This is a genomic window from Streptomyces sp. WMMC500, from assembly GCF_027497195.1.
Lineage (GTDB): Bacteria > Actinomycetota > Actinomycetes > Streptomycetales > Streptomycetaceae > Streptomyces.
In genome coordinates, this window is sequence record NZ_CP114905.1 from 2,909,599 (window position 1) to 3,817,500 (window position 907,902).

The 907,902-nt window shown below is 72.8% G+C and carries 829 protein-coding genes, 6 tRNA genes, 2 rRNA genes, 20 pseudogenes and 4 riboswitches (1 of these 861 only partly in view); of the genes and pseudogenes, 356 read left to right on the forward strand and 501 right to left on the reverse strand.

What is annotated here, in order from left to right:
* The gene (locus O7599_RS11935; protein WP_281622126.1) at window positions 1-582 is read left to right on the forward strand and encodes a TetR/AcrR family transcriptional regulator; all 582 of its coding nucleotides are present in this window, start codon (window positions 1-3) and stop codon (window positions 580-582) included.
* Window positions 583-623: 41 nt separating this feature from the next.
* On the opposite strand, the gene O7599_RS11940 is transcribed toward O7599_RS11935, so the two are convergent.
* On the reverse strand, window positions 624-1,421 hold the full coding sequence (locus tag O7599_RS11940) for a class I SAM-dependent methyltransferase (protein ID WP_281622127.1): 798 nt from the start codon (window positions 1,419-1,421) through the stop codon (window positions 624-626).
* 98 nt (window positions 1,422-1,519) lie between these two features.
* On the opposite strand from O7599_RS11940, the gene O7599_RS11945 reads away from it, so the two are divergent.
* On the forward strand, window positions 1,520-2,119 hold the full coding sequence (locus O7599_RS11945; protein WP_281622128.1) for a CGNR zinc finger domain-containing protein: 600 nt from the start codon (window positions 1,520-1,522) through the stop codon (window positions 2,117-2,119).
* 12 nt (window positions 2,120-2,131) lie between these two features.
* Here the strand turns inward: O7599_RS11945 and sodX are convergent, their stop codons facing one another.
* Window positions 2,132-2,566 carry a nickel-type superoxide dismutase maturation protease gene (sodX, locus tag O7599_RS11950; RefSeq protein ID WP_281622129.1) on the reverse strand — a complete coding sequence of 145 codons (435 nt, stop codon included), beginning with the start codon at window positions 2,564-2,566 and terminating at the stop codon, window positions 2,132-2,134.
* 148 nt (window positions 2,567-2,714) lie between these two features.
* On the opposite strand from sodX, the gene sodN reads away from it, so the two are divergent.
* Window positions 2,715-3,119 (forward strand): superoxide dismutase, Ni, encoded by a 405-nt coding sequence (sodN, locus tag O7599_RS11955; RefSeq protein ID WP_281622130.1) that lies wholly within the window; start codon window positions 2,715-2,717, stop codon window positions 3,117-3,119.
* 162 nt (window positions 3,120-3,281) lie between these two features.
* Here the strand turns inward: sodN and O7599_RS11960 are convergent, their stop codons facing one another.
* The 3 genes from O7599_RS11960 to O7599_RS11970 all read right to left on the reverse strand — a co-directional run bounded on the left by O7599_RS11960 (window position 3,282) and on the right by O7599_RS11970 (window position 5,888).
* The gene (locus O7599_RS11960; protein ID WP_281622131.1) at window positions 3,282-4,166 is read right to left on the reverse strand and encodes a hypothetical protein; all 885 of its coding nucleotides are present in this window, start codon (window positions 4,164-4,166) and stop codon (window positions 3,282-3,284) included.
* A gap of 76 nt (window positions 4,167-4,242) precedes the next feature.
* Complete coding sequence (locus O7599_RS11965; RefSeq protein WP_281622132.1) at window positions 4,243-5,478, reverse strand: sigma-70 family RNA polymerase sigma factor; 1,236 nt, start codon at window positions 5,476-5,478, stop codon at window positions 4,243-4,245.
* Window positions 5,475-5,888, reverse strand: a complete 414-nt coding sequence (locus tag O7599_RS11970) for a YciI family protein (protein ID WP_281622133.1) — start codon at window positions 5,886-5,888, stop codon at window positions 5,475-5,477. The genes O7599_RS11965 and O7599_RS11970 overlap by 4 nt, the downstream gene beginning before the upstream one ends.
* A 160-nt stretch (window positions 5,889-6,048) precedes the next feature.
* On the opposite strand from O7599_RS11970, the gene O7599_RS11975 reads away from it, so the two are divergent.
* The 3 genes from O7599_RS11975 to O7599_RS11985 all read left to right on the forward strand — a co-directional run bounded on the left by O7599_RS11975 (window position 6,049) and on the right by O7599_RS11985 (window position 8,454).
* Window positions 6,049-6,684, forward strand: a complete 636-nt coding sequence (locus O7599_RS11975) for a hypothetical protein (protein WP_281622134.1) — start codon at window positions 6,049-6,051, stop codon at window positions 6,682-6,684.
* The gene (locus O7599_RS11980) at window positions 6,681-7,148 is read left to right on the forward strand and encodes a group II truncated hemoglobin (protein WP_281622135.1); all 468 of its coding nucleotides are present in this window, start codon (window positions 6,681-6,683) and stop codon (window positions 7,146-7,148) included. The genes O7599_RS11975 and O7599_RS11980 overlap by 4 nt, the downstream gene beginning before the upstream one ends.
* A gap of 154 nt (window positions 7,149-7,302) precedes the next feature.
* Entirely contained in the window at window positions 7,303-8,454 is a 1,152-nt protein-coding gene (locus O7599_RS11985) for an N-acetylmuramoyl-L-alanine amidase (protein ID WP_281622136.1), read from the forward strand.
* A 24-nt stretch (window positions 8,455-8,478) separates the two neighbouring features.
* Here the strand turns inward: O7599_RS11985 and O7599_RS11990 are convergent, their stop codons facing one another.
* Window positions 8,479-9,594 carry a winged helix DNA-binding domain-containing protein gene (locus O7599_RS11990; protein ID WP_281622137.1) on the reverse strand — a complete coding sequence of 372 codons (1,116 nt, stop codon included), beginning with the start codon at window positions 9,592-9,594 and terminating at the stop codon, window positions 8,479-8,481.
* Window positions 9,595-9,681: 87 nt separating this feature from the next.
* Window positions 9,682-10,665 carry an EamA family transporter gene (locus tag O7599_RS11995; RefSeq protein WP_281622138.1) on the reverse strand — a complete coding sequence of 328 codons (984 nt, stop codon included), beginning with the start codon at window positions 10,663-10,665 and terminating at the stop codon, window positions 9,682-9,684.
* A 321-nt stretch (window positions 10,666-10,986) separates the two neighbouring features.
* On the opposite strand from O7599_RS11995, the gene O7599_RS12000 reads away from it, so the two are divergent.
* The 4 genes from O7599_RS12000 (at window position 10,987) to O7599_RS12015 (ending at window position 13,860) form a co-directional block, all read left to right on the forward strand.
* Entirely contained in the window at window positions 10,987-11,223 is a 237-nt protein-coding gene (locus tag O7599_RS12000) for a hypothetical protein (RefSeq protein ID WP_281622139.1), read from the forward strand.
* A 151-nt stretch (window positions 11,224-11,374) separates the two neighbouring features.
* Window positions 11,375-12,283, forward strand: coding sequence for a pyridoxal-phosphate dependent enzyme (locus tag O7599_RS12005; protein WP_281623354.1), 909 nt, complete (start codon window positions 11,375-11,377; stop codon window positions 12,281-12,283).
* Window positions 12,284-12,586: 303 nt separating this feature from the next.
* On the forward strand, window positions 12,587-13,000 hold the full coding sequence (locus O7599_RS12010; protein WP_027753975.1) for an anti-sigma regulatory factor: 414 nt from the start codon (window positions 12,587-12,589) through the stop codon (window positions 12,998-13,000).
* Window positions 12,889-13,860 (forward strand): RNA polymerase sigma factor SigF, encoded by a 972-nt coding sequence (locus O7599_RS12015; protein ID WP_281622140.1) that lies wholly within the window; start codon window positions 12,889-12,891, stop codon window positions 13,858-13,860. Before O7599_RS12010 ends, O7599_RS12015 begins: the two co-directional genes overlap by 112 nt.
* 162 nt (window positions 13,861-14,022) lie before the next feature.
* Here O7599_RS12015 and O7599_RS12020 read toward each other — a convergent pair whose 3' ends face one another.
* Window positions 14,023-14,691 (reverse strand): hypothetical protein, encoded by a 669-nt coding sequence (locus O7599_RS12020; RefSeq protein ID WP_281622141.1) that lies wholly within the window; start codon window positions 14,689-14,691, stop codon window positions 14,023-14,025.
* Window positions 14,692-14,771: 80 nt separating this feature from the next.
* Here O7599_RS12020 and O7599_RS12025 point away from each other — a divergent pair, with 80 nt between their 5' ends.
* Window positions 14,772-15,740, forward strand: a complete 969-nt coding sequence (locus tag O7599_RS12025) for a diacylglycerol kinase family protein (RefSeq protein ID WP_281622142.1) — start codon at window positions 14,772-14,774, stop codon at window positions 15,738-15,740.
* A gap of 317 nt (window positions 15,741-16,057) precedes the next feature.
* Window positions 16,058-16,315, forward strand: coding sequence for a WhiB family transcriptional regulator (locus O7599_RS12030; protein ID WP_018835069.1), 258 nt, complete (start codon window positions 16,058-16,060; stop codon window positions 16,313-16,315).
* Between the two features lie 163 nt (window positions 16,316-16,478).
* Here the strand turns inward: O7599_RS12030 and O7599_RS12035 are convergent, their stop codons facing one another.
* On the reverse strand, window positions 16,479-17,960 hold the full coding sequence (locus tag O7599_RS12035; RefSeq protein WP_281622143.1) for a PAS domain-containing sensor histidine kinase: 1,482 nt from the start codon (window positions 17,958-17,960) through the stop codon (window positions 16,479-16,481).
* A 276-nt stretch (window positions 17,961-18,236) separates the two neighbouring features.
* Entirely contained in the window at window positions 18,237-18,869 is a 633-nt protein-coding gene (locus O7599_RS12040) for a TetR/AcrR family transcriptional regulator (RefSeq protein WP_281622144.1), read from the reverse strand.
* An 80-nt stretch (window positions 18,870-18,949) separates the two neighbouring features.
* Between O7599_RS12040 and O7599_RS12045 the strand changes: the two genes are divergently transcribed.
* Complete coding sequence (locus tag O7599_RS12045; RefSeq protein WP_281622145.1) at window positions 18,950-19,702, forward strand: SDR family oxidoreductase; 753 nt, start codon at window positions 18,950-18,952, stop codon at window positions 19,700-19,702.
* Between the two features lie 106 nt (window positions 19,703-19,808).
* Here O7599_RS12045 and O7599_RS12050 read toward each other — a convergent pair whose 3' ends face one another.
* The 5 genes from O7599_RS12050 to O7599_RS12070 all read right to left on the reverse strand — a co-directional run bounded on the left by O7599_RS12050 (window position 19,809) and on the right by O7599_RS12070 (window position 25,728).
* Window positions 19,809-20,858, reverse strand: a complete 1,050-nt coding sequence (locus O7599_RS12050) for an SIS domain-containing protein (protein WP_281622146.1) — start codon at window positions 20,856-20,858, stop codon at window positions 19,809-19,811.
* Window positions 20,859-20,905: 47 nt separating this feature from the next.
* Window positions 20,906-22,477 carry a glycoside hydrolase family 3 N-terminal domain-containing protein gene (locus O7599_RS12055; protein WP_281622147.1) on the reverse strand — a complete coding sequence of 524 codons (1,572 nt, stop codon included), beginning with the start codon at window positions 22,475-22,477 and terminating at the stop codon, window positions 20,906-20,908.
* Between the two features lie 60 nt (window positions 22,478-22,537).
* Window positions 22,538-23,368: a carbohydrate ABC transporter permease gene (locus O7599_RS12060; protein ID WP_281622148.1), complete on the reverse strand. Its 831-nt coding sequence runs from the start codon at window positions 23,366-23,368 to the stop codon at window positions 22,538-22,540.
* The gene (locus tag O7599_RS12065) at window positions 23,365-24,351 is read right to left on the reverse strand and encodes a sugar ABC transporter permease (RefSeq protein ID WP_281622149.1); all 987 of its coding nucleotides are present in this window, start codon (window positions 24,349-24,351) and stop codon (window positions 23,365-23,367) included. The genes O7599_RS12060 and O7599_RS12065 overlap by 4 nt, the downstream gene beginning before the upstream one ends.
* Before the next feature lie 90 nt (window positions 24,352-24,441).
* Window positions 24,442-25,728: an extracellular solute-binding protein gene (locus O7599_RS12070; protein WP_281622150.1), complete on the reverse strand. Its 1,287-nt coding sequence runs from the start codon at window positions 25,726-25,728 to the stop codon at window positions 24,442-24,444.
* A gap of 317 nt (window positions 25,729-26,045) precedes the next feature.
* Here O7599_RS12070 and O7599_RS12075 point away from each other — a divergent pair, with 317 nt between their 5' ends.
* From O7599_RS12075 to O7599_RS12100, 6 genes are all read left to right on the forward strand, one after another.
* On the forward strand, window positions 26,046-26,852 hold the full coding sequence (locus O7599_RS12075; protein WP_281622151.1) for a GntR family transcriptional regulator: 807 nt from the start codon (window positions 26,046-26,048) through the stop codon (window positions 26,850-26,852).
* A gap of 226 nt (window positions 26,853-27,078) precedes the next feature.
* Complete coding sequence (locus O7599_RS12080) at window positions 27,079-29,322, forward strand: carbon starvation CstA family protein (RefSeq protein WP_281622152.1); 2,244 nt, start codon at window positions 27,079-27,081, stop codon at window positions 29,320-29,322.
* Complete coding sequence (locus O7599_RS12085; RefSeq protein ID WP_281622153.1) at window positions 29,319-29,522, forward strand: YbdD/YjiX family protein; 204 nt, start codon at window positions 29,319-29,321, stop codon at window positions 29,520-29,522. Before O7599_RS12080 ends, O7599_RS12085 begins: the two co-directional genes overlap by 4 nt.
* Window positions 29,523-29,616: 94 nt before the next feature.
* Window positions 29,617-30,135: a GNAT family N-acetyltransferase gene (locus tag O7599_RS12090; RefSeq protein ID WP_281622154.1), complete on the forward strand. Its 519-nt coding sequence runs from the start codon at window positions 29,617-29,619 to the stop codon at window positions 30,133-30,135.
* Window positions 30,136-30,193: 58 nt separating this feature from the next.
* Window positions 30,194-30,342: riboswitch (cobalamin riboswitch) on the forward strand.
* A 161-nt stretch (window positions 30,343-30,503) separates the two neighbouring features.
* Window positions 30,504-32,936 carry a ribonucleoside-diphosphate reductase subunit alpha gene (locus O7599_RS12095; RefSeq protein ID WP_281622155.1) on the forward strand — a complete coding sequence of 811 codons (2,433 nt, stop codon included), beginning with the start codon at window positions 30,504-30,506 and terminating at the stop codon, window positions 32,934-32,936.
* A complete protein-coding gene (locus tag O7599_RS12100) occupies window positions 32,927-33,952 on the forward strand; it encodes a ribonucleotide-diphosphate reductase subunit beta (RefSeq protein WP_281622156.1) in 1,026 nt (341 codons plus the stop codon). The genes O7599_RS12095 and O7599_RS12100 overlap by 10 nt, the downstream gene beginning before the upstream one ends.
* A gap of 133 nt (window positions 33,953-34,085) precedes the next feature.
* Here O7599_RS12100 and O7599_RS12105 read toward each other — a convergent pair whose 3' ends face one another.
* From O7599_RS12105 to O7599_RS12145, 9 genes are all read right to left on the reverse strand, one after another.
* Complete coding sequence (locus tag O7599_RS12105) at window positions 34,086-34,820, reverse strand: D-Ala-D-Ala carboxypeptidase family metallohydrolase (protein ID WP_281622157.1); 735 nt, start codon at window positions 34,818-34,820, stop codon at window positions 34,086-34,088.
* A gap of 157 nt (window positions 34,821-34,977) precedes the next feature.
* On the reverse strand, window positions 34,978-35,625 hold the full coding sequence (gene def, locus O7599_RS12110; protein ID WP_281622158.1) for a peptide deformylase: 648 nt from the start codon (window positions 35,623-35,625) through the stop codon (window positions 34,978-34,980).
* A gap of 84 nt (window positions 35,626-35,709) precedes the next feature.
* The gene (locus tag O7599_RS12115; RefSeq protein ID WP_281622159.1) at window positions 35,710-36,702 is read right to left on the reverse strand and encodes a hypothetical protein; all 993 of its coding nucleotides are present in this window, start codon (window positions 36,700-36,702) and stop codon (window positions 35,710-35,712) included.
* A 164-nt stretch (window positions 36,703-36,866) separates the two neighbouring features.
* Window positions 36,867-38,180 (reverse strand): metal-dependent phosphohydrolase, encoded by a 1,314-nt coding sequence (locus O7599_RS12120; protein ID WP_281622160.1) that lies wholly within the window; start codon window positions 38,178-38,180, stop codon window positions 36,867-36,869.
* Entirely contained in the window at window positions 38,177-39,607 is a 1,431-nt protein-coding gene (locus O7599_RS12125) for an HD-GYP domain-containing protein (RefSeq protein ID WP_281622161.1), read from the reverse strand. Before O7599_RS12125 ends, O7599_RS12120 begins: the two co-directional genes overlap by 4 nt.
* Before the next feature lie 96 nt (window positions 39,608-39,703).
* Window positions 39,704-40,045, reverse strand: a complete 342-nt coding sequence (rsrA, locus tag O7599_RS12130) for a mycothiol system anti-sigma-R factor (protein WP_281622162.1) — start codon at window positions 40,043-40,045, stop codon at window positions 39,704-39,706.
* Window positions 40,042-40,860 carry a sigma-70 family RNA polymerase sigma factor gene (locus tag O7599_RS12135; RefSeq protein ID WP_281622163.1) on the reverse strand — a complete coding sequence of 273 codons (819 nt, stop codon included), beginning with the start codon at window positions 40,858-40,860 and terminating at the stop codon, window positions 40,042-40,044. The genes rsrA and O7599_RS12135 overlap by 4 nt, the downstream gene beginning before the upstream one ends.
* Window positions 40,861-40,975: 115 nt before the next feature.
* Complete coding sequence (locus O7599_RS12140; RefSeq protein ID WP_281622164.1) at window positions 40,976-41,608, reverse strand: alpha/beta family hydrolase; 633 nt, start codon at window positions 41,606-41,608, stop codon at window positions 40,976-40,978.
* A gap of 192 nt (window positions 41,609-41,800) precedes the next feature.
* Window positions 41,801-42,622, reverse strand: coding sequence for an SOS response-associated peptidase (locus O7599_RS12145; RefSeq protein ID WP_281622165.1), 822 nt, complete (start codon window positions 42,620-42,622; stop codon window positions 41,801-41,803).
* An 82-nt stretch (window positions 42,623-42,704) separates the two neighbouring features.
* Here O7599_RS12145 and O7599_RS12150 point away from each other — a divergent pair, with 82 nt between their 5' ends.
* The 4 genes from O7599_RS12150 (at window position 42,705) to O7599_RS12165 (ending at window position 46,423) form a co-directional block, all read left to right on the forward strand.
* Window positions 42,705-43,418: a M50 family metallopeptidase gene (locus O7599_RS12150; protein ID WP_281622166.1), complete on the forward strand. Its 714-nt coding sequence runs from the start codon at window positions 42,705-42,707 to the stop codon at window positions 43,416-43,418.
* A 154-nt stretch (window positions 43,419-43,572) separates the two neighbouring features.
* Window positions 43,573-44,973, forward strand: coding sequence for a 3-phosphoshikimate 1-carboxyvinyltransferase (gene aroA / locus O7599_RS12155; RefSeq protein ID WP_281622167.1), 1,401 nt, complete (start codon window positions 43,573-43,575; stop codon window positions 44,971-44,973).
* A gap of 8 nt (window positions 44,974-44,981) precedes the next feature.
* The gene (rsgA, locus tag O7599_RS12160; protein WP_281622168.1) at window positions 44,982-45,989 is read left to right on the forward strand and encodes a ribosome small subunit-dependent GTPase A; all 1,008 of its coding nucleotides are present in this window, start codon (window positions 44,982-44,984) and stop codon (window positions 45,987-45,989) included.
* Window positions 45,990-46,099: 110 nt separating this feature from the next.
* Window positions 46,100-46,423, forward strand: coding sequence for a multidrug efflux SMR transporter (locus O7599_RS12165; protein ID WP_281622169.1), 324 nt, complete (start codon window positions 46,100-46,102; stop codon window positions 46,421-46,423).
* On the opposite strand, the gene O7599_RS12170 is transcribed toward O7599_RS12165, so the two are convergent.
* Window positions 46,389-47,021, reverse strand: coding sequence for a TetR family transcriptional regulator (locus O7599_RS12170; RefSeq protein WP_281622170.1), 633 nt, complete (start codon window positions 47,019-47,021; stop codon window positions 46,389-46,391). The two genes, O7599_RS12165 and O7599_RS12170, sit on opposite strands and share 35 nt — an antisense overlap.
* Before the next feature lie 139 nt (window positions 47,022-47,160).
* On the opposite strand from O7599_RS12170, the gene hisN reads away from it, so the two are divergent.
* The 4 genes from hisN to O7599_RS12190 all read left to right on the forward strand — a co-directional run bounded on the left by hisN (window position 47,161) and on the right by O7599_RS12190 (window position 49,313).
* A complete protein-coding gene (hisN, locus tag O7599_RS12175) occupies window positions 47,161-47,955 on the forward strand; it encodes a histidinol-phosphatase (protein ID WP_281622171.1) in 795 nt (264 codons plus the stop codon).
* Between the two features lie 181 nt (window positions 47,956-48,136).
* The gene (locus O7599_RS12180; RefSeq protein WP_281622172.1) at window positions 48,137-48,547 is read left to right on the forward strand and encodes a CBS domain-containing protein; all 411 of its coding nucleotides are present in this window, start codon (window positions 48,137-48,139) and stop codon (window positions 48,545-48,547) included.
* 220 nt (window positions 48,548-48,767) lie between these two features.
* On the forward strand, window positions 48,768-49,193 hold the full coding sequence (locus tag O7599_RS12185; protein ID WP_281622173.1) for a Fur family transcriptional regulator: 426 nt from the start codon (window positions 48,768-48,770) through the stop codon (window positions 49,191-49,193).
* Between the two features lie 43 nt (window positions 49,194-49,236).
* Window positions 49,237-49,313 (forward strand) — tRNA-Met (locus tag O7599_RS12190).
* A 170-nt stretch (window positions 49,314-49,483) separates the two neighbouring features.
* Here O7599_RS12190 and O7599_RS12195 read toward each other — a convergent pair.
* From O7599_RS12195 to O7599_RS12210, 4 genes are all read right to left on the reverse strand, one after another.
* On the reverse strand, window positions 49,484-51,304 hold the full coding sequence (locus tag O7599_RS12195; protein WP_281623355.1) for a tetratricopeptide repeat protein: 1,821 nt from the start codon (window positions 51,302-51,304) through the stop codon (window positions 49,484-49,486).
* Window positions 51,305-51,601: 297 nt separating this feature from the next.
* Window positions 51,602-52,744, reverse strand: coding sequence for an ADP-ribosylglycohydrolase family protein (locus O7599_RS12200; RefSeq protein WP_281622174.1), 1,143 nt, complete (start codon window positions 52,742-52,744; stop codon window positions 51,602-51,604).
* A 105-nt stretch (window positions 52,745-52,849) separates the two neighbouring features.
* Window positions 52,850-52,923: transfer RNA gene (locus tag O7599_RS12205), tRNA-Met, on the reverse strand.
* 100 nt (window positions 52,924-53,023) lie between these two features.
* A complete protein-coding gene (locus O7599_RS12210; RefSeq protein ID WP_281623356.1) occupies window positions 53,024-56,005 on the reverse strand; it encodes a UPF0182 family protein in 2,982 nt (993 codons plus the stop codon).
* A 143-nt stretch (window positions 56,006-56,148) separates the two neighbouring features.
* Here O7599_RS12210 and O7599_RS12215 point away from each other — a divergent pair, with 143 nt between their 5' ends.
* Window positions 56,149-56,733: a PPA1309 family protein gene (locus O7599_RS12215; protein ID WP_281622175.1), complete on the forward strand. Its 585-nt coding sequence runs from the start codon at window positions 56,149-56,151 to the stop codon at window positions 56,731-56,733.
* 30 nt (window positions 56,734-56,763) lie between these two features.
* On the opposite strand, the gene O7599_RS12220 is transcribed toward O7599_RS12215, so the two are convergent.
* The 3 genes from O7599_RS12220 to O7599_RS12230 form a co-directional block, all read right to left on the reverse strand.
* Window positions 56,764-57,858 (reverse strand): PDZ domain-containing protein, encoded by a 1,095-nt coding sequence (locus O7599_RS12220; RefSeq protein WP_281622176.1) that lies wholly within the window; start codon window positions 57,856-57,858, stop codon window positions 56,764-56,766.
* A gap of 270 nt (window positions 57,859-58,128) precedes the next feature.
* Window positions 58,129-58,608, reverse strand: coding sequence for a molybdenum cofactor biosynthesis protein MoaE (locus tag O7599_RS12225; RefSeq protein ID WP_281622177.1), 480 nt, complete (start codon window positions 58,606-58,608; stop codon window positions 58,129-58,131).
* A 133-nt stretch (window positions 58,609-58,741) separates the two neighbouring features.
* The gene (locus O7599_RS12230; protein ID WP_281622178.1) at window positions 58,742-59,887 is read right to left on the reverse strand and encodes an SDR family oxidoreductase; all 1,146 of its coding nucleotides are present in this window, start codon (window positions 59,885-59,887) and stop codon (window positions 58,742-58,744) included.
* Window positions 59,888-60,062: 175 nt separating this feature from the next.
* On the opposite strand from O7599_RS12230, the gene O7599_RS12235 reads away from it, so the two are divergent.
* Together O7599_RS12235 and O7599_RS12240 are read left to right on the forward strand one after the other, a co-directional pair.
* Window positions 60,063-61,577: a zinc-dependent metalloprotease gene (locus O7599_RS12235; protein WP_281622179.1), complete on the forward strand. Its 1,515-nt coding sequence runs from the start codon at window positions 60,063-60,065 to the stop codon at window positions 61,575-61,577.
* Window positions 61,574-62,104, forward strand: a complete 531-nt coding sequence (locus O7599_RS12240) for an NUDIX hydrolase (RefSeq protein WP_281622180.1) — start codon at window positions 61,574-61,576, stop codon at window positions 62,102-62,104. The genes O7599_RS12235 and O7599_RS12240 overlap by 4 nt, the downstream gene beginning before the upstream one ends.
* A gap of 12 nt (window positions 62,105-62,116) precedes the next feature.
* Here O7599_RS12240 and O7599_RS12245 read toward each other — a convergent pair whose 3' ends face one another.
* A complete protein-coding gene (locus O7599_RS12245; RefSeq protein ID WP_281622181.1) occupies window positions 62,117-62,713 on the reverse strand; it encodes a M48 family metallopeptidase in 597 nt (198 codons plus the stop codon).
* A gap of 169 nt (window positions 62,714-62,882) precedes the next feature.
* Between O7599_RS12245 and O7599_RS12250 the strand changes: the two genes are divergently transcribed.
* A complete protein-coding gene (locus O7599_RS12250) occupies window positions 62,883-64,103 on the forward strand; it encodes a ThiF family adenylyltransferase (RefSeq protein ID WP_281622182.1) in 1,221 nt (406 codons plus the stop codon).
* Window positions 64,096-65,496, forward strand: coding sequence for an AarF/UbiB family protein (locus O7599_RS12255; RefSeq protein WP_281622183.1), 1,401 nt, complete (start codon window positions 64,096-64,098; stop codon window positions 65,494-65,496). The genes O7599_RS12250 and O7599_RS12255 overlap by 8 nt, the downstream gene beginning before the upstream one ends.
* Window positions 65,497-65,573: 77 nt before the next feature.
* On the opposite strand, the gene O7599_RS12260 is transcribed toward O7599_RS12255, so the two are convergent.
* The 4 genes from O7599_RS12260 to O7599_RS12275 all read right to left on the reverse strand — a co-directional run bounded on the left by O7599_RS12260 (window position 65,574) and on the right by O7599_RS12275 (window position 69,091).
* Window positions 65,574-65,885: a hypothetical protein gene (locus tag O7599_RS12260; protein ID WP_281622184.1), complete on the reverse strand. Its 312-nt coding sequence runs from the start codon at window positions 65,883-65,885 to the stop codon at window positions 65,574-65,576.
* Window positions 65,882-66,247 (reverse strand): WhiB family transcriptional regulator, encoded by a 366-nt coding sequence (locus O7599_RS12265; protein WP_106966315.1) that lies wholly within the window; start codon window positions 66,245-66,247, stop codon window positions 65,882-65,884. The genes O7599_RS12260 and O7599_RS12265 overlap by 4 nt, the downstream gene beginning before the upstream one ends.
* Window positions 66,248-66,360: 113 nt before the next feature.
* Window positions 66,361-66,684, reverse strand: a complete 324-nt coding sequence (locus O7599_RS12270) for a hypothetical protein (RefSeq protein ID WP_281622185.1) — start codon at window positions 66,682-66,684, stop codon at window positions 66,361-66,363.
* Window positions 66,685-66,853: 169 nt separating this feature from the next.
* Window positions 66,854-69,091 (reverse strand): ATP-dependent DNA helicase UvrD2, encoded by a 2,238-nt coding sequence (locus O7599_RS12275; RefSeq protein WP_281622186.1) that lies wholly within the window; start codon window positions 69,089-69,091, stop codon window positions 66,854-66,856.
* 180 nt (window positions 69,092-69,271) lie between these two features.
* Here O7599_RS12275 and O7599_RS12280 point away from each other — a divergent pair, with 180 nt between their 5' ends.
* Complete coding sequence (locus tag O7599_RS12280) at window positions 69,272-69,529, forward strand: mycoredoxin (RefSeq protein WP_101421709.1); 258 nt, start codon at window positions 69,272-69,274, stop codon at window positions 69,527-69,529.
* Between the two features lie 24 nt (window positions 69,530-69,553).
* On the opposite strand, the gene nudC is transcribed toward O7599_RS12280, so the two are convergent.
* From nudC to O7599_RS12305, 5 genes are all read right to left on the reverse strand, one after another.
* On the reverse strand, window positions 69,554-70,504 hold the full coding sequence (nudC, locus tag O7599_RS12285; protein WP_281622187.1) for an NAD(+) diphosphatase: 951 nt from the start codon (window positions 70,502-70,504) through the stop codon (window positions 69,554-69,556).
* Window positions 70,505-70,609: 105 nt separating this feature from the next.
* Window positions 70,610-74,191, reverse strand: coding sequence for an ATP-dependent DNA helicase (locus O7599_RS12290; protein WP_281622188.1), 3,582 nt, complete (start codon window positions 74,189-74,191; stop codon window positions 70,610-70,612).
* 107 nt (window positions 74,192-74,298) lie between these two features.
* Window positions 74,299-75,006 (reverse strand): hypothetical protein, encoded by a 708-nt coding sequence (locus tag O7599_RS12295; RefSeq protein WP_281622189.1) that lies wholly within the window; start codon window positions 75,004-75,006, stop codon window positions 74,299-74,301.
* Between the two features lie 105 nt (window positions 75,007-75,111).
* Window positions 75,112-78,558, reverse strand: coding sequence for a UvrD-helicase domain-containing protein (locus O7599_RS12300; RefSeq protein WP_281622190.1), 3,447 nt, complete (start codon window positions 78,556-78,558; stop codon window positions 75,112-75,114).
* Window positions 78,559-78,732: 174 nt separating this feature from the next.
* Window positions 78,733-79,110, reverse strand: a complete 378-nt coding sequence (locus O7599_RS12305; RefSeq protein WP_281622191.1) for an MGMT family protein — start codon at window positions 79,108-79,110, stop codon at window positions 78,733-78,735.
* Window positions 79,111-79,271: 161 nt separating this feature from the next.
* Here O7599_RS12305 and O7599_RS12310 point away from each other — a divergent pair, with 161 nt between their 5' ends.
* A complete protein-coding gene (locus O7599_RS12310; protein ID WP_281622192.1) occupies window positions 79,272-82,034 on the forward strand; it encodes a lysylphosphatidylglycerol synthase transmembrane domain-containing protein in 2,763 nt (920 codons plus the stop codon).
* Between the two features lie 33 nt (window positions 82,035-82,067).
* On the opposite strand, the gene O7599_RS12315 is transcribed toward O7599_RS12310, so the two are convergent.
* Window positions 82,068-82,343, reverse strand: a complete 276-nt coding sequence (locus O7599_RS12315; RefSeq protein WP_281622193.1) for a YciI family protein — start codon at window positions 82,341-82,343, stop codon at window positions 82,068-82,070.
* Between the two features lie 130 nt (window positions 82,344-82,473).
* Between O7599_RS12315 and O7599_RS12320 the strand changes: the two genes are divergently transcribed.
* Entirely contained in the window at window positions 82,474-84,051 is a 1,578-nt protein-coding gene (locus O7599_RS12320) for an alpha/beta hydrolase (protein WP_281622194.1), read from the forward strand.
* 119 nt (window positions 84,052-84,170) lie between these two features.
* Here O7599_RS12320 and moeZ read toward each other — a convergent pair whose 3' ends face one another.
* The 7 genes from moeZ to O7599_RS12355 form a co-directional block, all read right to left on the reverse strand.
* Complete coding sequence (gene moeZ, locus O7599_RS12325; protein ID WP_281622195.1) at window positions 84,171-85,349, reverse strand: adenylyltransferase/sulfurtransferase MoeZ; 1,179 nt, start codon at window positions 85,347-85,349, stop codon at window positions 84,171-84,173.
* A 61-nt stretch (window positions 85,350-85,410) separates the two neighbouring features.
* Complete coding sequence (locus O7599_RS12330; protein ID WP_281622196.1) at window positions 85,411-86,214, reverse strand: spherulation-specific family 4 protein; 804 nt, start codon at window positions 86,212-86,214, stop codon at window positions 85,411-85,413.
* A complete protein-coding gene (locus O7599_RS12335; RefSeq protein ID WP_281622197.1) occupies window positions 86,202-87,269 on the reverse strand; it encodes an NAD-dependent epimerase/dehydratase family protein in 1,068 nt (355 codons plus the stop codon). The genes O7599_RS12330 and O7599_RS12335 overlap by 13 nt, the downstream gene beginning before the upstream one ends.
* The gene (locus O7599_RS12340) at window positions 87,266-88,417 is read right to left on the reverse strand and encodes a hypothetical protein (protein WP_281622198.1); all 1,152 of its coding nucleotides are present in this window, start codon (window positions 88,415-88,417) and stop codon (window positions 87,266-87,268) included. Before O7599_RS12340 ends, O7599_RS12335 begins: the two co-directional genes overlap by 4 nt.
* A gap of 464 nt (window positions 88,418-88,881) precedes the next feature.
* The gene (locus O7599_RS12345; RefSeq protein ID WP_281622199.1) at window positions 88,882-90,528 is read right to left on the reverse strand and encodes a DUF3492 domain-containing protein; all 1,647 of its coding nucleotides are present in this window, start codon (window positions 90,526-90,528) and stop codon (window positions 88,882-88,884) included.
* A gap of 141 nt (window positions 90,529-90,669) precedes the next feature.
* Window positions 90,670-92,238: a DUF3152 domain-containing protein gene (locus O7599_RS12350; RefSeq protein WP_281622200.1), complete on the reverse strand. Its 1,569-nt coding sequence runs from the start codon at window positions 92,236-92,238 to the stop codon at window positions 90,670-90,672.
* Window positions 92,239-92,471: 233 nt separating this feature from the next.
* On the reverse strand, window positions 92,472-93,479 hold the full coding sequence (locus O7599_RS12355; RefSeq protein WP_281622201.1) for an alpha/beta hydrolase: 1,008 nt from the start codon (window positions 93,477-93,479) through the stop codon (window positions 92,472-92,474).
* Window positions 93,480-93,638: 159 nt separating this feature from the next.
* On the opposite strand from O7599_RS12355, the gene O7599_RS12360 reads away from it, so the two are divergent.
* The 4 genes from O7599_RS12360 (at window position 93,639) to O7599_RS12375 (ending at window position 95,471) form a co-directional block, all read left to right on the forward strand.
* Window positions 93,639-93,890: a hypothetical protein gene (locus O7599_RS12360; protein ID WP_281622202.1), complete on the forward strand. Its 252-nt coding sequence runs from the start codon at window positions 93,639-93,641 to the stop codon at window positions 93,888-93,890.
* Window positions 93,891-94,052: 162 nt separating this feature from the next.
* Window positions 94,053-94,694 carry a TetR/AcrR family transcriptional regulator gene (locus tag O7599_RS12365; RefSeq protein ID WP_281622203.1) on the forward strand — a complete coding sequence of 214 codons (642 nt, stop codon included), beginning with the start codon at window positions 94,053-94,055 and terminating at the stop codon, window positions 94,692-94,694.
* Window positions 94,695-94,810: 116 nt separating this feature from the next.
* On the forward strand, window positions 94,811-95,038 hold the full coding sequence (locus tag O7599_RS12370; RefSeq protein WP_281622204.1) for a DUF3107 domain-containing protein: 228 nt from the start codon (window positions 94,811-94,813) through the stop codon (window positions 95,036-95,038).
* Between the two features lie 145 nt (window positions 95,039-95,183).
* A complete protein-coding gene (locus O7599_RS12375; RefSeq protein WP_281622205.1) occupies window positions 95,184-95,471 on the forward strand; it encodes a hypothetical protein in 288 nt (95 codons plus the stop codon).
* Window positions 95,472-95,617: 146 nt separating this feature from the next.
* On the opposite strand, the gene O7599_RS12380 is transcribed toward O7599_RS12375, so the two are convergent.
* Complete coding sequence (locus tag O7599_RS12380; protein ID WP_281622206.1) at window positions 95,618-96,397, reverse strand: ferritin-like fold-containing protein; 780 nt, start codon at window positions 96,395-96,397, stop codon at window positions 95,618-95,620.
* Window positions 96,398-96,777: 380 nt separating this feature from the next.
* Between O7599_RS12380 and O7599_RS12385 the strand changes: the two genes are divergently transcribed.
* The 5 genes from O7599_RS12385 (at window position 96,778) to O7599_RS12405 (ending at window position 100,833) form a co-directional block, all read left to right on the forward strand.
* A complete protein-coding gene (locus tag O7599_RS12385) occupies window positions 96,778-98,337 on the forward strand; it encodes a DEAD/DEAH box helicase (protein WP_281623357.1) in 1,560 nt (519 codons plus the stop codon).
* 102 nt (window positions 98,338-98,439) lie between these two features.
* A complete protein-coding gene (locus tag O7599_RS12390; RefSeq protein ID WP_281622207.1) occupies window positions 98,440-99,315 on the forward strand; it encodes an alpha/beta hydrolase in 876 nt (291 codons plus the stop codon).
* A gap of 53 nt (window positions 99,316-99,368) precedes the next feature.
* Window positions 99,369-99,824 (forward strand): redox-sensitive transcriptional activator SoxR, encoded by a 456-nt coding sequence (gene soxR, locus O7599_RS12395; protein ID WP_281622208.1) that lies wholly within the window; start codon window positions 99,369-99,371, stop codon window positions 99,822-99,824.
* Window positions 99,825-100,010: 186 nt separating this feature from the next.
* On the forward strand, window positions 100,011-100,190 hold the full coding sequence (locus O7599_RS12400) for a hypothetical protein (RefSeq protein WP_281622209.1): 180 nt from the start codon (window positions 100,011-100,013) through the stop codon (window positions 100,188-100,190).
* Complete coding sequence (locus O7599_RS12405; RefSeq protein WP_281622210.1) at window positions 100,183-100,833, forward strand: sigma-70 family RNA polymerase sigma factor; 651 nt, start codon at window positions 100,183-100,185, stop codon at window positions 100,831-100,833. The genes O7599_RS12400 and O7599_RS12405 overlap by 8 nt, the downstream gene beginning before the upstream one ends.
* Window positions 100,834-101,001: 168 nt before the next feature.
* Here the strand turns inward: O7599_RS12405 and O7599_RS12410 are convergent, their stop codons facing one another.
* The 3 genes from O7599_RS12410 to O7599_RS12420 form a co-directional block, all read right to left on the reverse strand.
* Window positions 101,002-101,847 carry a PHP domain-containing protein gene (locus O7599_RS12410; RefSeq protein ID WP_281622211.1) on the reverse strand — a complete coding sequence of 282 codons (846 nt, stop codon included), beginning with the start codon at window positions 101,845-101,847 and terminating at the stop codon, window positions 101,002-101,004.
* A 114-nt stretch (window positions 101,848-101,961) separates the two neighbouring features.
* On the reverse strand, window positions 101,962-102,597 hold the full coding sequence (locus O7599_RS12415; protein WP_101421731.1) for a DUF6758 family protein: 636 nt from the start codon (window positions 102,595-102,597) through the stop codon (window positions 101,962-101,964).
* A gap of 154 nt (window positions 102,598-102,751) precedes the next feature.
* The gene (locus O7599_RS12420) at window positions 102,752-103,360 is read right to left on the reverse strand and encodes a suppressor of fused domain protein (protein ID WP_281622212.1); all 609 of its coding nucleotides are present in this window, start codon (window positions 103,358-103,360) and stop codon (window positions 102,752-102,754) included.
* A gap of 516 nt (window positions 103,361-103,876) precedes the next feature.
* On the opposite strand from O7599_RS12420, the gene O7599_RS12425 reads away from it, so the two are divergent.
* Both O7599_RS12425 and O7599_RS12430 read left to right on the forward strand, forming a co-directional pair.
* Window positions 103,877-104,986: a magnesium and cobalt transport protein CorA gene (locus O7599_RS12425; protein WP_281622213.1), complete on the forward strand. Its 1,110-nt coding sequence runs from the start codon at window positions 103,877-103,879 to the stop codon at window positions 104,984-104,986.
* A 39-nt stretch (window positions 104,987-105,025) separates the two neighbouring features.
* Window positions 105,026-105,547, forward strand: coding sequence for a hypothetical protein (locus O7599_RS12430; RefSeq protein WP_281622214.1), 522 nt, complete (start codon window positions 105,026-105,028; stop codon window positions 105,545-105,547).
* 6 nt (window positions 105,548-105,553) lie between these two features.
* Here O7599_RS12430 and O7599_RS12435 read toward each other — a convergent pair whose 3' ends face one another.
* Complete coding sequence (locus O7599_RS12435; RefSeq protein ID WP_281623358.1) at window positions 105,554-106,318, reverse strand: hypothetical protein; 765 nt, start codon at window positions 106,316-106,318, stop codon at window positions 105,554-105,556.
* A 95-nt stretch (window positions 106,319-106,413) separates the two neighbouring features.
* Here O7599_RS12435 and O7599_RS12440 point away from each other — a divergent pair, with 95 nt between their 5' ends.
* Window positions 106,414-107,550: an Mrp/NBP35 family ATP-binding protein gene (locus O7599_RS12440; protein WP_281622215.1), complete on the forward strand. Its 1,137-nt coding sequence runs from the start codon at window positions 106,414-106,416 to the stop codon at window positions 107,548-107,550.
* Window positions 107,551-107,659: 109 nt separating this feature from the next.
* Here O7599_RS12440 and O7599_RS12445 read toward each other — a convergent pair whose 3' ends face one another.
* From O7599_RS12445 to sigE, 5 genes are all read right to left on the reverse strand, one after another.
* Window positions 107,660-108,304, reverse strand: coding sequence for a hypothetical protein (locus O7599_RS12445; protein WP_281622216.1), 645 nt, complete (start codon window positions 108,302-108,304; stop codon window positions 107,660-107,662).
* Window positions 108,305-108,468: 164 nt separating this feature from the next.
* Window positions 108,469-108,942: a sec-independent translocase gene (locus O7599_RS12450; RefSeq protein ID WP_281622217.1), complete on the reverse strand. Its 474-nt coding sequence runs from the start codon at window positions 108,940-108,942 to the stop codon at window positions 108,469-108,471.
* A gap of 155 nt (window positions 108,943-109,097) precedes the next feature.
* Entirely contained in the window at window positions 109,098-110,786 is a 1,689-nt protein-coding gene (locus O7599_RS12455) for a trypsin-like peptidase domain-containing protein (RefSeq protein WP_281623359.1), read from the reverse strand.
* 1,469 nt (window positions 110,787-112,255) lie between these two features.
* On the reverse strand, window positions 112,256-113,053 hold the full coding sequence (locus tag O7599_RS12460) for an anti-sigma factor (protein WP_281622218.1): 798 nt from the start codon (window positions 113,051-113,053) through the stop codon (window positions 112,256-112,258).
* Window positions 113,050-113,850: an RNA polymerase sigma factor SigE gene (sigE, locus tag O7599_RS12465; RefSeq protein WP_281622219.1), complete on the reverse strand. Its 801-nt coding sequence runs from the start codon at window positions 113,848-113,850 to the stop codon at window positions 113,050-113,052. Before sigE ends, O7599_RS12460 begins: the two co-directional genes overlap by 4 nt.
* Before the next feature lie 354 nt (window positions 113,851-114,204).
* On the opposite strand from sigE, the gene O7599_RS12470 reads away from it, so the two are divergent.
* Complete coding sequence (locus O7599_RS12470) at window positions 114,205-114,780, forward strand: O-methyltransferase (RefSeq protein WP_281623360.1); 576 nt, start codon at window positions 114,205-114,207, stop codon at window positions 114,778-114,780.
* Between the two features lie 177 nt (window positions 114,781-114,957).
* Here the strand turns inward: O7599_RS12470 and O7599_RS12475 are convergent, their stop codons facing one another.
* On the reverse strand, window positions 114,958-115,125 hold the full coding sequence (locus O7599_RS12475; protein ID WP_018834979.1) for a DUF3117 domain-containing protein: 168 nt from the start codon (window positions 115,123-115,125) through the stop codon (window positions 114,958-114,960).
* A 341-nt stretch (window positions 115,126-115,466) separates the two neighbouring features.
* Here O7599_RS12475 and O7599_RS12480 point away from each other — a divergent pair, with 341 nt between their 5' ends.
* Window positions 115,467-116,270, forward strand: a complete 804-nt coding sequence (locus tag O7599_RS12480; RefSeq protein WP_281622220.1) for an enoyl-CoA hydratase-related protein — start codon at window positions 115,467-115,469, stop codon at window positions 116,268-116,270.
* 157 nt (window positions 116,271-116,427) lie between these two features.
* On the opposite strand, the pseudogene O7599_RS12485 reads toward O7599_RS12480, so the two are convergent.
* The 3 genes and pseudogenes from O7599_RS12485 to O7599_RS36885 form a co-directional block, all read right to left on the reverse strand.
* A pseudogene (locus tag O7599_RS12485) lies at window positions 116,428-116,577 on the reverse strand (DNA-3-methyladenine glycosylase I); the annotation flags it as partial.
* 171 nt (window positions 116,578-116,748) lie between these two features.
* Window positions 116,749-117,330, reverse strand: coding sequence for a DNA-3-methyladenine glycosylase I (locus tag O7599_RS12490; protein WP_281622221.1), 582 nt, complete (start codon window positions 117,328-117,330; stop codon window positions 116,749-116,751).
* Complete coding sequence (locus O7599_RS36885) at window positions 117,327-117,941, reverse strand: DivIVA domain-containing protein (protein ID WP_348652603.1); 615 nt, start codon at window positions 117,939-117,941, stop codon at window positions 117,327-117,329. The genes O7599_RS12490 and O7599_RS36885 overlap by 4 nt, the downstream gene beginning before the upstream one ends.
* A gap of 266 nt (window positions 117,942-118,207) precedes the next feature.
* Between O7599_RS36885 and folP the strand changes: the two genes are divergently transcribed.
* The gene (gene folP / locus O7599_RS12500) at window positions 118,208-119,068 is read left to right on the forward strand and encodes a dihydropteroate synthase (protein WP_281622222.1); all 861 of its coding nucleotides are present in this window, start codon (window positions 118,208-118,210) and stop codon (window positions 119,066-119,068) included.
* A 48-nt stretch (window positions 119,069-119,116) separates the two neighbouring features.
* Here the strand turns inward: folP and O7599_RS12505 are convergent, their stop codons facing one another.
* Together O7599_RS12505 and dapE are read right to left on the reverse strand one after the other, a co-directional pair.
* Window positions 119,117-119,857, reverse strand: a complete 741-nt coding sequence (locus O7599_RS12505) for a TIGR00730 family Rossman fold protein (RefSeq protein ID WP_281622223.1) — start codon at window positions 119,855-119,857, stop codon at window positions 119,117-119,119.
* 156 nt (window positions 119,858-120,013) lie between these two features.
* A complete protein-coding gene (dapE, locus tag O7599_RS12510; protein WP_281622224.1) occupies window positions 120,014-121,087 on the reverse strand; it encodes a succinyl-diaminopimelate desuccinylase in 1,074 nt (357 codons plus the stop codon).
* A 138-nt stretch (window positions 121,088-121,225) separates the two neighbouring features.
* Between dapE and O7599_RS12515 the strand changes: the two genes are divergently transcribed.
* Window positions 121,226-122,167 (forward strand): heavy metal transporter, encoded by a 942-nt coding sequence (locus O7599_RS12515; RefSeq protein ID WP_281622225.1) that lies wholly within the window; start codon window positions 121,226-121,228, stop codon window positions 122,165-122,167.
* Window positions 122,168-122,463: 296 nt separating this feature from the next.
* Window positions 122,464-122,832 (forward strand): hypothetical protein, encoded by a 369-nt coding sequence (locus tag O7599_RS12520; protein ID WP_281622226.1) that lies wholly within the window; start codon window positions 122,464-122,466, stop codon window positions 122,830-122,832.
* Window positions 122,833-122,973: 141 nt separating this feature from the next.
* Here O7599_RS12520 and dapC read toward each other — a convergent pair whose 3' ends face one another.
* Both dapC and fdxA read right to left on the reverse strand, forming a co-directional pair.
* Window positions 122,974-124,080 (reverse strand): succinyldiaminopimelate transaminase, encoded by a 1,107-nt coding sequence (gene dapC / locus O7599_RS12525; protein ID WP_281622227.1) that lies wholly within the window; start codon window positions 124,078-124,080, stop codon window positions 122,974-122,976.
* Between the two features lie 103 nt (window positions 124,081-124,183).
* Complete coding sequence (gene fdxA, locus O7599_RS12530; protein WP_281622228.1) at window positions 124,184-124,510, reverse strand: ferredoxin; 327 nt, start codon at window positions 124,508-124,510, stop codon at window positions 124,184-124,186.
* Window positions 124,511-124,621: 111 nt separating this feature from the next.
* Here fdxA and O7599_RS12535 point away from each other — a divergent pair, with 111 nt between their 5' ends.
* Complete coding sequence (locus tag O7599_RS12535; protein WP_281622229.1) at window positions 124,622-125,620, forward strand: GNAT family N-acetyltransferase; 999 nt, start codon at window positions 124,622-124,624, stop codon at window positions 125,618-125,620.
* Window positions 125,621-125,982: 362 nt separating this feature from the next.
* Window positions 125,983-126,894, forward strand: coding sequence for a transglutaminase-like domain-containing protein (locus O7599_RS12540; RefSeq protein WP_281622230.1), 912 nt, complete (start codon window positions 125,983-125,985; stop codon window positions 126,892-126,894).
* Between the two features lie 82 nt (window positions 126,895-126,976).
* On the opposite strand, the gene O7599_RS12545 is transcribed toward O7599_RS12540, so the two are convergent.
* The 5 genes from O7599_RS12545 to O7599_RS12565 form a co-directional block, all read right to left on the reverse strand.
* Window positions 126,977-128,113 carry a dipeptide ABC transporter ATP-binding protein gene (locus O7599_RS12545; RefSeq protein ID WP_281622231.1) on the reverse strand — a complete coding sequence of 379 codons (1,137 nt, stop codon included), beginning with the start codon at window positions 128,111-128,113 and terminating at the stop codon, window positions 126,977-126,979.
* Between the two features lie 16 nt (window positions 128,114-128,129).
* Entirely contained in the window at window positions 128,130-129,191 is a 1,062-nt protein-coding gene (locus O7599_RS12550) for an ABC transporter ATP-binding protein (RefSeq protein ID WP_281622232.1), read from the reverse strand.
* A gap of 10 nt (window positions 129,192-129,201) precedes the next feature.
* Window positions 129,202-130,179 (reverse strand): ABC transporter permease, encoded by a 978-nt coding sequence (locus tag O7599_RS12555; protein WP_281622233.1) that lies wholly within the window; start codon window positions 130,177-130,179, stop codon window positions 129,202-129,204.
* Window positions 130,180-130,280: 101 nt separating this feature from the next.
* Window positions 130,281-132,041, reverse strand: coding sequence for an ABC transporter substrate-binding protein (locus tag O7599_RS12560; RefSeq protein ID WP_281622234.1), 1,761 nt, complete (start codon window positions 132,039-132,041; stop codon window positions 130,281-130,283).
* A gap of 125 nt (window positions 132,042-132,166) precedes the next feature.
* Window positions 132,167-133,198, reverse strand: a complete 1,032-nt coding sequence (locus O7599_RS12565; protein ID WP_281622235.1) for an ABC transporter permease — start codon at window positions 133,196-133,198, stop codon at window positions 132,167-132,169.
* Window positions 133,199-133,705: 507 nt separating this feature from the next.
* On the opposite strand from O7599_RS12565, the gene O7599_RS12570 reads away from it, so the two are divergent.
* The 5 genes from O7599_RS12570 (at window position 133,706) to O7599_RS12590 (ending at window position 138,978) form a co-directional block, all read left to right on the forward strand.
* Complete coding sequence (locus tag O7599_RS12570; protein WP_281622236.1) at window positions 133,706-134,674, forward strand: hypothetical protein; 969 nt, start codon at window positions 133,706-133,708, stop codon at window positions 134,672-134,674.
* A 220-nt stretch (window positions 134,675-134,894) separates the two neighbouring features.
* Window positions 134,895-135,089, forward strand: coding sequence for a hypothetical protein (locus O7599_RS12575; protein WP_101421759.1), 195 nt, complete (start codon window positions 134,895-134,897; stop codon window positions 135,087-135,089).
* A gap of 39 nt (window positions 135,090-135,128) precedes the next feature.
* On the forward strand, window positions 135,129-136,025 hold the full coding sequence (gene mshB, locus O7599_RS12580; protein ID WP_281622237.1) for an N-acetyl-1-D-myo-inositol-2-amino-2-deoxy-alpha-D-glucopyranoside deacetylase: 897 nt from the start codon (window positions 135,129-135,131) through the stop codon (window positions 136,023-136,025).
* Window positions 136,022-136,603, forward strand: coding sequence for a DUF6113 family protein (locus O7599_RS12585; protein ID WP_281622238.1), 582 nt, complete (start codon window positions 136,022-136,024; stop codon window positions 136,601-136,603). Before mshB ends, O7599_RS12585 begins: the two co-directional genes overlap by 4 nt.
* Before the next feature lie 161 nt (window positions 136,604-136,764).
* On the forward strand, window positions 136,765-138,978 hold the full coding sequence (locus O7599_RS12590) for a hypothetical protein (RefSeq protein ID WP_281622239.1): 2,214 nt from the start codon (window positions 136,765-136,767) through the stop codon (window positions 138,976-138,978).
* A gap of 76 nt (window positions 138,979-139,054) precedes the next feature.
* On the opposite strand, the gene O7599_RS12595 is transcribed toward O7599_RS12590, so the two are convergent.
* From O7599_RS12595 to O7599_RS12635, 9 genes are all read right to left on the reverse strand, one after another.
* Window positions 139,055-140,044, reverse strand: a complete 990-nt coding sequence (locus O7599_RS12595) for a hypothetical protein (RefSeq protein ID WP_281622240.1) — start codon at window positions 140,042-140,044, stop codon at window positions 139,055-139,057.
* Between the two features lie 121 nt (window positions 140,045-140,165).
* Window positions 140,166-141,248, reverse strand: a complete 1,083-nt coding sequence (locus O7599_RS12600) for a dipeptide ABC transporter ATP-binding protein (protein WP_281622241.1) — start codon at window positions 141,246-141,248, stop codon at window positions 140,166-140,168.
* 21 nt (window positions 141,249-141,269) lie between these two features.
* Complete coding sequence (locus O7599_RS12605) at window positions 141,270-142,277, reverse strand: ABC transporter ATP-binding protein (protein WP_281622242.1); 1,008 nt, start codon at window positions 142,275-142,277, stop codon at window positions 141,270-141,272.
* 7 nt (window positions 142,278-142,284) lie between these two features.
* On the reverse strand, window positions 142,285-143,247 hold the full coding sequence (locus O7599_RS12610) for an ABC transporter permease (protein WP_281622243.1): 963 nt from the start codon (window positions 143,245-143,247) through the stop codon (window positions 142,285-142,287).
* Window positions 143,240-144,163 (reverse strand): ABC transporter permease, encoded by a 924-nt coding sequence (locus tag O7599_RS12615; RefSeq protein ID WP_281622244.1) that lies wholly within the window; start codon window positions 144,161-144,163, stop codon window positions 143,240-143,242. Before O7599_RS12615 ends, O7599_RS12610 begins: the two co-directional genes overlap by 8 nt.
* 99 nt (window positions 144,164-144,262) lie before the next feature.
* Window positions 144,263-145,906: an ABC transporter substrate-binding protein gene (locus tag O7599_RS12620; protein WP_281622245.1), complete on the reverse strand. Its 1,644-nt coding sequence runs from the start codon at window positions 145,904-145,906 to the stop codon at window positions 144,263-144,265.
* A gap of 256 nt (window positions 145,907-146,162) precedes the next feature.
* Window positions 146,163-148,052, reverse strand: a complete 1,890-nt coding sequence (typA, locus tag O7599_RS12625; protein ID WP_281622246.1) for a translational GTPase TypA — start codon at window positions 148,050-148,052, stop codon at window positions 146,163-146,165.
* 140 nt (window positions 148,053-148,192) lie between these two features.
* The gene (locus O7599_RS12630) at window positions 148,193-148,342 is read right to left on the reverse strand and encodes a hypothetical protein (protein ID WP_281622247.1); all 150 of its coding nucleotides are present in this window, start codon (window positions 148,340-148,342) and stop codon (window positions 148,193-148,195) included.
* A gap of 75 nt (window positions 148,343-148,417) precedes the next feature.
* Entirely contained in the window at window positions 148,418-150,613 is a 2,196-nt protein-coding gene (locus O7599_RS12635) for an ABC transporter family substrate-binding protein (RefSeq protein ID WP_281622248.1), read from the reverse strand.
* A gap of 354 nt (window positions 150,614-150,967) precedes the next feature.
* On the opposite strand from O7599_RS12635, the gene O7599_RS12640 reads away from it, so the two are divergent.
* The 5 genes from O7599_RS12640 (at window position 150,968) to dacB (ending at window position 156,746) form a co-directional block, all read left to right on the forward strand.
* Window positions 150,968-151,258, forward strand: a complete 291-nt coding sequence (locus tag O7599_RS12640) for a hypothetical protein (protein ID WP_281622249.1) — start codon at window positions 150,968-150,970, stop codon at window positions 151,256-151,258.
* A 118-nt stretch (window positions 151,259-151,376) separates the two neighbouring features.
* The gene (locus O7599_RS12645; RefSeq protein ID WP_281622250.1) at window positions 151,377-152,210 is read left to right on the forward strand and encodes a hypothetical protein; all 834 of its coding nucleotides are present in this window, start codon (window positions 151,377-151,379) and stop codon (window positions 152,208-152,210) included.
* Between the two features lie 41 nt (window positions 152,211-152,251).
* Complete coding sequence (locus tag O7599_RS12650; protein ID WP_281622251.1) at window positions 152,252-154,255, forward strand: fumarate reductase/succinate dehydrogenase flavoprotein subunit; 2,004 nt, start codon at window positions 152,252-152,254, stop codon at window positions 154,253-154,255.
* The gene (locus O7599_RS12655; RefSeq protein ID WP_281622252.1) at window positions 154,252-155,088 is read left to right on the forward strand and encodes a succinate dehydrogenase/fumarate reductase iron-sulfur subunit; all 837 of its coding nucleotides are present in this window, start codon (window positions 154,252-154,254) and stop codon (window positions 155,086-155,088) included. The genes O7599_RS12650 and O7599_RS12655 overlap by 4 nt, the downstream gene beginning before the upstream one ends.
* Before the next feature lie 149 nt (window positions 155,089-155,237).
* A complete protein-coding gene (gene dacB / locus O7599_RS12660; RefSeq protein WP_281623361.1) occupies window positions 155,238-156,746 on the forward strand; it encodes a D-alanyl-D-alanine carboxypeptidase/D-alanyl-D-alanine-endopeptidase in 1,509 nt (502 codons plus the stop codon).
* Window positions 156,747-157,072: 326 nt separating this feature from the next.
* Here dacB and O7599_RS12665 read toward each other — a convergent pair whose 3' ends face one another.
* A complete protein-coding gene (locus O7599_RS12665; protein ID WP_281622253.1) occupies window positions 157,073-158,401 on the reverse strand; it encodes an alkaline phosphatase family protein in 1,329 nt (442 codons plus the stop codon).
* A gap of 195 nt (window positions 158,402-158,596) precedes the next feature.
* Between O7599_RS12665 and O7599_RS12670 the strand changes: the two genes are divergently transcribed.
* On the forward strand, window positions 158,597-160,741 hold the full coding sequence (locus tag O7599_RS12670; protein WP_281622254.1) for a TPM domain-containing protein: 2,145 nt from the start codon (window positions 158,597-158,599) through the stop codon (window positions 160,739-160,741).
* 73 nt (window positions 160,742-160,814) lie between these two features.
* Window positions 160,815-161,564, forward strand: a complete 750-nt coding sequence (locus O7599_RS12675) for a PspA/IM30 family protein (protein WP_281622255.1) — start codon at window positions 160,815-160,817, stop codon at window positions 161,562-161,564.
* 26 nt (window positions 161,565-161,590) lie between these two features.
* Here the strand turns inward: O7599_RS12675 and O7599_RS12680 are convergent, their stop codons facing one another.
* The 5 genes from O7599_RS12680 to mgtE all read right to left on the reverse strand — a co-directional run bounded on the left by O7599_RS12680 (window position 161,591) and on the right by mgtE (window position 167,635).
* Complete coding sequence (locus tag O7599_RS12680) at window positions 161,591-164,125, reverse strand: SpoIIE family protein phosphatase (RefSeq protein WP_281622256.1); 2,535 nt, start codon at window positions 164,123-164,125, stop codon at window positions 161,591-161,593.
* 215 nt (window positions 164,126-164,340) lie between these two features.
* A complete protein-coding gene (locus O7599_RS12685) occupies window positions 164,341-164,856 on the reverse strand; it encodes an ATP-binding protein (protein WP_281622257.1) in 516 nt (171 codons plus the stop codon).
* Between the two features lie 105 nt (window positions 164,857-164,961).
* On the reverse strand, window positions 164,962-165,156 hold the full coding sequence (locus O7599_RS12690; protein WP_281622258.1) for a hypothetical protein: 195 nt from the start codon (window positions 165,154-165,156) through the stop codon (window positions 164,962-164,964).
* A gap of 190 nt (window positions 165,157-165,346) precedes the next feature.
* Complete coding sequence (locus tag O7599_RS12695) at window positions 165,347-166,099, reverse strand: GntR family transcriptional regulator (RefSeq protein ID WP_281622259.1); 753 nt, start codon at window positions 166,097-166,099, stop codon at window positions 165,347-165,349.
* 201 nt (window positions 166,100-166,300) lie between these two features.
* Window positions 166,301-167,635, reverse strand: a complete 1,335-nt coding sequence (gene mgtE, locus O7599_RS12700) for a magnesium transporter (RefSeq protein ID WP_281622260.1) — start codon at window positions 167,633-167,635, stop codon at window positions 166,301-166,303.
* A gap of 176 nt (window positions 167,636-167,811) precedes the next feature.
* Here mgtE and O7599_RS12705 point away from each other — a divergent pair, with 176 nt between their 5' ends.
* The 3 genes from O7599_RS12705 (at window position 167,812) to O7599_RS12715 (ending at window position 170,953) form a co-directional block, all read left to right on the forward strand.
* The gene (locus O7599_RS12705) at window positions 167,812-169,206 is read left to right on the forward strand and encodes a glycoside hydrolase family 18 protein (RefSeq protein WP_281622261.1); all 1,395 of its coding nucleotides are present in this window, start codon (window positions 167,812-167,814) and stop codon (window positions 169,204-169,206) included.
* 139 nt (window positions 169,207-169,345) lie between these two features.
* Window positions 169,346-170,113: a PIG-L deacetylase family protein gene (locus tag O7599_RS12710; protein ID WP_281622262.1), complete on the forward strand. Its 768-nt coding sequence runs from the start codon at window positions 169,346-169,348 to the stop codon at window positions 170,111-170,113.
* 81 nt (window positions 170,114-170,194) lie between these two features.
* Window positions 170,195-170,953, forward strand: coding sequence for a MerR family transcriptional regulator (locus O7599_RS12715; RefSeq protein WP_281622263.1), 759 nt, complete (start codon window positions 170,195-170,197; stop codon window positions 170,951-170,953).
* Window positions 170,954-171,010: 57 nt separating this feature from the next.
* Here the strand turns inward: O7599_RS12715 and O7599_RS12720 are convergent, their stop codons facing one another.
* Together O7599_RS12720 and O7599_RS12725 are read right to left on the reverse strand one after the other, a co-directional pair.
* On the reverse strand, window positions 171,011-172,345 hold the full coding sequence (locus O7599_RS12720; RefSeq protein ID WP_281622264.1) for an FtsX-like permease family protein: 1,335 nt from the start codon (window positions 172,343-172,345) through the stop codon (window positions 171,011-171,013).
* 3 nt (window positions 172,346-172,348) lie between these two features.
* Window positions 172,349-173,191 carry an ABC transporter ATP-binding protein gene (locus tag O7599_RS12725; RefSeq protein WP_281622265.1) on the reverse strand — a complete coding sequence of 281 codons (843 nt, stop codon included), beginning with the start codon at window positions 173,189-173,191 and terminating at the stop codon, window positions 172,349-172,351.
* 200 nt (window positions 173,192-173,391) lie between these two features.
* On the opposite strand from O7599_RS12725, the gene O7599_RS12730 reads away from it, so the two are divergent.
* Complete coding sequence (locus tag O7599_RS12730) at window positions 173,392-174,243, forward strand: NAD(P)H-binding protein (RefSeq protein ID WP_281622266.1); 852 nt, start codon at window positions 173,392-173,394, stop codon at window positions 174,241-174,243.
* A 71-nt stretch (window positions 174,244-174,314) separates the two neighbouring features.
* Here the strand turns inward: O7599_RS12730 and O7599_RS12735 are convergent, their stop codons facing one another.
* The 3 genes from O7599_RS12735 to O7599_RS12745 form a co-directional block, all read right to left on the reverse strand.
* Window positions 174,315-175,574 (reverse strand): hypothetical protein, encoded by a 1,260-nt coding sequence (locus tag O7599_RS12735; protein WP_281622267.1) that lies wholly within the window; start codon window positions 175,572-175,574, stop codon window positions 174,315-174,317.
* Between the two features lie 80 nt (window positions 175,575-175,654).
* Complete coding sequence (locus tag O7599_RS12740; protein WP_101426320.1) at window positions 175,655-176,113, reverse strand: Rrf2 family transcriptional regulator; 459 nt, start codon at window positions 176,111-176,113, stop codon at window positions 175,655-175,657.
* 67 nt (window positions 176,114-176,180) lie between these two features.
* Entirely contained in the window at window positions 176,181-177,767 is a 1,587-nt protein-coding gene (locus tag O7599_RS12745; RefSeq protein WP_281622268.1) for a histidine kinase, read from the reverse strand.
* A 209-nt stretch (window positions 177,768-177,976) separates the two neighbouring features.
* Here O7599_RS12745 and O7599_RS12750 point away from each other — a divergent pair, with 209 nt between their 5' ends.
* From O7599_RS12750 to O7599_RS12760, 3 genes are all read left to right on the forward strand, one after another.
* Entirely contained in the window at window positions 177,977-178,738 is a 762-nt protein-coding gene (locus O7599_RS12750) for an ABC transporter ATP-binding protein (protein WP_281622269.1), read from the forward strand.
* 14 nt (window positions 178,739-178,752) lie between these two features.
* The gene (locus O7599_RS12755) at window positions 178,753-181,230 is read left to right on the forward strand and encodes an ABC transporter permease (protein ID WP_281623362.1); all 2,478 of its coding nucleotides are present in this window, start codon (window positions 178,753-178,755) and stop codon (window positions 181,228-181,230) included.
* Between the two features lie 263 nt (window positions 181,231-181,493).
* The gene (locus tag O7599_RS12760; protein WP_281622270.1) at window positions 181,494-183,182 is read left to right on the forward strand and encodes an ABC-F family ATP-binding cassette domain-containing protein; all 1,689 of its coding nucleotides are present in this window, start codon (window positions 181,494-181,496) and stop codon (window positions 183,180-183,182) included.
* Here the strand turns inward: O7599_RS12760 and O7599_RS12765 are convergent.
* From O7599_RS12765 to O7599_RS12775, 3 genes and pseudogenes are all read right to left on the reverse strand, one after another.
* Window positions 183,170-183,607 (reverse strand): annotated as a pseudogene (locus tag O7599_RS12765) (Uma2 family endonuclease); the annotation flags it as partial. The gene O7599_RS12760 and the pseudogene O7599_RS12765 overlap by 13 nt on opposite strands.
* Window positions 183,608-183,667: 60 nt before the next feature.
* Window positions 183,668-184,093, reverse strand: a complete 426-nt coding sequence (locus O7599_RS12770) for a hypothetical protein (protein WP_281622271.1) — start codon at window positions 184,091-184,093, stop codon at window positions 183,668-183,670.
* 23 nt (window positions 184,094-184,116) lie between these two features.
* The gene (locus tag O7599_RS12775) at window positions 184,117-185,961 is read right to left on the reverse strand and encodes a glycoside hydrolase family 15 protein (protein ID WP_281622272.1); all 1,845 of its coding nucleotides are present in this window, start codon (window positions 185,959-185,961) and stop codon (window positions 184,117-184,119) included.
* A 307-nt stretch (window positions 185,962-186,268) separates the two neighbouring features.
* Here O7599_RS12775 and O7599_RS12780 point away from each other — a divergent pair, with 307 nt between their 5' ends.
* Both O7599_RS12780 and O7599_RS12785 read left to right on the forward strand, forming a co-directional pair.
* Window positions 186,269-187,123 (forward strand): helix-turn-helix transcriptional regulator, encoded by an 855-nt coding sequence (locus O7599_RS12780; RefSeq protein ID WP_281622273.1) that lies wholly within the window; start codon window positions 186,269-186,271, stop codon window positions 187,121-187,123.
* Window positions 187,120-187,365, forward strand: a complete 246-nt coding sequence (locus O7599_RS12785; RefSeq protein WP_281622274.1) for a DUF397 domain-containing protein — start codon at window positions 187,120-187,122, stop codon at window positions 187,363-187,365. Before O7599_RS12780 ends, O7599_RS12785 begins: the two co-directional genes overlap by 4 nt.
* Before the next feature lie 67 nt (window positions 187,366-187,432).
* On the opposite strand, the gene O7599_RS12790 is transcribed toward O7599_RS12785, so the two are convergent.
* Together O7599_RS12790 and O7599_RS12795 are read right to left on the reverse strand one after the other, a co-directional pair.
* The gene (locus tag O7599_RS12790; protein ID WP_281623363.1) at window positions 187,433-189,058 is read right to left on the reverse strand and encodes an alkaline phosphatase D family protein; all 1,626 of its coding nucleotides are present in this window, start codon (window positions 189,056-189,058) and stop codon (window positions 187,433-187,435) included.
* A 194-nt stretch (window positions 189,059-189,252) separates the two neighbouring features.
* Entirely contained in the window at window positions 189,253-189,933 is a 681-nt protein-coding gene (locus tag O7599_RS12795) for a TetR/AcrR family transcriptional regulator (protein ID WP_281622275.1), read from the reverse strand.
* A gap of 168 nt (window positions 189,934-190,101) precedes the next feature.
* Between O7599_RS12795 and O7599_RS12800 the strand changes: the two genes are divergently transcribed.
* The 4 genes from O7599_RS12800 to O7599_RS12815 all read left to right on the forward strand — a co-directional run bounded on the left by O7599_RS12800 (window position 190,102) and on the right by O7599_RS12815 (window position 197,399).
* Window positions 190,102-192,372, forward strand: a complete 2,271-nt coding sequence (locus O7599_RS12800; protein ID WP_281622276.1) for an MMPL family transporter — start codon at window positions 190,102-190,104, stop codon at window positions 192,370-192,372.
* Between the two features lie 130 nt (window positions 192,373-192,502).
* Window positions 192,503-194,710, forward strand: coding sequence for a molybdopterin oxidoreductase family protein (locus O7599_RS12805; RefSeq protein ID WP_281622277.1), 2,208 nt, complete (start codon window positions 192,503-192,505; stop codon window positions 194,708-194,710).
* Between the two features lie 107 nt (window positions 194,711-194,817).
* Window positions 194,818-196,194, forward strand: coding sequence for an FAD-dependent oxidoreductase (locus tag O7599_RS12810; RefSeq protein ID WP_281622278.1), 1,377 nt, complete (start codon window positions 194,818-194,820; stop codon window positions 196,192-196,194).
* Window positions 196,191-197,399, forward strand: a complete 1,209-nt coding sequence (locus tag O7599_RS12815) for an FAD-dependent oxidoreductase (RefSeq protein WP_281622279.1) — start codon at window positions 196,191-196,193, stop codon at window positions 197,397-197,399. Before O7599_RS12810 ends, O7599_RS12815 begins: the two co-directional genes overlap by 4 nt.
* A 19-nt stretch (window positions 197,400-197,418) precedes the next feature.
* Here O7599_RS12815 and O7599_RS12820 read toward each other — a convergent pair whose 3' ends face one another.
* From O7599_RS12820 to O7599_RS12860, 9 genes and pseudogenes are all read right to left on the reverse strand, one after another.
* Window positions 197,419-198,132 carry a hypothetical protein gene (locus O7599_RS12820; RefSeq protein WP_281622280.1) on the reverse strand — a complete coding sequence of 238 codons (714 nt, stop codon included), beginning with the start codon at window positions 198,130-198,132 and terminating at the stop codon, window positions 197,419-197,421.
* 198 nt (window positions 198,133-198,330) lie between these two features.
* Complete coding sequence (locus tag O7599_RS12825) at window positions 198,331-198,648, reverse strand: hypothetical protein (RefSeq protein ID WP_281622281.1); 318 nt, start codon at window positions 198,646-198,648, stop codon at window positions 198,331-198,333.
* Entirely contained in the window at window positions 198,635-199,633 is a 999-nt protein-coding gene (locus O7599_RS12830) for a DUF3710 domain-containing protein (protein WP_281622282.1), read from the reverse strand. Before O7599_RS12830 ends, O7599_RS12825 begins: the two co-directional genes overlap by 14 nt.
* 133 nt (window positions 199,634-199,766) lie before the next feature.
* Complete coding sequence (locus O7599_RS12835) at window positions 199,767-200,249, reverse strand: hypothetical protein (RefSeq protein WP_281622283.1); 483 nt, start codon at window positions 200,247-200,249, stop codon at window positions 199,767-199,769.
* Complete coding sequence (locus O7599_RS36890) at window positions 200,246-201,040, reverse strand: hypothetical protein (protein ID WP_348652604.1); 795 nt, start codon at window positions 201,038-201,040, stop codon at window positions 200,246-200,248. Before O7599_RS36890 ends, O7599_RS12835 begins: the two co-directional genes overlap by 4 nt.
* A 382-nt stretch (window positions 201,041-201,422) precedes the next feature.
* Entirely contained in the window at window positions 201,423-203,702 is a 2,280-nt protein-coding gene (locus O7599_RS12845) for a glycosyl hydrolase (protein ID WP_348652605.1), read from the reverse strand.
* 238 nt (window positions 203,703-203,940) lie between these two features.
* On the reverse strand, window positions 203,941-204,792 hold the full coding sequence (locus O7599_RS12850; protein WP_281622284.1) for an SAM-dependent methyltransferase: 852 nt from the start codon (window positions 204,790-204,792) through the stop codon (window positions 203,941-203,943).
* Window positions 204,793-205,029: 237 nt separating this feature from the next.
* Window positions 205,030-205,964 (reverse strand): annotated as a pseudogene (locus tag O7599_RS12855) (IS5 family transposase).
* A 47-nt stretch (window positions 205,965-206,011) separates the two neighbouring features.
* Window positions 206,012-206,734, reverse strand: coding sequence for a TetR/AcrR family transcriptional regulator (locus O7599_RS12860; protein WP_348652606.1), 723 nt, complete (start codon window positions 206,732-206,734; stop codon window positions 206,012-206,014).
* Between the two features lie 77 nt (window positions 206,735-206,811).
* Here O7599_RS12860 and O7599_RS12865 point away from each other — a divergent pair, with 77 nt between their 5' ends.
* On the forward strand, window positions 206,812-207,126 hold the full coding sequence (locus O7599_RS12865; protein WP_281622285.1) for a DUF1330 domain-containing protein: 315 nt from the start codon (window positions 206,812-206,814) through the stop codon (window positions 207,124-207,126).
* 111 nt (window positions 207,127-207,237) lie between these two features.
* On the opposite strand, the pseudogene O7599_RS12870 reads toward O7599_RS12865, so the two are convergent.
* Both O7599_RS12870 and O7599_RS12875 read right to left on the reverse strand, forming a co-directional pair.
* Window positions 207,238-207,363 (reverse strand): annotated as a pseudogene (locus O7599_RS12870) (Txe/YoeB family addiction module toxin); the annotation flags it as partial.
* A 10-nt stretch (window positions 207,364-207,373) separates the two neighbouring features.
* Entirely contained in the window at window positions 207,374-207,655 is a 282-nt protein-coding gene (locus tag O7599_RS12875) for a type II toxin-antitoxin system prevent-host-death family antitoxin (RefSeq protein ID WP_281622286.1), read from the reverse strand.
* Between the two features lie 311 nt (window positions 207,656-207,966).
* Here O7599_RS12875 and O7599_RS12880 point away from each other — a divergent pair, with 311 nt between their 5' ends.
* Window positions 207,967-208,974 (forward strand): hypothetical protein, encoded by a 1,008-nt coding sequence (locus tag O7599_RS12880; protein WP_281622287.1) that lies wholly within the window; start codon window positions 207,967-207,969, stop codon window positions 208,972-208,974.
* Window positions 208,975-209,036: 62 nt separating this feature from the next.
* Here O7599_RS12880 and O7599_RS12885 read toward each other — a convergent pair whose 3' ends face one another.
* A complete protein-coding gene (locus O7599_RS12885; RefSeq protein WP_281622288.1) occupies window positions 209,037-210,248 on the reverse strand; it encodes a hypothetical protein in 1,212 nt (403 codons plus the stop codon).
* 228 nt (window positions 210,249-210,476) lie between these two features.
* Between O7599_RS12885 and O7599_RS12890 the strand changes: the two genes are divergently transcribed.
* The 3 genes from O7599_RS12890 to O7599_RS12900 all read left to right on the forward strand — a co-directional run bounded on the left by O7599_RS12890 (window position 210,477) and on the right by O7599_RS12900 (window position 213,415).
* The gene (locus tag O7599_RS12890; protein ID WP_281622289.1) at window positions 210,477-211,436 is read left to right on the forward strand and encodes an alpha/beta hydrolase; all 960 of its coding nucleotides are present in this window, start codon (window positions 210,477-210,479) and stop codon (window positions 211,434-211,436) included.
* Window positions 211,437-211,604: 168 nt separating this feature from the next.
* A complete protein-coding gene (locus O7599_RS12895) occupies window positions 211,605-212,759 on the forward strand; it encodes a histidine kinase (protein ID WP_281622290.1) in 1,155 nt (384 codons plus the stop codon).
* The gene (locus O7599_RS12900) at window positions 212,756-213,415 is read left to right on the forward strand and encodes a response regulator transcription factor (RefSeq protein WP_281622291.1); all 660 of its coding nucleotides are present in this window, start codon (window positions 212,756-212,758) and stop codon (window positions 213,413-213,415) included. The genes O7599_RS12895 and O7599_RS12900 overlap by 4 nt, the downstream gene beginning before the upstream one ends.
* A gap of 12 nt (window positions 213,416-213,427) precedes the next feature.
* On the opposite strand, the gene O7599_RS12905 is transcribed toward O7599_RS12900, so the two are convergent.
* On the reverse strand, window positions 213,428-215,005 hold the full coding sequence (locus O7599_RS12905) for an SDR family oxidoreductase (RefSeq protein WP_281622292.1): 1,578 nt from the start codon (window positions 215,003-215,005) through the stop codon (window positions 213,428-213,430).
* Window positions 215,006-215,329: 324 nt separating this feature from the next.
* Window positions 215,330-215,493: riboswitch (cyclic di-AMP (ydaO/yuaA leader) on the forward strand.
* 8 nt (window positions 215,494-215,501) lie between these two features.
* On the opposite strand from O7599_RS12905, the gene O7599_RS12910 reads away from it, so the two are divergent.
* Complete coding sequence (locus O7599_RS12910; RefSeq protein WP_281622293.1) at window positions 215,502-216,290, forward strand: M23 family metallopeptidase; 789 nt, start codon at window positions 215,502-215,504, stop codon at window positions 216,288-216,290.
* A 290-nt stretch (window positions 216,291-216,580) separates the two neighbouring features.
* Here the strand turns inward: O7599_RS12910 and O7599_RS12915 are convergent, their stop codons facing one another.
* The 3 genes and pseudogenes from O7599_RS12915 to O7599_RS12925 all read right to left on the reverse strand — a co-directional run.
* Window positions 216,581-217,021, reverse strand: a complete 441-nt coding sequence (locus tag O7599_RS12915; protein ID WP_281622294.1) for a DUF6228 family protein — start codon at window positions 217,019-217,021, stop codon at window positions 216,581-216,583.
* 9 nt (window positions 217,022-217,030) lie between these two features.
* Entirely contained in the window at window positions 217,031-217,240 is a 210-nt protein-coding gene (locus tag O7599_RS12920) for a hypothetical protein (RefSeq protein ID WP_281622295.1), read from the reverse strand.
* Window positions 217,241-217,382: 142 nt separating this feature from the next.
* Window positions 217,383-217,773 (reverse strand): annotated as a pseudogene (locus O7599_RS12925) (IS5/IS1182 family transposase); the annotation flags it as partial.
* A gap of 170 nt (window positions 217,774-217,943) precedes the next feature.
* Here O7599_RS12925 and O7599_RS12930 point away from each other — a divergent pair.
* On the forward strand, window positions 217,944-218,537 hold the full coding sequence (locus tag O7599_RS12930; protein ID WP_281622296.1) for a hypothetical protein: 594 nt from the start codon (window positions 217,944-217,946) through the stop codon (window positions 218,535-218,537).
* A gap of 129 nt (window positions 218,538-218,666) precedes the next feature.
* On the opposite strand, the gene O7599_RS12935 is transcribed toward O7599_RS12930, so the two are convergent.
* Both O7599_RS12935 and O7599_RS12940 read right to left on the reverse strand, forming a co-directional pair.
* On the reverse strand, window positions 218,667-218,888 hold the full coding sequence (locus O7599_RS12935; protein ID WP_281622297.1) for a DUF397 domain-containing protein: 222 nt from the start codon (window positions 218,886-218,888) through the stop codon (window positions 218,667-218,669).
* Window positions 218,881-219,690 (reverse strand): helix-turn-helix transcriptional regulator, encoded by an 810-nt coding sequence (locus O7599_RS12940; protein WP_281622298.1) that lies wholly within the window; start codon window positions 219,688-219,690, stop codon window positions 218,881-218,883. Before O7599_RS12940 ends, O7599_RS12935 begins: the two co-directional genes overlap by 8 nt.
* Window positions 219,691-219,803: 113 nt before the next feature.
* Here O7599_RS12940 and O7599_RS12945 point away from each other — a divergent pair, with 113 nt between their 5' ends.
* On the forward strand, window positions 219,804-220,193 hold the full coding sequence (locus O7599_RS12945) for a hypothetical protein (RefSeq protein WP_281622299.1): 390 nt from the start codon (window positions 219,804-219,806) through the stop codon (window positions 220,191-220,193).
* A 223-nt stretch (window positions 220,194-220,416) separates the two neighbouring features.
* Here O7599_RS12945 and O7599_RS12950 read toward each other — a convergent pair whose 3' ends face one another.
* From O7599_RS12950 to O7599_RS12960, 3 genes are all read right to left on the reverse strand, one after another.
* Window positions 220,417-220,701: a hypothetical protein gene (locus tag O7599_RS12950; RefSeq protein ID WP_281622300.1), complete on the reverse strand. Its 285-nt coding sequence runs from the start codon at window positions 220,699-220,701 to the stop codon at window positions 220,417-220,419.
* Window positions 220,702-220,784: 83 nt separating this feature from the next.
* Window positions 220,785-221,006 (reverse strand): helix-turn-helix transcriptional regulator, encoded by a 222-nt coding sequence (locus O7599_RS12955; RefSeq protein WP_054237256.1) that lies wholly within the window; start codon window positions 221,004-221,006, stop codon window positions 220,785-220,787.
* The gene (locus O7599_RS12960) at window positions 221,006-221,497 is read right to left on the reverse strand and encodes a DUF2975 domain-containing protein (RefSeq protein ID WP_281622301.1); all 492 of its coding nucleotides are present in this window, start codon (window positions 221,495-221,497) and stop codon (window positions 221,006-221,008) included. The genes O7599_RS12955 and O7599_RS12960 overlap by 1 nt, the downstream gene beginning before the upstream one ends.
* A 331-nt stretch (window positions 221,498-221,828) precedes the next feature.
* Here O7599_RS12960 and O7599_RS12965 point away from each other — a divergent pair.
* The 4 genes and pseudogenes from O7599_RS12965 to O7599_RS12980 all read left to right on the forward strand — a co-directional run.
* Window positions 221,829-222,058: pseudogene (locus O7599_RS12965) on the forward strand (IS256 family transposase); the annotation flags it as partial.
* A gap of 359 nt (window positions 222,059-222,417) precedes the next feature.
* A complete protein-coding gene (locus O7599_RS12970) occupies window positions 222,418-223,437 on the forward strand; it encodes a hypothetical protein (protein WP_281622302.1) in 1,020 nt (339 codons plus the stop codon).
* A 186-nt stretch (window positions 223,438-223,623) separates the two neighbouring features.
* Window positions 223,624-224,040: a nuclear transport factor 2 family protein gene (locus O7599_RS12975; protein WP_281622303.1), complete on the forward strand. Its 417-nt coding sequence runs from the start codon at window positions 223,624-223,626 to the stop codon at window positions 224,038-224,040.
* Between the two features lie 82 nt (window positions 224,041-224,122).
* Window positions 224,123-224,560, forward strand: a complete 438-nt coding sequence (locus O7599_RS12980) for a hypothetical protein (protein WP_281622304.1) — start codon at window positions 224,123-224,125, stop codon at window positions 224,558-224,560.
* Between the two features lie 77 nt (window positions 224,561-224,637).
* On the opposite strand, the gene rpsN is transcribed toward O7599_RS12980, so the two are convergent.
* Both rpsN and rpmB read right to left on the reverse strand, forming a co-directional pair.
* Window positions 224,638-224,943 carry a 30S ribosomal protein S14 gene (gene rpsN, locus O7599_RS12985; RefSeq protein WP_281622305.1) on the reverse strand — a complete coding sequence of 102 codons (306 nt, stop codon included), beginning with the start codon at window positions 224,941-224,943 and terminating at the stop codon, window positions 224,638-224,640.
* Window positions 224,943-225,179, reverse strand: a complete 237-nt coding sequence (gene rpmB / locus O7599_RS12990; protein ID WP_281622306.1) for a 50S ribosomal protein L28 — start codon at window positions 225,177-225,179, stop codon at window positions 224,943-224,945. Before rpmB ends, rpsN begins: the two co-directional genes overlap by 1 nt.
* A gap of 115 nt (window positions 225,180-225,294) precedes the next feature.
* Between rpmB and O7599_RS12995 the strand changes: the two are divergent.
* A pseudogene (locus O7599_RS12995) lies at window positions 225,295-225,375 on the forward strand (50S ribosomal protein L31); the annotation flags it as partial.
* A 15-nt stretch (window positions 225,376-225,390) separates the two neighbouring features.
* Window positions 225,391-225,516, forward strand: a pseudogene (locus O7599_RS13000) (cobalamin biosynthesis protein CobW); the annotation flags it as partial.
* 101 nt (window positions 225,517-225,617) lie between these two features.
* Here O7599_RS13000 and O7599_RS13005 read toward each other — a convergent pair.
* The 6 genes from O7599_RS13005 to O7599_RS13030 form a co-directional block, all read right to left on the reverse strand.
* The gene (locus O7599_RS13005) at window positions 225,618-226,547 is read right to left on the reverse strand and encodes an anchored repeat-type ABC transporter permease subunit (protein ID WP_281622307.1); all 930 of its coding nucleotides are present in this window, start codon (window positions 226,545-226,547) and stop codon (window positions 225,618-225,620) included.
* Window positions 226,544-227,242: an anchored repeat-type ABC transporter ATP-binding subunit gene (locus O7599_RS13010; RefSeq protein ID WP_348652625.1), complete on the reverse strand. Its 699-nt coding sequence runs from the start codon at window positions 227,240-227,242 to the stop codon at window positions 226,544-226,546. Before O7599_RS13010 ends, O7599_RS13005 begins: the two co-directional genes overlap by 4 nt.
* Window positions 227,243-227,310: 68 nt before the next feature.
* Entirely contained in the window at window positions 227,311-228,252 is a 942-nt protein-coding gene (locus tag O7599_RS13015) for a TIGR03773 family transporter-associated surface protein (protein ID WP_281622309.1), read from the reverse strand.
* The gene (locus O7599_RS13020; RefSeq protein ID WP_281622310.1) at window positions 228,252-229,844 is read right to left on the reverse strand and encodes an anchored repeat ABC transporter, substrate-binding protein; all 1,593 of its coding nucleotides are present in this window, start codon (window positions 229,842-229,844) and stop codon (window positions 228,252-228,254) included. The genes O7599_RS13015 and O7599_RS13020 overlap by 1 nt, the downstream gene beginning before the upstream one ends.
* On the reverse strand, window positions 229,841-231,568 hold the full coding sequence (locus O7599_RS13025) for a choice-of-anchor M domain-containing protein (protein WP_281622311.1): 1,728 nt from the start codon (window positions 231,566-231,568) through the stop codon (window positions 229,841-229,843). The genes O7599_RS13020 and O7599_RS13025 overlap by 4 nt, the downstream gene beginning before the upstream one ends.
* A 37-nt stretch (window positions 231,569-231,605) precedes the next feature.
* The gene (locus O7599_RS13030; RefSeq protein WP_281622312.1) at window positions 231,606-232,856 is read right to left on the reverse strand and encodes a choice-of-anchor M domain-containing protein; all 1,251 of its coding nucleotides are present in this window, start codon (window positions 232,854-232,856) and stop codon (window positions 231,606-231,608) included.
* 384 nt (window positions 232,857-233,240) lie between these two features.
* Between O7599_RS13030 and O7599_RS13035 the strand changes: the two genes are divergently transcribed.
* A complete protein-coding gene (locus O7599_RS13035; RefSeq protein WP_281622313.1) occupies window positions 233,241-233,891 on the forward strand; it encodes a choice-of-anchor M domain-containing protein in 651 nt (216 codons plus the stop codon).
* 127 nt (window positions 233,892-234,018) lie between these two features.
* On the opposite strand, the gene O7599_RS13040 is transcribed toward O7599_RS13035, so the two are convergent.
* Window positions 234,019-234,855 carry a class I SAM-dependent methyltransferase gene (locus O7599_RS13040; RefSeq protein WP_281622314.1) on the reverse strand — a complete coding sequence of 279 codons (837 nt, stop codon included), beginning with the start codon at window positions 234,853-234,855 and terminating at the stop codon, window positions 234,019-234,021.
* 94 nt (window positions 234,856-234,949) lie between these two features.
* Here O7599_RS13040 and O7599_RS13045 point away from each other — a divergent pair, with 94 nt between their 5' ends.
* Window positions 234,950-235,783, forward strand: coding sequence for a class I SAM-dependent methyltransferase (locus tag O7599_RS13045; RefSeq protein WP_281622315.1), 834 nt, complete (start codon window positions 234,950-234,952; stop codon window positions 235,781-235,783).
* A 134-nt stretch (window positions 235,784-235,917) separates the two neighbouring features.
* Window positions 235,918-237,174 carry a cation:proton antiporter gene (locus O7599_RS13050; RefSeq protein ID WP_281622316.1) on the forward strand — a complete coding sequence of 419 codons (1,257 nt, stop codon included), beginning with the start codon at window positions 235,918-235,920 and terminating at the stop codon, window positions 237,172-237,174.
* 69 nt (window positions 237,175-237,243) lie between these two features.
* Here the strand turns inward: O7599_RS13050 and O7599_RS13055 are convergent, their stop codons facing one another.
* Both O7599_RS13055 and O7599_RS13060 read right to left on the reverse strand, forming a co-directional pair.
* Window positions 237,244-237,789: a pyridoxamine 5'-phosphate oxidase family protein gene (locus tag O7599_RS13055; RefSeq protein WP_281622317.1), complete on the reverse strand. Its 546-nt coding sequence runs from the start codon at window positions 237,787-237,789 to the stop codon at window positions 237,244-237,246.
* A gap of 93 nt (window positions 237,790-237,882) precedes the next feature.
* Window positions 237,883-238,767: an SDR family NAD(P)-dependent oxidoreductase gene (locus O7599_RS13060; protein WP_281622318.1), complete on the reverse strand. Its 885-nt coding sequence runs from the start codon at window positions 238,765-238,767 to the stop codon at window positions 237,883-237,885.
* Between the two features lie 245 nt (window positions 238,768-239,012).
* On the opposite strand from O7599_RS13060, the gene O7599_RS13065 reads away from it, so the two are divergent.
* Genes O7599_RS13065 through O7599_RS13080 form a run of 4 tightly spaced genes read left to right on the forward strand, consistent with a single transcriptional unit; the run spans window position 239,013 to window position 243,482 of the window.
* Window positions 239,013-240,095 (forward strand): substrate-binding domain-containing protein, encoded by a 1,083-nt coding sequence (locus O7599_RS13065; RefSeq protein WP_281622319.1) that lies wholly within the window; start codon window positions 239,013-239,015, stop codon window positions 240,093-240,095.
* Between the two features lie 12 nt (window positions 240,096-240,107).
* Window positions 240,108-241,283, forward strand: a complete 1,176-nt coding sequence (locus O7599_RS13070) for a toxic anion resistance protein (protein WP_281622320.1) — start codon at window positions 240,108-240,110, stop codon at window positions 241,281-241,283.
* Window positions 241,280-242,887, forward strand: a complete 1,608-nt coding sequence (locus O7599_RS13075) for a VWA domain-containing protein (protein WP_281622321.1) — start codon at window positions 241,280-241,282, stop codon at window positions 242,885-242,887. The genes O7599_RS13070 and O7599_RS13075 overlap by 4 nt, the downstream gene beginning before the upstream one ends.
* Window positions 242,874-243,482, forward strand: a complete 609-nt coding sequence (locus O7599_RS13080; RefSeq protein ID WP_281622322.1) for a hypothetical protein — start codon at window positions 242,874-242,876, stop codon at window positions 243,480-243,482. Before O7599_RS13075 ends, O7599_RS13080 begins: the two co-directional genes overlap by 14 nt.
* A 25-nt stretch (window positions 243,483-243,507) precedes the next feature.
* On the opposite strand, the gene O7599_RS13085 is transcribed toward O7599_RS13080, so the two are convergent.
* Both O7599_RS13085 and O7599_RS13090 read right to left on the reverse strand, forming a co-directional pair.
* Window positions 243,508-247,476 carry a glycoside hydrolase domain-containing protein gene (locus O7599_RS13085; protein ID WP_281622323.1) on the reverse strand — a complete coding sequence of 1,323 codons (3,969 nt, stop codon included), beginning with the start codon at window positions 247,474-247,476 and terminating at the stop codon, window positions 243,508-243,510.
* Window positions 247,477-247,548: 72 nt separating this feature from the next.
* Window positions 247,549-251,556: a glycoside hydrolase domain-containing protein gene (locus O7599_RS13090; RefSeq protein ID WP_281622324.1), complete on the reverse strand. Its 4,008-nt coding sequence runs from the start codon at window positions 251,554-251,556 to the stop codon at window positions 247,549-247,551.
* 391 nt (window positions 251,557-251,947) lie between these two features.
* Between O7599_RS13090 and O7599_RS13095 the strand changes: the two genes are divergently transcribed.
* On the forward strand, window positions 251,948-252,943 hold the full coding sequence (locus O7599_RS13095; protein WP_281622325.1) for a LacI family DNA-binding transcriptional regulator: 996 nt from the start codon (window positions 251,948-251,950) through the stop codon (window positions 252,941-252,943).
* 70 nt (window positions 252,944-253,013) lie between these two features.
* Here the strand turns inward: O7599_RS13095 and O7599_RS13100 are convergent, their stop codons facing one another.
* The 8 genes from O7599_RS13100 to O7599_RS13135 all read right to left on the reverse strand — a co-directional run bounded on the left by O7599_RS13100 (window position 253,014) and on the right by O7599_RS13135 (window position 263,536).
* Window positions 253,014-254,045: an alpha/beta fold hydrolase gene (locus tag O7599_RS13100; protein WP_281623365.1), complete on the reverse strand. Its 1,032-nt coding sequence runs from the start codon at window positions 254,043-254,045 to the stop codon at window positions 253,014-253,016.
* Between the two features lie 74 nt (window positions 254,046-254,119).
* Window positions 254,120-256,246 carry an MMPL family transporter gene (locus O7599_RS13105; protein WP_281623366.1) on the reverse strand — a complete coding sequence of 709 codons (2,127 nt, stop codon included), beginning with the start codon at window positions 256,244-256,246 and terminating at the stop codon, window positions 254,120-254,122.
* Window positions 256,247-256,519: 273 nt separating this feature from the next.
* Window positions 256,520-257,188, reverse strand: a complete 669-nt coding sequence (locus O7599_RS13110; RefSeq protein WP_281622326.1) for a response regulator transcription factor — start codon at window positions 257,186-257,188, stop codon at window positions 256,520-256,522.
* Complete coding sequence (locus tag O7599_RS13115) at window positions 257,185-258,348, reverse strand: histidine kinase (RefSeq protein WP_281622327.1); 1,164 nt, start codon at window positions 258,346-258,348, stop codon at window positions 257,185-257,187. The genes O7599_RS13110 and O7599_RS13115 overlap by 4 nt, the downstream gene beginning before the upstream one ends.
* Window positions 258,349-258,659: 311 nt before the next feature.
* Complete coding sequence (locus O7599_RS13120; protein ID WP_281622328.1) at window positions 258,660-260,033, reverse strand: RICIN domain-containing protein; 1,374 nt, start codon at window positions 260,031-260,033, stop codon at window positions 258,660-258,662.
* 29 nt (window positions 260,034-260,062) lie between these two features.
* Window positions 260,063-261,493: an endo-1,4-beta-xylanase gene (locus tag O7599_RS13125; protein WP_281622329.1), complete on the reverse strand. Its 1,431-nt coding sequence runs from the start codon at window positions 261,491-261,493 to the stop codon at window positions 260,063-260,065.
* Window positions 261,494-261,948: 455 nt separating this feature from the next.
* On the reverse strand, window positions 261,949-262,887 hold the full coding sequence (locus O7599_RS13130; protein WP_281622330.1) for a polysaccharide lyase: 939 nt from the start codon (window positions 262,885-262,887) through the stop codon (window positions 261,949-261,951).
* A gap of 97 nt (window positions 262,888-262,984) precedes the next feature.
* The gene (locus O7599_RS13135) at window positions 262,985-263,536 is read right to left on the reverse strand and encodes a CGNR zinc finger domain-containing protein (protein ID WP_281622331.1); all 552 of its coding nucleotides are present in this window, start codon (window positions 263,534-263,536) and stop codon (window positions 262,985-262,987) included.
* Between the two features lie 26 nt (window positions 263,537-263,562).
* Between O7599_RS13135 and O7599_RS13140 the strand changes: the two genes are divergently transcribed.
* From O7599_RS13140 to O7599_RS13155, 4 genes are all read left to right on the forward strand, one after another.
* Window positions 263,563-264,852, forward strand: coding sequence for an MFS transporter (locus O7599_RS13140; protein ID WP_281622332.1), 1,290 nt, complete (start codon window positions 263,563-263,565; stop codon window positions 264,850-264,852).
* 231 nt (window positions 264,853-265,083) lie between these two features.
* Window positions 265,084-265,863, forward strand: coding sequence for a PspA/IM30 family protein (locus O7599_RS13145; protein ID WP_281622333.1), 780 nt, complete (start codon window positions 265,084-265,086; stop codon window positions 265,861-265,863).
* A 64-nt stretch (window positions 265,864-265,927) separates the two neighbouring features.
* On the forward strand, window positions 265,928-266,845 hold the full coding sequence (gene htpX, locus O7599_RS13150) for a zinc metalloprotease HtpX (RefSeq protein WP_281622334.1): 918 nt from the start codon (window positions 265,928-265,930) through the stop codon (window positions 266,843-266,845).
* A gap of 17 nt (window positions 266,846-266,862) precedes the next feature.
* Window positions 266,863-267,441 carry a hypothetical protein gene (locus tag O7599_RS13155; RefSeq protein ID WP_281622335.1) on the forward strand — a complete coding sequence of 193 codons (579 nt, stop codon included), beginning with the start codon at window positions 266,863-266,865 and terminating at the stop codon, window positions 267,439-267,441.
* Window positions 267,442-268,149: 708 nt separating this feature from the next.
* On the opposite strand, the gene O7599_RS13160 is transcribed toward O7599_RS13155, so the two are convergent.
* Window positions 268,150-268,350 (reverse strand): hypothetical protein, encoded by a 201-nt coding sequence (locus O7599_RS13160; protein ID WP_281622336.1) that lies wholly within the window; start codon window positions 268,348-268,350, stop codon window positions 268,150-268,152.
* Between the two features lie 211 nt (window positions 268,351-268,561).
* Between O7599_RS13160 and O7599_RS13165 the strand changes: the two genes are divergently transcribed.
* The 7 genes from O7599_RS13165 (at window position 268,562) to O7599_RS13195 (ending at window position 278,043) form a co-directional block, all read left to right on the forward strand.
* The gene (locus O7599_RS13165) at window positions 268,562-269,653 is read left to right on the forward strand and encodes a PP2C family protein-serine/threonine phosphatase (RefSeq protein ID WP_281623367.1); all 1,092 of its coding nucleotides are present in this window, start codon (window positions 268,562-268,564) and stop codon (window positions 269,651-269,653) included.
* 362 nt (window positions 269,654-270,015) lie between these two features.
* Window positions 270,016-271,146 carry an FAD-dependent oxidoreductase gene (locus O7599_RS13170; RefSeq protein ID WP_281622337.1) on the forward strand — a complete coding sequence of 377 codons (1,131 nt, stop codon included), beginning with the start codon at window positions 270,016-270,018 and terminating at the stop codon, window positions 271,144-271,146.
* Window positions 271,147-271,179: 33 nt separating this feature from the next.
* Window positions 271,180-274,221: an amino acid adenylation domain-containing protein gene (locus O7599_RS13175; RefSeq protein WP_281622338.1), complete on the forward strand. Its 3,042-nt coding sequence runs from the start codon at window positions 271,180-271,182 to the stop codon at window positions 274,219-274,221.
* A gap of 93 nt (window positions 274,222-274,314) precedes the next feature.
* Entirely contained in the window at window positions 274,315-275,298 is a 984-nt protein-coding gene (locus O7599_RS13180; RefSeq protein WP_281622339.1) for an aldo/keto reductase, read from the forward strand.
* Window positions 275,295-276,044, forward strand: coding sequence for a sulfotransferase family protein (locus tag O7599_RS13185; RefSeq protein ID WP_281622340.1), 750 nt, complete (start codon window positions 275,295-275,297; stop codon window positions 276,042-276,044). Before O7599_RS13180 ends, O7599_RS13185 begins: the two co-directional genes overlap by 4 nt.
* A gap of 21 nt (window positions 276,045-276,065) precedes the next feature.
* Window positions 276,066-276,899, forward strand: a complete 834-nt coding sequence (locus tag O7599_RS13190; protein WP_281622341.1) for a family 3 encapsulin nanocompartment shell protein — start codon at window positions 276,066-276,068, stop codon at window positions 276,897-276,899.
* Complete coding sequence (locus tag O7599_RS13195; protein WP_281622342.1) at window positions 276,892-278,043, forward strand: MFS transporter; 1,152 nt, start codon at window positions 276,892-276,894, stop codon at window positions 278,041-278,043. Before O7599_RS13190 ends, O7599_RS13195 begins: the two co-directional genes overlap by 8 nt.
* 109 nt (window positions 278,044-278,152) lie before the next feature.
* On the opposite strand, the gene O7599_RS13200 is transcribed toward O7599_RS13195, so the two are convergent.
* On the reverse strand, window positions 278,153-278,563 hold the full coding sequence (locus O7599_RS13200; RefSeq protein ID WP_281622343.1) for a hypothetical protein: 411 nt from the start codon (window positions 278,561-278,563) through the stop codon (window positions 278,153-278,155).
* Between the two features lie 292 nt (window positions 278,564-278,855).
* Here O7599_RS13200 and O7599_RS13205 point away from each other — a divergent pair, with 292 nt between their 5' ends.
* The 4 genes from O7599_RS13205 (at window position 278,856) to O7599_RS13220 (ending at window position 283,114) form a co-directional block, all read left to right on the forward strand.
* Entirely contained in the window at window positions 278,856-279,611 is a 756-nt protein-coding gene (locus tag O7599_RS13205; RefSeq protein ID WP_281622344.1) for a (5-formylfuran-3-yl)methyl phosphate synthase, read from the forward strand.
* An 8-nt stretch (window positions 279,612-279,619) separates the two neighbouring features.
* Window positions 279,620-281,023 carry an aldehyde dehydrogenase family protein gene (locus O7599_RS13210; RefSeq protein WP_281622345.1) on the forward strand — a complete coding sequence of 468 codons (1,404 nt, stop codon included), beginning with the start codon at window positions 279,620-279,622 and terminating at the stop codon, window positions 281,021-281,023.
* 2 nt (window positions 281,024-281,025) lie between these two features.
* A complete protein-coding gene (locus O7599_RS13215) occupies window positions 281,026-282,132 on the forward strand; it encodes an NAD(P)-dependent alcohol dehydrogenase (RefSeq protein WP_281622346.1) in 1,107 nt (368 codons plus the stop codon).
* Between the two features lie 76 nt (window positions 282,133-282,208).
* On the forward strand, window positions 282,209-283,114 hold the full coding sequence (locus O7599_RS13220) for a class I SAM-dependent methyltransferase (RefSeq protein WP_281622347.1): 906 nt from the start codon (window positions 282,209-282,211) through the stop codon (window positions 283,112-283,114).
* Between the two features lie 152 nt (window positions 283,115-283,266).
* On the opposite strand, the gene O7599_RS13225 is transcribed toward O7599_RS13220, so the two are convergent.
* The gene (locus tag O7599_RS13225; protein WP_281622348.1) at window positions 283,267-283,800 is read right to left on the reverse strand and encodes an EF-hand domain-containing protein; all 534 of its coding nucleotides are present in this window, start codon (window positions 283,798-283,800) and stop codon (window positions 283,267-283,269) included.
* 496 nt (window positions 283,801-284,296) lie between these two features.
* Here O7599_RS13225 and O7599_RS13230 point away from each other — a divergent pair, with 496 nt between their 5' ends.
* Both O7599_RS13230 and O7599_RS13235 read left to right on the forward strand, forming a co-directional pair.
* Complete coding sequence (locus tag O7599_RS13230) at window positions 284,297-286,006, forward strand: extracellular solute-binding protein (RefSeq protein WP_281622349.1); 1,710 nt, start codon at window positions 284,297-284,299, stop codon at window positions 286,004-286,006.
* A 424-nt stretch (window positions 286,007-286,430) separates the two neighbouring features.
* Window positions 286,431-286,916: a hypothetical protein gene (locus O7599_RS13235; RefSeq protein ID WP_281622350.1), complete on the forward strand. Its 486-nt coding sequence runs from the start codon at window positions 286,431-286,433 to the stop codon at window positions 286,914-286,916.
* A 237-nt stretch (window positions 286,917-287,153) separates the two neighbouring features.
* Here O7599_RS13235 and O7599_RS13240 read toward each other — a convergent pair whose 3' ends face one another.
* Window positions 287,154-289,097 carry a serine/threonine-protein kinase gene (locus O7599_RS13240; RefSeq protein ID WP_281622351.1) on the reverse strand — a complete coding sequence of 648 codons (1,944 nt, stop codon included), beginning with the start codon at window positions 289,095-289,097 and terminating at the stop codon, window positions 287,154-287,156.
* 584 nt (window positions 289,098-289,681) lie between these two features.
* Window positions 289,682-290,770 (reverse strand): redox-regulated ATPase YchF, encoded by a 1,089-nt coding sequence (gene ychF, locus O7599_RS13245; protein WP_281622352.1) that lies wholly within the window; start codon window positions 290,768-290,770, stop codon window positions 289,682-289,684.
* A gap of 299 nt (window positions 290,771-291,069) precedes the next feature.
* On the opposite strand from ychF, the gene O7599_RS13250 reads away from it, so the two are divergent.
* Window positions 291,070-291,684 (forward strand): DUF6542 domain-containing protein, encoded by a 615-nt coding sequence (locus O7599_RS13250; RefSeq protein WP_281622353.1) that lies wholly within the window; start codon window positions 291,070-291,072, stop codon window positions 291,682-291,684.
* On the opposite strand, the gene O7599_RS13255 is transcribed toward O7599_RS13250, so the two are convergent.
* Window positions 291,605-292,606, reverse strand: coding sequence for a 4-hydroxy-3-methylbut-2-enyl diphosphate reductase (locus tag O7599_RS13255; protein ID WP_281622354.1), 1,002 nt, complete (start codon window positions 292,604-292,606; stop codon window positions 291,605-291,607). The genes O7599_RS13250 and O7599_RS13255 overlap by 80 nt on opposite strands.
* A 105-nt stretch (window positions 292,607-292,711) precedes the next feature.
* Between O7599_RS13255 and xseA the strand changes: the two genes are divergently transcribed.
* Both xseA and O7599_RS13265 read left to right on the forward strand, forming a co-directional pair.
* Window positions 292,712-293,923, forward strand: a complete 1,212-nt coding sequence (xseA, locus tag O7599_RS13260) for an exodeoxyribonuclease VII large subunit (RefSeq protein WP_281622355.1) — start codon at window positions 292,712-292,714, stop codon at window positions 293,921-293,923.
* A 21-nt stretch (window positions 293,924-293,944) separates the two neighbouring features.
* Window positions 293,945-294,250, forward strand: coding sequence for an exodeoxyribonuclease VII small subunit (locus tag O7599_RS13265; protein ID WP_281622356.1), 306 nt, complete (start codon window positions 293,945-293,947; stop codon window positions 294,248-294,250).
* Window positions 294,251-294,369: 119 nt separating this feature from the next.
* On the opposite strand, the gene O7599_RS13270 is transcribed toward O7599_RS13265, so the two are convergent.
* Window positions 294,370-294,879 (reverse strand): DUF4245 domain-containing protein, encoded by a 510-nt coding sequence (locus tag O7599_RS13270; protein ID WP_281622357.1) that lies wholly within the window; start codon window positions 294,877-294,879, stop codon window positions 294,370-294,372.
* Between the two features lie 198 nt (window positions 294,880-295,077).
* Between O7599_RS13270 and glpX the strand changes: the two genes are divergently transcribed.
* The gene (gene glpX, locus O7599_RS13275; RefSeq protein WP_281622358.1) at window positions 295,078-296,124 is read left to right on the forward strand and encodes a class II fructose-bisphosphatase; all 1,047 of its coding nucleotides are present in this window, start codon (window positions 295,078-295,080) and stop codon (window positions 296,122-296,124) included.
* 130 nt (window positions 296,125-296,254) lie between these two features.
* Here glpX and O7599_RS13280 read toward each other — a convergent pair whose 3' ends face one another.
* Both O7599_RS13280 and O7599_RS13285 read right to left on the reverse strand, forming a co-directional pair.
* Entirely contained in the window at window positions 296,255-296,620 is a 366-nt protein-coding gene (locus tag O7599_RS13280) for a WhiB family transcriptional regulator (RefSeq protein ID WP_018834542.1), read from the reverse strand.
* Window positions 296,621-296,820: 200 nt separating this feature from the next.
* On the reverse strand, window positions 296,821-297,510 hold the full coding sequence (locus O7599_RS13285) for a DUF1707 domain-containing protein (RefSeq protein ID WP_281622359.1): 690 nt from the start codon (window positions 297,508-297,510) through the stop codon (window positions 296,821-296,823).
* A 116-nt stretch (window positions 297,511-297,626) separates the two neighbouring features.
* Between O7599_RS13285 and O7599_RS13290 the strand changes: the two genes are divergently transcribed.
* Window positions 297,627-299,345 carry a fumarate hydratase gene (locus tag O7599_RS13290; RefSeq protein WP_281622360.1) on the forward strand — a complete coding sequence of 573 codons (1,719 nt, stop codon included), beginning with the start codon at window positions 297,627-297,629 and terminating at the stop codon, window positions 299,343-299,345.
* Window positions 299,346-299,469: 124 nt separating this feature from the next.
* On the opposite strand, the gene O7599_RS13295 is transcribed toward O7599_RS13290, so the two are convergent.
* A complete protein-coding gene (locus tag O7599_RS13295) occupies window positions 299,470-300,165 on the reverse strand; it encodes a hypothetical protein (RefSeq protein WP_281622361.1) in 696 nt (231 codons plus the stop codon).
* A 261-nt stretch (window positions 300,166-300,426) separates the two neighbouring features.
* Between O7599_RS13295 and O7599_RS13300 the strand changes: the two genes are divergently transcribed.
* The 3 genes from O7599_RS13300 (at window position 300,427) to O7599_RS13310 (ending at window position 304,764) form a co-directional block, all read left to right on the forward strand.
* Entirely contained in the window at window positions 300,427-301,863 is a 1,437-nt protein-coding gene (locus tag O7599_RS13300; RefSeq protein WP_281622362.1) for a class II fumarate hydratase, read from the forward strand.
* Window positions 301,864-301,887: 24 nt separating this feature from the next.
* Entirely contained in the window at window positions 301,888-302,619 is a 732-nt protein-coding gene (locus O7599_RS13305) for a DUF402 domain-containing protein (protein WP_281622363.1), read from the forward strand.
* A 120-nt stretch (window positions 302,620-302,739) separates the two neighbouring features.
* Window positions 302,740-304,764 carry an ATP-binding SpoIIE family protein phosphatase gene (locus O7599_RS13310; protein ID WP_281622364.1) on the forward strand — a complete coding sequence of 675 codons (2,025 nt, stop codon included), beginning with the start codon at window positions 302,740-302,742 and terminating at the stop codon, window positions 304,762-304,764.
* Between the two features lie 459 nt (window positions 304,765-305,223).
* Here the strand turns inward: O7599_RS13310 and O7599_RS13315 are convergent, their stop codons facing one another.
* Both O7599_RS13315 and O7599_RS13320 read right to left on the reverse strand, forming a co-directional pair.
* A complete protein-coding gene (locus O7599_RS13315; protein ID WP_281622365.1) occupies window positions 305,224-306,501 on the reverse strand; it encodes a hypothetical protein in 1,278 nt (425 codons plus the stop codon).
* Window positions 306,485-307,351 carry a hypothetical protein gene (locus tag O7599_RS13320; protein ID WP_281622366.1) on the reverse strand — a complete coding sequence of 289 codons (867 nt, stop codon included), beginning with the start codon at window positions 307,349-307,351 and terminating at the stop codon, window positions 306,485-306,487. Before O7599_RS13320 ends, O7599_RS13315 begins: the two co-directional genes overlap by 17 nt.
* A gap of 267 nt (window positions 307,352-307,618) precedes the next feature.
* Here O7599_RS13320 and O7599_RS13325 point away from each other — a divergent pair, with 267 nt between their 5' ends.
* From O7599_RS13325 to O7599_RS13350, 6 genes are all read left to right on the forward strand, one after another.
* Window positions 307,619-308,521 carry an SPFH domain-containing protein gene (locus tag O7599_RS13325; protein ID WP_281623368.1) on the forward strand — a complete coding sequence of 301 codons (903 nt, stop codon included), beginning with the start codon at window positions 307,619-307,621 and terminating at the stop codon, window positions 308,519-308,521.
* Window positions 308,518-308,748: a hypothetical protein gene (locus O7599_RS13330; RefSeq protein ID WP_281622367.1), complete on the forward strand. Its 231-nt coding sequence runs from the start codon at window positions 308,518-308,520 to the stop codon at window positions 308,746-308,748. The genes O7599_RS13325 and O7599_RS13330 overlap by 4 nt, the downstream gene beginning before the upstream one ends.
* Before the next feature lie 91 nt (window positions 308,749-308,839).
* Window positions 308,840-309,364 (forward strand): PadR family transcriptional regulator, encoded by a 525-nt coding sequence (locus tag O7599_RS13335; protein ID WP_281622368.1) that lies wholly within the window; start codon window positions 308,840-308,842, stop codon window positions 309,362-309,364.
* Complete coding sequence (locus tag O7599_RS13340; protein WP_281622369.1) at window positions 309,361-310,077, forward strand: ABC transporter ATP-binding protein; 717 nt, start codon at window positions 309,361-309,363, stop codon at window positions 310,075-310,077. Before O7599_RS13335 ends, O7599_RS13340 begins: the two co-directional genes overlap by 4 nt.
* Window positions 310,074-312,467, forward strand: coding sequence for an FtsX-like permease family protein (locus O7599_RS13345; protein ID WP_281622370.1), 2,394 nt, complete (start codon window positions 310,074-310,076; stop codon window positions 312,465-312,467). The genes O7599_RS13340 and O7599_RS13345 overlap by 4 nt, the downstream gene beginning before the upstream one ends.
* Before the next feature lie 102 nt (window positions 312,468-312,569).
* The gene (locus tag O7599_RS13350; RefSeq protein WP_281622371.1) at window positions 312,570-313,106 is read left to right on the forward strand and encodes a carboxymuconolactone decarboxylase family protein; all 537 of its coding nucleotides are present in this window, start codon (window positions 312,570-312,572) and stop codon (window positions 313,104-313,106) included.
* Between the two features lie 73 nt (window positions 313,107-313,179).
* On the opposite strand, the gene O7599_RS13355 is transcribed toward O7599_RS13350, so the two are convergent.
* From O7599_RS13355 to O7599_RS13370, 4 genes are all read right to left on the reverse strand, one after another.
* Window positions 313,180-314,592 (reverse strand): AI-2E family transporter, encoded by a 1,413-nt coding sequence (locus O7599_RS13355; RefSeq protein ID WP_281622372.1) that lies wholly within the window; start codon window positions 314,590-314,592, stop codon window positions 313,180-313,182.
* Window positions 314,593-314,818: 226 nt separating this feature from the next.
* Window positions 314,819-315,544: a transglycosylase SLT domain-containing protein gene (locus O7599_RS13360; protein WP_281622373.1), complete on the reverse strand. Its 726-nt coding sequence runs from the start codon at window positions 315,542-315,544 to the stop codon at window positions 314,819-314,821.
* Between the two features lie 415 nt (window positions 315,545-315,959).
* Entirely contained in the window at window positions 315,960-317,273 is a 1,314-nt protein-coding gene (locus tag O7599_RS13365; RefSeq protein ID WP_281622374.1) for a PhoH family protein, read from the reverse strand.
* A gap of 310 nt (window positions 317,274-317,583) precedes the next feature.
* On the reverse strand, window positions 317,584-318,363 hold the full coding sequence (locus O7599_RS13370; RefSeq protein WP_281622375.1) for an isoprenyl transferase: 780 nt from the start codon (window positions 318,361-318,363) through the stop codon (window positions 317,584-317,586).
* 117 nt (window positions 318,364-318,480) lie between these two features.
* Between O7599_RS13370 and mgrA the strand changes: the two genes are divergently transcribed.
* Window positions 318,481-319,518 carry an L-glyceraldehyde 3-phosphate reductase gene (mgrA, locus tag O7599_RS13375; protein ID WP_281622376.1) on the forward strand — a complete coding sequence of 346 codons (1,038 nt, stop codon included), beginning with the start codon at window positions 318,481-318,483 and terminating at the stop codon, window positions 319,516-319,518.
* Between the two features lie 281 nt (window positions 319,519-319,799).
* Here mgrA and O7599_RS13380 read toward each other — a convergent pair whose 3' ends face one another.
* Complete coding sequence (locus tag O7599_RS13380) at window positions 319,800-320,528, reverse strand: A24 family peptidase (RefSeq protein ID WP_281622377.1); 729 nt, start codon at window positions 320,526-320,528, stop codon at window positions 319,800-319,802.
* 205 nt (window positions 320,529-320,733) lie between these two features.
* Between O7599_RS13380 and O7599_RS13385 the strand changes: the two genes are divergently transcribed.
* From O7599_RS13385 to O7599_RS13400, 4 genes are all read left to right on the forward strand, one after another.
* Window positions 320,734-321,117 (forward strand): DUF192 domain-containing protein, encoded by a 384-nt coding sequence (locus O7599_RS13385; protein ID WP_281622378.1) that lies wholly within the window; start codon window positions 320,734-320,736, stop codon window positions 321,115-321,117.
* 126 nt (window positions 321,118-321,243) lie between these two features.
* A complete protein-coding gene (locus O7599_RS13390) occupies window positions 321,244-322,182 on the forward strand; it encodes a hypothetical protein (protein WP_281622379.1) in 939 nt (312 codons plus the stop codon).
* A 174-nt stretch (window positions 322,183-322,356) separates the two neighbouring features.
* The gene (locus tag O7599_RS13395; protein ID WP_281622380.1) at window positions 322,357-322,725 is read left to right on the forward strand and encodes a hypothetical protein; all 369 of its coding nucleotides are present in this window, start codon (window positions 322,357-322,359) and stop codon (window positions 322,723-322,725) included.
* A 199-nt stretch (window positions 322,726-322,924) separates the two neighbouring features.
* A complete protein-coding gene (locus O7599_RS13400; protein WP_281622381.1) occupies window positions 322,925-323,143 on the forward strand; it encodes a DUF397 domain-containing protein in 219 nt (72 codons plus the stop codon).
* 82 nt (window positions 323,144-323,225) lie between these two features.
* Here O7599_RS13400 and O7599_RS13405 read toward each other — a convergent pair whose 3' ends face one another.
* The 4 genes from O7599_RS13405 to O7599_RS13420 are packed head-to-tail and all read right to left on the reverse strand — an operon-like array spanning window position 323,226 to window position 325,325.
* Complete coding sequence (locus O7599_RS13405; RefSeq protein ID WP_281622382.1) at window positions 323,226-323,852, reverse strand: OmpA family protein; 627 nt, start codon at window positions 323,850-323,852, stop codon at window positions 323,226-323,228.
* A 13-nt stretch (window positions 323,853-323,865) separates the two neighbouring features.
* The gene (locus O7599_RS13410) at window positions 323,866-324,462 is read right to left on the reverse strand and encodes a hypothetical protein (RefSeq protein ID WP_281622383.1); all 597 of its coding nucleotides are present in this window, start codon (window positions 324,460-324,462) and stop codon (window positions 323,866-323,868) included.
* A gap of 18 nt (window positions 324,463-324,480) precedes the next feature.
* Window positions 324,481-325,077, reverse strand: a complete 597-nt coding sequence (locus O7599_RS13415) for a pilus assembly protein TadG-related protein (protein WP_348652626.1) — start codon at window positions 325,075-325,077, stop codon at window positions 324,481-324,483.
* Between the two features lie 41 nt (window positions 325,078-325,118).
* Window positions 325,119-325,325 carry a hypothetical protein gene (locus O7599_RS13420; RefSeq protein ID WP_281622384.1) on the reverse strand — a complete coding sequence of 69 codons (207 nt, stop codon included), beginning with the start codon at window positions 325,323-325,325 and terminating at the stop codon, window positions 325,119-325,121.
* A gap of 288 nt (window positions 325,326-325,613) precedes the next feature.
* On the opposite strand from O7599_RS13420, the gene O7599_RS13425 reads away from it, so the two are divergent.
* A complete protein-coding gene (locus O7599_RS13425; RefSeq protein ID WP_281622385.1) occupies window positions 325,614-326,486 on the forward strand; it encodes an LLM class flavin-dependent oxidoreductase in 873 nt (290 codons plus the stop codon).
* Window positions 326,487-326,510: 24 nt separating this feature from the next.
* On the opposite strand, the gene O7599_RS13430 is transcribed toward O7599_RS13425, so the two are convergent.
* From O7599_RS13430 to O7599_RS13460, 7 genes are all read right to left on the reverse strand, one after another.
* Window positions 326,511-327,410, reverse strand: coding sequence for a DUF5936 domain-containing protein (locus tag O7599_RS13430; RefSeq protein WP_281622386.1), 900 nt, complete (start codon window positions 327,408-327,410; stop codon window positions 326,511-326,513).
* A gap of 15 nt (window positions 327,411-327,425) precedes the next feature.
* Window positions 327,426-328,361, reverse strand: a complete 936-nt coding sequence (locus O7599_RS13435) for a type II secretion system F family protein (RefSeq protein WP_281622387.1) — start codon at window positions 328,359-328,361, stop codon at window positions 327,426-327,428.
* Between the two features lie 221 nt (window positions 328,362-328,582).
* Window positions 328,583-329,917 (reverse strand): CpaF family protein, encoded by a 1,335-nt coding sequence (locus O7599_RS13440; RefSeq protein ID WP_281622388.1) that lies wholly within the window; start codon window positions 329,915-329,917, stop codon window positions 328,583-328,585.
* A gap of 2 nt (window positions 329,918-329,919) precedes the next feature.
* Window positions 329,920-330,249, reverse strand: coding sequence for a TadE/TadG family type IV pilus assembly protein (locus tag O7599_RS13445; RefSeq protein WP_281622389.1), 330 nt, complete (start codon window positions 330,247-330,249; stop codon window positions 329,920-329,922).
* Between the two features lie 224 nt (window positions 330,250-330,473).
* Window positions 330,474-332,225, reverse strand: a complete 1,752-nt coding sequence (locus O7599_RS13450) for an AAA family ATPase (protein WP_281622390.1) — start codon at window positions 332,223-332,225, stop codon at window positions 330,474-330,476.
* Window positions 332,226-332,303: 78 nt separating this feature from the next.
* Entirely contained in the window at window positions 332,304-333,017 is a 714-nt protein-coding gene (gene cpaB / locus O7599_RS13455; RefSeq protein ID WP_281622391.1) for a Flp pilus assembly protein CpaB, read from the reverse strand.
* A 10-nt stretch (window positions 333,018-333,027) separates the two neighbouring features.
* Window positions 333,028-333,996 carry a hypothetical protein gene (locus O7599_RS13460; RefSeq protein WP_281623370.1) on the reverse strand — a complete coding sequence of 323 codons (969 nt, stop codon included), beginning with the start codon at window positions 333,994-333,996 and terminating at the stop codon, window positions 333,028-333,030.
* Window positions 333,997-334,349: 353 nt separating this feature from the next.
* Here O7599_RS13460 and O7599_RS13465 point away from each other — a divergent pair, with 353 nt between their 5' ends.
* The gene (locus O7599_RS13465; protein ID WP_281623371.1) at window positions 334,350-335,993 is read left to right on the forward strand and encodes a glycoside hydrolase family 18 protein; all 1,644 of its coding nucleotides are present in this window, start codon (window positions 334,350-334,352) and stop codon (window positions 335,991-335,993) included.
* A gap of 123 nt (window positions 335,994-336,116) precedes the next feature.
* Here O7599_RS13465 and O7599_RS13470 read toward each other — a convergent pair whose 3' ends face one another.
* Entirely contained in the window at window positions 336,117-337,409 is a 1,293-nt protein-coding gene (locus tag O7599_RS13470) for an Nramp family divalent metal transporter (RefSeq protein WP_281622392.1), read from the reverse strand.
* A gap of 238 nt (window positions 337,410-337,647) precedes the next feature.
* On the opposite strand from O7599_RS13470, the gene O7599_RS13475 reads away from it, so the two are divergent.
* The gene (locus O7599_RS13475; protein WP_281622393.1) at window positions 337,648-339,006 is read left to right on the forward strand and encodes a M14 family metallopeptidase; all 1,359 of its coding nucleotides are present in this window, start codon (window positions 337,648-337,650) and stop codon (window positions 339,004-339,006) included.
* A 55-nt stretch (window positions 339,007-339,061) separates the two neighbouring features.
* On the opposite strand, the gene O7599_RS13480 is transcribed toward O7599_RS13475, so the two are convergent.
* Window positions 339,062-339,265, reverse strand: a complete 204-nt coding sequence (locus O7599_RS13480; RefSeq protein WP_281622394.1) for a hypothetical protein — start codon at window positions 339,263-339,265, stop codon at window positions 339,062-339,064.
* Between the two features lie 93 nt (window positions 339,266-339,358).
* On the opposite strand from O7599_RS13480, the gene O7599_RS13485 reads away from it, so the two are divergent.
* On the forward strand, window positions 339,359-340,333 hold the full coding sequence (locus tag O7599_RS13485) for a helix-turn-helix domain-containing protein (RefSeq protein ID WP_281622395.1): 975 nt from the start codon (window positions 339,359-339,361) through the stop codon (window positions 340,331-340,333).
* A gap of 46 nt (window positions 340,334-340,379) precedes the next feature.
* Here O7599_RS13485 and O7599_RS13490 read toward each other — a convergent pair whose 3' ends face one another.
* A complete protein-coding gene (locus tag O7599_RS13490) occupies window positions 340,380-340,793 on the reverse strand; it encodes a RidA family protein (protein WP_281622396.1) in 414 nt (137 codons plus the stop codon).
* Window positions 340,790-341,539: an IclR family transcriptional regulator gene (locus tag O7599_RS13495; protein WP_281622397.1), complete on the reverse strand. Its 750-nt coding sequence runs from the start codon at window positions 341,537-341,539 to the stop codon at window positions 340,790-340,792. Before O7599_RS13495 ends, O7599_RS13490 begins: the two co-directional genes overlap by 4 nt.
* Before the next feature lie 152 nt (window positions 341,540-341,691).
* On the opposite strand from O7599_RS13495, the gene O7599_RS13500 reads away from it, so the two are divergent.
* Window positions 341,692-343,026: an alanine racemase gene (locus tag O7599_RS13500; RefSeq protein WP_281622398.1), complete on the forward strand. Its 1,335-nt coding sequence runs from the start codon at window positions 341,692-341,694 to the stop codon at window positions 343,024-343,026.
* 22 nt (window positions 343,027-343,048) lie between these two features.
* Window positions 343,049-344,653 (forward strand): D-aminoacylase, encoded by a 1,605-nt coding sequence (locus O7599_RS13505; RefSeq protein WP_281622399.1) that lies wholly within the window; start codon window positions 343,049-343,051, stop codon window positions 344,651-344,653.
* Here O7599_RS13505 and O7599_RS13510 read toward each other — a convergent pair.
* A complete protein-coding gene (locus tag O7599_RS13510) occupies window positions 344,586-346,667 on the reverse strand; it encodes a P-loop NTPase fold protein (RefSeq protein ID WP_281622400.1) in 2,082 nt (693 codons plus the stop codon). The two genes, O7599_RS13505 and O7599_RS13510, sit on opposite strands and share 68 nt — an antisense overlap.
* A 119-nt stretch (window positions 346,668-346,786) precedes the next feature.
* On the opposite strand from O7599_RS13510, the gene O7599_RS13515 reads away from it, so the two are divergent.
* Window positions 346,787-347,998, forward strand: coding sequence for a pyridoxal phosphate-dependent aminotransferase (locus O7599_RS13515; RefSeq protein ID WP_281622401.1), 1,212 nt, complete (start codon window positions 346,787-346,789; stop codon window positions 347,996-347,998).
* Window positions 347,999-348,010: 12 nt separating this feature from the next.
* Here the strand turns inward: O7599_RS13515 and O7599_RS13520 are convergent, their stop codons facing one another.
* From O7599_RS13520 to O7599_RS13530, 3 genes are all read right to left on the reverse strand, one after another.
* Window positions 348,011-348,595, reverse strand: coding sequence for a hypothetical protein (locus tag O7599_RS13520; RefSeq protein ID WP_281622402.1), 585 nt, complete (start codon window positions 348,593-348,595; stop codon window positions 348,011-348,013).
* Between the two features lie 109 nt (window positions 348,596-348,704).
* Window positions 348,705-349,304, reverse strand: a complete 600-nt coding sequence (locus tag O7599_RS13525; protein WP_281622403.1) for a hypothetical protein — start codon at window positions 349,302-349,304, stop codon at window positions 348,705-348,707.
* The gene (locus O7599_RS13530; protein WP_281622404.1) at window positions 349,297-349,845 is read right to left on the reverse strand and encodes a SigE family RNA polymerase sigma factor; all 549 of its coding nucleotides are present in this window, start codon (window positions 349,843-349,845) and stop codon (window positions 349,297-349,299) included. Before O7599_RS13530 ends, O7599_RS13525 begins: the two co-directional genes overlap by 8 nt.
* Window positions 349,846-350,012: 167 nt before the next feature.
* Between O7599_RS13530 and O7599_RS13535 the strand changes: the two genes are divergently transcribed.
* Complete coding sequence (locus O7599_RS13535) at window positions 350,013-352,202, forward strand: thioredoxin domain-containing protein (RefSeq protein ID WP_281622405.1); 2,190 nt, start codon at window positions 350,013-350,015, stop codon at window positions 352,200-352,202.
* A gap of 7 nt (window positions 352,203-352,209) precedes the next feature.
* On the opposite strand, the gene O7599_RS13540 is transcribed toward O7599_RS13535, so the two are convergent.
* The 3 genes from O7599_RS13540 to O7599_RS13550 form a co-directional block, all read right to left on the reverse strand.
* Entirely contained in the window at window positions 352,210-353,775 is a 1,566-nt protein-coding gene (locus O7599_RS13540) for an MFS transporter (RefSeq protein WP_281622406.1), read from the reverse strand.
* 130 nt (window positions 353,776-353,905) lie between these two features.
* Window positions 353,906-354,328 carry a hypothetical protein gene (locus O7599_RS13545; protein ID WP_281622407.1) on the reverse strand — a complete coding sequence of 141 codons (423 nt, stop codon included), beginning with the start codon at window positions 354,326-354,328 and terminating at the stop codon, window positions 353,906-353,908.
* Window positions 354,329-354,467: 139 nt separating this feature from the next.
* Window positions 354,468-355,157, reverse strand: a complete 690-nt coding sequence (locus O7599_RS13550; RefSeq protein ID WP_281622408.1) for a hemolysin III family protein — start codon at window positions 355,155-355,157, stop codon at window positions 354,468-354,470.
* Window positions 355,158-355,401: 244 nt separating this feature from the next.
* On the opposite strand from O7599_RS13550, the gene O7599_RS13555 reads away from it, so the two are divergent.
* Both O7599_RS13555 and O7599_RS13560 read left to right on the forward strand, forming a co-directional pair.
* Window positions 355,402-357,219: a phosphoenolpyruvate carboxykinase (GTP) gene (locus tag O7599_RS13555; RefSeq protein WP_281622409.1), complete on the forward strand. Its 1,818-nt coding sequence runs from the start codon at window positions 355,402-355,404 to the stop codon at window positions 357,217-357,219.
* 233 nt (window positions 357,220-357,452) lie between these two features.
* Complete coding sequence (locus O7599_RS13560; protein ID WP_281622410.1) at window positions 357,453-360,797, forward strand: tetratricopeptide repeat protein; 3,345 nt, start codon at window positions 357,453-357,455, stop codon at window positions 360,795-360,797.
* A gap of 10 nt (window positions 360,798-360,807) precedes the next feature.
* Here the strand turns inward: O7599_RS13560 and O7599_RS13565 are convergent, their stop codons facing one another.
* Window positions 360,808-361,248 (reverse strand): hypothetical protein, encoded by a 441-nt coding sequence (locus O7599_RS13565; protein ID WP_281623679.1) that lies wholly within the window; start codon window positions 361,246-361,248, stop codon window positions 360,808-360,810.
* A 4-nt stretch (window positions 361,249-361,252) separates the two neighbouring features.
* A complete protein-coding gene (gene mca, locus O7599_RS13570) occupies window positions 361,253-362,125 on the reverse strand; it encodes a mycothiol conjugate amidase Mca (RefSeq protein WP_281622411.1) in 873 nt (290 codons plus the stop codon).
* Between the two features lie 112 nt (window positions 362,126-362,237).
* On the opposite strand from mca, the gene O7599_RS13575 reads away from it, so the two are divergent.
* Complete coding sequence (locus O7599_RS13575) at window positions 362,238-362,648, forward strand: DUF4307 domain-containing protein (protein WP_281622412.1); 411 nt, start codon at window positions 362,238-362,240, stop codon at window positions 362,646-362,648.
* Between the two features lie 146 nt (window positions 362,649-362,794).
* Complete coding sequence (gene greA, locus O7599_RS13580; protein ID WP_281622413.1) at window positions 362,795-363,292, forward strand: transcription elongation factor GreA; 498 nt, start codon at window positions 362,795-362,797, stop codon at window positions 363,290-363,292.
* Window positions 363,293-363,380: 88 nt separating this feature from the next.
* On the opposite strand, the gene O7599_RS13585 is transcribed toward greA, so the two are convergent.
* From O7599_RS13585 to ilvA, 3 genes are all read right to left on the reverse strand, one after another.
* Window positions 363,381-364,187 carry an ABC transporter permease gene (locus O7599_RS13585; RefSeq protein WP_281623372.1) on the reverse strand — a complete coding sequence of 269 codons (807 nt, stop codon included), beginning with the start codon at window positions 364,185-364,187 and terminating at the stop codon, window positions 363,381-363,383.
* A gap of 47 nt (window positions 364,188-364,234) precedes the next feature.
* Window positions 364,235-365,260 carry an ATP-binding cassette domain-containing protein gene (locus tag O7599_RS13590; protein ID WP_281622414.1) on the reverse strand — a complete coding sequence of 342 codons (1,026 nt, stop codon included), beginning with the start codon at window positions 365,258-365,260 and terminating at the stop codon, window positions 364,235-364,237.
* Window positions 365,261-365,463: 203 nt separating this feature from the next.
* Entirely contained in the window at window positions 365,464-366,687 is a 1,224-nt protein-coding gene (ilvA, locus tag O7599_RS13595; protein ID WP_281622415.1) for a threonine ammonia-lyase, read from the reverse strand.
* A gap of 252 nt (window positions 366,688-366,939) precedes the next feature.
* Here ilvA and O7599_RS13600 point away from each other — a divergent pair, with 252 nt between their 5' ends.
* From O7599_RS13600 to O7599_RS13610, 3 genes are read left to right on the forward strand one after another with little or no spacing between them, the layout of a single operon-like run.
* The gene (locus O7599_RS13600; protein WP_281622416.1) at window positions 366,940-367,545 is read left to right on the forward strand and encodes a MarR family transcriptional regulator; all 606 of its coding nucleotides are present in this window, start codon (window positions 366,940-366,942) and stop codon (window positions 367,543-367,545) included.
* Window positions 367,546-367,600: 55 nt separating this feature from the next.
* The gene (locus O7599_RS13605) at window positions 367,601-368,080 is read left to right on the forward strand and encodes a sigma factor-like helix-turn-helix DNA-binding protein (protein WP_281622417.1); all 480 of its coding nucleotides are present in this window, start codon (window positions 367,601-367,603) and stop codon (window positions 368,078-368,080) included.
* Complete coding sequence (locus O7599_RS13610) at window positions 368,077-368,331, forward strand: hypothetical protein (protein ID WP_281622418.1); 255 nt, start codon at window positions 368,077-368,079, stop codon at window positions 368,329-368,331. Before O7599_RS13605 ends, O7599_RS13610 begins: the two co-directional genes overlap by 4 nt.
* Before the next feature lie 63 nt (window positions 368,332-368,394).
* On the opposite strand, the gene O7599_RS13615 is transcribed toward O7599_RS13610, so the two are convergent.
* Entirely contained in the window at window positions 368,395-369,540 is a 1,146-nt protein-coding gene (locus O7599_RS13615) for a cystathionine gamma-synthase (RefSeq protein WP_281622419.1), read from the reverse strand.
* Between the two features lie 121 nt (window positions 369,541-369,661).
* On the opposite strand from O7599_RS13615, the gene O7599_RS13620 reads away from it, so the two are divergent.
* The 3 genes from O7599_RS13620 to O7599_RS13630 all read left to right on the forward strand — a co-directional run bounded on the left by O7599_RS13620 (window position 369,662) and on the right by O7599_RS13630 (window position 372,044).
* Window positions 369,662-370,753, forward strand: coding sequence for a hypothetical protein (locus O7599_RS13620; protein WP_281622420.1), 1,092 nt, complete (start codon window positions 369,662-369,664; stop codon window positions 370,751-370,753).
* Window positions 370,754-370,828: 75 nt separating this feature from the next.
* Window positions 370,829-371,497 carry a peptide-methionine (S)-S-oxide reductase MsrA gene (msrA, locus tag O7599_RS13625; RefSeq protein WP_281622421.1) on the forward strand — a complete coding sequence of 223 codons (669 nt, stop codon included), beginning with the start codon at window positions 370,829-370,831 and terminating at the stop codon, window positions 371,495-371,497.
* Window positions 371,498-371,636: 139 nt separating this feature from the next.
* Window positions 371,637-372,044 (forward strand): hypothetical protein, encoded by a 408-nt coding sequence (locus tag O7599_RS13630; protein WP_281622422.1) that lies wholly within the window; start codon window positions 371,637-371,639, stop codon window positions 372,042-372,044.
* A 90-nt stretch (window positions 372,045-372,134) separates the two neighbouring features.
* On the opposite strand, the gene O7599_RS13635 is transcribed toward O7599_RS13630, so the two are convergent.
* The 3 genes from O7599_RS13635 to O7599_RS13655 all read right to left on the reverse strand — a co-directional run bounded on the left by O7599_RS13635 (window position 372,135) and on the right by O7599_RS13655 (window position 376,375).
* Window positions 372,135-372,695 carry a hypothetical protein gene (locus O7599_RS13635; RefSeq protein WP_281622423.1) on the reverse strand — a complete coding sequence of 187 codons (561 nt, stop codon included), beginning with the start codon at window positions 372,693-372,695 and terminating at the stop codon, window positions 372,135-372,137.
* A 211-nt stretch (window positions 372,696-372,906) separates the two neighbouring features.
* Window positions 372,907-374,256, reverse strand: coding sequence for a tetratricopeptide repeat protein (locus O7599_RS13640; RefSeq protein ID WP_281622424.1), 1,350 nt, complete (start codon window positions 374,254-374,256; stop codon window positions 372,907-372,909).
* 1,339 nt (window positions 374,257-375,595) lie between these two features.
* Entirely contained in the window at window positions 375,596-376,375 is a 780-nt protein-coding gene (locus tag O7599_RS13655) for a GntR family transcriptional regulator (protein WP_281622425.1), read from the reverse strand.
* Between the two features lie 89 nt (window positions 376,376-376,464).
* On the opposite strand from O7599_RS13655, the gene O7599_RS13660 reads away from it, so the two are divergent.
* The gene (locus O7599_RS13660; protein ID WP_348652607.1) at window positions 376,465-377,883 is read left to right on the forward strand and encodes a replication initiator; all 1,419 of its coding nucleotides are present in this window, start codon (window positions 376,465-376,467) and stop codon (window positions 377,881-377,883) included.
* A gap of 120 nt (window positions 377,884-378,003) precedes the next feature.
* On the opposite strand, the gene O7599_RS13665 is transcribed toward O7599_RS13660, so the two are convergent.
* Entirely contained in the window at window positions 378,004-378,792 is a 789-nt protein-coding gene (locus tag O7599_RS13665) for a transposase family protein (RefSeq protein ID WP_281617744.1), read from the reverse strand.
* A 391-nt stretch (window positions 378,793-379,183) separates the two neighbouring features.
* Between O7599_RS13665 and O7599_RS13670 the strand changes: the two genes are divergently transcribed.
* Entirely contained in the window at window positions 379,184-380,101 is a 918-nt protein-coding gene (locus O7599_RS13670) for a hypothetical protein (RefSeq protein WP_281622427.1), read from the forward strand.
* Window positions 380,102-380,345: 244 nt separating this feature from the next.
* Here the strand turns inward: O7599_RS13670 and O7599_RS13675 are convergent, their stop codons facing one another.
* Together O7599_RS13675 and O7599_RS13680 are read right to left on the reverse strand one after the other, a co-directional pair.
* Window positions 380,346-381,545, reverse strand: a complete 1,200-nt coding sequence (locus O7599_RS13675; RefSeq protein ID WP_281622428.1) for a recombinase family protein — start codon at window positions 381,543-381,545, stop codon at window positions 380,346-380,348.
* Window positions 381,546-381,933: 388 nt separating this feature from the next.
* The gene (locus tag O7599_RS13680) at window positions 381,934-382,539 is read right to left on the reverse strand and encodes a lytic polysaccharide monooxygenase (protein WP_281623373.1); all 606 of its coding nucleotides are present in this window, start codon (window positions 382,537-382,539) and stop codon (window positions 381,934-381,936) included.
* Window positions 382,540-382,831: 292 nt separating this feature from the next.
* On the opposite strand from O7599_RS13680, the gene O7599_RS13685 reads away from it, so the two are divergent.
* Window positions 382,832-384,499 (forward strand): PP2C family protein-serine/threonine phosphatase, encoded by a 1,668-nt coding sequence (locus O7599_RS13685; protein WP_281622429.1) that lies wholly within the window; start codon window positions 382,832-382,834, stop codon window positions 384,497-384,499.
* On the forward strand, window positions 384,492-385,562 hold the full coding sequence (locus O7599_RS13690; protein ID WP_281622430.1) for a cobalamin-dependent protein: 1,071 nt from the start codon (window positions 384,492-384,494) through the stop codon (window positions 385,560-385,562). The genes O7599_RS13685 and O7599_RS13690 overlap by 8 nt, the downstream gene beginning before the upstream one ends.
* Window positions 385,563-385,837: 275 nt before the next feature.
* On the opposite strand, the gene O7599_RS13695 is transcribed toward O7599_RS13690, so the two are convergent.
* Entirely contained in the window at window positions 385,838-388,036 is a 2,199-nt protein-coding gene (locus tag O7599_RS13695; RefSeq protein ID WP_281622431.1) for a SpoIIE family protein phosphatase, read from the reverse strand.
* Between the two features lie 209 nt (window positions 388,037-388,245).
* Between O7599_RS13695 and O7599_RS13700 the strand changes: the two genes are divergently transcribed.
* Window positions 388,246-388,665: a carboxymuconolactone decarboxylase family protein gene (locus tag O7599_RS13700; protein WP_281622432.1), complete on the forward strand. Its 420-nt coding sequence runs from the start codon at window positions 388,246-388,248 to the stop codon at window positions 388,663-388,665.
* 100 nt (window positions 388,666-388,765) lie between these two features.
* Here the strand turns inward: O7599_RS13700 and O7599_RS13705 are convergent, their stop codons facing one another.
* The 6 genes from O7599_RS13705 to O7599_RS13730 all read right to left on the reverse strand — a co-directional run bounded on the left by O7599_RS13705 (window position 388,766) and on the right by O7599_RS13730 (window position 394,351).
* On the reverse strand, window positions 388,766-389,449 hold the full coding sequence (locus O7599_RS13705; RefSeq protein WP_281622433.1) for an HAD-IA family hydrolase: 684 nt from the start codon (window positions 389,447-389,449) through the stop codon (window positions 388,766-388,768).
* Between the two features lie 74 nt (window positions 389,450-389,523).
* A complete protein-coding gene (locus tag O7599_RS13710; RefSeq protein ID WP_281622434.1) occupies window positions 389,524-390,048 on the reverse strand; it encodes a PH domain-containing protein in 525 nt (174 codons plus the stop codon).
* Between the two features lie 41 nt (window positions 390,049-390,089).
* On the reverse strand, window positions 390,090-391,304 hold the full coding sequence (locus tag O7599_RS13715; protein WP_281622435.1) for a serine hydrolase domain-containing protein: 1,215 nt from the start codon (window positions 391,302-391,304) through the stop codon (window positions 390,090-390,092).
* A gap of 102 nt (window positions 391,305-391,406) precedes the next feature.
* Window positions 391,407-392,405 (reverse strand): type I glyceraldehyde-3-phosphate dehydrogenase, encoded by a 999-nt coding sequence (gap, locus tag O7599_RS13720; protein ID WP_281622436.1) that lies wholly within the window; start codon window positions 392,403-392,405, stop codon window positions 391,407-391,409.
* A 143-nt stretch (window positions 392,406-392,548) separates the two neighbouring features.
* Window positions 392,549-393,505 (reverse strand): helix-turn-helix domain-containing protein, encoded by a 957-nt coding sequence (locus O7599_RS13725; protein ID WP_281622437.1) that lies wholly within the window; start codon window positions 393,503-393,505, stop codon window positions 392,549-392,551.
* Window positions 393,506-393,610: 105 nt separating this feature from the next.
* Window positions 393,611-394,351 (reverse strand): helix-turn-helix transcriptional regulator, encoded by a 741-nt coding sequence (locus O7599_RS13730; protein ID WP_281622438.1) that lies wholly within the window; start codon window positions 394,349-394,351, stop codon window positions 393,611-393,613.
* Between the two features lie 191 nt (window positions 394,352-394,542).
* Here O7599_RS13730 and O7599_RS13735 point away from each other — a divergent pair, with 191 nt between their 5' ends.
* On the forward strand, window positions 394,543-395,304 hold the full coding sequence (locus O7599_RS13735; RefSeq protein WP_281622439.1) for a class I SAM-dependent methyltransferase: 762 nt from the start codon (window positions 394,543-394,545) through the stop codon (window positions 395,302-395,304).
* A 21-nt stretch (window positions 395,305-395,325) separates the two neighbouring features.
* On the opposite strand, the gene O7599_RS13740 is transcribed toward O7599_RS13735, so the two are convergent.
* The gene (locus tag O7599_RS13740) at window positions 395,326-396,225 is read right to left on the reverse strand and encodes a TIGR03560 family F420-dependent LLM class oxidoreductase (protein ID WP_281622440.1); all 900 of its coding nucleotides are present in this window, start codon (window positions 396,223-396,225) and stop codon (window positions 395,326-395,328) included.
* Window positions 396,226-396,424: 199 nt separating this feature from the next.
* On the opposite strand from O7599_RS13740, the gene O7599_RS13745 reads away from it, so the two are divergent.
* Window positions 396,425-397,108, forward strand: a complete 684-nt coding sequence (locus tag O7599_RS13745; RefSeq protein ID WP_281622441.1) for a hypothetical protein — start codon at window positions 396,425-396,427, stop codon at window positions 397,106-397,108.
* Between the two features lie 138 nt (window positions 397,109-397,246).
* Here the strand turns inward: O7599_RS13745 and O7599_RS13750 are convergent, their stop codons facing one another.
* The 4 genes from O7599_RS13750 to hutH all read right to left on the reverse strand — a co-directional run bounded on the left by O7599_RS13750 (window position 397,247) and on the right by hutH (window position 402,638).
* Window positions 397,247-397,930 carry an ABC transporter ATP-binding protein gene (locus O7599_RS13750; protein WP_281622442.1) on the reverse strand — a complete coding sequence of 228 codons (684 nt, stop codon included), beginning with the start codon at window positions 397,928-397,930 and terminating at the stop codon, window positions 397,247-397,249.
* Window positions 397,931-397,981: 51 nt separating this feature from the next.
* Window positions 397,982-399,439, reverse strand: a complete 1,458-nt coding sequence (locus tag O7599_RS13755) for an ABC transporter permease (protein WP_281622443.1) — start codon at window positions 399,437-399,439, stop codon at window positions 397,982-397,984.
* 157 nt (window positions 399,440-399,596) lie between these two features.
* On the reverse strand, window positions 399,597-400,838 hold the full coding sequence (locus tag O7599_RS13760; RefSeq protein ID WP_281622444.1) for an Ig-like domain-containing protein: 1,242 nt from the start codon (window positions 400,836-400,838) through the stop codon (window positions 399,597-399,599).
* 207 nt (window positions 400,839-401,045) lie between these two features.
* On the reverse strand, window positions 401,046-402,638 hold the full coding sequence (gene hutH, locus O7599_RS13765; RefSeq protein WP_281623374.1) for a histidine ammonia-lyase: 1,593 nt from the start codon (window positions 402,636-402,638) through the stop codon (window positions 401,046-401,048).
* A gap of 169 nt (window positions 402,639-402,807) precedes the next feature.
* On the opposite strand from hutH, the gene O7599_RS13770 reads away from it, so the two are divergent.
* Window positions 402,808-403,587, forward strand: a complete 780-nt coding sequence (locus tag O7599_RS13770) for an enoyl-CoA hydratase-related protein (protein WP_281622445.1) — start codon at window positions 402,808-402,810, stop codon at window positions 403,585-403,587.
* A 125-nt stretch (window positions 403,588-403,712) separates the two neighbouring features.
* A complete protein-coding gene (locus tag O7599_RS13775; RefSeq protein WP_281622446.1) occupies window positions 403,713-404,819 on the forward strand; it encodes a GGDEF domain-containing protein in 1,107 nt (368 codons plus the stop codon).
* A gap of 119 nt (window positions 404,820-404,938) precedes the next feature.
* Here the strand turns inward: O7599_RS13775 and O7599_RS13780 are convergent, their stop codons facing one another.
* Together O7599_RS13780 and O7599_RS13785 are read right to left on the reverse strand one after the other, a co-directional pair.
* Window positions 404,939-406,129, reverse strand: a complete 1,191-nt coding sequence (locus tag O7599_RS13780) for an adenylate/guanylate cyclase domain-containing protein (protein ID WP_281622447.1) — start codon at window positions 406,127-406,129, stop codon at window positions 404,939-404,941.
* Between the two features lie 75 nt (window positions 406,130-406,204).
* Window positions 406,205-407,071, reverse strand: a complete 867-nt coding sequence (locus O7599_RS13785; RefSeq protein WP_281622448.1) for a biotin--[acetyl-CoA-carboxylase] ligase — start codon at window positions 407,069-407,071, stop codon at window positions 406,205-406,207.
* A gap of 234 nt (window positions 407,072-407,305) precedes the next feature.
* Between O7599_RS13785 and O7599_RS13790 the strand changes: the two genes are divergently transcribed.
* From O7599_RS13790 to O7599_RS13805, 4 genes are all read left to right on the forward strand, one after another.
* On the forward strand, window positions 407,306-408,913 hold the full coding sequence (locus tag O7599_RS13790) for an acyl-CoA carboxylase subunit beta (protein WP_281622449.1): 1,608 nt from the start codon (window positions 407,306-407,308) through the stop codon (window positions 408,911-408,913).
* Window positions 408,914-408,947: 34 nt separating this feature from the next.
* On the forward strand, window positions 408,948-409,160 hold the full coding sequence (locus O7599_RS13795; RefSeq protein ID WP_281622450.1) for an acyl-CoA carboxylase epsilon subunit: 213 nt from the start codon (window positions 408,948-408,950) through the stop codon (window positions 409,158-409,160).
* Window positions 409,161-409,242: 82 nt separating this feature from the next.
* On the forward strand, window positions 409,243-409,389 hold the full coding sequence (locus O7599_RS13800; protein WP_281622451.1) for a hypothetical protein: 147 nt from the start codon (window positions 409,243-409,245) through the stop codon (window positions 409,387-409,389).
* 220 nt (window positions 409,390-409,609) lie between these two features.
* Entirely contained in the window at window positions 409,610-410,218 is a 609-nt protein-coding gene (locus tag O7599_RS13805; protein ID WP_281622452.1) for a Maf family protein, read from the forward strand.
* A gap of 42 nt (window positions 410,219-410,260) precedes the next feature.
* Here O7599_RS13805 and O7599_RS13810 read toward each other — a convergent pair whose 3' ends face one another.
* A complete protein-coding gene (locus tag O7599_RS13810; RefSeq protein ID WP_281622453.1) occupies window positions 410,261-410,695 on the reverse strand; it encodes a hypothetical protein in 435 nt (144 codons plus the stop codon).
* Between the two features lie 408 nt (window positions 410,696-411,103).
* Between O7599_RS13810 and O7599_RS13815 the strand changes: the two genes are divergently transcribed.
* Complete coding sequence (locus O7599_RS13815) at window positions 411,104-412,861, forward strand: biotin carboxylase N-terminal domain-containing protein (RefSeq protein WP_281622454.1); 1,758 nt, start codon at window positions 411,104-411,106, stop codon at window positions 412,859-412,861.
* A gap of 76 nt (window positions 412,862-412,937) precedes the next feature.
* On the opposite strand, the gene O7599_RS13820 is transcribed toward O7599_RS13815, so the two are convergent.
* Window positions 412,938-414,371, reverse strand: a complete 1,434-nt coding sequence (locus O7599_RS13820; RefSeq protein ID WP_281622455.1) for an MFS transporter — start codon at window positions 414,369-414,371, stop codon at window positions 412,938-412,940.
* A gap of 118 nt (window positions 414,372-414,489) precedes the next feature.
* Between O7599_RS13820 and O7599_RS13825 the strand changes: the two genes are divergently transcribed.
* Window positions 414,490-415,071, forward strand: coding sequence for a TetR/AcrR family transcriptional regulator (locus O7599_RS13825; protein WP_281622456.1), 582 nt, complete (start codon window positions 414,490-414,492; stop codon window positions 415,069-415,071).
* A gap of 186 nt (window positions 415,072-415,257) precedes the next feature.
* On the opposite strand, the gene O7599_RS13830 is transcribed toward O7599_RS13825, so the two are convergent.
* Together O7599_RS13830 and O7599_RS13835 are read right to left on the reverse strand one after the other, a co-directional pair.
* Entirely contained in the window at window positions 415,258-416,244 is a 987-nt protein-coding gene (locus O7599_RS13830; protein ID WP_281622457.1) for a DeoR/GlpR family DNA-binding transcription regulator, read from the reverse strand.
* Window positions 416,245-416,384: 140 nt separating this feature from the next.
* Entirely contained in the window at window positions 416,385-417,851 is a 1,467-nt protein-coding gene (locus tag O7599_RS13835; protein ID WP_281622458.1) for an NAD(P)H-quinone dehydrogenase, read from the reverse strand.
* 143 nt (window positions 417,852-417,994) lie between these two features.
* On the opposite strand from O7599_RS13835, the gene O7599_RS13840 reads away from it, so the two are divergent.
* Together O7599_RS13840 and O7599_RS13845 are read left to right on the forward strand one after the other, a co-directional pair.
* Window positions 417,995-418,801: a purine-nucleoside phosphorylase gene (locus tag O7599_RS13840; protein ID WP_281622459.1), complete on the forward strand. Its 807-nt coding sequence runs from the start codon at window positions 417,995-417,997 to the stop codon at window positions 418,799-418,801.
* A gap of 124 nt (window positions 418,802-418,925) precedes the next feature.
* Window positions 418,926-420,665 (forward strand): phospho-sugar mutase, encoded by a 1,740-nt coding sequence (locus tag O7599_RS13845; protein ID WP_281622460.1) that lies wholly within the window; start codon window positions 418,926-418,928, stop codon window positions 420,663-420,665.
* Between the two features lie 12 nt (window positions 420,666-420,677).
* Here the strand turns inward: O7599_RS13845 and O7599_RS13850 are convergent, their stop codons facing one another.
* The 5 genes from O7599_RS13850 to amcB form a co-directional block, all read right to left on the reverse strand.
* Window positions 420,678-420,851, reverse strand: coding sequence for a hypothetical protein (locus tag O7599_RS13850; protein ID WP_281622461.1), 174 nt, complete (start codon window positions 420,849-420,851; stop codon window positions 420,678-420,680).
* Entirely contained in the window at window positions 420,848-421,450 is a 603-nt protein-coding gene (locus O7599_RS13855; protein ID WP_281622462.1) for a 3'-5' exonuclease, read from the reverse strand. The genes O7599_RS13850 and O7599_RS13855 overlap by 4 nt, the downstream gene beginning before the upstream one ends.
* Window positions 421,451-421,573: 123 nt before the next feature.
* The gene (locus tag O7599_RS13860) at window positions 421,574-422,260 is read right to left on the reverse strand and encodes a pentapeptide repeat-containing protein (protein ID WP_281622463.1); all 687 of its coding nucleotides are present in this window, start codon (window positions 422,258-422,260) and stop codon (window positions 421,574-421,576) included.
* 74 nt (window positions 422,261-422,334) lie between these two features.
* Window positions 422,335-422,526 carry a multiple cyclophane-containing RiPP AmcA gene (amcA, locus tag O7599_RS13865; protein ID WP_281622464.1) on the reverse strand — a complete coding sequence of 64 codons (192 nt, stop codon included), beginning with the start codon at window positions 422,524-422,526 and terminating at the stop codon, window positions 422,335-422,337.
* Window positions 422,523-423,674 (reverse strand): cyclophane-forming radical SAM peptide maturase AmcB, encoded by a 1,152-nt coding sequence (gene amcB, locus O7599_RS13870; RefSeq protein WP_281622465.1) that lies wholly within the window; start codon window positions 423,672-423,674, stop codon window positions 422,523-422,525. The genes amcA and amcB overlap by 4 nt, the downstream gene beginning before the upstream one ends.
* A 215-nt stretch (window positions 423,675-423,889) precedes the next feature.
* Here amcB and O7599_RS13875 point away from each other — a divergent pair, with 215 nt between their 5' ends.
* Window positions 423,890-424,411 carry an NUDIX domain-containing protein gene (locus O7599_RS13875; RefSeq protein ID WP_281622466.1) on the forward strand — a complete coding sequence of 174 codons (522 nt, stop codon included), beginning with the start codon at window positions 423,890-423,892 and terminating at the stop codon, window positions 424,409-424,411.
* On the opposite strand, the gene O7599_RS13880 is transcribed toward O7599_RS13875, so the two are convergent.
* The 3 genes from O7599_RS13880 to O7599_RS13890 form a co-directional block, all read right to left on the reverse strand.
* A complete protein-coding gene (locus O7599_RS13880; RefSeq protein ID WP_281622467.1) occupies window positions 424,401-425,873 on the reverse strand; it encodes a hypothetical protein in 1,473 nt (490 codons plus the stop codon). The genes O7599_RS13875 and O7599_RS13880 overlap by 11 nt on opposite strands.
* Window positions 425,874-425,977: 104 nt before the next feature.
* Window positions 425,978-426,217, reverse strand: a complete 240-nt coding sequence (locus O7599_RS13885) for a hypothetical protein (protein ID WP_281622468.1) — start codon at window positions 426,215-426,217, stop codon at window positions 425,978-425,980.
* Between the two features lie 26 nt (window positions 426,218-426,243).
* Window positions 426,244-427,080 carry an ATP-binding protein gene (locus O7599_RS13890; protein ID WP_281622469.1) on the reverse strand — a complete coding sequence of 279 codons (837 nt, stop codon included), beginning with the start codon at window positions 427,078-427,080 and terminating at the stop codon, window positions 426,244-426,246.
* Between the two features lie 189 nt (window positions 427,081-427,269).
* Between O7599_RS13890 and O7599_RS13895 the strand changes: the two genes are divergently transcribed.
* The 7 genes from O7599_RS13895 (at window position 427,270) to O7599_RS13925 (ending at window position 435,512) form a co-directional block, all read left to right on the forward strand.
* Entirely contained in the window at window positions 427,270-428,133 is an 864-nt protein-coding gene (locus O7599_RS13895; RefSeq protein ID WP_281622470.1) for a helix-turn-helix transcriptional regulator, read from the forward strand.
* Window positions 428,130-428,354 (forward strand): DUF397 domain-containing protein, encoded by a 225-nt coding sequence (locus tag O7599_RS13900; RefSeq protein ID WP_281622471.1) that lies wholly within the window; start codon window positions 428,130-428,132, stop codon window positions 428,352-428,354. The genes O7599_RS13895 and O7599_RS13900 overlap by 4 nt, the downstream gene beginning before the upstream one ends.
* 16 nt (window positions 428,355-428,370) lie before the next feature.
* Window positions 428,371-428,595 carry a DUF397 domain-containing protein gene (locus O7599_RS13905; protein ID WP_281622472.1) on the forward strand — a complete coding sequence of 75 codons (225 nt, stop codon included), beginning with the start codon at window positions 428,371-428,373 and terminating at the stop codon, window positions 428,593-428,595.
* A 235-nt stretch (window positions 428,596-428,830) separates the two neighbouring features.
* The gene (locus O7599_RS13910; protein ID WP_281622473.1) at window positions 428,831-429,490 is read left to right on the forward strand and encodes a sigma-70 family RNA polymerase sigma factor; all 660 of its coding nucleotides are present in this window, start codon (window positions 428,831-428,833) and stop codon (window positions 429,488-429,490) included.
* A complete protein-coding gene (locus O7599_RS13915) occupies window positions 429,487-430,761 on the forward strand; it encodes a CU044_5270 family protein (protein ID WP_281622474.1) in 1,275 nt (424 codons plus the stop codon). Before O7599_RS13910 ends, O7599_RS13915 begins: the two co-directional genes overlap by 4 nt.
* A 37-nt stretch (window positions 430,762-430,798) precedes the next feature.
* Window positions 430,799-434,146 carry a S8 family serine peptidase gene (locus tag O7599_RS13920; protein WP_281622475.1) on the forward strand — a complete coding sequence of 1,116 codons (3,348 nt, stop codon included), beginning with the start codon at window positions 430,799-430,801 and terminating at the stop codon, window positions 434,144-434,146.
* Between the two features lie 166 nt (window positions 434,147-434,312).
* The gene (locus O7599_RS13925) at window positions 434,313-435,512 is read left to right on the forward strand and encodes a C40 family peptidase (RefSeq protein ID WP_281622476.1); all 1,200 of its coding nucleotides are present in this window, start codon (window positions 434,313-434,315) and stop codon (window positions 435,510-435,512) included.
* A 22-nt stretch (window positions 435,513-435,534) separates the two neighbouring features.
* Here the strand turns inward: O7599_RS13925 and O7599_RS13930 are convergent, their stop codons facing one another.
* From O7599_RS13930 to O7599_RS13985, 12 genes are all read right to left on the reverse strand, one after another.
* Entirely contained in the window at window positions 435,535-436,344 is an 810-nt protein-coding gene (locus tag O7599_RS13930) for a hypothetical protein (RefSeq protein ID WP_281622477.1), read from the reverse strand.
* 47 nt (window positions 436,345-436,391) lie between these two features.
* On the reverse strand, window positions 436,392-437,216 hold the full coding sequence (locus tag O7599_RS13935) for a phosphate ABC transporter ATP-binding protein (RefSeq protein ID WP_281622478.1): 825 nt from the start codon (window positions 437,214-437,216) through the stop codon (window positions 436,392-436,394).
* Window positions 437,217-437,347: 131 nt separating this feature from the next.
* Window positions 437,348-438,313: a sortase gene (locus tag O7599_RS13940; RefSeq protein ID WP_281622479.1), complete on the reverse strand. Its 966-nt coding sequence runs from the start codon at window positions 438,311-438,313 to the stop codon at window positions 437,348-437,350.
* Between the two features lie 126 nt (window positions 438,314-438,439).
* Complete coding sequence (locus tag O7599_RS13945) at window positions 438,440-439,849, reverse strand: hypothetical protein (RefSeq protein WP_281622480.1); 1,410 nt, start codon at window positions 439,847-439,849, stop codon at window positions 438,440-438,442.
* A 116-nt stretch (window positions 439,850-439,965) separates the two neighbouring features.
* Window positions 439,966-441,039: a hypothetical protein gene (locus O7599_RS13950; protein ID WP_281622481.1), complete on the reverse strand. Its 1,074-nt coding sequence runs from the start codon at window positions 441,037-441,039 to the stop codon at window positions 439,966-439,968.
* A gap of 125 nt (window positions 441,040-441,164) precedes the next feature.
* Window positions 441,165-442,178 (reverse strand): substrate-binding domain-containing protein, encoded by a 1,014-nt coding sequence (locus O7599_RS13955; RefSeq protein WP_281622482.1) that lies wholly within the window; start codon window positions 442,176-442,178, stop codon window positions 441,165-441,167.
* Window positions 442,179-442,487: 309 nt separating this feature from the next.
* A complete protein-coding gene (locus O7599_RS13960; RefSeq protein ID WP_281622483.1) occupies window positions 442,488-445,007 on the reverse strand; it encodes a hypothetical protein in 2,520 nt (839 codons plus the stop codon).
* A complete protein-coding gene (locus tag O7599_RS13965; protein ID WP_281622484.1) occupies window positions 444,991-446,760 on the reverse strand; it encodes a substrate-binding domain-containing protein in 1,770 nt (589 codons plus the stop codon). Before O7599_RS13965 ends, O7599_RS13960 begins: the two co-directional genes overlap by 17 nt.
* Before the next feature lie 2 nt (window positions 446,761-446,762).
* Window positions 446,763-448,148: a phosphate ABC transporter permease PstA gene (pstA, locus tag O7599_RS13970; protein ID WP_281622485.1), complete on the reverse strand. Its 1,386-nt coding sequence runs from the start codon at window positions 448,146-448,148 to the stop codon at window positions 446,763-446,765.
* Window positions 448,149-448,226: 78 nt separating this feature from the next.
* Window positions 448,227-449,219, reverse strand: coding sequence for a phosphate ABC transporter permease subunit PstC (gene pstC / locus O7599_RS13975; protein WP_281622486.1), 993 nt, complete (start codon window positions 449,217-449,219; stop codon window positions 448,227-448,229).
* A 169-nt stretch (window positions 449,220-449,388) separates the two neighbouring features.
* Entirely contained in the window at window positions 449,389-449,655 is a 267-nt protein-coding gene (locus tag O7599_RS13980) for a hypothetical protein (RefSeq protein ID WP_281622487.1), read from the reverse strand.
* 338 nt (window positions 449,656-449,993) lie between these two features.
* A complete protein-coding gene (locus O7599_RS13985; RefSeq protein ID WP_281622488.1) occupies window positions 449,994-450,683 on the reverse strand; it encodes a PH domain-containing protein in 690 nt (229 codons plus the stop codon).
* Between the two features lie 128 nt (window positions 450,684-450,811).
* Between O7599_RS13985 and deoC the strand changes: the two genes are divergently transcribed.
* The 3 genes from deoC to O7599_RS14000 are packed head-to-tail and all read left to right on the forward strand — an operon-like array spanning window position 450,812 to window position 454,113.
* The gene (gene deoC / locus O7599_RS13990) at window positions 450,812-451,780 is read left to right on the forward strand and encodes a deoxyribose-phosphate aldolase (RefSeq protein WP_281623375.1); all 969 of its coding nucleotides are present in this window, start codon (window positions 450,812-450,814) and stop codon (window positions 451,778-451,780) included.
* A 6-nt stretch (window positions 451,781-451,786) separates the two neighbouring features.
* Window positions 451,787-453,220, forward strand: a complete 1,434-nt coding sequence (locus O7599_RS13995; RefSeq protein WP_281622489.1) for an aldehyde dehydrogenase family protein — start codon at window positions 451,787-451,789, stop codon at window positions 453,218-453,220.
* Entirely contained in the window at window positions 453,217-454,113 is an 897-nt protein-coding gene (locus O7599_RS14000) for an aldehyde dehydrogenase family protein (RefSeq protein ID WP_281622490.1), read from the forward strand. Before O7599_RS13995 ends, O7599_RS14000 begins: the two co-directional genes overlap by 4 nt.
* A gap of 359 nt (window positions 454,114-454,472) precedes the next feature.
* Here the strand turns inward: O7599_RS14000 and O7599_RS14005 are convergent, their stop codons facing one another.
* On the reverse strand, window positions 454,473-455,318 hold the full coding sequence (locus tag O7599_RS14005; RefSeq protein WP_281622491.1) for a SigE family RNA polymerase sigma factor: 846 nt from the start codon (window positions 455,316-455,318) through the stop codon (window positions 454,473-454,475).
* A 211-nt stretch (window positions 455,319-455,529) separates the two neighbouring features.
* Between O7599_RS14005 and O7599_RS14010 the strand changes: the two genes are divergently transcribed.
* The 5 genes from O7599_RS14010 to O7599_RS14030 all read left to right on the forward strand — a co-directional run bounded on the left by O7599_RS14010 (window position 455,530) and on the right by O7599_RS14030 (window position 459,316).
* Window positions 455,530-456,207 carry a response regulator transcription factor gene (locus O7599_RS14010; protein ID WP_027771656.1) on the forward strand — a complete coding sequence of 226 codons (678 nt, stop codon included), beginning with the start codon at window positions 455,530-455,532 and terminating at the stop codon, window positions 456,205-456,207.
* On the forward strand, window positions 456,204-457,748 hold the full coding sequence (locus O7599_RS14015) for a HAMP domain-containing sensor histidine kinase (RefSeq protein WP_281622492.1): 1,545 nt from the start codon (window positions 456,204-456,206) through the stop codon (window positions 457,746-457,748). Before O7599_RS14010 ends, O7599_RS14015 begins: the two co-directional genes overlap by 4 nt.
* Window positions 457,745-458,338, forward strand: a complete 594-nt coding sequence (locus O7599_RS14020) for a hypothetical protein (protein WP_281622493.1) — start codon at window positions 457,745-457,747, stop codon at window positions 458,336-458,338. Before O7599_RS14015 ends, O7599_RS14020 begins: the two co-directional genes overlap by 4 nt.
* A gap of 92 nt (window positions 458,339-458,430) precedes the next feature.
* Window positions 458,431-459,021, forward strand: a complete 591-nt coding sequence (locus tag O7599_RS14025) for a VanZ family protein (protein WP_281622494.1) — start codon at window positions 458,431-458,433, stop codon at window positions 459,019-459,021.
* A 91-nt stretch (window positions 459,022-459,112) separates the two neighbouring features.
* Window positions 459,113-459,316: a PspC domain-containing protein gene (locus tag O7599_RS14030; protein ID WP_281622495.1), complete on the forward strand. Its 204-nt coding sequence runs from the start codon at window positions 459,113-459,115 to the stop codon at window positions 459,314-459,316.
* A 121-nt stretch (window positions 459,317-459,437) separates the two neighbouring features.
* On the opposite strand, the gene O7599_RS14035 is transcribed toward O7599_RS14030, so the two are convergent.
* The 4 genes from O7599_RS14035 to O7599_RS14050 form a co-directional block, all read right to left on the reverse strand.
* On the reverse strand, window positions 459,438-459,722 hold the full coding sequence (locus O7599_RS14035; RefSeq protein ID WP_281622496.1) for a hypothetical protein: 285 nt from the start codon (window positions 459,720-459,722) through the stop codon (window positions 459,438-459,440).
* A gap of 141 nt (window positions 459,723-459,863) precedes the next feature.
* The gene (locus O7599_RS14040; RefSeq protein ID WP_281622497.1) at window positions 459,864-461,009 is read right to left on the reverse strand and encodes an adenosine deaminase; all 1,146 of its coding nucleotides are present in this window, start codon (window positions 461,007-461,009) and stop codon (window positions 459,864-459,866) included.
* A gap of 714 nt (window positions 461,010-461,723) precedes the next feature.
* The gene (locus tag O7599_RS14045; RefSeq protein WP_281622498.1) at window positions 461,724-462,464 is read right to left on the reverse strand and encodes an alpha/beta hydrolase; all 741 of its coding nucleotides are present in this window, start codon (window positions 462,462-462,464) and stop codon (window positions 461,724-461,726) included.
* Window positions 462,465-462,598: 134 nt separating this feature from the next.
* Window positions 462,599-463,624 carry a LysR family transcriptional regulator gene (locus O7599_RS14050; protein ID WP_281623376.1) on the reverse strand — a complete coding sequence of 342 codons (1,026 nt, stop codon included), beginning with the start codon at window positions 463,622-463,624 and terminating at the stop codon, window positions 462,599-462,601.
* Between the two features lie 36 nt (window positions 463,625-463,660).
* On the opposite strand from O7599_RS14050, the gene O7599_RS14055 reads away from it, so the two are divergent.
* From O7599_RS14055 to O7599_RS14095, 9 genes are all read left to right on the forward strand, one after another.
* The gene (locus O7599_RS14055) at window positions 463,661-465,064 is read left to right on the forward strand and encodes an MFS transporter (RefSeq protein ID WP_281622499.1); all 1,404 of its coding nucleotides are present in this window, start codon (window positions 463,661-463,663) and stop codon (window positions 465,062-465,064) included.
* Window positions 465,065-465,163: 99 nt separating this feature from the next.
* Entirely contained in the window at window positions 465,164-466,183 is a 1,020-nt protein-coding gene (locus tag O7599_RS14060; RefSeq protein ID WP_281622500.1) for a BMP family ABC transporter substrate-binding protein, read from the forward strand.
* Window positions 466,184-466,372: 189 nt separating this feature from the next.
* On the forward strand, window positions 466,373-468,034 hold the full coding sequence (locus O7599_RS14065; protein WP_281623377.1) for an ABC transporter ATP-binding protein: 1,662 nt from the start codon (window positions 466,373-466,375) through the stop codon (window positions 468,032-468,034).
* Entirely contained in the window at window positions 468,031-469,134 is a 1,104-nt protein-coding gene (locus O7599_RS14070; protein WP_281622501.1) for an ABC transporter permease, read from the forward strand. The genes O7599_RS14065 and O7599_RS14070 overlap by 4 nt, the downstream gene beginning before the upstream one ends.
* Window positions 469,131-470,414, forward strand: coding sequence for an ABC transporter permease (locus O7599_RS14075; protein WP_281622502.1), 1,284 nt, complete (start codon window positions 469,131-469,133; stop codon window positions 470,412-470,414). The genes O7599_RS14070 and O7599_RS14075 overlap by 4 nt, the downstream gene beginning before the upstream one ends.
* Window positions 470,411-470,854 carry a cytidine deaminase gene (locus O7599_RS14080; protein ID WP_281622503.1) on the forward strand — a complete coding sequence of 148 codons (444 nt, stop codon included), beginning with the start codon at window positions 470,411-470,413 and terminating at the stop codon, window positions 470,852-470,854. Before O7599_RS14075 ends, O7599_RS14080 begins: the two co-directional genes overlap by 4 nt.
* The gene (locus tag O7599_RS14085; protein WP_281622504.1) at window positions 470,854-472,131 is read left to right on the forward strand and encodes a thymidine phosphorylase; all 1,278 of its coding nucleotides are present in this window, start codon (window positions 470,854-470,856) and stop codon (window positions 472,129-472,131) included. Before O7599_RS14080 ends, O7599_RS14085 begins: the two co-directional genes overlap by 1 nt.
* Window positions 472,132-472,579: 448 nt before the next feature.
* On the forward strand, window positions 472,580-472,729 hold the full coding sequence (locus O7599_RS14090; RefSeq protein WP_281622505.1) for a hypothetical protein: 150 nt from the start codon (window positions 472,580-472,582) through the stop codon (window positions 472,727-472,729).
* A 203-nt stretch (window positions 472,730-472,932) separates the two neighbouring features.
* Window positions 472,933-473,490, forward strand: coding sequence for a dihydrofolate reductase family protein (locus tag O7599_RS14095; protein WP_281622506.1), 558 nt, complete (start codon window positions 472,933-472,935; stop codon window positions 473,488-473,490).
* On the opposite strand, the gene O7599_RS14100 is transcribed toward O7599_RS14095, so the two are convergent.
* The 6 genes from O7599_RS14100 to O7599_RS14125 form a co-directional block, all read right to left on the reverse strand.
* Entirely contained in the window at window positions 473,475-474,662 is a 1,188-nt protein-coding gene (locus tag O7599_RS14100) for an acyltransferase family protein (RefSeq protein ID WP_348652608.1), read from the reverse strand. The two genes, O7599_RS14095 and O7599_RS14100, sit on opposite strands and share 16 nt — an antisense overlap.
* Window positions 474,663-474,817: 155 nt before the next feature.
* Window positions 474,818-475,585: a succinate dehydrogenase iron-sulfur subunit gene (locus O7599_RS14105; RefSeq protein ID WP_281622508.1), complete on the reverse strand. Its 768-nt coding sequence runs from the start codon at window positions 475,583-475,585 to the stop codon at window positions 474,818-474,820.
* Window positions 475,585-477,345, reverse strand: coding sequence for a succinate dehydrogenase flavoprotein subunit (gene sdhA, locus O7599_RS14110; RefSeq protein ID WP_281622509.1), 1,761 nt, complete (start codon window positions 477,343-477,345; stop codon window positions 475,585-475,587). Before sdhA ends, O7599_RS14105 begins: the two co-directional genes overlap by 1 nt.
* A gap of 21 nt (window positions 477,346-477,366) precedes the next feature.
* Window positions 477,367-477,849, reverse strand: a complete 483-nt coding sequence (locus tag O7599_RS14115) for a succinate dehydrogenase hydrophobic membrane anchor subunit (protein ID WP_281622510.1) — start codon at window positions 477,847-477,849, stop codon at window positions 477,367-477,369.
* On the reverse strand, window positions 477,849-478,229 hold the full coding sequence (gene sdhC, locus O7599_RS14120) for a succinate dehydrogenase, cytochrome b556 subunit (protein WP_281622511.1): 381 nt from the start codon (window positions 478,227-478,229) through the stop codon (window positions 477,849-477,851). The genes O7599_RS14115 and sdhC overlap by 1 nt, the downstream gene beginning before the upstream one ends.
* Before the next feature lie 244 nt (window positions 478,230-478,473).
* Window positions 478,474-479,070: a 2-oxo-4-hydroxy-4-carboxy-5-ureidoimidazoline decarboxylase gene (locus tag O7599_RS14125; RefSeq protein WP_281622512.1), complete on the reverse strand. Its 597-nt coding sequence runs from the start codon at window positions 479,068-479,070 to the stop codon at window positions 478,474-478,476.
* A 169-nt stretch (window positions 479,071-479,239) separates the two neighbouring features.
* Here O7599_RS14125 and O7599_RS14130 point away from each other — a divergent pair, with 169 nt between their 5' ends.
* Entirely contained in the window at window positions 479,240-481,015 is a 1,776-nt protein-coding gene (locus tag O7599_RS14130; protein WP_281622513.1) for a glycoside hydrolase family 20 protein, read from the forward strand.
* Window positions 481,016-481,113: 98 nt separating this feature from the next.
* Here O7599_RS14130 and O7599_RS14135 read toward each other — a convergent pair whose 3' ends face one another.
* Window positions 481,114-483,801, reverse strand: a complete 2,688-nt coding sequence (locus O7599_RS14135; RefSeq protein ID WP_281622514.1) for an N-acetylmuramoyl-L-alanine amidase — start codon at window positions 483,799-483,801, stop codon at window positions 481,114-481,116.
* 566 nt (window positions 483,802-484,367) lie between these two features.
* Here O7599_RS14135 and O7599_RS14140 point away from each other — a divergent pair.
* From O7599_RS14140 to O7599_RS14150, 3 genes are all read left to right on the forward strand, one after another.
* Window positions 484,368-485,012 carry an RNA polymerase sigma factor gene (locus O7599_RS14140; RefSeq protein WP_281622515.1) on the forward strand — a complete coding sequence of 215 codons (645 nt, stop codon included), beginning with the start codon at window positions 484,368-484,370 and terminating at the stop codon, window positions 485,010-485,012.
* Entirely contained in the window at window positions 485,012-486,178 is a 1,167-nt protein-coding gene (locus O7599_RS14145) for a hypothetical protein (protein ID WP_281622516.1), read from the forward strand. Before O7599_RS14140 ends, O7599_RS14145 begins: the two co-directional genes overlap by 1 nt.
* Window positions 486,179-486,408: 230 nt before the next feature.
* Window positions 486,409-487,134, forward strand: coding sequence for a sigma-70 family RNA polymerase sigma factor (locus O7599_RS14150; RefSeq protein ID WP_281622517.1), 726 nt, complete (start codon window positions 486,409-486,411; stop codon window positions 487,132-487,134).
* 344 nt (window positions 487,135-487,478) lie between these two features.
* Here O7599_RS14150 and O7599_RS14155 read toward each other — a convergent pair whose 3' ends face one another.
* The gene (locus O7599_RS14155; protein WP_281622518.1) at window positions 487,479-488,369 is read right to left on the reverse strand and encodes a peptidoglycan-binding protein; all 891 of its coding nucleotides are present in this window, start codon (window positions 488,367-488,369) and stop codon (window positions 487,479-487,481) included.
* A 227-nt stretch (window positions 488,370-488,596) separates the two neighbouring features.
* On the opposite strand from O7599_RS14155, the gene O7599_RS14160 reads away from it, so the two are divergent.
* Together O7599_RS14160 and O7599_RS14165 are read left to right on the forward strand one after the other, a co-directional pair.
* On the forward strand, window positions 488,597-489,478 hold the full coding sequence (locus O7599_RS14160) for a sulfotransferase (RefSeq protein ID WP_281622519.1): 882 nt from the start codon (window positions 488,597-488,599) through the stop codon (window positions 489,476-489,478).
* Between the two features lie 125 nt (window positions 489,479-489,603).
* Window positions 489,604-491,184, forward strand: a complete 1,581-nt coding sequence (locus tag O7599_RS14165) for a methylmalonyl-CoA mutase family protein (RefSeq protein WP_281622520.1) — start codon at window positions 489,604-489,606, stop codon at window positions 491,182-491,184.
* Between the two features lie 271 nt (window positions 491,185-491,455).
* Here the strand turns inward: O7599_RS14165 and O7599_RS14170 are convergent, their stop codons facing one another.
* The 6 genes from O7599_RS14170 to O7599_RS14195 all read right to left on the reverse strand — a co-directional run bounded on the left by O7599_RS14170 (window position 491,456) and on the right by O7599_RS14195 (window position 498,673).
* Window positions 491,456-492,292 carry an NmrA/HSCARG family protein gene (locus tag O7599_RS14170; protein ID WP_281622521.1) on the reverse strand — a complete coding sequence of 279 codons (837 nt, stop codon included), beginning with the start codon at window positions 492,290-492,292 and terminating at the stop codon, window positions 491,456-491,458.
* A 110-nt stretch (window positions 492,293-492,402) separates the two neighbouring features.
* The gene (locus tag O7599_RS14175; protein ID WP_281622522.1) at window positions 492,403-493,638 is read right to left on the reverse strand and encodes an amidohydrolase; all 1,236 of its coding nucleotides are present in this window, start codon (window positions 493,636-493,638) and stop codon (window positions 492,403-492,405) included.
* Between the two features lie 156 nt (window positions 493,639-493,794).
* A complete protein-coding gene (locus O7599_RS14180) occupies window positions 493,795-494,904 on the reverse strand; it encodes a hypothetical protein (RefSeq protein ID WP_281622523.1) in 1,110 nt (369 codons plus the stop codon).
* Complete coding sequence (locus tag O7599_RS14185; RefSeq protein ID WP_281622524.1) at window positions 494,901-495,851, reverse strand: N-acetylneuraminate synthase family protein; 951 nt, start codon at window positions 495,849-495,851, stop codon at window positions 494,901-494,903. Before O7599_RS14185 ends, O7599_RS14180 begins: the two co-directional genes overlap by 4 nt.
* A gap of 52 nt (window positions 495,852-495,903) precedes the next feature.
* Window positions 495,904-497,250: an acylneuraminate cytidylyltransferase gene (locus O7599_RS14190; RefSeq protein WP_281622525.1), complete on the reverse strand. Its 1,347-nt coding sequence runs from the start codon at window positions 497,248-497,250 to the stop codon at window positions 495,904-495,906.
* Window positions 497,251-497,335: 85 nt separating this feature from the next.
* The gene (locus tag O7599_RS14195; RefSeq protein ID WP_348652609.1) at window positions 497,336-498,673 is read right to left on the reverse strand and encodes a DUF6716 putative glycosyltransferase; all 1,338 of its coding nucleotides are present in this window, start codon (window positions 498,671-498,673) and stop codon (window positions 497,336-497,338) included.
* Window positions 498,674-498,860: 187 nt separating this feature from the next.
* Between O7599_RS14195 and O7599_RS14200 the strand changes: the two genes are divergently transcribed.
* Together O7599_RS14200 and O7599_RS14205 are read left to right on the forward strand one after the other, a co-directional pair.
* Window positions 498,861-499,838: a glycosyltransferase family 2 protein gene (locus tag O7599_RS14200; RefSeq protein WP_281622526.1), complete on the forward strand. Its 978-nt coding sequence runs from the start codon at window positions 498,861-498,863 to the stop codon at window positions 499,836-499,838.
* Window positions 499,839-499,921: 83 nt separating this feature from the next.
* On the forward strand, window positions 499,922-501,250 hold the full coding sequence (locus tag O7599_RS14205) for a polysialyltransferase family glycosyltransferase (protein WP_281623379.1): 1,329 nt from the start codon (window positions 499,922-499,924) through the stop codon (window positions 501,248-501,250).
* A 50-nt stretch (window positions 501,251-501,300) separates the two neighbouring features.
* On the opposite strand, the gene O7599_RS14210 is transcribed toward O7599_RS14205, so the two are convergent.
* The gene (locus O7599_RS14210; RefSeq protein ID WP_281622527.1) at window positions 501,301-502,386 is read right to left on the reverse strand and encodes a YafY family protein; all 1,086 of its coding nucleotides are present in this window, start codon (window positions 502,384-502,386) and stop codon (window positions 501,301-501,303) included.
* Between the two features lie 62 nt (window positions 502,387-502,448).
* On the opposite strand from O7599_RS14210, the gene O7599_RS14215 reads away from it, so the two are divergent.
* Together O7599_RS14215 and O7599_RS14220 are read left to right on the forward strand one after the other, a co-directional pair.
* On the forward strand, window positions 502,449-503,963 hold the full coding sequence (locus O7599_RS14215; RefSeq protein ID WP_281622528.1) for an MFS transporter: 1,515 nt from the start codon (window positions 502,449-502,451) through the stop codon (window positions 503,961-503,963).
* Between the two features lie 83 nt (window positions 503,964-504,046).
* Complete coding sequence (locus tag O7599_RS14220) at window positions 504,047-504,895, forward strand: formyltransferase family protein (RefSeq protein WP_281622529.1); 849 nt, start codon at window positions 504,047-504,049, stop codon at window positions 504,893-504,895.
* 24 nt (window positions 504,896-504,919) lie between these two features.
* Here the strand turns inward: O7599_RS14220 and O7599_RS14225 are convergent, their stop codons facing one another.
* The 6 genes from O7599_RS14225 to O7599_RS14250 all read right to left on the reverse strand — a co-directional run bounded on the left by O7599_RS14225 (window position 504,920) and on the right by O7599_RS14250 (window position 512,893).
* The gene (locus O7599_RS14225) at window positions 504,920-507,319 is read right to left on the reverse strand and encodes a tetratricopeptide repeat protein (protein WP_281622530.1); all 2,400 of its coding nucleotides are present in this window, start codon (window positions 507,317-507,319) and stop codon (window positions 504,920-504,922) included.
* Window positions 507,320-507,321: 2 nt separating this feature from the next.
* Window positions 507,322-507,936: a DUF6879 family protein gene (locus O7599_RS14230; RefSeq protein WP_281622531.1), complete on the reverse strand. Its 615-nt coding sequence runs from the start codon at window positions 507,934-507,936 to the stop codon at window positions 507,322-507,324.
* Window positions 507,929-508,198 carry a hypothetical protein gene (locus tag O7599_RS14235; protein WP_125936736.1) on the reverse strand — a complete coding sequence of 90 codons (270 nt, stop codon included), beginning with the start codon at window positions 508,196-508,198 and terminating at the stop codon, window positions 507,929-507,931. The genes O7599_RS14230 and O7599_RS14235 overlap by 8 nt, the downstream gene beginning before the upstream one ends.
* A 73-nt stretch (window positions 508,199-508,271) precedes the next feature.
* On the reverse strand, window positions 508,272-510,515 hold the full coding sequence (locus O7599_RS14240; protein WP_281622532.1) for an MMPL family transporter: 2,244 nt from the start codon (window positions 510,513-510,515) through the stop codon (window positions 508,272-508,274).
* Window positions 510,516-510,677: 162 nt separating this feature from the next.
* The gene (locus O7599_RS14245) at window positions 510,678-512,138 is read right to left on the reverse strand and encodes a HAMP domain-containing sensor histidine kinase (protein ID WP_281622533.1); all 1,461 of its coding nucleotides are present in this window, start codon (window positions 512,136-512,138) and stop codon (window positions 510,678-510,680) included.
* A complete protein-coding gene (locus O7599_RS14250; protein WP_281622534.1) occupies window positions 512,135-512,893 on the reverse strand; it encodes a response regulator transcription factor in 759 nt (252 codons plus the stop codon). The genes O7599_RS14245 and O7599_RS14250 overlap by 4 nt, the downstream gene beginning before the upstream one ends.
* A gap of 164 nt (window positions 512,894-513,057) precedes the next feature.
* On the opposite strand from O7599_RS14250, the gene O7599_RS14255 reads away from it, so the two are divergent.
* The 3 genes from O7599_RS14255 (at window position 513,058) to O7599_RS14265 (ending at window position 514,805) form a co-directional block, all read left to right on the forward strand.
* Window positions 513,058-513,891 (forward strand): helix-turn-helix transcriptional regulator, encoded by an 834-nt coding sequence (locus O7599_RS14255; protein ID WP_281623380.1) that lies wholly within the window; start codon window positions 513,058-513,060, stop codon window positions 513,889-513,891.
* Window positions 513,888-514,145, forward strand: coding sequence for a DUF397 domain-containing protein (locus tag O7599_RS14260; RefSeq protein WP_281622535.1), 258 nt, complete (start codon window positions 513,888-513,890; stop codon window positions 514,143-514,145). Before O7599_RS14255 ends, O7599_RS14260 begins: the two co-directional genes overlap by 4 nt.
* Window positions 514,146-514,352: 207 nt before the next feature.
* Complete coding sequence (locus tag O7599_RS14265; RefSeq protein ID WP_281622536.1) at window positions 514,353-514,805, forward strand: hypothetical protein; 453 nt, start codon at window positions 514,353-514,355, stop codon at window positions 514,803-514,805.
* Between the two features lie 31 nt (window positions 514,806-514,836).
* Here the strand turns inward: O7599_RS14265 and O7599_RS14270 are convergent, their stop codons facing one another.
* The 3 genes from O7599_RS14270 to O7599_RS14280 form a co-directional block, all read right to left on the reverse strand.
* Window positions 514,837-515,043, reverse strand: coding sequence for a type II toxin-antitoxin system RelE/ParE family toxin (locus O7599_RS14270; protein WP_281622537.1), 207 nt, complete (start codon window positions 515,041-515,043; stop codon window positions 514,837-514,839).
* A 40-nt stretch (window positions 515,044-515,083) separates the two neighbouring features.
* The gene (locus tag O7599_RS14275; protein ID WP_281622538.1) at window positions 515,084-515,242 is read right to left on the reverse strand and encodes a winged helix-turn-helix transcriptional regulator; all 159 of its coding nucleotides are present in this window, start codon (window positions 515,240-515,242) and stop codon (window positions 515,084-515,086) included.
* A gap of 115 nt (window positions 515,243-515,357) precedes the next feature.
* On the reverse strand, window positions 515,358-515,762 hold the full coding sequence (locus O7599_RS14280; protein WP_281622539.1) for a hypothetical protein: 405 nt from the start codon (window positions 515,760-515,762) through the stop codon (window positions 515,358-515,360).
* Between the two features lie 640 nt (window positions 515,763-516,402).
* Here O7599_RS14280 and O7599_RS14285 point away from each other — a divergent pair.
* From O7599_RS14285 to O7599_RS14305, 5 genes are all read left to right on the forward strand, one after another.
* Window positions 516,403-516,663 (forward strand): hypothetical protein, encoded by a 261-nt coding sequence (locus O7599_RS14285; RefSeq protein WP_281622540.1) that lies wholly within the window; start codon window positions 516,403-516,405, stop codon window positions 516,661-516,663.
* Window positions 516,635-517,162 (forward strand): DUF6879 family protein, encoded by a 528-nt coding sequence (locus O7599_RS14290; RefSeq protein ID WP_281622541.1) that lies wholly within the window; start codon window positions 516,635-516,637, stop codon window positions 517,160-517,162. The genes O7599_RS14285 and O7599_RS14290 overlap by 29 nt, the downstream gene beginning before the upstream one ends.
* A gap of 27 nt (window positions 517,163-517,189) precedes the next feature.
* Entirely contained in the window at window positions 517,190-518,041 is an 852-nt protein-coding gene (locus tag O7599_RS14295; protein ID WP_281622542.1) for a helix-turn-helix transcriptional regulator, read from the forward strand.
* Between the two features lie 61 nt (window positions 518,042-518,102).
* Window positions 518,103-518,618, forward strand: a complete 516-nt coding sequence (locus O7599_RS14300; protein WP_281622543.1) for a DUF6879 family protein — start codon at window positions 518,103-518,105, stop codon at window positions 518,616-518,618.
* A 52-nt stretch (window positions 518,619-518,670) separates the two neighbouring features.
* Window positions 518,671-519,294 (forward strand): DUF5753 domain-containing protein, encoded by a 624-nt coding sequence (locus tag O7599_RS14305; protein WP_281622544.1) that lies wholly within the window; start codon window positions 518,671-518,673, stop codon window positions 519,292-519,294.
* A gap of 28 nt (window positions 519,295-519,322) precedes the next feature.
* Here the strand turns inward: O7599_RS14305 and rocD are convergent, their stop codons facing one another.
* Window positions 519,323-520,528 (reverse strand): ornithine--oxo-acid transaminase, encoded by a 1,206-nt coding sequence (rocD, locus tag O7599_RS14310; RefSeq protein WP_281622545.1) that lies wholly within the window; start codon window positions 520,526-520,528, stop codon window positions 519,323-519,325.
* Window positions 520,529-520,665: 137 nt separating this feature from the next.
* Window positions 520,666-520,756, forward strand: a riboswitch (ZMP/ZTP riboswitch).
* A gap of 33 nt (window positions 520,757-520,789) precedes the next feature.
* Here rocD and glyA point away from each other — a divergent pair.
* Complete coding sequence (gene glyA, locus O7599_RS14315) at window positions 520,790-522,064, forward strand: serine hydroxymethyltransferase (RefSeq protein ID WP_281622546.1); 1,275 nt, start codon at window positions 520,790-520,792, stop codon at window positions 522,062-522,064.
* A gap of 118 nt (window positions 522,065-522,182) precedes the next feature.
* On the opposite strand, the gene O7599_RS14320 is transcribed toward glyA, so the two are convergent.
* The 3 genes from O7599_RS14320 to O7599_RS14330 all read right to left on the reverse strand — a co-directional run bounded on the left by O7599_RS14320 (window position 522,183) and on the right by O7599_RS14330 (window position 524,742).
* The gene (locus O7599_RS14320) at window positions 522,183-522,980 is read right to left on the reverse strand and encodes a hypothetical protein (RefSeq protein ID WP_281622547.1); all 798 of its coding nucleotides are present in this window, start codon (window positions 522,978-522,980) and stop codon (window positions 522,183-522,185) included.
* 183 nt (window positions 522,981-523,163) lie between these two features.
* Window positions 523,164-524,030 (reverse strand): hypothetical protein, encoded by an 867-nt coding sequence (locus O7599_RS14325; protein WP_281623381.1) that lies wholly within the window; start codon window positions 524,028-524,030, stop codon window positions 523,164-523,166.
* The gene (locus O7599_RS14330) at window positions 524,020-524,742 is read right to left on the reverse strand and encodes a sigma-70 family RNA polymerase sigma factor (RefSeq protein WP_281622548.1); all 723 of its coding nucleotides are present in this window, start codon (window positions 524,740-524,742) and stop codon (window positions 524,020-524,022) included. The genes O7599_RS14325 and O7599_RS14330 overlap by 11 nt, the downstream gene beginning before the upstream one ends.
* Window positions 524,743-524,806: 64 nt before the next feature.
* Here O7599_RS14330 and trpS point away from each other — a divergent pair, with 64 nt between their 5' ends.
* The 3 genes and pseudogenes from trpS to O7599_RS14345 form a co-directional block, all read left to right on the forward strand.
* The gene (gene trpS / locus O7599_RS14335) at window positions 524,807-525,826 is read left to right on the forward strand and encodes a tryptophan--tRNA ligase (RefSeq protein WP_281622549.1); all 1,020 of its coding nucleotides are present in this window, start codon (window positions 524,807-524,809) and stop codon (window positions 525,824-525,826) included.
* A gap of 21 nt (window positions 525,827-525,847) precedes the next feature.
* Window positions 525,848-526,429, forward strand: coding sequence for a 2'-5' RNA ligase family protein (locus tag O7599_RS14340; RefSeq protein ID WP_281622550.1), 582 nt, complete (start codon window positions 525,848-525,850; stop codon window positions 526,427-526,429).
* Between the two features lie 258 nt (window positions 526,430-526,687).
* Window positions 526,688-527,344, forward strand: a pseudogene (locus O7599_RS14345) (YihY/virulence factor BrkB family protein); the annotation flags it as partial.
* On the opposite strand, the gene O7599_RS14350 reads toward O7599_RS14345, so the two are convergent.
* On the reverse strand, window positions 527,261-528,643 hold the full coding sequence (locus O7599_RS14350) for a D-alanyl-D-alanine carboxypeptidase (RefSeq protein WP_281623382.1): 1,383 nt from the start codon (window positions 528,641-528,643) through the stop codon (window positions 527,261-527,263). The pseudogene O7599_RS14345 and the gene O7599_RS14350 overlap by 84 nt on opposite strands.
* Before the next feature lie 322 nt (window positions 528,644-528,965).
* On the opposite strand from O7599_RS14350, the gene O7599_RS14355 reads away from it, so the two are divergent.
* Complete coding sequence (locus O7599_RS14355; RefSeq protein WP_281622551.1) at window positions 528,966-529,721, forward strand: class I SAM-dependent methyltransferase; 756 nt, start codon at window positions 528,966-528,968, stop codon at window positions 529,719-529,721.
* Here O7599_RS14355 and O7599_RS14360 read toward each other — a convergent pair.
* Window positions 529,690-530,247 carry a GNAT family N-acetyltransferase gene (locus O7599_RS14360; protein WP_281622552.1) on the reverse strand — a complete coding sequence of 186 codons (558 nt, stop codon included), beginning with the start codon at window positions 530,245-530,247 and terminating at the stop codon, window positions 529,690-529,692. The two genes, O7599_RS14355 and O7599_RS14360, sit on opposite strands and share 32 nt — an antisense overlap.
* 105 nt (window positions 530,248-530,352) lie before the next feature.
* Between O7599_RS14360 and O7599_RS14365 the strand changes: the two genes are divergently transcribed.
* From O7599_RS14365 to O7599_RS14390, 6 genes and pseudogenes are all read left to right on the forward strand, one after another.
* On the forward strand, window positions 530,353-531,171 hold the full coding sequence (locus O7599_RS14365; RefSeq protein ID WP_281622553.1) for a hypothetical protein: 819 nt from the start codon (window positions 530,353-530,355) through the stop codon (window positions 531,169-531,171).
* An 809-nt stretch (window positions 531,172-531,980) separates the two neighbouring features.
* Window positions 531,981-532,370, forward strand: a complete 390-nt coding sequence (locus O7599_RS14370; RefSeq protein WP_281622554.1) for a hypothetical protein — start codon at window positions 531,981-531,983, stop codon at window positions 532,368-532,370.
* A gap of 316 nt (window positions 532,371-532,686) precedes the next feature.
* The gene (locus O7599_RS14375) at window positions 532,687-533,412 is read left to right on the forward strand and encodes a hypothetical protein (RefSeq protein ID WP_281622555.1); all 726 of its coding nucleotides are present in this window, start codon (window positions 532,687-532,689) and stop codon (window positions 533,410-533,412) included.
* A 433-nt stretch (window positions 533,413-533,845) separates the two neighbouring features.
* Window positions 533,846-534,793: a hypothetical protein gene (locus O7599_RS14380; protein ID WP_281622556.1), complete on the forward strand. Its 948-nt coding sequence runs from the start codon at window positions 533,846-533,848 to the stop codon at window positions 534,791-534,793.
* 193 nt (window positions 534,794-534,986) lie between these two features.
* Window positions 534,987-535,217, forward strand: a pseudogene (locus O7599_RS36895) (hypothetical protein); the annotation flags it as partial.
* A gap of 171 nt (window positions 535,218-535,388) precedes the next feature.
* A complete protein-coding gene (locus tag O7599_RS14390; protein WP_281623383.1) occupies window positions 535,389-536,930 on the forward strand; it encodes a metallophosphoesterase in 1,542 nt (513 codons plus the stop codon).
* A gap of 24 nt (window positions 536,931-536,954) precedes the next feature.
* Here the strand turns inward: O7599_RS14390 and O7599_RS14395 are convergent, their stop codons facing one another.
* Window positions 536,955-538,469, reverse strand: coding sequence for a PLP-dependent aminotransferase family protein (locus tag O7599_RS14395; protein WP_281622558.1), 1,515 nt, complete (start codon window positions 538,467-538,469; stop codon window positions 536,955-536,957).
* Window positions 538,470-538,515: 46 nt separating this feature from the next.
* On the opposite strand from O7599_RS14395, the gene O7599_RS14400 reads away from it, so the two are divergent.
* Entirely contained in the window at window positions 538,516-538,986 is a 471-nt protein-coding gene (locus tag O7599_RS14400) for a carboxymuconolactone decarboxylase family protein (RefSeq protein WP_281622559.1), read from the forward strand.
* A gap of 64 nt (window positions 538,987-539,050) precedes the next feature.
* Here the strand turns inward: O7599_RS14400 and O7599_RS14405 are convergent, their stop codons facing one another.
* The 7 genes and pseudogenes from O7599_RS14405 to O7599_RS14435 all read right to left on the reverse strand — a co-directional run bounded on the left by O7599_RS14405 (window position 539,051) and on the right by O7599_RS14435 (window position 547,794).
* Window positions 539,051-541,162, reverse strand: a complete 2,112-nt coding sequence (locus O7599_RS14405) for a PsbP-related protein (protein WP_281622560.1) — start codon at window positions 541,160-541,162, stop codon at window positions 539,051-539,053.
* Window positions 541,163-541,193: 31 nt separating this feature from the next.
* A complete protein-coding gene (locus O7599_RS14410; protein WP_281622561.1) occupies window positions 541,194-541,883 on the reverse strand; it encodes a hypothetical protein in 690 nt (229 codons plus the stop codon).
* Window positions 541,880-543,520, reverse strand: coding sequence for a hypothetical protein (locus O7599_RS14415; RefSeq protein WP_281622562.1), 1,641 nt, complete (start codon window positions 543,518-543,520; stop codon window positions 541,880-541,882). The genes O7599_RS14410 and O7599_RS14415 overlap by 4 nt, the downstream gene beginning before the upstream one ends.
* A 268-nt stretch (window positions 543,521-543,788) precedes the next feature.
* Window positions 543,789-544,787: a malate dehydrogenase gene (locus O7599_RS14420; protein WP_281622563.1), complete on the reverse strand. Its 999-nt coding sequence runs from the start codon at window positions 544,785-544,787 to the stop codon at window positions 543,789-543,791.
* Between the two features lie 197 nt (window positions 544,788-544,984).
* A complete protein-coding gene (locus O7599_RS14425) occupies window positions 544,985-546,391 on the reverse strand; it encodes an XRE family transcriptional regulator (RefSeq protein ID WP_281622564.1) in 1,407 nt (468 codons plus the stop codon).
* 111 nt (window positions 546,392-546,502) lie between these two features.
* Window positions 546,503-546,862 (reverse strand): annotated as a pseudogene (locus O7599_RS14430) (DUF3017 domain-containing protein); the annotation flags it as partial.
* A 23-nt stretch (window positions 546,863-546,885) separates the two neighbouring features.
* Entirely contained in the window at window positions 546,886-547,794 is a 909-nt protein-coding gene (locus tag O7599_RS14435) for a bifunctional methylenetetrahydrofolate dehydrogenase/methenyltetrahydrofolate cyclohydrolase (protein WP_281622565.1), read from the reverse strand.
* A gap of 111 nt (window positions 547,795-547,905) precedes the next feature.
* On the opposite strand from O7599_RS14435, the gene O7599_RS14440 reads away from it, so the two are divergent.
* A complete protein-coding gene (locus O7599_RS14440) occupies window positions 547,906-548,514 on the forward strand; it encodes a hypothetical protein (RefSeq protein ID WP_281622566.1) in 609 nt (202 codons plus the stop codon).
* 100 nt (window positions 548,515-548,614) lie between these two features.
* On the opposite strand, the gene purH is transcribed toward O7599_RS14440, so the two are convergent.
* Window positions 548,615-550,225, reverse strand: coding sequence for a bifunctional phosphoribosylaminoimidazolecarboxamide formyltransferase/IMP cyclohydrolase (gene purH, locus O7599_RS14445; RefSeq protein ID WP_281623384.1), 1,611 nt, complete (start codon window positions 550,223-550,225; stop codon window positions 548,615-548,617).
* Window positions 550,200-550,847, reverse strand: coding sequence for a phosphoribosylglycinamide formyltransferase (purN, locus tag O7599_RS14450; protein ID WP_281622567.1), 648 nt, complete (start codon window positions 550,845-550,847; stop codon window positions 550,200-550,202). The genes purH and purN overlap by 26 nt, the downstream gene beginning before the upstream one ends.
* Window positions 550,848-551,179: 332 nt before the next feature.
* Here purN and O7599_RS14455 point away from each other — a divergent pair, with 332 nt between their 5' ends.
* A complete protein-coding gene (locus O7599_RS14455) occupies window positions 551,180-552,166 on the forward strand; it encodes a hypothetical protein (protein ID WP_281622568.1) in 987 nt (328 codons plus the stop codon).
* A gap of 96 nt (window positions 552,167-552,262) precedes the next feature.
* On the opposite strand, the gene O7599_RS14460 is transcribed toward O7599_RS14455, so the two are convergent.
* A complete protein-coding gene (locus O7599_RS14460; protein ID WP_281622569.1) occupies window positions 552,263-553,705 on the reverse strand; it encodes a DUF6350 family protein in 1,443 nt (480 codons plus the stop codon).
* Between the two features lie 76 nt (window positions 553,706-553,781).
* Between O7599_RS14460 and O7599_RS14465 the strand changes: the two genes are divergently transcribed.
* Window positions 553,782-554,972: a hypothetical protein gene (locus O7599_RS14465; RefSeq protein WP_281622570.1), complete on the forward strand. Its 1,191-nt coding sequence runs from the start codon at window positions 553,782-553,784 to the stop codon at window positions 554,970-554,972.
* A gap of 84 nt (window positions 554,973-555,056) precedes the next feature.
* Here the strand turns inward: O7599_RS14465 and sucD are convergent, their stop codons facing one another.
* The 5 genes from sucD to O7599_RS14490 all read right to left on the reverse strand — a co-directional run bounded on the left by sucD (window position 555,057) and on the right by O7599_RS14490 (window position 562,909).
* The gene (gene sucD, locus O7599_RS14470; RefSeq protein ID WP_281622571.1) at window positions 555,057-555,941 is read right to left on the reverse strand and encodes a succinate--CoA ligase subunit alpha; all 885 of its coding nucleotides are present in this window, start codon (window positions 555,939-555,941) and stop codon (window positions 555,057-555,059) included.
* Between the two features lie 55 nt (window positions 555,942-555,996).
* A complete protein-coding gene (gene sucC / locus O7599_RS14475; RefSeq protein ID WP_281622572.1) occupies window positions 555,997-557,169 on the reverse strand; it encodes an ADP-forming succinate--CoA ligase subunit beta in 1,173 nt (390 codons plus the stop codon).
* 193 nt (window positions 557,170-557,362) lie between these two features.
* A complete protein-coding gene (locus O7599_RS14480; RefSeq protein ID WP_281623385.1) occupies window positions 557,363-558,484 on the reverse strand; it encodes a VWA domain-containing protein in 1,122 nt (373 codons plus the stop codon).
* A 314-nt stretch (window positions 558,485-558,798) separates the two neighbouring features.
* Window positions 558,799-561,576, reverse strand: coding sequence for a DUF5682 family protein (locus O7599_RS14485; RefSeq protein ID WP_281623386.1), 2,778 nt, complete (start codon window positions 561,574-561,576; stop codon window positions 558,799-558,801).
* A 160-nt stretch (window positions 561,577-561,736) separates the two neighbouring features.
* Complete coding sequence (locus O7599_RS14490) at window positions 561,737-562,909, reverse strand: AAA family ATPase (protein ID WP_281622573.1); 1,173 nt, start codon at window positions 562,907-562,909, stop codon at window positions 561,737-561,739.
* Between the two features lie 147 nt (window positions 562,910-563,056).
* Between O7599_RS14490 and O7599_RS14495 the strand changes: the two genes are divergently transcribed.
* Both O7599_RS14495 and O7599_RS14500 read left to right on the forward strand, forming a co-directional pair.
* Window positions 563,057-564,520 (forward strand): SWIM zinc finger family protein, encoded by a 1,464-nt coding sequence (locus O7599_RS14495; RefSeq protein WP_281623387.1) that lies wholly within the window; start codon window positions 563,057-563,059, stop codon window positions 564,518-564,520.
* Between the two features lie 55 nt (window positions 564,521-564,575).
* Window positions 564,576-566,258 (forward strand): DUF5691 domain-containing protein, encoded by a 1,683-nt coding sequence (locus O7599_RS14500; RefSeq protein WP_281622574.1) that lies wholly within the window; start codon window positions 564,576-564,578, stop codon window positions 566,256-566,258.
* 95 nt (window positions 566,259-566,353) lie between these two features.
* Here O7599_RS14500 and O7599_RS14505 read toward each other — a convergent pair whose 3' ends face one another.
* Window positions 566,354-566,767, reverse strand: a complete 414-nt coding sequence (locus tag O7599_RS14505) for a cobalamin B12-binding domain-containing protein (RefSeq protein ID WP_281622575.1) — start codon at window positions 566,765-566,767, stop codon at window positions 566,354-566,356.
* A 290-nt stretch (window positions 566,768-567,057) separates the two neighbouring features.
* Here O7599_RS14505 and O7599_RS14510 point away from each other — a divergent pair, with 290 nt between their 5' ends.
* Window positions 567,058-568,866 carry a peptidoglycan DD-metalloendopeptidase family protein gene (locus O7599_RS14510; protein ID WP_281622576.1) on the forward strand — a complete coding sequence of 603 codons (1,809 nt, stop codon included), beginning with the start codon at window positions 567,058-567,060 and terminating at the stop codon, window positions 568,864-568,866.
* 41 nt (window positions 568,867-568,907) lie between these two features.
* On the opposite strand, the gene pcrA is transcribed toward O7599_RS14510, so the two are convergent.
* Window positions 568,908-571,343 carry a DNA helicase PcrA gene (gene pcrA, locus O7599_RS14515; protein ID WP_281622577.1) on the reverse strand — a complete coding sequence of 812 codons (2,436 nt, stop codon included), beginning with the start codon at window positions 571,341-571,343 and terminating at the stop codon, window positions 568,908-568,910.
* Window positions 571,344-571,606: 263 nt separating this feature from the next.
* Between pcrA and O7599_RS14520 the strand changes: the two genes are divergently transcribed.
* On the forward strand, window positions 571,607-572,767 hold the full coding sequence (locus tag O7599_RS14520) for an NlpC/P60 family protein (protein ID WP_281622578.1): 1,161 nt from the start codon (window positions 571,607-571,609) through the stop codon (window positions 572,765-572,767).
* 49 nt (window positions 572,768-572,816) lie between these two features.
* On the opposite strand, the gene O7599_RS14525 is transcribed toward O7599_RS14520, so the two are convergent.
* Window positions 572,817-573,170 carry a hypothetical protein gene (locus tag O7599_RS14525; RefSeq protein ID WP_281622579.1) on the reverse strand — a complete coding sequence of 118 codons (354 nt, stop codon included), beginning with the start codon at window positions 573,168-573,170 and terminating at the stop codon, window positions 572,817-572,819.
* 383 nt (window positions 573,171-573,553) lie between these two features.
* Here O7599_RS14525 and O7599_RS14530 point away from each other — a divergent pair, with 383 nt between their 5' ends.
* On the forward strand, window positions 573,554-574,600 hold the full coding sequence (locus O7599_RS14530) for a C40 family peptidase (protein WP_281623388.1): 1,047 nt from the start codon (window positions 573,554-573,556) through the stop codon (window positions 574,598-574,600).
* 61 nt (window positions 574,601-574,661) lie between these two features.
* Here the strand turns inward: O7599_RS14530 and O7599_RS14535 are convergent, their stop codons facing one another.
* Window positions 574,662-575,462, reverse strand: coding sequence for a response regulator transcription factor (locus O7599_RS14535; RefSeq protein ID WP_281622580.1), 801 nt, complete (start codon window positions 575,460-575,462; stop codon window positions 574,662-574,664).
* A 43-nt stretch (window positions 575,463-575,505) separates the two neighbouring features.
* Complete coding sequence (locus tag O7599_RS14540) at window positions 575,506-576,798, reverse strand: ATP-binding protein (protein WP_281622581.1); 1,293 nt, start codon at window positions 576,796-576,798, stop codon at window positions 575,506-575,508.
* A 132-nt stretch (window positions 576,799-576,930) separates the two neighbouring features.
* Between O7599_RS14540 and O7599_RS14545 the strand changes: the two genes are divergently transcribed.
* Both O7599_RS14545 and O7599_RS14550 read left to right on the forward strand, forming a co-directional pair.
* Window positions 576,931-578,385, forward strand: coding sequence for a PspC domain-containing protein (locus tag O7599_RS14545; protein ID WP_281622582.1), 1,455 nt, complete (start codon window positions 576,931-576,933; stop codon window positions 578,383-578,385).
* A complete protein-coding gene (locus O7599_RS14550) occupies window positions 578,372-578,806 on the forward strand; it encodes a hypothetical protein (RefSeq protein WP_281622583.1) in 435 nt (144 codons plus the stop codon). Before O7599_RS14545 ends, O7599_RS14550 begins: the two co-directional genes overlap by 14 nt.
* Before the next feature lie 22 nt (window positions 578,807-578,828).
* On the opposite strand, the gene O7599_RS14555 is transcribed toward O7599_RS14550, so the two are convergent.
* The 3 genes from O7599_RS14555 to guaA form a co-directional block, all read right to left on the reverse strand.
* Entirely contained in the window at window positions 578,829-579,371 is a 543-nt protein-coding gene (locus O7599_RS14555) for a DoxX family protein (RefSeq protein ID WP_281622584.1), read from the reverse strand.
* A gap of 126 nt (window positions 579,372-579,497) precedes the next feature.
* Entirely contained in the window at window positions 579,498-580,820 is a 1,323-nt protein-coding gene (locus O7599_RS14560) for a hypothetical protein (protein WP_348652627.1), read from the reverse strand.
* A 341-nt stretch (window positions 580,821-581,161) separates the two neighbouring features.
* On the reverse strand, window positions 581,162-582,736 hold the full coding sequence (gene guaA, locus O7599_RS14565; protein WP_281622586.1) for a glutamine-hydrolyzing GMP synthase: 1,575 nt from the start codon (window positions 582,734-582,736) through the stop codon (window positions 581,162-581,164).
* A gap of 290 nt (window positions 582,737-583,026) precedes the next feature.
* Between guaA and O7599_RS14570 the strand changes: the two genes are divergently transcribed.
* Complete coding sequence (locus tag O7599_RS14570) at window positions 583,027-583,332, forward strand: chorismate mutase (protein WP_281622587.1); 306 nt, start codon at window positions 583,027-583,029, stop codon at window positions 583,330-583,332.
* Between the two features lie 1,158 nt (window positions 583,333-584,490).
* Here O7599_RS14570 and O7599_RS14575 read toward each other — a convergent pair.
* Window positions 584,491-584,946 (reverse strand): ATP-binding protein, encoded by a 456-nt coding sequence (locus tag O7599_RS14575; protein ID WP_281622588.1) that lies wholly within the window; start codon window positions 584,944-584,946, stop codon window positions 584,491-584,493.
* Between the two features lie 182 nt (window positions 584,947-585,128).
* Between O7599_RS14575 and O7599_RS14580 the strand changes: the two genes are divergently transcribed.
* The 3 genes from O7599_RS14580 to O7599_RS14590 are packed head-to-tail and all read left to right on the forward strand — an operon-like array spanning window position 585,129 to window position 587,125.
* Window positions 585,129-585,947 (forward strand): DUF5919 domain-containing protein, encoded by an 819-nt coding sequence (locus O7599_RS14580; RefSeq protein WP_281622589.1) that lies wholly within the window; start codon window positions 585,129-585,131, stop codon window positions 585,945-585,947.
* Window positions 585,944-586,729 (forward strand): inositol monophosphatase family protein, encoded by a 786-nt coding sequence (locus O7599_RS14585; RefSeq protein ID WP_281622590.1) that lies wholly within the window; start codon window positions 585,944-585,946, stop codon window positions 586,727-586,729. The genes O7599_RS14580 and O7599_RS14585 overlap by 4 nt, the downstream gene beginning before the upstream one ends.
* A gap of 30 nt (window positions 586,730-586,759) precedes the next feature.
* Window positions 586,760-587,125 (forward strand): hypothetical protein, encoded by a 366-nt coding sequence (locus O7599_RS14590; RefSeq protein WP_281622591.1) that lies wholly within the window; start codon window positions 586,760-586,762, stop codon window positions 587,123-587,125.
* A gap of 45 nt (window positions 587,126-587,170) precedes the next feature.
* Here O7599_RS14590 and O7599_RS14595 read toward each other — a convergent pair whose 3' ends face one another.
* Complete coding sequence (locus tag O7599_RS14595; protein WP_281622592.1) at window positions 587,171-587,881, reverse strand: N-acetylmuramoyl-L-alanine amidase; 711 nt, start codon at window positions 587,879-587,881, stop codon at window positions 587,171-587,173.
* 385 nt (window positions 587,882-588,266) lie between these two features.
* Window positions 588,267-589,259: a zinc-binding dehydrogenase gene (locus O7599_RS14600; protein WP_281622593.1), complete on the reverse strand. Its 993-nt coding sequence runs from the start codon at window positions 589,257-589,259 to the stop codon at window positions 588,267-588,269.
* A gap of 107 nt (window positions 589,260-589,366) precedes the next feature.
* Between O7599_RS14600 and O7599_RS14605 the strand changes: the two genes are divergently transcribed.
* On the forward strand, window positions 589,367-590,023 hold the full coding sequence (locus tag O7599_RS14605) for a TetR family transcriptional regulator (protein WP_281622594.1): 657 nt from the start codon (window positions 589,367-589,369) through the stop codon (window positions 590,021-590,023).
* A gap of 69 nt (window positions 590,024-590,092) precedes the next feature.
* Here O7599_RS14605 and O7599_RS14610 read toward each other — a convergent pair whose 3' ends face one another.
* The 8 genes from O7599_RS14610 to O7599_RS14645 form a co-directional block, all read right to left on the reverse strand.
* Entirely contained in the window at window positions 590,093-590,470 is a 378-nt protein-coding gene (locus O7599_RS14610; protein WP_281622595.1) for a VOC family protein, read from the reverse strand.
* A 262-nt stretch (window positions 590,471-590,732) separates the two neighbouring features.
* A complete protein-coding gene (locus tag O7599_RS14615; RefSeq protein ID WP_281622596.1) occupies window positions 590,733-592,919 on the reverse strand; it encodes a hypothetical protein in 2,187 nt (728 codons plus the stop codon).
* Between the two features lie 324 nt (window positions 592,920-593,243).
* Window positions 593,244-594,866, reverse strand: a complete 1,623-nt coding sequence (locus O7599_RS14620; RefSeq protein ID WP_281622597.1) for a succinic semialdehyde dehydrogenase — start codon at window positions 594,864-594,866, stop codon at window positions 593,244-593,246.
* Window positions 594,867-594,998: 132 nt separating this feature from the next.
* A complete protein-coding gene (locus O7599_RS14625) occupies window positions 594,999-596,594 on the reverse strand; it encodes a serine/threonine-protein kinase (protein ID WP_281622598.1) in 1,596 nt (531 codons plus the stop codon).
* A gap of 45 nt (window positions 596,595-596,639) precedes the next feature.
* On the reverse strand, window positions 596,640-597,674 hold the full coding sequence (locus O7599_RS14630; RefSeq protein ID WP_281622599.1) for a winged helix DNA-binding domain-containing protein: 1,035 nt from the start codon (window positions 597,672-597,674) through the stop codon (window positions 596,640-596,642).
* Between the two features lie 220 nt (window positions 597,675-597,894).
* The gene (locus O7599_RS14635; protein WP_281622600.1) at window positions 597,895-601,992 is read right to left on the reverse strand and encodes a protein kinase; all 4,098 of its coding nucleotides are present in this window, start codon (window positions 601,990-601,992) and stop codon (window positions 597,895-597,897) included.
* A gap of 136 nt (window positions 601,993-602,128) precedes the next feature.
* Window positions 602,129-604,393 (reverse strand): serine/threonine-protein kinase, encoded by a 2,265-nt coding sequence (locus O7599_RS14640; protein ID WP_281622601.1) that lies wholly within the window; start codon window positions 604,391-604,393, stop codon window positions 602,129-602,131.
* Between the two features lie 163 nt (window positions 604,394-604,556).
* A complete protein-coding gene (locus O7599_RS14645; RefSeq protein ID WP_281622602.1) occupies window positions 604,557-606,263 on the reverse strand; it encodes a glycerol-3-phosphate dehydrogenase/oxidase in 1,707 nt (568 codons plus the stop codon).
* A 284-nt stretch (window positions 606,264-606,547) separates the two neighbouring features.
* Here O7599_RS14645 and O7599_RS14650 point away from each other — a divergent pair, with 284 nt between their 5' ends.
* From O7599_RS14650 to O7599_RS14660, 3 genes are all read left to right on the forward strand, one after another.
* Window positions 606,548-607,825 (forward strand): nucleotide sugar dehydrogenase, encoded by a 1,278-nt coding sequence (locus O7599_RS14650; protein ID WP_281622603.1) that lies wholly within the window; start codon window positions 606,548-606,550, stop codon window positions 607,823-607,825.
* A 119-nt stretch (window positions 607,826-607,944) separates the two neighbouring features.
* On the forward strand, window positions 607,945-608,397 hold the full coding sequence (locus O7599_RS14655; RefSeq protein WP_281622604.1) for a hypothetical protein: 453 nt from the start codon (window positions 607,945-607,947) through the stop codon (window positions 608,395-608,397).
* Between the two features lie 114 nt (window positions 608,398-608,511).
* The gene (locus tag O7599_RS14660; RefSeq protein WP_281622605.1) at window positions 608,512-609,042 is read left to right on the forward strand and encodes a hypothetical protein; all 531 of its coding nucleotides are present in this window, start codon (window positions 608,512-608,514) and stop codon (window positions 609,040-609,042) included.
* Window positions 609,043-609,168: 126 nt separating this feature from the next.
* On the opposite strand, the gene O7599_RS14665 is transcribed toward O7599_RS14660, so the two are convergent.
* From O7599_RS14665 to O7599_RS14685, 5 genes and pseudogenes are all read right to left on the reverse strand, one after another.
* The gene (locus tag O7599_RS14665; RefSeq protein ID WP_281623389.1) at window positions 609,169-609,591 is read right to left on the reverse strand and encodes a hypothetical protein; all 423 of its coding nucleotides are present in this window, start codon (window positions 609,589-609,591) and stop codon (window positions 609,169-609,171) included.
* A gap of 447 nt (window positions 609,592-610,038) precedes the next feature.
* Entirely contained in the window at window positions 610,039-611,154 is a 1,116-nt protein-coding gene (locus O7599_RS14670) for a GuaB3 family IMP dehydrogenase-related protein (protein ID WP_281622606.1), read from the reverse strand.
* A 54-nt stretch (window positions 611,155-611,208) separates the two neighbouring features.
* Window positions 611,209-612,714, reverse strand: a complete 1,506-nt coding sequence (guaB, locus tag O7599_RS14675; protein WP_281622607.1) for an IMP dehydrogenase — start codon at window positions 612,712-612,714, stop codon at window positions 611,209-611,211.
* Window positions 612,715-612,946: 232 nt separating this feature from the next.
* Window positions 612,947-613,528 (reverse strand): annotated as a pseudogene (locus tag O7599_RS14680) (sigma-70 family RNA polymerase sigma factor); the annotation flags it as partial.
* Between the two features lie 301 nt (window positions 613,529-613,829).
* Window positions 613,830-614,441 (reverse strand): response regulator transcription factor, encoded by a 612-nt coding sequence (locus tag O7599_RS14685; RefSeq protein ID WP_026276081.1) that lies wholly within the window; start codon window positions 614,439-614,441, stop codon window positions 613,830-613,832.
* 422 nt (window positions 614,442-614,863) lie between these two features.
* Between O7599_RS14685 and O7599_RS14690 the strand changes: the two genes are divergently transcribed.
* Entirely contained in the window at window positions 614,864-615,223 is a 360-nt protein-coding gene (locus O7599_RS14690) for a WhiB family transcriptional regulator (RefSeq protein ID WP_281622609.1), read from the forward strand.
* A 73-nt stretch (window positions 615,224-615,296) separates the two neighbouring features.
* Here the strand turns inward: O7599_RS14690 and O7599_RS14695 are convergent, their stop codons facing one another.
* Window positions 615,297-616,262: a LysR family transcriptional regulator gene (locus tag O7599_RS14695; protein ID WP_281622610.1), complete on the reverse strand. Its 966-nt coding sequence runs from the start codon at window positions 616,260-616,262 to the stop codon at window positions 615,297-615,299.
* A gap of 88 nt (window positions 616,263-616,350) precedes the next feature.
* Here O7599_RS14695 and O7599_RS14700 point away from each other — a divergent pair, with 88 nt between their 5' ends.
* The 3 genes from O7599_RS14700 to O7599_RS14710 all read left to right on the forward strand — a co-directional run bounded on the left by O7599_RS14700 (window position 616,351) and on the right by O7599_RS14710 (window position 619,508).
* Window positions 616,351-617,019, forward strand: a complete 669-nt coding sequence (locus O7599_RS14700; RefSeq protein WP_281622611.1) for an MOSC domain-containing protein — start codon at window positions 616,351-616,353, stop codon at window positions 617,017-617,019.
* A gap of 109 nt (window positions 617,020-617,128) precedes the next feature.
* The gene (locus O7599_RS14705) at window positions 617,129-618,697 is read left to right on the forward strand and encodes a multicopper oxidase domain-containing protein (RefSeq protein WP_281622612.1); all 1,569 of its coding nucleotides are present in this window, start codon (window positions 617,129-617,131) and stop codon (window positions 618,695-618,697) included.
* 37 nt (window positions 618,698-618,734) lie between these two features.
* Window positions 618,735-619,508, forward strand: coding sequence for an SDR family oxidoreductase (locus O7599_RS14710; protein WP_281622613.1), 774 nt, complete (start codon window positions 618,735-618,737; stop codon window positions 619,506-619,508).
* A 427-nt stretch (window positions 619,509-619,935) separates the two neighbouring features.
* Here O7599_RS14710 and groL read toward each other — a convergent pair whose 3' ends face one another.
* From groL to O7599_RS14730, 4 genes are all read right to left on the reverse strand, one after another.
* Window positions 619,936-621,561, reverse strand: coding sequence for a chaperonin GroEL (groL, locus tag O7599_RS14715; RefSeq protein ID WP_281622614.1), 1,626 nt, complete (start codon window positions 621,559-621,561; stop codon window positions 619,936-619,938).
* A gap of 125 nt (window positions 621,562-621,686) precedes the next feature.
* Window positions 621,687-621,995: a co-chaperone GroES gene (groES, locus tag O7599_RS14720; protein ID WP_018834789.1), complete on the reverse strand. Its 309-nt coding sequence runs from the start codon at window positions 621,993-621,995 to the stop codon at window positions 621,687-621,689.
* Between the two features lie 260 nt (window positions 621,996-622,255).
* Window positions 622,256-623,158: a polysaccharide deacetylase family protein gene (locus O7599_RS14725; protein WP_281622615.1), complete on the reverse strand. Its 903-nt coding sequence runs from the start codon at window positions 623,156-623,158 to the stop codon at window positions 622,256-622,258.
* On the reverse strand, window positions 623,155-624,081 hold the full coding sequence (locus tag O7599_RS14730) for a polysaccharide deacetylase family protein (RefSeq protein ID WP_281622616.1): 927 nt from the start codon (window positions 624,079-624,081) through the stop codon (window positions 623,155-623,157). The genes O7599_RS14725 and O7599_RS14730 overlap by 4 nt, the downstream gene beginning before the upstream one ends.
* Before the next feature lie 207 nt (window positions 624,082-624,288).
* On the opposite strand from O7599_RS14730, the gene O7599_RS14735 reads away from it, so the two are divergent.
* A complete protein-coding gene (locus O7599_RS14735; RefSeq protein ID WP_281622617.1) occupies window positions 624,289-625,518 on the forward strand; it encodes a class I SAM-dependent methyltransferase in 1,230 nt (409 codons plus the stop codon).
* Here the strand turns inward: O7599_RS14735 and O7599_RS14740 are convergent.
* Genes O7599_RS14740 through tsaB form a run of 4 tightly spaced genes read right to left on the reverse strand, consistent with a single transcriptional unit; the run spans window position 625,472 to window position 628,056 of the window.
* Window positions 625,472-625,756, reverse strand: coding sequence for a hypothetical protein (locus O7599_RS14740; RefSeq protein WP_281622618.1), 285 nt, complete (start codon window positions 625,754-625,756; stop codon window positions 625,472-625,474). The genes O7599_RS14735 and O7599_RS14740 overlap by 47 nt on opposite strands.
* Window positions 625,753-626,862, reverse strand: coding sequence for a tRNA (adenosine(37)-N6)-threonylcarbamoyltransferase complex transferase subunit TsaD (gene tsaD / locus O7599_RS14745; RefSeq protein WP_281622619.1), 1,110 nt, complete (start codon window positions 626,860-626,862; stop codon window positions 625,753-625,755). The genes O7599_RS14740 and tsaD overlap by 4 nt, the downstream gene beginning before the upstream one ends.
* An 8-nt stretch (window positions 626,863-626,870) precedes the next feature.
* Window positions 626,871-627,341, reverse strand: coding sequence for a ribosomal protein S18-alanine N-acetyltransferase (gene rimI / locus O7599_RS14750; protein ID WP_281622620.1), 471 nt, complete (start codon window positions 627,339-627,341; stop codon window positions 626,871-626,873).
* 58 nt (window positions 627,342-627,399) lie between these two features.
* Window positions 627,400-628,056, reverse strand: coding sequence for a tRNA (adenosine(37)-N6)-threonylcarbamoyltransferase complex dimerization subunit type 1 TsaB (gene tsaB, locus O7599_RS14755; RefSeq protein WP_281623390.1), 657 nt, complete (start codon window positions 628,054-628,056; stop codon window positions 627,400-627,402).
* A 242-nt stretch (window positions 628,057-628,298) separates the two neighbouring features.
* Between tsaB and O7599_RS14760 the strand changes: the two genes are divergently transcribed.
* Window positions 628,299-628,817, forward strand: coding sequence for a hypothetical protein (locus O7599_RS14760; protein WP_281623391.1), 519 nt, complete (start codon window positions 628,299-628,301; stop codon window positions 628,815-628,817).
* Between the two features lie 73 nt (window positions 628,818-628,890).
* On the opposite strand, the gene O7599_RS14765 is transcribed toward O7599_RS14760, so the two are convergent.
* The 7 genes from O7599_RS14765 to O7599_RS14795 form a co-directional block, all read right to left on the reverse strand.
* Window positions 628,891-629,757 (reverse strand): LLM class flavin-dependent oxidoreductase, encoded by an 867-nt coding sequence (locus O7599_RS14765; protein ID WP_281622621.1) that lies wholly within the window; start codon window positions 629,755-629,757, stop codon window positions 628,891-628,893.
* 45 nt (window positions 629,758-629,802) lie between these two features.
* Entirely contained in the window at window positions 629,803-629,964 is a 162-nt protein-coding gene (locus O7599_RS14770; RefSeq protein ID WP_281622622.1) for a hypothetical protein, read from the reverse strand.
* Between the two features lie 87 nt (window positions 629,965-630,051).
* On the reverse strand, window positions 630,052-630,609 hold the full coding sequence (gene tsaE, locus O7599_RS14775) for a tRNA (adenosine(37)-N6)-threonylcarbamoyltransferase complex ATPase subunit type 1 TsaE (protein ID WP_281622623.1): 558 nt from the start codon (window positions 630,607-630,609) through the stop codon (window positions 630,052-630,054).
* Window positions 630,610-630,620: 11 nt separating this feature from the next.
* Window positions 630,621-631,934, reverse strand: a complete 1,314-nt coding sequence (locus O7599_RS14780) for an alpha/beta fold hydrolase (protein WP_281622624.1) — start codon at window positions 631,932-631,934, stop codon at window positions 630,621-630,623.
* Window positions 631,927-633,204, reverse strand: coding sequence for an alanine racemase (gene alr, locus O7599_RS14785; RefSeq protein WP_281622625.1), 1,278 nt, complete (start codon window positions 633,202-633,204; stop codon window positions 631,927-631,929). The genes O7599_RS14780 and alr overlap by 8 nt, the downstream gene beginning before the upstream one ends.
* 47 nt (window positions 633,205-633,251) lie before the next feature.
* Window positions 633,252-634,820, reverse strand: a complete 1,569-nt coding sequence (locus O7599_RS14790; RefSeq protein ID WP_281622626.1) for an NAD(P)H-hydrate epimerase — start codon at window positions 634,818-634,820, stop codon at window positions 633,252-633,254.
* Window positions 634,821-634,863: 43 nt separating this feature from the next.
* Window positions 634,864-635,649 carry a class I SAM-dependent methyltransferase gene (locus O7599_RS14795; RefSeq protein ID WP_281623392.1) on the reverse strand — a complete coding sequence of 262 codons (786 nt, stop codon included), beginning with the start codon at window positions 635,647-635,649 and terminating at the stop codon, window positions 634,864-634,866.
* Between the two features lie 262 nt (window positions 635,650-635,911).
* On the opposite strand from O7599_RS14795, the gene O7599_RS14800 reads away from it, so the two are divergent.
* Window positions 635,912-636,286 carry a holo-ACP synthase gene (locus O7599_RS14800; RefSeq protein ID WP_281622627.1) on the forward strand — a complete coding sequence of 125 codons (375 nt, stop codon included), beginning with the start codon at window positions 635,912-635,914 and terminating at the stop codon, window positions 636,284-636,286.
* Window positions 636,287-636,307: 21 nt separating this feature from the next.
* Here the strand turns inward: O7599_RS14800 and O7599_RS14805 are convergent, their stop codons facing one another.
* The gene (locus O7599_RS14805; RefSeq protein WP_281622628.1) at window positions 636,308-636,574 is read right to left on the reverse strand and encodes a hypothetical protein; all 267 of its coding nucleotides are present in this window, start codon (window positions 636,572-636,574) and stop codon (window positions 636,308-636,310) included.
* Between the two features lie 149 nt (window positions 636,575-636,723).
* Here O7599_RS14805 and coaA point away from each other — a divergent pair, with 149 nt between their 5' ends.
* Window positions 636,724-637,698: a type I pantothenate kinase gene (coaA, locus tag O7599_RS14810; protein WP_281622629.1), complete on the forward strand. Its 975-nt coding sequence runs from the start codon at window positions 636,724-636,726 to the stop codon at window positions 637,696-637,698.
* A 6-nt stretch (window positions 637,699-637,704) separates the two neighbouring features.
* Here the strand turns inward: coaA and O7599_RS14815 are convergent, their stop codons facing one another.
* Window positions 637,705-638,622: a hypothetical protein gene (locus O7599_RS14815; protein ID WP_281622630.1), complete on the reverse strand. Its 918-nt coding sequence runs from the start codon at window positions 638,620-638,622 to the stop codon at window positions 637,705-637,707.
* A 167-nt stretch (window positions 638,623-638,789) separates the two neighbouring features.
* Between O7599_RS14815 and O7599_RS14820 the strand changes: the two genes are divergently transcribed.
* Window positions 638,790-639,773, forward strand: coding sequence for a DUF389 domain-containing protein (locus tag O7599_RS14820; protein WP_281622631.1), 984 nt, complete (start codon window positions 638,790-638,792; stop codon window positions 639,771-639,773).
* A gap of 94 nt (window positions 639,774-639,867) precedes the next feature.
* On the opposite strand, the gene glmM is transcribed toward O7599_RS14820, so the two are convergent.
* The 5 genes from glmM to O7599_RS14845 form a co-directional block, all read right to left on the reverse strand.
* Window positions 639,868-641,232, reverse strand: coding sequence for a phosphoglucosamine mutase (glmM, locus tag O7599_RS14825; protein ID WP_281622632.1), 1,365 nt, complete (start codon window positions 641,230-641,232; stop codon window positions 639,868-639,870).
* A gap of 179 nt (window positions 641,233-641,411) precedes the next feature.
* Window positions 641,412-641,909, reverse strand: coding sequence for a 30S ribosomal protein S9 (gene rpsI, locus O7599_RS14830; protein ID WP_281622633.1), 498 nt, complete (start codon window positions 641,907-641,909; stop codon window positions 641,412-641,414).
* Between the two features lie 41 nt (window positions 641,910-641,950).
* Entirely contained in the window at window positions 641,951-642,394 is a 444-nt protein-coding gene (rplM, locus tag O7599_RS14835; protein ID WP_281622634.1) for a 50S ribosomal protein L13, read from the reverse strand.
* Between the two features lie 314 nt (window positions 642,395-642,708).
* Window positions 642,709-643,443 (reverse strand): GntR family transcriptional regulator, encoded by a 735-nt coding sequence (locus O7599_RS14840; RefSeq protein WP_281622635.1) that lies wholly within the window; start codon window positions 643,441-643,443, stop codon window positions 642,709-642,711.
* A 31-nt stretch (window positions 643,444-643,474) separates the two neighbouring features.
* Window positions 643,475-644,014 (reverse strand): UTRA domain-containing protein, encoded by a 540-nt coding sequence (locus tag O7599_RS14845; RefSeq protein ID WP_281622636.1) that lies wholly within the window; start codon window positions 644,012-644,014, stop codon window positions 643,475-643,477.
* A 144-nt stretch (window positions 644,015-644,158) separates the two neighbouring features.
* Between O7599_RS14845 and tgmA the strand changes: the two genes are divergently transcribed.
* From tgmA to tgmC, 4 genes are all read left to right on the forward strand, one after another.
* Window positions 644,159-644,425 carry a putative ATP-grasp-modified RiPP gene (gene tgmA / locus O7599_RS14850; RefSeq protein ID WP_281622637.1) on the forward strand — a complete coding sequence of 89 codons (267 nt, stop codon included), beginning with the start codon at window positions 644,159-644,161 and terminating at the stop codon, window positions 644,423-644,425.
* A 1-nt stretch (window position 644,426) separates the two neighbouring features.
* A complete protein-coding gene (gene tgmB / locus O7599_RS14855) occupies window positions 644,427-645,392 on the forward strand; it encodes an ATP-grasp ribosomal peptide maturase (RefSeq protein ID WP_281622638.1) in 966 nt (321 codons plus the stop codon).
* Window positions 645,393-645,499: 107 nt separating this feature from the next.
* On the forward strand, window positions 645,500-645,943 hold the full coding sequence (locus tag O7599_RS14860; protein WP_281622639.1) for an ATP-binding protein: 444 nt from the start codon (window positions 645,500-645,502) through the stop codon (window positions 645,941-645,943).
* Window positions 645,944-646,040: 97 nt separating this feature from the next.
* Complete coding sequence (gene tgmC / locus O7599_RS14865) at window positions 646,041-647,204, forward strand: ATP-grasp peptide maturase system methyltransferase (protein WP_281622640.1); 1,164 nt, start codon at window positions 646,041-646,043, stop codon at window positions 647,202-647,204.
* A 19-nt stretch (window positions 647,205-647,223) separates the two neighbouring features.
* Here tgmC and O7599_RS14870 read toward each other — a convergent pair whose 3' ends face one another.
* Window positions 647,224-648,891 (reverse strand): ATP-binding cassette domain-containing protein, encoded by a 1,668-nt coding sequence (locus O7599_RS14870; RefSeq protein ID WP_281622641.1) that lies wholly within the window; start codon window positions 648,889-648,891, stop codon window positions 647,224-647,226.
* A 158-nt stretch (window positions 648,892-649,049) separates the two neighbouring features.
* Here O7599_RS14870 and O7599_RS14875 point away from each other — a divergent pair, with 158 nt between their 5' ends.
* Entirely contained in the window at window positions 649,050-649,916 is an 867-nt protein-coding gene (locus tag O7599_RS14875; RefSeq protein ID WP_281622642.1) for a hypothetical protein, read from the forward strand.
* A 111-nt stretch (window positions 649,917-650,027) separates the two neighbouring features.
* Window positions 650,028-650,990 carry an NAD(P)-dependent oxidoreductase gene (locus tag O7599_RS14880; protein ID WP_281622643.1) on the forward strand — a complete coding sequence of 321 codons (963 nt, stop codon included), beginning with the start codon at window positions 650,028-650,030 and terminating at the stop codon, window positions 650,988-650,990.
* A 4-nt stretch (window positions 650,991-650,994) separates the two neighbouring features.
* On the opposite strand, the gene O7599_RS14885 is transcribed toward O7599_RS14880, so the two are convergent.
* The 35 genes from O7599_RS14885 to O7599_RS15055 all read right to left on the reverse strand — a co-directional run bounded on the left by O7599_RS14885 (window position 650,995) and on the right by O7599_RS15055 (window position 672,644).
* Complete coding sequence (locus tag O7599_RS14885) at window positions 650,995-652,815, reverse strand: glycoside hydrolase family 3 protein (protein WP_281622644.1); 1,821 nt, start codon at window positions 652,813-652,815, stop codon at window positions 650,995-650,997.
* Between the two features lie 245 nt (window positions 652,816-653,060).
* On the reverse strand, window positions 653,061-653,963 hold the full coding sequence (truA, locus tag O7599_RS14890) for a tRNA pseudouridine(38-40) synthase TruA (protein ID WP_281622645.1): 903 nt from the start codon (window positions 653,961-653,963) through the stop codon (window positions 653,061-653,063).
* Window positions 653,964-654,047: 84 nt separating this feature from the next.
* On the reverse strand, window positions 654,048-654,611 hold the full coding sequence (rplQ, locus tag O7599_RS14895; protein WP_281622646.1) for a 50S ribosomal protein L17: 564 nt from the start codon (window positions 654,609-654,611) through the stop codon (window positions 654,048-654,050).
* Window positions 654,612-654,688: 77 nt separating this feature from the next.
* Window positions 654,689-655,711, reverse strand: a complete 1,023-nt coding sequence (locus O7599_RS14900; RefSeq protein ID WP_018834822.1) for a DNA-directed RNA polymerase subunit alpha — start codon at window positions 655,709-655,711, stop codon at window positions 654,689-654,691.
* Between the two features lie 118 nt (window positions 655,712-655,829).
* The gene (gene rpsD, locus O7599_RS14905; RefSeq protein WP_281622647.1) at window positions 655,830-656,456 is read right to left on the reverse strand and encodes a 30S ribosomal protein S4; all 627 of its coding nucleotides are present in this window, start codon (window positions 656,454-656,456) and stop codon (window positions 655,830-655,832) included.
* Between the two features lie 27 nt (window positions 656,457-656,483).
* On the reverse strand, window positions 656,484-656,888 hold the full coding sequence (gene rpsK / locus O7599_RS14910; RefSeq protein WP_018834824.1) for a 30S ribosomal protein S11: 405 nt from the start codon (window positions 656,886-656,888) through the stop codon (window positions 656,484-656,486).
* A gap of 69 nt (window positions 656,889-656,957) precedes the next feature.
* Window positions 656,958-657,338, reverse strand: a complete 381-nt coding sequence (rpsM, locus tag O7599_RS14915) for a 30S ribosomal protein S13 (RefSeq protein ID WP_018834825.1) — start codon at window positions 657,336-657,338, stop codon at window positions 656,958-656,960.
* Between the two features lie 196 nt (window positions 657,339-657,534).
* Window positions 657,535-657,648: a 50S ribosomal protein L36 gene (gene rpmJ / locus O7599_RS14920; protein WP_009740505.1), complete on the reverse strand. Its 114-nt coding sequence runs from the start codon at window positions 657,646-657,648 to the stop codon at window positions 657,535-657,537.
* Window positions 657,649-657,706: 58 nt separating this feature from the next.
* Entirely contained in the window at window positions 657,707-657,928 is a 222-nt protein-coding gene (infA, locus tag O7599_RS14925; protein ID WP_003948620.1) for a translation initiation factor IF-1, read from the reverse strand.
* A 178-nt stretch (window positions 657,929-658,106) separates the two neighbouring features.
* Entirely contained in the window at window positions 658,107-658,943 is an 837-nt protein-coding gene (gene map, locus O7599_RS14930) for a type I methionyl aminopeptidase (protein ID WP_281622648.1), read from the reverse strand.
* 268 nt (window positions 658,944-659,211) lie between these two features.
* On the reverse strand, window positions 659,212-659,880 hold the full coding sequence (locus O7599_RS14935; RefSeq protein WP_281622649.1) for an adenylate kinase: 669 nt from the start codon (window positions 659,878-659,880) through the stop codon (window positions 659,212-659,214).
* The gene (gene secY / locus O7599_RS14940; protein WP_281622650.1) at window positions 659,880-661,193 is read right to left on the reverse strand and encodes a preprotein translocase subunit SecY; all 1,314 of its coding nucleotides are present in this window, start codon (window positions 661,191-661,193) and stop codon (window positions 659,880-659,882) included. The genes O7599_RS14935 and secY overlap by 1 nt, the downstream gene beginning before the upstream one ends.
* Before the next feature lie 196 nt (window positions 661,194-661,389).
* Window positions 661,390-661,869, reverse strand: a complete 480-nt coding sequence (rplO, locus tag O7599_RS14945; protein WP_281622651.1) for a 50S ribosomal protein L15 — start codon at window positions 661,867-661,869, stop codon at window positions 661,390-661,392.
* A 1-nt stretch (window position 661,870) separates the two neighbouring features.
* Entirely contained in the window at window positions 661,871-662,053 is a 183-nt protein-coding gene (gene rpmD, locus O7599_RS14950; RefSeq protein ID WP_281622652.1) for a 50S ribosomal protein L30, read from the reverse strand.
* Complete coding sequence (gene rpsE / locus O7599_RS14955; RefSeq protein ID WP_281622653.1) at window positions 662,053-662,655, reverse strand: 30S ribosomal protein S5; 603 nt, start codon at window positions 662,653-662,655, stop codon at window positions 662,053-662,055. The genes rpmD and rpsE overlap by 1 nt, the downstream gene beginning before the upstream one ends.
* 13 nt (window positions 662,656-662,668) lie before the next feature.
* On the reverse strand, window positions 662,669-663,052 hold the full coding sequence (gene rplR / locus O7599_RS14960; RefSeq protein WP_281622654.1) for a 50S ribosomal protein L18: 384 nt from the start codon (window positions 663,050-663,052) through the stop codon (window positions 662,669-662,671).
* Window positions 663,053-663,055: 3 nt separating this feature from the next.
* The gene (gene rplF, locus O7599_RS14965; RefSeq protein WP_281622655.1) at window positions 663,056-663,595 is read right to left on the reverse strand and encodes a 50S ribosomal protein L6; all 540 of its coding nucleotides are present in this window, start codon (window positions 663,593-663,595) and stop codon (window positions 663,056-663,058) included.
* Window positions 663,596-663,618: 23 nt separating this feature from the next.
* Entirely contained in the window at window positions 663,619-664,017 is a 399-nt protein-coding gene (rpsH, locus tag O7599_RS14970; RefSeq protein ID WP_018834834.1) for a 30S ribosomal protein S8, read from the reverse strand.
* 129 nt (window positions 664,018-664,146) lie between these two features.
* On the reverse strand, window positions 664,147-664,332 hold the full coding sequence (locus O7599_RS14975; protein ID WP_018834835.1) for a type Z 30S ribosomal protein S14: 186 nt from the start codon (window positions 664,330-664,332) through the stop codon (window positions 664,147-664,149).
* Window positions 664,333-664,335: 3 nt separating this feature from the next.
* Complete coding sequence (rplE, locus tag O7599_RS14980) at window positions 664,336-664,911, reverse strand: 50S ribosomal protein L5 (protein WP_047017572.1); 576 nt, start codon at window positions 664,909-664,911, stop codon at window positions 664,336-664,338.
* Window positions 664,911-665,234 (reverse strand): 50S ribosomal protein L24, encoded by a 324-nt coding sequence (rplX, locus tag O7599_RS14985; protein ID WP_281622656.1) that lies wholly within the window; start codon window positions 665,232-665,234, stop codon window positions 664,911-664,913. Before rplX ends, rplE begins: the two co-directional genes overlap by 1 nt.
* A 3-nt stretch (window positions 665,235-665,237) precedes the next feature.
* Window positions 665,238-665,606, reverse strand: a complete 369-nt coding sequence (gene rplN / locus O7599_RS14990; protein WP_018834838.1) for a 50S ribosomal protein L14 — start codon at window positions 665,604-665,606, stop codon at window positions 665,238-665,240.
* 99 nt (window positions 665,607-665,705) lie between these two features.
* Window positions 665,706-665,993: a 30S ribosomal protein S17 gene (gene rpsQ, locus O7599_RS14995; RefSeq protein WP_047017570.1), complete on the reverse strand. Its 288-nt coding sequence runs from the start codon at window positions 665,991-665,993 to the stop codon at window positions 665,706-665,708.
* Entirely contained in the window at window positions 665,993-666,217 is a 225-nt protein-coding gene (gene rpmC, locus O7599_RS15000; RefSeq protein ID WP_281622657.1) for a 50S ribosomal protein L29, read from the reverse strand. The genes rpsQ and rpmC overlap by 1 nt, the downstream gene beginning before the upstream one ends.
* The gene (rplP, locus tag O7599_RS15005; protein ID WP_027754754.1) at window positions 666,217-666,636 is read right to left on the reverse strand and encodes a 50S ribosomal protein L16; all 420 of its coding nucleotides are present in this window, start codon (window positions 666,634-666,636) and stop codon (window positions 666,217-666,219) included. Before rplP ends, rpmC begins: the two co-directional genes overlap by 1 nt.
* A gap of 3 nt (window positions 666,637-666,639) precedes the next feature.
* A complete protein-coding gene (gene rpsC / locus O7599_RS15010; RefSeq protein WP_281622658.1) occupies window positions 666,640-667,500 on the reverse strand; it encodes a 30S ribosomal protein S3 in 861 nt (286 codons plus the stop codon).
* A complete protein-coding gene (gene rplV / locus O7599_RS15015) occupies window positions 667,500-667,847 on the reverse strand; it encodes a 50S ribosomal protein L22 (RefSeq protein ID WP_027772221.1) in 348 nt (115 codons plus the stop codon). Before rplV ends, rpsC begins: the two co-directional genes overlap by 1 nt.
* Before the next feature lie 43 nt (window positions 667,848-667,890).
* Window positions 667,891-668,172 carry a 30S ribosomal protein S19 gene (gene rpsS, locus O7599_RS15020; protein WP_027772222.1) on the reverse strand — a complete coding sequence of 94 codons (282 nt, stop codon included), beginning with the start codon at window positions 668,170-668,172 and terminating at the stop codon, window positions 667,891-667,893.
* Window positions 668,173-668,189: 17 nt separating this feature from the next.
* Window positions 668,190-669,026, reverse strand: a complete 837-nt coding sequence (gene rplB, locus O7599_RS15025) for a 50S ribosomal protein L2 (protein ID WP_101422280.1) — start codon at window positions 669,024-669,026, stop codon at window positions 668,190-668,192.
* A 43-nt stretch (window positions 669,027-669,069) separates the two neighbouring features.
* Complete coding sequence (rplW, locus tag O7599_RS15030) at window positions 669,070-669,435, reverse strand: 50S ribosomal protein L23 (protein WP_281623393.1); 366 nt, start codon at window positions 669,433-669,435, stop codon at window positions 669,070-669,072.
* An 8-nt stretch (window positions 669,436-669,443) separates the two neighbouring features.
* On the reverse strand, window positions 669,444-670,136 hold the full coding sequence (rplD, locus tag O7599_RS15035) for a 50S ribosomal protein L4 (protein ID WP_281622659.1): 693 nt from the start codon (window positions 670,134-670,136) through the stop codon (window positions 669,444-669,446).
* A gap of 4 nt (window positions 670,137-670,140) precedes the next feature.
* Window positions 670,141-670,785: a 50S ribosomal protein L3 gene (rplC, locus tag O7599_RS15040; protein WP_027772226.1), complete on the reverse strand. Its 645-nt coding sequence runs from the start codon at window positions 670,783-670,785 to the stop codon at window positions 670,141-670,143.
* Window positions 670,786-670,799: 14 nt separating this feature from the next.
* Complete coding sequence (gene rpsJ / locus O7599_RS15045; protein WP_003948644.1) at window positions 670,800-671,108, reverse strand: 30S ribosomal protein S10; 309 nt, start codon at window positions 671,106-671,108, stop codon at window positions 670,800-670,802.
* Window positions 671,109-671,681: 573 nt separating this feature from the next.
* The gene (locus O7599_RS15050) at window positions 671,682-672,017 is read right to left on the reverse strand and encodes a hypothetical protein (protein WP_281622660.1); all 336 of its coding nucleotides are present in this window, start codon (window positions 672,015-672,017) and stop codon (window positions 671,682-671,684) included.
* A gap of 135 nt (window positions 672,018-672,152) precedes the next feature.
* Window positions 672,153-672,644: an ATP-binding protein gene (locus O7599_RS15055; protein ID WP_281622661.1), complete on the reverse strand. Its 492-nt coding sequence runs from the start codon at window positions 672,642-672,644 to the stop codon at window positions 672,153-672,155.
* A gap of 219 nt (window positions 672,645-672,863) precedes the next feature.
* Here O7599_RS15055 and O7599_RS15060 point away from each other — a divergent pair, with 219 nt between their 5' ends.
* Both O7599_RS15060 and O7599_RS15065 read left to right on the forward strand, forming a co-directional pair.
* Window positions 672,864-673,715, forward strand: coding sequence for a helix-turn-helix transcriptional regulator (locus O7599_RS15060; protein ID WP_281622662.1), 852 nt, complete (start codon window positions 672,864-672,866; stop codon window positions 673,713-673,715).
* Between the two features lie 12 nt (window positions 673,716-673,727).
* On the forward strand, window positions 673,728-673,922 hold the full coding sequence (locus tag O7599_RS15065; RefSeq protein ID WP_281622663.1) for a hypothetical protein: 195 nt from the start codon (window positions 673,728-673,730) through the stop codon (window positions 673,920-673,922).
* Window positions 673,923-675,520: 1,598 nt separating this feature from the next.
* On the opposite strand, the gene O7599_RS15070 is transcribed toward O7599_RS15065, so the two are convergent.
* Window positions 675,521-676,426: an LLM class flavin-dependent oxidoreductase gene (locus O7599_RS15070; protein WP_281622664.1), complete on the reverse strand. Its 906-nt coding sequence runs from the start codon at window positions 676,424-676,426 to the stop codon at window positions 675,521-675,523.
* 213 nt (window positions 676,427-676,639) lie between these two features.
* Entirely contained in the window at window positions 676,640-677,530 is an 891-nt protein-coding gene (locus O7599_RS15075; protein ID WP_281622665.1) for an NAD-dependent epimerase, read from the reverse strand.
* Between the two features lie 71 nt (window positions 677,531-677,601).
* On the opposite strand from O7599_RS15075, the gene O7599_RS15080 reads away from it, so the two are divergent.
* Window positions 677,602-678,540, forward strand: coding sequence for a helix-turn-helix domain-containing protein (locus O7599_RS15080; protein WP_281622666.1), 939 nt, complete (start codon window positions 677,602-677,604; stop codon window positions 678,538-678,540).
* Window positions 678,541-678,551: 11 nt separating this feature from the next.
* Here O7599_RS15080 and O7599_RS15085 read toward each other — a convergent pair whose 3' ends face one another.
* Window positions 678,552-679,703 carry a hypothetical protein gene (locus O7599_RS15085; protein WP_281622667.1) on the reverse strand — a complete coding sequence of 384 codons (1,152 nt, stop codon included), beginning with the start codon at window positions 679,701-679,703 and terminating at the stop codon, window positions 678,552-678,554.
* A gap of 63 nt (window positions 679,704-679,766) precedes the next feature.
* Between O7599_RS15085 and O7599_RS15090 the strand changes: the two genes are divergently transcribed.
* On the forward strand, window positions 679,767-680,240 hold the full coding sequence (locus O7599_RS15090; RefSeq protein WP_281622668.1) for an NUDIX domain-containing protein: 474 nt from the start codon (window positions 679,767-679,769) through the stop codon (window positions 680,238-680,240).
* 99 nt (window positions 680,241-680,339) lie between these two features.
* On the opposite strand, the gene O7599_RS15095 is transcribed toward O7599_RS15090, so the two are convergent.
* From O7599_RS15095 to O7599_RS15215, 25 genes are all read right to left on the reverse strand, one after another.
* Complete coding sequence (locus O7599_RS15095; protein WP_281622669.1) at window positions 680,340-680,642, reverse strand: hypothetical protein; 303 nt, start codon at window positions 680,640-680,642, stop codon at window positions 680,340-680,342.
* On the reverse strand, window positions 680,615-681,295 hold the full coding sequence (locus tag O7599_RS15100) for an endonuclease V (protein ID WP_281622670.1): 681 nt from the start codon (window positions 681,293-681,295) through the stop codon (window positions 680,615-680,617). The genes O7599_RS15095 and O7599_RS15100 overlap by 28 nt, the downstream gene beginning before the upstream one ends.
* Window positions 681,296-681,377: 82 nt before the next feature.
* Window positions 681,378-681,602, reverse strand: a complete 225-nt coding sequence (infA, locus tag O7599_RS15105; protein ID WP_281622671.1) for a translation initiation factor IF-1 — start codon at window positions 681,600-681,602, stop codon at window positions 681,378-681,380.
* Window positions 681,599-682,393 (reverse strand): GNAT family N-acetyltransferase, encoded by a 795-nt coding sequence (locus O7599_RS15110; RefSeq protein WP_281622672.1) that lies wholly within the window; start codon window positions 682,391-682,393, stop codon window positions 681,599-681,601. Before O7599_RS15110 ends, infA (O7599_RS15105) begins: the two co-directional genes overlap by 4 nt.
* Window positions 682,394-682,615: 222 nt before the next feature.
* Window positions 682,616-683,233: a hypothetical protein gene (locus O7599_RS15115; RefSeq protein WP_281622673.1), complete on the reverse strand. Its 618-nt coding sequence runs from the start codon at window positions 683,231-683,233 to the stop codon at window positions 682,616-682,618.
* A 626-nt stretch (window positions 683,234-683,859) separates the two neighbouring features.
* Window positions 683,860-685,095: a putative T7SS-secreted protein gene (locus tag O7599_RS15120; RefSeq protein ID WP_281622674.1), complete on the reverse strand. Its 1,236-nt coding sequence runs from the start codon at window positions 685,093-685,095 to the stop codon at window positions 683,860-683,862.
* Entirely contained in the window at window positions 685,092-685,406 is a 315-nt protein-coding gene (locus tag O7599_RS15125; RefSeq protein WP_281622675.1) for a hypothetical protein, read from the reverse strand. The genes O7599_RS15120 and O7599_RS15125 overlap by 4 nt, the downstream gene beginning before the upstream one ends.
* A gap of 18 nt (window positions 685,407-685,424) precedes the next feature.
* Window positions 685,425-686,513 (reverse strand): hypothetical protein, encoded by a 1,089-nt coding sequence (locus tag O7599_RS15130; protein WP_281622676.1) that lies wholly within the window; start codon window positions 686,511-686,513, stop codon window positions 685,425-685,427.
* Window positions 686,501-687,220 carry a hypothetical protein gene (locus O7599_RS15135; protein ID WP_281622677.1) on the reverse strand — a complete coding sequence of 240 codons (720 nt, stop codon included), beginning with the start codon at window positions 687,218-687,220 and terminating at the stop codon, window positions 686,501-686,503. Before O7599_RS15135 ends, O7599_RS15130 begins: the two co-directional genes overlap by 13 nt.
* Before the next feature lie 202 nt (window positions 687,221-687,422).
* Window positions 687,423-688,616: an elongation factor Tu gene (gene tuf, locus O7599_RS15140; protein ID WP_018834867.1), complete on the reverse strand. Its 1,194-nt coding sequence runs from the start codon at window positions 688,614-688,616 to the stop codon at window positions 687,423-687,425.
* A gap of 198 nt (window positions 688,617-688,814) precedes the next feature.
* Complete coding sequence (gene fusA / locus O7599_RS15145) at window positions 688,815-690,935, reverse strand: elongation factor G (RefSeq protein WP_281622678.1); 2,121 nt, start codon at window positions 690,933-690,935, stop codon at window positions 688,815-688,817.
* A gap of 39 nt (window positions 690,936-690,974) precedes the next feature.
* Window positions 690,975-691,445 carry a 30S ribosomal protein S7 gene (rpsG, locus tag O7599_RS15150; protein WP_027771073.1) on the reverse strand — a complete coding sequence of 157 codons (471 nt, stop codon included), beginning with the start codon at window positions 691,443-691,445 and terminating at the stop codon, window positions 690,975-690,977.
* A 2-nt stretch (window positions 691,446-691,447) separates the two neighbouring features.
* Window positions 691,448-691,819, reverse strand: a complete 372-nt coding sequence (rpsL, locus tag O7599_RS15155; RefSeq protein WP_003948652.1) for a 30S ribosomal protein S12 — start codon at window positions 691,817-691,819, stop codon at window positions 691,448-691,450.
* 290 nt (window positions 691,820-692,109) lie between these two features.
* The gene (locus O7599_RS15160) at window positions 692,110-692,583 is read right to left on the reverse strand and encodes a DUF1707 and DUF4190 domain-containing protein (protein ID WP_281622679.1); all 474 of its coding nucleotides are present in this window, start codon (window positions 692,581-692,583) and stop codon (window positions 692,110-692,112) included.
* A gap of 345 nt (window positions 692,584-692,928) precedes the next feature.
* The gene (locus O7599_RS15165) at window positions 692,929-696,855 is read right to left on the reverse strand and encodes a DNA-directed RNA polymerase subunit beta' (protein WP_281622680.1); all 3,927 of its coding nucleotides are present in this window, start codon (window positions 696,853-696,855) and stop codon (window positions 692,929-692,931) included.
* A gap of 89 nt (window positions 696,856-696,944) precedes the next feature.
* Window positions 696,945-700,430, reverse strand: coding sequence for a DNA-directed RNA polymerase subunit beta (rpoB, locus tag O7599_RS15170; RefSeq protein ID WP_281622681.1), 3,486 nt, complete (start codon window positions 700,428-700,430; stop codon window positions 696,945-696,947).
* Between the two features lie 599 nt (window positions 700,431-701,029).
* Window positions 701,030-701,416, reverse strand: coding sequence for a 50S ribosomal protein L7/L12 (rplL, locus tag O7599_RS15175; protein ID WP_281622682.1), 387 nt, complete (start codon window positions 701,414-701,416; stop codon window positions 701,030-701,032).
* 98 nt (window positions 701,417-701,514) lie between these two features.
* Window positions 701,515-702,069, reverse strand: a complete 555-nt coding sequence (rplJ, locus tag O7599_RS15180; protein ID WP_281622683.1) for a 50S ribosomal protein L10 — start codon at window positions 702,067-702,069, stop codon at window positions 701,515-701,517.
* Between the two features lie 315 nt (window positions 702,070-702,384).
* Window positions 702,385-703,287: a DUF1396 domain-containing protein gene (locus tag O7599_RS15185; protein ID WP_281622684.1), complete on the reverse strand. Its 903-nt coding sequence runs from the start codon at window positions 703,285-703,287 to the stop codon at window positions 702,385-702,387.
* 74 nt (window positions 703,288-703,361) lie between these two features.
* On the reverse strand, window positions 703,362-704,252 hold the full coding sequence (locus O7599_RS15190) for a hypothetical protein (protein ID WP_281622685.1): 891 nt from the start codon (window positions 704,250-704,252) through the stop codon (window positions 703,362-703,364).
* Between the two features lie 172 nt (window positions 704,253-704,424).
* Complete coding sequence (rplA, locus tag O7599_RS15195) at window positions 704,425-705,141, reverse strand: 50S ribosomal protein L1 (protein ID WP_281622686.1); 717 nt, start codon at window positions 705,139-705,141, stop codon at window positions 704,425-704,427.
* Window positions 705,142-705,235: 94 nt separating this feature from the next.
* Window positions 705,236-705,670 carry a 50S ribosomal protein L11 gene (gene rplK / locus O7599_RS15200; RefSeq protein ID WP_018834878.1) on the reverse strand — a complete coding sequence of 145 codons (435 nt, stop codon included), beginning with the start codon at window positions 705,668-705,670 and terminating at the stop codon, window positions 705,236-705,238.
* Window positions 705,671-705,837: 167 nt separating this feature from the next.
* A complete protein-coding gene (nusG, locus tag O7599_RS15205; RefSeq protein ID WP_281622687.1) occupies window positions 705,838-706,770 on the reverse strand; it encodes a transcription termination/antitermination protein NusG in 933 nt (310 codons plus the stop codon).
* Between the two features lie 87 nt (window positions 706,771-706,857).
* Window positions 706,858-707,130, reverse strand: a complete 273-nt coding sequence (gene secE, locus O7599_RS15210; RefSeq protein WP_281622688.1) for a preprotein translocase subunit SecE — start codon at window positions 707,128-707,130, stop codon at window positions 706,858-706,860.
* Between the two features lie 104 nt (window positions 707,131-707,234).
* A tRNA-Trp gene (locus O7599_RS15215) sits at window positions 707,235-707,307 on the reverse strand.
* Window positions 707,308-707,497: 190 nt separating this feature from the next.
* On the opposite strand from O7599_RS15215, the gene O7599_RS15220 reads away from it, so the two are divergent.
* On the forward strand, window positions 707,498-708,733 hold the full coding sequence (locus O7599_RS15220) for a pyridoxal phosphate-dependent aminotransferase (protein WP_281622689.1): 1,236 nt from the start codon (window positions 707,498-707,500) through the stop codon (window positions 708,731-708,733).
* A gap of 160 nt (window positions 708,734-708,893) precedes the next feature.
* Complete coding sequence (locus O7599_RS15225; protein WP_281622690.1) at window positions 708,894-710,018, forward strand: adenosine deaminase; 1,125 nt, start codon at window positions 708,894-708,896, stop codon at window positions 710,016-710,018.
* Here O7599_RS15225 and O7599_RS15230 read toward each other — a convergent pair.
* Complete coding sequence (locus tag O7599_RS15230; RefSeq protein WP_281622691.1) at window positions 709,943-710,563, reverse strand: TetR/AcrR family transcriptional regulator; 621 nt, start codon at window positions 710,561-710,563, stop codon at window positions 709,943-709,945. The two genes, O7599_RS15225 and O7599_RS15230, sit on opposite strands and share 76 nt — an antisense overlap.
* 50 nt (window positions 710,564-710,613) lie before the next feature.
* Between O7599_RS15230 and O7599_RS15235 the strand changes: the two genes are divergently transcribed.
* The gene (locus tag O7599_RS15235) at window positions 710,614-711,264 is read left to right on the forward strand and encodes an NAD(P)H-binding protein (RefSeq protein WP_281622692.1); all 651 of its coding nucleotides are present in this window, start codon (window positions 710,614-710,616) and stop codon (window positions 711,262-711,264) included.
* A gap of 138 nt (window positions 711,265-711,402) precedes the next feature.
* On the opposite strand, the gene O7599_RS15240 is transcribed toward O7599_RS15235, so the two are convergent.
* Together O7599_RS15240 and O7599_RS15245 are read right to left on the reverse strand one after the other, a co-directional pair.
* Window positions 711,403-712,458, reverse strand: a complete 1,056-nt coding sequence (locus O7599_RS15240) for a UDP-N-acetylmuramate dehydrogenase (protein WP_281622693.1) — start codon at window positions 712,456-712,458, stop codon at window positions 711,403-711,405.
* A gap of 10 nt (window positions 712,459-712,468) precedes the next feature.
* On the reverse strand, window positions 712,469-713,422 hold the full coding sequence (locus tag O7599_RS15245) for a nitroreductase/quinone reductase family protein (RefSeq protein WP_281622694.1): 954 nt from the start codon (window positions 713,420-713,422) through the stop codon (window positions 712,469-712,471).
* 107 nt (window positions 713,423-713,529) lie between these two features.
* On the opposite strand from O7599_RS15245, the gene O7599_RS15250 reads away from it, so the two are divergent.
* Entirely contained in the window at window positions 713,530-713,994 is a 465-nt protein-coding gene (locus tag O7599_RS15250) for a MarR family winged helix-turn-helix transcriptional regulator (protein WP_281622695.1), read from the forward strand.
* A gap of 6 nt (window positions 713,995-714,000) precedes the next feature.
* Here the strand turns inward: O7599_RS15250 and O7599_RS15255 are convergent, their stop codons facing one another.
* Window positions 714,001-714,603 (reverse strand): DedA family protein, encoded by a 603-nt coding sequence (locus O7599_RS15255; protein ID WP_281623394.1) that lies wholly within the window; start codon window positions 714,601-714,603, stop codon window positions 714,001-714,003.
* Between the two features lie 232 nt (window positions 714,604-714,835).
* Between O7599_RS15255 and O7599_RS15260 the strand changes: the two genes are divergently transcribed.
* Window positions 714,836-715,990, forward strand: a complete 1,155-nt coding sequence (locus O7599_RS15260; RefSeq protein ID WP_281622696.1) for a sensor histidine kinase — start codon at window positions 714,836-714,838, stop codon at window positions 715,988-715,990.
* Complete coding sequence (locus O7599_RS15265) at window positions 715,981-716,625, forward strand: response regulator transcription factor (RefSeq protein WP_281622697.1); 645 nt, start codon at window positions 715,981-715,983, stop codon at window positions 716,623-716,625. The genes O7599_RS15260 and O7599_RS15265 overlap by 10 nt, the downstream gene beginning before the upstream one ends.
* A 64-nt stretch (window positions 716,626-716,689) precedes the next feature.
* Here O7599_RS15265 and O7599_RS15270 read toward each other — a convergent pair whose 3' ends face one another.
* From O7599_RS15270 to O7599_RS15300, 7 genes are all read right to left on the reverse strand, one after another.
* Window positions 716,690-717,013, reverse strand: a complete 324-nt coding sequence (locus O7599_RS15270; protein WP_281622698.1) for a plasmid stabilization protein — start codon at window positions 717,011-717,013, stop codon at window positions 716,690-716,692.
* Window positions 717,014-717,105: 92 nt separating this feature from the next.
* A complete protein-coding gene (locus O7599_RS15275) occupies window positions 717,106-718,023 on the reverse strand; it encodes an ECF transporter S component (protein ID WP_348652610.1) in 918 nt (305 codons plus the stop codon).
* Window positions 718,024-718,031: 8 nt separating this feature from the next.
* Complete coding sequence (locus tag O7599_RS15280) at window positions 718,032-719,645, reverse strand: ATP-binding cassette domain-containing protein (protein ID WP_348652611.1); 1,614 nt, start codon at window positions 719,643-719,645, stop codon at window positions 718,032-718,034.
* Window positions 719,642-720,859: an energy-coupling factor transporter transmembrane component T gene (locus tag O7599_RS15285; protein WP_281622699.1), complete on the reverse strand. Its 1,218-nt coding sequence runs from the start codon at window positions 720,857-720,859 to the stop codon at window positions 719,642-719,644. Before O7599_RS15285 ends, O7599_RS15280 begins: the two co-directional genes overlap by 4 nt.
* Window positions 720,856-721,983: a hypothetical protein gene (locus O7599_RS15290; RefSeq protein ID WP_281622700.1), complete on the reverse strand. Its 1,128-nt coding sequence runs from the start codon at window positions 721,981-721,983 to the stop codon at window positions 720,856-720,858. Before O7599_RS15290 ends, O7599_RS15285 begins: the two co-directional genes overlap by 4 nt.
* The gene (locus tag O7599_RS15295; RefSeq protein WP_281622701.1) at window positions 721,980-724,868 is read right to left on the reverse strand and encodes a hypothetical protein; all 2,889 of its coding nucleotides are present in this window, start codon (window positions 724,866-724,868) and stop codon (window positions 721,980-721,982) included. Before O7599_RS15295 ends, O7599_RS15290 begins: the two co-directional genes overlap by 4 nt.
* A gap of 309 nt (window positions 724,869-725,177) precedes the next feature.
* Window positions 725,178-726,116 (reverse strand): cobalamin-binding protein, encoded by a 939-nt coding sequence (locus O7599_RS15300; RefSeq protein ID WP_281622702.1) that lies wholly within the window; start codon window positions 726,114-726,116, stop codon window positions 725,178-725,180.
* A 119-nt stretch (window positions 726,117-726,235) separates the two neighbouring features.
* Window positions 726,236-726,317: riboswitch (cobalamin riboswitch) on the forward strand.
* A 167-nt stretch (window positions 726,318-726,484) separates the two neighbouring features.
* On the opposite strand from O7599_RS15300, the gene O7599_RS15305 reads away from it, so the two are divergent.
* Together O7599_RS15305 and O7599_RS15310 are read left to right on the forward strand one after the other, a co-directional pair.
* Window positions 726,485-728,023 carry a prenyltransferase/squalene oxidase repeat-containing protein gene (locus O7599_RS15305; RefSeq protein ID WP_281622703.1) on the forward strand — a complete coding sequence of 513 codons (1,539 nt, stop codon included), beginning with the start codon at window positions 726,485-726,487 and terminating at the stop codon, window positions 728,021-728,023.
* Between the two features lie 137 nt (window positions 728,024-728,160).
* Complete coding sequence (locus O7599_RS15310) at window positions 728,161-728,652, forward strand: DUF4430 domain-containing protein (protein ID WP_281622704.1); 492 nt, start codon at window positions 728,161-728,163, stop codon at window positions 728,650-728,652.
* 101 nt (window positions 728,653-728,753) lie between these two features.
* On the opposite strand, the gene O7599_RS15315 is transcribed toward O7599_RS15310, so the two are convergent.
* Window positions 728,754-729,242 carry a YajQ family cyclic di-GMP-binding protein gene (locus tag O7599_RS15315; RefSeq protein ID WP_281622705.1) on the reverse strand — a complete coding sequence of 163 codons (489 nt, stop codon included), beginning with the start codon at window positions 729,240-729,242 and terminating at the stop codon, window positions 728,754-728,756.
* A 185-nt stretch (window positions 729,243-729,427) separates the two neighbouring features.
* On the opposite strand from O7599_RS15315, the gene O7599_RS15320 reads away from it, so the two are divergent.
* Window positions 729,428-729,512 (forward strand) — tRNA-Tyr (locus O7599_RS15320).
* A gap of 251 nt (window positions 729,513-729,763) precedes the next feature.
* Here O7599_RS15320 and O7599_RS15325 read toward each other — a convergent pair.
* The gene (locus O7599_RS15325) at window positions 729,764-729,910 is read right to left on the reverse strand and encodes a hypothetical protein (protein WP_281622706.1); all 147 of its coding nucleotides are present in this window, start codon (window positions 729,908-729,910) and stop codon (window positions 729,764-729,766) included.
* Between the two features lie 71 nt (window positions 729,911-729,981).
* On the opposite strand from O7599_RS15325, the gene O7599_RS15330 reads away from it, so the two are divergent.
* Complete coding sequence (locus O7599_RS15330) at window positions 729,982-730,695, forward strand: response regulator transcription factor (protein WP_281622707.1); 714 nt, start codon at window positions 729,982-729,984, stop codon at window positions 730,693-730,695.
* On the forward strand, window positions 730,685-732,553 hold the full coding sequence (locus O7599_RS15335) for a HAMP domain-containing sensor histidine kinase (RefSeq protein WP_281622708.1): 1,869 nt from the start codon (window positions 730,685-730,687) through the stop codon (window positions 732,551-732,553). Before O7599_RS15330 ends, O7599_RS15335 begins: the two co-directional genes overlap by 11 nt.
* A 142-nt stretch (window positions 732,554-732,695) precedes the next feature.
* On the opposite strand, the gene O7599_RS15340 is transcribed toward O7599_RS15335, so the two are convergent.
* Window positions 732,696-733,799 (reverse strand): serine hydrolase domain-containing protein, encoded by a 1,104-nt coding sequence (locus O7599_RS15340; RefSeq protein WP_281622709.1) that lies wholly within the window; start codon window positions 733,797-733,799, stop codon window positions 732,696-732,698.
* A 412-nt stretch (window positions 733,800-734,211) separates the two neighbouring features.
* On the opposite strand from O7599_RS15340, the gene O7599_RS15345 reads away from it, so the two are divergent.
* Window positions 734,212-734,592 (forward strand): DUF2255 family protein, encoded by a 381-nt coding sequence (locus tag O7599_RS15345; RefSeq protein WP_281622710.1) that lies wholly within the window; start codon window positions 734,212-734,214, stop codon window positions 734,590-734,592.
* A gap of 39 nt (window positions 734,593-734,631) precedes the next feature.
* Here O7599_RS15345 and O7599_RS15350 read toward each other — a convergent pair whose 3' ends face one another.
* Window positions 734,632-735,372, reverse strand: a complete 741-nt coding sequence (locus tag O7599_RS15350) for a tetratricopeptide repeat protein (protein ID WP_281622711.1) — start codon at window positions 735,370-735,372, stop codon at window positions 734,632-734,634.
* 301 nt (window positions 735,373-735,673) lie between these two features.
* On the opposite strand from O7599_RS15350, the gene O7599_RS15355 reads away from it, so the two are divergent.
* Window positions 735,674-738,961 (forward strand): BTAD domain-containing putative transcriptional regulator, encoded by a 3,288-nt coding sequence (locus O7599_RS15355; RefSeq protein WP_281622712.1) that lies wholly within the window; start codon window positions 735,674-735,676, stop codon window positions 738,959-738,961.
* On the opposite strand, the gene O7599_RS15360 is transcribed toward O7599_RS15355, so the two are convergent.
* Together O7599_RS15360 and O7599_RS15365 are read right to left on the reverse strand one after the other, a co-directional pair.
* Window positions 738,942-739,733 carry an ABC transporter permease gene (locus O7599_RS15360; protein ID WP_281622713.1) on the reverse strand — a complete coding sequence of 264 codons (792 nt, stop codon included), beginning with the start codon at window positions 739,731-739,733 and terminating at the stop codon, window positions 738,942-738,944. The genes O7599_RS15355 and O7599_RS15360 overlap by 20 nt on opposite strands.
* Window positions 739,730-740,716, reverse strand: coding sequence for an ATP-binding cassette domain-containing protein (locus O7599_RS15365; RefSeq protein ID WP_281622714.1), 987 nt, complete (start codon window positions 740,714-740,716; stop codon window positions 739,730-739,732). The genes O7599_RS15360 and O7599_RS15365 overlap by 4 nt, the downstream gene beginning before the upstream one ends.
* A 151-nt stretch (window positions 740,717-740,867) precedes the next feature.
* Between O7599_RS15365 and O7599_RS15370 the strand changes: the two genes are divergently transcribed.
* The 7 genes from O7599_RS15370 (at window position 740,868) to O7599_RS15400 (ending at window position 745,092) form a co-directional block, all read left to right on the forward strand.
* Window positions 740,868-741,320, forward strand: coding sequence for a nucleoside deaminase (locus tag O7599_RS15370; RefSeq protein ID WP_281622715.1), 453 nt, complete (start codon window positions 740,868-740,870; stop codon window positions 741,318-741,320).
* Window positions 741,321-741,353: 33 nt separating this feature from the next.
* Window positions 741,354-741,833: an Rrf2 family transcriptional regulator gene (locus O7599_RS15375; protein WP_281622716.1), complete on the forward strand. Its 480-nt coding sequence runs from the start codon at window positions 741,354-741,356 to the stop codon at window positions 741,831-741,833.
* Window positions 741,834-741,891: 58 nt separating this feature from the next.
* Window positions 741,892-743,100 carry an MFS transporter gene (locus tag O7599_RS15380; RefSeq protein WP_281622717.1) on the forward strand — a complete coding sequence of 403 codons (1,209 nt, stop codon included), beginning with the start codon at window positions 741,892-741,894 and terminating at the stop codon, window positions 743,098-743,100.
* 135 nt (window positions 743,101-743,235) lie between these two features.
* Window positions 743,236-743,727 (forward strand): hypothetical protein, encoded by a 492-nt coding sequence (locus O7599_RS15385; protein ID WP_281622718.1) that lies wholly within the window; start codon window positions 743,236-743,238, stop codon window positions 743,725-743,727.
* A 33-nt stretch (window positions 743,728-743,760) separates the two neighbouring features.
* A complete protein-coding gene (locus O7599_RS15390; RefSeq protein WP_281622719.1) occupies window positions 743,761-744,123 on the forward strand; it encodes a VOC family protein in 363 nt (120 codons plus the stop codon).
* 55 nt (window positions 744,124-744,178) lie between these two features.
* A complete protein-coding gene (locus O7599_RS15395; RefSeq protein WP_281622720.1) occupies window positions 744,179-744,568 on the forward strand; it encodes a metalloregulator ArsR/SmtB family transcription factor in 390 nt (129 codons plus the stop codon).
* Window positions 744,565-745,092 (forward strand): SRPBCC domain-containing protein, encoded by a 528-nt coding sequence (locus O7599_RS15400; protein WP_281622721.1) that lies wholly within the window; start codon window positions 744,565-744,567, stop codon window positions 745,090-745,092. The genes O7599_RS15395 and O7599_RS15400 overlap by 4 nt, the downstream gene beginning before the upstream one ends.
* A gap of 186 nt (window positions 745,093-745,278) precedes the next feature.
* Here the strand turns inward: O7599_RS15400 and O7599_RS15405 are convergent, their stop codons facing one another.
* Window positions 745,279-745,950 (reverse strand): SDR family oxidoreductase, encoded by a 672-nt coding sequence (locus tag O7599_RS15405; protein WP_281622722.1) that lies wholly within the window; start codon window positions 745,948-745,950, stop codon window positions 745,279-745,281.
* Window positions 745,951-746,105: 155 nt separating this feature from the next.
* Complete coding sequence (locus O7599_RS15410; protein ID WP_281622723.1) at window positions 746,106-747,458, reverse strand: amidohydrolase family protein; 1,353 nt, start codon at window positions 747,456-747,458, stop codon at window positions 746,106-746,108.
* A 350-nt stretch (window positions 747,459-747,808) separates the two neighbouring features.
* Between O7599_RS15410 and O7599_RS15415 the strand changes: the two genes are divergently transcribed.
* The 10 genes from O7599_RS15415 to O7599_RS15460 all read left to right on the forward strand — a co-directional run bounded on the left by O7599_RS15415 (window position 747,809) and on the right by O7599_RS15460 (window position 754,245).
* Window positions 747,809-747,881 (forward strand) — tRNA-Thr (locus O7599_RS15415).
* A 46-nt stretch (window positions 747,882-747,927) separates the two neighbouring features.
* Window positions 747,928-748,000, forward strand: a tRNA-Met gene (locus O7599_RS15420).
* Window positions 748,001-748,088: 88 nt separating this feature from the next.
* Entirely contained in the window at window positions 748,089-748,253 is a 165-nt protein-coding gene (gene rpmG, locus O7599_RS15425) for a 50S ribosomal protein L33 (protein ID WP_003948671.1), read from the forward strand.
* 237 nt (window positions 748,254-748,490) lie between these two features.
* Window positions 748,491-748,943, forward strand: a complete 453-nt coding sequence (locus O7599_RS15430) for a MaoC family dehydratase N-terminal domain-containing protein (protein ID WP_281622724.1) — start codon at window positions 748,491-748,493, stop codon at window positions 748,941-748,943.
* Between the two features lie 6 nt (window positions 748,944-748,949).
* Window positions 748,950-749,384 (forward strand): MaoC family dehydratase, encoded by a 435-nt coding sequence (locus O7599_RS15435; RefSeq protein ID WP_281622725.1) that lies wholly within the window; start codon window positions 748,950-748,952, stop codon window positions 749,382-749,384.
* Window positions 749,385-749,502: 118 nt separating this feature from the next.
* On the forward strand, window positions 749,503-750,060 hold the full coding sequence (locus O7599_RS15440; RefSeq protein WP_281622726.1) for a TetR/AcrR family transcriptional regulator: 558 nt from the start codon (window positions 749,503-749,505) through the stop codon (window positions 750,058-750,060).
* A 77-nt stretch (window positions 750,061-750,137) separates the two neighbouring features.
* Window positions 750,138-751,592, forward strand: a complete 1,455-nt coding sequence (locus tag O7599_RS15445; RefSeq protein WP_281622727.1) for a DHA2 family efflux MFS transporter permease subunit — start codon at window positions 750,138-750,140, stop codon at window positions 751,590-751,592.
* Between the two features lie 138 nt (window positions 751,593-751,730).
* Window positions 751,731-752,150 carry a YccF domain-containing protein gene (locus O7599_RS15450; RefSeq protein ID WP_281622728.1) on the forward strand — a complete coding sequence of 140 codons (420 nt, stop codon included), beginning with the start codon at window positions 751,731-751,733 and terminating at the stop codon, window positions 752,148-752,150.
* Window positions 752,151-752,234: 84 nt separating this feature from the next.
* Window positions 752,235-753,347 carry a family 43 glycosylhydrolase gene (locus O7599_RS15455; protein WP_281622729.1) on the forward strand — a complete coding sequence of 371 codons (1,113 nt, stop codon included), beginning with the start codon at window positions 752,235-752,237 and terminating at the stop codon, window positions 753,345-753,347.
* 58 nt (window positions 753,348-753,405) lie between these two features.
* Window positions 753,406-754,245 carry a hypothetical protein gene (locus tag O7599_RS15460; RefSeq protein ID WP_281622730.1) on the forward strand — a complete coding sequence of 280 codons (840 nt, stop codon included), beginning with the start codon at window positions 753,406-753,408 and terminating at the stop codon, window positions 754,243-754,245.
* A 65-nt stretch (window positions 754,246-754,310) separates the two neighbouring features.
* Here O7599_RS15460 and O7599_RS15465 read toward each other — a convergent pair whose 3' ends face one another.
* Window positions 754,311-755,888 (reverse strand): MFS transporter, encoded by a 1,578-nt coding sequence (locus tag O7599_RS15465; RefSeq protein WP_281622731.1) that lies wholly within the window; start codon window positions 755,886-755,888, stop codon window positions 754,311-754,313.
* Window positions 755,885-756,547: an NAD(P)H oxidoreductase gene (locus tag O7599_RS15470; protein ID WP_281622732.1), complete on the reverse strand. Its 663-nt coding sequence runs from the start codon at window positions 756,545-756,547 to the stop codon at window positions 755,885-755,887. Before O7599_RS15470 ends, O7599_RS15465 begins: the two co-directional genes overlap by 4 nt.
* 193 nt (window positions 756,548-756,740) lie before the next feature.
* Here O7599_RS15470 and O7599_RS15475 point away from each other — a divergent pair, with 193 nt between their 5' ends.
* On the forward strand, window positions 756,741-760,145 hold the full coding sequence (locus O7599_RS15475; protein WP_281622733.1) for a BTAD domain-containing putative transcriptional regulator: 3,405 nt from the start codon (window positions 756,741-756,743) through the stop codon (window positions 760,143-760,145).
* Window positions 760,146-760,238: 93 nt separating this feature from the next.
* Here the strand turns inward: O7599_RS15475 and htpX (O7599_RS15480) are convergent, their stop codons facing one another.
* The 11 genes from htpX (O7599_RS15480) to O7599_RS15530 all read right to left on the reverse strand — a co-directional run bounded on the left by htpX (O7599_RS15480) (window position 760,239) and on the right by O7599_RS15530 (window position 771,563).
* Window positions 760,239-761,108, reverse strand: a complete 870-nt coding sequence (gene htpX / locus O7599_RS15480; protein ID WP_281622734.1) for a zinc metalloprotease HtpX — start codon at window positions 761,106-761,108, stop codon at window positions 760,239-760,241.
* 140 nt (window positions 761,109-761,248) lie between these two features.
* A complete protein-coding gene (locus O7599_RS15485; RefSeq protein WP_281622735.1) occupies window positions 761,249-762,874 on the reverse strand; it encodes an NADH-quinone oxidoreductase subunit N in 1,626 nt (541 codons plus the stop codon).
* Window positions 762,874-764,451 carry an NADH-quinone oxidoreductase subunit M gene (locus O7599_RS15490; RefSeq protein ID WP_281622736.1) on the reverse strand — a complete coding sequence of 526 codons (1,578 nt, stop codon included), beginning with the start codon at window positions 764,449-764,451 and terminating at the stop codon, window positions 762,874-762,876. The genes O7599_RS15485 and O7599_RS15490 overlap by 1 nt, the downstream gene beginning before the upstream one ends.
* Before the next feature lie 8 nt (window positions 764,452-764,459).
* Window positions 764,460-766,496 carry an NADH-quinone oxidoreductase subunit L gene (locus O7599_RS15495; protein ID WP_281622737.1) on the reverse strand — a complete coding sequence of 679 codons (2,037 nt, stop codon included), beginning with the start codon at window positions 766,494-766,496 and terminating at the stop codon, window positions 764,460-764,462.
* Complete coding sequence (nuoK, locus tag O7599_RS15500; RefSeq protein ID WP_281622738.1) at window positions 766,493-766,885, reverse strand: NADH-quinone oxidoreductase subunit NuoK; 393 nt, start codon at window positions 766,883-766,885, stop codon at window positions 766,493-766,495. Before nuoK (O7599_RS15500) ends, O7599_RS15495 begins: the two co-directional genes overlap by 4 nt.
* Window positions 766,885-767,487 (reverse strand): NADH-quinone oxidoreductase subunit J, encoded by a 603-nt coding sequence (locus O7599_RS15505; protein WP_281622739.1) that lies wholly within the window; start codon window positions 767,485-767,487, stop codon window positions 766,885-766,887. The genes nuoK (O7599_RS15500) and O7599_RS15505 overlap by 1 nt, the downstream gene beginning before the upstream one ends.
* Window positions 767,484-767,999, reverse strand: coding sequence for a 4Fe-4S binding protein (locus O7599_RS15510; protein WP_281623397.1), 516 nt, complete (start codon window positions 767,997-767,999; stop codon window positions 767,484-767,486). Before O7599_RS15510 ends, O7599_RS15505 begins: the two co-directional genes overlap by 4 nt.
* A 45-nt stretch (window positions 768,000-768,044) precedes the next feature.
* Window positions 768,045-769,004, reverse strand: coding sequence for a complex I subunit 1 family protein (locus O7599_RS15515; RefSeq protein ID WP_281622740.1), 960 nt, complete (start codon window positions 769,002-769,004; stop codon window positions 768,045-768,047).
* A complete protein-coding gene (locus tag O7599_RS15520; RefSeq protein ID WP_281622741.1) occupies window positions 769,001-770,560 on the reverse strand; it encodes an NADH-quinone oxidoreductase subunit C in 1,560 nt (519 codons plus the stop codon). The genes O7599_RS15515 and O7599_RS15520 overlap by 4 nt, the downstream gene beginning before the upstream one ends.
* Window positions 770,557-771,153: an NADH-quinone oxidoreductase subunit B gene (locus tag O7599_RS15525; protein ID WP_281622742.1), complete on the reverse strand. Its 597-nt coding sequence runs from the start codon at window positions 771,151-771,153 to the stop codon at window positions 770,557-770,559. Before O7599_RS15525 ends, O7599_RS15520 begins: the two co-directional genes overlap by 4 nt.
* Window positions 771,144-771,563, reverse strand: coding sequence for an NADH-quinone oxidoreductase subunit A (locus O7599_RS15530; RefSeq protein WP_281623398.1), 420 nt, complete (start codon window positions 771,561-771,563; stop codon window positions 771,144-771,146). Before O7599_RS15530 ends, O7599_RS15525 begins: the two co-directional genes overlap by 10 nt.
* 292 nt (window positions 771,564-771,855) lie before the next feature.
* On the opposite strand from O7599_RS15530, the gene O7599_RS15535 reads away from it, so the two are divergent.
* The 5 genes from O7599_RS15535 (at window position 771,856) to O7599_RS15555 (ending at window position 778,523) form a co-directional block, all read left to right on the forward strand.
* Complete coding sequence (locus tag O7599_RS15535) at window positions 771,856-773,052, forward strand: sensor domain-containing protein (protein ID WP_281622743.1); 1,197 nt, start codon at window positions 771,856-771,858, stop codon at window positions 773,050-773,052.
* 138 nt (window positions 773,053-773,190) lie between these two features.
* A complete protein-coding gene (locus tag O7599_RS15540; protein ID WP_281622744.1) occupies window positions 773,191-774,507 on the forward strand; it encodes a sensor histidine kinase in 1,317 nt (438 codons plus the stop codon).
* Window positions 774,508-774,643: 136 nt separating this feature from the next.
* Window positions 774,644-775,303: a response regulator transcription factor gene (locus O7599_RS15545; RefSeq protein ID WP_281623399.1), complete on the forward strand. Its 660-nt coding sequence runs from the start codon at window positions 774,644-774,646 to the stop codon at window positions 775,301-775,303.
* Between the two features lie 273 nt (window positions 775,304-775,576).
* A complete protein-coding gene (locus O7599_RS15550) occupies window positions 775,577-777,454 on the forward strand; it encodes a 2-oxoacid:acceptor oxidoreductase subunit alpha (protein WP_281622745.1) in 1,878 nt (625 codons plus the stop codon).
* Entirely contained in the window at window positions 777,447-778,523 is a 1,077-nt protein-coding gene (locus O7599_RS15555) for a 2-oxoacid:ferredoxin oxidoreductase subunit beta (protein ID WP_281622746.1), read from the forward strand. Before O7599_RS15550 ends, O7599_RS15555 begins: the two co-directional genes overlap by 8 nt.
* Window positions 778,524-778,557: 34 nt before the next feature.
* On the opposite strand, the gene O7599_RS15560 is transcribed toward O7599_RS15555, so the two are convergent.
* On the reverse strand, window positions 778,558-778,947 hold the full coding sequence (locus O7599_RS15560; protein WP_281622747.1) for a helix-turn-helix domain-containing protein: 390 nt from the start codon (window positions 778,945-778,947) through the stop codon (window positions 778,558-778,560).
* A gap of 63 nt (window positions 778,948-779,010) precedes the next feature.
* Between O7599_RS15560 and O7599_RS15565 the strand changes: the two genes are divergently transcribed.
* Both O7599_RS15565 and rarD read left to right on the forward strand, forming a co-directional pair.
* A complete protein-coding gene (locus tag O7599_RS15565; RefSeq protein ID WP_281622748.1) occupies window positions 779,011-779,886 on the forward strand; it encodes an NAD(P)H-binding protein in 876 nt (291 codons plus the stop codon).
* Window positions 779,887-779,981: 95 nt separating this feature from the next.
* Window positions 779,982-781,169: an EamA family transporter RarD gene (rarD, locus tag O7599_RS15570; RefSeq protein WP_281622749.1), complete on the forward strand. Its 1,188-nt coding sequence runs from the start codon at window positions 779,982-779,984 to the stop codon at window positions 781,167-781,169.
* 34 nt (window positions 781,170-781,203) lie between these two features.
* Here the strand turns inward: rarD and O7599_RS15575 are convergent, their stop codons facing one another.
* A complete protein-coding gene (locus O7599_RS15575; protein WP_281622750.1) occupies window positions 781,204-781,839 on the reverse strand; it encodes a class I SAM-dependent methyltransferase in 636 nt (211 codons plus the stop codon).
* Between the two features lie 56 nt (window positions 781,840-781,895).
* Between O7599_RS15575 and O7599_RS15580 the strand changes: the two genes are divergently transcribed.
* Window positions 781,896-783,482, forward strand: a complete 1,587-nt coding sequence (locus tag O7599_RS15580) for a hypothetical protein (protein WP_281622751.1) — start codon at window positions 781,896-781,898, stop codon at window positions 783,480-783,482.
* Entirely contained in the window at window positions 783,479-784,297 is an 819-nt protein-coding gene (locus O7599_RS15585) for an APH(3'') family aminoglycoside O-phosphotransferase (protein ID WP_281622752.1), read from the forward strand. The genes O7599_RS15580 and O7599_RS15585 overlap by 4 nt, the downstream gene beginning before the upstream one ends.
* Before the next feature lie 4 nt (window positions 784,298-784,301).
* Here O7599_RS15585 and O7599_RS15590 read toward each other — a convergent pair whose 3' ends face one another.
* Entirely contained in the window at window positions 784,302-784,757 is a 456-nt protein-coding gene (locus tag O7599_RS15590; RefSeq protein ID WP_281622753.1) for an NUDIX domain-containing protein, read from the reverse strand.
* 10 nt (window positions 784,758-784,767) lie between these two features.
* A complete protein-coding gene (locus O7599_RS15595; RefSeq protein ID WP_281622754.1) occupies window positions 784,768-785,385 on the reverse strand; it encodes an ABATE domain-containing protein in 618 nt (205 codons plus the stop codon).
* Window positions 785,386-785,405: 20 nt separating this feature from the next.
* On the opposite strand from O7599_RS15595, the gene O7599_RS15600 reads away from it, so the two are divergent.
* On the forward strand, window positions 785,406-785,861 hold the full coding sequence (locus tag O7599_RS15600; RefSeq protein ID WP_281622755.1) for a VOC family protein: 456 nt from the start codon (window positions 785,406-785,408) through the stop codon (window positions 785,859-785,861).
* A 67-nt stretch (window positions 785,862-785,928) separates the two neighbouring features.
* On the opposite strand, the gene O7599_RS15605 is transcribed toward O7599_RS15600, so the two are convergent.
* Window positions 785,929-787,131 (reverse strand): sigma-E factor regulatory protein RseB domain-containing protein, encoded by a 1,203-nt coding sequence (locus O7599_RS15605; RefSeq protein WP_281622756.1) that lies wholly within the window; start codon window positions 787,129-787,131, stop codon window positions 785,929-785,931.
* A 253-nt stretch (window positions 787,132-787,384) separates the two neighbouring features.
* On the reverse strand, window positions 787,385-788,395 hold the full coding sequence (locus tag O7599_RS15610; RefSeq protein ID WP_281622757.1) for a polyprenyl synthetase family protein: 1,011 nt from the start codon (window positions 788,393-788,395) through the stop codon (window positions 787,385-787,387).
* A gap of 189 nt (window positions 788,396-788,584) precedes the next feature.
* On the opposite strand from O7599_RS15610, the gene O7599_RS15615 reads away from it, so the two are divergent.
* Window positions 788,585-789,817 (forward strand): fumarylacetoacetate hydrolase family protein, encoded by a 1,233-nt coding sequence (locus O7599_RS15615; protein ID WP_281622758.1) that lies wholly within the window; start codon window positions 788,585-788,587, stop codon window positions 789,815-789,817.
* A gap of 42 nt (window positions 789,818-789,859) precedes the next feature.
* On the opposite strand, the gene nuoN is transcribed toward O7599_RS15615, so the two are convergent.
* The 14 genes from nuoN to O7599_RS15685 are packed head-to-tail and all read right to left on the reverse strand — an operon-like array spanning window position 789,860 to window position 805,945.
* Window positions 789,860-791,503 (reverse strand): NADH-quinone oxidoreductase subunit NuoN, encoded by a 1,644-nt coding sequence (gene nuoN / locus O7599_RS15620; protein ID WP_281622759.1) that lies wholly within the window; start codon window positions 791,501-791,503, stop codon window positions 789,860-789,862.
* Window positions 791,496-793,106, reverse strand: a complete 1,611-nt coding sequence (locus O7599_RS15625; RefSeq protein WP_281622760.1) for an NADH-quinone oxidoreductase subunit M — start codon at window positions 793,104-793,106, stop codon at window positions 791,496-791,498. The genes nuoN and O7599_RS15625 overlap by 8 nt, the downstream gene beginning before the upstream one ends.
* Before the next feature lie 4 nt (window positions 793,107-793,110).
* On the reverse strand, window positions 793,111-795,012 hold the full coding sequence (gene nuoL / locus O7599_RS15630; protein ID WP_281622761.1) for an NADH-quinone oxidoreductase subunit L: 1,902 nt from the start codon (window positions 795,010-795,012) through the stop codon (window positions 793,111-793,113).
* Between the two features lie 12 nt (window positions 795,013-795,024).
* Window positions 795,025-795,324: an NADH-quinone oxidoreductase subunit NuoK gene (gene nuoK, locus O7599_RS15635; protein ID WP_281622762.1), complete on the reverse strand. Its 300-nt coding sequence runs from the start codon at window positions 795,322-795,324 to the stop codon at window positions 795,025-795,027.
* Window positions 795,321-796,205, reverse strand: a complete 885-nt coding sequence (locus O7599_RS15640) for an NADH-quinone oxidoreductase subunit J (RefSeq protein WP_281622763.1) — start codon at window positions 796,203-796,205, stop codon at window positions 795,321-795,323. The genes nuoK (O7599_RS15635) and O7599_RS15640 overlap by 4 nt, the downstream gene beginning before the upstream one ends.
* Window positions 796,202-796,816, reverse strand: a complete 615-nt coding sequence (gene nuoI, locus O7599_RS15645) for an NADH-quinone oxidoreductase subunit NuoI (RefSeq protein ID WP_281622764.1) — start codon at window positions 796,814-796,816, stop codon at window positions 796,202-796,204. Before nuoI ends, O7599_RS15640 begins: the two co-directional genes overlap by 4 nt.
* On the reverse strand, window positions 796,809-798,191 hold the full coding sequence (gene nuoH, locus O7599_RS15650) for an NADH-quinone oxidoreductase subunit NuoH (protein WP_281622765.1): 1,383 nt from the start codon (window positions 798,189-798,191) through the stop codon (window positions 796,809-796,811). Before nuoH ends, nuoI begins: the two co-directional genes overlap by 8 nt.
* A 52-nt stretch (window positions 798,192-798,243) precedes the next feature.
* Complete coding sequence (locus O7599_RS15655) at window positions 798,244-800,715, reverse strand: NADH-quinone oxidoreductase subunit G (RefSeq protein ID WP_281622766.1); 2,472 nt, start codon at window positions 800,713-800,715, stop codon at window positions 798,244-798,246.
* Window positions 800,712-802,058 carry an NADH-quinone oxidoreductase subunit NuoF gene (gene nuoF, locus O7599_RS15660; protein ID WP_281622767.1) on the reverse strand — a complete coding sequence of 449 codons (1,347 nt, stop codon included), beginning with the start codon at window positions 802,056-802,058 and terminating at the stop codon, window positions 800,712-800,714. The genes O7599_RS15655 and nuoF overlap by 4 nt, the downstream gene beginning before the upstream one ends.
* Window positions 802,058-802,957, reverse strand: a complete 900-nt coding sequence (gene nuoE / locus O7599_RS15665) for an NADH-quinone oxidoreductase subunit NuoE (protein WP_281622768.1) — start codon at window positions 802,955-802,957, stop codon at window positions 802,058-802,060. Before nuoE ends, nuoF begins: the two co-directional genes overlap by 1 nt.
* Window positions 802,954-804,282 (reverse strand): NADH-quinone oxidoreductase subunit D, encoded by a 1,329-nt coding sequence (locus tag O7599_RS15670; protein ID WP_281622769.1) that lies wholly within the window; start codon window positions 804,280-804,282, stop codon window positions 802,954-802,956. The genes nuoE and O7599_RS15670 overlap by 4 nt, the downstream gene beginning before the upstream one ends.
* The gene (locus tag O7599_RS15675) at window positions 804,279-805,022 is read right to left on the reverse strand and encodes an NADH-quinone oxidoreductase subunit C (protein WP_281622770.1); all 744 of its coding nucleotides are present in this window, start codon (window positions 805,020-805,022) and stop codon (window positions 804,279-804,281) included. The genes O7599_RS15670 and O7599_RS15675 overlap by 4 nt, the downstream gene beginning before the upstream one ends.
* Window positions 805,019-805,573 (reverse strand): NADH-quinone oxidoreductase subunit B, encoded by a 555-nt coding sequence (locus tag O7599_RS15680; RefSeq protein WP_281622771.1) that lies wholly within the window; start codon window positions 805,571-805,573, stop codon window positions 805,019-805,021. Before O7599_RS15680 ends, O7599_RS15675 begins: the two co-directional genes overlap by 4 nt.
* Before the next feature lie 12 nt (window positions 805,574-805,585).
* A complete protein-coding gene (locus tag O7599_RS15685; RefSeq protein WP_281622772.1) occupies window positions 805,586-805,945 on the reverse strand; it encodes an NADH-quinone oxidoreductase subunit A in 360 nt (119 codons plus the stop codon).
* 810 nt (window positions 805,946-806,755) lie between these two features.
* On the opposite strand from O7599_RS15685, the gene O7599_RS15690 reads away from it, so the two are divergent.
* Window positions 806,756-807,496 carry a C40 family peptidase gene (locus O7599_RS15690; RefSeq protein ID WP_281623400.1) on the forward strand — a complete coding sequence of 247 codons (741 nt, stop codon included), beginning with the start codon at window positions 806,756-806,758 and terminating at the stop codon, window positions 807,494-807,496.
* A gap of 79 nt (window positions 807,497-807,575) precedes the next feature.
* On the opposite strand, the gene O7599_RS15695 is transcribed toward O7599_RS15690, so the two are convergent.
* Together O7599_RS15695 and O7599_RS15700 are read right to left on the reverse strand one after the other, a co-directional pair.
* Entirely contained in the window at window positions 807,576-808,151 is a 576-nt protein-coding gene (locus O7599_RS15695; RefSeq protein ID WP_281622773.1) for an HD domain-containing protein, read from the reverse strand.
* Between the two features lie 22 nt (window positions 808,152-808,173).
* On the reverse strand, window positions 808,174-809,025 hold the full coding sequence (locus tag O7599_RS15700) for an XRE family transcriptional regulator (protein ID WP_281622774.1): 852 nt from the start codon (window positions 809,023-809,025) through the stop codon (window positions 808,174-808,176).
* Window positions 809,026-809,518: 493 nt separating this feature from the next.
* On the opposite strand from O7599_RS15700, the gene O7599_RS15705 reads away from it, so the two are divergent.
* Entirely contained in the window at window positions 809,519-810,022 is a 504-nt protein-coding gene (locus O7599_RS15705) for an ATP-binding protein (RefSeq protein ID WP_281622775.1), read from the forward strand.
* A gap of 19 nt (window positions 810,023-810,041) precedes the next feature.
* Here O7599_RS15705 and O7599_RS15710 read toward each other — a convergent pair.
* From O7599_RS15710 to O7599_RS15725, 4 genes and pseudogenes are all read right to left on the reverse strand, one after another.
* A pseudogene (locus O7599_RS15710) lies at window positions 810,042-810,278 on the reverse strand (FAD-dependent oxidoreductase); the annotation flags it as partial.
* An 88-nt stretch (window positions 810,279-810,366) separates the two neighbouring features.
* Complete coding sequence (locus O7599_RS15715) at window positions 810,367-811,509, reverse strand: hypothetical protein (RefSeq protein WP_281622776.1); 1,143 nt, start codon at window positions 811,507-811,509, stop codon at window positions 810,367-810,369.
* Window positions 811,510-812,613: a site-specific DNA-methyltransferase gene (locus tag O7599_RS15720; RefSeq protein WP_281622777.1), complete on the reverse strand. Its 1,104-nt coding sequence runs from the start codon at window positions 812,611-812,613 to the stop codon at window positions 811,510-811,512.
* Window positions 812,614-812,750: 137 nt separating this feature from the next.
* Window positions 812,751-814,037, reverse strand: a complete 1,287-nt coding sequence (locus O7599_RS15725) for a geranylgeranyl reductase family protein (protein WP_281622778.1) — start codon at window positions 814,035-814,037, stop codon at window positions 812,751-812,753.
* Window positions 814,038-814,369: 332 nt separating this feature from the next.
* On the opposite strand from O7599_RS15725, the gene O7599_RS15730 reads away from it, so the two are divergent.
* Window positions 814,370-815,029 carry a hypothetical protein gene (locus tag O7599_RS15730; protein ID WP_281622779.1) on the forward strand — a complete coding sequence of 220 codons (660 nt, stop codon included), beginning with the start codon at window positions 814,370-814,372 and terminating at the stop codon, window positions 815,027-815,029.
* Window positions 815,030-815,310: 281 nt separating this feature from the next.
* On the opposite strand, the gene O7599_RS15735 is transcribed toward O7599_RS15730, so the two are convergent.
* From O7599_RS15735 to O7599_RS15750, 4 genes are all read right to left on the reverse strand, one after another.
* Window positions 815,311-816,006: a demethylmenaquinone methyltransferase gene (locus tag O7599_RS15735; protein WP_281622780.1), complete on the reverse strand. Its 696-nt coding sequence runs from the start codon at window positions 816,004-816,006 to the stop codon at window positions 815,311-815,313.
* Complete coding sequence (gene mqnC / locus O7599_RS15740; protein WP_281622781.1) at window positions 816,003-817,199, reverse strand: cyclic dehypoxanthinyl futalosine synthase; 1,197 nt, start codon at window positions 817,197-817,199, stop codon at window positions 816,003-816,005. Before mqnC ends, O7599_RS15735 begins: the two co-directional genes overlap by 4 nt.
* A 129-nt stretch (window positions 817,200-817,328) precedes the next feature.
* Window positions 817,329-819,170: a serine/threonine-protein kinase gene (locus O7599_RS15745; RefSeq protein ID WP_281622782.1), complete on the reverse strand. Its 1,842-nt coding sequence runs from the start codon at window positions 819,168-819,170 to the stop codon at window positions 817,329-817,331.
* A gap of 90 nt (window positions 819,171-819,260) precedes the next feature.
* Complete coding sequence (locus O7599_RS15750) at window positions 819,261-820,127, reverse strand: menaquinone biosynthesis protein (protein ID WP_281622783.1); 867 nt, start codon at window positions 820,125-820,127, stop codon at window positions 819,261-819,263.
* A 227-nt stretch (window positions 820,128-820,354) separates the two neighbouring features.
* On the opposite strand from O7599_RS15750, the gene O7599_RS15755 reads away from it, so the two are divergent.
* A complete protein-coding gene (locus O7599_RS15755) occupies window positions 820,355-820,558 on the forward strand; it encodes a cold-shock protein (RefSeq protein ID WP_018840208.1) in 204 nt (67 codons plus the stop codon).
* 94 nt (window positions 820,559-820,652) lie between these two features.
* A complete protein-coding gene (locus O7599_RS15760) occupies window positions 820,653-821,651 on the forward strand; it encodes a phosphotransferase (protein ID WP_281622784.1) in 999 nt (332 codons plus the stop codon).
* 35 nt (window positions 821,652-821,686) lie between these two features.
* On the opposite strand, the gene O7599_RS15765 is transcribed toward O7599_RS15760, so the two are convergent.
* The 3 genes and pseudogenes from O7599_RS15765 to O7599_RS15775 form a co-directional block, all read right to left on the reverse strand.
* On the reverse strand, window positions 821,687-823,663 hold the full coding sequence (locus O7599_RS15765) for an AMP-dependent synthetase/ligase (RefSeq protein ID WP_281622785.1): 1,977 nt from the start codon (window positions 823,661-823,663) through the stop codon (window positions 821,687-821,689).
* A 130-nt stretch (window positions 823,664-823,793) separates the two neighbouring features.
* Window positions 823,794-824,216: a hypothetical protein gene (locus O7599_RS15770; RefSeq protein WP_281622786.1), complete on the reverse strand. Its 423-nt coding sequence runs from the start codon at window positions 824,214-824,216 to the stop codon at window positions 823,794-823,796.
* 206 nt (window positions 824,217-824,422) lie between these two features.
* Window positions 824,423-824,884, reverse strand: a pseudogene (locus O7599_RS15775) (GNAT family N-acetyltransferase); the annotation flags it as partial.
* 187 nt (window positions 824,885-825,071) lie between these two features.
* Between O7599_RS15775 and O7599_RS15780 the strand changes: the two are divergent.
* The 3 genes and pseudogenes from O7599_RS15780 to O7599_RS15790 form a co-directional block, all read left to right on the forward strand.
* Window positions 825,072-825,329 carry a hypothetical protein gene (locus tag O7599_RS15780; RefSeq protein ID WP_281622787.1) on the forward strand — a complete coding sequence of 86 codons (258 nt, stop codon included), beginning with the start codon at window positions 825,072-825,074 and terminating at the stop codon, window positions 825,327-825,329.
* On the forward strand, window positions 825,326-825,703 hold the full coding sequence (locus O7599_RS15785) for a hypothetical protein (RefSeq protein WP_281622788.1): 378 nt from the start codon (window positions 825,326-825,328) through the stop codon (window positions 825,701-825,703). The genes O7599_RS15780 and O7599_RS15785 overlap by 4 nt, the downstream gene beginning before the upstream one ends.
* 246 nt (window positions 825,704-825,949) lie before the next feature.
* A pseudogene (locus tag O7599_RS15790) lies at window positions 825,950-826,132 on the forward strand (hypothetical protein); the annotation flags it as partial.
* A gap of 312 nt (window positions 826,133-826,444) precedes the next feature.
* On the opposite strand, the gene O7599_RS15795 reads toward O7599_RS15790, so the two are convergent.
* The 4 genes and pseudogenes from O7599_RS15795 to O7599_RS15810 all read right to left on the reverse strand — a co-directional run.
* The gene (locus tag O7599_RS15795; protein WP_281622789.1) at window positions 826,445-826,870 is read right to left on the reverse strand and encodes a hypothetical protein; all 426 of its coding nucleotides are present in this window, start codon (window positions 826,868-826,870) and stop codon (window positions 826,445-826,447) included.
* A 450-nt stretch (window positions 826,871-827,320) separates the two neighbouring features.
* On the reverse strand, window positions 827,321-827,932 hold the full coding sequence (locus tag O7599_RS15800; protein ID WP_281622790.1) for an SMI1/KNR4 family protein: 612 nt from the start codon (window positions 827,930-827,932) through the stop codon (window positions 827,321-827,323).
* A 31-nt stretch (window positions 827,933-827,963) separates the two neighbouring features.
* A pseudogene (locus tag O7599_RS15805) lies at window positions 827,964-828,134 on the reverse strand (aminoglycoside phosphotransferase family protein); the annotation flags it as partial.
* A gap of 182 nt (window positions 828,135-828,316) precedes the next feature.
* Window positions 828,317-828,478 (reverse strand): annotated as a pseudogene (locus tag O7599_RS15810) (dicarboxylate/amino acid:cation symporter); the annotation flags it as partial.
* A 341-nt stretch (window positions 828,479-828,819) separates the two neighbouring features.
* On the opposite strand from O7599_RS15810, the gene O7599_RS15815 reads away from it, so the two are divergent.
* Together O7599_RS15815 and O7599_RS15820 are read left to right on the forward strand one after the other, a co-directional pair.
* Window positions 828,820-829,119 (forward strand): type II toxin-antitoxin system prevent-host-death family antitoxin, encoded by a 300-nt coding sequence (locus tag O7599_RS15815; protein WP_281622792.1) that lies wholly within the window; start codon window positions 828,820-828,822, stop codon window positions 829,117-829,119.
* Complete coding sequence (locus O7599_RS15820; RefSeq protein WP_281622793.1) at window positions 829,116-829,382, forward strand: type II toxin-antitoxin system RelE/ParE family toxin; 267 nt, start codon at window positions 829,116-829,118, stop codon at window positions 829,380-829,382. Before O7599_RS15815 ends, O7599_RS15820 begins: the two co-directional genes overlap by 4 nt.
* Before the next feature lie 140 nt (window positions 829,383-829,522).
* On the opposite strand, the gene O7599_RS15825 is transcribed toward O7599_RS15820, so the two are convergent.
* From O7599_RS15825 to O7599_RS15850, 6 genes are all read right to left on the reverse strand, one after another.
* Entirely contained in the window at window positions 829,523-830,878 is a 1,356-nt protein-coding gene (locus tag O7599_RS15825; RefSeq protein ID WP_281622794.1) for a dicarboxylate/amino acid:cation symporter, read from the reverse strand.
* Between the two features lie 297 nt (window positions 830,879-831,175).
* Window positions 831,176-831,505: a DUF4229 domain-containing protein gene (locus O7599_RS15830; RefSeq protein WP_281622795.1), complete on the reverse strand. Its 330-nt coding sequence runs from the start codon at window positions 831,503-831,505 to the stop codon at window positions 831,176-831,178.
* A gap of 90 nt (window positions 831,506-831,595) precedes the next feature.
* A complete protein-coding gene (locus O7599_RS15835; protein ID WP_281622796.1) occupies window positions 831,596-832,123 on the reverse strand; it encodes a GNAT family N-acetyltransferase in 528 nt (175 codons plus the stop codon).
* Between the two features lie 7 nt (window positions 832,124-832,130).
* Window positions 832,131-832,559, reverse strand: a complete 429-nt coding sequence (locus tag O7599_RS15840) for a hypothetical protein (RefSeq protein ID WP_281623401.1) — start codon at window positions 832,557-832,559, stop codon at window positions 832,131-832,133.
* Between the two features lie 252 nt (window positions 832,560-832,811).
* Window positions 832,812-833,264 carry an Lrp/AsnC family transcriptional regulator gene (locus tag O7599_RS15845; RefSeq protein ID WP_281622797.1) on the reverse strand — a complete coding sequence of 151 codons (453 nt, stop codon included), beginning with the start codon at window positions 833,262-833,264 and terminating at the stop codon, window positions 832,812-832,814.
* Between the two features lie 97 nt (window positions 833,265-833,361).
* Window positions 833,362-834,102 (reverse strand): UbiX family flavin prenyltransferase, encoded by a 741-nt coding sequence (locus O7599_RS15850; RefSeq protein ID WP_281622798.1) that lies wholly within the window; start codon window positions 834,100-834,102, stop codon window positions 833,362-833,364.
* Window positions 834,103-834,271: 169 nt separating this feature from the next.
* Here O7599_RS15850 and O7599_RS15855 point away from each other — a divergent pair, with 169 nt between their 5' ends.
* The 3 genes from O7599_RS15855 to O7599_RS15865 are packed head-to-tail and all read left to right on the forward strand — an operon-like array spanning window position 834,272 to window position 835,375.
* Window positions 834,272-834,844 (forward strand): rhomboid family intramembrane serine protease, encoded by a 573-nt coding sequence (locus O7599_RS15855; protein WP_281622799.1) that lies wholly within the window; start codon window positions 834,272-834,274, stop codon window positions 834,842-834,844.
* A 31-nt stretch (window positions 834,845-834,875) separates the two neighbouring features.
* Window positions 834,876-835,127 (forward strand): type II toxin-antitoxin system Phd/YefM family antitoxin, encoded by a 252-nt coding sequence (locus tag O7599_RS15860; RefSeq protein WP_281622800.1) that lies wholly within the window; start codon window positions 834,876-834,878, stop codon window positions 835,125-835,127.
* Window positions 835,124-835,375 carry a type II toxin-antitoxin system RelE/ParE family toxin gene (locus O7599_RS15865; RefSeq protein ID WP_281622801.1) on the forward strand — a complete coding sequence of 84 codons (252 nt, stop codon included), beginning with the start codon at window positions 835,124-835,126 and terminating at the stop codon, window positions 835,373-835,375. Before O7599_RS15860 ends, O7599_RS15865 begins: the two co-directional genes overlap by 4 nt.
* 13 nt (window positions 835,376-835,388) lie before the next feature.
* Here the strand turns inward: O7599_RS15865 and mqnP are convergent, their stop codons facing one another.
* Window positions 835,389-836,309, reverse strand: coding sequence for a menaquinone biosynthesis prenyltransferase MqnP (gene mqnP / locus O7599_RS15870; protein WP_281622802.1), 921 nt, complete (start codon window positions 836,307-836,309; stop codon window positions 835,389-835,391).
* Window positions 836,306-837,751 carry a menaquinone biosynthesis decarboxylase gene (locus O7599_RS15875; RefSeq protein WP_281622803.1) on the reverse strand — a complete coding sequence of 482 codons (1,446 nt, stop codon included), beginning with the start codon at window positions 837,749-837,751 and terminating at the stop codon, window positions 836,306-836,308. The genes mqnP and O7599_RS15875 overlap by 4 nt, the downstream gene beginning before the upstream one ends.
* A 232-nt stretch (window positions 837,752-837,983) precedes the next feature.
* Between O7599_RS15875 and O7599_RS15880 the strand changes: the two genes are divergently transcribed.
* The 5 genes from O7599_RS15880 (at window position 837,984) to O7599_RS15900 (ending at window position 841,703) form a co-directional block, all read left to right on the forward strand.
* Complete coding sequence (locus O7599_RS15880) at window positions 837,984-838,403, forward strand: PLD nuclease N-terminal domain-containing protein (RefSeq protein ID WP_281622804.1); 420 nt, start codon at window positions 837,984-837,986, stop codon at window positions 838,401-838,403.
* A gap of 70 nt (window positions 838,404-838,473) precedes the next feature.
* Window positions 838,474-838,872 carry a PLD nuclease N-terminal domain-containing protein gene (locus O7599_RS15885; protein WP_281622805.1) on the forward strand — a complete coding sequence of 133 codons (399 nt, stop codon included), beginning with the start codon at window positions 838,474-838,476 and terminating at the stop codon, window positions 838,870-838,872.
* A 153-nt stretch (window positions 838,873-839,025) separates the two neighbouring features.
* Window positions 839,026-840,300, forward strand: coding sequence for an FAD-dependent oxidoreductase (locus O7599_RS15890; protein ID WP_281622806.1), 1,275 nt, complete (start codon window positions 839,026-839,028; stop codon window positions 840,298-840,300).
* 40 nt (window positions 840,301-840,340) lie between these two features.
* Window positions 840,341-841,366 carry an RNA polymerase sigma-70 factor gene (locus O7599_RS15895; protein WP_281622807.1) on the forward strand — a complete coding sequence of 342 codons (1,026 nt, stop codon included), beginning with the start codon at window positions 840,341-840,343 and terminating at the stop codon, window positions 841,364-841,366.
* Window positions 841,359-841,703 (forward strand): hypothetical protein, encoded by a 345-nt coding sequence (locus tag O7599_RS15900; protein ID WP_281622808.1) that lies wholly within the window; start codon window positions 841,359-841,361, stop codon window positions 841,701-841,703. The genes O7599_RS15895 and O7599_RS15900 overlap by 8 nt, the downstream gene beginning before the upstream one ends.
* A 54-nt stretch (window positions 841,704-841,757) precedes the next feature.
* Here the strand turns inward: O7599_RS15900 and O7599_RS15905 are convergent, their stop codons facing one another.
* From O7599_RS15905 to O7599_RS15920, 4 genes are all read right to left on the reverse strand, one after another.
* Window positions 841,758-842,540 carry a DUF5995 family protein gene (locus tag O7599_RS15905; protein WP_281622809.1) on the reverse strand — a complete coding sequence of 261 codons (783 nt, stop codon included), beginning with the start codon at window positions 842,538-842,540 and terminating at the stop codon, window positions 841,758-841,760.
* Between the two features lie 121 nt (window positions 842,541-842,661).
* Window positions 842,662-843,573, reverse strand: coding sequence for a phosphorothioated DNA-binding restriction endonuclease (locus O7599_RS15910; RefSeq protein ID WP_281622810.1), 912 nt, complete (start codon window positions 843,571-843,573; stop codon window positions 842,662-842,664).
* A 52-nt stretch (window positions 843,574-843,625) separates the two neighbouring features.
* The gene (locus O7599_RS15915) at window positions 843,626-844,084 is read right to left on the reverse strand and encodes a hypothetical protein (RefSeq protein WP_281622811.1); all 459 of its coding nucleotides are present in this window, start codon (window positions 844,082-844,084) and stop codon (window positions 843,626-843,628) included.
* A gap of 108 nt (window positions 844,085-844,192) precedes the next feature.
* Window positions 844,193-844,999: an SAM-dependent methyltransferase gene (locus tag O7599_RS15920; protein WP_281622812.1), complete on the reverse strand. Its 807-nt coding sequence runs from the start codon at window positions 844,997-844,999 to the stop codon at window positions 844,193-844,195.
* Between the two features lie 185 nt (window positions 845,000-845,184).
* On the opposite strand from O7599_RS15920, the gene O7599_RS15925 reads away from it, so the two are divergent.
* From O7599_RS15925 to O7599_RS15950, 6 genes and pseudogenes are all read left to right on the forward strand, one after another.
* Window positions 845,185-845,529 (forward strand): hypothetical protein, encoded by a 345-nt coding sequence (locus tag O7599_RS15925; protein ID WP_281622813.1) that lies wholly within the window; start codon window positions 845,185-845,187, stop codon window positions 845,527-845,529.
* Window positions 845,530-845,592: 63 nt separating this feature from the next.
* Window positions 845,593-846,240, forward strand: coding sequence for a sigma-70 family RNA polymerase sigma factor (locus O7599_RS15930; protein WP_281622814.1), 648 nt, complete (start codon window positions 845,593-845,595; stop codon window positions 846,238-846,240).
* Window positions 846,237-846,620, forward strand: a complete 384-nt coding sequence (locus tag O7599_RS15935) for a hypothetical protein (RefSeq protein ID WP_281622815.1) — start codon at window positions 846,237-846,239, stop codon at window positions 846,618-846,620. The genes O7599_RS15930 and O7599_RS15935 overlap by 4 nt, the downstream gene beginning before the upstream one ends.
* 1,257 nt (window positions 846,621-847,877) lie before the next feature.
* Complete coding sequence (locus O7599_RS15940; RefSeq protein WP_281622816.1) at window positions 847,878-848,081, forward strand: cold-shock protein; 204 nt, start codon at window positions 847,878-847,880, stop codon at window positions 848,079-848,081.
* Between the two features lie 191 nt (window positions 848,082-848,272).
* Window positions 848,273-849,736, forward strand: coding sequence for a DEAD/DEAH box helicase (locus tag O7599_RS15945; RefSeq protein ID WP_281622817.1), 1,464 nt, complete (start codon window positions 848,273-848,275; stop codon window positions 849,734-849,736).
* A 707-nt stretch (window positions 849,737-850,443) separates the two neighbouring features.
* Window positions 850,444-850,664 (forward strand): annotated as a pseudogene (locus O7599_RS15950) (hypothetical protein); the annotation flags it as partial.
* A 17-nt stretch (window positions 850,665-850,681) separates the two neighbouring features.
* On the opposite strand, the gene O7599_RS15955 reads toward O7599_RS15950, so the two are convergent.
* Together O7599_RS15955 and O7599_RS15960 are read right to left on the reverse strand one after the other, a co-directional pair.
* A complete protein-coding gene (locus tag O7599_RS15955) occupies window positions 850,682-852,892 on the reverse strand; it encodes a tetratricopeptide repeat protein (protein WP_281622818.1) in 2,211 nt (736 codons plus the stop codon).
* 137 nt (window positions 852,893-853,029) lie between these two features.
* Window positions 853,030-853,590: a hypothetical protein gene (locus O7599_RS15960; RefSeq protein WP_281622819.1), complete on the reverse strand. Its 561-nt coding sequence runs from the start codon at window positions 853,588-853,590 to the stop codon at window positions 853,030-853,032.
* A gap of 111 nt (window positions 853,591-853,701) precedes the next feature.
* On the opposite strand from O7599_RS15960, the gene O7599_RS15965 reads away from it, so the two are divergent.
* On the forward strand, window positions 853,702-854,337 hold the full coding sequence (locus O7599_RS15965; protein ID WP_281622820.1) for a hypothetical protein: 636 nt from the start codon (window positions 853,702-853,704) through the stop codon (window positions 854,335-854,337).
* Window positions 854,338-854,349: 12 nt separating this feature from the next.
* On the opposite strand, the pseudogene O7599_RS15970 reads toward O7599_RS15965, so the two are convergent.
* Window positions 854,350-854,706 (reverse strand): annotated as a pseudogene (locus O7599_RS15970) (transposase family protein); the annotation flags it as partial.
* Between the two features lie 64 nt (window positions 854,707-854,770).
* Here O7599_RS15970 and O7599_RS15975 point away from each other — a divergent pair.
* The gene (locus O7599_RS15975) at window positions 854,771-855,595 is read left to right on the forward strand and encodes a phosphotransferase (protein WP_281622821.1); all 825 of its coding nucleotides are present in this window, start codon (window positions 854,771-854,773) and stop codon (window positions 855,593-855,595) included.
* A gap of 149 nt (window positions 855,596-855,744) precedes the next feature.
* Here O7599_RS15975 and O7599_RS15980 read toward each other — a convergent pair whose 3' ends face one another.
* Complete coding sequence (locus O7599_RS15980; RefSeq protein ID WP_173534870.1) at window positions 855,745-856,305, reverse strand: hypothetical protein; 561 nt, start codon at window positions 856,303-856,305, stop codon at window positions 855,745-855,747.
* A gap of 126 nt (window positions 856,306-856,431) precedes the next feature.
* Between O7599_RS15980 and hemL the strand changes: the two genes are divergently transcribed.
* From hemL to O7599_RS16020, 8 genes are all read left to right on the forward strand, one after another.
* Complete coding sequence (gene hemL, locus O7599_RS15985) at window positions 856,432-857,772, forward strand: glutamate-1-semialdehyde 2,1-aminomutase (RefSeq protein WP_281622822.1); 1,341 nt, start codon at window positions 856,432-856,434, stop codon at window positions 857,770-857,772.
* A gap of 20 nt (window positions 857,773-857,792) precedes the next feature.
* Window positions 857,793-858,503 carry a histidine phosphatase family protein gene (locus tag O7599_RS15990; RefSeq protein WP_281622823.1) on the forward strand — a complete coding sequence of 237 codons (711 nt, stop codon included), beginning with the start codon at window positions 857,793-857,795 and terminating at the stop codon, window positions 858,501-858,503.
* Window positions 858,504-858,703: 200 nt separating this feature from the next.
* The gene (locus O7599_RS15995) at window positions 858,704-859,303 is read left to right on the forward strand and encodes a TlpA disulfide reductase family protein (protein ID WP_281622824.1); all 600 of its coding nucleotides are present in this window, start codon (window positions 858,704-858,706) and stop codon (window positions 859,301-859,303) included.
* A 10-nt stretch (window positions 859,304-859,313) separates the two neighbouring features.
* The gene (locus O7599_RS16000; protein WP_281622825.1) at window positions 859,314-860,069 is read left to right on the forward strand and encodes a cytochrome c biogenesis protein CcdA; all 756 of its coding nucleotides are present in this window, start codon (window positions 859,314-859,316) and stop codon (window positions 860,067-860,069) included.
* A gap of 2 nt (window positions 860,070-860,071) precedes the next feature.
* A complete protein-coding gene (locus O7599_RS16005) occupies window positions 860,072-862,012 on the forward strand; it encodes a cytochrome c biogenesis protein ResB (RefSeq protein ID WP_281622826.1) in 1,941 nt (646 codons plus the stop codon).
* Window positions 862,009-863,103, forward strand: coding sequence for a c-type cytochrome biogenesis protein CcsB (ccsB, locus tag O7599_RS16010; protein WP_281622827.1), 1,095 nt, complete (start codon window positions 862,009-862,011; stop codon window positions 863,101-863,103). Before O7599_RS16005 ends, ccsB begins: the two co-directional genes overlap by 4 nt.
* An 83-nt stretch (window positions 863,104-863,186) precedes the next feature.
* Window positions 863,187-863,546, forward strand: a complete 360-nt coding sequence (locus O7599_RS16015) for a cupin domain-containing protein (protein WP_281622828.1) — start codon at window positions 863,187-863,189, stop codon at window positions 863,544-863,546.
* A gap of 98 nt (window positions 863,547-863,644) precedes the next feature.
* Window positions 863,645-864,436 (forward strand): phytanoyl-CoA dioxygenase family protein, encoded by a 792-nt coding sequence (locus O7599_RS16020; protein ID WP_281622829.1) that lies wholly within the window; start codon window positions 863,645-863,647, stop codon window positions 864,434-864,436.
* Here O7599_RS16020 and thrS read toward each other — a convergent pair whose 3' ends face one another.
* Together thrS and O7599_RS16030 are read right to left on the reverse strand one after the other, a co-directional pair.
* The gene (gene thrS / locus O7599_RS16025; protein WP_281622830.1) at window positions 864,437-865,723 is read right to left on the reverse strand and encodes a threonine--tRNA ligase; all 1,287 of its coding nucleotides are present in this window, start codon (window positions 865,721-865,723) and stop codon (window positions 864,437-864,439) included.
* A 158-nt stretch (window positions 865,724-865,881) separates the two neighbouring features.
* Window positions 865,882-866,964 carry a helix-turn-helix domain-containing protein gene (locus O7599_RS16030; protein WP_281622831.1) on the reverse strand — a complete coding sequence of 361 codons (1,083 nt, stop codon included), beginning with the start codon at window positions 866,962-866,964 and terminating at the stop codon, window positions 865,882-865,884.
* A gap of 97 nt (window positions 866,965-867,061) precedes the next feature.
* Here O7599_RS16030 and O7599_RS16035 point away from each other — a divergent pair, with 97 nt between their 5' ends.
* On the forward strand, window positions 867,062-867,466 hold the full coding sequence (locus O7599_RS16035; protein ID WP_281622832.1) for a cupin domain-containing protein: 405 nt from the start codon (window positions 867,062-867,064) through the stop codon (window positions 867,464-867,466).
* Between the two features lie 8 nt (window positions 867,467-867,474).
* On the opposite strand, the gene O7599_RS16040 is transcribed toward O7599_RS16035, so the two are convergent.
* Window positions 867,475-868,035, reverse strand: coding sequence for a TIGR03086 family metal-binding protein (locus O7599_RS16040; protein ID WP_281623402.1), 561 nt, complete (start codon window positions 868,033-868,035; stop codon window positions 867,475-867,477).
* Window positions 868,036-868,177: 142 nt separating this feature from the next.
* On the opposite strand from O7599_RS16040, the gene O7599_RS16045 reads away from it, so the two are divergent.
* Window positions 868,178-868,987, forward strand: coding sequence for a helix-turn-helix domain-containing protein (locus O7599_RS16045; protein WP_281622833.1), 810 nt, complete (start codon window positions 868,178-868,180; stop codon window positions 868,985-868,987).
* A 157-nt stretch (window positions 868,988-869,144) separates the two neighbouring features.
* On the opposite strand, the gene O7599_RS16050 is transcribed toward O7599_RS16045, so the two are convergent.
* From O7599_RS16050 to O7599_RS16070, 5 genes and pseudogenes are all read right to left on the reverse strand, one after another.
* A complete protein-coding gene (locus O7599_RS16050; protein ID WP_281622834.1) occupies window positions 869,145-869,741 on the reverse strand; it encodes a TIGR03086 family metal-binding protein in 597 nt (198 codons plus the stop codon).
* Window positions 869,738-870,769 (reverse strand): sigma-70 family RNA polymerase sigma factor, encoded by a 1,032-nt coding sequence (locus O7599_RS16055; protein WP_281622835.1) that lies wholly within the window; start codon window positions 870,767-870,769, stop codon window positions 869,738-869,740. Before O7599_RS16055 ends, O7599_RS16050 begins: the two co-directional genes overlap by 4 nt.
* A 131-nt stretch (window positions 870,770-870,900) precedes the next feature.
* Window positions 870,901-871,734, reverse strand: a complete 834-nt coding sequence (locus O7599_RS16060; protein WP_281622836.1) for an NAD(P)H-binding protein — start codon at window positions 871,732-871,734, stop codon at window positions 870,901-870,903.
* Between the two features lie 179 nt (window positions 871,735-871,913).
* Entirely contained in the window at window positions 871,914-873,197 is a 1,284-nt protein-coding gene (locus O7599_RS16065; protein WP_281622837.1) for an MFS transporter, read from the reverse strand.
* A pseudogene (locus O7599_RS16070) lies at window positions 873,194-873,394 on the reverse strand (GNAT family N-acetyltransferase); the annotation flags it as partial. The pseudogene O7599_RS16070 and the gene O7599_RS16065, both read right to left, overlap by 4 nt.
* 269 nt (window positions 873,395-873,663) lie before the next feature.
* Here O7599_RS16070 and O7599_RS16075 point away from each other — a divergent pair.
* From O7599_RS16075 to O7599_RS16105, 7 genes are all read left to right on the forward strand, one after another.
* Window positions 873,664-874,413: an SDR family NAD(P)-dependent oxidoreductase gene (locus tag O7599_RS16075; RefSeq protein WP_281622838.1), complete on the forward strand. Its 750-nt coding sequence runs from the start codon at window positions 873,664-873,666 to the stop codon at window positions 874,411-874,413.
* A 104-nt stretch (window positions 874,414-874,517) separates the two neighbouring features.
* Window positions 874,518-876,431 (forward strand): glycoside hydrolase family 15 protein, encoded by a 1,914-nt coding sequence (locus O7599_RS16080; protein WP_281622839.1) that lies wholly within the window; start codon window positions 874,518-874,520, stop codon window positions 876,429-876,431.
* On the forward strand, window positions 876,424-877,035 hold the full coding sequence (locus O7599_RS16085) for a histidine phosphatase family protein (RefSeq protein ID WP_281622840.1): 612 nt from the start codon (window positions 876,424-876,426) through the stop codon (window positions 877,033-877,035). The genes O7599_RS16080 and O7599_RS16085 overlap by 8 nt, the downstream gene beginning before the upstream one ends.
* A 164-nt stretch (window positions 877,036-877,199) precedes the next feature.
* Entirely contained in the window at window positions 877,200-878,153 is a 954-nt protein-coding gene (locus tag O7599_RS16090; RefSeq protein WP_281622841.1) for a hypothetical protein, read from the forward strand.
* Between the two features lie 137 nt (window positions 878,154-878,290).
* On the forward strand, window positions 878,291-878,974 hold the full coding sequence (locus O7599_RS16095; protein WP_281622842.1) for a DUF3558 domain-containing protein: 684 nt from the start codon (window positions 878,291-878,293) through the stop codon (window positions 878,972-878,974).
* Window positions 878,975-879,098: 124 nt separating this feature from the next.
* On the forward strand, window positions 879,099-880,571 hold the full coding sequence (locus tag O7599_RS16100; protein ID WP_281623403.1) for a DUF2637 domain-containing protein: 1,473 nt from the start codon (window positions 879,099-879,101) through the stop codon (window positions 880,569-880,571).
* A 72-nt stretch (window positions 880,572-880,643) separates the two neighbouring features.
* Window positions 880,644-881,654: a right-handed parallel beta-helix repeat-containing protein gene (locus O7599_RS16105; RefSeq protein WP_281622843.1), complete on the forward strand. Its 1,011-nt coding sequence runs from the start codon at window positions 880,644-880,646 to the stop codon at window positions 881,652-881,654.
* Between the two features lie 70 nt (window positions 881,655-881,724).
* Here O7599_RS16105 and lysS read toward each other — a convergent pair whose 3' ends face one another.
* Entirely contained in the window at window positions 881,725-883,461 is a 1,737-nt protein-coding gene (lysS, locus tag O7599_RS16110) for a lysine--tRNA ligase (RefSeq protein WP_281622844.1), read from the reverse strand.
* A 123-nt stretch (window positions 883,462-883,584) separates the two neighbouring features.
* Between lysS and argS the strand changes: the two genes are divergently transcribed.
* Window positions 883,585-885,366, forward strand: a complete 1,782-nt coding sequence (argS, locus tag O7599_RS16115; RefSeq protein ID WP_281622845.1) for an arginine--tRNA ligase — start codon at window positions 883,585-883,587, stop codon at window positions 885,364-885,366.
* A 37-nt stretch (window positions 885,367-885,403) separates the two neighbouring features.
* Window positions 885,404-886,249: an alpha/beta fold hydrolase gene (locus O7599_RS16120; RefSeq protein WP_281622846.1), complete on the forward strand. Its 846-nt coding sequence runs from the start codon at window positions 885,404-885,406 to the stop codon at window positions 886,247-886,249.
* Between the two features lie 22 nt (window positions 886,250-886,271).
* On the opposite strand, the gene O7599_RS16125 is transcribed toward O7599_RS16120, so the two are convergent.
* Together O7599_RS16125 and O7599_RS16130 are read right to left on the reverse strand one after the other, a co-directional pair.
* A complete protein-coding gene (locus O7599_RS16125; RefSeq protein ID WP_281622847.1) occupies window positions 886,272-887,207 on the reverse strand; it encodes a hypothetical protein in 936 nt (311 codons plus the stop codon).
* 84 nt (window positions 887,208-887,291) lie between these two features.
* Complete coding sequence (locus tag O7599_RS16130) at window positions 887,292-887,888, reverse strand: XRE family transcriptional regulator (RefSeq protein ID WP_281622848.1); 597 nt, start codon at window positions 887,886-887,888, stop codon at window positions 887,292-887,294.
* 55 nt (window positions 887,889-887,943) lie between these two features.
* Between O7599_RS16130 and O7599_RS16135 the strand changes: the two genes are divergently transcribed.
* On the forward strand, window positions 887,944-888,972 hold the full coding sequence (locus O7599_RS16135; RefSeq protein ID WP_281622849.1) for an NAD(P)/FAD-dependent oxidoreductase: 1,029 nt from the start codon (window positions 887,944-887,946) through the stop codon (window positions 888,970-888,972).
* Between the two features lie 40 nt (window positions 888,973-889,012).
* The gene (locus tag O7599_RS16140; RefSeq protein WP_281622850.1) at window positions 889,013-889,663 is read left to right on the forward strand and encodes a class I SAM-dependent methyltransferase; all 651 of its coding nucleotides are present in this window, start codon (window positions 889,013-889,015) and stop codon (window positions 889,661-889,663) included.
* A 185-nt stretch (window positions 889,664-889,848) separates the two neighbouring features.
* Here the strand turns inward: O7599_RS16140 and hemB are convergent, their stop codons facing one another.
* The 6 genes from hemB to O7599_RS16170 all read right to left on the reverse strand — a co-directional run bounded on the left by hemB (window position 889,849) and on the right by O7599_RS16170 (window position 896,643).
* The gene (gene hemB, locus O7599_RS16145) at window positions 889,849-890,865 is read right to left on the reverse strand and encodes a porphobilinogen synthase (RefSeq protein WP_281622851.1); all 1,017 of its coding nucleotides are present in this window, start codon (window positions 890,863-890,865) and stop codon (window positions 889,849-889,851) included.
* Between the two features lie 145 nt (window positions 890,866-891,010).
* Window positions 891,011-892,633: a uroporphyrinogen-III synthase gene (locus tag O7599_RS16150; RefSeq protein WP_281623404.1), complete on the reverse strand. Its 1,623-nt coding sequence runs from the start codon at window positions 892,631-892,633 to the stop codon at window positions 891,011-891,013.
* A gap of 101 nt (window positions 892,634-892,734) precedes the next feature.
* Complete coding sequence (hemC, locus tag O7599_RS16155; protein WP_281622852.1) at window positions 892,735-893,781, reverse strand: hydroxymethylbilane synthase; 1,047 nt, start codon at window positions 893,779-893,781, stop codon at window positions 892,735-892,737.
* Entirely contained in the window at window positions 893,778-895,403 is a 1,626-nt protein-coding gene (locus O7599_RS16160; protein WP_281622853.1) for a glutamyl-tRNA reductase, read from the reverse strand. The genes hemC and O7599_RS16160 overlap by 4 nt, the downstream gene beginning before the upstream one ends.
* Window positions 895,400-896,209 carry a redox-sensing transcriptional repressor Rex gene (locus tag O7599_RS16165; protein WP_281622854.1) on the reverse strand — a complete coding sequence of 270 codons (810 nt, stop codon included), beginning with the start codon at window positions 896,207-896,209 and terminating at the stop codon, window positions 895,400-895,402. The genes O7599_RS16160 and O7599_RS16165 overlap by 4 nt, the downstream gene beginning before the upstream one ends.
* A gap of 143 nt (window positions 896,210-896,352) precedes the next feature.
* Window positions 896,353-896,643, reverse strand: a complete 291-nt coding sequence (locus tag O7599_RS16170) for a glutaredoxin family protein (protein WP_281622855.1) — start codon at window positions 896,641-896,643, stop codon at window positions 896,353-896,355.
* A gap of 204 nt (window positions 896,644-896,847) precedes the next feature.
* Between O7599_RS16170 and O7599_RS16175 the strand changes: the two genes are divergently transcribed.
* The 3 genes from O7599_RS16175 to O7599_RS16185 all read left to right on the forward strand — a co-directional run bounded on the left by O7599_RS16175 (window position 896,848) and on the right by O7599_RS16185 (window position 900,272).
* Entirely contained in the window at window positions 896,848-897,816 is a 969-nt protein-coding gene (locus O7599_RS16175) for an HAD-IB family hydrolase (protein WP_281622856.1), read from the forward strand.
* A gap of 242 nt (window positions 897,817-898,058) precedes the next feature.
* Window positions 898,059-898,829: an ECF subfamily RNA polymerase sigma factor, BldN family gene (locus O7599_RS16180; protein WP_281622857.1), complete on the forward strand. Its 771-nt coding sequence runs from the start codon at window positions 898,059-898,061 to the stop codon at window positions 898,827-898,829.
* A 240-nt stretch (window positions 898,830-899,069) separates the two neighbouring features.
* Window positions 899,070-900,272 carry a DUF5667 domain-containing protein gene (locus O7599_RS16185; RefSeq protein WP_281622858.1) on the forward strand — a complete coding sequence of 401 codons (1,203 nt, stop codon included), beginning with the start codon at window positions 899,070-899,072 and terminating at the stop codon, window positions 900,270-900,272.
* 10 nt (window positions 900,273-900,282) lie between these two features.
* On the opposite strand, the gene O7599_RS16190 is transcribed toward O7599_RS16185, so the two are convergent.
* The 8 genes from O7599_RS16190 to O7599_RS16225 form a co-directional block, all read right to left on the reverse strand.
* A complete protein-coding gene (locus O7599_RS16190; RefSeq protein ID WP_281622859.1) occupies window positions 900,283-901,452 on the reverse strand; it encodes a lysophospholipid acyltransferase family protein in 1,170 nt (389 codons plus the stop codon).
* On the reverse strand, window positions 901,445-902,533 hold the full coding sequence (locus O7599_RS16195; protein ID WP_281622860.1) for an NAD-dependent epimerase/dehydratase family protein: 1,089 nt from the start codon (window positions 902,531-902,533) through the stop codon (window positions 901,445-901,447). Before O7599_RS16195 ends, O7599_RS16190 begins: the two co-directional genes overlap by 8 nt.
* 143 nt (window positions 902,534-902,676) lie before the next feature.
* Complete coding sequence (locus O7599_RS16200) at window positions 902,677-902,775, reverse strand: AURKAIP1/COX24 domain-containing protein (RefSeq protein ID WP_003948845.1); 99 nt, start codon at window positions 902,773-902,775, stop codon at window positions 902,677-902,679.
* A gap of 125 nt (window positions 902,776-902,900) precedes the next feature.
* A complete protein-coding gene (locus tag O7599_RS16205; protein ID WP_158691643.1) occupies window positions 902,901-903,110 on the reverse strand; it encodes a helix-turn-helix domain-containing protein in 210 nt (69 codons plus the stop codon).
* Between the two features lie 128 nt (window positions 903,111-903,238).
* Window positions 903,239-904,057 carry a phosphatase gene (locus tag O7599_RS16210; protein ID WP_281622861.1) on the reverse strand — a complete coding sequence of 273 codons (819 nt, stop codon included), beginning with the start codon at window positions 904,055-904,057 and terminating at the stop codon, window positions 903,239-903,241.
* Window positions 904,058-904,146: 89 nt separating this feature from the next.
* The gene (locus tag O7599_RS16215; protein ID WP_281622862.1) at window positions 904,147-905,316 is read right to left on the reverse strand and encodes an acetoin utilization protein AcuC; all 1,170 of its coding nucleotides are present in this window, start codon (window positions 905,314-905,316) and stop codon (window positions 904,147-904,149) included.
* A 62-nt stretch (window positions 905,317-905,378) separates the two neighbouring features.
* A 5S ribosomal RNA gene (gene rrf / locus O7599_RS16220) occupies window positions 905,379-905,495 on the reverse strand.
* 76 nt (window positions 905,496-905,571) lie between these two features.
* Window positions 905,572-907,902: ribosomal RNA gene (locus O7599_RS16225) — 23S ribosomal RNA — on the reverse strand (it continues 798 nt past the right edge of the window).

Below are 907,902 nucleotides of genomic sequence, written 5' to 3' on the forward strand. Positions count from 1 at the left end.
ATGTCCGATCGCCGCACCACGGAGGAGCCGGCCGCCGGCCGCCGCATGCGGCCGGACGTCCGGCGCAGCCTCGACGCGCTGCTGACCGCGGCGGCCGAGGTGTTCGAGACGGAGGGCGTGGACGCGCCCGTACGCCGCATCACGGCGAAGGCCGGGGTGGGGGCGGGGACGCTCTACCGGCACTTCCCGCAGCGCTCGGACCTCATCACGGCCGTCTTCCGCAACGAGGTCGACGCCTGCGCCGCGGCCGCCCCCGCGCTGGCCGCGCAGTACGAGCCGGTGGAGGCGCTGACGCGGTGGCTGCACCGCTTCACGCGGTTCATCGCCGCGAAGCAGGGGCTGAAGACCGCCCTGCACTCCGGCGACTGCGCGTACGAGAGCCTGCCCGGGTACTTCCAGGCGCGCTTCGTCCCCGCCCTCGCGGGCCTGCTGGACGCCGCCGCCGCGACCGGCGACGTCCGCTCCGACGTGCGTCCGGAGGACCTGCTGCAGGCGCTCAGCAGCATCATCGACCCGGACGACCCCGCGTACACGCGGCGCATGATCGAGCTGCTCGCCGACGGCCTCCGCTACCGCGCCTGACGGAGGCTGCCCGGCGCGGCGCCGGGCAGCCTCCGCGCCCGTCAGCGCAGCCCCAGCACCGCCGCGTCCCGCGCGGAGGCCCAGACCGTACGGGCCTCGGCGAAGCCCGCGGCGCGCAGCGTCTCCGCGTGCCAGGCCGGGGGCTGGGTGTCACCGTCCGCGTGGCCCTCGTTCGGGTCGTTCGGGTTGCCGAAGATCGCGAACCGCTCGGCCGCCGGGCCGCCGAGCACCGGGTCCTCGGCCACCATGCGCCACCAGTCCGCCCAGTCCAGCACCCCTTCGGCCCGCTCGCGGTCCTGGCGCACCTTGCTCCAGTTGCGCACCGCCTCGTCGATGCCCGGCGTGGCCGGGTCCGGCATGTGGTCGGCGTTGACGAAGATCCCGCCCTCGCGGACGACGCCGGCGATCTGCCCGTAGAGCGTGGCGAGCTGGTCGGAGAAGAGCCAGTGCAGCGCGGTGGAGGTGAGCACCGCGTCGTACGAACCGTGCGGCAGCCGCGCCGTCCAGTCGGGCTGGGACAGGTCTGCGGTGACGAAGTCCGCGCGCGGGTCGTCCGCGAAGGTGCCGCGCGCGATGGTGAGCAGCGCGGGGTCGAGGTCGACGCCGGTGGTGCGCGCGCCGGGAAACCGGCGCAGCAGCCGCGCGCTGATGCTGCCCGTGCCGCAGGCCAGGTCGAGCACCCGCGGCTCCGACCCGACGAGGGCCTCGACCGCGTCGAGCATCACCCGGAAGCGCTCCTCGCGATCCGGCATGTACCACTCCTGCTGGCGGTCCCAGCTCTCCTGCCACCCCTGCCAGTCGGCGCCCACGGGCGTCGCGGCGTCGGTCGTTCCGGCCATTGCTGCCTCCCCTGCCTTGGCTGCGTAATACCCTCTATGCAGGGTCGTCCATTACGACCCCGCCGCGTCAGCATAAGCCGAGCCCGTAAGGACTACAAGTGGAACTGGCCTATTACTCCGATATGGCCGTGCGCCTCGTCAACACCGAGGAGCCGCAGCGCGGCACCGACGCGCTGACCTCGCTGGACGCGGCCAAGGAGCTGTTCCGGGACAGCGGCAACTTCACCCGGCGGGCCACCGACGCCGACGTCACCCGGCTGCGCCAGGTGCGCGGGCGGCTGCGGGGGATCTTCGAGGCGGCCGCGGAGGGCGACGAGGTACGCGCCGTGGACATGCTCAACGCGCTGCTCATCGACTTCCCCGTCAGCCCGCAGATCAGCGGGCACGACCTCCGCGACGACGACGGGCGCCCCAAGTGGCACCTGCACATCGCCGAGCAGTCGGCCAACTCCGGCGCGGGCTTCGCCGCCGCGGCGTGCATGGGCCTGGCCGTCCACCTCACCGACCACGGCGTCGACCGCCTGGGCCTGTGCACGGCCCCACCGTGCCGCAACGTCTTCCTCGACACGTCGACGAACCGCTCCCGCCGCTACTGCTCCGACCGCTGCGCGACCCGCGCCAACGTCGCGGCCTACCGTGCCCGGAAACGCCAGGCCGGCGGGGACGCCGCGGGGGGCGCGGCGCACACCGAACGCTGAACCCTCTGCGGTCTACCGCGCGCGGAAGCGCCAGGCCAGCGGGCGTACCGCGGACGCCGCCCACAGCACCGCCGCGGGCACGGAGCGCACCGAGCGCCGCAGCCCCCGCGGGGGCCGCAGGCGCAGGAGGGCGCGGGCGACCACCAGTTCGTCCGGTACGGCGCCGAACTCCCGGCTGTCGTTCTCGACGAACCGGTTGTCGCCGAGCACCCACCAGCCGCCGTCGCGGCGCTCCACCACCCGTTTCACGATCAGCAGATCCTGCTGGAACGGGTGGCGCAGCACCGCCACGTCACCCGGACGCACCTCCACCCCGTACTGCACGAGCAACTGGTCCCCCGCACGCAGCGTGGGCACCATCGACGGACCGTCGACCGCCGCGAGGCCGAGGCGCTGCAGTCCTCGGCGCCCGGCGTCGTGCCTGCGCTCGTTCACCTGGCCCTGCATCGGGCATGCACCTCCGGCCTGTCGTCCACAAGGCCCAGCCTTCCACTGGACTTTTGACCTAAGCCCCCCGGGGCACTCGCGAATTTTCGTTCCCCACGGAGTAATGTCCCACCTGGAAGACGATCACGAGGAAGGACGGCTGCTTTCGATGTTTTCTCGGTTTACTCGCCTGTTCGCCCCCAAGGTGACGGTCAGTGCCCACTGTGACCTCCCCTGCGGCGTCTACGACCCGGCCCAGGCCCGTATCGAGGCCGAATCGGTCAAGGCCATCCAGGAGAAGATGCAGGGCAACGACGACCCGCACTTCCAGGCGCGGGCCACCACCATCAAGGAGCAGCGCGCGGAGCTTGCCAAGCACCACGTTTCGGTGCTGTGGAGCGACTACTTCAAGCCCCCGCACTTCGAGAAGTACCCTGAGCTGCACCAGCTCGTCAACGACACGCTCAAGGCGCTCAGCGCCGCCAAGGGGTCCAAGGACCCCGCGACCGGCCAGAAGGCGCTGGACCACATCGCCCAGGTCGACAAGATCTTCTGGGAGACCAAGAAGGGCTGAGCCCCTCACCGTCCACGGACACCCGCGCGCCCGCACCGTCAGGACGGTACGGGCGCGCCGGTTGTTCCGCCCGCCGTGCGCGGATCGGCCGCGCCGGCGTGACAGCTCCCTGCTACGTCCGCGCGCCGGCAACTTCTTGCCGCCACGCGCGCGTTGCCGCCCCTACTTCCTGAGGTCGGCGAGCGCCGCCTTCGTCTCGTCCTTCAGCATCTGCTCCACCTCGGCGGAGGACGGCGGATCGGCGGAGTCGCCGCCTCCGTAGTAGCTCCAGTCCATCTCGTAGGTGAACCAGCCGTCGCGCACGGCGAGGCTCATCGAGCGGCTGCCGCTGTCGCCCTCGCCGTCCTCCCTGACGAGGTACGCCTCCTCGCCGAAGCCGTCGACCGGCTCGGTCACGTACTCGTAGTCCTCGTTCGACCGGTCCTCAAAGCCCTTGTACGTCGGGGCGAACTCGCCCGTGGGGTCCGACGCCTCGTGCCAGATGGCGCTGACGGAGACGTACGAGCTGGAGTAGGAGTCCGGGTCCGCCTCACGGTCCGTCAGGCTCCAACTGCAGAAGCTCTGGTCGAGCCCCTCCTGCTGCGAGCCCCAGCCCGTCGCGTCGTCGGCGGTGTCCGCGACGTCGTAGCGCTCGTCGAACGCCTTCAGCTCCGTGCTCTTGCACAGGTCCTTCTCGAAGCGGTAGCCGAGGACCGGCTCGGCCTCGTCGGAGCCGAACCCGCCGGTGGCGAAGAGCACGCCCGCCCACACCGCGGAGGCGACCACGACGCCGCCGAGGCCCCACAGCCAGGCCGGCACGCCCTTCTTCTCCGCGGGGCCGAAAGCCGGCGCGCCCGGGGGCTGCTGCCCGGGCTGACCGCCGGGCGGGCCCGGGGGCTGGCCGGGCGGGCCGCCGGAGGGCTGGCTCGTGATCGGCACGCCGGCGGGCATCGTCGGCTGGGCGTACGGGTACTGCTGCGGCACCGAGCCCTGGGGCTGCTGCTGTGCGTACGGGTTGGGATTGTTCTGCTGGTACGGATTCGGCGGCGGGCCCGGCGGTATCGACATGTGCGCAATGTACCGCCTGACGGCGACGGTGCCCGCCCCGCAGGCGTGCGCGGGCCCGCCCCGGCCGGGGCGCGCGTCAGTGCAGCCGCGCGGCGCGCAATTGGAGGTAACGCTGCTCGGGGACGCTCAGCGTGCGCTCCGCCGCGCGCCCGTACGCCTCCCGCGCCGCCCCCGACTCCCCCGCCAGCTCCAGCAGGTGGGCCCGTACGGCGTCGAGACGGTGGTGCTCCGCGAGCCGCCGGTCGTCCGCCAGTTCGGCCAGCAGGTCGAGCCCGGCGCGCGGGCCGTCGGCCATCGCCACGGCGACCGCCCGGTTCAGGCTGACGACGGGGCTCGGTGCGAGGCGCTCCAGCAGGTCGTACAGCCCGAGGATCTGCCGCCAGTCGGTGTCCTCGGAGCGCTCCGCCTCGTCGTGCACGGCGGCGATGGCGGCCTGCACCTGGTACGGACCGAGGGCGGCGGTCGTCAGCGCGCGGCTGACCAGCGCGACGCCCTCCTCGATCTGCGCGCGGTCCCAGCGCCCGCGGTCCTGCTCGTCGAGCGGCACCAGGGCGCCGCCCGGCCCGCTGCGGGCCTCGCGGCGGGCGTCGGTGAGCAGCATCAGCGACAGCAGCCCCGCGGCCTCGCCGCTGTCCGGCGTCAGGGCGTGGACGGCGCGCGCGAGACGGATCGCCTCGGCGGCCAGGTCGGCGCGGCGCAGGGTGGCGCCGGAGGTGGCGGTGTAGCCCTCGTTGAAGATCAGGTACAGCACGTGCAGCACGTCGGTGAAGCGCCCCGGCAGCTCCGCCGGCTCCGGCCGGCGGAAGCGGGCGCCCGCGTCCTTGAGGGTCTTCTTCGCCCGGCTGATCCGCTGCGCCATCGTCGCCTCCGGCACCAGAAAGGCGCGGGCGATCTCGGCGGTGGTCAGACCGCCGACCGCGCGCAGCGTCAGCGCGATGCGGGACGGCTGGGTGAGCACGGGGTGGCAGCACAGGAAGAGCAGGGTGAGCGTGTCGTCCTCGGACGGGTGGCGCGCCTCCCCCGGCGGCGGCGCGCGGAAGTCGTCGCGGGGCGTCAGCGCGGCGGCGGACTCCTCGCGGCGGCGCCGGGCCTCCTCGCTGCGCAGTTCGTCCGTCAGCCGGCGGGAGGCGACGCGGATCAGCCAGCCGCGCGGGTTGTCCGGCACCCCCTGCGCCGGCCACTGGTCGGACGCGGCGAGCAGCGCCTCCTGCACGGCGTCCTCGGCGGCGTCGAAGTGGCCGTAGCGGCGGACGAGGGCGCCGAGGACCTGCGGCGCGTGGCGGCGCAGCAGGTCCTCGACAGGGGCGCTCACTTGCCCGGCGCCGCATCCAGGATGGGGCGGATCACCACGTTGGAGGGCGGGGAGCCCACCGGGACGGGGCACTGGTGGACGCGCTTGGCGATCTCGGTGACCCGCTCGTCGCTGGCGCAGTCCAGCACCCAGTAGCCCGCGAGGAGCTCCTTGGTCTCGCCGAACGGGCCGTCGGAGACGACGGACGAGCCGTCGGGGCCGTCGGTGACGACGATGGCCTGCTTCGGCGCCGACAGACCGTTGCCGTCGACGACCTCCCCGGTCTCGGCGAGGTCGTTGTTGATCGACTCCATGTGCTGGAACATCGCCTGCAGGTCCTTCTCGGTCCAGGCGGGGTGGCCCTCGGAGCCGTTGCCGTTCATGGCGTCGTAGTCGGCCTGCGAACCGTAGATCATCACCAGGTACTTCATGGTTCTCACTTCCCGTGTTCCCGGCACCCGGTGCGGGCGCCTCTCACAGGAGACGTCGGTGCCGTCCGGCGGTTCTCGACATGCTCCGCCAAAGATTCTTACGGGAATTTCGCCGGCCCGCCCGTTCTCTCTGCGGAGAGGACGGCGTAATCTCGATTACATGATTACATCGCAGGACACGGACGAGGTACGAGGATGGCTCACCGGGCGGCTGCCCGACGGCCTCTACGCCTCACCGGTCGAGGTCACGGTCGACCGGGAGGAGATCTGCATCGTCGGCGCGGTCCCCGAGCCCGCGGGACTCGCGAAGGACGCGACCGGCGCCGAGCGCGACGCGGCGCTGGACGGCCGCATCGCCGAGTTCCGCGAGCGCACGCGCAAGGACCGCATGGCGGTGGCGCGGGCGGCGGAGCGGCGCTACCGGAAGAAGGTCTCCTGGGGCGCCGAGTGCGGCGGCCGGCGGGAGGTCTTCACGAACGTCTCCGCGCCCGTGATGACCCGGCTGCGACAGCCGCAGCGGCAGGTGCTGGACACCCTCGTCGCCGGCGGGGTGGCACGCAGCCGGAGCGAGGCGCTGGGGTGGTGCGTACGGCTGGTCGAGTCCCACGCGGACGACTGGCTGCGGGAGCTGCGGGACTCGCTGGAGCACGTACGGCACGTACGGGCCCAGGGGCCGGACCAGTCGCCGGAACCGGCGCCGGCCGACGCGGCGGACACGCAGGACGCGCAGGATGCACGGAACGCACAGGACACGCAGGACGCACGCGACTCAGGGGACGCGGAGGACCGGACGTGAGCGAGAACACCCCGAGCATCTACGAGTGGGCCGGCGGGGACGAGGCGTTCCAGCGGCTGACCGGGACCTTCTACGGGCACGTACGCAAGGACCCCGTCCTGGCGCCGGTGTTCGCGGACATGGACGCCGAACACCCCCGGCACGTCGCGATGTTCCTGGCCGAGGTCTTCGGCGGCCCGGAGCGCTACAGCGCCGAGCACGGCGGCCACGACCACATGGCGCGCATGCACCTCGGCCGGCACATCACCGAGGAGCAGCGCAGGCGCTGGGTGTCGCTGCTGATGGACAGCGCGGACGAGGTCGGGCTGCCCACGGACCCGGAGTTCCGGGCGGTGTTCTCGTACTACATCGAGTGGGGCACGCGGATGGCGCTCGTCTACTCCGCGGACGACCCGCCGCCGACGGCGGGTCCGATGCCGAAGTGGGGGTGGGGGCAGACGCCGCCCTGGCAGCCGGGCGGCTGAGCGGGCCGGTGCGGGCCTGCGGGGGTTCCCGGGCCAACCGACCTTGGCGGTCTGGACATTGGCACACGCGGTCGGATAAACAGGGTGTCCGTTGCACATTCGTACACGGAGCAGCGTGCCGACCCCCCATCACCCGCACCGTGAGAGGACCGCCATGCGACCTGGGCCCGTGTATGTCTCCCGGCGAACCGCTCTCAAGGTCTCCGCCGGCGCCGCGCTCGCCGCCGGCGGAGGCGGCGCGCTGCTGCTCGGCGGCAGGGCCGCGGCCGACGGCGGCGAGTCCCTGCGGCGGACGGCGGACGACCCGTCGTACGTGATCGGTACCGCCGACTGGGGCGCCCGGCCGCCCGCAGGCGACGTCTCCGTCTCGTCCGGCACGACCACGAAGATCGTCGTCCACCACACCGCGTTCCCGAACACCACGGACTACTCGTACGAGGCCGCGGTCTTCATGGCGCGCAAGATCCAGGACCTGCACATGGACGACAACGGGTGGATCGACAGCGGCCAGCACTTCTCGATCAGCCGCGGCGGCTACGTCCTGGAGGGCCGGCACCGCAGCCTGGAGGCGCTGGCCGACGGCGGCTTCCAGGTCGTCAGCGCGCACGCGGTCGGCGAGAACAGGCGCGGCATCGGCATCGAGAACGACGGCCACTACGTCAACGACACCCCGCCGCCCGCCCTGGTGTTCTCGCTGCAGCGGCTGTGCGTGACCATCGGCACGCAGTACGGCTTCGGCGCCGACCGCATCTTCGGCCACTGGGACTTCAACGACACGCAGTGCCCGGGCGCGCTCTTCTACCGCGAGTTCCCGGCGCTGCGCCGGCGGGTGGCGCATGTGCTCGGCCAGAGCCCGGACGCGATCCCGGCGCGCACCTGGCCCGACACGTTCACGTCCAGCAAGGGCGGCACGGTCGAGATGGCGCAGCGCCTGCTGCGCGCGTACGGGTACGAGCTGGCGGCGGACGGCGTGTACGGGCCGGAGACGCTGGAGGCGGTGCACACCTTCCAGCGCACGATGGGGCTGCCCGTCGCGGACGACGGCACGCTCGACAACGCGACGTGGGAGGCCATGACGGTGCCGGTGAGCACGGGCCACAGCGGGGAGGCGGTGCTCGCCGTGCAGCAGATGCTGGTGCGCAAGCTGCACCTGGCCGAGGCCACGGGCCGGTACGACGCGGCGACGACGACGGCGGTCGCCGAGATGCAGGAGCTGCACGGGCTGCAGGCGACGGGCGCGATGGACGTGGCCACGTGGTGCGCGACGGCGGGCGGGGTCGTCCGCGAGGAGTTCACGACCGCGTGAGCCGCCTCCCGGAGGCGGTGGACGCTAGCCGGGCGCCGCGAACCTGACCTCTCGCTTCTCCGCCTCCGGGGCCGCAAACGCCAGCAGCTCGCCGGCCGCCGCGGCAAGCCGGTCCTTGTCGCTTCCGGACAGCGGCGCGAACGGCCGGAGTTCGACGGCGGCCGAGGCCCGCTTCAGCTCCGGCTGCCACACGCCCGCGACGCGGCCGTCGAGCAGCATCGTGCCGCGGACGATGCCGTTCGCCGTGAACACCCGCCGCTCGTCGGCCTTGTCGATGATCCGGGTCCGGTCCGCGTGCGCGAGCAGCACGTTGTCGAAGGGGCCGAGGAGCAGCGGGGGCACCGGGGCGCCCGGGTCGGGCAACTCGGTGCCGGCGAGGTCGAACAGTTCCCGCCCCGTCGCGTCCCGGTACGTCACCAGCAGGGGGCGCAGCCGGTCGAAGACCCCCGTGAGCCGGGTCAGCGACAGCCACTTCTGCGCGTCGGCGACCGACGCCGGCCCGTACGCGGCGAGGTAGCGCAGCACCGTCCCGTCGGCGGCGGAGTCGGCGGCGGAGGGGGCGCCGAGCCACTGGTCGGCGTGCGCGTACACGAGCCCCCCGCTCGCGCCCCACACGCCGCGCGGCGGCACCTGCACCAGCGGCAGCAGCGAACGGGCAAGGTACGCGAGGTCGTTCGGCTCCCCTTCCGGCCACCGGGCGGCGAGCCGGGCGCCCAGCTCGTCGTTGTGCAGCGGCCCGGCGGCCAGCACGGCGCGGGCCGCGTCCGCCAGTTCGGCGGGGTCGAGGCCGGGGAGCTTGCGGCCCGCGGTGGTGGCGAACAGCGTCCTGTCGAGGTACGGCTGCACCACGGCCCGCAGCCGCAGCGCGTCGCGGGCGCTGACGAGGTGGATCGTGCCGCGCATCAGGACGACCCGCACGGCCCGGCGGCCGGTCAGCAGCGCCGACAGATCGCCGGTGGTGAACCCCGCGAGCCGGCTCCAGAGCTGGTAGTACGGGGCGTCGCCGGACTGCGCCTGGAGCGCGACGAGGTGCTCGACGGCGTCGAGGGGCGCCGCCTCGCGCCGCTCGACGAGCCACTGCCGGTGCAGCAGGGCGCGGCCCAGCGCGCGGGCGTCGAGGACGGTGCCGGGCGAGCTCATGCACGTTCCCTTCGTCATGCGGGTGTACGAGCATGCCACCCGTGATCCGCCGCGGCCCCGGCCGCCCGCGGCGGGAGCCGCCCCGGGCTAGGGGCTCCCCCGCCGGGCCGCGGGTCGCGGCGGGGTCCGTACCGCGCCGATGCTCGCCGCGATCACCATGCCGATCGCCGCGCACTGCACCACCGTGAGCCCCTGGTCCAGCACCAGGAACCCGGCGAGCGCGGCGAGCGCCGGCGCCAGGCTCATCATCAGCGCGAACGTCGCCGCCGGCAGCCGGCGCAGGGCGAACTGGTCCAGCGCGTACGGCAGCCCCGACGACAGCACCGCCACCGCCAGGCCCAGCCCCAGCGTCACCGGCTCCACCAGCTTGCTCCCCGCGCTGGCCACCCCGATCGGCACGCTGATCACCGCGGCCACCGACATCGCGATGGCCAGCCCGTCCGCCCGCGGGAACCGCGCTCCGGCGCGCGCGCTCAGCACGATGTACGCGGCCCACATGCTGCCCGCGCCGAGCGCGCACGCGACGCCCACGGGGTCGAGGCCGCCGAACCCGCCGCCGCTCAGCAGCACCACCCCGCCGAGCGCCAGCGCCGCCCACAGCAGGCTCGCCGCCCGCCGGTTGGTCAGCACGGACAGCGCCAGCGGCCCGAGCACCTCCAGCGTCACCGCAGGGCCCAGCGGGATCCGCTCGATGGCCTGGTAGAAGACCGTGTTCATGGCGCCGAGCGCGAAGCCGAAGCCGCACAGCACCGCCCAGTCGCCGCGCGTGTGCCCGCGCAGCCGCGGCCGGAAGACGAGCATCAGCACGACCGCGGACAGCGCCAGCCGCAGTGTCACCACGCCCAGCGCGCCCGCCCGCGGAAACAGCAGCGCGGCGACCGCGGCGCCGAACTGCGTGGACAGCGAGCCGGACACCACCAGCGCGACGCCGCCCAGCCGCCCGGCGCGTACCCCCGCGGCGGGCACCTCGGCGGGCACGGCACCGGCGGCGGGGGCCCCGGCGGAGGCGGCGGACACGGCGGAGGGGGCGGGGGAGGCAGACGCGGCGGGGCCGGGGCTCTGGGACGTCACGCCCCCACGCTACGAGCGCAGGCTCCGCACGTGAAATGCATGACCTGCTACGACCATGCTTCCCGGGCACCGCCGGCGGCACCGCGGCGGCCACGGCGCAGGCGCACCGGCGTCACTCGGTTGCGTACGTCCCGCCGACCGGCGCGCCCGCCGCCCCGCCGGTGCCGACGCTTGCGCGCCAGGTCGCCGGGGAAGCCGCCCAGGAACCGACGGGCCCCGAGAACCGTTGATCCATTAAGTGACGCGCGGGATACTTGGGCCCATAGAGGTAACAGCGGCAGAATCCACCCCATACGCCAGGCAATACGTCAGGAGACACCCATGGCAGGCTTTATCGACCGCGCGAAGGAGAAGGCGGAGACCGCGCTGAACCAGGGCAAGGAGAAGGTCGGGGAGGTGCAGGCGCAGCGCGAGGGCCAGGCCCTCCTGCGCCGGCTCGGCACCGCCTACTTCAACGAGCAGCGCGGCACCGGCTCCCCGCAGGAGGTGCAGGACGCCCTCCAGGCGGTCCACGCCCACATCGCCCAGCACGGCGACGGATTCCTCACCCGCGGCTGAGCCGGGCCGGTCCCCCGCGGCCCCGACCGCGGCGGTACGGGCCGAAGGCCCGCCACCGGCGAGTACCGGTCACCGAGCAGTCGCCGAGCAGCGCCCCGTGAACGCGGCAGAGCCCCCCGGACCCGCAGCCCCGCCCGAGCCCGCGGGCGGGCTGACGGGGCGGCTCGCCGCGCTCCGCCCCAGGTTGCCCTCCCCGCTGGAGGAGGTCGCCGACGACCGCCTCGCCGCCCGCGGCATACGGCTGCTGCTCAAGCGGGACGACCTGATCCACCCGGCGCTGCCGGGCAACAAGTGGCGCAAACTGATGCCCAACCTCCAGGCGCGGGCGGCCGGCTCCCCCGGCGGGGACGACCGCCCGCTGCTGACGTTCGGCGGCGCGTACTCCAACCACCTGCGGGCGACCGCCGCCGCGGGCCGGCTGCTCGGCATCCGCACCATCGGCGTGGTCCGCGGTGCGGAGCTGGCGGACCGCCCGCTCAACGGCTCCCTCGCGCAGGCCGCGGCGGACGGCATGCGGCTGCACTTCGTGCCGCGCGCGACGTACCGGCGGCGCACGGACCCCGCCTTCCACGCGGAGTTGCGCGCGGACTTCGGCGACTTCCAGCTCGTCCCGGAGGGCGGCAGCAACGCCGCGGCGGTACGCGGCTGCGCCGCACTCGGCCGCGAACTCGGCGACGAGTCCGGCGCGGCACAGACGGCGGTCGTCGCCTGCGGTACGGGCGGCACGCTCGCCGGCCTGGCCGCGGGGCTGCCCGCGGGCGCGCGGGCGATCGGCATACCGGTCCTCAGGGGCGGCTTCCTCGGCGCCGACGTCGAGCGGCTGCAGACCGCCGCGTTCGGCGGCCGGCGCGGCGACTGGCGTCTCGCGGACGGCTTCCACTTCGGCGGGTTCGCCCGGCGCACCCCCGAACTCGACGCCTTCGCCGCCGACTTCGCCGCCCGCCACGGCCTCGTCCCCGAACCCGTGTACGTCGCGAAGATGCTCTACGCCGTCGTCGCCCTCGCCGCGGACGGCGCGTTCCCCCGCGGCTCGACGGTCGCGGCGGTCGTCACCGGCTGACGCGGCGTCGCCCGGATGAGGGAAGCCGGTCGGCGGTTGTCGGCGGGCCCTGCCATAATGGCAACCCGGAGTGACCGCGCGGGAATTGGGACGAGATGAGCCCTAGCCACGGAGCGTAACGAGGGTTTACTATTAGTGACAGCCGCGGGATGGGGTGGCCTTCTCCGGTCCAGGAGACAGCAGCTCATCGCACGCGGTAGCGTCGCAGGCGAACGATTTGCCGCGCCGGTCCGTTACTCCCAGTGACGGGGGGCAGGCCGGCGTTCCCATGGCAGAGAGTCGCCACGCACCTTGGAGGTGAGGGTGTCCCAGTTCGAAGGCGAGCCCAGTCCGAAGGACTTCGTCGAAGTCCGGCTGCCGGCTGCGGGGGCGTACCTATCGGTGCTCCGCACCGCCACAGCAGGGCTCGCTGCCCGCCTGGACTTCACGCTCGACGAGATCGAGGATCTGCGCATCGCGGTCGACGAGGCCTGCGCCATCCTCCTCCAGCAGGCCGTCCCCGGCTCCGTTCTCACCTGCGTCTTCCAGCTCGGGGACGACGCACTGCTGGTGACGGTGTCCGCGCCGACCACCGACGGCCGGGCGCCCGAGCGCGACACCTTCGCGTGGACCGTGCTGTCCGCACTCGCGGGCAGGGTGGACGCGACCGTGGGAGACGACCGCACGGTCACGATCAGCCTGCTCAAGGAGCGCGGCGCGGCGCCGGGGCTGACGTGACGTACGTCAGGGGCGTTCCGATGCGAGACGAGGGCCGGCTGGCCGCGGCGGAGCGAGAGCGGGCGGACCACATGGACGGACTGCAGCAGCACGACAGGCGTGAACCGCAGGACCGCAGCGGCGCGCGGGCGATGTTCCACGAGCTGCGCAAGCTGCCCGCGGACTCCTCCGAGCACGCCGAGCTGCGGAACGCCCTCGTGCAGATGCACCTGCCGCTGGTGGAGCATCTGGCCCGGCGCTTCCGCAACCGCGGCGAGCCGCTGGACGACCTCACCCAGGTCGCCACCATCGGCCTGATCAAGTCCGTGGACCGCTTCGACCCCGACCGCGGCGTGGAGTTCTCGACGTACGCGACTCCCACGGTCGTCGGCGAGATCAAGCGGCACTTCCGCGACAAGGGCTGGGCGGTGCGGGTGCCGCGGCGGCTCCAGGAGCTGCGGCTGTCGCTGACCTCCGCCACCGCCGAGCTCTCCCAGTTGCACGGCCGGGCCCCGACGGTGCACGAGCTGGCGCAGAAGCTCAACATCTCCGAGGAAGAGGTCCTGGAGGGCCTGGAGTCGGCGAACGCGTACTCCACGCTCTCCCTCGACGTCCCCGACACCGACGACGAGTCGCCGGCGGTCGCCGACACCCTCGGCGCGGAGGACGACGCGCTGGAGGGCGTCGAGTACCGCGAGTCGCTCAAGCCGCTGCTGGAGGAGCTGCCGCCGCGGGAGAAGAAGATCCTGCTGCTCCGCTTCTTCGGGAACATGACCCAGTCCCAGATCGCCCAGGAGGTCGGCATCTCGCAGATGCACGTCTCCCGGCTACTGGCGCGCACGCTGGCGCAGTTGCGCGAGCGGCTGCTCGTCGAGGAGTGAGCGGCGGGGCGCGTGCGCCCCGCCGTGACCCCCGAGGCGCTGTGCGCCGTTCTCCCGCACCCGGAACGTCCGCGGCGCCCGCCGGGGTGTCCTCGCGGCGTACGGGCCGTGTGACGGCGCGTACGGGCCCGTGTGCCCGCTCCCCCGGCCCGCGCCGCGGGGCTACGCCGTCCGGCTCGGCCCCACGCCCAGCGCGTCCGCGGTGCTCGGGCTGAGCACGCAGACGAGCGTCACCACCGCGACCACCCCCAGCACGAGGCCCAGCGGCAGCGTCACGCCGCCCGCGGACGCCATCGCCACGGACACCGGCAGCGCCAGGATCTGCGTGATCATCGAAGGGCCGCGGCTCCAGCGGCGCTGCCGCCACAGCCCGTGCGCGGCGGCCAGCGGCAGCGCGGCGAGCGCCAGCACGGTGAGCCCGCCGAAGACGGCCTGGCGGGTGCTGTCCGGTTCGCCGAAGATCCCGAGCACCAGCTCGTAGCCTCCGAGGGCCGCGATGACGAGCCCCTCGACGGCGGTCAGTACCGCGGCGACGGCCACCCGAGGGGGCCGCGGCCCGCGCGTGCCGCTCTCCGCGGCCTTACCGGACGTGGCGTCCTTCGCGGTCTCCGGCCGCTTCTCCCCGCCAGCCGTCCGCTTGCCCGGCTGCGCCTTGCCCGACCCCGGGGTGCCCGCCTTCGGCCCGGCCGGCTTCCTCTTCCCCGTCGCGGACGCGCCGCCACCGGCGGCGCCGCGCTTGACCGGCGTACCCGCCGAAGCCCCCGCCGCCTTCTCCTGCCCGGACCGAGCGGGAGACCGCTTCCGCCCGCCCCGGCCCTGCGTTCCGCTCATGCTCCCCAGCGTACTGGGGCCGCGGCGCCCGCCGCGGCGGGGCTGGGCCCGTCTACTTTTCGGTAGGTAATCTGCATGCCATGCGTGCGCTCCTCGTGGTGAACCCCGCCGCCACCGACACCAGTGCCCGGACCCGCGACGTGCTGATCCACGCGCTCGCCAGCGACCTGAAGCTGGAGACGGTCACCACCGAGTACCGGGGCCACGCCCGCGACGTGGCACGGCAGGCGGCCGACGGCGGCGAGGTCGACGTGGTCGTCGCCCTCGGCGGCGACGGCACCGTCAACGAGGTCGTCAACGGCCTGCTGCACCGCGGCCCCGCCCCCGAGGACCTGCCCCGGCTCGCCGTCGTCCCCGGCGGCTCCACGAACGTCTTCGCCCGCGCCCTCGGCCTGCCCAACGACGCGGTCGAGGCGACCGGCGCGCTGCTCGACGCGATGCACTCCGGCAGCGAGCGCACCGTCGGCCTCGGGCTCGCCTCCGGCACCCCGGACACCGACGACGAGGGCGCGCCGGCGCGGTGGTTCACGTTCTGCGCGGGCCTCGGGTTCGACGCGGGCGTCGTCGGCCGCGTCGAGCAGAAGCGCGAGCGCGGCAAGAAGTCCACCCACCCGCTCTACGTCCGCCAGTTGCTGCGCCAGTGGCTCGGCGAGGGCGACCGCAGGCACGGCGCGATCACCCTGCGGCGGCCGGCCGAGGACCCCGTCGAGGGCCTGGTGCTCTCGCTCGTCTGCAACACCTCGCCGTGGAGCTACCTGGGCAACCGCCCCCTCTACGCGACCCCCGGCGCGTCCTTCGACACCGCCCTCGACGTGCTCGGACTCGCCCGCCTCTCCACGCCGTCGCTGCTGCGCTACGGGACCCAGTTGCTCACCTCGTCGCCGGATCGCGGGCCGCAGGGCAAGCACGCGGTGTCGCTGCACGACCTCACCGACTTCACCTTGGAATCACAGGCGCCACTGCCCTTCCAGATGGACGGTGACCACCTCGGACTGCGTACGAGCGTGACCTTCACAGGCGTACGGCGCGCACTGCGTGTGATTGTGTGAGTGGAAGGCCCGAAAGTCCTTCCAGTCGAACGTTTAGGCTCCACCTCACCCCCTGGAAGTGGGGCCCTGAGTCAACTGGGACCAAGGAATCCAAAGAAACTTCCCGGAAGGGGTTGTATCCGAAGCTGAGGTTTGCGAACCTCTTCATGGCGGCCGGAGCGCCTCCCCTCAGGGGACCCCACCTCCGGCGTACTCGCCCCCTCCACATGTTGAAGGTCACACCGGAAATCTGGTCGGGCCCCTTCACTTGTCGGAGGATTCGTGAAAGCGTTCACATTCACAAGCAACTGACAGCAACGCGAAGAGATGGAGCAGTCATGGACTGGCGTCACAGCGCCGTTTGCCGCGAGGAAGACCCCGAGCTCTTCTTCCCGATCGGCAACACCGGTCCTGCGCTGCTGCAGATCGAGGAAGCCAAGGCCGTCTGCCGTCGCTGCCCCGTGATGGAGCAGTGCCTGCAGTGGGCGCTGGAGTCCGGTCAGGACTCCGGTGTCTGGGGTGGCCTCAGCGAGGACGAGCGCCGCGCGATGAAGCGCCGCGCCGCCCGCAACCGGGCGCGCAGGGCCAGCGCCTGACCCGACACCCCCCGGATGCGCGAAGGCGCCGTGGGACCCACGGCGCCGCTCTCCCCGAGCCGCAGCGCAGCAGCCACAAGCCGCACCACGAGTCACCGCAGAGCCCCGGAGCCGTCGGCCCGGGGCTTTTTGCCGCCCGCTTCCGTACGCGCCCCCCGGCGCGTCAGCGCTTCTCAGGTTGCACGGGAAGGTCGAACACCACCCGCGTGCCCCCCTCCGGCGCCCGCGCCATCGAGAACGTGCCCGCCAACTCCCCCTCGACCAGCGTGCGGACGATCTGCAGCCCCAGGCTCCCGGACGTCGCCGCGTCGAACCCCTCGGGCAGCCCCCGCCCGTCGTCCTGCACGGTGACCAGCAGCCGGCTGTCCTGCCGCCCGCTGGAGCGCAGCGCGGTGACCTCCACGCGCCCCGACTCCCCCGGCCCGAAGCCGTGTTCCAACGCGTTCTGCAGCACCTCGGTCAGCACCATGGACAGCGGCGTGGCGACCTCCGCCTGCAGCACGCCGAAGCGGCCGGAGCGGTGTCCCGTCACCCGGCCGGGGTTGATCTCCGCCACCATCGCGACCACCCGGTCGGCGATCTCGTCGAACTCCACGGTCTCGTCCAGGTTCTGCGACAGCGTCTCGTGCACGATGGCGATCGAGCCGACCCGCCGCACCGCCTCGTCCAGCGCCGCCCGCGCCCGCCCGTCGGGGTCCTCGGCGGCGAGCCGGCGCGACTGGAGCCGCAGCAGCGCGGCGACGGTCTGGAGATTGTTCTTCACCCGGTGGTGGATCTCGCGGATCGTGGCGTCCTTGGTCATCAACTCGCGTTCGCGCCGCCGGATCTCGGTGACGTCGCGCAGCAGCACCAGCGATCCGATGCGGGTGCCGCGCGGCTTCAGCGGGATCGCGCGCAACTGGATCACGCCGCCGTTGCCCTCCACCTCCGCCTCCCGCGGCGCCCACCCGCTGGCGAGCTTGACCAGCGCCTCGTCCACCGGCTCCTTGCTCACGGCCAGCTCCGAGGTGGCCTCGCCGAGGTGGCGGCCGACGAGGTCGGCGGCCTGGCCGAGGCGGTGGTACGCGGAGAGCGCGTTCGGCGAGGCGTACTGCACGATGCCGTCCGCGTCGAGCCGGATGAGCCCGTCGCCGACCCGCGGCGAGGTCTCCGTGTCGCCCTGCTGGCCGGGGTAGGGGAAGGCACCCGCGGCGATCATCTGCGCGAGGTCGGAGGCGCTCTGCAGGTACGTCAGCTCCAGCCGGCTGGGCGTGCGCACGGTCAGCAGGTTGGTGTTGCGGGCGATGACGCCGAGGACGCGGCTCTCCCGGCGCACCGGGATGGACTCGATCCGTACGGGCACCTCCTCGCGCCACTCCGGGTCGCCCTCGCGCACGATCCGGCCCTCGTCGAGGGCCACGTCGAGCATGGGGCGCCGGCCGCGCGGGACAGTGTGGCCGACCATGTCGTCCTGGTACGAGGTGGGGCCGGTGTTCGGACGCATCTGCGCCACGGAGACGTAGCGGGCGCCGTCGACGGTCGGGACCCAGAGCACGAGGTCGGCGAAGGACAGGTCGGCGAGCAACTGCCACTCCGATACGAGGAGGTGCAGCCACTCCAGGTCGGTCTCGCTCAGCGCCGTGTGCCGGCGGACGAGTTCGTTCATGGACGGCACACCTGGAGCCTACCTGCGAGGGGAGGTGCTCCGGCCGCCGCGAACTTCGGGCCGCGATGCCTGGACCGGGACCCTCAACCCGTCCGGCACCGCGGCCCGGAGCCAAGCACCGGTGCGCGTCGCGAGGTGTGCGGCCCCGCGGCGTCGCAGCCGGTGAGGAGGCCGGGACGCAGTCAGGGCAGAGAACGTCTCGGGCCTCGTTCCGCCCCGTCGTGCGGAAGGGGCGGAAACCTGACAAGCATTGTGGACTAGACCACTCCCGGCTGTCTACGCCCCGGACGCACCGACTTCGCGGCCGTCCACCGCCGCCGCGAACCCCGCCGCCGCGACCTCCGCAACCCGCTGCAGCAGCTCCCGGTCCGCACCGTCCCTGGCCTGCGCGGACATGCCCTGGAGCACGGCCCCCGCGTAGCTCGCCAGCTCCTCGGCGTCGGTCCCGGGCGGCAGCACGCCGGCGGTCACGTCGGCCCGGACGCGCGCGGTCATGGCCGCGAGGTTCAGGGCGCGCAGCTCGCGCATCTTCTCGACCACCTCCGGGGTGGTGGCGCTCACGCCGACGCTGAGGACCATGCAGCCGCGCGGCCGGTCGGGAGCGGTGTAGCCGACGGCGGCCTCGCGCAGGATGCGCGTGAAGGCCGCGACGGCGGTGGGCTCCTCGGCCAGCGCGCGGTCGATGAACGTGCCGTTGTCGGTGCGCGCGTACGCCTCGACCGCCGCGTCGAAGAGCGCCTTCTTGTCGCCGAAGGCGGCGTACAGGCTCGGCGCGCCGATGCCGAGGACGCGGGTGAGGTCGGCGACCGAGGTGGCCTCGTAGCCGTGCCGCCAGAACGCGTACAGGGCCTTCTCCAGCGCCTCGTCGCGGTCGAAGGAACGGGGGCGTCCGCGCTGTTTGGTGGCCATGGCAACAATTCTATAGCGCCCGTTAGCCAATGTGATACGGTCCTTTCTGTAGCGACCTTTACAGAAAGGGGGGCGCAGCCATGGGCGCGCTCACAGGCAAGACGGCACTGGTCACGGGCGCGAGCCGCGGGATCGGCAGGGCCATCGCGGAGCGGCTGGGGCGGGACGGCGCGCGCGTCGCCGTGCACTACGGCAGCAACGAGGCGGCGGCGAAGGAGACCGTGGCCGCGATCGAGGCGGCCGGCGGCGAGGCGTTCGCGATCAGGGCCGAGCTGGGCGTGCCGGGCGACGCGGCGGCGCTGTGGGCGGAGTTCGACCGGCACGCGGACGGGCTCGACATCCTCGTCAACAACGCGGGCGTCGCGCTGCAGGCGCTCATCGAGGACACCGAGGAGGCCGACTTCGACCGGCTGTTCGCGGTGAACACCAGGGCGCCGTTCTTCGTCACCAAGCTGGGCCTGCCCCGGCTGCGGGACGGCGGACGCATCGTCAACGTCTCCACGGTGGCCACGCACGCGGCGCTGATGCCGCCGCTGCTGGCGTACACGATGTCCAAGGGCGCGGTCGACGCCTTCACCAAGTTCCTGTCGAAGTCCGTCGGGGAGCGGGGCATCACCGTCAACGCGATCGGGCCCGGCGCCCTCGACACCGACATGAACGCCGACTGGCTGCGCGACAACGACGACGCCAAGGCCGGCATGGCCGCGGTCTCCCCGCTCCGCCGGATCCCGGAGGTGAGCGAGGTGGCGGACCAGGTGGCGTATCTGGCCTCCCCCGCGGCCGGCGTGCTGACCGGCCTGTACGTGGACGTCTCCGGCGGCGTGGTGCTGTAACGCACGCGCGTACGGGCACGGCCCCGGCTCCCTCAGGGGGCCGGGGCCGTCGTCGTACGAGACGGGTTCGGCGGGTCTGCGCGACCTCGGCGAACGGGCGGAGCGCTCAGCGGGTCTCCGTGACCTTCGCCAGCGAACGCGGGGCGTCCGGGTCCTGGCCGCGGGCGATGGTGACCTCGTAGGCGAGCAGTTGCAGCGGCAGGATCTCCAGGATCGGCTGCACCTCCTCCGCCACCCCCGCCGTGGGCAGCGCGAAGCCCCCCGCGGCGGCGTCGACCTGCGCCTGAGGGCCGACGACGACGAGGTCCGCGCCGCGGTCGCGCAGCCGGTCGAGCACCGGCTGCAGCGCCTGGCCGCCGCGGCCGTCGGTGACGATGGCGATGACCGGCGAGACGTTGTCGACCATGGCCAGCGGGCCGTGCAGCAGGTCGGCGCCGGAGTAGGAGAGCGCCGGGATGTACGACGTCTCCATCAGCTTCAGCGCGGCCTCCTTGGCCGTCGGATAGCCGAAGCCGCGCGAGGTGAGGACCATCCGCTCGGCGAAGCGGTAGCGCTGCGCCAGGGCCTTCACCTCGTCCTGCCGGGCGAGGATCTGCTCGGCCAGTTCCGGCAGCACCGCCGCCGCCTCGCCGCGCCCGCCGCGCATGCCCTCGACGAAGAGGTACAGCGCGAGCAGCGAGGCGGTGTACGTCTTGGTCGCCGGCAGGGCCTTCTCCGGGCCCGCCTGGACGTCGATGTGGTACTCGCTGACGCCGGCCAGCGGGGAGTCCGGGTTGTTGGTCACCGCCAGCGTGAGGGCGCCGGCCTCGCGGGCGGCCTTGGTGGAGGCGACGAGGTCGGGCGAGCCGCCGGACTGGCTGACGGTGATCACCAGCACGTCGGTGAGGTCCTGCTTGGCCTCGTACGCCGTGGTGGTGGACATCGAGGTCAGCCCGCACGGCAGCCCGAGCCGGATCTCCAGCAGGTACTTGGCGTACAGCGCGGCGTTGTCCGACGTGCCGCGCGCCGTCAGCAGGACGAAGCGCGGCGACCGGGCCGCGATGGCCTCGGCGACCCCGCGGATCTCCGGGGCGCCGTGCGCCAGGACGCGGCGCAGGGCCTCGGGCTGTTCGGCCATCTCGCCGGCCATGATCAGGCCCGGCTGGGCGGCAGTCATGCGGGGTTGCCTCCGTAGTGCGGTGTCAGGTGATCCGGGGGTGGCGGTCAGGCCCCGGCGCCCTTGCCGGTGATGACCTCCGCGGCGGCGCGTCCGCAGACGCGGGCGGCACCGTGGGTCGCGATGTGCGGCGCCCCGCGCGGCGGCGCCTGCGGCACGCCCATCTCCACCACGACGGTGTCGGGACGGGCGGCGAGCAGGGCGTCGAGCGCGTCCGCCATCCAGGGGTGGCGGTGGACGTCGCGTACCACTGCGACGATCCTACGATCACCGGCCGCCGCGAGCACATTTGCGGTCAGCGCCGACAAACCCTCCCGGCTCGCCGCGTCCCCGCTCGCGCCGCCCTCGGCGCCCAGGGCCGAGCCGTCGAAGACCGCGGACTCGGTGCCGGGCAGCTCGCGCTCCAGCTCCGCGCCGACGCCCCACGGGGTCTCCTGCCCCACCGCGATGCTGGCCACCGGCGTGAACCCCGCGACGTACACCGGGCCGGCCGGCGGCTCGTAGCCCGCGGCGCCCGTGACGCGCAGCGCCCGGCGCGCCGCGGCCTGGCCGACACCGGGGTCCGGCGCGATCCCCTCCACCGCGCCGGACGCCGTCTCCGCCGACCAGGCCGCCAGCGCCCGTACCCGGGCGGCGGCGTCCGCGAGCCGCTCCTCGGGCAGGTCCCCGGCGCGCACCGCCGCCACCAGGGCGTCGCGGGTGCGCAGCACGATCTCCTCGTCCCCGCGGGCGCCGATGCACATCGCGTCGGCGCCGGCCGCGACGGCCCGTACCGCACCGCCCTCGATGCCGTACGTCGCGGCGATGGCCCGCATCTCCAGGGCGTCCGTGATGATCAGTCCGGTGAAGCCGAGCCCGCCGTCGGCGACGGGGGCGCGCAGCAGGCCGGTGAGCACCGCGGGGCTGACGGTGGCGGGCAGGTCGGTACGCAGGGCGGGCAGCAGGATGTGCGCGCTCATCACGGCCTTGGTGCCGGCCGCGACCGCGGCCCGGAACGGCACCAGTTCGCGCTCGCGCAGCACGTCGACGGGGACGTCGATGCGCGGCATCGCGTGGTGCGAGTCGACGTTGGTGTCGCCGTGGCCGGGGAAGTGCTTCGCGCAGGCGCTGACGCCCGCGTCCTGGAGGCCCTCGATGTACGCGGCGGTGTGCCGGGCGACGAGCGCGGGGTCGGCGCCGAAGGAGCGCGCGCCGATGACGGGGTTGTCGGGGTTGGAGTTGACGTCGGCGGACGGCGCCCAGTCGAGGTTGACGCCGACCTCGGCGAGGCGGCGGCCCAGCTCCCGGGCGACGGCCCGGGTCAGCCCGGGGTCGTCGACGGCGCCGAGGGCGAGGTTGCCGGGGAACGAGGAGCCGGTGCGCACTTCGAGGCGGGTGACGTCGCCGCCCTCCTCGTCCATCGCCACCAGCACGTCGGGCCGGGCGGCGCGCAGCCGCGCGGTGAGCCGGGCGACCTGCTCGGGGTTCTCGACGTTGCGGCCGAAGAGCCCGACGCCGGTCAGGCCCTCGTCGAGGCGGCGCAGCACCCAGTCCGGGGGCTCGGTGCCCAGGAAGCTCGGCTGCAGTACGGCGAGGGCGTCCCGGGTCAGGGTGTCGGTGCTCCCTGCGAGTGTCGTCATGGCCGTCGTGCTGTCCCTTCCCGCGGCGGGTCGTTCCGCCGCAGCTTACGAGGTGGTGCGTCAGCCCTTCACGGCCCCGGTGGTGAGGCCGGAGGTGACCTTGCGCTGCAGGTACAGGAAGAGCAGCAGGATGGGCAGGGAGAACAGCGACGCGGCGGCCATGGTGGCGCCCCAGTCGTCGCCGAAGTTGGTCTGGAACTGCGACAGCCACAGCGGCAGGGTCTGCGCCTCGGCCTCCTTGTTGAGGACCAGCACCATCGGGAACTCGTTCCAGGCGGTGATGAAGCCGAAGAGCGAGGTGGCCATCAGGCCCGGCGCCAGCAGCGGGAAGATCACCTTGCGGAACGCCTGGGTGCGGCTGGCGCCGTCGACCATGGCCGCCTCCTCCAGGTCCTTGGGCACCGCGGCCACGTAGGTGCGCAGGGTCAGGAGGGTCAGCGGCAGCACCATCACGGTGTAGAAGAGCGTGAGTGGCACGAGGCTGTTCAGCATGTCGGCGTCGCGCACCAGCATGTACACGGAGATGACCATGACCTCCCAGGGGGCCATCTGCGCGAACATGAACACCAGGATGATGCCGGTACGGCCGCGGAAGCGCATCCGCGCGATGGCGAACGACGCCAGCAGCGCGATGAGCAGCGAGAAGCCGACCGCCAGCAGGGTCACCGTGAGCGAGTTCTTCCAGAAGTTCCAGAAGTTGTCGGCGTCGAAGGCCGTGCGGTAGTGCTCGAAGGTGGGGTCCAGGGGGAACCAGACCGGGTCCTCGCTGATGATGTCGCCGGTCGGCTTGAAGGACGTGGCGAACATCCAGTACACGGGGAAGAGGAAGATGACGAACAGCACCATGGCCGTCGCGTTGGGCCAGAAGCGGCCGATGAACGAGCGCCTCACGAGTCTTCCCTCTCCTGCTTCAGGGCCATGCGGATGTAGTACGACGTCAGCCCCATCAGCACCAGGATCGTGAGCACGGAGATCGCCGCGCCCATGCCGTAGTGCTGGTTGCCGACGCCCTCGACGAAGGCGTAGACGGGGAGCGTCTCGGTGAGCCGGTCGGGACCGCCGCCGTTGATCGCGTAGACGTGCGGGAACGCCTTGAAGATCCAGATGATCTCCAGGAACGTGGTCGCGATGAGGAACGGCTTGATGAAGGGCAGGGTCACCGAGGTGAACGTGCGCCAGGCGCCGGCGCCGTCGAGCCCCGCGGCCTCGTACAGCTCCTTGGCGATCGTCGTCGTGGCGGCGTAGAGGTTGATCGCCACGAACGGGATCGACGTCCAGACGAGCATCACCGTGATCACGAAGAAGGTGGAGAACTGGCTGCTGGTCCAGGAGTAGTCGGCCATGGAGTGCCAGCCGAGCTTGTCCAGGATCCAGTTGACGACGCCGTAGCGCTCGGCGAACAGCCACTGGTAGACGGTGGTGGCCGCGATGATGGGCATCGCCCAGGCGAGCACGAGCGCCATCAGCAGGGTGAGCCGCATCTTGCGGCCGAGCCGGGCGAGCAGCAGCCCGACCAGGGTGCCCAGCACCATGATGAGCGTCACGTTGATGGAGGTGAAGACCACCGTCCGGAGCGTGACGCGCCAGAAGTCCTCGCCGCCGAGGACGTCGGTGTAGTTGTCGAAGCCGTTCCAGACCGTGAGGTGCTGGATCAGCTCCTTCATGCCGAGCTGCTGGAACGACAGGATGCCGTTCTTCACCAGCGGATAGCCCAGCAGCACCGCGGTGATCGCCAGCGCGGGCAGCAGCAGCAGGTACGGGAGGGTGCCGGACGTTCCCTGGGACTTGCGGTGGCGTCCCGGCGGTGGGGGTTGTGGCGTACGGGTGCGGCCTTTGACCTTCTCGGCGGCCGGCCTCGGTATCTGCACAGTCATGATGCGGCGATCTCTTCGGGACGAGGTGGTTTCGGACCCGCGGGTGCGGGCGGGGCCGGGGCTCACCCGGTCCCGCCCGCCCGGTGACACTTACTCCTGCGCCAGGCGCTCGTTCAGATCGCTCTCGACCGACGCGGCCGCTTCCTCGTGGGAGTCACCGTTGAGGAAGGCGGTCATGTAGGACTTGATGGGGTTGGGGGTGTTCTCCACCGCGCCCCACTCCGGGATGAGCGGCGTGGTGCCGCCGACGGCGGCGGCGGGCGCCGCGGCCTCGGCCGCCTCGTTGCCCTCCAGCTTCGACAGCAGCGATTCCTTGTTGGGGATCACGCCGTTGGCGGCCGCGAGGGCGCCCTCGTGCTTGTCGGAGAGCACGATCTTCAGGAACTCCTGGGCGAGTTCCTGCTTGTCGCTGCCCGCGGCGACGGCCAGGTTGGAGCCGCCGAGGAAGACGCTCTCGGGGGTGTCGGCGGTCTCACCGGGGATGGTGAAGTAGCCGATCTCCTTCTCGAAGTTCTTGTCCTTGCTGGCCTCGATCGCGATGCCGGACTCCCAGCCCATGCCGATGATCGCGCCGGTCTCGCCCTTGCCGAAGACCTCGCCCTGCTGCGGGGTGGCCTCGTCCTTGTCCTTGGGCGCGGTGGAGTAGTCGGCGTACTGCTTGTAGATCTCCATGGCCTGGCCGACCTTGGGGTCGGCGAGGTTGGAGACCCACTTGTCGCCGTCCTGCTTCACCAGCTCGGCGTCCTGGCCGATGAGCAGGCCGTCGAAGAAGTACCAGTTCTGGCCGGGCATGTAGATCGGCTCGGCGTCGGTGTTCTTCTCGATCTTGTCGAACGCGGCGAAGAGGTCGTCACGGGTCTTGGGGATCTCCGTGACGCCGGCTTCCTTGAAGATCGACTTGTTGTACATCACGACGCGGTTGGCGAAGAACCACGGCACGGCGTACTGCGCGCCCTCGTAGACCGACGACTCGTTGAGGGACTCGGTCCACTCGGTGCCGATCTCGTCCTTCAGCTCGGTCAGGTCGGCCAGACCGCCGGTCGCCGCGTAGGCGGGCGTCTGGGTGTTGCCGACCTCGATCACGTCGGGCGGGCTCTCCTCGGACAGCGCGGTGGTCAGCTTCTGCTGAATGCCGTTCCACTGCTGCACCTTGTATTCGAGCTTCGCGCCCGTCTTCTTCTCGAATTCGGCCTGGACGTCCTTCAGCCAGTCGTCCGGTGTGGAGCCGTCCATGGCCCAGAAGGTGAGCGTCTCGCCCTTGAACGACCCGGGGCCACCGCCCTTGTCGCCGTCTCCGCCATCATCGTCAGAACCGCAGGCGGCGAGGCTTGCCACCAGGCCAGCCGCCGCCAGCACCGCTACCGCCGTGCGCTTCACGTCACCCTCCTCAACATGCCGGCCCACGCCCCCCTGCCGTCTTTCGCCAGCGATTCGCCACCGAAAAGTCCTTGCTCCCGGACCCTGCCCGTGGAGTGGACTTGTGGTCTTTAATGGTTTAGACCAGGTTGACGGTCTTGGTCTGGACCAATCGTGGAACGAAGCCTGGCCTAGACCAATGAGGGTGTCAAGGGTGTGCGGCCTGCTGGTTCGGCTTCCGTTACCGGACCGACATGTGAGCTATCCCGTCGCCCCGCGCGTGCACCGACGGGTGACGAGCCGTGCCAGGATGTGAGCCGCTACCAGACGGAGGAGTCATGAGGACGAACGCCGGACCGGCCGAGGGAACGTCGGCTGCGACGGTACCGGCAGCCGACGAGCCGGGACGCGCCGGGGGGAGCACCGGGCGGACCACCCGCGTGCCCAAGTACTACCGGCTCAAGCGGCACTTGCTGGAGATGACCGAGACCCTGCCCCCCGGCACCCCGGTGCCGCCGGAGCGCACGCTCGCCTCCGAGTTCGACACGTCCCGTACGACCGTGCGCCAAGCACTGCAGGAGCTGGTCGTGGAGGGGCGGCTGGAGCGGATCCAGGGCAAGGGCACGTTCGTGGCCAAGCCCAAGGTCTCGCAGGCCCTCCAACTGACCTCATACACCGAGGACATGCGCGCCCAGGGCCTCGAACCCACCTCGCAGCTCCTGGACATCGGCTACGTCACCGCCGGCGACCAGCTCGCCGAGCGGCTCGACATCACCCCCGGCGGGCGCGTGCTGCGGATCGAGCGGCTGCGCCTGGCCAACGGCGAGCCGATGGCCATCGAGACCACCCACCTGTCGGCGAAGCGCTTCCCCGCGCTGCGCCGCAGCCTCGTCAAGCACTCCTCCCTCTACACCGCGCTCGCCGAGGTCTACGACGTCCACCTCGCCGAGGCCGAGGAGACCATCGAGACGTCGCTCGCCACCCCCCGCGAGGCGGGCCTGCTGGGCACGGACACCGGCCTGCCGATGCTGATGCTCTCGCGCCACTCCCTCGACACGCACGGCGAGCCGGTGGAGTGGGTCCGCTCGGTCTACCGCGGCGACCGCTACAAGTTCGTCGCCCGCCTGCGCCGCCCCGTGGGCTGAGCCGGCACCCCGGCGGCGGGCCCGGCGCAGTCGCCCGGCCCGCCGCCGCGCGGCCCCGGTGCGGGCCGCGCCCCCGGGCCCGTACGGGCCCGGCAGCCGCCGCAGCGCCCCTGCCGGGGACTTTCGTGATCGGATAGCGACGGCACACCCTAGTGACGGCGGCCTGCCCCTGCTCTACATTTCGAGCGCATTGCAAGAGATTGAGAGCTCAGGGGACGGAGCCGCCATGACTGTGCAAGCACCCCCGGACGCGCCGCGAAAGCCGCGTCCGGAACCGAAGAGCGTGATCCTCTGGACCGCCGTCGCCCTGGTGGGCGCGCTCGGCTGGACCGTGCTGGCGCTCTCCCGGGGCGAGGAGGTCTCCGCGGCCTGGATGGTCGCCGCGGCCCTCGGCTCGTACGCCATCGGCTACCGCTTCTACTCGAAGTTCATCGCCTACCGCGTGCTCAAGGCCGACAAGACCCGGGCCACCCCCGCCGAACGGCTCGACAACGGCATCGACTTCCAGCCGACCGACCGGCGGGTGCTCTTCGGCCACCACTTCGCCGCGATCTCCGGCGCCGGCCCGCTGGTCGGCCCGGTGCTGGCGGCGCAGATGGGCTACCTGCCGGGCACGATCTGGATCGTCGCGGGCGTGATCTTCGCGGGCGCGGTCCAGGACATGGTGGTGCTGTTCTTCTCCACCCGCCGCAACGGCCGTTCGCTCGGCCAGATGGCGCGCGAGGAGATCGGCCCGGTGGGCGGTGCCGCCGCGCTGATCGCCGTCTTCGCGATCATGATCATCCTGCTGGCGGTGCTGGCACTGGTCGTCGTCAACGCACTGGCGGAGTCGCCCTGGGGCACCTTCTCCATCGGCATGACGATCCCGATCGCCCTGTTCATGGGCTTCTACCTGCGGGTGTTCCGGCCGGGCCGGGTCGCCGAGGTGTCGCTGATCGGGGTTGCGCTGCTGATGCTCGCGCTGGTCGCGGGGCGCTGGGTGGCCGAGTCCTCGCTTGCGGACACGTTCACGCTGAGCAAGGAGTCGCTGGTCATCTGGATGGTGATCTACGCCTTCATCGCCTCGGTGCTGCCGGTGTGGATGCTGCTCGCGCCGCGCGACTACCTGTCGACGTTCATGAAACTCGGCACCATCGCGATGCTGTTCATCGGCGTGATCGTGGCCGCGCCGACACTGAAGATGGAGGGCGTCACCGACTTCGCCGGCGAGGGCACGGGGCCGGTCTTCGCCGGCTCGCTGTTCCCGTTCGTCTTCATCACCATCGCCTGCGGCGCCCTGTCCGGCTTCCACTCCCTCATCTCGTCCGGCACCACGCCGAAGATGGTGCAGAAGGAGACGCAGGTACGGATGATCGGCTACGGCTCCATGCTGATGGAGTCGTCGGTCGCCATCGTGGCGATGATCGCCGCCTGCGTGCTGGACCCCGGGCTGTACTTCGCGATGAACTCGGCGCCCACGGTGATCGGCGACACCGCGCAGTCGGCGTCGCAGGCGATCCAGGGCTTCGGGTACGAGATCACGCCCGCGGCCCTGCAGGCGGCGGCCGACTCCGTCGAGGAGTCGACGCTGCTGTCCCGTACCGGCGGCGCGCCGACGTTCGCCCTGGGCGTCTCGGAGATCTTCTCCAACGTGACCGGGGACAGCCTCAAGGCGTTCTGGTACCACTTCGCGATCATGTTTGAGGCGCTGTTCATCCTGACCGCGCTGGACGCGGGCACCCGGGTGGGCCGCTTCATGCTGCAGGACACCCTCGGCAACATCTACAAGCCGCTCAAGCGCGTGAGCTGGTGGCCGGGGCTCATCGCCACCAGCGCGGTGGTCGTGGGCCTGTGGGGCTACTTCCTGTGGGTCGGCGTGAACGACCCCCTCGGCGGCATCAACCAGCTCTTCCCGCTCTTCGGCATCACCAACCAGTTGCTCGGCGCGGTGGCGCTGACGATCTGTACCACCCTGCTGATCAAGTCGGGGCGGCTGAAGTGGGCCTGGGTGACGGGCATCCCGCTGCTCTGGGTCGCGGTGGTCACGCTCACGGCGAGCTGGCAGAAGGTGTTCTCCGAAGACCCTCGCGTGGGCTTCTTCGAGCAGGGCTCCGTCTACCGGGAGGCCAGGGACCAAGGCGAGGTGCTGCCACCCGCGACCAACATGGACGAAATGGACACCGTGGTGACGAACACGACGGTCGACGGGGTGCTGTCCGCGGTCTTCGCGCTGCTGGTGGTCGTCGTGATCCTGGACGCGGCCCGGGTGTGCGTGAAGTCGCTGCGCAACCCGGAGTCGGTGGTCAGCAACGAGGAGCCGTACCACGAGTCGTCGTACATCGCTCCGGCGCAACTGATCGCGACCAAGGAGGAGAAGGAGGAGCTGGCCGCGGCCGGGCTGGGCAGCGGCGGCGGCTTCAGGCCGGGCACCGGACCGGGCGGCGACGGTGCCGGTGGTGGCGGCGGTTCGCGGGACGGAGGTGGCTCGTGACGGCGACGGCGGCGCTGGCGGCGGCGGGGCGCAAGGTCTGGTGGTACGTCCGCGAGGTGATCGGCGACACGGCGTACGAGCGCTACGTGGAGCATCTGCGCGGCCACGATCCGGAGGCTCGGGTGCCCAGCCGGCGCGAGTTCGAGCGGATGCGCACCGACGCGGGCGACGACCCGCGCAAGGGCTTCCGCTGCTGCTGAGCACGGCGCGGCGGATGCCGCAGGCGTACGGGCCGCCGTCCCCGGATTCCGGGGGCGGCGGCCCGTTGTCGGTGGGGCAGGGCAGACTCGGAGCATGGACTTCACGGTGCGGCCGGTGCGGCCGGAGGAGTACGAGCGGGCGGGCGAGCTGGTCGCAGGGGCGTATCTGGCGGACGGGCTGCTGACGTTCGGCGAGGACGACGGGTATGTGCACGAGCTGCGCGACGTGCGCCGCCGGGCCACGGCCGAGCGCGCGGAGGTGCTGGTCGCGGTCGACGGCGACGGCCGGGCGGAGGGCGGGCGGCTGCTGGGCAGTGTGACATTCGTGACCGCGGGGTCGCCGTTCGCGGAGCTGAGCGGAGCCGGAGAGGGCGAGTTCCGGATGCTGGCGGTGGCCCGGGAGGCGCGCGGCCGGGGCGTGGGCGAGGCGCTCGTCCGGGCCTGTCTGGACCGCGCCCGGGAGCTGGGCGCGCGCCGGATGGTGCTGTCCAGCACCCCGGACATGGCCCCGGCCCACCGGCTGTACGGGCGGCTGGGGTTCGTCCGCACCCCCGAGCGTGACTGGTACCCGCTGCCCGATCTGCCGCTCTGGGCCTTCGTCGCGGACCTCTGACGCCCGGCCGACACGCGGCACAACATATAGGGGTGCTTCCCAGACGAGCCACTAGATGTATGCTCGTCCTAGCTGCCGACGCAGGGGAATCCGGTGGAAGTCCGGAGCTGTCCCGCAACGGTAAGCGATGTACGGCCATGCCTGCCACGCGCCGGCGGGGCCCGTGCGTCGTGAGCCCGAGAACCTCCGGCAGCCATCGATGACGTCCGGGTCTCGTGGATTGGGCTCACGGACGCAAGCGGGTCCGCCTCCGGCGGTGTTCGGACGGGGGGACCGCCCACGCGCGCCCCGCGCGCCGTGGGTTGCCCGCGTGCGCCCGTACCGCAGCCTCTCCCGCGCGGCCCCGCCGAGCGAGGGAGAGCAGCATCTTGACGATCGCACCACCGGCCGCGCTTACGGAGCCCGCCTCAGTCACCCCCCGTGCCGACGACGGCCCGGCCGCCGCGCTCACCCGCACGCTCGCCGAGCTGACCGCCGACCTGCCCGCCACCGACCCCGCCCGGGTCGCCGCCGGCGCCCTGCGCGGCCGGCACCCGGGCTCCGGCGCGGCCGAGTTGCGGGAGCTGGCCACCGAGGCCGCGGCGGCGCTGATCGCCGAGGAGCCGGAGTACTCGCGGCTGGCCGCGCGGCTGCTGACCCGCGCCGTCGCCGAGGAGGCCGCCGCCCAGGGCGCCACCGGCTTCTCCGCCGCGATCGCCGTGGGCCACCGCGAGGGCATCGTCGCCGACGCCACCGCCGCCTTCGTCCGGCGGCACGCCGCCCGTCTCGACGCCCTGGTGGACGAGGCCGTCGCCGAGGGCCGCGACGACCTCTTCGGCTACTTCGGCCTGCGCACGGTCTACACCCGCTACCTGCTGCGCCACCCCACCGAGCGCGCCGTCATCGAGACCGCCCAGCACTTCTTCCTGCGCGTCGCCTGCGGTCTCGCCGCGGACGAGTCCGACGCCGCGCTGGCCGAAGTCGCCGAGCTGTACGGGCTGATGAGCCGCCTCGGCTACCTGCCCTCCTCCCCCACGCTCTTCAACTCCGGCACCCGCCACCCGCAGATGTCGTCCTGCTACCTGCTGGACTCCCCCCTCGACGAGCTGGACTCGATCTACGAGCGCTACCACCAGGTCGCCCGGCTGTCCAAGCACTCCGGCGGCATCGGTATCCCCTTCACCCGGGTCCGCTCCCGCGGCTCGCTGATCCGCGGCACCAACGGCCACTCGAACGGCATCGTCCCGTTCCTGCGCACCCTGGACGCCTCCGTCGCCGCCGTGAACCAGGGCGGCAAGCGCAAGGGCGCCGCGTGCGTCTACCTGGAGCCCTGGCACGCCGACGTCGAGGAGTTCCTGGAGCTGCGCGACAACACCGGCGAGGAGGCCCGCCGCACCCACAACCTCAACCTCGCGCACTGGATCCCGGACGAGTTCATGCGCCGCGTCGAGGCCGACGGCACCTGGTCGCTGTTCTCCCCCGCCGAGGTGCCCGAGCTGGCCGACCTGTACGGCGCGGAGTTCGACGCCGCGTACGCCCGCGCGGAGGCCGAGGGGCGGTACGTCAAGCAGGTCCCCGCCCGGCAGTTGTACGGCCGGATGATGCGTACCCTCGCGCAGACCGGCAACGGCTGGATGACGTTCAAGGACGCCGCCAACCGCACCGCCAACCAGACCGCGGAGCCCGGCGCCGTCGTGCACTCCTCGAACCTGTGCACCGAGATCCTGGAGGTCTCGGACGACGGCGAGACCGCGGTGTGCAACCTCGGCTCGGTCAACCTCGCCGCGCACCTGGGCGCCCCCCTCGACGAAACCACCGGCTGGGAGGAGGCGATGGACTGGGAGAAGCTGGACGCCACGGTCCGTACCGCCGTGACGTTCCTCGACCGCGTCGTGGACATCAACTTCTACCCGACCGACCAGGCCGCCGCGTCCAACTCCCGCTGGCGGCCCGTGGGCCTGGGCGTGATGGGCCTGCAGGACGTCTTCTTCCGGCTGCGGCTGCCGTTCGACTCACCGCAGGCGCGGGCGCTGTCCACCCGGATCGCCGAGCGCATCATGCTCGCCGCGTACGCCGCCTCCGCCGACCTCGCCGAGCGGCACGGCGCGCACCCGGCCTGGTCCCGCACCCGCGCCGCCCGCGGCGTCCTGCACCCCGACCACTATCCCGACGCCGACGTGACCTGGCCGGAGCGCTGGACCGCGCTGCGCGCCCGGATCGCCGCGACCGGCCTGCGCAACTCGCTGCTGCTGGCCATCGCGCCGACCGCGACGATCGCCTCCATCGCCGGCGTCTACGAGTGCATCGAGCCGCAGGTCTCCAACCTCTTCAAGCGCGAGACGCTGAGCGGCGAGTTCCTCCAGGTCAACTCCTACCTCGTGGCCGAGCTGAAGGCGCTGGGGGTGTGGGACGCGCAGACCCGCGAGGCGCTGCGCGAGCACGACGGGTCCGTACAGGAGCTGACGTGGATCCCCGCGGAGGTCCGGGCACGCTACCGCACGGCGTGGGAGCTGCCGCAGCGCGCGCTGATCGACATGGCCGCGGCCCGTACGCCCTACCTGGACCAGGCCCAGTCGCTCAACCTCTTCATGGCCGCGCCGACCATCGGCAAGCTCAGCTCGATGTACGCCTACGCCTGGAAGTCCGGGCTGAAGACGACGTACTACCTGCGCTCGCGCCCGGCGACCCGGATCGCCCGCTCGGCCCGCGCCGCCGCCCCCGCGCACCCCGCCCCCGCCCCCCTGCCCGTCCAGCAGCCGCACGCCGACGACGCCGTCGCCTGCTCCCTGGAGAACCCCGAGACCTGCGAGGCATGCCAGTGACCACCGCCACCGACGCCAGGAACCTGCTCGACCCCGGCTTCGAGCTGACCCTGCGCCCCATGCGCTACCCGGAGTTCTACGAGCGCTACCGGGACGCCATCAAGAACACCTGGACCGTCGAGGAGGTCGACCTCCACTCCGACGTCGCCGACCTCGCCAAGCTCTCGCCGGGCGAACAGCACCTCATCGGCCGGCTCGTGGCGTTCTTCGCCACCGGCGACTCGATCGTGGCGAACAACCTGGTGCTCACGCTCTACAAGCACATCAACTCGCCCGAGGCCCGCCTCTACCTCTCCCGCCAGCTCTTCGAGGAGGCCGTGCACGTCCAGTTCTATCTGACGCTGCTCGACACCTACCTCCCCGATCCGGACGAGCGGGCCGCGGCGTTCGCCGCGGTGGAGAACATCCCGTCGATCCGCGAGAAGGCGCAGTTCTGCTTCCGCTGGATGGACTCGGTGGAGAACATCGAGCGGCTGGAGACCAGGGAGGACCGCCGCCGCTTCCTGCTCAACCTCATCTGCTTCGCCGCCTGCATCGAGGGCCTGTTCTTCTACGGCGCGTTCGCGTACGTCTACTGGCTGCGCTCCCGCGGCCTGCTGCACGGCCTCGCGACGGGCACGAACTGGGTGTTCCGCGACGAGAGCATGCACATGAACTTCGCGTTCTCCGTGGTCGACACGGTCCGCGCGGAGGAGCCCGACCTCTTCGACGAGGAGCTGGGGCAACAGGTGCGCGACATGCTCGACGAGGCGGTGCGGGCGGAGCTGCAGTTCGCGCGCGACCTGTGCGGCGACGGCCTGCCGGGGATGAACACCGACTCGATGCGCGCGTATCTGGAGTGCGTGGCCGACCAGCGGCTCGTCCGGCTGGGCTTCGCGCCGGTGTACGGGTCGCAGAACCCGTTCGCGTTCATGGAGCTGCAGGACGTGCAGGAGCTGACGAACTTCTTCGAGCGCCGCCCGTCCGCGTACCAGGTGGCGGTGGAGGGCTCGGTCGGGTTCGACGACGAGTTCTGAGGCGCGCAGCGCCGGCCGGGCCCGCCGTGGGGGGCGGGTCCGGCCGGCGACTGCCGGCCGCCGCGGCGCCGTTGCCGCGGTGCCTGCGTGCTGCGGTACTGCCGTGCTGCGGTGCTGCTGCGGTCTCCCGCGGTCAGATGCCGCAGGAGGGGGCGGACCAGGAGCGGGACGACCGGCCGTCCACGTGCGTGTGGTCGTTGTGGCCCGGGTAGCCGGGACCGAAGATCCCGCCGAAGCCGTGGGTACGCGCCTGCTGGGCCAGCCGGCAGAACGACGGGGAGCCGACGAGGTCGGCCGCCGTGCCGTACAGATGCTGGCTGTTGGAGGCGCCGCCGACCGCGTTGTTGCACGAGACGGAGCGGAAGCCGCTGGTGATGTTGATGGGGACGTCGCCCAGGGCGTGCCGCATCGCCTCCAGCTTCCACATGGTGCGCTTGGCGTTCTCCTTGGCCGTCGCCGCGGAGACCGCACCACCGCTCCAGGTGGAGTTGCACTTGTTCAGCTCGGCGTAGGTGAAGTGCACCGGGGTGCAGTCGGCGTCCTGCAGGCTGTAGATCTTGTTGAACGTGTTGGTGCCCGCGACGCCGTCCGAGCTGAGCCCGTACGCGCTCTGGAACTTCGCGACGGCGGCCTTGGTGCGCGGCCCGAAGTTGCCGTCGATGGCGAGGATCTCGCCGGACGTCACGTGCCCCGCCACCCGGATCTGCAACTGGGTGACGTCGGCGCCGGTCATGCCCTGCGAGAGCGTGCGGTTCCAGGTGTAGCACGAGTCCGCCTGCGCCGAGCCGGCGGTCGCGACCGTGCCGACGACGCCCGCCGCCGCGATCATGGCGATGCTGAGGATGAGTCTGACCGTACGTCTGAGCATGGGGCCTCCGTACCGTACGAATGGGGGCTCCGAGCCTCGCGCGCGCCGGGCGCGCGGTCAACGCGCCGCCGTTTCGCCAGTGGACTCGACCACTGCCGTAACCGCCGCGCAAGAGGCGGCGGTTACGGCGCCGGCGGGCCGAGGGCGGGCGGGGGCCTCAGCCGTTGGGGACGGTCTCGTAGCGCGGGGTGTTCTCCGCCATCTGCTGCATGACGTCCTTGCGCTCGCGCTTGGAGAGCCGGTCGATGTAGAGCCGCCCGTAGAGGTGGTCCGTCTCGTGCTGGAGGCAGCGGGCGAAGTAGCCCGTGCCGTGCACGCGGACGGGCCTGCCGTCGAGGTCCCGGCCGCGCACCACCGCGTAGTCCGGGCGGGCCAGCGACATGTACGCGCCGGGGACCGACAGACATCCCTCGTTGCCGTCGTCGAGCTGCCGGCGGTCGGCGGGCAGCTCCTCCAGCACGGGGTTGCACACGGCGCCCACGTGCCGTACGCCGTCGTCGTCCGGGCAGTCGTAGACGAAGACCTTGAGGTCGACGCCGATCTGGTTGGCCGCGAGGCCCACGCCCTCCGCCGCCCGCTGGCTGGCGAACATGTCGTCCACGAGCGACCGCAGCGCGTCGTCGAACTCCGTCACGTCCGCGCACTCGCGGTGCAGCACCGGATTGCCCACCACCGTGATCGGCCTGACCGTCCCCCGCTCGCGGGCCGCGCGCTCACGCGCCTCCGCGTCCGTCACGTCGTCGAGGAACACGTCCGGCGACTCCGCTTCCCGCCCCGCCTGCTCCTGCTCCGCCTGCTGCGTCATGCTCGCCGCACGCCTTCCTGGTTCCCGCCCTCACGAGCTTCACGAAAAGACCGGAGTCCAGGGTACGGCCACGTTCCGACAGCCTCAGACGACTTCCTCCAGATCCCGCCAGTCCCGGGTGTCCGGGCTGTCCGCGGCCCAGCTCTCCAGCAGCCCGCGCACCAGCGACGCGGGCGCGGCTATCCCGCACTCCCGCTCCGGCACCCAGAGCCCGTCCTCGGTGCGGTGCACCAGCGGCCCCGGCTGGCCGGGCTCGCTGTGGTCGTGCGGGTCGAGGGTCGCCTGCAGCGAGCCCTCGGCGCTGGGCATGCAGCTCTCCGAGCAGGTGCGGCAGAGCAGCCGCACCGACGACGACCAGTCCTCGGCCGCGTACCCCGCCTCGGCCGCCAGCAGCTCGACGGCGTCCCGGTCCGCCTCGGTGGCCGCCTCCAGCAGCACCACCCACGTCGGCACCGGCGACGGCGCCCACAGCTCTATCTCGTCGAAGACCGGATACGACGGGCCAGCCAGCGTGCCCCGCTCGCCGTGCGGCACCCCGTCGTGCAGTACGACCTCGCCCCAGCGGCGGCCCGACGAGGGCAGCGGGATGCTCTGCACCTCGATCCGCGCCGGGTCGAGGCGGCGGCCCCAGACGACCTCCGCCTCGCCCTCGGGCGACAGCCGCACCGCGGCGCTGCCCAGGTCCATGTCCTCCGGCGGCTCGGCCGCCCCCTGGTGCGCGGCGCCGCCGGGCACGCGCAGCCCGTACGCCTGCCACGCCCGCCGCGCCAGCGGCCAGTCCTGCAGCGCGGTGGCGGCGATGCCGACGTTCCACCAGTCGGGCGCGCCCGTCTCGCGGTCGAGCAGCGCGACGGCCCGCAGGCCCGCGGCGCGCGCCTGCTCCCAGTCGTGCCGGAACTTGTGCAGCAGCGCAAGGTTGAACCACGACTCCGACAGCCAGGGCTCCAGGCCCGCGGCACGGGTGAGCAGCGCGCCCGCGTCGTCGTACCGGCCGTCGCCGATCAACGTGAACGCGCGGTCGGTCGCCTGCCGCCACGAGGCGGAGGGCCGATGCCGTGTTCTGCCGAAGATCCTCACGATTCCTGCCTGCCGTCTTTGACTCCAGGATGACCACTGTGCGGCCTGTCCGCACGGCGTGCTCTCCCGGGGGGCGCCGTTGCTCCCCGCAACTTCCTGTCCGCTCGGGTGCCGGGCTATGCCCGCATCCAACCACGCGGTGCCGTACGCCCGCTTCTTACCGGTCAGTTCGCGTGCACGCCGTTCGCCAGCACCTCCCGGAGCGCGTCCACCACGGCCGGGTCGTACTCGGCGCGAGGGGCCAGACGCAGCCTCTCCAGGGCCGCGAGCGGCCCGGTGGCGACAGCGCCCTCACCCTTCGCGTTCCCCGTCACCAGTACGTCGTATGCAGCGGCCACGCGTACGATACGGGCCGCGACCGGCTGGTCACGGTACGGCTCCGCCTGCCGCTCCACGACGACCGCGACCTCGGCGGCCACGCCGGTCTGCCGTACCACCGCGCCGCCCAGCAGGGCGATGCGCCGCCGGTCGGCGAGGCCGGCGGCGCCCGGGGGGCCCTCGGCCCCCGGCGGGGCGGGGTCGGCCAGCGACAGCTTGCCCAGGTCGTGCATGAGCGCAGCCTGCTCCAGCACGTCCAGCTCCCGCTCGGTCAGCCCCCGCACCCGGCCGATCGCCCGGCTGAGGGAGGCGACGCGGTGGGCGTGGCCCGGGGTGTGGTAGCCGGCCATCTCGGTCGCGCGGGCCAGGGAGGCGATGGTCTGGCGGTAGGTGCGGCGCACGGCGGCGTAGCGGCGGAACGAGACCTGGGTGAGCAGCAGCGGCAGGCTCAGCACGGGCAGCGCCCACACCCCGGCCACCTGCGCGGCGAGTGCGATGACGACGCCGGTGGCGCACATCGCGGAGCCGGCGCCGGGCAGGGCGCGCAGCTCGTCGCGGAGCAGGGGGCCGTACGGCCAGCCGGTGCGGGCCCGGGCGAGGCAGGCGGCGAGCACGGCGTCGCAGAGCGCGGTCAGGGCGAGGACGCCGAGCAGCGCCGGTACGTAGAGGGGGACGGGTCCGGCCGTGAGGCCAGCGACCGGGGCGCCGTCGCCCTCCGCCGGGGCACCGGCGCACAGGGGGCGGCAGCAGGCGGCGGCGAAGGCGGTGCCGAGGACCCGGCGGACCAGGTGCTCGGCGGTGGGGCCGCGACCGCGGGCGACGTGCGGGACGGCGCCGACGACGGTGGCCGTGAAGGAGACGGCGGCGATCTCCAGGACGGCGCCGCCCGCCGTGTCCGCGGGGATGCAGAGCAGCGCGTACCCGAGCGCGCCGGCGGTGGCCAGCGGCGCGGGGATGCGCGCGGGGGTGCTCGCGCGGTGGTCGCCCGCCACCTCGCCGACCACGATGAGGAGGCCGAAGGCGAGCGCGGCCCCGGGCTGGGCGAGCCCGTGCGCGAGGGTCCAGCAGAACCCGGCCGCGGTCACCGCCCCGGCGGCCCCGACCGCCACGCGCACCTCGGGCGGGGTGCGGTGGCGGGAGCGGAGAACCGATTCGCTCACGGGGCGCCACCGCTGCGTGCCACGGCACCGTCCGCCGCGCCTTCCGCCGTACTGCCCGCCACACCGCCCGCCGCGCCGTCCCCCGCCGCGCCGCCGCCGGCTCCGCCGGTCCCGCCGCGCAGCGGTGCCGGGATCGTCGCGGGCTCGTCCGCCGTGACCTCGGCGTGCCAGCCGCGGCGCTCAATCGCACCGGCCAGCGCGCGCACCATCCGCGGGTCGAACTGCGCCCCGGCGCACCGCCGCAGCTCCGCCAGCGCCGCGGGCACCTCGCGCGCGCGGCGGTAGGAGCGGGTCGAGGTCATGGCGTCGAAGGCGTCGGCCACCGCCACCACCCGGGCGTATTCCGGAATCCGCGCGCCGGTGAGCCCGTACGGGTAACCGCGGCCGTCCATCCGCTCGTGGTGGTGCAGGATCGCCGCGCGCACCTCCTCCAGGAAGCCGATGCCGCGGACGATCTCGTGCCCGTACTCCGGATGCAGCTCGATGACCCGCCGCTCCTCGGGGGTCAGCGGCCCGTCCTTACGCAGGATGCGCGTCGGCACACCGAGCTTGCCCACGTCGTGCAGGATCCCGGCGAACCGGAGCACCTCCTGCCGCCGCTCGTCCATGCCCAGCTCGCGGGCGATGAGCACCGACGCGCGGCCGACCCGCTCGCTGTGCCCGCGGGTGTAGCGGTCCTTGATGTCGACGGCCTGCACCAGCGCCCGGATCGTCGCCTGATGCGCCGCGCGCTCACGGTCGGCCTGGGCGAACGCCCAGCAGGAGATCGCCATCGGCAGCAGCACGAGCAGCCCGCTGGCCGGTCCGTGCGGGCTGTGCCAGAGCATCGCCATGATCAGCCCGGCGAGCCCGTGCACGAGGTACGCGCCCGCCGCCGCGGGCGCTCCGGCGAGCGCAGCGCGCGGGGAGCGGCGCTCGGCGGCGGCGCGCATCGCGGCGTCCAGGCAGGTGAGTACGGCCCAGAAGGCGGCGACCGCGAGGAGCGCGGCCGGGAGCAGTTCGGGGAAGCCGGCCTCGCCGAGCCCGGCGTCCCCGGGCACGCGCCCGGCGGCGTACGCGGCCGCCCAGCTTGCGAGCGCCGGTTCCGCGGCCCGCCACAGCCGCCGCGGGGCGGCCGGCTGTTCGGTGATCCGGGCGGTCAGCGCGCCAGGGAGAGGGACGAGGGCCGCCGCGGCGGGCGGCAGCAGAAACGCTCCTGCAAGGAGTACGGGGAAGAACGCGCCGATGCCGTCGGGCACCCGGCCCGCCAGCGGCGGGCAGCGCCGGAGGTGTTCACCGGCCGCGTAGACGCCGGCGAGCAGGGCCACCGTGCCCCAGGGGGTCGCGGCGCCGGGCCGCAGCGCGGGGGCGGCGCACGCCGCCGCGGCGAGCAGTGCGCACAGCAGACAGGCGCGCCCGGCCGCGGAGACCTGCGCCACCTGCCCCATGCGCCCCACGCTCCTCGTCCCCGCTGTACTCCGTACGAGTTGGGGAGCATAGAGCGGCACCTACGGCCGAATGGGGCGCAGTTGCGTAAAAGAACACTACGAGCCGGGTGGATTCGCACCTTCGAGTGACGTGGGGCGGCCCTCGTCACCGGCGTCGAGCACCGGCTGCTCCGGTACCTCGTCGCCGGACCTGATGGTGTCGATCCGGCCCATCACCTTCGCGCGCAGGTCCGCGGGCACGTCGTCCTGCCCGCAGCAGCGCTTGACGAGCTTCTTCACGGCCTGCTCCAGGCCGTACTTCTCCAGACAGGGACTGCACTCGTCGAAGTGCACCTGGAACTTCGCGCAGTCGCCTTCCGGCATCTCCTTGTCGAGATACTCGTAGAGATGGTCGAGGATCTCGGAGCAATCCGTCTCGTGCGGGTCTCCGCAGCTCATGATCCCGAACCCTTTCCCGTGTGCGACCCGGCCGACTCCGGCCCGGCTCCCGCCGGCGTCAGGCCGCGCTCCTGCGCGTAGTCCTCCAGGAGACCGCGCAACTGGCGGCGACCGCGGTGCAGCCGGGACATGACCGTACCGATCGGTGTCCCCATGATGTCCGCGATCTCCTTGTAGGCAAAGCCCTCGACGTCCGCCAGATAGACCGCGATGCGGAACTCCTCCGGGATCGCCTGGAGGGCCTCCTTCACGTCCGAGTCCGGCAGATGGTCGAGCGCCTGGGCCTCCGCGGAGCGCAGGCCGGTCGACATGTGCGACTCGGCGCGCGCGAGCTGCCAGTCCTCGATCTCCTCGGCGGCGCTGCGCTGCGGCTCACGCTGCTTCTTGCGGTACGAGTTGATGAACGTGTTGGTCAGGATGCGGTAGAGCCAGGCCTTGAGGTTCGTGCCCTCGCGGAACTGGTGGAAGGACGCGTACGCCTTGGCGTACGTCTCCTGCACCAGGTCCTCCGCGTCGGCCGGGTTGCGGGTCATCCGCAGCGCCGCCGAGTACATCTGGTCGAGGAACTGGAGCGCGTCGCGCTCGAAGCGCGCGTTCCGCTCGGCGGACGTCTCCTCGGGGGCCGTCGGCTCCTCGCCCGGCTCGCCCTTGCCCGTGTCGGTCCCAGTGACGAGACCCACCTCCTCCAGCACCGTGGTGGAGCCACCCGTGGCCCCGTACGGTTCGGAGGATAGACGACGTCCGTGCACATCCGCCGCCCAGTACTTCTCCGCTGCCTCCGGCTGCGGACGCGACGGGCATGCGACCCCGCTCATGCGTTTCCCTTCGTCGAGCGCGTGAACGTACACCGATGAGAACGCACGGCCCCGATGCCGCATTCCCGGGCGGCTCCGCGGCGCCGCCGGGCGCGGGCGCCGGCCGCGCCGGACGTCAGCGCAGGCCGGCGAGCCATTCCACCGCGGCGGCGGTGATCGTGGCGGCTGTCTCGGCGTCGTCGGGTGGCGCGCTCCCGGCCACGGCGAAGCCGTGGTCCGCGTACGGCACGGGCACGAGGTCGACCTCCGCGGGGAACTCCGCGGGGCCGCCGAACGGGTCGCGCTCGCCCTGCACCACGCGGGTCGGCACCCCGGCGTCGAGCAGCTCTGCCAGCCGGGACTTCTCCGGCCTGCCCGGCGGGTGCAGCGGGAAGGCCAGCGCGAGCACCGCGCGGGCGCCGAGTTCCCGGGCCGTACGGCACGCGACCCGGGCGCCGGCGCTCCGGCCGCCCGCGACGACCGGCACGCCGGGCTTCTCCAGGGCGGGCCACAGCGCCGTCCAGCCGGCGTCGAGGGTCCTGGGCGCGGGCGCCAGCTTGCGGCCGGCGACCCGCCAGGGCTGCTCGACGAGCGCGACGGTGACCCCCTCGGCGGGCAGCGCGGCGGCCAGCGCCCGCAGGTCGCGGGCCTCGATGCCGGCGCCCGCGCCGTGGCTCAGGGCGAGCACGAGCCGTGGGCGGGCGGCCCGGTGCCAGGTGATGCGGGCGTCGCCGGGCGGTGTGGCGACGGTCTCGGTGGTGGGCTTCACGCGCCTCAATCTAGGCGAGCGGTACGCACCGGCCCGCGCCCCCGCGCGGAGTGCCGGCAGATCCGGCGCGGGCGCGCGTGGCGCCTCTCCGGGGTCGCCCGCGGTGCGCACCGCGGGCCGTTGCGCGCGGGGCGCCCCGGCGTCGTACGCCACCGTCGGCGACGGCGTACGACGGCCCCGCCCCCCGCTCTCCTAGAAGAGCGTCTCCTCCTCCGGCGCCGCCATCTCCTCCACCAGCTCCGCGCCGTTGTTCCGCACGTCGCTCACCTTCGTCGACACCGGAAACGCGCGCAGCAGCCCCGGCGGCGGCGGGCTCAGCAGCTCGCGCAGCGCCTCCGGGTCCTTGTTGTCCGGGTCGAGCCAGGCGTCCCAGCGGTCCGGGGGGAGCATCAGCGGCATCCGCGGGTGGATGTCGGCGAGGGTGTGCGGCCCCGACTCCCCCGCCTCCCCGCCGGCCAGCTCCGTGGTCTCCGCCTCCGTGGTCACCACCGTGCACGTCACCCACCATGCGCGCGGGTCGTCGTCCGCCAGCGTCTTGTCCCGCCAGAACTCGAACAGCCCGGCCATCGCGAAGACCGAGCCGTCGACCGGGGTGACGAAGTACGGCTGCTTGCGGGGGCGCTTCTTCCTGCCCTGCTCCTCAAGCTGCCGCTCGCCCTTGAAGGTCAGCCACTCGAAGTAGCCGTCGGCCGGCAGCAGGCAGCGCCGCGAGACGAACGCCCGGCGGTAGGCGGGCTTCTCGTGCACGGTCTCGGCCCTGGCGTTGATCATCTTCACGCCCAGGTCCGGGTTCTTCGCCCAGGACGGCACGAGGCCCCAGCGCAGCGCGCGCAACTGCCGCACCGGCCGGGGGTCGTCGGAATCCCGCTCGGGGCGCTCCAGCACCGCGTAGACGTTCTTGGTCGGCGCCACGTTGTAGTCGGGCGCGAGGGTCTCCTCCGCGTCCCACTTCTCCACCTCGAAGAGGCTGGCGAGGTCCTCGGGTTTCCGGCTCGCCGCGTACCGTCCGCACATGGGTGACAAGACTGCCACGCCCCTCTGACAGCCCGCACACGCCGCCTTGGCTACCCTGCTCGTCCGAGCACCGGGAGGGCACATGGAAGGAACCAGCCTCGGCGAGCTGTGGGACCGTGTCGTCGGCACGCAGCCGGACCCCTCGGAGTGGCTGGTCGCGGTGACGGGGCTCGTGGCGCTCTCCGCCGTGCTGCCCTGGGGCATATGGCGGGTGGCGCGCAACGCCGTGACCATCGCGCACGAGGGCGGCCACGGCCTCGTCGCCGTGCTGACCGGCCGCCGCCTGGAGGGCATACGCCTGCACTCCGACACCTCCGGCCTGACCGTCAGCCGCGGCAAGCCCTCCGGCCTCGGCATGGTCCTCACCGCCGCCTCCGGCTACACCGCCCCGCCGCTGCTCGGCCTCGCGGGCGCCTGGCTGCTCGCCGACGGCCGCATCACGGCGGCGCTGTGGGGCTCGATCGGCCTGCTCGCGGCGATGCTGCTGATGATCCGGAACGCGTACGGGGTGGTGACCGTCGTCCTGACCGGGGCCGCGTTCTTCCTCGTCTCCTGGCTGACCGAGCCGGAGGTGCAGGCGGCCTTCGCGTACGTGGCCGTGTGGTTCCTGCTGCTCGGCGGCGTGCGGCCGGTCTTCGAGCTCCAGCGCAAACGGCGCCGCGGCGAGGCGCCGCAGTCCGACGCCGACCAGTTGGGACGGCTGACCCACACCCCCGCGGGGCTGTGGGTGTTCCTGTTCTTCATCGTCGCGCTCTGCGCCCTGGCCGGCGGCGCCCGCTGGCTGCTCGACCTCTGAGGCGCCCGGCCCGGCGCGTCCGCTCCGGCCCGCGCCCCGCCACACCCCTCGCGCGGTTGTGCGCACCCGCCGGATTTCCCCGACCCCGCCGGTTGTCCACAGGCGGGCGGGCGGACCCTGCGGGAGGCGGGCCGGCCCGCATAGGGTGAGTGCCATGACCGCTTCGCAGAGCAGCCTCTGGCCCGCGCCGACCGCTTCCGGTCCGGTGGCCGCGGCCGTCACCGTGCCCGGATCGAAGTCGGTCACGAACCGGGCGCTGGTGCTCGCCGCACTCGCCGATGGGCCCGGCCTGCTGCGCAGGCCGCTGCGCTCCCGCGACAGCGCCCTGATGGCGGGGGGCCTCGGGGCCCTCGGCGTCGGCATCGAGGAGGGCGCGGGCCCGGACGGCGCCGAGGAGTGGCGCGTCACCCCGGGCGGCGGACTGCGCGGGGACGCCGCGGTGGACGTCGGCAACGCGGGCACGGTCATGCGCTTCCTGCCCCCCGTCGCGGCCCTCGCCGACGGCCCGGTCCGCTTCGACGGCGACCCGCGCAGCCACGAGCGCCCGCTGCACGGCGTCATCGACGCGCTGCGCGCCCTCGGCGCCCGGATCGACGACACCGCGCTTGGCAGCCGCGGCGCCCTGCCGCTGACGGTGTACGGCGAGGGGGCGCTGCGGGGCGGCCCGGTCGAGGTCGACGCCTCCTCGTCCTCGCAGTTCGTCAGCGCGCTGCTGCTGTCCGCGCCGCGCTTCGACAAGGGCGTGGAGCTGCGGCACACCGGCCACCGGCTGCCCTCGCTGCCGCACATCCGGATGACCGTCGAGATGCTGCGGGCGGCCGGCGCCGTGGTGGAGGCGCCGGAGGACGGCGGCGAGCCCCACGTGTGGCGGGTGGCGCCGGGATCCCTGCGGGGCCGGGAGCTCACGGTGGAGCCGGACCTGTCGAACGCGCAGCCGTTCCTGGCCGCCGCGCTCGTCACCGGCGGCCGGGTCACGATGCGCGACTGGCCCCGGCAGACCACCCAGCCCGGGGACGCGTTGCGCGCGATCTTCACGGAGATGGGCGGCTCCTGCGAGCTGGTGACCACCGCGGACCGCACGGACCTGGTCTTCACCGGCGCGTCCGCAGGCGGCGTGCGCGGCATCGACATCGACCTCTCCGAGGTCGGCGAGCTGACGCCCGGCATCGCCGCGGTGGCGGCGCTGGCGGATTCGCCGTCCCGGCTGCGCGGCGTCGGCCACCTGAGGCTGCACGAGACGGACCGGCTCGCCGCCCTCACCGCGGAGATCAACGGGCTGGGGGGCGACGTCTCCGAGACCGAGGACGGGCTGGAGATCCGGCCGCGCCCGCTGCGCGGCGGCGTCTTCCACACGTACGACGACCACAGGATGGCCACTGCGGGCGCGGTTCTGGGCCTGGTGGTGAAGGGTGTCCAGGTGGAGAACGTGGCGACGACCGCCAAGACCCTGCCCGACTTCCCCCGGATGTGGGCCGGCCTCCTCGCCGGGACGGACACCGGGGCCGGCGCCGGGCCCGGCGGCGGCGCGCCCGCCGCCCCCGCGCGGAGAGCCTGACCCGCGCGATGCGGCGCTACGGCAAGAACCCCGACGAGGACGACGTCCGCGTACGCCCGGACCGCCGGGGCAGCCGCCCCCGCAGCCGCAACCGGCCCAAGCACGAGGACGCCGCCGAGGGGTTCGTCCTGACCGTCGACCGCGGCCGCATCACCTGCCTGGTGCGGGAGCGCACGATCACCGCCATGAAGGCGCGCGAGCTGGGCCGCAAGGGCATCGTCGTCGGCGACCGGGTCGCCGTCGTCGGGGACGTCTCGGGCGATCCCGGGACGCTCGCGCGCATCGTCCGGGTCGAGGAGCGCACGTCGGTGCTGCGCCGGACCGCGGACGACGACGATCCGTACGAGCGCGTGGTCGTCGCCAACGCCGACCAGTTGGCCATCGTCACCGCCCTCGCCGACCCGCCGCCCCGCCCGCGGCTGGTGGACCGCTGCCTGGTCGCCGCGTACGACGGCGGGCTCGACCCGCTGCTGGTGCTGACGAAGTCGGACCTCGCGCCCGCGGACGAGCTGCTGGAGTCGTACGCGCCGCTGGGCGTGCGGGCCGTCGCCTGCAACCGCGACGAGCTGGCCACCGGCGCGGGTGCCGCCCGCGTGCTCGACCTGCTCACCGACCGCGTCACCGCCTTCGTCGGCCACAGCGGCGTCGGCAAGACCACCCTGGTCAACGCGCTGGTGCCGGAGCGTCAGCGGGCCACAGGCGAGGTGAACCTCGTCACCGGCCGCGGCCGGCACACCACGACGTCCGCGCTCGCCCTGCCGCTGCCCGACGACAAGGGCTGGGTCATCGACACCCCCGGCGTACGTTCGTTCGGCCTGGCGCACGTCGATCCGTCGCGCGTCATCCACGCCTTCCCCGACCTGGAACCAGGGACGGCCGACTGCCCGCGCAACTGCAGCCACGACGAGCCGGACTGCGCGCTCGACGCCTGGGTCGCGGAGGGCCACGCCGACCCCGCGCGACTCGCCTCGCTGCGCCGCCTGCTCGCCACCCGCGAGCGCCGCGAAGGAGACTGACGGACCGTCGGCCCGCGGGCCGCCCGTGCCCGTCGGCGAGGTCCGTCGCCCGTACGGACGCGCGTTGGGCATAATCGCAGGAGCGTCAACCGAACGGGAGGCACTACACGATGGCGTGGCTGCTGGTCGTCGTGGCCGGAATCCTCGAAACCGGCTTCGCCGTCTGTCTGAAGCTCTCCCACGGCTTCTCCCGGCTGTGGCCGACGGTTGCCTTCTGCGTCTTCGCGCTCGGCAGCTTCGGCCTGCTGACGCTGTCGCTGAAGAAACTGGACGTCGGCCCGGCGTACGCGGTGTGGACGGGCATCGGTGCCGCGGGCACCGCCATCTACGGCATGGTCTTCCTCGGCGACCTGGTCTCCACGCTGAAGGTCGTCTCCATCTCGCTGGTGATCGTCGGCGTCATCGGCCTGCAACTGTCCGGCTCGGCGCACTGACCGACAGCAGCCCGCGGACGGCCCGCTCCACGTCCTCGCCGCGGGCCGAGGGCGCGACCACGTACGACAGCGTCAGCCTGGTCACCGCCTCGCAGACCCGGCGGCGTTCGCCCGGCGCCCCCGGCAACTGTTCCTCCAGCGCTCGCAGGATCCGGTCGCGTACCTCCTCGACCAGTTCCGCGGGCGTCTCCACGGACGGGTCGGTGCGCCGCGCCGCCTGCGCCCCGCCGCGGGCGGGCGACCGCCGTGCGGGGGTCGGGAGTTGCTCGCCCCAGCAGCCGGTCAGCGCGGCGCGCACCAGCGGGTTGCCGCGGGCGGCGCGCAGCGTCCAGGCGACCAGGGCGAGCAGCCGGCCGCCGGCGTCGGCACCGGATCTGCGGGCGCCGGCCAGCGTCCGGTCCACGCCGGCGAGATAACCGTCGATCTCGCGTCTGACGAGGGCCTGGGAGAGACCCTCCTTGCTGCCGAACTCGTTGTAGAGAGTCTGGCGGGACACCCCGGCCGTGGCGGCGACGTCGACCATCCGCACCGCCGCCCAGGGCCGGCTCCTGAGCGCCGCGAAGGCGGCGTCGAGGAGTCCTTCTCGCGCTGTAGGCATCGTGGCCTCCAGAGGGCGACCGTGCGCCTCAGAATTGACGCACCGCCAGGTGCTGTCAAGGGTCCGTACGGGGCCCTGAAAGCCCGCCACGCGCGCGGGCGGAGGTTGGCGGTGCACCTTTGGGGTTACTGTTCGTTGCATGGCCGGTTTTCATGATGATCTGCGTCTCGCCCACGTCCTGGCGGACGCCGCCGACGCCACCACGATGGAGCGGTTCAAGGCCCTCGACCTGAAGGTCGAGACGAAGCCGGACCTGACTCCGGTGTCGGAGGCGGACAGATCGGCGGAGGAGCTGATCCGCTCCTCCCTGCGCCGCGCCCGGCCACGCGACGCCGTGATGGGCGAGGAGTACGGCACGGACGGCACCGGCCCCCGGCGCTGGATCATCGACCCCATCGACGGCACGAAGAACTATGTGCGCGGCGTCCCCGTCTGGGCGACGCTCATCGCGCTGATGGCGCCGGGCCCGGAGGGCAACCAGCCGGTCGTCGGCGTGGTGTCGGCGCCGGCCCTCGCCCGCCGCTGGTGGGCGGTGCAGGGCGGCGGCGCGTACACCGGCCGCAGCCTGGCGAAGGCGACCCCGCTGCGGGTGTCGGGCGTGCAGCGCATCGAGGACGCCTCGTTCGCGTACTCCTCCCTGCACGGCTGGGACGAGCGCGGCAGGCTCGACGGGTTCCTGCACCTGACGCGCGACTGCTGGCGCAGCCGGGGGTACGGGGACTTCTGGCCGTACATGATGGTCGCCGAGGGGACGGTCGACATCTGCGCGGAGCCGGAGCTGTCCCTGTGGGACATGGCGGCGTGCGCGGCGATCGTGGCGGAGGCGGGCGGCTCGTTCACGGGCCTGGACGGCGAGCCCGGTCCGCACAGCGGCAACGCCGCGGCGTCGAACGGGCTGCTCCACCAGGAACTGCTGAAGTACCTCGGCCCGTAGCGGCACCTCCGGACCGCCGCCGCACCCGCGCCCGGAAGCGCGGGTGCGAACGGCCGGACTTCGCGCGCCCCTTGTTGCGCTCTCCTGAGCGTGCCAGTCTGGCAATGACCGACCTTGTGAACTTGTGAAACTCTTCACACGCACACAAGGGCCCGTTACGCCTAGGAGGTGGCCCCACCCCATGCTCGTCCGTGACGCCATGAGCACGGTGGTCCTCACCATCGGCCCCGCGCACACCCTCCGCCAGGCCGCCCGGCTGATGTCGGCGCGGCGCGTCGGCGCGGCGATCGTCCTCGACCCCGACACCAGCGGGCTCGGCATCCTGACCGAGCGCGACATCCTCAACTCCGTCGGCGCGGGCCAGGACCCGGACGTGGAGAAGGCCGACGACCACACGACCACCGACGTCGTCTTCGCCGCACCCGGCTGGACCCTCGACGACGCCGCCGGCGCCATGACCCACGGCAGCTTCCGCCATCTGATCGTCCTCGACGACGCGGAGCCCGTCGGCGTCGTGTCCGTACGCGACATCATCCGCTGCTGGACCCCGGAGCGGCAGGAGCCGGAGCGCCGCGAGACAGCCCTCGCGTAACGCACCCGGACGCGTCAGAGGGGCCGGGAGCCCGACCGGCGTCCCGACCCCTCTGTCCGTGCACGGCAACCGGCTCCGGCCGGGCAGGGCCTGGAGCGCGGCCGTGGAACCGATCGCCGCAGCCTGCGAAGGAGCCTACATTAGACTTAGTCCAAGTCAAGATCCTCATGAACTTCGTATGGGTTCTGGTCATAGAGCGGCGCGCTGCTACCCTGAATGCATGAGTGACCTCCTGGAGCGACTGCGCGGCCGTGGCTTCCGGCTCACCGCGCAGCGGCGAGTCGTGGCCGAGGTCCTGGACGGCGACCACGTGCACTACACCGCCGACGAAGTGCTCGCGCGCGCCACCGCCCGGCTCCCCGAGATCTCCCGGGCGACCGTCTACAACACGCTGGGCGAGCTCGTCGCGCTCGGTGAAGTGCTCGAAGTCAGCACGGACGGCCGCGCCAAGCGGTACGACCCGAACGCGCACAGCGCGCACCAGCACCTGGTGTGCAGCCGCTGCGGCTCCATCCGCGACGTGCGCCCGGAGGGCGACCTGTTGTCGACGCTGCCCGAGGGCGAGCGCTTCGGCTTCCGGGTCTCCGGCGCGGAAGTCACGTATCGCGGCATCTGCCCGGACTGCGCGGAGCAGCGCGAGAAGTAATTTGCGCTGGTCGATCGGCCAGGGGTAGGGTTGGTTTCACCGACGCGGGGTGGAGCAGCTCGGTAGCTCGCTGGGCTCATAACCCAGAGGTCGCAGGTTCAAATCCTGTCCCCGCTACCAATGACGAAGGCCCGGACCATGTGGTCCGGGCCTTCGTCATTGTCCGGCCACCTCGCGGGCCGTGCGAAAGGCCGGCGGCTGTCCGCCACCGGCCCTCCCCTCGGACCGCTCAGTGCCACTCAGCACCGCTCACGGCCGCCCACGGGCGGCTCGGGCCGCCGGGGCGCCGCTCAGGCGGTGAGCTCCTGTGCGAGCGCGTCCCGCAGCCGGGCGGCGCGCTCGGCGACCTCGGCGGGGCCCAGCTCCACCGCCCGCGACGACCAGTGCTGGCTCTCCGGCAGGTCGCCCCGCCGGGCGGCCAGCAGCGCGAGCCGCAGCGCCGCGCGGCCGTGGCCGTGCTCCGCCGCCCGGCGCCACCAGATCGCCGCCTCCGGCACGCTGCCCTCCCGGGCCAGCAGCAGACCCAGGTTGAACGCGCCGTTGCGGCTGCCCGCCTCGGCGGCGGCCCGGTACCACCGGCCCGCGGCCTCCGTGTCGCCCCGGCCGGCCGCGCGCATGCCGAGCCGCACCTGGGCGCGCCTGTGCCCCTGCCGGGCCGCCTGCTCGTACCACTGCTCGCACTCGGCGGCCGCTTCGGAGCCTGCCGAGCCCGCCGGGCCGCCCGAGGCGCCGCCGGAGCCGTCGGCGCCCGTGCCGCCCCAGGCCCGCGCACCGCGCGACCCCGCGGCGTCCGGCACCGGCCCCGCCCCGGGCCGCCTGTCGTCCAGCAGCGCCGCCAGCCGGAACGCCCCCTCGGGGCTGCCGCCCTCGGCGGCCGTCCGCAGCCGGTGCTCCGCGGCCTTCTCCTCGCCGTCGCGCAGCAGCGCGACGGCGACCTGCAGCGCGGCCTCCACGTGCCCGGCCGACGCGGCGCGCTCGTACCACTGCCGCGCGCCCGTCTCGTCCTCCCGGCCCGCGTGGATGATCCCGAGGTTGAACGCCGCGTCGACGCTGCCCGCCTCCGCGGCCTTCGAGAACCACGGCTCGGCGCCCGCGGCGTCGCCGCGCTGGAGCAGCAGCACCGCCAGCGCGTTGGCCGCCTCGCAGTGCCCGGTGTACGCGGCCTGCCGGTACCACTGCTCGGCCTGCTCGCCCCGGTTCTGCCCGGCGCACAGCAGCGCCAGGTTGTACGCACCGTTGACGTCGCCCGCGTCCAGCGCCGCGCGGTACCACCGCTCCGCCTCCTGCGGCTCGCCGCGGTCCGCGTGCAGGGCGCCGAGGGCGTTGGCCGCGTTGCCGTCGCCCTCCCTGGCCGCCCGGCGCCACCACACGGCCGCGCTGGCGTCGTCGCCCGCGTCGCGGAGCAGGAAGCCCAGCGCGCAGGCCGCGCGCGGCTCACCGCCCCGCGCGGAGATCACGTACCACCGGCCGGCCTCCTGCGACTCGCCGCGCTCCTCCAGGAGCGTGCCGAGGTGCAGCGCGGCGCGGACGTGCCCGCGCGCGGCGGCCTGCCGGTACCACTGCTCGGCCTCGGCGACCGGGTCCTCCCCGGCCCCGGCCACGCCGCGCACCAGGCTGACCGCGCGCGGCGACGCCGGCGGCGTCAGCCGCGTACCGGTCTCGACGCCGCTGCCGGACCGCGCCCGGCTGCCGGTGTCGAGGACGCGCGCAAGGCGGTACGCCGCCTCGCGGTGGCCCTTGTCGGCGGCGATCCGGAACCAGCGCTCCGCGCCCACGTCGCTGCGGTGCTCCAGCAGGTCGGCGAGCGCGTACGCGCCCAGTGCGTGCCCGGCCTCGGCGGACTGGCGCAGCCAGTACTCGGCGCCGGGCTCGTCCCCGTTCTCCCGGTAGTAGCGCCCCAGGGCGTGCGCGGCGGCGGGCGAGCCCCCGACCGCGGCGATGCGCCACCAGCCGGCCGCCTCGTGCACCTGGCCGCGCTGGTAGAGCAGCACGCCCAGGTTGTTCGCCGCCGCCCGGTCGCCCTCGGCGGTCGCGGCGCGCAGCACCGGCTCCGCGCCGTCCAGATCCCCCTTGCGCAGCAGGGCGGCGCCCCGCGCGCTCAGCTCCGCCACGGCCGGATCCCGGCCGCGCGCAGCGCTCAACTCACCGGCGGCGGGAGCCTCGCGCTCCTGCCCACCGGTGCCCCCTGTCTTACGGGCGTCCAACACCCTTGCCTCGTCCCCCATGAGGTCCATCGTCGCACCACCTGCAACCCGCGTACACCTGGTATACCGCAGCCAGGAAGGTCACTTCAGCGGTTTGTCGACTTCCCGACACGACGACTCATCAAACCTTGTCACGCCCACAACCCCCAAAGCAATGACCTCAAGAACACCTGCGCGACACGTACGCCCCGGCCCCGTGCCGGCTCACCATCCCGGGTAGCGGTCCTTCCACCTCGTGTAGGGCCCGTAGTCGCCGTGGAGCCGGTCGCCGGCGGTGAACTCGTAGATGAAGTCGTCGGCCAGCGTCAGGATCGTGTCGCGTCCCTCGACCTCGAAGGCGAGCTCCGGGGGCAGCGCCGTTTCGCCGTGCAGCGCGCCGAGGATGCTGCCGCAGATCGCGCCGGTGGAATCGCTGTCACCGGAGTGGGTGACGGCGAGCGCCAGCGCGTCGAGCACCTCCTCCGGTCCCGGATGGGCGAGGACGGCATAGACCGCCATGGCAAGCGCCTCCTCCGCCACCCAGCCGCCGCCCAGCGACTCGATCACCGCCGCGCCGGAACTCCCCCGGGCGGCTTCGACGGCCTGCTCGACGGCCCGAAGGGTCTCGTGGTGCTCGTCCTGCTCGCGGAGCAGCCGCAACGTCGTCTCGACGGCGTCCGGCAGGGCCTGGCCGCGCACGATCGACGCCACGAGAACGGCCAGCGCACCGGACGCCACCCTCCCCGTGGGATGGCCGTGGGTGTACCCGGCGGCCTCGGCGGCGGCGTCGAACTGCCACGACGGCGAGTCCCGGATCCAGGGCGGCAGGAGCCCGAAGGGGGCGCTGCGCATGACACCGCCGCACCCCTTCGAGTGGTTGCGCGCAGCCTCACCGAATCGCTTGATCTTCCGCTCGCCGCCCCGCGGAGCGGCGAGCGCGGAGAGGCAGGTGTTTCCGGGCGCTCTGCGCGAGTAGAGCCAGGGCTGGGTGATGAGCCACCCGTCCCGCTCCCCGTCCGGGCCGGGCTGCAACTGGGTGTCGAGCCAACGGTCGTAGGCGTGGTGGAGGACTCCGACGGTGAACCCGAGACCCCTGTCGGTGCGGACCGACGCGCGGATCATGCCCTCGACGGTGAACAGGGTCATCTGCGTGTCGTCGGTGATGCGACCGTAGGTGCGGGCGCACGCGACGTCCTCGGGCCGGTACTCCCTGACGCCGTCCGGCCCGCATTCACTCCGGATCCGCTCCAGGCTCCAGAACTCGACCGGCCCGCCGAGCGCGTCGCCGATCGCCCCGCCCAGCAGACACCCCCGCACGCGGGAGCGATAGCGCTCGACTGCCTGCCGCTCGGGGGCCTTTCTCGTCACGACGATCCCTTCGCTGCGCCACGTGCTCGATGCGCACGTTCGTCACGTTCAGGTCTTTACATGCTTTCAGGCCCGGCTTCCCTGAGGAAACCGGGCCTGAATCGGTAGCGGGGACAGGATTTGAACCTGCGACCTCTGGGTTATGAGCCCAGCGAGCTACCGAGCTGCTCCACCCCGCGTCGTGTGCCGTAAGGCTATCACGGTGCAGAGCGCCCTCACGCCGCCGGACCTCACGGTCCGTGGCCCGCCGGACTTCCCGTCCGGCGGGCCACGGCCGCCCTAGGCCCCGCTGCCTCCGCCGTCAGCGGCATCACCGGCATCACTGCCGCCTCCGCCGTCACCGCCGCCGTCGGCTCCGCCGTCAGCGGGGTCACCGCCGGCCCCGTCGCCGTTCGAGCCCGCCGACTGCTCGGCGTCCTCGATCCGCTGGAGGGCCTCCTCCAGCTCCTCCTGGGCCTGGCCGTACGCCTCCCAGTCCTGGTCCTGGAGCGCCTGCTGACCGTCCTCGTAGGCCTGCTGGGCGTCCTCGACGGCGTCCTGGAGGCTGCCGCCGTCCGTCGGCGGCGGCGGATCCTCCTCCGGTGGTGGCTCCTCGCCCGTGTCGGGCGGTGTCGCTTCCTCCACCCCGAAGACGACGTTCAACGCCTTGGGCAAGGTGTCCTCGAAGGCCGTCTGGTCGCCGTACGTGACCAGTACCTTGCGCAGCAATGGGTAGCCGGTGCCGGTGCCCTGCACGTACACCGGCTCGATGTAGATCAGTCCGCCCTCCAACGGCACCGTCAGCAGGTTGCCGTAGATGACTTCCGAGTCGCCTCTCTGCAGGATGTTGATCTGGTCGGCGATCGCGGCGTTGGAGTTGAATCTGGACTGCACGAGCTTCGGTCCCGGCACGGGACTGTTGGGTGGCAGCTTCAGGATTCTGATCTTCCCGAAGTCGTCGTTGCGCGCGTCCGCGCCCACGGCCATGTACGCGCCCAGGTTGTTGCGGTTGCGTGGCGTGAACGTGGTCGTCAGCGAGAACGTCCGCGAGTCCTGGTCCGGCATCTTCATGCTGAGGTAGTACGGCGGGACCGAACTCTCGACCTTGGTGGTCGGGTCGTCCGGGATCTCCCACTGCTCACTGCCGGAGTAGAACTGCTTGGGGCTGGTGACGTGGTACTGCGTCAGCAGCTCGCGCTGGACCTTGAACAGGTCCTGCGGGTAGCGCAGATGGTCCATCAGCGCGTCGCTGATCTCCCCACGCGGCTTGACCGTGTCGGGGAACGCCTTCATCCAGGTCTTGAGGACGGGATCCTCGGTGTCCCACTCGTAGAGGTCCACGCTGCCGTCGTAGGCGTCGACGGTGGCCTTCACCGAGTTGCGGATGTAGTTGACCTGGTTCTGCTGCGCGATCACCGAACGCTGGTCGTCCGTCAGCGAGTCGGCCGTCGTGTCGCCCAGGGTGGTCCTGGTCGAGTACGGATAGCCGTTGCTGGTGGTGTAGGCGTCGACGATCCAGGTGATCCGGCCGTCGACCACCGCCGGATACGGGTCGCCGTCGATCGTCAGCCAGGGCGCGACGGCCTCCACCCGCTCCTTCGGGGTGCGGTTGTAGATGATCTGCGAGCCGTCGCCGATCGCGCCGGAGTACATGATCTGCGGCTCGCTGAGCGTCAGCGCGTACGCGGCCCTGTTGATCGGGTTGGACAGGTCGACGCCGCTGTCGCCCTTGTAGCGGTACGTCTTCTCGCCGGAGTCGTCGGCGTAGTCGACCTCGTCCTGCGGACCGCCCACGATCGAGTAGTCGCGGGTCTGCTCGCCGTAGTAGATACGCGGCTCGTAGTCGCCCAGCTCACCCTCGGGCGGCAGGTCCTTCTCCGTGTACGACGGGTCGCCGTCGTTGGTCACCTCGGTGCCCTTGGCGGAGACGACGCCGTAGCCGTGGGTGTACCGGAAGTGGCTGTTGATCCAGCCCTTCTCGGGGATGCCGCCCACGTTGATCTCACGCAGACCGACGACGGTGTCCTGCGAGTCGCCGTCCTTGTTCTCGTACCGGTCGACGTCCAGCGTGCCCGGGAACTGGTAGTAGCCGCGGACCTGCTGTTGCTGCTGGTACGTCGGCGAGACCACGCTCGGGTCGAGCAGGCGGACGCTCGCCGTGCTGTCGACGGCGCTGCGCAACTGCTCGTTGGTGGTGTCCTGCGGCGCCTCGCCCGAGTAGTCCGTCACCTGGGAGTCATCGATGTCGTACGCCTTGCGCGTCGCCTCGATGTTCTTCTCGATGAACGGCGTCTCCTTGGCCTGCTCGTTCGGCTGCACCTGGAACTTCTGCACGATCGCCGGGTACAGCCCGCCGATCAGGATCGCCGAGAGGACCATGAGGCCGAGGCCGATGAGCGGCAACTGCCAGGTGCGCCGCCACAGGGTGGCGAAGAAGAGCAACGCGCAGATGATCGCGATGACGAAGAGGATCGTCTTCGCCGGCAGATAGGCGTTCGCGTCGACGTAGCGCAGACCCGTCCAGCCGTCGGTGGTCTTCAGCCCGCTGGTCTTCGTCGCCAGGCTGTAGCGGTCGAACCAGTACGCCACCGCCTTGAGCGCCACGAAGGTGCCGAGCAGCACCGCGAGATGACCGGTCGCCGCCGACGTGGCGCGCGCACCGGGGCTGGAGATGCGCAGGCCCCCGTACAGGTAGTGCGTGAGCGCGGCGGCGATCGTGCACAGCACGACCGCGGCGAAGCCGAAGCCGAGCAGGAAGCGGTACCACGGCAGGTCGAACGCGAAGAAGGAGATGTCCTTGTGGAACTGCGGGTCCTTCTCGCCGAACGACTGGCCGTTCACCCACAGCAGCCACGTGCGCCACTGCCCGGTCGCGGAGGCGCCGGCGATCAGACCCACCAGCGTGGCGATGCCGAGCAGCACCCACTTCTTGTACGGCGCCAGGTTCATCCGGTAGCGGTCGAGGCTCTCCTGCTCCAGCGACATCGCGCTGAGCGGCGGTCGCAGCCGGTGGGCCAGCCACATGTTGAAGCCCACGGCGAACGCCATCAGCAGCCCGAAGACGAAGAACAGGCCGACCTTGGTCCACAACCGGGTGGTGAAGACCGAGGAGTAGCCGACGGAGCGATACCAGAGCCAGTCCGTCCAGAAGCCGGCGAACATGACGAAGATGATGCCCAGGATGGCGAGCACACCCAGCGTCATCAGCAGCGTTCGTACCCGCCGGGACGGCCTGCCCACACTGATCCGTGGCCCGGTGGGGCCTCCGCCGCGGTCCGGCATCTGGAAAGCCAAGGTGGCACCTCGAGACTTGAACGTCCTGTCATACGGCCCCCGCGGCACAGGGGCTCAATGTGGCAACTTACTAAAGCTTTACTCAGTTCCCGCCGGGGGGTGGCAGAGAGCGATGAGGCAGGATGACGAGCATGTCCAACTCTCCCACCGGCGGTCCACCCCTGGCAGCCGACCCGCTGACTCGCGCGGTCCTGGAGCTTGACGAGTACGCGTCCGGTTTCGGCTGGGACCGGCCGCCGCGGCTCTTCGCCCTCGTCGACACCGCGCAGTTGCGCGCGCAGGAGCCGGGGCTCGCCCGGCGGCTGGACCTCGACACTGCCGACGGCTCCGGCGACCCGGGCGCCGGGCCCCCGGCGCAGGTTTCGTACACGCCCATCGAGCAGCAGGAACTCCCCGAGGGGCAGCCGCTCGACGAGTTCCTCGGCACCATCGCCTGGCCCGATGCGGTCGGCGGCTGCGCGCTCACGGTCGAGCGGCTGATGCTCCCGCCGGCGGCGGAGGCCGACGTGCCCGACGGTCTCGACGAGGCGGGGCTCACCGCCTGGGTCGCGGAGCACCCGCGGCGCGAGGAGGTCCGCATGACGGTCGCCGTGCTGCGCGACGGCAGCCGGGAGGCCGCGCTGCGGCTGCGCTCGAAGGACGCCCCCACCGAGGTGCTCACGGGGCCGGATCTGGTGCCGGGGCTCGCCCGGGCGCTGGCGGCGACGTTCGACTGACCCCGTTCCGCGCACCGGTCCTCGTGCGCGCTACTCCCCGCACTCGTCGAGCCGGTCGAGGTCGCCCTCGCGGATGTCCGCCAGCGCGTCCATGGCGTCGTCCATCGTCCGGATCTCGACGAGCGTGAGCCCGTCGGGTACGTCCCGGGCGGCCGTGGCGCAGTTCGCCGCCGGCGTGAGGAAGAACTTCGCGCCCTGGTCGCGGGCGCCGACGGTCTTCATGTGGATGCCGCCGATCGGCCCGACCTGGCTCTCGGTGTTGATCGTTCCGGTGCCGGCGACGAACTCCCCGCCCGTGAGGTCGCCCTTGGTGAGCTTGTCGACGATGCCGAGCGCGAACATCAGGCCCGCGCTGGGGCCGCCGACGTCGGCGAGCTTGATGTCGATCTCGAACGGGAAGGTGTGCGCGGTGCCCGCCGTGATGCCGACCATGGCCTTGCCGGGCTCCTGGTCGGACGGCCGGGTGGTGACGGTGACCTCCTCGCCCGGCAGCTTGCGGGGGTCCTCGCCGTTCTTCTCGGCCTTCTCGGCCTTGTCCGCGGGGACGACCCGGAACGTGACCTTCTCGCCCGGCTTGCGGCTGGTGACCAGTTCGACCACGTCGCCGGGGCCGTCGACGGGCTCGCCGTCGACGGCCTTGATCACGTCACCGGCGTGCAGCGTGCCCTGCGCGGCGCCGCCCGCGACCACGGACGCCACGATCACGCGGGTGGTGAAGTCGATGCCCAGTTCCTCCAGCGCGGCGACCTTGGCGCTCTCCTGGGAGGCGGTGAACTGCTCGGCGTTCTGCTGGTCGACTTCCTCGGCGGTGCTGTCGTCCGGGTACAGCGACTCGTGCGGCACCACCGCGTCGTCGGGCGAGAGCCAGCCGTAGACGGCCTCGACGAGGTTCATCTTGTAGTCGGCGCCGGTCACACGGACCGTCGTCATGTTGAGATTGCCACTCGTCGGGTACGTCTTGCGGTCGTCGATCTGCAGCACGGGCTCGCCGTCGTGGTCCCCCAGCGTGTTCACCGTGGGCCCGGGCGACATCTCCGCGTAGGGCACGGGGATGAAGACCCCGGCGACGAGGATGGCGAGCAGCGTCACGGTGGAGGCGAGCAACGTCGCCGTGCGGCGTGGCATAGAACGACAGTACGGGACGCTCAAGCAGCCCCGGAACGCGAGTGGCTACGCTCCATGGCTTCCCGGAAACGGGCGTACCCCGCCAGCTCCGTGCTGTCGCCCACCTTGCGGGTGCGCGTCGCCCAACCCGCCCATATCGCGGCTGCGCCGGCCGACGCGAGGGGTATGACCAACCAGGCTATCGCTGCCATCCCGTACTCCTAGCTGACGTGAGGTCTTTCCGATAAGCCAACGCTCACGCGGGCACGGAAGTTACGCAACTCGACAACCTCAACCAGCGCCTACCCATTCCTCTGTCCCGTCGGTGAACTTCTGGTGTTTCCAGATGGGAACTTCGCGCTTGAGGGTGTCGACCAGGCTACGGCAGGCCTCGAACGCCTCCGCGCGGTGGGGGCAGGAGACGGCGACGACGACGGCGAGATCCCCCACGGCCAGTTCGCCCACGCGGTGGACGGCGGCCAGGGCCCGCACCGGATAGCCGGCCGCGACCTTCTCCGCGACCCGGCGCATCTCGGCCTCCGCGGTGGGATGGCACGAGTACCCCAGCGCGGTCACGTCCTGGACGCGCTCGGAGGCCGCCTGCCGGTCGTGGTCACGGACCGTGCCGACGAAGAGCGCCGTGCCGCCCGCGGCGGGATCGCCGACGGCGGCGAAGACCTCGTCGAGCGACAGCGGCGCCTCGCGGACGGCGACGAGGCGCACGGGGTCCGCGGCGGCCTGCTCGCCCGGGTGCTGCGGGGTGTCTGCCATGCGCCCATCCTGCCGCACGGGGCCGACAACGGGCCCCGCGGGTGCCGGGGCCGGGCGGGGCGGGCGGGCGCCTGTACGGCGCCGTACGGGCCGGGGCGCGGTCCGTACGCGACGCTCCGCCGCGGCGGCCGGGTCAGATCTTGCCGCGTCGCGCCTTGCGCACCCGGCGTACGACCGCGGCCGTGCCCAGGAGCGCGACCGTCGCACCGGCGGCACCGGCGGCGCCCGCGGCGGCGGCGTCCTTGCGGCCCAGCCGCCGGCCCGCGACCGTGTGCCGGCCGGAGACCTCGTCCAGCAGTTCGGCGAGCACTTCCTCGTTCGTGTGCTGCGGACGCCACCCCGCGTCGTGCAAGCGGCTGCCGCTGACGACCCACGGGTACATCGTGTACGCCAGGTCGCCGGCCGGCGACGGCGTGAGCCCGAGGCGGTGCAGCCGGGAGGCGGCGCCGAGCGCGACGGCCGACGGCAGCTCCATGCGCCGGATGCCGGTCAGCTCCTCGACCTCCTCCTGCTCCAGCCACCCGTCGCAGCCGACCGCCAGTTCCCCCTCGGCCTTCTCCAGCGCCGCGAACACCAGCGCGGCGGCCAGGTCGTCGACGTGGCAGAACTGCCAGCACGGCCGGGTGCCCTTGACGACGAGCAGCCGCGGCGACTCGAAGTACCGGGTCAGCGGGGTGTCGACGCCGCCGACGACGGCCGCGGGGCGTACGACGGTGACGTTCAGCCCGGGGTGTGCGCGGGGCGCGCGGCGGCCCAGGCGCTCCATCTCCAGCAGGTCGCCGACGCCGGTGGCCTCCTCGGTGGCGCGCAGCTCGGCGTCCTCGGCGAGCGGGACGGGGTTGTCGGGCAGGGCCCCGTAGACCATCGCGGAGGTGCAGAGGACGACGCGGCGCACACCGGCCGCCGCGGCGGCGGTGAGCACCGTCTGCGTACCACGTACGTTGTACGCCGTACGGGCCGTGGCGTCGGTCTCCAGGTCCAGGTCGAGGGCGAGGTGCACCACGACGTCCGTGCCGCGCAGCTTGTCGGCGATCGCGGGGTCCCGCACGTCCAGCACGTGCCAGTGGGCCTCGGGCAGCTCGCCCCGCCGCTCGTCGATGGCGACGACCTGCTTGACCTCGTCGGAGGCCGCCAGTCGCTCCGTGACCAGGGCGCCGATGCCGGCCGCCGCCCCGGTGACGGCGACGACGGGGCGCCACGCGCCCGGGGCGGGCTCGTCGGCCACGGCCCCGTCGGTGGCCTTTCGCGCTGCGCGAACGTTCGGTTCCGGGGAACTCACCGGGCGGCTCCAACTGTTGTGTGCAGTAGTTCCATCCATCCTGCCCCAGCCGCACCCGCGGCGGTGGCGGCGGGCGCCAGGACATCGTGCAGGCATACGAAGCGGCATAGGGTGGAGGTAGTGGAGGGCGTACGCCGCCGGCCCGGTGCAGGCGGCCCGACGAGCCGAGGAAACCGTGAGTGACACCCCATTCGGATTCGGCCCCCCGAAGGAGCCGGACGACGACGGCGAGGGCGACGACAAGGGTGCCCGCAAGGGGGACGGCGACCGCAGCGGCCGGGACCCGTTCGGCTTCGGGGGCGCCGGGAGCGACCCGCAGAACCCGTTCGCGGCCCTCTTCGGCTCCCTCGGCGGCCAGGGCGGCGCCATGGGCCCGCAGGACCTGGGCGCGGCCTTCCAGCAGCTCGGCCAGATGCTGAGCTACGAGGGCGGGCCGGTCAACTGGGACATGGCAAAGGACATCGCCCGCCAGACCGTCGCCCAGGGCACGGGCGGCACCGAGGCCGGCGGCTCCGGGGGCGAGTCCAAGGACGCGAGCGTCACGGACTCCGAGCGCAAGGCGGTAGAGGAGTCCGTACGGCTGGCCGACCTGTGGCTCGACGGGGTGACGTCGCTGCCCTCCGGCTCGGGTGCCGCGCTGGCCTGGAGCCGCGCGGAGTGGGTCGAGGCGACGCTGCCGGTGTGGAAGGAGCTCGTCGACCCGGTCGCCGAGCGCGTGGGTGCCGCCATGGGCGGTGTGCTGCCGGAGGAGATGCAGGCCATGGCCGGCCCGCTCATCGGCATGATGCGCTCGATGGGGGGCGCGATGTTCGGCACCCAGATCGGGCACGCCGTGGGCGTGCTGGCGGGCGAGGTGGTCGGCTCCACCGACATCGGGCTGCCGCTGGGGCCGGCGGGCAAGGCGGCACTGCTGCCGGTGAACATCAAGAGGTTCAGCGAGGGCCTGGGCGTACCGCAGGACGAGGTACGGCTGTACCTGGCGCTGCGCGAGGCGGCGCACCAGCGGCTCTTCGCCCACGTGCCGTGGCTGCGCTCGCACCTGTTCGGCGCCGTCGAGGGCTACGCGCGCGGCATCAAGGTGGACACGTCCAAGCTGGAGGACCTGGTCGGCCAGGTCGACATCGAGCGTCCCGAGCAGTTGCAGGAGGCGCTGCAGCAGGGCATGTTCCAGCCCGAGGACACCCCCGAGCAGAAGGCGGCCCTGGCCCGGCTGGAGACGGCGCTCGCGCTGGTCGAGGGCTGGGTGGACGCGGTCGTGCACGCCGCCGCCGAGCCGCACCTGGACGCCCCGTCGCTGAACTCGCTGCGCGAGGCGCTGCGTCGCAGGCGCGCCACGGGCGGCCCCGCGGAGCAGACGTTCGCGACCCTCATCGGGCTGGAGCTGCGGCCGCGGCGGCTGCGGGACGCCTCGCGGCTGTGGGCGTCCCTCGCGGACGCGCGCGGAGTGGACGGCCGGGACGCGCTGTGGGCGCACCCCGACATGCTGCCGACGGCGAGCGACCTGGACGACCCGGACGGGTTCGTGCACAGCGAGCAGGCGGACTTCTCGGAGCTGGAGAAGATGCTGGGCTCGGCCGGCTCCGCCGGCGACGAGAAGGGCGGGCCGGACGAGATGGGCCGCGAGGACGTGCCGGACGAGAAGGACGGGCAGGACGGGCAGGACGGCGGCAAGGGCGACACGGACAGGTGACGCTGCGGGACGACGCCGAGCGCGTACTGAAGGAGTGGAGCGCGCCCGACGGCGGTCAGGACGCGCTGCGCCACACGTACCTGGAGCATCTGGCGACGCATCCCGACGGGATGTACAAGCCGTGCGCGGACGGGCACGTGACGGCCAGCGCGCTGATCGTCGACGTGGCGCGCGAGCGGGTGCTGCTGACCCTCCACCGCAAGATGAAGATGTGGCTGCAGACGGGCGGCCACTGCGAGCCCGAGGACGCGACGCTGGCCGGGACGGCGCTGCGGGAGGCGGGCGAGGAGTCCGGCATCGCCGGACTCACGCTGCTGTCCGGCGGTCCTGTGGGCCTGGACCGGCACCACACGCCGTGCGCCTGGCACCTGGACGTGCAGTACGCGGCGCTGGCCCCCGCGGGGGCGGTGCCGGCGATCAGCGAGGAGTCGCTGGATCTGCGCTGGTACGGGTACGACGAGGTGGCGGGCGTCGCGGACCCGTCCGTGGCGATGCTGATGGAGCGCACGCGGGCGCGGCTGGCCTGAGGGCCGGGCCGGCTAGTCGGTGCCGGACTGCGGACTGGTCGGGGGGCTGGTCGGCGAGGGGCGCGGGATGAACGGCAGGCTCTCGCCGGCGACCACACCCTCCAGGTAGCCGCGGGCCCGCTCGGTGCGGGGGTAGGCGCCGACGAGGTCCCAGAAGCCGGGGCCGTGGCCCGGCACGAGCAGGTGGGCGAGCTCGTGGATCAGCACGTAGTCGATGACGTACTCGGGCATGCCCTTCAGCCGGTGCGAGAGGCGGATCGTGCCCTCGGCAGGGGTGCAGGAGCCCCAGCGGGTGTTCTGGTTGGTGACCCAGCGCACGCTGCTGGGCCTGGCCCGGCCGTCGAGGTACTGCGAGGACAGCCGCTGCGCGCGGTCGGCCAGCTCGGCGTCGCCCGGCATCCGCCGGTTCTCCTGGGCCTGCAGCTTGTCGAGCATGACCGTCACCCAGCGCTGCTCCTCCGCCTCGCTCATGCGGGCGGGGATGAGGACGACGGTGCGGTCGCCCTCGCGGTATGCGGAAACGGTCCTGCGCCTGCGCGCGCTGCGTCTGACCTCGACCGCTCGCGACGGTTTCGGCCGTCCTGGGCTGTGCTCTGGGTCAGCGGGCACGGCATGACGTTACCTGGTCAGGGGGGAGAAAGTCCCGGCCAGGAGCAGGTGTGCGACGTCGTCGCAGACGTCGCGGCCAATTCGTCATACTTTTTCCGTCGCCTGTGGATAACTCATGATGTGGCGGGCCGGAGGGCTGGCAGAGTGGCGGAGGAACGAGGGGGGCGTAATGCATCCGATGATCAAGCCGGCGCTGCGGCGGAGCTGGCGCGGCAGGCACACCGTGCAGATGGGCGTGACCAGGGCACATGCGGTGTCGATCCAACCCGTGGACGCGGCGACGGGGCTGTTCCTGCGCCGGCTGGACGGCACGCGCGGGCTGGATTCGCTGCGCCGCGAGGCGCACAGGTTCGGCCTCTCCGCCCGGTCGGTGGACACGCTCGTCGCCCGATTGACCCGGGCAGGGCTGATCGACGAGGGACCCCCCGCCCCGAAGGGCACCGTAACTCCCCGGGACGACCACCCGACCTCCACGGACCGTCCACGCCGCGTCCATCGTTCCCCGGGCGCCGGTCTCGTCGCACCGGCGGCGGCGGGGCCGGGCGGGCCGTCGACGTCCGGGGGGCGAAGGCCGGGCGGGGCGATACCGGCGCGGCTGCGGGGCGACCAGGCCTCGCTGTCCGTGGTGCACCCCGAGCCCGGGGCCGCCGTGGAGCGGCTGCGGGCGCGGCGGGGGCTGCGGGTGGTGGTGCGCGGCGCCGGGCGGGTGGGCGCCTCGGTGGCGGCACTGCTCTCCGCGGCGGGTGTCGGCGGTGTGGAGGTCGTCGACGGCGGCTGCGTCGAGCCGTGGGACGTGACGCCCGGCGGGGTGGGCGCGGGGGACGTCGGCCGGCGGCGGAGGGACGCGGCCCTGGGCGCGGTGCGGCGGGCCGGGCCGTGGCCGGCGGCGCGCGGCGGGGCCGCGGGCGGGGCGGTGTCGCTCGTGGTGCTGGCGCCGCGGGACGGGCTCGCCGCGTACGCGCCGGATCCGGAGATCGCGCTGCGGTACCGCGCGGCGGGCGTTCCGCACGTGTACGCGGGGGTGCTGGAGGGCACGGGGGTGGTGGGACCGCTCGTGCTGCCGGGTGGTTCCGCGTGCGCGGGCTGCCTCGCGGCGGCCCGGGCGGAGCGGGAGCCGGAGTGGCCGCGGATGCTCGCCCAGTGGCGGGCCGGAGGTGATCGGGAGGGGGTCGCCGCGTGCGATGTGGCGTTGGCGACAATGGTGGCGGGACTGACTGCCGCCCACGCGCTGACCTTTCTCGACGGGCGGCTGCCGGTCTGCACGGGGGCCCGGCTGGAGTTCGCACTGCCGGGTCTGGCCTGGGAGTTGACGGAGCTCGATCCACACCCGAGGTGCGGGTGCGGTGCGGCGGCAGCCGCTGACCGGGATACGGGAGTGGCCCATGTCTGACCTTCCGCGCAAGGCGATCACGCGTACGGCCAGGCTGGCCTCGCTGCCTGTGGGCTTCGCCGGCCGCGCCACCTGGGGACTCGGCAAGCGGCTCGGCGGCCGGCCGGCGGAGCTGGTCGCCCGGGAGGTCCAGCAGCGCACCGCCGAGCAGTTGTTCAAGACGCTGGGCGAGCTGAAGGGCGGGGCGATGAAGTTCGGGCAGGCGCTGTCCGTCTTCGAGTCCGCGCTGCCGGAGGAGATAGCGGGGCCCTACCGCGCGGCCCTGACCAAGCTGCAGGAGGCGGCGCCGCCGATGCCGGTGCGCACGGTGCACGGTGCGCTGGCGGAGCGGCTGGGCGCGGACTGGCGCGATCTCTTCCTGGAGTTCGAGGACGCGCCCGCGGCGGCGGCGTCGATCGGGCAGGTGCACCGGGCGGTGTGGCACGACGGCCGCGAGGTCGCGGTCAAGGTGCAGTACCCGGGCGCCGGCAAGGCGCTGCTGTCCGACCTGGCGCAGTTGGGCCGCTTCGCGCGGCTGCTGGGTCCGCTGGTGCCGGGGCTGGACATCAAGCCGCTGATCCAGGAGCTGCGGGACCGGGTCTCGGAGGAGCTGGACTACGAGCTGGAGGCCCGGGCCCAGAGCACGTACGCGGAGGAGTTCGCGGGCGATCCGGACGTCCTCGTGCCGGACGTGGTGCACCAGGCGGACCAGGTGCTGGTCACCGAGTGGCTGGACGGCGTGCCGGTGTCGGAGCTGATAGCGAAAGGCTCGCGGGAGGAGCGGGACCGGGTGGGCCAGTTGCTGGCGCGGTTCCTCTTCGCCGGCACGGCGCGCACGGGGCTGCTGCACGCCGATCCGCACCCGGGCAACTTCCGGCTGGTGAAGGAGGGCGAGCCGGAGGAGTGGCGGCTCGGGGTGATGGACTTCGGCACGGTGGACCGGCTGCCGGGCGGGCTGCCGGAGGAGATCGGGGTCGCGCTCGGGATGACGCTGGAGGGGCGGGCGGACGACGTCTACGAGCTGCTGCGCGAGCAGGGGTTCGTGAAACCGGACGTCGAGCTGGACCCGGAGGCGGTGCTCGACTATCTGCTGCCGATCATCCAGCCGGCGGCGGTCGCGGAGTTCGCCTTCAGCCGGGAGTGGATGCGTACCCAGGCGGCCCGGATCGCCGATCCCCGCAATCCCGCGCACCAGTTGGGCCGGCAGCTCAACCTGCCGCCGTCGTATCTGCTCATCCACCGGGTGACGCTCAGCACCATCGGGGTGCTCTGCCAGCTCGGCGCCGAGGTGCGGATGCGCGAGGAACTGACCGAGTGGCTGCCGGGCTTCGCCGAGTACGCCGAAGGGGGCCGTCCGGAGGACGACCCCCACGAGGGTGCGGCGACGGAGGACCCGGCGACGGCGACCGCCTGACCGGACCGTCAGGCCCGGCCGCCGGCGGCCGGAGCCGTGGTCGCCGCCGGCCGGGCACTCGCGGTGCGGCCCGGCCGTTACTGCATGACCGCCATGGCCAGCGCGCGCCGGGCGCGCATGTGCGCGCGCTCGGCCCGGCGCTGCATCCGCCGGGCGGCGATCAGTCGCAGGGCCCTGCGTTCCTGTTCGGCAGCCGCCACCCGGTCCCGATACTGGGCCCGGGCGAGGGCTTCTGGCATGAGTTGCATCTCAAGGTTCCTGTTCTGGCGCTCGTCGTAGGCGCCTGCTTCGTGACGTGCTGCGGGGTAGTCGGTGGACGGGCTCATCGTCGATTCCTGCTCTGCCGGTGCGTGTGCGCGGGGACGGTCGATCGTGCCGTGGGCGTTCATGCCACGACCGGGTTCTTCCGCGGACGCCCACGCGGCCGCTTGCGCGGCACGACCACACCCTGGACGAACAGCTCGCCGCCCCAGACGCCCCAGGGCTCGCGGCGCTCCTTCGCCCCCGCGAGGCAGGCCTCACGGACGGGGCAGGTCTGGCAGAGGGACTTGGCGTACTCGACGTCCGCCGGAGTCTCCGCGAAGAACACCTCGGGGTCGTAGCTCCGGCAGGGCACGAGGTCGCCGAGCGCGTCGATGCGCTCGTCGAGCTCGGTGAGAGCGGTCAACTGGGTCAAGGGGACCTCCAGGTCTGTGGTGCCGGGCACGGGGTCGGGCGTGGGCCTGTGCGGGGTGTGCACGGGGAGGGACACGGTTCCGTCCTTGCTCGTCGTGTTGATCAAGTTCTGCGTTGGGCAAATCAAAAGGGCCGCGGATCCCGGTTCGGGTTCCGCGGCCCTGGAAGGTGCCGTCTCGATCGGTTTGATCAAGATGGTTCTTTCCAGGGATCAGGCCCGCGGAAGGCCCGCATGTGCTGCGTCGTGGCCGCAATGCCGCCTGCAAAGGCGCCATTGGCCCACTCCTGCTGGAGGTCGGCACCCGCTGCCGCCGCCGCATAGGCCGGAGCCTGCGCCGCTGCTACCAGGAGTGCCTTGGTCGGTCGCTCGTCACGGATGTCGGCGCCCAGACCGCCGCGGACACCGGACACACCGGTGGCGCGAAGCTGAGCGGCGGAGACCGCGAGCAGGCAGGAGGAGACGACCTCACGACCGGCGGCAGCACGACCGTCAAGTTTCGTGATGGTGATCATGGGGTTCTCCTCCTCTCTGGTCTCGTCGGACCGGCGAGCCGGTCCAAGGTCTCCTAGTACAACACGGAATCACCGGCTCCGTGAAGAGCTGTTCTTCCGTGCCGGAAGGCTATGAGGCTACTCCCGGGGATCGCAAACCATTTTTCGGGGAATTTTTTTCCGGACCCCGTCAGGCGTCCTCGGCGGGCCCGCCGGACGGCTCGCGACCCGCGCACAGATCCAGGACATCGGCGCCATATCGGTCGAGCTTGCGCTTGCCCACACCCGAAATGACCGACAGTTCCTGCTCGTTGACCGGCATGGCCTCGGCGATGGCGATCAGGGTCTTGTCGGTGAAGACGCAGTACGCGGGCTGGCCCAGATGCCGCGCCTGGACCGCGCGCCAGTCGCGCAGCCGCTCGTACAGCCCCTCGTCCATGTCCGAGGGGCAGTCCTCGCAGCGCATCAGCTTGATCTCGCCGGCGTCCGTCAGCGTCCGCCCGCAGACCCGGCAGCGCACCGGACCGCGGTGCCGGCGCCGCGCGGCCGCACCCCGTTCCGCACCACCGCGCTCGACGCCGCCCCGCGCCACCGCCCCGGCGGCGCCGCCGCGCCCGGAGCCCGGCCGCAGCCCGGTCAGGAAGCGGCTCGGGCGCCGCGAGGCGCGCCCGCCCGGCGACCGGGCCTGCGCCCAGGACAGCGACAGGTGCACCCGGGCCCGGGTGATCCCGACGTAGAGCAGCCGGCGCTCCTCCTCGATCTGCTCGGGAGTCTTCGCGTACGTGATCGGCAGCATGCCCTCCGTGAGCCCCACCAGGAACACCGCGTCCCACTCCAGGCCCTTCGCGGTGTGCAGTGAGGCGAGCGTCACCCCCTCGACCGTCGGCGCGTGCTGCGCCGCGGCCCGCTCCGCCAGCTCCTCGACCAGGTCGCCCAGCGCCGCCCCCGGCCGGGCACGCGCGAAGTCCTCGGCCAGCCGCACCAGCGCGGCCAGCGACTCCCAGCGGTCCCGCGCCGCGCCCGAGCCCGCCGGCGCCTCGGCGGACCAGCCCATCGTCCCCAGCACGGCCCGCACCTGCGCGGCCAGGTCGCCGTCCCGGCCGGCCTCGTCGAGCAGCGCGTCGTTCTTGCCGGCCACCGCCGCACCGCGCAGCTTGACCCCGGCCTCGCGCACCTCGGGCCGCTCGAAGAACCGCTCGGCACCACGCATCTGGTACGGCACGGAGAGGTCGGCGAGCGCCTGCTCGTAGACCTCGGACTGGGCGTTGATCCGGTACAGCACGGCGATCGAGCTGGGCGCCACGCCCGCGTCGATGAGCCGGCGGATGTGCCGGGCGGTGCCCTCGGCCTCGGCGGGCTCGTCCGCGTACTCCGCGAAGGCCGGCTCCGGGCCCGCCTCGCGCTGCGCGACCAGCTCCAGCCGGGCGGCGGCGGCCCGGCCGGTGGCCTGGGCCAGCACGCCGTTGGCCAGGTGGACGACCTGGGGGGTGGAGCGGTAGTCGCGGACGAGCTTGACGACCGTGGCGCCCGGGTGCCGGATGCGGAAGTCCAGCAGGTGGTCGGGGGTGGCGCCGGTGAAGGAGTAGATCGTCTGGCTGGCGTCGCCGACGACGCACAGGCTGTCCCGGCCGCCGAGCCACAGCTCCAGCAGCCGCTGCTGCAGCGGGCTGACGTCCTGGTACTCGTCGACGACGAAGTGCTGATACTGCTGCTGCACCTGCTCGGCGATGTCCGGCCGGTCCTGGAGCACGCCCACGGTGAGCAGCAGCACGTCCTCGAAGTCGATGACGCCGCGGTCGCGCTTCAACTGCTCGTACCCCCGGTAGATCCCGGCGATCTCCGCCGGGTCGCGCGGGGCGTCGCGGCCGGCCTTGGCCGTCGCCGCCGCGTAGTCCTCGGGGACGGTCTGCGTGACCTTCGCCCACTCCAGCTCGCCGGTGACGTCCCGCAGCTCGTTGCGGTCGAGCCGGACGCGGGCGCGCGCCGCGGCCTCCGCGACCAACTGGATCTTGCGCTCCAGCAGCCGGGGCAGCTCACCGCCGACGGCCCGGGGCCAGAAGTACTGCAACTGCCGCAGCGCGGCGGAGTGGAACGTCCGCGCCTGCACGCCCGGGGCGCCGAGCTGGCGCAGCCGGCCGCGCATCTCGCCGGCCGCCCGGTTCGTGAACGTGACGGCCAGCACGCTCGCCGGCTGCAGCACGCCGGCCCGCACCCCGTACGCGATGCGGTGCGTGATGGCGCGCGTCTTGCCCGTGCCCGCGCCGGCCAGCACGCACACCGGACCGCGCAGCGCCGTGGCCACCTCGCGCTGCTCCGGGTCGAGCCCGGCCAGCACCGCGTCCGCCGAGCCCGGGACGGCGGGGAACTCCGTGGGCTCCGTGGACAGGGAGGGCTGCGAGGACGGCGGGGGCTGCGGTGCTGCTGTCACCCCGCCATGCTGCCAGGTCTGCCGGGACCGGTGTGCCGGTTGTCCACAGGCCCGTCGTGAGCGGGCCGGTTGTCCACAGACCGCCGGGCGGTACTACGGGAATGGCGGCGTCCCCGGGTACGTTCACTCTCCGGAACAGACCGCGCCGCGACCCGGCCGACCCCGAAGGAGCGCAGCGACATGGCGGGCACCGTCACGATGTACAGCACCACCTGGTGCGGCTACTGCCGCCGGCTCAAGAGCCAGATGGACCGCGAGGGCATCCCGTTCGAGGAGATCAACATCGAGCAGGACCCGGACTCCGCCGCCTACGTCGAGAGCGTGAACAACGGCAACCAGCTCGTGCCCACCGTCGTCGTGGTGCCGCGGCAGGGCGGCGAGTCCGTCGCCATGCCGAACCCGTCGCTGGCCCAGGTCAAGGCCGCCCTCGGCGCCTGACGCCGCGGCGCTCCGCGGCGGCCGTCAGCCCGGCCGCCGCGGCAGGTCCGAGCCGTACCACAGCTCGATCAGCCGCCCCGCGATCGAGATCCCGTACGGCGGCAGCACCTCGCCCGTCTCGTACGCGGCGCCCAGCTCCTCGCGGGAGAACCAGCGCGCCTCGTGCAACTCCTCGCCGTCCACCCGGATCCGCGCGGCCTCGGCGTCCGCCGCCCGCGCGAGGAAGCCCACCATGAGGCTCGACGGGAACGGCCACGGCTGGCTGCCCACGTACTCCACGTCGCCGACCACCACCCCCGCCTCCTCGTAGACCTCGCGCCGCACCGCGTGCTCCAGCGACTCGCCGGGCTCGACGAATCCCGCCAGCGTGGAGAAGCGCCCCTCCGGCCAGTGCACCTGGCGGCCCAGCAGGATCCGGTCCTCCGGGTCCGTCACGGCCATGATCACGGCGGGGTCGGTGCGCGGATAGTGCTCCGCGCCGCACGCCGGGCAGCGGCGGATGTGGCCCGCGGCGGCGATGACCGTACGCTCGCCGCAGCGCGAGCAGAAGCGGTGCAGCCGCTGCCAGTTCTCCAGCGCCACGGCGTGCACCATCAGCCCGGCGTCCCGCTCCGACAGCAGCAGCCCCGCCTCGCGCAGCCCCGCGGGGCGCGCGGTGTCGTCCATGCGGCCGGGCAGCGAGTCCTTCTGCAGCGCGAAATAGCGCACGCCGCCGGAGTCGGTGCCCAGGAAGTAGCGGTGCTGCTCGGTCGGCGGGGCCTCGAAGGCGGGCGTCGTGACCAGCTCCGTGCCCCCGTCGGCGGTGTCGTCGATGAGCACCTGCCCCTCGCAGACCACGAAGACGCGGGTCGTCGGATGGCTCCAGGCCGCCGCCAGCCACGCCTCGTCGATGCGGTGGTGGGCGGCGCGGTCGACGCCGCTGTCCGCCGTGAAGGAGACCGGCCGAGAGGCCGCCCGGTCGATGCCCGTGGTCACTGCTGCTCCCCTTCCGCCGCGCCGCACACGGCCCCCGCGCGCTCGTCCCGCGGGTACGCCGAAGGGTCGGCGACGCTGCCGGGGGTGACGCTCATGCCCCCGAGCCTAATCCGTCCGGCCGGACAGCAGGGCCTCAAGCTCCGCTCTGCCGGGCAGTGTGGCGGGACGCACGATCTCGCCGGTGCGTACGTACAGGAAGGCGGCGGTGACGTCGGCCAGCGGCAGCCGCTCCTGCTCGGCCCAGGCGAGGCGGTAGACGGCGAGCTGGAGGGGGTCGGCGCTGCCGCTGCGGCCGGTCTTCCAGTCGACGATCTCGTACCCGCCGCCGGGCCCGCGGTACACGGCGTCGATGCGGCCGCGGACGAGGCGTCCGGCGAGGCTGAGCTGGAAGGGGGCTTCCAGGCGGTACGGCGTGCGCTGGGCGTACGGGGACCGCTCGAAGGCCTCCTTGAGCGCGGTCAGCTCGCGTTCGTCGGCGATCTCCGGGGCGTCCTCCTCGCCGCCGGGCAGCTCGTCGGGGCCGAGCATGGGCAGCGGCAGCGCCTCGAACCGCGACTCGACCCAGGCGTGGAACCGCGTCCCGCGCCGCGCGGCGGGCATGGGCGGACGCGGCATGGGGCGGGCGAGCTCCCGCGTGAACCGCTCGGCGTCGGCGGCGAGCCGGAGGAGCTGCGAGGCGGTGAGGGAGGCGGGCAGGACGACGTCCCGGACGGGCTGCCGGGCGGCGAGCAGCTCGGCTTCGAGGGCGTCGATGTCCCGGTCCCAGGACTCGACGACCCGCGCGTCGGCCCGCGGGAGTCCCTCCGGGGGAGGCGGGTGTACGGCGTCGGGGGCGTGCCCGTTTGCGGGGGACGGTTTGTCGAGGGACGACGCGTCCGGGGCGCCGGCGGCCGGGGCCGCATCGGGCCCGGGAACGCCCGGCGCCTTCGGCGCGGGCGGGGGCTCCGCCCCCGGGGCCCCCTCGGCTCCGCCGGTCGTGGCGGATCCGGCGGTTACCGGGGCCGGGTTCTCGCCGGCCCCGGCTTCGTTGCCCGGCGTCTGCGGCCCGCCCTCGGGCCCGGCCGCCGCGCGGCGGTCCAGGGCCGCTCGTACGGCCGCCGCCGCCTCGCGGCGGCGGGTCGTGGCCGTCGGGTCCAGCGGGAGCGGCCACGCGCGTTCTGCCGCGTGCTCGGCCAGGGCCGGGTTCTCCGCCCCCTTCGGCGGTTCCGGGGCCCAGACCTCGACCTCCCCGCCGCCGCGTTCGCAGTGCTCCCGCAGCGCGTGCAGGAACGCCGACGGGCCCCGCGCCTCCTTCTGCGTCGGGCCCCACCAGTGCCCCGAGCCCAGGAGCAGCGACCGGGGGCGCGTCACCGTGACGTACCCGAGGCGCAGTTCCTCCACCTCCTGGTGCTCCCGCATCGCCGCCTTGAAGTCCTTCAGCCCCCGCGCCGTCCACTCCCCCACGTCCGGCAGCGTCTCCGCGTCGCCCCGCAGCGCGTGCGGCAGCACCTTGCCCTGCGTGACCCACGACTCGCGCGGCTGCCGGCTCGGGAAGTGCTTCTCCACCAGCCCCGGCACCACCACGACGTCCCACTCCAGGCCCTTCGCCTTGTGCGCCGTGAGGACCTTGACCGTGTCCCGTCCGTCGCCCGGCAGCGAGCTGTCGAGCCCCTTCTCGTACTGCGCCGCCGTCCGCAGGAAGCCCAGGAACGCCAGCAGTGTCGCCTCGCCGTCGAGCGCGGCCGACGCGGCGTAGTCGGCGGCGACGTCGAGGAAGCGCGCCAGCGTCTCGCGCCGCCGCGCCGCCAGCGCGTGCGGCGACGCGGACAGCTCGACGTCGAGGCCCGTCACGCCGAGCACCCGGTGCAGCACGTCCATCAGCGGGTCCGCCAGCGACCGCCGCAGGTCCCGCAGCTCCGTGGCCAGCCGGGCGAACCGCGCCCGCGCCGCCGCGCCGAACGGCAGCCCGTCGTCGGGCTGCCGGGCCTGGAGGAACGTGTCCAGCGCGTCGGCCAGCGACGCCACCTCCGCCGGGTCGACGCCCTCGACGGCCTGCGCCAGCCGCTCGTCGGCGTCCGGCTCGCCGTCCGTACGCGCCGTGGCGACCAGCAGCCGCGCGCGGCGCCCCAGCAGCGCCAGGTCGCGGGCGCCGATGCGCCACCGGGGGCCGGTCAGGAGGCGGACGAGCGCGGCGTTGGCGGTCGGGTCCTGGAGCACCTCGCACATCGCGACCAGGTCCGCGACCTCCGGCAGGTCCAGCAGCCCGGCCAGTCCCACGACCTCCACCGGTACGTCCCGGGCGACCAGCGCCGCCTGGATGTCGCCGAAGCCGCCCGCGGTGCGGCACAGTACGGCGATGTCGCCGGGGGCCGTCCCCGTACGCACCAGATGCGCCACCGAGTCCGCCAGCCACTCCAGCTCCGCGCCGTACGTCGGCAGCAGCGCGCAGCGCACCGTGCCGTGCCGCTCCGCGCCGGCGGCCGGGCGCAGCGCCTCGACGCCGACGTGGCGCGCGCGCAGCGGGGCGGCGAGGCCGTTGGCGAGTGCGAGCAGGCGCCCGCCGCTGCGCCGGTTCTCGCCGAGCGCCTGGCGGCGCGCGGGAGTGCCGTCGGCGTGCGGGAAATGGGCGGGGAAGTCGTCGAGGTTGGCGACGGACGCGCCGCGCCAGCCGTAGATCGCCTGGCAGGGGTCGCCGACGGCGGTCACCGCGTGCCCCGCGCCACCGCCGGCACCGCCGAAACCACCGAAACCACCGAACAACGCAGCCAGCAGCCGCCGCTGGGCGACGGACGTGTCCTGGTACTCGTCGAGCAGCACCACCCGGCACTCCTCGCGCAGCAGCCGCCCCACCGCCGGGTGGTTCTCGGCGAGCAGCGCGGAGTGGGCGATCTGGTCGCCGAAGTCGAGCAGGTCGCGGCGGCGCTTCTCGCGCCGGTAGGCCCGGACGAGGTCGAGCAGCTCCAGCCGGGCCGCGGCGGCCGCGGGGGCCTTGCGCAGCTCGTCGTTGGTGAGCCGGACCCGGTCGAGCGCCGCGAGCTGCGCGGCGCCGAAGTCCGCCAGCGCGTCGGGCTCCACGAGGTGTTCTGCCAGCTCGGCGTCGAGCGCGAGGAGTTCGCCGACGAGCGTCGGCAGGGACTTCGTCAGCGCGGGGTACGGGCCGGGGGCGGTGCGCAGGACGCGGGCGGCGAGCTGGTAGCGGGTGGCGTCGGCGAGGAGGCGGGCGCCGGGTTCGAGGCCGATGCGCAGGCCGTGGTCCTTGAGCAGTTGGCCGGCGAAGGCGTGGTACGTGGAGATCCGCGGCTCACCGGGCTCCGCCGAGCCGTCGCCTGACGCGCCCTCGCCCCAAGCGCCGTTCCCCGAAGCGTTGTTCCCCGGCGCGCCGTCGCCGTACGCCCCGTCCGCACCCGCTCCCGCGGCCCCGTCCGCCGGCGTCACCCCCGCCTGCGCCAGCGCCCGGCGCACCCGCTCCGCCAGCTCCGCCGCCGCCTTGTTCGTGAACGTCAGCCCCAGCACCTGCTCCGGCGCCACCTGACCCGTACCGACCAGCCACACCACGCGGGCCGCCATCACCGTCGTCTTGCCGGACCCCGCCCCCGCCACGATGACCTGCGGGGCGAGCGGTGCGGTGATGCACGCCGTCTGCTCCGCGGTGAAGGGGATCCCGAGGAGCTCTCTGAGCTGATCGGGGTGGGTGATACGGGCCGGCATTCCAGCGAGCGTAGCGCCGCCCGCCGACAGCCGTGGTCGTACGGCTGCCGGCGGGCGCGGGAGACGGAGGTTGCGCTACGGGGCGCACGGGCCGTCTCGGCCCGGTCTCAGCCGCCGAGTTCGCTGAGGTTCACCGAGTCGGCCGGGGCGGTGACGTCCACCTTCTCGTTGAACGCCGAGAACTCGGCCATGCCCGGCTCGTCCCCGCCCTCGATCTCCATCTTCAGGATGTACGGCTCGCCCTCGGTGGCGATGTGCACCGTCGTGGTCTCGCCGTCCTCCTTCGACACCAGGGTGATGGTCGGGGTGCCCCCCACCTCGCCCTCGTCACCCTTCTCGGTGTTGTCCTTCTTGTCTCCCTTGTCCTCTTCGAGCCCCTTGAGGATCGTGTCGAGGTCGCAGAAGGACGCGAAGTCGTCCTGCCCGGTGCCCGCCTCCACCCAGCGGTCGCCCACCGTCGCCTCGATGAGCTGCGCCTGCTCGGGGCTGCCGGCGTTCTGCTCCCAGAACTTCGTGTCCGGCTTCATGTAGGACGTGCCGTCGACGCGCAGCACCTCCGCGTTGGCACCGTCCAGGCTGAGGGTGCCCGTGCACTCGCCGCTCTTGGTCACCGCCAGCTTCATCGCCGTCTGCTGGGCTCCGGTCTGCTGGAAGTCCAGGGTCATCGACTTGGCGGAGCGCATGGCGTCCACCGTCTCGTCCTGGATCTCCTCCGCCGACTTGCCGGCGAGACCGTCGTCCTCGCTGCCGCACGCCGACAGGACCGTCACGCCCAGGGCCGAGACCAGAGCCGCCGCCACCACGCTCTTCCGCACAGTCAATCCTTACTTGTTGCTTACGCCTGACCGACTGGTCATACGACCACATACGAGCCCGCGGTGTCACACCGGGGTCTCACACCGTGGTCTCGCACCCTGCTCTCACTCGACGACCTGCCGCCCCTCCGGGCGGGCGCTGCAGGAGCTGCGGAACGCGCACTGTGCGCAGTGGTCGCCGGGCGTCGGCCCGAAGCGCTCGTCGAGCACCCGGGCGGCGGCGGTGGCCAGTAGCCGGGGCACCCAGTCGCCGTCCGGCGGCGGCTGCGACTGAACCTTCGGCAGCGCGTCGCCGCCCTCCCGGACGGGCGCCCCGATCCGCAGGTGGACCAGCTCGGCGCCGCCGGACACGGTGCGCTCCGCGCCGGCCGCGCCCTCGGCGACGGCGGCCTGGTACACGGCGAGTTGGGCGTGCTCGGCCACCTCGGGCCCGGTCGGCCTCGACTTGCCGGTCTTGAAGTCGACGACGTACGCGCGGCCTTCCGCGTCCTCCTCGACCCGGTCCATGGTGCCCTTGATCTGCACCTCGTACGTACCGGCCTTCAGCGTGACGTCGAACTCCCGCTCGCTGGCCACCGGGCGGCGGCCCCGCTCCAGCACGTGCCAGCGCAGGAAGCGCTCCAGGGCGGCGCGGGCGTGCTCCTTCTCCTGGGCGGACTTCCACGGCGCGTCGAAGGCGAGGCCGTCCCACACGCCGTCGAGGCGCTCCATGAGCGCGTCGAGGTCGGCGGGGGTGCGGCCGGAGGCGACCTCGTCGGCGAGGGCGTGGACGACGAGGCCGAAGCCCTGGGCGGCGGAGGCCGGTTCGTCGGCGCGCACCTCCCGGCCGAGGAACCACTGCAGCGCGCAGGTGTCGACCAACTGCCCCACGGCGCTGCCGGAGAGCGCGACGGGCAGGTCGCGGTCGCGCAGCGGTACCGCGTTCTCCGTCGGATCGTCCAGGCCCCACCAGCGGTCCGGGTGCGCGGCGGGCACCAGCGGGCGGCCGTCGTCCGCCGGCGCCGCCAGCCGGGCCAGCCGCTCGGCGGCGGCGGCGCGCAGGGCGTCGGACGCCTCCGGGTCGACGGTCGTGGCGCGCAGTTCTGCGACCATCGCCGCGACGGACAGCGGGCGGCGGGGGCGGCCGGTGACGTCCTTGGGGTCGACGCCCAGCTCCGCGAGGAACCGCGACGGCTGGTCGCCGTCCTCCGCCGGCGCCTTCACGGCGGTGACGACGAGCCGTTCGCGGGCGCGGGTGGCGGCGACGTAGAACAGCCGGCGCTCCTCGGCGAGGAGCGCGCCGGGCGGCAGCGGCTCGGCGAGGCCGTCGCGGCCGATGCGGTCCGCCTCCAGCAGGGAGCCGCGGCGGCGCAGGTCGGGCCAGAGTCCCTCCTGGACCTGGGCGACGACGACGAGCCGCCACTGAAGGCCCTTGGCGCGGTGCGCGGTCATGAGGCGTACGGCGTCGGGGCCCGCGGCGTCCTCGGCGCGGCGGGTGAGGACGTCGGCGGCGATGTCCTGGGCCTGGAGCTCCTCCAGGAAGTTGAGGGCGCCGCGGCCTCCGGTGCGGTCCTCGGCGCGGGCGGCGGTCTCGAAGAGGGCGCAGACGGCGTCGAGGTCGCGGTCGGCGTTGCGCCCCCCTGGGCCGCCGCGGGCGGCGGCGCGCTCCAGCCTGCCGGGCCAGGGGGTGCCGTCCCACAGCTCCCACAGCGCGGCTTCCGCGGTGCCGCCGCGGGCGAGGAGGTCGCGGGTCCTGCCCAGGAGGAGGCCGAGACGGAGCGCGTGGGCGGCGTACGCGCGGTCGTGCACGACGAGGCGCCGGGGCTCGGCGAGCGCCTCGGCGAGGAGCACGTCGGAGGGACGCGGTACGGACCGTCCGCCGGCCCGCTCCTCCTCGCGGAGCGCGCGTCCGAGGCGGCGCAGGTCGGCGGCGTCCATGCCGCCGAGGGGGGAGGAGAGGAGGGCGACGGCGACGTCGGGGGGGATCCAGGGGTCGGGTGCGGGGGTGCCGGGGTCGGTGGGTGCGGGGTCGGTTGCCGGGGCGTTCTGCGGCGGTTCGCCGGCGGGTGCGGGGTCGGCGGGGCCCTCTTCGGGGTTCGTCCCCGAGTCGGGTGCCGCGTCTTCCGTCGCGCCGGTCGATGGCGCCTCCGGCGCCGGGTCTCCCCCCCGCCCACCCGTCACCGGCGTACGCCGCGCCAGCGGAACGCCACCGGGGTTCTCGTCATCCGCGGCGTCCGCCCTCTCCTCGGTGCGCTCCCCGGCTTCCGTCGCGTCCGCCCTGCCGTGCTCCGCCGCGGGCGGTCGGGCCGCCACCCGCAGGGCCGTCAGCAGGGGCTGGACCGCCGGCTCGTGGCGCAGCGGGAGGTCGTCGCCCGCTATGTGCAGCGGCACTCCCGCCGACGTCAGGGCGCGGCGGACCGACGGGATCGTGCGGGCGCCCGCGCGGACCAGGACCGCCATCTCGCGCCAGGGGACGCCGTCTTCGAGGTGCGCACGGCGCAGGATGTCCGCGACGTTGTCCAGTTCGCCGCTCGCGGTCGGGTACGTGTACGCCTCCACCCGCCCGCCGCCGCGCACCGCCGCCAGCCCCCGGTGCGCCCGTACCGCCGCCGACGGCAGCCGCGGCAGCGGCATCCGGCGGGTGAGCAGCCGCGTCGCCGCCAGCAGCCGCGCGCCCGAGCGCCGCGACGTGCCCAGCACCGCGACGGGCGCCGCGCCGCCGTCCCGGCGCGGGAAGACCTCCGGGAACGTCAGGATCCCCCCGACGTCCGCCCCCCGGAACGCGTAGATCGACTGGTCCGGGTCGCCGAAGGCGACCAGCGTCCGGCCGCCGCCCGCCAGCGCCCGCAGCAGCCGCACCTGCGCCGCGTCCGTGTCCTGGTACTCGTCGACGAACACCGCGTCGTACCGCCCCGCCAGGTCCGCCGCCACCCGCTCGGTCTCGGCCAGCAGCACCGCCCGGTGCACCAGCTCCGCGTAGTCCAGCACCCCCTGCATGTCGAGCACGTCCAGGTACTCGGCCAGAAACTCCCCCGCCGCACCCCAGTCCGGCCGCCCCGCCGCCGCCGCGAACCGGTCGAGGGCCGCCGCGCCCAGCCCCAGCTCCCGGCTGCGCGCCAGCACGGCCCGTACCTCGTCGGCGAACCCGCGCGTCGTCAGGCAGGCGCGCAGCTCGGCCGGCCAGGACACCCGCGCCCGCCCGCCGTCGGCGTCGTGGCCGGCGAGCAGCTCGCGCACGACGACGTCCTGTTCGGGACCGGACAGCAGCCGCAGCGGCTCGACGAACATCTCCGCGTCCTGGTGCGCCCGCACCAGCGCGTAGCAGTACGAGTGGAACGTGCTCGCCTGCGGCGCCGGCGCGCCGTCCAGCCGGGCCGCCATCCGGTCCCGCAGTTCCACCGCCGCCTTGCGGCTGAACGTCAGCACGAGGATCCGCTCGGGGTCCGCCCCGCGCCTGATCCGCTCGGTGACGGCCTCCACCAGAGTCGTCGTCTTGCCCGTCCCGGGCCCGGCGAGCACGAGAAGCGGTCCGTCCCCGTGATGAACCACAGCGCGCTGCGCTGCGTCCGGCACAGGGGGGACCGGCCGCACGGGTGCGGTGCGGACGAGCCGGTAGGCCGGGGAGGAGACGGACGAAGTGCTCACATGTATCGCCGGTGGCAGAGGACGGGATTCGAAGGCCGGTTGCCGAACCGTACTCCGTACGGGCGGTGGCCCGGGCCGTTTGGTGACCGGTGTCGGAAGCTGTCAGATATGACCCTCGACACCGTCGCCGTCGCCTTGCCAGCGGGCGCGGCGGAGGTCGATGCGCTGCTCACCCCCGGTGGTGGCGCGCAGCGGCGTGCCCTCCACGCGGTACTGCTCCAGGGCCTCGCGCTCGTGGCCGGGCAGCGGCCGGCCGTCCGCGCGCACCACGCGCCACCAGGGCACGGCGCTCCCGTAGAGCGCCATCACCCGGCCCACCTGACGCGGCCCGCCGCGGTCTATGAACTCGGCCACATCCCCGTACGTCATCACGCGGCCCGGCGGGATGCCCTCTGCCACGGAGAGCACACGGTCCGCATACTCGTCGAGAAGAACCGCGTCGGGGCCCGGGGTGCCGGCGGAGGGCGTCGCGTCGTCCATCCGCCCCATCCTGCCGCAGACCGCCGACAGTCCGGCGCGGCGACCGGCAGCGGGCACACCGCTGTCAAGCAGACCCGGATGCGACCATCGGAGACATGCTCGTGCCACCATCGTGCGGGCGGTGACTGGTGATACGAGACGAAGACGGGACAACCCAGGGCATGCGGCGCGATTCCGCGGCCGAGCCTCCGCCGGCAGAGCCGGCCACGGAGGCGCAGAGTCCTGCCCGCCGGGACGGTGACGAGAGGGACGAGGGGCACGAGGGGAGCGCGCGTCCGCGCGGTCTCTACGACGGCCCGCGCCCCCACTCCCCCGCCGCCACCCGCCACGACTCCCGCCACGAGTCCCGTCACGACTTCCGCCACGACTCCCGCCGCCGCTCCGCCCCCGGGCCCATCGAGGGCGACGACCCCCTCCTGCCCGCCCGCGTGCACCGCCCCTCCGACCTCATGCGGCTGCTCCTCGGCATCCTCGGCATCGCCGCCGTCCTGGGCCTCGCCACCGTCGCGCACGCCACCACCGAGGGCCTGGAGGAGGACATCACCAAGGGCGCCGAGTACACGCCCTCGTTCGTCATCACCCTCGGCGGCCTGACCTCCAGCATCGCCGTCCTCATCGTCCCGGTCGCCTTCGCCGTCGAACGCCTCGTCAAACGCGACGGCCTGCGCATCGCCGACGGCGTGCTCGCCGCCGTCCTCGCGCACGGCGCCGGGCTCGCCGTCTCCCTCTGGGTCTCCGAGGCCGCCCCCGGCTCCGTGCAGGGGGCGCTGACGCAGATCGCCCGCGACGGCGAGCGCACCGACCCCGTACACGGCTATCTCGCCCCCGTCATCGCCTATATGACCGCCGTCGGCATGTCCCGGCACGCGCGCTGGCGCGTGCTGATGTGGACGGTCCTGGTGCTGGACGGCCTCGCGGTGCTCGTCGGTGGCTACACCACGCCGTTCGCCATCCTGCTCACCGTCCTCATCGGCTGGACCGTCGCCTTCGGCACGATGTACGCGGTCGGCTCCCCCAACGTCCGCCCCACCGCCCGCAACCTCCTCGCCGGCCTGCGCCGCGTGGGCTTCCGCCCCGTCAGCGCGCTGGTGCCCGAGGAGCAGCCGGACCTGGAGGGCGACGGCCGCGGGCGGCGGTACGTCGTCACGCTGGAGGACGGCCCGCCGCTGGACGTCACCGTCGTCGACCGCGAGCAGCAGGCCCAGGGCTTCTTCTACCGCGCCTGGCGCCGCCTGTCGCTGCGCGGCGTCTACCAGCGGCGCAGCATGCAGTCGCTGCGGCAGGCGCTGGAGCAGGAGGCGCTGCTGTCGTACGCCGCGATCGCCGCCGGCGCCAACGCCCCCAAGCTCATCGCCACCTCCGACCTCGGCCCCGACGCGGTCATGCTCGTGTACGAGCACACCGGCGGCCGGCCGCTGGCCACCGTCCCCGACGAGGCCATCACCGACCTGCTGATGCGCGAGAGCTGGCGGCAGGTCGCGGCGCTCCAGTCGCGCCGCATCGCGCACCGCCGGCTCGACGCGGACGCCGTGCTGGTGACCCGCGGGGGCAAGGTGATCCTCACCGACCTCAGCAACGGCGACATCGCCGCGGGCGACGTCGTGCTGCGCATGGACATCGCCCAGTTGCTCACCACCCTCGCGCTGCGGGTCGGCGCCGAGCGGGCGGTCGCGGCGGCGGTGGAGGTCCTCGGCCCGGACGCGGTCGCGGACGCCCTGCCGCTACTCCAGCCGATCGCGCTGACCCGGGACACCCGCGCGGAGCTGCGCCGGCTCTCCCGCGAGCGGGCCGCCCGCGAGCGCGAGGCGGTCATCGAGGCGTCGCGGTCGCGCAAGCGCCTGGCGGCCGGGGACCGCAAGAGCATGCGGGCCGCCAAGCAGGCCGAGAAGCGGGCGATCGAGGGCGCCCTGGACGAGGCGCGCGAGGAGGACGTGCTCACGCAGATCCGCCAGCACGTGCTGCTGATCCGGCCGCAGGCGCCGGTGGAGCCGGTCCGGATCGAGCGGATCCGGCCGCGGACGCTCGTCAGCATCATCGCGGGCGTCTTCGCCGCGTACTTCCTGCTGACGCAGCTCACGCACGTCAAGGTCGACGACGTGCTGTCCCAGGCGAACTGGCGCTGGGCGGCGCTGGCCGCGGTCTTCTCCGCCGCCACGTACCTCGCCGCCGCGCTGTCGCTGCTGGGCTTCGTCCCCGAACGGGTGCCGTACGGGCGGACGGTGCTGGCGCAGGTCGCCGCCTCGTTCGTCAAGCTCGTCGCCCCCGCGGCGGTCGGCGGGGTCGCGCTCAACACGCGCTTCCTGCAGAAGTCGGGCGTACGGCCGGGCCTCGCGGTCGCCAGCGTCGGCGCCTCGCAGCTCTTCGGGCTCGGCAGCCACATCCTGCTGCTGCTCACCTTCGGCTATCTGACGGGGACCGAGCGGACGCCGTCGCTGTCCCCGTCCCGCACGGTCATCGCCGGGCTGCTCGCGGCGGCGGTGCTGATCCTGATCATCACGGCCGTGCCGTTGCTGCGGAAGGCCGTGTCGTCGCGGATCCGGTCGCTGTTCGCGGGCGTGGTGCCGCGCATGCTGGACGTGCTGCAGCGCCCGCAGAAGCTCGCGGCGGGCATCGGCGGCATGGTGCTGATGACGCTGTCGTTCGTGCTCTGCCTGGACGCCTCGGTACGGGCCTTCGGCGGCGACCTCAGCTTCGCGAGCGTCGCGGTCGTCTTCCTCGCCGGCAACGCGCTGGGCTCGGCGGCGCCGACGCCGGGCGGCGTGGGCGCGGTGGAGCTGGCGCTCACGGCGGGTCTGACGGCGGCGGGGATGCCCAGTGACACGGCGCTGTCGGCCGTGCTGCTGTTCCGGCTGCTGACGTTCTGGATGCCGGTGCTGCCGGGGTGGCTGTCGTTCACGCACCTGACCCGCAAGGGCGCGTTGTAGCCCGAGCGGGGCGCCCGGACGGGCGGCGGCGCCTTACAGGTCGACGACGTGCCAGGGGCGGATGCTCCACTTGTCCACCAGCCCGTTCGCCACGTACGGGTCCTTCCTGACGAACTCCTCGGCGGGCCCCGGGCCGTCGCTCCGCCAGACGATCAGGCCGCGCGGCGGGGCCTCCGTCATGGCGCCGGCCATGACGAGGTCGCCGCGCCGGTGGGACTCGCGGATGAGGTCGAGGTGCGCCTGCCGGTAGGCGTCCCGCCGCTCCAGGTAGTCGTCGACGTACGAGTAGTCGAGGACGTAGTAGGACACGCGGCCTCCCTGGTGGCGGGGGTGAACGGTACCGGACCACCGTACTCACCCGTACGCCCCGCGCAGCGCGCGGCCGTCCGTGCCGCGCCGGACGATGGCAGTCCGCCACCGCCGAGACCGGGGAGCCCCCGTGCGGGTCACCAAGCCGACCACCGCCGCCGCCGTCACCGCCGCCACCGCCGTCACCGCCGTCCTGCTGACCGCCCTGGCCGCGGGCGGCTGCGGCATCGCGTCGTCGTCCGAGCACACCAGCGGCAGGGAGGACGGAGCGGCGGCCGGCATCCACTGGGGGGCGTGCAAGAACCTCCCCTCGCCCGCGCCGGGGGCGCCGGTCGCGGAGATCGACTGGCAGTGCGGCACGCTCGACGTACCGCTCGACCACGAGAAGCCGGACGGCGAGAAGATCGGCATCGCCATGATCCGCGCCAAGGCCACCGGGCCGAAGACGGAGCGCATCGGCTCGCTCCTGTTCAACTTCGGCGGCCCCGGCGGCTCCGGCATCGACACCATCCCGGGCCTGGCCGGCCAGTACAAGACGCTGCACAAGCAGTACGACCTCGTCAGCTTCGACCCGCGCGGCGTCGGCCGCAGCGACGGGGTGCGCTGCCTCGGCGACCGCGCGCTCGACAAATACTTCGCCGCCGACAACACCCCCGACGACAAGGCGGAGGAGAAGGCGTACCTCGACCGGATCCACGACTTCGCCGCCGCCTGCGAGAAGAGGTCCGGCAAGGTCCTGCCGTACGTAGGCACCGAGAACGCCGCCCGCGACATGGACCTCATGCGCGCCGCACTCGGCGACGACAAGATGCACTACTTCGGCATCTCCTACGGCACGGAACTGGGCGCCGTCTACGCCCACCTCTTCCCCGGGCGGGTCGGCCGCGCCGTGCTCGACAGCCCCGTGGACCCGACGCAGGACAGCGCGCAGCGCTCGCTGGCGCAGGCGAAGGGCTTCCAGCAGGCGCTGGAGAACTACGCCGAGGACTGCGCGCGGCAGGGCGGGAAGTGCCCGCTCGGCGACAGCGCCGCCGGCGAGGGGGCGGTCGCCACCGACGACGTCGCGGACCTCCTGAAGCGGCTCGACGGCAAGCCGATCCCGGGCAGTTCGGGCCGGGACCTGACGGAGTCGCTGGCGACCGGGGGTATCGCGCAGTCGCTGTACTCCAAGCAGCTCTGGCCGCTGCTGACGCAGGGCCTGCAGCAGGCGCAGGACGACGACGGCGCGACCCTGCTGGTCCTGTCCGACGCCCTCAACGGCCGCGAGCCGGACGGCCACTACAACACGCTCCAGTCGTCCTTCCTCGCGATCAACTGCGCGGACACCAGGGACCGCTACTCGACGGCCGACGTCCGCGACCGGCTGCCGGAGTTCCGCAAGGCGTCACCGGTCTTCGGCGACTTCATGGCCTGGGGCATGGCGTCGTGCGACGGCTGGCCGGTGACGGGCAAGCGCTCGACGCCGCAGGTGAGCGCGAAGGGCGCGGACAAGATCCTGGTCGTCGGGTCCACCGGCGACCCGGCGACGCCGTACGAGGGCACCCAGCGCATGGTCGACGCGCTCGGCGGCGACGTGGCGGTGAAGCTGACGCGCGTCGGCGAGGGGCACGGGGCGTACGGCAGCGGCAACCGCTGCACGCAGGAGGCGGTCGACGCCTACCTGCTCGACGGCCGGGCCCCGCGGAACGACACGACCTGCCGGAAGTAGTCCCGCGCGCACGCACGACGCCGCCGCCGGAAGCCCTCCGGCGGCGGCATCATGCGTCTTCTGCCGTACGTCGTGCGTGGTACGTCGTGCGTGGTACGTCGTGCGTGGTACGTCGTGCGTCAGTAGATCGGCTTCTCCGGCTCGATCTGGTTCACCCAGCCGACCACGCCGCCGCCCACGTGCACCGCGTCCGCGAAGCCCGCCGACTTCAGCACCGCCAGGACTTCCGCGGACCGGACACCCGTCTTGCAGTGCAAGACGATCTTCTTGTCCTGCGGCAGCCCCTCCAGGGCGTTGCCCATCAGGAACTCGTCCTTCGGGACCAGCCGGGCGCCGGGGATCGCGACGATCTCGTACTCGTTGGGCTCGCGGACGTCGATGATGTCGATGTTCTCGCCCTCGTCGATCCACTCCTTGAGCTGCTTCGGAGTGATCGTGGAGCCGGCCGCGGCCTCCTGCGCCTCGTCGGAGACGACGCCGCAGAACGCCTCGTAGTCGATCAGCTCGGTGACGGTCGGGTTCTCGCCGCAGACCGCGCAGTCCGGGTCCTTGCGGACCTTGACCTGGCGGTACTGCATCTCCAGGGCGTCGTAGATCATCAGCCGGCCGACCAGCGGGTCGCCGATGCCGGCGAGCAGCTTGATGGCCTCGTTGACCTGGATCGAGCCGATCGACGCGCACAGCACGCCCAGCACGCCGCCCTCGGCGCAGCTCGGCACCATGCCGGGCGGCGGGGGCTCGGGGTACAGGCAGCGGTAGCACGGGCCGTGCTCGGCCCAGAAGACCGACGCCTGGCCGTCGAAGCGGTAGATGGAGCCCCACACGTAGGGCTTGCCGAGCAGTACGCACGCGTCGTTGACCAGGTAGCGGGTGGCGAAGTTGTCCGTGCCGTCGACGATCAGGTCGTACTCCGCGAACATCTCCATCACGTTCGAGGAGTCCAGCCGCTCCTGGTGGAGCCGCACCGTCACGTACGGGTTGATGCCCAGCACCGTGTCGCGGGCGGACTCGGCCTTGGAGCGGCCGATGTCGGCCTGGCTGTGAATGATCTGGCGCTGCAGGTTCGACTCGTCCACCTCGTCGAACTCGACGATGCCGAGCGTGCCCACACCCGCCGCCGCCAGGTACATCAGCGCCGGCGAGCCGAGACCGCCGGCGCCCACACAGAGCACCTTGGCGTTCTTCAGCCGCTTCTGGCCCGCCATCCCGACATCCGGGATGATCAGGTGGCGCGAGTACCTGCGGACCTCGTCGACGGAGAGCTCGGGGGCGGGCTCGACCAGCGGTGGCAGCGACACGGGGACTCCGTAAGCGTGTGAGAGCACTGTGGGTCTTTCCGTAACACTGCCACGCACCCCCTCATTCCGAGACACCCTGTCCGAGACGCGAGACGAGGTCGTCCCAGTAGCCGGGCAGGGCCTCCCAGCCGGGCCGGTCGGTGAAGAACACCGAGGCCGCACCCTGCCAGCGGGCGACCCGCATGGCCTCGTCGAGATGCGTCGGCGGGACGCCGTGGACCAGATGGCAGAACCGCTCCGCGGGGTGCTCCGCGGTCCACTCGGCGACCTGCGACCAGCGGTAGTCCGCCCACGGGCCCGCGAAGGTGACGAGCTGGTCGGCGGCCTCGGCGTAGCCGGCGTACGGGTGTGTGCCTACGCCGAGGACGACGTGGGCCCGCGGGCAGAGCGCGCCGAGGGTCGACGCCAGGCGCCGGACCTCCGGCAGCCGGTCCCGGTCGGCGGGGCAGCGGCCGAGGTAGAACCCGTCGACGCGGTACCACTCCAGGAACCGGTGGGCGTCGCTGATCAGCTCGCCGAAGGGGCGTCGGCCGTGGCCCAGGTCGAGCCTGCCGAGGGTGCGCACCCGCGCCGACTTCAGCCGGCCCGCAGCCTCCAGGCAGTGCGGGTCGGGGCGGGCGCCGGGCCCGCCGGCGACGTCGAGCACCGTCCAGTGGACGGCACCGGCCGCGGCGGGCCGGGTCAGCTCGCCCCACTCGACGGGGGCGACGAGCGGGTGCGCGTAGCCGGGGACGGCGAGGCGGAGGGGGGTCTCGGCCGGCTGCGCCGGTAGCTGCCGCCGGTCGGTCCCCGGCTCGGGCAGGTCGCGCAGCACCGCGGCGGCACCGGCCGGTGCGCCGGTCCCGTCAGCTCTCAGATCCGGCATGCCGCCTCCATCCAGATATCCGCAAGGCTCTCCTCGATTCCGATCCGGGGCCGCCAGCCGAGGCGGTCCCGCGCCGTCCTGATGTCCGCCTGCTGCCAGGCGCCGCACCCGTCCGGATACGGATACGCCGCGGTGACCGCCGGCGGTTCCGTGCCGGGGCCGCCGTTCGTGCCGTGGCCGGGCCCGTGGCCCGGTCCGTGGCCGTGGCCGTGGCCCATGCCGTGGCTCATCCCGTGCCCCGGGCCGCCGTGTCCGAGGCCGTGTCCGGCGCCCGCGGGCTGCGGGATCCGGCCGGTCAGCGCCGTGTCGTACTCGTGCAACTGCCCGCCGTACCCCGCGACCCGCGCCAGCGCCGCCGCCGCGTCCCGCAGCCGCACCGCGCGCCCGCCGCCGATGTTCACCACACCCTGCGCCGCCGACAGCGACGCGGCGTGCACCGCCCGCGCCACGTCCCGTACGTCCACGAAGTCCCGCTGCGCGCCGAGCCCGCCGAGCTTCAGCTCGCCGTCGCCCTGCTGCATCGCCCGCCGCAGCGCCTCCGCCAGCCGGCCGAGCGGGGAGCCCGCCGGGGTGCCGGGGCCCGCGGGCGAGAACACCCGCAGCACGATCGCGTCCAGGCCGGAGCCGAGCACCAGCTCGGTCGCGGCCAGCTTGCTCACCCCGTACGGACCGCCGGGGCGCGGCAGCGCGTCCTCGGCCGTCGACGAGCCGGCCGGCGAGGGCCCGTACTCCGAGGCGCAGCCCACGTGCACCAGCCGCGCCGAGCAACTGCTGCGCCGCATGGCCTCGCAGAGGGTGGCGACGGCGACGGTGTTGTGCCGGGTCAGGTCCCGGGCGCCGCCGCGGGTGGTGCCGGCGCAGTTGACGACGACGCCCGGGTGCACGGCGTCGAGGAACCGGGTCAGCGCGCCGGGGCTGCCGGACGACAGGTCGAACCGCACGTCCGCGTCGTCGCCGCGGCCGAGCGCGGTGAGCTGCACGGCGGGGTCGGCGAGCAGGCGGTCTGCGACGTAGCGGCCGACGAAGCCGGTGCCGCCGATGAGCAACACCCTCATCGGGCACCCCCGTCGTGCGGGGAGGGCGGGGCCAGTGGTGGTGCGGTCATCTCGGTGTGCTCCTTGCGATGAGCTGAGGCTCGGGTGAGGGCGCGGCCGGCGAACGCCAGCAGCGCGAGCGCGGCTCCGCCGCAGGCGACCGCGGGCACGGCGGCCATGCGGAAACCTGCGGGGCCGGCGACCAGCAGCTCGACCGGACGGCCGAGCACGGCCAGCCCGGGAACCCGGGCGGCCAGGACCAGCAGCAGCGCCGTCACCTGCGCGGCGCAGGCGGCGGCGACGCCGTACGCGGCGGCCCGGGGGAAGCCGTGCACGGTGAGCAGCCGGGCGAGGAAGAGCAGGGCGCCGAGCGCGCAGGCGGCGGCAGGGGCGCAGGGTGCGCTGCCGGCGTCGGGCTGGTGCGCCGGGTCCGCGAGCCGCCCGACGACGGGTTCGGCACCCGCGGCGGCGAGCTGCAACGCGACGAGGACGGCCACCACGGCGACGACGGCGGCGGCGAGCGGCGGGCGGACCCGGGCGCGGAACTCGGCCAGGTCCCGGCTGTCCCGCAGGCTGCCGCGGGCCCGCGCGGCGAACCAGCGGGCGACGGCCGCGGCGGGCAGCACGGCGGCGGTGAGCCCGGCGAGGGCGGCGGCGGTGGCGTACGACACGACCGGCGCGCGCGAGACGCCGGTGGCGCCGCCGAGCAGCTCGCCGAGGAACCAGTCCCCGTACACCGCGTACGCCAGCAGCCACCCCACGGCGAGCCCGGCCCCGGCGGGCAGCCCCGCCCCGACCCTGAGGGGCCCCCGCTGCAACCCGAGCACCAGCGCGACCACGGCCCAGGCGACGCCGGCGGCGGTCAGGGCGGCCTGCGCCCGGCCGGACAGCCCGGTGGCGGCGAGCACGAGCAGCCCGCCGCCGAGCGGCGTCAGGTGGGCGAGCGGGGCGAGCGGCGTACGGGGCCGGGGGCCGCCCGGCGGCGGGGGCCCGGCGCCCGGCCCGCGGGTCCGTGCGTACATCTCCTCGGCGAGCGAGAACACGTCCCGGTGCCGATACCGCACGGCCGTCCGGTCGGTGACGCCGTGCGCCTCCAGCCCGGCGGCGATCTCCAGCGGATCGACGGCCCGCCGGCACAGCTCCCGGTGCCGGTACATGATCCCGCGCACGGGATCGGCGAACCCGCGCCGGGGGCGGCCGGCCGCCGCCGGAGGGCGCGCCGGCGCGGACCCGCCGACGGCGGGGGGCGTCGGCTCCGCCGCGGGGGGCGGGGAAGTGGAGTCGGGCTCAGCGGCGGCTGAGGAGCGGGCGCGCGGCGAAGCCGCCGCGCCATCGCCCGCGGACCCCGTGTCGACGGACGGGTCGACAGCTCGCTCCGGCGCAGCCGGAGTAGCCGCCGACCGGGCGGCCGGGTCCGGCGGCGTTCCGGCAGCGCCTCCCGCGCCCCGCCGCAGAGCCGCGCCGGCGGCAGGCCGCGGGTGGAGGGACGTTACGGCAACGGGGGCCGGGCGGGGGCCGAAGGCTTCGTCCAGGGCCTCCGCCAGGTCCTCCGCCGGTGTCGCCGGGGACGGCTCGTGCGTGTCCGGCCCGGGTGGCCGCGTCCGCGGCTCCGGGTTCGCTCTCGGGACCTCCGTCATCTGTCCGCCCCCTCAAGAACGGGGCGGACGCCCGCCGCCGGCGCAGCCGCCAGGTGTGCCTCCGGGGGGAGCGCGAAGGGGTGCGGGGCGGCGGTCGCCGCCGCTGGGGAAGGGCTGCGGGAGGCCAGCTCCAGGTAGATGCGCCCGAAGGCCGCCACGTTCTGCTCCGCCGTGAACAGCTCCACCGCCCGTGCCCGCGCCGCCGCGCCCAGCCGCGCCCGGCGCGCCGGGTCGCGGAGCAGCGCCAGGCAGGCATCCGCCAGCGCCCGCGGGTTCCGGGGCGGGACGACCAGGCCCGTGCCGCCGATAACCTCCCGTACCGCGCCGACGTCCGTCGACACCGTCGCCCGGCCGCAGAACATCGCCTCCACCAGGCCCACCGGGAAGCCCACCACGACGCTGGAGAGCACGGCGACCCCGCCCGTCGCGTACGCCGCCGCCCTGTCCGGCAGGGCAGGGTCGCCGATCTCCTCGAACGACACCGGGCTCGCGCCCACCGCGTGCGCGTCCACGGCCCCGTCAGGGAAGAGCCGGGCGGCCAGCGCGCGGCAGTGGTCGCGGTAGCCCGCGTGGGCGGCGGCCGGGGGCTCCGTCTCCACCACGACGAGGCGGGCGGCCGGCTCCTCCCTGCGGATCTCCGCGAACGCGTGCAGCAGGGCGACGAGGTCGCGGGCGGGTTCGATCCGGCCGGCCCAGACCAGCGTCCTGCGGTCCTCGCCGGCCACCGGCGCGTCGCCGACCTCCGCGAACCGCGCCGCGTCCATGCCCGGGTACACCGTCCGCAGCCTGCGCCCCTCCGCGCCCAGGCGCAGCGCCCAGCGCCGCGCGTGCGCGTTGCCCGGGGTGACGAGAGCCGCCTTGCCGTACGCCTCCGCCGCCAGCCGGCGGTGGAAGGCCGCCAGCAGCGCCCGTACGGCCACGGACCCGCCGGCGTGCGCCCCCCGGCCGCCCTCCAGGTAGTGCCGTCGCAGCCGCACCCCGTACTCCGTCACCAGCAGCGGCGTGCCGAAGAACCGCCGCGCGAGCAGTCCCGGCAGCACCGCGGGACCGCCGGACAGCGCGTGGCACAGGCCGACCCCGGCCAGCCCGGCGTCCGGCCCGTACCACCCCGCCGCCAACGGCCGCAGCTCCCGGTCCAGACGCGCCGCCACCGCGAGCAGCTCCGCGACGCGCGCGCCCCGCACCACCGGGGACGCGCCCGGCGCCCGGCACGCCCGCTCCAGGATCCGCACCGCCTGCTCCGCGCGCAGCGCGCGCCCCGGCCCGCCCGCGTCCCTGGCCAGCTCCGCGAGCCCGTACAGCCCGGAAGCGAAACGGTCCTGCCCGGACTCCGCCCCGGCCCCGCCGGCCGCCAGCGCGCCCGCCAACTCCGCGAAGTGCTCGGCGAATCGGCGCCGGCCGGCGCGCCCGTAGCGGCGTTCGCCCGGCGCCGGGCGGCCCAGCGGCGCGACGTGCACCGCGCGTACCTGCGGCGGCAGCGGCACGAGGTCCGCCGCCTCCTGTGCCGCATCCACGGCAAACGCGAAGACGTCGAACTCATGGTGCGCAAGACCGCGTACGAGCCGGTCGCACCACCCCGGCGACTCGCCCGCGGCAAACGGGAACCCGCCCTCCGCGAGAAGGCCGATGCGCAACGAGAACACCCCCGAGAATGCTGTGGCTCCATCCGGTGGGAGGACGGTACGCACGCGCGGGGCCGTGCGATGGACGGTTGTCCGTCGCGCCACCGGAAGGGGTGAATACCCGTGACTATTCGGGGTCTGGGGCGTTTTGCCCTGCCACCGTCAGCCGCGCGGGAACGGCCAGGGGTTGGGCCTGCAGGTGGCGCCGTCCGTCGACAGGTACTTCGTCTGCTGCATCATCACCGGCGCGAGCGCGCCGTCCCGCTCGCACCCGACGTGCCCGTGCCCGAGCCGGTGGCCGACCTCGTGGTTGATGAGCATCTGCCGGTAGGCGTGGATGTCGTCGCCGTAGGTCTTCGAACCCTGCGCCCACCGGAAGGCGTTGATCATCACGCGCTCGGTGGCGGCGGAGTCGCAGGACACGTCCTCGTCGCCGGTGTCGAGACCCGACTTGGCGCACCACTCGTCCGTGGTACCCGGGCTGGCCAGAGTGATGACGAACACCGACTCCTCGCCGGGCCCCACCCGCTCGAAGGTGCGGTCGCCCTGCCCGCCCCAACTGCGCTTGTCGTTGAGCGTCTTGTGCACGGCGGACGCGAACAGCTCGCCGTCGAGCGGCAGTCCGTCCTCGACGTCCACGCGGTACGCGACGACCTCGCCGCGGCCGGGCGCCTTGTCGCTCCCGGGGACCGCGGTGAGCTTGCCGGAGCCGGTGAGGTTGCGGCTGAGGGGGTACGTGGCCGCCATCTTCTCGGTGTACGTGGCGGGGACGGCCCGCGCGTCCTCGTCGGGCGCCGAGCCGCCTTTGCCGGCCGGGCCCGCGCGGTCGCCGGAGCGGGAGGCGGCGTCGTCGGCGGCGTCACGCTGCTTGCGCGCGTCGGCGGCCGCGGCGTCGGCGCGCTTGGCGCGGCCGTCGGAGACCTGGCCGGCGATGGCGGCGGCGAGCGCGCACGTCACCACGGCGGCGGCGACGCCGGTGGCGACCCGGGCGCGGTTGGCCGCGCGCCGCCGCGGGCGGCGGTGGCCGCCGCCGGTGGACTGCAGGGCGGCGGCGAACTCGTCGGGCGGCCCGTCGCCGTCGTCGCCCGGCGGCCGGCCGCGGTCGTCGCCCGCGGGAGCCGGCCCCGGCACGTCGCCGGGGCGCGCGGCGGGCTCGGCGGTGCGGCCGGGCCCGGGCCCGTCGAAGGCGTCGAGGTAGTCCTGTCGTACGGGCGTGGGCGTGGCGGCGACGGTGGCGGCGCCGAGGCCGCGGCCGGGCTGCTCGTACGGCGGCGCGCCCCAGCCGCCGCCCGGCTCCCGGTGCTCGGGGTGGCCGAGGGGGTGCTCGCCGGTGTCGTCCATGGGCGCGTGCGTGCCGGGAGGGCGGGGGCCGCGGGGCGCGCGGGGCATGCCGTGCGCGGGCGGCGCCCCGGGCGCGGTGACGCGCCGCATCCCGCCGGTGTCGCCGACCCGCGGCACGGCGCCCGTGTCCCCGACCGGCCGCATCGACCCGGTGTCGGTGACCCGCGGCAGCGGTCCGGTCCCGCCGGCCCGGGGCACCGGACCCGTTCCGGAGACCCGGGGGATGGACCCCGTCCCGGAGACCCGCGGGATCGGCCCCGTCCCGGAGACCCGCGGCACCGGACCCGTGTCGCCGAACCGCGGCATCGGGCCCGTGCCCATGACCGTCCGGCCGGTGCCCGGCCCCGGCCCGCCCCCGGGCACCCGGGGCACCGGGCCCGTGTCCGTCACTCGCGGGATCGGACCCGTGTCCGTCACCCGCGGCACCGGGCCCGTGTCCGTCACCCGCGGGATCGGGCCCGTGTCGCTGATCCGCGGGATCGGCCCGGTGTCGCCCCGCCGCGGCAGCGGCGGACGCGCGCCTGACCCGGGTCCGGACCCGGACCCGGGTGCGGATCCGCCACCGCCGTCCCGCGCCTGCTTCTTGCCCCTGCCGGCCGCGCTGTGCCTGCCCACCGTGTGTGTCAGCTCCCGCCGGGGCTCGCGTCGGCAGCCCCTGTCTCGTACTCGTCCAACAGCTCGGTGAACGCTCTGGCCACCACTTCCGGGTACTCCATCATGGCCACGTGCCCCGCCGCCGGCAGGGCCAGCAGCCGCGAGTTGCGGAACGCGGTCTTCGCCCGCCGCGCCATCCTGAACGATACGAGTTGGTCGCGACCGCCGTAGACGAGCAGCGTAGGCGCCAGCACCCGCTCGGCAAGCCGCCACAGGGAATGCTGCCCGCCCAGCGCGTACGCGCCGACGACCCCGCGCGCTGACCGCTCCAGGGCGTCCCAGTGGTACGGCAGCCGCATCCGCCTGGCGTACTCGCGCGCGTGCTCGGCGAAGCCCTCCGGGCTGACCCGGGCCGGGTCGCCGTAGCAGAGGCCCAGTACGGCGCGGGTGCGCTGCTCCGCGGTCCAGTCCCGGGTAAGCCGCTTGAAGAGCGCGGTGACGCCGGGCACGGCAAGCAGCGCGGTGGGCACCGCGGAGCGCTGCGGGGGCAGTTCGGGCAGCGCCGGGGAGACGAGGGTGAGGGTGCGCACCAGGTCGGGACGGAGTGCCGCGACGCGGGTGACGATGGTGCCGCCCAGCGAGTTGCCGAAGAGGTGTACGGGGCCGCGGTCGCCGGCGTCGAGGTAGCGGATGACGGCGCGGGCGTGGCCGGAGAGCGAGTAGTCGCCGTCGTCGGGGGGCGGGGAGTCGCCGAAGCCGGGGAGGTCGACGGCGTCGGCCGCGACGCGGTCGGCGAGCAGGGGGCCGAGGCCGGTCCAGTTCAGCGAGGAGCCGCCGAGCCCGTGGACGTACACCGCGGGCGGCAGTCCCGCGCGGGCCGGCGGGTGGCCGCGGACGGCGAGCGTGAGTCCGGGGAGCGTCACCTGCCGTCGCGCGACACCGTCCCCGCCTGCGGCGGGAGGGGGCGGCGCGGTCCCGGGCGGGGCTTCCGCCGGGGGTGCTGCGTCGCCCGCCAGCGAGGGCTCTGTCGACGGCATGGGGCAATGTTACGAGACAGTCACGCTGTGGTTCATGTGTTCGCGCTCACAAGCCGCCTCGCGGCTGAAAGAGCCCTCTTTTACGCTCGTATGGAGGACGTCGCCCGGAACTGTGCCCGAAGTCCGGGTGACGAACGACGCGCACAGGGAGGCGACGGCATGGCGGCCGACCCGCAGGATTCGGACACCCACGACGAGCCCGCGCGCGGCAGGGGCCCGTCCCGTACGGCAGACCCCCCCGGCGGGCCTGACGCCGATACTCCGGAGGCCGACGCCGCGGAGCAGCGCGCGGAGGTGGAGCGGGGCGACGACAACGGCACACCCGGCGAGCGCCACGGCGACGAGGTGGACCCCGCGGACGCCGCCGACCAAGCCCGCGTCGTCGAAGAAGGCGAGGACGAATACCGGTGACGTGCTCTGTATTGCCCCGTTTCGCCCCGCGCCGGGGCCGATGAAATTTCGCGCAGCGACGGAGCGCCGGACGATTACCCGCACGTACGATGGCACCTGCGGTCGGCCCGCCGGACAGGCCCGGCGTCCCGGGGGCGATCACCTGAGGAACCAGGAGGCGCAGTGACAGCCATGGAGCAGGCCGAGACGCGTCCACGCAGTACGAGGCTTCCCCGCCGTGCGCGCCGCAACCAGCTCCTCGGCGCGGCCCAGGAAGTCTTCGTCGCCCAGGGGTACCACTCCGCCGCCATGGACGACATCGCGGACCGCGCGGGCGTCAGCAAGCCCGTGCTCTACCAGCACTTCCCCGGCAAGCTGGAGCTGTACCTCGCCCTGCTCGACCAGCACTGCGACGCGCTGCTCAAGGCGGTGCGCGCGGCGCTCGCGTCGACGTCGGACAACAAGCAGCGCGTCGCCGCCACGATGGACGCGTACTACGCCTTCGTCGAGGACGAGGGCGGCGCCTTCCGGCTGGTCTTCGAGTCCGACCTGACCAACGAGCCCGCGGTGCGCGAGCGCGTCGACAGGGTCAGCCTGGACTGCGCGCAGGCGGTCAGCGAGGTCATCGCGGAGGACACCGACCTGCCGGTCGAGCAGGCGATGCTGCTCGCGGTGGGGCTGTGCGGCATGGCGCAGATCACCGCGCGGTACTGGCTGGGCTCCGGCCGGTCCATCCCGCGCGACGCCGCCGCCCGCCTGATCGCCTCGCTCTCGTGGCGCGGCATCGCCGGCTTCCCGATGCACGGGGGCCCGGACCAGCCGTAGGCGGGGACGCGCGCCGCCGCGCTGTTCGCTGCGGGCGTGCAGGCATCGGTCCCGCGGGGTGTGCACGCCGGGTTAGTGTGCACACGTACATCCAACTGACCGAAAGGGATCAGGCCGTGGAGGTCAAGATCGGCGTGCAGCACGCCCCCCGCGAGATCAGCCTGGAGAGCGGGCAGTCCGTCGAAGAGATCGAGAGCGCGGTGGCGGACGCGCTCGGCGGCAAGTCGGAGGTGCTGACCCTGGTCGACGACCGCGGCCGGAAGATCCTCGTGCCGTCGGGCCGCATCGCCTACGTGGAGATCGGCGCGCCCACCGCGCGCAAGGTGGGTTTCGGCGCCCTCTGAGGGCGGATTCCACCGCATTCGCAGCTCGTCCGGCCCCCCGGTGTCCGACTCCGGGGGGCCGTCGTTTGCCCGCGGATCCATGCGGGTAGACCCGGAGCGTCCGATTCGCCCCAGCAGTGGGGGCCCAACGAAGGGCGGGCGCGAGATGATCCTGACAGCCGTGTGTTCCGCAGTCATCGGCCTGGCGATTGCGCTGGCCGCGCTCTCCCGCTATCCGGATCGGTTCCGGCTCCGCAACCTCACGCTGGCCACCGGCCCCGGCGCCGCCGTGCTCGGCGCCGCCCTGGCCCACACGGTCCTGGGCGGGGGGAACCTGCCGATCGTCCTGCCGGTCGCCGGGGCCTTCGCGGCGGCGATGCTGTCGCTGCTGGTCAAGAACCCGGGGCGGAGCCGCCCGGCGAGGGCGTACCTGGCGGGCCGGCCGGTCCGCTGAGCGGCCCGCGGCCGAGCCGGGGACGGTACGGACCGCGGGTGTACGGGCCGCAGACGTACGGCCACAGACGTACGGACCGCGGCCGGACGAATCCGCAGACCCGGCGAAGACGCACACGCGCCCGGGCCCGCCGCCCGGGCGCCGCGCTACGCCGAAAGCCCCAGCGCCGCCATCCGCTTGGTGTGCGCCTCGGTGATACGCGAGAACATCCGCCCCACCTCCGCCAGGTCGAAGCCGTCGGCGACACCGCCCACGAGCATCATCGACAGCGCGTCCCGCTCCGCGACCACCCGCTGCGCCTGGCTCAGCGCCTCCCCCATCAGCCGCCGCGCCCACAGCGCCAGCCGCCCGCCCACCCGCGGGTCGGCCTCGATCGCGCTGCGGACCTTGCCCACGGCGAACGTCGCGTGCCCGGTGTCGTCCAGCACGCTCAGCACCAGGCCGCGGGTGTCGGAGTCCAGCCGGACCGCGACCTCGCGGTAGAAGTCGCTGGCGATCGAGTCGCCCACATACGCCTTGACCAGCCCTTCCAGCCAGTCGGACGGCGCCGTCTGGCGGTGGAACTCGTTCAGCGCGGACGCGAACGGCTCCATCGCCCGCGCCGGGTCCTCGTCGATCTCGGCCAGCCGGTCCCGCAGCCGCTCGAAGTGGTGGAACTCGGCGGCGGCCATCGCCGCCAGCTCCGCCTTGTCCTCCACGCCGGGCGCCAGCTTCGCGTCCTCCGCCAGCCGTTCGAAGGCGGCCAGCTCGCCGTAGGCGAGGGCGCCGAGCAGGTCCACGACCGCGGCCCGGTACTGCGGGTCGGCGGCGGCCCGTGCCCAGTCCTCGGCGGCTACGCCGGATGCGGGGGCCGTCCCGGTGTCCCCGGAGTCCCCGGTGTCTCCGGTGTCCTGGGTGGCGGCCTCGTCGGCAGGGGGAGTGTCCATAGGAGCGGAGAATAGCGGCCTGCGCGGACCTGGGAAGAGCCTGGTCAGCCCGTGGACTATGAGACATCGCACAACACGGCTGCACGATTTTAGGTAGAGTGGTATAGCACCCGCCGGTCACGGCGGGTCCCCCATGCGCGGGCGTGAGTCCGGAGACGCGTGGGAAGCATGTACTGAAGGATGCCCGGTCGGTGGCCCGATCGGCTCCGACCCCGACCGCTCTCAGCGGAGCCCGTGCGGCCTGTCCCGCCGTACGCACACCGCCGGAGGGAATTCTCGCGGCTGGAGCGCCCGAGAGACGGAAGAAGTGGTCCCGCGCCACCCCGTGCGGTACGACCCCCGTCCCCCGCCGCTCGCCGCGACCGACAGAAGAGGCAAGCATCCTGTCCACGTTTCGAGACCTGGGGATCCTCCCCGAGACTGCTGAGGCCCTGGAGGCCGTGGGAATCACCACTCCTTTCCCCATTCAGGAGATGACCCTTCCCGTGGCCCTCGCCGGCACCGACGTGATCGGCCAGGCCAAGACCGGTACCGGTAAGACGCTCGGCTTCGGCCTTCCCCTGCTGGAGAAGGTCGTCGTCCCCGCCGACGTCGAGACCGGTCGCGCCGACACCGGCGCACTGACGGACGCCCCGCAGGCGCTCGTCGTCGTCCCCACCCGCGAGCTGTGCGTGCAGGTCACCAACGACCTGCTGACCGCCGGCAAGGTCCGTAACGTCCGCGCGCTGTCGATCTACGGCGGCCGGGCGTACGAGCCCCAGTTGGAGGCGCTGAAGAAGGGCGTCGACGTCGTCGTCGGCACCCCCGGCCGCCTCCTCGATCTCGCCGGCCAGCGCAAGCTGGACCTGTCGAAGATCAAGGTGCTGGTGCTCGACGAGGCCGACGAGATGCTCGACCTCGGCTTCCTGCCGGACGTCGAGAAGATCATCCAGCAGTTGCCCGCCAAGCGGCAGACGATGCTGTTCTCGGCCACCATGCCGGGGCAGGTCATCGGCCTCGCCCGGCGCTACATGTCGCAGCCCACCCACATCCGCGCCACCACCCCGGACGACACCGGGGCGACCGTCGCGGCCGTCGAGCAGCACGCCTTCCGCGCGCACTCGATGGACAAGCCCGAGATGCTGGCGCGCATCCTCCAGGCCGAGGGCCGCGGGCTGACCATGATCTTCTGCCGTACGAAGCGCACGTGCGCGGACGTCGCGGAGCAGTTGACCCGGCGCGGGTTCGCCGCCGGCTCGGTCCACGGGGACCTGGGCCAGGGCGCGCGCGAGCAGGCGCTGCGGGCGTTCCGCAACGGCAAGGTCGACGTGCTGGTCTGCACGGACGTGGCGGCGCGCGGCATCGACGTCGCCGGCATCACGCACGTGATCAACTACCAGACGCCGGAAGACGAGAAAACGTACCTGCACCGCATCGGCCGCACCGCCCGCGCGGGCGCGTCCGGCACGGCGGTCACGCTGGTCGACTGGGACGAGATCACGCGCTGGCACCTGATCAACAAGGCGCTGGAGCTCGACCTGGAGAACCCCGAGGAGACGTACTCCACCTCCCCGCACCTGTACGAGGCGCTGCGCATCCCGGAGGGTACGAAGGGCGTGCTGCCGCGCGCCGAGCGCACCCGCGCGGGGCTCGGCGCCGAGGAGCTGGAGGACCTGGGCGAGACGGGCGGCGGACGCCGCGGTGCGGGCTCGCGCCGCGCGGCCACCGAGGAGCGCCCGAAGCGCACCCGCACGCCGCGGCAGCGCCGCCGTACGCGCAGCGGCCGCCCGCTGGCGGCGGAGGCCGCCGAGGGCGCCGAGGGCGCCGCCGAGTCGCGGGAGACCGCGCCGGCGGAGCCGGCCGCGGCCGCGGCGGACGCCGCTCCCCGCAAGCCCCGCCGCCGCCGTCGCCGCACCCGAAGCGGGAGCGGCAGCGGCGCGGGTCAGCAGGCCGCGGAGTAGCACGACCCTCTGCCGGGCCCGGGGCGCCACCTGCGCCCCGGGCCCGTCGTCGCCCCCGGGGTGGGTGACCGGCGCCGTACGGGCAGGCCCTAGGGTCGGAGGATGAGCAAGCCGCCGTTCGTCGCGTTGCCGGCCGGGGCCGAGGCCCTGCTGATCGAGACCCCGCGCGGGGAGTTCGCCGCGCTGCGGGCCGGGCGGCCCGTACGCGGGACCGCGCTCCTGCTGCCCGGGTTCACCGGCAGCAAGGAGGACTTCATCGCCCTGCTCGAACCGCTCGCCGCCGCCGGCTACCGCGCCGTCGCCGTGGACGGCCGCGGGCAGTACGAGTCGGCGGGCCCCGCCGACGAGGCCGGGTACGCGCAGGACGAGCTCGCGGGGGACGTCCTCGCCCTCGCCACCGCGCTCGCCGCCCCCGACGGCACCCCGCCCCACGTCGTCGGGCACTCCCTCGGCGGCCACATCGCCCGCGCCGCCGCCCTCCGCGCCCCCGGCGCGTTCTCCTCGCTGACGCTCATGAGCAGCGGCCCCGGCATCGTCTGCGCGGAGCAGCGGTCCCGCGCGAAGCTCCTGGGCGACGCCCTCGTCACGCACGACATGGAGACCGTCTGGCAGGCCATGCGCGCCTTCGACCCGCCCGAGGCCGCCGAGGCCCGCACCCCCGCCGAGGTGACGGAGTTCCTGCACCGCCGCTGGCTCGGCACCAGCCCCGCCCAGCTCATCGCCACCGCCCGGCAACTGTGCGAGGAGCCCGACAGGACCGCGGAGCTGGCCGGTCTGCCCCTGCCCGTACACGTCCTGACCGGGACGTCCGACTACGTCTGGCCGGTGGCGGAGATGGACGACATGGCGCTCAGGCTGCGGGCCCACCGCACCGTCGTCGACGGCGCCGACCACTCCCCCAACGTCGACCGCCCCGTCGAGACCGCCACCGCCCTCGCCGCTTTCTGGTCGGCCGCCCCGGCGGCGACGGCCGGGTGACCGGGCAATCGCCGAACCTCAACCACACTTCAGGTGAAGTTACGCTGGCGGGCATGACGCACCACCTGTCGCCCCGGGCCAAGGAAGCCACCATCGGCGAGCTGTCCGCCCGTAGCGGAGTCCCCCAGTCCGCGCTGCGCTTCTACGAGCGCCAGGGCCTGATCAGCAGCCGCCGCACCACCGGCAACCAGCGCCGCTTCTCCCGGGACACCCTGCGCAGGGTCGCGTTCATCCGCGCCTCGCAGCGCGTCGGCATCCCGCTGGCCGCGATCCGCGACGCCCTCGCGGTGCTGCCCGAGGGCCGCACGCCCACCCGCGCCGACTGGGCGGAGCTGTCGGAGGGCTGGCGCAAGGATCTCAACACGCACATCCGCCGGCTGGAGCGGCTGCGCGACAACCTCACCGAGTGCATCGGCTGCGGCTGCCTGTCCCTCGACAGGTGCGCGCTGGCCAACACCGACGACCGCCTCGGCGAACGCGGCCCGGGCGCCCGCGGCCTCGGGGTGTGACCCATCAGTACGGCCCCCGCCCCGCCGCGGGCTGGCTACCCTCAGCACTCAAGCGTTCTGCCGAGCATCCGAAAAATCTTGGCATGCGTGTCATCAGAACAGTCGCCTCACGCCACTACAGAGGTGAACGGCCGCCACCCCGGTCCCGGGGTGCCCGAACGGCCGCACACTGAACGGAGGTTGGCCGTGGAACTCCTCGGCATTCTGATGGCGGTGACGGTGCCGCTGGCGCTGGGCATCACGAAGCTCTTGGACAGCCTGGCATACCGCAATCGGGCCCGGGGCCGGGCCGAGATCATCCGCGCCGAGCGCGGACATGTGTCGTCGGCGCAGGAGACTCGGGCACAGGGGAGGGCGGATGGCTAAGCCGCAAGCGGCAGCCGACGAACTGGGCGAGTTGTTTGCCCGGTCCCACGCGGAGATGATCGGCAAGGCCCGCAAGCTGCTCGACATCGCGGGAATTCCGCAGTGCGCGGCCGATGCCGACGACATCGTCAGCTCGGCGTTCGTCGAGGCGGTGAAGCGGCGTGACGAGCTGAACCACCCGCGCGCCTTCGTGTACCTGAAGATCGCCAAGAAGGTGGACGAGCTGGCCAAGAAGGAGGCCAGGCGCTCCCGCCTGGAGACGAGGCGCGCGGCCGACCCGCTGCGTTGTGACGGCCCGCCGGTCGCCCCGGACCTCAGTGTCCTGGTGACCGATCGCATGCGAGTGCACGTCGCGCTTCGGGACCTTCCGGAGCAGCAGCGCCACGCACTATGGGCAGTCGAGGGTATGGGCTACACCCGGCGGGAGACCGCGGACCTCCTGGGCGTGCGCCCCGGCACGGTGGCGCAGCATGTCTGGCGTGGCAGGGTGACGTTGCAGACGGTGCTTGCCGTCATCGTGGCGATCCTCTTGATCCTCATCGGAATCCTGACCGGGGGTGTGGCAGACGGAGGCGTGATCGCTTCCATGTTCCCCTGGCTCGATCGCGGGGACGAGCGCAAGCGTCGGGACAAGCGCGAATGACAGCGCGGGCCGTGGGGCCGGCGCGGTAGGCCGAGCCGCCGGCCCATCGAGCAACGAGGGTGAGGTCGATCTCATCATCGACCTCACCCGCCTCTTCTCAAGCGGCAAAGGACCCCCGCGGCCCGGCGTGCCCCAGCGCTCCGGCCGCCCCGGCGGTCCGGCGCGGGGTCAGCGCTTGATCGGGGAGGCGCCCGTGGCGCGGTCCACGATCTGTTCGTAGACCTCCGGGGCCGTCGTGAACTCGCCCAGGCGGCAGGTCTTGCGGGAGCCGTGGTAGTCGCTGGAGCCGGTGGCCAGGAGGCCCAGGTCGGTGGCCATGCCGCGCAGCCGGGCGCGGGTCTCCTCGTCGTGGTCCATGTGGTCCACCTCGATGCCGTCGAGGCCCGCCGCGGCCAGTTCCGCGACGGCGCTCTCCGGCAGGCACACGCCGCGCTTGACCGCGAGCGGGTGGGCGAAGACCGTGACGCCGCCGGCGCCCTTGATGAGCCGGATGGCGTCGAAGGGGTCCAGTTCGTGCTTCTCCACGTACGCGCGGCCCCCGGAGCCGATCCACTCGTCGGTGAACGCGTCCTGCACCGAGTCGACGACGCCGGCCTCGATCATCGCGCTGGCCACGTGCGGCCGGGCGATGGCGCCCTCACCGGCGATCTCCTGCACCCGCTCCCAGGTGATCGGGACGCCCAGCTCGATCAGCCGCTCGGTCATCAGCCGCGCCCGGCGCACCCGGTCGTTGCGCACGGCGTCGCGCTCGCGGGTCAGCTCCGGCTCCTCGGTGTCGAAGAGGTACGCGAGCATGTGCAGGCTGACGCCGTCGAGGTCGCAGGACAGCTCCATGCCCGGCACGAGGGTCAGCCCGTCGGGCAGCGCCTCGACGGCCTCGGCGTGGCCGCCGACGCCGTCGTGGTCGGTGAGCGCGACGACGTCCAGACCCTCGGCCGCCGCTTTGCGCACCAGGTCGGCGGGGGTGTCCGTACCGTCCGAATCGGCGGAGTGGGTATGCAGGTCGATGCGCACGGACGGTACCTCGCACGGGCTCGGGGTCGCGGAAGGCACCCAGCTTACGGGCCGGGGCGGGCGCCCCCTCGGGGAGGCGCGGCTTCCCGCGGCACCGGCCACGGAGCGCGCGTACTACAGCAGTCGCGGCGACAGCGCCCCGCAGGGCAGCAGCTCGATCTCGGCGCCCGCGTCCCGCAGGTCGGTGAGCACCAGCTCGTCGTAGAGCAGCAGGCCGGACTGCTCCGGCCAGACCACCGCCCACAGCCACAGCCCGCGCGCCTCCCCCGCGAAGACGGCCCGGTCCGCGGGCACGCCGCCGACGTGCCACAGCGGGGTGGGCCGGCCGGCGGCGATGACCTTGGCGTCCGGCGGCTTGTCGGTGCACATTCCGGGGCCGGGGTCGGGCCCCTGGACGCCGGCGAAGCGCGCGCCGAGGCCGACGCCCAGCTCCTCGGCGACGAGGATCAGCTCGCCGGGCCCGCCCAGCGGGCCGGGGCCCGAGCAGGCGACGGCGGTCGCCCGGCCGCCGCTGCGGTCGTCGCCCGCGTTGGCGACGCCGGTGAACAGCCAGCCCAGGGGGAGCGGCCACGGCATCCACACCGGCACCTGGGCCCGGTGCACCACCACCCCCAGCGCCTCGACGCTGGGCGGTATGACGGGCTGCAGCGGCTGCACGGGTCCGTGCCGCTCGCACTGCCAGGAGTCGGTGAAGAGACCGGGCGCCCGGACCCGCCCGCCGCACTTCGGGCAACTGGGTTCGCCCCTCATAGGAACTTACGGTCCTCCCCGGTCGCCGCGCCGTCAAGGACGATCACCCGTCCGGGGCCGCCCGGCCGGGCGCCGCGGCACCGGCGCACCCGTGGGCGCGGGCCCAGGTCCGGGCCGCGGGGCGGGCCGCGTACGCCCCGCCCGGCCGGCGTCGCTACGCGCCCAGATCCACCCCGCGGCGCAGCGGGTCGCGCAGGTCCGTGCCCGCGGTGAGCCAGCGCTCGCGCAGCGCCGCCGCGCCGTGCGCCCGCTTCCACGCGGCCTCGTTGGGGGTCATCGGCAGCAGCGGCAGGAACCGCACCGGCTCCCGCGGCTCCGGGAGCACCACGTCGTCGACGAGCCCGCCCGGCTCCGCGACCAGCACCGCGCGGAACGGCGCCCCCGGCCACAGCGGCTCGCCCACCTCCAGCGACGCCCCCGGCGCCACGACGACGCCCTCGACCTGCGGCGACGCGGCGAGGACGGCGAGCGGGCGCAGCACCTTGGCGGTGTCGGCGCGCCCGGCCCGTACGGTCAGCAGCAGCTCGGCGCGCGGGCCGCGCAGCGGGTCGGCCAGCACCTGCGCGGGGTCGGTCATGGGCTGCGCGGACATGCCCAGGGTGGCGTAGCGCAGCAGCGGTTCGCCTTCCGCGGTGGCCGACGGGAAACGCACCACCTCGATGCGGTCCGTGCCGACGAAGGTCACGGAGGCCCGCGCGTCGGGCTCGCCGAACGCCCCGGTCAGCCGCCGTTCCACCTGCGCGAGCACGTCGTCGTACGCCATGTTCCTCAGCCTAGGCCGCTCGGGAACCGTCAACGCCGGCCGGTCGGTTCACCGGCGGCTGGTAACCTGACGTGTCGGCTTGATGCGCGCCGTCCGTACGGCGCGGGCACGGCCTCGACACGTAGCGCCACGTAGCGACAGACACGTGGCGACACGAGCAGCACGCGAACGGCTTCGACACACACGCCCTTCGACAGGGCCCGGCCGGAGGAGGTGGGGACTGCGGTGGATCCCAGCCGACCTTGCAGTACCGACAGCTCTCCCGCCCGGCCCGGCGCTCGCTGACCCTCGCCGGCCTCGCCCCGCAGCGTCGCGGGGACCCCGGTTCGACTCCCGGCGTCGACTTCCGGCCGCGCCGTTCGGCGCCCGGCGGCTGAGCACGCACTTTTCCGTCGTCATCCACTGACGTGCCGTCGGCGCGCTCAGCGGTGCCCGCTTTGTGGGTGTACCTCAGCGTAGATCCCCATTCCCGGCAGCGTTGGCCCGCGCCCGGCAGGAGCGTGAAGGAGTTCGCCCATGTCGATGATCCGTGACCTGCGAGCCGTCGTCCGTCCCGCCCGCAGGCGCCGGGGCCAGTCCGCCCACGGCTACGACCCCACCCGCGACCCGGCCGCCGGCAGCGCCGTCGTCGACTGCGCCGTCTACCGCGGCGGCCGGCGCGTCAGCGAGCGGCTCTCGCCCGCGCAGGCGATGCGCCGGGTGCGCGCCGGCGGCGGCTTCGCGTGGATCGGGCTGCACGAGCCGACGGAGCGCGAGTTCGCCGGCATCGCCGAGGAGTTCGGGCTGCACCCGCTGGCCGTCGAGGACGCGATCGACGCACACCAGCGGCCGAAGCTGGAGCCGTACGAGGACTCGCTGTTCACCGTCTTCAAGACCCTGCACTACGCCGAGCAGGCCGAACTCACCGCCTCCAGCGAGGTGGTGGAGACCGGCGAGGTGATGTGCTTCACCGGCGAGGACTTCATCATCACCGTCCGGCACGGCGGCCAGGGCTCGCTGCGGGCGCTGCGCGCCCGGCTGGAGCAGGACCAGGAGCTGCTGGCGACCGGCCCGTCCGCGGTGCTGCACGCCATCGCCGACCAGATCGTCGACAGTTACCTCGTCGTCGCCGACGCCGTCCAAGAGGACATCGACGAGGTCGAGATCGACGTCTTCTCGCCGGGCCGCGGCCGCAGCGGGCGCGGCAGCGACGCCGGGCGGGTGTACCAGCTCAAGCGCGAGGTGCTGGAGTTCAAGCGGGCCGTGGCCCCGCTGCTGCGGCCGATGCAGTTGCTGTCGGAGCGGCCGATGCGGTTCGTCGACCCGGAGATCCAGAAGTACTTCCGGGACGTCGCGGACCACGTGGCGCGCGTGCACGAGCAGGTCGTCAACTTCGACGAGCTGCTCAACTCCATCCTCCAGGCCAACCTGGCGCAGGCCACGGTGGCGCAGAACGAGGACATGCGCAAGATCACGTCGTGGGCGGCGATCTTCGCGGTGCCGACGATGATCGCCGGGGTCTACGGCATGAACTTCGACCACATGCCGGAGACGCAGTGGGAGTACGGCTATCCCCTGGTGCTCACCGTGATCCTCGGCATCTGCCTGGCCATGCACCGCGGCTTCCGCCGCAACGGCTGGCTGTAGGGGTACGGGCCCGGGGCCCGGCGGCTACGCTCGTGCCCCATGGAGCCGATCGACGCCGCCCTCGCAGAAGAAGCCGCCAGGAAGTCCGGGCTCGTGTGGATCGAGGGCCCCGACGGCACCCAGCGCGCGCTGTGGCACGTCTGGCTCGACGGCGCCGTCGTCCTCGTCGGCGACGGGCCGGCCGAGCAGCCGCTCGACGGGCTGGGGCTGGCGGACGGGGCGGCGGTGACCGTGCACGTGCGCAGCAAGGACAAGGGCGGGCGGCTGGTCGGGTGGCCGGCGCGGGTGGCCGAACTCGCGCCGGAGAGCGAGGCGTGGCGTGCGGCGGTGGCGGAGCTGAAGGGCAAGCGGCTCAACGCCGTGGACGCGGACCACGTCGCCGAGCGCTGGGCCCGGGAGAGCCGGGTGCTGCGGCTGACGCGGGACGGCGCGGCGGTCGCCGGGGACGCACTGCCGTCCGGTTCGCTGGCCGCCCCGCCGCCGGGGAGCCCGGCGACGACGCGGCGGCCGGCGCCGGCGGCGCTGCCGCGGCTGCTGTTCGGGCGGAAGCGGCGCGGCTGAGGGCCGTCAGCTCGCCGAGATCTGCTTCCCGTAGTCCACGACGTCCTCCTTGCGCGGGGCGTTGACCTCGAACTCCTCGTCCCAGTCCAGGAGTCGCAGCTCGCCCGCGTCCCCCGCGCGCTCCAGCAGCAGCGGGTACGGGCGCCCCTCCAGGGCCACCTCCAGCGCCCCGCCCGCGCCGTCGTCGGCCGTCACCCGGATCGTGGGGAAGCCGTCGACCTCGCCGTTGTCCTCCGCCGCCAGCTCGCCGTCGAGCTTCAGCAGCCCGTCGAGCAGCACCTTCATCTCCGTGAAGCCGCTGAGCTGCTTGTACGCGGTGTCCTCCGGCGGCACCTTCACGTACTTGCCGTCGAGCTTCCGCGCCGCCGCCACGTCGGACTCCGAGGGCTCGCCGGCGCCGCCCTTGCCGTCTTTGCCGCCGTTGCCGCCCTTGCCGTCCGCGCCGTCTTCGCCCTCGTCCTGGTGCAGCCAGAACTCGTCCCCGGCCTTCAGGAAGAGGTCGTCCTCGGCGCGCAGCAGCGAGAACGTCATGCCGCCCGTGGAGACTTCGCCGACGCCGCCGGCCGACGACAGCCGCATGTCGAGCTTGACCGGCTGGCCGTTGCTCACCAGCGTCCCCGCCAGCCGCACGGAACCCGCGCCCGCCGCCGCCTTCTCCGCCTTGGCTCTGATGCTCTCGGGAGAGAGCTTCCCGACCCCGTTCTCACCCGCCTGCGGACCGTCCTCGCCGCAGCCCGCGAGAACGGTGGCGCAGACAGCGAACAGCACCATCCGGAAGGCCGATCTCCTCATCACGTGCGGCAGCGTACCGGGCGCCCGGAGACCTGGCTTTCCCCGCCCGTGGCACTCGGCCGTACGCTGGTGCCATGGCTGTCACAGAAGAGGCGGTGCGCGCCGCGCTCGCGACGGTGAACGACCCGGAGATCCACCGGCCGATCACCGACCTCGGCATGGTCAAGTCGGTCGACATCGGGACAGACGGCTCGGTGGCCGTCGCGGTCTTCCTGACCATCGCCGGCTGTCCGATGCGGGACACGATCACCTCGCGGGTCACGGACGCGGTCCAGAAGGTCGCGGGTGTGACGTCCGTCACCGTCGAGTTGGACGTGATGAGCGACGAGCAGCGCAAGGCGCTCGCCGCGTCCCTGCGCAACGGCAAGGCGGAGCGCGAGATCCCCTTCGCCCAGCCCGGCTCGCTGACCCGGGTGTACGCGGTGGCGTCCGGCAAGGGCGGCGTCGGCAAGTCGTCCGTGACGGTCAACCTGGCGGCGGCGATGGCGGCGGACGGGCTGAAGGTCGGGGTCGTCGACGCCGACATCTACGGCCACTCCGTCCCGCGCATGCTCGGCACGGACGCCGAGCCCACGCAGGTCGAGGACATGATCATGCCCCCGACGGCGCACGACGTGAAGGTCATCTCCATCGGGATGTTCACGCCGGGCAACACGCCGGTCGTCTGGCGCGGCCCGATGCTGCACCGCGCGCTGCAGCAGTTCCTCGCGGACGTCTTCTGGGGCGACCTCGACGTGCTCCTCCTCGACCTGCCCCCGGGCACGGGCGACATCGCGATCTCCGTCGCGCAGTTGGTCCCGAACGCCGAGATCCTCGTCGTCACCACGCCGCAGCAGGCCGCGGCCGAGGTCGCCGAGCGGGCGGGCGCGATCGCCGTGCAGACGCACCAGAAGATCGTCGGCGTGGTGGAGAACATGTCGGGCCTGCCCTGCCCGCACTGCGGCGAGATGGTCGACGTCTTCGGCACCGGCGGCGGCAAGCAGGTCGCCGAGGGGCTGACGCGCACGACCGGCGCGCAGGTGCCGGTGCTCGGCGCGATCCCGATCGACGTGACGCTGCGGGCCGGCGGCGACGAGGGCAAGCCCGTCGTCCTCGCCGACCCGGACTCCCCCGCGGGCGCGACGCTGCGCGCCATAGCGGCACAGCTCGGCGGCCGGCCGCGCGGGCTCGCGGGGATGTCGCTGGGCGTCACGCCGCGCAACAAGTTCTGAGCCGTACGCCCCGGGCGGCCGACCGCGGCCGGGGGCGTACGCCCCCGGCCCTCGGGAGCACGGGGGGCGCGGCTCGTACGCGATCCGCGCCCCGGACCGCCGCGCGAGGCTACCCGCGGCGGTCTTCGTACGCCGTGATGTCCTTGATCACCGAGAACGCGAGCCCGTACGCGCTCATGCCGCGGCCGTACGCGCCCAGGTGCACCTGGTTCTGCGTCGTCCCCGCCAGCACCCAGCCGAACTCCGACTCGCGGTAGTGGAACTGCGTCGCCTCGCCGTCGACCGGCAGCGAGAGCGCCGACCAGCCGGACCCCTCCAGGTCGTCGGCCAGCTCCCAGGCCACCGACGTCTGCTGGTCCAGCCACTCCTCGCGCATCTGGCGCTCCATCTGCGTCGGCCAGGTGCACGACAGCAGCCCGGAGCCCGCCAGCCAGGCCGCGGACGACACGGACGTCGCCTCCAGCACCCCGCTGCCGTCCGCGCTGCGCCGCACGGGGCGGCTCGCGACGGTCACGACCACCGCGAAGCGGTGCTCGCGCATGCCGGCCTCGGCGAGGTACGAGGGCATGTCCCCGTGGCCCACCGTGCCGTGCTCCACGCCGCCGTCGCCCCCGGTGGACTGCAGCCAGCGCGGTCCCGCGAACGCGTCGTCCAGCCCGTACCAGGGGAAGGACGCCCGCAGAAAGCTGTCCACCAGGCGTGGCTCGGACTCCTGAACCGTCCCCCCGGGCTCCGCCTCGCTCGTCATCTCCATCAGCGTGGTGCCTCCTCGTGGCCTGGACCTGTCATTCGGCGGTCGCCCCCCGCCGGGGCGCACGCCCCGCCTGGCACACCGCATGCCGGGCGCTCACCCAGACACACGGGAGGATATCCACCTGCATACGCTAGGACAGGCAGGTGGTCTGATATGTGAGCCGATCAGGTGGCGTCCGCGTCGTACGGCGGGCGCTCGGCCGTGGTCGTACCCTTCGCCTCACCTGCGGCGTCGCTCCGGCCGTCCGGGCCGCTGCCGCCGTCCTTCGTCAGGCTCAGCGGTTTCTTCCCCGCGCCGTCGTCGTCCATGTCCCCCACGGTGCGCGCCGCCTCGCCGACCTCGGCGACCTCCTTCTTGAGGTCGAAGCCGTTGCGGATCTCCTTCAGACCCAGGTCGTCGTTGTCGAGGAGGTGCTTCTTGGCGAAGTTCTTCGGGTTCAGGTCCTCGAACTCGAAGTCCTTGAACTCCGGGCCCAGCTCCTTGCGGATGTCCTCCTTGGCGCTGTCGGAGAACTCCCGGACCTTGCGGATGAACCGCGTCGCGTCCTGGATGACCTTGGGCAGTTTGTCGGGGCCGAAGACGATCGTGGCCAGGATGATGAGAGCGATCAGCTCGAGGGGTCCTATGTCGAAGAACACCTGGCACTCCTTGCTGTCCTGTCGTCGGCCCGCTGCCGGCAGGTCCGGGCGACTCTCACGGTACCTGGCGACCCCGCTTCCCCGGGAGTACCGCATCGGCCGCGGTGGACTGGTCCAGCGCGGCCGATGCGGGTGTTTGGCGTGGTTTGCCGGGGTCAGTCGGTGGACTCGCCCTCGCCGAGAGTGACGTCCACGGTCAGCTCCTCGCCGTCGCGCTCGATCGTCAGCGTCAGCTCGTCCTGGGGGCTGCGGCTGCGGATCTTGACGATCAACTCCTCGCCGTTGTGCACCGCTTCGCCGTCGACCCCGGTGATGACGTCCCCCGGCTCGATGCCCGCGGTGTCGGCGGGGCCGCCCGGGGTGACCGGCTCGGTGCCGCCCTCCTCCGCGGAGGTGCCGACCTGGGCGCCGTCGCCCGTGTACTGCATGTTGAGCGTCACGCCGATGACGGGGTGCGTGGCCTTCCCGGTGTTGATCAGCTCCTCGGCGACTTCCGCGCCCTTGTTGACCGGGATGGCGAAGCCCAGGCCGATGCTGCCGCCCTGCTCGGTCTGGGGCTCGCCGCTGCCGTTGTCGGCGCCCCGGATGGCGCTGTTGATGCCGATCACGCGCCCCTCGGAGTCGAGGAGCGGGCCGCCGGAGTTGCCGGGGTTGATCGGGGCGTCGGTCTGCAGGGCGTTGACGTAACTGACGTCGCTGCCGTCGCCCTGCTCGCCGCCGGCGGTGATCGGGCGCTCCTTGGCGCTGATGATCCCGGAGGTGACGGTGTTGGGCAGGTCGTACGGCGCGCCGATGGCGACGACGGGGTCGCCGACGGCGACGGAGCCCGAGTTGCCGAGCGGCAGCGGCTTCAGCCCGGAAACACCCTCGACGCGGACGACGGCGAGGTCGTAGCCGGCGTCGCCGCCGACGACCTCCGCGGACTTGGACTCGCCGCCGCTGAACGTCACCGTTATGTCGCCGCCGTCCTCGGCGGGCTGCACGACGTGGTTGTTGGTCAGGATGTGCCCGCGCTTGTCGAGGACGAAGCCGGTGCCGGTGGACTGCTCGGCGACGCCGCTGACGCGCAGCGTCACGACCCCGGGCAGCGCGGACCGGGCGATCCCGGCGACGCTGCCGGGCGGCCGCTTGCCGCCGTCGTCGGTCGCGGAGGACTGGTCCAACTCGACCTGGCCCGGGGTGCCGTTGCGCTCGATGTAGCTGCCGATGGCACCGCCGATGCCACCGGCGACGAGCGCGATGACCAGCGCCCCGACGAGGGTGGCCACGCGCCCCTTGCGCCGCTCCGGAGCGTGCGCCGCGTGCGCGGGCGCCCAGGGGTCGTACCGCTGCCACTGGCCCCCCGCGGGGGCGCCCTGCGGGTGGGTGTAGGGCGCGGTCGCACCGGTCGCACCCGGGGTGCCGGGCCCGCCGGGCCCGGGGTGGGGGGCGCCGGGGCCGGGCATGCCGTGTGCCGTGGGCGGCGGCGCGCCCGGAGGCCGCCCGGAGCCCGCGTGCCCGGGTCCGCCCGGCGCGGGTACGCCGCCCGGCGGCGGCGCGCCGTGCGGCGGGGTCTGGGCGCCGTGCCCGTACGGCGCGGGGGGACCTGCCTGCGGCCCGGGGGCGCCGGGGTGGCCGGGCTGGGGACCGGGGTAGCGGGGGTCGCCGGGCGCCGGCTGGCGCGGTACGTCGCTCTCGGCACCCCCGGTCGCCGCGGCGGCGGGCGCCCCGGGCGCGTCGGCCACGGGCCCCCGCGGGCCCGGGAGATCCCCGGCGGGCCGGGGGTCGGAGTCGGAGATGACGGCGAGCTGCGTGGTGTCGTCGTCCTCGACGGGGGGACCGGCCACGCCCCGGTCGCCGCCCACGCCGCCGGGGCCCGCCGGGGCGTCGGCCGGGTGGCCGGCCGGCTCGCCGTGGGCCCGGTGCGGATGCGCCGGCTCCGCGGCATCCCGCGCGTCCTGCCCGGGCACCTCGCCGAAGCCGCCGGAAGCGCCCGGAAGCCCCGGAGCGCCGGCGTCCGGCCCCGAGCCGCTCGCCCGCGTGTCGGCGGGCGCCGCCGCGGGCTTCTCCGGGCCGTAGGCGGCCCCGCTCTCGGCCGTCCCGGGCTCGGGCGTCCGCGCGGGCTCCGCGGCGTTCTGCGGGCCGTCTGAGGCCGCCGCGGGCGTCCCGGCGCCGGCCCGCTCGTCGTGCGGCGGCAGGGCTGCCCGGCCGGCGCGTGCGCCGGCGACGGCGGACAACGCGGGGGGTATGCCCCTGCCGCCCGTCGCCTCGCCGGACCCGGCCTCCTCCGCGGCCCCCGGGTACGGCCGCACGCCGACCTCCCAGGGCCGCTCGTCCGCACCCCCGGCGCCCGCCGGCACGGCGCCCGTGCCCGGGCCCGCGTCCGCCGCGGGAGCGTCCTGGTCCTGCGCCGCGGCGGCCCCGGTGCCGGGGAAACCCGCCGCCGGGCTCTGCGCGTCTCCGGTCCCGGGGCGCGTCGGAAGCGCCACCGTTTCCGTGCTCGATCCACCGTCTGCCGCGGCAGACGCACCCTCGTCCGCCGCCGGGACGGGCGTCTCACCGGTGCTGGGGCGCGTCGGGAGCGTCCCGCCGTCCGCCTCCGTGCCCTGCCCGCCGGCCTCCGGGGCCGGCGCCACGGGAAGGTCCGCGGCCACGGGCGAGGCGGCGAACGGGTCAGCGTCCTGCCCTTGCCCGGCCCGGTCGCCGGCGTCCGGCGATCCGGCCTGTGCACCCTCCGCGGACGCGGCGGCGGCCGGCGTCGCGCCCGGCGCGTCCGCGGCACCTGCCCGCTCCGTTCCGGGTACGGCGTCCGCCGGGCCGGCCGGCATGCCGGTCTCCAGGGTCGGCGCGGCGGGCTGCCCGTCCGGCTCGGCCGCGTCCCGCTGCCCCGCCGGGGGTACCGCGCCGCCCGCGGATGCCTCGGCCGACGCCCGGCTCCGGTCCCTGTGGTAATCGTCCTCCCCGTCGCGCCACTCGCGCAGCGCCTCCCGGACCCGGCGCAACTGGTCCACCTCCGGGTCGTACCCCGGGGGCGGGCCCGCGTCAGCCGGCGTGTCCGCCGGTGGCGCGGAGGTGTCGGAGTCGGTGGGCGGTCCGGCGGTGTCCGACTCGGCCTCGCGCGGAGGCTCGCCGGGCTCCTGCCTCCACCAACTCGGCTTCCCCTGGTCCATTTTCTCCCCACACGTTCCGCATGCGACTGGGCGCGGACCGTCGCGGCCCGCAGTTGTTGCTCACCCGCCGGGCAGGCCCTAGCGATTCAATCAGGTGCATGCGGTCCGGCGCATCGCCCGGGAGCCGACGCCTCGCCGGCACCGGCGAGGCGTCACCGTGAGCGTCACTGCGGCGACGGGGTGTTCATCCCGCTCAGCGCGGTCTTCGGCGCGGGCGTCGCCGACTTGGTGACCGCGAAGACCGACAGCAGCGGAGGCTGCGGCGTCGCGGTCGTGGCCGCCGTCGCGGAGGCGGCCATCTGCAACGGCCCGCTCTGCGTCGTGTACGGCTGGACCGGCCCGGCGTCCTGCGCGCCGCCGGAGGTGGAGAGCTGGGGGTCGTACGAGTAGCGCGCGGGCACGCCGCGGTCGCCGGGGGTGACGGCCGGGGATCCTGCGGGGTCGATGGCCGACTCGATGGGCAGCGCGCCGCCGAGGGCGAGGGCCGCGAAGGAGACCGCGCCGGCTGCGGCGAACGCGAAGCGCCGCCCGCGGGCGGCGGCGGGCCGCTCGACCTCGTGGATCGGGAACCCGGGGCCGCCGTCGAGCACGGCGCCGTCGAGGACACCGCCGCCGAAGCCGCCGGCCCGGGGGGCGCGCACGCCGCCGGCCCTGCCGCCCGTACGCGCGGCACCGCCGGCCCCGCCCGCGAAGGGCGACCGGCGGGCGGGGTCGTCGAGGTCGACGCCCGGCAGGTTCTCCAGCCGGGCCAGCAGGCCGTCCGAGGGCGGCGGCGGGGCGGCGGCGGAGAACACGCTCTTCAGCCGGCGCTGCTCGTCGGCCTCGGCCTTGCACCGCGGACACGTCGCCAGATGGGCCAGCACGCGGTCCCGCGCGTCGTGGGGCAGTTCCCCGTCGACCAGCGCCGCCAGCGCTTCGCCCAGGTGCTGCTCGGCGGGCGACAGCCCGCCCACGCTGCTCACAGCGTTCCGCCCTCCTCGTCCGAGCCGTAGGCGCCCTGCCCCGCCCCGGCGAGCGAGCGCTGCTCGGCCCTCGCCTCCGGGGAGCGGTGCTTGAGCGCCTTGCGCAGGTGGGAACGGCCGCGGTGGATCCGGCTGCGGACCGTGCCCAGCTTGACGCCCAGGGTGGCGGCGATCTCCTCGTACGACAGGCCCTCGATGTCGCACAGCACCACCGCTGCCCGGAACTCGGGCGCGAGGGTGTCCAGCGCCTGCTGGACGTCGGCGTCGAAGTGCGTGTCGTTGAAGTGCTGCTGCGGCGACGGCTCGCGGCTCGGCAGCCGCTCGGCGGCGTCGTCACCGAGCGCGTCGAACCGGATGCGCTGCTTGCGCCGCACCTGGTCGAGGAAGAGATTCGTGGTGATGCGGTGCAGCCAGCCCTCGAACGTCCCGGGGGTGTACGTCGACAGCGACCGGAAGACGCGGATGAAGACCTCCTGCGTGAGGTCCTCCGCGTCGTGCCGGTTCCCGGTGAGGCGATAGGCGAGACGGTAGACGCGACCGCTGTGAGTGCTGACGATCTCCTCCCACGAAGGCGGAGTCCACCCCTTGGACGACGCGTCGTCGGCCGGGAACGTGGAGAATCCGGCAACGGTCACGGTGTCGGCGGCATGGCTGCGGTCGTCAGCATTGTCGGTCACGGATTTCGGCTCATCCGGTGCCCGGGACCCGCGGCGAAAACGTCGCCGGGCGTCCCGTTCGCCGGACGCGGCCGCACCTCCCCTGGTGGCTCTGGTGGTGTCCAGTAGGCCCCCTACCATATCCACCTCGCCCGTTAGCTCCGGATAAGCTCTTCCGACCGGTATTTTCCCGCATTCAGCGGAACCATCCCCGCCGGCATCCTTACCTCGTCCGTATCACTTCCGTCTCCCCCAACGCACGGTCCGGCCAGCAGGTTCCCAGGCGCAGCGGATACAGTCACGCTTGCGACGGATGCAGGCGCAGGTGCCAACGGGGAACAGGAGAAGGCGATTACCGGCAACCGGCTGGCGAGCTGGTCGTTCGCCGAGGCGTACGGCACGGACGGTGCCGCGGACGCCGAAAGCGGCCGGGCCGGGGCGACCCCGGGCGGCCCGGCGGGGCCGACGCGTGCGCAGGGCTCGGCGACGGCGGCGCTGCACTGGGCCCGGCAGCGGGCCCTGGAGGCGGGGCTGCGCCAGGTGTCGGCGGGCGCCGGGGCCGCGCTGCGGCTGCTGGCGGCGACGGCGGGCGCCAAGGCGGTGGTCGAGATCGGCACCGGCACCGGGGTCTCCGGCATCCACCTGCTGCAGGGCATGCGCACCGGCGGGGTGCTGACGACCGTAGACCCGGAGCCGGAGCGGCAGCAGTTCGCGCGCCAGGCGTTCCGGGCGGCGGGGTTCGCCGCGAACCGGGCGCGGATCATCGTGGGCCGGGCGCTGGACGTGCTGCCGCGGCTGGCGGACGGTTCGTACGACATGGTCTTCTGCGACGGCGACCCGCTGGAGTGCCTGGAGTACCTGGGCGAATCGTTGCGCCTGCTGCGCCCGGGCGGCGTGGTGTGCTTCGAGGGCGTCTTCGCGGACGGGCGCACGGTGGACTCGGCGGCCCAGCCGGACGAGGTGCAGAAGCTGCGCGAGCTGCTGCGCGCGGTGAAGGAGAGCCGGGAGCTGATGCCCGCGCTGCTGCCGGTGGGGGACGGGCTGCTGTGCGCCGTCAAGCGCGAGGCGTGACGGACATCACGGGCTTCTCAGATGTCACGGGCGTCACGCACCTGACGGACGCGCCGGGCGGGTGCCGGACGACACCGTTCCTGCCGGTGGCCGGGCGCGATCCGGGCCCCGAGACGATCCGCCCCGGCCACCGCGGCGGCCGGGGCGCATACAGGGTTCTTCCGGACCTCGGTCCGACTAGCTGACGACCTTCTTCAGGGCGTCGCCGAGCGCGTCGGCTTCATCGGGGGTCAGCTCGACGACGAGCCGCCCGCCGCCTTCGAGCGGAACGCGCATGACGATGCCCCGCCCCTCCTTGGTCACCTCGAGCGGGCCGTCGCCCGTCCGCGGCTTCATGGCCGCCATGCTCGTTCCCCTTCCTGAAACCAGCTCTTCGTTGAGAAGCATCGACGGCCCGTGGACAGGCTCGTCGCCACCGGCATCGAACACAGTGCTTCTCGCCCATTATCCCGCATTGCCGGTCCTCATGACCAACATCGGTCCGCATCCTCTCGACGACGTGCGACCGCAAAACCTCCCAATTCCCGCCAGAGGGATGCGATACTGCGCCCTTCCCGGCCGAGGCGCGCCGCGTTTCCATTTGACGCACGTCACATGTCGCGGAACGGTGATCTCCGCCATGCTGACGGCACCGGACGAGACGCGGCTCAGCCCCGGTGACCCCGGGGCGTAGCGAAGGGAAGAACATGGCGGACACCGTGCTGTACGAGGTCGCCGACGGGCTTGCGACCGTCACCCTCAACCGCCCGGACGCGATGAACGCCCTCGACACCGAGACCAAGAACGCCCTGCGCGACACCTTGCGCGGGGCGGCGGAGGACGACGCCGTACGGGCCGTGCTGCTCACCGGCGCGGGGCGGGCGTTCTGCGTGGGGCAGGACCTCAAGGAGCACATCGGCACCCTCGCGGCGGCCCGGGCCGCGCAGCGTACGGACCACGCGATGGACACCGTCGCCGAGCACTACAACCCCATCGCCGCCACCCTCGCCGGGATGCCGAAGCCGGTGGTCGCGGGCGTGAACGGGGTCGCCGCGGGGGCCGGCGCGGGCTTCGCGTTCGCCGCGGACTACCGGGTGGTGGCCGACAGCGCCTCGTTCAACACCTCCTTCGCGGCCGTCGCGCTGACCGCGGACTCCGGCGTCTCCTGGACCCTCCCACGCCTCGTCGGCCACGGCCGCGCCGCCGACCTGATGCTCTTCCCGCGCCGGATCGGGGCGGACGAGGCGCTGGCGCTGGGCATCGCGAACGTCGTCGTGCCGGCGGCGGACCTGGCCGCCGAGGCGGCGGCGGTGGCCCGCAGGCTCGCGGCGGGGCCGACGGGGGCGTACGCGGCGATCAAGGAGTCGCTGGCGTACGGGGCGGGGCACGGGCTCGCGGAGACGCTGGCCAAGGAGGCGGAGCTGCAGTCCCGGGCGGGCGCGTCCGAGGACCACAGGATCGCGGTGGAGGCGTTCGTGGCGAAGGAGGAGCCGCGCTTCACGGGCCGCTGAGCCCTCGCCGGGCGGGCCATGGCGGACCGGGCGGTGCCCTCGCCGGGCGGGCGACGGCGCGACCGGAGCGGCGCCCGCGGCTCCGGCGTCCCCGGAAGCGACCTGCGAGCAGGTCGTGCCCGCCTCGCGCCCGGCCGCCGACGCGCGCGGGGCGCTTCCGCGCGTGGCAGTCCGCGAGGTGGTCGTCGACCAGGCCGCACGCCTGCATCAGCGCGTACGCCGTCGTCGGCCCGACGAACCGCACGCCGCGCCGCTTCAGCTCCTTGGCCATCGCCGTCGACTCCGGCGTGACCGCCGGCACGCCCGCGCGCCTGCGCGACGGCGGGACCGGGGCGGCCCCCGCGGAAGCGACCTCCGTACGGGACGTGCGCGCGCCGCCGAGCCGACCGCGCCCCGGACAGAGGGCACGCCGTACGGATCCCACCCGGTGCCGTGCCGCGCATGGACGGCCGCGTGACCACCCCGCGCCCCGGGAGGGCTAGCGCGCGTGGCAGTCCGCGAGGTGGTCGTCGACCAGGCCGCACGCCTGCATCAGCGCGTACGCCGTCGTCGGCCCGACGAACCGCACGCCGCGCCGCTTCAGCTCCTTGGCCATCGCCGTCGACTCCGGCGTGACGGCGGGTACGTCCGCGAGCGTGCGCGGCGCGGGGCGGGCGGCGGGGTCCGGCGCGTACGACCAGAGCAGGGTGTCCAGCTCGCCGGGGGCCCAGCCGGCGAGGGTCTTCGCGTTGGCGAGGGTGGCCTGCACCTTCAGCCGGTTGCGGATGATGCCGGGGTCGGCGAGCAGCCGCCGCTCGTCCCCGGGGCCGAACTCGGCGACCGCGGCGATCTCGAAGCCGGCGAAGGCGGCCCGGAAGCCCTCGCGGCGGCGCAGGATCGTCAGCCAGGACAGCCCGGACTGGAACGCCTCCAGCGACAGCCGCTCGAAGAGCGCGTCGTCGCCGTGCACGGGCCGGCCCCACTCCTCGTCGTGGTACGTGACGTAGTCCTCGGCGGACAGCCCCCACGGGCAGCGCAGCAGCCCGTCGGGCCCGGCCACGGCGCCGCCTTCGGCGCTCACGCCCGCCCGTCCCGGCCGTCGCGCGGGCCCCCGCCGCCGAGCTCGAACCCGCCCGGATCCCGGAGGCCCGGGTCCGGCCCTTCCGGCTCCGCGGCGCCGTGGCCCCGGCCGCCCGCGTCCGGGTCGAACCAGTCCGCACCACCGCTGCCCAGGCCGCCGAGGTCCCGGGTGCCCAGGTCCCGGCCGCCCAGATCCCGGCCGCCGTTGCTCCGGCCCACCGGGTCCGTGCCGCCGCCGAAACCCTGCCCCGGGTAGTCCGCCGGGGGTGGTGCGTCCCCGTACTCCTGTCCGCCCGGCCGCGCCCCGCGGTACGCCGCCGCATGCGCACCCGCCAGGGCCGCCTCCAGCTCCGCGATGCGCGCGTCCCGCTCCGCCAGCTCCGCGGCGACGCGGTCCAGCGCGTCGTCCACGTCGTCCATGCGGTACCCGCGCAGCGCGACCGGCAGCCGCAGCCCGTCGATGTCGGCGCGGCCCAGCGGGCGGCCGGGCGGCAGCGGGTCGTGGAGCCGGTCGGGCAGCGGCTCGGTGAGCTCCTCCTCGCCGTTCCCCGCCAGCACGACGGTGACCGCGGCGACGACCGCGACCATGGCGATGAGCATGAACCAGAACACGATGTCTCCCCGTGGACAGCCGGGCGCCGGATGGCCGCGCCCGGTACGCCGGGTGGCTGCGCCCCACCCTAGCCGGGGCCTGTGACAGTCCCCGTGGCCCGGCGCCCGGACCGCACCGGCACCGCCCCCGGCTCCGTACCGCCGCAGCACCGGCACGGCACCGGCACCGCCGCCGCGCCGAAGCCCGCCGCCCCGCCCGCGCCGCGCGGGCTAAGGTCGCTGGAGGAGGCCGGGCCGCCGTCCCGGAGAGCGCCAGAGGAGGCAGCATGCTGCGACTGGGGTCGCGCACTTTCGCCGCGTACGAGCCGGTGATCATGGCGATCGTCAACAGGACCCCGGACTCCTTCTACGACCAGGGCGCCACCTTCCGCGACGAGCCCGCGCTCGCCCGCGTCGAGCTGGCGGTCGCGGAGGGCGCGGCGATCATCGACGTCGGCGGGGTGAAGGCGGGACCCGGCGCGGAGGTGTCGGCCGCGGAGGAGGTGCGCCGCACGGCGGGCTTCATCGCCGAGGTACGCCGCCGCCACCCCGACGTCGTGATCAGCGTGGACACCTGGCGGCACGAGGTCGCCGAGGCCGCCTGCGCGGCCGGCGCGGACCTGCTGAACGACGCCTGGGGCGGCGTCGACCCGCTGGTCGCCGAGGTCGCCGCCCGGCACGGCGCCGGGCTCGTGTGCACGCACGCGGGCGGCGTGCAGCCGCGTACCCGGCCGCACCGCATCGCGTACGACGACGTGATGGCCGACATCCTGCGGGTCACCCTGGGGCTCGCGGAGCGGGCCGTGGAGCTGGGCGTACGCCGTGACGGGATCCTGATCGACCCCGGTCACGACTTCGGCAAGAGCACCCGGCACTCGCTGGAGGCCACCCGCCGGCTCGGCGAGATGACGGCGGCGGGCTGGCCGGTGCTCGTCTCGCTGTCGAACAAGGACTTCGTCGGCGAGACGCTGGACAAGCCGGTCAAGGAGCGGCTCGTCGGCACGCTCGCCACCACCGCGGTCTCGGCGTGGCTGGGCGCCCAGGTGTACCGGGTGCACGAGGTCGCCGAGACCCGGCAGGTGCTCGACATGGTGGCCGCCATCGCGGGCCACCGCCCGCCCGCGGTCGCGCGCCGCGGGCTCGCCTAGCGGCCCGTACGGGACGGGGCCTTCGGGGCGGGGCGGGGTCCCGCCGCCCTACGGGGTCTCCTTCGTGACCAGCCCCACGGCCTCGGTCACGTCGTCCGTGATGTGGAAGAGGTCGAGGTCCCGCTCCGCGGCCTTGCCGCCGTCCACGACGGTCTTGCGCAGCCAGTCGACGAGCCCGCCCCAGTACTCGCTGCCGAAGAGGACGATCGGGAACCGCGTCACCTTCTTCGTCTGCACCAGGGTCAGCGCCTCGAACAGCTCGTCCATCGTTCCGAAGCCGCCGGGCAGGACCACGAAGCCCTGGGAGTACTTCACGAAACACGTCTTGCGCACGAAGAAGTAGCGGAAGTTCACGCCGAGGTCGACGTACCTGTTGAGCCCCTGCTCGAAGGGCAGCTCGATGCCCAGCCCGACGGACAGCCCGCCGGCCTCCAGGGCGCCCTTGTTCGCCGCCTCCATCACCCCGGGCCCGCCGCCGGTGATCACCCCGAAGCCGGCGTCCACCAGCCCCCTGCCGATCGCGACGCCCCGCGCGTACTCCTGGCTCTCCGGTGCGGTACGGGCCGAGCCGAAGACGCTGATCGCGGGCCCCACCTCGGCGAGCGCGCCGAACCCCTCGACGAACTCCGCCTGCATCCGCAGCACCCGCCACGGGTCCTCGTGCACGTACTCCGCGGCGCGCTCCCGGGTGTCCAGCAGGTGCTGGTCCATCGTCCCGCGCTGGATGCGGCTGCGGCGGCGGAGGACGGGGCCGAGCCGCTGCTCCTCGAACTCCTCCCGGTTGGCCACGGGCGCGCTCCCTTCCTCGTGTTCCTCTGGTTCCTCGTGTTCCCGTACGGCTCTTCCCGTACGACGATCTCCGGGCCCAGGCTAGGCGAAGCCGCTCGAAGCCACGTAAACCCCGGCAGGAACCACGGCGGAACAGCCGGTGACACGGCCCTGCGCTCACGCGGTGAGCCAGGCCCGCAGCCGCTCCTCGCAGTGGTGGATACGGGCCGTGTGCACGTGCTCGTCGCGCTTGTGCGCGTAGTTCGGGTCGCCGGGTCCGTAGTTCACCGCGGGGACGCCGAGCGCCGTGAACCGGGCGACGTCCGTCCAGCCGTACTTCGGCCGCGGGGTGCCGCCGACGGCGGCGGTGAACGCGGCGGCGGCGGGGTGGGCCAGGCCCGGCAGCGCGCCCGGGGAGCTGTCCTCGACGGTGATCTCCGCGACGCCGCAGCCGTCGAAGTACTCCTGTACGAAGGCGATCGCCTGCTCCTCCGAGCGGTCGGGTGCGTAACGGAAGTTGACGGTGACCTCGCAGACGTCGGGCACGACGTTGCCGGCGACGCCGCCGGAGACGCGGACGGCGTTGAGGCCCTCGCGGTACTCCAGGCCGTCGATGACGGCGTGCCGCGGTTCGTACGCCGCGAGCCGGGCCAGCGCGGGGGCGGCGGCGTGGATGGCGTTGGCGCCGAGCCAGCTCCGGGCGGAGTGGGCGCGTTCGCCCTCCGTCCGCAGGACGACGCGCAGCGTGCCCTGGCAGCCGCCCTCGATCTCGCCGTCGGAGGGCTCCAGCAGCACGGCGAAGTCCGCCGCGAGCCAGTCGGGCCGGTTCTCGGCGAGGCGGCGCAGGCCGTTGCGGGAGGCGTCGACCTCCTCGTTGTCGTAGAAGACGAAGGTGAGGTCGCGGTTGGGCGCGGGCACGGTCGCGGCGATGCGCAGTTGGACGGCGACGCCGGCCTTCATGTCGGAGGTGCCGCAGCCCCACAGAACGCCGTCCTCGTACGTGCCGTCGAGGCGCGAGGGCACGTTGCCGGCGATGGGCACGGTGTCGAGGTGCCCGGCGAGCACGACGCGCTCGGCGCGGCCCAGCCTGGTCCGGGCGACGACGGCGTCGCCGTCGCGGTCGACCTCCAGGTGGCCGAGCCGCCGCAGCGCGGCCTCGACGGCGTCGGCGAGGTGCTTCTCCTCGCCGCTGACGGAGGCGGTGTCGACGAGCTGGGCGGTCAGCCGTGCGGCATCGAGCGTCAAGTCCATGCCGACGACCCTACGGCCCGGCGCCCCGGGCACCCCGGGCCTTCCGCGCAGGCCGTACGCCGGAGCCACCCCGCAGGGGCGCCGCCCGCCGCGCTCCCGGCGTCCGCGGCCGTCCGCCGCGGACGCTACCGTGGGCGCGTGCCCGCCGCAGACGTCCTCCGCCGCCGCCTCCTCCGCGTGTTCGTCGCGCTCGCGGTGCTCGGCGGCGTGGGCGCGTACCTGCTGGTCCACCTCAACACCGGCGGCGGGCCCGCACCGCGCTGCGAGGTACGCGGCAAGGGCGGGGACGAGCCGTACGAGCTGGATCCCGAACAGGCCGCGAACGCCGCGACGATAAGCGCCGTGGCGTCCTCCCGGCGGCTGCCGGAGCGCGCGGTGACCATCGCGCTGGCCACGGCCATGCAGGAGTCGGAGCTGCGCAACATCGCGCACGGCGACCGCGATTCGCTCGGGCTGTTCCAACAGCGCCCGTCCCAGGGCTGGGGCACGGAGGAGCAGGTCCTCGACCCGGTGTACTCCAGCGGCAAGTTCTACGCGCACCTGGCCGAGATCCCCGGCTACTCCCGGCTGCCGCTCACCGAGGCCGCGCAGCGCGTCCAGCGCAGCGGCTTCCCGCAGGCGTACGCGAAGCACGAGCCGGCCGCCGCCCTGCTGTCCGCCGCCCTGACCGGCCGCGACGGCGGCGCCTTCACGTGTACGACGGCACAGGGCGACACCCGCTCGGGCGACCCCGCGCTGCTGCGCGCGGCGCTGAAGCGGGAGTTCGGCGCCGGCGTGCTGCCGGAGCCGGGCCCGGACGGCTCCGGCGAGGGGGCCGGGGGCGCGAGCCGGGGCGACGGCGGGCAGGTGCTGGTGCTGCCGGTCGCCGGGGACGGCTCGGGCGGCGGGGCGGACGCGGCGGGCCACGGCTGGGAGCTGGCGCACTGGGCGGTGGCGCAGGCGCCGCGGCTGCGCGTCGCGCAGGTGTCCTTCGCGGGCCGCGAGTGGCGGGCCGAGGACTCGGCCGAGGGCTGGCGGGAGGTCGAGGGCGCGAACGCCGAGGCGGGCGCGGCGTCGGTCCGTATCGTCACCGAGCCGTAGCGCCCGCCGCCCCGTACGGGCGAACCCGGTCAACGCAAAGTGACGGCCGGACCCCTCTCCCCCGGATTTCCCGCTCCTTCCCACGATCCGGCACATCCCCGGTGAGCGCGGGTCCCCGGCCCTCCGGACACCGCTCCGACCGACCTGCTTTGCCCGGTTTTCTGGCGAAGCAGATTATGCGACGCATTACCAACTCTTTACGCGGGACGGCCGCAACCTTCCGGCGCCTCACGCGGTAGTCACAGCGTCCGCACAGCGGGCATGCCCATTCAGTAACCCTCCGTCAAAGGAGCACCATGTCCCACCCCCTGAAGCGCCACTTCGCCCGGGTCGCACTCGTCGTCGCCGCGGGTGCCGCCCCGGTCGTCGGCGCCGCGGGTGCCGCCAGCGCCGTCGAGCTGCCCAGCACGAACGGCCTCAACCCGGTCAGCGCCCTGGAAAGCGGCTCGCTGCCCGCGACCGCCTCCCAGACCGGCACCGAGGTGCTCACCAGCGGCGCCGAGACCGCCGCGCAGATCAGCGAGGGCGCCGGCCCGACCACCGAGAAGGCGCTGTCCTCCCTGCAGGAGACCACCGGCAAGACCGTCGAGCAGGGCAGCACCGCGGTCGGCGACGCCGTCTCGAACGCCCAGCCCGACCTGCCCGTCCCGGGGGGCCTCGTCTGAGCCTGCCCGGCCGGCCCACGAGGCCGCCGGTGGCCCGCGGAGCCGTCCTCCGCGGGCCCGGCGGCTCGCAGCGGCTCACCCGGCGGCGCGAGGCCCCGGGACGGCGCTGCGGCGCCCTCAGCCCCTCAGCCCCTCAGTCCTTCAGCCCCGCAGCGCCGCCAGCCGCTCCACGGCGGCGGCCACGCGCTCGTCCGTGGCCGTGAACGCCACCCGTACGAACCGCTCACCCGCGGCCCCGTAGAACTCGCCGGGCGCCACCGCGATCCCCAGCTTCGCCAGCTCCGCGACCGTGTCCCAGCACGGCTCGTCCCGCGTCGCCCACAGATACAGCGACGCCTCGCTGTGCTCGATCCGGAAGCCCGCCCCCGTCAGCGCCTCGCGCAGCGCGGCCCGGCGGCGGGCGTAGCGCTCACGCTGCTCGGCCACGTGCCGCCCGTCGCCCAGCGCGGCGATCATCGCCTGCTGCACCGGCTTCGGCACCATCATCCCCATGTGCTTGCGCACCGCGACCAGCTCGCGCACCACCGCCGCGTCGCCGCCGGCGAACCCCGCGCGGTAGCCGGCGAGGTTGGAGCGCTTCGACAGCGAGTGCACGGCGAACAGCCCCTCGTACGAGCCCTCGCTCACCGACGGGTGCAGCACGGACACCGGCTCGGTCTCCCAGCCCAGCTCCAGATAGCACTCGTCGGAGGCGACCAGCACCCCGTGCGTACGCGCCCACGCCACCACGCGGCGCAGCTCCGCCGCGTCGAGGGTGCGTCCCGTGGGGTTCGACGGGGTGTTGAGCCAGAGCAGCTTCACCCGGGCCGGGTCGAGGTCGGCGACCGGATCCGCGTACGCCACGGGCTCCGCGCGCGCCGTCAGCGCCCCGATCTCGTACGTCGGATACGCCAGCTCCGGGTACGCCACCTGATCCCCCGGCTCCAGCCCCAGCAGCGTCGGCAGCCAGCCGACCAGCTCCTTGGTGCCGATCGCCGGCAGCACCGCCTCGGACGCGACGGCGGCGCCGAGCCGCTCGCCGAACCACCCGGCGACGGTCTCGCGCAGCGCCGGGGTGCCCCAGGCGAGCGGGTAGCCGGGGCTGTCGGCGGCGTCCGCGAGCGCTGCCCTGACCACCGCGGGCACGGGGTCGACGGGGGTGCCGACGGACAGGTCGACGATGCCGCCCGGGTGGGCGGCGGCAGCGGTCTTGTAGGGCTCCAGCCGGTCCCAGGGGAAGACGGGCAGCCGGGAGGTGACGGGTCGCACGCTCACTGTCCTCGATCGACGCGAGGCCCCCGCCGATCAGCCGGGAGCCGATGGAGCGGGGGCACTGCGCACTGCGGTGGTCGCGGGTGGGGAGTCGCGGGTGTTACTCGTCGTGCTCCTGCGGCGGGAGGGCCGCGACGATCGGGTGGTCCCGCTCGATCAGGCCGAGCTTCGCGGCGCCACCGGGCGAGCCGAGGTCGTCGAAGAACTCGACGTTCACCTTGTAGTAGTCCTTCCACTCCTCCGGAGTGTCGTCCTCGTAGAAGATCGCCTCCACGGGGCAGACCGGCTCGCACGCACCGCAGTCGACGCATTCGTCCGGGTGGATGTACAAGAACCTCTGGCCCTCGTAGATGCAGTCGACGGGGCACTCCTCAATGCAGGCCTTGTCCTTGAGGTCCACACAAGGCTCTGCGATGACGTAGGTCACGCTGTCGTTCCTCCTCGATCAGGCTGGCGGCGCGGGAGCGCGGCGTGTCGATGCCCGCACCTAGTATCTCCGTTCCCGGGCACGGAGCGAACAAGAGGGGCGTGGAGAGCTGTGGAATTCACCACTGGGGCGCGGCTCGAAATCCGTATCACCGCCGCTGACGTGGGAAAACGTGTGTCGGTACGGCGGCTGACGGATGCCCGCGAGACCGACGCGCGGTTCACGGACGCGGTCGGCGTGCTCACATCGTGGGACGCCGGGGAGCTGCGTCTCACGAGGCGGAACGGCCAGGTCGTCCGGATTCCGGAGGCGGCCGTGGTGGCGGCGAAGGTCGTGCCGGCCGCGCCGGCGCGGCGGCGCGGTCCCGCGGCGACGGCGGCGGAGCTGACCCGGGTGGCGGCGCGGGGGTGGCCGCCCGTGGTGAGCGCACGGCTGGGCGACTGGACGCTGCGGGCCTCGGACGGCTTCACGAGCCGGGCGAACTCGGTGCTGCCGCTGGGCGACCCCGGGCTGCCGCTGGACGCGGCGCTGGCGCGGGTGACGCGGTGGTACGGCGAGCGGGGGCTGCCGGCGCTGGTGCAGGTCGCGACCGGCGCGGAGGGCACGGCGGAGCCGCTGGCGGCGGAGCTGGACGCGCGCGGGTGGACGGCGCGGCGGGCGGCGCTGATGCAGGTGGGTGAGCTGGCACCGGTGGCGGACAGGGAGGCGGCGGAGCGGGTGGAGCTGTCCCGTACGACGTCCGCGGCGTGGTTCTCGCTCTACCACCGGGCCGCGGAGCTGACGCCGGCCGCGCGGACGGTGCTGGAGGGCGGCCCGTCGGTGTGGTTCGCGACGGTCCCGGGACCGGACGGCCCCCCGGCGGCGATCGGCCGCTGCGTGGTCGACGGCCGCTGGGCGGGCTTCGCGGCGGTCGAGGTCTCCCCGGCCCACCGCCGCCGCGGCCTGGCCACGGCGGTGATGGCGGCCCTGGCGGCCCGCGCCCGGGAGGAGGGCGCCTCCGCGGCGTACCTCCAGGTGGAACCGGACAACGCCCCGGCCCTGTCCCTCTACGCCACCCTGGGCTTCACCACCCACCACGCCTACCACTACCGCCGCCACCCCACGCCGTAGCGGGCGGTGTGACCGGGGTCCCGGCCGGCACACCGCGGGGTGAGCGGGGTGACTCGCCGGCGCGGAGGCCGGACGCGGGCAGCCCGCCTGTCGCCGGACGGCGACGGACGAGGCCTCGAGGCGCCGCAGGCGCTCTCGCTGGGGCGCCGAAGGCCGAGCCCCCGGCGGGTACCCCCGCCCGCGAGGCGCCGCGGGCGCTCCCCGGCGGTGCGGGGGCCCGGACCTCCGGCCGCCTCCCCGCACGCCCAGGGCCCGCACTGCCCCTCCGGCCCCCGGCCTGCGCGGTACCTCACCGGCCGCTTCGATCCCACCGGTCTCCCCTTGCACGGGACGTCTGCCGCGGGTCGTCGCACAATGGGGGGATGGGTAGGTCCGGAGTCGGTCACCGGGCCCGGTTCGCGGAGGAGGCCCGCGTGCCGCGGCCCGATCTCGCCCTGCTCTGCCTGCTCGTCGCCGCCGAGACCGATCCCGCGCTCGACGAGGGCGGCATCGACGACGTGCAGATCGAGCTGGACGAGCTGGCCGGGCAGTTGCCGTACGCGCCCGGCGGCCCCCGCGCGTGGGCGCGGGCCGCCGCCGAGCTGCTCGGGGAGCGCTACGGGTTCCGCGGGACGCCCGGCGACTACAGCCGGCTGGAGTCGTCCCAACTGCACGAGGTGCTGCGGCGCCGCCGCGGACTGCCGATCATGCTCTCCGTGATCTGGATGGAGGTCGCCCGCCGCGCCGGCGCCCCCGTGTACGGCGTGGCCCTCCCCGGACACTTCGTCGTCGGCTTCGGCCCGCCCCCCGTCGGCCCCGTATCCACCCGCCCCACCGGCCCCGACAACCTCACCGCCCCCCGCGACCCCGCCGCGCCCGCCGCAGGCGACTCCGTGCTGGCCGACCCCTTCGACGGCGGCCGGCTCCTCTCCCCCGCCGACGCCGAGCTGCTCGTCGCCGAGGCCACCGGCGGCGAGCCGCTGTCGGCCGCGATGCTCGTCCCCGCCGACCCCCTCGACATCGTGCGGCGCATCCTCAACAACATCCGCGCCTGGGCCGCCCCCCGCCCCGAGCAGTCCGACGTCCAGCTCGCCGCCGTCGAACTCGCCCTGCTGCTCCCCAGCCACCCCGCCCGGCTGCGCCACGAGCGCGCGCAACTCCTCATCGCCCGCGGCGACTTCGTCACCGGTGCGGCGGAGCTGGAGGAGTACGCCTCGGTGATAGCGGCGATGGAGCCGCAGGCCGCCGACACCCTGCGCCGCCAGGCCCGCGCCGCCCGCGCCCGCCTCAACTGAACGCGGCCCACGGCGAGGGGGCCGGCGCCGGGATCCCCCGGCACCGGCCCCCACGCCGGCCCTCACACCGACGACGTATCCGCTACTCCTTCACCGGAGCCGCGGGCTCGGTGTCCTCCAGGGTCGCCAGGGCCTTGTCCATGATGACCTCCGCGTCGCGCTCCACCGTCGGCTCCTCCGGGAAGTGGCACGCGGTCAGGTGCCCGGCGCGGTTGCCGCCGATCTGCACCAGCGGCGGCTCCTCGCTGGCGCACAGGTCCTGCGCCTTCCAGCACCGCGTACGGAACCGGCACCCCGTCGGCGGGTTGATCGGCGACGGCACGTCGCCCGCCAGCCGGATGCGCTCGCGCGGCGTCTCGTCCTCGTCGTCCGAGAGGGTCGCCTCGGGGACGGCCGAGAGCAGGGCGTGGGTGTACGGGTGCCGCGGCCGGGTGTAGATGTCCTCCCGGTTGCCCGTCTCGACGATCTTCCCGAGGTACATCACCGCGACGCGCTGCGAGAAGTGCCGCACGATCGCCAGGTCGTGCGCGATGAACAGGAACGCGATGCCCATCTCCCGCTGCAGTTCCTGCAGCAGGTTGACGACCTGCGCCTGGATCGACACGTCCAGCGCCGAGACCGGCTCGTCCGCCACGATCAGCTTCGGCTTCAGGGCCAGCGCCCGCGCGACCCCGATGCGCTGCCGCTGGCCGCCGGAGAACTCGTGCGGGAAGCGGTTGTAGTGCTCGGGGTTGAGGCCGACGGTCTCCAGCAGCTCGCGGACCCGCTTCTCCCGGCCGCCGGGCGGGTCGATCCCGTTGACCTCCATCGGGCTGCTGATGATGGTGCCGACGGTCTGCCGCGGGTTCAGCGACGAGTACGGGTCCTGGAAGATCATCTGGATCTCGGACCTGATCGGCGCGAGCTGCTTGCGCTTGGCGTACGTGATGTCCTGGCCGCGGTACGTGATCTTGCCGCCGGTCGGCTCCAGCAGCCGCGTCAGCAGCCGCCCGGTCGTCGACTTGCCGCAGCCGGACTCGCCGACGAGGCCCAGGCTCTCGCCCGCGCGCACCTCCAGGTCGACGCCGTCGACCGCCTGCACCGCGCCGACCTTCCGCTTGATCGGGAAGCCGCCCGTGATCGGGAAGTGCTTGGTGAGCCCTTCCGCGGTGAGCAGCTCCTCGCCCGTCGTGGTCGGGGTGTCGTCCCGGGGGCCGGGGAGGGTGAGTTCTTCGCTCATGGTGGTCAGTCGCTCCCTAGCCCAGCCGGGGCTTGATCTGCTCGATGAAGATGTCCTGCTTCTGCCCGGCGCTCAGGTGGCAGGCGGCCCCGCGGCCCTCGGGCAGCGCCGGCCGGTCCGTACGGCAGGCCGATCCGCCCACGTCGCCCACGAAGCCGCACCGCGGGTGGAACGGGCAGCCCGTCGGCGGGCTCAGCAGGCTGGGCGGGGTGCCCTTGATCGGGGTGAGCGGCACGTCCACGTCCGACGACAGCCGCGGCATGCTGCTCAGCAGGCCCCAGGTGTACGGGTGCTGCGGCCTGCGCAGCACCTCGCGGGTGGTGCCCCGCTCCACGGCGCGGCCCGCGTACATCACCAGGATGTCGTCCGCGACGTTCGCGATGACGCCGAGGTCGTGGGTGATGAAGACGATCGCGGAGCCGAACTCGTTCTGCAGGTCCCGGATCAGGTCGAGGATCTGCGCCTGCACGGTCACGTCGAGCGCGGTGGTCGGCTCGTCGGCGATCAGCAGGTCGGGGTTGCAGACCAGCGCCATCGCGATCATGGCGCGCTGCCGCATCCCGCCGGAGAACTGGTGCGGGTAGTCGTCCGCGCGCAGCTTGGCGTTGGGGATGCCGACCTTGTCGAGCATCTCCACGGCCCGCAGGTGTGCCTCGCGCTTGGAGACGCCCGTGTGCTTGCGGTACGGCTCGGCGATCTGCCGGCCGACCGTGTAGAAGGGCGAGAGCGCGGTCAGCGGATCCTGGAAGATCATCGCCATCTTGTTGCCGCGCAGCCGCTCCAGCTTCCGCTCGGGCGCGCCGATCAGTTCCTCGCCGTCGAGGCTGATCGAGCCCTCGATGTTGGTGAACATCTGGTTGTGCAGGCCCAGCACGGTCAGGTTGGTGACCGACTTGCCGGAGCCGGACTCGCCGACGATGCCCAGGGTCTTGCCGCGCTCGACGTCGAAGGAGAGACCGTCGACGGCCTTGACGACGCCGTCCCCGGTGGTGAACTGCACGCGCAGGTCCTGCACCGAGAGAAAGGCGCCGTCCGCGGACGGGGCGGAACCTTCCGATTCCTTGGTCAGGGTGGTCACTGCTCTTCTCCTAGGACAGACGGATGCGCGGATCGATGAAGGCGTAGGCCGCGTCGACGATGACGTTCATCAGGATGATCATGGTGGACGAGAACAGCAGAATGCCCATGAGCACCGGCAGATCCGCCTTCACCACCGAGTCGATGGAGAGTTGGCCGATACCCGGCAGCGAGAAGGTGACCTCGGTGATGATCGCGCCGCCCAGCAGGGAGCCGAGGTCGATGCCGAAGATCGTGACGACCGGGACCATGGCGCCCCGCCAGGCGTAGCGGAAGAAGACCGTGCGTCCCGACATTCCCTTGGCCTTGGCCGTTCTGACGTGCTCCTCCTGCAACTGCTCGATCATCGTGGACCGCACCATACGGGTGTAGTTCGACGCGAAGATCGTGGAGAGCACGGCCCAGGGGATGATCAGCCCGACCGCCCACTGCCACGGGTTCTCGGTGAACGGGTTGTACACCGGGTCGCCGAAGAGCCCGCTGCTGTACACCAGCGCCCACAGCGCGATCGGGCCGATGAAGTAGATCTGCAGCGAGCCGATGATCAGCGAGCTGCCGCTGACGACCTTGTCGAGCGGCGTGCCGCGCCGCCAGGCGGCGATCATGCCGGCGCCGACGCCGAAGACGAGGAAGACGACGGCCGCGCCGATGGTGAGCGACAGCGTGGTCGGGAAGCGGTCCTGGATGAGGCTGAGGACGTTCTCGTCGTGCACGAAGGAGCGGCCGATGCAGGGCGCCGAGCACTCGCCGGTCGGGAAGGAGCGGCCGGTGAAGATGCCGGCGAGGAAGTTCCCGTACTGGACCCAGACGGGATCGTCGAGACCGAGGGACCTGCGGATCAGCTCCAGGTTCTCCGGCGTGCACTTCTCGCCGCAGGAGATGCGGGCGGGGTCACGCGGAACAGCGAAGAAGAGGAAGAAGCACACCGCGCTGAGGATCAGCAGGATGATCAATGCGCCGATTGTCCGGCGAATCAGGAAACGAAGCATGACTGTGGGCTGCTTTCGAAGGACAAAGCGGCGACGTGGACGGACGGGTGGTGCGCGGGACCCCGCCGATCGGGCGGGGGCCCCGCGCACCGGGGGTGGTGCTACTTCACGAACAGCTTGCGCGGGTCGATGGCACCGATGACGTCGTCGTACTGGACGCCGCCGATGTTCGAGCCGTGGAGCTGGATCTGCTTGTAGTACGTGATCGGGATGTTGGAGATGAGGTCCTTCACCACGTACTCGGAGAGGGTGTTCCACTCCTTGGCCGCCTCGGCCGGGTCCGTGATCTTCTGGATCCGGTCGATCTCCTTGTTGATGTGCGGGTCGTCCGTGTGCGAGTAGTTCGACGAACCGTCCTGGATCTGCCGGCCGTCGTACAGCGGCGGAACCACGGTGCTGGCGGACGGCCAGTCGGCCCCCCACGCGCTCACGTACATGTCGAACTTGTTGTCGACGACGCCGATCTGGTCGTAGTACGTCTCGGCCGCGATCTCCTTGCGCTGGACGTCGAAGCCCGCTTCCTCGAGGGTCTTCTCCATCGTCGGCGAGTAGTTCTGGCCCTCGGGGGTGTTGATGTAGCCCCAGGTCAGCTTGTAACCGGTCTCGCCGGCGTCTTCCAGGATCTTCTTGGCCTTGGCCGGGTCACCCAGCGGCTTCTTCAGCTTGCCGAAGGGGTCGAAGCCCTCCTCGTAGCCGGAGACGGTCGGGCTGATCAGACCGCCGGCCAGCTCCTGGCCCTGCGGGCCGCCGAACGCCTGCTGGTACGGCTGGATGGGCAGCGCGTACGCGATGGCCTCGCGGACCTTCTTGTTCTTCACCCGGTCCATGTTGATGGCCATCTGGGAGACGTACGGCTGGTAGCCGGCCACCGAGCGCTTCTGGGCCGCGGCGTCCTTGTTCAGCTTCGGCAGTGTGGCGGCGTCCACCTGGTTGCTGAAGCTGATCGAGGTCTTGTTCGCACCCTGGTCGGCCATCAGCCGCTCGGACGAGGTCTCGTACTGGATGTTGAACGTGATCTCGTACTTGTCCGGGTAGGCGTTGCGCGTCGAGTCGGTCGCCGGGTCCCAGTGCTCGTTCCTGACCAGCGTCATCGACCGGCCGGTCTTGAAGGACTCGATCATGTACGGGCCCGCGGTCATCGGGTCCTTGTCGTACTTCTCCTGGGTGTCCTTCGCCTCGGAGACCATCGAGTAGCCCGGCATCGCCAGGGCGTACGGGAGGTCCGGCTTCGGCTCCTCGAACTTGAAGACGATGGTCTTGTCGTCCGGCGTCGCCAGGACGGAGTCCGGCAGGTGGTCACCCTTGTACGGGCCGCCGGGCAGCAGGTCGCGGTACTCGGTGCCGGGCACGTTGGCCAGCCACTGCTGGATGAAGACCGGGCCGTCGTTGATGAACTCGGCGAACAGCCGCTCGAAGGTGTGCCGGACGTCCTTGGACGTGATGTCCGTGCCGTCGGCCCACTTGATGTTGTCCTTGAGCGTGTACGTCCAGGTGCGGCCGCCGTCGGAGGGCTTGCCGCTGTCCGTGGCGAGGTCGCCGACGAGGGTCTGCTTGCCCTGGGCGTCGGCCTTGTAGCCGGTCAGCCCGCGGTGGATCAGCCGGGACAGGGAGCCCTCGTCCGAGACGTATATCTGTCCCGGGTCGAGGTGCGCGTAGCTGTCGCGCTGCATGACGTTGATCGTGCCGCCCTCCTGGGCGCCCTGCACCTCGGCGGCGGGGCCGGTGGACGCCTTGGCGTCACCGAACGGGATCTGCGCCTGCTGCTTCTGCGCCTTGTCCTTCTCGTCCTGACCCGAGTCGGTGTTGTCCGAGCCACTGCTGCAACCGCTCAGGGCCAAGGCCCCCGCTGCGAGCGCCGCCACTATGGCGTGCGTTCTGCGTGCACCCCTGATTCTCACTGTCAAACCACCCTGTCTGTCGGTCTTGAGTTGCTGTGTGCGTGTTCACCCGTTGCCACGGCGATCGCACCCTGGCGGCGGTACGAACGTCAGCGCGCGGCCTTCGGATCGAACGCGTCGCGGACGGAGTCCCCCAGCAGGTTGAACGCGACCACGAAGATCACCAAGGCCATGCCGGGGAAGAACATGAACGTGGGAACGGTCTCGACGACCTCCGCGCCCCGGGCGAACATCAGACCCCAGTCGGGGGTCGGGTTCACCAGGCCGACGCCGAGGAACGACAGTCCCGCGGCGCTCGTGACGACGAGCGGCAGCTCGTAGGTTCCCTGCACGAGGATGGGTGTGACCAGGTTCGGCAGCATCTCCTTGCGGATGATGCGCCAGTTCGACGCCCCGCTCACCTTGGCGGCCTCGACGAACTCGCGCTCACGCATCGTCAGCGCGACACCGCGCACGATACGGGCCATGCGCATCCAGTTCAGCGCCGCGAGCACGCCGATCAGCACCGCGACCCGCAACCAGGTCGGCGTCGCGTCCTCGGGAGCGACGAACATCGCGGTGATGACGGGCATGAACGCCACGAAGAACAACTGGCTCGGGAACGCCAGCATCAGGTCGATGAAGCGGCCGATCAGCGTGTCGGTACGGCCGCCGGTGAAGCCGGCGGCCACGCCCAGCAGGACGCCGAAGGTGACCGTCAGGAGCGTCACCGCGACGGCGATGGCCAGCGAGGTCCGGATGCTGTAGATCAGCAGCGTGAAGACGTCGCGGCCGAGGATGGGCTCCACGCCGAACCAGAACTCGCTGCTGATGCCGCCGTTGGGCTTGATCGGGTAGCCCAGGGGATCGAACAGCTCGGGCTTGCCGGTGGCCGAGTTGTACAGAGTGTACGGAGACTTGCCGTACAGCTTCGCGATCAGCGGGGCCGCGATCGCGATCAGCACGAAGAAGCCGACGATGAACGCGGACACGACGCCGGCGCGGTCGCGCTTGAAGCGCTGCCACATCAGTTGACCGGGCGATTTGCCGATGTGTTCGGCAGTCTGTTGCCCACCAGGGCCGGCCGAACCCCGCTCGAGTCCTGCGGGGTCGTACGAAGGCCCTTTTGGTGCCTCCGCCATGGCCGGGACCGGACTGTCCATAGGTGATTGCTCCCGAACCGGGTGTGCCGCAGCGCCCGTGCACGCTGCGGTGGTTGACGGGACTTTCGCAATCGATTCATCCCCCAGTCAAGGGGGTGACGGGGTAAGGCGAGGTGCGCAATGGCTTCTTGAGCGTATGTTTTGCAGATTGAGGTCCGTACGTGCTTGACAGGCCGCCTTAGTGGCCGGCATATCCGACATAATGCAACGAAGGTCGTTAACACGTCGGCAACCCGTCCGTCGCATCACCGATATACGAACGCGCCACTCTGGGGAGCGTACGGCCGTGCGGGTGCCGTCCCCCCGGCCGGGTCCGGCCCTCGCCGGATCCGGCCGGGATCCGGGCCGCCGCCCGCCGCCGTCCGGCCGGTCTTGCCGCGGGTGTTGTCCGGGGCTGCGGAGAGGTGTAGACCTGAATGCCGTGTGGGCCCAAAAGGCGCACGGTTGCGTATCGGGGGTCTTCCGGCGATGGAACAAGGACACATATTGGGGCGCGGCGCACGCGTCTTCGGTGCCGTGTGCTGCGCGCTCCTCGCCCTGCTCTCCCTGCTGTGGATCGGCCGCGACGTCAACGTCGCCGAGAGCCTGCCCGACCTGTGGTGGTCCTGGGCGGGCTCCCCCGACTCCGCCCCCGAGAGCCCCTGGGGCACCTCCCTCTACGACCCCGTCCTCGTCTGCGTGTACGCCGTCGCGGGCGTCACCGCCCTGCACTCCACCGCGGCCGCCGGCGCACTCGGCGCGGCCGGTGCCGTGACGGTCCTGCTGCGCGCCCCCGCCCTGTGGACGCTGACGGCCGACTGGATGCAGAACGTCGACCAGGACCTGCGCAACCGCGCGCTGCTCTCCGCCGGTGTCGCCGTCACCCTCGGCGCGGTGCTGCTCATCTCCGTCGCCGCCGGCCGCCGCCCGCAGGAGGCCACCGGCGCGGACTTCCTGCTGCCCGACGAGCAGCCGCCGCGCCGGCCCGCCCGCGGCGCCGCGGCCACCGGCATGGTCTTCCTCGCCGTCGCCGGGGTGGCGTTCGCGGGGTGGGAGCTGCGTCAGGCCGCCGTCGCCGGCTGGGACGTCTACGGCAAGCGGCTCACCGGCGAGCACACCACGTACGCGCTGCTCCAGCCCCCGGCCGCGTACGGCAAGTGGGCGGTCGCCGCCCTCTGTCTCGTCGCCGCCGTGGCCGCCGCCAGGCGCGCCCCGCTCTCCCGGCCGCTGGGCATGACCGCCGGCGCGTTCGTCCTCGGCTGGGGCGTCGCCGACACCTCCCGGTACCTGGACGAGAAGGTCTTCGAGAACTTCGGCGCCCTGGACACGGAGTTCCAGTTGCTGGCGAGCACGGCGATCGGACTGCTGCTCGCCGGCTTCGTCATCCTCTTCGCGCTCGCCGGCCGCGGGGAGCGCGACCCCCTGGGAGAGCCCCTCTCCCGCTGGCAGGAACCCTCCTCCCCGCCCCCCTGGTAACCCCCGCGCGACTGCCGCGCCACCCCTCCCGGCACCCCTCCCGGCACCTCTCCCGGCACCCTTGCCGCCGCCTCGCGGCGGCCTCCCGCGTGCGACCCCTCCATGCGCCGGTGCGCCGAACGATGCACAGGCACCGATAGTTATGATGCGTGCGCGCGACGGGCATGCATCACGTGGCCCGTCAGACGACCCGACCGCAGGTCCCGGGAGGTGAGCCGCTGTGGCTCTGTCGATCTCGCTAGTGCTACTGCTCGCGATCATCGTCTACTTACTCATCAAGAAAAGTGGTCTGAAGGGCGGGCACGCCGTCGTGTGCATCCTGCTGGGCTTCTACCTCGCCAGCTCCTCCATGGCGCCGACGATCGACGATGTGACACAGAACGTCGCGGGGATGATCGAGAGCATCGACTTCTGACCCGCGGGGCCCCTCCGTCCGCTCGTCTAGGCTTCCTCCATGAGCAGGGAGCTTCCGTCGCGCAGGCTGCTGCTGGTGCACGCGCATCCGGACGACGAGACGATCACCACCGGCGCCACCATGGCCCGGTACGCCGCGGAGGGCGCCCTCGTCACCCTGGTGACGTGCACCCGGGGTGAGGAGGGCGAGATCATTCCGCCCGCCCTCGCCCACCTGGGACCCGAGCGTGACGACACCCTCGGCGCCTACCGGGCCGGCGAACTCGCCGCCGCCATGCGGGCGCTGGGCGTCACCGACCACCGTTTCCTCGGCGGACCCGGGCGGTTCCGCGACTCGGGCATGAGCGGCCTCGACCGGAACGCACGCCCCGGAACCTTCTGGTCCGCCGGCGTCGACGAGGCGGCGGCGCTGCTGGTTCCGGTGCTCCGCGAGGTGCGCCCCCAGGTGCTGGTCACCTACGACCCGGACGGGGGCTACGGGCACCCCGACCACATCCAGGCCCACCGCGTCGCGACGCGCGCGGCGGAGCTGGCCGCGGACGTGACGTACGACGCGGATCCCACGGAACCGTGGGCGGTGGCCCGCATCTACTGGACCTGCGTCGCGCGCACCGCGGCGGAGAAGGGCCTCGCGGAACTGGCCGCGGCGGGCCACCCCTTCCCGGACACCGCGACCGTCGCGGACCTGCCGGGCGTGGTCGACGACGGGGCGGTCACGGCGGCCGTGGACGGGGGCGCGTACGCGGCGGCGAAGGCCCGGGCGATGGCGGCGCACGCGACGCAGATCACCGTGGCCGACGGCTCTTTCGCCCTCTCCAACGGGCTGGGCCAGCCGATCCTGACCACCGAGCGGTTCCGGCTCGCCGGCGGCGCGGGCGCCGCGCGGCGCGAACCGGGCGCGGTGGAAACCGACTTGTTCGCGGAGGTGGCGGCGTGAGCGCCAGGAAGCGGGCCGTGCGCCCCAAGGCCGCCGCGGGCGGCGGCACGGGCGGCAGCGGGACGGGCGGCCAGGCCGGCGGGGGAACTGCCCACAAGGGCACGGCAGACGGGGGCGCGGTGAAGCGCAGCCGGGCGGGGGGCGCCGCCACCGGCTCCCCCGCGCGCCGTCCCGCCGCCCCGCCCCCCGGCAGCGCCCTGGCCCAGCCGATCACGCTGGGGCGCCTGCTCGCATACCTGGCCGCCCTGGTGCTCGGCGCCCTCGTCGGGCTCGCCGGTTCACTCGTGCAGGAGGCGTGGTCACCGGGCGGAATGCTGCTCGCCCTCGCCGCCCTCGGCTCCCTCTGCTACGGCGCCGGGGTGGCCACCGGAGGCCGCGGCGCCGGCTTCACGGCGGGCGGCGGCTGGTTCCTCGCGGTGATCGTCATGTCGCTCAACCGCCCCGAGGGGGACTTCGTGTTCGCCTCCGGACTCGGGCCGCAGATCTTCATCTTCGGTGGGATGCTGATCGCTGTGATCTGCACCACCCTGCCGCGGCTGCTCGCCATGGACGACGCGCAGTCCCGACTCCCCGAGTGACGTGCTCTGTTGGGCCCCGGCGGCGGTCAAGTACGCCTTCGTGCGGGTGCCCGAATGCGGTTGTCGGGCCGCACTGACGGAGCGGACAAGTATGGTGGTGCGCGCCGCCGAGCTGCCCGCGGGTGCCATGACGGGCGGCGGAGCACTACGGGAGACCTGCCGTGAGCCGAGAGAATGACAGTCCGCCATCCGGTCCCGAGGGACGCGGCGACGCCGCGTACCCGCCGGGGACCCCGCCGTACGCGGGACCGGACACGCCGACCGCCAGACCGCCCGCGCCCGCTCCGGGCACGGGGGCGGGCGGGGACGGCGACCCCGGCGTCCCCGCGACCGAGACGACGCTGACGACCCGGATCCGGATCAACATCCCCGGTTCCCGGCCGATCCCGCCCGTCGTGGTGCGCCAGCCCTTCGAGGGCGGGGAGGAGCCCGACACGGCCGGCGGCGCCGGGATCCCCGCGCCGGCCCCCGGCCCGGCGGAGGCCGCGGCGGCGTCCGCGAACGGGCAGGGCGGCGGCGACGACGCCAAGCCGACGACGAGCGACTGGTTCGCGCCCCGCAAGCCGAAGGACCCGGCGCCGTCCCCCGGCGCACCCGGGGGCACGCCGCCGGCGGGGCCGCCCCCGGCGCAGCCCCCGGTGGCGCCGCCCGCGGGCCCCACGGGCACGACGGACGGCTCCGGGATGCAGTTCCCCGCCTTCGCACCGCCCGCCGAGCCGGGCGCTCCGGCGGGCACCCCGCCGGCCGGCGTCCCGCAGGCGCACCCGGCGCCCGGGGACACCGGCTCCGTGGAGGTGCCGGTGAGCGAGAGCGGTCACGGCTTCGCCGGTGACGACCCGGCCAACGCCCTGCCCGTACGCCCCACTCCGGCCGGCGGCACCCCGCGCGCCGGCCTCGGCGGCCCCGGCCCGGCCGGCGCCCGCGGTCCCGGCGGCGTACCCACAGGACCGACGTCCGGCCCCGCCACCGGCAGCATGCCGCTCAAGCCCGCCACCCCCGCCGCCGGCCGCACGCTGCGCGGCTCCGCCGCGCCGCAGTCCCCCACCGGCGGCATGGGCGACACCGCCGTCGGCGGCATCCCCGCGGTGCCGTCGGGCCCGGACCCCACGCCGGCGCACGGCGTGCCGCAGGGCCCCGGGCACACCCCGGCCCACGGCGTACCGCAGGCCGGCCCGCAGATCCCGGGTCCCGGGCACACCCCGGCGCACGGCATGCCGCAGACCGGCCCAGGACCCGAGGGGGCGCGGTATCCGCAGGAGGCCGCGCCCGCACCGGGGTTCGCTCCGGCGGGGCAGCCGCCGCCCCGCGCAGTGCCGCCCCCCGGCCCAGGCCCCGTGCCCCAGCCCGGTGGCGACGGGCCGCCCGTACCGCCGCCCGCCCCGGCCTCGGCCGCCCGCTCCCGCTCCGGGAGCCCGGCCGGCCGGCCCCGCGGCGACCGCAAGAAGCTCGCCGTCATGGCGGGCGCCGGCGTCTTCGGGGTGCTCTGCATCGCGTACGGCGCGGGGCTCGTCCTCAACAACGACGACGTGCCGAAGGGCACGACGGTCCTCGGCGTGGACATCGGCGGCAGCTCGCGCGACCAGGCGGTGGCCAAGCTCGACGCGGCCCTGGAGGAGCGGACGAAGGCGCCGATCGTGCTCCGCGTCGGCGACCAGGAGCAGGAGCTGACGCCGCAGTCGGCCGGCCTCGGCATCGACACGGCGGAGAGCGTCCGCTCGGCGATGGGCAGCGACTACAACCCGGTGTCCGTCATCGGCTCGCTCTTCGGCGGCTCCCGCGAGGTGGACCCGGCGATGGTGGACGACACCGACAAGCTGCGGGCCCAGCTCCAGGAGATCGCCGACGAGGCGGGCGGCGGCAAGGACGGCATGATCCGCTTCGTCAACGGCGAGGCGGTGCCCGTGAAGGGCGAGCCGCACGAGGCCGTGGACGTGGAGAAGTCCATGGGCGCGGTGCAGGAGGCGTTCGACGAGCGTGCGGCCGGAGGTGCGAACGAGCCGGTGACGCTGCCGGTCTCGCAGCAGGAGCCGTCCGTCAGCCAGGCGGAGTTCGACTCGGCGATGAACGGCTTCGCCGAGACCGCCATGTCGGGTTACGTGGCGGTGCAGGCGGGCGACCGCTACATCGAGTTCAGCCCGGAGCGCTCGATCTCCGAGTTCCTGACGATGGAGGCGACGCCGGACGGCAAGCTCGCGCCGAAGTTCGACCTGGAGAAGCTGGAAGCGCTGTACGGCAGCACCTTCGACGGGCTCCTCGTCCAGCGCGGCGACGGCAGCAAGACGGAGATCACGCCGAACGACGTGGCGAGCGCCATGATGGGCCCGCTGCGCGAGACCGACCCGGAGAAGCGGGTGGGGGTCATCGACACGGCGTGACCGCCACCGGCGGACGACGCAGGTGAACGGGCCCCGCGGCGCTGCCGCGGGGCCCGTCGTCGTGGGGGCGCGGGCGTCAGGCGTGGGCGCGTCGCTTGCGGGCCACCACGGCGGCGCCGGCGCCGAGGGCGGCGAGGCTGCCGACGCCGGAGCCGAGCGGGAGCCAGATGTCGGCGCCGGTACGGGAGAGTTGCTCGCCGCCGGCCCGCGCGTCGTCGTGGTCGAAGTCGTACGCGGACGCGGGGATACGCCGCTCGGGCGGCTCGAACCCGTCGTCGCCCTCGCCGGCCGGGCCGTCGGGCGCGGGGCCGGCGGGCGCGGTGGGCGCGGTGGGCGCGGGGTCGGCGGGCGCGGTGGGCGCGGTGGGCGCCGGGGCCTCGGGGGCGGGGCGTTCTGCGGCGGGTGCCGCGCCACCGGGGGCGTCGTCCCCGGAGGGTCCGGCCGCGGGGGCTGCGGCACCGGCCGGTTCGGCACGCGGGCCTTCGCCGGCGGAGACGTCGGCGCCGGAGGCATCGGCCCGGGGGCGTTCGCCCACGGGGATCTCTGCTCCGTTGGCCGCGCCACCCGGGACCTCACCCACGGGGAGGGCCGGCTCGGCGACCTCGGCAACCGGGCCGGTGCTCCCGGCACCGGCGTCCGGCGCACCCTCACCCCGGCCGCCCGGAGTCCCGGTGACGGTCCCCTTGCCCTCGCCGTCGTCATCCGGGACCGCGGCCTCGACCGCCGTCTCGACCGCGGCCAGCTCCGCCTCCAACTCCGCTTCCGAAGCCGCCTCTTCGGCCTCAACCGCCTCAGCGGCGACCTCCGCAACGCCCGCGACCTCCGCGACCTCCGTGACCTCCGCGACCTCCGTGACCTCCGCGACCGTCGACTCCGCCCCCGACTCGCCCTCCCCGCCCTCCGGGCCCCCGGTCGCCGCGAAGCCGCCCCCCGCCGCCCGCACCGCGTGCGTGCCCCCGTCGGCCGGCGCCGCGTGGGCCTGCGGGAGGGCGCCCGCGAGGGCCAGCGCGGCGACGGACAGCGCCCCGCTCAGCGCGCGGAGCCGGCGGCGTGACGAACGCTTCATGGTGGGTGTCCCTCTACTCGGTGACGGGGCATCGGCAACCGACGCCCACCATGGCTATCACCGATACGTGATAAACCGACTAAAAGGACTTCCCTCCCCGCGAGAGATTCGCCCCGTCGGCCTACCCGGCCGCCCCCGGCGCCGCCTCGTCCGCCCACTCCGCCGCGAAGTGGCAGGCGGACGGATGGACCACCGCCCCCTCCGCCTCCCGGAACCACGGCGGCACGTCCAGCGCCGGGTCCTTCTCCGCACACACCGGCTGCGCCTTCCAGCACCGCGTCCGGAACCGGCACCCCGACGGCGGGTTCGCCGGCGACGGCACGTCGCCGCTCAGCAGGACCCGCTCCCGCGTCTCCCGCCCCTCCGGGTCCGGCACCGGCACCGCCGAGAGCAGCGCCTGCGTGTACGGGTGGGTGGCGTGCTCGTAGATCGCCTCGTCGGAGCCGGACTCCACGATCCGGCCCAAATACATCACGCCGACCCGGTCGGAGATGTGCCGGACCACGGACAGGTCGTGCGCGATGAAGATGTACGACAGCCGGAACTCGTTCTGCAGCCGCTCCAGCAGGTTCACCACCTGGGCCTGCACGGAGACGTCGAGCGCCGAGACCGGTTCGTCCGCGACGATGATCTCCGGCCGCAGCGCGAGCCCGCGGGCGATCCCGATCCGCTGCCGCTGCCCGCCGGAGAACTGGTGCGGGTAGCGGTTGATGTGCTCGGGGTTGAGCCCGACGACGTCCAGCAGCTCCTGAACGCGCCCCCGCCGGCTGCCCTTCGGCGCCACCTCGGGGTGGATGTCGTACGGCTCGCCGACGATGTCGCCCACGGTCATCCGCGGGTTGAGCGAGGTGTACGGGTCCTGGAAGACCATCTGGATGTTGCGCCGCACGGCCCTGAGCGCGCGCCCGGACAGCCGGGTGATGTCCTCGCCCTTGTACCGGATCCGGCCGGCCGTGGGCCGCTCCAGGTTGACCAGCATCTTGGCGATGGTCGACTTGCCGCAGCCGGACTCGCCGACGATGCCGAGGGTTTCGCCCCGCAGCAGGTCGAAGGAGACGCCGTCGACGGCCTGTACGGCCCCGATCTGCTTGCGGAAGACGATGCCCTGCGTGAGCGGGAAGTGCTTGACGAGGTCGCGCACTTCGAGGATGGTCTCGCCGACCGGCGCGTCCGGCCGGGCCTCGGTCACCTCGGGGCTGGTCATACAGCGGCCCCTCGTGGCAGCTCACGGCAGGTCATGCAACTGGTCCTTCCAGAAGTGGCACGCGCTGCCCCGCCCGGCGAGCGGGCGGCCCTCGTCGTCCGTCACCTCGTACAGCGGCGGGCGGTCCGTCCGGCAGACGTCCTGGGCGCGGGGGCAGCGGGGGTTGAAGGGGCAGCCCGGGGGGATGGCGAGGAGGCTGGGCGGGGTGCCGCGGATGGCGCTCAGCTCCTGGCCCTTCTGGTCCAGTCGCGGGATGGAGTCCAGCAGCCCGCGCGTGTACGGGTGCGCCGGCGCCTTGTACAGGTCGTGCACCGGCGCCGTCTCCATGATCCGGCCCGCGTACATCACCGCGATCTTGTCGGCGACGTCCGCGACCACCCCCAGGTCGTGGGTGATGAGGATGAGCCCCATCCCCGTCTCCTCGCGCAACTCCGCCAGCAGGTCCATCACCTGCGCCTGCACCGTCACGTCGAGCGCCGTCGTCGGCTCGTCCGCGATGATCAGCTCGGGCCCGAGCGCCAGCGCCATCGCGATCATGATCCGCTGCCGCATGCCGCCCGAGAACTGGTGCGGATAGTCGTTGACGCGCTGCCGGGCGGCCGGAATCCGTACGCGCTCCATCAGCTCGATCGACCTGGCCTTCGCCTCCGACCCGCTGGCGCCGCGGTGCACGCGGAACATCTCGCCGAGCTGGAAGCCCACGCTCAGCACGGGGTTGAGCGACGACAGCGCGTCCTGGAAGATCATCGCCATCCGCTCGCCGCGCACCCTGCGCCGCGCCTCGCGGCCCAGCGTCAGCAGGTCCTCGCCCTGGAAGAGCACCTGCCCGCCGGTGACGAATCCGGGCGGCGAGTCGAGGATGCCCATCACGGCCTGCGCGGTCACGGACTTGCCCGAGCCGGACTCGCCGAGCACCGCCAGCGTCTCGCCCGCGGCCACGCTGTACGAGACGCCGTTGACGGCGTTCGCCACCCCCTCCCGGGTGCGGAACTCCACCTGCAGGTCGCGGACGTCGAGCAGCTCGGTCACGGGCACCTCACCTGAGCTTCGGGTCGAGCGCGTCGCGGACCGCGTCGCCGAGCATGATGAACGCCAGCACGGTCAGGCTCAGCGCCCCGGCCGGCCAGAGCAGGGCGTGCGGCGCGTTGCGGATCTGCTGCGAGGCGGTGGAGATGTCGCCGCCCCAGGAGATGGTCGGCGGCTTCAGGCCGACGCCGAGGAACGACAGGGTCGCCTCCAGCGCCACGTACGTACCGAGGGCGATGGTGGCGACGACGATGATCGGCGCGACGGCGTTGGGCAGCACGTGCCGCAGCATGATGCGGCGGGTGGAGGCGCCGAGGGTGCGGGCGGCCTGGACGTAGTCGTTCTGCTTGGCCGTGATCACCGAGCCGCGCGCGATCCGCGCCACCTGCGGCCAGCCCAGGAGCACGATCAGCCCGATCACCGGCCAGACGGAGCCGCTCTCGATGACGGAGAGGAAGACCAGGCCGCCGAGCAGGATCGGAATGCCGAAGAACACCTCGGTGAGCCGGGAGAGGATCGCGTCGCCCCAGCCGCCGAAGTAGCCGGCGAGGCCGCCGAGTACGGTGCCGAGGGCGGCGGCACCGAGGGTGGCCAGGGTGCAGACGGTCAGGGAGGCGCGGGCGCCGTAGACGGTGCGGTTGTAGACGTCGCAGCCCTGGCTGTCGAAGCCGAAGGGGTGGCCGGACTCGGCGCCGAGGTTGCGCTTGGCGATGTCGCAGTCGTACGGGCTGCCGGTGGCCACCACGCCGGGCCACAGGGAGATGAAGATCAGGAAGAGGATCAGCAGGCCGGCGACGACGAAGACGGGGTTGCGGACCAGGTCCTGCCAGGCGTCGGACCACAGGCTGCGGGCCGGCTGGTCCGTTCCGGCGGCGCCGCCGGCCTCGGCCTGGAGGACGTCGCTGCCGGGCAGCGACTCCGCTTCCTGGGTCCCGAAGTCGGCCCGCTGCTTCTCCTCGTAGCGCTCAGGCATAGCGGATCCGGGGGTCGAGGACCGCGTAGAGCACGTCCACCACCAGGTTCGCCAGCAGATAGACGATGACCAGTACGGTCACGAAGCCGACGACCGTCGGCGCGTTCTGCCGCAGCACGCCCTGCCAGAGCTGGTAGCCGACGCCCTGGATGTTGAAGATCCGCTCGGTGACGATCGCACCGCCCATGAGGTTGCCGATGTCGATGCCGAGGAAGGTCACCACGGGGATGAGGGAGTTGCGCAGCAGGTGGCGGACCGTGATGCGGCGGCGCGGCAGGCCCTTGGCGACGGCGGTGCGGATGTAGTCGGCGCGGGCGTTCTCGGCCACGGAGGTACGGGTCAGCCGCGTGGTGTACGCCAGCGACACCAGCGCCAGCACCACCGCCGGCAGGATCAGCTCGTCCCAGGGCGCCTCGGAGGAGACCGCGGGCGTGACCCAGCCCCACTTGACGCCGAGCAGGTACTGCAGCACGTAGCCGGTGACGAACGTCGGGATGGAGATGACGACGAGCGTGGCGAAGAGCACCCCGGTGTCCACGGCCCGGCCGCGCCTGAGCCCGGAGACCACCCCGAGGGTGATGCCGATGATCATCTCGAAGAGCACGGCGAGGAGGGCGAGCCGCACGGTGATCGGCCAGGCGCTGCGCATCAGGTCCAGCACCGGCTGGCCGTTGAACGCCTGGCCGAAGTCGCCGGTGAAGATGTTGCCCATGTAGAGCAGGTATTGCTGCCACAGCGGCTTGTCGAGGTTGAGGTCCCTGCGGATCTGCGCCGCGGTCGCGGGGTCGGGCGCCCGGTCGCCGAACAGGGCGGTGACCGGGTCGCCGAGCGCGTAGACCATGAAGAAGATGAGGAACGTGGTGCCGACGAACACGGGGATCATCTGCAGCAGGCGGCGGATCACGTAGCGGCCCATGGGCGCCCCTCCTCTCTCGTGTGTCGGCTCCTCGCGTGTCCGCCCTTCGCGTGTCCGCGCCGGCCGCGCCGGCCGTGCCCGACCGCCGTGCGTGCGCCCCTAGTTGACCCGGATGTCCGGGTAGTACGGGACGCTGAAGGGGTCGAGGAAGACGTCGGAGACGCGGTCGGAGTGGCCGGCGATGCCGTTCTGGTACCACAGCGGGATCGACGGCACGTCCTTGGCGAGCAGCCGCTCCGCCTCCTTGTACTTCTCGACGGCCGCGGCGGTGTCCTCGGCGGCGTTGGCCTGGTCGATGAGGTCGTCGAACTTCTTGTTGCTGTACTCGCCGTCGTTGGAGGAGGCGTCGGTGTAGTACGTGGGCGCCAGGAAGTTCTCGATCAGCGGGTAGTCCATCTGCCAGCCGGAGCGGAACGGGCCCGTGAAGCTGCGGTCCACGACCTGGGTGCGGAAGTCCGCGAAGGTGCCGATGGGGTTGACGATGCAGGCGTTCTCCTTGTCGAGCACCTTGTTGATGCTGTTGCAGACCGCGTCCATCCACTCCTTGTGGGAGCCGGTGTCGACGTTGGAGGAGATCGTCAGCTTGCCGCCGGGGAGGCCGCCGGCTCCCTCGATGAGCTTCTTGGCCTGCTCCGGGTCGTACGTGCACAGGTCGCCGCAGATGGTGTCGTCGAAGCCGCCCTTCTCGCCGATGACCGGGGAGGTCCAGTCCTTGGCGGGGATGCGGGTGTCGTTGTAGATCTGCTTGGTGATCTGCTCGCGGTCGATCGCCATGGAGATCCCGCGGCGCAGGTCGGCCTTGTCGGTGCCGCCCCAGTCGTCGTCGTAGAGCGGGTAGGCGAGGGTCTGGATGATGCCGGCTTCCTGGTTGATGAAGCGGTCGCCGAGGTCGGTCTCGGCGTTGGCGAGCTGGCCGGCGGGGAGTTCGTCGGAGACGTCGAGGTTGCCGGCCTGGAGGTCGGTGTAGGCCGTGTTCTGGTCGGTGTAGACCTTCAGCTCGATGCCGTCGTTCTTCGCCTTGTCGTCACCCTTGTACTTCTCGTCCTTCACGAGCGTCATCGAGCTGCCCTTGGAGTACGAGTCGATCTTGTACGGGCCGTTGCCGATGGGCTTGTCGAGGTACGCGGCGTGGTTGTCGAAGAACGCCCTCGGCAGGGGCGCGAAGGCCGGGTAGCCGAGGGTGTCGGGCCAGATGGCGAACTTCTGCGACAACTTGACGGTGAACGTCTGGTCGTCGACGACTTTCAGCCCGGTCATCTTCTGCGCGGACGGCTCGCTGCCCTCGGCGGTCGGGTGGACCGCGTCGTAGCCCTCGATGTACTTGAAGAAGCTGCTGTTGACCTGCGCGTTCTTGATGTTGGCCGCGTAGTTCCAGGCGTCCACGAAGGACTTGGCGTCGACCGGCTCGCCGTTGCTGAACCGGAAGCCCTTCTTGACCTTGACGGTCCAGTTCTTCTGGTCGTCGCTCTCGATGGACTCGGCGAGCATGTTCTTCGGCTCGGCGGTCTTCGGGTCGTAGATCACGAGCCCGCGGGTGATCAGCCTGAGGACCTTGCCGCCCTGCACCTCGTTGGTGTTCGCCGGCTCCAGCGGGTTCTGCGGGTCGCCCCACTGCGCCGTGACGACGCCGCCTCCGCCCGACGAACCGCCGCCGCCGTCCCCGCTGTCACTGCCGCAGCCGGTCGCGGCGAGCGCGGCGCAGACGGCACAGGCCGTCCACGGGGCGCGGGTGGCTCGGCGCATGGGTGCCTCCCAAGGGTCCCAAATATCACTTACGTGACATAAGACCCCATGAGGGACGGCCGCGCTTCCGGGGGCACGCCATCGGGGGAACACAACCCCCCGGATGGAGCGCGCGCCGCGCGCCGGTCCCGGTGCGGCGGCGTTCCGGGGGTACGCCCGGCGCGTACGGACCGGAGGCACGCCTCGCGCGTACGTCCCCGCGGTCCGTGTGGTCCGCCCGGTCCGCCCAGTCCGCGTGGTCCGCCCGGTCCGTGGGCTACGCGTGCTTCGCCCGCGAGGCCGCCCGCGCGCGCTCGCGCCCGTCCAGCACCACCTTGCGGATCCGGACCGTGTCCGGCGTGACCTCCACGCACTCGCCGTCCCGGCAGAACTCCAGCGACTGCTCCAGCGACAGCTTCCGCGGCGGGACGATCGACTCGGCGATGTCGGCCGTGGACGACCGGACGTTGCTGAGCTTCTTCTCCTTGGTGATGTTGACGTCCATGTCGTCGGAGCGGGAGTTCTCCCCGACGATCATGCCTTCGTAGACCTCCGTGCCCGGCTCCACGAAAAGTGTGCCGCGCTCCTGGAGGTTCGTCATCGCGAACGCCGTCACCGCGCCCGTCCGGTCCGCGACCAGCGAGCCGCTGCTGCGCGTCCGCAGCTCGCCGACCCACGGCTCGTGCCCCTCGAAGATCGAGTGCGCGATGCCCGTGCCGCGGGTCTGCGTCAGGAACTCCGTACGGAAGCCGATGAGCCCGCGCGAGGGCACGACGAACTCCATGCGGACCCAGCCGGACCCGTGGTTCGTCATCGTCTCCATCCGGCCCTTGCGGGCGGCGAGGAGCTGCGTGATCGCGCCGAGGTGCTCCTCCGGGGCGTCGATCGTCATCCGCTCGACGGGCTCGTGGACCTTGCCGTCGACCTCCTTGGTGACCACCTCGGGCTTGCCGACGGTCAGCTCGAAGCCCTCCCGGCGCATGGTCTCGACCAGGATCGCCAGCGCCAGCTCACCGCGGCCCTGCACCTCCCAGGCGTCCGGGCGCTCGGTGGTCAGCACGCGCAGCGAGACGTTGCCGACGAGCTCGCGGTCGAGGCGGTCCTTGACCAGCCGGGCGGTCACCTTGTGGCCCTTGCTCTTCCCGCCGCCGATTCCCTTGCCCACCAGCGGCGAGGTGTTCGTCCCGATCGTCATCGAGATCGCCGGCTCGTCGACGGTGATCAGCGGCAGCGCGACCGGGTTGTCCGGGTCCGCGAGGGTCTCGCCGATCATGATCTCGGGGATGCCGGCGACCGCGCAGATGTCCCCGGGCCCGGCGAGCTGCGCCGGGCGGCGGGTGAGCGCGTCGGTCATCATCAGCTCGGTGATCCGCACGTTCTGCGCGGTGCCGTCGCGCTTGATCCACGCGACCGTCTGCCCCTTCTTCAGCTCGCCCTGCTCCACGCGCAGCAGCGCGATGCGGCCGAGGAAGTTGTCGGCGTCGAGGTTCGTCACGTGCGCCTGCAGCGGCGCGCCCTCGTCGTACGACGGGGCGGGGACGTAGTCCAGCACGGTGGAGAAGAACGGCTCCAGGCTGTCGCTGTCCGCCGGCACCGTGCCGTCCTCCGGCTGGGTCAGCGAGGCGACGCCGTCGCGGGCGCAGGCGTAGACGATCGGGAACTCGATCTGCTCCTCGTCGGCGTCGAGGTCCAGGAAGAGGTCGTACGTGTCGTCCACGACCTCGGAGATCCGCGAGTCGGGCCGGTCCGTCTTGTTGATGCACAGGATCACCGGCAGCCGCGCCTGCAGCGCCTTGCGCAGCACGAACCGGGTCTGCGGCAGCGGCCCCTCGGAGGCGTCCACCAGCAGCACGACGGCGTCCACCATGGACAGCCCGCGCTCGACCTCGCCGCCGAAGTCGGCGTGGCCGGGGGTGTCGATGATGTTGATCACCACCGGGTCGCCGCCACCCTTCGGGTGGTACTTCACCGCGGTGTTCTTCGCGAGAATGGTGATGCCCTTCTCGCGCTCCAGGTCCCCGGTGTCCATGACCCGGTCGTCGACGGACTGGAGCTGGTGCTCGGCGAAGGCGCCGGCCTGCTTGAGCATGGCGTCGACCAGGGTGGTCTTGCCGTGGTCGACGTGGGCGACGATGGCGACGTTGCGAATGTCCTGGCGCGTCGGCATGGCTGGGCGGTGCTCCCGGGCTAGAGGGGGTCTGCCGGGCGAATCAACCACGGCCGTCCCTATCGTACGGGCCCCCACCCACACCCACCCGCAGCCCACCACCGCCGGCGCCCCGGCACCGGCCGGCGCCCGCCCCGGGCTCAGCCCTCGTCCGGATCCCAGCCGCGCCGCTCAAGCCGCGCGCGGAGCACCGCGGCGCGCTCCCGCTGGGGCCGGGGCAGCCGGCGGGCGGCGTCGTTCATCACCCGGTGATGCTCCACCCCCAGAAAGGCGGAGCCGACCACGCCCACGTTCCACTCGTTGAGCCCCTCGGGGAAGCGCAGCGGGGTGGCGGCCGTGGCGCGGGCGCTCCAGTCGGTGCGTCGTCAGTTGCGGTAGCCGATGTCCTGGTAGCGGGGGGTGGCGAAGCCGAAGGCGCCGGCGTTGGCGAGGTCGCGGGTGGTGGCGACCAGTTGGGGGCGCTGGTAGAGGGGGATCGAGCCGGCCGCCGCCCAGATGCGGGCGTCGGCGCGGGTCAGGAGCTCGTGTGCCGCCTCGTCGTCCAGCTCGGAGATCGCCTGGCCGAAGAGCTGGTCGATCTCGTCGGTGCCGACGCGGGTGTAGTTCTGCTCGACGACCAGGGAGCCGTCGGGGGACGGCACGGGCTTGGCGTAGATCGGGCGCGCGTCGGTGGCCGGGTAGGGGGTGCCGGGCCAGGAGTAGAGCGCGAGGTCGAACTCGCCGGCCGCGATGTAGTCCTTGAAGAAGCCCGGCTCCGCGGCCTCCACCACCTCGGTCCGTACGCCGATGTTGTCCATCATCCTGACCACCCGCGACGCCACCGTCCGCAACTGCTCCGTCCCCGGACCCTCCGGCACCACGAAGCGAAGCGTCAGCGGCTTGCCGCGTTTGACGAACGGCCGCTGCCGCGGCGGCTGCGCCACGCTCGTCTCCCGCTCGGCCAGCGCCGCGCGCGCCAGCCGGGCCGCCCGCACGGCCATCTTGTACTCCTTCGAGGACTTGCCGTGCTTCGCCGCCGCCGCCCACAGCGCCGCCTGCCGGCCCAGCGCGACGTGCTGCGCCTGCGCCGGCCGCGTGACCGACAGCGGCACCTCGTACGTCGGCAGCACCCCGGCGGCCGGCTTGTCGTCACCGCCGTCCCGGTCGCCGGAGCCCTTCGCCTCCTCCTCCCCCGCCCGCGGGCCGCCCTTCCAGCCCGCCTCCGCCAGCAGCTTCTGCGCCGCAACCACGTCCTGTTTGCCCAGCGCTGCGCTCTGGTCGCTGTAGCCGGGCTGGCCCGGCATCAGCAGGTGGCTGCCCAGCGGCTTCGCCGGCAGGCCGTGCGGGCCGAGGACGCTGCGCGCCAGGGTGCCGCGGTCCACGGCGCGGGCGACGGCGCGGCGCACCCGCTCGTCGGCGAGCGGCCCCGAACTGCCGTTGAGCGCGAGCTGAGTGTGCGCGGGCTCCAGCGCCCGGTGCACGGTGTACGGGCGCGGGCCGGCCTTCGGCAGCGAGACCAGCTCCGCCGGCTTGCCGTCCTGCGCCCGGTCGGGCTCGGGGACCTGCACCGCCGCCTCCTCGGCGCGGGCGGCCTCCAGGGCCTCGTCCCGCTCGACCTCGGCGATGTCCAGCCGGCCGGCGTCCAGCGCCTTCTCCCGCCCGGTCCCGCGCGGCACCTCGGCGAAGACGAGCCGGTCGAGCAGCGCCCGGTCGCCCCACCAGCGGGGGTTGCGCACAAGGGTCACGGACGTGGGCTCGCTCGCCTCGCTCTCGTCCCGCTTCCCCTTCTTCTCGCCGTCCTTCTTCCTGCCGTCGCGCTTCTTGCCGTCCCGCTTCTTGCCGTCCTTGTACTTCTTGCTCTTCTTGTTCTTCTTGCTCTTCTCGTCCTTCTTCTCTTCCTTCTCTTCCTTCACGTTCTTGATCATGAACGGGCCCGCGACCTCCGCAAGCCCCGTCCTCGCCCCCTCGTTGAACGCCTTCGGCGTCTTCGTCACGCTCATCGGGTACAGCGGCGAGAACAGCGCCTGCCAGTCCGCGTACGGCTCGTCGAAGACGACCTCGACCTCGCCCGGCTCCTCGCCCGCCTCGACCGACTCGATCCGGTCGTAACCGGCGTTGCGCGCCGTCCAGTACGCCGTGTCCTCGCCGTTCAGCGCGAGCCACTGCGCCTCGAAGTCCTCCGCCCCGATCGGCCGCCCGTCGCTCCACACCGCCCTCGGGTTCAGCCGGTAGACCACCCGCTGCTTCGGGCGGCGCTCCTCGACCTCCGCGCTCTGCAGGTAGTCCGGGTCCGCCGTCGGCCGGCCGTGCTCGTCGAGCGTGAACAGCCGCGGCAGCACGGCACCCGCCACGCGGTCGGTCGCTTCGCCCGCGTCGGCCTGGAAGACGTTGAACGTCTCCGGCGCGCGGTCCACGGCCCAGCGGACCGTGCCGCCGGGGCGGAGCTGCTCGCGCGAGACCGCGGTCACGTCGTGCGCGGCGCCGGCGGCGTCGTCCGGGGAGGTGTCGCAGCCCGCCAGGGGCAGGGTGACGCCCGCCGCGATCAGCACGGCGGCGTACCGCCTGCGGCTGTGAAGGGACATGCGCGATACCTCCGTGATGCACACTTCTGGCGCCATTTGCCGCTCATCACACTTCTCCTGTCCCGCCACCTAAATCGAGCGCGCGCCGGACCTCGCGGCGACACGGCGGGCGCGCCGCGCAACGCCACCCGTCCGGCCCAGCCGTCGGGAGATCGGCAGGTGTGTTTTGCCTACGGATCGGCAGGATCCGGCCCCGTACGTCACCCCAGCAGGGGGAAATCTGCAGATCCCTTCCCAAGCGCGTGCGAGACGCGCGACACTTCCCCCCACAGCGCCCCGAGCGCGTCTTCGCCGTGCGCGTCGACCGCGCGGGGCACCGTCAGCACCGCCCGACCGAAGACGTGAGGGCATGTCATGACCCTGAACGAAGAACTGAGCGCAGCACAGCGCTGCGTCGACGACCTCGTACGCACCGTGAGCCGCCTGGAGCAGCGCATGGGCACCGGCGCGCTGGAGCTGCGCCGCGTGCGGACGGACGCCGACCACCTGCGGGAGTCCCTCGCCCTGCTGCGCGAGGTCTCCGCCCAGGGGCCGGAGAAGGAGGGGCCGACCCTGGTCCCCATCCCCGACCAGCCGTACGACCACACCCTGTGGCGGGACGCCGACGACGAGGGACTCGGCGCCCGCGGCCGGCACGCCCCCTAGCCGGGCAGCCGGCCCGCCCGCCGCCCGCGACGGCGCGCCGCGGCCCCGTCAGGCCCCGGCCCGCCGCGCACCCCCCGTCCGCACCCGACCCACTCCTCCCGTCCTGCCGGAGACAACCTTGGCCACCGGAACAACCGAACGCCCACCCAGCCCCGACCAGCCGGGCGGTGTCCACGCCCCGGGCCGTGCCGCAGTAGCGGCGCGCCATCTGCGCACCGACCGCTGGTGGTTGCAGCCAGCCGTCACGTTCGCCGGACTGACGGTGTTCATCATCTACTCGACGTGGCGCGCCTTCGTCAACGACGACTACTACGCGGCGCCCTACGTCTCGCCGTTCTACTCGCCCTGCCTGGGCTCGGACTGCGTGGACATGAAGAGCGGCCCGAACGTGGCGCTCTTCGGCGACTGGTGGTTCATGTCCCCGGCGATCATCATCCTGATCTTCCCGCTGGGCTTCCGGTTCACCTGCTACTACTACCGCAAGGCGTACTACCGCAGCTTCTGGGCGTCGCCGCCCGCGTGCGCGGTCGCCGAGCCGCACAAGACGTACACCGGCGAGACCCGGTTCCCGCTGATCGTGCAGAACCTGCACCGCTACTTCTTCTACGCCGCGGTCGCGGTCGCCCTGATCCTCACGTACGACGCGGTCCTCGGCTTCCGCAACAGCGAGTACGAGTGGGGCCACGTGGGTCTCGGCACCATCGTGCTCTGGATCAACGTCGTGCTCATCTGGCTCTACACCCTCTCCTGCCACTCCTGCCGGCACATCGTCGGCGGCCGGCTCCGGCACTTCTCCAAGCACCCGCTGCGCTACCGCGCCTGGGGATGGGTGGGCAAGCTCAACAAGCGCCACGCGCAGCTCGCGTGGGCGTCCCTGATCAGCGTGGGGCTGGCCGACCTGTACGTATACCTGCTGGCCTCGGGCGCGTTCGACGACCCGGTGCTGTTCTGAGGCGTAGCGAGCCGACCGATGGGAAAGGCGAAGCACAGAAAATGACGCAAGTCGAACGGCAGCAGTGGGACGTCGTCGTGGTCGGTGCCGGGGGCGCCGGGCTGCGGGCGGCGATCGAGGCCCGCGAGCAGGGCCTGCGCACGGCCGTGATCTGCAAGTCGCTCTTCGGCAAGGCCCACACCGTGATGGCCGAGGGCGGCATCGCCGCCAGCATGGGCAACGTCAACGCGGGCGACAACTGGCAGGTGCACTTCCGCGACACGATGCGCGGCGGGAAGTTCCTCAACAGTTGGCGGATGGCGGAGCTGCACGCGAAGGAGGCGCCGGAGCGCGTCTGGGAGCTGGAGACCTGGGGTGCGCTCTTCGACCGCACCAAGGACGGCAAGATCTCCCAGCGCAACTTCGGCGGCCACGAGTACCCGCGCCTCGCCCACGTCGGCGACCGCACGGGGCTCGAACTGATCCGCACGCTCCAGCAGAAGGTCGTCTCCCTCCAGCAGGAGGACTTCAGGGACAGCGCCTCCGGCGGGGACTACGAGTCCCGGATCAAGGTCTTCCAGGAGTGCACGGTCACGCGCATCCTCAAGGCGCCCGACGGCCGGGTCTCCGGCGTGTTCTGCTACGAGCGCGAGTCGGGCCGGTTCTTCGTCATCGAGGCGCCGTCGGTGGTGCTGGCGACCGGCGGCATCGGCAAGTCGTTCAAGGTGACGTCCAACTCCTGGGAGTACACCGGCGACGGGCACGCGCTCGCGCTGCTCGCCGGGGCGTCGCTGATCAACATGGAGTTCGTCCAGTTCCACCCCACCGGGATGGTCTGGCCGCCGTCGGTCAAGGGCATCCTCGTCACCGAGTCGGTCCGCGGCGACGGCGGTGTTCTGCGCAACAGCGACGGCAAACGCTTCATGTTCGACTACATCCCCGACGTCTTCAAAGAGAAGTACGCCCAGACCGAGGACGAGGGCGACCGCTGGTACGAGGACCCGGACAACAACCGCCGCCCGCCCGAGCTGCTGCCCCGTGACGAGGTGGCGCGCGCCATCAACTCCGAGGTCAAGGCCGGCCGCGGCTCCCCGCACGGCGGGGTGTTCCTGGACGTCTCGACCCGGCTGCCCGCCGAGGAGATCAAGCGCCGGCTGCCGTCGATGCACCACCAGTTCAAGGAGCTGGCGGACGTCGACATCACCGCCGAACCGATGGAGGTCGGCCCCACCTGCCACTACGTGATGGGCGGCGTGGACGTCGACCCGGACACGGCGGCGGCGCTGGGCGTGCCGGGCCTCTTCGCGGCCGGCGAGGTCGCCGGCGGCATGCACGGCTCCAACCGCCTCGGCGGCAACTCCCTGTCGGACCTGCTGGTCTTCGGGCGCCGCGCGGGGCTGTACGCGGCCGAGTACGCGCGCGACGCGGCCGGCTCCGCCGGGCGGGCGGAGGTCGACGAGGAGCAGGTCGCGGCGGCGGCGGCGGAGGCGCTGCGCCCGTTCAGCGCGGAGGCCGGCGCGGGCGCCGGCGGCGCGACCGCCGGGGGCGGGACCGGGGACGGCGGCGTCAAGCCGCCGGAGAACCCGTACACCCTCCACCAGGAGCTGCAGCAGTCCATGAACGACCTCGTCGGCATCATCCGCCGGGAGTCGGAGATGAGCGAGGCCCTGAACCGCCTCGGCGACCTGCGGGTACGCGCCCGCGGCGCGGGCGTCGAGGGCCACCGGCAGTTCAACCCCGGCTGGCACCTCGCGCTGGACATGCGGAACATGCTGCTGGTCAGCGAGTGCGTCGCGCGCGCGGCCCGGGAGCGTACCGAGTCCCGCGGCGGCCACACCCGCGACGACCACCCCGCCATGGACCGCGAATGGCGCAAGCAGAACCTGGTGTGCCGCCTCGCCGACCCGGCCGGCGGCGCCCTGCCCGCGGCGGACGTCCCCGACCCCGAGCGGGGCCAGATCCGGCTGGAGAAGCGCGAGATGGCGCCGATCCGGCCCGACCTGCTCGACCTCTTCGAGAAGGACGAGCTGGTGAAGTACCTGACGGACGAGGAGCTGAGCGAGTGACCACGGCACCCACCACCGGCACGGGCACCGCGCCTTCCGGGGGGCAGGCCCCCGAGACCGCCCAGAGCCCCCAGCTCCGCCACTTCCGGGTCTGGCGCGGCGACGACGAGGGCGGCGGCCTGGAGGACTTCCAGGTCGAGGTGAACGAGGGCGAGGTCGTCCTCGACATCATCCACCGGCTCCAGGCCACGCAGGCCCCGGACCTGGCCGTGCGCTGGAACTGCAAGGCGGGCAAGTGCGGCTCGTGCAGCGCGGAGATCAACGGCCGCCCGCGGCTGCTGTGCATGACCCGGATGTCGGTGTTCGAGGGCGGGGAGACCATCACGGTCACCCCGCTGCGCGCGTTCCCCGTGGTCCGCGACCTGGTCACGGACGTCAGCTTCAACTACGAGAAGGCCCGCGAGATCCCCTCGTTCGTGCCTCCGGAGAAGCTCGCGCCGGGTGAGTACCGGATGCAGCAGGAGGACGTGGACCGCTCGCAGGAGTTCCGCAAGTGCATCGAGTGCTTCCTGTGCCAGGACACGTGCCACGTGGTCCGCGACCACGAGGAGAACAAGGCGGCCTTCGCCGGCCCGCGCTTCCTCATGCGCGTCGCGGAGCTCGACATGCACCCCCTGGACGCGGCGGCGGACGAGGGGCTCGACCGCAGGACCACGGCCCAGGACGAGCACGGCCTGGGGTACTGCAACATCACCAAGTGCTGCACGGAAGTCTGCCCCGAGAACATCAAGATCACGGACAACGCGCTGATCCCGCTCAAGGAGCGGGCGGTGGACCGTAAGTACGACCCGCTGGTGTGGCTGGGGAGCAAGATCTTCCGCCGCAAGGAATGACGGTCGGATACCACCGGTCGGACCAATGACACGGGCAGCAGGGTACTTGTTGCCCGTGTCCCGGTTCGCCATGCTCCACTGTCATGAGCAGATCCCCCAGTCGCCGGAAGTCAGCGGCGCGTACGTGGACTTGGCCGGCCGCCACCGCGATGGCGGCCCTACTCGCCCTCGGCCTCGGCGGCGGCGCCCCCGCGGGTGCGGACCCCGACGACGACGGGCTCAAACAGGCGCTGGACAACGTCCTCGCCGACGAGCGCCTCGAAGGCGCGCTCGCGTCCGTCGTCGTCGCCGACGCGGCGAGCGGCGAGACGCTGTACGAGCACTCCGCCGCCACCCGGCTCACCCCCGCCTCCAACACCAAGCTGCCCACGTCAGCGGCGGCGATGGAGCTGCTGGGCCCCGACTACACCTGGTCCACGGACGCCCTCACGGCGGGCGGCGACCTCTACCTGCGCGGCAGCGGCGACCCGACGATGCTGGCCGCCGACTACGACGCGCTGGCCGCGCGGGTCGCGGCGGCGGGGGTGGACGAGGTCGACCGGCTCGTCGCGGACGACACCCGCTTCGACTCCGTACGCCTCGGCAACGGCTGGTCCGCGGACTACGAGTCGGACTACTACGCGATGCAGATCTCCGCGCTGACGGTGGCCCCCGACACGGACTACGACTCCGGCACGGTGGTCGTGGAGGCGTACCCCGGCAAGCGGGCGGGTGACCGGCCGCGGGTGGTGGTGACGCCGCCCAACGACTACGTGAAGATCGACAACCGCGGCCGTACGGTCGCGGAGGGCGAGCCGGACACGCTGGGCATCGCGCGGGAGCACGGCACGAACACCATCGTCGTCAGCGGGAACATCCCGGTGAAGGCGAACGCCACCAAGGAGTGGATCACGGTGTGGGAGCCGACCGGCTACGCGGCGGCGGTCTTCCGGGACGCGCTGGAGCGGCACGGGGTGGAGGTGGAGGGCCGCACGCTGCTGGGGCGGGCGACGCCGGAGCGTGCGCGCACGGTGGCGAGCCACGGCTCGATGCCGCTGAAGGACCTGATGATCCCGTTCATGAAGCTCTCCAACAACGGCCACGCGGAGATCCTGACGAAGACGATCGGCGTGGAGACGGCGGACGCGGGCACGTGGAGCGCGGGCCTGCGGGGCGTCTCGTCGTACCTGCAGTCGGTGGGCGTGGACACGTCCACCCTGCGCCAGGTCGACGGCTCGGGGCTGTCGCGGGGCAACACGATCCCGAGCCGCGAGTTCGTCAGGCTGCTGACGGCGGTTCAGGACGAGCCGTGGTTCGGCGCCTGGTACGAGTCGCTGCCGCTGGCCTGCGACCCGGACCGCTTCGTGGGCGGCACGCTGCGCACGCGCATGTGCGACACCCCGGCGGAGGGCAACGCGCGCGCGAAGACGGGGTCGCTGACGGGGGCGTCGGCGCTGTCGGGGTACGTGACGGACGCGGACGGGCGGGAGCTGGTGTTCAGCGTGGTGCTGAACAACTACCTGGCGGGTTCGGTGAAGGACATCGAGGACGCGGTGGTGACGACGCTGGCCGGGTACGGCGGTGACGCGGAGGCGGCGGAGCCGCGGTCGCGGACCACGCGGGGCGTGGAGAAGCAGGCGGATGTGGAGTGCGCGTGGCTGAAGCCGCGGATGTGCTGATCCCCGGATGACCGCGGGGCCCTACGGGGTCCCGCGGTCACTCGCCCGCTTGCCTTCCCGCCGTACCCTCCCCCGCTGCCCTCTGGTGACCGACGCTCCGCCTCTTTCTGGGGCCCTTGATCAGCAGAACGATGAAGACCACCGCCCCCAGCAGTCCGGCGTCCCCCCAGAGGGGGGACAGTTCACTGTTCGGGTCGGCACTCTGCTGTACGGCAGAGAGGCAGAGCAGGAGCCCTAATGCAGCTTGCCATCGCTTCATGCAACGGATGATTCCATCCACACCCGGGGACCCCTCCCGGACCGGGGCAGGCGGACTTGACGGGTGCTCAGCGCGGGCGTACCGACTCGCGCAGTACCCGGCCCTCCGCGCCGGCCGGCGGCTCCATGCCGAGCAGGGCGGACATCGTGGGGGCGATGTCGATGTGCCGGGGGTGCCACGGCTTGATCCACTTACTGACACCGGCACCGGCGAGGACCAGCGGGACGTCCAGCTCCTGCGTCGTACCGTGCCGGCCCACGGGCGCGGGCGTCGTCTCGCCGAGGCTCCAGCCCTCCTCGGGCTCGATGACCAGGTCGCCGTGGTTCAGGCTCATGTGCATCCGCTTCTGCGTCCGCTTGTCGTAGGTGGCCGCCACGTGGGGCAGGCTCTCCACGGCGCGGCGGATGCGGGGCAGCGCCCACGGGTCGTCGGCGGCGTCACCCAGCAGCGTCAGGTCACCGGACCCGCCGATCACGAGGGCCGCGTCGGTCCCGGGCCCGGGCTGCTTGCCGGAGGTCAGGATCTCGGCCTGGTAGCCGGCGTCGCCGATGGCCTTCAGCAGTTCCGGCGCCATGCCCTGCTGGAAGGTGGTCATGCCGTGGTCACCGGTGATGACGAACGCGGTCCGGTCGTAGATGCCGGCGTTCCTGGCCGCCTGGACGAGACGCCCGATCTGCTCGTCGATCATCCGCAGCCTGTCGGGGATCTCCGGGTGGATGCTGCCGCCCGCGTGCCCGAGTGCGTCCAGGTCGTCGCAGTAGGCGGCCATCAGCTCGGGAATGCGGGGCAGGGTGACGTCCTTCCCGCCGGAACTGACCGGGCGGCCCTCCATGACGGCGACGGCCCGGCCGACCCGGGTGGGGCAGTCGCCACCGTCGGTGTAAAGACCCTCGGTGTCCCCGTACGAGGTGCCGTAGTTCTGCACGATGAACCACTGCGAGGAGAAGACGGTGCCCCCTTGCTCGCGAATCGACTGGGCGACCGTCGGCACCGCCAGGTCCCGCTGCTGGCCGCGGGCGGTGTGGGTGGACTTGTCGAACCAGTAGGCGGTGTTCCGGTGGGTCGCGGGCCAGGCGCCCGTCGCGATCGAGGACCACGACGGGTTGGTGATCGACGTCATCACGCCCCTGGACTTGGCCACGGTGCCGCGCCGCAGCAGGTCCTGGAGGTTCGGCATCGGCACGTCGTCCAGGTACTCGTAGTCGAAGCCGTCGAGACCGAGGAAGACGACGTGGTCGGCCGGGGGCCTGTCGTCAGCATTCCCGGCGGGCCCGGCGGGCCGGCCGGCCGCGGCGGAGTCGTCGGAGACCGACACCGTCGCCACGGCCGTGAGCAGGACGAGAGCAGCGGCACCGAACCTCGTGAGCAGGGTTCTGGGGCGGATCTTTGTACGCATGAGCGGCAGTGAATGCGCCGAGCCCGGACCGGAGTGTGCCCTCCGCCGGGCGGACCGGTGAACAGAACGCGACAACGCCCAGGTGAGCCCCCCGGGGCACACCCCGGGCTCCGGATGCGGAGCGGATAAAAGCCGCATAACCTCCCGCACAGGGCGTGCCGACATCCGGCGCGTACCGGTGCGGGAGGCGCGCGCATGCGGAGACGGCTGCTGGCCGCCCGGCTCACCACGGCCGCGGCCCTCGCGCTGCTGCCCGCCGCCGTGGCGACCACCGCGACCACCGCGACCCGTCCCGCCCCGGTCGCCTACGCCACCGACCCCCTCCCCCTCGACCGCGACGGGCAGATCACCGACCGCGTCGACGCCCTCCGGGGCCGCCGCGGCGAGGTGGCCGACGCACTCGAACGGCTCGATCGCGAGCAGCGGACCCAGCTCTTCGTCGCCTACGTACGCGACTTCTCCGGCTTCTCCGCCCAGGACTGGGCCGACGCCACCGCCGAGAGGAACGGCCTCGGGCAGCGCGACGTCCTGCTCGCCGTCGCCACCGGCGACCGCCAGTACGCCGTCTCCGCCGCCACCGGCTCCGGGTTGTCCCAGCGCGACGTCGACGCCGTCAACGCCCGGGCCATCGAGCCCGCCCTGCGGCAGAACGACTGGGCCGGCGCGGCCGTCGGCGGGGCCGACGGGTACGCCGCCGTGCTCGACGGACGGCAGGTGCCCCCGCCCGACGTCACCCCCGGGCCCACCGACCCCGGCGGTGATCCCGGCGGCGAGTCCGCCGAGGGCGACGCCAGCGCCACCGACTTCGTGGTGCCGGTCGTCGCCGTCGTCGTCGTGGTCCTCGGCGTGTTCTTCTACCGGCGGCGGAGGCCGGCCCCCCGGAAAAAGGTGCACCTGCGGCCCGGTGGCCCGATCACGCCCCCGTCCACCCCCCTGCCCGACCTCGACGCCCGCGCCCGGGACCTCCTGGTCGAGACCGACGACGCCCTCCGTACCAGCCAGGAGGAACTCGGCTTCGCCACCGCCCAGTTCGGCGAGGAGACCGCCCGGCCCTTCGCCGAGGCCGTCGACCACGCCCGGGCCGAGCTGACCGCCGCCTTCCGCCTCCGCCAGGCCCTCGACGACGCGTCCCCCGAGGACGACGCCGTGCGCCGCACCATGCTGGAGGAGATCGTCACGCGCTGCACCGACGCCAACGCCCGGCTCGACGCCGAGTCCGACGCCTTCGACCGGTTGCGCGCGATGGTGTCGCGGGCCCCGGAGGTGCTCGCCACGGCGGAGGCGGCGGCGCAGCGGCTCCCGGACCGGATCGGCGCCGCCGAGGGCACGCTCACCGATCTGGCCGGCGCCTACGCGCCCGCCGCCGTCGCCGCCGTCGCCGGCAACCCCGCCGCGGCCCGCGACCGGCTGCAGTTCGCCACCGAGAACCTCACCCACGCCCGCACCGCCCTCGGCGCCGACGACCCGGCCACGACCGCCGTCCACGTACGGGCCGCGGAGAGCGCCGTCGACCAGGCCGGCACCCTCGTCGACGCCGTCGAACGCCGCGAGCGCGAGCTGCGCGAGGCCGCGGCGCGGCTCGCCGACGCGGTGCGCGACATCCGCGCGGACCTCGCCGACGCGCAGGGCGTGGTGCGGGGCACGGCCGCGGGCGAGTCGAGCGCCGGTCTGCAGGGCCGGGTCGCGCGGGCGCAGACGGTGCTGGCGGAGGTGGAGCAGGAGAGGGCGGACGGGCCGTACGACCCGCTGGCCGCGCTGCGCCGCGTGGAGGAGGCGGACGCGGCGCTGGAGGAGGAGCTCGCCGGGGCCCGGGAGCGGGAGGAGGCGGAGCGGCGGGCGCGGCGGCTGCTGGACCAGGCGCTGGTCGGCGCGCGCAGCTCGGTGGCCGCCGCCCGGGACTTCGTCACCACCCACCGCGGCGGCATCGGCCCCGCGGCCCGTACCCGGCTGGGCGAGGGCGAGCGGCACCTCGGACAGGCCGAGGAGCACGCCGGCACCGACCCGGCCGGCGCCCTGCGGCACGCGCAGCGCGCGGACGAACTCGGCCGCGAGGCGCAGCGGCTGGCGGAGCAGGACGTCCGGGGTTTCGACGGCTCGTACGGCGGCGGACCCTTCGGCGGCCCGTACGGCAGCGGCTACGGGCGCGGCTACGACGGGCCCTTCGGCGGCGGACGCGGCGGCATGGGCACGGGGATGCTCGGCGGGATCATCCTCGGCGGCATGCTCGGCGGCTTCGGGGGGCGCCGGGGCGGCGGCTTCGGAGGCGGCTCCGGCCGCGGTCCGGGAAGCTTCGGCGGCGGGGGTACCCGGGGGCGGATGGGCGGCGGAGGCCGCTTCTAGGAGCTTCCAGGAGTACGCGGTACGCGACCGGCCCGCGCCCCGCGCGTGCACCCACCAGACCGAAGGAGAACCCATGACCGGCAAGCAGACCGTCCTCGGCCGCACCCTCCAGCTCGCGCGCGCCAACGTCAACGCGCTCATCGACCAGGCCGAGGACCCGCGGAAGATGCTCGACCAGCTCATCCGGGACTACGCCAACAACATCCGCGAGGCCGAGCAGGCCGTCGCCACCACCATCGGCAACCTCCGCCTGATGGAGGCGGACCACAAGGAGGACACCGGCGCCGCCGACGAGTGGGGGGCCAAGGCACTCGCCGCCAGCCGCAAGGCCGACGAGCTGCGCGCCGGCGGTGACGCGGCGGGGGCCGGGACGTTCGACGACCTGGCCCGCAAGGCGCTGGAGCGGCAGATCACCGCCGAGGGGGAGGCGACGGCCGCCGAGCCGCTGATCGCCGCGCAGACGGAGGTGGTGGAGAAGCTGAAGCAGAACCTCGACGCCATGCGGGAGAAGCTGACGGACCTCGACTCCCGGCGCGACCGGCTCGTGGCCCGCGCGAAGACGGCGGAGGCGCAGCACCGGATGCTCGACGCCGTCGCGAGCATGGACGTCACCGACCCCACCGCCGACCTGGGCCGCTTCGAGGCGAAGGTCCGCCGCGAGGAGGCCCGCGCGCGGGGCCGGGCGGAGCTGGCGGACTCGTCCCTGGACGCGCAGTTCGAGCAGTTGGAGGACCTGGGCAAGCAGGTGGAGGTCGACGCCCGGCTGGCGCAACTGAAAGCCGGCGACGCCCCCCGCACCGACGCGGGCCGCGCCGCCGCCTGACCCCCGCCGCGACCCCGGCGGGCGGTTCAGAACGCCGAGAACAGTGCTTCCGCGTCCGGTTCCGGGAGCGGGCCGCTGCCCGGGAGGGCCAGTTCGTACCAGACCGTCTTGCCGCGGTGCGTGCGCCTGCTGCCCCAGTTCCGGCTGAGCATGCTGACCAACTGCAGCCCGCGCCCGCCCTCGTCGGTGTCCCGGGCGCGGCGGCGGCGCGGCTGGACCAGGTTGCTGTCCCACACCTCGCACACCAGCGTGCGGTCCAGCAGCAGGCGGAGCCGGATCTCCGGTTCGCCGCCGCCGCTGCGGCCGCCCTCGCCGTGCCGGAGCGCGTTCGTCACCAGCTCGCTGACGAGCAGCTCGGTGGTGTCGATCAGCGGCTCCAGGTGCCAGGCGGCGAGCTGCGTGCGGGCGTGTTCGCGGGCGAGCGCGACCGAGCGGGGTTCCGCGGGCAGCCGCCAGTCGCCGACGGCGTCGGCGGGCAGGCCGCGGATGCGGGCCATCAACAGGGCGATGTCGTCCTCTCCGTGCCGGGTGTAGAGCGTGTCGAGTACGTGGTCGCAGACGTCCTCCAGCGGCTGCGCGTTGTCGGAGAGCGACTTGCGGAACTCCTCCAGGCCCTCGTCCAGGCCGTGGTCGCGGGACTCCACGAGGCCGTCGGTGTAGAGGGCGAGGAGCGCGCCGTCCGGCAGTTCGACCTCGACCTCCTCGAAGGGCTCGCCGCCGACGCCCAGCGGCATGCCCGTCGGCACCTCCAGCAGCAGCGGCGGCTCCCCGGGTTCGACGACGGCCGGCGGCAGGTGGCCGGCGTTGGCGAAGGTGCAGCGCCGGGTGACGGCGTCGTAGACGACGTACGAGCAGGTGGCGAGGTAGACCTCGTCGGAGACGCCGCCGAGGCCGCCGGCGATCTCGTCGAGGGCGGCGAGCACCTCGGCCGGCTCCAGGTCGAGCATGGCCAGGGTGCGTACGGCGGTGCGCAGTTCGCCCATGGCGACGGCGGCGCGCAGGCCGCGGCCCATGACGTCGCCGACGACGAGCGCGGTGCGGTGGCCGGGCAGATCGATGACGTCGAACCAGTCGCCGCCGACCTCGGTGGCGGTGTTGCCGGGCAGGTAGCGGCAGGCGATGTCGAGGCCCGCGGCCTCGGGGTCGCCGGGCGGGAGCAGGCTGCGCTGGAGGATGAGGGCGCGGGAGTGCTCGCGGCGGTAGAGGCGGGCGTTGTCGATGCAGACGGCGGCGCGGGCGGCGAGCTGCGCGCCGAGGGCGGCGTCGCGTTCGCCGAAGTCCTCGCTGCCGCGGGCGCGCGAGAACTGCACGAGCCCGACGACGGTGTCCCCGGCGACCAGCGGCACGGCGAGCGTCGTCTGCACGAGCCCGCCGTCACCCTCGTCGACGCCGCCCGGCACCCGGCGTACCTGCGCGGTGCGCAGTGCGGCGGCGTGCGGGGAGTGGAAGTCGAAGCGGTGGGTGGAGCCGACGGCGGTGACGGGGGCGTCGGAGACGGCGCTGGCGAAGGCGACGCGGCGCAGCTCGGCGCTGCCGTCGGCGAGGCCGGGGCGGCCCTCGTCGCCGTCGATGAGGCTCTGGTAGACGTCGACGCAGGCCATGTCGCAGAACTGCGGGACGGTGACGCCGAGCAGTTCGCGGGCGGTGGTCTCCAGGTCGAGCGAGTTGCCGATGCGGGCGCCGGCCTCGTTGAGCAGCGCGAGGTTGCGGCGGGCGCTGGCGGCCTCGCTCTCGGCGCGGCGGCGGCGGGTGACGTCGGAGACGACGGCGGCGACGCCCATGGGCCGGCCGGTACGGCTGTGCACGCGGTACAGCGATATGGACCACCTGAGGCCGCCCGGCTGCCCCTCGCGCGCGGCCTGGGCGGCCTGGGCGGCGGAACTGGTCTGCGGCTCCTCGGCGGTGGGCCCGAGGATCTGCATGTCGGTGACGGGCTCGCCGGTGTCGAGGACCTGCCGGAGCGCGGCGGTGACGCGCTCGGCTTCGGCGCGCGGGAGGTAGTCGCGGGGCGTGCGGCCGGTGTGGGAGGCGACGGTGCCGCCGAAGGCGGCGGCGACCCGCTCGTTGACGCGTACGAGCCGCAGGTCGCTGCCGAACAGCAGGAACCCCATGGGAGCCTGGCCGAAAACGGCCTGCGAGGCGGCGAGGTCGGTCTCGATACGGCGCAGCGCGTACGCGTCGACGGCGAGGCACACGGCGCCGCGGGTGCCGCCGGCGCCGGTGGTGGGCATGACGTACAGCTCGGCGATGCCGTCGGCGGCGGAGTGCCCGGCCCCGCCGGCGCCGGGCGCGGCCGGTCTGCGGTAGGGCAGCAGGCCGGTCCACTCCCGCCCGTCGAGGATCTCGGCGACCTTCTCCCCCACGTCCGCGCGCAGTTCCTCGGGAACCAGTGCCTCGACGGCGTCGCAGCCCAGCACCTCGGCGGCGGAGATGCCGAGGAGTTCCTCGGCGCGGGCACTCCACTGCTCGATGTGCCCCTCCGCGTCCAGTGCGAAGGAGGCCACCTTGATGTGGTCATAGATGGAGCCCGGCGCACTGCTCTGCCAGAACGGTGCTCCCACGCGACCGCCCCCTTTGCTGATCCTGCTCCGGGTACGCACCGCAGAGTATGCGGGAAGATCCGTATCCGGAACATGGTGGTCGGGTCACGGGTTCGGAACGCCCCACCGCTTCCGGTCCCTGACCGCTGCGTCTGCGAAGTGGTGCCCGCCCGGCACCCGCCGCTGCGCCCCCGCGCGCCCCCTTCCGTACGCCGAAGAAGCCTCCCTCGTACGTTCTAACCAGCGGACCCCAGCTCGAACCACACCGTCTTGCCCGTTCCGCCGCACCGGGTTCCCCAGCGCAGCGAGACGCTGGCGACGAGCTGCAGGCCGCGGCCGCCTTCCTCGTCCGGTGCGGCGGCGCGCAGCAGCGGCGGCACCGGCAGCGTGTCGGAGACCTCGACGCGGATGCCGCCGCCCGCGCCGGGCCCGCCGACGGGGCGCAGACGCAGGCCGACGGGTCCCGAGGCGTAGCGCATGGAGTTGGTGACGAGTTCGCTGACGAGCAGGACGGCGACGTCGGTCAGGGGATCGAGGCGCCACGTGCGCAGGGTGTCGCGGACGACGGCGCGGGCGGTGCGCACGCAGCCGGGGTCGGCGGGGAAGCTCCACTCGGCGGGGCCGGCGGGAGGGGTGAGCCCGGCGGGTCCCGCGGTGCTCGGGGGGTCACCGAAGCCGGTGAGGGACGGCGGGTGGGGGAACGGGGAGAGTGGCGACACGGCGGCGTGACGAAAGAACGGGGGGTTGCTCACGCCTACCACATCCCAGCGATGTTCTGTCGGGTCTGCCCGACTTAAGGGGAGTGGTAGTTACATACCCGTTTTGGGCGAAAATATCACCTGCATGCGCACGCGAAGCTACACGGAGTCGGCGTCTCCGCCGCCGACGAGCTCCACCCGGTATATCTGCCGTTGCTCCGCGGGCCCGAAACGGGAGACCGCGCGCTCGGCCTCGTCGCGCGTGGCGTAGCGGCCGACGCGGTAGTGGTTGCCGTTGCCGTCCTCGCGGACGATGACCCACGGGCGTGCGGCGCCGCTGTCACCCGCACCCATACATGCCCACCCCAGGAATCGCTACTCAGGACGCACGGGGCGACTGCGGCCCCGGGCGCCCTCCGTGCCTGCCGAATATGCCAGAGCTTACGCCCGGCATTCACTCCCCGCATACGGCTTTACACGAGAAGTGCCACTCTCGGGCGAAAGTTCGAATCAAAGGGGGCCGGAGAGGGGCCCGGGACCGGGGTTACCTGACGGGCAGGTGGTAGCTGATCCGGTAGCGGTCGGCCGGCACGATGACGTCCGCCGTCTCGACCGCCAGCCCCGAGGCGTAGAACGTCCGCTGGATGCACAGCACCGGCTGCCCCGGCACGGCGCCCAGCGCCTGCGCCTCGTCGGCCAGCCCGGGGCGGGTGCCGACTTCCTCCACGACGTTGTCCACGACGACGTCGATCGCCGCCATCCGCTCCACCACCCCGCGGCCGGCGAGCGGCCCCTCCTCGGGGAGCATCACGGGCGTGCGGCCGGTCAGCGCCAGCGGTTCCCAGGACGTGGAGAGGAGCACGGGCTCGCCGGCCGAGCGGAAGACGTAGCGGGTACGCATCACCGGGTCGCCGGCCGGCACGCGCAGCCGGGCGGCGACGGCCCCGGCGGCGCGCTCCTGTGCGCTGCGGGACTCCCAGGAGCCGGGCACCGACTCGTCGGCCTGCTCCTGGCGGAAGGGAGTGAGGTCGCCGAGGCCGCGGTAGCCGGTACGGACCAGCCGGTGCGGCTCGGGCCGCGAGCGCACGTACGTGCCGGACCCGGACCGGCCCTCGACCAGGCCCTCGGCCATCAGCACCTTGCGCGCCTCCAGCGCGACGGTGTCGGAGACCCCGTACAGCCGGCGGATGCGGGCCTGGGAGGGCAACCGTGCGTGCGGGGGCAGTTCGCCGCTGACGATCTTCCGTCGCAGGTCCGCGGCGACCCGCAGATAGGCGGGCTGCTCACCTAGAGGCACCGTTTCTTCACACCCCCGTCGCCGCGGTCGCCGTCCCGGTCCGTGCCGTCCGCGGCCTGCACCGTTCCGGCCTGAACACGCGCGAAAGCCTGGCAACGTGCGGCCGGAGCCCGCAACCCCGGGGGAGAGCTTCACGGAGCGCGTTCGCCAACGGGTGTGCGCGGGGGTGTCGGGGCGTGCGCCCCGCGCAGCCACCGGGACTCACAGACCGAGGACCGCGCGGGCGATGAGGAAGTAGATCACCAGCCCCGTGGCGTCGACCAGGGTGGTCACCAGCGGAGCGGAGATCACCGCCGGGTCGATCCCCAACTGCTTGGCCAGCAGCGGCATCACGGAGCCGACCGACGCCGCCCACGAGCAGATCAGCACCAGCGACAGGGACACGGTCACCGCGATCCGCCCGTCGGTCATGATCGTCGCCAGCACGATGCCCACGATGCCGAGCCCCACCCCCAGCAGGAACCCCACCCGGCACTCCCGCCACGCCACCCGGGCCACGTCGCCGGGGCGCAGCTCGCCGACCGCGAGGGCGCGCACGGCTCCCGTCGCGGCCTGGGCGCCGACGTTTCCGCCGGTGCCGACGAGCAGCGGGATGAACACCGCCAGCGCGGTCACCTCCTGCAACTCCCCCTCGAACACCTGGAGGACGCCGGCGGTGAGGGTGGCGGCGAGGATCAGCAGGAAGAGCCAGATGATGCGCGCGCGGGCGAGCCGGAAGACCCCGACGGACAGGTAGTGCCCCTCGACGGGCTCGGCGCCGGCCTGCCGGGCCACGTCCTCGGTGTCCGCCTCCTCGATCAGCTCGATGGCGTCGTCGACGGTGAGGATGCCGACGACGCGCTCCTCGCTGTCCACGACGGGCAGGCCCAGGAGGTTGGCCTCCTGCATCAGGCGGGCGGCGGTCTCGGCGTTGTCCGTGGCGTAGACCCGCGGGAACTCGGTGTCCACCAGCTCGATGAGCGGGCGCCCCGGCGCGGCCAGCACCACCTCCCGCAGGGAGGCCACGCCGACCAGGTGCCGGCGGTCGTCCACGACGGGCAGCGTGTAGACGGTCTCGGCGTCCGGGCCCTGGCTGCGGACCCGCTCCAGGGCCTCGGCGACGGTGGACTGCTCCTTCAGCCGCACCAGCTCCGGCGACATGTACCGGCCGACGGCGTCCTGTTCGTAGCCGAGCAGCGGGGCTGTCAGGGCGCGTTCGTGGGGGCTGAGGCCGGCCAGCACGCGCTGGGTGAAGTTGGCGGGCGCCTCGCCGAGGAGACGGGCGCGGTCGTCGGGGTCCATCTCCTCGACGACGTGCCGGAAGGTCTGGTCGCGCAGCCCTTCGAGGATCTTCTGCTGGTCGCCGGCGCCCAGTTCCTCGAAGACCTCGACCGCGCGGTCCTTCTCCAGCAGCCGGAAGCAGAAGACCGCGGTGACCTCGTCGGCGCGGGCGAGTTCGTCGGCGACGACGTGCGGGGGGTGGTCGGCGAGCCACTCCTGCAGCCCGGCGACGTCGTTGCCGTCGAGGAGGTCGCCGAGGTCGGTGTCCGCGGTCATCCGTGCCTCCCTCCGCTCCGGCCGCTGTCCGGCTTCACCCTAGACGTGCGGATTACCGCGCTGAGCAGGGACGTGCCGCGGGCGCCGTACCGTACGAACCCTTGACCCCTATTGGTCTAGGCCAATAGCGTTCGGCGCACCCGAGAGAAGCGCGATCTCCCGAGAAGAGGGTTTCCATGCACCGAAGACTCGTGCGCCGCCTGGCCGTGGCCGGCTGTGCGCTGTCCCTCCTGGTCACCCCCGGCCTCACCACGGCCGGCGCCACCGCCGCGACGCCCGGCGAGGCCCCGGCCCCCTCCTCCGCCGCCGCGGGCCGGCAGGCCGGGGAAGCCGAGAAGGGCGGCGGACACGGCGGCCGGGACGAGGCCCGGCGCGTCGGCTACTTCACCCAGTGGGGCGCCAGGGACCGCGACTTCCTCGTCAAGGACCTCGTCACCAGCGGCACCGCCAAGCGGCTGACGCACCTCAACTACGCCTTCGGCAACGTCAGCCCGGACGGCAGGTGCTTCGAGGACGACATCCCCGGCGAAGGTGACGCCTTCACCGACTACCGGCGCACCATGACCGCCGCCGAGTCCGTCGACGGCCGGGCCGACTCGCCCCGGCAGCGGCTGGCGGGCAACTTCAACCAGCTCCGCGAGCTGAAGGCGAAGTACCCGGATCTGAAGGTCCTGATGTCGCTCGGCGGCTGGGCCTGGTCCACGCACTTCTCGGACGCGGTCCGTACGCCCGAGTCGCGCAGGGAGTTCGTGTCCTCCTGCATCGACCTGTTCGTCAAGGGCAACCTGCCGCGGGTCGACGGCCGCGGCGGCGAGGGCAGCGCGGCGGGCGTCTTCGACGGCATCGACCTGGACTGGGAGTGGCCGAACTACCCCGGTGACGTCGACACGATCTACCGCCCCGAGGACAAGGAGAACTTCACCGCGCTCGTCGCCGAGTTCCGCCGGCAGCTCGACCGGGCGGAGCGCTCGCGCGACTGCCGCGGCCGGGACCTGCTGCTCACCGCGTTCCTGCCGGCCAACGCCAACGCGATGGACGCGGGCTACGAGACCCGCAAGATCTTCCCCAAGCTGGACTACGCCACGCTCCAGGGCTACGACCTGCACGGCGCCTGGGAGAAGAACACCAACCAGCAGTCCGCCATCCACTCCCCCGACGACAGCCTGCACCAGGTCGTCGACGACTGGCTGAGCCGCGGCGCGCCGCGGGACAAGCTGGTCCTCGGCATCCCGTTCTACGGCCGCGGCTGGCAAGGCGTGGAAGGCGGCGGCGACGGCTTCAACCAGCCGGCCGCGGGCGCGGCGCCGGGCACCTGGGAGGCGGGCTTCGAGGACTACAAGGTGCTGAAGGAGTTCGCGGCCTCGGGCGAGTACGAGGTCCACCGCGACGAGGAGAGCGGCCACGCCTGGCTCTTCGACGGCAGCACGTTCTGGACGTACGACGACCCGAAGGTCATCGCCCAGAAGGCCGAGTACATCGACGACCGCGACCTGGGCGGCGCGATGGTCTGGTCCCTGGACGGCGACGACGACGGCGAGTTGTACCGCGTCCTGGACCGCGGTCTGGACTGACCCGTCCCGACGAGGCGGTGCCGGGCCCCGGGCCCGGCACCGCCTCCGGCCGTCCGCCCCGCGGGACCGGCGCCCGGCGCGGGGGGTGCCCGCACCGCCCGGCGCGGGGGGTGCCCGCACGCCGTGTGACCATGGCGGCATGACAGACAGCACGCAGCCGGCCCTCGCGCCCCTTCCGGACGACTGGCACCGGGCTCTCGCCGTCGTCGCGCACCCCGACGACCTGGAGTACGGCACCGCCGCCGCGGTGGCGAAGTGGACGGACGCCGGCAAGCAGGTGGCGTACGTGCTCGCCACCCGCGGCGAGGCCGGGATCGACGGGCTGGAGCCCGGCGAGAGCGCCCGGGTGCGGGAGGCGGAGCAGCGGGCCAGCTCCGCGGTCGCGGGCGTGACCGCGCTGGAGTTCCTCGACCACCGCGACGGCGTGATCGAGGAGGGCCTGCCGCTGCGCCGCGACCTCGCCGCCGCCATCCGCCGGCACCGCCCCGAGCTGATCGTCACCCTCAACCACCACGACACCTGGGCGCCGGGTCCCGGCGCCCCCCGCAACACCCCCGACCACCGCGCGGTCGGCCGGTCCGTGCTGGACGCGGTCGGCGACGCCGGCAACCGCTGGGTCTTCCCCGAGCTGGTCGCGGAGGGCCTGCCGCCGTGGGGCGGCGTCCGCTGGACGGCCGTCGCCGCCTCCCCGTACCCCACTCACGCCGAGGACGTCACCGCGGCCGAAAGGGACCGAGCCGTGGCGTCGCTCGCCGAGCACCGCGCGTACATCCTCGGTCTCGGCGAGAAGGACCCGGACGCCTACGCCCGCACCCTCATCGGGGAGATGCTCGCCGGGGCCGGCCGGCTCCGCGGCACCGACCTCGCCGTGAGCTTCGAGCTGGTGTCGCACGCCTCCGCCGGTTGACCTTGACGCAACGTCAACTTCTACGGTGAAAGCCCACCGGCCGTCCGGCCGGCCGGCCACGGACCGAGGAGCACACCCGTCATGGAGTGGTCCATCCAGGAGATCGCGCGCACCGCGGGCACCACGAGCCGCACCCTGCGCCACTACGGCGAGCTGGGGCTGCTCCGCCCCAGCCGCGTCGCGGCCAACGGCTACCGCTACTACGACGAGCACGCCCTCGTCCGGCTGCAGCGCATCCTGCTGCTCCGCGAACTCGGCCTCGGCCTTCCGGCCATCGCCGACGTGCTCGACGGCGGCGGTCCCGAGGACGCCGTGGCCGCGCTCGGCACACACCTGGAGCTGCTGGAGCAGGAGCGGCGGCGGATCGGCCGGCAGATCGCGTCGGTGGAGACCACACTGCGGAAGCTGAGGGAAGGTGAGCCGCTCATGGCGGAAGAGGTGCTCGACGGGTTCGACCACACCCGGTACGAGGAGGAGGTCACGCGGCGCTGGGGGAAGGCCGCGTACGAGCGGGGCGACCGGTGGTGGCGCTCGCTGAGCGAGGAGCAGCGGCGGGACTTCCAGCGCCGCCAGCGCGACATCGCCCGCGACTTCGCCGCCGCGCACGCCGCCGGCGAGGCGCCGGACGGCGCGGTGGCGCAGGAGATCACGCGGCGCCAGTACGAGTGGATCAGCGCGGGCTGGCAGGGGCAGGAGCCGTCGGCGGAGGCGTTCGCGGGGCTGGGCCGGATGTACGTGGACGACCCGCGGTTCGGCGCGCACTACGACACGCACGGAGAGGGGACGGCCGTCTTCGTACGGGACGCGATGCGGGTGTACGCGGAGCGCCACCTCGATTAGGCGCAGGCACGCCGAAGGGCCCGCCGACCCCGTCGGCGGGCCCTTCGCTGCGCCCCCTCACGCCGCCAGCGCGACCGTCTCGACCGCCGGCGTCCGCAGCACCCGGCGCGCGGTGCCCAGCGCGGTGACCAGGGTCGCCGCCGCGGCCACCGCCACGACCGCCAGCCAGATCCCGTACCCCGCCCCGGGCAGCACGTCGTCCGTACGGGCCACCGTGAAGGGCACGATCCCGGCCACCGCCGCGAGCGTCCCGAAGAACACCCCGGTCACCGTCAGCAGCAGCCCCTCCAGGCCGACGCCCGCCAGCACCTGGCCGGGCGTCGCGCCCGCCAGCCGCTGCTGGCCGAACTCGCGGCTGCGGTACGAGGTCGCCGCGTACAGCGTGTTGATGAGCATCACGCAGGCGAAGACCGCGATGATCCCGACCACCACGAAGTTCAGCGTCTCCAGGTTCTTGTCGTCCACCGACTGCGTCAGCCCGGCGGCCTCGATGTGGTCGTTCTCGACGGACTGCATGTACAGCGTCGCGACCGAGATGCCCACGAAGAGGACCATCGGCATCAGCACCCCGGACAACTGCGCGGCCCGCTGCCGCAGCCCGTGCACCGTCAGGTAGCCGCTGCCCCCGCCGAACGCGGTCAGCAGCCCGCCGGTGAGCCGCAGCAGCCCGCCGAGGAGCGCCGGCGAGAAGGCCGCGAAGCCGACCGACAGCAGGATCGCGCCGTACGCCGGCGGCGCCATGGCCTCCGGACCCCCGTCGCCGAGGGCGAAGGTGGTCAGGCACAGGGCCGCGCCCAGGCCCAGCGCCGTGTAGCCGCCCCAGGTGCGCAGCCGGCGCCGCGGGGCGCGCTGCTCGCGCGCCCTGGTCGCCCGGCGCACCGCGAGGAACGCGGCGCCGACCGACGCCAGCAGCGTGATGTCGATGCCGGACATCAGCGCGATGGTGCCGAAGGCGTGGTCGACGTCGTCCGCGACCTGCCCGCTGTCCTGGAACATGTCCAGCAGGATCCGGCCGCCGATCATGCCGGGCACGATCGCCAGCAGCGACCCGGCGAGGCCGACGACCGCCGCCTCGCCGACGATCATCCTGGTGATCTGCGCGGGCGTCGCACCGGTGGAGCGCAGCAGGTCGATCTCGGTGGCGCGCTGCCGTACGGCGACCGTGAGGGTCGAGGCGACCGCGAAGAACACCAGCAGCGAGCCGTAGCCGCCGACGACCATGGCGGCCGTGGACAGGGACTCCGAGCTGACGTCGTCGACGCCCTCGGCGCCGGCGGTGTCGAGGAGGGAGTTGAACATCATGATGATCGTCGCGCCGAGGAAGGCGGACAGGAGCGTGGCGGCGAAGCGGCCGGGCCGCTGCCGGATGGAGCGCATGGCGAGCGAGAACATCGGTCAGACCCCCATCGGCGCGGAGTTGCGCGGGTCGTGGTGCGCGGGACCGGCTTCGTACATGTCGCCGAGGTGGGTCATCCGCTCCGCGACGGCGTCGGCGGTCGGGGCGTTCATCTGGCCCACCAGCCGGCCGTCGGCGAGGAAGAGGACGGAGTCGGCGTACGAGGCGGCCACCGGGTCGTGCGTCACCATCACCACGGTGCGGCGGTCGACGCGCACGGTCTCCTGCAGCAGGCCCAGCACGTCGCGGGCGCTGCGGGTGTCGAGGGCACCGGTCGGCTCGTCGGCGAAGACCACGCTCGGCGCGGCGACCAGCGCGCGGGCGATGGCGACGCGCTGCCGCTGACCGCCGGAGAGCTGGTCGGGCCGGTGCCGCATCCGGTCGGCGAGCCCGACGCGGGCGAGCACCTCGCGGACCCGGGCGCGGTCGACGCGGCGGCCGGCGAGCTTGAGCGGCAGCACGATGTTCTGCGCGACGTTCAGCGTGGGCAGCAGGTTGTACTGCTGGAAGACGAACCCGATCCGCTCGCGGCGGAACTTCGTCAGCTCCGTCTCGCTGCCGCCGGTCATCTCCGCGCCGTCGACCATCACCACGCCGCTGTCGGGCCGGTCAAGACCCGCGGCGCACTGCAGCAGCGTCGACTTGCCGGAGCCGGAGGGCCCCATCACGGCGGTGAAGGACCCGGCGGGCAGGCTCAGCGTCACCCCGTCGAGCGCGGTGACGGCCGCCTCCTCGCCGCCGGTGCCGTAGACCTTGGTCACCTTGACAAGGCGCAGCGCCTCGTGCGGCGCGCCGCCGTCGGCGGGGCCGGCGGTCCCGCGGCGCTCGTTGCGTCCGAACATCGTGTTCACCCCTCGTTATCGCGGCACTCCCTGTGCCTGACTACGAAGCTACGGACGGTGACGGGCGCGGGCACTGGGCGCACGACCCCAATGGGGGGTGGTGTTACGTGCACCCTCCCCCGGGGGTGCGGGCGGCGTTTGACCTCAACCGCGGTTCAGGTCGGAGGGTGGGAGGTGCCACCGACGAGAGGGGAAGAACCGTGATCCTGGTGACCGGAGCGACGGGCAACGTAGGAGGTCAGGCGGTCGCGCAGGTGGAGTGGGCGGGCGTGCCCGTACGCGCCCTCGTGCGCGACCCCGCCCGCGCGGACCTCCCGCCGGGGGTGGAGGCCGTACGCGGCGACCTCGCCGACCCGGCGACGCTGGGCCCGGCCTTCGCCGGCGTCTCGGGGCTCCTCCTCGTCTGGCCGCTGCCCACCGCCGAGACCGCCCCCGCCGTCCTGGACGCGGCGGTCGCCGCGGGCGTACGCCGCATCGCGTACGTCTCCGCCTGGGGCGCCTCCGACGACCCGGACGAGGAGCCGGAGGGCATCCTCGGCTTCCACACCGCCATCGAGCGCCTGATCCGGGCCTCGCCGCTGGAGTGGACCCTGCTCCGCGCCGGCGGCTTCGCCGCCAACACCCTGCACTGGGCGGACCAGATCCGCACGGGCGACGTGGTCCGCGCCCCGTACGCGCGGGCGGGCCGCTCCCTCATCCACGAGGCCGACGTGGCGGCGGTCGGCATCCGCGCCCTGACCCACCCGGGCCACGCCTCGGCGACGTACCACCTGACGGGCCCGGAGACCCTGACCCAGGCCGAGCAGGTCCGCACGATCGGCGACGCGCTGGGCCGCGACCTCCGCTTCGAGGAGGCCCCGCCCGCGGTCGCCCGCGAGGCGTACGTGGCGGCGGGCCTGCCGCCGTCGTTCGCGGACGGCATCCTGGCGGGCCAGGCCCGGCTGGTGACGGACCCGGAGCCGGTGACGCACACGGTGGCTGAGGTGACGGGCCACAAGGCCCGCACGTTCGCGCAGTGGGCACGGGACCACGCGGCGGACTTCGGCGGCTGACCTCTCAACCCGCCACGCGAGCAGGGCGTCAGCCAACAGGGCCGGCCGCGTGTCCCGCGCCCCCGCGTCGGTCAGTGGACCGTCCAGCGGTAGCAGCGGGTCACCGTGCCGCCCGAGGGGTCGGGGAACGAGGCCGTTCCCCAGGCTTCGCCGGTGTGGGTGAGCCAGCTCGCCTCGCTCTCCACCGCCCCGGCCGGCAGGCCCAGGTCGACGACCCGGCCGCCGCGCCAGTAGACCGCGCGCTGGCCCTCCTCCGTGTAGCAGTGGCCGGCCGCGTCGCCGCGGTCGTTGAGGGCCGTGACCTCAGTGCCGTAGAGGGCTTCCGGGAGGGTGGGGAGGGCGGTGAGGCCGTCGGCGGGGGACCAGTGGAAGGGGCCGTCGGTGGCGTTGCTGCGGCCGACGACCTCGCCGCGGGCGTTGATGAACCGGCCGTCGAGGGGGACGCTGCTGGCGCCGCCGTCGAAGCGGCTGAAGTCCGTCAGGCGGTCGCCGTCCCAGACGAACGCCCGCCACTCCCCCGTGTCGCCCTCCGCGGAACCGGCCACCACGCCGCGGTCGTTGACGCCCGCGCCGAAGACCGGACGGTACGCGCCGGTGAGGCGGCTGAGTTCGGTGACGGTGCCGTCGTGCCAGTGGAACGGGTCCCGCGACCAGGCCATGAAGCGCACCTGGCCGGCGACGACGTGGCCGGCGTTGCCGAGCGCGTCGGGGGCCGCGTTGACCGCCTCCGGGTCGGGCGGCGTGATGCGGACGGGCGCGGCGGAGCCGGCGGGGCGCAGGACGTACAGGCCGCCGCGCGACGGGAGTTCGGGGTCGGCCTGGAACTCCGTCTGGGTCTGGACGAGGACCCGGCCCCGGTCGTCGATGTGCGTGCCCCACGCGCGGTAGTCGTCGCCCGGCAGGACCCGCCGGGGCGCGCCGCCGCGGGACCAGACGACGGCCTGCGTGCGGTTCTCGTCCGGCAGGTAGTGGTAACCGACCAGCGCGCCGCGCGCGTTGACGCCCTGGAGGGTGTACGAACCGGACGCGTGCAGCGCGCGGGGCCGCCGCACCCGCGAGCCCTGCCACGCCGCCTGCACCTCCTCGCCGCCCGGCCCCAGCGCGCGGCCCACGGCGCGGCCGGAGGCGTGGACGTACCACAGGAGCGTCATCGGCAGCGAGCCGTCCGGGTTGGCCAGCGGGCGGGCGACGACGCGCGGTCCCGCGCGGCCGGGGCGCGCGGGCCGGCGGGCCCGTGCGCTCGCCGGAGTCTGCGGGGCCACGGCGGCGAGGCCGCCGGCCGCCGCGCCCGCGAGCAGCGCTCGCCTGCCTATGTGCCGGTTCTCGGGCACGTCTCTCCTCGGAGTCGGGTGTCCGTGGGGGGAGACGCGACCGCCACTGTGGCACGGCGGGCCGCGGGTGCGCTACGGCTTCAGGGGTTCGTCCACGCGTCGGGGTCCTCGGCCAGCTCGTGCACGTACCCCGGCAGCCGCGCCGACGCCACGTCCGCGAGCGTGACCTCCCCCAGGATCTTGCGCACGTTCACGCGCAGCGCGATCCACAGCGGCAGCAGCGACTCCGCGGGCCCGACGTACGACAACTCCGGCGGCCGGGCGCCGCGCACGGAGACCAGCGGGCCCTCCACCACTCGTATGACGTCGGCGATAGTGATCTCGTCGGCGGGCGCGGCGAGGCGGTAGCCGCCCCGGCCACCGCGCTGGCTGACCACGAGCCGGCCGCGGCGCATGTCGCCGAGGATGCTCTCCAGGAACTTGTGCGGAATGCCCTGCGCGTCCGCGATGGCCTCCGCCTTGACCGGGGCGTCCTCCGTCGCCGCCGCCAGCTCCAGTGCCGCGCGCACCGCGTAGTCTGCTCGTGCCGAGATCCGCATGCCGGTCATTATGTCTGCATGGCGCCTCCCCGCTCCGCCAGGGGCGTGCGCGTCATCCGCCCGTGCGCTAGTTGTGCGTGCCGGGCGGGCCGTCGGAGAGCGGGATCACCGCGCGGACGCGGTAGCCGCCGCGGGGGCGCGGGGCGGCGTGGAGCGTACCGCCGTAGACCGCGAGGCGCTCGCGCAGCCCGATGAGCCCCCGGCCGCTGCCGGCCGCGGCGCGGGCGGTGGGCGGGCCGCCGGTGTCGGTCACCTCGACGCGCAGTTCGCCGGGCGCGTGCGCGACGGAGACGGCGACGGAGGCGCCGGCGGCGTGCTTGACGGCGTTGGTCAGCGCCTCCTGCACGACGCGGTACGCGGCGAGGTCGACGCCGGCGGGCAGCGGGGCCTCGGGGGCGCCGGTCACGGACACCTCGACGGGGACGCCGGTGTCGCGTACGCGCCCGGCGAGGGCGGCGAGTTGGCCGAGGCCGGGCTGGGGGGCGAGGTCGACGGCGACGGCCGGGTTCGCGCCGCCGGGCGGCCCGGTGGGGGAGGCCGGGCGGCGGCCGGCTTTGTGGCTCTTGTGGGCCCTGCCGCCGTTCGCCGCGCGGGCCGGCCCCGGGAGCGTCGTCGCCTCCGCCGCCGGACGCGCCGCCGGGTCCGCCGTGGGGCCCTCCCCGTCGTGCCCCTCGCGCTCCGCCGCCGCCATCGTCAGCAGCCCCATGACGTGCCGCAGTTCCGCCATCGCCGCCCGCCCGCCGGCCTCCACGGCGCGCATCGCCTCCCGCGCCTGCTCCGGCGAGGTGTCCAGCACCTTGCGCGCCGCCCCGGCCTGGATCGTCATCACGCTGACGTTGTGCGTGACGACGTCGTGCAGCTCGCGCGCGATCCGCGACCGCTCCTGGTCCACAGCGAGCCTCGTCGCCGCCTCCTGCTGCTCCTGGAGGGCGCGTACGCGCTGCTGCCAGGTGTGGATGGCGTTGGCGGCCAGCCCGATCGGCAGCAGCACCAGCAGCGGTACGAAGCCGCGCCCCACCTCCGGCACCACACCCGCCACCGCGAACAGCGGCACCCCCGCGAGCAGGCTCGCCAGCGCGCTCCTGCGGTACGGGCTGTACATCACCGCGCTGTACGCCGCGACCACCCCGGCGGCGAACGCGAACGCCGTCGCGCCGCGGGCGACCTCGCCCAGGTGGAACGCCGTGGCCGCACCGAGCACCGCCCAGAACGCGGCGAGCGGGTAGCGGCGCCGTAGGGCCAGCGGCACGGCGGTCAGCGCGGCGAGCACCAACTCCCAGCCCTGCGCGGGCGGCAGCACGTGCTCGACGACGTGCGGCAGCGCGTATGTCCCCTCGGGGGGCGGCTCCGCGGGCGGTTCGGCTCCGGGCGGCGGGAGGGCCGGCAGGCCGGGGGGCGGCGCGGGCAGGCGGACGATCTCCTGCGGAGCGTCCTGGCGCGGCTCGTAGAACGAGCGGTCGAGGTCGGCGACGACGGTGCCGACGGACAGCACGAGGGCGAGGGCGACGTCGGCGGTCCAGGCCCACCGGGAGAGCCGCGGCACGCGCACGCCGCCCGCGCCGCGGGGCCCCCGCGCGAACCACCCGCGCGCCCGGCCCACCGCGCGCCCCACGCCGCGCCCGTACCGTCCGATGACCGCACCCGCCCACGTCACCGCCTCAGTGTGCCAAGCCGCCCCGTGCCGCCGGATCCACCGCGCGACCCACCCGCCGTCCACCCGGCGCCTACACCGCGCGGATGACGCCGCCCGCCGTCGGCCGGACGCGGTACGGACCTTCCGTACCGCGGCCGACGTGCCCGCGTCCCCGCCGCGCCTAGCGTCTGGCCGCACGCCGACCGCCGAACTGGGGAGGGACCCGGGCCATGGCCGCACCACCGCACACCGCCGCACGCACCGAACCCGAGAGAGACCACGGTGCCGGGGTACTCATCGACCTGCGCGGGGTCAGCAGGACGTACGACGAGGGCCCGCCCGCGCTGGACCACCTGACGCTCGCGGTGCGCACCGGGGAGACGCTCGCCGTCCTCGGCCCGTCCGGCAGCGGCAAGTCGACGCTGCTCAACCTCATCGCGGGCCTGGACCGCCCGAACGCCGGCACCGTCACCGTCGACGGCCTGCGCGTGGACGAGCTGAGCGAGAGCGCGTCGGCGAAGTACCGCAGGGCGTCGGTCGGCATGGTCTTCCAGTTCTTCAACCTGCTCGACGACCTGACCGTCGCGGACAACGTCCTGCTGCCGGCCCAGTTGGCCGGCATGCCCCGGGCCCGCGCCGCCGCGCGGGCCGCGGAACTCCTCGCGTACCTCGGCATCGAGCGGCACGCCCGCGCGTACCCCGGGCGGCTGTCGGGCGGCGAGCGGCAGCGCGTGGCGGTGGCGCGGGCGCTGATGAACCGCCCGTCGCTGCTGCTCGCCGACGAGCCCACGGGGGCGCTGGACACCGCGTCGGGGGCGGAAGTCCGGGAGCTGCTGCGGGACTTGCACGCGGACGGGCAGACGATCGTGCTGGTGACGCACGACCTGACGCTGGCGGAGTCGTGCGCGACGCGGACGGTGGAGCTGGTGGACGGGCGGATCGCCCGGGACAGCGCGGACGCCGGGGCCGGGACCGCCGGAGCGGCGCGGTGAGCGCCCTGGGCCGGGTGGTGCGCGCCGGGGTGGGGCGACGGCGCGTGCAGACCGCCGTGATGGTGCTGACCACACTGCTCACCGTGGCCGCCTCCGTGCTGGCGACCGGGCTGCTCGTCGCCTCCCGGGCGCCGTTCGACGACGCCTTCGCGCGGCAGCACGGCGCCCACCTCACCGGGCAGTTCGACGCCGACAAGGCCACGGCGGCGCAGGTACGCGCCACCGCCGGCGCCGACGGCGTCACCGCGGCCGCGGGCCCGTACGCGATCACCTTGCTGCGCCTGCACGTCACCACCGCGCCCGCGGGCGCCGTGTCGCCGCCGCTGACGGTGGCCGGGCGGGCGTCGGCCGGCGGTCCCGTGGACGACCTCGACGTCACGCAGGGCCGCTGGGCGCGGGCGCCCGGCGAGATCGTGATCGAGTCGGGCGTGCGGTCTATGGACATGACGGTCGGCGCGCGGGTGCGGATCGCCGGGGAGGGGAGCGGGGACGGGAACGGGGACGGGCCGGCACTCACGGTCGTCGGGATCGCCGAGTCGGTGGGCCAGAGCGCGGACGGCTGGGTCGTACCGGCGCAGCTCGGCGACCTCACCGCGGGCGGCGCCCGGCCGGACCGGCAGATGCTCTACCGCCTGGCCGACGCGGGCACGCGCGGCGAGGTCGCGGCGGGACGCAGGGCGGTGGCGGCGGCCGTACCCGCGGGGGCGCTGACGGGCACGCAGTCGTACCTCGACATCAAGCAGGCCGCGCACCAGAACACCGCCGCCTTCATCCCGTTCGTGACCGCCTTCGCGCTGCTGGGGCTGGCGATGTCGGTGCTGATCGTGAGCATCGTCGTCAGCGGCGCGGTGGGCGCGGCGACGCGGCGGATCGGCGTGCTGAAGTCGCTGGGCTTCACGCCGCCGCAGATCGGGCGGGCGTACGTCGCGCAGGCGGCGATCCCGGCGGTGGTGGGGGCGGTGCTGGGCGCGGGGGTGGGCAACCTGCTGTCCGTACCGCTGATGAAGGAGGTGGCGAGCGCGTACGGAACGGGGCGGATCCCCATCCCGCCGTGGGTCTCGCTCGCGGTGCCGGCGGCGGTCGTCGCCCTCGTCGCGGCGACGGCCCTGGGCCCGGCGCTGCGCGCGGCCCGGCTCCGTACGACGGCGGCGCTCAGCGTCGGCCGCACGCCGCGCGCCGCGCGGGGGCGCCGGGTGCGGCACGCGCTGGGCCGGCTGCCGTTGCCGCGGGCGGTGGGTCTTGGCCTGGCGGGCCCGTTCGCCCGCCCGGCGCGGTCGGCGACGATGGCGGCGGCGGTGACGTTCGGGGCGCTGGCGGTGACGTTCGCGGTGGGGCTGGGGACGTCGCTGATCGCGGTGCAGAAGGAGGGGACGCCGGACGCGGCGGGGGACGTGACGGTGCACAGGATGCACGGCCCGGAGCCGGCGGGGGCGCCGGGCGAGGCGGGCGGCGAACCGCGTGGAGCGAGAGCCGAGGCGGGCGGCGGGGCGGGAGCCGAAGCGGGCGGCGACCCGGGCGCGGCACCGGAGCCCCCCGCCCCGGCCCCCGGCGACCCCTCCGCCTCCGGCGCCTCCCCCGCGGAGCTCGCCGCCGCGATCGCCGCCCGGCCGGAGACCGCGCACTACTTCGCCACCGCGGAAACCGACGTCGGCGTCACCGGCCGCAAGGGCGCCGTACCCCTGGTCACGTACCGCGGCAAGGCCCCCGCCGACGGCCACCGCCTGGCGGCGGGCCGCTGGTTCGCCGCCCGCGGCGAGGCGGTGGCAGCGGCCCGCTTCCTCCAGGCCACGAACACCGCCGTCGGCGACACCGTCACGCTCAGGGACGGCAGCCGCACCGCCGAACTCCGCATCGTCGGCGAGGTCTTCGACCTGGGCGACGAGGGCATGGCCGTACGCACCGCGCACGCCTCCGTCGCGAAGCTGGTCCCGGATCTGGAACCCGCCCAGTACACGGTGGACCTGGCCCCCGGCACGGACCGCCACCGCTACCTCAAGGCCCTCAACGACGACCTGCGCCCGCTGGGCGCCGAAGGCACGATCTCCGAGAACGACGAGGAGTCGCCCGTGATCCTCGCCATGCAGGCGCTGATCGCGATGCTGACGGCGATGCTGGTGGCGGTGGCCTGCCTCGGCGTCCTCAACACCGTGGTCCTCGACACCCGCGAACGGGTCCACGACCTGGGCGTGTTCAAGGCCCTGGGCATGAGCCCGCGGCAGACGGTCGCGATGGTCCTCACGTCGGTCGCGGGCATCGGCCTGGCCGCGGGCGCGGCGGGCGTCCCGCTCGGCGTGGCCCTGCACCACTACGTGGTCCCGGAGATGGGCCGCTCCGTCGGCACGAACATCCCGGACGCCCTGGTCGACATCTACACCCCCGCCCACCTGACCCTCCTGGCCCTGGCGGGAGTGGCCATCGCCACGGCGGGCGCACTCCTCCCCGCCACGTGGGCGGCGGCCACCCGCACGGCCACGGCGCTGCGCTCGGAGTGACGGGGTGCCGGCCGCCGGGGGGGGGCGGCCGGCACCTGGCCACAGGGCGATCGCGAGCGGCAGGGAGGTGGCTCACGCCACGCACAAATCCCTCGCTCCTGCCCGCGGCCCGTCCGTAGACTGGGGGCATGTCTTTCATCGCGAAGCCCTGGTCCCGCCGCTGACGGCGGCGGAACCCGACTGATCTCTCGCCCGCCGTCCTGGCCTTGTGCCGGGCGGCTTCCGCATGCTGCCCGGCTCCACGACGAGCTGAGAGAACACGCATGCTTCGTAGTACTTCCTCCTCCCCTGTCTCCGCCCTGCCCCGGGACCTCCCCGCCGGCGCCGCCGCGCACGTGCGCGCCGAGGGGGTCGTGGTCCGGCTGGGCGAGCGCACCGTCCTGTCCGGCGCCGACGTGACGGTCTCGGCCGGTTCCCGTCTGGCCGTCGTCGGCGAGAACGGACGGGGCAAGACGACCCTGCTGCACGTGCTGGCCGGCACGCTGACACCCGACGCGGGCACGGTCGCGCGTACGGGGACGCTCGTGCTGGTCGAGCAGACCCTGCACGTCGACGCCGAGCGCACCGTCGGTGACCTGGTAAAAGAAGCCGTCGGGGACTCCCTGTCGGCCCTGGACCTGCTGGAGAGCGCGACCGAGGCCCTCGCCCAGGGCGAGCCGGGCGCGGAGGACGCGTACGCCCAGGCCCTGGAAGCCGCCACCGCGCTGGAGGCCTGGGACGCCGAGCGGCGCGTCGACGTCGCCCTGGAGGGTCTGGGCGCCTGCACCGACCGTGACCGGCGTCTGTCGACCCTGTCGGTCGGGCAGCGCTACCGGGTGCGCCTGGCGGTCGTGCTGGGCTCGACCACCGATCTGCTTCTGCTGGACGAGCCCACCAACCATCTGGACGCCGCTGCCCTGGGCTTCCTGGCGCGCAGGCTGCGTGAGCACGCCGGGGGCGTGGCCGTGGTCAGCCACGACCGGGCGCTGCTGCGCGACGTCGCCACGACCTTCCTGGACCTGGACCCGAGCCGGGACGGCCTGCCCCGCCTGTACGCGGGCGGGTACGACGGCTGGGTCGAGGGCCGCCGTCGCGAGCGGGAGCGGTGGGAGCAGGAGTACGCCGCCCAGCAGGCCGAGCACGCCCAACTGACCCGGGCCGCCGAGGAGGCCCGCGGGCGCCTGCAGACCGGCTGGCGCCCGGACAAGGGCACGGGCAAGCACCAGCGCGCGACGCGCGCCGCGGGGGTCGTCCAGTCCTTCAACCGGCGCGTGGAAGACCTGGAGCGCCACCGCATCACCGTGCCCGAGCCGCCCCGCAGCCTGTCCTGGCCCGACCTGCGCACCCGCGCCGGACGCCCCCTCCTGCACGGTCAGGACCTCACGGTCTCCGGACGCCTGCACCAGCCGGTGGAGGTGACGCTCACCGGCGGTGACCGGCTGCTGCTGACCGGCCCGAACGGCGCGGGCAAGTCCACCCTCCTGGGCGTGCTGGCCGGGCAGGTGCGCCCCACCGGCGGCACCCTGCACGTCCACCACGACGCACGGGTGGTCCTGCTGTCCCAGGAGGTCCCCGCCTGGAACCCGGAGCACACCGCCTACCGGGCCTACGAGGCCCACGTGGACAGCCTCCGGTCCCGGGGCCTGAAGGGCCATGCGCCCTCGCTCAGCGGGCTGGGCCTGCTGGACGCGATCACGCTGCGTACCCCGGTGGGACGCATGTCCCAGGGCCAGCAGCGGCGCCTGCACCTGGCGATGTGCCTGGCCGAGCAGCCCGACCTGCTGATGCTCGACGAACTCACCAACCACCTGTCCGCGTCCCTGGTCGACGAACTCACCGAGGCACTGACCACCACACCCAGCGCGGTCGTGGTCGCCACCCACGACCGGCAGTTGCTCACCGACCTGGCGGACTGGCCCCGCCTGGAACTGACCGGACCGCCGCGGACGAGCCCAGGGGGTCAGCCGACGTAGTTCTTCAGGGTCTCCGTGTCGAGCGTGATGCCCACCGGGTCGGGGAGAGTGACCTGCTCGCCGAAGGGTGCCCGGTGGATGTCCAGGTAGCACCGGAGCTTCGTGTCCGGAGTGGTGTGCACGACGACCACGCCGGCGCCGCGGTCCACCAGGAGGTAGACGGGGATGCCTGCCGCCGCGTAGGCGGCCGGCTTCTCGTGCCGGTCACGGCGATCGGTGTCCCCGTCGTACGACGTGACCTCGACGGCCATCAGCACGCCCTCGGGGTCCGACCACTCACCGTCGCCGGCGAAGTGCCCGTCCGGCGCCAGGACTCCGTCGGGGCGGGCCCGCCCCTTGCGGTACTCCTCGACCTTCAGCCCGCGCCCGGTCGGGTAAAGAAAGAGATCGGGGCGGTGCTGCATGCAGCGCTCCAGCAGCCGAATCACTCCCACGGGTGACCGATCACTCCTGGCGCATCTTCCGGCGAGCCCCTGCGCATCCGCTCAACTGTCGGCTTCGGGCGGACGCTGACCGCGCGCGCGAACCTGAAGGCTGTGCTCGACCTCCAGCCCCAGGACCAAACGGTCCAACTCGTCCACCTTACGGCGCATTTCGTCCACAGTTGTCCGGAGTTCCCGCCGTTGGCTTCGCCGAGCGCGCCGGTCCTCCGGCGGCGGCTGCTCCGCCGCCCTCACCACCCGCTGGTAGTGCTCCTCCACGTCCTCGAAGAAGCGCCGAAGGAGGTGTGCTTTCCCCCACAGCTCCATGTCCCCGGCACCGATCCACCCGGCCAGGGGCCGCATCCGGTCGCCCAGGAACTGGCAATGGCGGTACGCGTCCGCGGCCTGACGCTGGAGGGATTGGAGATACCGACCACCGCGATCCGAAGGCACGCCTCCATCTTCCCTCAGCGAGATACCCGACGTCATCCCATACCGCAGGAGCGTGGGTTCTAGCCCAGTCTGCGGTCGAGGTTGAAGGCGGCGCTGATCAGGGCGAGGTGGGTGAACGCCTGGGGGAAGTTGCCGAGTTGCTCCCCTGTGTGGCCGATTTCCTCGGCATAGAGGCCGAGGTGGTTGGCGTAGGTGAGCATCTTCTCGAACGCGAGCCGGGCCTCGTCGAGGCGGCCTGCCCGGGTCAGTGCCTCGACGTACCAGAACGAGCAGATCGAGAACGTGCCTTCCTCGCCCGGCAGCCCGTCCGCGCCGAGCTGCGGGTCGTAGCGGTAGACCAGCGAGTCGGACACCAGGTCCTCGCCCAGCATGTCCAGTGTGGCAAGCCACTTGGGGTCCGTGGGGGAGATGAACTTCGTGAGCGGCATCATCAGAAGGGACGCGTCGAGGTGGTGGCTGTCCTCGTACTGGACGAAGGTGTTCCGTTCGGTGGACCAGCCCTGGCGCATGATCCGGCGGTAGATATCGTCCCGGGCCCGTCCCCACCGCACCAGGTCGGCGGGCAGTCCGCGGTGGCGGGCCATGCGCATGGCCCGTTCGATCGCCACCCAGCACATCAGTCGTGAGTAGAGGAAGTTCCTGGGTCCGCTGCGGGTCTCCCAGACCCCCTGGTCGGGCTGGTTCCAGTGGGCGCACACCCAGTCGACCAGCGCGCTGATGCCGTCCCAGTAGGCGCTGGAGACGGGCTGCCCCCATTTGTCGTAGAGGTAGAGGGAGTCGACGAGTGCCCCGTAGATGTCCAGTTGGAGTTGGTCGACGGCGCCGTTGCCGACGCGTACGGGGGCCGAGCCCCGGTAGCCCTCCAGGTGCGGAAGCTCCTGTTCGGGCAGGTCATGGCGTCCGTCGATGCCGTACATGATCTGCAGCGGGCCGGGCCCCTCGGTTGCTTCGAGGCGCACGTGCTCGGAGAGGAAACCCATGAACGCCTCGGCCTCGTCGGTGAAGCCGAGCCTGAGCAGTGCATACACACAGAACGCGGCGTCACGGATCCACACGTACCGGTAGTCCCAGTTGCGCTCTCCGCCGATGTGCTCGGGCAGGCTGGTGGTCGGCGCGGCGATGATGGCGCCGGTGGGGGCATAGGTCAGCAGCTTCAGGGTGAGGGCGGAGCGGTGCACCACCTCCCGCCAGCGACCGCGGTAGCGCGACCGGGACAGCCACCGCCGCCAGTAGGCGACGGTGGCGTTGAACTGCTCCTCCGCCTCGGCCTCGGGGCAGTGGCGGGGCATCACGTCGCCGCCGACCCGGTCGAGGGCGAAGACGGCCGACTGGCCCTCGTGCAGCTTGAACAGCGACCACGCGTCCCCGCCGGCGACCTCGATCGGCACACTCGACGTCAACGCGAGGGTCAGCGAGGACGATTCGAAGACCACCTGACGGTCCTGCGCATGCGCCGTGTGCGGCTCCGTCCCGTACCCGAAGCGGGGTGCCACGCGGGCGCGGAACGGCAGCGTTCCGCGGACGCACACCACGCGGCGGATGAGCCGGTGCCGGTCGGCCTCGCGTGAGTCGTTGACGACCGGCATGAAGTCCTGGATCTCCCCTATCCCGTCGTCCGCGGAGAAGCGGGTGATCAGCACATTCGTATCGGGAAAGTAGAACTGCTTCCTCCGCGCGGGGACGTCCGCCGCGAGTTCGAAGGACCCGCCCCGCTCGGCGTCGAGGAGCGAGGCGAACACGCTGGGAGCATCAAAGCGCGGACAGCAGTACCAGTCGATGGTCCCGTTCGTGCCCACCAGCGCCGCGCTGCGCAGATCACCGATCAGCCCGTGGTCGGCGACCGGCAGATAGCGGGGTGCACCAACGCCGATCTCTCCCCTGGGGGCTTCGGCTTCGTTCGTCATCACGGGCCTCCCAGATACTGCCGCCCGGGTGTCGACGTGGAAAGGCAGCCCCCGTCGGGATGGCGTGTCCCGATCAGACAGCGGCCATGAACCGCCGCAGCGTGCGCGTCAGGCCGATCACTCGCCTCCGAAACCACGCTAATACGGCATACCGCCTGCAGCAACCGGCCGCCCGGTCTCAGCCAGACCGAAGGCGCGTACGCTGCGCGAGCGTACGCGCACACAGGGTGGACAGTACTCGTGACTGTCCGTGAGCATAGGTGTGTTGGGTGTGAGGTACGGGGCAGGTGCGCGAGAGGTGGCCAGGATGGCCGATGGCACGACGGAGACGGGTGGTGGCGATGGCTGCGGGGGCGAGCCGGAGTCGTCGGACAGCATGCGGACGTTCGGCGCGATGGTCCAAGCGCTGCGAGAACACACCGGGTTGAGCCGGGAGCAACTCGGGGAGCATGTGCGGTACTCGAAGCACATGGTGGCGTCGATCGAGATCGGACGGCGGATGCCGCCGCCGGACTTTGTGGAGCGGGCCGATCCGGTGCTCGGGGACACGGGCGTGCTGCGGAAGTCGGCGCGGCACCTGGTGCGAAAGCCGGGGCTGGCGCGGTGGTTCCGGGAGTGGGCACGGCTGGAGAGGGAGGCGATCAGTCTCTATACGTACGAGTGTCGGCTGATCCCGGGCCTGTTGCAGACGGAGGCGTACGCGCGGACGCTGTTCACGCATCAGCTACCTCCGCTTGGTAGCGAGCAGATCGACGCCCAGTGGGAGGCGCGGGCACAGCGGCAGATGCTGCTTCGGGAGCGAGAGAACACCGCGTTCAGCTTCATCCTGGAGGAGCACCTGTTTCTGCGACAGATGGGCGGTGTGGAGATCACGCACGAACTGATCGACCACGTGCAGGGGACCGCAGAGCTACCGAACGTCGAGATCCAGGTCATGCCTCAGGTACGCAGGACACATGCGGGGTTGGACGGCCCGATGCAGTTGCTGGAGAGCCCGGAGAACCAGTGGTTCGCCTACAACGAAGGCCAGCGAGGTGGCTTGTTCATCTCTGACCCGAAAGAGATCAGCGTGCTCCAACGGAGGTATGCCAGGATGTGCGCGCAGGCTCTCACCCCCGAAGATTCCCTGAGCCTGCTCCAGCAGATGCGAGGAGCGCTATGAGCCCCACTGACCTGGCCTGGTTCAAGTCCAGCTACAGCAGCGGCGGCGACGGCGACTGCGTCGAGGTCGCCGTCTCCTGGCACAAGTCCACCCACAGCAGCGGCAGCGACGGCGACTGCGTCGAGGTCGCCGCCTGCCCCTCCGCCGTCCACGTCCGCGACTCCAAGGACAAGACCGGCCCCCAGCTCACCTTCACCCCCGACGCCTGGGCCGACTTCGTCACCTTCGCCCGCCAACTCTGACTACCCCCGCGCCGACCCAGCACCGACCGCGAGGGTCGCCGCTGGGTCGGCCGCATCCGAAACCGGGTCAGAACTGGTCGTCGTCCACGTCGTAACCCTGCTCCGCCAGCCGCATCGGGCGGGCCGGGTCCGGGGTCGAGGCCGCCGTGACGCCCGGGCGGCCCGCTTCGATCACGAACTCCGCGGACGTGGTGACCGTGGTGCCCTCCGGGCGCCAGACGGTGTCGACGGTGCGGAGTTCCGCGGTCATCCGCTCGCGGGTGACGTCGCAGAGCACGTACGCGCGGCGGTTGTCGATGTACTTCCAGTGCGGGCTCTCCGCCATGATCGGGTCGTACGTCGCGTGGAAGGACACCGGGTCGCTGTCGCCGCCCGAGGAGATCGAGGAGCCGGTCAGCTCCGCGCCGACGACCGGGCTCGCCGGGTCGTCGAAGTCGGGCTTGAGGTCGGCGACCCACGTGGCGTGGCGGTCGCCGGTGAGGATCACCGGGTTTGCCGTGCGGCCGGAGCCGAAGAACTCCAGGAGGCGGCGGCGCTGGGCGCGGTAGCCGTCCCAGTTGTCGAAGTCGAAGACCTGCTCGGGGCCGGCCTTGCGGTCGTTCTGGGCCCACATGAGCTGGTTGGCGAGCAGGTTCCAGCGGGCACCGGAGCGCTCCATGCCGCGTACGAGCCAGCGCTCCTGCTCCGCGCCCGTCATGCTGCGGGTCGGGTCCTCGGACTGTTCGAGGGTGGTGATCTGGTCGCTGCGGTACTGGCGGGTGTCCAGGACGTGGACGGTGGCGAGGTTGCCGTAGCGCACCGAGCGGTAGAGCTGCATGTCCAGGCCGTTGGGCATCGAGGAACGGCGCAGCGGCATGTGCTCCCAGTACGCCTGGAGCGCGGCGATGCGGCGGGCCCGGAAGGACTCGGGGGTCTGCTTGTCGGGGTCCTGGGGGATCTCGTCGGCCCAGTTGTTGTCGATCTCGTGGTCGTCGAGGGTCACGATCCAGGGCGCGTGGGCGTGCGCGGCCTGGAGGTTGACGTCGCTGCGGTACTGGGCGTGGCGGTTGCGGTACTGGGTGAGGCTGTACGGCTCGTCCGTGCCCTCGTGCTTGCGGACGGTGGTGTCGCGGGGCACCGACTCGTAGATGTAGTCGCCGAGGAAGGCGATGAAGTCGACGTCCTCCTGCGCCGCGTGGTGCCAGGCGGTGAAGTAGCCGTCCTGCCAGTTCTGGCAGCTCGCGAAGAGGAAGCGCAGGTTGCGCTGGCGGGCGTCGGCGGCGGGGGCGGTACGGGTGCGGCCGGCCGGGGAGGTCTCGCGGCCGACGCGGAAGCGGTACCAGTACTCGCGGTCGGGCCGCAGGCCGTGCACCTCGACGTGGACGGAGTGGCCGTGCTCGGGGCGGGCGAGTGTGGCGCCCCACTTGCGTACCCGCGTGAAGGAAGGATTCTCCGAGACCTGCCACTGCACGGGCACCGGCCGCGCCGGCATCCCGCCGCCGGCGAGCGGGTCGGGCGCCAGCCGGGTCCAGAGGACGACCCCGTCGGGCAGCGGGTCGCCGGAGGTGACGCCGAGGGTGAACAGCCCGGAGGGCAGCCCGTCGGCGGTGCCGCTGCGTTCGGCGGCGGTGGCGGTGGAGGGGGCGAGCAGGGCGGGGGCGCCGGCGGCGGCACCGAGGGTGCCGAGGGCGAGGGCACCGCCGGTGCCGAGCACGCTGCGTCTGTCCGGATTCGAGCGAGAGCTCACGGATTCTTCCTTCTTGTATGGGAAGTTGCGAGAACTCGCATGACCATGACAGTGCAAGGAAAAGTCGCGAGGAAGCGGTGGCTACGGCCCGGTGGGCACCGCTTGAAGGGTGGGCGACCAGCGGTTCCGCGTGCGCGACGGGTCCGCGGGGTGACTGCCCGTCAGACCGCCGGCGGAGGGGCCAGGAGGGCGGCGACCTCCGCCGCGTACAGCTCGGCGGGGTCGAACCGCATCCCCGTGAAGTGCCCCGCCAGCTCCAGCGACAGCACCCCGTGCAGCCGGGTCCAGATGGTGAGGGCCCGGTGCAGGACGGCGGACGGGGCGGCGTGGCCGCGGGCCCAGTCGCGGTGGGCTTCCAGGTGCGCGGCGAACGGCGTCTGGGGCGGGGCGTGGGGTATCGCGGTGCAGGCGTCGAGGAGCGTGCCCATGATCTCGGCGGAGATGGCGGTGATGTCGTCGGGCGCGTGATAGCCGGGGATGGGGGTGCCGTAGATGAGCAGGTAGCGCTGCGGGTCGGCGAGCGCCCACACGCGCAGGGCGCGCGCCAGGTCCTGGACGTCAGGGGCGCCGGAGGGGACGCCGGCGTCGGCCGCGGCGGTCCGCAACGTGTCGGCGAGGCTCCGGTACGCGTCCCTGATCAGCGCGGTGATCAGCTCGTCGCGGTTGGCGAAGTAGCGGTAGAGCGCCGGCCCGCTCATGCCCATCTGCTTGGCGATGGCGTTGAGGGAGAGCGCGGAGGCGCCCGCCGTGCCGATCTGGTCCCACGCGTGGTCCTTGATCTCCGCGCGCACCTGGGCGCGGTAGCGCTCGCGGGGGGTCGTGGAATCCGTCTTCCCGGCCATGACCTGCACTCTCCCCTCTCGGTCCCAGGGTCTTGCACGAAGGTATCACCTCTCCCGTTGACTCCAAGCGTTCGCGAGCGTTATAACTTCTAACTGTCAGAACGGCCTATATGAAACGGGAGACCGTCATGTCAGCGACCACCCACACCACCGAGGGGCGGTAGCCCGATGCTGTCGCGCATTGCCGAACTGGCCATCCGCCGCGCCCGCCCCCTGCTCCTCCTCGCCGCCCTCGCGGTCGCCGTCATGGCCGTCGTCGGCTTCGGCGCCTTCGGCAAGCTCAGCGGCGGCGGGTTCAGCGACCCGGACGCGCCGTCGAGCCGCGCCGAGCAGGTCATCGAGGAGGAGTTCGGCGGCGACACGAACCTCGTCCTGCTGGTCGACGCCGAGCGCGGCGGCCCCGACGCCCCCGCCGCCGCCGAGCGCGGCCGGGCGATCGCCGACGGGCTGCGCGCCGAGGAGACCGTCTCCCACGTCGTGTCGTACTGGGACCGCGACGACGCGAGCCTGAAGTCCCGCGACGGCGACCAGGCCCTCGTCCTCGCCCATGTCGAAGGCGGCGACCGGCACGAGGGCGAGAACGCCGAGGCGCTGATGGCGAAGTACACCGGCGAGCGGGACGGCGTCACCGTCCGCGCCGGCGGTACCGCCGCCGTCAACAGCGACATGTCGACCCAGGTCGCGGAGGACCTCGCCCTCGCCGAGGCCATCGCCGTGCCCGTCACCCTCCTCCTGCTGGTGATCGCCTTCGGCAGCCTGGTCGCGGCGCTGCTGCCGCTCGTCATCGGGCTGATCGCCATCCTCGGCACCCTCGCCGAGCTGTACGTGCTCGGCAGCCTCACCGACGTCTCCGTCCTCTCCGTCAACCTCACCACCGCGCTCGGCCTCGGCCTCGGCATCGACTACGGCCTGCTCCTCGTCTCCCGCTTCCGCGAGCAGTTGGCGGCCGGCGACTCCGTACCGGACGCCATCCGCCGCACCGTCACCACCGCCGGACGCACCATCGCCTTCTCCTCCGCGGCCGTCGTGGCCGCCCTGGCCGCGCTGCTGGTGTTCCCGCTGTTCTCGCTGCGCTCCTTCGCGTACGCCGGGATAGGCGTGGTGGCGATCGCCGCGATCAGCTCGCTGCTCGTCATCCCCGCGCTGCTCGCCCTCCTGGGCCACCGCGTCAACAAGGGCCGCGTCCCCGGCACCCGCGCCGCCCACCGCACCGACTCCCCGCTGTGGGGCCGCATCGCCGGCGCCGTCATGCGCCGCCCGGTACTGACCTCCCTGCCTGTGCTCGCCGTGCTGCTGCTCGCCGCCAGCCCGCTGCTGGGCGTCGGCTTCGGCACGCCCGACGAGCGGGTGCTGCCCGAGAGCGCGCAGAGCCGCCAGGCCACCGCCGAGCTGCGCGCCGGGTTCGCGGCCAACGACGACGCCGCGGTGCAGATCGTCACCACCGGACCGGTGGCGGCCGACGCGCTCGGCTCGTACGCGACCGAGCTCTCCCGGCTCGAAGGCGTGCGCCAGGTCGACGCCGCCACCGGCAGCTACGCCGACGGCCGGCGCGCCGCGCCCGGCCCGGCCGCCGCCTCCCTCGCGTCCCCGGACGCCCAGCGGCTCACCCTCGTCCACGACCTCACCCCGGCCTCCGGCGCGGCGCAGGACCTCGTCCGCGACATCCGCGCCGTCGACCCGCCCGCGGGCGCCGACACGCTCGTCGGCGGCGCGGACGCCCGGCTGGTGGACTCCAAGGACGCCATCGCCGACGCGCTGCCGGTGGCCGTCGCCTGGATCCTCGGCACCACGTTCGTGCTGCTCTTCCTCTTCACCGGCAGCGTGGTCCAGCCGCTGCGCGCCCTCGTGCTCAACGCGGTCAGCCTCATGGCGACCATGGGCGCGATGGTCTGGATCTTCCAGGACGGCAACCTCAGCGGCCTGCTGGGCTTCACGGCGCAGCCGATGGAGACGGGCACGGTGGTGCTGATGTTCTGCATCGTCTTCGGCCTGTCCATGGACTACGAGGTCTTCCTCACCAGCCGCATCAAGGAGCTGCACGACGCGGGCGCGCCGCCCGCCGAGGCGGTCACGAAGGGGCTCGCGGGCACCGGGCGGATCGTCACGATGGCCGCGGGGCTGCTGGCCGTCAGCTTCTTCGCCTTCGTCACCAGCGGCGTCAGCTTCATCCAGATGTTCGGGCTGGGCAGCGGGCTCGCGATCCTCATCGACGCCGTCGTCGTACGGGGCGTGCTCGTACCGGCGGCGATGCGGCTGCTGGGGCGGTCCGCCTGGTACGCGCCGGCGGGCCTGCGCCGGCTGCACGCGAAGGTCGGGCTGAGCGAGGGGCCGCGGGCGGCGGCGGGGACCCCGGAGTCCACCGATGCTCCGGCGTCCGTCGAGGTCCCGGAGTCCGCGCAGGTCAGGGACGCGGAGAAGCGGGAGCGGGCGGGCGCGTAGCGCCCGGAATGCCCGACCTCACGTCGCGGGTGCGGGAGTTGACAGCAATCTGCCAATTCCCGCACCCGGCCCGGCAGGCGATGATGCCCGTACGGCTCCGAAGCGGTGACGCCTGAAGTGGGGTATCCGGATGAGCAGTGGCTCCTCGCGCGCACCGTCCTCGCCGACCCCGCATCCGCTCCCCGGGGCAGCGGTGGCCACGCACTGCCCGTACTGCGCGCTCCAGTGCGGCACCCGCCTGGAGCCCGGCGCCACCCCCGCGGAACCGCTGCGCGTCGAGCCCGACGCCGACTTCCCCGTCAACCAGGGCGGTCTGTGCCAGAAGGGCTGGACCGCCCCCGCCGTGCTGCGCGCCCCCGACCGGCTGCGCACCCCCCTCGTGCGCGACGACGCCGGCCGGCTCGCCCCCGCCGGCTGGGACACGGCCCTGGACACCGTCGCCGGCCGGCTGGCGGAGATACGCGCCGCGCACGGCCCCGACTCCGTCGCCGTCTTCGGCGGCGGCGGGCTGACGAACGAGAAGGCGTACCTGCTCGGCAAGTTCGCCCGCGTGGCCCTCGGCACCCGGATGATCGACTACAACGGCCGGTTCTGCATGTCCTCCGCCGCGGCGGCCGGCCTCGCGGCCTTCGGCCTGGACCGCGGGCTGCCGTTCCCCGTCACCGACCTCGCCGAGGCCGACACCATCCTCATCGCCGGCGCCAACCCCGCCGAGACGATGCCGCCGCTGATGCGCCACCTCAACAAGGCCGGCGCCCTCGTCGTCATCGACCCCCGCCGCACGGCCACCGCGGAACGCGCCACGCTCCACCTGGCCCCCGCCCCCGGCACCGACCTCGCACTCGCCCTCGGCCTGCTGCACATCGCCGTCACCGAGGGGCTGCACGACGAGGAGTACGTCCGGACCCGTACGAGCGGCTTCCGCGCCGCGTGGCGGCGTGCCGCGGGCTGGTGGCCGGAGCGGGTGGAGCTGGTGACCGGCGTGCCGGCGGCGGCGCAGCGGGAGGCGGTGCGGCTGCTGAGCGAGGCGCGGCGCGGGTACGTCCTCACCGGGCGCGGCGCCGAGCAGCACAGCAAGGGGACGGACACGGTGGCGGCGTTCGTCAACGTCGCGCTGGCGCTGGGGCTGCCGGGGCGGCCCGGCTCCGGGTACGGCTGCCTGACCGGGCAGGGCAACGGGCAGGGGGGCCGCGAACACGGCCAGAAGGCCGACCAGTTGCCCGGCTACCGGCCGCTCACGGACCCCGCGGCCCGCGCGCACGTCGCGGGCGTGTGGGGCGTGGACCCGGAGAGCCTGCCGGGGCCGGGGCTGAGCGCGGCGGAGCTGCTGAACGCCCTGGGCACGCCGGACGGGCCGCGGGCGCTGCTGGTGTTCGGCTCGAACCCGGTGGTCTCGGCGCCGGACGCCGAGCGGGTCCAGCGCCGGCTGGCGGAGCTGGACCTGCTGGTCGTCGCGGACTTCGTACCGTCGGAGACCGCGACGCTGGCGGACGTGGTCCTGCCGGTCACCCAGTGGGCCGAGGAGGAGGGCACGCTCACCAACCTGGAGGGACGCGTCCTGCGCCGCCACCGCGCTCTGACCCCACCCGCGGGCGTACGCGACGACCTGGCCGTACTCCGCGCGCTCGCCGTCCGGCTCGGCGAGCCGCCCGACCGTTTCCCGGCCGAGCCGCGCGACGTCTTCGACGAACTGCGCCGCGCGTCCGCCGGCGGCACGGCCGACTACAGCGGCATCAGCTACGGCCGCCTGGACGCCGGCGAAGCGCTCCACTGGCCCTGCCCCGCCGTCCCGGACGGCGACGCCCCCCACCCAGGCACCCCGCGGCTGTTCCTCGACCGCTTCGCCCACCCGGACGGCAGGGCGCGCTTCCAGGAGGTCGACCACCGCGAACCGGCCGACGCGCGCGACGACCGCTTCCCGCTGTGGGCCACGACGGGCCGGCAGCTCGCGCACTACCAGTCGGGCGCGCAGACCCGCCGGGTGCCGGAGCTGGTACGGGCCGCGCCGGAGGCGACGGTGGAGATCCACCCGGACACGGCGGCGCGCGCGGGGCTCGCGGAGGGCGAGCTGGCGCGGGTGCGCTCGGCGCGGGGGGCGGTGCTGGCGCGGGTGCGGCTGGTGGCGACGCTGCGGACGGACACGGTGTTCCTGCCGTTCCACTTCCCGGGGCACGGGCGGGCGAACCTGCTGACGGGGACGGCGCTGGATCCGCGCAGCCGGATGCCGGAGTTCAAGGTGAGCGCGGTGAGCGTGGCGCCGGTGGGCGCGGAGGAGCCGGCGGGGCCGGACTCCGCGGAGCCGATGCGGGAGCCGGCGGTACGGGGCGTGGGCGGATGAGGCGTACCGGAGTGCGCCGGACGAGGCGCGGCGGGACGAGGCGTACGGAGACCGGGGGGCCGACGCAGGGCGGGACGGGCAGTACGGCCGATACGGCATCCCGTGTCGTGATCGTCGGCGGCGGCCCCGTGGGCCACCGCGTCGCCGAACGCCTCCGCCACCACGGCCACGAAGGCCCCGTCACCCTCCTCGACGCCGAACCCGGCCCCGCCTACCACCGCGTCCTCCTCCCCGCCGTCCTCGACGGCAGCCTCACCCCCGCCGACCTGCGCCTGCCCGACCTGCCCGGCGTGACCGTGCGCCACGGCGTCTCCGCGGCCGGCGTGGACCGCCACCTGCGGCAGGTGCGGACGACGGAACACGACCGGCTCCCGTACGACACCCTCGTCCTGGCCACCGGCGCCCGCCCGCACTTCCCGCCCGTCCCCGGGCTGCGCCACGCCTCCGGCTGGCTGATCGACGGCGTCACCGGGCTGCGTTCGCTCACCGACTGCGCCCGCGTGCGCGGCGACGAGATCGTCGTCCTCGGCGGCGGCCCGCTGGGCGTGGAGAGCGCGGCGGCGCTGCGCCGTGGCGGCCGGCGCGTCACGCTGGTGCACCCGGGCCCGTACCCGCTGGACGACCGCCTCGACGCCGAGGCCGGCGCGTTGCTGACGCGGCATCTGGCGGACCTGGGCGTCGGGTTGGAGCTGGGCCGGGTGGCCGCCGAGGTGCAGCCGGGCAAGCTGGCGCTCGACGACGAATGGGCGCTGCCCTGGGACACCCTCCTGTGCTGCACCGGCGTCCGCCCGCGCACCGGGCTCGCGGAGGCGGCGGGTCTGGAGGTACGGACCGGGGTGCTGGTCGACGCGGAGGGGCGCACGAGCGACCCGGCGGTCCGCGCGGTGGGCGACTGCACGGAGCCGGCGGGTTCGCTGTTCACGGGCTGGGAGCAGGCGGAGGCGGTGGCCAGGTCGCTGACCGGCAGGGGTGCGCCGTACGGGCTCGACGGCCGGCGGGGGCCGGTGTTCCGGCTGCGGGTGCCGGGGCTGACGCTGGGGGTGCTGGGCGGCGGCGGTGCGGACGCGGGGGGCGAGGGCGCGGGGGGCGAGATCGTCACGTACCGGGACCCGGCCCGCGGCCGGTACGCCCGGCTGGCGCTCGACGCGACGGGCCGCCTGACCGCGGCAACCCTGGTGGGCCTCCCCCAGGCCCTGGCCACGCTGACCCAGCTCTACGAGACGTCCACGCCCCTCCCGGAAAGCCGCCTCGCCCTGCTCCAGGGCCGCCCCGCCCCGCGCACGGGCCCGCTGCCCGCGCTGCCGCCGGAGGCGGTGGTGTGCCGCTGCAACACCGTGACGAAGGGGGCGCTGGCATCGGCCTGGGACGGGGGCGCGCGCGACCCGGGCGCGCTGGCGCAGGCGACGCGGGCGACGACGGGGTGCGGCTCGTGTGTGGACGACATCCGCCGGATATGCGAGGAGTTCGCGGGGCGCACGCCATGAAACGACTGCTGGTGATCGGCTACGGAATGACGGCACACCGCCTGGTGGAGGAGGTGCGCTCGCGCGACCGGGAGGACCGCTGGCGGATCCTGGTACTGGGCGAGGAGCCGCACGAGGCGTACAACCGCATCGCACTGGCGGACAGGTTGCGGGGGGTGCCGGCGGAGGAGCTGAAGCTCAGGGCCCTCGAAGACCCGCTGCTGCAGGTGCGTACGGGCACGGCGGCGGCAGCGATCGACAGACCGGCGCACGAGGTGGTGACGACCGCCGGCGAACGGATCTCGTACGACGCGCTGGTGCTGGCCACGGGCGCGACCCCGGCGCGCCCGCCGGTGCCGGGGGCGGAGCTGCCGGGGTGCCACCTGTACCGCACGCTGGACGACGTCAACACGATCCGCGAGGCGGCCGAGGCGCGGCGCGGCGAACGGGCGGTGATCGTCGGCGGCGGCCTGCTGGGCCTGGAGACCGCGGAGGCACTCCACCGCCACCTGGGCGTACGCCCGTACGTGGTGGAGGCGGCCCCGCACCTGATGCCGGCCCAACTGGACCCGGCGGCGGCGGACATCCTGGCAACCTGGCTGAGCGGGACGGGCATCCGCCTCCACCAGGGAAGGGGCCTCCTCTCCGTGGACGGCGGCCCGTCCGGCGAGGTGACCGGGGCGACGCTGACGGACGAAACCCGCATCAGGACGAACCTGGTGGTCTTCACCGCGGGCACCCGCCCCCGCGACGACCTGGCGGCGGACGCAAACCTGCCGCGGGGCCCCCGGGGCGGCTACCTGGTGGACGACGACTGCCGGACACCGGACCCGGACATCTGGGCGATCGGCGACTGCGCGGCGATCCACGGCAGCCGCACGGGCACGGTGGCCCCCGGCTACCACATGGCGACGAAGGTCGCCGACCACCTCGTCGGCAACCCGGCACCGCTGCCGCCGCTTTCGGCGGCGGAGCCCTCAACGGTGCTGAAGCTCCCGGGCGTCGAGGTGGCCAGCATGGGCAACCCCCACGCCTCCCCCGAAGGCGCCATCGAACTCACCTACACCCACCCCGCCCCGACCCCCCGCTACGCCAAACTCATCCTGGACCCGGAGGCCCACACCCTCCGGGCGGCCATCCTCCTGGGCCACCCGCACGCCTACGGCCGCCTCCACAGCCTGGTAGGCCAGGAACTCCCAGCCCCCGCCGAACAACTCCTCACCTGAACCGCACCCTCAGCCCACCTCACACCCGCTGAGGGTCCTGCGCCTCAGCCAGCCGCTCGACCTGCGTCTCGATCAGCTCCGCCGGGAAGGGAGTGACACGCCCCAGGTCGTACCTGTGGAAGGTCGCGATAACGCTATCGACCCGCACCACAGTGAACTGTTTCATCCGCTCCCGGGGATCATCAGGGTGATCCGACGGAATGATTTGCACGAAGGTCACCGACTCGTCGCCGAATCCGGCGGTCGACTTTGCTTCGATACTTGCCTCGAAATCCCCGGCGTAGCCTTCACCCTCGTAAGATCGGCAGGAATCAAGCGCCTGCTGGAAGCGATCAAATTCGCCCTGCGCCAGCCCTTCGGGATAAGCAGCGATTATCGAGCCACTGGCGAATATGCTGTCCTTCCAGTTGAACATTTGCGAAACCCCTGAGGATGCGCGCTCACCAGAAAGGGCCTCGTGCATCACCTGGCAGTCAGGATCCGACACGGGCGGAAATTCGCTTTCCTCATCCTCTGCTGAGAACGCCGTCACCTGCATACCCCCCTCATACGCCTGCGGCACCTCGCCGTCCTTGAAGGTGAGCGCCTTGAGCTCCGCCGTCGTCAGTGACGCCCGTGTGAATTCCGTCACTCCACCCGCCCGCGACTCGCTCACTTCGGGTTCAATATCCTGCCGACTCGAACAGCCGGACAAAAAGGCCAGGAGAACGATCGATGAAACAATGTTGCGCATAATTAACCCCACTGTACAAACGCACCTGAATAAATCCGGATCAATCAACGCGCACCCGCGACTCTAAATGTCCCCAGGAGCTTTCTCGATTCCCTCATAAATCCACCCGAGGAACTCGCGCCGGATTCACGGGACGGCGACCCGCTCGCGCAGCCACAGCAGCCTGTTGCACGGTTGGTGCGCCTTATCAACTGCCTCTCATTGGTGGGGCGATTCCAAGAAGGATTCCAACTCATCGAAGAGCACGGCGACCGCCTTCGCACTCTCTTCACGCGTAGCCGTCAGCCAGAAATCAGTTCCCTTGTCGGGATAAGCAATTCTGACCAGCAATACCGGCAATGCGAGATTCGCCCCAAGGTTCGACTTGGCTGCCAGCCATTCTCGGAATCCCTCTAGAAACCGCCAATCAGTCGCCGCGTCTACACCTGTAAGAAACGCGACTACTTCACCGAGTGTGCTCAGGCCATACGCGCGTGGACGTCTACGCACGTCGGCAAGCCTTTCACGCAGTTCCATACTCAGTCGGCCAGCGCAGGACGAGTGCTCCGCCCGTAACGCAATCTGCATCGCTCAGGTTGACCACAGTATTGGTAAAGAGGAAATGAATCCTCCCATCGATCACATCCGACGAGGCTCCAATCCCAGACTCAATACCTCTAAGAATCCACCCAGGACCATCGCAGCCGACGAACCTCAACACCTGCGGCTCCTGACCCTCGAGGCGAGGAAGAATTGCCATAACCTCAGGACCTAGAGCGCGATTCGCCTCTTCTGCCCCTCCTCCCTTAGCTATGGCACTCTCGGTGATGCCCTTCCGGGAGGAACTCCACGTCTTGCCAGATGAGCCGACCTGGAACGCCTGCATAACAAATCTCATTCCAACCAGCTTTGCAATTGCGCCTACAATCCTGTCGTCCACCCGGTACGGCAAGATGTCAACTCCAGATATGCGCGGCACCAGCAATGATCCGAGGTCAAGACGCTCGACCTCCGGGCTCCAAGATTCCGAGATATCCCATGGCCCGTATTCGCCGCTGCGGACTCTGGGCTCCGACAGGAACCTGCTTGTCAGAACTTCATGACACGTGGCTTCCGCTCTCTCCAGCAGGTCATCAAGTTCTGTGGAAGAGATCCTTCGGGCACTGATTATTCCCCCGAGGAGGCGGAATGCTTCATCCCAGGTCATCCCTCCTGGGCCGTCCAAGCGGCTCGACCGCACCACATCCGCAAGCAGCAACCCTTCGAGGTCGGCGCCCTCAAGGTCCTCCAACCCCCGCGTGTGGGCGACTACCTCGTTCAAGAATCTTCCCACGCTGCCGTCTTCGCGAAGACTTCCTAATTCATCCACGACGGCCAAATGAATGGCGATGAGTGCGAGCAGCCCAGGTGTGGTGCGATCCCATGCCACCGGACTCACACCCTGCATGGACATCTGCGACAGATGGCCTTCAGCTTCAAGACGCCGCAGCATCTCCTTGACCTGCTCCACCGGTTCTGACATGGGAGAACTCCTCACGGCCCAAGCCGCTTCGCGATTCTTCTGACCACATCGTAAGTCACTATGGCTGTTGCGACGAAAGTCCCGTTTGCTGCTGCTAACGGATCTTCTGCTTACCCGTCCGCCTCATCGCCTGTCACTCTGCAAAAACGGGATTAAGCCAGACCGAAACCAGATCACCGTTGTCGACGCCCAAGACAGTCCCGCTAGCGATTTGGACGAACTTAGCGCCGGTGGCATCGTTCAGACGAATGGCGACCCACCCGGAGGAAGGATCATACGAAACCCGCCACCCGCCTCCAGGAACCTCGAAAGAAACCCCAGGCTCCCAGCAGTGGTCCGACGAGATGAATAGCCGCCCGGGATTGAACTGTGGAGCTGTCAACTCGGCCACCACACCCCGAACATTCGGGAAGTATCCCCAGGCGAACAGGACTTCCCGAGACTCAATATCAACCTCAAGTTGGAGCGTGCCGATCAGCACACTCGCAACCCCCTCCGAGCCGAGCCTCTCGCTCAACGACTTCCCACTCTGCGCACTGAAGGAGAATCCGTACTCAGACTCGGCATAGGTGAGAACGCCCTCAAGAGGAGATCGGTTTTGGATGGAGAATTTCATTTCAGGCTAGCCTTTTGCGCTCTTGAAGATGAAGTGGACGATTCTGTTGGAATTTGCGTCGATGTTGAGCTGGAGTCCCACATCACGGGCTGTGGCGCCTCGAACACCGCGCCCCCGGCTCCGGCGTCGACCGCTTCGAGACCGCCGGCCGCCGTTTCGCGTACGTCCATCCCGGTGGTGTCCAGGTGCAGCCGGAGTTCCGCCAGCTCCGGATTACGCGCGGCCTCGGCGGACTTGACGACGAGCAGTTGGGTGAAGCCGTCGGCCTGCACCCCCATACGCAGATCGACCCCCGGCAGCACCTCCGGATAGACGGCTGCGTCGTCCTCCAGCCGCGGCTGCGGCAGTTCCCCCGGCCACGAGAGCGACAGCTCCCGCCCGGCCCTGGACATCCGCACCAGCGGCGCCGTACCACCGCCGGAGAACTCCATCCCCACAGTGGTCGCACCCGGCGCCACCATGCCGCCGTCGGCCGCGGCGAGCCGGGTGTCGATCGCTTTCCACTCACCACCCACACGGGTCCGTACCGGCCGCAGGTACTCGCGCGCCTCCAGGTTGCCGTCGGGAGTGGCGAACACCTCGCTGGACTCCCCGCGCAGCGAGGCGATCTCCACCGGCTCACCGGTACGTTCCGCCCGCGCCACCGCTTCCGCCTCGGTCTCCGCAGCCGCCGTGTCCGAGGCCGCCACATCCGCCTTGGCGTCCGACGCCGCCGAGGGCGCGCGCGTGCCGCCCGCAACCGCGCTCGCCTCCACGACCGGGGCTGCGCCCAGGAGCAGCGCCGTGCCCAACCCCGCCGTCAACCACGCACGACATCGCTGCCCTCGCCCACGCATCACCACAGAGCCCCACCCCTGAGACAACGGAACGTAACGTCGCGTTAACCTAACGGGATGAGTGAGACTGGACTAGACCTTCTTAACGGGCAAAACCGGTAATTCACCTATGCCACCCGTGACTTGCATCACACCAATTGCCCCTTCAGGCATAGGTACTTCGACAAAGCACAGTGGATATGAACCAAAGAGCACTCAAGTCAGGACACTTCAGAGGAGATACAGGCACACGCGTACGATCCCTCGGCCACCCCTGCCACATAGGTGCGCCCCGCGCCGCCCCGCGGGGTCGGGGTTCGTGGGCGGCGCGGGGCACGGGTGGGAGGCTGCCGTGGGGTCAGCCCGTTTCGGTGGCGGAGGAGCGGGGCGGGACCGTGAGGGTCTTGCCGTCGGAGAAGGTCACCGTCTGCTCGGCGGCGCCGTAGTTGTGCGCCGCGTACGTCTTCGTGGAGCCGTTGGCGAAGACCGCGGCCGTCGGGCTGTCCGCCGTCACCGCGGTGTCCGGGGGGCCCGTCGCCGCGAGGGTGTGGATCCAGTGGTAGACGTGCGCCCACGACTCGCCGGCCTCCGGCGCGTACGTGCCGCCGCCGCCCGCCGCGTACGCCTGGCGGGCCGCGGCCGGGTTGCTGAGGGCCTGGAACTCCCAGAGAATTTCGCGCCACTCGACCGCCGGGCCGCCGTTCTCGCGTTCCATCTCGGCGAGGTTGCGGTCGATCGCGGCCTTGTCGCGGGCCAGGTGCAGCGAGCCGCCGGTGACCGGGAGGACGTTGATGCCGTGGATCTCCTCCGGGTTGCCGGTCCACCACGTGGCGTGGGCGCCGCCGGCGCTCCACACCATGCCCAGGGTGTTGTGCTGGAAGTCGGCCGGGAAGGCGTCCTCGTCGGCGTCGAACCAGTAGTTGCGTACGGCCTCGGACTCCGTCGTCAGCAGGTACACGCCGAGGTCACGCAGTTCGGTGTCGCCCGTGGCGGCCCCGAACATGATCAGGCCGGCGCTGAGGTTGACCGACTCGGACGACGCCTCCTGGTTGTTGCCCGCCGCGAAACCCGCGTGGCCGGCGGCCCAACTGTGTCCGGCGTAGACGTCGAAGCCGCGCAGGAACGGGTAGCGGTCGCCGTCGCGGGCCGGGTTGGCCGCGTCGGCGATCAGTTCGCGGACCATGCCGCCCCAGGCGGAGTCCTCGGCCCAGGCCGCGTCGTACCGGGCGACGACGGCGGCGGCCATGACGTAGTAGCCGTAGTGGAAGTGATGGTCGTTCAGCTCCGTGTCGCTGCCGTACGAGGCCGGGTAGCCGGTGAGGGTCTTCCAGTCCGCGTCGTACGAGAACTCCGTCTCGCCGCCCGCCGTGAACCACTCCTCCAGCCGCGACTTCATCACGCCGAGGATCTTGTCCCGGGCCGCCGTGGCGCCCACCTGGTCGGCGAGCGGCACGACCTGGCCGAGGCGGCCGAGTGCCTTGCCCGTCCAGTACGTGTCGGCGCGGCCGATGGCGGCGGTGTCCGCGACCTCGTTGACGAAGGCGGTGAGCTGACCCTGGTCCACGCCGCCCGACTCCGGCAGCGCGGGCAGGACGCCGGTGACGTCCTGCGAGGTGGTGAAGGAGGCGCCCTCGCGGACCTTCATCGTGCCGCGCGGCGAGACGTACTCGTACGCCGTGAGCTGGTCGGAGGTGTGCTTCCACTGGTGCGGGTAGAGCGCCTGGAGGGTGCCGGTCTCGGTGCCCTCGCGGGCCTCGGTCTCCAGGGTGTACGTGGCGTTCATGCGGCCCTGGCCGGTGGCGTAGTCCCAGTCGACGCGCGAGCCGGTGACGAAGCTGAAGGCGTACCGGCTGAAGGTCTCGAAGGCGTCGGGGCCCGGGAGGACGGCGACGGAGTAGTAGTCCTTGCCGCCGAGGTCGGCGCTGAGGGTGCCGCCGGAGACGGTCCAGTCGCTGCCGGTGGGGGCGAAGAGCGCGTAGTGCTTGCCGCCGACGGTGATGCCGAGGGCGTTGCCGTCGTCGGCGAAGACCTCGGGCGCGGCGGAGGCGGTGATCTGCGCGGCGCCGCCGGTGGCCTCGGCGTAGACGAAGGGGCTGCCGTGCCCGATGGTGGCGCGCAGGGTCTGCCCGCCGCCGTCCCAGTAGGGGCTGACGGTCCAGTCGGACCAGCCGTCCGCCTTCGCGTCGGGCGCGTTGAGGCCGGCGACGCCCAGGGTCAGGTCGGCCTTGTGCTGGAACTCGTACTGCACGCCGCCCCCGACGACGACGTGCTCGGTGGCGTACCCGACCTCCAGCCCGCCGGCCACCGCACGGTAGCTGAGGGGGTGGCCGAACATGGGCAGGGAGTACAGGTTGTCGGCGGCCCGCTGGAACGCGAGCGACGACCACCAGTCGTTGGTCGGTACGGGCCGGTCCGCGACCCGCTCGGTCACCTTCGGCGACACCGGCTGCCCGGCGTTGTCGACGGGCCCGGAGGTGCCGGCCGGCCGGGTGTCGGAGTAACTGCCGTTCCCGACCGGTATCACGGCGGCGGCGCTCGCCTGCCCGGCGGGCAGGCCCGCCCCGGCGACGACGGTGGCGGCGGCGGTGAGGGCTAGGAGGATGCGGCTGCTGCGTCTGCGCTTCGGATGTGGTCCCACGAGCTGCGTACCTCGCAATGAGTGGGGGACAGAGGAGGGTGAGAGCGCTCTCAGAGGGGGCGTCACGGAACCTAGAGCGACCCGAAACCGCTGTCAACACCTCTCGTCAGGACGCGACCCGATGTCCGCACTTCCGCGTTCAGTTTCTGAACACACCGGAGGGCGGGCCCGGTTCACGGCACCCGCGCGGGCGAGCGGGCCCCGGGGCGGCCGCAGCCGGCGGCGGGGCGCGGACGCGTCAGGGCTTGCGGAGGATGCCGCCGTACTCGTACAGCCTGTCGCTCCTCTTCGTGGCGCCGACGTACTGCTGCAGGTCCGGCACGACCGGCGGCAGCGGCGGCTGGGACGGGTCCGGGCGCCACTTCGCGACGTTCACCAAGCCCGGGGAGACCGGCTCCAGGCCGTCGGTGTAGGCGTCGACCTGCGCGGGGGTGCGGGTCTGCCAGGGGACGCGGTTGGTGTTCATGTACTCGGTCGTGCCGATGGCGGCCTCCTCGTCGTCGGAGACGACCTGGGAGAGCGTGAGGTAACTGCCCGGCACGGCGGAGTCGATGACGGTGCGCAGGATCCTGCGGGGGTCGTCGGCGTCGAGGAGGTGGTGGACCACGGAGAGGAAGAGCACGGCCACCGGCTCGTCGAAGTCGATGAGCCGCTGGAGGTCCGGATGGCCGAGGACGACCTCCTGGTCGCGCATGTCGGCGGTGATCACCGCCGTGGAGTCGTCGTCGGCGAGCAGCGCGCGGCCGTGGGCCAGGACGATGGGGTCGATGTCGACGTAGACGACCCGGCAGGACGTGCCGTACTTCTGCGCGACCTGGTGGACGTTGTTGTTCGTCGGCAGGCCGCAGCCCATGTCGAGGAACTGCCGGATACCGGCCTCCCGGGCGAGGTAGCGCACCGCGCGGTAGAGGAAGAGCCGGTTCTGCCGGGTCATGTCCAGGCCCTCGGGGAACCGCGCCAGCCCGACGCGGAGCATGTCGCGGTCGACCTCGTAGCTGTCCTTGCCGCCCAGCATCCAGTCGTAGGCGCGGGCGGAGGTGGGGCGGTCGGTCGGGATGCCCGGTAACGCGGGTCCTTCTTCAGGCGCCACTGCCTACTCTCCTCGTCTCGCGGCGGGCCGAACACGCGGCCGTTTTCAGGGAGTTGAGACTAGCCGGAGTGGCTCATCCGATCCACAGCCACCCGGCCGCCACTTGGCGCCCTGGCGGCGACGGTCCGGGCGACGAACGACCCCGCACGCGCGGCCCGCCACACGGCCGAGGCCGACCGCATCGAGCAGCAAACGGGCTACCACCCGGGCCCGGCCGTCTAGGCCCTGTCCGGGCGATCATGAGCGGAGCCAGATGATGGTTGCTGCGACGGTGACGGTGCCGAGGAAGATGTGGCCGCGTTTGTCGTAGCGAGTTGCGACGGCTCGGGACTGCTTCAGCTTGTTGATCGCCCGTTCCACGACATTGCGCTTCTTGTACCGCTCCTTATCGAAGCCAGGAGGCCGCCCGCCGCGGGAGCCTTTGCGTAGGCGGGCGGCCCGCGAGTCGGCCTTCTCCGGAATCACGTGCCGGATCCCGCGTCGGCGCAGGTACTTACGGCAGGGCCGGTTGCTGTACGCCTTGTCGGCGGCCACGCTGTCGGGACGCTTGCGCGGCGTGCCCGACCCGGTGCGGGGGACCCGGATCTTCTCCAGCACCGGCACGAACTGCGTGGTGTCCGCCCGCTGGCCAGGTGTGACCATCAAAGACAGCGGTCGACAACGGCCGTCCGCGCTCAGGTGGACCTTGGTGGTGAACCCGCCGCGTGAGCGGCCGAGTCCCTCACTTCCTGGACCACCCCCGCCAGCCGGACGCACAGGCTGGGCCGCGCAGTCTCGCTCTGGTGTTCCGCCGCCGACGCCCCCTTTGCACCGCCGACGGCCGGCGGTGGCGCCGCGCGGGAACCGGCTGCGTGCTGGTGGGCCCGCATGATGGTGGAGTCCACCGAGATATCCCAGTCGATCTCGCCGGAGGCATCGGCGGCAGCCTGTGCTTGCTGGAGCAGGCGTTCCCAGGTGCCGTCAGCCGACCACAGCCGGTGCCGCTCATAGACCGTTTTCCACGGCCCGAAGCGTTCGGGCAGGTCACGCCACTGCACCCCGGTCCGCACGCGGTACAGGATCCCGTTGATCACCTGCCGGTGGTCCCGCCACCGTCCACAACGCCCGTTGCTCACCGGCAAGAACGGCCGCAGCCGCTCCCACTCCTCGTCAGACAAGTCCCCCCGACCCACACCAGCACAACGACCCGACCACCGGACAGTCACATGATCGGCGGAACCTAGGCCAGGCCCAGTGATCTGACCAAGTCGAGCATTTCGGCGTGGTGCAGGGCGGCCGGGTTGCCCGCGACAGGGTGGATGTGGCCGTCAATCTCCAGGGCCACCAGGCCGTGCATCCGGCCCCAGACGCGCAGGGCGAGCGCCGCCGCGGCGGGTGGCACGTCCGGGAGATCCGCCTGGATCTTCGCGACGTAGTCCGGGTGAAGGACGGACCAGGAGGTCTCCTCGGGCTGGCGGTGCCGGGCCTGGGGCCAGGCGGCGGCCACCAGGCGGGTGAGCTCGCGGCACACACGGCGTGCCGTCTGGTCCACCGGCCCGTCCTCAGGGGGTTGGTAGCCGGGGATGGGGTGGCCGTAGAAGAGTCGGAAGCTCTCCGGGTGAGCCAGCGCCCATTCCCTCAGGGCCTGGCCCCAGGCCAGCAGCCTGCCGCCGGGATCGGTGTCGGGCACGGCGTTGCTGGCAGTCTCCACTGCCTCCGCGAGCGAAGCGGCGATTCCGCTGATCAGTGCCGTGATCAGGGCATCTCGGGTGGGGAAGTAGCTGTAGATTGCGCGAGCGGTCATCCCCATCTCGCGGGCGATGCCGCGCAGTGAGATCGCTCCAGGCCCCCCTTCTGCCATCTGCCGCAGCGCGATGGCCTGGATCTCCCGGCTCGCCTCCAGCCGCAACCGCTCCCGGCGGCTCATCACACCCGCGACGCGTTCGTCCTCGTCAATGCTCACCTTGAACAGGTTACAGGGATGCAATAGTATCTGCCGTGACATTAGTACACGCCGTGTCCACGCGAGCGAGGAATCCCATGTCCGCTTACGTCATCGTCAACGTCGATGTGCTCGACGAGGAGGCCGGCCTGGCCTACGCCCCCGTGGCCCAGAAGTCCATCCTCAGCCACGGCGGCCGTTATCTGGTCGCAGGCCCCACGCCCAGGCCCGTCGAAGGCGCCTGGGGCTCTTCCCGGTTCGTGGTCATCGAGTTCCCCGACATGGACCGGATCCGGGAGTGGTATGACTCCCCCGAGTACCGGCGGGCCCGGGAGATTCGAGAGGGCAAGGTTCGGGTGGGAATGCTGTTCGTCGAGGGCGCGCCGCCCGAGGGCTTCTCCCTCCCGGCTTAGCCGCACTGCTGGCGCGGTGACCGGAGCGGGTTGCCGGGAAGGGCTCGCGGCGGTGTCCGACGCGGTGCACCGGACACCGAGCGCTGATTCGCCAAGATCGCCCGACAGACCCTAGTAGTGGTATCTGGCGGCCAGGATCACGATCTCCTCGTCCAGGACCAGGTAGACGAGGCGGTGCTCTTCGTCAATCCTGCGCGACCACGCCCCGGCCAGGTGGTATTTGAGCGGTTCGGGCTTACGACGAGTCTCACTCGGCACCCTCGCCGGGATCGGCCCTGTCCGGATCGATGAGCTCGCGCTCCGACACGTTGACATGGCCCAAGGCGTTCTCGTACGCCTTGAGCAGCCGCCGCGCGTTCGCCGGCGAGCGCAGCAAATACGAGCCCTCGCGCAGGGCGGCGTAGTCCTCGGCCGAGACGAGGACGGCGTTGCCGTGCTTGGAGACGATCTCAATGGCCTCGTGATCGTCGTTGACCTTCTTGATCAGCGGGAAGAGACCCTTGCGGGCTTCGCTCGCCGTCACAGACATGGACTGACCCCCTCGGCAAGTGGTACCGAACAACGTACCCGGGGCCGGGCAGGTCGGCCCTGATCGCCGAGCCGCCGGCGGGGCTGCCGTCCACGAGAAGACGGCGACGGCCGTCGGCCGGCCGCGTCGGGGCTGCCGTTATTACCCGTGATTAGCCCGCGGGTTCCCTTGACGGCCTTCGGCGGGCGGCGGCACAGTCCTGCTCATCCGCATCAGCTCCCGCCCCGGGCGGTTTCCGTTCCCGAGGTAATGCGTATTACCTGTGCGCGTCGCGCAGCCGCCCCACCCCCGCAGCCGACAAAGGAGCCCCCATGACACTCGACCGCCGCCGCTTCCTGCGCACCGCCTCCGCGGCCTCCGCCGCCACCGCCGGCGGCACCCTCCTCGCCCTCGGCGGGCCCGGTGCCGCGTCCGCCGGGGCCGCGCCCGGAGGGTTCCCCGACTACCGGTACGTGCGCACGCTGCTCGTCCCCGGGCAGCTCTCCTACAACCCCACCGGCGAGATCATCTTCCCCTGCATCCGCGGCGTCTACGACCGCCTGCCGAACCCGCTCGGCCGCTACTACCTCTACTACGCCCCCCACAACGAGCCCGGCGGCATCTGCCTCGCCTACGGCGACTCCCTGGAGGGGCCGTTCACCGAGTACCCGCGCAACCCCCTCGTCGGCAACGTCTGGGCCCCGCACTACGACGTCAGCCACGTCTCCTCGCCGCACGTCATGTGGCACGCCGGGCGCCGCGAGATGTGGCTCTACTTCCACGGCGAGAACAACACGACCCGCCTCGCCCGCTCCACGGACGGCATCCGCTTCACGTACGACAAGACCGTGCTGACCACCGCGATGCTCCCCGCCGGCACCACCGAGACGTCCTACGCCCGCGTCTTCCCGTACGAGCTCCCGGGCCGCGGCGCCCGCTACGTCATGCTGTTCATGCGCAACGACCGCACCAACCACCGCGACATCGGCTGGGGCTGGTCGCCCGACGGCCGCACCTGGACGTTCGACCCCGCGCCGCTCATCGACCACGCCGCCGTCGGCGCCTCCGACGTCTCCGGCGCGCACCTGCTGGAGCGGGGCGGCAGCGCGTACGTCGTTTACCACACCGACAAGGGCAGCGGCGGGAACATCCTCATCACCGAGGTCGGCGCCGACTTCTCCCGCCGCAACCACCTCGGCGTCTTCTACGACTCCCGCTCCGCCGCGCCCGACAACGGCCGCGCCGCGGCACCGTCGTTCGGCACCGACCGCGGCGTGCCGTACATGATCTACGAGGCGGGCGAACGCCTCTCCGGCTCCATCGCCATGGCCCGCGGCTGACGCACCCGGACGGCGGCGCGGACAGCGGCGCCAAAGCCCGCGCGGACGCCCGCGCGGCCCGGCTACCGCAGCACCCGCACCGGGTCCCCGTCGCCGTCCACCGCCGCCACCTCGTACGACGTCGTGCTGCCGTCGATCCCGTACTTCTCCAGGTCCACCGCCAGAAACCTGCCCCGCCCGGCGACCCGCCTGCCGTCCCCGAGGACGACCTCGATCCGCTCGACCTCCTGCGTGCCCGCGACCACGATCCAGTGCCGGTACGGCCCCTCCTCCGCCGGGTCCGTCCGGTCGTACCACGACGCGACCGCCGCGCTGCTCCACAGCGTGCCCGGCACGTCCCGGCCCAGGACGAAGCCGCCGTCGTCGTCGTTGTCGGAGGCGAGGAGCAGCAGATTCTCCTCCCCCGTGCCCAGGGTGAGGAGCGAACCGCCGCCGCCCGCGGGCAGGTCGCCGCGCCACAGCTCCGAGACGTACCAGAGGCCGGTCAGCGGCTCCCGCGTCTCGCTCTTGTCCACGCAGGCGAGCCGGGACAGCAACCGCAGTTGCGCGGCGTCGAGTTCCCGCTCCCCCACCCGCGGCCGGTCCTCCGGCGGTCGCCGCCCCGCCGCGTCCAGCGGCCGGACGTCGCCCTGCAGCACCGCCCCGACGGGGCTGCTCCCGGAGCGTACGACGTGCACGAGCCCGCGGCCCCGGTCGGCGACCACCCGCAGGCCGCAGCCGTCCGGGGCAGCCTCCGGCACGCCGCGCGCGACCCCGTCCTCGACGTCGACCGGCCGCCACCGCAGGCCGTCCCCGGCGAGCACCGCGGCCTCCAGGCCCGCGCGCGGCAGGTCACCACCCACCCATATCTCGGAGGGCCCGACGAGCAGCGACCGGGCGGCGACCCGCGCCGGTTCCTCCCCGTCCGCCGCCGAGCCGATCGGCGTGACCCACTCCACCTGCCCGCCGCCCTCCGCGGAGCGCGCGTACGCGCTGCCGAGGCCGGTCTCGTCGAGCAGGACGACGACGTCCCGGTCGCCGGCGCGGGCGGAGTGGACGACGGAGATCCCGCCGCGCGGGCGGTCGTTCGCGGGTTCGGCGCGCCATGCGTCGGCGGCGGTACGCACCAGGTCCTCGTCCGCGTCCGCGTAGTCCACGACGGGGTCGGGCCCGTCGGCGCCGGAGTCCACGACCAGCCACGTCGCCGCCGCCCCGACGAGCAGCCCGGCGATCCCCGCCACCGCGGGCAGCCTGCCGCCGGGAAACCCGCCGACGGCGCGTATCCGACCCCTCATGCGCGCGAGCGTAGCGGCAGGAGGGCCCCTCCGCGGGCGATCGGCCGCACCCCGTCCCCGTACGGCACCCGCCCGCCGCTGTCCCCCGCGCGAGCTACACGCAGGTGTCCTCCCTGCGGTGACGATTCCGGGGCCGCCGGGTCCCTAGCGTTCTGGGCAACCGGAGTGCGGCCCCTCGGCCGACCCCGCGGCCGATCGGCCGGCCGACCGGGCCCGGATTCCCGCCACTTGGAGGACATCGTGTTCCGCAGCATCCGCAGCAACGGCACCGCGACGGCACTGGTCTGGCTGTGCTGCACGGCGGCGGGGGCAGGGCTCGTCGGCTGCTCGGACTCCTCCGACTCCGCGGACGACTCCGGGGGCTCCGAAAACAAGGCCGCCGCCCAGGAGCGTACGGCCGAGAAGGACCTGCTCACCGGCACCGAGAAGATCGACGTCGACGGGCAGTCCGTGAACGTCTCCTGCTCCGGCAGCGGCGCCGCCGACCGGCCGGTGGTCGTCCTGCTCTCCGGGGGCGGCGACGACCTGACCAAGCTGGCCGGCATCCAGAAGACGCTGAGCGCGAAGGACCGCGTCTGCTCGTACGACCGGCTGGGCCAGGGCGCCAGCGACAAGCCCGACGGGCCGCAGACGATCGAGAGCACGGGCGAGGTGCTGACCGGGGTGATCGAGCAGGTCGCCGGCGACCGGCCCGTGGTGTTGGCGGGGCACTCGCTGGGCGGGCTGATCTCCGCGCGGTACGCGCCCGACCACGGCGACCGGGTCAAGGGGCTGGTCCTCATGGACGCCACCTCGCCCACCCAGAACGCCGACCTCGCGCGGGAGATCCCCGAGACCGCCACCGGTCCCGCGGTCGAACTGCGCGACCAGACGCTCGCCATCCTCGGCGGGCAGGGGCCGGAGAAGCTGACGGTGACGGACGGCGAGGTGCGGTCCGCGGGCGACATCCCGGTCGAGGTGATCCGGCACGGCAAGGAGTACCTCGCGCCGGTGCCGGAGTACGGGCCGGGGCTGGAGCGGGCGTGGCTCGACGGGCAGCGCAAGTGGCTCGCGCTGTCGGAGCGGAGCGAGCTGAGCACGGCGGAGAACAGCGAGCACTACATCTACGCGGACGAGCCGGACGTGGCCGTGGCCGCCATCCGGCGGGTCACGTCGCAGGCGGCCGAGGACGCGGGGGCGAAGGGGTAGGCGCGGGTACGACGGCACGGGACCCGGCGACGGTCCGACACCCCCACCACAGGCAGAGACCCCCACGTGCTCCCGCCCGACCGGCCGCCGCCGTACGCGAACCCCCGACCGTACGGCGGCCCCACGCCGCCCCGCCGGGCCCGCACCGGCCGCGGCTACACTCCACCGGTGACGAGTCCTCGGCAACTTCCGGAGCTGTGGCGCCGCTTCGACGTCACGGTCCGGGACCTCCCCCTCGGGCTCCTCATCATGTTCGCCGCGCTCCTCCCGGCGTCCCACACCCACGGCACCCAGCTCGGCGGCCTGCCCGGCCGCGAGTTCGACGCCCTCGCCGTCGTCGCGGTCGCGTTCCAGTGCCTGCCGCTTGCCATCCGGCGCCGGTGGCCGCTGCTCTGCCTCACCCTGGTGACGGCCGGCTTCTTCGTCGACCAGCTCCGCGGCTACCACTCCCTCGCCGGCACCGCCCAGGCCATCGCCCTGATGAGCGCGGGCGCCCACCTGGAGCGCCACCGCCGCCCGCTCGCGCTGCTGTTCTCCGTCGTGTACGTGGCGCTGGCCGTCGCGCTCGTCGGGGTCGGCGGGACCGAGGGCCCGAGCGAGTTCGTCATGTACTACGTGGCGATGGCCCTGGTGTGGGGCATGGGGTCGTGGCTGCGCTCGACGCGGGCGGCGGAGGCCGCGCACCGGCGCCGGGTCGCCGAGGACACCCGTACCGCGGAACGCACCCGCATCGCACGGGAGTTGCACGACGTCGTGACCCACCACGTGACGGCGATGGTGGTGCAGGCCGAGGCGGCGCGCTACCTGACCGCCGCGCCCGACCGCCTGGAGTCGACCCTGACCGCGGTCACCGACACGGGCCGCCGCGCGATCACGGACCTGCGGCACCTGCTCGACGTGCTCGACCCCGGCTACGACGGCGAGGCCGGCATCCCGTCGGCCGGCAGGCTGCTGACGCTGGTGGAGCAGACACGGCTGGCGGGCCAGCCGGTGGAGTTCACGGAGGAGGGGACGCCGCCGGAGTCGACGGGCAGCGCCGACCTCGTCGCGTACCGGGTCGTCCAGGAGGCGCTGACGAACGCCCTGAAGCACGCGCGCGGCAGCCGCACCTCGGTCGAGGTGCACCACGGGGCGGGCGAGATCACCGTGGCGGTGAGCACGGCGGGCGCCGCCTCGCCGGCCGCCTCCCCCGGCGGCAGCGGCCGGGGCCTCGCGGGGCTGCGCGAGCGGGTGGACGTGCTGGGCGGCGAGTTCAGCGCGGGCGGGGAGCCGGGCGGCGGTTTCGTCGTACGGGCCCGCATACCGGCCGGCAGTGCTCCGTGACCGCGCCCATCCGCGTCCTGATCTGCGACGACCAGGTCCTGGTCCGTACCGGCCTGGTGACGATCATCGACGCCCAGCCGGACCTGGAGGTGGCCGGCGAGTGCGGCGACGGCGCGACCGCCGTCGAACTCGCCGGCCGGCTGCGCCCGGACGTCGTGCTGATGGACGTACGCATGCCGGTGCTCGACGGCATCGAGGCCACCCGCCGCCTGGCCGGCGCCCGGGTGCCGCGCCCGGCGAAGGTGCTCGTCCTGACGACGTTCAACCTGGACAAGTACGTGTACGAGGCGCTGCGCGCCGGCGCCGCCGGCTTCCTGCTGAAGGACGCGCCGCCGGCCCAACTCCTGCACGGCATCCGCACGGTGGCCACCGGCGCGGCCCTGCTGGACCCCGAGGTGACCCGTCAGCTCGTCGGCCGCTACGCGGCCCGCATCCGCCCGGCGGACGGCGCCCCGCGGGACGTGCCGCTGACGCCGCGCGAGCTGGAAGTCCTCCGCCTCATCGCGAACGGCCTGTCCAACGGCGAGATCGCCGCGGAACTGCAGCTCAGCCACGAGACGGTGAAGACGTTCGTGTCCCGCATCCTCACGAAACTCGATCTGCGGGACCGCGTCCAGGCCGTGGTCTACGCGTACCGCCAGGGGCTGGTGACCTGAGTGGCACGGGCCTCACCGGGCCCGGGCCCCGGCGGCCGGCCGGGCGCCCGCGGCACCGCTCGGGTCACCGCCCTGGGCACCGCCCGCGGCCCGGGTGATGTTGCGGGCCATGCCGCCGAAGACGATGTTGTGGAACGGGAACACCGACCACCAGTAGGCGTGGCCGAGTAGCCCGCGGGGGTGGAACAGCGCGCGCTGCCGGTAGCGGGTGCGTCCGTCGACGTCCTGCTCGGCGTACATCTCCAGCCACGCCAGCCCCGGCATCCGCATCTCCGCCCGGAGCCGCAGCAGGTGCCCGGGCTCGATCTCCTCGACGCGCCAGAAGTCCAGCGAGTCGCCGACCCGCAGCCGCTCGGCGTCGCGCCGGCCGCGGCGCAGGCCGACGCCGCCGGCGAACCGGTCGAGCCGGCCCCTGACCGCCCAGGCGAGGGGGAAGGAGTACCAGCCGTTCTCGCCGCCGATGCCCTCGATCACCTTCCACAGCCGTTCCGGGGACACGCCGACGGAAAGCTGCCGGTCGTCCTCGTACAGGCTGCCGCCCGCCCAGTCGGGGTCGGTGGGCAGCGGGTCGCTGGGGGCGCCGGGCACGGCGGCGGACGACCAGCGGGTGGGCACGCGGGCTTCGCCCACCCGGCGCAGCGCCAGGGCCAGCGCCTCGTCGAAGGACAGCGGCCGGCCGGGGAGGTCGGGCACGTACCGGGCGATGTCGTGCTCCTGGCAGACGACCTCGTGGCGCAGCGACTCCGTGAGGGGCCGGGCGATGGCGGCGGGCACGGGGGTGACGAGCCCGATCCAGTGGCTGGACAACCCCGGCGTGAGCACCGGCACCGGCACGACGAGCCGCTTCCGCAGCCCGGCCGTCTCGGCGTACCTGCTCATCATCTGCCGGTAGCTCACGATGTCGGGACCGCCGATGTCGAAGGCCCGGTCCACGTCCCGCGGCATGGTGGCGGAGCCGACCAGATAGCGCAGCACGTCGCGGACGCCGATGGGCTGGATGCGGGTGTGCACCCATCTGGGGGTGACCATGACCGGCAACCGCTCGGTCAGATAGCGCAGCATCTCGAACGAGGCCGACCCGGAACCGATCACGATGGCCGCCCGCAGCACGGTGGCGGGCACGGGCCCGTCCAGGAAGATCCGCCCGACCTCGGCGCGGGAACGCAGGTGCGGGGAGAGCTCCCGCTCCGGTACGCCCCGGGGCGTGAGCCCGCCGAGGTACACGATCCGGCGCACGCCCGCGGCGTGCGCCTGCCGGGCGAAGACATGCGCGGCGCGCCGGTCGGTCTCCTCGAACCCGGCACCGGAGCCGAGGGCGTGCACCAGGTAGTACGCGACGTCGATCCCGCGCATCGCCGCCGCCGTCGACTCCTCGTCCGTGACGTCCCCGCGCACGACCTCGGCTTCGCCGGCCCAGGGGTGGTCGCGGAGCTTGTCGGGTGAACGGGCCAGACACCGCACGCGGTGGCCGGCCTCCAGCAGCTCCGGCACCAGACGCCCGCCGAGGTACCCGGACGCCCCGGTGACCAGGCAGGTCAGCGGGGCCCGGGCAGGCTGACGCTCACGGCCGTCAGGACGAGGGCTCGACACCACTCCATGGTCACGGCGGCCGGGGTGCCGCGCGACCGCACGGGTCTTCCGGGGGACCCGGGGCCTTCCTATGGGAGCCAGTCATGTCGGCCGATCATGACGCGCAGTGCTCTTTGTCAGAGCGGAGGGGGCAAATCAGCGCTTGCCCGGGTCCGGCGGCTGCGCCAGGTCAACTCCCCGCGACGCGGAGTCAATTATTCCGCGAGAACGCGCGACAACCTTGTCATCGAACACACGATCCCCCTAGCGTGCTGCCCGTTCGAGAGGCGAACATCCGCTGCGCGCCGGACCGCCGAATCCTGCCCCCGGCGCCGCGGGCCCTGCCATCAGCTCTCACCGCCGGGCAGGAGCGGGGGACCCACGGGTCCGGCCACCGCCGGACCACGCCGTCCCTCAGGACGGCTCGGGGTGAGGCCCGCCGAAGCCGGCGGCCGGGCATCTCCAGCCCGAACCCGACAGCTCACCTCGCAGGCGTCCGGAGAAAGAGGCCCGTCAGATGTCATCACCTCACGGCCGCCACCGAGCGCGCCGCGCCCCCAGCGGCGCCCGCAAGCTCGCCACCCGCGCCTCGGCGGCGGGCGCCACCCTCGCGCTGCCCGTCATCGGCGCGTCCACCGCCTTCGCCGGGGAAGACACCACGTACATCGTCGCCTCGGGCGACACCCTCTCCGTCATAGCAGCGGAGCAGGACGTCGACGGCGGCTGGAAGACGCTGTACGAGAACAACAGATCCGTCATCGGCGACGACCCGGACCTGATCGCCCCCGGCATGGAACTCTCCCTCGACGGCCCCGCCGCCGGCTCAGCCGGCGGATCCGCCACCGACGCCGACAACGCCTCGTACGGCACCGACACCGCCGCGGACGAGCCGACCGCCGTCATGCCCGTCGACGGCAGCACCCCGACGGCGGGCTACGAGGCGTCCGGCGCGCACTGGGAGAACGGCCACACCGGCCAGGACTGGTCGGTGCCCGTGGGCACGACGGTCAAGGCCGCGGCCAAGGGAACCGTCGTCGAGGCCGGCTGGGACGAGTCCTTCGGCTACCAGATCGTCATCAAGCACGGCGACCAGGACTACACCCACTACGCCCACCTCTCCCAGATCGACGTCTCCGTGGGCGCCACCACGGGCATGGGCGAGGCCATCGCCAAGTCCGGCGCCACCGGCAACGTCACGGGCCCGCACCTGCACTTCGAGGTCCGCACGACACCGGAGTACGGCTCGGCGAAAGACCCGGTCGCCTGGCTGAAAAACCACGGCGTGACCGTCTCGAACCCCGCCTGACCCCCACCACCCGCCCCGTGTGCCCCGTCCACCCCCGGCCGGGGCACACGGCCGATCAGCCGCAGTGTCCCAGCCGCCCCAGAACCCCCCGGCGCTGCAGGTCCCGGATGCGCACGGCCACGGGCCGAGTTGGCCGTGGCCAGCAGTTCGGTTGGGCCGCGCACGGGCAGGCACGGCGACGAAGTCGTGACTGCTCACGTGGCCGTGCAGTCCTGCGGTGCGCAGGAGGAGAGCGCCGAACAAGTCGTCATCTCAGGTGGTTGGGTGCGTGGCGATCCGGAATCGTTCAGCTACTCGGCGACGCTCGTGATGAACGTGTTGATCTCGGCGGTGAGGTTGCGCATGCCCTCCCCCGCTGCGTGCACCGTGGTGGTCTCGAACTGCCATTCCTCCGAGGGTGCCCGGTCGTGGATCCCCCAGGTCAGTCTGACGTGGCCACCAGCGTGGTGTTCCGCCGAGAGAGTCAGGTCGTAGCAGAGGGAGTGCCACGTGCGCGCTCCCTTCCAGCCCCGGAAGTCCTCGGCAAGTGAGGCGAGGAAGGTGTCGAGACCGTCGCCGTCCCAGGTCTCCACCGTGGTCTCGACACTTCCCCAGGGTCCGCGGGCCCTGATGAGGAAGTCGAGTGTCAGTTCGTCCTCGTACCGCCGGGTTGGCTCCGAGAGGAGCAGGCGTGCCGGCCCGGAGTCCCCCACCTGGACCACGGGGCGGCCTGAATCGTCGTAGTCGATCACGCGATCAGGTTAGAAGACCGGGTTCGGCAGCCGTCGTGCTGCCGGCTGGGCCGCATCGGACGTAGCCGCTGAGGTCACGCTCACCTGGGACCACGACGGCATCGCCCCGATCGCCAGACCGAGCGCATCGCCGACGCCACCACCCAGGACGAGATCGACGCGCGCGTCTTCGCCATCGTCACCGACTTCTTTCCGTGCTGAGTGGCGATCTTCCTGCACTGCCCGGCAGTCGCCTTGAACTTCGCCAGCCTCTTCGGGTCCGCATGGAGCTTCTGCCAAACCTCCCGTCCGCTCCCCGGAAGCGGCGGTGTAGCAGCGCACCGCCGCGTACTCCGCCGCGAGCACCGCGACCCCGCTGCCGTGGCAGCAGCTCGGTGACGTCGTTGTGGTGGCCGCCGATGAGGGCAACCGCAAGTGGGGTGCCGTGCCCGTCGGTGATCAGGGTGGCGCTTGGCCCCGGTCCGGCCCCGGTCGACCGGCGACGGCCCGGTGTGGCTCCACCTTTGAGGGGCCGAATTTGGCTGCTATCCACCACCGCCCGCGACCAGTCCATCGTGCGGCAGCATTCAGCTCCGCGAGGAGCCCGCGGCAGACGTTCCCGGGGAATGTCGCTGAACAGCACAGAGGGGATCCCGCACAGCACCTTCCGGTCCCGTATCGGTCTACGGCCTGGATGGCGAAATCGGCGCTCCCGCCGTGGCAGCAGCGGTTCGATCCGCACCCCACAGCACATCCGACACGATTCCCCGCAGCGGCCCGGCCTCCGGGCTCGACGCGCCCTGCCGTCACTCCACGGTCGCATCCCCCATCAGCCCGGCGGTGGAGCGTGGTTCAGTCCTCGGAGTGACTCGTCGCGCGGCTACCGCTGCGATCGTCCTTGCTGGAGAGATCAGCCACCAGCCTGTCGAAACCAAGGAGTCACATGCAGCCCCTCTTGCACGTCGAGGACGCGGCTGCGGCTGGGGCCGGCCGGCTCCGGTCGGCATGGCGGGCAGCCCACGAGCCCGTCGCCGGTGTCTCCCGTCGGCTGCAGCTCACCGCCTACGCAGTGCCGCTGGTCGTCTCACCCTCGAGCCTTTGGCGACTCCCGGCGGTTCTCAACGACGGAATCAGCCTCGGTGAGCGGATATATGTCCCCTCCCTGTCGATCCTCTCCGAGGTTCTGGCGTTCACCGCAATCGGCCTGATCGCCCGTTGGGGCGAGGTCTTCCCCCGCTGGATCCCACTCCTGCGCGGGCGGCAGGTCCCGACCTGGGCCGCGGTCCTCCCGGCCGGCATCGGGGCCGTGATGCTGACGCTCCTGTTCACCGTGCTGGTGCCCATCAATGACATGAGGGGCACCACGATCCGAGGCGACGACGTTTCCGCCGACGCCCCGACCGAGGCCGGCGGCTGGGAACTCGCTTGGTTCTACGCGTGCTACACGCCGCTGATCTTGTGGGGGCCGCTCCTGGCCCTGCTGACCGTTGCGTACTACAAGCGCCGCCGCAGAGCCGGCACGCCTGCCGCGGCGTGAGCGTCGGACGTCACCCCGCTCATTCTGTGAGAGGTTCTCACGCGGTTGCGGAGGACGGCATGGGTCGGCCCCGGCCGGTGGCGTGATGCCGCGGGTTCCGGGGCCGTGTTGGTGCGTGGGTGAGGCGCGTCAGGCGGCGGGGAACTCGTTCGCCTTGACCGCCGCCACGAAGGACCGCCAGGCGTCGCCAGTGAAGACGAGGGCGGGGCCGTGGGGGTCCTTGGAGTCGCGTACGGGGACGGTGGGGTGGCCGTCGGCGATCTCGATGCAGCTCCCGTTGTTCCCCCCGCTGTAGCTGGACTTACGCCACGACGTCAGTGTCGACGCCACGGCGATGACGTTGTCACGCATTGCGGAACTCCTCTGCTGCCGCCCGTAGGAGAGCGATGGATTCAAACGGAGGCAGTGCGTCCCCCAGCGCGAGCGTGTAGGACGTGACGCACGCCGCAACCCGCGCCGGATCATCCAGCAACTGCCCCACGTGCACTCCCTCAACGTATGCCACCGGTGCCATGGCGTCGAACGACATAAGGCTGAGCATGCCCTCCATCAGCGCGTGGGCCCCCGAGGAGTAGGGGATCACGTGCAGCCGGATGCGCCCGGTATCAACCAGGCCGAGGATGTGCTCCACCTGTTCGGCCATGACCGCGCGGCCACCGACCACACGCCGGATGACGGCCTCGTCGAGGACTGTCCACACGGCCGGAGACTGCGGATCGTCGAGGAGTTGGGCCCGTTCAAGCCGGTTGACCACTCGTCGGTCAAGTTCCTCCACCGTGTGGTTGGGCTGTGCGGCCCGGAAGAGGGCGCGCGCATAGTCGGGTGTCTGGAGCAACCCGGGGACGGCCAGGGCGGCGAACTCCTTGATGACGACCGCTAATTGCTCCAGCTCCGCCGCCTCCGCGAAGTGGTCCGCGTAACGTCCCTCAAGGTTCACCAGCCAGCGCGCGAAGAACCCGTCGGTGCCCAGGGCCTGGTCGATCCGGTGGGCGTCCTCCGTCCGGGGCAGCCTCCGCCCCGCCTCGAAGTGGCTGATCAGCGTGGGAGAACACACCACCACCTCGGCCAGCGCCTCCTGCGTCATGCCCTTCGCCAGCCGCCGGAGCCTCAACTCCTCGCCGTACTTCTGGCGCGGGGTCTTACACGTCTCCATCTCACCTCCCACTTGAACGACGCACTGTCAGCCGAACAACTCTGGTGCACCGTAGTCGCACCCAGTCACGCTTGATGCACAGAAAGCAATGATTCCACAGAAAGAGCGAATTCATGGGTGAGGAAGCTCAGTGCAGGGAATGCCTGCGACTCGCCGTGCATCTGCGCAACGCCATCACCACGCGGGACGGCTCCAAGGAGACAGACGCCCGTGTGCTCATCAAGCGCCACAAGCGAGAGGCGCACTCGGCGGAAGGCTACGGCCCCGAGGATGAGGTTCGCGCAGACGTCATCCTGGGCAGGGTCCTCCGGCGCGACGCCAAGGTCCTGCCCTTCACCGCCGACGACGGCGCGCGGGTGGTCGTCCCCCTCCGCGGAGAACCGGGGACGACCAGCAACCTGGAGCTGACCCGCAGCGACGCCGAGCATTTGTGTGCGCGGTTGGAGTTCCTTCTCGACGGAGGCCGAAGCCTTGATAGGTACGCGCAGCGTTACGGCGTCTGAGTCAGCGGCAGCAGCGGCGGCGTGAGCAGAGTGCGCCTTCGGGCGGGAACAGCCCACCGCCACACTCGAAAGTGCCGCCGCCTCGCCGTTCCGCATCGCGGCGACGCGTGTCAGCGCGATGCCGGGGATGTCGGCGTGTGTGAACGGCTGCGGACTGTCCGGCGATCCAGAGGCCGGGTGCAAAACAGGGCTTCGGCGTCGTCGCGTGACGTCCGTTTCGTGATCACGTGAGTCCGAGGAGGGCAAGAGGTCGGCTGGCGTTGCGCCGGAGGCCGGCGGCGTTGCTGCTCTTCCCGGCGAGGCGAAGGGCGCCGTTGGCGAGGTTGCGCCAAGTCGCCATGGCGCGGGGTACGGAGCCGGTTCGTAGCTGCGAGGCGTCCTCGGCGAACGTCACGTCTCGGACGTGGTGCAGGGCTTCGATCTTCCGGCGGCTGCGGATCAGCGTAGCGAGCTCGGCGGGCGTGGCCTGCTCCGCAGTGAGGCTGGTGACCGCGTAGACGGTCCTCATGCTGACCCCTGGTACGGCGCCGGGATGCTCGCGGAGTCGGTCAAGACAAGCGGGATCGGCGATGGCGCGTCGGCAGAGACGGTTTATTCGCCCGCGGTGTCCTCGGCCTCCCAGCGAAGCAGGTCGCCCGGCTGGCACTTGAGCACCTCGCAGAGCGCGGCGAGCGTCGCAAAGCGCACCGCCTTGGCGCGGCCGTTCTTGAGTACCGCCAGATTGGCGGGCGTGATCCCCACGCGGTCCGCGAGCTCGCCCACGGACATCTTCCGCCTGGCCAGCATGACGTCGATGTCGACGGCGATCGGCATCAGATCACCTCGTCCAACTCGGCCTGCATCTGTGCCGCTTCGACGTAGCGCGCGACGGCCTGGGCGAGCAGCATCCGCAGCACGAGCACGATGAGCGCGACGCCCAGGATGGCCACGCCAACCCCGCCCATGATGAGGGTGACGCCCGGGTCGTCCCGCTGGCCCGGCGCGTTCAGGGCCGTGACCGTGAACCACACGAGAGCGGCCGCAACGATCGCGCCGATGATGACGTCCACGTACCGGAAGGCGGCGTGGGAGAACACGGTTTCGCGCCGCACCATCGTTGCCAGTCGCCATACACAGACCAGTGCGACCTGGGCCGTCCCGATGCCCAGGATCGTGATCACCCGCAGCGGGGTCAGCGGGAGCGACCCGTCCTCCGGGTCGCTCCCGCTGACCAACGCCCACACCATCAGTGCCTGTACGAACACGGTGCCGGTGAGCACCACCACCAGCACGACGCGCAGCGCACGCACCGTCAGCTTTCCCATGACCCATCCTCCCATCGAGCTACGATGGGAATCTATCGAATATCGATAGGCGAAGCAAGGACTGGGCGCAGGCGGGCGGCGGTCCCGCACCACGGCGGGATGCCGCCGCCCCCTCCCACGGCATGCCCGATGCCAAGGTTTCCGATCTTGCCGAAGTCGACCACGCTTAGTACTCCAGTCTGGTTTCGCGATCTATTTGGGCGTGCACAACGGACGGTGGAACTGGATCATGGAGTGACACCGAATGACTGACGTTGTACCCGAGGTTGAGAACGAGGCGGCGGCGGAGGCTGGTGGCCGGGAGCCGGTGGTGGATGACCAGTTGATCGGGATGCTGGTCGACCGGGCTCGGGTGGAGGGCCTGCATCTGATCGGTGAGGGCGGGCTGCCGCAGCAGCGGACCAAGTGGGTGATCGAGTCCGCCCTTGATGGGGAGATGACCGATCACCTCGGCTACGAGAAGCACCATGCGGCCGGCCGGGAGAGGGAACCTTCGAGCCGCAGCTCGTGAAGAAGCGGCAGCGGCGGCTGACCGGCGTGGACGAGATGGTGCTCTCACTGTCCGAACTCGGGGGGACCCACCCTCGAAACCAGCACAAATCACCTACCCGGCCAGACTTTCGCCCGAAGGCGCGCACTCGCCCCCCCCCGGAGGCGCCGGCCGCCACCCAGGCCACCCCGGGTGAACGCAGCCGGGTCCCAGAAGGCGCGTCCCCGGTGGCATCGGTGCAGGACGTGGTCCCAAGACGAAAGAGCCCGTCCCAGCCTGCCTGTTCGTCGGCAGCCGCCAGGGTGGCGACGGTACGGGGGTCGGCGAGTCACCGAAGTCGGGGATGTTGACGGAGGAGCACATCCTCGCGGGATGCGCGGCTGGGCCGCGAAAGGAAAATCAGACTCGCAACGAGACCACCTTGCCGTCCGTGAGAAGATCAGCGGCTGTGATAGACGCTCCGCATCGGCTGCTGTGTCGGCTTGACGAATACTTCCACCTCAGCGTTGTCGCCTGCCCGAACGACTTGAGCGTGGTACTGGCCGGGGCGGGCGCGACCGGCAACAACGATCTCGGTGAGGTGCTGCTGCTGCGGCCGGATCCCGAGGCCGAAGAGCCGGACCAGATTGCCGTACTGGCGAAACAGTCGACGGCGGTGGACGCGGTGTTCAGTCCTGACGGTGCGCAGGTGACCGTCGGGTACGCGGACGTTGGCGGTGGCGGCGATTCTCCGGGAACATACGGCCTCGACGGAGTCCTCCGACACAGGTTCGCCGTCGGCGGCGTACCTGAGGAGGAGGATGACGACCGGGACGGCGACCTGGACTTCGACGACCTGGATTTCGACCGGCTCGCCCGGTCCGGCGACGGGCGATGGCTCGCCAGCGGCAGCCCGGTGGCGAAGGCGGTGAACGTGGCCGACTCGGTTACCGGTCGTGTGCTGCTGACCGTGCCGGATGCGAGCGGGCCTGTCGCGCTGGACCACACCGGTCGGCGTCTGGCGTACGCCCGGCCGGACGGCCGGGTCTCGGTGCGGGAGGTGACACCCGGTGCTGCCCTGTCCACCTGGGAGACCGGCCTTCCCGCGGTGCACGCGCTGGCGTTCTCCCCGGACGGTGGCGGGCTTGTTGCAGCCGGTGGAGACCGTCCGACCGCTTGTCTGTTCACAGCGGACGGGGAGCGAACGGACGTGAAGGTGGCCGATCCCGCACTCACGATCGATGCCACGCTGCCCTGGGCGGCGCTGTACACACGAGCGTGCTGGACCAGCCGCGGCCCGGTCGTCTTCACCGCTGACGACTACCTGGCCGTGCTGTTCGACGCCACCAACGGCCACGTGCTCGGGACCGGCTCCGACCAGATCGTCGCCTCGTTCACCCCGGATGGTCGAGTATTCATCGCCTCGGGCCCGGATGGCATCCGCGCCTGGTCCTTCGATTCTCTCGCCTGACGCCGCTGCCCGCGCTCTGCCGCTGCCAGGCGGTGGCGACCGGCGGGGTCACGGCGTCGCCGGGGACGTCGACGATGGCGGCGAACAGGTGGGTGCCTTGTTCGGGGTCCCGGGGGTGAGGGTCCGGCGATCTGCCCGGAGCAGAGTGAGAGGGCGCGCCGGCGGCCGGGCCGCCATGCTGGGCAGATGCACGACCACGATCACACCGAGAGCCTCCGCGCGGCAGAACGGCGCCTCCAGGCCGCCCAGCTCGCCTCCGACGTCGACGCACTGTCCGAGCTGCTCGACGACGAGGGCCGGTTCACCGGGCCGGACGGACACCTCTACACGAAGGCCGACGACCTACGCGCCCACGAGACCGGCCACCAGGTGCTGACCAGCCTCAGGGAAGAGGACCTGCGGGTGCTTGCCACCGCCGGCACCGGCGTCACCTGGTTCCTCGGCACGCTGGAGGGCTCGGTCGGCGGGCAGCCGTTGCGTGCGCGGTTGCGCTACACCCGGACGTGGCTCCGCGACCGGGCGGGCTGGAAGATCATCGCGGCGCACGCCACCTTCGCCACCGACACACCCCCGGGCACCGGCGACGGCCCGCACCGCGGCTGAGCCGCCGAGCCGGTCGAGTCGGCTTGCCGCCATGAGTACACGTACTCATGCCATGTCCCCCCGCGCCGCGGACCATGGCTCCATGAGACAACTCTCCGCCGTCGCGGCCGTGGGTCTCGTGCTGTCCTGCCCGGTCTGGGTGTGGTGGGCCGTCGGTCAGCAGGACGCCGACTTCGACGACCTGGACTACGCCGTCCGACCGCCGGAACTGCCCTCGGGGCTGGAGCCCGTGCTCGGCATCGGCGGACTGATCACCACCGTCGTATGCGCGGCCGTGCTCCTGGTCGCCACCAGCCTGGAGTGGTTCGACTGGCGGTGGTGGCAGGTGATCGGCCCGCTGGTCCTCGCCGGGATCGGCGCGGCGGTCGGCTGGCGGATCCTCACGGCCGGGTGCGTCGGCGCCAACATCGGCGCCGGGTTCGTGGTGGTTGTCGGGTCGCCGGCCCTGATCGCGGTGCTCGCCTGGGCGGCCGTACGAAGCCTCCAGTTGACCCGGGACCCGCGCCGGCGCCGGGGCTGAACCGCGTACGCGCACGAGAACCGCGACCGCGGAACGGCACCGCCACCGGCGTACCGGCGGAGGTTCAGGCCGGCGCGTCACCAGCTCGACTTGCGGACGCCGGGCAGGTGTCCGGCGTGGGCGTGGGTGCGGAGGTTGATGCGCGACAGGCCGAAGGCGCGGAAGTAGCCGCGGGGGCGGCCGTCGACGCCGTCGCGGTTGCGTACCCGGGTGGGGCTGGCGTCGCGAGGTTGCGCCCGCAGCTCACGCTGGGCCGCCTCGCGCACGTCAGGCGGCGTGGAGGGCTTGCGGATGAGTTCCTTCAGTTCTGCGCGGCGCGCGGCGTAGCGGGCGACGACGGCCCGCCGCCGCTCGTTCTTCGCGATCTTGCTGGTCTTCGCCATCAGATCTTCTCCCCCCGGGCGCGCATCCGCGCGACCGCGCTCTCGATGCCCATGACGTCGATGGCCTTGATGCCCTTGGCACTCAGCGTCAGCCGGACGTACCGGCGCTCGCTGGGCAGCCAGTAGCGCTTGCGCTGGATGTTGGGGTCGAAGCGCCGGCGGGTGCGGCGGTGGGAGTGGGAGACGTTGTTGCCGAAGCCGGGCGTGCGCCCCGTCATCTGGCATCGGGCAGACATCGGGCGGTTCCTCCGATCGGTGGGTTCCTGCGGCCTGAGAGGACCATACATGAAAATGAAAACCGTTACGATATCTACTGCGGGGCATCGAAGAGCGCTGAAGGGAGCCCCCCAGATGCAGCCTGGCATCCACCCCTCCTACGGCCCCGTCGTCTTCCGCGACCGGGCCGCGAACTTCGCCTTCCTCACCCGCACAGCGGCCGTCGAGTCCCTGCTGCGCGCCGTGCCCGGCGCCGTCGCCGTCCACCACGACCTGGAGGCGGTCGAGGGCAACCGCATGCCCCGCACCGTGCGCGACGCCGACGGCGTACGGGACCGGGGCCGGCCCCGCATGTCGCCGTCGGCTGACGCACACGCGCACGATCTCGGCCCCGGGGACGGAATCTCCGGGGCCGAGGCATGCGGGCGTTGGGCACAGCCGTTCAGTCGAGGCGCTCGTCAGCCCCCGGCCGGTCCGGCCGCGGCCGGAGCGTTCGGCTCCTCCCTCGCTACGGGCGCGTCGCCGCCCGTCCGGCGCATGTCGCGCTTGCGGCGCCCGGCGAGCAGCCCGTGGCGGGGTGCGAAGAGCCAGCACAGGACGAAGGCGCCGGTGGCGACGAGGACGATGAGTCCGCCGGCGGCGAGGTTGCGGTGGTACGAGAGGTACAGGCCGACGATCGCGGAGCCGGCGCCGATGGCCGGGGCCAGGGCCATCATCGCGCCGATGCGGTCGGTCAGCAGCCGTGCGCAGGCGGCGGGGGTGATGAGTAGGGCGAGGACGAGGATGTTGCCGACGGCCTGGAGGGCGATGACGACGGTGACCGTGACGAGCGCGTAGAGCAGGATGTCCAGGCCGAAGACCGGCAGGCCCGCGGACCTTGCGGTTTCGCGGTCGAGGCTGACGGTGACCAGTTCCTTGTGCACGGCCGCGGCGGCGAGCAGGACGACCGCGCCCATCACGGCGACGGTGCGGACGTCGCCGTTGCTGATGCCGAGGATCTGGCCGAAGAGGAACGACTCCAGGGAGCCGCTGTAGCCGGGGGCGGTGCTGAGGATGACGATGCCCAGGCCGAAGGCGGCGGCGAAGAACACGCCGATGACGCTGTCCTCCTTCAGCCGGCGGTTCTGCGAGAACACCGCGACCGCGAGCGCGGTGAGCAGTCCGGCCACCGCCCCGCCGACGACGAGGTTGAACTCCAGGACGAAGGCCACGGCGACCCCGGGGAAGACCGCGTGGGAGACGGCGTCGCCGATGAAGGCCATGCCGCGCAGCACGACGTGGCAGCCGACGACGCCGGAGACGATGCTGCACATGACCGCGACGGCGAACGCCCGCTGCATGAACACGTGCTGCCACGGGTCGGTGAGGAAGTCGGCGACGGCGCTCACCGGTTGACTCCCAGTGAGGTCAGCAGCGCCTCGGACCTGGTCACGCCGAAGGCGCGCAGCCAGATCGCGGGGTCGCGCAGGGCGGCGGGTTCGCCGTCGGCGACGACGGTGCGGTTGAGCAGGCACAGCCGGGTGGCGATGTCGGCGGCCTGGGGGAGGTCGTGGGTGGTCATCAGCAGGGCTTTGCCCTCCGTGCGCAGGCCGGTGAAGAGGTCGGTGAGCAACTCCTGGGTGGGCACGTCGAGTCCGGTGAACGGTTCGTCGAGCAGGAGCAGCCCGGGGCGTACGGCAAGGGCACGGGCGACCAGCACGCGCTGGCGCTGCCCGCCGGACAGCTCGCCGATGGGGCGGTCGCGCAGCCCGGTCATCGCCACCCGCTCCAGCGCGTCGTCGACGGCCTCGCGGTCGGCGCGGCCGGGGCGGCGCAGCCAGCCGACGAGGTGGGTGCGGCCGGTCATCACGGCTTTGTGCACGGGCAGCGGGAAGTCCCAGGCGAACTCGTGGCGCTGGGGGACGTAGCCGACGCTGCCGCGACCCCGCACCGCGGGCTGCCCCGCCAGGTCGATCGTGCCCGAGGAGGGGATGAGCAGGCCGAGGACGGCGCGCAGCAGGGTGGTCTTGCCGGCCCCGTTCGGGCCGATCAGGCCGACCAGCTCCCCGGCCCGTACGGCCAGGTCGACGTCCTCGATCGCCATCCGCCCGCCGAGTTCCACGCCGAGGCCGCGGACGTCGAGCACCGGCGGCGTCTCGCGCACCGTGGCGGTCACCGCTCGCCCCCGCCCGCGCTCGGGCCGCGGCCGCGGCGCCAGACGAGGGTGCCGGCGACGGCCGCCACCAGCGCGGCGGCTCCCACGCCCCACCACAGCGGCGCGGTGGAGTCGTCGGTGGCCTCCCCCGAGGACGCAACGTCGTCCCGCGCGGGGCCCGTTCGCTCCTCCTCGCCCGCGGACGCCCCGGGGGTGTGCTCGCCCCGCGCCGCCCCGGCCGCGGCGAAGGCCCTCTCCGGGTTCTGCGGTCCCACGGAGAACCGCAGGGTGCGGGTGTCCTCGTGCTCGGTGCCGTCCTTGGTGGTCGCGCTCATCCGCACCTCTATCAGGTACGTGCCGGGTTCGGTGAAGGCCCAGTTGCCGTGGACGTGGGAGCCCGTCTCGATGCCCGTCTCCTGCGGCAGCGGCTTGCGTCCGTCGAAGAGGATCTGCGGGGCGCCGAAGCTGCCGTTGAGGAAGAGCACGAAGTCGCCCGGGCCCTCGACGCCGGTCAGTTGCCAGGTCACCTCGCGCTCGACGCGGGCGGCGACCTCGGGCTCCTGGCTGTTCCAGCCCGGCCACAGCACCCCCGCCTGCTGCGCCTGCGGCAGCAGCCACACCCGGCCGCCGGGCTCGCCGAGGAAGGAGAACTCCTCACCCCCCGGCACCTCGACCCCGGCCGCGTCGGTGACGTGCAGGACGACGTCGTCGGTGTTCCGCCACGTCGGCGGCTCCACGGTGTCGTCGCGGATCTGCACCGTCCAGGTGCCGTCGTCGAAGCGCGGGCCGATGTCGATGTGGCCGTCGCCGACGACCGTGCGGCCGGTGCCCGTCTTCGCCGCGGCCTCGGACTCGTCGCCCTGGGCGGGCGAGAGGGCCGCGACGGGGGCGGCGGTGAGCAGGGCGGTCAGCAGCGCGCCGGCCAGGGGCAGGGCGCGTCGGGTGCGGTGACGGGTCATCAGGCGGAGCCTCCGAGACAGCGGCGCAACTCGTCGGCGTTGTGCCGCATCATGTCGGTGTAGTGCCGGGTGTTCTCGTCGAAGGCGTCGCCGTACAGCTTGCACACCTCCACGCCCTGGTCCTCGGCCACCTGGGTGAGCACCGAGGCGCGCCGGACGAGGTTGGGCTCCATGAACACGGCCGGGACGCCGAGGTTGTTGATCGTGCGGGTCAGCTTCTCGACGTCGTCCGCGCTGGGCTCCTGGGCCGGGTTGGGCACGACGAAGCCGGCGACGGTCATGCCGTAGGCGTCGGCCAGGTAGCCGAACGCGTCGTGCGTGGTGATCAACTGCCGCCGTTCCGCGGGAATCCGGCCGATCTGGTCGCCCACGTAGCGATCGAGGTCGTCCAGTTCACGCGCGTACGCGCGACTGCCCGCGTCGTACGCGTCCGCGCCCTGCGGGTCGGCCTTCTTCAGCGTGTCGCGGATCAACTGCGCGTACGCCTTCGCGTTCTGCACGTCCTGCCACAGATGGGGGTCGATCTCTCCGTGCACGTGCTTGCCCAGGACGGCCTGCGGAAGCTGGTGGACCGGCTCTCCCGGCCGGCCGAGGAAGGAGAACTCCTCCTCCTTCGGCACCTCTTCGATCGCGCGGTTGGGCACGTCGACGACGACGTCGCCCGGCGGTATCTCCTCCTGCTCCTCGCCGCCGGTGCGCAGGTCGGTGTACGCGGACATCCGTCCGGTGTCGATGTTGACCGTCAGGTCGGTGTGTCCCTCGTCGAGGATGGTGTCGCCCTTGTCCGCCACGGTGTGCGGGTCGACGCCGACCGCGAACGTGAACGTGCCCTCGCCCACCGGCTGCGGCTCGCCGCCGGGGTTCTTCAGGCGGGCCTGAAGGGTGAGTTCGTACACCCCGGGTTCGGTGAAGGCCCAGTTGAGATGGGTGTGTGCGGCCGGCGGCAGGGAGGTGGTGTCCGCCGCGGAGAAGCCGTCGGTGGAGTCGAAGTACCTGTTCGGCTTCCCCAGGGACTCGGTCAGGTACGCCACCAGCTCGCCCGGCCCGCTCACGTCGGTCGCCGACAGCAGGATGTCGGAGGAGCGGCCGGCGCCGCGCGCCTCGCCGTCGCCGCGCACCCGCAGGCCCAGCCAGAGCACGTCCAGGCCGACGTCCTCGACCAGCGGGATGACGTTCGCGCCGTAGGTCTCCGACGCCTCGGCGAGCGAGACGTTCGGCGTGCCCTCGCGGGCGTTGGCGTCGACGGTCTTGATCAGGGCGTGCTCCTCCAGCAGCAGGTGGTTGGTGAAGGTGACGTCGGCCTCGGTGACCTTCTCCGCATCCTGCGGGGTGGGCTCGTAGGAGTGCGGATCGCCTCCGGGCGGCACGACCGAGTCGACCTGCACGCGCTCCCCGCCGACCCGGCGGACCAGGTCGGCGAGGATCTCCGTGGTGGTCACGACCCTCAGCTCCGCGTCCGGGTTCTCCTCCGCCGCGTCCGGACGGGCGTGGCCCTCGCACCCGGCGAGCACCAGCGCGAGGGCGGCCATGGCGGTCGCGCCGGCGGACGCGGTGCGCAGCGCACCTCGACGGCGCGCGGTACGGGGCGTCATGACGCGGCGTCACCGCCGGCCGCGGACACCGTACGCGGGCGTATCCGGCCGAGGGCGACGGCCGCCGCGCCGCCGAGCACGAGCGCGCCCGCACCCGCTGCCAGCGCTCCGACCGGGGCACCGCCGGTGTGCGCCATGCTGCCGCCACCGCCGTCGGATCCACCCGGATCCGAGGAACCGCCGCCGTCCGCGCCACTGCCGGAGCCGCCGCCCGGCCCGCCGGTTCCGCTCCCGTCGCCGCTGCCGCCGCCCGGGTTCACCGTGCCCGGGTCGACGTCGCCCACCGCGAAGGTGTACGTGCGGGTGTCCGAGGTCGCCTGCCCGTTCGGCTTCTCACCGCTCAGCCGGAACGTGACCTTGTAGACACCCTCCTTGCTGAAGCCCCAGTTGGCGTGCGCGTGCACCCCGAGGCCGACCTCGCGGTCGTCCGGCAGCCCGTCCCGGGAGTTGTACAGCACCTCCGCGCCGCCCAGCCCGGCGGTCGACCAGATCGCCAGCTCACCCGGGCCGCTGACCTTGGTCAACGCCATGTCGACCGGACCGTTCAGGTCACCGCCGTCCAGGGACTCCGTGTTCCACCCCGCCCACACGACGCCCGGCTTCTGCACCTGGGGTACGAGCCAGAAGTCGCCGCCCGCCTCGCCCAGGAAGTCGTAGCCGCCGCCTGCGGGAACCTTCTCCTTCGCCTCGGGGACGACGTGCATGACCACCGAGGACGGCTCACGCCAGACGATGTCCCCCGGATTGCGGCTGTCCTTGAACAGCGTGCGCAGCCTGCCGTTCACCATGCGGCCGGCGATCGCGTCGACGTGCCCGTCGTCGATCACCACCTTCTCGGTCGCGATGTCCGACTGAAGCGTGCCCGCCGAGTCGGCGGTACGGGAGCCGCCGGAGCCCGCGGCAGCCCCCGCACCGCCTGGGGCCGCGCCCGGACGTGCGCCGTCACCGGCGGGCGGGGCCGGATCGGGGGAGGCCGGAGGAGGGGCCGGGGAACCGGTGTCCCGCGGCGTCACCCGTACCGTCCACTCCGCACTGGCCGTCGCCGACTCCCCCGAGGCGAGGTCGGCCGTCGCCTCGGAGGTGATGCGGTACTCCCCGGGCTCGTCGAACGCCCAGGCCAGTTCCCCGGTGTCGGCGGCGGGCAGCGCCCGGCCGTCCGGCAGCCCGTCACTGCTGTCGAACAGCACCCGCGGCCGCTGTGCGTCCTCGGCCGGGTCACCGGCGTCGGAGCCCGCGCCGGCCGAGCCGTCCGCGCCGGCCGCGAGCGGCTCGAAGACGGCCACGTCCCCCGGCCCCTCCACCCCGGTCAACGCCCACTCCACGGCGCCCTCGGCACCGTCCGCGAGCGCGTCCGCCGGTACGCCGGACGTGTCCCACCGCGGCGCACCGGCGTCGCCGGCCACCGCGCCGTCCAGGACCCACACCGGGGCGCCGGGCCGGCCCAGGAAGCCGTAGGCGGAGTCCTCGGGCACGGTGGTCCCGGACTCGGGGCCGAGTTCGAGGTCCGCCGTCCCGCCGTCGCCGGCGTCCCGTGCCCCCGGGCCGAGACCGAGGGTCAACGTGCCCTCGTCGAGGGACAACACGACGTCTGCCGCGCCGCCGGAGCCGCTGCCCCCGCCGGGCGCCGCGGGGCCCGCGACCGCCGCGGGAGTACCCGCCGCGGCCAGAGCCACGGAACCCACGATGCCGGCGGCGGTCCAGCGGACGTTCCTTCTTGCTCCCATGGGGATGACTGCTCCTTCGCGTTCGGGGGTCTTCAGGTCAGGCGCGTGCCGTGTCCGCGGCCACGTCACCGCCGGCGGGACGCGCCCTTCTGCGGTTGACGTAGACGAAACCTCCGGCCCCCACGGCGATGAGCGCCGCGCTGGCCACCGCCAGCGGAAGCACCCCGGCGGATCCGGTGCTGGCAAGCCCGCCGCCCTTGGCCGCCCCGCCGTCGCTGCCGCCGGCCACCCCTGCGGCTCCCGTGTCGCCCCCGGAGGAGCCACCGCCGTCCGTACCCTCACCGACGGAGGCGCCGGCCGCGGTGACGCCGCCGGAACTCCCGCTCGTGCCGCCGCCGGAAGAGCCACCGTCACTGCTTCCGGCGTCCGTCGTGCCGCCGGAGCCCCCGTCGGCGGTGCCGCCGTCGGAAGAGCCACCGTCGCCGCCGGACCCGCCGTCGGAGGTGCCGCCGTCGTCTGCGCCGCCGTCCGTGGTGCCACCGTCCGTGGTGCCGCCGTCCGAAGTGCCGCCATCTGAGGAGCCGCCGCCGTCACCGGGCAACGTCACGTCGTCCGGATCGATGTCGCCGACCGCCATGGTGAAGACCTGGCTGTCGGAGACCTCCTCACCGGAGGCGAGCGTCGCGGAGAAGGTGAACGTCATCCGGTACACGCCCTCCTCCGTGAAGGCCCAGTTGGCGTGCTCATGCGTACCGCCCGGCACGTCGTAGCCGTCCGGCAGGCCGTCGCGGGTGTCGAACCTGGGCAGCGGCTCACCGAACGTCGACCACGCCCAGACGACGAGCGAGCCCGGGCCCTCCACCTCGTCCAGGGACAGCTTCAGGCGGCCGTCCAGGTCGGCGGCGGCGAACTCCTCGGTGTTCCACCCCGCCCACAGCACCTCCGGATCCTGCGCCTGCGGGATCAGGTGGAAGACATCACCGGGCTCACCGATGTACGCCAGCCCTCCGGCCGGGTCGGGGATCGTCTGCCTGCCCGCAGGGGTGAGGTGCATGACCACCGAAGTCGGCTCGCGCCAGATCACGTTGGCGGGCTCGCGGCTGTCCTTCAGCAGGGTGCGGAACTCACCGTCCACCAGACGCGGCGCGACCGCGTCCACATGTCCCCTGTCGATGACGGTGCGCTCGTCCACCACGTCTCCGGCAGCCGACGCGGCCACAGACGCCGCGGGCGGCGTGACGGGTGCAGCATCCCCGTCACCGCCGCCCGCGGCGCCGACCGACACCAGCCCGGCCGCGGCCAGGACCAGGGCCGCAAGCACCCGGACCGGCCGATTGGTTGCTCTCATCGCCCCTCATCTGCAGTTGTGTCCGTCTCCGGGATGACGGCGACGAAGCCCCCGGGCACGCACTGGTGTGCGTACGACGCGACAGCACGATACCTGCGATGGTAATCATTTTCAATAACACCGAACCCCCTTCCCTCGCTAATTGATAACGATTATCATTCCAATGTGACGCCACGCCAGGCGTGACGCCTGGGCCGGCAGCCGCGCGCCCGGCCGTGTCGGCAGACGCGTCCGCCCGTTGCACCGCAGGCACCGCCACCGATGAACCGCGCCACCGCAATCCGCCGCACGACGTGCACGCCGGGCCCACGGGCGGGCCGTGTCACGTCAGTCCGCGCGGCGGCACGTCGAGCACGTCCAGCAGACCTCGGAGGAGATCCCCTGATGAACATGCGCTCAAAGCTCGTCGTCTCGCTCGGCGCCCTGGGACTGGCGTTCGTCGCCGGCCCGGGCACCGCGCAGGCGGCCGAACCCGTCACCCTCTCCACCGGCCACGTCGACGTCCTCGACGTCGAACTGCACGTCGACCACTTCCACATCCACCTCAAGCACGACGCGGACGGCGGGCCGGTCTCGTACGACCCCGGCGAGGTCGTCCTGCACGCCGTGCCCGAGTCCGAGACCACCGTGCCCGACGACGAGCGGTTCGCCTTCCTCGGCAATCCGGGCGATCCCGTCTGGATCCTTCCCCAGACCCACAACCCCGACGTCCTGTTCGCCGGACTCTCGGCCGAGGGAGTCGAGCCCGGAGCCACCCGGGGCGACGCCGTCAGCTTCACCCTGACCGACCTCCAGGGCCCGGGCGACTTCTCGGTCTTCGACGTCGGCACAGCCGGCTCGCCGGAGATCCGCTTCGACAGCGGCGACGGCCTGCCGGACGTCACCGAGGTCGCCGCCGGCGGGCACGAACACATGAACTGGGCCTTCGAAGAGCCGGGCGACTACACCGCCACCATCGAGGTCGCCACGACACTGCTCGACGGCACCGTCGTCACCTCCCCGCCGTACGAGCTGACCTTCAAGGTCGGCGCGTGACCTGAGCCCCGCGTGACCCCGAGCCCGTCCGGGCCGCCCGGCCCGGACGGGCCCGTCGTCGACCTCGGCGCCGGCCTGGGCGCACGGACGATCGCCGCGGCGCCACCGCCGGCCTCGTCGGCGTGGGTCAGGCCCGGCTCGCCCGCCCGGGGCCGGCGGGCGCGTTGCCGGCGCCGATCAGGGTGGTGGCGTCGAGTTCGGTGACCCCGTCGGCACGGAGGGAGCCGAGGTAGCGCTCGCGCACGTCTGCCACGGTGCCGGGGTCGAGCGCGGCGATGGCGCCCCGGTAGCCGGACCCGGTCACCACCAGCCAGGCCAGCTCGGGGGTCATGGTCACCCGCAGCTCGTGTGTCACCACCTCCACCCCGGTCAGGCCGCGCTCGGTCAGCCAGGCGGCGTAGCTGTCGGCCTGGTTGATCCGGTCGATCAGGTGTGGCTCTCGTTCCCCGGGCGGCGGGTTGCCGGTGGCCGCGGCCACGGCCCGGCCGAGGTGCCGGCCGGCGGCTGCCATCGCGTCCCCGCGCCAGATGGTGAACACGATCCGGCCGCCGGGGCGGGCCAGCCCGATCAGGCGCTCGGTGCCGGCCGGCATGTCGGGGAGGAAGAAGATGCCGAGCGCGGACTGCACCACGTCGTAGCCGCCGGCGTCCCACGAGGTCACGTCGGCGGCATGGGCGCGCACCTGCGGCAGGCCGTCCGACAGCCGGCGCAGCTCACCGATCATCCGGTCCGACAGGTCGACCGCGTCCACCACCCCTTCCGCGCCCACCAGCTCCGCCGCGGGCAGGGCGGATGCGCCGGCACCGCAACAGGCGTCGAGGACGCGATCACCCGGACCGATCCCGGCGGCCGCCACGGTCGCGACCCCGATGGGTCCCCACAGATGGCGCCCGAGAGCGGTGAAGTCGGCGGCGGCGGCGTCGAAGGCGCGCCGCGTGTCATCTTGTCGGCCGGACACAGTCATAGTAGAGATGATAATCATTCTCATCACGGAGTGTCACCCCGAACGCCCATCAACCCCAGGGACACCGAACATGACGGACAGACACCAGATCACGTTGGGCCCGGCACAGGAGACGCTGCTGATTCCGCTCTACGGACGGGCCGTCGAGACCCGCAAGCGCCATCCGATGGCGAGGGATCCGCGTGCCGTGGAGATCGTCGAAGCGATCGACTACGACTTCGCCAAGTTCGACGGAGACCGGAGTCTCGAGGGTTCGGTCCTGCGCGGGTTGATCTTCGATCACTGGGTCGCCGGTTTCCTGCGTGAGCATCCGGGGGGCACGGTGGTCGAGATCGGCGCGGGGCTGAACACGCGGTTCGAACGGCTCGACAACGGGGCCTGCCACTGGGTCGAACTCGACCTGCCCGACTCCATGGAACTGCGGCGGAAACTGTTCCAGGAGAGCGATCGGCGTTCGATGATCGCCGCCTCCGTCGTGGACGACACGTGGGCCGCCCGCGTACGTGAGCATCCCGCTCCGTACTTCTTCGTCGCCGAGGCGGTGCTGATCTACCTCACCGAGGCCGACGCACGCGGCGTGGTCGGCCGGATCAGGGACGACTTTCCCGACGCCACGCTGGCCTTCGACACCTGGGGCGAGTGGATCCTGCGCAACCAGCGGCGACGGGACCAACGGCGGCGCGACCCGCTGAGGAAGATGTCCGCCACGCTCGAATGGGCCTGCGACGATCCCCGGGAGATCGAGTCGTGGCACCCGGGCGTCACGCTGTCCGCCGGCCACACGCTCGCGACTCCACCCCGGGCCGTGAGAACCGCGCTTCCCCTCCGCATGCGGGCGCTGCTGCCGGTGATGCGTTCTCTCCCACAGACCAGGGCATACCGGCTGAACCTGTTCACCCTGCAGACGTCGTCGAGTTCGGCACGATGACCGGGTGACGGCCGCCGGCCGGCGTACAGAGGTGGAGGGGCGCGCGGGAGTGGGATAGGGTTCCCGGCGGTGTGCCGGGAAGTCTGGTCGGCGAGCAGGGGATTGATCTCTTTGCTGATCGGGGGGCTTCTGTCGTGGTACTCATCGCGGTCTTCGGGGTGGCGCTGCTGGTGGCGGTGCTGCTGTCGGGCCTGGCGGCCCGCTCCGTACTCTCCACGTCGCTGCTGTTCCTGGTCGGTGGCGCCCTCGTCAGCGACGGCTTCCTGGGTCTGATCCACATCACGCCGGACAGCGACCTGGTGGCGGTGACCGCCGATCTCGCGCTGTTCGCCGTGCTGTTCACCGACGGCATGCACGTGTCGTTCCCCGCGCTGCGCAGCGCCTGGCGGAACCCCGCCCGCGCACTGGCACTCGGCATGCCGCTGGCCTTCGTCGGTATGGCGCTGGTGACGCACTTCGTGGTGGGACTGGACTGGACGACGTCCCTTCTGGTGGGTGCGGTACTGGCACCGACCGACCCGGTGTTCGCCTCGGCCATCGTGAGCCGCAAGGAAGTACCGGCGCGGCTGCGTCAGTTGCTCAATGTCGAAAGCGGCATCAACGACGGCCTCGCGCTGCCCGTGGTGCTCATCCTGATCGCCACCGCCGGGCCGACCGGGCACGGCGCCGAGGCGGACCTCGGCAAGATCGGCCTGGAACTGGTCGGCGGCCTGGCGCTCGGGGTCGCGGCGCCGGCGGTGGTGCACTGGCTGGTGCGGTTCCGGCTGCTGGGCCCGGAGCCCAGGTTGCAGCCGCTGCTGCCCCTGGCCGTGGCGGTCATCCTGTACGCGGTCTGCCACCTCACCCACTCCAACCCCTACCTGGCGGCGTTCTCCGCCGGCGCGGTCCTCGCGTCCCTCTCCCCGGAGGGCAAGAGTGCGTTCGAGCCGCTGGGGGAGTCACTGACGGAGCTGGCGAAGTTCGCCGCACTGCTGGTCTTCGGGGCGCTGCTGACGCCGGAGCTGTTCGGTGACCTCTCGTTCGGCGGGTACGTGGCGGCGGTGCTGGCCATCGTGCTGATCCGGCCGGCTTCGCTGCTGCTGTCCCTGATCGGGACCCGTCTCGACCGGCGTGAGCGGCTGACCGCCGCCTGGTTCGGGCCGAAGGGCTTCGCGTCGGTGGTCTACGGGCTGCTGGTGCTGCAGGCCGAGGTCCCGCAGGGCGAGGAGGCGTTCACGCTGATCGCGGTCTGCATCGCGTTCTCGATCGTCGCCCACTCCAGTACCGACGTGCCCATCGCCCGCATGTTCGACGTCGAGGACCTCGTCGGCCTGCCGAACGAGACGGACAGGGCTGGGGGCCACGACGTACCGAAGCAGCGGCAGCCGGGAGCGGACCGCGCCCGGTCGTGACGGCCGGCGGCGCCGTACGTTCCCGTCAGACGCCGGCGCCCGGCTCACCGCCTTCTTCGCCCCGGTCCGCTAGAACGTGTAGCGGGTGTGGCTGAAGACCTGGCCGTCGTGCCCGAAGCCGTACGCCGTGCCCGGTGCCACCGCGAACAGCAGGTCCTTCCCCTCGCGGATGCTGTTCCCGAAGCCGTGGAAGACCCCCTCCGGCGAGGTGATGTGATCCCCGTACTGCGCCTCGAACGCGGCGATGACCTCGTCCTGCCGCGCCCGGTCCGTCACCCGCTCCGCCGTGCCCTCGACCACGATGTCGAGCCCTCCGGCGAGCGAGTTCTGCCCGGTGGTGAGCGCGCAGTGGTCGTTGCCGGCCAGGTTCTTCGCCTTCTGCTCCTCCGGCCCGGTGCTGAAGTGCAGCGCCCCGTCGTGCCAGGCGGCGATCAGCGGCGTGACGTGCAGCCGGCCGTCCGGCCTGACCGTGGTGATCCAGAAGACCTCGGCGGCCTTCAGCCGGCTCTCGGCCTCGGCCCAGTCGGTGGCGGTGACGTTCTCCGCGCCCGGGCGCGGGTTGAGGGCGGCGCTGTAGCGGGCGTCGAGTTCGGCCGTGGGCTGTTTCGGGGACATGCGGAACTCCTTTCCTCTGCCGGCCACGAAGGCTACGCAGCCCGGCCCGGCGGTCGGGCGCGCCACGGGCGACAGCCGCTAACGGACACGCGATCAGGCGTTCACGTCGGGCACGCTCGTCCCCCTCTGGTCCTGCCACGACGTGTCCGACCCGTCGACGTCGGTGGTCCGGCTGAGCTCCTCCCACCGGTCGTCGATCTCCAGGCGCTGCCGCCATGCCGTACGGCCGAACTCGAAGGCGTCACTGCCGGCGAGCAGGCGCAGCGGCGGCTCCGCCATCCCGGCGACCCGGAGGACGAGACCCGCCACCTTGGCGGGGTCCGAGTTGGCGACCTTCTCGAAGTCCTTCATCGCGCGCGCCGAGGCCCCGACCGTCTGGTCGTACGGTGCGCTGATCCGCGGCGTCTCCATCGACGCGCCGGCCCAGTCCGTCCGCATCCCGCCGGGCTCGACGACGGTGATCCTGATGCCGAGCGGGCCGACCTCGGCGGCCAGGGCTTCGCTGAAGCCGCCGACGGCCCACTTCGCGGACTGGTACGCCGTCATGCCCGGGGTGCCGAGCCGCCCGCCCACCGAGGAGATCTGGATGATCCGGCCACCGCCCTGCCGGCGCAGCAGCGGAAGAGCGGCCTTGGTCACGTAGACCGTGCCGAGGAAGTTGGTCTCGATCTGCCGCCGGAACACGTCCAGGTCGGTGTCCTCCAGCGCGACCCGGTCACCCTGGCCGGCGTTGTTGACGACGACGTCGAGGCGGCCGAAGGCGGCGTGCCCCTTCGCCACGGCGGCCTGCGCCGCGGCGGGGTCGGTGACGTCGAGGGGCTCGACGTGGACGCGGTCGGCGTACCGGGCGGCCAGGTCGTCGAGTGCCTGCGCGCGACGGGCGGTGGCCACGACGCGGTGTCCGGCCGCCAGGGCGGCCTCGACGATCGCGCGGCCGAGCCCGCGGGAGGCTCCCGTGACGAAGAATACCGAGGTCATGCCCGTCCCTCCGGAGATAACGCAATGTCCATGCGTTACCACTGCATCACGCGCACGGGGTTGTGTCAAAGCCATTGCGTTAAGCCGACCGGGTGGCAGGACCTGACGGCGGCCCAGGCCGCCCTCGCCCCACCCAGCGGAAGCTCTCCGCGGCTGAGTCCCGCAGCGCTGCTGCGACAGCCCGGATACCCTCCGTTCACCCAGGACCGCCGGAATAGCCGACTCCGGGGGGCAGGCTGCCCCCCGTGAGACGAATTCTGGGAATCGTCCTGGCGGTTCTGCTGATCGGCGGTGTCGCCGCCGCCGTGGTGTCAGGCCGCGACAAGGAGGACGCCCGCACGGCAACGACGACCGTGCGTGGAGTGATCGGATCCGAGAAGGCGGAGTTCTTCGAGGATCCGGAGGTGGTGAAGGCCCTGGCGGACCGGGGCTTCACCGTGCGCGCGGAGACCGCCGGCTCGTGGAGCATGCGGGATCTGCCGCTGAAGGAGTACGACTTCGCGTTCCCGTCCAGTTCGGCGGCGGCCGACGAGCTGAGCCGCTGGTCGAAGGTGCGGGGCGGCCTGGTGCGGCCGTTCTACTCCCCGCTGGTCGTGGTCACCCACCGGAGCACCGCGGAGGTCCTGGCCGACAACGGCCTGGCCACGCTCACCGGCCCTGACCGGACGACAGGCACGCTCCGGATGGCGGAGTACGTGCGCGCCGCGCAACGGGACACGACCTGGCAGCAGTTGAAGGGAACGAGCGGACGGCAGGAGCTGAGCGGCACGCTCTTCGTCTCCAGCACCGACCCGCTCAGCTCCAACTCCGGCGCCCTGTATCTGGCCGCGGCCTCGTTCGTCGCCAACGGGGGCACCGTGGTGGCCGATCCGGCGGGTCTGGACCGCACCGGCGGGCTGCTGCGCAAGCTGGTCCAGGTGCAGGGGGCGCAGCAGGCCAGCTCCGACGGCCCGTTCCGGGACTTCGTCAGCGGCGTGGGCAACCCGCTCGTCCTGGTCTACGAGCAGCAGGTCGCCGGTCTGCTGCTGGCGAAGAACGATCCGGGCGACCTGACGGTCCTCTACCCGGACACCACCGTCTCCAGCGACCACACCGTCGTCCCCGTGACCGAGGAGGGGCGCCGGATCGGCGAACTCCTCCGCACCGACAAGCGGCTGCGCGCGCTCGCCGTACGGCACGGCTTCCGCCCGCAGGGCGCCGCCGCCGAGTTCACCGCGGCCACCGCCCCGTACACCGCCTACCTCAACCAGACCCTGACCGGCGTCCGGCAGGCCCCCGTCCCCACGGCCGAGGTGCTGCGCGAGATGGCGGCCCGGGCCCGCGGCTAGGAGACGTGCACGTTGACCGACAACGAGACCTTCACCCTCACCCCGCCCGAGCCGGTCGCCCCGATCGCGCCGGAGCGGGCCACCGGGCTCATCCCGCTGGAGGAGTCCGTACGGCAGGAGCTGGCGCGCCGCGCCCAGGACTACCTCGACAGGATCGCCGGACTGGACGCCCGCTCACCGGAGTTCGCCGAGCGCATCGGCGAGGTCGCCGCCCTCGGCTCGGGGGAGATCCGCGCCGCCGCCCAGTCCTCCAACCGCATGCTCGACCGCACCGTGCGCAGTCTGCCCGGCCGGGGCGGTGACGCGCAGTCCCGGGTGGCGTCGTCGCTGGTGGAGCTGCGCCGTACGGTCGAGGACCTCGACCCGCGCGACACCCCCGGCAAGGGCGCCCGCCGGCTGCTGTCCCGGCTGCCCGGCGGCAACAAGCTGCGCGACCACGTCGCCCGCTACGCCTCCGCCCAGGGCACCCTGCAGCACATCGTCTCCACCCTGCGCGGCGGCCAGGACGAGCTGCGCCGCGACAACGCGGCCCTGCACACCGAGCGCACCCGGCTGTGGGAGACGATCGGCAAGCTGCAGGAGGCCGCGGTCCTGACGCAGGCCCTGGACACCGCGGTCGAGCAGCGCATCGCCGACGCGGAGGCCACCGATCCGGCGCAGGCCGACGCGCTGCGCGTGGACCTCCTCTTCCCCGTCCGGCAGAAGCACCAGGACCTGCTCACCCAGATGGCGGTGTGCGCCCAGGGCTACCTCGCGATGGACGTGGTCCGGCGCAACAACGACGAGCTGATCAAGGGCGTCGACCGGGCCGCGACCACCACCGTCTCGGCGCTGCGCATCGCGGTGACGCTGGCCGCCGCGCTGGACAGCCAGCGCAAGGTCACCGAGCAGGTCAACGCCCTACGCGGGACGACGGAGGAGCTGATCCGCGGCAACGCGGAGATGCTGGCCACGCAGAGCGGCGACATCCAGCGCATCGCCGCCGACCCGGCGGTGGGGGCGGAGACGCTGCGGGAGGCGTTCCAGCAGATCTACCGGACGCTGGACGCGATCGACACGTACAAGGCGCAGGCCACCGAGTCGATGTCGGCGACCGTGCAGTCCCTGACGGACGAACTCCAGGCGGCGAGCGCCCATCTGGAGCGCACCCGCACCCGCGGCCAGTTGGAAGGCGGCGGTCCCGCGTGAACCGAAGAGAGCTGAGTGCCTTCCTCGCGGCCCTCGTGGTGCTGCCCGCCGCCGCCTGCACGAACGACGGGGACGACGGCGAGGCGGACGGCGAGGGCGGCGGAACGAGCCCCGGCGGCACGCTGCGCGTGCTGGCCTCCAGCGAACTCGCCGACATGGCGCACGTGCTCAAGGCCGCCCGGGAGGCCACCGGCATCCGCGTGGAGATGACGTACGGCGGCACCCTGGACGCCATCGAGGCGGTCGCGTCGGGCCGCGCCGACGGGAAGCACGACGCCGTCTGGGTCGCGTCGGCCGACCAGTTGCGGCTGCGCCCCGGCGCGGCCCGCAAGGTGCTGTCGCAGACGCCGGTGATGACCTCGCCGGTGGCCCTCGGGGTCGGCGCGCGGGCCATGGACCGGCTCGGCTGGCCGGACCCGGAGCGGGTCACCTGGGCGCAGGTGCAGCAGGCGGTGGCCGCGGGGCGGCTGACGTACGGGATGACGGACCCGCTGCGCTCCAACTCCGGCTACTCCGCGCTGATCGCCGTCGCCTCCGCCCTGTCGCACGCCCAGTCGGCGCTGACCGACGCGGACGTGCGGCGGGCCACGCCGGGGCTGGCGGAGTTCTTCTCCGGACAGTCGCTGACCTCAGGCTCCTCCGGCTGGCTGGCGGACGCCTATCTGCACCGCGGCACGGTCGACGCGCTGGTCAACTACGAGTCGGTGCTGCTGTCGCTCAACCGCGACCAGCACACGGACCTCACCGTGATCCGCCCCGGCGACGGCGTGGTCACCGCCGACTACCCGCTGGCCGCGCTGACCTCCGCGGCACCCGGCCGGCGGGACGCCGTCCGGGCCCTGACCCGCTATCTGCTGAGCGAGCCCGCCCAGCGCCTGATCACCGAACGCACCCTGCGCCGGCCGGTGTCCCCGTCCGTCGACCCCGCGCCCGCGCTGCCCGCGGGCAAGCGGCGCGAACTGCCGTACCCGGGCAGCCAGTCGGTGTCCGACGCGCTGCTGGCCACGTACGAGCACAAGCTGCGCCGCCCGGCCCGCACCGTGTACGTACTCGACACCTCCGGCTCGATGCGCGGCGAGCGGCTCGCGGCGCTGAAGGAGGCGCTGAAGGAGCTGACCGGCACCGCGTCGTCGCCCACCGGGCGGCGCTTCCGGGACCGGGAGGAGGTGACGCTGATGCCGTTCGGCTCGGCGGTGAAGAGCACGCGCACGCACGTCGTACGCCCCGGCGGTCAGGACGCCGCGCTGGCGGCGATCCGCGCCGACGTCGACGCGCTGGCCGCGCAGGGCGACACGGCGATCTTCAGCAGCCTGCGGGCCGCGTACGGGCATCTGGCGCGGGCGGCCGGCGACACCCCGTACCTCACCACGATCGTGCTGATGACGGACGGCGAGAACACCGCGGGCGACGGGGCGCCGGAGTTCCGGAGCTTCTACACCGCACTGCCGCCCGACCAGCGCGCCACGCCCGTGTTCCCCATCGTCTTCGGCGACTCGGACCGCGGCGAGCTCGCGGGCATCGCGGAGCTCACCGGCGGCCGGCTCTTCGACGCGTCCAAGGGCCCGCTCGACGCGGCCTTCGAGGAGATCCGTGGCTATCAGTGACCGGATTCTGGGCTACCTGGGCTCGAAGAAGAACCTGGCCGGGGCCTCGGCGGGACTCGGCGGCCTGGTGCTGACCTTCACCGGCGCGGCCGGCGCGTACTGGCCGGCGGTGGTGGCGGGCCTGTACGGGGCGGGCGCGCTGCTGGCCCCGCCGGAACGGGTCGCCCCGCCGGCGTTCCCGGACCCGGCGACGCAACTGGGCGAGCTGCGCGAGGACTTCACCGCGCTGCGGTCGTACGCCGCGGCCACCGCCCTCCCGCCGGAGGCGGCCGGCCGGATGCGGGAGCTGACGGCCGTCCTGGACGGGCTCCTCGACCCGCGCTGGTCGGCCGAGGCACTCCCCCGCCACCCCGAGGCGCTGCACGCGCTGGCCCGGATCGTCCGCCGCGACCTGCCCGAGTCCATCGACGCCTACGCCCGCGCCCGCTGGTGGTCGCGGCTCGCCCCGGGCGCGGAGGCGCCGGAGTCCCATCTGGACCGCCAGTTGACGCTGCTGCTGCGGGACGCGACCCGGCTGGCGGCCGACCTGCGCGAGGAGGAGAGCGGCCGCCAGCGCTCCCACTCGCGGTACCTGGAGGACCGGCCGGGCGACTGAACTCCGGCGCCCGGCCGGTTGGGCCTTACGACAGCTCTCGGACGGCGAGGGCGTCGTAGACCATCCAGGAGCCGGCCGTGTTGGTGAGGGTGACGGTGTTCCGGCCGGCCCGGAGCCGGTCGGCGGGAAGGGCGACGTCGAGGACGGTGGGGCGGACGGGTCCGTCCTCCCCGTCGCCCCAGTGGAAGCCCTGACCGCCGCCCTTGGGGAGCGCGACGGTGGCCGGCGGGCCGTCGTTGAGGGAGACCTGCACGGTGGGCGGTCCCGATTCCTGGGTGTCGATGAGCCAGGCGGTGAGGGCCAGGCCGGCGGCGGGCGGCTGGTCGAGGTCGAAGCGGAGGGTGAAGGTGTGCTGCTTGGAGCCGGCCCAGGCGTCGTTGGGGCCGGGGTGGATGTAGCTCCAGGCGGTGGCGGGGTCGCTCTCACCGATCGTGAAGTCGACGTCGTCCGGGAACGTCTCCGGGTAGTCGTCGTAGCCGGCGGGCGACAGCGCGAACTCGCCCGTGGTCATGTCGGCGCTGCCGAGCAGGGCCACCTTCCGGCTCACGGTCGCGGACAGCTCGTGGTCGGCGCCGTCCTCGCCCCAGGCGGCGGTGAGCGTCAGGGGCTGCTCGCCCGACGCGTCCGCCGGCGGCGTGACGGTGAACGTGGTCGTGGCCTTGCCGCCGGCGGGCACGTCGAGCGATCGGCTCGCGGGCTCGACCGTCCAGCCGTCCGGCGCCTTGAGGCCGACGTCGGCGGAGTGTTCCCGGTCGACATCGTTGCTGGTGACCTGGACCTGGACGGTCGACGGCGTGCCCTGCAGCAGGATCAGCCGCTCCGGGACGGCCTCGACGGACAGCACGGGGGCGACGTTGACGTAGACGATGGCGTCGGGGAGTTCGGTGCCGTCGGCGGCCCGGCCGGTGAGGACGACGCGGTGCAGTCCGCGGGCGGTGTCGTCGGTCACGCGGAGGGTGAGGTCCTGTTCGGCGGCGTCGCCGGCGGGTGCGGTGAGCGTGCCGCGGGCGGGCTGGATCTCGATGCCCGCGGGGGTACGGGCCTGCCAGGTCGCCTTCACGGTGCGGTCGGTGAGGTTCTGGGCGGCCAGGGTGAGGGTGCCGGTCTCGCCGGTGTCGACGCGTACCGTGTCGCGGGTGGCGTAGAGCACCGCGGGTGCTTCCGGGGACTTGGAGGGCGGCAGCTCGGCCACGCCCCAGTCCTTGTTGGGCTCCGGTCCCATCCACAGCTCCAGCTCGCCGCCCGCCGCGAGCTGATCGTGGTGGAACCAGGCGTTGTCCTGCCGCCGCCCGTTGAGCCTGGCGCGCTGGATGTACATGTGCGCGGCGGAGTTGTCGTGGGTGACGATCCGGAACGTACGGCCGCGGTAGTAGTCCGGATGCAGCTCGATCGTCACCGCGTCGAACACCGGCGACGTGATGTCGTACACCGGACGGGACAGGCTCGCCCCCGTCACCTCGAACAACCCCATCGCCATCAGGGCACTCATCGAACCCATCTGACCCTGGTCCTCGTCGAAGTGGCCGTAGCCGTCGGTGGTCGAGATCGCGCCGTACGTCTTCTCCTTCACCTGCCGCACCCAGTACTGGGTCAGCCACGGATGTCCCACGTAGTTGAACAGGTGCGCCACCTGCAGCCCCGGCTGGTTGCCGTAGCTGACGTGGCCCTTCCCGTACTCAGCGATGAAGTTCGCGTCGGCGGACTGCTCGAAGGCGTAGTTGAGCTTGTCGGCGTACGCCTTCCGGCCGCCGAGCCTGTTGGCCAGGGCGATCACGTCGTGCGAGGTGAACCAGGTCGCCTGCCACGCGTTCGCCTCGACGAAGTCGTCGTGCGACAGCGGGTCGAAGGGGTCCCGCCAGCGGCCGTTCATGGCGCGGGGCCGGATGAACCCGGTGGTGCGGTCGAAGACGTTGCGCCAGTTGCCCGACCGTTCGACGAGGTACGCGGCCACGTCGGTGTCGTCCCACACCTCGATCTCGTGGAGCCCCACGTTGTCGCCGGTGCCGCCGGTGGCTTCGAACCGTACCCAGCTCACCCGCCTGGGCCGGAAGGTCACCACCTTGGTGCCGCCGTCGGTCGGCACCCGGTCCACCTTCACCGACGAGCCGTCGCTGAACCACAGCACACCGGAGTTCACGTGCGAGTCGCCGCCGGCCCGGTCGCTCAGCACCACCTTGTGGACGCGCCTCTTCTCCACCCAACTGAGCTTGATCCAGGGCTTCCGCTCCCCCGACTCCCAGCCCACGTTCACCGGTTCGGTGACGCTGGAACGCCTCGGCCGGCCGTCGACGGCCCGTACGCCCGCCAGGTTCGCGTCGTTGACCTGCGCGGACACCGACACCTCGGCGAACTGCGCGACGTTGATGCCGGACTTCCCCAGCCGCCGCGCCAACTGCCCCAGCGTCCAGTCCTGGAAGGCGTACTCCAGCGTCTGTCCGGCACCGCCCTCCAGCGGCCCGCCGCACACCTCGTCCGGCACGTAGCCGAGGTCGAGGTAGTGGCGGGCACCGCCGCAGCTCCCCCAGCGCCCGTACTCGAACGAACCGGCCTCGAAGAGGCCGCCCATCGAGTGGGCGTCGAGCATCGCGTCGTAGGCGAGGTCGACGTCGAAGTCCCGGATGCCCTTGTTCCAGGCGCCGGCGATGAACGACGTCACCGGGGAGCCGGTCATCACCCAGGAGTAGTCCCCGGCCACGGGGCCGCGCGGCAGCAGGCCGCCGTCCTCGTACATGCGGAGCTGCGACTGCACGATGCTGGAGTAGATCTCGGGATAGGCCAGGCCCAGCAGGGTGTTGAGGTTCCACTGCGTCAGCCACAGCGCGTCGTAGTTGTACATCGCGAACCGCGGCACGCCGTCGCGGTCCGCCGGGATCTTCCTGATCTTGCGGTGCTGCCAGGTGTTGTCGAGGTACGTGCCGTCGACGTCGCTGATCACGCTGCGTCCGCACAGCACGTGGAACAGGTCGGTGTAGAACTTCACCTGCTGCTGTTCGGTGCCCCCCTCGACGTCGATCCGGCCCAGCACCTGGTTCCAGTGCCGCTGCGAGGCCGCCCTGACCTCGTCGAAGTCCCAGCCCGGCAGCTCGGCTTCCCGGTTCCTGCGCGCCCCGGCCACGCCCGTGAAGGACAGGGCGACCTTCATCTGGACGACGTCGCCGGCGGCCAGACGGTCGTAACGGACGTAGAAGCCCGCGTCGTCGCCCTCGACCTCGCCGACCGCGGCCCCGTCCTCGACGAGTGCGCCGTCCGCCCAGCCGTGCATCGAGTCGAAGGGCCTGTCGAACGTGATGCTGAAGAAGAGCTGGTTGTGGTGGGCGGGGTAACTGGTGCCGTGCTGGAAGACGTAGCCCTCCACCTCGCGGTCGCCGCGCCTGGTGATGCGGGCGTTCTTCATGACCGCTTCGCCCAGCACGCCGCCGAGGTTGACGACGATCTCGCCCGGGCCGGCCTCGTCGTACGTGTAGCGGTGCAGGCCGACGCGGTCGGTGCAGGTCAGCTCGGCGGTGATGGCGTACCGGTCGAGGTGCAGCCGGTGATAGCCCGGTTCCGTCACCTCGCCGGCGTCGTGGTTCACGTGCGACTCCCAGCCGGTGTCGCCCTCCAGCTTCGGCACGCCCTCGCCCGACGTGGGCATCACCTGCACGCCCGAGATCTGCCAGCAGTGCAGATGGCTGAAGCCCTTGACCTGGTTCTCCTTGTGCAGATAACCCGTCCCCCACGTCGCGTGGGTGCTGGTGTCCGGGCGCAGCTTCACCAGGCCGAAGGGATTGCTCGCCGACTGGAAGAAGAAGAACCGGCCCCGGTCGGCCTCCACCCAGGGGTTGACGAGCTTGACGTAGTCCCGGCCCGCCTCCCCCGCGGCGCCGGCCCCGGGCGTCGCCGCCCAGGCGCTGCCGGGGCCGAGGGCGCCCACCACACCGGCGCCCAGCATGCCGCCGGTGGACAGGAGGAGACGGCGCCGGGACATGGCGCCGACGGCTTTCCTTGCAGGCATGATGAATCCCCTGTCGATCGTTTGATGACGGTTGACGAGCTGAGCGCGCACGGTGCGCGCGGTGGCACGCGGCTACGGCGCTTCGCGGACGGCGACGGCGTCGTAGACGATCCAGGAGCCGGCCGCGTTGGTGAGGGTGACGGTGTTCCGGCCGGCCCGGAGCCGGTCGGCGGGGAGGGTGACGTCGAGCGTGGCGGGGCGGATGGCGCCGTCCGCTCCGTCGCCCCAGCGGAAGCCGTCACCGCCGCCGCCGGGCAGGTTGACGGTGGTCGGCGGCCCGTCGTTGAGGGAGAGCCGCATCGACGGTCCGGACTGCTGGGTGTCGATGAGCCAGGCGGTGAGGGCCAGGTCGGTGGCGGGCGGCTGGTCGAGGTCGAAGCGGAGGGTGAAGGTGTGCTGCTTGGAGCCGGCCCAGGCGTCGTTGGGGCCGGGGTGGATGTAGCTCCAGGCGGTGGCGGGGTCGCCGGTGCCGATCGTGACGTCGACGTCGTCGGGGAAGGCCGCGGGGTAGTCGCCGAAGCGGTCCGGCGACAGCGCGAACTCCCCTGTGGCGAGGTCGGGGCTGCCGAGGAGGGCGACGGCCCGGTGGACGGTGGCTGGGGGCCGGCTGTCGGCGCTGCCCCAGCCGCCCCGGGCGTGCACCGCGAGCGCCTGCGGTCCGACGGCGCCCTGCGGCGCGGTGACGGTGAAGGTGGTGGTGGCGTCCGTCCCGGCGGGGACCCGCACGGTGCGGGTCGCCGGCGCCGCGGTCCAGCCTTCGGGGAGCTCCAGTGAGACGTCGGCGTCGAGGTCTTGTGCGTCGTTGCCGGTCAGCCGCACCTGGAAGGTGACGGGGGCGGCTTCCAGCAGGTGCAGGTGCGCCGGCTCGGTCGAGACGGACAGGGCGGGGGCGACGTGGACGTAGACGATGGCGTCGGGGAGTTCGGTGCTGTCGGCGGCCCGGCCGGTGAGGACGACGCGGTGCAGTCCGGGAGCGGTGTCGTCGGCGACGTGGAGGGTGAGGTCCTGTTCGGCGGTGTCGGCGGGGGGTGCGGTGATGCCGCCGCGGGCGGGCCGGATGTCGATGCCGGCGGGTGTGCGGGCCTGCCAGGTTCCTTTGACGGTGCGATCGGTGAGGTTCTGGGCGGCGAGGGTGAGGGTGCCGGTCTCGCCGGCGTCGACGCGTACGGTGTCGCGGGCGGTGTAGAGCACCGCGGGTGCTTCCGGGGACTTGGAGGGCGGCAGCTCGGCCACGCCCCAGTCCTTGTTGGGCTCCGGTCCCATCCACAACTCCAGCTCACCGCCCGCCGCGAGCTGATCGTGGTGGAACCAGGCGTTGTCCAGCCGCTGACCGTTGAGCCTCGCCCCCTGGATGTACATGTGCTCGGCGGAGTTGTCGTGGGTGACGATCCGGAACGTACGGCCGCGGTAGTAGTCCGGATGCAGCTCGATCGTGACCGCGTCGAACACCGGCGACGTGATGTCGTACACCGGCCGCGGCAGGCTCGCCCCCGTCACCTCGAACAACCCCATCGCCATCAGGGCGCTGAGCGACCCCATCTGCCCCTGGTCCTCGTCGTGCCCGCCGTATCCCTTCGTCGTGGACGTGCCGCCGTAGGTGATCTCCTTGACCTTGCGCACCCAGTACTGGCTCAGCCAGGGATGTCCCACGTAGGTGAAGAGGTGGGCCATCTGAAGGCCGGGCTGGTTGCCGTAGTTGACGTACGCGTCCTCGTCGCCGTTCTGCCCGGCTCCCGTGAACTCGGCCTTCTCGGACCGCTCGAAGGCGCCGTTGAGCTTGTCGGCGTACGCGGCACGGCCGCCCAGCCGGTTGGCGAGACCGAGCACGTCGTACGAGGCGAACCAGGTCGCCTGCCACGAGCTGGCCTCGACGAAGTCGTCGGGGGACAGCGGGTCGAAGTCGTGCTTCCAGCGGCCGTGGGAGTCCCGGGGCCGGACGAATCCGGTGGCGCGGTCGAAGACGTTGCGCCAGCTCCCGGACCGTTCGATCAGGAAGGCGCCCGTGTCGGTGTCGTCCCACACCTCGATCTCGTCGAGGCCGACGTCGTCGCCGGTGCCGCCGGTGGCCTCGAACCGCACCCAGCTCACCCGCCGGGGCCGGAAGGTCACCGCCTTCCTGCCGCCGTCGGCCGGCACCCGGTCCACCTTCACCGACGAACCGTCGCTGAACCACAGCACACCGGAGTTCACGTGCGAGTCGCCCTCGGCCCGGTCGCTCAGCACCACCTTCCGGACGCGCTTCTCCTCCGCCCAGCTCAACTTGATCCACGGCTTCCGCTCCCCCGACGCCCAGCCCGTGCCGCGCGGCTCGCGGATGCCGGAACGCCTCGGCCGGCCGTCGACGGCCCGTACACCCGCGAGAGTGGAGTCGTTGACCTGCGCGGACACCGACACCTCGGCGAACTGCGCGACGTTGATGCCGGACTTCCCCAGCCGCCGCGCCAACTGCCCCAGCGTCCAGTCCTGGAAGGCGTACTCGACGGTCTCCCCGGCGCCGCGGGACCGCCATTCGGCGTGCAGGTCGTGGGGCACGTACCCAATGTCGAGGTAGGCCCGGCCGCCGCCGTGGTTCTCGCCCCAGGTGGCGTACTCGTAGGGCGCCTTGTCGAAGAGGCCGCCCATCGAGTGCGCGTCGAGCATGGCCTCGTACGCGAGGTCGATGTCGAAGTCCCGGATGCCCTTGTTCCACGCGCCGCTGATGAACGAGGTCACCGGGGAGCCGGTCATGACGAACGAGTAGTTGCCGGCCACGGGGCCGCGCGGCAGCAGCCCGCCGTCCTCGTACATCCGGAGCTGGGACCGCACCATGCTGGAGTAGATCTCCGGATAGGCCAGCCCCAGCAGGGTGTTGAGGTTCCACTGCGTCAGCCACAGCGCGTCGTAGTTGTACATCGCGAACCGCGGCCGTCCCGACCCGTCGAGCGGGAGCCGGCCGATCCGCCCGCGGCTCCAGGTGTCGTCGAGGTACGTGCCGTCGGCGTCGCTGACCACGCTGCGCCCGCACAGCACGTGGAACAGGTCGGTGTAGAACTTCACCCGCTGCTGTTCGGTGCCCCCCTCGACGTCGATCCGGCCCAGCAACCCGTTCCACCGTCGCCGCGACGCCGCCCTGACCGCGTCGAAGTCCCACCCGGGCAGCTCCGCCTCCAGGTTCTTCCGCGCCCCGGCCACGCCGGTGAAGGACAGCCCGACCTTCACCTGCAGTTGCTCTCCCGCATCGAGGCGGTCGTAGCGGACGGAGAAGCCCGCGTTGTCGCCCTCGACCGCGTCGACCGCGGCGCCGCCGTCGGCGAGCTCGCCGTCGGCCCAGCCGTGCATCGAGTCGAAGGCCCTGTCGAACCGGATGCTGAAGTAGAGCTTCGTGTGTTTGCCGTCGCTCTGGCCGTAGTAGTGACCGTTCGCGAGCGTGCCGGCCTGTGCCACGTATCCCTCGACCATCTGGTCGCCGGCCCTGGTGACGTGGGCGTCCTGCATCTCCGCCTCGCCGAGCACGCCGCCGAGGTTGACGACGATCTCGCCCGGGCCGGCGACGTCGTACGTGTAGCGGTGCAGACCGACCCGGTCGGTGCAGGTCAGCTCGGCGGTGATGCCGTACCGGTCCAGGTGCAGCCGGTGGTAGCCGGGCTCCGCCACCTCGCCGGCGTCGTGGTTCACGTACGACTGCCAGCCGGTGTCGCCCTGGAGCTTCGGCACCTCCTCGCCGGACGTCGGCATCACCTGCACCCCGGCGATCTGCCAGTCGTGGAGGTGGCTGAAGCCCTTCACGTGGGACTCGCTTCTGCGGTAGCCGGTGCCCCAAACGGAGTGGGTGCTGGTGTCCGGACGCAGCTTGACCATGCCGAAGGGGTTGCTCGCCGACTGGAAGAAGAAGTACCGGCCGACGTCGGCCTCGACCCACGGGTCGACCAGGCGGACGTAGTCCCGGGCGGACCCGGCCGAGGGCACGTCTCCCGGCACGGCCGCGGCGGCCGTGGCCTCGCGGGCGCCTGTTCCCAGGGTGCTCACGGCCAGCAGCCCGCTGGTGGAGGCCAGGAAGCGGCGGCGGGACGGGGCCTGAGGGGACGGATCGATCTGCGACATGTCTCTGCCTTGTCTGCGAGGCGACGTTCGCTAGTTATCGATAACATTCCGTGGTGCGGTTGGAACGTAAGGGCCCCGTCCGGCGCCGTCAAGAGGGTGCGCCGGCCCCGGTCGCGCTCCACCGTCCTGAACAGGCACAACGGGAAGCGGAAGCACCGCGTCGGTGCCACCCTCCTCGTAGAGCAGACTCCGCGCTTGCCCGACAGGGGCACCCTCCGGGGAGATATCGATACCATCACCCGGACGGCAGAACGGGCATGAACAGTGGGTGACCTGGGATGATGTGGTTCGGTGCTAGCGTGGTGCCGCTGGGCAACCGTGCAGGCATCGACGTGACGCAGCGGGGGAGAAGCCGGTGACCGAGGATTCTCCTTCTCGTCGCCCTCCGACGATGCGGGACGTCGCCGATCACGCGTCGGTCAGCCCGATGACGGTGTCCCGCGTCCTGCACGGCGACCCCGGGGTGAGCAAGGCGACCCGGGAGCGGGTGCTCGCCGCGGTCGACTCCCTCGGCTACCGGCGCAACGAGGCCGCCCGCAACCTCCGGCTGGGGCGGACCAGCGGACTGATCGGCCTCGTCGTCACCAACCTCGCGAACCCCTTCTACTCCCAGTTCGCGCTGGGCGTGGAGGCGGGCGTCAGCCGGCAGGGCCTGAAGGTCCTCCTCGCCAACACCGACGAAGACGTCGAACGCGAGCGGCGGCTCGTGGAAGAGCTCACCGCCCGCCGCGTCGACGGCATGGTCGTCGTTCCGGCCGGCAACGACCACTCCCATCTCGCCGCCCAGCCGGGCTCGGTGCCCATCGTCCTGGGCGCCCGCCCCCCGTCCGGCGTGCCGCTGGACTGCGTACTGGTGGACGACTTCGGCGGCGCCCGCGAAGCGACCGCCGGCCTCCTGGCAGCCGGCCACACCCGGCTCGGGTTCCTCGGCCTGCCGCCGTCCGTCTGGACCAGCTCCGAACGGTTCCGGGGCTTCTGCGTCGCGCTCGAAGAAGCGGGAGTCGCGCTGGACGAACGATACGTACGGCTGCGGCAGCGCACGATCCCGGCCGCCGAGGACGCCGCCCGGCAGTTGCTGGAACTCCCCCAGCCCCCGACGGCACTCTTCTGCGCCAACAGCCGCAACACCCTCGGCGCCTTCCGCGCCGCCAGCCGGCTCGGTCGCGCCGTCAGCCTGGCGGGTTTCGACGACTTCGAACTGGCCGACGTACTCGGCGTGCCGCTGATCGTGGCGTACGACCCGCGCGAACTCGGCCGGCGGGCCGCGGAGCTGCTGCTGCGGCGCCTGAACGAGTCGGATGCCGATCCGGACAACGCCGGGCCGCTGCGTATCGTGATTCCCACGAAGGTCGTGCGCTACGGCGACCCCGGCTCCGGTCACGGCTGAAGGAGGGCGGGGTCCGGACGACAACCGTCCCCACGCCACGCCGTCAACCGCTCCGTTCCGCGCCGACGGGTCAGCGGAGGGGCAGCCGGTGCAGGATGTCGGTCACGGGGGCGGGATCTTCCGGGCCGAGGTGGCCGGCGTCCGGGAAGTCGTGGACCGTGAAGCGGTTGTGCGGGGTGAGTTCGTCCGCTTCGGCGATCATGCGGTCCTGGAGTTCGGTGGCCACCGTCCTGTCCTTGCCGAACCGCAGATAGGTGCGGGGAATCCGCCCCCACGTACGCGCATGCCCCACCGCCCGCCCGGCGTACGCCGTCAGCGACTCGTCCGTCTGCATGCCCTCCAGCACCCGCAGGAACGCGCCGTCCCCGTAGTTCGCGCAGATCATCTCCTTGAAGACCGCGAGGTCACGGGGGTTCGCGGTGCGCCAGTTCAGCCGCAGCACACCCAGCCGCTCCGGGTCGCCGATGACCTGCTCCACCGGGCTGATGGCGCCCTGCCCCTCGGGGGAGGTGGCGCAGGCGTCCAGGGACGGCATGCTGCGGCTCGGACAGAAGGCGGCCATGTAGCAGATGTGGTCGAGGAGGTGCGGTACGGCGTTCCCGACGCGGCTCACCGACAGGCCGCCCATGCTGTGCCCGACGAGCACCACGGGCCCGCCGAGGCGCGCGGCCCGGCGAACGGCGTCGGTGACGCGCGCCTCGAAGTCGTCGAGGCTGAGCGCGGCGACCGGCGAGGGCTCCGTCGCGAGCGCCGCCAGATCCTGCGTCTGGTACGCCTCCGGCACGAACCGCTCGGTACCGTGCAGCGGCTGGTCCACCGCGACGACGCGGTGCCCCCGCAGCGCCAACTCCCGTCCGATCGCCGTCCAGAACGCGCCGGCGCTGTGCGTGCCGTGCACGAGGACGTACGTGCGCACGCCTCGGCGTCCCCGCCCGTCCCCGGCCGCCCGCGCGGTCCCCGCACCGACACCGGCGGCGAGCGCCGCACCGCCCGCCGAGGCCGCGAGCCCCCGCAGGGCGAACCGCCGCGAGGGGTTCCGACGGCCGGACGTGTCAGTGCCGCCTGTGGGCTCGGCGCCGGGCTGTTCTCCGTTGTCAACCATGTCTTCCATGCCGACAACGCTAGAAACAGCCGGCACTCCCCACCATGGCCCTGCCCGCCCGGCCGACGGTGTACCTACCGACACCACGGGCCCGCGCTGGTTCCGGCACTGTCCGCCGGGCGTTCGAGGGCTACCCTGGGCAGCCGCCGGGCAAGCGGGGCGGGCATCCACCAGGCCCGCCTGCCGAGCAGTTGCATGGCTGCCGGGACGATCAGGCAGCGGATGACCAGCGCGTCCATCAGGATCGCCACGGCGAGGCCGAGGCCGAACTGCTGGAGCATCCGGTCCGGACTGAGCATGAAGGCGCCGAACACCACGATCATGATGGCCCCGGCCGCCGTGATGACCTTGCCGGTGGAGGCCAGTCCTTCCCGGACCGCGAGGGAGTGGTCCTTCGTTCGCTCCCATTCCTCCTGTATCCGTGAGACCAGGAAGACCTCGTAGTCCATGGACAGTCCGAACACGATCGCGAAGATCAGCACGGGGAGGAAAGCTTCGATCGGCCCCGGCTGCACGCCGAACAGGCCGTGCTGGAACACCAGGGTCATGGCGCCGAGCGCGGCGGAGATCGACAGCAGGTTCAGCAGGGCGGCCTTGAGGGGGATCAGCACCGACCTGAAGACCAGCATGAGCAGTAGTGACGAGAGCCCGACGACGACGGCGACGAACAAGGGCAGCCGCTGGGAGACCGTGTCCGCGAAGTCCTGGGAGGCTGCGGTGGCGCCGCCGACGAGGATCTCCGCACCTGTGTCGCGCTGCAGCTCAGGAGCCACATCGTCGCGCAGGTGATGCACCAGGTCGGTGGTGCCCTCGTCCTGCGGTGCCGTGGCCGGGTAGACGATCACGGTGGACAGGCTGCCGTCGTCGGAGGGCATCGCGGGGCTTGCCGCGGCTACGCCTTCGACCTTGGCCAGCTCGGAGCGGACTGCCTGACCGGCGGCCTCGTCGCCCTGGGCCAGGACGAGCAGCGGACCGTTGAAGCCCGGGCCGAAGCCCTCGGCGAGCAGGTCGTACGCCTGCCTGGTGGTGGTGGTCCCGGGGTCGTTGCCCGCGTCGGCGAAGCCCAGGCGCATGCCCGCTGCGGGTGCGGACAGGGCCAGCATGGCGAGGACGGCGACCAGCAGCGCAGGCAGCGGACGGCGCTGTACGGCCCCGGCCAGGGTCCGCCAGCGCCGGCCTTCGGCCCTGCCCTTGGCCCCGGCCTTCGCCGCGCGCTTCAGCACGTGCCGCCGGATGCGGTTGCCGAACAACGCCAGCAGGGCGGGCAGCAGGACCAGCGAGGCCGCCATCGTGGTCAGCACGGTCAGGGCCAGGGCGAGTGCCACGCCCTGCAGCGAGCCGAGGCCGAGCGCGACCAGGCCCAGCAGTGCGATGATCACGGTGCAGCCGGCGAAGAAGACGGTGCGGCCGGCGGCGTCCAGCGCCTTGCGGGTGGCTGCGGCCGGGTCGGCGCCGTGGATGAGTTCCTGCCGGTAGCGGTAGAAGATCAGCAGGGCGTAGTCGACGCCGACGCCGAGTCCGACGAGCATCGTGATGGGCGGGGTGAAGTCGGCGATGGTGAAGACGTGCGAGGCGAGCACGATCAGCCCGAGGGCCGAGCCGACCGCGAAGAGGGCGGTGATCAGCGGCACGGCGGCCGCCACGAGGGAGCCGAAGAGCAGCCCCAGGATGATCACGGCGGCCGCGATGCCGGCCAGTTCCGCGGTCGGGCTGCCCTTCTCCTCCGCGCCGCGCACGGCATCGCCGCCGAGCTCCACCTGGAACCCCTCCTCCTCGGCGTCCTTGGCGGTGTCGATGATCGCGGTGACGTCCTCCTTCGGCACGGCCTCGGCCTTGCCGTCGAGCGTGACGGTGGCGTAGCCGATCGTGCCGTCCTGGGACACGGCGGAGGCATCCGCGTACGGGCTGCGGACCTCGGCAACGCTCGGCAGACCCCTCACCTCGGCCAGCATCGCCTCCACCGCGGCCTTGCGGCGGTCGATCCCCTGGCCGTCCTTCACCACGATCTCGACGCTGTCTCCGGCCTGGGCGGAACCGTGCTCGGTGTACAGGTCGGTGGCGGCCTGGGAGTCGGTGCCCGGCAGGGAGAAGTCGTTCCTGTACGCGGAGCCTGCGGCCTGCGAACCCAAGGCGACGGCGGCCAGCACGGCCAGCCACAGCAGCAGGGCGGCCCATCGGTGACGCTGCGCCCAGTCGGCCAGGGCCGCGAACCGACCGGGGCGTGGTCGGTCCGGTCGGTCCGGTGCGGGCAGGGCAAGGGATGCGGCTGCGCCGCGGGTGGGAGACACGTGGCTACCTCGCAGGGAAGAAGGGATGGCGAACGCGCTGCCGGCCCGGGCGAGGAATACGGGTGCGTTCACGTCATTGATCGTGCACGCGCGGCAAGGTCGAAATCGTCGGTCCCCGGACGACACCGGGCGTACCCCACCGGATGTAGGCGACGTGGCACCACAGGGGTAGCGCGCCCCCTCGGCCTACTGCGCCGGCCGGCCCGGGCTGATCAGTCCGGACTCGTCCGCGATCACCACGACCTGCGACCTGTCCCGCGCCCCCAGCTTCGTCATGATCCGGCTGACGTGCGTCTTGGCCGTCGACTGTGACAGCACCAGCCGCTGCGCGATCTCGTCGTTCGTGAGGCCCGAGGCCACCAACTGCATGACTTCACGCTCCCGGCCGGTGAGGACATCGAGCCGGGGATCCGGCTGAGGGCCCTTCGCGCGACCGGCGAACTCGGCGATGAGCCGACGAGTGACCTTCGGGCTGATCAGGGCGTCGCCCCGGGCGGCCACCCGCACCGCGTGCAGCAGTTCCTCCGGCCCGGAGTCCTTCACCAGGAAGCCCGTTGCCCCGGCGCGCAGCGCCCCGTACACGTAGTCGTCCAGATCGAAGGTCGTGAGGATGACCACCTTCACCGCCGCCAGCCGCGCATCGCCGGTGATCACCTGGCAGGCTTCCAGGCCGTCCATGCCCGGCATCCGGATGTCCATCAGGACCACGTCCGGTACGAGTTCGCGGCAGGCCGAAACCGCGGCCTGCCCGTCCTCGGCCTCCCCCGCCACCTCGATGTCGTCCTCGCCCTCCAGGACCGACCGGAACCCGGCCCGGACAAGCCAGTGGTCATCCGCCAGCAGGACCCTGATCATCGGTCGCTCCACTCCGTCGGCTCTCCCGCTCCGTAGGGCAGCCGGGCCCGCACCGCGAATCCGCCCCCGGGTCGCGGATCCGCGGCCAGATCGCCGCCCAGTGCCTGCGCCCGCTCCGTCATGCCGGCGATTCCGCTGCCGCCGCCCGCGGCGGCCGGGCGAGCCGCCGCTCCCCGCCCATCGTCCTCGACGGCCACCGTCAGCTCCCGATCCCCGTAGCCGAGCCGGATCGTGACCGCTCGGGCGCGGCCGTGTCTGGCGGCGTTGGTCAGCGACTCCTGCACGATCCGGTACGCGGCCAGGTCAACCGGCGCGGGCAGCGGGCGCTCCGCGCCACTCCGCTCGATCCGTACCGCGAGCCCTGCGAGCTTCGCCGAGGCCACCAGCTCATCCGCCCGGGCCAACCCCGGGGCCGGCACCCGGGGCGCGTCCTCGTCGACCCGGCGGAGCACGCCGAGAGTGGCCCTGAGTTCCCGCAGGATCGTCCGGCTGCCCGTCTCGATCGCACTGAGCGCCGCCCCGGCCCGGAAGGCGGGATCCTTCTTCAACTGGTGCCGCGCCGCGCCTGCCTGCACGTTGATCATCGAAATGTTGTGCCCGATCACATCGTGCAACTCCCGGGCAATGCGCAGCCGCTCCTCGGTCGCCCGCAGCCGGGCCTCCTCCTCGGCGTAGGCCACCCTGCCGTGCCGCCCGTTACCGAGAGCCACGACGGCGACCAGCCAGCCGGTCAGCATGAACACCGACGTGCCGTTGACGTCGCTGCCGCCTGCCAGGGTGCCCGCGGACACGCCGATCACCATGGCCGCCGCCATGGCGACGGCCGACCGGAGCCGGCCCTGGGCCGCGATGGCGTACAGCGCCACGACCGGAACGATGACCAGCGGGCCGTCGATATCGCTCAGCAGGTAGTAGACGCCCGTGACCAGTACCGTGAACCAGCCCACCGCCACCGGACACCGGCGACGGAACAACAGCGCCCCGCACACCGCCGTGACCAGCACCCAGGAGATGACCAGCGAGGACAACGAGTCACCGCCACCGCTCAGCCGCTGCCCCTCCGCACCGAGCGCCACCAGCACGAACACCCCGATCGCCAGCACGGCGTCGGCACGGGCGCCACGGGGCAGCCGGAAGCGGGTCTGATCGGAAGACGACACGCGTCCATTTTGCCCGCGATGCCGATCACAGGAGGAACTCCGTAGGACGGTCCCGGACGCAACCCACAGCGGTCGATGGGACGTGCGCGCGATCAGGACTGCCGGGGGGCGACGTTGACGAGCTTGACCAGCGCTTCGCGGATCAACCGCTTCGTCGTCGCACACCACCACCCGGATCCGGCTCACGGCACGCTTCGCTCCGGCAGGAACGCCTGCGGTGCGGCGCCCCGCGGGAGCGGGCAGCGGGCCGGGTGAGCACACCGGCAGTGGAGCCGGGGTCTGTCCCGACTCCACTCCGGAGGGCGGGCGTGTCACTGGAACTGTGCGAAGAACCTCCATATCTCTGCTTTGGTCCAGGTGGTGACGCCGCTTTCGCCGGTGGAGCCGTCGACAGGACCGGGTATGTGACCGCCGTCGAAAGCGGCCCATTGGACCGGGTGTCCGGCGCTGCAGCCCGAGTACGCGGTGGTGAGGTGCGTGCGGCTGCCCGGTGCGGGCTCGCCCGGGTTCTGCGGGGTGCAGCCGTTGTTGCTGACGAATTTGTCGCGCAGGGACCGCCCTTGCGCGATGTTGAGGACGGAGTCGCTGATGCCGTGGATTCCGAAGTAGGCGATGGGCTGAGTACCGCCGCTGCACCCGCTGATCTGGGCGCCGGATATGACCGCGACGGCCCTGAAGTCGTTCGCCCGGCTGCATGCGAGCGCGTAGCTCATGCCGCCGCCCCAACTGAATCCGGTGGCGAAACGCTGTGCCGGGTTGACGCAGAGGCCGCCCTCGATTCGCGTGATCATGTCGTCGACGAAAGTGACGTCCTCACCGCCCGAATTGGCCCAGCCGTTTCCGAGGCCCTGAGGGGCGACGAGAATCGCGCTGTTGTTGGACTGTTCTTGCTGGCCGTAGTAGGACCAGGCGGTCCCGCTCGTCCCGCCCGAGGCGACGTCGCCGGCGGTTCCGCCCCGCCAGTGGAACGCGAAGATCAGCCGGTAGGGGTGATTGTTATCGTAGTTGGCGGGGACCCTGAGGATGAAGCTGCGGCTCTTGCCGCCGCTTTGAATCGTGTGCGTACCGCTGGTCAGGGTCGGGGCGCTGCCGCATCCACCGTCGCCGCCCGACGACAGCTTGATCATCTGCCACTGCTGGTTGGGGCCGCCCCCGTCGGTGTACTGGACGACGTTGGCGCCGTCCGCGGTGGAGCCGCCCTGCACCTCCATCGCCTTGCCGCTGTTGCGGTTGATCAGCCGGACGTGGCCCGCGTCGGAGTCGGCCAGGCGGAACTGCTGGTTGGCCCCGTTGTGGTCGGTCCACTGCTGGATCGCGGCCCCGTCGGCGGTCGAGACGCCGGCCACGTCGAGGACCTTGCCCGAATGCCGGGCCTTGAGGCGGTAGAAGCCGTCACCGGAGTCCATGAACTGCCACTGCTGGTTGGCTCCGTCGTGGCGCGTCCACTGGCTGACCCGCGCGCCGTCGGCGGTGGACACTTCAGAGACGTCCAGCGCCTTGCCGCTGTTGCGATTGACCAGGACGTACCAGGCGTTGGTGTCCACCGTCGCCGCCTCGGCGGGCGGCGGGTTCACCACGGCGAGCATGCCGATCGCGAGGGCCGTCGTCGCCACCACGGCGGCGATCCGGGACCACCAGCGATGACTTCGTGGCGGGGCGGAGGAAGCCGCACCGTAGGTCTTCATCGATTCACCCTTTCGTTCGACAGATCTCCTCAGGTGCGGGTCCAGAGTTGGTTGCTGCCGTTCGTGCAGGAATAGAGCTGGATCGGGGTGCCGTTGGCGGTGCCGGGTCCGGAGGCGTCGAGGCAGAGGCCGGACTGGACGCCGACGACGGATCCGTCGGAGTTGAGGCGCCATTTCTGGTTGTCGCCGCCCCAGCAGCTATAGATCTGGACTCTGGCGCCGTTGCCGGTGCCGGCGGCATCCAGGCACTTGTCGCCGTAGACCCTCAGCTCGCCGGCGGCGGTGGAGGTCCACTGCTGATTGGTACCGCTGTGGCAGTCCCAGAGCTGGAGCTGGGTGCCGTCGGTGGTGCTGGCGTTCGGCACGTCCAGGCAGCGGCCCGAACCGACGCCCTTGATCTGTTCGCCCTCCCCGGGCGGTGTGGTGGAGCCGCCGTTGAGTGCGTTGAGGACGGCGGTGTAGGCGGGCTTCTTGCTGCCGTCACCGTTGAACAGCAGAGGGGTTTGCTCCGCTCGCCAGGAGTCGGTGTCGCGCACACCCCAGACGGTGATGCCCAGGCAGCGCGGGACGGCCAGGCAGTCGTTGGTCACGTTGGCGTAGGTCGTGGGAGAGGCGCCCTGGATGTCGAGTTCCGTGATGGACACGTCGACGCCGAGGGCGGCGAAGCTCTGCAGCGTGGTGCGGAAGTTGCTGTTGTAGGGGCTGCCGCTGTTGAAGTGCGACTGGAACCCGACGCAGTCGATCGGTACGCCGCGCTGCTTGAAGTCCCGGACCATGGCGTACACGGCCTGGGTCTTGGCCCAGGTCCAGTTCTCGATGTTGTAGTCGTTGTAGCAGAGCTTGGCGGCCGGGTCGGCGGCGCGGGCGGTGCGGAAGGCGACCTCGATCCAGTCGTTGCCGGTGCGCTGCAGGTTGGAGTCGCGCCGGGCTCCCGAACTGCCGTCGGCGAAGGCCTCGTTCACGACGTCCCACTCGGCAATCTTGCCCTTGTAGTGGGCCATCACGCCGTTGATGTGGTCGATCATCGCCTGGCGCAGCGTGCCGCCGCTGAGGTTCTGCATCCAGCCGGGCTGCTGGGAGTGCCAGGCCAGGGTGTGGCCGCGCACCCGCTTTCCGTTCTGCACCGCCCAGTTGTAGACGCGGTCACCGGCGCTGAAGTTGAACTGGCCCCGCTGCGGCTCGGTGGCATCGATCTTCATCTCGTTCTCGGCCGTCACCGAGTTGAACTCGCGGCTCGCGATGGACGTGTAAGCCGAGTCGCCCAGTCTGCCCGAGGCGATGGCGGTGCCGAAGTAACGGCCGCTCTGCGCCGCCGCGGCGCCGAGCGTGCTCTCGGCGGCGTGCGCGGGCGGCGGCGGGACCAGCGTGGCGACCGCACCGAGGACGCCGACGACCAGCGCCCACAGCAGGCCGCGGAGCTTCCGGCGGAGAACGGGTCTGGAAAGGGCGTACGCGCCCATGACTTGCCTCCAGGGTAGAGATCACGGAAGGACTGAAGCGCAGGAGCATCCGCTCGGCCGGGGAGCGCCGCGGCGCGTCGCGTACCTCTCCGACTGCGCGAAGAGCCAGGACGCGCTGGTGCGAACCTCCCCCGGACAAAACGGGGTGGCACAGGTACTCAGGGCCGACGAGGTTCGAAATACCGAACTATGACCAGCCCCTCAGACGTGGATGATTGAGGGATTGACGGTGGATCGTCAACACCTCCCGCAGGAAAAGTTTCCGCTAGCAGCACGAAAATTTCGGGCGGGGCGGGAGCCGGAGCGACGCACGGACGCTAGGCGCCGTTTACGGACAGTTCGACGACAGATCTTGACAGGAAGGCGCCGCATTTCCAGCTTGCGGCATCGAAACATGCAGGGAATCTATCGAAACATTTTCGAGAGGCTCCCTGCCCGGCACGGGGACCGGGCGGTCAGGAACAGCCGGTGAGTTCGCAGATGTCCGCCGGGTCCGTGGAGACCTTGACGTCGTCGTACCAGACGTAGCTGTCGTTCCGCGGCGCGAACTCCGCGGTGGCACCGCCGGCGAAGCTGGCGAAGTACGCCTTGTCGACGAGGTCGCCGTTGGTCACGAAGCGCAGGCCGGTCACCTCGGCGGCGGGCTCGCCGTTGTAGAAGACCTCGATCTCACCGTCGCGGTTGGCCCGGCCGTCGGTGACGGAGTTGACCTTGACCCGCTGCACGACGTTCACCCACTCGCCCTTCGGCCACCGGATGACCGAGCCGTTCTTCTCCAGCGCGACGTAGTCGCCGTAGGTGTCCTCGTGGTCCATGTGGTAGTAGTACAGCGCCGCTTCGCCGTCGGCCCGGCGCCATATGAAGCGGGAGCTGAACCCGTTGGTGCCGTCGCAGACCTGGCCGCCGGAGCAGGCTTTGCCGCCCGCGAGCCCGAGGCCGGTCTTACCGGCGTACTGACTCGTACCCCAACTGAAGTCCTCGTCGAACCTGACCCACATGGACAGGTAGTACTCGCGCGCCCTGTCCAGCGCGAACGGCGCCTGCGCACCCGAGTCCTCGGGGCCGATCCCGCCTTCCGGGTAGAGCACCCGCAGGGACTTGTCGCCGCTGTGGGCCGCAGTGGTGTCGTCGACCAGGGTGCGCTCGTCCATGCCGAGCTCCCAGGGTGCGGTCCAGCCGTCCTCGGCCCACTCGCCGAGCGAGTACGGACCGCCCGCGGCCGGGCCCTCGAAGGTGTTCTCCTTGTACGTCGCCGCACGCGCGGGGTCGGTGGGAGAGCCGGACGCGAACTGCGGGTAGAGCACCGCGGGCACGAGCAGCGCCGTGGCCACGGCGGTGCTGAGTGCCAGCTTCTTCGCCTTGCGCGTTCTCGGCTTGCGCGTTCTCGGGTTCATGCGTTCCTCGTTCCGGATCGGTGGGGGATGAACGATGGAACAGGTGTACCGGATCAGGTCAGCCGGCGCGGCATTGTTCCGGCGATGAACTCCTGGCTCAGGGCTGACGGCGGGCAGCGTCAGACGAAGGGGCCGCAGCCCGCGCCCGGTGCCTGCGCACCGCGTCGCGGTTGGCGCAGCGCTGTGAGCAGTACCGCTGCCGCCCCGTGCGCGAGGTGTCGGCGAAGGCGGTGTCGCACGCGGCCGCCTCGCACCGCCGCAGCCGGTGCATCCCCCGGTTCGCCAGATGCAGCGCGGTGCCGACCGCGAACAGGGTGAACAGGACGGAACCGAGCGGTTGTTCCGCGTCCCGGTAGTGCAGGTGCCAGCCGGTGCCGGCGTGGGAGGTCAGTCGCGGGTAGGCGGCGGCCTCCGCCAGCATCCGGTTCAGCAGATCGGCGCGCTCCTGCTCTTCGGCGGCGTCGACGACCTGCTCCCAGGTGTCCAGCGCGGCGTGGGCACGGTCGAGGTCGTCCGGTGCCACGGGGCGCTCCAGCACGAGGCCGGCGGCACGGCATCGGTCTGCCAGCTCGTCCGCGCTCTCGGGGCGGCGGTCGGCCAGGTCAGCGGCCAGGTTCACCGCATCCTCGCCGTAAGGGTTGAGGTGCATAAGACCATTACAGCAGTGTTCCCGGCATGACACGACACTCCGTCGGACCTGCCCGGCTCCGGGCTCGTGACCCGTGGCGCTACCGCTGGACCGTGCTGGGCGTCGCTACCTTCACCCAGGCCGCAGCCGGCTTCTTCGTGGGCGGCCTCGGAGCGCTCGGCGTCCACCTGCAGCGCGCCCTGGACCTGAGCACGGCGCAGTTGGGCCTGCTGGTCTCGGCGGCCCAGCTCGTACCCCTGGCCGGGCTGCTCGTGGCCGGAGAGCTCCTGGACCGCTACGGCGAGCGCTGGGTGGTCGGGATCGGAGCCGGCGTGGTCGGGGTGGCGTTGGGCGTGGGGAGCCTGGCGCCGGGATACGCGGCACTGCTGATCGCCCTCCTGGTGGCCGGAGCGGGGTACAGCACCGTCCAGCCGGGCGGGAGCAAGTCGGTGGCGTCCTGGTTCGGCGCTTCACAGCGGGGACTCGCGATGGGCATCCGGCAGGCGGGACTGCCCCTGGGCGCGGCGCTCGCCTCCGCGGCACTCCCGCTCGTCGCCGAGGAGTTCGGCTGGCGGGCGACACTGCTGACCGGCGGCTTCGTCGCGCTGCTCGGAGCCGGGCTCTTCCTGGCCTGCTACCGTCGCCCGCCCGTGCCGCCCGCGCCGTCCGCGCCGCCCGCGCCGACAGCCGGGGAGCCGTCGGACACGGTCGCGGCACAACTCCGTATGCGGCTGCGCATGGTCCGGGAACCGTCCACGGTGAAGGTCATGCTGTCGGGGACCAGCCTGATCTCGGTGCAGTATGGAGTGGGCATCCTGACGGTGCTCCACCTCCACCACACGTCCTCGGTCGGCGCCGGACGGGCGGCGCTGATCCTGGTGGCGGCCCAGGGCGCGGGCGTGGCGGGCCGGATCTGCCTGGCGGCCTGGAGCGACCGGAGCGGCTCGGGGCGCTACACCATCGTGCTGGTCTGCATGGTCGCGGTGATCGCCGGGCTCGTCGTGCTGACGACGCCGGCCGGGCGGGCGCCGGTCGCCGCCTCGGTCGTCTTCGTCTGGCTCGGCTTCTTCGGCTTCGGCTGGTACGGCCCCTGGGTCGCCTACGTGACCGAAGCGGCGCCGCCGGGAAAGACGGGCTTCGCCCTGGGTCTGGCCATGTCCGTCAACCAGGTCGCCATCGTCACGATGCCGCCCGCACTCGGTCTGCTGGTCGACCTCACCGGCAGCTTCACACCCGCGTGGGCACTGCTGGCGCTGCTGACGGCCGTCGCCCTGGCGGTCACGGCGAAGGCGGAACGCCGCGTCCAGGACCCCGGCAGCAGTTATCACTCTGTGTGACGTCATTGCCGCTCAAGGCGAAGCCGGGGCGCCCGGCGGAGGGTGATCAACCGGAGCTACGAGCGCCTGCGGGCCGCCGGAGGTGCCGGACCCGGACGGTGCGGGACAATGGAAGTGCCGTGGTCGGGGTTGTGACCCTACGCGGCAGGCGCCACCGCGCGCGCATGCGCAACCGCCCGGCCGGTCTCCGCGTACCGGCCGGAGTCGAGAGGCGAGAGGAAGGCGGTCGTCATGACCAGCATCACTCACCGTATCGGCGCCCTGTTCAGGATCAAGGCCGGCAAGGCCCTCGATCGCGCCGAGGACCCGCGCGAGGTCCTGGACTACTCGTACGAGCGGCAACTGGAGATGCTGCAGAGGGTTCGGCGCGGCCTGGCCGACGTCGCGACCAGCCGTAAGGGCGTCGAGCTGCGGGCGGACCAGTTGCGGCAGTCCACGGGCAGGCTGGAGGACCAGGCGCAGCAGGCGCTCGCGGCCGGCCGGGAGGACCTGGCCCGCGAGGCGCTCACCCGCCGGACCACCGCGGCCTCGAAGATCACCGAGCTTGAGGAGCAGCAGACAGAGTTGCAGGCGCAGGAGGAGAAGATGGGCCTGGCCGTACAGCGCCTTCAGGCGCAGGTCGACTCGTTCCGTACCCGCAAGGAGACGGTCAAGGCCACCTACACCTCGGCCGAGGCCCAGACCCGGATCACCGAGGCCGTGAGCGGCGTGGGTGAGGAGCTGGGCGATGTCGGCCTCGCCGTCCAGCGGGCCCAGGACAAGACCGAGCAGATGCAGGCGCGCGCCGGTGCGCTGGACGAGCTGATCGCCTCCGGCGCGCTGGAGGATGCCACGAAGCCGGCCGGCGGGGACGACGACATCCAGGTCGAGCTTGAGCACATGAGTGCGGATCAGGATGTGGAGATCGAGCTGGCCCGGATGAAGGCGCAGCTCCCCGCCGCTCCCGGCCCGGGGGTGACAGGGGGTCCCGGTGCGACGAAGGGCGGTCACGACGAGGAGGCGCCGTCATGATCATTCGGATTCCGCAGGTGGGGCACCTGCTGACCGACGATGGCCTGACCCGGGGTGAGGACTGATGCGCAGCCGCTTTGCACCCGATCGGCAGTTGACCACCCGCATGGTGGTCACGATGTTCCTGCTCGGGCTGGTGTACGTGGCATTCGTTGCCGCGCTGATCGTCCTGCTCAAGTCCGTCGTCCTGGTGCTCGTCATCGCCGCCGGGCTGCTGGCCGCGCAGTTCTGGTATTCGGACCGGATCGCCCTGTACGCGATGCGCGGCAGATTCGTCACGGCCGAAGAACAACCCCAGTTGCACGGCATCATCGACCGGCTGTGCGCCACCGCGGACATGCCCAAACCCCGGGTGGCCGTGTCCGAGATGGACCTGCCGAACGCGTTCGCCACCGGCCGCAACGCCGACCACGCCGTCGTCTGCGTCACCACCGGCCTGCAGCGCCGCCTGACGACCGAGGAGCTCGAAGGCGTCCTCGCCCACGAGCTCTCGCACATAGCGCACCGCGACGTGGCGGTGATCACCATCGCCTCGTTCCTGGGGGTGATCGCGGGACTCGTCGTCCGCTTCGCCTTCTACTCCCAGTTGTTCGGCGGACGCAGCCGCGACCAGAACACCGTCGTCGTCCTCGCCGCGGTCATGGCGGTCTCCGCGCTCGTCTACGCGCTCAGCTTCGTGCTCATCCGCGCGCTGTCGCGCTACCGCGAGCTGGCCGCCGACCGCGCCGGAGCCATGCTGACCGCGAAGCCCTCCGCGCTGGCCTCGGCCCTCACCAAGATCAGCGGGGACATCGCCCGTATCCCCACCCGGGATCTGCGCACCGCCCAGGCGTTCAACGCCTTCTTCTTCACCCCCGCCCTGGGTCCCGGCACCGCGGTGGCCAACCTCTTCTCCACCCACCCCAGCCTCGAACGCCGCCTCGACGCCCTCGCGGAGATCTCCGCCGAGCTGGGCGAACCGGGCGGCGGCGGGACGCCGTGAGAAGGAGCTGAGACCTCGTGGGCTTCCTGGACTCCCTGTTCGGCCGGTCCAAGCCGGTCAGGCCCGACCTGGACCAGCTCTTCGGACTCCCCTCCGCGGCGATCACGCTCCAGGCGGCCATCGGCTTCACCCCGACCGGCACGGGCTCGGTCTGCTTCGCCTCCATCGAGGGCGGGGCCTTCGCGCAGGTCCAGCAGGAGGTACGGGCCCTGCTGGACGCGGACTCCGAGCGGGCCGGCGTGCCGGTGGAGTTCAGCCGCGACGAGTACGGATACTCCTGGCTGCTCTCCCGCCGCGATCCCGGCGGCCTGCCCGGGCTGGTGGGGGACCTGCACGCGGTGAACACGTCGTTGCAGGACAGCGGCTTCGGTCCACAGCTCCTCTGCTCCCTGGTCTCCTTCCGCGACACCGAGCTGCGCCCCATGGCGCTGGTCTACCTCTACAAGCGCGGCACCTTCTACCCCTTCGCTCCGCTGCCCGGCGAGAAGCGCGACAACCCGCTGGAACTCCAGGTCAAGGCGGTCGTCAAGGACGACCTGCGCATCGAGCAGGATTTGAGCCGCTGGTTCCCGCTGTGGGGCGCCCCCGGCCTGTGAGGGGGCGGGGAGACTACTCGAAGAACTTGAGGCTTCGACAGCCCGGAAGAGCAGGACGACGAGGGCAGCGAGGCGGCTCAGCGCTCCGGTGGTGCTGTCACCGGCGGCCACTGAATCCCCTCGCGCGCCGGCAGCCGCAGGTACGACGCGCGGCGCCTGCGCATGAACACCTTGGGAGAAGGTGATCAGCAGGGTCAGCACCGCGGCGAGACCCCCGGCGGCGACGAACACCAGCGGCTCCCCGATGCCCCCACTCACCAGAACGGCCACCATCACGACCGCGAAGACCTTGAAGACCAGCCCTCGTACGGGCTCCCACCCCACCACGCCGAAGTAGTCGGCTTTGATCCGGGCGTGCAGCAGCCGGACCTCACGCCGGGCGGGCCCGCGGGCGATCAGCGGTACGGGCCAGGGGTACATGCCGGGCAGCCGGCCGCCCCGGAGCGCGCGGGGATAGTCACGGCCGGTGCGCTCGGCGCGGCGGCCGGCGTCGGGGAGACGGCGGAACGTGTGCAGCGGCGGCCGCAGATCGGCGGGGACACCGGTGGCGAGCCCGGCATAGCGGTAGCCGAACTGCTCGGCGCAGTAGGCGAACTTGGCGAAGAGCCAGACCGACGGCCACGGGATCGGCGTGTTGAACTCCCCCAGCGCGTCGCCCTCCTCCAGCATCCTGCGCAGGTGTCGTCGCATCCGCATGAAGGCTCCCGCTCAGCCGCCCTTGCCCATCAGCTCGTCGTAGAGCTTCTCGTCCAGCTTTGCGAACTCGTCGGCCGCCGTATTGGAGAACGACGAAACGCCCTTGGTCATCTTCGAGAGCTGGCTGAATCCGTAGTCCCAGGAGCCGGCGAAGTCGTCGCACGCGGCGTGGAGTTCCTCGTGCCCGATCCTGGTGGCGTCGGCCCGGGTCATTGGCCGATTGCGGGCGACGAATCGAGGACAGGTTCCTGCCCGTTCCCCCGCCTCCTCGGCACCGCTGGACCGAATGACGTCCGGGCATGAGATCACTGCAGATCGATAACGGCGGTGGCGGGTGTATAGAGTCGAAGAGTCGGTTTGCCTAGCGTGGCCGGTGATGTTCGCCGTGGGGTGCCGAGCGATTCCGCAAGGGAGAGGGGAAGCCCTGAACGAGCCGCAGAGCCCCAAACCGGCCACGCCCGTCCGCGCTGTGCTTTCAGCGCTGCCTTACGCCGTCATGACCGTCGTCGCGGTGGTGGACATCTCGGCCGGCCCGGAAGTCGGCTACCTGCCGCTGGTGTCCCTGGGCCCCGCGTTCGCCGGCCTGGTCGGCGGATGGCGGCGCACGGCGTTGATCGGGGCACTGGCGCTGCTGCTCTGTGCGGCGCTCGCTCAGTACAACGGGCTGCTCGGCGACCGCCGCGGGTACACCGCAATGTTCTCGGTGGTCGCGGTCACCGCTGCCGGACTGGCGGCCGTTCGGATGCGACAGGCGAGAGAAGCAGAGCTGGCCAACGTGCGTTCGATCGCCGAGACGGCCCAGCGTGTGCTGCTGCGGCCCGTGCCGCTGGCCGCCGGAAAACTGAGGATCGCACTTTCGTACACCTCCGCGGTCGCCGACGCCAGGATCGGAGGCGACCTGTATGAGGTCGTGACGTCACCGGCGGGGGTACGGGTGATCGTCGGCGATGTACAGGGCAAGGGACTCGAAGCGGTGGAGGCCGCGGCGGTGGTGCTCAGCGCCTTCCGCGAGGCGGCGTACGACGAACCGGACCTCCAGGCGGTCGGCGAACGTGTCGAACGGGCACTTGACCGCCAACTGCCCTCCGAGAAGTTCGTCACGACGATCATGGCGGAGATCGGCGACGAACCGGCCGTGACCCTGCTCAACTACGGACACCCCGCACCGCTGGCGGTCCGGAGCGACGGGGACACCCGCCTGCTCGAACCACCCGCACGCGCACTCCCCCTTGGCCTCGGCATGCACGGCACTGCACCGCCCCGACCACACGTGCACCCCTTCAGTCCGGGCGACCAGATCCTCTTCTACACAGACGGCGTTACGGAAGCACGCAACGAACAAGGCGCCTTCTACTCCCTCACCAGGTCCACCCCGCTCCTCAGGGACGCCGACGCCGACACAGCACTGGCGGCCGTTCGCCAGGACCTGATCGACTACGTAGGCGGACCGCTCCAGGACGACGCCGCCATGCTGCTCCTGCGGTACCGAAGAGAAGACGCCGCCCAGCAGGCGTAACGGCCATCGCACCCTCGGGGCCGAGGCGACCGAGGCCGTCGGCGCCGGGCCGGGCGGCCCCGGCCATGTGCCGGTCGTCGTCGTTCGGATCCGTCGGCCTGTCACGGACGGATTCCTGTGCTCCGGTTGCTGTCAAGTCCGCTGTCCGCACAAGAAATTGGCCACTCGGCCGGGCTACCGCCTCCCAGGGCCCTCCCCTAGTCTCTGCCGCCGTATTCGTCCTTACGTACGAAGGGACGCTGCTGTGGGCGCAGGGGGAACGCTCGGCACGCCAGGGACGGAACGGCCGGCGCCGCCGGTCCGCCGGAAGCCGGTGTCGTCCGCTGTCGCGGGTCCGGTGGGACCGGGTGGGGCGGGCACCGGTGGCTGACGTCCTGGTCATCGGGGGTGGCATCGCCGGTGCCGCGGCGGGGTGGTCTCTCGCCGGGCGGTCCGGCAGCCGCCGGGTGACGCTGCTGGAGGCGGAGCGGGTTCCGGGGATGCACGCGACCGGGCGCTCCGCGGCGCTGTTCAGCGAGTACTTCGGCAACGCGGCGGTGCGGGCGCTCACCGTGCACAGCCGGGTCTTCTACGCGACGCCGCCCACCGGCTTCGCCGCCGGCCCGCTGCTCACGCCACGCGGCGTCCTCGCCCTCGGTACCCCGGAGACCGCCGCGGCCTTCGCGGCCGCGAAGGCCGCGGGGGCCGGCGCGCCGCAGCCCGCCGTGGAACTGACCGTCGAGGAGGCGCTCGGGCTGTGCCCGCTGCTCCGCCCCGGCGCGTTCGACCGGGCGCTCCACAAGCCGGGGGCCTGCGACGTCGACGTGGACGCCGCGCACCAGGGCTTCCTGCGCGGGCTGCGGGCCGCCGGGGGCACGGTGGTGACCGGTGCCCGGGTCACGGGGCTCGTCCGGCGCGGCGGCCGGTGGCACGCCGCCACCCCGGCCGGCGACTTCTCCGCGCCGCTCGTCGTCAACGCGGCGGGCGCATGGGCCGACGGCGTCGCGAAGTTGGCCGGTGTGCCGCCGGCCGGGCTCGTCCCGTACCGCCGTACGGCCGCGCTCGCCCGGGTGCCGGACGGCCACGACGTCACGGGCTGGCCCATGGTCACCGACGTCGCCGACACCTTCTACGCCCGCCCCGAGCCCGGCGGTCTGCTGCTCTCCCCCGCCGACGCGACACCGACGGCGCCGGGTCCGGTGCGCCACGACGAGGCCGACGTGGCGCTCGCGATCGCACGGTTCGAGGCGATGGTCGCCCTCCCGCTGCGGCACGTGTCGCACGCCTGGGCGGGGCTGCGCACCGCCGCGCCCGACGACACCCCGGTGATCGGGCCCGACCCGGACGCGCCGGGGTTCTGCTGGCTCGCCGGACTCGGTGGCTACGGCATCCAGACGGCCCCCGCGGCCGGCGCCCTGCTCGCCGCCCTGGCCGCCGAGGACGCACCACCACCGGAACTGCTCCCGCTCGTCGCGGACGTCACTCCGGTCCGCACCCGCACGGCACCGCTCTGACCCCCAACCCCTCCGGGAGAGAGCTTGCTGGATATGTCGGAAACGAACTGGCACCTGGCTGGCGGACGAGCCGACCACGGCCCGTACCGCCCGGTGACCACCCTCATCGAACAGCAGTGTGCCCGCACCCCGGACCGCCCCGCCGTCACCTTCCGCGGCGCGACGGAGACCACGCTCACGTACGCGGAGTTCGACGCGCTCGCCAACGGACTGGCCACCGAGCTCGCCGAAGCGGGGGTGCGCGCCGGAGACGTCGTGCCCGTCGTCCTCGGCAACAGCCTCGAACTGCCGCTGTGCATGGTGGCGTTGACGAAGCTCGGCGCCGCCTTCTCGCTGTGCGACCCCGCCTGGCCGGAGGAGCGCCTGCGCGCCGTGCTCGTACGCCCCGGGCCGCCGCTGGTACTGACGGCGACCGCCGCGGTCGTGGAGCACGGCGCCCACGTGGTCGCCGCGGACCGCATCCGCCCGCGCGGGCGCGGGCCCGACGTGCCGGCGCCGGGTGCGGACACGGTGGCGTACGGCGTGTTCACCTCGGGCAGCACCGGTGCGCCGAAGTGCGCGCTGAACGTGCACCGCGGGCTGACCAACCGGTTGCGCTTCATGACCCGCTGGTTCGCCGCCACCGGTGACGAGGTCGTCCTGCAGAACAGCAGGCACACCTTCGACTCGGCGATCTGGCAGTTACTGTGGCCGCTGACGACCGGCGGTCGCACGATCGTGCCGGAGCAGGGCGAGTTCCTGGACCTGGAGCGGACGGTGGAGATCATCCACCGCTACCGCGTCACCGTCACGGACTTCGTGCCCGCGATCCTGGGCATGCTGGTCGCCCTGCTGGAGGCGGAGCCCGCGGCGGTGGCGAAGGTGGCGTCGCTGCGCCACGTCGTCGTCGGCGGCGAGGAGATCATCCCGCACGCCGTGCACCGGCTGCGCGCGCTGGTGCCGGGACTGGAGATCACCAACGGCTACGGCCCGTCGGAGACCGCCATCGGCATGGTCTTCCACCGCATCGCCGGCGACGAGGGAGACAGCATCCCGCTGGGCCGCCCCATCGACAACTGCTACGCGGTCGTCGCCGACGACCGGCTCACACCGCTGCCCCCGGGCCGCACCGGGGAGATCCTCGTCGGCGGCGCCTGCGTGGGCGCCGGCTACCTCGACGACCCGGCGCGCACCGCGCAGGCGTTCGTACCGAACCCTCATGCCCGGATCCCCGGTCCGCGGCTCTACCGCACCGGCGACCTGGGCTGGTTCGACGAGGCGGGCGTGCTGCGCTTCGCCGGCCGGCGGGACCGGCAGGTCAAGGTGGACGGGGTGCGTATCGAGCCGGCCGAGATCGAGACCGCCGCCGAGGGCTGCGCAGGCGTGATCCAGGCCAAGGCGCTGACCGTGCGGCGGGGCGGGCGCAACCGGCTGGTGGTGGCCGCCGCCGCCGAGGACGGCACCGCGCCGGCGGCACTGCGCGCGCACCTGGTGTCGGTGCTGCCGCGCATCCACCTGCCGCAGCACTGCTTCGTGCTGGAGTCGCTGCCGCTGAGCGACAACGGCAAGGTCGACCTGGAGGCGCTGCGCCGGATCGTGACGGAGAAGCTGGCGGCCGGCGGCAGACCCGGCGTCCGCGACGGCGATCCGCCCGCGGAGCGCGTCGCGGACATCGTGCGCGGCATCCTCGGACTGCCGGACTTCGGCGTGGACGACGACTTCCTCGCCCACGGTGGCGACTCGCTGAGCGCGCTCGCCGCCACCATCGCCGTGCGCGACGCGCTCGGTGTCCCCGTGGTCGTCTCCGACCTGTACGCGCACCGCAGCCCCGGCGCGCTGGCCGCCGCCGTGCTGCACCGGCCGGCCCCGGACGGCGATGCCGTCGCGAAGGAGGAGTCGGCGCTGATGGAGCACGACGCGCTGCTGCCGGCGGACCTGGCGCGCGCGGCGGCCCGGGCCGCCGGCTCCGTCGCGGTGCTGCCGCCGCGCACCGTGCTGGTGACCGGGGCCAGCGGCTTCGTCGGCTCCCGGGTGGTGCACCGGCTGCTCGGGACCACGCCGGCCCGGGTGGTGTGCCTGGTCCGCGCCCACGACGACGTACAGGCCGGAAAGCGGATGGTGGCCGCGCTGCGCGCCCAGGGGCTTTGGGCGGAGGCGCTGGGGCCGCGGCTGGACGCCCGCGCGGGCGACCTCGCCCAGCCCCGCTTCGGCTGGCACGCGCGGCGGTGGGAACGGTACGCGGTGGAGTGCGACGCGGTGCTGCACGCCGGTGCGCTGGTCAACTTCCTGCTCGGCTACGGTGACCACCGCGCCGCCAACGTCGCGGGGACCGCCCACGTGCTGCGCTTCGCACTCGCCGGCCGGCCCAAGCCGCTGCACCACGTGTCCACCCTCGGAGTGCTCGACCGGCACGCGCTGCACACCGGCACGCGGCTCGGCGAGGGCACCGACGCACGGCGGGTGACGGTGCCCGGCAGCGGCTACAGCCGGTCCAAGCTGGTGGCGGAGCAACTGCTGCTGCGGGCGCGCGAGCTGGGCGCGCCGGTCACGCTCTACCGGCTCGGCGAGATCATGCCCGCCGTGGACAACGGCCTGCCCAACCCGCGGGCGCTCACGCACCTGCTGCTGTCCGCCTTCCACGAGCTCGGACTGCGGCCGGCGGTGCCGATGCGCACCGACTACACGCCGGTCGACGAGACGGCCGCCCGGCTGGTCGCGGGACTGGCAGAGGGGGCGACGGGTGCGGACTACCACGTGTTCCGCGCGGGAAGCGTCGACCTGGCCGCGGTCGGGTCGTCACCGGCCGGCCCGGCGGCGGACGGCGGACCGCGCCCGCTGCCGCCGCGCGCGTTCACGGCCGCGCTCGCCGCGGCGGCCGCGGCCGACGAGCGGTCGGCAGCAGCCCTGCTGCACGCCGTGCTGACCTCCCTCCCGGCCGGCCGCGCGGACGGAACGCCGGACTTCGCCCGGCTGCTCACCGACAACCCGCGGTTGTTCACCCGCGCCCGCTGCGCCGGGCTGGAAGAGCGCCACGGGCTGCGCGACGGCCCGCTCGACGAGGCGTTCGCCGCGTACCGCGCGACACTCGCCGGCTGACCAGGAGGGCGGCCGGCGCGGCGAGTTCGCCGCCGCACCGGCAGCCTGACGGAGACGAACGGAACTGCAAGGAAGCGTCACGGAAGGGGACTCGTGCGAAATCGGACCATGGGCCGGCTCGGCTGGCAGGTCAGCGAGATCGGCTACGGAATGTGGGGCATCGGCGGCGGCCCCGGCGGCTTCACCGGCTGGGACTACGACGTCGCGCCCGACTGCCTGGACCTGGCGGTGGAGCTGGGCTGCACCTTCTTCGACACCGCCTGGGTCTACGGCAGAGGGGTCAGCGAGCAGTTGCTCGCGGCGCTGCTCAAGCGCCACCCGGAGCGGCGGCTCTACACCGCGACGAAGGTGCCGCCGCGCAACCGCGAGTGGCCGCCGGGCAAGGACGACACCCTCGACGACGTCTTCCCGCCGGACCACGTGCGCGAGTACGTGCACCGCAGCCTGGAGAACCTCGGCACCGACAGCATCGACCTGCTGCAGTTCCACGTGTGGGAGGACTCCTGGGCCGGGGACGAGCGCTGGCAGCAGGTCGTCGCCGACCTCAAGGCGGAGGGCGTGATCGAGGGTTTCGGCATCAGCGTCAACCGGTGGGAGCCGGAGAACTGCATGCGGGCCCTCGACACCGGCCTCGTCGACGTCGTCCAGGTGATCTACAACGTCTTCGACCAGGCGCCGGAGGACGAGCTGTTCGAGCGCGCGCAGCGCGACGGCATCGGCATCATCGCCCGCGTGCCCTTCGACGAGGGCGGGCTGACCGGTGCGCTCACCCGGGAGACGACGTTCCCCGAAGACGACTGGCGCGCGGTCTACTTCGGTCCCGACAACCTGGGTCCGACCGTCGACCGGGCGGAGGCGCTGAAGAAGGTGCTCCCCGAGGGCATGACGCTGCCCGAACTCGCGCTGCGCTTCATCCTCCACCACCCGGCCGTGAGCACGGTCATCCCCGGCATGCGGAAACCCGCCCACGTACGCGCCAACCTCGCGGTCTCCGACGCCCCGCCGCTCGACCCCGGGCTGCTGACCGAGCTGCGGCGGCACCGGTGGGACCGGCGGCCCACGGCCTGGTCGATGTGAGCGGGGACGGCGGCGCGGGAGCGCGGGCGGGCGTCATCGCCCTGTGGGCGCACCCGCGCTCGGTGTCCACCGCCTTTCTGCGCATGATGGCCGAACGCGGCGACGTCACCGTGGTGCACGAGCCGCTGGTGCTGCTCACCGACCACGGCGAGGTGGCGGTGCCGGGCCCCGGCGGCGGCACGACCACCGTGCGCTCGTACGCCGAGCTGCTCGCCCATCTGGCCGAACTCGGCGCGACGGAACGGGTGTTCTTCAAGGACACGCTGGAGTACCACTACGCCCACCTCTTCGCGCACCCCGAGTCGATCGCCGGCTTCCGGCACACGTTCATCGTCCGCGAGCCCGCGGCGACCATCGCCTCGCACCACACCGTCAAGCCGGAGTTCGCCTGCCGCGAGGTCGGCTACGAGCACCAGTGGGCACTGTTCGAGCTGGCGTGGAAGACGACCGGCGTCCGGCCCGTGGTCGTCACCGCCGAGCGACTGCTCGCCGACCCGGCCGGCACGGTCGCGGCGTACTGCGCGGCGACCGGCCTGCCGTTCCTGCCCTCCGCGCTGACCTGGGCGCCCGGGGAGCTTCCCCAGTGGCGGCAGAACCGCCGCTGGCATCTGGACGCCAGCGCCAGCTCCGGCTTCGCCGCCCCGCGGGCCCGGTACGCGGCCACCGTCGAGGACGACGCGCGGCTGCGCGCGTACTACGACCACCACCTCCCCTACTACCAGCGGCTCGTCGAACACGCGCTCTGACCCCGGCACAGGAGGAGAGACATGCCCGCGACCGAGATCCGTACCGCCACCCCCGGCGAGCAGTTCGCCCGCGCCTTCCGCACCGACCCGGCGGCGGAGGTCCGCTTCGACTTCACGCTCAGCGACGCCTTCCAGCCGACCGCGGACCGCCCCCGGCTGACCGTGCGCAACCTCTTCCGCAAGGTGCGCGTGGACGCCGACGCGCTCGTCTCCTGGTTCGAGTCCCGGCCCAGCCGGTCCGCGTCCGGCGCGGCGGGCGAGCGGCTGCGGGAGGCGGACTTCCGTTTCGACACGGCGGCGTACGGCGTCGCGCCCATCGCCGGCTGGGTCCAGATCCCGGAGCGCCTCGTGGACGAGCCGGCGGCGCTGGCGTCGTTCGTCGACCGCCGGCTGATGGTGCGCCTCGGCACGGCGGAGAACCGCGCGCTCACCGTCGGCCTGCTCAGCCACCCGGACCTGGCGCCGCTGCCGTACTCCGGCTCGTACACGCAGGGTGTGCTGGCCGCCTTCGACGAGATCGAGCAGACCGGCGGCACCGGACACGCGATGATCGTCAACCCCCGCGACTACTACGGCGAGCTGGTCGGCGCCGGCAACCTGCTGACCGACCTGGCCCGGGAAAAGGTGATGATCTGCCGCAACCGGCACGTGGCACCCGGCCACGCGATCGTCGGCGACTTCGCCATGGCGGCGCGGCTGCTGGAGGCAGGCCACTCCGTGATCAAGGTGGCGGAGCCGCCGCCCGGCACCTTCGCCGCACCGGGCACCTCGGTGTGCGCCGAGGTCTACGAGGGCGTGGCCCTGCAACTCCCGACGCACTTCTACCACGTGGTCCCGGGAGGGGCGGATGACTGAACAACGGTGGGCGCGGACCTTCTCGGGTCTGGTCGCCGCGCTGCTCTGCACGTTCACCGCCGTCGGCATGGTGATCCCCGTGATCCCCAAGCTGGTCACGGACGAACTGGACGGCTCGGCCTTCGAGGTGGGCATCACCTTCACCGTCTCCGGCGTGGTGGCGCTGCTGGTGCGCCCGTACGCGGGGCAGCTCGCCCAGCGCACCGGCTGCCGCCGCGTGATGCTGTTCGGCGCGGTGCTCATCGTGGCCGCCGCCGGCCTGTACGCGCTGCCGTTCGGCCTGCCCGGGCTGTACGCGGCGCGGGTCCTGCTGGGCCTCGGCGAGGCGATGCTCTTCATGGCCGGATCGCTGTGGACGGTGTCACTGGCCCCGCAGGACCGGCGGGCGCAGATCGTCGGCTTCTACGGGCTGGCCATGTGGAGCGGCTTCGCCCTCGGCCCCGTGCTGGGCGAACTGGTCTACCGGGCGGGGTCGTTCGGCGCGGTGTGGGTGACGGTCGCCGTCCTGCCGGCAGTCGCGTTCTGCGTGATCCTCGGGCTCACCGACCGGGTGGAGCGGGGCGCCCCGGTCTCCCGCAAGCTGCTGCCGCGCTCGGCCGTTCTGCCGGGGCTGTCGCTGGCCTGCGGCTCCTTCGGCTACGCCATGGTGGCGGGCTTCGCGGCGCTGGCGATGACGGACCGCGGCGTGGCCCACGGGTCCGTCGTCGTCAGCGCGTTCGGCGTCGCGTACGTGACCGTGCGGGTGGTGGCGGGCCGGATCCCCGACCGGGTCGGCGCGCTGCCGGTGGTGGTGTTCTCGGCGTCGGTGGAGGCGGTGGGCATGGTGCTGATCGCCTTCGCCTCCGACCTGTGGCTGGCCACGCTGGGCGCGCTGATCGCCGGCGGCGGCTTCACGCTGCTCTATCCCGCGCTCGCGCTCATCACCATCGACGCCGCGCCGGAGTCCGAACGCGGCGCCGCGCTGGGCGCCGTGACGTCGTTCTTCGACGTGGCCATCGGCCTGGCCGGGCTGATCGGCGGCGCGCTGGCGGAGGTCAGCTACACGATGACGTTCCTGCTCGCGGCCGGTGCCGTGCTGGGTTCGCTGTACGCGGGCACGGCCGCGGCCCGGGGCTCGCGAGCCCGGGACCCGGCGGCGGCCTGAGCCGCCGGGCCGGGGGCGGGAGTACGGGGTGCGGGGTGCCGGGTGCGGGGAGCGGGGTGCGGATCCGGGGCGCTTGACGGGCCGGTCGGCGGGGTGGTGGCCGCGGCGCCTACTGGGGCCAGCCGGCGGACGGGGCGTCGGTGCCCTCCCCCTCGTACCGCTCCGCGCAGCGCTTCTTCACCTCGCGCTCGACCAGCGCCCGGCTCGCGACGTCCCCGTTCTCCCGCCGCTCCTTCTTCGCCAGTTCGACGACGTCGAGCAGGATCGTGTTCTGCCCGTCGGACAGGCCCTTCTGCTGGTAGTCCGACTGGCTGCCACCGCCGGGTTTGAGCTGGTCGTGGGCCCAGTAGGTGATCAGCCGCACGCACACGGCCTCCCGGGATGTCGCGCTCGGGGACGGGTCGGCGGACGGGGAGGACGACTTCTCGCCCCGGCCGGCGGTGTCCTCCGAGCCGCCGCACGCGGTCAGCGCGGCAGCGAGCAGAGCGGCCGGCACGAGTAACGATCGGATGCGCGTCATCGCCATGACCATGACCGTACGCGAACGAGCCGCCACCCGGCAGCGGCGGAGCCGGAGGCACCGTCACGGGCCCACTCCCCGTCCGCCACGTCCGCTCGCGCGAATCGGCGACTGTTGGCCGGTTTGCTCCGATATGCACGGCGCATCGAACGTGGGCATGAGCACCCAGGGCACTCTGCGCGCTCTACCGGTTTCTCAGGGTGACGGAAATGATTGAGCGCACCCACATCAGCCAGGTGATCCGCGGTCCCCTGTCCCTTGGCCGGGCGGGCCGGCGGCGAAGGAGGTCACGGTGCTGCTTCTCATCTCCCCGGACGGTGTCGAGGAGGCTCTCGACTGTGCGAAGGCGGCGCAGTACCTCGACATCGTCGACGTCAAGAAGCCTGATGAGGGCTCTCTCGGCGCGAACTTCCCCTGGGTCATCCGCGAGATCCGCGACGCGGTCCCGGCGGACAAGCCGGTGTCCGCAACCGTGGGGGATGTCCCGTACAAGCCCGGCACGGTGGCCCAGGCTGCGCTCGGCGCGGTCGTCTCGGGGGCCACGTACATCAAGGTCGGCCTCTATGGATGCACGACCCCTGATCAGGGCATCGAGGTCATGCGCGCGGTCGTCCGGGCGGTGAAGGATCACCGCGCGGACGCGCTCGTCGTTGCCTCGGGCTACGCCGACGCCCACCGGATCGGCTGCGTCAATCCGCTCGCCGTGCCCGACATCGCCGCCCGGTCCGGCGCCGACGCGACCATGCTCGACACCGCCGTCAAGGACGGGACGCGGTTGTTCGACCACGTTCCACCGGACGTCTGTGCGGAGTTCGTCCGGCTGGCTCACGCCTCCGGTCGGCTCGCGGCCCTCGCGGGCAGTGTCACGCAGTCCGACCTCGGTCCGCTGACCCGCATCGGTACGGACATCGTGGGCGTGCGGGGAGCGGTCTGTGAGGGCGGTGACCGCACTACCGGAAGGATCAAACCGCATCTGGTGGCCGCCTTCCGGGCGGAGATGGACCGGCACGCCCCAGAGCGCACCGTCGGCGTCTCCGCCGTGCACTGACCGCCGTCATGCCGACCTCTGAGGCCGAGCGCGTCCCCGGATACCCGGCCGTACGTTTCGCCGTCGTCGACCCGGCCACCGGGGAAGCCTTCGACGAGGCTCCCGATCAGCAGCCGGACGAGTTGGATGCCGTGGTCGCGCGGGCCCACCGGGCCTGGCACGGGTGGCGGGCCGACCCCGTCGCACGCACCGCTGCGTTGCACGCGGCGGCCGACGCAGTGGAGGGGGCCGGCGACGACCTCGCCCGGTTGCTCACCCGGGAACAGGGCAAGCCCCTGGCCGAGTCGTACGCGGAGGTCGCCCGTACGGCGGCCCGCCTGCGCTACTTCGCCGACCTCGCCCCCAGAACCCGGCGGATCGCCGACGGCCGGCCGGTGCGCAGCGAGATCCGCTGGCGACCGCTCGGGCCCGTCGCCGCGATCGTGCCGTGGAACTTTCCCCTCCAGCTCGCGGCGGCGAAGTTCGCGCCCGCGCTGGCGGCGGGCAACACCGTGGTCCTCAAACCGTCCCCGTTCACCCCTTTGGCCACCCGGCTGCTCGGTTCCGTCCTCGCCACCGTCCTGCCCGAGGACGTCCTGACCGTCGTCACCGGCCGCGAACCCCTCGGTGCCCGTCTCGCGTCCCATCCGGGCATCCGCCACGTCACCTTCACCGGTTCGGTGTCCACCGGGCGGGCGGTCGCCGAAGCGGCGGCGGCCTCGCTCGCCCGGGTCACCTTGGAGCTGGGGGGCAATGACGCTGCCGTCCTGCTGGACGACGTCGAGGTGGACCGGATCGCGGACCGGCTGTTCTGGGCGGCGTTTCGCAACTGCGGGCAGGTCTGCATGGCGGTCAAACGCGTCTACGCCCCGACCCGGCTGCACGCCGAGGTCGTCGAAGCCCTCGCCCAGCGCGCGAAGACCGTCGCCGTCGGGGCCGGCCTCGACGCGGACACCCGGCTGGGCCCTGTCAACAACGCCCCGCATCTGGCCCGAATCGAGCAGGTCACACAGCAGGCCCTGGGGGACGGTGCCCGGGCGGCGGCGGGCGGCCACCGGCTGGACGGCGCGGGGTACTTCTTCGCTCCCACGATCCTCACCGACGTGCCGCCCGGCAGTCCGGTGGTGACCGGGGAACAGTTCGGACCGGTTCTGCCGGTACTGCCGTACCGGAGCCTCGACGAAGCCGTGGATGCGGCCAACAGCACCGGCTTCGGACTGGGTGGCTCCGTATGGGGCACCGATCTCGACCGGGCCGAGGCGGTGGCCGAGCGGCTTGAATGCGGCACAGCCTGGGTCAACCATCATGCCGAACTGTCCCTCGCCCAGCCCTTCGCAGGTGTCAAGGACAGCGGGGTCGGCGTCGCGGGCGGGCCGTGGGGGCTGTACGGCAACCTCCGGCCGTTCGTCGTCCACCGCCCGCAGAAGGGGTGACGATGCGGTTCCAGGCAGCCGTACTGCGCTCGTACGAGGACCCGTTCACCGTCGAGGAGGTTGTTCTGCGGACAGAGCCCGCCGTCGGCGAGATCCTGGTCGAGATCGCGGGCACCGGGATGTGCCGGACCGATCTCGCGGTCCGGCGATCCGCCGGCCGGAGCCCCGTGCCGGCCATCCTCGGCCATGAGGGCGCCGGGGTCGTGGTGCGGACGGGGAGTGGTCCGGACGCCGCGATCGGCGTCGGTGACCACGTCGTGCTGAGCTTCGACTCCTGCGGACGCTGCCGGACCTGCCGCGGCGCGGCCCCGGCCTACTGCGACTCCTTCGCTTCCCTCAACCTCTTCGGGGGGCGCAAGGAGGAACCGCCGCGGCTCACCGACGCGACGGGTAAAGCACTGGCACCCCGGTGGTTCGGGCAGTCCTCGTTCGCCCAGTACGCCCTCGTTCCGGCTCGTAACGCCGTACGGGTCGACCCCGCACTGCCGCTCCAACTGCTCGGGCCCCTCGGTTGCGGTTGCCTCACCGGCGCCGGAGCCGTCCTGAACACCTTCGGCGCAGGTCCCGGCGACACCCTCGTGGTCTTCGGCGCGGGAGCGGTGGGCCTGACCGCGGTGATGGCGGCCACCGCCGCAGGTGTGCTGACCGTGGCCGTCGACCGGTGTCCTGAGAGGCTCGCTTCGGCCGAGCGGTTCGGCGCGACCCCCCTGACCGCCGCCTCACCCGACCTGCCCGAACGGATCCGGCGACTGACCGACGGCGGCGCCCAGTACGCGCTGGACACCACGGCCTCACCCACGCTCATCAACAAGGCGCTCCAGGCCCTGCGTCCCACCGGCAGCCTCGGCCTGGTGGCACGCCTCCACAAACCAATGGCGCTCGAACCGGGCACGCTCGACCGTGGCCGCAGCATTCGTCACATCTGCGAAGGGGACGCTGTACCCGGAGTACTGATACCCCGACTCATCGGACTGTGGCAGGCAGGACGCTTCCCTTTCGACGAGCTGATCCGTATCTACCCGCTGGCCGGCATCAACGAGGCCGAGCGCGACTGCGACGCGGGCCGTGTCGTCAAACCCGTCCTGCTCCCGGAGAGAACAAACCGATGAGCGAGGCACGCGCACTGCACGCACCCCATCCGACAAGTGAGCACCCCGCATCCCCACTTCCGCCGACGGAGGAAGCATGGCAGGCACAACGCCCCAGCACACAGACGTGGAAGGCGTGCACGGAGGTGTGGGCCTTACCGCTCTCCTGGTCGCCGCGGCACGGGCCATCGAGACCCACCGCCACGACAGCCTGGCCCAGGACACCTTCGCGGAACACTTCGTGCGCGCGGCCCCTGCCTGCGCGGACTGGCCGGTGCGCATCGAGCAGGTTCCGGACGGGGACGACAACCCGCTGTGGGGGCGGTTCGCCCGCTACTTCGGCCTGCGGACGAGGGTGCTTGACGACTTCCTCCTCCGGTCGGTCGGTGCGAACGCCCCCCAAGTGGTCCTGCTGGGAGCGGGGCTGGACACCCGCGCCTTCCGGCTGGATCTGCCGTCCGGCTGCGTCATCTTCGAGATCGACAGGGCGGGCGTGCTGGCCTTCAAGCACCGAGTGCTCACGGACCTGTCGGCTGCCCCGAAGGTGAAGCGCGTCCCCGTACCGGTCGACTTGTGCGAGGGCTGGGCCGGCGCGCTGACCACCGCCGGCTTCGACCCGGCCGCACCGAGCGTCTGGCTGGCCGAAGGACTCCTCTTCTACCTGCCTGGCCCCGCCGAGACGTACCTCATCGACACAGTGGACAGGCTGACCGCCGCAGGCAGCGCGCTGGCCTTCGAGGCAAAGCTGGAGAAGGACCTACAGGCGTACCGCGACAGCCCCATCTACACGGCGACGCGAGAACAGATCGGCATCGACCTGCTCCACCTCTTCGACAAGGGGCCACGACCCGACTCGGCGGGCGACCTGACGGTCAGGGGCTGGTCCACCTCAACGCACACACCCTTCGACTACAGCCGCCGGCACGGACGCGGCCCCCTTCCCGAGCCCAACGATGCGCTGGAGGGAAACCGGTGGGTGTTCGCGCACAAGCCCTCGCCGTAACGCCCGCAACGCTCACGACGACATCCGCACGAGGGCTGAGGGCGGGGACCCGGCCGCAGGCTCCGCTCGGTGGGGCGCGTCCCGACGGAGCCGGCAGTTCGGTGACGTCGTAGCCGTGCCGCCCACGGCCGGGAAACCGCTGACGGACCATGTCAGGCGGCCCGGCCGGTCACCAGCCGGTCGCCCGGGATTCCGGCCATGTCCGGCGCGTAGTAGTCCTTGATGCCGGCGTCCCACGTAGCCGGGGTGATGCGGTCCTCGGCGTCGGGACCGAAGGCGTCGAAGAGGGCGTGGATGTTCGGCTCCTCGAAGCCGATCGCCCTCATCAGCGAGACGAAGAGGGGGCGCTCGATCAGGCCGTCCCCGTCGGGGTCACCGAGTGCGGAGAGGGCCTGGGCGAACTCGGCGATCGTGGGACCGAAACGCTCGGGGTCGAGCACGAACGGACGGAACTCGTCCACGGTGATCACACCGTCGCCGTTGGCGTCCAGTTCAGTGGCCAGCGTCGTCCAGTAGCGGCGGAACGCGGCCCGGATGGCGGACTTGGCGCCGTCGTCCGAACGGGCCGCCGCCTCCAGAACACGGCCCGTCATCAGGTCGAAGTCGTCGGAGTCGATGACTCCGTTGCTGTTGGCGTCGAAGAGGGAGAAGACCAGCTCGACCCGCTTGGCGGCCTCGTCTCGCATTTCCATCACCCGTCTGCTGCGACCCGACGATTCCGGGCCTTGGCCAATGAGGAGGGCCTCTACTCAACCGTGTGGGGACACACGAAAACCTCCTGCCAGCGGCACTGGTGCGACCGGACGACCACGATGTCAGCGGCATCGATCGCCCTTCCCCACCCCACACATGTAGCGGCTGTGACCCATTAGAACGGCCATAACGAGCCACAGGCCCTCAATCTTCGCTTTTAGTGACAGAAAGACTGTTGAATGAGCGTATGTGACAAGTCGGATGCCTCGCCTGTGACAACCAGACTGCTTCGACCGATCCCCTTCGCGGCCGACACGTGCCGGCCCCGGTCGCCGTGGACCGCAGCACCACCGTCACGGCGACCAGGCTGCAGCGCGCGCCGTCAGGCAGGTCCTGCCGCCTCGGCCAAGAGGACCTCGCGGCACGCCAAAGTCAGCCTCCGACCTCGAACTTCTCGCGAAGACGCAGGTGCCTGGGTATGGTGCGGCAATGCGGTCACTTGACTACGCGGCGGTGTTGCCGTTACTGAGTAACGTCGAAGTCGTTGCCTCCACCATCGTCGCCGTCGGTACCTTGATCGCAGGAGCAGTCGCTCTCACGCGCGCCATCCGTTCCAACCAGCGGACGGTGCGGGCGAAAGGCCTCAAGATCGGCTGGCAGGTCGATTCAGGCCCCGACTCGTCAGGTGCCCTCGTCCTCAACGAATCCACGGCCACGTTCCAGAAGTTGGTCCTCACTGTCACCTGTGGCGCACGCCTCCGTACGGCCCGCAAGGACATCGCCGTCCTCAAGGCGGGCGGCGAGCATCTGTGGCCGAGCGACGACGTCCACCGGTCGGCGAGGGCCAGTCCGTCTCCCGCGGATGCCTCGACCAGGCACCACGGCACACCGCACGACGTACAGATCACCTTCCGGGACGGCAAAGGCTACTGGTCCCTCAACGAAGAGCGGCTCGACCGGGTGCGGTCGCTGGTGGTCTGGGCGGAGCGGACCCGGGCTCGCACTCTGGCGAGGTACTTCGGGTCTTCCAGTCCTTTCCGCAGAACGTACGCGGTCTCCGTCAGGGTGGAGTCGTTCGACCGCACCGAGGCGCTGGAAGAAGCGCTCACCAGACTCGTCGCGACCGGCCGCCCACCACGCGGCTACCACGTTCCGGATGTGGTGGCCGGGCCGCATGACTGGATCGGGCGCGTCGTACAGGAAGGCTCGGTACTTGAGCCGCCCTTCAGCCCCGCGGGGCTGGCTCGGATCTCCCCCGTCGCTGTGGAAGCGCTCACCAGCCAGGAACAGCTCTACGCGATACCGTACGTCTTCGACAGCGTGGCTCTGATCCGCAACAACGCGCTTGCGGGCAGCGGTCCGATGCCGACGACGTTCGACGAGACCGTCCGCGCCGGTGACGCGGCCGTCGAAGCCAAGGGAATCGAGGACGGCGCAGGAGTCGCGCTCCAGGTCGGCTCCCCTGATCCAGCGGGCAATGCCGGCGACCCATACCACATGTGGCCACTGTTCTCCAGTTGCGGCGGGACGTTCTTCGGCCTGCGCGGGACTCCCCCCGAAGCGGGCGGCGCCGACAGGTTCGAGGACATCTCAGCGTGGCGCGAGAACTTCGTGAACGCGTTCGTCCGGCTGAGCGAGCTTGGCACCGGCCCGGGCGGGAGCGGCGCGCTGAACCCGGACATCGGCCGCGCGGAAGCATTACCGCTCTTCCTGGAGGGCCGCGCCCCGTTTCTGGTCTGCTCGTCACGGGCCCTCGCCTCGATCAAGGACCGGCGCATGGACGTGAGCGTCGCCGCCGTACCTCCGCTGGGTGACAGGCAAGCAGTGTCGATGGTCTCGGTGTACGGCTTCTACATCTACCGGGACGCACCGAACGTTCCCGCGGCACGCGACCTGGTGACCTCCTATCTGTCCCAGCCGGACGCGGGTGAAGACCTCAACAAGCTTCAGCAGCTCGTACCCGTACAGGAGGAGGCGATGGGCACCGTCGCCGCCCGGGACGCGGTGCTGCGTCCGTACATCGCTCAATGTGACGACGGCCAGGTGATGCCGTCGTGGCCGGAGATGCGTGCAGCGTGGCAGCTCCTCGGGCATACCGAGTACCAGGTGCTGGCCGGCGAGGGCGACCCGCGTGCCGTGGCCGGGGAAGCCGCCGAGGCCGGATGGGAGCTACTCCGGGAGGCCCGCGGCTCCGAGTAGCGAACCCTCACGGGCGAAGAACTGACGTGCCGCCGAGCAGCGCCCCGATGGGCACCGGTTCGGCGCCGCTCGCCTCCAGGCGGCGGGGCAGCGGGCAGTACGTGCGCAGCGCCCCGGTTCAGCGATATCCAGGCCAGTATCGCCACGTGCCGGGCAAGACGCTGCAGTGTCGGGTCGACGCACGATCAGGTGATCCACGGCCGACCAGACACGGCAACATCCGCGGCGCCCGAGAAAAACCAAACGCGGAACCACCACGACTGCGTGCATCCGGGGGAATCCCCTCGTACAGAGAGATGCATTTTGACCAATGGTGGTAATCGACCTGTCTCAGGCCGTGGCAGATTCAGTAGAGCGGTGATGGATCGCGCGACCAGGAAGTCCATGCAAAGGGAATCGAGCGCGCGACGAAAGGAAACCGCTCATGACGAAGATCAAGGCGATCGCGCTTGCCGCCCTGCTCGCGCTCGCCACTCTCCTCCTAGCCTCGGCGCCCGCGAATGCCTGCGGCAAAACCGTACACATCCGGGGCGGCGGCTCAGGAACGATCAGCATCAATACAGCGACCGGCGCCTTGACCGGCGACCAGTCGGGATTCGCCAGCCATCTCGGGAAGCACACAATCGACCTGCAGGGCGTCGCCACCCTCTCTGCGGACGGAACCATCGACGGCAGCGGCACCGTGACATTCACCGCCGCCAACGGCGACCAGTTGACGGGAACCTTCACGGTGACCGGCCCCGTATCAACGCCAAGGGCCGTCGGCACGATCACCGGCGGAACCGGACGGTTCGCGCACGCCAGCGGGACGCTGAACGTGAACTGCTTCGTCCCCAAGCCTCCGCGGCAAGAGGGGCAGGTACGCGTCTTCGAGAACGGCTACACAATGCAGGGAAAGATCAGCTACTAAAGGGCCCCTTCCTCCCCCGCACTGCTCCCCGGCGGAGCGGGGGGAATACGCCGCCACGGTCACGTCATCCTGATGGTGGCACTTACTGCGCCACAAGGGGGATGCAGCAGAGCAACACATTGTGCATATGAACGAACCTCTGAATCTTCAAGGGTAGGCAGAGTCCACGAGCCTCGTGTCATCGTGGACGACGGAGCGACTGGCCGGGCAGGGGTACGGCACGTGTGCCGGCTGCCGTCATTGCGCGCGGAGTCGGGCGGCGGCGGATGCCGCGAGGTCCTTCGCCATCCCGCAGAGATCCTCGGTGGGACGCTCGCCGTGGACGTCGAGGCGTACCATCTCGGCGGCGGTCACGGCATCCTGGCCCTTGTACCTGTGGTGCTCGACGAGCGCGCTACAGGTGTCGCCTTCGTCGTTCGTCTTGACGACCGTGCGATACCCACTGAGTGTGAGGACCGTGCCGTCCTGAGCGGAGCTGGGCTGGTCCCGGAAGAAGCTCACGTCTAGATCGAGATCGTCGATGGTGCTGGACCACTCGCAGCCCCAGTTCGCGATTGCGGCGTCCGGCACGTCGGCCCTGAGGCCGGGAACGACGGACAGCGCTGTGGCGTCGAGGAGTTTGCAGGCATTACCCCAGGCCAGCGAGGTTTGCGGGTAGGCCGATGCACGGCGGGGGATCGGACCGGCGTCGAGGACCTCCGCCGCGCTCGCAGCGGCTCTTTCGGCGACCGTACACAGGGTGGCGTTGCCGCCGTTCACTGAGCCTTCGCCCATGTTGACGCGGACCTGGACCACCGTTTCCTCGGTGCTGCCGCCGGTGGTCAGCAGCCGGCTGCACTCATCGTTCTCCGCCTCGTCTTCGACGATGTTGATCCTCCCGATCGTGCGGAAGGGTTTGGCCTCCTGGGGCGGCGTGCCCTGAAGGAGGCGGATCGATACGTCAATCCGGATCTCATCGTCGACGCCTACGAGCACGTCGCAGCGATCGAAGTTCCCGTAGTCCACATCCTTGCGGACGTCCTCGCCGGCGAACTGGTCGAGAACGGCGGTATCGGCGAGGGCACACACGTCCGCCGTGTGCGGGCTGCCGATCAGGGCCTGCGCCCCCAGCCGCCCGCTCTGGCCGTCCTCGGACGCGGGCTTTCCGTCCTCGCCGTCGCCGCCGAGGATGAAGACGAGTGCCAGAGCCATCACAGCACCGACACCGAGCGCGGCTGCGAGCAGTGGCCGGCGTCGGCGCTTTGTGAGGGTGTCGGCGGCGGCAGCGTCCCCGAGCGCGGTAGCCGTGTCCTTTGAGGCTCGAGGGCCGGCTGCGGCGACGTCCTCCAGCAGTTGCTTGGCCTCCGTGGCATCGGGGCGCTGCCGAGGGTTGCGTCGGAGCATGGCGGCGAGCGCGGGGTACAGCGGCCCCACGGCGGCGGCGTCCAACTCGACGAACCCCTGCTCGGCCTGTAAGTGCCTCAGACTCCGGGTGTTCTCCCAGGAGTCCGCGTCCTCCTGGCGGCCGTTGCCCTCCCTCTCCCCTGGCTCGCTGCCACGCGGCGGCGTACCGGTGACCAGGGCGTAGAGGGTGGCCCCCAGGCAGAACACGTCCGATACCGGCCGGGGGACACTGCCTCGGGCCAGTTCAGGAGCTGCGTAGTCCGGTGTGTAGCTGAAGGGGCCGTTGAACGTGATGGTCTCGCTGCCACCGACCCGGTAGGCCGCTCCGAAGTCCAGCAACTTCGCGTCACCACGCCGCGTGAGGCCGATGTTCGCGGGCTTGACGTCGCAGTGAACGACGCCTTCCTCGTGCAGGGCGACCAGCGCGTCGGCGAGTTGGGCCCCGATGCGGGCCGCCTGTTCGGGGGAGACCGGTGGTTGCCCGTCCAGGCCGCCGCCGGGCACGTACTCCATGACGAACCAGTACGTGTCCGCGTCGCCGTCGTCGCGCTCCGGCGCCACGGTGACGACGTCGTACAGGGTCACGACGTGAGGATGGTCGCGGAACTTGGCCATGGCCCGCGGCTCGCCCAACAGCCGACGCACCGCTGTCTCGCCCTCACCGTCCGTCCGCTCCGGCTTCAGCGCGACGTCCTGACCCACCACTGTGTCGTGTGCCAGCCACACATCGCCGCCGCGCCCCGCGCCGATGACCTCCTTGAGGACGTAGCGGTCGGCGAATTCCTCTCCGGAACGCAAAGTGTGCCCCCTCGCTCGACCCTGCACACACGACCAGCGCCACGCGCCGGATCGAACCTACTGCGTAAGGAAGATTGTGCGCAGAGTTACCGGCGCTTTCAACAGTCGCCCTTATCGGCAGCCGCATTCTGGCCGGAAGTCATCGGACGACCGACTGGATGACAGCTTCGCCAGCCACACGGTGCCGCGTTTCGGGAGCGGTCCGCCGAGTTCGTCGTCGCCCGGCCGTGCCCGCCGATTCAGAGGAAACGGGATGGCCAGCCGGCCCCCGTCCCTAGGCGGCCCGCAGGGGCGGCGATGTCGTCGTTCACATACGCCGGACCCCAGGGGGCAATGCCCGATGCACCGGGCGGCTGCAAGCGTAAACGCCGTCCGCCCGCACCCCTGCGTTGCCCCGCCGTTCGGCGCTCTCCAGCCGATATCCAGCCAACGTGCGGAGAACGAACGATGACAACAGGTGACGAGTCGTCAGACCATACAGCCAAAATCCAGCCACGGTGCGCGAACGGGGGCGGCCCGGATTCGGGTCGCCCTCGGCTGACCTGGTGGTTTGCTAGTTCTCCGGAGCCACGGTATTGCGCGGGCTATACGTTGAAGCGGAACTCCACCACGTCGCCGTCGCGCATCACGTAGTCCTTGCCCTCCATGCGGGCCTTGCCCGCCGCGCGGGCGTCCGGGACCGAGCCTGTGGTGACCAGGTCGTCGAAGGAGATGACCTCCGCCTTGATGAAGCCCTTCTGGAAGTCCGTGTGGATGACGCCCGCCGCCTCCGGGGCCGTGGCGCCCTTCTTGATGGTCCAGGCGCGGGACTCCTTCGGGCCCGCGGTCAGGTAGGTCTGGAGGCCGAGGGTGTCGAAGCCGACGCGGGCCAGGGTGACCAGGCCCGGTTCCTGCTGGCCCACGGACTGGAGGAGTTCCAGGGCGTCCGCCTCGTCGAGTTCCGCGAGTTCGGATTCGAGCTTGGCGTTGAGGAAGATGGCCTCGGCCGGGGCGACCAGGGCGCGCTGTTCGTCCTTGAAGGGCTCGTCGGTCAGTTCGTCCTCGTCGACGTTGAAGACGTAGAGGAAGGGCTTCGCCGTCAGCAGGTGCAGGTCGTGGAGGGGTTCGGCGCGGTCGGTGCCCTGGGCGATGCCGGCGGAGAAGAGGGTCTGGCCGGCGTCGAGGATGGCCTTGGCCTCCTCGATGGCGGTGATCTTGGGGGCCAGGTCCTTCTTGATGCGGGATTCCTTCTGGAGCCGCGGGAGGACCTTCTCGATGGTCTGGAGGTCGGCGAGGATCAGCTCGGTGTTGATGGTCTCGATGTCGTCCTTGGGGGAGACCTTGCCGTCCACGTGGACCACGTTCTCGTCCCGGAAGGCGCGGATGACCTGGCAGATCGCGTCGGACTCGCGGATGTTGGCCAGGAACTTGTTGCCCAGGCCCTCGCCCTCGCTCGCGCCGCGCACGATGCCGGCGATGTCGACGAAGTCGACCGTCGCCGGGAGGATGCGCTGGGAGTCGAAGATGCCCGCCAGGGTGGCCAGGCGGGGGTCGGGGACGCCGACGACGCCGACGTTGGGCTCGATGGTGGCGAACGGGTAGTTGGCCGCCAGCACCTCGTTCTTGGTCAGGGCGTTGAAGAGGGTCGACTTGCCGACGTTCGGCAGGCCGACGATTCCGATCGTGAGCGACACGTGAACGACTTCCGGTACGAGGTACGGGGACGGGGTCGCGGCGCGCGCGGCGGGACCCGTGGACGATTCTACGGGGGGCTCTGCGCGCCCGGTGTGTGTGCTTCCTGTGGGACTCCGGCACTCCGAATGAGCGCATTCTGTGCCCCTCACCGGGTTTCACCTGCCGTTGGGCCTACCGTGGTGCGATGCAGCATCACCGTACGAACACGGATCATGACGGAGAGCGACGGCGGGCTCACGTCCCGCGACCGGCCCGCGAGCCCGACCCCGTCGCGGGTGGCGGGCCGGAGGAGAGTGCCGTGGTGTACCGGGCCGCGGTGCGGCGGCCCGTGCCGCCGGTGTTGCGGGCGCTGCTGCGGCCCGCGGGGCCGCGGCTGACGGCGGCCGGCGGGGGGTTGCTGGCCGGGGTGGTGATGCTGGGTACGGGGGCGTTCGTGCAGGTGGTGCTGGGGACCGCGCCGGTGTTCTTCGGGGTGGTGTTCCTGGGGCTCTCGGTGTGCTGCGCGCTGTGGATCCGGCCCGCGGACGTCATCGCCGCGCCGATCGCCATGCCCATCGCCTTCGCCGCCGGGACCCTGGCCCTCGGCGAGGGCTCCGGCGCGCTCACCTCGCACGTGATGGCCGCCGGTACGACCCTGGCCCTGGAGGCGCCGTGGCTCTACGGGGGCACGCTGCTGGCCGGCGCCCTCGCCCTGCTGCGGCACTTCGCCCTGCTCGCCGTACGGCGCAGTCCTGGCGGGACCTCCGGCGGGACGTCCGGTGGGCCCCCGGCCCGGTCGTCCGCCGGGGCGCCCGCGCGGTCCCGGCGGGCCGGGCCCGACCAGCCCGTTCCCGTCAGTCCGCCGCGCCGCCGCCCAGCGCAGCCGCCTCGGCGCGCAGGTCGCGGCGGAGCTCCTTCGGCAGGGAGAAGGTGATCCGCTCGTCCACCGGCTGCACCACGTCCACGTCCGCGTAGCCCCGCTCGGCGAGCCACTCCAGCAGGCCGTCGACGAGTACCTCCGGCACCGACGCCCCGGACGTCACGCCCACCGTGGTCACGCCGTCGAGCCACGCCTCGTCGATCTCCTCGGCACCGTCGATCAGATACGACGCCTTGGCGCCCGCGTCGAGGGCGGCCTCGACCAGCCGCTTCGAGTTCGACGAGTTCTGCGAGCCGACGACGAGCACGAGGTCGGACTCCGCGCCCACCTGCTTGACCGCGACCTGCCGGTTCTGCGTCGCGTAGCAGATGTCGTCGCTCGGCGGGTCCAGCAGGTTCGGGAAGCGGCCCTTGAGCCGGTCGACGGTCTCCATCGTCTCGTCCACCGACAGCGTGGTCTGCGACAGCCAGACGACCTTGTCCGGGTCGCGCACCTCGATCCGGTCGGCGCCCTCCGGGCCGTCGACGAGCTGGACGTGCTCCGGCGCCTCGCCCGAGGTGCCGATGACCTCCTCGTGGCCCTCGTGGCCGATGAGCAGGATGTCGAAGTCGTCCTTGGCGAACCGGACGGCCTCCTTGTGCACCTTCGTCACCAGGGGGCACGTCGCGTCGATCGTGGCGAGGCGGCCCTGCTTCGCCTCCTCGTGGACGGTGGGGGCGACGCCGTGCGCGGAGAAGATCACGATGTTGCCGGGCGGCACCTCGGCCGTCTCCTCGACGAAGACCGCGCCCTTGCGCTCCAGCATCTTGACGACGTACTTGTTGTGCACGATCTCGTGCCGTACGTACACCGGTGCGCCGTACTGCTCAAGCGCCTGCTCCACCGCGATCACCGCCCGGTCCACGCCGGCGCAGTAGCCCCGGGGAGCGGCGAGAAGGACGCGGCGGGCGGGCTGCGGAGTGCTCGAAGCAGTCATGCGGCCATGGTACGGAACAGCCCGTGCGCGGTTCGAGGGCGCGGCTGCCCGCGACCCGGCCGCCGGAGCCGCCGGGGTGTCGTACCCCGCCGTTAGGCTCGGGTCATGGCGGTGAACACGGCCGAGACACCCATGCCCGTCGGGGTGGTCTCGCGGAAGATCGGCGGCTGGATCGACCGGCTCGGCGCGCTGTGGGTGGAGGGGCAGATCACCCAGTTGTCGCGGCGGCCGGGCGCCGGCGTGGTCTTCATGACGCTGCGCGACCCGGCGCAGGAGGTCTCCCTGACGGTCACGTGCTTCCGCGACGTGTTCGACAAGGTGGCGGACGTCATACAGGAAGGCGCGCGCGTCGTCGTCTTCGCCAAGCCGGTCTGGTACGCGCCGAGCGGCCAGCTCTCGCTGCGCGCCGCCGAGATCCGCCCGGTCGGCGTCGGCGAACTGCTCGTGCGCCTGGAGCGGTTGAAGAAGACGCTGGCCGCCGAGGGGCTGTTCGCGCCGGAGCGCAAGAAGCCGCTGCCGTTCCTGCCGCGCCGCATCGGGCTGGTGACGGGGCGGGCGTCGGCGGCGGAGCGGGACGTGCTGGAGACGGCGCGGCACCGGTGGCCCGCGGTGCGGTTCGAGGTGCGGCCGGTGGCGGTGCAGGGAGTGCACGCGGTGCCGCAGATCGTCAAGGCGGTGCAGGAGTTGGACGGTCTGCCGGAGGTGGACGTCATCATCGTCGCGCGGGGCGGCGGCAGCGTGGAGGACCTGCTGCCGTTCTCGGACGAGCAGCTCGTACGGGCCGTGGCCGCGTGCCGTACGCCGGTGGTCTCCGCCATCGGCCACGAGCCGGACAACCCCCTGCTGGACTACGTGGCGGATCTCCGTTCCCGCACGCCCACGCACGCCGCCAAGGACGCCGTGCCGGACGTCGGCGAGGAGCACGTGCGGATAGAGCAGCTCCGGCAGCGCGCGCTGCGCGTGCTGACGGGGGTGCTGGACCGCGAGGAGCGCGGGCTCGCGGCGTGGCTGAGCCGGCCGGCGATGGCCGAGCCGTACGCGATCGTGGACGAGCGCGCGGAGGTCGTGGACGCGGTGCTCACCCGCGCCCGGCGCACGCTGGCGCATCTGCTGGACCGCGCGGACTCCGAGCTGGAGCACACCCTCGCCCGGGTCGTCGCCCTCTCCCCCGCCTCCACGCTGAAGCGCGGTTACGCGGTGCTGCAGCGGCAGGACGGCGCGGCGGTGCGCGCGGTGGACGAGGTGAGCGAGGGCGAGGAGCTGCGCGCCCGCGTCGCCGACGGGGAGTTCGGTGTCACGGTCGGCCCGGTGTCGTAGGCGGGTCCTAAGGTGGGGGCCATGGCAGAGACGAAGGACCGGGGGACTCTCGGCTACGAGCAGGCGCGGGACGAGCTGATGGAGGTCGTGCGCCGGCTGGAGTCCGGCGGTTCGACCCTGGAGGAGTCCCTGGCGCTGTGGGAGCGCGGGGAGGAGCTGGCGCGGATCTGCCGGCAGTGGCTCGACGGCGCCCGCGAGCGGCTCGACGCGGCACTGGCGGAGTCGGAGGAGGGGGACGGGGACGCCGAGGACGAGGACGTCGAGGTCAGGGAGAACGGGGACGAAGAGGACGGGGCCGCGTCGGTCGCCCCGGACCGTACGGGCTGAGCGCGCCCGCCGGCCCTTCGGCCCTGCGGGCACCACGCGGCGCGCTCACTGCTCCTGCGCACGGACCGGGGCCCGCTCTCGGGTCCCTTCCGTACGGACTCCGGGCCCGCGCCGTCCGCTCACTTCTCCTTCAGCGCCGCCGCCATCTGCTCCATCTGCTCCAGGCTCGCCGTGCCGGTGACCACGGTCGTCACGTCCTCGCCCTTGAGCACCAGCGCGTCGTACGACTTGCCCTGGTAGTGCGCCCACTCCTCGCCCGCCACCGGCCGGTTGTCGCCTGTCGGCCGCGCGTGCTGGGTGACGCTGCGGATGAAGCGGTCGGGTTTCTCGCTCCCCTGCTCCACCGCCACGTACTCGTCGTCGGACGTGACGAAGCCCAGGTGCCACGTCGTGCCGTGGTCGCCGGTCGCGCGGTACGTCACGGAGTTGGCCCGCCAGTCGTCCGGCAGCCCCACCGGCGCGACGACCGGGAACGGCGCGGCGCGGCGGGCCTGGCCCAGTTCCTGGCTGTAGGAGACGGCCTCCAGCTCGTTGCCGTCGCCCTCCCGGGGCAGGACGCCCCAGTAGACGATCAGCGACACCCCGCAGGTGACCGTCAGTGCGCCCACCAGATTGCGCACAGTCCGCATACTGTTCCTGTCTGCCACCCCTCCATGGTCCCTCATCGCGCGACCAGCCCGTCCCCGGGGGGCGGGCGCCCGGCGGACGGCGGAGGAATCGACCCGCTCATCCGAGGGGCGGTCTGCTCATAATGGCGGTCAACCGATAAGCTCGGACGGCCCCTCCCGCCCTCTCCGGCCGTCGACCGAGCGGAAAGGTCCTCACGGATGCCGCAGTCTCCCGAGACGAACCACCATCTGCCCGAGCAACTGGAGGTGGCCCCCGAGGCCCCCGACCGCAACCTCGCCCTGGAGCTGGTCCGGGTCACCGAGGCCGGCGCGATGGCCTCCGGCCGCTGGGTCGGCCGCGGCGACAAGAACGGCGCCGACGGCGCCGCGGTACGCGCCATGCGCACCCTGGTCAGCACGGTCTCGATGAACGGCGTCGTCGTGATCGGCGAGGGCGAGAAGGACCACGCCCCGATGCTCTTCAACGGCGAGCACGTCGGCGACGGCACCGGACCCGAGTGCGACGTGGCCGTCGATCCGGTCGACGGCACCACGCTCACGGCCAAGGGCATGGGCAACGCCGTCTCCGTGCTGGCCGTCGCCGAGCGGGGGTGCATGTTCGACCCGTCCGCGGTCTTCTACATGGACAAGCTCGCCACCGGCCCCGAGGCCGCCGAGTACGTCGACATCAACGCCCCCGTCGCCGCGAACGTCCGCCGCGTCGCCAAGGCCAAGGGCGGCACCGCGCAGGACGTCACCGTCTGCGTGCTGGACCGGCCGCGCCACGACGGGCTGGTGCAGGAGGTCCGCGAGGCCGGGGCGCGGATCAAGTTCATCTCCGACGGCGACGTCGCCGGCGCCATCATGACCGCCCGCGACGGCACCGGCGTCGACCTGCTGCTGGGCGTCGGCGGCACCCCGGAGGCCGTCATCGCGGCGTGCGCGATGAAGTGCCTGGGCGGCACGTTCCAGGGCCGGCTGTGGCCGCGGGACGACGACGAGCGGCGGCGGGCACTGGACGCCGGGCACGACCTGGACCGCACGCTGCTGATCGACGACCTGGTCCGCGGCGAGAACGTGTTCTTCGTGGCCACCGGGATCACCGACGGGGAACTGCTGCGCGGCGTGCGCTACCGCGCCGACCGGGCGTTCACGCAGTCGCTGGTGATGCGGTCGAAGAGCGGCACGATCCGGCAGATCGAGTCGGAGCACCGGCTGTCGAAGCTGCGCGCGTACAGCTCGATCGACTTCGACCGGGCCCAGTAGCGGCACGGGCCCGGAACCCGGCGGGCCCGGCAGCGGCGCGAAAGGCGGGCGCGTACGGCGCGCGGGAGGGCGGGCGCCGTACGGACGACGCCCCGGCAGAACCGTTTGTCCAGACCCCCGCGGGCCGCCCTCAGCCCGCCTGCGCTATCCCCCGCGGGGCGGTCAGCTTCTCCGCGGTCTCGCGCCGCCTGCGCCGCGCCTGCACGACCCGCCGCTCCGCCGCCGTGAGCCCGCCCCACACGCCGTACGGCTCGGGCAGCAGCAGCGCGTGCTCCCGGCACTCGACCATCACGGGACAGCGCGCGCAGACGCGCTTCGCGGCGGCCTCGCGCGACAGGCGGTCGGCGGTCGGCTCCTTCGACGGAGCAAAGAACAGCGCGGCCTCGTCCCGCCGGCACACGGCCTCCGTGTGCCAGGGATCCCCCTCTTCCCGCCGTCCGGAGCGCTGGATCGGCACCCGGGCTTCCTGCAGGGACTGCTGGTGGGACTGCAGCACGGTCCACTCCTGACGACGGCGTTGGCGGATCAGGGACAAAGCTGTCTCGTAAGGCGTACGACCGTTCGCACCTGCAGCCGTACGGAGGAGACGATGCACGTGCTCTACCCGCTGTGCGCGCGCTTATGCGCCCGGTGGCCACCCGGGATGGAGGTGCTCCTCGGGTGTCTGCGGGGGCAGTTGGGAGGGGTGGAACAGGGTCAGTGTCCGAGGCCGTGTTTGCGCATCCGGTCGGTCAGGTTCTTCAGAAACTTGCCCTTCTTGCCCTTCGCGTCCACCCCTCCGAAGAGAGCGAAGCCGGTGACGACCACCACCGGCGCACGCGGGTCGTCCGCCTCCTGCGCGTGCACGTCGAAGCCCCCGAATATGGCCGTGCCGGAGCCGCGCAGCGAGACGTTCTCCGGGACCTTGATGTCGACGCCGCCGAAGACGGCGGTCGCGTTGATGAGGATCTCCTGCTGGTGGAAGACCGCCTCGGTCAGGTCGATGTCGACGCCGCCGAAGAGCGCGAACGCCGACGTCCTGCGCCCCACGCTCCAGCGCCCCTTGCGCGCCGAGCCGCTGAAGATCGCGACGAGGGTCTGCGACTGCGGCTCCGGGTACGGCGGCGGGGGCGGCGCCGCCGCGGGTCCGGCCGCGCGCCGGCCGACGGGCAGGTCGCGGACGAGCGGCTCCAGTTCGCCCACGGTCTTGGCGTTGTAGACGCCGTCGATCCGCTCGGCGTGCTCCTCCGGGTCCAGCCGCCCCTCGGCGAGCGCCTCGCGGAGGATGTCGGCCACCCGGTCGCGGTCGGCGTCGGAGGCGCGCAGCTCTCCCTCCGCGACCGGCTTCTTCGACAGCGACGGCGGGGCGGCGGGCACGGGGGCGCTGTCGCGCGGGGTCTCGTCCACGGGACCAGCGTAACCAAACGCGATACATCGTGACTAGGCCCCACCACGAGGCCCCTCTACTGGCGTCCTAACCTGGGAGGCGCACAGCCGCCGCCGGCCGACCGAGAAGGAACGCGATGACAGCCACCGCCCGCCCCGCCAGCCCCGCGTTCCCGTACACCGACCTCCTGCCGCTCGGCGCGGACACCACGACGTACCGGCTGCTGACAAAGGAGGGCGTGCGCACGGTCGAGGCCGGCGGGCGTACGTTCCTGGAGGTCGCGCCGGAGGCGCTGCGGCTGCTCGCCGCCGAGGCGATGCACGACATCTCGCACTACCTGCGCCCCGCCCACCTCGCCCAACTGCGCGCCATCTGCGACGACCCCGAGGCGTCGCCCAACGACAAGTTCGTCGCGCTCGACCTGCTGAAGAACGCGAACATCTCGGCGGCGGGCGTCCTGCCGATGTGCCAGGACACGGGCACGGCGATCGTCATGGGCAAACGCGGGCAGCACGTACTGACCGCGGGACGGGACGAGGAGGCGCTGTCGGGCGGGGTGTACGACGCGTACACCAAGCTCAACCTGCGCTACTCCCAGATGGCGCCGCTGACCATGTGGGAGGAGAAGAACACCGGCACCAACCTGCCGGCGCAGGTGGAGCTCTACGCCACCGACGGGGACGCGTACAAGTTCCTCTTCATGGCCAAGGGCGGCGGCAGCGCCAACAAGTCGTTCCTCTACCAGGAGACGAAGGCCGTACTCAACGAGGCGTCGATGCTCCGCTTCCTGGAGGAGAAGATCCGCTCCCTGGGTACGGCCGCCTGCCCGCCGTACCACCTGGCGATCGTCGTCGGCGGCACCTCCGCCGAGTACGCGCTCAAGACCGCGAAGTACGCCTCCGCGCACTATCTCGACTCGCTGCCCACCGAGGGTTCGCCGGCCGGCCACGGTTTCCGCGACACCGGACTGGAGGCGAAGGTCTTCGAGCTGACCCAGACGCTCGGCATCGGCGCGCAGTTCGGCGGCAAGTACTTCTGCCACGACGTGCGCGTCGTCCGGCTGCCGCGGCACGGCGCGTCCTGCCCGGTGGCCATCGCGGTGTCCTGCTCCGCGGACCGGCAGGCGCTGGCGAAGATCACGGCCGAGGGCGTCTTCCTGGAGCAACTGGAGCACGACCCGGCGCGCTTCCTGCCGGACACCACCGCGGCGGAGCTGACCGCGGGCGCCACGGGGTCCGGTGGCTCCATGGACGAGGCGGTACGGATCGACCTCGCCCGGCCGATGGCCGAGGTGCGGGCGGAGCTGACGAAGTATCCGGTCAAGACCCGGCTGTCACTGACGGGCCCGCTCGTCGTGGCGCGCGACATCGCGCACGCGAAGATCAAGGAGCGCCTGGACGCGGGCGAGGAGATGCCGCAGTACCTGAAGGACCACCCCGTGTACTACGCCGGCCCGGCCAAGACCCCCGAGGGCTACGCCTCCGGCTCCTTCGGGCCGACGACGGCGGGGCGGATGGACGCGTACGTCGAGCAGTTCCAGGCGGCGGGCGGCTCGCTGGTGATGCTGGCCAAGGGCAACCGCTCCCGGCAGGTCACCGACGCCTGCGCGGCGCACGGCGGCTTCTACCTGGGCTCGATCGGCGGCCCCGCGGCGCGGCTGGCGCAGGACTGCATCAAGAAGGTCGAGGTCCTGGAGTACGAGGAGCTGGGCATGGAGGCGGTCTGGAAGATCGAGGTTGCGGACTTCCCGGCGTTCGTTGTGGTCGACGACAAGGGGAACGACTTCTTCACCGACCCCGGTCCGGCCAAGCCGTTCGTGACGAGCATCCCCGTGCGGGGCGCGGCGAAGCCGTAACCCCGCGCGAATCGGCGCGTACCGGCGCATGCCGCGCATGCCGGCGCATGCGCGCGGCGCGGGGCGGCCGGCCCGCGCCGGGCGCCCCTCGCGGGCGTACGAGCCGGGCGGTACGCCCGTGCCCTCAGCCGCGCCGCGCGGCCACCGCCCGGCGGCGCAGCGCGAACAGCACGCCCCCGCCGCCCAGCAGCAGCACGCCCGCGCCCAGCCCGTACGCCGCGGCGCTCCCGGAGCCGCCCGCCGCCTGCGGCCCGGCGTCGCGGTCACCGCCCCGGCCGTCGTCGCCGGTGCGCGCCGGCGCGTCGGTCAGCTTGTCGATGTCCGGCGCGCACACCACCGCGGTCTCCGCGCCCTTCTCGTACGCGCACGCCGTCGCGGCCATCTCGCCCGTCTTCGGCGCCCCTTCCGCGACGCGCGTCCGCGCGGTGAACTCGACGTGCTTGTGCCCCTTGACGTCCGCCGTCCAGCTCACCTCGCGGCCACCCCGCACCCTGCCGCCAGCGCCCGGCTCGACCAGTTCCATGCCGTCCGGCAGCGTCTGCCGCACGATGATGCCCTCGATCGGCCTGTCCTGGAGGCTGGAGACGCGGATGGTGTACGTCGCCTCCTGGCCCGGGCCCGAGGTCTTGCGCGCGTTGTCGATGGCGATCTTCATCGCGGGTCCCGTCACCCCCGGCACGTCCTTCCCCTTGTCGTCCCCTCCGTCGTCCTGCTGCCGGGCGGCGCCGGCCGGCTGCGCCGCGGCGGCGAGCAGGGCGCAGGCGAGCGCGGCGGCGCGTACTCCGCTGCGGAAACGACGGGTGCGAAGGCTGGTCGTCACGTCACTCCTCGGGCCGATCCCGGCCGCTGTCCGCCGAACCCTTCTGATGGAGTCCGATGTCTTCCGGCCACTTCCGGTCTCTTCTGATTCCTTGGTTCTTCTGATTTCTTCCGTTGTCTTCTGATTTCTGTCCGCCGGGTCGATTCCACCGCGCCCCCGTCCGCGCCCGCGGCAGATGCGGCGGCAAGTCCGCGCCCGTCCCCGCCGAATCCACCGTTCGGCGCACGGGCGGTGTCGGTGGGCGGTCGTATCCTCGGCACCATGAGCCAGCCCGCTGACCGGTCCCCGGCAGAACGCCCCGCATCCGACGGCTTCCGCACCGAGCACGACTCGATGGGCGAGGTCCGCGTCCCCGCGGGCGCCAAGTGGCGCGCCCAGACGCAGCGCGCCGTGGAGAACTTCCCGGTCTCCGGGCTGCGCCTGGAGTCCGCGCACATCGCCGCGCTGGCCCGGATCAAGGCCGCCGCGGCGAAGGTCAACGCCGAGCTGGGCGTGCTCGACCAGGAGATCGCCGTAGCCGTGCAGGCGGCGGCGGAGGAGGTCGCGGCGGGCCGCTGGGACGCCGAGTTCCCGGTCGACGTCTTCCAGACCGGCTCCGGCACGTCGTCGAACATGAACATGAACGAGGTGCTGGCCACCCTCGCGCAGGAGAAGCTGGGCCCCGGTGGACCGGTGGTCCACCCCAACGACCACGTCAACGCCAGCCAGTCGTCGAACGACACGTTCCCCTCCTCCATCCACATCGCCGCCACCGGCGCGGTCGTGCAGGACCTGATCCCCGCGCTGACGCACCTCCAGGCGGCGCTCGCGGGCAAGGCGGAGGAGTTCGCGGAGGTGGTGAAGTCGGGGCGTACGCACCTGATGGACGCCACGCCCGTCACCCTCGGCCAGGAGTTCGCGGGCTACGCCGCCCAGGTCGGCACCGGCGTCGAGCGGCTGCACGCCTCGCTGCCGCGGCTGGCGGAGCTGCCCCTCGGCGGCACCGCGGTCGGTACGGGCATCAACACCCCGCCCGGCTTCGCCGCCGCCGTCATCGCCGAGGTGGCGCGCGCCACCGGGCTGCCCCTGACCGAGGCCCGCGACCACTTCGAGGCGCAGGGGGCCCGCGACGGCCTGGTGGAGACCTCGGGCCAGTTGCGCACCATCGCGGTCGGGCTCACCAAGATCTGCAACGACCTGCGCTGGATGGGCTCGGGGCCGCGCACGGGTCTGGCCGAGATCGCCCTGCCCGACCTCCAGCCCGGCTCGTCGATCATGCCGGGCAAGGTGAACCCGGTGATCCCCGAGGCGGTGCTGATGGTCTGCGCCCAGGTCGTCGGGAACGACGTGACGGTCACCACCGCCGGCGCCTCCGGCAACTTCGAGTTGAACGTGATGCTGCCCGTCCTCGCCCGCAACGTGCTGGAGTCCGTCCGGCTGCTGGCCAACGCCGCACGCCTGCTCGCCGACCGTGCGGTCGACGGCATCACGGCGCACGCGGGCCGCGCCCGCGAGTACGCGGAGTCCTCTCCGTCCGTCGTCACGCCGCTCAACCGGTACCTGGGCTACGAGGAGGCGGCCGAGGTCGCGAAGAAATCGCTGGCCGAGCGCAAGACGATCCGCGAGGTGGTCCTCGAGGGCGGGTACGTCGAGCGCGGGCTGCTCACGGAGGAGCAGTTGGACGCCGCCCTGGACGTGCTGAGGATGACCCGGCCGTGAGGCGCCGCTCGATACCATCGTCGGATGCACGGGCCAGACGCGACGCTTGACAGCGCCGAGAACGCCTCAGGCGGCCGGTGGACGCCCGGAGACCACATCCTCTGGCGCTACCGCGCCGGGAAGCCCAGGACGCCCGGGACGGCCGGCGGCGCCGGCCGGCTGGGCCGTACCGTGGCCGTCTGCCGCCCGGTGACCGTCGTCCGCGACGACGCAGAGACGCTCGCCGTCTGGGTGGCGCCGGACACCGAGTGCGTACGCCCCGTGCTCGCCGACGGCACCGAGCTGCACCGCGAGCCGCTGGCCACCCGCTACACCAAGCCGCACCGGCCGCTGCGCACCCGCTGGTCCGGCGCCGGGGTGCTGAAGCTGGCCCGGCCCGGCGAGCCGTGGTCCGTCTGGCTGTTCTGGGAAAACGACTGGACCTTCAGGTCCTTCTACGTCAACCTCGAAGCGCCCCGGGTGCGCTGGGCCGGGGGCGTCGACTCCGAGGACCACTACCTGGATCTCGTCGTCCACCCGGACCGCTCGTGGGAGTGGCGGGACGAGGACGAGTTCGCCGCCGCGCAGCGGGCGGGGCTGATGTCGGCCGCGCGGGCCGCGGCCGTACGTGACGCCGGCCTGCGGGCGGTCGACGCGGTCGGGGCGTGGGGGCCGCCGTTCTCGGCAGAATGGGAGCGCTGGCGGCCCGACCCGAAGTGGACAGTTCCGCTTCTTCCGGCGGATTGGGACCGCACGCCGGCGCGCTTGTCTTCATGAGCCTCTTGCTGCGCCCCGGTAGGTCAAACGTAGGATCGACGTCCACAGCACCGCAGTGCCCACAACTCAACCCGCCCTGTGGAGACTTGGGTGGAACGGCCGGATGGACGGTACCGACACGTGACGGAGCGCGACAGGCGGCGGGCAGCCGCCGAGCGGACGGAGTCCGGCAACACCCTTGCCGCCTCCGGCACGGACGAGGCGGTGGCGCCGACCGCGGCCACCGCGGGTTCCGGCGACGCCATCCCCGACCCGCGTGACTCCCTGCACCGCGCGAAGGCGGCGCAGCCCGCGACGTCCCCGGCGGACGCCACGGGCGGCGTGCCGGCGCACCAGGGGGCCGACGACACGCCCAGCGGCGGCCGGCCGCGCCCTCAGCCGGGCGCCGGCCACGACGCGGAGCCGGGCCGTGCGGCGGGCCGGCCGCCCGAGGAGGACGCCGCGTCGGCGCGGCTGCGGTTCCTCGGCGCGGCGACCCGCCGGATCGCCCGGGGCATCGACCTGGACGAGATCGTCCTCGGCCTGTGCCGCTCCGTCGTCCCGTCCTTCGCCGACGCGATCCTCGTCTACCTGCGCGACCCGCTGCCGGTCGGCGACGAGCAGCCGACGGAGCCGTTCCGGCTGCGGCTGCGGCGGACGGACCGGATCACCGACGGCGTGGAGGACGTCGACAGCATGGGCGGCAGCCGGCTGCTGCCCGCGGCGGCGGAGCCGGAGGCGCCGGGTCTGGGCGCGGCCGAGCAGGTCGACGTCGTACGGGCCGGGGCGCTGCTCGAAGTGCTGCGCGGCGTCCGCCCGGTGTTCGGCGAGACGCTGGCCGCCCGCGCCGCGCTCATCGAACTGCTGGGCCGCGAGAGCCCGCTGGCGAACGCGCCGGCCGACAAGCGCACCATCGTCGCCCCGCTGCGCGGCCGGCGCCGGGTGATCGGGGTGGCGGTGCTCGTACGGGGTCCGGCGCGGCCCGCGTACGGGCAGGACGACCTGCTGATCGCCGCCCAACTGGCCACGCACACGGCCCTCGGTGTCGACAAAGCGGTGATCTACGACCGCGAGGCGTACATCGCGGACCAGTTGCAGCGCACGATGCTGCCCGAGTACCTGCCGGAGCCCACCGGCGTCCGCCTCGCCAGCCGCTACCGGCCCGCGGCCGAGACCGCGCGGGTCGGCGGCGACTGGTACGACGCCATCCCGCTGCCCGGCAGCCGGGTCGCGCTCGTCGTCGGCGACGTCATGGGCCACTCGGTGACTTCGGCGGCGATCATGGGCCAGTTGCGTACCGCGGCGCAGACGCTCGCCCAGCTCGACCTGCCGCCCCAGGAGGTGCTGCACCACCTCGACGAGCAGGCGCAGCGCCTCGGCGACGACCGCATGGCCACGTGCCTGTACGCCGTCTACGACCCGATCGCGCACACGCTCACCGCCTCCAACGCCGGCCACCCGCCGCCCGTGCTGCTCCGCCGCGACGGCGCCAGCGAGGTGCTGGACGTACCGCCGGGGGCGCCGATCGGCGTGGGCGGTGTGGGCTTCGAGGCGGTGGAGCTGCAGGCGCCGCAGGGCTCGACGCTGCTGCTGTACACGGACGGTCTGGTCGAATCCCGGCTGATGGACGTCTCCACGGGCATCGACCAGTTGTGCGCCCGTCTGACCCGCACGGCGGCGCTCACCGGCCCCGGCAACCCGCCGCCGCTGGAGCCGCTCTGCGACGAGGTGCTGGACGTCCTCGGCCCGGGCGACCGCGACGACGACATCGCCCTGCTGGCGGCGCGGCTCGACGGCATAGCGCCGAGCGCGGCGGCGCAGTGGTCGCTGGACCCGCGGGCGCAGGCGCCGCGCGAGGCGCGGTCGCTGGCGCGGGGGGCGCTGGCGGGCTGGGGCCTTGAGGAGCTGACGGACATCGTGGAGCTGCTGGTGAGCGAGGTGGTGACGAACGCGGTCCGCTACGCCCAGCGGCCGGTGACGCTGCGCCTGGTGCACACGGACAGGCTGCGGTGCGAGGTGGTGGACGACGTCCCGCAGTTGCCGCGGATGCGGCGGGCGGGGCCGGCGGACGAGGGGGGCCGGGGGATGTTCCTGGTCAACAAGCTGGCCCGGCACTGGGGCGCGGAGCGCCTGAGTGTGGGCAAGGTGGTGTGGTTCGAGATCTGAGGTGGCGCGGCCGACGCCGTGGGCAGCGGCTGGGGCTGCCCGGTCTGTGGCTACGGCCGTACGCGCTGGGCCCCGGCAGGGGGTGTTTCCCCGACCCCGCCCCTTCCCGAAACTCGGGGGGCTCCGCCCCCCGAGACCCCCCGGGCCCGAGCACCTGCGGCGCCGGCCGAGCGCGCCGCCCGCGGACCGGGCGGCGGGCAGCTCCCCTTCCCGAAGTTCAGGGGCTCCGCCCCCGAGACCCCCGGCCCGAGCGCCTTCGGCGCCGGCCGAGCACGCCGCCCGCGGACCCTGCTGTCCCGCGCCGCAGGCGCGGGCGGCGGGGTCCGGGGCAGAGCCCGGGGCCGGCGCCGAAAGGCGCCCGGGTCCAGAGCCCCGCGGGCCGGCGCCGCAGGTGCCCGCGTTCGGGGTCCCGGGGCGGAGCCCCGGGTTCGCGGAGGGGCGGGGTGGGGGAATTGCCCCTCAGCCGCAACCCGGCAGCGGGGGCAGTGTCGAGGTTCGGGTGAGTTGGACGACGTCCTTTGCCTCCGCCGCCTTCGCCTCCCCCTCCGGGTACGCCACCCCCAGCCCGCCGTCCCGCGCCAGCGCGTACCCGTACCGTGGCGTGATCCGCGTGTACGACCGCGAGCGCAGGTCCAGTGCCCACGCCGCCTCCGTCGTACGCCACGTCACCACCTCCCCGCTCACCCCCACCTGGTCGATGCCCCCCAGCTCCGGCTCCGGCACCGCCCCGCCGCCCTCGCCCCGGACCAGCGCCAGCGGCTTCGGCCAGCCCTCGCGCCACACGTACAGCCGCGGGCGGTCCGCGTCGCCGCCCGCCCACGCCCACGTACGGCCGTCCGACGCCACGTACCGGACGTTGCGCAGGCCCGCGATCGGGCCCGGCAGCTCCGCGCGGCGCATTGTGTCCATCGAGACCGCCGCGAGGCGGGTCTCCGGCCGGCCCGAGGAAGACTCCCCCTGGCGCAGCCACACCAGCAGGCCGCCCGCCGCGAACGGCGTGTCGACGACGCCCTCGTACACCGTCCGCCGCTCGCCGCCGGGGCCCAGGTCCCGTGCGTACACCGCCGAGCGGCCGCCGCCCGTGCCCTGCGCCCAGAACAGCCGCCCCGACCGCACCACCGCCTGCACGAACGGCCCCGGCACCGCGCTCTGCCCGCCTTCCGCCGCCTCCGCCGCCGCCTCCGCGACCGCCTCCCGCCGCCCGGTCGTCGCGTCCCAGGCGTAGAGCGTCCAGAGGCTCTCCAGGCGCCGGCCCTCGACGACGTCGAAAACCAGCCACCGCCCGTCGAAGTCCGCGCTGCCCAACTGGTGTTCCACCGGGTCGGCGAGGCGCATCACCGACCGCTGCTCGTCCCCCTCCCGCAGCACGACCGACCGCCCGTCCCCCGACGCCGAAGCCGACGCGGCCGCCGTCGACTGCAGCACCGCCCACCCGGCCCCCGGGCCGACCTCGGTGAGCACCGTCCGCTCCCCCCGGGGCGCCGGGACCCGCCCGTCCGCCAGCGCGTCCGACCACCCGTCCGGCAGCGCCACCTCGCACGCCCGGTCCCGTACGGGCTCTCCGGTCGGCGGCGCCGCCGTGGAAGGCGCCGCCGTGCGCGTACGCGAAGGACCGTCGCCGTCGCCGCCTCCCGACGAGCACGCGGGCGTGCCCGCCAGGAGGACGGCCGCACCCAGCGCGGCGGCTACGCCGCGGGCGCGGAGCGCGACGGGCCGGGGCTCACCAGACGTACCCACGACCGCCCATGATGGTGGTGAGGGTGTCCGACGAGATGGTCGCCGTACGCGGCACGCTGCCAGCCCACGAGATGACGCTCGTCGGCACCCCGCCCACCGGGTCGCGGTACTGCGCGGTGCGCGCGCCGTCGTCGCTGTGGCCGTCGATCGACACCCAGTGGAATATCTCCCGGTTCGGGTGCCCGACGAGGTGCGGCCCGCCGACGACCTCCCAGGCGTTGCCCGCGATGGCGTAGTCGCCGGACGTGTTGTGCACGAGGTGGTCGCGGAAGTTGGCCTTGTCCGTCGCGCTCGGCGTGTACGGCAGCGCCTTCGGCACGTAGCCGGCGCCGGGCAGGCGGTGGTTGAGCACGTCGGGGACGGGATAGCCGGTCGGGTTGGGGACGTTCGCGTTGATGCCGTACCAGGCGGTCCCGGAGGAGTTCGTACGAAGCTCGCTGCCGGCCTGCGTCTGGGACCTGTTGCCGACCTCGTCGCGCGCGGACTGCGTGATCACGAGGGTGGCGGGGCCGCAGTAGTAGGAGTTGATCTGCGACTGCTGTACGGCGCCGGAGGAGACGATCGCCGCCGCCCCGGCGTCGCCGCTCGCGGCGTACCGCTGCGCCGACTGCCGCGCCGCGCCCTGCGCCGCGGCCGACTTCTCGGCCAGCAGCCGCTGCTGCTGCGCCGTCAGCCGCTCGGCCGGCAGGGTGTCGGTGCGCTCCTTGTACGCACCGGCCGCATCGGCCGCACCGGCTGCGCCCGCCGCCGGGCCCGGCTCCGCCGCCTGCGCGGGGCCTCCGGTCAGCGCGAGGGCGGCGACGAGCAGTCCGCCGGCTCCGGCCGCGGACACGACTCGCATAGTGGACATCGCTGTCTCCTGTCGTTCGTGGGGGTGACACGGGGACGGTGATGCCGGCGTCTGCTCCCGCAGGCGGCTCCATTCTGGCCGGTGGAGACGGCCTCCCGGAAGAGGGCATGACAACCCCTGCCCAAAATCTGCTATCACTTTGCTAGACTCGCCACCACCACACAGGAACGAGAACGGGGACCTCACATGACCGACCGACCGCACGACCAGCACCCCGCCTCCGGCCCCACCCCCGGCCCCGCCGCCGACCCCGGCGCCCCGCCCGAGATGCCCGCCCCGCCCGTCGCCGAGCGGCGGGCGAACAGCATCGGCGGCGCCCTCGCCCTGGTCCTCGGCCTCGTCGGCGCCCTCGTCGGCGCCGGCCTGCTCGTCCTCGGCATCGCCCTGGCGGGCGACGGCACCCCCGCCGCCGGCGTCCCCGTCCTCGTCTTCGGCGCGCTGCTCTTCCTCGCCTCTCTCGTCGCGATGGCCGGCCTGAACATGGTCGAACCCGGCGAGGCCCGCGTCGTGCAGCTCTTCGGCCGCTACACCGGCACCATCCGCGACGACGGCCTGCGCTGGGTCAACCCGCTCACCACCCGCCGCAAGGTCTCCACCCGGGTGCGCAACCACGAGACCGCCGTCCTCAAGGTCAACGACGCCCGCGGCAACCCCATCGAGCTGGCCGCCGTCGTCGTCTGGCAGGTCGAGGACACCGCGCAGGCGGTCTTCGCCGTCGACGACTTCACCGAGTTCGTCGCCACCCAGACCGAGACCGCCGTGCGGCACATCGCCATCGAGTACCCGTACGACGCCTACGAGGACGACGAGCTGTCGCTGCGCGCCGACGCCGAGGAGATCACCGAGAAGCTGGCCGAGGAGCTGACCGCCCGGATCCAGGCCGCCGGGGTGCGCATCATCGAGTCGCGCTTCACGCACCTCGCGTACGCGCCGGAGATCGCCTCCGCGATGCTCCAGCGCCAGCAGGCAGGCGCCGTGGTCGCCGCGCGCCGGGAGATCGTGGACGGGGCGGTGGGCATGGTCGAGGACGCGCTCGCCCGGCTCACCCGGCAGGACATCGTCGAGCTGGACGAGGAGCGCAAGGCGGCGATGGTCGGCAACCTCATGGTCGTCCTCTGCGGCGACCGCGCCCCCCAGCCCGTCCTCAACACCGGCTCCCTCTACCAGTGACCGACGAGAACCCCGACCGCGCCCGCCGGGCCCGGCGCAAACAGGTGCTGCTGCGGCTCGACCCGGCCGTGCACGACGCGCTGGCCCGGTGGGCGGCGGACGAACTGCGCAGCACCAACGCGCAGATCGACTACCTGCTCCGCCGGGCGCTCACGGAGGCCGGCCGGCTTCCGAAGGACGCCCGCCCGCACCCCCGCCGCGGCCGTCCAGCCCGCGAGCCGGAGTAGCACACGGCCCCGACACCCAGCCCACCAGGCGTGACTTACTACACACCCCGTCTATACACGGCAGGTATACACACCGTGTAGAGTCCTCCGCATGACGATCGGCCACACCCTCCTCGGGCTCCTGGAGTCGGGCCCCCGCCACGGTTACGACCTCAAGCGCGTCTTCGACGAGCGCTTCGGTCACGACCGCCCGCTGCACTACGGGCAGGTCTACTCCACGATGTCCCGACTGCTGAAGAACGGCCTCGTCGAGGTCGACGGCGTCGAGCCCGGGGGCGGCCCCGAGCGGAAGCGCTACGCCATCACCGACGCCGGCGTCACCGACGTCGCCGAGTGGCTCGCCACCCCCGAGAAGCCCGAGCCGTACCTCCAGTCGACCCTGTACACCAAGGTCGTCCTCGCGCTGCTCACCGAACGCGACGCGGCCGAACTCCTCGACGTCCAGCGCGCGGAACACCTGCGCCTGATGCGCGAGCTGACCCGTCGCAAGAAGGGCGGCGATCTCGCCGACCAGCTCATCTGCGACCACGCCCTGTTCCATCTCGAGGCCGACCTGCGGTGGCTGGAGCTCACCGCCGCGCGCCTCGGCAAACTCGCCGCGGAGGTCCGCGCATGAGTACCACACCCCCCACCGGCCCCCTCGCCGAGCCGGCGCCGATCCTCACCGCCACCTCGCTGCGCAAGGTCTACGCCGGCACCCCCGCGCTCGACGGCGCCGACTTCGCCATCGCGGCCGGCGAGACCGTCGCCGTCATGGGCCCCTCCGGCTCCGGCAAGTCGACGCTGCTGCACTGCCTCGCCGGCATCGTCCCGGCCGACGGGGGCACCGTGACCTACGCGGGCCGCGACCTCGCCGCGCTCTCCGACGCCGAGCGCAGCGCCCTGCGCCGCCGGGAGTTCGGCTTCGTCTTCCAGTTCGGCCAGCTCGTACCGGAGCTGACCTGCGTGGAGAACGTCGCCCTGCCGCTGCGCCTGACCGGGCTCGGCCGCCGCGACGCCGAGCGCGCCGCCCGGCCGTGGCTGGCGCGCCTGGAGGTGGACGACGTCGCGCACAAGCGGCCCGGCGAGATCTCCGGCGGTCAGGGGCAGCGCGTCGCGGTCGCCCGCGCGCTGGCGACGACGCCGCGGGTGGTCTTCGCCGACGAGCCGACCGGGGCACTCGACTCCCTCAACGGCGAGCGCGTCATGGAACTGCTCACCGATGCCGCGCAGGACAGCGGCGCGGCCGTCGTGCTGGTCACCCACGAGCCGCGCGTCGCGGCGTACGCGGACCGCGAGGTCGTCGTCCGCGACGGGCGCACCCGCAGTCTGGAGCCGGCCGGCCGATGAGCGACGTGACCTACGCCGGGAAGACCACCGGCGCCGGGCCCGCGCGCCCCGCGGGCCCGCCGCCCGACCGCCGCGGCGCGATCCGCACCTGGGCCGACGACCTGCGCATGGGCCTCGCCTTCGCGCTCCGCGGGGGGCGCGAGGGCTGGGTGCGTACCGTGCTGACCGCGGTCGGTGTCGGCCTGGGGGTGGCGCTGCTGCTGCTCACCACCGCCATCCCGGGCGCCCTGGCCAGCCGCGACGAGCGCGGCTCCGCCCGCAGCGAAGTCCTCGCGTCCGACGCCGAGTACGGGGGCGACACCGTGCTCGTGGGCAACGTGGACACCGAGTACGAGGACATCATGGTCCGCGGCCGGCTGCTGCGCCCCGAGGGCGCCGGCGCCCCGCTGCCCCCCGGCGTCGAGGCGTTCCCGAAGCCCGGCGAGATGGTGGTCTCCCCCGCGCTCGCCGACCGGCTGGACGACGCCGACGCGGACCTGCTGCGCGAGCGCCTGGACTACGGCATCGCCGGCACCATCTCCGACGCCGGCCTGATCGACCCCGGCGAGCTGGCGTACTACGCGGGCAACGACCGCATCGCGGCCGCCGACGTCAACGTCAGCCGCGTCGCCGCCTTCGGCGAGGAGTCGGAAGCCGAGGCCATGGAGCCGGTGCTGCTGCTCCTCGCGATGATCGTGTTCGTCGCGCTGCTCATGCCCGTCGCGGTGTTCCTCACCGCGGCCGTACGCTTCGGCGGCGAGCGCCGCGACCGCCGGCTCGCCGCGCTCCGCCTCGTCGGCGCCGACGGCCGCGCGGTGCGCCGGATCGCCGCCGGCGAGGCGCTCGCCGGCGCCCTGCTCGGGCTCGCGGTCGGCGCGGGCCTGTTCGCCCTCGGCCGGCAGCTCGCGGGCGGCGTGACGGTCTACGACATGAGCATCTTCGCCGCCGACCTGAGCCCCGCGCCGGCGCTCGCCCTGCTGGTCGCCCTGGCCGTGCCCGCCGCGGCCGTCGGCGTCACCCTGCTCGCGCTGCGCGGCGTCGTCATCGAGCCGCTGGGCGTCGTCCGGTCGGCCCGTCCTTCGCGGCGGCGCATCTGGTGGCGGCTGCTGCTGCCCGCCGTCGGACTCGCCCTGCTCGCGCCGATGATGGGCCGCGGCGACAGCGCCGGCTCGTTCCCGGAGTGGCAGGTCATCGGCGGCACCGTGCTGCTGCTGACCGGCATCACCGCGCTGCTGCCCTGGCTCGTCGAGGCCGTGGTGGCCCGGCTCGGCCGCGGGCCGACGTCCTGGCAACTGGCCGTCCGCCGGCTCCAGCTCAGCAGCGGCAGCGCCGCCCGGCTGGTCAACGGCATCGCCGTCGCCGTCGCCGGGGCCATCGCGCTGCAGATGGTCTTCACCGGCGTCGAGGACGACTACAGCGAGTCGACGGGTCACGACCCCGGCCGCTTCCAGATCGGCATCTACGTGGATTCCGGCCAGGACCTCCGCGTGGGCGACCGGGTCGCCGGGACCGAGGGCGTCCGCGAGGCGGTCAGCCGGATCTCCACCGTCGCCGGCACCGGCAGGACGGACCCCCGGAACTCGGCCACCCTGACCGTCGGCACGTGCGCCGAGCTGCGCAGGCTGGCGGAGCTCCCCGACTGCCGCGACGGCGACGTCTTCCGCCTCACCGACACGTACGGCGCGGCCGACGCCAGACGCATGGTCGCCGGCGGCGACCCGCTGTACCTCGATCCGTCGTACGACAGCATGCCGGGCGAGGAGCTGCCCTGGACCCCGCCGCCCGACACCCGTCCCGCCAAGGCCCTCCGCGACGCGGACGGCAACCTCAACGACGGCTTCCTCGCCACCCCCGCCGCCGTCCCCGACGTCCACGACTCCGGCGCCTTCACCGCCTGGGTCGACGTGCGGCTCGACCCGGCCGTGCCGGACGCGGCCGAGCGCGTACGCAACGAGGTCGGGGCCGTCGACCCGCTGCTGTCCGTCCACACGCTGCACAGCGAGGTCGTCTCGGAGGACTTCGCCGGCATCCGCACCGGACTCGTGGTGGGCGCCGCGTGCGTGCTGGTGCTGATCGGCAGCAGCCTGCTCGTCGGGCAGCTCGAACAACTGCGGGAGCGGCGCAAGCTGTTGTCGTCCCTGGTCGCCTTCGGCACCCGGCGCTCCACCCTCAGCCTGTCCGTGCTCTGGCAGACGGCGATCCCGGTGGCGCTCGGCATGGCCCTGTCGACGGCGTTCGGGCTGGTGCTGGGCACGGTGCTGATGCGCATGACGGACACGCCCGTCGCGGTCGACTGGCCGTCGGTGCTGACGATGGCGGGGGCGGGCGCGGCGGTGGTCGCCGGGGTCACGGCGCTGAGCATGCCGCTGCTGATCCGGCTGATGCGCCCGGACGGGCTGCGCACCGAGTAGAGAGCCCGGGACCGGCCCGGCGCGCGTCGTAGGGGGGCGCGCCGGGCCGGTCCCGTACCGGGCCGCCGGGCGCGGGGCGTGCGGTTCTGTAGGGTCGGGCGCGTGGCACTCGACGCGCTCAAGTCGGCCCTCCCCGGCTACGCCGGGGACCTGCGCCGCAACCTCGCCTCGGTCGTGGACGACGGCCGGCTGCCCGAGCGGCAGTTGTGGGGCGCCCTGCTCGCCTGCGCCGTCGCCGTGCGCTCCCCCGCCGTGCTGCGCGCGGTGGCGCCGGAGGCGCGGGAGCGGCTGACGCCCGAGGCGTACGACGGCGCCCGGGCCGCCGCCGCGGCGATGGCGTCGAACAACGTCTTCTTCCGCGCCCGGCACCTGCTCACCGACCCCGCGTACGGCCACCTGCGCACCGGGCTGCGGACGAACGTGCTGGGCGCGCGGGGCGTACCGAAGGCGGACTACGAGTTGTGGTGCGTCGCCGTGTCCGCCGTGGGCGGCTGCGGGGCGTGCCTGGACGAGCACGAGCGGGCGCTGCGGCGGACCGGCGCGGACCTGGAGACGGTGCAGGAGGCGCTGAAGGTCGCCGCGGTGGTGCACGCCGCCGGCACGGTCCTCGACGCGGAGGCCGCGCTCGGCGACGGCTGAGCGCGGACCGCCGGCCGCGGGCCGGAGCTTCCCGTACGAGCGTTCCGTGCGGCCGTTCCGTACGGGCCGGGCGTCAGCCCGGTGCGTCGCCGCCCCTGGACCCCGTATCGCCGCCGCCCTTGCCCGTCCCGGCCGTCCCCGCTGCCTCCGCGTCCGTGCCCGGCGCGGGGGTGTCGACCGGCGCGGCCGGGGAGGCTTCGAGCGCCGTCGACCCGTGCGGCGGTGGTCCGGGATCCTCCACGTGCTCGCGGTGGTACGCCTTGAGATACCCGACCGCCGTGTTGAGCACCGCGATCAGCGGCACCGCCACCACCGCGCCCGGGATGCCCGCGACCAGCGTGCCGATGGCCACCGAGAGCACCACCGCCAGCGGGTGCACCCGCACCATCCGCCCGAGGATGAACGGCTGCAGGATGTGCCCCTCGATCTGCTGCACCAGCAGCACCACGCCGAGCACCAGCAGCGCCGTGATCACCCCGTTCGTCACGAACGCCACGACCACCGCCAACGCGCCGGAGACCAGCGCACCGACGAGCGGCACGAACGCGAAGAGGAAGATCAGCACGGCCAGCGGCACGGCCATGGGCACGTCGAGGATGAAGATGCCGATGCCGATGAACACGGCGTCGATGAGGGCCACCAGTACCGTGCCGCGCACGTACCCGGTGAGCGTGGCCCACACCTTCGGACCCGCGCCCGCCACCGCGTCGCGCGCGTCGGCGGGGATGAAGTTCAGGCACCATCGCCAGATGCGCGCGCCGTCGTAGAGCAGGAAGATGGTGACGAACGCGGCGATGGCGGCGCCGGAGAAGAACTCCAGCACGTACGAGACGCCTTCGAGGCCGGCGGAGGTGACCTCGCTGGAGTTCTCGCCCAGCCAGTCGCTTATCTCGTCGCCGATGTTGTTGATCTGTTCTTCCTGCACGTGGAACGGCCCGTCGATGAGCCATTCCTGCGCGTCGTCGATGCCCTGCTGGATGCGGTCGGTCAGGTCGTCGATGTTCTCCATGATCTGCCAGACCACGAACCAGCCGATGAGGCCGATCGCGACGAAGCCGCCGACGAACGTGGTGGCCGTGGCGAGCCCCTGGCTGAAGCCCCAGCGGCGCAGCCGCGCGACCGTCGGCTGCAGCAGCGCGGTGACCAGCAGGCCGACCGCGAAGGCGATGACGACGAGGCTGACGACGCTGATGATCTGCATCAGCACGTAGATCAGGCCGGCGAGGACCAGCAGCCGCCAGCCGACCTCGGCCGCGACCCGCACCCCCCACGGCACGACGCTGGCCGGCGCCGGCCGCGGCGGCGGGCCGGGCGGCCGGGCGGCGGCGGCCGGTTCGGCCGGCTCCGCCGCCTCCGCGGGGGCGTCCTCGACGGCGGGCTGCCCGGCCGCGGACTTCTCCGCGGCGGCAGCGGCGGCCCTGCGCCGCTCCGCCATCCGGCTGGCCCGCTCGCCCACCCCGCCGAGCCAGTCCGTCATCTTCGACATAGAAGTCCTCACGCCACCCTCGCGCCGCCTACGGTCCCGCCGCAGTACCGTCCGTCACCCGCACGACCGTACACGGCCCACACCCGCGGCCGGGGTCTGCTTCGGTCATCTAGGACGTGCCGGACGTGAGCGGCGGTTCCGCGCACATGCGAAACGCCCCCGGCGGCGGTGCCGGAGGCGTTTCACGCACGAGCGGCGCGGGGTGGCGCGCCGGTGTGGCCTGGGTTCAGTACCAGCCGTTGGCCTGCCAGAACTCCCAGCCGCCGCAGGGGCTGCCGTAGCGGTCGTTCATGTAGTTCAGGCCCCACTCGATCTGCGTGGCGGGGTTGGTCTGCCAGTCGGCGCCGGCCGAGGCCATCTTCTCGCCGGGCAGCGCCTGCATCAGCCCGTACGCGCCGGAACTCGGGTTGGTGGCGGTGTAGTCCCAGCCCGACTCGTGGTCGACGATGTTGCTGAAGCACTGGTACTGGTCGGCCGGCACCATCTGCCGGGCCATGGCCTGGACATCGGCGACGGAGTAGGAGGACTGCGGGGCGAAGTCGCCGGCGTCGGCGGAAGCCTCCGACGCGGCCGCGGAACGGCTGGCGGCCTCAGCGGCCTCCCGCTCCTTCTCCGCCGCCTCCTCGGCCGCCTTGCGCTCGGCGGCCTCCTTCTTCTCCTCCGCGGCCTGGGCGGCGGACTTGCGCGCCGCCTCCTCGGCCGCGATGCGGGCGTCCGTGTGTGCGGCGTCGGCCTGGGCGTCCGCCTGCTCCGTGAGGGAGGCGGTCTGCACCTGGGCCGTGGCGCCAGCAGGTACGTCGGCGAGGAGTGTCGCGTCGGCGGCGGTCGCCTCGACGTTGCCCGTCGAGTCGTCGCCCTTCTCCGCGCCCGTGGCCACGCCGACGACAGCGCCGACAGAGGTGACCGCGGTGGCGGAAGCCACGGCGAAACCCCGGACCGAAATCCGGCTCACACAAAGTCCTTCCAGCGTCGCCCGCTTCGGTGACCTCGCGGACGCGTTCCTGCCCCTGACACTGGCCTCCCCTTTTTCCGGACCGCCGACTGCGGCGGACCGACTGGTCACGGGAGGCGCGGGCCCGGCAGCCCCCGCGTCCGCGGGGGCCGGTACAGCGCTCGGGCGGCGTACGGCGGCTCTGTTCAGTTGAGTCATGCTGCACCGGGTCGGTGCCGGGCCGTACGCAGGGCCTGACGAGTCCCAGACTCTGCCGGAGACGGACACCCGGACGCAATTCCCCGTCCAGTGGGAAAGCTCACACCGCGTTTGCCCCCCGCGGTTGACGGAAACACGTGCGGAGCACTGGGCGCAACAGCTACGCTGCTGCGCCCAGTTCACACGTGCGGGAAGGAACACGGGGAGCAGTATCCCGTTATACCCGGCCGTCCTCCAGCATTTCGGTCACCAGCGCGGCGATCGGCGACCGCTCGGAGCGGTTCAGCGTCACGTGGGCGAAGAGCGGGTGCCCCTTCAGCTTCTCGACGACGGCCACCACACCGTCATACCGTCCGACGCGCAGATTGTCCCGCTGTGCCACGTCATGGGTGAGTACGACGCGCGAGTTCGTCCCGATCCGCGAGAGCACCGTGAGCAGAACGTTCCGCTCCAGCGACTGCGCCTCGTCGACGATCACGAACGCGTCGTGCAGCGAGCGGCCCCGGATGTGGGTCAGCGGCAGCACTTCGAGCATGCCGCGCGCGATGACCTCCTCGATCACCTCGCGCGAGGTGACCGCGGACAGGGTGTCGAAGACCGCCTGCGCCCACGGGCTCATCTTCTCGGCCTCGGTGCCGGGCAGATAGCCGAGTTCCTGGCCGCCGACCGCGTACAGCGGCCGGAAGACCATCACCTTCTGGTGCTGCCGGCGCTCCAGCACCGACTCCAGGCCGGCGCACAGCGCCAGCGCGGACTTGCCCGTACCGGCACGGCCGCCCATCGAGACGATGCCGACCTCCTCGTCCACGAGCAGGTCCAGGGCGATCCGCTGCTCCGCGCTGCGGCCGTGGATGCCGAAGACCTCCCGGTCGCCGCGCACCAGCCGGACCCGCCCGTCGGGGGTGACCCGGCCGAGCGCCCGGCCGCGCTCGGACTGCAGCACGAGCCCGGTGTGCACCGGCAGTCCGTCCGCCTCCGGCACCGAGACGACCTCCGCCGCGAACAGGTCGTCGACCTGCTCGCCGCTGAGCATCAGCTCGGCCATCCCGGTCCAGCCCGAGTCGGTGATGGCCAGCTCCGCGCGGTACTCCTCGGCGGCCAGGCCGACGGACGACGCCTTGATGCGCAGCGGCAGGTCCTTGGAGACGACGGTGACGTCCTGCCCCTCGGCCTGGAGGTTGCGCGCGACGGCCAGGATGCGGGAGTCGTTGTCCCCGAGCCGGAAACCGGCCGGGAGCACCCCGATGTCGGTGTGGTTCAGCTCCACGCGCAGGGTGCCGCCGAGGTCGCCCAGCGGGATCGGTGCGTCGAGCCGGCCGTGCTTGACCCGGTACTCGTCGAGCTGGCGGAGCGCCTGGCGGGCGAAGTAGCCCAGCTCCGGGTGGTGCCGCTTGGCCTCGAGTTCGGTGACCACCACGACGGGCAGCACCACCTCGTGTTCGTCGAACCGCGCCATGGCCCTCGGGTCGGCCAGCAGGACGCTCGTGTCGAGGACATAGGTGCGCCGGTCAGGCTTCTTGCTGTTCACCACGGATGGACGAACCCCCTCGGATGAGGTCGGCACGCGACGGAGTCGCGGGGATCGGGCCGGGCGCCGGGCCCCGTGCGGCCACGCGGGCGCGCAGGACCGGGCGCCGGCCCTCCGCTCGGTCCGTACGCGCGACGGTGCGCTGCGCACGGACCTCGTGATGCGGCACGTGGTGCAAAGGGCCCTCCCGGGCGGGCGGTGCGGTGGACCGCCTGCTAGCACGGATATTCCCTCGCAAGCCCCCGGGCATGCAATGCCTGTGGCCGAGGGGCCGTAGCGGTGGACACGTGCTAGGGGTGCGCCGGAAGTGGGCTCAGCCGCCGAAACGGCGGTGGCGCGCCGCGTAGTCGCGCAGGGCGCGCAGGAAGTCGACGCGGCGGAACGCGGGCCAGAAGACCTCGCAGAAGTAGTACTCGGAGTGCGCCGACTGCCACAGCATGAACCCGGACAGCCGTTGTTCGCCGCTGGTGCGGATCACCAGGTCGGGGTCGGGCTGGCCGCGGGTGTAGAGATGCTGCGCGATGTGCTCCACCTCGACGGTCTCGGCCACGTCGGCGAGCGTACGGCCCTGGTCGGCGGCGTCGCCGAGCATCGAGCGGACGGCGTCGGCGATCTCCTGCCGGCCGCCGTAGGCGACGGCGACGTTGACCAGGACGGCGCCGCTGCGGGGCCCCGTGACCACGTCCAGGGTGGCCTCCTCCGCCTCCTTGAGTACCCGCTGGGTCTCCATGGGCAGCAGGTCGGGGTTGCCGACGTGGTGCACGCGGGCGCCGCCGCGCCCGGCGACGCCGGAGACGGCCTCCTCGATGATGGCCAGCAGCGGGTTCAGCTCGGGCTCCGGCCGGTCCAGGTTGTCGGTGGACAGCAGCCAGAGCGTGAGCACCTCGACGTCGGTCTCGCGGCACCACCGGATCAGCTCGTGGATCTTCTCGGCGCCGGCCTGGTGCCCCTGCGCGGTGGTGCCGCCCGCCGCGCGGGCCCAGCGGCGGTTGCCGTCCAGGATGACGCCGATGTGTTTCGGCACACGGGCGGAGTCGAGACGGCGCTCGAGGCGCTTCTCGTACACGCGATACACGATGCCGCGCCAGGTCATCCCGCGTTCAGCCCTTCCGTCGCACGTTCGGAGTACCCCCCGGAAGGCGCCACAGTACTGCCCGTTGTGCCACAGTCCTGTCACAGGGGCGCACCGGGTTCGTGATAGGCAGGTTTTGTGAACAGTCTTTTGCCTTACCTGCCAGCAGACACCCGATACGACGCCATGACCTACCGCCGGACGGGTCGCAGCGGCCTGAAGCTCCCGGAGATCTCCCTCGGTCTCTGGCACAACTTCGGCGACGACCGCTCCCTGGAGTCGCAGCGCGCCATCCTGCGGCGCGCGTTCGACCTCGGAGTGACCCACTTCGACCTCGCGAACAACTACGGCCCGCCGCCCGGCTCCGCGGAGGAGAACTTCGGCCGGATCTTCGCCGCCGACTTCCGCCCGTACCGCGACGAGCTGGTGCTGTCGACCAAGGCGGGCTACGAGATGCAGCCGGGGCCGTACGGCGAGTGGGGCTCGCGCAAGTACCTGCTGTCGTCGCTGGACGCCTCGCTGGGCCGCATGGGCGTGGAGTACGTCGACATCTTCTACTCGCACCGCTACGACCCGGACACCCCGCTGGAGGAGACGATGGGCGCGCTGGCGTCCGCCGTGCAGCAGGGCAAGGCGCTGTACGTCGGCGTCTCCTCCTACACCGCGGAGCAGACGCGCGAAGCCGCCCGGCTGCTGCGGGAGATGGGCGTACGGCCGCTGATCCACCAGCCCTCGTACTCGATGATCAACCGCTGGACCGAGGACGACGAACTGCTCGACACCCTGGAGGCCGAGGGCATGGGCTGCATCGCCTTCGCGCCGCTGGCGCAGGGGATGCTGACCGACAAGTACCTGGACGGCATCCCCGAGGGGTCGCGGGCCGCGCAGAACAAGTCGCTGGACCCGAAGCTGCTGACGGACGAGGTCGTGCGGCGGCTGCGCGGGCTGAACGAGATCGCGCGCGGGCGCGGGCAGTCGCTGGCGCAGCTCGCGCTGGGCTGGGTGCTGCGGGACCCCCGGATGACGTCGGCGCTGATCGGCGCGTCGAGCGTGGCGCAGTTGGAGGCGAACGTCGCGGCGCTGGGCGCGGCGGAGCTGACGGCGGCGGAGCTGACGGAGATCGACGGGTTCGCGACGTCGACGAGCGGCGTGAACATCTGGGCGGGACGCGGCTGAGAGCCGGTGCCGGGGGCGCCGGAGGCGGGCCGTCGGCGGAAAGGGAACGGGCCGGTCCGTGGGGGGGATACGGACCGGCCCGAGGGGGGGAGTTCCACCATAACCCAGGGTGAGGGGTGCTCAGTACCGGAACGGACGGGTCACCTCGAAATGTGCTCGCTCGGTGACACTGCGTATACGAACTCCACTGCGATCAGGTCACTCGCACGGGGCGGCGCGCGGCCCACGGGAGAGGTACGGGGGGCATACGGGGCGTACGGGAGCAGTCGTCCCCGCGCCGCTCAGCCGGCCGCCAGTCCCCCGACGACGAGGCCCGCGAAGGCCCCGACGATCATGAAGGGGCCGAACGCGATGCCCGTCTTCCGGCCGACCCGGCGGGCCGCCAGCATGGTCACCGCGTATCCCGCGCCCAGCAGCAGACCGGCGAACGAGCCCGTGAACAGGACGTCCCACCCGTACCAGCCGAGCGCGACGCCCAGCACGAGCGCCAGCTTCACGTCCCCGAAGCCCATGCCGGCGGGGTTGAGGAAGAAGAGCAGGAAGTAGACCGCCCCCAGCGCGATGCCGCCCAGCAGGGCGCGCGTCCACGATCCCGCGCCTCCTACGAGCGCCGCACCCCCCAGCAGCACCACGGCCGCCCCCGCCAGCGGCAGTGTCAGGACGTCCGGGAGCCGCCGCACCGCCCGGTCGACGGCGAAGAGCAGGACCCCGAAGGGCGCCAGCAGCAGCCAGACGGCCAGCTCCGGCTCGGCGCCGGTGGCGGCGGCGAGCGCGGCGCAGGCGGCGGCGGTCGCGGTGGCCGGGAGCGGGGCGCGCAGGCCGTACGGGCCCTCCCCGCACTCCCTGCACGTCGCCGGGCCGGCCCAGCCGGCGAGCGGGTGCTCCTGCGGACAGCGGTCGCGCCACGGCTCGTCGGCGGCCACGGAGAGCCGGTAGGCGGCCCGGGGCAGCAGGGCCCCCGCGGCGGCGCCGTAGCCGGCGGCGAGGACGACGAGGAGGACGGCGAGCACGGGGTGAGCCTAACGGCGGTCCGGCGGGCGGGGCAGGGGCGGGTCGAGGACCGTACGGCGGCGGTACGGCCGCCGTCCCGCGGCGGTCCGGCGGGGATGGGGCGGCGGGGTTGCGCGGGGGTACGGTGGCGGCTCGGGGGCCGGGCCGGGAACCGTCCGGGGTGCGGCTCCGGGTTCGCAGCGACACCACGGGGAGACGCCCGCCATGCCCACCTGGCCCGACGGACCGGCCACGCTCACCGTCGGCGGCGGCGCGGCCCCGCTGCCGCTGGAGGTCGCGTCCTCCTTCGCCCGCCGCAGCCGCGGCCTCCTCGGCCGCGCCGGCCTGGCCGGCGCCGTCCTCCTCACCCCCGCCCAGGGTGTCCACACCTTCGGCATGCGCTTCGCCATCGACGTCGCGTACCTCGACCGCCGGCTGACCGTCCTGGCCGTACGCACCATGCCCCCCGGCCGCCTCGGCCGCCCCCGGCTGCGGGCCCGGCACGTACTGGAGGCGGAGGGGGGCGCCTTCGCCGGATGGGGCGTACGGCCCGGGGTGCGCCTCGGCGTCGGCCCCGCCCCCGCGGCGGGCGGCCCGGGGCCGGACTGACCGGCGGGGACAGACCGGGCGGGGGGAGCGTCGGTGGCGCTCGCTACGATCGAAAACGACCGTGATCGGGGCCCCGGCGCACCGGCCTCGACGCGGACGACGTACGGACGTACAGGGGGCACCACCGTGGGGATATTCGGTCGCAAGCCGCGCCGCGACGGGCGGGACACCACGCGCGACGCCTCGTTCGAGTTCTTCTCCGAGGACGAGGGCGCCCGCTTCCGCGCCGGGGTCCACGCGGCCTTCGCCGAGCAGGGGCTGGAGGTGACGGTGGGCACGGACGCCGTGACCGACAGCTCGGGCCGGCAGTTCGGCCTGGGCAACCTGGCGGCGGTCTGCCACAACGACGCCCGCGGGCCGCGCGTCTGGCCCGAACTGACCCGCCGCCACATCGGCATCATGCTGCGGGCCATGGACGGGCCCTCGGTGCTGGACACCATGCCGGCGGAGAAGTTCCGCGCCCAGCTCTTCCCGCGGCTGCTCCCCGACGAGATGGCCGGCTCCGAGGGCTTCGACTACGCGCGCCCGCTCGCCGAGGGGCTGCGCGAGGTGCTGGCGCTCGACCTCCCGGAGAGCGTCATGGTCCTCCCCCGCTCCTCGCTGGAGCCCTTCGGCGAGGTCGGCGTGCTGCGGGCGCGGGCGCTGGACAACCTGCGCGGGCTGCCCGTCGAGGCGCACGAGACGATCGAGCAGGAGACGGGCGGCCGCGTCGACGTGGTGATGGGCGAGTCGATGTTCACGGCGAGCCTGGTGCTGATGCTGGACGAACTGGTGCCCCGGATCACCGGCCGCGCCCTGAGCACGGACGGCGCCCTCGTGGCGGTGCCGTTCCGGCACCAGCTCGCGTTCCACGCGATCCGCGACCGGCACGTGATAGCCGGCCTCAACACCCTCGCGCAGTTCGCCGTGGCGGGGTTCGAGGAGGGCGTCGGGCGGATCACGCCGGACGTCTACTGGTGGCGGGCCGGTTCGCTGACCCGGCTCAGCGCGCTGGACGAGGACGGCATCAAGATCATGGTGGACGGGGAGTTCCAGGCGGTGCTGGAACGGCTCATCGAGGGCTGAGCCCGAACCCCCGGGGGTTGCACGGAAGTTGCCGGGCGGTGGACCGCCGGCGGCCGGCCGGCCGACACCCCGCGACGTACCCCGGGGCGCCCTGGTAAGCGCGTACGCACCCGGCCTACGGTGGAGGGCGAAGAGCCGGCGGGAGACTGCGGCAGGGAGCCGAAGGAAGCAGCCATGGGCGACTGGTGGTCCATCGAGGTGTTCGACGCCCACTCCTCCGCGCTGCGGTGGAAGGACGCGTACGAGTACGCGCTCGTCGAGTCGGCGATAAGCAACCGGGCGACGACGTGGGACTGGCACGTCCACTCCCGCGGGATCGTCTTCGAGATCGCGTTCCGGGAGGAGAGCGACGGCGAGGCGTGGTGCCGGCTGCCGGGCGTACGGGCGGCCCTGGACGCCGTACCCGACCCGGAGGCCGGGCTCCTCGTCCGCCGCGGCCCGGACGGCACCCCCTGCTGCCGCGGCACGCGGCGGCCGCGCCAAGCCCCGTCCGCCGCGGCGGCGTCGGCGGAGCCGCCTGCGCCGCCGGCGCCCGCGGGCTGACGCGAGGGCCCGCACGCGGGAGGAGCGCGCGCACGCCGGAGAAGCGCGCGAACGCGCGGAATCGGCGGGAACAGTGGGATCCGCGGGAACTATGTGCCGCGCCCTGTCGTCATTCGTTTCGAGGTCTTGTGCCCGCATTGGGCGGCCTTGGGCGCGTCGTGGTCCGGCGCGCGGTACGTGACCATACGGCGGGAGACCGATGAGCACCGAGCACGGCCCTGGCGGCCTGGAATGGCACAGGAGCAGCTACAGCCGCGGGGCCGGGGCCAAGTGCGTGGAGGTCGCCGCCGGCGACGGTGCGGTGCACGTGCGGGACTCCAAGACGCCGGACGGGCCGGTGCTGACGTTCACGCCGGAGGCGTGGGCGGCGTTCACGGCGTACGCGACGCGCACGCCCGGGACGGTGCGCAGGTTCTGAGCCCGCGGGGCCGGGGGCCCCGGGGCTCCGGGGCTCCGGCGCCCGGGCGGGGCCGTCGTCGCCGTGCCGGCGGACCTCCGGGTCACTGCGCGCGGGGGAAGCTCACCTCGACCCGCCGGTTCTGCTTCCGGCCCTCTTCCGTGGCGTTGTCGGCGATGGGGTAGTCCTCGCTGTAGCCGCGGACGACGTAGGTGACGTCGGCTGCCTGGAGGGTGTTGGTGAGCTCCTGGTGCACGGCGTTGGCGCGGTTCTTGGAGAGGGTGACGCCGTGCTCGTACGACCCGAGGTCGTCGGTGAAGCCGAAGACGCGCACGGTGTCGGGGTCGTTCTGCTCGATCTCGTCGGCGATGGCGGCGATCCGGGAGCGCGCCTGGCCGGTGAGCGTGGCGCTGTCCTTGGGGAAGAGCACTTCGGCCTGGAGCGCGATGGTGATGGTCGAGTTGGAGTCGGACCGCCGCTCCTCACCGCCCTGGGTCTCGACGACGGAGACGATGTCCAGCACCTTGGGCTCGGCGAGGGTGGCACCGTCCTCGAGCCGGAGATCGGGGTCGTTGGCGTCCGTCTCGACGGGTGGGGGCGCGGAGGTGGTGGTACCGGGCGGTGAGGACGGGACGGGGACGTCGTCCTGCGCGGGCAGCGCCTGGGCGACGCCGGGGGTGGCGGCGAGGAACGAGGCGAGGGCGAGCGCTACGGCTGTGCGGGAGGGCATCGCGGTGCTCACCTCAGTCCGTGATCTCGACTGTGACGGGCGGGAACGTGGGGAGTTGGAACTCGACCTCGGTGGTGTCGTCGGGCGGCGCGGGGAACTGAATGTAGACGGGGACGGTCTTGCCGGCTTCGAGGATGCTCAGCCCGGAGGTGCACAGGCAGCGCTTGTCGGTGTCGCGCAGGGCGTAGTAACGCTTCTTCCCTTCCCCGTCCACCAGCGTGGCGCCCATGAGTGAGGTCTTGTCCACCCCTTCCTCACTGCCGGCCCATAGGTGCGTGTCCAGGTAGGACTCCTCGCCGGTGTTCTCCAACTCCCCCTTCAGCGTCACGAAGCCGCCGGAGTCCCGCCGGATTTCCATGACGCCGAGGACGACGCCGGCCTGGTTCTTCACCTCGACGATCGGCTCCTCCGGAAGGTCCTCCTCGCCCTGGTCCTGACTTCCACCGTCCTGGTCGTTCTTGTCCTGCGCCTGGGAGGAGTCGGACGACTTCCCGTCGTCGCCACCGTCCCCGTCTCCGCTGCCGCAACCGGCGGCGGAGAGGGCCAGACCGACAGCCAGCGCCGCGGCGGCGATCCCCTGGACGGCTCTGCTGGTGCGCCACATGCTCATGTGCCAGGTTCCTTCGCTTCATTCGACGAGACGTACGGAGAAGAGGTCGTCCGGCTCGGGGAGGAGGTCGATGTCGTCGGGGTCGATGGACCAGTCGCCGCCCTCGCAGTCGAGTTCCAGCGGCGGCGGCTCGTCCCGGTCCTCGTCGCGGTCTTCGTCCCGGTCCTCGTCCCCGCCACCGCCTGCGTCGTCTCCCTCGGGCTCCTTCAGGTCACACCGGGATTCGAGCACCGCCGTCGCCGTGGCCTCGGAGCGCTTGTTCTCCGTTCCCGGGACGAGCGTGTCCCCGACGGCCTCGCGATTCCGCACCGTCACGGTGAAACCGTCGTCCGGGTCGTAGACACGGTCGCACGCGGTTGTGTCCGCGCCGTTCTTGGCGGCGAAGTCCTGCGCCGCGGCGCAGGCGGACCCGTAGTCGAAGCCCTCGCCACCGAGGATGTCGTCCCACGAGCCGGGGTCGAGGACCGTGTCCAAGAGCCCCTCCGACAGTTGCTCGCGCGCGTCGTGGGCGGCGGCCAGCGCGGCGGCGTCGGCCGCCCCTTGGGCGTAGTTGCGGTGCGCCACGGCCTGGCCGACCGCGAAGTACGCGACGGCCAGAAAGAGCAGTCCGCCGATGGCCGTGATGTAGAGGGGAAATGCCTGCCCGGCATCGGACCTCAGGGCAGTTTGTCGATCTGCGCCTTGATCTTGCTGAGGATCGTGTCCCCCAGCCCCGACTGGATCAGCACCAGCACGATCACCACGGCCACCGCGATGATCCCCAGATACTCCACCGCCGTCTGCCCCCGATCGCGCTCGCGTCCGCGGCGCAGCCGCTGAGTCGCGGCCAGGGACCTCAGCAGCACGTCGTTGGGTTTCCACATGCGGTCTACCTCCGGAGTCGGACAACGCGGCCGTTGCCGTCGGTCCGTCAAGCCAATTGTGGTCTGCATGAGCGGACTTGGCGCCAGGAACGGCCATTTTCCGTCCTCCCCCTCGGCGCCCGCCTTACACCTGCGGCGGCCCGCCCCGCAGCGCGTAAACGTGCGCTGCGTAACCGGCCGCTTGCCGACTGTCCCACACCCCCCTCGCGCATGCGAAGGGGGCGGAGCGGAATACCCCGGGATGTCCGGCTGCCGGGTGGTGTCGGTCGGTCCGGGTACCGTCGGCGCATGACGAGACTTGCCACCGTGTTCATCCCCCAGTTCCCTCCCGAGCAGCTTCGCGCCGTGGCCCGGGCCGCCGACGAGGCCGGGATCGACGAGTTGTGGGTGTGGGAGGACTGCTTCTACGAGAGCGGGGTCGCCACCGCCGCCGCCGTGCTCGCCTGGACCGAGCGGGTGCACGTCGCCATCGGGATCCTGCCCGTGCCGCTGCGGAACGTCGCGCTGGTCGCCATGGAGGCCGCCACCCTGCACCGGCTGTTCCCCGGGCGGGTGACGCTCGGGGTGGGGCACGGGGTGCAGTCGTGGATGGGGCAGGTCGGGGCGCGGGCCGGGTCGCCGCTGACGTTGCTGCGGGAGCATCTGACCGCGCTGCGCGCGCTGCTCGCCGGGGAGAACGTCACCGTCGACGGGCGGTACGTCAAGCTCGACGGCGTCGGGCTGGCCTGGCCGCCGGCCGGGGCGCCGCCGGTGTTCTCCGGGGGTACGGGGCCCAGGACGCTGCGGCTCACCGGGGAGGCGGCCGACGGGACGATCCTCGCCGGGGGTGCCTCGCCCGAGGTGGTGCAGGAGGCCGCCGAGGCGGTGCGGGCCGGGCGGGAGGCCGCCGGGCGGGGCGGGGAGCATCCGCTCGTGGCCTCGGTCCTCGTCGCCACCGGCCCGGGCGCCGAGCGGCGGCTCGCCGAGGACGCCCGCCGGATGGGCTGGGATCCCGCCGCCGAGGCGCACGTCGCCGGGGACGCGGCGGCGGTCGCCGCCGCGGTGGACCGCTGGGCGGCGGCCGGGGCGACGACGGTGGTGCTGCAGCCGACGGCCGACGAGCCGGATCCGGTGGCCTTCGTGCGGTGGGTGGCGGAGGAGGTGCGTCCGCTGGTGTCGTAGCGCGGCACGGTAGCCCGCCCGCGCTCACTCCGTCAGCACGCCGAACTCCGAGCCCGACCCCAGGTACACCGCCGTCACCAGCAGGATGATCGTCGCGGGCACCATCAGGCTGGTGATCAGCAGCGTCGCCTTCGGGATCGCCCTGGACGCGCGGCGGCGGGCGTTCTGGGCGTCGGTGCGCCGCTGGTCCGTGGCGATCTGTATCAGTGTCTCGACGATCGGCGCGCCCAGGTCCTCGCCCTGCTGGAGTGCGGTGACGAACTGGGCGACCTGCTCGGAGTCGTTGCGGCGGCGCAGTTCCTCGAACGCCTGGCGGCGGGAGACGCCCATGTCCATCTGGCGCAGGGTGATGCGCAGTTCGTCCGCCCAGGGTCCCGAGTAGCGTTCGCTGACGCGGTCGAGAGCCTGGCGGAAGCCGAGCCCCGCGCTGACGACCACGGCGAGGACGTCGAGGAAGTCGGGCAGCGTGCGTTCGATGACGTCGCGCCGCTTGCGTACGGCCGCCCAGATGCCGACCTCCGCCCAGCCGTAGCCGAACGCCGCCAGCACCAGGGCGCCGACCCACTGGCCGGAGTTGAGCAGGGTGAGTGCGCCGCCGTAGCCGATGGCGGCGTAGACGGCGCGGCGGGCGGCGTAGCGGTCGATCGTCAGGCCGCCCGGGTTGCCCGCGCGGTCTATCTTGCGGCGCTTGTTCTCCACCGCCCGCCGGCCCATCAGCTTCAGCACCAGCGGCGCGAACCGCATCCCGAGCCGGTCGACGAGCGAGCCGACGGCGGTGGTGCGCGTGGCGCCGACCTCCAGGGCCACCTGCAGGTCGCTGGGGAGCTTGACCTCGGCGCGGTAGACGCGGATGCCGCTGAGGACGCCGAAGACGGCGACGCCGGCCGCGGCGGCGAGGAGCAGGCCCTGGGTTCCGTAGTCCATGTGCGTCCGGCCCTCTCAGACGTCGATCTTCGCGAGCCGGCGGATGAGCAGGATGGCCAGCGCGTACAGCCCGACGGCCGCCAGCACCGCGCCCTGGCCGAGCGGTGAGGAGCCCATCCGCTCGATGGAGCCGGGCATCACCTGGTCGGTCAGCAGCAGGGTGCCGATGCCCATGACGGGCACGGTGTACGCGGTGAGCGTGACCTGCGAGAGCTGGGTGCGCACCTCGCGGCGGGTCTCCTTGCGGTCGTTGAGGGTGCCGGTGAGGTTCCGCAGGGAGGCGACGACCTGGCCGCCGGCCCTGTTGGAGAGCACCAGCGTGGAGACGAGCACGGACAGCTCGCGCGACGGCAGCCGCTCGGCGAGGTCGCCGAGGGCGTCGTCGAGCGGTACGCCCACGGCGAGCTGGTCGGTGACCTTGGTCAGCTCCTCGCCGGCCGGGGCCTCCAGCTCCTCGGCGGCGAGGCCGAGCGCGGTGCGCAGGGCGAGGCCGGCCTGGGTGGCGTTGGCGAGGATGCGGGAGAGGTCGGGCAGTTGGTTGATGAACGCCTCGATGCGCTTCTGCCGCTGCCAGTTGAGGAAGGCGTGCGCGCACCAGAGCCCGATGAGCCCGGCGATCGGGCCGAAGAACGCGGCGAACAGCGCGTCGGCGAGCAGCCACAGCACGGCGACGCCGAGCACCGCGTACACCGTGAACTCACCCGGGGTGACGTCCAGCCCCGTCGTGGCGATGCGCCGCTCCAGGTACCGGCCGATCCGGGTGGGCCGCACCCGCCGGTCGACCTCCGCGAAGCGGCGCCGGGGCCGCCGGTCGCCGGCGTCGGAGAGCCGGTCGAGCAGCTCGGCGCGGCGGGCGCGGCCGGCGGCGTAGACGGCGACGCCGCACACGGCGAGCGCGCCGGCGAGCAGCGACAGGCCGACGACGAGCGCGAACAGTTGCTGGCGGTCCACCGTTCACCCGGCCTCTCGGATCGTCCGCGGGCGGCGCGCCGGGCGCCACGGCACGTACGGCACGGGTACGCCTGCCGCTTGGCTCCCGGAACCCGACCGCGAGCGCGTCCACCCGCTCGTCACACCGCCCACCGCGCCTTCGGAGGAGACTTCACGGCGGGGCTGACCGGGCTGGGGTACGAGCCAGGGTGCCGGAATCCGGTAGAGATTCGTCACGCGGCTCACCTCGCCTCCCTCGTCTGCAGGTGCCGCTCGGACGGCGCCACCCCGAACGCCGGCGGGACGGGTTCGCCCGCGTAGAAGAGGCGGTCGCCCGTGCGCCGCGGCAGCGGCGAGAACTCGAACTGGCCCCGTACGATCCGGTCCGAGCTGATCGGCAGGGCGCGGAAGCGGCAGACCGACACCAGTTGGTAGACCTCCCGGCCGCGGGACGACAGCATCACGATCTCGTCGATCTTGCGGGTTCCGTCGGTGTGCCGCGCGAGCTGCACGATCACGTCGACGGCCGAGTTGATCTGGTCGCGCAGCGCCTCGAACGGCACCTCGACGTCCGACATCGACGCCAGCGTCTGCAGCCGCATCAGCGCGTCCTCGGCGGAGTTGGCGTGCACGGTGGCCAGCGAGCCGTCGTGGCCGGTGGACATGGCCTGCAGCATGTCCAGCGTCTCGCCGCCGCGCACCTCGCCGACGATGATGCGGTCGGGCCGCATGCGCAGCGAGTTGCGCACCAGGTCGCGGATGGTGATCCGCCCCTTGCCCTCGACGTTCGGCGGGCGCGACTCCAGCCGGATGACGTGCGACTGCTGCAACTGCAGCTCGGCGGCGTCCTCGACGGTGATGATCCGCTCGTGCTCGGGGATCAGCCCGGACAGCGAGTTCAGCAGGGTCGTCTTCCCGGCGCCGGTGGCGCCGGAGACGATGACGTTGAACTTCGCCCGGACCAGGCCGGAGAGCAGCAGCAGCATGTGCTCGTCGAGGGTGCCGAGGCCGATGAGCTCTGCCAGGGTGTACGAGCGCGGGAAGCGGCGGATCGTCAGCGTCGGCCCGGTCAGCGACAGCGGCGGGATGATGACGTTGACGCGCTCGCCGGTGGGCAGCCGGGCGTCGACCATCGGCGTGGACTCGTCCACGCGCCGGTTGACGGTGGAGACGATGCGCTCGATGGTCTGCATCAGTTGTTCGTCGGAGGCGAACCGCAGCGGCAGTTGCTCGACCCGGCCGGAGCGCTCGACATAGATGCGGTCGGGGCCGTTGACCATGATCTCGGTGACGCTCGGGTCCTCCAGCAGCGGCTCCAGGATGCCGAGCCCCAGCGCCTCGTCCACGACGCGGCGGATGAGCTGCGAGCGTTCCGCGGTGGAGAGGACCGGGCCCTCGCGGCTGAGGATGTGGCCGAGCACCCGCTCCAGCCGGGCGCGCCGCTCGGCGGGCGACAGCGCCGACATCTCGGCGAGGTCGATCTCCTCCAGCAGCTTGGCGCGGTAGGTGGGGACGAGGGTCTCGCCGTGGCCTTCCGCGGTGTGGTCGGGGGTGGTGATACGGGCCCGCAGGCTCATCGTCAGTCCTCCCCGCGCGGCATGGTCGAGCTGCGCTCCACCGTGCCGAAGTTGTCGACGCCGGGGATGAGGGACGGGATCTCGACGCTGGCGGTGACGGTGACCTCGCCGTCGCCGGAGGAGACCTCGAAACCGGCGTCGAGCCAGTCGCTGATCGACGCGGCCCCGGCGGCCTCCGCCGAGGACGGCGGGTCGTCCAGGGACTCCATCCGCGCCGCGGCCCGGGCGGCGGTGCCGGCCTGGGAGGCGGTGTAGGCGGCGATGCCGAGCTGCACGGCGGCGAGCGCGATGAAGATGAGCACGGGCAGGAAGCCGATGTACTCGACGGCCACGGACCCCCGGTCCCGGTGGCGGGACGGCGGGACCGGTGGGCCCGCCGCGTTAGGGGCGCGGCGCTCGGCCCCGGCACCCGGCCGGGCCGGCGACTCGCCGTTCCGGCGCCCGGCCGACACGACCGAGGGGTCGTCCGCCGCGGGCGGGCGACGTTCGGCCCACGCGCCGGCCGGCGCGGCCGCCGCCGCGCGGGGCGGTTTCGTACGCGACGTGGCACGCACCCTCAGTCCCCCTCGTCCGTCGCGCCGGCGGTGCCGGTGACCGTGAACGGGAAGTCCAGCCCGCCGGGGAAGAGGACCGGCACCTTCAGGTCGACGGTGGCGGTGGTGACGCCGTCCGCGGAGCCGACCGACACCGAGGCGTCCCAGGCGTCCGGCAGGTCCTCCTCCGCCGCCGCGGCGGGGTCGTCACCGACGGCGGCGGCGCGGGCGGCCATGTCGGCGGCGTTGCCGGCGAGCGAGTAGGTGTAGCCGACGAGGACGAACTGCCAGACGACGACGAGGACCAGCGCGATCAGCGGCAGCATGCCGGCGAACTCCACCGACACCTGGCCCCGGTCCCCCCAGCGCCGCCCCCCGCGCCCCGGCGCCGGTCCGGGCGCACCCGGGGCGCCGGGCGGCAGCGCGGGCTTGGCGCCGGGCGGGGCGACCTGCGGTGCGGCGCCCGCGCCGCGTCCGCCGGGGCCCGCGGCGCCCGGACCGGCGCCCGCGCCCAACGCCCGCTGCGCGCCGCCCCCGTGCACCCCCGGGCCGCCGGGGCCGCCGGCACCGCCGGCCGCCTCCGGACCCGCCTGGTCCGGCACCACCGTCAGACCCAGCTCCCCCGCCACCGCCCACAGCGCCTGCCGTACCGTCGAGCGCTGCTCCAGATCCTGCAGCCGCCCCGCGTCGACGAGCGGCTGCAGCTCCTTGAACGCCGCCGGCACCGCCGTCCGCGCCACGGTCGTACCGGTGGCCCGCGCGATGATCGACGGCTGGATCTCGGTGTTCCGGGTGAGCCGGTTGACCAGGACGACGGTGTCCTCCGCCTTGCGGATCTGCAGCCGGTCCCACAGCCGCAGCATGCGCTTCGCGCCGCGTACGGAGATCACGTCGGGCGTCGTCACGAGCAGCGCGATGTCCGCGAGTTCGACGGCCGCGGCGTTCGGCGTGGTCACCTGGCTGCCGCAGTCGAGCACCACCACCTCGTACCGCGACCTGAGCGCGCTCAGCGTCTGCCGCGCCGCCCGGTCGTCGACGTCCTCGCCGCGCTCGCCCTCGGAGGGAGCCAGCAGCAGGCCGAGGCCGGTGTGGTGGGTGAAGACGGCGTCCTGGAGCACGCGCGGCGAGATGTCCTTGATGCCCGCCAGGTCCGCGACCGAGCGGCGGAACTGCACGTCGAGGTACGAGGCGATGTCGCCGGACTGCAGGTCCAGGTCGGCCAGCGCCACGTGCCGCCCGGCGGCCCGCGCGGCGAGCGCGAGCTGCACGGCCGCGACGGTGGTGCCGACGCCGCCCTTCGCACCGCTGACGGTGACGAGCGTGCCCCCCGGGCCGCCGAACGCCTCGGGCCCCGTGGCGGCGCCGAGGTGCCGCCGGACGCCGCCGCTCCACTGCGCGGCGGCCTGCACCCGGGCGGCCAGCTCCTCGTACGCCAGCGGCAGCCCGACGACGCCGCGAGCGCCGGCGTCCATCGCGGCGGAGTAGCCGGCGGGCGAGGTGTCGGCGGTGACCAGGACGGTGCCGACGGCGGGGAAGCGCAGCGCGACGTCGCGGATGAGCTCCAGCGCGGGCACCGGCCCGATCCGCTCGTGCACGAGGAGCACCTCGGGCAGTTCGGCCACGCCGCTGCCGGCGAGTGTCGCGAGGTGGTCGAGCAGCGCGACGGAGTCGCCGATGGGCGCGGCGGCCTCGGCGTCGGGCAGTTGGTGGAGCAGCGAGACGGTGGCGCGCGCCGCGTCCGGGTCGGCGATGACGGGCTGGATGCGTACGGTCATGGGCGCGTGCCTCCCTCCGCGGCGCACGTGCGGAGCGGCGCGGCCCTTCGCTGGATGCGTACGGTCATGTGCGGCCCCTCACCGGTCCTCGTCGAGGGTGTACGTGCGGTCCTCGGGGGCGATGTCGGTGTCCTCCTCGCCGGGGGCGACGAGGGCGAGGCGCACGTGGGTGGCGAAGGACTCCGCGTACGCCACCCGCTGCGCGTCGGAGGTGCCGAGGGCGAACGTGATCGGCACGGCCTCGCCCTCGTCGGCCCGCGGGTCGTCGTCGCCGGTGCGCTCGATCGGCGTCAGCTCGCCGACGTCGATGACGCGGGCGCCCGCGACGATCACCTGGGAGACCGGCTTGTCGCCGTCGCCCTGGGCGTCGAAGGTGGCGAAGATGTTGACCCGCGCACCCGGCGTGATCTTCCCGGCGACGCCGGTGGAGGCGTCGATCATGATGGCGATCTCCTGCTGTCCCGGCTCCAGTTCCGGGCGCCCGCTGACCATGTCGCTCTGCAGCAGCGAGCCCTGCTTCAGCGGCGTGAGCGCGACCTTGCCGGCCAGCTCGTCCGGGTCGGTGACCGCGGTGTCGGGCAGCCAGCGCTTCGGCATGGTCGTCTTCTCGTACTGGTCGGCGTCGAGCGGCTCGTACGCCTCGACGTCGGTGGTGAGCCGGTACGCGGTGGCCTCGTCGCCGACCTTGGACTCCACGTCGCTGACGAACGCCAGCACGCCGGCGAAGGCGCCGAGCGCGACGAGGACCGACAGCAGGACGAGGATGATGCCGCGACGCTGGCGTGAGTTCATCGACGGGACCTCAACGGTTGATCTCGGGGGGTGACGGTATCGCCGCGCCGACGCCGGGACGGAGCGGCGGCTGCGGTACGGACTGCGCCGGCGGTGGCGCGCCCTGCTGCGGTACGGGTGCCGGCACCGCCCGCGGCGGCGCGGGCGAGGGGGCGGCGGGGCCCGGCGGCACCGGGGTGGCGCACAGCAGGCACCGGTCGCCGATGATCTCCAGCCCGCACCAGGAGCAGCGGGCCCGCTGCACCGACGCCACCAGCCGGCTCAGCACCAGCGGGTCGGTGATCCCGGCGGCGAACTCGCACACCTTCTCCGTCGCCCACCACGGCGCCGACGTGGCCGGCAGCGGCGCCATCTCCAGCGCCTGCACCCGCCAGCCGGCGGCCAGTTCGCCCGTGACCCAGGCCGCGTCGACCCGCCCGGAGGCGTGCACGAGCCCGGTGGCGAAGTCGGGTCCCGGCGGCACCGGGTCGCGGCCGATCCGTACGAGCCGGGGGGTCGGCGCGGCGAGGACGGCGAACTGGGCGCCGGGCACCCAGGAGCGGGCGTGCGCGCCGAGGGTGACCGGCACCCGGTCGAGCTTGGCGACGCTGCCGAGCACGGCGCCCGCGTGCACGTAGTGCGTGAGCAGCCGGGCGGCGGTGGCCAGGACGCCGGCGCCGAGGTCGGCGGTGGACAACTGGAGCAACTGGCGGGCGATGACGGCGACCGCGAGCGGCGGTAAGGGCAGGGGGATCAGCGCCATCCGGTCGCTCTCCAGCACGGACCGGATGGTGTGGAGCCGGCGGACCACGGCGGCGGGGGCGGCGGCGGGGTGGAGCACGACGAGGAAGCCGTGCTGCTCCAGCACGGCGGACACCTCCGCCAGCGCCTCCTCCAGGGGCTGCTCGCGCGGGTGGCGCAGCGCCATCACCGTGGGTCCCGGGAGGCCGGGCGGGCCCTGGCGGCCGAGCGGCCCGTGCCGGCCGGGGGCGGGGAGCACGAGGTCGGGGGCGGTGACTGCGATGGCTGTTGGCACGTCGGGCGTCCCCCCACCGGTCTCAGACACGCTCTGAGCACCATAACCGGGACGTGGGCTGCGGAAACACCTTTTGTGCAAAGAGGGTTGGGGTGCCCGGCCGCGGGGCGGACGGCGCCGTTCACGGTGCGGCTCTCGTACGGGAAGGCTTGACACCCGGATTGGTCTGGACCAAGTTGAGCGGCGCCCCCCACCGTCCCGCTCCTCACGCGCTCCCCCTGACGGAGGCCCCCGTGTTCCGAGCACACAGACCCGGCAGAGCCGGCAGATCCGGCCCGCCCCGCACCGCCCGTACCGCCCGCACCTCCTTCCGCCGGCTGGCCGTCGCCGCGGCCGGCGGCCTCCTCGCCACGCTCCTCGGCACCCCGCTGGCCGCGGGCGCCGAGCCCAACCTCGTCCAGAACCCCGGCTTCGAGTCCGGCCTCAGCGGCTGGACCTGCTCCGGCACCGCCGGCACGACCGTCGCCACCCCGGTGCACTCCGGCACCGCGGCGCTGCGCGCCACCCCGGCCGGGCAGGACAACGCCCGCTGCACGCAGGCGGTCGCCGTGCAGCCCAACTCCGCGTACGAGCTGAGCGCGTGGGTCCAGGGCTCGTACATCTACCTGGGCGCGAGCGGCACCGGCACCACCGACGTCTCGACCTGGACCTCCGGGGCGTCCTCGTACAGCGAACTCAAGACGAGCTTCACCACCGGGCCGAACACCACCTCGGTGACGATCTACACCCACGGCTGGTTCGGCCAGCCCGCCTACCACGCCGACGACATCACCCTCACCGGCCCCGGCGGCGACCCCGGCACCATCCCCGCCACGCCCGGCGGCCTGGACGTGACGGGCACCGCCGCCCGCTCCGTCTCGCTGGGCTGGTCCCCCGTCACCGGCGCGACCGGCTACAACGTCTACCGCGACGGCACGAAGGTGCTCAGCACCGGCGGCGCCTCCGCGACGGTCACCGGGCTGACGCCCTCGACCGCGTACCAGTTCCAGGTGACCGCGACCAACGCCGCCGGTGAGTCGCCGAAGTCCGCGGCCGTGACCGCCACCACGACCGCCGACGGCGGTGGCGGCGGGGACGTGCCGAGGCACGCGGTGACCGGCTACTGGCAGAACTTCAACAACGGCGCGACGGTGCAGCGCATCCGCGACGTCCAGAGCCAGTACGACATCATCGCGGTGGCCTTCGCCGACGCCACCGCCACGCCCGGCGCGGTGACCTTCAACCTCGACTCGGCGGGCCTCGGCGGCTACACCGTCGACCAGTTCAAGCAGGACATCGCCGCCAAGCAGCAGGCCGGCAAGACGGTGATCATCTCGGTCGGCGGCGAGCGCGGCACGGTCGCGGTCAACTCCGCCGCCGCCGCGACGAACTTCGCGAACAGCATCTACACGCTCATGCAGGAGTACGGCTTCGACGGCGTCGACATCGACCTGGAGAACGGCCTGAACTCCACCTACATGACGCAGGCGCTGCGCCAGTTGTCGCAGCGGGCGGGCCCGGACCTCGTCATCACGATGGCCCCGCAGACCATCGACATGCAGTCGACCGCCGGCGAGTACTTCAAGACGGCGCTGAACATCAAGGACATCCTCACCGTCGTCAACATGCAGTACTACAACAGCGGGACGATGCTCGGCTGCGACGGCGGGGTGTACGCGCAGGGCACGATCAACTTCCTCACCGCCCTGGCCTGCATCCAGCTCGAAGGCGGGCTCGCGCCCTCGCAGGTCGGCCTCGGCCTGCCGGCGTCCACCCGCGCCGCGGGCGGCGGCTACACCGCGCCGTCCGTCGTCAACGCCGCGCTCGACTGCCTGGCCCGGGGGACGAACTGCGGCTCCTTCAAGCCGCCGCGGACCTACCCCGACCTGCGCGGCGCGATGACCTGGTCGACCAACTGGGACGCCACCGCCGGCAACGCCTGGTCCTCCGCCGTGGGGCCGCACGTGCACGGCCTGCCCTGACCGGCCGTGCGCGACCGGCCGCCTCCCGCACCGCCGGCCGCGCACGACCCCGGCCCGCCCGCCCGCGTACACCGGGGCGGGCGGGCACCTTTCCGCTCCGCTACCTGGGCAGGTCCCGCTCCCTTACCAGGGCAGGTCCCTGATCTGCTGCACGCACAGCACGACGAAGAGCACCCCGGACGCGGTCAGCAGCGTGTTGCTGAGCACGCCGTTGCGCCACTGCCGCGGCGTGCGGGGCGTGTTGAGCAGCCACACCAGCGTCAGCGCGAGGAACGGCATGAAGAACGCGCCGAGCACGCCGTACGTGATGACGATGGCGAACGGCTGGTCGAGCCAGAGCAGCGTCATCGGCGGGAACGTCAGCCACAGCAGGTACGCGCGGAACGGCAGCGACCGCTCCCGGCTGCCTGCGGCGACCTCCCGCGCGCTGCCGTCGCCGGCGCCCTGCCCGCCGCGCACGTTCGCCACGAAGTCCGCGAAGAGCAGGCTGACGCCGTGCCAGACGCCGATGAGCGACGTGAACGAGGTGGCGAAGAAGCCGACGAGGAAGAGGTTCGCGGTGACCGCGCCGTAGCGCTCCTCGAGGATGTCGCCGAGGTCGACCAGACCCTGGTCGCCCGACTCCAGCGAGAGGTTCGTGGAGTGCAGCAGCTCGGCGCCGACGAGCAGCATCGCGACGACGAAGATGCCGGTGGTGACGTACGCGACGCGGTTGTCCAGCCGCATGATCTTCAGCCAGCCGACGTCGGTCCAGCCCTTCGCGTTGACCCAGTAGCCGTACGCGGCCATCGTGATCGTGCCGCCGACGCCGCCGATCAGGCCGAGGGTGTAGAGCAGCGAGTCGTCGGGCAGCGTGGGCCACAGCCCCGCGAAGGCGTCCCCGGCGTTCGGCGAGACGCGGATCGCGACGTAGACGACGACCACGAACATGACGCCGACGAGGACGGTCATGACCTTCTCGAAGACCGCGTAGCGGTTGAACCAGACGAAGGCCAGGCCCGCCAGGCCCGTGAGGATGCCCCAGGTCTTCAGGTCGGGACCGTCCGGGAACAGCGCGACGAGCGGCAGCCCGGAGGATGACATGGCGGTGGCGCCGTAGACGAAGCCCCAGACGACGACGTAGATCGCGAAGTAGACGGAGGTCCAGGTGCCGAGGGTGCGCCAGCCTTCGAACAGGGTGCGGCCCGTGGCCAGATGCCACCGGCCGACGGCCTCGGCGAGGGCGATCTTGACGACGCAGCCTATGACGGCGGCCCACAGCAGGGTGTAGCCGAACTTGCTGCCCGCGAGCAGCGTGGCCACGAGGTCGCCGGCGCCGACGCCGGTGGCGGCGACGACGATCCCCGGCCCGATGTGACGCCACTTGGCCTTTCTCATTTCCGGCGGTGCGGACGCGGGCTCGGTGCGGTCAGCCATGAGCGGCTCCTTCGCAGCTCGTCCCCCCTGTGATCTCCGGCATTCCTGTGATCTCCGGCATTGAAATGGATCCGCGGACGGCCGCACAAGAGGGCGTACGTCCCCGAACACACGGGCCCGGCACCGGCGGCCTCTTGACCTGACCACGCCAGGTTCAGAACCATTGACGCGCACCACCGCCCCACACGACACGACGTCGCCATGCACCACCCCACACCCTCCACATCCAGGAGCAGGCATGCGACTACGCATTCGGTCGGTGACCCTGACCGCGGTGCTCGCCCTCACCGCCGCCGGCGCCCTCAGCGCCGCCGGCGCGGAACCCGGCGCCGGGCCGGCGGAGACGACCGGGACGAGCGCCACCCAGGCACAACGCGGCGAGCAGGCCCAGGAGATCCGGCAGTACGAGGTCCTGGGCCAGACCGGCCGCGAGGCCCGTACGCGGCTCGCCGCCACCGGCGTGTCCGTCGACGAGGTGCGCGACCACTCGGTCGTCGTCTCCGCGGACGACGCCCAGGCCCGGCAGCTCCGCGCCCTCGGCTACCGGCTCGACAAGCTCCCCGCCCCGCCCGCGCGGCTCGCCGGGGAGGAGGCCCCCACGCCGCTCGACTTCCCGCCGGCCGACTCGGGCTACCACAACTACGCGGAGATGACCGCCGAGATCGACGAGCGGATCGCCCAGCGCCCGGAGCTCATCAGCAAGCGGGTCATCGGCACCTCGCACGAGGGCCGCGACATCGTCGCCCTCAAGATCAGCGACAACGTGAGCGCCGACGAGGACGAGCCCGAGGTCCTCTTCACCCACCACCAGCACGCCCGCGAGCACCTGACCGTCGAGATGGCGCTGTACCTGCTGGGCGAGTTCGCCGACGGCTACGGCACCGACCAGCGGATCACCGACGCCGTCGACGGCCGCGAGATCTGGATCGTGCCGGACCTCAACCCGGACGGCGGCGAGTACGACATCGCCTCCGGCGCGTACCGCAGTTGGCGCAAGAACCGGCAGCCCAACCCCGGCTCCAGCGCGGTCGGCACGGACCTGAACCGCAACTGGAACTACCGCTGGGGCTGCTGCGGCGGCTCCTCCGGCAGCCCGTCCTCCGACACCTACCGCGGCAGCGCGGGCGAGTCGGCCAAGGAGGTCAAGGTCGTCGCGGACTTCGCGCGCAGCCGGGTCGTCGGGGGCGAGCAGCAGATCACCGCGGGGATCGACTTCCACACGTACAGCGAGCTGGTGCTGTGGCCGTACGGGTACACCTACGACGACACCGGCCCCGGGCTGACACAGGACGACCGCGACGCGTTCGCCGCGGTCGGGGAGAAGATGGCCGCGAGCAACGGCTACACGCCCCAGCAGTCGAGCGACCTGTACATCACGGACGGGACCATCAACGACTACCTCTGGGGCGAGCAGAAGATCTTCAGCTACACGTTCGAGATGTACCCGCGCTCGGCGGGCGGCGGCGGGTTCTACCCGCCCGACGAGGTCATCGAGCGGGAGACCAGCCGCAACCGCGACGCGGTGCTGCAACTGCTGGAGAACGCCGACTGCATGTACCGCTCGATCGGCAAGGAGGGCGAGTACTGCACCGGCTGACGCCGGCGGCGCGCCCCCGCGGGTCGGGGGCGCGCCGTACCGTACGGGGCCGTGCTCAGGCGGCGCGGCCGTAGCCGGCGAGCGCGTCCCGGGCGGACACGTCGCCCGCGGGCGCCGTCTTCTCGCCGCGCTCGGCGGCCTTGAGGCGGCGCTCGGCGGTGCGCTCGCGCCGGTCGAAGTAGAGGGCCGGGCCGACGAGGATCGCGGCCATGAAGATCAGGACCAGGGTGCCGACGGTGTACTCGAGGATCGCGTTCATGTCCTCTACGGTCCCGGATCCTTGCACACACAAACAGTGGCAGCTCTGCCATAGGGCTTCGAATTACTGCCACGCCGGTGGCATACTGTCCGCATGCTCTCCAACGTCGTGTGTCTGCTCACCGATGACGTCAACGCCTTCGAGCTGGGCGTCGTCGCCGAGGTCTTCGGCATGGACCGCCGCGAGGAGGGCCTGCCCCTCTACGACTTCTCCTACGCCGCCCCGCGCCCGGGCCGCGTCACCGTCCACCCCGGTCTGCCCGTCGACGTGCCGCACGGCCTGGAGCGGTTCGCCGACGCCGACCTGATCGCCATCCCGGCCGGCCAGAAGTTCGCGTACCGCGACTTCCCGCCCGAGCTGCTGCACGCGCTGCGCGAGGCGGTGGCGCGCGGCACGAAGGTGCTGAGCGTCTGCACCGGCGCGTTCCTCCTCGCCCAGGCCGGGCTGCTGGACGACCGGCGGTGCACGACCCACTGGCTCTACACCGACATGCTCAGGCGCGAGTACCCGCGCGCGCGGGTCGAGCCCGACGTGCTGTACGTGGCCGACGGACCGGTGATCACCTCCGCCGGCACCGCCTCCGGCATCGACGCCTGCCTCGCCCTCGTCCGCGAGGAGCAGGGCAGCAAGGTCGCCAACGCGATCGCCCGCCGCATGGTCGTGCCGCCGCACCGGGACGGCGGCCAGGCGCAGTACATCGACCGGCCGGTGCGCGGCACGTGCGAGGACGACGCCATCGGCCGGGTGCTGGCCTGGCTGCAGGAGCACCTGGACGAGGACGCGACGGTGGAGCAGTTGGCGGCGCGGGCGCATCTGGCGCCGCGCACGTTTGCCCGCCGCTTCCAGCAGGAGACGGGCACGACGCCTTACCAGTGGCTGCTGGGCCAGCGGCTGCTGCTGGCCCAGCAGTTGCTGGAGGAGACCGACGCCACGGTGGACGCCATCGCCTCCCGCGCGGGCTTCGGCAACGCGGCGACGCTGCGCCACCACTTCCTGCGCCGGCTGGACACCACCCCGAACGCCTACCGGCGGACGTTCCGCGGCCCGGCCGTCGGCGCGGGGCGCTGACGGCCGGACTCCGGCGGGGTGAGGAGAGGGAGAGGGGCGAGCCTGGTCAGCCGAGCACGGCCAGGCAGTCGATCTCCACGAGCAGCCCCGCGGGCAGCCCGACGTACACGGTCGTACGCGCGGCCGGCGGCTGCTCCAGCTCCGCGAAGTAGGCGTCGTAGATCTGGTTGAACTCGGCGAAGTGGGCGGTGTCGGTGAGGTACACGCGGATCATCACCGCGTCCTCCCAGGACGCGCCGCCCTCCTCCAGGACCGCCTTGACGTTGGACAGCGTCTGCTCGGTCTGCGCGCGCAGCGTCGGGCCCGCGGGCGTCGGAGGTTTGCCCTCCTCGGCCGGCAGAAAGCCGACCTGGCCGGCGACCTGCAGGATGTTGCCCTTGCGCACGCCCGCGGAGAAGCGTGCCGGCGGCGGGACGTGGTTGGCGGGGGTGACGGCGGTCTTCTGGACCTTGTCGCTCATTCGGGCACTCTTCCGGAGTAGTCGTCACTGATCGCTGCCGCCGTGCGGCGGAGCTGCGGGAGGAGGGTCATCAGCTCGTCCGCGGTGACGACGACGTTCGGCGCCGACAGTGAGCAGGCGGCGACGGTACGGCCGTCGGCGCCGCGGATCGGGGCGCCGATGCAGTTGATGGACTCCTCGTGGCCGCCGAAGTCGGTGGCCCACCCCTGCTCGCGCACCGCGGCCAGCTCGGCGAGCAGGGCGTGGGCGTCGGGCGTCGAGCGGGGGGTGTACAGGGGGTATTCGAGCCGTTCGGCGACCGCGCGCCGCTCCGGCTCCGGCAGGTCGGCCAGCAGCAGCTTGGCCACGGCCGCGACGGTGATCGCGACGGGCCGGCCGATGCGCGAGTACATGCGCACCGGATAGCGGCTGTCGACCTTGTCGATGTACATCACCTCGCGGTCCTCGTAGACGGCGAGGTGCACGGTGTGCCCGGTGGCCTCCCCGAGCCTCACCAGGTGCGGGTGGGCGATCTCGCGTACGTCCAGGCTCTCGGCCGCCGCCTGGGCGAGGGCGAAGAGCCGGGCGCCGAGGCGGTAGCGCTGGTCGTTCTGGCGGTAGACCAGGCCGTGCTCGTGGAGGGTGCGCAGCAGCCGCATGGCGGTGGTCTTGTGCACGCCGAGCCGGGTGGCGACCTCGTCCAGGCCGGCGGGTCCGTCGGCGAGCATCGGCAGGATGGTGAGCGCGCGGCCGACCGACTGGCTCATCGCGTCCTCCCGCCGTACGCCGTGCTGTGCTTGCTTGCCTTGCTTGCGTTGCCTTGCTTGTGTTGCCTTGCTCGCCTTGCTGCCCTGCTTCGTACCGGCGACCGTTGACCGGCCGTTCGCCCGGATGTTAGACAGCGGTGTCGATATACGCAATGCACGTTGCGCGGTGCGCAACCAACCTGCTGGAGGGCTTCATGGAAGCGCTCGCCGAGCTGGCAAAGCTGGCGGAAGAACGTATCGACCACCGCTTCAAGGGCCTGCCGCCCGACGCGGCCGGCCTGACCGCCGGCGAGCTGGCCGCCGAGCGCCGGTCGCTGTTCACCGGCGGCTTCTCCACCCCGGTGCTCGCGCTCTCCGCGCCCGCGCTGGCGCACAACCTCGACGCGCTCGCCCGCTTCACCGCCGCCCACGGGCTGGCCTTCGCGCCGCACGGCAAGACGACGATGGCCCCGCAGCTCTTCGCCCGCCAGCTCGACCGGGGCGCCTGGGGCATCACGGTCGCGGTGCCCCACCAGGCGCGGGTCGCGCGGGCGTTCGGCGTCCGGCGGATCTTCCTCGCCAACGAGCTGGTCGACGCCGCCGCGCTGCGCTGGCTCGCCGCCGAGCTGGCCGCGGACCCGGACTTCCGGCTCGTCTGCTACGTCGACTCGGTGCGCGGCGTCGAGCTGATGGACGCCGCGCTGCGGACGGCCGGGGCCACGCGCCCGGTCGAGGTCACCGTCGAGCTGGGCGGCGGCCCCGACGCGCGCACCGGCGCCCGTACGGACGCCGAGTGCCGGGCGGTCGCCGACGCGGCGGCGCGGGCACGGACGCTGCGGCTGGTGGGGGTCGCCGGCTACGAGGCGGAGGCGCCGGGCGCGGACCCCGCGGTGGTACGGGGCTGGATGCGGCGGCTGCTGGCGCTCGCGGCGGAGTTCGACGCCGCGGGCCTCTTCGCGGACGCCGACGAGATCGTGGTCAGCGCCGGGGGCAGCGCGTGGTTCGACGCCGTCGCCGACGGCTTCGCGGCCTCCCCCGAGCTGTCGCGCCCGGTGCTCAGGCTGCTGCGCTCGGGGGCGTACGTCAGCCACGACGACGGGCACTACAGCCGGGTGACGCCGTTCAACCGGGTGCCCGGCGAGGGATCGCTGACGCCGGCGTTCCGGCTGTGGACGCAGGTGGTCTCGCGGCCGGAGCCGGGGCAGGCGTTCCTCAACGCCGGCAAGCGGGACGCCGCGTACGACCTGGACCTGCCGGTGCCGGTGGCGGTCCGCGGGAACGGCGGGGCGGGCCCGGAGCGGGCGGCCACGGGGATCACGGTACGCAAGCTCTCTGACCAGCACGCCTGGCTCGACGTGGCGGAGAACGCCGAAGGGGGCGGCCCGGAGGTCGGCGACTGGGTGGCGCTGGCGCTCTCCCACCCGTGCACGATCTTCGACAAGTGGCAGCTCATCCCGCTGGTCGAGGAGGACGGTACGGTCACGGAGTACGTACGGACATTCTTCTGAGCGGCAGCGGGGGGCGGCAGGCATGGAGCTGGTGATCCGGGGCGCCCTCGTCGTGGACGGCTCGGGGGCGCCCGGACACCGCGCCGACGTCGGGCTGGCCGGCGGCCGGATCGCGGCGGTCGGCACGGCGACCGGGCCCCGGCTGACCGGCCGGGCCGTCCTCGACGCCGACGGCCTGGTCCTCGCCCCCGGTTTCATCGACATGCACGCCCACTCCGACCTCGCCCTGCTGCGCGACCCCGCGCACACCGCCAAGGCCGCGCAGGGCGTGACGCTGGAGGTCATCGGCCAGGACGGGCTGTCGTACGCGCCCGTCGACGACCGCACCCTCGGCGAGCTGCGCCGGCAGATCGCCGGCTGGAACGGCGGCGAGCCCGGAGACGACAGGGTCGCGTTCGACTGGCGCACGGTCGGCGAGTACCTCGACCGCCTCGACCGCGGCCCCGACGGCCCCAGCAGCCCTGGGCTGGCCGTCAACGCCGCGTACCTCGTGCCGCAGGGCACGGTGCGTGCGCTGGCCCTGGGCTGGGAGGACCGGCCGGCCAAGGACGACGAGCTGGCGCACATGAAGCGGCTCGTCGCCGAGGGTCTGGAGCAGGGCGCGGTGGGGATGTCGTCGGGGCTGACGTACACGCCGGGGATGTACGCGCCGACCGCCGAGCTGACGGAGCTGTGCCGGGTCGTCGCGGCGTACGGCGGCTACTACTGCCCGCACCACCGCTCGTACGGCGCCGGCGCCCTCGGCGCGTATGCCGAGATGCTCGGCCTCGCCCGCGACGCGGGCTGCGCGCTGCACCTCGCGCACGCCACCCTGAACTTCGACGTCAACGCCGGCCGCGCCGCCGAGCTGACCGCCCTGCTGGACCGGGCGCTGGCCGAGGGGGTGGACGTCTCGCTGGACACGTACCCCTACCTGGCCGGCTGCACCACGCTGGCCGCGCTGCTGCCGAGCTGGGCGGCGGCCGGCGGCCCGGTGGCGACGCTGGCGCGGCTGCGGGACGCGGACGCCGCGGCACGGATCCGGCACGCGCTGGACGTCGAGGGCTCCGACGGGTCGCACGGGGTGCCGATGGAATGGTCGACGATCGAGGTCTCGGGCGTGGGCGACCCCGCGCTCGGGCACTGGGTCGGCCGGCGGCTGCCGGACTTCGACGCCGCCCGCAGGCTGCTGCTGGACGACCGGCTGGCGACGACGATCCTGCAGCACGTCGGTCACGAGGAGAACGTCCGGGCGATCATGGCCCACCCCGCGCACACGGGCGGCAGCGACGGCATCCTGCACGGCGCGAAGCCGCACCCGCGGGCGTACGGCACCTTCCCGCACTACCTCGGGCGCTACGTGCGCGAGCTGGGCGTGCTGAGCCTGGAGGAGTGCGTCCACCACCTCACCGCCCGCCCGGCGGCCCGGCTGCGGCTGGCGGACCGCGGTCTTGTGCGGGAGGGCTACGTGGCGGACCTGGTGCTGTTCGACCCGGCGACGGTGGCGGCGGGGGCGACGTACGAGGAGCCGCGGCGCGGTCCGGTGGGGGTGCCGTACGTGCTGGTGGGCGGGGAGTTCGTCATCCGGGAGGGTCGGCGGACCGCGGCGGTGCCGGGGCGGACGGTCCGGGGGCGCGGTCGGCGGTGAGGGCCGTGGCGGCCGCCATGACGCGGACCAGCAGCGCGTCTCCACTGTTGACGACGTAGGCACCCAGCTTGGCCGCGGCGTCCCGGCGCTCGGGGGTGATCCGGCTGGAGAAGAACACGGCGCGTCCCGTGTACGTCCCCGAGGCGCGCCAGGACCGCAGGTCGCCCAGTCCCGCAGTCTGGTCGGTGCCGCGGGTGATGTCGGAGATCAGCAGGTCGAACCGGCCGACGGCCATCGCCCGCTCGGCCTCCTCGCGGCTGCGCACGGTGGTGACCCCGGCGCCCTCGCTGCGCAGCCGGTGGACGAAGGAGGTGTTGTTCTCAGGATGGTCGTCGACCCACAGGATCCGCATGCCCACCAGCGCGAGCGAGGACGGTTGCGGGGCGGCGCCGGTCTCCCACGGGGGCGCAGAGGAGACGGGGACGGGGTGGGACGGCGAGGGCTGGGACGGGGCCTGCGCAGGGGGCGACAGCCGGGCCGGGGACGGCGGACGGTACGGCTGGCTCTGGGCCGGCGTGGCGGGCTCCGGGAACGGCGCCGGACGCGCGTCCGGCACGGGCACCCCGTACGGAGGGGTCGTCACCGGCGGTTGCGTATAGCTCGGCGGCTGCGCATAGCTCGGCGCCTCCAGCGCCGCCGGCGCCCCCTCGCGCAGCAGCACCAGCAGCCGCTCCGCGTCCGGCAGCGCGAGCAGGTCCGCCAGCAAGGACGTGAACCCCGGGTCGTCCGCATGCTCGGGAAAGCCGATGGGCAGCCGCCGCTCCAGTTGCTCCAGCGCCTGCGCCCCGTCCTGCTCCGGCATCGGCGCGGACAGGTCGTACTCCTCGAAGAAGCCGCCGATCTCCGTGAACGTGGCGAGCTCGGGCGCCGCCACCTCCGGCGTACCCGGCGGCACCGGCGACAGCAGCCTGCGGCGTACCCGGCGGTACGTCGTGAACTCCTGGACCACGTCACCGCCCGGGGCGCCGGCCGCACCCGTCATCATCCGGTAGAACTCCGGATAGAAGTACTGCAGCAGCAGCGTCCTGATGACCGACTCGGGCGGGAAGCCGGACCACACCGGGTTCAGGGTGGCCTCCAGGACGAAGCCGTTCACCAGCCGCTTGATCCGCCGCGGATTCCGCCCCGACCGCTCGACGAGCAGCTTCTTCAGCTCCTCGTCGAGGATGCCCTGGATGCCGGCGGCGCCCGCGCACCACTCGACGTACCGGCCGACGCCCTTGCTGTCCGCGATCGGAATGCGGTAGCTGGTCTGGAAGATCTTCTCCATGAAGGCCGACCCCGCCGGCGACAGGTCGCGCAGCAGCCCGCTGGGGCCGAGCGCGGAGCGGTCGCAGCCGACGACGAAGACGAGGCCGGGCACGTCGAGGTAGACCTTCAGGGCCTCGCAGACGGCGAGGACCGTCTCCTCCGAGCAGCGGTCGAGGTCGTCGATGAAGACCACCAGCAGCCGCCGCGGCGCGTTCGCGGCCCACTCCCGGGCCATGCGCTCGATGTCCTCGCGCATCCCGTTGCGCGCCTCGGGCCCCGCGTCCCAGCTCGTCCACAGCTCGTCGACGAGCCCGGCCGCGCCGACCGCCCCGCCGAGCGCCGTGGTCACGGCGCGTACGCCCCGCACCACCGCGCGTCCCCGGGAGACGCGCGCCAGCGCGCGCTTGAGCGTGCGCCGCTCGAAGCGTACGAGCACCGACTTGACCAGCCCTTCGAGGGCGTCGGCGCCGGTGGAGGTCCAGGCGTTGTACCAGACCGTCTCCACCTCCGGCTGGGCCTGCAGCCTGGCGTCGACCAGCCGCATCAGGCTGGACTTGCCCATCCCCCAGCCGGCGTCGACGGCGAGCGTGAACGGCGTCGAGGCGCGGGAGGCGTACAGCAGCCGGGCGAGCTGCGCGGCGGCCAGGCCGGTGCCGAGAATGTCGTCGCGGGGCACGGCCACGGGCTCGTCGTTGACGAGCGCGAGCGTGCGGCCGCCGAGGGAGGCGAACGTCGGTGCGCCGAGGGGAGGTTGGGCCGCCATCGGGGCATTGTGGCAGGTACGGGCGGGGTCGGGAGGCCGATCGGGCATGTGACCGGGCTCGCACATCAGGGGCCGGTTATCCGGAGGCGGCACCCGGGGACGGCCCGTACAGTGGCCGCATGCAGGTGATCCAGTCAACGAAGCTCGCCAACGTCTGCTACGACATCCGGGGCCCCGTGCTCGAAGAGGCGATGCGGCGCGAGGCGGCAGGTCACCAGATCCTCAAGCTCAACATCGGCAACCCGGCCCCGTTCGGCTTCGAGTGCCCGCCGGAGATCCTGGAGGACCTCCTCCGGACGGCCGGCAGCGCCCACGGGTACGGCGACTCCAAGGGCATCCTGCCCGCGCGCCGCGCCGTGATGCAGCACTACCAGACCAAGGGCATCGACCTCGACGTCGAGGACGTCTTCCTCGGCAACGGCGTGTCCGAGCTGATCCAGATGTCCATGCAGGCCCTCCTCAACGACGGCGACGAGGTCCTGATCCCGGCCCCGGACTACCCGCTGTGGACGGCCTCGGTCTCCCTGGCCGGCGGCACCCCGGTGCACTACCGCTGCGACGAGCAGGCCGACTGGATGCCCGACCTCGACGACATCGAGCGCCGCATCACGGACCGCACCCGCGCGCTGGTCGTCATCAACCCGAACAACCCCACCGGCGCCGTCTACGACGCGGAGCTGATGCGGGGCCTCGCCGACATCGCCCGCCGCCACGGCCTGGTCCTGTGCTCCGACGAGATCTACGACAAGATCCTCTACGACGACGCCGCCCACGCCCCCACCGCCACCTACGCCCCCGACCTGCTGGTCCTCACCTTCAACGGCCTCTCCAAGGCGTACCGCGTGGCCGGCTACCGCAGCGGCTGGCTGGCCGTCTGCGGCCCGAAGAAGGACGCCCGCAGCTACCTGGAGGGCCTGACGATCCTGGCGAACATGCGCCTGTGCGCCAACGTCCCCGCCCAGCACGTCGTCGCCACCGCCCTCGGCGGCCGTCAGTCGATCAAGGACCTGGTCCTCCCGGGCGGCCGGCTCCTCGTGCAGCGCGACACGGCGTACGAGCTGCTCACCCAGATCCCGGGCGTGACCTGCGTCAAGCCCAAGGGCGCCCTCTACGCCTTCCCCCGCATGGACCCCAAGGTCCACAAGATCAAGGACGACGCCCGCTTCGTCCTCGACCTCCTGCGCGCGGAGAACATCCTCCTGGTCCAGGGCACCGGCTTCAACTGGCCCCGCCCGGACCATTTCCGCATCGTCACGCTCCTCGAAAAGGACGGCCTGACGGACGCGATCACCCGCATCGGCACCTTCCTGGACGGCTACCGCCAGCGGTAGGGCATGCGCGGCTCACGGCCGGTACAGGGACTGCAGCCTGGTCACCCGGCCCTCGCCGTCGAAGCTCAGGTCGTAGCCGACGCCTGCGGAGAGGTCGGGCTCCAGGCCGTTCAGCAGGGTGACGAACTCGGTCTGGGAGAACGGCAGCGGCTCGCCCCGGCTGACGCCGGAGGCGTCGTCGCCACGGACCGGGACAGTCAGCAGCACCCGGGCGTCCTCGGCCAGGGTCACGGTGGTGAAGGACCCGGTGCCGGGGACGATCTCCCACGTGTCGAACCGGGTGTTGACCTCCTTCCGGGCGGGCCGCACCGACAGACGGGTCAGTCCGCCCTCGGTCCAGCCCCGGTCGACGGTGACGAACTGCTTGGTGCCGGCCCACGGGTCCGCAGCCGTCGACACCCGCGGGTCCGGCGCCTCCCCGCCCCCGTCGGACGCGGCGGCCGGCTCGGGGCTCGCGGCCGGCGCGGTGTCCGTCGCCGCGACCGCGACGGGATCCGAGGGCTGCCCGCCCTCCTCGCCGCAGCCGGTCAGGACGAAGGTGCCGAAGGCGACGGCGGTGAGCAGGGGCAGGGCGGCCCGGCGGCGTGCGGCAGACATGGTCAGCGTTCTCCTGGAAGCCGGTGTGGTCGGGTTACAGTGTCTCTACGCCGCAGACCTCCCCCGGGTTGCGTACCCGCCCGGAGTTTTTTCCGGCCGCCGCCGCGCCTCACTCGACGGTCAGCCAGAACGCCTCCCGCAGCGACCGGACCCGGCCCTCAGCGTCGTAGTCGAGGGCGAACGCCCACCGTGGCCCGCCACGCAGCCGGTCCACCAGCTCCCCCAGCGGCACGTCCCCCGGCTCCCCGCCGGCCAGTTCGTCCACCTCGACCGGGGTCTGCGGCGGCAGGGTCACCCGGTGCACCATTCCGGTGGGTACAGCCGTTCCCCGCTCGGCGCGCAGCCGCTCCACGGTGACCTCGACCGCGCCCCCGCGCACCGCCGCGTCGTACACGTAGCCGATCTCGCGGGCGTACTCCTCCCCCCGGGCCGGCGTCGGGGGTACGAAAACGGAGGCGCTCCGCGACGGCGCCGGCTCCGCGGCGGCCGGTCCCGGCTCCTCGCCGGACCCGGCCCGGACCAGCGACAGCCCTCCCACGGCGACGGCGGCGGCCAGCAGCACACCGCCCGACATCCGCGCCGCACGCTTCCGCCGCCGGCGCCGGTCGCCGCGCGCGCGGATCTGGTCCGCGGCCGGCGGCACGGCGAACCGCCGGCCCTCGTCGGCCAGGCCGGCGAGCTGCTCGTCCAGCCCGGTCCCGTCAGCCACGCTCCACCTCCGCAACCCGGTCCGCCCGGTCCGCTTCGTCCGCAACCCGGCCGACCCGCGGATCCAGCTCCGTGTCGGCCAGGATCCGCGCCAGCGCGGCCCGTCCGCGGCTCAGACGTGCCTTGACCGTGCCGACGGCGCAGTTGGTCTCCACCGCCACCTGTTTCACCTCCAGGTCGCACAGGTGGTGGAGCACGATGGCCCGCCGCTGCGCCGCGGGGATCTGCCGCAACGCCTGCACCAGCAGCACATGGTGGGTGTCCGGCGGCGGTACGTCCGCGGGCGGGCCCTGGCGTCGCGCGAAGGTGAGCGCGGTGCGCACCCGCCGCCACCGGCTGACCGCCAGCCGCCAGGCCACGGTACGCACCCACGCCTCGGGAGCGCCGTCCTTGTCCAGTTGGGCCCGGTGCTCCCAGGCGCGTACGAAGGCCTCCTGGACCACGTCCTGCGCCTCGGCACGGTCGCCGGTCATGGCGTACAACTGGCCGATGAGCCGCCCCACGCTCGCGGCGTAGAAGGCATCGAACGTCTGCTCGTCCATCCCCCGCCACAGCTCCCGCCGGCCACACATCCGTTCAACCGTGCGAACGATGCCACCCGGCAGGCCCGGGGAGCAAGGACGGTGCCGCCCGGCGGGGTTTGGCCGAACGGCGCGGCGTCCGCGCGGGCCCCGCCGCGGGGTACGGGCGTTGTGAGAGGCTGGGTCGCATGAACCGGTTGGCCGGTGTGACCTCGCCATACCTGCTCCAGCACGCCGACAACCCCGTGGACTGGTGGCCCTGGGGGGAAGAGGCCTTCGCCGAGGCGCGGCGGCGGGATGTGCCCGTGCTGCTGTCGGTCGGGTACGCCTCCTGCCACTGGTGTCACGTCATGGCGCGGGAGTCCTTCGCCGACGAGGCCACCGCCGCGGAGCTGAACGCCGGGTTCGTCAGCATCAAGGTCGACCGCGAGGAGCGGCCCGACGTCGACGCCGTGTACATGGAGGCGGTGCAGGCCGCCACCGGGCAGGGCGGGTGGCCGATGACGGTGTTCCTCACGCCCGACGCGGAGCCGTTCTACTTCGGGACGTACTTCCCGCCGCAGCAACGGGGCGGCATGCCGTCGTTCCGGCAGGTGCTGCGGGGCGTCGCGGCGGCCTGGGCCGACCGGCGGGGGGAGGTCGCCGAGGTGGCGGCGCGGGTGGCGGCGGATCTCGCCGGGCGGACGCTGAGCGGGGCCGTGGGCGGTCCCGGGGGCGGGGCGCCGGGGGAGGCGGAGGTGCACGGGGCGCTGCTGGAGCTGACGAAGGAGTTCGACGCCGTACGGGGCGGGTTCGGCGGGGCGCCGAAGTTCCCGCAGCCGATGGTGCTGGAGTTCCTACTGCGCCACCACGCCCGTACCGGCTCGGCGGCGGCGCTGGAGATGGTGCAGGCCACCTGCGAGGCGATGGCCCGCGGCGGCATCTACGACCAACTCGGCGGCGGCTTCGCGCGCTACTCCGTGGACGCGGAGTGGGTCGTTCCGCACTTCGAGAAGATGCTCTACGACAACGCCCTGCTGGCCCGCGTCTACGCCCACCTCTGGCGCGCGACCGGCAGCGAGCAGGCCCGGCGGGTGGCGCTGGAGACGGCGGACTTCATGGTGCGCGAACTGCGCACCGAGGAGGGCGGCTTCGCCTCCGCGCTCGACGCCGACAGCGACCGGCCGGACGGCGGCGGGCACGCCGAGGGCGCGTACTACGTGTGGACGCCCGGCGAGCTGCGCGAGGTCCTCGGCGCGGACGACGCGGCGCTGGCCGGGGCGTACTACGGCGTGCCCGAGGCGGCGGAGGCGGCCACCTTCGAGGAGGGCGCCTCGGTGCTGCAACTGCCGGACACGGGGACGCCGTTCGACGCCGGCCGGATCGCCTCCGTGCGGGAGCGGCTGACGGCGGCGCGGGCGGAACGGCCGCGGCCGTTCCGCGACGACAAGGTGGTCACGGCGTGGAACGGGCTGGCCGTCGCCGCCCTCGCCGAGATCGGCGCGTACTTCGACCGGCCGGACCTCGTCGACGCCGCGGTGGCGGCGGCGGACCTGCTGGTACGGGTGCACATGACGGACGGCGCCGGCGGGCCGGGCACGGTGGGGCGGCTCGTGCGCACCTCGCGTGGCGGGGCGGCCGGCGACAACGCCGGCGTGCTGGAGGACTACGCCGACGTGGCCGAGGGCTTCCTCACGCTCACCGCCGTCACCGGCGAGGGCGCGTGGCTGCGGCTCGCCGGGCTGCTCCTCGACACCGTGCTCGACCGGTTCCGGGGCGAGGGCGGCGCGCTGTACGACACGGCGGACGACGCCGAACGGCTCATCAGGCGCCCCCAGGACCCGACGGACAACCCGACTCCCTCCGGCTGGACGGCCGCCGCCGCGGCGCTGCTCGCGTACGCCGCGTACACCGGCGAGGAACGGCACCGCGAGGCCGCGCAGCAGGCCCTCGGCATCGTGGCGAAGCTGGGCCCGCGGGCGCCCCGCTTCGTCGGCTGGGGCCTCGCGGCGGCGGAGGCGGCGCTCGACGGCCCCCGGGAGGTCGCCGTCGTCGGCCCCCCGGACGACCCCCGCCGCACGGAACTCCACCGCACGGCCCTCCTCTCCCCCGCACCCGGCGCGGTGATCGTCGCCGGCGCGCCGTCCGGTACGGAGACCGGGGCGGGTACCGAGGCCGGGGCGGGTACGGAGCCGGGGGCAGCCGGCGCGCTCCGTACCCCGCTGCCCGACGACCCCGACGCCATCCCCCTCCTCGCCGACCGCCCCCTCGTCGACGGCGCCCCCGCCGCCTACGTCTGCCGCCACTTCGTCTGCGCCGCCCCGGTGACCCGCCCCGAAGAGCTACGCGCCCAGTTGACGCCCGTCGCACCCCCGCAGGGGGGACTCACGGGCGGGTAGGCGCGCCTCATCGTCCTGCGGCGCGCGGGGCGGGGGCTGTTGCGGCGCCGCGGCCCGCTTCCGGCTTCCTCCCCGGGGTCTCGGCTCCCCGCTTCTGGTCTCCTCTGCCGTCGGGCAGCCGCACGGCGGTGACGACCGCCGTGAGCAGGGCGGCGATGCCGCAGACCAGTAGCCCCTGGCCCATGCCGTCGACGTACGCGGCGTCGGCGGACTCCGCGAGGCGCGGCGCGCCCAGGCGCTCGGCGACCGCGTGCGCCGCGACCACGGACTCACGCGCCTTCTCCGCCGCGGCCTCCGGCACCCCCTCGGTGTCCAGCCGGTCCGTGAACACCCCGTTCAGCAGGCTGCCCAGCAGGGCGACGCCCATGGCGCCGCCGACCTGCCGCAACGTGATCAGCAGCCCCGTGCCGCCGCCCGCCCGGCCCGAGGGCAGCGCGCCGAGGGCGGCGTCCATGGTCGGCACCAGGGCGCAGCCGAGGCCGAGGCCGGTGACGCTCAGCCATACCGCCATGAAGGCGTAGCCGTCGAAGGCGTCCGTACGGATGCCGAGCAGCATCGCGAACGCGAAGAGCGCCATCCCGGCGCTGACCACGGTCCGCGAGCCGTACCGGGCCATCAGCGCCGGCGCCGCCCGCGCCGCCACCAGCAGCCCCGCCATCAGCGGCATCAGCCGCAGCCCCGTGCCGAACGGGTCGTGGCCCATCACCGCCTGCAGATACTGCGGCAGCAAGAACAGCAGGCCCGCCACCACGAAGGTCGCGAGCACGGCCACGATCGCGTTCCACCGGAAGGCGCGGTCGCCCAGCAGCTCCAGGTCCAGCATCGGCCGGGTCGCGCGCCGTTCCCGCAGCGCCAGCCGGCCGAGCAGCGCCGCCGAGCCGGCCAGCGACCCCGCCACCAGCGGGTCGTCCCACCCCCGCGTCGGTCCCTCGATGACGCCGAGGACCAGCGCGCCGAGGCCGAGGGCGCTGAGCACCGCGCTGACCGGGTCGACGCGCGGCACCGAGGGGTCGCGGGTCTCGGGGATCAGCAGCAGCGCCGCCGCGATACCCAGGACCACTAGGGGGACGTTCACCACGAAGACGGAGCCCCACCAGTAATGGTCGAGCAGCCAGCCGCCCAGCAGCGGGCCCGCGGGCATGCCGACCGCCATGCCGGCGGTCACCGCGCCGACGGCCGTCGCGCGCTCCTCGTCGCCGAAGAGGGTGGGGATGACCGAGAGCGCCAGCGGCATGATCAGCGCGCCGCCCAGGCCCATCACCGTACGCACGGCGATCACCGCCTCCGGGCTGGAGACGAAGGGGCCGGCGAGGCTGCCGGCCAGGAAGATCACCAATCCGGCCACCAGCATCCGGCGCCGCCCGAAGCGGTCCCCGAGCAGCCCCGCGGGCAGCATGCACGCGGCGAAGACCACGGCGTACGCATCCACGATCCACTGCAGCTCGCCGGTGGTGGCGCCGATGTCCGCCGCCATCGTGGGCAGCGCGACGTTGAGGATCGTCAGGTCGAACCCGAGCACGAGCACGGACACGACGAGTCCGCCGAGAGCCCACCAGCGCCTTCTGGAAGCCACTAGCAAAAAGTAGCAACTTCCACAATTGACCGCCAGGGCTGCGGACGACCCGCGCGGGGAAACCGGCGGCGGCAACAGGAAAGGTCCGGCCCGCACAGGAGGAAGTGCGGGCCGGACCCGGGAGCGCCGCCTAGCGGTTGTAGCTCTGCAGCGGGCCGAACACGACCACCGTCGTCCCATTGCCGATCTCGGTGTACTTGTTGCCCGAGACACGGTTGTTGATCTTGTTCTCGATGTCGATGTCGACGTCGAACTTGTTCCAGCTCTTGTGGATCTCGTTGAACGAGTTGTGGAACTTGTTCTGCTCCTTGTGGACCTTGTTGAACGACTTGTACGCCTTGGTCTTCTCCTTGTGGACCTTGTTGAACGACTTGTTGGCCTTGGTCTTCTCTTTGTGGATCTTGTTGTACGACTTGTTGGCGTACGACTTGCTGCAGCACGGCTTGCCGTGCTTCGAGCGCGCGTCGGCCTGGGCCGAAGCCGCACCGGCACCGGCGAGACCGACCACGAGGGCGCCGACGGCCAGGGAGCGGACGAGCATACGGATGCGCATTTCTGCCTCCACGAGGAACGAGGGGGGGTTCGCACCGAATAACAGCACTCCCGCCGCTTTTGCACCCGTAAGTACGCAAATCGACACGAGCGGATCACCCGGACAGACGGACGGCCGGTACGAACCCTCCCCGCGCGACTCAGGCGTGGCGGTACGCGACCAGCGAGATCCCCACGTAGTGGACGGCGAACGCCGCCAGCGTGAACGAGTGGAAGACCTCGTGGAAGCCGAACCAACGCGGCGACGGGTTCGGCCGCTTGATCCCGTAGATCACGCCGCCCGCGCTGTACAGCACGCCGCCGACGACCACCAGCACGAGCACCGCGATACCGCCCGCGCGCATGAAGTCCGGCAGGAAGAACACCGCCGCCCAGCCCATCGCGATATAGCACGGCGTGTAGAGCCACCGCGGCGCACCGACCCACAGCACGCGGAACGCGATCCCGGCGAGCGCCGCCGCCCAGATGAACCAGAGCAGCGCCTGCTGCCTGCCGCCCTCCAGCAGCAGGATCGTGAAGGGCGTGTACGTGCCGGCGATGATGAGGAAGATGTTGGCGTGGTCGAGCCGGCGCAACACGGCCGTGCCCCGCGGGCCCCAGTCGCCGCGGTGGTAGAGGGCGCTGACGCCGAAGAGCAGACATGCCGTCAGGGTGTAGACCGCGCAGGCCAAGCGGCCGCGCGGGCTCTCCGCCAGGGCCGTCAGCAACACGCCGGCGAACAGCGCCGCCGGGAACATCACCGCGTGCAACCAGCCGCGCAGCCGCGGCTTGAGCGCGGCGGCTGCGGCCTGCGCGACGCGCTGCAGCTCGCCCTCGCCCGTCGCACCCATGCGGACATGCTACCTACCTGTCCGTAGGTTGCGGCCGCGGAGTGGCGTTGGTCTCGCAGGGCCCGGCTGGACATGACGTCTGAGCTACCCCATTATCAAACGAGCGCACACCCGACACCGGATGAGCTCATATGAGCGGCAACCGGGTCGGCGCCCCCAAGGGGTAACGGTCTTGAAAACCAGATAAATGTGACATCAGAGAAGAAACGCCCAAAACCCTCGACATCTGGAGCATGCGGCACTCATGACCACCCCGACCAAACACGAAGGGCTCCTCTCCTGGGTCCAGGAGATCGCCGACCTCACCCAGCCCGACGAGATCGTGTGGTGTGACGGCTCCCAGGCGGAGTACGACCGCCTGTGCGCCGAGCTCGTCGCCAAGGGCACGTTCACCAAGCTGGACCCCGTCAAGCGGCCCGGTTCGTACTACGCCGCGTCCGACCCGACCGACGTCGCGCGGGTCGAGGACCGTACGTTCATCTGCTCGGAACAGGAGGAGGACGCCGGGCCGACCAACCACTGGATGGACCCCGCCGAGATGCGCGAGGTCTTCACCGGCGCCTCCGGCCGGGGCGGCCTCTTCCGCGGCGCCATGCGCGGCCGCACCATGTACGTCGTCCCCTTCTGCATGGGCCCGCTGGGCTCGCCGCTCTCCGCGCTCGGCGTCGAGATCACCGACTCCGCGTACGTGGCCACCGCCATGCGCACCATGACGCGCATGGGCCGCCCGGTCCTCGACGAGCTGGGCGAGGACGGCTTCTTCGTCAAGGCCGTCCACTCCGTCGGCGCCCCCCTGGAGCCCGGGCAACAGGATGTGCCCTGGCCGTGCAGTGCGACGAAGTACATCTCGCACTTCCCCGAGACCCGCGAGATCTGGTCGTACGGATCCGGCTACGGCGGCAACGCCCTGCTGGGCAAGAAGTGCTACGCCCTGCGCATCGCCTCCGTCATGGCGCGCGACGAGGGCTGGCTGGCCGAGCACATGCTCGTGCTCAAGCTCACCCCGCCGCGCGGCGGTACCGAGGCCGTCAGGTACATCGCCGCCGCCTTCCCGTCGGCCTGCGGCAAGACCAACCTCGCGATGCTGGAGCCGACGACCCGCGGCTGGACCGTGGAGACGATCGGCGACGACATCGCCTGGATGCGCTTCGGCGAGGACGGCCGGCTGTACGCCATCAACCCCGAGGCCGGCTTCTTCGGCGTCGCGCCCGGCACCGGCGAGCACACCAACGCCAACGCCATGAAGACCCTCTGGGGCAACTCCGTCTTCACCAACGTCGCCCTCACCGACGACGGCGACGTGTGGTGGGAGGGCATGACCGACGAGCCCCCCGCGCACCTCACCGACTGGCTCGGCAACGACTGGACCCCGCAGTCCGGCACCCCCGCCGCCCACCCCAACGCCCGCTTCGCCGTGCCGGCCGCGCAGTGCCCGACGATCGCGCCGGAGTGGGAGGACCCCCGGGGCGTACCCATCTCGGCCATCCTCTTCGGCGGGCGCCGCGCCACCGCGGTGCCGCTGGTCACCGAGTCGTTCGACTGGCAGCACGGCGTCTTCCTCGGCGCCAACGTCGCCTCCGAGAAGACCGCCGCCGCCGAGGGCAAGGTCGGCGAGCTGCGCCGCGACCCGTTCGCCATGCTGCCCTTCTGCGGCTACAACATGGGCGACTACTTCGGCCACTGGCTGAAGGTCGGCGCCTCGGCGGACCCGGCGAAGCTGCCGAAGATCTACTACGTCAACTGGTTCCGCAAGGACGCGGACGGGTCGTTCGTCTGGCCCGGTTTCGGCGAGAACAGCCGCGTGCTGAAGTGGATCGTCGAACGGCTCAACGGCGAGGCGGAGGGTGTCGAGACCCCGATCGGCGTGCTGCCCGCAAAGGGGGCGCTCGACGTCGACGGGCTCGAACTCACCGACGCACAGCTCGACTTCCTGCTCTCCGTGGACACCGAGGTCTGGCGTGAGGAGGCGGCGCTGATCCCCGCGCACCTCGACACCTTCGGCGACCACACTCCGAAGGAGCTGTGGGACGAGTACCGCGCACTGGTCGACCGCCTGGGCTGACCTGGTACGCGGCCGACCGGGCCGGCGGGTGCGACAACGGCGTCGTACCCGCCGGTCCGTGTTTTTCCCGGCTCCCCAATTCGGTTCGACGACCGGACGCACGGTGTTATCAGCTCTCCATTCACCGCGTCATCCGGCCGAGTTATCCACAGGGGGATGCCGAATGCCCGGGAAACGCGGAAGACTTGGCGGTGCAACTGCACGAGTGAGCGACGGGTATGGGAGGGGAGCACATGCCGGGCACAGCGTCCCGACTGCGCGACAAGCATCGGGGGGAGGCCGAGCTTCTTCTCACCCGCGCGGTCGAAGAGGAAGTGCGCCGCTCCGGTGGCCGGACCGACGGCGTGGTGCTGCTCGGCCGGGCGCGGGCGGCGCTGGACGACATGGCGGAGCGCGCCGCGGAGGAGTACGGGACGTATGTGCGCGCGCTCGACGAGGCCGCCGCCGGCCGGCGTTCGCTCGCCGAGCGCTTCACGCCGCAGTCGATCGGGCCCGCCGTGACGGCGACGTTCGCCGCCGCCGCCGTCGCCCTGCTCGTCTCCGCCGAAGAAGGGCTGGACTCCGCCGCCGCGCTCTGGACCGGGGTGGCCGCCGCCCTCGCCGGCTTCGCCGCGGGCCTGGTGCAGATCGGCCTGGCCCACTGGCTCTCGGGCAACACACGCTCGGGCGCGGCGCGGCAGCCCGGCGGCCCCGAGCAGCTCCGGCTGCAGTGGCTGACGGCGCTGGAGCTGCGCGGCGTACGGCCCTTCTTCGACGAGCAGCGGATGATCTCGGCCGCCACGCGCAAGGGCAGCCGCCCCGAGCCGGCCACCGACGACACCCGACCCAGCGCGGCCGGCGGCGGGGGTACGGACCGCGAGCCCCAGTCGCGCCGGAACCGCAGCCAGGAGGCGCGGCAGCGGGCCACCCTGGAGCAGTCCTACCGCCAACTGCCCGAAGCCTCCCGGGTGTACGTCGGCCGCAAGGCGCAGCTCACCCAGATCGCCGGGTGGGTGCAGCAGGGCCGCGCCAGCACGGAGACCAAGCCGACCGTCGTCGTGCTGCACGGTCAGCCGGGCGCGGGGCGCACCACGCTCGCGGTCCGCGCCGCCCACCAACTGCGCGAGCAGTTCCGCGCCGCCGTGGTGGTGGACCTGCGCGGGGAGAGCCTGGGCGAGGACCCGCTGCCCACCCGGGACGCGCTGCTGCACCTGCTCAACCGCCTCGGTGCCCCGCGCGACCAGCTCATGTTCCGCGACCGCCCGGCGCACGACGCGCAGTTGCGCCGCCTCGTCGAGCTGTACCACCAGCATCTGACGTCGCTGCCCGTGTCGATAGTGCTGGACGACGCGGTCGACGCCGAGCAGGTCCGGCTGCTGGTGCCGGAGCGCTCGGAGAGCCTGGTGCTGGTGACCTCGCGGGAGCGGCTGGCGCTGCCCGACGACCTCGACGCCTGGGTGCACCACATGCCCGTCGAGGGCCTGGGGCCGACCGCGGCCGAGGAGCTGCTGAGCTCCATCGCCCAGGGGACGGACGGCGCGGCGCGCTCCGCCGATCCGTACGACGCGCAGTCCACCGACCGCATCGCGCTGCTCTGCGGCGGGCTGCCCCTGGCGCTGCGCATCGCCGGCTCGGCGCTGGAGGGGCGCAGTCTGGCCGGGCTCGCGGAGGCGCTGGACGCCTACGGACCGGTGGAGCCGGTGGAGCGCGCCCTGTGGCTGCGCTACGGCGACCTGGCGGAGCCGACCAGGGCGCTGCTGCGCCGGCTGTCGCTGGTCGGCCGGGCGAGCCTGGGGGCCGCGGCCTGCGCCGCCCTGCTCGACGTCGGCGAGGAGGAGGCCGGCAAGCGGCTGACGGCGCTGGCCCGCGCCGGGCTCGTCGAGCACGTGCGCAGCTCCCGCTTCCGGGTGCACGACCTGGTGCGCCGCTTCGCGTACGCGCGGCTGCTCGACGAGGAGGACCCCGAGGTGCGCGCCGCCGCGCACGAGCGGCTGATCCGCAGCTACGCGGAGCTGGCCGACTCGGTGATCCGGCTGGTCGACGGCCGTACGTCGACGCGCGCAGACCGGTTCGGCTCGCACGGCTTCACCTCGCTGGACGCCGCGCTGCGCTGGCTGGACGACGAGCAGAGCTTCATCACCGCGGCGCTGCGGCACGCCGAGGGCGTGGACCAGGCCGCCGTGCTCCATCTGCTGGGCGCCCTCGCGGACTACTGCCTGCTGCGCGGCGACCTCTACCGCCTCGGCGAGCTCAACGAGCTGACCAAGGCCGCCGACCAGGGTCTGCTGATGCGCTCGGTGCAGTGGCGCACGGGCGTCGCCGCCCGGCAGCTCGGCGAGCTGGACAAGGCCCGCTCGACGCTGTCCTCCGTGGTCGACCTCTACCGAGAGGCCCAGCACTCCGCCGGCGCCGCCCGCGCCCTGCGCGACCTGGGCATCACCCTGCAGCAGCAGGGCAGCCTGCGCGAGGCGGAGTCGAAGCTGCGCGAGGCCCTGCAGATGCAGCAGGGCGAGAACATGCGCGGCGACCGTGCCTGGACGCTGCACGCGCTCGCGGCCGTGCTGCGCGACCGCGCGCAGTTGGGCGACGCGCTGGCGCTGCTCGACCAGGCCCTCGCGCTGCACCAGGAGAGCGAGAGCGTGCACGGCCAGGCGTGGGCGCACTTCCAGCTCGGCCAGGTCCGGCTGCGGATGGGCGACGTCCCGGGAGCCGAGGAGCAGTTGGAGGAGGCCCTGGAGCAGTACGCGCGCACCCGCGACGGCCGCGGCGAGGCCTGGGCGATGACGCAACTGGCCCGCGCCCGGCTGGTCGCCGCCGACCCGGCCACGGCGGTGACGCAGCTCAAGACGGCTCTGGCCCGGCACCGGGAGAACGACGACGCGCGCGGCGAGGCCTGGACGCTGTACTACCTGGGCCAGGCCCAGGAGGGGGCCGGCAAGCGGGAGTCTGCGGTGCGGGCGCTGGAGCGGTCCCGCTCGATGTTCAGCCGCATGCGGGACGTGTACGGGCTGGCCTGCGCGCGGCACCACTCCGCGCGGGTCACCCGCGACCTGCGCGCCGAGCAGACCGGCACCCTGCGCAACAGCGGCTTCGCCCGCCAGTTGCTCCAGGACGCCCGGCAGGACTTCCGCCGGGTGGGCGTGGCCCACGGCGAGGCATGGTCCTGCATCGAGCTGGCGGTGATCGACGCGGGCAACGGCCGCGCGGGGCAGGCGCTGGAGCTGGTCGACACGGCGATAGACCTGTTCGCCGGGATCGGCGACCGGCGCGGGGCCACCTGGGCCCGGTTCCTGCGCTGCACGCTGCTGCCGTTCGCCTCACCGGGTGGCTCGGTGGTGGGCGCGGCGGTGGCGCAGCAGGAGCTGTCGGAGCTGCTGGACGAGCTGCGTACGGCGCCCGCGGGCCGCCGCGTGGTGGTCGACCCGGCGCTGGAGGACTACGCGGAGACGTTCCAGCTCGTGCTCGAGCGGGGCGTGGAGCCGGAGACGGGCTGGCAGGCGTGGCGCCTGGGCATGGTCCCGAGCCGGCACTCCCGCGAGGTCATGGGCGTGCCGCTGGACGGCGCGGCCCCCACGGGCAACGGCGCCCTGGCGGGCTAGCGGCCCGTCGTCAGCGGCGGCGGCCGACGGGCTGCCTGTCGGCCTCCGGGCTGTCCGCCGGCGCCGGCGTGCGCGGCGACTCGTCGCGGGGACCGTCGTCGCCGGGGCCGCCGTCCCGCGGGCCGTCGCCGCGCGGGGCGCCGCCGCCGGGCGCGTCACCGCGCGGGGCGGACCCGCGCGGTGCGTCGCCACGAGGTGCGTCGTCACGCGGGCCGCCCCCGTCTCCCGGGCCCTCGCCGTCCGCGCGCGGGCCGGACGGACCGGCGTCGTCGCGGTCGGACTTCTCCTTGAAGTCGACCTGGCCCAGGTGCCGGTTCATGCTCTTGAGCAGGAACCACACCGCGACGCCGAGCAGCGCGAAGACGATGAAGCCGAGGACGCCCGGCGTGACCTTGTTCTTGTCGAGCTCCTCCGCGAGCGGGACGAGGTCGGCAGCCAATGAGGTGTTCACACGCTCAATTGTCGCGGATGCCGGCGAAGAGGTCGTCCTCGGGGAGGGAAGTGTCCACGAGCGACTTCGCGAGCTCGTACTCCTCGGTGGGCCAGACCTCCTGCTGGATCTCCATCGGGATCTTGAAGAAGGGGCCGTCGGGGTCGATCTGCGTCGCGTGCGCGATCAGCGCCTTGTCGCGGATCGGGAAGAAGTCGGCGCACGGCACGTACGTCGTGATCTCGCGCTCCTTGCGCTCGAACTCCTTCCACCGCTCCAGCCACTCCCCGTACGGCGACTCCAGGCCGCGCGAGAGCATCGCCTCGTGCAGCGCGACGGTCCGCGGACGGTTGAAGCCCTGGTTGTAGTAGACCTTCAGCGGCTGCCAGGGCTCGCCCGCGTCCGGGTAGCGCGCGGGGTCGCCGGCGGCCTCGAAGGCGGCCATCGTGATCTTGTGGGTCATGATGTGGTCGGGGTGCGGATAGCCGCCGTTCTCGTCGTAGGTCGTGATGACCTGGGGCTTGAACTCACGGATCAGCCGGACGAGCGCCTCCGCCGCCTCGTCGACCTCCTTGAGGGCGAAGCAGCCGTCGGGCAGCGGCGGCAGCGGGTCCCCCTCCGGCAGGCCGGAGTCGACGAACCCCAGCCACGCCTGCTTCACGCCGAGGATCTCCCGCGCCTCGGCCATCTCCTTGCGCCGCACTTCGTGCATGTTCTTCTCGATGAAGGCGTCGCCCTGGAGCTTCGGGTTCAGGATCGACCCCCGCTCGCCTCCCGTGCAGGTGGCGACCAGGACCTCGACGCCCTCCGAGACGTACTTCGCCATGGTGGCCGCACCCTTGCTCGACTCGTCGTCGGGGTGCGCGTGGACGGCCATCAGCCGCAGGTCATCGCTCACAGATTCAATCCTCGGTAACAGGTCGTCTAGGCCGGCTTCTATAGTGACCGAGGGGACTGACAATTCATTCCGCCCTCAGCCCCAGCCAGCCGCTCTGCCGGGAGGGACCATCATGGCCGGTGCGCCCCAAACGCTGCCCGAGGGCCGTTACGGCCGCTCGGCCGACGCGCGTACCGACCGGCGGCTGAAAGTCCTCGGCGCCGTGCTCGGCACGGCCCTGCTCGGCTTCGTGGCCTGGGGCGCTGTCGACGCGACGGCCGGTTCGAAGGCGTCCGGCGAGCTGATCCGCTTCCAGGTGATGTCCGACACCGAGGTCCAGGCGCACATCGAGGTCCGCAAGAAGTCGGACGTCGACGCCGTGTGCACGCTGCGTTCGCTGGCAGCGGACAAATCCGAGGTCGGGGTCCGCGACGTGCGCGTCGACGGGCCGAAGACCCGCGTCGACACCGTGGTGTCGATCCGGACCACCGAGCGCGGCGCCAACGCCGAGCTGGTGGGGTGCAAGGCGGCCGACGAGCGATAACAGTCGCCGTCCTGCTGCCGGAATTGTTACGATCGTGGTTTCGCCCCACCCACGAAGGCGCAATTCTTCTGGGTAGGGCGATTGCTGCATCACAGACGCATGAGAAGTTCCCCCAGCACCAGAACCACCACCGACGAGGAGCACCTGTGACCCAGACCAGCGACAACGTCACCTGGCTGACCCAGGAGGCGTATGACCAGCTCAAGGCCGAGCTGGAGCACCTGTCGGGTCCCGCACGCACCGAGATCGCCAAGAAGATCGAGGCGGCTCGCGAAGAGGGTGACCTGCGGGAGAACGGCGGGTATCACGCGGCCAAGGAGGAGCAGGGCAAGCAGGAGCTGCGCGTACGCCAGCTTCAGCAGTTGCTCGAGAACGCGAAGGTCGGCGAGGCCCCGGCGGACGACGGCGTCGTCGAGCCCGGCATGGTCGTCACGATCGCCTTCGACGGCGACGAGAGCGACACCCTCACCTTCCTGATGGCCTCCCGGGAGTACGCGAGCGGGGACGTCGAGACGTACTCGCCGCAGTCGCCGCTGGGCAGGGGAGTCAACGGCAAGAAGATCGGCGAGGAGGCGAGCTACGAGTTGCCGAACGGCAAGTCGGCCATGGTGACGATCCTCGACGCCAAGCCCTACGCCGCCTGACCGCGCGTCGGACGCAGCAGCCGCAGCGAAGCCCCCGGGCCGGGAACCGAGGTTCCCACCGGGGGCTTCGACGTGCGCGGCCGGGGCGCTACCCGGCGGAGTTGCGGTACTTCCGCACCGCCAGCGTGCGGAAGATCAGGATGATCGCGAACGAGTAGATCAGCGAGGCCAGCACCGGGTGCTGCATCGGCCAGGCGTCGGACTGGACGACGCCGGGGTTGCCGAACAGCTCGCGGCACGCCTGCACGGTCGCGCTGAAGGGGTTCCAGTCGGCGATGTGCCGCAGCCAGGGCGTCATGTTGCCCGAGTCGACGAACGCGTTCGACACGAACGTCACCGGGAACAGCCAGACCAGCCCGCCGGACGTGGCCGCCTCGGGCGTACGCACGGACAGCCCGATGAGCGCGCCGACCCAGGTGAAGGCGTACCCGAGCAGGAGCAGCAGGCCGAACGCGGCCAGCGCCTTCGGCACGCCCTCGTGGATCCGCCAGCTCACCAGCGCGGCGACGATGGCCAGCACGACCAGCGTCAGCGCGGTCTGCACCAGGTCGGCCAGGGTGCGGCCGGTGAGGACCGCGCCGCGGGCCATCGGCAGCGAGCGGAACCGGTCGATGAGGCCCTTGTGCATGTCCTCGGCTATGCCGGCGCCCGCACCGGCGGTGGCGAAGGTGACGGTCTGGGCGAAGATGCCGGCCATCAGGAACTCGCGGTAGACCTCGGAGCTCGTGGTGCCGCCGACGTTCATGGAGCCGCCGAACACGTACGAGAACAGCACCACGAACATGATCGGCTGGATCAGGCCGAAGATGACCACTTCGGGGATCCGGGACATGCGGAGCAGGTTGCGCTTGGCGACGACCAGCGAGTCGCGGACGGACTGGCCGACACCCCCCATGGCGGGCGGCGCCGCGGGTCCGGGGCGGGCCGGGGCGGTCGAGGCGGTCACTTGGCGGTCTCCTTCTGGGCGTCTTCGACGGCCTTTCCGTCGCCGTCCTCGCTTGCCTTCCCGTTCCCGTTCCCGTCCTCGGTCTCTGCGGCGTGGCCGGTGAGCGAGATGAACACGTCGTCCAGCGTGGGGCGGCGCAGCCCGATGTCGTCGATGGCGATGCCGCGCTCGTCCAGGTCCCGGATGACGTCGGCGAGCAGCCGGGCCCCGCCGCTGACGGGCACGGTCAGCTTGCGGGTGTGGTCGGCGACCGTGACCTCGCCCTGGCCGAGGGCGCCGAGGACCTCGCTGGCGGCGAAGATCTCGTCGCGCTGGTGCACGACGACCTCGACGCGCTCGCCGCCGGTCTGGGCCTTGAGCTGGTCGGAGGTGCCGCGCGCGATGACGCGGCCGTGGTCGATGACGCAGATGTCGTGCGCCAGGTGGTCGGCTTCTTCCAGGTACTGCGTGGTGAGCAGCAGCGTCGTGCCGCCCTTGACGAGTTCCTGGATGACGTCCCAGAGCTGCTGCCGGTTGCGGGGGTCGAGGCCGGTGGTCGGCTCGTCCATGAACATCACGGGCGGCTCGACGACGAGCGCGGCGGCCAGGTCGAGCCGCCGGCGCATGCCGCCGGAGTACGTCTTGGCGGTGCGGTCCGCGGCGTCTGCGAGGTTGAACCGCTCCAGCAGCACAGCCGCGCGGGCCTTCGCGTCACGCGCGCTGAGCTGGTAGAGCTGGCCGACCATCTGGAGGTTCTCCCGGCCGGTCAGATACTCGTCGACCGCGGCGAACTGGCCGGACAGGCCGATGGACCTGCGCACCTCGTTCGGATGCTTGAGGACGTCGATCCCCGCGACCTCGGCACGGCCGGAGTCGGGCCGCAGCAGCGTGGTCAGCACACGCACGGCGGTGGTCTTGCCGGCCCCGTTGGGGCCGAGCAGGCCGAGAACGGAGCCTTCGGGGACGTCGAGATCGACGCCGTCCAGTGCCCGCACATCGCCGAAGTGCTTGACCAGCCCTTCGGCGTGGATGGCGCCTGGCATAGAGATCTCCCCAGGTTGGATGGAAGTCGGTGTGGATGGACGGTCTGGCGGCACTTCTCAACAAATGTCAGACATGGGCCGACAGTCGGGCAACAGCAGGAGAATAGAACACGCGATATATCGCGTCAAGTCGCGAGTGGCGGGCCGGGACGGGCGCGCCGGGGCCTTGTACGGCGCTCCGCGCCCGTCGTGGTCGTCGTGTGTCAGGCGGTCACCGTGTACCCGGCTTTCCGGAGCGCCGCGAGCACCCGTTCACAGTGCTCCCGCCCCTTCGTCTCTAGCTGCAGTTCGACTTCGGCTTCGGTGAGCCCGAGGCGCGGGTCCGTCCGCACGTGACTCACGTCGAGGACGTTAGCGTCCGCCTCTGACAACACCCCCAGCAGCGTCGCGAGCACCCCCGGCCGGTCGGTCACGCGCAGCCGCAGCGACAGGTACCTGCCCGCAGCCGCCATGCCGTGCCGCAGAATGCGCTGGACGAGCAGCGGATCGACGTTCCCGCCGGAGAGCACCGCCACCACCGGACCGCCCCCGAAGGCCCCCGGGTCGGACAGCAGCGCGGCGACCGGAGCCGCTCCGGCCGGCTCGACGACCAGCTTCGCCCGCTCAAGGCACAGCAGTACCGCGGCGGACAGCGCGTCCTCGGAGACGGTACGCACTTCGTCCACGTGGTCGCCAATGATTTTGAAGGGGACGTCGCCCGGCTTGCCGACCTGGATGCCGTCCGCCATCGTCCCGAACGACTCCAGCGCCACCGGCCGCCCGGCCGCGAGCGACGGGGGGTACGCCGCCGCCTCCTCCGCCTGCACGCCGATGATGCGCACGTCGGGCCGCACCGCCTTCACCGCCACCGCGATCCCGGCCGCCAGGCCGCCGCCGCCGATCCCCACCACGATCGTCGACACCTCCGGGCACTGCTCCAGCACCTCCAGGCCGACCGTGCCCTGGCCCGCGACCACGTCGGGGTGGTCGAAGGGGTGGATGAGGACGGCACCGGCCGCCGCCGCGTACGACTCCGCCGCCTCCAGCGTCTCGTCGACGACCTGCCCGTGCAGCCGCACGTCCGCGCCGTAGTCGAGCGTCGCGGCCACCTTGGGCAGCGGGGCGCCGACCGGCATGAAGACCGTCGAGCGCACGCCCAGCAGCGACGCGGCCAGGGCGACTCCCTGCGCGTGGTTCCCGGCGCTGGCGGCGACCACCCCGCGGGCGCGCTGGCCCTCGCCGAGACCGGCGATGCGCACGTACGCGCCGCGGAGCTTGAAAGAGCCGGTGCGCTGCAGGTTCTCGCATTTCAGATGGACCGGCGCGTCGACCAGCCGGGAGAGGAACCTGCTGCCCTCCAGCGCGGTGATCCGCGAGATGCCGGCGAGGATGTCCTGTGCGTCGCGTACGTCGTCCAGACTGACGGCCCCGGCCGCGGCTGCGCTCATGGCGCCAGTCTCGCACGCTGAGACGACGGCAGGTTTTCCACAGGGGGTTTTCCACAGGCCGTACGGCAAACGGCGGGGCCGCGTAATCTGTGGCCCAGTTCGAATGCGAATGTCCCCCGCCTGTCCTACGGACCGGTCCGTCCCCGTATCCGCAGCCGTCCCGTATCCGCGCCCGTCCACGTATCCGCAGCCGTCTCCGTGGCGGCGGCCAGTTCCGAGCCAGTGAACGTCCTCACGAAGTGAGCACCGTCCATGCCCTCCCCCCCTTCTCCCACCGACACCCCCGCAGTGCCCGACCTGCTGAACGACCTGCAGCATCAGTTGGCCGTCTTCGCCCGCCGCGCCGAGCAGACGCGTCTCGCCGGGGCCGGGCAGATGCGCAACTCGATGGACCGCGCCGCCTACCTGCTGCTCAACCGCCTGGAGCAGCACGGCCCCACGGGCGTCAAGGCCCTCGCCGCCGGCATGGGCATCGACTCCTCGACCGTCACCCGGCAGGTCGCACCGCTCGTCGACGGCGAGTTGGTCAAGCGCGCCACGCACCCCGAGGACGGCCGCGCCGTCGTGCTGGAGCTGACGCCGCTCGGCCGGGCGCGGCTGCACGAGGTGCAGGGTTCGCGGCGCGAGCTGGTCGCGCGGCTGACCTCCGACTGGACGCCGGACGAGCGGGCCGTGTTCTGCACGCTGCTCACGCGGTTCAACGCCTCGGTCTCGCAGGCCCACGCCGGGCAGCAGGAGGACCGGCAGGCCGGCCGCCAGGACGGGGACGGGCAGGAACCGGGGAGCGGGGACGGGGACGGTCTGGGCGGCCCGCGGGACGGCGGCGGCCAGGGAGGCCGGGTGCTTCCGGAGTCTTGACCCCGGCGCTCGCCTGCCGTCCTATGGGACCCAGGGCGGTGAAGGGAGCAGCGCTGTGCGTCAGCGGCGCTCGGCACAACGGCGCCGCCGTGCCCTGGAGTTCGAGACCTTCTGCGCGGGCGCGGCTGGCCGGCTGCTGCATGTCGCCCAACTGCTCACCGCCGAGCCGCCGGACGCCGCCCCGCAGGCCGAACGGCTGCTGACCCGGGCCCTGGCCCGTACGTACGCCCGCTGGGACCGGCTGCGCGGCGAGGATCCGTACGAGACGGCCCGGCAGCAGCTCGTCTCCCGCTACGCGCAGACCGCCTGGCGCTACCGCCGCACGTCCGGCGGCCTGCTCGACCGGCTCTCGCCGCAGGAGCGGCTGGTGCTCGTGCTGCGGATGTCCGAAGGCGTCGCCGAGGAGCAGACCGCGGCCGCGCTCGGGCTGCCGCCCGAGCGGGTCCACCAGATACTGCTGCGGTCCAGCGCCGCCATGCTCAGCCGGCACACCCCGGCCCCGGGACGTACGCGACCGGAGGTGGCGACGCCATGATCTCCATCACCGCCCGCAAGGAGCAGGCCGTACGCGACCTCCTCGACGGCCCGCACCCCGCCGTGCCGCCGCAGCTCGCGCACCTGGCCGCCGCACGCGGCCGGCGGCTGCTGCGCCGCCGGACGCTACTGCGCTCCGGGGTGTGGCTGCTGCTCGTCGCGGCGCTGGTGGCGCTGACGGTGTGGGCGGCGGTGAGCGGCGCGTGGGTGGACGACCCGGCGCAGACGACGCCGGACTTCGAGGGCTGGTGAGGCGGCGAGACCGCGGCCTCCCCGACCTCCTCGGCCTGCGCGGCCTCCCCCGTCTCCCCGGCTTCAGCCGCCCAGCGCCTGCGTGAGATCCGTCAGCAGGTCGTCCGCCGACTCGATCCCGACCGACAGCCGCACCAGGTCGTCCGGCACCTCCAGCGCCGACCCCGCCGCCGAGGCGTGCGTCATCCGCCCCGGGTGCTCGATCAGCGACTCGACGCCGCCCAGCGACTCCCCGAGGATGAACAGCCGCGCCCGGTTGCAGACCTCGACCGCCGCCTCCTCGCCGCCCTCGACGCGGAACGACACCATGCCGCCGAAGTCGCGCATCTGCTTCGCGGCCGTCTCGTGCCCGGGGTGCTCGTCGAGGCCCGGGTAGTACACGTGCGTCACCCGCGGGTGCCGGTCCAGCATGTGCGCGACACGGGCCGCGTTGGCGCTGTGCCTGTCCATCCGTACGGCCAGCGTCTTGATGCCGCGCAGCACCAGCCAGGCGTCGAAGGGGCCGGCCACCGCGCCCATCGCGTTCTGGTGGAACGCCAGCCGCTCGCCCAGCTCGCGGTCGGCCACGACGAGCGCGCCGCCGACGACGTCCGAGTGCCCGCCCATGTACTTGGTCGTGGAGTGCACGACGACGTCGGCGCCGAGCGCCAGCGGCTGCTGCAGGTAGGGGCTGGCGAAGGTGTTGTCGACGACGAGCAGCGCGCCGGCCTCGTGCGCGACGGCGGCGGAGGCGGCGATGTCGGTGATGCCGAGCAGCGGGTTGCTGGGCGTCTCGACCCACACCACCTTCGTACGGTCGGTCAGCGCGGCCCGTACCGCCGCCGGATCGCCGGTGTGCGCGACCGAGAACTGCACCCCCCAGCGCGCCGCGACCTGCGCGAACAGCCGGAAGGAGCCGCCGTACGCGTCATCCGGGATGACCACGTGGTCGCCGGGGCCGAGCACGGTGCGCAGCAGGCAGTCCTCGGCGGCCAGGCCGGAGGCGAACGCGAGGCCGCGTGCCCCGCCCTCCAGCGCGGCGAGGTTCTGCTCCAGGGCGGTGCGGGTGGGGTTCGCGGAACGGCTGTACTCGTAGCCTCCGCGCAGGCCCCCCACCCCGTCCTGCTTGTACGTGGACACCTGGTGGATCGGCGGTACCACCGCGCCCGTCGCCGGGTCGGGCTCCTGGCCCGCGTGGATGGCGACGGTCTCGAAGCTGGGCTGGCTCATGTGGCCCGAGGATAAGCCCTGGAGGGGGGCCGTTGCGCGCTGCCGTCTGGTTTGCTGGAGGGGAGGACCCGTACGTGTGCCCGCCCGGACCGCACCCGCTTTGAGAGCCCAGGACATATCAATGGAACTGTTGTTCGCACTCCTCGCCATCGCCCTGATCGCATGGGTCGCCGTGCCGATGCTGCGGCGCGCCCGGGGCGGCCGCGAGGTGCTGCAGTCGAACGCCAGGGCCGTCGATCCGGCAGGCGGCTACGGGTTCGTACCCGTGGACGAACTCGACGTCCGCCTCCCCGGCCCCGACCCGCAGCTCGCCGAGGTCCTCCAGGAGCTCCAGCAGGACCAGGACTGGCAGGCCGCCTCCCGGCTGCTCGCCCTCACCGACGACGACTGGGAGCTGCGCTGGCAGCGGGTGCAGACGCTGGCGGGCGCGGCGGCCTTCGAGCTGGCGCAGGCACCGGGCGAGGGCGGCGCGTGGCTGCGCTCGTGGCGGGCGGAGAGGCCCAAGGACGTCGGCGGGGCCGAGGTGCACGCGGAGTTCCTCGTACGGCAGGCGTGGATGGCCGGGTCGGCGGCGGAGGAGTTCCCGGTGATCCTGGAGGAGGCGAAGAAGGTCTGCGCGGAGGCCGCGATGCTGGCGCCGGGCAGCCCCATGCCGTACATCATCGAGCTGGCCATCGCCCGCGGCGCGCACTACCGCGAGGCGGACTTCGAGGAGCTGTGGCACACGGTCGAGCAGCGCGCGGGCGACCACATGGGCGCGCACCTCGCGGCGCTGCAGTACGCGTGCGAGAAGTGGCACGGCTCCCGGGAGGCGGCGTACGACTTCGCGCAGCGCGCGGCGGGCTCGGCGGGGCCCGGCACGCTGCTGCCGGCGCTGCCGCTGTTCGCGGTCTGGGAGCACCTGCCGGAGGCGAACATGGTGCACGGGCTGTACGAGAGCGAGGTCGTCAGGCAGGCCATCGAGGGCGCGCAGTACGCGGTGCACCACGCCCCGGCGGACCACCCGATGCTGCCGCACGTACGGCACCTGCTGGCGTGCTTCCTGGTGCGCGCGGAGCGGTACGAGGAGGCGCTGGAGCAGATGCGCCACGTGGACGGGTACGTGGGCGCGCTCCCGTGGTCGCTGAGCGAGCAGCCGGCGGCGGAGTACGCGACGTACCGCGCGCTGGCGGTGGCGGGGTACGAGGGCGGCAGGGGCGCGGCGTTGAAGTGACGGGACGGGAATGCCGAAGCGGCGCGGTACGTTCCCCGGACGGGTAACTCGCAGGGCCAGCCGAGGAGGCCGGAGATGTTCGTGAACCGCCACAAGAACCAGCTCGTGACCAAGGACGAGGCGCTCTCCGGCCGCCCGGTGCCCGCCTTCTCCGTCCCGGAGCGCCACACGGTGCTGGGCCACCCTCTGGAGGGCCCGTACCCGGAGGGCCTGGAGATCGCGGACTTCGGGCTGGGCTGTTTCTGGGGCGCGGAGCGCATCTTCTGGCAGACGCCGGGCGTGTGGACGACCCTGGTCGGCTACCAGGGCGGACACACGACGCACCCGACGTACGAGGAGGTTTGCACGGGCCAGACGGGCCACACGGAGGCGGTCCGGGTGGTGTACGACCCCTCGCTGGTGTCGTACGACGAGCTGCTCAAGCGGTTCTGGGAGGCCCACGATCCCACGCAGGGCTTCCGCCAGGGCAACGACATCGGCACGCAGTACCGCTCGGCGATCTACACCCACACCCCCGCCCAGGGCACGGCGGCCGACGCCTCCCGCGCGTCGTACCAGCGGGTCCTGACCTCGTCGGGCTACGGCGACATCACCACGGAAATCCTCCCGGCGGCGAACCGCCCGTTCTACCCGGCGGAGGGCTACCACCAGCAGTACCTGGAGAAGAACCCGGGCGGCTACTGCGGCATAGGCGGCACGGGCGTGAGCTGCCCGGTGGGCGTGGCGAAGGCGGACACGCCGTGAGCGCGCCGAGCGACCGGCCCGCGGGCGGCTCCTGCCCCACGGGCATCGCGCCGACGAACTGACGACGACCGCGGTCGAAATCCGGACATATTAACAATCCGGGGAGTCACGCTCCGCCCTCACGTGCATACATGGGGGTATGGCGAAGAAGAATGGCAAACTCGGGGGCCTCGGCCGCTGGTGGGGGGTACTGACGTTTGCAACGCTCATCGCAGCGTGGATCAACTCCGCTGCTGGTCCTGCGATCGTCCTCACGCTTTCCGCCGCCACACTGGTCTGGTGCGCTTTCCAGGCGCCTGTGAGATGTAAGGCGCCCGTGCGGGGTCACGATGACGGCTGCCGGAATAACGCTTACGGCATGATGCTGGGGTGTCGCCAAGTACGTGCCCACACTTACGCAAACCTGCGCCTTCTGTTCGTGCGACGCCGGGTACGGGAGTTCTGCTCCGGCCTCTTCGGCGATGCCCCACGCGCTGTCGTGACGCTGGCAGGGATCGGCAGCTTCCTCTCCGGCCTGGTTGCATTCGTTCCAGGTCTCGCCTTCTGAGGTATCCGGTCCACGATGCCCTGCGCTTGAGGTCAGAAGCCTCCTACGTCAGGGTGTTAACTAACCGCCATGGGCCGAACTGGTGATGAGTCATTCGACCCAGCGCCGCCATATACCGAACTTCGCGTCCCACCAAATGGTCACCTCTCTACCGTCCGGATCAGGCGTTGCGAGGTACTCCAGATCAGCACTCGCGAGCGCCTCGATGGCAGCATCAGGTAGCCCCGGGGGCACCTTGAACGTGATGTTGGACCCATGCTCGACGATCACGTGAGGAGCGCCGCTCATCGATGCCTCAGGCCCTTGATTCGCGAGCCTGTGGACGAGGTTACGAGCAGCTTCGTACGCACCGTTGCCCGCCCGGCTGGCAATAGCCTGGAGGAACGGCAGCAGGATCGCGGTCGCGACGACCGGGGCAACCCAGTCGGGAATGCCCTGATCACCCTCACCAGGAGCACTCGGAGGATCGGAGTTGCCTTCGTCCGTAGGCGCCTCGGAAGGCGCCGAGCCACCCCCCGCATCGTCTAACGACGATTCGGGAGGCGCGCTGTATCCGTAGCCTCCTCCGCCTCCGTCGCCTCCTCCGCCTCCTCCGCCTCCTCCGTCAAAGTCGCTGACATTATCGAAGCCAGCATCTATCATCTCGAACAACCCTTCGTCAATCAGCTACCTCGACCCACCCGTGGTGGGTGCGGTGGGGTGAGGAAAGCTCGTCTTCGCTGCCTGCGTAATTGGACTCCGCACTCATATGACTCCCTCTGTCAGCATCGATTTGAGAGTTCGCGAACCCTATCTGGACTTCGGAAATCGCCGCGCTGGAATATATCGCTGTCCGGCAACCGCCGGAATAATCGCGGCCCGCTCAAAACGGGAGTTCCTGTGCGGACTTCCCGCGAGTGATGGTTAGAATTCTTTCGTGGAAGTCGCGAGTTGCCATCTCGCGCGGGTAGCGGGAGCGAAGTTCGTTGTCCAGTTCGCCGGCGATTAAAAGCAGCGACGGGAGGGATTTCCGGTCTGCTTCCAGGGCCGCGTTTCCCATCCCTACCGCTTCCTCTATGTCGCCGGTCCGGGCGGCGGCGACTCCGAGAGTAAGTCGGGCCTCTGCTGCTCGCATGGGGGAGATCTCGGTTCCGTCAGGGCCGGTGCTGATGCGGATGACGGAGCGGGCATGCCCTGCGACCTTCTCGTCGTCGCCCAGGAGACGGTAGGCGTCCATCTCGCAGACGTCCCACTTGTCCGGGTCGATTATGAAATGGTGTTCGGGGTGATCCGGGCGCGGCAGGCGGTCGAGTCTGGCGCGGCCGGCGTCAAAGGAGTCGCGCACAACGCGGTTGTCTCCCATGCGTGCTGCTGCGCGGGCCTTGTGTGCATAGAGCTGCACGCCGACTGAGTGTGTCTGGTCGGCTACGTGTCCGGCTTCGACTGCGTCGACCATGCCTTGCCAACGACTCTGCGTGAGCGCGAACCAGGCTTCAATCTCCCACGCCCATGCCTTGATTTCCCCATGGCCCGCCTCGTCTCCGGTACGGAGAGCGGCAGCTTTGCTGAGGTTGGCGGCCTCCAGTTGCACGCGGTCGTGCTGAACGCAGGCGTTGAGCAGGAACAGCCATCCCGTGTGGACGAGTAGTTCTCGGTGTTGGCGCAGCGTCATCCGGCCTTCGAGCTGCTTCGTGACGTACTGCAAGCCGCTTCGTGTGCGCTTGTGCAGGTAGTCGGCGTCGGCGTACGGGTACGCGCGGGCGAGTTGGTCAATGCCCTGCTCGATGGACTCTAGTGCGGCGCTGTTAATGCTGGATATTTCTGTGCGGCGCAGCAACTCGGCGATGTCCCATAGGCCGGCGCCGCCTTGGGCAAGGAGAGTGCTCGGATCGTCCGACTGTGTCGGGGCGGCTCTGCTTTCCAGTTCCCATCGGCGTGGAGTGAGTCCGGCGAGGTGGCCGGGGATCCGTAGCCCGTCCACCACTTCGAGGACCTTGCTGTATTGGGTGCCCCGTGGGCGTGTGCCCTTGCCCTGGGTTTCGGGGCGCGCCATCTTCCCGATGTGCTCGCGCTTGTAGCCCGTGGCCTCGGCGATCTTCGCGTAGCTGATGTGTCCGTGGAGCCGGGCGAGTCTGAAGACCTCTCCGAAGTCGTGTTTGGCGATAGCCGACCGCACGTCTGCGCGTTCAAGCACGTGCGGTGGGAGAGCCGGTGTCGGTGCAGCCTCGGTCATCTCACTTCTCCATCGTGATTGACCTGCCCCATGCGTCTCGTCGCTCATCCGCTTCCGGTCTCCGAGTGTACCCACGAGGGGGGGTCCCCAAGTGGGGGGGAGCGACAGCAGGCGATGGGCGTGCATCCTCACTCCAACCTGCCGGAGATCGTCCCGGCAGGGGCCCCTGTAGACGGCTACCGGGAGGGTGCGAAATGGATCTCCAATGGGGTAAACGGGTCACCGCGGCCCCGGCGGTGGTCATATCCCGTCCCGGCAGGCCCATGGAGACAGTTGAGTACTACCGCTCCCTGCTGCTGTTCGCTGAGGGGCCCGACTGCCTTCGAGCGGCTCGGAGCCTGGTGCGGTCCACGCTGACGGACTGGGGTCTGGCTGAGCTTGTCGATGACGTCCAACTCGCTGTGTCTGAACTCGTTGGGAACGTCGTGCATCACGCCGTGCCCGAAGAGTGCCTCACATGGCCCGGGACGCACCGTGGCATTGACGTGGTGCTGAAGAGGTGGCCGGAGTGGCTGTTCGTCGGTGTGTCGGATGAAGACTCCAACCCGCCACCTGCCCGGTAGTCGAGACTTTCTCGCCCGACCTGGTCGACGGCATGGCGGAAGCTCTGTACCTGATCATGGGCGCGGTCTACTGATCGTTCAGAGTCTGGCTGACGCGCTGTGGTGGGTGCCGCAGGAGGAAGGCGGCAAGACGGTCTACTGCCGCTTTGACCTCGACGGCGAGCTTCGTAAGTGGCCTCCGTAGCAGGTGCCTGGCCGTCCCTTCGCGCCGTGTTCGCGGGGCGGATGACGGCTTGGGCTGGAGAGAGCCGATCCCCGGCGCAAGGGGCGTGGCTTCCTGGCTGATCGCTGGGCTCCTCATCCCAGTGCCACGGGTTACGCCTCACAACTTCAGACCGAGACCGGGCCACCCGTCTGCCCTAGGAAGCGAAGGGTGACCCGGCTGGGGACGCGACGGTCCCCGGTGCCAGATGGAACCGGGGCCGTCGCTCTGCGTTTTTGCCCTGGCCCAAGGAAGTTGACGATCCGTTACATAGATCGGGACAGAAGTGGATCACGTGTCCGGAGCTGGTGAGGACAGGCTGAACGACGGGTTGGACGTCTTCGCGCTCGATGCCGGGCTGTGGAACTCCAGCGTCGATTACGTGGCTGGCTGGCGTGAGGCGGGCCGGGCCGCGGACCGGCTGAACCGGGCGTTGCTGGCTGCTGGGGTGGAGCTGTCCCGGGTGCGGGCCGTGGCCGGCACGCCACACGCCCGGCCGGGGCGGCACCGGCGCCCGGCGCGCCGCAGGCGCGCCCTTGAGGAAGTAGAGAAAGTTTCGACCGATCCCCGGCCCTCAGGCGTTACGGCTGCGGGCAGATGCCCTGTCGGCGGTGATCCGGTAGGCGAGCTGGGCGCGGTCCGCTCCGGTGCAGAGTTCTTCGAGAACGAGGGGCCGGTCGTCGATGCCGTGGGTGATGCGGGCCAGGTGCATGACCGGGGTGGCGTCGGGGAGTTGCAGGGTGCTGCGCTCGTCGGGCAGGGGCATGCGGGCGCGTACCGTCTCGGACCACCACAGCGTGTGCCCGGCCTCGGTGAGCAGCGCGTAGATCGCGTCCGGCTCGCTGTCCGGCGCCTCGGCGAGCGTGTCGACGCCCTCGGCGACCTCGAACGGGATGGTCGTGCGGTGCAGGGCGCGGGTGCCGGTGGCCGGGTCGGTGAGCAGCCTGTCACAGACGAAGATCGCCTCTTCCGCGTCCAGCCCGAGGGATGCGCTGGTGGCCTGGGTGGTGTGGGAGCGGTAGACGGTGGGGTCCTCGGTGGTGGTCCACTCGATGCCGCCGGCGGAGGTGAAGCGGCCGTTACGGGTGCGCTGCACGCGGCGCTCGATAGTGAGCGTGGGGTCTCCGGTGGTGCGGACGAAGCTGCCTTTGCCGTGGCGGACTTCGATGAGTCCTTCGGCGCGCAGGGCGGCGATGGCGTTGCGGACGGTGGGGCGGGAGACCTGGTAGCGGGCGATGAGCTGGGTCTCGGACGGCAGTGGTGCGCCGGCTTCGAACTCACCGGACAGGATCGCTTCCCGGATGGCGGCGGCGACCTGCTGGTAGAGGGCTCCGGGGCGCTGGATCTCACTCATCTCGGCACCTTCGCCTTCTCGTCGTCGTAGGCACGTCGCACGCGCGACATCACTCGTCACCGGGAGGCGTCGCCGCTGCCGCGTCTGCCGTGGCGCCGGAACCATCCGCTGAACCCACACCACCCGACCACAACCACGCAAAGGAGCAACGCCATGGACGACCCCACCCCAGCCCACTCGCGCAAGACCCCAAATTCCCCCGCTGGCTCCGACAGGTCACCGCCACCGGCGGCTGCGCCCAACCCATCCACCTCTCCGGCACCACCACCACACGCGATGTGCTGACCGGCGAGATCCTGCACCACTACGACACCCGCAACGAACCCGGCGAACGCCTCCTCATCCGCTGCCGCAACCGCCGCGCCACCGTCTGCCCGCCCTGCTCCCGCCTCCACGCCGGCGACACCTACCACCTCCTCCGCGCCGGCCTCCTCGGCGGCAAGAACACCCCCACCACCGTCCGCGACCACCCCCGACTCTTCCTCACCCTCACCGCCCCGTCCTTCGGCACAGTCCACCGCACCGGCGAACGCTCCCGCCCCCGCCGCAACCGAGGCGAGTGCGAACACGGCCGTCCGCTCGGCTGCGGCGCCATCCACGACCCGGCAGAACCGGTCATCGGCCAACCCCTCTGCCCCAACTGCTACAACTACACGACACACGTCCTCTGGCACGCACACGCAGGCAAGCTCTGGGACCGCTTCGTCCGCGCCATCCGGCGCCACCTCGCCACCGCGGCCGGGTTGACGCAGTCCCGCTTCCCCGACTACGCACGCCTCTCCTTCGCCCGGGTAGCCGAATACCAGCGACGCGCCGCCGTCCACGTCCACGCCGTCGTACGACTCGACGGCCCCGCCGGACCGGACGACGAACCTCCCGCATGGGGCAGTACAGACCAGCTCACCGAAGCCGTGCACTCGGCGGCACAGCGGATCACGGTCGGCACCCCGTACAGCCCCGCCGTGGGCGAGCTGACACTGCGCTGGGGCACCCAGGTGGACACCCGGCCGCTGCGTGGGGACCTCGACGGACCGCCTGACGACGCCGTAGCCGCCTACGTCGCCAAATACGTCACCAAAGGAGCGAACGACACAGGCGCTGGCACCGACTACCGGCTCACCACCTGGGACGACATCGACGCGGCCCGCGTCAACAAGCACGTCCGAACCCTCATGCGCACCTGCTGGCGCCTCAGCAACCTACCGGAGTACGCGCCGCTGCACCTCCGGGCCTGGGCCCACACCCTCGGCTACCGCGGCCACATCCTCACCAAGTCCCGGGCCTACTCCACGACCTACGCCGCGCTGCGCAGCGACCGCACGCGACACGTCAGCCACACTCACGAAACCGGCACCACCGCTGACGCCAACTGGCGCTACATCGGATCCGGTCACACCCCGGGCGCTGCCCTCATCGCCGCCGGGATCGCGGAAGACGCTGCTAGGCACGGTGAGGTCATCAAGCACATATCTCTTCTCAACGCCGGTGGTGCCGTTGGTCCAGGATGAGTTGAGGAAGCAGGTTGCCGAGTCTCGCGCACGCCAGGCCTACCCCCGTCATCGAAGACTTGGCCATTATCGATCGGGTGGCACAGGTCTTCGGACTCATTGACGGTTTCTCAACGTCATTCATTTCCATGTGTTGTTGAGGGTGAGGGCGGCCTGGGCGATGTGTCCGATGCGGCTTGGGCTGAGGGTGACGTGCTGGAGGGCACGCCAGCGTTGTTTGAGTTCGGCGGCGGCGCGTTCGCCCAGGGCGCGGATGCCGCGCAGGAGCCGGTTGTGGGCGCGGGTGTCGGTGGCGAGCGGGGAGGTGATGTCGGGGTGGGGGCGGAAGGGGGTGTGCACGCCGATGCCGGCGCCGGTGTAGCCGACGTCGGCCAGGGTGGGCACGCCGTCGCGGGCCGCCGGGTAGAGGGCCGGCAGGGCATGGATCCGGGCGGCACGCAGGTCGTGGACCGAGCCGGGCTCGACGTCGGAGACCCACAGCGGGGTGCCGTCCGGGGCGGCGAGGAACTGGACGTTCCCGGCGAAGTGTTTCGCTTTGCCGGAGTACCACAGGTCGTTGCCGTTCTCGGTGGTGCCGGCGACCCGGTCACAGGAGATCAGGGTGCCGTCCAGGACCACATGGCTCATGCCCTGCATGCGGCAGCGGGCAAGGACGTCGTGGAGGTCGGGCGCGCGTTCGGCCAGGACATCGATGGCTTCGTGAAGGTAGCGGTAGCCGGTGGCCTGGGAGATGCCGGCGTCGCGGGCCAGGCAGTGCACGCAGCCGGCCTCGCGGAACCAGCGCAGTACGAACACGGCCTGGCGGAACGGGCCCAGTGCACGTGAGCCCTTCGGGGTGCCGATCTGGCGGCGGTGGGCGGCCAGTAAGCGGGCGGTGTACTCGACCACGTGGCGCGGGACGTCGAGCATGGCAGCATAGGGGACCAACGTGAAGCCTCTGGTGACGTGGACGATCTTGTGGTGAGAACCGTCCTACCAGGGGCTTCACGTCCGTCTGCACTCGGGGGCACCACTGTCCGGCCTGACCCAAGGGCGCACCCCACATCAACCCGCTTCACGAAAACCAACTCGCTGAGAAAACGTCATTGACCCCAATCGGCACCACCGATCTTGTGTCTTGGGGTACAGTGCGGAGAGTGCTGCTGCGGCAGTGCGTCTCACATCACCTGGCCACCGGCAGCCGGGGTGAGCAGAGGGCTCTTGAGAGTCACCCGCAGTATCAATGCTCCACATCGCCTATCAGGACACATGTACCTGCTCTCTCCTGCCGTTGCCGGGCGGCCAGTTGAAGGGGCTCGTCATGTCCAAGTCCGATAACGCAAGGCGTCTAGCCAAACAGATCCGCCGTCAGACCCTTCTCACTCGGTCTACTTCACTGCGGCTAGCCAGGCAGGTCCACACCTTCAGCGGCTCAGACATCCCCGACGCCGCGGACCGCAGCCAACGCCAATTCGAAGCACGTGTTGCACACTGTCTGGCCGACGCCTTCCAGGATCGCCAGCTCAATGGAGCCCTCCTGGGCGTAACAGAGGCGCATTCGACCGATCGAGGTCTAACTATTCACCTCGAACCAGAGATGTCGCGCGAAGTCCTTCGCGCAGTACTCCCTCGTATGGACGAAGAGTACGGTGGGCTACGCGGAGTACCTGCCCTGCGTATCAGTTGGGGCGGACAGCATGTGGCGCTGTACGACACTTTAAGTCCAGCACATATCAAACTTTCGCACGGCGAGCGAGCCTTCGACACCCTTCTTCCTAATGCGCATAATGGCGAGCACCTGCTTTGGAGATCGAACCCGAGAAAAGCCACAAAAGATGAGCGAAATGAGTGGCTTGAGTGGGACACCTGGTTCTTGTCGCAGGGCCAGAGGGAGACTCGGGACCTGCTGTTCAGCCGGATACTCCGCCGCCCGACCCTGGTAAATCGCGCGGCAGCACCTCATGGACTGGCGAACTGCTACACACACCACCCCGGAGACCTCGTGATCGAGTGGTGCTGTGGTGACACTACAGAGACGCTTTGTGCCGTTCTTCTGGCGCATAACTTCGTAGACGGCCTCCCCCCGGAAAAATCAGTAGAACTGTTCCCTTCGTTAGCTTCGGTACAGTTCGGCGACTCCACCGTGATTCTGAGGAGGCACAACACGTGCGTTCTTCCGAATGAGATGATGGGCAGCCGAAAGCTCTCGGAACTGATTCGGGAGGACTACACATCGTGACTCCATTTCTAGCCCTTCTGGGAGTCGCTCTATGTGGATTCTTCGGCGGCCTAGTTCGCTTGTGGAGGGATATCGTGGCACTTCGTGGGTTGGAGCGTCTCATGGCCGGCTGCAATAAACAGCAGCGCGCCGAAGTGTGCCGTGTCCTTGCTTCCTCACTCCAAAGGAATGAAGCAGCCCTAACTTCATGGAAGGGTACTCGCGCCACCACCAAGGGCCCGGATGAGAATGCCTAGAACGCACCCTACGCGATCCAGTCGAATACGAAGCGGTCGGGGTCCCAGCGCTTCCGGGGATTCGCCGGGCGTACCTCGATCGCCCGTACGCAAGCGCTGATAATCGCGCGGCGCTGGGACTGGTTCAGCTTTTTCCATCGCACTTGCATGTCCTCGAAGGTGCCCACGAACCCGGTCAGGACTGCCGTGCGAGACACCTTGGCGAGGCGGGCACGGTTGCGTTCCAAGCGTTCTTCGATGGGCTGGCGAGCAATCATCCACTCCTTGCGGCTGATGCGCCTTTCTCCCATGTCCCGGGCGAGCTCTTCGAGTTCCTGTTCATCCCGCCTGACGTCCTCGTAGAGGTTGCTGCCGGGCTCGTCCTGGTCTCGTAGCCGCTCGATGAAGGCAGGTGACTCCAGAGCGGCCAGCACCATGTCCCGCACGTGGTTGTCCGCGCGCTCCGCGTTGACAGCCGTGCCCGCGCATGCGTCAGTACCCCGGGTGTTCGGGCAGACGTAGCGCGGTATGCCGCTCCGGGGGCGGCCGATCATTCCCCATCCGCAGGGGTGGCCGTCGGGCTTCGGCTTGCCGCATCGCAGGACGCCAGACAGCAGGTAACTCCGCCTTGTGGACCCCTCGACGTTCCTCCTGCGTGCCGGATCCGTGAGAACCTTGCGCACCCGGTCTGAGTCCTCGTGGCTGATGATCCCCGGCCAGACTGCATCGGCAACGATCTCTCCGAGCAACGGGCGGGTGTGCTCCCAGGTGTTGCGCGGCAGGTGTTCGCGCCGGCCGCTGATGCGGGCTGCGGCCAACAGACGGCGGAGTCCGCTCGGCTTCCACGGCTTGCCTGCGGGGCTGACAACGCCACGGGTCTGCCAGTCCCGGCAGATACTCGACAGGCATTCACTCGCGAGGACGCGCCGTACGCCTTCGCGGATCAAGTCGGCTTCGCTCTCCCGGCTCGCGATCCGGTCGTCCTCGTAGCCGAAGGGGCGGCCCCCTCCCCCGGAGATCCGCCCGGCTTCGGCGGCCTGGCGGCGCTGCCGCTGCTGGCGCTCCGCCTTGTGCTCCGCATCGTGGCGGGCGGCGGCGCCGAGCATGCGGGCCACCATGCGGCCGGTCGGGGTGGCTAGGTCGATCTCACCGCTGACGGTGGCCAACTCGATGCCGTGGCGGTCGGCCAGATCGATGACGTCTTCGAGTTCGCGGGGGTTGCGGGTCATCCGGTCCAGGTGCCAGACGGCTACGGCGTCGATCTCACCCGGCGGACCGCGCCTAACCGTTCCTGCCAGGCGGGGCGTGGTGCACCGAGTAGGCGCTAACGTCGTTGTCGGTGTGTACCGAGACGACATCCCAGCCCACGCGGGCACACAGGGCCCGGCAGTCCTCTTCCTGGCGGGCGACTCCGAGACCGGCGCCGCCCCGGTCCTGGCTGATCCGGCATTAGATCGCTGCTCTTATCCTCATGGGTACTTTGCTACACCCTCGTAGGCACGGGCGTGAGCTGCCCGGTGGGCGTGGCGAAGGCGGACACGCCGTGAGCGCGCTTGTGTCAGCCCGGTGCCGGGTTCCGGCACCGGGCTGACAAGTTGTGCGTACGGCCCTTCCGGCTTAACCGAAGTTCACGTCGCTGCACATCAGGTAGGCCTGGTCGAGGTGCGATGCCTGCCAGATCGTGAAGACGATGTGGTGTCCGGAGTAGCCGGAGGTCTGGACGGGGAAGGTGATGTCGTTCGCCGGGGGGTAGCTGCCGGTCTCGGTGATGAAGTCGAGGTCATCCCAGCCGAGGGCCTGGGTCTTGGGGTCGAACCCCTGCTTGCTCACGTAGACCCGGAAGAAGTCGGCGCCGTGGGACGCCTGGTCGTACAGGTGGATCGAGAAGTTGTCGGAGACGTCGGTTGTCGTCCAGGCGCCCGGGTTGTTCAGGCTCTCGAAGTTCGGGTGGTTGTTGCTGCAGAGCTTTCCGTTGGGGATCCGCGCCTCGAACTCGCCGTTGAGTCCGTCCTGGAGCATGCTCATCCAGTTCCACATGGTGTTGGGGTTGGCCTGGTACGCCTGCCAGCACATGGGGTCCTCCTGCTCCATGGCCGGGTTCAGGTGGTCGTCTCCCCACTCTTCCCAGCAGTGGTAGGCGCGGGTTGCCGGGTCGACGACGGTGCCGTGAGCCTGGGCGGTGCTGGTCCAGCCCAGTGCGCCGACGACCACGGCGACCAGCAGGGTGAGCGCTTGGAGAGGTCGGCGGGCAGCCGGCCGGGAGCGCCTGGCGGAGGGGCTTCGCTTGTGCATGGGGGGTCTCCGTTCCGGTCGAAGAACACAGATGGGAGCGCTCCCATACTGGCACCGCCTCGATGAAATGTCCATGAAGAAGGCAGAGTGCTCCGCTGCGCCGCGACACCGCTCTGCGGCGCGCAGCCGCACCGGGCACGCCCACAGCGCTTTAAGTAGCATAAAAGGGTACTTTCCGGGTCGCTCGGGGCGCAGAGGCGGGGCGCTCAAGAGGTGGTAGCCGATGACGGACGACGGAGACGGGCCGGGTGCGGGGAGCCAGGGCTCCGCGCACCTGGGTGAGCTGCTGGATCTCGTCGATGAGGCCGTCGTCACCTGCGACCGCGCCGACGGGACGATCCGGGGGTTCAACCGTGCCGCCGCCCGCCTCTTTCCCCGGCTGCGCCCCGGACAGCCGGCCAGTACGTCGGCCGCGGCGCCCCTCGCGCGCGCCGCCGCCCGGGGGGCGAAGCGGTTCTCCGCCGCCCACGAGGGGCGCAGGCTCCGCGGGCATCTGCACACCGCCGACGGGCTCGCGGTATGGCTGGTCAGTCAGGTCAGCAGCGCGCATAGGGCCGAGGCGGCGCTCGTCGAGGAACGCGACCGGTCGGCCTTCCTGGAGGAGGCCACCCGGCGCCTGGGCGCCTCGCTCCATCACGGCCGCACCGCCCGTACGCTCGCCGAGATCGTCACCCCGAAGCTGGCGGACGCGTCCGTGGTCGTCCTGCCCGCGGGCGGGCGGCTCACGGAGTGGCACCGGGCCGGTCCGGGCGACGACCGCTCCTTCGGAGAGGTCGCGGTCGAGAGACTCGAAGGGGTGCCCGAGGTCGCGAACGCGCTGTACGGACTCCAGCCGCGCCCCGCGGTCGTCAGCCCCCGGGAGCTGGACGCGCTCGACGGTCTCATGCCCGAGGAGTTCGGCCACGGCAGAGATCCGCTCGTGGCCCAGCTCGCCGCCGGGGGCGTGCCGGCGGGCGTGCTGATCATGTTCCGCGGTCCGGCACGTGACCGCTTCGACGACGGGGACGTCGACCTGGCGCAGCAGTTCGCCGTCAGGGCCGGGCTCGCGCTGGCGACGGCGGGACTCTATTCGCAGCAGGCCCACACCCTCGCCGTCCTGCAGGCCGGCATGGCCCCGGAACCCCTGCCCTCCCCCGACGGCCTCAGGCTCGGCGCCGCCTACCGGCCGGCCGCCGAGGCTCTGCACATCAGCGGCGACTTCTACCATGTGGCCTCCTCGCCCGCGGGCGGGGTCACGTTCTTCTTCGGCGACGTGTCCGGCAAGGGTGCGGAGGCCGCGGTGCTGGCGGGGCATCTGAGGCAGAGCATGCGGACGCTGGCCATGGTCACGGAGAAGAGCGAACCCCTGCGCGACCTGCACCTGCTCAACGACATCGTCCTCGGCGACGGCCACCGCTTCACGACCCTGGTCACGGGCTCCGCCCGCCCCCGCGACGACGGCTCGGTGCTGGTGGAGATCGCCGGCGGCGGGCACCTCTCCCCGCTCGCCCTGCGTGGCTACGGAAGGGTGGAGGAAATCCCCTGCGAGGGCACGCTCGTCGGAGCGGTGCCCGATCCCAGTTTCAGCCGTACGGAGTTCCTGCTCGAACCCGGCGAGCTGATCCTTTTCTACAGCGACGGGGTCACCGAGGCGCGCGGTGGTGCGAGCGGGCGGGAGATGTACGGCGACGAACGTCTCGTCGACGCGCTGGCCAGTTGCACCGACATGCAGGCGGCGTCGGTCGCCGAGCGGCTGGAGCTCCTCACGACCGAATGGCTTGCGGGCCGCCCGCACGACGACATCTCCCTCCTGACGCTGCAAGCACCTCCCCGCCGCGGCTCCTCGCCGCGGCGCGGGCCCAAGAGCCGCGAGAGTCCCCGACTGCCGGAAAGGCCGAGCGCCCATGGCTGATTCAGGTATCACCGACGCCGCCCGCGCCGACTTCGACGCCTGCCTGGCGGATGCGGACGAGGACGCCGCGATCGAGCTGGCCGTCGGTCTGGTGGCGAGCGGCGTGAGCGCGGAGGACGTGCTGCTCCGACTGGTGGCACCCGCGCAGGTGCGGGTCGGTGAGCGGTGGGAGTCCGGCGAGTGGACGGTGGCGCAGGAGCATGCGGCCACCCATGTCAGCAGGCAGACCGTGGACGGGGTCGCGTCCGCGGCCCGCGGCACCGCCCGCTCGCCCGCCGGGGCCGGTTCAGCGGGCCGTGTGCTGGTGGCCTGCAGCGACGGCGAATGGCACGTTCTCCCCTCCCACATCCTCACCGAGGTGCTGCGGCTGCGGGGCTTCGACGTGCGCTCACTGGGCGGGTCGGTGTCCCCGCAGGGGATTCTCTCGGAGGTCCACCAGAACGGCCCCGACGTGGTCGCTCTCTCGTGCACGCTGCCCTGGAACCTGCCGCTCGCCCACCGGCAGATCGAGAGCTGCCGGTGGGCCGGTGTTCCCGTCATCACGGGTGGCAAGGGGTTCGGTCCCGCGGGCACGTGGGCGTACACGCTGGGTGCGGACCTGTACGCGGCCGACGCCCGTGACGCCGCGGACGCCCTCCTTCGCCGCTGGCCGCCGGTGCTGCGCGGGGTGTCGTCGGTCCAGGCGGACGCCGTAGACGCGTACGCGGCCCTCGTCAGGCAACGTCCCGGGCTGCTGGCGCACATGGCCCCCGCGCTGCGTGACGTGTGCCCCGGCATGCACGGGGCCCCGGGCGTCGAGCACGAGGAGGGCACCGGGTTTCTCGGCAGGTTGCTGGACTCCCTGGCGGCGGCCGTCTACGTGGACGACGAGCGCGTGTTCACCCGGCATCTCGCCTTCGTGCGGACGTACCTCTCCGCCCGCTCGGGGGACTCCCGCTGCCTCCTGGCGATGGCGGACGTCCTGGCCGACCGGCTGAACGGGTCGCCGCGGGCGCTCGACAAACTGTCGGCGGGGCGCCGATTCCTCGTCGAGGGGGAGGACGCCTCCCACCGTCCGGGATGAGGCGAGTGTCGCGGCGTTGAGCTGCCTACTTGCATCGCACCGGCGGGAAGCTGAATCGCTTCTCCCTCACTCGTTCGAGCGGCGGGACGGGACGGCCGCCCGGTACCCTGCCGCGAGGGATCAGAATCGCGCCCATGGGAGCAGCAATGACCACCGCCGCAGCCGGGCAACCGCTCATCCCCCAGCCGCCCTCGACGGTGACCGCCCTGCGTCAGGCCGTCAGCCAGATCGCGCCTGCCGCGCTTTGATTGCTGTTGTCCGTATCGTGCCTCCGTTCAACGCCTTGTAGCCGCCGACCCGGTCGTGTCCATCGGCCTGAGCGAGGGGGGAGGTCGCCCGGGGCCCTGACGGGGATGCGGGTTCGTGCAGGAGACGAGGAGCAGGGCGATGTCGTCGCTGCTTTCGGCGGCGACCGTCTCCTTCGCCCGTTCCACGATCCTGTCCGCGAGGGCGTCCAGCGGCTCGTCGCCGGCCCGGGCGAGGGTTTCCGCGAGCCTGTCGATGGAGGCGCCCACGTCTTCGCCGGGCCGTTCCACGAGGCCGTCGGTGTACAGCGCGAGTGTCGCGCCGGGCGGCAGTGGTACCTCGACCGCTTCGAAGGGGACGTCCTCCTCGATGCCGAGCAGCAGCCCGGGCGGCAGGTCGAGGGTCTCGGTGCTGTGGTCGGCGTGCCGGAGGATCGGCGGCGGGTGGCCGGCGGATGCCAGGAGCGCACGATTTCCCGGCATGTCGAAGTGGACGTACAGGCAGCTACAGAACATCCCGTCGCTCATCTCCATGAGCAGCCGGTTGCTGTGGGCGAGTACCTCCTCGGGGTGGGCGCCCACGCGGGCCTGGGTGTGCATGGAGGTGCGGATCTGTCCCATGAGGGCGGCGGCCTGGACGCTGTGCCCCTGGACGTCGCCGATCACGGCACCGACCTGGCCGGCGCCGAAGTCGATCAGGTCGTAGAAGTCGCCGCCCACATCCAGCGCGTGCGTCGCGGGCTGGTAGCGCGCCGCGACCTCCAGGCCCACCACGCGGGGCAGGCTGCTCGGCAGCAGTCCGTCCTGCAGGCCCCTGGCCACCCGGGCGTTCTCGTCGTAGAGCCGGGCGCGGTCCAGGGCCTGAGCGATCATCCCGGTCAGCGTGGTGAGCTCGGCGCGTTCGTCCGGAGGGAACTCCCGTGGACTGTCGTAGCCGAGTACCCAGCAGCCGATGGTGCCGCTGGAGACCGTCAGCGGCAGGAAGGCGAATGCGGCCATGTCCCGGTAGTGCTGGTACTCCGGGTAGGCGCGGACCAGCTCGGCGTTGGTGGGGTGGAAGCCGGGGACACCGGTCTCGATGGTGCGTGCGCCCTCGGTCTGGGCGGCCAGCGGCAGGCCGTCGAAGTACTCGTCCATCCCCTCCGGGAAGCCGCGGGAGCCGGGCACCCGCAGCCGGCCCTCGTCGGCGATCAGCACGGCCAGGCCCTGGGTGCCCAGGACGGGCATCATCTGCTCGATCAGCGACTCGCACACCTCTTGGACGCTCGTCGCCTCGGTGAGGGAGGAGGCCAGGTTCAGCAGGTGGAACAGGGTGCCCGCGCGTGTGGGGACGCCGGGTGGCGCTTCGTCGGCCGGCCGCTCGCGCTCGGACATGTCCTCGGACCTGTCCTCGGGCCTGATCCATACGGTGACTCCGGTGGCGTCCGGGTAGAGCCGGAAAGAGAGCCAGGTGCCGTCGGGCCGGCGGGCGGAGAAGCCGGTGGGCAGGCGGCTGAAGAGCGCGGCGAGGTAGGCGTTCTCGTGAGCGGGGTCGCCCAGCCAGGGAAGCACTTCCCAAGGCTCGCGGCGGAGTAGCTCGGAGCGGTCGTGGCCGAGCAGCTCGGCCGCCCTCGTGTTGACGAAGGTCATCTGGCCGCGCAGGTCGAGTGCGACCATGCCCTCGGCAAGGCGTTCGGTCAGGGCCGCGCCCGGCTCCTGGTAGCGGCCGGGCGGCGGCTCGACGGCACGCAGCACGTGCCTCGGTCCTACCGGGTGCCCCTGATCCGCGGCCTCCTTCAGCAGCCCGGCCATCCGCTCCGCCGCCGTGCGGACCCGCGCCAGGTCGGCATCGGACGGCCGGGCGGAGCCGGTGCCCGGCCACAGCAGCAGCACGGCACCCCAGCAGATGCCGTCGGCCACCAGCGGGACGACGTACATGGCCACCGCGTAGGGGAAGGAAAGTGCGGTGCGGGGGAACCGGCGGGCCAGCTCCTGCTGGTCGGGGAGCCACACCGGGGACCGCGAACGGGCCGCCTCGGCGACCGGCACCGGCGCCGCCAGGGCCACACGCGACCACGGCCGGGCCAGCCTGCGGGGTACGCCGGTGACCGTCGTCATCTGCAGCGTCTGTCCGGTCTGGAGGTACAGCCCGCCCACGTGCGCACCCACGGCACGGGTGTCCTGCTCAAGCACCTGATCGAGACGTGCCGCGACTTCCTGCGTTGCGGCACCGCCCTCGTGCCCGTGCACGTCGTACCCCCTTCGCCACGTTTCCGCGGACTGTGCGCAGGGGCGCCTGCCGACTCCGGGGCGCACCGCCCATGTCACCCTCCGGCACTGTTCGGCCGGGGTTACCTCTCTTCCAATGGGCGCAAGGGGGGCATATGTTCCTATTACTCTGATTGATCGGGTTTAAGGGCCAAGCGGCTGCTCGCCGAGCGGCCGGATACGGAGCAGTCATGGGCGCACCCTCGGAAGCCGACAGCCGCCGGCAACGCTTCGAACACGGCATGGAGGTCCTCACCCGCGTCGACGGCGAGGGCGGACAGCGGGTCGTGGACTCCCTCGCCGACATCAGCCCGGAGCTGGGCCACCAGGTGGTCGCCTGGGGATTCGGTGAGATCTACGACCGGCCCGGACTGGCGCCCCGCGACCGGCAACTGGTCACCCTCGGCATGCTGACCGCTCTCGGCGGCTGCGAGCCGCAGCTCACCGTGCACGTCAATGCGGCCCTGAACGTGGGTCTGTCACCGCGGGAGATCGTCGAAGCGCTGCTGCACTCGGCCGTCTACTGCGGTATGCCCCGGGCCCTGAACGCCACGTTGACCGCGAAGCAGGTCTTCGCCGAGCGCGGGCTGCTGCCCGTGGCGGACGACTGAGGCTCGCCTGCGGTGTGGCGCGCCTCCCGGGCGGATCGCCCTGCGGCGGGCAGCGGCGAGGCCGGTGACCCGGCGCGTGCACCCGCCGGCGGCGGACGTGTCAGAAGAAGCGCAGGAGTTCCGTCAGGGAGGTGAGGGAGGGCACGTCCGGGAGGTCGGCCGAGTCCCGGCACAGCGCACGTCCCGCGTAGCCGAGCCGGATCGCCGCGGCGACCAGGTCCGGGTCGTCGTCGACGAACAGACACTGTGCGGGAGCGAGGTCCAGCGCGGCGCTGGCGTGGTGGTATATGCGCGGGTCCGGCTTGGTGCAGCCGAGGACGGCGGAGATCGCGTACGCCTCGAAGAACCGGCCGATGCCGAGTGCGGCGTGGATGTCGGGCAGATCGGGCCAGGCGTCCGATACCACGGCCATCCGCACCCCCCGCCGGCTCAGCTCCTCCAGCGTTTCCCGGACGTCCGGGTACGTCTCCAGAAAGACCTCCGGGGGGACCTCCCGGCGCAGGTCGGCGAGGAGCCGGGGGGCCGGATCGACACCGAGGTGGTCGAGTATCACCCGGTGGTAGTCGTCGTAGTCGGGCGTCGACGGCGAGGCGGCGAAGAAGTCGTCGCCCGTGCTGATGGCCGCCGCGAACTGTTCCGGTGTGATCGACGGGGCGTGGGCGAGGACGGTCTGCTCGAAGTCCGCTCGCGGGTTCCACCGGCCGCCGATCGGCCGCATCAGCACGCCGCCCGAGTCGAAGAGCACGGCGCGGAGAGGGCCGGGAGAGGCGGGTCGTGTCGTCACCCGCCCAGTCTCGTGAGGGGACTCCCCTCCGTCGACCCCCTTCGCGCCGGAGGCGGCGCCGCCGGGCGGCTCGTTCAGCCGCGTTCCGGGGCGCGGGGGTGGATTCCCTCGCGTACGGCCTGGTGGATCGTTCGGGACAGTTCGGCCGCGTTATACGTGAAGCCCGTGAGGATGAGGCGTTTGCCGTTGCGGATCTTGATGCGGCAGTGGACGTCCCAGCCCATCGCGGCGCTGATCGCGGTCTTCTGGCCGGTGTCGGAGACGTTGCGGATGCTCTCCCAGGGGATCACCCGGGACTCCCCCGTCCTGCGGTAGACGATGCCGCCCTCGCGAACCGTGTAGACCTCGCCGTGGCGGCTGGTGTAGCGCAGGCCGTTGGTGATGCCGGACCACAGGCACAGCAGGGCCACGCCCACCACCAGCCCGGCGAAGGTGCCGCTGGACGCGTCCTCGAAGGTCTGGATGACGATCGGGACGGCCGCGCCCGCGGCCGCGACCCCGATAACTAATGAGATGATCCCGACCCGTCCGTGGCGCGCCACGTCGGTCTGATGGCGCCCGACGAAGGCACCGAGTTCCTGTTCGCCCGGCATCGTCATCTGCCGTCCCCCCACTCCCCGTTGCCGTGCGCAGCATTCTCTTAGGAGGGGGCTCGCGCCACAAGCAGGGCCGCGACCCGGGCGATCATCTGGCTCTCGGTGCCGTCGCGGGCGGTCGTCGGGTGGTAGGCGAGGACGAAGCGGCGGCGGCCGTCGCGGGTGGAGAACGCCGCGTTCTTGTAGCCGTACGTCTCGCCCGTCTTGCCCCACAGGGTGACGCCGCCGACCACGGCCTGCTGCAGTCCGGCCGAGTAGCGGGCCGGGGTGCCGTCCGGCATGCGTACGTCGTCGGGAGGCAGGGTGAACATCAGGCGCAGCAGGTCGGGCGGCAGCAGTTCGCCGGCGAACAGCGCCGCCAGCAGCCGGTCGAGGTCGTCCACCGTGGAGATCATGTCGCCCTCGCCGCGCGCGGAGGACTGGTCGTACGCGGTGATGTCGCGCAGGCTGCCGTCGGCCATCCTCAGGTAGCCGCGTACGTGCCGGCCGCGGATGTGCCGGTCGTCGCCGGGGACAGCGGTGCGCATCAGATCCAGTGGGCGAAGGATGCGGGTCGCGACCGCGTGCCCGTACGGGCGGGCCGTCACCCGGTCGACGATCAGCGCGGCGAGGACGTAGTTGATGCCGCGGTACTCCTGCCGGGTGCCCGGGGCGAACTTCAGCGGGCCGTGCGTCGCCGTCGCCACCCACTCCCGCGGCGTCCAGTGGTCGAAGCGGTGGCGGAACACCTCCTCCGCGGTCTGCGGCTCCGGGATGCCGACGTGGTCGGGGAGCCCGCTGGTGTGGGTCAGCAGGTGCCGGACGGTGACCGGTGCGAAGCGGGCCGGCAGCAGCCCGGGCAGCAGGCGCGTCACCGGGGCGTCCAGGGCGACCCGGCCCTCCGCCACCAGTTGCAGCACCACCGTGGCGACGAAGACCTTCGTGACGCTGCCGATCCGGACCCTGTGGTACGGAGACACCGGCCGCCGCGTGCCGGTGTCGGCCACGCCCGAGGAGCCGTACCAGCGGCCGGCGGTGCCGCCGACGCGGAGCTGCGCGGCGGTGGACGGCGGGTGCTCCAGGTCGTCGATCGCGGCCTGGAGGGCGGCGGGGTCCAGCGGCGGGAGGGGCGGGGTGGGGGCGGAGGGAGCGGGAGCCGCGGCGGCCGGCTGCGCGGACAGCGCGGTCAGCCCGGCCAGCGCCGACGGGACGGCCGCGGCGGCCGTCCCGGTCAGCGCGACGCCCGCAAGGGCCCTGCGTGACAGGTGCGTTGAGGTCATGCACCGACACTGCCGGGCGGACCCGCACCCGGACATCGGGGTCCGCCCCGGAGCGGTCCCCCATCGGACCCTGGTACGTCCCGGATGCGGGCCCGCCGCGCGTCAGCCGGCGGCGAGGAGTTCGAGGGTGTCGATCACGCGGTGGGAGAAGCCCCATTCGTTGTCGTACCAGGCGACCACCTTGACGTGGCGGCCGTCGACGCGCGTGAGGGCCGAGTCGAAGACGGCGGAGGCCGGGTTGCCGACGATGTCGGCGGACACGAGGGGGTCTTCGGAGTACTCGAGGATGCCGGCCAGTCGGCCCTCGGCCGCCGTGCGGTAGGCGGCGAGGACGGCTTCGCGGGTGACGTCGCGGGTGACCGTGGTGTTGAGTTCGACGATCGAGCCGACCGGGACCGGCACGCGGATCGAGTCGCCGGACAGCTTGCCGTCCAGGCCGGGGAGTACGAGGCCGATGGCCTTGGCCGCGCCCGTCGTGGTGGGGACGATGTTGACGGCCGCGGCGCGGGCGCGGCGGGCGTCGCGGTGGGGGCCGTCCTGGAGGTTCTGCTCCTGGGTGTAGGCGTGCACCGTGGTCATGAAGCCGTGCTCGATGCCCGCGAGTTCGTCCAGTACGGCGGCCAGGGGGGCGAGCGCGTTGGTGGTGCAGGAGGCGTTCGAGACGACGGTGTGGGCCCGCGGGTCGTACGCCTCGGTGTTCACGCCCGGGGCGAGGGTGACGTCCGCGCCGGCGGAGGGGGCGCTGACGAGGACCTTGCGCGCGCCCGCGTCGAGGTGCGCGCGGGCGGCGGTCGCCGCGGTGAAGCGGCCGGTGGCTTCGAGGGCGAGGTCCACGCCGAGTTCGGCCCACGGCAGCTTCGCCGGCTCCCGCTCGGCGAGCACCTTGATGCGGCGGCCGTCCACGACGAGGGCGTCGCCGTCGGCCGTGACCGGGCGGCCGAGGCGGCCGGCGGTGGTGTCGTAGGCGAGGAGCCGGGCGAGGGCGGCGGGCTCGGCGAGGTCGTTGACGGCGACGACGTCGAGGCTGCTGTCGCGTTCCAGGAGCGCGCGCAGCACGTTGCGGCCGATGCGGCCGAATCCGTTGATGGCGATGCGGGTCATGGGCGTCCTGCCTTCCGGGGTGCGGCCTGCCTGCGGGCTTTGTCCGCTTTACCAGCAGGTTCGCCCCTCGCGCCGCCCTGTGACAGCGGCCTGGATGCCACACTCCGCAAGGATCTCGCCAGCCCGCCTGCCCGACCCGCCGCCTACTCGCCTCTCGCGAACGTGCGCCGGTACTCGCTCGGCGTCGTGCCCAGGATCCGCTGGAAGTGCAGCCGCAGGTTCGCGCCCGTGCCCAGGCCGACGCGGTCCGCGATCTGCTCGACGCTCTGCTCCGACCGCTCCAGCAGCTCGCGCGCCACGTCGATCCGCGCCCGCATGATCCACTGCATCGGCGTGTACCCCGTGTCGTCGGCGAAGCGCCGCGAGAACGTGCGCGTCGACACCCCCGCGTGCCGGGCCAGCGCCTGCAGGGTCAGCGGCTCGCCGAGCCGGTGCAGCGCCCACTCCCGGGTCGCGGCGAACCGCTCGCCGAGCGGCTCCGGCACGCTGCGCGGCACGTACTGCGCCTGGCCGCCGCTGCGGTACGGGGCCGCCACCAGGCGCCGGGCGGCGTGGTTGGACGCGGCCACGCCGAGGTCGCCGCGCAGGATGTGCAGGCACAGGTCGATGCCGGAGGCGGCGCCCGCGGAGGTCAGCACGCTGCCCTCGTCGACGAAGAGCACGTTCTCGTCGACCCGGACCGCCGGGTGCTTCGCGGCGAGCGCGCGCGTGTAGTGCCAGTGGGTGGTGGCGCGCCGGCCGTCGAGGAGGCCGGTGGCTGCGAGGGCGAAGGCGCCGGTCGAGATGGCGGCAAGGCGGGCGCCGCGCCGGTGGGCGGCGATCAGGGCCTCGGTGACCGCGGGCGGGGGGTCGTCGCGGTCGGGGAAGCGGTAGCCGGGCACGAAGACGATGTCGGCCCAGGTGAGCGCGTCGAGCCCGTGTGCGACGTGGTACGAGAGCCCGTCGCCGCCGGCCACCAGCCCCGGCGCGGCGCCGCACACGCGCACCTCGTACGGCATGCTCCGGCGGGTGCTGAACACCTGCGCGGGGATGCCGGCGTCGAGGGGTTTGGCGCCTTCGAGTACGAGGACGGCGGCGCGGCGGAGGCGGGAAGCGGACACGGGGACACGGTACGCAGGCCGGGGGCGCGGGCGGTGTGCGGTCGGCGGCTACGCGCCCGGGTGTGCCCGGGGCCGGTACGTGCCCGGGTGCGCCCCGCGCGTTCCTCAGTCGCGCGGGAAGTACGCGCCCGGCGGCGCCCCCACCGTGCGGTGGAACGCCGCGACGAACGCGCTCGGCGACGCGTACCCGACGCGCCGCGCCGCGGTGGCCACCGTCGCGCCCGAGGCGAGCAGCGGCAGGGACGCCTGGAGGCGCAGGTGCGTACGCCAGCGGCCGAAGGGCATGCCCGTCTCGGCGACGAAGAGGCGCGCCAGCGTGCGGGGCGCCACGCCGGCGTACGGGGACCACTGCGCGAGCGTGCGGGCGTCGGCGGGGGTGTCGCGCAGCGCCTCGGCGACGGCGCGGGGGCGGGGGTCGTGGGGCATGGGCGCCAGGACGGACGTCGCGGCGACGGGGGTGAGCTGGTCGAGGAGCACGGCCTCCGCGCGGGCGCGGGCGGGCGCTGCGGGCGGCACGGGGGCGTCGTCGGCGAGGTGGTCGAACAGGGCCCGCAGCAGCGGGGTCACCGCCACGACGGTCGGCTCCGTCCACCCCGCGGCGGCGGGGCCGGCCGTCGATGCGGGGCCGGGCTGCCGGACGTACAGCGCGCGGGGCTCCGTCGTGCCCGCCGTACCCGTCGCGTGCCGCGTCCCCGGGGGGATCCACAGCGCCGTGCTCGTCGGCAGCACCCAGGTGCGGCCCCGGGCTCGCACCATCAGCACCCCGCTCCGCGCCCACGCCAGTTGCGGCACCGGGTGGCGGTGCCGGGCGACCCACCCGCCGCCCGCCGTCGCGAAGCCCGCCACGACCACCGCACCGCCCCCCGGACCGGAAGCGGTTGCAGAAGCAGCAGAGACGGCAACAGAAGCGGAAGGCGGGACATGGCCGTGCGGCGACATGGCTCGCCAGACTAGCGCGTGGCGGCCGACGGCTCCCCCGCCCGGCCGCCGGAGAAGCGGAAGCGCACGAACGGACCCCGGCCGGGTAGGAATCGGGCATGCGCCCCGTGGACTACGACGACCGCCTCCACCGCTCCTACGCCGCAGGCCGCGCCCTCACCGACGCCCAGCGCACCGCCTGGTCCCGCGCCTTCGCCGCCCGTCTCCCCGCCGCCCGCCCGCTGCGCGGGCTGGACCTCGGGTCCGGCACCGGGCGGTTCACGCCGCTGCTCGCCGCGGAGTTCGGCGGTCCGGTCACCGGCGTCGAGCCGTCGGCGCGGATGCGGGAGCAGGCCGTGGCGCACGCCGCGCATCCGCGGGTCACGTACGTCCCGGGGCGGGCCGAGGCGCTGCCGCTGCCGGACGGTTCCGCCGACTTCGCGCTGAGCTTCCTCGTCTGGCATCACGTACGGGACAAGACCGCCGGCGCCCGCGAGCTGCACCGCGTGCTCCGGCCCGGCGGCACCCTGCTGCTGCGTACCGAACTCACCGACGCGCTGCCCGACTTGTGGTATCTCGACGCCTTCCCGCGCGGGCCCGAGGTCCTCGCCGCGCTCTACGAGCCGCTGTCGGCGGTGCGCGAGCCCTTCGAGGCGGCGGGGTGGGAGCTGACGGGGGTGGGGGAGGTCGGGCTGCCGGCGCCCGGTACGTGGGCGCAGGCGCTGGCCCGGTTGCGTACCAGGGCGTTCTCCATCTTCGAGCACATGCCGGAGGCCGACATCGAGGCGGGCTTCGCGGAGTTGGAGCGCCGGGTGGCCGCGGCCCCGCGGGCGCCGGCGCCGGTGGCGCCCGGGACGGTGGTCACCTTCCGCCGCGCCTGACGGGCCCGGGAGCGGTCCCGCTCACCAGGCCCCCACCTCGCTGTTCGGCCTGATCTGCGCGACCACGGGGACCGCCTCCCCCACCCGCTCGACGGCCTCCGCCGTCCACGGCCCGACCGCGGCGAACACCACGTGCTCGACCCCGTACTCCGCGAACGCCTCGCACCGCTCCGCGACCGACTCCGCCGGCTCCCCGAGCTCCATCCGGGCGGTGACCGTCTTCTCCACCTCCCAGTACGGCCGTCCCGCCGCCGCGCAGTGGTCCGCGAGCACGTCCAGCTCGCGGCGGAGCGTCCGGCCGCCGTCGGGTACGTCGAAGAAGTTGCACGCGTCCGCGTACAGCGCCGCCAGCCGCAGCATCGGCCCGTCGCCGAGGCCGCCGACGAGCACCGCGGGGCGCGGGCGCTGCACCGGCTGCGGGCTGCACACGGGGTAGTCCAGCGTGAAGTGCCGCCCGTCGAACGCGCCGGTGTCGCCCGCCCACATCTGCTGTGCCAGCCGCAGCGTCTCCTCCATCCGCTCGACCCGCTCGGCGGCGGGCGGCAGGCCGAGGCCCATGGAGTACGCCTCGTCCTCGCGGTAGCCCGCGCCGATGCCGAGCCAGGCGCGCCCGCCGGAGAGCACGTCGAGGGTGGTGACGGCCTTGACGAGCAGCGCGGGCGAGCGGTACGTCACGCCGGTGACCATGGTGCCGATGCGGACGTTCTCGGTACGCGCGGCAAGGTACCCGAGCGTGGTGTACGCCTCCAGCACCGGCTCGTCCGGCGTGCACGTGGGGTCGGCCTGCAGCAGGTGGTCACCCACCCAGACGGTGTCCACGCCCGCCGCGTCCGCCACGCCGGCGACGTCGGCGAGCGCGGTCGCGAGCGCCGCGGGGCCACCGGGCCAGGAGAAGTCGGTGACGTTGATGCTGATGCGCATGGTGGGCGGCCTCCTCGTCGCTTCCGCTCAGTCTGCCTGTGGCGGTGCGTGCCGGTCGTCCGTCCGGAGGAGGCAACTTTCTTACTCCCAGAGGAGTAACGGGCGCTCAGGAGGTCTGCGGAGGCGGTAGCGGGCCCTCGGCGGAACCGCCCGGACGGTACGCGGAGGGAGGCCGGCGGCGACTGCGTACCGTGGTGCCATGAGCACCGCCAAGTTGACGCCCGCCCGGCGCCGGGCCGTGGCCGGGGCCGACGCCGCGACCGGGCTGGTGCGCGCGAGCGAGCGCGTGCTGGAAGGGCTGGTGGACGGCGGTTTCGCGGTGCGGCATCCGCGCCCTCCGCACCGGCACTACCTCACCCCCGCCGGGCGCGAGCTGCGCGACCGGCTGCTCGCCGACGCCCGGGCCGCCGCCGACGCCCGGGATGCCGACGCCGCCGGCGCGGACCGGGCCGGCGGCCAAGGCCCGGGAGAACCGGGCGTGTTCGCGGCCCGTACCGGCGGCGAGCCCGCCCCGGCAGACGCCGCCGCGCGCGCCCGCGAGGTGCGCAGCGCCTGGGAGGGCCTCGCCGAGCTGCGCCGGGTCAGCAACGCGGACGGCGCCACCGACGTGCCGTGCGCCTGGGAGCGTACGCACCTGGCGTCCGCCGTCGCCCTCGCGCTGGAGGCCGCCGGGCTGCCCCCGGCCGCCCCCGAGACCGGCGGCTACGTCGTCACCCCCGCCGAGCACCAGCCGGAGGCGGCACGGGTGGCGTGGCGGCCGGGACCCGCGCTGCGGGAGCTGGTGCGCGCCGCGGGGGCGCTGGAGGCGGCGGGGTGGCAGGTCTCCGAACACCCGGAGCGCGACGGCGGGATGTACCTGCTGGCCTCGCCGCGCCGCCGCTGACGGGCCGGTCCGCGGGGCACGACCGCGTCGTACGCCGCGCCCGCCGGCGTACGACACCTGCGCAGGGGCGCGTACGGGCACCTCCGCGCCCGTACGCGCCCTTCCCCCGACTCCCCCGTCGCCTCTGCCGCTCCGTTGCTACGCCGCCTCCCGCTCCGTGACCTTCAGCCGGCCCTTCTTGATCACCGCCAGCCGCGGCGCCCGCCTGGCGATCGAGCTGTCGTGGGTTACCAGCACGTACGTCAGCCCCAGCTCCTTCCACAGCCCTTCCAGCAGCGCCACGATGTCGTCCCGCGTGTCCTCGTCGAGGTTGCCGGTCGGCTCGTCGGCCAGCAGCACCTTCGGCTGCTTCACCAGCGCCCGGGCGATGGCCACGCGCTGCTGCTGCCCGCCGGACAGCTCGCCGGGCAGGTGCGTCAGCCGCTCGGCGAGGCCGACGGACTCCAGCGCCTCGGCCGCGCGCCTCGCGCGCTCGGCCGCCTTCACGCCGAGCGGCACGAGCGCGGTCTCGACGTTCTCCTGGGCGCTGAGGGTGGGGATGAGGTTGAAGCTCTGGAAGACGAAGCCGATGGTCGAGGCCCGCACCCGGGTCAGCGCGGCCTCGCTGAGGCCGCCGAGGTCGGTGCCGTCGAGGCTGAGGGTGCCGGAGGTCGCGCGGTCGAGGCCGCCGAGCAGTTGCAGCAGCGTCGACTTGCCGCCGCCGGTGGGGCCGCGGACGACGAGCTGGTCGCCGTCGGCGATGGTGAGGTCGACGCCGGCGAGGGCGTCGATGGCGTCCTTGCCGCGCTGGTAGCGCTTGGTGACGCCGGTGAGCTGGTACATCGTGGTCAACTCCAGGGGTGCCGCGGGTGAGGTGGTCGGGTGGGGAAGGGGCTACTCGACGCGCCGCAGCGCGTCCGCGGGCCGCAGCCGTGCCGCCCGCCAGCCGCCGAAGAGACCGGCGATCAGCCCGCCGGCGACCGCGAGCGCGACGGCCAGCGCGATCACGGACAGCGTCACGGGCGCCTCAAGCCCGACCTCCACGCTGGAGGTGGCGGCGTCCAGCATCTCCTGCGGCCCGCGCAGCACGGCGCCCTCGGGCGCGTCGGAGGCGGGGCCCATCGAGGCTTCGAGCGTCGGGGCGACGGCCGTGACGACGTACGCGCCGCCGATCCCGAGCGCGATGCCGAGGAGGCCGCCGAGGATCCCGTTGACGAACGCCTCGCCCATCACCTGCCGGACGACCCGCCCGCTGCGCCAGCCGAGCGCCTTGAGCGTGCCGAACTCCCGCACGCGCCGGCCGACGGCCGACATCGTGAGCAGCCCGGCGAGCAGGAAGGCGGCGATCAGGACGACGACGGAGAGCCACTTGCCGATGTTGGTGGCCAGGTCGGAGGCGGTGGAGAGGTTGCCGGAGACCTGTTCGGCGAGGTCGGAGGCGGAGGTGACGCTGGCGCCCGACACGTTCTCGTCGATGGCGTCCTTGACCGCGGGGATGTCCTCGGAGCTGTCGGCCTTGACGTAGATGGTGGAGACCTTGTCCTGCAGGTCGGCGTCGGACAGCTCCTGGGCGCGCTTGAGCGGGATGTAGACGTTCGCGGTGGCGGCGCCGGTGTCCGCGGTGGCGATGCCCACGACCTCGAACTTCTCGCCCTTGATGGTGACGTCGTCGCCGACCTTCAGGCCCTCGTCCTTGGCGTACGCGCTGTCGACGACGGTCTTCAGGGCGTCGGTGTCGTTCTTGCCGAAGGTCACGCCGTCGCTGATCTTCGACGAGGAGAGCGGACCGACGTCCTGCTGGGTGACGTCGAGGCCGGTGACGGTGAAGGAGTCGACGTCGATGTCGGCGCCGCCGCCCTCGATCCGCGGGCCGCCGCCGCCCCCGCCGCCGGGCCCGCCCTGGCCGGGGGCCGCCTGGCCGGTGGCGCCGCCCTCGATCTTCCCGGGCTGGAAGTCGCCCTTGAACTCGATGTCGTTGAGCGCCAGCGCGCCCACCGCCGTGTCGACGCCGTCCTGGGCCGCGACCTCGCCGACGACGGAGTCGTCGAGGTGCTGGAAGCCGCCGAGCGGCATCAGCCGGTCGTCGGTCTTGGTGGCGTCCTCACCGTCCTCGCCGGGCCCGATGCGGAAGCTCTGCGGACCGCCGTCGCTCTCGTCCGCCTCCTTGCTGACGGTGAGGTCGGTGCCCACGCCGTACAGGGAGTGGAGGACTTCGTCCTGGGCGTCGCGCATGCCGGCGGCCACGGACGAGACGGTGATGACGAGGCCGATCCCGAGCGCGAGGCCGAGGGCGACGACCAGTGCGGCCTTTCTGCGCCGGCGCAACTCGCGCCGCAGGTAGGTGAGGAACATGTGGCGAAGCTATGAGGCCATGTTGGGGAAAGGCTGAGGCCACCGTGAGAGTGCCATGAGAAAGGCCGTGGCCCGGACCGTACGGCGTGCGTACGGTCCGGGCCACGGCCCTCTTCCTGCGCCAGGCGCTACGGCGCCCGCCGGGGGCGCCCGCCGCTCAGAGCGCGCTGCCCTGCTGCCAGGCGGCCCAGTCCATGTTCCAGCCGTTGAGGCCGTTGTCCGGGGCGATGGTCTCGTCCGGCGAGTTCTTGACGATCACGACGTCGCCGAGCAGCGACTGGTTGTAGAACCACGCGCCGTCCGTGCCCGGGTCGTTCGCGCCCTGCTTGTCGAACAGGCCGACGCAGCCGTGGCTGGTGTTGGCGCTGCCGAAGACGCCCTGGCCGCCCCAGTAGTTGCCGTGGATGAACGTGCCGGAGGTGGACAGCCGCATGGCGTGCGGCACGTCGGGGATGTCGTACTCGCTCTTGCCGTCGTCGTCGGTGAAGCCGACGGTCGAGCCGTCCATCCGGGTCTCCTCGTGCTTCTCGGAGATCACCATCTGACCGTTGTACGTGGGGTTCTCGGGCGCGCCCGCGGAGATCGGGATGGTCTTGACCTTCTTACCGTCCCGCACGACCTCCATCGTCATGGCCTTGACGTCGACGGTGGTGACCTGCGAGCGGCCCACGGTGAAGCTCATCTCGCGGTCCTGCACGCCGTAGACGCCGGGCGACGCCTCGACGCCGTCGAGGTTCATGTCCATCGTGACGGTGGAGCCCGCCTGCCAGTAGTCCTCGGGGCGGAAGTCGAGCCGGGTGTCGTTGAACCAGTGGCCGACGACCTCCTGGCCGCTGCTCGACTCGACGTCGATCTTCGACTGGACGGCCGCCTTGTCCTCGACCGGCTTGTCGAAGTTGAGCGACACCGGCATGCCGACGCCGACCTCGGTGCCGTCCTCCGGGGTGAAGTAGCCGATCACGCTGTTCTCGGCGGAGACGGTGGAGAAGTTCGCGTTGGACGTGGACACCTGGCCGTCGCCGTCCTCGGCCTTGGCGGTGATCTGGTACTCCGTGCCGCGCTCCAGCGCCGCGTCCGGCGTCCAGGAGGCGCCGTCGTCCGCGATCGTCCCGGCGATCTCGTCGGTGCTGCCCGCCGCGGTCAGCACGACCTCGGTGAGCTTGCCGCCGTCGACCGTGACCTTGGTGTCGGAGTTGATCCCGACGTTCTCCGTGCCGTCCTTGGGAGCGATGGATATTCGGGCGTCCGGCACGTTCTTCTTCTGCTCGGAGGCGGACTCCTTCTGATCCCCGGAGTCGTCCGCGTTGCTGTCGCCCCCGCACGCGGTCAGCCCCAGCACGGCGCTCATCGCCAGCGCGGCCAGCGCCGTCCCGCGCCGCCCCTTGCCGTACACCCTCACGTCTTAACTCCCCTTCACCGCGAAGGGCACGATTGCCCTATCTCACGGAGTAGGACGCCCATTCCCCACTGGCCCGTTCCGGACTGCTACCCACTGTGGCACACGCCACCGGCACTCCTGAGCCGCGGCCGGGCGCGCCGGTCCGACTCGAACCGGAGTGAGACGGATCGGTGCAGGTCAGCGCGCATTCGATCAGATTGCGACGAATCATGACAGGGGTCCTGTGACGGACTCCACTGCCGCGACGAGCCGGCCGGAGCGTACGAAACCCTCCGCGGCGGCCAGATCCGGCGACAGAAAGCGGTCATCCCCCGGCCCCGCCACCCCCGCGTCGCGCACGGCGCGCAGCACGGCCCGCGTGGCGGGCGCCGGCGTGAGCCCGGCGCGCAACTCGACGGCGCGGGTCGCCGCGTACATCTCGACGGCCAGCACCTTCGTCAGGTGATCGAGGGCGGTACGCAGCTTGCGCGCCGCGGACCAGCCCATCGAGACGTGGTCCTCCTGCATCGCCGACGACGGGATGGAGTCGGCCGAGGCCGGCACGGCCAGCCGCTTCAACTCGCCGACCAGCGCGGCCTGGGTGTACTGGGCGATCATCAGGCCCGAGTCCACGCCCGGGTCGCCGGCCAGGAAGGCGGGCAGGCCGTGGCTGCGGTTCTTGTCCAGCAGCCGGTCGGTGCGGCGCTCGGCGATGGAGCCGAGGTCGGCGGCGGCGATCGCGAGGAAGTCGAGGACGTACGCGACCGGGGCGCCGTGGAAGTTGCCGTTGGACTCCACGCGCCCTCCGGCATGGGCGCCCCCGGTCAGGACGACCGGGTTGTCGACGGCGGCGGCCAGCTCGCGGTCCGCGACCGTACGGGCGTGCGCGAGCGTGTCCCGGCCGGCGCCGGCGACCTGGGGCGCGCAGCGTACGGAGTAGGCGTCCTGCACCCGGGGCGCGGCGGGCCGGCCGTCGTGACCGGTCTGGTGGTGACCGGTGAGGCCGGAGCCGTCGAGCACCTTGAGCATGTTGGCGGCGCTGGCGGCCTGGCCGGGGTGGGGGCGCAGGGCGTGCAGTTCCGGCGCGAGCACCCGGTCGGTGCCGAGCAGGGCCTCCAGCGTGAGCGCGGCGGTGACGTCGGCGGCGGTGAGCAGCGCGGCGAGGTCGGCGCAGGCCATGAGGAGCATGCCGAGCATCCCGTCGGTGCCGTTGAGCAGCGCCAGACCCTCCTTCTCGCGCAGGGTGACGGGCGCGAGGCCGTGCGCGGCGAGCAGGTCGGCGGCGGGGCGCACGGCGCCGTCGGGACCTTCGGCGTCGCCCTCGCCCATGAGCGCCAGCGCGCAGTGGGAGAGCGGGGCGAGGTCGCCGGAGCAGCCGAGGGAGCCGTACTCGTGCACGACCGGCGTGATGCCGGCGTTGAGCATCCCGGCCATCGCCTGCGCGACCTCGGGCCGCACCCCGGTGTGGCCGGAGGCCAGCGTCTTCAGGCGCAGGAACATCAGCGCCCGTACGACCTCCCGCTCCACCCGCGGGCCCATGCCGGCCGCGTGCGAGCGGACGATGTTGCGCTGGAGCTGCACGCGCAGGTCGGGGCTGATGTGCCGGACGGCGAGCGCGCCGAAGCCGGTGGAGACGCCGTACACCGGATCCGGCTTGGCGGCGAGGTCGTCCACGACGCGGCGGGCGGCCGCGAGTGCGTCGAGGGCGCGGACGGACAGCTCGACGGGCGCGCCGCGGCGGGCGACGGCGAGGACGTCGTCCGCGGTGGTCCCCGCGGGCCCGAGGACGACCGGGGCGACAGGCGCGGTACGGGGGTGCATATTCATATTCAGAAACCTTACGAAGTGAATCCCGGGCTGTCACGGGCGCTGCGCGGGCCCTCCGTGGGACGCCGGGCCGACGGAAGACACCCGCTGTCGGGCCTGGCGCGAGGCGGCTCCACGCACTACGTTAGCGCCCGTTAACACCACGACCCGGAGGCCGATCCGCATGGGCGAGGGCATCGCCGTCCGCACGCACGACCACGTCGCCGAGCTGGTCCTCGACCGGCCGGAGGCCATGAACGCCGTCTCCACCGAGCTGGCCCGCGCGCTCACCGAGACCACCGCGCGGCTCGCCGCGGACGCCTCCGTACGGGCCGTGGTCCTCAGCTCCAGCCACGAGCGGGCGTTCTGCGTCGGCGCGGACCTCAAGGAGCGCAACGACTTCACCGACGCCGACATGCACCGCCACCGTCCCACGGCACGCGCGGCGTACACGGGCGTGCTGGAGCTGCCGATGCCGGTGGTCGCCGCGGTGCACGGCTTCGCGCTCGGCGGGGGCTACGAGCTGGCGCTCTCCTGCGACTTCATCGTCGCCGACGAGACGGCGGTGGTCGGGCTGCCGGAGGTGTCGGTCGGGGTGGTGCCGGGCGGCGGCGGGACGCAGTTGCTGCCGCGCCGGGTGGGCTCCGCCCGCGCGGCGGAGCTGATCTTCACCGCGCGCCGGGTGGAGGCGGCGGAGGCGCACGCGCTCGGCCTGGTCGACCGGCTGGTGCCGGCGGGCGAGGCCCGTACGACGGCGCTGGACCTGGCGCAGCGGATCGCGGGCAACTCGCCGGTGGGCGTACGGGCCGCGAAGCGGGCGCTGCGGCTGGGCTTCGGGCGGGAGCTGACGGCGGGGCTGGAGATCGAGGACGCGGCGTGGCGGCGGACGGCGCTGTCGGCGGACCGGCGGGAGGGCGTGGCCGCGTTCAACGAGAAGCGCAAGCCCGAGTGGCCCGGGCTGTAACCGGGAGCCCGACCGGAACAAGACGGGAACAAGGCGGAACGGGAGGGACGCGGGGGGGCGCTCTCCTCATAGTGGCCAATCGGGCTAAATCCCGCAAATGGTGAGGAATTGCCTACCCTGGAGCCGTGACGGGCAACGACCCTCCCCCGGGCGAGCCGCTGCGCGCCCTGGTCGAGCTGGCCGGCGCGCTGGCGGAGGCGGTCACGCCCCGCGACACCGCACGCGCGGCGGCGGCCGGCGCCAGGCGGGCGCTCGTCGGGTCGTTCGCGGCGGTGTCCGTCTGGGAGCCGGAGCGCGGGCGGCTGCGGGTGCTCGTGAACGACGGCGAGCGGGCCCCCGGCGAGGAGGAGTTCCCGTCCGACGAGTCGTACCCCCTGCGCGCGTTCCCGGACCCGGCCTCCCCCGGCGGCCCCTGGACGGCCACCGAGGACTCCCCGGGGCCGCGCGGGGACCGGCTGCGGCGGCGGGGGCGGGGCAGTTGCCTGGTGGCGCCGGTGCTGGTGCACGGGCGCGCGTGGGGCGAGCTGTACGTCGCCCGCCCGCGCGGCGCGGCGGCCTTCACGCCGTACGACGCGGCCTTCGCGGCGGCGGTGAGCGCGGTGGTCGCGGCGGGGCTCGCGCAGACGGAGCGGCTGGAGGAGGCGCGGCGGCTGGCGTTCACGGACCCGCTGACGGGGCTGGCCAACCGCCGGGCGCTGGACCTGCGGCTGGACGAGGCGGTGGCGCGGCACCGCGCGGACGGCACGGTGGTCAGCCTGGTCGTCTGCGACGTCAACGGCCTCAAGGAGGTCAACGACTCCTTCGGCCACGCGCGCGGCGACCGCCTGCTGGAACGATTCGGCGCGCTGCTGTCGCTGCACGGGGCGGCGCTGGGGGACACCCTGGCCGCCCGGCTGGGCGGCGACGAGTTCTGCCTGCTGGCGGCGGGCCCGCCGGCCGACGACGTGGTCCGCACCGCGGCGGAGTTGTGCGCGCGGGCGGCGGACCTGGAGCCGGGCCGGGGGGTGGCGTGCGGGGTGGCGTCGACGGGGGACCCGATCGGCCCTGTGCCGTCGGGCCGCCGGCTGCTGCGGCTGGCGGACGCGGCGCAGTACGCGGCGAAGGCGGCGGGCGCGGCGGGGCCGGTGGTGGCGGGCCGGGACCGGGAGGTGACGCACCTGGCCGACCACCCGCCCCGGGGGCGCAGCCGGCGGGCGTTCCGGGGGCGGCCCCGCGGACGCGGGGACCGCTAGGCCCGTGCCGGGGGCCGGGCCGCATCGGCGGGACCACCCCGGCGGGCGCGAGGAGCGCCGGACGGTTCACTGATCGGTCCGGGAAGAGCAGGATCATCCCTGTACGCGGGGAGTGCCCTTCAGCCCCGGCGGCTCAGCAGCCACGGCTCCACCACGCCCAGCCCGCGCACCGGCCGCTGCCACATCGGCTGCAGCGTGAACCGGTACGAGGGCGCCTCCCCCGTGCCGCCCTCCGCCGCCGCCTTCTCCGCCGCCGCGGCCGCCGCCTCGGACTCCGGGGCGGCGCCGTCCCGTATCAGCTCCGCGGCGAAGTCGCCGTGCACCAGCACCGTGTCCTTCGGCGCGATCGACGTGAGCCGCGACGCCAGGTTCACCGTCGTGCCGAACACGTCGCCCATCCGCGTCGTCACCGTGCCGAACGCGATGCCCACCCGCAGCTCCGGCATCGTCTCGTCGTGGGCCAGGGTCTCGATCAGCCGGACGCCGATCTCCGCCGCCGTGCCCGCGTCGTCCGCGGCGAACAGCACCTCGTCGCCCAGGGTCTTGATGAGCCGGCCGCCGTGGGCGGCGACCAGGTCGGCGGCGGTCGTCTCGAACGCCTCGACCAGCTCGCCCAGCTCCTCCTCCTCCAGCCGCCGGGTCAGCCGCGTGAAGCCCACCAGGTCGGCGAAGCCCACCGCGAGGCGGCGGGCGACCATCTCGTCGTCGTCCTGCGCCTGCACGACCCGGCCGGTGGCCGCGGCGAGCTGGCGGCGCCAGACGTAGACGAGGAACTCCTCCAGCTCCGGCAGCAGCAGCTCGACCAGCGGGTAGGCGATCTCCGTACGGGACATGCCCTCCTGCGGCTCGGTGAGCCCTTCGAGGAAGGAGTCGATCTGCCAGTCCGCCAGCCGGGCCGTGGTCTGCCCGGTGGAGCGCGCCACCTGCACGGCCATGCCCTCGCTCAGCAGCCCGGCCTCCACCAGACCCGCCAGCCGGCGCAGGGCGAGGACGTCGGCCTCGGTGAGCGCCTTGGCCTGGCCGATGTCGGCGAAGCCCATGGCGCGCCAGAAGCGGGCCGCGAGCTCCATCGGCACGCCCGCGGCGCGCGCGGCCTGGAAGGGTGTGTAACGGCGGTCGGAGCCCAGGATGAGCTGTTCGATGCGGAGCGCGATCGGGTCGTCTTCGCCCTCCGGATCCTCCGCGGCCTCCGCACCCCCGGGGTCCGCCGGCCCCGGGGCGCCCGCTGCCCCCGCAGCTCCCCCGGAGCCTTCCGGACGCACCGGGCGCCTCGGCTCCTCCGCACCGGAGGAGCCCGCAACCTCACTCACCGGCTGCCCCCTCCCCCCGTCCGTTCCCTGGCCACCGCCCTTGCGGTCCCCACGATACGGGAACTGTGGCCCAGCTCACTCCGCTTCGGCCGCCGACCGCAGGTGCACGACGTCCCCCGCGCTCACCGGCTCCGCCAGCCCCGCCGCCGTGGCCAGCACCAGCCGCCCGTCGCCGTCCACCGCGACCGCCTCACCCGTCACCGCCGTCCCGCCCGGCAGCTCCGCGCGGACCCGCCGGCCGAGCGTCGCGCACCCCGCCGCGTACGTCTCCTGCAGCCGCGCTCCGGCCGGGTCGCCGCCCGCGGTACGCCAGCTTCCGTACCACCGCTCCAGCGACCGCAGCAGCGCGCGCAGCAGCGGGTCCCGGTCGGTGACCTTCGCGCCGGCCAGCGCCAGCGAGCCGGCCTGCGGGACGGGCAGCTCGTCGGCGCGCAGCGTGACGTTGATGCCGATGCCGAGGACCACCGCATCGGCCTCGGCGTCGACGCGCTCGACGAGGATGCCGCCCGTCTTGCGCTCCTCGCCGCCGACGGTGACGAGCACGTCGTTCGGCCACTTCAGCGCCGTGTCGACGCCCGCGGCCCGGGGCAGCGCGGTCGCGACGGCGACGCCCGCGAGCAGCGGCAGCCAGCCCCACCGGCCGACGGGCACGCCCTCGGGGCGCAGCAGCACGGACAGGAAGAGCCCCGATCTGGGCGGCGCCGACCACCGGCGCTCCAGCCGGCCGCGCCCGGCGGTCTGCTCCTCCGCCACCAGCACCGCGCCCTCGGCCGCGCCCTCGCGGGCGCGCGCGGCGAGGTCGGCGTTCGTGGAGCCGGTGGCCTCGACGACGTCGAGCGACGTCCACAGCCCCCCGGTCCGGACGAGCGCCCGGCGCAGCGCGTCCTCGTTCAGCGGCGGACGTTCGAGGTCGGACCAGCGGCTTCCCCGATCTGCACTCATACCGCCACCCTACGGCCAGACATCCCGCCCGGCGCCGCCGACGCAACGCCGCCGCAACGCCACCGCCGACCCGCCCCGCGGCGTCGGCGCCGCCGCCGCGAACCACGCCGCGGGTGTGGCCAACACCGCACCCGTACGGCCGCCGCCCGCCGATAACCTACGTAGCGGTAAGTCCCGCACTCCCCCGGGTACCCCCGCCCGGAGGCGCCCCCGACGAGCAGGAGCTGCACCGCGATGGCCATGGCGCACGAGCCCCCCGCCGAGACGGCGGACAGCCACACGACGGCCGGCCGGCTCGCCGATCTGAGCCGACGGATCGACGAGGCCACGCACGCCGGGTCGGCGCGCGCGGTGGAGAAGCAGCACGCGAAGGGCAAGCTGACCGCGCGCGAGCGGGTCGGTCTGCTGCTGGACGACGGGTCGTTCACGGAGCTGGACGAGTTCGCCCGGCACCGCGCGACGAACTTCGGCATCGGAGCCAACCGCCCGTACGGCGACGGCGTGGTCACCGGCTACGGGACCGTCGACGGCCGCCCCGTGGTGGTGTACTCGCAGGACTTCACGGTCTTCGGCGGCTCCCTCGGCGAGGTCTACGGCGAGAAGATCGTCAAGGCCATGGACTTCGCCATGAAGACCGGCTGCCCGATCATCGGCATCAACGACGGCGGCGGCGCGCGCATCCAGGAGGGCGTCGTCGCGCTCGGCCTCTTCGCGGAGATCTTCCGCCGCAACGTCCACGGCTCCGGCGTCGTCCCGCAGATCAGCGTCATCGTCGGCCCGTGCGCGGGCGGCGCGGTGTACTCCCCCGCCATCACCGACTTCACCGTCATGGTCGACGGCACGTCCCACATGTTCATCACGGGACCCGACGTCATCAAGACCGTCACCGGCGAGGACGTCGGCTTCGAGGAGCTGGGCGGCGCCCGTACGCACAACACCACCTCCGGTGTCGCCCACCACATGGCGGGCGACGAGAAGGACGCCTTCGACTACGTCAAGGCGCTGCTGTCGTACCTGCCGTCCAACAACCTCAGCGACCCGCCCGCCTTCCCCGAGGAGGGCGAGGCGTCGGTCACCGACGAGGACCGTGAGCTGGACACCCTCATCCCGGACTCGGCGAACCAGCCGTACGACATGCACACCGTCATCGAATACGTGCTGGACGACCGCGAGTTCCTGGAGACGCAGGCGCTGTACGCGCCGAACATCCTCACCGGCTTCGGCCGCGTCGAGGGCCATCCGGTCGGCGTCGTCGCGAACCAGCCGATGCAGTTCGCCGGCTGCCTGGACATCAAGGCCAGCGAGAAGGCCGCCCGCTTCGTGCGCACCTGCGACGCGTTCAACGTCCCCGTGCTCACCTTCGTCGACGTCCCCGGCTTCCTGCCGGGCACGGACCAGGAGTACGACGGCATCATCCGCCGCGGCGCCAAGCTGATCTACGCCTACGCCGAGGCCACCGTGCCGTTGATCACGGTGATCACGCGCAAGGCGTTCGGCGGCGCGTACGACGTCATGGGCTCCAAGCACCTCGGCGCGGACCTGAACCTGGCCTGGCCGACCGCGCAGATCGCCGTCATGGGCGCGCAGGGCGCGGTCAACATCCTCTACCGCCGCACGCTCGCCTCCATCGAGGACGAGCAGGAGCGGGAGGTGCGGCGCGGGGAACTGATCCGGGAGTACGAGGACGCGCTGCTGAACCCGTATGCGGCGGCCGAACGCGGGTATGTGGACGCCGTCGTCATGCCGTCGGAGACGCGGCGGCAGGTGGCGAAGGGGCTGCGGGTGCTGCGCAACAAGCGGGAGACGCTGCCGCCGAAGAAGCACGGGAACATCCCGCTGTAGGCGGCGGTCGCCACGGCGGGTGTGAGGAGGGCCGATGTCCGACGAGATCAAGGTCGTCCGGGGCAACCCGACGGCGGAGGAGCTGGCGGCGGCGCTGGCGGTGGTCCAGGCGCGGGCGGCGTCGTCCGCGGCCGGGGCGCGCGGCGCGGCGGCCGGCGAGTGGGCGGACCCGGCCCGGCGGGTGCTCGCCCGGCGGACGCCGCAGCCGGGGCCGAGGGCGTGGCGGACGACGTACTGGCCGTCGTAGGAGGGGCTACGCGCCCGCGCGCCGCCCGCATCTGAGTACCCGTACTCAGGCGCGGGCAGCGCCGGACCTGCACCATCGGAAGATGCTCTGGTCCGACCCTCCAGACGAGCCCGACGCGGAGTTGCGTGCGGCGGAACGGCGGCTGCGCCGCGCCGGGTGGCTGCTTGCGCTGGCGGCGGTGGTGACGATGGCGCTGGGGGCGGCGGGACCCGAGCTGCTGCCGACGTGAGGCGCGCATCCCGCCGCCCCCGGCGGAACGCGCCCCGCGCCACTCCCCCACACACGTCCCCCGCACACCCGCCCAAGGGTAGGCCGCCCCACTGACGAACAGGGCGCGTGACGTTCCCGGACGGGCCACCCCGGACGGGCCACCCCGGACGCGCCGCCCCGCGCCCTGCGCCCCCACACCCCCGCCGGCGGTGCCGCCACCGCCGCCTACGATGACGCGCATGACCCGCCACCCCGCCCGCACGCTCGTGCTCGCGTCGCAGTCCCCCGCCCGGCTCGCCCTGCTCCGGCAGGCGGGGCTCGCGCCCGAGGTGGTCGTCAGCGGCGTCGACGAGGACGCCGTCACCGCCGCGACCCCGGCGGAGCTGGCGCTCGTGCTCGCCGAGGCGAAGGCCGCCGCCGTCGCCGGGCGGCCCGAGGCGGCGGGGGCGCTGGTCGTCGGCTGCGACTCGGTGCTGGAGCTGGACGGCAGGGCGCTGGGCAAGCCGGCGGACGCCGAGGACGCCACGGCGCGGTGGAAGTCGATGCGGGGCCGCTCCGGGGTGCTGCAGACGGGGCACTGCGTGATCGACACGGCGTCGGGGCGGCGGACCAGCGCGACGGCCGGAACGGTGGTGCGGTTCGGCGAGCCGAGCGACGCCGAGATCGCCGCGTACGTCGCGACGGGCGAACCGCTGTACGTGGCCGGGGCGTTCACCATCGACGGGCGCTCGTCGGCGTTCATCGACGGCATCGACGGAGACCACGGCAACGTCGTGGGGATCTCGCTGCCGCTGCTGCGCCGGCTGCTCGCGGAGCTGGGAGTGCAGATCACGGACCTCTGGGCGTAGCCGCCGGTCTCCCGGCCCGTACGGCCGCGGACCGGCGGAGGCTCAGGCCGCGGGCGCCGGTTCCGCGCCGCCGCCCTCGGGCCGCCGTACGGGGGCGTCCTCGCTCGTCAGCGTCAGCACGATCAGCCCGAAGAGCACCATCAGCCCTGCGAACGCCGCCCAGCCCACGAGCCCCACGGCGACCGTCGCCAGCACCGCGTGCAGCACGGCGCAGCTCACCAGCAGGATCCGCCCGGCCCGCCCGGGGGCCCGGTCCCGTACCGCGACGCGCAGCGAAACGGCCCCGCAGCACAGCAGGTAGAGCCCGACGGCCACGCCCGCCGCGCGCGTGGAGCCGGACATCACGCCGGAGTCGAGGCCGGCGAGGGACATGTCCTGGCGGTCGACGACCGAGCCGAGGACGAAGTGCACGACGGCCAGCCCGACGGCTTCGACGAGCAGCGCGGCGCCCGCCACGGCCGCGACGGTTCTGCGCATGGCGGCACCCCCTGAGCCAGGTCCGATCGGCCCACTCACGCTACTGATGGGTAGTCGGGGGCGGCAAGGGCGCGCGCACGATGGGCACGCGAGGGACACACCGCGGGCACGCGACAGGCGTGCGGCATGATTCCCACCGGACGGGCTACCCGAAAAGTTTCCGCCCCGCCTTCGTATGGTTCCCACAAAAAGATGCGGCTTCCATCTGCTCTGCGGGCGCGAGACCTTGGCCACACACCGGTTTCGCGCGCGGGGCCGCGGATGCGGCGTACCTTGGGGACTCAGGGCTACGCGCCCGTGTGCGGCGGCGCGGATCACTCTCTGTGTGGGAAAGCTCACCTCCGGGATCCCGCAGCGCAGAGGTGTCGCCATTACCTAAAATCTCGGTGTTCCGAGAAGGGAGCCAACGTGCGCAAGGTGCTCATCGCCAACCGCGGCGAAATCGCCGTCCGGGTCGCCCGCGCGTGCCGGGACGCCGGGATCGCGAGCGTGGCCGTCTACGCCGCGCCGGACCGCGACGCACTCCACGTCCGCGTGGCCGACGAGGCGTTCGCGCTCGGCGGTGACACCCCGGCCACCAGCTACCTCGACATCGGCAAGGTGCTGCAGGCCGCCAAGGACTCGGGCGCGGACGCCGTCCACCCCGGGTACGGGTTCCTGTCGGAGAACGCCGAGTTCGCCCAGGCCGTGCTCGACGCGGACCTCACGTGGATCGGCCCCCCGCCGCAGGCGATCCGCGACCTCGGCGACAAGGTGTCCGCCCGGCACATCGCCCAGCGCGCCGGCGCGCCGCTGGTGGCCGGCACGAAGGACCCGGTCGCGGACGTCTCCGAGGTCACGGAGTTCGCCGAGGTGCACGGGCTGCCGATCGCCATCAAGGCCGCCTTCGGCGGCGGCGGTCGCGGGCTGAAGGTGGCCCGTACGCTCGAAGAGGTCCCCGAGCTGTACGAGTCGGCGGTGCGCGAGGCCATCGCGGCGTTCGGCCGCGGCGAGTGCTTCGTCGAGCGTTACCTCGACCGGCCGCGGCACGTCGAGACGCAGTGCCTCGCGGACAAGCACGGGAACGTGGTCGTGGTCTCCACCCGGGACTGCTCGCTGCAGCGCCGCCACCAGAAGCTGGTGGAGGAGGCGCCGGCGCCGTTCCTGTCCCCGGAGCAGAACGCCGAGTTGTACCGCGCGTCGAAGGCCATCCTCCGGGAGGCGCGCTACGAGGGCGCGGGCACCTGCGAGTTCCTCGTCGGCCAGGACGGCACGATCTCCTTCCTGGAGGTCAACACCCGGCTCCAGGTGGAGCACCCGGTGACCGAGGAGGTCTCGGGCATCGACCTGGTGCGGGAGATGTTCCGTATCGCCGACGGCGAGGAGCTGGGGTACGGCGACCCGCCGGTGCGCGGTCACTCCTTCGAGTTCCGTATCAACGGCGAGGACCCGGGGCGCAACTTCCTGCCCGCGCCCGGCACGGTGACGGCCTTCGAGCCGCCGGCCGGGCCCGGCGTGCGGCTGGACGCGGGCGTGGAGTCGGGCAGCGTGATCGGCCCGGCGTGGGACTCGCTGCTGGCCAAGCTGATCATCACGGGCGCCACGCGGCAGCAGGCGCTGCAGCGCGCGGCGCGCGCGCTGGACGAGTTCACGGTCTCCGGGATGGCGACGGCGCTGCCGTTCCACCGCGCGGTGGTACGGGATCCGGCGTTCGCGCCGGCCTCCGCGGTGGAGCCCTTCAGCGTGCACACCCGGTGGATCGAGACGGAGTTCGCGGGCGGCATCCCCCCATTCGCCGGCGGCGCGGAGGCCGACGCGGAGGAGGAGAGCCGCGAGACGCTGGTCGTCGAGGTCGGCGGCAAGCGCCTGGAGGTCTCGCTGCCGTCGTCGCTGGGCGCGGTCGCCTCGGCGGCGGCCGGGCGGGCGAAGCCGAAGCGGCGGGCGGCGAAGAAGTCCGGCTCGGCGGCTTCGGGCGACGCGCTGGCCTCGCCCATGCAGGGCACGATCGTGAAGGTGGCGGTCGAGGAGGGCCAGCAGGTCGCGGAGGGCGATCTGGTGATCGTGCTGGAGGCGATGAAGATGGAACAGCCCATCAACGCCCATCGCGCCGGCACGGTCAAGGACCTCGCGGCGGAGATCGGCGAGACGGTCACGTCCGGTGCGGTGATCTGCGAGATCAAGGACTGACAGGGGTCGGAAGGGGGACCCGGTCGGGAAATGACGCGATCAGGGGCGGGCCCGCGGGCCCGCCCCTGAAGCGTCTCTACGCCTTGCGCGGTACGCCCCGGGCCCGGGTCATCAGCAGCAGCGCGACCGCCGAGAACGCCGCCGCGGCGGTGAACGCGGCGCCCGTACCGTCGAAGAACGTGTGCCCCGAGGAGTGCCGCAGGCCCACGTCGAAGACGGAGACCAGCACCGACAGGCCCAGGCTGCCGCCGACGTACTGCATCGTCTGCAGCAGCCCGGAGGCCGACCCCGCGTCCTCGGGCGCGACGCCGCTGAGGATGAGGGTGGTGAGCTGCATCATGGTCAGCCCGACCCCCACGCCCATGAGCACCAGCGGGCCCAGCAGCCCGTCGGCGTAGCCGGAGGAGGCGTCGAGACGGGTGAGCCACAGGATGCCGGCGGTGTTGAGCGCCAGCCCGGCCAGCGCGGTGCGCTTCGGCCCGAACCTGGCCTGCGCGCGCGGCGCGAAGCGGGAGGCGGCGAAGAGCGGCAGTGTGAGCGCCAGGAAGGCCAGGCCCGCGCGGAACGGGCTGTAGTCGAGGGACCGCTGCAGGTACTGCGTGGTGAAGTAGAAGACGCCGAACATCCCGGCGGGGACCATCAGCATCGTCGCGTACGCGACCGAGCGGTTGCGGTCGGCGAAGAGCGCGAGGACCACCAGCGGCCGGCGGACGCGGAGTTCGACGGCGAGGAAGCTGCCGAGCAGCGCCGCGGCGGCGGCGAAGGCGCCGAGGGCGAGCCCGTCGCTCCAGCCCTGCTCCGCGGTGCGGATGAAGGCGTAGACGAGCGAGGTCATGCCCAGGGTGCCGAGCAGCGCGCCGAGCGCGTCGAACGGGCCGCGCTGACGCGGGGTTTCGTCGAGGTGGCGGGGCGCGAGCCAGGCGATGGCCAGGCCCACGGGCAGGTTGATCAGGAAGACCCAGTGCCAGGACGCGAGGTCGGTGAGGGCCCCGCCGAGGACCAGGCCGAGGGCCGAGCCGGCGCCGCTGATGGAGGCGAAGACGGCGAGCGCGCGGGCGCGCTGGCGGCCCTCGGGGAAGGTGGTGGCGATCAGGGCGAGGGTGCTGGGGGCGGCGAGGGCGGCGGCGACGCCCTGGGCGGTACGGGCCAGGAGCAGCCAGCCGCCGCCGGGCGCGAGGCCGGCGAGGAGGGAGGCCGCGGTGAAGGCGAGCACGCCGGTGACGAGGGCGCGGCGGCGGCCTATGCGGTCGCCGATGCGGCTGCCGAGGAGCAGCAGGCCGCCGAAGGCGAGGGTGTAGAGGTTGAGGATCCAGGACATCCGGGTCGACGAGAAGCCCAGGTCGAGCGCGATGTCGGGCAGTGCGACGTTCACCACCGTGGCGTCGACCAGGAACATGAGCTGGGTGGCGACGATCGCGGTGAGCGCGAGCCCCGGGCGGGCGCCGCGGGGGCCGCGGGCGGCCCGGCCGTGGACGTCCCGGCCCGTGGCGGTGCGCAGGGGTGTGGACACAGGTGTGCCTTCCGGCAGAGAATGAAGTGGAGGGTAGCTCCGCTTCACTATACGGAGGCTTCCTCCGTTTTCGCAATGGCATTCTGGGCTACGGCGGGGACGACGAAGGGTGGTGCCCATGGCGACGGTGCAGGGCCGGCCGATGCGCGCGGACGCGCGCCGCAACTACGAGCGCCTGCTCGGCGAGGCCGCGGTGGCCTTCGCCCAGCACGGTGCGGACGCCTCGCTGGAGGAGATCGCGCGCCGCGCGGGCGTCGGCATCGGCACGCTGTACCGGCACTTCCCGGACCGCTTCGCGCTGATGGGCGCGGTGTTCCAGACACAGGTCGACGAGCTGGACGTCGCGGCGCGGGCGCTGACGGCGGAGGCCGGCAGGACGCCGATGGGCGCGCTGACGGCGTGGATGCGGCGGTACGTGGACGTGTCCTCGACGATCCGCGGGGTCGCGGCGACGCTGATGGACGAGGGTCTGATGATCAACTGCAAGACGCAGTTGCGGGAGACCGTCGAGCTGCTGGCCGGCCACGCACGCACGTCCGGCGAGCTGCGCACGGACGTCGCGCCGGACGACATCCTGCGGCTGACGAGCGCCATCGCGTACGCGGCGGAGAAGGCGTCGGTGAAGAACCCCGAGGACACGGAGGTCGCCGACCGCCTCCTGAACCTGGCCCTGGACGGCCTGCGCACGCGGAACGCCTGACGGCGGGTACGGGTGGCGGGGCACGGGGGCACCGGGGGACCGCCTTGCGGGGCACCCCGAGGGCGGGAGGGCGCGCACCGCGGCGCGACGACGGCATCCGGCGCCCGGGCCGCGGACCCGGGGTCAGACGTCCCGGCACACTCACTCGGAGGCGCCGGGCCCGCGAAGCGTCGGCTGCTCCCGCCCCTACCGGCGCCGGGGCGCCAGGTCCGCCACCCGGCCCTGTTCCGGCAGGGCCGCCGCGGCGCGCATCGCCGACGCCGCGGCCTGCGCCGTCCGCCGCTGGCCCGGCAGCGGCACGCTGTCGTCGCCGCGCCGCCGCTCACCTCCCGGCCGGTGGTGCCGGCCCCGGCCCGCCGGCGGGGGGCCGCTCTCACCGCCCACCGGCTGTTCCGGGCCCGCCACCGCGATCTGCACCCCCTGGTCCGCCAGGGCCTGCAACTCGGTGCCCGCGCGCTCGTCGTTCGGCGGCGGCTCGTCCGTGACCAGCCGCGTGATCACGTCGGTGGGCACCGTCTGGAACATCGTGTCGGTGCCCAGCTTGGAGTGGTCCGCGAGCACCACGACCTCCGCCGCGGCCTGCACCAGCGCCCGGTCGACGCTCGCGGACAGCATGTTGGACGTGGACAGTCCGCGCTCGGCGGTCAGCCCGCTGCCGGAGAGGAACGCGCGCGAGACGCGCAGCCCCTGGAGCGACTGCTCGGCGCCGCTGCCCACCAGCGCGTAGTTGCTGCCGCGCAGCGTGCCGCCGGTCATGACGACCTCGACCCGGTTCGCGTGCGCGAGCGCCTGGGCGACGAGCAGGGAGTTGGTCACGACGGTCAGGCCGGGGATGCGCGCGAGCCGGCGGGCCAGCTCCTGCGTCGTCGTACCGGCACCGACGACGACCGCCTCACCCTCCTCGACGAATCCGGCGGCGAGATCGGCGATCGCGGTCTTCTCCGCGGTCGCGAGATGCGATTTCTGCGGGAAGCCGGACTCACGGGTGAAACCGCCCGGGAGGACCGCCCCTCCGTGCCTTCGGTCCAGCAGCCCTTCCGCTTCCAGGGCCCGCACGTCACGGCGCACGGTCACCTCGGAGGTCTGTACGACTCGGGCAAGCTCTCGGAGGGATACGGCCCCGTTGGCCCGTACCATTTCAAGGATCAACTGACGACGTTCTGCAGCGAACACGAAACCGACAGTAACGCCAAAGACCGTGTTCTTTCAGCCGCTTGCGTCGATGAGAGGAAAGTTCCCCCTTGCGACATCCGAAGGTGGTATAGGAACTCAGCCGCCTCCGGAGGGGATTGGGGTCGGCCCAGGTCCGCGGCCTAGTCGTCGCCGCCGGGCTTGCTGGCCTGGAGCTGCCGCGCGACCTCCGCGATCGACCCCGACAGCGAGGGATAGACGGTAAACGCCTTCGCGATCTGTTCGACGGTCAGATTGTTGTCGACGGCGATCGAGATGGGGTGGATCAGCTCGCTGGCCCGCGGCGCGACCACCACGCCGCCCACCACGATCCCGGTGCCGGGGCGGCAGACCAGCTTCACGAAGCCGTCCCGTACCCCCTGCATCTTGGCCCGGGGGTTGCGCAGCAGCGGCAGTTTCATCACCCGCGCATCAATGCGCCCCTCGTCCACGTCCGACTGCTGGTATCCCACCGTCGCAATCTCGGGGTCCGTGAACACGTTCGCGGAGACCGTCTTCAGCCGCAGCGGCGCGACGGTCTCGCCGAGGAAGTGGTACATCGCGATCCGGCCCTGCATCGCCGCCACCGAGGCGAGCGCGAACACGCCCGTGCAGTCGCCCGCCGCGTAGATGCCCGGCGCGCTCGTGCGCGACACCTTGTCGGTCCAGATGTGCCCGGAGTCCGTCAGCCGCACCCCGGCCTCCTCCAGGCCGATGCCCCGGGTGTTGGGCACCGCGCCGACCGCCATCAGGCAGTGCGAACCGGTGATCACGCGCCCGTCGTTGAGCGTCACCTCGACCCGGTCGCCGACGCGCTTGGCGCTCTGCGCGCGCGAGCGGCTCATCACGTTCATGCCGCGGCGCCGGAAGACGTCCTCCAGCACCGCCGCCGCGTCCGGGTCCTCGCCCGGCAGCACCCGGTCCCGGCTGGAGACCAGCGTGACCCGCGAGCCGAGCGCCTGGTACGCGCCGGCGAACTCCGCGCCGGTGACGCCGGAGCCGACGACGATCAGCTCCTCGGGCAGCTCGTCGAGGTCGTAGACCTGCTTCCAGTTCAGGATCCGCTCGCCGTCGGGCTGCGCGTCGGGCAGCTCGCGCGGGCTGCCCCCGGTGGCGACCAGCACCGCGTCGGCGACCAGCTCCTCCGGCTCGCCCGGCCCCCCGGCCTCGCCGACGGGCCCGGTCACCCGGACCGTGCGCGAGCCGTCCGGGGCCTGCTGCGGCGAGACGCTCGCCCGGCCGCGTACGACCCGGCCGCCCGCCCGGGTCACGTTCGTGGCGATGTCCTCGGACTGGGCCAGCGCCAGCCGCTTCACCCGGGCGTTGACCTTGCCCAGGTCCACGCCGACGACGCGGGCGGCCTGCTGCTCCGGCGGCGTGTCGTCCGCGACGATGATGCCCAGCTCCTCGTACGAGGAGTCGAAGGTGGTCATCACCTCCGCGGTGGCGATCAGCGTCTTCGACGGCACGCAGTCGGTGAGCACCGACGCACCGCCCAGGCCGTCGCAGTCGACGACCGTCACCTCCGCGCCGAGCTGCGCGGCCACGAGCGCCGCCTCGTACCCGCCGGGGCCACCACCGATGATCACGATCCGAGTCACGTACCCCATTGTCCCTCGTGGCGGCCGTCGGCTCCCGTGCGGGGCGGCGGGGCCCGGTGGGAGCGCGGCGGGAGCCCCGGTGAGAGCGGGGGCGGGAGCCCAGTGGGGGGCCGCTTCTACGCGCGTAGGGGGTGACGGGCTAGGCTCGTCGCGTGAACGCATCCTCTCCGCACGCCGCGCCCGACGCGGCGGCCGCAGCCGACCGCCTCCGCGAGCTCACCGGGGGCGAACCCCACGACGTCGCCCTCGTGATGGGTTCCGGCTGGGTGCCCGCGGCGGAAGCGCTGGGCACGCCCGAGCACGAGCTGCGCGTCACCGACCTGCCCGGCTTCCCGCCGCCGACGGTCGAGGGCCACGCCGGGCGGATCCGCTCGTACCGGCTGGGCGACCGACGGGCGCTGGTCTTCCTCGGCCGTACGCACCTCTACGAGGGCCTCGGCGTCGCCGCCGTGGCGCACGGCGTGCGCACGGCCGCGGCGGCGGGCTGCAAGACGGTGGTGCTCACCAACGGCTGCGGCGGGCTGCGCGAGGGCATGCGGCCGGGCCAGCCGGTGCTGATCGGCGACCACATCAACCTCACCGCGGCCTCGCCGATCGAGGGCGCCCGCTTCGTGGACCTGACGGATCTGTACGCGCCGCGGCTGCGGGCGCTGTGCAGGGAGGTGGACCCCAGCCTCCAGGAGGGCGTCTACGCCCAGTTGCCGGGCCCGCACTACGAGACGCCGGCCGAGATCGAGATGCTCCGCCGCCTCGGCGCCGACCTGGTCGGCATGTCGACGGTCCTGGAGGCCATCGCGGCCCGCGAGGCGGGCGCCGAGGTGCTGGGGATCTCGCTGGTCACGAACCTGGCGGCGGGCATGACGGGCGAGCCGCTGAGCCACGAGGAGGTGCTCCAGGCGGGGCGCGACTCGGCGGCGCGGATGGGTGAGCTGCTGGCCGAGGTGCTGCGGCGGGTGTGAAGGCTCCGGGGGGTACGCGCGGGTGCGTACGCGGCGGCGGGCGCTGAGGCGGTACGCGCGGGGGCGTACGCGGCGGCGGGCCGGGAACCTGGGAGAGAACGACAGTGACGGAGGACGGCAACCGGTGAAGACAGACGCTGCTGGGACCGCTGGGTCCGGGGACGCCGCCGGGCTCGCCGCCCGGGCCAGGACGTGGCTGGCGGAGGACCCCGACCCCGACACCCGCGCCGAGCTGGCGGCCCTGCTGCGGGCGGACGACACCGCGGCCCTCGCGGACCGCTTCGCCGGCACGCTGCAGTTCGGCACCGCCGGGCTCCGCGGTGAGCTGGGCGCGGGGCCGATGCGGATGAACCGGGCCGTCGTCATCCGCGCCGCCGCCGGGCTGGCCGCGTACCTGAAGGGGCAGGGCGCGGGCGGCGGCCTGGTCGTCGTCGGCTACGACGCCCGGCACAAGAGCCACGCCTTCGCCGAGGACACCGCCGCCGTCATGGCCGGCGCCGGCTTCCGGGCCGTCGTCCTGCCCCGCCCGCTGCCGACGCCGGTGCTGGCCTTCGCGATCCGCCACCTCGGCGCGGTCGCCGGGGTCACCGTCACCGCGAGCCACAACCCGCCGCGCGACAACGGCTACAAGGTCTACCTGGGCGGCGGCTCGCAGATCGTCCCGCCCGCGGACGCCGCGATCGCCGCCGCCATCGAGGCGGTGGGCCCGCTCGCGGACGTGCCCCGCCCGGAGGGCGGCTGGGAGGTGCTGGGCGAGGACGTCGTGGAGGCGTACCTCGACCGGGCCGCCACGGTCGTCACCGCGGGCGGCCCCCGGGACGTCCGTACGGTGCACACCGCCCTGCACGGCGTCGGCTCCGCCATGCTGGCCGCCGCCTTCGCCCGCGCCGGCTTCCCGCCCCCGGTGCCGGTCGCGGCGCAGGCGGAGCCGGACCCGGACTTCCCGACCGTCGCGTTCCCCAACCCGGAGGAGCCGGGGGCGATGGACCTGGCGTTCGCGACGGCGGCCTCTGCGGGTTCTGCGGTGGACGTGATCATCGCCAACGACCCCGACGCGGACCGCTGCGCGGTGGCCGTGCCGGCGGCGCAGGCGGACGGGGGCGGGGGCGCGGACGGGGGCGCGGACGCGGGCTGGCGGATGCTGCGCGGCGACGAGGTCGGCGCCCTGCTGGCCACGCACCTCGTACGCAAAGGGGCCACGGGCACCTTCGCGGCGTCCATCGTCTCCTCCTCCCTCATGGGCCGGATCGCGCGGGCCGCGCGCCTGCCGTACGAGGAGACGCTGACCGGCTTCAAGTGGCTGGCCCGCGTCGAGAACCTGCGCTACGCCTACGAGGAGGCCCTCGGCTACTGCGTCGACCCCGCCGGCGTCCGCGACAAGGACGGCATCACCGCGGCCCTGCTGGTCGCCGAACTGACCGCGGAGCTGAAGGCGGCGGGCCGCACGCTGCAGGACCTGCTGGACGACATCGCGGTGGAGCACGGCCTGCACGCCACGGACCAGCTCTCCGTCCGCGTAGCGGACCTCGACGTGATCGCCACCGCGATGCACCGCCTCCGCGCGTCGCCCCCGGCATCGGCGGCGGGCCTGCGGGTGACCCAGGCGGAGGACCTGTCGACGGGCACCGGGGACCTCCCCCCGACGGACGGCCTCCGCTACACCCTGGCGGGCGACCGGGCCCGGGGGGTGGAGGCGGCCCGGGTGATCGTCCGCCCGAGCGGCACCGAACCGAAGCTGAAGTGCTACCTGGAGGTGGTGGTCCCGGTCCCGAACGCCCACCCGGGCCTGCCGGCGGCGCGGGCGACGGCGGCGGAGTTCCTGGCGGAGCTGAAGGCAGACGTCTCGGCGGCAGCGGGCTTCTGACACCGGGAGGCTTTACGGATCCCGCTCGGTGCCCGCCAGGCTCTCCAAGACCTCCATGCTCACCCCGACGGAGACGGAATCCGCCTTGTCACGGGCGACGGCTTCCCTGAGCCGCCGGGCGTTGGCCGGGGAGCGCAGGAGGTAGTCGGTCTCCCGCCAGGCTTCGAAGTCTTCGGCTGGGATCACCACAGTGTGGGCTCCTGTTCGGGCTCGGGCGCTCCGGGAAGGCCGGGAGGGACAGCGGCTCGCACGAGTGCTTCCCAGGTGGGGTACTGCTCGGCCATGCGCAGCAGCAGGAGCGCGGTGGCATAGGCGTCGAAGGCGGCGCGGTGCCGCTGGCCGGGGGCTTGGCCGAGGTCGAGTCCGGTGTGCTGGATGAGGGCATCGAGGTTGTGGCGCGGCGCTTCCTTGTACGTTGCCCGCGCCAGGCGCAGGGTGTCGATGACGCCCGGGGGTTCCCAGCCCGGGAGGTGCCGGGCGAGAACCCGGTAGTCGACTCCGGCGTTGTGGGCGCAGATCCACGCGCCGGTCAGCATGGCCCGTACCTCTTCACGGACCTCCTCCCAGGGCGGGCACGAATTCAGGTCCTCGTTGGTGAGTTTGTGCACGCGGCTGGCGAAAGGCGTGACCGGCACCGGAGGCCGGATGAGCCAGACCCCGGCCGTGCGGGTGTCCGGCGTGCCGTTGTGCAGCGGCAGGGCAGCCACTTCGACCACGTCGGGAGGCGTGACTCCGTTCCCTTCGATGTCGACCACCAACAGCCGGGGCCATGTCTCGTACTTCATGCCTGCATGTTCTCCTCAACCGGCCGGCCGATGTGAGCGCGGCCGCCGTCGATGGTGGCGGGGCTTGCTGGCCCGATGCGTGACTGCCGCCCATGTCTGTGCCTGCCGGGGGAAGGTGGGGGACTACTCGTCGTCGGGGTCTTCGCCGAAGGTGACGTGCAGCTCGGTGGCAAGGGCCTCTGCGAGTTGGAGTATCTGGGCATGGTCGATGACGATCTGCTTGAGCGAGGCCAGGCCGCGAAGCTGGGCGAGGTCGTTACCCCGGAGGTCCAGGCCGCGGTGCTTCCCGCCGTCGAACTCGGTCAGTCGTAGATCGCAGTCATCGATCAGGGCGGCGCCAAGGTCGGCGGCGGCGAAGGTGGTCTCGCGCAGCGAACACCTGGCGAAGATCACCGGGCCGATGGCGCGGATGCGCGCGAAGGTGCTGTAGTCGAACTTGCAGTTCTCGAACAGAACGTTGTCGAGCGTCACGTCTTCGAGCGCGGCGCCCATGAGCCTGCAGTCCCGGAAGACGGTTCGGGAGATCTTGCTTTCGCTCCACTGCAGGGAGGACAGACCGCATCGGGTGAATTCCACGGAGTCGACACGGAGCCTCTCCAGGCGGGTGCGCTGCACGTTGAGGCCGGTGATCCGCCCGTCCATCAGGTGGGTGTCCGCCAGGTCGAGATCCCGCAGGTCGGCATCGGCGTAGTGGAACCCCGCCATCCGCCCGCGGCCGCCCTCCAGAGAGGCGACGTGGGAGAGGTAGAGCCCCGGCTCGTCCAAGGCGGGGAGCGAGACGCTCGTACGGCGGATCGTGCGGGTGTCCATCAACAGCCTTTCAGCGCGGGGGTTCGGTCGCCTGTGCTGCCGGCACGCCCGGGGCGTGCCGGCAGCGGGGCGGCCTACTTCTTCTTGTTCCAGTTGTCCCAGGTCGGTCGGTTGTCGAAGGGGGCCGGGGTCTTCGCCCAGTTGTCCCACGTGGGCCGGTTGTCCCACGTCGCCTCAACGATCACCGGGCTCGGAAAGTCGTGCGCGGCTATCAACTCCATCACGACGAGGGTGTCGGATGTGGCGAGCCGGTCCAGGGTCTTCATGCAACGGCCTCCTTGGTTGCGAGCGTGGACAGAGCCGTGACCAGGGCCTGCCGGGAGGTCCGGCAGTAGCTGGTCTCGGTAGAAGTGAGGTCGCCGTTCTCGAAATAGCGGTTGGCGGCCTGGGCACCGCGGCAGAAGTCGAAGAACTCGCATTCGGCCTGGCAGCGGTCCAGGCTGGTGAGAAAGTCGCGGACGTAGCGCAGCCGGTAGGCATCCCGGAGGATCTCGGGCAGGCTACGGTCGAGGATGTTGCCGGCCAAGAAGTCGCCGTACTCCGGTGCTGCCGTGTCCGCGAGTTCTGGGGAGAGCAGGACCACGTCGCCCTTCCAGGAGACGGTGGGGATGGGGTCGAGGCGGCGCCTGTCCCACTCAACTCTCTGGCCGGACCGGATCATATGGAGGTACTCGGCGAGGCGTTCGAGTTCCCGGACCACTGGGGCACCGGGGTGCTCGCGGGTCCACGTGAGGGTGCGGCGCCAGAACTCCTCGGCCTGGACTGCGGTGGGCGGCTGCCGATCGGTGTTGGCCCCTTCGATCTCCTCAATGTTGAAGCCCACTGTATGGCCGCCCAGGGAGGTCAAGAACTCCAGCAGTTCCTCCGGCATCGCGATCCCCAGGGCGCCGACCACCGAGATGACGGAGAACGGGATGCCGTGCTCGCGCAGCCGCGAGATGCCGCGCAGGATCCGGTCGAAGGCAGGCTTCCCTCGCAGGTCGACGCGCTCGGCGTTCAAGTCGGCCGGGCCGTCGATGCTCACCCCGACGCGGAAGTCGTACGCGGCAAGCTGTTCGCACCACGTCTCCGTGATGAGCGTCGCGTTGGTCTGCACATAGTGGTGGACTCGGCCCGCCCGCCGCAGGGCCTCGAACGGCGCGAGCAGTGCGGCGAACTTCTGCTGACCCACGGCGAGCGGCTCCCCACCGTGCCAGACGATGCCGATCGGATGGCCGCTGTCGTCGAGCTGAGCCACCGCCCTCGCCAGGGCCTCGGCCACCTCCGTCGACATCTGTTGCTTGAGCTTGCGAAACGGCAGGTAGCAGTACCGGCAGTCCAGATTGCACCAGGTCGTGGGCTGCACCACCAGCGTCTGCGGGACCGCAAACCGCTCCCGGTACCGGGCACGCCACTGGGACGGGCGAGAACGCATCAGGGGGCCTCTCCTCGACGGACAGGGACATCGCCGACCGCGAGCCGGAGCCGCGGGGCGCGTACACGACCACCATCCGTCGCGCAGTGACCCATACGCGATGACATCGCGCTGTCATCCCTGATGACATGTCATCAGGGAGGCGCTGACATTGCGCTGAAGCCCATTTATCAGCACGGGAGTTCGGGTGGTTCCCTGTGGGCTATCGTGGCGGGGTGCCTCGCTCGATTCTGATCCACGACGGCCAGACCGCCCGCGACATGGGTCTGGTGTACTGCTGCTCGGGCTATCTCGTCGAGCGTGGCAAAGTGCTGCTCGTGCACCACAACCGCTTCGACAAATGGGTTCCGCCAGGCGGTCATATCGAGCCTGGTGAGTCCTTTGCAGGCACGGCGGTGCGGGAGTTCAAGGAGGAGACCGGGCTGCTGGTGCAGACGATCTCCAGCCAGCCGGCCATCCACCCGGCCGACCACAACGCCACTCCCGAACCCGTGCCGTTCTACGTGGACATCGAGCGCGAAGGCTTCCCGACGCCGGCGCTGGTCCAGTTCTTTTACGTCCAACGGCAGCCGGGCACCTGGCAACAGGCTGCGGAGGCGCAGCTCGAAGAGGTGCACGGAGCTGCCTGGTTCGGCCTGGAGGACCTCGACACCCTCAAGACTTTCGACCAGGTCCGCTCCCTGGCACGATTCGCCCTGCTGAACTACCCGGTGGCAGAGGAACGCGTCACGTCGTAGGCGGCGCCTCCCGCCCCGCGAGGCGGTACCCGCTCGCTCCGTCCACCGTGCCGGCCACGATTAGCCGGGCCGGGCCGCCGCCGAAGGCCGCAGAGACGGCCCGGTTAAGGCGCTGCACGTACTTGGGCACCGAGGACGGGGAGACATAGAGCTTTGCCGCAATCCGATCGGTCGACAGTCCGGTCTCGCGAGCGTCGTACACGACCTTCACCACGTCGAACAAGCGCTCCGACAACTCACACGCCACGATTCCTTCGCTGTCGCGTGCCCCGAGGAGAACGGTCCGGCCCGGACCGAGGGCGACATGAGCGATGTCCATCCCGGCTGACGCCTCGCTCGCGTCCTCGGAGGCAGGGTCGGTAAGGTTCATCCGGATCAGGCGCTGCATCGCTTCCTCGTAGGCCGACACCGTGTAATACGCGGCCCGGATGGTGGCGCGCTTGCCCGAGGCGCCCGGCTCGTTCCACAGCCCGGCCTCCGGGTCCCACAGGTCGTTCATCAGCTTCCACGCCCTGACGAGACGGGGGTCACGGGGACTCCCACCGGCCCGGACGACGGCCTGGGTGCACAGCGCGTACGCCATATGCTCCCAGGCCGTTCCTTGCACGTCCTTGTCGTCCTCGACGAACTCTTCCCACCGGTGGTGGTTGTGCAGCAGCCACTGGCCAGCTTCGGTGACCACGTCGGCCAGTCGCTTCTGCTGCACCTGGCCGTGCACTCCGCCCGCCTCACGCACCTCATCCAGGTAGGCGGGCTCGCCACTGGGCCCGGTGCCCGAGCGAACGGTCGACAGCGCGAGCAGGCACAGGGCAGTCTTGCTCGGGCTCGGATCGGTGTCGATGTAGGTACGCCACCCCCATGCTCCGCTCGGGCGCCGGTGGTAGAGCAGGCCGTGCACTCCGTGCTCGATCAGCGGTTCGACGCGCTCCAGCAGGCTGCTGGTCTCCACCCCGCCGGGTAAGAGGAGTCCGGGGCCGAAAGCATTGAGGGCATCTCTGAGCTCGGCAAGACGGTGGACTACCAGGGCCGTCTGGTGCAGCGAGGTGTCGTCGAGTCCGAGGACTTCCGGCCAGCCGTGGTCGACTTGGTGATCCTCCAGCCAGCCGACGCACCAGGTCATGGTCTCCGCGACGCCCTTGTGGTGGAAGAAGCGAGGGTGGGACAGCAGTCCGGCCAAGCCGAAGGCGATGAACCGGGTGTGCTCACCACGACCGCCGTTGGGCCGGGGGCGCGAGTGCTCCCGGATGGCGCCGGTGAGGAAGTCGAGCCCCTGGCGAACCGGCTGTCCGGCGATGCCGGCGACCCGCAGAATCGGCAGAACCTCACTGGTGTTGACAATCGACGAAACGGAGGTCAGGGTGAGGCCCCACCCGCCGTCGTACCCCTGGTTCTGCAGGAGCGTGCGGGCAGCCTCGCCCGCTCTGGTCTCGAAGGCCGCGAGCCCCACGTGCGCACTCTTCATGATTCGCCTCCGCCGCCGAACGACCGGGCCGCCGGTCGGACCGTACCCAACTCGTCTATTGCCGACGCGCGTTCACCGTCGAACGCGGCGCTCGTGTTCCTGCGCTAAGCCGGATGGGATTGCGGCAGGCCGCGTAGGGCGTTGGCGAAGTGGTGGGTCTCGTCGGGGTCTAGGGTGCCCAGGCGGATGGTGTAGGCGGTGCGGCGGCAGGTGGGGCAGGGGGCGATGATCTCGATGTCTGCCAGGGGGAGGCCCAGGCGTTCTGCCTGGTGAGCCAGGTTGCGTGCGGCCTCTTCTGCTTCTTGGCGGGCTAGGTCGGGGCGGACCAACTCTTCCAAGGTCATGGATTTCCCGTCTGTGGTTCGGGTGTTCAGCGTGCGCTTCGCGAGCGGTAGCGGATTCTCGTGTCGACACCGCCGCGAGAGGCCAGCGGGACCAGCCCTCGGGTCGCGATGCAGCCGGTGCAGGCGTAGACCGTGTGGGACGTTCCGGATGCCGTGGCGTAGCGGCCCACCGAGACCAGGCGTCTGGCGGTGCCGCACCAGAAGCAGGCGCCGTCCGCGATGTCGTCGAGACGTACGGTGCAGCCGTCGATCTCGCACACGTCCGGCGGGCAGACCACGTGCAGCGCCGTGGCGTCGGCGAATTGCACGACGTATCCCGTGCGGGTCTGGACCAGCGCCACGATCCGTCGCTTCTGTCCGAGGTAGATGACGTTGTCATCGACGGCCACCGTCGCGAAGTTCACGCGCCGCGCGCCCGCCGCGCGCGAAGGAGCCGGTTTCGGTTCCTTCGCGGTGGCGTTCAACGGGGCGCGGAACCACACGGCTTTGCCGTCCGCCCGGCATTCGTAACCCCAGTCGGTCACCATCGAGTTCAGGAGCCACAGGCCGCGTCCGCTCTCTGCGTCCCAGGCGGGGGTGGTGAGTGCGGGTGCCTGGCGGGAGGTGTCGTAGACGTGGACGTAGACCCACGTCTCTTCCACCCGCACGGTGAGTCGACAGGTCTTGTCCTCGGCGTGTTTGGCCACGTTGCTTAAGAGTTCCGAGACTCCCAGCCGGACAATCGCTACGGCATCGGCGTCACCGCCCAGTTCGGCGGTTGCCGCGGCAGCCGCGTTGCGCCACTGCTCGATGGCCTGCGCTTCGGCGGTCACGTTCCATGCGCGCGCCGCGTGGCCTTCGGTGTTTTCGGCGGTGGCCTTCATGGGGTACCTCCAGCGCTCACCTGGTGATCGCCGGTAGCGAGACCGGCACGCTCTGTAGCGAGACCGGCAGCGTGGCACGGGGGAACATTGTCCGCAAGTGCCACTTCTGGAAACCATCACTCGAAGGAGTGATTGCCGGGCCAACGGAGTTCCGGCGGCGCTAGTCTGCGGCGCCAGGGAGGTACGTCCATGACCGATGCTCAGCCCAACCTGCACCGACGCCGCCTCGGGTTGGAGTTGCGATCGCTACGGAAGGCCACCGGCCTGTCGTTGGCGGATGCCGCAAGCCAGCTCGATCTGCCGGGTGCGCCCTCGTTGAGCCGGATCGAGAACGGCAAGCAGCGCGTGGCGCCCACGTCGGTGCTTGCCTTCTTCGATGTCTACGGGCTCACCGATGACGATCGCCGCAGGCAGGTCAGGGAGTTGGCGAAGCTCGCCAACAGCGGAAAGCGAAGCAACCTGCTTGACGAATACCGGAGCGCCATCCTCGATCCCTTCGTGGACTACGTCCAACTTGAGGAAATGGCCGTGAAAAGTGAGACGTTCGTCAACATCGTTCCGGGGCTTCTCCAGACGGAGGCGTACGCGACCGCGATCGTTGAGGGCAGTCGATTTTGGCGGCATCAGCGAGAGGTCAGGAACTTCGTCCAACTCCGCATGGTGCGGCAGGCCGTCCTGAGTCGGGAGAAGCCGCTCCATCTGTGGTGTGTCCTGGACGAGGCAGCCCTGATGCGACGTGTCGGGGGCGATGCCGTGATGAAGGACCAGCTTGAGCACCTGCTGACCGTGTCGGAGCGCGAGCATGTGGATGTGCAGGTGCTTCCGTTCGATCAAGGTGCCCACGCCGGGGTGGACGGCGCGTTCCACCTCCTGCACTTCTCGGCGGGCCCGCCCGTCGCGGTGGTCGAGCCGATGACAACCGCCCTGTACCTGGAGGAAGATGGCCACCTGGCACGGTACGAAAGCGGGTTCGACCACCTCCGAGCCGAAGCCTTGGACGTACGGGCGTCTCGGAAGTACATCGGCAAGGTACTCAAGGAGCGCTACGCATGATCATAAAGCCCGATCTCACCAACGCAACCTGGGCCAAAAGCGCCATGAGCAACGGCGGCACGAACTGCCTTGAAGTCGCGTTTGTCGACGGCGTCGTCGCGCTGCGCGACTCCAAGGACGTCGGCAACCCCGAAGCCCAGATCCTCATCCTCTCCGAAGACGACTACCGGGCCTTCACCGGCGGCATCCAGAACGGGCAAGACAACCTCCTGCTCCCCTGAGAAGGGAACGCCACGGATGATCGCAAACCCCGACCTCACCAACGCCACCTGGGCCAAGAGTGCCTTGAGCAGCGGCGGGCAGAACTGCCTAGAGGTCGCGTTCATCGACGGCGTCGTCGCGCTACGCGACTCCAAGGACATCGGCAACCCCGAAGCCCAGATCCTCATCCTCTCCGAAGACGACTACCGGGCCTTCACCGGCGGCATCCAGAACGGGCAAAACGACCTCCTGCTCCCCTGACGCCCGGTCGCCGGGCCTCCGCGGGGCTCTGACGTGCCGGAGTCTTTCCTTCCTTACGAGACCGGTCTCGAACGGGCCGGTCTCGATGCTTTCCAGGCCCTCGCGACCACCCCGCGCCCAGCAGCGGGGGGCGGGCGAAAAAAAATCCGGCCGGGGGCGGTAACAATCCGCCGGGTTCGCGCCATTACCTCGCGACAGCACTGCCACACGCCGCCGGAGGTACCCATGGTGGATCATGACTGAGCCCGACGACGCGGAGCGGTTCACCGCGATATACGACGAGTGCCGCCAGCGCGTGTGGGCGTACGCCGCCGCGCACGCCGGGCGGCAGCGCGCTGACGAGGTCGTCAGCGAGACCTTCGCCGTGGCGTGGCGGCGCATCCGCGACCTGCCGGAGCCGCCGCTGCCGTGGCTGCTGGGTGTGGCCCGCATCCAGGTGCGCAGCGCGGCCCGCGCGGCCGCGAAGCAGGCGGCGCGGGAGGCGTTGCTGGAGCCGCAGGCCGGGTGGGAGACGGAGGACGTCGCCGACGTCGTCACCGAGCGCATGACGGTGTTACGCGCCCTGGCCGCGCTCGACGCGGACGACCGCGAGGTGCTGATCCTGATGGCCTGGCAGGGCCTCGACCAGCGTGCTGCCGCCCAGGTTCTCGGCTGCACGCAGGTCGCCTTCCGGGTACGGCTGCACCGCGCCCGCAAGCGGCTCGCCCGGGCCCTCGAGACCGTCGCGCAGGACGCCCACCGCGCCGGGGCACCGCACGAACCGCACGAACCGCACGAACCGCCCGCACCCCCCGCGCCGGACCGGCGGTCGACGGTCAGAGCCGGCGCCGTGCCCGGTGCCCGTGCCGCCCGCCCCGCCCCCGCCGCCCGTACCGCAGGAGAGGACCCCCGATGACCGGCACGAACCCGGAGCCGCTGATGCGGCGCCTCGCCGACGCCCGCCCCGCCGACTTCGACCCCGAGTTGCCCGTGCCCGCCGAGACCCGCGCGGCCGAGCTGCGCCGGGCCATGACGGCGCCCACCGCGTCCTCCGCGCCCGCCGCCGCCCCGCGCGGCCCCCGGTGGCGGCCCTACGCCCTCGGCGGCGGCCTGGTCGCCACCGCCACCGCCACCGTCCTGCTCGTCATCTCGGCCACCGCCGGCTCCGGTCCGGCAGCGCAGCCGGCCCATTGGGACCTCGACGCGGCGGCCCCGCAGGCCGGTGGCGACGGCGACTCGGTCCTGCTGGCGGCGGCGGAGACGGCGGTGGCCCAGGACGCCGCGCGGGACGGCCGGTACTGGAGCGTGGACTACGAGCTGTGGCAGCAGTTCGCGGCCAGTGAGAGCGCCGAGAGGTACACGATCGCCGGCGGCGTCCGCCAGACCAACTCGACGGACACCAAGACCGGCGAGTTCTGCAGTTCTGGCAAGAACATCCCCTTCGCTCCCGCGTCCGCCGCCGACAACGACGCGTGGCAGAGGGACGGATCGCCCGACCCCGTTCCCGTCACCATGGACTCGGACACGCAGAGGTTGAGGGCGTTCATGACGTCGCCCGGCAAGGCGGTTCCGCTCGGGGAGGACGGCAACAGCGCATTCCACGTTTACCGGGGCACCGCCCCGCCCACCGTCCGCGTGTACGTGCCGACGACCGACGAGGCGCCTTTCATTCTCGGCGGCCGCGCCCTCAGCCTGGAGGAGCTGAACGCCCTGCCCGCCGACCCCGACGCGCTCACGGACGAACTCCTCAGGGGGTTCACCGGCGAGGTGAGGAAATGGGCCGGGTCGCGTGAGGAGTTCCTCTTCGAGGCCGCCCGCAACCTGCTCCTCGACGTGCCGGTCAGCGGGGAGGTCCGGGGGGCGGCGTTCCAGATGCTCGCCGGGCTGGAGGGCATCACCGTGCTCGACGACGTCACCGACGTCGCCGGCCGGACCGGCACCGCCGCCGCCCTCGAAAGCCGGGCCGACAGCGGCGCGATGCTGCAGCACCGGCTCATCTTCGACAGCGCCACCTCCCGCGGTCTGACCGCCGACACCGTGGTGGTCGAACCCACGGGCAGCTTCAAGGACTACAAGGCGGGCGCGGTCGTCTCCGCCGAGGCGGTCGAACAGGCCGAATGGACGGACACCAGGCCGGTGAAGCCCTGCCCTAAGCCTGCCCTGCCTGACCTGCCTGACCAGCAGTGACCTACCTGCCTTCGACCGACCTCACGAGGAGGGGACTGTGCGCACAAGCATGAAGAAGGCGGGGTACGCCGCCGTGGCAGCCGCCGCGGTGACGGCGCTGACCGCGGGGCTGACGGCGGCGCCCGCGGCGCCCGGGGCGTCGTCCGATGGCGGCGGCGGTTCGCCCGGATACGCCCAACAGGCCGGCGTCTGGGTGACGTTGATCACCGGGGACCGGGTCCGGGTCGACGGCGAGGGCCGGGCCGTGGCCGTGGAGCCCGGGCCCGGCCGGGAGGGCATGCATATACGCGCGTACGAGTCCGGCGGCCACAGCTTCGTGGTGCCGGGCGACGCGACCGGACTGGTCGCGGACGGCACGCTGGACCGGAGGCTGTTCGACGTGACGCTGCAGGCCCGCAAGGACTACGTGCGGCATCAGCGCGACGGTCTGAAGCTGATCGTCGGCTACCGGGGTGATCAACCCGAGGCCCGTACCAAGCTGCACGCCGCGGACGGCACCGAGGTGCAGCACCGCTTCCCGCGGCTCAACGCGGAGGCTCTCACCACCGGCTGGGGCGCAGCCCCCCGCGTGTGGGAGACGCTGACCGACCCCGGGCGCGGCCCCCAGCGCGCGGTGGAGTCGGGCGTGGAGCGCGTGTGGCTGGACGGCCTGCGCCACGCCAGTCTGGACACGAGCGTGCCGCAGATCGGCGCCCCGGCGGCGTGGGAGGCGGGCTACGACGGCAGCGGCGTGAAGATCGCCGTACTGGACACCGGCGTCGACGAGACCCACCCCGACCTCGCCGGACAGGTCGTCGCCAGCGAGAACTTCTCCTCGGCGGCGGACGACGAGGACCGCCGCGGGCACGGCACGCACGTCGCGTCGATCGCGGCCGGCACCGGCGCCGCCTCCCCGGGGGGAGACGGCGCGTTCACCGGCGTCGCGCCCGGTGCCCGGCTGCTGTCGGGCAAGGTGCTCAACGACGAGGGCGCCGGCAGCGAGTCGGGCATCCTGGCGGGCTTCGAGTGGGCGGTGGAGCAGGACGCGGACATCGTCAACCTCAGCCTGGGCGGCGAGGAGAGCCCCGGCGTGGACCCGCTGGAGGAGGGGGTCAACCGGATCTCCGCCGACGAGGGCGTGCTGTTCGCCGTCGCCGCCGGCAACGGCGGCGAGCTCGGCCCCTACAGCCTCGACTCACCCGGCTCCGCGGACGCGGCGCTGACCGTGGGTGCCGTGGACGACCGGGGCGAGCTGGCGGACTTCTCGTCCCGCGGCCCGCGCCTCGTCGACAACGCGGTCAAGCCGGACGTCACCGCCCCGGGGGTGGGGATCACCGCGGCGGCGGCGCCGGGCAGCGACATCGCGCAGGAGGTCGGGCAGGACCCCGAGGGGTACATGACGATCAACGGCACGTCCATGTCCACCCCGCACGTCGCCGGTGCGGCGGCGCTGCTCGCGCAGCGGCACCCGGACTGGACCGGGCAGCAGCTCAAGGCCGCCCTCGTCGGCTCGGCGAAGCCGGCGCCGGGTGAGGGCGCGTACGGTCAGGGCGCCGGGCTGATCGCCGTGGACCGGGCGCTCGGGCAGACGGTGGTGGCGGAGCCGGTGTCGCTCAACTTCGGCAAGCAGCTCTGGCCGCACCAGGACGACGACCCGGTGACCAAGTCCCTCACGTACCGCAACCTGGGCGACGAGGACGTCACGCTGAACCTCTCGGTGTCCGGCGTGCGGCCCGACGGCGACCCGGCGCCCGCGGGGATGTTCACCCTGGGGGCCGACACCGTCACGGTCCCGGCCGGCGGCACCGCCGAGGTGCCGGTGACCGTCGACACCCGCCCCGGCGGCGACCTCAACGGCATGTACGCCGTCCACGTCACCGGCACAGGCGACGGCCAACGGGTCGTCACCGCGGGCGGCGTCGAGCGCGAGGAGGCGATGTACGAACTCACCGTGAACTTCCTCGGCCGCGACGGACAGCCGGCGGCCGACGGCGAAGCCCTTCTCGCGGGCGTCAACAAGGGGTACTACACGGTCTTCGAGGAGTTGGTGCCCGAGAACGGCACGGCCACCGTGCGCGTGCCGAAGGGTCCCTACTCGCTCGACGCGGGCGTCACGGAGTACGACGGCGACCGGCTCACCGCCCTGGACAAGGTCAGCAGGCCGCGGCTCGACCTCACCGCGGACACCGAGATCACCATCGACGCCCGCACGGCGAAGCCGGTCGACATCACCGTGCCCGACGAGGATGCCGTGCCGGGCAGAGGCGTCATGACCATGGACATCGAGCCCGGCGAAGGCCAGTGGCCCAGCGCCTGGTACGTGCCCTCCTTCGAGAACGTGCGCACCGCGCACCTCGGTCCCGAGGTCGCGCCGGGCGAGGTGTACCAGGGGCTGTCGGCAGATTTCCACAACGACGACAAGTGGTACAAGCTCGATTACGGCACCAGGGACCGCACGACGATGTGGACGGGCCTGACCCGCCACGTCGCACGCGATCAGCTCGCGGAGATCCCGTTCACGCTGGGCTCCTCCGTGCCCGGCAAGGAGGGGCATCTCGTCCCGTTCTCGAACCTCGCCTTCGGCCCCGTCCCCGTCCTGACGAGGGAGCTGCCGTACACCGGCACGCTGTACGCGCTCGCCGGCGGCAACCGCCAGTGGACGCTGGAGTTCACCCAGTTCTCGGACGACGGGTTGGACATGGGCTACCGCGTCCCGGCACGCGGCTATGCGGGCGGCCGAACCTACGAGCAGTCGTTCAACGTCGGCGTGGTCGGCCCGGCCCTGCCGGCGGAGCAGCCGGGCGAGCTCGTCGGCATCGAGCGTGACGGGGACACGATCTCCACCACCCTGCCGATCTACCTCGACAGCGGGGAGCACACCGGCTTCTCGGCGTACGACACCGCGAAGACGACGCTGTACCGCGACGGCGAGGAGGTGGCATCGCTGGACGACCTGCCGATCTACCAGGAGTTCAGGGTGCCGGCCGGCGCGGGCGCGTACGAGCTGACCGCCACGACCACCCGGCCGACGGTCGCGCGGACGAGCACGGAGGTGAGCGCCCGCTGGACCTTCACCTCGGGTGAGACCGCGGGCCCGGAGAGACTGCCGGCGTCGGTGGTCCGCTTCGCGCCGGAGCTGGCGCCCGACAGCACGGCCGAGGCGGGGCGGACGCTGCAGGTGCCGGTGACCGTGCAGGGCTCGGGCGCGGGCGGCAACCTCAAGTCGCTGGCGGTGTGGGCCTCCACGGACCGCGGGGCGCACTGGAAGAAGGTCCCCGTCCGGGGCGGTGAGGTGGCGGTGGCCACCCCGGCCGCCGGGAAGACCGTGTCGTTCAAGGCGAAGGCGGTGGACAAGCAGGGCAACACCGTCACGCAGACGATCCTCGACGCCTACGGGGCACGCTGACCGCACACACGCCCCACCCCGGCCCCGCCCGCGAACCCCGCGGCGCGGGGCCGGGGTTGCGTAGCGGCTCCGAGTGGCCTTTCCTTCTTGGATACGTGTGCGACCCGGGGTGTTCAGCTCCTCCGCGCACGCTCGACTGGTCCGCCCGCGGAAGGAGACACCGGCCTTGAGCACGCCGCAGAACCCGCGTCCCGCCGGTGTCCGCCTGCGCTCCGGGGCCGTTGCCGCCTCCGCCCTCGCCGCCGCGATCCTGCTGACGCAGGTCGCCGTCGCGGACGAGCCGGCCGACGGCGGCCCGGCCGCCGTCGAGGAGCAGCGGGAGCGGGCCCGCGATGCCGCGCGGCGGGCCGCCGAAGTGCGGGACCGGGTCAACGAGTTGAACCGGCAGGCCGCCGTCGCCGGAGGGCGGCTCAACGAGGCCGAGGCGGCGGCCGACGAGCAGCAGCGGCGGGCCGACCGGCTCCTCGCCGAGGCCGCGCGGGCGACCGCGCGGGTCAACGACGCGCGGCGGACGCTGACCGGTTACGTCACCACCCAGTACCGCACCGGGGCGACCGGCCTGTCGGAGGCGGCCGTTCTGCTGCTGGCCGAGGACCCGCAGGGGTACGCCGACCACCGTCACCTGCTCGGCCGGCTCGCCGAGCGGCAGGAGCACGCGCTGGACGAGTTCGCCGCGCGGGAGCGGGAGGCCCGTAAGCGCAGCAAGGCCGCCGACGCCGCGGTGGGCGAGCTCAAGGACCGCGAGGCGTCGCTGCGCCGGCAGGAGAAGGCGCTGCAGGCGAAGCTCGACGAGGCACGGGACCTGAAGGCGGAGTTGAGCGACCGCGAGCGGGCCGAGTTCGACAAGCTGGAGCGCGCGGAGCGCGCCGAGGCGGAGCGGCTCGCCCGTGAGCACGCCGCGCGCGAGGCCGCCGAGCAGCGCCGGCTGCGGGAGCAGCAGGAAGAGGAGCGGCAGGAGCTGGCGGAGCAGACCATCACCGGCGAGGCCACCGCGCCCGCCGACGACGGGCCCGTCTCGGCGGGCGCGCAGGCCGCCCTCGACTTCGCCGAGGCGCAGTTGGGCGAGCCGTACGTGTGGGGCGCGATCGGACCGGACACGTGGGACTGCTCGGGTCTGACGCAGGCCGCGTGGCGGGCGGCGGGGGTGGAGATCCCCCGCGTGACGTGGGACCAGGTCACCTTCGGCACGTCCGTGTCCGTGTCCGAACTGCGCCCCGGCGACCTGGTCTTCTTCTTCGACGACATCAGCCACGTCGGCCTCTACGTCGGCGGCGGGCGCATGATCCACGCACCGCGCCCCGGCACCGTGGTGCGCTACGAGTCGATCTACAGCATGCCGATCCACAGCGCGATACGCCCCGGCTGACCGCGGCGCGGGGCGGATCGCGTCAGGCGCGGTCGACCGGCGGCCAGGTGCGTTCCAGGTAGCTGAAGCCCGTGTCCGGGCCCACGCACGTCTGCAGCGTGACGTCGCCCCAGTACAGGCCGTGGTTCGGGCCGCCCTGGCCCGGGGTGATGTAGTTCTCGTACACCCGGTACTCCAGCCTGCCCATCGGCCCGGAGATCGTCACGCGCGTCCCCTTCGGCAGCGGCGCCAGCACGTCGAAGCCGCAGAAGTCGTGCCCGACGATGACGGAGGTGTCGAAGGCCATGCCGTTCTCCCGGCCCGGCTCTGGCCCGTCGAACAGCACCGCCGCGTTGCAGGCGTCGACGTGCCGCTGGTCGCCGCTGACCAGCGGGCGGGACCAGTCGCCGATGGTCAGGGTGGTCACCTTGGGCGAGCCGGGATCCACGGCGTCCGCGAGCTTGCGCGGGGGCGGGCCGGAAGGCTCGTCCGCGCCGGCCGGGGGCCGCGGGCGCTCGGGTTGCCTGCCCTCCGGGGGCTCGGACTTCGGCCCGCCGCCGGGCCGTCCGGCGCCGTCGCCGCCGCGGTCCTTCCCGGCGGCGGCCCCGCCGTCCCCGCCCTGCTCGCGGTGCGCGTTCGGCGCCCGGTCGGCCGCCCCGTCCGGCGGGTCCGCGGCCCGCGGGCTGCCGAGGGCGTCGCCGGCCGGGCCGTCACCTCCGGGCTTCCCGGCGGCCTGGGCGCCCGCCGGCTCCGGGTGCTGCGGGCCGGCGGCCGAGCCGCAGGCGGCGAGGGCCGCCGCGGCGGCCAGTGAGGCGGCGACGGCGGCGGCGCGGCGGCGCAGGGGTGCGGACATCTGGTCACCTCCGGGTCGAAGGGTGGAAGGAGACAGCCCCGCTGCGGTCAGCCGAAGCGGCCGTGGACGTAGTCGGACGTACGCTCGTCCTGGGGATTGCCGAACATCTCCCCGGTCGGCCCGTGTTCGACGACCACGCCCGGTGTGCCGTGCTCGGCCAGGAAGAACGCGCACTGCTGCGAGACGCGCTGCGCCTGCTGCATGTTGTGGGTGACGATGACGATCGTCACCTCGTGCATCAGCTCGCCGATGGTCTGCTCGATGCGCCGCGTGGAGGTCGGGTCGAGCGCCGAGCACGGCTCGTCCATCAGCAGCACCCGGGGCCGTACCGCCAGCGACCGCGCGATGCACAGCCGCTGCTGCTGGCCGCCGGAGAGCGCGCCGCCGGGCTGGCGCAGCCGGTCGCGTACCTCCTTCCACAGGCCCGCCTTGGTCAGGCACTCCTCGACCAGGTCGTCCTTGTCGTCGCGGCCGGACCGGATGCCGTTGAGCTTGAGCCCCGAGATCACGTTGTCGTAGATCGACATCGCCGGGAACGGGTTGGGCTTCTGGAAGACCATGCCGATCTGACGGCGGGCGTGCGTGATGCGCCGGCCGCGGTCGTAGATGTCCTCGCCGTCCAGCATCACCTGCCCGGCGAGCGACGCGGAGGCGACCAGCTCGTGCATGCGGTTCAGGATCCTCAGATACGTCGACTTGCCGCAGCCGGACGGGCCGATGAGGGCCGTGACCCGGTGCGGAGGCATGGTCAGCGACACGCGTTCCAGCACCTTGTGGTCGCCGAACCAGGCGGAGACGTCGCGGGTCTCCAGCTTCGCGGGGTTCCCGGTGCCGACGGGGGGCAGCTCGACGGTGGTGTCCGTCAGCGACATGGCGTCACCTCTCGCAGGGCTCGCTGTGTTCTCGGTCGTGCCGGTCGCGCTTTCTGCGCCCTCTGCGCTTTCCGCGCTCTCTGCGGTTTCTGTGCGTTCCGTATTCGCCGTGCTCACAGGGACCTCCGGGGTCACAGCAGGTTGGGCAGCAGCCGGGTGAGGCAGCCCGCGAGCGCGATGCCGACGGCGCCGAGCACCGGCACGCCGGTGATCCACGCCTGCCAGCGCCCCCAGCTTCGGTACGCCCACGTGACCGCCCCGGCGACGACGAGCAGAAGCTGGCTCCAGAGCAGGATCTCCACCCAGGCGGAGGGATCGCCCTCCAGCGGCTCCTCCGCCTCGCTGATCATCCCGGAGTCGATGACCTGGGCCGGGCGCGGCTGCACGTCGGAGGTCAGCTCGGCCTCGACGCGCAGCAGCCCGCGCGGCGTGTACGGACCACCCGTCGCCGTGATCAGCGTCAGCCGGCCCTCGCCCTCGGTGGCCGGTGCCGGGATCGGGTCGCCGGCCTCGCGCTGCCCGGTCACCCGGTACGTGTGCCTGCCCTGGCCGGTGATCACCTCGATCTCGTCGCCGGCCTCCAGGTCTTTCAGGTTCACGAACGGGCTTCCGTAGCCCCACTGCCGGCCCATGATGATGCTCGTGCCGGCCTGCCCGGGCAGCGCCGTGTCCCGGCGGTGTCCCGGACCCGCGGTCAGCACGCCGGAGGTGGTGCCCTCGAAGACGACCTCGCGGATCCCCGCGTCCGGTGCGCGCAGCATCGCCACCGGCGCGCCGGGCGAGAGCACCTTCCCGTCGATGTCGGTCTGGCCGACCGGTGCGATGCCCTGTGCCAACTGATCGCGCAGCTCCGCGTAGCCGGTCTGCTGGCCGCGGGCGTGCTGGAGGTGGCCCACGAGGGTCAGGTTGGCGGCGAAGCCGAAGAGCAGCGCCGACAGGATCAGCAGCGCCGCGCCGGGGATCGCCAGCCGGGCGTCACGCGGGGGCGGGCTCTGCGGCTCGTCGGACCTCCGCTTCGGCCGGGACGGGCCGGACGGCGGCGACGACTGCCGCTCGCCGAGGGCATCCGCCTCGGGGGGTGATGAGACGACGGTCACGGGGACGCGCTCCTCGTTCGGCTGTCGGGTCTGTGGGGTCTGTGGGGACCGCGCGGACATCTCGTCACGCGGCCGGGGAAGGACGGCGGGGTGTGTGGGGCCACCCCGCCGCCCTCGGGTGCCGCGTCAGGTGCGCGGAGTCGCGCCGAAGGTGAGCAGCCGTCCGGAGCGGTGCGCCCAGTAGACCGCGCCGCCGCCGGCGGCCATCAGCACGACGGACACGAGGGCCAGGTCCAGCACGGCGCTGCCGGTGGACGCCAGCGGCAGGTCGGACCCGCCACCGGAACCCCCGGCACCGGAGCCGCCGGCCCCGCCAGCGGCACCACCGGCACCGCCGGCGTCACCGCCGCCGTTGTCGCCGCCGTCGGAGTCGCCCCCGCCGTCGCCGTCGGAGTCGCCGCCGCCGTCGTCACCGTCGGAGTCGCCGCCGCCGGGACCGCCGCCCTCGCCCACGGTGAACGGGAACTCGACCTTCACGCCGCCGTCGGCGCCGGTGAGGGTGAGCTTGTAGTCGCCGTCCGCGATCTCCGCGGGAATGGTCACCGTGTGCTCGGTGACGGTCCCCTGCTCACTGCCCTCGACATCGGCGAACGTTCCCCCGGAGTCGGGGATCGTCACCTTCACGGCCTCGTTCGGACGGAAGCCCTCGGCGGTGACCTTGACCTTCTGGCCGCCTTCGAGCTTCGCCTCTTCCTCGAGGACGTCGCCGTTCTCCGACGCGACGTCGATGCCGGGCTCGTGGACGCTGTAGTAGGCCAGCGTGGCGTTGCTCGAGGTGAAGTCGGCGGCGTTGTCCGGCCGGAACGTGGCCGTGTACGTACGTACGCGCGCGGCCGTGCCGGCGCCCAGCTCCAGTTCGGCCTTCCCGTTCTGCACCTCGACGGGTGTGCCCGTCTGGCCCGCCTCGGCGAACTCGACCGTGCCCTCGGCGTTGGCCGGAGTCACCTCTGCGACGAGCGTGAACTCCTTGTTGACGACCACCTGTCCGGCCGGGTCGGCCGACAGCTTGAGAGTGGTCTCGACAGCCTCTGACGCTGTGTCGACCTCCCAGGTGTCCCCCGTCACCTTGATCGGCACGGTGAAGCTGTTGCCCGCGACGAAGTTGTTGGTGCTGTTACGGCACTGGACTTCCACCTGATAGACGCCGTCTGCCGGATCTGCCCCCAGCACCGCACCCAGCGACTTCGTCGTGCCGGGCATGTCGATGGTGAAGGGCGCCTGCGAGTACGGAGCCCCGCTGGTGACACGAGTCGCGAGTGAGCCCGCGTACGTCGAGTCGGGCTTGATCACGTAGAAGCCCGACTGGAAGTCGTAGTCGTTGCTCGCGTCCGCGTCGGCGTGGTTGGCGGGGCACACCCCGTCAACCTTCACCTGGCTGAACATCGGCGCCGCGGTGAGACTTCCGGTCGCCGGCGTCAGCGTCACGGAGCCCGGCAGCGCCGCGCCGGCCGGACCAGCCAGGCCGACGAACGCCGCGCCGAAGCCCAGCACCAGCGTGAGCGCCGCCCCGAGGACGAGTTGGATTCTTCGCTTCATATGGATTCCTATGGGATCTTGACGGGCTTCCGCGGCCGGCCGGGAAGCAGGACGCGGCCCAGCCGGGCACCTGGAAGGCACCCGGCTGAGCACTCAGTCGTGCTGGTCGTGCACCCTCACCACCGGCTCACGGCGAACGAGAACGTGACCTTCACGCAACTGCCGGCGCCGGTGAGGGTGAGCGTGTGCTTGCCACCCCAGATGCGCTTCGGCACGGTCAGGTCGTACGCGGTGACGACGCCCCGGCTGTCCGCCGTGGCTTTGGCGAACTCCCCCCTCGTGCCCGGGATGGCCACCTTCACGGTCTCGCCCGGGCGGAAGCCCTGGGCGGTGACCTTCACCTTCTGGCCGCGCGCCAGCTTCGAGCCTTCCTCGACGACGCTGCCGTCCTCGGCGAAGACCTCGATCCCGGACTGGAGCACGCTGTAGTAGCCGAAGCTCTCGGAGCTCAGCCGGTACGCGGCGGCGTCAGCCGGCCAGAACGTGACCAGGTACGGGAAGCTGCGCGGCGCGGAACCGGCGGTCGCGTCGAGCACGGCCACGCCGTTCCGCACGGGGACGCGGGTGCTCTGGAACGTGCTCGCGTCGATGAACTCCACCACGCCGGTGGCGTCGGCGGGGGTCACCTTGGCGGTCACCTTGTACTGCGTGCCGACGACCGCCTGCCGGGCCGGGTCGGCCGACACCTTGAGCGCCGTCTCCTCGGCCTGCGACGTGTCCTCGACCTGCCAGGTGTCTCCCGTCACCCGGATCGGCAGGAAGAAGCCGTTGCCGGGGACGGACGTGCCGGTGCTGGTGAGGCACCGGACCTCCAGGTGGTACGAACCGTCTGCGGGCGACGATCCCAGCACCGCACCCAGCGACCTGGCGGTGCCGGGCAGGGCGACGGAGAACGGCGCCTGCGAGTACGGCGCGCCGGTGCTGATACGGGTGGCGAGGGACCCCGCATAGGTGGAGTCGGGCTTCACCACGTAGACGGACACCTGCGCGTCGTACGGAGCGGGGCAGGCGCCGTCGACCGTGGCCGCGGTGAACATCGGCGCCGTCGAGAGGGCGCCGCTGGACGGGTTGAGCGTCACGGTGCCCGGCAGCGCCGCGCCGGCCGGCCCCGCCGAGCCGATCACCGCCGCGCTGAGGCCGAGGACCAGGGTGAGCATGGTCCCGAGAACGAGTCTGATTCTTCGCTTCATGTTGTTGTACCCCCCACGGGTGTGCGTGGCCTGTGCGGCCACCGGAAGCGATGTGTCGCCCGGCCGGGCGCCTCGCGCGAGGCGCCCGGCCGAGCTGGTTGTTCAGTGGTGCGGTTCAGCCACGATCAGCTATTGCCGGTGAGGTCGGTCTGGCCGCAGTTGGGGCTGGCGGCGAAACCGAACAGGGCGCGCTGCTGGGCGGCGGCGCTACCGGTGGTGCACAGCTCGGCGTCCGAGCCGGTGAAGACGCGGTTGATGTCCGCCTGGCCGAGCCGCGTCGTCTGGAAGACGTTGAAGACGTCGCGGTTGATCGGGTAGCCGGCGTTCATCTGACCGCCGACGACCGGCTGCGCACCGTCGATCGTCTGCAGCACGGCAGCGCCACGACGGTCCTCGACACCGGTCTGGGCCGAGTTGGTCTGCGCGATGTACTGCGCGATCGAGTACGGCGCGATGTCACTGGTGCGGGTCAGGGCCCGGCCGTCGTGCTCCTGCACGGGCTGACCGGCACCGTTGACGTCGGAGACGCAGTCCGGCGGGTCGTTGGCGTCGATGCCCATCTGACCGGCCCAGAAGGAGCGCGTGCCGGAGCCGGCCTGCGGCAGCAGCGGGGTGACCGCGACGCCCTCGACGGTGTCGATCTCGCACTGGTAGATGCCCTGCAGCTCGGCCAGGTCGAAGTCGTGGCCGGCCATCGGGCTGTTGCTGCGGACCGCGGGGGCCACGGCGTCCAGCGCGAAGGGCACGAAGGTGAGCAGGCTGCCCGCGGTGTTGGGCTCCCGCGAGGAGCGGGCGAAGTCGATGCAGTTGGTGCCCGCGTCGATGTCGTTCCGCAGGGCCGTGATGCCGGCCGAGGAACCGTTCGGCCGGGGGATCTCACAGTTGACCGGACGGGTCTTGATCGGGCTCGGCCCGGTCGCGTCGTAGGACGCGATCAGCAGGTCGGAAGGGGTGCCGTCGAGGTCTTCCACGACGGACCCGATGCCGTTCAGCACGTCCTGCGTGGTGTCGGACCCGACGGCGACGAGCTGCCGGTACTCGCCCGCCGGCGGGTCGGCCTGGGCGGGGGCGCCCATGAGGCCCACGCCGAGAGCCGCGGCACCGAGGGCAACCGCCGCCCGCTTGATGTTCACGTTCACTTATTCCTCCACGATTGGATGGAATGCCATGTCACGTGCGTAGAACGCTGCAGAAGGCATTCCTGCATCTCCCCCTGCATGCCCCCGGCATTTTCACCGGGCGCCCTATAAATCTGCCGCCCAACCATGTCCCCGACAACAAATGCTCGCCGCTTGTCTGGTGAAGAGGCAGCACCGGCAGAAGTCGGAGAAATTCTCCCTCGGAAATATTCTGTTAACTCTCCGGATATGCCTGTCCGCCGGGTGAGGAGCACGACAGAAGTACAGTCGACGGTCCCCGGGTAATCCCCTCTCGCTCCTCACGTCCGGTCAGCTCGCGGATTTCGCGGAACCCGCCGCATCCGACGCCCGTGCCGCGCGCAGCGCGGCGATGCGCATCAGTGCGGGGCCGGCGAGCGCGCTGGCCGCGGCGAGGATGAGCACGGCGAGCAGGACCCAGCGGATGACGCCGAGGAGCGTCTCGGGCGTGGACGGGCCGGTCTGGGCGACGTTGCCCTGGTCCGCCAGGTCGTCCTCGGTGTTCGCGGGGTCGTTCTCCCCGCCGCCGGAGCCGCTGCCGCCGTCGGCGTCCCCGCCGCCGCCCGCCGCGGCGCCGCCGGCGCCGCCGTCGAGGCCGGACGTGCCGGTCCCGCCGGGCGACCCGGTGCCGGGGCCGCCCTGGCCGCCGTTCGGCGAGCCGCCCTCGCCGTTGTTCCCGCCCGGGCCGCCGTCGCCGGGGGCGCCCGCCTCAAGCGCGTCGGCGGCGTCGCGTGCCTGGTCACGCAACTTGTCGGGGAGCGGGGCGTAGCCGTGGGGGAGCTGGCCGTTGCTGAGCCCCGGCGTCTGGCCGCGCCCGACGGCGTAGCGGATGTACTCGGCATACTCCGTGCGGGCCTTCTTCTCCAGGCCGGTGGAGGCGATGGCGTGGGTGAGGGCGGTGAGCGGGTACGCGCCGTCGTCGGCGTCCGCCGGGTCGAGGCCGTAGACCCCGGCCTTGTCGGGCTTCATGGCCGCGGCGCCCTTCAGCAGGGCGGCCTCGGTCGGCGACACCCAGGTGCCGTCGGCGTCGGGGAGCTGCGCGGTCTGCAGCCCGTACTGCTCGGCGGACGCGGTGTCGGTCAGGCCCAGTTGGAACCTCCGACCGGGCTGCTGTGTGGGATCTTCTTTCAGGCCCTGGGGATTCTTCTGCGGATCCCAGGTGGTCATCTGGCCGGGCCGCACCTGGCGTACGCGCTCCGCGGTGTTGCTCAGGCCGTTGGTGTAGGGACGAAGGTTGTTGATGTCGAACCGGGCCTCCAGAGTGACGCACTCACTCTGGCAGACCTTCGGGATTCCCTTGGATTCGTCAGCCTTGGGGAAAGTGTCAAGAGGAGTACCGGAGTCGAGGTTCAGCGCTTTGTAGTATCGGTTGACCTTCATCCCCCACTGGTCGGGCGTTCCCGACAGGAACGCGCGGGCGTCCTTGTCGCTCTGCAGCCACTGCCACACCAGCCGGTATACGTCCGCATTGTCGATCGACACCATCAAGCCCTGCGGGTGGTGCTGGTAGTGAGTGAACTTGTCAGCGAGCGACGGATTGAGCTTCTTGAACTCGGGATCGTCCACCAGGCTGCGGGGATTGTCGGCGACGTGCGGTTGCCGTGGCACACCGTTGTCGGACTCTGCGCCATCGGGGACGTCCACCTGATAGGAACTGGTGAGGAGTTTCGCGATCAGCCGCGCGTTCAGCCGCAACTGCTTGACCGGCGCGCCGTTCTTGTCCTCGATGAAGAAACCCACCGTCAGCCCGGACAGGGCCACCGGCGCGTGTACCAGGGGCTTGTCTCCCGCCACCTGCTCCGCCGGATCCGAGGCGAAGCCCAGGGTGCCGCCAGAGGAATAGTTCTGTGCGGTGTCGCGAGCCACGATGTCCGTGGCCTTGTTGTAGCTGTAGGTCACGCCGCTGGTGGCGCACAGTGAGCGGTTCCAGGAGCGCGCTGCGTCCTCGACCATCTCCGTGCCGCGCGTGTCGCGCTCGTCCCGGCCGGTGGGACAGGTGTCCTCCGTCGGCAGGAAGTCCAGCTTCACCGCCATCCGCTCGTTCCAGTTGGTCGTCGACAGCGGCGAGCTCTCCAGGTCGTTGTTGGCCCCGGGCTCGCCGTTGACCTGGACGTCGCCGCGCGGGACGATGACCAGCCAGCACGGCCGCTGCTGCCCGGCCGCGACGGTGCCGCCGCAGTCCAGCCACGTGGCGTCAATCGCGCTCTTCACCTCGTACACCGCCTCACCGGTGCCGTTCTGGCCGGTCAGGTTGAACGGCTGGGCGGTGGTGGTGTTCTGGTTGTAGTAGGTGGGATCGTCGTGGCTGGTGGTCGCGGGACTCCCGTCCGCCGGCCGGAACGGGACGAAGCCCAGGCGGCCGGAGGTGGCGGGGTACTCCGATTCGGCAGGGTCGTGAGACCGGCTGCCGCTCTCGAAACCGACCTGCCGTTGTCCTGCGGGAAAGCCGGTCGGCTGGCTCGGGTTGGCACCGAACTCGCACTGCTCGCGGTCGGGGCCCGCGGGGCCGGTGTCCTCGTCACCCCAGCACTGCATGATCTGCAGGTAGTTGTGCGTGCCGGCGGTGATGCCGGTGGTGGGCTTGCCGCCTTCCCAGGTGAGCCGGACACCCTGGGTCCGGAGCTGTTTCGTCTGGTGGACCGTCACCTCCAGGCCCTCGAACCTGCCGCCCTCAGGCGCCTCGACCGTCACCGCCGACTCCGTGGCGTCCGCGGCGTTCGCGCCGCCGCCCGTGGGCAGCAGCACCAGGCCGACGGTGGCCGCGAGCGCCGTCAGGCCGGAGAGCACTCGGATCCTAAGCAGCGCGCCCACGGCGCCTCCTTCTGTTGTCGAGGTAGCGGGAGACGACCGGCGGCGCGACGACCACGCCGACGAGCATCGCCGCGGACAGCAGCATCAGCGCCGTCCGCATCCCCCAGGTCTGCTCCGCACCGATACCGACGCTCGTGCCGATGACGTCGGAGCCGGCGCCGTCCGTGCCGTCGCCGAGCACCTCACCGGTCTCGGGGTCGATGACGGCGCCGTCGCCGGGTCCGCCGGCGCCGTCGGCGCCGCCGCCGGAGTCCGCACCGGAGCCGTCGCCGTCGCCGTCACCGTCACCGTCGGCGTCCGGGCCGGTGCCGTCTCCGTCGCCGTTGCCGGGGCCGCCGGTGCCACCGCCCGAACCGGTGCCGTCGCCGGACCCGCCACCCCTGACGGGGGTCGGGTCCTTCGCGCCGCCGGTGCCCGTCGCGCACTGGGTGGGGCCGTCCTTCTTGTCGCACGCCGGCGGGTAGGGGGCGTTGTTGAGGAGGCTGTTGCCGTTCGGGCCGATGGTGGGGTTCTTGCAGTCCCGGAGGTTCCCGGGGTCCTTTTTCTGCGCCCCCGGCACCCGGTTGACCTGGGTGAAGCCCGCCTTGACCAGGTTCGCCGGCAGCGGCGAGTAGCCCAGGTCGTCCGCGTTCTGCTGGCCCTCGCAGAGGAAGTAGTGGCCGAACGCGCCCAGTGTCCGGCCCTTCTTGTTGGTCATCCCGCTCTCCAGCGAGGTGGGCAGGATCATGTAGCTGTAGCTGGAGAGCGGGTAGGCGCGCCGGTCGGTGTGCCGGTAGACGCGGTCCAGCTCCTGGGTGAGGTAGCGCACCGAACCCTTGTTGTCGTTGATGTCCGCGCGGGTCAGCGCCACGGCGACCGAGGACGCGGTCGGCTCGACGTAGTAGTCGGACTTGTTCAGCACCTTCGCCACCGGGAAGCCGGTGTTGCGGGCGTAGGAGTACTCGACGTACGTGATCGCGCCGACGGCGTGGTCCTGCCGGACGTAGCCGGAGACGCCCAGCGACGTCGCCTGGGAGATGAACCCCGAGCCGGCGAGCGTCGGGTAGTTCGAGGTCATCCCGCAGGGCGTGGACCGGCCGGCCGCGCGGCAGTAGTCGTTCCACGCGCCGCCGTGCATCTGCGACATCCACTCGGTGAACTGCGCGGTGGTGCCGGAGCCGTCCGAGCGGACCACGGGGACCACCTTGACGCGGGGCAGGCTGAGACCGGGATTGTCCCGGCGCACGGCCGCGTCGTTCCAGTACTTGATCTTCCCGGTGAAGATGCCGGTGACCGTCGAGCCGGACAGCCGGAGGTTGGTCACCTTCCGGCCGCTGACCTCCAGGTTGTACATGAACGCCGTGCCGCCGGCCACGATCGGCATGTAGGCGTAGTCGCGGGAGGGCGGGGCTTCGGTGACGCCGGTCGCCGAGTCCTTCAGGCCGTACGGGATCTCGGAGACGCCGTAGTCCACGGTGCCGTTCTTGAACTGTGTGCGGCCCTGGCTGGAGCCCACGCCCTTGTAGTCGACGGGCATGCCGAACTGGCGGACGTTGGAGACCCACTCGTCGATGGCGTTCTGGCTCCAGGTCGACCCGGCGCCGCTGATCTTGACGTAGCTCGCGCCGTAGGCCCGTGGCATGTCGACGCTCAGCAGGGCTGCCAGCAGCAGCGCCAGCCCGGTGGCCAGCACGGGCAGGCGCGCCCAGCGGGGCAGGCCCACCGGGGCGTTGCCCGGGGGGCGGCCGCCCGGGGCGGCGTTCGCGTGCGACACGGCTACTCCTCCTTCTCGCTACGGGACTCGGCGGGGGCGTCGCCGGGCTTGTCGGTCCGCGGACCGGTGGGATCGACCGGATCCGTGGAATCGGCGGGATCGCCGGAGAGCACGGTGGGGGGACCGGTGCCCGGGACGGACGCGCCGCCCACCGTGAGGCGTGCCGCGGCGTGCCTCGCGGCGCGGGTCTCCGCGCGCTCCGTCATGCGGCGCAGGTCCCGGCGCGAGCCCAGTACGCGGCGGTGCTGCTGGCGCCGGGTCAGTTCCCCGGGGGCGCGCCCGCCGACCAGCCGGGCGACCACGAACAGCAGCAGGACCAGGGCCATCAGCGTCGCCGCGGCGCCGAAGCCGCGGGCGATGTAGGCGGGTTCCGGGGACTTGACCAGGTTGAAGGCGGCCAGCGGCAGCGACGTCATGGCGCCGGTGAGCGGGTCGGTGTTGGTCGCCGTCGTGTAGCCGGCGGTCAGCAGCACCGGGGAGGTCTCGCCCACGCCGCGGGCTGTGCCCAGGATCACGGCGGTCGTCAGGCCGGACCGCGCGGTGGGCAGCACGACGTGCCATACGGTGCGCCAGCGCGGCGAGCCGGTGGCGTACGCGGCCTCCCGCAGCGTGCCGGGCACCAGCCGGATCACCACGTCCGCCGCCCTGATGATGATGGGCAGCATCATCACGGACAGTGCGAGAGCCGCGGCGAAGCCGGACTCCGGGACACCGAGGGTGACGATCACCATGGCGTAGATGAACAGCCCGGCGACGATCGAGGGCAGCGCCGTCATCGCCTCGACGATCGTGCGCACGAACCGCGAGAACCGGCCGGGCACCTCGTTGAGGAACACCGCGCACACGATCCCGGTGGGCACCGTGATCACCAGCGCGATGCTGATCTGGATCAGGGTCCCCGTGGCGGCGTGCCGGATGCCGCCGACGGTGATCGGGTCCAGCGGGCCCGCGTTCACCATGTCCTCGGTGAAGAAGTTCAGGTGCCGCAGCGCCTCGCGGCCCTCCCACAGCGTGTAGACGACAACGAAGACCAGGGCCGTCAGCATCAGCACCGCGAGGCTGTGCACGAGCACCGTCACCACCCGGTCGACGACCGCGGGCCCGTCCTCGTCGAACGAGACCAGCAGCGCGTACAGCCCGATGAAGAGCAGGAAGGCGATCACGACGAAGGCGAGCGCACCCGTGAACGGGGTGAGCCGGGTGAAGAGCAGCCCGGTGACGCTCAGCGACGCGGCCCCTGCCCCCGCGACGGCGTAGGCGTCCGTGGCCCGCAACGTGGCGGTGTTGCGGCGCTCCTCCGGACCCCGCCTGCGCACGCCGGCCTCCGCCCCCGCGGCGGGGACGGTGGTGGTGGCGGGCGGCGGTGCCCCGGACGGAAGCGTTTTCATGCGCGGCAGCCCTTTCTGCTCGCTGATCGGCTCACAGTTCCGTTCCGTGGGGGGTGGTGGTGCGGGTGGTGCCGTCGGTCACTCAGTGGACGCCCCCGAGCGGCTGCGCGCGACGATGGAGGAGGCGAGGAAGTTGACGACGAGCGTCACGAGGAACAGCGCCAGTCCCGCGGCCATCAGCGCGGACATGCCGAACTCGCTGGCCTCGCCGTAGCGCAGGGCGATCAGCGCGGAGACGGAGTTGCCGCCGGCCTCGAGCACGTGCCACTGGATCTCGAAGACCGGGGAGATGACCAGGTAGACGCCGATGGTCTCGCCGAGGGCGCGGCCCAGACCGAGCATGGTGCCGCCGATCATGCCGCCGCGGCCGAACGGCAGCACGACGGAGCGGATCATGCCCCAGCGCGTGGCGCCCAGCGCCAGGGCGCCCTCGCGCTCGCCCACCGGGGCCTGCGAGAAGACCTCCCGCATGATGGAGCAGATGATCGGGGCGACCATCATCGCCACCACGATCCCGGCGATGAACGTCGAGGCGGTGTAGACGGTCTCGGTGGCCAGCGGGTCCTTGGGGTCCGCGCCGGTCACCTTGAACGGCGGGAACCAGCCGCAGTAGGTGGACAGCCAGCGGGCCAGGCCGACGACCTCGCCCTGCAGGAAGAACAGTCCCCACAGGCCGTAGACCACCGACGGCACCGCCGCCATCAGGTCGACCAGGCTGATCAGCGTGCGGCGGAGCGACTCGGGCGCCATCTCGGAGATGTAGAGCGCGGTGCCGAGCGCCAGCGGCACCGCGATCACGATGGCGACGGCGGCGATCAGCACGGTGCCGACGAGGACGGCCACGATGCCGAAGTTGCGGGAGTCGGGCTCCCACGTCTCGGTGGTGAGGAAGCTGGTGCCGGCCTCCTCCAGCGCCTGCCACGCCTGGTACGCGAGGAAGCCGCCCACCAGGGACATGATGGCGAGCACCAGCGCCCCGCCGCCCCGCAGGCCGCCGCGGAAGATCCGGTCGGCCGGCCCCGAGTCGGCGTGCAGGCGCCGGGGCGTGTCCGTGGGCACATGTGTCGTCACGGACGGGACCTTCGCCAGTGGTCATGGACACGTACGGACGCGGAGATGAACGAGGTGTCCCGTGGGGGCAACCTTCCGCCGCGCCGGCCCGCGGGCCTGCGCTCCGGCCGCGGTTCGGGTCGCGCTTCGGGCCGTGCCCGGACCGGCGCCGGACCGGCGCGCAGGCCGGTCACCCGGCATCGATGTCGATGGCGACCTCCGCGTCCAGCAGAGCGCAGAACTTCGTGAACGCCGACCGGCAGGTGGAGTAGCGCTCGTACGGCCGGGCCGAGACCGCCACCGCCTCGCCGTCGGCCGTGCGTAACTGCCACACCCAGCCGTTGACTCCCGGCCGGTGCTGTACGCCTCCGACGTGCACCGCGCGCTCGACGCGTAACGCGTCGAAGGCGGCCCGGCAGCTCTCGAAGTCCGGAAACCCGGCGGCCGAGACGGCCACCACCCTCCCGTTGGGCGCGACCAACCGCCAGCCGTAACTGCTCTGTCCGCTCTCGCCGATGTGACACCGCGCACCGGGCGTCGCTCTTCGACCCAGTCCTGTCCGGGCCATCGTGTTACCCCGCCCCATCTCCCCCGGATTCACAGTCCGACGCAAGGCCCCCACTGCACACGGCCGGTCGTGCCGCTAGCGCAATCTATGGAGATGCGAGCGGCATAAGTAGATATCAGCGGGCTGAACGGGGTTCTCTCATGACGAAGTTGCCCCTTGTTCACGGACCCTTCATCGGCGGCGAACCGGGCGGGCAAAGCGGGCCGGCGAGGCGCGCCCGCGGGGGTTCAGCCCACCGCGACGGCGATGATCAGAGCCAGGCTCCCCGCGACCGCCGGGCCGATGATCTCGTACGCCCAGCGCACCGACACCGGCCCCTGCGCGCCCTCGCGGTCGGCGTACGTGTGCGCCAGCTCGCGCAGCTCGCGGATCGACTTGTCGGCCGTCGGCGTCGGGTCGTCCGCCATCGGGTCCAGAGAGCCCGCGCCCGTGCCGCCGGGGCGGCGCATTTCCGGGTCCGACAGCGCCGGGCGGCTGGACGGGCTGAACAGCCCCCCGCCGGCGCCGGCCGCCGCACGGTCCCGGCGGCGGTTGGCCTTCTTGCGGGCGCGCAGCGAGACGGGAATCGCCCACATCTGGTACGTGGCGTCCTCGGTGACGACCTCGCTGGAGTAGCCCGCCCGGATCTCCTCGACCCGCCCCCACGGCACCACGATGGTGCGGAACGGGTTGCGCACCCGCAGCCGCTCCTCGCCCGCGTACACCACGGGACGCAGCGTCAGCGCCACCACCAGCGGCACCCCCGCGACCAGCGCGGCCACGGCGAGCGCCCGCGCCTGCCCGCTGCCGCGGACCAGGGCGTCGACGCCGAGCCAGCCGCCGAGGGCCAGGAGCAGGACGCCGGCGGCGATGCCGGCGACGGAGCGGTAGGCGCGATCGGCGTACTTCGGCCGGGCGGCCGGGGTCTCCTTGCTCATGCCGCCGATTGTGCCCGAAGGCCCGGATCCGGACATCGCGCCAGGTATTGCGGTCCCGCATCGATCCGCCGGGACCGTACGGCCCCCTGCCGGGACGCTACGCGGGTAGATATGCTCGTGTGGTGACCATGCCCCGCACACCCACCGCAGCCGCCGGCCCCCCGGCGTCCCTCGCGGACGTGACGGCCTCCGACGCCGCGCTCCGCCGCTTCCTGCACGGTCTGCCCGGCGTCGACCCGGTCGGCCTGGAGGCGCGCGCCGCCGCCCTGGGCACCCGCTCCATCAAGACCACGGCCAAGGCGTACGCCCTGGACCTCGCGGTCTCCATGATCGACCTGACGACGCTGGAGGGCTCCGACACCCCCGGCAAGGTGCGCGCGCTGTGCGCCAAGGCCCGGACGCCCGACCCCACGGACCGTACGACGCCCGAGGTCGCGGCCGTCTGCGTGTACCCGGACCTGGCCGGCGTCGCCGCCGAGGCGCTGGCCGGCTCCGGCGTGCAGGTCGCCTCGGTGGCCACCGCCTTCCCCTCCGGGCGGGCGGCGCTGGAGGTGAAGCTCGCCGACACCCGCGCGGCGCTGGCGGCGGGCGCCGACGAGATCGACATGGTCATCGACCGCGGCGCCTTCCTCGCCGGCCGCTACCTGGAGGTCTACGAGCAGATCCGCGCGGTGCGCCAGGCCGCGGCCGGCGCCCGGCTGAAGGTGATCTTCGAGACCGGCGAGCTGTCCACGTACGACAACATCCGGCGCGCGAGCTGGCTGGGCATGCTGGCCGGCGCCGACTTCATCAAGACCTCGACGGGCAAGGTCGGCGTGAACGCCACCCCCGCCAACACCCTGGTCCTGCTCGAAGCCGTCCGGGACTACCGCGCGGCCACCGGCGTGCAGGTCGGCGTGAAGCCCGCGGGCGGCATCCGCACGGCCAAGGACGCGGTGAAGTTCCTGGTGCTCGTCAACGAGACGGCCGGGGACGACTGGCTGGACAACCGCTGGTTCCGCTTCGGCGCCTCCAGCCTCCTCAACGACCTGCTCATGCAGCGGCAGAAGCTGCGCACCGGCCGCTACTCCGGCCCCGACTACGTGACGGTGGACTGAGCCGAGATGACCAAGCTCTTCACGTACGCGCCCGCACCCGAGTCCCGCTCGGTCGTCGACATCGCGCCCAGTTACGGCCTCTTCGTCGACGGCGAGTTCGCCGAGGCCGCCGACGGCAGGGTCTTCAAGTCCGTCGCCCCCGCGACCGAGGAGGTGCTCTCCGAGGTCGCGCGCGCCGGCGAGGCGGACGTCGACCGCGCGGTCGCCGCCGCGCGGCGGGCGTTCACCTCCTGGTCGGCGCTGCCGGGCGCGGAGCGCGGCAAGTACTTGTTCCGCATCGCGCGCCTCATCCAGGAGCGCTCGCGCGAGCTGGCGGTGCTGGAGACGCTCGACAACGGCAAGCCCATCCGCGAGACCCGGGACGCCGACCTGCCGCTGGTCGCCGCCCACTTCTTCTACTACGCCGGCTGGGCCGACAAGCTCGGCTACGCCGGCTTCGGTACGGACCCGAAGCCGCTGGGCGTCGCCGGCCAGGTCATCCCGTGGAACTTCCCGCTGCTGATGCTGGCCTGGAAGATCGCCCCGGCGCTGGCATGCGGCAACACCGTGGTGCTCAAGCCCGCCGAGACCACCCCGCTGTCCGCGCTGTTCTTCGCCGACATCTGCCGCCAGGCCGGGCTGCCCAGGGGCGTGGTCAACATCCTCCCCGGCTACGGCGACGCGGGCGCGGCGCTCGTCGCGCACCCGGACGTGGACAAGGTCGCGTTCACCGGCTCCACGGCCGTCGGCAAGGAGATCGCCCGCGCCGTCGCCGGCACGGACAAGCGGCTCACCCTGGAGCTGGGCGGCAAGGGCGCCAACATCGTCTTCGACGACGCGCCGATCGACCAGGCCGTCGAGGGCATCGTCGGCGGCATCTTCTTCAACCAGGGCCAGGTCTGCTGCGCCGGCTCCCGGCTGCTCGTGCAGGAGTCGGTCGCCGACGAACTGCTGGAGTCGCTGAAGCGGCGGCTCGGCACGCTGCGGCTGGGCGACCCGCTGGACAAGAACACCGACATCGGCGCCGTCAACTCCGCCGAGCAGCTCGCCCGGATCACGGAGCTGGCCGACGCCGGCGACGCGGAGGGCGCGCAGCGCTGGACGGCGCCGTGCGAACTGCCCGCCAGCGGCTACTGGTTCGCGCCGACGCTCTTCACCGGCGTGACGCAGGCGCACCGCATCGCGCGCGAGGAGATCTTCGGCCCGGTGCTGTCGGTGCTGACGTTCCGTACCCCCGCGGAGGCGGTCGCGAAGGCCAACAACACGCCGTACGGGCTGTCCGCCGGCGTGTGGACGGAGAAGGGCTCGCGGATCCTGGCGGTGGCCGACCGGCTGCGCGCGGGCGTCGTGTGGGCGAACACGTTCAACAAGTTCGATCCGACCTCGCCGTTCGGCGGCTACAAGGAGTCGGGCTTCGGCCGCGAGGGCGGCCGCCACGGGCTGGAGGCGTACCTGCGATGACACAGGCGGATGCGAGGCTGTCGGTCCTGAAGACCTACAAGCTGTACGTGGGCGGGAAGTTCCCCCGCTCGGAGAGCGGGCGGGTGTACGAGGTGACCGACGCGAAGAGTCGCTGGCTCGCCAACGCGCCCCGCGCCTCCCGCAAGGACGCCCGCGACGCGGTGGTCGCCGCCCGCAAGGCCGTCGCCGGCTGGTCGGGCGCCACGGCGTACAACCGCGGCCAGGTGCTCTACCGGGTGGCGGAGATGCTCCAGGGGCGGCGCGAGCAGTACGTCGCGGAGGTCGCCGACGCCGAGGGGCTCTCGAAGGCGAAGGCGGCGGCGCAGGTGGACGCGGCGATCGACCGCTGGGTCTGGTACGCGGGGTGGACCGACAAGATCGCCCAGGTCGCGGGCGGCGGAAACCCGGTCGCCGGGCCGTACTTCAACCTCTCCGCGCCGGAACCGACGGGCGTCGTCGCCGTCGTGGCGCCGCAGGAGTCGGCGCTGCTGGGGCCGGTGTCGGTGCTGGCGCCGGTGATCGCGACGGGCAACGCGGCGGTGGTCGTCGCCGCGGAGGAGCGGCCGCTGCCGGCGCTGTCGCTGGCGGAGGTGCTGGCCACGTCGGACGTGCCGGGGGGCGTGGTGAACGTGCTCTCGGGGCGTACCGCCGAGATCGCGCCGACGCTGGCCGCGCACCAGGACGTCAACGCCATCGACCTGACGGGCGCGGACGCGGAGCTGGCGCGGGAGCTGGAGGTCGCGGCGGCGGACAACCTCAAGCGGGTGCTGCGCCCGCGCCCGCCGTACGACTGGACGGCGGACCCGGGCACGGGGCGGCTGACGGCGTTCCTGGAGACGAAGACGGTCTGGCACCCGACGGGCGGCCTGGGTGTGAGCGGCTCGGCGTACTGAGGGCCGCGCCGGCCGGGCGTACGTGCGCGGGCACGGGGCACCGGCACGGTCGGCACCGCGAAGCACGAGCCGGGCCCGTGCCGCCGGGGCGCTCCCGGTTCCCGGCCGGCCGGCCGACGGCCGGTCCTGCCGCCGGGCCCGGCGCGCGGCACCCCACGGCGCCCCGCGCACACCGAGCGGGGCCGGGCGCACCCCCCGTGTGCCCGGCCCCGCTCTGTCCCCCGATCCCCCGATCCCCCCGAGTCCCCCGGGTGCCCCAGCCCTCGTACGGTCTCGTGGTATCCCCCGTTATCCCCCGATTTCCCCCGTTTTTCCCCTCCCCTGGCCCAGGGTCCCCCCGTCCCTGGTCATCGGCCCCTTCAGGCCACGAGCTCTTCGAACGACTCCTCCCGGTCCCGCCCGAAGCTCAGCGCCTCGTCGTCGCGCAGCCGGCGCAGCGAGCGCCAGATGCTGCTCTTGACGGTCCCCACGCTGATCCCCAGCACGTCGGCGATCTCCGGGTCGGTCCTGCCCTCGTAGTAGCGCAGCACGAGCATCGTGCGCTGCGTCTCGGGCAGCCGCGCCAGCGCCTGCCAGAGCACCGTGCGCAGCTCCGTGCCGCGCATGGCGTCCGACTCCCCCGGCGCCTCGGGGAGTTCCTCGGTCGGGTACTCCGCGAGCTTGCGCCGGCGCCAGGCGCTGATGTGCAGGTTCGTCATCGTGCGGCGGAGGTAGCCGCCCACCGCCGCCTTGTCGCTGATCCTGTCCCACGCCCGGTAGGTGGAGAACAGCGCGCTCTGCAGCAGGTCCTCCGCCTCGAACCGGTCGCCGGTCAGGTGGTAGGCGGTCGCGTACAGAGAGGCGCGCCGCTCGGCCACGTAGGCGGTGAACGCCGCGGTGCTGTCACCCTCCGCGGCGGCCCCGGCCCGCGCGCCGGGCGTTTCCCCCGGCACCTCTCCGTACGCTGTGCTACTCCCGCCGTCCCCCCCGGCCCTGCTCCCGCCGTCCCCCACGGCGTTCCCCCCCGGGCCCGTGCTGCCCGCGATCGCGACCATGTACGGAGGACGACGCCCGGCGCCGCGTCCGCACCCCCGCGCGTTCGCGGCACCGGACTCCCCCGCACCGCGCGAGGCGCGGCCGGGAGCCATCCCCTCAGCACTCCCCCCCTTGGCGTGCAGACGTGTGTGAACCGCTGCGCTGGTGGTGCTGTCGTGCAGTGCGTTCATCTCACGCCCCCCGCCGGTGGAGTCTGCTTCGGTCCTGCCTGGTGTGCCGGGCTTCCCCGACGAGCAAAATCCTGGCGTCCCGACTTCATCGCGCTGTCCGTCGACTGTCACAGGCGTGCAACAGGGGTCGCTGCCCCTTACACGGCCCTTCCCGCAGCCTGTGATGACCGCGAACTCGCCCGTTCCGGCGCGCCCTGCCAGAATGACCCGCGTGCCTTCTCTGTTGCTGATCGAGGACGACGACGCCATCCGCACCGCGCTGGAGATGTCCCTCTCCCGCCAGGGCCACCGCGTGACCACCGCGGCGACCGGTGAGGACGGGCTCAAGCTGCTGCGCGAGCAGCGGCCCGACCTGATCGTGCTGGATGTGATGCTGCCGGGCATCGACGGCTTCGAGGTGTGCCGGCGCATCCGCCGCACCGACCAGTTGCCGATCATCCTGCTGACCGCGCGCAGCGACGACATCGACGTGGTGGTCGGACTGGAGTCGGGCGCCGACGACTACGTCGTCAAGCCCGTGCAGGGGCGGGTGCTGGACGCCCGTATCCGCGCGGTGCTGCGCCGCGGCGAGCGGGAGACGACCGACTCGGCCACCTTCGGCAACGTCGTCATCGACCGCTCGGCGATGACGGTGACCAAGGACGGCGAGCATCTGCAACTGACGCCGACGGAGCTGCGGCTGCTGCTGGAGCTGAGCCGCCGGCCCGGCCAGGCGCTCTCCCGCCAGCAGTTGCTGCAGTTGGTCTGGGAGCACGACTACCTGGGCGACTCCCGGCTGGTCGACGCCTGCGTGCAGCGGCTGCGCGCGAAGGTCGAGGACGTCCCGTCCGCGCCGACCCTCATCAAGACCGTGCGCGGGGTGGGCTACCGGCTGGATCCGCCCTCGTGAGCCCGGGCCCCTCCGACGCGCAGGGGCGGCAGGGGTTCGTACGCGGCTGGGCGGCGGGACTGCTGCGCTGGATCAGCCTGCGACTGCGTCTGGTCATCGTGTTCGCGCTGGTGGCCCTGGTGTCGGCGGTGTCGGTGGCCGGCATCGCGTACTGGCTCAACCGGGACTCGGTGCTCACCCGCACCCAGGACGCGTCGCTGAAGGACTTCCGGGAGTCGCTGGAGGACGAGAGCGGGGAGCTGGACCTGCGGACCGGCTGCACCGACCTCGCCAAGGCCGCGCGGCGGCTGTCGGGCACCACGCAGAACTTCGACGTGATACTCATCTCCGCCGGCGGCGGCAGCGGCGGCGAGCCCGGCTGCGTGGAGCGCTCCGACCCGTCGTTCAGCCTGCACGACGTGCCGCACACGCTGAAGACGGCGGTCGACCAGCGGCGCGACGACGGCAAGTATCCGTACCACCTGTACTGGCAGCGGGTGTCGATGGACGGCACGCCGTACCTCGTCGGCGGCGCCCGGGTGATCGGCACCGACTGGACCGGCTACATGTTCAAGTCCCTGGACTCCGAGCGCCGGGACCTCAACTCGCTGGCCTGGTCGCTGGGCATCGCCACCGGTCTGTCCCTCATCGGCTCCGCGCTGCTCGCGCAGGGCGCCGCGTCCACGGTGCTCCGCCCCGTGCAGCGGCTCGGCGAGGCGGCGCGGCGGCTGGGCGAGGGCAAGCTCGACACCCGGCTGCGGGTGACCGGCACGGACGAACTGGCCGACCTGTCACGGACGTTCAACCAGACCGCGGAGCGGCTGCAGCGGCGGGTGGAGGCGCTGAGCGACCGGGAGAAGGCCAGCCGGCGGTTCGTGGCGGACATGTCGCACGAGCTGCGTACACCGCTGACCGCGATGACCGCCGTGTCCGAGGTGCTGGAGGAGGAGCAGGAGAACCTGGACCCGATGATCGCGCCCGCGGTGCAGCTCGTGGTGCAGGAGACCCGGCGCCTCAACGACCTGGTGGAGAACCTGATGGAGGTGACCCGTTTCGACGCGGGCACCGCCCGGCTCGTGGTCGACGCCGTGGACGTCGCCGACCAGGTCACCGCCTGCATCGACGCCCGCGCCTGGCTGGACGCGGTGGAGCTGGACGCCGACCGGGGCATCGTCGCGCGGCTGGACCCGCGGCGCCTCGACGTGATCCTCGCCAACCTCATCGGCAACGCGCTCAAGCACGGCGGCTCCCCCGTGCGCGTCTCGGTGCGCACGACGGCGGACGCGCCCGGCGCCGGCGATCTGCTCATCGAGGTCAAGGACAACGGCCCGGGCATCCCGGCCGAGGTGCTCCCGCACGTCTTCGACCGCTTCTACAAGGCGGACACCGCCCGGCCGCGCTCCGACGGCAGCGGCCTCGGGCTGTCCATCGCGGTGGAGAACGCCCGGATCCACGGCGGTACGATCACCGCGGCCAACGACCCGGCGGGCGGCGCGGTGTTCACGCTGCGGCTGCCCCGGGACTCGTCGGCGGCGGAGGCCCCGGAGCAGGAGGACGAGTGAGGGCGGCAGCCTCGAACCGGCCGGTCTTCCCGGCCCTGGCGGCGGTCGCCCTGGCCGCCGTCGCGGCGCTCACCGCCGGGTGCGGGATCCGGCCCACGTCCGTGCCCGTGGACGCCGGCAGCGCGCCGTCGCGGGCGGAGTGCTCGCCGGGCGGCCCGGCGCCCGCGGCGAGCCCGGCGGAGGGCGAGACGCTGCGGACGGTGTACCTGGTGTGCGGTGCGCAGTTGGCGCCGGTGCCCCGCAGCGTCCCCGACGACCTCGACGGTACGGAGCTGGCGGCCCGGCTGCTGACGGAGCTGGAGCGGGAGCCGGGCGGCGACGAGGAGCGGGCCGGCTACTCCACCGCCGTCTCCGGGCTGCGGGTGGCGGACGGGCGCTCCGGGGATCCGGCGGGCACGGTGCGCCTGAGCCGGGATCCGCAGGGGCTGGGGTCGCCGATGCTCGCGCAGCTCGTGTGCACGTACGCGGCGGGCGAGGAGCGTACGGCGGTGCTGGCGGGCCCTGACGCGGGGGACGCGCCGTACACGTACCGCTGCAGCGACGCCGCGCTGCGGGCGCCGGAGAACACCGTCGGCGAGCCCGCGACCTGAGTCTTCCGGCCCGCTTCACCTCCCCGCCCGGGATCGCACTCCGGTGGCGGATCGCGGGAACCGTACGGGTCGGCAGCGGCGTCCTTGCCTGCGTGCAGCGCCATGCGACGGGCGGAAGGGCCGCCCTGAGATTCCGGGTGGCCGGCGTTGTCCTCCTAGTCCTGCATCTGACCGCAGTCTGGTGGTTTACGCTCCGCCCCAACGCCGTGCCGTGGGTTGACGCGGCGAATCTGCGACCTCTCACGACGATCCGGGCCGAGTTCGACCAGGATCCCTGGGCGGCGCTGCGGTACACCGCCGAGTCGCTGCTCGTGCTGGCACCCGCGGGGGTGCTGCTGCCGTTGGCGGGCGGGCGGCTGAACGCGTCGGCGGCGGGGTCGTTCGCGCGTACCGTCTTCGCGGGGTCGATGCTGGCCCTGGTCGTCGAGTTGCTGAAGACCACAGTGCCGGGGCAGGTCGCGAACGTGGACACGATGCTGCTGTACATCCTGGGGGTCGCGCTGGCGCATCTGGCGGTGGTCCCGGCCACGCGGGCGCGGCTGCGCCGGCGGCTCCCGGCGGGCCGCGCGGCGGGTGCCGCGCACGCGGAGGAGGCGGCGGGGGCGGACGAGGCGGAGCGTACGGACGGCGGGAAGGCTCAGGGCACGACCCCGAGGATCTCCAGGGTCGAGATCGCCCCCTAGGGCGAGGTTTCGCCCGGCTTGGGTGCCTACGGTGGAATCACCGGCCCCCGCGATACGGGCCGCGAACGCCGACCCGAGGAGTGACGCAGCCATGGCCATGCCGACGAGACCGCGCGACGGCCGGATGATCGCCGGAGTGTGCGCGGGCCTGGCCCGGCGCTTCGACGCGACCCCCACGACGGTGCGGGTCGTCTTCCTGGCGTCCTGCCTGCTGCCGGGCCCGCAGTTCCTGCTGTACCTGGTGCTGTGGGTGATGATGCCCGGCGAGGAGAAGGCGCACCGCCCGGCCTGGTAGGGACGAACCGACGAGCCGGGCCACCACGAGACCGACCACGACGACACCGACCACGACGACACGAAGCCGGGGCCGGATCCACACGGGATGCCGGCCCCGGCTTCGCCGGTGGGTACGGGCGTCAGAGCGGCAGACCCAGGGGGAGCGCGCTCGTCAGCGTGCCGAGCTGGCCGGGCGGCTGCTGGCCTTTGCCGGGCTTGCCGTTCATGTCCGCCAGGTGCGGGCCGGTGACGGACTCCAGCGGTGAGGTCACCTGGCCGACCGGGTCGGGCAGGCCGGGGACGGTCGCGGCGGAGGCGGTGCCCGTCGCGGCGGCGGCGAAGGCGACGCCGAGCAGTGCGGTACCGGCGATCTTGCGGGTCTTCATGGAATTCAGGTCCTCGTCCTTGCGGATGTCGAGCGGCAAGGAGAAACCTAGCCAGCCGGATATCGCGGCGGCAAAGGCCGAACCGCCGGCCCCGAAATTCGTCCGTACGGCCCCATCCGCGGATCGTAGGACCATCGCCCCGCGCCCCGGGCGGCACCCGAACACGCAGGTCGGAACCGGTCAGTGAAAGAGCCACTCCGACTTCAGCCCGGCGTATCCGGGCTTGATGACCTCATTGATCATCGCCAGCCTTTCATCGAAAGGAATGAAAGCCGACTTCATCGCATTGACGGTGAACCACTGCATGTCGTCGAGGGTGTAGTGGAAGGTGCGCACCAGCTCCTCGAACTCGCGGCTCATGCTCGTGCCGCTCATGAGCCGGTTGTCGGTGTTGACCGTGGCGCGGAAGTACAGCCGGCGCAGCAGGCCGATGGGGTGCTCGGCGTACGAGGCGGCGGCGCCGGTCTGCAGGTTGGACGTCGGGCACAGCTCCAGCGGGATCCGCTTGTCGCGCACGTACGCCGCCAGCCGGCCGAGCTTGACCGAGCCGTCCTCGGCGACGTGGATGTCGTCGATGATCCGTACGCCGTGGCCGAGCCGGTCGGCGCCGCACCACTGCAGTGCCTGCCAGATCGACGGCAGGCCGAAGGCTTCGCCGGCGTGGATGGTGAAGTGGTTGTTCTCGCGCTTCAGGTACTCGAACGCGTCGAGGTGGCGGGTGGGCGGGAAGCCGGCCTCGGCGCCGGCGATGTCGAAGCCGACGACGCCGAGGTCGCGGTAGCGGTTGGCGAGTTCGGCGATCTCCAGCGAGCGGGCGGCGTGCCGCATGGCGGTGAGCAGCGCGCCGACCCGGATGCGGTGCCCGGCGGCGTGCGCGCGCCGCTCGCCCTCGCGGAAGCCCTCGTTGACCGCCTCCACCACCTGCTCCAGGCTCAGCCCGCCCTCCAGGTGCTGCTCGGGGGCGTAGCGGACCTCCGCGTACACGACACCGTCGGCGGCCAGGTCCTCGGCGCACTCGGCGGCGACCCGCACCAGCGCGTCGCGGGTCTGCAGCACGGCGCAGGTGTGGGCGAAGGTCTCCAGATAGCGCTCCAGCGACCCGGAGTCGGCGGCCTCCCGGAACCAGGCGCCCAGCCGCTCGGGGTCGCTCTCCGGCAGCCCGGCGTAGCCGGTCTCGCGGGCGATGTCGACGATGGTGCCGGGGCGGAGACCGCCGTCGAGGTGGTCGTGGAGCAGCACCTTGGGCGCCCGCCGGATCCGTTCGGCGTCGGGCACCGCCGCCCGCTCCGCCCCGGCCACCGCACCTCTGCCGTTGTCGTCCGCCATGCGGAACCCCTCTCGCGTCACGATTTGCGCCATCCTACGCGCGTAGAGCGGTGCCCGGCGGCGGGCGCCGCCAGCGGGTGCCGCGGCGGCGGCTGCGGAGGGCTTGCGGGTGGGGGTTTGGGGGTGGGGGCTTGCGGGTGAGGGCTTGGGGGTGGGGGCCTGCGGGCGAGGGCCTGCGGGTGACGGCCTGCGGGCGACGGCCTGCGGGCGAGGGCTTGCGGGTGGGAGTGGCGGCATGCGGGTGGCGGCATGCGGGTGGCGGCATGCGGGTGGCGGCATGCGGGTGGCGGCATGCGGGTGGCGGCATGCGGGCGAGGGTCGGCGGTGCCGCCCACGGGTGCCGCCAGCGGCGGCTGCGGGGGGCCTGGGGGTGGCCGCTTGCGGGCGAGGGTCGGCGGTGCGACCCACGGGTGCCGCCGGCGGTGGCTGCGGGGGGCCTGGGGTCGCGGCATGCGGGCGAGGGTCGGCGGTGCGACCCACGGGTGCCGCCGGCGGTGGCTGCGGGGGGCTTGGCGGTGGCCGCTTGCGGGCGAGGGTCGGCGGTGCCGCCCACGGGTGCCGCCGGCGGTGGCTGCGGGGGGCCTGGGGTCGCGGCATGCGGGCGAGGGTCGGCGGTGCCGCCCACGGGTGCCGCCGGCGGTGGCTGCCGGGGGCTTGGGGTCGCGGGCTGCGGGTGGGGGGAGTCGCCGGGGCGGGGAGTGCGTGCCGGCGTGGCTACGCCGGCGCGAAGCCCGCCGCCAGCGGCATGCGCAGGCCGATCGGCGGCGGTGCGGCGAGCGCGTCGGCGAGCGGCCTGCTGTACGGCCGGCCGAAGAGCGAGCCCATGACGAAGTCGGCGGCCAGGGCGAGGACTTCGGGCCGGTGCTGGTGCAGGCCGTGCCCGTCGGAGTGCACCTCGAAGCGGGACACGTCGCGGTTGGCCTTCTTCGCCCGGACCGCCAGCCGGTAGGACAGCTCCGGATCCGTGCGCGCGTCGTTCGTGCCGTGCACGAACAGCACGGTGCGCCCGCTCAACTGCCGTACGGGCTCCGCGTCCGCCGCCTGCGCGTCCGGCAGCCACGGCGCCAGCGCCAGCACCGAGACGACCGCCTCGTGCCCGGCGGCGCGCAGCGCGGCCCGGCCGCCGACGTCGGTGCCGACCAGCGCGACGGGCACGTCCCCGTACCGCCGTACGACCTCCTCCAGCGCCCACTCCGCGTCCTGCGCGGCCTCCGCCGCCACACCGTTCCAGCCGCGGACGCGGTAGTGCACGGTGTGCGCGACGAGCCCCTCGCCGCGGCCGGTGCGGCCGAGCCGGCGGGCCAGCGACCACACGGAGGCGGCGGCGAGCCGCGAAGGCCGCCGGCTGCTCTCCTCCTCGCCCGCGGGCAGCAGCAGCGCCACCGCCTGCGCGGAGGACGCCCCGGTGGCGCGTCCGAGCCGGGCGGGGCGGGTCGCGCTGGTCTCCTGTGCCATGGCAGCACGATTTCAGATGCCGGCCCCCGTGCCCAGTGGTCTGCACCACCCACCGGCCCGAACGCGCCGCCCGCAAGCGGGTTGACGCCGGGCGGCAGCCGCGCCGGACGGTCCCGTACCCCCGGCCCGTACCCCTACCCCGCCAGCAACTGCCCCCGCCGCCCCAGCAGGAACCGCCGGAAGGCCGCCACCGGAGCCGTCTCCTGCTGACCCGCCACCCACGCCACCCCGATCTCCCGCACCGCCCGCGGGGCCGTGACGTCCAGCTCCACCACCCCCGGCCGCGGCACCGCGGGCGGCGGCAGCAGCGCCACGCCGAGACCCGCCGCCACCAGCCCGCGGATCGTCTCCGCCTCCTCCCCCTCGAACGCGACCCGCGGCGCGAACCCCGCCGCCGCGCACAGCTCCTCCAGCATCCGCCGCATCCCGTAGCCCGGCTCCAGCGTCACGAACGGGTCCTCGGCCACCTCCGCCAGCCGGATCCGGCGCCGCCGCGCCAGCCGGTGGTCGTCCGGCACGACGAGCCGGAGGCGCTGCGCGTCGAGCCGCCGCGCGTGCAGGTCCGGCGCGTCCGGCACCGGCGAGGTCAGGCACAGGTCCAACTCGCCCGCCCGCAGCCGCTGGAGCATCCACTCGCCGTAGTTCTGCACCAGCGCGAAGCGCACCCGCGGATGGTCCTTGCGGAACTCCCGCAGCAGCCCGGGCACGGTCTCGGAGCCGAGCGTGTGCAGGAAGCCGAAGGCGACCTTGCCCGTCTCGGGGTGCGCGTCGGCGCGTACGGCCTCCGCCCCGCGGCCCACCTCGGCCAGCGCGCGGTCCGCGTACGCGAGGAAGTCGCGGCCCGCGGTCGTCAGCGACAGCGTCCGGCCGCGGCGGGCGAAGAGGGCGACGCCCAGGTCGGCTTCGAGCCGCACCATCGCGCGGCTCAGCGTGGGCTGCGGGACGCCGAGTGCGCGGGCGGCGCGCGTGACGTGCTCCTCGCGCGCGACGGCGGCGAACTGCGCGAGCCGGGGCGCGAGCACCGCGCCCCACTCCCCCGGCTCCCCGGGCGCGGGCGCCGCGACGGTTGCCGAGATGTCTTCCGGATGACGGGACCGTGACAACGACCCCCGCGACCTCTGCTCATTCACCACAGCATCGATTATCGCCGTTTTCTGCATTGGACGCATGAGTGAGTCCGCCGTACGTTCGACGACATGCCCTCCGATACCGGGGCGCTTACACACCCTGTGAGCGCCCGCACCCCGCCTGCGCCCGACAAGCACGCCCCCGGTGAGGCCGGCTACCGCCGGGTGCTCCTCGCCCTGTTCGCCGCCGGCGTCGCCACCTTCACCCTGCTGTTCTCCACCCAGGCCCTGCTGCCCGCCCTCTCCGCCGACCTCGGCGTCAGCCCCGGCGCCGCCAGTTGGACCGTCTCCGCCACCACCGCCGCCCTGGCGCTCGCCGTGCTGCCGCTGAGCGCCGTCTCCGAGAGGTTCGGCCGGCAGAAGACGATGGCGTGGTCGCTGACCGCGGCCGTCCTGCTGGGTCTTGCGCTGCCCTTCGCGCCCGACCTGGGTTCGCTCATCGCGCTGCGTACGCTCCAGGGCGTGGCGATCGCCGGGATCCCGGCGTCGGCCATCGCGTTCATCGCCGAGGAGGTACGGGCCCGGGCGGTGATCGGCGCCGTGGGCCTCTTCGTCGCGGGCAACAGCATCGGCGGCATGGCCGGCCGCATCCTCACCGGCTGGACCGCGGACGCCTGGGGCTGGCGCGCGGCACTGGCCACCGTCGCCGTGCTCTCGCTGCTCTGCGCGGTCGCGTTCCGCGTCCTGCTGCCGCGCGCCCGGCACTTCACCGCCGCGCCCCTGGCGCCGCGGGCGCTCGCGCGGACCGTACGCGGGCACCTCTCCGACGGGCTGATGCGCCGGCTGTACACGATCGGGCTGCTGTTCATGACGGTCTTCGGCTCGGTCTACACGATGATCGGCTACCGGCTGGCCGGGGAGCCCTTCGGCCTGTCCGCGGGCCTCATCGGCTCGGTCTTCGTCATCTACCTCGTCGGCACCGGTTGCTCCGCGGCCGCCGGCCGGCTCGTCGCCCGCCTCGGCCGCCGCGGCACCCTGTACGCGGCCGCCGGCACCACCGCCGCCGGCCTGCTGCTGACGATCGGCGACTCGCTGGCCGCGGTCCTGACCGGTCTCGTGCTGCTCACGGCGGGCTTCTTCGCCGGGCACGCGGTCGCCTCCGCCTCCGTCAGCCACGCCGCGAAGACCGGCAAGGCCCAGGCGTCGGCGCTCTACCAGGTCGCGTACTACACCGGGAACAGCGCGGGCGCCACCGCCGGCGCCCTCGCCTTCCACGCCGTCGGCTGGAGCGGGGTCGTCGTGCTCGGCCTCACGGCCCTCACCGGTGTCACGGGCATCACCATTCGCGCCACTCTCCTGGCCACCGCGGCGACCCGCTCGGCGGCGCACGACGGGGCGCGGAACCACCCCCGTGCGACGGTCCGTGCACAGCCCTCCGCGCACGGTCCCGTATCCGGAGAACCGACAGGTCAGCCGATACGTGCCGGCCTCACCGGGACCGCCGGAGGCACCGGCGGGGAGACGATCCGGTAACGGGTTCGTTGCCGGAGGTTCAGCTTGTTCTACGCGCGTTACGATGCCCCCGAAGCAGCGCCGGAAAGAGGCGCTTCGCAAGACGAAGGGGAAGTCCTCTTGCGCCGGGTAACCAAGATCGCCGCCGCGGGCGTGGCAACCGCGGCCCTCGCTTTCACCAGTGCTGCGTGCAGCAGCGACAGCGGCAGCAGCGACAAGGGCGTCGGACTCGCCTTCGACGTCGGCGGCCGCAGTGACGCCTCCTTCAACGAGTCGGCCGCCCGCGGGTACGACAAGGCCAAGAAGGAGTTCGACCTCGGCGGCAAGGAGCTGACCGCCCGCGACGGCGAGACGGAGGCCGACCGCGAGCAGCGCCTCACCTCCCTCGCCGAGGCGGGCTACAACCCGGTGATCGGCGTCGGCTTCGCGTACGGCAAGTCGGTCAACAAGGTCGCCAAGGAATTCCCCGACACCACCTTCGCCGTCATAGACGAGGCGTCCCAGGGGAAGAACGTGGCCGGCGTCACCTTCGCCGAGCACGAGGGCTCGTACCTTGCGGGTGTGGCCGCCGCGACGAAGAGCAAGACCGGCAAGGTCGGCTTCATCGGCGGCGTGCACAACAACCTGATCAAGAAGTTCGAGGCCGGCTTCGTCCAGGGCGCCAAGGAGACGAACCCCGACATCGAGATCGACGTCAAGTACCTCTACGAGAGCGACCTCAAGGGCTTCCAGGACCCGCTGCGCGCCAAGGGCATCGCCGAGGGCATGCTCGACGCCGACACGGACGTCATCTACAGCGCCGCCGGGCTGTCGGGCACGGGCTCGATCGAGGCCGTGGCCGCCCAGGACGGCGCGTGGGCGATCGGCGTCGACTCCGACCAGTACCGCGACAAGGCCCTGACGGACTACAAGGACTCGATCCTGACGTCCGTGGTCAAGAACGTCGACGTGGCCGTCTACGACGTGATCAAGAGCGTCGAGGACGGCAAGCCGCTCACCGGCGACCAGACGTTCGCGCTCAAGGACGACGGCGTGAGCCTCGCCACCTCCGGCGGGTTCATCGACGACATCCAGGGCGAGATCGACGCGGCCAAGAAGAAGATCGCCGACGGCGAGATCATGGTCAGCGACACTCCCTGAGCACGGTACGTGTCCCGGGGTCCGGTGGACGGTGGGAGCCGCCCGTCCACCGGACCCCGTACATCTGCCTCCGGACTACGCGCGTAGCGTGATATGCCGTAACTCGCGTCACGTAACTCGCGTCTCCCGGACGGCGCTTCGGTACGTCCGCCGCCCCGCATCCACCGCCCTCGACCAGGAGTGTGCGCCATCACAGCCCCCAGCAGCAGCTCCACGGCAGCGGACCCGCCCGCCGGCGCCGCCGCCGTCGAGCTCCACGGCATCACGAAACGCTTCCCCGGCGTCGTCGCCAACCACGACATCGACATCACCGTGCGCCGCGGCACCGTGCACGCCCTCGTCGGCGAGAACGGCGCGGGCAAGTCGACCCTGATGAAGATCCTCTACGGCATGCAGAAGCCGGACGAGGGCACCATCACCCTCGACGGCGAGCAGGTCACGTTCGCCAGCCCCGCCGAGGCCATCGCGCGCGGCATCGGCATGGTGCACCAGCACTTCATGCTCGCCGACAACCTCACCGTGCTGGAGAACACCGTCCTGGGCAGCGAGAAGCTGCACGGCATCGGCGACCGGGCGCGCGCGCGGATCGCGGAGCTGTCGGACGCGTACGGCCTCGGCATCCGCCCCGACGTGCTGGTCGAGGACCTCGGCGTCGCCGACCGGCAGCGGGTGGAGATCCTCAAGGTCCTCTACCGCGGCGCCCGCACGCTCATCCTCGACGAGCCCACCGCCGTCCTCGTCCCGCAGGAGGTCGACGCGCTCTTCGACAACCTGCGCGGGCTGAAGGCCGAGGGCCTGACCGTGCTGTTCATCTCGCACAAGCTCGGCGAAGTCCTCGCCGTCGCCGACGACATCACCGTCATCCGGCGCGGCACGACGGTCGCCGCCGTCAAGCCCGCGGACGTCACGTCCAAGCAGCTCGCCGAGCTGATGGTGGGCAGCGAGCTGCCCACCCCGGAGACCCGCGAGTCGACGGTCACGGACATACCGATGCTGCGCGTCAGCGACCTGCACCTGTCGGCCGTCGACGCCGACGGCGTACCGCGCGAGGTACTGGACCGCATCTCCTTCACCATCCACAAGGGCGAGGTGCTGGGCATCGCCGGCGTGGAGGGCAACGGCCAGTCCGAACTGGTCGAGGCCATCATGGGGCTGCGCGACCCGGACGACGGACGCATCGTGCTGGACGGCGCGGACATCAGCCACGCCGCCACCCGCAAGCGCCGCGAGGGCGGCATCGGCTACATCCCCGAGGACCGCCAGCGGCACGGCCTGCTGCTGGAGGCCCCGCTGTGGGAGAACCGCATCCTCGGCCACACCACGGAACGCCCCAACAGCCGCGGCATGCTCATCGACGCCGCCGCGGCCCGCAGGGACACCAGGCGGATCGTCGAGGAGTACGACGTCCGCACCCCCGGCATCGACGTGACCGCCGCCTCGCTCTCCGGCGGCAACCAGCAGAAGCTGATCGTCGGCCGGGAGATGAGCCACCGGCCGAAGCTGCTCATCGCCGCCCACCCCACGCGCGGCGTGGACGTGGGCGCGCAGGCGGAGATCTGGGAGCAGATCCGCGAGGCCCGCCGCGAGGGCCTCGCGGTGCTGCTGATCTCCGCGGACCTGGACGAGCTGATCGGCCTCTCCGACACGCTGCGGGTGATGTACCGCGGGCGGCTGGTCGCCGACGCGGACCCGGCGGCGATCACGCCGGAGGAACTGGGCAGCGCGATGACGGGTGCGGCGAGCGGCCACCTGGAGGACGACGCGGCGCCGCGGGACGCGCGCGCAAACGGTGCCTCCGGCGACGGCGACGGTGAAGGCGACGACGGGCAGGGCGGAGGCCGTACGCGATGAAACGCCTCGACAGGGACAAGCTGATCACGGCGGTCGGCGCCCCGGTGCTCGCGGTCTTCGCCGCGCTGGTGCTGACCTCGCTGATCATCCTGATCTCCGGGAAGGACCCGTTCCGGGCCTACCAGGTCATGATCGAGTTCGGCACGACCGACCGCAGCGCCGTCTACATCGTCAACAAGTCGACGATGTTCTTCCTCTCGGCGCTGGCCGTGGCCATCGGCTTCCGGATGAACCTCTTCAACATCGGCGTCGACGGCCAGTACCGCATCGCGGCCTTCTTCGCCGCGGCCGTCGGCGGCGCGCTGTCGCTGCCGGGCATCATCCAGATCCCGCTGATCATCCTGGTCGCCATGGGCGTCGGCGCGATCTGGGCGGGCATCGCGGGCGTGCTGCGCACCACCCGCGGCGTCAGCGAGGTCATCACGACGATCATGCTCAACTCGATCGCCGGCGCCGTCATCGGCTACTACCTCACCGCGGGCCGCCTCGGCGAGAAGGACGGGAACCTCACCCACACCCCGAACATCCCGGAGTCCAGCCACATCTTCATGTTCGGCACCTCGGTCGGGGACATCAACGGCTTCGTCGTCCTCGCCGTGCTCGCCGGCGTCCTGTACTGGTTCGTCCTCAACCGCACCCGGTTCGGCTTCGACCTGCGCAGCGTCGGCCGGTCCGAGACGGCCGCCGCCGCCAGCGGCGTGGACGTCAAACGCATGGTCGTCACCAGCATGGTGCTCTCCGGCGCCGTCGCCGGCCTGGTCGGGATGCCGACGCTGCTCGGCGAGTCGTACAACTACGGCACCGACTTCCCGCTCGGCGTCGGCTTCACCGGCATCGCCATCGCCCTCCTCGGCCGCAACCACCCGGTCGGCATCGCGCTCGGCGCGCTGCTGTGGGCGTTCCTGGAGCGCACCGGCACGCAGCTCGAGTTCGAGGGCTACGACCAGAAGATCGTCGAGGTCATCAAGGGCATCATCGTGCTCTGCGTCGTCATCGCCTACGAGGTGGTCCGCCGCTGGGCGCTGCGGGACCAGCAGCGGCGCGTCGGCGAGGAACTCGCCCAGGCACGTAGGACCGAGAAGGCGGAGGTGGGCGCGTGAGCACGGTGACCAAGACGGGCGCCGTCACGCCCGCCGGCCGACCGCCGGCCGACGGCGGGAAGCGGCGGCTCGGCCTGCCGCAGGTGCTCCTGCTGATCGCCGCCGGCCTGCTGCTGCTGTCCGCGGTACGCGCGATCACCGACACCACCAACCTCACCGCCTCCGCGCAGATCGGCGGCGCGCTCGCGCTCGCCGTGCCGATCGGCCTGGCCGGCCTCGGCGGGCTGTGGGCGGAGCGGTCCGGCGTCATCAACATCGGCCTCGAAGGCATGATGATCCTCGGCACGTTCTTCGCCGGCTGGATCGGCTGGCAGCACGGGCCGTGGGCCGGCGCGCTCGCCGGGGTGATCGGCGGGGCGCTGGGCGGTCTCGTGCACGCGATGGCGACGGTCACGTTCGGCGTCGACCACATCGTCTCCGGTGTGGCGATCAACATCCTCGCGCTCGGCGCCACCCAGTACATGGCGAAGATCTTCTTCGCGGACGGGGACGCCCTGGAGGCCGGCGGCACGGACAAGCAGTCGCCCCAAGTCGACGACATGCACACGTTCTCCCTCCCAGGACTCTCCGACTGGCTCGGGGACCTGGAGGAGAAACACTGGTTCTTCCTCTCCGACACCGCGGGCATCCTGCGCGGGCTCACCCACGACGTGTCGTACCTGATCCTGGTCGCCGCGCTGCTGTTCGTGCTCACGTACTTCGTGCTGTGGCGCTCGGCGTTCGGGCTGCGGCTGCGGTCCTGCGGCGAGAACCCGGTCGCCGCCGAGTCGCTGGGCGTGAACGTCTACCTGTACAAGTACGCGGCGCTGGCCGTCTCCGGCGCGCTCGCCGGGCTGGGCGGGGCGTTCCTCGTCACGTTCACCCACATCTACCTGGAGGGCCAGACCGGCGGCCGCGGCTACATCGGCCTGGCCTCGATGATCTTCGGCAACTGGCGCCCCGGCGGCACGGCGATGGCGGCCGGGCTCTTCGGCTTCACCGACAGCCTCCAGTTGCGCGGCGGCGGCGAGGCCGTGCACGCGCTGTTCCTGCTGCTGGCGGTGCTCCTCGCGGCGTACGCGGTGTGGAAGTACGTACGCGGCGGCGCCCGGGCGGCGATAGCGGCGGGCGTCGCGGCGGTGCTCCTCGGAGTGCTGTACGCGACCACGGACGCGGTGCCGCGCGAGGTCGTGGAGGCCACGCCGTACGTCACCACGCTGGTGGTGCTGGCGGTCTTCGCGCAGCGGCTGCGGGTGCCCAAGTGGATCGGCAAGCGCTACCGAAGGGGAGAGAGCACGTGACGTCGCAGGAGGCCGAGCGCTGGGAGGCGCTGCGGCGGGCGGCCCGGGACGCGATGTCCCGGGCGTACGCCCCGTACTCGGACTATCCCGTGGGCGCCGCGGCGCTCGTGGACGACGGCCGCACGGTCGTCGGCTGCAACGTGGAGAACGCCTCGTACGGCGTCACGCTGTGCGCCGAGTGCGGCCTCGTCTCCGCACTGCACGCCACCGGGGGCGGCCGGCTCACGCACTTCACCTGCGTCAACGGCGAGGAGCAGCTCATCCTGCCGTGCGGGCGCTGCCGCCAGTTGCTCAGCGAGCACGGCGGCCCTGAGCTGCTGCTCGACACCCCGGCGGGCATCCGGCCGCTGGCCGAGCTGCTGCCGGAGGCCTTCGGCCCGTTCGAGCTGAGCAGGTCCCGCGGGGCCGGCAAGCCCCGGAGCGGAGGATCGCAGAACTGATGGACGCCATCTCCGTCATCCGCGCCAAGCGCGACCGCGAGCGGCTGACCGACGAGCAGATCGACTGGGTCGTGGCGGCGTACACCCGCGGCGAGGTCGCCGACGAGCAGATGTCCGCGCTGGCCATGGCGATACTGCTCAACGGCATGGACCGCGACGAGATCGCCCGCTGGACCGCGGCGATGATCGCCTCCGGCGAGCGGATGGACTTCACCGCCCTGCCGCGCCCGACGGCCGACAAGCACTCGACGGGCGGCATCGGCGACAAGATCACGCTGCCGCTGGCGCCGCTGGTCGCCGCCTGCGGGGCTGCGGTGCCGCAGTTGTCGGGCCGCGGCCTCGGCCACACCGGCGGCACGCTCGACAAGCTGGAGTCCGTCCCGGGCTGGCGGGCCTCGCTGTCGAACGACGAGATGATGGCGATCCTGCGCGACGTCGGCGCCGTGATCTGCGCCCCGGGCACGGGCCTCGCGCCGGCCGACCGCAAGCTGTACGCGCTGCGGGACGTGACGGGGACGGTGGAGTCGATCCCGCTCATCGCGTCCTCGATCATGTCGAAGAAGATCGCCGAGGGCACGGGCGCGCTGGTGCTGGACGTGAAGGTCGGCTCGGGCGCGTTCATGAAGGACCTGGACACGGCGCGGGAGCTGGCGGCGACGATGGTGGGCCTGGGCAACGACCACGGGCTGCGCACCGTGGCGCTGCTCACCGACATGTCCACGCCGCTGGGGCTGACGGCGGGCAACGCGCTGGAGGTGCGCGAGTCGCTGGAGGTCCTGGCGGGGGGCGGCCCGGCGGACGTGGTGGAGCTGACGCTCGCGCTGGCCACGGAGATGCTGACGGCGGCGGGCCTGCCGGACGCGGACCCGGCGGGAGCGCTGGCGGACGGCTCCGCGATGGACGTCTGGCGCCGCATGATCACCGCCCAGGGCGGCGACCCGTCGGCCCCGCTCCCCACGGCCCGCGAGACCCACACGGTCCCGGCCCCGGCGACGGGCGTCCTCACGCGCCTGGACGCCTACGCGGTGGGCCTGGCGGCCTGGCGCCTGGGCGCGGGCCGCGCCCGCAAGGAGGACCCGGTCCAGGCGGCGGCGGGCGTGGAACTCCACGCGAAGCCGGGCACGTCTGTGTCGGCGGGCCAGCCGCTGCTGACCCTGCACACGGACACGCCGGACCGCATCCCGGAGGCGCTGGCGGCGCTGGAGTCGGCGTACGAGGTGGCGCCGCCGGGGGCGGCGGTGGCGCGGGGGCCGTTGATCCTGGACAGGCTGGACTGAGCGCGGGGCGTCAACACGGCCGACGGCCGCTCGCCCGTGCGAGTGAGATAACCGGATATGCCCATGGCATATCCGGTTATCTCACTAGCGTTCCGACCATGGTCAACTCCCCACACGAGACGCACCATCGGGCCTTTCAGCGGGTCCCGGAGTTATTCACGAGCGCCTTCAGGCTGCTCGATCTACCGGTGCCTGGCGAGGCGGTGGTCACGGCGATCGACAGCGACGTCACGGAGGTACGGCCGGTAGAGCGCCACGTGGACACGCTGCTGCGGCTGGAGTTCCCGGACGGCGCCACCTACCTGCTGCTGGTCGAAGCTCAGATGGTCTGGAAAAGACCCCGGCTGCGAAGATCTGGAGGAATTTCGTGGAGACCGGATTGTTTTCCTTTCGCAGCTACGTCGCCGAAGGACTACGCGATGAGGGTCGCGCGTCCAGCGTTCTCCGGGTGCTGGAGGCCCGCGGCATCCCCGTGGATGACACCACACGCGAACGCATCACCAGCCGCACCGACAGGGCCGTGCTCGACACCTGGCTCGTCAGGGCCATCACCGCCACCACCGCCGACGACCTCTTCGCCGACCCGGCCGAAGACTGACACCCGCGCCGGGCGGCCGGTGGGGATCCCGCCGGCCCGCCCGGTCACCGCGCGTCCAGGCGCTCCCGCGGCCCGACTCCCGTACAGCCTCGTCGGGTCGCATTCTCGTCGTCCGGTGCCGCGGGCGATGAGTTCCGGGTCTTGCGGGAGTCACAGGGTCAGGAGCGCCGGGAGGCCGGCGTGTTCGGATCCGGAGGCGGCGCATGGCAAAGCTCATCTACTCGATGGTCACCTCGCTCGACGGCTACGCCGAGGCCGCCGAGGGCGACCTCGGCACCGGGGCCGGGGACCCGGAGGTGCACACGTTCGTCAACGATCTCTTCCGGCCCGTCGGCACGTACCTCTACGGCCGGCGGATGTACGAGACGATGGTCTACTGGGAGACCGCCCACACCGAGCCCGACCAGCCGCCGCACATCCTGCAGTACGCCCGCGACTGGCAGGCCGCCGAGAAGGTCGTGTACTCCACGACGCTGGAGTCCGTGTCCAGCGCGAAGACCAGGATCGAGCGGTCCTTCGACCCGGACGCGGTGCGCCGGCTCAAGGCGGAGGCCGAGGCCGACCTCACCGTCGACGGCCCGAACCTCGCGGCCCAGGCGATCAGGGCCGGCCTGGTGGACGAGTACCACCTGTTCATGACCACGAGCGTCGTCGGCGGCGGCAAGCGGTTCTTCCCCGACGGCGTACGCCTCGATCTCGACCTGGTCGAGCAGCGCGCCTTCGACAGCGGCCTGATCTACGCGCACTACCGGACCCGCTGAACGAGGACGTCATCGTCCGGACGGCCCAGGCTCCCGGTGTCACGGGCACCGCGCGCCGACGGGTCGCCGTTTTTCTGAGGGGGGACGGACGGGTGAGCCGTGCCGGCGCCGCGTGCGGCCGGGGCGGGTGTGTCGCGGAAGAGCCAGGGCAGCCGGGGCTGGACGACGGGCCGGGCGAGGCGGCGTACCGGGGGCGAGCCGAGGGCGGCGGACAGGGCCACGGCGAGGGCCACGACGAGTGCCTGCTCGTGCCAGGGGCCCACCCAGTCCATTCCCCACCAGCGCAGCACCGGGCGCAGAACCAGCGGATGCAGCACGTAGATGTACATGCCCCCGGCGCCGAGGTAGGTGATCAGGGGGAGACGGCGGCGCGGGACGAGCCGGATGAAGCTCAGCGCGCCCACCACGCCGCACAGCAGCACGCCACCGCGGATCGCCCAGTCCCCCATCAGCGGCAGCCCGTAGCCGCCGTCGTAGGGCCCGCTCATCCGCAGCCAGCCGAACGACACGTCGTGACGGACGAACCAGGCGGCAGCGGCGGTGACGGCGAGCACCGCCAGCGCGGCGTTCCTGCTCCACCGGGTACGCAGGGCGTCGGCGAACAGGCCCTGGCGCAGCTTCCAGCCGAGGATGAAGAAGGGCAGGAAGCAGACGGTACGGGAGAGGGAGAGGGCCCCGCCGAAGTCGTTGACGTAGCCGGCGGCCAGGGCGGCCACCACGGAGGTGGCCAGCGGGTACCGGAGCTGGGCCAGGTAGGGAAGCCCCATCCGCCAGAACAGCAGCGACAGCAGGAACCACAGCGCCCAGGGCGGGTCGACGATCTTGATCGTCCAGTCGCCGTAGAAGTACCGCTGCTCCAGGGTGTGCAGGAAGCCGATGGCCAGGTACGGCACCAGGATCGACTCGATCAGCCGTCGCGTCTCCCTGACGGTCAGCGTGTCCGCCCTGCTGAAGTACCCGGCGACCATGACGAACACCGGGACGCGCAGGGCCCACGTGGCGATGTGCAACCAGCGCAGCCCGTCCCGGTCCGTGATCGTGTCCGTCATGTGCCCGAAGACGACCAGAGTGCCGGACAGGTACCGGAGGTTGTCCCAGTGAGCGTCACGGCTCGTGGCCGGGGCACGGCTGGCCGGGGCACTGCGGCGCGGTAATCGGAACAGTGGGCGCATGGTTGTGCGCACGGTAATGCCCCCTTGCTGTGTGACGTCCGGCGTTGTGCCGTACTGGCCGGTTTCGCCTCTGATCAACGGCAAGGGGACTGTATTGCTGCGTCCTTGACGGAATCTGACGCAGTTTCTGAATAAGTCCGGGTGGGGTCAGCGGACTAGAAGCGCCGCGTGATCAGCGCCCGCTTGACCTCCTGGATCGCCTTCGTCACCTCGATGCCCCGCGGGCAGGCGTCCGTGCAGTTGAACGTGGTCCGGCAGCGCCACACCCCGTCCTTGTCGTTCAGGATCTCCAGGCGCTGCTCACCCGCCTCGTCCCTGCTGTCGAAGATGAAGCGGTGGGCGTTGACGATCGCCGCCGGGCCGAAGTACTGGCCGTCGTTCCAGAACACCGGGCACGAACTCGTGCACGCCGCGCACAGGATGCACTTCGTCGTGTCGTCGAACCGCTCCCGGTCCTCCGCCGACTGCAGGCGCTCCCGGGTCGGCTCGTTGCCGTGGGTGACCAGGAACGGCATCACGTCGCGGTACGCCTGGAAGAACGGCTCCATGTCGACGATCAGGTCCTTCTGCACCGTCAGGCCCTTGATCGGCTCCACGGTGATGGGCTCCTCCGGCCCGATGTCCTTGATCAGGGTCTTGCACGCCAGCCGGTTGCGGCCGTTGATGCGCATCGCGTCGGAGCCGCAGATGCCGTGGGCGCAGGAGCGGCGGAAGGTCAGGGTGCCGTCCATGTCCCACTTGATCTTGTGGAGCGCGTCGAGGACCCGCTCCTTGGGGTCGATCTCGACCTGGAAGTCCTCCCAGTACGCCTCCGCCGCCACCTCCGGGTTGAACCTGCGGATGCGGATCGTCGCGGTGATGTACGGGGTGTCTGCCGGCTTGGGGGATTCCGCCTCGACTTTGTCCATCACGGGTGTTGCCATCAGTACTTACGCTCCATCGGCTGGTAGCGGGTCTGCACGACCGGCTTGTAGTCGAGCCGGACGGTCTCCGTGCCGTCGTCGCCGACCTCGCGGTACGCCATGGTGTGGCGCATGAAGTTGACGTCGTCGCGGTTCGGGTAGTCCTCGCGGTAGTGCCCGCCCCTGGACTCCTTGCGGGCGAGCGCGGAGATCGCCATGACCTCGGCCAGGTCGAGCAGGTTGCCGAGTTCGATCGCCTCCAGCAGGTCGGTGTTGAACCGCCGGCCCTTGTCCTGGATGCTCACGTTCTTGTACCGCGCCCGCAGCTCCGCGAGCTTCTCGACCGCTTCCTTGATGGTCTGCTCCGTGCGGAAGACCATCACGTTCTTGTCCATCGTCTCCTGCAGCTCGCGCCGCAGCTCCGCCACCCGCTCCTTGCCCGCCGAGTCGCGCAGCCGCTCCACCTCGCCGGCCACGAACGCCGCCGGGTCCTCCGGCAGTTCGACGTGGTCGGCCGTCGCCGCGTACTCCGCCGCGGCGATGCCCGCGCGGCGGCCGAAGACGTTGATGTCGAGCAGCGAGTTGGTGCCCAGCCGGTTGGCGCCGTGCACGGAGACGCAGGCCACCTCGCCGGCCGCGTACAGGCCGGGGACGACCGTGGTGTTGTCCGCCAGCACCTCGCCGCGCACGTTGGTGGGGATGCCGCCCATCGCGTAGTGCGCCGTCGGCTGGATCGGGATCGGGTCGGTGTACGGCTCGATGCCCAGGTACGTACGGGCGAACTCCGTGATGTCCGGCAGCTTCGCGTCCAGTTGCTCCGGCGGCAGGTGCGTGAGGTCGAGGTAGACGTGGTCGCCCTCGGGGCCGCAGCCGCGGCCCTCGCGGATCTCGGTGTAGATCGCGCGGGAGACGACGTCGCGGGAGGCGAGATCCTTCATGACGGGCGCGTACTTCTCCATGAAGCGCTCGCCGTCCTTGTTGCGCAGGATGCCGCCCTCGCCGCGCGCGCCCTCGGTGAGCAGGATGCCCATCCGCCAGATGCCGGTCGGGTGGAACTGGAAGAACTCCATGTCCTCCAGCGGCAGCCCGCGCCGGAACACCGACGCCTGCCCGTCGCCGGTGAGGGTGTGGGCGTTGGAGGTGACCTTGAAGAACTTGCCGTTGCCGCCCGAGGCGTAGACGACGGCCTTGGCCTGGAAGACGTGGATCTCGCCGGTCGCCAGGTCGTACGCGACAACGCCGGCCGACCGCTTCAGCCCGGTCTCGGGGTCCTCGGTGATGAGCTGGTCGAGGACGTAGAACTCGTTGAAGAACTCCACGCCCTCCTTCACGCAGTTCTGGTAGAGCGTCTGGAGGATCATGTGGCCGGTGCGGTCCGCGGCGTAGCAGGAGCGGCGCACCGGCGCCTCGCCGTGGTTGCGCGAGTGGCCGCCGAAGCGGCGCTGGTCGATGCGGCCCTGCGGGGTGCGGTTGAACGGCAGGCCCATCTTCTCCAGGTCGAGGACCGCGTCGATGGCCTCCTTCGCCAGGATCTCGGCGGCATCCTGGTCGACGAGGTAGTCACCGCCCTTGACCGTGTCGAACGTGTGCCACTCCCAGTTGTCCTCCTCGACGTTCGCGAGGGCGGCGGCCATCCCGCCCTGCGCGGCGCCGGTGTGGGAGCGCGTCGGGTACAGCTTGGTCAGCACGGCGGTGCGGCTGCGCTTCGTCGCCTCGATGGCGGCGCGCATGCCGGCGCCGCCCGCGCCGACGATCACGGTGTCGTACTTGTGGATCTGCATGAGGGGAACCTCTTCGCCGCGTCAGCGGATGTTCGGGTCGAAGGTGAAGATCACCAACGTGCCCAGGAGGACGGTGAAGACCGTGGCGGCGTACAGCAGCATCTTCAGCCAGAAGCGGGTGCCGTCGCGCTCGGCGTAGTCGTTGATGACCGTGCGCAGCCCGTTGGCGCCGTGCAGCATCGCGAGCCAGAGCATGAGCAGGTCCCAGCCCTGCCAGAACGGGGACGCCCAGCGGCCGGCGACGAAGGCGAAGCTGACCTTGCTGACCCCGCCGTCCAGCACCAACTGGATCAGCAGGTGGCCCACGACGAGGACCGCGAGCACGATCCCCGACAGCCGCATGAACACCCAGCCGTACAGCTCGAAGTTGGTGCGGGTACGGGACGTGGACCCGGCGGTGCGCGGGGTGCGGGTGCGGGGGGCCTCGATGAGCGGGGCGGGGTTCTCGGCGGAGTACGCGGCGGTGGAGGCGGTCAGCTCGACGTCGGTGGTGGCCATGGTCATCAGCTCCCGAACAGGTCTTGCGCGGCGTGGCCGAGCACCGGATAGATCGCCCCGATCATCAGCACGACCCAGATCCCGACCACGGTCCACAGCAGTTGCCTCTGCAGCCGGACGCCCTTCGACCAGAAGTCGACGGCGACGACGCGCAGGCCGTTGAGCGCGTGGAAGAGGACCGCGGCGACGAGCCCGTACTCCAGCAGCGCCACGACCGGCGTCTTGTACGTGGACACCACCTCGTCGTACGCCTCGGGGGACACCCGCACCAGGGCGGTGTCGAGGACGTGGACGAACAGGAAGAAGAAGATGAGGACGCCGGTGACGCGGTGCGCCACCCAGGACCACATGCCTTCCCGGCCGCGGTAGAGCGTTCCTGCCGGCACGGAAAAACCCTCCGGAAACTGATCGGGGGCCGGCCGTCAGGGCTCGGGTACTGCACTGTCGGTCATGACCCGGCCGGGTACGGTCCACCGGCCTTCGCCATCGTAGCGACGGTGCGTCGGCACACTGGTCACGGGGGTGCAGGTGTGATCAATCAGGCACGCGCGTGGCCTAACCGTGCTGGCCGGCGTGGAGATCCGGGAGGTTACGCCCCTTTTCACCCCGGTCGGTGGCGCGTTTTCGCCGTCACGTACGGGGCGTCCCGGCGGCCTGGGTGAGGAGGCGGGTGAGGCGGGCGCGGGCCCGGCGGCGGAGTTCGTCGGCGGCCACGAGGCGCTCCTCGTCGGGCTCGTTCCCGAGGCGGGTGCGGAGGGCGGCCAGGGTGTGGTCCAGGCGCTCGTCCTCGGGGCAGCCGTCGAGGCAGAGGACGAAGGAGTGGCCGAAGCGGCTCTCGTACGCGGCGTGCGCCGCCCGCAGCGCCGTGCGCTCCGCCGTCCCCGCGGCCGGGGGCGGGGCGGTGGCCTCGCCGTCCAGCGCGCCCGCGACGGCGCCGGGGGCGAGGTCGTAGCTGGCCTCGTCGGCGGCGGCGAGGAGGGCGCCGAGGTCGGGGTACGGGCGGTGGGCGGTGAGGCGGCGGGCCCAGTCGCGGTCGTCGAGGCAGCCGAGGAGCGCGCGCTCGGCGTCGGCGGCGGGGGCCGCGTTGAAGGCGGCCAGGCGGACGGGGTCCGCCGCTTCGGCGGCACGGCTCGTGCCGGATGCTGCGGCTGCGCGGGTGGCGCGGGGGCTGGGTGCGGGCAGGATGGCTCCCGGGGGTGGTGGCGTTCCCGGCGCGCGGGGGCGCACCGGAGGCGGTTACGGTCGAACAACGCTGCGCCACGCTAGCGGCCGGAACCGAACGTTCCGGTCGTACTGGCCGAGTGTTCACCCGTATGAGGAGGTTTGCCGGGAGTGAAGTCGACAGAGTCCTGATCAACCCACGCGCTGCCGTGGCCCTCCGGGAGGTCCCCCCACCATGCGTTTCCCGCCGCGAATACCCCGCCGCCGGTCCCCCGCCGGCCGGCACGCCCGCCGCCTGGCCGGCCCGTTCCGCGCCCCGAGAGGGCCCCGGCGGGGGCTGTACTGGGCCCTGGCCGCCGCCCTGGCCACCGCGGCCGTCCTGCTCGCCCTGATACCCGCGCTCGGCGGCGGAGACGGCGACGGCGACGGCGACGCACCGGACCGCGGCGTCGGCGCGGCCGGCCACCGCACCGCGCAGAGCGGCACCCCGACCGCGCCCGCCGGCGACGGCGAGGACCGTACCCGGCCGCGCGCCGACCGCGGCAAGCCGCTCCCCGACCCGCGCACCGTCCCCGCCGTCCGCTCCTACGAGCGCGCCGAGGGCACCGGCTGGCGGCCCGCCGACCGCGCCTCCGTCGTCGCCGAGGACGGCGAGCTGACCGGCGAGGCCATGCGCCTCGCCGGCGAGCTGGGCATGCGCTACGCGGACGACGACGGCGGCGGTGGAGGGTCCGCCGCGCTCGGGCAGCGCGCCGGGGACGTCCGCCTCCGGCTCGACCCCGGCCGCGCCGGCGGCCCGGAGGCGTACCGCGTCGACGTCGCCGAGGGCCACGCCACGGTCACCGCCGCCACCGACGCCGGCGTCTTCTACGGCACCCGCACGCTCCTCCAGGCCGTACGCACCGGCGGCGGCGTACCGCCCGGCCGCATCGACGACCGCCCCGACCGTCCCCAGCGCGGCCTCATGGTCGACATCGCCCGGAAGCACTACAGCGCCGCGTGGCTGGCCGACCGCATCCGGGAGATGGCCGACCTCAAGCTCAACCAGCTCCACCTGCACCTCTCCGACGACCAGGCGTTCCGCGTCGAGAGCGACAGCCACCCCGAGGTGGTCTCCGACCCGCACCTCACCAAGGCGCAGGTCGAGGACCTCATCGCGCTCGCCGCCGACCACCACATCACCGTCATCCCCGAGATCGACTCCCCCGGCCACCTCGGCGCCGTCCTCGCCGCCCACCCGGACCTGCAACTGAAGACCGCGGAGGGCAGCCCGGTGGAGGGTGCGATCGACATCTCCAAGCCCCGCGCGGCCCGGCTCGTGGACGACCTGCTGACGGAGTACGCGCGGCTCTTCCCCGGCCCGTACATGCACATCGGAGGCGACGAGTACGTCGCGCTGATGTCGAGCGACCCCGAGGCCCGGTACCCGAACCTGGCCGCCGCCGCCCGCGAACGCCACGGCGCCGGCGCCGGCGTCGCCGACCTCAACGCCTCCTGGCTGAACGCGCGGGCGGACACGGTCAAGAAGCAGGGCAAGAAGGTCAAGGCGTGGAACGACGGCTTCATACCGGGCGCGAGGGTCCGCCCTGACCGGGACCGGGAGGTCGAGTACTGGACGGGCAAGGAGGCGTTCGCGCGCGAACCGCGGGAGTTCCTGGAGGAGGGGCGCCCGGTGGTCAACCTCAACGACGAGTACCTGTACTACGTCCTCGGCGAGCCCAACGAGTTCACGTACCCCACGGGGAAGCGGATCTACGAGGAGTGGACCCCCGCGGTGCTGCGCGGCACCCGGCCGGTGCCGGAGCGGCTGGCGGGCCCGGAGAAGGTGCTGGGCGCCCGGTTCGCGGTATGGGGCGACCTCGCGGACGCCCAGACGCCGCGGCAGGTGGCGGAGGGCATCAGGCTGCCGCTGGCGGCGCTGGCGCAGAAGGTGTGGGATCCGCGCGAGCCGCGGCTCACGTGGGGGGAGTTCGCGGACCTGGCGCGCCGGGTGACGGACGGCGGGAGCTGAGGGGCGCGCGTACCGAACGGGCAACCGCCGCCCGCACGCGCGCCGGAGGGCCCGCCCCACCGGGGACGGGCCCTCCGGCCTGCGAACCGGTCAGCGCCTCACGGCGCCAGCTCGATGCCCAGCCGGCCGGCGGTGGGCGTGCCCAGCGCGGACTTGCCGTAGTACACCGCCCCCGACGCCGACACCCCCTGGCTGCCGCTGTCGAGTTGCAGCAGGGTGCCGTCGTAGGCGTCCTCGCCGATCACGCCGATGACGACGTCCGCCCGCCCGTACCCGGACAGATCGGCCAGCACCGCCGACGAGCCGAGCCGGTCGCCCTTCTCGCTGACCCCGCTGATGCCGGTGGTGTCCTGGTGGTACGCCTTCGGCGACCCGGACGCCGTCGACAGCCCTCCGGAGCCGCCGCGCAGCAGCAGGGACGTGCCGGCGTCGGCGCGGTTGGCCCCGTCGCGGGTCATGTCCTCGCGGTAGACCCCGGCGAGCACGTCGGCGTAGCCGTTGGCGTCCACGTCGCCGACCGCGACCGAGAAGCCCATGGCGTCGCCCGCCTCGGACGCGCCCGGCACCGAGCCGGTCGCCTGGTGGACGATCTGCTTGCCGGCGGTCGTCAGCCCGTTCGCGCCGCCCTTGAGCAGCGTGACCTGACCGCCCGCGTTCGCCGCCGACTCGCCCACGAAGGGCTGGCCGACGACGAGGTCGGCGTAGCCGTCGCCGGTGACGTCCCCGGTGGCCACCGACCGGCCGCCCGGCACGCCGAGGTTCGCGGTGACGTCCAGCCCGACCGACGTGCCGCGCAGCACGTCGAGGCGCGCCTTGCCGCTCGGGTCGCGGTAGGTGATCGCGGCGTCGTCGTAGCCGTCGCGGTTGAAGTCGCCCACCGCGGCGTCCTGGTAGGCCACCTTCTCGTACGGGAACGAGCCCTCGCGGCCGTTGCCGTTCAGGTCGTGCGTGGCCCACGCCTCGGCGCCGACGCCGAGCACCTCGTCGCGGCCGTCGCCGTCGAAGTCGCCGGCGGCGACCGCCGAGCCGAACTTGGCGCCGGTCGGATGGAAGCCGTCGCCGAGGACGAGGTTGCGGCCGGAGTCGAGCCCCGGGCCGTACAGGACGGTGATCACGCCGGCGTCGGCGTGCCCGGTGGCGTCGTTCTTGTTCGGGGCGCCGACGAGGAGGTCGGCGATGCCGTCGTTGTTGACGTCGCCCCACTCGGTGTCGGTGCCCCAGGCGTCCCCTGCGGCGGCCGTGCCGGGCACGCCGGCGCTGTTCTGGGTGATGCTGCGCTTCGCGCTCGCCACCGGGCCGTTCTCGCCGCCGGGGACGACGAACACCGCGCCGGAGCCGGTCTGCCCGCCGCCGTTGGCGCGCGGGACGCCGGCGACGAGGTCGCCGCGGCCGTCGCCGTTGACGTCCCGGGTGGGCAGGGCGTGCGAGGCGCCGGGGGCGGCGGCCAGCGCGCGGACGTGACCCAGCTTGGGGTATAGCCGGTCGCCGGGGCAGGCGGTGACGTTGACGTCCTCGGCCGCGCCGAAGGGACGGAACCGGCCGTCCTTGTGACCGGAGATGTTCTTGATGGTCTTCGGGTCGCCGGCGGGGACGAAGTTGTCGTCCGCGTCGAGCTTCAGCGGCGTCAGCGACGTGCTGCCGGTGGGGCTCACGTCGTACTGGCCGAGCTTCCAGGCCGCGATGCGCGCGACGGCTTCGAGAGCGGGCTGGGAGGGGTGGCTGTGGGTGTGGTAGTCGCCGAGGACGGCGATGCCGGTGGAGTGGCTGTTGAAGTGCTTCGTGTGCGCGCCGAGGACCGGCTGGTCGATGCCGCCGGCGGCGCCCTCGAAGATGCGGCCGCACTTGTCGACGAAGAAGTTGTAGCCGACGTCGTCCCAGCCGTTGGTGCCCACGTGGTACAGGAAGATCGAGCGGACCATGGCGGCGGACTGGGCGCACGTGTAGTTCACGGCCTCGGCGGTGTGGTGCACGAACGCGGCCTTGATGCCGTCCGGGTTGTACGTCGGCGGCTTGGCCAGCGACTCGTCGGCACCCCAGGCGGCGCGGCGGATCACCGGCGGCGGGGTGACCGGCGAGTCGGGCGCCGGGCCGGGGTCGGCCTGGGTGACCGCGGCGGCGGGCGCCATGTCGGCGGCGTACGCGGACGAACCGGGGGCCGACTCCGGCCCTCCCGGCACCGCACCCGCGGCCTGCGCGACCGGCGCCGTCTCCGTACCGGCCGCCGTGCCGACGCCGGCGGCCTCGGCCTCCTCGGCCTCCTCCTGCGTGACCCCCGGGTCGACGAGCGCGACCTCCATGCCGGCCGGCAGCGGCGTGCTCGTGCCGTCCGCGCGTACGACCCGCGCCTCCACGCCGTCCGAAGGGCCGACCCACAGCGGCTCGGTGCCGCCGCGCATGCCGGCGGTCAGGTCGTCGGCCGCGGAGCCCGCCTCGGTGTCCAGGGTGCGCCAGCCGCTCCACGCGCCGGTCTCGGCCGAGCGCGTGCGCACCTCGGCGGCGCCGCCGAGGTCGCGGCGCTCGTTGCTCCAGGAGACGCCGACCATCGAGAACCGCTCGGTCGAGGTCCTGTCGACCTCCTGCCGGGCGCCGTCGCCGGCCAGGTCGATGCCGTGGACAGCCGGCTTCCGCGGCTCCAGTCCGGCCGCCGGGTCCGCGGAGCCGGAGCCGGGGTCGGCCACGGCGACGGTGACCACGCCGGCGCCGCCGAGGACGACCGCGCCCAGGGTCAGCCAGGCACGTCTGCGCAGGCTCAGCGGCCGGTACGCATGGGATCTACGCGGACTCACATTCCGCCCCTTCGGTTCGCTCACGCTTGACACACGTACAGCGCCGCCTGGGTCGAAAACGTGTCAGTACCACCCTGATCCGTACAAAGAAGACGGCCGGAGCCGCTACCCCCCACAGGAGCTGCTCCGGCCGTCGGCCTCAGGTGCGGGTGCCCCGTTCGGGCCCGCTGTAATACTCAGCGCCAGCGGGCCCGGAAATGTCACAGCACCCCGTCCGCGGGCGCGGGCGGTCGTGCGGGCGGCCCTTCTCCGCGGCCCCGCCGCCCCCGCCGGCCACGGTCCGGCCGCGCCCTGCCCCCGGCAGAACCACCCCTGCGCCACCCCCGGGCCACCCCCGCGCCACGGTACGGCGCCCGTCGAGTCACCGCCGGTGCCTCATGCGGTCGTGTGGTGAGAGGCCGGGTGTGTTGCGCAGGGACCGCCGCCGCCGTAGCGTAACTTCGCGCCGACTAGGCGCACAGACATTCGTTCGACTACTCGCTCAACGGTCCGCCCAGATCCGGGGGTGCTCCGCAGATGTATCCGGGTGTACCGCGTCTCCTTGCGCCACGGACCGACTGACCACCGTGCAGGGGGAATACGCGGAAGACGCCGCGCTGTCCGGCGCGGTGCACGCTGCCCAGCGCGGTGACGAGGCAGCGTTCCGCATCGTGTTCCGGACGGTGCACCCTCGCCTGCTCGGATACGTGCGCAGCCTCGTCGGCGACGGCGACGCCGAGGACGTGACCTCCGAGGCGTGGCTGCAGATCGCCCGCGACCTCGGTTCGTTCACCGGGGACGCCGACCGCTTCCGCGGCTGGGCGGCCCGCATAGCGCGCAACCGCGCGCTCGACCACGTGCGGATGCGCTCGCGCAGGCCCGTCGCCGGCGGCGACGAGAGCCAGCTCGCCGACCGGCCCGCGGACTCGGACACCGCGGAGGAGGCGATCGAGGCGCTCGGCACGGGCCGCACGATGGCCTTCATCGCGCGGCTTCCCCGCGATTACGCCGAAGTCGTGGTGCTGCGCGTGATCATGGGACTGGACGCCAAGCGCACCGCCGAGGTTCTGGGTAAGAGCCCGGGCGCGGTGCGTACGGCGGCGCACCGCGGCCTCAAGCAGTTGACCGCGCTGATCGAGCAGCCGCAGGAAGAGGGGGACGTTCCGCCCGGGGAAGGGCAGCAGCCTGGCGGTGTGACGCAATCAGCCGCGCGGACGCTTAAGGAAATGTGATGGTGGACGACCGGTACGGCTGGCTCGACGAGGACGTCGCGGAGCGACTGCTTCGCGGCGAGCCGCTCGACTTCGCGGACGGCGGTGGCCGGCGACGGCGTAAGCGCTGGTCGCCGGAGGACCGGGCCGCCGCCGAGCGGCTGGCCGCCGTGCTGGCGCGGGTGGCGGAGTCCGGTCACCCCGGTGCCAACGGCCAGATGCCCGGGGAGCAGGCCGCACTGGCGGCGTTCCGGGCGGCGCAGGAGAGCACGAGCCGGGCGTCGGCCGCGGAGTTCGCCGCCGAGTCACCCTTCGACGGGCGCCGCAGGCGGCTCCGTTCCGGCGTCGTGCGGCGACTGCGGTCGCTGCGGGTGAGCGTGGCGGGCGCGGTGGCGGCGTGCGCGCTGGGCGGGGTCGCGGTGGCCTCCAGCACGGGGGTGCTGCCGGCACCGTCGTTCATCCAGGACACCGGTGGCAACAGGTCGCCGAGCGTGGGCGTCACGTCGTCGGCCGATACCCCCGGCGGCGAAGGGAAGGACGGCTCGGCCGCGGAGGGCGGCAAGGGGTCGGACGGGCACGGCAAGGACAAGGACGCGGGCAAGGACGGCAAGGACACCAAGGGCCAGGGCAACGGTACGGACCCGGACCTGCCGGGCCGCGGCGTCATCGGCGACGTACGGGGCAACGAGCCGCCGAACATGGCGGACGCGGACTCCGTGCTCGACGAGCTGTGCCGCGACTACCTCGCCGCTCAGGCCGGTACGGGCCCGATGCCGGGCCAGGGACGGCTGCGCGTGCTGGAGCAGGCGGCCGGCTCCCCCGAGGCCATGGCGTCGTACTGCTCGAACCGGCTGGGCACGAGCGTCGGCACGCCGGGCGGCGCGACCGGCGGCGGCACGGGCGGCTCGGAGGGCAGCACGGGCGGCGACACCGAGGAGCCGACCAGCCCGAGCCCGTCCCCGACCGACCCGGGCACGACCGACCCGGGCGGCGAGACCGACGGCTCCGACGGCTCCGGCGGGGACACCGGCGGCGAGACCGACGGGGGCAGTGAGAGCGGCGGCAGCGAGGGCCCGCCGCAGAACGGCCCGAAGCCGAACCCCAGCGCGAACATCTCGGAGTCCCCCGCGCCCTCGGCCACCGCGACCGCCTCCCTCCCGGAGCCGGAGGAGTCCGGCGCCGGCTGACGCGGCGCCGCCTCCCCCCAACACACGCACAGAGCCGCCCTTTTGCCGGTTTTCGCCCGGAACAGACCGGGTGTGCACGAGACCGTCACATGCCCGTACGGGATAAATGTGGGGGTGCTCACGTCAAAGGTCCATGATGTCTGGCATTGTTGCACTGTTCTGTTCGATTCCGGGTGTGGCTGGGGCAGCGGCCTGACGGAGAGCGCGCGGGGGCGCGGGCACGGTGCACAGTGCCGCAGGCCGAACACGAGGCTCACAAGGTGGGGGAACACGACAGCCCGGCTGCCGCAGGTGCGGCGCCGGGAGACAAAGGTGCGGACCAGGACCTGCAACCTCTGGTCCACCGGGCGCAGAACGGCGACGAGGCCGCGTTCACGGCGCTGTACCGGCGGCTGCAGCCGGTGCTGCTGGCGTATCTGCGCGGCGTGGTCGGCGACGACGCCGAGGACGTGGCGGCCGACGCCTGGCTGGTGATCGCGCGCGACCTGGGCCGGTTCCGCGGCGACGGCTCGTCGTTCCGCGGCTGGACGGTCACGGTCGCCCGGCGCCGCGCGCTCGACCTGCTGCGCCGCGAACGCCGCCGCCCGCAGGGCGTGCTGCTCGACGAGGGCATCCACAACCTGCCCGCGGAGCGCGCGGCCGAGGAACACGCGCTGGAGTCCCTGGGCACCCGGCAGGTCCTCGGGCTCATCTCCACGCTGCCGCGCGACCAGGCGGAGGCGGTGCTGCTGCGCACGGTGGCGGGGATGCGCGCCACCGACGCCGGGGCGGTGCTGGGCAAGCGGCCGGGCGCGGTGCGTACCGCCGCCCACCGCGGGCTGCGGCAGCTCGCCGAGCTGGTGACGTCGGCGTCCTGGCGGGAGCGGAGCCTGGAGCTCGCGGCCCCCGCGGCGGCCGAGGGCCGCGGACCGGCGGCGGGCGCGGAGGAGCAGGCGAAGCTGGGCCTGGGCGCGTGAGAGGTGCGGTGGGCGCACTGCGCGGTTCGCAAGCCCGTACGCGAGCCCGTGCGCACGCTTCCGTACGCACGCTGCGGTACGCGTCCTGGCGTACGGGATCCGGAAGCCGGCGGGAAGAGGAGCGCCGGGAGGAGGAGTGGCGCGGGCGGTGCTGGGGGAACGCAACCCGCCCGCGCCATATGCGCTGAGCCGCAGGTACGGGGGGAACCCCGGCCGAGCGCTGGGCCGATGACCAGTCGGCACATCACTTACAGCGTCGTCGGCGGAGAAAGTGTCACAACCACAGCTCAGCCCGCTGCACACGGCACGTACCGCAGGGCGGACGCCGTACGCGCCGCGCGCGCTCAGCCGTAGACGACCACCTTGTCGCCGACGCGGACCTCACCGAAGAGCTTCGCGATCTTCGCCTCGTCCCGGACGTTCACGCAGCCGTGCGACGCGCCGGCGTAGCCGGTGGCGGCGAAGTCCGCGGAGTAGTGCACGGCCTGGCCCCCGCTGAAGAACATCGCGTACGGCATGGGGGTGTCGTAGAGGGTCGAGACGTGGTGCCGGCTCTTGAGAAAGACCTCGAACACGCCCTCGCGGGTCGGCGTGTACTGCGACCCGAAGCGCACGTCCATCGCCGCCAGCACCTCGCCGTCCTTCATCCACCGCAGGGAGTCGCTGCGCTTGCTCACGCACAGCACCCGCCCCTCGGTGCAGCGCGGATCGGGCTTCTCCATGGCCTGCGACGTCGGCGGGTACAGCTCGTCGTGCGTCGGCTCGTCCGTACGGGCCAGCAGCCGTTCCCACGTGACGACGTCCGTCTCTCCGGTGCGCGGCAGGCCGCGGTCCTCCTGGAACGCCGAGACGGCGTCGGCGGTGATCGGCCCGTAGTACGCGGTGGGGCTCTGGCCGAAGACGCCCTCCGCGCGCAGCCGGGCCTGGAGCTCCCGTACCTGCTCGCTCTCGTCGCCCACGGCCATCAGCACCTCGGGGCCCTCCGGCGTCGGCTCCTCGGTCGGGGTCTTCGAGGCGGACGCCTCGGCCTTCGGCTTCTCCGCCGGCTTGGTCTCCGGCTTCTTCTCCGTCGGCTCCGCCTCCGGCGTGGCCGAGGACTCCGGCTGCTCCGATCGCGTCGGCGCGGTTGACGACGGCGACGCCGAACCGCCCCCGCCGCCGGCGGCGTCCGCAGAGGCCGAACAGCCCGCCGCGAGCGCCGCGCCGGCGGCCGCGAGCGCGACGGCCACGCGCATCGAACGAAGTTTCCTGTAGACGCTCATATGTGCTGGACGCAATTCGCCCATCCCCCCGGTTCCCTCCCGTAAGACATCGAACAATAATCTCCCCCGCCACGGCCGGGACGGAACCCGTAGCGTGCCGTTGCCCGCCGGACACCTTGCGTTTGCCACGATCCCCTGGAATGACCCGCCGCCCGGCGCTGTGCCGCCGGGCAGACCGTGAGGGCCGCCAGGAGGGTTGGATGCGCATGAACACCGTCGGCAAGGGACTCAGGCGGCGGGGCAGGCTGATGGCGCAGGCGCTCGGCCCGCGCCGGCGCGCCCCCCGGCCCTCCCCCGCGCCCCCGCGCGCCAAGGCCCGGCCGGAGGCGTACCGGGCCCCCCGCGCCCCGCGCCTCGTCCCGTCCCCGGTCTTCGTGCTCTCCTCCGTGCGCTCCGGCTCCACCCTGCTGCGCGTCCTCCTCAACAGCCACCCCGAGATCCGCGCCCCGCACGAGATGCACCTGCGCACCCTGCGCGTCGAGCTGACCCGCCCGTACAGCGCCAAGGCCATGGAGGGCCTGGAGCTGGACCGCCGCGAGCTGGAACACCTGCTGTGGGACCGCGTGCTGCACATGGAGCTGGAGCGCAGCGGCAAGCGGGTCATCGTCGACAAGACCCCCGCCAACGCCCTCATCCGCGACCGGCTCGCCGACTGCTGGCCCGACGCCCGCTTCCTCGTCCTGCTCCGCCACCCCGGCGCCGTCGTCTCCTCCCTTGTCAACCGGCGCAAGGAGCCCGACCTCGACGCCATCCACGCCGAGGTCCTCGACTACGGCGAGGCCCTGGAGGCGGCCCGGACGGGGCTGGGCGCGGCGGGGCACGTACTGCGCTACGAGGACCTGACCGCCGAGCCGGCCGGGACCGCCCGCGGCATCTGCGAGTTCCTCGGCGTCGAGTGGGCGCCGGAGATGCTCGACTACGGCGCGCACGACCACGGCACCTTCCGCCCGCACCTGGGCGACTGGAGCAGCAACATCAAGTCGGGCCGCATCCAGCCCGCGCGCGCCGGGGATCACGACGCCGGGCTGACGGGGCGGCTGGCGGAGCTGGCGGAGCTGTGGGGGTACCGGCGCGCGGGGTAGGCGGCGCGGAGGGTGAGGGCCGAGGCCGGTGACGGGGCGAGGTCGCGGCCGGTTGTCACCGGCGGAGCGTACGCTCGTGGCTACGGTCCGTGCAGAGGCGGAGGGCCGGGAAAGGCTGGGAGCACATGGCACGCCACTCGGAGTCGGGTCTGCCCATCGAGCCCGTGTACGGGCCGGAGGCCCTGGCCGGCTGGCAACCCGAGGTGCGGCTCGGAGAGCCCGGCGCGTACCCGTACACCCGCGGCGTCCACCCGACGATGTACACGGGCCGGCCGTGGACGATGCGCCAGTACGCGGGCTTCGGCACCGCCGCCGAGTCCAACGCCCGCTACCGCGACCTGATCGCCCACGGCACGGCGGGCCTGTCCGTCGCCTTCGACCTGCCGACGCAGATGGGCCACGACTCCGACGCGGTCCTCGCGCACGGCGAGGTCGGCAAGGTCGGCGTCGCCATCGACTCGATCGACGACATGCGGGTGCTCTTCGACGGCATTCCGCTGGACGAGGTGTCCACGTCGATGACGATCAACGCCCCGGCCGCGCTGCTGCTCCTGCTCTACCAGCTCGTCGCCGAGGAACAGGGCGTCCCGGCCGCACGGCTCACCGGCACGATCCAGAACGACGTGCTGAAGGAGTACATCGCGCGCGGCACGTACATCTTCCCGCCGAAGCCGTCGCTGCGGCTGATCGCCGACATCTTCGCCTACTGCCGCGCCGAGATCCCGAGGTGGAACACCATCTCGGTCTCCGGCTACCACATGGCGGAGGCGGGCGCCTCACCCGCGCAGGAGGTCGCGTTCACGCTGGCGGACGGCATCGAGTACGTGCGCACCGCCGTCGCCGCGGGCATGGACGTGGACGACTTCGCGCCCAGGGTGTCGTTCTTCTTCGTCTCCCGCACCACGATCCTGGAGGAGGTCGCCAAGTTCCGCGCCGCGCGCCGCATCTGGGCGCGGGTGATGCGCGAGGAGTTCGGCGCGCGCAACCCCAAGTCGCTGATGCTCCGCTTCCACACCCAGACCGCCGGCGTCCAGCTCACCGCCCAGCAGCCCGAGGTGAACCTGGCCCGCGTCACGGTCCAGGCGCTGGCGGCGGTCCTCGGCGGCACGCAGTCGCTGCACACCAACGCCTTCGACGAGGCCATCGCGCTGCCCACCGACAAGTCGGCGCGCCTCGCGCTGCGGACCCAGCAGGTGCTGGCGTACGAGACGGACGTGACCGCGACCGTCGACCCCTTCGCCGGGTCGTACGTGGTGGAGACGATGACCGACGAGCTGGAGGCGGCGGCGGTGGAGCTGATGCAGCGGGTCGAGGACCAGGGCGGCGCGGTCAGCGCGATCGAGAACGGCTTCCAGAAGGGCGAGATCGAGCGCAGCGCGTACCGGATCGCGCAGGAGACGGAGGCCGGCGAACGGGTCGTGGTGGGCGTCAACCGCTACCAGTTGGCGGAGGAGGACCCGTACGAGCCGCTGCGCGTCGACCCGGGGATCGAGAAGCGGCAGGTGGAACGGCTGGCGCGGCTGCGCGCGGAGCGCGACCGGGGGGCGGTGGAGGCGGCCCTGGCGGAGCTGACGACGGCGGCGGAGGGGACGGCGAACGTGCTGTACCCGATGAAGCGTGCGCTGGCGGCGCGGGCGACGGTGGGCGAGGTGTGCGACGCGCTGCGGGGGGTGTGGGGGGCGTATGAGCCGGTGAACGCGTTCTAGCCGGCGTGCGGGAAGGGGCGGGGGCCGCGCACGGTCACGGCGACCGTCCCCGACCGCACCGGAGTATGTACTTCCGGGGCGGCCCGTATGAGCTCTGAGGGCCGGGGGTCGGGGGCCGGGGGTCGCTTCGATGAGCCGACGAAGCGATCGGACAGCGAGGCCCGGTCAGGCGGTCTGTTCTGCCAGTGGGCGGGTAGTTCGCACCGGTTCGTACGGGGTGTTACCGCGAGTTTGTCTCGGCGGCGTTCGCGGGGGGCCGTAGCAGGTGGGATCAGGCAGTAAGTGCCCCGAGCCGCCCGGAGAGGAATTCCTCGAACGTCATGAGGGCGGGATGCACCTGCCGCAGCGCGTGGATGTCCGCCTGGTAGCCGTCTTCCGCGAACCACTCGAACATGCGCTCTTCGATCGGCAGGGCCGTGAACCGCGTGGCGACGCCCGTGACCCGCTCGTAGACCTCCGCCACCTCGGGGAAGGTGATCTCGTCGCCGGCCAGCTCGATCTGGCGGCCGACGTAGTGTTCCGGGTCGTCGAAGGCCGCCGCGGCGAAGAACCCGATGTCGTCGCTCGCGATCATCTGCATCGGCTTGTCCGGCTTGACGGGGAGCTCCATGAGACGTTCGCCCGCGGCGTCCGCGTAGTGCAGCAGATTGTTCATGAAGAACACAGGCCGCAGCACGGTGGCGGGCAACTGGAGTGCCAGGATGTGCCGCTCGATCTCGGCCTTGCTCTCGAAGTGGTCGATCCCGGTCTCGCGTTCGGCGCCGCCCACGGAGCTGTATACGAAGTGCCGGATCCCCGCCTCCTTCGCCGCGTCCGCGACCGCCTTGCCCTGCCGGACCTCTGCGGCCAGGGTCTCCGGTTCGTACGCCAGCGCCTGCACACTGAACACGCCGTGGACGCCGGCCATCGCGCGGCGCAGCGACGCCGCGTCGTCCATGTCGCCCCGGACGAGTTCGGCCCCCCGGTCCGCCAGCTCCCGGGCCTCGGGCTTGTCCGGGTCGCGTACCAGAGCCCGGACCTGCCGGCCGCGCGCGAGCAACTCTCGTGCGGTGGCGCCGCCCTGGTTTCCTGTTGCGCCGATGACAAGGACCGTCTGTGTGTTGCTCACGGCAACTCCTCACCTTGTGACGGCCGCGGCATGTCGGCGGTCGTCGTCGGCACGATCCTGCAACTTCAACCGCTGTTGAGGTCTACCGACGCCGGAGGGAGGAACTCTTGTCAGTCCACCGTGCTCGCGTCCAGCAGTGCCGCCGCCGTGAAGAGTTCCACTCCCACCTGGATCGCGCCCTCGTCCACGTCGAAGTCCCCCTGGTGCAGGTCCCGCGGCAGCCCCGTCTCGCCCACTGCCCGCACGCCCAACCGCGCCAGCGCGCCCGGGACGTGCTCCAGGTACCAGGAGAAGTCCTCCCCGCCCAGGCTCTGTTCCGTCGTCTCCACCGCCTGCACGCCCCGCCGCGCCGTCATCGCGTTCGCCAGCAACGCCGTCATCGCCGGTTCGTTGACCACCGGCGGGACGCCGCGGACGTACGTGATGGCGGACTTCGCGCGGTGCATGGACGCGACCTCGTCGACCGCCGCGTGAACCAGGTCCGGGGCGCGGCGCCAGGTGTCCAGGTCGAGGCAGCGGACCGTGCCGGACAGCTCCGCGTGCTGGGGGACGACGTTGCAGGCGTGGCCGACGTGGAGGCGGCCGAAGGTGACCGCCAGGCCGGCGCGGGCGTCCACGCGGCGGCCGAGGAGGGCCGGGACGTCGGTGGCCACGCGGGCGGCCGCCGTGACCAGGTCGGTGGTCAGGTGAGGGCGCGCGGTGTGGCCGCCGGGGCCGTCGAGGGAGATCTCGAGGCGGTCGCAGGCGGACGTGATGGCGCCCTGGCGCAGGCCGATGCGGCCCACGTCCACCCGCGGGTCGCAGTGCACGCCGATGATCCGGCCCACGCCCTCCAGCACCCCGGCTTCGATCGCGTCGGTGGCGCCGCCGGGCAGCACCTCCTCGGCGGGCTGGAAGATCAGCCGTACCGGCTGCGGCAGCAGGCCCTCGCGGGCCAGGCCGGCGAGGACGATGCCCGCGCCCAGGACGACCACCGTGTGGACGTCGTGGCCGCAGGCGTGGGCGCGGTCGGGGACGGCGGAGCGGTACGGCACCGTCTTGGTGTCCGGGATCGGCAGCGCGTCGATGTCCGCGCGCAGCGCGAGCATCGGGCCGGGCGGCGGGCCGTCCGGGTCCACGCCGATGTCGCAGATCAGCCCGGTGCCCGCCGGGAGCACGCGCGGGGCGAGGCCCTCCTGCTCCAGCCGCTCCTTGAGCGCGGCGGTGGTACGGAACTCCTGGTTGCCCAGCTCCGGGTGCATGTGCAAGTCCCGCCGGAACGCGATGAGTTCGGCGTTCAGCGCCGCCGGGAGCCCTCCGGGCAGCAGCGCGTCGGGACCGGACTCGGGCTCTGCGTCACGGGACATCAGTCGGTTCACACTGTGCAGCGTACGGGGATCACCGGGGCTACCGAGAAGGGATCAACAAAATTTCAGCCCCGCGGGTGCATGACCGGCGTGCGCCGTGGGTAAACTGCGGCGCTCACGCGACCGTGCGACCACTCCCCGTAGCCCCGGGGCCTCTCACACCGACGCCGCCGGTGCCCCCGACCACCCCGTCGCCGTCGCCGGCCCCACCGGCAGCCCGTCGACCCCGCGCCGCTCCCGGGCCGCCCCCGCCACGGACGACAGGAAGCCCTGCGCCCGCGGCGACGCCGTCTCCGTCAGCCAGGTCGCGTCGACCTCGCAGACCGCCACCTTCACGCCCGTACCGGCCAGCGCCAGCGGCAGCGTGTGCACCACCGTCGACGGGAAGCTGACGATCGTGCGGCCGATGGGGCCGCGGCGGGCGATGATCTCCAGCGGCAGGTCGGGGCGGACGATCTCCAGGCCGGTGTGCAGGTGGAGCTGGTGGAGCTTGTCGGCCCGCTCCCTGCGGTGCGCGAAGTAGCGTGTGGCGCCGTACGCCTTGGTGAGCGACGCCACCGCCTCCAGGTACCGGTCGTGGTCCACCACGCCCGTCTCCACCAGAGACGTACCGACCAGGTCGGTCGCCGTGCCGACGCTCGGCGGGCCGAAGCGGGAGCGGGTCCAGGCGAACTCGTTCGCCGTCACCTTCAGCCCGGGCGGCGGGTCCACCACGGGCATCGAGGTGAACACCTCCACCTGCGTACCCGACGACGAGCCCTCCGACGGCGTCAGCCGCCGCCGCGCCGTGCTCGCGATCGGCGCGAACAGCATCGCCCGCGCCCCACCGCCGCGCCCGCTGCGGTGCCAGCGGACGAACCGCTCCCCGCGCGACAGTTGCGCCGTGAACTCCATCGTCGCCGTGCCGTCGTCCACGACGACGACCTCCCGCGCCTTGACGACGGTCAGCAGCGTCTGCACGTACCGCGAGAACGGATCGCCCAGCACCACCCGGCGGGCCCGCCGCAGCGGGCGGGCCAGGCTCGTCATGGTGCGCAGCGGCCCTGCGCCGCCGCGCGCCTCCTGCCAGCGGACTTCCAAGCCGTCGTCCATCGCCAGCTCCGCCATCCGGCGCAACTGGCCGCGCGAGAGCGGCTCGGTGGGGGGCAGCACGACCACCGTCAGAGGTATGACGGTTCCGCCCTGGTAGGCCCACTCCAGCACGTTGAGCAACTGGACCGGGCTCTCCACCAGGGCGACGGTCGTGCCGCCGGCGTCTTCGGTCATACCCCGACCGGCTCCTTCTCGGTTCCCGTCCCGTCGGCCGACTCGGCGGCCTCCGCGACGACTCCCTTGACCCGGCGCAGCTTCTTCATCGGCGCCAGCTCGCTGTCGTAGACCTTCTTCACGCCGTCGCCGAGGGACTCCTCGACCACGCGGATGTCGCGCACCAGCCGCGCCAGGCCCTGCGGCTCGACCGAGGCGGCCTGGTCCGAGCCCCACATCGCGCGGTCCAGCGTGATGTGCCGCTCGACGAAGACGGCGCCCAGGGCGACCGCGGCGAGCGAGGTCTGCAGGCCCGTCTCGTGGCCGGAGTAGCCGATCGGCACGTTCGGGAACTCGGCCTGCAGCGTGTGGATCATGCGCAGGTTGAGCTCCTCGGCCTTCGCCGGGTACGTGCTGGTGGCGTGGCAGAGCAGAATGTTGTCACTGCCCAGCACCTCCACCGCGTGCCGGATCTGCTTCGGGGTCGACATGCCGGTGGACAGCACGACCGTGCGGCCGGTGGCGCGCATGGCGCGCAGCAGCTCGTCGTCGGTCAGCGAGGCGGAGGCGACCTTGTGCGCGGGCACGTCGAACTTCTCCAGGAAGGCGACGGCCTCGGTGTCCCAGGGGGAGGCGAACCAGTGGATGCCGCGCTCCTTGCAGTGCGCGTCGATCGCCCGGTACTCCTCCTCGCCGAACTCGACGCGGTGCCGGTAGTCGATGTACGTCATCCGGCCCCAGGGCGTGTCGCGCTCGATGTCCCACTGATCGCGCGGGGTGCAGATCTCGGGCGTGCGCTTCTGGAACTTCACCGCGTCGCAGCCCGCCTCGACGGCGGCGTCGATCAGCGCCATGGCGTTGTCGAGGTCGCCGTTGTGGTTGATGCCGATCTCACCCGTGACGTACACCGGCCGGCCGGGGCCGACGACGCGGTCGCCAAAGGTGCGGAAACGCTGGGTGGAGCTCATGCAGATCTGTTCCTTACTCTCCAGGGGAGACCCTCCGCGGGGAGGGATCGGGCTACAGGGAGGGACCGAGGATCCACGAGGCGATCTCGCGGATCGCTCCGTCGCCTCCGGGGGTGGACGTCACCGCACGCGCCGCGTCCCGCACGATCGCGTGGGCGCCGGCGACCGCGACGGGCCAGCCGACGAGGCCGAAGCACGGCAGGTCGTTCACGTCGTTACCGACGTAGAGCACCCGCTCGGGCGCGATGCCCTCCTCCTCGCACCACTTCTTCAGTGCGATGTCCTTACGGTCGACCCCGTGCAGAACGGGGAGGTGAAGTTTGCGTGCCCGCGCGGCGACGACCGGGTTCTGTTCCGTGGAAAGGATGAGCAGCTTCAGCTCGGCGCGGCGCAGCGCGGCGATGCCGAGGCCGTCGCCGCGGTGGACGGCGACCAGCTCGCGGCCGTCGGCGTCGATGTAGACGCGGTCGTCGGTCTGGGTGCCGTCGAAGTCGAGGACGATGGCGTCGACGTCGCGGCGGGTGGGCAGCGAGCCCGGTCCCGGCACGTCGAGCAGGGGGGCCAGCGCGCGGGCGCGGGTCAGGTCGTCCGGCTCGTCGACCTCCAGGACGCGGGCCGCGTCGGTACGCACCGGGGCGGTGCGGCCGAAGAAGCGGTGGCGGTGCTCGCGGAAGCCGGGGGTGCGCATGGCGTACGCGGCGCCGGTCTCCAGCAGGTCCTGCGGGCGGTCCTGGCGGCGGGGGCGGTACGACTTGTCGTGGTTGACGCCGTAGCCCTGGGCGGGGGCGGCTTCGACGGCCGGGGCGACCTTCGTCGGCGCGGCCTTCGTCGGCGCGGCGCCCGTCGCCGCGGCCTTGGCCACGGCGGTCGCCTCCGCGACGGCCGGGGTCTTCGCCGCCGCGGGGGTCTCGGCGACGGCGGCGGTCTCCGCCTCGTCGGCCTCGTCCCGCCAGATGAACCCGTGGAACGGCGCCACCGTCAGGGCGCTGTCCGCGCCCTCGTCGAGCACCGCGCGGGTGACGCCGTCGATGTCGGCGCCGGTCAGGAACGGGCTCGTGCACTGCACCAGCAGCACCGCGGCCATCGTCGCGCCGGTGCGCTCCTCGTGGGTGTCCAGCGCGTGCAGCACCGCGGCCTCGCTGGAGGCGGTGTCGCCGGCGATCTCCGCGGGGCGGCGGACGACCTCGGCGCCGGCCTCGCGGGCGACGGAGGCGATGGTGTCGTCGTCGGTGGAGACCACGACGTCGGTCACCAGCTCCGCGGCGAGGCACTGCCGTACCGCGCGGGCCACCAGGGGCACACCGCCGACCCGGGCGAGGTTCTTGCCTGGGACGCCCTTGGACCCCCCGCGGGCGGGGATGACCGCGAGCACGCGGGCTGCGGACTCGGGCTGGGACATGACTGCTCCTTGCTGACGCGGGGCGGGGCGGGAAGTCACAGGGCCCCCGTGCGGCGGAGGGCGGGGCGGGAGGTCACGGCGTCGCTCACAGCGCCCCCATGCGGCGGATGAGGGGCGCGATGCGCTGCACGCCGCCCCGGTACACGGCGCGCGCGGTCTTGCGCAGCAGCGTGCGCGCCCAGCGGCGCACCGGGCCCGGCTCGGCGGTGACCGCGGCCTGCGGCAGCGGCTCGCCGGTCGGGGCGAGGCCGTGCCGGGCGAGGATGCGCGGCAGGTAGCCGCCGGCGGTCTCGGGGGTGTAGTACGGCGCCAGCGGCGGCAACTGCGGGTCGGCGACCAGGGTGGTCAGCCGGGCCCGGGCGCGGTCGAAGGCGGCGTCGTACGGCTCGGCGGAGGCCGCGCCGGGGACGCCCTGGCGGGACAGCCACACGGGGTCGGGCTTGGGCAGGTGGCCGGCGTCCAGCTCGTCCCAGGAGGCGAGGCAGCCGGAGCCGAGGAAGTGGTGGTTGCCCAGCGGCTCGCGTACGCCCAGGTCGGTCAGGACGGCGGTCGGGATGCCGCGGTGCAGCGACTCCAGCGCGGCGGTGGAACTGACGGTGACGAGCAGGTCGGTGCGGTCGAGGACCTCGCCCATGTTCCCGTAGACCAGGCTGCAGTTCTTGGGCAGTCCGCCGGGCAGCTTCTGGGCGAGCTTCTGGTACGGCGCCTCTTCGATGTGCGTCGTGTGCTCGCCCGGGCGGCTGCGCAGCTTGACGAGCACCTCGCGGTCCGGGTGCCGCTCGGCGTGCCGGACGGCGCGGCGCAGCAGGTAGAGGCGGTCCTCGCGGGTGTCGGGCACGGAGGGCTGGACGGCGAAGACGACGGTGTACGGGCGGTCGCCGCTGGCGGCGGCCGGGTCGTACGGCTCGCCGTCGAGGAAGGGCAGCGCGCACTCCACCACGCTGTTCGGCGAGGCGCCGACGCCCTCGTAGACGGCCCGGAAGCGCTCGGCGTCCTGGCGGCTGTTGGCCAGCACGATGTCGGCGCCGTTGCGCAGCAGGAGGCCGTCGGAGAGCTTTTCGTACACCACGCCGACGTAGCCGGTGACGACCGCGGGGCGGCGCCTGGCGCCCTGCCAGGCGCGGGCGAGGCCGTGCAGCATGGCCTGGACCGTGCCGCCGACGCAGGACAGGAGCACCACGTCGTAGCGGTCGGGGTCGGCGGCGGCCAGGAACTCGACGGCCGTGACCTCCTTCATCGTCTCCGCGGCCACGCCGACCTCGGCGAGCTGGCGGGCCGTGGGCGTGGCGCGGCCGTGCAGCAGATACCCGTCGAGCACCGCCTCCGGGGCCATGCGGCGAGCGGTGAGCGCGCCCCATTTCCAGCGGGTGTCCGAGTCGGCTAGAACAGCGGTGCGAAGCTGTGACGGGGGGTCGTTGAGCACGTCGCCGACGGTAGGCAGGCATTTCGCTCGGTAGCCCAACACCGGCCGTACAGATGGTTAACAACACGCCGACGAACGGCGAACCCGGTCGAGAAGGGACGGCGTTCACCATTCCGCCTCCCGGCGTTCACGCCTGCTTCGGGGTGGTGCAAGCCCGGGGGGCGGGGCGGCGCCTAGCATCGCCTGGATGCGTCAACTCTCCGTGATCGTTCCCTTCTACAACGTGCAGGACTACGCGCCCGAGACGCTCGCCTGCCTGCGCGCCAACGCGGCACCCGGCACCGAGTTCATCCTGGTCGACGACTGCTCGACGGACAGCACCGGCGAACTGCTGGAGCAGGCCGCGCGCCACCTGCCGGGCGCCGTGTACGTACGCCACGCGCACAACGGCGGCCTGGCCACCGCCCGCAACACCGGGCTCGACCGGGCCCGCGGCCGGTACGTCACCTTCCTCGACGGCGACGACTGGCTCGCCCCCGGCTACTACCGCCGGCTGGTGGCGGCCATCGCCGAGCTGGACTGCGACTTCGTCCGCACCGACCACGTGCAGTGCGCCGCCCGCGCCCGCACCATCCACCGCGTCCCGCACGGCCGCCGCGGCGTCGTCCAGGACCCGCGGTCGGCGATCCTGCCGGCGACGCACCCGACGTCGGTGGACTACGCCTACGCCTGGGCCGGCATCTACCACCGCCGGCTCCTGGACGACGGCCTGCTGCACTTCCCCGACGGGCTGCGGACGGCCGAGGACCGGCCGTGGATCTGGCGGCTGCACCGCGAGGCGCGGACGTTCGCGGTCGTCGGGCTGCTCGGCGTCTTCTACCGCCGCGGCGTTTCAAACTCCCTCACCCAGATCGGTGACGTACGCCAGCTCGACTTCCTGCGCGCCTTCGACCAGGTGGTCGAGGAGACCGCGGCGGACCGGGACGCGGAGCTGCTGCTGCCGAAGGCGGTGCGGAACTTCTGCGCGATCATCGCGCACCATCTGAACAACATCGAACGGTTCGAGAAGCCCGTGGCGCGCAGACTGCGCGAGATGAGCGCCGACGCGCTGCGCCGCATGCCGCAGCACGTACTCACGGAGGTCCTGGACGCGATGGACACGGATCGCTCGGAACTGCTGCGCCGGCTGCACCGCAGGGGCGTGCCGGCGGGGGTGTCCGCCTGATGGCCGCCTCATCCGGCGCCCCGGCGTCCTCGTACGCGCCGCAGCAGATCCGCTACGCCCCCGGCCGGCACACCCAGGTCTTCATGGCCTCCACCCTCTACGGCACCGCGACCCTCGCCGCCGCCCTGGACGCCGGCCTCTTCCCCGCCGCGGACCGCCGCATCCTGCTGCTCACCAACAACGCCGCGAACCCGGAGACCACCCCGGCCGTCGACGCCATGGCCGGCTTCGCGCAACTGCGCTCCCGCTTCGACGACGTACAGGACTGGAACCACGCCATCCGCCCGCTGCACCCCTCTTCCTGGGAGCCGCGCACCGAGGACGTGCCCCTGTGGGAGCGGCACCTGCGGCTGCTGTGGGGCCTGGGCGACGACCGGCTCACGCTCGTCGTGGAGTCGATCCAGGTCAGCCCCGCGCGGGCGCTCGTCCAGCTCTTCCCCGACGCGGCCCTGCACGTCTACGCCGACGGCCTGATGAGCTACGGCCCCACCCGCAACAAGCTCTCCTCCTTTGTCGGCACGCGCGTCGAGCGGCTGCTCCACCCCGACCTGCTGCCGGGCGTACGGCCCATGCTGCTCACGGAGTTCGGCGTCCCGTCGGAGATCGTGCCGACGGAGGAGCTGAAGAAGGTGCTGGCCGAACTGTCGGCCCCCACCGACCTCGAACTTCCCGCCGAAGGGTCCTCGCCCGCACTCCTCCTGGGCCAGTACCTGTCGGCGCTGAAGATCCTCACGGCGGAGGAGGAAGAGGAACTGCACGTACGGATGCTGCGCGGGGCGGCCGGACTGGGCCACCGCAGCGTGGTGTTCAAGCCGCACCCGATGGCGCCGGCCCGGGTCTCCCGGCTGCTGGAGGAGGAGGCGGGCAGCCTCGGCGTGTCGCTGACGGTGCTCGACTCCCCGGTGCTGGCGGAGGTGCTGTACGAGCGGCTGCGCCCGGCGCTGGTGGCCGGCGCGTTCTCCACGGCGCTGATGACGGCGTCGACGCTGTACGGGCTGCCGGTGGCGAGAATCGGGACCGACACGCTGCTGGACCGGCTGACCCCGTACGAGAACAGCAACCGCGTCCCCGTCACGATCGCCGACGTGCTGCTGCCGTCGCTGGACGACCCGGAGGCGGTGCGCGGCTGGCGGGCGCCGACGGCGGCGGAGGCGCAGGCGAAGCTCGGCGGGCTGCTGACGGCGGTGGGCTTCACCATGCAGCCGCGGATCTACGCGCGGCGGCGCCCCGAGGTCGAGCAGTGGCTGGCGGCGGAGCTGGACGCGGACACGTGGCGGTACTTCAAGCGGCGCCGGCTGACGGTGGAAGGGCTGCCGGGCGGGGTGCCGAAGCGGCTGGCGTTCGTACCGCGCAGCCCGGCGGTGCGGAGGGTGGCGCGGCGGGCGCGGGCGCTGAAGCGCCGGCTGCGGTGACGCGGGGGCGGCGGAGCGCACAACGGCGCGGCGCCGCCCCTGTCTACCCCCTACTCCGGCAACTCCCCCTTCTCTCCCGCCTCGTCAGATGCCGACGACGCGGCGGCGTCTGACGCATCCGCCGTGTCCGCGGCGTCCGCCGTGTCCGCCGTGTCCGCCGTGTCCGCCGTGTCCGCCGCCTCCGCGGCGCGCGACGCGCGGCCCGCGAGGTCCCGCAGGTACGCCGCCAGCTCCGGCGGCTCGTGCACCTCGAACTCGCAGCCCAGCGCGGTCAGCCGCAGCGCCAGCCAGTCCAGCGCGTCCGCCTCCGTGACGAACTCGCACGTCCCCTCGTCCACCCGCTCCAGACCCGCCGCCGCGTCGCCGAGCCGGCGCGCCAGGTCCTTGTACGGCGCGTGCAGCGTCGCGCGGGCGCGGTAGCGGGGCCGGTCCCCGCCCATCCGGGCCTCGACGAACGCCGCCACGTCCGCCGCCGGCAGCTCGCGGCGCGGCGGGCGGACGCCGGTGGCGAAGGGACGGGTGATGCGGTCGACGCGGAACAGCCGCCAGTCGTCACGGTCGTTGTCGTACGCGACGAAGTACCACCGCCGGCCCGCCGAGACCAGCCCGTGCGGCTCCACGAGCCGCTTCGTCTCGGTGCCGTCCGCCGCGCGGTAGCCGAAGCGCAGCCGCTCACCGCCCGCCACGCCGGCGGCCAGCGCCGTCAGCACCTCGGCGTCGACCTGCGGGCCCTGCCAGCGGGTCAGCGGGGTGGTGGCGGTGCCGAGCGACGTGACGCGCCGCCGCAGCCGCGACGGCAGCACCTGCTCCAGCTTCGCCAGCGCCCGTACGGACGCCTCCGCAAGACCCGCGACCGTATGGCCCGCGGAGCTGCGCAGGCCGACGGCGATGGCGACGGCCTCGTCGTCCTCAAGGAGCAGCGGGGGCATGGCCTTTCCCGCGACGAGGCGGTAGCCGCCGAGGGTGCCGCGGGTGGACTCGACCGGGTAGCCGAGGTCGCGCAGCCGCTCGACGTCGCGGCGGACCGTGCGGTCGCTGACGCCGAGGCGGTCGGCCAGCTCGCCGCCGGGCCATTCGCGGGGCGTCTGGAGGAGGGAGAGCAGTTGCAGAAGCCTCTTGGGAGTGTCGGTCGTCATGTTTTCCAGACTGCCTTCTCTTTAGGACATGACCTGTCCTATAGGGCTTCTAGGTTACCCCCATGACCTTCCAGAACGCCTCTGTGGCAGGACCGGACCGGCGCCGGTGGATCGCGCTCGCCGTCGTACTGACGGCCTCCTTCATGGACCTCGTCGACGCGACGATCGTCAACATCGCCATTCCGAGCATCCAGGAGGACACCGGCGCCTCCTTCAGCGCGATCCAGTGGATCACCGCGGGCTACGCGCTCGCCTTCGCCGTCGGCCTCATCACCGGCGGCCGTCTCGGCGACATCTACGGCCGCAAGCGGGTCTTCCTGCTCGGCATGGGCGGCTTCACCGTCGCCTCGCTGCTGTGCGGCGTCGCCGCCGACCCGGCGATGCTCGTGGGCTCGCGGGTGCTGCAGGGCGCGATGGCGGCGCTGATGGTCCCGCAGGTGCTGAGCATCATCCACGTCACGTTCCCCGCGGAGGAACGCGGCAAGGTCTTCGGGATGTTCGGCGCGGTCGCCGGGCTCGGCGCGGTGTCCGGCCCGATGATCGGCGCGCTGCTCACCGAGTGGGACCTGTTCGGCCTCGCCTGGCGGCCCATCTTCCTCATCAACCTGCCGGTCGGCATCGCCGGCCTCATCCTGGGCCGCCGCTTCATCAGCGAGTCGACGGCACCCGACGCGCTGCGCCTGGACCTGCGCGGGGTGCTGCTGGCCACCACGGGGCTGCTGATGCTGCTGTACCCGATCACCATGGGCCACGAGAACGACTGGCCGGCGTGGGGCTTCGTCTCGATGGCCGCGAGCCTGCCGGTGTTCGCCGCCTTCGTCGCGTACCAGCGGCGCAAGCGGCGCATGGACGGGTCGCCGCTCGTCGAGCTGTCGCTGTTCCGGGTCAAGAGCTTCGCCGCGGGCATCGGGGTCCAGCTCGCCTTCAGCACGGGGCTGGGGATCTTCTTCCTGGTGTGGACGCTGTACATGCAGCTCGGGCTCGGCTGGAGCGCCCTGCACGCGGGCCTGACGGGAATCCCGTTCTCGCTCGCCTGCTCGGTGGCCGCGGGAATGTCGGTGCAGGCGCTGACCCCGCGGTTCGGGCGGAAGGTGCTGCACGGGGGCGCGGTGACGATGATGGCGGGAGCGCTGCTGTACCTGGCGGCCTCCGACCGGTACGGCACGGAGATCGCGACCTGGCAGATGGCGCTGCCGCTGGCCCTGCTGGGCGCGGGCATGGGCCTGATCTTCGCCCCACTGACGAACGCGGTCCTCTCCGGCGTCCCGCGACAGCACGCGGGCTCGGCGTCCGGGCTGATCAACACGACGAACCAGTTGGGGATGGCGCTCGGTCTGGGGCTGGTGTCGGTGGTGTTCTTCGGCGCGATGGACGAGCCGACGGGGCCGCGGGAGGTCGGCCCGGCGTTCGCGGGGGCGTTCGAGAACGCGATGTGGTGGGTGATCGCGATCCTGGGCGTGGTCTACGCGCTGCTGTTCGCCCTCCCGAAGCGCAACCCGGCGGAGCCGGAGCCGGGCCCGGAGGCTGGTCCGGAGCCGGTGGCGGACGGGGAGCCGAAGGAACTCGTCGGCGTCTGAGGCCGGTCGAGCCACGGAACGGGGTGCGGTCCCAAGGGACGGCACCCCGTTCCGCGTGCGGGCTCCGTCGTTATGCTGGCCCGGTGACCGTTGCCATGCGTATCGGCTTGATCTCGTTCGGTGTCCGGGAGTTCGCCACCCTGCACGAGGTCTGCGCGGAAGCCGGCCACACCCCCGTCGTCTACGCCTACTCCCGTTCCATGCGCCCGAGATCGGCGACCGACCCGGCCGCCGCCGCTGCCGCGGGGCGGATCACAGCCGCGCTGCCCGCGGGCGTGGATCTGCTGTTACCGGGCAGCTCCGAAGGGCTGGGGACGGCACTTGGCGGATACGGTCTCGATCTCCTGGTCTGCTTCGGCTTCTCGTGGCGGCTGCCCCCGGCCGTTCTCGCGATTCCGCGCCACGGCGTCGTCAACCTCCACTGTTCGATGCTGCCCGAGTACCGCGGACCGGCACCCGTGCTGTGGGCGATCCGCAACGGCGACCCGATGCTCGGCGTCACGGCGCACCGCATGAACGAGGAGTTCGACGCCGGTCCCGTCCTCGCCCAGGAGCGCTCGGTCCCCCTCCCGGACGACGCGACACCCGATGCTCTCTGGCCCGGGCTCGCGGCGTCGCTCCGGCGTGTGCTGGCCGCGGCACTGGAGCAGGCGACGGACCCGTCCGCCGGTGCGCCGCAGTCCGCCCGCGAAGCGACCTACGCGGGGCTCATGGAGGAGGCGTTCTCCGTCGTCGACACCGCGCGCACGTCGCGGGAGGTGCACAACCAAGTACGCGCCCACCGGTACATCGGCCCGGGCCGGGGCCCGGTCGCGACCGTCGCAGGGCAGCGCGTGAAGGTGTTACGGACCAGCCTCACGCCCGTCGACGGGCCGCACCTGGACTGCGCGGACGGGCCCGTGTGGATCGCCGAGTCCGCACCCGCGGAATAGCGCCGAACGGAGGGAGCAGGTCCCTCAGGAGGCGGCGAGTCGCGCAGCCGCCCGCGCCGCCAGTTCCCTCGCCCCGGGATCGTCGAACCGGCCCAACTCGCCCGCCGCTTCCTCCCAGACCGTACGAGCCGGCAGCCCCGCCCGATCCAGCACGTCGGCCAGGTTCACCAGGGCCCGGGCAAGCGGCCAGTGGGCGTCGGCCGCGCGATACCGCTCGATGGCGCCGCGGTGGAGACCGGCTGCCTCGTCCAGCCGGCCGAGCGCCCCGCACGCCTCGCCCGCGATGTCCAGCGCGGCGGCCTCGCGGGCGGTGTCGCCCAGGCGTTGTTGCACCGCCGCCGACTCGCGGGCCAGCCGCAGGGCGTCCGCCGCGCGCCCGCGCGCAAGCTCGACGCGGGCCGACTCGGCCAGCCAGTGCCCCTGCCAGAGCCGGTTGTCCTCCGCCGCTGCCAGGGACAGCGCTTCGGCGATGGCGCGCCCGGCCGCCTCGGGGTCCCCGGCTTCCCGCCGGGCCCGGCTGAGCAGCCACAGCGCGTTGCCCACCCCGAAGTGGTCGTCGAGGTCCCGGAATTCGGCCAGCACCTGCTCGACGACCTCGCAGGCTTCGCGGGCGCGGCCGGCGTCGCACAGGGTCTCCGCGAGATTGGTGCGCACCAGGGCCGCCCAGCGCCGTTCGCCGAGACCTCGGAACATCTCGGCGGCTTCGCTGAAGCGGAGTTCGGCTTCGTCAGGGCGGCGGCGTCGGAGGCCGAGAAGACCGAGGGCGTTGGTGGACACCGCCGTGCCGCGGATGTCGCCGAGCCGTCGCCGGATGGCCAGCGCGCCCCGGTGGCACTCCTCGGCCTCATCCAGCCGCAGCCGCTGGAATGCGGCCTTGCCCAGATTCTCCAGCGCCTCCGCCTCTCCGGCCTCCTCCCCCGACGCGCGGGCGGCGTCGACGGCGATCCGGGCGGTGACCTCCCACTCGTCGAAGGCGTTCTGATGCATGTAGATCGCCCGCAGCACCACCGCAAGGCGCCAGGCGATGCCGAACAGACCGGCGTCGGCGGCGGCGCGGGTGGCGGTGACAAGGTTCGCGGACTCCGTCCGGTACCAGCGGAACGCCGCGTCGTAGTCGTCGAAGGCGGGCGTGGGAGCCGGGGCCGGGACGTGGTCGTCGAGGGGCCAGCGGTCGTAGGGCGCGAGGGCCCGCTGCGCCGCGTCCGCGGCGTGGAGGTACCAGGCGACGCAGCGCGAGAGAACCGCGGTCCGGTCGTTCTCGTTCTCCTCCCGGCGCACCAGTTCGGCCGCATACGCGCGCACCAGGTCGTGGAACTCGTAGCGCCCGCCCGGGCGTCGTTGCAGCAGATGGGCGCGCGTCAGGGTCTCCAGCATCGGTTGTAGGCGCGCGGGTTCCAGGCCCGCCAGGCCGGCCGCGGCCGGCAGCCCGAACTCGCTGCCCGGGTGCAGGCCGAGCAGTCTGAACAACCGGGCCGCGGACGGGGGCAGCGCCCGATAGGACCACTCGAACACGCTGCGCATGGCGTCGGTTCCTTCCTCGTTCCCTTCTCCGGGGTCGGCGGTGAGCACGGTCCACCGCGCCGATTCGTCGCGTAACTCGTCGATCAGCTCACGTAACGCGATCGCCGGCCGGCCGGCCGCGCGTTCCGCCGCGATACGGAGAGCGAGCGGAAGTCCGCCGCACATCCCCGCCAGTTCGGTGAGGTCGGCGCCCGGGTCGCCGGTCCGCTCGTCGGCTGTGGTGACCCGCAGCAGGGCGACGGCGTCGTCCGCCGGGAACGTCGGCACCCGTATGCGTATCGCGTCACTGTGGGTCACCAGGCCGGTGAGGTCATCGCGGCTGGTGATGAGCACGAGCGACGCCGCGGTGCCGGGGAGCAGGGGCCGCACCTGTGCGCTGTGGGCGGCGTTGTCGAGGAAGATGAGCATGCGGCGGTCGGCCACCAGCGAACGGAACAGGGTCTCGCGCCGCTCGCGTACCGCCGGCACCTGCGCGGCGGGAACGCCCAGGTCCTCCAGGAAGTGACCGAGAATCCGCTCCGGGGCCGCCGGAGCGCCGGCGGCGTAGCCGCAGAGGTCGGCGTACAGCTCCCCGCCGGGGAAGTGGCCCTGGGCGGCGTGCGCCCAGTGCAGGGCGAGCGACGTCTTGCCGACGCCACCGGTACCGGTGAGCGCCGCCACGCGCGACGTACGCGGCCGGGCCGTGTCCTCGGCGAGGAGGGTGTCCAGCCTGGCCAGTTCCCGGGACCGGTTGACGAAGTGCCCGACGCCGCCGCGTAGTTGACGAGGGACGACGGCCGGTGTCACCTGCGCGTGGTGATGCAGGTGCAGCCCGCCGCGGATGTCGCGGGCCTGCACGACGGCGTGGGCGACGGCCTCTCCCCCGACCTGGTTGACGTGCTCCGGCGCGTCCCCACCGCCCATCGCTACGTCTGGGCGGACGGAGGCGGCAGGTGTGCCACGTGCCCGTCGAACCAGTCGAGCAGGGGCTCCCCCGCCCGGTAGAGCTCCTCGATGAAGCTCTGGCAGCGCAGGACGAGGTCACGGTCGACGTACTTCCGCGCGGCTTCGAGGACGCCCTGCTCGTCGTACACGGCCTCGTACATCACGTGGGAGCCGAGGGTGTAGATCTCCGGCAGCGGGCCGTCGGACTCGTACTGGACGACTTTGTCCGCGTCGATGACGTGGATGCGTCCGCCGCTTTCTGCACGTACCCGCAGGGCGTGTAACTCCCACTGCATGTACGGGCTCAGCGGCTCCTCCACCACCCGGATCCGCCGGGAGATGAAGCCGTGCTGACGCCCTTTCTGGTGATACTGCGTCAGTTTCTCCCGGCCTGCTTCCAGCAATTGCAGGGATTCCTGCCAGTCACCGCGGGCGAAGGCCTCCCAACTGTCGTAGCCGGGTTCCTTGAACGTCTGCTGCCGCTCCAGCTTCCAGAACCCCAGGTCGGCGCTGCGCCAGTAGTTCGTCTCGAAGTCGGCGTAGTACGGGGCGAGAGGCATCCGCTCGCTTGTCGCGCCGTCCAGGAGGCTACTCATCCGGGATGTCCGTCTTCGCCGCGATGACCGTCGCCCGGGGGATGACGACCAGGCGCTCACCAGGATCGACACTGACCCCTTCGGGTAACCGTCCTTGGTAGTCGGCGGTCAGATCGCTGCCGATGACGGCGACATCCCCGTTGTCCAGCTCCCACACGTCCGGGCAACTGGCGTCACCAGAGGTCTGACCGAGTTCGTGCGACGACTTCCCTAACCGCCGTGCGAACGCCGCCGCCGGGTCGGCTTCCCACTTCGTGTCCATGTCCCTCCAAGCGAGAAAAGACGCGCGACGAGGGTACCACCGAAAGGACCCGTTCGACTACTCTAAGTAATCATCATGGGTGCCCTGCGGTCTTCGCCAACTCCTGCTGCCGAGGGTCGTCTTCCGCGCCGGCCGCCGTGTCCTCCCGGGGTTCCACCGCCAGGTGGGGGAGGCGGCGGTCCAGCCAGGTGGGGAGCCACCAGTTGGCGGGGCCGATGAGGTGCATCAGGGCGGGGACCAGCATCGTGCGGATGACGAAGGCGTCCAGGGCCACCGCGCCCGCCAGGCCGATGCCCGCCATCACGCCGTCCAGGTCGCCGCTCAGGACGAACGCGCTGAAGACGCAGATCATGATGAGCGCCGCCGCGTTGATGACCCGGCTGGACTCCGCCAGGCCCACGCGGACCGCGCGGGCGTTGTCGCGGTGGTGGACCCACTCCTCGTGCATGCGGCTGACCAGGAAGACCTGGTAGTCCATCGACAGGCCGAAGAGCATCGCCAGCATGACCACCGGGAGGAACGCGGTGATCGGGACCTCCCGGCCGAGGCCGAACAGGTCGCTGCCCCAGCCCCACTGGAAGAGGGCGACCAGGGCGCCGAACGCCGCCGCCGCGGCGAGGAGGTTCATCACCGCCGCCGTCAGCGGCACCACCACCGAGCGGAACGCGACCAGTAGGAGGACGAAGCCCAGCGCCACGATGATGCCGACGAAGAGCGGCAGCTTGCCGGTGATGACGGACGCGAAGTCCTTGTTGATCGCCGTGACGCCGCCGACGTGGACGTCGAGCGAGGTGCCCGCCTCCGCCGCCGGGATGACGTCGTCGCGCAGGCGGTCGATGAGCTGGTCGGTCGCCTCGTCCTGCGGTGCGCTGTCCGGGATGACCCGTACCACCGCGATCCGGCCGTCGGGGGCGGGGGCGGGAGTATCGACGCCGGCCACGCCCTCGGTTTCCGCCACCTGCGTGACGAGTGCGGTGAGTGCCCGGGTGTCCGCCGGCTCCGGGGTTTCCGCGACGAGTTGGAGCGGGCCGTTGAAGCCGGGGCCGAAGCCTTCGGCGAGGAGGTCGTACGCCTTGCGCGTGGTCCTGGACTCCTGGTGGTTGCCCTGGTCGGTGGTGCCGAGGCGGAGGGAGAGCAGCGGGAGCGAGACGATCGCGATGAGGGCGACCGCGATGCCTGCCAGGAGGCGCGGCCTGCGCTGTACGAGCAGCGACCAGCGCACGGCCCGGCCGGCGGCCTCCCCCGCCGGCTCCCCCGGCGTCGCTTCGCGCTCCGGGCCCCGCTCCGCGAGGGCGCGGCGCTGGCGGCGGCTGAGTACCCGGGTCTGCAGGATCCCCAGCAGCGCCGGCAGCAGGGTCACGGACGCCGCGACGCCCAGCAGCACCGTGAGCGACGCCGCGATCGCCACCCCGTTCAGGAAGCTGATGCCCAGCGCGAGCATGCCGAGCAGCGCCACGCACACCGTCCCGCCGGCGAACAGCACGGCGCGCCCGGCGGTGTCGAGGGCCCGTACCGCGGAGTCATCCACCGCCATGCCGCGGCGCAGCCCGGTGCGGTGCCGGGTGACGATGAACAGCGCGTAGTCGATGGAGACGCCGAGGCCGATGAGGCTGCCGAGGAGGGTGGTGGCTTCGGCGAAGTCGGTGGTGTGGCTGAGCAGCGTGACGGTCATCAGGCCCGTACCGATGCCGAAGACGGCGCACACGATGGGCAGCAGCATCGCGAACAGCGACCCGAACGCGATCGACAGGATGACCGCCGCCGCGACGATGCCCGTCACCTCCGCGAGCCCGCCGGGCGCGCCCTGCACCGCCTGGATCGCCTCGCCACCCAGCTCGACCTGGAGCCCTTCGACGTCGCCGGCCGCGGCCTGCACGGTGTCGATGACCTCCTCGACGTTCTCCTTCTCCAGGTTCATGGCCTGCTCGGTGAACGTCACCTGCGCGTACGCGATCCTGCCGTCCCCGCTGATCTGCCGCTCGCCCTCCGGCGCGTACGGGCCGACGACCTGCCCGACCTGCGGCACGTCGGCGATGCCCGCCAGCGCCTCGGTCATCCGCTCGCGGATCTGCGGGTCCCGTACCGAGGCGCCGTCCGGGACCCGCCAGACCACGCTGTCGGTGTCGCCGGAGGTTTGGGGGAAGGATGCGCGCAGTAGATCGACCGCCTCGGCGGACTCCGTGCCGGGCAGCTCGAAGTCGTTGGCCCAGCGGCTGCCCGCCGCCTGCGCGGCCACGGCGGTGCCGGCCAGGGCGCACACCCACAGCAGCAGGACGACGAAGCGGTGGCGGAAACAGAATCGGGCCAGTGCGGCCACGGCGGGGCTCCTCGGCTCGGCGACGGGTGGCGCGTGGTCTGCAGCGCGTGGCCTGCAGCGCGTGGCCTTCGGCCCGTGCTACGGCACGTCGTTCCACGCGTGCTTCAGCGTCGCCGCGGTCGCCGGGGCGTACCCAGGGCCCTCAGGGATCCCGCAGGGGCTTCACACGGAACTCTCAACTCGCGCGTCGGCCGGCGGCAGCCGGATGGTGACCGCCATGCCCGCGCCCGGCGCGGTGTCGAGCGCCACCTCCCCTTCGTGCGCCTCGACCACCGCCCGCACGATCGACATCCCCAGGCCGCTGCCGCCGGCGACCCGCGCGCGGCCGGGGTCGGCGCGGAAGAACCGGTCGAAGATGCGCGCCGCGTCCTCCGGCCGCATGCCGGGGCCGGTGTCGGCGATCCGCAGAACGGTGACGTCGTCCCCGGGGACGACGGACAGGGTGCAGGCGGCGTCTTCGGGGGTGTGGGTGCGTACGTTGGCGAGGAGGTTGCCGAGGACCTGGCGCAGTTGGGCCTCGTCGCCGACGACGACCGCGGGCGCCGCGGCGTCGGCCGTCACCGGGCGGTGCGGCTGCTGCGCGCGCAGGTCGGCGGCGGCGTCGCGGACGAGGGCGGCGAGGTCGACGGGGGCGCGGTCGCGGGCGGGGTGCTGGTCGAGGCGGGCGAGGGCGAGGAGTTCGTCCACGAGGCGGCTCATCCGCTCGGCCTCGGCGCCGACCCGGGTCAGCGCGCGTTCGGCCTCGTCGTCGTCGAGGATGCCCTTGTCGTAGAGCTGGAGGTAGCCGAGTACGGTCGCCAGCGGGGTGCGCAGCTCGTGGGAGGCGTCGGCGAGGAACTGCCGCTGCCGCGCGGCGGCTTCCTCCCGGCTGGCCATGGCGGTCTCCACCTGCTGCAGCATCGCGTTGAGCGCGTCGCGCAACTGCTCGACCTCGCTGCCGCCGGGCGGCGAGGTGTCGACGCGGCGCGACAGGTCGCCCTCGGAGATCGCCGACGCGGTCTCGACCATGTCCTCCAGGGGACGCAGCCGGCGGCGGGCGGCATGCGAGGAGACGACGGCGAGGAGCAGCAGGAGCACGGCGCCGAAGACGGCTTCCATGACGAGGAGTTTGCGTACGGCATTGCGCACGCCGTCGTAGCGGGTGGTGGCTATGGCGTACGTACCGTCGTCGAGACGGGCGACGCCGGCCCGGTAGTGGTTGCCGCCGGCCGCGATGCTGGTGATCTCGCCGGAGTCGGCGAGCGCGCGGGGATCGCCGACGGCCTCGGCGATGGCGCGGGAGAGCCGCAGCTTGTCGCCACCGAAGAGCGCGCAGGTGGGCTGGAGTTCGCCGGCGGCGTCGAGAAGGACGAACGGCTCGTCCTTGGCGGACCCGGCGATGCCCTTGTCATTGGAGGCGCCGTACGCGTCGGCAAGCTCGCACACCCGCTCCAGGGCGGCGGCGCTGAGCGGGCCGGCGACGAGGGTCTCGCGGCTCTGCCGCACGGTGGTGTCGACTTCGCCGACGAGGAGGGTGTACGTACCGAAGAGGCTGGCGCAGGCGGCGGCGACGAGGCCGACGGCGAGGATGACGACGTTGGTGACGGAGAGCCGGTTGCTGAGGGAACGGGGGAACCGCTTCACGGCGGCGGCCCGGCGGGGTCGTGTGCCTGGATGGCGGCTTCTGCTGGTCCTACGGGGCGGAGGCCGTAGCCGACGCCGCGGCGGGTCTCTATGAGCGGCGGGCCGAGAGGGTCGAGCTTGCGCCGCAGGTAACTGATGTACGTCTCGACCACGGTGGACTCCACCGCCGTGTCGAACTGCCAGACGCTGCGCAGCAACTGCTCCTTGGTGAGGATGCGGCCGGCGTTGCGCATCAGGTGCCGCAGCAGGTTGTACTCGGTCGGCGTCAGCTCCACGGGCGCACCCCCGCGCCGCACGGTGAACGTCGCCTCGTCCAGCTCCACGTCCCCGTGCCGCAACACCCCGCCCGCGGCCGGAGTGCCCCGCGTCCGGCGCAGGACGGCGCGTACGCGGGCGACGACCTCGTCCACGCTGAACGGCTTGGTGATGTAGTCGTCCCCGCCGAGCGCGAGCCCGCCGAGCACGTCGGCGGGCGCGTCCCGGGCAGTGAGGAAGATGACGGCGGGCTGGTCCCCGTACGCCCGCAGCTCCCGGCAGACCTGCCAGCCGCTGCCGTCGGGGAGCATGACGTCGAGGAGGACGAGGTCGGGGGCGTGGGCACGGACGAGTTCGAGGGCCCGCCGGGCGGTGGGCGCGGCGTGCACGGCGAAGCCGTGAAAGCGCAGGGTGATTTGCAGGATGTCGGCGATCCCGGGATCGTCCTCGACCACGAGAACGGACTCCCCCACCGCACTTCGCTCCGCCGCGCTGCCCATGGCCCCAGTATCGGGGCGGGGGTTGGAGCAGGGGTGGGGGGTGACTTTGCGAGTTCCCTGTGAGAAGCGGCGCCGCGTACAACCTGTATGCGTACATACACGGAGAGTGGACAGTACTCGTCACCTTCCGTGAACATGGTCCTACGCAACGGGAGGTGGCGGAGATGGTCGTGGGTACGGGTGGTGCGGGTGAGCCGGAGGCGTCGGACAGCATGAGGACCTTCGGCGCGATGGTCCAAGCGCTGCGGGAGCACGCGGGGTTGAGCCGGGAGCAGCTCGGGGAGCATGTGCGGTACTCGAAGCACATGGTGGCGTCGGTCGAGATCGGCCGCCGCCTGCCGCCGCCGGACTTCGTGGAGCGGGCCGATCCGGTGCTGGGGGACACGGGGGTGCTGCGGAAGTCGGTGCCGCACGTGGTGCGGCGGCCGGGGCTGGCGCGGTGGTTCCGGGAGTGGGCGCGGTTGGAGGCGGAGGCGATCGCGCTGTACACGTACGAGTGCCGGGTGATCCCCGGGCTGTTGCAGTCAGAGGCCTACGCGCGGACGCTGTTCGGGCACCGGCTGCCACCGCTGGACGACGAGGAGATCGAGGCCCAGTGGTCGGCACGGGCGCAGCGACAGCGGTTACTCGTCGAACGGGCGCACACGGCGTTCAGCTTCGTGGTGGAGGAGCACCAGTTCGTGCGGCGGATGGGCGGCGATGAGGTGACGCGGGGCCTGATCGACCATGTGCTGGAGATGGCCGAGCTGCGGAACGTGGAAGTGCAGATCATGCCGCTGGTACGGGATACACATGCGGGGACGGACGGTCCCACGCAGCTACTGGAGACGCCGGAGAACCGGTGGTACGCCTACAACGAGGGCCAGGAGAGCGGTCAGTTGATCTCCGACCCAAAAGTGGTCAGCGTGCTCCAGCGGCGCTATGCCAGGATGTGCGCACAGGCTCTCAGCCCCGAGGATTCCGCGAGCCTGCTGCAACGGATGCGAGGAGCCTTATGAGCACTTCCAACCTGGCCTGGTACAAGTCCAGCTACAGCAGCGGCAGTTCGGGCGACTGCGTCGAGGTCGCCGTCTCCTGGCACAAGTCCAGCTACAGCGGCAGCGAATCCGGCGACTGTGTCGAGGTCGCGACCTGCCCCGAGGCCGTCCACGTCCGCGACTCCAAGGACAAGACCGGCCCCCACCTCACCTTCACCCCCGACGCCTGGGCCGCCTTCGTCGCCTACGCCCGCGACGCAGCCGACCCTGCCTAAGGGCTGCCCCGTAGTCGGAAGGCCGACTGAAGCCGGAGCGTTCGGCCTCGGCCCCCACCTCGATGAACCGCCCCAGCAGCGCCAGCCGTTCCCCGCGCCGGTGCCGGACGCAGCCGATTGACCGACATTGACCGGGGCGCACGACGGCCCGGTGGCCGGCTGCCAGGATCCTCCCAGCCGGGGGTCCACCCGGCATGGGGAGGAAAGATGAAAGCGATCAGAAGTGTCGGCATCGTCGTGGGCGCTCTCGCGATGAGCCTGGCCGCGGCGGCTGGAACGACGGTCCACGCCCAAAGCCCGGCATCCGCGTCGGTCACCGCGGCACCTGCTGCTCCCGCCGCCTACCCGACCACCCCTGTCGATGTCACGTACGGGGCCACTTACGTCCGTGGCACTCTGACCTGGTACTACAGGTCGGTCGGCTTCACGGGGACGTGGCGGGCCATCCCCAGCAGCGGCTGCCGAAGGGTGTGGATTGGGACATACGACTCCGATGGCAGCCTGATGGGCGCCAGGAGCACCAGCACCCTGTGCGACGGGGTGAAGCCCGTCAATTTGACGATCCCGGCTGATGCACCTGGTGGGGCCACCACGGTCCGGGTCTGTCTTGACGACGGGAATGCCGCCCCGCTCAAGTGCTCGCTGTACGGCCATCCCTGATCAGCCACCCAACCGCTCTCCCGCGCAGCCCTTAGAAGGACGTGCGCCCGATGTGCGTGACCAGGATGCGGATGACCTGGTCGTCGACCAGGTACAGCACCCGGTAAGAGCCCACGCGCAGGCGCCGGTACACGTTGCCGCAGGGCGTGGAGTGGGCGGGCCGGGGATCGACGGCGAGGGCGTCGACGGCTTCGTACAGAGCGGCTAAGCCGTGCGGATCCTCCTTGAGGAACCGCACGGCTGCGTTCGTGGCCTCGGGCTCCCAACGATCCGGTAGGTCACTGCCGGGCGGCGGCGATGGCCGGCCGGTTCCGGTTGGCCCACGCCGCCAGGGCCTCCAGTGGTTCACGGATCTCGTCGATCAGGGGAGGGGTGGCGTACTCCACCCGCGGCGGTGCGTCGGGGTGGACGGTCCGCGTGATCAGCCCGACCGCCACGGGGGCTGGGTCGGCACTTCCGACGTGCTGCTCGGGGTTCTGCCCTTCCTGGCCGCCGACACGTGGTGACCGGTGCTGGAATCCGGCCTGGGCGAACGGTGAACGGTGAGCGCGGTCAGCCGGTCGGGCAGCGGTACTCCGGGCGGAAACGGTGCGGGGAGCAGCCGATGAGGCAGACGGAGAGGGAACGCCCCCCGGCCAGCCACCACCCACCGGCGACGTCCTCACCGCCCGCGACCGCCCGCACCGCGCCCGCGACCCGCGCGGGCACGCACTGGCGGTCGTACGGAAGCAGCGCGCCGGCGTGAGCCCGTACGCGCCCGCCCCACCAGGCGGCGGCCTCGTCGGGGTCGCGCCAGGTGCCCTCCACGAAGGAGGCGGGCTTCAGGAGCCAGTGGGCGAGTTCCAGCGGCGGTACGCGGCACGCGGCGAACTCGCCGTGCGCGGGACGCCGCGGCCCGTCCTTGCCCAACTCGCGCCCGCTGCCGAGCCAGGTGTAGCCGTGGTGGTGGTCGCTCACGGGGATACCTCGTCGCTGTACGGGGGGTGAGGGGCGGCCCGGCCGCCCCTCACCCGACGTGCCTCACTGACGGCCGCAGCCGTCTCCGTCACCGCAGCCGCCGGCGGACTTGCCGTCGTCGTCTTCCGGGTCTGCCTTGACCTGGTCCAGCAGGTGCCGCATGGTGCCCCCTGTCGGGTGCGCGGCACGAGGCGTCTCCTCGTACCGTCATGCCCGCAGAACCCCGTTGCCCCGGGGTTCTGGCCCGCCCTGAGCCGCCCGCCGTCCAAGCCCGGCGGCCGGGGCGGGAGCCATTCCTCTCCGGCTCGGCCCCCGCGCCCCGCGACACAGCGGGCAGCCGCAGGGCGGCCACTCGGAGGTGAGCAGCGGAGCGCAGTCCCCCGCGAAGTACCGCCGTATCGGGCCCCAGGTGCGGCCTCCGGTGCGCGAGACCCGAAGGGTCAGCAGCGCTCGGGCGGGTGGGGTGGGTGCGCCGGGTTGGGGCTCCATGACATGGACGCTAGACAGCCGCTCAGGCACCTGGCCAGCAATGTGCAGATTTCTGCGAACTGCATGTCAGACCCAAAAGAGTGACTTGACTACCTACTTGCAGGGCAGGAACCTGATGCACAGAACTGCACGAGAACTACAGGAGGCACTCATGCCATTAGTCTTCGTCGGCATCGACCCCAACACGGGCGACAAGAACAGCCCCACCGTGTGGGTCGACACCGACGCCCAGGAACTCGTCCTCCAGGGGTGGAAGCCCGGACCGGGACTCGAGGCGCAGTGTGCCGCGACCACGGTCCCCGGACACGCGCACGGAATCCCGGACAGCGAGGCTGTCGTGCGCATCCCTGCCCGCATGATCGACAAGGTCAAGGAGGCATGCGATGTCCTCGGACACGCCGGCGTTCGATGAGCTGATGGCTGGTGCCACGCAGTCGGCCGTGCACTTGGAGATGCGGGACGTCTACGGGATCGACCAGGAGAAGGAGTCGTTCGCCGCCTGGAAGAACGGCTTCCGCTACGACCCGGCGGATCGGGGCTCGTGGTGGCGGCCGTGGCTCGACCTGATCGCCGAAACGGTCGGCCGAGGCGTCGTCGTACGCCGGGCCCGCATCGTCAGCGAACCGGTCACCGACTACATCCGGTACGAGCACTCGGGCACCTTCACCAACGTCGCCGCCGGGGAGCAGGTCCGCTGGCTGCCGCGTCGGCAGGCGTCGGATCTGACCTTGCCGGGCAACGACTTCTGGCTCTTCGACGGCCGCCTGGTGCACTGGAACCACTTCACCGGGGACGGAGGATCCGGCGGCCACGAGTTGAGCGACGACCCGGCCGCTGCGAAACTGTGCGCCACGGCGTTCGAAGCCGTGTGGCAGCGGGCCATCCCGCATGACGAGTACGAGATCCGCTGACATAGAAAGCACCGGACAGGCCAGACATTGCCCATCTCCCCGTCCTCCTCCGCCCAGGCCGCTCGCGAAGCGGTCGCCAAGCGACTGCGCGACCTGCGCAAGGGGGCGGGGCTGACGGTGGTCGAGCTGGCCTCCCGCTGCCACTGGCATCACGCCAAGACCTCCCGCATCGAGAACGCGCACACCGCGCCGTCCGCGAAGGACATAAGAGCCTGGTGCCGCGCCTGCGGGGTCGAAGACGAGGCCGAGGATCTGATCGCGCGATCGCTCCACGCAGAGTCGATGTACAGCGAGTGGCGGCACCAGGTACGAGGAGGGCTCAAGGCCCTGCAGGATGACTTGGTCCAGTTCTTCCACGAAACCCGCCTGTTCCGCGTCTACTCCTCGACGCTGGTGCCCGGGCTGCTGCAGACGGAGGGTTACGCGGCGGCGCTGCTGTCCGGGATCGCGGACTTCCGGCAGATCCCGAACGACGCCGCCGAGGCGGCGGCCGCCCGCGTACGGCGTTCGCAGGTGATTCACGAAGCAGGAAAAAGGTTCACTCTGCTCATAGAAGAAGGCGTACTCCGCCACCAGATCGGAGACACCGGCGCCATGGCCGGTCAACTGGGCTACCTGCTGACCGCCGGCGCGCTGCCGGCCGTATCGCTGGGCGTGATCCCGGCAGCGACCCGCGCCCGCTCCATGCACCCCCGGGAGACCTTCCACGTCTACGACGACACGCTGGTATCCGTGGAGCTGGTGTCAGCGGAGATCAACGTCGTGCAGCCATCCGAAATCGCCCTCTACCTCAAGGCGTTCAACCAACTCCAGCAACTCGCCGTCTACGGCGCCGAGGCGCGGGCTCTGATCCTCAAGGCCATCGAAGCCCTCGACTGACCCCGCCGGACGACGCAGCCGAGACTCGCCCCCCACACGCAGATACACCGGGAGGACACCCATGCGAACGTTCGATGAATTACTCGACAGCGCTCAGCAGTCGGCAGTGCACCTTGAGATGCGCGACGTCTACGCCGTCGACTACGAGAGCCCTCACTTCACGCAATGGCGCGAGTCCGGCACGCGGACTCTCGATCCGCCGCCCGACTACTTCCGCGACTGGGTGCAGTTGATCCGTCGCACCGTCGCGCGCGGGGTGACGGTGCGCCGCGCGCGGGTTGTGTCCGAGCCGGTCACCGAGTACATCCGGTACGAGCACGCGGGCACGCCGATCAACATCGCCGCCGGTGAGCAGGTCCGCTGGCTGCCGCGTCGCCGGGCCTCGGATCTGGCCCTGCCAGGCAACGACTTCTGGCTTATCGACGGGCAGGTGATCCGCTGGAACCACTTCACCGGCGACGGCGGCTTGGCCGATCCAGAAATGAGCGACGACCCCGCCGCTGCCAAACTCTGTGCCACGGCCTTCGAAGCCGTCTGGCAGCGGGCCATCCCGCACGACACATACGAGATCCGCTGACGTAAAAGACATCGGACAGACCGCAGGGGTCGAAGGCGAGTCGGAGGATCTGATGGAAAAATCACTGCCCACCGAGACGACGTACAGCGAGTGGCGGCACCGGCAGCGCGGCGGCCTCAAGGCGATGCAAGAAGACCTGGTGCAGTTCTTCCACGACACGCGCCTGTTCCGCATCTACTCCTCGACGCTGGTGCCCGGCCTGGTCCAGACGGAGGGGTACGCGGCGGCGCTGCTCTCCGGCATCGCGGAGTTCCATGGGATCCCGAACGACGGCCCCGAAGCGGCAGCCGCCCGCGTGCGGCGTTCGCAGGTGATTCACCAGCCGGGCCACGAGGTCATCCTGCTCGTCGAAGAGGGCGTGCTCCGCCACCAGATCGGAGACACCCGGGCCATGGCCGGTCAACTGGAGTACCTGCTGACCGCAGGTGCGCTTCCGGCCTTATCCCTGGGCGTGATCCCGTTTTCCACCCAGGCCCGCCCGATGTCCCCGAGTGAAACCTTCCATGTCTACGACGACACGCTGGTGTCCGTGGAGTTGGTAGCGGCCAAAGTGAAAATCGCCCAGCCCGCCGAAATCGCCCTCTACCTCAGAACGTTCCAGCAGCTCCAGCAACTCGCCGTCTACGGCGCCGAGGCGCGGGCTCTCATCCACAAGGCCATCGAGGCCCTCGACTGAGCCCGCGCCCCGCCTCCGACGCGGCGGGTCAGCCGGCCAGGGTTTCGCGGAGTTGGTTCAGGCCCCAGTCGAGGTCTTCCTTCGTGATCACCAGCGGCGGCGCGATGCGGATCGTCGAGCCGTGGGTGTCCTTGACCAGGACGCCGCGCGCCATCAGCTTCTGCGAGATCTCCCGCCCCGTGCCGTGTGCCGGGTCGATGTCCACGCCCGCCCACAGGCCCCGGCCGCGGACCTCGCGGACCGCGCCCGTGCCCGTCAGGAGGCCCAGTTCGCGGTGCAGGTGGTCGCCGAGTTCCGTGGCGCGCTGCTGGTACTCGCCCGTGCGCAGCATCGCGATGACCTCCAGGCCCACCGCGCACGCCAGCGGGTTGCCGCCGAAGGTGGAGCCGTGTTCGCCGGGGTGGAAGACGCCCAGCACGTCGCGGCTCGCGACGACCGCCGAGACCGGGACCACGCCGCCGCCCAGCGCCTTGCCGAGGATGTAGACGTCCGGCACCACGTCCTCGTGCTCGCACGCGAACGTGCGGCCCGTGCGGCCCAGGCCCGACTGGATCTCGTCGGCCATGAACAGCACGTTCCGGGCCGCCGTCAGCTCCCGTACCCCCGCCAGGTAGCCCGGCGGCGGCACCAGCACGCCCGCCTCGCCCTGGATCGGCTCCAGCAGCACGGCGACCGTGTCCTCGTCGACGGCCGCGTCCAGGGCGGCGAGGTCGCCGTACGGGACGATGGCGAAGCCGGGGGTGTACGGGCCGTAGTCGGCGCGGGCCTCGGGGTCGGTGGAGAAGCTGACGATGGTGGTCGTACGGCCGTGGAAGTTGTTCTCGGCCACGACGATCTTCGCGCGCCCCTCGGGCACGCCCTTGACGCGGTAGCCCCACTTCCGGGCCGTCTTCACGGCGGTCTCGACGGCCTCCGCGCCCGTGTTCATGGGCAGCACCATGTCCTTGCCGCACAGCTCGGCGAGCTGCGTGCAGAACTCCGCGAAGCGGTCGTGGTGGAACGCGCGCGAGGTGAGCGTCACGCGGTCGAGCTGGGCGCGGGCCGCGTCAAGGAGGCGGGGGTTGCCGTGGCCGAAGTTGAGGGCGGAGTAGCCGGCCAGCATGTCCAGGTAGCGGTTGCCCTCGACGTCGGTCATCCACGCGCCCTCGGCGGAGGCGACGACCACGGGCAGGGGGTGGTAGTTGTGCGCGCTGTGGGCATCGGCCGCGGCGATGGCTGCGTCGGTTCGCGTCACGGGATCTCCGTTCCGTTGCGCCGTGAAGGGCGGTGCGGGTGGGGCAGGGGTGGTGCCCCTGTGTCCATCTTCGCTCGATCTTCGCTCGATCGATGGTCGAAGGATCCATCACGGGCGGGCGTGCCCGCTAGGGTGGAAAAACGTGCGGCGACTGGCGAACGTGGAACGAACCACGGGGAAGCCGCGCGCCGCAGCAGCCGAGTGGTGCCGCCCGCCTGGGTGCCCCGGGTCCGACGCTGACTCGCCCCGGAGGGACACGCCATGACTCCCGCCCACCCCGCCCTTGCGCAGACCGATCCCGAGCTGGCGGCCCTCGTCGCCGCCGAGGAGCAGCTCCAGGCCGACACGCTGCGGCTCATCCCCAGCGAGAACTACGTCTCCGCCGCCGTGCTCGAAGCCACCGGCACCGTGCTGACCAACAAGTACAGCGAGGGCTACCCCGGCAAGCGCTACTACGAGGGCCAGCAGAACATCGACCCCATCGAGACCCTCGCCGCGGACCGGGCGAACGCCCTCTTCGGCACCGAGCACGCCAACGTGCAGCCCTACTCCGGCTCCCCCGCGAACCTCGCCGCCTACCTGGCCTTCGCCGAGCCCGGCGACACCGTCATGGGCATGTCCCTGCCGCACGGCGGGCACCTCACCCACGGGTGGAGCGTCTCGGTGACCGGCAAGTGGTTCCGCGGCGTGCAGTACACGGTGCGGCGCGAGGACGGGCGCATCGACTTCGACGAGGTACGGGACCTCGCGCGCGCCGAACGCCCGAAGATCATCCTGTGCGGCGGCACCGCCATCCCGCGGACCATCGACTTCGCGGCCTTCGGCGAGATCGCCCGCGAGGTCGGCGCGGTGCTGGTCGCGGACGTGGCGCACATCGCCGGGCTGATCGCCGGCGGCGCGCACCCCTCGCCCGTACCGCACGCGGACGTCATCACGACGACCACGCACAAGACGCTCCGCGGGCCGCGCGGGGCGATGATCCTCACCCGCGCCGAACACGCCCGCGCGATCGACCGCGCCGTCTTCCCCGGCCTCCAGGGCGGGCCGCACAACCACACCACGGCGGCCATCGCGGTCGCGCTGCACGAGGCGGCGCAGCCGTCGTTCCGGGAGTACGCGGCGGCGGTGGTCGCCAACGCGAAGGCGCTGGCCGAGCAGCTCGCGTTGCGCGGCTTCGAGCTGGTCTCGGGCGGCACGGACAACCACCTGATCCTCATCGATCTCACGGGCAAGGAGGTGCCGGGGAAGGTGGCCGCGAAGGCGCTGGACCGGGCGGGCCTGGTGGTCAACTACAACACCGTCCCGTACGACCCGCGCAAGCCGTTCGACCCGTCCGGCATCCGCCTGGGGACGCCCTCGCTGACGTCGCGGGGGCTGGGGACGGGCGAGATGGCGCAGGTGGCGGAGTGGATCGACCGGGGGGTCGCGGCGGCGCGGGCCGGCGGGGCGGAGGAGGACGTGGCGCTGAAGGAGATCAGGGGCGAGGTGGCGGAGCTGATGGGCGAGTACCCGGCTCCGGGGCTGCCGGTGGGCTGAGGGCTGGGCGGATGGGCTGACGCGGAGCGGGGGCCGCGCGCGCTCGGCGGGCTCTCGCGCTCGGGGTCTTCTGCCCGCGGGGTCTCCTGCGCGTGGCGGGCTCGTGCGACCGGGGGGCTCAGTCGTCCAGATCCAGGAGTACGCCGCGGTCGTCGGCCGGCCGGGCCGGTGACGGCCGGCGGGCGCGGTACAGGCGGGGTGCGGCCGCGGCCAGGAGGGCGCCGGTCGCCAGGCCGGGCAGGGTCCACCACCAGTTCGTGCCGGGGCCGGGATCCGGGGCCGCGGTCGCCTGGCGGCGGGCGGCCGGGTCCGCGTCCGCCGCGGCGGGCTCGGACCCGGCCGGCCCCGCGTCCGAGCCCGAGCCGTCGGCGGCGGCCGGTGCCGGGTCGGGTTCCACTCCCCCGGCCTCGGTGGCGGCGCCCCCCGCGAACTGCGGCGGCATGTACCACCCGCGCTGCGCCTCCGGCCGCTCCGCGACCCCGAGCCGGTCGAGCAGCGCGCCCAGCCGCCCCGGGTGCTCCACCCGCCGCCAGGTCTGCGCCGTCCCCCTCTCCTCAGGGGTCCCCCTGCTCACCACCGCGCCGCCCCGCGCGTCCGGGTAGAGGGTGTCGACGCGCCACACGTCCACGTCGTGGCGCAGCCACGTCACCGTGATCTGCCGCGCGTCTGCGCCACCGAGTTCGGCTTCGGTGAGCAGCGGGTCGATTTGTGCGCCGGCCTCCCCGATGGCCTTGTCGAGCGCGGCGTAGCGAGGGTCGGTGGCGTACAGGCCGGCGGCGTCGCCGCTGCCGCCGTTGACGAGAAGGGCGCTCGTCGGGCCGCCCGCGGCGGCGGGAGTGGCGAGGCCCGCGGCGAGCGCGAGCGCGGCGGCGGTCGCGGCGGCCGGGGCGGTGAGCCGGCAGGTGAGTCTGCGCATATGTCGCTCCGTTGTCCGGTCGGTGTCCGGCCGATGCCGGCGGCCATACGAACCGGGCCCCGCTCCCCGTACGGAACCGGGCTCCGCCCTCCGTACACCGCGCGGGTCTCCCGGGTTCCGCGCGGGCCGATCAGGGGGCGGAACCGGCTTCGAGTCGCAGGGTCGGTGCCCCCGGGGCCCTACTCACGACGCCGAGTCCGCGAGGCGCAGGGCGTCCCGCTTCGCGGGGACGCCTTCCAGGCGCAGGGTCAGTCCCTCCGGGCCCTGCCACAGCAGGGTGGGCCCCGCGGTGCGGACCGGGTGGGTGTACGTGCCGCCGCCCGGTCCGCGGAGGAGCAGTTCCAGGCGGTGGGGCTCGGGGAACCACAGGGCGGTGCCGGTGGCGACCTCCTCCCACTCCGGCGGTACGGCGGACGTCTTGCCCACGAGCGGGTCGAGGGTCCCCCGGAACGCGTCCAGCCGCACGGCTCCGCCACCGCCCGGCCCGTCGCCCGAACCGCCCCCCGCCGACCAGCACAGCGACACCATTCGTCCGTCCGCCGAGACGCCCGCCGCGTCCGGCGGGCCCCACTCGCGCGGCACCGGCGGCCGGAAGCCCGCGCGGCGGGCGGCGGCGTCGGGGCTCAGCGCGCCGCAGCCCGGGACGGCGCCGGGGGGCGCGGCGCCGGGCGGGGCCCCGGCGCCCGGCGGCGTCGCCGACGGCGTGACCCGTACCGCGACGCCGCCGAAGTCGAAGAGCGACGCCACCCCCGCCCGTACGGGGGGCGCGAGCGCGAGCCCGACCAGCACCGCCGCGAACGCCGCGAGCAGCACCCGGAGCCGCCGCCGCACCCAGCGCCGTAGCCGCACCCGCCGCCCCGCAACGGGCACGGGCTCCCCGGCGACGCGCGCCATCACCCCCGCGACGACGCGCTCCACCTCGACCCCCACTCCGGACCCGCCGGCCACCCCCGCCGGACCACCCGCCTCACCACCGGCCCCGGTCCGCGAGCGCCCCGGCGCCCCCAGTGCCCGCAGCTCCTCCTCCAGCCCCTCCCGCTCACGCCCCACCAAGACCACCTCCTTCCCGCTCCCGGCCCGGCTCCCGGCCCCGTTCCCTGTCCCGCTCCCGCTCCCGCTCCCGCTCCCGACCCCGGTCCCCCTCCCCCAGCAGCCGCGCCAGTTCCCGCAGCGCCCTGCTCAGCCGCGACTTCACCGTCCCCCGCGGCACCCCTAGCGCCGCCGCCGTCTCCGCCTCGTCCAGATCCAGCAGGTACCGGTGGATCACCACCTCCCGGTGCCGCTCCCGCAGCGCACGCAGCGCCGTCAGCAACTCCTCCCGCCGCTCCGCCGCGAGCGCGAGCCCCACCGGGTCCTCCCCCGCGCCCCCACCGGCCCCGCCCACCCCCGTACCCCCGAAGCCGCCGTCCGCCGTCCCGCCCGCCCACGCCCCCGCGCGCTCGTCCGCCGCCCGGCGCCGGGCCGCCGCGCGCACTGTGTTCTTGGTCTCATTGGCGACGATCCGCAGCAGCCACGGCCGGAAGGCCGCCCCGTCCCGGAAACCGCCGAGTGCCCGGTATGCCTTGATGAAGGCGTTCTGCACCACGTCCTCGGCCTCCGCACCCGCTCCCAGCAGCAGCGCGAGCCGGTGCGCGGTCTGCGCGTGCGCGCGCACCAGTTCCGCGTACGCCTCGGTCTCCCCGTTCCGTACGCGCGCGACCAGTCGCGCCTCACCCGCACCGTTCCCGCTGATCGCCGCCCCTTCCCCCCGCCACCCGCCCACGGCCCCCGCTCACTCCCTACACCGCCGGGCCGAAACGCGTTCCGCACCTGAGAGAATGAGCCCCATGGCAGCCCCGACCCGTCGCCCCCGCGTGCTCTCCGGCATCCAGCCCACCGCCGGCTCGTTCCACCTCGGCAACTACCTCGGTGCCGTCCGCCAGTGGGTGGCCCTGCAGGACACGCACGACGCCTTCTACATGGTGGTGGACCTGCACGCGATCACGGTCCCCCAGGACCCGCGGGAGCTGCGCGCCAGCACGCGCCTGGCCGCCGCGCAGCTCCTCGCCGCCGGTCTCGACCCGGAGCGGTGCACGCTGTTCGTGCAGAGCCAGGTGCCCGAGCACGCGCAGCTCGGGTGGGTCATGAACTGCCTCACGGGGTTCGGCGAGGCGTCGCGCATGACGCAGTTCAAGGACAAGGCCGCCAAGCAGGGCACGGCCAACACCACCGTCGGCCTCTTCACGTACCCGATCCTGCAGATCGCCGACATCCTGCTCTACCAGGCCGACGCCGTCCCCGTGGGCGAGGACCAGCGCCAGCACATCGAGCTCACCCGCGACCTCGCCGAGCGCTTCAACGCCCGCTTCGGCCGGATGTTCACCGTCCCCGCCCCGTACATCCTCAAGGAGACGGCGCGGATCTACGACCTCCAGGACCCGACCGTGAAGATGAGCAAGTCCGCGTCCTCGCTCAAGGGCCTGCTCAACCTCCTCGACGAGCCGAAGGCCTCCGCGAAGAAGATCAAGAGCGCGGTGACGGACACGGGCACCGAGATCCGCTACGACCCGGAGGCCAAGCCCGGCGTCAGCAACCTCCTCACCATCTACTCGACGCTCACCGGGGCCACGGTCGACGAACTGGAGCAGAAATACACCGGCAAGGGCTACGGTGCGCTCAAGACCGACCTCGCCGAGGTGGTGACCGAGTGGGTGACGCCGTTCCGCTCCCGCACGCAGGAGTACCTGGACGACCCGGAGACGCTGGACTCGCTGCTGGCCAAGGGCGCGGAGAAGGCGCGTGCGGTCGCGGCGGAGACACTGGCCGAGGCATATGACAAGGTGGGCTTCCTGCCCGCCAAGCACTGAGGGCCCGTGAAGGAGACGCTTGTGGGGACCGTGACGGTCGGTGTATCGATCGCCGTCCCGGAGCCGTACGGCAGCTTGCTGCAGCAGCGCCGGATCGGCTTCGGGGACACCGCGGCCCACGGCATCCCCACGCACATCACGCTGCTGCCGCCGACGGCGGCCGACGCCGGGGAGCTGCCGCGCATCGAGCGGCACCTGGCGCAGATCGCCGACTGCGGGGTGCCCTTCCCGATGCGGCTGAGCGGTACGGACACGTTCCGGCCGCTGACGCCGGTGGTCTTCGTGCAGGTGATGGAGGGGGCGGCGGCCTGCTCCTGGCTGCAGAAGATGGTCCGGGACGCCTCCGGACCGCTGGCCAGGGACCTGCAGTTCCCGTACCACCCGCATGTGACGATCGCCCACGACATAGACGAGGCGGCGATGGACCGGGCCGCGGCGGAGCTGGCGGACTTCGAGGCGGCGTGGTCGGTGGGCGGGTTCTCGCTGTACGAGCAGGACGCGGACGGCGTGTGGCGGCTGCAGCGGGAGTTCCGCTTCGGCGGTGACTCGGCGCTGGAGGTGCCGGCACAGACGCGCTCCGAGCCGGCGCCGTCACCGGGCTGACGCGGCTCGCCCCCCGCGTGGCGCGTCCCCTGCCCCACGTACCCCGCAGATAACCTGGCGTTTCCCGGGCATACGCCGGTGCGTACGGCCGTCGCCCACCGGGTGGCGGCTCGGGGGACGCGACGGCGGGAGTGCGACGTGGAGTGGCTGACCAGGTTGCCGGTCGTCGGCCCGTACGTCGCCCGGCTGCTGCACACCCGCCCGTACCGGGCCTTCGAGTACGTCCAGGCCCGGCACTGGAGCCGGCTCGCCGGGGCCGTGACGTTCAGCAGCTTCGTCGCCCTCTTCCCCCTGATCACCACCGCCGCCGCGGTCTCCGCGGCGGTGCTCAGCGACAGCCGGCGCAAGGACTTCGAGCGGTGGATCAGGGAGCAGGTGCCCGGCATCTCCGACCGGCTCGACCTCGGCGGCCTCTTCGCGAACGCCGCCACGGTGGGGCTGATCTCGCTCGCCCTGCTGCTGGTCACCGGCATCAACTGGATCAGCACCCTGCGCGACGCCCTGCGCGCCGTGTGGGACCGGGCGGACACCACCGAGAACGTGTTCCTCGGCAAGGGCAAGGACGCCCTGATCCTGCTCGGCCTCGGCGGCACGGTGGTCGTCTCGCTGACCGTCTCGGTCACGGCCGCGACCGCGGCCGACGCCGTGCTCGGCCGGCTCGGTGTCACGGAGGGCGGCTGGGGCAGCGCGCTGCTGGAGACGGCCGCGTTCGCCGCGGCCGTGACCGCGGGGTTCCTGCTGCTCGTCTACGTGCTGACCCGGCTGCCCGGCGTCCATCCGCCGCGGCGGCGGGTGCTGGAGGCCGCGCTCGCCGGTGCCGTGGGTTTCGAGCTACTCAAGCTTCTTCTCAGCGGCTACTTCAGCGGAGTCGCCGGCAAGAGTGTCTACGGCGCCTTCGGCGTCCCCGTCGCGCTCATCATCTGGATCAACTTCATGGCCCGCCTCCTGCTCTATTGCGCCGCCTGGACGGCCACGCCCGACGAGGTCGGGAAGCGGCCAGCGGCGGTGGATGACGTAGGCGACGATCGCGAGCAGCGCGACTGAGCCGATCGTGATGGCGAGCGCCGTACCGACGCCGCCCTCCGGCTCGTCGTCCGCGGCGGCGGCGGGCGTGGCGTCGTCAGCGCCGGAGTCCTTGCCGGAGTCCTCGCCGGCGCCGTCGTTCTTGCCCGCGCCGCTGCCCGCCGCGGCCGCGTCCTCCTCCTCGCGCACGCCCTCCGGCGGGACCAGCTCGCCGACCGGCTGCACCGCGGGCGCGGCCCTGAAGCCCCAGTCCAGGAGCTTGCCGGCCTCCTTGTAGACGGCGTTGGACTCGTCCTCGTCGGGGTGCATGACGGTGACGAGCAGCACCCGGCCGTCGCGCTCGGCGACGCCGGTGAAGGTGGCGCCGGCGTTGGTGGTGTTGCCGTTCTTGATGCCGGCGATGCCCTTGTAGACGTCCAGGCCGACGTCGCCGGTCAGCAGCCGGTTGGTGTTCTGGATCTCGAAGTACTCGCGCTTGCCCTTCTTCCCGGTCTTCCCGCCGGGGAACTTCGCGCGGGGGGTGGCGGCGTACGCGCGGAAGTCGGGGTTCTGCATGCCGGCGCGGGCGAAGAGCGTGAGGTCGTACGCGCTGGAGGTCTGCCCCTTCTCGTCGTACCCGTCGGGGCTGACCACGTGGGTGTCCTCGGCGCCGAGCTCGCGCGCCCGGTCGTTCATGGCCTGCACCGTGGCGTCGACGCCGCCGTTCATCGCCGACAGCACGTGCACGGCGTCGTTGCCGGACCGGAGGAAGACCCCGAGCCACAGCTCGCGGACGGTGTAGGTGAGGTTCTCCTTGATACCGACGAGGCTGCTGCCCTCGCCCATGCCCTCCAGCTCCTCGGCGGCGACCTTGTGCTTCTCCTCCTTGTTGAACAGGGGCAGCAGGGTCTCCGCGAAGAGCATCTTCAGCGTGCTGGCCGGGGCGAGCTTCCAGTGCGCGTTGTGCGCGGCGAGCACCGCGCCGCTCTCGGCGTCGGCGACGACCCAGGACCGGCCGGTGAGCTTCTGCGGCAGCTCGGGGGCGCCGGTGCCCAGGTCGACGTGGGTGCCGGGCTGGCCGAGGAGGGTGCCCCCGATGTTCGACATCTGGTCGGGCGGCCGCGGCTTGCCGTCCTGGGCCGCGGCGGGCGCGACGCCCCCGAGCGACAGGAGCGTGGCGGCGGCGGCGAGCGCGGCGCCGCGGATAGTCACATGAGATGTCGGCACGTCGCGAACCTACCTGGAGTCGCCGTCGATGTGGACACCGAGGTGCGCTAGTTGGCCGAGGAGCGCCCCCGGAAGAGTCCGGCGCAGCACGAGGCCCCGGCCCGCACCTCCCGCCGGCCGGTGAGGCCGCGGAAGGCGGCAGGTCATCGCCGCAGAGCCGGTCTGGTGCATCCCCCACCTCGCATCCCCGTCACGGACGCCACGCCCCCCGGCCAGCCCGCGACAGCCCCAGGCTACTCCGCGAGGGCCCCCCGCCGGACCGCCGGTGGGCGGGGCCCCGCAACCGTCCCGCGACTAGGCTGCGGCGATGGAACGGATACCCGAGGGCCCGGAGCGGGTGAACGACTACGACGCCTTCGCCGAGGCGTACGCCGCGGAGAACGAGAACAGCCTCGTCAACGCCTACTACGAACGGCCCGCCATGCTGAACCTCGCGGGCGACGTCGCCGGCCGGCGGATACTCGACGCCGGCTGCGGCTCGGGGCCCCTGTCCGCGGCGCTGCGCGACCGCGGGGCGGTCGTCACCGGAATCGATGCCAGCGCCGGGATGCTGGCGCTGGCCGCGCGGCGGCTCGGGGACGGCGCGGACCTGCACCTGGCCGACCTGCGCGACCGCCTGCCGTTCGCCGACGGGGCGTTCGACGACGTGGTCGCGTCGCTGGTCCTGCACTACCTGGAGGACTGGGGGCCGACGCTGGCCGAGATACGTCGCGTGCTCAGGCCCGGCGGCCGGCTGATCGCCTCGGTGGACCACCCCTTCATGGCGTACACGATCCGGGAGCCGCGGCCCGACTACTTCGCGACCACCAGTTACTCCTTCGACTGGTCCTTCGGCGGGCAGACCGCCCCGATGACGTTCTGGCGCAAGCCCCTGCACGCGATGACCGACGCCTTCACCGCGGCCGGATTCCGCCTCTCCGTCCTCAGCGAGCCGCAACCCGACCCGGCCGCCCGTGAGCTGTTCCCCGAGGGCTTCGACGACCTGGCGACCAAGACGTGCTTCCTGTTCTTCGTGGTCGAGGCGCTACCCGCTAGCGGGTCTGTTCCCAGCGGGTCCGGGTGAGGGCGTACTCCACCTCGCCGTGCTCGGAGCCGTCGATCGCCTCGGGCCAGTCGCCGGTGAAGTGCCGGACGAACTCCAGCCCCGCCTTCTCCATGACGCGCCGGGAGCCGGTGTTCACGGCCATCGTGTTGGCCGTGACCCGCTCGACCCCCAGGTCCGTGAAGCCCTTGTGGATCAGTGCCCGGGCGCCCTCGGTGGCGTAACCGCGACCCCAGGCGGCCCGGTTCAGCCGGTAGCCGAGTTCGACCACGGCGGGGCCGTCCGCCGCCAGCGGGCGGAACTCGAACCAGCCCAGGAACGTGCCGGTGCTCTTCTCCTCGGCGGCCCAGTAACCGCGGGTCCCCCACGGGTAGTCGTGCAGGAGCCGCGGCAGGACCCGCGTCTCGACCGCCTCGCGGTCGGTGGGACGGCCGCCGTTGATGAAGCGCATGACCTCGGGATCGCCGTCCAGGGCGATCAGGTCGTCGGCGTCCGCCGCCGTGAACGGGCGCAGGACGAGGCGGTCGGTCTCCAGGAAGCTGCCCATGCCGCGATCCTGGTCCGGGCGGCGGGGCCCCGCCACCGGTTTTCCCCGCGCGACGGGGGCGTGGCCACCTCGCACGGTTCGTGTCGCCGAGGGAGCGTCGGTGCCATGATGGACGGTCAGGAAGGGGGAGTGGTGAGTGGCGGGACTGTACGGATACGCCGGGAGCGCCGAGGGTTCTGGGCCGCTCTTGACGCCTTCACGGTGTGGATCGACGACGTTCGGGTGGACCGGCTGCACTTCGGCGGGGAAGTCATCGCCCCGGTGTCACCCGGCGCCCATCGCGTGCAGGTGCGCTGGGCGTCGGCGTGGGCCGGATATTTCGGCGCGAGAGAGAGCGAGACCGTTGACTTCCTGGTAGAGCCGGGTCAGGTTATCCGCTTCGACTGCGGAAGCACCACGGGTGCTTTCCACTCCGCAATCCAGTTACGCCGCCTCTCACCTCAGCCCCTACCAGCGCCCCCACCCCCGTCCCCCCAGGTCTTCGGGATGACGGAGACGACGCGCAGGGAGGAACGTCTCGGCGAGGATCCTCCGCTGTTGATCGACAACAGCGACAGCTCCTCGCCCCTCACCCGCACCTTCAAGGCCAGCCGGGAGTGGACCCAAACCCTCACCTGGGACGAGAGCCGCAGCAAAACCTTGGGCATCGAGATGGACTGGAACCTCTGGATCGTGGTGAAGGCGGCCATCGAAGCCCACCTGGAGCGACACTTCTCGATCGAAATCGGCAGCAGGCACCTTTTCGAGGAGGAATTCAGCGTCACGGTCAAAGAACGCACCGCCATGCGGATCGTGCTGCGCTGGAAGCGCATCTGGCAGTGCACGGAGACCCACGTCCTTCTTCCGGACAGATCGGTATATAGAGTGCCGTTTCGGTTCGTGGTGAACGAGACCTTCGACCAGAGAAGCGAGGACGACGGCTGACCTCCCGCGAGACACATCGCCGTCCACGGAGAGCGGATAGCTACGGCCGGGCACACAACTGGCCTGCGACACCGTACAGTTGGGCCTACGGCCGGGGCCGGTACCCCGTCTCCCCCATCTACCGGTCCCGGCCGTCGCTTGCGGCCACGAGACCGAGGTGGCGACGGCACCCGGGGGGCCCGGGGCGGGTCACAGAGCCTGGACGCGCTCGGCTTCCCGGCCGACCCGCTCAACCGGATCCGCCCCGCTCCTCGACGGCCACCGTCCGGCGCCTGCTCCAACGAGTTGACGGTGACGCACTGGACGCCGCCGTCAGCGCCTGCCTGAAGACCCGAGCCCAGCCACCCGAGCCCGGGTTGCGGGTGCTGGCGGTCGACGGCAAGGCCGTCCGCGGCTCCCGCACCGCCACCGAGACAGCCGTCCAGTTGCTGGCGACAGTTTGGTGATGTTCGACCCGTCCCGCTCGCCCAATTCACCAAGTCATGGCCGGGTACTCCAGAGCTTCATCATGACTACCCGTTCCGGGACTGCGCGGTGAGGATCCGCCCTGGAAGGGCTCAGGAAGCTCGTCGAAGAAGGCCGTCGAGACGGGACCCTGAGGATCGAAGGTGTGGCCCTCACCCTCGTGCACCCTGGGTTCGACGGCCTGCCAGTTCCTGGCGGATGTTCCTCGCATTCGTGAAGCACTGACCGTCCGATGCCGCCTCGTGGTCTCGGCGCCTGATCAGGTTTTATCAAGCTTTTGTCAAGATGCTTCCGGCAGGCTGCTGGGGGTGACATGTCACGCCGATGAGGGAGGAATTTTTTTGGTGAAAGCAGGAGTGAAGCGGGCCCTGGGGCGCGTTGCCGTGGGCCTGGTGACCGCGTCTGCCGCGGCGGGGGTCATGAGCGGGCCGGCGTCCGCGGATAGCTCGCCCTACATCGAATCGAAGAGCCACGACTGTGCCGCGAAGTGGGTTGCACCCACGAACGCGTTCTACATCGATGACCGTGACGTGGGCGACGGGAAGCATTGTACCGTCAAGCACTCGTTCTACTCCGACAAGAGCCCATATGTCATCCCGATCCCGCCCGACGGCGACGATTTCTGGGGTCACAGTACAAACAACTCTACCGAGAAGTGGGTCTACTTCAAAGTGTGCGACTGGGTCAATTCTGATATCGCCAACTGCACGGACTGGAAACGGTACGGAACCTGACGCACAAGACGCGGAACAGCACTTTGGCAGCACACATCTACTCCGGTAAGCCGCCGTTCTGAACGCGCTGTCGGATGATTTGGTGGTCGAGTTCGTGAACTCGGCCCAAGAAGACCGCTCAGTAGCGGGTGATCTGGCCGCACCCTCGGACGAGTTGTGACCCCACCTGGTTGATCACGAAATTGGTTCCAGCGAGTTCTGGCCCGACCGGGATCATCGGAGCAGGATGCGGGCTGCTCACGTCCGGCGTGCGCCGGGGCTCTTCTGAGGTCTCCGAGCCGGGTAGCTTGGTTATTCGCGACGAGGGGATCGGATCATGGCGGGGAGTTTCGAGGCCGTCACTGCTCGCGTACAGGCCGCTGCTGCGCGTACCTCGGCGGCCGGTTCGGCGCGGTTGTCGTATGGGTTGCATTTCGGTGCGCCAACACTCGAGGAGCGGGACCAGCTCGGCGAGGGCGTGGTCGATTTCGCGGCCCGCGTGGCGCAGGTGTCCCGGTTTTTCTTGCCCGGGCATGTCCGGGATGGCCTGCAGAACGTGCCAGAGGCGTTCACCAGACCGCACGAGATGCTCTACGACGGAGCGACCGAGTTGATGCGTTCGGGTGATTCCTGGCTCGCCTTCACCGACGGTGACCGGGACGGCTCACGCGGCCATCAGGATCCGCTCTGGCCACTGGATGCCCTGTTCGGTGCCAGTGATGACATCATCGAGGCCGGTACGGACACCATCCGTGATGCCGACACCACTCACTATCGGCTCACCGTCGATCTCGTGGCGGCGGACGAGCTCCTGCCCACGGGGATCGGAGTGCCGGAAGGGCCACTCCGTCGCTTGCGCGAGCTGCCGGCAGAGGTGTGGCTGGACGACGCGGGCCTGGCGCGCCGGATCGCGATCCAGAACGCCGTCGGCAATCGTCAGATCTGGACGTTCACCGAGTTCTGGGACTTCGGCGTCGCGGTGGCGATCACCTCTCCCGATCCCGACCAGATCACGACCGCAGACCCGGCCGATTTTCAGCGGATCTTCATGGGAGACAGCTAGCTTCAATCTTTCGTGACGGTCCGCGGGCGGGGTCGGCGGAAGGTTTCGCGTTCTGTGCCTGATTGCCGACAGGCTGATGGCCCGGCTGTCGCGTCGGCTGGGCGCCGCATTCCACGGTTCCGGGCGGGGTCATGCCGCTCGGGGGGACAGGCACGTGCTGGTCAGCCAGGACTCCCACCCGCGGGGTTCGCCGGTCAGGGCGAGCATGGGCATCCACGCCAGCAGGTCTAGATGATCAAGGGTGCGACTTAAGCGCTGCATCTGGCTGGCTGAGGGCTCGAATCGGCGGCTCCTCGTGCCCCAGCAGCTTTGTGTGCTCCCGTCGGCTGATTCTCACTCCTCCTGAGTGATGACACGGATGCGCCCGGCGGTTGACGCCGTGGGGGCAGTGGTGAATGAGAGTTGAACTCCGTTGCTTGAATTGGGAGTTCAAGTGGATCGATGGGATCGGGCTGGGCGGGTCGCGGGGTATGGGGCAGCGCTGGCGCTGACGCCCTACCTGCTGATCAAGGTGTCGTGGGTGGTCGGTTCGCTCTTGGGGCTGCTGCCGGTCGGGACCGGATTCGGCAAGGCGGAGTGGGTGGTGCTCAACAGCGCCACGATCGGTATGGCAGGGATCGGGATCGCGGTGGCGCTCGCGCTGGTGCGGCCGTGGGGGTTGCGCATACCGGCAGCGCCGTTGGCTTTCTGCGCTTGGGTTGGGACGGGGTTCCTCGTCCCGGTGCTGCCATACGCCGTTCTCAGTTCGCTGCTGGGCTCGGAGGATGGCAATCCGGAGAGCGGGAGTGACGCAGGCCCGTCGATGCCGGTCTGGGAGGCCGCGCTGGTTCAGATCGGGTTCGTAGGCATGGGGCTGGGTCTGGCCATCGCGTTGCCCACGTACTTGCGGCGGCGCTGGCCGGACGCGTTCGCAGGTCGGCTCGGCGACCGTGGGGAAGGCTCGCCAAGGGCGCTGCCATGGATGACGGTGGTCGGCGCCGCAGTCGGTCTCATCTGGCTGTACTGGGCGGTGGGCGGCGCCGCAGGGGTCGCCCACCGCGACGAGCGGGACCTCGCTTGGCATGTGCTGTCCGGCGTCTTCGGGCTCTGGGCCTTCGTGGCGTCCGCCGCCACCTGGGCTGCCGTCCGAGGCCGACCCGCACGAGTCCCCCGATGGGGCCCGATGGTGTTCGGCTGGCTCGGCTCGGGCTCGTTGTTCGCCTGGAGCGGCTGGAAGCTTCCGTTCACCCTGTACCTGGCGGTCGCGCAGCCGGCCGATGCGGCCATGCCGGAAAACCTCGCGCTCGCGGCGGTCCTGCACCTTGCAGCGGTGGGGACGGGCGCCGCGATGCTGCGAGCGCTCGTTCGTACGCGGCTGACCACCTGCCCTGCGGCATCCTGAGCCGCGTTCTTGGCCACGTTCCAGACACGTTCGCGGGCTATCGCCTGGTCCAGCCCGGCCTTAGGAATGATGAACCGGGGGGCGCAGTCCCACCTTGCGGGAGCCTTCGCACCTTGTTCGGGGGGTGTGTGACTCATGGGGACTCACAGAACCCCGGGCGCCGCCGCGGGCGGAGGGGTGCGAGGCTAGGCGCATGCACCTCTCGCGCCGCGCCTCGTGGTTTCTGCTCGCCTTCGGCGGGTGGTCCTGGTTCGTCTGGATCACGTTCGTCCGGAATCTGTGGAAGGACTCCAGCGGGCTGGCCTTCGAGGACGGCGACCCCACAGGGTACTTCTGGGTCCACCTCACGCTCGCCGTGGCGTCCTTCGCGCTGGGGACGACGATCGGGTGGCTCGGTCTGCGGGGCGTACGGGCCGCGCGGCGGGCCGGCGACGGTGGCGCGCCTGACGGCGGCGGCACGGCAGACGGCGACAGCGGCGGGGCCGCGGACGGCGACGGCGGCGGGGCGGCCGGCGCCGGCGGGGGTGTGCGGGGGGCCGCGGCCGGGGCTGGGAGGTAGGCCGTGGTGGTCGTGTTCGTGCTCATTGCGATCGGGATGCTGCTGCTCGTCGCCGGGGCGCACTGGTACGTGTGGCGGCGGCTGGTCCGCGACACCATGCGGCGCGGCGGCTGGCCGCGGCGGCTGGCGACGTCGGCGGTGGTGCTGCTGCCGCTGATGGCCGTCGCGACCCTGGCCTCGGAGCGGGCCGGGGCGCCGATGGTCGTGCAGCGGACGCTGGCGTGGCCCGGGCTGATGTGGCTGGCGCTGCTGCTGTATCTGCTGCTGGCGCTGGCGGTGGGCGAAGTGGTGCGGCCGGTGCTGCTGCGGGTGCTGGAGCGGCGGGCGCGGGGCCGGGAGCAGGGTGCCGCCGGTGGTGCGGGCGCAGCCGCGCCGGTGGCGGAGGCGGAGCGCGAGGCGGCCGTCGCCGCCCTCGCGCAGCAGGTGGCGGCGACGGAGGCGGCGGACGGCGAGCCGGTCGCGGGCGGTGGCGGTGCGGGGGCGACGGGCGCCACGGGGCCCCTGCGGCTGGAGCCGGTCACCGGGCTCGTGGACGCCGGCAGCACGGCGGGAGCGGGTAGTGCGGCGGGACCGGGCGGCGGGCGGGAGGCCGGTGGGGCAGCGGGCTCCGGCGGTTCCGGCGGCGTGGAGGGGGCTGGTGGTGTCGCGGACCGCGCCGCGTCGGACGACCGGCCCGGCGCCGTGGATTCCGCTGCCTCCGACGGGCTCTCCGGCCGCCCCGGCCCCCGGACCGCCGCCGACGTGTCGCGGCGGCTCTTCGTCGCCCGTACCGTCGCGATCGGCGCCACCGCCGTCGCCGCCGGGACCGTCGCGTACGGGGCGTACGGCGTGCTCGGCCGCGCGCCCAGGGTGAAGAACGTCACCGTCCCGCTGGCCAAGTTGCCCGCGTCCGCCGACGGCTACCGCATCGCCGTCGTCAGCGACATCCACCTGGGCCCCGTCCTCGGCCGCGGGCACACCCAGCGGATCGTCGACACCATCAACGCCCAGCGCCCCGACCTCGTCGCCATCGTCGGCGACCTCGTCGACGGCTCCGTCGACCACCTCGGCAACGCCGCGGAGCCGCTGGGGCAGTTGGAGGCACGCGACGGGTCGTACTTCGTCACCGGCAACCACGAGTACTTCGCCGGCGCCGACGGCGCCGCCGAGTGGCTCGACCACCTCCGCGAACTCGGCCTGCACCCGCTGGAGAACGCCCGCACCGAGCTGGCCGGCTTCGACCTCGCCGGCGTCAACGACGTCTCCGGCGAGGACGTCGGCCGGGCCCCGGACTTCGCGCGCGCACTCGGCGACCGCGACACCTCCCGCGCCTCGGTGCTCATGGCGCACCAGCCGGTCATGATCCACGACGCGGTGGACCACGGCGTCGACCTGCAGTTGTCCGGCCACACGCACGGCGGGCAAATGTGGCCCGCCACGTACGTCGCCCAGGCGGCGAACCCGACGCTGGCCGGTCTTGAGCGGTACGGGGACACGCAGTTGTACGTCACGCGCGGCGCGGGGGCATGGGGTCCGCCCGTACGCGTGGGGGCGCCCTCGGACATCACGCTGGTGCGGCTGGCGTCACCCCGGGCGTGAGGAGGGGAGCGCGCCCCGTAGGGCCTACGTCTCCGCCTCCAGCACCCGGCACAGCGCCCCCAGCGCTCCCGGGTACAGGTGGTCCGGCGGCGTCCCGTACCCCACCACCAGCGCCTCTCCCTGCGCCCCCGGCGCCTCCTCCGCCGGGGCCGGGGCCGTGAAGTCGCCGCCCTCCTCCCACGCCGCGCTGCCGTACTCGTACGCCCCCAGCCGGGCCACCGCCAGCCCCTCGCGCGCCGCCCGCGCCAGCACCCCGCGCTCGGTGCCCGGCGGGAGCCGTACGACGGCGTGCAGGCCCGCCGCTATCCCGGTCACCCGCGCCCGGGGCGCCCGCCGGGCCAGCTCGGCGACGAGGCGGTCGCGGCGGCGGCGGTAGCGCTGGCGGGCCGCGCGTACGTGGCGGTCGTAGCCGCCGGAGTCGAGGAACTCCGCGAGCGTGAGCTGGTCCACCACCCCCGGCGGCGTACGGCTCAGCGACTGCACCGCGTGCACCCCGCGCAGCAGCCGCTCCGGCAGCACCATCCAGCCCAGCCGCAGCGCGGGCGACAGGCTCTTGCTGACCGTGCCCAGGTGCACCACGTGCTCCGGGTCGAGGGACTGCAGCGCCCCCACCGGCTGCCGGTCGTAGCGGAACTCGCCGTCGTAGTCGTCGTCCAGCACCACCCCGCCCGTCGCCCGCGCCCAGTCGACGGCCGCCGCGCGCCGCTCCGGGGCGAGGGGGACGCCGGTGGGGAACTGGTGCGCCGGGGTGAGGAGCGCGGCGCCCGCGCCGGTCGCGGGCAGCGCGGCGGTGGCGATGCCCTCGTCGTCGTACGGCAGCGGCACCGTCCGCAGCCCGGCCTCGGTGAGGAGGCGGCGGTGCAGTCCGAGCCCGTACGGCTCGACCGCGACGCGCCGTGCGCCCTCGGCCCTCAGCACCTCCGCCAGCAGCCCCAGCCCGCCGGTGAACCCGGCGCAGACCGCGATCCGCTCCGGCTCCGCGTACACCCCGCGCACCCGCGCCAGATACCCGGCCAGCGCACGCCGCAGCTCCACCCGCCCGCCCGGCCCCTGGTGCCCGAACGCCGCCGAGGGCGCCGCCGTCAGCGCCCGCCGCGCGGCGGCGGCCCACGCGGCCCGGGGGAAGCGGGCCACGTCGGGGGCGCCGGGCAGGAGGTTGTACGTCGCCTGCCGGTCGAGCGCGTGCGGCGGCGGCTCGTTCGCCCGGGCCCGGGCCCGCGCCCCGGCCCTGGCCCGGCGGGGCTCGCTGCGGGCCGCGACGCGGGTGCCGGAGCCCTGCCGGGCGGTGAGCCAGCCCTCGGCGACCAGCTCGGCGTACGCGTCGGCGACCGTGTTGCGCGCCACACCCAGGTCGGCGGCGAGCGCCCGGGACGACGGCAGCCGGGTGCCGGGCGCGAGCCGGCCGGTGCGTACCGCGTCGCGCAGCGACCTGATCAGCGCGGCGCCGGCGCCGCGGGTGCCGGCGCGCACCTCGACGTGCAGGTCGAGGGAGCGGTGGAAGTCCCGGAGCTGCGGTGAAGTGGCCCATGAATCCGCCATGGAAGTGGACCATACCTCTGGGATATGAAGACCTAGCGTGGGAGACATGACACAGCGTCTCGACATCTTCTCCCTCGCACCCGACCTCTACCGCGCCCTGGTCAGGATGGAACAGGCGGCCAAGAAGGATCTCGACCCGGTCGTCTTCGAGCTGGTGAAGCTCCGGGCGTCCCAGATCAACCACTGCGCGTTCTGCATCGACATGCACTCCAAGGACGCGCGCGCGGCCGGCGAGACCGAGCAGCGCCTGTACCTCCTGAACGCGTGGGAGGAGGTGCCGCATCTGTACACGGAGAAGGAGCAGGCGGCCCTGGCCCTGACCGAGGCGGTGACGGTGCTGACGGACGGGTTCGTCCCGGACGCGGTGTACGAGCGGGCGGCGGTGCACTTCGACGAGCAGGAGCTCGCGCGGCTGATCGGGGTGCTGACGGTGATCAACGCGTGGAACCGGATGGCCGTGACGAGCAGGACGAAGGCGGGGGACTACCAGCCGGGTCAGTACGAACAGCAGGCGTGAGCCGGCTGTTCGCCGTACGGACCGGGTAGACGTGGACGTGGTCGGCGGGGGATGAGGGGGCGCGTCAGACCCCGCCGGGCACCGGGCAGTCCGCCTCCGTGCAGAACGACTCCGCCATCTCGTCGACGATCTCCCGCTGCCGCGGCCAGTCCGCCTCCGGGCCGGAGACGAGGAGCGCGTACATCCTTCCGTCCGCGGTCTCGCGGTCGTGCAACAGGACGCGCCGCGGGCCGAGTTGCTCGTCGGTGTACGAGTAGTCGTACTCCGCGGCGGTGCCCAGGTCCGCCAGGTCGTTGCGCCGGTAGCCCTCGGCGTTCTGCTTGGTGGCTTCGATGATCTGCACCGCCTCGTACGGGCTGACCTCCTCGGTCACCTCGTAGACCTGGAGGAACGCGCCGTTTGCGAACGGCTCTTCATAGAAGACGGAGACGCCGTCGGTACGCCGCTGCCAGTCCTCGGGTACGGCGAGGGAGTAGCCGTCCTCGGTGGCGAGGACGTAGCCGGGCGGCACGGCGGGCTCCGAGGGGGACGGCGACGGCGATGCGGACGGCGGCGCGGAGTCCTCCCTCGGCGACTTCGGCTCCGCCGCGGCGCCGCGTTGCGGCTTCGCCGCCTTCTCGCCGTCGCCGTCTGTCTCTCCGCCGAACAGCAGCCAGCCGCCGGCGACGAGCCCGCCGGCGACGATCACTGCGAGCCCCACCACCGCCGCGACCACCCCGCGGCGCCGCGGCGGGCGGTCGTACCCGCCGCCGGGTTCGAAGCCGGGATACGGGGTGTGGCCGGCGGCGTGACCGGCGGCGTAGGGGTCGTACGCGGCGGGGTGGCCGTGGCCGTGGGCCTCTCCGTACGCCGCCGGGTACGCGGGTACGGGCGCCCCCGGGTAGTCGGGGCCGGACGCCGCCGGGTAGTCGGGTCCTGGCGGCGGGGTGGCCGACCGCGTCGGCAGGTCGGGCATGGCGGGCACCGGGCCCGGCGGCGGAGGCACCGCACCGGGCCACCGCTCCGCGCCCGGGTCGGGCGCGGTGGCGGGCGGCGGCGGCACCTCGGGGCCTCCCGACCAGTCGGGCGCGGTCAGCGGTGGTGCGGCGGCAGCGGGCTCCCCGGGCCAGTCGGGCGCGGTCGCGGGCGGTGGCAACGAGCCGGGGCCGGCGGGCAGGCCGGGTGCCGTGGACGGCGGTGGCCCGGCACCGGGGTCCGCCGATTCGCCGGGCGCCCCGGAGGGCCACGGGGGCGCGTCGGCCGCGGCTGCCGCGGCCCAGCCGGGCCCGGCGGACGGCGCCTCGGCGGTCCGGTCCTCCCACCACTCCCGCGGCGCCGCCGGCACCGCCGGCACCGCCGTGGTCGATGAGTCCGACGGCCCGTCGCCCCCGTCTCCGGTCGTCTCGTCGGCGCGGTCGTCAGACGCGGCGTCGGCGGGCGGGCGATCGCGGGGCCCGTCCGCCGCGGCGGGGATCTCGTCCTCCGGGCCCGGATCCGGCCGCGGCGGGTCCGCCGCGTCGGAGGCGGCCCCCGGAGTCTCGTCTTCCGGGGGCGTGGCCGTGGCGCCGACCGGGTCGGCCGCGCCTGCCCCGGGGGCCTCGACCACGGCGGGACGGCCGGATCCCGGCGTGTCGGCGCCGGCCGCCGCGGGCGTGCCGCCGGCCGCGGGGGTGCCACCGGCCGCGGGGGTGCCACCGGCCGCGGGGGTGCCGCCGGCCGCGGACAGTTCTCGGGCCGAGTCCGCCCGGTCCCGAACGGGCTCGGCGTCCTCGCCCTCCCCGGGCGCCCGGGCCGCCGGGTCCGAGGCTCCGCCCTCCCCGGGCCCCGCCGCCGGCACCGTGTCCTGTACCCCGCCCTCCGCGGGCGGCGGAATCTCCGCGGCGGCACCGGCGCCCTCGTCCTCCCCCGGCCGGACCTCCGCGTCCCGTACCCCTCCCTCCGCATCCCGCGGGGACCCCGCGGCGGTGTCGGGCGTCTCGTCTCCGGCGGGCTGATCCGGCACCTCCGGGGCCGGCACCCGCGGGGGCGGCTCGCCGGGTACGGCATCCCGCACCTCGTCCACCGGGGGCGCGTCCGGCAGCGGCGGCGGTGGGGTGGGCGGTGCCGACGGGGGCGGGGGCGTCGCCGGAGGTGGGGGGACCGCGGGTCCCTGCAGCCACTGCTGCGTGTCCTCGTCCCAGTACGACCCGGCGCTCATCCGTCTCTCCCCTGTCCCCCCCGCCCGGCTCTCAGCCGAGCAGCCGGCCGATCGACTCCAGCGCCGCCGCCGCGGCGGCGCTGCCCGTGGCGGCGATCTGGCCCAACTCCAGCCGGTCCCGCAGCCGTTCCAGCCGGGTACGGTCCCCGCGGCCGGCCCGCGCCTCGTTCTCCAGCTCGATCAGCTCCCGCTCGTCGGCGACGGCCGTCTCCGAGGGCGGCTGCGTCAGCAGCTCGGCCCGCAGCGCGCGGAGACTCGCCACCAGTGCCTCGGCGTCCGCCGGCGCGCCGAACCTTACCGAGGAGTCGACGGCCTGCGCCCGCAGCCCCTGGGCCGCGGCGCCGCCCGACATCGTGCCGATACTGATCCCTCCGGGCAAGGGCGGCGGCACAGCCGGCGGCGGAGCCACCGGCGCCGGGGGCGCCCCCGGGGCCACCGGCGCCGCCGGCAGGCCCGGCAGCCCCGGTACCTCCGCGCCGGCCGGCGCGGCCGGCCGCCGGCTGCGGTCCTCCGCGCGGGCCCCGTCCCCCGCGGCCACCGCGCCCCCGCTCAGGTGCCCGATCTGCACCCCGCCGCCGGCACCGGCCCCGTCCCGTCCTGCACCCTCGTCCCGTCCGGCACCCTCGTCCCGGCCGGCGCCCCCGTCCCGTACCGCCTCGTCGTCCCGCTCGTTCACACCCGGCCCCGCCTCTCCCCGGTCGTCCTCCGCCGTACCGCTCACGCCCCCGCCCCTCCCGCGTCGCTCCGCACCGTCGCCGTCGCCCCGCGGCCCGACGCCACCGCACCGCCGCTCATCGCGCCGATGTACACGCCGCCCTCGTTCACGTTGACGATGTACTGCTCGAACTCCCCCGTCTCGTATCCGCTTTCGCGCAGCGCCTCCGTCACCCCGCTCGCGATGCGGTCGCGGACCGTCTTCACGTACCGGCTCACGTCCATCGTCTGGAACAGCGAGAGGTCCGGCGACACCCCCAGTTCCCGCACCGACGTCCCCGGCCCCTCCCCCGGCAGCCGCGGCGCGTCGGCCAGCCACGTGCGGAACACCGACGCCACGGTGCCGAACAGCGCGACGACCGCCGTGATCGACGACGCCGGCGCGGCCAGCAGCGACCGGGCGAAGGTCCGCGCGCCGCCGCCGCGGGCGGCGAGGCGGTCGATCTCGCGGAACTCCGGGCGGACCGGGGGCAGGACGTGCGGCACGACCTCCAGCACGAGCATCCCGCCCTGCGTGTGCACCCGCACCAGGATCGTCACCACGACCTGCTCCGACCACGCGCCCACGCGGATGCGCAGGAAGTAGCGGCGCGCCTCGCCGCCCTCGTCGACCGAGCCGCCGACGTGCCTGTCGACGGTGGCGTCGTCGCGGCGCACGTCGCCGCGGTGCGGGGGCGGGGGGAGGTACACGAGGTGGGCGACCTCCAGGTCCTTCAGCCGGTCCCGGCTGTCGGCGGCGGTCGCGTCGCGCAGCGCCCCGAGCCGCGGCAGGATCAGCTCGACGACCCGGCGGCTGGTCAGCGTCTCGCCGGCGGGCGCCCCCGGGCGCCGCTTCAGCTCCACGGCCAGCGACCAGGGTTCGTACGGGATGCCGTAGCCGACGAAGGGGCGGTCGAAGTCGTAGACGGTGAGCCGCGAGTACTGCTCGTGGGCGATGGCCGCGGCGATCGGCTGGTACGGGTCCGCCGGCGTGGGCGGGGCCGCGCCGGGGAACCCGGCGGGGGACAGCTCGTCGCGCGCGATCCGCTCCGTCCAGATCCGGTGCATCCACACCGGCCACACCAGCAGCAGCGGGAAGACCACCGCCGTCCACGCGCCCTCTGCGAGCACGAAGAGGGCGAGGTACCAGTACAGGGCCATCTGGACATACGCCAGGACCCGCAGCGCCAGCCCGAGGGGGACGCGCCCGCGCCAGAGCCGCACGCCGCCGGAGCGCGGTCCCGCACCGTAGACGTCGAACCCGCCGCGCCCGCCGACCACGGCCGCGATCCACAGCAGGAGGCACGGTACGGCGTAGAAGAGCGCCCACACGCCCGCGTACGGCACGTCGCCGGCCAGCGTCGTGTCGCAGAGCACGAACGCGGCCCAGACCGCGAGCACCCACAGCGCCGTCATCGCCTCGCGGCCCCGGGAGCGCAGCGCGTGCCCGAGCACGGCGACGACGTCGATGCCGAGCGAAGGGGCGACCGTGCGCTCCCCGTGCTCGACCAACTCCCGCAGCACCCGGCGCCGGAACACCGGGTCCAGGTAGGTCCCGGCGCACAGCAGCCGGGTCGCCTCGCTGTGCCGGGGCGCCGCGCTCCCGGTGGTCACCGGCGCGGCGGGCGGCGGCACGGCCGCCGCCGCAACGTCTTCACTCTGCACCAACTCGTCCCCCAAGTCCGCTTTTCGAGTGAGACCGAGCGTAACGCTGGAGTAGCTCAGAGTCAGGCTTCTGTCAAGAATGTGCCCGTTCCGGTACCCCCGTCGGGGCCGGCCGGCCCCGGCCGGGGTACCGAGCAGGCTACGGGCGGTAGACCTGACGGCCCCTGGACTGCCCGCAGTTCGCCGTAACCGAACAACCCCGCACACGACGACCGCGGCGGGCCCTCCCGGAGGAGAGCCCGCCGCGGCGGAAGGACGTGGGGGGCGCTCAGATCAGCCCGAGGGCGCGTACCGCTTCGCGCTCCTCCGCCAGCTCCTGCACGGAGGCGTCGATGCGGGTCCGCGAGAACTCGTTGATCTCCAGCCCCTGCACGATCTCGTACGCGCCATCCGCGCAGGTCACCGGGTACGACGAGATCAGCCCCTCGGGCACGCCGTACGAACCGTCCGACGGGATGCCCATGGACACCCAGTCGCCCTGCGCGGTGCCGTTGACCCACGAGTACACGTGGTCCACCGCGGCGTTGGCCGCCGACGCCGCCGACGAGGCGCCGCGCGCCTCGATGATGGCCGCGCCGCGCTTGGCCACGGTCGGGATGAACTCGTCGGCCAGCCACTTCTCGTCGCCCACGACCTCGGCGGCGTTCTTGCCGGCGATCTCGGCGTGGAAGACGTCCGGGTACTGGGTCGCGGAGTGGTTGCCCCAGATCGTCAGCTTCCTGATGTCGCCGACCGCGGCGCCCGTCTTCTTCGCGAGCTGCGACAGCGCGCGGTTGTGGTCGAGGCGGGTCATCGCGGTGAACCGCTCGGCCGGCACGTCCGGGGCTGCGGCGCGGGCGATGAGCGCGTTGGTGTTGGCGGGGTTGCCGACGACCAGGACCTTGATGTCGTCCGCGGCGTGGTCGTTGATGGCCTTGCCCTGCGGCTTGAAGATGCCGCCGTTCGCCTCCAGCAGGTCGCCGCGCTCCATGCCCTTGGTGCGCGGGCGGGCGCCGACGAGCAGCGCGACGTTGGCGCCCGCGAAGGCGACGTTCGGGTCGTCGCTGATGTCGATGCCGCGCAGCAGCGGGAACGCGCAGTCGTCGAGCTCCATCGCGGTGCCCTCGGCGGCGCCGAGGGCCGGGGTGATCTCCAGCAGCCGCAGCTTGACCGGCACGTCCATGCCGAGGAGCTGGCCGGAGGCGATACGGAAGAGCAGCGCGTAGCCGATCTGCCCGGCCGCGCCGGTGACGGTGACGGTGACGGGGCTGTCGGGAGTGCGGGTCATGGTGATCTCTCCGATGAGGGGGCGCGACGTACGGGCTGGCGGGGCCCGGGCGGCCAAGGGCAGCCGTGCCCCCGGAGGTCAATCTATCGGACTGGCACGGAGTGCCCGGAGGGTGGCCCGGGTGGGCCGGGTCACGCGCGGGGCGGGGTGGTGCGGCCGGCGCGGGCGGGGACGGCGGGCGCGCGCCGTGCGCTCCGTTACGACGGCAGCGCGCCCTTCGTGCAGGCCGCGGTGCCGTCGGGGAGCTCCGCGCAGGCCCGTACGGTGTCCAGATCCTCCGCGACGACCATGGCCGTGTAGCCCTCGCTGGTGCCGGCCGACGCGTCCTGGCGGACCGGCTCCTCGCCGGGCACCTCGGCGAGGGCGGTCACGGTCGAGCCGGGCTGCGCGGCGGTGATCCGGGCCCACGCCGCCCGGCAGGGCGCGCTGTAACGGATCTCCAGGACCATGGTGCCGATGGTCGTCTCCGTGGTCGTACGGGCGAAGTCGCCGCCGCAGCCCATCTCGTCGGGGTCCTTGCCCGTGCAGTCGGCGCCGCGGCACTCCACGCCCTCGGGCAACTCCTCGGACGCGGACGGCGCACCGGATCGCGAGCCGGACGCCGAGCCCGCCGGGCCGGAGTCGGGCGGCGAGTCGCCGCGGGGCTGCTGCTCCTCGACGCCGGGGTCGGAGATCAGGCCGTGGCCGACGTAGGCGACGCCGCCGACGCTGCCCGTGAGGAGCAGCGTGACGAGGCCGGCGAGGAGCACGCGGCGCAGGTGCCAGTTCTGCCGGGCGGGCGCGGGCGGGGTTTCGGGGGCGGCGGAGGCGGGCGCCGAGAGGGTACGGGCGGGCCCGGCCGGTTCCGGCGCGGGGGCGCGGGCGGGGTCGGCGGGCGGGGTGGCGCGGGAGGTTGCGCGGAGCTTGGTGGTCTCGTCGATGTCCCGGACGGGGTCGGCGGCGTCGGGGGCGTCGGCGGGGTCGGCGGGGTCGGCCTCCGTGCCGGAGCCGGGGCCTTCGGTCTCTTCCGGTCTTGCCGTCCCCGGCGGCTCCTCCCCCCGTACCCGCCGCTCGGGCGGCGGCGGAGGCCCGGGGCGTACCGCGGAGCGCTCGGTGGCGTCAGGGCGTACGGGCCTCTCCGCACCCTCCGCCGCCCACCCGGTCCGCCCGCGTGCGGGTGTCTCGCCCGGCCGAGGCCCGTCCCCCGCGCCGGGTATCTCCTCGTCGCGCGGCCTGCCCCGGCCCAGGACCCCCCGCAGCCCCCGGCCCTGCCGGCCGGCGGCCGGCGGCGGGGCGTCGTCCGGGCCCAGCTCGGCCGCGCGCAGGGCCCGCAGCGCCGACCGGTTCCGCAGCTCCGCGCGGCTCCAGGCGCGGTCCGCCGCGCCCCACTCGATCATGAGCTGCTCGTCCTGCGCGTCCGTCACCTCCGCGAACGCGGCCACCGACTCCCACGACGGCATCAGCAGCCCGCCCAGGTACCGTTCCCACGACGACCTGCTGTACCCCGTGCGGTCCGCGATCTCGGCCACCGTCAGACCGCTGCGGTCGACCAGCCGGCGCAGGTGTGCGGCGAAGTCCCGTATCTGCGGGTCGAGATCCTCCGGCAGCTCCTTCCAGCGAGCCATCGCCCCTCCCTCGCCCCCCTCGGTCCCCGTGCCCCGCTCCCGCTCCAGCATCGCATCAGCCAGCACGGACGTGGAGATCCCGGGTGCCGGATGCGGCCCTGCCCGCGCCCGTCAGCGTACGGAGAAGTGGACCGCGTCCTCGACGAAGGGCACGTCGAGCCACGGGCCCGGCATCGCCACCAGCGCCAGCAGCACGATCGCCAGGCCCAGCACCCCGTACGTCACGATGTCGGTGAACCGGGACCGCACCGCCAGCATGCCCACCTCCGGCACCAGCCAGCGCAGCACGCCGCCGACGAGCAGCGCCCCGCCGACGATCAGCGTGCCCTCGCGGAACGGGCCCGCGGCCACGGTGACGAACCCGGCCGCCGCTATCGCCAGCACCAGGAGTATCGGCCACTGCCGTACCGGCGGCGGCGCCTGGCGGGAGGCCGCCCGGCCGCCGCCCTCGGGGCGTACCGTGCCGCGGGTCGGGAACGCCGTGCGGCGGGCCATCACGGCACCGCCGGCGCGGCCGTGCCCGCCCCGTTCGCCCCGGCGGCACCGGCGACGCCGGCCGCGACCTCCGCCGCCTCCACGACGTTGACCAGCAGCATCGCCCGCGTCATCGGCCCCACCCCGCCCGGGTTCGGCGACAGCCAGCCCGCGACGTCCGCGACGCCCGGGTGCACGTCCCCGACGATCTTGCCGCGCTCGTCGCGGCTGACGCCGACGTCGAGGACGGCCGCGCCCGGCCGGATGTCGGCCGGCTTGATCAGGTGCGGCGAGCCGGCCGCGGCCACGACGATGTCGGCCTGCCGCAGGTGCCCGGCGAGGTCGCGGGTGCCGGTGTGGCACTGGGTGACCGTGGCGTTCTCGGACTTGCGGGTCAGCATCAGCGGCAGCGACCGCCCGATGGTCACGCCGCGCCCGACCACCACGACGTGGGCACCGTTCAGCTCCACGCCGAACCGGCGCAGCAGCCGGATGCAGCCGTTGGGCGTACAGGGCAGCGGCGCGGGCTCGTTGAGCACCAGCCGGCCGAGGTTCGTGGGGTGCAGCCCGTCGGCGTCCTTGGCCGGGTCGATCAGCTCCAGCACCCGGTTCTCGTCGACGTCCCCCGGCAGCGGCAACTGCACGATGTAGCCGGTGCAGGCCGGGTCCTCGTTCAGCTCCTGGACGACCTCCTCGATCTGCGCCTGCGTGGCGGTCGCGGGCAGCTCGCGCTGGATCGAGGCGATGCCGATCTCGGCGCAGTCGCGGTGCTTGCCCGCGACGTACTTCTGGCTGCCCGGGTCGTCGCCGACCAGGAGGGTACCGAGGCCGGGCGTGACACCCCGGCCCTTGAGCGCCTGCACACGCGTGGCAAGCTCGGACTTGATCGCGGCCGCGGTGGCCCTGCCGTCGAGAATCTGGGCGGTCATGGGCCCATCCTCCCCGATGCTGCGGGTAACAGACCAATCAGCCGGTCTGGACAGCCGTCCTCGGGCCAGGTCAGTGTGTCAGTACGTCCCCATCCGCGGAAGAAGGGCACCGTGAGCCTCCCCGACCAGAACAACCCCTACGGCGGGCCCAAGGGCGCGCAGGAGCAGGAACAGCAGGCACCGCAGCAGCACGCGGCGCAGCAGCCGGCTCAGCAGCAGCAACAGCCGTACGGCTACCCGCAGTACCCCGCCGCCGGCCAGCCGTACCCCGCGTACCCGGGCGGCCCCGACCCGTACGGCGACGCCGGCTTCCCGACGAGCATCCCGGGCAAGGCGACCGCCGCCCGCGTCATGATGTTCGTCGCCGGCGGGCTGCAGTCCCTGCTCTCCATCCTGCTGCTCATCGGCATCGCGGTGGACAAGGAGCGCTTCGAGAGGGACTTCCAGGACAGCTCGGGCCTCGACGTCTCCGCCGGGGCCGTGGCCGTCGTCGTCGCCGTCTTCCTCGTGCACGGGCTCCTGGGCATCGCCCTCGCCTCGCTGTTCGGCAGGGGCGCGGGCGGCGTGCGCGTCGGCAGCATCGTGTGGCTGAGCTTCCTCATCCTCTTCGGTGCGGTGACGATCCCCCTGGGCCTCATCTGGGTCACGCTCGGCATCATCTCGATCGTGATGCTCGCGAAGCGCGAATCCGGGCGGTGGTTCGCCCGCCCCAGGTCGTGACGAGACCTTCGTGACGCGTACGACTTCGTGACGTGGACGAACGGAGCCCCGCCTGCGCCGGCGGGGCTCCGTTCGTCCGTGCGGGCGGGCGTCGGGGCCGTCAGTGGTAGAAGTGCCGTGCGCCCGTGAGGTACATGGTCACGCCCGCCTTCTGCGCCGCCTCGACCACCTGGTCGTCGCGGATCGACCCGCCCGGCTGCACCACGGCCCGTACCCCCGCGTCGAGCAGCACCTCCAGCCCGTCGGGGAACGGGAAGAAGGCGTCCGAGGCGGCGTACGCACCGGCCGCGCGCTCCGCGCCCGCGCGCTGTACGGCGAGCTTCGCGGAGTCGACGCGGTTGACCTGGCCCATGCCGACGCCCACCGTGGCGCCGTCCTTGGCCAGCAGGATCGCGTTGGACTTCACCGCGCGGCACGCACGCCAGGCGAACGCCAGGTCCGCCAGTGCCGCCGCGTCGAGACCCGCGCCCGCGGCCAGCGTCCAGCTTGCCGGGTCGTCGCCCGCGGCCTGGAAGACGTCCCGGTCCTGCACCAGCAGCCCGCCGTCGATGGGCCGGGACTCCCGCCCCCACCCCGGCGCTCCGGCGCTGCGCAGGATGCGGATGTTCTTCTTCCGCGTCAGTACCTCCAGCGCCCCGTCCTCGTACTCCGGCGCGACGACGACCTCGGTGAAGATCTCCGCGACCTGCTCCGCCATCTCCCGCGACACCGGGCCGTTGACGGCGATCACGCCGCCGTACGCGGACACCGGGTCGCAGGCGTGCGCCTTGCGGTGCGCCTCGGCGACGTCGTCGGCGACGGCGATGCCGCAGGGGTTGGCATGCTTGATGATCGCGACGCAGGGCCGCTCGTGGTCGTACGCGGCGCGGCGGGCGGCCTCGGTGTCGACGTAGTTGTTGTACGACATCTCCTTGCCGTGCACCTGCTCGGCGCCGGGCAGGCCGGTGCCGGAGCCGTCGGTGTAGAGGGCCGCGGCCTGGTGCGGGTTCTCGCCGTAGCGCAGCGGGTTCAGGCGGGTGTACGCGGCGCCGGCGAACTCCGGCGGGCCGTCGTCGGCGGGCGCGTAGTCGGCGGCGAACCAGTTGGCCACGGCCACGTCGTACGCCGCCGTGTGCTGGAACGCCTCCGCCGCGAGCCGCTTGCGCGCCGCCAGGTCGAAGCCGCCGTCGGCGACGGCCTTGAGCACCTCGTCGTAGCGCGCCGGGTTGACGACGACGGCGACCGACGGGTGGTTCTTCGCGGCGCCCCGGACCATGGACGGGCCGCCGATGTCGATCTGCTCCACGCACTCGTCCGGCGAGGCGCCGGAGGCGACGGTCTCGGCGAACGGGTAGAGGTTGCTCACCAGCAGCTCGAACGGCTCGACGGCCAACTCCGCGAGCTGGCGCCGGTGGTCGTCGAGCCGCAGGTCGGCCAGCAGCCCGGCGTGCACCCGCGGGTGCAGGGTCTTCACGCGGCCGTCCAGGCACTCGGGGAAGCCGGTCAGCTCCTCGACCTTGGTCACCGGCACTCCCGCCGCGGCGATGCGCGCGGCCGTCGAGCCGGTGGAGACGAGCGCGACCCCGGCCTCGTGCAGCCCGCGGGCCAGCTCCTCCAGGCCGGTCTTGTCGTAGACGCTGATCAGCGCGCGGCGCACCGGCCGCCGGGTGCCGGAAGCCGACGACCCTGGATTACTCACCGAAGTACTACTCACCGAACCGAACCTTTCGATCCTCTACGCGGTACCCGTCCCGGGCCAGCCGGCCCACGACGTCGACGAGCAGCCGCCGTTCGACTGCCTTGATGCGCTCGTGCAGCGCCTCGCCCCCGTCCCGGTGGTCCTCCTCGCGGACCTCGACCGCGCCCTGCGCGATGATCGGGCCGGTGTCGACGCCCTCGTCGACGAAGTGGACGGTGCACCCGGTGACCTTCACGCCGTGCGCGAGCGCGTCGCGCACGGCGTGGGCGCCGGGGAAGCTGGGGAGCAGCGCGGGGTGGGTGTTGACGAACCGGCCGCCGAAGCGGGCCAGGAACTCCTTCCCCACGATCTTCATGAACCCGGCCGAGACCACGAGGTCCGGCTCGTACGCGGCCGTGGCCTCGGTCAGCGCCCGGTCCCACTCGGCGCGGGTGGCGAAGTCCGGGACGCGGCAGACGAACGTCGGCAGCCCGGCGCGCTCCGCGCGCAGCAGCCCGGCGGCGCCGGCCTCGGCGGTGCGGTCGGCGCCGACCGCGACGACCTCGGCGCCGTAGGCGTCCGCCCCCTGCTCGGCGACGGCGTCGAGCAGGGCCTGCAGGTTCGTACCGGAGCCGGAGACGAGCACGACGAGGCGGGCGGGCGCATGCGGAACCACGGGGGATCTCTCTTCGGCGGGCGATTGTGCGTCCGTACGGGCCGCGAGACCCTGGGGTGCCAGGGGTCCCGGGGAGGGGCGGCGGACGTCTGCCACCATACCGGGCGTCCCCTGGCGGGGCCGCGCCAGGCCGGGCGGGGTAGCGTCTCCGGTAGCAGTTACGCGCGCTCGCGTATGCGCCCCGGCCGCGCGGGCAGACGACCTGAGGAGACGACGCCGTCCAGATGCAGCCGGACCGACGCCGCAGCGCGGCCCTCCGACGCCCCGTCCCCGCATCGGCCGGGGGCCCCTCGCAGTCCCGTGGGTGGTTTGGCGCGCCCCGGTACGCGCTCGTGCCCGGACAGGGCGGCGTCGCGTACCGCGACTCCCGGCCGCCGTCGGACGCCCAGGCGCCGGCGCCGCCGCCGGAGGGCGGCGGGCAGGGGCCGCAGGGCACGCCGCCGCAGGGGCCGCCGCAGGCCCCTCCGCCGCAGGGGCCGCACGGTGACGGCGGTCAAGGAGGTCAAGGCGGGCAGGGCGGTCAGGGCGGTCAGGGCGGTCAGCACGACGGCGGGCAGGGCGGCGGCGGGCAGGGTGGCCAGGGTGGCGGCCAGGGCAACGGGCAGGGCAACGGGCAGAACGGCGGTCAGGACCAGCCGCCGCCCCCGTGGGGCAACCAGTGGAGCAGCCACCAGCCGCCCCCCGGGCACGGCAGTTGGGGCGGCGGCGACCCGGGCCAGCCGGGCCAGGGCGGACCGGGCGGCCCGCAGGGACCGGGCCCCGAGGGCTCCGGCGACGGTTCGGGGCCGGGCCGCGACAACGGCCGGGACAACGGCCGCGGCAACGGCAACGGCGACGGACCGGGCAGGAACCTGCGCTGGGACCCGACCGACCCGGTACAGCGCCGCGCCCGGTACGCGCTGCTCGCCGGCATGTGGGGCTTCTTCTTCGCCCTGTTCAACTGGTGGCCGCTGGCGCTGCTGCTCGGCGCGCTCGCCCTCTACTGGGGCATCGACGCGCTCCGCGGCAAGCCCGGCACGCAGGCCGGCGCGGCGGCCGGCAACGGCCGCGGCGGCGGCGGCGCCAACGTCAGCGGTACCGACGCCTTCGGCCAGCCCGTCCAGCGCCAGGGGAAGGGCGGCCGTCCGCACACCACGGCGGCGATCGTCGGCATCGTGACGGCGGGCATCACGCTGTCCATCGTGCTCATCGGCTTCTCGGTGCAGATCGCCTACCGCGACTACTTCAACTGCCGCAGCGACGCGCTCACCGAGGCGTCGAAGGACCACTGCAGCAACGAACTGCCCAAGCCCCTGCGGACGTTCTTCGAGCGCGACTGAGGGCGCGCCCGGCAGACCGGTCGGGTACGTGCCCGGGCGCCCCGCCGCGGCGCGCCCGGGCACGGTGCGCGGGACGCCGGTTCCCGTCGTACGGCGTCAGTCGCCGCCCGGCTCCTCCTCCCAGGCCTCCCACTCCTCCCCCAGCCGCGAACGCGGCTCCCACAGCGGCCAGCCCTGCCGCCCCCACGTCCACCGCCGCGCCCGGACGCGCCCCCGGGGCGCCGCCACGGACACCGGCGCCGACACGGACGCCGGCAGCGGTGGCGCGCCGCGCAGCCGGAAGGCCCGTACGATGAGCGCCACCGGCGCCCCGACCACCGCCGTCCACACCACCGCGGCACCGCCGGCCTGCCACCACACCGGGCCGAAGGCCGTCAGCGTCCGGGTGCCGAGCGGCCCGCCGGCGAGCCACGCCACCGCCGCCGTGCCCGCGCCGCAGACGAGCGCCGCCAGCGCCGTCACGTACACCGTGGGCCACCACCGAAAGCTCCGCTCCCGCTCCCGCGCCACCGGCACCGCGGCCCGCCCCGCGACGCACCCGACGACGATCCCGGCCGCCGCGGGCACCGCCGCGGCAGCCCAGGTCAGCGGCCCGCCGGGCCCCTCCCCCGGCACCGCGGCGAGCAGCGGGAAGACAGGCTGCACGGGGTAGTCGGCGGCGCCCAGCGGCGTCACCGCGCTGCCGGCCCCGACGGCGAAGCCGGGCCCGAGCCCGTACGCCGCCGCCCACATCGCCGCGTTCGGCAGCAGAGCGAGGGCGAGGAGGAACACGCCGAACCGGCCGGAGACCGTCGTGGACAGGGAGAGGAAGTGCTCCTCCGCGACGGCGGCGTGCGTGACCAGGGCGACCCCGCACAGCAGCGCGCCGCCGCCGAGCAGCGCGACGACCCCCGCCGCGCCGGCCCGCGCGGCGGCCTCCGCGCGCGGCGCCGCGCCGGCCCGGGCGTCGGGCGCGCCCGGGAACCGGCTGCGGGGCAGCAGCACGGCGGGGGTGCCGGCCGCGGACCACACCCCGGCGGCGGTGGCCGCCGCCACCGTCAGCGGCACCACGACCGCGACGTTGAGCGGCGCGGCGTACAGCGGCCCTGCCAGGGCGTACCCGGTGACCACGGCGGCGACGGCGAGGTAGCCGCACGCCACCCACGCCCCGGTGACCACCGGCGTGAGCTGCGACCGGCCGTCCTGCGAGGTGAGCGCGTCCCGCGCGCCGCGGTGCAGGAGCACGACGGGCAGCGCCGTGAGCAGCAGCGGCGTGAGCCCGACGGGGGCGGCCGCGCCGGTGCGGGTCTCGGTGCGGACGAGATCGGCGCCGTGGCCGAGGAGCCACAGGTCGGCGGCGACGTGCAGGGCGCCGCCCGGGCCGCTGTCGGGGTACGGGGACGTGATCCACAGCAGCAGCACGAGCACGGCGAGAAGGCCGAGGCCGAGGCCGGCGGCGAGGAACCCGCCGGCCAGCGCGGCGACGACGGCGGCGGCGCGGGCGCCCTGTGCCCGGTGCCGGGGCGACAACGAGGGGGCGAGGTCGGTCAATTGACTCACGGCCGCCATGCTGCCAAATACACCCGTTTCGCCCCGGTAACGAGCGTTTGCCCGTCGTGTTGGCCACGATGGTGCTATGGACCCTGACATATCGCCGCCGTCCGTGCCGCTCGGGCCGCGCGAGCGGCGCCGGAGGCGGCGGGGGCGGGGGCGGACGTCCGAGCCGGACGACACGGAGGAGATCCCGGTCGTCAGCGCGGCCGGGGCGGGGGTCGGGGGCGGGGCGGGCCCCGGGACCGGCGCGTACGGGCTGGGGCCGGCCGGCGGGGCGCCCCGGAACAGGGCCGCCGCGGGCCGGGCGCACCGGGTCGGAGCGTACGGGAACAGGGCGTACCGCGCCGGGCGGCGGGCCGCCGCCGCGCGGCGCTGCGCGTCGGCCGCCGGGACCACCGCCGCCGCCGCGGAGGCCGCGTACGACGCGCTCTACCAGCGGTGCGCCGCCGACGTCACCCGGCACACGTACCTGCTCACCGGCGATCACGCCCTGACCCGCGAGGCCGTCGAGCACGCCTTCCACCTGGCGTGGGAGCGGTGGCCCGAGGTGGCGTCCGACCGGGACCCGCCGGGGTGGCTGCGCGCGGCGGCGTTCGCGTACGTGCAGGAGCCCTGGGAGTGGCTGCGCGCCCGGTGGCGCCGGCGCGCGCGCCGGGCGGAGGAGCCGGGCGGGGACGAGGCGTCCGGCGGAGCCGGGACGCGCGGCGGGGACGAGGCGTGCGGCGCTGAGGAGGACCGGCGGGTGTTCGCAGCGCTGCGCGCGCTGCCGGAGTCGTACCGCAGCGCCGTCGTCGTCTACGACGTCGTCGGGCTCGACCTGCCCGAGGCCGCCGCCGAGCTGGAGGCCAGCACCCTGGCCGCCGCCGGGCGGCTCACGCACGCGCACGAGGCGCTGGCCGACGCCGTGCCCGAGCTGCGCGCGCTGCCGCCGCGCGAGCGGGCCGAGGAGCTGCGCGCCCGGCTGCGGCGGTTCGCCGCCGCCCAGCCGATACGCACCCTCCCCCCGGGCGCCGCCCGCCACCGCAGCGAGCGCCGTACGGACCGGCAGTTGCGCCGCTACGCCCTGCTGGGCGCGGCGATCTTCCTCGTCGCCGCGGTCGTCAGCGTCCTGGGTGCCTTCGAGACCCGCGACAGGGCCACGTCACCGGCGCCCCCGTGGCTGACCGGCCGGACCCTCTGGCCGGCGACCCCGGGCCGCGACACGCCGCGGCCGGCAGCCGGAACCACACGTCCGGGCCACCCGCCCGCGGCGCACGAGGTTGACGCCCGCTGACCCCGCGCACGCCGGAGCGGACCCGCCCCCGAGGGGCAGGCCCGCTCCCGTTGCGTCACAGAGCCCTGCGCGGCGGAACCCGCGTCAGCCCGCCAGCACCTCGCGGGCCAGCCGCGCCGTCTCCGACGGCGTCTTGCCGACCTTCACGCCCGCGGCCTCCAGCGCCTCCTTCTTGGCCTGGGCCGTGCCCGAGGAGCCGGAGACGATGGCGCCGGCGTGGCCCATCGTCTTGCCCTCGGGGGCGGTGAAGCCGGCGACGTAGCCGACGACCGGCTTGGTCACGTGGGCCTTGATGTAGTCCGCGGCCCGCTCCTCGGCGTCGCCGCCGATCTCGCCGATCATCACGATCAGGTCGGTGTCGGGGTCGGCCTCGAAGGCTTCGAGCGCGTCGATGTGGGTGGTGCCGATCACCGGGTCGCCGCCGATGCCGACGCAGGTGGAGAAGCCGATGTCACGCAGCTCGTACATCATCTGGTACGTCAGCGTGCCGGACTTCGACACCAGGCCGATCCGCCCGGGCTTGGTGATGTCCGCGGGGATGATGCCGGCGTTGGACTGGCCGGGGGTGATCAGGCCCGGGCAGTTGGGGCCGATGATGCGCGTCTTGTTGCCCTTCGCGCCCGCGTACGCCCAGAAGGCGGCGGTGTCGTGGACCGCGATGCCCTCGGTGATGACCACCGCGAGCGGGATCTCGGCGTCGATGGCCTCGATCACGGCGGACTTGGTGAACTTCTCCGGCACGAAGATGACGGTGACGTCCGCGCCCGTGGTGTCGATCGCGTCCTGGACCGACCCGAACACCGGGACCTCCGTGCCGTCGAAGTCGACCTTCTGGCCGGCCTTGCGGGGGTTGACCCCGCCGACGACGTTGGCGCCGGACTTGAGCATCCGCCGCGTGTGCTTCTGGCCCTCCGAGCCGGTCATGCCCTGGACGATGACCTTGGAGTCCTTGGTGAGGAAGATAGCCATGGTTTTCTTCTGTCCTCTGTCCTGTCTGCGTTCTGCGGTCGGCTCTCGTCCCGGGTTACTTGGCGGCCAGCTCGGCGGCGCGGTCGGCGGCGCCGTCCATCGTGTCCACCTGCTCGACGAGCGGGTGGTTCGCGTCGCTGAGGATCTTGCGGCCCAGCTCGGCGTTGTTGCCGTCGAGCCGTACGACCAGCGGCTTCGTGACGTCCTCGCCCTTGGTCCTGAGCAGCTCCAGGGCCTGCACGATGCCGTTGGCGACCGCGTCGCACGCGGTGATGCCGCCGAAGACGTTGACGAAGACGGCGCGGACGTCCGGGTCGCCGAGGATGATCTCCAGGCCGTTGGCCATGACGTCGGCGGAGGCGCCGCCGCCGATGTCGAGGAAGTTGGCGGGCTTGACGCCCTTGTGCTTCTCGCCCGCGTACGCGACGACGTCGAGGGTGGACATGACCAGACCCGCGCCGTTGCCGATGATGCCGACCTGGCCGTCGAGCTTCACGTAGTTGAGGCTCTTGGCCTTGGCGGCGGCCTCCAGCGGGTTGGCGGCGGCCTTGTCCTCGAACGCGACGTGGTCGGGCTGGCGGAACTCGGCGTTCGCGTCCAGCGACACCTTGCCGTCGAGCGCCAGGACGGTGCCGTCGGCGGTCTTGACCAGCGGGTTGACCTCGACCAGGAGGGCGTCCTCCCTGATGAAGACCGTCCACAGCGTCTGCAGGACCTGGACGACCTGGTCGGCGATCTCGGCGGGGAAGCGGGCGGCCTCGACGATCTCGCGGGCCTTGGCCTCGGTCACGCCCTCGTTCGCGTCCACGGGGACCTTGGCCAGCGCCTCCGGCTTGGTGGCCGCGACCTCCTCGATGTCCATGCCGCCCTCGACGGACGCCATGGCGAGGAAGGTGCGGTTGGCGCGGTCGAGCAGGTACGACACGTAGTACTCGTCGGCGATGTCCGCGGTCTGGGCGAGCATCACCTTGTGGACCGTGTGGCCCTTGATGTCCATGCCCAGAATCTGGCCGGCCTTCACGACGGCGTCGTCCGGGTCGGAGGCGAGCTTCACGCCGCCCGCCTTGCCCCGGCCGCCGGTCTTGACCTGGGCCTTGACGACGGCGCGACCGCCGAGCTCCGCGGTCACCTGGCGCGCCGCCTCGGGCGTGTCGATGACTTCGCCGGCCAGCACCGGTACACCATGCTTGGCGAAGAGATCCCTCGCCTGGTACTCGAACAGATCCACGCGCGTCCGTCCCTTGTGATTCAGTCGTGTCGCGTTGTAATGGCAGGGTCGCCTTGCAGGTTAGCCCTGCCTGACAGCCCGGCCTAAATCCGGGGTCACACCGGCGCGGTGAGAACGGTCACAAGTGCGGTTCCGGGTGTGAGCGGGTACGGAGGGGGCAGGCGAGACCGCCCTCACGTGCCGCGGGAGGCTCTCACGTGGCCGCGGGAACCGGCAGCGGGCGGCCCTCCAGTGCCGCCGCCATCACCTCCGGGAACAGCTCCGGTGTGCAGGCGAACGCGGGCGCGCCGAGGGCGGCGAGCGCGGCGGCGTGATCGCGGTCGTACGCGGGCGCGCCCTCGTCGGAGAGCGCGAGCAGCGCGACGAACCGGACGCCGGACGCCTGCATCGCGGCGACCCGCTTCAGCATCTCCCGGCGTATGCCGCCCTCGTACAGGTCGCTGATGAGCACGACCACGGTGTCCGCGGGGCGGGTGATGCGCTGCTGGCAGTACGCGAGCGCCCTGTTGATGTCCGTACCGCCGCCGAGCTGGGTGCCGAAGAGCACGTCGACGGGGTCGCTGAGCTGGTCGGTGAGGTCCACGACGGCGGTGTCGAAGGCGACGAGGCGGGTGGCGAGGGAGCGCATGGAGGCGAGGACGGCGCCGAAGACGGAGGCGTAGACGACGGAGGCGGCCATGGAGCCGGACTGGTCGATGGCGAGGACGACCTCCTTGCGGACGGAGCGGGCGGCGCGCGCGTAACCGACGAGGCGCTCGGGGACGACGGTGCGGTGCTCGGGGACGTAGTGCTTGAGGTTGGCGCGGATGGTGCGGTCCCAGTCGATGTCGCGGTGCCGGGGCCGCTGCACGCGGGCGGCGCGGTCGAGGGCGCCGGTGAGGGTGGCGCGGGTGCGGGCGGCGAGCTTGCGCTCCAGGTCGTCGGTGACCTGGCGGACGACGGTGCGGGCGGTCTCGCGGGCCTCGTCGGGCATGGCCTTGGCGAGGGAGAGCAGCGTGCCGACGAGGTGCACGTCGGGCTCGACCGCGGCGAGCACCTCGGGCTCCAGGAGGAGCGAGGCGATGCCGAGCCGGTCGATGGCGTCGCGCTGCATGACCTGGACGACGGGGGTCGGGAAGTACGTCCGCACGTCACCGAGCCACCGGGCCACCTGCGGCGCGGACCCCCCGAGCCCGGCCTGCCGCCGGCTGCCGCGCCCGGACTGGTCGGGCCCGGGCCCGCCGTAGAGAGCGGACAGCACGCGGTCCATGCCCGCGTCGTCCCCGCCCAGCGCGGCCCCGGTCCCGTCCCCGCCCCCTTCGCCCCCGAGGACCAGCCGCCACCGCCGAAGCCGCTCCCCTCCGGGGGCGGCGGGTGCGGGTGCGCCCTGCGCGGGGTCGAGGACGGAAGCGGCGGGTGCGGGGGCGGAGTCGGCAGGGGCGGGGGTGAGGTCGACGGGGTCGGCGGGTGCGGAGTCGGCGTCGGCGGGGACGGAGTCAGCCCGGGCGGGTGCGGAGACCGAGTCGGCAGGTGCGGAGACGGCGTCGGCGGGGGTGGGCACGCGGGGCTCCTTGGGTGGGGAGGGGGGTCCGGGCGGCGAACCCGCGGCGGGGTTGGGCCCGTTGAGATCGGCGGGGTCGGGGTGTCGGGTCACGGTTGTCCCTCCTCCGTGCCGAGCAGGGCGCGGAGGGTGGGCAGCACCGCGGCGGCGCGGGCGGCGTCGATCTCGTCGGCGAAGCCGGGAAGGCCCTCCGACTCCGCCGGGCCCGCCGCGGAGGCGCCCCGGCGTACCAGCTCGCCGAGGGCGCGCCGGGCCCCCGGCTCGTACTCGGCGAACGTCCGCCGCAGCAGCGGCAGCACGTCCGTGAAGGCGTCGCCGGACAGCCCGGTCAGCCAGCCGTCGACGAGCGCGAGCAGCCGCTCGTCGTGGACGAGGAGCATGCCGCCGTCGCCGCCGAGGAAGCCCTCGACCCACACGGCGGCGTCCGCGGGCGGCACGGCGTGCGACAGGGCCAGGCCCATGACCCGCTCCGCCTCGGCGGCCGGCATCCGGCCCTCGTCGAGGAGCAGCCGCACGGCCCGGCCCCGGATGAGCCCGGGTACGGCGTCCCGGCTCCCGAGCACCCGCAACGCACCGGCCCACCGCCCCCGCACCGAACCGGCGTCGCCCGGAGCCGCACCGCCGCGGCGGCGGGGCCCGGCACTGCCCTCCTCGGACCGGCCGGCCTCCCCGCGCCCGCCGTCATCCGCGGCGGCATCCTCGGACCTTGCGTCGCCGGCACCCGCCCCGGCCGCCGCGGCGGCATCCTGCCCGGGCTGCGCCGGGTCTTCATCGACCCCCGTGTCCGTGGCGGGCGCGCCCGGGATCCGCCCACGGACCCCACCGCCCTCGGCGCCGCGACGTCCGTGACCGTCCACCGGCGCACCGGGCGTCGCCGCGCCGCCCTCGCTCGCGGCGTCCGGCTGGTCCGCCCCCGGCGGTGAGGCGTCCAGCAGGGCCACCGCGCCGTGCACCGCGTCGACGTGCGTGCGCATCTCCTGTGCGCCGTCCGCGTCGAGCCCCACGCACGCGCCCGGAAGGCCGACGAAGATCCGGTCGGCCAGGCCCGTGGCGACGTCCGCGAGCGCCGTGGTCTGCGTGCCGCGCACGTCGCCGTAGCGGACCGAACGGGCCAGCGCCGGGAGGGCCTGGGCCAGGTGGCCGACGTCCGTGTCGAGCGCGGCCCGGTCGGCGAGCGCCCGCATGGCGACCGGCAGGGCGTCGGTCAGCTCGGCGAGCAGGCACTGCTCGGCCAGCGCCGTCACCTCCGCCAGCGAACCGGCCTGCGCCGCCTCGTACTCGGCCTTCGCGGTGGCCGCCGCGACCACCGTCGTGCCCCAGAGCGCCGCCTCCACCACCCGTACGGACAGATCCGGCTCCCACCGCAGGCTCCACGTCTCGCGGAACGTGCCGGTGCTCGCCCGGGACGCCGCGGGCACGCCCCAGTCGACGCCGAGCAGCCGCAGCCGGTGCAGCAGGCGGCTGCGCCCCGCGTCGGTCTCCTTGCGCAGGTCGAGCTGGAGCTCGCGCTCCTCGGCCGCCGGCTTGAGCCGCAACGCCCGCTGCGTACGCGCCAGATCGCGCTGCAGCGGCACGGCGGGCGCCGACTCCGGCACCTCGCCGAGCGCGTCGCCCACGACGAGCCGGTCGGCGACGAGCGCCAGCGGCACTTCGGAGCCGTCGCACATCACGGCCCGTACGGCATCCAGCGTCTCGGCGAGCCCGGCGAGCGGGCGGCCCCGCATCGCGGCCAGCGCGGTGGTGAGCCGCACGGCCTCGATGACGTGCGCCGACGAGACGGTCCTGCCCTCGGCGCGCAGCAGGTCGGCGACCTTGATCAACCAGCGCTCGACGGGCCGGTCCTGCACCTCGAAGAGATGCGCGTACCAGCCCGGAGAGTCGATACCCGCGCCGTAACCACTCCGCCGGGCCAGCCGCCGGTGCGTCCACGGCACCCACGCCACCTCGGTCCTGACCTTGGGCAGGCCCTTGAGCAGCCGGCGGTCGGCGGTGACCGTGGTGCGTTCCCGCAGCGCGGGCACGTGCCACGCGCCGCAGACCACGGCGACCCGCCCGTCGGCCTCGCGCCGCGCCTCACGCAGCCGCAGCCGCATGTGCGCTTCGCGCACCAGGTCGCGGTCGTGGCCGCCGTCGCCGTACCGCTCGCGCAGCGCGCCCATCGCCTCCCCCAGCGCGACGAACGGCGCGGCGACGTCACCGCCGGTGCCGGGCGGGCCGGCCGTCCCGCCCGCGGCGGGCTCGGCCCCGCGCGGCATGCGGTGCTCGACCGCGTCCTCCCACCACCTCTCCGGGTCGTCGTAACCGGCGGCCCCGGCGAGGACCGCGAGCGGATCGATGCGCAGTGCCTCGGGGTCGAGCGCCGCCCGCTCCTCTCCCCCGGCCGAGCCTGCGTCAGTGTCTGCATCCGTGTCTGCGTCAGCATCTGGGTCTGCGTCTGCGGTGCCGGGCGTCCCCTCCTCCGCCCCCGGCCCGCCCGGGGCCGGTCGGCCCGCCTCGGCCATCGCGAGGGTGTGGGCGGCGGGGAGGTCGATGAAGCGGACCGGGACGCCGTGGCCCAGCGCCCAGCGGATCGCGACCCACTCCGGCGAGAAGTGCGCCAGCGGCCAGAACCCCGCCCGCGCGGGCTCGTCCACGGCGTGGGCCAGCAGCGCGACGGGCGGCCGCATGTCCTCCTCGCCGGCCAGGCCGACGATCGCGTCCGCCTCCGGCGGGCCCTCGACGAGCACGACCCGGGGCCGGTACGCGTCCAGCGCCGCCGCCACCCCGCGCGCGGAGCCCGGGCCGTGGTGCCGCACGCCGAGCAGCAACGGCTCGACGGCCGGCGCCCCCGCCGCGGCGCCCCGCCGCCCCTCCTCCTCACCGACCACGACCCGCTCCCCCTCCACGACCCCGGCTCTCCCGCCCACGCGCTCCGCCCCTCCTCCGGCCGCGCCTTCTCCTCTTTCCTTTACGTCCCGCGCCCCCACGGCCCCTCCGGCTTCCCGTTCCGCCGCCCGCACCCCGCTGTCCCCGCCGGCCCGGGGCCGGTCACGCCGTGATCTCGCGGCACGCGCGGTAGAGGTCCTTCCAGCCGTCGCGCTCGCGCACGACGGTCTCCAGATACTCCTGCCACACCACGCCGTCGGCCGCCGGATCGCGGACCACCGCGCTCTGGATGCCCGCCGCCACGTCGCTCGCGCGCAGCACCCCGTCGCCGAAGTGCGCCGCCAGCGCCAGGCCGCCGGTGACCACGGATATCGCCTCCGCCGTCGACAGCGTCCCGGACGGGGACTTCACCTTCGTCCGGCCGTCGGCCGTCTCCCCGTCGCGCAGCTCGCGGAAGACCGTGACGACCCGGCGGATCTCGTCGACCGCCTCCGGCACCGGCGGGAGCCGGAGCGAGGCGCCGATCTGCGCGACGCGCTGCGTGACGATGCCGACCTCGTCCTCGGCGGACGCGGGCAGCGGCAGCACCACCGTGTTGAAGCGGCGGCGCAGGGCACTCGACAGCTCGTTGATCCCGCGGTCGCGGTCGTTGGCCGTCGCGATGACGTTGAACCCCCGGACCGCCTGGACCTCTTCGCCGAGTTCGGCGATCGGCAGGGTCTTCTCCGACAGGATCGTGATGAGCGAGTCCTGCACGTCGGCCGGGATACGGGTCAGCTCCTCGACCCGCGCCGTCATGCCCTCCGCCATCGCCCGCATCACCGGGCTGGGCACCAGCGCCTCCCGGCTGGGTCCTGCCGCGAGCAACTGCGCGTAGTTCCACCCGTAGCGGATCGCCTCCTCCGGCGTGCCCGCCGTCCCCTGCACCAGCAGCGTGGAATCGCCGCTGACGGCGGCGGCCAGGTGCTCCGAGACCCAGGTCTTCGCGGTGCCGGGGACGCCGAGGAGCAGCAGCGCCCGGTCCGTCGCCAGCGTCGCGACCGCGACCTCCACGATCCGGCGCGGGCCGACGTACTTCGGCGTGACGACCGTGCCGTCCGGGAGCGTGCCGCCCAGCAGATACGTGGACACCGCCCACGGCGACAGCCGCCAGCGCGGCGGCCGGGGACGCTCGTCCGCGGCGGCGAGGGCCGCCAGTTCATGCGCGAAGGCGTCCTCGGCGTGCGGCCGCAGCGCGGTGTCCCCGGCCGCGGACTCCCCGGCCGCGGACTCCGCGGACGGCCCCGCCTCGCCGCCGTCCCCGATGGCCGCGCCTGCCCCTGTCGTGGTCGTCATCGTCCCCTCCTCGCCGACTCGGTCGCAGCCGCCGCCCGCTGTCGCCGCGGTGACTGCGGAACCCACCTTGCCGCACGGCACTGACACCGTCCCCGAGCCTGTGGATATCGCAGGTCGGAGCCGTTGTCAGTGGCGGCCCGTAGCGTCGTGGGCATGGAGGGGCAGAGCGAGCGGTGGACCGTGGACCAGGTGTGGGGGCTGGCGCCTGACGCCTCGTCACGCGCGGCGGGCGGCAAGCTCGCCGCGGCCGGGCCGTGGGCGGAGTCGGGGGCCGCGGGCGACGCGGTGTGGGGGCTGTGCCGCGGCAGCGGGAGCAGGCCGTATCAGACGGTGGTGGATCTGCAGGGTCCGGCGTACAAGTGCAGTTGCCCGAGCCGGAAGTTCCCGTGCAAGCACGCGCTGGGGCTGCTGCTGCGCTGGGCGGGAGGCGACGTTCCCGAGTCGCCGCGGGAGGCGTCCCGGGAGAAGGGGGCCGGCGAGGGGGTTCCGGAGTGGGCCGCCGAGTGGCTGGCGAGCCGCCGGGAGAAGGCGGAGCGGAAGGCCGCCGGGGAGCCGGCGGCGGAGCGGGCCCCGGATCCGGCGGCGGCGGCCGAGGCCCGGCGCCGTGCGGAGCAGCGGCGGCAGCGGATCGCCGCGGGCGCCGCGGAGTTGGAGCAGCGGCTGACGGACCTGCTGCGCGACGGGCTGGCGACGGCGCCGCGGGGTGCGGTGTGGGAGGAGACGGCGGCGCGGATGGTCGACGCGCAGGCGCCCGGGCTGGCGGCGCGGGTGCGCGAGTTGGGGGTGCTGCCGGCCTCGGGACCCGGGTGGCCGGCGCGGCTGCTCGCCGAGTGCAGCCTGATACACCTGCTGGACCAGGGCTTTCTGCGGCTGGACGAGCTGCCCGAGCCGCTGGCGGCCACCGTCCGCACGCGGGTGGGCCTCACGGTCGACGCCGCGGGGCTGCTGCGCGGCGGCACGCTGCGCGACGACTGGCTGGTGCTGGCCCAGGAGGACGCCGACGACGGCAAGTTGGTCACGCGCCGCATCTGGCTGCACGGCGCCCGTTCGCAGCGGATGGCGCTCCTGCTGGCGTACGGGGCGGCGGGCCGGGCGCCGGAGCAGTCGCTGCCGACGGGGCTGGCGCTGGACGCGGAGCTGGCGTATTACCCGGGCGCCCACCCGCTGCGCGCGGCGCTGGGCGCGGTCCACGCGGGCCCGCGGACCCCGCCGGGGGGCGAGCGGGCCGTGCCGCCGGGGGCCGGGGTCGCGGAGGTGGTCGCGGCGTACGGGGCGGCGCTGGCGGCGGACCCGTGGCTGGAGGGGATACCGGCGGTCCTCACGGACGTGGTCCCCGTGCCGGAAGAGGGTGACGAGGGCTGGCAGTTGGCCGAGCGGGCGGGCGACCGCGCGCTGCCGCTCCACCCGGCCGCGGGGCGCGGTCCGGGCGTGTGGCAGCTCCTCGCGGTGTCGGGGGGCGGCCCGGTCACGGTCTTCGGCGAGTTCGGCCACGCGGGCTTCCGCCCGCTGACGACGTGGTCCGCGGGCGCGGCCGTCCCGCTGACGGGCGCCGCCGCGGCCATGGCGGGGGCGCCGATCGCGGCGCCGAAGGGCGGGGGCACATGGCACTGACCACGCACACGAGCGTGGCCGGCGGCGCCGGGGTGACGGGTGAGGAGGGGGCCGTATGACGGTTGAGGTGCGGGGCTTCGCGGCGGACGCCGCCGGCGGCTGGGGGGACCTGGTGGCCGCGGCGGTGGTGGGGGCCGGGCGGCGGGGAGTCGACGAGGGGGCGCTGCTCGACGCCGCCGCCGCGGCCACCGTGCGGCGGCGGGCCGGGATCGTGCCCGGCCCGGCGCGGCGGCTGCCCGAGCCCGCCGGGCACGATCCGCGGCCCCGGCTGCCCGCCGCCGCCCGGCGGCGGCTCGCCGCGCTGCTCGCGGACCGCTCCGGCACCGGCGGCGGCAGCAGGCGCGGGCCCGCCCCCGACCTCGCCGAGCTGATTCCGGAGTGGCTGCGGCAGGCCGTCGAGTGCGGCTACCAGGCGCCGCCCGAGTTGCTGCCCGCGCTGCTCGACGCCGCCCGGGCCCGTATCGACCTGCGGCCCCACGCGCTGGCCCTCGCCGGGCCGCGCGGGCTGTGGCTCGCCGAGCGCGCGCCGCAGTGGGCGCCGCTGCTGCGCGACGGCGCGGCCGGGCCCGCGCTGCCGGACCCGCGCGACGCGGACGCCGTCCGCGCCCTGTGGGAGGAGGGGCCCCGGACCGGCGGGCCGGGGACAGGCCAGGTGCGCGGCGCGCTCTTCGCCGAGGTGCGCCGCGCCGATCCCGCGGGCGCCGTCGAGCTGCTGGTCTCGACGTGGTCCGCCGAGAAGGCAGAGGACCGGCTCGCGTTCGTGGAGCTGCTGCGCACGGGGCTGTCCCTCGCCGACGAGCCGTTCCTGGAAGACGCCCTGGCCGACCGCAGCCGCGGGGTACGGGCCGCGGCGGCCGAACTCCTCGCCGGGCTCCCCGGCTCCGCGCTGGCGGGGCGGATGGCCGCGCGGGTGCGGTCGCTGGTGGTGCTCGACCGCAGCGAGGAGCCACCGGTGATCGCGGTGGAGGCGCCGTACGAGTGCGACGCCGCCATGCAGCGGGACGGGGTGGTGGCCACGCCGCCGGCGGGCATGGGCGAACGGTCGTGGTGGTTCGGGCAGTTGGTCGCCGCGGCGCCGCTCGCCCTATGGCAGGCGGTCTTCGACGGCCGGACGCCGGAGGAGATCGTCGCGCTGCCCGTCGCCGACGGCTGGCGGTCCGACCTGCTCGCCGCCTGGAGCCGCGCCGCCGCCCGGCAGCACGACTCGGCCTGGGCCCGCGCCCTCCTCGGCGCCGCCCCGGCCTCGTCCCCGAACGAGCCGCCCGCCTTCACCGCCGGCCCGGCCGGCCCGTCGTCCGCCCCCGGCAGCGGCGAGCACATACCCGGGCGGGACCCCGCGCGGCTGCTCACCGCGCTGCCCGAGGGGGAACGGGCCGCGTGGGTCGCGGAGTTCATCTCCGCGCACGGGCTGTCCGAGGCGTTCCGCCTCCTCGGCGCCTGCGCCGTGCCGTGGCCGGAGGAACTGGGCCGGGCCGTGGTCGACGCCCTGGAGATCGCGCGGGACGGCGGCAGTTATCCGTGGAGCTTCAGCGGCGTGATGGGCCTCGCGGAGCGTTGCCTCGACCCCTCGTACGCCGTCCGCCTCGAACCGCTCGCCGCGATGCACGAGGAGGCGGAGGAGAGTTCGCCCGGCGCCGCCGGGTACTGGTCGGAGGCGTTCCAGCGGCTGGTGGCCACGCTGCGGATACGCGCCGCGATGCGCGACGAGCTGACCACGCCCGCCGCCCTGCGGCCCTGAGGGGGCGGCAGGAGTAAGGAGCCGTACCCGCCGGGCCGCCCGGGTCTGTGCCGCGGGCCGCCGCCGGGTTCGGGGAGGGAGTCAGGCGTACGCCCTCACGCGCCCGCCGGCTCCCGGACGTTCGTCCGCACCCACTCCACCACCTCGGTCGTCGCCGCGCCCGGGGTGAAGATCTCCGCGACACCCAGCCCCTTCAACTGCGGGATGTCGTCCTCCGGGATGATCCCGCCGCCGAACAGCTTGATGTCCAGCGCGTCCTGCTCCCGCAGCAGCTCCACGACCTTCCCGAAGAGCGTCATGTGCGCCCCGGAGAGGATGGACAGGCCGATCGCCTCGGCGTCCTCCTGGATCGCGGTGTCGACGATCTGCTCCGGCGTCTGGTGCAGGCCCGTGTAGATGACCTCCATACCGGCGTCGCGCAGCGCCCGCGCGATGACCTTGGCCCCGCGGTCGTGGCCGTCGAGTCCCGGCTTGGCCACCACCACGCGGATCGGACCGGTGCCACTCATCGCTGCCTCCATCGCGCCCTGCCGCGCGTCCGTTGAGTCCTTCGAGGGTGTGAACGAACGTTATCCCCAGCATCGCGCACCTTGGCTGAACGCAACATCCTGGGAGGGGGAAATCACACGGGCGGCCACCGGCAAATCGGACAGGCATGGCCCCGGTCTTACTCTCGGGTACTCGAAAAATCGGGCAAGTGCCCCGAACGCGCCCCGGTGAAACCAAGGAAAGATTGTCGAGGCGTGGGACGCCCGGTACAGTCGCGGCAGTCTCCTGCTCCCGAGGCGAAAGAGAAGTGGTGAACGACCGTCCCCCGCCGGGCTTCCCCACCCCGGCCTCTCCTGCTGACGACGCCTCCGCCTTCGGAAGCCTCGACGGCTACGGGTACGGCTACGACACCTCCGGCCAGGGCGGCGGTTCCGGTGAAGAGCCTCTCCATCACGGCTATCAGAGCTACGACCAGACCTACGACGGCTACGACGCGAGCCAAACGGGCGCGTACGCCACCGCGGGCTACGAGGCCGGCGGCTACCTGACGCCCGACCTCGCCCCCTCGTGGGACACCGGCACGCAGTCCGTCGACTTCGGCGCGTACGGCGCGAACGGCCTCTACGGCACCGCCGATCCGTACGCCGGCCCCGACGCCTCCGGCGGCTACGATGTCTCGCCGCTCTGGTCCGAAGGCGCCGCGAGCACCCCGGCCGCCGGCGTCCCGGTCGGCGGCATCCCGCGGCAGGCGGGCCCGGCCGACGACTACGACTACGGCTACGGCTATCCCTCGGCGAGCGCGCCGGCCCCGCAGTGGGGCACCACCGGCGAGTGGTCCGGCTGGGACACGGGCACGCAGCACGAGACCGCCCAGCACGAGACCACCCAGCACGAGACCGCGCAGTACGACGGCACGTACGACTCCGCGCAGTACGAGACCCCGCAGCACCCCGGCGCGCTGTACGACTCGGCCGCCGGCTGGGACACGGGCCACTACGTCACCGCGTCGTACGCGGAGGCGGCCACGGACGCGGCGGGGTACCCGGAGGCCATGGCGTACGCCGAAGCCACCGCGTACCCCGAGGCGTTCACCGACACCACCGCCACTGCCACCGCCGCGTACGACGAGCACGCGGCCTACGCCCCGGCCGCCGCGCACGGCGGGCACGCCGACGCCGACGCGACCGCCGCCTGGGACTTCGCCGCCCTGGCGGAGCACGACGGCATCGATGGCGTCAACGGCATCGACGCGCCGGACGGGCTCGCCGGGCACGACCACCCCGGCACCCCCGACGCGCCCGAGACCCCCCGGACGCCCGACCCCGCCCCCCGCGCCGCGCGCAAGCCCGTCGGCGTGCCCGTGGGCCGTGCCGTACGCACCGGCCGCCGCCGCTGTCCCAAGCGCTCCGCGCTGCTCACCGTGGCCGTCCCGTCCATCGCCGTCGTCGGCGTGGCCGGCGTCGCCGCCGCGAGCGTCTCCACCAGCGGATCCGGCGGCGCCGAGGACGACGGCAAGACGACGCAGGCGGCCCCGGACGGGGGCACCGCCAAGGCGTCGAAGGCCAACGCCGCGCTCGACACGCAGCTTCGCGGCGTCACCGAGGACGCCGACGACTTCGCCGACCGCGCCAGCCGCACCCAGGAGCGCATCGACCTCAAGGAGAAGCAGGAGGCCGAGCGGAAGCGGGAGGCGGCGGAGGCCGCGCGCAAGGAGGCGCTGCGCCCGAAGTTCGCGGTCCCGGTGGCCAGTCCCGGGCTCAGCGCGTACTACGGCCAGGCCGGCGTCAACTGGATGTCGGTGCACACCGGCATCGACTTCCCCGTCTCGTACGGCAGCGAGGTCATGGCCGCCACCGACGGCACGGTCACCACCCGCTACGACTACTCGTACGGGAACATGCTCGTCCTCACCGCCGCCGACGGCACCGAGACGTGGTACGCCCACCTCGACAGCTACGCCATCACCACCGGCCCCGTCCAGGCCGGCGACGTCGTCGCCTACTCGGGCAACTCCGGCAACTCCACGGGGCCGCACCTGCACTTCGAGGTGCACCCCTACGGCGGCGGTGCCATCGACCCGCTCGCGTGGCTGCAGGAGAAGGGCCTCGACCCGCAGTAGGCCGCAGGCCGCAGCCCGGCCCCCCGCGCCACGAACCCGGTCTACAGCTTTTCCACCGGCGCGTACCGCAGGAGCAGCTTCTTCGTCCGCCCGCCGTCGCCGAAGTCGATCGTCGCCTGCGCGTTCGCCCCCGAGCCGGACACCTCCACGACCGTCCCCATCCCGAACTGGTCGTGCGTCACCCGGTCCCCCACCGACAGCGCGATCACCGGCCGCTCCGTCGCCCGCCCGGTGGCGAAGCCCGAAGGGCCCTGGCGCGTACGGGCCGCGGACGACGTGGACGACGCCAGCGCCGCCGCCGCGGACTCCATCGGCGACCGTCCCCCCCCGCCGCCCCGTGTGGCCGAGGCGCCGGTGCGCCGCCACTCCAGATACGCCGGCGGGATCTCGTCCAGGAAGCGCGACGGCGGGTTGTACGACGGCTGGCCCCACGAGCTGCGCATCACCGAGCGCGCCAGATACAGCCGCTCCTGCGCGCGCGTGATGCCCACGTACGCCAGCCGGCGCTCCTCCTCCAGCTCCTTGACGTCGCCGAGGGCCCGCATGTGCGGGAAGACGCCGTCCTCCATGCCGGTGAGGAACACCACCGGGAACTCCAGGCCCTTGGCGGTGTGCAGCGTCATCAGTGTGATGACGCCGGAGCCGTCCGTCTCCTCCTCCGGGATCTCGTCGCTGTCGGCGACCAGCGCGACGCGCTCCAGGAAGTCGGCCAGCGTCCCCGGGCCCTCCTCGCCGCGGTCCTGCTCGAACTCCAGGGCCACGGCGGCCAGCTCCTGGAGGTTCTCGATACGGGTCTCGTCCTGCGGGTCGGTCGACGCCTGCAACTCGGCGAGATAGCCGGTCTGCTCCAGCACCGCCTCCAGCACCGTGGCCGGCCCGGCGCCGGACTCCACGACCGTGCGCAGCTCCTCCATCAGCGTGTTGAACCGCTTGACGGCGTTGACCGAGCGGGACGCCATCCCGTACGCCTCGTCCACGCGCACCAGCGCCTGCGGGAAGGAGATCCGCTCGCGCTGCGCGAGCGCCTCGATCATCGCCTCGGCGCGGTCGCCGATGCCGCGCTTGGGCACGTTCATGATGCGGCGCAGCGGTACGGCGTCCTCGGGGTTGGCGAGCACGCGCAGGTACGCGAGGACGTCGCGGACCTCCCGGCGCTCGTAGAAGCGGACGCCGCCGACGACCTTGTACGGCAGGCCGACGCGGATGAAGACCTCCTCGAAGACACGGGACTGCGCGTTCGTCCGGTAGAAGACGGCGACGTCGCCGGCGCGCGCGTCGCCCGCGTCCGAGAGCCGGTCGATCTCGTCGGCGACGAACTGCGCCTCGTCGTGCTCGGTGTCGGCGACGTAGCCGACGATGCGGGCGCCGGCGCCGGCTTCGGTCCACAGGTTCTTGGGACGGCGGGAGGCGTTGCGCTCGATGACGGCGTTGGCGGCGTTGAGGATCGTCTGCGTGGAGCGGTAGTTCTGCTCCAGCAGGATCGTGCGCGCCTCGGGGTAGTCCTCTTCGAACTGCAGGATGTTGCGGATGGTGGCGCCGCGGAAGGCGTAGATGGACTGGTCGGCGTCGCCGACGACGCACAGCTCGGCGGGGCCGTCGGGGGCCGCCGCACGCTCCGCGCCGCCGTCACCCGGCTCCGCCTCCGCCTCCGCCGCCCCGGCCTCGGCCGGCGGGCCGACCAGCTCGCGGACCAGCATGTACTGCGCGCGGTTCGTGTCCTGGTACTCGTCGACCAGCACGTGCCGGAACCGGCGGCGGTAGTGCTCGGCGACGTCCGGGAACGCCTGCAGCAGGTTCACGGTCGTCATGATCAGGTCGTCGAAGTCCAGCGCGTTGGCCTCGCGCAGCCGCGACTGGTAGAGCCCGTACGCCTCGGCGAGCGTCTTCTCGTAGCCGTCGACGGCCTGGGCGGCCCAGCTCTCCTCGTCGATCAGCTCGTTCTTCAGGCTGGAGACCTTCGCGCTGAACGCCTTCGGCGGATAGCGCTTCGGGTCGAGGTCCAGGTCCCGGCAGACCAGGGCCATGAGCCGGCGCGAGTCCGCGGCGTCGTAGATCGAGAACGAGGACGTGAAGCCCAGCTTCTTCGACTCGCGGCGCAGGATGCGCACGCAGGCGCTGTGGAAGGTGGAGACCCACATGGCGTTCGCCCGCGCGCCGACGAGTTCCTCGACGCGCTCCTTCATCTCCCCCGCCGCCTTGTTCGTGAACGTGATGGCGAGGATCTGGCCGGGGTGGGCCCGGCGCCTGGCGAGCAGGTAGGCGATCCGGTGGGTCAGCACGCGGGTCTTGCCGGAGCCGGCGCCGGCGACGATCAGCAGGGGCGAGCCGGTGTGCTCCACGGCGGCGCGCTGCTGCTCGTTCAGCCCGGTGAGCAGCGCTTCCGGGTCCGTGACGGGGCGGGGCGCGCCATCGCGGTAGTACGGCTCGGGGGTGCTCGCGGCGAAGGCGAGATGGCTGTCGTCGAAGAGGCTGCTCATCGTCCACAGAGTCTAGGGCGCGGCACCGACAACCCACTCCCGTAGCCCGCTTTCCGCCCCCGCCGCCGCATCGGCAGTCCCCCGCCGCCGCCCCGGCGGGATGTCCGGATTCGCCGGAACTCGGGCGGAACCTGGTGGGAACCCCGGCGGAACAGTGCCCCAGATCACGAAATGGTTTCGGGCATATCGAACATCAGACTTCACAGCAGTCCCACCGAGTGGCTACCGTTCACGCACTGCCCGGACGGAAGGAGTGGCCTGCCTTGGCTTCCCACCGAAAGCCGCGGACCCGGATTCTCGAGTCGCCGGCCGGCCGCCGTACCGCCGTCAGCGTCGGCTCCGCGGCGCTGGCGTCAGCGACACTCCTCTCCCAGGAAGCCGGCGCGACCCCGGCCGAGCGGTCGATCGAGGACGTGCAGAAGGAAGTCGACCACCTCTACCACGAGGCGGAGCGGGCCACCGAGCGCTACAACGGCGCCAAGGAGCGCACCGCGCAGCAGCGCACCCGCGTCGAGCAGCAGCTCGACGAGGTGGCCAAGGAGACCGCGCGGCTCAACGAGTCGCGGCGCGAGCTGGGCCGCTTCGCCGCCGCCCAGTACCGCACCGGCGGCGTGACGCCCACCGCGACGTTCATGCTCGCGCCCGACCCGCAGACCTACTTCGACCAGGCGCACCTCATGGAGCGGCTGACGAACCGCGAGCAGGCCGCGGTCGACCAGTTCCAGGTGCGCCAGGCCAAGGCCAACAAGAAGCGCGCGGAGGCGCAGGACAGCCTGCGCGGTCTCACCGAGTCGCAGGAGCAGCTCCGGACCTCCAAGAAGGAGGTCCAGACGAAGCTGTCCGACGCGCGCCAGGTGCTGGACCGGCTCACCGAGGAGGAGAAGCGGCGCCTCGCCGAGCTGGAGCGCAAGCGCGAGGAGGAGGCGCGGCGCAAGGCCGAGGAGGCCGCGCGCCAGGCGGAGTTGGAGCGGCAGCGGCAGGCCGAGCAGGAGCGCCGCGAGCAGCAGCAGCGCGAGCAGGAGCAGCAGGAAGAAGAGGAGCAGGAGGAAGAGGAGCCGCCGCCGGACACCGGCGCCACGAAGGCGGACACGGTCCTGGCCTTCGCCGAGGCCCAGTTGGGCAAGCCGTACGTGTGGGGGGCCACCGGCCCGGACTCGTTCGACTGCTCCGGCCTGACCCAGGCGGCCTGGCGGGAGGCCGGCATCTCACTGCCGCGTACGACCTACGACCAGGTCAACGCGGGCACGCAGGTGGCCAAGGCGGATCTGCAGCCGGGCGACCTGGTCTTCTTCTACGACGACGTCAGCCACGTCGGGATCTACGTGGGCAACGGACAGATGATCCACGCTTCCAAGCCGGGCGACGACGTGAAGTACGAGTCGATCGACTACATGCCGTTCCACAGCGGCGTGCGCCCGGCCTGAAGGGGCGTGCGTAGCGGGGTCGGAGGATCCGGGCAGGAAGAGGCGGGTCTCAGGTCCAGGTGGTGGCGATGACGACGTTGGTCATGGTCATGACTCCGATCGCGGCGAAGTACCCCTTGGGGACGCGCTCCTCGGACCGCTTGAGGAAGACCATCACGAGGATCGCTATCAGGACCCCGGTCTTGACGCTGAGCTTCGCGTGGTTGAGTTCCACGTCGTCCGCATTGTTGAGGCCGGCGAGCAGGAACCCGGTGACCAGCATGACCAGGGCGCCGTGCACCATGGAGGGCACGATCCGCACCTCGCCCGTTCTCAGCGCCTTGACCTGGGTTATCCACCCGCCGAGCAGCGCGGCGACGCCGATGATGTGCGAGGCGACGAAGAGATTGATGACTACGTCCATGAGACGCGAGCGTAGCGGTTCGTAACAGCTCGCGACCATGGGGGTGACCACTTCCGGAACGTCGGTCACGGACACTAACCCGCAGCTCAGTTAGACGTGTTCGGGCGATCATAATCCGCCACCGCCGGGCACGTGCCGGTAAGTCTCTTTCATCCGCTCCTCCCGCACCGCGCCCTCGGCTTAGCGTCTCGCCTCAGGTGGTCGGCTCTCACCGCAGCCCGCGTCACCGGCGCGGCAGCCGGCCACTCGCCGAGTACCGGCGGCGGACCGCTCCCCCGTGCGGGCCGTCGCCGGACCGCGTAGGACCGCCGTCGGACCGCCGTCGGACCGTAGGAACACTGCCGGAGCAGCGCATGAAGGCGTACGACCGCCGCAAGAAAGGGGTGAACGCCCGCGTGGCGTCCCACAGTAAGGTCACGGCCCGTGCCGCCGGCGCGCTCGCGCTCGTCGGCGCCGCCACCGCCACCGCCCTCGGCGGCTTCGCCCAGGCGGACCCGCGGCCGACCCCGGCGGAGGTCAGGGCGAAGGTCGACCGGCTGCATCACGAGGCCGAACAGGCCGTCGAGGAGTACAACGGCGTGGCGGAGAAGGCGGAACGTACCGAACGGGCCCTGGACGACCTCCGGGACGAGGCGGCCCGCAAGACCGCGCGGCTCAACGACGCGCGCAACGCCCTCGGCTCCTTCGCCACCGCGCAGTACCGCAACGGCACCGCCGACCCCACGGTGCAGCTCGCCCTCTCCGCCGAGCCGGAGGAGTACCTGCGCCGGGCCGCGCTGCTCGAACGGGTCGGCCACCGGCAGGCCGGCGCCCTGGCGGGGGTCGGCCGGCAGTTAAGGGAGGTGGAGCAGGTGCGCGCGGAGGCGGGCGACCGGCTGGCGGAACTGAAGGACGCGCGGGCGGAGCTGAAGCGGCACAAGAGCGCCATCGAGGCGAAGCTCGCGGAGGCCCGCCGACTGCTCGACACCCTCACCGCGGAGCAGCGAGACGCCGTCCTCGGCGGCGACGGCCACGGCGGTACGGGGGTCGCGGGCGACCGGGCGGCGCGCGACGCCGCGCGTGGGGCGGTGCAGGCGCCGAACGCCCGCGCCGCGCGCGCCGTGGCGTACGCCCGGGGCGCGGTCGGCAGCCCGTACGTCTGGGGCGCCGTCGGCCCCGCCGCCTTCGACTGCTCGGGCCTCACGCAGGCCGCCTGGGGCGCCGCGGGCGTCTCCCTGCCCCGGACGACCTACACCCAGGCCGCGGCGGGCACCACCGTCCCGCGCTCCGCGCTGGCGCCCGGGGACCTGGTCTTCTACTACTCCGGCCTCAGCCACGTCGGCATCTACGCGGGCGGCGGGCAGATCATCCACGCGCCCCGCCCGGGCGCGACCGTGCGCTACGCGCCGGTGGACGCGATGCCGTTCGTGACGGCGGTACGCCCCGCCTGACCCGCCGGATCCGCTGACCCGCCGGATCCGCTGACCCGCCGGATCCGTCCCCGGCGGGCCGTCAGACCAGCCGGCGGGCCGTCGCCCAGCGCGTCAGCTCGTGGCGGTTCGACAACTGGAGCTTGCGCAGCACCGCCGAGACGTGCGACTCGACGGTCTTGACGGAGATGTAGAGCTGCTTGGCCACTTCCTTGTACGCGTACCCCCGCGCGATCAGCCGCAGCACCTCCCGCTCCCGCTGCGTCAGCCGGTCCAGGTCCTCGTCGACCGGCGGCGCGTCCGTCGACGCGAAGGCGTCGAGGACGAAGCCGGCGAGCCGCGGCGAGAAGACCGCGTCTCCCTCCGACACCTGGAAGATCGCGGCGACCAGGTCGGAGCCGGTGATGGTCTTCGTCACGTACCCGCGCGCGCCGCCGCGGATGACGCCGATGACGTCCTCGGCCGCGTCCGACACCGACAGCGCCAGGAAGCGCACCGGCGCCTCGCCGCTCGGCGACTCCCCCATCAGCCCCGAGCAGCGGCGCAGCACCTCGACGCCGCCGCCGCCCGGCAGGTGCACGTCGAGCAGCACGACCTCGGGGCGGGTGGCGGTGATGACCGTCACGGCCTGCTCCACGTCCGCCGCCTCGCCGACGACCTCGACGCCGGTCTCGTCCGTCACCCCGATCTCCGCCTGCACCCCGGCGCGGAACATGCGGTGGTCGTCGACGAGCACGACCCGTACCCGACGGCCCTCCCCCCGGCCCGCACCGCCCGCCGGAGCCCCGGCCGCCGGCGTCCCCGCCGAAGGCGTCCCTGCCGAAGGCGTCCCCGCCGGGGGTGTCCCTGCCGGAGGCGTACCGCCCGCTGCGTCGTCCGTCATCGTCCGCTCCTCACTGCGCCCCACCGCGCCCGCGTACGCGCACTCACTCGGCGCGCTCCATCTCCAGCTCGACCTCGGTGCCCCCGCCCGCCGGCGTGCGCAGCCGGGCGGTGCCGCCGTTGCGCTCCATCCTGCCGATGATGGACTCGCGTACGCCCATTCTGTCGGCCGGGACCGCGTCGGGGTCGAAGCCGGGACCGCGGTCCTTCACCGAGATGAAGACCTGCCGCCCCTCGACCTCCGCGAAGACCTGCACCGGCCCCGCCTCGCCACCGTACTTGGCCGCGTTGACCATCGCCTCCCGCGCCGCCTGCAACTGCGCGCCCAGCTTGTCGTCCAGCGGGCAGTCCCCGACGCACACCACCTCCACCGGCACCCCGTGATGGTCCTCCACCTCCGCCGCCGTCCTGCGCACCCCCTCGGCGAGCGTCCCGGGCTCCGCCCCGTCCTCCTCGTCCTTGCCGGTCCCCTGCGGCTTGTACAGCCACGTGCGCAGCTCGCGCTCCTGCGCGCGGGCCAGCTTGCGCACCTCGCCGGCATTGTCGGCGTTGCGCTGGATGAGCGTGAGCGTGTGCAGCACGGAGTCGTGTACGTGGGCGGCGACCTCGGCGCGCTCCTGCGCCCGGATGCGCATCAGCCGCTCCTCGGACAGGTCCTGCACCATCCGTACGAGCCAGGGCCCCGCCAGCAGCGCCACGCCCACCAGCACCGCGAGCGACGCCTGCACGACGGCGCCGATGTGCCGCGTCGAGCCCTGCATGACGAAGATCGCGCTGACCCCGGCCCCGACCAGCAGCACCCCGGCGGCGCCGCGCACGAGCGGCAGGAACTTCTTGCGCCGCGTGACCTCCGCCCACTTCGCCCGCCGCGCGTTGTCCGCCTGCCGCCACACCAGCGCCACCCCGGCGCCGATGAGCAGCAGCGGCCACACGAACGCGTTGGAGCGGCCCAGGTCGAGGCTGCCCGCGAAGATGCCGGCGCCGACGAGCAGCGCGAGGAGGGCGAGCAGTTGCCCCCTGTCGGGCTTGCGGAGCCGCTTGCGCCCGTCGGCGTCGACCTCCGCGAGCGGTTTCTCCGCCCTGCCGCCCTGGCCGAGCGGGACGAAGAACCAGAAGACCGCGTACAGCAGCACGCCCAGGCCGTTGGCCAGGAGCAGGCCGAGGAAGACGATCCGCACCCACGAGACCGGCAGCCCCAGGTGCCCGGCGAGCCCGCGCGCGACGCCGCCGAGCCAGCGCCCGTCGGCGCTGCGGTACAGCCGCCGCACCGGCCGCTCGTACGGGCCGCCAGGCGGGGCGGTGCCCTCGGGGGCGGGCGCGGCGGTGGCTGCGGTCATGCCATGCATCGTCACACGGGTGGTGCGGCTCTGGCATCAGGGTTGGCCCCCCATCGGGCCCCGGAGGATTTCAGGGTGGGCTCGGGGTAGTCCCGCCTCCCGCGCCGCGGTGGCGTCCGCCACCATGGACCCATGACGGACACGAGCCCCGGCGCGGGCCGGGGCGCGGCCCCGGACCGGGACCGGGATACGGATCCGGGCGCGGACGCGGGTACGCGGGACGCGGCGCCGGGCGCCGCACCCGACGGCGCCTCCGGCCCGGCGTCCGGCCCGGCAGCCGATCCCGTGCCCGCCAAGCCGCGGCTGCGGCGCAGCCGCCGCTACAAGGTCGTCGGCGGCGTCTGCGGCGGCCTCGGCCAGTTCTGCGGCATGGACCCCGTCATCTTCCGCATCGTCCTCGGCGTCCTCACCGCCACCGGCGGCCTCGGCCTCGTCGCGTACGGCTTCGCCTGGCTGCTGATGCCGCTGGACGGCGAGGACGAGAGCGAGGGCCGCCGGCTGCTGTCCGGCCGGGTCGAGGGCTCGGCGCTGACGGCGCTGCTGTTCGCCATCGTCGGCTGCGGCCTGTTCCTGTCCGTGCTGAACTCCACGGACACCCACTTCTTCGCCGCACTGCTGATCCTCTGCCTCGGCGGCGCCGCGTACTGGTCGCACCACCGCCGCGCGGCCGAGGAGCTGGCCGCCGACGGCGTCCCCGTGGACGACGCCACCGCCCACGCCGTGGCCGACGCCCCGCCGGAGACCGCGCCGCCGCCCGTGCCGTACTCCCCGTCCTGGTGGCGCGACCCGCTCACCAAGGACGGCGACTTCCCGCCCTACCTCTGGGGTCCCGACGACGGCGAAGGCCCGGAGGCCGTCCCCGCGGGCGCCCCGCCGAGCGCCGGCGGCCGGGCCCGGAAGGCGCCGTCCGGCGCCGGCCGGGACGAGCACGAAGCGTCCCGTATCGGCGGCTGGATATTCGTGGCCGCCGCCGCGACCTGCACCGTCGTCATCAGGGCCACCTGGGGCGCGGACCCGCTGGGCACCACGCTGGCCTACGGCCTCGGCAGCGCGCTCGCCGTCTTCGGCGTGGGCTTCCTGCTCAGCGCCTGGATCGGCCGCACCGGCGGCGGCACCGCCTTCTGGGCGCTGCTGACGACGGTCCTGCTGGCCGGTGCGCTGTGGCTACCGGACACCGTCACCGCCGACTGGGGCGAGCGGGACTGGCGCCCGGCCGCGGTCACGGACGTACGCGACCGGTACGAGCTGGGCAGCGGCGAGGCCCGGCTCGACCTCACCCGGCTCGACCTCGGCAAGGACGAGCGGGTCGAGACCGCGGCCCAGGTGGGGCTGGGGCAGTTGACGGTGCAGGTCCCCGACGACGTACGCGTGGAGCTGCGCTCCGAGGTCGAGATCGGCGACATGCAACTGCCGCCCACCACCCGCAGCGAGGATCCCGGCGACGACGACATCGACGTGTCCCCGCGGCAGGTGCGCACGGAGGTGCTGGAGCCCACGGCCGGCGGGCCCGGGGAGCCCGGGGGGACGCTGGTGCTGGACCTGACGGTCTCGATCGGGCAGTTGGAGGTCCAGCGTGCGGCGTCATAAGTTCGAGCCCGCGAAGCTGGTCGCCGGGCTGGTGCTGCTCTGCGGCGCGGCCCTCGGCCTGCTCGACGCGGGGGACGCGCTGCGGCAGCCGGACTGGGTGCCGCTGGCCGTGGTGCTGCCGGGGCTCGGGCTGGCGGCGCTCGTCGCCGCCGTCGGCTACGGCCGCCGCCGCGCGCGCCGGCGGGCGCGGGAGGCCCGTGCGACGGCGCGGGCGCGGGGGGCGGACGGGGGCGCGGCCGGGGGCGGCGGCGCGGACGCGCGTGCGGACGCGGACCTGGGTGCGCTGCCGATGGACGAGCTGCGCGGGACGTACGACGCGCGCTTCGGCGCCCGGAACCCGGACGGCCGGGGCGACCCGAACGGTCCGGACGGCCCGGACGCGGACGGCTCCGGCGGTGGCGGGTCCGGCAGACGGCCGTAGCCGCGGCAGGCGGTCCGACGCCCTACGCGAAGAGTTGCTGGCCCTTGCGGCGGCGGCGGACGGCGAGCACCGAGTCCAGCGACCAGTACGGCGCGCCGGCCAGGATCAGCGGCGTCCACGCCATCATGTACGGCAGGTCCTGGCCGTAGTAGTACGGATCCGCGGACCAGCTCATCGTGAACCACAGCGTCATCGAGAGCAGCGCCCCGCCGAGCGCCGCCAGCCGGGCCCACAGCCCCGCGAGCGTGCCGAGCCCCACCGCGATCTCACCGAGCGAGATGGCGATCCCGAACCCCGTCGGCGCCTGCTGCGCCAGGTCCACCAGGGCCGGGATGGCCACGTCGGGCAGGGTGTCCAGGGTGTCGTGCAGCGAGCCGGGCCCGCTGGAGTCGAGGAAGGCGTCGTCGGTGAGCTTGTCGAAGCCGGCGTAGACGAACGTGATGCCGAGGAAGATCCGCAGCGGCAGCAGCGCGAACCGGGCGGCCACGGCCCGGAGCCCGCCGGGCGGATCCCCCTGGGGCACTCTGCCGAGGACGCCGGTGCCGGACGCTTGGTCCTGTGCCATGTGTTGTCCGCCTCTCCTGCCGTGGACCGTGCCGGTGATCGCCCCGGCGCCGATACTTCATGTGTGGGAGGGGATACGTAAAGCGGTTCGTGAACGCTCAACCGGATCGGGTCGTTCGCGCCCGCTTCAGTCGACGATGTCCAGCAGGTACGGGGCGGACTCCGCGCCACCGGCCGTGACCACCCGCAACTCCGTGCGCCCCGGCTCCACGTCCACCGGCACCGGGACGGTCAGCCGGGTGGCGGCGGGGTTGGCGAAGCCGCCGGGCACGGGGACCAGCGGTACGTGCACGTGGACGGCGCCGATCCGCACGACCACGCGCGCCAGCAGCTCCGGCGACTCGGCGCCCGGCGGCACGAAGCCGGTGCCGCGCACCTCGATGTCGTCGCCGGTGCGGATCGCGGTGTGCAGGTCGCCGGGCTCGCGGACCCGGACGACGGACAGCACGGCGGGGCGCCCGCCGTCGACGAGCCGGGCCGTCAGATGCACCGCCGCGCTCACCGCGACCAGCGCGGCGATACCCCACGGCAGCCCCGGCAACTGCTCGGGCCGGCGGCCGAGCTGCACCAGGGCGAAGAGCAGGGCGGCGGCGGAGACGACGACGTACTGGACGTCGACGGCGGCGGCGCGGCCGGCGTCGTCGGTGAGCAGGTCGGCGGCGCGGGGGCGGGCGGCGCGGGTCTTGGTCAGGCCGCCGCTGCGCAGCCGGTACGCGACGACGGCGCGCGCGCCGAGGGCGGCGGCCCACGCGGCGGCGACGGTGACGACGAGCCCGGCGCCGCCGCCGGTGCCGGCGCCCGTCGCGGACCAGCCGAGTCCGTCGAGGAGCCGGTCGCGGGCGGCGGAGTCGTCGGCGAGTGCCAGGGTGAGGGCGAGGTGCAGCAGGGCGTACCCGGCGAGCAGCGTCCAGGCGCCGGCCACCGCGCGGCCGGTCGACAGCCGGCCGTCCTCGCCGACGACGGGCGCGAGGAGCCCGCCGCGGGCGCGGTTCAGCCACGCGGCGCCGGCCAGCAGGCCGGCGGTGAGCACGGCGGCGAGCAGCGCCGCGGTACGGGCCCGGGTCCAGCCGGGTCCGAGGGCGGTGAGCCCGACGACGAGGACGAGGGCGAGCAGGCCGGCGCCGATGACGTACAGGGTGCGCCGCCACAGCGACGCCGGCGACGTGCCGTCCGCGGCGGCGCCGCGGGCGGCGAGGGTGTCGGCGGAGCGGGTCAGCTCGTCGGAGACCCACTGGCGGGAGGCGCCGGGCGAGTGGGCGACGCCGGCGGGCACGCCTTCGCCGGCGGCGAAGCCGTCACGGCGCCGGGCGAAGTCGGCGGCGGGGTCGGGGGCGGGAGCGGGATCGGACCCGGGGGCGCCGGACCCGGCCGTCGTGGCACGGGATGCGGCAGTGGTGCCGGCGGACCCGGCCGGCGCTCCGCCGGAACCGTGCGGGACGCCGGAGCCCACCGTCACCGGGGCGGCGCCACCGGACCGCGGACCGCCGGCCGTAGCGCGCTCGGCGCCCGACCGCGTACGCGGTACGCGCTCGGCGCCCGACCGCGTACCGCCGGAGTCCGCCGGTCCGCCGGCGGCGTCCTCCGCTGCCGGGCCGCCGGCCGATCCGCTCCCGGTACCGGCACGGAGGTCCGCGGCGCCGGACTCGGTGCCGCCCGCGGCGCCCGCCGCAGGCGCGCCCGTGTCGTCGCCCCCCGCTTCCACCGCCACCTCGTGCCCCCTTGACCGCAAGTCGTACATGTGATGAGAGCGAATTCTGCCCTACCGGCGACCCGCCGGGGGCACCGGTCCGCTCACTCCCACTCGATCGTCCCCGGCGGCTTCGACGTGACGTCGAGCACCACGCGGTTGACCTCCGGCACCTCGTTCGTGATCCGCGTCGAGATCCGCGCCAGCACGTCGTACGGGAGCCGCGACCAGTCCGCCGTCATCGCGTCCTCCGACGACACCGGACGGAGCACCACCGGGTGCCCGTACGTGCGCCCGTCGCCCTGCACGCCCACCGACCGTACGTCGGCGAGGAGCACCACCGGGCACTGCCAGATGTCGCGGTCGAGCCCGGCGGAGGTCAGCTCCTCGCGGGCGATGGCGTCGGCCTCGCGCAGCAGGTCGAGCCGGTCCTTCGTGACCTCGCCGACGATGCGGATGCCGAGCCCCGGGCCGGGGAACGGCTGGCGCTGCACCATCGCCTCGGGCAGCCCCAGCTCCTTGCCGACCATCCGGACCTCGTCCTTGAACAGCCGCCGCAGCGGCTCGACCAGCTCGAAGTCCAGGTCCTCCGGCAGCCCGCCGACGTTGTGGTGCGACTTGATGTTCGCGGTGCCCGTGCCGCCGCCGGACTCCACGACGTCCGGGTAGAGCGTGCCCTGGACGAGGAACCGCACCGGCGCCCCGGACGTCCCCGCCGCGGCGACGATCTCGGCCTGAGCCTGCTCGAAGACCCGGATGAACTCCCGGCCGATGATCTTCCGCTTCTGCTCGGGGTCCGCCACCCCGGCGAGCGCGGCGAGGAACCGCTCCGCCGCGTCGACGACCTTGAGCTGCACCCCGGTCGCGGCCACGAAGTCCTTCTCGACCTGCTCAGACTCGCCCTTGCGCATCAGCCCGTGGTCGACGTACACGCAGGTGAGCCGGTCCCCGATGGCCCGCTGGACGAGCGCCGCCGCCACCGCCGAGTCCACGCCGCCGGACAGCGCGCAGATCGCCTGCGCGTCGCCGACCTGCGCGCGGACGGCGGCGACGGACTCCTCCACGACGTTGGCGGTCGTCCACGTGGGGGCGAGGCCGGCGCCGCGGTAGAGGAAGTGCTCCAGGACGAGCTGGCCGTGGGTGGAGTGCATGACCTCGGGGTGGTGCTGCACGCCGTAGAGCTTCCGCTCGTCGTCCTCGAAGGCGGCGACGGGCACGCCCGCGGTCGACGCGGTGACCGTGAAGCCCGCGGGGGCGGCGGAGCAGGCGTCGCCGTGGGACATCCAGACGTCCTGCCGCTCGGGGGTGCCCTCGAAGAGGGTCGAGTCGGGGCGGGAGACGCTCAGTTCCGTACGCCCGTACTCCCGCTGCCCGTTGTTGTCCACGGTGCCGCCGAGGGCCTGGGCCATGAGCTGGAAGCCGTAGCACATGCCGAAGACGGGCACGCCGGCGGTGAAGATCGCCGGGTCGATGCCGGGGGCGTCCGCCGCGTACACCGAGGAGGGGCCGCCGGAGAGGATGATCGCCTTGGGGTTCTTCGCCAGGATCTCCGGCACCGGCATCGTGGACGGCACGATCTCGCTGTAGATCCGCGCCTCGCGCACCCGGCGGGCGATGAGCTGGGCGTACTGGGCACCGAAGTCCACGACGAGAACGGTGTCGGGGGTCGCTGAGGTCACTGCTGCGGCCTTCCGGCGGTGGGAGGGGAGATACCACCGAGTCTATCGGCTGTGGCGTCTCACCATGTGGGCCGCCGTTGTCCACCTCGGGACCCCGGTGAATACTGGCCGCCATGCGCACGCGGAGCTTCCTCTTTACCTATGGCAACCGGCCCGTCCGGCTGCCATGGTCGTGCGCTTGAGCTGACTGACAAGCGACTTCCCAGGCGCCCCGGGCCGGCAGGCCCGGGGCGCGCTGCGTTGTCGCCGCCGGGCAGCGGCTCCGGGGCCCGTATCCCAGGAGTGACGAGATGAACGCAACCCAGGCAGGGGACAGGACCGCGGGCGACCGGACCGGCGCCCGCACCGACGAGGCGGCGACGGAGATCACCGGCGCCCGCGAGCGGATCGACGACCTCGACGGCCGGATCATCGCGCTGGTCGAGGAGCGGATGGCGGTCTCGGCCGGCATCCAGCAGGCCCGCATCGCCTCCGGCGGCCGCCGGGTGAACCTGTCCCGGGAGATGGAGATCCTCGCCCGCTACCGCGACCACCTGGGCCGCCCGGGCACGACCCTCGCGATGACGCTGCTGGAACTGTGCCGCGGCCGGGTGTGACCCGGCGCCGGGCGGTGCAGGTGCTCCGACCGCGGGGGGGGCGAGTCGGAGCACCGGAGGAGGTCACCACGCGGTTTACGGCTTTGCCGATCGAAGAGCGCATGTTCGAGTGGTGCGCGGAGGACGGCTCCAGGCGGACATCGCGGCGCTGCGGCGGGTGCATCCGGCCCTGATGTCATGGGAGGAGTTCCTCTCCCGACGACTCGGGACACCCGCGGCGTGATCGAGCCCGCGAGCCGCGCGGGCTACGGCCTCCGCATGGCTGCCGCGGAGACAAACTCGCCGCAACGCCCGTCGCGTACCGGGACAAACCCCCCACCTCGGCCGACTTTCGCCGATCGATACGCACCCGGCCGGCCTTCAGGCGTGCCGACGGCCGCCTGGACGGCCCCGGTGGACGCCAGCGATACGAACTCGCGGTAACACCCCGCGCCAACCGGGGCAAAACGCCCACCGGGCCCGACTTTCGCCGATCGACACGTACGCACCCGGCCCCGGGGGCCGCCGACGAGGGGGTCGGGGCGGTGTGGTCCGGCGAGCGGAAGTCCGGTCTGGGCCGGCCCCGGGGCGCCGAGGCGATCGGAGCGGCCCCGGCGCCGAAGGCCCCGGCCCCCGCCTGCCGGGCACCTCCGCGATCGGAGCGGGCCCGGAGCCGGAATCCGGACCCCGTTCGGCGGGGCCCTCCGGGAGGGGAGCGGGCCCGGTCCGGGCGTCCGGCGCCCGTGGCCGGGTTCTCCTTCGTAGGCGCCGTTCGAGGGTGCCCGCTCCCCCCGGGCCACCCTTAGCTGCCGGTCTTTTACGGGCCGGAGTCCGGTGTCAAGGGTGGGGCGCAGCCCCATCGCGAAGCGACGTTCCCGCAGCGAAGCGGAGGGAACGCCCTTGACACCGGACGCAGGCCCGCACACTTCACGTACGGGGTGGCCCGGGGGGAGACCCCACGACACCGACCCACCCCGACACGGACCCCCCGTCCACCGGCCCACCCCACGAACACCGGCCCGCCCGACTCCGGCCCCCGTCCACCACCGGCCCACACCGCGTACCAGCGTCCGCCGAGCGGCGTACCCCCGCACCCGACCGACACCACGAACAACCGCCCGCCCGGCCCGGTATCCCCGCCCGACCCCGAATCCCCGCCCGAACCGGCCCGGCCCACCGTCACCCGACCTGTGTGCCCCACGACTCCGCACCCTCCCCCGGATCGTCAACCACGGCCCACACCGCCTTGCCCACCCCGTCCCGCTCGGCCACGCCCCACCGGGACGCCAGCGTCTCGACCAGGACCAACCCATAGCCGCCGGACCCATCCGGCACCCGCCGCACCGGCCACACACCCGAGGCGTCGTGCACCTCGATACGCACCCCGCCGTCCTGCCGCACGAAACGCGTCAGGATCTCCCGCCCGGGCGGCACACGGGCATGCACGACGGCGTTCGTCACCAACTCCGACACGACCAGCACGGCCGACTCCTCAATCCCGGCCATCCCCCACCGGGCCAGCGCCTTACGCAACTGCGCACGCGCCAGCCCCACGCACCTGGGATGCCGGCGCCACTGCCACGTCATCACGTGCGTGTCAGGAATGGGCGCCTGATCGGTCGCCGTAGTGCGCATCTGGTATCGCCTCAGAACTGGTGCTCGGTTGACCGTTGTGGACAGGCTGCACAGTGGCATTACTCCTGTTCGCATTTCGATACCGCCTACGTCTCTCCTTCACTCTTTCGGTATCTTCATGTATCTTCCGAGTCTCATCCGGAGTATCATGAGCGGCCTGAGCAGCCAGGGTGAGGCGGCCTATGGGCGATGAAATGGTGGCTATCAAGGCGCTGATCCAGCAGCGCCACCTCAGCTACGCGGGCTTCTGCCAGGAATGGGAGAAGATCGCGAAAGGGATTGACAAGCGGCTTGCCGGAAGCCACCCTGGACACGCCCAGTTCTACCGATGGTTAAAGGGAGACCTCCGGAGCGGGAAGCCCCGGACCGACTCCTGCAGGGTTCTCGAGACCATGTTTCCCGGCTGGACTGTTGATGAGCTGTTTGCGCCCTACCAGGAAAGAACCCCGGACAACCATCGACACCTTGACCTGACAGGTGTCTACATGTCCAGACCGAAGCTCCTGTCCGAGGTGCCGCTCTACGAAATGATCGAGAGAGCTTCCCTCGTTCGCGCCAGCGGCCTCTCCCTCAATCTACTCACCCAGCACTACCCGGACGCACAAATGCGCCGCTTGATCGAGTCCGGCACTCGGTTTCAAATGCTCTTCCTCGATCCGGACAGCGAGGCGATGAAGGTTCGCGAGCGCGAGGAAGGGTACGCTGCCGGATTCCTGGCTGGTCTCACCCGGATCAACCTGAAAATCGCGACGGAACGTGTGCGATCTCTGCTGGAAACGGAAAAGCGCAACCGAGTGGAGATCGGCCTCTCCGACGAGACTCTCAGGTTCAACATCACCCTCATCGATGACACGACCGGCGTGATTCAGCCCTATCTTCCGCAAGCTCGCGGTGTAGATTCCCCGACTTTTCTGGTCGAGCGCAGGACGCACGACGGTGAACTCTTCCATGTGTTCGAGCAGATCTTCACCTCACTCTGGGAACGAGCGACACTCCTATGACCGACCTGGCGGATCTGCTCAAAATCGCCGACGGCGCCGTTGAACTCGCCAAGTCCATTATCGTCAGCCGCGACCCCGGGGAGATCACCGCAAAGGGTGACCGGGACATGGCGTCCGAGGTCGACTTCGCCGTAGAGGCGGCGGTGCGTGACCATCTGGCCCGGATGACTCCGGACATCACCTTCCTGGGCGAGGAGGAAGGGAAGTCTCCGAAGGCAGGGCGGTTGATGTGGGCACTGGATCCGGTTGACGGTACGGCAAATTTTGTGCGCGGCATTCCGCTTTGCTGTGTCTCCCTGGGGCTCTTCGACGGTAAACGCTGCGTACTCGGTGTCGTCGACCTGCCGTTCATGGACGCCCGGTACCACGCGAGGGAAGGCGGTGGCGCATACTGCGGATCAAGAAGGATCCGCGCGAGCGGCACAAGTGACCTGAGCGCAGCCATCGTGTCCCTGGGAGACTACGCCGTGGGCGCCGACGCGCTCGTGCGCAACGAGCAACGGCTGGCGCTCACCGGGCGGCTTGCGGGGCGCGTGCAGCGGGTCCGTATGTGGGGAACCGCGGCGCTGGATCTGGTCTGGGTCGCGGAGGGGAGAACCGACGCGTGCGTCATCTTGTCCAACAACCCCTGGGACACCTCGGCGGGGGTCGTGATCGCGCGCGAAGCCGGGGCGCGCGTTGTCTCCGCGTCTGGGAGCGCACATGACATCGACTCGGGCGAGACCATTGCCGTGACCCCGGGGCTGCTTCACCAGATCATTCCGCTGGTCCGGGAACAGTGAGCTGAATTTCTCCGCGTGAAAGGAAGATCCGTGGACGTCGAGGAAGGCCGTCTCTTTCGCGAGGCGTGGATTGCGGGCGTCAGGAAGCACTTCCCCGGGGAGCCGAAGCCCGGGTACGTCACGCCGTGGGAGGAGACCCCGGACTGGGAGCGGGAGGCCGCTGCAGCCGTGTGCCACCAAGTACGGGAGTTCGTCACGCTCTCCGGCGGCAGCACAAGCCGGCTGAGCAGGGAGCAACGCGGACGCTTCGTCGCCACCTGCTGGATTGCGCAGATCTATCACCGCATCGAGGATCCGAAGCCGGGTTACGTGGCGGACTGGCCCGAACTTCCCGAGTGGCAGCAGCATACAGATGCGGACATCTTCGACGCGATCGAGAGGGCAACCACCCAATAGACGGGGGCGGACCTTGAGTTCGTCGCGACTGGTCGGCGTCGGCGCTCAACTGATGTCGGCTCGGTATCCGGCCGGGGAGGCGGGGCGTGCATCCTGGAAGTGGTCGTACGCCGCCTGTACCGCGGTGAGGACCTCGTCGTAGATCTGGTCCATGAACGGGCCGGCGCACTCGGTCGCGCTCCAGTGGTGGTGGTAGAAGAGGTTACTTCTGCTGGGGCGTTCACCGATCACCTTCGCGAAGAGCCAGCCGGCAAGACGCGCGGCGTTCTTCCAGGTGGTCTCGCCGACCTTCCATTGGGGCGCGAGCGTTGCGTTCGCCATTTCGATGCTGATCGAGCTCTGGTTGCCGGCCGTGTTTCTGACGGCCCAGGCGTACTCGTTCACCTTGACGTACTGAGCGACGGCGCCGGCGGCGTCCACGTCGAAATGGGCGGAAGCCGGACGTACCTTCCAGAGGTCGAGCACACCCTGGTGCGAAAGCCGGGCAGCGTTGTGGTGCAGCGTGACCGACGTCTTCCTGTACGACTGGTGGGTGACGTGGCCCGTCGCGCTGAGCGCGTCGATGAAGTCTGCGACTGGACGGTCATAAGGGATGGTGGCGGACGCTTGAGGGTCGGCCTCCGCGTCGTCCTCGGCGAAGCCGATGAAGTCGCTCTCCGGAAGGTGGTCAAGGTTGTCGGTGCCGGGTCCATCGCAGGTGTCGGTCCTCTCGATGGCCGCCTTCAGGTCCTCATCGTCGACGTACTTCTCGGGCATGACGCCGTCCTTTCAGTTGCGCACCTTCGCGTGACCGATGGGCCGGGGCCGTACTGGGAGGAGATGCGGCACGATGGCCGAGCCGGTTCAGGCACGGCCCCTCAGGAGTGCTCCGGTTGGGCAGCCGGGTCGTGGCGTGGTCTCGTACTCCGGCCCGAGGTCGGGAGGTTGGGAGGTCGGCGGCGAGTACGTCGATGCCGCGCCCCATGGCGTTCGAGCGGGACAGCATCGTGCCTCGGTGACCCGCGACGACTGCCGGCGGTCCGCGTCTGATTTCAGGTTCGCCCCGTAGGCAAACCCTGTCAATTCGGTCAGGGCGTGCGTCCGCGCCGGGCAGCGCCTTCGGCCGCCGCCCACTTCAGCGGTGGTGGGGGCGCGCGTGTGGTCAGGGGGTGAGCACGATCCTTCCGCCGACCGATCCCCTCTCGATACGGCGGTGCGCCTCCGCCGCCTGGGACAGCGGGAGCGTCTGGACGTCGATCTGCACCAGGCCCTTCCCGATCGCCTCCAGTGCGGCGCGGGCCGCGGGGCGGGCCAGTTCCGGGTGTCGGGGGAGGTGGAAGCCGGCCGCGTAGCCGAGGACGGCGAGGTTGCCGCCCCACAGGGTGTTGGTGGGCACCGTGTGTTCCCAGTCGCCGCCGGCGTTGCCCACGAGCAGCATCCGTCCCATCGGGGCCATCACCCTCAGGCTGTCCGTACGGACCTGGCCGCCGACCGGGTCCACGACGACGTCGAAGCGGCGGTCGCCGAGCGCCTCGGCGAAGTCGTCGGCGGCGAGAACCTCGTCGTAGGGCAGGGCGGAGGCACGCGCGCGCTCCAGCGAGGTGCGGCGCACCGTGCCGGTCACGCCGGCGGCGCCCAGGGTGCGGGCCACGCCCGGAAAGGCCGACGCCAGGCCGCCCAGCGCGCCGTGCACCAGCACGTGTTCGCCCGGCTTGAGGTGGGCCACCTCGGTCAGCGCCAGGTAGGCGGTCGCGGCGTTGGGTACGGCCGCGACCGCGAGCGCGGGGTCGACGCCGGCTCCGTCGAGGCCGTCGAGGCTCGTGGTCATCGCGGCGTCCGCGACCGCGACGGAGGCGTAGCCTCCCTCCGCCCCGGTGCCCGACAGCGTCACCACCGGTTCGCCGGCTCTCAGGCCCTCCACTCCCTCGCCCAGGGCGCGGACGGTGCCGGCCACTTCCAGGCCGGGCACGTACGGCGGCTCCGGCAGCCCGGCCTGGCCCTTGTACAGACCCTGCCTGAGGTAGACGTCGATCAGCCCCACGGCGGCGTGGGTGACGTCGATGGTGACCTGGCCGGGGCCGGGCACGGGGTCGGGAAGTTCGGTCGGCTCGAAGACGTCGGGTGAGCCGAAATCCGTGACGACGGCGGCGTGCATGAAGGTCTCCAGAATCTCGACGGGAGTTTACGCAACCAGATTGCGTTAATTTCCCAGGCTACCACCCGCCCGCCCTTAACGCATCCAGCATGCGTTAATCTGGGCTCATGCACAGCCGCGCACGGTCCCCGGAGGCCAAGCTCCGCCGTTCCGAGGATCTCCTCGACGCCGCGCGCGCCCTGGCGACCACCCGCGGGGGCATACGGCACGTGACGCTGTCGGCCGTGACCGAGGCCGCCGGCCTGCACCCGTCCGCCGTACGGCGCTACTTCGCCAGCAAGGAAGAGCTGCTGCTGGAGCTGGCGGAACGCGGGTGGGACGAGTGGCGCGACCGCCTCACCGGCCACCTGGCGGGCGCCCGGGACCTGACCCCCGCCGAGTCCGCCGCCGCCGTGGCCACGGCCCTCACCGCCCAGCCCCTCTTCTGCGACCTGCTCACCCACGTGCCGCTCAGCCTCGAGGGCGACGTCGACATCGAGCGGGCCCGTCGCTTCAAGACCCACTCCTTCGCCGCGTACGACAGCATCGTCGACGCCCTCACCGCCTCCTCCCGGACCCTGACGACCACCCAGGCCCAGGAGTTGACCGCCGCCGCGCTCGGACTCACCGCGCACCTCTGGCAGGTCTCCCACCCGACACCGACCCTCGCCGAGCTCTACGCCCAGAACCCCCGGTGGGGACACGTCGCCCTCGACTTCGAACCACGCCTCACCCGGCTGCTGGAGGCCGTCGCCGTCGGACTCACGGTGAGGGACGGCCACTGAACACGGGGGGACCGGTGACACGGCTGGGGTAGGCACCTGCCTCCTGGTCCGATCCGGGTCCCGCCGGTTCTACTTCGTACCGGCCACCCCGATCAGGTGCCCCTCCGGGTCGGTGAACCGGCCGACCACGAGGGTGCCGGGAGTGCCCTCGGGGCCCATCTGGCGCGTGCCGCCGAGGCTCTCGGCCTTCCGGAGCGCGGCTTCCACGTCCGGGACCCCCACGTAGAACAGGACGTGCCCTTCGTAGCCCTCGCCACCGCCGACGCCGCCGTTGATCCCTCCGTCCGTCGTGCTTCCGTCCACGAAGCCGTACGCACCGGGTGCGGAGACGGCCTCGGTGGCCGCGTCGCCGACGGCGAAGTCCCAGCCGAAGAGTTCGGCGTAGTAGGTCCGGAGCCTCGCCGGGTCACGTCCGATCACCTCGAAGTGCACCACCGGGTATCCCATGAGATGTCCTTTCTGTACTGATTACCGAGCCATCAGACATCGACTCGGGTCAGCGGGAAAAGTCATCGCTCAGCCGCGTTCGAGCAGGTCGGCGATCTCCGTGAAGCCGCGGTCACGGGCGTGCTGGAGCGGGGTCACACGTCCTTGTCGGCGATGGCGGGGTCGGCACCGGCGTGGACTCCCGGGCGGGCGCGGTGGCGGCGGCGAACGAGCGGCGGCTGCTGGGGTGACGTACCTCAGGGCACGGGATCAGGGCACGGGGTCAGGGCCCGCCCCGGGGGGTCGTAGGGCGGCTCGGGGGGTCGGCGGCGGGGTCGAAGACGAGGGCCAGCTCGGCCAGATCCAGGGCCTGCAGTGCCTCCGCCAGCGTGCTGTGGGAGCGGCGCGTGCCCGCCGTGCGCAGGACGCCGGTCAGCGGTCGGGCGTCCGCGACCGCCAGCGCCGCGGCGATCACCTCCGCCGCGTCCCGTACCTCCGCGAACCGCGCCACCCGTCCCGTGCCGCCCCGCGGTGCCCGCTCCTGGCCGCCCGGCGCGATACCGCCGCCCCCCGGCGGCGCGCTCTGCGCCACGCCCCGCACCGTGGCCGTCACCGACGCGGCGCCGGACACCCGCCACGTGAACTCCGCCGTCCGCTCCCCGCCCCGGTAGACGGCGATCCCCGCCGCGCCGTCCGCCGCGTACAGCGCCACCGCCGGCCAGCCCTCGCCCCGCGTCATCGCCGCCGCCGCGGCGAGCAGCGTGTCGGGGGACGGCGGTTCACCCGACGCCGTGCGGCCCCGCGGCCACCGGGCGGGCACACGCCCCGCCAACTGGCGCGGCGCCCGCACCGGCGTCCGCCGCGCCTCCGCGCGCTGCGGCGCGCGGAGGTGGACGCCGGTGCGGGCCCCGCCCGCGGCGGTCAGGCGCAGCCGCAGGCCGGCCGAGTGCGCCGCCTTCGCGACCGCCGCCTGCGGCGCCGTGCAGACGACCACCCCGGCGTACGGGGCCGGCGCCGGCCCGGCGGTCGCGCCGTGGACCGGCGTGCCGTCCGGCCGGGGGCCGAACAGCGGGACCCGCCGGGCGAGTTGGGCCCGTACCTCCTGGCGGGCGAGGAGGAAGCGGCGGCGGACGGCCTCGGCGTCGTCGCCGGGCTGCACCCAGGGCACGGTGCGGGCGTCCGAGCCGACGGCGCGGAACACCTCCAGCGCCTCGTCCCAGCGCCGGGCGCGGACGAGGGCGGCGGCGAGGCTGTTGCGGAAGCCCGCGGCCTCGGGGTCGCCGGGCTCGTAGTGCGCGGACAGCTCCAGCGCGCGTTCGACGGCCCAGGTGGTGGACGAGCCGGGCGCGTCGCCTGCGTCCGGCCCGCCGGACAGGCCGATGCGTGCCCGGCACGCGCCCAGCACCGCGGCCTCCAGCGGCAGCGCGTGCAGCAGCGAGCCCGGCAGCGCCTCCTCGGCCGACTCCTCCGCGAAGACCATCAGTTCCTCGACGTGGGCCTCGCCGACGATCGCGAGGTAACGCAGCGCGGCGACGTGCGCGCCGTAGTGGCCGGGCGCGCGGCTGACCGCTTCGGCGAACCGGGAGACGAACGCCTCGCGCGGTGCCCGTACGGCGGTGGCGTGGTCGAGGGCGATGCGCCACGGCGCGGGGTCGCCGGGCACCTTCGCCACGGCCAGCCGGACGAGGGGCAGCACGTCGCGCAGCACCACCCGGGGGTCGTTGGCGGGGAGCCCGCCGGCGCCGAACGGGCCCCGGGCCCGCCGCCCGCCGCCACCCGCCGCTCCGTTACGGGGATCGCCGCCGGCAGCCGCCGGGTCCTCCGGTACGGACCCGGCCGGCCCCGCGGACCCGGGCCCCGCCCCCGGCGCCCCGTACCCGGGCCAGGACTCCGGGTCGGCCACCTCGGCCCACGCCCCGCCCGGTCCACCGCCGGCTCCGCCGTCCGGCCCGCCGCAAGCACTGCTGTCCGCCCCGCTGTCCGGTACGGCACCGCCGTCAGGTCCGGCACCCGCGCCGGCCCCGTCGGGCGAGCCGGGGCCCGCCGCCGGGCCCTGCGCCGGTCCCCCGCCCCGCCGCCGTACGCCCCACCCCTCGAACCGCCGCCGCCGGGGCCCGTACGCCTCCACCCGCCACGCCCGCAGCAGCCGCTCCGCCTCGATCAGCGCTGCCTCCCCGCACGCCGGGTAAGCCTCCCGCCACCGCCGCAGCCAACCGTCGTCGTCGAGGGCGGCGGTCGCCAACTCCGCGATGTAGGTGTCCCGTCGCTCCCACTCGGCCGCGCACCCGGCGGCGGCGAGAAGTTCGGCGGCCGGGCGGAAGTCGCCCGCGCCGGCGGCCGAGAGGACGGCGCGCACGCGGTGGCCGGGGGCGTCCAGCAGGACGTCCTCGTCCAGGGGCAGGTCGGCGCCGACCCAGGAGTAGTGGCGCACCACGCGCGGGAACGTCACCAGGGGCCGGAGGAACTGCATGACACTGCATTCAAGGCCATTCGGACCCTCCGGCTCCAGACTCCTACGGTGACGATCCGATATCTGAAGCGACGTCCGGTCCATCCGGCACAGAATGGTTTCAGCAGAAAGGGCGGTCGGGGACAAAGTCACCCTCCCACCGGTCACCCGGTCACCCGGTCGGCGTCAGGACGCCGTGACCGTCACCGCGTCCGGTTCGTTGAACCGGACGCGGTGGCCGGACGCAGGGGACAGCGGTCCGGTCCCGACAGAGATGCGGCCGGCTCCGGGGACGCCCGGGCCGGCCGTCCCCTCCCTCCGCTTCCTCCGCCCCAGCCCTCCGCCTCAGCGGAACCGCAGGGCCTTCAGCGCCCGCAGGCCCCGGTTCATGAACACGACGTACCCCTTGTCGTCGTACCGCAACGGCCCCAGCGCGAACGGCGCCAGCGGCATCACCCGCTGCTGCGCCACCGTCTGCGACTCCGTGTACTTGAGGATCCCCTCCGCGCCGTGCCTCCGGCCCAGCCCGGAGTCCTTCATTCCGCCCATCGGCGCCTGCACGCTCCCGTACGCGGCCCCGTACGCCTCGTTGACGTTCACCGTCCCGCTCTGCAGCCGCGCCGCGATCCGGCGGGCCCGGCGGCCGTCCTTCGTCCACACGCTGGCGTTCAGCCCGTACGGCGTCGCGTTGGCGCGGGCGACGGCGTCGTCCTCGTCGCGGAAGCGGTAGACGGAGACGACGGGCCCGAACGTCTCCTCGTCGCAGACGGTCATGCCGGGCTCGACGCCGTCGAGGATCGTCGGCTCGTAGAAGTACGGGCCCACGTCCGGCCGCGCCCGCCCGCCGGCCAGCACCTCGGCGCCCTTGCCGACCGCCTCCTCGACGTGCCGGGTGACCGTCTCCAACTGCCGCTCGCCGACGAGCGAGCCCATGTCGGGGCCGAAGCCCAGGGTGTTGCCCAGCCGCATGGCCCTGGTCCTGGCGACGAAGCGGTCGAGGAAGGCGTCGGCGACCGACTCGTGCACGTACAGCCGCTCGACGGAGATGCACAACTGGCCCGCCGACGCGAACGCCGCGCGCACCGCGCCCTCCGCCGCCTTCTCCACGTCCGCGTCGGCGAGCACCAGCATGGGGTTCTTGCCGCCCAGTTCCAGCGAGGCGCCGACGAGCCGGGCCGCCGCGCCCTGGGCGACCTCGCGGCCGGTGCGGGTGGAGCCGGTGAAGGAGACGTAGTCGGCGTGCCGGACGATCTCGGGGCCGATGAGGGGGCCGGGGCCGATCACGACCTGCCACACCTCCTCCGGCAGCCCGGCCTCGACCATCTTGCGGCGCGCCCACAGGGCGGTCAGCGAGGTCTGGGAGTCGGGCTTCATGACGAGCGCGTTGCCCGCGGCGAAGGCGGGCAGGGCGTCGCCGGCGGAGAGTTCGAGCGGGTAGTTCCAGGGCGCGATCTGGCCGACGACGCCGCGCGGGTGGCGCAGCTCGGTGACCTTGGTCAGCGTCGGCAGGGCGCCGGTGTGGCGCTTGGGGCCGAGGTAGGCGGGGGCCCGGCGCCCGTAGTGGCGGGCGGCCACGGCGACGGACTGCACCTCCTCGTACGCGTGCAGCCGCGCCTTGCCCGTCTCCAACTGGACGAGGTCCATGACCTCGTCCTGGTCGCGCAGCAGCAGGTCGTGGAAGCGGAGCAGGACGGCGGCCCGCTCGCGTACGGGCCTGGCCGCCCAGGCGCGCTGCGCGGCGCGGGCGCGCTCGAACGCGCCCGGCACGTCCGCGGGCACCGCCTCCGGCACGTCGGCCAGCGCCTCGCCGGTCAGCGGGGAGTGGACGGCGACGGTGCCGGAGCCGGTGACGCCGCGGGTCAGGCGCTCGACGAGCGCGGGCGTGACGAACTCGGCGGCGACGGCGCGGGCGGTCCGGGCGCCGTCGGAAGCGGGAGCGGTGGGGTTGCCTGCGGCGGTCTCCGTCATAAGGCCGAGGGTAGGACTCCGGCGGGGCCTTTGGATACCTGCCGGTAACCGAATTCCGCCAGCGATTGCTGGCTCATACGTGCGGAGTACCCGGCGACCGGGGACGACCGCCCGCGACCGCCCCCGGTCCCGTCACCTGTCCTGGATGTCCAGCGAGTCGACGACCTCCCGGAAGACCCGCTCGCCGTCCCGCTTACCCTCGCCCGCGGCCGGCATCTCCACGGTCAGGTGCCAGCCGATGCCGTCGTCGTTGACGTAGAAGAACTCGAGGGAGCGCAGCTCGGCCTCGGTCTCGTAGCCCTCGTCGTGGGTCCAGGTCTCGTCCATCTGGGCGGCGTCCTCGCCCCGGTAGTCGTACTCCTTGACCGTGCCCTCGACGTCGGTGCTCAGCTCGGTGCACTCCAGGTTGTCGCCCCTGTCGCACTTGAGCGACGCGTTGGCCTCGCTCAGCGCGCTCTCCTCCACGTCGGGCGAGCGGGTGATCCACAGGCTGGGCATGCCGCCGGGGTCCTTGAAGGAGACGGTGCCCTCGTCGACGCTGCGCTTGTAGTCCTCCGGCACCGCCAGCGACGCCTTGAGCTGTTCCGTCTCTTCGTACGTCTTCCAGCCCGCCGGCGCGTCGTCGCCGCCGAACGGGTTCACCAGCGCCAGCACCAGCGCCGCCGCCACGGCAACCGCCCCGCCCAGCACGGCCAGCCGCCCGCCGCGCCCCTTCGGCAGCGCCGCCCCGAGCCTGCCGCCGCGCCCGCCGCCCGCACCGCCGCCCGCCACCGGGGCGATCATCGTCTGCGCGGGCACCGGCCTGGCCACCGCCTCCAACTGCCGGCGCACCTCGTCCGGCGCCGGCCGCGCCGCCGGGTCCTTGCGCAGCAACTGCATCACGACCGTGCCCAGCGCCCCGGACCCGCGAGCCGGCGCCGCCGGCTCGGCGGAGAGCACGGCCTGCAGCGTCGCCGGCGCGGTCTGCCTGCGGTACGGGGACATGCCCTCGACCGCCGCGTACATCACCACGCCCAGCGACCACAGGTCCGACTCCGGCCCGGGCCGCTGGCCGAGCACCCGCTCCGGCGCGATGTACTCCGGTGACCCGACGAACGCGCCGGTCTCCGTCAGCCCCTGCTCCCCCTCGATCTGCGCGATGCCGAAGTCGGTGAGCACGACGCGGCCGTGCCGGCCGAGCAGCACGTTGTCGGGCTTGACGTCGCGGTGCAGGATCCCCGCCTCGTGCGCGGCGGTCAGCGCGCCGAGCACGGCGCCGCCGATGCGCGCCACCTCGCGCGGGTCGAGGGTGCCCTCGGTGAGCTGGTCGCCGAGGGAGCGCCCGCGGACGAGTTCCATCACGATCCAGGGCCGGCCCTCCTCCATCACCACGTCGTGCACGGTGACGACGGAGGGGTGGTCGATCCGGGCGGCGGCGCGGGCCTCGCGCTGCATCCGCTCGTACGCCGTCTGCCGCGTCCGCTCGTCGAGGTCGGCGGGCAGCCGGGGCTCCTTCACGGCGACGTCGCGGTCGACGACCTCGTCGTGGGCCCGCCACACCGTGCCCATGCCGCCGACGCCGAGCCGGGCGGCGAGGCGGTAACGCCCGCCGATCAGCCGGCCCGTCGCGGGATCGGCGACGACCTGGGTGGCCGCGGCATCCGGCCCGGCGCCTTCGGCGTTCTGCTGCGGTGGCCGCAGGCCGTAGCTCGTGGGCTCGTCCCCCACCTTGTCCCCCTCGTCCGTCATGGCACCATCAATAGCGCACCGCCGCGCGGTCGCTCACCCCGGATGTCAGCTCTGTAGAAAACGTGCGACATCGGCGGCCTCCGCCGTGACATCCGCCTCGACCCGGTCGGAGCCCTCGGCGAACATGCGGACCTGCGCGTTTCCCGTCCGCTGGCGGGTCCATGTGCCGGCCGCGCGGCCATTTACCGTAACAGCGGCGCGAATCTGGCCGCCGCCGGGGCGGACGGCCCGGACGACGTCCCGGGGGATGGCGGCGTCGCGGTCGCGCCAGCCGAGCCAGTAGTCGTCGTACGCGGGCAGCAGCCGGACGTCGGGGGTGGGGTACGAACCGCCGGCGCCGGAAGGGACGCCCGGCGCTGCCCCCGCGGGCCCCTCCGGCCACACCCGGCGGGCCGCGCCCGCCGGGAGGCCGGACCAGGCGGCGAAGTCGTCGGGCCCGGCGGGTCCGTGGCCGCGGAGGTAGCGGCGTACCAGCTCGCGCACCGCGTCGTCGCCGGCCGGCTGCGGCCCGGTCGGGGGCGGCAGCCAGTCGCGCAGCGCGACGTACGTCGGCTCCCCCGCGCGCAGCGGCCCGTGGCAGACCAGCCCGGCGAGCGCCGTCCTGCGGATGACGTGGATCGGCGCCTGCCCGTCCGGCTCGACGCCGAGGCGCGCCAGGCGCGCGGCCAACTCGGCGCGGGTCAGCGGCCCGTGCGCGGCGACCGCGTCCACCACGGCGCGCTCCGCGCGCTCGCACAGGCCCTCGTCCAGGCCGAGGTCGCGGTAGCGCCGGGCGGCGCGGGAGACGAGGCGGGGGCCGTAGAGGCCGAGGAGCCAGTGCACGTCGGCCGCGGGCACGAGGTGCAGGGTGCCGCGCATGAACCAGCCGCGGAACAGCGTCCGCCGCTCCTCCAGCGCCGCACGCACGGCGGTGCGGGTGAGTCCGTGCGTACGCGCCCGCAGCCCGAGCGCCGCGGCCTCGATGTCCTGCGCCTGCACGGCGAAGACGCGCTCCACCATCTCCTCGGCGCCGGCGCACCGCACGCCCCCGGCGACACACTGCGCCCGCGCCCGCGCGAGGAGGACGCCGGGGCCCGTCACCGGCGCGCCCCCCGCACCCGTACGGCATCCGCCGCCGGCACCGCGTCGCCGGCACCGATACGGCGGGCGAGGGCGGTGACCGGGACGGACATGGGCGGAGGGTAACCGAGGACGTGACGGGAAGGGGACGCCCGGGTTCGACTGCGAGAGTCGTGTGGCGACGCCTGCCGAACGAGGGGGGCCGGGGCCCGCGTCGCTGCGGACGCCGGCCCCGGGCCGTTCACCCCGTCGGCCGGTAGCTCTCCGCCGCGATCCGGTGGAACCGCTCCACCTCCGCGCCCTTGTCGTCCGGCCCGATCAGCAGCAGCACGTGGTAACTGTCGTCCCAGATCATCGCCAGGTTGCGCGCGTGCACCTGCCGCCCGCTGCCGTCCGTCCAGTCGAACTCGCCCTCCGCCATCACCCGCTGCCCGACCTCGATCCGCCGCAGCCCGTCGGCCTCGGCCCAGGCGGAGTCGCGGTACTCGTCCAGCTCCGGCTCGCTCTGCTGCTGGTATGCCATCGGGTCGCTGCCGAACTCGCCGACGCCGTCGCGGCCGGGGACGACGACGAGTTCGTAGTCCCCGCCGACGTAGCGGACCTGGCCGCCGTCGCTCCCGCCGACGCGCTGCCAGTCCTCGCGCACGGCGACCTCGAAGCCCGCCGGGTCCTCGCGGAGCACGAAGCCGTCCGGCAGTTCGGAACCGGCACCGCCGCCCTGCTCGCCGTCCGTCGGCCGGTCGGGGGCGTCCTCGGACTCCTGCGGCTGCCGGCGTTCCTCGGGCTCGTTCGGATCCCCGGAGTCAGGGGGCGGTGCCGCGGACTCCCCCGGCCCGTCGCCGACGACGCTGCGCTGGTCGCGGCTGGCCTCGTCGGCCTGCGGCATGAACATCGCCGCGTACGCGATGGCGCCGGCCATGGCGACGAAGATCAGCGCGATGAGCGTACGGCCCAGGCTGCGGGGCCCTCGCGGGCCGCGGCGCGCACGGCGTCGGTGCCGCGCGCGCACGGGCACCGGCGACTTCTCGGTGCGCCGCCGGCGCATCAGCTCGCCGCGCCGCCGCAGTATCGGCAGCCGCCGCGGATCGCCCCCGCGGCGGCCGCCCTGCTGCGGCACGGTGACCGTACGGCTGCCGATGCCGGGCTCGGGCGCGGTCCGGATCAGGGACCGCAGCCAGCCGCGCAGCTCCTCGAAGTCCGGCCGCTCCGTGGGGTCCTGACGCAGCAGCGACTCCACGACGGGACGCAGCGCCCCGCACTCCTCGGCGAGCGCGGCGGGCTCCGAGCAGACGAGCTGCACCAGCTCGGCGACGTCCTCTTCGGGGTACGCGGAGTGCCCCTGGACGGCGCGGAAGAGCAGCGCCCCGAGCGCCCACAGGTCGGCGGCGGGGCCGACGGGGGGCGCGAGCTGCCAGTGCTCGTGGACGGGCCCGGCCTGCTCGGGCGCCCAGCGCTCGGTGACGGCGCCGACGACCTGCATCCGCGTCTGCCGGGCCCGCTCGGCGGCGAGCCTGGTGCTGGGGCCTGGATACCGCCCGGCCCCGCCGGGATCGGGCGCGGGAGACTCCTCGCGCGGCACGGGCACGGGCTCTGCCCCGACGGGCACGGCGATGGAGGCACCGGGCCGCACCCCGGGCAGGCTGCCGCCGTAGGAGGCGCCGCCGGGCAGGGAGTCGGACAGGGACGGGGCCCTGGACTCGGGTTCGGGCTCGGCGAACTCGGGGGGCCGCGAGCCGCGACCGCCGTAGGCCCCCGGGCCGCGACCGCCTTGCTGCCCCGCACCGGGATACGCCCCGGCTCCCCGGGGCCCGTGGGCGGAGCCGCCTGCAGCGCCGTACGACCCGGGGGCACCGGGCGGGCGGGAGCGGTCGGAGGCGTGGGGACCGGCCGGTCCCGCGCCGGAACCGCCGGGCCCGGGGCCCGGGTTGGGCCCGCCGGGACCGCCGTAGCGGGCACCGGCGGGGTCGTAGGAACCGGCTCCGGACGCACCGCCCGGACCGCCGGGCGCACCGCCGTGCTGCGCCGGGCCGCCGTGAGCCTGGCCCGGGCCCCGGTACGAGCCGGGCCCGCCACCTGCCGGTCCACCGCCCGGACCGCCCGGTGCGCCATGCGCCACACCGCCGGGTCGGCCAGAACCGCTAGGACCACCTGGTGCGCCCGCGCCGCCGGGGGCCGCGCCCGGCCCCCGGTACGAGCCGGGTCCGCCACCTGCCGGTCCACCGGCTGGACCGCCCGGACCGCCCGGACCGCCCGGCGCACCTGCGCCGCCGTGCGGCGGCGGGCCACCGGGCACGCCCGCACCGTACGAGCCGGGCCCGCCGGCCGCGGGGCCGCCGCCGGGTCCGGGCGCGCCCGGCCGGACCGGGCCGCCCGCGTGCTGCGCCGGGCCGCCGGGAGCCTGGCCCGGGCCCCGGTACGGGCCGCCGGGGGCGGCCGTCTGCGTGCCGTACGGGTCCGCGGTGCCGTACTCGTCGTAGCCGTCCTCGCCCGCGTCGTTCGGCAGGTCGTCCCACGGGGCACCGGCGTCGGGCGAACCGGCCGCCCGCGGTGCCGGGTCCGGGCCGCCTCGGCCCGCGCGGTCGCCGCCGATGTGGATGCGGTCGCTGTACCTCGGCCCCGCCGCCCCGGCGGCCGGTACCGCACCGCCCGCCGTCGGGGGCCGCCCGGCCTCGGGCGTACGCGCCGACTGCCCCGGCACCATCGGGCGCCCGGGCCCCGGCGCCCCGGGCGCGGGTGCGCCACCGCCGCCCGCGGCGAGCCGCGCCTCGGCGGCCCGCGTCCCTGCCTGGTACGCCGCCATCACCCCGGCCCGCGCCGCGGGCACCGCGTCTCCGGGCTGCCGTCCCCCGCCACCGGCGGGGGCGGATCCAGCGCGCGCCTGCCCGCCGGGCCAGGACGGATCGGCGCCGCGGGGCTGCTGCCCCGCGGGCCCACTCCCGCCATCCGGCACCGCCGGATGGCGGTATCCCGGACCCCCGCGCCCCGCACCACCGGGGGGTCCGCCCGGGCTTCCGGCTCCGGGCTGCCCACCGGGCCCGCCGCCGGAGTGACCGGCCTGCGGCCCGTGACCGTACGGCTGTGGGGCCTGCCCGCCACCCGGCGCCCCGGGCGCCTGACCGCGAGGACCGCCGGCGGCGCCCCCGGCCGCCCCGTGAACCGGACCGCCCTGCCCCCGGCCTCCGGGCTGCCCGCCCTGCGGACCGCCCCGCTGCCACGCGCCGAACGGCCAGCCTTCCGAAGCGTCATCCTGATGTCCGGGGCCGCGGCCGGGGTCGGGTCCGCGTCCCCGTCCGGTTCCGGGACCGGCACCCGCGTCGCCCCAGCCCGGTCCTGCCCCCTGCGGCGCACCGCCGCCCCGCCGCTCGTCCTCCGCCGCGTCCGCGGCGTCCGGCGCACCCGCCGGGCCGCCGCCCCCCGCCCCGTACGGAGCCGAGCGCCACACTTCGTCGTCCTCGTCGTACGGCGGCGTGCCGTACGGACCCGCACCGCCCCGCGCGTCCGCGCCGTCACCGGAGCCGCCGTACGGGCCCGGGCCGGCGTTCCACCCCGGCGGTAAGACTCCGCTGTCCGGCCGGCCGACCGCGTCCCGCGGAGCGCCCTGCGCCGGCAGGAACCCCGTTGCCGGATCCGGGAGTTGCGGCAGCCCCGGCCCGTCACCCGGCCCCGGCCCCGGCTCGGGCCCCGGCCCCGCCGGCGTCACGCCGGGGCGGGGGCCCGGGCTGCCCGAGGGGCGCGGCGGTTCGCCGCGGCCGGGCGGCGGCGGCAGCGGGTCGTAGCCGCACAGCGCCTCTTCCGCCGCGCCCGACGCCAGGCCCGTCAGGACCACCCGGCCGTCGTCGCAGACGAGCACCGTGCGGGTCGTGATGTTCCGGTGCGTCCAGCCGTGCGCGTGCAGCGCGCGGAGCGCCGTGAGGATGTCCGCGGCGACCTCCGCCCCGCGGTAGGGGCTCAACGGCCGCTCCTCCAGCAGCCCTTCGAGCGTCCGCGCGGGCACCAGCTCGCTGACGATCCAGAGACTGCCGCCCTCCTCGAACACGTCGAAGACCTGGGCCAGCCGGGGGTGGTCGGGGATGGCCGCCGCCGCGCGGGCGGCGTCCATCGCGCGCTGCACCACCGCGCCGGCCGCGCTCCGGCCCGGCCCGCCACCGTACCCGGAGGGGTCGGCGCCGCCGCCGTCCTCGATCAGCTCGGCCTCGACGATCTCCGGCAGCGGCACCTGGCCGATGAGGACGTCCTGCCCGCTGTACGTGTCGAAGGCGCGGGTGTGGATGGGTTCCGCGTCGACGGCAGCCGGTAGCCGGTAACGGTCGGCGAGCACTCGGCCCGCGTAGTCGTCCACGAACGCCTCCCCACAACCGCGCAGTGAGCCTGAGACCGGGCCAAATGCGGTCGGTATTCAGCCTGGCCGAATGCGTACGGTCCGCGAGACATCACGATACGTGCTCGACGGGGTGTCTGTGCCCCGCTCGCGCGGGTTAGTCGAGCGGCTTGAAGGATTCGAACGCCGTCTCGCGCAGCGCGCGGCACTCCTCGCCGTCCCACCCGCTCTCCGGGCAACTGATCATTATCGCGTAGCCGTGGGTGTCGTCCACGGCGAAACCGCGGTCCAGGACCCTGATCCGCTGGCCGTCCTGTATGCGGCTGAACTGCCAGTCCGCGACGGTGGGATAGCCGCGCCACTCGACCTCCTTCATCGAGATGAGGCGGTAGCCGGAGCTGGACGAGCTCACGGCGCCCTCTATGTCGCGCCAGTTCGCCAGCGCGCCACCCGGGGTGTTGTTGGGCTGGGACGTGAAGTCGATCTGTACGCGCGGGAAACCGGACGCCCCGCTGAAGATCGCCCCGCCGCCGCCCGGTGAGGTGGCGGTGCGCTTCCAGCCGTCCGGGAGGGTCACGGAGAACTGGAACTCCGGCTCGGTGAGCGTCGCGTGGCCCTCCGGTACGTCGCTGGAGTTCTGCCCGGAGTCGTCGCCACCGTCGCCCTTGCCCTCACCGGACCCCGAGCCGGAGCCGGCGTCGTCCTCGTCGCCCGCGGCCGCGTCCCCGTCGTCCTGCTGCTGTTCGTTTCCCTGCGCGCCGTCCTTGCCGGAGCCGCCCTTGTCCCCGTCCTGTTGCCCCTTCTTGCCGTCCTGCGCGCCCGCGCCGGCGCTCTGCCCGCCGTCGTTGCCGGACGAGCCGGAGTCGGAGTCGCCGCCGCCCCACGCCACGGCGAGCACCGTGCCGAGGACCGCCAGCGCCACCACCGCGGCGATGATCGCCAACGTGCGCCGGGGCATCGCCGCCACCCGCGCCGCGAGCGAACCGGCACCGGCCCGCGCGCGGGCCGCCGTCGCGCCGCCCGGCGGCGGTGGTGCGGCACCGGCGGCCGTCGTACGGGCGGCGGGGCTCTCGTCGGCGTACGCACCGGTCCCCGCCGCGCGCTCACCGGACCCGGCACCGGCCCCGGCGGACCCCTCACCGGCCGCCCCCGCGCCCGCCGTTCCGGCAGCGCCCGGGCCGGACTGCCGCGGCGGCAACTCCGGCAGACCGTGCGTACGGGGCCGGGACTCGGGGCGCGGCGGCGTGGGAGGCGTCGAAGGAGGCGGCGTCCGCGGCGGGGCCGGCGCGTCGGCCGGAGCCGCCGCCTCCGCCGCCGCGGCGGCGGAACCGGACCCGGCAGCCGCCGCGGCGCCCACGGCACCCGCGCCGGCCCCGCCCGCCCTGCCCTTGCGGTCGCGCGGCTCCGCGTCCGTCCGCCCGGCGTCCGGCCGCCCCGCGTCCGGCCGCGCACCGTCCCCGCGCTCCGCCCGCTTCCGCGCCGCCTTCTTCCGCCGCGCCGCCCCGGACGCGGCCGGGTCCGGCACCACCGGCAGCGGCACCATCGTCGTCGGCGCCGTCGCCGCCGAGGGCTCGCCGGGCACGTCCTCCGGCGCGTCGACGACCGCGCGCAGCAACGCCCGCGCGCCCGCGTCGTCGAGCCGCTCGGCGGGGTCCTTGCGCAGCAGCCCGTAGATGCAGTCCTCCAGCGGACCGGCGTTCTTGGGCGGGTCGACGGGCTTGGTCATCACCGCGGTCAGGGTGGCGATGGCCGACCCCAGGTCGTACGGGGGATGTCCCTCGACCGCCGCGTACAGCAGCCCGCCGAGCGACCACAGGTCGGACGCGGGCCCCGGCTTCTGGCCGCGGGCGCGCTCCGGCGAGATGTACGACGGGGCGCCGACGAGCATGCCCGTCGTCGTGATGGACGGGTCGCCCTCGACCTGCGCGATGCCGAAGTCGGTGAGCACGACGCGGCCGTCGTCGGAGATGAGCACGTTCGACGGCTTCACGTCGCGGTGCAGGATGCCCTCGCGGTGGGCCGAGCGCAGCACGTCGAGCACGGCGAGGCCGACCTCGGCGGCGCGCCGCGGGGTCAGCGGGCCGTCGTCGCGGGTGACGTCGGAGAGCGAGCGGCCCTCGATGAGCTCCATGACGATCCACGGGCGGTCGTCCTCGTCCACGACGTCGTAGACCGTGACCGCGCCGGTGTTCCTGATCCGGGCGATCGCCTTGGCCTCGCGGAGCGTTCGCGTGATGAGGCGGCGCTTCTCGTCCTCGTCCACGCTGGTGGGCAGGCGCAGCTCCTTGACCGCCACCGCGCGGCCCAGTACCTCGTCCGTGGCACGCCAGACGGTGCCCATGCCACCGCGGCCGAGCACCTCCCCGAGCCGGTAGCGGCCGGCCACCAGCCGACCCGTCGCGCCGTCCGCTTCGCGCCCCATCGATCCCCTCAGCGATTCACCCCGGCAGGACCTCCATTGTGTCTTATCGCACGGACACCCCTGTCCGCCGGGCGAGGTTTGCGGTGATCGATCTTCCTCTGTACGCGGCCCGGTCCGCGGCGTTCACGTCGCCCAACCCCCTGACCCGCACGCTTACATGCACCTACAAGGGCACGATCTCCGGTGCCCCCAGCCGCGCCGCGTCCGCCGTCTGGTCGTCCGGCTGCCGCTGCGACTCGCGCTCCGCCTCGACCCGCTTCTCGTAGTGCGCGACCTCGCGCTCGATCTGGTCCCGGTCCCAGCCGAGCACCGGCGCCATCAACTCGGCGACCTCGGCGGCGCACTGCGTGCCGCGGTCGAAGGTCTCTATGGAGATCCGGGTACGCCGCGTCATCACGTCGTCGAGGTGGCGCGCGCCCTCGTGGGAGGCCGCGTACACGACCTCCGCGCGCAGGTAGTCGTCCGCGCCGGTGAGCGGCTGGCCCAGCGACGGGTCCCGTTCGATCAGCTCCAGCACCTCCTCCGACAGCGACCCGAACCGGTTCAGCAGGTGCTCGACCCGCGCGACGTGCACCCCCGTGCGCGCCGCGGTCCGCGCCCGCGCGTTCCACAGCGCCTGGTACCCCTCCGCGCCCAGCAGCCGCACCGTCTCCGTGACGCACGGCCCGACGCGCTGGTCGAGCCCGTGCACGGCCTCGTCGACGGCGTCCTCGGCCATGACGCGGTACGTCGTGTACTTGCCGCCCGCGACCACGACGAGCCCGGGCACCGGGTGCGCCACGGTGTGCTCGCGCGACAGTTTGCTGGTCGCGTCCGACTCGCCGGCGAGCAGCGGGCGCAGCCCCGCGTACACCCCTTCGACGTCGTCTCTTGTCAGCGGCACCGCGAGGACGGAGTTGACGTGCTCCAGCAGGTAGTCGATGTCGGCGGAGGAGGCCGCCGGGTGGGCCTTGTCGAGGTCCCAGTCGGTGTCCGTGGTGCCGATGATCCAGTGCCGGCCCCAGGGGATGACGAACAGCACGCTCTTCTCGGTGCGCAGGATGAGGCCGGTGGCGGAGTGGATGCGGTCCTTCGGCACGACGAGGTGGATGCCCTTCGACGCCCGCACGTGGAACTGCCCGCGCTCGCCGACCATCGCCTGCGTCTCGTCCGTCCACACCCCGGTGGCGTTGACGACCTGCCGCGCCCGTACCTCGAACTCCCCGCCCTGCTCCAGGTCGTGCACCCGCGCGCCGACGACGCGCTCGCCCTCGCGCAGGAAGCCGACGACCCGCGCGCGGTTGGCGACGTGGGCCCCGTACTGCGCGGCGGTGCGCACGAGCGTGGCGACATAGCGCGCGTCGTCGACCTGCGCGTCGTAGTACTGCAGGGCGCCCACGAGCGCGTCCTTGCGCAGGCAGGGCGCGACGCGCAGGGCGTGCGAGCGCGTGAGGTGGCGGTGGGTGGGCATGCCGCGGCCGTGTCCGCGGGAGAGGGACATGGTGTCGTACAGCAGCACGCCGGAGCCCGCGTACGCCCGCTCCCAGGCGTGGTGCTTGAGGGGATAGAGGAACGGCACCGGCTTGACCAGGTGCGGCGCCAGGCGCTCGGTGAGCAGCCCGCGCTCCTTCAGCGCCTCGCGGACGAGCGTGAAGTCCAGCATCTCCAGGTAGCGCAGCCCGCCGTGGATGAGCTTGCTCGACCGGCTCGACGTGCCCGACGCCCAGTCGCGCGCCTCGACCAGTCCGGTGGCCAGCCCGCGGGTGGCCGCGTCCAGCGCGGTGCCCGCGCCGACCACGCCGGCGCCGACGACCAGCACGTCCAGCTCGCGTTCGGCCATCTGTGCGAGGGCTGCGCCGCGCTCGGCCGGCCCCAGTACCGCTGTCTTCACGGATGCCTCCTGTCCTGTCGCCCGTTGCGGCAGTCCACGTGCCCACGTCCGATTCTGTCCGCACCCGCGCCGTACAGCCACCGTGCGGCCCGGGCGGAGCGAGTTCCCAGCCCTCTCCCAGCCCCTTCGCGGCCCCCGCGCGGTACCCGCCATGCCGCCGCGCCACGGGTTCCGCAAATCGCCCAATACTGAATAACAGTCATATATGCCCGTAGCCTGACAAGAGCTTCTGCCCACCCCGGACGCAGCCCCCGGGGACCGTCGGGAAGGAACGCCCCGCAGCCATGCCCGCAGACGTCGCCGTCATCGGACTCGGCCACCACGGCCTGCCGCTCGCCCAGGCCGCGGCGGCGGCCGGGTTCTCCGTCGTCGGATACGACCCCGACCCGCGCGCCGTCGACGCCCTCGCCGCCGGCCGCCCGCCGGTCGGCGGCTCGCTGACGGCGGCCGAGGTGCGCAGGCTCCTGACCACCGGCTTCCGCGCCTCCGCGGACCCCGCGGACCTCGGCGGCGCCCGTACCGCCGTGATCTGCGTACCCACCCCGCTCGCCGAGGACGGCGCGCTCGACCTCGGCCCGGTCGCCGAGGCGGCGCGCGAGCTGGCGCGGCACCTCAAGCCCCGCACCACGGTGCTGCTGGAGTCCGCCGCGTACCCCGGGAGCACCGAGGACCTCCTGCGGCCCCTCCTGCAACAGGGCTCCGGGCTGCGCGCCGGACGCGACTTCCACCTGGCGTACTCCCCCGGCCCCCTCGACCCGGCCGACACCGCCCCGGCGCCGAAGGTCGTCGGCGGGCTCACCCCGGCGTGCACGGAGGCGGCGGTGGCGTTCTACGGGCGCCTCGCGCAGCGGGTCGTACGGGCCCGGGGGCCGCGCGAGGCGGAGACCGTGCGGCTGCTGGAGGGCAACGTACGGCACGTGAACTTCGCGCTCGTCAACGAGCTGACGTGGTTCTGCCACGACCGGGGCATCGACCTGTGGGACGTCGTCCGCTGCGCCGAGACCCGGCCCTTCGGCACCGCCCCCGGCTTCCGCCCGGGCCCCGGCGTCGGCGGTCACGGGGTGCCCGTCGACCCGGGCCGCGTCCCCGTCCGCGTCCCGCATCCGGGCGGCAGGACCGCGCCCGGCTTCGACCACCCGCTGCGGATGGTGGACCTCGCCCGCGAGGTCAACGGCCGGATGCCGCGGTACGTCGTCCAGCGCTGCGCGCAGCTCCTCAACGAGCACGGCAAGTCCGCCCGCGGCGCCCGCGTGCTGCTCCTCGGCGTCACGTACGAACCGGACGTCGCCGACCTGGAGCGCACCCCGGCGAGCGACGTCGCGGCCCGGCTGACGGAGCTGGGGGCCCGGGTGGGGTTCCACGACCCGTACGTCACCGCGTGGCACGTGCTGGGCCGGCCGGTGCCGCGGACGGCGGCGCCGTACGAGGCGGCGGCGGACGCGGACCTGACGGTGCTGCTGCAGCCGCACCGGACGTACGACCTCCAGGCGCTCTCGGTGAAGGCGCAGCTCCTCCTGGACACCCGGGGAGCCGTGCCCCCAGGGGCGGCACACCGGCTCTGAGCGCGCCGCGCACGGCCCCCGGTCCCGGGCGCGGCGGCGCGTCAACACGGCGCGGGTCACCCCCTCTCCAGGGTGCCGAAACCGGAGGTTCGCCCGCCGAACTGCTACCGTTCGGCCGTATGGGTGATGCGGTGATGACGACGGCCGACAGCCGCCCGAGGCTGCTGCAGGCGCTCGCCGTCGGCGCCGCCGCCACCGCGGCGGGAGCGCTGGTCCTGGGGCTGACGCAGGGCCTCGTGGGCGAACGCGGCCTGGAGCTCGGCTACTGGGCGCTGGCCCTCGGCCTCCTCGTCGGCGCGGCCGTGGGCCGCGCGGGCGAACACGCCCGCGGCTCGGCGCTCCTGGCGATCCCCCTGGCGGTCGCCGGCGTCGTCCTCACGCAGCTCGCGGCGAGCGCCGTCCACCTCGGCACGGCCGACGTGGTCGCGGCCTACGACTTCTGGCGCGGCGAGGTGCTGGGGAAGAACGACATGACGTTCTATCTGGTGGCCGCGGCTGAAGCGTTCCTGGTCAGCCAGCGTGTGTCCGAAGTTCGCAACAACATGTCGCAGTCACGTCACGACTCCCCTTGAGGGCTTGTTGTCGGGCACCGCTCAACTGCTAGCGTGCCGCGGGTTGTCCCACTGACCGCGCCCACCACACTGTCCCCGGGCACGGCAGACCCATCCATCCGGGGGGAAGTACCCATGTCCCAGCCGTATCAGCAGCAGCCAGGTCCCGGCGCTCCGGGCCAGCAGCCCTTCGGCGGCCAGCCGCCGTACGCGCAGCAGCCGCCGGCCCGCACCGGCAACGCCGGCCTCGCCGTGGGCGTCGCCATCGTCGCCGCGATCGTGGCGACGGCGATCTACGCCTTCATCCTCAAGTCCCTGTTCGACGAGCAGACCGGCGAAGTCACGAAGATCAGCTACGCCTCGATCCTGGTCGGCGCGCTCATCGGCGCGGCGATCGGCAAGCTCGGCGGCCGGAACGTCGGCCTCTGGGTCCTCGGCGCCGTCCTGTCCATCGCCGCCGTCTTCATGGGCGAGATGTACGGCTACGCCATGATCTTCAGCGAGGTGTCGGACGGTCAGCTCGGCTCGGCGACCGAGATCCTCACCGACCACTTCGGTGACATGTTCAAGGGCTGGCGCGAGGACATGGGCGCCATGGCCTGGATCTTCATGGCCCTCGCCCCCCTCGCCGCCTACGGCACGGCGTCGCGTCTCGGCAACCGCTGACGGCGCACCCCGCCACTGCACGGTGACCAGGGGCCGGGCCCCGCGCGTGACGCGCGGGGCCCGGCCCTTGTCGTGCCCCAGCCTCAGGCGACCGCACGGGACACCGTTCCCCCACACGCCCGCGCCTCACGGCCGTCGCACGGACAGGCCGCCAAGTCGCCCGTGCAGCAGCAGGTAGAAGACGTACAGCGACTCCTTGCCGCCCTTCCCGCGGTCGTAGCGCCGCAGGGCCCGCCCGAGGGGGTTCCACACCCGCCCGTCCGGCATCCGTACGCCGACGGGCTGCTCGAAGTAGTCGCGCTGCCGGTCGTCGAGGTCGACCCAACTCCCGCCGCCGGCCCGGACCATGACCTCGCCCACGTACGCCCCGACCCCCCGCAGCGCCCGCGCCACGGCCCGCTCGTCGGCGCCCCGCCCGGGCCCCTGTCCGGCCCGCAGCCCGGCCACGATCCGGTCCGCCACGCGCAGGCTCTCCACGGAGTAGTCCAACGGCAACCGCCGCTGCCCTCGCAGCCACTCGGCCACCACCCCCTCCACGTACCGGCTCATCCCCGCCGCCGCGGGTAACGCGTCGCCGGCATGCCCCATGGGAATCCCCTCCACGTTGATCGGTTGCGCCCTCATCTGAACAGCGCCGGGACCCCGCAGGAACGTCACACCCGCACCGCGTGACACTTCCCACACGAAGAGTCACCACAAAGGTCTGGACAACTCCCCGACCTGCCAGGGTCGGCAAAAGGCCGGCAGACAAGGAGGACGAGTCCGACTTGGGGTGAATGTCCGCGCGCTTGCGGTCGTCCCGCGCCGGGCGTTAGTCAGGGCGGACCGGATCGCCCGCCCGCCGCAGAGAGTTCGCCGATGCGAGGAGCGGGGCGCCCCCGGGCCGTACGAGAACCGGAAGGCCCGGGCCGCCGGGGGCGGTTCGAGAGCGCACCCCCCGGCCCCGCGGGACTGCCCTCCCGTCCGGGGCCGGGGCGGTGCTCGTCTCGCGCCGGCTCAGCGGGAGCGGGCCACCGTCACCTCGACGCGCTGGAACTCCTTCAGCTCGGAGTACCCCGTCGTCGCCATCGCCCGGCGCAGGGCGCCGAAGAAGTTCATCGACCCGTCCGGCGTGTGGGAGGGGCCCAGCAGGACCTCCTCCGTCGTCCCCACCGCGCCCAGGTTCATCACCTTGCCCCGGGGCACGTCCTCGTGGACCGCCTCCATCCCCCAGTGGTGCCCGCGCCCCGGCGCGTCCGTCGCGCGGGCCAGGGGCGAGCCCATCATCACCGCGTCCGCCCCGCACGCCACCGCCTTCGGCAGGTCGCCGGACCAGCCGACGCCGCCGTCCGCGATCACGTGCACGTAGCGCCCGCCGGACTCGTCCATGTAGTCCCGCCGCGCCGCGGCGACATCGGCCACCGCCGTCGCCATCGGCACCTGGATGCCCAGCACGTTGCGCGTCGTGTGCGCCGCGCCGCCGCCGAAGCCGACGAGCACGCCCGCCGCGCCCGTACGCATCAGGTGCAGCGCCGCCGTGTACGTCGCGCAGCCGCCGACGATCACCGGCACGTCCAGCTCGTAGATGAACTGCTTGAGGTTCAGCGGCTCGGCGGCCGACGAGACGTGCTCGGCGGAGACCGTCGTCCCGCGGATGACGAAGATGTCCACCCCGGCGTCCACGACCGCCTTGGAGAACTGCGCCGTCCGCTGCGGCGACAGCGCCGCCGCCGTGACCACGCCGGACTCGCGGACCTCCGCCAGCCGCCGGCCGATCAGCTCCTCCTTGATCGGCTCGTCGTAGATCTGCTGCATGCGCCGCGTCGCGTCGTGCTCGTCCAGGTCCGCGATCTCGGCGAGCAGCGGCTCCGGGTCCTCGTAACGGGTCCACAGCCCTTCGAGGTTGAGCACGCCGAGGCCGCCGAAGCGCCCGATCCTTATGGCCGCCTCCGGCGACACGACGGAGTCCATCGGGGCGGCGAGGAAGGGCAGCTCGAAGCGGTAGGCGTCGATCTGCCAGGCGATCGAGACCTCCTTCGGATCCCGGGTGCGCCGGCTCGGCACGATGGCGATGTCGTCGAACGCGTACGCCTTGCGCCCGCGCTTGCCCCGGCCGATCTCGATCTCAGTCACGGATTGCTGCCCTTTCCAGACGGTTGCCGCCCCAGTATCCCCCGGCCGGTCCGGTCAGCCCTTGCGGGAGTAGTTCGGGGCCTCGGTCGTCATCTGGATGTCGTGCGGGTGGCTCTCCTTCAGGCCCGCGGAGGTGATGCGGACGAAGCGCCCGCGGTCCTTCATCTCCGGGACGGTGCGCCCGCCGACGTAGAACATCGACTGCTTCAGCCCGCCGATGAGCTGGTGCACCACGGAGGCGAGGGGGCCGCGGTACGGGACCTGGCCCTCGATGCCCTCGGCGATGAGCTGGTCGTCGCTCTTGACCTCTTCCTGGAAGTAGCGGTCCTTGGAGTACGACTTGGTGCCGCCGCGCGACTGCATCGCGCCCAGCGAGCCCATCCCGCGGTACGACTTGAACTGCTTGCCGTTGATGAACAGCAGCTCGCCCGGCGACTCCTCGCAGCCCGCCAGCAGGCTGCCGAGCATCACGGTGTCGGCGCCGGCGACCAGCGCCTTGGCGATGTCGCCGCTGTACTGCAGGCCGCCGTCGCCGATGACCGGCACCCCGGCGTCGCGGGCCGCGAGCGCGGCCTCGTAGATCGCGGTGACCTGCGGGACGCCGACGCCGGCGACGACGCGGGTCGTACAGATGGAGCCGGGGCCGACGCCGACCTTGATGCCGTCGACGCCCGCGTCGACGAGCGCCTGGGCGGCGTCGCGGGTGGCGACGTTGCCGGCGACGACGTCGACGGGCGCGTTCGACTTGATCTTCGCGGCCATGTCGGCGACGAGCCGCGAGTGGCCGTGCGCGGTGTCCACCACGATGAAGTCGACACCCGCCTCGACGAGCGCCTGCGCCCGCTCGTACGCGTCGCCCGCGACGCCGACGGCCGCGCCGACGATCAGCCGGCCCTCCCCGTCCTTGGCGGCGTTCGGGTACTTCTCGGCCTTGACGAAGTCCTTGACCGTGATGAGGCCCTTCAGCACGTCGCGCTCGTCGACCAGCGGCAGCTTCTCGATCTTGTGCCGGCGCAGCAGCTCCATGGCCTCCGCGCCGGAGATCCCGACCCGCCCGGTGACCAGCGGCATCGGCGTCATGATCGACCGGACCTCGACGCTGCGGTCGGGCTCGAAGGCCATGTCCCGGTTGGTGACGATGCCGACGAGCTTGCCGTCACCGTCGGTCACGGGTACGCCGCTGATCCGGAACCGGCCGCAGAGCGCGTCCGCCTCGGCGAGGGTGGCGTCCGGCCGGATGGTGATCGGATCGGCGACCATGCCGGACTCGGAGCGCTTGACCTGGTCGACCTTCTTGGCCTGGTCCTCGATGGAGAGGTTGCGGTGCAGCACGCCGACGCCGCCCTGCCGGGCCATGGCGATGGCCATCCGGGACTCGGTGACCCGGTCCATGGCGGCGGAGAGCAGCGGGATGTTCACCCTGACGTTCCGCGACACCCGGCTGGCGGTGTCGATCTCGCCCGGGGCCATGTCGGCGGCGCCGGGCAGCAGCAGCACGTCGTCGAAGGTGAGCCCGATGGTGGCGAACTTGTCAGGGACGTCGGCGGCGCGCTCTGTCATGACACCCTTCCGGTGGGTCTTGCCCGATGGGACTGACCATGGTAACGGCGCGCCGGACTGTCCCGTAACGGGGCTGGTGGCCGGTGTACGCGGGTACCAAGCCCGGAAGCGGAAGGACCTTCGGGCCGGCAGGGGGCTGCTCTCCGTACGCCGTACGCCACCCGTGCCGTACGGCCTGCGCGAGGGCCCGTACGGCCCGTACGCCCCGCTCCTACTGCCGCGCCAGCGCCCGCAGCCTGCTCAGCGCCCGGTGCTGCGCCACCCGGACCGCGCCCGGGGTCATCCCGAGCATCTGCCCCGTCTCCTCCGCGCTGAAGCCCGCCGCCACCCGCAGCAGCAGCAGCTCCCGCTGGTTCGCCGGCAGGCTCGCCAGGAGCTGCTTCGCCCACTCCGCGTCGCTGCTCAGCAGCGCCTGTTCCTCCGGTCCCAGCGAGTCGTCCGGCCGCTCGGGCATCTCGTCGGAGGGGACGGCGGTGGAGCCGGGGCCGCGCATCGCGGCGCGCTGGAGGTCCGCGACCTTGTGCGCGGCGATGGCGAAGACGAACGCCTCGAAGGGGCGACCCGTGTCGCGGTAGCGCGGGAGCGCGCAGAGCACCCCGATGCAGACCTCCTGCGCGAGATCGTCGACGAAGTGCCGTGCGTCGCCCGGCAACCGGTGCAGCCGCGTGCGAACATAGCGGAGCGCCAGGGGGTGCACGTGGGCCAGCAGGTCGTGCGTCGCGCGCTCGTCCCCTTCGGCCGCGAGCCGGACGAGTCCCCTGATCTCGACCGGCCTTTCGGCCGTCTGGGAAACAGTGGTCTCGTTGCCGCGCATCCGTCCATGGTGCCTCGCCCCCGGACGTTCCGCGGTGTCGCGGCCGTCGTTGTAGACCGAAGCGTTATGCGCAACTGCGCGGACGCTCACCACGCGCGCCCTCCCTTCGCTGCCCCCGTGCGGGATTCCGCTGTGCCCGATGCGCGTCGTTCCGGAGAACCCATGCCTCAAGCATGCGCCTTCGGGCGCGAAACCGGGCCGCCCCGTGGCCCGCGGCCCCCGTCCGCGGGCCCGCCGCCGCGTGCGGGGCGGGTGTGCCGGCCCGGGGCGCGGGGCCCCGGTGCGGCGGACGCACGGCAGGTCAGCGTACGAGACCCCAGCGGAAACCGAGCGCCACGGCGTGCGCCCGGTCGGAGGCGCCGAGCTTTTTGAAAAGCCGGCGCGCGTGGGTCTTCACGGTGTCCTCCGAGAGGAACAGCTCGCGGCCGATCTCGGCGTTGGACCGCCCGTGGCTCATGCCTTCGAGCACCTGGATCTCGCGCGCCGTGAGCGTCGGCGCGGCCCCCATCTCGGTGGAGCGCAGCCGCCGGGGGGCGAGCCGCCACGTCGGGTCGGCGAGGGCCTGCGTGACGGTGGCCCGCAGCTCGGCCCGGGAGGCGTCCTTGTGCAGATAGCCGCGGGCGCCGGCGGCGACGGCGAGGGCCACGCCGTCCAGGTCCTCGGCCACGGTCAGCATGATGATCCGTGCCCCCGGGTCGGCGGAGAGCAGCCGGCGCACGGTCTCGACGCCGCCGAGACCGGGCATCCGTACGTCCATCAGAATCAGGTCCGAACGATCGGCACCCCAGCGGCGGAGCACTTCCTCGCCGTTAGCCGCCGTCGTCACGCGCTCGACGCCGGGCACGGTCGCAACCGCGCGGCGCAGCGCCTCTCGGGCGAGTGGGGAGTCGTCGCAGACGAGGACGGAAGTCATGGCCGCCCTCCGGAGCTGATGCGCGTCACCTTGAGCCTCCAGGGCTGGTACGTATCGTCACCTTCGGCGGTCGACCGCCCGTCGGACGCGCCCGGGACGGCGCGCTCGCGGTCAACCGCTTCCGCACTCTCAACGACGGTCACCCGAAAGAGTTACGGGGGCTCCCGGCACCTGTTGCAACGGCTGTCGCCACGGGACCGGGGCCACACACGTCGCCACCCTACGTGAGGAACCGGTTACCGAGAAGGAGGTGCCGCGCCGTGCCGCGCCGCGCCGCACTGTCACCCGAATGCACCTATTCACCCCTCTCTGATCAGCTATTTTCTCTTTTTCCCTATGAGTACTATTTACATCCGGTAAGCCCGGAGAGGTAGTGTCGCGACCGTTAAGGGTCTTCCGTGGCGCTTCCAAGGTGATACAAAATGGCTGATTTCTCCCGCCTGCCGGGCCCGAACGCCGACCTGTGGGACTGGCAGCTCGTCGCAGCGTGCCGCGGTGTCGACAGCTCGTTGTTCTTTCACCCGGAAGGGGAGCGGGGCGCCGCCCGGAGCGCACGGGAAGCATCCGCCAAAGAGGTGTGCATGCGCTGCCCCGTACGCGCGGAGTGCGCGGCGCACGCGCTGGCGGTTCGTGAGCCGTACGGCGTGTGGGGCGGTCTGACGGAGGACGAGCGCGAGGAGTTGCTGGGGCGGGCGCGGCACCGGGCGCCGGCCTCGGGGACGGCGTCTCCGGCTCAGGCGCCCCCACCCACGACGGCGCCGACGCCGACACAGCACACGTGAGGCCGCGCACCCGAGACCGCACCCTTCAGGCGCGCACCTGCGGCCCGCGCACCGGTGTCCGGGCGCCGGCGGCCTACGCGACCGGCTGGTCCGCCGCGGCCTCTGCGGCCGTCGCCAGGCGGTCGAGCATCGCCGCCACCGCCGGCACCCGGGCCAGGTCCGGCAGCGTCAGCGCGACCACCTCCCGCCGCGCTCCGGGGGTCAGCGGCACGGTGACCACCCCCCGCGGCGGCACCGCGCGTACCGCGAGCCCGGGCAGCACCGCGACCCCCAGCCCGGCGCGCACCAGTCCGACGACGGCGGGGTAGTCGTCGGTCGCGAAGTCGATACGGGGCGCGAAGCCGGCCCGTTCGCACAGCTCCACCAGGTGCCGGCGGCACCGCGGACAGCCCGCGATCACCGGCTCCGCGGCCAGCTCCGCCAGCTCGACCCGGCCCGCCGCGGCGGCGGGGTGGTCCTCCGGCACCAGGCACAGCAGCCGGTCGGCGAGCAGCGGCCGGATCACGAGCCCGTCCCAGCCGTCGACGGGACCACCGGCTCCCGCGGCCCCGTACTCCCCGGCCTCCGCACCGCCCGTACCCGCCGGCGGATAGTGGAACGCCAGCGCGATCTCGCACTCCCCCTCGCGCAGCATCTCCACCGACCGCGGCGGCTCCGCGTCCACCAGCGAGATCCGCGTCCCCGGGTGAGCCGCCCGCATCGCCGCCAGCGCACCCGGCACGATCGTGGAACTCCCGCTCGGGAACGACACCAGCCGCACCCGCCCGGCCCGCAGCCCGGCGAGCGCCGCGACCTCGTCCTCCGCCGCGGCCAGCCCGGCGAGGATGCCGCCCGCGTGCCGGACGAGCGCCTCCCCGGCCTCCGTCAGCCGCAGCTCGCGGCCGGCGCGCACGAGCAGCGGCGTGGCGGCCGTCTGCTCCAGCGCCTTCATCTGCTGGCTGACGGCGGGCTGGGTCAGGCCGAGTTCGCGGGCGGCGGCGGAGTACGAGCCGGTCGCGGCGACTGCCCGGAGGACGCGCAGGTGGCGGGCGTCGAACATGGCTCCACCCTAGGCGAGTCCCGCGCGCCGCCGGCCAAGGTCGAAAAGTCCGTTGGGCGTTGTCGGAGGGGCCGGTTACCGTCGAGGGATGCAGGTGCTCTCCGTCAACCTCGCCCGGCCGCAGACCGCCCCCGACATCACCGACGCCCCCGGCTTCGTCACCGGCATCGACAAGCGCCCGGCGGACGGTCCCGTGCGCGTCGAGGAGCCCGGCCCCAAGGGCGTCGGCGGCAGCGCCCTCGCCGGCGACGTCATCGGCGACCTGCGCCACCACGGCGGGACGCACCAGGCGGTGTACGCGTTCGCGCGCGAAGACCTCGACTTCTGGGGCGCCGAGCTCGGCCGCCCGCTGCCGAACGGCGTCTTCGGCGAGAACCTGACCACCTCCGGCGTCGACGTCTGCGGCGCGCGCATCGGCGAGCGCTGGCGGATCGGCCCCGACCTGGTGCTGGAGGTCGCCAGCTCCCGCATCCCCTGCCGCACGTTCGCCGGGTGGCTCGGCGAGCGAGGCTGGGTCAAGCGGTTCACGCAGGCGGCGCGGCCGGGAGCGTACCTGCGGGTGGTCGAGCCCGGGGAGATACGGGCCGGGGACGAGATCCGCGTCGTCCACCGCCCGGACCACGAGGTGACGGCGGCCTTCTGGTTCCGCGCGAACACCCTGGAGCGGGAGCTGCTGCCCCGGCTCCTCGCCGCGGGCGACGCGCTGCACCCGGAGTCCGTGGAGAAGGCGCGGAAGGCGGCGGCCCGCGCGTCGTGACGCCGCGGCTCTCCGGGCCGACCCGGAGGGCGGGCTCGGGGGCGCCTCCGGGACGTACCCGTGCGATTCCCGATACCCGCAGGACCCATGTGTCAGAAAACTCTGACACATGACGAAGACAAGTGGACGGAGACGGCGGCTCAAGCGGGTGCTCCTCGTGCTGACCGCGCTGACGGGCACGGTCGTGAGCGTGGTGGTCGGCGCCGGGGCGTGGTTCTACGCCACCGCGGACGTCTCCACGGTCGGCAGGGTCGACTTCGACAACGAGCTGCGGATACCCCCGCTGGAGGAGGGCGAGGTGGCAGCGGACGGCACCCGGGTCTTCCGGCTCGGGATGCGGGCCGGCGAGACGGGGTTCAAGCCCGGGGAGTCCACGCCGACCTGGGGGTTCACCAGCCCCGGGACGGCCGCCGACGCGAAGTGGCCCGGCACGTACCTCGGGCCGACGCTGCGCGCCGAGCGCGGCGAGAAGGTCCGCGTCGAGGTCGCCAACGGACTCGACGAGCCCTCCACCGTCCACTGGCACGGCATGCACCTGCCCGCCGCCATGGACGGCGGCCCGCACCAGATGGTCGACTCCGGCGGCGAGTGGCGGCCCCACTGGACCGTCGACCAGCCCGGGGCCACCCTCTGGTACCACCCGCACCCGCACGGCGAGACCGAGCGGCACGTGCAGCGCGGGCTGGCCGGGATGTTCCTCGTGGACGACGCGAAGGCGCGCAGGCTCGGCCTCCCCGACGAGTACGGCGTGAACGACGTGCCCGTCGTCGTCCAGGACGTGCGTTTCGACGGCAACCGCTTCGACCACGGCCACGGGATGATGCGGAACACCGGGTTCCTGGGCGACGAGACGATGGTCAACGGCACCCTCGCCCCGTATCAGCGGGTACGCGACGAACTCGTCCGGCTGCGGCTGCTCAACGCCTCGACCGCGCGCGTCTACGACTTCGGCTTCGCCGACGACCGCGCCTTCGACCTCGTCGGCACCGACGGCGGCCTGCTCGGCGCCCCGCACCGTACGGACCGCGTGCTGCTCTCCCCCGGCGAGCGCGCCGAGATCCTGGTACGGATGCGGCCCGGCGAGCGGACCGTACTGCGCAGCACCCCGCCGGGCGGCGGCGACTTCTGGCAGTCCCGCTTCGCCGGCGGCGACGACTCCTTCGACGTGCTGGAGCTGCGCGCCGCCGGCACCCTGCGCCCGGCGCCCGCCGTGCCGGCGCGGCTCGCCGACGTCGAACTGCCCGACCCGTCCGACGCCTCCCGCGAACGCCACTTCGACCTGCGCTCCAGCGGCATCAACGGATCGGCGATGGCCATGGACCGCATCGACGCCACCGTCGAGCGCGGCGCGACCGAGATCTGGACGGTGCGCAACCGCGACGGCGTCACGCACAACTTCCACGTCCACGACGTGCAGTTCCGCGTCCTGGAGGTGGACGGCGAACCGCCGCCGCCGGAGCTGCGCGGGCGGAAGGACACCGTGTACGTACCGAACGGCCGGGAGGTCAGGCTCGTCCTGCGCTTCGACGGTCCGCCCGACCCCGACGTGCCGTACATGTACCACTGCCATCTGCTGGCCCACGAGGACGGCGGGATGATGGGCCAGTTCGTCGTCGTGAACCCCGGCGAGAAGGCCGGGCGGCCCGCGGGCGGAGGCGACGCACATGCGGGACACTGAGCGCGCCCGACGACCCCGGCCCGCTAGCGTGCGTGGCATGACGACTGCGCTGATTACGGGATCGACGGCCGGCCTCGGCGCCGCGTTCGCGCGCCATCTGGCCGCCTCCGGGCACGACCTGGTGCTCGTCGCCAGAACGGTGGAGCGGCTGCACGAACAGGCCGCGGAGCTGCACGAGCGGCACGGCGTCGAAGCGTCGGTACTCCCGGCGGACCTGGCGACCGACGAGGGCATCGCGGCGGTGGAAGAGCGCCTCGGCGACGCGGAGCGGCCGGTGGACCTGCTGGTCAACAACGCGGGCTTCGGGCAGAAGGGACGCTTCCTCCAGGTGACGCTCGACGACGAGCTGACGATGCTGAAGGTGCACTGCGAGGCGGTGCTGCGGCTGACGAGGGCCGCGGCGGAGGCGATGCGGGAGCGGTCGCGGGGTGCGGTGGTCAACGTCGCGTCGGTGGCGGCGTTCGTGCCGCGCGGGACGTACGGGGCGAGCAAGTCGTGGGTGGTGCAGTTCACGGAGGGGGTGGCGCGGGACCTGGCGGGCAAGGGGGTGCGGCTGATGGTGCTGTGCCCGGGGTTCGTCAGGACGGAGTTCCACGAGCGGGCGGGGATGGGGACGGACAACATCCCGGGGTGGATGTGGCTGGACGCGGACAGGGTGGTGGCGGAGGGCCTGCGGGACCTGAGGAGGGGGCGTACGGTGTCGATCCCTGACCCGCGGTACAAGGCGCTGATGGGGGCGACGAAGCTGGTGCCGCGCAGGGTGGTGAGCCGGTTCTCGACGAGCGCGGGCCGCAAGTACGGCCCCCGCTAGCGGGGGCTGTTCCCCGGCCCCGCCCCTCCCCGAACCCCGGGGGCTCCGCCCCCGGGACCCCCGAGCCGAGCGGCCCAGCCGCTACCGGGCCTCCGGCCGGGGTGCCGCCCTGCGCCGGCCACGGGGAGCAGGCTTCCCGGCCCGCCCCTGTCCCGGCCCTGAACTCGGGGCTCCGCCCCGAGACCCCCGCACCCGTGCGGCTCCGCAGCGACGGGCCCGCTACCGCTCGCGGGAGGACCGCAACGCTCCGACCCTCACGGCTCCGCCGCGACGGCGGGCCGGGATCCGGCCCCGCGGGACCCGGCCGGCCCTGGCCGCCGCCCGCCGCCCCATCCCACCCACACGCGCCGCAGGGCCCCGCCCCCGTGCGGAGGCGAGGCCCTGCGGCGTCAGATCCGGGTGCGGAGCCCGGGGTCCCGACCGGAGGTCAGTGCGCGTGGCCGTGGCTGTGGCCGTGGCCCTGGTCCTCCTCCGGCTCCGGCTTCTCCACGACCGCGCTCTCCGTCGTCAGCAGCAGCGACGCGATCGACGCCGCGTTCTCCAGCGCCGAGCGGGTCACCTTCACCGGGTCGATGACGCCGGCCTTCACCAGGTCGCCGTACTCGCCCGTGGCGGCGTTGAAGCCCTGGCCCGCGGCCAGCTCCGAGACCTTGGAGGTGATGACGTAGCCCTCCAGGCCCGCGTTCTCCGCGATCCACCGCAGCGGCTCGACCACCGCGCGGCGCACGACCGCGACACCCGTGGCCTCGTCGCCCGTGAGGCCGAGGCCGTCCTCCAGCACCTTCGCGGCGTGGACGAGCGCCGAGCCGCCGCCGGAGACGATGCCCTCCTCGACCGCCGCGCGGGTGGCGGAGATCGCGTCCTCCAGGCGGTGCTTCTTCTCCTTCAGCTCGACCTCGGTGGCCGCGCCGACGCGGATGACGCACACGCCGCCGGCCAGCTTCGCCAGCCGCTCCTGCAGCTTCTCGCGGTCCCAGTCGGAGTCCGTGGCCTCGATCTCGGCCTTGATCTGCGCGACCCGGCCGGCCACGTCGTCGGACTTGCCGGCGCCGTCGACGATCGTCGTGTCGTCCTTGGTGATGACCACACGGCGCGCCGTGCCCAGCACCTCGAGGCCCACCTGGTCGAGCTTGAGGCCGACCTCCTCGGAGACCACGGTGCCGCCCGTGAGGGTGGCCATGTCGCCGAGCATCGCCTTGCGGCGGTCGCCGAAGCCGGGGGCCTTGACCGCGACCGAGTTGAAGGTGCCGCGGATCTTGTTGACGACGAGGGTGGACAGCGCCTCGCCCTCCACGTCCTCGGCGACGATCAGCAGCGGCTTCGCCGAGCCGGCCTGCATGACCTTCTCCAGCAGCGGCAGCAGGTCCTGGATGGAGGAGATCTTGCCCTGGGTGATCAGGATGTACGGGTCCTCCAGCACCGCCTCCATACGCTCCTGGTCGGTCACCATGTAGTGCGACAGGTAGCCCTTGTCGAAGGCCATGCCCTCGGTGAAGTCCAGCTCCAGCCCGAAGGTGTTGGACTCCTCGACGGTGATGACCCCGTCCTTGCCGACCTTGTCCATGGCCTCGCCGATGAGCTGGCCCACCTGCTCGTCCTGCGCGGACAGCGCGGCGACCGCGGCGATGTCGGACTTGGAGTCGATCGGGCTGGCGGCCTTCAGCAGCTCGTCGGAGACGGCCGCGACGGCGGCGTCGATGCCGCGCTTGAGCGCGGAGGGGGAGGCGCCGGCGGCCACGTTGCGCAGGCCCTCGCGGACCAGCGCCTGGGCCAGCACGGTGGCGGTGGTGGTGCCGTCGCCCGCGATGTCGTTGGTCTTGGTCGCCACCTCCTTCACGAGCTGGACGCCCAGGTTCTCGTACGGGTCCTCGACCTCGATCTCACGGGCGATCGTCACGCCGTCGTTCGTGATGGTCGGGGCGCCGAACTTCTTGTCGATGACGACGTTGCGGCCCCGCGGGCCGATCGTCACCTTCACGGTGTCGGCGAGCTTGTCCACGCCGCGCTCAAGAGCGCGGCGGGCGTCCTCGTCGAACTTCAGAGTCTTCGCCATGGAACGTGGGTCCTCTCAAAGGGGCGCCGTCGGGAGCGCCGACGCCCCGGCCCGTTTCGATATGTCCTGCTGGACGAACGGATCCGGGGCGCGGCCTGGTGTGGGAAGAAGCGGGAAGCGCCCCGTTACTTCTCGATGATCGCGAGCACGTCGCGGGCAGAGAGGACGAGGTAGTCCTCGTTGTTGTACTTCACCTCGGTGCCGCCGTACTTGCTGTAGAGGACGACGTCGCCGACGGAGACGTCGAGCGGCAGGCGGTTGCCGTCCTCGAAGCGGCCCGGGCCGACGGCGAGGACGACGCCCTCCTGCGGCTTCTCCTTGGCGGTGTCCGGGATGACCAGGCCCGAGGCCGTGGTCTCCTCGGCGTCGAGCGTCTGGACCACGATGCGGTCCTCAAGCGGCTTGATGGCAACCTTGGTGCTGGCGGTCGTCACGATCCGACCTCCCCCTTCGGAGATCTCGCGGGGTTGGATGTCTGGGGTGGCGACCCTGGAGGATCCGTCGTCGCGGGTGCCGGATCCACCTCGTCGCTGTGTTGGCACTCTCCCCGGGGGAGTGCCAGAGCCGAGGTTATGACGCCCTTTAGCACTCGGTCAAGCCGAGTGCCAGATTGCCCACCCGAGTCGCCGAGCGCCCGCACAGCCGTACGGACCGCGCCCGCCCGCGGCACGCGGGACGAACCGGGGCGGGGACGTCACATGTAGTCCTCCAGCCGGGCCACCGTGAACCCCTGCCGCTGGATCTCCCGTACCAGCTCCGCCAGTACGTCCGTCATCGTCCGCCCGCCCTGCTGCTCCGGCCCGCGGAAGTGCGCGAGCACGATGTCGCCGGGGCGCAGCCGGTCGCCGCTGCGGTACTCCAGACCGCTCGCCTTCATCTCCGCCCGCCACGTCGGCATCGCGCGGACGCCGCAGGAGGCGGCGGCCCGCAGCGTCGCCGCGTCGTACATGCCGTAGGGCGGCCGGAAGAGCGCCGGGCGGACGCCGAAGCGGTCCGCGACGCGGCGCTGTTGGCCGCAGACCTGGCGGCGCTGCGCGGCGTACGGGAGGGAGGTGAGGTCCGGGTGGGTGACGGTGTGGCCGTGGACGGAGTTGCCGAGGCGCCGGAGTTCCTCGAAGTACCCGTAGTCCCCGCCGGCCGCCGAGTGGGAGAGGAACATGCTGAACGGCAGTCCCAGGTCCGCCGCCATCCGGATGAGCGCGGGGTCCTTCTCCCAGCCGTCGTCGATCGTGAGGAAGACGACCCTGTCCCGTGTCGGCACCCGGCCCGTCACGGCCGGCAGCCCGGAGTCCGCGGGTCGGACGGGGCGGCTCGCGGGGGGCGCGGGCGGCGGGTCGAGGGGGCGGTCGAGTCCCCAGCGCAGGTACGCCTCGGGGCCGGCGGCGCGCGCGGGGTCCTCGCCGGACGCGCCGGCCGCGTGCCGCGCGCCCGGCTTGCCGTCCGCCCGCCCGTCCGCCGGCGCCGCGGACTCCCCCGCGCTCTCCGGGAACCACTCGTGCGGTGGCCGGGCCGCGTCCGCGCAGGCGGTGAGCGCCAGCAGGCAGACGGCGGCTGTCGCGGCGCGCGACGACCGCCGCCCGGCGCGGCTGCGCCTCATACGTAATCCTCCAAGCGGGCAACGGCGAAGCCTTCGTCGCCCGCCTTACGGAGCACCGTACGGAGGACGTCGGCCATCGTGCCGCCGAATTCGGAAGGTCCTTCGAAGTGGGTGAGCACGATATCGCCCGGGTGGAACGCGGTGTCCGCCCGGGAGTACGTCCAGCGGCCGGGGAACGCCTCCTGCTGCCACAGCGGTACGAGGTCGATGCCGCAGTCCCGCACGGCGCGCAGGGTGTCGCCGTTGTAGTTGCCGTACGGCGGCCGGAAGATCCGCGGCGCGGCGCCCATCTCGCGCTCCAGGACGCGCTGCTGGCCGCAGATCTCCGCGCGCTGGGCCGCGTAGGGCAGTTCGCGGAGGTCGGGGTGGGTGAGGGTGTGGTTGTTGACGGTGGTGCCGAGGTCGCGCAGGTCGCGGAAGTAGGCGTAGTCGTCGCGCGCGACCCTGTCGGCGAGGAACGCGCTGACGGGCACGTCGAGCTCGCGCAGCATGCGCAGCAGCTCGGGGTCCTTGCGGTAGCCGTCGTCGATGGTCAGGAAGATCACCCGGTGGCCGGTCGGCACCCGGGTGATGACGGGCGGCAGGCCGGGGCCGCCGTCGTTCGTCCCGTAGCCGGGTTCGGTGGCGAGCGCGGGCTTGGTACGCGGCGGGGCGGGCGGCAGCAGCGGGGTGGCGTCCAGGCCCCAGGCGCGGGCGGCGGCGAGCCGCCGGGCGTGCACGCGCCGCTGGTGCTCCGCGGTGCGGGCGAGCGCGCGGGCGGGTGCGGCGACGCCGCCTCCGGCGGCGGCGGGCTTGGCGTCGCCGTGGGGGTGGCCGAGGGGGCGGGGGTGATCGGTGGTCTCGGTGGAGCAGGCGGAGGCGAGGAGGGCGGCGGTGACGGCCAGGGAGAGGAGGCCGGATCGGAGGGTGGGGCGCGGGGTCATTTTATCCTTTTGTCGCATTAGTTCCGGAGCCCGCATCGTCACCAGTGCGGAACGGGGAGAAGTGGCGCCACGCCGCACGGGCGCCCGCATGGGGGATGGTGCGGCCGCCGTGCTCGGCGGACCACCGCCGTGCCGCCGGGCACGGCCGCGCCCTCCGCCCCGGCGGCCCGCGCAGGTGCGGCGCCACCGGTCGCGGACAATGGGCGCATGCACGGCCCCGACACCTCCGCCGGCTCCCTCGCCGACCTCCTCGCCCCCGAGGGCCAGGAACTCCTCGCCGAGCTGCGCGACCACGACCCCGCCGACGAGCTGGCCCTCGCCACCCGGCTGCGCCGCACCCACCCCGCCCCGCTGGTCTCCGCCGCGCTCGGGCAGGCCCGGCTGCGGCAGCGGGCGGCGGCGAAGTTCGGGGCGGACGCGGAGCGGATGTACTTCACCCCCGACGGCGTCGAGCAGGCGACCCGTACGGCGGTGGCGGCGCACCGCGCGGCCCGGTTCGCGGCGCTCGGCGTCACCCGGGTCGCCGATCTGTGCTGCGGCATCGGCGGCGACGCGGTGGCGCTGGCGCGGGCCGGGATCGCGGTCCTCGCCGTCGACCGGGACCCCGCGACGGTCGCCGCCGCGCGGGCCAACGCGGCGGCGCTGGGGCTCGCGGACCTGGTCGAGGTGCGGTGCGCGGAGGTCGGGGACGCCGACATCTCGGGGTACGACGCCGTTTTCGTCGACCCGGCCCGCCGGGTCGGAGGGGGTGCCCGGAGTGGCGGGGGCGGGCGCGGGCGGCTCTTCGATCCCGAGGCGTACTCGCCGCCGCTGTCCTGGGCCGTCGAGGTCGCCGGCCGCGTCTCGCACGCGGCGCTGAAGGTCGCCCCCGGCATCCCGCACGAGGCGGTGCCGGACGCCGCCGAGGCGGAGTGGGTCTCCGACGCCGGCGACGTGAAGGAGGCGGTGCTCTGGTTCGGTACTGCCCCCCGGGCCCGTCGTGCCACTCTCCTGCCCGCCGGCGCCACCCTCACCGGCCGCGGCCTGCCCGACCCGGCGGCCGGACCCGTGGGCCGCTACCTGTACGAGCCGGACGGCGCCGTCATCCGCGCCCACCTCGTCGCCGAGGTGGCGGCGCAGGTCGGCGGGCGGCTGCTGGACCCGACCATCGCGTACGTCACGGCCGACGACCCGGCGCCGACCCCGTACGCCACCGCGTACGAGATCACCGACTCGCTCCCGTTCAGCGTCAAGAAGCTCCGCGCCCTGCTGCGCGACCGCGGCGTCGGCAGCGTCACCGTCAAGAAGCGCGGCTCCGCCGTCGAACCCGAGGAGCTGCGGCGCAAGCTGAAGCTCGACGGCCCGACCGCCGTCTCCTGCACCGTCTTCCTGACCCGCGTCGCCGGCGCCCCTACGGTGCTCCTGGGCCGTCCGGTGCGTCCGGCCCCAGCGACGTGAACCGCCAGCGGTGCGCGGGCCGCGCCAGCAGCCCGCCGTCGTCGGGGGCCGGCAGCTCGGGCAGCTCCGCGTCGTAGGGCGCGTCCCACCACGTGATGACGAGGACCCGCTCGCCCGGCGCCGTGAACGTCTCGCGGCGCAGCGGCTCGGCCGCCAGCGGCTGCGCGCGCGCCCAGGCCAGCAGTTCGCCGGAGCGCCCCGGCGCCGCCTTGGCCTCCCACATCAACGCGACGGTCACGAGTAGAGGTTGTCCTTCGCCAGTTCGTGTACGTGGTCGTGGTCGTGCCCGTGGCCGTGCTCGTGCCCCGGTACGTGCGTCTCCGTGACCGGCAGCGACGAGTCCGCCGACAGGTCCCACGCCGACGCCGCCCGCCCCCGCGCCACCATCTCCGCGCCCAGCGCCGCGACCATCGCCCCGTTGTCCGTGCACAGCTTCGGCCGCGGCACCCGCAGCACGATCCCCGCGTCCTCGCAGCGCCGCTCCGCCATCGCCCGCAGCCGCGAGTTGGCCGCCACGCCGCCGCCGATCATCAGGTGCCCGACGCCGCCGTCCCGGCAGGCCCGTACCGCCTTGCGCGTCAGCACGTCCGCGACCGACTCCTGGAACGACGCCGCCACGTCCGCCACCGGCACCTCCTCCCCCGCCGCGCGCCTGGCCTCCACCCAGCGGGCGACGGAGGTCTTCAGGCCGGAGAAGGAGAAGTCGTACAACGGGTCCCGCGGCCCCGTCAGGCCCCGCGGGAAGCGGATGGCGGCCGGGTCGCCCTCGCGCGCCGCCTTGTCGATGAACGGGCCGCCCGGGAAGCCGAGCCCGAGCACGCGGGCGACCTTGTCGAACGCCTCGCCCGCCGCGTCGTCGATGGTCGCGCCGAGGGGGCGGACGTCGGCGGTGATGTCGGTGGACATCAGCAGCGAGGAGTGCCCGCCGGAGACGAGGAGGGCCATCGTCGGCTCGGGCAGCGCGCCGTGTTCGAGCTGGTCGACGGCGATGTGCGAGGCGAGGTGGTTGACGCCGTAGAGCGGCTTGCCCAGCGCGTACGCGTACGCCTTGGCCGCCGACACCCCGACCAGCAGCGCCCCGGACAGCCCCGGACCTGCCGTCACGGCGATCGCGTCCAGGTCCCGGGCCGTGACGCCGGCGTCGCGCAGCGCCCGCTCGATCGTCGGCACCATCGCTTCCAGGTGCGCCCGGCTCGCCACCTCGGGCACCACGCCGCCGTAGCGGGCGTGCGCGTCGACGCTGGAGGCGATGGCGTCGGCGAGCAGCGTGTGCCCGCGGACGATCCCGACACCGGTCTCGTCGCAGGACGTCTCGATGCCGAGCACCAGGGGTTCGTCTGCCATGGGTGGCGTCACTCTTTCTCGGTACGGCGCATGACGAGCGCGTCGACGTTTCCGGGCTGGTAGTAGCCGCGCCTGACGCCGATCACGGCGAAGCCGTGGCGCTCGTAGAGGCGCTGGGCACGCGCGTTGTCGACGCGCACTTCCAGCAGCACCTCGCGGCAGCCGAAGCGGCGGGCGGCGGCGAGCAGTTCCTCCAGCAGGCGCGGGCCGAGGCCGGTGCCCCAGTGGTCGCGGGCGGCGGCGATGGTCTGGATGTCGCCGGTGCCGTCGAGGGCGGCGAGGCCCCCGTAGCCGACGACGCGGCCGGCGGCGTCCTCGGCGACGACGTACGCGCGGGTGGCGCCGGGGCCGCGGGCGTGGGCCAGCTCGGACCAGAACATGGCCGGGGACCAGGCGTCTTCGGGGAAGGTGTCCCGTTCGAGTGCGAGCACGGGGTCGATGTCCCACCACCGCATCTCGCGCAGGGCGACGGCGGTCATGGGCAAGGGACGCTCCCGTGCGGAGTCCGGTGCCTCTCGTACGGGGCCGGGCGTGCGGTCATCGCGGGGTGACCGCCTTGTACGCGGCCGGGACCTGCGCGTCCGGCCGGCGCAGGTACAGCGGGCGGGGCGGCAGCAGTGCGTCGCCCGCCGCGAGCCGCTCGGCGGCCAGCGCGGCGAGGGCGGCGGCGTGCGGGTGCGCCGGCGGGCGGGCGTCGGGGAACACCTCGGGGTACAGCGCCGCCCCCGCCCCGGCGGCGGGCAGGCCGGCGACCTGCCCGGCGAGGTCGGCGGGCCGGTCGACGGCGGGCTCGGTGACGCGGGTGCGGGCGTCGTCGTAGCGCGCCCAGTACACCTCTTTGCGCCGGGCGTCGGTGGCCACGACGAACGGGCCCTCGACGCCCTCGCGGCCCGCGGCGTAGGCGAGGGCGTCGAGCGTGCAGATCCCGTGCACGGGGATGCCGAGCGTCATGCCGAGCACCTCGGCGGTCACCAGCCCCACCCGCAGCCCGGTGTACGGACCGGGCCCGACGCCGACGACGAGGCCGGTCAGCTCCCCGAGCTCCCGCCCGGCCGCGGCGAGCACCCGGTCGACGGCGGGCAGCAGCAGCTCGCCGTGGCGCCGGGCGTCGACCTGGTGCGACGCGGCGAGCGCGGGGGACGCGGGGTCGCCGTCGTGGAGTGCGACGGTGACGGCGGGGGAGGCGGTGTCCATGGCGAGCAGCACGCCCTTCAGGGTAGTCGCGCGGGAGGGGTGCCCGGAGCGCGTCCGCCGGGCCGGTGATCCGGCTGCGGCGGGGGCGGGACGGCGCGGGGGCGGGTGCTACCGTCGGGCGGAGCAGGCGGGGGCGGACAGGACGGGCCCGCGCAGGGCGAGCCGGGAGCAGGCTTCGGCAGAGCGGCCGTACGGCCGCCGTACCGGAAGGGGCGTACCGCGTGGCAGGCAGCGGGAAATTCGTGGCCGGGCTGACGGCCGCCGCCCTGGGGGTGGTCGCGTTCCTCGCCTACCAGGCCAACGCCAACGCCCCCGACTCCCTGGCCCGTAACCGCCCGGGCGTCGCCAGCCCCGAGCCGTCCAAGGCGAAGGAGGAGGCCCTCAAGGTGCCCGCCCGCACGGGCACCGGACTGCGGGTGGTCTACCGGCTGAAGGACCGGCGCGTGTGGCTCGTCGGCGAGGACGACTCGGTGCTGCGGACGTACAAGGTGACCCCGAGCAGCGTCGACCCGCCGCCGGGCAGGTACGCCGTGACCTCGCGGTCGAGGCAGATCACCGGCTCGGACGGGGTGCCGGTCGAGAACGTGGTGCGGTTCGCGGAGGCCGAGGGCACGGTCATAGGGTTCAGCGCCGCGATCGACGGCTCGCGGCCGGACCCGGACGCGAAGGAGAAGACGGGCGGCGTGCGCTCGTCGCGCGCGGACGGCAAGGCGCTGTGGCGCTTTGCGACGGTGGGCGTCCCGGTCGCGGTGGTGAAGTAGCGGGGGCCCGCCGCCGGACCCCCGGTTCCTTCTCACCCGGCCCTTCGTCGGGCCCGCGGGTTCGTCCCCGTTCCTACAGCCCGGCGGCCTCGGCGATCAGCGGGACCTGCGCCACGTCCGGGTTGCAGGGGAACAGCACCAGTTCGCCGCAGCCGGCGTCCGCGAACGCGGCCTTGGCGTCGGCGACCGCCTTCGGCGAGGTGAGCGCGCCCTCGACGGCCTTCTCGGCGAAGTCGCCGAGAAACCCGTAGTAGTCCAGCAGATAGCGGCGGGCGTGCTCCTCGGCGTCGTCGCCGAGGCTCGCGTACGCGAGCGCCGCCACCCGCGGCTCGCCCTCCCGGCCCGCCTCGCGCCAGGCGTCCCTGGCCTTCCGGGCGCCCTCGGCAAGGTTCTCGGGCCGGCCGCCGCCGAGGATCCACCCGGCGCCGTACTCCGCGAGCCGCCGGTACGTGGCGGGCGCCTGGCCGCCGAAGAGGATCGGCGGCCCGCCGGGCCGCACCGGCGCCGGGCCGACGGGGTGCGCACGGCCGCGGGCGTCCTGGTTCCACACGGCGCGCATCTCGGCGAGCTGGTCGTCGAAGATCCGGCCGCGCTCGGTGAACGGCACGCCCGCCGCCTCGTAGTCGTCCTCCCGCCCGCCGACGGCGGCGCCGACGGTGAGCCGGCCGCCGGAGAGCACGTCGACGGAGGCGAGCTGCTTGGCGAGCAGGGCGCCGTTGCCGCGGAACGGGGCGATGAGGATGGTCGTCGTCAGGCCGATCCGCTCGGTGACGGCCGCGGCGGCGGCGAGGGTGGGGATCGTTTCGAGGTTGCCGTAGACGACGCGGTCGATGGTGCCGAGGGTCGAGAACCCGGCCTGCTCGGCCGCGACCGCCCACTCGGGGATCAGCGTGCCGGCGATGCCGGGGATGGTGGAGGGAAGTCCGATGCCGATGTCCATGCGGGCAGCCTAGATCGCCCGGGGCCGCGCGGGGGTGCGCCGGCGTTACGCGGCGTGCTGCTCCGGTGCGGTGGGCGCGTCGCCGGCCGGCTCGGGCGCCTCCCGCCGCAGCGGCGGCGGGGTGGAGACCGCCTCGGCCGCCGCGCATGCGGCGAGCAGCTCGGCGACTCCCACGGCGGGGCGCTGCTCGTCTTCCTCAGGTGCCATACGCCCATGGGACCACGCCCGCCGACCGGGGGCAACGATTTGCCGACAGCGCGTCGGCATATTTGTCGGAACGTACAGCACTGCTGTTCAGGCGCGGGTCAGCGCGGCCAGCGCGCCGTGCGCCCAGCGCTCGCCGACGCCGGTGACGGTGACGTGCCGTACGTCGGCCCCATCCGCCTCGTCGGTCTCGTCCCCCTCGTCCGCCCCTTCGGTCCCGTCCGCCGCGCCGCCCGTCCTGCGTTCGATGACGACGTGCAGCCTGTCCTCGGCCAGCTCCTCGACCTTGCCCTCGCCCCACTCCACGATCACCACCGACTCGGGCAGCGACACGTCGAGGTCCAGGTCCTCCATCTCCTCCAGACCGCCGCCCAGCCGGTAGGCGTCGACGTGGACCAGCGGCGGACCGCCCGAGACCGACGGGTGTACGCGCGCGATGACGAACGTCGGCGACGTCACCGCCCCCCGCACCCCGAGCCCGGCGCCGAGCCCGCGGGCGAGCGTCGTCTTGCCCGCGCCCAGCGCCCCGGTGAGCAGCACGAGGTCGCCGGCGCGCAGCACGGCGGCCAGCCGGCGGCCGAGGTCCTGCATCTGCTCGGGCGACTCGACGGTCAAGTGCACGGCGGTGGTGGTCGCGGCGGCGCTCATGGCACTGGATGTTAGAGGGTCCGGCGCGGCGTGCCGCGCGTGCGCCGTACGGGCCGGGCCCCCTGCTCCGCCCCGGCCCCCGCCCGGATCCGCACGCCCGCGCGGGCGAGCAGCGCGGCCAGCGCGTCGTTCACCCGGTCCGGGCGTTCCAGCGGGGCGAGGTGCCCGGCCTCCTCGACGACCTCGAACACGGCGTCCGGCAGCCGCGCCGCGATCCGTTCGCTGTGCGCCGGGGGCGTGACCATGTCGCGGTCGCCGACGAGGACCAGCCCGGGGAGGTCGCGGAAGAGCTCCAGCGACTCGCCCTTCTCGTGCAGGGCGAACGCCGGGTAGAACTCGGCGACCACGTCTATCGGCGTGCTCTCCAGCAGCCGCTCGGCGAAGCGCGCGACGCCCGGGTCGACGCCCTCGGTGCCGAACGAGTAGTGCTTGATGATCCCGGCGAAGAGGTCGGCCGTCGCCTGCCGGCCGCGCTCGGCCAGCTCGGCGCGGCTGCCCAGGGCCTTGAGGAAGCCGGGCACGAAGTGGCGTACGGCCCAGGCGCCGGCCGCGGGCAGGCCGAACGTCACCCGGCCGAGGTCCCCCGCGGAGGTGTCGAGGAGCGCGACGCCGGCCACCCGGTCGCGTACGAGATCGGGGAACTGGTCGGCGAAGGCCATGACCGTCATGCCGCCCATCGAGTGCCCCACGAGCAGCAGCCGGCCCTCGGGGGCCGCGGCGTCGAGGACAGCCTTGAGGTCGCGGCCGAGCTGCTCGATGGTCACCGGCTCGTCGCCGGCGAGCTGGGAGATGCCGCGGGCGGAGCGGCCGTGGCTGCGCTGGTCCCAGTAGACGGTGCGGACGTGGCCGCGGAGGGCGGCGCGCTGGAAGTGCCAGGAGTCCTGGGTGAGGCAGTAGCCGTGGCTGAAGACGACGGTGAGGGGGGCGGGCTCGCGGCGGCCGGCGAAGCGGCGGCGCCGGCGGCGGGCGGCGGGGGTGCCGACGGCCGTCCCGTCGGAGTCCGGGGCCGCGGGCGGGAAGTCCTCGGCGTCCTCGACCTCGTAGTACAGCTCGGTGCCGTCGTCCGCGACGGCCGTGCCGGGGGTGCCGCGGAGGGTGCCGTACGGGCCGGCGGCGTCGAGGGCCTGCCGGGCCCGGCGGCGCACGCCGCGGCCCATCGCCAGGCGCTCGACCGCCACGCCGGCGGCGGCGCCGGCGGCGAGCACGCCGATGGCGGCACCGGCGATCCCGGCCCGCCGCCCGGCCCGGGCCCAGCCGCCGGGCAGCGACGCGGGGGCGGGGAGGGGGGTGGAGGCCGGGGTGGGCAGGGGCAGGGGTTCAGTCATGGCGGGGCCCGGGGCGGTGACCGGTGGGCGGCGGAGCGGGCGGCAGGGTGGGCGAACGCTCCGCGTCCGTCTCCGCAACCGTGGCTGTGGCTGTGTCCCTGTCCATGTCCATGTCCATGGAGGTGGCATCCCCCGCCCCGCCCACGTACACGCGCGGAACGCGGGGTCCGATCCGCGTGACGACCTCGTACCCGATCGTGCCCGTCGCCCGCGCCCAGTCCTCCGCCGTCGGCTCGCCGTGGTCCCCGGCGCCGAACAGCACCGCCTCGTCGCCCACCGCCGCCGCGTCCCCGCCCAGGTCCACGACGAACTGGTCCATCGCGACCCGCCCCGCGACCGTCCGCCACTTCCCGGCGACCAGCACCGGCCCCGTACCGGAGGCGTGCCGCGGGACCCCGTCCGCGTAGCCGACGGGCACCAGCGCGAGCGTCGTGCGGCCCGGGGTGACGTAACGGTGCCCGTACGAGATGCCCAGGCCGGCCGGCGCCTCCTTGACCTGCGCCAGCGACGCCTTGAACGCCATCACGGGGCGCAGCCCGAAGTCCGCGGGAGTGCCGACCTCGGGGCTCGGCGACAGCCCGTACGACGCGATCCCGGGCCGTACGAGGTCGAAGTGGGCGTCGGGGAGGGTGAGCGTGGCCGGGGAGTTCGCCATGTGCCGCACCTCGGGGCGCAGGCCGGCGCGCTCGGCGACGGCGAGGGCGTCGCGGAAGGCGTCGAGCTGGCGGCGGACGGAGGGGTGGCCGGGCTCGTCGGCGCACGCGAAGTGCGACCAGACGCCGGTGACGTCGATGACGCCCTCGGCCTCGGCGGCGCGGGCGGCGGCGACGAGGTCGGGCCAGTCGGCGGCGAGGCAGCCGTTGCGGCCGAGGCCGGTGTCGGCCTTGAGCTGCACGCGCGCGGTGCGCCCGGCGGCGCGGGCGGCGGGCAGCAGTTCGCGCAGCGCCCACAGGCCGCTGACGGTGACGTCGAGGTCCGCCTCCACGGCCTCCCGCCACGGCCCGCCGGGCGTCCACAGCCAGCACAGGATCCGCCCCCGGTCGCCGGCGGCCCGCAGGTGCAGCGCCTCCTGGGGCGTGGCGGTGCCCACCCACTCGGCGCCCGCGGCGCGCGCGGCGCGGGCGCAGGGCAGCATGCCGTGGCCGTAGGCGTCGGCCTTGACGACGGCCAGGAACTGCGCGCGCGGCGCGCGGGCGCGCAGGGCGCGGATGTTCGCGCCGTACGCCGTGAGGTCGATCTCCGCGCGGGCGCGAAGGGGCGAGTCGGTCATCCGTGCCAGTGTCGCATTCCGTCTCGACCTGCGGCTCGGCAGCGGGTTCACACGTCGCGGACGTCGCGCCACACAGCGGGGAGCGCGTCGGGGAGTTCGTGGGCGGTGATCGGGGCGCCGGCGGCGAGGGTGCGGGCGGCGAGGCCGTGGAGGTACGCGCCGACGGAGGCGGCGTCGCGGGCGGCGAGGCCGGCGGCGAGGAGGGCGCCGGTGAGGCCGGAGAGGACGTCGCCGCTGCCGGCGGTGGCGAGCCAGGAGGTGCCGGTGGGGTTGAGGCGCACGGGGGTGGGTGCGCCGCCCGCGCCGGCCGCGCCACCGTCCTCCGCGCCGCCGCCCTCCGCACCGTCCTCCGCCGCGCGCCCGGGGTCCTCCTCCGGATCGGCGACCAGGGTGGTGGATCCCTTGAGCAGGGTCGTCGCGCCGTACGCCGACGCCAGCGCCCGTACGGCGGCCAGCCGGCCCGCCTCCACCTCCGCCCGGTCCACCCCCAGCAGCGCCGCGGCCTCCCCCGCGTGCGGGGTGAGCAGCGTCGGGGCGGACCGGCGCCGTACCCGCGCCCGGTCCATCAGCCGCAGGCCGTCGGCGTCCACCAGCACCGGCACGTCGGCGGCGAGCACCTGCTCCAGCACCTCCTCGGCACCCGGCCCGTCCCCCAGCCCCGGCCCGACGACCCACGCCTGGACCCGGCCCGCCTTCCCCGGCGGCCCGGGGTGGACGAGGGTCTCCGGATACCGCGCGATGACCGCCCGCGCCGCGGGCCCCACGTACCGCACGGCCCCCGCCCCGCCGCGCAGCGCCCCCCCGACGGCGAGCACGGCGGCACCCGGGTAGCGCTCGGAGCCGGCGACGACGCCGACGACGCCGCGCCGGTACTTGTCGCTCTCGGCGCCCGGCTCGGGCAGCAGCGCGGCGACGTCGGCGTGCTGCAGGGCCTCCAGCTCGGGGACGGCGGGCAGGTACGGGCCGAGCCCGATGTCCACGAGCCGCAGCGCCCCGGCGCGCTCGGCGGCGGGGTCGACGAGCAGGCCGGGCTTGTACGTACCGAAGGTCACGGTGGCGTCGGCGGTCACGGCCTCGCCCCGCACCTCCCCGGTGTCGGCCTCGACGCCGCTGGGCAGGTCGACGGCCAGCACGGGGGCGCGGGTCTCGCGGACGAGGCCCATGAGCGCGGCGGCGGCCGGGCGTAGGCCGCCGGAGCCGCCGATGCCGACGATGCCGTCGACGACGAGGTCGGCGCGGTCGAAGACGCCGAGGAGGGGGGAGCCCACGTCCCGGGGCCCCACCGACTCGGCGCCCTCCCCCGCGGGCACGACCCGCCCCCCGGCGGCCCACAGGGCGGCGAGCCCGCCCTCGTGCGTACGCTCCGGGCGGAGCAGCACGGCCGTCACCCGCGCCCCGCGCCGCGCCAGCCGCGCACCGGCGTACAGCGCGTCCCCGCCGTTGTCCCCGCTCCCCACGAGCAGCACCACCCGCCGCCCGTACACCCGCCCCAGCAGCCCGGCCGCCGCGGCGGCCAGCCCCGCCGCGGCCCGCTGCATGAGCGCCCCCTCGGGCAGCTCCGCCATGAGCGCCGCCTCGGCACCCCGCACCGTCTCCACCCCGTAAGCACGCCTCATCCCCCCATCCTCCCCCGCCCCACCGCCCCCCGCAGCCGGGTACTCACCGCCGCCCCACGCCCAACAGATGCGACGCCGCCGCCAGCAGCTCCGGATGCCCGTCGGCCAGGCGCGCCGCGCGCAGCGCCGCCTCGAAGGCGGGGTGCCCCTCGGGCAACGGCCGCCCCGTTTCCTGCTCGACGGCCTTGAGCTGCGACCAGCCCGGTCCCTCGACGCCGTAGACGGTGACGTCGGCGAGCCCCGCGTCGCGCAGCTCGCCCTCCAGGCCCGCCGCCGTGTGGAAGTAGGCGGCGGTGAAGCCCTTCCGGCCGGGTTCGTGGCGGCCGGTGGTGAGGATGTCGCGTACGGCGTCGTGCACGCGGTCCGCGGCGAGCAGCGTGGTGGCGGTGTGCTCGAAGACCGAGGCGTACCGGCCGATGGCGGCGGCCGCGACGAGGCCCCCCGGACGGGTGACGCGCCGCGCCTCGGCGAGGGCCCGGTCGCGTTCGTCGCGTTCGAGCAGGTGGTAGAGCGGCCCGAGGAGGAGCGTGACGTCGTACGACGCGTCCCCCGCCGGCAGCGCGCGGGCGTCGCCCAGCTCCGCGGAGACCCCGGTTCCGAGGGCGGCCTCGACGTGCCGCGGCACGGGATCGACCAGGTGCACGCGATGGCCCTCCCCGACCAGCCACACCGCGTGCACCCCGGGCCCGCCACCCACGTCGATCACGTCCGCGGGCGCCGGCGGCAGATGCCGCCGCAACAACTCCCGCGTACGCACCAGCTCCAACCGCCCGTCGGCGGTGCCGGTGAGCCGGTTCGCCTCGTCGAAGGCGGTGCCGTAGAAGTGCAGGATCTCGGGGGCGACTTGGGGCGCGGAGGTCGACGACGCCGCCCCCGCGTCGCCCGCCCTCGCGTCTGCGCCTGACGACGCCGAGGACGGACGCGGGCTGCGGATCGTAAAGGCGCTGGCCGACACGTGGGGCGTCGCGCCGCGGGGTGGGGGCGTCGGCAAGACCGTCTGGGCGGTCGTCCGGTACGGGCCCGCCGCCCAGGCCCGCGGCGGCCACGGCGCAGGCGCGCCGCGTGAGGGCGCACCGGTTACCCTGCCGCGCATGAGTGGAATCGTCGGGGTCGGCATCGATGTCGCCGAGGTGGGGCGGTTCGGGGCCGCGTTGGAGCGGACGCCGGAGTTGGCGGATCGGTTGTTTCTGCCCGCCGAGCAGGTGCTGCCCGACGGGGGGCGGCGGGGGGTGGCTTCGCTGGCGGTGCGGTTTGCGGCGAAGGAGGCGCTGGCCAAGGCGTTGGGGGCGCCGCCCGGGTTGCACTGGCACGACGCCGAGGTGTGCGTCCACGACAACGGCCGGCCCCATCTGCGGGTGCGCGGCACCGTCGCGGCGCGGGCCGCCGAGCTGGGGGTGCGTACCTGGCACGTGTCGTTGAGCCACGACGCCGGCGTCGCCTCCGCCGTCGTCATCGCCGAGGGCTGACCGCGGGCTACTGACCGGGGGCTATCTGCCCCACGCCATCCGTTCCACCGCCTCCTGCACGAGGTTCAGGTACTCCACCTCCTCGCACCGCGGCTTGCTGCCCATGCGGTACAGGTCCAGCGACTCGACCAGGTCCTCTCCCAGGTCCTCGTCCGGCAGCTCCGCCGCCAGGTCGCCGCGGACGCGGCCCGCGAACGCCTCCCGGGTGCTCCGGGCCCGCCGCCGCCGGGCTTCCACCGCAGCGAACCGCCTGCGTCTCTCGTGCCATACGGACTGCAGTACTGACATCTCGTCCCCCAGGATTCGTCTACGTATGCGGACCCTAGCCTTCCGCCCGGCCCAGGCCCAGAGGTGTGCCCCGCCCGCGCAGCCCCGCCCCCAGCCCTGCCCGCAGCCCCGCCCGCGCGGCCCGACCCGCCCCCGCGCACAATGGCTCCGTGGCCTCGCCGACGAGCACGCACAGCGCCTCCCCGTACGTCGACCTCTCCCGCGCCGAGTGGAGCGCCCTGCGCGACCGCACGCCGCTGCCGCTGTCCGCCGCCGAGGTCGAGCGGCTGCGCGGGCTCGGCGACGTGATCGACCTGGACGAGGTGCGGGACGTCTACCTGCCGCTCTCCCGCCTCCTCAACCTCTACGTCGGCGCCACCCACGGCCTCCGCCACGCCGTGCACACCTTCCTCGGCACCCCCGGCGACAGCGCCGGCGCGCGGGCCGGCACCCCGTTCGTCATCGGGATCGCCGGCAGCGTGGCCGTCGGCAAGTCGACCGTCGCCCGCCTGCTCCAAGCGCTGCTCGCGCGCTGGCCCGAGCACCCGCGCGTGGAGCTGGTCACCACCGACGGGTTCCTGCTCCCCAACGCCGAGCTCAGCGCCCGCGGGCTGATGTCGCGCAAGGGGTTCCCCGAGTCGTACGACCGGCGCGCGCTGACCCGCTTCGTCGCCGACGTGAAGTCCGGGAAGGACGAGGTCACCGCGCCCGTCTATTCCCACCTCACGTACGACATCGTCCCCGGCGAGCGGCTGAAGGTGCAGCGCCCCGACATCCTGATCGTCGAGGGCCTGAACGTGCTGCAGCCCGCGCTCCCCGGCCGCGACGGCCGCACCCGCGTCGCGCTCGCCGACTTCTTCGACTTCAGCGTGTACGTGGACGCGCACATCGAGGACATCGAGCGCTGGTACATGGAGCGTTTCCGCAAGCTGCGCGAGACGGCCTTCCAGAACCCCCTGTCGTACTTCAGCCGCTACGCCGAGGTGCCGGAGGCCGAGGCGATGGCGTACGGAGAACGCAACTGGCGCACGATCAACGAGCCCAACCTGCGCCAGAACATCGCCCCGACCCGCGGCCGCGCCACCCTCATCCTGCGCAAGGGACCGGACCACAAGGTGCGGCGGCTGTCCCTGCGCAAGCTGTAGGGGCGGCTACTTCACGGTCGTCCGCACGACGACCGGCGCCGCGTTGTTCCCCGTCTTCGGGTCGAACGGGAAGGCCGCGCTGCCGTCCCACGGCACCACCCGCACCCGGCCGGCCGCGTCCGGAACGGACCGCTCCACGGTCAGCTCGAAGGGGAAGACGACCCGCGCCCCGGGCCGCACCCTGTCCGGCGCCTGGCACCAGTACCGCGGCGCGCCCGTCCGCACGTCCGGCAGCGGCCGGCCGTCCCGGGTCATCGCCGTGCACCGCTGCGGCACGGCGGTCGCCGACGTGCCCGGCGGGACGCGGAAGTCGACGGCGGCGACCGGCTCGCCGGAGCCGAGGTTGGCGATCCAGGCGGGGCCGCGGTTGCGGAACACGAGGTTCAGCGGGAGCGCCTGGCCCACGGCCCCGGTCAGTTCGGCGCGGCGGACGAGGAAGTCCGCGGTGTTGTCCGCGCCGATCTCGGAGATGTGGAAGTTGTTCCCCGTGTCGGCGTCGGCGGTCCCGTCGCCGGGCTCGACGCTGATGTCCACGCGCTCCGCGTACGCGTGCGCCTGGGCCGTCAGCCGCAGCGGCTCCGGCAGCCGGAACGTCCCGCCCGGCTCCAGGACGCCGGGGAAGAGGCAGTCGGCGTACTCGAAGCCCCCGGGCTGCGGCGTGTACGTGCACTCGGCGTACCGGGTGAGGACGCCGAGGCCGTACGAGGCGCTGATGCCGACCCGTACGCCCACCGCCGGCTGGTCGCCGGTGTTGGTGACGTCGAACGGCACGTCCAGCACCTCGCCGGGCTGTACCCCCGTCACCGGGACCCCCTCGGGGACGCCGAGGTCGGGCCCGGAGCGTACGAGGACGTCGGTGCCGGAGGCGCCCTCCGCGCCCGCCGCGCCCGCCGGCGCGATCCCGGCGGTGAGCAGAGCGGCCACGGCCGTGCCGCCGACCGCTAAGCGTCTCAGGGCAGTTCTGCACGATCTCATGTGTTTCCCCCGTTTCCGGATTCGGACAATGAATGCTGAGATTGACTACTTAGACACCTCTCGTCGGCCCACGGTTGTACGGAATCGCCTCTAGCGGCACCCGCTAGCCTCAGCGCATGCTGCACCTGCGGATCCAGTGCCCCGCCGCCCGTACCGACGAGGTCGTCGGCCTCCTGCACAAGACCGTCGGCACCGCCCACCTCGCGGTGCTCCGCGGCGCCTCCCTCGACCCCGAGGGCGACGTCGTGCTGTGCGACGTCGCCCGCGAGGCCGCCGACCAACTGCTGCACCAACTGCGCGTGCGCGGGCTGTGCGACGAGGGGGCGGTCAGCGTCGACCACGTCGACCTGACGCTCTCGCGCCGCGCCGACCAGGCGGAGGAGGCCGCGCCGGGCGAGGCGGCGGACGCGGTGGTGTGGGAGTCGCTGGTCGAGGAGACGCACGAGGAGTCGGCGCTGTCCCTCACGTTCCTCGCCATGCTCGGCGTCGCGACCCTGCTCGCGTCCTGCGGGGTGATGATCGACAGCGCGATCCTCATCGTCGGGGCGATGGCGCTGGGCCCGGAGTTCGGGCCGGTGGCGGGGCTGTGCGTGGCGCTGGTGCAGTGGCGGGCTCGGCTGGCGGCGCGGTCGGTGGGGGCGCTGCTCGCGGGGTTCGCGGTGGCGATGGTGCTGACGGTGGTGTTCAGCGTGGTGATGGACGCCTTCGGGCTGTTCACGGAGGGCGATCTGGAAGCCGTGCGGCCGCAGACGGAGTTCATCTTCGCGCCGGACTGGTTCTCGTTCATCGTCGCCCTGCTGGCGGGCACCGCGGGCACGCTGTCACTGACGTCGTCGAAGTCGGGGGCGCTGGTGGGCGTCGCGATCTCGGTGACGACGGTGCCCGCGGCGGCCAACGCGGCGGTCGCGGTCAGCTACGGCGACTGGGGCCAGGCCCGCGGCTCGTCCGAGCAGTTGCTGCTCAACCTGCTGGGCATCGTCGTCGCGGGCACGCTGACGCTGCTGGTGCAGAAGATGTACTGGGCCTGGCACACGGAGCAGACGCTCGGTCAGCACGTACGCCAGACGCACGCGGCACACCACACGCACAAGCACCTCTGACGGCCCGGCCCCGCGGGCCCGCGTCCACCGCCCGGCGCGGTACGCGTACGGGGCCGGAGGTCCACCCCCGGCCCCGTACGACGAGCGACCGCGCTCAGCCCAGCGCCGACTTCACCACGTCCGCGAGCCGCCCCGCCACCGACCGCGCCTGGTCGATGTCGGCCGCCTCCACCATGACCCGCACCACCGGCTCCGTACCGGACGAGCGCAGCAGCACCCGCCCCGTGGCGCCCAGCTCCCGCTCCGACTCCAGGACCGCCTGGCGCACCTCCGGGGAGCTGGCGACCCGGGACTTGTCGACGTCCCGTACGTTGATCAGCACCTGCGGCAGCCGCTCCATCACCGCCGCCAGCTCCGCCAGCGGCCGGCCGGTGGCGGCCACCCGGGAGGCGAGCAGCAGGCCGGTCAGGGTGCCGTCGCCGGTGGTGGCGTGGTCGAGGACGATGACGTGGCCGGACTGCTCGCCGCCGAGCGCGTATCCGCCGCGCTTCATCTCCTCCAGCACGTACCGGTCGCCGACCGCGGTCTGGATCAGCTCCACGCCCTCGCGCTCCAGCGCGAGCTTGAAGCCGAGGTTGGACATGACGGTGGCGACGACGGTGTTCTTGCGCAGCCGGCCCGCCTCGCGCAGGCCGAGGGCGAGGACGGCGAGGATCTGGTCGCCGTCGATCTCCTGCCCGGCGGCGTCGACCGCGAGGCAGCGGTCGGCGTCGCCGTCGTGGGCGATGCCGAGGTCGGCGCCGTGTTCGACGACGGCGGCGCTGAGCTGGGCGAGGTGGGTGGAGCCGTAGCCGTCGTTGATGTTGAGGCCGGTGGGGTCGGTGCCGATGGGGATCACCTCGGCGCCGGCCCGCTGGAACGCCTCCGGGGAGACGCGGGCGGCGGCGCCGTGGGCGCCGTCGACGACGACCTTGAGCCCGTCGAGGCGGTGCGGCAGGACGCCCAGCAGATGGGCGACGTAGCGGTCGAAGCCCTGCTCGTAGCGCTGCACCCGGCCGACGCCGCCGCCCGTCGGGCGCTCCCAGGGCTCGCCGCGCTCGTGCTTGTGGTAGAGCGCCTCGATCTCGTCTTCCAGCTCGTCGGAGAGCTTGTGGCCGCCGCGGGCGATGAACTTCACGCCGTTGTCGGGCATCGGGTTGTGGCTGGCGGAGAGCATCACGCCGAGGTCGGCGCCGAGCGCGCCGGTGAGGTACGCGACCGCGGGGGTCGGCAGCACGCCGACGCGCAGCACGTCGACGCCCGCGCTGGCGAGACCGGCGACGACGGCCGCCTCCAGGAACTCTCCGGACGCCCTGGGGTCGCGCCCGACCACCGCCTTCGGGCGTTGCCCTGGCGGCTGGGCGGCGTCCGCGATGGCGAGCACGTGTGCCGCCGCCACCGACAGCCCGAGGGCCATCTCCGCGGTGAGGTCCGCGTTGGCGACGCCGCGCACGCCATCGGTGCCGAAGAGTCGTCCCACTGATCTCCTCCGAGTGCTCCCGAATGCTCAAACCTGAGCGAATACGTTCGGCTACGGACCGTAAAGAGTCCTCACGTGACCATACCCGCGGACCGTATGCCGACCATACAAGCGCGCCCCGGCGCCCTCCCGGATCTCTCCGGGGGCCGCCGGGGCTGAGCACAGTAGCAGTACGATGATCAGCGCTTGCTGTACTGCGTTCCCTTACGGGCCTTCTTCAGACCGGCCTTCTTCCGCTCGACCGCGCGGTCGTCACGGGTCAGGAAGCCGGCCTTCTTCAGCGCGCCGCGGTTGTTGTCCGCGTCCGCCTCGTTCAGCGCACGGGCCACGCCCAGGCGCAGCGCGCCGGCCTGGCCGGAGATGCCGCCGCCGGAGATGCGGGCGACGACGTCGTAGCGGTCGTCCAGCTCCAGCACCTTGAAGGGCTCGTTGACTTCCTGCTGGTGCACCTTGTTGGGGAAGTAGCCCTCCAGGGTGCGGCCGTTGATCTTCCACTTGCCGCTGCCGGGAACGATGCGCACCCGGGCGATGGCGTTCTTGCGGCGGCCGGTGCCCGCGGCCGGCTGCGGGTCACCGAAGCGGGCCGCGGCGGACTCGGTGGTGTAGTCCTCGGCGGGCGTCTCGGTGGTGTACTCCTCGACGTCCTCGACGGGCGCCTCAGCGGTGGTCTCAGCCACGATTCTCCTCAGCTTCTCTGTCTCTAGGGGTGTGGCCGGGACTACTGCGCGACCTGGGTGATCTCGTACGGGACCGGCTGCTGAGCGGCGTGCGGGTGCTCGGCACCGCGGTACACCTTCAGCTTGCTGAGCATCTGACGGCCCAGGGTGTTCTTGGGCAGCATGCCGCGGACGGCCTTCTCGACGGCCTTCTCCGGGTTCTTCTCCATCAGCTCGTCGTAGCGGACGGAGCGGAGACCGCCGGGGTAGCCGGAGTGGCGGTAGGCGAGCTTCTGGGTCCGCTTGTTGCCGGAGAGGTGCACCTTGTCGGCGTTGATGATGATGACGAAGTCACCAGCGTCGACGTGAGGCGCGTACACCGGCTTGTGCTTACCACGCAGCAACTGGGCGACCTGGGAGGCCAGGCGGCCCAGCACGACGTCGGTGGCGTCGATGACGTGCCACTGACGCTGGACGTCGCCGGGCTTGGGGCTGTACGTACGCACGGTCGTAGCCTTCGCTTCTTCAGTGGGTGTTCTCTGACAAGGTCACCCGGAGATCACGGCAGCAGTAGACCGCGCCGGCGACGCAAACCGACGGCTGATCGCTGATAAATCGTCCTGGTGGACCAGGCGTAACGGCCTCACGCGTGAGAACGAGCAGCCAATACGCACAACGAACCAGCAGGATACCGGGGCCCGCACACCCAGGTCAAAACACCCCCGCCCCCGCCCCCACCCTGAAGATCACCGCCGCCGCACCACCCGGCCCTCGCCCCAGACCGCCTCCGGCGTCTCCCGGACCCCAGCCCGGCGGGCCGTCAGCTCAGCGCCACGCGGTAGAGCAACTCATACAAATGCCCCGCTTTGACCATGATGGTCGCCTCGACGGGCCGGGCATCGTCGGAGTAGACGACGCGGAAGGTGCGGGCGACCGGCACCTCGGTGGGCAACTCGAGGCCCAGGAATTCCTCTTCCGTGGGAGGCCGCCAGGAGACCCGGTCGATCATCTCGCGCGGCGGGTATCCGCGGCTCGCCAGCAGAGTCGGTGAACCGCCCTTGATCCTTCTACGCTCCAGCAACGCCGTCCCGCGAGCAAGGTCCATGGGGTAGTACGACCAGACCAGCTCTGCCGGCTCGTCATCCAACAGCAGCAGCCGGTACCGCATGGCCGCGGTCTCGCCCGCCGCCAGCCGCAGCGCCTGGCCCACCTGCGCCGGCGGCACGACCTCCGCGACCCTGAGAATCCTGTTCACCCCGGCCTTCGACCGCTTCGCAGCCTCGGAGATCCACGCGTACGGCTCCCCCCGCCCGGCCGGGGGCATCGTGGCCACGCTGTCGACGGCCAGTTGGGGACTCTCCCGCACGTAGACCCCGCGACCTGACCTGCCGATGACGAGCCGCTCCGCCTTGAGAAGTTGTAGCGCCCGCTGGACCGTTTGGTTCGACACCTCGAACCGGGCCATGAGCTGCTCGGTGATCGGGAGCTGCGCCCCGGGAGCGAGATCGCCCGCCATGATCTCGGCTCGGATCTGCGCGGCGATTCTGTGGTGCATCGGCCGGGTGTCCATGTGCTTGGGCACCGGCTCACCCAACCCCGATGTGGTACCGGAGGTGACTGCCCCGCGGCATGGTCATCACACTCACCTCGACGGGCCGCCGATCGGCGGTATACCCGGTGCGCGTCAGCAGGAGCACCGGTTCTCCTTCGCTCAGGGCGAGGGCCTTCCGGCGTTCCGCTCCCGGAAGGTCCACGGTGACCTCCTCGCTGACCTCCTGTAGGGCATGGCCCAGCTCCGCGAGCAGCGTGACCGCACCGCCGGGGATCTTCCGCGTCTCGGCCAGTCGAGTGCCACGGGCGATGGCGGCGGGGTAGTACGAGTCCGTCAGCTCCACGGGCCGGTTGTCCACGTACATGATGCGTCGGCGGACAACGACGGCATCTCCGGCCCTCAGCTCCAGAGCATCCGCCACCGCCGGCGGAGGTTCGAGTTCCTGTACGTCAACGATTCGCTGCGAACTGCGTCGACCTGCGCGCGCCGCTTCCTCCGCCCAGGCGTCACCTCGCCCTGCCTCCCGAGGCACGACATACGACACCGACTCGGACACCCACTTCGGTCCTGCCACGGCTACCCCTTCATCGGCCCGTGCCCACGATAGCCGCTCGCCCGCTTACTGAACTTTCCACTCTGCGATTGCGACCTTACTCATTAAGCTAGTAAGCATTAGGTGAGGACGCGCGGCACCACCCGAACGACCCGAAGGAGGAACGTGCTCACTCCCGCAGCGGCACCCTGGGGCGTGCAGCGATTGGCGCTGTACCCGAACATCACGCAAGTGCCCTTCACCCGGACGGAGATCGATCCCGACACGCAGGCGACCCGCTACCTCGACGCGGACGGCAACCGCGTAGAGGCGGGCGGGCACGGCACTGGAACAACGACCGCCGACCCAACCGCGACGCAGTCCGACGGTGGTGGCCCCAACCCGCCCCCGCCCTCTGACCAAGACCTCACCGAAGACAGCGACTCGGACTGACATGGCTGATGCACCGGTTCTCGTCGTCACCGCGCTCGGTGACGTCACGGCGGATCTGGTGTTGGAAGAGCTGCACGGCCTGGGTGTCCCAGCCGTGCGGCTCGACCCCTCCGCCGACTTTCCGCACACTGCCCACATGAGCGCCCGGATCGAACGAGGCGCCTTCACCGGGGATGTCACCACCGCGACCCGGCACCTCGGCCTATCGGACGTCCGCTCTGTCTACTGGCGCCGCCCGACGCCCTTCAGCAACGCGCAGGAGGCGGCGACTCCCGAGCAGCGATTCGCGATCGAGCAGTCGAGGCGCGGCTACATGGGGATACTGCACACGCTTCCCAAGGTCCTGTACGTCAACCACCCCGCACGAAACCGCGACGCCGAGAACAAGGTGCTTCAACTCGCCACCGCAGCCCGCTTGGGGTTCACGGTCCCCGACACCTTGATCACGGACGTGCCAGTGGACGCCGCACAGTTCGCGGCCAAGCACGGAACAGTGATCTACAAGCCCGTGCACCGCGTACACCTCGCATGCGAGGACGGCCGGAACCGAACCATCTGGGTGCGCACTGTCCGGACGGACGAACTCGACGACTCGATTGCACGGTGCCCTCACCTCTTCCAAGCCTGTGTGCCGAAGGTCGCCGACGTCCGCCTCGCCATGGTCGGGGGTAAAGCCTTCGCGAGCCGCATCGACACCGAAGACGATCACCTCGACTGGCGCCGGGACCAAAGTCTGATCACCTGCTCGCCTATCTCTGTCCCCGACCCCGTTCGCGACGCCGCGCGTGCCTTCCTTCATACGTTCGGGCTCAGCTTCGGCGCCTTCGACTTCGCCATCGACGGTGACGGCCGATGGTGGTTCCTCGAATGCAACCCCAACGGGCAATGGGCGTTCGTCGACGGGGCCACAACCCGCGCCATCACGAGCGCACTCGCCGACACCCTCCAGAAGGGCCACCCCGCATGAGCCAGGATACCGCCGCCGAGCTGCGCCGCCGGGTGGATGGGTCGTCGGGTGATCGACACGGAGCATGGCGGTCCCAGCTCAGCTCCACCCGGAACGAGGTGAACACCATGACCACCTATGCACGCGGATTCACCCGGAGCGCCGTCTCGGTGGGCAAAGCGCGCGACTTCGTCGCGGCCCTTGTAGGGACGGCCGACCGCGCCGACGACATCCGCCTTTGCGTCTCCGAACTCGCAACGAATGCCTTGGTGCACGCCACCCCACGGGGACGCGAGTTCCGGGTACATGTCACCGTCGAAGACGGCGCCGTACGTATCGAGGTCCACGACGCCATCGACGCACCCCCGCATCTGTGCATCCTCGCGGACACCGACGACCACGGCCACGGCCTGCGACTGGTCGACGCCCTCGCCGATGACTGGGGCACCTCCGACCGCAACGGTATCGGCAAGCTCGTCTGGGCGCAGTTCAAACTCCCCACCGCCGCATCCCCGAACCCGGCAAGCCTCCAGCTGCACACCGAGCGAGAAAAGAACGCAGCATGTCACTGAATGCAACCCCCAACGGGCAATGGGCGTTCGTCGACGGAGCCACAACCCGCGCCATCACGAGCGCACTCGCCGACACCCTCCGGAAGGGCCACCTCGCATGACCCGGGAAACCGCCGCCGAGCTACGCCGCCGGCTCGTTGAACAGCTGGTCGCCGACGACGTACTGCACGACCCCGAGGTACGCCGCGCGGCGGAGACCGTCCCCCGCGAGGTGTTCCTCGGCAGGGCGATCTACAAGCCGAGCAGTCCCCCGGGCGTCACCGTCTGGACGCCCACCCGCCGCGACGACACTCCCGCCGACGAGTGGCTGCGCCTCACCTATCAGAATCGGACCTGGGTGACTCAGATCGACGGCGTACTCGCCGAGGACGCCGCCGGGCCCGTCACCGGAGGCAGCCCGACCTCGTCCTCGACCCTGCCCGGTGTCGTTCTGTGGATGATCGAGCAGGCCGGCGTCGTCCGCGGCAAGCGCGTGCTCATCATCGGCACGGGGACAGGACTCTCGACCGCCTACGTCTGCGAGGTTGCCGGCGAGCAGAACGTGACCTCGATCGAAACCGATACCGACGCGGCAGAGCGCGCTCGCAGGGCTCTCGGCGAGGCCGGTTACGCTCCGGCGCTCGTCACGGCCGACGGTCTGCGCGGCTGTCCCGACCGGGCCCCGTACGACGTCGTGATCGCGTTCTGCTCGATGCGGCACGTCCCGTACGGCCTGCTACGGCAGATCGCCCCCGGGGGCACGCTGCTCGTTACACTCTCCGGCTGGGGTGCCGCGCACGGACTCGTGCGCCTCACGGTCGAGGACGGCGGCACTGCGCGGGGCCGCTTCCTGCCCGGCTACACCTCGTTCATGATCGCCCGCCCTCACGACCACCCGCCGCACGGACCGTTCGAGCTGCTGCCCGGAGAGGAGCGCCCAAGCCGGATCGACCCCGCCCTGCTCGACGAGTGGACCGGCCGGTTCGTCGCACAGCTCGCCGCGCCCTCTGCGGAACGCCTCGGCGCAGGCGCCGAGCAGGTACTGCTCGACGTAGCCACCGGGTCGCAGGCACGAGCCGCCCGTGCAGCCCACGGCGGCGAGGGCTGGACAGTGATCCAGCGCGGACCGCTCGATCTCTGGAACAGCGTCGAGGACTCGGTCGCCACGTGGCGGAGTCACGGCTCGCCGTTCCTGTCCGAGTTCGGAATGACCATCACGCCCGACGCCCAAAGGGTCTGGCTCGGCGCGCCGAACGGGCCAAGCTGGGCGTTGCCCGTCTAGTACCACGGAGAACGGAGCGTCACCGCCGCCGCGCCACCCGGCCCTCGTCCCAGACCGCCTCCGGTGTCTCCCGGACCCGGCCGTCGGCGCCGAAGACCAGGAACCGGTCGAAGCTGCGCGCGAACCAGCGGTCGTGCGTCACCGCCAGCACCGTCCCCTCGTACGCCTCAAGGCCCTCCTGCAACGCCTCGGCGCTCTCCAGGTCCAGGTTGTCCGTCGGCTCGTCCAGCAACAGCGCCGTCGCCCCCTCCAGCTCCAGCAGCAGGATCTGGAAGCGCGCCTGCTGGCCGCCGGAGAGCCGGTCGAAGGGCTGTTCCGCCGCCCTGTCCAGCTCGTACCGGCGCAGGGCCGGCATCGCCGCGCCCTTGTCCTTCGCGTGGTCCTTCCACAGGATGTCCAGCAGCGTGCGGCCCCGCAGCTCCGGGTGCGCGTGCGTCTGCGCGAAGTGCCCCGGGACCACCCGGGCGCCCAGCTTCCACGCCCCGGTGTGGGCCACTGTCTCTCCCGCGGGGCCGCCGGCCAGCAGCCGCAGGAAGTGCGACTTCCCCGAGCCGTTCGAGCCGAGCACCGCCACCCGCTCGCCGTAGAAGACCTCCAGCGAGAACGGCTGCATCAGCCCGGTCAGCTCCAGCTCCGTGCACGTGATCGCCCGCACCCCGGTCCGCCCGCCGCGCAGCCGCATCCGGATGTCCTGCTCCCGCGGCGGCGCCATCGGCGGGCCCGCGTCCTCGAACTTCCGCAGCCGCGTCTGCGCGGCCCGGTAGCGCGAGGCCATGTCGGAGTTGAACGCGGCCTTCTGCTTGTACATGATGACCAGCCGCTTGAGCTTCGCGTGCTCCTCGTCCCAGCGCCGGCGCAGCTCCTCGAACCGCTCGAAGCGCTCCTTGCGCGCCTGGTGGTACGTGCCGAAGCCGCCCCCGTGCACCCACACGTCGCTGCCCGCGGCCCCCGGCTCCACGCTGACGATCTTCTCCGCGCTGCGCGCCAGCAGCTCCCGGTCGTGGCTGACGAACAGCACCGTCTTCGGCGTCTCGCGGAGCTGCTGCTCCAGCCACAACTTGCCCGGCACGTCCAGATAGTTGTCCGGCTCGTCGAGCAGCAGCACCTCGTCCGTACCGCGCAGCAGCGCCTCCAGGACCAGCCGCTTCTGCTCGCCGCCCGACAACGTCCGCACCTCGCGCCACTGGGCCCGCTCGTACGGCACCCCCAGGGCGGCCGTCGTGCACTTGTCCCACAGCGTCTCGGCCTCGTACCCGCGGGCCTCGGCCCAGTCGCTCAGCGCCTGCGCGTAGGCGAGCTGCGCGGCTTCGTCGTCCCTCTCCATGCTGTGCTCTTCCGGGGGAGCGGCCCCCCGGACCCCCATGACCAATTCAGCCTCGTCGACGGCCGCGGCGGCCGTCCTGATCCGCGGCTGGGCGACGGACACCAGCAGGTCACGCACCGTGCGCTCGTCCCGCACCGAGCCGACGAACTGCGGCATCACGCCCAGCCCGCCGCCGGTCGAGACGCCGCCGCCGTGCGGCTGCAGCTCGCCGGCGAGCAGCCGCAGCAGGGTCGTCTTCCCGGCACCGTTGGCACCCACCAGCGCCACGGCCGCGCCCTCGCCCACGCGGAACGAGACGTCGCCGAGCAGCGGCCGCCCGTCCGGCAGGTAGTACTCCAGGTGCGCGGCCTCCAGGTGTCCCATGCCCCCATCCTCGCGGCCCGCGACGGCCCGGCGAAACGGGTTTTCCGCGCCGCACCGGCCACGCCCGTCCCCGTACGTCCCGGGACGTCCTCCGCGGCGGCGGCCAACGCACCCACACCGCCGTCCGGGTGACGGCGGACCCGGTTAAGATGCCCGCCATGAGCTTCGGGCAGGGGGGCTACGGCGGCCCCGGGGGGCAGGGGCAGGGATCGGGCTTCGGTCCGCCGGGATCCGGCGGGCCCGCGCCCGACTGGGGCGCGCTCGCCGACTCCGCGGCGGCCGAGCGGCGCCGCAAGCGGCGGCTGCTGACCATCGTCGGCGGGGCGGTGGCCACGGTGCTGATAGCGGGCGCCGTGGCCGCGGCGGTCGTCACCACCTCGGGCGGCGACGAGGATCCGTCGAGCAGCGCGTCGGAGGACCGGATATCCGGCGCGCAGAGCGAGACCGGGAAGGGCGACCCGTCCTTCTCGTCGGTGGCCCCGCCGCCGGACCCCAAGGAGTTCATCGCCTCCGCGGACAAGGACACGGCGCCGCTGACCGTCGACAGCTTCTTCCCCAACGCGAAGATCACCGTCAGCGGTCACACGTACGAGCGCAGGGCCACGCACAACACCGACACGTGCACCTCCGGCGCCTCCACCAAGCTCGGCAAGGTCTTCACCGCCAACGGCTGCGACCGGCTGCTGCGCGCCACGTTCACCCGCGAGGGCACCGCCGTCACCGTCGGCGTCGCCGTCTTCGCCGACGAGGGCCCCGCCGCCCGCACCGCCGAGCAGGCGAACGGCAACCTGGAGTCCCTGCCCGGCAACGGCGTGCCCGAGTTCTGCCGCGCCACCGCCTGCCGGCTGACGAGCAACACCCTCGGCCGCTACGCCTACTTCACCATCGCCGGCTACGCCGACGGCAAGGCCGTCACCGCCGACGACGGCCCGACGAGCGAGGCCGTGCGGGACACCGGCGCGTACGTCTACCGCCGCATCATGGACCGCGGCCGGGAGCAGGCCCTGAAGTCGACCGAGCAGTAGTCCGGAGCAGGAGCCCCGAGCAGGAGCACCGCCCGCCTTTCGGGGGACGGACGTCCTCCGGACGGTCTAACCCGCGTGGTGCGCCGGGGCGCCCGGTGATGGCCTGAGGCCATGAAGATTCTGGTCACCGGCGCCACGGGCGCCATCGGCAGCCGCCTGATCCCCCTGCTCACGGCCGCCGGGCACACCGTCACCGGCACCACGACGAGCGAGGAGAAGACGGAGCAACTCCGCGCCGCGGGCGCGGAGCCGGTCGTGCTCGACGTGCTCGACGCGGCGGCCGTACGCGAAGCCGTGGCGAACGCCGCCCCCGAGGTGATCGTGAACGAGGCCACCGCCCTGTCCCGCCAGAAGGACGTGCGCGCACGCGACCTCCGCCGCATGGACGCCGGCTTCGCCGCCACCAACCGACTGCGCACAGAAGGCACCGACAACCTGCTCGCGGCCGCCGGCGAGGCCGGCACCCGGCGGTTCGTCGCGCAGAGCTTCGGCGGCTGGCCGTACGCGCGCCAGGGCGGCTGGATCAAGACCGAGGAGGACCCGCTCGACTCCTCCCCGCCCCCCGGCGCCGACGAGACCATCGCCGCCATCAAGCACCTGGAGGACGCGGTCACCACCGCCCCCGGCATCGAGGGCGTGGTGCTGCGCTACGGCGGCTTCTACGGCCCCGGCACGTCCATCTCCCCGGGCGGCGAGCAGGCGGAGATGGTACGCAAACGGCGGCTGCCGGTGGTGGGCAGCGGCGCGGGAGTCATGTCGCTGATCCACATCGACGACGCCGCGGAGGCGACGGCCGCGGCGGTGGAGCGGGGCGAGCCGGGCATCTACAACATCACGGACGACGACCCCGCGGCGCAGAAGGAGTGGGTGCCGGAGCTCGCGGCGGCGATGGGCGCGCGGCCGCCGCGACGGCTGCCGCTGTGGCTGGCGCGCGTCGCGGCGGGGCCGTTCGTGGCGGAGCTGATGACGCAGTGCAGGGGTGCGGCGAACGACAAGGCCAAGAGCGGGCTGGGGTGGCGGCCGGCGCACCCGACGTGGCGGGACGGGTTCCGGGAGATGTTCGCGGCGAGGTAGGGCCTCAGTACGGCCGGCGCCCGTACCCGTACCGGAACAGCGGCTCCGCCCCCGCCTCCCGCGACGTCGCCGCGTCCGCCGCCCGGCGCGGCCACGTGACGGGCAGCCGCCCGCTGAACCCCGCCCCGAACAGCGCGTCCGTGATCCCCCGCGCCTCCGTCCCCGGCAGCCACGCCGCCACGAAGGCGTCCGTCCGCGCCAGCGCCTCCCCCAGCACCACCGGCCGCCCGGAGTACAGCACGCCCACGCACGTCTCCGCGCGCCCGCACACGTCCGCGAGATCCGCCTCGTTCCGCTCCCCCAGCGCCAGCGTCCGGGAGTCGCCGAACCACTCCGCGTACGGATCCTCGCCGCCCACCCAGATCCCGACGTCGCCGCGCCCCTCGGTCGCCACCTCGATGCCCGTACCGGCCGTCGCCCGCCGCAGCGCCTGAAGGAACGTCGTCCCCTCCGTCGTCCGCCCCGTGCCGCCCTGCCAGCCGACCGACCAGCCGCCGAGCTGCCGCCCCAGGTCGTCGGCGCCGTTGCCGCCGACGACGATGCGGTACGAGCCGCGCCGCGGCAGCGGCAGCGCGCCGCCCTCGTTGCGGAGCAGCACCTGCGAGGCCCGTACCGCCCGCCGCGCCACGGCCCGGTGCCGAGGCGAGCCGACGCCGGCGGTCAGGGCGGGGTCGGTGAGGGGGTCGTCGAAGAGCCCGAGGCGCTGCTTGGCGTCCAGGATGCGGCGTACGGCGTCGTCCACGCGCCGCCGCGGGATGTCCCCGCGCTCGACGCCGCCGACGAGGGCACGGTGCACGGCGCGGTGCTCCCGGGAGACCATGACCATGTCGATCCCGGCGCCGACGGCGCGCGCGACCTGCGCCGCGAGGTCGCGGCCGGGGAGCTGCTGCACGGCGTCGTAGTCGCTGACGACGAAGCCGCCGAAGCCCAGCTCGCCCTTGAGCACGCCGGTGAGCAGCCGCCGGTCGCCGTGGGTCTTCGTACCGTGGACGCTGCTGTAACTGGCCATGACGGAGCCCACGCCGGCGGCGACCGCGTCGCGGTACGGGGCGAGGTGCACGCGGCGCAGCTCGGCCTCGGAGACCCGTACGTCGCCCTGGTCCAGCAGCCGGCCCTCGCCCGCGGCGCTGCCGTAGGCGGTGCCGCCGTCGCCGACGAAGTGCTTGGCGGTGGCGAGCACGGAGCGGGGGCCGAGCGCGGGCCCCTGGAACCCCCACACGGAGGCGGCGCCCAGCGCTCCCACGACGCCGGGATCCTCGGCGTATCCCTCGTACGTGCGCCCCCACCGCACGTCCTGCGGCACGCACACACAGGGCGTGAACGCCCACCGCACCCCGGCGCCGAGCGTCTCGTCCCGCGCGACGCGCTCGGCGCGGCGGACGAGGGCGGGGTCGCGGGTGGCGCCCATGCCGATGTGGTGCGGGAAGATCACGGACCCGGTGACGCCGCTCATGCCGTGCACGGCGTCGGCACCGTAGAGCAGCGGAATGCCGAGCCTGCTGCGCAGGGCGGCACGCTGATACCGCTCGACCATCCGGGCCCAGGCGGCGGCGTCGTTGCCGCCGCGCCGGGGTCCGCCGTCGTCGCCGGCGCTGAACATGGCGCCGATGCCGAGGCGGGCGAGGTCGCGGGGGTCGTCGAGGAAGGCGTTCTGCACCTGGATCATCTGCCCGGCCTTCTCGGCGAGGGTCATCCGGTGGAGACAGTCGCGGGCGGTGTCGCAGCGGGGGGCGCCGGGGCGGGGGTCGGGGGTGCGGGAGTCGGCGGTGGCGCAGGCGGCGAGGAGAAGGAGGAGGAGGGCGCAGAAGGCGGAAGTCAGACGCATGGCCCCACGTAACCCATGCCGGGGGCGCCCGGGGCCGAGCCACACGGCACGTGGCGGGGCAGGTCACCCACGAGGGGGCGGAGACCGGAGGTGGGGGCCCGGGGGCGGAGCCCTCGATACCCGCGCGGACGCGCGCGGCGGGTGGCCGGGGGCGAAGCCCTCGATACCCGCGCGCAAGCGCGCGGCCGGGGGCCCGGGGGCGAAGCCCCCGGTTTCGGGAAGGGGCGGGGTCGGGGACGGACCCCCTACCCCCCGCCCAGGGTGCGTACGCGGCGGGAGGCCCGGTTACGGTCCGCCAGCTCCGCCTCCGCCGGATAGCCCACCTCCTCCAGCGTCAGCCCGTGCGGACGCACGACCTGCACCGCCGAATCCCGTACCGCCGCCCCCAGCACCCGGCCCGCCCACTCCGGCTCCCGGTGCCCGTCGCCGACGAACAGCATCGCGCCGACCAGCGCCCGCACCATGTTGTGGCAGAAGGCGTCCGCCGTGACCGTCGCCTCCAGCACCCCGTCCGCCCGGCGCTCCCAGTGCAGCTCCAGCAGCCGCCTGATCGTCGTCGCCCCCTCCCGGCGCTTGCAGAACGCCGCGAAGTCGTGCTCGCCGAGCAGCCGCTCCGCCGCCGCGTTCATCGCGTCGACGTCGAGCGGCCGGTTGTGCCACAGCACGTGGCCGCGCAGCAGCGGGTCGACGCCGCCGGGATCGTCGCCGACGCGGTAGGCGTAGCGGCGCCAGATCGCCGAGAAGCGGGCGTTGAAGTGCGGCGGAGCGGCCGTCACCCGCCACACCCGGACGTCGTGCGGCAGCCGCCCCGCCAGCCGCCGCAGCAACTGCTCCCCCGCCGAGCCCTGCGCGCCCCGCGCCTCCCCCGACCCCCGCGCCCCCGCGCCCGCGCCCGCGCCCGCCCACACCTCCGCGGGCAGGTCGACGTGCGCCACCTGCCCCCGCGCGTGCACCCCCGCGTCCGTACGGCCCGCCACCGTCAGCTCGTACGGCGCAGGCGCCCGCAGGACGACCCGCAGCGCCGTCTCCAGCTCCTCCTGCACCGTCCGCTGCCCCTCGCGCTGCCGCGCCCAGCCGGAGAAGCCGCTCCCGTCGTACGACAGGTCCAGCCGCACCCGTACGAAACCGGCCGCCACCTCGTCACTCACTGCCCAGATCCTCCCAGCGCGACGGGCCCGCTCCCCCGGGAGGGAACGGGCCCGTCGTCATGCACGACATGCGCGAAACGCGCGTCAGGCGTCCTTCGCGTCCTTGGCGTCCTTGTCAGACTCCGCGGCCTGCGCCTCGGCGTCCTCAGCCTCGGCGCCCTCCGCGTCCTCGCCGGACTCGGCGGCCTCCGCGTCCTTCTTCAGACCCGCCGCCGCCTCGTCGCCCGCCGCGTCCTTCGCGGTGCGCTTCGTCGCCGCCTCGGCCTCGCCGACCGCCTCCTGCTGCACGGTCAGCGCCTCGACCAGCTCGATGACCGCCATCTTGGCGTTGTCGCCGCGACGGTTGCCGATCTTGGTGATCCGGGTGTAGCCGCCCGGGCGGTTCTCGTACCGCGGACCGATCTCGGTGAAGAGCGTGTGCACGACGCTCTTGTCCGAGATGAGCTGCATGACCTGCCGGCGGTTGTGAAGGTCGCCCTTCTTCGCCTTGGTCACCAGCCGCTCGGCGTACGGACGCAGCCTGCGGGCCTTGGCCTCGGTCGTCGTGATGCGACCGTGCTCGAAGAGAGCGGTGGCCAGGTTCCGCAGCATGGCGCGCTCGTGCGCCGCGCCGCCGCCCATTCGGGCGCCCTTGGTGGGCTTCGGCATGGTGTTTCTCCTTTACCGCACCGGCCGTGTCAGGTACCGGTGATCGGGGTCCGGGGGGCGTCGCGCCCCCCGGGACATCAGTACTGCTCGGTCTCGACGAAGCCCGCGTCGGCGTCGTCGTCGGCGCCGAAGGTGTCGGCGGCCGAGGTCGGGTCGAACCCGGGAGGGCTGTCCTTCAGGGCCAGGCCCATGCCGGCCAGCTTCGCCTTGACCTCGTCGATCGACTTGGCACCGAAGTTGCGGATGTCGAGGAGGTCCGCCTCGGAGCGGGCCACCAGCTCGCCCACCGAGTGGATGCCCTCGCGCTTCAGGCAGTTGTACGAGCGGACCGTGAGCTCCAGCTCCTCGATCGGCAGCGCCAGGTCCGCGGCCAGGGCGGCGTCCGTCGGGGACGGGCCCATGTCGATGCCCTCGGCGTCGATGTTCAGCTCGCGGGCCAGGCCGAAGAGCTCGACCAGGGTCTTGCCGGCGGAGGCCACCGCGTCGCGGGGACGCATGCACGGCTTGGACTCGATGTCGACGATCAGCTTGTCGAAGTCCGTGCGCTGCTCCACACGGGTCGCCTCGACCTTGTAGCTGACCTTGAGCACCGGCGAGTAGATCGAGTCGACCGGGATCCGGCCGATCTCCTGGCCGACCTGCTTGTTCTGCACGGCCGAGACGTAGCCGCGACCGCGCTCGACGGTCAGCTCCATCTCCAGCTTGCCCTTGCCGTTGAGCGTGGCCAGGACCAGGTCCGGGTTGTGCACCTCGACGCCGGCCGGCGGGGCGATGTCGGCGGCGGTCACCACGCCCGGGCCCTGCTTGCGCAGGTACATCACGACGGGCTCGTCGTGCTCGGAGGAGATGACGAGCTGCTTGATGTTGAGGATGAGGTCGGTGACGTCCTCCTTGACGCCCGGCACGGTCGTGAACTCGTGCAGAACGCCGTCGATCCGGATGTTCGTTACTGCTGCACCCGGGATCGAGGAGAGGAGCGTACGGCGGAGGGAGTTGCCGAGGGTGTAGCCGAAGCCGGGCTCCAGCGGCTCGATGACGAACCGGGAGCGGTACTCCTCGACGACCTCTTCGGTGAGCGAGGGACGCTGAGCGATCAGCATGTGGGTATTCCTTCAGTCGTGGGCGCCCGCTATTTGACGCCCGCTGTACCGACCAGGGTACGGGCGGCGCGACGCAAACGCGCCGTACCGCCCGTACCGGCGAGCACTGCCCGAAGAACTACTTCGAGTAGAGCTCGACGATGAGCTGCTCCTGCACCTGGGTGTCGATCACCTGGCGCTCGGGCAGGCTGTGCACGAGGATCCGCAGGTTCGACGGGATCGCCTCCAGCCACGCCGGGACGGTCCTGTCACCCGCCTCCGCCTGCGCCACCTGGAAGGGGGTCAGGTTCCGGGAGGACTCGCGGACCTCGACGATGTCGTTCGGCACGACGCGGGCCGACGGAATGTCGGTCTTGCGCCCGTTGACCGTGATGTGGCCGTGCCGGACGAGCTGGCGGGCGTGGTCGCGGGACTTGGCGAAGCCGGCCCGGTAGACCACGTTGTCCAGCCGTGTTTCGAGGATGCGCAGCAGGTTCTCGCCGGTCTTGCCGGTCTGCCGGTTGGCCTCGTTGTAGTAACCGCGGAACTGCTTCTCCAGCACCCCGTAGATGCGCGCGCACTTCTGCTTCTCGCGCTTCTGCAGCAGGTACTCGCTGTCCTTGGTGCGCCCGCGCCCGTGCTCACCCGGGGGGTAAGGACGGATCTCGATCGGGCACTTAGCGCTCTCGCACTTGGCTCCCTTGAGGAAGAGCTTCTGCTTCTCCCGACGGCAACGCTTGCAGTCGGCCCCGGTGTAACGCGCCATGTCTTGTCGTCTCCTACTTCGCTTTTCTCAGACCCGGCGGCGCTTCGGCGGGCGGCAGCCGTTGTGCGGGGTGGGTGTGACGTCCTGGATGGACCCGACCTCGAGGCCGGTGGCCTGGAGGGAGCGGATCGCGGTCTCGCGGCCGGAGCCGGGACCCTTCACGAAGACGTCGACCTTGCGCATGCCGTGCTCCTGGGCGCGGCGGGCGGCCGACTCGGCAGCCATCTGAGCGGCGAAGGGCGTCGACTTCCGCGAGCCCTTGAAGCCGACATGGCCGGCGGAGGCCCACGAGATCACGTTCCCGGACGGGTCGGTGATCGAGATGATCGTGTTGTTGAACGTGCTCTTGATGTGAGCGTGGCCATGGGCCACGTTCTTCTTTTCCTTGCGGCGGACCTTCTTGGCCCCTGCCGCTCGGCTCTTCGGAGGCATTCGGTGTTATCTCCCGTGGAGGTGGTCGGTCCTGCAGCGATGCGGGCGCACGGAGCGGACCGCTGCGGACTACTTCTTGCCCGGCTTCTTCTTGCCGGCGATGGCGCGACGCGGACCCTTGCGGGTGCGGGCGTTGGTCGAGGTGCGCTGGCCGTGGACGGGCAGCCCGCGGCGGTGCCGCAGGCCCTGGTAGCAGCCGATCTCGACCTTGCGCCGGATGTCCGCCTGGATCTCGCGGCGGAGGTCACCCTCGGTCCTGAGGTTGTTGTCCACGAACTCGCGGATCTTGACCAGCTCTTCCTCGGTCAGATCGCGGACGCGGGTGTCGGGGCTCACCCCGGTGGCGGCCAGCGTCTGCTGGGAGAGCGTCCGGCCGATGCCGAACACGTAGGTGAGGGCGACCTCCACGCGCTTCTCGCGCGGGATGTCGACACCTGCAACGCGTGCCATTCAAGGCTCCTGTGTCTCGTCGGAGGTCTTCCGCAGCACCGTTCCCGTATTTCGCTACGAGCCGGGTCCCCGGCCTCCGAGCCGGGGGTGTCGTCCCACACACGTTCGTGGGGGTCGGGTGGCTGCTTCTTCACTTGTTCGCTTGTTGCGTCGCGCGAGGAACTGCGAGCGGTGCGAGGCGATGGGTCGGCGTACGTCAGCCCTGGCGCTGCTTGTGGCGCAGGTTTTCGCAGATGACCATGACCCGGCCGTGACGGCGGATCACCTTGCACTTGTCGCAGATCTTCTTGACGCTCGGCTTGACCTTCATGTGTCTGGAGGTTCTCCGGGTCGGTGCCCCGCCCCACGGGAGCGGGACGAAGCAAGATCTACTTGTAGCGGTAGACGATCCGTCCGCGCGTCAGGTCGTACGGAGACAGCTCCACCACGACCCTGTCGTCGGGAAGGATACGGATGTAGTGCATCCGCATCTTGCCGCTGATGTGCGCGAGGACCTGGTGCCCGTTCTGGAGCTCCACCTTGAACATCGCGTTCGGCAGAGACTCGACGACGGTGCCCTCGATCTCGATGGCCCCTTGTTTTTTGGCCATGCTTGAGCGCTTCACCTTCCGGATTCGGCTACCTGGATGGTCCGAGGGCACACGAGTGCACGGGGACCGACGAGTCAGTCTACGCGACAGGCTCCGGAAAGGCGAAATCGCGAGTGTGCCCGCTCCGCAAGATCATTAAGCGTGTGGCCCACCGCACACGGAGCCGCGGGCCGGCGGCTCAGTCCAGCGGATCCGGGGCCGCCGTGACCCCGTACTGCGCGAGCTTCTCCCGGCCGCCGTCCGGGGCCGTCAGCACCAGCGGGCCGGCCTCCGTGAGGGCCACGGAGTGCTCCCAGTGGCTCGACCAGCTTCCGTCGTCCGTCTTGACCGTCCACTCGTCCGCCAGCACGTGCGTGCGCGGGGTGCCGAGGCTCACCATCGGCTCGATCGCGATGCAGAAGCCCGGGACGAGCTTGGGGCCGCGGCCGCGGCGCTTGTCGACGTAGTTCAGCAGGTGCGGGTCCATGTGCATCTGCGAGCCGATGCCGTGGCCCCCGTAGTCCTCGACGATGCCGTACTTGCCGGAGGCCGGCCGCGGCTGGCGGCGGATGTAGCCCTCGATGGCCGCCGAGACGTCCACGAGCCGGTTGCCCTTGCGCACGGCCGCGATGCCGGCCCACATGGACTCCTCGGTCACCCGGCTCAGCTCGTGCAGCTCCGCCGCGTGACCGGAGCCCACGAAGGCCGTGATGGCGGCGTCCGCGTGCCAGCCGTCGACGATGGCGCCGGCGTCGATGGAGATCACGTCGCCCTCGCGCAGCACGGTCTCGCGGTCCGGGATGCCGTGGACGACGACGTCGTTGACCGACGTGCAGATGTTGCCGGGGAAGCCCCCGTACCCCAGGAAGTTCGGCTTCGCGCCGTGGTCGGCGAGGACCTTGGCGGCTATCTCGTCGAGGTCCTTCGTGGTGGCCCCGGGGACGGCGGCGGCCGCGCACGCCTGGTGCATGGCCGCGACGACGAGGCCGGCGGCCCGCATCTTCGCGATCTGTTCCGGGGTCTTGATCTCCACCATGTGGGCTGCTGCCTCCTGGGCCGGCGAGGGACGTCTCCCCCGACAACGATACGGGTCCGCCGCGGCCCGCCGGGCGGGGGCCGGGGCGGCGGGCGGCACGCGCGGGGTGTGCAGGGATCGTGCACGGAGCGTGCAGCGGTCGTACGGACCCCCTGCGGCCACGGCGCCGCGGGCGGGTGCAGGGTCCGTACGGGCCGTGGAACGGCGTCAGCCGGCCCCCGCCGGGCGGGCGGGGCCGGCTGTCGCCGTTCGCGGCCGGGACGGCGGCTCAGGACCGGTCTGCGGGGACCTCGCCGGGCAGCGCCTGCATGGCCCGCCGGGTGACCTCGGCCACGGAGCCGAGCGCCGAGATCGTGGTCACCAGGCCCTGCGCCTTGAAGTAGTCGATGATCGGCTCGGTCTCCTCGTGGTAGACCTCCAGCCGGCGGCGGACGGTCTCCTCGTTGTCGTCGTCGCGCTGGTACAGCTCGCCGCCGCAGATGTCGCACACGCCCTCGCGCTCCGGCGGGGAGTACGCGACGTGGAAGACGTGGCTGCTGTCGTTGCGGCAGATCCGGCGGCCGGCGATGCGCTTGACGACCTCGTCCTCCGGGACCTCCAGGTCCAGCACGGCGTCCAGTTCGAGCCCGGCCTCCTTCAGCAGCCCGTCGAGGGACACCGCCTGCGCCACGTTCCGCGGGAAGCCGTCCAGCAGGAAGCCGCGCGCGGCGTCGGACTGCCCCATGCGGTCCCAGGCCATCCCCACGGTTACCTCGTCCGGCACCAGGTTGCCCGCCTCCATGTACGCCTTCGCCTGCCGGCCCAGCTCCGTGCCCTGGCTGATGTTGGCACGGAAGAGGTCCCCGGTGGAGACGTGCGGGATCGACAGGTTCTTGGCGAGCAGGGCGGCCTGCGTGCCCTTGCCCGCACCGGGGGGCCCGACGAGGACGATTCGCATCAGCGGAGGAACCCTTCGTAGTGATGCTGCTGCAGCTTGCTCTCGATCTGCTTCACGGTTTCCAGCCCGACACCCACGATGATGAGGATGCTCGTACCGCCGAAGGGGAAGTTCTGGTTCGCGTTGAACAGCACCAACGCCACTGTCGGTACCAGCGCGATAAGACCCAGATAGAGCGAGCCCGGCCAGGTGATCCTGTTGAGCACGTAGCTCAGGTACTCCGCCGTGGGACGGCCGGCCCGGATGCCCGGGATGAAGCCACCGTACTTCTTCATGTTGTCGGCGACCTCCTCGGGGTTGAACGTGATCGCCACGTAGAAGAACGCGAAGAACACGATCATGAGGAAGTACGTGATGATGTACACCGGGTGGTCACCGGTGACGAAGTTCTCCTCGACCCACTGCGCCCAGCCGGACGTGGAGCCGGTGAACTGCACGATCAGGGCCGGAATGTACAGCAGCGAGGACGCGAAGATGACCGGGATGACACCCGCCTGGTTCACCTTCAGCGGGATGTACGTCGAGGTGCCGCCGTAGGAGCGGCGCCCGATCATGCGCTTCGCGTACTGCACGGGGATCCGGCGCTGCGCCTGCTCGACGAAGACCACCAGGCCGACCATCGCCAGGCCGAGCGCGATGACGACGACGAACTCGCCCCAGCCGTCGATGATCTTGCCGGACTGCTTGATGTTCCACAGGGCGCCGGGGAAGCCGGCGGCGATCGAGATGAACATCAGCATCGACATGCCGTTGCCGATGCCGCGGTCGGTGATCAGCTCGCCGAGCCACATGACCATCGCGGTGCCGGCGGTCATGCAGATCACCATCGTGATGATGATGAAGATCGAGTCGTCGGGGATGATCTGGTCGTTGACCTGACACTGCGGGAAGAGCGAGCCGCTGCGCGCCGTGGCGACCAGGCCGGTGCCCTGCAGCACCGCGAGGGCCACGGTCAGGTAGCGCGTGTACTGTGTGATCTTCGCGGTGCCGGACTGGCCCTCCTTCTTCAGGGCCTCCAGCCGCGGGATCACCACCGTCAGCAACTGAAGAATGATGCTCGCCGTGATGTACGGCATGATCCCCAGCGCGAAGATGGTGATCTGCAGGAGGGCCCCACCGCTGAACATGTTGACCAGGCCGAACAGGCCCTGGTTGGCGTTGGCCTCGTCCATGCATTGCTGCACGGCCTGGTAGTCGGTTCCGGGGACGGGAACCTGCGCACCGAGCCGGTAGATCACGATGATGCCCAGCACGAACAGCAGCTTCTTGCGCAGGTCGGGTGTCTTGAACGCCCGGGCGAACGCGGTGAGCACGGTGCCTCCTGCGGCCCCCATGCTTCATCACGAGGGCTGACGGGTCATTTGTTCAGCGGATGGTCGGTAGACGTCCCACGCAGGCGTACGCCCGCGTGGGTAGGGACAGTGCACGCCACCTTACCGGGGGGTGCGGCTGCCGTGGAACGACCAACCGGGGATGCCCATGCGGGACATCCCCGGTCGCCCGTCACACTCAGACGCGCTCGGTGACGGAGCCGCCGGCAGCGGTGATCTTCTCGCGGGCGGAGCCGGAGACCTTGTCGACGGCCACCTGCAGCGCCACGGAGACGTCCCCGTTGCCCAGCACCTTCACGAGCTCGTTCTTGCGCACCGCGCCCTTGGCGACCAGGTCGGCCACCGTGACCTCGCCGCCCTCGGGGTACAGCTCGGCCAGCTTGTCCAGGTTCACCACCTGGTACACCTTGCGGGCGGGGTTCTTGAAGCCCTTGAGCTTCGGCAGCCGCATGTGCAGCGGCATCTGCCCGCCCTCGAAGCGCTCCGGCACCTGGTAGCGGGCCTTGGTGCCCTTGGTGCCACGGCCCGCGGTCTTGCCCTTGGACGCCTCGCCGCGACCCACGCGGGTCTTCGGCTTCTTGGCGCCCGGGGCCGGCCGCAGGTTGTGGATCTTCAGCGGCTTCTGCTCCGCCTCATCCTTGACGGCCTTGCCGGCCATGTCAGTCGACCTCCTCGACCGTCACCAGGTGGCGGACGGTGTGCACCATGCCGCGCACCTGAGGACTGTCCTCGCGGACCACGCTGTCGTGGAGCCGGCGCAGGCCGAGCGTACGCAGCGTGTCCCGGTGGTTCTGCTTGCTCCCGATGTAGGACTTGCTCTGGGTGATCTTGAGCTGTGCCATCAGGCGTTCACCCCTGCGCGGGCGCGCAGCATTGCGGCGGGCGCCACGTCCTCCAGCGGCAGGCCACGGCGGGCGGCGATCTCCTCGGGGCGCTGCAGGCCCTTCAGTGCGGCCGTCGTGGCGTGCACGATGTTGATCGGGTTGGACGAGCCGAGCGACTTGCTCAGCACGTCGTGGATGCCCGCGCACTCCAGCACGGCACGCACCGGGCCACCGGCGATCACACCGGTACCGGGCGACGCCGGCTTGAGCAGCACGACACCCGCGGCCTCCTCACCCTGGATCGGGTGCGGGATGGTGCCCTGGATCCGGGGGACCTTGAAGAAGTGCTTCTTGGCCTCCTCCACACCCTTGGCGATGGCGGCCGGCACCTCCTTGGCCTTCCCGTACCCGACACCCACGGTGCCGTCGCCGTCACCCACCACGACCAGCGCGGTGAAGCTGAAGCGACGACCACCCTTCACAACCTTGGCGACTCGGTTGATCGCGACAACGCGCTCAACATACGCGGTCTTCTCGGCGGCAGCGCCGCCGTCCCGGCCCTTCCGGTCCCGCCGCTCGCCGCCGCCGGCGCCGCCACCGCGGCGCTGGGGTCCAGCCATTGGACTTCCTCTCTCAGAACTTCAGCCCGGCATCGCGGGCGGCGTCGGCCAGGGCGGCAATGCGCCCGGCGTACTTGTTGCCACCGCGGTCGAACACCACGGCCTCGACTCCGGCGGCCTTCGCCCGCTCGGCGACAAGCGCGCCGACCTGCTTGGCCTGCGCGGTCTTGTCGACCTCGGTGCCGCGGATGGACGTGTCCATCGAGGAGGCCGAGGCCACCGTGTGGCCGGCGATGTCGTCGACGACCTGCGCGACCATGTGGCGGTTCGAGCGGGTCACGACCAGGCGCGGGCGGTCCGGTGTGCCGGAGACCTTCTTCCGCACCCGGATGTGCCGGCGCTTGACGGCGGCCGCCTTGCGGGCACTGCCCTTGGCGATCTTCACACCGTATGCCATGGCTTACTTACCCGCCTTTCCGACCTTGCGCTGGATGTACTCGCCCTCGTACTTGACGCCCTTGGCCTTGTACGGGTCGGGCTTGCGCAGCTTGCGGATCTTCGCGGCGACCTCGCCGACCTTCTGCTTGTCGATGCCCTCGACGCTGAAGCGCGTCGGGTTCTCGACCTTGAAGGTGATGCCCTCGGGGGCCTCGATGAGGATCGGGTGGCTGTAGCCCAGCGAGAACTCCAGGTTGGAGCCCTTCGCCTGGACGCGGTAGCCGACCCCGCTGATCTCCAGCTTCTTCACGTAGCCCTGGGTCACACCGGTGACCATGTTCGCCACCAGAGTGCGCGACAGACCGTGCAGCGCCCTGCTCTTGCGCTCGTCGTTCGGGCGGCTGACGACGATGGTGCCGTCGTCGCCGCGGGCGACGTCGATGGGCGCGACCACGGTGTGCGAGAGGGTGCCCTTGGGGCCCTTCACGTTGACCGTACGGCCATCGATGGTGACGTCCACGCCGGCGGGAACCTGGATGGGCAGCTTGCCGATACGCGACATGGCTTTACCTCCGTTCCCTTCCGTTACCAGACGTAGGCGAGGACTTCCCCGCCCACGCCCTTCTTGCCAGCCTGCTTGTCGGTGAGCAGCCCGTGGGAGGTGGAGATGATCGCCACGCCCAGGCCGCCGAGCACCTTCGGCAGGTTGGTGGACTTTGCGTAGACCCGAAGACCCGGCTTCGAGATCCGCTTGATGCCCGCGATCGAGCGCTCGCGGTTCGGGCCGTACTTCAGCTCCAGGACGAGGCTCTGGCCCACGCGGGCCTCCTCGGTCTTCCAGCCGCTGATGTAGCCCTCCTGCTGGAGGATCTCCGCGATGTGCGTCTTGATCTTGCTGTGCGGCATCGTCACGGTGTCGTGGTACGCCGAGTTCGCGTTCCGCAGACGGGTCAGCATGTCTGCGATCGGATCGGTCATGGTCATGTGATGGCCTTCGGCCTCTCTCGCCGCGGTTTCCTGTCTGCTCCGTCCCTCTCCCCCAGGAAGGGGGCGGGTGTGGTGCGGGGACCTACGGCGTAGTAGTCGGTCAAAGCGTCCCGGTGATCCGGCGGATCACCAGGAGCTCTTGGTCACGCCCGGCAGCTCGCCCCGGTGCGCCATCTCACGCAGGCACACGCGGCACAGGCCGAACTTGCGGTACACGGAGTGCGGACGGCCGCAGCGCTGGCAGCGCGTGTAACCGCGCACCTTGAACTTCGGCTTACGGCCGGCCTTTGCGATCAGGGCCTTCTTTGCCACGGCTCATGCCTCCTTGAACGGGAAGCCGAGGAGACGAAGCAGGGCGCGGCCCTCGTCGTCGTTGCTCGCCGTGGTGACCACGGTGATGTCCATGCCCCGGACCCGGTCGATCTTGTCAGGGTCGATCTCGTGGAACATGACCTGCTCCGTGAGACCGAAGGTGTAGTTGCCCCGGCCGTCGAACTGCTTCGGCGACAGGCCGCGGAAGTCGCGGATGCGCGGCAGCGCGAGCGACAGCAGCCGGTCGAGGAACTCCCACATCCGGTCGCCGCGGAGCGTGACGTGGGCGCCGATCGGCATGCCCTCGCGCAGCTTGAACTGCGCGATGGACTTCCGGGCCTTGGTCACGGACGGCTTCTGGCCGGTGATCGTGGCGAGGTCCTTGATGGCGCCCTCGATCAGCTTGGAGTCGCGGGCGGCGTCGCCCACGCCCATGTTGACCACGATCTTGGTCAGGCCCGGGATCTGCATGACGTTCTCGTAGGAGAACTCGTCCTTGAGCTTGGCCTGGATCTCGTCCCGGTAGCGCTGCTTCAGGCGCGGGGGCGTGCCCGCGGCGGTCGCAGTGGTGGCAGTCATCAGATGTCCTCACCCGTCCGCTTGGCAACGCGGACCTTGTTGCCCTCGTCGTCGAAGCGGTAGCCGACCCGGGTCACGACCTTCTGGCCGTCCTTCTCCACCACGAGCTGAACGTTGCTCACGTGGATCGGGGCCTCGGTCGTGATGATCCCGCCGGTCTTGGACCCGCGGGCCGTCTGTCCGGCCTTGGTGTGCTTCTTGACCCGGTTGACACCCTCGACCAGGACGCGGTCCTCGCGCGGGTAGGCCGCGATGACCTTGCCCTGCTTGCCCCTGTCCTTGCCGGTGATGACCTGAACCAGGTCGCCCTTCTTGATCTTCATGTGCTACAGCACCTCCGGCGCGAGCGAGATGATCTTCATGAACCTCTTCTCGCGCAGCTCGCGGCCGACGGGGCCGAAGATGCGGGTGCCGCGGGGGTCACCGTCGGCCTTGAGGATGACGGCGGCGTTCTCGTCGAAGCGGATGTACGAACCGTCCGGCCGGCGGCGCTCCTTGACGGTGCGCACGACGACCGCCTTGACGACGTCGCCCTTCTTCACGTTGCCGCCGGGGATCGCATCCTTGACGGTGGCGACGACGACGTCACCGATACCCGCGTAGCGGCGGCCCGATCCGCCGAGCACACGGATGCAGAGAATCTCCTTCGCACCCGTGTTGTCGGCGACCTTGAGTCGCGACTCCTGCTGGATCACGTCTATCTCCTGATCGTCTGCCGGTTCCCGGCGGGACCCTCGTACGAGGGGACCCGCCGAGCCTGGCGGAACCGTCCTGGGGGCTCCCCCCAGGAATACTTACTTGGCCTTCTCCAGCACCTCGACGACGCGCCAGCGCTTGGTCGCCGACAGCGGCCGGGTCTCCATGAGGAGGACGCGGTCGCCGACGCCGCAACTGTTCTGCTCGTCGTGCGCCTTGTACTTGGTCGTACGGCGGATGACCTTGCCGTACAGGGCGTGCTTCACGCGGTCCTCGACGGCGACGACGACGGTCTTGTCCATCTTGTCGCTGACGACGAGCCCTTCACGGGTCTTGCGGAAGCCGCGCTCAGTCTTGGTCTCTTCTGTCACATTCGTCTCGCTCATCAGGCGCTCTCCACCGTGTCGATGCCGAGCTCGCGCTCCCGCATGAGGGTGTAGATCCGGGCGATGTCCTTGCGGACGGCCTTCAGCCGGCCGTGGTTCTCGAGCTGTCCGGTCGCCGCCTGGAAGCGGAGGTTGAACAGCTCCTCCTTGGCCTCGCGCAGCTTCTCCACGAGGTCATCGTTGGACAGCCCGCGCAGCTCGGTCGCCTTGGTACCGGCGGCCATCACGACTCACCACCCTCGCGCCGGACGATCCGGCACTTCATCGGAAGCTTGTGAGCCGCACGGGTCAGCGCCTCACGAGCGGTCTTCTCGTTCGGGTACGACAGCTCGAACATCACGCGTCCGGGCTTGACGTTCGCCACCCACCACTCCGGCGAGCCCTTGCCGGAGCCCATGCGGGTCTCGGCGGGCTTCTTGGTCAGCGGCCGGTCCGGGTAGATGTTGATCCACACCTTGCCGCCACGCTTGATGTGCCGCGTCATGGCGATACGCGCGGCCTCGATCTGCCGGTTGGTGACGTACGCGGCCGTGGCCGCCTGGATGCCGTAGTCGCCGAAGGCCAGCTCGGTGCCGCCCTTGGCGAGACCGCGGCGCTTCGGGTGGTGCTGCTTGCGGTGCTTGACCCTGCGAGGGATGAGCATGGGTCAGCCCTCCGTTCCGGGGTTGTCGGCTGCAGGGCCCGCGGCACCAGCAGCGGTGCTGGCGGCCTCGGCCCGGGGGGCCTCGGCGGCCGGAGCCTGCTGCTCGCGCTGCGGACGACGGCCGCGGCCACCGCGCTCGCCGCCGCGACGCGGACGGTCGCCACCGCCACCGCCGCCGCCACCGCGGGACGGGCGGTTGCCGGCGCGGGCCGCGGCGTTCTCGGCGCGGACCTCGGCGATGTTCTTCACGTCGCCCTTGTAGATCCAGACCTTCACGCCGATGCGGCCGAAGGTCGTACGGGCCTCGAAGAAGCCGTAGTCGACGTTGGCACGCAGGGTGTGCAGGGGCACACGGCCCTCGCGGTAGAACTCCGAGCGGGACATCTCGGCGCCGCCGAGCCGCCCGCCGCACTGGATCTTGATGCCCTTGGCGCCCGCCTTCATCGCGGACTGCATGCTCTTGCGCATCGCCCGGCGGAAGGAGACGCGCGAGGAGAGCTGCTCGGCGACGGCCTGGGCCACGAGCTGCGCGTCGGTCTCGGGGTTCTTGACCTCAAGGATGTTGAGCTGCACCTGCTTGCCGGTCAGCTTCTCCAGCTCGCCGCGGATGCGGTCGGCCTCCGCGCCGCGGCGGCCGATGACGATGCCCGGCCGGGCGGTGTGGATGTCGACGCGGACGCGGTCACGGGTGCGCTCGATCTCCACCTTGGAGATGCCCGCGCGCTCCATGCCCTTCGTCATCATCCGGCGGATGGCGACGTCTTCCTTGATGTAGTCCTTGTACAGCTTGTCCGCATACCAGCGCGACTTGAAGTCGGTGGTGATGCCGAGCCGGAACCCGTGCGGGTTTACCTTCTGGCCCATTACCGGGTCCCTTCCTTGCTGCCGACGACCAGCGTGATGTGGCTGGTGCGCTTGCGGATCCGGTACGCCCGGCCCTGCGCACGGGGCCGGAACCGCTTCCAGGTCGGGCCCTCGTCGACGTACGCCTCCTTGACGAACAGGCTGTCGACGTCGGTGTGGTCGTAGTTGTGCGCCGCGTTGGCGATGGCGCTGTCCAGCACCTTGCCGACGGGCACGCTCGCGGCCTGCGGGGCGAAACGCAGGACCGCCTGAGCCTCCGTGGCGGTCATGCCACGGATGAGGTCCACCACACGGCGGGCCTTCATGGGCGTGACGCGCACATAGCGCGCGGAGGCCCTGGCTTCCATGGTTGTCCCTTCGGTGTGAGTCATGGTCTTCGCACTCCGCAGGTCAGCGACGACGCGACTTGCGGTCGTCCTTGACGTGGCCCTTGAAGGTGCGGGTAGGCGCGAACTCGCCGAGCTTGTGCCCGACCATCGACTCGGTGACGAACACCGGTACGTGCTTCTTGCCGTCGTGCACCGCGATCGTGTGGCCGAGCATGGCCGGGACGATCATCGAGCGGCGGGACCAGGTCTTGATGACGTTCTTGGTGCCTGCTTCGTTCTGCGTGTCCACCTTCTTGATGAGGTGGTCGTCGACGAAGGGCCCCTTCTTCAGACTGCGCGGCATCTCTACTCCACCCGCTCCTAGCGCTTCTTGTTCGTCTTGCGGCGGCGGACGATGTACTTGCTGCTCGCCTTCTTCGGCGAGCGCGTACGGCCTTCCTTCTGGCCCCAGGGCGAGACCGGGTGGCGACCACCGGAGGTCCTGCCCTCGCCACCGCCGTGCGGGTGGTCGATCGGGTTCATCACGACACCGCGGACGGTCGGGCGCACGCCCTTCCAGCGCATGCGGCCGGCCTTGCCCCAGTTGATGTTCGACTGCTCGGCGTTGCCGACCTCGCCGACGGTGGCGCGGCAGCGGATGTCGACCAGCCGGATCTCGCCGGACGGCATCCGCAGGTGGGCCATGCGGCCCTCCTTCGCCAGCAACTGCACGTGCGCACCGGCGGAGCGGGCGAACTTCGCGCCGCCGCCGGGCTTCAGCTCGATGGCGTGGATGACGGTACCGACCGGGATGTTGCGCAGCGGCATCGCGTTGCCCGGCTTGATGTCCGCGCCGGCGCCGTTCTCGATCCGGTCGCCCTGCTTCAGGCCGGCCGGCGCGAGGATGTAGCGCTTCTCGCCGTCGGCGTAGTGCAGCAGCGCGATGCGCGCGGTGCGGTTCGGGTCGTACTCGATGTGCGCGACCCGGGCGGGGACGCCGTCCTTGTCGTGCCGACGGAAGTCGATCACGCGGAAGGCGCGCTTGTGGCCACCGCCCTGGTGGCGGACGGTCACACGACCGGAATTGTTTCGGCCGCCCTTGCTGTGCAGCGGGCGGACCAGCGACTTCTCCGGCGTGGACCGCGTTACCTCGACGAAGTCGGCGACGCTGGCGCCACGACGGCCAGGAGTCGTCGGCTTGTACTTGCGGATACCCATTTCTTCAGTCCTCGTCCGTGACGGACAGCCCTGTCGGTCCCCGTCAGGAGACCGGGCCGCCGAAGATGTCGATGCGCTCGCCCTCGGCGACGGTCACGATGGCGCGCTTGGTGTCGGCGCGCTTGCCGTAGCCGGTGCGGGTGCGCTTGCGCTTGCCCTGGCGGTTGATCGTGTTGACCCCGATGACCTTGACCTGGAAGACCTTCTCCACGGCCTGCCGGATCTGGGTCTTGTTCGCCCGCGGGTCGACGATGAACGTGTACTTGTTCTCGTCGAGCAGCGCGTAGCTCTTCTCCGAGACGACGGGCTTGAGCAGCACGTCGCGCGGGTCGTCGTAGGTCTTGCTGGTGACGGTGAACTCGTTCGCCGTCTCGTCCGCGGCCTCGGCCCCGGTCTCGGTCTTGTCCATGTCGACCATCAGGCGTCGCTCCCTTCAGCCTTCTGGAGCTCGACCTCGCCGACAGGAGACTGGCTCTTGCCGCCGCCCTTGACGGGGCCGGCCACGAACCGCTCGAAGGCGGCCTGCGTGAAGACCACGTCGTCGGAGACGAGCACGTCGTACGTGTTGAGCTGACCGGCGTCCAGGATGTGCACGTCGGGCAGGTTCCGGGCGGACAGCATCGACAGGTCGTCGTCCCGCTCGATGACCAGCAGCACGTTCTTGCGCTCGCTGACCTTGCCAAGGAGGGTCCTGGCGGCCTTCGTCGAGACCTCTCCGTCGACCACGCCGGTGACGACGTGGATCCGGCCGAGGCGGGCCCGGTCCGAGAGGGCGCCGCGCAGCGCGGCGGCCTTCATCTTCTTCGGGGTCCGCTGCGAGTAGTCGCGCGGCACGGGGCCGTGCACGACGCCGCCGCCCGCGAACTGCGGGGCGCGGATCGAGCCCTGCCGGGCGCGGCCGGTGCCCTTCTGGCGGTACGGCTTCTTGCCGCCGCCGCGGACCTCGCCGCGGGTCTTCACTTTGTGCGTGCCCTGGCGGGCAGCGGCCAACTGGGCGGTGACGACCTGGTGGATCAGCGGAATGCTGACCTGCGCGTCGAAGATCTCCGCGGGGAGCTCGACGGTCCCGGCCTTCTCGCCCGCCGGCGAAAGGATGTCAACGGTGCTCATTACCTCAGGCCCCCTTGGCCGCGCTACGGACCAGGACGAGGCCGCCGTTCGGACCGGGGACGGCGCCCTTGATGAGCAGCAGTCCCTTCTCCGCGTCAACGGCGTGGACGGTCAGGTTCTGGGTGGTGACCCGCTGGTTGCCCATCCGGCCGGCCATCCGCATGCCCTTGAACACGCGGCCCGGGGTGGCGCAGCCACCGATGGAGCCCGGCTTGCGGTGCACGCGGTGGGCGCCGTGGCTGGCCTTGCCGCCGGCGAAGCCGTGGCGCTTCATGACGCCGGCGAAGCCCTTGCCCTTGCTCTTGCCGGTCACGTCGACCTTCACGCCGGCCTCGAAGGTCTCGGCGGTCACCTCCTGGCCGAGGGTGTACTCGGAGGCGTCCGCGGTGCGGATCTCCACCAGGTGGCGGCGGGGAGTGACGTCGGCCTTGGCGAAGTGGCCCTTGAGGGGCTTGTTCACCTTGCGCGGGTCGATCTCGCCGAAGGCGATCTGGACGGCGTCGTAGCCGTCGGAGTCTGCGGTGTGGATCTGGGTGACGACACAGGGGCCGGCCTTGACCACGGTCACCGGGACGACGCGGTTGTTCTCGTCCCAGACCTGGGTCATGCCGAGCTTCTCGCCCAGGACGCCCTTGATCTGCTTAGCCATCTCTTCGCGACCTCTCAGAGCTTGATCTCGATGTCGACGCCGGCCGGGAGGTCCAGGCGCATCAGCGAGTCAACGGTCTTGGGGGTCGGGTCGAGGATGTCGATCAGACGCTTGTGGGTGCGCATCTCGAAGTGCTCGCGAGAGTCCTTGTACTTGTGCGGCGACTTGATGACGCAGTACACGTTCTTCTCAGTGGGCAGCGGCACCGGGCCCGCGACCGACGCACCAGTGCGGGTCACCGTCTCGACGATCTTCTTCGCCGAGGAGTCGATGACCTCGTGGTCGTAGGCCTTGAGCCGGATGCGGATCTTCTGTCCCGCCATGGCTTCTCAGCAGTCCTGTTCTCGTAGCGCTCCGGCGCCCGGTGGTCTCCCGCGGTCTCCCGCCGACGGAGGGCGCGGACCCGTTCCCCGACCCACGCGGTCGGGCGTGTCGCAACCCTCCCCGCATGTCTCCCGCGAAAGCAGTGCGCCTGCGGACATCCACGGAGGTCCGCAGGGGTTTTCCTTGCAGGAAGAGGGGGAAGATCCCACCGAGTGCCCTGGCCTGCACCCCGCTGACGCTTCCCGGAAGATTCCCGTACTTCCGCCCCTGATGAGGGGCGACGAATACGTGGGACTCGCTTCCGGTCCTCCCGGCGGGAGGCGCGCAGCATCGACGCTCAGCCGAGCAACCCGGATAGTGTGCCATACGGCGCTCGGCTCGCGCCAATCGGCGCAAATACCACGCGGCGGTCCGTGTCGGGGACTCAGGTCGCGGGGCTCGGGTCGCGGGGCTCGGGTCTCGGGCTCAGGTCCCGCTTCGGCCGCGTACCGGAGCGTGGCAGCACTCGACTTCCCAGTGTCCGTGCTCCGGGGAGCGCCCGCGCGGCAGGATGCGGAAGCCGGAGGCGAAGGTCACGTTGCGGTCGGCGATCTGCCCGCCGGCAGGACGGGGTGACCTGGGGGCGTACGGGGGCCGCCGAACGGCTGCCGCCGCATGGCTCCGGGATGCAGTTGAAGCCGTTCGACGAGATAGACCCGCTTCCCGTTCCTGCTGACGGCGCTCGCCTTGCAGAGCCCGAGGGCGACCGCGCGGGGATTGCCCGCGCGGTCGAGGCGGGCCCACCACTCCAGCACGGTCCCGGCCTTCTCCTGCAGCCTGGCCTGCACGCCGGGGCCGAGCATGTCCCAGCACTCCTGGCGGCACGGGCCGCCCTCCGGCAGGAGGTCGCGGGCCTGGTGAACCTGCACCGCGACGGACTCCCCGCCCGCCGCCCGTCCCCGTGCCCGTGCCCGCCCGGGAACTCCGCACGCGCCATGTGTGCCCCTCCCGCTCGTACTCAGAGTCGTATCCAGGGGGGCGGTCCTAGTCACGGGGGGTCGTGGTCATTGGGGGGCGTGGTCATCGGGGGCGTGGTCGCCGGTGTCGAGCCGGAGCCCGGCGACGACGGCCTTCCCGCGGACCCGGCGGGGGACGACACCCCAGACGGCGGAGAGAGCGTCGACGAGGAGGAGCCCGCGACCGCCGCAGGCAGATGCGTCGGATGCGTCGGTGGGAGAGAGAACGGGCGCACCGGGGCCGGGATCGGAGACGGCGAGCCAGTAGTGGCCGTCGGCGGGCCAGAGGAGGAGTTCGACGAGATGGTCCTCGGCGGGCCGGGTGCCGTGACGTACGGCGTTGGTGACGAGTTCGGAGGCGAGGAGCTGAAGGTCGCCGCCGAGGCGGGGGCGGTGGGGGTCGGGCAGGGCGTCGAGGACGGCCCGGCGGGCGCGGGGGACGGAGCGGGCGTCGGCGGGAAGGCCCAGCGGACGGGGAGGGGCGGGATGGGCGGGGCGGGCGAGGTGGGTGGGGTGGATGGAACGGAGTGGCGGAGGCATGGGGTCATGGCGGACTCCTGAGCCGGGGTTGGTCGTGGACGCGCCAGTGGCCTGCCTCCCTGGGGCGCGAGCACGCCCACCCCAGGGAGAGCGGGCATGCTCGCGCGGTGCGCTTCCGGCGTTGCTGTGAGTACCTTGCGCACAACCGAGAGTAGTCATAGGTTGGCAGAATTACTACCTCCTCTCGGAGGTTCTCTCCTTTCCGTAGGAGGCACGGACATGGCCATCAGGAAGACACCAACCCAGCGACAGCAGCGCCTGGGCAGCGAGGTGCGGAAGATCCGTACGTCGGCGGGGATGTCCACCACGTACGCCGCCGGATTACTGGGACTGGACAGCGGAAAAATCTCCTACATGGAGTCCGGCCAGCGCACCATCACACCCGAGCGGCTGCGCACTCTGGCCTGCAACTGCCACTGCACCGACGAGAGGTACGTCGAGGCCCTGGTCGCGATGGCCCAGCCAGGCGAGAAGGGCTGGTGGGAACGGTACCGCGGCAGTCTCCCGCCCGGGCTCCTGGACATCGCGGAGCTGGAGGCGCACGCCGGCCGGATGCGTATCGGAACGACTGTGCACGTCCCGGGCCTGCTACAGACGTCGGACCACGCCCTCGCCGTCTTCCGCGAGGTCATGCCACCCCTGCCGGAGGACGAGGTCGGCCTCCGACTCGCCCACCGCGCCAAACGCCAACAGGTACTCCTCAGCGCCAACCCGCCCGACTACGTCGCAGTCGTACACGAAGCGGCCCTGCGCATGCAGTTCGGCGGCCGGTTGGTCGCCCGTGCACAGTTGGAGCACCTGCTCGGCATGTCCGAGCGGGAGAAGGTCACCATCCGGGTGATCCCGTTCGATCGGGGGTCGTTCCCCGGCGCCGGTCAGAACGTCCTCTACGCCGAGGGCCCGGTCCCACAACTCGACACCGTGCAGATCGACAACTCACACGGACCGGACTTCCTGCACGCGGACGGACAGCTCGCGAAGTACCGAGCGCAACTGGACCGACAAGAAGACGCGGCCCTGCCCGCAGACGAGTCCCGTGACTTCATCCATGAGATCGCAAGCCAACTCTGAAACGAGGTAACCATGCCCAGCACCATCGACTGGGAAGACCCGTACTGCGGCGAAGGCAACGCGTGCTTCCGCATAGGCACGGACGCGGAAGGGAACGCGCACATCGCCGTGGCAGGCAGCGAGGAGCACAGGGTCACCGACTCCATCGAAGCCCTCCGCACGCTCATCCGCGACATCAAGGCCGGCAAGGCGGACCACCTGCTGTAACGCCACCAACCCGGCGTCGGAGGGGGCGGCGTCGGGGTTTGCCGGCGTCGCATGGGCACCCCCCGGGCCACCCATCTCCTGATGATGCGGGCCTCCGTCCGGCGTCAAGGGCGCCCCCTCCGCTTCGCTCCGGGAGCGTCGCTACGCGATGGGCTGCGCCCACCCTTGACACCGGACTCCGGCCCGTAAAGACCGGCGGCTATGAGTGGCCCGGGGGGAGCGGCACCCCGTCGAACGCCCTACGTATCGGCACCCGGCGGACGGGGGCCGACACCGCGGCGAGACCACCCCCCTCGCGGACAAGCCGCCCAACGGGCTCGCACCGGAACCGGGCCACCGAACACCGGAGCCGGACCTTCACCCACCGAGACACAACACCCGACACAGGCGCGCCGACGACCGCCCCGACCGAACGAAAACGACACGAACTCGGGGTAACACCCCCCGAGAAGCGGGGCAAATCGCCCGCACGGACCGACTTTCGCCGATCCGCACGCACTCAGCCCGCTTCCCGACCCCACCGGACAGTCCGCAGCACCCTGGCGGAGAAATCCGGCCGTAACTCGCGGTAACACCCCTCAAGAATCGGGGCAAATCACCCTCACAAACCGACTTTCGCCCAGCGACGCGCACCCACGTCCAGGGCAGCGCCGCCACCCGCCCAACGCCGCACGCCACTCGCCGGCCCACTGTCCCCACGCGACGCCCCACGGCACCCGAGCCTCCCCCGTAACAGCGCCCATCCGCGATCAGGGCGGGCCCTCCACCGGCCTCCGGCCCCCGCCTGCCGGGGCCGTCGGCGACCGGGCGGGCCCGTTTCCGGTGGTCCGGCCCTCCGCTACCGGGGCCATCCGGCGATCTGGGCAGGCCCGGCTCCGAGAGCCCGCCCCCGTCGGCCGGGTTCTCCTTCGTAGCCTGCGTTCGAGGGTGCCCGCTCCCCCCGGGCCACCCTTAGCTGCCGGTCTTTTACGGGCCGGAGTCCGGTGTCAAGGGTGGGCGCAGCCCATCGCGTAGCGACGTTCCCGCAGCGAAGCGGAGGGAACGCCCTTGACGGCGGACGCAGGCCCGCACACTCAAGCGCGGGGTGGCCCGGGGGGAGACCTCGCGACACAGGCCCACCCCGACACGCCCCCCCGTCCACCGGCCCACCCCACGAACGAGGGCACGCCCGGAGCCGTACCCCCGAAGCCGACTCGCCCTACGCAGCGGCGCCCGCCCGGCACCGTACCCCCGCACCCGGGCCACGCTCGCCCACGATGCCCGTGACCCGGGTGCGTTGTCACAGCACACGCATACCCTTGGGCGGGCGTGCGGGGAGATGGGTCGGGCAGAAGAGCGCGGCGCCCTCGGCACGTACGCAACCCGCACCCGCCTCCGGCCCCCGGCTCCGGCTCCCGGCCCCCGGCTCCGCTCCCGGCCCCCGGGCTCCCGGCTCCCGGCCCCGGCTCCTAGCCCTCGACCCCCGGCCTTCAGCTCCCGGCTCCTGGCTCCTGGCCCTCGACCCCCGGCTCCCGGCTCCTGGCCCTCAACCCCCGGCTCCCGGCTCCCGGCTCCCGGCCCCCGGCTCCCGGCTCCCGGCTCCCGGCTCCCGCAACCCGTTACCCGAGCACCGGCGGGCCCGCCTCTACCCGGCGCAGTACCGCGGACAGGCGATCCAGGTCGGGGCCGGTCTGGACTTGCCGTTCGTCCCACCACGTCGCGCCGGCGTCGTGCAGCGGGCCGATCACGTCCCTGGCCTTCCCCGCATCCGGCGACGTGGCCCCGCCGAGGACGAACTCGAAGGGCCGCTCGGCCCCAGCACCAGCCCCAGCCCCGCCGCCGCCCCCGGCCTCCGCCGCCGCGCGGTGTTCACGCACGTACGCGAAGAGATCCCGCACCTCGGCCAGATCCGGCACATGACCGTGCCGCGCTGTCTCGAACAGCGGCACCGCCCCATCCCACCGCGCCGCCCGCCGCATCGGCGGGCGCCGCGGCCAGAACCCGCCGATCCACACCGGCGGCCGGGGCTGCTGCACGGTTGGCGGTAGCAGGGTGACGTCGTGGGCCTCGTAGTGTGGACCGCGGTGGGTCACCGGTTCGCCGGACCAGAAGCGCTGGAGCAGGTCCAGGCCCTCGTCCAGCCGCTCGCCGAGCACACGCGCCTCGGCGGTGTCGCCGAAGCTGCGGTACTCGTCCTCGACGGGTCCGCCCAGGCCCGCCCCGAAGATCACGCGGCCACCGCTGAGGTGGTCCAGGGTGGCGACTTGGCGGGCGAGTTGCTGCGGGCGGTAGCGGGGTACGGGCGTCAGCAGAGGGCCCAGCCGGATCCGGGAGGTCGCCAGGGCGGCGGCGGTGAGCAGCATCCAGGGGTCGCCGAAGGGGCGGCCCCGGTGGCGGCGGTGCAGGACGTGGTCCCAGACGAAGAGCCCGTCCCACCGGGCCTGTTCGGCGGCGGCGGCCACGGTGGCGACGTTGCGGGGATCGGCGAAGTCACCGAAGTTCGGGATGTTGACGGAGAAGCGCATCCACGCAGGGTGCGCACCGGGCCGCGAAGCAGCAATCGGATTCACGCGGACGGTCAATCCGCCCAGGGACGTACGCGGGAAGTACGCGGGAAGTACCCGATCGCCGGTACGTCGCCCCCGCGCCGCCCTGCCCCCTGCCCCCTGCCCCCTGCCCCCGCCCCCGCCCCCGCATCCTCCCGGCGGCGGCGGTGGCGGGGGCGCTCAGCACCCCGGCTACACCACCTCCCCCAACACGTCGTCCGCCGGGGTGGCGGTCACGCCGAAGGTCTTCTCGGTCTCGGAGTAGTCGATGACGTACGGGTGACCGGGCTTTTCGAGCACCTCGTGCATTTCCGCCCAGAAAGGAGCCGTGAGCGCGAGCAGGCTGATGTCGCGTTCGGTCAGTTCCTCCATACGGGGCTCCGGTGCCCCGGCAAGTGCGGCGAGGCGCGTGGCCAGTTCGCGTACGGACAGCGTCGAGGTCGGTGCGTGCCAGGCCCGGCCGTAGGAGCGCTCGTCGCGGCTCGCCGCGACCAGCGTGCGGGCGGTGTCCGCGATCGCCGAGTAGCTGTGGGGCACGTCGAGGGGTTGCGGCACCAGGGCCGGCCTGCCCTCCAGGGTCTGCCGCTGCACGAAGAGGCTGAACACGGAGAAGGCGCCGGCGCCGTAGAACTGGGCGGCGCGTACCTCCGTGACCTTCACCCCCGAGGCGGCGGCCTCCTCCCAGACGCGCGCCCTGGCGCGGCCCTTGGGGCCCGTCGCGGCGAGCGGGAAGTGCGGGGTGATCGGGCCGGCCACCGGCCCGTACGCGTAGAGGTTGCCGAGCATGACGTACGCGGCCCCCGTCCGCCGCACCGCGCTCAGCAGCGACGCCGACAGGACGGGGAACTGCTCCGGCCACAGGTGGTACGGCGGCGCCGCGGTGGTGAAGAGGGTGTCCGCGCCCTCCGTCAGCTCGGTGAGCCGGTCGGTGTCCGTCGCGTCCGCGGCGATCCTCTCGACGAGCGGGTGGTCGGGGCCGCCGCCGGTGCGGCTGAGCATCCGTACCCGTTCGCCGTCCTCGGCCAGCAGGAGGGCGGTCTTCGAGGCGGTGGCTCCGCGCCCCACGATCACATGAGTTGTCATGCGGACGACGGTGCCGGGGCGTGGCCTCGTACGATAGTGGCCGGAATGCCAAGTGTCCGGAGGTTCAGGCCATGCACCGCATCGCCGCGGTCACCGTGCAGCCGGTGCTGAGTTTCGACGTCTCGATCCCGCTCATGATCTTCGGCAGCGTGCCTCAGTACGAGGTGCGCGTCTGCGCGGTACGGCCCGGGCCGCTGGCCACCGTCGGCGGGCCGGACATCGTCGTTCCGTACGGGCTGGAGGGGCTGGACGGCGCCGACACGGTGCTCGCGGTCGGCAGCGGCGGCGAGGAGGCGCCCGCGGAGGTGCTGGAGGCGCTGCGGAAGGCCGCGGCCGGCGGCGTACGGATCGCGTCCCTGTGCACGGGAGCGTTCGTACTGGCCCAGGCCGGCCTGCTCGACGGGCGCCGCGCGACGACCCACTGGGGGCTCGCCCGCGATCTCGCCACCCGTTTTCCGGCCGTTGACGTGCAGCCCGACCACCTCTTCGTCGAAGACGGCGGCATCTACACCTCCGCGGGCGCCGCCGCCGCGATCGATCTCTGCCTGCACCTGGTCGGCGTCGACTACGGCGCGGCGGTCGCCCACACGGTCGCGCGGCTCGCGGTCGTCCCTCCCGTACGGCCCGGCGGTCAGTCGCAGTTCATCGAGACGCCGCTGCCGCCCGAACGCGGCACGTCGCTCGCGCCCACGCGCGCGTGGGCACTCGAACGCCTCGACCTCCCGCTCACGCTCGTGGATCTGGCCCGGCACGCCCGGACCAGCGTGCGGACGCTGACGCGCCGCTTCCGCGCGGAGACCGGGCTGAGCCCGCTGCAGTGGCTGCTGCAGCGGCGGATCCACCGGGCGCGGGAGTTGCTGGAGACCACCGGGCTGCCCATGGACCAGGTGGCCGAGAAGAGCGGTCTGGGGAGCGCGGATTCGCTGCGCAAGCACATGGCCGCCCACGTCGGCGTGACGCCCACCGCGTACCGCGCGAGCTTCCGCAGGACCCGTACCGGAGCCCGCTGAGCCTCGGTACGTCAGTGGATGCGCGCCGTGTAGGGCGGGAACGCGTCCGGGTCGGTGAAGTCCAGGTCCGCGTCGGGCCAGCGGCGGCGCAGCAGGGCGGCGGTGCGGCGGGCCCAGCCGGCGAGGTGGGGGAAGGCGCGGTGATGCGCGGCGGTACGGGCCGCGGCCTCCAGCGTCTCGACGAGCTGGGCGCGGCCGTGGTCACCCCGTACGCGCGCGTCGAGCGCGGTGAACCGCTGCAGGCGGGCGGTCGCCCAGAACAAGCAGGCCGCCGCCAGGCCGCGTCCGTACCGCCGGTCGTCCTCGGCCGCGGGCACCCCGCGGGCGAGGGCGCGGCGGTGCTGGTCGGCGAGGCCGGCGGCGACGGGGTCGCCGACGGTGATCCAGCCCGGGCCGGGGACGTGCAGACAGACGGCGTCGAGGAGGGCGTGGGTGTAACCGGCCGACTCGAAGTCGATGACGCGGGGGTCCGGTGGGCCGGACTCGCGGACGAGGACGTTGTTGGCCTCCGCGTCGCCGTTGCTGAGCACCAGGAACGGGCCGGGATCGGTCAACTCGGCCAGGGCCTCCCCGCATTCGGTGAAAGCCCGCCCGGCGAGGGGGACGCCGAGCGCCGCGGCCTGCACGGGCGCCCCGTCCCGGAGCCGGGCGAACCCCGCCACGCAGTCCGCCGCCGGGTCCACGGGCCCGAGCGCGGCCCGTCGACGGAGGTACGCGCCGGCGTGGCCGGCGGTCGACGCGCTGAGTTCGCCGCGCGCACGGGCGAACGCGGCCAGCCGGCCGGCGTGGCCGGCGGCGCCGTCACGGCGGAGCAGGCCGTCGAGGGCGGCGCGCGGCGCCAGGTCCTCCAGCACGACGAACCCGGCGGCGAGGTCGGCGGCGACGACGCGCGGGGCGAGCGCCAGACCGAGGTCGTCAGAGAGGAAGCGGAGCGCACCCACCTCGGTACGCAGCCGCCAGGACCCGGTGCGGGTCTCGCCCGGCCCGTCGCGTACCCACTTGACCACGACGGTCCGCGGCACCGCCTCGCCGCGCAACGTGACCCGCGCGACCGCCCAGGGCTCCAGCCGCTCCCAGGCGACGACGCGGACGGGTGCGGAATGCAGACCCGCCAGGAGGGCCTCGACGCCGGCGCGCCGAGGTGCGGTGCCGGAGGAAGGCATCGAAGGAGTGTACGGCGCACTCGCGCTCACACGTCCCGGATAGGGTCCCCGGGGGGTGCCGGGATGAGCCTGCGGCTGGCGGCGTACGCCGTGTGCACAGAAGGCGGACGGGTCCTGCTCGCCCGGCACGTGTCGCCGAGGGGCGAGAGCAACTGGACCCTCCCGGGCGGCAGGGTCGAGCACGCCGAGGATCCGTTGGACGCGGTGATCCGGGAGGTCGCCGAGGAGACCGGTTGCGACGCGGTGGTCGAGCGCCTGCTGGGTGTGGACTCCCGGGTGATCCCCGCGGCTGAGCGTACGGTCCCGGGCGGACCGGAGCTCCAGAACGTCGGCGTCTTCTACCGGGTGCGCATCACCGGCGGCCGGCTACGGCCGGAGCCGAACGGCGAGACCGCCGAGGCGGTCTGGACTCCGGTTCCCGATGTCGCTCACCTGCGCCGGTCATCGCTGGTCGACGTCGGCCTCGCCCTGGCTCGTACGCTTCCGGCGACCGGCCACGTCGCCTCCGTCCCGGTCGGCGGCCTGATCCAGCACTGAGGCGTGTCGGCGGGGCGAGTCGGCCGCCGGGCCCGGCGGGATCGGCCCGCGGAGAAGGTACCCGCGGCGACTGGCGCCGGCACCCGGCAGCCGGACCAGCTAGTGGGTGTGGGGGGCGTAGCGGCGCAGGGTGCGGTGGGGTGGGAAGGCCCACCGTCCCAGCTCCGCCGCCGTCCCCGCGTGCACCCTGCAATGCCGGGCCGAGCCGTCCACGGTCGCCGCCTCCACGTCGAGGGCGCGCCACCGGAGCTGCGGGGCGACCGTCACCGACCCCAGCCCCGCCCGATCGAATTCTCCCGCGCCGCCCGCGACGCCCGCGACGCCGAGCGCGAGGCCGTCGGCGCCGCGCTGCCGGGCGGCGGGGTCCCGGCCGGTCAGGCTTCGGCCAGTGCCCGGCGGCACAGCTTGTCCGCGGCCCTCGTTGTCTCCGGGAGGCGGTACCGCCTCGCCAGGCCGAGCGTGAACGCGCACGCCTCCTCCGCCCCGACCAGGTGGCCGGCGGAGACGTACACCGGCTTGACACCCGGCTGCGTACGAAGAGCGCGCCCCACCGCCTCCGTCCCGTCCAGCAGCGGCGCCGACGAACCCCGCTCGGCCCCCGGCTCCTCGCACCGGAAGTACAGGGGGTTCTTCGCCACGCCGAACGACGGAATCCCCGTCAGCACCCCCAGGTGACTCGCGAGGCCGACGCGGCGGGGGTGGGCGATGCCGTAGCCGTCGCACACGAACACGTCCGGTGGGCCGGCCAGCCCCGACAGCGCCGCCGCGACCGCGGGAATCTCGCGGAACGCCAGCAGGCCCGGGACGTACGGGAACTCGATCCGCGACACGGCCGTCACCGAGTCGACCACGTCGAGACTCGCCACATCCAGCACGGCGACCGCCGCGGCGCACACCCCCGCCTCGTCGTCATACGCCACGTCGACCCCGGCCGCCGTCCGCCACCGCGCCGCGTCGCGCACGGACTCCGCGCGCACGAGCCCTCGCAACCGCTGCTGCTCCGCCACCGCCTCCTCGACGGTCCGCGGACGCCGCAGCTCCCCGGCCAGCTCCACCCCGTGCCCCTTCCGTACCGCTCCCCCGCACCGTAGCCGGGCCCCGGCCGCGGAAACGCCACGACCGGGGCCCCGCGACCCGCTAGTTGCGGTACCGGAACACGATCCGGCCGCGCGCCAGGTCGTACGGCGGCAGCTCCACCAGCACCCGGTCCTCCAGATAGATCCTGATGTAGTGCTTGCGCATCTTCCCGCTGATGTGCGCGAGCACCCGGTGGCCGTTCTCCAGCTCCACGGTGAACATGGCGCTGCGCAGGCACTCGACGACCCGGCCCTCGACCTCGATGACGTTCTTGTCCTTCGTCATCGGACCAGCTCCAGGTTGCTGCTCACCGGCCGGGCGCCGACGCCCTCGAACAGCGCCGTGGCCGCCCGGTTGGACTCGTGGACCTCGGTCCAGGCCGCGGTGGTCCCCGCGTGGTGCAGCGTCCCGAGCGCGTGCGCGAGCAGCGCCCGGGCGATGCCGCGGCGCTGCTCACCGGCCCGGACCGCGACGAGCCCGACACGGGACCGGTTCACCGTCACCACACGGATCAGGCCGAGGTAGCGGTCCGGCCCCGCGGCCACCGCGTACTTCGACGGGTCGACGACGGTGTCGCCCGCGGGGCGGATGATCACCTCCGCGGGCATCGACTGCCACCACCCGGCGGCCGCCTCGACCTCGTCCCGGATCGTACGGTCCACCGCCCGCAGCAGGCCCTCGTCCGCCTCACCGGCGGGGACGACCGTCACACCGGCCGGCGGCAGTACGCCGTCGAGCCCCGTGTCCCGCGGGTCGGTCGGCATGACGTACTCCCACTCGCGGCGCCCGACCGTGAACCCGGCCCGCCGCCAGGCGTCCGTCAGCCCGGTGTCGGCTTCGTCGACCACCGTGTACAGCGGCGCGGGCAGCTCCGGCAGCATCGCCGCGGCGATGCGGTCGAAGGTGTCCGCGTGCCAGGCGTCGATGCCGACGAACAAACGGCCGTCGGCCCGGTACTCCGCGTACCCGCTGCCGACGACCAGGTCGTCATCCAGTGCCTGCCATTGCCTGTCCGCAACGCGCGTGATCGTCACCGCGTCGTCGCCCAGGCCGGAGAGAAAAGGTTTCGCGTCCATCGGCGTCTCCCTCCAGGAGTGCCTCGATCTCAGGCGCTCCTGGCGACACCGGACGTCAGCCGCCGGACCGTGACGGGTTGAGGGAGCACCCATGGGTAACTGTGTTCACGGGTCTCACCTCCACAAGCCGACTTCACGGTCCACCACGACGGTAGCCGCGGCCCACCGCCCGACTCAAACCCTTTTCCCGCGCTCTACCGCCGGAGCCGGATGCCGCCGCCCTCAGTCGCTCCTGGGCTCCTCGTCGAACTTGATGCTCTTCAGCAGGAACACGAGGTGCTGTGCGTACGTGTCCCAGTGGTCCAGATCCGGCGTCTGGAAGGCGACCACGACGATCTCCTCACGGCCGCCAGACAACTCCCGGGGCACCGGTATGTACGCCTGGAGTTCGCCGACCGGCACCACGGCACCGCCCTCGGCGGCGGACCGCTCCCCCTCCACCGGCAGGTCGATCTGTCGTGCGAAGACGGACGCCGGCCCGCAGGGCAAGTCGAACGGCTTGGCGGCTGTCGCATCGTCCTCGGGGTCACGCAGCCCATGCGGGAGTCCTCGCGAGGCGAGGTGAGCGTCGCCGTAGGCGAGAGGCTGCGCAGCCACGAGCAGCATGCCGAACCGCGACTGGTCCCCCTCCCCGCGCCAGTAGGCCCCCGCGTACATGGCGCCGAGTGCTCTCAGTGCCGTGGACCACTGGTGCAGTTGAAGCGTTTGGTTCTCCGCTTCGTCGCCCGCCACTTCCATCGCAGCCGCAGGGCCGGCCACAAACTCACGGGTCTCGGCCAGAGTCAGCCCGACAGGTATCCGGCTATAGCCCGCAGGAACCTCGAAGGTCATCAATGCCATGAGACACGCCCTCAATCTCCGTTACTGGGCGGCGGGGGCGGAATGAACCCCCGCTCAACCGCCTGCTGCAGCTCAAACGTCTCCACCGTCTGCTGATACCTCCTGAGACGCTTACTGGGCAGCCACGGAGAAATAACTCCAGCCAGCACCAGCGGACCGCCAACAAGTAGGATCGGGGCGACAACTGCCGCGTTGTCGCGATTGGGCCACACGACAATGACGATCAGTGCGGCCAAAACTGCGGAAAGGTGCAAGAGTGACCTCTTGTCCCGAAAAGCCGCCACGGCGTAACGAGCCCATGCCGCTTCCAGTGGCTCGATACGGGGACCCATGTGCTCAGGCAGTTGAAACCGGGGTTGCTGACGCCCCCACCTTCCATGCGTCCGAAAGTAATTCACGGACCACTCAGCTCTGTGACGCGCATGTTCTCGATCGTCGCGCTCGAAGACAAGTCGTGTTGTGCCTCGTCCAGGAATAACGCGAACAAGCGTGTACCCGAATTCGTATCCCACATCGGCCATCTTCGGGGCGTCCCAACCGGCACCAGTTACGATGGACACGCTCGAGCGCCCGTCGAAATGGGCGATGATTTCTCTGTCATCCATATCTCATCGCCTCCAGTCAGGTCAGGAAGAATTCCAAGCATTCTCTACCGCGACGAGCATGACGCCGGCCCCGGCGGGGAGAAACATTTGCGCCTTCTGCCGGTTCCCTTCGGGGACGAAGTTTTGAAATACCTTCGGATTCGCCCCGAGCCCAGCCCACGAGTCAGCCAGTCCGAGCAGGGAGGCGCCCCTCGCGTGCTGACTATCTGCAATGGCCCGCCCGGTATTCCCCACAAACCGCACGTTCGCACCGAACGGGATTGCGCCCACCACATCCTGCGCCAACGTGCGATCTGAGACGTCGGCCCCTGCAATCCGGGCGAGACCGTGCGCAGCGAGGGCAACGGTTGCCGTACCTGCCGACACGTTGCCGAAAGCGCCGGCAACCACTGCGAGGTGTGGAACCTTGGTCATCCCGGCAACGGTGTACAGCACTGCGGAGATAGCCCCGGAAACTGCGCTGATGGCCGCGAACACATCTCCGACCGCAGCGATGTTGGCCGCATGGTCCTCCACCCACTGGGTGACATCGTCCGCGAGCTTGGCGATGCCCTCAGTCACCGTCTCCAGGTACTCGCCGAACGAGCCGGACAGATCGCTGATGGTGTCGCCGATCTTGTCGAACAGTCCAGGCTCGTCCGGGGCGATCTCCATCGCGCCGCGGAGGCGGTTCGCGACCGCGTGTCCTTCCGCCCGGTAGTCGTCGGCCAGCGAACGAGCGCGGCGGCGTACGTCTTCCAGCCGCACGGACGCGTCGTCGACCGCGCCCTGCGCCTCCCGGCGCTGCTCCTCCTCGCGGGCCCGATCTGGCTTGTCCCCTGCCGTGCTGGCTTGCCGGTACCGGTCCGGGGAGCCGCTGCCCGAGGGCTCGTCGTCATCGGTGGCCGAGTCCAGTCGGCGCAGTGCGTTACTCAGCTCGCGCTCGGCGTCCTCGGCCTCCCGCTCCAACTGGCGCGCCGTCGCCTGCTGGACACGCATGTACTCGGCCCAGCCCTCCAGGGCCGTGGCGGCCATGCCGAACGAGTCACGGGCCTCGTCCATCTTGGGCCGGAAGTCGTCCTCGAACTTCTCGCGGAACGCCTCCGCCGCCTTTCCCTTCCAGTCCCCCGGCCCGGTGCCGTGCAGCACGTGGGATATCTCCGACAGCGCCCGCGCCGTCCGCCGCACCACCCCGGCGACGTTCTCGGCCCCGCGCAGGTCCCCCGGGCAGGGCATGAACCCGAGGGAGGAGAAGTCGGCCGGCCGTAACGCACTCATGCACGTCCCCCGCCGGCCTGGGAGCGCGATCGCGGGAGGGCGTCGGCAAGCTCACCGTCCACCCGTCGAAACTCCTGCTTGACCTTCAGCAGGGCCTCCGACGCGGCATCGGAGAACTTCTCGATCTGCCCGATGCCGTACGACCACTCGTCCCCGAACTCATCCATTCGACGGGCCAGCGCGTCCACGCCCATGGACCAGCCGTCGACCTCCTCCATCTCCCGGCCCGGCCGCTTCATCAGCTCCGATATGCGCTCGATGTTTCGCCGGACCCGGTCGAGGGTCTCCATGTCCACGTACAGATCGCTCACGTGCCCTCCTCACGCGCGTCAGCGGACGATGGACTGGATCTCGTCGACCTCCAGCTCGGTGGTCGCGCCGAAGGAACCGTCGGGCAGGTCGCCGCCCGTGTCGCCGGAGCCTTCCCATTCGATGGACCAGGTGATCGTGGCCCGGAACGGATAGGTCTCACCGTCCGGCGTGGCACGCAGGTAGGTCAGCCCGCACGGCGGAGTCTCCTCGGCCGACCCCGGAGAGTACGGGGTGCCGATGGAACCGTCGTCGTTGATGGGGCAGGTGCCCGAGGAGGGATGCAACTCGGCATCGTCGGTGCCGGGATCGATGGTGAGCGAGACGGGGGTGGCGGTGGTTCTGGCCCAGAGTTGCAGCACCGGAACTTCGGCGGTGACCGAGACGGGTTCGAAGGTGGCGGCGTCCAGCCAGGCCCAGGTGGGGAGGTTCACCTTCTGCGCGTTCTCCGCGTCGGGCTTGAGGCTGATCTCGGTGTCCGGCACGCGAATACGGTCGTACGCAAGCCCTGCGAGGATCTCCGGCGTGACGGCATTCTCGTACTGGGCCGGCGGCGGATCGCCCCTGTCCACCCAGAAGGGCCCGTCATCGCACTCCAGCGCGCCAGGGACCCCTGCGCCGCCCTCCGGGACAAAGCCGTCCCACCAGTAACCGTCGTCGGACTTCGCCATGTTGAAGTCCTCGTAAGTACCGGGCTGATCGCCACCGTTAACGTACTTGTCCCGCTGCTGGGCGTCCCACTGGTACCCGGTGGACTCCGCGGCCCAGATGTCCTCCATCTTCTTCTTGAGTTGCTTGGGCGTGTAAAGCGGCGCGTACCAGCACGGCGGCGGCGACCAGTCCCCCACCGGTTCCAACGCCCCACCGGACCCACCGGAGCCGCCCCCGGCCCCGTTCTCCGACTCGTCGATCACGACCCCGCCGGCCTCCGCGTGCAGCACCTGCCCCGCGGCATCCCCGTCGGCATGTGCACCATCGTCGCCATTTCCCGCGCCGACGTCGGCACCATCCGGCGTCTCATCGGCAAAGGCAGAAAGCGGCTGTGCAACCAGCACGCCCGACATGCATAGCGCGACCACGACCCCGCGTAAGGACCTCACGGCTGGCATTGCGCCGCCCCCCTGTCCGATACGACCTGCTCAGTAACCCACACACCGTCATCGTTCTTGCGCAGCTTGGTGTTGTAGACGAGGTAGCTGTCCTTGGTCACGGGTGTGTGGGCCACTTTGCCGGTCTCCAAGGACTTGTTGTATGCCTTGCCCTGGTCTTCGCAGTAGATGAGCGTGGCGGTCCCGTCGTCGTTGATCTCCACCTGCTCGCCATAGAAGCGGTACGTTCCAGTCGTCCGAGACTTCTCGTCCACGAACAGTTGGGCGTACCGCTCCGCTTCGGCGGCAGCCTCGCCCTCGGAGTAGAAGCCCACGGCTTCGTGTGCCGGATCCTGCTCGGCAATGGCCACATCGATCGCCTTGATGTAGCCCTCCCCATCCCGCAGCACCGCGTCCTTGTCCGGATCGCCGGTCTTCGACCACTCGAACTCGTACTTCACATCCGCCGGCAGCTTGATCTCCGGTCTGCCCGCCGCCTCCTCCGGAGCGCTCGGCGAGGGCGACTCCTCCCCCTTGTCCGCGCCTTGGATCTTGTCGTCCGGCTTGGCATCGCCGTCCTCGTCGCTGCCGCAGGCGGTCAGCAGCAGGCTCAGCGCGGCAGTGGCCGCCAAGGCGGCAGCGGAAAAGACGCGGGGGGACACGATCAACTCCCGTTGGGTGACGATACGTTCGGGAGCCGACGCTATAGGAGCCGCCGCAACGTTCACCACCCCCTCTTTCGGGGCTGTGGGTAACTCCCCGCGCCGACGCATTCCCCCACCGCTCTCATCAGGCAAATGGAATTCCACTCCCCCCGCCCCCAAGGCAGGTTGCCTGAACAGGCACACTCCCGCCCACGCCAATGCCCCACGCCAAAGGCCCCGGTCCGCCTTGCGGCGGGCCGGGGCCCCGGGAATGCGTGCCGTCAGGTCACTTGAGGATCTTCGTGACCTGGCCGGCGCCCACCGTCCGGCCACCCTCGCGGATGGCGAACTTCAGGCCCTCCTCCATGGCGATGGGCTGGATCAGCTCCACCTTCATGTCGGTGTTGTCGCCCGGCATGACCATCTCCGTGCCCTCGGGGAGGTGCACGACGCCGGTCACGTCGGTGGTGCGGAAGTAGAACTGCGGGCGGTAGTTGTTGAAGAACGGGGTGTGCCGACCGCCCTCGTCCTTCGACAGGATGTACGCCGTCGCCTCGAACTCGGTGTGCGGGGTGACGGTGCCCGGCTTGATGATGACCTGGCCGCGCTCGACGTCCTCGCGCTTGATGCCGCGGAGGAGGAGACCGACGTTCTCACCGGCCTGGCCCTCGTCCAGCAGCTTGCGGAACATCTCGATGCCCGTGACCGTGGTCTTGGTCGTCTCTTCCTTGATGCCGATGATCGCGACTTCCTCGTTCACCTTGAGGATGCCGCGCTCGATACGGCCGGTGACGACGGTTCCACGACCGGTGATCGTGAAGACGTCCTCGATCGGCATCAGGAACGGCTTGTCGATCTCGCGGACCGGCTCCGGGATGGACTCGTCGACGGCCTTCATCAGGTCGAGGACGGTCTTGCCCCACTCGGCGTCGCCCTCCAGCGCCTTCAGCGCGGAGACCTTGACGACCGGGACGTCGTCGCCCGGGAACTCGTACTCGGAGAGAAGCTCACGGACCTCGAGCTCGACGAGCTCCATGATCTCCTCGTCGTCCACCATGTCGGCCTTGTTCAGCGCGACGACGATGTACGGCACGCCGACCTGGCGCGCGAGCAGCACGTGCTCCTTGGTCTGCGGCATCGGGCCGTCGGTGGCGGCGACCACGAGGATCGCGCCGTCCATCTGGGCGGCACCGGTGATCATGTTCTTGATGTAGTCCGCGTGACCGGGGCAGTCGACGTGCGCGTAGTGCCGCGACTCGGTCTGGTACTCGACGTGCGCGATGGAGATCGTGATACCGCGCTGCTTCTCTTCCGGAGCCTTGTCGATCTGGTCGAAGGCCGAAGCCTCGTTCAGGTCCGGGTAAGCGTCGTGCAGCACCTTGGTGATCGCCGCGGTAAGAGTGGTCTTGCCGTGGTCGATGTGACCGATGGTGCCGATGTTGACGTGCGGCTTAGTCCGCTCGAACTTCGCCTTCGCCACTGGGGTCCTCCTGTGGACTGGTGCTGTACGCCCCCCGCCTTCTACGGAGGGGTTCAGGTGGTCGTTCCGAACCGGTCAGGACCCCTAGGGGGATGCCCTTGACCCGTTCGCCTGTGGTCGGCGGCCGGGGCTCCCGCCGCAGATCCCGGAGGATCTGCGGCGGTATACCCCGTATGCCGTTTGCTACAGCCTACGGCTTCACTCGCCCTTGGCCTTCGCGATGATCTCCTCGGCGACGTTCTTGGGAACCTCGGCGTAGGAGTCGAACTGCATGGAGTAGCTCGCCCGGCCGGACGTCTTGCTGCGCAGGTCGCCGACGTAGCCGAACATCTCCGACAGCGGGACCAGACCGGTGACCAGCTTGGCACCGCTCCGGTCCTCCATGGACTGGATCTGTCCACGGCGCGAGTTGATGTCGCCGATCACGTCACCCATGTAGTCCTCGGGCGTCGTGACCTCGACCTTCATCATCGGCTCCAGCAGGACCGGAGCGGCCTTGCGGGCGGCCTCCTTGAAGGCCATCGAGCCGGCGATCTTGAAGGCCATCTCGGACGAGTCCACCTCGTGGTAGGCACCGTCCAGCAGGCGCACACGCACGCCCGTCAGCGGGTATCCGGCGAGGATGCCGAATTCCATGGCCTCCTGGCTGCCCGCGTCCACCGAGGGGATGTACTCCTTGGGGATGCGGCCGCCGGTGACCTCGTTGACGAACTCGTAGCCGTCGCCCTCCAGCGGTTCGAGCGCGATGATCACGCGCGCGAACTGGCCGGAGCCGCCGGTCTGCTTCTTGTGCGTGTACTCGTGCTTCGCCACCGGCCGGCGGACCGTCTCGCGGTACGCCACCTGCGGCTTACCGACGTTCGCCTCGACCTTGAACTCGCGCTTCATGCGGTCGACCAGCACGTCCAGGTGCAGCTCGCCCATGCCCGAGATGATGGTCTGACCGGTCTCCTCGTCCGTCTTGACCCGGAAAGACGGGTCCTCCTCGGCGAGGCGCTGGATCGCGACACCCAGCTTCTCCTGGTCACCCTTGGACTTCGGCTCGATGGCGACCTCGATCACCGGGGCCGGGAAGTCCATGGACTCCAGGATCACCGGCTTCGCCGGGTCGCTCAGAGTCTCGCCGGTGGTGGTCTGCTTCAGACCCATGACGGCGACGATGTCGCCGGCACCCACCGAGTCGATCTCCTCGCGCTTGTTGGCGTGCATCCGGTAGATCTTGCCGATGCGCTCCTTGCGGCCCTTGACCGAGTTCTGCACCTGCGAGCCGGCGTTCAGCCGGCCCGAGTAGACCCGGATGAACGTCAGCTTGCCCAGGTGCGGGTCGCTGGCGATCTTGAAGGCGAGCGCGGAGAGCGGCTCCTCCTCCGAGGGCCGGCGGACGATGACCTCGTCCGGGTCGCCGACGGCGTGGCCCTCGATGCCCTCGACGTCCAGCGGCGACGGCAGGTACCGCACGATCGCGTCCAGCAGGGGCTGTACGCCCTTGTTCTTGAACGCGGTGCCGCAGAACACCGGGGTGACGGTCGTGCCGCCGCCCTTGCCCGAGTTGATGGTGATACGGCGCACGGCCGCGTGGAGCTGCTCCTCGGTGGGCTCCTCGCCCTCCAGGTACAGCTCCATCATCTCCTCGTCGTTCTCGGCGACGGCTTCGAGCAGCGTGCCCCGCCACTCGTCGGCCGCCTCGAGGTGGGTCTCCGGGATGTCGACGACGTCGTACGCCTCGCCGAGCTTGGCCTCGGGCGACCAGACGAACGCCTTCATCCGGACCAGGTCGACGACGCCCTTGAAGTCCGCCTCGGTGCCGATCGGGAGCTGCATGACCAGCGGGGTCGCGCCCAGCCGGTCGGTGATCATGTCGACGCAGCGGTGGAACTCGGCGCCCGTGCGGTCCAGCTTGTTGACGAAGCAGATGCGCGGGACGCCGTAGCGGTCGGCCTGGCGCCACACGGTCTCGGACTGCGGTTCGACGCCGGCCACGCCGTCGAACACCGTCACCGCACCGTCGAGCACGCGCAGCGAGCGCTCCACCTCGACGGTGAAGTCGACGTGGCCCGGGGTGTCGATGATGTTGATGGTGTGGTCGACCTCGTCGAGCGGCCAGTGGCAGGTCGTCGCGGCAGACGTGATCGTGATGCCGCGCTCCTGCTCCTGTGCCATCCAGTCCATCGTGGCTGCGCCGTCGTGGACCTCACCGATCTTGTACGAGACACCGGTGTAGTACAGGATCCGCTCGGTGGTGGTCGTCTTGCCCGCGTCGATGTGGGCCATGATCCCGATGTTGCGGACCTTGGCCAGGTCAAGTGAAGTGGTGGCCATGTTGGCTCAGTCTTCTCTCTCGTAACTACGGGTTCTCGACTACCAGCGGTAGTGCGCGAAGGCCTTGTTGGCGTCGGCCATCTTGTGGGTGTCCTCGCGGCGCTTGACGGAGGCGCCGAGGCCGTTGCTGGCGTCCAGCAGCTCGTTCATGAGCCGCTCGGTCATCGTCTTCTCGCGGCGGGCGCGGGAGTAACCCACGATCCAGCGCAGCGCGAGCGTGGCGGACCTGCCGGGCTTGACCTCGACCGGGACCTGGTACGTCGCACCGCCGACGCGCCGGGACTTGACCTCGATGGCCGGCTTGACGTTCTCCAGGGCGCGCTTCAGCGTGATGACCGGGTCGTTGCCGGTCTTGTCGCGCAGCCCCTCCATGGCGCCGTACACGATGCGCTCGGCGGTGGAACGCTTGCCGTGCAGCAGCACCTTGTTGATCAGCGAGGTCACCAGAGGAGAGTTGTAGACCGGGTCGATGTGCACCGGTCGCTTCGGGGCGGGGCCCTTACGAGGCATGCTTACTTCTCCTTCTTGGCGCCGTAGCGGCTGCGGGCCTGCTTGCGGTTCTTGACACCCTGGGTGTCGAGCGAACCACGGATGATCTTGTAGCGAACGCCCGGCAGGTCCTTCACACGGCCACCGCGCACGAGCACGATCGAGTGCTCCTGCAGGTTGTGCCCCTCACCCGGGATGTAAGCGGTGACCTCGATCCCGCTGGTCAGACGCACACGCGCGACCTTACGCAGGGCCGAGTTCGGCTTCTTCGGGGTGGTGGTGAACACACGCGTGCACACGCCGCGGCGCTGGGGCGAACCCTCAAGCGCGGGCGTCTTGTTCTTCTCGACCTTGTCCTGCCGGCCCTTGCGGACCAGCTGCTGGATCGTAGGCACCGTTTCTCCGGTTTCTGTGTGCCGATCTCGATACTTCTAACCTGGGGTTTCGTTCCTGAAGACCGGCCGGCCCCCGACCCACGCGGTCGGGTGTGTCGCAAGCCCCGTACGTCCCCGCCAGTCTCACGGGGAAGTGCAGCTCTTCGGTGTCACAGCCTCGGCGCCTTCGCGGGAGCGCCCCCGCGCACGCGAAGACCCGGGGACACCCCAGGCACAAGGTCAGAGGGTACCTACAGCCACCCGCTCCGGTCAAAACAAAAAGACATAAGGGACGGCGTACGCGGGTATGGTTATGCGCCGCTGCTGGCCACGGCGGCCACGATGAGGGCGATGAACGCCAGGAAGCTGAGCGCCAGATAGCCGATGACCAGGCCCGCGAGCGCCATCCCGTCGCCCTGCTCGCCGGTCCTGCGGATCTCGGCGCGCGCCTTGTGGCCCAGGATGATCGCCGGGATGAACGTCACGCCGACCACCGGCACCAGCGCCCCGCACACCAGCGCGCCGATCGCCGAGCTGTTCGTGCTCGTCGGGGGCGGGGGAAGGGGCACGGGCTGGAACGTCCGCGGCACCATGGCCGGCATCGTCGGGATGCCGACGGGACCCTGCGGCAGGTCGTTGATGAGCAGGTGCAGCTCGCCGTAGGTCTGTGCCTCGTACGCCCGCGAGATGCGCTGCTCGTACTCCGGCTGGGTGAGTCTGCCCTCGGCGAACCCGGCCTTGATCACATCGACGGTCCGCTCCCGGTCGGCGTGCGAGGCACGCATGGACGGAGGCCGGCTTTGGTCCCACGGCTGCATGGACACTCAGGAACCTCCCCGCCCGCGGTCTCCACGTACCGCGTGCTGTCTATTGTGCTCGACGCACGGGGCGCCGAGGGAGTTCCGGTGCGACGCCGGGAAGTTCGCGTCGCCGCCGTGCGCCCCCTCTCCACCACGTTGTCCGGTTCGCGCGCCGTTTCATGGTAGCGCCGTGCAGGAGGTTCCTCCGCCCCCGGGAGGGCCCGGGCGGCCCCGGGAGCCACCACGCCCCCGCGGAGGCCCCCGAGACGCCGCAGGGCGGCTCTCCGGGGGGAGAGCCGCCCTGCGGGGCGTGCGGTGACGCGGGCCGTGTTACTGGTTGTACGGGCCGTAGTCGTAGTCCTCCAGCGGGACCGCCTGGCCGGAGCCGGTGCCGAAGGGCGAGTAGTCGATGTCGTCGTAGCCGACGGTCGAGTACATCGCGGCCTTGGCCTCCTCGGTGGGCTCCACCCGGATGTTGCGGTAACGGGACAGGCCCGTACCGGCCGGGATCAGCTTGCCGATGATCACGTTCTCCTTGAGGCCGATCAGGGAGTCCGACTTGGCGTTGATCGCCGCGTCGGTGAGCACCCGGGTCGTCTCCTGGAACGACGCCGCCGACAGCCACGACTCGGTGGCCAGCGACGCCTTCGTGATGCCCATGAGCTGCGGCCGGCCGGAGGCCGGCTGGCCGCCCTCGGCCACGACGCGCCGGTTCTCCTGCTCGAACTTCGAGCGCTCGACCAGCTCGCCCGGCAGCAGCTCCGCGTCGCCGGACTCGATGATCGTCACCCGGCGCAGCATCTGCCGGATGATGATCTCGATGTGCTTGTCGTGGATGGACACGCCCTGGCTGTTGTAGACCTTCTGCACCTCGCCGACCAGGTGGACCTGCACGGCCCGCTGGCCGAGGATGCGCAGCACGTCGTGCGGGTTCTCCGTACCCACGGTCAGCTTCTGGCCGACCTCGACGTGGTCGCCCTCGCCCGCGGTGAGACGGGCGCGCTTGGACACGCCGTACGCGACCTCGTCGGAACCGTCGTCGGGGGTGACGACGACCTTCTTGGTCTTCTCCGTCTCCTCGATCCGCACCCGGCCCGCGGCCTCCGAGATCGGCGCCACGCCCTTGGGCGTACGGGCCTCGAAGAGCTCGACGACACGCGGCAGACCCTGGGTGATGTCCTCACCCGCCACACCGCCGGTGTGGAAGGTGCGCATCGTGAGCTGGGTGCCCGGCTCGCCGATGGACTGGGCGGCGATGATGCCCACGGCCTCGCCGATGTCCACCAGCTTGCCGGTGGCCAGCGAACGGCCGTAGCACATGGCGCAGGTGCCGACGGCGGACTCGCAGGTGAGCACCGAGCGGGTCTTGACCGTCGCCACGCCGTGCCGGATCAGCTCGTCGATGAGCACGTCGCCCAGGTCGGTGCCGGCCGGGGCCAGCACCTTGCCGTCGACGACGATGTCCTCGGCGAGGCAGCGCGCGTACACCGAGGTCTCGGCGTCCTCCGCCTTGCGCAGGACCCCCTCGGCGCCGACCGACGCGATCTCCAGCTTCAGGCCGCGGTCGGTGCCGCAGTCCTCCTCGCGGATGATCACGTCCTGCGAGACGTCCACCAGACGCCGGGTCAGGTAACCCGAGTCGGCGGTGCGCAGCGCGGTGTCGGCGAGACCCTTGCGGGCGCCGTGCGTGGAGATGAAGTACTCCAGCACGGACAGGCCCTCGCGGAACGAGGACTTGATCGGCCGCGGGATGGTCTCGTTCTTGGCGTTGGACACCAGGCCGCGCATGCCCGCGATCTGGCGCATCTGCATCATGTTTCCGCGCGCACCCGAGTTGACCATCATGAAGATCGGGTTGGTCTTCGGGAAGTTCTCGTTCATGGCCTCGGCGACCTCGTTGGTCGCCTTGGTCCAGATCGCGATGAGTTCCTGGGTGCGCTCGTCCTTGGTGATCAGGCCGCGCTCGTACTGCTTCTGGACCTTCTCGTCCTGGGCCTCGTACCCGGCGATGATCTCCTTCTTCGCCTCCGGCACGACCACGTCCGAGATGGCGATGGTGACGCCGGAGTGGGTGGCCCAGTAGAAGCCCGAGGACTTCAGGTTGTCCAGGGTCTGCGCGACGAGCACCTTCGGGTAGCGCTCGGCGAGGTCGTTGACGATCTCGGAGAGCTGCTTCTTGCCGACGGTGTAGTGGATGAACGGGTAGTCCTCGGGCAGCAGCTCGTTGAAGAGCGCGCGGCCCAGGGTCGTCCGCAGCCGGAACGGGTCGCCCGGCTGCCAGTCCGAGTCGCCGCCCGCTCCTGCCCCGGCGCTGTCGTCCGCCTCCGGCGCCGGCGGCGTCCAGCCGCGCGGCGGCACGGAGCCGACCGGGAAGCGGATGTCGACGTTCGCCTGGAGCGACAGCTCGCCGGCGTCGAAGGCCATGATCGCCTCGGCGACCGAGGCGAACGAGCGGTCCTCGCCCTTCTTCTCACCCTCGATCTCGTCGGTGGTGAGGAAGAACAGCCCGAGCACCATGTCCTGGGTGGGCATGGTCACCGGCCGGCCGTCGGCCGGCTTGAGGATGTTGTTCGAGGACAGCATCAGGATGCGGGCCTCGGCCTGCGCCTCCGCGGACAGCGGGAGGTGCACGGCCATCTGGTCGCCGTCGAAGTCCGCGTTGAACGCGGTGCAGACGAGCGGGTGGATCTGGATGGCCTTGCCCTCGACGAGCTGCGGCTCGAACGCCTGGATGCCGAGGCGGTGCAGCGTCGGCGCCCGGTTGAGCAGCACCGGGTGCTCGGCGATGACCTCTTCCAGCACGTCGTACACGACCGTGCGGCCGCGCTCGACCATGCGCTTGGCGCTCTTGATGTTCTGCGCGTGGTTCAGGTCCACCAGGCGCTTCATCACGAACGGCTTGAAGAGCTCCAGCGCCATGGCCTTGGGCAGGCCGCACTGGTGCAGCTTGAGCTGCGGGCCGACGACGATGACGGAACGGGCCGAGTAGTCGACGCGCTTGCCGAGCAGGTTCTGCCGGAAGCGGCCCTGCTTGCCCTTGAGCATGTCGGACAGCGACTTCAGCGGGCGGTTGCCCGGGCCGGTCACCGGCCGGCCGCGGCGGCCGTTGTCGAACAGCGCGTCGACGGCCTCCTGCAGCATGCGCTTCTCGTTGTTGACGATGATCTCGGGCGCGCCGAGGTCGAGCAGCCGCTTCAGCCGGTTGTTGCGGTTGATGACGCGGCGGTACAGGTCGTTGAGGTCGGAGGTCGCGAAGCGGCCACCGTCGAGCTGCACCATCGGACGCAGATCCGGCGGGATCACCGGGACGCAGTCCAGCACCATGCCGTTGGGGCTGTTGCGGGTGTGCTGGAACGCGGAGACGACCTTCAGCCGCTTCAGGGCGCGGGTCTTCTTCTGGCCCTTGCCGGTGCGGATGATCTCGCGGAGCTTCTCCGCCTCCTCGTCCAGGTCGAAGGACTCCAGGCGCTTCTGCAGCGCCGCGGCGCCCATGCCGCCCTGGAAGTACGTGCCGAAGCGGTCGCGCAGCTCGCGGTAGAGCAGCTCGTCGCCCTCCAGGTCCTGGACCTTGAGGTTCTTGAAGCGGTTCCACACCTCGTCCAGGCGGTCCAGCTCGCGCTGGGCCCGGTCGCGGAGCTGCTTCATCTCGCGCTCGCCGCCCTCGCGCACCTTGCGGCGCACGTCGGCCTTGGCGCCCTCGGCCTCCAGCTCGGCCAGGTCGGCTTCCTGCTTCTTGGCCCGGGCCTCCAGGTCGCCGTCGCGGCGCTGCTCGATCTGCTGGCGCTCGACGGAGATCTGCGCCTCCAGCGACGACAGGTCGCGCTGGCGGCGCTCGTCGTCCACCCACGTGATCATGTAGGCGGCGAAGTAGATGACCTTCTCCAGGTCCTTCGGCGCCAGGTCGAGCAGGTAGCCGAGGCGCGACGGGACGCCCTTGAAGTACCAGATGTGCGTGACGGGCGCGGCAAGCTCGATGTGGCCCATCCGCTCACGGCGCACCTTGGCGCGGGTCACCTCGACGCCGCAGCGCTCACAGATGATGCCCTTGAAGCGGACGCGCTTGTACTTGCCGCAGTAGCACTCCCAGTCCCGGGTGGGGCCGAAGATCTTCTCGCAGAAGAGTCCGTCCTTCTCGGGCTTGAGGGTGCGGTAGTTGATGGTCTCGGGCTTCTTGACCTCGCCGTGCGACCAGGTCCGGATGTCGTCCGCGGTCGCCAGGCCGATCCGCAGCTCGTCGAAGAAGTTGACGTCGAGCACTCTCGTCAATCCCTCTCAGGGTCGTGTGTCAATGGTCTGAACGGGGTCGAGGGGCGGGAGCGGCTTCGGGGAGGCCGCTCCCGGACCCGTCAGACCTCTTCGACGCTGCTCGGCTCGCGCCGGGACAGGTCGATGCCAAGCTCTTCCGCGGCACGGAAGACGTCCTCGTCCGTGTCGCGCATCTCGATGGACATGCCGTCGGAGGAGAGCACCTCCACGTTCAGGCACAGGGACTGCATCTCCTTGATGAGCACCTTGAACGACTCGGGGATGCCCGGCTCGGGGATGTTCTCGCCCTTGACGATGGCCTCGTAGACCTTCACGCGGCCGGTCACGTCGTCCGACTTGATGGTGAGCAGCTCCTGCAGCGCGTAGGCGGCGCCGTACGCCTCCAGGGCCCACACCTCCATCTCGCCGAACCGCTGGCCGCCGAACTGCGCCTTACCGCCCAGCGGCTGCTGGGTGATCATCGAGTACGGGCCGGTGGACCGGGCGTGGAGCTTGTCGTCCACGAGGTGGTGCAGCTTGAGGATGTACATGTAGCCGACGGAGATCGGCTCCGGGAACGGCTCGCCGGAGCGGCCGTCGAAGAGCTGCGCCTTGCCGGACGGCTGCACCATGCGGTCGCCGTCGCGGTTGGGCAGCGTGTTCTGGATCAGGCCGGCCAGCTCGTCCTCGCGGGCGCCGTCGAAGACCGGGGTCGCCACGTTCGTACCGGAGGCGACCTGGTCGGCGCCGATGCCCTGCAGGCGCTCGGCCCACTCCTCCTTGATACCGGAGACGTCCCAGCCCTGGGCGGCGAGCCAGCCCAGGTGGATCTCCAGCACCTGGCCCGGGTTCATCCGGGAGGGCACGCCGAGCGGGTTGAGGATGATGTCGACCGGGTGGCCGTCCTCCATGAACGGCATGTCCTCGATCGGCAGGATCTTGGCGATGACGCCCTTGTTGCCGTGCCGGCCGGCGAGCTTGTCGCCGTCGGTGATCTTGCGCTTCTGGGCGACGTAGACGCGGACGAGCTGGTTCACGCCGGGCGGCAGTTCGTCGCCCTCCTCGCGGTCGAAGACGCGGACGCCGATGACGCGGCCGGTCTCGCCGTGCGGGACCTTCAGGGACGTGTCGCGGACCTCGCGGGCCTTCTCGCCGAAGATCGCGCGCAGCAGCCGCTCCTCCGGGGTCAGCTCGGTCTCGCCCTTGGGCGTGACCTTGCCGACCAGGATGTCGCCGGCGACGACCTCGGCGCCGATGCGGATGATGCCGCGCTCGTCGAGGTCGGCCAGGACCTCCTCGGAGACGTTCGGGATGTCCCGGGTGATCTCCTCGGGGCCCAGCTTGGTGTCGCGGGCGTCGACCTCGTGCTCCTCGATGTGGATCGAGGACAGGACGTCGTCCTGCACGAGGCGCTGGCTGAGGATGATGGCGTCCTCGTAGTTGTGGCCCTCCCACGGCATGAACGCCACCAGGAGGTTCTTGCCGAGCGCCATCTCGCCCTCGTCGGTCGAGGGGCCGTCGGCGAGCACCTGGCCCTCGATGACGCGGGAGCCCTCGTCCACGAGCACCTTCTGGTTGAAGGAGGTGCCCTGGTTGGAGCGGTGGAACTTGTTGACGCGGTACGTGGTGTAGGTGCCGTCGTCGTTGGCGACGGTGACGTAGTCGGCGGAGACCTCCTGGACCACGCCGTCCTTCTCGGCCTTGATGACGTCGCCGGCGTCGACCGCGCAGCGGTACTCCATGCCGGTGCCGACGAGCGGGGCCTCGGCCCGGATCAGCGGCACGGCCTGGCGCATCATGTTGGAGCCCATGAGCGCGCGGTTGGCGTCGTCGTGCTCCAGGAAGGGGATCATCGCGGTCGCGACCGACACCATCTGGCGCGGCGAGACGTCCATGTAGTCGACGTCGTCGCCGGGGATGTAGTCGACCTCGCCGCCGCGGCGGCGGACCAGGACGCGGTTCTCGGCGAAGTGCAGGTCGTTCGTCAGCGGCGCGTTGGCCTGCGCGATGACGAAGCGGTCCTCCTCGTCGGCCGTCAGGTAGTCCACGTCGTCGGTGACGACGCCGCCCGCGACCTTGCGGTACGGGGTCTCGATGAAGCCGAACGCGTTGACCCGGCCGTACGAGGCGAGCGAGCCGATGAGGCCGATGTTCGGGCCTTCCGGCGTCTCGATGGGACACATGCGGCCGTAGTGCGACGGGTGCACGTCGCGGACCTCGAAGCCGGCCCGCTCACGGGACAGACCGCCGGGGCCCAGCGCGTTGAGCCGGCGCTTGTGGGTCAGCCCGGACAGCGGGTTCGTCTGGTCCATGAACTGCGACAACTGGCTGGTGCCGAAGAACTCCTTGATGGAGGCGACGACCGGCCGGATGTTGATCAGGGTCTGCGGCGTGATCGCCTCGACGTCCTGGGTCGTCATGCGCTCGCGCACGACGCGCTCCATGCGGGCGAGGCCCGTACGCACCTGGTTCTGGATCAGCTCGCCGACGTTGCGGATGCGGCGGTTGCCGAAGTGGTCGATGTCGTCGGTCTCGACGACCACGGACTGGCCGTTGTCCCCGACGGTCTCGACCTCACCGGCGTGCAGCTTCACCAGGTACTTGATCGAGGCGATGATGTCCTCGACCGTCAGCGTGCCCGCGTCGAGCGGCGCGGCGGCGCCCAGCTTCTTGTTGATCTTGTAGCGGCCGACCTTGGCGAGGTCGTAGCGCTTGGGGTTGAAGTACAGGTTCTCCAGCAGCGTCTGCGCGGCCTCCTTGGTCGGCGGCTCGCCCGGACGCAGCTTGCGGTAGATGTCGAGCAGCGCGTCGTCCTGGCCCTGGGTGTGGTCCTTCTCCAGGGTGGCGCGCATGGACTCGTACTCGCCGAACTCCTCCAGGATCTGCTCGTTCGTCCAGCCGAGCGCCTTGAGCAGCACGGTGACCGACTGCTTGCGCTTGCGGTCGATGCGGACGCCGACCATGTCGCGCTTGTCGATCTCCATCTCCAGCCAGGCACCCCGGGAGGGGATGACCTTGACGGAGAAGATGTCCTTGTCGGAGGTCTTGTCGATGGAGGAGTCGAAGTAGACGCCCGGGGACCGGACGAGCTGCGAGACCACGACACGCTCGGTGCCGTTGATCACGAAGGTGCCCTTGTCGGTCATGAGCGGGAAGTCGCCCATGAAGACCGTCTGGGACTTGATCTCGCCGGTCTCGTTGTTGGTGAACTCGGCGGTGACGAAGAGGGGCGCGGCGTAGGTGAAGTCGCGCTCCTTGCACTCGTCGATGGAGTTCTTCGGGGGCTCGAAGCGGTGGTCGCGGAAGGTCAGCGACATCGACCCGGAGAAGTCCTCGATCGGGGAGATCTCCTCGAAGATCTCCTCGAGGCCGGACTTGGTGGGGACGTCCTGTCCATGATCCAGGGCCTCCTCGACACGAGCCTTCCAGGCGTCGTTGCCGAGCAGCCAGTCAAAGCTCTCGGTCTGGAGCGCAAGAAGGTTCGGAACCTCGAGGGGTTCCTTGATCTTCGCGAAAGAGATGCGCAGCGGGGCGGTGCTGGCGCCGTTGTTCGTACTAGCGGTCGAGGCGGTGCGCGAGGCGGCCAAGAGGGGTCCTTCCGAGGGCTCGGACTCACTACGCGCGTACCGGTCCCAAAACCCACACGGGGAGGAGAACGCCCTGGTCAAAGCGTGTCTCTCAAGATCGTACGAGCTCTGGACAGACCCCTGGTGACGGGCAGGGGGCAGTTAACAGGCAGCGCAAAGGGTCAGTGTAGCGACTCGCCACACTGATGTCCAGCGGAGGCTGGAGACCAGCAAATCGTCGATCTCTCCCTGCCTGAGGAGCGCCCGCCTCGCGTGGGGCCTCCCCTGAAGTTATGCCGGGTACCGGATGCCTTCGCGCTTGAAGCCATTCCCACTCCGTCATCGATCCATGCCTCGGAGTACGGACCGATGTGACGACCTGAGAATCGCGCGCCGCTGGCCGTTCGTCAAGGCCCCCCTGCCCCAGGGAGATCATGTCGCCGCGCCCCGGCCGGTGAAGATCACCATACCCGCAGGTGCGCGCGGGGCAAGCGCTCCGGCCGGGACGCCCGGCAACGCAGCGAGGGCGACCACCCGGATGGGTGATCGCCCTCGTGTGCGGCACGGGCCGTCAGCCCCGGCGGGCCGGGCTCACAGCGCCCCGACCGGCCGGGACGGGGTCACTTGACCTCGACGGAGGCGCCGGCGCCCTCGAGGGACTCCCGGGCCTTGTCCGCGGCCTCCTTGTTGACCTTCTCCAGAACCGGCTTCGGCGTGCCGTCGACCAGCTCCTTGGCCTCCTTCAGGCCGAGCGAGGTGAGCTCGCGCACGACCTTGATGACCTGGATCTTCTTCTCGCCGGCGCCGGTGAGGACGACGTCGAACTCGTCCTTCTCCTCGGCGGCCTCCGGGGCGGCGCCGCCGCCACCCGGAGCGGCGACGACGGCGGCCGGCGCGGCGGCCTCGACGTCGAACTTCTCCTCGAACTTCTTGACGAACTCGGAGAGTTCGATGAGGGTCATCTCTTCGAACTGCGCGAGCAGGTCGTCCTGGCTGAGCTTCGCCATGGTGGCGGTCCTTCCACTAAGTCGGCTGGTGCCGGTTGTGCTGATGCATCAGTGCGGCGGGCGTTCTCGGGCCCGCTGAGCCCCGGAGAACCTGACGGTTACTCCGCGGCGTCGGCGGGAGCCGGCGTACCGGCACCGCCCTGCTCGACCTTCTCGCGCAGCGCGTCCGCGGTGCGGACGAACTTCGACAGCGGGGCCTGGAAGGTCGCCGCGGCCTTCGCCATGGACGCCTTCATGCCGCCGGCCAGCTTGGCGAGCAGCACCTCGCGGGACTCGAGGTCCGCGAGCTTGTTGATCTCCGCGGCGCTCAGGGCCTTGCCGTCGAGGACACCGCCCTTGATCACGAGCGCGGGGTTGTCCTTGGCGAAGTCACGCAGCCCCTTGGCCGCCTCGACCGGGTCACCGGTCACGAAGGCGACAGCGGTCGAGCCCTGGAGGTGCTCGTCGAGCTGGTCGAGCCCGGCCTCCTTCGCCGCGATCTTGGTCAGCGTGTTCTTCACCACTCGGTACTGCGCGTTCTCGCCGAGAGAACGGCGCAGATCCTTGAGCTGCGCCACGCTCAGTCCGGTGTACGCGGTCACGACGGCCGCGTGGGAGCCACGGAGCTTGTCCGCGATCTCCTTGACGGCCTCGACCTTGTCCGGCGTCGCCATGAGCCTCGGCCTCCTTCCGGGTGATGGGACCGCCCTTCGGATGCCCGAGGCCCGGCACACACGGCAAACGCCCCGGCGCAGGCGCACGGGGCGTGACTCGACCGCACGGGCCCGGGGCCCGGCGGGAGGGTCTTCCTCATTCACCTGCGCGGGCCGTCCGCGGCGTACGCGGAACCTTCGGCCACCGCACTCCCCTGCGGGCGTACGGCGGCAGCCAGCGGTCTTTGGCTACGAAGAGGCAGCGTACGGCAGCGGCCGTCCCGCGGGCAAATCGCCCCCGGGACGGCCGGGCCGTACGGCACGTCGGGTCCGGCGCTACGCGCCGGCCTCGGCGTCCTCCATGTCCTGCATCATCTGGTCCATGTCCGCCGTCTCGGACGCCGGGGGAGCCTGCACCGTGACGGGCTCGTTGTAGCTGAGGAAGGTCAGCGTGGTGTCCAGCGGACCCTCCTTCGTCTCGGCCTGCATGCGGAACTGCTTGGTGTGGTCCTCGCCGTCGATCCACATGTCCATGGTGAACTCGTCGACGCCCTGCTCCGCCATCTCGTCGATCTTCTCCTGGCGGTTCTTCTTCGTCTTCGCGTCCAGGCCCTTCAGCTCGGCGCGGAGGTCGTCGAGGGCGACCGTGCCGGTGTAGCGGGTGGTCCGGACCCCCTCGATCTCCTCCTCGCCGACCTTCTTCAGGTCGTCGGCCGCGTTCATCATCTGGGCGTCCTCGGCGGGGTTCTCGTCCGCCTGCTTCATCTCCAGCAGCGGGTTCTCGCCCCCGCCGGCCTCCCCTTCGGACATGCCGATCTTCAGCCAGGTCTTGCCGTCCATCCCGGCGGCGGCCTCGTCACCGGCGTTCATGTACATGGCATCGTCGACGAGGCGTATCTCCATCTCGCCGCTCTCGTCGGGGCTCGCCCCGTCCACCGTCATCGTCATCTGCATGGCGGGCGGGTCCATGCTGATCGCACCGGTGCCCTCCATGCTGCCCTCGCCGGGGACCTCGCCGGACATCCGGTACTCGAGCGAGGTGAAGTCCTCGGCCTTCTCCGTGGCCGTGCGGACGGCGGCTGCGGGCGTGACGTCGACGGGCTCGCCGGCGTTCCCGCCCTTCCTGCCGTCCGCCCTGCCGTCTCCCCCGTCGTCGCCGCAGGCGGTGAAGGCGGTCAGGGCGAGGGCGGCCGCGCCGAGCGCGGCTCCGCCCCGTACGAACGTCGAGCGCATCGTCATCCTTTCCCTCCGGGCACATGTGTCCCGGGACATGGAAGGGAACACGCTAGCGGATCGAGTGAATCCGCCGACCGCTACTGGATTTCGGTGAAGTCGATGCTCTCCGCCGCCGACGGCTCCTCGACGTTCACGTCGACGCCGTAGTCCGAGTAGTAGACGGTGGTGCTGAACTCGCCGCCGGTCATCTTCCCGGACTCCTCACGCTTGATCATGAGGTCGTTCTCGTCCACCCAGATGTCGACGGTCTGCGTCGTCACGCCGGAGGCCTCAAGCTGGTCCTCCAGGTCGGAGAGCTGCTGCTCGCTCAGCGTCTTGGACGACGCGCGCGCCAGGTCGGAGACGTCCACGGTGCCGGAGTAGTGCGTGGTCTGGACGCCGCGCACCTCCTCCTGGCCGACCTCCTCGACGTCCTCGGAGGCCAGCAGCAGCTTCACCGCCTGACCCGGGGTGCTGTTCTGCATCTGGTCCTTCATGTAGTCCCCGGACGGGCCCATGAACTCCGACAGGTCGTCGTAGTCGTAGCGGATCCACTTCTTGTCCGGGTACTGCGTCTGGAACGCGCCCTCGACACCCGCGTAGTAGGCGTCCGGCAGGTAGCGGGCGTCGAGCGTGGCGTCGTCGTCCATCATCTGTATCGAGGACGCCATCTGGCCCTCGGTGTACTTCACGGTGGCGTTGCCGATCGCGCCGTCGGACCAGTCGAGTTCGCCCTCGTTCTCGGTGGTCATCGCCTCGCCCATGACCATGGTGCTCTCGAACTTCGACGACTCGGCGCCCGAGGTCTTCTCGTCGATCGCCTGCAGCGCCGCCTGCGCGCCCCGTACGGCGCCGCTGCCGCCGCCGTTGCCGCCGCCGTCGGTGCCGCCGTTGCCCGAACCGCCGTCACCGCCGCCGGAGTCGGACCCGCAGGCCGCCGCGAAGGCGAGCAGCAGCGCAGCCCCCAGCGAGACACTTGCGCGCTTCACGGTCGTGTGCATGGGAATCCCCGCCCCCTCGTGGTGGTCCCGGGCAGTCGCTCTGCCCGTACGCCCAGTGAACACCAGAAACGGGCCGGACCCGAGGCCCCATGGGCGTTCCGGATCCGACCCGTTGCAGGGCCGTGACAGATGATGCGCGCCCGTCGCACGGGCGGCGCCCTCAGACCGCGGTGTCCTCCGTCAGGAGGTTGCGCACCCGCGCGGGGTCCACCGGGATGCCGGGGCCCATCGTCGTGCTGATCGTGGCCTTCTTGATGTAACGGCCCTTGGCCGCCGACGGCTTGAGCCGCAGGACCTCGTCCAGCGCCGCACCGTAGTTCTCCACCAACTGACGCTCGTCGAACGAGGTCTTGCCGATGATGAAGTGCAGGTTGGAGTGCTTGTCGGTGCGGAACTCGATCTTGCCGCCCTTGATCTCGGTGACGGCCTTCGCCACGTCGGGCGTGACCGTGCCGGTCTTCGGGTTCGGCATCAGACCGCGCGGGCCGAGGACCCGGCCGAGGCGGCCGACCTTGCCCATGAGGTCCGGGGTGGCGACGACCGCGTCGAAGTCGAGGCGGCCCTTCTGCACCTCCTCGATCAGCTCGTCGGCGCCGACGATGTCGGCGCCCGCGGCCTCCGCGGCCGCTGCACGGTCACCGGTCGCGAAGACCAGGACCCGGGCGGTCTTGCCGGTGCCGTGCGGGAGGTTCACGGTGCCGCGGACCATCTGGTCGGCCTTGCGCGGGTCGATGCCCAGGCGCATGGCGACCTCGACGGTGCCCTCGAACTTCGTGGTGGACGTCTCCTTGGCGAGGCGGACGGCCTCCAGGGGTGCGTACTGCCGCGTGCGGTCGACCTTGGCGTCGCCGCCGCGGAGTGCCTTGCTGCGCTTCACTGCTGCTCCTGATGTGTCGGTACGGAGTCGTGGTCCGGGCCGGCGCATGGCCCTGCCACAGGGTGCTGCGGGCGCCGGGGGCGCCGCGGGGCGGTCAGCCCTCGACCGTGACGCCCATGGAGCGGGCGGTGCCGGCGATGATCTTCTCGGCGGCGTCCAGGTCGTTGGCGTTGAGGTCGGCCATCTTGGTGGTGGCGATCTCGCGGACCTGGTCACGGGTGATCTTCGCGACCTTGGTCTTGTGCGGCTCGCCGGAGCCCTTCTCCACGCCCGCGGCCTTGAGGATCATCTTCGCGGCCGGCGGCGTCTTGGTGATGAAGGTGAACGAACGGTCCTCGTAGACCGTGATCTCCACCGGGATGACCCAGCCGCGCTGCGACTCGGTCGCGGCGTTGTACGCCTTGCAGAACTCCATGATGTTCACGCCGTGCTGGCCCAGCGCGGGGCCGACCGGCGGGGCCGGGTTCGCGGCACCGGCCTGGATCTGGAGCTTGATCAGCCCCGTGACCTTCTTCTTCTTGGGAGGCATGTCTCTCCGGGTCCTTGAATGAGAGGTTTGCGCCTCGATCCGGCCGATCATCCGGATGGAGGCATACCGCACCACGATAGCCGTATCGGGTACGAGTCCTGAAACCGCGCAGGTCAGAGCGGCTGCGAAGCCGTCTGACCTGGTCGGAAGCGCGGGAGCGGGTGCCCTCAGTCGTTCTTCTGGATCTGGTCGAAGCTCAGCTCGACCGGGGTCTCCCGGCCGAAGATCTCCACCAGGCCCTTGACCTTCTTGGAGTCGGCGTTGATCTCGTTGATCGTCGCCTGCAGCGTCGCGAACGGGCCGTCGGTGACGGTGACCGAGTCGCCCACGGCGAAGTCGAGCACCTGCACCTCGACCTTGCGGGACGGCGCCGGCTTGCCCTCGGCCTCCGCGGCCTCGCGGGCGGCCTTCTCCTCGGCCTCCGGCGCGAGCATGCGGACGATCTCGTCGAGCGTCAGCGGGTACGGGTCGTAGGCGTTGCCGACGAAGCCGGTGACGCCCGGGGTGTTGCGCACGACGCCCCACGACTCGTTCGTCAGGTCCATCCGCACCAGGACGTAGCCCGGGAGCTTGTTCTGCCGGACGTTCCTGCGCTCGCCGTTCTTGATCTGGACGACCTCTTCCTCGGGCACCTCGGCCTGGTAGATGAAGTCCTCGACGTTCAGGGAGACGGCGCGCTGTTCGAGGTTGGCCTTGACCCGCTTCTCGTAGCCCGCGTAGGTGTGGATCACGTACCACTCGCCGGCCAGGCCGCGCAGCTCCTGGCGCAGCTCCTCGACGGGGTCGACGGCCTCTTCGGCCTCGCCGTCCTCGGCCTCGTCGGGCTTCTCGCCCTCGGCCGCCTCCTGCGCGTCGTCTTCCGCGCCCGCTTCCTCGGCCTCGTCGGCAGCCTCGGCGGCGTCGTCGTCCTCGGCCTCGTCAGCGGCCTCGGCGTCTTCTGCGGCCTCGGCGGTCTCCTCGGCGCCTGCGAGTCCGGTCTCCGCCGCCACCGTCCCGTCCTCCTCCACCTGCTCGGCAGGGGCATCCGCGGCAGGCTCTGCCTGCGCAGCGCCGGCAACCTCGTCGGTCGCGACTGCGTCGTTCAGGTTCGGGTCAGACACGGTAGCTGCTTCTTCCTGGCTCAAATGGGGATGTGCACATGCAGTCGCCTACCTTACGTACCTTACGGGGCGGCGTACGCGAATCGGTCAGCCGAAGACGAAGTCCATGAGTTCGGTGAAGCCGAAGTCGATCACCGTCACGATAGCGATCATGACCACCACGAAGATGATCACGACCGTCGTGTACGTGGTGAGCTGGTTCCGCGTCGGCCAGACGACCTTGCGCAGCTCCGCGACGATCTGGCGGTAGAAGAGCGCCAGGCGGGCGAACGGGCCCTTCCGGCCGCGCTTGCCGCCGCGGCGAGCGGGTCGCGCGTCGCCTTCGGGGCGGTCAGGCGTCGCGGTGGGAGCTTCCGTCACTCGTCCTCACCTGGATCCCGGTTCGTTGGCCTGCCGCGCCCGGTCGAGCCGCGCGGCGGGGCTGCTGTGAACTGCGTACGCATCCCCTGAGGAGATGCGCGTAGCAGGGCCGGAGGGACTTGAACCCCCAACCGCTGGTTTTGGAGACCAGTGCTCTACCAATTGAGCTACGACCCTTTGTGTCATCCCAACCTAACGCATTCCCGCAGAGGCATCACGAGCGCGTGCAAGATCTGCACCGGGGCTGGCACGGTGGTTGAGTGTACGGGTTTCACGCCCCGCCGTCGAACGAGTACGCCGCGCGCCCCCTGTACGACCCGTGCAACCCGTGTGCCCGGCCCCCCGCCCGTCTGGAACGATGGGGGCCATGACCGCTGCACACACCGCGTCCCAGTCCCCTGCCGAACGACGGGTGTCGGCCCGCGTCGGCGCCATCTCCGAGTCCGCGACGCTCGCCGTGGACGCCAAGGCCAAGGCCCTCAAGGCGGCCGGCCGGCCCGTGATCGGCTTCGGCGCCGGCGAGCCCGACTTCCCGACGCCCGACTACATCGTCGAGGCCGCGATCGCAGCGTGCACCAACCCCAAGTACCACCGCTACACGCCCGCCGGCGGGCTGCCCGAGCTGAAGACCGCCCTCGCCGCGAAGACCGCGCGCGACTCGGGCTACGAGGTCGAGCCGGCCCAGGTGCTCGTCACCAACGGCGGGAAGCAGGCGATCTACGAGTCGTTCGCCGCCCTGCTCGACCCGGGCGACGAGGTCATCGTCCCGACGCCGTACTGGACCACCTACCCCGAGTCGATCCGGCTGGCCGGCGGCGTGCCCGTGGACGTCGTCGCCGACGAGACCACCGGCTACCGGGTGTCCGTCGAGCAGCTCGAAGCCGCCCGCACCCCGCGCACGAAGGTGCTGCTCTTCGTCTCGCCGTCCAACCCGACCGGCGCGGTCTACTCCCGCGAGCAGGTCGAGGCGATCGGCCGCTGGGCCGCGGAGCACGGGCTGTGGGTGCTGACCGACGAGATCTACGAGCACCTGGTGTACGGGACCGCCGAGTTCCACTCGCTGCCGGTGGTCGTGCCGGAGCTGCGCGACAGGTGCATCGTGGTCAACGGCGTGGCCAAGACGTACGCGATGACCGGCTGGCGGGTCGGCTGGGCGATCGGCCCGAAGGACGTCGTCAAGGCGATGACGAACCTGCAGTCGCACGCCACGTCCAACGTCTCCAACGTCGCCCAGGCCGCCGCCCTCGCGGCCGTCTCCGGCGACCTGGACGCGGTGGCGAGGATGCGCGAGGCGTTCGACCGGCGGCGCCGGACGATCGTGCGGATGCTGAACGAGATCGCGGGCGTGGAGTGCCCCGAGCCGGAGGGCGCGTTCTACGTGTACCCGTCGGTGAAGGGGCTGCTCGGCAAGGAGATCCGCGGCCGGCGGCCGGCGAACTCGGTGGAGCTGGCCGAGGTGATCCTGGAGGAGGCCGAGGTGGCGGTGGTGCCGGGCGAGGCGTTCGGGACGCCGGGGTACCTGCGGCTGTCGTACGCGCTGGGGGACGAGGACCTGGTCGAGGGCGTCTCGCGGCTGCAGAAGCTGATGGCGGAGGCGGAGTAGACGCCCTTCAGCGGAGGCGATTGGAGCGTGCGGTTTGCCCTTTAGCCATGAGTCAACACATGGCTAAAGGGCATGTGTGCTGTGCGGACACTCGTCCGGGCAAGCCCTCGTTCGTAGGCACAGGTGTCGCCGGCGCCCGCGGATGCGGCAAGATCTCTGCATGGAGCACGAGCACCGCCCCCCCGCACGAGACGTACGCCGCCTGCCGAAGGCGCACCTGCATCTGCACTTCACCGGCTCCATGCGCTCCGCCACCCTGATCGAGCTGGCCGACAAGTACGGCGTGCACCTGCCCGAGGCACTGAGCGGCGGCGAGCCCCCTAAACTGCGCGCCACCGACGAGCGCGGCTGGTTCCGCTTCCAGCGGCTGTACGACATCGCCCGCTCCTGCCTGCGCTCCGCGGAGGACATCCAGCGGCTGGTGCGCGAGGCCGCGGAGGAGGACCTCGCGGACGGCTCGGGGTGGCTGGAGATCCAGGTCGACCCCACGTCGTACGCGCCCCGCCTCGGCGGGCTGATCCCGGCGCTGGAGACCATCCTCGACGCGGTCGAGACCACGGCCCGGGACACCGGCCTCGGGATGCGCGTGCTGGTCGCCGCGAACCGCATGAAGCACCCGCTCGACGCCCGTACCCTCGCCCGCCTCGCCGTGCGCTACGCCGACCGCGGCGTCGTCGGCTTCGGGCTGTCCAACGACGAGCGCCGCGGCTTCGCGCGCGACTTCGACCGCGCCTTCGCCATCGCCCGCGACGGCGGCCTGCTGGCCGCCCCGCACGGCGGCGAGCTGGCGGGGCCCGCCAGCGTCCGCGACTGCCTGGACGACCTGGACGCGAGCCGCATCGGGCACGGCATCCGCGCCGCCGAGGACCCGCGGCTGCTGTCGCGGCTGGCGGCGGCGGGGGTGACGTGCGAGGTGTGCCCGTCGTCGAACGTCGCCCTGGGGGTGTACGAGCGGCCCGAGGACGTGCCGCTGCGGGCGCTGTGGGACGCGGGGGTGCCGATGGCGCTCGGCGCGGACGACCCGCTGCTGTTCGGCTCGCGGCTGGCGGCGCAGTACGAGCTGGCGCGTACGTACCACGAGTTCACGGACGAGGAGCTGGCGGAGCTGGCGCGGCAGTCGGTACGGGCCTCGGTGGCGCCGGAGGACGTGCGCCGGCGGCTGCTGGCGCAGGTGGACGACTGGCTGTCGGGGGAGCCGCGGACGGGCGGTCAGGGGGCGGGCGGCGGCGAGAGCGCCGCCCAGACCGTACGGGACAGCGAAGCGGCGAACTCGTCCGCCGGCTGAGCCGCCGCGGCGCCGCCGAAGGCCAGGAAGAACGCCCGCTGGAAGCACGCGCCGAGCAGCAGCGCCGCCGCCGCCCGGGGATCCGCGTCGGCGCGGATCCGGCCGCGCTCCCGCTCCCGTACGAGGTACGCGGCGAGCGCGTCACCCGCCTCCGACGGCCCCTTGCGCCCGACCGCCGCGAGCCCTTCCGCGAACCGCGCGAGCAGCCCCGGCTCGACCAGCAGCGCGCCCACCATGGGCAGGATCTGCTGGTAGAAGGCCACGGCCTTGTCGGCGACGGCCCGTAGGCACTCGTCGACGCTGCGCCCGCCCGGGTCGTCGGCCATCTCGGAGAGCAGCCCGCCGAGGTGCGGCAGCCGCTCGAACAGGACGCGGAGGAAGATGTCCTCCTTGTTGACGAAGTGCTTGTAGAGCAGCGCCTCCGAGCAGCCCGCCTCGCGCGCGATCTCCTTGGTGGTCGCGTGCACGAATCCGGCGGTACGGACGAGGCGCTCCGCGGCGTCGACGATGCGCTCCGGGGCCGGTCTTGACGGCGAGGTGGGCATTCACTCACCCTAACAGGGGTGGTGGGTGAGCACCCACTTACGGAGGGGCGATGAAGCTCACGGTCTTGGGCGCGTCCGGCGGCACCGGCCGGGAGGTGGTCCGGCAGGCACTGGCCGCCGGGCACGAGGTGACGGCTGTGGTGCGCTCAGGAGCGCGGAGCGCCGCGGACGGCGGGCGCGGGCGGCTGGCGGTGACGACCGTCGAGGACGTGACGGACCCCGCGGCCCTCGGTCCCGTCGTCAGGGGCCGCGACGCGCTGCTGTTCTGCCCCGGCCTGGAGAGCCCCCGGTCCCCGGGCCGCCTCGGCGCGGTGGCGCACGCGCTCGTACGGGCCGCGCGGGCGGCGGGCGTGCGGCGGCTGCTCGTCGTCAGCTCGGCGCCGGTCGGGCCGCTGCCGCCGGACGAGGGGGTGCTGGGGCGGGCGGTGTCCCCGGTGCTGCGGGCGGTGTTCAAGGACGTGTACGCGGAGGCCGCCGCGATGGAGGCGGAGCTGGCGCACAGCGGGCTGGACTGGACGGTGCTGCGGCCGGGCAAGCTGACGAACCGGCGCGGCAAGGGGCGCTACCGGCGCCGGGTCGGCGGCAACGTCCCGGGCACGGGGACGCTGGCGCGCGCGGACCTGGCGCGGGCGGTGCTCGACCTGCTGGACGACCCGGCGGTGCGGGGGCGGACGGTGGGGCTGGGGTCTGCGCGGGGGTGAGCGGGCGCCGGGGGGCGTTTCCGGGGTCGGTTCCGGGGTCCGTTCGGGAGGTCGGTGCCGCGGGTCGGCACCCTCGGGTGCGTACCGCGGTCTCAGGCGTACGGCCGCCGTCTCCGGCTCGTCCCGTACGGGCCGCCGCTACAGGCGCACGCCGACCGTCACCGGCTCGTTGACCAGCGTGACGCCGAAGGCGTCCCGCACCCCGTCGCGCACCTCGCGGGCGAGCGCGAGCAGGTCTTCCGTGGTCGCCGAGCCGCGGTTGGTCAGGGCCAGGGTGTGCTTGGTGGAGATGCGGGCCGGGCCCGTGCCGTAGCCGCGGGTGAAGCCGGCGCGGTCGATGAGCCACGCCGCGGACGTCTTCGTCAGCCCCTCCCCCGCCGGGAACGCCGGCGGGCGCGCGTCCGGGCCGAGGCGGCGGGCGACGCGGTCGAGGAAGGCGGCGTGGGCGTCCTCGTCGAGGATCGGGTTGGTGAAGAAGGAGCCTGCCGACCACGTGTCGTGGTCCTCCGGGTCGAGCACCATGCCCTTGCCGGCGCGCAGCTTCAGCACGGCGTCGCGCGCCCGGGCGGCCGGCACCCGCTCGCCGGGCGCGACGCCGAGCATGCGCGCCGCCTCCGCGTACCGGAGGGGGGCGGACAGCCCGCCCGCGTCGGCGAGCCGGAAGCGGACGCGCAGGACCACGAAGCGGTCGGGGTCGGCCTTGAAGCGGCTGTGCCGGTACGAGAAGCCGCAGTCGGCGCCGGGGACGGTGACGGTCTCGCCGGTGGTGCGGTCGTACGCGACGACCTCGGTGATCGTCTCCGCGACCTCCTGGCCGTACGCGCCGACGTTCTGGATCGGCGTCGCCCCGGCCGAGCCGGGGATGCCGGCGAGGCACTCGACGCCGGCGAGCCCGGCGTCGACGGTGCGGGCGACGGCGTCCGACCAGTTCTCGCCGGCGGCCAGTTCGAGCGCGGTGCCGTCGAGGGCGAAGCCGGCGGTGGCGATGCGCAGGGCGGTACCGGGGAAGCCGGCGTCGGAGACGACGAGGTTGCTGCCGCCGCCGACGACGAGGAGCGGGGTCCCGGCGGCGTCGGCCGCGCGCACGGTGTCGACCACCTCGGCGTCGGTCGTGGCGGTGACGAGCCGGGCGGCGGGGCCGCCGAGGCGGAGGGTGGTCAGCGGGGCGAGGGGGGCGTCGTGGCGTACCTGCACGAGGCCAAGGTTACGGCCCGGGGGTGGCGGCGCGCGTCGGCGGTGCGGGCACGCCGAGGGCGGGGAGCAGCTCGCGCTCCTCGTAGGCGAAGTGGGCGTCGAGGCGGGCGGCGAGGGTGCGCAGCTCGGCGCGGACGGGAGCGGCCTGCGGCGCCGCGGCCAGGTCGCGTACGCGCTCCAGCATCGCGGTGACGTCGCGGTGCTCCGCGCGGATGCGGGCCACCGCGGGGGCGAGGTGGGGGAACTGCCGCTCCATGGCGCCGAGGGCGCCGTCTTCCGCGCCGTGGTGCTCTTCGAGGGCGCCGCAGTAGGCGAGGCAGTGGCGGCGGAGGTCGCGGAGGGCGGGGTCCCCGGCGGCGTCCCCGGCGGTGTCCGCGGAGGCGCCATCGGCGGCGGCCAGCACCCCCGCCAGTTCGCGGCGCAGCTCCGCGTGCGCCTTCAGAAGTTGTTCCCCGGCGGCCCGGCGGCGCCGGGGGTCCGCGAACGGGTTGGGGTTGGGGTCGGGGGCGGGAGCGGCCGGGTGCAGGGCGACGACGGGGATGGTGCGGGCGGTGCCGCGCTCGTACGCGGCGAAGGCGGGGTCGAGTCCGGCCTGCACCGCGTACATCCGGTCGCGCTCCGCGGCGGGGAGGGGGACCGCCTCGGCCTCGTACGCCGTCGTGCCGCCGGGGGCTTCGGTGTCGCGGATCTCGACGGTGACCCGGGGGTGGGCGAGGAGGTTGTGGTACCAGGCCGGGTGGTGGTCGGCGCCGCCGTTGGAGCCGAAGACGAGCAGGCGGGTGCCGTCGCGGAGGTAGACGACGGGGTTGGTGCGGCGGGTGCCGCTGCGGGCGCCGGTGGTGGTGAGCAGCACGAGGGGTGCGCCCTCGAACATACCGCCGACCCGGCCGCCGTTCGCCCGGAACTCCTCGATGACCAGCCGGTTGAACTCCGCCGGGCTCGGCCGCTGCTGCTCGGTCGTCACGGGGACCGCCTCTCGCGCTCGCGGGTAGCATCGCGCTCACGCCGTAGAAGATTTTGCTTTGATAGCAAAGAAGCTTTGAGTGCAAAGTTAAAGAGGGGAGCGCCGCGGTGTCAACCGCCGGTCCGGACGTCGACGACGCGATCCGTACGCTGCTGCTGCTCATGCCGCGCATGGTCGGGCGCGCGAAACGGCTGCCGGTCCCCGCGGAGCTGCACTCCCTCGCTCTCGCCCCGCGGCACCTCTCCCTCCTCGCCTGCCTGCTCTTCGACGGCGAGTCGAGCGTCAACGAGCTGGCCGAGCGGCTGGAGGTGGCCCCGACGACCGTGAGCCTCATGGTCGGCGAGCTGAGCCGCAAGGGCATCCTGGAGCGGCACGAGGACCCGGCGGACCGGCGGCGGAAGCTCGTCAGCATCACCGCGGCGCGCCGCGGTGCGATCGACGCCTGGCTGGGGCGGAGCGCGCAGGCGTGGCGGGTCGCGCTGGAGCCGCTGACGGCGGCCGAGCGGCGGACGTTCGTGGAGACGCTTGCGGCCTACGAGCGGCAGTTGGGCGGCGAGGGCGACCCGTCGTAGCGGGGGCTACGCGCCCCGGCGCGGCGCGCGGTGCCGGCCGCGGCCCGCGGACACGGCCCGTACGGCGAAGAACGCCACCACCGCCAGGGCCACGACGCCCAGGACCACCTTGGAGTACACGCCGACGATGTCGCTGATCTCGTGCCAGCGCGAGCCGAGCCCGTAGCCCGCGAGCACGAACACCGTGTTCCACAGGGCGCTGCCCGCGGCCGTGAGGCCGAGGAAGACCGGCACCCGCATCCGTTCGACGCCCGCGGGCACGGATATCAGGCTGCGGAAGATCGGGATCATGCGGCCGAAGAACACCGCTTTCGTGCCGTGCCGGGCGAACCACGCCTCCGTTCGCTCGATGTCGCGTACCTTGAGCAGCGGCAGCTTGGCCGCCAGCGCGACGGTCCGCTCGCGGCCGAGCAGGGCGCCCACCCAGTACAGCGCGAGGGCCCCGACGACCGATCCGACGGTGGTCCAGACGAGCACCGCCACCAGGTTCAGCCCGCCCTGGTTGGCCGAGAAGCCGGCGAGCGGGAGGATGACCTCGCTGGGCAGCGGCGGGAAGAGGTTCTCCAGCGCGATGGCCAACCCCGCGCCCGGCGCCCCGAGATCCTCCATGAGCCCGGCGGCCCACCCCGCGACGCCACCGCTGGGCGCTTCTCCGGCAGCGACTGCGATCATGGCGAAGACGTTACGGGGCCGCTCCGGCAACCGGAATCCGGGGTCCCACCCAAGGCACTTGGGGAAAACCGCACCCCGCGCGCTGCGCCGGACCGCACGCGGCGGAGCTCCCGCTGTGCGGAAAGCCGCAGTGCGCCGCTCCCCCGCCCGCGGTTAGCGTGACCGCATCATGCGTCCCGTCCTGCTCCGCCGCCTGCGTACCGCGGCCGGGGTCCTCACCGGCGGCCTCACCGCCCTCGTCGAGCTGCCCCTGGTCGCCCTGTGCGGCCTGTGGCTCCTGGCCGCCTGGTCGTGGCAGGCCGCCGCGGGCGGCGCGCCGCGCGCGACCCGCCTGCCGTACGAGGCCGCCGCCCGCCTGGCGACGGCCGAGCGCACACGCATGACGTACTTCTACGGCAGCGAACTCGCCCCGCCCCGCGCCACCCCTCGCGCGCTGCAGTACCTCGCACTGCGCTGGGGCGTCGGCGCGCTCGGCGGCGCGGTGCTCCTGACCGCGCTGATCGGCGCGGCGTATGGCTCGACGCTGCTGTGGATCTGGTTCGTGGCCAGGGACGCCAACCCCCTCGTGATGCTCGCCTCCGGCCTGGCCGGCCTGTTCCTCCTGTTCCTGTCCGTCCAGGGCGTGGACGGGGTGGCCGCGCTCGACAACCACCTCGCCCACCGCTTCCTCGGCCCCAGCCCCGCCGACCTCCTCCAGCGCCGCATCGGCGAACTCGCCGCCACCCGCGCCGGCATCGTGGCCGCCGTCCACGACGAGCGCCGCCGCATCGAACGCGACCTCCACGACGGCGTACAGCAGCGCCTCGTCGTCCTCGGCCTGCTCCTCGGCCGCGCCCGGCGCACCGGTTCCGCCGATCCGGAGAAGTCGCGGGAACTGCTCCGCCAGGCCCACGAACAGGCGCAACTGGCGCTCACCGACCTGCGCGAGGTCGCCTGGCACGTCTACCCGGCGGCGCTGGACGACGCCGGCCTGCGCGCGGCGCTGGAGGCGCTGGCGGAGCGTTCTGAGCTGCCCGTGCGCATCGACTACGCGCTCGCCGAGCCGCTGCCGGAAGCGGTGCGTACGGTCGCGTACTTCACGGTCTCCGAGGCCGTCACGAACGCGATCAAGCACTCGTCCGCCGCGCTGGTGACCGTGCGGCTGACGCGGGATGCGACGATGGCGCGCGTGAGCATCGAGGACGACGGCACGGGCGGCGCGAACCCCTCGGGCGGCGGCCTGCTGGGCCTCGCCCGCCGCGTCGCCGCGCTCGACGGCCGCCTCACCGTCTCCAGCCCGCCCGGCGGGCCCACCACCGTCACCGCGGAGCTGCCGTGCGCGTAGTGCTGGCCGACGACTCGACGCTGCTGCGCGAGGGCCTCGCCCGCCTCCTGGCCGACGAGGGCCACGACGTCACCGCCGCCGTGGGCGACGCCCCGGCCCTGCTCGCGGCGGTCGCCGCCGACCCGCCGGACGTCGCGGTCGTCGACGTCCGCATGCCCCCGGGCCACGCCGACGACGGCCTGCGCGCGGCGCTGGAGATCCGCGAACGGTGGCCGCAGACGGGGGTGCTGGTGCTGTCGCAGTACGTGGAGCGGCGCTACGCGGCGGAGTTGGTCACCGGCAGCACGGGCGGCGTCGGCTACCTGCTCAAGGACCGCGTGGTCCAGGTCGACGAGTTCCTCGACGCGCTGGACCGCGTGGCGGCGGGCGGCACGGCCCTCGACCCCGAGGTCGTCCGCCGCCTCCTGGCCCACAGCACCCGCGCGGACCCGCTGGACCGCCTCACGCCCCGCGAACGCGAGGTCCTGGACCGCATGGCCCAGGGCCACACCAACGCCGCCGTCGCCGCCCGCCTGCACATCTCGCAGAGCGCGGTGGAAAAGCACGTCAACGCCATCTTCGACAAGCTCGACCTGGGCCACACGGAGGGCTACAGCCGCCGGGTGCTGGCCATCCTGCGCTACCTGGAGCCGTGACGTCCGCGGACCGCGGAGGTGACGCTCCGCCGTCCGGGTGAGCGAGCGCCGGCCCCGGCGCGGGTCAGCGCCCGAGCTTGCGCATGAGCTGGGCCTTGTTCATGGACGAGCGGCCGTGGATGTTGCGGCGGCGGGCCTCCGCGTAGAGCTGGTCGTACGTGGGGCCGCCCGGGCCCCGGTGCGAGCGCTGCCCGCCCCTGCGGCCCGGGGACATGTCCCGGACGGACGTACGGCTGGCGGTCCGGGACTCGCCCGTGCGGGCACGTTCCTTGTTCACGGTCCGGGCGGCGATCTCCTCCGCCCGCTTCGTACCGGCGCCGCGCTTGCGGGCGCCCTCCTTGATGTGCTCGTACTGACGCTCCCGCTTGCGGCTCGCTCCACTGGGCATGGTCTCTCCCTGGCACTCGGGTACGGACGGACCACACCATCGTGTGCCACACCGCATGCGGCATCAAACGGGCAATCTTCCCGTCCGGCGCGTCAGGCGCGCCGGTCTTTCCGCGGGGAGGCGGCGGGCCGCGGGGTGTGGCCGTACGAGGCCCTGCGGGTGGCGCGGCGGAGGATGGCCAGGATCGCCGGGCCCAGCGCCAGGATCGCCAGCGTGTTGGTGATCGCCCGGCCCGTGTCCCAGCCGGCGGTGGAGGTGAGCAGCGTGAACACCGCGAAGCGGTGCAGGTTCTCCAGCACCGGCGCGCCCGGGACGTAGGAGATGTGGCCGTCGTGGTACGGGACTTCGGCGTCGGTGACGAACGGCCAGAACCACAGGTTCATGAGGAAGCCGAAGACGTACGACACGGCGATGCCGTACGCGACGAGCATCGCGATCTCCGCCCGCCCGCGCACCCGCCGCGGCAGCAGCCCCGCGCCCATGCCGATCCACGCCGAGCACAGCATCTGGAACGGCAGCCACGGCCCCACCCCCGCCGTCAGCAGCGCGGAGGCGAACAGGGACGTGCAGCCCAGCACGAACCCGAAGCCGGGGCCGAAGACGCGGCCCGCGAGGACGAGCATGAAGAACACCGTCTCGATGCCCGCCGTGCCCGCGCCCAGGGGCCGCAGCGCGGCGTTGACCGCCGAGAGCACGCCCAGCATGGCCAGCGCCTTGGAGTCCATCCCGTTCTCGGAGAGTTCCGCGAGCACGACGACGATCAGGACGGGCAGGATGCCCATGAACACGAACGGCGCGTCCGGCCCGTGCTGCATGCTCTGCGGCTCGACCCGCACCAGCAGCGGCCACACGAACATCATCAGCCCCGCGAGCGACGCCAGCCCCAGCGTCACCGCCGAGCGCGGGCCCACCCGGATCGCCTGGTCCGCGCGGTCCCAGCGGCGCAGGTACGGGCCGGCGCCCCGCTCGTTCCCCTGCTCGTTCCCCTGCTCCTTCCGCGGCCCGCTCACCGGCCCGCTCACCGGACGCCGCCCGGCAGCGCGGCCCGTACGTCGGCGACCGTGAGCCAGTCCGGGCCGAGGATCTTCGCCACCTGCGGGGCGAACGCGGGGGATCCGCCGAGGACTTCGGCGGCCGGCCCGTCGGAGACGATCTCGCCCTCGGCCATGACCACGACCCGGTCGGCGACGGTGGCGACGAACTCCACGTCGTGGGTGGCGACGACCACCGCCCGGCCCTCGCCCGCGAGCGCCGCGACGGTGCGGCCGAGTGCGGCCTTGGCGGTGTAGTCGAGGCCGCGGGTCGGCTCGTCGAGAAGCATCACGGGCGGGGCGGCGGACAGTTGGACGGCGAGGACGAGGGCGAGGCGCTGGCCCTCGGAGAGGTCGCGCGGGTGCGCGGTGTCCTCGACGCCGGGCGCGATCCTGTCCAGCAGCGCGCGGCAGGTGCCGGCCGGGGCGTCGGACTCGGAGTCGGCGGCGGCGCACTCCTGCCCGACGGTCTCCAGGAACAGCAGGTCGCCGGCGGTCTGCGGCACCAGCCCGACGGTCTTGCGGGCCTTGGCGGCGGGCAGCGCGGCCGGGTCGACGCCGGCGACGTCCACGCTGCCGCCCTGCCGCGGCCCGGAGCCCTGCAGCGCCCACAGCAGGGAGGACTTGCCGGAGCCGTTGCGGCCCATGAGCGCGACGACGCGCCCGGGGTGGAGGTCGAGCCCGACGCCGCGTACGGCGACGGTCCGGCCGTAGCGGACGACGACGCCGGTGCCGGTGAGGAGCGGCGGTTCTGCGGGTGTGCCGGCGGTACGGGCCGGGGGCGGGGCCTCGGTCAGGCCGGCCCGCAGCGGCGCCGCCAACCGGCGGGCGTCGCGTACGGACAGCGGCAGCGGCTCCCAGCCCGCCAGCCGGCCGAGGGCCACGATGGGCGGGGCGATCGGCACCTCACGCAGCACCGCGGCGGGGGTGCCGTCGCGTACGGTGCCGTCGCCCGGCACGTACAGCATGCGGTCCGCGAAGGGGATGACGCGCTCCATGCGGTGCTCGGCCATCACGACCGTGGTGCCGAGGTCCTGCACCAGGCGGGCGAGGGTGGCGAGCACGTCCTCGGCGGCGGTCGGGTCGAGCGCGGAGGTGGGTTCGTCGAGGACGAGGACGTGGGGGTGGGTGGTGAGCACGGAGCCGAGGGCGACGCGCTGCTGCTGCCCGCCGGAGAGCGTGCGCAGCGCGCGGCGCCGGAGGTCGGCGATGCCGAGGAGGTCCAGGGTCTCCTCCACCCGGCGGCGCATCACCTGGGGCGCCAGGCCGAGTTGCTCCATGCCGTACGCCAGCTCCTCCTCCACGATGTCGGTGACGAACCCGGCCAGCGGGTCCTGCCCCACCACGCCGACGAGGTGCGCGAACTCACGCGGCGGGCGGGCGCGGGTGCTCACCCCGGCGACGGACACGGTGCCTTCGAGGTGACCGCCGGTGAAGTGCGGCACGAGGCCGTTGAGGGTGCCCAGGAGGGTCGACTTGCCGGCTCCGGTGCGGCCGGCGACGAGCACCAGCTCCCCTTCGCCGATCGACAGGGTGACGTCGGCGACCACGGCCTCGTCGCGGCCGTGGTACCAGAAGGCGACGTCTGCCAGCTCGATCACGCGGGTACCTCTTTGCGGTGGTGGCCTGGAGGGTCGGCTGGGTCGGCTGCGTCCGGGTCTTCGGTGTCGGCCGGGTCGTCGGGGTCGTCGGTGTCCGCCGCCGGCGCACCGCCGTGCGGGGACTCCGGCGGCGGTGAGAGGAACGCCGGCAGCACGCCGAGCAGCACCCCCGCCAGCGGCGCCCAGGAGAGCATCGGCCAGGACAGGGTGGTCAGGGACGGGTTGAGGTTCAGCGGGTCGACGCTGGAGGTGGTCCAGAGCACCGCGGCGACGCCGGCGCCGCTGCCGGCGACGACCAGCTCGGGCAGCCGCCACCGGTCCGGCCGGTACCGGGTGCGCTGGACCCGGGCCCCGGCCAGCCGGAAGCCGACGAGCGCGACGGCGGCGCTGGGCAGCAGCAGCGGCCCCGCGAGGTAGCGCGGCGTGGTGCCGTCGAGGGTGGCGTAGACCCCGACGCACACCCCGAGCAGGCCGACGATCATCAGCGTGCCGGTGAGCAGCCGGGCCCGTGCGGCGGCCCGGCCGGCGCGGCCGTAGCCCCGCGAGTCCATCGACGCCGCCAGCAGCAGCGAGCGGTCGAGCGCGTCGGCGAGGACCGGGATGACGATCGCGCGCAGCGCGCGGATACGTCCGTCGGCGCTGCCGCCGCGCAGCTTGCGCGCCCGCCGCACCCGCAGCGCGCTCTCGGCCAGTTGCGGGAAGACGGACAGCGCGATGACGACGGCGGTGCCGACCTCGTACAGCGCCGACGGCATCGCCTTCAGCAGCCGCTTCGGATTGGCCAGTGCGTTGGCCGCGCCGACGCAGACGATCATCGTGGCCAGCCGCAGCCCGTCGTAGAGCCCGCCGAGCAGCGACTCGGCGGAGACGTCGCCGAAGAGCCGGATGCCGGCGGCCCACGCCGGCAGCGGGATCTCCGGCAGCCGCACCAGGATCGTCGAGCCCTCACCGCCGCCGAAGACGAAGCGGAAGAAGACCCGGATGAGCAAGATGAGGGCGCCGAGCCACAGGTAGAGCCGGAACGCCATGGCCCAGGGCGCGTCGGAACGGCGGGCGACGACCACGTGGCAGGCGACCGCGACGACGGTCAGCAGGAGCCACGGGTTCGTCGTCCGGCTCGCCGCCACGGCCAGCCCCAGCGCCCAGATCCACCAGGCGGCCGGGTGCAGGTCGCGGGGGAGGAAGTACGTGCCGAGCACGCCCCGGCGGCTCACCCTTCCCGTGCCCGCCGGCGGCGCCTGGCGGTGACCCACGTCGCCGCCGCCAGGACCACGAGCGCCCCGGCCGCAGCCCAGGGTGCGAGGTCGCTGGCGCCGGACTCCTCGCGGATCGCCTCGGTGACGTCGCGGGCGTCCTCGCCGCCGGTGAACTTCACGTTGTCGCCGGGGTCGCGGGCGGTGCCGTCTTCTGCCGAGGGGCCGGCGCCGTCGCGGGGGCGGGGCGGAGGGAGCGCCTTGCCGTTCTCGTCACGGGCTCCGGTGCCGTCGCCCGTGCCGCCGGGGTCTTCGGCGGAGCCGCCGGGGGCGCCCGCGCCGCCCGGGTCCGTACCGCCGCCGGTGGCGCCGCCCGTACCGCCGTCCGTGCCGCCGCCGCTCGCGCCGCCGTCCGCCGCGGAGCCGCCGGAGCCGCCTGACCCGCCGCCGAGGCCGGGCTGCTGCTCACCGGGGTTGTTCGACTTCGGGGGCGGCTCGTCGGGGGCGTTGCAGGGGCGGTTGCCGGTGCCGGGGCGGACGGCGGCGATGCGCGGCTCGGGGTTGGAGTCGGCGGAGGCGTTGAGGGAGAAGGACCAGCCTTCGAACCCGCCGGGGACGAAGTCGCGGTTCTTCACCCCCCACTGGCTGTACTCCCAGGCGCAGTTGTTGCCCGCGTGCCAGTACGACCAGTAGGCCGCGGCGGGCGGGGTGTCGATGCAGCGCTCGCGGTAGCCCTCGTTGCCCCGGACCGGGATCCCCTCGGTCGCCGACGGGCGGTTCTCGACCCGGCAGATGAACGACTCGCCCCAGCGCTGCACGCCCTCGATCTGGAAGCCGGCGCCCTTCAGCGCGTCGAGCCCGGTCCCCGGGGCGCTGCCCGGGTAGCAGCGGACGATGGTGGTGCCGCCGAGGTCCTGGAAGTCGACGACGACCGTGACGCCGGTGGAGTTCTTGCAGAACCCCGCGTGGCCCTTGCTCTGGTCGACCGCGTGCGCGCCGCCGGGGGCGGCGGCGAGCGCGGCGGCGGTCAGGGCGGTGGCCGCGAGCACGCGGGGGACGCGGTGGCGCCGCGGTCCGGCGTACGCGGGTGCCGGGCCCGGGGGCGTACGAGGTGAGGGCGGAACGGGCGTGCGGGAGTGCGTCATGCGGTCACCGCCTTACGGCTGTCGTTCCTGCGGGTACGGATGCGGTTGAGGTGGCGTACGACGACGTACGCGGCGGCGGCCGTGCCCAGGGCAGCGGCGGTGACGAGCGCGGCCAGGGCCCAGCCGGGCAGGCCGTCGTCGCCCCCGTGCCCCTGTGCCCGCTCGTCGGCCGCGGCCTTCTCGGCGAGCGCGGCGGCGGCCGGCAGCGTCACGGCGGGGGCGACGGGCGAGCCGGGCGCGCTGGTCCAGGAGGCGCCGGCCACCCCGGGGGCGACGGCGGCGCTGGTCCGCGGGTCGCTGCGCCGCTCGCCGGGGGCGGCGGCCATGCCGCCGTCGGCGCGCAGCATCGCGCCGAGGGCGCGGGCGGTGGCGGTGGCGTCGAGGCCGGCCGCCTGCCGGCCGCCGGCGACGAGGGCGCTGAGGACGACGTCGGGGGCGCTGTCGGGGTCGGTGTCCTTGCGGACGAGGCCGTTGTCGCCGGGGGCGGTGTTCAGGGCGGTGGCGGCGGCGGTGAGGGCGTCGAGGCGCTGGGGGGACCAGTCGTCGGGTACGGAGGCGGCGCCGGGCGCGCCGCCGCCGGGGGTGCTGCCATCGGCCGGGCCCTCGCCGGGTGCGCCGCCGCCGGAACCGGCGCCGGACGCCGCGGCACCGTCGCCGCCGTCCGGCGCCGCCGTGCTCTGTGCCCCGTCTGCCCGGTCCGCCGCCGGCTGCCCGGCCGTATTCGACGCCCGCGCGTTCAGCGCCACCGTCGCCGCGGCCGTGGCCGCCAGGTCGCCCGACGCGCAGTCGTCCTCGCCCGGCAGCATCGCCTCGGGGAAGGTCCCGTCCGCGCACTGGTGTTCCGCCAGCACGTCCAGCGCGGCCCCGGCCGCCGCGGCCGAGTCCGGGTCCGCGGCGGTCGCCACGGCCGCCCACGCGTGGCGCTGCGTCGACCCGCTCTTGTCGCCGTGCACGCCGGTGTCGGCGAACCGGCCCTCGTCCGTCCGCAGCTCCGCCAGGTCGGCGTCGAGCCGGCCGGCGGTCGCGGCGGCGTCCGTCGGAGCACCGGCCGGAGCGTCCGTCCCGCCCAGGCGGAAGCCCGCGACGACGCGCAGTTTGGCCAGCGGCTCGGCGTAGGCGGCGGGACCGTCCTCGTACGGAACGCCGTGGGCGTACGCCGCGACGGAGTCCCCGGCGAGCAGGAAGCGCGCCGCCCGCGCCGCCGCCTCCGGCTGCTCGCCGAGCACCAGCAGGGCCAGGACCAGGTCCGCGGTGGCGTCGTAGTCCACGAACCGGCGGCCGTCCTGGGTGACTTCGACGTGGTCGCCGTCGACGAGGCGGTCGGCCAGGTAACGGCCGAGCCGCCCGGCGGGGGTGTCGGGGGCGGGCCGGGAGCTGTCGGCGGCCGGTTCCACGGGGGTGCCGCCGGTGGAGCCGGGGGGCGGTGCGGGGCGGCCGGTGTCGGGGTCGCCGTCGCGGTCCGGGGCGCCGCGGTCGCCGGAGGCGCCGGGGCCGCCGGAGCCGCCGCCGGTGCCACCCTTGCCGCCGGGGGTTCCGCCGCCCCCGGCCGGCGGGTCGTCGGAGCCGCCCGGCCCGCCCGGCCCGTTCGGCCCGCCCGGCTCGTTCGGGTTCCCGGGCTCGTTCGGCTCGTGGGGGTCCCCGCCGCCCGGCGGGGAGTCGCCCTGCGTCAGCTCGTAGAACCCGGTCCGCGCCAGCCCCAGCGACGCCTGCGCGCTGGCTCGTACCCACGTGTCGAGGCCGACGATGCCGCCGGTACGCGCCGCCTCGTACTCGGCCGGCGTGTACGCGATGGCCCCCACGTGCTCACCCAGCACCCCGCCCGCGTCCGCCTCCGTGGCCTGCGCGGACGCGAGGTAGGCCGCGCCCTTCCCGACCGCGGCGCCGGCGCCCCCGGCCTCGGCGAGGGCCTGCACGATCAGCCCCGTGCTGTTGGTGTTCGGCGCCTCGGTGCTCACGCCGCCGCCCCAGCCGCCGCCCGCGTCCTGACGGCCCTTCAGCCACGCGACCGTACGGCCGATGGGTCCTTCGAGCCCGGTGGCGCCGGCCTCCCGGGCGGCGAGCAGGGCGGACAGCGCCAGCCCGGTGGCGTCCCCGTCGGGCGCGGACTGCCCGAACTCCTTGCCCTCGTCGCACGTCGAGAGCTTCCGGCCGTCCTCGGTGACGTGGTCGCCCGTCTCGTCGGTGGGGACGTAGCCGAAGAAGATCCGGAAGTACCCCTCGGAACACTGCTGCGCGAGCAGGGTGTCGAGGGCGAGCCGGTCGTTCTCGTCCACCCCCGCGAGACCGATGACGGCGAGGGCCTGCCCGAACATGTTGGCGTTGTTGCTGACGAAGTCGGCGAGGTCGGGGTCCTTGGAGTAGTCGCTGACCCGGCCCTTGTCCGGGCCCGAGCGCATGATGGCGCCCTGGGTCTCGGCGACCATGTCGTAGCCGCCGAAGTCCCGCGGGTCGCGGCCCGACACCTCGGCGGCGACGAGGGTCTTGGCCGCGGCGCCGCCGGTGATCACGGCGTCGTAGCCCTGGTCGGGCACCAGGCCGTCCCAGGTGAAGTAGTCGCTCGCGTGCTTGCCCTCGTCCAGGTACGCGGCGACGGGCTCGGCCAGCTCGCCGTCGCCGGAGGCGTGCAGCGCGAAGAGGACGTCGATCATCAGGCCGTGGTCGGGGAGGGCCCCGCCCAGCGGGTTGCGGATCGTGCCGTCGTCGGCGAGCTGCGCCTCCAGCCAGCGGGAGGCGGAGCGGGCCGCGGCGAGATCGGCGGCGGCGTCGGCCCGCGCGGGCGGCGGCGGGACGCCGACGGCGAGCGTTCCGGCGGTGAGTACGGCGCAGAGCGCGCCGGCGGCGGCGCGCACGCGGGTGCGTACCGGCCGGTCAGACGACGGACGCACGCTGCGCCACCCCCAGTCCGGAGCGAGCGGAGGGGAGCACACCGTTTGCGGCACCCGACGTCACCCCTGCACATTCGCGACAGTGGTTCGACATCACCGCCCGTGTGGTGGACCCGACTTGTCACCTCGGTGACCTACGGTTGCGCGACAGTGCCGGACTTCGACCGGCTTCCCCGACGCGGGCGGCATGTATGAAGTTGTCAGTATTCGAACGGACGGAGCATAGCACCGGCCCCGAGCAGCGCGGTACGGCGCACAACGGGGCGCGGGGTCGGCCCTGTCGGGCGTGGATCCCGCCGCCCTGCGGGGTCACGCGGCCGTCGTCACCCGCCGTGCCTCGGCCCGGCCGACCGGCTCTCCCGCCGTCACCCCGTGCAGGACGTGCGCCAGTACCTCCGCTCCGCGTACGACGCGTGGCCCGGGGCGGTTGAAGTACGCGGGGCCGTCGAGCACCCAGACCTCGCCCGCGCGTACGGCGGGCAGGTCGTGCCAGCCGGGCAGGCCGGTGAGTGCGGCTTCCCACTCGCGCATTGTGCGCGCGGGCGGGAAGCCGCAGGGCAGCAGGAGGAGGACGTCCGGGCGGGCGGCCCGTAGCGCCTCCCACTCCATGGGCTTCGTGTGCTCGCCCGCCGCCGCCAGCAGGGGCTCGCCGCCCGCGTGGCGGATCTGCTCCGGCACCCAGTGGCCGGCGGGCCACAGCGGGTCGAGCCACTCGATCGCCGCCACGCGGGGGCGCGTGTGGCCCCGGGCGGCCGTGGTCAGCCGCTCGACGTCCGCCAGCCGGGCCCGCAGCTCCGCGCACCGCCGCTCGGCGACGTCCCGTGCGCCGAGGGTCTCCCCGACGCGCAGGAGGCAGTCCAGCACGTCGTCCAGGGTGTGCGGCTCCAGGCTGAGCACCCGCGGTCCCGCGCCGGCCAGCATCCGCACCGTCCGCGACACGGCCTCGTACGACACGGCGCACACGTCGCACAGGTCCTGGGTGAGCACCACCTCGGGGGCGAGGGCGGCCAGCGCGTCGGTGTCCAGGGTGTACAGGGACGAGCCCCGGTGTGCGGCCCCGCCGACGGCGGTGGAGATCTCCCGGCTGCTCATCGCGTCGGCGTCGAAGCCGGCGGCGGTGACGACGGGGACGCCGGCGACGGCCTCGGGCGGCCAGTCGCATTCGTGCGTACGGCCCACGAGGGCACCGGCCAGGCCGAGTTCGGCGACGATGTCGGTGGCGGCGGGCAGCAGCGAGACGATGCGCATGCGGAGAAGCGTAGGCGGACGAGCGTGGGCGGGCGGTCTGGCGGCGTCGGCGTACGGGCTCGTAGACTACGCGCGGTCCGCCCGCCCGGCGGACCGACAACTGAAGGCGTTCGCGACTGGGGAAAGCCGGTGAGAGACCGGCGCTGACCTGCAACCGTGAGCGGCAGCGGGGCACTTGCCCGCACTGCCGCGAGCCGGACCGCCCACCGCGCGCGTGCACTGCTTCTCACTGTCACGGTCCGCAGCGTGGAGCCCCGAGTCGCCGCCCGGCACTCCCGGCCCCTGCCGCATCCCTACGGATGCCGGGGGTCTTCGTATCGGCGGCGGTGCTGCGGGCCCGGGTGCCGGCCGGGGAAGGAAGGCACCTCGTGAGGGACCGCGCGAGAGGGACGAGACGGGCGAGACGGGAGAGACGGGCGGGGCTGCCGGCGGCCAGACGGCCGGCGGCCGGGCTGCCGGCAGGGGCGCTGCCCGCGCTGGCGGTGGCCGGTTCCCTCCTCCTGGCGGCACTCCTGGCGGCGCCCGCGGGCGCACGCGCGGACTCCACCCCGTCGGACGCCCCACCCTCCACCCCCGCACTCGCCCCCACCGCACTCGCCTCGCCGGCGAAGGCCGCCGCCACCTGGATGGCCGGCAAACTCACCGACGGCACGCACGCCTCCGGCGACCACGGCCTGACCGCCGACGTCGTCCTCGCCCTGGCGGCGACCGGCACGGGGGGCACGACGGCGGACAAGGCCACCGACTGGCTGGAGGACGACGTCGAGGCGTACGTCGAACGCGGCGGCCCGGGCACGGTCTTCGCCGGCGGCGCGGCCAAACTCGCGCTCGTGGCCGACGTCCAGGGCCGCGACCCCGGCGACTTCGGCGGGCTCGACCTCACCGGGAAGCTGGTCGGCCGGATGCAGGCGGACGGGCGCTTCACCGACGCCGCCCCGAGCGGCGACATGTCGAACCAGTTCACCCAGTCGCTGGCGGTCCTCGCCCTGGCCCGTACCGGCGACCTGCCGGACAAGGCGGTCGACTTCCTCGCCGCCTCCCGGTGCGCGGACGGCGGCTACCCGCTGGTGTTCCGCCCGGACCCGACGCGGTGCAAGTCGCACACCGACTCCACGGGCCTGGCCGTACAGGCGCTGCTGGGCGCGGGCCGTACGGCCGACGCCGAGCCGGCGCTGGACTGGCTGGAGGCCCAGCAACTCGACGACGGCAGCTTCCGCGACAACGGCTTCGGCACCCCGCCCGGCAACTCCAACTCCACCGCCCTGGACGTCCAGGCCCTCGCCGCGGGCGGCCGTACGGAGGCGGCGGCGGAGGGCGTCGCGTGGCTGAAGTCCCGCCAGGTCGGCTGCGACGCCCCGGCCGCCGACCGCGGCGCGGTCGGCTACGCCGAGCCCGTCGCCGACGGCACCGCGCTGCGGGCCACGGCCCAGGCGGTACCGGCGCTGGCCGGGAAGTCCCTGACGGAGCTCGACGGCACGGCCGCGACGCCGGGGCTGCCGGCGATCGACTGCTCCCCGCCGGGCGGCGGTTCGGACGGCGGCGGCACCGGCGGCGGCGACGCGGGCGGCACGGACGGGGGCACGGACGGGGGCACGGACGCGGGCGGAAGCACGGGGACGACCGGCGGCGGGTCGGACTCCGGCGGCTCGTCCGGGTCGGGCGGCTCAGGCGCGACGGGCTCCTCCGGTACGTCCGGCGCGTCCGGCTCCTCGGGGGACGCCACGGGAACCGCCACCGGCGGCTCGTCGGGCGCTACGGGCCACACCCCCGACTCCGTAGGCGGCACCGGCGGCGGCCTGGCCTCCACCGGCACCCCGGCCCTGCTCCTGGCGGCCGGCGCGGCAGCCCTGCTCGCGGCAGGCAGCATCGCCGTAGTCCTCACCCGCCCCCGCCGCACCCACCCCTGAGCCACACCGCACGCGCGACCACCCGCTCCCGGCACCGTGCCGGGAGCGGCGTACGGCACTTCCACCGCACCGCCCCGCTCCCGGCGCCCTGCCGGGGGCGGCGTACGGCAACTCCCGCCAACGAAGGAGACCCCGCCATGCGCCATGCCCTGCTCCGCCGCTGCGCCGTCCTGACCGCCGCCCTCGGCCTCGCCCTGGGCGCCGCGGCCCCCGCCGCGACCGCAACCGCACCCGCCCCTCGGGCCAACGCCCCGATCACCGTGACCCTCACCGTCCAGGGCCCCACGAGCACCGTCTTCGACGGCTCCATCAGCACCACGGGCCACGACGTCACCACCGCCTCCGGCGGCACCCACAAGTGCGACGGCACCAACAACGGCGCCAACCCCACCCCAGGCGCCACCCCCACCGCGGCCCTCGACGACGCCGCCCAGCAGCAGAACTTCACCTGGGACGGCACCTGGTACCCCTCCTTCGAGGACTACTTCGTCAGCACCATCGCCGGCCACACGGGCGACGCCACCGCGTACTGGAACATCAGCGTCAACGGCACGTCCACCCCCGTCGGCGGCTGCCAGTTCCGCATCAACCCGGGCGACGAGGTCGCCTTCACCTGGACCGAACTCTGAGCCCAACGGCCCCGGCCAACGCCGACGCCCCGTAGCGCATGCGCTACGGGGCGGAAGAGCGTACAGACTCAGCAGCCACTGACCCAGGTCAGGGGGGAGACCTACCGGTAGTTGACGAACTGGACGGCGAAGTCGAGGTCCTTGCCCTTGAGGAGGGTGATGACCTCCTGCAGGGAGTCCCGGCTCTTGGAGGACACCCGCAACTCGTCCCCCTGCACCTGCGCCTTGACCCCCTTGGGCCCCTCGTCGCGGACGATCTTCGCCAGCTTCTTGGCGTCGTCCTGGGAGATGCCCTCCTTGACGGTGGAGTACAGCTTGTACTCCTTCCCGGACGCCTGCGGCTCCCCCGACTCCAGGGCCTTCAGCGAGATCCCCCGCTTGACCAGCTTGGTCTGGAAGATGTCCAGCACGGCCTTGGCCCGCTCCTCGGCGTTGGCCCGGATCTCGATCCGCTCCCCCGACCAGGCGATGGCGGCGCCGACGCCCTTGAAGTCGTAGCGCTGCGAGATCTCCTTGGCGGCCTGGTTGAGAGCGTTGTCGACCTCCTGCCGATCGACCTTCGAGACGATGTCGAAACTGGAGTCGGCCATCTTCGGTGTGCTCCTCGTGCACTGGTTCCCTGATACCGCACCCCGATCCCCGGGGCCGTAGCCCAGCCTAGCCACCCCACCCGGCCCACGAGCCCCACAACCGAGTGGCGGACCACCCCCGGCCATCGGGTATGGTTTACGACGTTGCCGGGCAGCCCCCGCGGCCGGACCAGGCGACATCCCTTGGCGGTGTGCCCGAGTGGCCAAAGGGAGCAGACTGTAAATCTGCCGGCTCAGCCTTCCCAGGTTCGAATCCTGGCGCCGCCACCACCACGAAAAGGGCCCGCGACCAGCATAAACGCTGCCGCGGGCCCTTTCGCATGCCACTCCCCCGGGCGACAGAGATTCACCCCGGATTGCCCCACTGTGTCTCACCCGGTTCCGGGTCCTGACCAGCCGCCTCTCCGTGCCGTATCGGCCGGTCGACGCAACCACACCTCTCCCGCCAGCCCGACCGCAAACGATTGCCGCCGGGCCTGCCTTCATCAGGCGTCCCGATCGCGCCGGGCCCGTGGGCCGTGTCAGACCGTGTGCTGCTCCCTGACGCGGGCCGAGTCGGCAACGGCGCCCGACATGTGGCGGTAGAAGGCGCGGGCGGCCGCGACGGCCGCCTCGGCATCTGTGAGGCCGCGGTCGCGGGCGGCAGCGTCGAGGGCAGGGCGGTTCACGATCTGGTCGAGATCGTCGGCGGTGCGTCGTTCTCATGGCCGCTTCAGGTACGTGCGTGAGACTCACCGCTATGCCAGCTCGCATTCTGGTCGCCGAGGACGATCGCAGACAGGCGGACCTGATCCGCCGCTATCTCGAACGCGATGGGCACGAGACCACCGTCGTGCACGACGGCCGGGCCGCCCTCGACCGCGCCCGGCGATGTTCGCCGGACCTGCTGGTGCTTGACCTGATGCTCCCCACGATCGGCGGTCTGGACGTGTGCCGGACACTGCGGTCCGAACAGGACGTTCCGATCATCATGGTCACGGCGCGCGCCAGTGAGGACGACCTGCTGCAGGGCCTGCGGACGGGCGCGGACGACTACCTCACCAAGCCGTACCGGCCGCGCGAGTTACTCGCCCGGATCCAGGCGGTGCTGCGCCGCACCGCCCGAGCCGCCCCTGCCGAACCGCAGCAGTACCGGGTCGGCGGTCTGGTCGTCGACACCGTGCGACACCAGGTCGAAGTCGACGGTGTGCCGGTGCGTACCACGCCGGCCGAGTTCACCCTGCTCGTCTGTCTGGCCGCCGCGCCAGGGCGGGCGTTCACCCGGGAGCTGCTGCTGGAGCGCGTCGGCGCGTTCGACCGCGAGGTGACCGGCCGCACCATCGACATGCACGTACTGAACCTGCGCCGCAAGATCGAGCCGACGCCCACCCGGCCGCGGTATCTGCTCACCGTGTACGGCATCGGCTACAAGCTCGCCGAACCGCCAGACGGCGAGGCCGGCGATGCGCCGTAGAAAACAGCGCAGTCTGCTGCTGAGGCTGGTCGGGCTCTCGCTCGCGGTCGCGGCACTCGGGGGTGCCGCCACCGCGCTGCTCGCCGCCCACGGCACGAGCGGTCAGCCGCGCGACGCCCCGGCCGGCGACGCTCCTCTGCCGGCCACCGATGGCGACATTCTCGACGCGCTGTACACGTACGCCGACGAGCACCCCCGCTGGCACGGCGTCGAGTCCCTCGTGCGCGACCTCGCGACGGACACCGGCCGGCGCATCGCCCTCACCGATCCGGACGGCACGACGATCGCGGACTCGGCGCTGCTCCTCGGCGACCGGCGCACCGGGCTGCCACCGGCACCCGCGGCCCGGATCGACGCGTCCTACCCGCCCACCCCGGACATCACCCCGGTGCCCACCCTGGTCGCCCGGGCCCCCGGAAGAGAACTCGGTTTCCACGGCTGGCAGCTCACCGAGGCGGAACGGCGGCAGCGGCAGACCCTCGTCGAGCAGGCGGCGGACTGCGCGCGCCGGACCGGCCGGAGCGGCACCGCAAACAGACCTGAGCGCACCCGCCACCGAGCCGAGGGTACGGCCGGGCCCGGCTCGGTCGATGCGGGAGCTCGGCCGTCGGTGAGCCCGTGCGTCCCCGCGGCGCTTCTCGCGCCGTCCGCGGCCAGTCGCCGCCTCCAGGCCGAGATCGTCGAGCACACTACCGCCTGCCTCGACGAGCGCGGCCTCGCGTACGTGGTCAGGGACGGCGCCGTCCAGCCCGCCACCACGAAGAGCCCGGGGTGGACACAGTGTGTGGACACCGCGCAGGTCGAGGCGAAGCGGCCCTACGTCGCCGCGCCGGCCGACCTGTACCTCGGCGAGAGCGACCGGTTCGATCCGTTCTCCCGGGAAGGCCGGTGGCGGACCGTCACGACCGCGGCCGTGGTGCTGCTCGTCACCGCCGTCAGCACGGCGCTGGCCGGCCGGCGCCTGGTCCGCCCGGTCCGTACGCTGACCCGTGCCGTCCGCCGGATGGCGGCGGGCGATCACACCGCCCGAGTCCCACCGGTCCGCGGCAACGACGAGATCACCCGGCTCACGGACGCCTTCAACACCATGGCCGCCTCGATCGACACCGCCAACCGGCAACACAGGGCGATGGTCGGCGACGTCGCCCACGAACTGCGTACTCCGCTCGCGAACGTCCGCAGCTACCTCGAAGCGGCCCAGGACGGCGTTCTCCCGCTCGACCCCGACCTCATCCACTCGCTCGTCGAGGAGTCCTCTCTGCTCGAACGGCTCGTCGCGGACCTCCAGGACCTCGCCCTCGCCGACGCCGGCATGCTGCGCATCCACCCCGAGGAGACCGACGCGACCGACCTCGCCGAGCAGGCCGTCGCCGCACACCGCGCCGGCGCCCAGGCGTCGGGGGTGGATCTGCGCCTCACCGCGAGCGGGCCCGTCACCGTACGCGCCGACCCGGTCCGGTTGCGCCAGGCGCTCGGCAACCTCGTGTCCAACGCGGTCCGCCATACACAGGGCGGATCGGTGGAGGTCACAGTGGACGGGTACGAGGACGACGAGCGCGGGGACACGGTCACACTCACCGTCGCCGACACGGGCTCCGGCATCGCCCCCGAACACCTGCCCCACGTCTTCGACCGGCTCTACCGCGCCGACCCCGCCCGCAGCCGAAGCACCGGCGGCGCCGGCCTCGGCCTCGCCATCGCCACACACCTCGTCGAGGCCCACCACGGCCACATCGAGGTCACCAGCGCCCCCGGCGCCGGCTCGACGTTCACCATCCGGCTCCCCGCGAAAGGTCCACCCGAATGCCCGACACCAGGCACGCGGCAGGCCCACCGCCGGGGTCAACCCGCCGGATGACCGCCCCGGCCGACTGAGCGCGACCGCCGCGTCGCGGAGCCGAAGGCCGTCCCGGGTCGGGCGAATCCCCTACGGGGTGATCGAGGGCGGAGCCCTTCGAAAGCGCCCGACAGAGCACGGGCTCGGAGTTCTCACCGTGGTGTCACCGTGCATCCGCGATGAGTTCCCGGGCCTTGTCGCTGACGGGTTCTGCCGAGTCGGCGTAGTTGCAGAGCACCGCGGCGACCCAGCCGGACTCGGGGAACCACTCGATGTTGTTGCTCGCCCCCTGGAAGCCGCCGTTCTTCGCGTAGGACCACTGGCCGTTGGTGAGGTGGGCGGTCAACCCGTAGGCGGCGAACCTGTCGTTGTCCGTGGACGGCGGCAGCTTCGGGCTGGCGACGAGCTGGGCGCCGGCGCGGTCGAGGAGCGTGGCGCCGTCCTGGAAGGCGTGCGCGAAGCGGACCATGTCCGGTGCGCTGGCGTAGGCGCCGCCCGCTGGCGTGCCGATCAGGAGGTCGCTGTCGATGATGTCGACGTGTTCACCGTCCTGCAGGGCGTAGGGGTGGGCGACGCGCCGGTCGGCGAGTACCTCGGGTTTGGTGGAGAAGTCGCTGCTGTCCATGCCTGCCGGCGTGAAGAGGCGACTGCGCATGTGGTCGTAGTAGGACCCCGCCATCTGCGCCACGATCCCGCCGAGAATGATGAACCCCGCGTTGCTGTAGTCCGTCCTGGTGCCCGGCGTGAACTCCAGCTTCAGGGTGCGCATGACCGCCATGAGGCCGTCCCAGAACTCCTCGACGGTGTCCCAGTTCTTCGCCTGCTCGACGAACTCCGCACTGTAGAAGTCGCCGAGGCCGGAGGTGTGGGTGAGCATCTGGTGGACCGTGACGTGCTGTGCGATCTCGGCCGGGAAACCGTCGAGGTAGGCACCGACCGTGCCGCCGTAGGCCACCTCGCCCCGCGCGGCGAGCTGGGCGATCGCGACGGCGGTGAACGTCTTGGCGATCGATCCGACCACGAACCTGGTCTCCGGCCCGTTGGCGATCCGCCGTGCCCTGTCGGCCCAGCCGTGCGAGCGGGACAGTACCGGCCTGTTCCGGTGGGTCAGCAGAACGGTGCCGGAGAACCTGTCCTCGGCGGCCATCTGGGCGATGTACCGGTCGAGTTCACCGCCGGGCCGCAAGGTGCCGGGTACCCGGCCGAATCCGGACGAGCCGTCGGCGTGGGATGTGCCGGCCGTCCCCAGCACGCCACCGGCGGCCAACGGGGCGGCTCCCAGCGCGGCGAGAACGGTTCGGCGAGACGATGTCGGATGTTCGGTCATGATGTCGGCTTCCTTCCGGAGATCACGGTCAGCGGGGAGCCTGCCAGTGCCCTGTCAGGATCCGGTCAGGATCCGCTGCCGGGTCTCCGCACCCGCCGAGGACGCGTACGACCTCGGATGGTGGAATCTCCGCCTGGCGTTGCCGGAAATCGTGCGCGATCGATGGCTCGGGGCCCGTGAACGCGATAGCCCTCTCCGCCCTGGTGGTTCCGGCACGCGATGCTTCAGGACCACCTCGCGGCTCGCCACACGAGTTGACCGGGCGGCTTGAACCAAAATGCGGGGATTGTTTCTCTCGTCTAGATTCCGCACTGTACGGACGTGCTCGGGGTACGTGAGCGGAGGATCAGGTATGGCGGCATGGACAGCCGACGAGCTTGACCGGATCGGCACCGCGGAGGAGCTGAACCTTCAGTCGCAGCGCGGTGACGGCAGTCTGCGTGATCCGGTCACCATGTGGGTCGTACGCGACGGGGACGACGTCTACGTCCGGTCCGTGAAGGGGTCGCAGGGGCCGTGGTTCCGCGGGACGCGGGCGCGGTTGGCGGGGCGTATCCGGGCCGGGGGCGTCGACAAGGACGTCGCCTTCGTCGACGTCGGGGACCCGGGCGAGACCACGCCGCGGGTGGACGAGGCGTACCGGACCAAGTACGGGCACTATCCGGCGGACATCTTCGGCTCCGTCGTGACCCCGCAGGCCAAGGAGGCCACGATCCGGCTCGTGCCGCGCTGACGCACCCGCGTCACGGCGTGCGCGTACGCGCACGCCGGTTCAGCCGCCACGCTCCCCGCGCAGCCGCGCCAGGTTGTGCGCCGCGTCCGCGTGGCCGCCCGTCGCGGCGCGGTGCCACCAGGTCTCCGCGCCGTCGAGGTCGTCGCGGTTCATCAGCAGGAAGCCCAGGTTGAACATCGCGTGCACCTCCCCCGCCGCCCCCGCCGCACGCCAGCAGCGCTCCGCGCCCGCGGTGTCGCCGCGCTGGGCCAGCAGCAGGCCGAGGTTGTACGCGCCCTTCGGTTCGCCCGCGTCCTCCGCACGGCGGAACCACTGCTCGGCCGTCGCGTCCTCGCCCCGGCGGGCCAGGCCGACGCCCAGGCCGACCATCGCCTCCGCGACCCCCGCCTCCGCCGCCCGGCGGAACCAGCGCTCCGCCTCCTCCTCCGCTCCGCGGCCGTCCAGCAGGACCGCGAGGTTCGCCATCGCGTGCTCCTGGCCGGCCTCGGCCGCGCGCCGGTACCAGGTCTCCGCCTCCTCGGCGTCGCCCCGGCGCCGGAGCAGCCGGCCCAGGTTGAACATCGCCGGCACGTGGCCGGAGCCCGCCGCCGTACGGAGCCGGTCCTCCGCCGCCGCGAGGTCCCCGCGCTGCTCCGCGACGACGCCCAGGGCTGCCACCGCGCGCACGTCGCCGAGGTCGACGCCCCGCAGGTACCACGTCTCCGCGGTCTCCGGATCGCCGCGCCGCAGCGCGTCGTTGCCCCGTTCCAGCCACTCGTCGGCGGGATCCGGCTGCGCCATGTCGTCTCCGCTCCCCTTCGCCGTCCCGGTCCGGTCCGCCCGACCGGACCCCTGCCCGGGCCGACGTCCCGCCGGCCGCCCCGCTATAGGCTGCGCGCACATCCGTTCCTCGTGGAGGGAGCCGCCGCGTGAGCGACACCACCGTCCCGTACTTCGCGCGCGGGTGGAACCACCGGCCCGGCGGCCCGGACGGGCACGCGGCCGGGCGGCGGGCGGGCGCGCGAGGCGCGCGGGTGTTTCGTCACGAAAGCAACCCCTTCGGTGAGCCCCCGGCGGGGTCCGGCGGAGCCGGTCGCGCGCCGTGACCTCCCCCGTCGAGCTGACCTTCCTCTCGCGCGTCGCCTTCCACGGGCGGGAGATCACCGCGCCCCGGGTACGCGGCCTGCTCGCCCTCCTGGCCGGGGAGCTGCGGGGCGGGTGCAGCGTGGGGCGGCTGGTGGACGGGCTGTGGGGGGAGGAGCTGCCGGCCGATCCGGCGAACGCGCTGCGGATCCTGGTGTCCCGGGCGCGCGCCCTCGTCGGTTCCGACGTGATCGTCAGCACCCCGACCGGGTACCGGCTGGCGCTGGCGGCGGAGCGGGTCGACACCGCGGTCGTCGTGCGGTGCGCCGAGGAGGCGGCGCGGGCCGTACGGGGCGGGGATCACGCCGCCGCGCTGGCCGCCGCCGAGGAGGGCCTCGGGTGCTGGGACGCGCCGCCGGAGGCGGAAGGCGTCCCGGGGGATCCGGTGGCGGAGCTGCGGGCCGCGCGGGCGCCGGTGTACGGCGATCTCGTACGGGCCCGGGCCCTCGCGCTCGCGCGGGTGGGCCGGCGCGCGGAGGCCGCGGCGCCGCTGGCGCAGCTCCTCGCCGGGGCGCCCCGGGACGAGGAGGTGCTCGCCGAACTGCTGCGCGCCGAGGCCGCGTCGGCCGGGCCCGCGGCGGCGCTCGCCCGCTACGACACGTACCGGCGCGGGCTCCGCGACGACCTCGGCACCGGCCCGGGCGCGGCGCTCAGGGCGGTCCACCAGGAGCTGCTGCGGGCCGAGGCGCCCGCCGTCCGGCACGGCGTGCCGCACGACCCGAACCCGCTGCTCGGCCGCGACGACGACCTCGCCGCCGCCGACGCGCTGCTGCGCTCCTCGCGGCTCACCTCGATCGTCGGCCCCGGCGGCCTCGGCAAGACGCGGCTCGCGTACGCCGTCAGCCGGCGCGCGGAGCAGCAGCTCGTGCACGTCGTCTCGCTGGCCGGCGTCCGCGCCGACGCGGACGTCGCCGGAGAGGTGGCCTCCGCGCTGGGGGGTGCGGCGCCGCCCGGCGCCGACGTGCTCGCCGCCATCGTGGCGGCGCTCGGCGGGCGGCCCGCGCTCCTGGTCCTGGACAACTGCGAGCAGGTGGTCGGCGGCGCCGCCGACCTCGTACGGGACCTGCTGACCCGCGCCGCCGACCTGCGGGTGCTCGTCACCAGCCGCGCGCCGCTCGGGCTCAGCTCCGAGGCCGTCTACCACCTCCCCCAGCTCACCCCGGAGACCTCCGCCGAGCTGTTCGCCCAGCGCGCCCGCGCCGCCCGCCCCGACGTGGACCTCCCGCCCGCCGCCGTCGCCGAGCTGTGCCGGCACCTCGACGGGCTGCCGCTCGCCGTGGAGCTGGCGGCGGCGCGGGTGCGGGTGCTGTCCGTACCGGAGATCGCGCGGCGCCTGGGCGACCGGTTCGCGCTGCTGCGCGGCGGGGCGCGGGACGCGCCCGAGCGGCATCGCACGCTGCACGCGGTCGTGGACTGGAGCTGGAACCTGCTGGAGGAGGACGCCCGGGCGGCGCTGCGGGCGCTGTCCGTCTTCCCCGGCGGCTTCACCGCGGAGGCGGCACACCGGATGGTGGACGGCGGCGACGCGCTGGAGCTGCTGGAGCAGTTGGTGGACCAGTCGCTGCTGAAGGCCGCCGACACCGCCGCCGGGATCCGCTTCCACATGCTGGAGACGGTGCGGGAGTTCAGCGCCGCGCGGCGCGCGGCGGCCGGCGAGGAGGAGGCGGTCACCGCCCGCTTCCTGGACTGGGCCCGGGACTTCGGCGTCGCCCAGCACGACGCGCTGTTCGGCCCCGAGCCGCTGCGGCACTGGCCCCGTCTGCGCGCGGAGCAGGACAACCTCGTCCTCGCCCTGCGCTACGCCCTCGCCCGCGCCGACCACGCCACCACCGCCGCGGCCGGCGCCGTCCTCGCGGGCGTCTGGACCACCGACTCGGCGAGCTTCCACCGCACCTTCACCCTGGCCGCCGACACCGCCCGCCCGCTGTCGCACTACCGCCCCGACCCCCGCCACACCGAGGTCGTCCGCACCCTCAGCACCCTGTGCACCGCCGCCCCGTTCATGGGCTACGGGCCGCTCCACCCGCGCCATCTCGTCGTCCTGCGGCGCCTGCCGCCCGCGGGCCCCGACACCCTGCTGCGCGCGACGGCCGTCGTGCTGTGCGCCGTACCGGACATGCGCCCGCCCGACTACGAGGAGCTGCTCGAACTCTGCGCGAGCGACGCCCCGTTGCTCTCCGGCATCGCCGAGTGCGTCGCCAGCTATCTCTGGGAGCACGGCCACGAGCCGGAGCGCGCGCTGGCCGCCGCCCGCCGGATGCTCGCCGCGGTCGACGCCGTGCCCAACCCGTCGCTGAAGCTCCTCGGCGGCTCCCGCTGCAGCGAGCTGTGCATGGAGGCCGGGCTGGGCGAGGAGGCGTACGGGCACCTGATGGCGGCGCTGGACGCCCTGTCCCACCTGAGCGACCAGTCGCCCACGACGGGGCTGCGCCGCGGTCTGGTGCTGGCGTGTCTCCAGCGCGGGCGGACGGACGAGGCGGAGGAGTGGCTGCGGCGGGTGGAGGAGGCCCGGTCGCCGGCGGAGCAGCCGCAGTTGCTCGCGGCGGACATGGCGGCGTGGGGCGAGATCGCGCTGTCGCGCGGGCTGACGGAGCTGGGGCTGAAGCGGTGGCGTACGGCGGTGGAGAAGCTGCGGTCCGCGGGGCCGCCGGAGGCGCCGTACCCGCCGGTCGCGGCGCCCGCGGCGCCCCCGGTCGGCGCGCCGCCGGCCACGCTGTCCGCGGCGCCCCCCGACGCGGCGCCCGGCAGGCTGCCCGATGCGCTGCCCGACGCGGAGACTATGCCGCCGCCCGACCCCCTCGCCGACTCCTGGGGCATGCACATCGCCGCCGCGGCCGTCGCCGCCCACGCCTACGCCGGCCGCCTGGAGCCCGTCGCCGGGCTGGTGGCGGAGCTGGAGCGCCGGATGCGTACCGTCCTGTCCGACGCCTCCCGCCCCGGCGGGCAGGTCCCCGCCGAAGCCTCCGTCGACGGCACCGCCGTGCTGTCCCTCGGCCTCGTCCGCCTCGCCGCGGGCGATCTCGCCGCGGGCGATGTCTCAGCCGTACGGCTCCTGGCGCTCGCCGAGCGGCTGTACGTGCCGCAGGCATTCCACCCCACGCTCGCCGTCGACCGTGCCCGCCGTACCGCCGAGGACGCCGACGGGGCGGCGTACGCCGACGCGGTGTCGGAGTACGCCGCCCTGGACCGGGACGAGCTGCGCGAGGTGGCGCGCGGGCTCATCGCGGCTACTTCGCGTCGCGGTTGAACGACGCCTTGGACCACAGGTAGCCGAGCACGATCAGGCCCAGGCACCAGGCGACCGCGAGCCAGCCGTCGTGGCCGATCTCCGTGCCCAGCAGCAGGCCCCGCAGGGTCTCGATGGCCGGCGTGAACGGCTGGTACTCGGCGATCGGCCGGAACCACCCCGGCATCGCGTCGAGCGGCACGAACGCGCTGGACAGCAGCGGCAGCAGGATCAGCGGCGTGGCGTTGTTGCTGGCGCCCTCGGCGTTCGGGCTGACGAGCCCCATGCCCACGGCGACCCAGGTCAGCGCCATGGCGAAGAGCATCAGCAGCCCGAAGGCGGCGAGCCACTCCAGCACGGTCGCGTCGGTGGAGCGGAAGCCTATGGCGACGGCGATGGCGCCGACGAAGACCACGCTGGCCAGGCACTGCAGGACGCTGCCGAGGACGTGGCCGATGATCACGGAGCCGCGGTGGATCGCCATCGTACGAAAGCGGGCGACGATGCCCTCGGTCATGTCGGTGGCGACGGAGACGGCGGTGCCGATCGTGGTGCTGCCGATGGTCATGAGCAGCAGGCCGGGCACGACGTAGGCGATGTAGACGTCGCGGTCCGGCGCGCCGCCGGCGAGCCCGGCGCTCATGGTGTCGCCGAAGACGTAGACGAAGAGCAGGAGCAGCATGACCGGGGTGAGCAGGAGGTTGAGGGTCATGGAGGGGTAGCGCCGGGCGTGCAGCAGGTTGCGGCGCAGCATGGTGGACGAGTCGCGGACGGCGAGGGTGAAGGTGCTCATCGGACGGTCTCCTCGGGCTGAGCGGGCTGGTGGAGCCGGGCGGGCTGGCCGGGGGTGGCGGTCAGGGCGAAGAAGACGTCGTCGAGGTCGGGGGTGTGGACGGTGAGGGTGTCGGCGTGGACGTCGGCGGCGTCCAGCCAGTCGAGGATCGCGCGCAGCTCGCGCTGGGTGCCGTCGCTGGGGATCTGCAGGGTCAGCGCCTGGTCGTCGCGTACGGTCTCGCGCAGCGCGCCCGCCGCCCTCTCGTACGCCCCGGGGTCCTCGAACCGCAGCCGCACGTGGCCGCCGGGGACGAGCCGCTTCAGCTCCGCGGCGGTGCCCTGCGCGGCGATCTTCCCGCCGTGCAGCACGGCGATGCGGTCGGCGAGTTCGTCGGCCTCTTCCAGGTACTGGGTGGTGAGGAAGACGGTGACTCCGTCGGTGAGCAGCTCGCGGATGATCTGCCACATGTTGTGGCGGGAGCGGGGGTCGAGGCCGGTGGTGGGCTCGTCGAGGAAGATGATCCGCGGGTTGCCGACGAGGGTCATGGCGATGTCGAGGCGGCGGCGCATGCCGCCGGAGTAGGTGGCGGCGGGCCGGGTGGCGGCGTCGGTGAGGTCGAAGCGCTCCAGGAGTTCGGCGGTGACCCGGCGGCCCTCGCGGCGCGGCAGGTGGTGCAGGTCGGCCATGAGGAGCATGTTCTCCTCGCCGGTGATCAGGTTGTCGACGGCGGAGAACTGGCCGGTGACGCCGATGGCGGCGCGTACGGCGTCGGGGTGGGTGGCCGGGTCGTGTCCGGCGATGCGGACGGCGCCGGCGTCGGCGGTGATGAGGGTGGACAGGATCTTCACGGCGGTGGTCTTGCCGGCGCCGTTGGGGCCGAGGAGGGAGAAGACGGTGCCTTCGGGCACGTGCAGGTCGATGCCGTCCAGGACGGTCTTGTCGTCGTACGCCTTGCGCAGCCCGGTGGCCGCGATGGCGGGTGTGTCGGTGGTCGTCGTCATGCCCCGTAGATTGCGGGGCGCCGCGCTCAACGGCCTTTCAACGGCGTTTCAGCGCCGGCCGATGGCGGAAAGCCGGTGAAATGCGCTGGTCACGGCGGGCGCGGCGGGTGTCGCGGGGCGGCGTGGTCGGGTTGAATCCCCTGGGTCGGCGGTGGACGCGGAGGGAGTGGTGACGGTGGACGGCGACGGGGAGCGGTTCCTGCGGCGGGCCTTCGAGCTGGCGGCGCAGGCGCGGGCGGAGGGGAACGGGCCGTACGGCTCGCTGCTGGTGGGGCCCGGCGGGGACGTGCTGGCGGAGGACCGGAACACCGCGGTCACGGACGACGACATCACCGCGCACCCCGAGCTGAAGCTCGCGCGGTGGGCGGCGCGGCGGCTGGACGCGGGGACCGCGGCGCGGACGACGATGTACACGAGCTGCGAGCCGTGCCCGATGTGCGCCGGGGCGCTGTCGCGGTCGGGGCTGGGGCGCGTGGTGTACGCGCTGTCGGCCGGGCAGCTACGGGACCTGCGGCCCGCGGCGGGCGCGCCGGCGGAGGTGCCGGGCGAGGGGCCGTACCTGTACGACGAGGCGAAGCGGGTCTTCGAGGGATACGCGCCGTAGGTCGTGCTCATCGGGATGTGTAGCATCCCCTTCATGCACATGGGCGAAGGCGTCGAGTGGGGGCTGCACAGTTGCCTGACCCTGGCGTGGCTGCGGGACGCGGGGCCGGTGCCCATCCGCAGGCTGGCCGCCTGGTTCGACCTGCCGCAGGAATACCTCAAGAAGCGCCTCCAGGCCCTCGCCCGCGCCGGGATCCTCGACTCCACGCCCGGCGCGCGCGGCGGCTTCTCGCTCGCGCGGGCGCCCGAGCGGATCACGCTCATGGACGTCGTGACCGCCCTGGAGGGGCCGCTCGAACCGTTCGTCTGCACCGAGATCCGGCAGCGGGGACACGGCGGGCAGGGCGCGGGGCGGGAGTTCGCCCGGCCGTGCGGGGTGGCCACCGCGATGCGCCGCGCCGAGCTGGCCTGGCGGCGCGAGCTGGCGGGGCAGACCGTCGCCGATCTGATGGCCGCGGCCCCGAAGGCGAGCGCGGAGCGCACGCGGCGGCAGTACGCCCGCCTGGCCGGCTGAGCGGGCCCGTACCACCCTGCACGCCGTGTCCCGTACGCGACGCACGAGAGGAATGGGGATGTCAGATATCCCGGTCCACGGATCCGCCGAGCCGACGGCCGCCGCGCCCGGAGCGCGTACCGGCGGGCGCTCCGCCACCCTCGTCCTGGCCCTCGGCACCTTCGCCGTCGGCACCGACGCCTTCGTCGTCGCCGGCTTCCTGCCCGCCATGGCCGGCTCGCTCGACGTCTCCGAGTCCGCCGCCGGGCAGTCCGTCACCGTCTTCGCCGCCGCGTACGCCGCGCTCTCCCCCGTACTCGCCACCGCCTGCGCCCGCGTCCCGCGGCGCACGCTGCTCGTCGGCGCCCTGCTCGTACTCGCCGCGGCCAACCTCGGCTCGGCGCTGGCGCCCGGCTACGCCGTCCTGATGGCCTGCCGCGTCCTCGCCGCGGCGGGGGCGGCGGCGTTCACGCCCGGCGCGGGGGCCGTCGCCGCCGCGCTCGCGCCGCCCGAACGGCGGGCGCGGGCGCTGGCGGTCGTCATCGGCGGGCTGACCGTGGCCACCGCGCTGGGCGTGCCGCTCGGCACGCTCGTCGAGCGGGCGGTGGACTGGCGCACGGCGCTGGGGCTGGTGGCCGCGCTCTGCGCGGTGTGCGCGCTCGGGGTCTACGCGGTCATGCCCCCGCTGCCCGGCGGGGCGCCGGTGCCGCTGCGGGCGCGGCTGGCGGCGCTGCGCCGGCCGGGGGTGCTCGCCGTGCTGCCGCTGACCGCGCTCGGGATGGGGGCGGGGTACACCGTCTACGCGTACGCCGTGCCCGTCCTGGCGGACGTCGGCGTCGGCGCCTCGGAGGCGGTGTGGATGCTGTGCCTGTACGGAACCGGGGCCGTCGCCGGCAACTTCGCCGCCGGCCTGGCCACCGACCGCTGGGGGGCGGTGCGCGTGCTGGCCGTCGGGTACGCGCTGATGGCGGCCGGCCTCGGCGCCCTCGCCGTGTCGGCCGCGGCGGGGCTGCGCTCCCTGCCGCTGACGGCGGCGGCGATGGTGGCGTGGGGCGCGAGCAGTTGGTGCCAGACGCCGCCGCAGCAGCACCGGCTCATCTCCGCGGCGCCGCGGGAGACGGCGCTCGTGGTCGGGCTCAACGCCTCGGCGATCTACACGGGCATCGGGCTCGGGACCCTGCTCGGCGGGGTGCTGCTGCCGCTCGGCACGGCGCAGGCGGCGACGGCGGGGGCGGTGCTGGCGGTGGCGGCGGGGGCGTGGCTGGCGGGGACGCGGCGGTATCGGTGAGGGGAGCCGGGCGGCGCGGCCGGATCACAACTGCCCCCCGGCGGGCCGCCGTTGGCCGGAGCCCACGACTCAGCCCGCCCAGGACTGTCACCGTCGGCTCCTCTCTGTACCACGGTCGTTGTGGTGCAATCGACTATGGCCACGACCACCGGCGGCACCCCGCCGTCCGTACCGGACGAGCCCGTACACCGGCTGCGCAGAGAGGTGGAGCGGTTACGCGACGAAGCGGCGCGGCGGCAGAAACTCGCCCACCGCAGAGCCGAGTTCTGGGCCAGGACCGACGTGGCGCTCGGCTTCCCCGCCGCCCTGCTCGCCGCCGTCTCCGGCGCCGCCGCGCTGGCGTCCGCGGACGCGCGGGTGCCGGCGGCGCTCGGCACGCTGGCCTCGGCGGGCTTCGCGGCGGGAGCGGCGTTCCTGCGGAGCGAGCGGCGGCGGCTGGGGAACAAGTGGTGCCGGCAGGCGTGGGCCGCGGTGGAAGCGAGGGCGACCGTGCTGCTGGCGCGGGAGCGGATCGCCGCCGCGGACCTGGCCGGGCTCTTCGAGCTGCGGCAGGCGGCGCTCGCGGCGTACGAGGGCGACGAGGGCCCGCGGCCGCCGGGCCCGCCGCCGCCCGCCGCACCCGGTTGATACGTAGGAAATTTCCTACGTATCATCGGGCGCATGAACATCACCCACGCGCAGTTCGTGACCCTGCCCGTCGCCGACCAGGACCGGGCCAAGACCTTCTACACCGACGCCCTCGGCTTCGACGTCGTCGCCGACCGGCAGATGGGCCCGGTCCGCTGGCTGGCGGTCGCGCCCAAGGGCGCGCAGACCCACTTCGTGCTCGCCGCCGCGGACCAGGGCTTCACCCCCGGCAGCGTGCACGGCACGGCGCTCGTCAGCGCCGACCTCGACGGCGACTGCGCGGCGCTGCGCGCGGCGGGCGCTAAGGTCGAGGGCCCGGACGACCGGCCGTGGGGCCGCCAGGCGACCCTGGAGGACCCCGACGGCAACCGGTTCATGCTCTCGGCGGAGGGCTGACGCTCCGGGAGAGACGCCCCGGGAGGAAGGCCCCGGGAGGAAGGAGACGGCGGACTTGCCCGCGCCCCCCGCGACCGAGCACACCCGCGGCGAGGACCGCGTCTTCGGCGCGCTGTCCAGTCCCGTACGGCGCGAGGTGCTGCGACTGCTGCGCGACGAGGGCCCTCAGCCCGTCCAGCAGTTGGCGGCGCACTTCGACATGCGGCGGCCCAGCCTCTCGGAGCATCTGAAGGTGCTGCGGGAGGCCGGGCTCGTCAGCGAGGAGCGGGCCGGGCGGCAGCGGATCTACCGGCTGGAGGCGGAGCCGCTGACGGAGGTACGGGACTGGCTGGGGCCGTACGAGCGGTTCTGGCGCGCGAAGCTGGCCGGGCTGGCGGAGCTGCTGGACGACCTGCCGGAGGCGGACGGCCCGGACCGTACGGGCGACACCGGGGCCGGGGCGTGAGCGTCCCCGGCTTTCCCGAGCCCGCGGACCCCACCGAGATCCGGCTCGACGCCTTCCTGCCGCATCCGCCCGGCAAGGTGTGGCGGGCCCTGACCGAGCCGGGGCTGCGCGCCCGCTGGCTCATGCCCGGCGACTTCCGCCTCGAAGTGGGCCACCGCACCCTCATGCGCTCCCTCCCCCGGCCCGGCACCGGGTTCTCGGGCACGGTGGCGGAGGAGGTCCTCGCGTACGAACCGGAGCGGATGCTCCGCGTCCGCTGGACGGACGCGGCGCCCGGGGACGGGGACGGTGCGGCGGACGAGGGCGTGGCCGGGGACGGGGGTGACGCCGCGGGCGGGGCCGGGGGCGCGGACTGGACGATCACCTGGACCCTCGAACCCGAGGGCCGCGGCACCCGCCTCTTCCTCGTCCACGCCGGCTTCGACCCCGACGACCCGCTCCAGCGCCGGGCCCACCGGATCATGGGCGGCGGCTGGTCCTCGCAGGTGCTCCCGGCGCTGGCGGAGCTGCTACGGGAACGGTGACGGGACGCCGGAGCCGCGGCCCCGTCCCAGGCCCAGGCCCCGTACTCACTCCCCCGGACCCACCGACGGAGGGCGCACGGCGTTATGGAGGTGAGGGGAGTGCCCCGATCCCCACCCGGCCCGGAACACCCGCCGCTCGCAGGGCGGTTGTTCCCGAACCGGCCGGGCGCCGCTCGCGCCCGGCGGCTACGCCGTCCCCGTGCGGGCCACCGCCGCGACCGCCTCCAGTACCGGGGTGCTGCCGCCGATCAGCTCCAGCGTCAGCCCCACCGTCCCGGGCTCGTCCAGCAGCGCGACCAGCACCGCCGCCACGTCGTCGCGCGCGACCTCCGAACGGCCCGTGTGCTCGGCGAGGTTGACCAGGCCGGTGCCCGCGTCGTTCACCAGCCGGCCGGGGCGCAGGATCGTCCAGTCCAGGCCGGGCCGCGCCCGCACGTACTCGTCCGCGGCGGTCTTCGCCCGCAGGTACGCGGCGAAGACGGGGTCCGCGCCGGACGGCGGCTCGCGGTCGGCGCCCATGGAGGAGACGACGACGATGCGCCGCACGCCGGCCGCCTCGGCGGCGTCGGCGAAGAGCACGGCGGCGCCGTGGTCGACGGTCCCCTTGCGCTCCTCGCCGCTGCCGGGCCCCGCGCCGGCGGCGAACACCGCGGCGTCGGCGCCGTCGAGGAGCGGGGCGACCTCGTCGACACCCGCGGACTCCAGGTCGCAGACGAGGGGTTCGGCACCGACGGCCCGCAGGTCGTCGGCTTGCTCCGAGCGGCGGATGAGCCCCGCGACCGCATCACCCCGGGCGGAGAGCAGCCGCTCCAGCCGCAGGGCGATCTGACCGTGTCCTCCAGCGATGACGATGCGCATGGCTTCGACGGTAACGCCTGACCGCCCACGGCGCGCGCCGCGCGGCGCGCGCCCCCGCATCCCCCACATCCCCGCACACCCGCCCAAGGGTATGCGGCTCCCCTGACAACGCCTCCGACGGTCGAACACGCGGCCGCGACGCACGCGGCGCCCCCTCACCCCGCCGTAGGCCGCAGGCCCTGCCGCGGCAGGGCCAGGTCCGCCGCGCCGGAGTCGCAGTACTCGCGTACGGCGCTCGTACGGGCCACCACCCGGCCGCGGTGGATCACGATCCGGCTGTACCCCAGCGACAGCGCACCCGCGACCGAGTCGCCCCGTACCGCCAGCAGTTCAGCCGGATAGCCCGCCGCCACCCGTACCTCCGGCAGCCCGAGCACCGCCCGCGCCTGCCCGGCAACCGTCGCGTACGCCGCCGCCGGGTCGGCCTCGCCCGCGGAGGCGAGGAGGTAGGCGGACTGCAGCGGATCGCCGCGTCCCACGGGGTTCGCGGCATCGCGTACGGCGCCGCTCCCCGCGGCGACGCGCACGCCGGCGGCGCGCAGCAGCCGCACGGGGGCGTACGCCAACGGCCGTGCGCCTGCACCGCGCGCCGCACCGCAGTCCCCCTGCGGCAGACACACCACCGCCACCCCCGCACCGGCCAACCGCTCCGCCACCCCCGCCGCCGTCTCGTACGGCATCCGCGCCAGCCCGCCGCACGGCCCGACGGCCACCGCGGACCGCAGCTCGGCGGCCACCGCCGCCACCCGGTCGAGCCGTGCGGGGTCCGCACCGTCGCAGTGCAGGTCGACCGCGCACCCGTACTCCGCGGCGACCCGCAGCACGGCGTCCGTGTAGCCCACCGGGTCCGGGTCCAGGTCCGGGCAGCCGCCGACCGCGGTGGCGCCCATGGCGACGGCGTCGCGCAGCAGCGACCTGCCCCGGGCCCCCGCGACGCCGGTCAGCACCGGGGCCGCCGCCACCGCCGCGACGTCGGCGAGGCCGCGCAGCGCGGCGCGGGCGGCGAGCACGGCGCGGAGGTTGCCGAGCCCCGCGGCGCCGCCGATACGTACGTGCGTACGCACGGCGGTGGCGCCGTGCCCGAGTTGGAGGAGGGCGGCCTCGACGGCTCGCCGCTGCACGTCGGCGACGGCGGCCTCGGAAGCCCCGGCAACACCACTCCCACTCCCCGCATCACCCGCACCACCCGGGCCTCCCGCGCCACCGACACCTCCCGAGCCACCCGAGGTGCCCGAGCCACCCGCCCCGGTCAGCGCCGTGTCCAGGTGCGCATGCGCCTCCACCGGCGCCGGCAGCAGCAGGTACCCGTCGAGATCCACCCGCGCCCCGCACCCGCCCGCCTCCCCCGCCAGGCTGCCCGCCGTTCCCACCGCCAGGATCCGGCCGTCCCCGAGCCGTACGTCCACCGTCCTGCCGTCCGCGAGCCGCGCGCCGCACAGCACCGGTGTTCCGTCACCGCCCGGGGCGGATCCGTGCCGGGGGTACTGCGGAGGGCTGCTGGCACGCATGTGACTCCTGCGGGCAGGTCAGGGCAAACATCCCCGATGTGAGCAAAGTCGCATAGTCAAGATCGGAAATCATCAGAAGACCACGCCGGGCCGGATCGCACCGAATCGGACGTGATCAGGCGAGACATAGTCCGACCAGGGCAGACCATCCCGGATCGGACGTGATCAAACGGCGCGCACGAGCCTAGGCGGGGCGGGCGCGTACGCGGCGGAGGAGGGGATAAGTCGTATCGGCGTGGCAACCGGCAGGTCCGCCCACCGGCGGTGATCGGCACGCGCCGGCGAGCGCGATCAAGGGCGGGTTACTGATTTCACCTTCGGCCGCTCAGCGTGTAGTGTCTTCATCGCTCGCCCCAATAGCTCAGTCGGCAGAGCGTCTCCATGGTAAGGAGAAGGTCAACGGTTCGATTCCGTTTTGGGGCTCTGATGCGGTTCGCACCTCGCTACCCTGGGAGGGGCAGAGCATCGCAGCGGTGTAGCTCAGTCGGTAGAGCAAGCGGCTCATAATCGCTGTGTCACCGGTTCAAGTCCGGTCACCGCTACTCACCTCAAGTAGCCGATTGCAGGCTCGGACCTTCGATCGGCTACTCTTTCTGCGTTGAACATGTCCGTCCGTCAAGGAGCACTCACGTGGCTGCCACAGACGTCCGCCCGAAGATCACGCTGGCCTGCGTGGAGTGCAAGGAGCGGAACTACATCACCAAGAAGAACCGGCGTAACAACCCGGACCGTCTTGAGATGAAGAAGCACTGCCCTCGCTGCAACGCCCACACGGCGCACCGCGAGACCCGCTGAACGCAGGCCATCGAACCCCTCGTCCCGCCCGGGACGGGGGGTTCGCCGCGCTTCACCCCGCACCGCACTCCCGCATCCGCGCCCGCCCCCGGCCGCACGCGCCGGGCGCCCAAGCTCAGCGCCCACACCCCGCACCCGCGCCGAGCGCCGCACGCCCGCGCCCGGGCGCCCCGCCCCGCCCCGGTCCCGTACGCCACGGCTAGGGTGGGGCCCGCCGCTGGCGCGACAGGAGGGTTCATGCCGCTCGATCAGTCCTTCGTGGGCCGGAGTTATCCGCCCACCGCCCCCTATGAGGTGGGCCGGGAGAAGATCCGCGAGTTCGCGGAGGCGGTGGGCGACACCAACCCCGCGTACACCGACCCGGAGGCTGCCAAGGCCCTGGGCCACCCCGACGTGATCGCGCCGCCGACGTTCGTGTTCGCGATCGCGTTCCGGGCGGCGGGCCAGGTGATCGCGGACCCGCAGTTGGGGCTGGACTACAGCCGCGTCGTGCACGGGGACCAGAAGTTCGCGTACAGCCGTCCGGTACGGGCCGGCGACCGGCTCTCCGTGACGTCGACGATCGAGGCGATCAAGTCGATGGCCGGGAACGACATCATGGACGTGCGCGGCGACGTCCGTGACGAGGCGGGCGAGCACGTGGTGACGACGATCATCAAGCTGGTGGCCCGCGCCGCCGAGGAGGGCTGAGGGCCGATGGTGGCGAAGGTGGCGTACGACGCCGTCGAGGCCGGCACGGAGCTGCCGGCCCAGTCGTTCCCGGTGACCCGCGAGACGCTGGTGCGCTACGCGGGCGCGTCCGGGGACTTCAACCCGATCCACTGGAACGAGCGGTTCGCCAGGGAGGTCGGGCTGCCGGACGTGATCGCGCACGGGATGTTCACGATGGCCGAGGCGATCCGGGTGGTCACGGACTGGGTGGGCGACCCGGGCGCGGTGGTGGACTACGGCGTGCGGTTCACCAAGCCGGTCGTGGTGCCGGACGACGGCGTGGGCGCGGTGATCGAGGTTTCGGGGAAGGTCGCGCAGAAGCTGGACGACGAGGCGCGTACGGTCCGGGTGGACCTGACGGCGACGAGCGGCGGGCAGAAGGTGCTGGGGATGTCGCGGGCCGTGGTCCGGCTGGCGTAGGCGGCCGTGCCGTACGGCGCGCGCCGCCCGCCCCTGCGGCACACCACCCGTACTACTGCCCTCGGAGCCCCGCTTGACAAGTTAGTGATTGGCCAATAACTTACTTCCCATGGTGAGGATGAGCGCAGAGGAGCGGCGCGAGAGCGTCATCCGCGCAGCGATCACGGAGTTCGGCCGGGGTGGTTACCACGGCACGTCCACCGAGTCGATCGCCAAGCGGGTCGGCGTCTCACAGCCGTACCTCTTCCGCCTCTTCCCCAACAAGCGCGCCATCTTCCTCGCCGCGGCCCTCCGCTGCGTCGAGGACACCGGCGCGGTGATGCACGACGCCGCCGAGGGCCTGTCGCCGGAGGAGGCGCACAAGGCGGTGGCCGTCGCGTACCAGCGGTTGCTGGAGGACCGCGACCTGCTGCTGATGCAGATGCAGATGTACGTCGCGGTGGCCTCGGCCGAGGCGGCCGGCGACCACGAGTTCGGCAAGCCGATCCGGGCCGCCTGGTCCGAGCACTTCTACGACTTCGCGCTGCTGACGTTCGAGGGGGACGTGGAGGAGGCGACCACCTTCCTCGCCTTCGGGATGCTGATCAACACCTTCGTCGCCCTCGGCTACCCGCCGAAGGGCCGGGTGTGGGACGGCTTCTGGCCCGAGACCCAGCCGCGCACGCACCCTTCGTAACCCCCGCGATCCCGCACGCCCGCGCACACGCACGCCCGCGAAAGTTATTGACTGATAACTAATCCGGAGGCCACACCATGCCCGCCCCAGCCCGCACCGGCGGCGACAACAGCCGCTTCGGCCCCACCTTCTGGGCCCTGCTCCTCACCAGCCTCGCCAGCTTCATGGGCGCGCTCGACAACCTCGTCGTCACCACCGCACTCCCCGCCCTCCGCGACGACCTCGGCGGCGGCATGGAGGACCTGGAGTGGACGGTCAGCGCGTACACGCTCACCTTCGCCGTCCTCCTCATGCTCGGCGCCTCCCTCGGCGACCGCTTCGGGCGCCGCCGGATGTTCGCCGTCGGCATCGGCATCTTCACCGCCGCCTCCGCCGCCGCCGCGCTCTCCACCGGCATCGACGGCCTCGTCGCCGCCCGCGCCGTGCAGGGCGTCGGCGCCGCCCTGCTGATGCCGCTGTCGCTGACCCTGCTCTCCGCCGCCGTACCGGCCGCGCGCCGCGGCATGGCGCTCGGCGTCTGGGGCGCGGTGCAGGGCCTGGCCGTCGCGTCCGGGCCGCTGGTCGGCGGGGCGCTCACCGAGCACATCTCGTGGCACTGGATCTTCTGGCTGAACGTGCCCGTCGGCCTCGCCCTCATCCCGCTGGTCCGGCTGCGGCTGGCCGAGAGCCACGGCCCCAACGACCGCCTCGACATCCCCGGCACCGTGCTCGCCAGCACCGCCCTCTTCGGCCTCGTCTACGCCCTCGTCCGCGGCAACGCCGACGGCTGGACCGCCGGGCCCGTCCTCGCCGGGCTGATCGCCGCGCCGGTGCTGCTGACCGCCTTCGTCGCGTACGAGCTGCGCGCCCGGAACCCCATGCTGCCCATGCGCCTCTTCCGCAACCGCAGCTTCAGCGCCGTCAACGCGGCGAGCGTGCTGATGTTCCTCGGGATGTTCGGCTCGATCTTCCTGCTCAGCCAGTTCCTCCAGGAGGTCGGCGGCTACTCGCCGCTGGAGGCCGGCCTGCGCATGCTGCCCTGGACCGCGATGCCGCTGGTCGTCACCCCGATCGCCGGCGCGCTCTCCGACCGCATCGGCGGCCGGCCGATCATCGCCGCCGGTCTCGCGCTGCAGGCGGTGGGGCTGGCCCTCTGGGCGGTGGCGGTCGAGGTCGGCTTCTCGTACGGCGCGATCCTGCCCGCGCTGACGGTCAGCGGCGTGGGCATGGCGATGTACTTCGCGCCCTCCGCGAACGTCGTCCTGTCCAGCGTCGCCCCCGAGGAGCAGGGCATCGCGTCGGGCGCGAACAACGCCATGCGCGAGCTGGGCGGCGCGCTGGGCATCGCGGTGCTGGCGGCGGTCTTCTCCGCCCAGGGCGGCTACGAGACCGGGCAGAGCTTCGTCGACGGCCTGACGCCGGCGCTGTGGGTCGGCGCGGCGGGCGTGGGCCTGGGCACGGTGACCGCGCTGCTCATCCACGGGCACCGCAGGCAGGCGGCGGTGGTCGCCGAGGCGCCCCTGGTGGAGGACCGCACCCCGGTCGGCGTCTGATCCGGACCCGGGCTGCCCCGCGCCGCACGGCGCGGGGCAGCCCCGTCCCGTACGCGCCGCGTTTCCGCCCCGGCGCCTCGCGGCCGATACTGGTCCTGACGGGCCGCGTCGACGCAGATCCCGGAAGAGGTGCCGATCATGAAGCTGTTCAACCTCCTCTTGAACGTCCTGTGGCTGATCTTCTGCGGAATCTGGATGGCGATCGCGTACACGATCGCCGCGCTGATCTGCTTCATCCTGATCGTCACGATCCCGTTCGGGATCGCGTCGCTGCGTATCGCCGGCTACGTACTGTGGCCGTTCGGCCGCACGACGGTGGAACGGCCGGGCGCGGGCGCGCCGTCGTTCGTCGGCAACGTGATCTGGGTGATCTTCGCGGGCTGGTGGCTGGCCCTCGGCCACCTGATCACGAGCATCCCGCTGTTCCTGTCGATCATCGGCATCCCCTTCGGCTGGGCGAACCTGAAGCTCATCCCGATCTCCCTGATGCCGCTGGGCCGCGAGGTGGTCCCGACGGACGAGCGCTTCGGCTACGCTCGGCCACCCGCCCCGCGGTGACGGGGGCTCCCCGCAGGCGGTGTGTATCTGCTTTGTATGCGCGCCCCCTTGAATCGGCGACGACACCGACGACAGGGGAGAAGCGTGCGCACCCGTATCCGCCGGCTGCTCGCCGTGGTGAGCACGGCGACAGCCCTGGCCGTCGCGGCGCCGATCGCCGACGCGGCCCCGCCGGCCCCGCCGGCTCCGCCGGCCCCTGCCGCCGAGGGTGAGTCCTCCCCCGCGGCGAACCCGTCGTCCTTCCAACTCGCCGATCCGGACACCGTGCGGGCGCGGGACGGCCGGTACGTCACCTACGGCACCACGGTGCCCGCCGGCCGCGGGACGCGGTGCGACGGCGCCACCGGGCGGCTCAACGTCCCGGTACTCGTCCACGGCTCCGGCAACACGGTCGGCATGACCGACTGCGCCTCGGGCGACGCGCTGCCCGGCGGACCGGGCGCCTGGGCCGAGCCGGGCGGCGCCGTCTGGGCGCCCGGTGTGGCCCGTTTGGGCGACCGCTACTTCATGTTCTACACCGCCTCACGCAAGGGCTCCGGGCAGAAGTGCATCGGCCGGGCCGTCGCGACGTCCGCCCGCGGCCCGTTCCGCAGCGCGGGCGGGTGGGCCTGCCCGCCCGGCGGACGGTGGGCGATCGACGCGAACCCCTTCGTCAGCGGCGGCACCATGTACGTCACCTACCGGGACGACGCGATCGCGGCCGGCGCCGAGACCGGCATCTCGACCGTACGCACCGACGGCGAGGGCCGGGCCGTCTGGAGCACCCGCCGGGACGTGCTCAAGAGCACCGACATCACCTGGGACACCCGCGGGACCAGCGGCGGCACCCATGTCGTCGAGAACCCGTCGATGTGGCGGCGGTCCAACGGCACCTGGTACCTGATGTACTCCGGTAACAACTGGGACAGCGCCCGCTACGCCACGGGCATCGCCGAGTGCGGCACCACCCCGCTCCCCTCGTCCCGCTGCAACCCCCTCCGCCGCGGCGTGGAGCGCCCGTACTTCGGCTACACCGGGTCCGGCGGACTCGGCCCGTACCGCGGCCTGCCCGGCAACCGCCGGGGGCCGGGCGGCATGGACGTCTTCGCCGTCCCCGACGGCACCCTCCGGGTGGTGTGGCACTGGTGGGACGGCGGCCCCCGCTACCCGATGAACGGCGCGCTGCGTCTGAACGCGGACGGCTACTACGTCCAGTAGGGCCCCGGCCGGGCAGAGGGAACGCGTACGGCACTCGAAGCTCGCGTAGGGAGAAGTCGTGGAAGCGATCACCAGGAGGCGCGCCCTCGGCCTCGGCGGCGCGGCCGTGGTCGGCACCGCCGGCGCACTGGCAGCGGCCGACAGCGCCGACGCGGCCGACGGCTGGCAGCGGCTCGTCGTCGTCACCGCCAACATCGGGCGCGAGAACGCGGGCCAGCGGGAACGCGCCATCCGGGACGTCCGGCACGCCGTGACGATCGACGGCCGGCTGACCAGACCGCTGGTGGGCTGGCAGGAGATCGGCGAGGGTGACGGGAGCGACAACCTGGAACCCCGGTGGATCAACCAGTACTTCGGCACCGCCTACCGGAACATCTTCGAGCAGGAGGGCCGTGCCCGCAGGGTGCCGATGTCGATCCCCACGGCGTACGACATCGTCGACCGCAGGGTCACCTTCGTCCACGGCGGCAGGGCGGGCGTCTCGCCGCACCGGGTCATCACCGAGGCCGTACTGGCACGGGCGGACGATCCCCGGTCGAGATTCGTCTTCGCCAACACCCACTACGTGGCGGGGGCGTTCAACGGCACGGAGGACCCGCACGAGGCGTGGCGGGACGACATGTGGCGGCAGCACTTCCGCAAGCACCGCGACGAGGTGCTGGGACACTGGCGCGCCCGCGGCCTCCCGGTGATCTGGACCGGCGACGTGAACCGCAGCCCGATGCCGCTGCTCCTGCCCCAGCACGAAAAGCGCGCCTTCGCCCGCGGGATCGACCAGATCGGGTGGGTCCCGGGCACGAACGGGACACAGGTGCGGCTGCGCTGGACGAAGGTGGTGCCGATGCACGTGGACGGGCACGACGCCAGGGTGGCGGTGATGCAGATACGCCGCGTCTGAGGGCGGGGCAGGACGCGAGCCGAGGCCCGGAGCCTCGTCGGTCCGGGCTGCGGGCTTCGCCGGTCTCAGCGGTTCACGCTTGCCTGCCCTGCTGCCTCGGGTTCCTCCTTCTGCTCCTCCTCCCCCGTGATCGGCGGTACGCCCCGCAGCAGCAGCGCCGCCACCGCCGCCGTCACCAGCGCCAGCACCGCGCTCGCCGCCGCCGCCGTGTGCAGGCCCGCGGTGAAGGCGTCGCGGGCCGCCGTGGCCAGGGCCGCGCCGCGTTCGGGGGCGGCCAGGGCGCCGGCCGCGTCCAGGGCGGCGCCCACGGTGTCGCGGGCCTCGGCGGGGGCGTCGGGCGGCATCTCCCGGCGGTAGACCGCCGCCGCCAGGCTGCCGGTGGTCGCGATGCCGAGCGCCAGGCCGAGGTCGTACGCCGTCTGCCCGGTCGCGGCGGCGGCGCCCGCCTTCGGCGGGGGTGCGCCGGCGACGGCGAGTGCCGTGCCCAGGACGCTGATCGGGGCGACCCCGAACATGACCACCGTCAGCCCCGCCGCCGTGGCGCCGACGCCCGTGACGGCCGTCAGCATCCCGTACCCGACCAGCGAGATCAGCAGACCGCCGACCAGGACCCACGCCGGCCGGAACCGCCTCGCCAGAACGGGCGTGAGCTGTGAGCCCGCCACCAGCCCCACCGCGCCCGGCACCAGCCACAACCCGGCCGCCAGCGGCGACAGTTCCGTCACCGACTGGAGGTACTGCGGCACCAGGTACTCGACGCCGTTGAGCGCCGTCATGCCCAGCAGCAGGGTGAGCAGCGCGCCGGTGAACTCCCGGCGGCGGAACAGCGCGAGGTCCAGCAGCGGGTCCCTGAGGCGGTTCTGCCGGCGTACGAAGGCGGTGACCGCGACCGCGCCCACCGCCGTGGACAGCGCGGCCGTGCCGCCGGGGCCGTGTTCCGCGGTGTGCTTGACCGCGTACACCAGCGGCAGCACGGACGTCAGGAACAGCGCGACGCTCGGCAGGTCCAGCCGGCCGGGGCGCGGATCGCGGTACTCCGGCAGGAGCAGCGGTGCCACCAGCAGCACCGGCAGCATCACGGGCAGCCCGATCAGGAACACCGAGCCCCACCACCACCGCTCCAGCAGCACGCCGCCGACGACCGGTCCCGCCGCCAGGCCGGCGGACAGCGCGGTGACCCACATCGCGATGGCCGTCGCGCGCTGCCGGGGGTCGGCGAACATGTGGCTGATCAGGGAGAGGGTGGAGGGCAGGACGGCCGCGCCCGCCACGCCGAGTACGGCACGCGCGCCGATGAGGGTCGCGGCGTTCTGCGCGTACGCCGCGACCACCGACGCGATCATGAACCCGGCCGAACCGGCCAGCAGCAGTCTGCGGCGGCCGACGCGGTCGCCGAGCGTCCCTATGATCACGAGGGTGCCGGCGGTGAGGAACCCGTAGATGTCGGTGATCCACAGCACCTCGGAGCCGCTGGGCCGCAGGTCGGCGGCGAGGTACGGGGTGGCGAGCCAGAGCACGCCCAGGTCGGCGGTCATCAGCGCGACCGGCACCACGAGCAGCGCGAGGCCGAGCCACTGGCGGACTCCGGCGCGCGGCGGCGGGGTGTGGCGGTCGTCGGTACGGGCGTGGGCGCCGGTGCTCACCGGGACACCTCCACGCGCGTGATCGCGGTGCCGCGCAGGGGTGTGCCGTGGGACGGGGTGTCGCCGAGGATCTCCTGCCGCGCGGCCTCCGCCGCGGCCAGCACCTCGCGCACCTTCGCGGGCCGTACGTGTACGGGGACGCCGGACAGCTCGGTGCCGTGCAGCAGCCGGACCGCGGACGCGGTGATGCCGTTGTACTCCGAGATGCCGACTCGCAGTTGCGTGTCCATCGCGGTGTCCAGGCCGAGGGAGGCGAACTCCTCGGCGGTGCCGCCCGCCAGCCCCAGCCACAGCATCCGCTTGGCGGCGAGCCGCGGGGTGCTGCGGCCGTAGGCGAAGCCGTAGTTCCAGACGCGGTCGATCCAGCCCTTGAGGATCGCCGGCGGCGCGTACCACCAGACAGGGAAGACGACGAGGATGTCGTCGGCGGCGGCGATGCGGTCCATGTGGGCATGGACCTCGGCCGAGTACCGCTTGTCGCGGTTCTCCCAGTCGGGTTCGTCGTCGGGATACGTGCGTGGATCGAAGCGCTCCGCGTACAGGTCGAGGACGTCGACCGTGCCGCCCGCGTCCCGTATCCGGGCCCGCAGGCCGGCCGCGACCTGTGCGGTGAGGGAGTCGGGGCGGGGGTGGGCCACGACCGTGAGGGTGTGGGGCATGGGTTTCTCCGGGGGTGGGCAGGGGGCGGGCGGCGGACGCCGGTGGCGTCCGGTGCACCTCACTGTCCGGGGGGCCGCATCGGATCCGGCTCGGGTGGTGTTCGGGCCTGGCCCCGGGGGTGTGCGGAGGGGCAGCAGGGGGCGGGGAGAGACACCGGGGCCGGTGTCGGGGGCCTGGGCTACCGTGATCGACATGCGATTCGGGGTGCTGGGGGAGACGGCGGTGTGGACCGACGCCGGCCGGCCCGTGCGCGTACCCGAGCTGAAGGTGCGGGCCCTCCTCGCGTCCCTGCTGGCGCACGCCGGGCAGCCCGTCGCGACGTCGCGGCTGATCGACGACCTGTGGGGCGACGAGCCGCCGGGGAACCCGGCGCGTTCACTCCAGGCGAAGGTCTCGCAGTTGCGGGGGGTGCTGGAGGCGGCCGAGACCGGCGCGCGGGACCTGGTCGCCACGCGCGCTCCCGGATATCAGCTCGTGCTGCCGCCCGAGGAGCCCGACGCCCTGGACGCCCGGCGGTTCGCGCGGCTGGCCGCCCGGGCCCGTACGGCACCGGACGCCGCAGCACGGATCGCTCTGCTGCGCGAAGCCCTGGGCCTGTGGCGCGGGCCCGCCTTCGCGGACTTCGCCGAGGAGCCGTTCGCGCAGGCGGCGGTGGCGCGGCTGGCGGACGAGCGGCTGGTCGCCCTGGAGGCGCTGGCGGACGCGCGGCTGGAGCTGGGTGAGCACGCCGAGGTGGTGGCCGAGCTGGCCGAGCAGGTGGCGCGGCATCCGTTGCGGGAGCAGTTGCGGGCCGTCTATCTGCGGGCGCTGTACGGGGCGGGGCGCCAGAGCGAGGCCCTTGCCGGGTACGAGGACCTGCGCGCCCGCCTCGCCGACGAGCTGGGGGTCGACCCCAGCCCGGCGCTCGCCGCGCTGCACGGGGCGATGCTGCGGCAGGACGCGGCGCTGGACGCCCCGGCCGCCGGGCGCGGGCGGGGCGGGCGCGGGCCCACCCCGCCGCGTACGAACCTGATCGCTCCGCCGCTGGGCGACCTCGTCGGGCGGGACGAGGCGATCGGGGAGGTGGCGGCGCTGCTGGCGGAGCGGCGTCTCGTCACGCTGACGGGACCGGGCGGGGTCGGCAAGACGCGGCTGGCGCTGGCGGTGATGGAGAAGCTGCGGGGGACGTACCCGGACGGCGAGTGGGTGGTGGAGCTGGCCGGCGCGGCGGGCGGGTCGGCGGGGGCGGCGGGGCGGATGACCGGTCCGGACGACGGGCGGCGGGCGGGCGCGGAGGGGCGGCGGGCGGGCACGGACGGCCGGCGGCCCGGCTCCGACGGCTCGCGGCCCGGCTCCGACGGGTTGCGGCCCGGGGTTGGCGGCCAGGGGCCCGGTGCCGGCGGCCGGCTGGCCGAGACGGCCGCCGTCGCCCTCGGCCTGCGCGACGACGGCACGTGGGGCCGGCGCCCCGAAGGCGAGGCGGATCCCGGCGCCGCCGGGCGGCTGGCGGCGGCGCTCGCCGGCCGCCGGATGCTGCTCGTCCTCGACAACTGCGAGCATGTCGTCGACGAGGCCGCCGAGTTGGTGGAGCTGCTGCTGCGCAGCGTGCCCGGTCTGACCGTACTGACGACGAGCCAGGAGGCGCTGGCGCTCGCCGGGGAGACGCTGTGGGCGGTGCCGCCGCTCGCGCCGGGCAGCGCGCTCGAACTGTTCACGGCGCGCGCCGCCGCGGCGGCGCCCGGCTTCACGCTCGACGCGGCGGGCAGGACGGCGGCCGAGGCGATCTGCCGTCGGCTGGACGGCATCCCGCTGGCCCTGGAGCTGGCCGCCACGCGCGTGCGCGCGCTGGGCGTACACCAGCTTGAGCAGCGCCTCGACGACCGCTTCCGGCTGCTGTCCGCGGGCCAGCGCGGTGCTCCGGCACGGCAGCAGACGCTCCGGGCGGTGATCGACTGGAGCTGGGAGCTGCTGACCGCACCGGAGCAGGCGGTGCTGCGGCGGCTGGCCGTGCACGCCGAGGGCTGCACCCTGGACGCCGCGGAGGCGGTGTGTGCGGGGGACGGGGTCGCGGCTCGGGACGTGCTGGGGATCACGGCGCGGCTGGTCGACCGCTCGCTGGTGGTCGCGGCACCGGACGGCTCGCGCTACCGGCTGCTGGAGTCGGTCGCCGCGTACTGCCTGGAGCGACTGGACGAGGCTGGCGAGCGCGAGTCCGTGGCGACGCGGCACCTGGAGTGGTACGCGGACCTGGCCGCGGGCGCGGAGCCGCGGCTGCGGGGGCCGGAGCAACTGGCCTGGCTGGAGCGGCTGGACGCGGAGAGCGCGAACCTGCGCGCGGCGTTCGCCACCGCGGTGCGGCGCGGCAGCGCGCGGGATGCGCTGCGGCTGGTGGACGCGCTGGGGTGGTACTGGATCATGCGTGGCCGCCTCGTCGAGGCGCTGCGCTCGGCGGCGGACGCGCTGGCGCTGCCGGGGGGCGACGCGGCGCCGCGGGCGCGGGTGGGCGTGTGGCGGACGGGGTTCGCGATCCTGACGGGGAACGGGACGAAGCGGACGGCGCGTATCGGGGCGGCGGTCGGTGCGTACGAGAACGCGTACGAGCAGGGGGACGCGGGGGCGTCGGGCTGGCGGGGCCCGGCGTGGGCGGGGTGGTTCCTGGGGCACACGCTGTGCGGCACGGGGAGCATGGCGGAGGGCGAGGAGTTGACGGGCCGGGCTCTCGCCGCCTTCCGGGAGCAGGGTGACGGCTGGGGTGAGGCGGCGGCCCTCGGGGACCGGGCGGTGCAGCGGCTGCTGAAGGGCGACCTCGCCGAGGCGGCGGGGGCGGCGGAGCGGAGCGCGGAGTTGTTCGCGGGCGCGGGGGACGCGTGTTCCCGGCTGTGGGCGGTGTACCCGCTGGCCTCGCTCGCGGAGATCCACGGCGACTACGCCCGGGCCACGGAGCTGTGGCGCGGCGGCCTCGACGTCGCCCGCCGCTTCGGCGCGTCACCCCAGGCGGTCGACCTGCAGGCGGGCCTGGGCAGGGTCGCGCTGCTCGCGGGCGACCTGGCGGCGGCGTACGAGCACCACGAGGCCGCGCGGTGCGCGGCGACCGAGATCGGCTTCCGCGCGGGCGAGATCAACGCCCGCCTGGGCCTGGCCCTCACGGCACGCCGGGACGGCCGGCTGGACGCGGCGGAGGCGCATCTGCACGCCGTGCTGGAGTGGCACCGCGAGGTCGGCCTGAACGGCGCGAACGCGCTGGTCCTCGCCGAACTGGGCTTCGTGGCGGAGCTGCGCGGCGACGCGGAGGAGGCCCGCGGCCGCCAGGAGGAGGGCTACGAGACGGCCCTGACGACGGGAGACCCCCGCGCGCTGGCCCTGTCCCTGGAGGGCATGGCCGCGGCCCGCACCCTGACGGACACCCCGGCGGCGCTGCGAGACGCGGCGCTGCTGCTGGGCGCCGCCGCGGCGGCCCGCCGCGCGGCGGGAGCGCCGCTGCCCGCGGCGGAACGGGGGGATGTGAACCGCGCGACGGCCCGGATCCGCGAGGCCCTGGGGGCGGCGGAGGCGGCGGAGGCGCTGCGGAGGGGGGAGGGTTTCTCGCCGGAGGAGGCGGTGGCGGGGAGCGGGGGCTGACGGGCCGATAGCCCGGGGTGCGGGGACGTCGAACGGGGACGTCGTTCGGGTGGCGGCCACCGCGGCGGGCAGCGCCGGGCCGCCGGCGGCGGGTTAGTTGCCCAGGTTGCGGCCCGCCATGCGCTCCAGGCGGGCGATGCGTTCCGCCATCGGCGGGTGCGTCGAGAAGAGGCGCGACATGTTGCCCGACCCCCGGCGGAACGGGTTGGCGATCATCATGTGGCTCGCCGTCTCGATGCGCGGCTCGGGGGGCAGCGGGAGCTGCTTCGTGCCGATGTCGAGCTTCCGCAGGGCGCTCGCCAGGGCCAGCGGGTCGCCGGTGAGGCGGGCGCCGGTCTGGTCCGCCTCGTACTCGCGCGAGCGGCTGACCGCGAGCCTGATGATGCTCGCCGCCACCGGGCCGAGGAAGAGGACCAGGAGCATGCCGAACGGGCCGGGGCCGTTGCCGTTGCGGTCGCCGCTCGGGATCAGCCAGGCGAAGTTCACCAGGAACATCACCACCGACGCGAGCGCGCCCGCGATCGACGAGATGAGGATGTCCCGGTTGTAGACGTGCATCAGCTCGTGGCCCAGGACGCCGCGCAGCTCGCGCTCGTCGAGTATCTGCAGGATGCCGTCGGTGACGCAGACCGCCGCGTTGCGCGGGTCACGGCCGGTGGCGAAGGCGTTCGGGGCCTGGGTGGGCGAGATGTAGAGCCGCGGCATGGGCTGGCGGGCCTCGTTGGAGAGCTCGCGCACGATGCGGTAGAGGTTCGGCGCCTCGATCTCGCTGACCGGGCGGGCGCGCATCGCGCGCAGCGCCAGCTTGTCGCTGTTCCAGTACGCGTACGCGTTGGTGCCGATGGCCACGACGAGCGCGACGATCAGGCCCGTACGGCCGAAAATGCTGCCGATGAGCAAGATCAGCGCCGACATGCCGCCGAGGAGCGCGGCTGTCTTCAGCCCGTTGTTCGACCGGTGCACGGTGTGCCCTCCAAAGCCTGCCGCCGCAAGTGTCGGCCGTCTCCCTCCAGTGGACCCCTCCCCCACCAGGAACGCGCGACCTGCCGGGTAAGTTCCCTGGTCAGCGCAGATCCCCCGTGCGCCGGGCGGGTGAGGCGGCGTTACAGCAGGGCTTCGCCCGCGAAGCGGAGTACGAGCTGCGGGGCGCCGGAGAGCGCGACGCCGAGCGCCGCCGTCAGGCCGATGGCGCCGCGCAGCGGGGCGGCCAGGGGCGCGGCCGGAGGTGCGACCACGGGGGCGGTCGGGGTGGCCGGTGCGGTCGGTACGGGCTGTACCCCCTCGGGTCCGCCCTCCGCCGCCGGCTCCGCCGGGCGGAACAGCAGCGCCGTCCACTTCAGGTAGTAGTAGAGCCCCACCACCACGTTCGCCGCCATGACCACCGCCAGCCACCCCAGCCCCGCGTCCACCGCGGACCCCAGGACCGCCACCTTCGCGAACAGGCCGATGATCCCCGGCGGCAGCCCCGCGAGGTTGATCAGGAAGAACGCCAGCGCCAGTGCCACCGGCAGCCGCGTCGACGCCAGGCCCCGGTAGTCGGCGATCCGCCCGCCGCGGCCGCCCTTCGCCGCCAGCGCGGCGACCACCGCGAAGGCGCCGAGGTTCACCACCCCGTACATCAGGGCGTACGAGAGCGTGGAGCCCACCGCGCGCTCCGGTTCTTCGGCGTAGCCCGCGGCGGCGATCGGGACCAGCAGGTAGCCGGCCTGCGCCACCGAGGACCAGGCCAGCAGGCGGACCGCGCTGTGCGGGGCGTCGAGGCGCTGGCGCAGGGCGGCGACGTTGCCCGCGGTCATCGTGAGCGCCGCCAGCACCGCGATCGCCGGGCCCCACACGTGGTCGTACGCCGGGAAGGCCAGGACCGTGACGAGGATCAGCCCGCTGAAGCCCACCGCCTTGCCGACGACCGACAGGTACGCGGCGACCGGGACCGGGGCGCCGACGTACGTGTCGGGCACCCAGGAGTGGAACGGCACCGCCGCCGTCTTGAACGCGAACCCGACGAGCGTCAGCACCACCCCCGCCGCCGCCAGCGTCTCCAGCCGCTCCGGCGCCGACGCGAGGCCGTCGGCCAGCCGCGCCAGGTGCAGGCTGCCCCCGGCCGCGTAGACGAAGCTGATGCCGAGGAGCATGACGGCGGTCGCGGTGACGGAGGAGAGGAAGAACTTCAGCGCCGCCTCGGACGACAGCCGGTCCCCGCGGCGGAGGCCGACCAGCGCGAACGCCGGCAGCGAGGCGACCTCCAGGGCGATCACGAGCGTGGCCAGGTCGCGGGCGGCGGGCAGCAGCGCCGCGCCGGCCGCGGAGGCCAGCAGCAGGAACCAGAACTCCCCCGCGGGCAGCCGCGTCGCGCGTACGTCGTGCACGGACAGCAGCGCGACGAGCAGTGCGCCCGCGAGCACCACGAGTTGCACGACCAGCGCGAAGCGGTCGGCGGTGTAGCTGCAGACGTTTGGATCGTCGGTGAGACAGAAGGTGCTGCGGTCGCCGTCGAGCAGGGGCAGGAGCGCGAGCAGGGACACGGCGAGCGCGGCGACCGCGCCCCAGCCGAGGAGGTGTTTGGCGCGCTCGGATACGAAGAGGTCGGCGACGAGCAGCGCGACGGCGGCCACGGCGACGATCGTGGGCGGCGCGACGGCGAGCCAGTCCACGGACTGGACGACGGACTCGGCGAGGACCGTGTCCGCGGACCCGGCCCCCAGGGGTGCGGCGGCGTGTGCGTACGTCATCAGCTTCCTCCCGCGAGGAGCTTCTGCACGGCCGGGTCGGTCAGGCCGAGGAGTGCGGCGGGCCAGAGGCCGGCGAGGACGGTGAGCGTGACGAGCGGGCTCCAGGCGGCGATCTCGTACCGGCGTACGTCCGCCAGCGCCGGCCTCGCCCGCTCCCCCGGCGTCCCGTCCCCCATGCAGACGCGGCGTACGACGACGAGGAGGTACGCGGCGGTGAGCAGGGTGCCGAAGCCGGCGACGGCCATGCAGACCAGGTACGCCGGCCGCGAGAGCCCGGCGGCCGGGTCGTACGCGGCGAACATCGCCAGCATCTCGCCCCAGAACCCGGCCAGCCCCGGCAGCCCCAGCGACGCGACGGCGCCGAAGGCGAGCAGGGCGCCGAGGCGCGGGGCGCTGCCGTAGAGGGCGGCGCCGGTGCGGCCGGCGAGGGCGTCGAGGTCGGTGGTGCCGGTGCGTTCCTTCAGGGCGCCGACGAGGAAGAACAGCAGGCCGGTGATGAGGCCGTGGGCGACGTTGGCGAAGAGCGCGCCGTTGACGCCCGTGGGGGTGAGGGTGGAGATGCCGAGGAGCACGAAGCCCATGTGGCCGACGGAGGAGTACGCGATGAGCCGCTTGAGGTCGCCGCGTGCCCCGGTCCTGGCGAGGGCGAGGCAGGCGAGGGAGCCGTAGAGGATGCCGGTGACGCCGAAGGCGGCGAGGTAGGGCGCGTACGTCTCCATGCCGTCGGGGGCGATGGGCAGCAGGACGCGCACGAACCCGTACGTGCCCATCTTCAGCAGCACTCCGGCGAGGAGGACGGAGCCGGCGGTGGGGGCGGCGGTGTGGGCGTCGGGGAGCCAACTGTGCAGCGGCCACATCGGGGTCTTCACGGCGAGTCCTGCGCCGATGGCGAGGACGGCGATGAGCTGCGTGGTGTGGCTGAGGTTGGCGCCGTTGTCAGTGGCGAGTGCCACCATGTCGAACGTGCCGCCCTGGAACCCGACGAGGAGGAGGCCGAGGAGCATCACGACCGAGCCGAGCAGCGTGTAGAGGATGAACTTCCAGGCGGCGGGGCCGCGTCCGGCACCGCCCCAGCGGGCGATGAGGAAGTACATCGGGATGAGCACCATCTCGAACGCCAGGAAGAACAGCAGCAGGTTGAGGACGGCGAAGGCGGCGAGCATGCCGCCTTCGAGGACGAGCAGCAGCGCGACGAACGCCCGGGGTGACGGCCCGGCGGGCATGACGAAGTAGCCGTAGACCGCGCAGAGGAAGGTCAGCAGCGCGGTGAGGACGAGGAGGGGGAGCGATACGCCGTCGACGCCGAGGTGCAGCCGGATCCCGAGGGCGGGGATCCAGCTCACGTCGGACTCGGCCTGCATGGTGGCCGGCCCGTCGGCGTCGTAGTCGAAGCCGGCGGCCAGGACGACGGACAGGACGAACACGGCGCCGGTGACGGTGACGCCGTGGCGCAGCACGGCCTGGTCGGGGCTCTTGCCCTTCAGGCCGGGCGGCGCGGGGAACAGGGCGGCCACGGCGCCGAGAAGGGGGAGTACGACGATGGCGGCGAGGACGAGCTGCATCACGGTGTGGTTCATATGCGGCGTCAGCCTCCCGTGACCGACGTGGTGGCGACGACGACGGCGACGGCCAGGACGAGTGCGCCGCCGAGCAGCGCGCTGAGGTAGCTCTGCACGTTGCCGGTCTGCGCGCGGCGGACCGCGGCGCCGAGCAGCCGGGGTGTGCCGCCGGCGCCGCTCACGTAGGTGTCGACGACCTCCCGGTCCAGGAAGCGGACCAGGCGGGCCGCGGCACGTACCGGGCGGACGAAGAGCGCGGCGTACAGGGCGTCGAGGTGGAAGCCGCTGCCGGCGTGCCGGTAGAGGGCGGGGCCGAGCAGGATCCGGCCGGGGTCGGTGGAGGTGCCGTCGGGGGCGGCGCCCGACGCGGCGGCGCCCTCGTCCCCGGTACTGCCGTACACCTCTTCGTGCGTGGCCTCCGCCTCGGCCTCGATGAGCGCGGGCTCGGCTCCGGGGTGGGCGGCGACCGCGCCGACGGGGACGCGGGCGGCGAGCCCGGCGGTCTGCTTCCACGCGGCGTACGTCGCCAGCATGCCGACGAGCGCCAGGCCCGTGCCGAGGACGGCGGTGGCGAGCGTGGGCGTGAGGGAGTGGTCGTCGAGCCAGTCCGGCAGCGTCCACACCGTCAGCCCGAACGCCACGGTGGGCACGAGCAGCAGCCACAGCACGGCGTTCATGACCACCGGCTGCCGGCCGTGGTCGGGAGCGGGTTCGCCGCGACCGTGGAAGGCGAGCAGCCACAGCCGGGCCGCGTACGCGGCGGTGAGCAGCGCCGCGGCGAGTCCGGCGACGAGCACGGTCCAGGCCGCGGCGCCGGGGATGCCCTCCGCGTCGCCCGTTGCGGCGTGTTCGGCGGCGCCGAGGACGGCTTCCTTGGAGAAGAAGCCGGCGAAGGGCGGGAGGGCGGCGAGGGCCAGGAGGGCGGCGGTCATCGTCCAGTAGGCGTCCGGCACGCGCTTGTGCAGGCCGTCCATCCGGGCCATCGCGGCCAGCGAGTTGGTGCCGGCGGCGTGGATGACGACGCCGGCGGCGAGGAAGAGCAGCGCCTTGAAGGCGCCGTGCGAGAGGAGGTGGAAGACGGCGGCGTCGCGGGAGCCGGCGGCCAGCGCCCCGGTCATGTAGCCGAGTTGTCCGACGGTCGAGTACGCGAGGACGCGTTTGATGTCGTCCTGCGCGAGCGCGGCCAGCGCCGAGCCGACCATCGTGACGGCGGCCAGGACCGCCAGCACCACCAGCGCGGCGGCCGAGGCGGCGAAGACGGGCAGCAGCCGGGCGACGACGTAGACGCCGGCCGCGACCATCGTCGCCGCGTGGATCAGCGCGGACACGGGCGTCGGGCCGGCCATCGCGTCGGGCAGCCAGGTGTGCAGCGGGAACTGCGCAGACTTGCCCGCGACGCCGGCGAGCAGCAGCAGCGCGATGAGCGTGGGGTGGGCGAGTCCGTCGCCGGAGACGGCGGCGTTCAGGATGCCGCTGATGCGGAACGTGCCGGCCTCGGCGGCGAGCGCGAAGACGCCGATGAGGAAAGGGACGTCGCCCAGCTTGGTGACCAGGAACGCCTTGAGGGAGGCGGCCCGCGCGACCTCCGTGTCCCAGTAGTGGCCGACGAGGAAGTACGAGCAGATGCCCATGACCTCCCAGCCGACCAGCAGCACCATCAGGTCGCCGGAGTAGACGACGAGGAACATCGCGGCGGTGAAGAGGGAGACGAGGGCGGCGTACGAGGAGTAGCGCGGGTCGTCGCGGAGGTAGCCGGTGGAGTAGAGCTGCACGCACGAGGCGACGACGCCGACGAGCACGGCGACGAGCACCGCCATGCCGTCGAGGTGCAGCGCCAGGTCGATGGGCACGGAGCCGGTCGGGGTCAGCTCGGTGGCGGCGGTCACCGGCTCGTCGCCGCCCTGCCGGGCCGCGACGACGACGGCGAGCACGGCGGCGGTCACGGTCGGCAGCACGGCCAGCGGCTGCACCATGCCCGGGAAGCGGCGGCCGAGGAGCAGGCCGGCGACGGCGCCGAGGAAGGGCAGCAGGGGGACGAGGGCGGCGAGGGTGGTGGTGGTCACGCGGTGGCCTCGGCCTTCTTGGACGCGGTCCCCGCCCCGCCGCCGGAGTCGGTGTCGGTGTCGGTGTCGCTGCCGCCCGCGTCCGTGTCCGCGAGGTCGCGCAGGCGGTCGACGGCGGAGGTGCCCCGGTTGCGGTACACCATCAGCACGATCGCCAGCCCGATGCCGATCTCGGCCGCGGCCACCGCGATGATGAACAGCGTGAACGACTGCCCGGCGCGCAGGGTGTCGCGGAGCCAGACGTCGAAGGCGACGAGGTTGAGGTTGACGGCGTTGAGCATCAGCTCGACGGACATCAGCACCAGGATGGCGTTGCGCCGGGCCAGCACGCCGTAGAGACCGACGCAGAACAGCAGCACGGCCAGCACCGCCGGATACGCGAGATGCATCAGTCCTCCCCGCCCCGGTCCGCGTCGGCGCCCGCGCCCGCGCCGGCATCTGCGTCCGCGTCCGGGGGATCGCCGTTCTTCCGCGACAGCACGATCGCGCCCACCAGCGCCGCCAGCAGCAGCACCGACAGCGCCTCGAACGGCAGCACCCAGTGCCGGAAGACGCTCGCCCCCAGCAGGTCGGTCGTGCCCCTGGGCTCGTCCAGGTCGATCGTGGTCGTACGGAACGCGTCCACGACCAGCGTCACGAGCAGCACCGCCGCCGCCCCCGCCACGCCCAGCGCCACCCACCGGTTGCCCGAGTCGGCGTCCGGCGAGCGGCCTATCGGCGCCCGGGTCAGCATCAGCCCGAAGAGGAGCAGCACCACGACGGAGCCGACGTAGATCAGCACCTGCACCCAGGCCACGAACTCGGCCGTCAGCAGCAGGTACTCGACCGCCAGCCCGCCGAGCGCGACCACCAGCCACAGCGCGGCGTGCACCAACTGCCGGGTGGTCACGGCGATCACGGCGGCGCCGAGGGTCACCAGGCCGGTGAGGACGAAGACGATCTCGACGCCGGTGGGCGACAGGAAGCCGTGGGTCTCGGCGGCGAGGGTCATGCGTCGTCGCCCTCCCCGGCCGGCGGCTCGGCCGTCTCGCGTGCCCGGGCGGCCTCCGCCTTCTCCACCGCCTTGCGCGCCGCGCCCAGCTCCTTCGGCTCCTCCCCCGCCAGATCCGGCGCCGGCGGCACCGGCACCGTCCACATCCAGTCCCGCAGCCGGTCCCGCTCGTGGGTCAGCTCGTGGATGTCGGTCTCCGCGTACTCGAACTCCGGCGACCAGAAGAGGGCGTCGAACGGGCAGACCTCGATGCAGATCCCGCAGTACATGCACAGCGCGAAGTCGATCGCGAACCGGTCGAGCACGTTCCGGCTGCGCTCGCGCCCGCCGGGCGCGGCGGGCGGCACGGTCTCCTTGTGCGAGTCGATGTAGATGCACCAGTCGGGGCACTCGCGGGCGCACAGCATGCAGACCGTGCAGTTCTCCTCGAAGAGCGCGATGACGCCGCGGCTGCGCGGCGGCAGCGCGGGCAGGGTGTCGGGGTAGTGCGCGGTGTGCGAGCGCCGCGTCATCGTGCGCAGCGTGACCGCGAGCCCCTTGGCCAGCCCCTTCACCGGTCAGATCACCACTTTCACGATGCCGGTCAGCGCGATCTGCGCGAGCGCGAGCGGGATGAGGGTCGTCCAGGCGAAACGCTGCAGTTGGTCCTCGCGCAGGCGGGGGTACGAGACGCGCAGCCAGATCACGGCGAAGGCGAGGATCCCGGTCTTCAGCAGCGTCCACAGCCAGCCGAGCCCGTCGGCGTACGGGCCGTGCCAGCCGCCGAGGAAGAGCACGGCGGTCAGCGCGCTGAGGACGACGATGCCGGCGTACTCGGCGAGCAGGAACAGCGCGAAGCGCAGGCCGGAGTACTCGGTGTACGCGCCGAAGATGATCTCCGAGTCGGCGACGGGGGCGTCGAACGGGGGACGTTGCAGCTCGGCGAGTCCTGCGGTGAAGAACACCACCCCGCCGACGATCTGCCACGGCAGCCACCACCACTCGAACCCGTCGACGATCCCGACGAGCGACACCGTCCCGGCGGCCATGGCGACGGAGGCGGCGGCGAGCAGCATGGGCAGCTCGTAGGCGAGGAGCTGGGCGGCGGTGCGGAGGCCGCCGAGGAGCGAGTACTTGTTGGCGGACGCCCAGCCGCCCATGAGGGAGCCGAGCACGCCGACGCCCATGACGGCCAGCACGAAGAAGATCCCGGCGTCCAGGGCCTCTCCGACGCCGCCGTCGGGGGCGAAGGGGATGGCGACGAGGACGACGAGGTACGGGAGGAGGGCGACGGCGGGGGCGAGCTGGAAGACCCGCCGGTCGGCGCCGGCGGGGACGACGTCTTCCTTCTGCACGAACTTGACGCCGTCGGCGACGAGTTGCGCCCAGCCGTGGAAGCCGCCGGCGTACATGGGGCCTACGCGGCCTTGCATGTGGGCCATGACCTTGTGCTCGGTCTGGCCGACGACGAGGGGGAAGAGCAGGAAGACGACGACCACGGCGAGGAGGGTGAGCAGGGTTTCGAGCACGCCGTTCACGATGGGTCACCGCCTTCGGCGGGATCGCGGCGGGCGGGCGGCTCGGTCGGCGCGGGGGCGTCGGCGGCGGGCTCATCGGGCGGAGTGCCTTCGCCTGCGGCGGGCTCGGGGGCGGGGCGAGGCTCGCCTGCGGCGGGCTGGGGAGAAGGACCGGGCTCGCCTGAGGCCGTCTCGGGCGGGGGAGGACGCTCGCCTGCGGCGGGCTCCGCAGGCGAGAGATCGCCTCCGGCGGGCGGCTCGGGCTGGGTCGGGCCGCCCGCGGCGCGACCGGGCTCCTCGGCTGCGGTGTCGTTCGCGGCCGGCTCGGGCGACGGGCCGGACTCGGCGGAGGCGGGCGGCTCGGGCGGCGCGGGGGCGCCGGCGGCGGGCTCGGCGGTCGGAGTGCCTTCGACTGGGGCGTTGTCGGACGGGGCCGACTCGTCGTCGGGGCGGGGGCGTTGCCAGGGGGCGTCGGGCGTACGGGTACGGGGGCGTGCCCCCTCGCCCGCCGCGGCGGGCCCCCCGCCGGCGGCACGCTGCGACGCGGAACCTCCGCTCGCGGAGCGTGAACGCCGCGCACCGGGCGCGGGGCGGCCGGCCCCGGCTTCGCCGGGGGCCGCGCCTGGGGCGGGGTCGTCGCCGCTGGGCGGTGTTCCCGCCGGCTCGCCGCCGGCGGTCCGCTGCGACGCCGAACCCTCGCTCGCCGAGCGGGCGCGGCGGGCGCCGCGACCCGAACGGCCCGCCCCGGCTTCCCCGGGGGCAGCGCCCGCGGCGTCACCCGACGTGTTCTCCGCGCCGCCCCGCGGGCGGCGCGGGCCGGCTTCCGGGGTGTCGCCGGTCGGGGGTGGGTCCGTCGGGGCAGCGGCCTCCGCCGGTCCGGTGTCCGCGGGCCGTTGCGACGCCGAGCCCTCCGTCGTCGTGCGGGAGCGGCGGGGTGGGCCGTCCGGTCGCGTGGCCGCGCGGCGGGGGGTGCGGGTGGGGGCCGGGGGGAGTTTGCCCTTCATCGGGCCCCAGTCGTTGGGGTCCGGGACGCCCGGGGGCTGCATCTGGCGGCGCTTGGGGCCGCCCGCGTGGGACTCGCCCGGCTCCTTCGCGCCCGGCCACGCCTTCGCCACCCGTGCCGCCAGGACGAAGTCCTTCCGCAGCGGGTGGCCCTCGAACTCCTCCGGCAGCAGCAGCCGCGCCGGGTACGGGTGGCCGGGGAAGTCGACGCCGAACATCTCGTGCGTCTCCCGCTCGTGCCAGGCCGCCCCCGCGTAGACGCCCGTCGCCGTCGCCAGCGAAGGAGCGGAGTGCGGCACCGTCGTGCGGAGCAGCAGCCGGCGCGGCGGGGTGCCGACGGCGACGACGTGGGCGGCGACGCGGAAGCCCTCGCCCGGTTCGTCGACGGCGCTGAGCCAGTCGAAGAACGTGCAGCCCAGCTCGTCGCGAGCGGTCCGCAGCGCCGCGGTCCAGGCGTCGGCCGGTACGTCCACGGTCAGGACGTCGTACGCCTCGTTCGCCACCGCTCCCGGGCCGAAGAGGTCCTCCGCCGGCCGCGGGAGCCACCCGGCCGGGTCCTCCCCCTGCTCCGTCATCTGCCGCCCTCCGGCGGCTCCACCAGCCCGCTGGTCAGCGCGCCCACCGACGCCTGCGGCCCGGACGCCCCGTTCCCGTACCGTTCCTGGAGCGACTCCTGCGCGATCTTCTCCTGCAGTTTCAGGATCCCCTGCAGCAGCGCCTCGGGCCGCGGCGGGCAGCCCGGCACGTACACGTCGACCGGGATGACCTGGTCCACGCCCTTCGTCACCGAGTACGAGTCCCAGTACGGACCGCCGCAGTTGGAGCACGCGCCGAAGGAGATCACGTACTTCGGCTCCGGCATCTGCTCGTACAGCCGCTTCACCGACGGCGCCATCTTGTCCGTCACCGTGCCGGAGACCACCATCAGGTCCGCCTGCCGCGGGCCCGGCGCGAACGGGATGACGCCGAGGCGGATGAAGTCGTGCCGGGCCATCGACGCGGCGATGAACTCGATCGCGCAGCAGGCGAGGCCGAAGTTGAAGACCCACAGGCTGTAGCGGCGGCCCCAGTTGAGCACGACCTTCATCGGCCGGGGGGCCAGCCGCTGCAGAACGCCCACGCTCTGCACAGCGGGGACGGCAGGGGTGGCGTTCGCGTTCACGTCCATTCGAGGACGCCCTTCTTCCAGGCGTAGAGCAGGCCCACGGCGAGGAATCCGAGGAAGAGGAACATCTCCACGAGCGTCACCGCCCCGTACCCCGGCGCCGCGAAGACCGTCGCCCAGGGGAAGAGGAAGATGACGTCGACCGCGAAGATCACGTACAGGAAGGCGTACACGTAGTAGCGGACCTGCGTGTGCGCCCAGCCCTCCCCGACCGGGTCCACCCCGCACTCGTACGTGAGCAGCTTCTCCGGTGTCGGCACCGCGGGCCGCAGGAGGCGCGCGCCGCCGAAGGCGACCACGACGAAGAGCAGGCCCAGCACGGCGACGAGGCCGACCACCCCGTAGCCGTCGAAGTAGTCGGCGGCCACGGCGTCGGTGCCCACGGCGTCGGCGGCCGCGGCGCTGGCGAGCATGTCCGGCACGTCCGCTTCGCTCCCTGACTGCTGTGGCTGGATGGCTGGCTGACCCGTGCTGGTTTTCGGTCAGGACATCTTTTCGGTCAGGACATCGACCTGTACGGGCAAGGAGTGTAGGCCCTGCCCCGCAGGGTGCGCCCGTCTCGTGTGCGCCACTTCCGGCTGCACCGCACCGCGCCCGCCAGGCGCAGAAGCGGAGACATCTCCGCAAAGGGTGGGGTTAACCCCCGTACGTTCCCCGGTACACCCCCCATGGCGCCCGCCGCCCCCGGCGCGGCACCCTGGGGGGATGACCCACAGCCGTCCCGGCCCGGAGCCGCCGGCCAAGCCGCGCGGCGACGCGCCGCTGCCCCCGCCTCGTCCGCCGCTCAGCGGCACGACCTGGCTGGAGGTCGTGCACCTGCTGCTGAACCTCCCCCTGGCGATCTTCGCCTTCCTGTACGTCTCGGTGTGGCTCTACGCCGGCGCGCTGCTGTCGATCACCGTCATCGGCCTGCCGCTGCTGGCCGCCGGCCTCGCCGGCGCCCGCGGGCTCGGCTCGTGGGAGCGCGCGCGGGCGCGGGCGCTGCTCGGCGTGCACGTCGAGGCGCCCACCCCGATCCGGCGCAGCACGTACGGCGGTTTCCTGCCGTGGCTGTGGGCGACGCTGAAGGACCCGGTGGGCTGGCGGACGACGCTGTACAGCGTGATCCGGCTGCCGTGGGGGATCCTCACGTTCGCCGTGACGCTCGTGTCGCTGGTCGGCCTGTGGCCGCTGCTGCCGTGGCTGGCGCGCGGTCTTGCGGACGGGGACCGGGCGATGGTGCGCGCGCTGCTGGCGCCCTCGGACCCGCTGGAGCGGCGGATCAAGGAGCTGGAGGAGGACCGCGGGGTCGTGGTGGACACGGCGGCGGCGGACCTGCGGCGCATCGAGCGCGATCTGCACGACGGCGCGCAGGCCCGGCTCGTGGCGCTGGCCATGGGGCTGGGGCTGGCGAAGGAGAAGCTGCTGGAGGACCCGGAGGCGGCGGCCGAGATGGTCGGCGAGGCGCACGGCGAGGTGAAGCTCGCCCTGGAGGAGCTGCGGGACCTGGCCCGGGGCATCCACCCGGCGATCCTCACCGACCGGGGCCTGGGCCCGGCGCTGTCGTCGGTCGCCGCCCGCTGCACCGTGCCCGTCGCGGTGACCGTCGAGCTCAAGGACCGCCCGGCGCAGGCCATCGAGGGCATCGCGTACTACACGGTCTCCGAGCTGCTGCAGAACATCAGCAAGCACAGCGGCGCGAAGAGCGCCAGCGCCGACGTGTGGCGGGCGGAGGGGCGCATCATGCTCCAGGTCACCGACGACGGGAAGGGCGGTGCCCGGCTGGACGGCGGCACCGGGCTCTCGGGGCTGGCGGACCGGCTGGGCTCGGTGGACGGGCTGCTGGTCGTCGACTCCCCGCCCGGGGGCCCGACGGTCGTCACCGCCGAACTCCCCTGGCGCAACCGGGAGTCCCACGCGTAGACCCACCGGCCGGGGTGGGGTTTTCCCCCGTACCGACAGACCGACCTGCTCCATGGCCCGCGGCGCCCCCGCCGAGGAGGCTGGAGGCACAAGCTCGACAGACCCGTCACCAGCGCTCCGGCAGAAGGACTTCCGACGATGGACAGCACCGCGTACGCTCCCGAGGCCCGCCGCCCGCGGCTTCCCCTCGCCCTGCGCGCCCCCTTCGAGGCACGCACCTGGCGCGAGTTCCTCTTCCACCTGCTCAGCCTGCCGGTGTCGATCGTGTTCTTCGTCTACACGATCACGATGCTGTCGCTGGGCGTCGGCCTGCTGATCACGTTCCTCGGCGTCCCGGTGCTGGCCGCGCTGCTGGCGGGCTGCCGCGGCATGGGCTACTTCGAGCGGACCCGCGCGCGGCTCCTGCTGGGCCTGCACGTCGACGACCCGGAGCCGCTGCGCCGGCGGTCCTCCGGGTTCATGGGCTGGGTCGGGTCGCTGTTCCGCAGCGGCGAGTCGTGGCGGACGATGCTCTACGGGCTGCTGCACATGTTCTGGGCCATCTGCTCGTTCACGATCACGGTGACGACGATGTTCCTGAGCTGGTCGCTGGTCACGTATCCGCTGTGGCAGTGGGTCTTCCCGGCGCACTGGGGCCAGGACGGCCTCCAGGTGTACGGGAACGCCGAGGGCGACGGCTGGTACCTGGACTCGGCGCTGGAGCAGCTCTTCGCGGTCGGCGTGGGTGCGGCGTTCCTGCTCGCCTCGCCGTGGGTGGTGCGCGCCGTGTCGTACGTGGACCGGGCGATGGTCATCGGGCTGCTGGGCCCGTCGAAGCTGGCGACCCGGGTGCAGGAGCTGGAAGAGGACCGCGGGGTCGTGGTGGACACGGCGGCGGCGGACCTGCGGCGCATTGAGCGCGACCTGCACGACGGCGCGCAGGCCCGGCTCGTGGCCCTGGCGATGGACCTGGGGCTGGCGAAGGAGAAGCTGCTGGAGGACCCGGAGGCCGCGGCCCTCATGGTCGACGAGGCGCACGGCGAGGTGAAGCTCGCCCTCCAGGAGCTGCGGGACCTGGCCCGCGGCATCCACCCGGCGATCCTCACCGACCGGGGCCTGGGCCCCGCGCTGTCGGCGGTCGCCGCCCGCTGCACCGTGCCGGTGTCGGTGACGGTGGACCTGCTGGAGCGGCCGGCGCAGGCCATCGAGGGCATCGCGTACTACACGACCTCCGAGCTGCTGCAGAACATCAGCAAGCACAGCGGCGCGAGCCGGGCCATGGTGGACCTGTGGCGTGCGGAGGGCCGCCTGATGATCCAGGTCACGGACGACGGGAACGGCGGCGCGCGGCTGGACGCGGGCTCGGGGCTCTCGGGGCTGGCGGAGCGGCTGGGCTCGGTGGACGGGCTGCTGGTCGTCGACTCCCCGCCCGGCGGCCCGACGGTCGTCACCGCGGAGCTGCCCTGGCGGGCCTGAGCGGGCCCGCCGCCACGGCCGACTTCCGCCCTTCACATGCCGTTGTCCCCCTCGGGCGGCTCCCCCGCCGCCGAATCCTGGGATGCTGGAGGTCTACACATCTTCGTATGGGGGGCAGGCAACGGTGGAGGACAGCGTGCGGGTGGTCATCGCCGAGGACTCGGTGCTGCTCCGGGAGGGGCTCACCCGGCTGCTCACCGACCGGGGCCACGAGGTCGTCGCCGGCGTCGGTGACGGCGTGGCGCTGGTCAAGACGGTCGGGGACCTGGCCGCCGAGGGCGGCGCGCCGGACGTCGTCGTCGCCGATGTCCGGATGCCCCCGACGCACACCGACGAGGGCGTCCGCGCGGCCGTGCAACTGCGGCGCGACCATCCCGACGTCGGTGTGCTGGTGCTCTCGCAGTACGTCGAGGAGCAGTACGCCACCGAGCTGATCGCCGGTTCCAGCCGCGGGGTCGGGTATCTGCTGAAGGACCGGGTCGCGGAGGTCCGCGAGTTCGTCGACGCCGTCGTCCGCGTGGCCGAGGGCGGCACGGCGCTCGACCCGGAGGTCGTCGCCCAGTTGCTGGGCCGCAGCCGCAAGCAGGACGTGCTCGCGGGGCTGACCCCGCGGGAGCGCGAGGTGCTCGGCCTGATGGCCGAGGGGCGGACGAACTCCGCCATCGCCGGGCAGCTCGTCGTGAGCGACGGCGCGGTGGAGAAGCACGTGAGCAACATCTTCATGAAGCTCGGTCTCGCGCCGAGTGAGGGAGATCACCGCCGGGTGCTCGCGGTCCTCACGTACCTCAACTCCTGACCCCGCCGTGGCCCGGGGACCCGCCTTCGCCCCTGCTACCGGGCCGTCCTCGCCCGGTTCCCGCGCGGCCCCGGGTGACAAGGGTTTGCCACACCGGCGGAAGGGGCGGAGGAGGCATGGAATACCGACAAAGCCTGATATAAGGCGACGTCTCACCACCGTCCACTTTGCGGACGGGCTCAGGAAGGCATGCCTAACCGACGTACGATGTTCAGTGGGTCAGGCGGTCGGAATCCCGTTCCCGAGCGGCCGCCGCGAGGGAGGTCCACGAAGGTGACCAGCGAGGTCAACAGCAAAGAGGTCAAGCGCCTGGACCGGGTGATCATCCGGTTCGCCGGTGACTCCGGTGACGGGATGCAACTGACCGGGGACCGCTTCACCTCGGAGACCGCGTCGTTCGGCAACGACCTGTCGACGCTCCCGAACTTCCCCGCCGAGATCCGCGCCCCCGCAGGCACGCTGCCGGGGGTTTCCAGTTTCCAGGTGCACTTCGCCGACCACGACATCCTCACCCCCGGCGACGCGCCCAACGTGCTGGTGGCGATGAACCCGGCGGCCCTGAAGGCGAACATCGGCGACGTGCCGCGCGGCGCCGAGGTGATCGTCAACACCGACGAGTTCACCAAGCGCGCGATGGCCAAGGTCGGGTACGAGGCGAGCCCCCTGGAGGACGGCTCCCTCGACGGGTACAGCGTGCACGAGGTGCCGCTGACCACGCTGACGGTCGAGGCGCTGAAGGAGTACGGCCTGTCCCGCAAGGACGCCGGCCGCTCCAAGAACATGTTCGCGCTCGGCCTGCTGAGCTGGATGTACCACCGCCCCACCGAGGGCACGGTGGAGTTCCTGCGGGCGAAGTTCGCCAAGAAGCCGGACATCGCCGAGGCCAACATCTCCGCCTTCCGCGCCGGCTGGAACTTCGGCGAGACGACGGAGGACTTCGCCGTCTCGTACGAGGTCGCCCCGGCCGAGGCCGCGTTCCCCCCCGGCACGTACCGCTCGATCTCCGGGAACCTGGCACTCGCCTACGGCCTGATCGCCGCGAGCCGGCAGGCGGACCTGCCGCTGTTCCTCGGCTCGTACCCGATCACACCGGCCTCGGACATCCTGCACGAGCTGAGCCGCCACAAGAACTTCGGCGTCCGCACCTTCCAGGCCGAGGACGAGATCGCCGGCATCGGCGCCGCGCTCGGCGCGGCCTTCGGCGGCGCGCTCGGCGTGACGACCACCTCGGGCCCCGGCGTCGCGCTGAAGGCCGAGACCGTCGGCCTGGCGGTGTCGCTGGAGCTGCCGCTGCTGGTCGTGGACATCCAGCGCGGCGGCCCCTCGACCGGCCTGCCCACCAAGACCGAGCAGGCGGACCTGCTCCAGGCGATGTTCGGGCGCAACGGCGAGGCGCCGGTGCCCGTCGTCGCGCCGGCCACGCCGTCCGACTGCTTCACGGCGGCCCTGGACGCGGCCCGGATCGCGCTGACGTACCGCACGCCGGTGATGCTCCTCTCCGACGGCTACCTGGCCAACGGCTCCGAGCCCTGGCGCATCCCCGACGTCGAGGACCTGCCGGACCTGCGGGTGCAGTTCGCCTCCCAGCCGAACCACACGCTGGACGACGGCACCGAGGTCTTCTGGCCGTACAAGCGCGACCCGCAGACCCTCGCCCGCCCGTGGGCGATCCCCGGCACCCCGGGCCTGGAGCACCGCATCGGCGGCATCGAGAAGGAGAACGGCTCGGGCAACATCTCGTACTCGCCGTCCAACCACGACCTGATGGTGCGCACCCGCCAGGCGAAGGTCGACGGCATCGAGGTCCCGGACATCGAGGTCGACGACCCCGACGGCGAGGCGCGCACGCTGGTGCTGGGCTGGGGGTCGACGTACGGGCCGATCACCGCGGCCGTCCGCCGCGTGCGCCGGGCCGGCGACCGCATCGCGCAGGCCCATCTGCGCCACCTCAACCCGTTCCCGCGCAACCTCGGCGAGGTGCTGTCCGCGTACGACAAGGTCGTCGTCCCCGAGATGAACCTCGGCCAGCTCGCGACCCTCGTCCGCGCCAGGTACCTCGTGGACGCCCTCTCCTACAACCAGGTCAACGGCATGCCGTTCAAGGCCGAGCAGCTCGCCACCGCGCTCAAGGAGGCCATCGACAATGGCTGAGACGACCGCTGGAGGACCGGCGATCGACACCCTTTCGCTGATCCCCAAGGCCGAAGCCAAGCAGTCCATGAAGGACTTCAAGACGGACCAGGAGGTGCGCTGGTGCCCCGGCTGCGGCGACTACGCCGTCCTCGCCGCCGTCCAGGGGTTCATGCCGGAACTGGGCCTGGCCAAGGAGAACATCGTCTTCGTCTCCGGCATCGGCTGCTCGTCCCGCTTCCCGTACTACATGAACACGTACGGGATGCACTCCATCCACGGCCGCGCCCCGGCCATCGCCACCGGCCTGGCGAGCACCCGGCGCGACCTGTCCGTCTGGGTCGTCACCGGCGACGGCGACGCGCTGTCCATCGGCGGCAACCACCTGATCCACGCGCTCCGCCGCAACGTCAACCTCAAGATCCTGCTCTTCAACAACCGGATCTACGGCCTGACCAAGGGGCAGTACTCGCCGACCTCCGAGGTCGGCAAGGTCACCAAGTCGACGCCGATGGGCTCGCTGGACGCGCCGTTCAACCCGGTCTCGCTGGCGCTCGGCGCCGAGGCGTCCTTCGTCGCCCGTACGGTCGACTCGGACCGCAAGCACCTCACCGAGACGCTGCGCGCGGCGGCGGCCCACCCGGGCACGGCGCTGATCGAGATCTACCAGAACTGCAACATCTTCAACGACAACGCCTTCGAGGTGCTGAAGGACCGCGAGCAGGCCCAGGAGGCGGTGATCCGGCTGGAGCACGGCCGGCCCATCCGCTTCGGCGCCGACGACCACAAGGGCGTCGTGCGGAACGCGGCCACCGGCGACCTGGAGATCGTCGAGGTCACGCCGGAAAACGAGGCGGCCGTCCTCGTCCACGACGCCCACGCCGCGACCCCGACGACCGCCTTCGCGCTCTCCCGGCTGGCCGACCCCGACACGCTGCACCACACGCCGATCGGCGTCCTGCGTGACGTGAACCGGCAGGTGTACGACACGGAGATGGCGGAGCAGCTCGACGACGCCGTGCAGCAGAAGGGCAAGGGCGACCTGGCCGCGCTGCTCGCGGGCGGCGACACGTGGACGGTCCTCGGCTGACGGACCGCTCGACCGCGCAGGCCCGGGCCGGTGATCAGGCCCGGGCTTCGTCGTACCCGGCGCGCGCCGCGTGCACCTCCGGCACGTGGTCGTTCGCCCAGACCGCCAACGGCCGCACCAGCCGGGCCGCCTGCTCGCCGAGCGGCGTCAACGAGTACTCCACGTGCGGCGGGATGACGGGCTTCGCCTCGCGCAGCACCAGGCCGTCGCGCTCCAGGGTCTGCAGCGTCTGCGCGAGCATCTTCTCGCTCACCCCGCCGATCAGCCGCCGCAGCGCGCTGAACCGCATCGTCCCGTCCAGCAGCGCGAGCAGCACCAGCACGCCCCAGCGGCTGACGACGTGCTCCATGATGTTCCGCGCGGGGCAGTCCGCCGTGATGACGTCCGGAAAGTCCCGCAGCCTGACCTCTTTGCTTACCTCCATACCAGTACCTTACGTCAAAGTGGGTACTTTCTCTTCGTAAGCATGCAGCTTACGGTGGTTTTCATGAAGATCACCGTCACCGGAGCCACCGGACATCTCGGCCGCCAGGTCATCGCAGAACTGCTGGAGCAGGTACCCGCGGAGCGGGTCGCCGCCGTCGTACGCACCGTGGACAGGGCCGCGGACCTCGCAGCGCGCGGGGTGGAGGTGCGGGTCGCCGACTACGACGAGCCGGCCACGCTGGCGGGCGCCTTCCGCGCGGACGAGCGGGTGCTGTTCGTCTCGGGCAGCGAGGTCGGGCGGCGGGTGCCGCAGCACCGGGCCGTCGTCGAGGCCGCCGCGGCGGCGGGCGTGGGGCTGCTCGCGTACACCGGCATCCTGGGCGGGCCGAAGGCCGACCTCCTGCTGGCGGACGAGCACAAGGCGACCGAGGAGCTGATCCTCGGCTCCGGTCTGCCGTACGCCTTCCTGCGCAACGGCTGGTACCACGAGAACTACACCGAGCGCCTCGCCCCCGTGCTCGACCACGGCGCCGTCCTCGGCAGCGCGGGCGCCGGGCGGATCGCCTCCGCCGCCCGCGCCGACTACGCGGCCGCGGCCGTCGCGGTGCTGACCGGCGAGGGCCACGAGGGCCGGGCGTACGAGCTGAGCGGCGACACGGCGTGGAGCCTGCCCGAGTACGCCGCCGAGGTCGCCCGGCAGTCCGGCGCGCCGGTCGGCTACCGCGACCTGCCGCCCGAGGAGCACCGGCGGGCCCTGGTCGGCGCGGGGATGCCGGAGCCGGTGGCGGAGCTGATGGTGGACGTCGACGCGGCGATCTCCCGCGGGCTGCTGGCGGGCCGGACGGGCGAGCTGTCCCGGCTGATCGGCCGGCCGACGACGCCGCTGGCGGACGCGGTCGCGGCGGGGCTCGCGGCACGCCAGGCGTCACAGGAGTAAGGAGCCAAATGCTGATACAGATATGACAACGGGCTCTCCCGCCCGCTACCGTCGTCACGGCGCAAGCCGTGCGGGCAGCGAACGGGAGGGCGGCCGTGGGGTCATCAGGTGAAGCTCCGGCGCGCGCGGCCGGAGAGGCGCGGCTCGGGCTCCTCTACGGCTTCGCCGCGTACGGCAGTTGGGGCGTCATCCCGCTGTTCTGGCCGCTGCTGGAGCCCGCGAGCCCCGCGGAGATCCTGGCCAACCGGATGGTGTGGTCGCTGGTCGCGTGCGTGCTGCTCCTGCTGGTGCTGCGGCGCTGGTCGTGGATCCGGCCGCTGCTGCGCGAGCCGCGGCGCCTGGGGCTGGTCGCAGCGGCGGCGGGGACGATCACCGTCAACTGGTTCGTCTACATCTGGGCCGTCAACTCCGGCCACGTCGTCGAGGCGGCCCTCGGCTACTTCATCAACCCCCTCGTCACCATCGCCTTCGGCGTCCTGCTGCTGCGGGAGCGGCTGCGCGCGATGCAGTGGATCGCGGTCGCGGTGGGCGCGGCGGCGGTCGTCGTGCTCACGGTGGGCTACGGGCGGCTGCCGTGGATCGCGCTGGTGCTGGCGTTCTCCTTCGGGACGTACGGGCTGATCAAGAAGCGGATCGGTCTTGAGGGCATCGACTCCTTCGCGGCGGAGACGTCGGTGCAGTTCCTGCCGGCGCTGGTGTTCATGCTCGTGCTCGGCGCCCGCGGCGACGGCACGTTCCACACGGAGGGCCTGGGCCACGCGCTGCTGCTCGCGAGCTGCGGGGTGATCACGGCGTTCCCGCTGATCTGCTTCGGGGCGGCGGCGGTGCGGCTGCCGCTGTCGACGATCGGGCTGATGCAGTACCTGGCACCGACGCTGCAGTTCGTGCTGGGAGTGCTGTACTTCCGCGAGTCGATGCCGGCGGAGCGCTGGGCGGGCTTCCTGCTGGTGTGGCTGGCGCTGGCGATGCTCACGTACGACGCGCTGCGCACGGCGCGGCGGGGGCGGCTGGAACTGCGCCGCGCGGCGGCGGAGGCGGAGGCGACGGTGGTCGCGGAGGCGGCGACGGCCGCGAGGGCCGCGGCCCGGGAGACGGGCCCGGCCGCGCAGGCGGGCACGACGGCGGGGGCGAGCGCGGCGGCCGGGACGGCGGGTCCGGCCCGGGAGACCCGGGAAGCCCGCGAGACGACGAAGGCGGGCGCGGCGGCCGACGTCGGCGCCGTGGCCGAGGCCGGCGCCGCCGGTGCCGTGGCCGAGGCGGCGGACCCGGCCCGGCCCGCCTGAGGAGCCCGGCCCGCCCGGGGCGGCGGGCGAGCCGTCAGCCGGGGGCGGCGGCCGGCCGCGCGGTGCCGACGATGAACGTCCCGCGCTCCCGTACGTCCGCCTCCCACCCCAGCGTCGCGAGGTCGGCGGTGAGCGCCCGCGGATCGTGGAAGAGCTTCACGATCTCGTAGCGCGTGCCGTCCCGCACATGCCGTATCTCCTTCTCCAGCCCCTCCCGGTACGCCTCGGCGGGCCCCTCGTCCACGAAGACGGCCCGGCCGCCGGGCGCGAGCGCGGCGCCGACGACCTCCCAGAAGCCGGCCATCCGAGACGGCGGCACGTGCGAGATCCAGAAGCCGAAGAACACGGTGTCGTAGCGGCGTTGCGGCCTCCAGCCGAAGACGTCGGCGCGGACGAACTCGACGTCCTCGACCCCCGGCCGGGAGCGGGCGATGGCCAGGGTCTCGGGTGCGGAGTCGAGCGCGGTCAGCGAGCGGGCGCGGGCGGCGAGCGCGGGGGTCCACTGGCCGGTGCCGCAGGCCAGCTCCAGCACGTCGCCGGTGATGGGGACCTCGTCCACCACGTTCAGGACCTCGCGCAGATCGGCGCGTTCGGCGTAGACGGTGTCGTACTCGGGGGCGCGGGCGCGGTAGTAGGCGATCTGCTCCGCCAGGCGGTCGTCGTCGCTCATGGTTCGACGGTAACGGCGGCGCGCGCCGGCGTGGAGAGCGCACGTAGGGTGCGGGGATGGGGCGTGAGGGCGTGGACGGGTCGCGGTTGCGGGGCCAGGTCGGGACCGCGGGGGTGATGGGCGCGCTCGCCGGCGCCGCGCTCGCCGGCGGGCGGGGAGCCCGGGCGGCGGTCGGCGGCGCTGCGGCCGGGGCGGTCGGGCTCGGCGTGGTCGAGGCGGTCTCCCGGGTGCGGCAGCGGCCGGGCGAGATCCCGGCACTGTGGCAGCGCATCGCCACGAGCGGCGCGCTGGCCGCCGCCGCGGGCTGGGCGGGCGCGCGGCTGACGGGCGCGGGTCCGGTGGCGGTGGGCACGGTGGCCGGCGCGGCGGCGGGGGCGCTGGGCGTACGGCCGCACAAGGTGGCGCTGGGCCCGGTGGTGGGCGCGGCGGTGGGCGGGGCGTATGCGCTACGCGGGCGGGGTGGCGGCGAGCGCGGCGGCGGCGCGGGCTCGGGTGGCGTGCCTCCGCGTGGGCGCGGCGGTGGCACCGGTCCGGGTGCCGCGGCGCTGCACACGCTCGCTTCCGCCGCGCGCCAGGCCCGCGGGGCGGGCGCGGCCACCTCGCCGCGGCGACGGGGCGGCGCAGCCGCCGGCCCCGCTGCGCCGCGCACGACGCTCGGTTCGGCAGCGCGCGACCGTGCCGCCTCCGCGCGCCGCGTGGTCGCGGATCCGCCCGCCGTCGTCGCCGCGCGGGGCGCGGCGGTGGCGGGGAGTGCGGTCGTGGCGTTCCGGGTCCTCTCCGCGCTCGTGTTCCGGGAGGCGCAGGTCAGCCTCGTCGCCGAAGAGGCCACCGCCGACGACCTGCCGTTCGTCGTGCCGCTCGAAGCGCGCTCCGCGTACGTCGGCACCTCGTACGTACGCGACCTCGCCGCCGTCCTCGGCGGCGCGTACACCGCCGACGCGCCCGACGTCGGCATCGTCGAGTCGCTGGACGCGCTCGCGGGACCCGGCTTCGACCCCGCCGAAGTCGACCCGCGGGTACGGGAGTTCTACGAGCACACCGCCCGCTTCACCCTCGACATCGAACCCCGCTGGCGCCTGTGGGTCCGCCCCGGCTACCTCCTCTACCGCACCCTCGTCGCCCGCCCCCTCGGCCAGGCGAACGTGCCGATGAACCAGCGCGAGGTGCAGCGCGGCATGCGCAGCCGCATCGACACCATCACCCCCGCACCGGACCCGGCCGCGGCCGCCACACCCGTCGCCACCACCGCCGTCCGCGGCTGGATCCGGTCCTTCGCGGACACCGACGACCCCATCTACGTCGGCATCTACACCACGTACCGGCACGGCGACCGCGGCTACGTCAGCGTCGGCTTCCCCCTCCCCCACGCCAGCTTCACCGCCACCCTCCTCCCCCGCGCCCGCCCCGGCGGCGGCCTGACCCTCACCAGCCACGCCGCGGACGACGACGGCACCGACCACCCCGGCCACTACCTGACGTACATCGACCCCGGCACCCGCGAGCTGACCACCCTCGGCGTGCCCGGCTTCGCCGAGCGGCTGGACGTGCACCTCACCGACGGACGGCTCCGTGCCGAACACGCCTTCTCCGTGTTCGGCCTCCCGTTCCTCGTCCTCCACTACCGAATGGACCGCAAGTCATGAAGCTCCCCGGCCCGGGCCCCGGCGACTGGACGCCGGTCACCACGGGCGAGTCGGGCGCCGCCGTCTTCCGCAGCGCGGACGGCACCCGGTACGCCAAGTCCGTCTCCGCGGCCGACGGGACGGGCGCCACCGGCACCACCGGTACCGTCGCCGAACTCGCCGCCGAGCGCGACCGCGTCACGTGGCTGGCCGGCCAGGGCGTGCCGGGCCCCCGCGTCCTCGACTGGTACGCCGACGCCACCGGCGCCCGCCTGGTCACCACCGCCGTCGCGGGCGTGCCCGCGGACCGGTTGCCGCCGGAGGACCTGCGGGCCTGCTGGGGCCGTATCGCGGAGGCCGTACGGGCCCTGCACGCGCTCCCGGCCGCCCGCTGCCCGTACCGCTGGGACCTGGACACGGTGATGGCCCTCGCCCGCGACGTCGTGGCCCGCGGCGCGGTGCACCCGGAGTTCCTTCCCGAGGAGCAGCAGGGCACCCCGCCCGAGGAGTTGCTGGCCCGCCTCGAACCGCAACTGCCGCGCCGCCGGAAGGAGGCGGCCGACGACACGGTCGTCTGCCATGGTGACCTGACCCTGCCGAACGTCGTCCTCGACCCGGACACCGGGAACGTGGCGGGCTTCATCGACCTGGGCCGCCTCGGACTCGCGGACCGCCACACCGACCTGGCCCTGCTCTTCGCCCACGCCCGCGAGACCTGGCCGGACGAGGCCGAAGCACGCGCCCGCGACGCCGACTTCGCCGCCGGCTACGGCGCCGCCCCCGACCCCGACCGCCTCCGCTTCTACCTCCACCTCGACCCCCTGACCTGGGGGTGAACCGTCAGGCCGGGGCGCCCGCCCTGATCAGCCGGACGTGCGCCTCCTGGAGCCCCTCCGGGAGCGCGTCCGGCCAGAACCAGTCCGCCGCGAGGATCTCGAAGCCGTCGAGCTTGAGCGTCCCGCCCGCGTACCGCGCCTCGTAGGCGATCTCCGCGCGCAGTCTGTAGCCGCTGGTCACCTGGACCAGCCGGCCGGGTACGACGTCGAGGCCGGTCTCCTCCCGCACCTCCCGGACGACGGTCTGCGCGAACTCCTCGCCCTTGACCGCGAAGCCGGTCGGCAGCCCCCACGGCCGGGCGTCCGGCCACATCCGGTGCTTGAGCAGCAGCACCTGCCCTTGGTCGTTCCGCACCACACCCGTCACGCCGATCATGAACTTGGCCTGCGTGAACCACAGAATGCGCCACTGCACGGGACCGCGCACGAGTTTCCAGGCCCGGGCGACGACTCGCTTCATGCGCGTCCTTTCAGGGGTGGTCCGCCTCGCGGCGGGCTCTGAGGGTGCGGGCCTTGTGGCGGTTGCCGCAGCGGTCCATGGAACACCAGCGGCGGCGGCCCGGGCGGGAGGTGTCGGCGAAGAGGAGGTAGCAGCGCTCGCCCGCGCACTCGCGGATGCGGTGGGCGTACGGGCCGGAGAACAGGTCCACCGCGTCGCGGGCGACCGTCGAGAGCAGTTGGGCCGTCGTCGCCGGGCCCGGGGACCAGGACGGGGTGCCGTCGGGGGTGAGGCGCGGGGCCAGCGGGGGTTCGGCCGCGGCGGCGTTGAGCGTGGCGAGGTCCGCGGCCGGGAGGGGGGCGGCGTGAGCGCGGGCCTGGGTGAGGCGGAAGAGTGCGTCGCGCAGGTGCCGTACGGCCGGTACGTCGGCGTCCGTGACCGTCAGCTCCGGCGCCGGGCGCAGCCTGGAGGCCGCCGCCCACGCCTCGACGTCCGTGGGGGTGTGCAGCACCTCGTACCGCGCGAAGAGGCCCGGGCCGCCGGTCGTGAGCAACTCCAGGCTGAGCGCGCCCGGGTCGAAGCGGAAGACCTGGCCGTCCGGGGGGCGCATCTCGATGCCCGGGGCGCGGGCGCTTGCCTCGTCCAGCATGTAACCAGTATAACCGGTACATGGTTCCCACGCACTGGAAAGTCGTCATCGACGCCACCGACCCGCACGCCCAGGCAGACTTCTGGGCCGCCGCCCTCGGGTACGAGGTGGAGGACAACAGCCCGCTCATCGAGCAGCTCCTCGCCGCTGGCGCGATCCCCGAGGCCGTGCTGACCCGCCACCTGGACCGCCGCGCCTGGCGCACCGCCGCCGCCGTCCGGCACCCCGACGACCCGTACGACACCAGCTCCGGCGCCGGCCTCGGCCGCCGGCTGCTCTTCAACCAGGTCCCCGAGCCCAAGCCCGAAGGCAAGAACCGCCTGCACCTCGACCTCCACCCCGAGTCCGGGCGGCGCGAGGCGGAGACGGCCCGGCTCGCGGAGCTGGGGGCCGCCGTCGTCCGACACGTCAAGGAGCAGGGTGGCGAGTGGACCGTCATGACCGACCCGGAGGGGAACGAGTTCTGTGTCCACTGACGGGCACACGCGCGAAGGCCGCCGCGTACGGGGAGGCGCGCGGCGGCCTTGACGGGCAGGAGTGCGGTCACTCCGCGGCGGCCTCCAGAGCCTCCGGGGTGACGGCGCCGACGAACACCTTGTCGTCCGTGATCAGCACGTTGACCAGCCGGCTCTCGAAGACCCGGCCGGCGTCCGTCTTGTCCGTGAAGAAGTCGAGGGCCGCCCCGACCCCGTCCCCGCCCAGCGCGTCGCCGGGCAGCGAGAGCTCGGCGATCGAGCCCCAGCCCTCGCCGTGGACCTTGACGTCCTCCAGGCCCGCGGGCTTGTCGCCCCCGGCCCGGTGCTCGCCGGTCCAGTCGCCGCCGAAGCCCTTGCCGAAGTCCCCGCCGAAGCCCTTGCCGAAGTCTCCGCCGAAGCCCTCGTCCAGGTCCCGCTCGGTCACCTCGGCGCCCGCCGGCGGCGCGAACAGATCCGCGTCCGGCTTGTTGAAGTCGACCTTCGTGAAGCCGGCGTCCACGACGGCCTTGCCGTCGTCCGCCGTCAGCGCCACCCGCAGCGGCACGCCGTTGTCGGCGTCCACCGCGATCGTGACGTCCCGGACCGTCGACGCGTCCTGCTTCGGCGTCAGCTTCAGCTCGTACGCGTCCTGCCCGGCCACCTGCGCCGTGCCGGCGACCTCGACGTCCGTCGTCTCGTCGGCGGCCTTCAGCAGCCGCTCCGCCAGCTCCTGCGGGGTGGCGTCCTGAAGGTCCTTCGGGAGGGCGAGCTCGTCGTGCTTCGCGGAGTCCTTCCCGGCGTCCTTCGGCAGCGTCGAGTGGAACACCTCGTCCGAGCCGGCGCCGAAGGTCCACACGTCCTCGCCGTTGCGCACCACCGTGTGGTCGCCGTCGGACCCGGGCAGCGTGACCCGCTGCTTCTCCGGACCGTCCGCCGCGACCCGCAGCTTGGTGTCGCCGGCGAGCAGCCGCGAGAGGTTCGCGCCCTCGCCGCCTCCGCCGCCGAAGGGTATCGACGGCAGGCCCAGGTCCGTGCTGATCTTCACGGTGCCGTCGACCGACTCGACCTCCGACGCCAGCGCCTTGGTGATCAGCTCCTCGGCCGTCACGTCGTCCGTGCTCGGCCCGTCCTCCTGGGCGAGCGCGGGCACCAGGCCGATGGTGGCGGCGGCGAGTCCCGCGATGCCCAGTGGCACCCCGTACCGCACCGCCTTTCTGCGCCGGGCGGCGGCGAGGTCCGCGGCGCGGTCCTCGGCCTCGTCGGCGGGTCGCTCCGGTGGGATCAGTGCCATGGGATGTACCTCCGTCTCCGCGGTGGCTCGCGGAAAATCATTCGCTGCGTCGCACTCGTCCACCCCGTCGGGCCATTGTCACCCGACGCGTCGTACGGGGCTTCCCACCCATCTCAACAAATCGGGCGGCCCGGGGCGTCAGCCCATGGGCGCACCTTGGATTACTCCTGTCGTATGACGGCATCCGCCGCGGGTGGGGACTCAGCCCTGATCGTTGTACGGGGCATCCACTTGCGGATCAGGCCGTGCGCGGCTATCCCGCCCGGTCCACCACCGCGTCGCACAGCCCCTCCAGCGCCGTCCGCGCCGGGCACGCCGGCAGCGCCGTCAGGATCGCCCGCGCCTCCGCCGCGTACCGCACGGTGTCCCGCCTGGCCTGCTCCACCGCCGGGTGGACCCGCAGCCGGGCCAGGGCCTCCGCGAGGCGCGAGTCGTCCGTCAGGTCGCCGCCGAGCAGCGCCGCCAGCTCCAGGTCCGCCGGTCTGCGGAGGCGCCGGGCGGCGGCCCGCAGGTGCAGCACCGGCAGCGTCGCGACGCCCTCGCGCAGGTCCGTGCCCGGGGTCTTCCCCGACTCGGCGCCGTCGCTGGTGATGTCGAGCAGGTCGTCCGCGAGCTGGAAGGCGATGCCGATGCGCTCGCCGTACTGCGTCAGCACCTCCACCACCGACTCGTCCGCGCCCGCCGTCAGCGCGCCGAAGCGGCCGGAGACGGCGATCAGCGAGCCGGTCTTGCCGGCGAGGACGTCCAGGTAGTGGTCGACCGGGTCGCGGCCCTCGGCCGGCCCCGCGGTCTCCAGGATCTGCCCGGTGACGAGCCGCTCGAACGCCTGGGCCTGGATCCGGACCATCTCGGGGCCCAGGTCGGCGAGGAGCCGCGAGGCCCGTGCGAAGAGAAAGTCGCCGGTGAGGACGGCGACGGAGTTGGCCCAGCGCTTGTTGGCGCTGGGTACGCCCCGGCGTACGGACGCCTCGTCCATCACGTCGTCGTGGTAGAGGGTGGCCAGGTGCGTCAGCTCGACGACGACGCCCGAGGGCGCGACGCCCGGCGCGTACGGATCGCCGAACTGGGCGGCGAGCATGACCAGCAGGGGGCGGAATCTCTTGCCGCCGGCGCGGACGAGATGCCGCGCGGCCTCGGTGATGAACGGCACATCGCTCTTCGTCGCCTCCAGAAGCCCCTCTTCGACGGCCGCCAGTCCGGCCTCGACATCGGCTTCCAGGGCCCGGTCCTGAACGCTGAGCCCCAAGGGCGCGACCACGGTCACGAGGGCTCCTCCTGTCTGCTGACGTTCACGTGGAACAGATTGTCGATGTGTCGTTAGCCACCACCATGCACCACGATCGCAGCGTAGCCGGTCACGCGACGATCACGTCGGGCGGCTTCCCCTAGGCCGACCTGGGGGTCGTAACCTGAGGTCCCCAGCCCACCGACCACGATGAGGCAGGACTCCGCGATGCCCGAGCACAGCCCGCTCGACGTGCCAGAAGGCGATCCCTTCGGGCCGCACAACCTTCCGTACGGCGTCTTCTCCACGCCCGCGGGCACGGACCCCCGCGTCGGCGTGCGTTACGGCGCATCCGTCCTGGACACCGCCGCCGTCGCCGCGGCCCTCGGCTCCCCGCACGCCGCGCTGCTCGCCGCCCCGACGCTGGCGCCGCTGATGGCCGCCGGGCGGCCGGTGTGGCAGGCCGTACGGGCCGAGGTGACCGCCTGGCTGACCGACCTGGCGCACCGCGCCGCCGTCGAGCCGCACCTGCACGAGCTGGACCGCGTCGCGCTGCACATGCCCTTCGAGGTCGGCGACTACGTCGACTTCTACTCAAGCGAGCACCACGCCGCCAACGTCGGCCGCATCTTCCGCCCCGCCGAGGAGCCGCTGACGCCCAACTGGAAGCACCTGCCCATCGGGTACCACGGCAGGTCCGGGACCATCGTGCCGTCCGGCACCCCCGTCACGCGCCCCGCCGGCCAGCGCATGGGCGCCCCCGACGACCCGGAGCCCGGCCTGCCCGGCCCCGTGTTCGGCCCCTCCGTCCGGCTCGACATCGAGGCCGAGGTCGGCTTCGTCGTCGGGGTGCCGTCGCCGATGGGCACTCCCGTGCCCCGTACCGACTTCCGCGCGCACGTCTTCGGTCTCTGCCTGGTCAACGACTGGTCCGCGCGCGACGTACAGCCCTGGGAGCAGCGCCCCCTCGGCCCGCACCAGGCGAAGTCCTTCGCCACGTCCCTCGCGCACTGGATCACCCCGCTCGACGCCCTGGAGGCCGCCCGCGTCGCCCCGCCGGAGCGTACGCACCCGCTGCTGCCGTACCTCGACGACACCGGTGCCGGCGAGCAGCCCGGCGGCTACGACCTGCGCCTGGAGGTGCGGGTCAACGGCGAGCCGGTCTCCCGGCCGCCGTTCGCCTCGATGTACTGGACCGCGGCGCAGCAGTTGGCCCACATGACCGTCAACGGCGCCTCCGTACGCACCGGCGACCTCTACGCCTCCGGCACCGTCAGCGGGCCGGAACCCGACGAGGTGGGCTCCCTGCTGGAGCTGACGAAGGGCAAGGGCCCGTGGCTCGCGGACGGGGACGTCGTCGAGATCGACGGCTGGGCCCCCGGCCCGGACGGGCTGCGAATCGCGCTCGGCGGGGTCCGCGGTCAGGTGAAGCCGACCGGCTGGACCCCGCAGGAACGCTAGGCCGCGGCCGGGGTCCGGGGGCGGCGCCCCCGGACCCCCCGCTCAGCGGACGAACACCCCCGCGTTCCCGGCCAGGTCCAGGAAGTACTGCGGCGCCACGCCCAGCACCAGGGTCGCGGCCAGGCCGACGGCGATGGCGGTGACGGTGAACGCGCTCGGCACGGTCACCGCCGGGCCCTCCGGCTTCGGCTCGCTGAAGAACATCAGCACGATGACCCGTACGTAGAAGAACGCGGCGATGGCCGAGGCGATGACGCCGACGACGACCAGCGGCGTCGCGCCGCCCTCCGCCGCCGCCTTGAACACCGCGAACTTCCCGGCGAAACCGCTGGTCAGCGGGATGCCCGCGAAGGCCAGCAGGAACACCGCGAAGACCGCGGCGACCAGCGGCGAACGCCGGCCGAGCCCCGCCCACTTGGACAGGTGCGTCGCCTCGCCGCCCGCGTCCCGCACCAGCGTGACGACGGCGAACGCGCCGAGCGTCACGAACGCGTACGCCCCCAGGTAGAACAGCACCGAGGAGATGCCGTCCTCGTTGGCCGCCGTGACGCCCGCGAGGATGAACCCGGCGTGCGCGATCGAGGAGTACGCCAGCAGCCGCTTCACGTCGGTCTGGGTGATCGCGAGGATCGCGCCGATGATCATCGTGATGATCGCCACGCCCCACATCACCGGCCGCCAGTCCCACTTCATGCCCGGCAGCACGACGTACAGCAGGCGCAGCAGCGCGCCGAACGCGGCGACCTTGGTGGCCGCGGCCATGTAGCCGGTGACGGGCGTGGGCGCGCCCTGGTAGACGTCCGGGGTCCACATGTGGAACGGCACGGCGCCGACCTTGAACAGCAGGCCGAGCAGCACCATCGCGCCGCCGATGAGCAGCAGCGCGTCGTTGCCCATGGTGTCGGCGAGCGCGGGCGTCATGTGCTGCGGGTTGCCCGCGACGACGTCGGCGATCTCGGCGTACTTCACGCTGCCCGAGTAGCCGTACAGCAGCGCGATGCCGAAGAGCAGGAACGCGGAGGAGAAGGCGCCCAGCAGGAAGTACTTCACCGCCGCCTCCTGCGACATCAGCCGCTTGCGGCGGGCGACGGCGCAGAGCAGGTACAGCGGCAGGGAGAAGACCTCCAGCGCGATGAAGAGCGTCAGCAGGTCGTTCGCGGCGGGGAAGATGAGCATGCCGCCGGTCGCGAACATCAGCAGCGGGAACACCTCGGTGGTGGTGAACCCCGCCTTGACCGCGGCCTGTTCGCCCTTGCCGCCGGGCACGGCCGCGGCCTCCGCGGCGAAGGAGTCGACCTGCTTGCCGTGCGCGGCCGGGTCCAGCCGGCGCTCGGCGAAGGTGAACACCGCGAGCACGCCCACCAGCAGGATCGTGCCCTGGAGGAAGAGCGCCGGACCGTCGACGGCCAGCGCGCCCATCGCGGCGGTCTGCGCCTCGTCGGTGCCGTGGCCGGTCGCGGCCAGGGCGATGACCGCCCCGAACGCCGCGGCCATCGCGAGCACGGCGAGCCCGACCTGCACGGCGTACCGGTGCCGCCGGGGCACGAACGCCTCGACGGCGACGCCCAGCACGGCCGCGCCGATCACGATCAGCGTGGGCGCCAGCAGGTCGTACTCGATGTGCGGTGCCTCGATCTTGTCGACACCGTCCTGCGCGATCCACAGGCTGTGGACACCCCTACTCATGCGCGGCCTCCACAGGGTTCACATCGGGCTCCGGGTCGGACTTCTGCACGTCGGACATGGTGTGCTCGACGGCCGGGTTGACGATCTCGGTGAGCGGCTTCGGGTACACGCCGAGGCCGATGAGCAGCGCGATCAGCGGCGCGACCACCAGCATCTCGCGGGCGCGCAGGTCGGGCAGCTTCGCGACGCTCTCGGTGACCGGCCCCGTCATCGTCCGCTGGTACAGCACGAGGACGTAGATCGCCGCAAGCACTATCCCGACGGTGGCGATGATGCCGATCGCCGGGTAGCGGCTGAACGTGCCCACCAGCACCAGGAACTCGCTCACGAACGGCGCGAGCCCCGGCAGCGACAGCGTGGCCAGACCGCCGATCAGGAAGGTGCCGGCCAGCACCGGCGCCACCTTCTGCACGCCGCCGTAGTCGGCGATGAGCCGCGAGCCGCGCCGGGAGATGAGGAACCCGGCGACCAGCATCAGCGCGGCGGTGGAGATGCCGTGGTTGACCATGTACAGCGTCGCCCCGGTGTGGCCCTGGCTGGTCATCGCGAAGATGCCGAGGACGATGAAGCCGAAGTGGGAGATCGAGGCGTACGCGATCAGCCGCTTCATGTCCCGCTGCCCGATCGCGAGCAGCGCGCCGTACAGGATGCTGACCACCGCGAGCACGAGCACCACCGGCGTCGCCCAGTCGCTCGCCTCGGGGAAGAGCCCGAGGCAGAAGCGGAGCATCGCGAAGGTGCCGACCTTGTCGACGACCGCGGTGATGAGCACGGCGACCGGGGCGGTCGACTCCCCCATCGCGTTGGGCAGCCAGGTGTGCAGCGGCCACAGCGGCGCCTTGATGGCGAAGGCGAAGAAGAAGCCGAGGAAGAGCAGCCGCTCGGTGTTCGTCGACAGCTCCAGCTCGCCGTTGCCGCGCGCCTGGAGGATCTCCTGGAGCGAGAACGTGCCCGCGCCGAGCTGGTCGTTGGTGACGGCGTACAGCCCGATGACCGCGGCCAGCATGATGAGGCCGCCGGCCAGGTTGTACAGCAGGAACTTCACGGCCGCGTACGAGCGCTGCCGCGCCGCCTCCTCCTCGCCGTGCTCGTGCGCCTTGTCCCCGAAGCCGCCGATGAGGAAGTACATCGGGATGAGCATGGCTTCGAAGAAGATGTAGAAGAGGAAGACGTCCGTGGCGAGGAAGCTGATGATCACCATCGCCTCGACGGCCAGGATCAGTGCGAAGAAGCCCTGGGTGGGGCGCCAGCGCGACGACGTGGTCCCGACCGGGTCCGCGTCGCGCCAGCCCGCGAGGATGACGAACGGGATCAGCAGCGCCGTGAGCGCCACCAGCACGACGGCGATGCCGTCGACCCCCAGCTCGTATCTCACCCCGAAGTCCGCGATCCACGCCCGCGACTCGGTGAGCTGGAAGCGGTCGCCGTTCGGGTCGAAGCGGACCGCGATCACCGCGGCCAGCACCAGCGTCGCCAGCGACACGCCCAGCGCGAGCCACTTGGCCAGCTCGCGCCTGGCCGCGGGTACGGCGGCGGTGGCGATCGCGCCCACGGCCGGAACCGCCGCGGTGATCGTCAGCAGCGGGAAGGAAGTGTCAGCCATGGGTTCAGACCGCCCTCATCAGCAGGGTGGCGGCGATGAGGACCACCGCGCCCCCGAACATCGAGACCGCGTAGCTGCGGGCGTAGCCGTTCTGGATCCGCCGCATCCGGGCGGAGAGCCCGCCGAACGCCGCCGCGGTTCCGTTGACGATGCCGTCGACCAGCTTGTGGTCCAGGTAGACCAGGCCGCGGGTCAGGTACTCGCCGGGCTTGACCAGCGCCACGTGGTTGAAGTCGTCCTGCAGCAGGTCGCGCCGGGCGGCGCGGGTGAGCAGGGAGCCGCGCGGTGCCGCGGCGGGGACCGGGCGGCGGCCGTACTGCAGCCAGGCCACCGCGACGCCGAGCACCATGCAGGTGACGGTGGCGCCGGTGACCAGCCCGACGCTCAGGCCCTCCGGCAGGTGGCCGTGCTCGAAGCCGGTGACGGGCTCCAGCCAGTGCACGAACCGCTCGCCGATGTCGAAGAACGCGCCCGCGCCGACCGAGCCGACGGCCAGCAGCATCATCGGGATCGTCATGGACTTCGGCGACTCGTGCGGGTGCGGCATGTCGCCGTTCGCGTCCGGCTTCCAGCGCTTCTCGCCGAAGAACGTCAGGAGCATCACGCGCGTCATGTAGTACGCGGTGATCGCCGCGCCCAGCAGCGCGGCGCCGCCCAGGATCCAGCCCTGCGTGCCGCCCTTGGCGAACGCGGCCTCGATGATGGCGTCCTTGGAGAAGAAGCCCGACAGGCCCGGGAAGCCGATGATCGCCAGATAGCCGAGGCCGAACGTGACGAACGTGATCGGCATGTACTTCCTGAGGCCCCCGTACTTGCGCATGTCGACCTCGTCGTTCATGCCGTGCATGACGGAGCCCGCGCCGAGGAAGAGCCCGGCCTTGAAGAAGCCGTGCGTCACCAGGTGCATGATCGCGAAGGCGTAGCCGATCGGGCCGAGGCCGGCGGCCAGCACCATGTAGCCGATCTGCGACATCGTCGAGCCGGCCAGCGCCTTCTTGATGTCGTCCTTCGCGCAACCGACGATCGCACCGAAGAGCAGCGTGACCGCGCCGACGACCGTGACGACGAGCTGCGCGTCCGGCGCCGCCTCGAAGATCGCGCCGGAGCGGACGATCAAGTAGACGCCGGCGGTCACCATCGTCGCGGCGTGGATCAGCGCGGAGACCGGCGTGGGGCCCTCCATCGCGTCGCCCAGCCAGGACTGCAGCGGCACCTGCGCCGACTTGCCGCACGCCGCGAGCAGCAGCATCAGCCCGATCGCCGTCAGCTTGCCCTCGCTCGTCTCGCCGACCGAGTTCATCACCGGCTCGAACGCGAAGGTGCCGAAGGTGACGAACATCAGCATGATCGCGATGGACAGGCCGACGTCGCCGACACGGTTGACGATGAACGCCTTCTTCGCCGCCGTCGCCGCGGTCGGCTTGTGCTGCCAGAAGCCGATCAGCAGATACGAGGCGAGACCGACGCCCTCCCAGCCGACGTACAGCAGCAGGAAGTTGTCCGCGAGGACGAGCAGCAGCATCGCCGCGAGGAAGAGGTTCAGATAGCCGAAGAACCGGCGGCGGCGCTCGTCGTGCTCCATGTAGCCCACGGAGTACAGGTGGATGAGCGAGCCGACGCCGGTGATCAGCAGCACGAACGTCATCGAGAGCTGGTCGAGCTGGAACGCCGCTTCCGCCTGGAACCCCTCGACCGGAATCCAGGTGAAGAGGTGGCTGTGCAGCGCCCGCTCCTCGCCGTCCTTGCCGAGCATGTCGGCGAAGAGGACGAGGCCGAGGACGAACGAGGTGAAGGCCAGTCCGGTACCGAGCCAGTGGCCCGTACGGTCCAGCCTCCGCCCGCCGCAGAGCAGCACCGCCGCGCCGAGGAGCGGCGCCGCGACGAGCAATCCGATGAGTGACTCCACTGGTGCGTCCCCTTACAGCTTCATCAAAGCGGCGTCGTCGACCGAGGCCGAGTGGCGGGAGCGGTAGAACGACACGATGATCGCCAGGCCGACCACGACCTCCGCGGCGGCGACGACCATGGTGAAGAAGGCGACGATCTGGCCGTCGAGGTTCCCGTGCATCCGGGAGAACGTGATCAGCGTGAGGTTGCAGGCGTTCAGCATCAGCTCGATGCACATGAACACCACGATGGCGTTCCGCCTGATGACCACCCCGGCCGCGCCGATCGTGAACAGCAGCGCGGCAAGATACAGGTAGTTGACCGGGTTCACTCGCCCTCTCCCTTTCCGGCCTTACCGCCGGCGTTCGCGCTGACGGGGCCGTCCCCGTCGTCGTCGCCGGTGTCCGGTTCCAGGGCCTTGCCGTGGTAGTCGGCGGTGCGCTGCTCTATGGCCGCGAGATCCGCCAGCGCCTGCGCGGAGACGTCCCGGATCTGGCGGCGCTCGCGCAGCGTGCGGTTGACGGTCAGCTCGGACGGCGTGCCGTCGGGCAGCAGCGCCGGGATGTCCACCGCGTTGTGCCGGGCGTAGACGCCGGGCGCGGGCATCGGCGGCACCTGGACGCCGTCGCGTACGCGCTGGGCGGCCTGTTCGCGCTGGGTCCGCGAGGGCTCCGTCTTCTCGCGGTGGGTGAGGACCATGCCCGCCACCGCCGCGGTGATCAGCAGCGCGCCGGTCAGCTCGAAGGCGAAGACGTAGTCGCGGAAGATCAGCGCCGCCAGGCCGTCGACGTTGCCGCCGGCGTTGGCGTCTCCGAGCCCCTCGAAGGTGCTGAGGCTCGCGTTGCCGATGCCGGCCATCAGCAGCACGCCGAAGCCGATGCCGCAGAGCATCGCCAGCCAGCGCTGGCCCTTGATGGTCTCCTTCAGCGAGTCCGCCGCGCTGATGCCGACGAGCATGAGCACGAAGAGGAAGAGCATCATGACCGCGCCGGTGTAGACGACGATCTGGACGACGCCGAGGAAGTACGCGCCGTTGGCGAGATAGAAGACCGCCAGGATCACCATCGTCCCGGCGAGGCAGAGCGCCGAGTGCACCGACTTCTTCATCATCACGGTGCCCAGCGCACCGGCGACGGCGAAGATGGCCAGCACCCAGAACTGGGTCGCCTCCCCGGTGGACGTGGTGTAGCCGGCCTGGGCGAGGGCGTTCATGCCTGGGCTCCTTCGGAGTGCGGCTCCGGCTCCGGCGCCGGCTCGCCCTTGCTGACGGCGACCTGGCGCTCCGTACCCGGGGCGGCCTCGGTGACGAGGCCGCTGTAGTAGTCCTTCTCCGTCATCCCCGGGTAGACGGCGTGCGGCGAGTCGACCATGCCGTCCTGGAGGCCGGCGAGCAGCTCGTCCTTGGTGTAGATGAGCGACTCGCGGCTGCTGTCGGCCAGCTCGTACTCGTTGGTCATGGTCAGCGCCCGGGTCGGGCACGCCTCGACGCACAGCCCGCACAGGATGCAGCGCAGGTAGTTGATCTGGTAGACGCGGCCGTAGCGCTCACCCGGCGAGTAGCGCTCCTCCTCGGTGTTGTCCGCGCCCTCGACGTAGATCGCGTCCGCCGGACAGGCCCACGCGCACAGCTCGCAGCCGATGCACTTCTCCAGCCCGTCCGGGTGCCGGTTGAGCTGGTGGCGGCCGTGGAAGCGGGGCGCCGTCGGCTTCTTGTACTCGGGGTACTGCTCGGTCAGCCGCTTCTTGAACATGGCCTTGAAGGTCACGCCGAAGCCGGCCAGCGGGTTGACGAAACCCTGCTTGTCCTTCTTCTCGTCAGCCATTGTCGGCCTCCTCAGTGTCGCCTCCGGGGCCGTTCGTGCCCACCAGCTCGCGCTCGCGGCGCGACGGGCGGCGGGGCACGGGCGGCAGGGTCTGACCCGGCAGCGGCGGCACGGGGTAGCCGCCCTCCGTGGGGTCGAACTCCGGCTTGGGCTTGGCCGCCTCGCGGGCGGCCTCCTCCTTCTCCTTGCGGTCGCGGAACATGTCCGCGACGAAGGACAGCAGCAGGATCACCAGCAGCCCGCCGGCGATGTAGAGCACGATCTCGGTGAAGTCCACGTCCTCGTTGCGCAGCGCCCGGACGGTGGCGACCAGCATCAGCCAGACCATGGAGACCGGGATGAGGACCTTCCAGCCCAGCTTCATGAACTGGTCGTAGCGCACCCGTGGGAGCGAGCCGCGCAGCCAGACGAAGCCGAAGAGGCACACGACGACCTTGCCGGTGAACCACAGCATCGGCCACCAGCCGGTGTTGGCGCCCTCCCACACGGTGCTGATCGGCGCGGGCGCGCGCCAGCCGCCGAGGAAGAGCGTGACCGCCACCGCGGAGAGCGTCACCATGTGCACGTACTCGGAGAGCATGAACATCGCGAACTTGATCGACGAGTACTCGGTGGAGTAACCGGCGACCAGGTCGCCCTCGGACTCCGGCATGTCGAAGGGCAGCCGGTGCGACTCGCCGACCATCGCGACGAGGTAGACGAGGAACGACACCGGCAGCAGGATCGCGAACCACCGGTCGTCCTGGGCCGCGACGATCTCCGAGGTCGACAGCGACCCGGAGTAGAGGAACACCGCGGCGAAGGACAGGCCCATCGCGACCTCGTACGAGATCACCTGGGCCGTCGCGCGGACGCCGCCGAGCAGCGGGTACGTCGAGTTGGACGCCCAGCCGGCGAGGACGACGCCGTAGGCGGCGATGGAGGCGGTGGCCAGCACGTACAGCATGGCGACCGGGAGGTCCGTGAGCTGCAGCGCGGTGCGCTCGCCGAAGATCGACACCTGGTTGTCGGCGGGGCCGAAGGGGATGACCGCGATGGCCATGAAGGCGGGGATGGCGGCGAGGAGCGGCGCCAGGATGTAGACCGCCTTGTCGGCGCCCTTGACGATGATGTCCTCTTTGAGCATCAGCTTCACGCCGTCGGCGAGCGACTGCAGCAGGCCCCAGGGGCCGTGCCGGTTCGGGCCGATGCGGAGCTGCATCCAGCCCAGGACCTTGCGCTCGAAGACGATCGAGATGAGGACCGTCACCATCAGGAACGCGAAGCAGAAGACGGCCTTGAGGAGGATCAGCCACCAGGGGTCGCCCCCGAAGTAGCCGAGTTCGTCCGCGGCGAGGACGCTTGCGCCGTGCGCCGCGGGTGCGCTTGCGATCACCGTCGTGCCTCCGTCGTGTACGCAGCTACGCAGGTTCGCGTCCGCATCGCGGTCACGCTTCGACCTCCTTGGATACGGCGGAAACCTGAACCAGGTCGCCGGGGTTCGCGCCCGTCGCCGCGGCCACGCCCGGGGTCGTCGACTGCAGCGGCAGCCACACGACCTGGTCGGGCAGCTCCGCGGTGACCCGCAGGGGGAGCGTCACCGTGCCGGTGGGGCCGGTGACCGCCAGCGGGTCGCCGTCGACGACGCCCGTGGCCTCCGCGGTGGCGGGCGAGAGCCGGGCCGCCGCCTCGTGGCGGGTGCCGGCCAGGGCGTCCTCGCCCTCCTGCAGCCTGCCCTCGTCGAGCAGCAGCCGGTGGCCTGCGAGCACCGCCTGGCCGGCGCCGGGCTGCGGCAGCGGCGCGGCGCGGTCGTCGGGCGGGGTGGGGCGCGGTCCTTCGGCGCGGACGCCGAGGCGGCGCAGCTCGGCCCGTGCCGTACGGGCGTCGGGCAGGCCCAGGTGGACGTCGAGGGCGTCGGCGAGCATGTGCAGCACGCGCATGTCCGCGGGGGCGAGCCGGCGGGTCATCTGGTCCGGCTTCAGCGCGGCCTCGAAGGGGCGGAGCCGGCCTTCCCAGTTGACGAACGTGCCCTGCTTCTCCGCGACCGCGGCCACCGGGAAGACCACGTCGGCCCGCTCGGTGACCTCGCTGGGCCGCTGCTCCAGGCTGACCACGAACTCGGCCCGGTCCAGCGCCTCGCGGGCCTTCGCCGGGTCCGGCAGGTCGGTGAGCGTGACGCCGCCGACGACCAGCGCGCCGATGTCGCCGGCCGCCGCGGCGTCGAGGATCTCGCCGGTGTCGCGGCCGCGCGAGCTCGGCAGTTCAGCCAGGCCCCACGCGGCGGCGGTCTCGCGGCGCGCCTCGGGGTCGGTGCCGGACCGGCCGCCGGGCAGCATCCCGGGCAGCGCACCGGCCTCGATCGCGCCGCGCTCGCCGGCGCGGCGCGGGATCCAGGCGAGGGTGGCGCCGGTGGCCTCCGCCGTACGCACCACGGCGGACAGCGCGCCGCGCACGCCCGCCAGCCGCTCGCCGACGAGGATCACCGCGCCCTCCTGGCGCAGCGCGTCGGAGGCGGCCTTGCCGTCCTCGCCGAGGCCCGCCCCGGAGCCGAGGGCGTCGAGCCAGCTCGGCTCGGTGCCGGGGGCGGCCGGCAGCAGCGTGCCGCCGGCCTTCGTCAGGCCGCGGGTGGCGAAGGGAGCGATCGCGTAGACCTTCAGGCCCTTCTTGCGCCACGCCTTGCGCAGCCGGAGGAAGACGCCGGGCGCCTCCTCCTCGGCCTCCAGACCGGCGAGCAGCACCGCGGGCGCCTTCTCCAGCGCCGCGTAGGTGACGCCGCGTCCGCTGCCCGCGACCCGCGCGGCCAGGAACTCGGTCTCCTCGGCGCTGTGCACCCGGGCGCGGAAGTCGATGTCGTTGGTGCCGAGCGCGGCGCGCGCGAACTTCGCGTAGGCGTAGGAGTCCTCCAGCGTCAGCCGCCCGCCGGTGAGCACCCCGGCGCGCCCGCGGGCCGCCGCCAGTCCTGCCGCCGCGGCGCGCAGCGCCTCGGGCCAGCTCGCCGGCTGCAGCTCACCGCTGTCGTCGCGGACCAGCGGGTGGGTGAGCCGGTCGGGCATCTGCGCGTAGCGGAAGCCGAAGCGGCCCTTGTCGCACATCCACTCTTCGTTGACCTCGGGGTCGTTGTCGGCGAGCCGCCGCATGACCTTGCCGCGCCGGTGGTCGGTGCGCGTGGCGCAGCCGCCTGCGCAGTGCTCGCAGACGGACGGCGAGGAGATCAGGTCGAAGGGGCGCGAGCGGAAGCGGTACATCTTCGAGGTGAGCGCGCCCACCGGGCAGATCTGGATGGTGTTGCCCGAGAAGTACGACTCGAAGGGCACGCCCTCGCCCGTACCGACCTGCTGCAGCGCGCCGCGGTCCAGCATCTCGATCATCGGGTCGCCCGCGACCTGGTTGGAGAACCGGGTGCAGCGCGCGCACAGCACGCAGCGCTCGCGGTCGAGCAGCACCTGCGTGGAGATCGGCACGGGCTTCTCGAAGGTGCGCTTCTGGCCGTCGAAGCGGGTCTCGGCCTGCCCCGCGGACATCGCCTGGTTCTGCAGCGGGCACTCGCCGCCCTTGTCGCAGACCGGGCAGTCCAGCGGGTGGTTGATGAGCAGCAGCTCCATCACGCCGCGCTGCGACTTCTCGGCCACGGCGGAGGTGAGCTGGGTCCTGACGACCATCCCGTCGGTGCAGGTGATGGTGCAGGACGCCGACGGCTTGCGCTGGCCCTCGATCTCGACGATGCACTGGCGGCAGGCGCCGACCGGGTCGAGCAGCGGGTGGTCGCAGAAGCGCGGGACCTCGATGCCGAGTTGCTCGGCGGCCCGGATGACCAGGGTGCCCTTGGGCACGCTGACCTCGGCGCCGTCGATGGTCAGGGTGACCATGTTCTCCGGGGCGGCAGCCTTCTCCGCTGCCTTCTCCGGCTCCGTGACGGTCACGCGGACACCTCCTGGTGGTTCGTGGAGCCGGGGGTGTCGGCCCAGGCGGTGGACTTGGCCGGGTCGAAGGGGCAGCCACCGCCGATGACGTGCTGCTCGTACTCCTCGCGGAAGTACTGCAGCGAGGAGAAGATCGGCGCGGCGGCGCCGTCGCCGAGGGCGCAGAACGACTTGCCGTTGATGTTGTCGGCGATGTCGTTGAGCTTGTCGAGGTCGGCGAGGGAGCCCTTGCCGGCCTCGATGTCGCGGAGCAGTTGGACGAGCCAGTACGTGCCCTCGCGGCAGGGCGTGCACTTGCCGCAGGACTCGTGCTCGTAGAACTCGGTCCAGCGGGTGACCGCCCGGACCACGCAGGTCGTCTCGTCGAAGCACTGCAGCGCCTTGGTGCCGAGCATGGAGCCGGCGCCGCCGACGCCCTCGTAGTCGAGGGGGACGTCCAGGTGCTCGTCGGTGAGCATCGGGGTGGACGAGCCGCCGGGGGTCCAGAACTTCAGCCGGTGGCCGGGGCGCATGCCGCCGCCCATGTCGAGCAGTTGGCGCAGCGTGATGCCGAGCGGCGCCTCGTACTGGCCGGGGCGGGCGACGTGACCGGAGAGCGAGTACAGCGTGAAGCCCGGGGACTTCTCGCTGCCCATCGTCCGGAACCACTCCTTGCCCTTGTTCATGATCGCGGGAACGGACGCGATGGACTCGACGTTGTTCACCACAGTGGGGCAGGCGTAGAGGCCCTCGACGGCCGGGAAGGGGGGACGCAGCCGGGGCTGGCCGCGGCGGCCCTCCAGCGAGTCGAGCAGCGCGGTCTCCTCACCGCAGATGTACGCGCCGGCGCCGGCGTGCACCGTGACCTCCAGGTCGAGCCCGGAGCCGAGGATGTCCTTGCCGAGCAAGCCCGCGGCGTACGCCTCGCGCACCGCCTCGTGCAGCCTGCGCAGCACCGGCACGACCTCGCCGCGCAGGTAGATGAACGCGTGGTTGGACCGGAACGCGTGGCAGGCGATGACGATGCCCTCGATGAGGGAGTGCGGGTTGGCGAAGAGCAGCGGGATGTCCTTGCAGGTGCCCGGCTCCGACTCGTCGGCGTTGACGACGAGGTAGTGCGGCTTGCCGTCGCCCTGCGGGATGAACTGCCACTTCATGCCGGTGGGGAAGCCCGCGCCGCCCCGGCCGCGCAGGCCGGAGTCCTTGACGTACGCGATGACGTCGTCGGGCGGCATCGCGAGCGCCTTGCGCAGCCCCTCGTAGCCCTCGTTGCGCCGGTACGTCTCCAGGGTCCAGGACTCGGGGTGGTCCCAGAAGGCGGAGAGCACCGGGGTCAGCAGCTTCTCCGGCGAGTCGACGGTCATCACGCGCCCTCCTCCTCGGTGGGCTCATCCGCGGACGCGGAGTGCGGGTGCGCCGGGTCGGACGCGGAGGTCTGCTGCGGCGCGTCGTGCGAACTGGGGTGGCCGGCGGGCGGCTGGTCCGCCAGCGCGTCCGGCGGCGGGCTCTGCGGGTGCGGCTCGGCGCGCTGGGTGACCACGCGCGCGGCCGGCTCCTCGCCCTTGGCCATGCGCAGCCCGATGAGCGAGGCGGGGCCCGCGCCGCCGGACTCCTCGACGGCGCCGGGGCGCTGGTCGGGGAAGCCGGCCAGGATGCGCGCGGTCTCCTTGAACGTGCAGAGCTTCGCGCCGCGGGTGGGGTGTACGTCGTTGCCCGCGCGCAGGTCGTCCACGAGCCGCTTGGCGGACTCGGGCGTCTGGTTGTCGAAGAACTCCCAGTTGACCATCACCACGGGGGCGAAGTCGCAGGCGGCGTTGCACTCGATGTGCTCCAGGGTGACCTTGCCGTCCTCGGTGGTCTCCTGGTTGCCGAGGTCCAGGTACGCCTTCAGCTCGTCGAAGATGGCGTCGCCGCCCATGACCGCGCAGAGCGTGTTGGTGCAGACCCCGACCTGGTAGTCGCCCGAAGGTTTGCGCCGGTACATGGTGTAGAAGGTGGCGACCGCGGTCACCTCGGCGGCGGTCAGGTCCAGCATCTCGGCGCAGAACTGCATGCCGGTGCGGGTGACGTGCCCCTCCTCCGACTGCACCAGGTGCAGCATCGGCAGCAGCGCCGAACGGCTGTCCGGATACCGGGCGATGATCTCCCGGGCATCCGTTGCCAGCCGCTCGCGCACCTCGGCCGGGTAGTCGGGGGCGGGCAACTGGGGCATGCCCAGCGGGACGGCCGCCTGGCTGCTCACGTCGCGTTCCGCTGTCGTCATCGGTCGACGCCTCCCAGCACGGGGTCGAGGGATGCGATGGCCACGATCACGTCGGCCACCTGGCCACCCTCGGTCAGGGCCGCGATGGCCTGCAGGTTCACGAACGAGGGCTCGCGGAAGTGCACCCGGAACGGGCGGGTGGCGCCGTCGCTGACGGCGTGCACACCCAGTTCGCCCTTGGGTGACTCCAACGCCACGTACGCCTGCCCGGGCGGCACCCGGAAGCCCTCGGTGACCAGCTTGAAGTGGTGGATCAGGGCCTCCATCGAGGTCCCCATGATGTTCTTGATGTGGTCCAGCGAGTTGCCGAGGCCGTCGGGCCCCAGCGCGAGCTGTGCGGGCCAGGCGATCTTCTTGTCGGCGACCATCACCGGGCCGGGCTCCAGCCGGTCCATGCACTGCTCGACGATCCGCAGCGACTGGCGCATCTCCTCCAGCCGGATGAGGAAGCGGCCGTAGGCGTCGGCGGTGTCGGCGGTGGGGACGTCGAAGTCGTACGTCTCGTAGCCGCAGTACGGGTCCGTCTTGCGCAGGTCGTGGGGCAGCCCCGTGGCGCGCAGCACCGGGCCCGTGACGCCCAGGGACATGCAGCCGGCCAGGTCCAGATGCGCGATGTTCTGCATCCGGGCCTTGAACGCGGGGTTGTTGGTGGCCAGCTTGTCGTACTCCGGGAAGTTCTTGCGGAGCGTCTTGAGCGTCTCGCGGATGGAGTCGACGGCGCCCGGGGGCAGGTCCTGCGCGAGGCCGCCCGGGCGGATGAACGCGTGGTTCATCCGCAGGCCGGTGATCAGCTCGAACAGGTCGAGGACCAGCTCACGGTCGCGGAAGCCGTAGATCATGACCGTGGTGGCGCCCAGCTCCATGCCGCCGGTGGCGATGGCCACCAGGTGGGAGGCGATCCGGTTCAGCTCCATGAGCAGCACCCTTATGACGGTGGCCCGGTCGGGGACCTCGTCGGTGATGCCGAGCAGCTTCTCCACCGCCATGCAGTACCCGGCCTCGTTGAAGAACGAGGTCAGGTAGTCCATGCGGGTCACGAAGGTGGAGCCCTGGGTCCAGGTGCGGTACTCGAGGTTCTTCTCGATGCCCGTGTGCAGATAGCCGATCCCGCAGCGGGTCTCCGTCACGGTCTCGCCGTCGATCTCCAGGATGAGCCGCAGCACGCCGTGGGTGGAGGGGTGCTGCGGGCCCATGTTGACGACGATCCGCTCGTCGTCGGCCCGGTGGACCGACTCGACGACCTCGTCCCAGTCGCCGCCGGTGACGGTGTAGACGGTGCCCTCGGTGGTCTCCCGGGCGGCCCCGGTCGCGTGGGTGGTGCTCATCGGTACGACCTCCGCTGGTCGGGAGCCGGGATCTGGGCGCCCTTGTACTCGACGGGGATGCCGCCGAGGGGGTAGTCCTTGCGCTGCGGATGGCCCTGCCAGTCGTCCGGCATGAAGATCCGGGTCAGGGCCGGGTGGCCGTCGAAGACGATGCCGAAGAAGTCGTAGACCTCGCGCTCGTGCCAGTCGTTCGTCGGGTAGACCTCCACGACGGACGGGATGTGCGGGTCGTCGTCGGGCGCGCTGACCTCGACCCGGAGCAGCCGGGTGTGGGTGAGCGAACGCAGGTGGTACACCGCGTGCAGCTCGCGGCCCTTGTCCCCGGGGTAGTGCACGCCGGAGACGCCGGTACACAGCTCGAAGCGCAGCGCGGGGTCGTCGCGCAGGGTCCGCATGACGCGCAGCAGGTGCTTGCGGTCGACGTGGAAGGTCAGCTCGCCGCGGTCGACGACGGTCTTCTCGATGGCGTTCTCGGGGAGGAGCCCCTGCTCGTCGAGGGCGCCCTCCAGCTCGTCCGCGACCTCGTCGAACCAGCCGCCGTACGGGCGCACGGACTCGCCGGGCAGCCGGACGCCGCGCACCAGGCCGCCGTAGCCGGAGGTGTCGCCGGCGCCGCTCTCGGCGCCGAACATGCCGCGCTGGACGCGGATGGTCTCGCCCTGGTCGCCGCGGCGGCCCGGCAGGTTCTCCGCGTTCAGATCCTGGTCGGGGTTCACCCCGTCCGCGTTCTCCTCGCTCACCGGAGAAGACCCTTCATCTCGATCGTCGGCAGCGCCTTCAGCGCGGCCTCCTCGGCCTCCCGGGCCGCCTCCTCGCGGTTGATGCCGAGCTTCTCGTGGCGGATCTTCGCGTGCAGCTTGAGGATCGCGTCGATGAGCATCTCGGGGCGCGGCGGGCAGCCGGGCAGGTAGATGTCGACCGGCACGACGTGGTCGACGCCCTGCACGATCGCGTAGTTGTTGAACATGCCGCCGGACGAGGCGCAGACGCCCATGGAGATGACCCACTTGGGGTTCGGCATCTGGTCGTAGACCTGGCGCAGCACCGGCGCCATCTTCTGGCTCACCCGGCCGGCGACGATCATCAGGTCGGCCTGGCGGGGCGAGCCGCGGAAGACCTCCATGCCGAAGCGCGCCAGGTCGTAGCGGCCGGCGCCGGCGGTCATCATTTCGAACGCGCAGCACGCAAGGCCGAACGTCGCCGGGAAGACCGACGACTTGCGCGCCAGCCCCGCGGCCTCCTCGACCGTGCTCAGGATGAACCCGCTCGGGAGCTTTTCCTCAAGTCCCATTCGTGGTGCCTCCTAGTCCCATTCCAGTCCGCCGCGCCGCCACACGTAGGCGTAGGCGACGAAGACAGTGAGCACGAAGAGCAGCATCTCGACGAGCCCGAAGATCCCCAGAGCGTCGAAGGAGACGGCCCAGGGGTAGAGGAAGACGATCTCGATGTCGAAGATGATGAACAACATCGCCGTCAGGTAGTACTTGACCGGGAAGCGGCCCCCGCCGGGCGGCTGCGGTGTCGGCTCGATGCCGCACTCGTACGCCTCGAGCTTGGCCCGGTTGTAGCGCTTCGGACCCACGAGCGCCGCCGCGACCACGGAGAACACCGCGAAGGCCGTCGCAATGGCTCCGAGCACGAGGATCGGCGTGTATACGTTCACCGCTGCCCCGCTCCTCTCCAGTCGACGATGACTGCCTGCCAGTCCACACCGGACTCGCGTTCCTGCCCCACCAAGATCGCTCACATGTGAGGCAGTTCACAAGCCCTACTGATGGGCATCTTATGCCCACTGCGCTGTGATCTGTGACACGGGGGTCCCCTACGGCTTTGTGATCTTAAACACCCGGCGATCGATCGGACGGACGAATGCCCGCCGGACGGCGCCCGCGGTGCGAAGAAACGATCACCGGACCTCCGCCGGCGGCGAGCAACCGCAGGTCAGCGCCGCGAGGACCGTGGGGTTCGTGGCGCGGGTGATTTCACGGTGGCGCGGCCGGGGGCGAATTCGAGCGCGGCCGCGCTCAATTGTTTTCCGGGCCTCCGGGCGCTTGCGCGGGCCCTCTCAAGGCCCCCGAGCGGAGCACGGGACGCCCGACCCGACCGGAGTGATTTGGACCACAGCGGGGCTTCCGGGGCAACCGTCCTCGCTTGGTTTGCGGCGGGAGAAGTGATAACCGTCCGGCAACGTTCGGCGCGCGGCCCAAATGCCGTGCGTATCGGGCGGGTAACGACGCACGGGTCGCCGCGCATCGGAGAGCGTCGGGGGAACACACCGCCCAAATGCCCCATTTCACTGACGGGGCGGCCAAGTGTGGCGCATCCCACGACTGTTGAAAGACGGACCTTCCCCCTGATAGCGCTGGTGTTCATGTCCCGTAAACCGCACATACCCAGCCACCGGAAACCCCGGCGCCGGCAGGCCCCCGCGTGGGTCGTCCGCACCGGAGTCGCCGGTGGCGCCCTCGGCACGATGGTCGCGACGGCGGCGTCCGCTCCCGCCCTCGGCGACAGCAGCAGGACCACCGGGCCGACGGCCACGGAGTCGACCGCAGAACTCCCCGCCGTGAACGTGAGCACGGCGCTCTCCACCGGCGTCGAGCAGAGCGCCGACGCCACCCAGACCGCGGCCCTGCGCCTCGAACTGCGCACGGAGGCGCAGGAGGCCGCCCAGGACGCCCGCAAGGCGGCCGCGAAGGCCAAGAAGGAGGCGGAGGCCCGCGCCGCCGCCGAGGAGCGCGCCCGCGAGCGGGCAGCGGCCCGCGCGGCGGAGCGCGAGGAACTGGCCACGGCCTCCGCCGCGCCCGCCGCCGAGTCCACCCAGGCCGCCGAGACCCCCGCGGCGGCCCCGGCCGCGTCGGGCAGCGTCGGCACGGTGCTGGACTTCCTCAACGCCCAGCTCGGCAAGGCGTACGTCCTGGGGGGCACGGGCCCGTCCTCGTACGACTGCTCGGGCCTGACCCAGGCGGCGTTCCGCCAGGTGGGCGTGGAGCTCCCCCGCACCGCCGCGGAGCAGTCCACGGTCGGCACCCCGGTCGCGGTCTCCGACGTCCAGCCGGGCGACCTGGTCTTCTGGGGCGGCACCGGCTCGGCGTACCACGTGGCCGTGTACGTCGGCGACGGCAAGTACCTGGACGCGGCCAACCCGTCGAAGGGCGTGGTGATCCAGGAGATGTCGTACTACATGCCCACCTCGGCCGCCCGGGTCCTCTGAGCCGCTCCCCGGACCCTCCGCACGACGCGAGAGCCCCCGCCGGACGCCCGGCGGGGGCTCCGCGCCTGCGTGTATCGCTCTACCGCAGATAGGTGCGCTGCCAGTCCGCCGAGCTCATGCCCTGGGCGGCGTCGGCGAGCGCTATGGCGGACGCCGTCTTCAGCCTCGCCCGCGTGCTGTCCACCCATTCCTGGGCGTTGCCATAGCCCTGTTCGAGATACTCCATGCCCTGCAGCATGCACTCCAGTCGGTCCGCGTCATGCGCCACGATGACCTCGACCGAGTCGCCGTTCTCGTACTCGTCGACGACCGCCTGAATCCCCGCGGCCACGGCGGGATGCGCGTCCGCGAGCTGGTCGGCGGTCACGTCCTCGTTCTTCGCCGCGCTGAGGTAGCGGCGTCCCACCCATGGGATGTCGCCGACACGGGTCTCCTGGGTGTCATGGAAGGTGCACAGAAGCGCCACCTTGGCGGGGTCGGCACCCTCGAGCATGGCCAGCACCGCACCGATGACCGCGGTACGGAAGCTGTGCTCGGCGACGGTCTCGGGGTCCTTCACGCCGACGATCCACCAGCCGGTGCGCCGCGCCCGCTTCAGGGTTCCCATCTCCAGCAGGTAGCCCACGGAGCCCTTGGCGAGGGCGTCATCGGTCATAAGGTTTCTTCCCTCCGATAGGTCATGGCCTGCTCAGCCTCAGACCGTAATGCAAGGAATCCAGTTCGCGCCGGGCCCGTCGGGACACACGGTCGGTGTCAAGCAGCACGGCGACCCGACGCCGGAGATCCCCTTGGTGGTCTGTCGCGAGGAGACCGGGATGGGAAGCGACGAGGGCCCATACCGAGTGGACGTTGAGGTCCACGCACCCGAGTGCGGGATCGAGACGGTCTGCGAGTCGTCGCAGCAGCGCCCCGGGATCCCAGGAGCGAGGTGCCGGGTCGGCCATGAACGAGTCGTCGGATCGTGGCAAACGGTCCAGCCCGAGCCAGTGTGCCCAGTAGTTGAGGTTGGCGGTCTCGCCGGCGTCGCTGCTCATCCCACGCTCGATGAAGGCGTGGAGCATCTCGACGTCGCCGTGCCGGGTCAGGGAGGTGGCCAGAGAGCGCGCATCGGACCAGGCCGGCGCCCACGCGGAGTGGGTGAGCCGCGTCGCCCGGCGGCTTTGCATCGCGCCGAGCCATGCGTGCGTATCGGGAGCGGAGTCGTAGCTGCACAGGTACAGGGCCTGGCGGCGGAGCAGTGCGCCCTCCTCGCCGGCGCCGTCGGCCAGCTCCGCGGACCGGCGGAGGTGGTCGAAGAACCGCCGCCGCTCGTCGAAGCTCAGCGACGGTGCGGCGGGCGCCGGCCCCCGCCGTCTCGGCACATGCCTGGCGGGCTGGGGCAGGGCTGCCGGAGCCGACCCGTTGATCGCCCACGTGAGCATGTGGGTCGCCGAGCGGGTGAAGACCCATCCCGCCAGTGGGTGGTCACGGAAGTCCGCATTCGCGCGTCCGGCCTCCAACGCATAGCCGATCACCGAATCGGCATCCATGGCGGCGTCCAAGAGCACCAGCAGCGCGGGATCCGCGCCGGTCCTCAGCAGATGCCGACGCAGGGAGAGGAACTGCGCCGCGGGAATCGCGGTCAGCGGGCGGCGGCCTGACTCCCCCCCTGGACCGTTGTCGAGTCGACGCCGAGATCCTCCGCCAGCTCGCACTGGGTGCGTGGAAGCCGCTCCCGGGCGACCTTGAAGAGGTGCCCCGTCACGACCCCGCCGCGGGGCCGCGTTCGCGAACCCTGCGCACCGGTCGGTGTTCCCTCACCTCTGCGAGACCCAGTCGGCGTCATGGCTCGCTCCCCGCGTGTCCGGGCCCTGAGTAACTCGTACCTTGCGTCAGTTTCGTGCCCCGCTCAGTCACCGTACGTTCGTAGCCCGGTGAACAAGCGCGGTAACGCACGCCTCAGCGTAGTCGCGCTGAGCGACCGCAGGCATACAGATCGTGCTTTCCCGCTCCACGTGACGACACCCAGGACAGAGGAGATCGGTGACGACGGTGGCACAGCACTTGCAGAACGCCGACACGCACACCGTCCACGAGTGGGCGATGCGTTACACCATGGTCAAGCGGTCAGTGCGGCTGACGCGCATCCACACCCGCCGCACACTGACCGGTTGGAGCTGGCACGGAGACATCGATGACGCTGTCCTCGTCGTTTCCGAACTGGTGACGAACGCGGTCCAGCACGGTCGTCTGGCCGGGCACCTGCTCGCGTTGCGCCTCACGCTCCTCGAATGCGGCGCCCTGGTGATCGACGTCTCCGACCCGGTTCCGGGCTTCCCGAACTTCGCCGGTGCCCTCGCCCGGGATGCCGATCCACCGCACCGCGAGCGGGGGCGCGGCCTGCTTGTCGTGGCCCGGCTCGGCGGCGAGATCACCTGGTTCGAGCGGCGGTTCTGCGGCAAGACCGTACGCGCACGCCTCGCCGGCACGCGGGCCTGCCGGCGCTGCGACGACGGCTTGTGCACCAATTCCCAAGGGGGCCCGTAGGTGATGCCACCGCAAATGGTTACGCGCGGGGGGCTACCTTCGTCAGGCCGTTGATGATGCGGTCCATGGCGTCGCCGCCCTGGGGGTCCGTGAGGTTCGCCAGCAGTTTGAGGGCGAAGCGCATGAGGACCGGGTGGGTCAGGCCGCGTTCCGTGGCGAGCTTCATGACCTTCGGGTTGCCAATGAGGCGGACGAAGGCGCGGCCCAACTGGTAGTACCCGCCGTAGGTGTCCTTGAGGACCTTCGGGTAGCGCTCAGCGCTAGGTTCGGACGCAAGTCCACGATGGCAACGTGGGCGCTGCAGGGGGAGCACATCGGACACTGACGTGGCACCGCCCTCCGGGCTACGGACGAAGCTCAGGAAGATACTCAGCGAGCTTCACCGTGATGCGGTCACGAAGTCTGTCAACGGAACCGCCGGCCTCGAGGAGTGCCTCCGGCGCGACCTCCAACGCGAAGTAGGCCAGAGTTGGGGCATCAGTGCCGATGACCCGCCAGAGATTCAGTTTGTTGGGCGTCTGCGTCGCGGAAACCTCAGTGTCGAAGACGTAGATCCATGCTTGCGGAGATTCTTCAAGATCAACATCGGGCTTGCTGAGCCGATAAGTTCCATCCGGCGCTGGAATCAATTCAGGCGCACCGAGGTGCTTTTGCCAGCTACCCCAAACAGCGCGAGGAATCGCGAAAATGCATCCCGCCGAGGTATCATGCGCGCCCACCTGAAACTTCAGAATCATCTGATAGAAGGTACGCTTGAAGATGTTCGAGTAGTTTGGACCTTCGACACGCTCAGCAAGCAGGTGCCGGTGACCATCGATCTGCTGCTTGAACTCATCGGGATACATACGCAGGTTCTCACTGATATTACGAACAGCCTGCTCGTATGTCCCATGAAAGTCAGCAGTCTGAATCTCGAAGATCCCGTACTTCCCTACACACAACGATCCGGCCGAATCCTTAATTACCTCAACCATTGTTGAGTCAAACGAAAAGGCCGGAGAGCGTTCGGTTTCGCTAAGCTTAATCTCACCACCGAGATTGTTCTGGAAGTAGACTATTGTCGGCTGGCCAGCAGCAACGCGATCACGCAGCTTTTCAATTTCCACATCCTTTTCAAGGAGAGGGGCCGGCGTGAGAGTGATTTCGTCAGCGATGTCGTACTCGAAGAGGCGGTGCGCGGCGTCACGGAGCATAGCCGTGTCGAGAGCACGAAAGGGGCACGCCAGCCAGTCCTGGCGCTCAGGGCTGCGTCTACTGATGCTGCTGATCGTACATACGCCTCGCGACTTCCCATCGTTTCTCTCGACCTTCACACACTGATAGTCCGTTCCCGTGGCTTCGGTGAGAAAAGGGCAACGCTGCGCTTGCTGATCACGGATGCTGGTGTCCGTCTGTGCGACCTCGGGATAGAGTCGGTGCCCGTACCACTCGGCGATAAAGTTGCTGGGCGCCTTCTTCTTCCGAGGCGTCCCTTTGGACTTCGACATTCAAGACCCCGATTCACTGGATTCGACTTCTGGAATGTCGATCGCAAGCTGCCCGAGAATTTGATCGGCGTTCCTTTTAGCTGCATCGCAAAACTCAGAATTGAGCTCAAAGCCGATAGCCCTCCGGCCTGTTTGAGCAGAGACCGTCAACGATCTCCCGGTGCCACAGAACGGGTCAAGAACTGTTCCCCCGGGTGGACAGGAACTAAGGATGCGCGGCCTGATGAGGGAAATCGGGAAGGTTGCCGAATGACCGTCTGATCCCGACCGGACATGAGTGGTCACGACATCGCTTTCGTTCCCCTCTACGACCTGGAAGTCGTAGTAGGCCGGCTCTGTGTCCTCGTATCCAGCTTCGTCGAACTCGTAGAAGGCAACATCGCGTGCTCCTTCTTCCACTTGCGCCATATCGTAGTGGTACTTCGGGCGTCCTTCCTTTGCCCGCTTGACGAAGTGAAAGAAGTGTTCATGGGAAAGCCGTAGTCTATCCTTTTCGGGACGCGGAGGAACATTCGGCTTGTGCCAGATCAAATCATTCCTGAGAATCCATCTGCGCTCTTGCATTGCAATAGCGAAGCGCGCAGGAACCATTAGGAGCTGCTTCTCCTGCCGGTATCCCCCCATGGGTGTCCGTCGCCGAGATCGTGGATTGTCACCCAGCCCTTGCCTGCCGTCGTGCCGAATGCTCGACCAGCGTGCGAAGTAGGTGTCGCCAACGTTGATCCACATACTGCCTTCGGCCTTGAGCGCCTGCGCTCCCCGCTGGAGGATCTCAACGAGATGACCGATGAACCACTCAGGGAGGGGCTCAAGGCCCAAAACCCCCCCGTGCTCGCGGTACCACTCGTACGGAGGCACGTCGGTCTGCACCCTGGAGGAGTCTTCGGCAAGCCACTCCTTCAAGATTTCCTCGTTGTGCTCCTGACCATAGGTTCGGAGACCCCAGTACGGTGGTGAAGTGATCAACAGGTCGATAGACTCGTCCGGCAGATCCGCCATGAGGTCATACGAGTCGCCGTGACGTACCTCGATCACGTCATCACTGGCACCCGCCCGATCCAGGTCGGACGTTCTGCCCTCTTCAACCCCTACCTGCGTAACCACAAGGAGATCCTAGTAGGTTGGAGTGACAGCCGTGGCCATCAATGCTTCGGGAGCCAACCGGGGACGATGAGGGCTCTTCATCGGCATCCCCCCTCGCCTCGCAGGTTCGGGTGCCGGGTGGTGCGGGTGCGCGATTCTCAAGCTCGGGGGGCTACCTTCGTCAGGCCGTTGATGATGCGGTCCATGGCGTCGCCGCCCTGGGGGTCCGTGAGGTTCGCCAGCAGTTTGAGGGCGAAGCGCATCAGGACCGGGTGGGTCAGGCCGCGTTCCGTGGCGAGCTTCATGACCTTCGGGTTGCCGATGAGGCGGACGAAGGCGCGGCCCAACTGGTAGTACCCGCCGTAGGTGTCCTTGAGGACCTTCGGGTAGCGCCGCAGGGCCAGCTCGCGCTGGGCGTAAGTCGCGCGGCTGTGGGCCTGGACGACGACGTCCGCGACGATCTGGCCGGACTCCATCGCGTACGCGATGCCCTCGCCGTTGAACGGGTTGACCATGCCGCCGGCGTCGCCGACGAGGAGCAGGCCGCGGTCGTAGTGCGGCTGCCGGTTGAAGGCCATAGGGAGGGCGGCACCGCGGATGGGGCCCGTCATGTTGTCCGGGGTGTAGCCCCACTCCTCCGGCATCGAGGCGCACCACGCCTTGAGCACGTCGCGCCAGTCCAGCTCCTTGAAGGCGGACGAGGAGTTGAGGATGCCGAGGCCGACGTTGGACGTGCCGTCGCCCATGCCGAACACCCAGCCGTACCCGGGCAGCAGCCGGTCCTCGGGGCCGCGCTTGTCCCACAGCTCCAGCCAGGACTCCAGGTAGTCGTCCTCGTGCCGCGGGGAGGTGAAGTACGTCCGCACGGCCACGCCCATCGGGCGCTTCTCGTTGCGGTGCAGGCCCATGGCCAGCGAGAGCCGCGAGGAGTTGCCGTCGGCGGCGATGACCAGCGGGGCGTGGAAGGTGACGGGCGTCTTCTCCTCGCCGAGCCTGGCGTGGACGCCCGTGATCCGGCCCGTGCGCTCGTCGATGACCGGCTGTCCGACGTTGCACCGCTCGTAGAGCTGCGCGCCCGCCTTCTGCGCCTGCTGCGCGAGCTGCTGGTCGAAGTCGTCGCGCTTGCGCACCAGCCCGTAGTCGGGGTAGGCGGCCAGCTCCGGCCAGTCGAGCTGCAGCCTGTTGCCCCCGGCGATGATCCGCAGGCCCTTGTTCCGCAGCCAGCCGGCCTCTTCCGAGACGTCGATGCCCATGGCGACGAGCTGCTTCGTCGCCCGCGGGGTGAGCCCGTCGCCGCAGACCTTCTCGCGGGGGAACGCCGTCTTCTCCAGGAGCAGGACGTCGAGCCCGGCCTTGGCGAGGTAGTACGCGGTCGTCGAGCCGGCCGGCCCGGCCCCGACGACGATCACATCGGCACTGCGGGTGGACTCAGAGGCGTCGGTCACGGCGGCTCCCATATAACGCGGGTCGTTCCCCGCAGTCTAAGTGCCGCCTCCGACACCGCCGCGCGCGCCCCGGGGCGCGACAGCGCGTCGACCTAGCACACTCAAGCACGCGAGGTAGCAGCTTCCGGACCGTCTGGCGGGGGCTCGGCGTCCGGCGCTAGTGTGAGCTTCGGCCGTGCAGCGGCCCCGGCTCTGCCGACAGCCCGTGACTGTCGGTTTCCAGAGCCCGAAGGTGCGTCGCATTCTGCACAACCGTTCGCTTCTTCCTGCGTTCGCCCTGGTAGGCGTGCCGGGTCACGGGTCTGTCGCGCCAGAGTCAGGACGACACAGTGGTGAGGAACCACCGCCGTAAGTATGAGGCGAAGCAGCGCCAGGCGGACACCGGCGAGAGCTATCAGGTCGCGCTCAACGCGGTGCGTAACGACACCCACTTCGCCGCCGCCCTCCTCATCGCACGACGGGCTTTCAGCGCGGACGACAAGGCGGAGGTGGACCGCTTCGGGGTCCAGTGGCTGGGGCTGGACCCGCGGGAACTCGATGCGATGCGGATCGCTTTGGAGCGCGTACTGCTGGACATACGCCCCGGCGACGGCGTCACACCCGACCAGGCAGAGGTGCGGCGGCGGCTGAAGTCCACGCACGAGCGCTGGCAGCGCTTCCAGCAGGAACCGGTACGCGGTGCGCTGGTCCTGGCGGGCGAGAACGAGGTACGAGACCTCTGTCGTTCGGTGCATCCACTGCTGGTGAGCGACGCGGCTGTCCATGCGGTAACGCTGGCCAGCGAGCTGGACGACCACCGGTTCGCGGTGGCGTTCGCGAAGCTCGACCCCGCGGCGCAGACCGTCGCGAAGACGTGGGCCTTCCTGGGCTCCTCCTGGCAGGCCGCGGCCGTCTTCTGGGGTCTCCCGCCCGACTACGGGGAATCGGTCAGACACCATCTCAAGATCAGCGCCAAGCGCTTCACGGGCCCGCGGAGGAGGCGGGTGGAGTGACACTGCACATTGCTCCGATCAACGCGCTGGTTTTCGTGCTCGGCTGCGTCGTAGCCCACCTCGTTTACGCCCGCGGCAGAAAAGCCCAGCCCCATCGCACTCCGGGGCCAGAGCAACTAGCCGCGGCCATCGCCTCAGGCGCGGCGGTCGTCGCGAGTCTGGCTGTCCTGCTCGGAGTCGGCGACGGGCCGGGTGCCGTGCCGCCGGGTGGAGAGCCGTCTCCGGGCGTGTCGTCGCCGGCAACGCCTCCGCCATAAGGCACGTGCCCCGAGGCCGCGGGTTCAGTCCGGGGCGTAGCCGCGGTGGAGGGCGACGATGCCGCCGCTCAGGTTGCGCCACGCCGGGCGGGTCCAGCCGGCGGCGGCGAGGCGGGCCGCCAGCGCGGGCTGGTCCGGCCAGGCGCGGATGGACTCCGCGAGGTACACGTACGCGTCCGGGCTGCTGCTCACCCGCTCGGCGATCGGCGGCAGCGCGCGCATCAGGTACTCCGTGTAGACCGTCCGGAACGGCGCCCAGGTGGGGTGCGAGAACTCGCAGACCACCAGCCGCCCGCCCGGCCGCGTCACCCGCCGCATCTCGCGCAGCGCCGCGTCCGTCTCCTGGACGTTCCGCAGCCCGAAGGAGATCGTGACCGCGTCGAACACCCCGTCCGCGAACGGCAGCCGCGTCGCGTCCCCCGCCGTCAGCGGCAGCCGCGGGTGGCGCCGCTTGCCCTCGCGCAGCATCCCCAGCGAGAAGTCGCACGGCACCACGTACGCGCCCGCCGCCGTGAACGGCAGCGACGACGTGCCCGTACCCGCCGCCAGATCCAGCACCCGCTGCCCCGGCCGCGCGTCGACCGCGCGGGCGACCGCCTTACGCCACAGCCGGGCCTGGCCGAGGGAGAGCACGTCGTTGGTGAGGTCGTAGTTCGCGGCGACGTCGTCGAACATCGCGGCCACCTCGCGCGGCTGCTTCTCCAGGGTCGCGCGCGTCACCGGTCGGCCTCCACCAGCGTCAGCTCGGGGTGCGCCGTGCCGCCCTCGATGGCGGTGGACGACAGGTGCGACACGACGCGGTCGTCGACGGGGTCGTGCGCCGGGTCGTCGTGCACCACAAGATGCTCGTATGTTGTCGCACGCTGCGCCGGCACCCGGTCCGCGCCCCGGATCATCTCGATGATCTCGCGCAGGTTCGAACGGTGCCGCGCCCCGGCGGAGGACACCACGTTCTCCTCCAGCATCACCGAGCCGAGGTCGTCCGCGCCGTAGTGCAGCGTCAACTGGCCGGCGTCCTTGCCGGTCGTCAGCCAGGAGCCCTGGATGTGCGCCACGTTGTCGAGGAAGATCCGCGCGATGGCGATCATCCGGAGGTACTCCAGCGTGGTCGCCTGCGTGCGGCCCTTCAGCTTGTTGTTCTCCGGCTGGTACGTGTACGGGATGAACGCCCGGAACCCGCCGGTGCGGTCCTGCACGTCGCGGATCATCCGCAGGTGCTCGATCCGCTCCGCGTTCGTCTCGCCCGTGCCCATCAGCATCGTGGACGTCGACTCCACGCCCAGGCCGTGCGCGGTCTCCATGATCTCCAGCCACCGCTCGCCGCTCTCCTTGAGCGGCGCGATGGCCTGCCGCGGCCGGGCGGGCAGCAGTTCGGCGCCGGCGCCGGCGAAGGAGTCCAGGCCGGCGGCGTGGATGCGGCGGATGGCGTCCTCGGCGGTGGTGCCGGAGATGCGGGCCATGTGCTCGACCTCGGAGGCGCCGAGGGAGTGGATGACGAGCTGCGGGTACGCCTTCTTGATCGCGGAGAAGTGCTCCTCGTAGTACTCCACGCCGAAGTCGGGGTGGTGGCCGCCCTGGAACATGATCTGCGTGCCGCCGAGCCGCACGGTCTCCTCGCAGCGGCGCAGGATGTCGTCCAGACCGCGGACCCAGCCCTTGTCCTTGGCGGTGGGCGGCGCGTAGAAGGCGCAGAACTTGCAGGCGGTGACGCAGACGTTGGTGTAGTTGATGTTCCGCTCGATGATGTACGTCGCGATGTGCTCGGTCCCGGCGTAGCGCCGGCGGCGTACGGCGTCGGCGGCGGCGCCCAGCGCGTGCAGCGGGGCGGAGCGGTACAGGTCGAGGGCCTCGCCGGGGGTGACGCGGCCGCCCTCGGCGGCGCGGTCCAGGACTGCCTGCAGATCGGTGGTCAAGGTGACCGGCCCCTTCCGCGAGTGATGCGTACGAGCGGACCCCAGCCTACGCGGAGCGGATCGCCGGCTCCGGCGCAGGGGGAGGGCGGTGGTGCGGAGGGAGGGCGGCCGGGGACGCCCGTCCGCCGCTCAGCCGGAGCCCTTCGTCAGCGTCGCGCGCGGGTTGCCCGACGCCTCCGCGTCGGAGCGGTACTCGACCGTCGTGCCGCCCTTGTGCGTCAGCGTGACCGTCGACTCACCCGGGGCGCAGACGCCCTCGCTGTTCTCCCGCGCCGGGTCGTCCTCCTCGTGGAGGGTGAGCGTGGTGTCGGTGGCGGCGGTGAGCTTGGCGCGGCTGTAGCAGTGCGCGACGTCGTAGAGGGAGTAGTCGAAGTACGCGACGTACTCGCCCTTGCCACCCTGCTTGATCTCCACGCTGACGTCGCCGTTCGGCACGCCGTCCTCCTGGATGACCTCGCCCTTCCAGCCGCCGGCGAACTTCTCCGGTACGCCGTCGACCGCCGCCCCCGTCGGCTCCTGGGAGGGGCTCTCGCTCTCCTCGCCGGTGTCGCCGCCCGTACCGCCGCCGGTGGTCTCGCTGCCGCCACCGGTGCCGCCGCCGGTGCCGCCGCCGTCCGCGGCGGCGCCGGTGGGGGTGTCTCCGGCCTGTGAGCCCTTCTCGTCGCCGTCCAGCAGGCCGGGGACGAAGAACAGGCCGAGCATCAGCGCCGCGAGGGCACCGGCGACGGAGAGCACCAGGGTGCAACTGAACCGGCGCGAGCGCAGGCCGACTTCCGCGCGCCGCTCGGGCGCCGTCGCCGCGGCTGCGCCGAAGGCGGCGGCTCCGCCGGCCGCGGGACCGCCGGGCGTAGCACCGGCGGTCCCGGCGCCCGCGGTCCCGGCGCCCGGTCCGCCCGGCGGCGTCGCGCCCGGCGGCGTCGGCGGGCCCGCCGCGCCCGCCGCGCCCGCCCCCGGCGCCGTCCCGTCCAGCACCGGCGGCGGCCCGAACGCCCCGGGCCCGTACTCCGCCTGCTGGAGCGGCACCGGCCCCGACGGCAGCCCGTCGTTCCGCCGCTCCGGCGCCGCCGCGGGCTGCGCCTCCATCGCCAGCAGCTCCACCGCGCGCCGGCTGATCTGCTCCGTGACCGGCGGCGGCAGCCATCCGGGCCGTACGAGGTGCGCCGCCTCGCCGCCCGCCGTCAGCCTGCCCACCACCTCCGCCGGCGCCGGCCGCGCCGCCGGGTCCTTCGCCAGGCACGCGAGGGCCAGATCCGCCAGCTCGCCGGTCAGGCCGTGCAGTTGCGGCTCCTCGTGCACCACCAGATACAGCAGCGTGGGCGCGCTGTCGCCCGGGAACGGCGACTGCCCGGTGGCGGCGAAGACCAGCACGGCGCCGAGGCTGAAGACGTCGCCTTCGCCCGTGACGGGCCGGCCGAGTATCTGCTCGGGCGACATGTAGCCGGGCGAGCCGACCGAGGCGCCGGACGCGGTCAGCGAGGCGGTGCCGTCGGTGGCGCGGGCGATGCCGAAGTCGATGAGCCGGGGGCCGTCGAGGGTCAGCAGGACGTTGGAGGGCTTCACGTCGCGGTGGACGAGCCCGAGCCCGTGCACCGCCGCCAGCGCCTCCGCGAGGCCCGCGCCCATGGGGCGCAGCGTCTCCTCGGGCAGCGGCCCGTGTTCGGCGACGGCGTCGCTGAGGCTGGGCCCGGCGACGTACCCGGTGGCGACCCACGGCACGTCGTCGTCAGGACCGGCGTCCAGCACCGGTGCGGTCCACGCGCCGCCGACGCGCCGCGCGGCCTCGACCTCGCGGCGGAAGCGGGTGCGGAACTCGTCGTCGTGCGCGAAGTGCGGATGAACGAGCTTGACGGCCACGGTCGCGCCGCCCGGGCTGCGGCCCAGGAAGACCCGGCCCATGCCGCCGGAGCCGAGCCGGCCCAGCACCCGGTACGGCCCGACGACCTCGGGATCACCGCTCTGTACTGGCTGCATGCGCTCCCCCCGGACCCGCCCGCCTACGGTCCCCGCGTAGGCCCCTCCTGTGGCCGATCCTGTGGCCGGCCCCGCTTAGGCTGCCCCAGCTTAGGCCGACCCGGCCGCGGGGAGGAGCCGTACCCGCGCCTCGTCCGGGAAGCCCGCCCGGCAGGCGAACTCGTCGATGCCCTCCAACTGATCCGCGCCCAGCCGGAAGTCCAGCGTGCGGAAGTACCGTTCGAGCAGCGGCGGGTCGAATGACTCCCACCGCGCCGCCTGCTCCGCGACCTTGCCGACCTCCGCCAGCGACAGGTCGCGGGAGTCGAGGAACGCCCGGTGCACGTTCGCCACCAGCTCCGGCTCGCGCGCCAGGAAGTCGCGGCGTACGGCCCACACGGCGAAGACGAACGGCAGCCCGGTCCAGTCCTTCCACATCTGCCCGAGGTCGTGCACCTGCAGCCCGAGCCGCGGGGCGTCCTGCAGCGAGGCGCGCAGGGCGGCGTCCCCGATGAGCACGCCGGCCTGCGCCTCGCGCATCATCAGCGAGAGGTCGGGCGGGCACGAGTAGTAGTCGGGCGCGATGGCGTACTGCTCACTGAGCAGAAGCTCGGCCAGGCGCACGGAGGTGCGGGAGGTGGAACCGAGCGCCACGCGCTCCCGGTCCAGATCCGCCAGGGGCCGCTGCGAAACGATCACGCAGGACATCACGGGCCCGTCGCAGCCGACGGCGATGTCGGAGAGGGCGACGAGGTCGTCGGCGTGTCGCAGGTACTCCACGAGGGTGACGGGGGCGATGTCCAGCTCGCCGTCGATGAGCTGCTCGCTCAGGCGTTCCGGGGTGTCCTTGGAAAGTTCCAGGTCGAGCAGGGTGCCCGTACGGGCGAGGCCCCAGTAGAGGGGGACGCAGTTCAGGAACTGGATGTGGCCGACGCGCGGCCGGCGCCTAGCTCCTGCGTCAGGAGGCGGTGCTGTCACGGCTCCGAGGCTAACCGCAGGCCGACCGCACGCGGGTACGGGGGCTCACCGGAGCGTGATCCTTTCCCTACCGGGCCGGGCTCGCGCGTGCTAGGCTCGGCAGCAAGTTGCAGTTTGGTTTCCTTGCAGTACCGTGCCTGCGGAGATTCTGACGCCGCGGGCATGTGTCGTTTTCAGGCTTCTTCGAGGCTCTGGGGCAGGGCGACCCTTTGGCCCAAGGAGGGCTCATGGCTACCGGAACCGTCAAGTGGTTCAACGCTGAAAAGGGCTTCGGCTTCATCGCCCAGGACGGCGGCGGTCCCGATGTCTTCGTCCACTACACCGCTATCAACGCCCAAGGCTTCCGCTCGCTCGAAGAGAACCAGCAGGTGACCTTCGACGTGCAGCAGGGCCCGAAGGGTCCGCAGGCGGCGAACGTCTCCCCGTCGTGACGCACGCCCCACGCTGACCTGAGGAACCCCCGTCATCCTGGCGGGGGTTTTCTCATGCCCGGACTGTCGGTGGGGCCGGATACGGTGGCGTCGTATGAGCGACGCGGAGACGGGCACCGAGCCCGGGCACGAGACGGACACGGCGGCGGGGGACGGGCCTGCGGGTGATCCCGCGGGCGGCGCCGCCGGGATCACCGCCGAGCTGATCCGCGAGCTGCTGCGCGACCAGCACCCCGACCTCGCCGGCCACCCCCTCAGCCTCGGCGCCCGCGGCTGGGACAACCAGCTCTGGCGGCTCGGCGACGACCTCGCCGTACGGCTCCCGTGGGCGACGGAGTCCGCCGACGAGCTGCTGCGCAAGGAGCACGCCTGGCTCCCGGAGCTGGCCCCGCTCCTGCCGCTGCCCGTGCCCGTGCCGCAGCGCCTGGGCGAGCCCTCCGCGCGCTTCCCGCGCCCCTGGATCGTCACCACCTGGGTCCCCGGCACCCCCGCCGACCGCGCCCCGGTCACCCGCGGCCCGGCCGCCGCCGACGCCCTGGCCGCCTTCCTGACCGCGCTGCACCGCCCCGCCCCCGGCGGTGCCCCCGCCGGCCGGGGCCGCGGCGGACCGCTCGCCGAGGCGGCCGAGTGGTTCGGGCAGCGGCTCGCCGAGGCGGTCGGGCTGGGGCTCGTCGCGGACGCCGACGCCGTACGGGCCGTCTGGGACGACGCCGTCGCCGCGCCGGTCTGGGCCGGGCCCCCGCTGTGGCAGCACGGCGACCTGCACCCCGCGAACGTCCTCACCCGCGACGGGACCCTGTGCGGCGTCGTCGACTTCGGCGACCTGTGCGCCGGCGACCCCGCCCTCGACCTCGCCGCCGCGTGGATCCTGCTCCCCGACGACGCCGCGGCCGACCGCTTCCACGCCGCGTACGGACCGGGCGTCGACGCGGCGACGCTGCGCCGCGCCCGCGGCGTCGCGGTGGCGCGCGCGCTGGGCGGGCTGCTCATAGGCGAGGCGGGCGTACGGGGCCGGGCGGGCGGCAAGGAGACGTGGGGTCCGCCGGCGGAGGCGTCGCTGCGCCGCCTGCTGGCGGCCGCGGCACGGGGGTAGGCCGCGCCCCCGGGTCCGGAGTCCCCGGTCGGGGGTCAGCGTTCGGCCGCGTACAACTCGTCGATGACGTGCCCGAAGTCCCGTACGATCGCCGCCCGTCTCAGCTTCATCGACGGCGTCACGTGCCCGCCCGCCTCCGTGAAGTCCGCCGGCAGCACCGCGAACCGGCGGATCGACTCCGCGCGCGAGACCAGCTCGTTCGCCTCGTCCACCGCCCGCTGGAGGTCGGCGCGGAGCAGCGGGTCGCGGAGGAGTTCGGCGCCCGGGACGTACTCGCGCTTGCGCATCATCCGCCAGTGCCGCAGCCCCTCGGGGTCGAGGGTGAGGAGCGCCGCGACGTACGGGCGGTCGTCGCCGACGACGAGGCACTGGCTGACCAGCGGGTGCGCCCGCAGCCGGTCCTCCAGGGGCGCGGGCGCGAGGTTCTTGCCGGAGGCGGTGACGATCAGGTCCTTCTTCCGGCCGGTGATCGTCAGGTAGCCGTCGGCGTCCAGTTCGCCGATGTCGCCGGTGGCGAACCAGCCCTCGTCGGTGTCGAGCCGGGTGACGCCGGCCTCGGCGTCCCAGTAGCCGGAGAACAGGTGCCCGCCCCGCACCAGCACCTCGCCGTCGTGCGCGATGCGTATCCCGGTGCCCGGCAGCGGCCAGCCGACGGTGCCGAAGCGGGGCTTCAGCGGCGGGGTGACGGTGGCGGCGGCGGTGGTCTCGGTGAGCCCGTACCCCTCGAAGACCATGACGTCGGCGCCCGCGTAGAAGGCGGCGAGGCGGCGGCCGAGCGGGGAGCCGCCGCAGATCGCGTACTTGACGCGGCCGCCGAGCGCGGCCCGGATGCGGCGGTAGACGAGCGCGTCGTACAGCTTGCGCAGCGCCCTGAGGCCCGCCCCCGGGCCCGGGCCCTCGCCGTGCAACTCGGCCTCGATGGCCTCGGCGTAGCGGACGGCGACCTTCGCGGCGCGGTCGAAGGAGGCGGCGCGGCCGATGCCTTCGGCGGTGGCGCGGCCGGTGTTGTAGACCTTTTCGAGGACGTACGGGATGCCGACGAAGAAGGTCGGGCGGAAGCCGGCGAGGTCGCGCAGCAGGTCGTCGGTCTGGATGCTGGGCGCGTGGCCGAGCTTGACGCGGGCACGCAGGCAGCCGACGGCGGTCATGCGGCCGAGGACGTGGGAGAGGGGGAGGAAGAGGAGGGTGGACGGGGGGTCTTCGGTGACGGCGGTGAAGAGGGGGTAGAGCAGCTCGATGGCGTTGTCGACCTCGGCGAGGAAGTTGCCGTGGGTGAGGACGCAGCCCTTGGGCAGGCCGGTGGTGCCGGAGGTGTAGATGACGGTGGCGACGTGGGCCGGGCCGAGGCCGGCGCGGCGCTGGCGGACCAGGGTGTCGGGGACGTCCCGGCCGGCGGCGGCGAGCTGGCCGAGGATGCCGGTGTCGAGCTGCCAGAGGTGGGCCAGGTGCGGCAGGTTCTGGCGCCGGCCGCTGATCAGCCGGGCCTGGTCGACGCTCTCGACGGCGCAGGCGATGGAGCCGGAGTCGTGCAGGATGTGGCGGGCCTGGATGGCGGAGGACGTCGGGTAGACGGGCACGGTGATGAGGCCGGCGGCCCAGGCGGCGAAGTCCAGCAGGGTCCACTCGTACGTCGTACGCGACATGATCGCGATCCGGTCGCCGGGGCGCAGCCCGTACACGATGAGGCCCTTCGCGACGGCGAGCACGTGCTCGGCGAACTCGGCGGCGGTCACGTCGACCCAGGTCCCGTCGGGGCCGGGGCGGGCGAGCACGGGGGCGTCGGGCTCGTGGGCGGCGTTGTCGAAGGGGATGTCGGCGAGCGAGCCCTGCGTGACGTGCGGCGCGGCGGGCGGTACGACGGCTTCGCGGACGCCGCCGGCGTCGGCGCGGACGGCGGGGGGCAGCAGCGCGGGGACGGCGGTGCCGGGGAGAAGCCTGGAGTTGATCTCCTTGAGGTACTGCGACTGGGGAGCGGGCGGCCGGGGGTGCTGCTGTGGTACGGACTGCGTCATGGGGGACTCCGTGACGTTCGCGTCGGCTCGGTAAGACTCGCCGGGCGGCAACGGACGCCGCATTCTCGCGAACACCCGGCCACTCCGCCAGAGGACGCCGCACCCGGTACTCCCGGTTCCGCTTGCGCCGTCAGCGGACGACGGTGAAGGCCCGTTCCCCCGCGTGCGCGTCCTCCCCGCGCAGCGCCCCGACGGCGACGGCGACGAGGGCGGACCCGACGAAGGTCCCCATCAGGATCAGCGCGACCCCGACGGCGAAGAGCCCGCTGTTGTCGTCCGACCAGTCGTGGTACGAGGCGAAGGTCAGCCCGGCGGTGGACCCCAGCACGGCGGGCACGAAGTGCCGCACGTACGCGACGACGACCACGGCGACGAGCACCGTCCCCACCAGCCCGCCGACCTGCCACGCCGCGTACGGCCCGCCGCCCGCCTCCGCCTCGCCGCCGCGCTCCTGGTCCCAGCCGAGCCAGGCGGCCCAGGCGCCGCCGGCGGCGGCGGTGAGGAGGGCGAGGGAGAGCAGTCGGAACAGAAGAAGACGCAGCACTGGATGCATGCCACCAGCGTCACGGCCGGCGCGGGGGCCGAGCCAGAGCGAAGGTACTCAGCCGCACCTGAGTAGAAACCCGGAGCCCCTCACTCCGCGGCCTCCGCGGACTCCGCCGCCTCCGCCCGTTCCGCCAACTCCGCCGACTCCCCGGGCCGACCCGGCGCCATCGACTCCCCGGGCCCACCCGACTCCGCCGCCTCTCCCGACTCTCCCACCGCTCGCCGGAAGACCTGCCGCGAACCGCCCTCGGGCCCGGGCGGGGCGTCCTCGGCGGGGCTGAACCCGAGCCGCTCGTAGAAGACCCGCGCCCCACTGGCCGCGGCCCCGGGGTGATCACCCCCGAACGTCACCACCTCGATGCACCCAGGCCCCCGCCCCCGTACGAACCGCCCCTCCGCCTCCGCCATCAACGCCTGCCCGACCCCCCGCCCCCGCACCTTCTCCGAAACGACGAGCCAGTGCACCCGATACACCGGCGCCCGCCCCCCGAACAGCAGCCCCCCGACGACCTCGTCCCCGGAAACGGCGACGAGCGCGGCACCCCGCCGGATGTGCTCCGTCACCGCATCGTGAAACCCGGACTCCCCGACCATGGGCCCGAACCACTGCTCCACCTCGGCGGCAAGCCCGAGAAACCCCGAAAAGTCCCGCTCCCCCGCAACTCTGACGATCACCCACGCAGTCTGACAGACCCCCCACCGCCGGGGCCCGGCCGGGAGAGGCGTCGAGCGGCCCGAAGTGAGTAGCCCCAGCGAGGGAGTTCGTAGGGGAGGACTCGGAACGCGTCACCGGGGAACCGCACTTCCGTGTGCGGGTACGGGTGCGTACCCGTACCCTGGATCAGTGGGAAGGAGTCTGCCGATGCCCGACGCCAACGTCCGCATCCCCGAGGAAGCCAAGGACCGACTCGCCGCCGTCGCGGCGGCCGAAGGTATGTCCCTGCGCGCCTACCTGGCCCGCCTCGCCGAGGGCCTGCTCACCCCGGCAGAACGTGCCGAACGGGCGGAGAAGGCCCGGGAGACGCTCAGGGCGTGGAACGGATACGCGCCCACCGCGGCCGAGCAGCAAGACCTCGACAGCGAGTTGGACCGCCGCCTGGCCCGAGCGACCGGCCTGTGACCGACTTGCACATCGTCCTGGACGACACCGCGATGGCGTCGGCCGGCCAGGGCAACGTCCTCGCGTCCCGGCTCATCCACCGGGCTCACGCCGAACCGGGCTGGTTCCTCTACGCACCGGCGTGCGCACTCGTGGAAGCCGACCGGAGGCGGCCGGGAACAGCCGAGCATCTCGCAGCCCTGCCAGGCGTCACCGTCCTGGACCTGGACCTGCCCGCCGCCCTGGCCGTGGCACAGCAGGAGACCTGGGCCGCGGCCCACAGCGCGCACGCGGCCCGTCCCACCCCGGACCGTCCCGACGGGGCAGTACTGGCCACCGCCGACCCGCGGCGGTGGGAGGGCGAACAGGTGCGGGTTCTGGACCTCAGCGACTGAAGTGCCCCGCCCCCACACCCAGGCAGGACGTCGGCCGACCGAACCCACCGCAATCAAGATCAACGGTCAGATGGACGCCACCTTCGTGGGCACTTGGACGGATGCACTGCGGCCATATAGCCGCCAGGCGACGCGCCCTTCTCCAAGTCGACCGGGTCCGGTCGTGCGGAGCCGGCCGCTTCGGCGCGCGCCTCGAAGATCGCCGGGACTCCTGCTTTCTATCAGACAGATCATAAAATCTGCCGCATGTCTGAGACCGACGACCTTGCCCCGGGTGACGGGCCGACCACCAACGTCTCCGTCTCCTTCCACGCCGGCACGATCGGCGCGGTGCGGTCCCGTGTCGGAAAGCTAGGCGTCTCGGCCTACATCGAGGCGGCAGCCCAGCGTCAGATCGAGCGCGACAACCTCCAAGAACTCATCGACGACCACTTCTCCCGCCACGGCGACCTCACCGCCGAAGAGCTCGCGGCCGCCGAAGCCGAGCTCTTCGTACCGCCACCGGGGCCGATGGCCAAGGGCGCGATACGTGAGTCGCACCCTCGTGCTGGACGGCGAAAGGCTGTCCCTGCTCGTTCAGGACGACCAGACGTCCCGGAGAATCTTCAGCGTCGTCGTGTCATCGCTGCGAGTGTGATCGAGAAGGTACAGGTCTTCAGGGTCGGCCAAAGGGCACCGCAAGCTGCCAGAGCTGGACTCAATCGAGATCACGCCGCGCAGCGCAGGCCGCTTCGGGTCGTATCAGGCGGGTATCCACGAGGGCCACCAGGGCGGGATGTTGCTTGCCGGGCAGAGACCGGAGTCTCCGGGATACCCGTCCAGCGTGCCGTAAGACGCGAACGCCGCCCACCCGACAAGCAGGGAGACCTCCAGTGCGATAGGCACCACGGTGAGGACGGCCGCCTTCCGGGAGTGGGGCCGAACCAGGCACCACAGGCCCCCCGAGGCGATCGCGGCGGCGAGGGTACAGCCGAGCAGGGTGGCGGGGGCTTCGAAGGAGATGAGGCCGAAACGGTGGCCCGGCTCGTTCCCGGCGTCGCAGTAGACGCGCGAGCGCATGATGAGCGAGACCGCGAGGGCCCCGCACAGCGCTCCTGTCAGCGGAGCCAGCCAGAAGACGGGCAGGAAGCGGCGCGACGGCCATCTGGTGTGCCCAATGGTCATCATGACGCCCCACCCGGACGAACGGTTGTGCAATGAACCCTCCGCTACCGAGCGGGCGGGTGGATTCCATCGAAATCAGGCCGCGCAGCGCTGAGTCGGGCCCGGAGGCGGAACCTCTCGCTCTGTACCCCAGGCCGGACCGGTCCGCCGCAGGGCCGCTTCCGCAGCGTGATGTCGATACGCCGGGAGCCACCGGGCTGCGCACGCCGCGCGTCGGGAACAGCGTGGTTGACGACGTTCCCGACCAGCTCACCAATCACCAGCTCTGCATCATCCGCAAGCCAGGACAGGCCCCAATTGTCCGGCACCGACGTGACCAGCTTCCGCGCCGCGCGCAGGAAATCGGACGCTTCCGCATGGAGGGTTCAGCGCCCGGAACTGCTCCACCGGCGGGGCAAGGGCCGCAGCCTGGGGGCCGCCGGACTCGCCGTGGGCGCGGGGGATTCCCTCCAATTACTCGCTGATAGGAATTCCGAACTTGCCGATCCTCTTGGGCACATCCTCAACAGCGTCCGCATCCGTGAACCGCCAGAGAAGAAAATCTCCATCTCCCCCGGGGCGGTAATAGCCATCGAGTTCCTCGCCAGACTCCAGGGCTTGAGCTGTGTGATGCAGCAATGACGTAATGGAACTCCACATTGGATGTGCGGAGCGGAGATCCGCCCCCTCCTTGTCGTGCTCGCGGATGTGCCGATCTTTCCAGTTTCTGGCGTCGAGATACAGCTCACCGCCGCACCCATCAGTGGCGAACTGTACATAGTGCGCAGAAAAGGGATGATAATCGCTACCAGCCCAGACACTTACTTTCACTTCCCATGCCTTCACAATCTCAAGCGTGCTGAGCATCCCGAAGTGCGGTGGGAGGGTAAAGGCTCCGCTGCCGTTGTGATAGCGAAGGGACTCGGAAACCTCGGGGGGCAGACGAACGCCAAGTCGGCCCTCCACAAGAGCAATGTCTCGTTCGGTTGCGGGCGGAGCAAGTTCGCGCATTTCGTCGCGGTCGCGAAGCCATGACTCAATGCGCGACCAGGAATGACCGATTGAATTCACCGTGAGCCACTCCATTCATGACTGATACATCAATGGGATTTTCCGGGCGGACGACGACCGGGGCGGAGGGCAGTCGGAACAAGGCGTTCTCGCCGAAGCGGATCAGCTCCGCGCCCGTGTCGCTCAGGCGAGCGGACCGGCAGGCGGCAGCCATCACCCGTTCTGCTCGTGCCGACGTGAATCCCTCTTCCGATGCCCGAGCAGCGTCCGACGCCATGCCGGTACCAGCTCCCCTCGTCGCGCGCGGTCAGCCGGTGCGCGCCCGGAGTCAACAACCCCACGCGCACCGGGCACGACACCGACCGTACCCACGAGCTGCAGGGCTGACGAGGGTGCACAGGCGGACGCCCGCAGCCCTGCTGCTGCGGGGTGCGGGCGTCGCGTGGGTGGGCGTTGTGGTTACGCCGCTGCTGTGACCGGGGTCTTGGGCCCGGTGGCGTCCACCGGGTCCGGGTCGTCCAGGTCGAAGCTGGTGGCGTTGTCGTACATGTCGCGGTCCAGGATCTTCTCCTGCGACGCGACCAGCACCGGGATCACCGCCTGGCCCGCGACGTTCGCAGCCGGACCTCATGCAGGCATGTTGGTCCGGCCGGGGAGAAGAAGAAGGACCACCCGTGTGAGCTGCGTTGGAGGAAGGTCGTCTGGGAGGCCACAGAACGCCTTGCGGCGGCGGCCGAGAGGGCGTACGGCGCTGCAGTCGACGTGAGGATCGCGTCGGTGTCGTACTCAGCCGCCAAGCGACGTTCACCGCATCGGCCAGGCCGGGATGGCGGCTTGTCCCGCGATGTTCATGACCGCGCGAGCCCTTGTCTCCCTGTCCTGACAGTCAGCCAAAGGTCCACTGCGCGAGCCTCATGTGAGAGCAATATTCACAACAACCCCATGTTCTGTACACTACAGCCATGTCTGACACGTACGCGATCGCCGAAGCCCGCGGAAAACTCGGCGAACTCGCCCGCCGCGCCGCCCAGCACGAACACATCACCCTGACCGATCGTGGCGTCCCCACCGCCGTCCTCATCTCGCCCGCCGAACTCGCCGACCTCGAAGACGCCCTGGTCATCGCCAAACTCGAGCGCGACCGGGCCCTCGGCATCGCCAGGCCGGGCATCCCGCACGCCGAGGTCAAGAAGATGCTCGGCTTCACTGACGCCGAACTCACCGAAGCCGCCGAGCGCATCGCCGACGAGAACGGCCGGTGAGCGGCTACGCCGTCGTCTGGGAGCTCGATGCCACCAACAAGGTGGCCGGATACCTCGGGGACGCGACCACCCCTGAGACCCGCCGCAGCCTCGCCGAGGTGTACGTGCGCGTCGACGAGCTCGCTGAGAATCCCTGCCCACCCGACTCCCACTCCTGGGGCCCGGATCACCGCAGACTGCACCACGGCATGTGGCGCATCCTCTACCGCGTCGACAAGGCCGCCCGCACGATCTACGTCGAGCACGTCGGCCGCCGCCGCTAGCCGGCGGACAGATGGCGTACGGCCCGTCCCGGCAGAGGAAGACGTCATCGAGCAGGTACGGCCGCCCCTGACGAGAGCGCAGACGCCCGGTTCCCGCACCCCACTTGGCTGGTGCGAGCACCGGTGCGTCGTGGCGTGGGTCAGGCAGCTACCGTCGCCGGCTCCTTCTCCGCGGCCGGTATGGCGTCGTCACGCGCTTCCGGGTCGTCCAGGTCGAAGCTGGTGGCGTTGTCGTACATGTCGCGGTCCAGGATCTTCTCCTGCGACGCGACCAGCACCGGGATCACCGCCTGACCCGCGACGTTCGTCGCCGTGCGGACCATGTCCAGGATCGGGTCGATCGCCAGGAGCAGGCCCACGCCCTCCAGGGGGAGGCCCAGGGTGGAGAGGGTCAGGGTGGTCATGATGGTGGCGCCCGTGAGGCCCGCGGTGGCGGCGGAGCCGATGACCGAGACGAAGGCGATCAGGATGTAGTCCTGGATGCCCAGGGAGACGTCGAAGATCTCGGCGATGAAGATGGCCGCCAGGGCCGGGTAGATCGCGGCGCAGCCGTCCATCTTCGTCGTCGCGCCGAAGGGGACCGCGAAGGAGGTGTACTCCTGCGGGACGCCGAGGCGTTCGGTGACCTTCTTGGTGACCGGCATGGTGCCGACCGAGGAGCGCGAGACGAAGGCGAGCTGGAGTGCCGGCCAGGCGCCGCGGAAGAACTGGACGGGGTTGACCTTGGCGACCGTGGCCAGCAGGAGCGGGTAGACGCCGAAGAGGACCAGGGCGCAGCCGATGTAGACGTCGGCGGTGAAGGTCGCGTACTTGCTGATCAGGTTCCAGCCGTAGTCGGCGATCGCGAAGCCGATGAGGCCCACGGTGCCGAGCGGGGCGAGGCGGATGACCCACCACAGCGCCTTCTGCAGCAGCTCCAGAATCGTTTCGCTGAACGCGATGAGCGGCTGGGCCTTCTCGCCGAGCTTCAGGGCGGCGACGCCGAGGGCGGCGGCCATGAAGACGATCTGCAGCACGTTCAGTTCGGTGAAGGGCGTGATGACGTCGGTCGGGATGATTCCGGTGAGGAAGTCGATCCACGAGCCGCTCTCCTCCGGGGCCGCGCCGTCCTTCGGGGACAGGTCCGTGCCGGAGCCGGGGTTGGTGAGCAGGCCGATGGTCAGGCCGATGGCGACCGCGATCAGGGAGGTGGCGAAGAACCACAGCAGCGTGCGGGTCGCGAGGCGGGCGGCGTTGTTGACGTTCCGCAGGTTGGTGATCGACACCAGGATGGCGAAGAACACCAGCGGGGCGACCGCGAGCTTGAGCAGTTGGACGAAGATGGTGCCGATCTGGTCCAGGGTGTCCTTCAGCCAGGCGACGTCGCCGGTACGGGCGGCCCAGCCGAGGAGCACGCCGAGGACGAGGCCGGCGAGGATCTGGGCCCAGAAGGGCACCTTGGGTATCCGGAAGCCGCTGCGCGGCTGCGCGGTGGGGGCGGGGGTGGGTGTGGACACGGGCGTCTCCGTGACTGGGCGCGCCGGGCCGGTGCCCGTGGCCGCGCACGGTGGCGGGGCAGGGGGCGGCAGGCGCGCGTCTGCTACTGGGGAGTGGGGTTCGTAAACCGGTCAGAGCGTGCGGGACTGGCCGCTCTGACATGCCGCGGACAGGCAGCGGCAGAGATCGACGTGCAGGCGCGCCACGAGCAGCGGGCTCGTGGGCATGCGCAGCGCGGCTACCGTCGTCATGACGAGAAGACTAACACTCCCACTTTGACTTTCCCATAGTGCGGCTTTGGTGAGAGCCGTCACGCCCTACGCAGCGCCCGACGCACCCGACGCGCCCCGCGCCTCGTCGTCCGCCTCGTCCTCCCGGCTGCGGTTCGCCGCCAGCCGGTCCTTCGACTTCTGCACCCGGCCCACGATCTGCTCCGACATCTCCTCCCGCTGCCTGCGCAGCAGGATGAAGCTCAGCGGCGCGGAGACGACGATCGCGAGCAGCATGACCCACAGGTAGTTCGAGTCGCCCAGGCCCGCCGGGAGGGCGCGGATCCGGACCAGGACGGCGAGGATCACGAACGACGCGACGAAGACGCCGAGGCGCATGGCGGTGTAGCGGACGGCGGGGTTCGGCTTGGGGGTCACGGCTGACAACTTCTCTCTGCTCTCTGCTCCGTCGGTCAGGGTGGTGCGGTGTGCGGCCCGTAGGGGGCCAGGGCGCGCGTGCGGCGCGTATCAAGTATGCAGCGGCAGCCACATCGTGATGTCGTCGCGGTAGTCGTCCTCGGCCACGCGTATCGCGTCCGGCACGCGGCCGACCTCCTTGTAGCCGCAGGACGCGTAGAAGTTGTCGACCCCCGTCCCGCCCCGGCACGTCAGCCGGATCCCCCGGATCCCCGGCAGTCGGCGCGCCGCGTCCGCCGCGGCGGCCATCAGGTTGCGGCCCTCGCCCGTGCCCTGGCGGTCGGGGTGAACCATCACGGTGTAGAGCCAGCACCAATGCCGCATCAGGCGATGCGTGTTGAGCGTCAGGAAGGCGGTCCCGGCCGGGCGGCCCGCCGCGTCCAGGGCGGCGAGCAGGTGGGTGCGGCCCTCCGCCATGGCCGCGAGGTGCTTGACCAGCTCCGGGCGGATGTCCGCGGCCGTCACCGGGGGTACGAAGCCCACGGCGCCGCCCGCGTTGCTGACGTCGGCCCAGAGCGTGCATATGCCGTCCCGCAGCGCAGGGGTGATCGCCGGGTCCAGCTCGTAGCGCAGGGTCATCGCGTCCTCAGAAGCGCATCGGCTGCGGCGTCTCGCGCCGCTCCGGATCCGGGCCCTCGTGCTCGCGGACCGCGGCGTAGCGCGCGTCGCGCTCGACCGGGTGCAGGCCGGCGTCCTGGATCAGCTCGACGAGTTCGCCGGCCGGGAGGGTGTCGGCCGCCTCCGGCGCCGGGGCGAAGTCGTCCGCGCCGTGCACCAGCGCGAGCTGCGCCGTCTGCGTGCCGTACGCGGTCCACGCGGCCCGTACGTGCGGCACGTTGTCCAGCAGCAGCCGCGCCACCGCGAACGTCTTCAGCACCTCCGCGCCCGTGACCCGCCCCGCCGCCAGCGGCACGACCGCCAGCAGGCCGGCGCCGGCGTCCTGCCGGTCGCGCAGGGCCAGGAGCGCGTCGACGGTCTCCGCCGCGGAGCCCTCGCCGTACGACACCGCCGCCACCGGGTCGGAGGGGGCCGCGGACGTCGCGAAATACCCGCGCTCCCCGTGCCGCCGGGTCCGCGCCTCGTGCGCGAGCCCGCCCAGCCACGCCAGGTCACCGCTCCCGTACAGCGCGACGCCGTCCTCCCGGCTCAGCCGCGCGCCGCCGCGCGCCTTCTCAGCCAGCTCGCGCCTGAGCCCTGCGTCCACGCCGCGCCTCCCAGCCCGTAAGTCACGTTCCTGCGCATCTGCGCGCATCCGAGCCTACGCGGCCTACTCCTCGGCGATCTGCCCCACCCTGCTCTCCCACATCGTGGACAGCACCACCGTCGTCGCCGTCTGCGAGACGCCCGAGATGCGCGACAGCCGCCTGACCGTCTTCCCCAGCCCGTCCACGTCCGGCGCCCGCACCTTGAGCATGAACGAGTCCGCCCCGGCGATGAAGAAGCAGTCCTCGATCTCCGGCAGGTCCCGCAGCCGGTCCGCGACGTCGTCGTGGTCCACGGCCTCGGCGAGCGAGATCCCGATGAGCGCGGTGACGCCCAGGCCCAACTGGGCGGCGTCGACCGTGGCGCGGTAGCCGGTGATCACTCCGGCGGACTCCAGGCGGTTGATCCGGTCCGTGACGCTGGGTCCGGAGAGCCCCACGAGCCGGCCCAGCTCGGCGTACGAGGCCCGGCCGTTCTCCCGCAGTGCCTGGATGAGCTGTCTGTCGACGGCGTCCATGTGCGATCTCAAGCCTTCCGTGCTGCTGTACCGGCGGAAACCGGCGGTGTCGGCTGTGTGGCTGTGTGCCTGTGCGGCTCTGTGGCTGTGTCGTGCGTCAGCGGGGGCGGCGCCCCAGCTCCCCTTCCCATCTGCGATAGAGCTTGTGCGCCACGCCCGCGGCGTCCAGGGCGCGGCCGGCGACGAAGTCCACGAGGTCCTGGATGCCGGTGGCCCCGGCGTAGAAGGCCGGCGCGGCCGGGAGCACCACGGCGCCCGCCTCGTCCAGGGCGACCATCTGCCGCAGCGTCGGCCCGGGCAGCGGCGTCTCCCGTACGACGACGACCAGCGGCCGGCCCTCCTTCAGCGTCACGCTCGCCGCGCGCTGCAGCAGGTCCTTGGAGAGCCCGAGCGCGATGCCGGCGACCGCGGCCGTCGACGCCGGGACGACGATCATGCCCTTCACGGGGTACGAACCGGAGGAGGGCCCGGCCGCCAGATCCCCGGCCGCCCAGTGCCGTACGTCCGCCAGATCCGGCTCGGCGCCGAACGCGCCGGGCCGGCCGTCGGCGCCGGCGGCGAGCCAGCGCCGCAGGTCGTCGCGCCAGTGCGCGTCGCGGAACGGGCCCCCGGTCTCGTCCAGCACCGTCAGCCGCGCGGCCCGGCTGACGACGAGGTCGACGGCCTCCCCGGCGTGCAGCAGCGCGCGCAGCACGGCGGCTGCGTACGGGGTCCCGGAGGCCCCGGAGACGCCGACGACCCAGGGCCGGCGTCGACCCCGGCCGGGCCGTTCGGCGTACGGCTCCTCGTACGACTGCCCGTGCGGGTCCTCGTACGGCGTCTGGTGCGGCGGCTCCACGCGGCGAGCCTATCCGGCCACGGGAACCGAGGCGCATGCCGCCTGCGTTTCTCCCTAACGAGGACACACTGGTCCGAAGGGGGCTCGGGTGATGTACGAACCTTACGGGCGCGGCACCCCCGCCGCGCGGCCGCGGCGGGCGGCACGACCGCCGCGCGGGCGAATATACGTGAAGCGCGCCGCGCTGCTGATGCTCGCGTGGGTGGCGCTGCTGTGGGTGCTGGAGGCCGTCGACCAGGCGGGCGGCAACGAGCTGGACAGGTACGCGATCACGCCGCGCGAGTTCGGTGAGCTGCGGGACGTGCTCCCGGCGTCGTTCATGCACTTCGGCTGGGACCACCTGTCGGCGAACACGGGGCCGCTGCTGGTGCTCGGCTTCATCGCGGCGATACGCGGGGTCGGCCGGTTCGTCGGCGTGGCCGCGGTGATCATGCTGGTGAGCGGGCTCGGGGTGTGGCTGGTCTCACCCGCGGGGTCGAACACGGCGGGTGCGTCGGGCGTCGTCTTCGGCCTCTTCGGCTACGTGGTGGTGCGCGGCTTCGTCGACCGGCGCATGGCCGACGTGCTGATCGGCATCGTGGTCGCGTTGGTGTACGGCTCGATGGTGTGGGGCGCCCTGCCGACGGACCAGGTCGTGGAGCAGTCGATCTCCTGGCAGGCCCACCTCTTCGGCCTGCTGGGCGGGGTGCTGGCGGCGTTCTACTTCAGCGACCGCAGGCGAATGGCGAGCGGAGCGGGCTGAGGCGGAGTGGCATCTTCTGTACAGTTGATGCATGAGTGAGACACTGCCCATCGCACAGGCACGCAGCCGGTTCGGCGCGCTCGTCCGCCGTGCCGCTCTCGGCCGCGAGCGCACCATCATCACCGACCACGGCGAGCCAGCCGCCATGATCGTCGGCATAGGGGACATCGAGGACCTCGAAGACGCCCTCGCCGTCGCGCAGTACGAAGCCCGCAAGGCCCGCGGCGAGGACACGTACGTGCCGCACGACGAGGTGCGCAAACGGCTGGGATTCGACACGTGAGCCACGGGGTCGTCTGGGAGACCGACGCCTTGAACGCCGCCGCGGGCTTCCTCGATGACGACCCCGCCGGGCTCCGGGCGCTCTTCGACGGCATCGACGCCCTCGCTACGGAGCAGCGCCCGAAGAACTCGGCTCCCTGGGGCGGTGACAAGCGACGACTAGGGGTCGGCCGCTACCGGGCGATCTACCGCATCGACGACGGCAGGGTCACCGTGCTCGTACTCCACGTCGGCCGCACCGCGGAGTGACGACGGCGACGTGTCACAGACTGAGGTCGCGTACGAAGAGGTCCGTCGCCGCGCAGCAGAAGAGGACGATGCCGATCACGCCGTTCAGCGTGAAGAACGCCCGGTTCAGCCGGCTCAGGTCGTCCGGGCGCACGATGGCGTGCTCGTACGCGAACACCCCCGCCACCACCGCCAGGCCCACCCAGAACGGCGCGCCCGCGTCCGTCGCCAGCGCGTACCAGACGAGCAGCGCCATCGTCACGACGTGCGCCGCCCGCGCCCCGTACAGCGCCCCGGCAACGCCGAAGCGGGCCGGGACCGAGCGGATGCCCTGGGCGCGGTCGCTGTCGACGTCCTGGCAGGCGTAGATCAGGTCGAAGCCGCCGATCCAGATGCCCACCGCGAGCCCCAGCAGCACCGCGGGCCACGACCACTCCCCCGTCACCGCCAGCCACGCGCCGATCGGCCCGATCGCCTGGGCGAGCCCCAGGATCGCGTGCGGGTAGTTCGTGAACCGCTTGCCGTACGGATAGACCACCATCGGCACGGCCGCGACCGGCGCCAGCGCCAGGCACAGCGGGTTCAGCAGCGCCGCGGCGCCGAGGAAGATCGCCAGCGCGATCAGCGCACCCGTCCACGCCGAGCGGACGGAGACCGCGCCGGTGACCAGTTCGCGGTGCGCGGTGCGCGGGTTGCGGCCGTCGATCTCGCGGTCGATGATCCGGTTCGCGGCCATCGCGAACGTCCGCAGCGCCACCATCGCGACCGTGACGAGCAGCAGCGTCCCCCACTCGACGGTCCCGTCGCCGTCGACCAGCATCGCCGTCAGCGCGGCGATGTACGCGAACGGCAGCGCGAAGACCGAGTGCTCGATCATCACCAGCCGCAGAAAAGCGCGTACCGCGCTGCCCGGCCGGGCGGGACCCGGGCCGACGACGCTCCCCGCGGCCGTCACAGGCCGTACTCCCGCCAGCGCGCGTCGACCTTCGCCGCCGTGGCCGGATCGGAGACGACCATGTCCGGCCAGCCGCGCGTGTAGCCCTCCTCGGGCAGCTTCGCGGTGGCGTCGATGCCCGCCTTGCCGCCCCAGAACTGCTGGTAGGAGGCGTGGTCGAGGTGGTCCACCGGGCCCTCGACGACGGACAGGTCGCGGGCGTAGTCGGTGTTGCCGAGTGCCCGCCAGGCGACCTCCTGGAGGTCGTGCACGTCGCAGTCGGCGTCGACGACGACGATCAGCTTGGTCAGCGACATCATGTGCGCGCCCCAGATCGCGGACATCACCTTCTGCGCGTGCTTCGGGTACTTCTTGTCGATCGAGACGATCGCGCAGTTGTGGAAGCCGCCCGCCTCCGGCAGGTGGTAGTCCACGATGTCCGGCACGATCACCTTCAGCAGTGGCAGGAAGAACCGCTCGGTGGCCCGCCCCAGCGGCCCGTCCTCGGTCGGCGGGCGGCCGACGACGATGGACTGCAGCAGCGGGCGGCGGCGCATCGTGACGGCGTCGATGGTCAGGGCGGGGAACGGCTCCTGCGGGGTGTAGAAGCCGGTGTGGTCGCCGAACGGGCCCTCCGGCAGCTCCCTGCCGGGCTCCAGCCAGCCTTCGAGCACCACTTCGGCGTGCGCGGGGACCTGGAGCGGCACGGTCTTGCAGTCGACCATCTCGACGCGTTTGCCGCCGATGAAGCCGGCGAGCATGTACTCGTCCATGTCGCCGGGCAGCGGCGCGGTCGCCGCGTACGTCACGGCCGGCGGGCAGCCGAAGGCGATGGCCACGGGCAGCTTCTCGCCGCGGCGGGCGGCGACCTGGTAGTGGTTGCGGCTGTCCTTGTGGATCTGCCAGTGCATGGCGATGGTGCGGCGGTCGTGGCGCTGGAGGCGGTAGAGGCCGAGGTTGCGGACGCCGGTCTCGGGGTCCTTGGTGTGGGTGAGGCCCAGGTTGTAGAAGGACCCGCCGTCCTGGGGCCAGGTGAAGAGCGCGGGGATCGTGTCGAGGTCGACGTCGTCGCCGGTGAGCACGACCTCCTGCACGGGGCCGTCCTTCGCCTTCCGCGGCGGCACGTGCGCCATGGAGCCGAGCTTGCCGAACGCCTCGCGTACACCAGTGAAGCCCTGCGGCAGCTCGGGCTTGAGCAGCCCGCCGATGCGCTCGCCGATCTCCGCGTACGAGGTGAGGCCGAGGGCTTTGAGGAGCCGGCGGTCGGTGCCGAAGACGTTCATCGCCAGGGGCATGGCGGAGCCCTTGACGTTCTCGAAGAGGAGGGCGGGGCCGCCGGCCTTGTTCACGCGGTCGGTGATCTCGCCGACTTCGAGGTACGGATCGACCTCGGCCTTGATGCGCTTGAGGTCGCCGTCGCGCTCGAGGGCCCGCAGCAGCGAGCGGAGATCGTCGTAAGCCATGCGCCCCAGTATCCGCCAGGGGCCCCGCACGTTCGGCGAAGGGGTACGCAGCGGGGCGCGGGCAGGGGGCGGGGCCGGTGCGGGGCCGGTGCGGGGGCGATGCGGGCGGCGCTGCCGGGGTGCCGGCGCCACGGACTACGCTGGACGGACCGCGGGGTCCGTACGGGACCGCACAGAACCCGGCGCGGGAAACCGCCGCATCCCCGCGCCACCGCACGTCGAAGGGCCGCACATGCTCAGGTATCTGCCGTTTCTCCTGGTCCTGGCAGTGTGGATCTACGCGTTCATCGACTGCCTGAACACCCCGGAGAAGGAAGTACGGAACCTGCCCAAGCTGGTCTGGGTGGCGATCATCGTGCTCTTCGGCTCGGTGCTCTTCGGTCCGCTGGCGTGGCTGGTCGGCGGCCGGCCGCGGGGCCGCCCGGTGATCGCCGGCGAGGGCGCCGGCGGGGGCGCGGGGCGGCCGGGGCGGCGCGGCCGGTGGGTGGCGCCCGACGACAACCCGGACTTCCTCCGCTCGCTGGAGGAGGACCGGCAGGAGGAGCAGCGGCGGGAGGAGCGGCGGCGCCGGGAGGAGAAGGACGAGCGCGGCCGGGAGCGGGACGAGGAAGGCCCGGAAGGGCGCCAGGGACCCGACGGGGACCGTCGCTGAGACGTTAACCTGACGCGGAGACGCAGTGGGGGCCAAGGCGAAGCCCCGCGACATTCAGGGGGTTTGCCGCGTGCTCCGCTACCTGCCGTTCATGATCTTCCTCGGCGTGGTGATCTACGCGCTGATCGACTGCGCGACCACGAAGAAGGAGGACGCCAAGCACCTCCCCAAGGTCGCCTGGCTCATCCTCATCGTCCTGTTCCCGCTGCTGGGTTCCCTGGGCTGGCTGATAGCGGGCCGGAACCGCCGCCGCCCCTCGGCCGCGGGCGGGCGCGCCGGCGGGGGGTCCGGCGGGGGCACCGGGGGCGGACGGCGCTCGACGTGGGTGGCGCCGGACGACAACCCGGAGTTCCTGAAGAAGCTGGGCGACGAGAACGCGAAAGACGACAGCAACGAGGGCACTGAGGACGACGGGGACGAGAAGGGCGACGGGGACGGCAGGCGGGACGGCGGCCCGCGCAAGGACTGACCCGAAGGTGCCGGCGTAGAACCGTAGCCCCCTACGCCCAGCGTGACGCGGCTCACACCCGCCCCTGTCACGTACCGCCCCGGCCGTCTGTCCCATGGTCGCTCCCGCGCTCCCGCGAGGAGCCGCAGACCGGACAGACCACCGGAGGCCCAGATGCCCACTCACCCCCGCGGCCACCGCATCGTCGTCGTCGGCGCCGGTTACACCGGCATGTTCGCCGCCGTACGCACCGCCCACCGCACCCGCCGCCTCGGCGCCCGGATCACGCTCGTGAACCCCTCGCCGCGGTTCACCGAGCGGCTGCGCATGCATCAGGTCGCCGCCGGGCAGCGGCTCGCCGACCACCGCATCGCGGACCTGCTCGCCGGCACCGGCGTCGAGTTCGTGGAGGGCCGTGCCGTGGCGATCGACCCCCGGGCGCGGCGGGTGACGGTCGAACGGACCGCCCGGGGCGGTTCCGGCGACGGACCGGCCGCGCGGCGCGGGGTCACCGACGTTCCGTACGACACCCTCGTCTACGCCCTCGGCAGCGTCACCGACGTCACCCGCGTCCCGGGCGCCGACACGCACGCCGTGACGCTCGACGACCCGCGCGCCGCCCACGCGTTCGGCGTCCGCCTCGCCGCCCTGGCCGCGGCCGGCGGCCGGGTCACCGTCAGCGGCGGCGGCCTCACCGGCGTCGAGGCCGCGGCCGAACTCGCCGAAAGCCACCCGGGTCTTGAGGTCACGCTCCTCAGCCGCGGCGTACCCGGCGCGATGATGGGCGACCGGGCGCGCGCGCATCTGGACCGCGCGCTGGCTCGTCTGGGCGTGACGGTACGCGCCGGGGCCGACGTCACGAAGGTGCTGCCCGGCGCCGTCGAACTGGCCGGTGGCGAGCAGGTGCCGTCCGATCTGACCCTGTGGACCGCGGGCGTACGGGTGTCCGGGCTCGCGGCCCGCGCCGGGATCGAGACGGACGCGCGCGGGCTGGTCGTGGTGGACGACCGGCTGCGGTCGGTGTCGCACCCGGAGGTGTACGCGATCGGGGACGCGGCGGCCGTGCGCCAGGCGTGGGGGCAGGTGCACGGCACCTGCCAGAGCGGGTTGCCCACGGCGCAGCACGTCGCGGACGCCCTCGCGCGGACGCTGCGGGGGCGGGCGGTGAAGCGGTTCCGGTTCGGGTACTTCCACCAGCCGGTGAGCCTGGGGCGGCGGGACGCGGTGATCCAGTTCACGTACGCGGACGACGCGCCGCGGCGGGTGTACCTGCGGGGGCGGTGGGCGGTGCGTTACAAGGAGGCGGTCAGCTCAAGCCCGGTGATGATGTACCGGCTGGGCAGGCGGATGAACGTCCGCGCGGTGCTGTCCCGGGGCGGACGGGCGACGCGGCGTGCGGCGCGGCGCGGCTCGTACGACGGCACCCTGCGGGTGGCGGGGGGACGGTGATGGCGTTGCCGCGCGGCGGGAGCGCAGAGAGCATGGGGCGATGAGCGGCAAGGAGCGGGAGACCGGGCCCGCATCCCCGGCGGGTGACTCGGCGGGCGACCCGCCCCCCGGCCACCCGCCCCCCGGCGACCCGTTCTCCGACCACCACCGGCTCCTCTTCGGCACCGCGTACCGCCTCCTCGGCAGCGTCGCCGACACCGAGGACGTACTCCAGGACGCCTGGCTGGCCTGGCACAGGACCGACCGCACCGCCGTCCGCAACCCCCGCGCGTACCTCGTCCGCACCGTCACCAATCTCTCCCTCAACCGCCTCACCTCCGCCCGCGCCACCCGCGAGCGCTACGTCGGCCCCTGGCTCCCCGAGCCGCTGCTCACCTCGCCCGACGTCGCCGACGAGGCCGAACTGGCGGAGAGCGTCTCGACCGCGATGCTCGTCGTGCTGGAGACGCTCTCGCCCGTCGAGCGCGCGGTGTTCGTGCTCCGCGAGGCGTTCGGCTTCTCGCACGCCGAGATCGCCGGGTTCCTCGACCGCCCCGAGCCGACCGTCCGCCAGATCGCCCGCCGCGCCCGCGCCCACGTGGACTCCCGGCGCCCCCGCTTCGACGCCGACGCCGACCGTCGTACGGAGGTCACCACCCGCTTCATGGCCGCTGCCGCCGGCGGCGACCTCAACGCAGTCATGGAACTGCTCGCCCCCGACGTCACTGCCTGGACCGACGGCGGCGGCGTGGTCGCCGCGGCCCGGCGCCCGCTGCACGGGCCGGACCACGTGGCCCGCTGGCTGCTCGGCGTACTGCGCAAGCCGATCTCGACGGACGTACGCCTGCGGCCCGCGACGATCAACGGCGAGGCGGGGATCCTCATCGACCAGTCCGGCACGGTGATCGGGACCCTGTCGTACGACCTCACCGCCGGCCTCGTACGCCACCTGCACATCCAACTGAACCCGGCCAAACTCCGCGGCCTGCACGGCAGTCCCCCCGGCCGGCGATCACCCGGGTGCGGGTCTACCGTCGAGGTGTCCCCACCGGCGGGACAAGACGACGGGAGTGAGCGCCATGAGTGACCTTGCGTGGGTGCCCGAGTCCTGCACGCTGCCCACCGCCGAGCGGCCCCTGCGGATCGCCGAGTGGGACGCGCTGTTCGCGGAGCCGGCGGCCCCGCCGTCCCGGCCGGACCCCCTGCGGCTGCGGGTGGTACTGGCCGGCGGGCCGGGGGTCGAGGAGCGGGTGCGGGAGCTGGCGGCACGGGAGAGCGGCTGCTGCTCGTTCTTCACCTTCGCCACCGGCCGCGACGAGGACGATGCGGCCGCCCTGCTGTGGCTCGACATCGCCGTGGACGAGGCGCACGCGACCGTCCTCGACGCCCTCGCCGCCCGGATCGCCGCCGCGACGGCGCGCTGAGCCCGGACCTGCGGGGCGGGTGGCCGCCGCCGCAGCCGGCCGCTCCGGTACGGCTCACCCCGGCCGGCGCGCGGCGGCGGGGCGTTCCATGGCCGTGTCCAGATGGGCGATGACGGCCGGTACGTCGTCGCTTTCGGTGCTCGCGATCAGTTGCAGCGCCGGACGGACGAGCCCGCCCGGGCGGGCGATCAGCCGGGCGAGCACCTCGGCCCGCACGTCGAGCCGTTCGAGGGTGGCCGCGCGCTCCTCCTCGCTCTGGCCGGCGAGCAGCACGGCGTTGTGCCACGCCTCCTCGCGGGACTGGCGGACGCTGAAGTCGAGGATCCGCTCGTCGGTACGGGCCCCGACCTGGTCCAGCAGCGACATCAGCGGCGACAGGTCGCCGATCGCGTCCTGCACCTTCAGCACCACCCCCGCCAGGATGTCGTTGATCAGCAGGAAGTCGCGCCGCAGCGAGTGGATGCCGGCGCCCGGGGCGGTCCGCGCGGCGGCGATGGCCAGGTCGAGGTTGATGTGCGCGTTCACCCCGAGGATCACGTGCTGGATGATGACGGTGTCGGCGTCGTCGAGCAGCCCGAACGCCTCCCGCCAGCAGCGCGGCCCGCTCCGGTCGCGGCGCCACGCGTCGTACGCGTCGAAGTAGCGGTTGCCGAAGAGCGTGTCGAAGCGGTCCATGCGGGGCCCGTCGTCGAACCGCCCCTCCTGTATGGCCGTACGCACCTCGACGGTCACCTGCCGGTACAACGCCGCGAAGTATCCGGCCCGGTCACCGGCCGCGCGGGCCTGCCCCACGATCTCCGCGAGCTCCTCCACGACTTCGTCGATGTTCTCCGCCACCGCACCCAACTCCCTCTCCAGGTCGACTGATCCCGCGCCGGAACCGTCCTACCACCGCCGCCCGGGGAGGGGCCCCCGGCCGGGCGCGGGCACGGCCCCGGCCGGCTGGTGAGGGCGGCGGTCAGGCCGGCGTGGCGGGGTGGGGTTCGCGGGGTTCGCGGGGTTCGCCGTGGAAGACCTGCCGGGCATGCCAGTCGCGGTGAGCGGCGGCCACGGGACGTACGCCGGGCTGCGGACCGACGAGCGGCCGGCCCGCGAGGGCGACGACGTACGCGCGGGCGGCGGGGCTGTGGCCGACGAAGCGCTGGGAGACCAGGATGCGTTGGCCGTCTCCCACGCCGAGGACGCCTTTGTCGAAGAGCTTGTGGTGCAGCGCGCACAGGCACAGCCCGTTCTCGATCTCGTCGGGCCCGCCGAACGCCCACCACCGCACGTGGGCGGCCTCCAGCCCGACCGGCACCGCGCCGATCCTGCCGTCGTACCCGCAGAAGGCGCACCGGTACTCGTAGGCGGTCAGCACCAGTTCCCGCATCCGCGGGTCGCGCCGCCCGCGTACCGCCGGGGACTGCCCGGCCTGCGCCGGCTCCAGCCCCAGGCCGACGGCTTCGCAGAGTTCCCCGTGCAGGGAGGGCGGGAAGTGCAGGTCGAGCAGGCGTCGGGCTATCTTGCCGAGCAGGTCCGGCTCACGCCGCAGTGCCGCCCTCAGGTCGGGCGCGAGCCGCCCGGTGGCCCCGGCCGCGCGAAGGTCCCGTACCCCGGTGCCGGGGCTGCCCGGTCCGCGAGCGGTGCGGACTTCCCAGACGCCGTCGCTGACCAGGTGGTGGAAGGGGTAGGCGGGCGTCGTCCTGTGGGGCGGCCCGTACTCGGTCAGCAGGCGCTGCAGGTCGCGCTCCACCGCGGTGTACGGCAGGCCGCCGTCGGCGTCCTCCTGGAACCGGCCGAGGGCGTACAAGAGCAGAAGCGGCTTGTGCGGAGCGCGCGTTCCGCTCCTGGTCCACTGCCTCAGCTTCGCGATCCGCTCCAGCCAGTCCATGGCGGCCGATGGTAAGGGACCGGCTCCGGACGACGATCTACTTGAAGACGACTTACTTGAAGACGACGCGCCAGGCGCTGCCCTCGGTCCAGTGCTTCTGGATCAGTTCGTGCTCCGGCACCACGAGGGCGGCCCTGTCGTTGACGAATCCAGCCGGGACCAGGGGCTCCCGTTCGGTGATCCGCCCCGCCGTCAGCCGGAGGTCGAGCGTCAACAGCCCTTCGTCCGTACGCCTGGCCATGGTCTGCCGGACGTAGGTGATCTGCGCGGGGTCGCTGCTCCGGACGGCGATGCAGTACAGCCGCTGCGTGCCGTGGATCGTCGAGTTGGTGTCGCCGTCGTGGAAGGAGCAGCCGGCGAGCCGCTGCGGGTCCAGGGCGGCGAAAAGGATCCGGTAGGCGGCCTGTCCGTAGGACCCTCCGCCCAGATCGTCGATGTCGAAGAGGATGCCGACCTCGTGCGCGGCGGATGTGCCGCCCGCCCGTCGTGCCTTCCTTCTGAACAGTCCCACGGCTACCCCCTCGTGGACGAGTGCTCCGGGCGAGTACTCGGACACTAGGCGGGCCGGACAGGGACCCCTCCCGACGCGGATGCAGCCGGGCGGCGCGTGCGGTCCGCCCTACGGCTTGCGGGCGACACCGCAGTGGATCGCCGCCTTCTCCGGCGCACCGGCCGTCGCCGGCCCGGGCCGCCACAGCGGGGTCGACACCACACCCGGCTCGACCAGCTCCAGGCCGTCGAAGTACGCGGTGATCTGCTCGACGCTGCGGTTGGTGTACTCGTGGCCGGGGTTGCTTCTGTTGAACTCCTCGACCGCGTGCAGCCGCGCCGGGTCGGTGGTGTCGCCGTCGCTGATCACCAGGTACGACCCGGGGCAGACCGCCTCCAGAACCGCCGCCCGGATCTCCCCCACCCGGTCGAGGTCGGGGATGTTGCCGAAGATGCCGAGCATCACCACCCCCACCGGCCGGGCGAAGTCCAGCGTCTGCGCCGCCCGGTCGAGGACGCCGCCGATGTCGCGCACGTCGGCGTCGACGTACGCGCAGGCCCCCTCCGGGCTGGAGGTCAGCAGCGCCTGGGCGTGCGCCAGGACGATCGGATCGTTGTCGACGTACACGATCCGGCAGGCCGGGTCCACGCGCTGGGCGACCTCATGGGTGTTGTCGTTGGCCGGCAGCCCGCTGCCGAGGTCGAGGAACTGACGGACGCCCGCCTCCCGCGTCAGGAACCGCACGGCCCGGCGCAGGAACGCCCGCTGCTGGCGGGCGTCGACCACGATCCCGGGAAAGACCCTCCGGACGGCGTCGCCGGCTTCCCGGTCGGCCGCGTAGTGGTTCTTCCCGCCGAGCCAGTAGTCCCACATCCGCGCAGAGTGGGCCACACTCCGGTCCACGCGGGCGTTCCCGTCCGCCAGTTCGTCCGGCACGTGGTCCTCCCGGTGAGCCGCAGGTCAGGGCCAGACCCCACAGTACGGCTGGTTGCGGGCTCGTGCAGGCCGACGACGCGACGTGAAGAAATCCCGTGCGACCTGCAACCTGGCTCGGGGTCGCACGTCTATCGGGGTGTAGGCGCGCTGGAGCAGAAGTTCGTCCACCCGATTCGAGGAGTGCTATGTCCGCACGTCACGTCACCGACCGCCGTGTTCCCCGGAGGCGGCTTCGTACGGGGCTGGCGGCTTCAGCCGCCGCCGCCGCGCTGATCGCCGGCGGCGCCGGGGGTGTGCAGGCCGACACGGCCGAGCAGACCCCGGATCCTGTCAGCGCACACCTGCAGGCCGTCCCGGAGCACGAAGTCGTGAACCCCGACGGCGACCACCTCCAAGCCGTCCCCGAGCACGAAGTCGTGAACCCCGACGGCGACCACCTCCAAGCCGTCCCCGAGCACGAAGTCGTGAACCCCGACGGCGACCACCTCCAAGCCATCCCCGAGCACGAAGTTCCGGGGGCGGCTCGATAGGGCGGTCCTGCGGAAGGGGCGCCGGGGCAAACCCGGCGCCCCGACCCAGCGTTCAGGAGTGTCATGACGCCAGCGACGTTTCCGGCCGCCCGTGCCTGCCCCCACCCCCGCGCCCGCGCCCGCACGCTGCGCCGCGGCTGGTGGCGGCTGCTGCGCAGCCGACCGGAGCGGGGGAGTCCGCCGCCCGGCGCCGGGCGGGCCGCGGCGCTCCCGTCCGCCGACGGGAACCCCGGGATCGACGCGCTCTACTACCACCGTCGCCTGGAACTCGTGCGCCTCGCGCTTCTTCTCGTCGACGATCTGCCCACCGCCGAGGACGTCGTCCAGGACGCCTTCGCCGCGCTCTTCCGCAAGCACGGGACGCGGTTGAGAGGGCTGGACGACCCGGAGGCGTACCTGCGTACGAGCGTGGTGAACCGGGCGCGTTCCGTGCTGCGGCGGCGCAGGACGGCACGCGCGTACACGCCCGAGCGGGAGCGACACGTACCGCCTGCCGACGAGCACGTCCTGCTCGACGAGGAGCACCGCGAGGTGCTTGCCGCGCTGCGGCGGCTCACCCGGCGCCAGCGCGAGGTGCTCGTTCTGCGCTACTGGTCCCACCTCACCGAGGCGCAGATCGCCGACGCCCTCGGGCTGTCGCGTGGCACGGTCAAGTCCACGGCCAGCCGCGCCCTGGACGCCCTGGGCCGGCAGTTGGGGGTGTCCCGATGAACGGAACGGGAGGACCGGATCCCGCTTCCGAGCCCTCTCAGTCGCGGGAGGCGCTCGAACACCGCCTGCGAGCCGCGCTGGACGCTCGCGCGCTGAGCCTCGGCTGGAGCGATCTACGGGCCGCCTCCCCGCCGTCGGCACGTGCGCCGGGAACGGGCTTCGCGCGCGGCACGCGCGTCCCGGCACGTGCCGCCGCCGCCCTGCTGCTCCTCGCGGTGGCGGCCGTGGTCGCGTACGCCCTGCTGGCACTCGGCGCGGGACGGCAAGTCGAGCCCGCCCGGTCCCCGACCCCGCGGCCCTGCACCGCGCAGCTCTGTGCCGAAGAAGAACCCCGGCCCTCCGCCCCCGGGCACACCGAACCGGCAGGTCAGCGCCCCTGAGGCCGGGCCCGCCGACTGCTCGCCCCGGTGCTGTCGTCCCGTGATGGCCCTCTACCGCCCGTCAGGCGATCGACGCTGTCATGCGCGCCCGCGCCGGCAAGGACGCGGCGGCCAGGAGACTTCAGGGCCAGACCAGGCAGTACGGCTGGTGACCGGCCTACGGACTCGGCACGACGCGCGGGCCCTCAGCCCGGCGTCGGAGATTCTTTTCGCCAACTGGGCGAAGTCACTGCCGGACCCGTTCGGGGGCCGGGCACGGGCAGAGGGGGCCGCGGATGCGGTCATGGTGTTGAGTCCCTTTTCGGCGGTACGTTATGTGATCTCCCACCTGTCGTCCCGGGGGACGGCGGCGAGGCGGAGACGGGAGGACATCGGGGATCTCCTCCCGGCGGGGCCACCACCCGTGTTCGCAGCGCGATGTGTTCGCGGATCCTGCCCCGTACCATCGGCCGGCGGTCGCCGAGGGCCAGGGGAAGGTGGGGGTGAGCGGGGGCCCGAGCGGCAGGGTGACCTTGCCGCCGGCGTCCTCGTGCCATGCCCCGTCCTGGACTTCCCGGACCCGGGTGACGAGGCCGTCGACGACATCGACGACGGCGCGAAGTAACGCCCGCTTGTCGCGGGCGACGGTGAAGCCCATGCGGTCGGCGTCACGTTGGCCCCGGCTGTCCTCGCCGTGGCCTGTCTCGCCGTATCGCCCCTTCGTGGTGCGGCAGCCGCGGTAGACGACCATGACCACACCCGCGGCGCGTTCACACGCCCGAACGGTCCTGGGATCCAGCCCCAGCAGGGTCGCCGCCTGACTGACTCCACCGGCTCTCGCGACGATCGCGCGGATCACCCTCGCGTACTCGGTGCCGAGCACCCGCTGCCGGGTTCGATTGTGTGCACCCGATCGAGAAGATCGCGCATGCGAGTCCTTCATGGCATGGGCCGTAGGCCCTTACGCCCCATGGGATGTATTTCCCGTGCCGACGTCAAAGCCGGAGATCACGGGAGGCCAAAAGCGGGCCGCGCCCCGCCCCCGGTCTGCCCCGGACTCCCTGGGGGAGCAGCGGAACGCAGGGTCGCGGGTGGTCCGTGCTAGGCTGGGCGGCAGTTGCAGTTGTGGTTCCCATGTACTTTGTGTGCGCCTGCTGGCTTTGAGCTTCAGGCGCATTTCTGTTTTTTCGGTGCTTTCCGGACCTGGTAATCATCGCGGCGACGCGGGATCGCGCACCGTGCGGATCTCCGGCACAGCCACCAAAAGGAGAAAAAGACATGGCCACCGGCACCGTGAAGTGGTTCAACAGTGAAAAGGGCTTCGGCTTCATCGCCCAGGACGACGGCGGCGCCGACGTCTTCGCCCATCACTCCAACATCAACGCTCAGGGCTTCCGCGAACTGGCCGAGGGCCAGAAGGTGGAGTTCGACGCCGTGCAGGGGCAGAAGGGTCTGCAGGCGGAGAACATCACCCTCATCTGAACCCTGATCCGAGGACGTGGCGCAAGTCACGAGCACGGGCCGGCGCCGCAGGGCGCGGGCCCGTGCCCCGCGGCCGGAGCGCTCCTCGCACCGCGCCGCCGTTCGCCCATTCCCCGGCCCGTTCCTGCGGCTTCCGTGCGGCTCGTCACCGCCGGGATCTCCTCGACACGCGCCGTGACGACGGAGGTTCCATGAACCGCAGTGCGCCCCGTGCCCCCGACAATCCGGCCCGTCGCCGTTCGCGTGGTCAGACTGCCCGCCGATCCGGCCGCCGGAAACCCGCCGCCGCGCAGGGTGAGTTCGCGCTGCCCGCGAACACCACTCCCCCGCTGCCCCCGGTCGCGTCGTTCGCCGACCTGGACATGCCGCCCGTACTGCTGACGACGCTGCGTCATCAGGGGGTGAGGGTTCCGTTCCCCATCCAAGCGGCCACCCTTCCCGACTCCCTCGCCGGCCGGGACGTCCTCGGCCGCGGCCGCACCGGCTCGGGCAAGACCCTGGCCTTCGGTCTGGCCCTGCTTGCCCGTACCACCGGCCGGCGTGCCACCCCCCGCCGCCCGCTCGCGCTCGTCCTGGTGCCCACCCGCGAACTGGCCCAGCAGGTCACCGAGGCTCTCACCCCCTACGCCCGGGCGGCGCATCTGCGGCTCGCCACGGTGGTCGGCGGCATGTCCCTGGCGCGGCAGGCCGCCGCGCTGCGCGACGGCGCCGAGGTGCTCGTGGCCACCCCGGGGCGGCTGCGGGATCTGACCGACCGCGGGCACTGCCACCTGGACCAGGTACGTATCACGGTGCTGGACGAAGCGGACCAGATGGCCGATATGGGCTTCCTGCCCCAGGTCACCGCCCTGCTACGGCAGGTGCGGGCGGACGGCCAGCGGATGCTGTTCTCGGCCACGCTGGACCGCAACGTCGACCGGCTGGTACGGGGCTTCCTCACCGACCCCGTCGTCCACTCGGTCGACCCGCCCGCCGCGACCGTGGCGACGATGGAGCACCACGTGCTGCACGTCACGGACGGCGACAAGCGCACGGCCGCCACCCACATCGCCGCCCGCGACGGCCGCGTGCTGCTGTTCCTGCACACCAAGCGCGCCGTCGACCGGCTGACCCGGCACCTGCGGGCCAACGGGATAAAGGCCGCGGCGCTACACGGCGGCAAGTCCCAGTCCCAGCGCAACCGCACCCTTGAGCAGTTCAAGTCCGGCGACGTCACCGCGCTGGTCGCCACCAACGTCGCCGCCCGCGGAATCCACATCGACGACCTCGACCTGGTCGTCAACGTCGACCCGCCGGCCGACCACAAGGACTACCTCCACCGCAGCGGCCGCACCGCCCGCGCAGGCGAGTCCGGCACCGTCGTGACCCTCGTCCTGCCCGACCAGCGCCGCGAGATGAACCGGCTGACCACCGCCGCCGGCATCACCGCACACACCACCCGCATTCAGCCCGGCAGCACGGAACTCGCCCGCATCACCGGTGCCCGCACACCCGCCGGTGTCCCCGTCACCCCCGCGGCAGCCGCCGTGACGCCCGTGAAACGCAAGGGCTCGGGAGGACGCCGCGGCCGGCGCGGCAACCCCGCCCTGACCCAGCGCGCCTCCTTCCGCACCGGCTTCCCGGAGAAGACAGCGCCGCGCAGGGCGGCGGCGTAGCGCCACAGCACCGCCAGGGCACCACGCTGGTGGAGGAGGCCGGGCGGCAGCACGACGTCCGTAACCCGTGCCGCTCCAGCTCGGTGAAGCCGACGCCATCGACTTCGCTCGCGGGCACCAAGCCCCGGCGGGTCTGATTCACCGCATCGGCGAGACCTCTTCGACCGTCAGGGCCAGACGAGGCAGTACGGCTAGTGGCCGGCCTCGTGCAGTCTGTCGGCGAACTCCTGCCATTCGTGGAGCCAATGATCACAGCGGATCGCTGACCTGCGACGATGCACCGATATCGCCGGTGACCAGCGATATCCAGCTTCAGCAGTTGGGGCTGATCACCGGCATTTTCGACCAACGGGACCGAGCCGGGGCGAACCACTGCACCGGACCTCGCGCAGAAGATCGGGCATGTCCTGGTGTGCTGCCGTGTATGCCGCGGTGTCCCGGAGCCGGTAGACGCAACGCATGTCGCTCCACAGCTCGGCCGAGGAGCACGGGGTGCCGGTGAACACCGGGGCCAGGTCGTAGCGGCACAGCCCCCCGTGCGGTCGCGGCGGCCGAGACCACAATTAGTTGCCGCCCCAAACCGCGTCGTACAGGCGGCCGATCAGGTGGTTGGGGCGCGCAGTGCAGAACGGACGCGATCTGATTGATCAGCGCCGTCCGTTCCGGCTCCGCAGCTGGTGCCGGACCAGTTGTGGGAGTTGTTCCGGGACCGTGCGCTGCTGGCTGAGATCGTCTTTGTGGCGACAACCGGCTGTACCTGGCGACAACTGCCGCCGTCCTGCGGCGCCTCCGGGTAGACGGTGCAACGGCCCTTCACCGGCACGTCATCTTCGGCTGCTCCGGCCTGCCCATCTCGATCGGCATCTCCACCGCCAACGTGCACGACAGTCAGGCCATCGCAGGGCTTATGCCGGGCATCCCGCCGATTCCGCTCTCGCTACGGCCCTACGTTCGGTTCTGCCATTGTGTGAGGTAGTTCCGGGTCCGGAGGGTGTCGGGATGGTCGAGGCCCAGCACGCGCTCGCAGTCGGCAAGGAGTTCCACGAATGCGATTGCGGCGCCTGCCGGGTCTCCTGCCTCGCCGCGCCACCGAGCGACGTTGCTCCGTGCGGTCAACGTCTGGCGGTGGTCTGCGCCCATCACCTCGGTTACCTGTTCAAGCAGCCGCTCGAACTCCGACGCTGCACCCGCCGCGTCGCCTGCTCTTCCTCGCCAGAACGCGAGGTTGTTCCGGGCGGCGAGGGTGTAAGGGTGATGGGAGCCGAGCAGTCGTTCGTCGTCTTTCACCAGTTCGGCGAGGGCTCTGACGGCTCCATCCGGGTCTCCTGCCTCGCCTTTCCAGGACGCCATACTGTTCCGGGCGTTGAGCGTGTCCTGGTGGTCGGGTCCCTGTGCAGCTTGCCGGAGGGCCAGTAGTTCCTCGAATGCGGAGGCCGTGCCCGCCGCGTCACCTGCCTTTCCCCGCCAGTACGCCAGAGAACCTCTGGTGGTGAGGGTGTTCGGGTCATTCGGCCCCAGTACTCGAAGGTGGAGGGGCAGCAGTTCTTCGTAGGCCCGTACGGCTCCGGCCGCGTCACCGGCATGCCCGCGCCACCGGGCAAGGTTGTGCCGGCAGACGAGAACACCGGGATGGTCCGGGTGGAAGTGTCGCAGCCAGTCGGACAGCAGCTCTTCGTACGCCCTTGCGGCGCCCGCGGCATCGCCTGCCTCCCCGAGCCATTGCGCGGCATGGTCCCGGGCAGTTAGGCAGCCGATGCGGTGTGGCCCCAACTGGCATGCAGCCTCCTGTGCCAAAGAGCTGAAGTAATCGCGGGCAGCGGCGGCCTGACCGGATTCACCGAGGCTGACACCCGTGCGGTAGAGGATGTCGAGACCGTCGCGATACCTCCACAGGTCATCTTGGCTCCGGCTGATGAAGACGCCAGCGTTGGCGCGGAGCGCCTGTGCCAGGCGCCTGTCTCTTTCGACGGCGGGCCAGACGGTGATCAGGGCTTTGGCGACGGTGTGGGCGAGACATGCAGACTGTTCGCGATCGAGGCTGTCCCAGGTCGCCCGTTGGATGAGTTGGTGAACGCGAACGGCTTGGTGGGGGGTGGTTGGGCTGTGGTCGATAAGGCTGAGCCGGTGGAGGGCCCGCAGCGCAAGCACGGCGTCTTCGGCCGAGACCTGGGCCGATGCCTGGGTGTCACCCCTATAGGGGGTGCGGTGCTCGGTGAGGTGTGCAAGGGCGGGCTGGGAGGTGAGGACCGTGGCGGGGATGCCGTTGGGGTCGAGCAGGGCTGCCAGGTGGAGCATGGTGCGCGCCAGTCCCGCCGGAGGGATCTTGTTGGCGTGTTCGATGGATAGGGCCCAGGTTGCGGCGACGGTGGAGGTTTGGTCGTCGGGCAGAGCGTCGTCTTCGGGGATGAGGTCGGCAAGTTTCCTCTTCTGGTCCGCCAGCAGGTCGCGGTAGGCGGCGCAGGGTAGGAGTGTGTCGGTGAGGTAGGCCGCGGCCTGGGACAGTGCCAGCGGAAGGTACCCCAGGTCGCGGGCGAGACTGACGAGTTGGTCGTCGGGTTCGCTGCGGCCGTAGGTGTTCAGGGCGTCGGTGAGGTAGGCGACCGCTTCGGCTTCGGTGAACAGACCGACGGTCACCACGCGGCCCCGGCCCGTCAGGGCGGCATCCCGGCGGCGGGTGGTGACCAGGGTTCGCCCGGTCGGGGAGGCGGGTGGCCATAGGCCCCGCACATGGGCGGGATTGGTGACGTCGTCCAGGACGACCAGCCAGCGGCACGGCCTGATGCCGGGTTTGGGCTGGAGCCAGGCCAGGAAGGTTCGCGTGGCCTGCTCGGCGTTGCCGGTGTCGGCGCCGCACAGTTCCTCGCCGGCTTGGGCGTAGCCGGCCACGATCGTGTCGCGGCTGCCGGCGCTGATCCAGATCAGCACATCCACCCCACCGGGCTCGGGTCCGAGTTGCCAGGCGGTGCGGGCGTAGTCGGCCGCCAGCTGGATCTTACCGACACCGCCCATCCCGGACAACACCTGGGACAGCACCGCAGTGCCGTCCTCGGCGACCGCCTCCCGCAGTTGCTCGGCATTCTCGCGGTGCTGGAAGGCCCCGGCCTGCGGTGGAATCGTCCCGACCTGGTGCGGCCAGGTCGCCGGTGAACGAGGCACCTTCAGCGTAACGTCGCCGTGGACATCTCCGCCAACAGCGATACTGCCGCCCGACGCGACGGCGCTGACCCATCGTGGAGGAGCGGCCGGGTCAGGTGGCCGACCGCGGGGTGGGCTTGTGTGCGCCGGGTCTCCGCTCAGCCCTGGGGCGGAGTCGGCATCGAAGGGTGGCTGATGCTCGCGTTTCCGTGCAGGACGCCAGTGGCGATAGAGCCGCCCTCGGCGGTGATATGCGTGTCCCGCCCGGCGGCCAGGCCACCATCCCCGGCCGACGCCCCACCATCGGGCGGCGCATGCTCATCCAGCAACGCTCGCAGTACGCGGCCGGCCTCGTCCCGCTCATTCTCCTGAAGGCTTTCCAGCAAGTCCTGGAACCTGCCCCGCCACATCGCCTCATGCACGAGCAGAGGCTGGCCGTCTCCACGTTCGGCGGCCGCAGCCAGTTCGGCGGCCGTGGCGTCCAAGCGCCGCATGGCCGCCTGCTCCCGCTCGGCATCGCCTCGTCCGAACCAGCCAGCCACCCTGGTACGGAAACTGATCCAGGCATCCGTGCCCGCTGCCTGCGCCACGGCCGCACCACCCGCGGCAGCCAACGCCATCAGCGCCCCCTCAATCAACCTGCCATCCCTCCCCGACCCGAACCGGTGGTCCTGCGTGCCACCGTAGCGCCCTGCCAGGAAGCGGCGCAGCGCTCTCACATTCGCCGGCTAAGGGCTGTCCCGCAATGATCGGTTGAGTGCAAACGAGGCGGACAACCTGCTGTCGGTGGATGCTGGGGCGGTGTGAGCAGACCCGCCTATGCTTCCGCCATGCAGCAGCCTGGAGCCGTAGCGATTGTCGATGACCTGGTTGCGGCGTTCCCACACCAGCTTGCCAATGACGTTCGCGCGGTCTCGGCGGTCATGCCGGCCGCCCGGATCGCCCCCGTGTCACCGTTCTCGGTGTATGTGGGCGACCAAGCCGTCGCCATTCCGTACCGGATCTATCAGGATGAGCCGCCCGTCGACGTGGTGCGCGCGCTGACGGGAGTGCAGCAGGCGATCCTTCACTGCCTGTACTCACGGCACAGCGACGGACGGGTCCGCCAGCGTCACCTCGAACGCATCGCCAGTTCCGACGAGCCGTGGGCGGTGCCGTTCGTGGTGCAGTTGGCCGGCGAGTACGTCTTGGAGATCTTGGAGTGCATCCAGCACGGCCTTTCCGACCTGCTCTCCAAGCGGCCTGCCCAGCGGCTGGCGTACGGAGACTTCATCGCGCAGAATCCGTGGTTCTTCGCGAGGACCGAGCGCCGGGTGGTGAGCTACTGGTCCTGCTATTACCGGTGGAGGTTCCCCGTGTTCGGCACCTACCCGGGCTGCCATCTGCTGGATTTGCTGCGAGCCGCTGCAGTCGACCGCACGGGCAGGCCATGGCCCCGCCACACGCCGCCGGACTATCGGAGATGAATACGGTCGTCGTCACCCGGTGAGTGCGAGGTTGTGCAGGTGGGCGATGCCGAGCATCGCGTGATGGACGCCGTCGCCTCTCAGTCGGCAGTCGCGAAGGATCTTCCACGTCTTCATGCGAGCGAAGACGTGCTCGACATGGGCCCGGACCTGCTTGTGGGACTTGTTGTGCGCCTGCTTCCAGGCGGGCAGATCCTCGTCCTTCGTGTGGCGGCGATGTGGGATGACCAGCCCTGTTCCTCGGTAGCCGCCATCGGCGATGGTGGTCGTGGTGCCAACGGCGGTCCTGGCGCCGGACTCGCTCCAGGCGCGGCAGTCGTTGCGGTTGCCGGGCAAGGGCTGGCCGACGACGACCAGGCGCGTGGCTGCTCTCCGCGCATCCGCCCCGGCCCGGGTTGGTCGGGGCGGTTCGCCTGTAGTCCTTGAGGTCCCCATGCCCATGCCCCGCGTCCTCTGGGACGATCTGCCGTCCGCCGCCCGGAGCGCGGTGCAGTACCGCACCGGGCCGGTGCTCGAAGCCCGCACCACCGGGGGCGGGGTGAACTCCGGCATCGCCACGGCGCTCACCACCGCCAGCGACGAGGTGTTCGTCAAGGGTGTACCGACCAGCCATCCGCAGATCCCCACCCAGCACCGCGAGGCCGCAAGTCGCGCCGTACCTGCCGCCGTCCTGTCCGCGGCTGCTCTGGCGCGTTCAAGCCGCCGGGCTGGGACCTGCTCGGTTACGAACGACTGCACGGCAGGCACGCCGACTACCCCCGGCTCCCCGGATCTTCCGGCGGTCGCCGCCGCCGTCACCGAATTGCAGCGCACCGCGTGCCCGGACGGCGATCTCCTGCCACTCAAGCGCGCGGATCAGCGGTGGGACTCCTACGCCGACGCCGGGACTGCCGAGCTGTTCACCGGCGGCACGCTCCTGCACACCGACCTCGCCCCGCACAACGTCCTCGTAGACAAGCGGGCGCACCTCATCGACTGGGCCTGGCCGACCCGCGGGGCCGCCTGGATCGACCCGGCTGTACTGATCCTGCGCCTGATGGAGGCCGGCCACACCGCAGCCGACGCCGATGCCTTCGCCCACCGCTGGTTCCCGTCCTGGGCGACAGCACCGACCACGGCCGTGACCGCCTTCTCCACGGCGTGCGCACGCATGTGGGACGAGATCGCCCGCCACGACCCGCAGGAGTGGAAGAAGAACATGGCCCGCCTCGCGCACGACTGGCTGACGCACTGGGAGCACACCCCGCACACCGCCTGACCCCCGCCCCGGGCGGCTGGCCGCCGCGCCCGCGACGCATGCACGGCCTCCTGCATGTCCCCCGAAGTGCCCTGGCGGCCTGATCACCGCCTTCGTGAGACCCCTGAGGCCCCTCCCGCAACCGAGACCGTAACCCACTAAAACGCAGGTCAGGGCCAGACCAGGCAGTACGGCTGGTGGCCCGCCTCGTGCAGTCTGTCGGCGAACTCCTGCCATTCGTGGAGCATCCGGTAGACGTCGAAGGCGTCGCGGGGGCCGCCGCGGTCGGGAACCGTGGACCAGATGAAGGCGGCGGCGCCGACCTCTTCCTCGCCGATGCCGCGGAGGGGGTCGACGACCGTCATGGGGAGGCGGACCACCGCGTAGTCGGGGTGGAGGACGACGAGTTCCAGGGGCGGGACCTTGTGGAGCGGTATGCCCTCGATGCCGGTGAGGACCATCGCGGACATCGTCTCGGGCTTGACCTTGGCGAAGAGCCCGCCCTGGCCGAGTTCGTCCCCGCCCAGCTCCTCCGGGCGCATCGAGATGGGCACGCGGGCCGCCGTCGCGCCGTCGGGCGCGCCGAAGTACTTGTACGTCACGCCGCCAGACCGGCCGTCGTTCTTGTTCACGCCCTCGCCGCCGTGGTTCACCCGGCGATGGCGTCCGGACCTGGCACGCCGGGGCCCTCGGTCATCGGTCCCCTCGCCCAGTTCGCCACCGCGATGCATATCTCCACCCGACTGCTCTCAGATGTGCACTGCCCCCGCCGCGCAACCCGATCATCGTCTCAGCTACATCCCCAGCAACGCGCCCGCGAAACACCCCGGCGCGGGTCGTCTTGCGACTCTGAGACCATGGTTTGCGTGACCTATCCGTACCAGGCTCCAGTCTCGCAGAAGCTCTTCGACCGTGCGGCCGCCGTGACGCCGGGCGGCGTGAACTCTCCGGTGCGCGCGTTCCGCGCCGTGGGCGGTACGCCCCGGTTCATGGTGTCGGGGAAGGGTCCGTACCTGACCGATGCCGACGGCCGGGAGTACGTCGACCTCGTCTGCTCGTGGGGACCGATGATCCTCGGCCACGCGCATCCCGAGGTGACCGCCGCGGTGCAGGAGGCCGTCGCGCGGGGGACGTCTTTCGGCACTCCGGGCGCGGGTGAGGTGGCGCTCGCGGAGGAGATCGTCTCCCGGGTCACCCCCGCTGAGCAGGTACGACTCGTCTCGTCGGGCACCGAGGCGACGATGTCGGCGATCCGGCTGGCGCGCGGGTTCACCGGGCGGGCGAAGGTCGTGAAGTTCGCCGGCTGTTACCACGGGCACGTCGACGCGCTGCTCGCCGCGGCCGGCTCCGGGGTGGCCACCCTCGGGCTGCCGGACACACCGGGGGTCACCGGCGCGCAGGCCGGCGAGACGCTCGTGCTGCCTTATAACGATTTGGCAGCCGTCCGCGCGGCGTTCGAGGAGCACCCCGGCGACATCGCCTGCGTGATCACCGAGGCGTCGCCCGGGAACATGGGTGCGGTGCCGCCGCTGCCCGGCTTCAACCAGGGCCTGAAGGACCTGTGCGCCGAGCACGGCGCGCTGTACGTGTCCGACGAGGTGATGACCGGCTTCCGTACCTCCAAGGCCGGCTGGTACGGCGTCGACGGCGTGACGCCGGACCTGATGACCTTCGGCAAGGTCATGGGCGGCGGCTTCCCCGCCGCCGCGTTCGGCGGCCGGGCGGACGTCATGGCGCGGCTCGCGCCCGCCGGGCCCGTGTACCAGGCGGGCACGCTCTCCGGGAACCCCGTCGCCACCGCCGCCGGGCTCGCGCAGCTCCGGCTGCTGGACGACGCGGCGTACGCGGCCCTGGACGCCGTCTCGCGGCAGCTCCGGCAGCTCGTCACGGAGGCGCTGAGCAAGGAGGGTGTGGCGCACCGGGTGCAGGCGGCGAGCAACATGTTCTCCGTCTTCTTCACCGACCCCGACTCCCCCGTGACCGACTACGAGGGCGCGAAGGCGCAGCGGACGGAGCAGTTCACGGCCTTCTTCCACGCGATGCTCGCCGAGGGCGTGTACCTGCCGCCGTCCGCCTTCGAGTGCTGGTTCGTCTCCACGGCCCTGGACGAGGGCGCGGTGGAGCGGATCGCCCGCGCGCTGCCGGTCGCGGCCCGCGCCGCGGCCGAAGCGGGGGGCGGTTCCCGGGGTGGCGGGTAGGACGTTCCAAAATGGCTGACATGCGCGGTAAAGATGAAGGGAATCTCACCGTCGTGCACGTGGTACGGCACGGTGAGGTCCACAACCCCGACGGCGTCCTCTACGGCCGCAACCCCGGCTACCACCTCTCGGACCTGGGCCGCCGGATGGCCGAGCGCGTGGCCGAGCACCTCGCCCACCGCGACGTCCGGTACGTCGTCGCCTCCCCGCTGGAGCGCGCGCAGGAGACCGCCGCGCCCGTCGCGAAGTCGCACGGCCTGACGGCCGCCACCGACGACCGGCTCATCGAGGCGGCCAACGTCTTCGAGGGCAAGGCGTTCGGCGTGGGGGACGGCGCGCTGCGCAGGCCGGCGAACTGGAAGTACTTCACCAACCCCCTCCGCCCCTCCTGGGGCGAGCCGTACATCGAGCAGGTCGTCCGGATGATGGGCGCGCTGCAGTCCGCGCGCGAGGCCGCCCGAGGCCACGAGGCGGTCTGCGTCAGCCACCAGTTGCCGATCTGGGTGCTGCGCAGCTTCGCCGAGGGGCGGCGGCTGTGGCACGACCCGCGGTCGCGGCAGTGCACGCTGGCGTCGCTGACGACGTTCACGTTCGACGGCGACGACATCGTCTCCGTCGGCTACAGCGAGCCCGCCCGCGACCTCGTGCCGCCGCACCTCCTCGCGGGGGCGCAGCGCAGGTTCGGCCGAGGCGCCATCCGCGGTGCGGCGGCCAACGCCCCGCGGGCGTAGGGCGTAGGGCGTGGAGCGAGGGACGCAGAGGGCGGGGAGCGCGGGGCGCGTACCGCATGGGTCCGGCTCCAGGGCTCACCGTCCCCCGGCTTCCGGTTTCCCGCCCCGTACGCGGACCCATGAGCAGCCCCTCTTCCCCGCCGCCCCGCGCTAGAGGGGGGTGGAGAAGATCCCTCTCCGGCCCATGCGAAACTTTTCACATGATTTCTGCGAGGAGGCTCCACCGCCGGACCCTCGCGGCCGCCGCCGCGGCCGCAGCCGGCGCGCTGGTGCTGACCGCGTGCGGCGACGACGCGACGTCCTCCGGCGGCAACACGCAGTTCGTCAGCGGCACCGGGCAGCTCACCACGGTCAAGGCGAGCGAGCGCCTCGCCGCCCCGGACATCTCCGGCGAGACCACCGACGGCGGGGAGCTGGCGCTCTCCGACTACCGCGGCAAGATCGTCGTCCTCAACGTGTGGGGCTCCTGGTGCGCCCCCTGCCGCGCCGAGGCGCCGAACCTGCGCAAGGTCTCCGAGGACACCGCGGACCGCGGCGTGCGGTTCGTGGGCATCAACACCCGCGACCTCGACGTGGCCAACGCCGAGGCGTTCGACCGCTCCTTCGGCATCGAGTACCCGAGCCTGTACGACCCGTCCGGCAAGCTGATCCTGAAGTTCCCGAAGAACAGCCTGTCGCCGCAGGCCATCCCCTCCACGCTCATCCTCGACCGGCAGGGGAAGATCGCCGTACGGGCCCTCAAGCCGCTCTCCGAGAAGGAGCTGCGCGAGGCGCTCGAACCGGTCATCGAGGAGAAGTGACCTGACGCCCATGGAGCCGAACCAGACCGTGCTGACCGGGGCCCTGCTGCTGGCCCTGCCGGTCGCGCTGCTCGGCGGCCTGGTGTCCTTCTTCTCCCCGTGCGTGCTGCCGCTCGTGCCCGGCTATCTCAGCTACGTCACCGGGGTCAGCGGCACCGACCTGGAGAACGCCCGCCGCGGCCGGATGGCCGCCGGCGCCGGGCTCTTCGTCCTCGGCTTCACCGCGGTCTTCGTCTCGACGGGGGCGTTCTTCGGCGGGGTCGGCAACAACCTGCTGGAGCACCGGGAGACGATCTCCAAGGTCGTCGGGGCGCTGACCATACTGCTCGGGCTGACGTTCATGGGGATACTGGGCGGCACCCTCGGCGGCCTCACGCAGCGGGAGTTCCGCATCCACAAGCGGCCCGCGGTGGGTCTCGCCGGGGCGCCGATGCTCGGCATGGTCTTCGGCATCGGCTGGACGCCGTGCATCGGGCCGACGCTGATGTCGGTGCTCGCGCTGTCCACGAACGAGGCCAGCGCCGGCCGCGGCGCGCTGCTGACGGTGGCGTACTGCCTGGGCCTGGGGCTGCCGTTCATCGTCGCCGCCATCGCCTTCCGGCGGGCGCTCGGAGCGTTCGCCTGGGTGAAGAAGCACTATGTGTGGGTCATGCGAGTCGGCGGCGGCATGCTCGTCGTGACCGGCATCCTGCTACTCACCGGCGCCTGGGATCGCATCATCAACGAGATGCAGGTCTGGTCGTCGACCTTCACTGTGGGGATCTGACCATGAGCACGACGGACGAACGCGAGCTGACTGCCGCCGCGTCCCAGTTGTCCACGGCGCCCGTCGACGACTCGCCGCAGAGTCCGCTGCCGCAGGGCGGCTCGTTCGGGCGCGAGCTGGTGGCGTGGGCGCGCTGGTTCTGGCGGCAGCTCACGTCGATGCGCGTGGCGCTGATACTGCTGTTCCTGCTGTCGCTCGGCTCGATTCCCGGCTCGCTCATCCCGCAGACGACGGTCGACGAGATCGCCGTCAACCGGTTCCGCGAGGAGCACGAGACGCTCGCGCCGATCTACGACAAGCTGCAGCTCTTCGACGTCTACAGCTCGGTGTGGTTCTCGGCGATCTACATCCTGCTGTTCGTCTCGCTCGCCGGCTGCATCATCCCGCGCTCGTGGCAGTTCGTCGGCCAGCTCCGCGCCCGCCCGCCGCGCGCCCCGCGCAACCTGACGCGGCTGCCCGCGTACACGACGTGGGAGACCGAGGCCGAGGCGGCGGAGGTGCGCGAGGCCGCGGAGCGGATCTTCCGGCGGCGCCGGTTCCGCTACGCCGTGGCGCCGGCCGGCGACGGCGGCGCGATCGCCGCCGAGAAGGGCTATCTGCGCGAGGCCGGCAACCTGCTCTTCCACATCGCGCTCTTCGTCCTCCTCGTCGCCTTCGCCGCCGGGAACCTCTTCCGCGTCGAGGGCGGCAAGCTGATCGTCAAGGGCGACGGCTTCGCCAACACCCTCACCCAGTACGACGACTTCCAGGACTCCACGTTCGGCGCCGACCTCGACTCGTTCGGCTTCACGCTGGACGACTTCACGGCGACGTTCGAGAAGGACGGGCCCCAGCGCGGCACAGCGCGCGAGTTCTACGCCGACGTCACCTGGTGGGAGGGCGCGGCCGGCGAGCAGCACAAGGAACGTATCGAGGTCAACCACCCGCTGCAGATCGACGACACCAAGATCTTCCTCATCGGCCACGGCTACGCGCCCGTCGTCACGGTCCGCGACGGCCAGGGCGACGTGGCGTTCAGCGGCCCGGTCGCGTTCCTGCCGCAGGACGGCAACCACACCTCGACCGGCGCGATCAAGGTCCCGGACTACCGGGACGAGAACGGCAAGAAGACGCAGATCGCCTTCCAGGGCTTCTTCACCCCGACCTTCGGCGGCTACAGCAAGGAGGGCATGGTCTCGCAGTTCCCGGGGCCCGAGTACCCCGCGCTGTTCCTCAACGCCTACCGCGGCGACCTCGGCATGGACGCCGGCGTGCCGCAGAACGTGTACCAGCTCGACACGGAGCGGCTGACGCAGTTCAAGGACAAGAAGGGCGAGCCGCTGAAGAAGGCGCTGCGGCCCGGTGACACGTTCACGCTGCCGAACGGCGCGGGGTCGCTGGAGTTCGAGCGGCTGGACCGGTGGGCCAGCTTCCAGATCTCCCAGCAGCCCGGCAACTACTGGGCGCTGGCCGGGTCCCTCCTCGCGGTCGTCGGCCTCGCCGGGTCGCTGTTCATCCAGCGCCGGCGCGTGTGGCTGCGTACGGCGACGGGCGCGGACGGCCGTACGGTCGTGGAGCTGGCGGGGCTCGGGCGCAGCGAGAGCGCGCGGCTGCCGGAGGAGCTGGCGGACCTGGCGGTGGCGCTGCAGACGGACGGGGCGCCGGCGGTGGCCGACGCGCAGGACGCGGCGGCTGACGAGTCGGTTGACGAGTCTGCCGGCGCGGTGGCGGTCCCGAGGCAGTCCCGGGCCCCCGGGGACAAATCCGGCGCAACCGGGGGTGGGTCCGCGGCGGCCGGCCCGACGTCCGTAGAGTCCGAAGGCACGTCGCAGGAGCCCGAGTCCGACGAGTCCGAGCCCGCCGCGTCCGCCTCCCGCGGGACCGGGGCCGGTACGTCCCAGTCAGAAGATCCCGACGAGCCCGAAGGGCCCGAAGCCAAGCCCGACGAAGGAGCGCGCGCGTGAACATCGCTGCCGCGACCAACCAGAACCTGGCGGACATCAGCAACGTCCTCGTCTACTCGTCGATGGCCGTCTACGCCCTCGCCTTCTTCGCGCACGTCGGGGAGTGGGTCTTCGGCGGCCGGAGCCGCGTGGGCACGACCGCCGCGGCGCTCACGCCGAAGCAGGCGGCCGCCGACGCGCCCGCCGTCTCCGTGACGGTCAAGAAGCGCGGCGGCGGCACCGCCGTGCTGGAGCGCCCGAAGGTCGTCACGCGCGCCACGTCCGGCGAGCGGGACGTACCCGACGGTCCCGGCGCCGCGGGCGGCGACGAGCAGGGCGACCTCTACGGCCGCGTCGCCATCTCCCTCACGGTGCTGGCCTTCGCGCTGCACGCCGCCGGGGTGCTGACGCGCGCCCTGTCGGTGCAGCGGGCGCCGTGGGGCAACATGTACGAGTTCTCCACGACCTTCTCCGTGGTCGCGGTGGCCTCCTACCTCGCCTTCCTGGCGGCCGGCAAGAACGTCCGCTGGATGGGCCTGCCCCTGGTCACCACGGTCCTGCTCGACCTCGGCCTGGCCGTGTCCGTGCTCTACACCGACAGCGACCAGTTGGTGCCCGCGCTGGACTCGTACTGGCTGTGGATCCACGTCTCGCTCGCCATCGCCTGCGGGGCGCTGTTCTACCTCGGCATGGTCTCGACGGTCCTCTACCTCTTCCGCGACCGCTACGAGGCGAAGCTCGCTAACCCGAAGGGCGCGCAGCCCGGCTCGTTCGCGCGCTCGGTGCTCAGCCGGCTGCCGGCGGCGGGGTCGCTGGACAAGTTCGCGTACCGGGTGAACGCGGCGGTCTTCCCCTTCTGGACCTTCACCATCGTGGCGGGCGCGATCTGGGCCGAGAGCGCCTGGGGCCGCTACTGGGGCTGGGACCCCAAGGAGGTCTGGTCGTTCATCACCTGGGTCGCGTACGCCGCCTACCTGCACGCCCGCGCCACGGCCGGGTGGAAGGGCCGCAAGGCCGCGTATCTGGCGATCTTCGCGTTCCTGTGCTTCCTCTTCAATTACTACGGCGTCAACATGTTCGTCGACGGCCTGCACTCCTACTCGGGGGTATAGCACCGCCCGCGAAACCCCCTTCTGTTTGCCGTGCCGGGTGCGCGAAGCGCAGACTGGAATAGCGACAGAAGGGAGGTATCGCGATGCTGGAAGTCAAGACCATCGAGAAGCCGGACGAGCGGCGCGACTTCCCCCGCGGTCATATCGAAGCGCTGCACATGACCGGCCTGGATTTCGCGGTCGCCACTTTCGAGCCGGGCTGGCGTTGGTCGGAATCGGTGAAACCCCTGGCGGGTACCGAAAGCTGCATGGTGCACCACAACGGATACGTCGCTCAGGGACGCATGCGCATCCGCATGGACGGCGGCCAGGAGTCCGAGGTGCAGGCCGGCGACGCCTTCGTCTGCCCTCCGGGACATGACGCCTGGGTCGTCGGGGACGAGCAGGTCATCGTCTACGACTTCGCCGGCCAGATGGCGTCGGAGTACGCGAAGGAGAGCTGACGGCGAGCCGCCCCCGGGGCCTTCGCGCCCCGGTGCCGCGGCCGGAAGTATCCGCGCGGCCCTGGTCGCGGAACGGCCCCCGCGGTCATTCTGAGGTCATGGTCACCTCCAACGGCTACGTGCTCGACGAGTCCCCCCGCCGCCTCGGCGAACTGCACGCCGTGCCGGACTCCGAGCGGGGCGACCGGCGGGCGTTGTGGGAGCGGCTGCGGCGGGAGGGGTACCTGTGGCTGCGCGGGGCGCTCGACCCCCGCGGCGTACGGGACTTCCGCCGCTTCTACTTCGCGCACGTCGACCCCGAACTGCCGCGCGGCGAACAGCGCGCGGCGCTGTTCGGGCGGGTGGTGCCGGGAGCGGAGTACGCGGCGTTCTGCGCGCAGCCCGCGGTGCGGGACTGGTACGCCTGGTTCCTCGGCGGCGACACGTTCCTGCACCGGCGGAAGATCCTGCGCCACACCCGGCCCGGCGAGGCCGGGGTCGGCACTGCCACGCAGGCCCACTACGACCTCGTCTACCTCCGCGAGGGTACGGACCGGGTGCTCAGCTCGTGGATCCCGCTCGGCGACTGCCCCGTGGAACTGGGCGGTCTCGTTTACCTGGAGGGCAGCCACGTGCGGGTGCTCGCGGAGGAGGCGGCGGGCACGCTGAAGCGCCCGGCCGCCTCGCTCACGGCCGACCTGCCGGCGCTGGCGGAGGAGTACGACGCGCGGTGGCTCCTGGCGGACTACGCGGCGGGCGACATGGTCGTCCACTCGGCGCACATGGTGCACGCGTCGCTGGACAACACGGCCACCACGTACCGGCTGTCGACCGACATCCGCTACCAGCGCGCCGACCAGCCCATCGACTGGCGCTGGCAGGAGCACTGGCACGACCTCGACGGTCTCTGATCAGCCGATCCCCTGATCCGCAGCCCGGGCCGGGGAATGCGACGGCGCCGGCTCCGGCCACAGCTCCGGGCGCCGCGCCGCCACCGCCGCCGCCATCCGCGCCACCGCCTCCGCCACCGGCAGCGGCGCCGGCCGCCGCCCGTCGCGCAGCCGCACCGCCGCCGCCCCCACGGCCGCCTCCCGCGAGCCGATCACCACCTGGTACGGGGCCAGCCGCGCGGCCCGTACCCGCGCGCCCAGGGTGCCCCCCTCCGGCCCCGCCGACTCCGCCCGCAGCCCCGCCTCGACGCACCGCCGCAGCAGCGCCTGCGCCGGCGCCGCCTCCGCCTCACCCACCGGCAGCACCACCGCCTGCACCGGCGCCAACCACGGCGGGAACGCCCCCTGGTGCACCTCCACGAGCTGCGCCACCGCCCGCTCCGCACTGCCGACGACCGACCGGTGCACCATCACCGGGCGGTGCCGCCCGCCGTCCGCGCCCACGTACGCGAGGCCGAAGCGCGCCGGCTGGTGGAAGTCGACCTGCACGGTGGACAGGGTCGCCTCGCGGCCCGCCGCGTCGCGCACCTGCACGTCGATCTTCGGCCCGTAGAACGCCGCTTCGCCCTCCTCGGCCTCGTACGCGATCCCCGCCGCCGCGAGCGCCTTCTCCAGCAGCGCCCCGGCCCGCCGCCACAGCTCGGGGTCGCGCACGTACTTGCCGCCGGTGCCCGGCAGCGAGAGCCGGTAGCGGGCGGCCTCCAGGCCCATCGCGGCGTACGCCTCGCGGATCATCCGCAGCGCCGCCAGCGCCTCGTCGGCGACCTGCTCCAGGGTGCAGAAGAGGTGCGCGTCGTTGAGCTGGATGGCGCGTACGCGGGTGAGGCCGCCGAGGACGCCGGACGGCTCGGCGCGGTACATGCCGCCCAGCTCGGCCATGCGCAGCGGGAGTTCGCGGTAGCTGCGCTCGCAGGAGCGGTAGATGAGGGCGTGGTGGGGGCAGAGGCTGGGGCGGAGCACGACTTCCTCGCCGCCCGGGCCGCCGTCCTGGCTGCCGAGGCGCATCGGAGGGAACATGTCGTCGCGGTAGTGCTCCCAGTGGCCGGACAGCTCGTACAGCTCGCGCTTGCCGAGCACGGGTGAGTAGACGCGCTGGTAGCCGGCGCGGCGTTCGGCGTCGGCGACGTACTCCTCCAGCGCCTGCCGGACGGCGGCGCCGGCGGGCAGCCAGTAGGGCAGGCCGGCGCCGATGAGCGGGTCGGTGCCGAAGAGGTCGAGTTCGCGGCCGAGGCGGCGGTGGTCCTTCACGGTGGGCTCCTCGCGGGGTGGGTCGGGGGCCGCCCGCGGGGTCGTGCACGCCGAAGCCCCGGGGCGGTCGCCCCGGGGCTTTCTGCTGGGTCGTGGGTCAGCGCGCCGGGACGGTGTCCGGCGTCGTCGTCTGCACAGCGCGCTTCATGGGCAGGAGGCTAGCAGCGGCCGGGTGCGGGCTCCGACTCCTTTTCCGGTTCGGGCCGGGCGCGTACGGGACCCGCGCCGGGACCGGCAGGTACGGAGCCCGCCGCCGGGCCGAAGCGGGCCCGGTACGCCGACGGGCTCAGCCCGGTACGCCGCCGCACCTGCGTCCGCAGGTTCGCCGCCGTGCCCAGACCGCTCGTCCGCGCCACCACCTCCAGCCGGGTCTCCCCGCGCTCGATCAGCCGGCACGCCAGCGCCACCCGCTCCCCGGTGAGCCACGCCAGCGGCGTCGTGCCCAGCTCGCGGACGAAGCGCCGGTGCAGCGTGGCGGGGCTGACGGCGGCCTGCCCGGCCAGGTCGGCGACGGTCAGCGGCCGGTCGAGGCGCTCCGCCGCCCAGGCGAGCACCGGGGCGAGCGAGGCGTCCGGCACCGCCGGCACCGGGCGCTCGATGAACTGCCGCTGGCCGCCGTCGCGGTGGGCGGCGAAGACGAGGCGCCGGCTGACGTGGTTGGCCACCTCGGCGCCGTGGTCGCGGCGGATCAGGTGCAGCCCCAGGTCCAGGGCGGCGGCGCTGCCGGCGGCGGTGAGCACGTCGCCGTCGTCCACGAAGAGCACGTCGCGCCGGACCCGTACGGCCGGGTGGCGGGCGGCGAAGCGGTCGGCCCAGCGCCAGTGGATCGCCGCCGGGCGGCCGTCGAGCACGCCGGCGGCGGCCAGGGCGTACGCGCCGGTGCAGAAGCTCACGAGCCGGGCGCCCCGGTCGGCGGCGCGGCGGATGGCGGCGACGACGGGGGCGGTGGGCGGGGTGTCGTCGGGGCGGTTGGGGACGATCACGGTGTCCGCGGTGTCGGCGGCGGCGAGGCCGGGGACGCCGGAGAGGGTGAAGAAGCCGTCGTGCATGCGCACGCCGGGGGCGGGGGCGCAGAGCGTGAAGTCGTACCACGCCACGTCCAGCTCGGGCCGGCGCAGCCCGAACAGCTCGGTGGCGATGCCCATCTCGAAGGGGTTGGAGCCGGCGTCCACGAGCATGGCGACGCGGTGCGGCCGGGGCGGCCCGGGCGCCCGGCGCTCCTGCGAGGATTCTTGCGGCATGTGCGATTCGTAGCACTCCCCGCGACCTCCTGTCACGCGCAGGATGGCGTCCTGGAGATCACCGCACCCCCGCGGTGACGGAAGCGAGGAGCCGACCGTGAGCACCCACCCCGCCGAGCCCACCGCCCTCCGCGACGCGCTGGAGCGCATCGGGGAGCCGTGGAGCCCGCACGTCGTCGCGCGGGTCAACGACTACGACGTCAAGCTCGCCCACGCTGAGGGCGAGCACGTGTGGCACGTACACGAGCACACCGACGAGTTCTTCCTCGTCGTGGAGGGCGAGCTGCGCATCGGCCTGCGGGAGGCGGGCGGCGGCGAGCGGACGGTCACGCTGCCGAAGGGCGCGGTGTTCACCGTGCCGCGCGGCGTCGAGCACCGGCCGGTGGCCGCGCCCGGGACGGCGATCATGATGTTCGAGCCGGCCGGCACGGTGAACGTCGGCGACCGCCACGAGGCGGTGCCGGCGCACATCCCGTCGACGACCGGCTTCGAGCTGGCGTAGGTCCGGGGTCAGGCGACCGGGTGCCGCGGGTCGCGGCCCGTCGCGGCCAGGGCGCGGTCGAAGGCCGGGGCGTCCCGCGGTACGGGCACGGGGTCGGCGAAGCCGTCGTACTGCCGGTACATCTCGCCGTGGTCCTCCGCGACCCGCAGCACCAGCGCCGCCACCCCCGCGGACGCACGGAACTCCTGCCCGGTCGCGCGCGCCACGTCCCAGCCGTGCACCGCCATCTCCTTGACGATCACCGCCGCCACCTCCGGCGCCGGCATCGCCAGGAAGCCCAGGTCCACGTCGCCCTCCCAGGCCGCGGGCGCCGCCCAGGCGGCGACGGCGCGGTCGAGCTGCGCGGCGTACGCCTCCGCCCAGCCCGGTTCCGCGGCGAAGTCGCGCTGCGGCAGCTCGTCGGGGAGCCGGGTGCGGTGGGCGCGGTGCTCCAGGCCGTGGGAGGTGAAGGCGACCCAGTGGTTGACGAGCGCGCGGACGTCCCACTCCGCGCAGGGCGTGGGGCCGGCCAACTGCTCCGGCCGTACGCCGCGGGCGACACGCGCCGCCTCGGCGGCGCACTCCTTCATCAGCGCGTACACATCTGCGCTTCCGGCTGCGTTTCCGGCTGCGTTCTCGGTGGCGTGGTGGCTGTTCTCGCTGCTCATACCGGCGAAGGTAGGGCGGCCACCGCGGCCGGTCTTGAACAAACGCGACAGCTACGCTGCGCGTATGCCCGGCTCCGGATTCGACGACGTGCGCGGTGTGCTGCACCCCGGCGAGCACGCCCGGCTCGCCGCGCTCGACCGCCGCGCGCCCGGCCCGGCGGTGGCGCCGTTCGTCGACGGTTACTGGCACGTGCGCTGGCACCTGCCGGACGCGGACACGTACGACACGAAGGTCCTCACCCACCCGAACCTGCACCTGGTCTTCGAGGAGCCCGAGCCGCTGGTGTACGGGGTGCAGCGCGACCTGTTCGTGCGCCGGCTGACCGGCGCGGGGCAGGTGCTCGGGGTGCGGTTCCGGCCGGGCGGCTTCCGGCCGCTGGCGCGGGGGCCTGTCGCGGAGCTGGCGGACCGGCGGGTGCCGGCGGCGGAGCTGTTCGGGCCCGGGGTGGCGGAGGTGAGCCGCGCGGTGCTGCGGGCGGGCGCGGTGGCGGAGATGTGCGCCCTCGCGGAGGACTTCCTCCGGCCGCTGCTGCCGGCGGCGCCGGAGCCGGCCGCCGAGGAGGCGGCGGCCGTGGTGGCGCGGATCGCGGCGGAGCCGGGGCTGCTGCGGGTGACCGAGGTCGCCGCGGCGGCGGGGATGTCCGTACGGCGGCTGCAGCGGCTGTTCGCGGAGTACGTCGGGGCGAGCCCGAAGTGGGTGCTGCGGCGGGCCCGCCTCCAGGAGGCGGCGGCGCGGGCGGACGCGGGCACGCCGCCGGACCTCGCGGCGCTGGCGGCGGACCTGGGCTACGCGGACCAGGCCCACCTGACGCGGGACTTCACCGCGACGGTGGGCGCGCCGCCGACGCGGTACGCGGAGGGCACCCCGGACTGAACGCCGGCGCGCGGGACGCCCGCGCGCGGAACACCCGGCCCGCCCGCGACCACCGGCCGCGGGGCGCCCGCCCGGACCGGCCCCGTCACAGGCCGGCCCGGAGCGGCGCACCGCCCGGTCGCGTACGACACGAGCCGCCCCGCGCCCGTACGCCCCCTCAGCCCGCCCAGTCCGGCCTGCGCCCCAGGTACGCCACCAGCCGCTCCCCCGGCTCCGCCCCCTCCCGCACCCACTGCACCGTCGCGAACCGCGCCGGCCGGTCCTCCGCCACCACGAACAGCGGCGCCAGCTCCAGAAGTTCCTCCGCCAGCGCCGCCGGCACCTGCTCCGGCTGCCCGCTGGCGCGGGCCAGGTCCCAGCCGTGCACCGCCAGCTCCAGCGCGCCCGTGCACGTCACGACCGCCGCCGCCAGCGGCAGGCTGCCCACCGTCACCAGCTCCCGCCGCCGCACCGCCGCCCACGCGCCGAGCAGCCGCCTGGCCCGGTCCCGTACCGCCGTGACCGGGTCGGCGAGGCTGTACGCGGCCTGCGGCTTGAGGGCGATGTGGCCGGTGTCGGCGGCCTCGTTGAGCGCGGCGAGGGAGTCGCCGACGTGCGCGAGGAGCTGCCCGAGGTCCCACTGCGCGCACGGCGTGGGCCGGCGCAGGTCGCCGGGGCCGACCCGGTGCAGGACGCCCAGGGCGTACGTCACCGACCGCTCCAGCAGGGCCACGCCGCCGAGCAGCGCCGTGGGCGCGCTCCCGTCGGGCCTCATCGGTTCCCCCCGCCGGGCAGGTCCGCGTCGGTCAGCTCCGCGTCGGTCAGGATCTCCGGGAGGCCCGCGGAGGCGAACAGGGAGGTGTCGAAGAAGCAGCCGACGTGCGAGATGGCGCGCCCGCCGGGCGCGACGGTCAGCACGTGCAGCGCGAAGGGGCGATAGGCGCCGTCCGGGCCGCGGGTGTAGAGCGCGAAGCCCGGCTGCCCGTTGAGGCCCACCGGAAGCAGCCGCGCCTCCCCGGGCGCGTACGGGCACTTCACGGTGGCGAGCGTCGCCACCCGCTCCGGCCCGCGGAACCACTCGGGGAACGGCGGCATCTCCCAGATCACGTCCTCGGTGAACAGGCGCACGATCTCCTGGACGTCCTTGGTGACGAACGCCTCGACGTACCGGTCCAGCAGCTCGCGCTGGGCGGCGTCCGCCGGCTCGGTGACGGACTCCTCGCTCGGCGCGACCTTCTCCAACTGCGCCCGGGCGCGCTGCAACGCGCTGTTGACGGACGCCGTCGACGTACCCAGAAGCTCGGCGACCTCCGCCGCCTTCCAGCGCAGCACGTCGCGCAGCAGCAGCACCGCGCGCTGCCGCGGCGGCAGGTGCTGCAGCGCGGCGACGAACGCGAGCCGCACGGACTCCCTCGACCCGACGACCGCCGCCGGATCGGTCTCCGCCGACTCGACCAGCGCGTCCGGCACCGGCTCCAGCCAGGGCACCTCGGGCCGCTCGGTGAGCTGCCCGGCCGGATCGTCGCCGGGGCCGCCGAGGCCGGTGGGCAGGGGGCGGCGCTGCCGCCGCTCCAGGGCGGTGAGGCAGGCGCGGGTGGCGATGGTGTGGAGCCAGGTGCGCAGGGAGGAGCGGCCCTCGAAGTTGTCGTACGAGCGCCAGGCGCGCAGGTACGTCTCCTGCACCAGGTCCTCGGCGTCGTGGACGGAGCCGAGCATGCGGTAACAGTGCGCGAGCAGCTCGCGCCGGTAGGGGTCGGACAACCGGAGGAAGTCCTCCTCGGCCGCCGTGTTCGCCGTAGCCATCGCCGCTCCGCCCTCTCTGGTCGCCTTCACCGCACCCGCTACCGGTACTGACTGTGTGATGCACGAAAACTCATCGCCGGGGCGCGGAAAGGCGGACGGGATCGGGCGGAAGCCCGGTCGGGCGGCAGCGGTCAGGCGGCGAAGGCGTCGGCGTGGGTCTGGGCCCACTGCTCGAACGTCCGCGGCTCCCGCCCCGTGATGTCGTACACCGTCGGCAGCACCGGCGACTCGTCCAGCGCGCCGCCGCGGTAGAAGTCGAAGAAGGCGTCGACGTACGCGCGCGGCATCGCCGCCGCCATCTCCGCGCGCGCCGTCGCGTCGTCCAGCCCCTCGAAGCGCAGCGGCCGGTCCAGCACGTCGCCGAGGACGGTCACCTGCTCGCCGGGCAGCAGCGGCTCGGGGCCGGACAGCTCGTAGACCCTGCCCTCGTGGCCGTCGCCGAGGAGCGTGTCGGCGACGACCTCGCCGACGTCGTACGGGTCGATGCAGGCGACCGGCACGTCGGCGAACGGGCCGCGCACCACGTCGCCGGTGCGCAACTGCGACTGCCAGCGCAGGGCGTTGGCGGCGAAGGCGCTGGGGCGGACGACGGTCCAGGGGATGCCGGCTGCGCGGACGGCCTCCTCGGAGCGGACCATGTACGCGGTGACGGCGTTGCCCATGTCGCCGCTGGCGGCGGAGCGCCCGGACAGCAGCGCGACGCGGCCCACTCCGGCGCGGACGACCTGGGCGAGGAGGCCGGGCATGTCGCGGTAGCCGGGGAGCAGGAAGACGCCGTCGACGCCGTCGAGGGGCCCGGCGAGCGACTCGGGGTCGTCCAGGTCGCCGGCCACGGCGGTGGCGCGCGGCGGCAGCCCGGGCAGCGCGCCGCCGCGGCTGAGCGCGCGGACCTCGGCGCCCTGCTCGGCCAGCGCCCTGACCACCTCGGACCCGACGTTGCCGCCCGCACCCGCGACCAGATACATCCGGCACCCCTTCCGGCCCGCCGTCCGCGGACTCCGCACGTTCCGCGAGTTCTGCAGCTCACAGCCTCGCACGCCGGGACCGCGGCTGTGCAGCCCGTCTGACGCCGTGGACGGGTGCACGGCCCGGCTCGCGCCGCGCACCGGCGGGCGCGCGGCGGCAGCGGCCGGGCGCACCGGACTCAGTCCGCGGGGACCTTCGCCGGCGTGTCGGGGGTGGTCGGCAGCGCCCGGACGTACCGCAGCCCGGACGGGAGGAGCCACAGGACGCTCAGCACGGCGCCTACGGTGCCCAGCCACATCGTCGGCCGCAGGCCGATGGCCGCGCCCAGGGTGCCGGCGAGCACGGCCCCGACGGGACGTACGCCGAAGTTGGACGTCTGGATCACCCCCATCACCCGGGAGCGCAGCGTGGACGGGATGACGGCGATCAGGTAGCTGTTGGCCGCGATGTCCAGCACCGCGACCCCGCACCCGGAGGCGAACAGGGAGGCGGCCAGCACGGTGACCACCAGCGGCGTCGGGCCGTCCGCGAGCGGCACGAGCGGCAGCGGCAGGCTGAATCCGGCGAAGCCGGCGATGACGGCCGGGCCGAGCCCGGTCCGCCGCACCACGCGCGGCGCGAGGTACGCGCCGGCCAGGCCGCCGAGCCCGGCCATGGCGAAGACCAGCCCCAGCAGCCCGGGAGACAGGCCCAGCTCGTCGGTCGCGTACAGCACGAACAGCGTCACCAGCAGCGTGTTGAACAGACTCAGCGTCGCGACCCCGGCGATCAGCAGGCTGGGGGTGCGGTGGGCCGTCACCCAGCGCAGCCCGTCCGTCAGCCCGCTGCCCCCGCTGCGTGCGGGCGGCGCCTCGGTGGCCGTGATACGCCCCAGGCACGCGGCCGACACCAGATACGTCACCGCGTCGAGGAGCAGCGCGAAGGGGGCCGTCAGCGCCTGGACCAGCGCGCCGCCCCCGCCGGGACCGGCGACCGCGGCGGCCGACCGGCTGCCGGAGAGCAGCGCGTTGCCGTCGACGAACCGCTCCGGGGCGAGCACGGACGCGTAGACGTGGTGGTTGCAGACGCGGAAGAGCACGGTGAGGGCGCCGACGGCGAACTCGGTCACGTACAGGTGCGTCATCGTCAGCGCGCCGGCCGCGTACGCCAGCGGGACGGAGGCGACGGCCGCGAACCGGCCGAGGTCCGCGACGATCATCGCGCGGCGCCGGTTCGCCTGCCGGTCCGCCCAGGCGCCGCCGGGGATCGACAGCAGGAGTGAGGGCAGCAGGGCGACGGCGGTGAGCCAGCCCATCTCGGTGGGGCCGGCGTCGAGCAGCAGCACGGCGGCGAGCGGGACCGCCAGGATCGTGATCTCGTCGCCGGCCAGGGAGGTGGTCTGCGCGGTCCAGTACAGGCGGAACCCCCGCTCCCGCAGCAGCCCGCTCCGGGGCGGCGGGTCACGGGGGTCCGTGGCGTTCACAGGGCCAGCAGCATGATGTCGGAGGCGGGCTTGTCGTCCGCCGGCCGCCAGCGGCCGACCCGGTGATAGCCCCACGCGGCGTAGGCGGCGTGCGCCGGAGCCGCCTCCGCCTCGGTCCGCACCGCGAGCGTGACGCGCTCGACGCCGAGCCCCGCGCGGAGTTCCGCGTGCAGCCGGGCGGCTGTGCCGCGGCGCCGGTGGCCGGCGCGGACTTCGCCGTCGCCGGGGGGCGGACGGACCGGCGGCGACCGCTGACGCCCGGCGTGTTCTTCGCGGTGGCCGGGACGGTGCTCGCCTCGTGCTCCAGGAGCGTGATCATCTGTACGGTCCTCTCGTCGTCGGACGCAAGTCGCCACAGACTGCTCGACCGACCTGGCAGGAACCTTGTGCTCACCTGGAATCCGCAGCCCGCACCCCCGCACCCCGCCCCGCCCGCACCCCCGCCGACCTGCTTATCCTGGGCCGTATGCCTACCGCAGTCGTCACCGGAGCGAGCAGCGGCATCGGCGCGGCCACGGCCCGTCAGCTCGCCGCCGCCGGCCACCACGTCGTCCTCACCGCCCGCCGCAAGGACCGTATCGACGCGCTCGCGGCCGAGCTGACCGCCGCCGGGCACGCCGCCACCGCGTACGCGCTGGACGTCACCGACCGCGCCGCCGTGGACGCCTTCGCGGCCTGGCTCGACCGCTGTGACGTCCTCGTCAACAACGCCGGCGGGGCGCTCGGCACCGAGCAGGTCGAGGCCGGCGACCCGGCCGACTGGCGGGCGATGTACGAGGTGAACGTCATCGGCACGCTCCACCTCACCCAGGCGCTGCTGCCCGCCCTCGTCGCCTCCGGCGACGGCACGGTCGTCATCGTCACCTCGACCGCCGGCCACGCCGTCTACGAGGGCGGCGGGGGCTACGTCGCCGCGAAGTTCGCCGAGCACAGCGTCGCCGCCACCCTGCGGCTGGAGCTGAACGGCCGGCCCGTGCGGGTCATCGAGATCGCGCCGGGGATGACGCGCACCGAGGGCTTCGCGGTGACCAGGATGCGCGGCGACGAGGAGAAGGCCGCCGCCGTGTACGCCGGCGTGAAGGAGCCGCTGACGGCGGACGACGTGGCGGACACGATCACCTGGGCGGTGACCCGCCCGGCGCACGTGAACGTCGACCTGCTGGTCGTACGCCCCCGCGCGCAGGCCGCGAACTACAAGGTGCACCGGGAGCCGTAAAAACCCTCCGGGCGGGCACCCGAACGGCCGCGCCGCGGCGGCCGTCGCGCGCGCGGGGCGGGAGAGTCGTCGTATCGCCGCCGCCAGGGGAAGGAAGTGCCGTCGTGACCCCGGGCCCGTATCCGCCGATCGCGGACCACGGCATCATCGGAGACCTGCAGACCGTCGCGCTGGTCTCCGCCGAGGGCGTGGTCGACTGGCTGTGCTCGCCGCGCTTCGACTCCCCCAGCGTCTTCGGCGCGCTCCTCGACCACGAGCGCGGCGGGCGCTTCGGCGTCACCGCCGACGCCTCCGACGCCGTCACGCGCCAGATCTACCTGCCCGGCACGGCCGTCCTCGTCACCCGCTTCCTGTCCACCGAGGGCATCGGCGAGGTGCTGGACTTCATGCCGGTGGACCACCCCGAGCAGGCCACGGACAGGCACCGGGTGATCCGGCTGGTACGGGCCCTGCGCGGCCGGATGCGCTTCACGCTGGACTGCAGCCCCCGCTTCGACTACGGCCGCGACCCGCACCGGCTCGAAGTCGACGGGCGCACCGCCCGCTTCCGCTCGGCCACCGGCGACGGCCACCTCCAGCTCCTCGGCCCCGTCCACGGGCTGACCCGGGACGGCGAGGACGTGCGCGCCGTGCTGGACCTGGCGCCGGGCCGCCCCGCCGCCGCGGTGTTCACCCTGAGCGCCCCCGGCGCCGAGCCGCCCCCGGCCGCGTACGAGCAGGGCGTGCACCGGGAGCTGGACGCGGTGCGCTCGTACTGGCACCGCTGGACCTCCCGCTGCACGTACCGGGGCCGCTGGCGCGAGGTGGTCACCCGCTCCGCGATCACGCTGAAGCTGCTGATGTACGCCCCGACCGGCGCGCCCGTGGCCGCCGCCACGATGGGGCTGCCGGAGCAGATCGGCGGCGAGCGGAACTGGGACTACCGCTACACCTGGATCCGCGACGCCTCCCTGTCCGTACGCGCCCTCCTCGACCTCGGCTACGCCGCCGAGGCCGACGCCTACCGGCTCTGGCTCGGCGAGCGCCTCGTCGCCGGCCACGAGGGGGCCCGGGCGGAAGCCGCCGGCGGCGGCACCCCCGGGAACGTCCGCCGCGGCACCGTCACCGGCGAGCCGCTGCAGGTCATGTACCGCGTCGACGGCGACCCCCACCTGCCCGAGGAGACCCTGCCGCACTGGGAGGGCTACCGCGGCTCCGCGCCCGTCCGCGCCGGCAACGCCGCCGCCGACCAGCTCCAGCTCGACATCTACGGCGAGGCCGTCTACGCCCTCGCCCAGGCCAGCGACACCGCGGGACACGCCGGCTACGACTCCTGGCGCTACCTCGCCGCCCTCCTCGACTGGCTCTCCGACCACTGGGACCGCCCGGACGAGGGCATCTGGGAGACCCGCGGCGGGCGCCAGGACTTCACGTACAGCCGCCTGATGTGCTGGGTCGCCTTCGAGCGCGGGGTCCGCATGGCCGCCGACCTCGCCCGCCCGGGCGACGTCGCCCGCTGGACCGCCGCGCGGGACGCGATCTTCGAGCAGGTGATGGAGCGCGGCTACAGCACCCGGCGGCAGGCGTTCGTCCAGCACTACGGCAGTGAGGTGCTCGACGCCTCGCTGCTGCTGATGCCCCGGGTCGGCTTCGCGGCGGCGCGCGAGCCGCGCTGGCTCTCCACGCTGCGGGCGATGGAGGCGGAGCTGGTCACCGACAGCCTCGTGCACCGCTACGACCCGTCCGCCGCCCCCGACGGGCTGCGCGGCAGCGAGGGCACGTTCTCGCTGTGCAGCTTCCTGTACGTGTCCGCCCTCGCCGGCGCCGGGCACGTCGACCGGGCCCGCTACGCGTTCGAGAAGATGCTCACGTACGCCAACCACGTGGGCCTGTTCGCCGAGGAGATCGGCCCCACCGGCGAGCAACTCGGCAACTTCCCGCAGGCGTTCACGCACCTCGCGCTGATCATGGCCGCACTGACCCTGGACGAGGCGCTGGACGCCGCGGAGAGCGAAGGAGGCACGGCCCCCCATGGGTGACCTGCTGCTCGTACGGCACGGCGAGACCGAGTGGAGCCGCGACGGCCGCCACACCGGCCGTACGGACCTGCCGCTGACGGACGTCGGCGAGGACCAGGCCCGCGCGCTGGCCCCGGTGCTCGCGGGGCGGCGCATCGCCACGGTGCTGTGCAGCCCCCTGCGGCGCACGGTGCGTACGGCGGAGCTGGCGCTGCCCGGCGGCCGGGGCACGGTGCTGGAGCCGCGGCTGCAGGAGTGGGACTACGGCGGCTACGAGGGCCTGACCACCCCGGAGATCCGCGCCGAGCGCCCCGGCTGGGACCTGTGGCGCGACGGCGTACCGGCGGGCGGCCCCGGCCACCCCGGGGAGACGCTGGCGGCGGTCGGGCACCGCTGCGACGAGGTGCTGGCCGTCGCCGACGCGGCGCGGCACGACGCGGAGGGCGACGTGCTGCTCGTCGCGCACGGGCACGTCCTGCGCGTCCTCACCGCCCGCCGGCTGGGCCAGCATCCGTCCGCGGGCGCGCTGTACCGGCTGGAGACCGCCACCCTGTCCGTCCTCGGCACGGAGCACGACCGGCCCGTCCTGCTCGGCTGGAACATCCCCGCCCCCAGCGCGCGGTGAGCCACGGCGTACCCGTCCGCCGCGCTCATGCGACAAGATAAGCGGGTCAACCGCCTTACGGCGGACACCCGAGCGAACGAAGCGGCAAGACGTGCGATAAACATGGTGGTCGTCCGCCACCCGCGGGCGGCACCATGTCCTGGAGTCGGAAGGAGACTTCTCCCGTGCAGCGAAGGGCACTCGTGCAGGCCGTCACGACGGCCGCCGTGCTCGCGGTCGCGCTGGCCGGCTGCACCGGCTCCGACGAGAGCACCGGCGCGGTCGACAGCCTGACCGGCGGCGCCGGCGCCAGCTCCGCGACGGTGCCGTCGGGGAAGTACAGCTCGCTGCCCGAGCCGTGCACGGCGCTGAGCACCGGGACGCTGGCGGACCTGCTGCCGGGGGCGGACGAGGAGACCGAGGACGCCACCGAGGACGCCGCCGAGGAGGCCCTCGCGGGCGAGCCGGACCTCACGTACGACGCGGACCGGCAGGTGGGCTGCCGCTGGGAGCGGGAGACCACCGAGGGCGGCCACAAGCTGGGATTGCAGTTCGAGCGGATCGTGTCGTACGACGACGAGGTCAGCGACGACGAGCAGGCCGCCCAGATCTACGCAGAGCGGGCCGGGGAGCACGACGTCGACGTGAGCAGCGACGCGCCCGACCTGCCGGACAAGGGCACGACCGGCGACGCCTCGGGGGTCGCCCCCGCCACGGGCGGCGGCAGCCCGGACTCCGGCGCGACGGACGACCCGCAGCCGGGCGAGAGCAGCGCGGAGGCGGGCGGCGAGAGTGCGGAGGAGACCCCGAACGGCAGCACGGACGACGCCACCGCCGGCAGCACGGACGGCAGCGCCGACGCCACCGACTCCCCCGACGCCGGTTCCGGCCCGGCCGAGACCATCGCCCCCCGCCTCCTCGACGACATCGGCGACGAGTCGTTCCTCGACGACGAGACCGCGGGCGCCGGAGCCGGGGTGCAGCGCGCGGTGACAGTGGTGTTCCGCACGTCGAACGTCGTGGTGACCGTCACGTACGACCAGTGGCACACCGCGGGCAGCGAGCCGCCGGACAGCGCTGAGCTGCAAGAGCGCGCCCAGCAGGTGGCCGACCAGCTCGCCGACCAGCTCGCCGGCTGACGCCCCGAACCGCCGGAACCGCCCGGCCGCCGTCAGCGGCGGCGGGTACGCTCGCAAGCCGGCGCCCCGCCAGGCGCCGGGCCCAGGGCGTCGTGCCCCGCTCGCGGGCCGCCCAACGACCGAGTGATGAAGGACCCATGCACCGCTCTACGACCCGCATCCCCCGAGCCCTGGCCGCCGCGGCCGTGCCCCTGATACTCGTCACCGCCGGCTGTTCCTCCGGCGACGACGGCGGCGACAGCGGCAGGTCGGACAGCTCCGCGCCCTCCGCGGAGAGCAGCGAACCGCAGGTCGCGCCGGCGAAGTTCAGCGAGCTGCCCGACCCCTGCGACGCGCTCGCCAAGGACAGCATCAAGGACCTGGTGCCGGGCGCGAAGAGCACCACAGGCACCGCGGGGAAGTCCGCCGACACCTCCCAGCGCAGCAGTTGCTCCTGGACCGGCCTCAAGGGCTACCAGTGGCGCTGGCTCGACGTCTCCTACCAGCGCTACGACTCCGACCCGGCCGTCGGCAGCGGCGCCGACCGCGCCGACGAGTACTACGGCAAGCAGGTCGCGGCCACCGAGGCCACCGAGGGCGCCAAGGGCATGAAGTCCTCCGCCCCCACCGGACTGGGACAGAAGGCCACGGAGTTCACGTACGAGACGACCGAGGACAAGCAGGACTACGTCAAGCAGACGGTCGTCTCCCTGCACGAAAACGTCGTCGTCACGGTCAACTACCACGGCGCCGGCTTCCAGGGCTCGGATCAGCCCAAGTCCGCCGACCTGCTGAAGGACGCGGAGAAGGCGACCAAAGAGGCGCTGACCGCGGTCAAGTGACCGAACCTGCATACGCAGCCCCGTACAGCCGTGCGAGGCTAGCGAGGCTCCGGGCGGTCCCCGGGGCGGCCGGTGATCGCCAGCGGAGAGGGAACGGCGCGTGGACAGGGCTCCTGCGATACGCATGAACCGGACGCACCGCATACTCATCGCCGTCGTCATCCTCGGCGCGGTGGTGATCGCGGCGATCGGCTTCGCCGGGTCCTACGCGGCCGTGCGCGACCTCGCCGAGAAGAAGGGCTTCGGCGACTTCGCGGTCTTCTTCCCCATCGGCATCGACGCCGGCATCGTGGTGCTGCTCGCCCTCGACCTGCTGCTGACCTGGATACGGATCCCCTTCCCGCTGCTGCGGCAGGCGGCGTGGCTGCTGACGGCGGCGACGATCGCGTTCAACGGCGCGGCGGCGTGGCCCGACCCGCTGGGCGTCGGGATGCACGCGATCATCCCGGTGCTGTTCGTGGTGGCGGTGGAGGCCGCGCGGCACGCGATCGGGCGGATCGCGGACATCACCGCCGACAAGTACATGGAGGGCGTGCGCGTCTCGCGCTGGCTGCTGGCCTTCCCCTCCACGTTCCGGCTCTGGCGGCGGATGAAGCTGTGGGAGCTGCGGTCGTACGAGGAGGTCATCCGCCTCGAACAGGACCGCATGGTCTACCGCGCCCGGCTGCGCGCCCGCTACGGGCGGGCATGGCGGCGGCGGGCGCCGGTGGAGGCGGTCATGCCGCTGAAGCTGGCGCGGTACGGGGTGCCGCTGGCGGAGACGGCGCCGGAAGGGCTGGCGGCGGCGGGCATAGACAAGCCGCTGCGCCCGCAGTCGGCGCAGGCGGAGCTGACGGCGGGGCGGCCGGCGGCCGGGGAGGCCCGGGAGGCCGGCGAGTACGCCGGCGGAGCGCCGGGACAGCAGGGCGGGGCGCCCGGGCCCGTACAGGTCACGCAGCCCGCACAGGCCGCGCAGACGCCGCAGGAAGTGCCGACCGCGCAGACCGTGCCGCTCGCACAGACGGCAGCGGCGGCGCCGCAGGCACAGGCCGTGCCCACCGCGGAAGCCGCGCACGCCGCCCAGGCTGCCTACGCCGCCCCGACCGCCCCGACCGCCCAAGCCGTGTATCCGACCCCGGCAGCCACCGCCCCGTACGCCGAGCCGGCGCCGCCCGCCCCCCTGCCGGAACCCGCGCCGCTGCCCGTGCCCGAGCCCGTCGCGACCATCCCCGGCCCCGCGCCCCGCCGCGACCTGCGCGCCCCCGTCGCCGTCAACGGCCACCCGCGGTCCGCGCCGCAGCCGCCGTCCTTCGTCGCCCCGCCGCCCTCGTACCCCGAGCCGGAGCCGGAGCCCGAACCCGAGCCCGCCGCCGCCGACGACCTCGGCGAGGTCGTCGGCCTGCCGGACGGCGTGCCGTACGACGACGCCCTCTTCGGCTACTACCGCCAGTTCGTGCTGGACGAGGGCCGCTTCCCCTCCCCGCGCCCGTTCGGCCGCTACCTGCGCGACGTCCACGGCGTCATGTACGCCGACGGGAGCACCCTCAGCGAGCCCTACCTGCGCACGTACCTCCCCGAGCTGAAGGCGCGCTACAACCAGGACATGGGCACCGCCTGACGCCGCCAACCTTTCCGGCGGCGGTGGCGACTCACTCACGGCACCCCCCACCACCACCGCTGGAGTGATCCCATGTCCGAGACATCGCCGATGTCGCCGGCCCGGCGCCGGGCCGCGCTCCTCGCGCCGGCCGCCCTCCTCGCCGCCGCCCTGCTCGCCGTGCACACCCCCGCGGGCGGCGCGGAGGCGCCCACCGCCTGGCAGGACACCCCCGACGGCTTCGCCGCCACCGACGGCGGCACCACGGGCGGCGCCGGCGGCCAGACCGTCACCGTCTCCACCTACGCGGACCTCAACCGGTACGCCACCGCGTCCGAGCCGTACGTCATCCGGGTCGACGCCACGATCCAGTACCCCCAGAAGGGCCACGAGATCCGCGTCGCCTCCGACAAGACCATCGTCGGCGCCGGCACGAGCGGCGAGATCGTCGGCGGCGGCTTCTTCCTCGGCGCCGGTGTCAGCAACGTCATCATCCGCAACCTCACCATCCGCGACACCCGCATGCCCGACGACGACCCCGGCGACGACTCCTACGACTACGACGCCATCCAGATGGACACCGCCGACCACGTCTGGATCGACCACAACCGGCTGGAGCGGATGAACGACGGCCTGATCGACAGCCGTAAGGACACCACGAACCTCACGGTGTCCTGGAACATCATCAACGAGAACAACAAGACCTTCGGGATCGGCTGGACCGACAACGTCACCGCCCGGATGACCATCCACCACAACTGGTTCTCGGACACCAACTCGCGCAACCCGAGCACCGACAACGTGGCCAACGCCCACCTGTACAACAACTACCTGCAGAACACCGGCAGCGGTAACTGGTCGCGCGGCGCGTCCAACAGCGTCATCGAGAACAGCTACTTCGAGGGCGTCAACGACCCCCTCATCAAGGACGACGCCGCCCAACTGGTCAGCAGGGGCAACATCTTCGACGACTGCGAGGGCGACCGGGAGACCGGCGGCGCCGGGTTCGACCCGCGCGCGTTCTACGACTACACCCTCGACCCCGCCGAGGCCGTCCCCGGCATCCTCCAGGACGGCGCAGGACCGCAGCCGGACATCGGCTGACCGCCCACGGCCCCCGGCACCGCGCCGCCGGTCCTCCCGGCGGCGCACGGCCGGCGGTGCGCGGCGCCGTTCAGCCGCCCAGCAGCTCCCGCACCCGCGCCTGCCCGACCGCCAGCAGCAGCGTCGGCAGCCGCGGCCCCGTGTCGCGGCCCACCAGCAGCCGGTACAGCAGCGCGAAGAACGCCCGCTGCTCGGTCTTCAGCTCCGGCGTCGGCTTCGCGTCCGCCGGCAGCCCGGCGCGCAGCTTCGGCACCCCGTACAGCAGCGTCGTCAGCCCGTCCAGCGACCAGTGCTCGCCGAGCCCCGCCAGCAGCAGCCGCAGCAGCTCCCGCTCGTCCGCGCCCAGCGACGCCAGCAGCTCCGCGTCCGCGTCCTTGCGCACCTGCGTGCGCTGGTCGGCCCGGACCTGCGTGGTGATCCAGCGCTCCGCCTTGTCCAGCCGCGGCCGCACCTCCGCCAGCGACGTCAGCGGGCGCTCCGGGTCGGCCTCGGCGAGGATCCGCAGGGTCTGCTCGTCGTCACCCGCGGTCACGTCGGTCACCGAGGCGAGCATGCGGTACGGCAGCGGGCGCGGGGTCGCCGGCAGCGGCCCGGCGGCGGTGCCCGCGGCGCGCTCGTACGCCGCGACGTCCCCCGGCTGCGCCGTGCCCGCGCCGACCTTGCGGGCGAGGGCGTCCCACTCGTCGTACGTCCGCTGGATCTCCTGGTCGAAGGCGACCTTGAACGACTGGTTCGGCCGCCGCCGCGCGTACAGCCAGCGCAGCAGCATCGGCTCCATGATCTCCAGCGCCTCGGCGGGCGTCGGAACGCCGCCCTTCGAGGACGACATCTTCGCCATGCCGCTGATGCCGACGAACGCGTACATCGGCCCGATGGGCCGCTGCCAGCCGAAGATGCCGACGAGCTCGCCGCCGACGTTCCAGGAGGAGCCGGGCGAGTGGTGGTCGACGCCGGAGGGCTCGAAGACCACGCCCTCGTACGCCCAGCGCATCGGCCAGTCGACCTTCCACACCAGCTTGCCGCGGTCGAACTCGGCGAGCCGCACGGTCTCGCCGTGGCCGCAGGCGCAGGTGTACGTCAGCTCGGTGGTCTCGTCGTCGTACGCCGTGACGGTCGTCAGGTCGCGCTCGCAGACCGCGCAGTACGGCTTGTACGGGTAGTACGCGCCGCCCGCCGTCAGGCCGTCGTCCTCGTCGGCCGCGCCGGAGCCCTCGGCCGCGGCGAGCGCCGCGGCGGAGTCGGCCTCGTCCACCGGCTTCTGCTGTTGCTTCTGCGGCTTCGGCTTCGGCTTCGTGCGGAACTCGGCGAGGACCGCGTCGATGTCGCCGCGGTGCCGCATCGCGAAGAGGATCTGCTCGCGGTACGCGCCCGCCGTGTACTTCTCCGTCTGGCTGATGCCGCGGTACGTCACGCCCATCTCGGCGAGCGCGCCCTCCATGGCCGCCTTGAAGTGCGCGGCCCAGCTCGCGTACGGGCTGCCCTTGGGCGCGGGCACGGAGGTCAGCGGCTTGCCGATGTGCTCGGCCCAGGACTCGTCGACGCCCTCGACGCCGACGGGCACCTTGCGGAAGCGGTCGTAGTCGTCCCAGGAGATCAGGTGCTCGCAGGGGACGCCGCGGCGGCGGATCTCGTCGGCCACCAGGTGCGGCGTCATCACCTCGCGCAGGTTGCCCAGGTGGATCGGGCCCGAGGGGGACAGGCCGGAGGCGCAGACCACCGGTTTGCCGGGGGCGCGACGCTCCGCCTCGGCGATGACCTCGTCGGCGAAACGGGAGACCCAGTCGGCGGCCTCGGCGGTGGCACCCACAGTCCTGACTTCCTCTCTGTTCGGCGCTTGCGCGGCCCATTCTCCCAAACAAAACCTCTTGGTCCTGCATGGGATACTGGAGGGCCCGTTCCACCCCTCCCGAAGGAAGCGGCGATCACGAACATGGCCTCAGTCCCGTCCCTCGCCACCCAGGTCCGGCAGCGCGTCGCGGACGCCCTCGCGGCAGCACTGCCGCAGGAGGCGGACGCGGACCCCCTGCTGCGACGCAGCGACCGGGCGGACTTCCAGGCCAACGGGATGCTGGCGCTGGCGAAGCGGCTGAAGGCCAACCCGCGGGACCTGGCCGGCCAGGTCGCCGCGCGGGTCGACGCGGGCGACGCGCTCGCCGAGGTCGAGGTCTCCGGGCCCGGGTTCCTCAACATCACGGTGACGGACGCGGCGATCACGTCGAACCTCGCCGCCCGCGCCGCGGACGACCGCCTCGGCGTGCCGTACGCGGACGCCCCCGGCACGACCGTCGTCGACTACGCGCAGCCGAACGTCGCGAAGGAGATGCACGTCGGGCACCTGCGCTCGGCGGTCATCGGCGACGCGCTCGTCCGGCTGCTGGAGTTCACCGGCGAGACCGTCGTCAGGCGGCACCACATCGGCGACTGGGGCACGCAGTTCGGCATGCTCATCCAGTACCTGGACGAGCACCCGCACGAGCTGGACCACGCGGGCACGGACGCGGCCGCCGCCTCCGGTGAGGAGGCCGCCTCGAACCTGAACCGGCTCTACAAGGCCGCCCGCGCCGTCTTCGACTCCGACGACGCCTTCAAGGAGCGGTCCCGGCGCCGGGTCGTCGCGCTGCAGTCGGGCGAGCCGGAGACGCGGGCGCTGTGGCAGCGGTTCGTGGACGAGTCGAAGCTGTACTTCTTCTCCGTCTTCGACAAGCTCGACATGGAGGTCAGGGACGCCGACATCGTCGGCGAGTCCGGCTACAACGACATGCTGGACGAGACCTGCGAGCTGCTCGCGGAGGCGGGCGTCGCGGTCGACTCCGAGGGCGCGCTGTGCGTCTTCTTCGACGACATCAAGGGCCAGGACGGCCAGCCGGTCCCGCTGATCGTGCGCAAGTCCGACGGCGGCTACGGCTACGCGGCCACCGACCTGTCCGCGATCCGCGACCGGGTCTTCCACCTCAAGGCGCGGACGCTGCTGTACGTCGTGGACCACCGCCAGTCGCTGCACTTCCGGATGGTCTTCGAGACGGCACGCCGGATGGGCTGGCTCGACGGCGACGTGACGGCGACGCAGCTCGCCTTCGGCACGGTCCTGGGCAAGGACGGCAAGCCGTTCAAGACCCGGGCGGGCACGACCGTACGGCTGGAGGACCTGCTCGACGAGGCGATCGACCGGGCGTCCGCGGTCGTCCGGGAGAAGGCCGACAAGGCGGTGCCGCCGCTGACGGAGGCGGAGATCGCGGAGCGCGGCGCGCAGGTGGGCGTCGGCGCGGTGAAGTACGCGGACCTGTCCACGTCCGCGGCCCGGGACTACAAGTTCGACCTGGACCAGATGGTGTCCCTCCACGGCGACACGTCGGTCTACCTCCAGTACGCGTACGCCCGGATCCGCTCCATCCTCCGCCGCGCCGGCGACGCCGCCGTCCCGGCGGCGCACCCGGAGCTGCCGCTCGCACCGGCGGAGCGGGCGCTGGGGCTGCACGTGGACGGCTTCGCGGCGGTGGTCGCGGAGGCGGCGGAGGAGTACGCGCCGCACAAGGTCGCGGCGTACCTCTACCAACTCGCGTCGCTCTTCACGACCTTCTACGAGCACTGCCCGGTGCTGAAGGCGGACACCCCGGCCCAGGTGGAGAACCGCCTCTTCCTCAGCGCCCTGACCGCCCGGACCCTCCACACGGGCATGTCGCTGCTCGGCATCCGCACCCCGGAACGCCTCTGACGGGCCCGGCGCGGGCGGCTCCCGTAGGGTGATCGCCATGAGCGACTGGCAGTTGACGCGGACCTTCGCCGGTTCCGCCGGGGAGGTCCGCTGGGACCGGCTGGGCCCGGGCACGGACGCCTCCGGGGGCAGGCCGGTGGTGTTGCTGCACGGGACGCCCTGGTCGTCGTACACCTGGCGGGCGGTCGCCCGCGCGCTGGCGCGGGAGCGTGAGGTGTACGTCTGGGACATGCCCGGCTACGGGCAGTCGGAGAAGCGCGACGGGCAGGACGTCTCGCTCGCGGCGCAGGGGCGGGTCTTCGCCGACCTGCTCGACCACTGGCGGCTGGACGGGCCGCTGGTCGTCGCGCACGACTTCGGCGGGGCCGTCGCGCTGCGCGCGCACCTGCTGCACGGCGCCGCGTACCGCGCGCTGGCCCTGGTCGACCCCGTCGCGCTCGCCCCGTGGGGTTCGCCGTTCTTCCGGCTCGTACGGGACAACGCGCCCGTCTTCGAGCAGCTCCCGGCGGTCCTGCACACCGCGCTGGTCCGCGAGTACGTCGCCACCACCGGCGGCCCCGGGCTGCACCCCGCGGTCCTCGACAACCTCGTCGCCCCCTGGACCGACGACGCCGGCCGCCCGGCGTTCTACCGCCAGATCGCCCAGGCCGACCAGCGCTACACCGACGAGATCCAGCCCCGCTACGGCGACGTCGACCTCCCCGCGCTGGTCTGCTGGGGCACGGAGGACACCTGGATCCCGGTCGCCAAGGCCCACGAACTGGCGGCCCTGATCCCGCACGCCCGGCTGGAGCTGTTCGAGGGCGCGGGCCACCTCGTCCAGGAGGACGCCCCCGCCGAACTGACCGCCGTGCTGCAGACGTTCCTCACCGAGCAGTCCTAGCCCCAGCCCCGCCGGCCGGCGCCTACGCCTCCTCCCACCACGGCCGCACGCCCGCCACGGCGACGAAGTCGGCGAAGTCCATGTTGGCGATCTCCAGGTTGCAGGCCATGGAACCGGCCTCGCGCAGCGGCAGGACGGCGACGTGGCCCGGTGTGTCGTCGGGGTCGACGGCGACCAGCGGCCGGCCGGGCCCGGCGAAGGTCTGGGCGTCGGCCAGCAGGACCAGCACGGTGTGCCCCTCGGGCGGGAGGAGCGCGGGGACGGCGCCGGGCGGCAGGCCCGCGTAGCCGGGATCGTCCACGACCATCGCCGTCAGCGGGTAGTCGTCCACGTCGATGTCGTCCGGGTCGAGGTCCGCGCCGACCCAGCCCTCCGCGTCGATCCCGCCCAGCTCGGCCAGCAGGGCGCGCCAGCCGTCGTCGTCCCCGAACCAGGTGCGGACGAGCAGGGTGGCCCCCTCGTACGCCGCCGCGGGCAGGGCGGGGAAGGCCCTCGGCGGCGGTGTCGTCGGCGTGGGGAAGGCCGGCCGGCCCGCGTCACCCCGGTACGCACCGCGCGCGTCCATGGCGCGGACCAGGTCGTCGAAGACCAGCGTCCCGTCGCACAGGCCGGTCACGGCTTCGCCGAGCAGGTCCGTCTTCACCCGGACCCCGCGCCCCGGTATCGCCGCGAGATCCACCAGCAACGGCCACCCGTACTGCCCGGAGATGTCCACCAGGACCGCGACGGGCGCGGCGGCCCCGCCGGGCGGGAGGAGCGCGGGCACCTGCCCGCCGCTCAGGTGGTCCCAGCCGGCGTCGGCGACGGGGCGCAGCCGGACGGAGGCGCCGTCCGGGACGAGCGCGCCGCGCTCGATCTGCTGGAGCAGCCCGCCCCAGTCGGGTGCGCCGTCCTGGTAGTACGTGCAGATCACCAGCACGTCGCCGGACGTGGTCCGGGGCAACTGAGGGCCGGGCATGGCTCCCCCTTCGATCGGTGCCGCAGGATGCCCCCGGAAGCTATCGCGCCGGACTGACAACGGCCGTCGCCGGCGACCCGCGGGCTAGGACGCCGACTTCGGGCGGGCGCGCAGGTGCGCCCGTTCGCCCTGGCCGCCGAAGAGGCTGAGGAACTCCACCGGCTCGTCGTCCGCCGCGCCGAACCAGTGCGGCACGCGGGTGTCGAACTCGGCCGCCTCGCCGGGTTCGAGTACCAGGTCGTGTTCGCCGAGCACGACGCGCAGCCGGCCGTTCATCACGTACATCCACTCGTAGCCCTCGTGGGTGCGCGGATCCGGCTCCCGGCGTCCGCTGCCGGCCGGGATGATCAGCTTGAACGCCTGGATGCCGCCGGCGCGGCGGGACAGCGGGAGCATCGTCATGCCGTTGCGCGTGACGGGGCGCAGATGGATGCGCGGGTCGCCGGTGGGCGGTGCGCCGACGAGTTCGTCGAGGGTCACGCCGTGCGCCCGGGCCAGCGGCAGCAGCAGCTCCAGCGTGGGGCGGCGGCTGCCGGACTCCAGCCGGGACAGGGTGCTCACCGAGATGCCGGTGGCCGCGGACAGCTCGGCGAGCGTCGACTCGCGCTGCCGGCGCAGCTCGCGCAGGCGGGGGCCGACGGCGGTGAGGGCGGTGTCGAGCTCGTCGTCGGGTTCTGCCATACGAACAGTTTGCCATAGCGGCAACAAAGTTTGCGGATCCTGTCGGGGCGGCCGCATGGTCGTCGGCATGGAGGTGGTCGACGTGACCGACGAACTTGCGGAGACTTACGACGTGGCGGTGGTCGGCGGCGGCGCCGCCGGGCTGAGCGGGGCGCTGATGCTGGCCCGCTCCCGCCGCTCCGTGGCGGTGATCGACGCGGGCGCGCCCCGCAACGCCCCGGCGGACGGCGTGCACGGGCTGCTGGCCCGCGAGGGCATGCCGCCGGGCGAGCTGCTGGCGCGCGGCCGGGCGGAGGTGCGCGGGTACGGCGCCCACGTGGTGACCGGCGAGGTCACCGCGGCGACCCGGGACACCGAGGGCGGCGAAGACGGCGGGGCGGGCCACGGCGAGACCCCCGGCGGCTTCACCGTCGCGCTCGCCGACGGCCGGTCCGTACGCGCCCGACGGCTGCTGGTCACCAGCGGCCTCGTCGACGAGCTGCCCGCCGTGCCCGGCCTGCGCGAGCGCTGGGGCCGCGACGTGCTGCACTGCCCGTACTGCCACGGCTGGGAGGTCCGCGACCGGGCCGTCGGCGTGCTGGCCACCGGGCCCATGGCACTGCACCAGGCGCTGCTGTTCCGGCAGTTGACCGCCGACGTGACGTACTTCGCGCACACCACGGAAGCACCCGCCGGCGACGACGCCGAGCAGTTGGACGCCCTCGGCGTGCGGGTCGTCACCGGCGAGGTCGCGGGCCTGGAGGTCGCCGCCGACCGGCTCACGGGCGTGCGGCTCGCGGACGACACGGTCGTGCCCCGGCAGGCGCTCGTGGTGGCCTCGCGCATGGTGGCGCGCGGCGGGTTCCTGGCCGGCCTGGGCCTCACGCCCGTGGCGCACCCGTCCGGCATGGGCGAGCACATTCCCGCCGAGGCCACCGGACGCACCGACGTGCCCGGGGTGTGGGTCGCGGGCAACGTCACCGACATGACCGCCCAGGTCGGCGCCGCCGCGGCGGCCGGCGCCATGGCCGGGGCGCAGATCAACGCCGACATCGCCGCCGAGGACGCCCGCCGGGCGGTCGCCGCCCGCCGGGTCGGCGTGTGACGTCCCAGACGGCAGAAACGACGGCAGAGAGGAACCGAGGATGACGAACGCGACGGAAGAGTTCGGCGAGGCGTACTGGGAGGAGATGTACCGCGGCCGGGACGCGGTCTGGAGCGGCCGGCCCAACCCGCAGCTCGTGACCGAGATCGCGGACCTGACGCCCGGCACCGCCCTGGAGGCCGGCTGCGGCGAGGGCGCCGACGCCATCTGGCTCGCCGAGCGCGGCTGGCGGGTGACGGCCGTGGACATCTCCGGCACCGCCCTGGACCGCGCCCGCGCACACGCCGAGGCGCGCGGGCCGGAGGTCGCGGGACGTCTCACCTGGGTACGGGCGGACCTGACCGACGCCACGCCGGACGGCGCCCCCTTCGACCTGGTCACCACGCACTACGTGCACACGACGGCCTCCCGCGAGGCGCTCTTCTGCCGCCTCGCGGCGACGGTGGCGCCGGGCGGCACGCTGCTCGTCGTCGGCCACCACGAGACGGACCCCCGCGCCGCCGAGATGGCCGAGGCGCACCCGGGGGTGCACTTCACCGCGGCCGACGTGGCGGCGGACCTGGTGCCGGAGGACTGGGAGATCGCCGTGGCGGAGGTGCGGACGCGGCTGGCGCCCGTGGGCCACGAGCCGCACGACGGCGGCGAGCCCGTCGAGCACCACGACGCGGTCCTGCGCGCCCGGAGGCGCTGAGCCGGCGGACGCCCCGCCCTGTGCGGGGCGGGGCGTCCGTCGGACCTGACTCGGCATCACGCATTGCCGTCCATTTGGCGGGAGTCGGCGGCCCTCCACGGCCGCGGCCCGCGCAGGTGAGGAGGGTTGCGTACGAGCCGGGGCGGCACGGCACCGGCGCCGCTGCCCGGCGGCGCCGGGGAGCGTCAGTCGCGCAGTCGCCGGGCCGCGTCGATCGCCCAGTACGTGAGGATCATCTGCGCCCCGGCCCGCCTGATCCCCGTCAGCGTCTCCATCATCGCCGCGTCCCGGTCCACCCAGCCGCGCTCCGCCGCCGCCTCGACCATCGCGAACTCGCCCGAGATCTGGTACGCCGCCACCGGCACGTCCGCCTCGTCGGCGACCCGGCGCAGCACGTCGAGATACGGCAGCGCCGGCTTGACCATCACCATGTCGGCGCCCTCGGCGAGGTCGAGGGACAGCTCGCGCAGCGCCTCGCGGGCGTTCGGCGGGTCCTGCTGGTACGTCTTCCGGTCGCCCCGCAGCGAGGAGTTGATCGCCTCGCGGAACGGCCCGTAGAAGGCGGAGGTGTACTTCACGGTGTACGCGAGGACCGCCGTGTCCGTGTGCCCCGCCCGGTCCAGCGCCTCGCGGATCACCGCGACCTGGCCGTCCATCATGCCGCTCGGCCCCAGCACGTGCGCCCCGGCGTCCGCCTGGACGACGGCCATCTCCGCGTACCGCGCGAGCGTCGCGTCGTTGTCGACCCGGCCCGCGGCGTCCAGCACCCCGCAGTGCCCGTGGTCGGTGGTCTCGTCCAGGCACACGTCGGACATGACCACCAGGTCGTCCCCGACCTCCGCGCGCACGTCCCGCAGCGCGACCTGGAGGATGCCGTCGGGGTCCGTGCCGGCCGAGCCGATCGCGTCCTTCTTGTGCTCCTCCGGCACGCCGAAGAGCATGATCCCCCCGACGCCCGCGGCGACCGCCTCGGCGGCGGCCTTCTTCAGGCTGTCGCGGGAGTGCTGCACGACGCCCGGCATCGCGGCGACGGGCACCGGCTCGTCGGTGCCCTCGCGGACGAACGCGGGCAGGATCAGCTCCGCCGGGTGCAGCCGGGTCTCGGCGACCATGCGCCGCAGCGCGGGCGTGGTGCGCAGCCGCCGCGGGCGGATGACGGGACCGGCGACGGGGCCGGGGTGCGCGTTGTCGGTGCCGGACACGTGTGCTTACCTCCGTGGTGCTCCGGGGCGGCCGGTGGCCCGCCCCGCGAGGGCGCGCACGAAAGGACGCGCCCCATAGCGGGCGGCGGGGGGCCGGATGCCGTCCACCGTACGCCCCGGCCGGGCCGCCCCGCGGCGGGCCCCGTCAGCTCGTGGTCGTCGTCCGCGCCCGGCGCCGCGGCCTGCGCTCGCTGGGCCGGGTGACGTGCTCCCCGGCCTCGACCGCCGCCGCCCGGCGGCGCGCGCCGAACTCCGCCAGCGCCTCGGCCAGCTTGTGCACGGACGGCTCCGGCGCCATGACGTCGACGCGCAGCCCGTGCTCCTCCGCGGTCTTCGCCGTCGCCGGTCCGATACAGGCGATGATCGTGACGTTGTGCGGCTTGCCGGCGATGCCGACGAGGTTCCGCACCGTCGAGGACGAGGTGAACAGCACGGCGTCGAACCCGCCGCCCTTGATCGCCTCGCGGGTCTCGGCCGGCGGCGGCGACGCCCGCACCGTGCGGTACGCGGTGATGTCGTCGACCTCCCAGCCCAGATCCTTCAGCCCCGCCACCAGCGTCTCGGTGGCGATGTCAGCGCGCGGCAGGAACACCCGGTCGATCGGGTCGAAGACGGGGTCGTACGGCGGCCAGTCCTCCAGCAGCCCGTGCGAGGACTGCTCGCCGCTGGGCTGCAGGTCGGGCCGGACGCCGAACTCCACCAGCGCCGCCGCCGTCTGCTCGCCGACCGCCGCGACCTTTATGCCGGCGAACGCGCGGGCGTCGAGCCCGTACTCCTCGAACTTCTCGCGCACCGCCTTGACGGCGTTGACGGAGGTGAAGGCGATCCACTCGTACCGCCCGGTGACCAGGCCCTTGACCGCCCGCTCCATCTGCTGCGGGGTGCGCGGCGGCTCGACGGCGATCGTCGGCACCTCGTGCGGCACGGCGCCGTACGAGCGCAGTTGCTCGGACAGCGACGCGGCCTGCTCCTTCGTCCGCGGCACCAGCACGTGCCAGCCGAAGAGCGGCTTGGACTCGAACCAGGCCAACTGCTCGCGGCGGGCCGGCGCGCTCTGCTCGCCGACGACCGCTATCACCGCCTGCCCGGCGTCCGGCGACGGCAGCACCTTCGCCGACTTCAGCACCTGCGCGACGCTGCCGAGCGTGGCGCTGAACGTCCGCTGCCGCGTCGTCGTACCGGCGAGCGTGACCGTCATCGGGGTGTCCGGCTTGCGGCCGGCGGCGACCAGTTCGCGCGCCGTCGCCGCGGTGGCCTCCAGGGACGTCTGCACCACGAGCGTGCAGTCGCTGGCGCCCGCCTCGCCCCAGATCTGCTCCGAGGCGGTCGCGGCGTCCACGACGCGCACGTCCGTGCCCTCCGGGTCGTGCAGCGGCACACCGGCGTACGCGGGCACGCCGACGGCGGTCGCGACGCCGGGCACCACCTCGAAGGCGATGCCCTCGGCGGCGCAGGCACGCATCGCCTGCGCGGCGCCGCCGTCGAGGCCCGGATCGCCCGCCACGGCATGGACGACCCGCCTGCCGGCGCGCGCGGCCTCCATGACAAGATGGCCTGCGTCAGCGGCCGTTGGCGGTTCGTCGTCCCCCGCGGCCGCCGACGTCTGCGCCGCGGGCGCCGCCGACGTGTGCGGCGTGACCGCGCCGGCGCGCGCGTGGGCGCGTACGACGGCGAGGACCTTCGGGTCGGCGATCAGGACGTCCGCGGAAGACAGCGCTTCCACGGCGCGCAGCGTCAGCAGGCCCGGATCCCCGGGTCCTGCGCCCAGGAACGTGACGTGCCCGCGGGCGGCGGGACCGGGCGGGCGGGCCGCGCCGGTCGCTGCGGTACGCGCCGACGCGCTGGCCTTACGGGTCGAAGGCGTGGGGCTCAAAGTCGCTCCCCCATCAGACCGGCCGCGCCCTTGGCGAGCATCTCTTCTGCTAGCTCGCGTCCGAGCGCCACGGCGTCGTCGTGCGACGCCGGCACGGGGCCGGTGGCGGACATCTGCACCAGAGCGGAGCCGTCGGGGGTGCCGACGACGCCGCGCAGGCGCATCTCGGTGACAGTCGACGCTGTGCCCTTGTCGGCCCCGGAGGGACCCTCCGCGTGCAGGTCGGCGAGCGCGCCCACGGGCGCGCTGCAGCCGGCCTCCAGGGCGGCGAGCAGCGTCCGCTCGGCGGTGACGGCGACCCGCGTCCGCGGGTCGTCCAGCTCCGCGAGCTGGGCGGTCAGGTGCGCGCTCGACGAGGCGCACTCGACCGCCAGGGCCCCCTGGCCGGGGGCGGGCAAGACTGCATCGAGGGGGATCAGCTCGGTGGCCTCGGCCAGCCGGCCGAGGCGGCTGAGCCCCGCGGCGGCGAGGGCGACGGCGTCGAGCTCCCCCTTGTGTACGTACCCGATGCGGGTGTCGACGTTCCCGCGGACCGGGACGGTCTCGATGGCGCCGCCGAGGGAGCGGGCCCAGGCGTGCAACTGACAGGCGCGGCGCGCCGAGCCGGTGCCTATCCGGGGCCGGCCGCCGGCGGCGAGCAGCGGCTCGAAGCCGAGGCCGTCGCGGGCGACGAGCACGTCGCGCGGGTCCTCGCGGGGCGGCACGGCGGCGATGACCAGTTCCCCGGGCTGCGTGGTCGGCAGGTCCTTCAGGGAGTGCACCGCGAGGTCCACCTCGCCGCGCACCACGGCCTCGCGCAGGGCGGCGACGAAGACGCCCTGGCCGCCGATCTCGGACAGGTGCTGCCGGGACACGTCCCCGTACGTGGTGATCTCGAACAGCTCGACGGAGCGTCCGGTGAGGCGCCGTACCGATTCGGCAACCTGCTCGGACTGCGCGAGCGCGAGCTTGCTGCGCCGCGTGCCGAGGCGCAGCGGGCGCCGGAAGCGCGGGGCTTCCTGCGCCCCGGCCTCCTTCGCCGGCGTCGGCTTGGCTGCGGTCATGACGGCTCCCGTTCACTGCGTGCGCTGGCCGCCGCGCGGCCGGAGTCCGCGCGGCTGACGGCGTCGACGGTGGCCGGGTCGAGGTCGAAGAGTTCCCGCAGGGCGTCCGCGTACCCCGCTCCATCGGGGGTGGCGGCCAGCTCCTTGACCCGTACGGTCGGCGCGTGCAGCAGCTTGTCCACGACGCGGCGCACGGTCTGCGCCACCTCGGCCCGCTGACGTTCGTCGAGCCCGGGCAGCCTACCCTCCAAACGGGCGATCTCGCCCGCGACGACGTCCTGGGCCATGGTCCGCAGCGCGACCACGGTGGGCGTGATGCCGGCGGCCCGCTGCGCGGCCCCGAAGGCGTCGACCTCCTCGGCCACGATGGCCCGCACCCGGTCCACGTCGGCGGCCATCGGCGCGTCGGCGGAGGCCCCGGCGAGGGTCTCGATGTCGACGAACCGGACCCCGGGGGTGTCGTGCAGGGCGTGATCGATATCACGTGGCATGGCAAGGTCAAGCAGCGCGAGCCCGCCCCCGGCGGCAGCGGCAGCCGCTCCGCCGGCACCCCCACCAGCGTCTCCGGTGCGGCGGCCGCGAGTCCCTCGAAGCTCCTCGCCGCCCGCCTTCGCGCGGCTCGGCGCGCCAGCGCCTGAGTCCGGCGCGCCGGCGCCGCCGCTCGCGCCCTTCGCGCGGCGGTGCAGCGCGGTGGCCACGTCGTCGGCGGTCAGCACCAGGCCCGTGGCACCCGTGCAGGAGACGACCAGGTCCGCCGTCACCAACTCGTCCGGGATCTCCTCCACCCGCGCCGCCCGGGCCACCGGCCCGCCCGCCGCGGCCCCGTCGGACTGCACCTGCGCCGGAATCGCCCCCGCCGCGACCGCCGACCCCGCCGCGACCGCCGCAGGCGACCCCGCAGGCGACCAGCCGCCCGTGACCGCCGACCCCGCGTTGAGGCTCGCCGCCAGGCGCTCCGCGCGCTCGTACGTCCGGTTGGCGATCACCAGCTCCGCCGCCCCGGCCCGCGCCAGCGTCGTCGCCGCCAGCGACGACATCGAGCCCGCGCCGATCACCAGCGCGCGGCGCCCCGCCACCCACTCGGCCACCGGTGCGCCGGCCGCGAGCTGCGTCAGCCCGAACGAGACCAGCGACTGGCCCGCCCGGTCGATCCCCGTTTCGCTGTGCGCCCGCTTGCCGACCCGGAGCGCCTGCTGGAACAGGTCGTTCAGCGTCCGGCCCACGGCGTGCACCCGCTGCCCGAGCGCCAGCGACTCCTTGATCTGGCCGAGGATCTGCCCCTCGCCGACGACCATGGAGTCCAGCCCGCAGCCCACCGTGAACAGGTGGTGCACGGCGCGGTTCTCGTAGTGCACGTACAGGTGCGGCGTCAGCTCCTCCAGGCTCGCGCCCGCGTGCTGCGCCAGCAGCGTCGACAGCTCGGCGACGCCCGCGTGGAACTTGTCCACCGCCGCGTACAGCTCTATCCGGTTGCACGTGGCGAGCACCGCCGCCTCGGTGACCGGAGCCGCCGCCACCGCGTCCGCGAGCAGCTTCGCGCGCGCGTCCGGCGCGAGCGAGGCCCGCTCCAGCACGCTCACGGGTGCGCTGCGGTGGCTGAGGCCGACGACGAGGACACTCATGCGGGCATCACGGCGGGCACGTCCCCGTCGGGCCCCTGCCCGGTGCGCTTCTTCGCGGCGGGGGCCGGGCCCGCCGCCGCGGCCGCCGCGGGCGTACCGCCCTCGGCCGCGGCCGCCGCCTCGGCCTCGCGCAGCTCGGCCTCCTCGCCGGCCTTGCGCTGCTCGTGGAAGGCGAGGATCTGCAGCTCTATCGACAGGTCGACCTTGCGCACGTCGACGCCCTCGGGGACGTTCAGCACGGTCGGCGCGAAGTTGAGGATCGAGGTGACGCCCGCCTCCACCAGCCGGTTGCAGACCGCCTGCGCGGCGCCCGCGGGGGTGGCGATGACGCCGATGGAGACGCCGCTCTCCTTGATCAGCGGCTCCAGTTCGTCGGTGTGCCGCACGGTCAGGCCCGCGACCTGCTTGCCGGTCATGGCCCGGTCGGCGTCGATGAGCCCGGCGACGCGGAAGCCGCGGGAGGCGAAGCCGCCGTAGCCGGCGAGGGCGGCGCCGAGGTTACCGATACCGACGATGACCACGGGCCAGTCCTGGGTCAGGCCCAGCTCGCGGGAGATCTGGTAGACGAGGTACTCGACGTCGTAGCCGACGCCGCGGGTGCCGTAGGAGCCGAGGTACGAGAAGTCCTTGCGCAGCTTCGCCGAGTTGACGCCGGCGGCGGCGGCCAGTTCCTCGGAGGAGACCGTGGGCACGGAGCGCTCCGAGAGCGCCGTGAGGGCCCGCAGATACAGGGGGAGCCGGGCGACGGTGGCCTCGGGGATTCCTCGGCTTCTTGTCGCCGTTCGGTGAGTTCGGCCAGTTGCCACAGTGCTCCTGACGCTAGCGCGGTGCCGCGTACGGCCCGCCGGGGCGAAACCGCACTGATGAGAGAAGGCTATGCCTTTGTGAACGCGTGCACAAAGATGGTGTCCGCTTTGTCCGGGCAAAGTGACGGGCGTCACCCCGCGGCTCACGACCGCAGCGCCCGCCGCAGCCGCTGCGGGTCGACCCGCCAGAAGTCGTGCTGCTCACCGTCCACGAGGACCACCGGGATCTGCTCCCAGTAGCGGCGGTACAGCTCCTCGTCCCGGGTGATGTCCTTCTCCTCCCAGGCGGCGCCGAGCTCCGCACAGACGGAGACGACGACCTCGCGCGCCTCGTCGCACAGATGGCAGCCGGGCTTGCCGATGAGGGTCACGGTCCGGTCGGCGGGGTCGGGCGCGGGCGCGGAGGCGGCCGTCTTGCGTCGCAGCAGGCTCATGTCATCGATTGTGCCGCGCCGCACGAGCGTCCGGAGCGGGCCGTAAGTGAGCAGAACCGGACAGATCCCGGGCATGGCACGCATAGGCCCGGGCAGAGGGCGTGCGAAGCCGGGCGGGAACCACCCGGGAGTTCACGCGGGCGTCCACGGAGGCCCGACCCCTCGACACCGGTCGGCCCGTCTCGCGCCGTTATGCTCATCAGCATGGCCGCATTCGGATGGCTCAGCCGCAGGCGCCGCGCGACCGCGCGCAGCGTCGCCGCCGGCGAGGCCGCGGCGGAGGCGGCGCGCAAGACGTCACAGGAGCTGGAGTACGCCGCGGAGGCGGAGGCCGGTGCCGTACGCGGGGCGGGCGCCGGGGCGGCGGAAGAGGGCGCGGAACCGGACTTCCCGGTCCACGGCGACGTACACGCGGCGGCCTTCTTCGACCTCGACAACACGATCATGCAGGGCGCCACGCTCTACCACTTCGGCCGCGGGCTGTACAAGCGCAAGTTCTTCCGCACCCGCGACCTCGCCCGGTTCGCCTGGCAGCAGGCCTACTTCCGCCTCGCCGGCGCCGAACACTCGGGACACATGGAGGACGCGCAGTCCAGCGCGCTGTCCATAGTCCAGGGCCATCGCGTCGCGGATCTCAACGAGATGGGCGAGGAGATCTACGACGAGTACATGGCCGAGCGCATCTGGCCCGGCACCCGCGCGCTGGCGCAGGCACACCTCGACGCCGGCCAGAAGGTGTGGCTCGTCACCGCCGCCCCCGTCGAGACCGCGACGATCATCGCCCGCCGGCTCGGCCTGACCGGCGCCCTGGGCACGGTCGCGGAGTCCGTCGGCGGCGTCTACACGGGCCGGCTCGTCGGCGAGGTGCTGCACGGCCCGGCCAAGGCCGAGGCCGTACGGGCGCTGGCCGCCGCCGAGGTGCTGGACCTGGCGCGCTGCGCCGCGTACAGCGACTCGGCCAACGACATCCCGATGCTCTCCCTCGTCGGCCACCCGTACGCGATCAACCCGGACGCGCGGCTGCGCAAGCACGCGCGCGAACACGGATGGCGGCTGCGCGACTACCGTACGGGGCGCAAGGCGGCGAAGGTCGGCATCCCGGCCGCGGCGGGCGTCGGTGCGGTGGCCGGCGGCGCGGCCGCGGCGGCCGCCCTGCAGCGCCGGCGCCGCTGAATCGGGCGCCGGCGGCGCGGCGGGTGACCGATTCCTCCGGAAAACCCACAACACGCCCGCGAACCAGGCAGTTCGTGTCACTTACCGATCAAACTCAATCCGACGGCCGATACTTGAGGAGTCGTCAATAAGCTGTGGATCGGACGGAAACGGTGATTTGAGCAACTGGAGGTAGCGCGCCCGACACGAAGCGTTATTCTCCTCAGACGCAATCCGGTGGAAGCACTGCCTCTGGGAGTCCCGTGTACCCATACGTCGGGGTTGACGCCTCAGGCCTGGCTACGCTGCGCGCGCAGGTGATCGAGCAACTGCGCCTCTTCTCGCCCGCCCTGGCCGTCGCCGGCCCCGCCTACGCCCTCACCGACGGCAGCGCCGCGGTCGGCAGCAGACGCCGGCAGGCGGGCGGCGCGGGCACCCGCGAGCGTAGCGGCCGGCAGACCAGGCAGCCGCAGCCCTCGACCGGCGACAGCCGCCGCATGATGGACCTGGTCGAGCGCGCCCAGTCCGGGGAGACCGAGGCGTTCGGCCGGCTCTACGACCAGTACGCCGACACCGTCTACCGCTACATCTACTACCGCGTCGGCGGCCGGGCCACGGCCGAGGACCTCACGTCGGAGACCTTTCTGCGCGCCCTGCGCCGGATCGGCACGTTCACCTGGCAGGGCCGCGACTTCGGCGCCTGGCTGGTGACGATCGCGCGCAACCTCGTCGCGGACCACTTCAAGTCCAGCCGGTTCCGCCTGGAGGTCACCACCGGCGAGATGCTGGACCCCAGCGAGACCGAGCGCAGCCCCGAGGACTCCGTGCTGGAGTCGCTGTCCAACACCGCGCTGCTGGAGACCGTGCGCAAGCTCAACCCGCAGCAGCAGGAGTGCGTGACCCTCCGCTTCCTCCAGGGCCTGTCGGTGGCCGAGACCGCCAAGGTGATGGGCAAGAACGAAGGCGCGATCAAGACCCTGCAGTACCGCGCGGTGCGCACGCTCGCCCGGCTGCTGCCGGACGACGCCCGCTGACGGGAAGCGATCTCCCGTGACTCCGCCGATACCCGGGGCGCCTCCGCCGACCGAAGTAGTATCAACGCCACCGCGTAACCCGACTGCCCTGCCCGTCGTTGAGCGGGTAGCAGGGCTTCTCCAGCCCCGGCTTGTCCACCTTGGCTCACTCATTCGAGTGAATTGGGTCAAGGAGTACAACGCCGGGGGTGGGATAGGGAGTCCCACACAGAGACCCCGAGTCGACAGGAGGTGCCGCCCGTGATCGGATCCGTATCGGCACACCGGCGGGCGAACGCCTTCGCCCAGGCCCTTGATGAGGAGTCTCGGGCGCAGCAGGCGGAGGCGCTGGCGGCAGACCCCGAGCAGGCTCGGCTCCTGGGCCTCGCGGGGCAGCTCGCCTCGGTGCCTGGTCCGACCCTCGACCCCGAGGTCAAGACCGCCCAGCGGAGCCGGCTCATCGCCGCCATGGAGGCGATGCTCGCCGAGGACACCGCGGAGGCTCCCGAAACCCCCGTGATCCCCGCGCCCCGCAAGCGCGGCGCCCACCGCGCGGCCGGCCCGCTGTCCCGGCTGCGCCCGCGCTCCCGCCTCTCCCGCGGCGTGGCCATCGGCGGCGTCGGCGTCGGCGTCGCCGCCGGCGCGTTCAGCGCCGCCGCCGCGGTCAGCTCCGACGCCCTCCCGGGCGACACCCTCTACGGCCTCAAGCGCGGCATGGAAGACCTGCGCCGCGGCATGGCCGACGACGACACCGAGCGCGGCCGCATCTACCTCGACCAGGCGTCCACGCGGCTGAACGAGGCCCGGCGCCTCATGGAGCGCGGCCGGGCCAGCGACCTCGACGCGGAGTCGGTGAACGAGATCCGCGAAGCCCTCGACAACGTGCGGCACGACGCCGGCGAGGGCCGCGAGCTGCTGCGCGGCGCGTACGACGAGGACGGCTCGCTCGGCCCCATGCAGACCCTCTCCGCCTTCTCGCAGAAGAACGAGCGCAGTTGGCAGCATCTGCGCGACCGGCTCCCCCCGGAGCTCGGCGAGCTGCGCGACGAGGTCAGCTCGGTGTTCGACGCCATAAGGCAGGACGTCGCCCCGCTGTCCTCGCTGCTGCCCGGCCCGGAGGAGTACTCCTCCCCCGGCGGCGGCGCCCCGGACACCGCGGACACCGGCGGCAGCCGCACCGACAGCGACCCGGCCGAGCCCACCCCGTCGTCCACGGCCACGGCCGACGGAGAGGTCGGCGACGACGGCGAGCCCCGGCCCAGCACCACGGAGGAGGGCGGGCTGGTCGGCGAGGACGGCCTGATCGGCGGCGTCCTGCCCGACGGGGACGAGTCGGACGGCCGGGAGACCGGCAGCAGTTCCCCGCCCACGGGGCAGGAGCCCGGTAAGAAGAAGCCCGAGATCACCCTCCCGCCGCTGCTGCCGCTGCCCGACCTGGGCCTCGACATCGGCGAGGAGGAGTAGCGGGTACGGGTCAGAAGAAGACCGACCGCCGCTCGACGAGCAGCTTGTACAGCGTGTGCTGGATGGTCTCGCGCACCTGGTCGGTCAGGTTGAACATCAGCATGGGGTCGTCCGCCGCCTCCGGCGGATAGCCGTCCGTGAGGATCGGCTCCCCGAACTCGATCGTCCACTTCGTCGGCAGCGGTACGGCCCCCAGCGCGCCCAGCCACGGGAACGTCGGCGTCACCGGGAAGTACGGCAGCCCCAGCAGCCGCGCCACCGTCTTGGCGTTGCCGATCATCGGATAGATCTCCTCCGCCCCGACGATCGAGCACGGCACGATCGGCACCCGCGCCCGCAGCGCCGTCGAGACGAAGCCGCCGCGGCCGAAGCGCTGCAGCTTGTACCGCTCGGCGAACGGCTTGCCCAGCCCCTTGAACCCCTCCGGCATGACGCCGACGACCTCACCCGCCGCCAGCAGCCGCGCGGCGTCGTCGGCGCAGGCCAGCGTGTGCCCGCCCTTGCGCGCGAGCTGGTTGACGAACGGCAGCACGAACACGAGGTCGGCCGCGAGCAGCCGCAGATGGCGGTCGGCGGGGTGGTGGTCGTGGACGGCGACCTGGGCCATCAGCCCGTCCCAGGGCAGCGTGCCGGAGTGGTTGCAGACGACGAGGGCACCGCCGGTGTCGGGGATGTTCTCGACGCCCTTGACCGTCACCCGGAAGTACTTCTCGAAGACCGGGCGGAAGAGGGGCACGAGCACCTGGTCGGTGAGTTCCCGGTCGTAGCCGAACTCGTCGACCTCGTAGTCGCCCGTCAGCCGCCGCCGCAGGAAACCCAGCGCGTCGGCGGCCCTGCGCTCCCAGCCGCCGCCGAGGAGCCGCGGCAGCGCGCTCTTGAGGGCACCCTGCAGCGCCGCGGCGACCGCGTCGGCGGCCTCGGCTCCCGGCGGTGCCGTACGGGCCGTTGACCCGGCGCCGGCCTTCGCTGCGTCGTCCGCGGCACCCGCGGCGTCCGTACGTTCTGTGTCCTCGCCCGCCGCGGGCCCCTGCCCGCCGGGCAGCGCCGAGAGCCCCGCCTCCGCGCCCGCGGCACCGCCGCCGTCCGCCCGCCGCGGCCGGCCCGCGCCGCCGCGGCGCCGGGGTTTGCCGCCGCCGCGGGAGCGGTCGTCGTCGAACGGAATGACCTTCGCGTCAGCCATCGTGCACCGGCTCCTTCGCCACGCCGTCCGCCTGCGCCGGGGTCCGCGCCCCCGCCAGCCCCAGCAGTCCCCCGACCGCATCCACGGCCCGCCGCACCTCACGCGGCGGCAGCAGCCCCGCCGCCCGCCCGGCGGCGAAGTCGGCGAACGCCGCCACCGTCGAGTACTCCGGCGTGAAGCCCAGCAGTTCACGCATCTGCGTCGTCTCCACGACCCGGCCGTGGGTCAGCAGCCGGATCTGCTCCGGCGAGAAGTCCGTCATCCCGGCCGAGCGCAGCGCCGACCCGACCCAGGTCACCGCGGGCAGCGGCACCGGGACCGTGGGGCGGCCGAGGCGCCGGGCGGCCTGGGAGAGCAGCAGCACGCCCTCGCCCGCGATGTTGAACGTGCCGCTGTTGATGGTGCCCCGGCGCGGCTCGCCCGCCGCGAGCAGCAGCACGTCGAGGACATCGTCCTCGTGGACGAACTGGAGCCGCGGGTCGTAGCCGAGGACGGTGGGCAGCGCCGGCAGCGCCAGGTACTCGGCGAGCGGCGTGTCCACGCGCGGGCCCAGGATGTTGGCGAACCGCAGCACGCACACGGCGACGTCCGGGCGGCGCCGGGCGAACCCGCGCACGTACCCCTCGACCTCCACCGCGTCCTTCGCGAACCCGCCGCTGGGCAGCGCCTTGGGCGGGGTGCTCTCGGTGAACACGGCGGGGTCGCGCGGCGCAGAGCCGTAGACGCTGGTGGTGGACTTCACGACGAGCCGCCGCACGCGCGGCGCCTGCTGGCAGGCGCCGAGCAGTTGCATGGACCCGATGACGTTGTTCTCCTTGACCGCCGCCCGGCCGCCGCGCGCGAGCGGCGTGCCGGTGACGTCCATGTGCATCACCGTGTCGACGCCGTGCTCGACGAGGATCCGGGCGAGCACGGGATGGCGGATGTCCGCGGGCACGAAGTCGGCGCCGCCGAGCTGGTGCTCCGGCGCCCGGGCGTCGACACCGATGACGCGGTCGACGTCCGGCTCACGCAGCAGCCGGCGGACCAACCGCCCGACGAGGGGGCGGGCGACGCCGGTGACGAGCACGGTCCTGCCCACTGGCCTCGCCTTCCTCTCCCTGCCTGCCCGCACGCTCGCCCCACCGTATACGCAGGAGAACGCGGGACCACGCGCCACCACGCACAACCGCCGCCCACCCGCCGGAAAGGGCGGATGGACGGCGGGACGGGTGCGGGCTACCGCTACTTCTTGTTGCGGCGCTGCACTCGCGTGCGCTTCAGCAGCTTGCGGTGCTTCTTCTTCGCCATCCGCTTACGCCGCTTCTTGATCACAGAGCCCACGGGTACCCTCGCTCACTTCTCTCCGTCGGGGTGGGCGGGCAAGGGCCCACACGTCTTACAGGGGCCCAAGCCTACCCGGGCGAACAGGATTGACGTAATCGAGGGTGCGCAACCAGTCGGACCCGTCAGGCGGATTCCACCCCCACATACGACTCGCGGAGGTATTCGTGCACGGCCTGCTCCGGCACCCGGAAGGACCTCCCCACCCGGATCGCCGGCAGATGGCCGCTGTGCACCAATCGGTACACGGTCATCTTGGACACACGCATCACCGCGGCTACTTCGGCCACGGTCAGGAACACAACCTCGTTGAGAGGCTTATCGCTTGCAGCCATGACACACCTGAACCTTCCGCACATGACGGACACCGGCTTCCCCTCCGGTGCCTCCTCCTCGCATGCGCGCTCCTCCCCAGATTAGGGGCGGGTGATGCAAGTGGGGAAGAGGAGTAGCGATCGCATGGCTACAGTGACAGACGGGCGTGTTTGAGCACATAGTCGGCCACCGGCCCGTAGCTGTCCGGTTGCACAGAGTCATCAAGAGGCACCACAACGGACAGTCGGCCCTCCACCTGGGCGACGAAGAGTGCCGGGTCGTCCGCGTCCGCCAGACCGATGGCCTCGATGCCCAACTGACCAGCCCCGCAGGCCCATCCGTGGTCCCCCACCACCAGCCCCGGCAGCGCCCCGCCCGTCGTCGCCGCGGCACCGAGTGCCGCACGCAGGGGAAGCGGAGAGTGAGTATGGACCCCCCTGGTCGCGGGCGGGGCGGAGGGCTCCGGGTCGCCCAGAACGGCAACACTCCCGGGGTAGTTGAGGCGGTATGTACGTACGCCGAATCGGGTCGTTATGTCGACATCTCTGCCCTCACCGGGGGTGAGAACAACGCACCCAGCCGCCGAGAGCGCCGCAGCCAAGGGGGCGTAGAAGCCGAGGAGGCGATCGGGATGGCCGGTCCCGAACAGCACCGCCTCGCCGTCCCGTACGGCGTCGCTCAGCCGCTCCGCGAAGGCGTGCAGGGCGGCGATCGTACGGTCCGGATCGATGACCTCGGTGCCCGAGATCCGGCCCGGATCCCCGCTCGTACCGCAGCGTTCGGCCATCAGCCGCAGCAACTCGGCCACCGACCAGTCGCGTTCCGGTTCCAGGCCGAGCAGCACCCGGGGGTCGCGGGCGGCGAACTGCTGATACCTGCGGAGGCTCTTGTCGCGGCTCGTCGCCACCGGCCCGGCGATCCCGGTCGCCAGCAGATGCCTACGCAAGAAGGGTGCGTCGGTCAACACCCGACCCACTCTGGCCGCCTTTACGGGGAGAACGGGCGACTTCGCGAATATTTCGCCCACAAGAAAGCAGACGGCGGGGGACGGGTCCGTCAGGGCAGCAGCCCGTGCGCCGGGAACACCGTCCGCCGCGCGGCACGCACCGCACGGTCCAGCGGCGACGCCGGGTCGTACCCCGCCTCCCAGTCCGCCCAGGAGGCGTCCCGCCCGTCCGTCATCCGGTACGGCGCCTGCTGCCCGGTCCGCCGCGCCGCCTCGGCCCGCCAGACCTCGGGCACCTCCGTCACCGGGGAGACGGGCCGGCCGGCGGAGATGGCACACAGGTGGGCCCAGGAGCGCGGTACGACGTCCACGACGGCGTACCCTCCCCCGCCGAGAGAGAGCCACCGGCCGTCCGCGTACTCGTGCGCCAGGGCGTGGCAGGTCTCCATGACCGCACGCTGCGCGTCCAGGCTGACGGCGAGGTGCGCCAGCGGGTCCTCGGCGTGCGTGTCGGCCCCGTGCTGCGTCACGAGCACCTGAGGGCCCCACGACCTCAGCAGCTCCGGCACGACGGCGTGGAACGCCCGCAGCCACCCCGCGTCCCCGGTCCCGGCCGGCAGCGCCACGTTGACCGCCTGCCCCTCGGCCCCGGACCCGCCCGTCTCCTCGGGCCAACCGGTCTGGGGGAAGAGCGTGCTGGGGTGCTCGTGCAGGGACACGGTCAGCACCCGCGGGTCGTCCCAGAACGCCGCCTGGACGCCGTCCCCGTGGTGCACGTCCACGTCCACGTACGCCACCCGCTCTACGCCCAACTCCAGCAGGCGTGCGATGGCCAGCGCCGCGTCGTTGTAGACACAGAACCCCGAAGCGGCCCCGGGCATCGCGTGATGCAGTCCGCCGGCGAAGTTCACGGCGTGCACGGCCCGCCCCTCCCACACGGCCTCCGCACCCGCGAGGGACTGCCCGGCGATCAGCGCCGACGCCTCGTGCATCCCCATGAACCCCGGAACGTCCATCGTCCCGAGCCCGTACGCCGGATCAGCCGACTCCGGCGCCACGGACGCCTGCCGCACGGCGTCGATGTAGTCCTGCCGGTGCACAAGCCGCAACGTCGAGTCGCCGGCCGCGGGCGCGGCGACGACGTCGACGGCCTTGTCGATCCCCAACTCCTCGACCAGGCGCATGGTCAGCGCCAACCGGACGGGATCCATCGGGTGTTCGGGACCGAAGTCGTAGCCGGTGACTGCCTGGTCCCACATCAGGTGCGCACGGCCGCTCATATCGGCCACCGTAACGCACGAAAGCCGCCCCGCAGAGACCGGGACGGCTTTCATGAAAGATTGTTCGGCGGTGACCTACTCTCCCACACGGTCCCCCATGCAGTACCATCGGCGCGGTCGGGCTTAGCTTCCGGGTTCGGAATGAGACCGGGCGTTTCCCCAACGCTATGACCACCGAAACACTATGAAACAATGCAACCACCACCAGGGGTGGGGGTTGTTGTCTCAGAACCTACACAGTGGACGCAAGCAGCTATGGACAAGCCCTCGGCCTATTAGTACCGGTCACCTCCACCCCTCACAGGGCTTCCAGATCCGGCCTATCAACCCCGTCGTCTACAGGGGGCCTTAACCCCTCATGGGGGTGGGAGTCCTCATCTCGAAGCAGGCTTCCCGCTTAGATGCTTTCAGCGGTTATCCCTCCCGAACGTAGCCAACCAGCCATGCCCTTGGCAGAACAACTGGCACACCAGAGGTCCGTCCGTCCCGGTCCTCTCGTACTAGGGACAGCCCTTCTCAAGACTCCTACGCGCGCAGCGGATAGGGACCGAACTGTCTCACGACGTTCTAAACCCAGCTCGCGTGCCGCTTTAATGGGCGAACAGCCCAACCCTTGGGACCGACTCCAGCCCCAGGATGCGACGAGCCGACATCGAGGTGCCAAACCATCCCGTCGATATGGACTCTTGGGGAAGATCAGCCTGTTATCCCCGGGGTACCTTTTATCCGTTGAGCGACGGCGCTCCCACAAGCCACCGCCGGATCACTAGTCCCTGCTTTCGCACCTGCTCGACCCGTCAGTCTCGCAGTCAAGCTCCCTTGTGCACTTACACTCACCACCTGATGACCAACCAGGCTGAGGGAACCTTTGGGCGCCTCCGTTACCCTTTAGGAGGCAACCGCCCCAGTTAAACTACCCACCAGACACTGTCCCCGATCCGGATCACGGACCCAGGTTAGACATCCAACACGACCAGAGTGGTATTTCAACGACGACTCCACAACCACTGGCGTGGCCGCTTCACAGTCTCCCACCTATCCTACACAAGCCGAACCGAACACCAATATCAAGCTGTAGTAAAGGTCCCGGGGTCTTTCCGTCCTGCTGCGCGAAACGAGCATCTTTACTCGTAATGCAATTTCACCGGGCCTATGGTTGAGACAGTCGAGAAGTCGTTACGCCATTCGTGCAGGTCGGAACTTACCCGACAAGGAATTTCGCTACCTTAGGATGGTTATAGTTACCACCGCCGTTTACTGGCGCTTAAGTTCTCAGCTTCGCCACCCCGAAAGGTGACTAACCGGTCCCCTTAACGTTCCAGCACCGGGCAGGCGTCAGTCCGTATACATCGCCTTACAGCTTCGCACGGACCTGTGTTTTTAGTAAACAGTCGCTTCTCGCTGGTCTCTGCGGCCACCCCCAGCTCCAGCCGTAAAGGCCATCACCGGAAGCGGCCCCCCTTCTCCCGAAGTTACGGGGGCATTTTGCCGAGTTCCTTAACCATAGTTCACCCGAACGCCTCGGTATACTCTACCTGACCACCTGAGTCGGTTTAGGGTACGGGCCGCCATGAAACATCGCTAGAGGCTTTTCTCGACAGCATAGGATCATCCACTTCACCACAATCGGCTCGGCATCAGGTCTCACCCTTCACGGGAGACGGATTTACCTGCCTCCCAGGCCACACCCTTACCCCGGGACAACCACCGCCCGGGCTGGACTACCTTCCTGCGTCACCCCATCACTCACCTACTACAAGCTCGGATCACCGGCTCCACCACACCTTGTATCACCCGAAGGATCAACAAGGGGGCTTCACGGGCTTAGCATCACCTGATTCGATGTTTGGCGCCTCACAGCGGGTACCGGAATATCAACCGGTTATCCATCGACTACGCCTGTCGGCCTCGCCTTAGGCCCCGACTTACCCTGGGCAGATCAACTTGACCCAGGAACCCTTAGTCAATCGGCGCACACGTTTCCCACGTGTGTATCGCTACTCATGCCTGCATTCTCACTCGCGAACCGTCCACACCTCCCTTACGGGGATGCTTCACCCGGCACACGACGCTCCCCTACCCACCCCAGCCGGCGTTAGCCGTCATGCTGGAGTGACACGACTTCGGCGGTACGCTTGAGCCCCGCTACATTGTCGGCGCGGAATCACTTGACCAGTGAGCTATTACGCACTCTTTCAAGGATGGCTGCTTCTAAGCCAACCTCCTGGTTGTCTCTGCGACTCCACATCCTTTCCCACTTAGCATACGCTTAGGGGCCTTAGTCGATGCTCTGGGCTGTTTCCCTCTCGACCACGGAGCTTATCCCCCGCAGTCTCACTGCCGCGCTCAACTTACCGGCATTCGGAGTTTGGCTAAGGTCAGTAACCCGGTAAGGCCCATCGCCTATCCAGTAGCTCTACCTCCGGCAAGCAACACACGACGCTGCACCTAAATGCATTTCGGGGAGAACCAGCTATCACGGAGTTTGATTGGCCTTTCACCCCTAACCACAGGTCATCCCCCAGGTTTTCAACCCTGGTGGGTTCGGGCCTCCACGACCTCTTACAGCCGCTTCACCCTGCCCAT

What these genes read in the sequence shown, in the direction of transcription:
- O7599_RS11935 (WP_281622126.1), top strand. Translation starts at nt 1, where the DNA reads ATGTCCGATCGCCGCACCACGGAGGAGCCGGCCGCCGGCCGCCGCATG.
- O7599_RS11940 (WP_281622127.1), bottom strand. Translation starts at nt 1,421, where the DNA reads ATGGCCGGAACGACCGACGCCGCGACGCCCGTGGGCGCCGACTGGCAG.
- sodX (WP_281622129.1), bottom strand. Translation starts at nt 2,566, where the DNA reads ATGCAGGGCCAGGTGAACGAGCGCAGGCACGACGCCGGGCGCCGAGGA.
- sodN (WP_281622130.1), top strand. Translation starts at nt 2,715, where the DNA reads ATGTTTTCTCGGTTTACTCGCCTGTTCGCCCCCAAGGTGACGGTCAGT.
- O7599_RS11960 (WP_281622131.1), bottom strand. Translation starts at nt 4,166, where the DNA reads ATGTCGATACCGCCGGGCCCGCCGCCGAATCCGTACCAGCAGAACAAT.
- O7599_RS11970 (WP_281622133.1), bottom strand. Translation starts at nt 5,888, where the DNA reads ATGAAGTACCTGGTGATGATCTACGGTTCGCAGGCCGACTACGACGCC.
- O7599_RS11975 (WP_281622134.1), top strand. Translation starts at nt 6,049, where the DNA reads ATGATTACATCGCAGGACACGGACGAGGTACGAGGATGGCTCACCGGG.
- O7599_RS11985 (WP_281622136.1), top strand. Translation starts at nt 7,303, where the DNA reads ATGCGACCTGGGCCCGTGTATGTCTCCCGGCGAACCGCTCTCAAGGTC.
- O7599_RS11990 (WP_281622137.1), bottom strand. Translation starts at nt 9,594, where the DNA reads ATGAGCTCGCCCGGCACCGTCCTCGACGCCCGCGCGCTGGGCCGCGCC.
- O7599_RS12000 (WP_281622139.1), top strand. Translation starts at nt 10,987, where the DNA reads ATGGCAGGCTTTATCGACCGCGCGAAGGAGAAGGCGGAGACCGCGCTG.
- O7599_RS12020 (WP_281622141.1), bottom strand. Translation starts at nt 14,691, where the DNA reads ATGAGCGGAACGCAGGGCCGGGGCGGGCGGAAGCGGTCTCCCGCTCGG.
- O7599_RS12025 (WP_281622142.1), top strand. Translation starts at nt 14,772, where the DNA reads ATGCGTGCGCTCCTCGTGGTGAACCCCGCCGCCACCGACACCAGTGCC.
- O7599_RS12030 (WP_018835069.1), top strand. Translation starts at nt 16,058, where the DNA reads ATGGACTGGCGTCACAGCGCCGTTTGCCGCGAGGAAGACCCCGAGCTC.
- O7599_RS12035 (WP_281622143.1), bottom strand. Translation starts at nt 17,960, where the DNA reads ATGAACGAACTCGTCCGCCGGCACACGGCGCTGAGCGAGACCGACCTG.
- O7599_RS12040 (WP_281622144.1), bottom strand. Translation starts at nt 18,869, where the DNA reads ATGGCCACCAAACAGCGCGGACGCCCCCGTTCCTTCGACCGCGACGAG.
- O7599_RS12045 (WP_281622145.1), top strand. Translation starts at nt 18,950, where the DNA reads ATGGGCGCGCTCACAGGCAAGACGGCACTGGTCACGGGCGCGAGCCGC.
- O7599_RS12050 (WP_281622146.1), bottom strand. Translation starts at nt 20,858, where the DNA reads ATGACTGCCGCCCAGCCGGGCCTGATCATGGCCGGCGAGATGGCCGAA.
- O7599_RS12055 (WP_281622147.1), bottom strand. Translation starts at nt 22,477, where the DNA reads ATGACGACACTCGCAGGGAGCACCGACACCCTGACCCGGGACGCCCTC.
- O7599_RS12065 (WP_281622149.1), bottom strand. Translation starts at nt 24,351, where the DNA reads ATGACTGTGCAGATACCGAGGCCGGCCGCCGAGAAGGTCAAAGGCCGC.
- O7599_RS12075 (WP_281622151.1), top strand. Translation starts at nt 26,046, where the DNA reads ATGAGGACGAACGCCGGACCGGCCGAGGGAACGTCGGCTGCGACGGTA.
- O7599_RS12080 (WP_281622152.1), top strand. Translation starts at nt 27,079, where the DNA reads ATGACTGTGCAAGCACCCCCGGACGCGCCGCGAAAGCCGCGTCCGGAA.
- O7599_RS12090 (WP_281622154.1), top strand. Translation starts at nt 29,617, where the DNA reads ATGGACTTCACGGTGCGGCCGGTGCGGCCGGAGGAGTACGAGCGGGCG.
- O7599_RS12100 (WP_281622156.1), top strand. Translation starts at nt 32,927, where the DNA reads ATGCCAGTGACCACCGCCACCGACGCCAGGAACCTGCTCGACCCCGGC.
- O7599_RS12105 (WP_281622157.1), bottom strand. Translation starts at nt 34,820, where the DNA reads ATGCTCAGACGTACGGTCAGACTCATCCTCAGCATCGCCATGATCGCG.
- def (WP_281622158.1), bottom strand. Translation starts at nt 35,625, where the DNA reads ATGACGCAGCAGGCGGAGCAGGAGCAGGCGGGGCGGGAAGCGGAGTCG.
- O7599_RS12125 (WP_281622161.1), bottom strand. Translation starts at nt 39,607, where the DNA reads ATGGGGCAGGTGGCGCAGGTCTCCGCGGCCGGGCGCGCCTGTCTGCTG.
- rsrA (WP_281622162.1), bottom strand. Translation starts at nt 40,045, where the DNA reads ATGAGCTGCGGAGACCCGCACGAGACGGATTGCTCCGAGATCCTCGAC.
- O7599_RS12135 (WP_281622163.1), bottom strand. Translation starts at nt 40,860, where the DNA reads ATGAGCGGGGTCGCATGCCCGTCGCGTCCGCAGCCGGAGGCAGCGGAG.
- O7599_RS12145 (WP_281622165.1), bottom strand. Translation starts at nt 42,622, where the DNA reads ATGTGCGGACGGTACGCGGCGAGCCGGAAACCCGAGGACCTCGCCAGC.
- O7599_RS12150 (WP_281622166.1), top strand. Translation starts at nt 42,705, where the DNA reads ATGGAAGGAACCAGCCTCGGCGAGCTGTGGGACCGTGTCGTCGGCACG.
- aroA (WP_281622167.1), top strand. Translation starts at nt 43,573, where the DNA reads ATGACCGCTTCGCAGAGCAGCCTCTGGCCCGCGCCGACCGCTTCCGGT.
- rsgA (WP_281622168.1), top strand. Translation starts at nt 44,982, where the DNA reads ATGCGGCGCTACGGCAAGAACCCCGACGAGGACGACGTCCGCGTACGC.
- O7599_RS12165 (WP_281622169.1), top strand. Translation starts at nt 46,100, where the DNA reads ATGGCGTGGCTGCTGGTCGTCGTGGCCGGAATCCTCGAAACCGGCTTC.
- O7599_RS12170 (WP_281622170.1), bottom strand. Translation starts at nt 47,021, where the DNA reads ATGCCTACAGCGCGAGAAGGACTCCTCGACGCCGCCTTCGCGGCGCTC.
- hisN (WP_281622171.1), top strand. Translation starts at nt 47,161, where the DNA reads ATGGCCGGTTTTCATGATGATCTGCGTCTCGCCCACGTCCTGGCGGAC.
- O7599_RS12180 (WP_281622172.1), top strand. Translation starts at nt 48,137, where the DNA reads ATGCTCGTCCGTGACGCCATGAGCACGGTGGTCCTCACCATCGGCCCC.
- O7599_RS12185 (WP_281622173.1), top strand. Translation starts at nt 48,768, where the DNA reads ATGAGTGACCTCCTGGAGCGACTGCGCGGCCGTGGCTTCCGGCTCACC.
- O7599_RS12210 (WP_281623356.1), bottom strand. Translation starts at nt 56,005, where the DNA reads ATGCCGGACCGCGGCGGAGGCCCCACCGGGCCACGGATCAGTGTGGGC.
- O7599_RS12215 (WP_281622175.1), top strand. Translation starts at nt 56,149, where the DNA reads ATGTCCAACTCTCCCACCGGCGGTCCACCCCTGGCAGCCGACCCGCTG.
- O7599_RS12220 (WP_281622176.1), bottom strand. Translation starts at nt 57,858, where the DNA reads ATGCCACGCCGCACGGCGACGTTGCTCGCCTCCACCGTGACGCTGCTC.
- O7599_RS12225 (WP_281622177.1), bottom strand. Translation starts at nt 58,608, where the DNA reads ATGGCAGACACCCCGCAGCACCCGGGCGAGCAGGCCGCCGCGGACCCC.
- O7599_RS12250 (WP_281622182.1), top strand. Translation starts at nt 62,883, where the DNA reads ATGCATCCGATGATCAAGCCGGCGCTGCGGCGGAGCTGGCGCGGCAGG.
- O7599_RS12255 (WP_281622183.1), top strand. Translation starts at nt 64,096, where the DNA reads ATGTCTGACCTTCCGCGCAAGGCGATCACGCGTACGGCCAGGCTGGCC.
- O7599_RS12260 (WP_281622184.1), bottom strand. Translation starts at nt 65,885, where the DNA reads ATGAACGCCCACGGCACGATCGACCGTCCCCGCGCACACGCACCGGCA.
- O7599_RS12270 (WP_281622185.1), bottom strand. Translation starts at nt 66,684, where the DNA reads ATGATCACCATCACGAAACTTGACGGTCGTGCTGCCGCCGGTCGTGAG.
- O7599_RS12280 (WP_101421709.1), top strand. Translation starts at nt 69,272, where the DNA reads ATGGCGGGCACCGTCACGATGTACAGCACCACCTGGTGCGGCTACTGC.
- O7599_RS12290 (WP_281622188.1), bottom strand. Translation starts at nt 74,191, where the DNA reads ATGCCGGCCCGTATCACCCACCCCGATCAGCTCAGAGAGCTCCTCGGG.
- O7599_RS12305 (WP_281622191.1), bottom strand. Translation starts at nt 79,110, where the DNA reads ATGGACGACGCGACGCCCTCCGCCGGCACCCCGGGCCCCGACGCGGTT.
- O7599_RS12310 (WP_281622192.1), top strand. Translation starts at nt 79,272, where the DNA reads ATGCGGCGCGATTCCGCGGCCGAGCCTCCGCCGGCAGAGCCGGCCACG.
- O7599_RS12330 (WP_281622196.1), bottom strand. Translation starts at nt 86,214, where the DNA reads ATGCCGGATCTGAGAGCTGACGGGACCGGCGCACCGGCCGGTGCCGCC.
- O7599_RS12335 (WP_281622197.1), bottom strand. Translation starts at nt 87,269, where the DNA reads ATGAGGGTGTTGCTCATCGGCGGCACCGGCTTCGTCGGCCGCTACGTC.
- O7599_RS12355 (WP_281622201.1), bottom strand. Translation starts at nt 93,479, where the DNA reads ATGCCGTCGACAGAGCCCTCGCTGGCGGGCGACGCAGCACCCCCGGCG.
- O7599_RS12360 (WP_281622202.1), top strand. Translation starts at nt 93,639, where the DNA reads ATGGCGGCCGACCCGCAGGATTCGGACACCCACGACGAGCCCGCGCGC.
- O7599_RS12375 (WP_281622205.1), top strand. Translation starts at nt 95,184, where the DNA reads ATGATCCTGACAGCCGTGTGTTCCGCAGTCATCGGCCTGGCGATTGCG.
- O7599_RS12380 (WP_281622206.1), bottom strand. Translation starts at nt 96,397, where the DNA reads ATGGACACTCCCCCTGCCGACGAGGCCGCCACCCAGGACACCGGAGAC.
- O7599_RS12390 (WP_281622207.1), top strand. Translation starts at nt 98,440, where the DNA reads ATGAGCAAGCCGCCGTTCGTCGCGTTGCCGGCCGGGGCCGAGGCCCTG.
- soxR (WP_281622208.1), top strand. Translation starts at nt 99,369, where the DNA reads ATGACGCACCACCTGTCGCCCCGGGCCAAGGAAGCCACCATCGGCGAG.
- O7599_RS12405 (WP_281622210.1), top strand. Translation starts at nt 100,183, where the DNA reads ATGGCTAAGCCGCAAGCGGCAGCCGACGAACTGGGCGAGTTGTTTGCC.
- O7599_RS12415 (WP_101421731.1), bottom strand. Translation starts at nt 102,597, where the DNA reads ATGAGGGGCGAACCCAGTTGCCCGAAGTGCGGCGGGCGGGTCCGGGCG.
- O7599_RS12420 (WP_281622212.1), bottom strand. Translation starts at nt 103,360, where the DNA reads ATGGCGTACGACGACGTGCTCGCGCAGGTGGAACGGCGGCTGACCGGG.
- O7599_RS12425 (WP_281622213.1), top strand. Translation starts at nt 103,877, where the DNA reads ATGTCGATGATCCGTGACCTGCGAGCCGTCGTCCGTCCCGCCCGCAGG.
- O7599_RS12430 (WP_281622214.1), top strand. Translation starts at nt 105,026, where the DNA reads ATGGAGCCGATCGACGCCGCCCTCGCAGAAGAAGCCGCCAGGAAGTCC.
- O7599_RS12435 (WP_281623358.1), bottom strand. Translation starts at nt 106,318, where the DNA reads ATGGTGCTGTTCGCTGTCTGCGCCACCGTTCTCGCGGGCTGCGGCGAG.
- O7599_RS12440 (WP_281622215.1), top strand. Translation starts at nt 106,414, where the DNA reads ATGGCTGTCACAGAAGAGGCGGTGCGCGCCGCGCTCGCGACGGTGAAC.
- O7599_RS12445 (WP_281622216.1), bottom strand. Translation starts at nt 108,304, where the DNA reads ATGGAGATGACGAGCGAGGCGGAGCCCGGGGGGACGGTTCAGGAGTCC.
- sigE (WP_281622219.1), bottom strand. Translation starts at nt 113,850, where the DNA reads ATGGTAGGGGGCCTACTGGACACCACCAGAGCCACCAGGGGAGGTGCG.
- O7599_RS12475 (WP_018834979.1), bottom strand. Translation starts at nt 115,125, where the DNA reads ATGGCGGCCATGAAGCCGCGGACGGGCGACGGCCCGCTCGAGGTGACC.
- O7599_RS12480 (WP_281622220.1), top strand. Translation starts at nt 115,467, where the DNA reads ATGGCGGACACCGTGCTGTACGAGGTCGCCGACGGGCTTGCGACCGTC.
- folP (WP_281622222.1), top strand. Translation starts at nt 118,208, where the DNA reads ATGCTGCGACTGGGGTCGCGCACTTTCGCCGCGTACGAGCCGGTGATC.
- dapE (WP_281622224.1), bottom strand. Translation starts at nt 121,087, where the DNA reads ATGGACTTGACGCTCGATGCCGCACGGCTGACCGCCCAGCTCGTCGAC.
- O7599_RS12520 (WP_281622226.1), top strand. Translation starts at nt 122,464, where the DNA reads ATGTCCCACCCCCTGAAGCGCCACTTCGCCCGGGTCGCACTCGTCGTC.
- O7599_RS12540 (WP_281622230.1), top strand. Translation starts at nt 125,983, where the DNA reads ATGGGTAGGTCCGGAGTCGGTCACCGGGCCCGGTTCGCGGAGGAGGCC.
- O7599_RS12545 (WP_281622231.1), bottom strand. Translation starts at nt 128,113, where the DNA reads ATGAGCGAAGAACTCACCCTCCCCGGCCCCCGGGACGACACCCCGACC.
- O7599_RS12555 (WP_281622233.1), bottom strand. Translation starts at nt 130,179, where the DNA reads ATGCTTCGTTTCCTGATTCGCCGGACAATCGGCGCATTGATCATCCTG.
- O7599_RS12565 (WP_281622235.1), bottom strand. Translation starts at nt 133,198, where the DNA reads ATGGCGGAGGCACCAAAAGGGCCTTCGTACGACCCCGCAGGACTCGAG.
- mshB (WP_281622237.1), top strand. Translation starts at nt 135,129, where the DNA reads ATGAGCAGGGAGCTTCCGTCGCGCAGGCTGCTGCTGGTGCACGCGCAT.
- O7599_RS12595 (WP_281622240.1), bottom strand. Translation starts at nt 140,044, where the DNA reads ATGAAGCGTTCGTCACGCCGCCGGCTCCGCGCGCTGAGCGGGGCGCTG.
- O7599_RS12600 (WP_281622241.1), bottom strand. Translation starts at nt 141,248, where the DNA reads ATGACCAGCCCCGAGGTGACCGAGGCCCGGCCGGACGCGCCGGTCGGC.
- O7599_RS12610 (WP_281622243.1), bottom strand. Translation starts at nt 143,247, where the DNA reads ATGCCTGAGCGCTACGAGGAGAAGCAGCGGGCCGACTTCGGGACCCAG.
- O7599_RS12615 (WP_281622244.1), bottom strand. Translation starts at nt 144,163, where the DNA reads ATGGGCCGCTACGTGATCCGCCGCCTGCTGCAGATGATCCCCGTGTTC.
- O7599_RS12620 (WP_281622245.1), bottom strand. Translation starts at nt 145,906, where the DNA reads ATGCGCCGAGCCACCCGCGCCCCGTGGACGGCCTGTGCCGTCTGCGCC.
- typA (WP_281622246.1), bottom strand. Translation starts at nt 148,052, where the DNA reads ATGCCGACGCGCCAGGACATTCGCAACGTCGCCATCGTCGCCCACGTC.
- O7599_RS12635 (WP_281622248.1), bottom strand. Translation starts at nt 150,613, where the DNA reads ATGTCCCTTCACAGCCGCAGGCGGTACGCCGCCGTGCTGATCGCGGCG.
- O7599_RS12640 (WP_281622249.1), top strand. Translation starts at nt 150,968, where the DNA reads ATGACCCTGAACGAAGAACTGAGCGCAGCACAGCGCTGCGTCGACGAC.
- O7599_RS12650 (WP_281622251.1), top strand. Translation starts at nt 152,252, where the DNA reads ATGACGCAAGTCGAACGGCAGCAGTGGGACGTCGTCGTGGTCGGTGCC.
- dacB (WP_281623361.1), top strand. Translation starts at nt 155,238, where the DNA reads ATGGCGGCCCTACTCGCCCTCGGCCTCGGCGGCGGCGCCCCCGCGGGT.
- O7599_RS12665 (WP_281622253.1), bottom strand. Translation starts at nt 158,401, where the DNA reads ATGCGTACAAAGATCCGCCCCAGAACCCTGCTCACGAGGTTCGGTGCC.
- O7599_RS12670 (WP_281622254.1), top strand. Translation starts at nt 158,597, where the DNA reads ATGCGGAGACGGCTGCTGGCCGCCCGGCTCACCACGGCCGCGGCCCTC.
- O7599_RS12675 (WP_281622255.1), top strand. Translation starts at nt 160,815, where the DNA reads ATGACCGGCAAGCAGACCGTCCTCGGCCGCACCCTCCAGCTCGCGCGC.
- O7599_RS12690 (WP_281622258.1), bottom strand. Translation starts at nt 165,156, where the DNA reads ATGGGTGCGGGTGACAGCGGCGCCGCACGCCCGTGGGTCATCGTCCGC.
- mgtE (WP_281622260.1), bottom strand. Translation starts at nt 167,635, where the DNA reads ATGACCGCGGACACCGACCTCGGCGACCTCCTCGACGGCAACGACGTC.
- O7599_RS12705 (WP_281622261.1), top strand. Translation starts at nt 167,812, where the DNA reads ATGCACCGAAGACTCGTGCGCCGCCTGGCCGTGGCCGGCTGTGCGCTG.
- O7599_RS12710 (WP_281622262.1), top strand. Translation starts at nt 169,346, where the DNA reads ATGACAGACAGCACGCAGCCGGCCCTCGCGCCCCTTCCGGACGACTGG.
- O7599_RS12715 (WP_281622263.1), top strand. Translation starts at nt 170,195, where the DNA reads ATGGAGTGGTCCATCCAGGAGATCGCGCGCACCGCGGGCACCACGAGC.
- O7599_RS12720 (WP_281622264.1), bottom strand. Translation starts at nt 172,345, where the DNA reads ATGTTCTCGCTCGCCATGCGCTCCATCCGGCAGCGGCCCGGCCGCTTC.
- O7599_RS12725 (WP_281622265.1), bottom strand. Translation starts at nt 173,191, where the DNA reads ATGTTCGGACGCAACGAGCGCCGCGGGACCGCCGGCCCCGCCGACGGC.
- O7599_RS12740 (WP_101426320.1), bottom strand. Translation starts at nt 176,113, where the DNA reads ATGCGGATCTCGGCACGAGCAGACTACGCGGTGCGCGCGGCACTGGAG.
- O7599_RS12750 (WP_281622269.1), top strand. Translation starts at nt 177,977, where the DNA reads ATGGCCGCACCACCGCACACCGCCGCACGCACCGAACCCGAGAGAGAC.
- O7599_RS12760 (WP_281622270.1), top strand. Translation starts at nt 181,494, where the DNA reads ATGCTTCGTAGTACTTCCTCCTCCCCTGTCTCCGCCCTGCCCCGGGAC.
- O7599_RS12770 (WP_281622271.1), bottom strand. Translation starts at nt 184,093, where the DNA reads ATGACGTCGGGTATCTCGCTGAGGGAAGATGGAGGCGTGCCTTCGGAT.
- O7599_RS12775 (WP_281622272.1), bottom strand. Translation starts at nt 185,961, where the DNA reads ATGACGAACGAAGCCGAAGCCCCCAGGGGAGAGATCGGCGTTGGTGCA.
- O7599_RS12780 (WP_281622273.1), top strand. Translation starts at nt 186,269, where the DNA reads ATGGCCGATGGCACGACGGAGACGGGTGGTGGCGATGGCTGCGGGGGC.
- O7599_RS12785 (WP_281622274.1), top strand. Translation starts at nt 187,120, where the DNA reads ATGAGCCCCACTGACCTGGCCTGGTTCAAGTCCAGCTACAGCAGCGGC.
- O7599_RS12795 (WP_281622275.1), bottom strand. Translation starts at nt 189,933, where the DNA reads ATGGCCGGGAAGACGGATTCCACGACCCCCCGCGAGCGCTACCGCGCC.
- O7599_RS12800 (WP_281622276.1), top strand. Translation starts at nt 190,102, where the DNA reads ATGCTGTCGCGCATTGCCGAACTGGCCATCCGCCGCGCCCGCCCCCTG.
- O7599_RS12805 (WP_281622277.1), top strand. Translation starts at nt 192,503, where the DNA reads ATGAGCAGTGGCTCCTCGCGCGCACCGTCCTCGCCGACCCCGCATCCG.
- O7599_RS12815 (WP_281622279.1), top strand. Translation starts at nt 196,191, where the DNA reads ATGAAACGACTGCTGGTGATCGGCTACGGAATGACGGCACACCGCCTG.
- O7599_RS12820 (WP_281622280.1), bottom strand. Translation starts at nt 198,132, where the DNA reads ATGCGCAACATTGTTTCATCGATCGTTCTCCTGGCCTTTTTGTCCGGC.
- O7599_RS12825 (WP_281622281.1), bottom strand. Translation starts at nt 198,648, where the DNA reads ATGGAACTGCGTGAAAGGCTTGCCGACGTGCGTAGACGTCCACGCGCG.
- O7599_RS12830 (WP_281622282.1), bottom strand. Translation starts at nt 199,633, where the DNA reads ATGTCAGAACCGGTGGAGCAGGTCAAGGAGATGCTGCGGCGTCTTGAA.
- O7599_RS12835 (WP_281622283.1), bottom strand. Translation starts at nt 200,249, where the DNA reads ATGAAATTCTCCATCCAAAACCGATCTCCTCTTGAGGGCGTTCTCACC.
- O7599_RS12865 (WP_281622285.1), top strand. Translation starts at nt 206,812, where the DNA reads ATGTCCGCTTACGTCATCGTCAACGTCGATGTGCTCGACGAGGAGGCC.
- O7599_RS12875 (WP_281622286.1), bottom strand. Translation starts at nt 207,655, where the DNA reads ATGTCTGTGACGGCGAGCGAAGCCCGCAAGGGTCTCTTCCCGCTGATC.
- O7599_RS12880 (WP_281622287.1), top strand. Translation starts at nt 207,967, where the DNA reads ATGACACTCGACCGCCGCCGCTTCCTGCGCACCGCCTCCGCGGCCTCC.
- O7599_RS12885 (WP_281622288.1), bottom strand. Translation starts at nt 210,248, where the DNA reads ATGAGGGGTCGGATACGCGCCGTCGGCGGGTTTCCCGGCGGCAGGCTG.
- O7599_RS12910 (WP_281622293.1), top strand. Translation starts at nt 215,502, where the DNA reads ATGTCATCACCTCACGGCCGCCACCGAGCGCGCCGCGCCCCCAGCGGC.
- O7599_RS12930 (WP_281622296.1), top strand. Translation starts at nt 217,944, where the DNA reads ATGCAGCCCCTCTTGCACGTCGAGGACGCGGCTGCGGCTGGGGCCGGC.
- O7599_RS12935 (WP_281622297.1), bottom strand. Translation starts at nt 218,888, where the DNA reads ATGCGTGACAACGTCATCGCCGTGGCGTCGACACTGACGTCGTGGCGT.
- O7599_RS12940 (WP_281622298.1), bottom strand. Translation starts at nt 219,690, where the DNA reads ATGGAGACGTGTAAGACCCCGCGCCAGAAGTACGGCGAGGAGTTGAGG.
- O7599_RS12945 (WP_281622299.1), top strand. Translation starts at nt 219,804, where the DNA reads ATGGGTGAGGAAGCTCAGTGCAGGGAATGCCTGCGACTCGCCGTGCAT.
- O7599_RS12950 (WP_281622300.1), bottom strand. Translation starts at nt 220,701, where the DNA reads ATGAGGACCGTCTACGCGGTCACCAGCCTCACTGCGGAGCAGGCCACG.
- O7599_RS12955 (WP_054237256.1), bottom strand. Translation starts at nt 221,006, where the DNA reads ATGCCGATCGCCGTCGACATCGACGTCATGCTGGCCAGGCGGAAGATG.
- O7599_RS12960 (WP_281622301.1), bottom strand. Translation starts at nt 221,497, where the DNA reads ATGGGAAAGCTGACGGTGCGTGCGCTGCGCGTCGTGCTGGTGGTGGTG.
- O7599_RS12975 (WP_281622303.1), top strand. Translation starts at nt 223,624, where the DNA reads ATGCACGACCACGATCACACCGAGAGCCTCCGCGCGGCAGAACGGCGC.
- O7599_RS12980 (WP_281622304.1), top strand. Translation starts at nt 224,123, where the DNA reads ATGAGACAACTCTCCGCCGTCGCGGCCGTGGGTCTCGTGCTGTCCTGC.
- rpsN (WP_281622305.1), bottom strand. Translation starts at nt 224,943, where the DNA reads ATGGCGAAGACCAGCAAGATCGCGAAGAACGAGCGGCGGCGGGCCGTC.
- rpmB (WP_281622306.1), bottom strand. Translation starts at nt 225,179, where the DNA reads ATGTCTGCCCGATGCCAGATGACGGGGCGCACGCCCGGCTTCGGCAAC.
- O7599_RS13010 (WP_348652625.1), bottom strand. Translation starts at nt 227,242, where the DNA reads ATGGCGATCGAGGACGTCGACCTGGCCGTACGGGCCGGGGAGCTGGTC.
- O7599_RS13015 (WP_281622309.1), bottom strand. Translation starts at nt 228,252, where the DNA reads ATGACCCGTCACCGCACCCGACGCGCCCTGCCCCTGGCCGGCGCGCTG.
- O7599_RS13020 (WP_281622310.1), bottom strand. Translation starts at nt 229,844, where the DNA reads ATGACGCCCCGTACCGCGCGCCGTCGAGGTGCGCTGCGCACCGCGTCC.
- O7599_RS13025 (WP_281622311.1), bottom strand. Translation starts at nt 231,568, where the DNA reads ATGGGAGCAAGAAGGAACGTCCGCTGGACCGCCGCCGGCATCGTGGGT.
- O7599_RS13030 (WP_281622312.1), bottom strand. Translation starts at nt 232,856, where the DNA reads ATGAGAGCAACCAATCGGCCGGTCCGGGTGCTTGCGGCCCTGGTCCTG.
- O7599_RS13035 (WP_281622313.1), top strand. Translation starts at nt 233,241, where the DNA reads ATGAACATGCGCTCAAAGCTCGTCGTCTCGCTCGGCGCCCTGGGACTG.
- O7599_RS13040 (WP_281622314.1), bottom strand. Translation starts at nt 234,855, where the DNA reads ATGACTGTGTCCGGCCGACAAGATGACACGCGGCGCGCCTTCGACGCC.
- O7599_RS13055 (WP_281622317.1), bottom strand. Translation starts at nt 237,789, where the DNA reads ATGTCCCCGAAACAGCCCACGGCCGAACTCGACGCCCGCTACAGCGCC.
- O7599_RS13060 (WP_281622318.1), bottom strand. Translation starts at nt 238,767, where the DNA reads ATGACCTCGGTATTCTTCGTCACGGGAGCCTCCCGCGGGCTCGGCCGC.
- O7599_RS13085 (WP_281622323.1), bottom strand. Translation starts at nt 247,476, where the DNA reads ATGCCTGCAAGGAAAGCCGTCGGCGCCATGTCCCGGCGCCGTCTCCTC.
- O7599_RS13090 (WP_281622324.1), bottom strand. Translation starts at nt 251,556, where the DNA reads ATGTCGCAGATCGATCCGTCCCCTCAGGCCCCGTCCCGCCGCCGCTTC.
- O7599_RS13095 (WP_281622325.1), top strand. Translation starts at nt 251,948, where the DNA reads ATGCGGGACGTCGCCGATCACGCGTCGGTCAGCCCGATGACGGTGTCC.
- O7599_RS13100 (WP_281623365.1), bottom strand. Translation starts at nt 254,045, where the DNA reads ATGGTTGACAACGGAGAACAGCCCGGCGCCGAGCCCACAGGCGGCACT.
- O7599_RS13110 (WP_281622326.1), bottom strand. Translation starts at nt 257,188, where the DNA reads ATGATCAGGGTCCTGCTGGCGGATGACCACTGGCTTGTCCGGGCCGGG.
- O7599_RS13120 (WP_281622328.1), bottom strand. Translation starts at nt 260,033, where the DNA reads ATGAAGACCTACGGTGCGGCTTCCTCCGCCCCGCCACGAAGTCATCGC.
- O7599_RS13125 (WP_281622329.1), bottom strand. Translation starts at nt 261,493, where the DNA reads ATGGGCGCGTACGCCCTTTCCAGACCCGTTCTCCGCCGGAAGCTCCGC.
- O7599_RS13130 (WP_281622330.1), bottom strand. Translation starts at nt 262,887, where the DNA reads ATGAACCCGAGAACGCGCAAGCCGAGAACGCGCAAGGCGAAGAAGCTG.
- O7599_RS13135 (WP_281622331.1), bottom strand. Translation starts at nt 263,536, where the DNA reads ATGCACCTCAACCCTTACGGCGAGGATGCGGTGAACCTGGCCGCTGAC.
- O7599_RS13140 (WP_281622332.1), top strand. Translation starts at nt 263,563, where the DNA reads ATGACACGACACTCCGTCGGACCTGCCCGGCTCCGGGCTCGTGACCCG.
- O7599_RS13145 (WP_281622333.1), top strand. Translation starts at nt 265,084, where the DNA reads ATGACCAGCATCACTCACCGTATCGGCGCCCTGTTCAGGATCAAGGCC.
- htpX (WP_281622334.1), top strand. Translation starts at nt 265,928, where the DNA reads ATGCGCAGCCGCTTTGCACCCGATCGGCAGTTGACCACCCGCATGGTG.
- O7599_RS13160 (WP_281622336.1), bottom strand. Translation starts at nt 268,350, where the DNA reads ATGACCCGGGCCGACGCCACCAGGATCGGGCACGAGGAACTCCACGCC.
- O7599_RS13175 (WP_281622338.1), top strand. Translation starts at nt 271,180, where the DNA reads ATGTCGGAAACGAACTGGCACCTGGCTGGCGGACGAGCCGACCACGGC.
- O7599_RS13190 (WP_281622341.1), top strand. Translation starts at nt 276,066, where the DNA reads ATGCCCGCGACCGAGATCCGTACCGCCACCCCCGGCGAGCAGTTCGCC.
- O7599_RS13195 (WP_281622342.1), top strand. Translation starts at nt 276,892, where the DNA reads ATGACTGAACAACGGTGGGCGCGGACCTTCTCGGGTCTGGTCGCCGCG.
- O7599_RS13200 (WP_281622343.1), bottom strand. Translation starts at nt 278,563, where the DNA reads ATGACGCGCATCCGATCGTTACTCGTGCCGGCCGCTCTGCTCGCTGCC.
- O7599_RS13210 (WP_281622345.1), top strand. Translation starts at nt 279,620, where the DNA reads ATGCCGACCTCTGAGGCCGAGCGCGTCCCCGGATACCCGGCCGTACGT.
- O7599_RS13215 (WP_281622346.1), top strand. Translation starts at nt 281,026, where the DNA reads ATGCGGTTCCAGGCAGCCGTACTGCGCTCGTACGAGGACCCGTTCACC.
- O7599_RS13220 (WP_281622347.1), top strand. Translation starts at nt 282,209, where the DNA reads ATGGCAGGCACAACGCCCCAGCACACAGACGTGGAAGGCGTGCACGGA.
- O7599_RS13225 (WP_281622348.1), bottom strand. Translation starts at nt 283,800, where the DNA reads ATGCGAGACGAGGCCGCCAAGCGGGTCGAGCTGGTCTTCTCCCTCTTC.
- O7599_RS13230 (WP_281622349.1), top strand. Translation starts at nt 284,297, where the DNA reads ATGCGGTCACTTGACTACGCGGCGGTGTTGCCGTTACTGAGTAACGTC.
- O7599_RS13235 (WP_281622350.1), top strand. Translation starts at nt 286,431, where the DNA reads ATGACGAAGATCAAGGCGATCGCGCTTGCCGCCCTGCTCGCGCTCGCC.
- O7599_RS13255 (WP_281622354.1), bottom strand. Translation starts at nt 292,606, where the DNA reads ATGACTGCTTCGAGCACTCCGCAGCCCGCCCGCCGCGTCCTTCTCGCC.
- xseA (WP_281622355.1), top strand. Translation starts at nt 292,712, where the DNA reads ATGGCGGTGAACACGGCCGAGACACCCATGCCCGTCGGGGTGGTCTCG.
- O7599_RS13265 (WP_281622356.1), top strand. Translation starts at nt 293,945, where the DNA reads ATGGCAGAGACGAAGGACCGGGGGACTCTCGGCTACGAGCAGGCGCGG.
- O7599_RS13270 (WP_281622357.1), bottom strand. Translation starts at nt 294,879, where the DNA reads ATGCGGACTGTGCGCAATCTGGTGGGCGCACTGACGGTCACCTGCGGG.
- glpX (WP_281622358.1), top strand. Translation starts at nt 295,078, where the DNA reads ATGCCGCAGTCTCCCGAGACGAACCACCATCTGCCCGAGCAACTGGAG.
- O7599_RS13290 (WP_281622360.1), top strand. Translation starts at nt 297,627, where the DNA reads ATGACAGCCACCGCCCGCCCCGCCAGCCCCGCGTTCCCGTACACCGAC.
- O7599_RS13300 (WP_281622362.1), top strand. Translation starts at nt 300,427, where the DNA reads ATGAGCCAGCCCGCTGACCGGTCCCCGGCAGAACGCCCCGCATCCGAC.
- O7599_RS13305 (WP_281622363.1), top strand. Translation starts at nt 301,888, where the DNA reads ATGCACGGGCCAGACGCGACGCTTGACAGCGCCGAGAACGCCTCAGGC.
- O7599_RS13320 (WP_281622366.1), bottom strand. Translation starts at nt 307,351, where the DNA reads ATGTCCACTATGCGAGTCGTGTCCGCGGCCGGAGCCGGCGGACTGCTC.
- O7599_RS13325 (WP_281623368.1), top strand. Translation starts at nt 307,619, where the DNA reads ATGCCCGCCCCGCCCGTCGCCGAGCGGCGGGCGAACAGCATCGGCGGC.
- O7599_RS13335 (WP_281622368.1), top strand. Translation starts at nt 308,840, where the DNA reads ATGACGATCGGCCACACCCTCCTCGGGCTCCTGGAGTCGGGCCCCCGC.
- O7599_RS13340 (WP_281622369.1), top strand. Translation starts at nt 309,361, where the DNA reads ATGAGTACCACACCCCCCACCGGCCCCCTCGCCGAGCCGGCGCCGATC.
- O7599_RS13345 (WP_281622370.1), top strand. Translation starts at nt 310,074, where the DNA reads ATGAGCGACGTGACCTACGCCGGGAAGACCACCGGCGCCGGGCCCGCG.
- O7599_RS13355 (WP_281622372.1), bottom strand. Translation starts at nt 314,592, where the DNA reads ATGTCGAAGATGACGGACTGGCTCGGCGGGGTGGGCGAGCGGGCCAGC.
- O7599_RS13370 (WP_281622375.1), bottom strand. Translation starts at nt 318,363, where the DNA reads ATGACCTGGCGCGGCATCGTGTATCGCGTGTACGAGAAGCGCCTCGAG.
- O7599_RS13385 (WP_281622378.1), top strand. Translation starts at nt 320,734, where the DNA reads ATGCCCACCTGGCCCGACGGACCGGCCACGCTCACCGTCGGCGGCGGC.
- O7599_RS13395 (WP_281622380.1), top strand. Translation starts at nt 322,357, where the DNA reads ATGGGCGACTGGTGGTCCATCGAGGTGTTCGACGCCCACTCCTCCGCG.
- O7599_RS13400 (WP_281622381.1), top strand. Translation starts at nt 322,925, where the DNA reads ATGAGCACCGAGCACGGCCCTGGCGGCCTGGAATGGCACAGGAGCAGC.
- O7599_RS13405 (WP_281622382.1), bottom strand. Translation starts at nt 323,852, where the DNA reads ATGCCCTCCCGCACAGCCGTAGCGCTCGCCCTCGCCTCGTTCCTCGCC.
- O7599_RS13410 (WP_281622383.1), bottom strand. Translation starts at nt 324,462, where the DNA reads ATGAGCATGTGGCGCACCAGCAGAGCCGTCCAGGGGATCGCCGCCGCG.
- O7599_RS13420 (WP_281622384.1), bottom strand. Translation starts at nt 325,325, where the DNA reads ATGTGGAAACCCAACGACGTGCTGCTGAGGTCCCTGGCCGCGACTCAG.
- O7599_RS13425 (WP_281622385.1), top strand. Translation starts at nt 325,614, where the DNA reads ATGACGAGACTTGCCACCGTGTTCATCCCCCAGTTCCCTCCCGAGCAG.
- O7599_RS13430 (WP_281622386.1), bottom strand. Translation starts at nt 327,410, where the DNA reads ATGGACTACGGAACCCAGGGCCTGCTCCTCGCCGCCGCGGCCGGCGTC.
- O7599_RS13440 (WP_281622388.1), bottom strand. Translation starts at nt 329,917, where the DNA reads ATGAGCCTGCGGGCCCGTATCACCACCCCCGACCACACCGCGGAAGGC.
- O7599_RS13450 (WP_281622390.1), bottom strand. Translation starts at nt 332,225, where the DNA reads ATGACCGTACGCATCCAGCCCGTCATCGCCGACCCGGACGCGGCGCGC.
- cpaB (WP_281622391.1), bottom strand. Translation starts at nt 333,017, where the DNA reads ATGAACTCACGCCAGCGTCGCGGCATCATCCTCGTCCTGCTGTCGGTC.
- O7599_RS13470 (WP_281622392.1), bottom strand. Translation starts at nt 337,409, where the DNA reads ATGGCTGACCGCACCGAGCCCGCGTCCGCACCGCCGGAAATGAGAAAG.
- O7599_RS13475 (WP_281622393.1), top strand. Translation starts at nt 337,648, where the DNA reads ATGCGACTACGCATTCGGTCGGTGACCCTGACCGCGGTGCTCGCCCTC.
- O7599_RS13480 (WP_281622394.1), bottom strand. Translation starts at nt 339,265, where the DNA reads ATGAACGCGATCCTCGAGTACACCGTCGGCACCCTGGTCCTGATCTTC.
- O7599_RS13485 (WP_281622395.1), top strand. Translation starts at nt 339,359, where the DNA reads ATGCTCTCCAACGTCGTGTGTCTGCTCACCGATGACGTCAACGCCTTC.
- O7599_RS13490 (WP_281622396.1), bottom strand. Translation starts at nt 340,793, where the DNA reads ATGAGCGACAAGGTCCAGAAGACCGCCGTCACCCCCGCCAACCACGTC.
- O7599_RS13495 (WP_281622397.1), bottom strand. Translation starts at nt 341,539, where the DNA reads ATGAGCCAGTCGGTCGGCCGCGCGCTCACCATCCTGCCGATGCTCGCC.
- O7599_RS13500 (WP_281622398.1), top strand. Translation starts at nt 341,692, where the DNA reads ATGCACGTTGCGCGGTGCGCAACCAACCTGCTGGAGGGCTTCATGGAA.
- O7599_RS13505 (WP_281622399.1), top strand. Translation starts at nt 343,049, where the DNA reads ATGGAGCTGGTGATCCGGGGCGCCCTCGTCGTGGACGGCTCGGGGGCG.
- O7599_RS13510 (WP_281622400.1), bottom strand. Translation starts at nt 346,667, where the DNA reads ATGGCGGCCCAACCTCCCCTCGGCGCACCGACGTTCGCCTCCCTCGGC.
- O7599_RS13515 (WP_281622401.1), top strand. Translation starts at nt 346,787, where the DNA reads ATGCAGGTGATCCAGTCAACGAAGCTCGCCAACGTCTGCTACGACATC.
- O7599_RS13520 (WP_281622402.1), bottom strand. Translation starts at nt 348,595, where the DNA reads ATGTCTGCCGCACGCCGCCGGGCCGCCCTGCCCCTGCTCACCGCCGTC.
- O7599_RS13530 (WP_281622404.1), bottom strand. Translation starts at nt 349,845, where the DNA reads ATGGACGAGCAGACGTTCGATGCCTTCTACGCCGCGAGCGTGGGGCGG.
- O7599_RS13535 (WP_281622405.1), top strand. Translation starts at nt 350,013, where the DNA reads ATGAACCGGTTGGCCGGTGTGACCTCGCCATACCTGCTCCAGCACGCC.
- O7599_RS13545 (WP_281622407.1), bottom strand. Translation starts at nt 354,328, where the DNA reads ATGCGCATCCGTATGCTCGTCCGCTCCCTGGCCGTCGGCGCCCTCGTG.
- O7599_RS13550 (WP_281622408.1), bottom strand. Translation starts at nt 355,157, where the DNA reads ATGGGTGCGACGGGCGAGGGCGAGCTGCAGCGCGTCGCGCAGGCCGCA.
- O7599_RS13555 (WP_281622409.1), top strand. Translation starts at nt 355,402, where the DNA reads ATGACCACCCCGACCAAACACGAAGGGCTCCTCTCCTGGGTCCAGGAG.
- O7599_RS13560 (WP_281622410.1), top strand. Translation starts at nt 357,453, where the DNA reads ATGCCGGGCACAGCGTCCCGACTGCGCGACAAGCATCGGGGGGAGGCC.
- O7599_RS13575 (WP_281622412.1), top strand. Translation starts at nt 362,238, where the DNA reads ATGGCCGGTGCGCCCCAAACGCTGCCCGAGGGCCGTTACGGCCGCTCG.
- O7599_RS13585 (WP_281623372.1), bottom strand. Translation starts at nt 364,187, where the DNA reads ATGGGGGGTGTCGGCCAGTCCGTCCGCGACTCGCTGGTCGTCGCCAAG.
- O7599_RS13590 (WP_281622414.1), bottom strand. Translation starts at nt 365,260, where the DNA reads ATGCCAGGCGCCATCCACGCCGAAGGGCTGGTCAAGCACTTCGGCGAT.
- ilvA (WP_281622415.1), bottom strand. Translation starts at nt 366,687, where the DNA reads ATGAGCGCAGCCGCGGCCGGGGCCGTCAGTCTGGACGACGTACGCGAC.
- O7599_RS13600 (WP_281622416.1), top strand. Translation starts at nt 366,940, where the DNA reads ATGCCCTCCCCCCCTTCTCCCACCGACACCCCCGCAGTGCCCGACCTG.
- O7599_RS13610 (WP_281622418.1), top strand. Translation starts at nt 368,077, where the DNA reads ATGATCTCCATCACCGCCCGCAAGGAGCAGGCCGTACGCGACCTCCTC.
- O7599_RS13615 (WP_281622419.1), bottom strand. Translation starts at nt 369,540, where the DNA reads ATGAGCCAGCCCAGCTTCGAGACCGTCGCCATCCACGCGGGCCAGGAG.
- O7599_RS13620 (WP_281622420.1), top strand. Translation starts at nt 369,662, where the DNA reads ATGGAACTGTTGTTCGCACTCCTCGCCATCGCCCTGATCGCATGGGTC.
- msrA (WP_281622421.1), top strand. Translation starts at nt 370,829, where the DNA reads ATGTTCGTGAACCGCCACAAGAACCAGCTCGTGACCAAGGACGAGGCG.
- O7599_RS13630 (WP_281622422.1), top strand. Translation starts at nt 371,637, where the DNA reads ATGGCGAAGAAGAATGGCAAACTCGGGGGCCTCGGCCGCTGGTGGGGG.
- O7599_RS13640 (WP_281622424.1), bottom strand. Translation starts at nt 374,256, where the DNA reads ATGACCGAGGCTGCACCGACACCGGCTCTCCCACCGCACGTGCTTGAA.
- O7599_RS13655 (WP_281622425.1), bottom strand. Translation starts at nt 376,375, where the DNA reads ATGAGTGAGATCCAGCGCCCCGGAGCCCTCTACCAGCAGGTCGCCGCC.
- O7599_RS13665 (WP_281617744.1), bottom strand. Translation starts at nt 378,792, where the DNA reads ATGCTCGACGTCCCGCGCCACGTGGTCGAGTACACCGCCCGCTTACTG.
- O7599_RS13670 (WP_281622427.1), top strand. Translation starts at nt 379,184, where the DNA reads ATGTCCAAGTCCGATAACGCAAGGCGTCTAGCCAAACAGATCCGCCGT.
- O7599_RS13675 (WP_281622428.1), bottom strand. Translation starts at nt 381,545, where the DNA reads ATGACCCGCAACCCCCGCGAACTCGAAGACGTCATCGATCTGGCCGAC.
- O7599_RS13685 (WP_281622429.1), top strand. Translation starts at nt 382,832, where the DNA reads ATGACGGACGACGGAGACGGGCCGGGTGCGGGGAGCCAGGGCTCCGCG.
- O7599_RS13690 (WP_281622430.1), top strand. Translation starts at nt 384,492, where the DNA reads ATGGCTGATTCAGGTATCACCGACGCCGCCCGCGCCGACTTCGACGCC.
- O7599_RS13700 (WP_281622432.1), top strand. Translation starts at nt 388,246, where the DNA reads ATGGGCGCACCCTCGGAAGCCGACAGCCGCCGGCAACGCTTCGAACAC.
- O7599_RS13710 (WP_281622434.1), bottom strand. Translation starts at nt 390,048, where the DNA reads ATGACGATGCCGGGCGAACAGGAACTCGGTGCCTTCGTCGGGCGCCAT.
- O7599_RS13715 (WP_281622435.1), bottom strand. Translation starts at nt 391,304, where the DNA reads ATGACCTCAACGCACCTGTCACGCAGGGCCCTTGCGGGCGTCGCGCTG.
- gap (WP_281622436.1), bottom strand. Translation starts at nt 392,405, where the DNA reads ATGACCCGCATCGCCATCAACGGATTCGGCCGCATCGGCCGCAACGTG.
- O7599_RS13735 (WP_281622439.1), top strand. Translation starts at nt 394,543, where the DNA reads ATGCGCCCCGTGGACTACGACGACCGCCTCCACCGCTCCTACGCCGCA.
- O7599_RS13740 (WP_281622440.1), bottom strand. Translation starts at nt 396,225, where the DNA reads ATGCGCATCAGCATCAACGTCACCGACTTCTCCTGGCCCGGTGGCCCC.
- O7599_RS13745 (WP_281622441.1), top strand. Translation starts at nt 396,425, where the DNA reads ATGAGCACCGCCAAGTTGACGCCCGCCCGGCGCCGGGCCGTGGCCGGG.
- O7599_RS13750 (WP_281622442.1), bottom strand. Translation starts at nt 397,930, where the DNA reads ATGTACCAGCTCACCGGCGTCACCAAGCGCTACCAGCGCGGCAAGGAC.
- O7599_RS13755 (WP_281622443.1), bottom strand. Translation starts at nt 399,439, where the DNA reads ATGTTCCTCACCTACCTGCGGCGCGAGTTGCGCCGGCGCAGAAAGGCC.
- hutH (WP_281623374.1), bottom strand. Translation starts at nt 402,638, where the DNA reads ATGCACCCCCGTACCGCGCCTGTCGCCCCGGTCGTCCTCGGGCCCGCG.
- O7599_RS13770 (WP_281622445.1), top strand. Translation starts at nt 402,808, where the DNA reads ATGGGCGAGGGCATCGCCGTCCGCACGCACGACCACGTCGCCGAGCTG.
- O7599_RS13785 (WP_281622448.1), bottom strand. Translation starts at nt 407,071, where the DNA reads ATGAGTGCAGATCGGGGAAGCCGCTGGTCCGACCTCGAACGTCCGCCG.
- O7599_RS13790 (WP_281622449.1), top strand. Translation starts at nt 407,306, where the DNA reads ATGGCCATGGCGCACGAGCCCCCCGCCGAGACGGCGGACAGCCACACG.
- O7599_RS13795 (WP_281622450.1), top strand. Translation starts at nt 408,948, where the DNA reads ATGTCCGACGAGATCAAGGTCGTCCGGGGCAACCCGACGGCGGAGGAG.
- O7599_RS13800 (WP_281622451.1), top strand. Translation starts at nt 409,243, where the DNA reads ATGCTCTGGTCCGACCCTCCAGACGAGCCCGACGCGGAGTTGCGTGCG.
- O7599_RS13805 (WP_281622452.1), top strand. Translation starts at nt 409,610, where the DNA reads ATGACCCGCCACCCCGCCCGCACGCTCGTGCTCGCGTCGCAGTCCCCC.
- O7599_RS13810 (WP_281622453.1), bottom strand. Translation starts at nt 410,695, where the DNA reads ATGCGCAGAACCGTCGCGGCCGTGGCGGGCGCCGCGCTGCTCGTCGAA.
- O7599_RS13825 (WP_281622456.1), top strand. Translation starts at nt 414,490, where the DNA reads ATGGCGACGGTGCAGGGCCGGCCGATGCGCGCGGACGCGCGCCGCAAC.
- O7599_RS13835 (WP_281622458.1), bottom strand. Translation starts at nt 417,851, where the DNA reads ATGGGGTACGTGACTCGGATCGTGATCATCGGTGGTGGCCCCGGCGGG.
- O7599_RS13855 (WP_281622462.1), bottom strand. Translation starts at nt 421,450, where the DNA reads ATGAAGTACGAGACATGGCCCCGGCTGTTGGTGGTCGACATCGAAGGG.
- O7599_RS13860 (WP_281622463.1), bottom strand. Translation starts at nt 422,260, where the DNA reads ATGGACACCCGCACGATCCGCCGTACGAGCGTCTCGCTCCCCGCCTTG.
- amcA (WP_281622464.1), bottom strand. Translation starts at nt 422,526, where the DNA reads ATGAAGACCCTGGACCGGCTCGCCACATCCGACACCCTCGTCGTGATG.
- amcB (WP_281622465.1), bottom strand. Translation starts at nt 423,674, where the DNA reads ATGCGTTCTCGCCCGTCCCAGTGGCGTGCCCGGTACCGGGAGCGGTTT.
- O7599_RS13880 (WP_281622467.1), bottom strand. Translation starts at nt 425,873, where the DNA reads ATGAAGAGTGCGCACGTGGGGCTCGCGGCCTTCGAGACCAGAGCGGGC.
- O7599_RS13885 (WP_281622468.1), bottom strand. Translation starts at nt 426,217, where the DNA reads ATGACCTTGGAAGAGTTGGTCCGCCCCGACCTAGCCCGCCAAGAAGCA.
- O7599_RS13890 (WP_281622469.1), bottom strand. Translation starts at nt 427,080, where the DNA reads ATGAAGGCCACCGCCGAAAACACCGAAGGCCACGCGGCGCGCGCATGG.
- O7599_RS13895 (WP_281622470.1), top strand. Translation starts at nt 427,270, where the DNA reads ATGACCGATGCTCAGCCCAACCTGCACCGACGCCGCCTCGGGTTGGAG.
- O7599_RS13900 (WP_281622471.1), top strand. Translation starts at nt 428,130, where the DNA reads ATGATCATAAAGCCCGATCTCACCAACGCAACCTGGGCCAAAAGCGCC.
- O7599_RS13905 (WP_281622472.1), top strand. Translation starts at nt 428,371, where the DNA reads ATGATCGCAAACCCCGACCTCACCAACGCCACCTGGGCCAAGAGTGCC.
- O7599_RS13910 (WP_281622473.1), top strand. Translation starts at nt 428,831, where the DNA reads ATGACTGAGCCCGACGACGCGGAGCGGTTCACCGCGATATACGACGAG.
- O7599_RS13915 (WP_281622474.1), top strand. Translation starts at nt 429,487, where the DNA reads ATGACCGGCACGAACCCGGAGCCGCTGATGCGGCGCCTCGCCGACGCC.
- O7599_RS13930 (WP_281622477.1), bottom strand. Translation starts at nt 436,344, where the DNA reads ATGTCCGCACCCCTGCGCCGCCGCGCCGCCGCCGTCGCCGCCTCACTG.
- O7599_RS13935 (WP_281622478.1), bottom strand. Translation starts at nt 437,216, where the DNA reads ATGTCGCTGACGGACACCACCGTCGAGCTGCCCCCCGTCGGCACCGGG.
- O7599_RS13945 (WP_281622480.1), bottom strand. Translation starts at nt 439,849, where the DNA reads ATGAAGCGAAGAATCCAACTCGTCCTCGGGGCGGCGCTCACGCTGGTG.
- O7599_RS13950 (WP_281622481.1), bottom strand. Translation starts at nt 441,039, where the DNA reads ATGAAGCGAAGAATCAGACTCGTTCTCGGGACCATGCTCACCCTGGTC.
- pstA (WP_281622485.1), bottom strand. Translation starts at nt 448,148, where the DNA reads ATGAAAACGCTTCCGTCCGGGGCACCGCCGCCCGCCACCACCACCGTC.
- O7599_RS13985 (WP_281622488.1), bottom strand. Translation starts at nt 450,683, where the DNA reads ATGAGCAAGGAGACCCCGGCCGCCCGGCCGAAGTACGCCGATCGCGCC.
- deoC (WP_281623375.1), top strand. Translation starts at nt 450,812, where the DNA reads ATGCCCCGCACACCCACCGCAGCCGCCGGCCCCCCGGCGTCCCTCGCG.
- O7599_RS13995 (WP_281622489.1), top strand. Translation starts at nt 451,787, where the DNA reads ATGACCAAGCTCTTCACGTACGCGCCCGCACCCGAGTCCCGCTCGGTC.
- O7599_RS14000 (WP_281622490.1), top strand. Translation starts at nt 453,217, where the DNA reads ATGACACAGGCGGATGCGAGGCTGTCGGTCCTGAAGACCTACAAGCTG.
- O7599_RS14005 (WP_281622491.1), bottom strand. Translation starts at nt 455,318, where the DNA reads ATGAACGCACTGCACGACAGCACCACCAGCGCAGCGGTTCACACACGT.
- O7599_RS14030 (WP_281622495.1), top strand. Translation starts at nt 459,113, where the DNA reads ATGGCCATGCCGACGAGACCGCGCGACGGCCGGATGATCGCCGGAGTG.
- O7599_RS14040 (WP_281622497.1), bottom strand. Translation starts at nt 461,009, where the DNA reads ATGGCGGACGACAACGGCAGAGGTGCGGTGGCCGGGGCGGAGCGGGCG.
- O7599_RS14045 (WP_281622498.1), bottom strand. Translation starts at nt 462,464, where the DNA reads ATGGCACAGGAGACCAGCGCGACCCGCCCCGCCCGGCTCGGACGCGCC.
- O7599_RS14050 (WP_281623376.1), bottom strand. Translation starts at nt 463,624, where the DNA reads ATGCAGAAAACGGCGATAATCGATGCTGTGGTGAATGAGCAGAGGTCG.
- O7599_RS14055 (WP_281622499.1), top strand. Translation starts at nt 463,661, where the DNA reads ATGCCCTCCGATACCGGGGCGCTTACACACCCTGTGAGCGCCCGCACC.
- O7599_RS14070 (WP_281622501.1), top strand. Translation starts at nt 468,031, where the DNA reads ATGAAACGCCTCGACAGGGACAAGCTGATCACGGCGGTCGGCGCCCCG.
- O7599_RS14085 (WP_281622504.1), top strand. Translation starts at nt 470,854, where the DNA reads ATGGACGCCATCTCCGTCATCCGCGCCAAGCGCGACCGCGAGCGGCTG.
- O7599_RS14095 (WP_281622506.1), top strand. Translation starts at nt 472,933, where the DNA reads ATGGCAAAGCTCATCTACTCGATGGTCACCTCGCTCGACGGCTACGCC.
- O7599_RS14100 (WP_348652608.1), bottom strand. Translation starts at nt 474,662, where the DNA reads ATGCGCCCACTGTTCCGATTACCGCGCCGCAGTGCCCCGGCCAGCCGT.
- O7599_RS14105 (WP_281622508.1), bottom strand. Translation starts at nt 475,585, where the DNA reads ATGGCAACACCCGTGATGGACAAAGTCGAGGCGGAATCCCCCAAGCCG.
- sdhA (WP_281622509.1), bottom strand. Translation starts at nt 477,345, where the DNA reads ATGCAGATCCACAAGTACGACACCGTGATCGTCGGCGCGGGCGGCGCC.
- O7599_RS14115 (WP_281622510.1), bottom strand. Translation starts at nt 477,849, where the DNA reads ATGACCATGGCCACCACCGACGTCGAGCTGACCGCCTCCACCGCCGCG.
- O7599_RS14130 (WP_281622513.1), top strand. Translation starts at nt 479,240, where the DNA reads ATGCGTTTCCCGCCGCGAATACCCCGCCGCCGGTCCCCCGCCGGCCGG.
- O7599_RS14145 (WP_281622516.1), top strand. Translation starts at nt 485,012, where the DNA reads ATGGTGGACGACCGGTACGGCTGGCTCGACGAGGACGTCGCGGAGCGA.
- O7599_RS14155 (WP_281622518.1), bottom strand. Translation starts at nt 488,369, where the DNA reads ATGCGCGTGGCCGTCGCGCTCGCGGCCGCCGGCGCGGCGCTCGCGGCG.
- O7599_RS14160 (WP_281622519.1), top strand. Translation starts at nt 488,597, where the DNA reads ATGCGCATGAACACCGTCGGCAAGGGACTCAGGCGGCGGGGCAGGCTG.
- O7599_RS14165 (WP_281622520.1), top strand. Translation starts at nt 489,604, where the DNA reads ATGGCACGCCACTCGGAGTCGGGTCTGCCCATCGAGCCCGTGTACGGG.
- O7599_RS14175 (WP_281622522.1), bottom strand. Translation starts at nt 493,638, where the DNA reads ATGTCCCGTGACGCAGAGCCCGAGTCCGGTCCCGACGCGCTGCTGCCC.
- O7599_RS14180 (WP_281622523.1), bottom strand. Translation starts at nt 494,904, where the DNA reads ATGACCGAAGACGCCGGCGGCACGACCGTCGCCCTGGTGGAGAGCCCG.
- O7599_RS14185 (WP_281622524.1), bottom strand. Translation starts at nt 495,851, where the DNA reads ATGAGCTCCACCCAGCGTTTCCGCACCTTTGGCGACCGCGTCGTCGGC.
- O7599_RS14190 (WP_281622525.1), bottom strand. Translation starts at nt 497,250, where the DNA reads ATGTCCCAGCCCGAGTCCGCAGCCCGCGTGCTCGCGGTCATCCCCGCC.
- O7599_RS14200 (WP_281622526.1), top strand. Translation starts at nt 498,861, where the DNA reads ATGCGTCAACTCTCCGTGATCGTTCCCTTCTACAACGTGCAGGACTAC.
- O7599_RS14205 (WP_281623379.1), top strand. Translation starts at nt 499,922, where the DNA reads ATGGCCTCCACCCTCTACGGCACCGCGACCCTCGCCGCCGCCCTGGAC.
- O7599_RS14210 (WP_281622527.1), bottom strand. Translation starts at nt 502,386, where the DNA reads ATGACGACCGACACTCCCAAGAGGCTTCTGCAACTGCTCTCCCTCCTC.
- O7599_RS14215 (WP_281622528.1), top strand. Translation starts at nt 502,449, where the DNA reads ATGACCTTCCAGAACGCCTCTGTGGCAGGACCGGACCGGCGCCGGTGG.
- O7599_RS14225 (WP_281622530.1), bottom strand. Translation starts at nt 507,319, where the DNA reads ATGGGCGGTGGGGACGCGCCGGAGCACGTCAACCAGGTCGGGGGAGAG.
- O7599_RS14230 (WP_281622531.1), bottom strand. Translation starts at nt 507,936, where the DNA reads ATGAGTAGCCTCCTGGACGGCGCGACAAGCGAGCGGATGCCTCTCGCC.
- O7599_RS14235 (WP_125936736.1), bottom strand. Translation starts at nt 508,198, where the DNA reads ATGGACACGAAGTGGGAAGCCGACCCGGCGGCGGCGTTCGCACGGCGG.
- O7599_RS14250 (WP_281622534.1), bottom strand. Translation starts at nt 512,893, where the DNA reads ATGGGCAGCGCGGCGGAGCGAAGTGCGGTGGGGGAGTCCGTTCTCGTG.
- O7599_RS14255 (WP_281623380.1), top strand. Translation starts at nt 513,058, where the DNA reads ATGGTCGTGGGTACGGGTGGTGCGGGTGAGCCGGAGGCGTCGGACAGC.
- O7599_RS14260 (WP_281622535.1), top strand. Translation starts at nt 513,888, where the DNA reads ATGAGCACTTCCAACCTGGCCTGGTACAAGTCCAGCTACAGCAGCGGC.
- O7599_RS14265 (WP_281622536.1), top strand. Translation starts at nt 514,353, where the DNA reads ATGAAAGCGATCAGAAGTGTCGGCATCGTCGTGGGCGCTCTCGCGATG.
- O7599_RS14285 (WP_281622540.1), top strand. Translation starts at nt 516,403, where the DNA reads ATGCCATTAGTCTTCGTCGGCATCGACCCCAACACGGGCGACAAGAAC.
- O7599_RS14290 (WP_281622541.1), top strand. Translation starts at nt 516,635, where the DNA reads ATGTCCTCGGACACGCCGGCGTTCGATGAGCTGATGGCTGGTGCCACG.
- O7599_RS14300 (WP_281622543.1), top strand. Translation starts at nt 518,103, where the DNA reads ATGCGAACGTTCGATGAATTACTCGACAGCGCTCAGCAGTCGGCAGTG.
- O7599_RS14305 (WP_281622544.1), top strand. Translation starts at nt 518,671, where the DNA reads ATGGAAAAATCACTGCCCACCGAGACGACGTACAGCGAGTGGCGGCAC.
- glyA (WP_281622546.1), top strand. Translation starts at nt 520,790, where the DNA reads ATGACTCCCGCCCACCCCGCCCTTGCGCAGACCGATCCCGAGCTGGCG.
- O7599_RS14320 (WP_281622547.1), bottom strand. Translation starts at nt 522,980, where the DNA reads ATGCGCAGACTCACCTGCCGGCTCACCGCCCCGGCCGCCGCGACCGCC.
- trpS (WP_281622549.1), top strand. Translation starts at nt 524,807, where the DNA reads ATGGCAGCCCCGACCCGTCGCCCCCGCGTGCTCTCCGGCATCCAGCCC.
- O7599_RS14355 (WP_281622551.1), top strand. Translation starts at nt 528,966, where the DNA reads ATGGAACGGATACCCGAGGGCCCGGAGCGGGTGAACGACTACGACGCC.
- O7599_RS14360 (WP_281622552.1), bottom strand. Translation starts at nt 530,247, where the DNA reads ATGGGCAGCTTCCTGGAGACCGACCGCCTCGTCCTGCGCCCGTTCACG.
- O7599_RS14365 (WP_281622553.1), top strand. Translation starts at nt 530,353, where the DNA reads ATGATGGACGGTCAGGAAGGGGGAGTGGTGAGTGGCGGGACTGTACGG.
- O7599_RS14375 (WP_281622555.1), top strand. Translation starts at nt 532,687, where the DNA reads ATGGCGGGGAGTTTCGAGGCCGTCACTGCTCGCGTACAGGCCGCTGCT.
- O7599_RS14390 (WP_281623383.1), top strand. Translation starts at nt 535,389, where the DNA reads ATGCTGCTGCTCGTCGCCGGGGCGCACTGGTACGTGTGGCGGCGGCTG.
- O7599_RS14395 (WP_281622558.1), bottom strand. Translation starts at nt 538,469, where the DNA reads ATGGCGGATTCATGGGCCACTTCACCGCAGCTCCGGGACTTCCACCGC.
- O7599_RS14400 (WP_281622559.1), top strand. Translation starts at nt 538,516, where the DNA reads ATGACACAGCGTCTCGACATCTTCTCCCTCGCACCCGACCTCTACCGC.
- O7599_RS14405 (WP_281622560.1), bottom strand. Translation starts at nt 541,162, where the DNA reads ATGAGCGCCGGGTCGTACTGGGACGAGGACACGCAGCAGTGGCTGCAG.
- O7599_RS14420 (WP_281622563.1), bottom strand. Translation starts at nt 544,787, where the DNA reads ATGACCCGCACTCCCGACAGCCCCGTCACCGTCACCGTCACCGGCGCG.
- O7599_RS14425 (WP_281622564.1), bottom strand. Translation starts at nt 546,391, where the DNA reads ATGGCTCGCTGGAAGGAGCTGCCGGAGGATCTCGACCCGCAGATACGG.
- O7599_RS14435 (WP_281622565.1), bottom strand. Translation starts at nt 547,794, where the DNA reads ATGACCGCCCAGATTCTCGACGGCAGGGCCACCGCGGCCGCGATCAAG.
- O7599_RS14465 (WP_281622570.1), top strand. Translation starts at nt 553,782, where the DNA reads ATGGACCCTGACATATCGCCGCCGTCCGTGCCGCTCGGGCCGCGCGAG.
- sucD (WP_281622571.1), bottom strand. Translation starts at nt 555,941, where the DNA reads ATGGCTATCTTCCTCACCAAGGACTCCAAGGTCATCGTCCAGGGCATG.
- O7599_RS14490 (WP_281622573.1), bottom strand. Translation starts at nt 562,909, where the DNA reads ATGACGACCACGACAGGGGCAGGCGCGGCCATCGGGGACGGCGGCGAG.
- O7599_RS14500 (WP_281622574.1), top strand. Translation starts at nt 564,576, where the DNA reads ATGACGGTTGAGGTGCGGGGCTTCGCGGCGGACGCCGCCGGCGGCTGG.
- O7599_RS14505 (WP_281622575.1), bottom strand. Translation starts at nt 566,767, where the DNA reads ATGAGTGGCACCGGTCCGATCCGCGTGGTGGTGGCCAAGCCGGGACTC.
- pcrA (WP_281622577.1), bottom strand. Translation starts at nt 571,343, where the DNA reads ATGAGCAGCCTCTTCGACGACAGCCATCTCGCCTTCGCCGCGAGCACC.
- O7599_RS14525 (WP_281622579.1), bottom strand. Translation starts at nt 573,170, where the DNA reads ATGGACGTAGTCATCAATCTCTTCGTCGCCTCGCACATCATCGGCGTC.
- O7599_RS14535 (WP_281622580.1), bottom strand. Translation starts at nt 575,462, where the DNA reads ATGACGGACGACGCAGCGGGCGGTACGCCTCCGGCAGGGACACCCCCG.
- O7599_RS14540 (WP_281622581.1), bottom strand. Translation starts at nt 576,798, where the DNA reads ATGACCGCAGCCACCGCCGCGCCCGCCCCCGAGGGCACCGCCCCGCCT.
- O7599_RS14545 (WP_281622582.1), top strand. Translation starts at nt 576,931, where the DNA reads ATGACGGACACGAGCCCCGGCGCGGGCCGGGGCGCGGCCCCGGACCGG.
- O7599_RS14555 (WP_281622584.1), bottom strand. Translation starts at nt 579,371, where the DNA reads ATGGCACAGGACCAAGCGTCCGGCACCGGCGTCCTCGGCAGAGTGCCC.
- O7599_RS14570 (WP_281622587.1), top strand. Translation starts at nt 583,027, where the DNA reads ATGAACGCAACCCAGGCAGGGGACAGGACCGCGGGCGACCGGACCGGC.
- O7599_RS14575 (WP_281622588.1), bottom strand. Translation starts at nt 584,946, where the DNA reads ATGCGCACTACGGCGACCGATCAGGCGCCCATTCCTGACACGCACGTG.
- O7599_RS14580 (WP_281622589.1), top strand. Translation starts at nt 585,129, where the DNA reads ATGGGCGATGAAATGGTGGCTATCAAGGCGCTGATCCAGCAGCGCCAC.
- O7599_RS14585 (WP_281622590.1), top strand. Translation starts at nt 585,944, where the DNA reads ATGACCGACCTGGCGGATCTGCTCAAAATCGCCGACGGCGCCGTTGAA.
- O7599_RS14595 (WP_281622592.1), bottom strand. Translation starts at nt 587,881, where the DNA reads ATGCCCGAGAAGTACGTCGACGATGAGGACCTGAAGGCGGCCATCGAG.
- O7599_RS14600 (WP_281622593.1), bottom strand. Translation starts at nt 589,259, where the DNA reads ATGCACGCCGCCGTCGTCACGGATTTCGGCTCACCCGACGTCTTCGAG.
- O7599_RS14605 (WP_281622594.1), top strand. Translation starts at nt 589,367, where the DNA reads ATGCACAGCCGCGCACGGTCCCCGGAGGCCAAGCTCCGCCGTTCCGAG.
- O7599_RS14610 (WP_281622595.1), bottom strand. Translation starts at nt 590,470, where the DNA reads ATGGGATACCCGGTGGTGCACTTCGAGGTGATCGGACGTGACCCGGCG.
- O7599_RS14615 (WP_281622596.1), bottom strand. Translation starts at nt 592,919, where the DNA reads ATGCAGTTCCTCCGGCCCCTGGTGACGTTCCCGCGCGTGGTGCGCCAC.
- O7599_RS14620 (WP_281622597.1), bottom strand. Translation starts at nt 594,866, where the DNA reads ATGACGGAGACCGCCGCAGGCAACCCCACCGCTCCCGCTTCCGACGGC.
- O7599_RS14625 (WP_281622598.1), bottom strand. Translation starts at nt 596,594, where the DNA reads ATGACGGACGAGGGGGACAAGGTGGGGGACGAGCCCACGAGCTACGGC.
- O7599_RS14640 (WP_281622601.1), bottom strand. Translation starts at nt 604,393, where the DNA reads ATGGGGCGCGAAGCGGACGGCGCGACGGGTCGGCTGGTGGCCGGCCGC.
- O7599_RS14650 (WP_281622603.1), top strand. Translation starts at nt 606,548, where the DNA reads ATGCCCGCAGACGTCGCCGTCATCGGACTCGGCCACCACGGCCTGCCG.
- O7599_RS14655 (WP_281622604.1), top strand. Translation starts at nt 607,945, where the DNA reads ATGGGTGATGCGGTGATGACGACGGCCGACAGCCGCCCGAGGCTGCTG.
- O7599_RS14660 (WP_281622605.1), top strand. Translation starts at nt 608,512, where the DNA reads ATGTCCCAGCCGTATCAGCAGCAGCCAGGTCCCGGCGCTCCGGGCCAG.
- O7599_RS14665 (WP_281623389.1), bottom strand. Translation starts at nt 609,591, where the DNA reads ATGAGCCGGTACGTGGAGGGGGTGGTGGCCGAGTGGCTGCGAGGGCAG.
- guaB (WP_281622607.1), bottom strand. Translation starts at nt 612,714, where the DNA reads ATGACAGAGCGCGCCGCCGACGTCCCTGACAAGTTCGCCACCATCGGG.
- O7599_RS14685 (WP_026276081.1), bottom strand. Translation starts at nt 614,441, where the DNA reads ATGACTTCCGTCCTCGTCTGCGACGACTCCCCACTCGCCCGAGAGGCG.
- O7599_RS14690 (WP_281622609.1), top strand. Translation starts at nt 614,864, where the DNA reads ATGGCTGATTTCTCCCGCCTGCCGGGCCCGAACGCCGACCTGTGGGAC.
- O7599_RS14695 (WP_281622610.1), bottom strand. Translation starts at nt 616,262, where the DNA reads ATGTTCGACGCCCGCCACCTGCGCGTCCTCCGGGCAGTCGCCGCGACC.
- O7599_RS14700 (WP_281622611.1), top strand. Translation starts at nt 616,351, where the DNA reads ATGCAGGTGCTCTCCGTCAACCTCGCCCGGCCGCAGACCGCCCCCGAC.
- O7599_RS14705 (WP_281622612.1), top strand. Translation starts at nt 617,129, where the DNA reads ATGACGAAGACAAGTGGACGGAGACGGCGGCTCAAGCGGGTGCTCCTC.
- O7599_RS14710 (WP_281622613.1), top strand. Translation starts at nt 618,735, where the DNA reads ATGACGACTGCGCTGATTACGGGATCGACGGCCGGCCTCGGCGCCGCG.
- groL (WP_281622614.1), bottom strand. Translation starts at nt 621,561, where the DNA reads ATGGCGAAGACTCTGAAGTTCGACGAGGACGCCCGCCGCGCTCTTGAG.
- O7599_RS14725 (WP_281622615.1), bottom strand. Translation starts at nt 623,158, where the DNA reads ATGAGGCGCAGCCGCGCCGGGCGGCGGTCGTCGCGCGCCGCGACAGCC.
- O7599_RS14730 (WP_281622616.1), bottom strand. Translation starts at nt 624,081, where the DNA reads ATGACCCCGCGCCCCACCCTCCGATCCGGCCTCCTCTCCCTGGCCGTC.
- O7599_RS14735 (WP_281622617.1), top strand. Translation starts at nt 624,289, where the DNA reads ATGCACGGCCCCGACACCTCCGCCGGCTCCCTCGCCGACCTCCTCGCC.
- tsaD (WP_281622619.1), bottom strand. Translation starts at nt 626,862, where the DNA reads ATGGCAGACGAACCCCTGGTGCTCGGCATCGAGACGTCCTGCGACGAG.
- rimI (WP_281622620.1), bottom strand. Translation starts at nt 627,341, where the DNA reads ATGACCGCCGTCGCCCTGCGCGAGATGCGGTGGTGGGACATCGACCCC.
- tsaB (WP_281623390.1), bottom strand. Translation starts at nt 628,056, where the DNA reads ATGGACACCGCCTCCCCCGCCGTCACCGTCGCACTCCACGACGGCGAC.
- O7599_RS14765 (WP_281622621.1), bottom strand. Translation starts at nt 629,757, where the DNA reads ATGGACATCGGCATCGGACTTCCCTCCACCATCCCCGGCATCGCCGGC.
- O7599_RS14770 (WP_281622622.1), bottom strand. Translation starts at nt 629,964, where the DNA reads ATGGCACCTGAGGAAGACGAGCAGCGCCCCGCCGTGGGAGTCGCCGAG.
- tsaE (WP_281622623.1), bottom strand. Translation starts at nt 630,609, where the DNA reads ATGAGCGCCGCCGCGACCACCACCGCCGTGCACTTGACCGTCGAGTCG.
- O7599_RS14780 (WP_281622624.1), bottom strand. Translation starts at nt 631,934, where the DNA reads ATGACTGAACCCCTGCCCCTGCCCACCCCGGCCTCCACCCCCCTCCCC.
- alr (WP_281622625.1), bottom strand. Translation starts at nt 633,204, where the DNA reads ATGACCGACTCGCCCCTTCGCGCCCGCGCGGAGATCGACCTCACGGCG.
- O7599_RS14790 (WP_281622626.1), bottom strand. Translation starts at nt 634,820, where the DNA reads ATGAGGCGTGCTTACGGGGTGGAGACGGTGCGGGGTGCCGAGGCGGCG.
- O7599_RS14800 (WP_281622627.1), top strand. Translation starts at nt 635,912, where the DNA reads ATGAGTGGAATCGTCGGGGTCGGCATCGATGTCGCCGAGGTGGGGCGG.
- O7599_RS14805 (WP_281622628.1), bottom strand. Translation starts at nt 636,574, where the DNA reads ATGTCAGTACTGCAGTCCGTATGGCACGAGAGACGCAGGCGGTTCGCT.
- O7599_RS14820 (WP_281622631.1), top strand. Translation starts at nt 638,790, where the DNA reads ATGCTGCACCTGCGGATCCAGTGCCCCGCCGCCCGTACCGACGAGGTC.
- O7599_RS14840 (WP_281622635.1), bottom strand. Translation starts at nt 643,443, where the DNA reads ATGCACCACAGAATCGCCGCGCAGATCCGAGCCGAGATCATGGCGGGC.
- tgmB (WP_281622638.1), top strand. Translation starts at nt 644,427, where the DNA reads ATGGCTGATGCACCGGTTCTCGTCGTCACCGCGCTCGGTGACGTCACG.
- O7599_RS14860 (WP_281622639.1), top strand. Translation starts at nt 645,500, where the DNA reads ATGACCACCTATGCACGCGGATTCACCCGGAGCGCCGTCTCGGTGGGC.
- tgmC (WP_281622640.1), top strand. Translation starts at nt 646,041, where the DNA reads ATGACCCGGGAAACCGCCGCCGAGCTACGCCGCCGGCTCGTTGAACAG.
- O7599_RS14870 (WP_281622641.1), bottom strand. Translation starts at nt 648,891, where the DNA reads ATGGGACACCTGGAGGCCGCGCACCTGGAGTACTACCTGCCGGACGGG.
- O7599_RS14875 (WP_281622642.1), top strand. Translation starts at nt 649,050, where the DNA reads ATGAGCTTCGGGCAGGGGGGCTACGGCGGCCCCGGGGGGCAGGGGCAG.
- O7599_RS14880 (WP_281622643.1), top strand. Translation starts at nt 650,028, where the DNA reads ATGAAGATTCTGGTCACCGGCGCCACGGGCGCCATCGGCAGCCGCCTG.
- O7599_RS14885 (WP_281622644.1), bottom strand. Translation starts at nt 652,815, where the DNA reads ATGCGTCTGACTTCCGCCTTCTGCGCCCTCCTCCTCCTTCTCCTCGCC.
- rplQ (WP_281622646.1), bottom strand. Translation starts at nt 654,611, where the DNA reads ATGCCGAAGCCCACCAAGGGCGCCCGAATGGGCGGCGGCGCGGCGCAC.
- O7599_RS14900 (WP_018834822.1), bottom strand. Translation starts at nt 655,711, where the DNA reads ATGCTGATCGCTCAGCGTCCCTCGCTCACCGAAGAGGTCGTCGAGGAG.
- rpsD (WP_281622647.1), bottom strand. Translation starts at nt 656,456, where the DNA reads ATGGCGCGTTACACCGGGGCCGACTGCAAGCGTTGCCGTCGGGAGAAG.
- rpsK (WP_018834824.1), bottom strand. Translation starts at nt 656,888, where the DNA reads ATGCCTCCGAAGAGCCGAGCGGCAGGGGCCAAGAAGGTCCGCCGCAAG.
- rpsM (WP_018834825.1), bottom strand. Translation starts at nt 657,338, where the DNA reads ATGGCACGCGTTGCAGGTGTCGACATCCCGCGCGAGAAGCGCGTGGAG.
- rpmJ (WP_009740505.1), bottom strand. Translation starts at nt 657,648, where the DNA reads ATGAAGGTCAAGCCGAGCGTCAAGAAGATCTGCGACAAGTGCAAGGTG.
- infA (WP_003948620.1), bottom strand. Translation starts at nt 657,928, where the DNA reads ATGGCCAAAAAACAAGGGGCCATCGAGATCGAGGGCACCGTCGTCGAG.
- map (WP_281622648.1), bottom strand. Translation starts at nt 658,943, where the DNA reads ATGGTGGAGATCAAGACCCCGGAACAGATCGCGAAGATGCGGGCCGCC.
- O7599_RS14935 (WP_281622649.1), bottom strand. Translation starts at nt 659,880, where the DNA reads ATGCGAATCGTCCTCGTCGGGCCCCCCGGTGCGGGCAAGGGCACGCAG.
- rplO (WP_281622651.1), bottom strand. Translation starts at nt 661,869, where the DNA reads ATGGCCGGCAAGGCCGTCAAGGATGAGGCGGAGCAGAAGCCGCTGAAG.
- rpmD (WP_281622652.1), bottom strand. Translation starts at nt 662,053, where the DNA reads ATGGCACAGCTCAAGATCACCCAGAGCAAGTCCTACATCGGGAGCAAG.
- rpsE (WP_281622653.1), bottom strand. Translation starts at nt 662,655, where the DNA reads ATGGCTGGACCCCAGCGCCGCGGTGGCGGCGCCGGCGGCGGCGAGCGG.
- rplR (WP_281622654.1), bottom strand. Translation starts at nt 663,052, where the DNA reads ATGGCATACGGTGTGAAGATCGCCAAGGGCAGTGCCCGCAAGGCGGCC.
- rplF (WP_281622655.1), bottom strand. Translation starts at nt 663,595, where the DNA reads ATGTCGCGTATCGGCAAGCTGCCCATCCAGGTTCCCGCCGGCGTGGAC.
- rpsH (WP_018834834.1), bottom strand. Translation starts at nt 664,017, where the DNA reads ATGACCATGACCGATCCGATCGCAGACATGCTGACCCGTCTGCGGAAC.
- rplE (WP_047017572.1), bottom strand. Translation starts at nt 664,911, where the DNA reads ATGACTGCCACCACTGCGACCGCCGCGGGCACGCCCCCGCGCCTGAAG.
- rplX (WP_281622656.1), bottom strand. Translation starts at nt 665,234, where the DNA reads ATGAAGATCAAGAAGGGCGACCTGGTTCAGGTCATCACCGGCAAGGAC.
- rpsQ (WP_047017570.1), bottom strand. Translation starts at nt 665,993, where the DNA reads ATGAGCGAGACGAATGTGACAGAAGAGACCAAGACTGAGCGCGGCTTC.
- rpmC (WP_281622657.1), bottom strand. Translation starts at nt 666,217, where the DNA reads ATGGCCGCCGGTACCAAGGCGACCGAGCTGCGCGGGCTGTCCAACGAT.
- rplP (WP_027754754.1), bottom strand. Translation starts at nt 666,636, where the DNA reads ATGCTCATCCCTCGCAGGGTCAAGCACCGCAAGCAGCACCACCCGAAG.
- rpsC (WP_281622658.1), bottom strand. Translation starts at nt 667,500, where the DNA reads ATGGGCCAGAAGGTAAACCCGCACGGGTTCCGGCTCGGCATCACCACC.
- rplV (WP_027772221.1), bottom strand. Translation starts at nt 667,847, where the DNA reads ATGGAAGCCAGGGCCTCCGCGCGCTATGTGCGCGTCACGCCCATGAAG.
- rpsS (WP_027772222.1), bottom strand. Translation starts at nt 668,172, where the DNA reads ATGCCGCGCAGTCTGAAGAAGGGGCCCTTCGTCGACGACCACCTCATC.
- rplB (WP_101422280.1), bottom strand. Translation starts at nt 669,026, where the DNA reads ATGGGTATCCGCAAGTACAAGCCGACGACTCCTGGCCGTCGTGGCGCC.
- rplW (WP_281623393.1), bottom strand. Translation starts at nt 669,435, where the DNA reads ATGGACAAGACCGAGACCGGGGCCGAGGCCGCGGACGAGACGGCGAAC.
- rplD (WP_281622659.1), bottom strand. Translation starts at nt 670,136, where the DNA reads ATGAGCACCGTTGACATCCTTTCGCCGGCGGGCGAGAAGGCCGGGACC.
- rplC (WP_027772226.1), bottom strand. Translation starts at nt 670,785, where the DNA reads ATGGCTAAGCAGATCAAGGGCGTCCTGGGCGAGAAGCTCGGCATGACC.
- rpsJ (WP_003948644.1), bottom strand. Translation starts at nt 671,108, where the DNA reads ATGGCGGGACAGAAGATCCGCATCCGGCTCAAGGCCTACGACCACGAG.
- O7599_RS15055 (WP_281622661.1), bottom strand. Translation starts at nt 672,644, where the DNA reads ATGCCTCCGCCACTCCGTTCCATCCACCCCACCCACCTCGCCCGCCCC.
- O7599_RS15060 (WP_281622662.1), top strand. Translation starts at nt 672,864, where the DNA reads ATGGCCATCAGGAAGACACCAACCCAGCGACAGCAGCGCCTGGGCAGC.
- O7599_RS15065 (WP_281622663.1), top strand. Translation starts at nt 673,728, where the DNA reads ATGCCCAGCACCATCGACTGGGAAGACCCGTACTGCGGCGAAGGCAAC.
- O7599_RS15070 (WP_281622664.1), bottom strand. Translation starts at nt 676,426, where the DNA reads ATGCGCTTCTCCGTCAACATCCCGAACTTCGGTGACTTCGCCGATCCC.
- O7599_RS15075 (WP_281622665.1), bottom strand. Translation starts at nt 677,530, where the DNA reads ATGACAACTCATGTGATCGTGGGGCGCGGAGCCACCGCCTCGAAGACC.
- O7599_RS15080 (WP_281622666.1), top strand. Translation starts at nt 677,602, where the DNA reads ATGCACCGCATCGCCGCGGTCACCGTGCAGCCGGTGCTGAGTTTCGAC.
- O7599_RS15085 (WP_281622667.1), bottom strand. Translation starts at nt 679,703, where the DNA reads ATGCCTTCCTCCGGCACCGCACCTCGGCGCGCCGGCGTCGAGGCCCTC.
- O7599_RS15090 (WP_281622668.1), top strand. Translation starts at nt 679,767, where the DNA reads ATGAGCCTGCGGCTGGCGGCGTACGCCGTGTGCACAGAAGGCGGACGG.
- infA (WP_281622671.1), bottom strand. Translation starts at nt 681,602, where the DNA reads ATGACGAAGGACAAGAACGTCATCGAGGTCGAGGGCCGGGTCGTCGAG.
- O7599_RS15110 (WP_281622672.1), bottom strand. Translation starts at nt 682,393, where the DNA reads ATGGACGCGAAACCTTTTCTCTCCGGCCTGGGCGACGACGCGGTGACG.
- O7599_RS15115 (WP_281622673.1), bottom strand. Translation starts at nt 683,233, where the DNA reads ATGGCATTGATGACCTTCGAGGTTCCTGCGGGCTATAGCCGGATACCT.
- O7599_RS15120 (WP_281622674.1), bottom strand. Translation starts at nt 685,095, where the DNA reads ATGAGTGCGTTACGGCCGGCCGACTTCTCCTCCCTCGGGTTCATGCCC.
- O7599_RS15130 (WP_281622676.1), bottom strand. Translation starts at nt 686,513, where the DNA reads ATGCCAGCCGTGAGGTCCTTACGCGGGGTCGTGGTCGCGCTATGCATG.
- fusA (WP_281622678.1), bottom strand. Translation starts at nt 690,935, where the DNA reads ATGGCCACCACTTCACTTGACCTGGCCAAGGTCCGCAACATCGGGATC.
- rpsG (WP_027771073.1), bottom strand. Translation starts at nt 691,445, where the DNA reads ATGCCTCGTAAGGGCCCCGCCCCGAAGCGACCGGTGCACATCGACCCG.
- O7599_RS15160 (WP_281622679.1), bottom strand. Translation starts at nt 692,583, where the DNA reads ATGCGTGCCTCGCACGCCGACCGGGAGCGGACCGTCGATGTGATCAAG.
- rplL (WP_281622682.1), bottom strand. Translation starts at nt 701,416, where the DNA reads ATGGCGAAGCTCAGCCAGGACGACCTGCTCGCGCAGTTCGAAGAGATG.
- rplJ (WP_281622683.1), bottom strand. Translation starts at nt 702,069, where the DNA reads ATGGCGACGCCGGACAAGGTCGAGGCCGTCAAGGAGATCGCGGACAAG.
- O7599_RS15185 (WP_281622684.1), bottom strand. Translation starts at nt 703,287, where the DNA reads ATGACGATGCGCTCGACGTTCGTACGGGGCGGAGCCGCGCTCGGCGCG.
- rplK (WP_018834878.1), bottom strand. Translation starts at nt 705,670, where the DNA reads ATGCCTCCCAAGAAGAAGAAGGTCACGGGGCTGATCAAGCTCCAGATC.
- O7599_RS15220 (WP_281622689.1), top strand. Translation starts at nt 707,498, where the DNA reads ATGACCGCTGCACACACCGCGTCCCAGTCCCCTGCCGAACGACGGGTG.
- O7599_RS15225 (WP_281622690.1), top strand. Translation starts at nt 708,894, where the DNA reads ATGGAGCACGAGCACCGCCCCCCCGCACGAGACGTACGCCGCCTGCCG.
- O7599_RS15230 (WP_281622691.1), bottom strand. Translation starts at nt 710,563, where the DNA reads ATGCCCACCTCGCCGTCAAGACCGGCCCCGGAGCGCATCGTCGACGCC.
- O7599_RS15235 (WP_281622692.1), top strand. Translation starts at nt 710,614, where the DNA reads ATGAAGCTCACGGTCTTGGGCGCGTCCGGCGGCACCGGCCGGGAGGTG.
- O7599_RS15255 (WP_281623394.1), bottom strand. Translation starts at nt 714,603, where the DNA reads ATGGAGGATCTCGGGGCGCCGGGCGCGGGGTTGGCCATCGCGCTGGAG.
- O7599_RS15260 (WP_281622696.1), top strand. Translation starts at nt 714,836, where the DNA reads ATGCGTCCCGTCCTGCTCCGCCGCCTGCGTACCGCGGCCGGGGTCCTC.
- O7599_RS15270 (WP_281622698.1), bottom strand. Translation starts at nt 717,013, where the DNA reads ATGCCCAGTGGAGCGAGCCGCAAGCGGGAGCGTCAGTACGAGCACATC.
- O7599_RS15290 (WP_281622700.1), bottom strand. Translation starts at nt 721,983, where the DNA reads ATGACGCACTCCCGCACGCCCGTTCCGCCCTCACCTCGTACGCCCCCG.
- O7599_RS15300 (WP_281622702.1), bottom strand. Translation starts at nt 726,116, where the DNA reads ATGCGCATCGTCTCGCTGCTGCCCGCCGCCACCGACATCGTCGCCGAA.
- O7599_RS15310 (WP_281622704.1), top strand. Translation starts at nt 728,161, where the DNA reads ATGCGCCATGCCCTGCTCCGCCGCTGCGCCGTCCTGACCGCCGCCCTC.
- O7599_RS15315 (WP_281622705.1), bottom strand. Translation starts at nt 729,242, where the DNA reads ATGGCCGACTCCAGTTTCGACATCGTCTCGAAGGTCGATCGGCAGGAG.
- O7599_RS15330 (WP_281622707.1), top strand. Translation starts at nt 729,982, where the DNA reads ATGCCAGCTCGCATTCTGGTCGCCGAGGACGATCGCAGACAGGCGGAC.
- O7599_RS15335 (WP_281622708.1), top strand. Translation starts at nt 730,685, where the DNA reads ATGCGCCGTAGAAAACAGCGCAGTCTGCTGCTGAGGCTGGTCGGGCTC.
- O7599_RS15345 (WP_281622710.1), top strand. Translation starts at nt 734,212, where the DNA reads ATGGCGGCATGGACAGCCGACGAGCTTGACCGGATCGGCACCGCGGAG.
- O7599_RS15350 (WP_281622711.1), bottom strand. Translation starts at nt 735,372, where the DNA reads ATGGCGCAGCCGGATCCCGCCGACGAGTGGCTGGAACGGGGCAACGAC.
- O7599_RS15360 (WP_281622713.1), bottom strand. Translation starts at nt 739,733, where the DNA reads ATGAGCACCTTCACCCTCGCCGTCCGCGACTCGTCCACCATGCTGCGC.
- O7599_RS15365 (WP_281622714.1), bottom strand. Translation starts at nt 740,716, where the DNA reads ATGACGACGACCACCGACACACCCGCCATCGCGGCCACCGGGCTGCGC.
- O7599_RS15375 (WP_281622716.1), top strand. Translation starts at nt 741,354, where the DNA reads ATGCACATGGGCGAAGGCGTCGAGTGGGGGCTGCACAGTTGCCTGACC.
- O7599_RS15380 (WP_281622717.1), top strand. Translation starts at nt 741,892, where the DNA reads ATGTCAGATATCCCGGTCCACGGATCCGCCGAGCCGACGGCCGCCGCG.
- O7599_RS15385 (WP_281622718.1), top strand. Translation starts at nt 743,236, where the DNA reads ATGGCCACGACCACCGGCGGCACCCCGCCGTCCGTACCGGACGAGCCC.
- O7599_RS15390 (WP_281622719.1), top strand. Translation starts at nt 743,761, where the DNA reads ATGAACATCACCCACGCGCAGTTCGTGACCCTGCCCGTCGCCGACCAG.
- O7599_RS15405 (WP_281622722.1), bottom strand. Translation starts at nt 745,950, where the DNA reads ATGCGCATCGTCATCGCTGGAGGACACGGTCAGATCGCCCTGCGGCTG.
- O7599_RS15410 (WP_281622723.1), bottom strand. Translation starts at nt 747,458, where the DNA reads ATGCGTGCCAGCAGCCCTCCGCAGTACCCCCGGCACGGATCCGCCCCG.
- O7599_RS15430 (WP_281622724.1), top strand. Translation starts at nt 748,491, where the DNA reads ATGCCGCTCGATCAGTCCTTCGTGGGCCGGAGTTATCCGCCCACCGCC.
- O7599_RS15435 (WP_281622725.1), top strand. Translation starts at nt 748,950, where the DNA reads ATGGTGGCGAAGGTGGCGTACGACGCCGTCGAGGCCGGCACGGAGCTG.
- O7599_RS15440 (WP_281622726.1), top strand. Translation starts at nt 749,503, where the DNA reads ATGAGCGCAGAGGAGCGGCGCGAGAGCGTCATCCGCGCAGCGATCACG.
- O7599_RS15445 (WP_281622727.1), top strand. Translation starts at nt 750,138, where the DNA reads ATGCCCGCCCCAGCCCGCACCGGCGGCGACAACAGCCGCTTCGGCCCC.
- O7599_RS15450 (WP_281622728.1), top strand. Translation starts at nt 751,731, where the DNA reads ATGAAGCTGTTCAACCTCCTCTTGAACGTCCTGTGGCTGATCTTCTGC.
- O7599_RS15470 (WP_281622732.1), bottom strand. Translation starts at nt 756,547, where the DNA reads ATGCCCCACACCCTCACGGTCGTGGCCCACCCCCGCCCCGACTCCCTC.
- O7599_RS15475 (WP_281622733.1), top strand. Translation starts at nt 756,741, where the DNA reads ATGCGATTCGGGGTGCTGGGGGAGACGGCGGTGTGGACCGACGCCGGC.
- O7599_RS15485 (WP_281622735.1), bottom strand. Translation starts at nt 762,874, where the DNA reads ATGACGTACGCACACGCCGCCGCACCCCTGGGGGCCGGGTCCGCGGAC.
- O7599_RS15490 (WP_281622736.1), bottom strand. Translation starts at nt 764,451, where the DNA reads ATGAACCACACCGTGATGCAGCTCGTCCTCGCCGCCATCGTCGTACTC.
- nuoK (WP_281622738.1), bottom strand. Translation starts at nt 766,885, where the DNA reads ATGCATCTCGCGTATCCGGCGGTGCTGGCCGTGCTGCTGTTCTGCGTC.
- O7599_RS15505 (WP_281622739.1), bottom strand. Translation starts at nt 767,487, where the DNA reads ATGACCCTCGCCGCCGAGACCCACGGCTTCCTGTCGCCCACCGGCGTC.
- O7599_RS15510 (WP_281623397.1), bottom strand. Translation starts at nt 767,999, where the DNA reads ATGACGCGGCGCTCGCACACCGCGCACTACCCCGACACCCTGCCCGCG.
- O7599_RS15520 (WP_281622741.1), bottom strand. Translation starts at nt 770,560, where the DNA reads ATGACGGAGCAGGGGGAGGACCCGGCCGGGTGGCTCCCGCGGCCGGCG.
- O7599_RS15525 (WP_281622742.1), bottom strand. Translation starts at nt 771,153, where the DNA reads ATGGACGTGAACGCGAACGCCACCCCTGCCGTCCCCGCTGTGCAGAGC.
- O7599_RS15530 (WP_281623398.1), bottom strand. Translation starts at nt 771,563, where the DNA reads ATGCTCGCCAGCGCCGCGGCCGCCGACGCCGTGGGCACCGACGCCGTG.
- O7599_RS15535 (WP_281622743.1), top strand. Translation starts at nt 771,856, where the DNA reads ATGACCCACAGCCGTCCCGGCCCGGAGCCGCCGGCCAAGCCGCGCGGC.
- O7599_RS15540 (WP_281622744.1), top strand. Translation starts at nt 773,191, where the DNA reads ATGGACAGCACCGCGTACGCTCCCGAGGCCCGCCGCCCGCGGCTTCCC.
- O7599_RS15555 (WP_281622746.1), top strand. Translation starts at nt 777,447, where the DNA reads ATGGCTGAGACGACCGCTGGAGGACCGGCGATCGACACCCTTTCGCTG.
- O7599_RS15560 (WP_281622747.1), bottom strand. Translation starts at nt 778,947, where the DNA reads ATGGAGGTAAGCAAAGAGGTCAGGCTGCGGGACTTTCCGGACGTCATC.
- O7599_RS15565 (WP_281622748.1), top strand. Translation starts at nt 779,011, where the DNA reads ATGAAGATCACCGTCACCGGAGCCACCGGACATCTCGGCCGCCAGGTC.
- O7599_RS15575 (WP_281622750.1), bottom strand. Translation starts at nt 781,839, where the DNA reads ATGAGCGACGACGACCGCCTGGCGGAGCAGATCGCCTACTACCGCGCC.
- O7599_RS15580 (WP_281622751.1), top strand. Translation starts at nt 781,896, where the DNA reads ATGGGGCGTGAGGGCGTGGACGGGTCGCGGTTGCGGGGCCAGGTCGGG.
- O7599_RS15585 (WP_281622752.1), top strand. Translation starts at nt 783,479, where the DNA reads ATGAAGCTCCCCGGCCCGGGCCCCGGCGACTGGACGCCGGTCACCACG.
- O7599_RS15590 (WP_281622753.1), bottom strand. Translation starts at nt 784,757, where the DNA reads ATGAAGCGAGTCGTCGCCCGGGCCTGGAAACTCGTGCGCGGTCCCGTG.
- O7599_RS15595 (WP_281622754.1), bottom strand. Translation starts at nt 785,385, where the DNA reads ATGCTGGACGAGGCAAGCGCCCGCGCCCCGGGCATCGAGATGCGCCCC.
- O7599_RS15600 (WP_281622755.1), top strand. Translation starts at nt 785,406, where the DNA reads ATGGTTCCCACGCACTGGAAAGTCGTCATCGACGCCACCGACCCGCAC.
- O7599_RS15605 (WP_281622756.1), bottom strand. Translation starts at nt 787,131, where the DNA reads ATGGCACTGATCCCACCGGAGCGACCCGCCGACGAGGCCGAGGACCGC.
- O7599_RS15615 (WP_281622758.1), top strand. Translation starts at nt 788,585, where the DNA reads ATGCCCGAGCACAGCCCGCTCGACGTGCCAGAAGGCGATCCCTTCGGG.
- nuoN (WP_281622759.1), bottom strand. Translation starts at nt 791,503, where the DNA reads ATGAGTAGGGGTGTCCACAGCCTGTGGATCGCGCAGGACGGTGTCGAC.
- O7599_RS15625 (WP_281622760.1), bottom strand. Translation starts at nt 793,106, where the DNA reads ATGGCTGACACTTCCTTCCCGCTGCTGACGATCACCGCGGCGGTTCCG.
- O7599_RS15640 (WP_281622763.1), bottom strand. Translation starts at nt 796,205, where the DNA reads ATGAACGCCCTCGCCCAGGCCGGCTACACCACGTCCACCGGGGAGGCG.
- nuoI (WP_281622764.1), bottom strand. Translation starts at nt 796,816, where the DNA reads ATGGCTGACGAGAAGAAGGACAAGCAGGGTTTCGTCAACCCGCTGGCC.
- nuoF (WP_281622767.1), bottom strand. Translation starts at nt 802,058, where the DNA reads ATGACCGTCGACTCGCCGGAGAAGCTGCTGACCCCGGTGCTCTCCGCC.
- nuoE (WP_281622768.1), bottom strand. Translation starts at nt 802,957, where the DNA reads ATGACGACAGCGGAACGCGACGTGAGCAGCCAGGCGGCCGTCCCGCTG.
- O7599_RS15670 (WP_281622769.1), bottom strand. Translation starts at nt 804,282, where the DNA reads ATGAGCACCACCCACGCGACCGGGGCCGCCCGGGAGACCACCGAGGGC.
- O7599_RS15680 (WP_281622771.1), bottom strand. Translation starts at nt 805,573, where the DNA reads ATGGGACTTGAGGAAAAGCTCCCGAGCGGGTTCATCCTGAGCACGGTC.
- O7599_RS15690 (WP_281623400.1), top strand. Translation starts at nt 806,756, where the DNA reads ATGGTCGCGACGGCGGCGTCCGCTCCCGCCCTCGGCGACAGCAGCAGG.
- O7599_RS15695 (WP_281622773.1), bottom strand. Translation starts at nt 808,151, where the DNA reads ATGACCGATGACGCCCTCGCCAAGGGCTCCGTGGGCTACCTGCTGGAG.
- O7599_RS15700 (WP_281622774.1), bottom strand. Translation starts at nt 809,025, where the DNA reads ATGGATGCCGATTCGGTGATCGGCTATGCGTTGGAGGCCGGACGCGCG.
- O7599_RS15715 (WP_281622776.1), bottom strand. Translation starts at nt 811,509, where the DNA reads ATGTCGAAGTCCAAAGGGACGCCTCGGAAGAAGAAGGCGCCCAGCAAC.
- O7599_RS15745 (WP_281622782.1), bottom strand. Translation starts at nt 819,170, where the DNA reads ATGCAGCCAGTACAGAGCGGTGATCCCGAGGTCGTCGGGCCGTACCGG.
- O7599_RS15755 (WP_018840208.1), top strand. Translation starts at nt 820,355, where the DNA reads ATGGCTACCGGAACCGTCAAGTGGTTCAACGCTGAAAAGGGCTTCGGC.
- O7599_RS15760 (WP_281622784.1), top strand. Translation starts at nt 820,653, where the DNA reads ATGAGCGACGCGGAGACGGGCACCGAGCCCGGGCACGAGACGGACACG.
- O7599_RS15765 (WP_281622785.1), bottom strand. Translation starts at nt 823,663, where the DNA reads ATGACGCAGTCCGTACCACAGCAGCACCCCCGGCCGCCCGCTCCCCAG.
- O7599_RS15770 (WP_281622786.1), bottom strand. Translation starts at nt 824,216, where the DNA reads ATGCATCCAGTGCTGCGTCTTCTTCTGTTCCGACTGCTCTCCCTCGCC.
- O7599_RS15780 (WP_281622787.1), top strand. Translation starts at nt 825,072, where the DNA reads ATGCCCGACGCCAACGTCCGCATCCCCGAGGAAGCCAAGGACCGACTC.
- O7599_RS15795 (WP_281622789.1), bottom strand. Translation starts at nt 826,870, where the DNA reads ATGATGACCATTGGGCACACCAGATGGCCGTCGCGCCGCTTCCTGCCC.
- O7599_RS15800 (WP_281622790.1), bottom strand. Translation starts at nt 827,932, where the DNA reads ATGGAGTGGCTCACGGTGAATTCAATCGGTCATTCCTGGTCGCGCATT.
- O7599_RS15815 (WP_281622792.1), top strand. Translation starts at nt 828,820, where the DNA reads ATGTCTGACACGTACGCGATCGCCGAAGCCCGCGGAAAACTCGGCGAA.
- O7599_RS15835 (WP_281622796.1), bottom strand. Translation starts at nt 832,123, where the DNA reads ATGACCCTGCGCTACGAGCTGGACCCGGCGATCACCCCTGCGCTGCGG.
- O7599_RS15845 (WP_281622797.1), bottom strand. Translation starts at nt 833,264, where the DNA reads ATGGACGCCGTCGACAGACAGCTCATCCAGGCACTGCGGGAGAACGGC.
- O7599_RS15860 (WP_281622800.1), top strand. Translation starts at nt 834,876, where the DNA reads ATGAGTGAGACACTGCCCATCGCACAGGCACGCAGCCGGTTCGGCGCG.
- O7599_RS15875 (WP_281622803.1), bottom strand. Translation starts at nt 837,751, where the DNA reads ATGGCTTACGACGATCTCCGCTCGCTGCTGCGGGCCCTCGAGCGCGAC.
- O7599_RS15880 (WP_281622804.1), top strand. Translation starts at nt 837,984, where the DNA reads ATGCTCAGGTATCTGCCGTTTCTCCTGGTCCTGGCAGTGTGGATCTAC.
- O7599_RS15890 (WP_281622806.1), top strand. Translation starts at nt 839,026, where the DNA reads ATGCCCACTCACCCCCGCGGCCACCGCATCGTCGTCGTCGGCGCCGGT.
- O7599_RS15895 (WP_281622807.1), top strand. Translation starts at nt 840,341, where the DNA reads ATGAGCGGCAAGGAGCGGGAGACCGGGCCCGCATCCCCGGCGGGTGAC.
- O7599_RS15900 (WP_281622808.1), top strand. Translation starts at nt 841,359, where the DNA reads ATGAGTGACCTTGCGTGGGTGCCCGAGTCCTGCACGCTGCCCACCGCC.
- O7599_RS15910 (WP_281622810.1), bottom strand. Translation starts at nt 843,573, where the DNA reads ATGGACTGGCTGGAGCGGATCGCGAAGCTGAGGCAGTGGACCAGGAGC.
- O7599_RS15925 (WP_281622813.1), top strand. Translation starts at nt 845,185, where the DNA reads ATGTCCGCACGTCACGTCACCGACCGCCGTGTTCCCCGGAGGCGGCTT.
- O7599_RS15930 (WP_281622814.1), top strand. Translation starts at nt 845,593, where the DNA reads ATGACGCCAGCGACGTTTCCGGCCGCCCGTGCCTGCCCCCACCCCCGC.
- O7599_RS15935 (WP_281622815.1), top strand. Translation starts at nt 846,237, where the DNA reads ATGAACGGAACGGGAGGACCGGATCCCGCTTCCGAGCCCTCTCAGTCG.
- O7599_RS15940 (WP_281622816.1), top strand. Translation starts at nt 847,878, where the DNA reads ATGGCCACCGGCACCGTGAAGTGGTTCAACAGTGAAAAGGGCTTCGGC.
- O7599_RS15945 (WP_281622817.1), top strand. Translation starts at nt 848,273, where the DNA reads ATGAACCGCAGTGCGCCCCGTGCCCCCGACAATCCGGCCCGTCGCCGT.
- O7599_RS15965 (WP_281622820.1), top strand. Translation starts at nt 853,702, where the DNA reads ATGCAGCAGCCTGGAGCCGTAGCGATTGTCGATGACCTGGTTGCGGCG.
- O7599_RS15975 (WP_281622821.1), top strand. Translation starts at nt 854,771, where the DNA reads ATGCCCATGCCCCGCGTCCTCTGGGACGATCTGCCGTCCGCCGCCCGG.
- O7599_RS15980 (WP_173534870.1), bottom strand. Translation starts at nt 856,305, where the DNA reads ATGCATCGCGGTGGCGAACTGGGCGAGGGGACCGATGACCGAGGGCCC.
- hemL (WP_281622822.1), top strand. Translation starts at nt 856,432, where the DNA reads ATGGTTTGCGTGACCTATCCGTACCAGGCTCCAGTCTCGCAGAAGCTC.
- O7599_RS15990 (WP_281622823.1), top strand. Translation starts at nt 857,793, where the DNA reads ATGCGCGGTAAAGATGAAGGGAATCTCACCGTCGTGCACGTGGTACGG.
- O7599_RS15995 (WP_281622824.1), top strand. Translation starts at nt 858,704, where the DNA reads ATGATTTCTGCGAGGAGGCTCCACCGCCGGACCCTCGCGGCCGCCGCC.
- O7599_RS16000 (WP_281622825.1), top strand. Translation starts at nt 859,314, where the DNA reads ATGGAGCCGAACCAGACCGTGCTGACCGGGGCCCTGCTGCTGGCCCTG.
- O7599_RS16005 (WP_281622826.1), top strand. Translation starts at nt 860,072, where the DNA reads ATGAGCACGACGGACGAACGCGAGCTGACTGCCGCCGCGTCCCAGTTG.
- O7599_RS16015 (WP_281622828.1), top strand. Translation starts at nt 863,187, where the DNA reads ATGCTGGAAGTCAAGACCATCGAGAAGCCGGACGAGCGGCGCGACTTC.
- O7599_RS16020 (WP_281622829.1), top strand. Translation starts at nt 863,645, where the DNA reads ATGGTCACCTCCAACGGCTACGTGCTCGACGAGTCCCCCCGCCGCCTC.
- O7599_RS16030 (WP_281622831.1), bottom strand. Translation starts at nt 866,964, where the DNA reads ATGCCGCAAGAATCCTCGCAGGAGCGCCGGGCGCCCGGGCCGCCCCGG.
- O7599_RS16040 (WP_281623402.1), bottom strand. Translation starts at nt 868,035, where the DNA reads ATGAAGGAGTGCGCCGCCGAGGCGGCGCGTGTCGCCCGCGGCGTACGG.
- O7599_RS16045 (WP_281622833.1), top strand. Translation starts at nt 868,178, where the DNA reads ATGCCCGGCTCCGGATTCGACGACGTGCGCGGTGTGCTGCACCCCGGC.
- O7599_RS16050 (WP_281622834.1), bottom strand. Translation starts at nt 869,741, where the DNA reads ATGAGGCCCGACGGGAGCGCGCCCACGGCGCTGCTCGGCGGCGTGGCC.
- O7599_RS16055 (WP_281622835.1), bottom strand. Translation starts at nt 870,769, where the DNA reads ATGGCTACGGCGAACACGGCGGCCGAGGAGGACTTCCTCCGGTTGTCC.
- O7599_RS16060 (WP_281622836.1), bottom strand. Translation starts at nt 871,734, where the DNA reads ATGTATCTGGTCGCGGGTGCGGGCGGCAACGTCGGGTCCGAGGTGGTC.
- O7599_RS16075 (WP_281622838.1), top strand. Translation starts at nt 873,664, where the DNA reads ATGCCTACCGCAGTCGTCACCGGAGCGAGCAGCGGCATCGGCGCGGCC.
- O7599_RS16085 (WP_281622840.1), top strand. Translation starts at nt 876,424, where the DNA reads ATGGGTGACCTGCTGCTCGTACGGCACGGCGAGACCGAGTGGAGCCGC.
- O7599_RS16095 (WP_281622842.1), top strand. Translation starts at nt 878,291, where the DNA reads ATGCACCGCTCTACGACCCGCATCCCCCGAGCCCTGGCCGCCGCGGCC.
- O7599_RS16100 (WP_281623403.1), top strand. Translation starts at nt 879,099, where the DNA reads ATGAACCGGACGCACCGCATACTCATCGCCGTCGTCATCCTCGGCGCG.
- O7599_RS16105 (WP_281622843.1), top strand. Translation starts at nt 880,644, where the DNA reads ATGTCCGAGACATCGCCGATGTCGCCGGCCCGGCGCCGGGCCGCGCTC.
- argS (WP_281622845.1), top strand. Translation starts at nt 883,585, where the DNA reads ATGGCCTCAGTCCCGTCCCTCGCCACCCAGGTCCGGCAGCGCGTCGCG.
- O7599_RS16120 (WP_281622846.1), top strand. Translation starts at nt 885,404, where the DNA reads ATGAGCGACTGGCAGTTGACGCGGACCTTCGCCGGTTCCGCCGGGGAG.
- O7599_RS16125 (WP_281622847.1), bottom strand. Translation starts at nt 887,207, where the DNA reads ATGCCCGGCCCTCAGTTGCCCCGGACCACGTCCGGCGACGTGCTGGTG.
- O7599_RS16130 (WP_281622848.1), bottom strand. Translation starts at nt 887,888, where the DNA reads ATGGCAGAACCCGACGACGAGCTCGACACCGCCCTCACCGCCGTCGGC.
- O7599_RS16135 (WP_281622849.1), top strand. Translation starts at nt 887,944, where the DNA reads ATGGTCGTCGGCATGGAGGTGGTCGACGTGACCGACGAACTTGCGGAG.
- O7599_RS16140 (WP_281622850.1), top strand. Translation starts at nt 889,013, where the DNA reads ATGACGAACGCGACGGAAGAGTTCGGCGAGGCGTACTGGGAGGAGATG.
- hemC (WP_281622852.1), bottom strand. Translation starts at nt 893,781, where the DNA reads ATGACCGCAGCCAAGCCGACGCCGGCGAAGGAGGCCGGGGCGCAGGAA.
- O7599_RS16160 (WP_281622853.1), bottom strand. Translation starts at nt 895,403, where the DNA reads ATGAGTGTCCTCGTCGTCGGCCTCAGCCACCGCAGCGCACCCGTGAGC.
- O7599_RS16170 (WP_281622855.1), bottom strand. Translation starts at nt 896,643, where the DNA reads ATGAGCCTGCTGCGACGCAAGACGGCCGCCTCCGCGCCCGCGCCCGAC.
- O7599_RS16175 (WP_281622856.1), top strand. Translation starts at nt 896,848, where the DNA reads ATGGCCGCATTCGGATGGCTCAGCCGCAGGCGCCGCGCGACCGCGCGC.
- O7599_RS16190 (WP_281622859.1), bottom strand. Translation starts at nt 901,452, where the DNA reads ATGGCTGACGCGAAGGTCATTCCGTTCGACGACGACCGCTCCCGCGGC.
- O7599_RS16205 (WP_158691643.1), bottom strand. Translation starts at nt 903,110, where the DNA reads ATGGCTGCAAGCGATAAGCCTCTCAACGAGGTTGTGTTCCTGACCGTG.
- O7599_RS16215 (WP_281622862.1), bottom strand. Translation starts at nt 905,316, where the DNA reads ATGAGCGGCCGTGCGCACCTGATGTGGGACCAGGCAGTCACCGGCTAC.